The 912,701-nt window shown below is 58.2% G+C and carries 816 protein-coding genes, 17 tRNA genes, 1 other RNA gene, 6 pseudogenes and 4 riboswitches (2 of these 844 cut by a window edge); of the genes and pseudogenes, 451 read left to right on the forward strand and 389 right to left on the reverse strand.

The genetic code is table 11. The annotated features are described in order from the left end of the window. Positions 1-1,644: the 3' portion of an NAD-dependent DNA ligase LigA gene (ligA, locus tag ONZ54_RS06640; RefSeq protein WP_271787749.1), read on the forward strand. The gene continues 363 nt to the left of window position 1, outside the view; only the last 1,644 of its 2,007 coding nucleotides appear in the window; the start codon falls outside the window, past its left edge; it ends in the stop codon at positions 1,642-1,644. Between the two features lie 67 nt (positions 1,645-1,711). Here ligA and ONZ54_RS06645 read toward each other — a convergent pair whose 3' ends face one another. After that, positions 1,712-2,683 carry an ABC transporter substrate-binding protein gene (locus tag ONZ54_RS06645; RefSeq protein WP_192895748.1) on the reverse strand — a complete coding sequence of 324 codons (972 nt, stop codon included), beginning with the start codon at positions 2,681-2,683 and terminating at the stop codon, positions 1,712-1,714. 442 nt (positions 2,684-3,125) lie between these two features. Here ONZ54_RS06645 and nrdD point away from each other — a divergent pair, with 442 nt between their 5' ends. The 4 genes from nrdD (at position 3,126) to ONZ54_RS06665 (ending at position 6,357) form a co-directional block, all read left to right on the forward strand. After that, positions 3,126-5,243, forward strand: coding sequence for an anaerobic ribonucleoside-triphosphate reductase (gene nrdD / locus ONZ54_RS06650; protein ID WP_125607680.1), 2,118 nt, complete (start codon positions 3,126-3,128; stop codon positions 5,241-5,243). 52 nt (positions 5,244-5,295) lie between these two features. Then, on the forward strand, positions 5,296-5,571 hold the full coding sequence (locus ONZ54_RS06655; protein WP_099994029.1) for a hypothetical protein: 276 nt from the start codon (positions 5,296-5,298) through the stop codon (positions 5,569-5,571). 2 nt (positions 5,572-5,573) lie between these two features. Beyond that, positions 5,574-6,086: an anaerobic ribonucleoside-triphosphate reductase-activating protein gene (gene nrdG, locus ONZ54_RS06660; RefSeq protein ID WP_271787750.1), complete on the forward strand. Its 513-nt coding sequence runs from the start codon at positions 5,574-5,576 to the stop codon at positions 6,084-6,086. Positions 6,087-6,186: 100 nt separating this feature from the next. Continuing rightward, positions 6,187-6,357 carry a YqaE/Pmp3 family membrane protein gene (locus ONZ54_RS06665; RefSeq protein WP_017411359.1) on the forward strand — a complete coding sequence of 57 codons (171 nt, stop codon included), beginning with the start codon at positions 6,187-6,189 and terminating at the stop codon, positions 6,355-6,357. 103 nt (positions 6,358-6,460) lie between these two features. Here the strand turns inward: ONZ54_RS06665 and ONZ54_RS06670 are convergent, their stop codons facing one another. The 5 genes from ONZ54_RS06670 to slyA form a co-directional block, all read right to left on the reverse strand. Next, positions 6,461-6,820: an MliC family protein gene (locus ONZ54_RS06670; RefSeq protein ID WP_005316896.1), complete on the reverse strand. Its 360-nt coding sequence runs from the start codon at positions 6,818-6,820 to the stop codon at positions 6,461-6,463. A gap of 123 nt (positions 6,821-6,943) precedes the next feature. Further along, positions 6,944-7,702 (reverse strand): substrate-binding periplasmic protein, encoded by a 759-nt coding sequence (locus tag ONZ54_RS06675; RefSeq protein ID WP_416995606.1) that lies wholly within the window; start codon positions 7,700-7,702, stop codon positions 6,944-6,946. 155 nt (positions 7,703-7,857) lie between these two features. Further along, positions 7,858-8,886, reverse strand: coding sequence for a DUF2955 domain-containing protein (locus ONZ54_RS06680; protein ID WP_271787751.1), 1,029 nt, complete (start codon positions 8,884-8,886; stop codon positions 7,858-7,860). A 10-nt stretch (positions 8,887-8,896) separates the two neighbouring features. Next, on the reverse strand, positions 8,897-9,952 hold the full coding sequence (locus tag ONZ54_RS06685; RefSeq protein ID WP_021138770.1) for an HlyD family secretion protein: 1,056 nt from the start codon (positions 9,950-9,952) through the stop codon (positions 8,897-8,899). A 1-nt stretch (position 9,953) separates the two neighbouring features. Further along, positions 9,954-10,427 carry a transcriptional regulator SlyA gene (slyA, locus tag ONZ54_RS06690; RefSeq protein WP_017411356.1) on the reverse strand — a complete coding sequence of 158 codons (474 nt, stop codon included), beginning with the start codon at positions 10,425-10,427 and terminating at the stop codon, positions 9,954-9,956. 319 nt (positions 10,428-10,746) lie between these two features. Between slyA and ONZ54_RS06695 the strand changes: the two genes are divergently transcribed. The 5 genes from ONZ54_RS06695 to ONZ54_RS06715 all read left to right on the forward strand — a co-directional run bounded on the left by ONZ54_RS06695 (position 10,747) and on the right by ONZ54_RS06715 (position 16,639). Further along, positions 10,747-10,938: a hypothetical protein gene (locus ONZ54_RS06695; protein ID WP_011898473.1), complete on the forward strand. Its 192-nt coding sequence runs from the start codon at positions 10,747-10,749 to the stop codon at positions 10,936-10,938. A gap of 556 nt (positions 10,939-11,494) precedes the next feature. Beyond that, positions 11,495-12,796 (forward strand): 2-hydroxycarboxylate transporter family protein, encoded by a 1,302-nt coding sequence (locus ONZ54_RS06700; protein WP_271787752.1) that lies wholly within the window; start codon positions 11,495-11,497, stop codon positions 12,794-12,796. 10 nt (positions 12,797-12,806) lie between these two features. Then, a complete protein-coding gene (locus ONZ54_RS06705; protein ID WP_219591065.1) occupies positions 12,807-14,357 on the forward strand; it encodes an NAD-dependent malic enzyme in 1,551 nt (516 codons plus the stop codon). Between the two features lie 17 nt (positions 14,358-14,374). Next, positions 14,375-15,943 (forward strand): ATP-binding protein, encoded by a 1,569-nt coding sequence (locus ONZ54_RS06710; protein WP_005316878.1) that lies wholly within the window; start codon positions 14,375-14,377, stop codon positions 15,941-15,943. Between the two features lie 3 nt (positions 15,944-15,946). Beyond that, positions 15,947-16,639, forward strand: a complete 693-nt coding sequence (locus ONZ54_RS06715; protein WP_271787753.1) for a response regulator — start codon at positions 15,947-15,949, stop codon at positions 16,637-16,639. A 106-nt stretch (positions 16,640-16,745) separates the two neighbouring features. Here ONZ54_RS06715 and ONZ54_RS06720 read toward each other — a convergent pair whose 3' ends face one another. Beyond that, entirely contained in the window at positions 16,746-17,654 is a 909-nt protein-coding gene (locus ONZ54_RS06720) for a LysR family transcriptional regulator (protein ID WP_058393874.1), read from the reverse strand. Positions 17,655-17,750: 96 nt separating this feature from the next. Between ONZ54_RS06720 and ONZ54_RS06725 the strand changes: the two genes are divergently transcribed. Both ONZ54_RS06725 and ONZ54_RS06730 read left to right on the forward strand, forming a co-directional pair. Next, entirely contained in the window at positions 17,751-18,734 is a 984-nt protein-coding gene (locus ONZ54_RS06725; RefSeq protein WP_271787754.1) for an aldo/keto reductase, read from the forward strand. Next, on the forward strand, positions 18,731-19,156 hold the full coding sequence (locus ONZ54_RS06730) for a carboxymuconolactone decarboxylase family protein (RefSeq protein WP_059111542.1): 426 nt from the start codon (positions 18,731-18,733) through the stop codon (positions 19,154-19,156). Before ONZ54_RS06725 ends, ONZ54_RS06730 begins: the two co-directional genes overlap by 4 nt. A 135-nt stretch (positions 19,157-19,291) precedes the next feature. On the opposite strand, the gene ONZ54_RS06735 is transcribed toward ONZ54_RS06730, so the two are convergent. After that, the gene (locus ONZ54_RS06735) at positions 19,292-20,191 is read right to left on the reverse strand and encodes a DMT family transporter (RefSeq protein ID WP_271787755.1); all 900 of its coding nucleotides are present in this window, start codon (positions 20,189-20,191) and stop codon (positions 19,292-19,294) included. A gap of 104 nt (positions 20,192-20,295) precedes the next feature. On the opposite strand from ONZ54_RS06735, the gene ONZ54_RS06740 reads away from it, so the two are divergent. Then, a complete protein-coding gene (locus ONZ54_RS06740; RefSeq protein ID WP_271787756.1) occupies positions 20,296-21,096 on the forward strand; it encodes an AraC family transcriptional regulator in 801 nt (266 codons plus the stop codon). A gap of 39 nt (positions 21,097-21,135) precedes the next feature. On the opposite strand, the gene ONZ54_RS06745 is transcribed toward ONZ54_RS06740, so the two are convergent. Next, entirely contained in the window at positions 21,136-22,020 is an 885-nt protein-coding gene (locus ONZ54_RS06745; protein ID WP_042467960.1) for a LysR family transcriptional regulator, read from the reverse strand. A 103-nt stretch (positions 22,021-22,123) separates the two neighbouring features. Here ONZ54_RS06745 and ONZ54_RS06750 point away from each other — a divergent pair, with 103 nt between their 5' ends. The 3 genes from ONZ54_RS06750 (at position 22,124) to ONZ54_RS06760 (ending at position 24,058) form a co-directional block, all read left to right on the forward strand. Then, positions 22,124-22,750: an NADPH-dependent F420 reductase gene (locus tag ONZ54_RS06750; RefSeq protein WP_271787757.1), complete on the forward strand. Its 627-nt coding sequence runs from the start codon at positions 22,124-22,126 to the stop codon at positions 22,748-22,750. 55 nt (positions 22,751-22,805) lie between these two features. Beyond that, a complete protein-coding gene (locus tag ONZ54_RS06755) occupies positions 22,806-23,804 on the forward strand; it encodes an alpha/beta fold hydrolase (protein ID WP_271787758.1) in 999 nt (332 codons plus the stop codon). 71 nt (positions 23,805-23,875) lie between these two features. After that, positions 23,876-24,058 (forward strand): tautomerase family protein, encoded by a 183-nt coding sequence (locus tag ONZ54_RS06760; protein ID WP_017411344.1) that lies wholly within the window; start codon positions 23,876-23,878, stop codon positions 24,056-24,058. 172 nt (positions 24,059-24,230) lie between these two features. Here ONZ54_RS06760 and exaC read toward each other — a convergent pair whose 3' ends face one another. Then, entirely contained in the window at positions 24,231-25,748 is a 1,518-nt protein-coding gene (gene exaC, locus ONZ54_RS06765) for an acetaldehyde dehydrogenase ExaC (RefSeq protein WP_271787759.1), read from the reverse strand. Positions 25,749-25,995: 247 nt separating this feature from the next. Between exaC and ONZ54_RS06770 the strand changes: the two genes are divergently transcribed. The 14 genes from ONZ54_RS06770 (at position 25,996) to ONZ54_RS06835 (ending at position 39,628) form a co-directional block, all read left to right on the forward strand. Further along, positions 25,996-27,681 (forward strand): sigma-54-dependent Fis family transcriptional regulator, encoded by a 1,686-nt coding sequence (locus ONZ54_RS06770; RefSeq protein ID WP_271787760.1) that lies wholly within the window; start codon positions 25,996-25,998, stop codon positions 27,679-27,681. Between the two features lie 329 nt (positions 27,682-28,010). Beyond that, positions 28,011-29,321, forward strand: coding sequence for a GGDEF domain-containing protein (locus tag ONZ54_RS06775; RefSeq protein ID WP_271787761.1), 1,311 nt, complete (start codon positions 28,011-28,013; stop codon positions 29,319-29,321). A 148-nt stretch (positions 29,322-29,469) separates the two neighbouring features. Further along, positions 29,470-29,880, forward strand: coding sequence for a VOC family protein (locus ONZ54_RS06780; RefSeq protein WP_271787762.1), 411 nt, complete (start codon positions 29,470-29,472; stop codon positions 29,878-29,880). A gap of 102 nt (positions 29,881-29,982) precedes the next feature. Continuing rightward, positions 29,983-30,672, forward strand: a complete 690-nt coding sequence (gene phoB / locus ONZ54_RS06785) for a phosphate regulon transcriptional regulator PhoB (RefSeq protein ID WP_005316860.1) — start codon at positions 29,983-29,985, stop codon at positions 30,670-30,672. Between the two features lie 8 nt (positions 30,673-30,680). Next, positions 30,681-31,976, forward strand: coding sequence for a phosphate regulon sensor histidine kinase PhoR (phoR, locus tag ONZ54_RS06790; protein ID WP_271787763.1), 1,296 nt, complete (start codon positions 30,681-30,683; stop codon positions 31,974-31,976). A gap of 176 nt (positions 31,977-32,152) precedes the next feature. Further along, the gene (locus tag ONZ54_RS06795; RefSeq protein ID WP_271787764.1) at positions 32,153-33,127 is read left to right on the forward strand and encodes a PstS family phosphate ABC transporter substrate-binding protein; all 975 of its coding nucleotides are present in this window, start codon (positions 32,153-32,155) and stop codon (positions 33,125-33,127) included. A gap of 164 nt (positions 33,128-33,291) precedes the next feature. Beyond that, positions 33,292-34,098: a M48 family metallopeptidase gene (locus ONZ54_RS06800; protein WP_271787765.1), complete on the forward strand. Its 807-nt coding sequence runs from the start codon at positions 33,292-33,294 to the stop codon at positions 34,096-34,098. After that, positions 34,086-34,592, forward strand: a complete 507-nt coding sequence (locus ONZ54_RS06805; RefSeq protein WP_087755177.1) for a GNAT family N-acetyltransferase — start codon at positions 34,086-34,088, stop codon at positions 34,590-34,592. The genes ONZ54_RS06800 and ONZ54_RS06805 overlap by 13 nt, the downstream gene beginning before the upstream one ends. A 110-nt stretch (positions 34,593-34,702) precedes the next feature. Further along, positions 34,703-35,605, forward strand: a complete 903-nt coding sequence (locus tag ONZ54_RS06810) for an ROK family protein (RefSeq protein ID WP_271787766.1) — start codon at positions 34,703-34,705, stop codon at positions 35,603-35,605. A 41-nt stretch (positions 35,606-35,646) separates the two neighbouring features. Continuing rightward, positions 35,647-36,393 carry a copper homeostasis protein CutC gene (locus ONZ54_RS06815; protein ID WP_021138789.1) on the forward strand — a complete coding sequence of 249 codons (747 nt, stop codon included), beginning with the start codon at positions 35,647-35,649 and terminating at the stop codon, positions 36,391-36,393. A 181-nt stretch (positions 36,394-36,574) separates the two neighbouring features. Then, on the forward strand, positions 36,575-37,186 hold the full coding sequence (locus ONZ54_RS06820) for an FKBP-type peptidyl-prolyl cis-trans isomerase (protein WP_005316846.1): 612 nt from the start codon (positions 36,575-36,577) through the stop codon (positions 37,184-37,186). 141 nt (positions 37,187-37,327) lie between these two features. Continuing rightward, positions 37,328-38,209 (forward strand): ABC transporter ATP-binding protein, encoded by an 882-nt coding sequence (locus ONZ54_RS06825; RefSeq protein WP_271787767.1) that lies wholly within the window; start codon positions 37,328-37,330, stop codon positions 38,207-38,209. 94 nt (positions 38,210-38,303) lie between these two features. Then, the gene (locus ONZ54_RS06830) at positions 38,304-39,317 is read left to right on the forward strand and encodes an ABC transporter permease (RefSeq protein WP_271787768.1); all 1,014 of its coding nucleotides are present in this window, start codon (positions 38,304-38,306) and stop codon (positions 39,315-39,317) included. Beyond that, positions 39,314-39,628 carry a DUF2845 domain-containing protein gene (locus tag ONZ54_RS06835; RefSeq protein ID WP_005316840.1) on the forward strand — a complete coding sequence of 105 codons (315 nt, stop codon included), beginning with the start codon at positions 39,314-39,316 and terminating at the stop codon, positions 39,626-39,628. Before ONZ54_RS06830 ends, ONZ54_RS06835 begins: the two co-directional genes overlap by 4 nt. A 55-nt stretch (positions 39,629-39,683) precedes the next feature. On the opposite strand, the gene ONZ54_RS06840 is transcribed toward ONZ54_RS06835, so the two are convergent. Further along, entirely contained in the window at positions 39,684-39,899 is a 216-nt protein-coding gene (locus ONZ54_RS06840; RefSeq protein ID WP_021138793.1) for a DUF1107 domain-containing protein, read from the reverse strand. A 208-nt stretch (positions 39,900-40,107) separates the two neighbouring features. Between ONZ54_RS06840 and yfcD the strand changes: the two genes are divergently transcribed. Then, complete coding sequence (yfcD, locus tag ONZ54_RS06845; RefSeq protein ID WP_271787769.1) at positions 40,108-40,590, forward strand: NUDIX hydrolase YfcD; 483 nt, start codon at positions 40,108-40,110, stop codon at positions 40,588-40,590. 78 nt (positions 40,591-40,668) lie between these two features. On the opposite strand, the gene ONZ54_RS06850 is transcribed toward yfcD, so the two are convergent. Beyond that, positions 40,669-41,595, reverse strand: a complete 927-nt coding sequence (locus ONZ54_RS06850; protein WP_271787770.1) for a phenylacetate--CoA ligase family protein — start codon at positions 41,593-41,595, stop codon at positions 40,669-40,671. A gap of 125 nt (positions 41,596-41,720) precedes the next feature. Between ONZ54_RS06850 and ONZ54_RS06855 the strand changes: the two genes are divergently transcribed. After that, positions 41,721-42,194 (forward strand): peroxiredoxin, encoded by a 474-nt coding sequence (locus ONZ54_RS06855; RefSeq protein ID WP_271787771.1) that lies wholly within the window; start codon positions 41,721-41,723, stop codon positions 42,192-42,194. A 125-nt stretch (positions 42,195-42,319) separates the two neighbouring features. After that, positions 42,320-43,288: a calcium/sodium antiporter gene (locus tag ONZ54_RS06860; RefSeq protein WP_005316832.1), complete on the forward strand. Its 969-nt coding sequence runs from the start codon at positions 42,320-42,322 to the stop codon at positions 43,286-43,288. A 96-nt stretch (positions 43,289-43,384) separates the two neighbouring features. Here ONZ54_RS06860 and ONZ54_RS06865 read toward each other — a convergent pair whose 3' ends face one another. Then, positions 43,385-44,536, reverse strand: coding sequence for a type III PLP-dependent enzyme (locus tag ONZ54_RS06865; RefSeq protein WP_271787772.1), 1,152 nt, complete (start codon positions 44,534-44,536; stop codon positions 43,385-43,387). A gap of 507 nt (positions 44,537-45,043) precedes the next feature. Next, a riboswitch (glycine riboswitch) is annotated at positions 45,044-45,159 on the forward strand. A gap of 106 nt (positions 45,160-45,265) precedes the next feature. Between ONZ54_RS06865 and ONZ54_RS06870 the strand changes: the two genes are divergently transcribed. Then, positions 45,266-46,642: an alanine/glycine:cation symporter family protein gene (locus ONZ54_RS06870; RefSeq protein ID WP_005316826.1), complete on the forward strand. Its 1,377-nt coding sequence runs from the start codon at positions 45,266-45,268 to the stop codon at positions 46,640-46,642. Between the two features lie 89 nt (positions 46,643-46,731). Here ONZ54_RS06870 and ONZ54_RS06875 read toward each other — a convergent pair whose 3' ends face one another. Next, on the reverse strand, positions 46,732-47,433 hold the full coding sequence (locus tag ONZ54_RS06875; RefSeq protein ID WP_271787773.1) for a lipoyl protein ligase domain-containing protein: 702 nt from the start codon (positions 47,431-47,433) through the stop codon (positions 46,732-46,734). Between the two features lie 129 nt (positions 47,434-47,562). Then, positions 47,563-48,960 carry a nucleobase:cation symporter-2 family protein gene (locus ONZ54_RS06880; RefSeq protein WP_059167883.1) on the reverse strand — a complete coding sequence of 466 codons (1,398 nt, stop codon included), beginning with the start codon at positions 48,958-48,960 and terminating at the stop codon, positions 47,563-47,565. Between the two features lie 247 nt (positions 48,961-49,207). Between ONZ54_RS06880 and ONZ54_RS06885 the strand changes: the two genes are divergently transcribed. Next, entirely contained in the window at positions 49,208-50,347 is a 1,140-nt protein-coding gene (locus ONZ54_RS06885) for a GGDEF domain-containing protein (protein ID WP_125607639.1), read from the forward strand. A gap of 30 nt (positions 50,348-50,377) precedes the next feature. Here the strand turns inward: ONZ54_RS06885 and ONZ54_RS06890 are convergent, their stop codons facing one another. Beyond that, positions 50,378-50,626 (reverse strand): YciN family protein, encoded by a 249-nt coding sequence (locus ONZ54_RS06890; RefSeq protein ID WP_005316818.1) that lies wholly within the window; start codon positions 50,624-50,626, stop codon positions 50,378-50,380. Between the two features lie 144 nt (positions 50,627-50,770). Next, positions 50,771-52,150 carry an MATE family efflux transporter gene (locus tag ONZ54_RS06895; RefSeq protein WP_271787774.1) on the reverse strand — a complete coding sequence of 460 codons (1,380 nt, stop codon included), beginning with the start codon at positions 52,148-52,150 and terminating at the stop codon, positions 50,771-50,773. A gap of 120 nt (positions 52,151-52,270) precedes the next feature. Between ONZ54_RS06895 and ONZ54_RS06900 the strand changes: the two genes are divergently transcribed. Together ONZ54_RS06900 and ONZ54_RS06905 are read left to right on the forward strand one after the other, a co-directional pair. Continuing rightward, the gene (locus ONZ54_RS06900) at positions 52,271-53,128 is read left to right on the forward strand and encodes a helix-turn-helix transcriptional regulator (RefSeq protein ID WP_192896040.1); all 858 of its coding nucleotides are present in this window, start codon (positions 52,271-52,273) and stop codon (positions 53,126-53,128) included. Positions 53,129-53,196: 68 nt separating this feature from the next. After that, on the forward strand, positions 53,197-54,891 hold the full coding sequence (locus ONZ54_RS06905; RefSeq protein ID WP_058393415.1) for an NAD-dependent malic enzyme: 1,695 nt from the start codon (positions 53,197-53,199) through the stop codon (positions 54,889-54,891). A gap of 84 nt (positions 54,892-54,975) precedes the next feature. On the opposite strand, the gene ONZ54_RS06910 is transcribed toward ONZ54_RS06905, so the two are convergent. The 4 genes from ONZ54_RS06910 to ONZ54_RS06925 form a co-directional block, all read right to left on the reverse strand. Continuing rightward, positions 54,976-56,034: an OmpA family protein gene (locus tag ONZ54_RS06910; RefSeq protein ID WP_271787775.1), complete on the reverse strand. Its 1,059-nt coding sequence runs from the start codon at positions 56,032-56,034 to the stop codon at positions 54,976-54,978. 209 nt (positions 56,035-56,243) lie between these two features. Continuing rightward, complete coding sequence (gene ompAII, locus ONZ54_RS06915) at positions 56,244-57,245, reverse strand: porin OmpAII (protein ID WP_005316811.1); 1,002 nt, start codon at positions 57,243-57,245, stop codon at positions 56,244-56,246. A 430-nt stretch (positions 57,246-57,675) separates the two neighbouring features. Continuing rightward, on the reverse strand, positions 57,676-58,695 hold the full coding sequence (ompAI, locus tag ONZ54_RS06920) for a porin OmpAI (protein WP_005316809.1): 1,020 nt from the start codon (positions 58,693-58,695) through the stop codon (positions 57,676-57,678). Between the two features lie 308 nt (positions 58,696-59,003). After that, the gene (locus ONZ54_RS06925; RefSeq protein ID WP_271787776.1) at positions 59,004-59,600 is read right to left on the reverse strand and encodes a hypothetical protein; all 597 of its coding nucleotides are present in this window, start codon (positions 59,598-59,600) and stop codon (positions 59,004-59,006) included. Between the two features lie 259 nt (positions 59,601-59,859). On the opposite strand from ONZ54_RS06925, the gene ONZ54_RS06930 reads away from it, so the two are divergent. Next, a complete protein-coding gene (locus ONZ54_RS06930; RefSeq protein ID WP_005298604.1) occupies positions 59,860-60,126 on the forward strand; it encodes a helix-turn-helix domain-containing protein in 267 nt (88 codons plus the stop codon). A 204-nt stretch (positions 60,127-60,330) separates the two neighbouring features. Further along, positions 60,331-61,692 (forward strand): sodium-dependent transporter, encoded by a 1,362-nt coding sequence (locus ONZ54_RS06935; RefSeq protein WP_113721362.1) that lies wholly within the window; start codon positions 60,331-60,333, stop codon positions 61,690-61,692. Positions 61,693-61,769: 77 nt separating this feature from the next. Here the strand turns inward: ONZ54_RS06935 and rssA are convergent, their stop codons facing one another. Together rssA and ONZ54_RS06945 are read right to left on the reverse strand one after the other, a co-directional pair. Beyond that, complete coding sequence (gene rssA, locus ONZ54_RS06940; protein WP_011898481.1) at positions 61,770-62,636, reverse strand: patatin-like phospholipase RssA; 867 nt, start codon at positions 62,634-62,636, stop codon at positions 61,770-61,772. A gap of 33 nt (positions 62,637-62,669) precedes the next feature. Continuing rightward, the gene (locus ONZ54_RS06945) at positions 62,670-64,223 is read right to left on the reverse strand and encodes a sensor domain-containing diguanylate cyclase (protein WP_271787777.1); all 1,554 of its coding nucleotides are present in this window, start codon (positions 64,221-64,223) and stop codon (positions 62,670-62,672) included. 209 nt (positions 64,224-64,432) lie between these two features. Between ONZ54_RS06945 and ONZ54_RS06950 the strand changes: the two genes are divergently transcribed. The 4 genes from ONZ54_RS06950 to ONZ54_RS06965 all read left to right on the forward strand — a co-directional run bounded on the left by ONZ54_RS06950 (position 64,433) and on the right by ONZ54_RS06965 (position 71,641). Next, positions 64,433-65,482 carry an efflux RND transporter periplasmic adaptor subunit gene (locus ONZ54_RS06950; protein WP_271787778.1) on the forward strand — a complete coding sequence of 350 codons (1,050 nt, stop codon included), beginning with the start codon at positions 64,433-64,435 and terminating at the stop codon, positions 65,480-65,482. Beyond that, positions 65,482-68,601 (forward strand): efflux RND transporter permease subunit, encoded by a 3,120-nt coding sequence (locus tag ONZ54_RS06955; RefSeq protein ID WP_271787779.1) that lies wholly within the window; start codon positions 65,482-65,484, stop codon positions 68,599-68,601. Before ONZ54_RS06950 ends, ONZ54_RS06955 begins: the two co-directional genes overlap by 1 nt. Before the next feature lie 94 nt (positions 68,602-68,695). Next, entirely contained in the window at positions 68,696-69,067 is a 372-nt protein-coding gene (locus tag ONZ54_RS06960; protein WP_155603120.1) for a hypothetical protein, read from the forward strand. A 138-nt stretch (positions 69,068-69,205) separates the two neighbouring features. Further along, positions 69,206-71,641 (forward strand): YgiQ family radical SAM protein, encoded by a 2,436-nt coding sequence (locus ONZ54_RS06965; protein WP_271787780.1) that lies wholly within the window; start codon positions 69,206-69,208, stop codon positions 71,639-71,641. 64 nt (positions 71,642-71,705) lie between these two features. On the opposite strand, the gene ONZ54_RS06970 is transcribed toward ONZ54_RS06965, so the two are convergent. After that, positions 71,706-72,560 (reverse strand): hypothetical protein, encoded by an 855-nt coding sequence (locus ONZ54_RS06970; protein WP_271787781.1) that lies wholly within the window; start codon positions 72,558-72,560, stop codon positions 71,706-71,708. Then, on the reverse strand, positions 72,547-74,271 hold the full coding sequence (locus ONZ54_RS06975; RefSeq protein WP_271787782.1) for an AAA family ATPase: 1,725 nt from the start codon (positions 74,269-74,271) through the stop codon (positions 72,547-72,549). The genes ONZ54_RS06970 and ONZ54_RS06975 overlap by 14 nt, the downstream gene beginning before the upstream one ends. A 395-nt stretch (positions 74,272-74,666) precedes the next feature. Here ONZ54_RS06975 and ONZ54_RS06980 point away from each other — a divergent pair. Next, positions 74,667-74,887: pseudogene (locus ONZ54_RS06980) on the forward strand (hypothetical protein). A gap of 75 nt (positions 74,888-74,962) precedes the next feature. Here ONZ54_RS06980 and ONZ54_RS06985 read toward each other — a convergent pair. Continuing rightward, positions 74,963-75,394, reverse strand: coding sequence for a hypothetical protein (locus tag ONZ54_RS06985; RefSeq protein WP_271787783.1), 432 nt, complete (start codon positions 75,392-75,394; stop codon positions 74,963-74,965). After that, positions 75,391-75,924 carry a DinB family protein gene (locus ONZ54_RS06990; protein WP_271787784.1) on the reverse strand — a complete coding sequence of 178 codons (534 nt, stop codon included), beginning with the start codon at positions 75,922-75,924 and terminating at the stop codon, positions 75,391-75,393. Before ONZ54_RS06990 ends, ONZ54_RS06985 begins: the two co-directional genes overlap by 4 nt. 276 nt (positions 75,925-76,200) lie before the next feature. On the opposite strand from ONZ54_RS06990, the gene ONZ54_RS06995 reads away from it, so the two are divergent. The 3 genes from ONZ54_RS06995 to aqpZ all read left to right on the forward strand — a co-directional run bounded on the left by ONZ54_RS06995 (position 76,201) and on the right by aqpZ (position 78,850). Then, positions 76,201-77,112 carry a Gfo/Idh/MocA family protein gene (locus tag ONZ54_RS06995; protein WP_271787785.1) on the forward strand — a complete coding sequence of 304 codons (912 nt, stop codon included), beginning with the start codon at positions 76,201-76,203 and terminating at the stop codon, positions 77,110-77,112. Positions 77,113-77,295: 183 nt separating this feature from the next. Next, entirely contained in the window at positions 77,296-77,817 is a 522-nt protein-coding gene (ruvC, locus tag ONZ54_RS07000; RefSeq protein ID WP_017412842.1) for a crossover junction endodeoxyribonuclease RuvC, read from the forward strand. A gap of 346 nt (positions 77,818-78,163) precedes the next feature. After that, on the forward strand, positions 78,164-78,850 hold the full coding sequence (aqpZ, locus tag ONZ54_RS07005) for an aquaporin Z (protein WP_271787786.1): 687 nt from the start codon (positions 78,164-78,166) through the stop codon (positions 78,848-78,850). 67 nt (positions 78,851-78,917) lie between these two features. Here the strand turns inward: aqpZ and ONZ54_RS07010 are convergent, their stop codons facing one another. From ONZ54_RS07010 to ONZ54_RS07020, 3 genes are all read right to left on the reverse strand, one after another. Further along, positions 78,918-79,679, reverse strand: a complete 762-nt coding sequence (locus tag ONZ54_RS07010) for a lytic transglycosylase domain-containing protein (RefSeq protein WP_271788257.1) — start codon at positions 79,677-79,679, stop codon at positions 78,918-78,920. A 155-nt stretch (positions 79,680-79,834) separates the two neighbouring features. Beyond that, positions 79,835-81,232 carry an alpha-amylase family protein gene (locus ONZ54_RS07015; RefSeq protein WP_271787787.1) on the reverse strand — a complete coding sequence of 466 codons (1,398 nt, stop codon included), beginning with the start codon at positions 81,230-81,232 and terminating at the stop codon, positions 79,835-79,837. 192 nt (positions 81,233-81,424) lie between these two features. Further along, positions 81,425-82,588: a M23 family metallopeptidase gene (locus ONZ54_RS07020; protein ID WP_271787788.1), complete on the reverse strand. Its 1,164-nt coding sequence runs from the start codon at positions 82,586-82,588 to the stop codon at positions 81,425-81,427. Positions 82,589-83,061: 473 nt separating this feature from the next. Between ONZ54_RS07020 and ONZ54_RS07025 the strand changes: the two genes are divergently transcribed. Next, positions 83,062-83,502, forward strand: a complete 441-nt coding sequence (locus tag ONZ54_RS07025) for a GNAT family N-acetyltransferase (RefSeq protein WP_005316773.1) — start codon at positions 83,062-83,064, stop codon at positions 83,500-83,502. A 4-nt stretch (positions 83,503-83,506) separates the two neighbouring features. On the opposite strand, the gene ONZ54_RS07030 is transcribed toward ONZ54_RS07025, so the two are convergent. Then, positions 83,507-84,049, reverse strand: coding sequence for a YceB family lipoprotein (locus tag ONZ54_RS07030; RefSeq protein ID WP_005316771.1), 543 nt, complete (start codon positions 84,047-84,049; stop codon positions 83,507-83,509). A 96-nt stretch (positions 84,050-84,145) separates the two neighbouring features. On the opposite strand from ONZ54_RS07030, the gene cls reads away from it, so the two are divergent. Both cls and ONZ54_RS07040 read left to right on the forward strand, forming a co-directional pair. Then, positions 84,146-85,627, forward strand: coding sequence for a cardiolipin synthase (cls, locus tag ONZ54_RS07035; protein ID WP_021138398.1), 1,482 nt, complete (start codon positions 84,146-84,148; stop codon positions 85,625-85,627). Between the two features lie 95 nt (positions 85,628-85,722). Then, a complete protein-coding gene (locus ONZ54_RS07040) occupies positions 85,723-86,985 on the forward strand; it encodes a DUF945 family protein (RefSeq protein WP_271787789.1) in 1,263 nt (420 codons plus the stop codon). 69 nt (positions 86,986-87,054) lie between these two features. On the opposite strand, the gene purU is transcribed toward ONZ54_RS07040, so the two are convergent. Next, positions 87,055-87,891 carry a formyltetrahydrofolate deformylase gene (purU, locus tag ONZ54_RS07045; protein WP_011898492.1) on the reverse strand — a complete coding sequence of 279 codons (837 nt, stop codon included), beginning with the start codon at positions 87,889-87,891 and terminating at the stop codon, positions 87,055-87,057. Positions 87,892-88,100: 209 nt separating this feature from the next. Then, positions 88,101-88,260: riboswitch (FMN riboswitch) on the forward strand. A 104-nt stretch (positions 88,261-88,364) separates the two neighbouring features. On the opposite strand from purU, the gene ribB reads away from it, so the two are divergent. Then, complete coding sequence (gene ribB, locus ONZ54_RS07050; protein WP_005316761.1) at positions 88,365-89,018, forward strand: 3,4-dihydroxy-2-butanone-4-phosphate synthase; 654 nt, start codon at positions 88,365-88,367, stop codon at positions 89,016-89,018. Positions 89,019-89,243: 225 nt separating this feature from the next. Further along, the gene (locus ONZ54_RS07055) at positions 89,244-89,486 is read left to right on the forward strand and encodes an Lpp/OprI family alanine-zipper lipoprotein (RefSeq protein ID WP_005334342.1); all 243 of its coding nucleotides are present in this window, start codon (positions 89,244-89,246) and stop codon (positions 89,484-89,486) included. A gap of 143 nt (positions 89,487-89,629) precedes the next feature. Here the strand turns inward: ONZ54_RS07055 and ONZ54_RS07060 are convergent, their stop codons facing one another. After that, the gene (locus ONZ54_RS07060) at positions 89,630-90,478 is read right to left on the reverse strand and encodes a tetratricopeptide repeat protein (RefSeq protein ID WP_271787790.1); all 849 of its coding nucleotides are present in this window, start codon (positions 90,476-90,478) and stop codon (positions 89,630-89,632) included. After that, positions 90,475-91,197, reverse strand: a complete 723-nt coding sequence (locus tag ONZ54_RS07065; protein WP_271787791.1) for a 4'-phosphopantetheinyl transferase family protein — start codon at positions 91,195-91,197, stop codon at positions 90,475-90,477. Before ONZ54_RS07065 ends, ONZ54_RS07060 begins: the two co-directional genes overlap by 4 nt. A gap of 298 nt (positions 91,198-91,495) precedes the next feature. Between ONZ54_RS07065 and ONZ54_RS07070 the strand changes: the two genes are divergently transcribed. The 3 genes from ONZ54_RS07070 to ONZ54_RS07080 all read left to right on the forward strand — a co-directional run bounded on the left by ONZ54_RS07070 (position 91,496) and on the right by ONZ54_RS07080 (position 94,018). Beyond that, a complete protein-coding gene (locus tag ONZ54_RS07070) occupies positions 91,496-91,960 on the forward strand; it encodes a C40 family peptidase (protein WP_042468626.1) in 465 nt (154 codons plus the stop codon). A 150-nt stretch (positions 91,961-92,110) separates the two neighbouring features. Then, positions 92,111-93,067 (forward strand): 23S rRNA (adenine(1618)-N(6))-methyltransferase RlmF, encoded by a 957-nt coding sequence (gene rlmF / locus ONZ54_RS07075; RefSeq protein WP_271787792.1) that lies wholly within the window; start codon positions 92,111-92,113, stop codon positions 93,065-93,067. A 243-nt stretch (positions 93,068-93,310) separates the two neighbouring features. After that, positions 93,311-94,018 carry a MaoC family dehydratase gene (locus ONZ54_RS07080; protein ID WP_271787793.1) on the forward strand — a complete coding sequence of 236 codons (708 nt, stop codon included), beginning with the start codon at positions 93,311-93,313 and terminating at the stop codon, positions 94,016-94,018. 136 nt (positions 94,019-94,154) lie between these two features. Here ONZ54_RS07080 and ONZ54_RS07085 read toward each other — a convergent pair whose 3' ends face one another. Both ONZ54_RS07085 and ONZ54_RS07090 read right to left on the reverse strand, forming a co-directional pair. Beyond that, positions 94,155-95,153, reverse strand: coding sequence for a DUF481 domain-containing protein (locus tag ONZ54_RS07085; RefSeq protein WP_265434639.1), 999 nt, complete (start codon positions 95,151-95,153; stop codon positions 94,155-94,157). Positions 95,154-95,183: 30 nt separating this feature from the next. Continuing rightward, positions 95,184-96,101 carry a L,D-transpeptidase family protein gene (locus tag ONZ54_RS07090; RefSeq protein ID WP_271787794.1) on the reverse strand — a complete coding sequence of 306 codons (918 nt, stop codon included), beginning with the start codon at positions 96,099-96,101 and terminating at the stop codon, positions 95,184-95,186. Between the two features lie 451 nt (positions 96,102-96,552). On the opposite strand from ONZ54_RS07090, the gene ONZ54_RS07095 reads away from it, so the two are divergent. Next, positions 96,553-96,642: transfer RNA gene (locus ONZ54_RS07095), tRNA-Ser, on the forward strand. Between the two features lie 232 nt (positions 96,643-96,874). On the opposite strand, the gene ONZ54_RS07100 is transcribed toward ONZ54_RS07095, so the two are convergent. Next, positions 96,875-96,950: transfer RNA gene (locus tag ONZ54_RS07100), tRNA-Thr, on the reverse strand. A 136-nt stretch (positions 96,951-97,086) separates the two neighbouring features. Here ONZ54_RS07100 and ONZ54_RS07105 point away from each other — a divergent pair. From ONZ54_RS07105 to ONZ54_RS07145, 9 genes are all read left to right on the forward strand, one after another. Then, positions 97,087-98,400, forward strand: coding sequence for a tyrosine-type recombinase/integrase (locus ONZ54_RS07105; protein ID WP_271787795.1), 1,314 nt, complete (start codon positions 97,087-97,089; stop codon positions 98,398-98,400). 65 nt (positions 98,401-98,465) lie between these two features. Continuing rightward, entirely contained in the window at positions 98,466-98,750 is a 285-nt protein-coding gene (locus ONZ54_RS07110; RefSeq protein WP_271787796.1) for a hypothetical protein, read from the forward strand. 877 nt (positions 98,751-99,627) lie between these two features. Then, the gene (locus ONZ54_RS07115) at positions 99,628-99,990 is read left to right on the forward strand and encodes a helix-turn-helix domain-containing protein (RefSeq protein ID WP_271787797.1); all 363 of its coding nucleotides are present in this window, start codon (positions 99,628-99,630) and stop codon (positions 99,988-99,990) included. A 76-nt stretch (positions 99,991-100,066) separates the two neighbouring features. Beyond that, positions 100,067-100,303, forward strand: a complete 237-nt coding sequence (locus tag ONZ54_RS07120; RefSeq protein ID WP_271787798.1) for a hypothetical protein — start codon at positions 100,067-100,069, stop codon at positions 100,301-100,303. An 8-nt stretch (positions 100,304-100,311) separates the two neighbouring features. Continuing rightward, a protein-coding gene (locus ONZ54_RS07125; RefSeq protein WP_271787513.1) for an IS3-like element ISAs33 family transposase occupies positions 100,312-101,474 on the forward strand; the annotation gives its coding sequence in 2 pieces (ribosomal slippage) (positions 100,312-100,567 and positions 100,567-101,474; 1,164 coding nt in all). 303 nt (positions 101,475-101,777) lie between these two features. Then, positions 101,778-102,131, forward strand: coding sequence for a hypothetical protein (locus ONZ54_RS07130; RefSeq protein ID WP_271787799.1), 354 nt, complete (start codon positions 101,778-101,780; stop codon positions 102,129-102,131). 226 nt (positions 102,132-102,357) lie between these two features. After that, entirely contained in the window at positions 102,358-102,732 is a 375-nt protein-coding gene (locus tag ONZ54_RS07135; RefSeq protein WP_271787800.1) for a hypothetical protein, read from the forward strand. Then, positions 102,732-103,163: a hypothetical protein gene (locus tag ONZ54_RS07140; RefSeq protein ID WP_271787801.1), complete on the forward strand. Its 432-nt coding sequence runs from the start codon at positions 102,732-102,734 to the stop codon at positions 103,161-103,163. The genes ONZ54_RS07135 and ONZ54_RS07140 overlap by 1 nt, the downstream gene beginning before the upstream one ends. A 458-nt stretch (positions 103,164-103,621) precedes the next feature. After that, positions 103,622-104,011, forward strand: a complete 390-nt coding sequence (locus ONZ54_RS07145; protein ID WP_271787802.1) for a hypothetical protein — start codon at positions 103,622-103,624, stop codon at positions 104,009-104,011. A gap of 175 nt (positions 104,012-104,186) precedes the next feature. Here ONZ54_RS07145 and ONZ54_RS07150 read toward each other — a convergent pair. Then, positions 104,187-104,262: transfer RNA gene (locus tag ONZ54_RS07150), tRNA-Thr, on the reverse strand. Between the two features lie 87 nt (positions 104,263-104,349). After that, complete coding sequence (locus ONZ54_RS07155) at positions 104,350-105,090, reverse strand: phosphatase (RefSeq protein WP_021138408.1); 741 nt, start codon at positions 105,088-105,090, stop codon at positions 104,350-104,352. 466 nt (positions 105,091-105,556) lie between these two features. Here ONZ54_RS07155 and psrA point away from each other — a divergent pair, with 466 nt between their 5' ends. The 4 genes from psrA to ONZ54_RS07175 all read left to right on the forward strand — a co-directional run bounded on the left by psrA (position 105,557) and on the right by ONZ54_RS07175 (position 110,376). Further along, complete coding sequence (gene psrA, locus ONZ54_RS07160) at positions 105,557-106,210, forward strand: TetR family transcriptional repressor PsrA (protein WP_021138409.1); 654 nt, start codon at positions 105,557-105,559, stop codon at positions 106,208-106,210. 48 nt (positions 106,211-106,258) lie between these two features. Then, a complete protein-coding gene (locus ONZ54_RS07165; protein ID WP_059169561.1) occupies positions 106,259-108,583 on the forward strand; it encodes an acyl-CoA dehydrogenase in 2,325 nt (774 codons plus the stop codon). 206 nt (positions 108,584-108,789) lie between these two features. Further along, a complete protein-coding gene (locus ONZ54_RS07170) occupies positions 108,790-109,314 on the forward strand; it encodes an efflux RND transporter permease subunit (RefSeq protein ID WP_416995723.1) in 525 nt (174 codons plus the stop codon). A 15-nt stretch (positions 109,315-109,329) separates the two neighbouring features. Next, a complete protein-coding gene (locus ONZ54_RS07175) occupies positions 109,330-110,376 on the forward strand; it encodes an efflux RND transporter periplasmic adaptor subunit (protein ID WP_271787803.1) in 1,047 nt (348 codons plus the stop codon). A 61-nt stretch (positions 110,377-110,437) separates the two neighbouring features. Here ONZ54_RS07175 and pyk read toward each other — a convergent pair whose 3' ends face one another. Both pyk and ONZ54_RS07185 read right to left on the reverse strand, forming a co-directional pair. Beyond that, on the reverse strand, positions 110,438-111,877 hold the full coding sequence (gene pyk / locus ONZ54_RS07180; RefSeq protein ID WP_017412636.1) for a pyruvate kinase: 1,440 nt from the start codon (positions 111,875-111,877) through the stop codon (positions 110,438-110,440). A gap of 163 nt (positions 111,878-112,040) precedes the next feature. Then, the gene (locus ONZ54_RS07185; protein ID WP_165484139.1) at positions 112,041-112,895 is read right to left on the reverse strand and encodes a MurR/RpiR family transcriptional regulator; all 855 of its coding nucleotides are present in this window, start codon (positions 112,893-112,895) and stop codon (positions 112,041-112,043) included. Between the two features lie 349 nt (positions 112,896-113,244). Here ONZ54_RS07185 and glk point away from each other — a divergent pair, with 349 nt between their 5' ends. Further along, positions 113,245-114,213: a glucokinase gene (gene glk, locus ONZ54_RS07190; protein WP_005319365.1), complete on the forward strand. Its 969-nt coding sequence runs from the start codon at positions 113,245-113,247 to the stop codon at positions 114,211-114,213. Between the two features lie 373 nt (positions 114,214-114,586). Here glk and ONZ54_RS07195 read toward each other — a convergent pair whose 3' ends face one another. The 5 genes from ONZ54_RS07195 to ONZ54_RS07215 all read right to left on the reverse strand — a co-directional run bounded on the left by ONZ54_RS07195 (position 114,587) and on the right by ONZ54_RS07215 (position 122,404). Then, the gene (locus ONZ54_RS07195; protein ID WP_034523497.1) at positions 114,587-115,972 is read right to left on the reverse strand and encodes an ATP-binding protein; all 1,386 of its coding nucleotides are present in this window, start codon (positions 115,970-115,972) and stop codon (positions 114,587-114,589) included. Beyond that, a complete protein-coding gene (locus tag ONZ54_RS07200) occupies positions 115,972-116,646 on the reverse strand; it encodes a response regulator (RefSeq protein WP_005319361.1) in 675 nt (224 codons plus the stop codon). Before ONZ54_RS07200 ends, ONZ54_RS07195 begins: the two co-directional genes overlap by 1 nt. A gap of 129 nt (positions 116,647-116,775) precedes the next feature. Beyond that, positions 116,776-118,953, reverse strand: coding sequence for a type I secretion system permease/ATPase (locus ONZ54_RS07205; protein WP_271787804.1), 2,178 nt, complete (start codon positions 118,951-118,953; stop codon positions 116,776-116,778). Positions 118,954-118,955: 2 nt separating this feature from the next. Beyond that, entirely contained in the window at positions 118,956-120,320 is a 1,365-nt protein-coding gene (locus ONZ54_RS07210; RefSeq protein ID WP_271787805.1) for an HlyD family type I secretion periplasmic adaptor subunit, read from the reverse strand. Next, positions 120,317-122,404: a peptidase domain-containing ABC transporter gene (locus ONZ54_RS07215; protein WP_271787806.1), complete on the reverse strand. Its 2,088-nt coding sequence runs from the start codon at positions 122,402-122,404 to the stop codon at positions 120,317-120,319. Before ONZ54_RS07215 ends, ONZ54_RS07210 begins: the two co-directional genes overlap by 4 nt. A 378-nt stretch (positions 122,405-122,782) precedes the next feature. On the opposite strand from ONZ54_RS07215, the gene rtxH reads away from it, so the two are divergent. The 4 genes from rtxH (at position 122,783) to ONZ54_RS07235 (ending at position 138,528) form a co-directional block, all read left to right on the forward strand. Continuing rightward, on the forward strand, positions 122,783-123,112 hold the full coding sequence (gene rtxH / locus ONZ54_RS07220; RefSeq protein ID WP_465248791.1) for a protein RtxH: 330 nt from the start codon (positions 122,783-122,785) through the stop codon (positions 123,110-123,112). 85 nt (positions 123,113-123,197) lie between these two features. Further along, positions 123,198-123,593, forward strand: coding sequence for a protein-lysine palmitoyltransferase (locus tag ONZ54_RS07225; RefSeq protein ID WP_269768382.1), 396 nt, complete (start codon positions 123,198-123,200; stop codon positions 123,591-123,593). A 17-nt stretch (positions 123,594-123,610) separates the two neighbouring features. Beyond that, positions 123,611-137,680 carry an MARTX multifunctional-autoprocessing repeats-in-toxin holotoxin RtxA gene (rtxA, locus tag ONZ54_RS07230; RefSeq protein WP_271787808.1) on the forward strand — a complete coding sequence of 4,690 codons (14,070 nt, stop codon included), beginning with the start codon at positions 123,611-123,613 and terminating at the stop codon, positions 137,678-137,680. Between the two features lie 380 nt (positions 137,681-138,060). Then, positions 138,061-138,528 carry a GNAT family N-acetyltransferase gene (locus ONZ54_RS07235; protein ID WP_271787809.1) on the forward strand — a complete coding sequence of 156 codons (468 nt, stop codon included), beginning with the start codon at positions 138,061-138,063 and terminating at the stop codon, positions 138,526-138,528. A gap of 161 nt (positions 138,529-138,689) precedes the next feature. On the opposite strand, the gene rimO is transcribed toward ONZ54_RS07235, so the two are convergent. Further along, positions 138,690-140,018, reverse strand: a complete 1,329-nt coding sequence (gene rimO, locus ONZ54_RS07240) for a 30S ribosomal protein S12 methylthiotransferase RimO (protein WP_005319357.1) — start codon at positions 140,016-140,018, stop codon at positions 138,690-138,692. Positions 140,019-140,311: 293 nt separating this feature from the next. Here rimO and ONZ54_RS07245 point away from each other — a divergent pair, with 293 nt between their 5' ends. Beyond that, the gene (locus ONZ54_RS07245) at positions 140,312-141,448 is read left to right on the forward strand and encodes an HD-GYP domain-containing protein (RefSeq protein ID WP_271787810.1); all 1,137 of its coding nucleotides are present in this window, start codon (positions 140,312-140,314) and stop codon (positions 141,446-141,448) included. Between the two features lie 39 nt (positions 141,449-141,487). Here the strand turns inward: ONZ54_RS07245 and ONZ54_RS07250 are convergent, their stop codons facing one another. From ONZ54_RS07250 to ONZ54_RS07260, 3 genes are read right to left on the reverse strand one after another with little or no spacing between them, the layout of a single operon-like run. Next, complete coding sequence (locus ONZ54_RS07250; RefSeq protein WP_271787811.1) at positions 141,488-141,670, reverse strand: hypothetical protein; 183 nt, start codon at positions 141,668-141,670, stop codon at positions 141,488-141,490. Beyond that, positions 141,655-142,179 carry a NifB/NifX family molybdenum-iron cluster-binding protein gene (locus ONZ54_RS07255; protein WP_271787812.1) on the reverse strand — a complete coding sequence of 175 codons (525 nt, stop codon included), beginning with the start codon at positions 142,177-142,179 and terminating at the stop codon, positions 141,655-141,657. The genes ONZ54_RS07250 and ONZ54_RS07255 overlap by 16 nt, the downstream gene beginning before the upstream one ends. Then, the gene (locus tag ONZ54_RS07260) at positions 142,176-142,484 is read right to left on the reverse strand and encodes a DUF134 domain-containing protein (protein WP_005319348.1); all 309 of its coding nucleotides are present in this window, start codon (positions 142,482-142,484) and stop codon (positions 142,176-142,178) included. Before ONZ54_RS07260 ends, ONZ54_RS07255 begins: the two co-directional genes overlap by 4 nt. 251 nt (positions 142,485-142,735) lie before the next feature. Between ONZ54_RS07260 and ONZ54_RS07265 the strand changes: the two genes are divergently transcribed. Both ONZ54_RS07265 and befA read left to right on the forward strand, forming a co-directional pair. Beyond that, complete coding sequence (locus tag ONZ54_RS07265) at positions 142,736-143,104, forward strand: ArsR/SmtB family transcription factor (RefSeq protein ID WP_271787813.1); 369 nt, start codon at positions 142,736-142,738, stop codon at positions 143,102-143,104. Positions 143,105-143,302: 198 nt separating this feature from the next. Further along, positions 143,303-144,088 (forward strand): beta cell expansion factor BefA, encoded by a 786-nt coding sequence (gene befA, locus ONZ54_RS07270; protein ID WP_058395669.1) that lies wholly within the window; start codon positions 143,303-143,305, stop codon positions 144,086-144,088. 92 nt (positions 144,089-144,180) lie between these two features. On the opposite strand, the gene ONZ54_RS07275 is transcribed toward befA, so the two are convergent. Then, positions 144,181-145,932, reverse strand: a complete 1,752-nt coding sequence (locus ONZ54_RS07275) for an amidohydrolase (protein WP_271787814.1) — start codon at positions 145,930-145,932, stop codon at positions 144,181-144,183. Positions 145,933-145,998: 66 nt separating this feature from the next. Further along, positions 145,999-146,907, reverse strand: a complete 909-nt coding sequence (locus tag ONZ54_RS07280; RefSeq protein ID WP_271787815.1) for an AraC family transcriptional regulator — start codon at positions 146,905-146,907, stop codon at positions 145,999-146,001. Positions 146,908-147,064: 157 nt separating this feature from the next. Here ONZ54_RS07280 and fliE point away from each other — a divergent pair, with 157 nt between their 5' ends. The 29 genes from fliE to ONZ54_RS07425 all read left to right on the forward strand — a co-directional run bounded on the left by fliE (position 147,065) and on the right by ONZ54_RS07425 (position 174,733). Then, positions 147,065-147,382, forward strand: coding sequence for a flagellar hook-basal body complex protein FliE (gene fliE, locus ONZ54_RS07285; RefSeq protein ID WP_011898507.1), 318 nt, complete (start codon positions 147,065-147,067; stop codon positions 147,380-147,382). A gap of 46 nt (positions 147,383-147,428) precedes the next feature. Continuing rightward, entirely contained in the window at positions 147,429-149,138 is a 1,710-nt protein-coding gene (gene fliF / locus ONZ54_RS07290; RefSeq protein ID WP_005319335.1) for a flagellar basal-body MS-ring/collar protein FliF, read from the forward strand. Continuing rightward, positions 149,131-150,192, forward strand: a complete 1,062-nt coding sequence (gene fliG, locus ONZ54_RS07295; RefSeq protein WP_017412370.1) for a flagellar motor switch protein FliG — start codon at positions 149,131-149,133, stop codon at positions 150,190-150,192. Before fliF ends, fliG begins: the two co-directional genes overlap by 8 nt. A gap of 68 nt (positions 150,193-150,260) precedes the next feature. Next, positions 150,261-151,067 carry a flagellar assembly protein FliH gene (gene fliH, locus ONZ54_RS07300; RefSeq protein WP_058395673.1) on the forward strand — a complete coding sequence of 269 codons (807 nt, stop codon included), beginning with the start codon at positions 150,261-150,263 and terminating at the stop codon, positions 151,065-151,067. A 54-nt stretch (positions 151,068-151,121) separates the two neighbouring features. After that, positions 151,122-152,453: a flagellar protein export ATPase FliI gene (gene fliI / locus ONZ54_RS07305; protein ID WP_005319328.1), complete on the forward strand. Its 1,332-nt coding sequence runs from the start codon at positions 151,122-151,124 to the stop codon at positions 152,451-152,453. A gap of 26 nt (positions 152,454-152,479) precedes the next feature. After that, positions 152,480-152,920 (forward strand): flagellar export protein FliJ, encoded by a 441-nt coding sequence (gene fliJ / locus ONZ54_RS07310; RefSeq protein WP_005319326.1) that lies wholly within the window; start codon positions 152,480-152,482, stop codon positions 152,918-152,920. Positions 152,921-153,012: 92 nt separating this feature from the next. Beyond that, entirely contained in the window at positions 153,013-154,932 is a 1,920-nt protein-coding gene (locus ONZ54_RS07315) for a flagellar hook-length control protein FliK (RefSeq protein WP_271787816.1), read from the forward strand. 57 nt (positions 154,933-154,989) lie between these two features. Beyond that, on the forward strand, positions 154,990-155,508 hold the full coding sequence (gene fliL / locus ONZ54_RS07320) for a flagellar basal body-associated protein FliL (protein ID WP_017412372.1): 519 nt from the start codon (positions 154,990-154,992) through the stop codon (positions 155,506-155,508). Positions 155,509-155,517: 9 nt separating this feature from the next. Next, the gene (gene fliM, locus ONZ54_RS07325) at positions 155,518-156,588 is read left to right on the forward strand and encodes a flagellar motor switch protein FliM (protein WP_005319319.1); all 1,071 of its coding nucleotides are present in this window, start codon (positions 155,518-155,520) and stop codon (positions 156,586-156,588) included. A 49-nt stretch (positions 156,589-156,637) separates the two neighbouring features. Further along, positions 156,638-157,030 carry a flagellar motor switch protein FliN gene (gene fliN / locus ONZ54_RS07330; protein WP_017412373.1) on the forward strand — a complete coding sequence of 131 codons (393 nt, stop codon included), beginning with the start codon at positions 156,638-156,640 and terminating at the stop codon, positions 157,028-157,030. Between the two features lie 61 nt (positions 157,031-157,091). Further along, positions 157,092-157,475, forward strand: coding sequence for a flagellar biosynthetic protein FliO (fliO, locus tag ONZ54_RS07335; protein WP_271787817.1), 384 nt, complete (start codon positions 157,092-157,094; stop codon positions 157,473-157,475). After that, positions 157,462-158,241 carry a flagellar type III secretion system pore protein FliP gene (fliP, locus tag ONZ54_RS07340; protein WP_059167601.1) on the forward strand — a complete coding sequence of 260 codons (780 nt, stop codon included), beginning with the start codon at positions 157,462-157,464 and terminating at the stop codon, positions 158,239-158,241. Before fliO ends, fliP begins: the two co-directional genes overlap by 14 nt. Positions 158,242-158,268: 27 nt before the next feature. After that, positions 158,269-158,538 carry a flagellar biosynthesis protein FliQ gene (gene fliQ, locus ONZ54_RS07345; RefSeq protein WP_005319310.1) on the forward strand — a complete coding sequence of 90 codons (270 nt, stop codon included), beginning with the start codon at positions 158,269-158,271 and terminating at the stop codon, positions 158,536-158,538. Positions 158,539-158,617: 79 nt separating this feature from the next. Next, entirely contained in the window at positions 158,618-159,415 is a 798-nt protein-coding gene (gene fliR, locus ONZ54_RS07350) for a flagellar biosynthetic protein FliR (protein WP_005319307.1), read from the forward strand. 86 nt (positions 159,416-159,501) lie between these two features. Next, positions 159,502-160,632, forward strand: coding sequence for a flagellar biosynthesis protein FlhB (flhB, locus tag ONZ54_RS07355; protein WP_058395678.1), 1,131 nt, complete (start codon positions 159,502-159,504; stop codon positions 160,630-160,632). 107 nt (positions 160,633-160,739) lie between these two features. Beyond that, positions 160,740-162,842: a flagellar biosynthesis protein FlhA gene (gene flhA, locus ONZ54_RS07360; RefSeq protein ID WP_042468828.1), complete on the forward strand. Its 2,103-nt coding sequence runs from the start codon at positions 160,740-160,742 to the stop codon at positions 162,840-162,842. 16 nt (positions 162,843-162,858) lie between these two features. Further along, a complete protein-coding gene (gene flhF, locus ONZ54_RS07365) occupies positions 162,859-164,277 on the forward strand; it encodes a flagellar biosynthesis protein FlhF (protein ID WP_021138444.1) in 1,419 nt (472 codons plus the stop codon). Next, positions 164,270-165,154, forward strand: a complete 885-nt coding sequence (locus tag ONZ54_RS07370) for a MinD/ParA family protein (RefSeq protein ID WP_034523505.1) — start codon at positions 164,270-164,272, stop codon at positions 165,152-165,154. Before flhF ends, ONZ54_RS07370 begins: the two co-directional genes overlap by 8 nt. Continuing rightward, positions 165,147-165,866: an RNA polymerase sigma factor FliA gene (locus ONZ54_RS07375; RefSeq protein WP_005319297.1), complete on the forward strand. Its 720-nt coding sequence runs from the start codon at positions 165,147-165,149 to the stop codon at positions 165,864-165,866. Before ONZ54_RS07370 ends, ONZ54_RS07375 begins: the two co-directional genes overlap by 8 nt. 123 nt (positions 165,867-165,989) lie before the next feature. After that, a complete protein-coding gene (gene cheY / locus ONZ54_RS07380) occupies positions 165,990-166,361 on the forward strand; it encodes a chemotaxis response regulator CheY (protein ID WP_425267348.1) in 372 nt (123 codons plus the stop codon). 12 nt (positions 166,362-166,373) lie between these two features. After that, positions 166,374-167,114: a protein phosphatase CheZ gene (locus ONZ54_RS07385; RefSeq protein WP_005319293.1), complete on the forward strand. Its 741-nt coding sequence runs from the start codon at positions 166,374-166,376 to the stop codon at positions 167,112-167,114. 11 nt (positions 167,115-167,125) lie between these two features. Further along, the gene (locus ONZ54_RS07390) at positions 167,126-169,294 is read left to right on the forward strand and encodes a chemotaxis protein CheA (protein ID WP_271787818.1); all 2,169 of its coding nucleotides are present in this window, start codon (positions 167,126-167,128) and stop codon (positions 169,292-169,294) included. A 32-nt stretch (positions 169,295-169,326) separates the two neighbouring features. Continuing rightward, entirely contained in the window at positions 169,327-170,442 is a 1,116-nt protein-coding gene (locus ONZ54_RS07395; protein WP_021140838.1) for a protein-glutamate methylesterase/protein-glutamine glutaminase, read from the forward strand. Positions 170,443-170,444: 2 nt separating this feature from the next. After that, entirely contained in the window at positions 170,445-171,182 is a 738-nt protein-coding gene (locus ONZ54_RS07400) for a flagellar motor protein (RefSeq protein WP_034524367.1), read from the forward strand. A 2-nt stretch (positions 171,183-171,184) separates the two neighbouring features. Next, positions 171,185-172,102, forward strand: coding sequence for a flagellar motor protein MotB (locus ONZ54_RS07405; RefSeq protein ID WP_021140840.1), 918 nt, complete (start codon positions 171,185-171,187; stop codon positions 172,100-172,102). Between the two features lie 4 nt (positions 172,103-172,106). After that, the gene (locus ONZ54_RS07410) at positions 172,107-172,901 is read left to right on the forward strand and encodes a ParA family protein (protein WP_011898511.1); all 795 of its coding nucleotides are present in this window, start codon (positions 172,107-172,109) and stop codon (positions 172,899-172,901) included. Next, positions 172,898-173,770, forward strand: coding sequence for a chemotaxis protein CheW (locus tag ONZ54_RS07415; protein WP_271787819.1), 873 nt, complete (start codon positions 172,898-172,900; stop codon positions 173,768-173,770). The genes ONZ54_RS07410 and ONZ54_RS07415 overlap by 4 nt, the downstream gene beginning before the upstream one ends. A 69-nt stretch (positions 173,771-173,839) precedes the next feature. Then, positions 173,840-174,328: a chemotaxis protein CheW gene (locus tag ONZ54_RS07420; protein WP_005298836.1), complete on the forward strand. Its 489-nt coding sequence runs from the start codon at positions 173,840-173,842 to the stop codon at positions 174,326-174,328. Between the two features lie 18 nt (positions 174,329-174,346). Continuing rightward, positions 174,347-174,733, forward strand: coding sequence for a DUF2802 domain-containing protein (locus tag ONZ54_RS07425; protein ID WP_043134707.1), 387 nt, complete (start codon positions 174,347-174,349; stop codon positions 174,731-174,733). On the opposite strand, the gene ONZ54_RS07430 is transcribed toward ONZ54_RS07425, so the two are convergent. Then, positions 174,728-174,883 (reverse strand): hypothetical protein, encoded by a 156-nt coding sequence (locus ONZ54_RS07430; RefSeq protein ID WP_155601922.1) that lies wholly within the window; start codon positions 174,881-174,883, stop codon positions 174,728-174,730. The two genes, ONZ54_RS07425 and ONZ54_RS07430, sit on opposite strands and share 6 nt — an antisense overlap. A gap of 14 nt (positions 174,884-174,897) precedes the next feature. On the opposite strand from ONZ54_RS07430, the gene ccmA reads away from it, so the two are divergent. The 10 genes from ccmA (at position 174,898) to ONZ54_RS07480 (ending at position 183,018) form a co-directional block, all read left to right on the forward strand. After that, a complete protein-coding gene (gene ccmA / locus ONZ54_RS07435) occupies positions 174,898-175,533 on the forward strand; it encodes a cytochrome c biogenesis heme-transporting ATPase CcmA (protein ID WP_005319269.1) in 636 nt (211 codons plus the stop codon). Positions 175,534-175,537: 4 nt separating this feature from the next. Next, positions 175,538-176,206, forward strand: a complete 669-nt coding sequence (ccmB, locus tag ONZ54_RS07440; protein WP_021140844.1) for a heme exporter protein CcmB — start codon at positions 175,538-175,540, stop codon at positions 176,204-176,206. A 163-nt stretch (positions 176,207-176,369) separates the two neighbouring features. Then, positions 176,370-177,110, forward strand: coding sequence for a heme ABC transporter permease (locus tag ONZ54_RS07445; RefSeq protein WP_271787820.1), 741 nt, complete (start codon positions 176,370-176,372; stop codon positions 177,108-177,110). Between the two features lie 2 nt (positions 177,111-177,112). After that, positions 177,113-177,319: a heme exporter protein CcmD gene (ccmD, locus tag ONZ54_RS07450; RefSeq protein WP_005319258.1), complete on the forward strand. Its 207-nt coding sequence runs from the start codon at positions 177,113-177,115 to the stop codon at positions 177,317-177,319. After that, positions 177,316-177,807, forward strand: a complete 492-nt coding sequence (gene ccmE, locus ONZ54_RS07455; protein WP_005319256.1) for a cytochrome c maturation protein CcmE — start codon at positions 177,316-177,318, stop codon at positions 177,805-177,807. The genes ccmD and ccmE overlap by 4 nt, the downstream gene beginning before the upstream one ends. An 82-nt stretch (positions 177,808-177,889) precedes the next feature. Next, complete coding sequence (locus ONZ54_RS07460) at positions 177,890-179,845, forward strand: heme lyase CcmF/NrfE family subunit (RefSeq protein WP_271787821.1); 1,956 nt, start codon at positions 177,890-177,892, stop codon at positions 179,843-179,845. Continuing rightward, the gene (locus ONZ54_RS07465) at positions 179,842-180,372 is read left to right on the forward strand and encodes a DsbE family thiol:disulfide interchange protein (RefSeq protein ID WP_005319248.1); all 531 of its coding nucleotides are present in this window, start codon (positions 179,842-179,844) and stop codon (positions 180,370-180,372) included. The genes ONZ54_RS07460 and ONZ54_RS07465 overlap by 4 nt, the downstream gene beginning before the upstream one ends. Before the next feature lie 11 nt (positions 180,373-180,383). Next, the gene (locus ONZ54_RS07470) at positions 180,384-180,863 is read left to right on the forward strand and encodes a cytochrome c-type biogenesis protein (protein ID WP_059112934.1); all 480 of its coding nucleotides are present in this window, start codon (positions 180,384-180,386) and stop codon (positions 180,861-180,863) included. Then, positions 180,860-182,128: a c-type cytochrome biogenesis protein CcmI gene (gene ccmI / locus ONZ54_RS07475; protein ID WP_271787822.1), complete on the forward strand. Its 1,269-nt coding sequence runs from the start codon at positions 180,860-180,862 to the stop codon at positions 182,126-182,128. The genes ONZ54_RS07470 and ccmI overlap by 4 nt, the downstream gene beginning before the upstream one ends. A gap of 77 nt (positions 182,129-182,205) precedes the next feature. After that, positions 182,206-183,018, forward strand: coding sequence for an MlaA family lipoprotein (locus ONZ54_RS07480; RefSeq protein ID WP_181455187.1), 813 nt, complete (start codon positions 182,206-182,208; stop codon positions 183,016-183,018). Between the two features lie 116 nt (positions 183,019-183,134). Here ONZ54_RS07480 and sodB read toward each other — a convergent pair whose 3' ends face one another. Beyond that, positions 183,135-183,719 (reverse strand): superoxide dismutase [Fe], encoded by a 585-nt coding sequence (sodB, locus tag ONZ54_RS07485; protein ID WP_005319233.1) that lies wholly within the window; start codon positions 183,717-183,719, stop codon positions 183,135-183,137. A gap of 286 nt (positions 183,720-184,005) precedes the next feature. On the opposite strand from sodB, the gene ONZ54_RS07490 reads away from it, so the two are divergent. Then, positions 184,006-184,350, forward strand: a complete 345-nt coding sequence (locus tag ONZ54_RS07490) for a Grx4 family monothiol glutaredoxin (RefSeq protein WP_005319230.1) — start codon at positions 184,006-184,008, stop codon at positions 184,348-184,350. Positions 184,351-184,417: 67 nt separating this feature from the next. Here the strand turns inward: ONZ54_RS07490 and ONZ54_RS07495 are convergent, their stop codons facing one another. Further along, complete coding sequence (locus ONZ54_RS07495; RefSeq protein WP_058395689.1) at positions 184,418-185,629, reverse strand: RsmB/NOP family class I SAM-dependent RNA methyltransferase; 1,212 nt, start codon at positions 185,627-185,629, stop codon at positions 184,418-184,420. 210 nt (positions 185,630-185,839) lie between these two features. Here ONZ54_RS07495 and ONZ54_RS07500 point away from each other — a divergent pair, with 210 nt between their 5' ends. The 7 genes from ONZ54_RS07500 to ONZ54_RS07530 all read left to right on the forward strand — a co-directional run bounded on the left by ONZ54_RS07500 (position 185,840) and on the right by ONZ54_RS07530 (position 195,283). Then, positions 185,840-187,816: a reprolysin-like metallopeptidase gene (locus ONZ54_RS07500; protein WP_271787823.1), complete on the forward strand. Its 1,977-nt coding sequence runs from the start codon at positions 185,840-185,842 to the stop codon at positions 187,814-187,816. Next, entirely contained in the window at positions 187,813-188,136 is a 324-nt protein-coding gene (locus ONZ54_RS07505) for a hypothetical protein (RefSeq protein WP_131729775.1), read from the forward strand. Before ONZ54_RS07500 ends, ONZ54_RS07505 begins: the two co-directional genes overlap by 4 nt. 160 nt (positions 188,137-188,296) lie before the next feature. Continuing rightward, positions 188,297-188,935, forward strand: coding sequence for a pyridoxamine 5'-phosphate oxidase (pdxH, locus tag ONZ54_RS07510; protein WP_059113935.1), 639 nt, complete (start codon positions 188,297-188,299; stop codon positions 188,933-188,935). A gap of 47 nt (positions 188,936-188,982) precedes the next feature. Then, on the forward strand, positions 188,983-189,597 hold the full coding sequence (locus ONZ54_RS07515; protein ID WP_125596650.1) for a glutathione S-transferase family protein: 615 nt from the start codon (positions 188,983-188,985) through the stop codon (positions 189,595-189,597). After that, positions 189,597-191,231, forward strand: coding sequence for a GNAT family N-acetyltransferase (locus tag ONZ54_RS07520; protein ID WP_271787824.1), 1,635 nt, complete (start codon positions 189,597-189,599; stop codon positions 191,229-191,231). The genes ONZ54_RS07515 and ONZ54_RS07520 overlap by 1 nt, the downstream gene beginning before the upstream one ends. A 32-nt stretch (positions 191,232-191,263) precedes the next feature. Then, entirely contained in the window at positions 191,264-191,773 is a 510-nt protein-coding gene (locus ONZ54_RS07525; protein ID WP_005319210.1) for a GNAT family N-acetyltransferase, read from the forward strand. 588 nt (positions 191,774-192,361) lie between these two features. Next, positions 192,362-195,283 carry a hypothetical protein gene (locus ONZ54_RS07530; protein ID WP_271787825.1) on the forward strand — a complete coding sequence of 974 codons (2,922 nt, stop codon included), beginning with the start codon at positions 192,362-192,364 and terminating at the stop codon, positions 195,281-195,283. 141 nt (positions 195,284-195,424) lie between these two features. Here ONZ54_RS07530 and ONZ54_RS07535 read toward each other — a convergent pair whose 3' ends face one another. From ONZ54_RS07535 to ONZ54_RS07610, 16 genes are all read right to left on the reverse strand, one after another. Further along, on the reverse strand, positions 195,425-196,555 hold the full coding sequence (locus ONZ54_RS07535; protein ID WP_059113931.1) for a ribosomal protein uL16 3-hydroxylase: 1,131 nt from the start codon (positions 196,553-196,555) through the stop codon (positions 195,425-195,427). A gap of 176 nt (positions 196,556-196,731) precedes the next feature. Further along, positions 196,732-198,102 (reverse strand): adenylosuccinate lyase, encoded by a 1,371-nt coding sequence (gene purB, locus ONZ54_RS07540; protein ID WP_271787826.1) that lies wholly within the window; start codon positions 198,100-198,102, stop codon positions 196,732-196,734. Positions 198,103-198,277: 175 nt separating this feature from the next. Further along, positions 198,278-198,889 carry a high frequency lysogenization protein HflD gene (gene hflD / locus ONZ54_RS07545; RefSeq protein WP_017412872.1) on the reverse strand — a complete coding sequence of 204 codons (612 nt, stop codon included), beginning with the start codon at positions 198,887-198,889 and terminating at the stop codon, positions 198,278-198,280. Between the two features lie 198 nt (positions 198,890-199,087). Beyond that, positions 199,088-200,194 (reverse strand): tRNA 2-thiouridine(34) synthase MnmA, encoded by a 1,107-nt coding sequence (gene mnmA / locus ONZ54_RS07550; protein WP_005319178.1) that lies wholly within the window; start codon positions 200,192-200,194, stop codon positions 199,088-199,090. A gap of 318 nt (positions 200,195-200,512) precedes the next feature. Beyond that, positions 200,513-200,992, reverse strand: a complete 480-nt coding sequence (locus ONZ54_RS07555) for an NUDIX hydrolase (protein WP_034524276.1) — start codon at positions 200,990-200,992, stop codon at positions 200,513-200,515. Next, positions 200,989-201,954, reverse strand: a complete 966-nt coding sequence (locus ONZ54_RS07560; RefSeq protein ID WP_416995607.1) for a pseudouridine synthase — start codon at positions 201,952-201,954, stop codon at positions 200,989-200,991. Before ONZ54_RS07560 ends, ONZ54_RS07555 begins: the two co-directional genes overlap by 4 nt. Before the next feature lie 78 nt (positions 201,955-202,032). After that, positions 202,033-202,800 carry a PTS sugar transporter subunit IIA gene (locus tag ONZ54_RS07565; protein WP_131729779.1) on the reverse strand — a complete coding sequence of 256 codons (768 nt, stop codon included), beginning with the start codon at positions 202,798-202,800 and terminating at the stop codon, positions 202,033-202,035. After that, positions 202,801-203,106, reverse strand: coding sequence for a PTS fructose transporter subunit IIB (locus ONZ54_RS07570; RefSeq protein WP_059168635.1), 306 nt, complete (start codon positions 203,104-203,106; stop codon positions 202,801-202,803). A 213-nt stretch (positions 203,107-203,319) separates the two neighbouring features. Continuing rightward, positions 203,320-204,726, reverse strand: coding sequence for a hexose-6-phosphate:phosphate antiporter (uhpT, locus tag ONZ54_RS07575; protein WP_059113923.1), 1,407 nt, complete (start codon positions 204,724-204,726; stop codon positions 203,320-203,322). Positions 204,727-205,208: 482 nt separating this feature from the next. Then, complete coding sequence (locus ONZ54_RS07580) at positions 205,209-207,116, reverse strand: fructose-specific PTS transporter subunit EIIC (protein WP_271787828.1); 1,908 nt, start codon at positions 207,114-207,116, stop codon at positions 205,209-205,211. 617 nt (positions 207,117-207,733) lie between these two features. Continuing rightward, entirely contained in the window at positions 207,734-208,570 is an 837-nt protein-coding gene (locus tag ONZ54_RS07585) for an XAC2610-related protein (protein ID WP_271787829.1), read from the reverse strand. A gap of 3 nt (positions 208,571-208,573) precedes the next feature. After that, positions 208,574-209,098, reverse strand: a complete 525-nt coding sequence (locus tag ONZ54_RS07590; RefSeq protein WP_271787830.1) for a hypothetical protein — start codon at positions 209,096-209,098, stop codon at positions 208,574-208,576. A 52-nt stretch (positions 209,099-209,150) separates the two neighbouring features. After that, positions 209,151-209,609, reverse strand: a complete 459-nt coding sequence (locus ONZ54_RS07595; RefSeq protein WP_271787831.1) for a hypothetical protein — start codon at positions 209,607-209,609, stop codon at positions 209,151-209,153. 50 nt (positions 209,610-209,659) lie between these two features. Then, positions 209,660-210,175, reverse strand: coding sequence for a P-loop NTPase family protein (locus ONZ54_RS07600; protein WP_271774531.1), 516 nt, complete (start codon positions 210,173-210,175; stop codon positions 209,660-209,662). 150 nt (positions 210,176-210,325) lie between these two features. Further along, positions 210,326-211,021, reverse strand: a complete 696-nt coding sequence (locus tag ONZ54_RS07605) for a hypothetical protein (RefSeq protein WP_271787832.1) — start codon at positions 211,019-211,021, stop codon at positions 210,326-210,328. Positions 211,022-211,546: 525 nt separating this feature from the next. Further along, a complete protein-coding gene (locus ONZ54_RS07610; protein ID WP_271787833.1) occupies positions 211,547-211,792 on the reverse strand; it encodes a hypothetical protein in 246 nt (81 codons plus the stop codon). A 101-nt stretch (positions 211,793-211,893) separates the two neighbouring features. On the opposite strand from ONZ54_RS07610, the gene ONZ54_RS07615 reads away from it, so the two are divergent. Both ONZ54_RS07615 and ONZ54_RS07620 read left to right on the forward strand, forming a co-directional pair. Further along, on the forward strand, positions 211,894-212,079 hold the full coding sequence (locus tag ONZ54_RS07615; RefSeq protein WP_271787834.1) for a hypothetical protein: 186 nt from the start codon (positions 211,894-211,896) through the stop codon (positions 212,077-212,079). Further along, entirely contained in the window at positions 212,069-212,560 is a 492-nt protein-coding gene (locus tag ONZ54_RS07620; RefSeq protein ID WP_058394249.1) for a Dps family protein, read from the forward strand. The genes ONZ54_RS07615 and ONZ54_RS07620 overlap by 11 nt, the downstream gene beginning before the upstream one ends. A 170-nt stretch (positions 212,561-212,730) precedes the next feature. Here the strand turns inward: ONZ54_RS07620 and ONZ54_RS07625 are convergent, their stop codons facing one another. The 3 genes from ONZ54_RS07625 to ONZ54_RS07635 form a co-directional block, all read right to left on the reverse strand. Continuing rightward, the gene (locus tag ONZ54_RS07625) at positions 212,731-214,830 is read right to left on the reverse strand and encodes a hypothetical protein (protein WP_021141219.1); all 2,100 of its coding nucleotides are present in this window, start codon (positions 214,828-214,830) and stop codon (positions 212,731-212,733) included. 512 nt (positions 214,831-215,342) lie between these two features. Beyond that, positions 215,343-215,816, reverse strand: a complete 474-nt coding sequence (locus tag ONZ54_RS07630; protein WP_271787835.1) for a GrpB family protein — start codon at positions 215,814-215,816, stop codon at positions 215,343-215,345. Positions 215,817-215,986: 170 nt separating this feature from the next. Next, positions 215,987-216,469, reverse strand: coding sequence for an NUDIX hydrolase (locus ONZ54_RS07635; RefSeq protein WP_271787836.1), 483 nt, complete (start codon positions 216,467-216,469; stop codon positions 215,987-215,989). A 127-nt stretch (positions 216,470-216,596) separates the two neighbouring features. On the opposite strand from ONZ54_RS07635, the gene ONZ54_RS07640 reads away from it, so the two are divergent. After that, positions 216,597-217,130, forward strand: coding sequence for a metal-dependent hydrolase (locus tag ONZ54_RS07640; RefSeq protein WP_271787837.1), 534 nt, complete (start codon positions 216,597-216,599; stop codon positions 217,128-217,130). Here ONZ54_RS07640 and ONZ54_RS07645 read toward each other — a convergent pair. The 8 genes from ONZ54_RS07645 to ONZ54_RS07680 all read right to left on the reverse strand — a co-directional run bounded on the left by ONZ54_RS07645 (position 217,124) and on the right by ONZ54_RS07680 (position 222,228). Continuing rightward, positions 217,124-217,300 carry a hypothetical protein gene (locus ONZ54_RS07645; RefSeq protein WP_265458630.1) on the reverse strand — a complete coding sequence of 59 codons (177 nt, stop codon included), beginning with the start codon at positions 217,298-217,300 and terminating at the stop codon, positions 217,124-217,126. The two genes, ONZ54_RS07640 and ONZ54_RS07645, sit on opposite strands and share 7 nt — an antisense overlap. Positions 217,301-217,765: 465 nt before the next feature. Continuing rightward, entirely contained in the window at positions 217,766-218,185 is a 420-nt protein-coding gene (locus ONZ54_RS07650) for a hypothetical protein (RefSeq protein WP_271787838.1), read from the reverse strand. Between the two features lie 121 nt (positions 218,186-218,306). Continuing rightward, positions 218,307-218,849: a cysteine hydrolase family protein gene (locus ONZ54_RS07655; protein WP_271787839.1), complete on the reverse strand. Its 543-nt coding sequence runs from the start codon at positions 218,847-218,849 to the stop codon at positions 218,307-218,309. Positions 218,850-218,927: 78 nt separating this feature from the next. Continuing rightward, complete coding sequence (locus ONZ54_RS07660; protein ID WP_271787840.1) at positions 218,928-219,341, reverse strand: DMP19 family protein; 414 nt, start codon at positions 219,339-219,341, stop codon at positions 218,928-218,930. Between the two features lie 926 nt (positions 219,342-220,267). Then, entirely contained in the window at positions 220,268-220,654 is a 387-nt protein-coding gene (locus ONZ54_RS07665; protein ID WP_271787841.1) for a DUF6896 domain-containing protein, read from the reverse strand. A 234-nt stretch (positions 220,655-220,888) separates the two neighbouring features. Further along, complete coding sequence (locus ONZ54_RS07670; RefSeq protein WP_271787842.1) at positions 220,889-221,134, reverse strand: CPCC family cysteine-rich protein; 246 nt, start codon at positions 221,132-221,134, stop codon at positions 220,889-220,891. Between the two features lie 114 nt (positions 221,135-221,248). Further along, a complete protein-coding gene (locus ONZ54_RS07675; RefSeq protein ID WP_271787843.1) occupies positions 221,249-221,611 on the reverse strand; it encodes a DMP19 family protein in 363 nt (120 codons plus the stop codon). 131 nt (positions 221,612-221,742) lie between these two features. Further along, positions 221,743-222,228 carry a GNAT family N-acetyltransferase gene (locus ONZ54_RS07680; RefSeq protein ID WP_096118174.1) on the reverse strand — a complete coding sequence of 162 codons (486 nt, stop codon included), beginning with the start codon at positions 222,226-222,228 and terminating at the stop codon, positions 221,743-221,745. 211 nt (positions 222,229-222,439) lie between these two features. Here ONZ54_RS07680 and ONZ54_RS07685 point away from each other — a divergent pair, with 211 nt between their 5' ends. Beyond that, entirely contained in the window at positions 222,440-222,718 is a 279-nt protein-coding gene (locus ONZ54_RS07685) for a phage integrase N-terminal SAM-like domain-containing protein (protein WP_271787844.1), read from the forward strand. A gap of 714 nt (positions 222,719-223,432) precedes the next feature. On the opposite strand, the gene trpA is transcribed toward ONZ54_RS07685, so the two are convergent. The 6 genes from trpA to ONZ54_RS07715 form a co-directional block, all read right to left on the reverse strand. Next, positions 223,433-224,239 carry a tryptophan synthase subunit alpha gene (trpA, locus tag ONZ54_RS07690; protein ID WP_271787845.1) on the reverse strand — a complete coding sequence of 269 codons (807 nt, stop codon included), beginning with the start codon at positions 224,237-224,239 and terminating at the stop codon, positions 223,433-223,435. Further along, the gene (trpB, locus tag ONZ54_RS07695; protein WP_042060260.1) at positions 224,236-225,429 is read right to left on the reverse strand and encodes a tryptophan synthase subunit beta; all 1,194 of its coding nucleotides are present in this window, start codon (positions 225,427-225,429) and stop codon (positions 224,236-224,238) included. Before trpB ends, trpA begins: the two co-directional genes overlap by 4 nt. An 85-nt stretch (positions 225,430-225,514) precedes the next feature. Beyond that, positions 225,515-226,936 (reverse strand): bifunctional indole-3-glycerol-phosphate synthase TrpC/phosphoribosylanthranilate isomerase TrpF, encoded by a 1,422-nt coding sequence (gene trpCF, locus ONZ54_RS07700; protein ID WP_271788258.1) that lies wholly within the window; start codon positions 226,934-226,936, stop codon positions 225,515-225,517. Between the two features lie 98 nt (positions 226,937-227,034). Next, entirely contained in the window at positions 227,035-228,048 is a 1,014-nt protein-coding gene (gene trpD, locus ONZ54_RS07705) for an anthranilate phosphoribosyltransferase (RefSeq protein WP_265434810.1), read from the reverse strand. A gap of 10 nt (positions 228,049-228,058) precedes the next feature. Then, positions 228,059-228,658 carry an aminodeoxychorismate/anthranilate synthase component II gene (locus tag ONZ54_RS07710; protein WP_096118178.1) on the reverse strand — a complete coding sequence of 200 codons (600 nt, stop codon included), beginning with the start codon at positions 228,656-228,658 and terminating at the stop codon, positions 228,059-228,061. An 80-nt stretch (positions 228,659-228,738) separates the two neighbouring features. After that, positions 228,739-230,376, reverse strand: coding sequence for an anthranilate synthase component 1 (locus ONZ54_RS07715; protein WP_234577829.1), 1,638 nt, complete (start codon positions 230,374-230,376; stop codon positions 228,739-228,741). A gap of 11 nt (positions 230,377-230,387) precedes the next feature. On the opposite strand from ONZ54_RS07715, the gene ONZ54_RS07720 reads away from it, so the two are divergent. The 7 genes from ONZ54_RS07720 to tesB all read left to right on the forward strand — a co-directional run bounded on the left by ONZ54_RS07720 (position 230,388) and on the right by tesB (position 236,129). Further along, positions 230,388-230,591, forward strand: coding sequence for a hypothetical protein (locus ONZ54_RS07720; RefSeq protein WP_146612888.1), 204 nt, complete (start codon positions 230,388-230,390; stop codon positions 230,589-230,591). A gap of 221 nt (positions 230,592-230,812) precedes the next feature. Then, complete coding sequence (gene rnm, locus ONZ54_RS07725; RefSeq protein ID WP_271787846.1) at positions 230,813-231,694, forward strand: RNase RNM; 882 nt, start codon at positions 230,813-230,815, stop codon at positions 231,692-231,694. 136 nt (positions 231,695-231,830) lie between these two features. Then, positions 231,831-232,451 carry an L-threonylcarbamoyladenylate synthase gene (locus ONZ54_RS07730; protein WP_005319127.1) on the forward strand — a complete coding sequence of 207 codons (621 nt, stop codon included), beginning with the start codon at positions 231,831-231,833 and terminating at the stop codon, positions 232,449-232,451. Then, a complete protein-coding gene (locus tag ONZ54_RS07735; RefSeq protein ID WP_170946482.1) occupies positions 232,444-233,328 on the forward strand; it encodes a segregation and condensation protein A in 885 nt (294 codons plus the stop codon). The genes ONZ54_RS07730 and ONZ54_RS07735 overlap by 8 nt, the downstream gene beginning before the upstream one ends. Before the next feature lie 98 nt (positions 233,329-233,426). Further along, positions 233,427-233,996, forward strand: coding sequence for an SMC-Scp complex subunit ScpB (gene scpB, locus ONZ54_RS07740; protein WP_219590219.1), 570 nt, complete (start codon positions 233,427-233,429; stop codon positions 233,994-233,996). Positions 233,997-234,138: 142 nt separating this feature from the next. Continuing rightward, the gene (gene rluB / locus ONZ54_RS07745; RefSeq protein WP_021139995.1) at positions 234,139-235,062 is read left to right on the forward strand and encodes a 23S rRNA pseudouridine(2605) synthase RluB; all 924 of its coding nucleotides are present in this window, start codon (positions 234,139-234,141) and stop codon (positions 235,060-235,062) included. Between the two features lie 203 nt (positions 235,063-235,265). Next, positions 235,266-236,129, forward strand: coding sequence for an acyl-CoA thioesterase II (tesB, locus tag ONZ54_RS07750; protein WP_005319118.1), 864 nt, complete (start codon positions 235,266-235,268; stop codon positions 236,127-236,129). Between the two features lie 66 nt (positions 236,130-236,195). Here tesB and ONZ54_RS07755 read toward each other — a convergent pair whose 3' ends face one another. The 3 genes from ONZ54_RS07755 to ONZ54_RS07765 form a co-directional block, all read right to left on the reverse strand. Then, entirely contained in the window at positions 236,196-237,374 is a 1,179-nt protein-coding gene (locus tag ONZ54_RS07755; RefSeq protein ID WP_271787847.1) for a dicarboxylate/amino acid:cation symporter, read from the reverse strand. 117 nt (positions 237,375-237,491) lie between these two features. After that, the gene (locus ONZ54_RS07760; RefSeq protein ID WP_271787848.1) at positions 237,492-238,178 is read right to left on the reverse strand and encodes a class I SAM-dependent methyltransferase; all 687 of its coding nucleotides are present in this window, start codon (positions 238,176-238,178) and stop codon (positions 237,492-237,494) included. A gap of 203 nt (positions 238,179-238,381) precedes the next feature. Then, positions 238,382-239,023 carry a TetR family transcriptional regulator gene (locus tag ONZ54_RS07765; RefSeq protein ID WP_017412282.1) on the reverse strand — a complete coding sequence of 214 codons (642 nt, stop codon included), beginning with the start codon at positions 239,021-239,023 and terminating at the stop codon, positions 238,382-238,384. A 142-nt stretch (positions 239,024-239,165) separates the two neighbouring features. On the opposite strand from ONZ54_RS07765, the gene ONZ54_RS07770 reads away from it, so the two are divergent. The 28 genes from ONZ54_RS07770 (at position 239,166) to ONZ54_RS07905 (ending at position 275,328) form a co-directional block, all read left to right on the forward strand. Continuing rightward, entirely contained in the window at positions 239,166-240,347 is a 1,182-nt protein-coding gene (locus ONZ54_RS07770; RefSeq protein WP_271787849.1) for an efflux RND transporter periplasmic adaptor subunit, read from the forward strand. Between the two features lie 17 nt (positions 240,348-240,364). Next, on the forward strand, positions 240,365-243,514 hold the full coding sequence (locus tag ONZ54_RS07775) for an efflux RND transporter permease subunit (protein ID WP_058394241.1): 3,150 nt from the start codon (positions 240,365-240,367) through the stop codon (positions 243,512-243,514). Then, positions 243,507-244,913, forward strand: a complete 1,407-nt coding sequence (locus tag ONZ54_RS07780) for an efflux transporter outer membrane subunit (protein WP_271787850.1) — start codon at positions 243,507-243,509, stop codon at positions 244,911-244,913. The genes ONZ54_RS07775 and ONZ54_RS07780 overlap by 8 nt, the downstream gene beginning before the upstream one ends. A gap of 769 nt (positions 244,914-245,682) precedes the next feature. After that, positions 245,683-246,783, forward strand: coding sequence for a dTDP-glucose 4,6-dehydratase (gene rfbB / locus ONZ54_RS07785; RefSeq protein WP_271787851.1), 1,101 nt, complete (start codon positions 245,683-245,685; stop codon positions 246,781-246,783). After that, positions 246,783-247,727 carry a dTDP-4-dehydrorhamnose reductase gene (rfbD, locus tag ONZ54_RS07790; RefSeq protein WP_271787852.1) on the forward strand — a complete coding sequence of 315 codons (945 nt, stop codon included), beginning with the start codon at positions 246,783-246,785 and terminating at the stop codon, positions 247,725-247,727. Before rfbB ends, rfbD begins: the two co-directional genes overlap by 1 nt. Before the next feature lie 64 nt (positions 247,728-247,791). After that, on the forward strand, positions 247,792-248,673 hold the full coding sequence (gene rfbA, locus ONZ54_RS07795) for a glucose-1-phosphate thymidylyltransferase RfbA (protein WP_271787853.1): 882 nt from the start codon (positions 247,792-247,794) through the stop codon (positions 248,671-248,673). A gap of 177 nt (positions 248,674-248,850) precedes the next feature. Next, on the forward strand, positions 248,851-250,140 hold the full coding sequence (locus ONZ54_RS07800; RefSeq protein WP_271787854.1) for a nucleotide sugar dehydrogenase: 1,290 nt from the start codon (positions 248,851-248,853) through the stop codon (positions 250,138-250,140). Between the two features lie 298 nt (positions 250,141-250,438). Next, a complete protein-coding gene (locus ONZ54_RS07805; RefSeq protein WP_271787855.1) occupies positions 250,439-251,500 on the forward strand; it encodes a Gfo/Idh/MocA family protein in 1,062 nt (353 codons plus the stop codon). Between the two features lie 2 nt (positions 251,501-251,502). Continuing rightward, positions 251,503-252,084, forward strand: coding sequence for an acyltransferase (locus ONZ54_RS07810; RefSeq protein ID WP_265421180.1), 582 nt, complete (start codon positions 251,503-251,505; stop codon positions 252,082-252,084). A gap of 2 nt (positions 252,085-252,086) precedes the next feature. Continuing rightward, the gene (locus ONZ54_RS07815; protein ID WP_271787856.1) at positions 252,087-253,154 is read left to right on the forward strand and encodes a DegT/DnrJ/EryC1/StrS family aminotransferase; all 1,068 of its coding nucleotides are present in this window, start codon (positions 252,087-252,089) and stop codon (positions 253,152-253,154) included. 72 nt (positions 253,155-253,226) lie between these two features. Next, positions 253,227-254,300, forward strand: a complete 1,074-nt coding sequence (locus ONZ54_RS07820; protein WP_271787857.1) for a DegT/DnrJ/EryC1/StrS family aminotransferase — start codon at positions 253,227-253,229, stop codon at positions 254,298-254,300. 60 nt (positions 254,301-254,360) lie between these two features. Then, the gene (locus ONZ54_RS07825) at positions 254,361-254,936 is read left to right on the forward strand and encodes an acyltransferase (protein WP_271787858.1); all 576 of its coding nucleotides are present in this window, start codon (positions 254,361-254,363) and stop codon (positions 254,934-254,936) included. A gap of 1 nt (position 254,937) precedes the next feature. Continuing rightward, the gene (locus tag ONZ54_RS07830; protein WP_271787859.1) at positions 254,938-256,428 is read left to right on the forward strand and encodes an oligosaccharide flippase family protein; all 1,491 of its coding nucleotides are present in this window, start codon (positions 254,938-254,940) and stop codon (positions 256,426-256,428) included. A gap of 26 nt (positions 256,429-256,454) precedes the next feature. Continuing rightward, complete coding sequence (locus ONZ54_RS07835; RefSeq protein ID WP_271787860.1) at positions 256,455-257,666, forward strand: TDP-N-acetylfucosamine:lipid II N-acetylfucosaminyltransferase family protein; 1,212 nt, start codon at positions 256,455-256,457, stop codon at positions 257,664-257,666. Positions 257,667-257,773: 107 nt separating this feature from the next. Beyond that, complete coding sequence (locus ONZ54_RS07840; protein ID WP_271787861.1) at positions 257,774-259,162, forward strand: O-antigen polymerase; 1,389 nt, start codon at positions 257,774-257,776, stop codon at positions 259,160-259,162. Between the two features lie 114 nt (positions 259,163-259,276). Continuing rightward, positions 259,277-260,383: a glycosyltransferase gene (locus ONZ54_RS07845; RefSeq protein ID WP_271787862.1), complete on the forward strand. Its 1,107-nt coding sequence runs from the start codon at positions 259,277-259,279 to the stop codon at positions 260,381-260,383. A gap of 8 nt (positions 260,384-260,391) precedes the next feature. Further along, positions 260,392-261,192, forward strand: a complete 801-nt coding sequence (locus ONZ54_RS07850) for a glycosyltransferase (protein ID WP_271787863.1) — start codon at positions 260,392-260,394, stop codon at positions 261,190-261,192. Positions 261,193-261,227: 35 nt separating this feature from the next. Beyond that, entirely contained in the window at positions 261,228-261,647 is a 420-nt protein-coding gene (locus ONZ54_RS07855) for a sugar 3,4-ketoisomerase (RefSeq protein WP_271787864.1), read from the forward strand. Beyond that, positions 261,625-262,089: an acyltransferase gene (locus ONZ54_RS07860; protein WP_271787865.1), complete on the forward strand. Its 465-nt coding sequence runs from the start codon at positions 261,625-261,627 to the stop codon at positions 262,087-262,089. Before ONZ54_RS07855 ends, ONZ54_RS07860 begins: the two co-directional genes overlap by 23 nt. A gap of 31 nt (positions 262,090-262,120) precedes the next feature. Then, positions 262,121-263,227, forward strand: coding sequence for a DegT/DnrJ/EryC1/StrS family aminotransferase (locus tag ONZ54_RS07865; RefSeq protein WP_271787866.1), 1,107 nt, complete (start codon positions 262,121-262,123; stop codon positions 263,225-263,227). 38 nt (positions 263,228-263,265) lie between these two features. After that, entirely contained in the window at positions 263,266-264,222 is a 957-nt protein-coding gene (locus tag ONZ54_RS07870) for a UDP-glucose 4-epimerase family protein (RefSeq protein WP_271787867.1), read from the forward strand. A 3-nt stretch (positions 264,223-264,225) separates the two neighbouring features. Beyond that, positions 264,226-264,789 carry a sugar transferase gene (locus tag ONZ54_RS07875; protein WP_271787868.1) on the forward strand — a complete coding sequence of 188 codons (564 nt, stop codon included), beginning with the start codon at positions 264,226-264,228 and terminating at the stop codon, positions 264,787-264,789. A 48-nt stretch (positions 264,790-264,837) separates the two neighbouring features. Continuing rightward, positions 264,838-266,799: a polysaccharide biosynthesis protein gene (locus tag ONZ54_RS07880; protein WP_271787869.1), complete on the forward strand. Its 1,962-nt coding sequence runs from the start codon at positions 264,838-264,840 to the stop codon at positions 266,797-266,799. A gap of 190 nt (positions 266,800-266,989) precedes the next feature. Continuing rightward, on the forward strand, positions 266,990-267,541 hold the full coding sequence (rfbC, locus tag ONZ54_RS07885) for a dTDP-4-dehydrorhamnose 3,5-epimerase (RefSeq protein ID WP_271787870.1): 552 nt from the start codon (positions 266,990-266,992) through the stop codon (positions 267,539-267,541). A 51-nt stretch (positions 267,542-267,592) separates the two neighbouring features. Beyond that, positions 267,593-268,651 carry an LPS O-antigen chain length determinant protein WzzB gene (locus tag ONZ54_RS07890; protein WP_271787871.1) on the forward strand — a complete coding sequence of 353 codons (1,059 nt, stop codon included), beginning with the start codon at positions 267,593-267,595 and terminating at the stop codon, positions 268,649-268,651. 98 nt (positions 268,652-268,749) lie between these two features. After that, positions 268,750-270,453, forward strand: a complete 1,704-nt coding sequence (locus tag ONZ54_RS07895; RefSeq protein WP_271788259.1) for a PglL family O-oligosaccharyltransferase — start codon at positions 268,750-268,752, stop codon at positions 270,451-270,453. Between the two features lie 154 nt (positions 270,454-270,607). Further along, complete coding sequence (locus ONZ54_RS07900; RefSeq protein WP_043556697.1) at positions 270,608-271,261, forward strand: YceH family protein; 654 nt, start codon at positions 270,608-270,610, stop codon at positions 271,259-271,261. A 224-nt stretch (positions 271,262-271,485) separates the two neighbouring features. Further along, on the forward strand, positions 271,486-275,328 hold the full coding sequence (locus ONZ54_RS07905; RefSeq protein ID WP_271787872.1) for a DEAD/DEAH box helicase: 3,843 nt from the start codon (positions 271,486-271,488) through the stop codon (positions 275,326-275,328). Between the two features lie 171 nt (positions 275,329-275,499). Here ONZ54_RS07905 and ONZ54_RS07910 read toward each other — a convergent pair whose 3' ends face one another. After that, positions 275,500-276,393: a DNA replication terminus site-binding protein gene (locus ONZ54_RS07910; RefSeq protein WP_271787873.1), complete on the reverse strand. Its 894-nt coding sequence runs from the start codon at positions 276,391-276,393 to the stop codon at positions 275,500-275,502. Positions 276,394-276,914: 521 nt separating this feature from the next. Between ONZ54_RS07910 and ONZ54_RS07915 the strand changes: the two genes are divergently transcribed. The 7 genes from ONZ54_RS07915 (at position 276,915) to ONZ54_RS07945 (ending at position 282,908) form a co-directional block, all read left to right on the forward strand. Beyond that, positions 276,915-277,124, forward strand: coding sequence for a DUF1127 domain-containing protein (locus tag ONZ54_RS07915; protein WP_042870650.1), 210 nt, complete (start codon positions 276,915-276,917; stop codon positions 277,122-277,124). A gap of 280 nt (positions 277,125-277,404) precedes the next feature. Further along, a complete protein-coding gene (gene astE / locus ONZ54_RS07920; RefSeq protein WP_271787874.1) occupies positions 277,405-278,430 on the forward strand; it encodes a succinylglutamate desuccinylase in 1,026 nt (341 codons plus the stop codon). 274 nt (positions 278,431-278,704) lie between these two features. Beyond that, complete coding sequence (gene pdhA, locus ONZ54_RS07925; RefSeq protein ID WP_271787875.1) at positions 278,705-279,799, forward strand: pyruvate dehydrogenase (acetyl-transferring) E1 component subunit alpha; 1,095 nt, start codon at positions 278,705-278,707, stop codon at positions 279,797-279,799. 102 nt (positions 279,800-279,901) lie between these two features. After that, positions 279,902-280,888 (forward strand): alpha-ketoacid dehydrogenase subunit beta, encoded by a 987-nt coding sequence (locus ONZ54_RS07930; protein ID WP_125729305.1) that lies wholly within the window; start codon positions 279,902-279,904, stop codon positions 280,886-280,888. A 94-nt stretch (positions 280,889-280,982) separates the two neighbouring features. Next, a complete protein-coding gene (locus tag ONZ54_RS07935; protein WP_271787876.1) occupies positions 280,983-282,083 on the forward strand; it encodes a dihydrolipoamide acetyltransferase family protein in 1,101 nt (366 codons plus the stop codon). Positions 282,084-282,288: 205 nt separating this feature from the next. After that, a complete protein-coding gene (locus tag ONZ54_RS07940) occupies positions 282,289-282,498 on the forward strand; it encodes a cold-shock protein (protein ID WP_005331438.1) in 210 nt (69 codons plus the stop codon). Between the two features lie 104 nt (positions 282,499-282,602). After that, positions 282,603-282,908, forward strand: a complete 306-nt coding sequence (locus tag ONZ54_RS07945) for a hypothetical protein (protein ID WP_271787877.1) — start codon at positions 282,603-282,605, stop codon at positions 282,906-282,908. Here ONZ54_RS07945 and ONZ54_RS07950 read toward each other — a convergent pair. Continuing rightward, the gene (locus tag ONZ54_RS07950; RefSeq protein WP_005320240.1) at positions 282,895-283,143 is read right to left on the reverse strand and encodes a TIGR02647 family protein; all 249 of its coding nucleotides are present in this window, start codon (positions 283,141-283,143) and stop codon (positions 282,895-282,897) included. The genes ONZ54_RS07945 and ONZ54_RS07950 overlap by 14 nt on opposite strands. A 251-nt stretch (positions 283,144-283,394) precedes the next feature. On the opposite strand from ONZ54_RS07950, the gene ONZ54_RS07955 reads away from it, so the two are divergent. Both ONZ54_RS07955 and ONZ54_RS07960 read left to right on the forward strand, forming a co-directional pair. Beyond that, positions 283,395-283,952, forward strand: a complete 558-nt coding sequence (locus ONZ54_RS07955; RefSeq protein ID WP_271774571.1) for a hypothetical protein — start codon at positions 283,395-283,397, stop codon at positions 283,950-283,952. A gap of 94 nt (positions 283,953-284,046) precedes the next feature. Further along, positions 284,047-284,439, forward strand: a complete 393-nt coding sequence (locus tag ONZ54_RS07960; RefSeq protein ID WP_005320236.1) for a DUF2750 domain-containing protein — start codon at positions 284,047-284,049, stop codon at positions 284,437-284,439. A gap of 94 nt (positions 284,440-284,533) precedes the next feature. Here ONZ54_RS07960 and ONZ54_RS07965 read toward each other — a convergent pair whose 3' ends face one another. After that, complete coding sequence (locus ONZ54_RS07965) at positions 284,534-286,396, reverse strand: extracellular solute-binding protein (RefSeq protein ID WP_271787878.1); 1,863 nt, start codon at positions 286,394-286,396, stop codon at positions 284,534-284,536. Between the two features lie 131 nt (positions 286,397-286,527). Then, entirely contained in the window at positions 286,528-287,421 is an 894-nt protein-coding gene (locus ONZ54_RS07970; RefSeq protein WP_017412982.1) for an EamA family transporter, read from the reverse strand. A gap of 354 nt (positions 287,422-287,775) precedes the next feature. Here ONZ54_RS07970 and ONZ54_RS07975 point away from each other — a divergent pair, with 354 nt between their 5' ends. Then, complete coding sequence (locus ONZ54_RS07975) at positions 287,776-287,958, forward strand: hypothetical protein (RefSeq protein ID WP_005320234.1); 183 nt, start codon at positions 287,776-287,778, stop codon at positions 287,956-287,958. Here ONZ54_RS07975 and ONZ54_RS07980 read toward each other — a convergent pair. Next, on the reverse strand, positions 287,955-289,151 hold the full coding sequence (locus ONZ54_RS07980) for an HD-GYP domain-containing protein (RefSeq protein ID WP_058394211.1): 1,197 nt from the start codon (positions 289,149-289,151) through the stop codon (positions 287,955-287,957). The two genes, ONZ54_RS07975 and ONZ54_RS07980, sit on opposite strands and share 4 nt — an antisense overlap. Before the next feature lie 173 nt (positions 289,152-289,324). Between ONZ54_RS07980 and rsuA the strand changes: the two genes are divergently transcribed. Next, a complete protein-coding gene (gene rsuA, locus ONZ54_RS07985; protein WP_005320231.1) occupies positions 289,325-290,017 on the forward strand; it encodes a 16S rRNA pseudouridine(516) synthase RsuA in 693 nt (230 codons plus the stop codon). Between the two features lie 35 nt (positions 290,018-290,052). Here the strand turns inward: rsuA and ONZ54_RS07990 are convergent, their stop codons facing one another. Continuing rightward, the gene (locus tag ONZ54_RS07990; protein WP_096118217.1) at positions 290,053-290,958 is read right to left on the reverse strand and encodes a DMT family transporter; all 906 of its coding nucleotides are present in this window, start codon (positions 290,956-290,958) and stop codon (positions 290,053-290,055) included. Between the two features lie 239 nt (positions 290,959-291,197). Here ONZ54_RS07990 and ONZ54_RS07995 point away from each other — a divergent pair, with 239 nt between their 5' ends. Together ONZ54_RS07995 and yfcE are read left to right on the forward strand one after the other, a co-directional pair. Then, the gene (locus ONZ54_RS07995) at positions 291,198-292,850 is read left to right on the forward strand and encodes a peptide ABC transporter substrate-binding protein (protein WP_271787879.1); all 1,653 of its coding nucleotides are present in this window, start codon (positions 291,198-291,200) and stop codon (positions 292,848-292,850) included. An 11-nt stretch (positions 292,851-292,861) separates the two neighbouring features. Beyond that, a complete protein-coding gene (gene yfcE, locus ONZ54_RS08000) occupies positions 292,862-293,404 on the forward strand; it encodes a phosphodiesterase (protein ID WP_271787880.1) in 543 nt (180 codons plus the stop codon). A 43-nt stretch (positions 293,405-293,447) separates the two neighbouring features. Here yfcE and ONZ54_RS08005 read toward each other — a convergent pair whose 3' ends face one another. The 3 genes from ONZ54_RS08005 to flgA form a co-directional block, all read right to left on the reverse strand. Further along, the gene (locus ONZ54_RS08005) at positions 293,448-293,864 is read right to left on the reverse strand and encodes a flagella synthesis protein FlgN (RefSeq protein ID WP_059168701.1); all 417 of its coding nucleotides are present in this window, start codon (positions 293,862-293,864) and stop codon (positions 293,448-293,450) included. Next, the gene (gene flgM, locus ONZ54_RS08010; protein ID WP_005320221.1) at positions 293,861-294,181 is read right to left on the reverse strand and encodes a flagellar biosynthesis anti-sigma factor FlgM; all 321 of its coding nucleotides are present in this window, start codon (positions 294,179-294,181) and stop codon (positions 293,861-293,863) included. Before flgM ends, ONZ54_RS08005 begins: the two co-directional genes overlap by 4 nt. Before the next feature lie 90 nt (positions 294,182-294,271). Beyond that, positions 294,272-294,877, reverse strand: coding sequence for a flagellar basal body P-ring formation chaperone FlgA (flgA, locus tag ONZ54_RS08015; protein WP_058394317.1), 606 nt, complete (start codon positions 294,875-294,877; stop codon positions 294,272-294,274). Positions 294,878-295,099: 222 nt separating this feature from the next. Here flgA and ONZ54_RS08020 point away from each other — a divergent pair, with 222 nt between their 5' ends. The 14 genes from ONZ54_RS08020 to mgtE all read left to right on the forward strand — a co-directional run bounded on the left by ONZ54_RS08020 (position 295,100) and on the right by mgtE (position 309,547). Beyond that, positions 295,100-296,011: a chemotaxis protein CheV gene (locus tag ONZ54_RS08020; protein WP_021139249.1), complete on the forward strand. Its 912-nt coding sequence runs from the start codon at positions 295,100-295,102 to the stop codon at positions 296,009-296,011. Positions 296,012-296,029: 18 nt separating this feature from the next. After that, complete coding sequence (locus ONZ54_RS08025; protein ID WP_005320215.1) at positions 296,030-296,854, forward strand: CheR family methyltransferase; 825 nt, start codon at positions 296,030-296,032, stop codon at positions 296,852-296,854. 63 nt (positions 296,855-296,917) lie between these two features. Beyond that, a complete protein-coding gene (gene flgB, locus ONZ54_RS08030) occupies positions 296,918-297,316 on the forward strand; it encodes a flagellar basal body rod protein FlgB (protein ID WP_005320212.1) in 399 nt (132 codons plus the stop codon). Further along, a complete protein-coding gene (gene flgC / locus ONZ54_RS08035; protein ID WP_005320210.1) occupies positions 297,316-297,735 on the forward strand; it encodes a flagellar basal body rod protein FlgC in 420 nt (139 codons plus the stop codon). Before flgB ends, flgC begins: the two co-directional genes overlap by 1 nt. Before the next feature lie 15 nt (positions 297,736-297,750). After that, a complete protein-coding gene (locus tag ONZ54_RS08040; RefSeq protein ID WP_005320209.1) occupies positions 297,751-298,479 on the forward strand; it encodes a flagellar hook assembly protein FlgD in 729 nt (242 codons plus the stop codon). Between the two features lie 10 nt (positions 298,480-298,489). Further along, positions 298,490-299,830: a flagellar hook protein FlgE gene (gene flgE, locus ONZ54_RS08045; RefSeq protein ID WP_017412904.1), complete on the forward strand. Its 1,341-nt coding sequence runs from the start codon at positions 298,490-298,492 to the stop codon at positions 299,828-299,830. A 131-nt stretch (positions 299,831-299,961) separates the two neighbouring features. Beyond that, on the forward strand, positions 299,962-300,708 hold the full coding sequence (gene flgF / locus ONZ54_RS08050; RefSeq protein ID WP_005320205.1) for a flagellar basal-body rod protein FlgF: 747 nt from the start codon (positions 299,962-299,964) through the stop codon (positions 300,706-300,708). 14 nt (positions 300,709-300,722) lie between these two features. Next, a complete protein-coding gene (flgG, locus tag ONZ54_RS08055) occupies positions 300,723-301,511 on the forward strand; it encodes a flagellar basal-body rod protein FlgG (RefSeq protein ID WP_005320202.1) in 789 nt (262 codons plus the stop codon). Positions 301,512-301,571: 60 nt separating this feature from the next. After that, entirely contained in the window at positions 301,572-302,243 is a 672-nt protein-coding gene (gene flgH, locus ONZ54_RS08060; protein WP_005320200.1) for a flagellar basal body L-ring protein FlgH, read from the forward strand. 8 nt (positions 302,244-302,251) lie between these two features. Beyond that, positions 302,252-303,349, forward strand: coding sequence for a flagellar basal body P-ring protein FlgI (locus ONZ54_RS08065; RefSeq protein WP_034282764.1), 1,098 nt, complete (start codon positions 302,252-302,254; stop codon positions 303,347-303,349). Between the two features lie 43 nt (positions 303,350-303,392). Continuing rightward, positions 303,393-304,484, forward strand: coding sequence for a flagellar assembly peptidoglycan hydrolase FlgJ (flgJ, locus tag ONZ54_RS08070; protein WP_131729843.1), 1,092 nt, complete (start codon positions 303,393-303,395; stop codon positions 304,482-304,484). Between the two features lie 3 nt (positions 304,485-304,487). Further along, positions 304,488-306,488, forward strand: coding sequence for a FlgK family flagellar hook-associated protein (locus ONZ54_RS08075; RefSeq protein ID WP_271787881.1), 2,001 nt, complete (start codon positions 304,488-304,490; stop codon positions 306,486-306,488). Positions 306,489-306,492: 4 nt separating this feature from the next. Next, positions 306,493-307,701 carry a flagellar hook-associated protein FlgL gene (gene flgL, locus ONZ54_RS08080; RefSeq protein ID WP_271787882.1) on the forward strand — a complete coding sequence of 403 codons (1,209 nt, stop codon included), beginning with the start codon at positions 306,493-306,495 and terminating at the stop codon, positions 307,699-307,701. Between the two features lie 210 nt (positions 307,702-307,911). Beyond that, a riboswitch (M-box (ykoK) riboswitch) is annotated at positions 307,912-308,081 on the forward strand. A gap of 122 nt (positions 308,082-308,203) precedes the next feature. Further along, positions 308,204-309,547, forward strand: a complete 1,344-nt coding sequence (gene mgtE / locus ONZ54_RS08085; RefSeq protein WP_005320192.1) for a magnesium transporter — start codon at positions 308,204-308,206, stop codon at positions 309,545-309,547. An 85-nt stretch (positions 309,548-309,632) separates the two neighbouring features. On the opposite strand, the gene ppx is transcribed toward mgtE, so the two are convergent. From ppx to ONZ54_RS08100, 3 genes are all read right to left on the reverse strand, one after another. Continuing rightward, the gene (ppx, locus tag ONZ54_RS08090) at positions 309,633-311,123 is read right to left on the reverse strand and encodes an exopolyphosphatase (RefSeq protein ID WP_005320190.1); all 1,491 of its coding nucleotides are present in this window, start codon (positions 311,121-311,123) and stop codon (positions 309,633-309,635) included. Continuing rightward, the gene (gene ppk1, locus ONZ54_RS08095) at positions 311,113-313,182 is read right to left on the reverse strand and encodes a polyphosphate kinase 1 (protein WP_271787883.1); all 2,070 of its coding nucleotides are present in this window, start codon (positions 313,180-313,182) and stop codon (positions 311,113-311,115) included. The genes ppx and ppk1 overlap by 11 nt, the downstream gene beginning before the upstream one ends. A gap of 74 nt (positions 313,183-313,256) precedes the next feature. Continuing rightward, positions 313,257-313,769, reverse strand: a complete 513-nt coding sequence (locus tag ONZ54_RS08100; protein WP_058394198.1) for a glycine cleavage system transcriptional repressor — start codon at positions 313,767-313,769, stop codon at positions 313,257-313,259. Positions 313,770-313,959: 190 nt separating this feature from the next. On the opposite strand from ONZ54_RS08100, the gene ONZ54_RS08105 reads away from it, so the two are divergent. The 5 genes from ONZ54_RS08105 to ONZ54_RS08125 all read left to right on the forward strand — a co-directional run bounded on the left by ONZ54_RS08105 (position 313,960) and on the right by ONZ54_RS08125 (position 320,114). After that, positions 313,960-314,829: a DUF2726 domain-containing protein gene (locus tag ONZ54_RS08105; protein ID WP_005320184.1), complete on the forward strand. Its 870-nt coding sequence runs from the start codon at positions 313,960-313,962 to the stop codon at positions 314,827-314,829. Between the two features lie 266 nt (positions 314,830-315,095). Then, positions 315,096-316,517: a sigma-54 dependent transcriptional regulator gene (locus ONZ54_RS08110; RefSeq protein WP_034523731.1), complete on the forward strand. Its 1,422-nt coding sequence runs from the start codon at positions 315,096-315,098 to the stop codon at positions 316,515-316,517. Positions 316,518-316,623: 106 nt separating this feature from the next. Then, entirely contained in the window at positions 316,624-317,658 is a 1,035-nt protein-coding gene (locus ONZ54_RS08115) for a sensor histidine kinase (RefSeq protein WP_125607423.1), read from the forward strand. Further along, complete coding sequence (locus tag ONZ54_RS08120) at positions 317,655-318,998, forward strand: sigma-54-dependent transcriptional regulator (RefSeq protein ID WP_021139231.1); 1,344 nt, start codon at positions 317,655-317,657, stop codon at positions 318,996-318,998. Before ONZ54_RS08115 ends, ONZ54_RS08120 begins: the two co-directional genes overlap by 4 nt. Positions 318,999-319,352: 354 nt before the next feature. Next, on the forward strand, positions 319,353-320,114 hold the full coding sequence (locus ONZ54_RS08125; protein WP_416995608.1) for a Nif3-like dinuclear metal center hexameric protein: 762 nt from the start codon (positions 319,353-319,355) through the stop codon (positions 320,112-320,114). Positions 320,115-320,231: 117 nt separating this feature from the next. On the opposite strand, the gene purN is transcribed toward ONZ54_RS08125, so the two are convergent. Then, on the reverse strand, positions 320,232-320,870 hold the full coding sequence (gene purN, locus ONZ54_RS08130) for a phosphoribosylglycinamide formyltransferase (RefSeq protein WP_271787884.1): 639 nt from the start codon (positions 320,868-320,870) through the stop codon (positions 320,232-320,234). Between the two features lie 32 nt (positions 320,871-320,902). Beyond that, on the reverse strand, positions 320,903-321,940 hold the full coding sequence (purM, locus tag ONZ54_RS08135; protein ID WP_059112624.1) for a phosphoribosylformylglycinamidine cyclo-ligase: 1,038 nt from the start codon (positions 321,938-321,940) through the stop codon (positions 320,903-320,905). A gap of 175 nt (positions 321,941-322,115) precedes the next feature. Between purM and upp the strand changes: the two genes are divergently transcribed. The 3 genes from upp to hda all read left to right on the forward strand — a co-directional run bounded on the left by upp (position 322,116) and on the right by hda (position 324,716). Beyond that, a complete protein-coding gene (gene upp, locus ONZ54_RS08140; RefSeq protein WP_005320172.1) occupies positions 322,116-322,742 on the forward strand; it encodes a uracil phosphoribosyltransferase in 627 nt (208 codons plus the stop codon). A 149-nt stretch (positions 322,743-322,891) separates the two neighbouring features. Then, a complete protein-coding gene (locus ONZ54_RS08145) occupies positions 322,892-323,911 on the forward strand; it encodes a DUF2066 domain-containing protein (RefSeq protein WP_271787885.1) in 1,020 nt (339 codons plus the stop codon). 103 nt (positions 323,912-324,014) lie between these two features. Continuing rightward, entirely contained in the window at positions 324,015-324,716 is a 702-nt protein-coding gene (gene hda / locus ONZ54_RS08150; protein ID WP_005320168.1) for a DnaA inactivator Hda, read from the forward strand. 95 nt (positions 324,717-324,811) lie between these two features. Here hda and aceA read toward each other — a convergent pair whose 3' ends face one another. The 4 genes from aceA to ONZ54_RS08170 form a co-directional block, all read right to left on the reverse strand. Beyond that, a complete protein-coding gene (aceA, locus tag ONZ54_RS08155; protein WP_021139226.1) occupies positions 324,812-326,125 on the reverse strand; it encodes an isocitrate lyase in 1,314 nt (437 codons plus the stop codon). Between the two features lie 75 nt (positions 326,126-326,200). Next, on the reverse strand, positions 326,201-327,808 hold the full coding sequence (gene aceB / locus ONZ54_RS08160; RefSeq protein WP_271787886.1) for a malate synthase A: 1,608 nt from the start codon (positions 327,806-327,808) through the stop codon (positions 326,201-326,203). 706 nt (positions 327,809-328,514) lie between these two features. After that, the gene (locus ONZ54_RS08165; protein WP_256684442.1) at positions 328,515-328,649 is read right to left on the reverse strand and encodes a hypothetical protein; all 135 of its coding nucleotides are present in this window, start codon (positions 328,647-328,649) and stop codon (positions 328,515-328,517) included. Positions 328,650-328,929: 280 nt separating this feature from the next. Continuing rightward, positions 328,930-329,006 (reverse strand) — tRNA-Pro (locus ONZ54_RS08170). Positions 329,007-329,292: 286 nt separating this feature from the next. Here ONZ54_RS08170 and tadA point away from each other — a divergent pair. From tadA to ONZ54_RS08215, 9 genes are all read left to right on the forward strand, one after another. Then, the gene (tadA, locus tag ONZ54_RS08175) at positions 329,293-329,892 is read left to right on the forward strand and encodes a tRNA adenosine(34) deaminase TadA (protein WP_416995609.1); all 600 of its coding nucleotides are present in this window, start codon (positions 329,293-329,295) and stop codon (positions 329,890-329,892) included. A 207-nt stretch (positions 329,893-330,099) separates the two neighbouring features. Further along, a complete protein-coding gene (locus ONZ54_RS08180; protein WP_005320158.1) occupies positions 330,100-332,337 on the forward strand; it encodes an ABC transporter permease subunit in 2,238 nt (745 codons plus the stop codon). Positions 332,338-332,354: 17 nt separating this feature from the next. Then, entirely contained in the window at positions 332,355-334,004 is a 1,650-nt protein-coding gene (gene pstA, locus ONZ54_RS08185) for a phosphate ABC transporter permease PstA (RefSeq protein ID WP_265467082.1), read from the forward strand. Between the two features lie 243 nt (positions 334,005-334,247). Further along, positions 334,248-335,066, forward strand: coding sequence for a phosphate ABC transporter ATP-binding protein PstB (gene pstB, locus ONZ54_RS08190; RefSeq protein ID WP_005320154.1), 819 nt, complete (start codon positions 334,248-334,250; stop codon positions 335,064-335,066). Between the two features lie 85 nt (positions 335,067-335,151). Further along, a complete protein-coding gene (phoU, locus tag ONZ54_RS08195; protein WP_011898554.1) occupies positions 335,152-335,862 on the forward strand; it encodes a phosphate signaling complex protein PhoU in 711 nt (236 codons plus the stop codon). A gap of 189 nt (positions 335,863-336,051) precedes the next feature. After that, on the forward strand, positions 336,052-337,371 hold the full coding sequence (gene paeA / locus ONZ54_RS08200) for a polyamine export protein PaeA (protein WP_011898555.1): 1,320 nt from the start codon (positions 336,052-336,054) through the stop codon (positions 337,369-337,371). A gap of 18 nt (positions 337,372-337,389) precedes the next feature. After that, the gene (locus ONZ54_RS08205; RefSeq protein ID WP_058394189.1) at positions 337,390-337,929 is read left to right on the forward strand and encodes a hypothetical protein; all 540 of its coding nucleotides are present in this window, start codon (positions 337,390-337,392) and stop codon (positions 337,927-337,929) included. A gap of 301 nt (positions 337,930-338,230) precedes the next feature. Continuing rightward, complete coding sequence (locus ONZ54_RS08210; RefSeq protein ID WP_113720034.1) at positions 338,231-339,133, forward strand: homocysteine S-methyltransferase family protein; 903 nt, start codon at positions 338,231-338,233, stop codon at positions 339,131-339,133. A 9-nt stretch (positions 339,134-339,142) separates the two neighbouring features. Then, positions 339,143-340,543 carry a basic amino acid/polyamine antiporter gene (locus ONZ54_RS08215; protein WP_271787887.1) on the forward strand — a complete coding sequence of 467 codons (1,401 nt, stop codon included), beginning with the start codon at positions 339,143-339,145 and terminating at the stop codon, positions 340,541-340,543. 77 nt (positions 340,544-340,620) lie between these two features. Here the strand turns inward: ONZ54_RS08215 and ONZ54_RS08220 are convergent, their stop codons facing one another. Next, positions 340,621-341,460, reverse strand: a complete 840-nt coding sequence (locus ONZ54_RS08220) for a sterol desaturase family protein (protein ID WP_271788262.1) — start codon at positions 341,458-341,460, stop codon at positions 340,621-340,623. Positions 341,461-341,603: 143 nt separating this feature from the next. Between ONZ54_RS08220 and ONZ54_RS08225 the strand changes: the two genes are divergently transcribed. Further along, positions 341,604-342,065 (forward strand): DUF2059 domain-containing protein, encoded by a 462-nt coding sequence (locus tag ONZ54_RS08225; protein WP_271787888.1) that lies wholly within the window; start codon positions 341,604-341,606, stop codon positions 342,063-342,065. 76 nt (positions 342,066-342,141) lie between these two features. Here the strand turns inward: ONZ54_RS08225 and ONZ54_RS08230 are convergent, their stop codons facing one another. From ONZ54_RS08230 to ONZ54_RS08240, 3 genes are all read right to left on the reverse strand, one after another. Continuing rightward, on the reverse strand, positions 342,142-342,891 hold the full coding sequence (locus tag ONZ54_RS08230; protein WP_271787889.1) for an amino acid ABC transporter ATP-binding protein: 750 nt from the start codon (positions 342,889-342,891) through the stop codon (positions 342,142-342,144). Then, entirely contained in the window at positions 342,875-343,834 is a 960-nt protein-coding gene (locus ONZ54_RS08235) for an amino acid ABC transporter permease (RefSeq protein ID WP_271787890.1), read from the reverse strand. The genes ONZ54_RS08230 and ONZ54_RS08235 overlap by 17 nt, the downstream gene beginning before the upstream one ends. Positions 343,835-343,924: 90 nt before the next feature. Then, entirely contained in the window at positions 343,925-344,716 is a 792-nt protein-coding gene (locus tag ONZ54_RS08240; RefSeq protein WP_271787891.1) for a transporter substrate-binding domain-containing protein, read from the reverse strand. A 499-nt stretch (positions 344,717-345,215) separates the two neighbouring features. Between ONZ54_RS08240 and ONZ54_RS08245 the strand changes: the two genes are divergently transcribed. Next, a complete protein-coding gene (locus ONZ54_RS08245) occupies positions 345,216-346,349 on the forward strand; it encodes a GGDEF domain-containing protein (protein WP_271787892.1) in 1,134 nt (377 codons plus the stop codon). Positions 346,350-346,359: 10 nt separating this feature from the next. On the opposite strand, the gene uhpC is transcribed toward ONZ54_RS08245, so the two are convergent. From uhpC to ONZ54_RS08285, 8 genes are all read right to left on the reverse strand, one after another. Further along, positions 346,360-347,694 carry an MFS transporter gene (gene uhpC / locus ONZ54_RS08250; RefSeq protein ID WP_087755360.1) on the reverse strand — a complete coding sequence of 445 codons (1,335 nt, stop codon included), beginning with the start codon at positions 347,692-347,694 and terminating at the stop codon, positions 346,360-346,362. A gap of 27 nt (positions 347,695-347,721) precedes the next feature. Next, positions 347,722-349,242: a signal transduction histidine-protein kinase/phosphatase UhpB gene (gene uhpB, locus ONZ54_RS08255; RefSeq protein WP_096118236.1), complete on the reverse strand. Its 1,521-nt coding sequence runs from the start codon at positions 349,240-349,242 to the stop codon at positions 347,722-347,724. After that, the gene (gene uhpA, locus ONZ54_RS08260) at positions 349,239-349,829 is read right to left on the reverse strand and encodes a transcriptional regulator UhpA (protein WP_271787893.1); all 591 of its coding nucleotides are present in this window, start codon (positions 349,827-349,829) and stop codon (positions 349,239-349,241) included. The genes uhpB and uhpA overlap by 4 nt, the downstream gene beginning before the upstream one ends. Before the next feature lie 230 nt (positions 349,830-350,059). Then, entirely contained in the window at positions 350,060-350,455 is a 396-nt protein-coding gene (rnk, locus tag ONZ54_RS08265; protein ID WP_005320129.1) for a nucleoside diphosphate kinase regulator, read from the reverse strand. Positions 350,456-350,687: 232 nt separating this feature from the next. Continuing rightward, positions 350,688-351,422: a substrate-binding periplasmic protein gene (locus ONZ54_RS08270; RefSeq protein WP_192896031.1), complete on the reverse strand. Its 735-nt coding sequence runs from the start codon at positions 351,420-351,422 to the stop codon at positions 350,688-350,690. A gap of 80 nt (positions 351,423-351,502) precedes the next feature. Beyond that, positions 351,503-352,189, reverse strand: coding sequence for a hypothetical protein (locus tag ONZ54_RS08275; RefSeq protein WP_271788263.1), 687 nt, complete (start codon positions 352,187-352,189; stop codon positions 351,503-351,505). A 58-nt stretch (positions 352,190-352,247) separates the two neighbouring features. Then, positions 352,248-353,639 (reverse strand): alkaline phosphatase, encoded by a 1,392-nt coding sequence (locus ONZ54_RS08280; protein WP_271787894.1) that lies wholly within the window; start codon positions 353,637-353,639, stop codon positions 352,248-352,250. A gap of 11 nt (positions 353,640-353,650) precedes the next feature. Then, entirely contained in the window at positions 353,651-355,042 is a 1,392-nt protein-coding gene (locus tag ONZ54_RS08285) for an alkaline phosphatase (protein ID WP_271787895.1), read from the reverse strand. Positions 355,043-355,376: 334 nt separating this feature from the next. On the opposite strand from ONZ54_RS08285, the gene ylqF reads away from it, so the two are divergent. After that, the gene (gene ylqF / locus ONZ54_RS08290) at positions 355,377-356,327 is read left to right on the forward strand and encodes a ribosome biogenesis GTPase YlqF (RefSeq protein WP_005320120.1); all 951 of its coding nucleotides are present in this window, start codon (positions 355,377-355,379) and stop codon (positions 356,325-356,327) included. Between the two features lie 122 nt (positions 356,328-356,449). On the opposite strand, the gene ONZ54_RS08295 is transcribed toward ylqF, so the two are convergent. The 3 genes from ONZ54_RS08295 to dinG form a co-directional block, all read right to left on the reverse strand. Continuing rightward, on the reverse strand, positions 356,450-357,379 hold the full coding sequence (locus tag ONZ54_RS08295; protein WP_058406305.1) for a histone deacetylase family protein: 930 nt from the start codon (positions 357,377-357,379) through the stop codon (positions 356,450-356,452). 64 nt (positions 357,380-357,443) lie between these two features. Next, a complete protein-coding gene (locus tag ONZ54_RS08300; RefSeq protein WP_271787896.1) occupies positions 357,444-358,103 on the reverse strand; it encodes a YccT family protein in 660 nt (219 codons plus the stop codon). Between the two features lie 174 nt (positions 358,104-358,277). Then, on the reverse strand, positions 358,278-360,350 hold the full coding sequence (gene dinG, locus ONZ54_RS08305; RefSeq protein ID WP_159166737.1) for an ATP-dependent DNA helicase DinG: 2,073 nt from the start codon (positions 360,348-360,350) through the stop codon (positions 358,278-358,280). Between the two features lie 381 nt (positions 360,351-360,731). Between dinG and ONZ54_RS08310 the strand changes: the two genes are divergently transcribed. From ONZ54_RS08310 to ONZ54_RS08320, 3 genes are all read left to right on the forward strand, one after another. Continuing rightward, the gene (locus ONZ54_RS08310) at positions 360,732-361,805 is read left to right on the forward strand and encodes a porin (RefSeq protein ID WP_113720045.1); all 1,074 of its coding nucleotides are present in this window, start codon (positions 360,732-360,734) and stop codon (positions 361,803-361,805) included. A gap of 218 nt (positions 361,806-362,023) precedes the next feature. Next, complete coding sequence (locus ONZ54_RS08315; RefSeq protein ID WP_271787897.1) at positions 362,024-362,965, forward strand: hypothetical protein; 942 nt, start codon at positions 362,024-362,026, stop codon at positions 362,963-362,965. A gap of 173 nt (positions 362,966-363,138) precedes the next feature. Continuing rightward, complete coding sequence (locus tag ONZ54_RS08320; protein ID WP_271787898.1) at positions 363,139-364,329, forward strand: amino acid aminotransferase; 1,191 nt, start codon at positions 363,139-363,141, stop codon at positions 364,327-364,329. Positions 364,330-364,417: 88 nt separating this feature from the next. On the opposite strand, the gene ONZ54_RS08325 is transcribed toward ONZ54_RS08320, so the two are convergent. The 3 genes from ONZ54_RS08325 to ONZ54_RS08335 form a co-directional block, all read right to left on the reverse strand. After that, on the reverse strand, positions 364,418-365,929 hold the full coding sequence (locus ONZ54_RS08325) for a helicase HerA-like domain-containing protein (protein ID WP_271787899.1): 1,512 nt from the start codon (positions 365,927-365,929) through the stop codon (positions 364,418-364,420). A gap of 160 nt (positions 365,930-366,089) precedes the next feature. Further along, positions 366,090-366,575, reverse strand: a complete 486-nt coding sequence (locus ONZ54_RS08330) for a DUF2062 domain-containing protein (RefSeq protein WP_011898563.1) — start codon at positions 366,573-366,575, stop codon at positions 366,090-366,092. Continuing rightward, on the reverse strand, positions 366,572-367,084 hold the full coding sequence (locus ONZ54_RS08335) for a DUF2062 domain-containing protein (protein WP_059168673.1): 513 nt from the start codon (positions 367,082-367,084) through the stop codon (positions 366,572-366,574). Before ONZ54_RS08335 ends, ONZ54_RS08330 begins: the two co-directional genes overlap by 4 nt. A gap of 27 nt (positions 367,085-367,111) precedes the next feature. On the opposite strand from ONZ54_RS08335, the pseudogene ONZ54_RS08340 reads away from it, so the two are divergent. From ONZ54_RS08340 to ONZ54_RS08390, 11 genes and pseudogenes are all read left to right on the forward strand, one after another. After that, positions 367,112-369,314, forward strand: a pseudogene (locus ONZ54_RS08340) (DNA internalization-related competence protein ComEC/Rec2). Positions 369,315-369,652: 338 nt separating this feature from the next. Next, positions 369,653-371,422: a lipid A ABC transporter ATP-binding protein/permease MsbA gene (gene msbA / locus ONZ54_RS08345; protein WP_021139624.1), complete on the forward strand. Its 1,770-nt coding sequence runs from the start codon at positions 369,653-369,655 to the stop codon at positions 371,420-371,422. Beyond that, positions 371,422-372,417 (forward strand): tetraacyldisaccharide 4'-kinase, encoded by a 996-nt coding sequence (lpxK, locus tag ONZ54_RS08350; protein WP_271787900.1) that lies wholly within the window; start codon positions 371,422-371,424, stop codon positions 372,415-372,417. Before msbA ends, lpxK begins: the two co-directional genes overlap by 1 nt. 142 nt (positions 372,418-372,559) lie before the next feature. Then, positions 372,560-372,748: a Trm112 family protein gene (locus ONZ54_RS08355; RefSeq protein WP_005320086.1), complete on the forward strand. Its 189-nt coding sequence runs from the start codon at positions 372,560-372,562 to the stop codon at positions 372,746-372,748. Next, positions 372,745-373,524 (forward strand): 3-deoxy-manno-octulosonate cytidylyltransferase, encoded by a 780-nt coding sequence (kdsB, locus tag ONZ54_RS08360; protein ID WP_059168670.1) that lies wholly within the window; start codon positions 372,745-372,747, stop codon positions 373,522-373,524. The genes ONZ54_RS08355 and kdsB overlap by 4 nt, the downstream gene beginning before the upstream one ends. A 212-nt stretch (positions 373,525-373,736) precedes the next feature. After that, positions 373,737-374,381 (forward strand): UvrY/SirA/GacA family response regulator transcription factor, encoded by a 645-nt coding sequence (uvrY, locus tag ONZ54_RS08365; RefSeq protein WP_005320080.1) that lies wholly within the window; start codon positions 373,737-373,739, stop codon positions 374,379-374,381. Positions 374,382-374,599: 218 nt separating this feature from the next. After that, positions 374,600-376,450, forward strand: a complete 1,851-nt coding sequence (gene uvrC / locus ONZ54_RS08370; RefSeq protein WP_131729862.1) for an excinuclease ABC subunit UvrC — start codon at positions 374,600-374,602, stop codon at positions 376,448-376,450. Positions 376,451-376,634: 184 nt separating this feature from the next. Then, positions 376,635-377,189, forward strand: coding sequence for a CDP-diacylglycerol--glycerol-3-phosphate 3-phosphatidyltransferase (gene pgsA, locus ONZ54_RS08375; RefSeq protein ID WP_005320074.1), 555 nt, complete (start codon positions 376,635-376,637; stop codon positions 377,187-377,189). A gap of 183 nt (positions 377,190-377,372) precedes the next feature. Further along, positions 377,373-377,448 (forward strand) — tRNA-Gly (locus ONZ54_RS08380). 35 nt (positions 377,449-377,483) lie between these two features. Then, positions 377,484-377,557, forward strand: a tRNA-Cys gene (locus ONZ54_RS08385). 41 nt (positions 377,558-377,598) lie between these two features. Continuing rightward, positions 377,599-377,685, forward strand: a tRNA-Leu gene (locus tag ONZ54_RS08390). 215 nt (positions 377,686-377,900) lie between these two features. Here the strand turns inward: ONZ54_RS08390 and ONZ54_RS08395 are convergent. The 33 genes from ONZ54_RS08395 to ONZ54_RS08555 form a co-directional block, all read right to left on the reverse strand. After that, complete coding sequence (locus ONZ54_RS08395; protein WP_065401156.1) at positions 377,901-378,206, reverse strand: hypothetical protein; 306 nt, start codon at positions 378,204-378,206, stop codon at positions 377,901-377,903. A gap of 209 nt (positions 378,207-378,415) precedes the next feature. Continuing rightward, positions 378,416-378,613, reverse strand: coding sequence for a hypothetical protein (locus ONZ54_RS08400; protein WP_271787901.1), 198 nt, complete (start codon positions 378,611-378,613; stop codon positions 378,416-378,418). A 173-nt stretch (positions 378,614-378,786) separates the two neighbouring features. After that, the gene (locus ONZ54_RS08405) at positions 378,787-379,947 is read right to left on the reverse strand and encodes a phage late control D family protein (protein ID WP_271787902.1); all 1,161 of its coding nucleotides are present in this window, start codon (positions 379,945-379,947) and stop codon (positions 378,787-378,789) included. Continuing rightward, positions 379,947-380,438: a phage tail protein gene (locus ONZ54_RS08410; protein WP_271787903.1), complete on the reverse strand. Its 492-nt coding sequence runs from the start codon at positions 380,436-380,438 to the stop codon at positions 379,947-379,949. The genes ONZ54_RS08405 and ONZ54_RS08410 overlap by 1 nt, the downstream gene beginning before the upstream one ends. A gap of 12 nt (positions 380,439-380,450) precedes the next feature. Beyond that, positions 380,451-383,063, reverse strand: a complete 2,613-nt coding sequence (locus tag ONZ54_RS08415) for a phage tail tape measure protein (RefSeq protein WP_271787904.1) — start codon at positions 383,061-383,063, stop codon at positions 380,451-380,453. Beyond that, positions 383,060-383,191 (reverse strand): GpE family phage tail protein, encoded by a 132-nt coding sequence (locus tag ONZ54_RS08420; RefSeq protein WP_099993757.1) that lies wholly within the window; start codon positions 383,189-383,191, stop codon positions 383,060-383,062. The genes ONZ54_RS08415 and ONZ54_RS08420 overlap by 4 nt, the downstream gene beginning before the upstream one ends. Positions 383,192-383,199: 8 nt before the next feature. After that, the gene (locus ONZ54_RS08425; protein ID WP_271787905.1) at positions 383,200-383,484 is read right to left on the reverse strand and encodes a phage tail assembly protein; all 285 of its coding nucleotides are present in this window, start codon (positions 383,482-383,484) and stop codon (positions 383,200-383,202) included. A 66-nt stretch (positions 383,485-383,550) separates the two neighbouring features. Next, a complete protein-coding gene (locus ONZ54_RS08430) occupies positions 383,551-384,066 on the reverse strand; it encodes a phage major tail tube protein (protein ID WP_271787906.1) in 516 nt (171 codons plus the stop codon). Between the two features lie 9 nt (positions 384,067-384,075). Further along, entirely contained in the window at positions 384,076-385,254 is a 1,179-nt protein-coding gene (locus ONZ54_RS08435) for a phage tail sheath protein (RefSeq protein ID WP_169045799.1), read from the reverse strand. A gap of 181 nt (positions 385,255-385,435) precedes the next feature. After that, positions 385,436-385,711 carry a phage tail assembly chaperone gene (locus tag ONZ54_RS08440; protein WP_271787907.1) on the reverse strand — a complete coding sequence of 92 codons (276 nt, stop codon included), beginning with the start codon at positions 385,709-385,711 and terminating at the stop codon, positions 385,436-385,438. After that, the gene (locus tag ONZ54_RS08445; protein WP_271787908.1) at positions 385,708-386,037 is read right to left on the reverse strand and encodes a hypothetical protein; all 330 of its coding nucleotides are present in this window, start codon (positions 386,035-386,037) and stop codon (positions 385,708-385,710) included. Before ONZ54_RS08445 ends, ONZ54_RS08440 begins: the two co-directional genes overlap by 4 nt. A gap of 9 nt (positions 386,038-386,046) precedes the next feature. Further along, entirely contained in the window at positions 386,047-387,048 is a 1,002-nt protein-coding gene (locus tag ONZ54_RS08450; protein ID WP_271787909.1) for a hypothetical protein, read from the reverse strand. Between the two features lies 1 nt (position 387,049). After that, on the reverse strand, positions 387,050-388,465 hold the full coding sequence (locus ONZ54_RS08455; RefSeq protein WP_271787910.1) for a phage tail protein I: 1,416 nt from the start codon (positions 388,463-388,465) through the stop codon (positions 387,050-387,052). Further along, positions 388,465-388,866, reverse strand: coding sequence for a hypothetical protein (locus ONZ54_RS08460; RefSeq protein WP_271787911.1), 402 nt, complete (start codon positions 388,864-388,866; stop codon positions 388,465-388,467). The genes ONZ54_RS08455 and ONZ54_RS08460 overlap by 1 nt, the downstream gene beginning before the upstream one ends. Positions 388,867-388,877: 11 nt before the next feature. Next, a complete protein-coding gene (locus ONZ54_RS08465) occupies positions 388,878-389,759 on the reverse strand; it encodes a baseplate assembly protein (protein ID WP_271787912.1) in 882 nt (293 codons plus the stop codon). Further along, positions 389,756-390,127, reverse strand: a complete 372-nt coding sequence (locus ONZ54_RS08470) for a GPW/gp25 family protein (RefSeq protein WP_271787913.1) — start codon at positions 390,125-390,127, stop codon at positions 389,756-389,758. The genes ONZ54_RS08465 and ONZ54_RS08470 overlap by 4 nt, the downstream gene beginning before the upstream one ends. Then, positions 390,124-390,696, reverse strand: coding sequence for a phage baseplate assembly protein V (locus ONZ54_RS08475; RefSeq protein ID WP_271787914.1), 573 nt, complete (start codon positions 390,694-390,696; stop codon positions 390,124-390,126). Before ONZ54_RS08475 ends, ONZ54_RS08470 begins: the two co-directional genes overlap by 4 nt. A gap of 96 nt (positions 390,697-390,792) precedes the next feature. Next, positions 390,793-391,599: a DUF2971 domain-containing protein gene (locus ONZ54_RS08480; protein ID WP_271787915.1), complete on the reverse strand. Its 807-nt coding sequence runs from the start codon at positions 391,597-391,599 to the stop codon at positions 390,793-390,795. A 140-nt stretch (positions 391,600-391,739) separates the two neighbouring features. Beyond that, positions 391,740-392,024, reverse strand: coding sequence for a P22AR C-terminal domain-containing protein (locus ONZ54_RS08485; RefSeq protein WP_334312734.1), 285 nt, complete (start codon positions 392,022-392,024; stop codon positions 391,740-391,742). Positions 392,025-392,171: 147 nt separating this feature from the next. Next, positions 392,172-392,963, reverse strand: coding sequence for a hypothetical protein (locus ONZ54_RS08490; RefSeq protein WP_271787916.1), 792 nt, complete (start codon positions 392,961-392,963; stop codon positions 392,172-392,174). Between the two features lie 63 nt (positions 392,964-393,026). Then, positions 393,027-393,479: a phage virion morphogenesis protein gene (locus ONZ54_RS08495; RefSeq protein WP_271787917.1), complete on the reverse strand. Its 453-nt coding sequence runs from the start codon at positions 393,477-393,479 to the stop codon at positions 393,027-393,029. After that, entirely contained in the window at positions 393,461-393,931 is a 471-nt protein-coding gene (locus ONZ54_RS08500; protein ID WP_271787918.1) for a phage tail protein, read from the reverse strand. The genes ONZ54_RS08495 and ONZ54_RS08500 overlap by 19 nt, the downstream gene beginning before the upstream one ends. Beyond that, a complete protein-coding gene (gene lysC / locus ONZ54_RS08505; protein ID WP_271787919.1) occupies positions 393,906-394,151 on the reverse strand; it encodes an Rz1-like lysis system protein LysC in 246 nt (81 codons plus the stop codon). The genes ONZ54_RS08500 and lysC overlap by 26 nt, the downstream gene beginning before the upstream one ends. Continuing rightward, the gene (gene lysB, locus ONZ54_RS08510; RefSeq protein ID WP_271787920.1) at positions 394,045-394,509 is read right to left on the reverse strand and encodes an Rz-like lysis system protein LysB; all 465 of its coding nucleotides are present in this window, start codon (positions 394,507-394,509) and stop codon (positions 394,045-394,047) included. The genes lysC and lysB overlap by 107 nt, the downstream gene beginning before the upstream one ends. After that, positions 394,499-395,320, reverse strand: coding sequence for an N-acetylmuramidase family protein (locus ONZ54_RS08515; RefSeq protein WP_271787921.1), 822 nt, complete (start codon positions 395,318-395,320; stop codon positions 394,499-394,501). The genes lysB and ONZ54_RS08515 overlap by 11 nt, the downstream gene beginning before the upstream one ends. Then, positions 395,317-395,640, reverse strand: coding sequence for a phage holin family protein (locus ONZ54_RS08520; RefSeq protein WP_271787922.1), 324 nt, complete (start codon positions 395,638-395,640; stop codon positions 395,317-395,319). Before ONZ54_RS08520 ends, ONZ54_RS08515 begins: the two co-directional genes overlap by 4 nt. After that, complete coding sequence (locus tag ONZ54_RS08525; protein WP_271787923.1) at positions 395,627-396,016, reverse strand: putative holin; 390 nt, start codon at positions 396,014-396,016, stop codon at positions 395,627-395,629. The genes ONZ54_RS08520 and ONZ54_RS08525 overlap by 14 nt, the downstream gene beginning before the upstream one ends. A 15-nt stretch (positions 396,017-396,031) precedes the next feature. Continuing rightward, entirely contained in the window at positions 396,032-396,262 is a 231-nt protein-coding gene (locus ONZ54_RS08530; protein ID WP_192896299.1) for a TraR/DksA C4-type zinc finger protein, read from the reverse strand. 2 nt (positions 396,263-396,264) lie between these two features. Beyond that, positions 396,265-396,468 carry a tail protein X gene (locus ONZ54_RS08535; protein ID WP_271787924.1) on the reverse strand — a complete coding sequence of 68 codons (204 nt, stop codon included), beginning with the start codon at positions 396,466-396,468 and terminating at the stop codon, positions 396,265-396,267. Further along, positions 396,468-396,938, reverse strand: a complete 471-nt coding sequence (locus ONZ54_RS08540) for a head completion/stabilization protein (RefSeq protein WP_271787925.1) — start codon at positions 396,936-396,938, stop codon at positions 396,468-396,470. The genes ONZ54_RS08535 and ONZ54_RS08540 overlap by 1 nt, the downstream gene beginning before the upstream one ends. Before the next feature lie 106 nt (positions 396,939-397,044). Beyond that, positions 397,045-397,728 (reverse strand): phage terminase small subunit, encoded by a 684-nt coding sequence (gene gpM, locus ONZ54_RS08545; RefSeq protein ID WP_271787926.1) that lies wholly within the window; start codon positions 397,726-397,728, stop codon positions 397,045-397,047. A gap of 9 nt (positions 397,729-397,737) precedes the next feature. Further along, entirely contained in the window at positions 397,738-398,790 is a 1,053-nt protein-coding gene (locus ONZ54_RS08550; protein ID WP_271787927.1) for a phage major capsid protein, P2 family, read from the reverse strand. Positions 398,791-398,801: 11 nt separating this feature from the next. After that, positions 398,802-399,623, reverse strand: a complete 822-nt coding sequence (locus ONZ54_RS08555) for a GPO family capsid scaffolding protein (protein WP_271787928.1) — start codon at positions 399,621-399,623, stop codon at positions 398,802-398,804. Positions 399,624-399,771: 148 nt separating this feature from the next. Between ONZ54_RS08555 and ONZ54_RS08560 the strand changes: the two genes are divergently transcribed. The 4 genes and pseudogenes from ONZ54_RS08560 to ONZ54_RS08575 all read left to right on the forward strand — a co-directional run. Continuing rightward, on the forward strand, positions 399,772-401,541 hold the full coding sequence (locus ONZ54_RS08560; protein ID WP_271787929.1) for a terminase ATPase subunit family protein: 1,770 nt from the start codon (positions 399,772-399,774) through the stop codon (positions 401,539-401,541). Further along, complete coding sequence (locus ONZ54_RS08565) at positions 401,538-402,449, forward strand: phage portal protein (protein ID WP_271787930.1); 912 nt, start codon at positions 401,538-401,540, stop codon at positions 402,447-402,449. Before ONZ54_RS08560 ends, ONZ54_RS08565 begins: the two co-directional genes overlap by 4 nt. A 53-nt stretch (positions 402,450-402,502) precedes the next feature. Continuing rightward, positions 402,503-403,420 carry an IS5-like element ISAs15 family transposase gene (locus ONZ54_RS08570; RefSeq protein WP_271787931.1) on the forward strand — a complete coding sequence of 306 codons (918 nt, stop codon included), beginning with the start codon at positions 402,503-402,505 and terminating at the stop codon, positions 403,418-403,420. Positions 403,421-403,478: 58 nt separating this feature from the next. Continuing rightward, positions 403,479-403,673: pseudogene (locus ONZ54_RS08575) on the forward strand (phage portal protein); the annotation flags it as partial. Between the two features lie 379 nt (positions 403,674-404,052). Here ONZ54_RS08575 and ONZ54_RS08580 read toward each other — a convergent pair. Together ONZ54_RS08580 and ONZ54_RS08585 are read right to left on the reverse strand one after the other, a co-directional pair. Further along, a complete protein-coding gene (locus ONZ54_RS08580) occupies positions 404,053-406,065 on the reverse strand; it encodes a DUF2971 domain-containing protein (protein ID WP_271787932.1) in 2,013 nt (670 codons plus the stop codon). Positions 406,066-406,225: 160 nt separating this feature from the next. Continuing rightward, positions 406,226-406,663, reverse strand: a complete 438-nt coding sequence (locus ONZ54_RS08585) for a P22AR C-terminal domain-containing protein (RefSeq protein ID WP_271787933.1) — start codon at positions 406,661-406,663, stop codon at positions 406,226-406,228. On the opposite strand from ONZ54_RS08585, the gene ONZ54_RS08590 reads away from it, so the two are divergent. Next, entirely contained in the window at positions 406,653-406,802 is a 150-nt protein-coding gene (locus ONZ54_RS08590; RefSeq protein ID WP_271787934.1) for a DUF4113 domain-containing protein, read from the forward strand. The two genes, ONZ54_RS08585 and ONZ54_RS08590, sit on opposite strands and share 11 nt — an antisense overlap. 16 nt (positions 406,803-406,818) lie before the next feature. Here the strand turns inward: ONZ54_RS08590 and ONZ54_RS08595 are convergent, their stop codons facing one another. The 8 genes from ONZ54_RS08595 to ONZ54_RS08630 form a co-directional block, all read right to left on the reverse strand. Then, positions 406,819-407,157 (reverse strand): hypothetical protein, encoded by a 339-nt coding sequence (locus ONZ54_RS08595; protein ID WP_271787935.1) that lies wholly within the window; start codon positions 407,155-407,157, stop codon positions 406,819-406,821. Between the two features lie 9 nt (positions 407,158-407,166). Then, positions 407,167-407,580, reverse strand: coding sequence for a hypothetical protein (locus ONZ54_RS08600; RefSeq protein WP_271787936.1), 414 nt, complete (start codon positions 407,578-407,580; stop codon positions 407,167-407,169). A gap of 100 nt (positions 407,581-407,680) precedes the next feature. After that, positions 407,681-408,019: a hypothetical protein gene (locus ONZ54_RS08605; protein ID WP_271787937.1), complete on the reverse strand. Its 339-nt coding sequence runs from the start codon at positions 408,017-408,019 to the stop codon at positions 407,681-407,683. Further along, a complete protein-coding gene (locus ONZ54_RS08610; protein ID WP_271787938.1) occupies positions 408,009-409,019 on the reverse strand; it encodes a hypothetical protein in 1,011 nt (336 codons plus the stop codon). Before ONZ54_RS08610 ends, ONZ54_RS08605 begins: the two co-directional genes overlap by 11 nt. A gap of 45 nt (positions 409,020-409,064) precedes the next feature. Further along, positions 409,065-410,411 (reverse strand): replication endonuclease, encoded by a 1,347-nt coding sequence (locus tag ONZ54_RS08615; RefSeq protein WP_271787939.1) that lies wholly within the window; start codon positions 410,409-410,411, stop codon positions 409,065-409,067. Next, on the reverse strand, positions 410,408-410,857 hold the full coding sequence (locus ONZ54_RS08620) for a hypothetical protein (RefSeq protein WP_271787940.1): 450 nt from the start codon (positions 410,855-410,857) through the stop codon (positions 410,408-410,410). Before ONZ54_RS08620 ends, ONZ54_RS08615 begins: the two co-directional genes overlap by 4 nt. Further along, positions 410,857-411,078 carry a hypothetical protein gene (locus ONZ54_RS08625; protein WP_271787941.1) on the reverse strand — a complete coding sequence of 74 codons (222 nt, stop codon included), beginning with the start codon at positions 411,076-411,078 and terminating at the stop codon, positions 410,857-410,859. The genes ONZ54_RS08620 and ONZ54_RS08625 overlap by 1 nt, the downstream gene beginning before the upstream one ends. Beyond that, on the reverse strand, positions 411,075-411,392 hold the full coding sequence (locus ONZ54_RS08630) for a hypothetical protein (RefSeq protein ID WP_169045827.1): 318 nt from the start codon (positions 411,390-411,392) through the stop codon (positions 411,075-411,077). Before ONZ54_RS08630 ends, ONZ54_RS08625 begins: the two co-directional genes overlap by 4 nt. A 281-nt stretch (positions 411,393-411,673) precedes the next feature. Here ONZ54_RS08630 and ONZ54_RS08635 point away from each other — a divergent pair, with 281 nt between their 5' ends. Further along, positions 411,674-411,931 (forward strand): hypothetical protein, encoded by a 258-nt coding sequence (locus tag ONZ54_RS08635; RefSeq protein ID WP_169045828.1) that lies wholly within the window; start codon positions 411,674-411,676, stop codon positions 411,929-411,931. A 16-nt stretch (positions 411,932-411,947) separates the two neighbouring features. On the opposite strand, the gene ONZ54_RS08640 is transcribed toward ONZ54_RS08635, so the two are convergent. Genes ONZ54_RS08640 through ONZ54_RS08670 form a run of 7 tightly spaced genes read right to left on the reverse strand, consistent with a single transcriptional unit; the run spans position 411,948 to position 414,211 of the window. Continuing rightward, positions 411,948-412,169, reverse strand: coding sequence for a hypothetical protein (locus ONZ54_RS08640; protein WP_271787942.1), 222 nt, complete (start codon positions 412,167-412,169; stop codon positions 411,948-411,950). A 10-nt stretch (positions 412,170-412,179) separates the two neighbouring features. After that, positions 412,180-412,626, reverse strand: coding sequence for a hypothetical protein (locus ONZ54_RS08645; protein ID WP_271787943.1), 447 nt, complete (start codon positions 412,624-412,626; stop codon positions 412,180-412,182). 14 nt (positions 412,627-412,640) lie between these two features. Next, complete coding sequence (locus ONZ54_RS08650) at positions 412,641-412,862, reverse strand: hypothetical protein (RefSeq protein WP_271787944.1); 222 nt, start codon at positions 412,860-412,862, stop codon at positions 412,641-412,643. After that, on the reverse strand, positions 412,859-413,083 hold the full coding sequence (locus ONZ54_RS08655; protein WP_271787945.1) for an Ogr/Delta-like zinc finger protein: 225 nt from the start codon (positions 413,081-413,083) through the stop codon (positions 412,859-412,861). Before ONZ54_RS08655 ends, ONZ54_RS08650 begins: the two co-directional genes overlap by 4 nt. An 11-nt stretch (positions 413,084-413,094) precedes the next feature. Continuing rightward, a complete protein-coding gene (locus ONZ54_RS08660; protein WP_271787946.1) occupies positions 413,095-413,613 on the reverse strand; it encodes a phage regulatory CII family protein in 519 nt (172 codons plus the stop codon). 33 nt (positions 413,614-413,646) lie between these two features. After that, positions 413,647-414,009: a hypothetical protein gene (locus ONZ54_RS08665; RefSeq protein WP_271787947.1), complete on the reverse strand. Its 363-nt coding sequence runs from the start codon at positions 414,007-414,009 to the stop codon at positions 413,647-413,649. A 10-nt stretch (positions 414,010-414,019) separates the two neighbouring features. Continuing rightward, entirely contained in the window at positions 414,020-414,211 is a 192-nt protein-coding gene (locus ONZ54_RS08670) for a Cro/CI family transcriptional regulator (RefSeq protein WP_131729905.1), read from the reverse strand. Positions 414,212-414,312: 101 nt separating this feature from the next. Here ONZ54_RS08670 and ONZ54_RS08675 point away from each other — a divergent pair, with 101 nt between their 5' ends. Together ONZ54_RS08675 and ONZ54_RS08680 are read left to right on the forward strand one after the other, a co-directional pair. Beyond that, complete coding sequence (locus ONZ54_RS08675) at positions 414,313-414,996, forward strand: LexA family protein (RefSeq protein ID WP_271787948.1); 684 nt, start codon at positions 414,313-414,315, stop codon at positions 414,994-414,996. Between the two features lie 130 nt (positions 414,997-415,126). Further along, positions 415,127-416,452, forward strand: a complete 1,326-nt coding sequence (locus ONZ54_RS08680; protein ID WP_271787949.1) for a hypothetical protein — start codon at positions 415,127-415,129, stop codon at positions 416,450-416,452. A gap of 152 nt (positions 416,453-416,604) precedes the next feature. On the opposite strand, the gene ONZ54_RS08685 is transcribed toward ONZ54_RS08680, so the two are convergent. Further along, on the reverse strand, positions 416,605-416,847 hold the full coding sequence (locus tag ONZ54_RS08685; protein ID WP_271787950.1) for a hypothetical protein: 243 nt from the start codon (positions 416,845-416,847) through the stop codon (positions 416,605-416,607). On the opposite strand from ONZ54_RS08685, the gene ONZ54_RS08690 reads away from it, so the two are divergent. Further along, the gene (locus tag ONZ54_RS08690; protein ID WP_271787951.1) at positions 416,848-417,303 is read left to right on the forward strand and encodes a hypothetical protein; all 456 of its coding nucleotides are present in this window, start codon (positions 416,848-416,850) and stop codon (positions 417,301-417,303) included. Beyond that, the gene (locus ONZ54_RS08695) at positions 417,300-418,358 is read left to right on the forward strand and encodes a phage integrase (protein WP_271787952.1); all 1,059 of its coding nucleotides are present in this window, start codon (positions 417,300-417,302) and stop codon (positions 418,356-418,358) included. Before ONZ54_RS08690 ends, ONZ54_RS08695 begins: the two co-directional genes overlap by 4 nt. Positions 418,359-418,672: 314 nt before the next feature. On the opposite strand, the gene ONZ54_RS08700 is transcribed toward ONZ54_RS08695, so the two are convergent. The 3 genes from ONZ54_RS08700 to ONZ54_RS08710 form a co-directional block, all read right to left on the reverse strand. Further along, on the reverse strand, positions 418,673-419,494 hold the full coding sequence (locus tag ONZ54_RS08700; RefSeq protein WP_271787953.1) for a hypothetical protein: 822 nt from the start codon (positions 419,492-419,494) through the stop codon (positions 418,673-418,675). Positions 419,495-420,117: 623 nt separating this feature from the next. Then, entirely contained in the window at positions 420,118-420,849 is a 732-nt protein-coding gene (locus tag ONZ54_RS08705) for a hypothetical protein (RefSeq protein WP_021141035.1), read from the reverse strand. A gap of 1,124 nt (positions 420,850-421,973) precedes the next feature. Next, positions 421,974-422,870 (reverse strand): LysR family transcriptional regulator, encoded by an 897-nt coding sequence (locus ONZ54_RS08710; RefSeq protein WP_238583142.1) that lies wholly within the window; start codon positions 422,868-422,870, stop codon positions 421,974-421,976. Between the two features lie 120 nt (positions 422,871-422,990). Here ONZ54_RS08710 and ONZ54_RS08715 point away from each other — a divergent pair, with 120 nt between their 5' ends. Continuing rightward, a complete protein-coding gene (locus tag ONZ54_RS08715; protein WP_271787954.1) occupies positions 422,991-423,764 on the forward strand; it encodes an SDR family NAD(P)-dependent oxidoreductase in 774 nt (257 codons plus the stop codon). A 150-nt stretch (positions 423,765-423,914) separates the two neighbouring features. Here the strand turns inward: ONZ54_RS08715 and ONZ54_RS08720 are convergent, their stop codons facing one another. The 5 genes from ONZ54_RS08720 to ONZ54_RS08740 form a co-directional block, all read right to left on the reverse strand. Further along, positions 423,915-424,091, reverse strand: coding sequence for a DUF3606 domain-containing protein (locus tag ONZ54_RS08720; RefSeq protein ID WP_265462252.1), 177 nt, complete (start codon positions 424,089-424,091; stop codon positions 423,915-423,917). A 134-nt stretch (positions 424,092-424,225) separates the two neighbouring features. Next, positions 424,226-424,474, reverse strand: a complete 249-nt coding sequence (locus tag ONZ54_RS08725; protein WP_017413027.1) for a GlsB/YeaQ/YmgE family stress response membrane protein — start codon at positions 424,472-424,474, stop codon at positions 424,226-424,228. Between the two features lie 80 nt (positions 424,475-424,554). Continuing rightward, complete coding sequence (locus tag ONZ54_RS08730; protein WP_265462251.1) at positions 424,555-425,319, reverse strand: UDP-2,3-diacylglucosamine diphosphatase; 765 nt, start codon at positions 425,317-425,319, stop codon at positions 424,555-424,557. After that, a complete protein-coding gene (locus tag ONZ54_RS08735) occupies positions 425,316-426,026 on the reverse strand; it encodes a DUF4269 domain-containing protein (RefSeq protein ID WP_125601831.1) in 711 nt (236 codons plus the stop codon). Before ONZ54_RS08735 ends, ONZ54_RS08730 begins: the two co-directional genes overlap by 4 nt. Beyond that, on the reverse strand, positions 426,016-426,513 hold the full coding sequence (locus ONZ54_RS08740) for a peptidylprolyl isomerase (protein ID WP_059113897.1): 498 nt from the start codon (positions 426,511-426,513) through the stop codon (positions 426,016-426,018). Before ONZ54_RS08740 ends, ONZ54_RS08735 begins: the two co-directional genes overlap by 11 nt. 191 nt (positions 426,514-426,704) lie before the next feature. Here ONZ54_RS08740 and cysS point away from each other — a divergent pair, with 191 nt between their 5' ends. Further along, complete coding sequence (cysS, locus tag ONZ54_RS08745) at positions 426,705-428,081, forward strand: cysteine--tRNA ligase (protein ID WP_271787955.1); 1,377 nt, start codon at positions 426,705-426,707, stop codon at positions 428,079-428,081. A gap of 723 nt (positions 428,082-428,804) precedes the next feature. On the opposite strand, the gene ONZ54_RS08750 is transcribed toward cysS, so the two are convergent. Together ONZ54_RS08750 and ONZ54_RS08755 are read right to left on the reverse strand one after the other, a co-directional pair. Further along, positions 428,805-430,979, reverse strand: coding sequence for a hypothetical protein (locus tag ONZ54_RS08750; RefSeq protein WP_271787956.1), 2,175 nt, complete (start codon positions 430,977-430,979; stop codon positions 428,805-428,807). A 193-nt stretch (positions 430,980-431,172) separates the two neighbouring features. Further along, the gene (locus tag ONZ54_RS08755; RefSeq protein ID WP_271787957.1) at positions 431,173-431,394 is read right to left on the reverse strand and encodes a hypothetical protein; all 222 of its coding nucleotides are present in this window, start codon (positions 431,392-431,394) and stop codon (positions 431,173-431,175) included. 1,007 nt (positions 431,395-432,401) lie between these two features. On the opposite strand from ONZ54_RS08755, the gene ONZ54_RS08760 reads away from it, so the two are divergent. Together ONZ54_RS08760 and ONZ54_RS08765 are read left to right on the forward strand one after the other, a co-directional pair. Continuing rightward, positions 432,402-432,746: a hypothetical protein gene (locus tag ONZ54_RS08760; protein WP_255209885.1), complete on the forward strand. Its 345-nt coding sequence runs from the start codon at positions 432,402-432,404 to the stop codon at positions 432,744-432,746. A 726-nt stretch (positions 432,747-433,472) separates the two neighbouring features. After that, positions 433,473-434,486, forward strand: coding sequence for a GGDEF domain-containing protein (locus tag ONZ54_RS08765; RefSeq protein WP_271787958.1), 1,014 nt, complete (start codon positions 433,473-433,475; stop codon positions 434,484-434,486). A gap of 191 nt (positions 434,487-434,677) precedes the next feature. On the opposite strand, the gene ONZ54_RS08770 is transcribed toward ONZ54_RS08765, so the two are convergent. From ONZ54_RS08770 to ONZ54_RS08800, 7 genes are all read right to left on the reverse strand, one after another. Continuing rightward, positions 434,678-435,424, reverse strand: coding sequence for a substrate-binding periplasmic protein (locus ONZ54_RS08770; protein WP_034282846.1), 747 nt, complete (start codon positions 435,422-435,424; stop codon positions 434,678-434,680). A gap of 115 nt (positions 435,425-435,539) precedes the next feature. Then, positions 435,540-436,286 carry a substrate-binding periplasmic protein gene (locus ONZ54_RS08775; RefSeq protein WP_271787959.1) on the reverse strand — a complete coding sequence of 249 codons (747 nt, stop codon included), beginning with the start codon at positions 436,284-436,286 and terminating at the stop codon, positions 435,540-435,542. Positions 436,287-436,359: 73 nt separating this feature from the next. Next, on the reverse strand, positions 436,360-436,863 hold the full coding sequence (locus ONZ54_RS08780; protein WP_271787960.1) for a GDYXXLXY domain-containing protein: 504 nt from the start codon (positions 436,861-436,863) through the stop codon (positions 436,360-436,362). Continuing rightward, the gene (locus tag ONZ54_RS08785) at positions 436,860-437,867 is read right to left on the reverse strand and encodes a DUF4401 domain-containing protein (RefSeq protein WP_271787961.1); all 1,008 of its coding nucleotides are present in this window, start codon (positions 437,865-437,867) and stop codon (positions 436,860-436,862) included. The genes ONZ54_RS08780 and ONZ54_RS08785 overlap by 4 nt, the downstream gene beginning before the upstream one ends. 36 nt (positions 437,868-437,903) lie before the next feature. Further along, on the reverse strand, positions 437,904-438,842 hold the full coding sequence (locus ONZ54_RS08790; RefSeq protein ID WP_271787962.1) for a DUF2157 domain-containing protein: 939 nt from the start codon (positions 438,840-438,842) through the stop codon (positions 437,904-437,906). A 252-nt stretch (positions 438,843-439,094) separates the two neighbouring features. Next, positions 439,095-439,652, reverse strand: coding sequence for a TMEM165/GDT1 family protein (locus tag ONZ54_RS08795; RefSeq protein ID WP_005314579.1), 558 nt, complete (start codon positions 439,650-439,652; stop codon positions 439,095-439,097). 244 nt (positions 439,653-439,896) lie between these two features. Then, on the reverse strand, positions 439,897-440,226 hold the full coding sequence (locus ONZ54_RS08800; RefSeq protein ID WP_005314581.1) for a translation initiation factor: 330 nt from the start codon (positions 440,224-440,226) through the stop codon (positions 439,897-439,899). Between the two features lie 119 nt (positions 440,227-440,345). Between ONZ54_RS08800 and ONZ54_RS08805 the strand changes: the two genes are divergently transcribed. The 3 genes from ONZ54_RS08805 to ONZ54_RS08815 are packed head-to-tail and all read left to right on the forward strand — an operon-like array spanning position 440,346 to position 443,079. Beyond that, on the forward strand, positions 440,346-440,573 hold the full coding sequence (locus ONZ54_RS08805) for a FeoA family protein (protein WP_005314583.1): 228 nt from the start codon (positions 440,346-440,348) through the stop codon (positions 440,571-440,573). After that, positions 440,570-442,840, forward strand: coding sequence for a Fe(2+) transporter permease subunit FeoB (gene feoB, locus ONZ54_RS08810; protein ID WP_271787963.1), 2,271 nt, complete (start codon positions 440,570-440,572; stop codon positions 442,838-442,840). The genes ONZ54_RS08805 and feoB overlap by 4 nt, the downstream gene beginning before the upstream one ends. Next, positions 442,837-443,079: a FeoC-like transcriptional regulator gene (locus ONZ54_RS08815; protein WP_021140137.1), complete on the forward strand. Its 243-nt coding sequence runs from the start codon at positions 442,837-442,839 to the stop codon at positions 443,077-443,079. The genes feoB and ONZ54_RS08815 overlap by 4 nt, the downstream gene beginning before the upstream one ends. A gap of 96 nt (positions 443,080-443,175) precedes the next feature. Here the strand turns inward: ONZ54_RS08815 and ONZ54_RS08820 are convergent, their stop codons facing one another. The 4 genes from ONZ54_RS08820 to ONZ54_RS08835 all read right to left on the reverse strand — a co-directional run bounded on the left by ONZ54_RS08820 (position 443,176) and on the right by ONZ54_RS08835 (position 446,906). Next, positions 443,176-443,655: a WbuC family cupin fold metalloprotein gene (locus tag ONZ54_RS08820; RefSeq protein WP_271787964.1), complete on the reverse strand. Its 480-nt coding sequence runs from the start codon at positions 443,653-443,655 to the stop codon at positions 443,176-443,178. Between the two features lie 150 nt (positions 443,656-443,805). Then, positions 443,806-445,077, reverse strand: a complete 1,272-nt coding sequence (gene glgC, locus ONZ54_RS08825) for a glucose-1-phosphate adenylyltransferase (protein WP_017412109.1) — start codon at positions 445,075-445,077, stop codon at positions 443,806-443,808. Positions 445,078-445,350: 273 nt separating this feature from the next. After that, positions 445,351-446,490 carry a type IVa pilus ATPase TapW gene (gene tapW, locus ONZ54_RS08830; protein ID WP_011898593.1) on the reverse strand — a complete coding sequence of 380 codons (1,140 nt, stop codon included), beginning with the start codon at positions 446,488-446,490 and terminating at the stop codon, positions 445,351-445,353. A gap of 59 nt (positions 446,491-446,549) precedes the next feature. Further along, positions 446,550-446,906: a DMT family protein gene (locus ONZ54_RS08835; RefSeq protein ID WP_005314602.1), complete on the reverse strand. Its 357-nt coding sequence runs from the start codon at positions 446,904-446,906 to the stop codon at positions 446,550-446,552. 111 nt (positions 446,907-447,017) lie between these two features. On the opposite strand from ONZ54_RS08835, the gene ONZ54_RS08840 reads away from it, so the two are divergent. From ONZ54_RS08840 to ONZ54_RS08850, 3 genes are all read left to right on the forward strand, one after another. Next, complete coding sequence (locus tag ONZ54_RS08840) at positions 447,018-447,749, forward strand: substrate-binding periplasmic protein (protein ID WP_271787965.1); 732 nt, start codon at positions 447,018-447,020, stop codon at positions 447,747-447,749. A gap of 103 nt (positions 447,750-447,852) precedes the next feature. After that, positions 447,853-448,860 carry a vitamin B12 ABC transporter permease BtuC gene (gene btuC, locus ONZ54_RS08845; RefSeq protein WP_058394150.1) on the forward strand — a complete coding sequence of 336 codons (1,008 nt, stop codon included), beginning with the start codon at positions 447,853-447,855 and terminating at the stop codon, positions 448,858-448,860. Positions 448,861-448,919: 59 nt separating this feature from the next. Continuing rightward, positions 448,920-449,729, forward strand: a complete 810-nt coding sequence (locus ONZ54_RS08850) for an ATP-binding cassette domain-containing protein (RefSeq protein WP_271788265.1) — start codon at positions 448,920-448,922, stop codon at positions 449,727-449,729. 84 nt (positions 449,730-449,813) lie between these two features. On the opposite strand, the gene ONZ54_RS08855 is transcribed toward ONZ54_RS08850, so the two are convergent. Next, positions 449,814-450,878 carry a 3-deoxy-7-phosphoheptulonate synthase gene (locus ONZ54_RS08855; protein WP_271787966.1) on the reverse strand — a complete coding sequence of 355 codons (1,065 nt, stop codon included), beginning with the start codon at positions 450,876-450,878 and terminating at the stop codon, positions 449,814-449,816. A 154-nt stretch (positions 450,879-451,032) separates the two neighbouring features. Between ONZ54_RS08855 and ONZ54_RS08860 the strand changes: the two genes are divergently transcribed. Continuing rightward, positions 451,033-451,413 (forward strand): diacylglycerol kinase, encoded by a 381-nt coding sequence (locus ONZ54_RS08860; RefSeq protein ID WP_058394146.1) that lies wholly within the window; start codon positions 451,033-451,035, stop codon positions 451,411-451,413. A gap of 240 nt (positions 451,414-451,653) precedes the next feature. On the opposite strand, the gene serA is transcribed toward ONZ54_RS08860, so the two are convergent. From serA to ONZ54_RS08885, 5 genes are all read right to left on the reverse strand, one after another. Further along, the gene (gene serA, locus ONZ54_RS08865; RefSeq protein ID WP_005314621.1) at positions 451,654-452,886 is read right to left on the reverse strand and encodes a phosphoglycerate dehydrogenase; all 1,233 of its coding nucleotides are present in this window, start codon (positions 452,884-452,886) and stop codon (positions 451,654-451,656) included. 228 nt (positions 452,887-453,114) lie between these two features. After that, positions 453,115-453,768, reverse strand: coding sequence for a ribose-5-phosphate isomerase RpiA (gene rpiA / locus ONZ54_RS08870; protein ID WP_005314623.1), 654 nt, complete (start codon positions 453,766-453,768; stop codon positions 453,115-453,117). Positions 453,769-454,024: 256 nt separating this feature from the next. Then, the gene (locus ONZ54_RS08875; protein WP_005314624.1) at positions 454,025-454,633 is read right to left on the reverse strand and encodes a 5-formyltetrahydrofolate cyclo-ligase; all 609 of its coding nucleotides are present in this window, start codon (positions 454,631-454,633) and stop codon (positions 454,025-454,027) included. 166 nt (positions 454,634-454,799) lie between these two features. Continuing rightward, positions 454,800-456,134: a Na+/H+ antiporter NhaC family protein gene (locus tag ONZ54_RS08880; protein ID WP_005314627.1), complete on the reverse strand. Its 1,335-nt coding sequence runs from the start codon at positions 456,132-456,134 to the stop codon at positions 454,800-454,802. A gap of 415 nt (positions 456,135-456,549) precedes the next feature. After that, on the reverse strand, positions 456,550-457,518 hold the full coding sequence (locus ONZ54_RS08885) for an alpha/beta hydrolase (RefSeq protein WP_271787967.1): 969 nt from the start codon (positions 457,516-457,518) through the stop codon (positions 456,550-456,552). Between the two features lie 247 nt (positions 457,519-457,765). On the opposite strand from ONZ54_RS08885, the gene dapB reads away from it, so the two are divergent. The 5 genes from dapB (at position 457,766) to ONZ54_RS08910 (ending at position 467,223) form a co-directional block, all read left to right on the forward strand. Continuing rightward, a complete protein-coding gene (gene dapB, locus ONZ54_RS08890; protein ID WP_087755431.1) occupies positions 457,766-458,578 on the forward strand; it encodes a 4-hydroxy-tetrahydrodipicolinate reductase in 813 nt (270 codons plus the stop codon). A gap of 675 nt (positions 458,579-459,253) precedes the next feature. Then, positions 459,254-460,405 carry a glutamine-hydrolyzing carbamoyl-phosphate synthase small subunit gene (gene carA, locus ONZ54_RS08895; RefSeq protein ID WP_271787968.1) on the forward strand — a complete coding sequence of 384 codons (1,152 nt, stop codon included), beginning with the start codon at positions 459,254-459,256 and terminating at the stop codon, positions 460,403-460,405. A gap of 16 nt (positions 460,406-460,421) precedes the next feature. After that, entirely contained in the window at positions 460,422-463,646 is a 3,225-nt protein-coding gene (gene carB / locus ONZ54_RS08900; protein WP_271787969.1) for a carbamoyl-phosphate synthase large subunit, read from the forward strand. Between the two features lie 532 nt (positions 463,647-464,178). Further along, entirely contained in the window at positions 464,179-465,837 is a 1,659-nt protein-coding gene (gene leuA / locus ONZ54_RS08905) for a 2-isopropylmalate synthase (RefSeq protein WP_271787970.1), read from the forward strand. Positions 465,838-466,053: 216 nt separating this feature from the next. After that, the gene (locus ONZ54_RS08910) at positions 466,054-467,223 is read left to right on the forward strand and encodes a DUF1615 domain-containing protein (RefSeq protein WP_271787971.1); all 1,170 of its coding nucleotides are present in this window, start codon (positions 466,054-466,056) and stop codon (positions 467,221-467,223) included. Positions 467,224-467,276: 53 nt separating this feature from the next. Here ONZ54_RS08910 and ONZ54_RS08915 read toward each other — a convergent pair whose 3' ends face one another. From ONZ54_RS08915 to ONZ54_RS08925, 3 genes are all read right to left on the reverse strand, one after another. Then, positions 467,277-468,926 carry a hypothetical protein gene (locus ONZ54_RS08915; protein ID WP_271787972.1) on the reverse strand — a complete coding sequence of 550 codons (1,650 nt, stop codon included), beginning with the start codon at positions 468,924-468,926 and terminating at the stop codon, positions 467,277-467,279. Positions 468,927-468,958: 32 nt separating this feature from the next. Beyond that, positions 468,959-469,822 (reverse strand): nuclease-related domain-containing protein, encoded by an 864-nt coding sequence (locus ONZ54_RS08920; protein ID WP_271787973.1) that lies wholly within the window; start codon positions 469,820-469,822, stop codon positions 468,959-468,961. A 375-nt stretch (positions 469,823-470,197) separates the two neighbouring features. After that, entirely contained in the window at positions 470,198-471,160 is a 963-nt protein-coding gene (locus ONZ54_RS08925; RefSeq protein ID WP_087755436.1) for an autotransporter domain-containing protein, read from the reverse strand. Positions 471,161-471,481: 321 nt separating this feature from the next. Here ONZ54_RS08925 and ONZ54_RS08930 point away from each other — a divergent pair, with 321 nt between their 5' ends. The 6 genes from ONZ54_RS08930 (at position 471,482) to ONZ54_RS08955 (ending at position 477,021) form a co-directional block, all read left to right on the forward strand. Then, positions 471,482-472,132, forward strand: a complete 651-nt coding sequence (locus tag ONZ54_RS08930; protein ID WP_021141126.1) for a DedA family protein — start codon at positions 471,482-471,484, stop codon at positions 472,130-472,132. Between the two features lie 114 nt (positions 472,133-472,246). After that, positions 472,247-472,780: a spermidine N1-acetyltransferase gene (speG, locus tag ONZ54_RS08935; protein ID WP_017413054.1), complete on the forward strand. Its 534-nt coding sequence runs from the start codon at positions 472,247-472,249 to the stop codon at positions 472,778-472,780. A 274-nt stretch (positions 472,781-473,054) separates the two neighbouring features. Then, positions 473,055-474,350, forward strand: a complete 1,296-nt coding sequence (locus ONZ54_RS08940) for a DEAD/DEAH box helicase (RefSeq protein ID WP_170946494.1) — start codon at positions 473,055-473,057, stop codon at positions 474,348-474,350. A gap of 137 nt (positions 474,351-474,487) precedes the next feature. Beyond that, on the forward strand, positions 474,488-475,132 hold the full coding sequence (locus tag ONZ54_RS08945) for a DUF2913 family protein (RefSeq protein WP_021141127.1): 645 nt from the start codon (positions 474,488-474,490) through the stop codon (positions 475,130-475,132). 364 nt (positions 475,133-475,496) lie between these two features. After that, the gene (locus ONZ54_RS08950) at positions 475,497-476,537 is read left to right on the forward strand and encodes a M35 family metalloendopeptidase (protein WP_059169346.1); all 1,041 of its coding nucleotides are present in this window, start codon (positions 475,497-475,499) and stop codon (positions 476,535-476,537) included. A gap of 49 nt (positions 476,538-476,586) precedes the next feature. Continuing rightward, a complete protein-coding gene (locus ONZ54_RS08955) occupies positions 476,587-477,021 on the forward strand; it encodes a protease (RefSeq protein ID WP_271787974.1) in 435 nt (144 codons plus the stop codon). On the opposite strand, the gene ONZ54_RS08960 is transcribed toward ONZ54_RS08955, so the two are convergent. After that, the gene (locus ONZ54_RS08960; protein ID WP_265433886.1) at positions 477,018-478,013 is read right to left on the reverse strand and encodes a questin oxidase family protein; all 996 of its coding nucleotides are present in this window, start codon (positions 478,011-478,013) and stop codon (positions 477,018-477,020) included. The two genes, ONZ54_RS08955 and ONZ54_RS08960, sit on opposite strands and share 4 nt — an antisense overlap. Positions 478,014-478,073: 60 nt before the next feature. On the opposite strand from ONZ54_RS08960, the gene soxR reads away from it, so the two are divergent. The 6 genes from soxR to ONZ54_RS08990 all read left to right on the forward strand — a co-directional run bounded on the left by soxR (position 478,074) and on the right by ONZ54_RS08990 (position 482,173). Beyond that, positions 478,074-478,553, forward strand: coding sequence for a redox-sensitive transcriptional activator SoxR (soxR, locus tag ONZ54_RS08965; RefSeq protein ID WP_058394131.1), 480 nt, complete (start codon positions 478,074-478,076; stop codon positions 478,551-478,553). Positions 478,554-478,615: 62 nt separating this feature from the next. After that, on the forward strand, positions 478,616-479,203 hold the full coding sequence (locus tag ONZ54_RS08970; protein WP_212540229.1) for an O-methyltransferase: 588 nt from the start codon (positions 478,616-478,618) through the stop codon (positions 479,201-479,203). A gap of 2 nt (positions 479,204-479,205) precedes the next feature. After that, on the forward strand, positions 479,206-479,616 hold the full coding sequence (locus ONZ54_RS08975; RefSeq protein WP_125602342.1) for a nuclear transport factor 2 family protein: 411 nt from the start codon (positions 479,206-479,208) through the stop codon (positions 479,614-479,616). Positions 479,617-479,927: 311 nt separating this feature from the next. Further along, positions 479,928-480,701 (forward strand): amino acid ABC transporter substrate-binding protein, encoded by a 774-nt coding sequence (locus ONZ54_RS08980; protein WP_271787975.1) that lies wholly within the window; start codon positions 479,928-479,930, stop codon positions 480,699-480,701. Between the two features lie 57 nt (positions 480,702-480,758). After that, complete coding sequence (locus tag ONZ54_RS08985) at positions 480,759-481,415, forward strand: amino acid ABC transporter permease (protein ID WP_174218890.1); 657 nt, start codon at positions 480,759-480,761, stop codon at positions 481,413-481,415. After that, entirely contained in the window at positions 481,412-482,173 is a 762-nt protein-coding gene (locus ONZ54_RS08990) for an amino acid ABC transporter ATP-binding protein (protein ID WP_113720077.1), read from the forward strand. The genes ONZ54_RS08985 and ONZ54_RS08990 overlap by 4 nt, the downstream gene beginning before the upstream one ends. 88 nt (positions 482,174-482,261) lie before the next feature. On the opposite strand, the gene ONZ54_RS08995 is transcribed toward ONZ54_RS08990, so the two are convergent. Both ONZ54_RS08995 and gltB read right to left on the reverse strand, forming a co-directional pair. Next, a complete protein-coding gene (locus tag ONZ54_RS08995) occupies positions 482,262-483,677 on the reverse strand; it encodes an FAD-dependent oxidoreductase (RefSeq protein WP_271787976.1) in 1,416 nt (471 codons plus the stop codon). A gap of 12 nt (positions 483,678-483,689) precedes the next feature. Continuing rightward, positions 483,690-488,147, reverse strand: a complete 4,458-nt coding sequence (gene gltB, locus ONZ54_RS09000) for a glutamate synthase large subunit (RefSeq protein WP_271787977.1) — start codon at positions 488,145-488,147, stop codon at positions 483,690-483,692. Positions 488,148-488,747: 600 nt separating this feature from the next. On the opposite strand from gltB, the gene mnmL reads away from it, so the two are divergent. From mnmL to ONZ54_RS09050, 10 genes are all read left to right on the forward strand, one after another. Continuing rightward, a complete protein-coding gene (mnmL, locus tag ONZ54_RS09005; protein ID WP_271787978.1) occupies positions 488,748-489,683 on the forward strand; it encodes a tRNA modification radical SAM protein MnmL/YtqA in 936 nt (311 codons plus the stop codon). A 400-nt stretch (positions 489,684-490,083) separates the two neighbouring features. Beyond that, a complete protein-coding gene (locus ONZ54_RS09010) occupies positions 490,084-492,228 on the forward strand; it encodes a type I secretion system permease/ATPase (RefSeq protein ID WP_005314720.1) in 2,145 nt (714 codons plus the stop codon). After that, a complete protein-coding gene (locus ONZ54_RS09015; RefSeq protein ID WP_017412894.1) occupies positions 492,221-493,639 on the forward strand; it encodes an HlyD family type I secretion periplasmic adaptor subunit in 1,419 nt (472 codons plus the stop codon). Before ONZ54_RS09010 ends, ONZ54_RS09015 begins: the two co-directional genes overlap by 8 nt. A 35-nt stretch (positions 493,640-493,674) precedes the next feature. Then, the gene (locus tag ONZ54_RS09020) at positions 493,675-495,000 is read left to right on the forward strand and encodes a TolC family outer membrane protein (RefSeq protein ID WP_005314727.1); all 1,326 of its coding nucleotides are present in this window, start codon (positions 493,675-493,677) and stop codon (positions 494,998-495,000) included. Between the two features lie 121 nt (positions 495,001-495,121). Further along, a complete protein-coding gene (locus ONZ54_RS09025) occupies positions 495,122-495,883 on the forward strand; it encodes a transglutaminase-like cysteine peptidase (RefSeq protein ID WP_271787979.1) in 762 nt (253 codons plus the stop codon). Between the two features lie 3 nt (positions 495,884-495,886). After that, positions 495,887-497,812: an EAL domain-containing protein gene (locus ONZ54_RS09030; protein WP_271787980.1), complete on the forward strand. Its 1,926-nt coding sequence runs from the start codon at positions 495,887-495,889 to the stop codon at positions 497,810-497,812. A gap of 265 nt (positions 497,813-498,077) precedes the next feature. Then, positions 498,078-505,268 carry a retention module-containing protein gene (locus ONZ54_RS09035; RefSeq protein WP_271787981.1) on the forward strand — a complete coding sequence of 2,397 codons (7,191 nt, stop codon included), beginning with the start codon at positions 498,078-498,080 and terminating at the stop codon, positions 505,266-505,268. Then, positions 505,216-512,127, forward strand: coding sequence for a type I secretion C-terminal target domain-containing protein (locus ONZ54_RS09040; RefSeq protein WP_271787982.1), 6,912 nt, complete (start codon positions 505,216-505,218; stop codon positions 512,125-512,127). The genes ONZ54_RS09035 and ONZ54_RS09040 overlap by 53 nt, the downstream gene beginning before the upstream one ends. An 86-nt stretch (positions 512,128-512,213) precedes the next feature. Beyond that, complete coding sequence (locus ONZ54_RS09045; RefSeq protein WP_271787983.1) at positions 512,214-512,771, forward strand: hypothetical protein; 558 nt, start codon at positions 512,214-512,216, stop codon at positions 512,769-512,771. 56 nt (positions 512,772-512,827) lie between these two features. Further along, the gene (locus ONZ54_RS09050) at positions 512,828-513,532 is read left to right on the forward strand and encodes an SIMPL domain-containing protein (protein ID WP_021140495.1); all 705 of its coding nucleotides are present in this window, start codon (positions 512,828-512,830) and stop codon (positions 513,530-513,532) included. A gap of 257 nt (positions 513,533-513,789) precedes the next feature. On the opposite strand, the gene ONZ54_RS09055 is transcribed toward ONZ54_RS09050, so the two are convergent. Beyond that, positions 513,790-515,166 (reverse strand): amino acid permease, encoded by a 1,377-nt coding sequence (locus ONZ54_RS09055; RefSeq protein ID WP_271787984.1) that lies wholly within the window; start codon positions 515,164-515,166, stop codon positions 513,790-513,792. Positions 515,167-515,527: 361 nt separating this feature from the next. Here ONZ54_RS09055 and ONZ54_RS09060 point away from each other — a divergent pair, with 361 nt between their 5' ends. Further along, positions 515,528-515,815: a hypothetical protein gene (locus tag ONZ54_RS09060; RefSeq protein ID WP_096118289.1), complete on the forward strand. Its 288-nt coding sequence runs from the start codon at positions 515,528-515,530 to the stop codon at positions 515,813-515,815. Between the two features lie 123 nt (positions 515,816-515,938). Here the strand turns inward: ONZ54_RS09060 and ppsR are convergent, their stop codons facing one another. Then, positions 515,939-516,751 (reverse strand): posphoenolpyruvate synthetase regulatory kinase/phosphorylase PpsR, encoded by an 813-nt coding sequence (gene ppsR / locus ONZ54_RS09065; RefSeq protein WP_219593709.1) that lies wholly within the window; start codon positions 516,749-516,751, stop codon positions 515,939-515,941. A 320-nt stretch (positions 516,752-517,071) separates the two neighbouring features. On the opposite strand from ppsR, the gene ppsA reads away from it, so the two are divergent. Continuing rightward, positions 517,072-519,450 (forward strand): phosphoenolpyruvate synthase, encoded by a 2,379-nt coding sequence (gene ppsA, locus ONZ54_RS09070; RefSeq protein WP_271787985.1) that lies wholly within the window; start codon positions 517,072-517,074, stop codon positions 519,448-519,450. A gap of 354 nt (positions 519,451-519,804) precedes the next feature. Further along, on the forward strand, positions 519,805-520,782 hold the full coding sequence (locus ONZ54_RS09075; RefSeq protein ID WP_271787986.1) for an AraC family transcriptional regulator: 978 nt from the start codon (positions 519,805-519,807) through the stop codon (positions 520,780-520,782). Positions 520,783-520,879: 97 nt separating this feature from the next. Here ONZ54_RS09075 and ONZ54_RS09080 read toward each other — a convergent pair whose 3' ends face one another. From ONZ54_RS09080 to ONZ54_RS09110, 7 genes are all read right to left on the reverse strand, one after another. Then, the gene (locus tag ONZ54_RS09080; protein WP_271787987.1) at positions 520,880-523,261 is read right to left on the reverse strand and encodes a beta-glucosidase family protein; all 2,382 of its coding nucleotides are present in this window, start codon (positions 523,259-523,261) and stop codon (positions 520,880-520,882) included. A 455-nt stretch (positions 523,262-523,716) separates the two neighbouring features. Next, a complete protein-coding gene (locus tag ONZ54_RS09085) occupies positions 523,717-524,178 on the reverse strand; it encodes a serine protease chaperone (protein ID WP_005310548.1) in 462 nt (153 codons plus the stop codon). 18 nt (positions 524,179-524,196) lie between these two features. Then, entirely contained in the window at positions 524,197-526,074 is a 1,878-nt protein-coding gene (gene asp, locus ONZ54_RS09090; RefSeq protein WP_271787988.1) for a serine protease Asp, read from the reverse strand. Positions 526,075-526,507: 433 nt separating this feature from the next. After that, positions 526,508-527,047 carry a hydrolase gene (locus ONZ54_RS09095; protein ID WP_271787989.1) on the reverse strand — a complete coding sequence of 180 codons (540 nt, stop codon included), beginning with the start codon at positions 527,045-527,047 and terminating at the stop codon, positions 526,508-526,510. Positions 527,048-527,066: 19 nt separating this feature from the next. Beyond that, a complete protein-coding gene (locus tag ONZ54_RS09100; RefSeq protein WP_271787990.1) occupies positions 527,067-527,435 on the reverse strand; it encodes a hypothetical protein in 369 nt (122 codons plus the stop codon). Between the two features lie 485 nt (positions 527,436-527,920). Then, positions 527,921-528,511, reverse strand: coding sequence for a HEPN domain-containing protein (locus ONZ54_RS09105; protein ID WP_271787991.1), 591 nt, complete (start codon positions 528,509-528,511; stop codon positions 527,921-527,923). Between the two features lie 75 nt (positions 528,512-528,586). Further along, the gene (locus ONZ54_RS09110) at positions 528,587-528,949 is read right to left on the reverse strand and encodes a VOC family protein (protein ID WP_212539915.1); all 363 of its coding nucleotides are present in this window, start codon (positions 528,947-528,949) and stop codon (positions 528,587-528,589) included. A 446-nt stretch (positions 528,950-529,395) separates the two neighbouring features. Here ONZ54_RS09110 and ONZ54_RS09115 point away from each other — a divergent pair, with 446 nt between their 5' ends. Then, on the forward strand, positions 529,396-530,226 hold the full coding sequence (locus ONZ54_RS09115; protein ID WP_271787992.1) for a MetQ/NlpA family ABC transporter substrate-binding protein: 831 nt from the start codon (positions 529,396-529,398) through the stop codon (positions 530,224-530,226). Positions 530,227-530,310: 84 nt separating this feature from the next. Here the strand turns inward: ONZ54_RS09115 and ONZ54_RS09120 are convergent, their stop codons facing one another. Further along, the gene (locus ONZ54_RS09120) at positions 530,311-531,033 is read right to left on the reverse strand and encodes a phosphatase PAP2 family protein (protein WP_017412529.1); all 723 of its coding nucleotides are present in this window, start codon (positions 531,031-531,033) and stop codon (positions 530,311-530,313) included. Positions 531,034-531,403: 370 nt separating this feature from the next. Between ONZ54_RS09120 and ONZ54_RS09125 the strand changes: the two genes are divergently transcribed. The 7 genes from ONZ54_RS09125 (at position 531,404) to dedD (ending at position 540,321) form a co-directional block, all read left to right on the forward strand. Beyond that, on the forward strand, positions 531,404-532,528 hold the full coding sequence (locus ONZ54_RS09125; RefSeq protein ID WP_271787993.1) for a 4-phosphoerythronate dehydrogenase: 1,125 nt from the start codon (positions 531,404-531,406) through the stop codon (positions 532,526-532,528). 167 nt (positions 532,529-532,695) lie between these two features. Next, entirely contained in the window at positions 532,696-533,712 is a 1,017-nt protein-coding gene (locus ONZ54_RS09130; protein ID WP_166541728.1) for an aspartate-semialdehyde dehydrogenase, read from the forward strand. A 278-nt stretch (positions 533,713-533,990) separates the two neighbouring features. Next, positions 533,991-536,129, forward strand: a complete 2,139-nt coding sequence (locus ONZ54_RS09135; protein ID WP_271787994.1) for a FimV/HubP family polar landmark protein — start codon at positions 533,991-533,993, stop codon at positions 536,127-536,129. A gap of 166 nt (positions 536,130-536,295) precedes the next feature. Beyond that, a complete protein-coding gene (gene truA / locus ONZ54_RS09140; RefSeq protein ID WP_271787995.1) occupies positions 536,296-537,105 on the forward strand; it encodes a tRNA pseudouridine(38-40) synthase TruA in 810 nt (269 codons plus the stop codon). 119 nt (positions 537,106-537,224) lie between these two features. Next, complete coding sequence (accD, locus tag ONZ54_RS09145) at positions 537,225-538,088, forward strand: acetyl-CoA carboxylase, carboxyltransferase subunit beta (RefSeq protein ID WP_005310570.1); 864 nt, start codon at positions 537,225-537,227, stop codon at positions 538,086-538,088. Between the two features lie 2 nt (positions 538,089-538,090). After that, positions 538,091-539,350, forward strand: a complete 1,260-nt coding sequence (folC, locus tag ONZ54_RS09150) for a bifunctional tetrahydrofolate synthase/dihydrofolate synthase (RefSeq protein ID WP_271787996.1) — start codon at positions 538,091-538,093, stop codon at positions 539,348-539,350. Positions 539,351-539,550: 200 nt separating this feature from the next. After that, positions 539,551-540,321, forward strand: coding sequence for a cell division protein DedD (dedD, locus tag ONZ54_RS09155; protein WP_113721395.1), 771 nt, complete (start codon positions 539,551-539,553; stop codon positions 540,319-540,321). A gap of 57 nt (positions 540,322-540,378) precedes the next feature. Here the strand turns inward: dedD and ONZ54_RS09160 are convergent, their stop codons facing one another. From ONZ54_RS09160 to ONZ54_RS09170, 3 genes are all read right to left on the reverse strand, one after another. Next, the gene (locus tag ONZ54_RS09160) at positions 540,379-540,720 is read right to left on the reverse strand and encodes a TusE/DsrC/DsvC family sulfur relay protein (protein ID WP_005310577.1); all 342 of its coding nucleotides are present in this window, start codon (positions 540,718-540,720) and stop codon (positions 540,379-540,381) included. A gap of 26 nt (positions 540,721-540,746) precedes the next feature. Continuing rightward, positions 540,747-542,900, reverse strand: coding sequence for a YccS family putative transporter (gene yccS / locus ONZ54_RS09165; protein WP_271787997.1), 2,154 nt, complete (start codon positions 542,898-542,900; stop codon positions 540,747-540,749). Positions 542,901-543,064: 164 nt separating this feature from the next. After that, positions 543,065-543,721, reverse strand: coding sequence for a Bax inhibitor-1/YccA family protein (locus ONZ54_RS09170; RefSeq protein ID WP_011898838.1), 657 nt, complete (start codon positions 543,719-543,721; stop codon positions 543,065-543,067). A 185-nt stretch (positions 543,722-543,906) separates the two neighbouring features. Here ONZ54_RS09170 and ONZ54_RS09175 point away from each other — a divergent pair. Next, positions 543,907-543,994: transfer RNA gene (locus ONZ54_RS09175), tRNA-Ser, on the forward strand. 219 nt (positions 543,995-544,213) lie between these two features. Continuing rightward, a complete protein-coding gene (locus ONZ54_RS09180) occupies positions 544,214-545,776 on the forward strand; it encodes a methyl-accepting chemotaxis protein (RefSeq protein ID WP_271787998.1) in 1,563 nt (520 codons plus the stop codon). Positions 545,777-545,911: 135 nt separating this feature from the next. Here the strand turns inward: ONZ54_RS09180 and ONZ54_RS09185 are convergent, their stop codons facing one another. Continuing rightward, the gene (locus ONZ54_RS09185; protein ID WP_219592187.1) at positions 545,912-547,495 is read right to left on the reverse strand and encodes a GGDEF domain-containing protein; all 1,584 of its coding nucleotides are present in this window, start codon (positions 547,493-547,495) and stop codon (positions 545,912-545,914) included. A gap of 90 nt (positions 547,496-547,585) precedes the next feature. On the opposite strand from ONZ54_RS09185, the gene ONZ54_RS09190 reads away from it, so the two are divergent. The 7 genes from ONZ54_RS09190 to ONZ54_RS09220 all read left to right on the forward strand — a co-directional run bounded on the left by ONZ54_RS09190 (position 547,586) and on the right by ONZ54_RS09220 (position 553,306). Continuing rightward, complete coding sequence (locus ONZ54_RS09190; RefSeq protein ID WP_219592188.1) at positions 547,586-548,245, forward strand: TIGR01621 family pseudouridine synthase; 660 nt, start codon at positions 547,586-547,588, stop codon at positions 548,243-548,245. Positions 548,246-548,262: 17 nt separating this feature from the next. Beyond that, positions 548,263-548,895, forward strand: a complete 633-nt coding sequence (locus ONZ54_RS09195) for an HAD family hydrolase (RefSeq protein ID WP_125600527.1) — start codon at positions 548,263-548,265, stop codon at positions 548,893-548,895. Between the two features lie 258 nt (positions 548,896-549,153). Further along, positions 549,154-550,266, forward strand: coding sequence for a 4-hydroxyphenylpyruvate dioxygenase (gene hppD, locus ONZ54_RS09200; protein ID WP_058395467.1), 1,113 nt, complete (start codon positions 549,154-549,156; stop codon positions 550,264-550,266). Beyond that, positions 550,259-551,416 carry a homogentisate 1,2-dioxygenase gene (locus ONZ54_RS09205; RefSeq protein ID WP_271774716.1) on the forward strand — a complete coding sequence of 386 codons (1,158 nt, stop codon included), beginning with the start codon at positions 550,259-550,261 and terminating at the stop codon, positions 551,414-551,416. The genes hppD and ONZ54_RS09205 overlap by 8 nt, the downstream gene beginning before the upstream one ends. Positions 551,417-551,424: 8 nt before the next feature. Next, positions 551,425-552,423 (forward strand): fumarylacetoacetate hydrolase family protein, encoded by a 999-nt coding sequence (locus ONZ54_RS09210; RefSeq protein WP_155604065.1) that lies wholly within the window; start codon positions 551,425-551,427, stop codon positions 552,421-552,423. 73 nt (positions 552,424-552,496) lie between these two features. Continuing rightward, positions 552,497-553,135: a maleylacetoacetate isomerase gene (gene maiA / locus ONZ54_RS09215; protein ID WP_166541731.1), complete on the forward strand. Its 639-nt coding sequence runs from the start codon at positions 552,497-552,499 to the stop codon at positions 553,133-553,135. 39 nt (positions 553,136-553,174) lie between these two features. Then, positions 553,175-553,306: a hypothetical protein gene (locus ONZ54_RS09220; RefSeq protein WP_265342293.1), complete on the forward strand. Its 132-nt coding sequence runs from the start codon at positions 553,175-553,177 to the stop codon at positions 553,304-553,306. Between the two features lie 65 nt (positions 553,307-553,371). On the opposite strand, the gene ONZ54_RS09225 is transcribed toward ONZ54_RS09220, so the two are convergent. The 5 genes from ONZ54_RS09225 to ONZ54_RS09245 all read right to left on the reverse strand — a co-directional run bounded on the left by ONZ54_RS09225 (position 553,372) and on the right by ONZ54_RS09245 (position 559,099). Next, positions 553,372-554,172 (reverse strand): NYN domain-containing protein, encoded by an 801-nt coding sequence (locus ONZ54_RS09225; RefSeq protein WP_155603449.1) that lies wholly within the window; start codon positions 554,170-554,172, stop codon positions 553,372-553,374. A 221-nt stretch (positions 554,173-554,393) separates the two neighbouring features. Then, positions 554,394-556,058, reverse strand: coding sequence for an asparagine synthase B (gene asnB / locus ONZ54_RS09230; protein WP_212539931.1), 1,665 nt, complete (start codon positions 556,056-556,058; stop codon positions 554,394-554,396). Between the two features lie 193 nt (positions 556,059-556,251). Further along, on the reverse strand, positions 556,252-556,620 hold the full coding sequence (locus tag ONZ54_RS09235; protein WP_256684143.1) for a cupin domain-containing protein: 369 nt from the start codon (positions 556,618-556,620) through the stop codon (positions 556,252-556,254). Positions 556,621-556,709: 89 nt separating this feature from the next. Beyond that, entirely contained in the window at positions 556,710-558,329 is a 1,620-nt protein-coding gene (locus ONZ54_RS09240) for a cation:proton antiporter family protein (RefSeq protein WP_058395459.1), read from the reverse strand. A 20-nt stretch (positions 558,330-558,349) separates the two neighbouring features. Next, positions 558,350-559,099 carry an HAD-IIA family hydrolase gene (locus tag ONZ54_RS09245; protein WP_096118311.1) on the reverse strand — a complete coding sequence of 250 codons (750 nt, stop codon included), beginning with the start codon at positions 559,097-559,099 and terminating at the stop codon, positions 558,350-558,352. A 219-nt stretch (positions 559,100-559,318) separates the two neighbouring features. Between ONZ54_RS09245 and ONZ54_RS09250 the strand changes: the two genes are divergently transcribed. Further along, the gene (locus ONZ54_RS09250) at positions 559,319-560,338 is read left to right on the forward strand and encodes an adenosine deaminase (RefSeq protein ID WP_271787999.1); all 1,020 of its coding nucleotides are present in this window, start codon (positions 559,319-559,321) and stop codon (positions 560,336-560,338) included. Positions 560,339-560,439: 101 nt separating this feature from the next. Here the strand turns inward: ONZ54_RS09250 and ONZ54_RS09255 are convergent, their stop codons facing one another. The 3 genes from ONZ54_RS09255 to ONZ54_RS09265 all read right to left on the reverse strand — a co-directional run bounded on the left by ONZ54_RS09255 (position 560,440) and on the right by ONZ54_RS09265 (position 564,486). Then, the gene (locus ONZ54_RS09255; protein ID WP_271788000.1) at positions 560,440-561,561 is read right to left on the reverse strand and encodes an alkene reductase; all 1,122 of its coding nucleotides are present in this window, start codon (positions 561,559-561,561) and stop codon (positions 560,440-560,442) included. Between the two features lie 176 nt (positions 561,562-561,737). Continuing rightward, complete coding sequence (locus ONZ54_RS09260; protein ID WP_058395455.1) at positions 561,738-563,273, reverse strand: TerC family protein; 1,536 nt, start codon at positions 563,271-563,273, stop codon at positions 561,738-561,740. A gap of 286 nt (positions 563,274-563,559) precedes the next feature. Continuing rightward, positions 563,560-564,486: a cation diffusion facilitator family transporter gene (locus ONZ54_RS09265; protein ID WP_099992763.1), complete on the reverse strand. Its 927-nt coding sequence runs from the start codon at positions 564,484-564,486 to the stop codon at positions 563,560-563,562. 169 nt (positions 564,487-564,655) lie between these two features. On the opposite strand from ONZ54_RS09265, the gene ydiJ reads away from it, so the two are divergent. The 6 genes from ydiJ (at position 564,656) to ONZ54_RS09295 (ending at position 573,312) form a co-directional block, all read left to right on the forward strand. Then, positions 564,656-567,733: a D-2-hydroxyglutarate dehydrogenase YdiJ gene (gene ydiJ, locus ONZ54_RS09270; RefSeq protein WP_271788001.1), complete on the forward strand. Its 3,078-nt coding sequence runs from the start codon at positions 564,656-564,658 to the stop codon at positions 567,731-567,733. Next, positions 567,733-568,221 (forward strand): hypothetical protein, encoded by a 489-nt coding sequence (locus ONZ54_RS09275; protein ID WP_271788002.1) that lies wholly within the window; start codon positions 567,733-567,735, stop codon positions 568,219-568,221. Before ydiJ ends, ONZ54_RS09275 begins: the two co-directional genes overlap by 1 nt. A gap of 104 nt (positions 568,222-568,325) precedes the next feature. After that, positions 568,326-568,787: a hotdog fold thioesterase gene (locus tag ONZ54_RS09280; RefSeq protein ID WP_058395451.1), complete on the forward strand. Its 462-nt coding sequence runs from the start codon at positions 568,326-568,328 to the stop codon at positions 568,785-568,787. A gap of 181 nt (positions 568,788-568,968) precedes the next feature. Further along, on the forward strand, positions 568,969-570,846 hold the full coding sequence (locus ONZ54_RS09285; RefSeq protein WP_017412353.1) for a DEAD/DEAH box helicase: 1,878 nt from the start codon (positions 568,969-568,971) through the stop codon (positions 570,844-570,846). 195 nt (positions 570,847-571,041) lie between these two features. Further along, positions 571,042-571,980, forward strand: a complete 939-nt coding sequence (locus ONZ54_RS09290; protein WP_271788003.1) for a LysR family transcriptional regulator — start codon at positions 571,042-571,044, stop codon at positions 571,978-571,980. Between the two features lie 126 nt (positions 571,981-572,106). Then, positions 572,107-573,312 carry an MFS transporter gene (locus tag ONZ54_RS09295; RefSeq protein WP_271788004.1) on the forward strand — a complete coding sequence of 402 codons (1,206 nt, stop codon included), beginning with the start codon at positions 572,107-572,109 and terminating at the stop codon, positions 573,310-573,312. 78 nt (positions 573,313-573,390) lie between these two features. Here the strand turns inward: ONZ54_RS09295 and ONZ54_RS09300 are convergent, their stop codons facing one another. Then, positions 573,391-574,713, reverse strand: a complete 1,323-nt coding sequence (locus tag ONZ54_RS09300) for a Na+/H+ antiporter family protein (RefSeq protein WP_058395448.1) — start codon at positions 574,711-574,713, stop codon at positions 573,391-573,393. A gap of 251 nt (positions 574,714-574,964) precedes the next feature. Further along, positions 574,965-575,636, reverse strand: coding sequence for a ribonuclease T (gene rnt / locus ONZ54_RS09305; protein WP_005310637.1), 672 nt, complete (start codon positions 575,634-575,636; stop codon positions 574,965-574,967). Positions 575,637-575,784: 148 nt separating this feature from the next. Here rnt and ONZ54_RS09310 point away from each other — a divergent pair, with 148 nt between their 5' ends. Then, positions 575,785-577,758 carry a methyl-accepting chemotaxis protein gene (locus ONZ54_RS09310; protein ID WP_271788005.1) on the forward strand — a complete coding sequence of 658 codons (1,974 nt, stop codon included), beginning with the start codon at positions 575,785-575,787 and terminating at the stop codon, positions 577,756-577,758. Positions 577,759-577,826: 68 nt separating this feature from the next. Further along, entirely contained in the window at positions 577,827-578,702 is an 876-nt protein-coding gene (locus ONZ54_RS09315; RefSeq protein WP_011898827.1) for a flagellar protein MotY, read from the forward strand. Positions 578,703-578,774: 72 nt separating this feature from the next. Here the strand turns inward: ONZ54_RS09315 and gloA are convergent, their stop codons facing one another. The 8 genes from gloA to rsxA all read right to left on the reverse strand — a co-directional run bounded on the left by gloA (position 578,775) and on the right by rsxA (position 586,332). Further along, complete coding sequence (gene gloA / locus ONZ54_RS09320) at positions 578,775-579,188, reverse strand: lactoylglutathione lyase (RefSeq protein WP_005310643.1); 414 nt, start codon at positions 579,186-579,188, stop codon at positions 578,775-578,777. A gap of 102 nt (positions 579,189-579,290) precedes the next feature. Then, positions 579,291-579,932 (reverse strand): endonuclease III, encoded by a 642-nt coding sequence (gene nth, locus ONZ54_RS09325; protein ID WP_005310645.1) that lies wholly within the window; start codon positions 579,930-579,932, stop codon positions 579,291-579,293. 18 nt (positions 579,933-579,950) lie between these two features. Then, a complete protein-coding gene (locus ONZ54_RS09330; RefSeq protein ID WP_271788006.1) occupies positions 579,951-580,709 on the reverse strand; it encodes an electron transport complex subunit E in 759 nt (252 codons plus the stop codon). A gap of 73 nt (positions 580,710-580,782) precedes the next feature. Then, entirely contained in the window at positions 580,783-581,415 is a 633-nt protein-coding gene (rsxG, locus tag ONZ54_RS09335; protein WP_125600482.1) for an electron transport complex subunit RsxG, read from the reverse strand. Between the two features lie 123 nt (positions 581,416-581,538). Continuing rightward, positions 581,539-582,591 (reverse strand): electron transport complex subunit RsxD, encoded by a 1,053-nt coding sequence (gene rsxD, locus ONZ54_RS09340; RefSeq protein ID WP_021140426.1) that lies wholly within the window; start codon positions 582,589-582,591, stop codon positions 581,539-581,541. Between the two features lie 3 nt (positions 582,592-582,594). Beyond that, positions 582,595-585,168, reverse strand: coding sequence for an electron transport complex subunit RsxC (gene rsxC / locus ONZ54_RS09345; RefSeq protein ID WP_271788007.1), 2,574 nt, complete (start codon positions 585,166-585,168; stop codon positions 582,595-582,597). 14 nt (positions 585,169-585,182) lie between these two features. After that, positions 585,183-585,746, reverse strand: coding sequence for an electron transport complex subunit RsxB (gene rsxB, locus ONZ54_RS09350; protein WP_096118320.1), 564 nt, complete (start codon positions 585,744-585,746; stop codon positions 585,183-585,185). Positions 585,747-585,750: 4 nt separating this feature from the next. Beyond that, on the reverse strand, positions 585,751-586,332 hold the full coding sequence (gene rsxA / locus ONZ54_RS09355; protein ID WP_005310657.1) for an electron transport complex subunit RsxA: 582 nt from the start codon (positions 586,330-586,332) through the stop codon (positions 585,751-585,753). 112 nt (positions 586,333-586,444) lie between these two features. Between rsxA and ONZ54_RS09360 the strand changes: the two genes are divergently transcribed. Beyond that, positions 586,445-587,341, forward strand: a complete 897-nt coding sequence (locus ONZ54_RS09360) for a DMT family transporter (protein ID WP_212539946.1) — start codon at positions 586,445-586,447, stop codon at positions 587,339-587,341. Between the two features lie 95 nt (positions 587,342-587,436). Continuing rightward, the gene (locus tag ONZ54_RS09365) at positions 587,437-587,634 is read left to right on the forward strand and encodes a hypothetical protein (RefSeq protein ID WP_005310661.1); all 198 of its coding nucleotides are present in this window, start codon (positions 587,437-587,439) and stop codon (positions 587,632-587,634) included. A gap of 202 nt (positions 587,635-587,836) precedes the next feature. On the opposite strand, the gene ONZ54_RS23340 is transcribed toward ONZ54_RS09365, so the two are convergent. Together ONZ54_RS23340 and ONZ54_RS23345 are read right to left on the reverse strand one after the other, a co-directional pair. Further along, on the reverse strand, positions 587,837-588,352 hold the full coding sequence (locus ONZ54_RS23340; RefSeq protein WP_257979954.1) for a methyl-accepting chemotaxis protein: 516 nt from the start codon (positions 588,350-588,352) through the stop codon (positions 587,837-587,839). 24 nt (positions 588,353-588,376) lie between these two features. Continuing rightward, positions 588,377-589,135, reverse strand: a pseudogene (locus tag ONZ54_RS23345) (PAS domain-containing protein); the annotation flags it as partial. 353 nt (positions 589,136-589,488) lie between these two features. On the opposite strand from ONZ54_RS23345, the gene fabV reads away from it, so the two are divergent. After that, positions 589,489-590,682 (forward strand): enoyl-ACP reductase FabV, encoded by a 1,194-nt coding sequence (fabV, locus tag ONZ54_RS09375; protein WP_021140931.1) that lies wholly within the window; start codon positions 589,489-589,491, stop codon positions 590,680-590,682. Positions 590,683-590,844: 162 nt separating this feature from the next. Further along, complete coding sequence (locus ONZ54_RS09380; protein WP_271774729.1) at positions 590,845-592,320, forward strand: YfcC family protein; 1,476 nt, start codon at positions 590,845-590,847, stop codon at positions 592,318-592,320. Positions 592,321-592,384: 64 nt separating this feature from the next. Here the strand turns inward: ONZ54_RS09380 and ONZ54_RS09385 are convergent, their stop codons facing one another. After that, on the reverse strand, positions 592,385-593,599 hold the full coding sequence (locus tag ONZ54_RS09385; RefSeq protein ID WP_005314784.1) for a pyridoxal phosphate-dependent aminotransferase: 1,215 nt from the start codon (positions 593,597-593,599) through the stop codon (positions 592,385-592,387). A 392-nt stretch (positions 593,600-593,991) separates the two neighbouring features. On the opposite strand from ONZ54_RS09385, the gene ONZ54_RS09390 reads away from it, so the two are divergent. Continuing rightward, entirely contained in the window at positions 593,992-594,204 is a 213-nt protein-coding gene (locus ONZ54_RS09390) for a DUF1653 domain-containing protein (protein WP_059112216.1), read from the forward strand. Positions 594,205-594,265: 61 nt separating this feature from the next. On the opposite strand, the gene ONZ54_RS09395 is transcribed toward ONZ54_RS09390, so the two are convergent. The 11 genes from ONZ54_RS09395 to ONZ54_RS09445 form a co-directional block, all read right to left on the reverse strand. Next, entirely contained in the window at positions 594,266-594,529 is a 264-nt protein-coding gene (locus ONZ54_RS09395) for a GrxA family glutaredoxin (RefSeq protein WP_005314790.1), read from the reverse strand. A 445-nt stretch (positions 594,530-594,974) separates the two neighbouring features. Next, on the reverse strand, positions 594,975-596,420 hold the full coding sequence (gene dacB, locus ONZ54_RS09400; protein WP_059169649.1) for a D-alanyl-D-alanine carboxypeptidase/D-alanyl-D-alanine endopeptidase: 1,446 nt from the start codon (positions 596,418-596,420) through the stop codon (positions 594,975-594,977). A gap of 105 nt (positions 596,421-596,525) precedes the next feature. Continuing rightward, on the reverse strand, positions 596,526-598,286 hold the full coding sequence (locus ONZ54_RS09405; RefSeq protein ID WP_271788009.1) for a DNA repair helicase RadD: 1,761 nt from the start codon (positions 598,284-598,286) through the stop codon (positions 596,526-596,528). A 101-nt stretch (positions 598,287-598,387) separates the two neighbouring features. Further along, positions 598,388-599,425: an HlyD family secretion protein gene (locus ONZ54_RS09410; protein WP_005314797.1), complete on the reverse strand. Its 1,038-nt coding sequence runs from the start codon at positions 599,423-599,425 to the stop codon at positions 598,388-598,390. Between the two features lie 3 nt (positions 599,426-599,428). Beyond that, positions 599,429-599,767, reverse strand: coding sequence for a DUF3302 domain-containing protein (locus tag ONZ54_RS09415; protein ID WP_005314799.1), 339 nt, complete (start codon positions 599,765-599,767; stop codon positions 599,429-599,431). A gap of 289 nt (positions 599,768-600,056) precedes the next feature. Then, positions 600,057-601,478 (reverse strand): carbon starvation CstA family protein, encoded by a 1,422-nt coding sequence (locus tag ONZ54_RS09420; RefSeq protein WP_271788010.1) that lies wholly within the window; start codon positions 601,476-601,478, stop codon positions 600,057-600,059. A gap of 142 nt (positions 601,479-601,620) precedes the next feature. Then, positions 601,621-602,325 (reverse strand): two-component system response regulator BtsR, encoded by a 705-nt coding sequence (btsR, locus tag ONZ54_RS09425; protein ID WP_005314806.1) that lies wholly within the window; start codon positions 602,323-602,325, stop codon positions 601,621-601,623. Positions 602,326-602,400: 75 nt separating this feature from the next. Beyond that, on the reverse strand, positions 602,401-604,077 hold the full coding sequence (locus ONZ54_RS09430; protein ID WP_271788011.1) for a sensor histidine kinase: 1,677 nt from the start codon (positions 604,075-604,077) through the stop codon (positions 602,401-602,403). A 353-nt stretch (positions 604,078-604,430) separates the two neighbouring features. Continuing rightward, positions 604,431-605,666, reverse strand: a complete 1,236-nt coding sequence (locus tag ONZ54_RS09435; RefSeq protein ID WP_125608874.1) for an HD-GYP domain-containing protein — start codon at positions 605,664-605,666, stop codon at positions 604,431-604,433. A gap of 110 nt (positions 605,667-605,776) precedes the next feature. Next, positions 605,777-608,452, reverse strand: a complete 2,676-nt coding sequence (gene adhE, locus ONZ54_RS09440) for a bifunctional acetaldehyde-CoA/alcohol dehydrogenase (protein WP_125600450.1) — start codon at positions 608,450-608,452, stop codon at positions 605,777-605,779. Between the two features lie 295 nt (positions 608,453-608,747). Next, a complete protein-coding gene (locus ONZ54_RS09445; protein ID WP_005314819.1) occupies positions 608,748-609,380 on the reverse strand; it encodes a 2OG-Fe dioxygenase family protein in 633 nt (210 codons plus the stop codon). A gap of 268 nt (positions 609,381-609,648) precedes the next feature. Between ONZ54_RS09445 and ONZ54_RS09450 the strand changes: the two genes are divergently transcribed. The 8 genes from ONZ54_RS09450 to ONZ54_RS09485 all read left to right on the forward strand — a co-directional run bounded on the left by ONZ54_RS09450 (position 609,649) and on the right by ONZ54_RS09485 (position 617,496). Continuing rightward, positions 609,649-610,284, forward strand: coding sequence for a YchE family NAAT transporter (locus ONZ54_RS09450; RefSeq protein WP_005314822.1), 636 nt, complete (start codon positions 609,649-609,651; stop codon positions 610,282-610,284). 282 nt (positions 610,285-610,566) lie between these two features. Further along, positions 610,567-612,186 (forward strand): ABC transporter substrate-binding protein, encoded by a 1,620-nt coding sequence (locus tag ONZ54_RS09455; protein WP_271788012.1) that lies wholly within the window; start codon positions 610,567-610,569, stop codon positions 612,184-612,186. Positions 612,187-612,284: 98 nt separating this feature from the next. Continuing rightward, entirely contained in the window at positions 612,285-613,205 is a 921-nt protein-coding gene (gene oppB, locus ONZ54_RS09460) for an oligopeptide ABC transporter permease OppB (RefSeq protein ID WP_021139963.1), read from the forward strand. A 14-nt stretch (positions 613,206-613,219) separates the two neighbouring features. Continuing rightward, on the forward strand, positions 613,220-614,131 hold the full coding sequence (gene oppC, locus ONZ54_RS09465; protein WP_005314829.1) for an oligopeptide ABC transporter permease OppC: 912 nt from the start codon (positions 613,220-613,222) through the stop codon (positions 614,129-614,131). A gap of 32 nt (positions 614,132-614,163) precedes the next feature. Next, positions 614,164-615,150, forward strand: coding sequence for an ABC transporter ATP-binding protein (gene oppD / locus ONZ54_RS09470; protein ID WP_042869676.1), 987 nt, complete (start codon positions 614,164-614,166; stop codon positions 615,148-615,150). Beyond that, positions 615,147-615,260, forward strand: a complete 114-nt coding sequence (locus ONZ54_RS09475) for an oligopeptide transporter ATP-binding component (protein ID WP_098983810.1) — start codon at positions 615,147-615,149, stop codon at positions 615,258-615,260. Before oppD ends, ONZ54_RS09475 begins: the two co-directional genes overlap by 4 nt. Continuing rightward, entirely contained in the window at positions 615,261-616,256 is a 996-nt protein-coding gene (oppF, locus tag ONZ54_RS09480; RefSeq protein WP_058395427.1) for a murein tripeptide/oligopeptide ABC transporter ATP binding protein OppF, read from the forward strand. It abuts the gene before it with no gap. A gap of 295 nt (positions 616,257-616,551) precedes the next feature. Beyond that, a complete protein-coding gene (locus tag ONZ54_RS09485) occupies positions 616,552-617,496 on the forward strand; it encodes a TerC family protein (protein ID WP_034282953.1) in 945 nt (314 codons plus the stop codon). Between the two features lie 53 nt (positions 617,497-617,549). On the opposite strand, the gene alr (ONZ54_RS09490) is transcribed toward ONZ54_RS09485, so the two are convergent. Next, positions 617,550-618,776 (reverse strand): alanine racemase, encoded by a 1,227-nt coding sequence (alr, locus tag ONZ54_RS09490; RefSeq protein ID WP_125600437.1) that lies wholly within the window; start codon positions 618,774-618,776, stop codon positions 617,550-617,552. A 191-nt stretch (positions 618,777-618,967) separates the two neighbouring features. Here alr (ONZ54_RS09490) and ONZ54_RS09495 point away from each other — a divergent pair, with 191 nt between their 5' ends. Further along, positions 618,968-619,408: a methyltransferase family protein gene (locus ONZ54_RS09495; RefSeq protein WP_271788013.1), complete on the forward strand. Its 441-nt coding sequence runs from the start codon at positions 618,968-618,970 to the stop codon at positions 619,406-619,408. 81 nt (positions 619,409-619,489) lie between these two features. Here the strand turns inward: ONZ54_RS09495 and ONZ54_RS09500 are convergent, their stop codons facing one another. The 4 genes from ONZ54_RS09500 to ONZ54_RS09515 form a co-directional block, all read right to left on the reverse strand. Next, the gene (locus ONZ54_RS09500) at positions 619,490-620,749 is read right to left on the reverse strand and encodes a dicarboxylate/amino acid:cation symporter (protein ID WP_011898617.1); all 1,260 of its coding nucleotides are present in this window, start codon (positions 620,747-620,749) and stop codon (positions 619,490-619,492) included. A gap of 206 nt (positions 620,750-620,955) precedes the next feature. Then, positions 620,956-621,387: a CC0125/CC1285 family lipoprotein gene (locus tag ONZ54_RS09505; RefSeq protein ID WP_197667349.1), complete on the reverse strand. Its 432-nt coding sequence runs from the start codon at positions 621,385-621,387 to the stop codon at positions 620,956-620,958. 240 nt (positions 621,388-621,627) lie between these two features. Continuing rightward, a tRNA-Pro gene (locus tag ONZ54_RS09510) sits at positions 621,628-621,704 on the reverse strand. 238 nt (positions 621,705-621,942) lie between these two features. Then, positions 621,943-623,286 (reverse strand): dihydroorotase, encoded by a 1,344-nt coding sequence (locus tag ONZ54_RS09515; protein ID WP_005314854.1) that lies wholly within the window; start codon positions 623,284-623,286, stop codon positions 621,943-621,945. Positions 623,287-623,365: 79 nt separating this feature from the next. Between ONZ54_RS09515 and ONZ54_RS09520 the strand changes: the two genes are divergently transcribed. Then, the gene (locus ONZ54_RS09520; protein WP_058395424.1) at positions 623,366-624,241 is read left to right on the forward strand and encodes a 6-carboxytetrahydropterin synthase; all 876 of its coding nucleotides are present in this window, start codon (positions 623,366-623,368) and stop codon (positions 624,239-624,241) included. Positions 624,242-624,312: 71 nt separating this feature from the next. On the opposite strand, the gene ONZ54_RS09525 is transcribed toward ONZ54_RS09520, so the two are convergent. Continuing rightward, positions 624,313-626,313 (reverse strand): methyl-accepting chemotaxis protein, encoded by a 2,001-nt coding sequence (locus tag ONZ54_RS09525; RefSeq protein WP_271788014.1) that lies wholly within the window; start codon positions 626,311-626,313, stop codon positions 624,313-624,315. A 262-nt stretch (positions 626,314-626,575) separates the two neighbouring features. Here ONZ54_RS09525 and hinT point away from each other — a divergent pair, with 262 nt between their 5' ends. The 10 genes from hinT (at position 626,576) to ONZ54_RS09575 (ending at position 636,672) form a co-directional block, all read left to right on the forward strand. Then, the gene (hinT, locus tag ONZ54_RS09530) at positions 626,576-626,926 is read left to right on the forward strand and encodes a purine nucleoside phosphoramidase (protein ID WP_005314859.1); all 351 of its coding nucleotides are present in this window, start codon (positions 626,576-626,578) and stop codon (positions 626,924-626,926) included. Then, the gene (locus ONZ54_RS09535) at positions 626,926-628,350 is read left to right on the forward strand and encodes a COG3014 family protein (RefSeq protein ID WP_005314861.1); all 1,425 of its coding nucleotides are present in this window, start codon (positions 626,926-626,928) and stop codon (positions 628,348-628,350) included. The genes hinT and ONZ54_RS09535 overlap by 1 nt, the downstream gene beginning before the upstream one ends. A gap of 74 nt (positions 628,351-628,424) precedes the next feature. Then, a complete protein-coding gene (locus ONZ54_RS09540) occupies positions 628,425-628,823 on the forward strand; it encodes a YcfL family putative periplasmic lipoprotein (RefSeq protein WP_005314863.1) in 399 nt (132 codons plus the stop codon). Further along, the gene (lpoB, locus tag ONZ54_RS09545) at positions 628,823-629,419 is read left to right on the forward strand and encodes a penicillin-binding protein activator LpoB (protein WP_005314873.1); all 597 of its coding nucleotides are present in this window, start codon (positions 628,823-628,825) and stop codon (positions 629,417-629,419) included. Before ONZ54_RS09540 ends, lpoB begins: the two co-directional genes overlap by 1 nt. Beyond that, positions 629,409-630,242: a phosphotransferase gene (locus ONZ54_RS09550; RefSeq protein WP_271788015.1), complete on the forward strand. Its 834-nt coding sequence runs from the start codon at positions 629,409-629,411 to the stop codon at positions 630,240-630,242. Before lpoB ends, ONZ54_RS09550 begins: the two co-directional genes overlap by 11 nt. Positions 630,243-630,245: 3 nt before the next feature. Next, complete coding sequence (locus tag ONZ54_RS09555; RefSeq protein ID WP_005314875.1) at positions 630,246-631,103, forward strand: DUF6279 family lipoprotein; 858 nt, start codon at positions 630,246-630,248, stop codon at positions 631,101-631,103. A 71-nt stretch (positions 631,104-631,174) separates the two neighbouring features. Further along, the gene (locus tag ONZ54_RS09560) at positions 631,175-631,687 is read left to right on the forward strand and encodes a hypothetical protein (RefSeq protein WP_416995640.1); all 513 of its coding nucleotides are present in this window, start codon (positions 631,175-631,177) and stop codon (positions 631,685-631,687) included. Positions 631,688-631,845: 158 nt separating this feature from the next. Beyond that, the gene (secD, locus tag ONZ54_RS09565; RefSeq protein WP_125600422.1) at positions 631,846-633,648 is read left to right on the forward strand and encodes a protein translocase subunit SecD; all 1,803 of its coding nucleotides are present in this window, start codon (positions 631,846-631,848) and stop codon (positions 633,646-633,648) included. A 115-nt stretch (positions 633,649-633,763) separates the two neighbouring features. Then, positions 633,764-634,678, forward strand: coding sequence for a protein translocase subunit SecF (gene secF, locus ONZ54_RS09570; RefSeq protein ID WP_170946506.1), 915 nt, complete (start codon positions 633,764-633,766; stop codon positions 634,676-634,678). A 374-nt stretch (positions 634,679-635,052) separates the two neighbouring features. Beyond that, positions 635,053-636,672, forward strand: coding sequence for a methyl-accepting chemotaxis protein (locus ONZ54_RS09575; protein ID WP_271788266.1), 1,620 nt, complete (start codon positions 635,053-635,055; stop codon positions 636,670-636,672). Positions 636,673-636,859: 187 nt separating this feature from the next. Here ONZ54_RS09575 and ONZ54_RS09580 read toward each other — a convergent pair. After that, a pseudogene (locus ONZ54_RS09580) lies at positions 636,860-637,172 on the reverse strand (NADH-quinone oxidoreductase subunit N); the annotation flags it as partial. Between the two features lie 160 nt (positions 637,173-637,332). On the opposite strand from ONZ54_RS09580, the gene ONZ54_RS09585 reads away from it, so the two are divergent. Continuing rightward, positions 637,333-639,225 carry a M6 family metalloprotease domain-containing protein gene (locus tag ONZ54_RS09585; RefSeq protein ID WP_271788016.1) on the forward strand — a complete coding sequence of 631 codons (1,893 nt, stop codon included), beginning with the start codon at positions 637,333-637,335 and terminating at the stop codon, positions 639,223-639,225. 196 nt (positions 639,226-639,421) lie between these two features. Here the strand turns inward: ONZ54_RS09585 and nuoN are convergent, their stop codons facing one another. The 24 genes from nuoN to ONZ54_RS09705 all read right to left on the reverse strand — a co-directional run bounded on the left by nuoN (position 639,422) and on the right by ONZ54_RS09705 (position 662,936). Beyond that, positions 639,422-640,885, reverse strand: coding sequence for an NADH-quinone oxidoreductase subunit NuoN (nuoN, locus tag ONZ54_RS09590; RefSeq protein ID WP_271788017.1), 1,464 nt, complete (start codon positions 640,883-640,885; stop codon positions 639,422-639,424). A 58-nt stretch (positions 640,886-640,943) separates the two neighbouring features. Further along, positions 640,944-642,464, reverse strand: a complete 1,521-nt coding sequence (nuoM, locus tag ONZ54_RS09595; RefSeq protein WP_042468233.1) for an NADH-quinone oxidoreductase subunit M — start codon at positions 642,462-642,464, stop codon at positions 640,944-640,946. Between the two features lie 62 nt (positions 642,465-642,526). Further along, a complete protein-coding gene (nuoL, locus tag ONZ54_RS09600; RefSeq protein WP_271788018.1) occupies positions 642,527-644,374 on the reverse strand; it encodes an NADH-quinone oxidoreductase subunit L in 1,848 nt (615 codons plus the stop codon). After that, positions 644,371-644,679, reverse strand: coding sequence for an NADH-quinone oxidoreductase subunit NuoK (gene nuoK / locus ONZ54_RS09605; RefSeq protein WP_005314891.1), 309 nt, complete (start codon positions 644,677-644,679; stop codon positions 644,371-644,373). Before nuoK ends, nuoL begins: the two co-directional genes overlap by 4 nt. Beyond that, complete coding sequence (gene nuoJ, locus ONZ54_RS09610) at positions 644,676-645,227, reverse strand: NADH-quinone oxidoreductase subunit J (RefSeq protein ID WP_058395411.1); 552 nt, start codon at positions 645,225-645,227, stop codon at positions 644,676-644,678. Before nuoJ ends, nuoK begins: the two co-directional genes overlap by 4 nt. Before the next feature lie 10 nt (positions 645,228-645,237). After that, positions 645,238-645,780 carry an NADH-quinone oxidoreductase subunit NuoI gene (gene nuoI, locus ONZ54_RS09615; RefSeq protein WP_058395410.1) on the reverse strand — a complete coding sequence of 181 codons (543 nt, stop codon included), beginning with the start codon at positions 645,778-645,780 and terminating at the stop codon, positions 645,238-645,240. A 9-nt stretch (positions 645,781-645,789) separates the two neighbouring features. Beyond that, positions 645,790-646,758 carry an NADH-quinone oxidoreductase subunit NuoH gene (gene nuoH / locus ONZ54_RS09620; RefSeq protein WP_005314900.1) on the reverse strand — a complete coding sequence of 323 codons (969 nt, stop codon included), beginning with the start codon at positions 646,756-646,758 and terminating at the stop codon, positions 645,790-645,792. Beyond that, a complete protein-coding gene (gene nuoG / locus ONZ54_RS09625; protein ID WP_271788019.1) occupies positions 646,755-649,502 on the reverse strand; it encodes an NADH-quinone oxidoreductase subunit NuoG in 2,748 nt (915 codons plus the stop codon). Before nuoG ends, nuoH begins: the two co-directional genes overlap by 4 nt. Positions 649,503-649,557: 55 nt before the next feature. Next, positions 649,558-650,943 carry an NADH-quinone oxidoreductase subunit NuoF gene (gene nuoF / locus ONZ54_RS09630; RefSeq protein WP_271788020.1) on the reverse strand — a complete coding sequence of 462 codons (1,386 nt, stop codon included), beginning with the start codon at positions 650,941-650,943 and terminating at the stop codon, positions 649,558-649,560. Beyond that, positions 650,940-651,506 carry an NADH-quinone oxidoreductase subunit NuoE gene (gene nuoE, locus ONZ54_RS09635; protein ID WP_005314908.1) on the reverse strand — a complete coding sequence of 189 codons (567 nt, stop codon included), beginning with the start codon at positions 651,504-651,506 and terminating at the stop codon, positions 650,940-650,942. Before nuoE ends, nuoF begins: the two co-directional genes overlap by 4 nt. A gap of 74 nt (positions 651,507-651,580) precedes the next feature. Further along, a complete protein-coding gene (gene nuoC / locus ONZ54_RS09640; protein ID WP_125600399.1) occupies positions 651,581-653,386 on the reverse strand; it encodes an NADH-quinone oxidoreductase subunit C/D in 1,806 nt (601 codons plus the stop codon). Between the two features lie 2 nt (positions 653,387-653,388). Then, the gene (locus ONZ54_RS09645) at positions 653,389-654,063 is read right to left on the reverse strand and encodes a NuoB/complex I 20 kDa subunit family protein (protein ID WP_005314925.1); all 675 of its coding nucleotides are present in this window, start codon (positions 654,061-654,063) and stop codon (positions 653,389-653,391) included. Positions 654,064-654,092: 29 nt separating this feature from the next. Continuing rightward, entirely contained in the window at positions 654,093-654,497 is a 405-nt protein-coding gene (locus tag ONZ54_RS09650) for an NADH-quinone oxidoreductase subunit A (protein ID WP_017411553.1), read from the reverse strand. Positions 654,498-654,823: 326 nt separating this feature from the next. Next, on the reverse strand, positions 654,824-655,702 hold the full coding sequence (locus ONZ54_RS09655; protein ID WP_059169766.1) for a flagellar motor protein MotB: 879 nt from the start codon (positions 655,700-655,702) through the stop codon (positions 654,824-654,826). Beyond that, positions 655,677-656,435 carry a flagellar motor protein gene (locus ONZ54_RS09660; protein WP_087755515.1) on the reverse strand — a complete coding sequence of 253 codons (759 nt, stop codon included), beginning with the start codon at positions 656,433-656,435 and terminating at the stop codon, positions 655,677-655,679. Before ONZ54_RS09660 ends, ONZ54_RS09655 begins: the two co-directional genes overlap by 26 nt. Positions 656,436-656,657: 222 nt before the next feature. Continuing rightward, positions 656,658-656,745, reverse strand: a tRNA-Ser gene (locus ONZ54_RS09665). A 177-nt stretch (positions 656,746-656,922) separates the two neighbouring features. Next, positions 656,923-657,540: a TPM domain-containing protein gene (locus ONZ54_RS09670; RefSeq protein ID WP_005314938.1), complete on the reverse strand. Its 618-nt coding sequence runs from the start codon at positions 657,538-657,540 to the stop codon at positions 656,923-656,925. 20 nt (positions 657,541-657,560) lie between these two features. Then, the gene (locus ONZ54_RS09675) at positions 657,561-658,295 is read right to left on the reverse strand and encodes a TPM domain-containing protein (RefSeq protein ID WP_271788021.1); all 735 of its coding nucleotides are present in this window, start codon (positions 658,293-658,295) and stop codon (positions 657,561-657,563) included. Then, complete coding sequence (locus ONZ54_RS09680; protein ID WP_005314946.1) at positions 658,292-658,897, reverse strand: LemA family protein; 606 nt, start codon at positions 658,895-658,897, stop codon at positions 658,292-658,294. The genes ONZ54_RS09675 and ONZ54_RS09680 overlap by 4 nt, the downstream gene beginning before the upstream one ends. Positions 658,898-658,939: 42 nt before the next feature. Further along, positions 658,940-659,677 (reverse strand): penicillin-insensitive murein endopeptidase, encoded by a 738-nt coding sequence (mepA, locus tag ONZ54_RS09685; protein ID WP_058394109.1) that lies wholly within the window; start codon positions 659,675-659,677, stop codon positions 658,940-658,942. Continuing rightward, positions 659,677-660,552: an amino acid ABC transporter permease gene (locus tag ONZ54_RS09690; protein ID WP_058394108.1), complete on the reverse strand. Its 876-nt coding sequence runs from the start codon at positions 660,550-660,552 to the stop codon at positions 659,677-659,679. Before ONZ54_RS09690 ends, mepA begins: the two co-directional genes overlap by 1 nt. Next, positions 660,552-661,373: a transporter substrate-binding domain-containing protein gene (locus tag ONZ54_RS09695; protein ID WP_271788022.1), complete on the reverse strand. Its 822-nt coding sequence runs from the start codon at positions 661,371-661,373 to the stop codon at positions 660,552-660,554. Before ONZ54_RS09695 ends, ONZ54_RS09690 begins: the two co-directional genes overlap by 1 nt. A gap of 2 nt (positions 661,374-661,375) precedes the next feature. Then, the gene (locus tag ONZ54_RS09700) at positions 661,376-662,173 is read right to left on the reverse strand and encodes an amino acid ABC transporter permease (RefSeq protein WP_017411548.1); all 798 of its coding nucleotides are present in this window, start codon (positions 662,171-662,173) and stop codon (positions 661,376-661,378) included. Next, on the reverse strand, positions 662,166-662,936 hold the full coding sequence (locus ONZ54_RS09705; protein WP_059113251.1) for an amino acid ABC transporter ATP-binding protein: 771 nt from the start codon (positions 662,934-662,936) through the stop codon (positions 662,166-662,168). The genes ONZ54_RS09700 and ONZ54_RS09705 overlap by 8 nt, the downstream gene beginning before the upstream one ends. 106 nt (positions 662,937-663,042) lie before the next feature. On the opposite strand from ONZ54_RS09705, the gene ONZ54_RS09710 reads away from it, so the two are divergent. After that, the gene (locus ONZ54_RS09710; protein WP_271788023.1) at positions 663,043-663,585 is read left to right on the forward strand and encodes a hypothetical protein; all 543 of its coding nucleotides are present in this window, start codon (positions 663,043-663,045) and stop codon (positions 663,583-663,585) included. A gap of 218 nt (positions 663,586-663,803) precedes the next feature. Continuing rightward, positions 663,804-664,082 (forward strand): RNA recognition motif domain-containing protein, encoded by a 279-nt coding sequence (locus ONZ54_RS09715; RefSeq protein WP_011898630.1) that lies wholly within the window; start codon positions 663,804-663,806, stop codon positions 664,080-664,082. 78 nt (positions 664,083-664,160) lie between these two features. Here ONZ54_RS09715 and ONZ54_RS09720 read toward each other — a convergent pair whose 3' ends face one another. After that, the gene (locus tag ONZ54_RS09720) at positions 664,161-665,060 is read right to left on the reverse strand and encodes an aldo/keto reductase (RefSeq protein ID WP_271788024.1); all 900 of its coding nucleotides are present in this window, start codon (positions 665,058-665,060) and stop codon (positions 664,161-664,163) included. 108 nt (positions 665,061-665,168) lie between these two features. Here ONZ54_RS09720 and ONZ54_RS09725 point away from each other — a divergent pair, with 108 nt between their 5' ends. The 3 genes from ONZ54_RS09725 to ltaE all read left to right on the forward strand — a co-directional run bounded on the left by ONZ54_RS09725 (position 665,169) and on the right by ltaE (position 667,474). After that, positions 665,169-665,576: a hypothetical protein gene (locus ONZ54_RS09725; protein ID WP_005314974.1), complete on the forward strand. Its 408-nt coding sequence runs from the start codon at positions 665,169-665,171 to the stop codon at positions 665,574-665,576. Between the two features lie 89 nt (positions 665,577-665,665). Continuing rightward, a complete protein-coding gene (locus tag ONZ54_RS09730; protein WP_271788025.1) occupies positions 665,666-666,367 on the forward strand; it encodes an SDR family oxidoreductase in 702 nt (233 codons plus the stop codon). Positions 666,368-666,457: 90 nt separating this feature from the next. After that, complete coding sequence (gene ltaE / locus ONZ54_RS09735; protein ID WP_271788026.1) at positions 666,458-667,474, forward strand: low-specificity L-threonine aldolase; 1,017 nt, start codon at positions 666,458-666,460, stop codon at positions 667,472-667,474. A 63-nt stretch (positions 667,475-667,537) separates the two neighbouring features. Here ltaE and ONZ54_RS09740 read toward each other — a convergent pair whose 3' ends face one another. The 4 genes from ONZ54_RS09740 to ONZ54_RS09755 all read right to left on the reverse strand — a co-directional run bounded on the left by ONZ54_RS09740 (position 667,538) and on the right by ONZ54_RS09755 (position 670,778). Further along, the gene (locus ONZ54_RS09740) at positions 667,538-667,969 is read right to left on the reverse strand and encodes a PAS domain-containing protein (protein WP_005314981.1); all 432 of its coding nucleotides are present in this window, start codon (positions 667,967-667,969) and stop codon (positions 667,538-667,540) included. Between the two features lie 9 nt (positions 667,970-667,978). Continuing rightward, a complete protein-coding gene (locus tag ONZ54_RS09745; RefSeq protein ID WP_059169499.1) occupies positions 667,979-669,010 on the reverse strand; it encodes a response regulator in 1,032 nt (343 codons plus the stop codon). A gap of 54 nt (positions 669,011-669,064) precedes the next feature. Next, complete coding sequence (locus tag ONZ54_RS09750) at positions 669,065-670,003, reverse strand: LysR family transcriptional regulator (protein ID WP_271788027.1); 939 nt, start codon at positions 670,001-670,003, stop codon at positions 669,065-669,067. Between the two features lie 73 nt (positions 670,004-670,076). Beyond that, on the reverse strand, positions 670,077-670,778 hold the full coding sequence (locus ONZ54_RS09755) for a DUF2982 domain-containing protein (protein WP_334312723.1): 702 nt from the start codon (positions 670,776-670,778) through the stop codon (positions 670,077-670,079). A gap of 169 nt (positions 670,779-670,947) precedes the next feature. Here ONZ54_RS09755 and ONZ54_RS09760 point away from each other — a divergent pair, with 169 nt between their 5' ends. From ONZ54_RS09760 to ONZ54_RS09775, 4 genes are all read left to right on the forward strand, one after another. After that, on the forward strand, positions 670,948-672,885 hold the full coding sequence (locus ONZ54_RS09760) for a putative bifunctional diguanylate cyclase/phosphodiesterase (protein ID WP_059169502.1): 1,938 nt from the start codon (positions 670,948-670,950) through the stop codon (positions 672,883-672,885). A gap of 93 nt (positions 672,886-672,978) precedes the next feature. Then, a complete protein-coding gene (gene nfsA / locus ONZ54_RS09765) occupies positions 672,979-673,704 on the forward strand; it encodes an oxygen-insensitive NADPH nitroreductase (protein WP_059113230.1) in 726 nt (241 codons plus the stop codon). A gap of 189 nt (positions 673,705-673,893) precedes the next feature. Then, on the forward strand, positions 673,894-674,658 hold the full coding sequence (locus ONZ54_RS09770) for a DNA repair protein (protein WP_131730865.1): 765 nt from the start codon (positions 673,894-673,896) through the stop codon (positions 674,656-674,658). Next, the gene (locus ONZ54_RS09775; RefSeq protein ID WP_271788029.1) at positions 674,652-675,206 is read left to right on the forward strand and encodes a VOC family protein; all 555 of its coding nucleotides are present in this window, start codon (positions 674,652-674,654) and stop codon (positions 675,204-675,206) included. Before ONZ54_RS09770 ends, ONZ54_RS09775 begins: the two co-directional genes overlap by 7 nt. Positions 675,207-675,250: 44 nt before the next feature. Here the strand turns inward: ONZ54_RS09775 and ONZ54_RS09780 are convergent, their stop codons facing one another. Next, complete coding sequence (locus ONZ54_RS09780) at positions 675,251-676,459, reverse strand: MFS transporter (protein ID WP_271788030.1); 1,209 nt, start codon at positions 676,457-676,459, stop codon at positions 675,251-675,253. 93 nt (positions 676,460-676,552) lie between these two features. Here ONZ54_RS09780 and ONZ54_RS09785 point away from each other — a divergent pair, with 93 nt between their 5' ends. Together ONZ54_RS09785 and cysB are read left to right on the forward strand one after the other, a co-directional pair. Then, entirely contained in the window at positions 676,553-677,428 is an 876-nt protein-coding gene (locus tag ONZ54_RS09785; protein WP_271788031.1) for a LysR family transcriptional regulator, read from the forward strand. A gap of 73 nt (positions 677,429-677,501) precedes the next feature. Beyond that, complete coding sequence (cysB, locus tag ONZ54_RS09790; protein WP_005315034.1) at positions 677,502-678,476, forward strand: HTH-type transcriptional regulator CysB; 975 nt, start codon at positions 677,502-677,504, stop codon at positions 678,474-678,476. 145 nt (positions 678,477-678,621) lie between these two features. On the opposite strand, the gene ribA is transcribed toward cysB, so the two are convergent. Continuing rightward, on the reverse strand, positions 678,622-679,215 hold the full coding sequence (ribA, locus tag ONZ54_RS09795) for a GTP cyclohydrolase II (protein ID WP_021140653.1): 594 nt from the start codon (positions 679,213-679,215) through the stop codon (positions 678,622-678,624). Positions 679,216-679,463: 248 nt separating this feature from the next. Here ribA and cmk point away from each other — a divergent pair, with 248 nt between their 5' ends. The 6 genes from cmk (at position 679,464) to pyrF (ending at position 684,727) form a co-directional block, all read left to right on the forward strand. Continuing rightward, complete coding sequence (cmk, locus tag ONZ54_RS09800; protein ID WP_021140654.1) at positions 679,464-680,156, forward strand: (d)CMP kinase; 693 nt, start codon at positions 679,464-679,466, stop codon at positions 680,154-680,156. A gap of 94 nt (positions 680,157-680,250) precedes the next feature. Then, positions 680,251-681,921, forward strand: a complete 1,671-nt coding sequence (gene rpsA, locus ONZ54_RS09805; RefSeq protein WP_005315043.1) for a 30S ribosomal protein S1 — start codon at positions 680,251-680,253, stop codon at positions 681,919-681,921. 92 nt (positions 681,922-682,013) lie between these two features. Further along, positions 682,014-682,298 carry an integration host factor subunit beta gene (gene ihfB / locus ONZ54_RS09810; RefSeq protein ID WP_005299934.1) on the forward strand — a complete coding sequence of 95 codons (285 nt, stop codon included), beginning with the start codon at positions 682,014-682,016 and terminating at the stop codon, positions 682,296-682,298. A gap of 156 nt (positions 682,299-682,454) precedes the next feature. Beyond that, positions 682,455-682,739, forward strand: a complete 285-nt coding sequence (locus ONZ54_RS09815; protein ID WP_005315045.1) for a LapA family protein — start codon at positions 682,455-682,457, stop codon at positions 682,737-682,739. A 9-nt stretch (positions 682,740-682,748) separates the two neighbouring features. After that, positions 682,749-683,915 carry a lipopolysaccharide assembly protein LapB gene (lapB, locus tag ONZ54_RS09820; protein ID WP_005315046.1) on the forward strand — a complete coding sequence of 389 codons (1,167 nt, stop codon included), beginning with the start codon at positions 682,749-682,751 and terminating at the stop codon, positions 683,913-683,915. 110 nt (positions 683,916-684,025) lie between these two features. Next, complete coding sequence (gene pyrF / locus ONZ54_RS09825; RefSeq protein ID WP_219592234.1) at positions 684,026-684,727, forward strand: orotidine-5'-phosphate decarboxylase; 702 nt, start codon at positions 684,026-684,028, stop codon at positions 684,725-684,727. 73 nt (positions 684,728-684,800) lie between these two features. On the opposite strand, the gene rrtA is transcribed toward pyrF, so the two are convergent. Beyond that, positions 684,801-685,379, reverse strand: a complete 579-nt coding sequence (rrtA, locus tag ONZ54_RS09830) for a rhombosortase (protein WP_011898635.1) — start codon at positions 685,377-685,379, stop codon at positions 684,801-684,803. Between rrtA and ONZ54_RS09835 the strand changes: the two genes are divergently transcribed. The 5 genes from ONZ54_RS09835 to ONZ54_RS09855 all read left to right on the forward strand — a co-directional run bounded on the left by ONZ54_RS09835 (position 685,378) and on the right by ONZ54_RS09855 (position 688,254). Next, positions 685,378-685,998, forward strand: coding sequence for a tRNA-uridine aminocarboxypropyltransferase (locus ONZ54_RS09835; RefSeq protein WP_271788032.1), 621 nt, complete (start codon positions 685,378-685,380; stop codon positions 685,996-685,998). The two genes, rrtA and ONZ54_RS09835, sit on opposite strands and share 2 nt — an antisense overlap. A 23-nt stretch (positions 685,999-686,021) precedes the next feature. Further along, positions 686,022-686,729 carry a 7-cyano-7-deazaguanine synthase QueC gene (gene queC / locus ONZ54_RS09840; protein WP_021140295.1) on the forward strand — a complete coding sequence of 236 codons (708 nt, stop codon included), beginning with the start codon at positions 686,022-686,024 and terminating at the stop codon, positions 686,727-686,729. A 61-nt stretch (positions 686,730-686,790) separates the two neighbouring features. Beyond that, positions 686,791-687,462 (forward strand): 7-carboxy-7-deazaguanine synthase QueE, encoded by a 672-nt coding sequence (gene queE / locus ONZ54_RS09845; protein ID WP_271788267.1) that lies wholly within the window; start codon positions 686,791-686,793, stop codon positions 687,460-687,462. A 1-nt stretch (position 687,463) separates the two neighbouring features. After that, positions 687,464-687,694 carry a DUF3820 family protein gene (locus ONZ54_RS09850; RefSeq protein WP_005315061.1) on the forward strand — a complete coding sequence of 77 codons (231 nt, stop codon included), beginning with the start codon at positions 687,464-687,466 and terminating at the stop codon, positions 687,692-687,694. Beyond that, a complete protein-coding gene (locus ONZ54_RS09855; RefSeq protein ID WP_011898638.1) occupies positions 687,691-688,254 on the forward strand; it encodes a cob(I)yrinic acid a,c-diamide adenosyltransferase in 564 nt (187 codons plus the stop codon). Before ONZ54_RS09850 ends, ONZ54_RS09855 begins: the two co-directional genes overlap by 4 nt. Before the next feature lie 66 nt (positions 688,255-688,320). Here ONZ54_RS09855 and ONZ54_RS09860 read toward each other — a convergent pair whose 3' ends face one another. Further along, positions 688,321-688,728, reverse strand: coding sequence for an H-NS family histone-like protein (locus tag ONZ54_RS09860; protein WP_058394089.1), 408 nt, complete (start codon positions 688,726-688,728; stop codon positions 688,321-688,323). Between the two features lie 320 nt (positions 688,729-689,048). Next, positions 689,049-689,220, forward strand: a riboswitch (Lysine riboswitch). Positions 689,221-689,306: 86 nt separating this feature from the next. Here ONZ54_RS09860 and ONZ54_RS09865 point away from each other — a divergent pair. Both ONZ54_RS09865 and ONZ54_RS09870 read left to right on the forward strand, forming a co-directional pair. Next, a complete protein-coding gene (locus ONZ54_RS09865) occupies positions 689,307-690,887 on the forward strand; it encodes a Na+/H+ antiporter NhaC family protein (protein ID WP_005315093.1) in 1,581 nt (526 codons plus the stop codon). Between the two features lie 104 nt (positions 690,888-690,991). Further along, positions 690,992-691,573, forward strand: a complete 582-nt coding sequence (locus ONZ54_RS09870; RefSeq protein ID WP_265468089.1) for a thymidine kinase — start codon at positions 690,992-690,994, stop codon at positions 691,571-691,573. A 59-nt stretch (positions 691,574-691,632) separates the two neighbouring features. Here ONZ54_RS09870 and ONZ54_RS09875 read toward each other — a convergent pair whose 3' ends face one another. After that, positions 691,633-692,970: a flavohemoglobin expression-modulating QEGLA motif protein gene (locus tag ONZ54_RS09875; RefSeq protein ID WP_005315095.1), complete on the reverse strand. Its 1,338-nt coding sequence runs from the start codon at positions 692,968-692,970 to the stop codon at positions 691,633-691,635. 158 nt (positions 692,971-693,128) lie between these two features. Here ONZ54_RS09875 and ONZ54_RS09880 point away from each other — a divergent pair, with 158 nt between their 5' ends. Both ONZ54_RS09880 and ONZ54_RS09885 read left to right on the forward strand, forming a co-directional pair. Continuing rightward, positions 693,129-693,584, forward strand: coding sequence for a type III secretion system chaperone family protein (locus ONZ54_RS09880; protein WP_271788033.1), 456 nt, complete (start codon positions 693,129-693,131; stop codon positions 693,582-693,584). A gap of 237 nt (positions 693,585-693,821) precedes the next feature. After that, positions 693,822-693,909 (forward strand) — tRNA-Ser (locus tag ONZ54_RS09885). Between the two features lie 472 nt (positions 693,910-694,381). Here the strand turns inward: ONZ54_RS09885 and alr (ONZ54_RS09890) are convergent. Then, a complete protein-coding gene (gene alr, locus ONZ54_RS09890; protein WP_271788034.1) occupies positions 694,382-695,485 on the reverse strand; it encodes an alanine racemase in 1,104 nt (367 codons plus the stop codon). Between the two features lie 1,234 nt (positions 695,486-696,719). Here alr (ONZ54_RS09890) and hybO point away from each other — a divergent pair. From hybO to ONZ54_RS09945, 11 genes are all read left to right on the forward strand, one after another. Continuing rightward, positions 696,720-697,853, forward strand: coding sequence for a hydrogenase 2 small subunit (gene hybO, locus ONZ54_RS09895; RefSeq protein ID WP_125608912.1), 1,134 nt, complete (start codon positions 696,720-696,722; stop codon positions 697,851-697,853). Further along, the gene (gene hybA / locus ONZ54_RS09900; protein WP_271788035.1) at positions 697,850-698,896 is read left to right on the forward strand and encodes a hydrogenase 2 operon protein HybA; all 1,047 of its coding nucleotides are present in this window, start codon (positions 697,850-697,852) and stop codon (positions 698,894-698,896) included. Before hybO ends, hybA begins: the two co-directional genes overlap by 4 nt. Next, entirely contained in the window at positions 698,889-700,076 is a 1,188-nt protein-coding gene (gene hybB / locus ONZ54_RS09905; RefSeq protein WP_005315106.1) for a Ni/Fe-hydrogenase cytochrome b subunit, read from the forward strand. The genes hybA and hybB overlap by 8 nt, the downstream gene beginning before the upstream one ends. After that, positions 700,073-701,776 carry a hydrogenase 2 large subunit gene (gene hybC / locus ONZ54_RS09910; protein WP_271788036.1) on the forward strand — a complete coding sequence of 568 codons (1,704 nt, stop codon included), beginning with the start codon at positions 700,073-700,075 and terminating at the stop codon, positions 701,774-701,776. Before hybB ends, hybC begins: the two co-directional genes overlap by 4 nt. After that, positions 701,776-702,306 (forward strand): HyaD/HybD family hydrogenase maturation endopeptidase, encoded by a 531-nt coding sequence (locus ONZ54_RS09915; protein WP_059168084.1) that lies wholly within the window; start codon positions 701,776-701,778, stop codon positions 702,304-702,306. The genes hybC and ONZ54_RS09915 overlap by 1 nt, the downstream gene beginning before the upstream one ends. Then, positions 702,288-702,803: a hydrogenase-2 assembly chaperone gene (hybE, locus tag ONZ54_RS09920; protein WP_271788037.1), complete on the forward strand. Its 516-nt coding sequence runs from the start codon at positions 702,288-702,290 to the stop codon at positions 702,801-702,803. Before ONZ54_RS09915 ends, hybE begins: the two co-directional genes overlap by 19 nt. Before the next feature lie 115 nt (positions 702,804-702,918). Then, positions 702,919-704,526, forward strand: coding sequence for an ABC transporter substrate-binding protein (locus tag ONZ54_RS09925; protein ID WP_271788038.1), 1,608 nt, complete (start codon positions 702,919-702,921; stop codon positions 704,524-704,526). Next, positions 704,511-705,521, forward strand: coding sequence for an ABC transporter permease (locus tag ONZ54_RS09930; protein WP_271788039.1), 1,011 nt, complete (start codon positions 704,511-704,513; stop codon positions 705,519-705,521). Before ONZ54_RS09925 ends, ONZ54_RS09930 begins: the two co-directional genes overlap by 16 nt. Next, complete coding sequence (locus ONZ54_RS09935) at positions 705,511-706,326, forward strand: ABC transporter permease (protein ID WP_271788040.1); 816 nt, start codon at positions 705,511-705,513, stop codon at positions 706,324-706,326. Before ONZ54_RS09930 ends, ONZ54_RS09935 begins: the two co-directional genes overlap by 11 nt. After that, a complete protein-coding gene (locus ONZ54_RS09940; RefSeq protein WP_219615597.1) occupies positions 706,320-707,108 on the forward strand; it encodes an ATP-binding cassette domain-containing protein in 789 nt (262 codons plus the stop codon). Before ONZ54_RS09935 ends, ONZ54_RS09940 begins: the two co-directional genes overlap by 7 nt. 123 nt (positions 707,109-707,231) lie before the next feature. Further along, positions 707,232-707,873, forward strand: a complete 642-nt coding sequence (locus ONZ54_RS09945) for an ATP-binding cassette domain-containing protein (protein ID WP_271788041.1) — start codon at positions 707,232-707,234, stop codon at positions 707,871-707,873. A gap of 90 nt (positions 707,874-707,963) precedes the next feature. On the opposite strand, the pseudogene hypB reads toward ONZ54_RS09945, so the two are convergent. Beyond that, positions 707,964-708,734: pseudogene (hypB, locus tag ONZ54_RS09950) on the reverse strand (hydrogenase nickel incorporation protein HypB); the annotation flags it as partial. Between hypB and ONZ54_RS23250 the strand changes: the two are divergent. After that, positions 708,651-709,094, forward strand: a complete 444-nt coding sequence (locus tag ONZ54_RS23250) for a hypothetical protein (protein ID WP_271788268.1) — start codon at positions 708,651-708,653, stop codon at positions 709,092-709,094. The pseudogene hypB and the gene ONZ54_RS23250 overlap by 84 nt on opposite strands. On the opposite strand, the gene hypA is transcribed toward ONZ54_RS23250, so the two are convergent. The 18 genes from hypA to ONZ54_RS10045 all read right to left on the reverse strand — a co-directional run bounded on the left by hypA (position 709,072) and on the right by ONZ54_RS10045 (position 730,622). Next, positions 709,072-709,413: a hydrogenase maturation nickel metallochaperone HypA gene (gene hypA / locus ONZ54_RS09960; RefSeq protein ID WP_271788042.1), complete on the reverse strand. Its 342-nt coding sequence runs from the start codon at positions 709,411-709,413 to the stop codon at positions 709,072-709,074. The genes ONZ54_RS23250 and hypA overlap by 23 nt on opposite strands. Positions 709,414-709,482: 69 nt before the next feature. Continuing rightward, positions 709,483-710,487 (reverse strand): hydrogenase expression/formation protein HypE, encoded by a 1,005-nt coding sequence (gene hypE / locus ONZ54_RS09965; protein WP_271788043.1) that lies wholly within the window; start codon positions 710,485-710,487, stop codon positions 709,483-709,485. Next, positions 710,484-711,602, reverse strand: coding sequence for a hydrogenase formation protein HypD (gene hypD, locus ONZ54_RS09970; protein WP_271788044.1), 1,119 nt, complete (start codon positions 711,600-711,602; stop codon positions 710,484-710,486). Before hypD ends, hypE begins: the two co-directional genes overlap by 4 nt. After that, positions 711,596-711,847 (reverse strand): HypC/HybG/HupF family hydrogenase formation chaperone, encoded by a 252-nt coding sequence (locus ONZ54_RS09975; RefSeq protein ID WP_042871412.1) that lies wholly within the window; start codon positions 711,845-711,847, stop codon positions 711,596-711,598. Before ONZ54_RS09975 ends, hypD begins: the two co-directional genes overlap by 7 nt. 5 nt (positions 711,848-711,852) lie before the next feature. Beyond that, positions 711,853-714,255 carry a carbamoyltransferase HypF gene (gene hypF / locus ONZ54_RS09980; RefSeq protein WP_271788045.1) on the reverse strand — a complete coding sequence of 801 codons (2,403 nt, stop codon included), beginning with the start codon at positions 714,253-714,255 and terminating at the stop codon, positions 711,853-711,855. Beyond that, positions 714,252-716,141 (reverse strand): selenocysteine-specific translation elongation factor, encoded by a 1,890-nt coding sequence (selB, locus tag ONZ54_RS09985; protein ID WP_271788046.1) that lies wholly within the window; start codon positions 716,139-716,141, stop codon positions 714,252-714,254. The genes hypF and selB overlap by 4 nt, the downstream gene beginning before the upstream one ends. A gap of 4 nt (positions 716,142-716,145) precedes the next feature. Further along, positions 716,146-717,621 carry an L-seryl-tRNA(Sec) selenium transferase gene (selA, locus tag ONZ54_RS09990; protein ID WP_271788047.1) on the reverse strand — a complete coding sequence of 492 codons (1,476 nt, stop codon included), beginning with the start codon at positions 717,619-717,621 and terminating at the stop codon, positions 716,146-716,148. A 267-nt stretch (positions 717,622-717,888) separates the two neighbouring features. Next, positions 717,889-717,980: transfer RNA gene (locus ONZ54_RS09995), tRNA-Sec, on the reverse strand. Positions 717,981-718,193: 213 nt separating this feature from the next. After that, the gene (gene hycI, locus ONZ54_RS10000; protein WP_271788048.1) at positions 718,194-718,685 is read right to left on the reverse strand and encodes a hydrogenase maturation peptidase HycI; all 492 of its coding nucleotides are present in this window, start codon (positions 718,683-718,685) and stop codon (positions 718,194-718,196) included. Next, positions 718,685-719,098 carry a formate hydrogenlyase maturation HycH family protein gene (locus tag ONZ54_RS10005; RefSeq protein ID WP_271788049.1) on the reverse strand — a complete coding sequence of 138 codons (414 nt, stop codon included), beginning with the start codon at positions 719,096-719,098 and terminating at the stop codon, positions 718,685-718,687. Before ONZ54_RS10005 ends, hycI begins: the two co-directional genes overlap by 1 nt. Further along, on the reverse strand, positions 719,091-719,906 hold the full coding sequence (locus tag ONZ54_RS10010; protein WP_125608928.1) for an NADH-quinone oxidoreductase subunit B family protein: 816 nt from the start codon (positions 719,904-719,906) through the stop codon (positions 719,091-719,093). The genes ONZ54_RS10005 and ONZ54_RS10010 overlap by 8 nt, the downstream gene beginning before the upstream one ends. Next, on the reverse strand, positions 719,906-720,463 hold the full coding sequence (locus tag ONZ54_RS10015; RefSeq protein WP_219615605.1) for a formate hydrogenlyase complex iron-sulfur subunit: 558 nt from the start codon (positions 720,461-720,463) through the stop codon (positions 719,906-719,908). Before ONZ54_RS10015 ends, ONZ54_RS10010 begins: the two co-directional genes overlap by 1 nt. 9 nt (positions 720,464-720,472) lie before the next feature. Continuing rightward, entirely contained in the window at positions 720,473-722,191 is a 1,719-nt protein-coding gene (locus ONZ54_RS10020; protein ID WP_271788050.1) for a hydrogenase large subunit, read from the reverse strand. A gap of 65 nt (positions 722,192-722,256) precedes the next feature. Continuing rightward, entirely contained in the window at positions 722,257-723,210 is a 954-nt protein-coding gene (locus ONZ54_RS10025) for a respiratory chain complex I subunit 1 family protein (protein ID WP_271788051.1), read from the reverse strand. 1 nt (position 723,211) lies between these two features. Continuing rightward, the gene (gene hyfB / locus ONZ54_RS10030; RefSeq protein ID WP_271788052.1) at positions 723,212-725,095 is read right to left on the reverse strand and encodes a hydrogenase 4 subunit B; all 1,884 of its coding nucleotides are present in this window, start codon (positions 725,093-725,095) and stop codon (positions 723,212-723,214) included. After that, positions 725,095-725,790 carry a 4Fe-4S dicluster domain-containing protein gene (locus ONZ54_RS10035; protein ID WP_271788053.1) on the reverse strand — a complete coding sequence of 232 codons (696 nt, stop codon included), beginning with the start codon at positions 725,788-725,790 and terminating at the stop codon, positions 725,095-725,097. Before ONZ54_RS10035 ends, hyfB begins: the two co-directional genes overlap by 1 nt. A gap of 466 nt (positions 725,791-726,256) precedes the next feature. Further along, positions 726,257-728,125, reverse strand: a complete 1,869-nt coding sequence (gene kup / locus ONZ54_RS10040) for a low affinity potassium transporter Kup (RefSeq protein WP_271788054.1) — start codon at positions 728,123-728,125, stop codon at positions 726,257-726,259. A gap of 580 nt (positions 728,126-728,705) precedes the next feature. After that, on the reverse strand, positions 728,706-730,622 hold the full coding sequence (locus tag ONZ54_RS10045; RefSeq protein WP_271788055.1) for a restriction endonuclease: 1,917 nt from the start codon (positions 730,620-730,622) through the stop codon (positions 728,706-728,708). A gap of 570 nt (positions 730,623-731,192) precedes the next feature. On the opposite strand from ONZ54_RS10045, the gene ONZ54_RS10050 reads away from it, so the two are divergent. The 14 genes from ONZ54_RS10050 to ONZ54_RS10115 all read left to right on the forward strand — a co-directional run bounded on the left by ONZ54_RS10050 (position 731,193) and on the right by ONZ54_RS10115 (position 747,691). Further along, positions 731,193-731,807 carry a 4Fe-4S binding protein gene (locus ONZ54_RS10050; protein ID WP_043555421.1) on the forward strand — a complete coding sequence of 205 codons (615 nt, stop codon included), beginning with the start codon at positions 731,193-731,195 and terminating at the stop codon, positions 731,805-731,807. Between the two features lie 135 nt (positions 731,808-731,942). Further along, the gene (fdhF, locus tag ONZ54_RS10055) at positions 731,943-734,087 is read left to right on the forward strand and encodes a formate dehydrogenase subunit alpha (RefSeq protein WP_271788056.1); all 2,145 of its coding nucleotides are present in this window, start codon (positions 731,943-731,945) and stop codon (positions 734,085-734,087) included. Between the two features lie 81 nt (positions 734,088-734,168). Continuing rightward, the gene (locus ONZ54_RS10060; RefSeq protein ID WP_271788057.1) at positions 734,169-734,567 is read left to right on the forward strand and encodes a hypothetical protein; all 399 of its coding nucleotides are present in this window, start codon (positions 734,169-734,171) and stop codon (positions 734,565-734,567) included. A gap of 363 nt (positions 734,568-734,930) precedes the next feature. Beyond that, positions 734,931-737,045 (forward strand): sigma 54-interacting transcriptional regulator, encoded by a 2,115-nt coding sequence (locus tag ONZ54_RS10065; protein ID WP_271788058.1) that lies wholly within the window; start codon positions 734,931-734,933, stop codon positions 737,043-737,045. Positions 737,046-737,057: 12 nt separating this feature from the next. Further along, positions 737,058-737,882 (forward strand): formate dehydrogenase accessory sulfurtransferase FdhD, encoded by an 825-nt coding sequence (gene fdhD / locus ONZ54_RS10070; protein WP_271788059.1) that lies wholly within the window; start codon positions 737,058-737,060, stop codon positions 737,880-737,882. A 196-nt stretch (positions 737,883-738,078) separates the two neighbouring features. Then, positions 738,079-738,681 (forward strand): recombination mediator RecR, encoded by a 603-nt coding sequence (gene recR, locus ONZ54_RS10075; protein WP_042871452.1) that lies wholly within the window; start codon positions 738,079-738,081, stop codon positions 738,679-738,681. 217 nt (positions 738,682-738,898) lie between these two features. Further along, a complete protein-coding gene (htpG, locus tag ONZ54_RS10080) occupies positions 738,899-740,812 on the forward strand; it encodes a molecular chaperone HtpG (RefSeq protein WP_155602921.1) in 1,914 nt (637 codons plus the stop codon). Positions 740,813-741,069: 257 nt separating this feature from the next. Further along, complete coding sequence (gene adk / locus ONZ54_RS10085) at positions 741,070-741,714, forward strand: adenylate kinase (RefSeq protein ID WP_021139171.1); 645 nt, start codon at positions 741,070-741,072, stop codon at positions 741,712-741,714. Between the two features lie 105 nt (positions 741,715-741,819). After that, on the forward strand, positions 741,820-742,794 hold the full coding sequence (gene hemH, locus ONZ54_RS10090; RefSeq protein WP_271788060.1) for a ferrochelatase: 975 nt from the start codon (positions 741,820-741,822) through the stop codon (positions 742,792-742,794). Between the two features lie 71 nt (positions 742,795-742,865). Then, positions 742,866-743,258: an MAPEG family protein gene (locus ONZ54_RS10095; protein WP_021139169.1), complete on the forward strand. Its 393-nt coding sequence runs from the start codon at positions 742,866-742,868 to the stop codon at positions 743,256-743,258. A gap of 186 nt (positions 743,259-743,444) precedes the next feature. Next, positions 743,445-744,749, forward strand: a complete 1,305-nt coding sequence (locus tag ONZ54_RS10100; protein WP_021139168.1) for an inosine/guanosine kinase — start codon at positions 743,445-743,447, stop codon at positions 744,747-744,749. A gap of 159 nt (positions 744,750-744,908) precedes the next feature. After that, a complete protein-coding gene (locus tag ONZ54_RS10105) occupies positions 744,909-746,540 on the forward strand; it encodes a methyl-accepting chemotaxis protein (RefSeq protein ID WP_271788061.1) in 1,632 nt (543 codons plus the stop codon). A 113-nt stretch (positions 746,541-746,653) separates the two neighbouring features. After that, positions 746,654-747,016 carry a DUF2750 domain-containing protein gene (locus tag ONZ54_RS10110; protein WP_005315249.1) on the forward strand — a complete coding sequence of 121 codons (363 nt, stop codon included), beginning with the start codon at positions 746,654-746,656 and terminating at the stop codon, positions 747,014-747,016. A 180-nt stretch (positions 747,017-747,196) separates the two neighbouring features. Further along, a complete protein-coding gene (locus tag ONZ54_RS10115) occupies positions 747,197-747,691 on the forward strand; it encodes a hypothetical protein (protein WP_271788062.1) in 495 nt (164 codons plus the stop codon). Here the strand turns inward: ONZ54_RS10115 and ONZ54_RS10120 are convergent. Next, the gene (locus ONZ54_RS10120; protein WP_021139166.1) at positions 747,654-749,297 is read right to left on the reverse strand and encodes an EAL domain-containing protein; all 1,644 of its coding nucleotides are present in this window, start codon (positions 749,295-749,297) and stop codon (positions 747,654-747,656) included. The genes ONZ54_RS10115 and ONZ54_RS10120 overlap by 38 nt on opposite strands. Before the next feature lie 187 nt (positions 749,298-749,484). Here ONZ54_RS10120 and glgC (ONZ54_RS10125) point away from each other — a divergent pair, with 187 nt between their 5' ends. Next, a complete protein-coding gene (glgC, locus tag ONZ54_RS10125) occupies positions 749,485-750,759 on the forward strand; it encodes a glucose-1-phosphate adenylyltransferase (protein ID WP_087755565.1) in 1,275 nt (424 codons plus the stop codon). Between the two features lie 94 nt (positions 750,760-750,853). On the opposite strand, the gene ONZ54_RS10130 is transcribed toward glgC (ONZ54_RS10125), so the two are convergent. Next, positions 750,854-752,854: a hypothetical protein gene (locus tag ONZ54_RS10130; RefSeq protein WP_271788063.1), complete on the reverse strand. Its 2,001-nt coding sequence runs from the start codon at positions 752,852-752,854 to the stop codon at positions 750,854-750,856. A gap of 146 nt (positions 752,855-753,000) precedes the next feature. Further along, on the reverse strand, positions 753,001-753,552 hold the full coding sequence (locus ONZ54_RS10135; RefSeq protein ID WP_271788064.1) for a lipoprotein: 552 nt from the start codon (positions 753,550-753,552) through the stop codon (positions 753,001-753,003). Positions 753,553-753,876: 324 nt separating this feature from the next. Here ONZ54_RS10135 and ONZ54_RS10140 point away from each other — a divergent pair, with 324 nt between their 5' ends. The 7 genes from ONZ54_RS10140 to amoH are packed head-to-tail and all read left to right on the forward strand — an operon-like array spanning position 753,877 to position 769,374. Beyond that, positions 753,877-755,070: an isochorismate synthase gene (locus tag ONZ54_RS10140; protein WP_099993007.1), complete on the forward strand. Its 1,194-nt coding sequence runs from the start codon at positions 753,877-753,879 to the stop codon at positions 755,068-755,070. Then, positions 755,067-756,737 (forward strand): (2,3-dihydroxybenzoyl)adenylate synthase, encoded by a 1,671-nt coding sequence (locus ONZ54_RS10145; protein ID WP_271788065.1) that lies wholly within the window; start codon positions 755,067-755,069, stop codon positions 756,735-756,737. Before ONZ54_RS10140 ends, ONZ54_RS10145 begins: the two co-directional genes overlap by 4 nt. 23 nt (positions 756,738-756,760) lie before the next feature. Then, complete coding sequence (locus ONZ54_RS10150) at positions 756,761-757,660, forward strand: isochorismatase family protein (protein ID WP_271788066.1); 900 nt, start codon at positions 756,761-756,763, stop codon at positions 757,658-757,660. Continuing rightward, positions 757,657-760,746, forward strand: coding sequence for an amonabactin biosynthesis non-ribosomal peptide synthetase AmoF (amoF, locus tag ONZ54_RS10155; RefSeq protein ID WP_271788067.1), 3,090 nt, complete (start codon positions 757,657-757,659; stop codon positions 760,744-760,746). The genes ONZ54_RS10150 and amoF overlap by 4 nt, the downstream gene beginning before the upstream one ends. A gap of 20 nt (positions 760,747-760,766) precedes the next feature. Then, entirely contained in the window at positions 760,767-761,516 is a 750-nt protein-coding gene (gene dhbA, locus ONZ54_RS10160; RefSeq protein ID WP_087755572.1) for a 2,3-dihydro-2,3-dihydroxybenzoate dehydrogenase, read from the forward strand. An 8-nt stretch (positions 761,517-761,524) separates the two neighbouring features. Further along, positions 761,525-767,776, forward strand: a complete 6,252-nt coding sequence (amoG, locus tag ONZ54_RS10165) for an amonabactin biosynthesis non-ribosomal peptide synthetase AmoG (protein WP_271788068.1) — start codon at positions 761,525-761,527, stop codon at positions 767,774-767,776. Continuing rightward, positions 767,773-769,374, forward strand: a complete 1,602-nt coding sequence (gene amoH / locus ONZ54_RS10170; RefSeq protein ID WP_271788069.1) for an amonabactin biosynthesis glycine adenylation protein AmoH — start codon at positions 767,773-767,775, stop codon at positions 769,372-769,374. The genes amoG and amoH overlap by 4 nt, the downstream gene beginning before the upstream one ends. A 79-nt stretch (positions 769,375-769,453) precedes the next feature. Here the strand turns inward: amoH and ONZ54_RS10175 are convergent, their stop codons facing one another. Next, a complete protein-coding gene (locus tag ONZ54_RS10175; RefSeq protein ID WP_271788070.1) occupies positions 769,454-770,398 on the reverse strand; it encodes an amonabactin ABC transporter substrate-binding protein in 945 nt (314 codons plus the stop codon). Between the two features lie 158 nt (positions 770,399-770,556). On the opposite strand from ONZ54_RS10175, the gene amoD reads away from it, so the two are divergent. After that, positions 770,557-771,282 (forward strand): amonabactin biosynthesis phosphopantetheinyl transferase AmoD, encoded by a 726-nt coding sequence (gene amoD / locus ONZ54_RS10180; protein WP_271788071.1) that lies wholly within the window; start codon positions 770,557-770,559, stop codon positions 771,280-771,282. 70 nt (positions 771,283-771,352) lie between these two features. Here the strand turns inward: amoD and ONZ54_RS10185 are convergent, their stop codons facing one another. The 5 genes from ONZ54_RS10185 to ONZ54_RS10205 all read right to left on the reverse strand — a co-directional run bounded on the left by ONZ54_RS10185 (position 771,353) and on the right by ONZ54_RS10205 (position 777,594). Then, entirely contained in the window at positions 771,353-772,156 is an 804-nt protein-coding gene (locus ONZ54_RS10185) for an amonabactin ABC transporter ATP-binding protein (RefSeq protein WP_271788072.1), read from the reverse strand. Next, positions 772,156-773,223, reverse strand: coding sequence for an amonabactin ABC transporter permease subunit 1 (locus tag ONZ54_RS10190; protein WP_265452282.1), 1,068 nt, complete (start codon positions 773,221-773,223; stop codon positions 772,156-772,158). The genes ONZ54_RS10185 and ONZ54_RS10190 overlap by 1 nt, the downstream gene beginning before the upstream one ends. 14 nt (positions 773,224-773,237) lie before the next feature. Further along, positions 773,238-774,254 (reverse strand): amonabactin ABC transporter permease subunit 2, encoded by a 1,017-nt coding sequence (locus ONZ54_RS10195; protein ID WP_005315288.1) that lies wholly within the window; start codon positions 774,252-774,254, stop codon positions 773,238-773,240. A 70-nt stretch (positions 774,255-774,324) separates the two neighbouring features. Next, positions 774,325-776,298, reverse strand: a complete 1,974-nt coding sequence (locus ONZ54_RS10200) for a siderophore amonabactin TonB-dependent receptor (RefSeq protein WP_271788073.1) — start codon at positions 776,296-776,298, stop codon at positions 774,325-774,327. Positions 776,299-776,355: 57 nt separating this feature from the next. Beyond that, positions 776,356-777,594: a siderophore amonabactin export MFS transporter gene (locus ONZ54_RS10205; RefSeq protein WP_271788074.1), complete on the reverse strand. Its 1,239-nt coding sequence runs from the start codon at positions 777,592-777,594 to the stop codon at positions 776,356-776,358. Between the two features lie 256 nt (positions 777,595-777,850). Here ONZ54_RS10205 and ONZ54_RS10210 point away from each other — a divergent pair, with 256 nt between their 5' ends. Further along, on the forward strand, positions 777,851-778,603 hold the full coding sequence (locus ONZ54_RS10210; protein WP_271788075.1) for a hypothetical protein: 753 nt from the start codon (positions 777,851-777,853) through the stop codon (positions 778,601-778,603). 15 nt (positions 778,604-778,618) lie between these two features. On the opposite strand, the gene ONZ54_RS10215 is transcribed toward ONZ54_RS10210, so the two are convergent. The 4 genes from ONZ54_RS10215 to ONZ54_RS10225 form a co-directional block, all read right to left on the reverse strand. Continuing rightward, a complete protein-coding gene (locus ONZ54_RS10215; protein WP_219592276.1) occupies positions 778,619-779,080 on the reverse strand; it encodes a DUF2919 domain-containing protein in 462 nt (153 codons plus the stop codon). A gap of 151 nt (positions 779,081-779,231) precedes the next feature. Beyond that, positions 779,232-780,179 carry a magnesium/cobalt transporter CorA gene (corA, locus tag ONZ54_RS10220; protein ID WP_005315297.1) on the reverse strand — a complete coding sequence of 316 codons (948 nt, stop codon included), beginning with the start codon at positions 780,177-780,179 and terminating at the stop codon, positions 779,232-779,234. 350 nt (positions 780,180-780,529) lie between these two features. After that, the gene (locus ONZ54_RS23255) at positions 780,530-780,622 is read right to left on the reverse strand and encodes a 4Fe-4S dicluster domain-containing protein (RefSeq protein ID WP_125599163.1); all 93 of its coding nucleotides are present in this window, start codon (positions 780,620-780,622) and stop codon (positions 780,530-780,532) included. Between the two features lie 12 nt (positions 780,623-780,634). Beyond that, positions 780,635-782,284 carry an electron transfer flavoprotein-ubiquinone oxidoreductase gene (locus tag ONZ54_RS10225; RefSeq protein WP_271788076.1) on the reverse strand — a complete coding sequence of 550 codons (1,650 nt, stop codon included), beginning with the start codon at positions 782,282-782,284 and terminating at the stop codon, positions 780,635-780,637. Between the two features lie 126 nt (positions 782,285-782,410). On the opposite strand from ONZ54_RS10225, the gene ONZ54_RS10230 reads away from it, so the two are divergent. The 5 genes from ONZ54_RS10230 (at position 782,411) to aroG (ending at position 788,249) form a co-directional block, all read left to right on the forward strand. Next, on the forward strand, positions 782,411-783,163 hold the full coding sequence (locus ONZ54_RS10230) for an electron transfer flavoprotein subunit beta/FixA family protein (protein ID WP_271788077.1): 753 nt from the start codon (positions 782,411-782,413) through the stop codon (positions 783,161-783,163). A 94-nt stretch (positions 783,164-783,257) separates the two neighbouring features. Next, on the forward strand, positions 783,258-784,187 hold the full coding sequence (locus ONZ54_RS10235) for an electron transfer flavoprotein subunit alpha/FixB family protein (protein WP_059113783.1): 930 nt from the start codon (positions 783,258-783,260) through the stop codon (positions 784,185-784,187). Between the two features lie 224 nt (positions 784,188-784,411). Next, positions 784,412-785,500: a 3-phosphoserine/phosphohydroxythreonine transaminase gene (gene serC, locus ONZ54_RS10240; protein ID WP_096119376.1), complete on the forward strand. Its 1,089-nt coding sequence runs from the start codon at positions 784,412-784,414 to the stop codon at positions 785,498-785,500. A gap of 171 nt (positions 785,501-785,671) precedes the next feature. Beyond that, positions 785,672-786,955 (forward strand): 3-phosphoshikimate 1-carboxyvinyltransferase, encoded by a 1,284-nt coding sequence (aroA, locus tag ONZ54_RS10245; RefSeq protein WP_219615626.1) that lies wholly within the window; start codon positions 785,672-785,674, stop codon positions 786,953-786,955. Positions 786,956-787,193: 238 nt separating this feature from the next. After that, positions 787,194-788,249: a 3-deoxy-7-phosphoheptulonate synthase AroG gene (gene aroG / locus ONZ54_RS10250; RefSeq protein WP_096119378.1), complete on the forward strand. Its 1,056-nt coding sequence runs from the start codon at positions 787,194-787,196 to the stop codon at positions 788,247-788,249. A gap of 93 nt (positions 788,250-788,342) precedes the next feature. On the opposite strand, the gene ONZ54_RS10255 is transcribed toward aroG, so the two are convergent. Beyond that, positions 788,343-789,938 (reverse strand): methyl-accepting chemotaxis protein, encoded by a 1,596-nt coding sequence (locus tag ONZ54_RS10255; protein WP_058394031.1) that lies wholly within the window; start codon positions 789,936-789,938, stop codon positions 788,343-788,345. A gap of 262 nt (positions 789,939-790,200) precedes the next feature. On the opposite strand from ONZ54_RS10255, the gene hutW reads away from it, so the two are divergent. After that, positions 790,201-791,568: a heme anaerobic degradation radical SAM methyltransferase ChuW/HutW gene (hutW, locus tag ONZ54_RS10260; protein ID WP_271788078.1), complete on the forward strand. Its 1,368-nt coding sequence runs from the start codon at positions 790,201-790,203 to the stop codon at positions 791,566-791,568. Between the two features lie 62 nt (positions 791,569-791,630). Here the strand turns inward: hutW and xseA are convergent, their stop codons facing one another. Continuing rightward, positions 791,631-793,001: an exodeoxyribonuclease VII large subunit gene (gene xseA / locus ONZ54_RS10265; RefSeq protein WP_271788079.1), complete on the reverse strand. Its 1,371-nt coding sequence runs from the start codon at positions 792,999-793,001 to the stop codon at positions 791,631-791,633. A 315-nt stretch (positions 793,002-793,316) separates the two neighbouring features. Between xseA and ONZ54_RS10270 the strand changes: the two genes are divergently transcribed. Continuing rightward, positions 793,317-793,883 (forward strand): cytochrome b, encoded by a 567-nt coding sequence (locus tag ONZ54_RS10270; RefSeq protein ID WP_271788080.1) that lies wholly within the window; start codon positions 793,317-793,319, stop codon positions 793,881-793,883. Between the two features lie 289 nt (positions 793,884-794,172). Here the strand turns inward: ONZ54_RS10270 and ONZ54_RS10275 are convergent, their stop codons facing one another. Genes ONZ54_RS10275 through ONZ54_RS10285 form a run of 3 tightly spaced genes read right to left on the reverse strand, consistent with a single transcriptional unit; the run spans position 794,173 to position 796,108 of the window. Then, complete coding sequence (locus tag ONZ54_RS10275) at positions 794,173-794,595, reverse strand: ExbD/TolR family protein (protein WP_058394027.1); 423 nt, start codon at positions 794,593-794,595, stop codon at positions 794,173-794,175. After that, entirely contained in the window at positions 794,595-795,347 is a 753-nt protein-coding gene (locus ONZ54_RS10280; protein ID WP_271788081.1) for a MotA/TolQ/ExbB proton channel family protein, read from the reverse strand. The genes ONZ54_RS10275 and ONZ54_RS10280 overlap by 1 nt, the downstream gene beginning before the upstream one ends. A gap of 2 nt (positions 795,348-795,349) precedes the next feature. Then, positions 795,350-796,108 carry an energy transducer TonB gene (locus ONZ54_RS10285; RefSeq protein ID WP_271788269.1) on the reverse strand — a complete coding sequence of 253 codons (759 nt, stop codon included), beginning with the start codon at positions 796,106-796,108 and terminating at the stop codon, positions 795,350-795,352. 784 nt (positions 796,109-796,892) lie between these two features. Between ONZ54_RS10285 and guaB the strand changes: the two genes are divergently transcribed. The 5 genes from guaB to ONZ54_RS10310 all read left to right on the forward strand — a co-directional run bounded on the left by guaB (position 796,893) and on the right by ONZ54_RS10310 (position 802,480). Beyond that, complete coding sequence (gene guaB, locus ONZ54_RS10290) at positions 796,893-798,356, forward strand: IMP dehydrogenase (RefSeq protein WP_271788082.1); 1,464 nt, start codon at positions 796,893-796,895, stop codon at positions 798,354-798,356. An 83-nt stretch (positions 798,357-798,439) separates the two neighbouring features. Then, positions 798,440-800,020: a glutamine-hydrolyzing GMP synthase gene (guaA, locus tag ONZ54_RS10295; protein WP_271788083.1), complete on the forward strand. Its 1,581-nt coding sequence runs from the start codon at positions 798,440-798,442 to the stop codon at positions 800,018-800,020. 382 nt (positions 800,021-800,402) lie between these two features. Next, complete coding sequence (locus tag ONZ54_RS10300) at positions 800,403-800,675, forward strand: hypothetical protein (protein WP_021141118.1); 273 nt, start codon at positions 800,403-800,405, stop codon at positions 800,673-800,675. Between the two features lie 519 nt (positions 800,676-801,194). Next, the gene (locus ONZ54_RS10305; protein ID WP_271788084.1) at positions 801,195-801,878 is read left to right on the forward strand and encodes a hypothetical protein; all 684 of its coding nucleotides are present in this window, start codon (positions 801,195-801,197) and stop codon (positions 801,876-801,878) included. Positions 801,879-801,970: 92 nt separating this feature from the next. After that, positions 801,971-802,480: an LURP-one-related family protein gene (locus tag ONZ54_RS10310; RefSeq protein WP_271788085.1), complete on the forward strand. Its 510-nt coding sequence runs from the start codon at positions 801,971-801,973 to the stop codon at positions 802,478-802,480. A 479-nt stretch (positions 802,481-802,959) separates the two neighbouring features. Here ONZ54_RS10310 and ONZ54_RS10315 read toward each other — a convergent pair whose 3' ends face one another. Further along, positions 802,960-803,787 (reverse strand): bifunctional transcriptional activator/DNA repair enzyme AdaA, encoded by an 828-nt coding sequence (locus ONZ54_RS10315; RefSeq protein WP_271788086.1) that lies wholly within the window; start codon positions 803,785-803,787, stop codon positions 802,960-802,962. Between the two features lie 51 nt (positions 803,788-803,838). Next, on the reverse strand, positions 803,839-804,603 hold the full coding sequence (locus tag ONZ54_RS10320) for an SDR family oxidoreductase (RefSeq protein ID WP_271788087.1): 765 nt from the start codon (positions 804,601-804,603) through the stop codon (positions 803,839-803,841). 310 nt (positions 804,604-804,913) lie between these two features. Here ONZ54_RS10320 and ONZ54_RS10325 point away from each other — a divergent pair, with 310 nt between their 5' ends. Further along, a complete protein-coding gene (locus tag ONZ54_RS10325) occupies positions 804,914-806,287 on the forward strand; it encodes a leucine-rich repeat-containing protein kinase family protein (protein WP_271788088.1) in 1,374 nt (457 codons plus the stop codon). A 223-nt stretch (positions 806,288-806,510) separates the two neighbouring features. Further along, a complete protein-coding gene (locus ONZ54_RS10330; RefSeq protein WP_005315341.1) occupies positions 806,511-807,158 on the forward strand; it encodes a thiopurine S-methyltransferase in 648 nt (215 codons plus the stop codon). 303 nt (positions 807,159-807,461) lie between these two features. On the opposite strand, the gene ONZ54_RS10335 is transcribed toward ONZ54_RS10330, so the two are convergent. Then, the gene (locus ONZ54_RS10335) at positions 807,462-810,236 is read right to left on the reverse strand and encodes an insulinase family protein (RefSeq protein ID WP_087755594.1); all 2,775 of its coding nucleotides are present in this window, start codon (positions 810,234-810,236) and stop codon (positions 807,462-807,464) included. 162 nt (positions 810,237-810,398) lie between these two features. Between ONZ54_RS10335 and sixA the strand changes: the two genes are divergently transcribed. The 3 genes from sixA to ONZ54_RS10350 all read left to right on the forward strand — a co-directional run bounded on the left by sixA (position 810,399) and on the right by ONZ54_RS10350 (position 812,327). Then, positions 810,399-810,866, forward strand: coding sequence for a phosphohistidine phosphatase SixA (gene sixA, locus ONZ54_RS10340; RefSeq protein ID WP_271788089.1), 468 nt, complete (start codon positions 810,399-810,401; stop codon positions 810,864-810,866). Between the two features lie 133 nt (positions 810,867-810,999). Further along, on the forward strand, positions 811,000-811,206 hold the full coding sequence (locus tag ONZ54_RS10345) for a DUF1107 domain-containing protein (RefSeq protein WP_021140380.1): 207 nt from the start codon (positions 811,000-811,002) through the stop codon (positions 811,204-811,206). 200 nt (positions 811,207-811,406) lie between these two features. Next, positions 811,407-812,327, forward strand: a complete 921-nt coding sequence (locus tag ONZ54_RS10350; protein ID WP_271788090.1) for a DMT family transporter — start codon at positions 811,407-811,409, stop codon at positions 812,325-812,327. Positions 812,328-812,374: 47 nt separating this feature from the next. Here the strand turns inward: ONZ54_RS10350 and ONZ54_RS10355 are convergent, their stop codons facing one another. Then, positions 812,375-813,991: a peptide ABC transporter substrate-binding protein gene (locus tag ONZ54_RS10355; protein ID WP_271788091.1), complete on the reverse strand. Its 1,617-nt coding sequence runs from the start codon at positions 813,989-813,991 to the stop codon at positions 812,375-812,377. Between ONZ54_RS10355 and ONZ54_RS10360 the strand changes: the two genes are divergently transcribed. Then, positions 813,975-814,364 (forward strand): hypothetical protein, encoded by a 390-nt coding sequence (locus tag ONZ54_RS10360; RefSeq protein WP_271788092.1) that lies wholly within the window; start codon positions 813,975-813,977, stop codon positions 814,362-814,364. The genes ONZ54_RS10355 and ONZ54_RS10360 overlap by 17 nt on opposite strands. Positions 814,365-814,374: 10 nt before the next feature. After that, positions 814,375-815,409, forward strand: coding sequence for a class 1 fructose-bisphosphatase (gene fbp, locus ONZ54_RS10365; RefSeq protein ID WP_005315352.1), 1,035 nt, complete (start codon positions 814,375-814,377; stop codon positions 815,407-815,409). Positions 815,410-815,497: 88 nt separating this feature from the next. On the opposite strand, the gene mfd is transcribed toward fbp, so the two are convergent. Beyond that, on the reverse strand, positions 815,498-818,962 hold the full coding sequence (mfd, locus tag ONZ54_RS10370) for a transcription-repair coupling factor (RefSeq protein ID WP_271788093.1): 3,465 nt from the start codon (positions 818,960-818,962) through the stop codon (positions 815,498-815,500). Between the two features lie 9 nt (positions 818,963-818,971). After that, positions 818,972-819,547, reverse strand: coding sequence for a PilZ domain-containing protein (locus ONZ54_RS10375; protein ID WP_005315356.1), 576 nt, complete (start codon positions 819,545-819,547; stop codon positions 818,972-818,974). Between the two features lie 76 nt (positions 819,548-819,623). Here ONZ54_RS10375 and ONZ54_RS10380 point away from each other — a divergent pair, with 76 nt between their 5' ends. The 3 genes from ONZ54_RS10380 to lolE are packed head-to-tail and all read left to right on the forward strand — an operon-like array spanning position 819,624 to position 822,854. Further along, positions 819,624-820,859 carry a lipoprotein-releasing ABC transporter permease subunit gene (locus ONZ54_RS10380; protein WP_271788094.1) on the forward strand — a complete coding sequence of 412 codons (1,236 nt, stop codon included), beginning with the start codon at positions 819,624-819,626 and terminating at the stop codon, positions 820,857-820,859. Positions 820,860-820,914: 55 nt separating this feature from the next. Continuing rightward, positions 820,915-821,613 (forward strand): lipoprotein-releasing ABC transporter ATP-binding protein LolD, encoded by a 699-nt coding sequence (lolD, locus tag ONZ54_RS10385; RefSeq protein ID WP_017411862.1) that lies wholly within the window; start codon positions 820,915-820,917, stop codon positions 821,611-821,613. Further along, positions 821,613-822,854: a lipoprotein-releasing ABC transporter permease subunit LolE gene (gene lolE / locus ONZ54_RS10390; protein ID WP_059113284.1), complete on the forward strand. Its 1,242-nt coding sequence runs from the start codon at positions 821,613-821,615 to the stop codon at positions 822,852-822,854. Before lolD ends, lolE begins: the two co-directional genes overlap by 1 nt. Positions 822,855-822,941: 87 nt before the next feature. On the opposite strand, the gene yfbR is transcribed toward lolE, so the two are convergent. Both yfbR and ONZ54_RS10400 read right to left on the reverse strand, forming a co-directional pair. Continuing rightward, on the reverse strand, positions 822,942-823,532 hold the full coding sequence (gene yfbR / locus ONZ54_RS10395; RefSeq protein WP_005315363.1) for a 5'-deoxynucleotidase: 591 nt from the start codon (positions 823,530-823,532) through the stop codon (positions 822,942-822,944). Between the two features lie 95 nt (positions 823,533-823,627). Continuing rightward, positions 823,628-824,062 carry a YccF domain-containing protein gene (locus ONZ54_RS10400; protein WP_011898663.1) on the reverse strand — a complete coding sequence of 145 codons (435 nt, stop codon included), beginning with the start codon at positions 824,060-824,062 and terminating at the stop codon, positions 823,628-823,630. Between the two features lie 428 nt (positions 824,063-824,490). Here ONZ54_RS10400 and tig point away from each other — a divergent pair, with 428 nt between their 5' ends. From tig to ONZ54_RS10435, 7 genes are all read left to right on the forward strand, one after another. After that, the gene (gene tig / locus ONZ54_RS10405; RefSeq protein ID WP_005315366.1) at positions 824,491-825,801 is read left to right on the forward strand and encodes a trigger factor; all 1,311 of its coding nucleotides are present in this window, start codon (positions 824,491-824,493) and stop codon (positions 825,799-825,801) included. An 86-nt stretch (positions 825,802-825,887) separates the two neighbouring features. Beyond that, a complete protein-coding gene (gene clpP, locus ONZ54_RS10410; protein WP_005315368.1) occupies positions 825,888-826,511 on the forward strand; it encodes an ATP-dependent Clp endopeptidase proteolytic subunit ClpP in 624 nt (207 codons plus the stop codon). Positions 826,512-826,639: 128 nt separating this feature from the next. After that, the gene (gene clpX, locus ONZ54_RS10415) at positions 826,640-827,914 is read left to right on the forward strand and encodes an ATP-dependent protease ATP-binding subunit ClpX (protein ID WP_017411865.1); all 1,275 of its coding nucleotides are present in this window, start codon (positions 826,640-826,642) and stop codon (positions 827,912-827,914) included. Between the two features lie 141 nt (positions 827,915-828,055). Beyond that, positions 828,056-830,410, forward strand: coding sequence for an endopeptidase La (lon, locus tag ONZ54_RS10420; RefSeq protein WP_021140372.1), 2,355 nt, complete (start codon positions 828,056-828,058; stop codon positions 830,408-830,410). 240 nt (positions 830,411-830,650) lie between these two features. Beyond that, complete coding sequence (gene hupB / locus ONZ54_RS10425; protein ID WP_005315375.1) at positions 830,651-830,923, forward strand: nucleoid-associated protein HU-beta; 273 nt, start codon at positions 830,651-830,653, stop codon at positions 830,921-830,923. A 151-nt stretch (positions 830,924-831,074) separates the two neighbouring features. Next, a complete protein-coding gene (gene ppiD / locus ONZ54_RS10430) occupies positions 831,075-832,988 on the forward strand; it encodes a peptidylprolyl isomerase (RefSeq protein WP_271788095.1) in 1,914 nt (637 codons plus the stop codon). A 68-nt stretch (positions 832,989-833,056) separates the two neighbouring features. Beyond that, the gene (locus ONZ54_RS10435) at positions 833,057-833,200 is read left to right on the forward strand and encodes a hypothetical protein (protein ID WP_271788096.1); all 144 of its coding nucleotides are present in this window, start codon (positions 833,057-833,059) and stop codon (positions 833,198-833,200) included. A 114-nt stretch (positions 833,201-833,314) separates the two neighbouring features. Here the strand turns inward: ONZ54_RS10435 and ONZ54_RS10440 are convergent, their stop codons facing one another. From ONZ54_RS10440 to ONZ54_RS10460, 5 genes are all read right to left on the reverse strand, one after another. Further along, a complete protein-coding gene (locus tag ONZ54_RS10440) occupies positions 833,315-834,907 on the reverse strand; it encodes an ABC-F family ATPase (protein ID WP_058394011.1) in 1,593 nt (530 codons plus the stop codon). Between the two features lie 236 nt (positions 834,908-835,143). Next, complete coding sequence (locus ONZ54_RS10445; RefSeq protein ID WP_042467894.1) at positions 835,144-836,799, reverse strand: cation acetate symporter; 1,656 nt, start codon at positions 836,797-836,799, stop codon at positions 835,144-835,146. Next, on the reverse strand, positions 836,796-837,107 hold the full coding sequence (locus tag ONZ54_RS10450; RefSeq protein ID WP_058394009.1) for a DUF485 domain-containing protein: 312 nt from the start codon (positions 837,105-837,107) through the stop codon (positions 836,796-836,798). Before ONZ54_RS10450 ends, ONZ54_RS10445 begins: the two co-directional genes overlap by 4 nt. A 108-nt stretch (positions 837,108-837,215) precedes the next feature. Next, on the reverse strand, positions 837,216-837,842 hold the full coding sequence (locus ONZ54_RS10455; RefSeq protein ID WP_005315390.1) for a 3'-5' exonuclease: 627 nt from the start codon (positions 837,840-837,842) through the stop codon (positions 837,216-837,218). Positions 837,843-837,844: 2 nt separating this feature from the next. Continuing rightward, positions 837,845-839,632: a putative nucleotidyltransferase substrate binding domain-containing protein gene (locus ONZ54_RS10460; protein ID WP_271788097.1), complete on the reverse strand. Its 1,788-nt coding sequence runs from the start codon at positions 839,630-839,632 to the stop codon at positions 837,845-837,847. Between the two features lie 182 nt (positions 839,633-839,814). Here ONZ54_RS10460 and ONZ54_RS10465 point away from each other — a divergent pair, with 182 nt between their 5' ends. Further along, positions 839,815-840,621 (forward strand): crotonase/enoyl-CoA hydratase family protein, encoded by an 807-nt coding sequence (locus ONZ54_RS10465; protein ID WP_005315394.1) that lies wholly within the window; start codon positions 839,815-839,817, stop codon positions 840,619-840,621. Positions 840,622-840,700: 79 nt separating this feature from the next. Here the strand turns inward: ONZ54_RS10465 and ONZ54_RS10470 are convergent, their stop codons facing one another. Continuing rightward, the gene (locus ONZ54_RS10470) at positions 840,701-842,200 is read right to left on the reverse strand and encodes an alanine/glycine:cation symporter family protein (protein ID WP_058394006.1); all 1,500 of its coding nucleotides are present in this window, start codon (positions 842,198-842,200) and stop codon (positions 840,701-840,703) included. A 300-nt stretch (positions 842,201-842,500) separates the two neighbouring features. Here ONZ54_RS10470 and ONZ54_RS10475 point away from each other — a divergent pair, with 300 nt between their 5' ends. Then, positions 842,501-842,938, forward strand: coding sequence for a GNAT family N-acetyltransferase (locus ONZ54_RS10475; protein WP_271788098.1), 438 nt, complete (start codon positions 842,501-842,503; stop codon positions 842,936-842,938). Positions 842,939-842,956: 18 nt separating this feature from the next. Further along, positions 842,957-843,772 carry a M90 family metallopeptidase gene (locus ONZ54_RS10480; protein WP_271788099.1) on the forward strand — a complete coding sequence of 272 codons (816 nt, stop codon included), beginning with the start codon at positions 842,957-842,959 and terminating at the stop codon, positions 843,770-843,772. A gap of 81 nt (positions 843,773-843,853) precedes the next feature. Here ONZ54_RS10480 and ONZ54_RS10485 read toward each other — a convergent pair whose 3' ends face one another. From ONZ54_RS10485 to ONZ54_RS10525, 9 genes are all read right to left on the reverse strand, one after another. Further along, on the reverse strand, positions 843,854-844,450 hold the full coding sequence (locus ONZ54_RS10485) for an acetate uptake transporter (RefSeq protein ID WP_005315399.1): 597 nt from the start codon (positions 844,448-844,450) through the stop codon (positions 843,854-843,856). Positions 844,451-845,127: 677 nt separating this feature from the next. Next, a complete protein-coding gene (locus ONZ54_RS10490; RefSeq protein WP_271788100.1) occupies positions 845,128-848,025 on the reverse strand; it encodes a DUF748 domain-containing protein in 2,898 nt (965 codons plus the stop codon). A 48-nt stretch (positions 848,026-848,073) separates the two neighbouring features. Further along, positions 848,074-848,835 (reverse strand): substrate-binding periplasmic protein, encoded by a 762-nt coding sequence (locus ONZ54_RS10495; protein WP_271788101.1) that lies wholly within the window; start codon positions 848,833-848,835, stop codon positions 848,074-848,076. A gap of 37 nt (positions 848,836-848,872) precedes the next feature. Beyond that, positions 848,873-849,283: a MerR family transcriptional regulator gene (locus ONZ54_RS10500; protein WP_005315403.1), complete on the reverse strand. Its 411-nt coding sequence runs from the start codon at positions 849,281-849,283 to the stop codon at positions 848,873-848,875. A gap of 14 nt (positions 849,284-849,297) precedes the next feature. Next, entirely contained in the window at positions 849,298-850,236 is a 939-nt protein-coding gene (locus ONZ54_RS10505; RefSeq protein ID WP_021140236.1) for a hydroxymethylglutaryl-CoA lyase, read from the reverse strand. A gap of 14 nt (positions 850,237-850,250) precedes the next feature. Then, positions 850,251-852,236, reverse strand: coding sequence for an acetyl/propionyl/methylcrotonyl-CoA carboxylase subunit alpha (locus tag ONZ54_RS10510; RefSeq protein ID WP_271788102.1), 1,986 nt, complete (start codon positions 852,234-852,236; stop codon positions 850,251-850,253). Positions 852,237-852,339: 103 nt separating this feature from the next. Next, positions 852,340-853,179, reverse strand: coding sequence for an enoyl-CoA hydratase-related protein (locus ONZ54_RS10515; protein ID WP_271788103.1), 840 nt, complete (start codon positions 853,177-853,179; stop codon positions 852,340-852,342). A 10-nt stretch (positions 853,180-853,189) separates the two neighbouring features. After that, positions 853,190-854,809 carry a carboxyl transferase domain-containing protein gene (locus ONZ54_RS10520; protein ID WP_271788104.1) on the reverse strand — a complete coding sequence of 540 codons (1,620 nt, stop codon included), beginning with the start codon at positions 854,807-854,809 and terminating at the stop codon, positions 853,190-853,192. Next, positions 854,806-855,954, reverse strand: a complete 1,149-nt coding sequence (locus ONZ54_RS10525) for an isovaleryl-CoA dehydrogenase (protein ID WP_059168002.1) — start codon at positions 855,952-855,954, stop codon at positions 854,806-854,808. The genes ONZ54_RS10520 and ONZ54_RS10525 overlap by 4 nt, the downstream gene beginning before the upstream one ends. Positions 855,955-856,206: 252 nt before the next feature. Here ONZ54_RS10525 and ONZ54_RS10530 point away from each other — a divergent pair, with 252 nt between their 5' ends. The 12 genes from ONZ54_RS10530 to ONZ54_RS10590 all read left to right on the forward strand — a co-directional run bounded on the left by ONZ54_RS10530 (position 856,207) and on the right by ONZ54_RS10590 (position 868,078). Next, the gene (locus ONZ54_RS10530; protein WP_271788105.1) at positions 856,207-857,718 is read left to right on the forward strand and encodes a CoA-acylating methylmalonate-semialdehyde dehydrogenase; all 1,512 of its coding nucleotides are present in this window, start codon (positions 856,207-856,209) and stop codon (positions 857,716-857,718) included. Between the two features lie 114 nt (positions 857,719-857,832). After that, entirely contained in the window at positions 857,833-858,990 is a 1,158-nt protein-coding gene (locus tag ONZ54_RS10535; protein WP_271788106.1) for an acyl-CoA dehydrogenase family protein, read from the forward strand. A 297-nt stretch (positions 858,991-859,287) separates the two neighbouring features. After that, a complete protein-coding gene (locus ONZ54_RS10540) occupies positions 859,288-860,085 on the forward strand; it encodes an enoyl-CoA hydratase (protein WP_271788107.1) in 798 nt (265 codons plus the stop codon). Then, on the forward strand, positions 860,078-861,190 hold the full coding sequence (locus tag ONZ54_RS10545) for an enoyl-CoA hydratase/isomerase family protein (RefSeq protein ID WP_271788108.1): 1,113 nt from the start codon (positions 860,078-860,080) through the stop codon (positions 861,188-861,190). The genes ONZ54_RS10540 and ONZ54_RS10545 overlap by 8 nt, the downstream gene beginning before the upstream one ends. A gap of 77 nt (positions 861,191-861,267) precedes the next feature. Continuing rightward, on the forward strand, positions 861,268-862,188 hold the full coding sequence (gene mmsB / locus ONZ54_RS10550; protein WP_271788109.1) for a 3-hydroxyisobutyrate dehydrogenase: 921 nt from the start codon (positions 861,268-861,270) through the stop codon (positions 862,186-862,188). Between the two features lie 69 nt (positions 862,189-862,257). Beyond that, a complete protein-coding gene (locus ONZ54_RS10555) occupies positions 862,258-863,019 on the forward strand; it encodes an SDR family oxidoreductase (RefSeq protein WP_271788110.1) in 762 nt (253 codons plus the stop codon). A 388-nt stretch (positions 863,020-863,407) separates the two neighbouring features. After that, the gene (gene arcD / locus ONZ54_RS10560) at positions 863,408-864,844 is read left to right on the forward strand and encodes an arginine-ornithine antiporter (RefSeq protein WP_021140247.1); all 1,437 of its coding nucleotides are present in this window, start codon (positions 863,408-863,410) and stop codon (positions 864,842-864,844) included. Between the two features lie 100 nt (positions 864,845-864,944). Continuing rightward, the gene (locus ONZ54_RS10565) at positions 864,945-865,733 is read left to right on the forward strand and encodes a sulfite exporter TauE/SafE family protein (RefSeq protein WP_271788111.1); all 789 of its coding nucleotides are present in this window, start codon (positions 864,945-864,947) and stop codon (positions 865,731-865,733) included. Between the two features lie 101 nt (positions 865,734-865,834). Further along, an RNA gene (gene ffs / locus ONZ54_RS10570) (signal recognition particle sRNA small type) lies at positions 865,835-865,931 on the forward strand. 97 nt (positions 865,932-866,028) lie between these two features. Further along, complete coding sequence (locus ONZ54_RS10575; protein WP_271788112.1) at positions 866,029-866,334, forward strand: hypothetical protein; 306 nt, start codon at positions 866,029-866,031, stop codon at positions 866,332-866,334. Between the two features lie 342 nt (positions 866,335-866,676). Next, on the forward strand, positions 866,677-867,147 hold the full coding sequence (locus ONZ54_RS10585) for a site-specific integrase (protein ID WP_271788270.1): 471 nt from the start codon (positions 866,677-866,679) through the stop codon (positions 867,145-867,147). An 85-nt stretch (positions 867,148-867,232) separates the two neighbouring features. Continuing rightward, entirely contained in the window at positions 867,233-868,078 is an 846-nt protein-coding gene (locus ONZ54_RS10590; RefSeq protein WP_271788113.1) for an OST-HTH/LOTUS domain-containing protein, read from the forward strand. A 31-nt stretch (positions 868,079-868,109) separates the two neighbouring features. Here ONZ54_RS10590 and ONZ54_RS10595 read toward each other — a convergent pair whose 3' ends face one another. After that, entirely contained in the window at positions 868,110-868,481 is a 372-nt protein-coding gene (locus ONZ54_RS10595) for a DUF2513 domain-containing protein (protein WP_271788114.1), read from the reverse strand. Between the two features lie 133 nt (positions 868,482-868,614). Here ONZ54_RS10595 and ONZ54_RS10600 point away from each other — a divergent pair, with 133 nt between their 5' ends. After that, the gene (locus ONZ54_RS10600) at positions 868,615-868,872 is read left to right on the forward strand and encodes a hypothetical protein (RefSeq protein WP_271788115.1); all 258 of its coding nucleotides are present in this window, start codon (positions 868,615-868,617) and stop codon (positions 868,870-868,872) included. Here the strand turns inward: ONZ54_RS10600 and ONZ54_RS10605 are convergent. The 4 genes from ONZ54_RS10605 to ONZ54_RS10620 form a co-directional block, all read right to left on the reverse strand. Further along, positions 868,865-870,027, reverse strand: a protein-coding gene (locus tag ONZ54_RS10605) for an IS3-like element ISAs33 family transposase (RefSeq protein WP_271787513.1) whose coding sequence is annotated in 2 segments (ribosomal slippage) — positions 868,865-869,772 and positions 869,772-870,027 — 1,164 coding nt in all. Because the reading frame shifts where the segments join, the coding sequence is not laid out codon by codon here. The two genes, ONZ54_RS10600 and ONZ54_RS10605, sit on opposite strands and share 8 nt — an antisense overlap. Positions 870,028-870,757: 730 nt before the next feature. Then, positions 870,758-873,091, reverse strand: a complete 2,334-nt coding sequence (locus tag ONZ54_RS10610; protein ID WP_271788116.1) for a catalase — start codon at positions 873,089-873,091, stop codon at positions 870,758-870,760. 116 nt (positions 873,092-873,207) lie between these two features. After that, entirely contained in the window at positions 873,208-873,693 is a 486-nt protein-coding gene (locus tag ONZ54_RS10615; protein ID WP_058393987.1) for a hemerythrin domain-containing protein, read from the reverse strand. A 162-nt stretch (positions 873,694-873,855) separates the two neighbouring features. Continuing rightward, positions 873,856-874,824, reverse strand: coding sequence for a hypothetical protein (locus tag ONZ54_RS10620; RefSeq protein ID WP_271788117.1), 969 nt, complete (start codon positions 874,822-874,824; stop codon positions 873,856-873,858). 982 nt (positions 874,825-875,806) lie between these two features. Here ONZ54_RS10620 and ONZ54_RS10625 point away from each other — a divergent pair. Further along, the gene (locus ONZ54_RS10625; RefSeq protein ID WP_271788118.1) at positions 875,807-876,565 is read left to right on the forward strand and encodes a cytolytic delta-endotoxin (insecticidal protein); all 759 of its coding nucleotides are present in this window, start codon (positions 875,807-875,809) and stop codon (positions 876,563-876,565) included. Between the two features lie 354 nt (positions 876,566-876,919). Here ONZ54_RS10625 and ONZ54_RS10630 read toward each other — a convergent pair whose 3' ends face one another. Further along, positions 876,920-877,690 (reverse strand): Crp/Fnr family transcriptional regulator, encoded by a 771-nt coding sequence (locus tag ONZ54_RS10630; RefSeq protein WP_011898731.1) that lies wholly within the window; start codon positions 877,688-877,690, stop codon positions 876,920-876,922. Between the two features lie 409 nt (positions 877,691-878,099). Between ONZ54_RS10630 and ONZ54_RS10635 the strand changes: the two genes are divergently transcribed. From ONZ54_RS10635 to ONZ54_RS10650, 5 genes are all read left to right on the forward strand, one after another. Next, on the forward strand, positions 878,100-878,438 hold the full coding sequence (locus tag ONZ54_RS10635; protein WP_087755628.1) for an ElaB/YgaM/YqjD family protein: 339 nt from the start codon (positions 878,100-878,102) through the stop codon (positions 878,436-878,438). Further along, entirely contained in the window at positions 878,438-878,884 is a 447-nt protein-coding gene (locus ONZ54_RS10640; RefSeq protein ID WP_058393984.1) for a hypothetical protein, read from the forward strand. The genes ONZ54_RS10635 and ONZ54_RS10640 overlap by 1 nt, the downstream gene beginning before the upstream one ends. A 452-nt stretch (positions 878,885-879,336) precedes the next feature. Further along, positions 879,337-879,486: a lmo0937 family membrane protein gene (locus ONZ54_RS23260; RefSeq protein WP_111906204.1), complete on the forward strand. Its 150-nt coding sequence runs from the start codon at positions 879,337-879,339 to the stop codon at positions 879,484-879,486. 317 nt (positions 879,487-879,803) lie between these two features. After that, the gene (locus ONZ54_RS10645; protein WP_011898735.1) at positions 879,804-880,115 is read left to right on the forward strand and encodes a BON domain-containing protein; all 312 of its coding nucleotides are present in this window, start codon (positions 879,804-879,806) and stop codon (positions 880,113-880,115) included. 552 nt (positions 880,116-880,667) lie between these two features. Then, positions 880,668-881,684, forward strand: coding sequence for a GGDEF domain-containing protein (locus tag ONZ54_RS10650; protein WP_271788119.1), 1,017 nt, complete (start codon positions 880,668-880,670; stop codon positions 881,682-881,684). A 28-nt stretch (positions 881,685-881,712) separates the two neighbouring features. Here ONZ54_RS10650 and yjfF read toward each other — a convergent pair whose 3' ends face one another. From yjfF to ONZ54_RS10675, 5 genes are all read right to left on the reverse strand, one after another. After that, positions 881,713-882,726: a galactofuranose ABC transporter, permease protein YjfF gene (yjfF, locus tag ONZ54_RS10655; RefSeq protein ID WP_271788120.1), complete on the reverse strand. Its 1,014-nt coding sequence runs from the start codon at positions 882,724-882,726 to the stop codon at positions 881,713-881,715. Then, complete coding sequence (gene ytfT, locus ONZ54_RS10660) at positions 882,719-883,741, reverse strand: galactofuranose ABC transporter, ATP-binding protein YtfT (protein WP_059167703.1); 1,023 nt, start codon at positions 883,739-883,741, stop codon at positions 882,719-882,721. Before ytfT ends, yjfF begins: the two co-directional genes overlap by 8 nt. An 8-nt stretch (positions 883,742-883,749) precedes the next feature. Continuing rightward, complete coding sequence (ytfR, locus tag ONZ54_RS10665) at positions 883,750-885,282, reverse strand: galactofuranose ABC transporter, ATP-binding protein YtfR (protein ID WP_334312728.1); 1,533 nt, start codon at positions 885,280-885,282, stop codon at positions 883,750-883,752. A gap of 59 nt (positions 885,283-885,341) precedes the next feature. After that, entirely contained in the window at positions 885,342-886,301 is a 960-nt protein-coding gene (gene ytfQ, locus ONZ54_RS10670; protein ID WP_021139292.1) for a galactofuranose ABC transporter, galactofuranose-binding protein YtfQ, read from the reverse strand. A 278-nt stretch (positions 886,302-886,579) separates the two neighbouring features. Then, the gene (locus ONZ54_RS10675; protein ID WP_271788122.1) at positions 886,580-887,458 is read right to left on the reverse strand and encodes a LysR family transcriptional regulator; all 879 of its coding nucleotides are present in this window, start codon (positions 887,456-887,458) and stop codon (positions 886,580-886,582) included. Between the two features lie 165 nt (positions 887,459-887,623). Between ONZ54_RS10675 and ONZ54_RS10680 the strand changes: the two genes are divergently transcribed. Beyond that, positions 887,624-889,060: a glycoside hydrolase family 1 protein gene (locus ONZ54_RS10680; RefSeq protein ID WP_265431713.1), complete on the forward strand. Its 1,437-nt coding sequence runs from the start codon at positions 887,624-887,626 to the stop codon at positions 889,058-889,060. Positions 889,061-889,148: 88 nt separating this feature from the next. Here the strand turns inward: ONZ54_RS10680 and ONZ54_RS10685 are convergent, their stop codons facing one another. Then, positions 889,149-889,907, reverse strand: a complete 759-nt coding sequence (locus ONZ54_RS10685) for an SDR family NAD(P)-dependent oxidoreductase (RefSeq protein WP_271788123.1) — start codon at positions 889,905-889,907, stop codon at positions 889,149-889,151. Positions 889,908-890,037: 130 nt separating this feature from the next. Here ONZ54_RS10685 and ONZ54_RS10690 point away from each other — a divergent pair, with 130 nt between their 5' ends. From ONZ54_RS10690 to ONZ54_RS10700, 3 genes are all read left to right on the forward strand, one after another. Beyond that, entirely contained in the window at positions 890,038-890,970 is a 933-nt protein-coding gene (locus tag ONZ54_RS10690) for a LysR family transcriptional regulator (RefSeq protein ID WP_271788124.1), read from the forward strand. 154 nt (positions 890,971-891,124) lie between these two features. After that, entirely contained in the window at positions 891,125-891,970 is an 846-nt protein-coding gene (gene nfo / locus ONZ54_RS10695; RefSeq protein WP_265421734.1) for a deoxyribonuclease IV, read from the forward strand. 27 nt (positions 891,971-891,997) lie between these two features. After that, positions 891,998-892,990: a Gfo/Idh/MocA family protein gene (locus tag ONZ54_RS10700; RefSeq protein WP_416995677.1), complete on the forward strand. Its 993-nt coding sequence runs from the start codon at positions 891,998-892,000 to the stop codon at positions 892,988-892,990. A gap of 98 nt (positions 892,991-893,088) precedes the next feature. Here ONZ54_RS10700 and ONZ54_RS10705 read toward each other — a convergent pair whose 3' ends face one another. Beyond that, positions 893,089-894,018, reverse strand: coding sequence for a LysR substrate-binding domain-containing protein (locus ONZ54_RS10705; protein WP_059167711.1), 930 nt, complete (start codon positions 894,016-894,018; stop codon positions 893,089-893,091). A 99-nt stretch (positions 894,019-894,117) separates the two neighbouring features. Between ONZ54_RS10705 and ONZ54_RS10710 the strand changes: the two genes are divergently transcribed. The 4 genes from ONZ54_RS10710 (at position 894,118) to ONZ54_RS10725 (ending at position 898,543) form a co-directional block, all read left to right on the forward strand. After that, a complete protein-coding gene (locus ONZ54_RS10710; protein ID WP_271788125.1) occupies positions 894,118-895,110 on the forward strand; it encodes a TDT family transporter in 993 nt (330 codons plus the stop codon). Between the two features lie 275 nt (positions 895,111-895,385). Continuing rightward, the gene (gene lpxM / locus ONZ54_RS10715) at positions 895,386-896,375 is read left to right on the forward strand and encodes a lauroyl-Kdo(2)-lipid IV(A) myristoyltransferase (RefSeq protein WP_125609009.1); all 990 of its coding nucleotides are present in this window, start codon (positions 895,386-895,388) and stop codon (positions 896,373-896,375) included. 133 nt (positions 896,376-896,508) lie between these two features. Continuing rightward, positions 896,509-897,504 carry an LpxL/LpxP family acyltransferase gene (locus ONZ54_RS10720; protein ID WP_271788126.1) on the forward strand — a complete coding sequence of 332 codons (996 nt, stop codon included), beginning with the start codon at positions 896,509-896,511 and terminating at the stop codon, positions 897,502-897,504. A 178-nt stretch (positions 897,505-897,682) separates the two neighbouring features. Further along, entirely contained in the window at positions 897,683-898,543 is an 861-nt protein-coding gene (locus tag ONZ54_RS10725) for a PA4780 family RIO1-like protein kinase (protein ID WP_021139282.1), read from the forward strand. 96 nt (positions 898,544-898,639) lie between these two features. On the opposite strand, the gene ONZ54_RS10730 is transcribed toward ONZ54_RS10725, so the two are convergent. The 3 genes from ONZ54_RS10730 to ONZ54_RS10740 all read right to left on the reverse strand — a co-directional run bounded on the left by ONZ54_RS10730 (position 898,640) and on the right by ONZ54_RS10740 (position 901,078). After that, on the reverse strand, positions 898,640-899,155 hold the full coding sequence (locus tag ONZ54_RS10730) for a GNAT family N-acetyltransferase (RefSeq protein WP_271788127.1): 516 nt from the start codon (positions 899,153-899,155) through the stop codon (positions 898,640-898,642). Then, a complete protein-coding gene (locus ONZ54_RS10735) occupies positions 899,152-900,390 on the reverse strand; it encodes a GGDEF domain-containing protein (RefSeq protein ID WP_271788128.1) in 1,239 nt (412 codons plus the stop codon). Before ONZ54_RS10735 ends, ONZ54_RS10730 begins: the two co-directional genes overlap by 4 nt. Before the next feature lie 196 nt (positions 900,391-900,586). After that, positions 900,587-901,078 carry a prolyl-tRNA synthetase associated domain-containing protein gene (locus ONZ54_RS10740; RefSeq protein ID WP_271788129.1) on the reverse strand — a complete coding sequence of 164 codons (492 nt, stop codon included), beginning with the start codon at positions 901,076-901,078 and terminating at the stop codon, positions 900,587-900,589. A 185-nt stretch (positions 901,079-901,263) separates the two neighbouring features. On the opposite strand from ONZ54_RS10740, the gene ONZ54_RS10745 reads away from it, so the two are divergent. Then, positions 901,264-903,684: a DNA polymerase II gene (locus ONZ54_RS10745; protein WP_271788130.1), complete on the forward strand. Its 2,421-nt coding sequence runs from the start codon at positions 901,264-901,266 to the stop codon at positions 903,682-903,684. 190 nt (positions 903,685-903,874) lie between these two features. Here ONZ54_RS10745 and ONZ54_RS10750 read toward each other — a convergent pair. From ONZ54_RS10750 to ONZ54_RS10785, 8 genes are all read right to left on the reverse strand, one after another. Then, positions 903,875-903,951 (reverse strand) — tRNA-Val (locus ONZ54_RS10750). Positions 903,952-903,985: 34 nt separating this feature from the next. Then, positions 903,986-904,062: transfer RNA gene (locus ONZ54_RS10755), tRNA-Val, on the reverse strand. Positions 904,063-904,079: 17 nt separating this feature from the next. Further along, positions 904,080-904,156, reverse strand: a tRNA-Val gene (locus tag ONZ54_RS10760). Between the two features lie 18 nt (positions 904,157-904,174). Beyond that, a tRNA-Val gene (locus tag ONZ54_RS10765) sits at positions 904,175-904,251 on the reverse strand. A gap of 13 nt (positions 904,252-904,264) precedes the next feature. Next, positions 904,265-904,341: transfer RNA gene (locus tag ONZ54_RS10770), tRNA-Val, on the reverse strand. Positions 904,342-904,494: 153 nt separating this feature from the next. Beyond that, complete coding sequence (locus ONZ54_RS10775; protein WP_271788131.1) at positions 904,495-905,541, reverse strand: DUF3080 family protein; 1,047 nt, start codon at positions 905,539-905,541, stop codon at positions 904,495-904,497. Further along, positions 905,516-906,868: an MATE family efflux transporter gene (locus tag ONZ54_RS10780; protein ID WP_005311230.1), complete on the reverse strand. Its 1,353-nt coding sequence runs from the start codon at positions 906,866-906,868 to the stop codon at positions 905,516-905,518. Before ONZ54_RS10780 ends, ONZ54_RS10775 begins: the two co-directional genes overlap by 26 nt. A gap of 152 nt (positions 906,869-907,020) precedes the next feature. Further along, entirely contained in the window at positions 907,021-907,227 is a 207-nt protein-coding gene (locus ONZ54_RS10785; protein WP_005311233.1) for a YaeP family protein, read from the reverse strand. 130 nt (positions 907,228-907,357) lie between these two features. Between ONZ54_RS10785 and ribE2 the strand changes: the two genes are divergently transcribed. Further along, complete coding sequence (ribE2, locus tag ONZ54_RS10790; RefSeq protein ID WP_234576954.1) at positions 907,358-907,975, forward strand: riboflavin synthase E2; 618 nt, start codon at positions 907,358-907,360, stop codon at positions 907,973-907,975. An 82-nt stretch (positions 907,976-908,057) separates the two neighbouring features. On the opposite strand, the gene ONZ54_RS10795 is transcribed toward ribE2, so the two are convergent. The 4 genes from ONZ54_RS10795 to ONZ54_RS10810 all read right to left on the reverse strand — a co-directional run bounded on the left by ONZ54_RS10795 (position 908,058) and on the right by ONZ54_RS10810 (position 911,332). Further along, positions 908,058-908,261 (reverse strand): CPXCG motif-containing cysteine-rich protein, encoded by a 204-nt coding sequence (locus tag ONZ54_RS10795; protein ID WP_017412080.1) that lies wholly within the window; start codon positions 908,259-908,261, stop codon positions 908,058-908,060. Positions 908,262-908,409: 148 nt separating this feature from the next. Next, positions 908,410-909,069, reverse strand: coding sequence for a hexitol phosphatase HxpB (gene hxpB / locus ONZ54_RS10800; RefSeq protein ID WP_017412079.1), 660 nt, complete (start codon positions 909,067-909,069; stop codon positions 908,410-908,412). Between the two features lie 106 nt (positions 909,070-909,175). Next, positions 909,176-910,354 (reverse strand): formate-dependent phosphoribosylglycinamide formyltransferase, encoded by a 1,179-nt coding sequence (purT, locus tag ONZ54_RS10805; protein WP_271788132.1) that lies wholly within the window; start codon positions 910,352-910,354, stop codon positions 909,176-909,178. An 87-nt stretch (positions 910,355-910,441) separates the two neighbouring features. Beyond that, positions 910,442-911,332, reverse strand: coding sequence for a DMT family transporter (locus ONZ54_RS10810; RefSeq protein ID WP_011898747.1), 891 nt, complete (start codon positions 911,330-911,332; stop codon positions 910,442-910,444). A 226-nt stretch (positions 911,333-911,558) separates the two neighbouring features. On the opposite strand from ONZ54_RS10810, the gene ONZ54_RS10815 reads away from it, so the two are divergent. After that, the gene (locus ONZ54_RS10815; RefSeq protein ID WP_264305445.1) at positions 911,559-912,146 is read left to right on the forward strand and encodes an FMN-dependent NADH-azoreductase; all 588 of its coding nucleotides are present in this window, start codon (positions 911,559-911,561) and stop codon (positions 912,144-912,146) included. Positions 912,147-912,245: 99 nt separating this feature from the next. Here ONZ54_RS10815 and ONZ54_RS10820 read toward each other — a convergent pair whose 3' ends face one another. Next, positions 912,246-912,425, reverse strand: coding sequence for a hypothetical protein (locus ONZ54_RS10820; RefSeq protein WP_005311246.1), 180 nt, complete (start codon positions 912,423-912,425; stop codon positions 912,246-912,248). A gap of 163 nt (positions 912,426-912,588) precedes the next feature. Further along, positions 912,589-912,701: the 3' portion of a DUF4250 domain-containing protein gene (locus ONZ54_RS10825; RefSeq protein WP_058393964.1), read on the reverse strand. It continues 76 nt past the right edge of the window; only the last 113 of its 189 coding nucleotides appear in the window; the start codon falls outside the window, past its right edge; the stop codon is at positions 912,589-912,591.

Consider the following 912,701-nt stretch of genomic DNA (forward strand, 5'->3'; position numbering starts at 1 on the left):
AGCCTGCTCTATGTGGATGGCCAGCTGGTGCAGGCCGCTACCCGGGGCGATGGTGCGACCGGTGAGGAGATCACCGAGAACGTGCGCACTATCAAGGCGATCCCACTCTCCCTGCGCGGCAGCGACTGGCCCGCCCGGCTGGAAGTCCGTGGCGAGGTATTTATGCCCAAGGCCGGTTTCGAGGCGATGAATGCCAAAGCACTGGCCGCTGGCGAGAAGGTGTTTGTCAACCCGCGCAATGCCGCGGCTGGCAGCCTGCGTCAGCTCGATTCCCGCATTACCGCCAGTCGTCCGCTGAACTTCTACGCCTATGGCGTCGGGGTGGGCGGCGATCAGCTGGGGGATTCCCATTTCGGCCGCTTGTGTCAGCTCAAAGCCTGGGGTCTGCCCATGAGCCCGGAGGTGAAACTCAAGGAAGGCGCGGCCGGATGCCAGGCCTTTCACGACGATATTCTGGCCCGCCGCGGCGAGCTGGCCTACGAGATAGACGGCGTGGTTTACAAGGTCGACGCCATCCCCGTGCAAGAAGAGCTGGGCTTTGTGGCACGCGCTCCCCGTTGGGCCACTGCCCACAAGTTTCCGGCCCAGGAGGAGATGACACTGCTCGAGAACGTCGAGTTTCAGGTGGGTCGTACCGGCGCCGTGACCCCGGTTGCCAAGCTTAAACCCGTGTTTGTCGGTGGCGTCACCGTCTCCAACGCCACTTTGCACAATGCCGACGAGATTGAACGCCTTGGTGTCATGATCGGCGATACCGTGATCGTGCGCCGGGCCGGGGACGTGATCCCGCAGATAGTCGCCGTGGTGGAGGCGCAGCGCCCCGTTGATGCCCGCGAGATCCTCTTTCCTACCCAATGTCCGGTTTGTGGCTCGGCGCTGGAGCGGCTGGAAGGGGAAGTGGTCACCCGCTGCTCAGGCGGTCTGTTCTGCGAGGCGCAGCGCAAGGAGGCGATCAAGCACTTCGCGGCGCGGCGTGCCATGGATGTGGATGGCCTCGGCGACAAAATTGTCGAGCAACTGGTCGACAAGGGGCTGGTGAAGACACCGGCAGACCTGTTCAGCCTCAACGCCATCCAGCTCGCCGGCCTTGAGCGGATGGGGCAGAAATCCGCGCTCAATCTGGTGGCGGCCATCGATGCGGCGCGCAGCACTACCCTGCCGCGTTTCCTGTTTGCCCTGGGTATTCGTGAGGTAGGGGAGGCGACAGCGCTGAACCTGGCCAACCATTTCCTCACGCTGGATGCCCTGCGTGCCGCCTCGGTGGAGCAGTTGCTGGCGGTGGCGGATGTGGGGGAGGTGGTGGCCAAGCACGTCTATTACTTCCTGCGTCAACCCCATAACGTCGAGGTACTGGAAGCCTTGCTGGCCGCCGGTATCCACTGGCCTGTCATCGAGAAGAAGGAAGCAAGCGAGCAGCCCTTTGCCGGCAAGACCTTTGTGCTGACCGGCACCCTCAACCTGCTCTCTCGCAACGATGCCAAGGCGGCGCTGCAGGCGCTGGGGGCCAAGGTAGCCGGGTCTGTGTCGGCCAAGACAGATGTGCTGGTGGCGGGGGAAGCGGCCGGTTCCAAGCTGGCCAAGGCCCAGGAGCTCGGTATCACCATCTGGACCGAAGAGCAGTTACAGGCAGCCCTTCAGTCATGATCTGGCGATGACGATACGCTGAAAACAACAAACCCGGCCATCCAGCCGGGTTTGTTGTTTCAGGGCGTTAGTCGCGCCACTGGGTTTTGCCTTGCCACTTCTCTGGCACCGTCAGCTGCCAGCGGGCCAGCTCCTGCTTGCTGAACACATACTCGCCTCGGACGGCGGCACGAGGTGCCAGCATTCTGGGCTGGGCACCCGCCAGTATGGCGTTGACGAGCTCTGCTGCTTTCGCTCCCTGATCGCGGCCATCCAGCACCAGGCCACCTATGGCCTTGCCCGTACCCACCGAAAACTCCCAGAAGCAGAACAGGGGCACAGGGCTGTGCACACTCGCCCAGGCCAGGACTGTCTGTTCGCTCACATGTTTGCCTGTATCGTCCACCAGCGTGTGGTAGAGACCGATGAAGATGGCGTCGTAGCCATTTTTTTTGGCGTTGAGCACAGCCTCCTGCCAGAGGCTGTAATCGCCGATGAGCTGGCTGTTGACCCGGGTCTGGCCGACCCGCAGATCGGTCTGGGTCTTGAATTCATCTTCAATGGCGGTGAGCGCCACGTTGCTGGAATCAAACAGCACCAGCGCTTTCTTGATGCCGCCCATCAGCTGGCTCATTTCGCTGATGTTGCGTTTGAGCAGGGGGCGCTCCAGCACGCCCGTGACCTTGGGATGGCCGACCAGTCCCTTGTGGCGCGGGTTTTCGTTCATGCCAAGAAACACCACGGGCGTACCGAGGGAGGCGATCTCGTTGGCCAGATAGTTGATGGCGTTGTCGTCGCCGAGCACCACCAGATCGGGCTTGAGCTGCCGGTAGAAGGCCAGTGCCTGCTCGGCCATCAGGTCGAACTCGTCATGGGGGCGGCGCTTGGTATCCATGTAGAAGTGGCTGATGTGGTGCTTGCCGTTCAGATGGGTTTGCAGGCTGGCGTTGTAACTCTGATCCCACAGGTATTCGGCGTGATAGCTGCTGATCACCAGGATCTCGGCTGCCCACAACCGGCAGGGCAGGAGGCACAGCAGCAGTAGCAGGGTCTTGGCCATATCGGGTCCCGTCGATAGCAATGATATTCCACTCATTATGCCTGTTTTGCGCCAGACGTGCCCTCGTCAGCCACTGTCGCAGGAGGGGATTTTTTCTGTCACGGTCCCGTCGAACGCCAGCCCGCACCAGGCTTGAGAATAGCCTTGTATGGGGCTGTTTTTCACTGGTCGGGAACTGCGCCACTCGCCTCAAAACCTGTTCTGGATCAAGAAATGAGGCTGCGCTTTGGTGCCTAATAGACACCACATATAGGGATGCATTCATATAAAACACCTATATGTTGTGTTATTAAGCTGTGTACAAGCTGTTCTCTTCTCATCGTCAGCCTTGGCTTGTCAAGCCTCGGCTGAATTTATTTGCGCCCAGGACGAGGCGTGGAGAAGGGCACCAAACAAGGGTAAGCCGAAGGCGATAGCCTGGCCTTTTAAACGGGGAAAACGCATGAAACCGGTTGTGATCAAACGTGATGGATGTCGCGCACCATTCAATGCCCAGCTGATTGCCGAGGCAGTGGGCCGAGCGGCAGAGGCGGTCAGTCAGGCCAATCCGACCCTGGGTGAGCGCGTTGCCGCCGCCGTTACTCAGGAGCTGGAAGGGCGTGGCGAGGTGGATATCCACGAGATCCAGAACCGGGTCGAGAACCACCTGATGGCTTCCGACGACAAAGCCATCGCCCGTGCCTATATCGAATATCGTCACGACCGGGATCAGGCTCGCGAGGCCCGCGGCCGTCTGGCTCAGGAGATCCGTGGCCTGGTGGAGCAGACCAACGCGGCCCTGCTCAACGAGAACGCCAACAAGGATTCCAAGGTGATCCCGACCCAGCGCGATCTGTTGGCCGGTATCGTCGCCAAGCATTACGCCACCAGCCACATGCTGCCCCGCGACGTGGTGCAGGCTCATGAGAGCGGCGATCTGCACTTTCACGATCTCGACTACTCTCCCTTCTTCCCCATGTTCAACTGCATGCTGATCGACCTGAAGGGGATGCTGACCCACGGCTTCAAGATGGGCAATGCCGAGATAGACACCCCCAAATCCATCAGCACGGCTACCGCCGTGACCGCCCAGATCATCGCCCAGGTGGCGAGCCACATCTATGGCGGCACCACCATCAATCGCATCGACGAGGTGCTGGCGCCCTATGTAACCATCAGTTGGCAGAAACACAGGGAAGTGGCCGAGGAGTGGGGGATCAAGGACGTGGACGCCTACGCCATGGCCCGTACCGAGAAGGAGTGTTACGACGCCTTCCAGTCGCTGGAGTACGAGGTCAATACCCTGCACACCGCCAACGGCCAGACCCCCTTCGTCACCTTCGGCTTCGGCCTTGGCGACAGCTGGGAGTCCCGCATGATCCAGGGCGCCATCCTCAGCAACCGCATCGCCGGCCTTGGCAAGAACAGAAAGACCGCCGTGTTCCCGAAACTGGTGTTTGCCATCAAGGATGGTCTCAACCACAAACAGGGTGATCCCAACTACGACATCAAGCAGCTGGCGCTGGAGTGTGCCTCCAAGCGCATGTATCCGGACATCCTCAACTACGACCAGGTGGTCAAGGTGACCGGCTCCTTCAAAACGCCTATGGGCTGTCGCTCCTTCCTCGGGGCTTATGAGGAAAATGGCGAGTTGATCCACGAAGGGCGCAACAACATAGGGGTGGTCAGCCTCAACCTGCCGCGCATCGCCCTGAAATCCCGTGATGAGGCGGACTTCTGGGATCGTCTGGATGCCGCCCTGCGAGTTGCCAAAAAGGCGCTCATGTATCGCATCGAGCGGCTGGATGGCGTCAAGGCGCGGGTCGCGCCGATCCTCTATATGGAAGGGGCCTGTGGCGTGCGGCTCAAGGCCGACGACAACGTCAGCGAGATCTTCAAGCACGGTCGTGCCTCCATCTCGCTCGGCTATATCGGGGTACACGAAACCATCAACGCCCTGTTTGGCACCGATGTCCATCTGTTCGACAGCGACACCTTGCGCCAGAAGGCCGTAGCCATCATAGCGCGGCTCAAGGCGGCGACCGACGAGTGGAAAGAGGAGACAGGCTACGGTTTCAGTCTCTACTCCACCCCGAGCGAGAACCTCTGCACCCGTTTCTGCCGCATTGATGCCAAGGAGTTTGGCGTGGTGGCCGGGGTGACCGACAAGGGTTATTACACCAACAGCTTCCACCTCGATGTGGAGAAGCAGGTCAACCCGTACGACAAACTGGACTTTGAGGCGCCCTATCCGCCCATCGCCAGCGGCGGCTTCATCTGCTACGGCGAGTACCCCAATATCCAGCACAACCTGGAAGCGCTCGAAAACGTCTGGGACTACAGCTATGACAAGGTGCCCTACTACGGTACCAACACGCCCATTGACGAGTGCTACGACTGCGGCTTCACCGGCGAGTTCGAGTGCACCTCCAAGGGCTTCACCTGCCCCCGCTGCGGCAACCACGATCCGGCCAAGGTGTCTGTGACCCGCCGTGTCTGCGGCTACCTCGGCAGCCCGGATGCGCGCCCTTTCAATGCGGGCAAGCAGGAAGAAGTGAAACGCCGCGTCAAGCATATGTAATTTGTAGAGACTCCCTGTTAAAGCAGGGAGTCTCTCTTTGAGGGAAAGTGAAATGTTTCTGAAACCAATGTCGGAGCAGTTATTACAGCAATGGGTCAGTCGAGACTCTTGGCATGAAGGTCATGATAGCGACACTGAATTCTTCTATCGCTTTATCCATGCCTATGGACAAGATCATGGCTACGAACTTGATGAAGGTGCCCTGCGAGAAAAAATCTTGTTTCTTTTGGACCGGCGTGAAGATGAATATTTTCAACGGCTTGCTAGTGAAAGAGCCAACTTTATGAAGAGTGTGTTGGATTACCTTAAATTCACACAGAATATTTAGCCATGCACTACCACCAATACTACCCGGTCGATGTGATCAACGGGCCCGGCACCCGCGCCACACTGTTTGTGTCGGGGTGTGAGCATCAGTGTCCGGGTTGCTACAACCAGAGCACCTGGCGGCTCGATGGCGGCAAGCCGTTTGATGAGGCCATGTGCGATCGCATCATCCAGGATCTCAACGACACGCGCATCAAACGGCGTGGTCTGTCGCTCTCCGGCGGCGATCCGCTCCACCCCGCCAACGTGCCCCAGGTGCTGACGCTGGTGAAGCGGGTGCGGGCCGAGTGCCCCGGCAAGGACATCTGGTGCTGGAGCGGCTATCTGCTCGGCGAACTGTCAGAGGCCCAGCGCGAGCTGGTCGCCCTGCTGGACGTGCTGGTGGATGGCAAGTTCGAGAAGGCACTGGCAGATCCCGGTCTGCTCTGGCGTGGTAGCAGCAACCAGCAGATCCACGACCTCAAAGTCTGGCGCGAGCAGTTGGGGGAGCGGATCCCCTGTTTGACTCAGGTGTGAGAGCCGCGAGTGGGCCCTTGTTTCGTTTGCAGTTGAGGTCAAGGCTGTTTATGGTGAGCTCATCCCGAACCGTGAAACATCTTTGACGAGGAAGTGCGAGATGAACAATCTGCTCAAGATACTGCTGGCCATCTTTTTGCCTCCGGTATGCGCCTTTATCCAGGTAGGCTTCAGCCTGCACTTTTTGATCAACATAGTACTGACCCTGCTTGGCGGCCTGCCAGGTATGGTACATGCGCTCTGGCTGGTGATCAGCGACAAGCGCGGCTGAACGAGGAAAACGGACACAAGTTGCACACCATCGCTGTGCAGATGGTCTCTTGTCTGGATACAGAGGTTAAATAGCAAAATCCCGGCCAGGCCGGGATTTTTCATTACTGCTGTTTGCAGTCGTTGTAGACGCTCTGCCACTCGCCGTTCTTGTCGCGCATTTCGACGAAGCCTTCATTTCCCTTGTTCCACCAGACGGCCTCATGCTCATCGGTATAGCGGGCGCCGGAGGCTGAAATGGTTTGTGGCAGCGTGTAATCCTTGCCATCTGGCAGTGCCAGTTTGATGAAATTCAGGCTCTGGTCGGAAAGGGCAAAGTAGCTCACTTGCACCTTCTTGTTCTGCTCGCACTGATAGGTGATGGGCTCGCCGCCGGTCACGCTCAATGTGGAGGCTCCGCGTTCGCAACCGCTCAGCAGAGCCAGGGTCGTGATGCCCAGCAAGAATATATTGGCGTGTTTCATCTTGAATTCTCCATCGGTGTCATCCGGGCTCGAGCCTAACAGGTTGAGGAGAAGGTTCAATGCTCAATTGTCTCTATTGCGTCTATATGCGTCCCGAGGCGGCGCGCAGGGGGCGAAATACATTCAATGCAGGCCCAGGCTGTGCTCGAAGTCGCGTACCAGCGTCTCATAGGTGCCGTTGTTCTTGATCTTCTGCAGCCCTTCCTCGAAGCGTTTTGCCATGGCTTCTCCCTGGGGATGGGCACGGGAGAAGGCGAGCCAGAAGCCATCGGTGGAGATTTTGCCTACCTTGACGACCCGGCCGGTCAGTGATTTCTGCTGGATCTTGAGATAGCCAGGCATCTCGTTCATCAGTATGTAGTCGACCCGTCCGCGTACCAGCATCTCTATGATCTGGACATCCGATTTGGCCTGAAAGCGGGTGATCCTGGGGTTATCCATGAAATCGGTGGGATAGGTGTAACCCAGGGTAATGCCCACCGTCTTGCCCTCCAGGGCGGTGAGTTTGAGGTCATGGTGCCCGCCGCCTGCGAGGGCGAAGATGGCGAGATCCTCCTCGAACATGGGGGTCTCGTGCCAGTGGTATTGATAGCGGTTCTCCTCTGTGATGGTGGCATTGAAACAAGCCAGCACCTTGTCGCTCTTGGCTTCGTGCATGCAGCGGGCGAAGGGAATGGTACGAAACTCAAGCGCTATGCCCTCGATGGCGAACACCGCTTTCACCAAGGCCGGTGCCAACCCCTGTGGTTGGCCGCTCTCCTTGTCCAGCGCGCAATAGGGGGCCCAGTCATCTTCGGCTGCGACAAGCACTGGATTGGCCCAGACGCTGCTCATCCCGAGCAAAAGACCAAACGCCAGCCAGCTTCCGGGTACTCGTGCCATTGTGTCTCTCCTGCTGCTATTGCGAACGGCTCTTGCAAGCATAGTGGCTGCAGTCACAAGACCCGCGGGGCCAGCTTGCAAAATGCAGACAAAAAAACGCCCCGGTAGGCATAACGGGGCGAAAAACAGCACATCCTTGAGCTAACAACAGGGGGTCAATAGCCGAAACGAGTGGCCTCGAAACGGTTAAGCAGTCGGTGAATGAGATAGCAGGCCAGCAGGGTGGCAACGATGGCAAACAGTATGCTGCTGACTCGATAGAGTGCGCTGAATACCAGATCGTTGCCCGGAGTCAGGTACTGGCCAAACAGGATGCCGAGAGTGGTGAGGGCGCCAAATCCGACGCCTGAGCCGCTGGCCTCCTTCACATGGGCGTAGCTGAACAGCATGGCCCCGAGCCAGAGCATGGGGGCGACCAGCAACAGCAAACCTGACCAGTCGTAGAGTACCAGCTGGCTGACGAGACCAAAGCTCACGCCGAGCAGTGTGCCCATGGCCCGTTTGCGGGCATAGCTCAAGGCCCCGTTCCAGTGCATGGGAAATAGCAGCAGCAGTGTGGTGGCCTGAGCAGACATGGAGTCACGCAAGTCGAAGATCTGGAACACCATGAAGGAGAGGGTGGCTATGCTGGCACCGAGCAGGGCCTCGTGTCGCATTCTGTGCGGTGCCTTGGGGGCCGCCGCAGGCTTGGGTCGCTCCTCTACATCCGGGATCAGCGCCGTCATCAGGTAGGCGATGAGTACCGACAGTATGCTGGCCCACAGGTTGCTGAAGATGAGGTCGTTCAGATCGGTCTGTGGGTAGCTGGCAAAGTGCAGCATTATGCTCAGACTCAGCACACCGTTGGCCCCGAACAGAAACAGGCTGCCCCGGGACATGGCGGCGAAACGGTAGAGAAACAGCAAAAAGGCGATGGGGGTCATCAGGCCGGGATGACTGCCAAACAGCCCGCCCAGCAGACCGACTTCCACCCCGCAGATGACGGCGGCAGCGATCAGCTGGCGTGCCGCATGGCCGTTCATCACTGGCACCATGCCCAGCAGCAATACCGGTGTCACTGTGTAGAAGACGCCGTAGTTCCAGCCAAACAACTTGCAGAGCAAAAAGCCGGTGGTGCTGCCAAAGGCGATGCGCAGACATTGACGCAGTTCGTTGGCGGTGAGGGGCCTGTGCCACAGATTCATCGCTGCCACCTTAGTAGATATAGTGCAACAGGCTGAGCAGACGGATCTGGCCGCGGGCAAACAGCGCGCTTAGCGCGTTGTCCGGCAGCAGTTGCACCGTGGCGCGGGCGCCAGCCGGCAGGTGGGCCGGCAACTGCTCAAGGGTCAGATGCAGGCGCAGGCGCTGGGCATCCCGGACCCAGCGATCCGATTCGGTGGGGCTGGCCAGCAGGCCGTTGGCATCGAACTGGCCGGCGCTGACGCCGGCATCCAGGCTGGTGACCCGTGCTGGATAGAGCTTGCCCGGCTCGCCATCGAAGGCGACCAGTGCCTGGCTGTCCGTGTTGACGTGGCGCAGACTCTTCTCGCGAAAATCGGCGATGATGTCTACTTGCTCGGAAACCAGCGCCAGCAGCGGCGCACCCGCCGCGGCGAAGCTGCCCGGCTTGAGTTGCAGGTTGGTGATGATGCCATCCTGGCTGGCGTGTACCTGGCTGTAGGCGAGGTTGAGCTCGGCCTGGGCCAGGTGATTGCGAGCCTGGCGCAGCAGCAGGTTGTCATCACCGTGCAGACCGCGGTTCACCTGGGCCTGAGTCATGCGGGCCTTGCTGGCCAACAGGTTGGCCTGGGCGGTGCGAAATGCGCTGTCGGCGTCGTCTTTTTGCTGCTCAGAGACCATGTGGCGACGATAGAGGGCGTCGATACGCTCCGCTTCCCGCAGCTTCAGGGAGGCCTGGGTTTGCAGCGAGCTGAAATCGGCGGCGGCGGCGTTGAGAGTGGCGTCGAGCTGGCGGTTCTGCTGCTCGGCCTGAGCCAGCGCGAGGCGGGCCTGCTCCACCGCCAGTTCAAACGGGGCGGGGTCGAGTGAGAACAGCAGATCCCCCTGTTTGACATGCTGGTTGTTGCCAACGGCAACCTGTATCACCTTGCCACTGACCTGGGGTGCCATCTTGGTCACGACACGGGTAGCCATGGCTTGCGGGGTGAGCGGCATCTTGATGTCAGCCAGCAGGAAGTAGCCAAAGACCAGAATAAAGGCGCCCATGGCCCATTTTATCCAGCGTTTGAATTGTTGATCCGGGGTCATCTTATTCTCTCTCTTCACTCTGTGAACCTATCTTGCCGAGGGCGTTGGCACAGATGCGGTGCACTATGTCTTCAAATTGTTCCAGCTCCCGCTGGCTGATGCCGGCGAGCAGTTCACGGCGTACATCCATGATGCGATCTTCTATCTTGTCGAGCAGTGCCTTGCCAGCCGGAGTCAGGGTGACGATGCGGGCCCGTTTGTCCTGGCTGCAGCAATGGCGTTCGACCAGTCCATGCTCCTCCAGCTGACCCAGAGTGCGCATCAGTGACGGCAGCTCTATCTCCAGCGCTTCGGCAAGGGTCTTCTGGCTGAGATGACCACCGAGGCGGCTGAGTTTCCACAGCGCTGTCCAGCGTGGATGGGTCAGACCCAGGGGCGCCAGTTCCAGGTCTGCCACTGTGCGCCACAGTCGATGCAGTCGTCCGACCCGTTCGGCGAGGGACAACTCGCGCAACATTTCCAGATCCTTCATCATGAGGTGCTCTCCACTTACTTAGCCTGCTAAGCATTGTAGTTATTTAGCAGGCTAAGTAAATAGTGTGATCAAGATCTTGTTTATGAAAATGATGGAGGAGCTTCTTATGAGGCTTGACTTGGTCAGTGAAGGGGGTCGTAAGGGGCTGTCTGTGTCTGAAATACGCACAGGTGTGTCAAATCGGGTGGAATACTCTGGCTGGAGAAATAAACACCGGCCTGCTGGGGTGGCAAAAATAAGGAAGGCATCCCGTTTACTATTATTTTCTGGTCAGCAAGGTGTCATATAAATTCGGCAGTCTGTTTTTTATCCACTAATATTGATGGGTCAGCTAAACAGGGAGACGATAGCTGTGGAACGATATGAATCGGGTGACGCCCATTTCTCAATCGAGAGTCTGCTGGTCGATGTCGAATATACTGCCGAAATCCATTATGGCTTCAGCCGGGAAGGAAGCGATATCTGTCATGAATTTGACCCTGCCAATATTCCATTGTTATTAGCAGAATAAGCCAACCGAACAGGTTTAAATGAGACGCTGGCTGTCAAGGTGTGACTGACAGGTGGGCACTCTTTGCTCCATCGGCCCAGTCTTGTCAGTTGAAAACGCACGCTATGGCGTTGTGTTGATAGTGCATCCCCGTCATGACATACAAGTTGCCAGTCATCCTTGCCTGCCCTGTTATCCACCTGCATACGGGTGGGTCATGTCAGTTGCGCGAGCGTCAGGATCATGGCCTCTCTGATATTGATGATCAGCATGAATATGACACGACTGTCATCAGCCTGCAGCCCGTTTACTCCCTCTCTTTCCATGGATAACACTTAATCTGAGCCTCACCATTGCCAGCAAGTGAGGGAAAAACCTTGTCCGCATCCGTTTATTTCTGTGTGTATATCCAAGTTTTCAGGTGTTGTGAATGGGGACGCTATCTTGTATTGGACGACGGCATTGTCCTCATAGCGTTTAAGATTTTAATGTTTTTATATGTCTTTGTAGCGGGGCTAACCGACAGGCAGAGGGAGGATCACTAGAGTAGCGCCACCTCACACGCTGGAGCATAACAATGAAAAACCTCTCTACCCCGAAAGCCGCCCCCTGGGGCAGTCAACAAATAGCCGGCATGCCCATGATGATCTTCCTCGGGCTTGCCACCTGCGTGCTTTTCTCCGGCTGGAACGGCTCCTTGCCGCTCGGCATGGTCGGGGCATTGGCGCTGATGTTCGTACTCGGTACCCTGCTGACCGAACTGGGTGAGCGCATCACGCCGGTCCGTGAATACCTGGGAGGTGGCACCATACTCGCCATTTTCGGGGGGGCTGCTCTGTTTGAATACAGGATCCTGCCAATCGAGGCGGGTCAGGTGATCATCGGCTTCATGAAAGAGGGGGGCTTTCTCAACTTCTTCATCGCCAGCCTGGTGACGGGTTCAGTGCTGGGCATGAGCAGTGCTCTGTTGAAAAATGCCGCCATGCGTTACCTGCCGGTGATCCTGGGCGGTGTTGCAGTGGCGCTGCTGAGTGTCGGTCTGGTCGGCTCCTTGATGGGTTATGGCTTCAAGAATGCGGTTCTGCTCATAGGTTTGCCCATCATGGGTGGCGGCATGGGGGCAGGTGCCGTACCCCTGGTGGAGATCCTCTCGGGCCCGATGCAGATGTCCAGCGCTGACCTGCTGTCACGCATGGTGCCTGCCGTTGTAATCGCCAACACCCTGGCCATTCTGATGGGTACCATGCTGGCCCGCCTCGGTCGCCGCTACCCTTCTCTGACCGGCAATGGCAACTTGATGGTCAAGGAGAGCAGTCGGAAGGTGGCCGAAGAGCAGGTCCAGGCGCCGACCCTGGAGAGCCTTGGCATAGGGCTCTTCATCAGCTCCAGCATGTTCGTGCTGGGTTCACTGCTGGGTAACTTCATCCCCATGCATCCCTTTGCGCTCATGATACTGGCGGTGGCCTTCATCAAGGTGAGTGGCGTGCTGCCGCGTCGTTACGAGCAGGCGGCCGCCGACTGGTACCAGTTCGTCGTGACCAATCTGACGCCCTCCCTGCTGGTGGGCATAGGGGTCGCCTATACCAGCATCCCGGAACTCATCAGCGCCTTTTCCATCAGTTACTTCGTGCTGGTGCTGGTGACAGTGGTCGGCGGCGCCCTGGGGGCGGCCCTGGTGGGGCGCATGATAGGTTTCTATCCCATAGAGGCGGCCATCACAGGCGGTCTGTGCATGGCCAACATGGGGGGCACGGGTGATGTGGCCGTGCTGTCTGCGGCCCAGCGCATGAAGCTGATGCCGTTTGCCCAAATCTCTTCCCGTCTCGGGGGGGCCGTCATGTTGATCCTGGCCACCCTGCTCATCTCGCTGCTGGCATAAGGAATCGACAATGAACGACATCATGATGGGCACCAGCCTGCCCTATGCCGAACGCAAGCGACAAGGCCTGATGGGGCGCATGCCTCACAAGGAGGAGTCCCTGGCCCAGCAACGGCGCCGTATCTACCGTCTGGTCTCTGCCATGCAGAGCCCGTTCGACCAGCACCTGCTGCTGCGCCAGCTGCAAGAAGACAACCCTGTGCTGTTTTACGATCTGGTGCGCCACCACCTGCCGGAGCTCTTGCCCATTATTTACACCCCGGTAGTAGGGGAGGCATGCCAGCGCCACAGCGACCTCTATCTGCGCAGTCACGGCCTTTATCTTTCCTGGCATGACAGAGACGATCTGGACGCCATCTTCGCCGCGGTGGAGCAGGAGGTGGACGTCATCGTCATCTCCGACGGTGAGCGGGTGCTGGGGCTCGGCGATCTTGGCATCGGCGGCATGGGGATCTGCATCGGCAAGCTGGCGCTCTACTCCGCCGCCGGCGGCATCAACCCGGCGCGCACCCTGCCGCTGTGCGTCGATGTGGGCACCAACAATCCCGAACTGCTGGAGGATGACTCCTACCTCGGCTGGCAGGCCAACCGGGTGGATGGTGAATCCTATTACCACTTCATGGACAAGGTGGTGGCAGCCATTCGCACGCGCTGGCCCCAGGTGGTGTTGCAGTTTGAAGACTTCGCCGGCAAGCATGCCGCCAATCTGCTGGCTCGTTATCGAGACGAGCTGTGCATGTTCAACGACGACATCCAGGGGACGGCTGCGGTGGCTTCTGCCTGCGTGCTGGCTGGGTTGCAACAGGCCGGAACTACCCTGGCCGACACCCCCGTGCTCATCGTCGGCGCCGGCTCGGCGGGGTGCGGCATCGCCGCCATGCTGGCCCAGCTGGCGGGCAGCCCGGATCGGGTGCAACTGTTTGATCAAGATGGGCTGGTCTGTCTGGAACGCGCCAATCTGACCCCATCCCAACGACCTTTTGCCCGTCCTGCGCAAGAGGCTTGCACCACCCTGCCCGAGCTCATTGAGCGGCTGCGCCCCGGCGTGCTGATCGGGGTGAGCGGTCAGGGCGGGCTCTTTACCGAGGTCGTGCTCGGGGCCATGGGGGAGGTATGCGAGCGCCCCGTGATCCTGCCGCTCTCCAACCCGACCCGCAGTGCCGAAGCGACGCCGGAGCAGGTGTGGCAGGCCACCGACGGGCGCGCCCTGCTCGCTACCGGCAGCCCCTTTGCCCCAGTCACTGTGGCGGGGGAGGCGCGGGTGGTCTCCCAGTGCAACAACGTCTATGTCTTCCCCGGCATTGGTCTGGGGGCCTGCGCCGTCAAGGCGCGCCGCATCAGTGACGGCATGCTGCAGGCGGCGGTGCGGGCAGTGGGCGCCTATCCGCTGGCAGAGGGGCGATTGTTGCCTCCCATCGAGCAGGTGGGGGAAGTGGCCCGCGCGGTCGCAAGGGCGGTGGCGCTGACTGCCCGTGACGAAGGGCTGGCGGATTTTGTCGGTGATCCCGCGCCACTGATTGACCAGACCTGGTGGCGCCCGCACTATTGGTCCGCTTCCTGATGTTGCAAGGCTAATCGATGAAACTGCGCCACCAACTGGTCACCCTCTCTCTGGGGCTGTCACTGCTGCTGATCGTGATCCTGGGCAGTCTGCTTGCCCTCTTTATCCGCCACCTGCTGGAGAGCAATCTGCAGGAGAATGGCGCCGATCTGGCGCGGGTGCTGGCAGCGGACAGCCGGGTGGTGCAGGCCTTGCAGCAGGGCAGCGATCCCGGTTTGCGCGACTATGTGGAGGGGATCAGCAATCGCACCGACGCCGCCTACATGGTGGTGACCGACGAACACGCCCGCCGCCTCAGTCACCCCTCGCCCGAGCTCATCGGCGGTCTCTTCCGTGGTGAAGATATCTGGCCGGCCCTCCATGACCGGCTCAGCTACTGCTCAGAGGACGAGGGCACACTCGGCCCGGCCATCCGCTGCTTTGCGCCCGTGCTCGGGCCCGATGGCCGTGCCATGGGGGCCGTGGTGGTGGGTTACCTGATGCGGACTGTGGAAGGCATCTATCTGGAGCGGATCGCCCTGCTGGTCAGTGCCATCCTTGCCGTGCTGGGGTGTGGTCTCTTGCTGGCGCTCTGGGTGCAGCACCTGTTGCGCCGCACCCTGCTGGATCTGGAACCCGAGGCCATCGTCAATCGCTTCGTGCTGCAAGAGCTGGTGCTGGAGCACATCTCAGAGGGGGTGATAGCGCTCGACAACAGGGGCAACATCCGCATGCTCAACAGTGCCGCCTTCTATCAGCTGCGCCTGCCGGGCACAGGGCGTCATGCCCTGCTGGGGCAGCCGCTCGCCGAGTTGTCGCCGCCGCTGGCACCGGCCCTGACCCAGGTCGAGACCGAGCTTGGCTTTACCGTGCACGGAGAATCCTTCGTGGGCCGCTGGCAGGCGGTGGAGGGCAAGGTGCCAGGGCGCCTGCTGATCTTCAGTCGCCCCGAGGTAACTGGCAGCCTCGGCATGCAGGTCACGCATCTGCGCCAGTATGCCGAGATGCTGCGGATGCAGACCCACGAGTTCGCCAACAAGCTGAGCAGCCTCTCCGGCCTGTTGCAGCTCGGCCATGTGGATCAGGCGGTGGAACTGATCCAGCAGGAGAGCGAGGCCTGCCAGACCATGTTGCAGGGGCTGCTGCGAGCCATCGAGGACAAGCCGGTGGCGGGGCTCATTCTCGGCAAGTTCAGCCGGGCGCGGGAGCTGGGGGTGGAGCTGGTGCTGGATCCCGACTCGGCGCTGGCGGAGTATCCGGCGGCGGTGTCGGCGGATCTCATCACCCTCATCGGCAACCTGCTGGACAACGGTATTCGCGCCGCCTGGGCGCGGCGCAAGGTCTGTCCGCCGCGGGTGCTGATTTCTCTCAACGATTTTGGTCGCCGGCTGGTGATAGAGGTGGAGGACAGTGGTGAAGGGGTGGACGAGGCGCTGGCGGATCATCTGTTTGATTACGGTATCAGCCGCCAGACCGGCGATCACGGGGTCGGCCTCTTCCTGGTCAAGGAGACGGTGGCCAGGCGAGGGGGTGTGATAGAATGGCGCCGCACCGCCGAACAGACAACCTTGTTCGGTATCTACTTGAATAAAAACCAATTGGTGTGATCTATGGAGCCCATTTTCACTCTGGTGATCGAGGATGACGAACGGATAGGATCCATTCTGGCCGAGCTGGTCTCCTCCACCCCCGGATTTTCCCTGCTGGGTCGGGCCGAAAGCCTGACCCAGGCCGATCTCATGATGCGTGCGACCGAACCACAACTGCTGCTGGTGGATATCTCATTGCCTGACGGCTCGGGCCTGGAGTGGGTGAACCGGCTGCGCAGCCACAATCGTGAAGCCTACGTCATCATGGTGACCGCCTCCTGCGACGTTGAGACCATACAGCAGGCCCTCAACCTGGGGGTGCAGGATTACATCATCAAGCCGTTGCGGCTGTTTCGCATCCAGCAGAGTCTGGACGAGATCCTCACCCTGCACAGGCGCATCTGCGAGCGCGGCTCCCTGGAGCAGAGCGATCTGGATCGACTGATGGGCAAGGGGCGCGCCCAGGCCAGGGAGGTGCGCGATACCCCCAAGGGGATCGATGCCATCACGCTGCGCCAGGTGCTGGAGCTGCTGGCGGGCGAGCCGGATACCGCATTTTCTACCGATACGGTGGCGCTGCGCCTCTCCTTGAGCCGCACCACGGCGCGCCGTTATCTGGAGTATCTGGAGTCCGAAGACAGGGTCGATGTGGATCTCAACTACGGTCAGCGTGGCCGGCCCGAGCGGCGCTACCACTGGCGGCGGGGTAACTGAGCCCGCGTTTTTTGCGCGCAGATGCAATACAAGAAGGGAGCCTCGGCTCCCTTCTTGCTGTCTGCCCGTCGCCGCATGGGTTGCAGCCCTTCCTACCTTGCCTGGTTCACAGTGCGCCCAGGGGGAAAGGGTGGAGGGCAGATTCGGCCTCTTCAAACAGTTGGATCAGGTGATCCGCGACGGCCCGCACCCGTCTGGAGTGGGCGAGATCTGTGTGGATCACCAGCCAGATCGGCTGATCCACTCCCAGCTCGGGCAGGAGGCAGACGAGGTCCGTCTCTTTGGCCAGATAATGGGGCAGTACCGCCAGCCCGAGACCGGCGGTGGCGGCGGCCAGCTGGGCCGACAGCGTGTTGGTCTCCACCCTGCAGGGGCGGCCACGCAGTATGCGCGCAATCCATTTGGCGGCGGGCAAATGGCCGTGTGTTTCCCCCCAGCCGATAAAGGCATCCTCATCGAAGCTGGCTGCATCTGTTCCCGGATGACGGCAATCGACATAGCTGCTGGCCCCATAGAGGCCAAAGCCCAGGGTGCCCAGCCGCTTGATGGTGACGTTGCCGGCATCAGGTTTGACCATGCGCACGGCCAGGTCGGCATCGCGCCTGTGCAGGTTCACCGTTTGCACGCCTGTGACCAGCTCCACCCTCAGATCGGGATGAATGGCAAACAGCCTGGCCAGGGAGGGAATAATGAGCGGATTGGCCAGATTGTCTGCGGTGGCGAGGCGCACGCATCCGGCCACTTGTCCCTGCTGCTGCCCGGCTTCGCCAAAGGCATGTCCGGCATGTTCCAGCGCCTCGGCCCGCGCCAGCAGGGCATCCCCATCGTCGGTCAGTCGATAGCCGTGCTGATGACGACTGAACAGCGGCAGACCCAGTGCCGACTCCAGGCGATCCAGCCGGCGAGAGACAGTGGCAATGCCCATGTCAAGGGCGAGGGCGGCGCCACTCAAGGTGCCGCTGCGGGCGATGGCCAGAAAGACCCGGGCGTCATCCCATAGCAAGAGAGCGTTCATGTATCTTCCAAAATCGGAAAGCTGACTACCAATCCAGTCTATACCTGAATCATATTCGGAAGACCATACTGACCTCCATCTTGTAAGGAGAAATGTATGCAACGACGAACACTGGGCACTGATCTGGACGTATCCGCCATGGGCCTCGGCTGCATGGGCATGAGTGAGTTTTATGGTCCGCGGGATGATGAGCAGGCGCTGCGGGTGCTGGCCAGGGCCGTCGAGATGGGGATCGATTTTCTCGACACCGCCGACATGTATGGCCCGCACCACAATGAAGTCCTGATAGGCCGTTTCCTGGCGACCCACGGAACCGGGGTCAAGGTCGCCACCAAGTTCGGCATAGTGCGTCAGAGCGGCGAGTACAGGCGCACCCTGGACAACAGCGTCCAATATGCACGGCAGAGCTGTGAAGCCTCGTTGCGCCGGCTAGGGGTCGAGCAGATAGACCTCTACTATGTGCATCGTATCGACCCGGCTCACCCCATCGAAGAGACGATGGCAGGGCTGGCGCAGCTGGTGCAGGAGGGCAAGATTGCCCGTATCGGCCTGTGCGAGGTCAGCGCGGCCACCTTGAGGCGTGCCCATGCCGTGCATCCGGTGGCGGCGGTGCAGACGGAATATTCCCTCTGGACGCGGGATGTCGAAGCCCAGGTGCTGCCGACCTGCCGCGCGCTGGGCATAGGTCTGGTGGCCTATTCCCCCTTGGGGCGCGGCTTTCTGACCGGACGTTTCCAGCAGGATACTGCGTTTGAAGAGGGTGACTTTCGGGCCAACCTGCCGCGCTTTCAACAGGAAAACATCGCCACCAATCGCTCGCTGGTGGAGGTGATCATGGCCCTGGCGGCACGCAAGCAGTGCACAACGGCGCAGATCGCCCTGGCCTGGCTGCTGGCGCAGGGGGATGACATAGTGCCCATCCCCGGCACAAGGCGGATCCCCCATCTGCTGGACAACCTGGGCGCCCTGTCGGTGCGTCTGGAGGCCGGGGATCTCGCCGCGCTGGACAGTGCCATCAGGGCCTTGCCAGTGGCAGGGGATCGCTATACCCGGGAAGGCATGAAGGGGGTGAACGCATGAGCGGCTTATCGTCCGAGCGGCGTGAACAGGCCTTCGCGCTGCTGGCCCGGCTCGACCCGCAGGCGCCGGATCAGGTCGCGGCGAATCTGGATGCCCTGTCGCCAGATTTTGCCGAACTGGTGTTGGGATTTGCCTTTGCCGATGTGCTCTCCCGTCCCGGTATTGATCTCTGCACCCGTGAGATGCTTACCGTCGCTGCGCTGATGGCGATGGGCAATGCGCCCGGGCAGCTCGAATTTCATATCCGGGCCGCGTTGAATGTGGGCGTCAGCCGGGAAACCATCATCGAAATCCTGCTCCAGATCGCCGTCTATGCCGGTGTCCCGGCCTGCATGAATGGCATCAGCGCGGCCCGAAAAGCCTTTGCTGCTCATGACAAGGCCCGGCGCGACCCGCACAAGGCGCACCACGAGCAAACCTGAATAACAGTCGTGTCGGGAGGGGCTTACCATTGGCGCCGGGGCAATTGAGCCCGCGGGTGTTAGCGTTGATATGCAAACAAGAAGGGAGCCTCGGCTCCCTTCTTGTGTTGTGCTGCAGCGGCTTGTCTCGCCGGTTTATGCCTCTTCCACAAGGGCGGGGCGTACCCTGGGCTTGAACTGGGAGAGCATGACGCCGCCCAGGATCAGGCCGCCGCCGAGCAGGTGATAGCCGTGAATGGGCTCCCCCAGGGTGATGACGGCGATCAGCGCCGTGCACAGCGGCATCAGGTTCATGAACACAGAGGTGCGCTCCGCTCCCATGCAGGCGAGGCCGCGCATCCAGCAGTAGGCCGCCAGCAGGGAGGAGGCGAGCCCGGCAAACAGCACCAGACCCCAGCCCTCGGCGGGCACCGCCAGGGAGTCTGCGCTGAGGGCGACCGGGATGAGCAGCAGCACAGCCAGCAGGATCTGCATGTAGAGGTTGAGCCAGGGGCCAAACGGCAGTTGCCAGCGGCGGATCAGCAGGCCGTAGAGGGCGTAGCTGGCGGAGCCGAGCAGCATGAGCCCGTCCCCGGGGTTGATGCCGTCTTGCAGCAGGGCCAGGGGCTGGCCCTGGCTCAGCAGCCAGAACACCCCGAACAGGGAGATGCTCATGCCGAGCAGCGCCTGCTTGCCCGGGCGCTGGCCGAAGAAGAGGGCGCTCTGCAGCAGGGTCAGCAGCGGAATGAGCGAACCTATGACCCCCATGTTGGTGGCCGAGGTGGTGTGGGCGGCGTAATAGGCGAGGCACTGGTAAAGCACCATGCCAAGGGCTGCCAGCACCAGCAGCTTGCCGAGCCAGGGGCGGATTTCGCGACGGCGGCGCCACAGTTGTGGCAGGCAGAAGGGGGTCAGCGCCAGGGCGGCGATCACCCAGCGGTAAAAGGAGATGGCGGCGGGATCCAGCACATCGGCGGCGGCCTTGGACACCACTGTATTGGTGGCCCAGATCAGCACGGCCATCAGCGGGAACATAAGCGGGAAGAAGATACGCATCAAAGGCTCCTTATTATCGAGATGGCCAGTCTACCCTTGTCTTTCTGTTATCAAGTAACGTAAAACTGACAATTCATCCCGCAGAAAGGACAAGTTGCCCTGATATGGCACTACATCACTATCACTCGACGGACATAGCCCTGCCCGAGCCCAATCCACTCTATCTGCGCTATCAGCAGATCCAGGCCGAGAGTGCCTGCGCGCCCCACAGCCACCCCTGGGGCCAGCTCAGCCTGATAAGCCTGGGGGTGATGGAGATAGTGCTGGACGATCACCGGCTGGTGGCTCCCGCCGACTACCTCATCTGGGTGCCGGCGGATCTGGAGCACGCCTCCTACAACCAGCAGGCCCTCGACTACACCTCCATCTATGTCAATCACGCCCTGGCGGCCAGACTGCCTGCCGAGCCCTGCCTGCTGGAAATGACGCCGCTCATCCGGGCCATGCTGGCAGATTTTTGCGAGCGCAAGCTGGGCCATATGCAGGATGAATGGGATGTGCGCCAGGCCGAGCTGCTGGTGGAGAAGCTGACCCGCACCCGCTGCCAGGACAGCTACCTGCCCATGAGCCAGGACAAGCTGCTGGGCCCCATGCTGGCGGCTCTGCGCAGCGACCCTGCCGATCCGCGCACCCTGGCCCAGTGGGCCGAGCAGTTGCACAGCACGGAGCGCACCCTGGCCCGGCGCTGCGTGCGGGAATTGGGGATGAACTTCGGCCAGTGGCGGGCCCGGCTCAAGTTGCTCAAGGCGCTGGCCTGGCTCAAGGGGGAATTGCCGGTGCAGGAAATTGGCTGGCGGCTCGGTTACGGCTCCACCTCGGCCTTTATCGCCATGTTCAACCGTGAGCTGGGCTGCTCACCCCAGCGCTATCGCCAGCAGTTGGGAGGGAGCGAGAAGCCTGAATAACAGTCAGGGCTTCCGCTATTGCGGCTGGGCACCTCCTGCTCAGGCTCCAAACCTGCTCACTGCAAAATCGATGAAGCTGCGCAGCTTGGGTGTCATGCGGCGGTCAGGGGCGTACAGAAGATGGAGAGGGCGCGTTGGCACCTTGAAATCGGGCAGTACTTCAATCAGTCTGCCAGCGTCCAGGTCGTCACGCACCAGCTCTTCCGGTTGCAAGAAAAGGCCAAGCCCGCCGCGTGCCGCCATCAGCAGGGCTTCACCGCTATCGACCATCAGTTTGCCGGATACCGGGACTGAGATGTCACCATCCGGCCCCAGGAAAGTCCAGTGTGTGCGTAGCTCCGTATGGGAAAAACCCAGACATTCGTGCTGTGTCAGCTCCTCCGGGTGGTGGATCGGTGCCCGGCCAGCCAGGTAGGATGGTGCTGCGCAGAGCTTCAGGTGGTAAGGCGCCAGCTTGCGGGCGATGAGCCCGCTGTCTGCCAATTCTCCGACCCGGAAGGCAACATCGAAGCCTTCGTCCACCAGATCGACAAAGCGATTGGAGAGCGACATATCCACCGAGACATCGGGGTGTGCGCTCATATAGTCAGGCAGGTGCTTCGTCAGTGCGTGAATGCCGAAGGAGACGGGCGCATTGATGCGCAAGCGTCCGCGCGGAGTGCCTTCGCTGATCGCCACCATCCCCTCGGCCGCCTCCACGTCGGCCAGAATGCTCTTCACCCGTTCGTAAAAGATAAAGCCTGCCTCAGTGAGATGTTGCCTGCGGGTAGTGCGATTGATCAGCCGGATCCCCAGATGTTGTTCCAGTGCCTGCACATGCTTGCCCACCAGTTGGGAAGACATTCGCAGGGCCTCTCCGGCCGCTGAGAAGGAGCCCTGCTCTACGGCCTTGGCGAACACACTCATGCTTTGCAAGCGATCCATTGCAAACTCTCCGTTTCAAGTCATGCATCATTTTCTCTATTTATCCTGATTGGTTTCAAGTTTTAAAGTGAGCGCATCACCTTATCCGTCAGGAACAAGCGTCATGAAAGTTGCAATTATTGGTACGGGCAATATGGGGGTGGGTTTGGCTGCCGCACTGGCGGGAGCAGGACATGACGTCAGCATAGGTGCACGCGATCTGGCCAAGGCCGCGGCGCTGGCAGAGCGCATTGGTCATGGGGCAATCGGCGGCGACATTGCTGCCGCGGTCAGAGTGGCCGACGTCGTGGTACTGGCGTTACCCTTTGGCGCCATGGAAGCGGCTATCGAGTCGGCGGGGGATGTGTCCGGGAAGGTATTAGTCGATATATCCAACCCGATCAGCGCCGACTACAAGGAACTTGTCATTGGGCACACCACGTCTGCCGCCGAGGAGATCCAGAAACTGGCTCCGAAAGCCCAGGTAGTCAAAGCGTTCAATACCATCTTTGCATCATTATTTGCCCCAGAAGCCCGCGAGGGGAAGGTGTTGCAAGTCTTCATTGCCGGCGATGCGGATACCGCCAAGGCCTCTGTTGCTGAACTGGCAACGTCCATCGGCTTTGATAGCGTAGATGCCGGACCGCTCTCCAACAGCCGTTTCATCGAACCGATTGGCGAGATGAACATCCACTTTGGCTATTTCCTCGGCAAAGGCCCGGCTGTGGCTCCTGTCTGGGTGCAAGTGTGAACAGCTGGATCCAGTTTGGCCCGTCTGGTGCGGGCTACTTTCCTCAAAGGTCATCATGAAAACTGGATGTCGTACTGCGCTGACGGCGCTGAGTCTGCTCATCTCTTCTGGCCTGGCGCTGGCAGCCCCGGCTATCGAGGTGCTGGGCAAGGACTTTGTCTTCCCCAATAGGCTGGAGGGATTACCCGCGAGGTTGTCGGACTTCAAGGGGCTGCAAATCAACCGCTTTACCACCAGCGATGATGTGACACTGAGCTACTGGGAGGCCGGATCTGGTCACCCGCTGGTCTTTATTCCCGGCTGGTCGGCCAATGGCGCTGAATACATCAACCTGATGTTTATCCTCGCCAAGCATTATCGCGTGATTGTGCTCGACCCGCGCAATCAGGGGCTGTCGGACAAGGTTGGCTACGGCAATCGGATTGCCCGCTACGCAATGGATCTCAAGGAGCTGAATCATCACCTGAATATCAGGTCGGCTGATTACTGTGGCTGGTCGATGGGGGCATCTGTGCTGTGGAGCTATATCGACCTCTTCGGAGGTCAGGGCATTCGCAAAGCGGTTTTTGTGGATGAGCCTGTGGCCATAGTGGCTAGAGCCCATTGGTCCGCACAGGAGCGCAGGGATACCGGCGCCTTGATGCCTTCGGCCGATCGGCTGATAGAGGCATTGCAAGCACCTGTGCCGAAGGATCCGGATCCGCAAACGACCCACTTTCTTGCCCGCGCCAAATTGCGTGACTCGCCCTACTTCGTCAATTCCGAACGTTTTGGCGAGTCGGTGATCCACCAGGATCCGGCCGCCATGATGCAGGTTATGTACGACCACGGCTCCAACGATTGGCGCGATGTGCTGCGCCACAAGATCCGGATGCCGGTGGCCATCTTCAGCGGAGAGTACAGCGCCAATCTTGCAAGCCAGCGCTGGGCACAATCCGTGATCCCGGGGGCGAAACTGTACGTTTACACCAAGGCAGAACAGGGAGATCACTTCCTGATGTTCAAAAACCCGTTCAAATTCACGCAAGACCTGCGTGAATTTCTTGAGCACTAATCCACCATCACGGCTTGTCTTTGCTCACTCGCTGGCAAGCCAATCGCATTGTTTACTACAAGGAGATCACCATGCCCGTCGTTCGCGTTACCTGGTTTGAAGGTAAAGAAACAGGGACCAAACAGGTCGTTGCAGCAGAAATCACCGAGAGCATAGTGCGCAATACAGGAACAGATCCGAAATATATCTATGTCATCTTTGAAGACGTGGCCCCATCGGACTGGGCCGGAGAAGGCAAGTTGTTCGGCGATTAATCCATCGCCACATCCCGGAGTTCACGCGATTCACCTCAGCCAGCCTGAGTCAGGGTGCCGGTTGCAAGGCATGTACATGACTGTCACTCACATTCGACTCCTAGCCTGTGGGGTCGGATGAGCAATAACAACAAGGGCGCCCGCAGGCGCCCTTGTTGATGACAGGATGGGCTTAGAAGAAGCCGAGGGGATTGATGTCGTGGCTCACCAGCAGGTTCTTGGTGTTCTGGTAGTGGTCCAGCATCATCTTGTGGGTCTCGCGGCCTATCCCTGACTTCTTGTAACCGCCAAAGGCGGCGTGGGCCGGGTAGGCGTGGTAGCAGTTGACCCAGACCCGGCCAGCCTGAATGCCGCGCCCCATGCGCCAGGCCAGGTTGCTGTCGCGGGTCCACAGACCCGCCCCCAGGCCGTACTGGGTGTCGTTGGCAATGGCCAGCGCATCCGCCTCGTCCTTGAAGGTGGTGACCCCGAGCGCCGGTCCGAAGATCTCCTCCTGGAACACCCGCATCTTGTTCTGGCCCGAGAAGATGGTGGGCTGGATGTAGAAGCCCCCCTCCAGCCCGCTCACCTTGGCCGGGCCGCCGCCGATCAGCATCTTGGCCCCCTCGCCACGGCCTATCTCCATGTAGCTCAGGATCTTGTCGAACTGCTCGCGGGACGCCTGCGCCCCGACCTGAGTAGCGGTGTCCAAGGGGTTGCCCTGCACGATTGTGCGGGCGCGGGCCAGCACCCTGTCCATAAAGTCGTCGTAGATCTTCTCGTGTACCAGCGCGCGGGAGGGGCAGGTGCACACCTCGCCCTGGTTGAAGAAGGTCATCAGCATGCCTTCCACCGCCTTGTCGATGTACTGGCTCTCGTGCTGCATCACATCGGCAAAATAGATGTTGGGGGATTTGCCGCCCAGCTCGACGGTGGAGGGGATCAGCTTGTCGGCGGCGCAGCGCAGTATATGGGCGCCGACTTCAGTCGAACCGGTAAAGGCCAGCTTCTGGATCCGATCGCTGGTGGCCAGCGCCTGACCCGCCTCGGCGCCGAAGCCGTTGACCACGTTGACCACGCCGGGGGGCAGTATGTCCTTGATGAGATCCATCATCAACATGATGGTGACCGGGGTCTGTTCGGCGGGCTTGAGCACGCTGCAGCAGCCTGCCGCCAGCACAGGGGCCAGCTTCCAGGCCGCCATCAGCAGCGGGAAGTTCCAGGGGATGATCTGGCCGACCACGCCGATGGGTTCCTTGAAGTGGTAGCTGACGGTGTGCTGATCCAGCTCGGCGGCCGAGCCCTCCTGGGCACGGATGCAGCCGGCGAAGTAGCGGAAGTGATCCACCACCAGCGGCAGGTCGGCGGCCAGGGTCTCGCGCACCGCCTTGCCGTTCTCCCAGGTCTCGGCGATGGCGAGCACTTCGATGTTCTGCTCGATGCGATCGGCGATGCGCAGCAGCAGGTTGCTGCGCTCGGTGACGCTGGTCTTGCTCCAGCTGACGAACGCCTTGTGGGCAGCATCCAGCGCCAGATCTATGTCGGCGGCATCGGAGCGGGCCACCTCGCAGAACACCCGGCCATCCACCGGCGAGATGTTCTCGAAATAGCGACCGGCGCGGGGGGCCACCCAGTCGCCCCCGATGAAGTTGTCGTAACGGGACTTGAAGCTGACCAGGGCACCTGCCTGACCGGGAGCGGTATAAATCATCTCATCATCCTTATGTGTGTGAAGGTCCTGCCCGGCTGCACGTGCTGGCTGGCCGGGGTGGTACGCAGGGGGTATCGCAAGGGCCATGCCAAAGGGTCTGACCAGCGGGCAAAAGGTTACAAAAACGTTACCAAATGGGGTGCGGCAGCGTATCTTGATTAACCAATGACCCCGGCCGTGACGATGACACTGTGCCGTTTCTGAACAGTGGCCGCGACAGTCGTGCCGTTTGTGAACAGGAGGCGTGATGAGCGAGTTACCGCAGTACAGTTCCAGCCCCAGTCCGATCCAGCGTTCCTGGCAGCGCTGCCTGCATCAGGGTCTGCTCCGCCAGCAGAGTGCCGAGCTGGATCTGCTGCCCCAAGGAGAGTTGTCGGCCCGCCAGGAGGCGCACAGGACGCTGATTGCCTGCTTCCAGCGCTTCGTGTTGCCGCTGTTTGCCCAGTTGCTGGCGGGCAGACCCTGTCGCCTGCTGCTGTGTGACGGTGAGGGGGCCATACTGGCCGCCAGCGGTGACGACGGCTTTGCCCGCCACGCCGAGCGCATCTTTTTGCGCAGCGGCGCCCGCTGGGGGGAAGCGAGCAAGGGAACCAACGCCATCGGTACCGCGCTCGCCGAGCAGAGCGAGGTGCAGGTGCTCGGCAATCAGCATTTCTTCGCCCAGCACAGCTTCCTCAGTTGCAGCGCCTGCCCCCTGCTCGGGCCGGACGGGCAATTGCTCGGGGTACTCGACATCTCCACTGACGCGGCCCACCACGACGGCGACATGCTGGGCACGGTTCGGCTCTTGGCCATGACGCTGGAAAACGCGCTGCTGGCGCGCCAGCCGGGCTGGCTGGTGGATCTCGATCCCCAGAGTCTCTGGTCCGCCCGTTTGCTGCTGGGGGAGGGGGGCGAGCTGCTCGGCGCCAACCGGGCCGGCCGGCTCTGGCTCGGCCAGCACCCCTTCGACGGCAAGCAACTGCTACGGGATCGGCGCGGTTTGCGGCTGGTGCCGGAGGCCGGCCCCGTTGCGGCCCTGCCCGGCTTGCCGGCCGATGCTGGCGGCTCGCACGGCCAGCAGGTGCCGCTCAAGATGCTGGAGCGCGGCATCTCGCTGCTTGTCGAGGGGGAGACCGGCAGCGGCAAGGAGCACCTGGTGCGTGCCCTGCACCGCCAGTCGAGCCGACAGGACAAGCCCCTGGTGTGTGTCAACTGTGGCGCCCTGCCGGCAGATCTGGTGGAGGCCGAGCTGTTTGGTTATGTGGGCGGGGCCTTCAGTGGCGCCCGCAGCCAGGGCAGTCAGGGCTATCTGCGCGCCGCCCACGGCGGCATCCTGATGCTGGATGAAATTGGCGAGCTGCCGCTGTTGGCCCAGACCCGGCTGCTGCGGGTGCTGCAGGAGCGCAGTGTTACCCCGGTCGGCAGCCACAGACCTGAGCCGGTGGATTTCTGGCTGGTCAGCGCCAGCCACCAGGATCTGGCTGCCATGGTGCAGGCCGGGACGTTTCGCGAGGACCTCTATTACCGGGTCTGCGGCTGGCGCCAGCAGCTGACACCGCTGCGGGCATGGTCACAGGGCGATCGCCAGGGATTGATCCAGCGCCTGCTCTCGGAGATGGACCCGGCCCTGCAGTTGACGCCGGAGGCGGAGCAGCAACTGCTGGCCCATCCCTTGCCCGGCAACGTGCGCCAGCTCAAGCAGGCGTTGGAGGTGGCCTGCGTGCTGGCGGAAGGGCTGGGCTGGATTGAGCCCGCTCACCTGCATCTGCCCTATGTGCCCACAGAGGCATGTGCCTTGCCGATGGGGGGACGGGCCACCACCTTGCGTGAACAGAACCGGCTGCGGGTGCAGCAGACCCTGGCGGCGTGCGGGGGCAATGTGAGCGAGGCGGCGCGCCAGCTCGGCATCAGTCGCACCACCCTCTACCGGGCGCTGCGTGAAGGACCCTGAGGGCTTTGTTGCCCGCCATTCCCCTTGTGCAAGATGAGCCATCAGGGCCCTTTTTATTGATTTCTCTTTATTTTTCATGGCATGGAGTGTTCTATCCTGAGATTCACAATCTGATTGGCAAGTGCGTGATTTCCCGGGGCGCCAACCTGGTGCCTCCCGCCTGGTGCAGTACGGCTGCGCCTGATCCCGGGGTCGGTCCGGGTCTGTCTGCCGGTACCCGGCTGAAGAAATACGGTATGGCGCCGGTGTTGGCGCGTGTAATAACCACGGGATCCGGGCGTGCGGATCTCGGGGTATGGATTCAGAGCACCTAGTCGGGTGGAGCCTATATGACCTTTTCCTATTCTCGTCTGGCCAATGTGCTGTTTTGGGTATTGCTGGGATTGAGCCTGCTGGCGATCCTGCTGTTTGAATTCGGGCCGGATCGGCGGCTCGACATGCTGGCCAATGCCCGCCTGTCGGTGGCGGTGCAGGATGACAGGATCCATGATGGCGCCTCTGTCACTACCTTGCTGTCGGCCGCCGGCCAGCAAAGCGGTTATCCTGCGCCGACGGACAAGCCAGCCATCGACTGCCAGTTGCGCGAAGGTTATGAGTACCCCTTCTGTGAACTGATCCTGACGCTGAGTCTGCCGGAGCAGGGCATTGATCTCTCCCGCTTCGAGGGGGCGCGCATCCAGCTGCAGGTCGAGGGGCCAGAGCCCCAGTTTTGGCGCCTCTATCTGCGCAACTACCACCCGATTTACTCTCGGGCGGGTGATGCCACCTCCCACAAGTTCAACGAGGTGATCTTTCGTCCCGATGATTACGGGCGGCTGCAGGACGTGCCGCTGCGGGTCTTCACGCCAGCCACTTGGTGGATCCAGCAGTACCGCATTCCGCTGGCCCAGCAGGGGGAAGACCTGCGCCATGTCTACGCAGTGGAAATCGCCTCCGGCATCGGCATGCAGCCAGGCCACTACCGGCTGGTGCTGGAGCGGATGGAGTTCTATGGTCGCTGGGTGCAACCGGGAGCCTTCTATCGTCCCCTGCTGCTGAGCTGGCTGGTTTACGGCCTGCTGCTGTTCATGGTGCAGCACCTGTTGATGCGGGATCGATTGCGCAAGGCCCGTGAGGCCAGACAGGCGGCGGAGGCGCGCAGCCAGAGCCTCTGCGAGCAGACCCGGCGCACCGAGGAGGAGGCCAGGTACGATCCCCTGACCGGCGCCCTCAACCGGTTCGGTGGCAACAAGCTGCTGGCCGAGCTCGGCGATATGCCCCTCTCTTTCATCTACATCGACATAGATCACTTCAAGCTCGTCAACGATGGCCATGGTCACCCGGTTGGGGACGAGGTGCTCAAGCACATGGTGAGCGAAGTCCTGCGCCACTGCGATAGCTTGTGCCGGCTGGTGCGCTGGGGCGGGGAGGAGTTCGTGCTGGTCTGCCTGCACTACGAACAAGCCCGTGCCAAGGCGCTGGCGGAGCGGCTGCGAGCCGCCCTGGTGGCTTATCCGCACTGGCCATTGGCGCTGTCCATCACGGCCTCGTTCGGGGTGGCGGAGCGGCGCGGGGATCCCCTGGAGCAGGTTCTCAAGCGGGCCGACGAGGCGCTCTATCAGGCCAAAAAGCGGGGTCGCAACCGGGTCGAGGTGGAATAGGAGGTGGAATAGAACGCAGGTCTGGCGGCCGGGGAAGGGCTGCTCCTTCGAGCGGGGCATTGCTGCTGGAGCCCAAGACGCCAAGCCGCTATGATGCGCGCCAGCCGGGGCGTTGGTCCCCTTCATTCATCTGTTGAGGTTATTCCCCATGGCACAACACATTGGCGCTTTGGCCCTGCTGGTGGCCGACTATGACGAGGCCATCGCCTTCTTTACCCTGGGGTTGGGTTTTACATTGCTGGAAGACACTCCCCTCGATGAACCGGGTAAACCGGGCAAGCGCTGGGTGCGGGTTGCGCCTGCCGGCGCGCCCGGCTCGGCGCTCTTGCTGGCTCGCGCCGCCACGCCCGAGCAGCAGGCCTCCATCGGTCAACAGGGCGGTGGCCGGGTATTTCTGTTCCTCGAAACCGATGATTTCTGGACCGATTACCAGCGCATGCTGGACTACGGTGTTCATTTTTGTGAACAGCCACGTAGCGAGCCATACGGCATGGTGGTGGTGTTCGAGGATATCAGTGGCAACCGCTGGGACCTGCTGCAACTCACTGCTGCCAACTGAATCTGAAAACGTTTATCATCCCGCCTGTCATAAAGTCATAAAAGTGTCACAGAAAATTCTAATAATTGGCGCACCCATCTTCACACAGGAGAGAGAAGGGATATGGCTAAGCGAATTCTGGTGGTCGAGGACGAAGCACCGATCCGCGAAATGCTCTGCTTCGTGCTTGAGCAAAAGGGATACGAAACAATCGAGGCGGAAGATTACGCCGATGGACTGGCGAAGGTGTGTGAACCCTACCCCGAACTCATAGTGCTGGACTGGATGATGCCCGGTGGCAGTGGCATTCAGTTCATCAAGCAACTCAAGCAGGATGAGGTGACCCGCCAGATCCCTGTGGTGATGCTGACCGCCCGTGGTGAGGAAGAGGACAAGGTACGCGGCCTGGAGGCCGGCGCCGATGACTACATCACCAAGCCCTTCTCCCCCAAGGAGTTGACCGCCCGCCTGCACGCCGTGATGCGCCGCGTCTCCCCCACCTCGGTGGACGAGGTGATCGAGGTGCAGGGGCTCAAGCTGGATCCGGTTTCCCATAGAGTCAGTGCCGAAGAGAGGGCGCTGGACATGGGACCGACCGAGTTCAAGTTGCTGCACTTCTTCATGACTCACCCCGAGCGGGTGTACAGCCGCGAGCAGTTGCTCAACAATGTCTGGGGTACCAATGTGTATGTCGAGGACAGAACCGTAGATGTGCATATTCGTCGCTTGCGCAAGGCCATTGAAGAGACGGGTCACGATCGATTGATTCAGACGGTGCGCGGCGCAGGCTATCGCTTCTCAACCCGTCTGTAGAGGAAGTTATGTTGCAACCTTATGCCTGGCGGCGACAGTTGTGGCGGATGGCGTTCTTCTATGCGCCTTTCGTTCTGGTCGGCTGGTTGACGAATACCCTCGCCCTTTGCCTGCTGGCAGCTACTGTGCTGCATCTGGGCTGGCACTATCGCTTCCTGAAGCGGCTGTCGGACTGGCTGTGGCACGATCGCAGCCTGGTTCCCCCCAACGGCAGCGGCAGCTGGGAGTATATTTTCAACGGCATCTACAAGTTGCAGCAGCGTCACCGGGCCCGTCGCCGCGAGCTGGCGGGTCTTATCCGCCGCTTTCGGGAGGGTGCCGAGGCCCTGCCCGATGCCGCAGTCGTGTTTCGCACCGATGGCAGTATCCTCTGGTGCAATCGACTGGCGGAGCAACTGCTTGGTTTTCGCTGGCCGGAAGATGCCGGTCAGCACATAGGCAACCTCATTCGCAATCCGGCCTTCGGTGCCTATCTGGGCAAGGGTCAGTATGACGAACCGTTCGAGATGAACTCACCCATCAATGAGGAGAAGTTTCTCGAGTTTCGCATCATGCCCTACGCCGAGGATCAGGCCATGCTGGTGGTGCGGGATGTCACCCGGCTGCGCAGCCTGGAGAAGACCCGCAAGCATTTCGTTTCCAACGTCTCCCACGAACTGCGTACCCCGCTCACCGTGCTCAAGGGCTATCTGGAGATGACCGAAGAGCCGCCGCCGCCCGCCATGTGGGCCAAGGCGCACAAGGTGATGATGGAACAGACCATCCGGATGGATAATCTGGTGAATCAGCTGCTTACCTTGTCCCGTATCGAGGCGGCTCCGACAGTGGATCTCTCCCATCTGGTGGACATGCCCGCGATGCTGGGATTGCTGGAGCAGGAGGCGCGGGCGCTGTCGGGGGAGCGGGCACACCAGATTGAATTTCTGGTGCAACCGAACCTTTTCGTGCGAGGGGATAATGATCAGCTGCGCAGCGCCGTCTCCAACCTGGTCTACAACGCCATTCACTACACACCGGCGGGGCGCAAGATCAGCGTGGCATGGCGCAAGCAGGGCGCCATGGCGCTGTTTGTGGTGGAGGATGAAGGAGAGGGGATTGCTCCCGAGCATCTGGCGCGGCTGACCGAACGTTTCTATCGGGTCGACAAGGCTCGCTCACGGCATACCGGCGGCTCCGGGCTTGGGCTCGCCATCGTCAAGCACGCCTTGAGCCATCACGACTGTCAGCTCGATATCGAGAGTCGGGTCGGTGCTGGCAGCCGTTTCAGCTTTCTCATTCCAGCCCGTATGGTCGTGGTTAAATAGTCTTTACCGGCAATAAGTTAGCAAAAGAGAGGGCAGCGGAAGCTGCCCTCTCTTCATTTGGTCAAAACCCTTGTCATGTCATTAAAGTGTCACATTAAATCCATAAATTTGTCACTGCCAGGTCAGATACTGGCGCCGTCTTAAGAACGGACCTTCTGTAACTTTGGAGAGATTGGATGAAACTCAACAAACTGGCTGGTGTAATCGGATTTACCGCAGCAACCCTGTTTTCTGTCAGCGCTCTGGCTGCCGGTGTGGATAAAGACCTGCCGGATTACACTCCGACCAGCGGCATCTCGGGCAACCTGTCCTCTGTCGGCTCTGACACCCTGGCCAACATGATGACCTTGTGGGCCGAAGAATTTAAGCGCATGTATCCCAACGTCAACGTGCAGATCCAGGCCGCCGGTTCCTCAACCGCACCGACTGCACTGACCGAAGGTGTTGCCCAGTTCGGCCCTATGAGCCGCGGCATGAAGTCCGGTGAGGAAGAGGCGTTCGAGAAGCGTTACGGTTACAAGCCCACTGCCATCCGCGTCGCGGTCGATGCCCTGGCCGTGTTCGTCAACAAGGACAACCCCATCAAGGGGCTGACCATGCAACAAGTGGATGCCGTCTTCTCCAACACCCTCAAGTGCGGCGAAGCCAAGGCTGCCACCAAGTGGTCTGATCTGGGTCTGGATGGCAACTGGTCTTCCAAGGATCTGCAACTGTTCGGTCGCAACTCAGTCTCCGGTACTTACGGTTACTTCAAGGAGCACGCCCTGTGTGATGGCGACTTCAAGAGCGGCGTGAACGAGCAGCCCGGTTCCGCTTCCGTGGTGCAGTCCGTCTCTGCTTCCCTGAACGGCATAGGTTACTCCGGTATCGGTTATGTCACCTCGGGTGTGCGCGCCGTACCGCTGTCCAAAGATGGCAAGACCTTCATCGAAGCCACCGCTGATAACGCCATCACCGGCAAGTATCCGCTGTCGCGCTTCCTGTACGTTTACGTGAACAAGCACCCGAACAAGCCGCTGGCCCCGATGGAGCAGGAGTTCGTGAAGATGATGCTCTCCAAGGCGGGTCAAAGCATAGTCGCCAAAGATGGTTACGTGCCTGTCCCGGCCAAAGTGGTCGAAGCCGACCTGAAGAAACTGGGCATAATGTAAACCGGTTTCCTCTCAAAGACGGGCCCCAGCGGGGCCCGTTTTCTTTTTAAGCAAGCCGGTAATAAGGGGATGTGACTGCTTTCGCCGAACCGGGCAATTTGTCGACTTGCGCCGGACGCCTGCATTTCCGAAAATAGGGCATCTTTATGGTGAAGGACACCTCCATGACATCTCCCCTGTTCAAGCTCGGCCTGGCGGCGCTCTGTTCTACCCTGCTAGCCAGTTGTGCCCAGTCTCCTACCGGTCGTAGCCAGATGCTGCTGTTTTCGCCCCAGCAGATGAGCAAGCTGGGTGCCGACTCCTTCGAGCAGATGAAAAAGCAGGAGAAGGTGAGCAAGGATGCCAAGCTCAATGCCTATGTCTCCTGTGTTGCCAAGGCGGTCACCGCCCAGGTGCCCGCCAGCTATGGCATCACCAGTTGGGAGGTGGTGGTGTTTGACTCCAAGCAGGTCAACGCCTTCGCCCTGCCCGGTGGCAAGATAGGGGTCTATAGCGGCCTGCTCAAGGTCGCCAAGAATCAGGATCAGCTCGCTACCGTCATCGGTCACGAGCTGACCCACGTGCTGGCCCAGCACTCCAACGAGCGACTCTCCCGCAGCCAGCTGACCGGTCTCGGTCTGGCGGCGGCGGATATCGCCATGGGCAGCAGCGAATATCGCGGTGCCACCATGACGGCGCTGGGGCTCGGGGTCGAGGTGGGCGTCATGCTGCCCTATGGCCGCGAGCAGGAGAGCGAAGCGGACAGGCTGGGCCTGGACTTGATGGCCCGTGGCGGTTTCAATCCTGCTGAAGCCGTTCCCCTGTGGCAGAACATGAGTGCCGCCGCCGGTGGCAAGGCGCCGCCGCAACTGCTCTCCACCCACCCCAGCAACGAAAACCGGATCGCCGAGTTGCAGGCCCAGCAGGCCGAGGCCCGGCCGCTCTATGAGCAGGCGCGCGCCTCCGGTCTGGTCCCCCAATGCAAGGCATAAGCCTGCGCATGGCGCGGCTTGATGATGCCCCCGCAATGACGGTGATGCAGCGGGCCAGCTGGCTCGCTGCCTACGGTGAGGTGCTTGGCAACGACATGCTGGCCCAGCTGGCGGTGACCGAACATCTGCAAATCTGGCGCAGCCGGCTCGCCGAGCCGGGCCCAAGACCCATGCTGCTCTGTCTGGATGAGGTGGTCATCGGCCTGCTCTACTGGCAGCTGGCGCAAGAGGGTGAATATCCCACCGCCTGGATCCGGGCGTTTTACCTCCACCCCGATCATTGGCGCCAGGGTTATGGCAAGCGGCTGTGGCAGGCGGTGGCCATGCAGATGCGGCGCGCCGGTTGTGAAGGCGTCAGATTGTGGCTGCTCGATGGCAATCGGGTCGGGGAGGGTTTTTACCTGCGTCGTGGCTTCGCCTTCGATGGCCAGGAGCGCACCCTGATGAGCCTTGGCCAGGCTTGCCTGCAACGGCAAATGTTCCGTTTGCTTTGATCCGGCTCCCGTTTTTCGCCCCCGATCACTTTATTTTTTTTGCGAATTAATACAATGTGCCCCTCTGGACAGGCTGAGGTGAGGCAACTCGCCGACAAGGGAGTGTGAGCATGTATTACGGCTTTGATATCGGTGGCACCAAGATAGCGTTCGCTGTGTATGACGGCGGCTTGAATCTCTGTCATGAGGAGCGCATGAGCACTCCCGGCAATGATTACGAGGGGTTGCAGCAGCTGATCTGCCAGCGGGTACTCGAGGCTGACGCCCGCTTCAGTGCAAGAGGCTCCGTGGGCATCGGCTTTCCCGGTATCCTCAATCGGCACGATCACAGCATAGTGGCGGCGAACCTGCCCTCCATCAATGGTCGCCATCTGGGCGCCGATCTGGCCGAGCGTTTGGGTTGTATGGTCAAGGTGGACAACGATGCCAACTGCTTTCTCTGGTCGGAGGTGCACCAGGGCGCGGCGGCAGGGGCTGACAGCGCGCTGGGGGTCACCATAGGCACCGGCATAGGTGGTGCCGTCTATCTGGCCGGCAAACTCATTCAGGGCCGTAACTGGCTGGCGGGGGAGATAGGTCACTACCCCTTGCCGGCCACCATGCTGATGAAGTATCCCGACCTGCCTCGTCCCCGTTGCGGCTGTGGCCGCCTGGTCTGTTTTGAAACCTATGCGTCCGGCAGCGGGCTGGAGCGGCTCTACCACCATTTTCACGGTCAGCGTGCCAGCGGCCACCAGATAGTGGAACGCTTCGAGGCTCATGAGCCTGATGCGGTGGCTACGGTCGACTGCTGGCTCGAGATCATGGCTGCCGGACTCGCTACCGCCATCTCTGTGGTTGATCCCGAGGTGGTCGTGCTGGGGGGCGGCTTGAGCGGTCTGCCCGCCCTGTACCAACAGTTGCCGCTGCGTCTGCCCGGCCACCTGCTGCCCGGTGTCGCTCTGCCCGAGATCCGCCAGGCCCGCTTCGGCGGTGCCGGTGGGGTGCGGGGTGCGGCCTTGCTCAATTTATGAGATCAGATGTGCTGTCTGATCTCTCCAATAAAGGAGTCATCATGACCCGTCTTGAAATTTGTATCGACAACCTGGAATCCCTGTTCACCGCCCAGCAAGCCGGCGCAGATCGCATCGAGCTTTGCTCTGCGCTGGGGCTGGGTGGTTTGACCCCCTCCTATGGTTTCATGCAGCTGGCCGCCCGCCACGCCAGCGTCCCTGTCTATGCCATGATCCGTCCCCGTGCAGGGGATTTCTGCTTCAGCGAAGGGGAGTTCGAGATGATGCTGCAGGATATCGCCGCCGCCCGCGCAGCCGGGTTGCAAGGTGTGGTGGTGGGGCTGCTGGATGAAGAGGGGCGGGTGCCTGCTGCCCAGCTCAGGCAACTGGTCGCGGCAGCCGGTCCCCTTGGCGTCACCTTCCATCGCGCCATCGATCTCTGCTCCGACTGGCGTGCCGATCTGGAGGTCATCATAGCGGCCGGTTGTGAGCGGATCCTCACGTCAGGTCATGCACCGACGGCGCTGGCGGGGCTCGAGACCTTGCAGGCCATGCAACAGGCGTTGGCAGGCCGGGCCACCCTGATGCCAGGTGCCGGGATCAATGCCGACAACGTGCGCACCATCATCGAATTTACTGGTGTGAACGAGGTGCACATGTCCGGCATGGGCTGGCGCGGCGGTATGGTACCCCATGGAGTCAATATGGGTACCTCTGATGACGGCCGGGTCAATATCACCGACGGTGCCAAGGTAGCCGCAGTGCGGGCCCTGCTGGATCGCGCTGATGTCACAGAAAGTGAGGTTTGAGTCCAAAGGCTCACAGCGCCATTGCGCCTGACAGGATCGCCGCCGATGGGCGGCGTTCGCACCTGACTGGTGTGAACTCGCTCTCACGGGCGGGGAAATCAGGGCGACCGGCGGCAGCACCTGGCCGAAAAGTCTGATATTATCCCGCCTCTTTATTACTTGGATCTGGAGCAACATCTCAATGTCCCAATACGACTCTATCGAACAGAAGGCCAGCTATGGCATCGGCCGCAACATGGGCGAGCAACTGGCGCAGCAAGCGTTCGCCGGTCTGGATATCCCGGCCCTGCAACAAGGTCTGGCAGATGCCCTGAATGGTCTGGAGTTCGCGGTCAGCCGTGACGATATCAATGATGCCTTCCAGGTTATCACTGCACGCATGCAGGAAGAGCAGGAAGCCGTTGCCAAGGCGGCCGCCGCCGATGGCGAAGCCTTCCTGGCTGACAACGCCAAGCGTGCCGACGTCAAGGTGACCGACTCGGGTCTGCAATACGAAGTCATGGTAGAAGGCAATGGCGCCGTGCCGGTGGCCGGTCAGTCCGTGCGCGTGCACTACCACGGTACCTTCACCCACGGTGGCGTGTTTGACAGCTCTGTCGCCCGTGGCGAGCCGGCTGAATTCCCGGTGACTGGCGTCATCGCCGGTTGGGTTGAAGCCCTGCAACTGATGCCGGTTGGCTCCAAGTGGAAGCTCTATATTCCGCAGGATCTGGCCTATGGTGCTCGTGGTGCCGGTTCCATCCCGCCCTACTCTGCCCTGGTATTCGAAGTGGAGCTGCTGGACATTCTGTGATCCGGCTGGCTTGATGCAAACGGCGACCTTAGGGTCGCCGTTTCTGTTTGAGGCTCCCCTGCCTGGCGGGCCCTTGTCGATAGACAATGTGCCTTTGCAAAAGATTTGGATATAGTCAGGGCTTCTCCTGGGAGACAAGTCATGGCAGCCATCATCGAAGTCGTCGATCTCATCAAGCACTTTCCCGGCGTCAAGGCGGTGGACGGGCTCAGCTTTGCCATTCCAGCCGGTTGCTGTTTCGGTCTGCTCGGCCCGAACGGGGCGGGCAAGACCACCACCATAGAGTTGCTGGAGGGCGTCCTCACCCCGGATAGCGGCCAGATCCTGTTCCATGGCGCCCATCGCGGCCCCGATTACCGCTCCCGCATCGGCATCCAGTTCCAGCATACTGCGCTGCAGGATTTTCTGACTGTGCGCGATACCCTGCGCCTGTTTGCCAGCCTCTACCCCCATCCTTTGCCCCAGGAGCGGCTCATCGAGCTGTGTGCCCTGGGCGAATTCATCGACCGTGACAGCCGCAAGCTCTCCGGCGGTCAGCGTCAGCGCCTGCTGCTGGCGCTCGCTCTGCTCGGTGACCCCGAGTTGCTGTTTCTGGATGAACCCACTACCGGGCTGGATCCCCAGGCCCGCCACCACTTCTGGCAGCGCATCGAAGCGATCAAGGCCCAGGGCAAGACGGTGGTGCTCACTACCCACTACATGGATGAAGCGCAGCAGTTGTGCGATCTCATCGCCATCGTCGATCACGGTCACTTGCTCAGCCTGGATACCCCCACGGCCTTGCTGGCCCAGCATTTTGACGGTGTGCTGGTGCGATTACCGGATCACCCGGCCCTCGCCGGCCTGGGCTATCCGCTCCTGCCCCACGGCGATCAGGTGGAGCTGACCTGTCCCGACGTGGCACTCCTGCTGCCGCAGTTGCTCAGCCTTGGAGTCCCGCTGACCGGCATGCAGGTACGTTCTCCCAACCTGGAGGATCTCTTTTTGCACCTGACCGGCCATAGCCTGAGGAGTGGCGCATGAGCAGCATGACAAGACGCCGTGTTGGCACCCACCTCCATCCGCGAGACTTGCGGTGGTCGCGCCGCTCGTCAGCTTGGTGTGCAAGGAGCGGAGCATGAAAGGCGCCATAAAACGGATCGGTGCGCTTTTTTATGCCCGCAATCTGGAGTTTGTGCGGGACAGGGCGGCCCTGGTGTGGAATCTGGCCTTCCCGCTGTTGCTGGTGATAGGTTTCTCCCTCATCTTCTCCGGCCCGCCCAAGCCGCTGGTGCAGATGGGGGTAGTGGGGGACTTGCCTGCTGCCTATGCGCCCCTGAACGCCATTCCGCTGCTCAAACTCATTCCCTATGACGATGAGCAAAAGGGGCGACTCAAGGTACGCCACCATCAGCTGGATCTGCTGCTCTCGCCCGGTTCGGGTCGCTACTGGGTCAACCCGGATGCCGCCCAGGGGGCGCTGGCCGAATACCTGCTGCGCCAGGCGATTTTTCAGCCACTGGTGAAAGAGACTCTGAGCGGTCAGGCGATCCGTTATGGTGACTGGCTGTTGCCCGGAGTGATCGGCATGAACCTGATGTTTTCCGGCCTGTTCGGGGTCGGCTTCGTCATAGTCCGTTACCGCAAGAACGGTGTGCTCAAGCGATTGAGGGCAACGCCGCTCTCCGCCGCCGAGTTTCTCTGTGCCCAGTTGCTGTCGCGGATCCTGATTACCCTGGTGGTGAGCCTGCTGGTGTTTCTGGTGGCCTACGGCCTGCTTGGTGTGCCCCTGCTCGGCTCTGGCTGGTTGCTGCTTCTTATCGCCCTGGTGGGCGGGGCCGCCATGGCGTCACTGGGTCTGCTCATCGCCGCCCGCATTCAGAACGAAGAGCTGGCAAGCGGCCTGCTCAACGTCATCAGCATGCCCATGATGTTTCTCTCCGGGGTCTGGTTCTCGCTGGAAGGGGCGCCGGTCTGGCTGCAACAGCTGGCGGCCTGGCTACCGCTCAGCCAGATCATCACGGCGGCCCGTGCCGTCATGCTGGAAGGGGCTGGCTGGGCCGAGGTGGCTGCACCGCTGGGCTTGGTTGTACTGTTTACCCTCTCTTGTCTCACCCTGGGCAGTGCCCTGTTTAAATGGAATAGCCAATGAAACGACCTCTGGATCTGGGGGCCGCCCTGGCCCTGCTGTTACTGAGCATACCGGCCAGTGCCGATGCCATGCGTTGCAAGAACGCCCTCATCACAGAGGGGGACAGCACAGCCGAGATGCTGCTCAAGTGTGGCGAGCCCATGCTGCGTGAAACCTTGACCCGCAACGAGGTGAACCAGTTTGGCAATCTGGTACAGGTCACATACGGTGAGCGCTGGACCTACAACTTTGGCAAGAATGCCTTCATGCGTTTCGTGACAGTGCGCAACGGTGTGGTCACCGACATAGAAAATGGCCCGCGCGGCGACTAGCCGGCGGGCAAAAACGTGTATGGAAGCAGACTACAAACAGAAAGGACTATGGAAGTTACCCCAACAGCAGGCTGGTGTGACGCAGGCCGCGAACCTCCAGATTGATCTGCCGGGCCAGACTCAGGGTCTGACGGCAGGTCAGGCTCTGCAGATTGATCTCTCCGCCGCTGAATTCGAATCGCCCCAGTGCCTCCACCATGAAGCTGCCGCGATGGAAGCTCTTGATGTAGCGGGCAATCTGGCGGGGAGACAAGTTCTTGAACACCTTCATCACAAAACACCTGTTGCTTGGACAGGGCACACTATGCCGTCCATGGGTGACACTAATGTGACATTTAATAAAGGTTTGTATGAATCCGTATGACGGCGGGTATCCGGGGAGCGTGTCTGTACCCATGAGGTGAAAAAGTGCTGCCCTGACCCCTCCTTGCCCCGATATACTGCGGGCAATTGAACGACATGAGCGAAAGGGCCTGCGCGTGGAATGGGTGGATGTGGTTGATGCGGATAACCGGGTGATCGGGGTGGCCGAACGGGCCAGGGTGCGGCGGGAGAACCTGTGCCATCGCGCCAGTTATATTCTGGTGCTCGACCAGACGGATCGGATCCTGGTGCAGCGGCGCACCCTCAGCAAGGATTTCTGCCCCGGCATGCTGGATGCCTGCGCCGGTGGTGTGGTGACCACGGGCGAACAGATGGAGCCCTCTGCCCGCCGCGAGCTGGCCGAAGAGCTGGGCATCGAAGATGTGCCCCTGCAGGGGTTTGGTACCTTCTATGCAGAGGGGGAGGGCTACCGGGTCTGGGGTGGCCTCTACAGCTGTCATTATCAGGGGCTGCTGCGCTTGCAGGTTGAAGAGGTGAGCGAGGTGCACTGGATGAGCCAGGCCGAGATCGCCGCCCGCGCCACCGAGTTTACCCCGGATTCCCTGCTTGCCATCGCCACCTGGCAGGCGAGGCGGTAAGCCTCTTCTTCAGATATTCTCCTCGCCGGAGACAAGACGGGCAGCCAGATGGCTGCCCGTTTGCATTTTTTGCATTGGTTACACCAGCCTGAGGCGCCGATTGGTGCGCCCGCACGGACTGGCCCCCGCCAGCCAGTGACCCTGCCATTCGGTGACCAGCCGCAACAGGGGATATTCCAGGTCGAGCCGGGTCACCACCAGCTGACCGACCGCATCGCCGATGACCGGCTCCGAGGTGGCGAGATCGATGATCTCGACGATGCAGCTTTCGTTGACGATAAAGCCCTGACCGGGCTGACTCTCGTAGGCGAGCACTCCCAGATCCTGCAACACCAGGCAGTTGAGTGCCCGGATACCGTGGACCGCCTGCAGTGGCGCCGTGTCGGGGTGGGAGGTTTCGCACAAAAGGGCGGAGCGCAGGCTGTCGCTCGGGATCTCGGCCAGCTCCGCCGCTTCCAGCAGATCCAGCAGCGCCGCCAGTGGCCCGACAAAGCCTGTCGGCTCGTAGCGTTGCAGGGCCTCCAATTGACGGCGGGTATCGTGGGGGCCACAAGGCACCACGGGTGCCCCCAGCTGGCGAGCGCCGTTGTCGAAGATGAAGGCGGTGGGGCTGATATGGTAATCGTGGCCGTTGAGCAGCACTTCCCCCGCCTTGAAACCGGCGGCAAACAGGGCCCGTGCCGCGCCCCACCAGTCCGCGCCCGCATATTCGGGAATGGCCAGCTGGCCCGGACAGGCGAAGACCCGCAGCGCCTGACTGGCCGGCCGACCCGTGAGGCCGGCGAAGGGCGGATGGGCCTGCTGGGCGGCAAACAGGTCGGTGGCGTCGAGCAGGGGCAGTGTGGCCAGCTCGCCCAACTCCTGCAAACGGCGCTGGCGATAGGCGCTGGAGTAACCGGCGCAATACTGGCCGACATGGGTGAGCAGGTGATTGAGCTGCTCCAGTTGTTGTTGCTCTCGCAAGGGGGAGGGGCGAATTTCCAGTCCGTCGTAATAGTGCTGCATGAGGCCTCCTTGGTCGGCTGATCCTGCTCAAGGTTAGTTCAAATGGCGATGCAGATGGGGGTGTGTTGCCGGCTCACTGGCTGGGGTAGACTGTGGTTCCTTATCTTCATCACGGACGAGATATCATGATTGCCATTGGCCAGAACCTGCCTGCGGGCGAATTTACCTTTATCACCGCCGAGGGCAAGCAGGTGCAGGATAGCCAGGCCCTGTTTGCCGGCAAGACGGTGGTACTGTTTGCGGTACCCGGCGCTTTTACCCCCACCTGTTCCAATGCCCACCTGCCCGGTTACGTGGTATTGGCCGACCAGTTCAAGGCCAAAGGGGTGGATGCCATCTATTGCCTGTCGGTGAACGATGCCTTTGTGATGAAGGCGTGGCAGGTGGCCCAGAACGCCGACGCCATCACCATGCTGGCGGACGGCGACGGCTGCTGGACGCAAGCCTTGGGCCTTGCCAAGGACACTGGCGCCTTCGGCGGCTTGCGGGCCCAGCGCTTTGCGCTGATCGCGGTGGATGGTGTGGTCACACGGCTGTTTGTAGAAGCGCCCGGCAAGTTCGAGGTCTCCGACGCCAGCAGTCTGCTGGCGGCACTTTGAAATCATCAAGCAGCGTTTGATTTCCCCTTGAAAAGGCAAGTCGGACCGTTACACTGTGCCCAACTTGGAAGGGGTCAGGCTCAATACCTGACTCCTGTTTTTTCATCTGATGAGATAGAAACATTATGACTCTGGCTGTTGTTGCCCTGATTGCCGGACTGGCGCTGCTGGTCTGGAGTGCAGACAAGTTTGTGGACGGTGCTGCCGCGACCGCCCGTTATGCCGGCATGCCGCCGCTGCTTATCGGTATGGTGATCATAGGTTTTGGCACCTCGGCTCCCGAGATGGTGGTCTCGGCGCTGGCGGCTTCTCAAGGCAATCCCGGTTTGGCCCTTGGCAACGCCTACGGCTCCAACATCACCAATATTGCGCTGATCCTGGGTTTGACCGCCCTTATCAGTCCTATTGCGGTGGCTTCCCAGGTGGTGCGCAAGGAGATCCCGATCCTGCTCGGCATTACGCTGCTCTCCGGCGCCCTGCTGATCGATGGTCGGCTCGACAGCACGGATGCCCTGATCCTCGGCGCTGTGTTTCTGGTGCTGATGGGCTGGTCCATCTGGGCTGGCATGCATGGCAAGGGAGATGCGCTCGATGTGGATACCGAAGAGAGCATCAGCAGTGAAGGCATGTCCCTCAAAAGCGCCATTATCTGGCTCATCGTCGGGCTGGTACTGCTGATTGGCGCCTCCCGCCTGCTGGTATGGGGCGCCGTTACCATTGCCCAGGCCCTTGGCATCAGCGATCTGGTGATTGGCCTGACCATAGTGGCGGTGGGCACCTCCTTGCCGGAGCTGGCTTCTTCTCTTATCGCCATTAGAAAGAATGAGCACGATCTGGCGCTCGGCAACGTGCTCGGCTCCAACCTGTTCAATACCCTGGCCGTGGTCGGCATAGCCGCAGGCATAGCGCCGCTGGATGTGGCGCCCGAGGTGCTCAGCCGTGACTGGAGCATCATGATGGGGCTGACCCTGCTGTTGCTGGTGATGTGTCTGGGCCGCAAGGGACAGGGCCGGATCAGCCGACTGGAAGGGGGCATACTGCTCGCCATCTTTGTGGCTTACACCGGCTGGTTGCTGACCAGCCAATTTATCTAGCCAGTCTGGATAAAGCGCAATGAGAGAGGGGGAAGCATCGGCTTCCCCCTCTTGTTTTTGTCTCTGGGCAGGCTCAGCCCGCGTCAGCGTTTATTTTCAGGCAACCGCCACCAGCTTCTGACCTTGCTGCGCGCTGTCCAGGATCAGGATGCTCGCCTTGGGGAAGAAGTTGAAGGTCGAGGCCGAGGCCCAGGTGTAGGCACCCATGACCCGGCCCACCACCAGTTCGCCGATCGCCAGATCCGGCAGCATGATCCCCTCGCGGATCACGTCCACGCTGTCACAGGTGGGGCCGGAGAGCACAGAGTTGTGCTGCTCGCCACGGGCATAGGGGGTCGAGACCGGATAGGTGACGTGATCATAGAGCTGGCCGTTGTAGCTGCCATACAGGCCGTCATCCAGGTAGTACCAGATCTTGTCGCCGCGGTGGGCCTTGCCCATCACGCTGGAGACAGAAGTCATGGCTGGCGCGCTGATGAAGCGGCCCGGCTCGGCAATCTTCTGCACAGTGGCGGGCAGCTTGGCAAGCGCCTCGCGGATCGGGGCGCAGAAGCCGTCGATGTCGAACTCACCGCCATCATAATCCACCGGGAAACCACCGCCGATATCCAGCACCCAGGGTTTGAGCCCCAGATCCCAGGCCTGCTCCATGATCTCGCGACAGGCATCGATGGCCTGCACATGGCGACGGGCGTGGGGCACCTGGGAGCCGACGTGGAACGACAGCCCCATCACCTTGATCCCCTTGGCGTGGGCCAGTTGCAGCAGCGGCAGCGCCTGCTCCGGGGTGCAGCCGAACTTTTTGGAAAGGTCGACCTTGGTCTCGGGGTTCGGGAAGCTGACCCGCAGCAGCAGCTTCACTTCGTCCTTGTAGGGAATGAACTTCTCCAGCTCCAGCGGATTGTCATAGACAAACACTGTGCAGCCGTACTCCAGCGCATAGCGGATATCGCTGTCGCGCTTGATGGGGTGGGTATGAATACAGCGTCCCGGGCGAACCCCTTGGCTGCGCACCAGATCCACTTCGCCATTGGTGGCGAGATCGAAACAGGCCCCCTCTTCCTTCAATACAGAGACCACAGCCTCATGGGGCAGTGGCTTGAGTGCATAGTGCAATCGCACATCGGGCAGGGCGGCTACCAGGGCCCGATACTGTTTGCGGACGGCTGCCTTGTCGAGCAGCAGCAGGGGAGAGCCGAATTGTTCAACCAGTTGACGGTAATCTTGTGCTACCAGGGTCTCGTTCATTCTCTTTTGATCATCCTTAGGGGGCAGATTTGCCCTAGCCTTGGTTTGTTGAGACGGCAGCGGCCGGCTCAGGCGAGTGGTCCGGAAGGACCGACCAAACACAGTGCATAACTCCATTGCAAAGTGCTTAGTTATGCGCGGGATTATCGGCTTATTGCGTTTCTGTGCAAGCATTTTGATTGGATATGTTGGAAAGTTTTTCTGGTCGAGACGAAAGATCATCTTGATACGCGAGCCGGTCAATAATGTTGATCGGGTTGATCCAGCATAATGCTCGTTAAGCTATTGATAGTTAACGAACAAGTAACATTTATCCCGACGATGGACTGAACGGAAAAAAAGCCGGGGCCAGGATGGCCGAGTGCGAGACAGCTCACATTTTTTGGATTAACATGCCCGCTTCCTAATCCAAACTAGTTCGGATGAAGGTAGCAGGAGAGCGATGGGGGACCATCCACCGAAGAAGTGAATCTTTCAGGTACCGGGCAACCGGTGTGGACTGCTACTGGACGATACTCTGGAGAGACCCGTTGAATCGGGCGCCGAAGGAGCAAGGCACCATGACTACCCGCAAGGGCAGGCTGGCGCCGGAAACTCTCAGGCAAAAGGACAGAGGGGATGGGATGGTTGTACCTGGGCTTGGCCCGCATCCGATCACCCTCTGGTGATCGCGACTATTTGGGAAGATCATCCTTCTCCTCCTTAATCTTTGTTTTTTAAGGAGGATGCATGTCATCAATTCAATCGGCGTTAACCGCCATCGATAATTTTATCTGGGGTCCGCCCCTGCTGATCCTGCTGGTCGGGACCGGTGTCTATCTCACCCTGCGTCTGGGTCTGCTTCAGGTGGTGCGTTTGCCACTCGCCTTGCGGCTGGTTTTTGGTCGCGATCAGGGCCAAGGCAAGCAGGGGGACGTCTCCAGCTTCGGCGCTCTCTGTACCGCACTCTCCGCCACCATTGGCACAGGCAACATAGTCGGCGTCGCTACCGCCATCAAGCTCGGCGGCCCGGGTGCCCTGTTCTGGATGTGGATGGCGGCCCTGTTCGGCATGGCGACCAAGTACGCCGAGTGTCTGCTGGCAGTCAAATATCGCCAGCAGGATGCCAACGGCCAGATGGCCGGTGGCCCCATGTACTACCTGGAAAAGGGGCTCGGTTCCAAGCCGCTGGCCAAGCTGTTTGCCCTGTTCGGCATTGGCGTCGCCTTCTTCGGTATCGGTACTTTCCCCCAGGTCAACGCCATCTCTGACGCCATGAGCCTCTCCTTCTCGGTGCCCCGTGAAGCGACCGCCGTGGTGCTGACCCTGATAGTGGCGCTGGTGACACTGGGGGGGATCCAGTCCATCTCCAGCGTGTCGAGCAAGGTGGTGCCCTTCATGGCCATCTTCTACATCCTCGCCTGTGCCGGTGTGCTGGTGAACAACGCCGGCGCCCTGCCCGAGGCGATTGGTCTGGTGATAAGCAGCGCCTTTACCGGTCACGCGGCCACTGGCGGCTTTGTCGGCGCCAGCATCATGCTGGCGATCCAGTCCGGTGTGGCGCGGGGAGTCTTCTCCAATGAATCAGGCCTGGGCTCGGCCCCCATAGCGGCAGCGGCGGCCAAGACGGATTCCTGCGTGGAGCAGGGGCTGGTCTCCATGACGGGCACCTTCATCGACACCATCATCATCTGCACCATGACAGGTCTGACCCTGGTGGTGACAGGGGTGTGGGGCGGCGATCTCAGCGGTGCCGCCATGACCAGTGCCGCCTTTGCGCAAGGCTTGGATGCCCATATCGGCCAGTATCTGGTGAGCATTGGCCTGTTGTTCTTCGCCTTCACCACCATCCTCGGCTGGAACTACTACGGCGAGCGCTGCACCGAGTACCTGTTCGGGGTCAAGGCGATCAAGCCCTACCGCCTCATCTATCTGGTGCTGGTGGCGAGCGGCGCCTTCCTCCATCTGGACATGATTTGGCTCTTGGCCGATATCGTCAACGGCCTGATGGCGGTGCCCAACCTCATCGGTCTCATCGGCCTGCGTCATGTGGTGATCGCCGAAACTCGCGCCTACTTCAGCCGGGATCGCGACACGGAGTCCGAGCCCGAGCCGCAGACCGCCTGACCCGGCCTCTGCACTACGCGAAAATGAAAAAGCCACGACCCGGGTCGTGGCTTTTTTGTTGGTGTCATCGCAATGAGTTTGGGGGGAGCCTAGAAGCCGGTCAGCAGTGCCTGCAGTCGCCGCCGAACCTGCATCACCAGATCCTCGGGACTGCCCTGCCAACCGATCTGCTGCGCCAAGGTGGTGGAGGTGCCGGGTGCAAAACGCAGCTCCCCGCCCGCCAGCTCGTAGAAACGACTCGCCATCCGGGTGCCCTCATCCACATCTCCTGCCACCAGCAGCATGGCTTGCGCCAGCACGGCGCCGTTGTAATCCTGGCCCGGTGCCAGCCAGCGCTGGGCCGTGCCGGTGATCTTGCGACCCCCGATCACCAGATTGTACTGGCCATCGCAAAAGGAACCGGGCACGAAGTCGTAGCCGCCACTCAGGCCATAGTCGGCCAGCAGGGTCAACAGAGGGGCGCCCAGCAGCCGGTAGTAGTGGCCAAGATCCGTGGTGGTGCGGGGCAGCAGCAGTGACAGGTTGAGGATGCCTGCACCGTGGGGCACGGCGGTGCCACCGCTGTCGCGCACATGGACGGGCCAGCCTTCGCCGGCGAGCTGCTCGCAGGCCGCCTGATAGCAGGGGAGTCGCGTGTCCTTGCGGGTGACAATCAGGCATTGGGGGGCTTGCCAGAGGTGGGCTCGGGCTTGGCCGTCACGGGCACAGTCGCGCAGCCAGCGTTGCTCTTGCGCCAAAATCAGGTCGGGAGTGTGGGCATCAGCGTGAGGAGGAAGCAGGGCATAGGGCATGACGGCATCCTTGGAAAAAGGCTGCCCAGCACACTACCTGCGGGAACCGGCAAGGTAAAGCCCCGCAGTGCGGGGCCTGGATCATCTACCTGGGTTAGGCAATGTGCAGCGTTATCAGCGAGAGGCCACTCATGGATGAGCGATGCCGCGTTTGGGCAGCAGCAGGTTCATGATGATGGCGGTGAGGCCACCGGTGGCAACGCCATAGGAGAGCACGCTTTTGGCCAGCTCCGGCAGATGTTGCAGCACTTCCGGCACCTGAGCCACACCCAGTCCCATGGCCAGCGACACCGCCAGTATCATGAGGGCGCGCCTGTCCAGCTCCTCACGGGAGATGATGCGCACCCCGGCTGCGGCTATGGTGCCGAACATGACGATGGTGGCTCCGCCCAGCACGGGTTCCGGGATCTGCTGCACCAGACTGGCGACCGCCGGGAACAGGCCGAGCAAGGCAAGCATGGCGGCGATGAAGAGGCCGACATGGCGACTGGCCACCCCGGTCAGCTGGATGACGCCGTTGTTCTGGGCAAAGGTGGACATGGGGAAGGTGGAGAAGACCGCCGCCAGCATGGAGTTGGCGCCATCGGCCAGCACGCCCCCCTTGATCCGCGCCATGTAGACGGGCCCTTCCAGCGGTTCCCCCGAGATATCCGAGGTGGCCGTCATGTCACCGATGGCTTCAAGCGCCGTTACCACGAAGATGATGGCCAGCGGCACAAACAGCTGCCAGTCAAAGCCGAGGCCGTAGTGCAGGGGGATGGGCACCATCACCAGGGGACCGTCGAAGGTGGGGGCCGTGACCTTGCCCAGCATCAGTGCTGCCGCATAGCCCACCAGCATGGCGATCATGATGGCGGAGAGGCGCAGCCAGGGGTTGCGGCTGCGCTGCAGCAGCACGATGAGACCCAGCACCAGCAGGGAGAGAAAGAGGTTGCTGTGGCTGGCGAAGCTGCCGTCAGAGAGAGCGGCGTAACCGCCACCCATGCTGATGAGTCCCACCTTGATCAGGGTCAGGCCGATCAGCAGCACTACTATGCCGGTCACCAACGGGGTGATCACCTGCTTGACCAGATGGAGGAAGCGGCTCATCACCACCATGGTGAGGGCGGCCACCAGCATGGTGCCGAACAGGGTACCCAGCAGATCCTCGGTGGGCATGGCTGCCTGTTTGAGGGCGAGACCGGAGGCGATGATGGGACCGAGGAAATTGAAGCTGGTGCCCTGTACCGAGAGCAGGCCGGAACCGATGGGGCCGAAGCGGCGGGTCTGGATGAAGGAGGCGATGCCGGACATGACCAGCGACATGGAGACGATATAACGGGTGTCGGCGGCAGGGAGGCCGAGGGCATTGGCGATAATCAGGGGCGGGGTAATGATGGCGACAAACATGGCGAGCATATGCTGCAGGGCGGCGAACAGGGTCTGGGGCAGGGGCGGGACATCGTCTATGCCATAGACCAGTTCGCTGTGGGCACGTCTGGGGGGATGGGCCTCTCGGGTTGCGCGCGCGGCGGCAGCCTGTTCCATAAATACCTCGAATGTGTGGGGGGAGGGGGGAGAAAATTGGGCGCTATTTTAGTGATTGAAATCAGACTGACCAGCGCTAATTCGGGCTGAAACCGGTTTATTTTTCCATGGGTTGAAACGTTTGCGCGTGGCGTTTATGATCCGCCGGTTTGTGTGATGGCGCTCGCCCTGAAATGGCGTCTGTTCCATAGGATTTTGTACTTTCACGGCGTAGAATGAGCCCTCTCTCGTGACTTGGAGGCTCTGGATGCTGAAGCTGTCGGAGTTCTGGAGTGCCCGTGCCCACTCCGAAGATTTTACCCTGACCCGCATGGGCTTTATGACGGTGCGTCTGCGTCTGCTCACCTGTTTACTGATGGTGGGGCTGCCCGCCTGGGCATTGGTGGACTGGTTGACCCTGCCTGCCGCCCAGTTTGATACGCTGCTTCAGGCCCGGATTTTCTGCCTGCTGGCCCTCTCTCCGCTCATTCCCTTCTCCTATCTCATCCATTTCCAGCGCGAGCGCATGAAGTGGGCGCTGGGATATCTGATGACGGTGATGCTGCTGTTTGCCCTTATCTGCCTGCACAGCTTTGGCGCGGATCAGGAGCTGCAAGCGGGCTACATGGCGTTTCCCTATCTGCTCATCAGCCTGTTTGCCATCTTCCCCATTCCGCTCTCCCTCAGTTTGCAGCTGACAGGAGGCATTATGGTGACCACCCTGGTGGGGAACTGGCTGCTGGTGGGGCAGCCGCTGTGGAGCATGCAGACCCTCAATCAGGTCTGGTTGCTGGGGTTGTTTGCCATGACCAGCGCCTGGGTGCAGTGTGGCCAGCTCAACATGCTGCTGCAGCTCTACCGGGAGTCCACCACGGACGAACTGACCGGCATGATGAACCGCCGCCTGCTGATGAAGCAGCTCGACAAGGCCAGGGTGACCATGGATCACAAGCACTCCCCCTTCGCCGTCATGCTGCTGGATCTGGACAGGTTCAAGCGCATCAATGACACCTTTGGCCATCTGGCGGGGGATGCGGTGCTGAAAGAGGTGGCGGCGACCCTGGCAGAACAGCTGGAGCCCGGCATGGTGCTGGGCCGCTATGGTGGCGAGGAGTTTGCCATCCTGTTGCCCCGTTGCGGCGAGCTGGCCCAGGCGAAGCGGGTGGCGGAGCGGCTGCGGGTGGCAGTAGAGGCGCGACTGGTGAAGAGCCCCACCTCGGATGAGCTGCTGGAGGTAACGGTGAGTATCGGTCTGACCCTGGCCCAGCGCGGCGAGAGCGTCGAAGATCTGCTCAATCGGGCTGACGAATGCCTCTACATGGCCAAGATGGCGGGGCGCAACTGCGTGGTCGGGGAGCTGGCGGGTGAGCCTGGTCTGAATCCGCCCGCAAAGACAGATGCCGCCTGAGGGCGGCATCTTGCTGGCAGCCTGGTTATCTCAGCTCAGCTGATATTTGCCAGAGAGCTGCTGGGCAAGCAGCTTGAACATGTTGAACACCGCCATTGTCTTGCCGGTTGGAGTGCCATCTTCGGCCAGGAAGAATTCCCCCTTGAACACCAGAATATCCCCTTTCTGTTCCACCGAATCGGCGCGCATGCCGTGGATGAAGTCTTCGTGGCTCTTGATGATGCCGTTGGCCATCTCCAGCAGGGCAGTCTCGGTGATCAGCTCTTTTTGTGGTTGCATGCTCGTCTCCTTAAACGACTACTGGACAGGGCATTGCACCACTTCACACAGTGGCGCCCTGTCTCTGATTGAAGAGGTGGAAAGCATACTGCAAACAGGGTTTTTCTGTCATTGATATGACCCCGTGTTTTGCCCCTTCCCGCTTTACCCCAGCACCAGATTTCTGAGCCAGTGACGCTGGCGGATCCTGCGCAGTACCAGCAATACCTTGCACAGCTCCTCCAGCAGCACCACGGCCACCACCCAGGAGAGGGGCCAGCCGAGCAGGCTGACAGCCACCCAGGCCAGCGGCAGGCCGATGCACCACATGGCGATGATGTCGATGAAGATGCTGTAGTTCACATCGCCGCCTGAGCGCAGCACGCCTATGATGCCCACCATGTTGAACACCTTGAGCAGCATGCCCAGACACATGACGGCGAGCACCTGACTCGCTTCTCCCATCAGGGTGCCCGGCAGGTTGCCGACCCATTGCAGCAGATTGGTCTGCAGCAGCCAGACAGCTATCCCCACCAACAGAGCGCCTATGGGAGCCAGCAGCAGGAACAGCTGGGAGTGCTGCCAGGCGGCTTCGTACTCTTCCGCCCCGAGTCGGTGGCCGAGAAGGGTGGAGCAGGCCACCGCCAGCCCGAAGAAGAGGGAGATGAGGATGCTCTCCAGCGTCCCCAGCGTGGTCATGATGGCGAGCGAATCCGTGCCAAGATGAGCATAGAGAAAGCCGTAGATCAGCATGCCGAAGGCCCAGAGCCCGTCGTGGAACAGCAGTGGCAGGGCGATCAGGGTGAAGCGCACCACCTCCTTGCGCCGAAAGGCGGCCCGCCAGTCGGTTTTACGCGGGATCAGGCGGGGCTCCTGGCGCACCAGATAGAAGATCAGCAGTGCTGTCTGCAGCAGGCGTGAAATCGTGGTGCCCCAGGCAGAGCCTGCCACGCCCATGGCCTCGAAGCCAAAATGGCCGAAGATGAGGGCATAGTTGAGGATGACGTTGGCAATGATGGCGATGATGCCGATCCGGGTCGGGGCGGCGGCGTTGCCCACGGATCGCAGGGCCGCCTCCAGCGGCACTACGATGGCGGTGCAGAGTATGGTGGCGCCTGTGATCATCAGGAACTCATCGGCCAGCAGGCGCAGCTCGGGGTCCTGGCTGGCAAAGCCCAGTACGCTGCCCGGCGCGAGTACATAGATGAGCGCAAACGGCAGGCTCACAAGCAGGGCACCGACCAGCGCCAGCGCCAGGGAGCGGCGCACCCCGGCCAGCTCGCCGCGACCGTAATATTGGGCTGCCAATACAGAGACTCCCCCCGAGAGCCCCGCTATCACCAGCAGATTGAAGAAGAAGACCCGGTTACCCAAGCCGACCGCCGCCACTGCCGTGGTGCCAAGCTGGCTCACCATCATGATGTCGATGAGACCCAGCAGGGAGAACATCATGGACTGCAGTGACACTGGCAGGGCCAGTCGCCACAGTCGGGCCATGAAGTCGCGATCGGTGGTTTGTTTTAAAATCGCTTGCCAATAATTCATTTATGTTAACCGGGTATGTGAAAAGCAAGGTTTGTCATGGGTATGATAGGGGCTGGTGAGAGAGGGTTCACTGTGAGCATCTCTCGGCTTTCTTGTGCAAAACTATCTTGTTGAGGCGTTATGGCATTTATCAGCGAGTGTCTGGAAATTGCCCCCGGTTGCGAGGAGCGGATGCTGGGGCGCGAAGGGCTGCCCCTGCTCGGTGAGGCGGGGATCTTCCTCAGCGGTCTCTCCCGGCTCAGGGATCACTACCTCATTCGCCGCAACCGGCCCGAGTTCCACATCCTGATGGTGAGCCACGACGAGGGAGGCGCCCTGCTCACCGACGCGGGGGAGCAAGCCATTCCGGCCGGCTCGCTGATTTTCCTGCCCGCCGCCGTGCCCGGTGGCCTCAAGCTGATTGGGGAGCGCTGGCAGATCAGCTGGATTTTGCTCGATGACGTGCCGCGCTGGCAGCACCTGCATCGGCTTGGTCACCGTATCTGGCAAGGGGATGAGGGGGAGCAGCTCTACCATCTGCTCAGTCTGATGCAGGGAGAGGGAGTCCGTTCACCCCTGCAACCCCAGTTGCTTAGCCTGTTGTTGGCGCTGTTGGAACGCACTCTGCAAGGGGAGGTACGCGGCACCCCCGAGCTGAGGTTGCAGGCGCTGTTTCGCCGGGTGGAGGCGCGCCTTGACGAGCCCTGGAGCGTGGCCTTGCTCGCTGGCCAGATGGCCTGCTCTGTGCCCCATCTACATCGCCTCTGCCAGCAGGTGTTCGGCATGGGGCCCATGGCCTGGCTTACCCGATTGCGAATGAACAAGGCGCGCCAGTTGTTGCTCTACACCAACTGGCCCCTTGCCGAGCTGGCCAGCCGGGTCGGTTACAGCGATGGCGCCAACTTTGCGAACCGCTTTCGCCAGCTGACTGGTCAGACCCCCGGTGCCTTTCGCCGCCTGGGTCGCAAACCTTTTGCAACGAATGTGCAAACTCTTTGAAATTCGTGGCGCAAGCTCATAGGATCGGCAGGTTCCTTCGTCCAGGCCATCGTTTAGGTACCAGAAACATGTTTGAAGATAATAATCAGAAACGTCCCCTCTACATCCCCTATGCCGGTCCCGCCCTGCTGGAGACACCGCTGCTCAACAAGGGCAGCGCCTTCACCAGCGAAGAGCGCAGCAGCTTCAATCTGGAAGGGCTGCTGCCCCAGAATATCGAGACCATCGAAGAGCAGGCCGAGCGTGCCTACCGCCAGTTCATGGCGTTTGGCAATGATTTGGACAAGCACATCTATCTGCGTAACATCCAGGACACCAACGAGACGCTCTTTTACCGTCTGTTGCACAACCACCTGACCGAGATGCTGCCCGTCATCTACACCCCGACCGTGGGCAAGGCGTGCGAGGAGTTCTCCAACATCTATCGCCGCGCCCGCGGTCTCTTCATCTCCTATCCGGACAAGGACAGGATCGATGACATGCTGCAAAACGCCACCAAGCAGAACGTCAAGGTGATAGTGGTCACCGATGGCGAGCGGATCCTGGGTCTTGGCGATCAGGGGATCGGCGGCATGGGCATTCCCATCGGCAAGCTGTCGCTCTACACCGCCTGTGGCGGCATCTCGCCTGCTTACTGCCTGCCTGTGGTGCTGGACGTGGGTACCAACAACCAGCAGCTGCTCAGCGACCCCTTCTACATGGGCTGGCGCAATCCGCGCATCTCGGGGGAAGAGTATGCCGAGTTCGTCGATGCCTTCATCCAGGCGGTCAAGCGTCGCTGGCCCGATATCCTGCTGCAGTTCGAAGATTTCGCCCAGAACAATGCCATGCCGCTGCTCAACCGCTACAAGAATGAGCTCTGCTGCTTCAACGACGATATTCAGGGCACGGCCGCCGTGACGCTAGGCAGCCTGATCGCAGCCTGCAAGGCCTCCGGCGCCAAGCTCTCCGAGAAGCGGGTCGCCTTCCTCGGTGCGGGCAGCGCAGGTTGCGGCATCGCCGAGCAGATAGTGGCGCAGATGAAGGCCGAAGGGCTGACCGACGCCCAGGCCCGTGGCCGGGTCTTCATGGTGGATCGTTTTGGTCTCATCACCGACAAGATCCCCAACCAGCTCGATTTCCAGCGCCGCCTCTCCCAGCCGGTGGATCGCATCGCTGACTGGCCGGTGGGGGACAACATCTCCCTGCTGGAGGTGATGGAGCATGGTCGCCCGGATATCCTGATCGGGGTTTCCGGCCAGCCGGGTCTGTTCACCGAAGAGGTGGTCAAGACGATGCACAAGCACTGCACCCGTCCCATCATATTCCCGCTCTCCAACCCCACCTCACGGGTGGAAGCGACACCGGCGGATCTCATTCGCTGGACCGACGGTCAGGCGCTGGTCGCCACCGGCAGCCCGTTCGCGCCCGTCGAGTACAAGGGCAAGCGTTACGTTATCGCCCAGTGCAACAACTCCTTCATCTTCCCGGGGATAGGCCTTGGCGTCATCGCCTCCGGTGCCACCCGCGTGACCGATGCCATGTTGATGTCGGCCAGCCGCGCCCTGGCGGAGTGCTCGCCGTTGGTGAAGGGGGCTGAAGGTTCCCTGCTGCCGGATCTGGCAGACATCCATCAGGTCTCCCGCTACATCGCCAAGATGGTGGCCAAAACCGCCATGCTGCAGGGCAAGGCGGTACAGACCCCGGACGAGGTGATCGATCAGGCCATCGAAGCGAACTTCTGGCGACCCGAGTACCGGCGCTATCGCCGTACCTCCTTCTGATCCTCTCGCTGCGTGCAACAAGCGAAAATGCAAAAGGGATGCTTCGGCATCCCTTTTTTGTGCACGGCTGACGAGTCTGGCCTGTTACATCTCGGCTTCTGCCACCGGTGCTTCGGGAGTGCCTTGCACCCCTGTCACCCTGACTTCGACCCGGCGATCCGGCCCAAGGCAATCGATGAGGGCTGCTCTGGCCTTGATGGCATCACACTGGCTGCCGGTGACCGGATTGCTCTCGCCATTGCCCTGGATGCTCACCTTGTCGGCGGGCAAACCTTTGCCGATCAGGAAGTTGGCCACAGTGCTTGCTCGGGCTTCCGACAGCGCCAGATTGTTGATATCCGAGCCGATGCGATCCGTGTAACCCATCACAAGGGCACTGCCATCCTTGGGCTGAACATCGACTATCTGCTGGTAGAGTGCATCCAGTGCCTGCATCCCTTCCGGTTTCAGCTCTGCCTTGCCGAACGCGAACAGTACATCTGAGCTCAGGTTGAAGGTCTGATCCACAGGTTCCGGTGCGGGGGGAGGCGGGGGGGCGACCAGAACGGGGGCGGGGGCTGGTGCGACCGTCTTGCTGCGGTCGGGATGGATCACCAGCTCCAGCGTGGCGGTGCTGATGTCGCTCACCCAGCGCTGGGTGCCGCTGCCGACCTTGTCGTTGTCAGGATCGTCACCGACCCGGACCAGATAGCGGTAGCGTGCCTGGATATCGACCCAGTCGTGCAGTTTGGCCGTCAGCCCAAGGCCCGCCAGCGGAGCCAGGTTGTCATCCCCACCGTTGATGGATTTGACGTGGTAAAGGTAACCGCCGCCCTCGGCAAACACCGAGAAGATGTCACCCAGTGGCAGCCTGCCTATCACAGACAGGGTGGCTCCCTGACTGCTGAAGTCGGTGCCTTGTACATCCCAGTCACCGGTCGACAGATAGCCGAGCTCCGCCCCCAGATTTTCGGTGAAGTTGTAGCCGCCAAACAAGGTGAGCGCTGTGGCGTCCTTGCTCGCATCCTTGCCAAAATCACCCAGATCGTGGGCGATGGCCCAGCCTCCACCAGCCCCGACGTACCAGTCGTTGACCGGTGCTGCCAGCGCCCCCGTGCTCGCCAGTGCCAAAGCAATCCAAACAGGTTTCAGTTTTATGTTCATCGCGTATCCTCGTCGATGCATGGTGTCGTAGGGCTCCTGCCCTGTTATGTACAACCACCACTATTTATAGGCGATAAAGGGTGTTTGACCATGTTGGGCGACAAGGATGGGGAGAGGATCACGAAATGGCGCGGGGATGCGGCTGAATGCAGTAAAAACACAATAAAAAAGGAGGCCGGACGGCCTCCTTCATGTGCCTCCAGGGCTTGTTACTGAGTCACTTCCTGAATGCCGGTGACGCGTACTTCAACACGACGATCCGGGGCCAGGCAGGCGATCAGCTGAGCCTTGGCCTTGATGCCGTCACACTGGGTGCCGGTCACCGGGCTGGCTTCGCCACGCCCTTCAATGGCAACCTTGCCAGCTGGCAGACCCTTGCCGACCAGGAAGTCTGCCACTGTGCGGGCACGAGCTTCTGACAGCTTCAGGTTGTAGGCGTCAGAGCCGATGCGGTCGGTGTAACCGACGACCACGGCGCTGCCATCTTTGGGCTGCACGTCGACGATTTGCTGATACAGGGTGTTCAGCGCAGCAACCCCTTCCGGCTTCAGAGTGGATTTGCCAAAGGCAAACAGCACGTCCGAGCTCAGGGCGAAGCTCTTGTCGACCACGACAGGCTCAGGTACCGGCTCGGGCGCTGGCGCAGCGACAGGCGCCACATAGGAGGTGCGATTCGGGTGCATCACCAGTTCCAGAGTGGCCACACTCATGTTGGTTTCCCAGGTCTTCTGCTCATCACCCAGGTTCCACATGTAGCGGTAGCGGGCTTGTACGTCGATGAGGTCGGAGAGCTTGGCGGTCAGGCCAACACCCGCCAGCGGCGCTGTGCCGTTGTCGCTGTTGCCGTTGCCATTGACGTGGTTGAAGTAGGCACCGCCTTCTGCAAACACGGAGAAAATGTCGTTCAGGGGCAGACGGGCAAGGCCGGACAGGGTGGCGCCCTGGGTCTTGAAGTCGACACCGTCGACGCCCGCTTTACCGGCATAGAGATAACCCAGTTCAGCAGCGTAGTAATCATTGAAGTTGTAACCACCAAACAGGGAGAGCGCTGTGGCATCCTTGTCGGCGTCTTTGCCAAAGTCGTTCAGGTCGTGGCCATAAGCCCAACCTGCACCGATACCTGTGTACCAATCGTCGGCTGCCTGAGCGGTAGAAGTTCCCATGGCCGCGATGGCCAGAGCAATCAGGGCGGGTGCCATTTTCATTTTCATCGTTTTATCCTCGTTGAGTTTGCCGTGCTAGGGCGTACTGCGCACTCTTCAGTTATACCGGTCGCAAGTGACATTTCAGCGGCGACCTCCGTGGCTGACCACGGGTGGTACGAAGTAAAAAATGGATGGTTCCTGGATACTCATGAAGCCTTGGCTTCATGGACAACTAACCGGGCAAGAAGCACTTTTAATAGTTCATCCAATGCCTTACAAGCGGGGTTACTGTATTCCTTTGACTCGTATTGATCAAGTTTCTGTACAGATATCCAGCGTTGGCGCAGGGTTGCATGAATAGGCAGCGAGTGTGGCGGGGGAAACGGTTTGACAGAAAGTGACGCGACTTGTTGTGTTTTTAATCAAGATGCAGAAAGTGGATAGACAAAGGGGATGCCGTAGCATCCCCTTTTCGCATTATCTGAACGGCGTCAGATTATTGCTGAACTACTTGTACACCGGATACGCGGATTTCAACGCGACGGTCCGGGGCCAGGCAGGAGATCAGCTGAGCTTTGGCTTTCACGCCATCACACTTGTTGCCGGTAACCGGGTTGGCTTCGCCACGGCCTTCAACAGCAACTTTGCTGGCAGCCATACCTTTGCTGACCAGGAAGTTGGCAACGGTACGGGCACGGGCTTCAGACAGCTTCTGGTTGTAAGCGTCGGAACCGATGCGGTCGGTGTAACCAACAACAACGGCGCTGCCGTCTTTCGGCTGGAAGTCAACGATCTGCTGGTACAGGGAGTTGAGCGCTTCGACGCCTTCGGCCTTCAGGCTGTCTTTGCCAAAGGCAAACAGCACGTCGGAGTTCAGGGCAAAGTTCTTCTCAACAATCGGAGCCGGAGCCGGCGCTTCTTCAACAACAACCGGGGCAGGAGCCGGGGCTACGTAGGAAGAGCGGAACGGGTGGTATACGGCTTCCAGGGTCGCAACGCTCTGGTTGGACTTGTAGCGCACGTTGTCGGCGTGCAGATCAGCCACGTCCCACATGTAGCGGTAGCGAGCTTGCAGATCCAGCGCGTCGTTTACCTGGTAGGTCACGCCCAGGCCGGCCAGCGGGGATACTTTGGTATCGCTGGTGCCCATGCCATCGGTGTGAGCCCAGTAGGCGCCGCCTTCAGCGAAGGCAGAGAAGTCGCCGCCCAGCGGCAGACGAGCGATACCGGACAAGGTAGCGCCCTGGTTCTCGTAACGGTTGCCATCGGTGTTACCACGGCCAGTGTACAGGTAGCCCAGTTCGGAACCGAAGTTCTCGTTGAAGTTGTAACCTACGAAGGCGTTGGCCGCCGCAGCGTTTTCTTCACCATTCTTCACGCCTTCGATCTTGTTCAGACCGTTGAAGTGAGCAGCACCGGCACCGGCACCGAAGTAGATATCGTCAGCGGCGTGAGCTGCAGTTGCACCCATGGCGGCCATAGCGATGGCGATCAGGGAAGGAGCCATTTTCATCATAAAAAAATCCTCGTTGAGATGGCACGTTGGTTACGTGCTTCGCACTTTTTAATTTATGTAAGCTGCAGGCTCTGCCGAACAACAGTGTTGAAGCTGGCAGGGATCCCGGTTCCATCCGAGAGGCACTCATTCCTGGTGCACAAGCGAGCGGTTGGCATCGCATGCGATGCAATCAACCCTTCACGAACAGCCAATGTCATTCCGATGACGTGGCGCACTCTATGCCGATTTCAAAACATGATCAAGCTCACACATAGTCCATATGGCAAATTGTGTCGTGTGGATAACTGGCTGTTTATCCAAATTAATTAGTGATCCAAATAGGCTCTGTGCAGTTTCTTTTCGAGTTTCATATAGGCCTGAACCCAGTCAGATTGCGCCATGGCGGGACATTCGCGTGCCTGGAACACCGCCAGATAGTCGGCTTCGGTTGCTTTGCACAGTAAAGGGGTAAAACTGAGCAGGAAATGACGAGCCAGATAGGGGTCGAGTGGCCAGATGTTGAGGATGGCCCGTGCTACGGGCTGCACCGCGGCTGAACAGCGAAAGTGCAGGTGACCCGACTCCAGCCATTGCCCCATTTCGGCGAGCCCGGAGGCGGGGACCAGGCCTCCATCTCCCGGCACCTTGGCAAGGGCGATGCAGTTGCCGTTGCCAAGCAGCAGAGTGTGCGCTTCTTGCACCATGCCATCGTGACTGCGCAGGGGGAGGTCCGCAACGGGCTGCTCAAGAAACAGACTGCATTTGTCATCGAGCACAGTCAAAACCGCTGCTGCCTGTTCATACATGCTGGCGGGTAACCAGAACGCTTCGGCGCGTGTCTGCTGGCCTTGCATCAGCTGGCGGGTGAGAGCTTCGGGATCTGAAACTGGGTGTAAACAGGAGATTATGCCGGGAAGCGCCATGAGTTCTTACTCTTTAGGGATAGCTGGCGGATTATACGAGTTATTCTGGCGGCAACAATAAAGGTTTCTTTTCGAGACTGTTTACCTGAGGCGGTTGAGCGATTACCATCCCCGAGGTTTACAAGGGTTGTCGTCGAAAGACGCTGATTAAAGATAGAGGCTCGACCATAACGAGTCCGTTCAAAACTGATACACTTGACTACGAGTCGTCGCGAAAAATAAAGGTGGAGTCAATCCGCCGTACGGAGTATGGAACAATATGAATTCAAATATCGTAACTGTTGGCAAGAAGATCCGTCAGATCCGTGAAGCGGTCGGTTTGAGCCGTCCTAAATTTGCCGATCTGCTGGGCGTTCCCCCCACCACCCTGAAGAACTATGAACTGGGTTATCGTGAAGTAGGTGGCGCCTTCCTGGTGGCACTGGCTCATCACCCGGAACTGCACAAGTTCACCCTCTGGCTGCTGGCTGACAAAAAAGTCGCCGAAATCGGCCAGATCGGTCCGGACGATATTGCCAAGGCTTGATTTAATTGGGCTTTGACAAAAATGCCGCCATTGAGGCGGCATTTTTTTATCCATCAAATAATGACTTCAATTAATTAAATTTGGCTAATTGTGCTCTCGTCCGGGATTTTAACGAAAATATCTTGGCAAGCCGGATTAATCCTCAGAAAATTCTGACCCTAGAATTAGGGGTATCCCTTGCATGATGCGCACAGTGAGACAAGCATGAGTCAAATCCTTCCCAAGGCCAGAGATGGCTTTACCAGCAAATTCGGTGTCCTTGCCGCTACTTTGGGCTCTGCCGTCGGGCTAGGCAATATCTGGAAATTTCCCTACCTGACCGGTGAAAACGGCGGCGCCAGCTTCCTGCTGGTGTATGTCATTGCCACCCTGCTGGTGGGTCTGCCGGTGATGATTTCCGAGATCATGCTGGGCCGCAAGGGCAAAGCCGATGCGGTGACGACCTTGAGCAAGCTGGCACCCAGGGGCCAGCCCTGGTGGCTGATTGCCCTGATGGGGGTGGTTGCGGCCTTCCTCATCATGTCTTTCTATTCCGAGGTCGCGGCCTGGGTGTTTGCCTATATCTTCAAGGCGGCCAGCGGCGAGATACTGTCGACCGATCCTGCGGTCACGGGCGCAGCCTTCAATGCGCTTATCACCAATCCGCTACAGAGTCTGCTCTGGCAGTGGCTGGTGCTGGCGCTGATGGGGGGCATACTGCTGATGGGGGTCTCCAGAGGGATCGAGGCTGTTACCAAGAAGCTGATGCCCGTGCTCTTCATCCTGCTGCTGGTGATCGGCATTCGCAGTCTGACCCTGCCAGGGGCGAGTCAGGGGCTGCATTTTCTGTTCTCGCCGGACTTTTCCAAGATCACCGCCGGTGTGGTGCTGACCGCCATGGGGCTGGCGTTTTTCAAGCTTTCCATCGGCATGGGCTGCATGATGACCTATGGCAGCTATTTTCGGGATGATCAGAACATACCGCTGACTACCTTCCGGGTGATGTGCGCCGATCTGTTCGTTTCCATGCTGGCGGGGATCGCCATCTTCCCGGCTGTGTTTGCGTTCGGCTTCGAGCCAACGGCGGGTCCCTCCCTGCTGTTCATCACGATTCCGGCCGTGTTCGCCAGCATACCCTTCGGTCATCTGTTCATGGTGCTGTTCTTCGTGCTTTCCGCCATTGCGGCCACAGGCGCCATGCTCTCCATTCTGGAAGTCCCTGTTTCCGTGGTGTCCGAGCGTTTTCACATGAGCCGGCCCAAGGCGACCCTGCTCAACTTGCTGGTGCTGGGGGCCGTCGGGTCAACCTGCGCACTCTCCAACAGCTCACTGGCAGAGGTGCAGATCGCCGGCAAGACCTTCTTCGATCTGTTCGACTTCGTCTCATCCAATGTGTTGATGCCCCTTGGCGGTATCTTCCTCTGCCTGTTCGTGGGCTGGGTATGGGGTTTCGAGCGGATGAAGGCGGCATTGACCAACGATGGCGAACTGGAGCTGGCTATCCTCAAGCCGCTATTTTTCATCATCCGTTATGTGTCACCGCTACTGATCCTGATCGTGATGTTAAAGGGGCTGGGGCTGTTCTGATGGCTTGCCCGCCGCAAGAAAGCAAAAGAGCGCCGTGGGCGCTCTTTTTTATGGGCTTGTCAGGTTGGCGCCTGGCGTCAAATCAAGCCGAGACGGGAAAGCTCATCCTTGAGTTGCTCCATGTTGCGTTCGACACAGGCTTCCCCTTCGTTGATGGCATCGGAGGCCCGGTGGAAGTCCATGATGGAGAAGCTGCCAAGGCGCGGGCAGAGCTGGATTTCGGGCGGATCCCCCGCCATACGGGCGCGGGTGATGCGTTCCTGCATTATGTTGATGGAACCTGTCATTACGCTCCACATTCCCGGGGTATTGGGGCCATCGCCCCGGTTCAGCCACTGACTGAAGCGGTTGCCGGTGACGGGCTCGTCCGGTTCATCTGTCCAGGGCTGGTGCATGTCGGCGTTGAGGTTGACGGCGATCACCACCTCGGCCCCCATGGCGCGGGCCAGCGAAATGGGCACGGGGTTGACCACGGCGCCATCTACCAGCCAGCGATCCTCGACCAGGGTGGGGGTGAGTATGCCAGGCATGCCGCAGGAGGCGCGTACACACTGGCGCAGCGGCCCCTCTTTCAACCAGATCTCGCGGCCGGTATCGAGCTCGGTGGCAACGCAGGCGAAAGGAAGGGGCAGGCTCTCGATGACGGGGTCGCCCAGGTGATTGGCGGCGATGCCAAACACCTTTTCCCCGCGAAACAGCCCGCCGGAGAGGGCGGGGTCAAGCAGGCTGACCACCTGCAACCGGCTGAAGCCGCGCACCCAGGACTCCAGCTTGTCCAGCTCGCCAGCAGCATAGGCGGCACCGACAAAGCTGCCGATGGAGCAACCCGCCACCAGATCCGGTTTGACGCCCAGGCGCTCCAGCGCCCGTATGATGCCGATATGGGCCCATCCTCGGGCAGCACCACTGCCCAGAGCCAATCCCACGCGGGGTTTTCGTGACACTTTGTCTCTCCTGAGGTGAGTGAGGCTCCCAGCTTACCCCGTGTTTTTGGCGCCGTCATCCTGCCAGCCTTCGCTTCGATTGCGTCCATTGGCTTTGGCTTGATAGAGGGCGAGATCCGCCCGGTGGATAGCCTCCTGCAGTGGAGTTCCGGCACGGCAATGGTGATAGCCCAGACTGATGGTGACCGCAAGGCCTGGCGCTATCTCCTCCCATGGATGTTCTGCTATCTGCAGGCGCAGCCGCTCGGCCAGTTGTTCGAGGGACTCGCCCCCTCTGGCGAGCAACAGAAATTCCTCGCCACCCCAGCGGATCAGGGCATCTTCTTTCCTCAACAGAGGCTGGCAGAGTGTGACCAGCCGGATCAGCACCTGATCGCCAACTTCGTGACCAAAGCGGTCGTTGACCTGTTTGAAGTGATCGCAATCAAACATGACAACCCCGACTTTACGGGCTTTGGCTCGCAGATGAAGACGCTCGAATTCATCGAAATAGTGGCGATTGTAGGCGCCAGTCAGGGCATCGTGACTGGATAGGTAGTCGAGCTGCCGGTTCAGACGACGGGCTTTGAGACTGGAGAGCGCCGCCCACACCATAAAGAGGATGGTGATCAGGGAAGGGAGTGAATGCCAGAACAGGGCCTGGGTGAGCGCGGTCAGCGGGATGCGATGGATCAGGGTAAGTTGCGTATCAGGAATAGCCTGGACCAGTTGGAGGGCTCCTTGCCGCCACTGGTAACCATGTCTGTCAGTCTGGAACTTTGGGACAAAGTCAGCCCCCTGCGCGCTGCTGGCCAGGATCTGCTGGTGTTGGTTGACCAAAAACAGCGTGCCAATGGCGGGTGTGGATTCATGCAGCAGCCGATCGAGTCGCTCGAGCAGCACATCTATGCTGATGACCCCCACCAGCACCTGGTCCTTCACTATGGGTTGCGACAAGGAAATCATCTGGCCCTCCCCGGCAAAATCTTCGTAGGGGCGCGATACGATGGCGCGCTGGCTGGGGTTTTGTTGTTTCAGGGCATCCTGCCAGTAAGATTTGAGATAGATGGCGCGATGAAAGCGAAACTCGCTGGAGGGGATCCAGGGGTAGAGATAGATAAAGTCATCTACCCCGGTGAAGTAGAGCCAGGCAACCTTGTCCCCCAGCAGTTTGCTGGCGGTGGAGAGCAGGGGGGACAGACTAAGCGCCAGATGCAGTCTGGCTTCTCGCTCGCTGCCCGGGGCAGGCAGTCGGCCCAGCCCGGTCAGATTGCCGCTGAGCCCGGCGGGCAGGTTGGCGGGAACCTTGTCCAGCGAGAATCCCAGCTCGGGATCTGTGCGCAGGGTTTGATAAAGCTGGCGGGTCAGGGCCGACTGAGGATTGCTGCGCAGCCGCTCCTCGGCCTGACCACGCATGGCCTCGAGCACGGTTTCCATCTGCTGGAATTGGGATCGCAAACGAGCGGCCATGTTGAGGGTATCGCGCTCGTTGAGTTCGGTGACCTGTTTCAGAGTCTGATGGAAGGTGAGGGCAAGCAGCAGTATGACGAGGGTACCAAGTAGCCAGTGCTGGCTGCGTGTGACGATATGAATGCGTGGTGCTGGCATAGGCGGCCGGGCCTGATCTGGACTGGTTCGGTTCATCAGTTTAGGGCAGAACCATCAAGAACGTCTCCTGTGGCGACGATTTCGGTGATCTTCCACCGCTTCTGTTACGTTTTGTCACATTTATACATAGTCACGGCATAGTCAGGGGGTAACATGATGCCCATCATTGATGAAGTGCCTCCTTTTTCCCTAATTTCATGGATTGCTTGATGAAAATGCGTATGTGGCTGTCGATCGCCTGTCTCTCCCTGCTGATGCTGGGTGTCTGGTACTACCGTAACGGTGAAGTTGTCAGCAAACCCCAGCCCAAGCAGGTCAATATCAGGGCGCAAACGGTCAAGCAGAGTCTGGCTGAACCCTCCATCAAGCTGGTGAGCAAGCTGGCCGCCAATCGCTCCGTGGTGATAAGCCCCGAGGTGACCGGGCGGATCGTCAAGATAGCGGTGCGTTCCGGTCAGCAGGTCAAGCAGGGCGATACCCTGATTGCGCTGGATGCGGGCAAGCAGCAGGCGGAGCTCGCCGAGCAGAGTGCCAGTGCGCGTGATGAGGCTCGCAAGCTGCGGGACATGCGCCGGCTGGTGGCGCGCGGCGCTGTGACCCAGTCAGAGCTGGAAGGGCAGGAGGCCACTGTGGCGCAAGTCCAGGCAAGGGTGGATGCCGCACGTTACGAGCTCTCCTTGCGCACCCTGCAAGCGCCGTTTGACGGCTCCGTCAGCCTCATCGACTTGAGTGAAGGGGCCCTGGTCAACAGTGGTGACACCTTGCTCCATCTGGATGAGCTTGCCAGGCTGCGGCTCGATCTGGCGGTGCCCGAGCGCTACCTCTCCCTGCTGCGCCCCGGCATGGCGGTGACCGCCACCAGCTCGGCCTGGCCGGATCAATCGTTTCATGGCGTGCTGGAGACCCTCGATAGTAGAGTGTCAAACGATACCCAGAACATCAAGGCGCGCGTCATCATTCCCAATCCTGACGGGCAGCTGCGGCCTGGCATGTTGCTCAATGTGGAGCTCTCCCTGCCGCCCCAGAAGATGACCCTGATCCCCGCCCAGTCGGTGGAGTACGCCGGTGAACAGCGTTTCGTCTATCGCCTCGAGCCCGATGGTCGGGTCAAGCGGGTGGCCGTGGTGCTGGGGGATACACATGGTGAAGAGGTGTGGGTCACCGAGGGCTTGAAGGTTGGCGATCGCATAGTGGTAGAGGGGCTGGTCAATCTGCGTGATGGCATCAGTGTGCACGATCTGGCGGAGGTCAAAGGCTGATGTGGCTCTCCGATATATCTGTTCGTCGCCCCTTGGTGGCTGTGGTATTGAGTGCTCTCTTGACCGTGTTCGGTCTGGTGGCTTTCAGCAAATTGACGGTGCGCGAGATGCCGGATGTGCAGACGCCATCCGTCTCCATCACCACCATGTACGAGGGGGCGGCTCCCGCCGTCATGGAGAGCCAGGTCACCAAGCCCATCGAGGATCAGCTCTCCGGCATCAGCGGCATCAAGAACATCAACTCGGTGACCCGCAAGGGGCGCTCCGTCATCACGGTGGAGTTCAAGCTCGGCTGGAACATGGTGGAGGGCACCTCGGATGTGCGTGATGCCCTCTCCCGTGCCCGGCCCAGGCTGCCGGACGACGTGGATGAACCCATGGTCACCAAGGACAACGGCAACGGCGATGTTGCTGTCTGGCTGAACTTCAGCAGCACCCAGATGGACCGTACCGCCATGACCGACTACGCCAACCGCGTGCTGGTCGACCCCTTGAGTCTGGTGGACGGGGTGAGCGAGGTGGCCCTCTCCGGCGATCTGACCCAGGTGATGTACGTGCGGCTGCGCCCGGCGGACATGGCGGCCCGTGGCATCACGGTGGCGGACGTGCAGGACGCCCTCAAGCGGGAGAATATCGAGCTGCCAGGGGGGGAGATCCGCAACAACAGCATGACGATGGCGGTGCAGATTGCCCGCCTCTACCACACTGCCGCCGATTTCCAGGCCTTGCAGGTGCGCAGTGCCGACAACGGCCAGAGCATCTATCTGGCGGACATCGCCGATGTGGAGGTAGGCGCCAAGAATGAAGACAGCGCCTACCAGCGCAACGGTCGCGAGAGCCTGGGGATCGGCATCGTCGCCCAGTCCACCGCCAACCCGCTGGCGGTGGCCCAGGGCATCGAGCAGAAGATAACCGAGATGCAGCGCTTCCTGCCGGAAGGGGCCAAGCTCGAGGTCGACTATGACTCCACCATTTTCATCAAGCAGGCCATCGACGAGGTGTACGAGACGCTGGCCATCAGCGCCGTGCTGGTGGTGGCCGTGCTCTATCTGTTCCTGGGGCAGGGGCGTACCACACTGATCCCTGCGATTACTGTCCCTGTGTCGCTGATCTCCGCCTTTATCGGCGCCTGGTATCTCGGCTTTTCCATCAACCTCATTACCCTGCTGGCACTGATCCTCGCCATCGGTCTGGTGGTGGATGACGCCATTGTGGTGGTGGAGAACATTCACCACCACCTGCAACGGGGTGAGCCACCGCTGATGGCGGCCTGGCACGGCACCCGCGAGGTGGGTTTTGCCGTGGTGGCGACCACGGCCGTGCTGGTGATGGTGTTTGTGCCCATCGCCTTCATGGATGGCATGGTGGGGCGGCTTTTCACCGAGTTCGCCATCCTGCTCTCCCTGGCGGTGCTCTTCTCCTCCCTGGTGGCACTGACCCTGACGCCGGCCATGGGCTCCTGGCTGATGCGCTCCGTCGACAAACCCAATGTGCTGACGGCGGCGCTCGATCGCGGCCTCGGCTGGGTGGAGAAACACTACCGACGCCTGCTGGGCTGGGTGCTGCGTCGTTCAGCCTGGACGCCGCTGGTGCTCTTGCTCTGCCTTGGCGGCATCGGCGCCCTGTTTGGTCAGCTGCCCACCAGCCTGACCCCTACCGAAGACAGGGGCGTGCTCTATGTGTTCGTGAAGGGGGCCGAGGGCACCAGCATAGAGCGGATGAAGCGCAATATGCAGCAGGTGGAGGCAGCCATCATGCCGCTGCTGGGCAAGGGAGTGGTGCAGGCCATGAGCTTCAGTACCCCGGCCTTTGGCCGTGGCGGCGATCAGACCGGGATGGCGATCATTCAGCTCACCGACTGGACCGAGCGGGATGAAACCGCCACCCAGTTTGCCCAGTCCCTGAGTGGACGACTGGCGGGGATCCCGGATGTGATGATCCGCACCTTCCAGCCGGGCTTTCGGGGCGGCTCCACCGCGGCCGTCCAGTTCGTGCTGCAGGGCTCCGATTATGCCGAGCTCTACCAGCAGGGGCTGGCGTTGAAAGAGGCGGCGGCCCAGAGCGGCCTGATGTCGATGCCGGATCTCGACTACGCCGAGAAGACCCCCGAGCTGCAAGTGACCATAGAACGTGACAGGGCCAGCCAGCTCGGCATTCCGGTGTCGACCGTGGCCAGCTCGCTGCAGGCTCTGCTCGGCGGCGTGAGCCAGACCACCTATGTGGACAGGGGCGAGGAGTACGACGTCTATCTGCGCGCCAATCAGCACGACTTCAACGGTGTGTCCGATCTCAGCCGCATCTATCTCAAGGCGGCCAGTGGCGAGATGGTGAGTCTCTCCACCCTGGCCACCGTCAAACAGGTGGCGAGCCCGCAACGGCTCAACCATTACCAGCGGCAAAAAGCGGTGACCCTCACCGCCGATCTGGCGCCGGATCGCACCCTGGGGGAGGCGCTGGACTTCCTCGATGGCTGGGCCAATGCCAATCTGCTGAGCGGCATGACGGTGGATTATGCCGGTGAGTCCAAGGATTATCGCGACAACCAGGGCGAGATGGTAATGGTGTTCGGTCTGGCCCTGCTGGTGGTCTATCTGGTGCTGGTGGCCCAGTTCGAGAGCATGTTGACCCCGGCTGTGGTCATGGTGACGGTTCCTCTTGGCATCTTCGGTGGCCTGCTCGGCCTCTGGCTGACGGGACAGGAGCTGAGCATCTACAGCCAGATCGGCATGATCATGCTGATCGGCATGGTGACCAAGAACGGCATCTTGATCGTGGAATTCATCAACCAGCTTCGCCAGCGTGGGGAAGCGTTCGATGAGGCCATCATTGCCGGCTCGGTGCGCCGCCTGCGGCCCATTCTGATGACGTCGCTGACCGCCATCATAGGGGCAGTGCCGCTGATGCTCTCCATGGGGGCGGGTTACGAGAGCCGGATGGCGGTGGGGACAGTGGTGTTCTTCGGGCTGTCTCTCGCGACCCTGGTGACCCTGCTGATGGTGCCTGCCATCTATCATCTGCTGGCCAAACGGGCGGGTATGACAGGGGCGAGGGATCTGCTGGTGGACGAGGCGCTGGCAGCCGAGTTGGCGGTGAAAGCCGAGGATAAACCGGCGGCCTGATACCTACACCCATATAGGTGCAAGCCGCAGAAAGCGGATGGCATCACGGCAGCCGGCGGTTAATATGTAACCAGTTTTAACCTTGAGGTGAGCTATGTTGCCATCTGCTATCTATGAGCCGCTGCCTTTTGCCTATATGGGCAGCGGTTTGCTGTTGCTGGGGGTTGCCGAGCAACCGGGTCTGCTGCTGGCCGGACTGGCGTTCTATCTGGCCGGTTCCCTGGCCTGGTTCAGGCGCAGTGCCCATCGACGCATCGACAAGCCACACCCTGCCCGCAAGCAGGGTTGGCCGCTCTGGCTCTACGAGATCCGCCCGTTCGCGCTGATCCTGCTGGGTTTGCTGATGCTGCGTCTCGCGACCCACCCGATCTTCCTGGCGCCGGCTCTGGTCTGGTGTCTGCTCGGTGGTTATCAGCTGCTACAGCGCCATTACAGCCGCATAGTGCTGGCCCGCGTCCTGGCCTGATCCCGTTCAACCCCGCATTATTGAGGCGAGCCAGTCACTGGCTCGCCTTTCCCTCTTGCTCTGTAGGGGCAAAAAGCCATCGCCCCCGCTTCGCTCTGCCGGTATAATACGCGACCCGAATTGTTCCAGGTGTTCAAAATGCAGCCGGTTACCCACCTTTTCTCCTATCCCCGCTACTGGGCCGAGTGCTACGGCACAGCGCCCTTCCTGCCCATGTCCAGAGCGGAGATGGACAAACTCGGCTGGGACAGCTGTGACATAGTCCTGGTGACCGGTGACGCTTATGTGGACCACCCGAGTTTCGGCATGGCGGTCATAGGCCGCATGCTGGAATCCCAGGGCTTTCGGGTCGGCATCATTGCCCAGCCGGACTGGTCATCGAAAGATGACTTTATGCGCCTGGGCAAGCCGAACCTGTTTTATGGCGTCACTGCGGGCAACATGGACTCCATGATCAACCGCTATACCTCCGACAAGAAGCTGCGTCACGACGATGCCTACACACCGGGAGACATAGGCGGCAAGCGGCCCGACCGCGCCACCCTGGTCTATACCCAGCGCTGTAAAGAAGCCTTCAAGGAGGTGCCGGTCGTCATAGGCGGCATAGAAGCGTCGCTGCGCCGCATCGCCCACTACGACTACTGGTCCGAGACCATACGTCGCTCCATCCTGCTCGATGCCAAGGCCGACATCCTCATTTATGGCAACGCCGAGCGGCCGCTGATCGAGGTGGCGCACCGCATCGCCAATGGCGAGACCATGGAAACCATGCAGGACATTCGCGGCACCGCCGTGATCCGCAAGGAGCCGCTGCCCGAGTGGCGCGGGGTGGATTCGAGCAAGCTGGACCAGATTGGCCGCATCGACCCCATCATGAACCCCTATATGGAAGGGGCGCCTTGCTCGGATGACGAAGGTACGGCGCCGGTGGAGCAAGAAGCCAAGCCGGTGCTGGTGCAGCCGCCCAAGCAGAAGCCATGGGAGAAAACCTATGTGAAGCTGCCGGCGTTCGAGCGGGTGAAGGAGGACAAGGTGCTCTACGCCCATGCGTCGCGCATCCTGCACCACGAGACCAACCCGGGCTGTGCCCGTGCGCTCTCCCAGGCCCACGGCGATCGCATCGTCTGGGTCAACCCGCCCGCCTTCCCGCTGGAAACCGACGAGATGGACGGCGTGTTCGGCCTGCCGTACCAGCGGGTGCCGCACCCGGCTTATGGCAAGGAGAAGATCCCGGCCTACGAGATGATCAAGACCTCGGTCAACATCATGCGTGGCTGCTTCGGCGGCTGCTCCTTCTGCTCCATCACGGAGCACGAGGGGCGCATCATCCAGAGCCGCTCGGAAGAGTCGATCATCAAAGAAATCGAAGAGATCCGCGACAAGGTGCCGGGCTTTACCGGCGTCATCTCGGATCTCGGCGGCCCCACCGCCAACATGTACAAGCTGCGCTGCAAGAGCCCCAGGGCCGAGCAGACCTGCCGCCGCGCCTCCTGCGTCTGGCCGACCATATGCCCGCACATGGATACCGACCATACCCCGACCATCAACCTCTATCGCAAGGCGCGGGATGTGAAGGGCATCAAGAAGATACTGATCGCCTCCGGGGTGCGCTACGACATAGCGGTGGAAGATCCGCGCTACATCAAGGAGCTGGCCAAGTACCACGTAGGCGGCTACCTCAAGATTGCCCCTGAGCATACCGAGGAGGGCCCCCTTTCCAAGATGATGAAACCGGGCATGGGCAGCTACTACAGCTTCAAGGAGCTGTTCGACAAGTATTCCAAAGAGGCGGGCAAGCAGCAGTACCTGATCCCCTACTTCATCTCGGCCCACCCGGGCACCACGGATGAAGACATGGTGAACATGGCGCTCTGGGTCAAGACCAACAACTTCAAGCTCGATCAGGTGCAGAACTTCTACCCGTCGCCGCTCGCCAACGCCACCACCATGTATTACACCGAGAAAAACCCGCTCAACAAGGTGAGCCGCCAGGGCGGGGACGTGTTCGTGGTGAAAGGGGAACGTCGCCGCCGTCTGCACAAGGCGCTGCTGCGCTATCACGATCCGGCCGGCTGGCCCATGATCCGCGAGGCCCTGCTGGAAATGGGCAAGGGTCACCTGATTGGCAACGGCCCCAACTGCCTGGTGCCGCCGGAAGGTCGCGGCGAGGCGGTGGCCGAACGTAGCCGTAACAAGGGCCTGAAACCGGCCCTGACCCGCCATAGCGCCATCACCCATCAGCGCAGCAATGGGGCAGGCAACAAGGCGGCTGGCGGCAAAGGCGCAGTGGCTGTCGCCTCGCAAGGCAACACTCGCAACGACACCCCTGCCGCCAGCAAGGGCGGCAAGGCGGGCAATGGCAAGCCAGTAGGCTCCCAGCTCCCTAAAGGCGCGGGCGCTAACGGCAAGCCCGCTGCTCAGGGTGCAGGTCAAGGCAAACCGGCCGGGAAACCCGCCCACAAGGGTAAAACCCCGACCCGCGCAGGCTCAGCAGCCAAGCCGGGTGCTAAACCCGCCACTCAGGGTGGCAAGCCCGTGGCCAAAGGCAATGGCGCCAAGCGACCGGTGCGGTGAGTTTGCTGATTGGTTAAGTGATAAAAGTAAAAAGGCGACCAGATGGTCGCCTTTTTTATTAAACTTATCGTGAGCTATTTATAATATGTACAAGGCGTTCTAATCGAGGAATATCATCAATAATTCCAGAATAAAAAATCGAATGCCAGTTATTAGGCGTTTCGAATTCTAAATCTTTACTATCAATATAATTTTCAATAGTATTTTTGAGACTATCCACTGTAATTATTTCAGGTTTAGGTGGAAGAAAGTATTTTAAAATGAGATGTACCTTCTTACTTAACTTGGCCCAGTTTTTTTCGAACCAGCCCTGAGTTGCTGCATTATTGATTACCTCGTCCAGATGGAATTTTAAAATATCGAAGTTAGGGTGGTTTTTATTAATTATATCTATAGATATTTTGGGCGCATCAAAATCACCAGCAAATAATGTTGTGTATAATCTTTCATTTAAAAATGTGTCAAAATATGGATGTATAACTCTTTTTGGTGATTTATCTCCCTTTATTGTTGTTCCTCTTAAAGAGTTACAGTTACATGCTGGAATTAAATTTTTGGAGAAAAAAGAAAACTCTGGATAAAGGTCTTTTGGTAGATAATGGTCTACGGTTCCATTACCGGGGCCGCCACACATTGGGCATATATCTGGAGATAACTTTCGTCTATAGAAATCTATAAATTCAAGCCTTCCTTTTGGTGCGCTATTATAGTGTGTTACAAGCGCTCCTTTGAGGTCATTATCGCTTATTAGCGATTCTATATTCCAAGGGTCTCCTTTATTGGATATGTATTTTAAATACTGGTCACGAAATACAATGTAATTTCCTAATAATTGAGGATAACTACCAAGGTTAGCATTATCAGCTAGTAGCTGTAACTCCTCAACATCCTTTACATAAGGAGGCTTAATTTCCTTCATCTGTAACCTCAATATTTAATTTACGGCGCAGGTACATTAAAATATCTGAGGACAATTCAGATTCAAGATCTTTTAAATAGGCTGCCTTGTTTTTTATTTTTGTCTGAAAAGAATCAATCAAGTCATCCACTAATGCATTTGTTATTTCGTCTTCAAATACAAAGTATGAGATTGAACCTACATCAGCCCCAAAAGTTTTTAGTCTTGGATTTTGAATGTTTACATGACCATTTGAATCTTCTTTGAATACAAGAACCTGTGTTCTTGGTACTTCACGAACAAAGTAAGCTGAATGTGTTGCAATAATTGCAATTGAGCCTGTTAATTTCAGTAATTGATCTAAGGTTCTAATAAATTTAGTTATAAAGTTTGGATGAAGATGCGTTTCAGGCTCATCAAGCAATACTAGAGTGCCATTTTCAATAAATAAGCAAGCTTGAACAACAAATTTAATGAATGCTAACTGTCCACTACTTAGAGGGAAGACCTCTCCATTAATGTGAAGCATTGGATTAGCATTGTTAATGATAGCTCCCTGTATTTCTAATTTTGCCTGCTCCCCCCCATGGTTAATTTTTAAAAGAGGGACATAGATTTTATCTCTTATGCTAAATACATGAGGGGCATTAACAGATATATCTTGATTCAATGGTATTACAATGTTTTCTATGTTTGGAAGAAAATTAATACTTTCTTTAAATAAATCCCATCGATATTTAGAACCGATAGATTCTTCTGAACGCAAAAGTTGAATACAAAGATCACAGAAACCTCGAGAGCTTTTTGATCTTGAGTTTCGATTAAGTATTAACCTGCGATATTTTATTCTCTTATTCGCTCTTTCCGGTGGGAAAGTATTAGTTGTCTCTCCGGGTGTTGCTATAGCCAGTAAACGGTTTATTATTGGTCTACCACCAAAGTTACTGTCATAGAAATTATTATCCCCTTTAGTAAGGGATGTTACGATAGTATGCAAAGCTTGGCTTTTACCTATACCATTTTGACCAATTAATACAGAAATTCTTTTTGGGAGAATGCTTTCTATATCAAAATTCATATTAAATGAGTGTTTTTCATAAAATCCGGCTAATTCATAATTCAACGATAGCTTAGTGGATATTCTTGAGTAACTCTCATCCTCTAATCCATCAAGAATATAGTCTGCATTATGGTATGCGAAAAAACGACCTGATTCTCTCATGAATGCTAAACGAAAAACATCAGTTTTTATTGCATCATTGATAAACTTCGTTCTTTGGCTTATGCGTTTAGAGGCAACCAAGTCATTTAATGCTAACAAAATAGTGTTAGATTTTTTAATTCCATGTTTATTAACCAGAAAGCGATAATCTTGCATCTCACCTTGTAGTGTGAAAAATTTTGGTAGTTCCTCTGCCCTTATTATATCAATATCAGGAGATAACTGACCATCAGCTTCTATTCTTGAGTTTTTTGATACAAAGCCAAGAAATAATGACCCTTCAATTTCTCTTTCATTATACTCAATGATTTTATAGTCATATATGCATCTGTATTTGAAATCATTCCAGCTAAATGAGTTTTTATCCCAGTTGTTATTGTTTTTCCAACTGCTATTTCTTGGGGATAATAATATAGCTGGGCGAGAAAATGAATTTTGGGGAATGTCACTTCTGCAAAAATAAACATTAAAGTAATTACGTTCATTTTTATCTTCGTTATAGTTTTTCATTCTTTTTGATTCCAAATGAAACAGTAGCAATTAAATATGAGGGGATGTAGTGGAGGAAATCTGGGACACCCACCTTTCTGTCTGAGGTGTATAACCATCGAATCGCACGCTACCGCCCGTGGATTACAGCTTCCAATATGCTCCATTGACCAACGACGGCAGTAACCCATCGCAGCTCAACAGGTTCTAGATGGCTATGGTAAGTCAAACGAAGCTGTGCCAGCGAGCACAAAACGGAGGTAACCATCAGAAAATCATCGTTTTTTGAACTGCGTCATCAAAGCGCTTAAGCAGGTGCGATAAAGGCGGGCAAGCGGGTTCGGCTTTGCTATCTTGTTCAGCCTATGGATAAGGGGAGGGGCTGAATGGCTGGCTCCCTTGCACAGGAGCAATAGATGGCGGTGAAAGCCAAATCCAGAAGAGAGAAGATGGGCAGCGGGCTGGGGTTGCTGCTCGGGATCCTCATTTTCAATCTGATTGCCTACCAGTTTGTTGAGACAAAAGCGCTCTCCGAGACAAACCGAATGATAGGGGCCATTGTCAGCGCCCTGCTCTGCTCTGCTCCGGGCTGGGGGCCAGAGTGGGCAAATGGCTGGATCGCAGAGAGCAATCTTAGCGGGATTTCCCGAGTCATCCTGCAAACGGCTGTCACCTGGCCATTGGGCAGCAAAGCGTTCCGCTTTATCGCCCCTTATTGCCACACTTCCTGCCCCTTGCCATTGAGCAGGGTATGAAACAGATAGTGATCGTCTCGATCGTAATAGACGGTGAGGGTATGGCGCTGGGTGTAATCCGCCGCAACGCCAGCCACCGTCATGGGGATCAGCACCAGCTCCCCCAGCCCCATTGTCACGGCGCTCGCCGTGGCCTGGCCATTGCCGTCACCGCGCTTGTGGATCTTGCCGAGCACGGTAAAGCGATCGCAGCCCTGCACATTATCCTCGGTCAGAAAGGCGGCCTGCTGGCAAAGCTGGGGATCTCCCAGCTCGGCGCGAATGGTCGCGCGTGTCTCCCCCTGTGCCAGGGTGTTGCGAAAGCGCCCCGAGTAGTGATCGATAGCGGCGGCACAGCCGCCCAGCAGCAATGGCAGCAGCGGCGTGAGCCGCAGACAGGCGCGTTTCATGGGTGGGCCTCGCCATCCGCCAGAGGCGCATCGCCCCTTCGCTCGGGTTCACTGCGATGCAGGAAGGTGGTCAGGGTATCGCGCGGGGGCGTGATGCCGCACTGCACCATAATGCGCCCGATGGCCCCTCTGTGATAGCCGCCGTGGGTCACCAGATGCAGCAGCATTTCCTCGCGGCTCATCTGCCCCCTGTCGCCATCGACAAAGCGAAACGAAAGCGAGGTTTCACCCTCTTGCGGATTCAGGGTAGCGACGTACTCCATCAGCCAGTTATCCAGTGCCGTGACCGAGCTGCGCAGCGCCGCCAGAGTCGGTGTTTCCGGGGTATTGGTGGCACTGAAACCGTGGGACTCCCCAAGCAGATTGGCCTTGAAGATGGCATCGACCACATGGATATGGTTGAAGATCCGAAGGCAGGTGTGGTGGGCTTCGGCATATTGCTGCGAATCCAGCGTGGCGATCGCATCCAGCAGTTCGCCATCGGCCCAGCGCTTGTAGTGAAAGAGGGATTGCAGCGTCTTGTTGCTCATCAGTTCCTTGCCCCTGTGTCTCCTGAAAGTGGGGCATGTTAGCCAAAATGGGTGCAATACGAAACCCGTTTTGCTGGCGATAAATATCAGTCCACCTTGTCTCTTGGCAGGGGAGGGAGTAAAGCCACTCCCGCCTGCTCCTCGCCCTTGCGAAGGGGAAGGCTGAGAGGGATGAGGCAGCCGCAGGTTGCGGCAAGGCTGGATCTGCGGGGGAAATCCTGAGATGGTGCGGGCAACTTAGCCGGTTATCCCGTTATCGAGTGAAAAGGAGTCGAGATGCGCATTGCCCTGATTGGCCTTGGCGATATTGCCCAGAAGGCCTATCTGCCGCTGCTGGCCAGCGACGAGCGGGTCACCCCGCTGCTCTGTACCCGCAACCCGCAAGTGCTGGGCAAGCTGTCTCTCCAGTACCGGATCCCCGAGTGCTTTACCGAGGTGGATGGGCTGCTCGCGAGCCGCCCGGATGCCGTGATGATCCACGCCGCCACCTCGGTGCACTTCGCGCTGGCCCGCCAATGCCTGCAAGCGGGCATTCCCACCTTTGTCGACAAGCCGCTCTGCTTTGATTACGCCGAAGTGGAGGCGCTCGCCAACCTCGCCATGGCGCAGGACTGCCCGCTGTTTGTCGGCTTCAACCGCCGCTATCTGCCCGCCATGCGTGCCGCCCGTACAGATAATCAGCCGCTCACCGAGCTCAACTGGCAAAAGCACAGACACGCCCTGCCGGGGCTGCCACGCCAGTTCCTGTTCGACGACTTTATCCATGTTCTCGACAGCCTCTGTTTCTATGGCGGCCTGCCTACCGGGGATCTGCATGCTGTGCTGCGGCGCAGCAGTCAGCAGCCCGAGCTGCTGGCCGGGGTCAGTGTGGCCTGGCAAAGCGGGCAGACGGCGGTGAGCGGCAGCATGAACCGCAGCGCCGGCATCACGGAAGAGCGTGTCGATGCTTACGGCGACAGCCTCTCCCTGCACCTGGAAAACTGCACCCGGGGCACGATTGCCCGAGACAAAACTGTGCAGACCCTGGCACCGGACGACTGGCAGCCGGTACTGGCCCAGCGGGGCTTCGTGGCTATGCTCGATCACTGGTATCGGCAAATCGAGCTGGGCAAGGCCGATGGGGCTCTGGTCGAGAGCTATCTGCACGGCCATCGACTGGCCGAGCGGCTGGTGGCGCTGGCGGACTGACCCTTCTCCTGCGCCTGCCGTGCCTGATTTGGCGGGCCCGCACGGGTGAAGGAACAGGCAGACCACTGTACAAGATGACGGATCCCTGCGCAGTCAGCCGGCAAGGGCGCCGCCGCGCGAGCCAAGCGGACGCTTGTTTGCTATCTTGGCGCCCATGAACTGCCTTCAGAGCAATAGAGTGTCATGAGCATTATTTTGGGCATAGACCCGGGTTCCCGGATCACAGGTTACGGCGTTATCCGCATAGTCGCAGGCAAGGCGGAATACCTGGGCTCCGGCTGTATTCGCACCGACCTGGGCGAGCTGCCGTCGCGTCTCAAGCAGGTGTATGACGGGGTGAGCGAGATCATCACCCAGTTCAAGCCCGACGAGTTCGCCATCGAGCGGGTCTTTATGGCCCGCAACGCCGACTCGGCCTTGAAGCTGGGTCAGGCCAGGGGCAGTGCCATAGTCGCGGCGGTCAACGCCCTGCTGCCGGTCAGCGAATACTCTGCGACCCAGATCAAGCAGGCGGTGGTGGGCACGGGTGGGGCGGCCAAGGAGCAGGTGCAGCACATGGTGACCCATCTGCTCAAGCTGTCGGCCACGCCCCAGGCGGATGCGGCGGATGCGCTGGGGGTGGCTATCTGCCACTTCCATACCCGCCAGAGCCTGATCAAGATGGCGGGGCGGGCCACCAGCTCGGTGCGGGGCCGCTATCGCTGAATCTTGCCGACGCCGACTGTGTCTGAGAACCACTGTGAGAGGAGGGCGCCCGTGCGCCCTCCTCGTTTATCCGCGCTATTTATCCACTCGCGTGCTGACTTGTTGTCAAAAGAGTCAGCAGGGTCACAAGTTATCGCATGGCATGGATGAGCTCCGTCTGGTGTAGTTTGCATCTTGACGGCAATCTGCCCAATTAATCAATAACTTGTGATTCTCATCACATTTCAGGAATAAGGCAGGCCCACTTCGCCTTGTTATTTCACACTCCCATAATGTGTCGCCCGTTTAATAACGGCGACCTCATGAGCCCTGGCTCATGTTCCATTCATCATTGGGAGATCTAAATGTGAAACCTTTTGCAGCTGAGTTTATGGGCACCTTCTGGCTGGTGTTGGGGGGCTGTGGCAGTGCCGTCTTGGCCGCCACCTTCCCGAACGTGGGGATTGGCCTGCTGGGCGTGGCGCTGGCATTTGGTCTGACTGTGCTGACCATGGCCTATGCCATCGGCCATATTTCAGGTTGTCACCTGAACCCGGCCGTGACACTGGGGCTGTGGGCCGGTGGTCACTTCCCGGCATCCGCCGTCTTGTCTTACATAGTCGCTCAGGTCTTGGGCGGGATTGCTGCCGCGGCCGTGCTCTATGTGATTGCCAGCGGTCAGGCCGGCTTTGATGTGAGTGCCGGCTTTGCCTCCAACGGCTATGGCGAGCACTCACCAGGCGGTTACAGCCTGTTGGCGGCCCTGATGTGTGAAGTGGTCATGACCGGCTTCTTCCTGTTCGTCATCATGGGTGCCACCGACAGCCGTGCACCGGCCGGTTTTGCCCCCATCGCCATCGGCTTGTGCCTGACGCTTGTCCACCTCATCAGCATTCCGGTGACCAATACCTCGGTCAACCCGGCGCGCAGCACAGGGGTCGCCCTGTTTGTGGGGGATTGGGCCGTCAGCCAGCTGTGGCTGTTCTGGGTTGCTCCGATCGTCGGTGCCATTCTGGGTGCGTTGGCCTATCGCGTGATTGCAACGAAAGCGTGATCCGTGACGGAAAAGTGTGGTATCGACACGCCCCCGGGCGTGTTTTTTCGTTTCAGGGGGGAGGCATTCAAAGACCCCGAGCGCTCAGCATCTCCTTGTAGCGCAGGTGCAGCAGTTGCACCCGTTCCACATAAGCGCGGGTTTCGGCGTAAGGGGGGATCCCCCCATGCTTTTGGACCGCGCCGGCCCCGGCGTTGTAGGCGGCGGTCGCCAGCGCTATGTTGCCGCCATATTGCTTGAGCAAGCCCGCCAGGTATTTCACCCCGCCAAAGATATTCTGCTCCGCCATCAGGGCATCACCTACCCCCAGCTCACGGGCCGTGGCGGGCATCAGCTGGGTCAATCCCATGGCCCCCTTGCGGGAGATGGCTTGCGGGTTGAAGGCAGACTCTGCGTGGATCAGCGCCCGTATGAGCGCGGGCTCCACCTGATAGGCCTTGGCCGCCGCCTGTATGGTGCTGGCATAGTCATAGAGAAAGAGACCCGTGGTGTGCCAGTTGACCCTGGAGGCCGGGTTGCAGGCGTAGCAGTCGTTGAACAGCAGCAACTCATAGTGACCCTGATCCGGCATCAGGTCGGAATAGCGCACCACGCCATTTTTTTGCACCGATTTGTAGACCTGGATCTGGCGAGTGCCGGATGGCTGCGTGATTTTTGCAGGCGCTGGCGCCGGTGCAGAAACAGGGGCGGATGACACGCCGGGGGCAGGCACCACCTTTGGAATGTGAAGGGGAGCCTGGGTCTGGGCGGTCAGGATCACCACCTCCGCCGGCGGTGGCGTCCGGCTCCAGCCGGGCGGGGAAAACAGCGGGATCAGCCCCATCAACATCCATGCTTTCAACGGCTTGCTCCTTCAGCCTGATTGGCCTTGTGAGTAAAGCATCCTGATGGTGGCAGAACAAGCCGCCGATGAGCGCCGAGTTGAAATAGGCAGAGTAAACAAGCGGGGCCGCGCAGTGGCGGCCCCTGGCAGAGTGATACTCCTTATTCTTGCAGCCAGAGCCGGGCGCTGCGGGCGGGAATGGCGACCCGTACCCACTGACTCTGCACATTGATGACGGCGTTTTGATCGAGCACATCTCGGTAATTGCGATACCAGTTCATCTCGAATTTGGCGGTATCGAGCCAGTACTCCTGCTCGTACTCGCACTTGTTGACACCGACCAGCCCCTGCTTGCCCCGTTTGAACAGCACGAAGCAGTCGCCGCTGCCGACCAGTTGCATGGGCTGGCCCTGTACGGCGTTATGGAAGCGGATCATGCCTTTGAGATCCGCGCGCTGGTAATAATCCTGCCAGCGCAGCCCATCCTTGGCCTGGGTCTCGCCGTGATCGGAGTAGACCAGCGGCGAGCCACCATCGCGACCGAGCAGGTAGGCATAGGCCAGTTTCTCGTCGGTCTGGTTCAGGATCTGGTAGCGAAAGCCATCGTTGGTGGGAATGTCGTGGGTGATGGCGAAGGTGACGGCGCGGCTGCCCGGCAGGGCCTGACCGTAAGCACCGGGGTCGGCCAGCAGGCTCATGCTGCCGCCATAACCGAGCGCCCCGCGCAGGGAGGCAAACAGCGGAAAGTCATAGGCCCCCTGACCGCTGTTGTCGAGATAGGGTTTGAGGAAGCGCTCGTAATCCGTGCTGCCGGCGCCCCCCGTGGTGATCACCTCGCCAAAGACGTGCATGCCCTGTTTTATCTCGGGGGTGAACACGGCATTGATCTGGTAATCGCTCATGTGCTTGACCGCATCGACCCGAAAGCCCTTGATCCCCATCCCCTTGAGCGCCTTGAGATAAGCCTGCTGCTGGCTCACTACCCAGTTGTTGGGATCAAGATCCGGCAGCCCCTTGTCACCGGCGCCGCCACACAGGCGCCAGTACTGAACGTGACCCGGATCGCTCCAGTCGGTGATGCAGCCTTCGGGATGAAAATCCGATCCGGCCAGCAAGTTCTGGCCCAGATCGCCAAACAGCTTCTGGCGCTCGAAGTAGGCGGGGTTGGCCGCATACTGACCGAGCAGCTCGCTGCCGGGGTAGTTGAGATCGCTGCGCTTCCAGCTCTCGTTGGCCATGTGGTTGAGCACAATATCGGCATAGACGGCTATGCCTCGTGCCTGCATGGCGGCGATCAGCTGCTCGAGATCCTGCTTGTTGCCAAGGGGGGTATCGATGAGGCGCAGATCCTGCGGTTGATAGCGTGCCCACCACTCGTTGCCCGATGATTTGAGGGGCGGCGAGATGAGCACCTGCTTGTAGCCGGCGGCCTTGATGAGATCGGCCTTGGCGGTGACTTCACTGTATTGCCAGTTGAAGGCGTGCAGTATGACGTCGGCATGTGCCAGAGGGGCGATCAGCATGCCTGCGATCACCCAGATTCCCGCTGTTTTTTTCATTATTGTCTGTCCTTGTTTGGGTGCCCATGTGGGCACCCAGAGCCTCACACCGGCCCTTCGGGCCGGCAATCTCCTTTTGACTGTTTTGTGAGCGTTTTCAAAGCAGACTGTGCGGATCTGTGACGGCTTGCATAAAACCGCCTGACCCCGTCATTACTGATTTTTCCATCACTTAAGCGGCTGACTGGCAACTCAGTCGAGGCCGTTGTTGTAGAGTGGCTGCCAGGCACAGAAACGCTGGCCGTTGCGGCTGTTTTGCAGCCAGAAGCGGTTGCAGTTGTCGTCGTAGTTGCTGGCGCCGACGTTGACGGCATAGCTGCTCAGGCGTTGCCCCTGCAGGGACTGGAACACCCCGTTGTAGAGCAGGGAGAAGTGCAGGTGCGGACCCGTGGAGGAACCTCCCTCGCACAGGGCCTCGTTGCGATTGCTGGCGTAGGTGCCTATGGGGGTATCCGCCGCCACGTAGTCGCCGCTGCGCACCGAGATGCCGCTCATGTGGTAGTAGTTGGTGGCCCAGCCGTTGGGGGCCGTGATCCGCACCTGGCAGCGGGAGAATACGGAGACTGTGCCGCTGTTGGCGGCGGTGACCGTGTAGGTGGCACCGCCCCAGCCCGGCCAGTCGTAGGAGACGTCGATGGAGGAGTAGGGGTAGCCCGAACCGGTATGGGAGTGGGCGCCGTTCACCTTCCAGCTGTAGCCCTGGCGCCAGGGCAGCTGGAACTGGCCACCGGCCAGCCGGGCCGAGGGAACCGCAGCAGGGGCCTTGGGCGACGTCATGGCTTCCTTGCCAAACAGGGTCTGCCACTGCTCGCTCAACTCTTGCTGGTCGTGGGGAGTGAGCAGACTGCCCAGGGCGGCCTGATGCGCCGCCAGCGGGGGGAGGGCAGGGACGCTGCGCTGGCTCAGTCGCAGCTGGGCTTTGGCCTGGTAGAAGCGCTCGGAGAGCTGGCGAGCCATCTGTTCGAGCTGGTTATCGAATCCCCGAGCCTTGACCAGCTTGGCGAAGGGAGCCGCCATGGCTTGATCCGAGGGGGCCGAGATGAGCTGGCTGCTTGCCTCCATCAGGGCCAGCAGCAGCTGGGGGTTGAGACTGGTAATGCCGCTCCAGTGCAGGATCACCTCCTCCTTGGGCAGCAGGTGAGGCGCCTGTTGCAGCAAAAAATCGTGCAGATCGAACGCCATGGCTGCCTCGCCAAACACGAAGTGGGCCTCGTCCAGTGGCACAGTGGCGCCGCCGGTGGCGTTGAGCTGCTGCTGAGTGAAGTGGTAGGGAGCAATCGGGATGTGGATGTCGCCGGCCCAGCTGGCAGTGGGCAGCAGTGCCAGCATCAGCAGGGAAGGGATAGGTTTGAACATGGTATCTCCTTGGCAAAGTGGTGAGGTGACAGCGTGGGGGTTGTCCCACTCAGGCAACGACAGCGCTATGCTATGCCAAGGCTTCACCATAGGGTGAAACACCAAGATTGCTATTCGATTGAGGCTTTTTATAGCTGGGTGTAACTCATTAGGCTTGTTAACAAATGTTTACGAAGTGATTTTGATATTTTAAATCATAGGTTTACGTACGATTAAATAGTCCCTTGCCGTAAAATTAATCGCCGCGAGCAAGCCGTGCCCACATTGGGATACCGTGGTAGCATTGCCTGTGATTTATGCGGTCAGCAGTGTGTTAAAAAGTGTACAAACAGGCGCGGTTACTGGCTTTTTTGTTACTAAAAGGCGTGATATCTTGCTGACTTGTCTGGTCGGATCTCTTTCCGGGCAGCCACTGACATTTGAAGACTGGCCGAGCGGCCAAGGATGGAACGGGTGTGATAAGCAAGCGGGCGATGGAACTCACGTTCGAAGAGTACTGTGATGCGGATCTTTCCCTGATCAGGGACTACTACGAAACGACTTTCTCCCATTACGTGCCGGATCTGGCTGAGCGTATCTTCGTGGTGCGCGATGCGCACTGGCTGGTGGGCGCCGTACGCCTGCGCGACGAACAGGATTACTACCACCTGTGCGGTTTTCGGTTGCTGCCCCACTATCAGTCACTGGGGCTGGGCTCCCGTTTGCTGCAACATGCCTGCAGTGATCTGGTGGACAAGCCCGTAGTGTGTCAGGCATTGCCATTCGAGAAGCCGTTTTACCTCAAGGCCGGTTTTGCTGACCTTCCCCTGCATGAGCTCGATGGCCCCCTCTTTTCTCTCTATGACCAGCAGCGCGAACAGGGTTACCAGATCGAGCTGCTGGTGCGTCAGGCCAACACTCCCGTCTACAACTGACGACTCACTGCGGCTTGGTCAGCAGGTGGATCTTGCCTGGTGACAACTCAAGCCCCAGCAGATTCTCTTTCAGCCAGGCCTGATTCGGGTCCTTGTCGTTCAGCCGATAGACGGGCTGGGTCTCCAGCCGTTTCTCCATGCTTTGCAACAGCATGCCCAGCATGAAGCCGAACTTCTGCTGCGCCGCTTCCGGTTCCAGCTTGTACTCAATCAACTTGATGTTGTCGAGGAAGAGGGCGCTCTGAGCCTTGTCATAGCGTGGTCTGGCCTCGTAGGTCATGTTCAGACGCGCATCGTATTCGGTCTGATCCGGCAGGGCGATCCTCAGTTTTCCCTTGCCATAGACACGGGCGGTATCCGGGCTCTGACGCCCGATCTGGACGTCGCTCTGCTCGAGCTGTACGTGGGCCTTGATGATGCCGGGTAATTCCAGCTGTTTGTTCACTTGTACCTGGGATTGCAGGTACTGATTTATCTGTTGCTCATTGATGTCATATGAGCCTTGACCTAGCATGGCCAGACTGAGCAGCATAGATTGCAGGATCATGCTAACGACCTGATAGAATGGATGTGTTTCACAGCATACCATCCTGGCCCCGTGGGGTCTGCCCACCGCATTTACCCTGATGTAAAAGGAGTCCTCTTGATCAACGGTTTGGAGTACGACATCCAGCTGCTGTTTTCCCAGTTTCTTGGTTGGCTGCTGCTGCTATTTCACACCGTGATCGTGGCAGGGATCTCCTTGCGGGTGGTGATGAAGCGGCGCCCCATCGGAGTCTCGCTTGCCTGGCTGGCGCTCATCTATGCCATCCCGTTTGCCGGGGTCGGCTTCTATGTGCTGTTTGGCGAGATCCGGCTCGGTCGTCGCCGTGCAGAACGGGCCAAGGCCATGTACCGCCCCTACGCTATCTGGATCCGGCAGCTGGCCAGGCTCTTTCCCCAGCACTGCTGCGAGGTGGGCAGCAAGGCCCAGCCATTGCACGATCTGATCCAGGGGCGGCTGGCCATGCCCATGCTCTCCGGCAACCGCATGACCCTGCTGAGCCAACCCGAATCGATACTGCGCGAGATAGCGCGCGACATCCGCCAATCCTCCCAGTCCTGCTATCTGGAGTACTACATCTGGCACCCCGGCGGCGATACCGACGATGTGTGCGACGCCTTGATGGAAGTGGCGGCGCGCGGCGTGGATTGTCGTCTGCTGCTCGATTCCATGGGCAGCAAGACGTTTTTCCGCTCGCACTGGCCCAAAAAGCTGCGCAAGGCCGGGGTCAAACTGGTGGAGGTGCTGCCGGTCGGTGCCTGGCGCATCCCATTCCAGCGCCAGGATCTGCGCATGCACCGCAAGCTGGTGGTGATCGATGACAGGGTGGGTTACACCGGCTCCATGAACATGGTGGATCCCCGCTTCTTCAAGCAGAACGCCGGGGTAGGCCAGTGGGTCGATATCATGATCAGGGTGCAGGGGCCCGTGGTGCCGCTAATGTGGTCCATCTTCGTCTGGGATTGGGAGATGGAGACCGGCGAGCGGTTGCTCGACAGCCTGCAGCATGATCCGGAAGCCTGGCCCCAGAGCAACTACCGGGCCCAGCTGATCCCGTCCGGCCCCTTTGTTGGCGGAGACTGCATCCAGCAGAGTCTGTTGCTGGCCATCTACCAGGCCCGTCACCACCTGGTGCTGACCACGCCCTATTTCGTGCCGGACGATCCCCTGGCGGCGGCGCTCTCCTCGGCGGCGGCGCGAGGGGTGCAGGTGCAACTGGTGTTGCCTGCGCGCAATGACTCCATCATGGCCAACCATGCCTGCAATGCCTTCATGGAGGAGCTGCTGGAGGCCGGGGTTGAAGTCTATCGCTACGATGCCGGACTGCTCCACACCAAGAGCGTGCTGGTGGATGACGACTTCGCACTGGTGGGCACGGTAAACCTGGACAGACGCAGCCTCTGGCTCAACTTCGAGGTGACCCTGCTCATCGACAACCCGCTGTTTGTCGCCGAGATGACCCATCTGGTACAGGGTTATATGACGGAGGCGACACCCATGTCCCTGGCCAAGTGGCGCGATCGCCCCAGGTACAAGAAGGTAATGGAGAACATCTTCTATCTGTTCAGTCCCTTGCTGTGACATTACATAATTGCGGTCGATGCTGAATTGGACTTGCCTAGCCCCGATATCGCCCCGTAGAGTGCGGCAATGAGCCTTTGGAGAATCATATAAAAATGCAGAAGCGAGTAACGCTGGCCGTGTGTGCGGCCTTGGTAGTGGGTGGGCTGGGTGCCTGCTGGTACACGGGCAATACGTTTGACCGCATCATGGACGAGCAGATCGCCAAGGTGAAGCAGGAGAGCGGCGTCGAGCTGAGCTGGGTGCCTGGCGCCAGCAACCTGTTTACCCGTGACGGCATCTTGAAGGTGGTGGTCACGCCGCAAACTCTGGCCAGCCTGGACGGTCAGCTGGAAGGGAGCGAGCCGGTCGAGGCGCAGTTCATCGTCAACAGTCGCATTCTGCCGCTCTATATCAAGAGCAACATGCTGCTCGACACCAAGCAGGGCACGCTGGCCACTGTGTTCAGCGCCCTCAAGCTGGAGCAGTGGCAGTTTGGCATAGAGTCGGTCAGCAGCCTCTGGACCATGAGCAACAGCAGCCGCTTCTGGGCCAACGAGTTCAAGGTCAAGCAGGGGCTCGACGAGTTCAGTTTCCTGCCGATGACGGGCGACTACCGCGGCGATATGGATGGCAACGGTCACGTTACCTTCCACTGGCAGGGCATGACACTGCATGAAGAGCAGAGCAAGATGGACATGGTGCTGGCCGAGCTCAAGGGCAGCGCCGACATGGCCGAGATCAGCGGGATCTGGCTCTCCCCCCGTAGCGACATGACCCTCTCTGCGCTGTCGGTGCAGCTGCCAGACAGCGTCAAGGTGTCACTGCAGGGCCTGACCACGGAAACCCAACTGGAAGGCGATGATGCCCAGACCCTCTCCAGCAGCTATCAGATGAAGGTGAAGACTCTCAATCTGGAGAACGAGACCGATAATCTGGCGCTGACCCAGAGCAAGCTGGCCCTGAATCTGAAAGGGCTGGATCTGGAAGGTTATCAGGCACTGCAAGCCTCCAGCGGGCAAGGGGTGGAAGATGAAGCCATCCAGCAAGCCCTGGACAAGCTGCTCAAGCGCGGCGCGACCCTGGAGCTGGTGGACTTGAGCGCCCAGCTCAACGGCGAGCCTGTCTCCATGAAGGGGGACGTCAAGCTGGCATCGACTTCTCTGGAACAGCTGTTCAATAGCGAACAGGGAATGCATGCCCTCTCCGGCCTGATGCATGCCAATCTCAGTGACAAACTGGGCAAGGCGGTGCCGCAGCTGGCCCCCATGCTGGAACAGTTCGCTGCCATGGGCTATCTCAAGGCGGACAAGGCCCGGCTGACCGCCGAGCTGAAGCTCGACAAGGGTGCCATGACCATCAATGGCCTGCCGCTGTAAGTCGGTGGCAGAAACAACAAAGGCTCCCTCGGGAGCCTTTGTTGTTTCTGGCGTGGTGCGGCAGGTGGGTTACTTGAACACCACCGTCTTGTTGCCGTAGACGAACACCCGTTCGTTGAGCACCAGCTCCAGCGCGCGGCTCAGCACGGATTTCTCCACGTCACGACCGGCTTTGGCCATGTCATCGGCACTGAAGGCGTGACCGACATGGATCACGTCCTGCTCGACGATGGGACCCTCATCCAGATCGTCGGTGACGAAGTGGGCGGTGGCGCCAATCAGCTTGACCCCGCGATCGAAGGCCTGACGGTAGGGACGGGCACCGATGAAGGCCGGCAGGAAGGAGTGGTGGATATTGAGGATCTTGCGCGGATAGGCTTCGACGAAGCTCGGGGTCAGCACTCGCATGTACTTGGCCAGGATCACATAGTCGGGCTGGTAGCCGTCTATGATGGCACGTACCTGCTCCTCGTGTTCGGTGCGGCTCAGGTCCTCATGGCTGACGGTGTGGAACGGAATGTCGAACTTGCCCGTCAATTCTGCGAGCGTATCGTAGTTGCCGATCACCGCCACTATGTCCATGTCCAGCGCACCGGCATAGTTCTTCATCAGTATGTCGCCGAGGCAGTGGGTCTCCTTGGTCACCAGGATGACGATGCGCTTCTTGCCCGCCTTGACCAGGCGGCGCTGGGCGCCGGCGGGCAGGGCATCATCCAGATCCGCCAGCAGGGTCTCGTCGTTGAAACGCCCCTCCAGCTCGGTGCGCATAAAGAAGCGACCGTTTTCATGATCCACGAACTCGTCGTTCATGTTGATGTTGAGCTGGTGCTTGTAGCAGATGTTGGTGATCTTGGCGATGAGGCCCTTGGCGTCCGGACAGTCCGTCAGCAGTATTTTCTTTTCCATCTCTGTCATGATTCCGTTTGTGGTGTTGGCGCCTGAGTCTGCGCAGGCAGCGCGTTTTTTCAGGCACTATGCCATAAACAAAATCAGAAAAGACAGCGCGCCGTGCGTCCTTGGTTCAAGTCGTTGTCTACGGGCGCTGGTCGGTTCCGTATTCATCTTTGATGGGTTTTGGACTGGTATCCTGCGTTTTTTTTCTTTAGGCTGTCTGCGCTTATTCTCAGGGCGGGGTGCAATTCCCCACCGGCGGTATCCCGATCTGACTCGGGGAGCCCGCGAGCGCCCGACTTTGGTGCCACACCTGAGTCGGGGTCAGCAGATCCGGTGAGATGCCGGAGCCGACGGTCATAGTCCGGATGAAAGAGGATAAGACAGATATTGCAGGCATGCCCCCGTTGGGCCGGCCGCTGCATACCTATCTCTGTCTGCCTTTCCATGCCCTGATTCTGGTCCTTGTCTTATTTAGGAGTCTTACCATGAATCAGTCTCTACTCAGTGAATTTGGTGATCCCCTTGCGCGCGTCGAAGCGGCGCTCGCGGCCTTGCGCGCCGGTCGCGGCGTTTTGGTGGCCGACGATGAAGATCGGGAGAACGAGGGGGATCTCATTTTCGCCGCACAAACCATGACCAATGAACAGATGGCCATGATGATCCGCGAGTGTTCCGGCATCGTTTGCCTCTGTCTGACCGACGAGCGCGTTCGCCAGCTGGCGTTGCCCATGATGGTGGAGGCAAACTCCAGCCACTATCAGACCGCTTTCACCGTCACCATAGAGGCGGCGCAAGGGGTTACCACGGGCGTTTCAGCGGCCGATCGCATCACGACCATTCGCGCGGCCATCGCCGATGGTGCCAAACCGTCCGATCTGCATCGCCCAGGCCATGTCTTCCCGTTACGGGCTCGTACCGGTGGTGTGCTGACGCGCCGCGGCCATACCGAAGCCACAGTCGATCTGATGCAGCTTGCCGGCCTCAAACCGTTCGGGGTTTTATGTGAGCTGACCAAAGAAGATGGCTCCATGGCTCGTCTGCCAGACCTGGTTGCCTTCGGTCGCCTGCATCAGATGCCTGTGCTGACCATCGAGGACCTGGTGCAATATCGTCAATTGCTGTCAGAACGTTCTGCCTGAGCCTCATACGAAATTGTAATAAGCACAAAATTTGGTTACGCTCTGTGCGAACCTCATCCAGAGGCACTCGTTTTTGATTAAAGTTTGCACATAAAGTGTGCAACTAAAAAAAAATGAGGGTTTTAATGCATTTATCTGTGATGAGGCCTATCCAAAGTATGATTCTTTTGTGCCATAATCACGCCGCTTGCTAAACGTCTGGCGAGTTAAAGGGAGCTTTTAAAAATGAAAAAATTGTTGTTGGTAGGTGTTGTTGGTCTGTCCGCTCTGCTGGGCGGTTGTGCAAACACCAGCGAACTGGAAACCTCCGTTCAGAATCTGTCTAACAAAGTTGACCAACTGGCTCAAGATGTTAGCGCAGTTCGTGCTGATCAATCCAAGATTGCTGCTGATGTTGCAGAAGCCAAGCAAGAAGCTATGCGTGCTAACCAGCGCATCGACAACATGGCTACTTCCTACAAGAAGTAATCCATGCGAAAAAATGGCGCATTCATGCGCCATTTTTTTTTGCCTGAAATTCGTCAATTCCCCGCTTTTCTTCCATATGCTCTCGCCTTGCCAGAGCAATGCCGATCTCTCGGCATCACTCTCACTTTTTATCCCTTCATTATTCAGTAGAGCAGGCTGTATAGCTTGCGACGGTAACTCTGTGCGGCCGGATGGGCACCCATGGTGGTCAGTATGTCCAGATAGGTCTTCTTGGCATCGCCAAAGGCCAGATCGTGTTTGAGAATGGTGAACAGTAGCGCCAGTGCTTCCTCCTGACGGCCCGCCTGGCTGTATTGCACCGCCAGCTCCTGGGTCAGGGCGAAATTGTCCGGCTCCTGCTCGTAACGGGCCTCCAGCGCACGCAGCTCAGGGCTGTCTGCGGCTTGCAGCGCCAGCGCCAGACGAGAGCTGAGGGTCTGGTAGTGGTCATCTTGCGCAGCCATGGGGATCTTGCCGAGCAGCTCCTGGGCTTCATCCAGCAGATTGATATCCAGCGCCGCCTGAATGAGCCACAGGCTGATGTCGTGGCGATCAGGCGCCAGCTGGTGGGCCTTGGTGAGATGGGCATAGGCCACATCTGCCTGACCGTCTGCCAGTGCCTGCTGTCCCTTCTCGAACAGCAGTTCCTCTTCCTTGGGAGCGAAGGCGGCAAAGTAGTGGCGCAAGGTAGCTTCATCCTGCGGCCCTTCCAAAATGGCTTGTTCATCCGGGCGCCCCTGATGGAACAGTACCAGAGCGGGCAGGGCACGCAGGCCGAGCTGGCTGGCCAATGGCTGCAACTGCGGATCGTTCATGTCGACCTTGGCCAGGGTTACCTGGGGGTTGTCCGGGCCAACCAGTGACTCCACCAGCGGGGTCATGCCCTGACATTCCGGCATCTGGGGTGCGTGAAAATAGATGACGACCGGCTTTTTCATGGAAGCATCGATCAGTGCGGCTTGAAAATTCTGGGGATTGATGTCGACGATCATGAGGCTGACTCTTGGAAAATGGTGTGAGTTAACATGGGGTTGATAGCGGTGGATTTCAAGTTTTCATCCAGCAGGTAACCGTTGACGGCCAGGGTCGGGGCGGCGAGGCTGAGCCAGCCACTGCCAATAGGCCAATCCTGCACCCGGTATTCGTGCTCATCGAGCCGGTTATCAAGGCGCCATCCCTCTTGCGGCAGAAAGCAAACTTTGTCGAGCCCCGCGGCAATGCCGCCGCCATGGGCCTTCAGTACCGCCTCCTTGCGTGACCAGAGCCGATAGAAGGCGCCGTCCTGCTCTTCTGCCGGCAGGGCGGCGAGCCACTCATACTCGCTGGTGGCATAGAAGCGTCTGGCCAGTGGCAACGTCTGCCGGCGGCGCCTGCCCATCTCTATGTCTACCCCGAGCGGTCCTGTGGCACACAGTGCGATCACCAGCCAGTCGCCGCTGTGGCTCTGGTTGAACTGCCAGCGCGGGTCACTCAGCGCCGGCTTGCCGTGGAGATGGGTACAAAAAAGCAGTTCGCTGGCCTGGCATTGAAGGCGAGCGGCCAGCAAGCACCTTAGCAGTGACCGACTGACCAGAAATTCCTGGCGCCGATCCGGATGCTGGATCTCCTGCCACTGTTGCCGTTCTGTTGGTGAAAGCGTTTCTGGCAGCATGGCCAACTGCGCTGAGCTGACCCGGGCGGGTTTTAACAAATAGAGATCCACAGAGATCATGATTTTTCACTTTAAAAGAGGACTGAAACAGCGATAAAAGTCAGTTTGATAGAGTCTGCACGGGCGCTTTCGAGATTGTATATTGTTTGGCCATGATCACATTAATCATGAAAAATAATGCATTTCCTTGCGAAAATGTGATGTCGATAGGGATTTTCGCTTGCCTCGATAGAATTCTTGGATATAGTCGGGTGCTGTTGCCTTATAAATTGCCCTTCCGGGCCGTATTTTAACAAGTTTTACTCATTGCGGGGATAAAGGATTGCGCCACCTGATACTACTACTGGTCGCGCTCGGAATGGTGGGTTGTGCATCTGCACCCCAGCCCGAGGTTGCGAGCAAGATTGAAGTTTCCATGATGGAACCCGTGATTGAACCGGAAGCTTCGCAAACCCCAGATGTGAATGAAATCCTGACAGTGTACAAAGAGTGGCGCGGTACCCCTTATCGCTTTGGTGGTACCAGCGAACGCGGCATAGATTGTTCCGCTTTTGCCCGTGAAGTGTTCCGCAATGCCGTCGGCATCGAATTACCCCGTGATACCCGCTCCCAAGTCCATGAAGGCACTCGCGTTTCCAAACAAGACCTGGTCGAAGGTGATCTGGTTTTCTTCAAGATAAATCGTCGTCTCAATCATGTGGGTATCTATGTGGGCAATGGTGAATTCATCCATGCCTCTACCCGTGCTGGTGTGACGCGCTCCAAGCTGGACAATTCCTACTGGCGCAGCAGATTCTGGCAAGCACGCCGGATCGATATCTGAGTCAGGCTGGACAAACGGCTCGCAGTACGGACTGTTTTTCCAACCTCACTTGAACCGGGCTCCTGAAGCCCGGTTTTTTGTGGCTGCTATTTAGACTTTCTGGGGCCAAATCACTATAGTGTGGGCCCGTTTTCCCTCGGCAGGCCCAGCATGAAGACCCACTCTGACCGCAAATCCGGATTGCACCCACGCAATCGCCATCAGGCTCCCTATGATTTTGATGCGCTCTGCCTGCGTACCCCCGAGCTACGGCCCTTGGTATTCGTCAACGAGCACGGTACCCAGACCCTGGATTTTGCCGATCCTGCCGCCGTCAAGGCGCTGAACAAGGCCTTGCTCGCACTGCACTACGGCATTGCGCACTGGGATCTGCCGGCGGGTTATCTCTGCCCGCCCATTCCGGGACGAGTGGATTATCTGCATCGGGCGGCGGATCTGCTCGCCGAGAGTGCGGGCTGCGTCCCGACCGGCAAGGGCGTGCGGGTACTGGATATAGGGGTGGGGGCGAACTGCATCTACCCGCTGCTGGGAGCTCGCGAGTATGGCTGGCGTTTTGTTGGGTCCGATATCGACCCCGTGTCCGTCAAGGCGGCGGCTCTGCTGGCCAAAAGCAACGGTCTGGGCGGGCAGATAGAGTGCCGCCATCAGGGCAATGCCAAACACGTCTTTCGCGGCATCATAAGCCCGCAGGAGCGCTTCGCCCTGACCCTGTGCAACCCGCCGTTCCATGGATCGCTTGATGAGGCCAGCAAGGGCAGTGAGCGCAAGCTGCGTAATCTTGGTAAAGCCGTGCAGGGGCAGCCAGTGCTCAACTTCGGCGGCCAGAAGGCCGAGCTCTGGTGTGAAGGGGGAGAAGCCGGGTTTCTTGCCACCATGATTGCCCAGAGCAAGGAGTTTGCTGCCCAGTGTCTCTGGTTCAGCTCGCTGGTGTCGAAGAAGGAGAACCTGCCGGCGGCGAAAAAGACGCTGGCCCAGGTCGGGGCCCGCCAGGTGCGGGTGATCGACATGGCGCAAGGCAACAAGGTGAGCCGGATCCTCGCTTGGTCTTTCCTGGATGAGGCCGCCTGTGGGCAATGGTGGCAACCTGCGCCTCGTGGCGATGTTTGACGGGGGGAGGGGCTGCCTCCTGTCGGTATCCCCCTCTTTATATCTGTACTCACGGTGGCAAGCACCTGCCATGATAATCGTTTTCCTCCTTGTTCCATCAGGCTTGCCGTACTTGTGTTAGTGACTACTTCTTTGCTTGGTACAGCTGTACGCTGAGATTTTTTTGCACTTGCAGTTGAAACTTTCATAAAATAGGACTGGTTAGACCTCTTTACAGGCTTTGAATTGAATAGGGATCGGTAGATGAAGGTTGTCGATTTTCTGAAGCGCAAGCGCGAAATCCTGGCGCAGCACCCCTTTGAGCTCAAGGATTGGCTCTCTCCGGCGATCCGTGACTACTGGCGTGAGTTTCAGCAAAAGGCACACCTCCACCCTCTGTTGGGTCGTGTGCTGGACCTGCAAGCTGACAGCCAGTCAGTACGGCAAGTGCAGACCGCCAATGGTCAGCCAGTGCAGACTGAGGAGACTGCGGTTGAACTGAGTGGTGAGGCGGCGGCCCTGTTTGCTGCGCTGCAGCCGAGCATTGGTGAAGAGACCCATGTGGGAGAGTGGTTGCTGGTCAGTCAGCAGATGATCAATGAGTTTGCCGCCGTGACCGGCGACAACCAGTGGATCCACACAAACCCTGAGCGTGCTGCTGCCGAGTCACCGTTCAAGACCACCATAGCCCACGGGTTTCTGACCCTGGCGCTGTTGCCACGTCTGACGGGCAGTATCAATGAAGCTACCCCCGAGTTTCCGGCTGCCCGCATGGTGGTGAACTTCGGGCTGGATCAGGTGCGTTTTCCCTATCCAATCAAGGTGGACAGCAACATCCGCGCACGTACCAAGCTGCTGAGGGTGACACCGATCAAGGGCGGTCTTGAGCTGCTCAAGGAGATCAAGGTCGAGATTGAGGGCATTCGTCGTCCCGGCTGTGTCATTGAATCCGTCACCCGGATCTACTTCTGATGTCGTGACGGTTGTCACCGCCGTGGCGTAAACAGTATTGAAATAAAACAGGCTCACCTCGGTGAGCCTGTTTTATTTCTGGCGTTGTGCCGCCTGTCTGGGGCTCATCCACTCGCCGAATGGTTTGCCCTGATGACTAGAAGCTGGCCCCCAGGCTGATGAGGTGGCGCCACTCCTTCCCTGCCAGTTGTTGGTGAGTACCTAGGTAGTCCAACCAGACATCATCCCAGTCCAACTCGCTTGACCAGGAGAGTCGCAAGTGATCGTTGAAGTAGTAACGTAGCCCCAGGCTTCCTTGCATGGATTGCTTCTGGGTCACATAAGGAGAGGGCTGGGCCAGGTAGCGCTTGTAGCCCCCCTTGCTGAACAGCTCTATGTTCTCCGACCACAAGGAGACAGGCTGGCGGTAGTCCCAGCCCAAGTTGAGGAGAGGGTAGTTGATGATCCTTTCATCAAAGATGTTTACAATGCCGGGCTCATCGAAGACTGCAGGTCTGAGGTAGGAGCGTTCCAGACCGACCTGGGTGATGAGTTCAAGGCGGCGTTTCTTGTCGTTCCAGAACCTGTAACCCGGGCCAGAGGCATAGCTCAACTTCAGGTAGGCTGGACTAAGCATCTGGTATTCGTAGTCGACGGTGGAGCGCACAAACCAGTTCTGGTCGAAGAAGAAGTCCAGCATGGGCTTGAGCCGATACTCATGGCTGTTGGTGACGTTGTTGGCGGTTTCGTAGATGTACTCCCCATCCAGGCTGTATCGCCAGTCGAGATTGGCAACCTCGGTTGTGGCCTTCAGGTTGACGTTGTTGGTTTTCTTCTCGCTGTGTTTCAGCTTCACGTTCAGATCGCTGCTGCCTGTCCAGAGCCAGGCGCGCGTGTCATCCGCGGTGAGAGCGAGCAGGGTGATGCCGGTCTTCACCGTCGGTTTTGGTTTGTCCTGTTTTTCGAGGCGCCAGCGTTTGACCGCCTCGCGTTTGACCGTGACCGGCGAGCTGTAGGGCAGCGCTATGCGCACCTGTTCATCCGTGATCTCCTCTATGGTGCCGGTCAGTCGATCGCCGTTATGCATCCAGAGGATATCGGCCAGCGCCATCGGGCTGAGCAATAGAGAGAGTAAGAACCAGAAGCGGTATCTCATGGAAAGTCCTTCATGAACAGAGGGTTGCCGTTAGCCGCTGACGGGGCGTGGAATGCCGTTCTTATTGTTCAGCACGGCAGCCACCTTGTCACCGTCGATCTCGGACGCTGCGATAAAGGCCTCTACCTCGGGTGAGAGGATCAGGGGGGCGCCCTGCTCCAGCTCCAGTTCGGTGCGGGAGAGGGGGGAGTGAACTTCCAGCCAATGACTGCCATCGGGTTCGATGGCGGTCTTGACCGGCTGATTGATCACGCGCACTGTCGTGCCGACAGGCACCAGCTTGAACAGTGCCTCTATATCGTCAGGACGCAAGCGAATGCAGCCTGCACTGACTCGCAGCCCGACACCAAACTCCTTGTTGGTACCGTGAATGAGGTAATCCCGCTTGCCATAACCGAGGCGCATGGCGAATTTGCCGAGAGGGTTGTCCAGACCCGGCGGCACGACGGCAGGCAGGGAGATCCCCTTTTGCTCCAGCCAGGATTTGCGCACCATGGGGCCGGGCACCCAGGTCGGGTTGGGGTTCTTGGCGATCACTGTCGTGGTCATTTCTGGCGTCTCTCTCCCGATATCGCCAATCCCGATGGGCAGCACTATCACCTCATTTTTCCCCTTGGGAAAATAGTAGAGGCGCAGTTCTGGCAGGTTGATGACTATGCCCTCCCGGGGCACATCCGGCAGCAGCATCTGGGTCGGCAGGGTCAGGCGTGTGCCAGGTTTGGGTAAATAGGGGTCAACCCCGGGATTTGCCTCGAGCAGTGCCAAAAAACCAATCTGGGTGTGCTTGCCGATAAGCTCAAGGTGTTCATCTGGCTGGACTATGTAGTCCTCCAGTTCACCGATCAGGCGGCTGCCAGCCGGTGGCAAGGGATAGGTTGTAGCCCAGCTTGGCGCTGTCCAGAGGCTGGCTGCCACCAGCAGCAGTGAGACGATTCGAGCATTGAACATGGTACTTCCTATCAGATCGCGTGAAGGCGGGTCACTACCCACCCAGAAAAAAGAAGTGAAATTGTTAACCAATCCACTCGTGATTACCAGCCTGTCCCGCAAGGGGTACAGAGGAGTCTGCTCTGGATAAGTCACTATTTTGAGGAATTTTCGCACTTTGTTATGACAGTGCCGGATAATGCGACGAATGGGGTCATGTGCAGGGCAGGACTGTGAACAAGCCGGTATCTGTCATAGCCTGTGTCTGGCGACGTGGGCGCCAGTAAGGTACCAGGAGCGTGGGATCACCTGCGCTCGGGCTCAGGATTATGCCTGCATGTCGTGCCCCGGACCATAGCAGCAATCATGGTCACAAGCGCAGCAACATTGTCTTTTTTATCGACAGTCATTTGATCTTTAAAGAGATTCAAGTTGATTTATCAGGCCTGGTCCGGTAAAAGTTAAGCCCCGTGGAGAGATGCCGGAGTGGCCGAACGGGATTGACTCGAAATCAATTGTGGCAGCAATGCCACCCAGGGTTCGAATCCCTGTCTCTCCGCCATTTAGCTGCCTTGTGCAAGCCGACAAACATAAAAAGCCCGCATCGCTTCAAGCATTGCGGGCTTTTTGTTGCCTGTGTTGATCGGCGTTAGAGCTCTCTAGACTGACCTGATGGCATCAGATAGTCATCTTGTTCCCAATGGGGCACCCGGCGTCAACTGTGATGACACATTTTGTGTGTCAGCCAAAAGATATAAAGGGTTAACCTCATATGTGGTTAACCCTTATATATCTGGTGCCGGTAAGAGGAGTCTAACCCCCGACCTTCGCATTACGAATGCGCTGCTCTACCAACTGAGCTATACCGGCGTGTGGCTGCCTACATTCAAAATATGATAATTAATGGATTAAAATCATATGCTTATGTAAATTCTCGTATGTCTGATTGTTTCACGTAGCCTCGACCTATACTCTATTGTTAGAGGGGTATAAGGAGGGGTATGGAATGACAATCACAACTGACGCAGAGATTGCGGCAATCAAACCTAAATCCGGTGTCACTGTGCATCGGGTGTCGATTCAGTCAAAACATGGGGGTGGTCTCAAGCTGGAAGTACGCGCCAGTGGTATCAAGCGTTTTGTTTATCGCTACAAGATAGGGGGCAAAGCGGGGGAAATGCTGCTTGGTGGGTATCCTGCCACGACCCTAGCGAAAGCTCGACTTGCCCACGGGAAAGCCGTTGAGCTGGTAAAGCAGGGAATAGACCCTGTCACTGTCGCCAAGCAAGCCAAGGCTAAGAATATTCAGATGCCTACCCTTGGAGAGGTTTACAACGACTGGATGGCAATGCGAGCCAAGTCAAAGCCGATAGGCTCCCGCACCCTACGCGATTACGAAGGGACGTATACACGCCACATTGAATCCGCCATAGGTAATATCAGAGTGTGCGACCTGTCCCGTGCTGTGCTCTATGAACATTTCCGCCAAGTAGAAACAGCCGAAGGGGCACGCAAGGGGCTTATCATCCTGAATCAGTGTCTTGATCACGCAGTGTTACAAGGTCACATCGAAATCAATCCCGCTCGCCTACTCAAGCCCGCTATGTTTGGAGCGTCTATGCCCCCACCCCGTGAACGCTGGTTAACCAAGGATGAATTACGCCAGCTATGGGCAGCACTTGAACAGGCAACCAGTGGGGGCGGGTCTGTGTCTGCTGGTGGCCGTGGGATAGCGTCTAACGTGGTCTTATCGTTTGGGGTAGCTAACTGTTTACGTATTATTTGCCTAACCGCTGTGCGCCGTTCTGAGGCCGTAGGGATGCGCTGGGAGCAGATCAACGGCGACCGCTGGACGATCCCCGAGACTAAGAATGGACGTGCACACGTAGTCACCCTGTGCCCGTTGGCACTGGAAATCATCGAGAGGCAAAAGCCCCTATCAAATGGCCCTTATGTATTTGAATCAACCAGCAAGCCAGGGCTACCGGTTACAGGGGATGCTGTAACCCGTGCGCTAGAACGTGTCCGAATGAAATACCTTGCCGAGCTTGTACCGTTTAGTCCTCATGACTTGCGTCGTAGCGTAGCTACAGGGGCCGCTGAATATCTGGATGCTCCCGAGCGCTTGATTGAATTGATGCTCAACCATGTTCCTAAAGACAGGCTGATACGCACCTATCAGGTGGGGGGCATGGCCGAGAAGTTGCGAGCCCTGTTTCTACGCTGGGGAGATTTTATAAAGACTGTTACGCAAACAGAGCAAACCAAGCCTGACAACGTTGTATCACTCAACTTTGGGGGGCGTGGGTTATCTTCCTAATGCCATAGGCGTTACCATGCCGGTTAGTGGTGCTGCATAATTTTTACGCTTCAACAGGAGGTAACGTGGATTTTTATAGAAAGGTCTCCTTCATCGCGATCATTGTTGTGTTGCTGATCTTGGTGGCAGGACCATTCCTTTTCAAGTTCAATCCAAACTTTGAAAAAGGTGAAGTCCAATGTGAATCAGAAGGTGGGCACTACAGCTTTGAAGGGCGGGATATCAGGGTTTATGACGATAGAATCGAGCTAGTTGGTGTCTGGGGAATATTGGATAGTGGTGAGCCTAGACGCATATTGATCCAAACCAAAGGGCGTTTGTGTGTGATCGCAGAAAGCAACGCTGATTAGATAAACACACAGGAAGGCGTTTAGGAGCGTCTCTAGCGAGGTTTAGGAGATTACCTGCAGAATCCATAGGCTACGCCTAGTGACACTCTATGACATACGTGAATAGAGAAGACTAGCGCCTTCGGCAAAGAGTAAAGATACGCCTAAAAGAAGAGAACAAAACTAGGTAGGTTATGTAGTTGGTAGCCAAGGGCTACAGAAGGACAGGATAAGGGGTTTGTCTTTTCTCTCTTTCCTTTAGGCGTCTTCTGTAGCTTGGCCCTGCCGGCCTGAGGCACATACAGTCAGATAGTTAACATATACGCCTTCGGCAAAGAGGGTGGCACTACGTGCCGTATAATAGTTATTTATTTATCTGTTACGTTATCTGTTATTGGGCAAATAGTGCCACCCCCCCTGGCAAATAGTGCCCCCCCTCTTGCACTTAGAGGATGCTCCCTCATTACAAATGGTATCATCCCATCCTCTTAATATAATAGCAGGCTCTCCCCTTCAAGCTGGCTCTGGGCTAGAGTCTCATCTATTACTCAATTTTTAGGAGTAGAGGAATGAAACAAGAGATTGTCCCCTGCTACCCACCTGACTATTAAAAAATAGTTGTAGCAGAAACACCTGTCTCACAGGTATATATAAGTATACATAGTTGAAAAATGTAGCCTGCTTGCGCGAGTAAGTGGGCTCTTGCCCGTTCCAAGTCAAGATAGAGGTAATGAGATAATGATGTATTCCCAAGAAAATGGCCTTCGAGTGAAGGTGCCCGCCTTTTGCGCCAATGAGCTTATCAAGTATCTGCCCGAAGGTGTGAAACCCACCCGCTATATCATTGACCTAATCCTGAGGGATTTGGCTACAAAGAAAAAGGATCACAGCACAAGTGATGAAAACTCAACTGGAAATAACAACAGCCCTGTGTAGGGCAAACCTATCTGACCTGTCAAGCAACGACAAGCACTTGCTCCTAACCCTCTCATCCTTTATCAACCCCCTACGTGACGGTGATTTACGTGCATGGCCTACAAACGCTCAGTTAGTAGCATTAACTAGCTTGTGTGATCGCTCTGTACGCAATTCCATTTCCAATCTTGAAGAGCGTGGATACCTACAACGAATTACAAAGTACGATGCTGGCGCTAACAAGAAGACACGAATTCTAATCCTTAACCTAGACAAGCTGACGCCAGTAAAGGCAGAGCAAGAAGTCAAAGGGGATGCTTGGGAGGATGATTTAGATGATTGGTAAAGTCTTACTTCTTTATCCCCTTGTAGTCTATTTAACCCACATGATTTCAATTTTTATAATCCAATAGGTAACGACAATGCAACGATACAACTCAACATTCGAGCAATTCAACACCGCCAAAGAGGCGGCCAATGCAACCTACTTCACTAAGCTACTGGAGCCAGTGCAAGAGCTATTGGCGTTTGGTTACGGATACAAGGCTTTGGCTTCAGCGCTCAACGCAAAAGGCTTGCTGACGCAGAGAGGTAAGCCCTGTAGTGGTCTAATCATCCCGGACACCATTTTAGGTGGTACAGTCGCCACCATGACCTGAGGTGTTCAATGACAAGATTACGTCGCTCATTTACTGCCGAATTCAAACTCGAAGCCGCATCCCTGGTGCTCGACCAGGGGTATTCTGTTCCCGAAGCAAGCCGTTCACTGGATGTCGGTGAAACCGTGCTTCGTCGCTGGGTTCAGCAACTGCAATCCGAACGCAGTGGCACAACCCCAATCAGCAAAGCACTGACTCCGGAGCAGCAGAAAATTCAGGAGCTGGAAGCCCGTATCAACCGGCTCGAACGTGAAAAGGACATACTAAAAAAGGCTACTGCTCTCTTGATGGCGGACGAGTTCACACGTACGCGCTGATAGACCGATTAAGGGAGCAAGCCCCCATCACCTTGGTCTGCTGCGCTTTCGATATTCCCACATCCTGTTTTTACGATTATCTGGCTCGCAGGAGAGTGATTAACCGTGAGCGCATGCAACAGCGCAGTGAGTTGCGCCGCTTGTTCACAGCGAGCCGGGACTCGGCAGGCAGCCGTGCCTTGATGTCGATGATGCGAGAGTTGGGGTATCAGATTGGCCGATTCAAAGTCCGTAACCTGATGAAGGAAGCCGGGTTGGCATCCAAACAGCCGGGCACACATCGTTATAAGGTTGCACGGTCTGAACGACCGGATATTCCGAATCTGCTGGCCCGCGAATTTGATGTTCCGCAACCCAATCAAGTGTGGTGTGGCGATATCACCTACGTCTGGGCAGGTACTCGTTGGCATTACCTAGCTGTGGTTCTTGACCTCCATACTCGCCGAGTCGTGGGCTGGGCAATGTCTGACAAGCCTGATGCAGAGCTGGCAATCAAAGCACTGGAGATGGCCTATCAGCAGCGGAGTTGCCCCTCTGGTGTGTTGTTTCACTCCGACCAAGGCAGCCAATATGGCAGTAGGGCATTTCGGCAACGACTGTGGCGCTATCGCATGACCCAGAGCATGAGTCGGCGTGGCAACTGTTGGGATAACGCCCCGATGGAGCGGTTGTTCAGAAGCCTGAAGTCAGAGTGGCTCCCGGCAACGGGATACATGAGCCTGCGGGAAGCAACGCGGGATATCAGTTATTACCTGATGGATTACTACAACTGGCGGCGTCCACATCAACACAATGACGGGATGCCGCCAGCAAAAGCCGAGACTCGGCCTAACCAAGTGTCCGGATTTAGTTGACCACTACACCCTTCACTCGCGAAAGTGTGCGTACCCTACTTAAAAATCTAGGCGTACATACTGTTGGAGCGGAAGAAGAAGAATGCAAAGAACAATAATAGCGCACCTCGATCAATATGGTCGCTGCTGCGCTGTAGAAAGAGAGCGAACAGGGGAGTTAATCCTCCTAGCAGGATGCTTAGATAACGCGGTGAGTTACAAAGAACTTCCAGAAAGATACATAAGCCTGGCTATGCGAGAGATCAGTAACACCGTCTCCTCTGAGGGCGTCACGGTCGTAGTTGGCGAGGAGGTTGTTACTGTATGAACCTCTATCACGTCTATTACAACCAACAAGACAAGGCGGTATGCGTAGAGCGCCAAAGCGCAAATGGTATCATCAAGGTGATTGCAGGCATCAGGCCGACCAGCCTTTACAGCCGAATGCTAGTCACTGACACTTTTACTCTCTCTGAAGCAATCGATGAGGCCTTGCTCACCCAGCAAGAGCAATTGAATAAATCGAAAGGGATGCGCTACCAACGTACCCCAGAGCTAGAGCGAGAGATTAAGATCGGTTGTTCCCACTCTGTATTGCATACCAAATACGGCCTTTCTAAACGCACTTATCATCGACTGCGTAACGAGCTTATTAGTGCCACTCCCCCTACCCTGTAGGGTAGTACCTCCCCCCTGTGTCACTTCCTCTCTAGCCCTTGTCTATCAAGGCTTAAAACAGCCATTTTTAGCAAAGCAGGACTATTACTATGTGGTGTTTTCTTAACACACGCAAACGGGTTCCTGTAACCCACTGTGACCACTACCGCGATTATTCAAAATTCAAGAACTATGACATTGATGCCCCTTTCACCTGGGCACCTAACCCCTTTCGGAGAAGTTAAATATGAATGAACAAATCAAAGACCTGTTTCAGGATGAGTCACTCAGTGATGATCAGCTTGCAGCCATCATCCAAGAGGCACAAGGAGACGCCTCTAAAGTGAGCAAGAGCATGAAAGCTCTTGGTATTGGTGCTGGCTCTAAAGAGCACATTGCTTATATGCAGTCATTGAAGAATGATGCTATGCGCAAACATGGATTCTCTGAAGCTCCCCAACAAACAGAATTTACGGGGGAAGAACTAGCCAACGCCAATTGGACAACCAAGCAATGGCAGCAATGGGAACGGGCTAGACGTGTGAAAGCTGGCTATAAGCCAAATCCGCTTAACAACACTCAGGACGCTGTCGAGTTCTTCAAGAAGCTGAGAGGTGGTTAATGCCTCTCATCAATAAGCCCAAGATAGCAAATTTCAAATTCGGAGGGCAGGCAGATAAGCCTGTCCGCACTCATGAATACAAACCAGATGTTATCAAATTCTCTTACAAGGGCGTTGTCATTGAGCGTAAAGGCTCTAGCTACCGCATTACGCCACCCAAACTTAAAGGCTTTGATATGGCTTTGTGTGATGGTGTCTATACCGATACTCGTTCGCTACAAGGGGCGCTTGATTTGGCCCTTCTGAACGTTGACAGCGAACGCCAAGAAGAGCTAAGGGCGCTGAATATCAATTACCACTGTCCAGCTTGTAAAGGCGTAACGCTCATTCAGAAGAAAGATTGGCGCGATGAGCGTATTTCTTGCCCTCTATGCGCTCGACACTCCCATTATTCCTACTATGAAGCCGTGAAAGATGAAGTAATCCGGTGACAGAGGGGAGGCGCTTTACCCCTTACGCCTCTCAAGACATACAGCCCCCATCTGATTACTATCCTCTGTTGTTAGTACATCTATGGGGTTGTATTGGCTATTGCAGAGAGGGCCATTTGTCATATTTTCTGTGAGATTTTTTCAAGCTGCATTGCATATATAAGAAGACCCCCTCACCCCCCTGGCTGGGGACATACAATTTTCCCCACGTAATCGGATTGACCCGCCTTAGCATCCCCCTCGATTTTTCCATTTCCCCTCTGGTGTTCCCTCTCGCTCACAAGACAAGCTGACAGCTCATCATGGGCAGTTTATGCGTTGTAACGTGTTGTACATACAAGTAAAAAAAGTCACAAGGCTCAAATCTATGCCTTTAAGTTGATATCATCACGGCTAGGTTACAGCTAGACAACGGCGCCATAACGGCATACTCGCCAGCACAACGAGGGTTTGGGAATATGAAGAGAGTGATTTTAGGAACTGTATTGTCTGTTTGTGCTGGTACAGTCTTGAGCCAGCCACTAAGTGATAAGTACCCGACTGGTATTGATTACGCAGAGTCCTATGATGTCCGGCATTGCTCAATGGTGGCGCATCAAGCGAACTACACAATGAAGCTACGCTTGTTCTACGGAGAGTCCCAAACCAAGGCGCTTGGGGCTGTACGTAGAGAAATTGATTGGTCTGCTGAGTCAGGGGATACCCTCGCAGCTAAAAACGGTTTAATAACCGTCAGACTCATTGATGAGGCTTACAGAAAGCCAATTCCTGATAACGACGAAGCTAAATCACAGCTGGTAAATGAATTTGAGTCCTCTGTTATGAAAAAGTGTTTGGGCCAACTTTAACCCTGACTTGCTCCCCAAAGTCCAAACGATACACGACCACTCTCTGCCAGATGGCCTTCTTTGTTACTCAAGAGGGGAGGGGGTAGCAAATCGCAAAGGAGGGGTACAAGGAGGGGTATATAGAAAATAAATACAAAGGGCTAGCCTCACCACGAAGCTAACCCTTTGTTTTATCTGGTGCCGGTAAGAGGAGTCGAACCCCCGACCTTCGCATTACGAATGCGCTGCTCTACCAACTGAGCTATACCGGCGTGTGGCCAGATTCCCGAAAATACAGGTTCAAGTCAATGAGCCTGTCTCACTTTTATGAGTTGGTTCATTGTGTTACGGCCAAACGATCAGAGATCTGCAAACTCCGGGATATGGGCTCGGCCGCGGCTCTCGAGAAAATCGAGCAGGGCGCGGGGAGAGCGCGCCAGGATCCTGTCCTCGGGGAAGTGTGCCTCGGTCACCAGTCGGTGGCAGTGTTCGAAATTCCCAAGGCTGAACGCCACGTGGGAGTCGGAGCCGAAGGTGAGATAGGCACCGAGGTCGCGCGCCGCTTCAACGATGGCGCGGCAGTTACTCTCGCTACCCGGACGGGAATGGCTGAACGAGGAGTTGTTAAGTTCGAGCGCCACTCTGTATTGCGCGGCGGCCTTGACCACGGCCTGAATGTCGATGGGGAAGGCGGGATTGCCAGGGTGGCTTATCATGTCGACCCGACCGCTCCTGATGGCGTTGATCATGGCCTGGGTATGAGTTGCCTGATCGCAGGGGGGAAACACCGGTTCGTGGAAGCCTGCCATTATCATGTCTAGCCGTGACTCGTAACGTTCGGGGAAGTCGATCTCGCCATCAATGTTCTTGATGTTGGCTTCTATGCCGCGCAGTATGCCGACCCCGTCGACCACCCGTGGCAACACATGCAGATTGACGAAGTGCCAGAAGTGAGGGGCATCGGCCATGTCGGGACCGTGATCAGTGGTGGCAAACAGCTTGATCCCCCTCGCGCGAGCGATGGGCAGATAGTCGTGAATGGTGCTGTAAGCGTGGGTGCTGGCGACGGTATGGGTGTGGGTATCGACCGTATACTTCATCTTCTCTCCCCTTCTGGCGTGAGGCGCCAGCATAACAAAGGTGGCGGGTCGAGACCATGTTGTGGCTTGTCATACTTTGTCACAAATTGCGGGGACGCTGACAAAGTTTGAACACGCTTGGCCGCCATGATGGGCAAATCGATGAAAGCCTGAACTCGCATCGATGGGTTGGATCAGGATGGTGCAACCTCTTTTCCCCGCCGTCGCTCCCAGCGACGGTTTTTTTTGCCCGTGCATCGGCACCAATACCAACAGGGCAAAAAAATGCCCAACTAGCATGGAGCAGGTTGGGCGAGACTTAATGTTTAATTGCAGTGGCATAGATATAGAGTGCTGTTTGTCAGCTAAGTTCCCGCCTTGTTCCCCCTTTTTAGCAAAAACATTTCACTAACACATGTTCACATTCTCTTGACACAAGTGGTTGTGAAACGTACTTTTTAAACATTCGTTTTAAGTGAGGTGTCCTGTGAGTAAAATCGATACCAAAAACCGTATTCTCGATGCCGCCGAGGTGTTGTTTGCCGAGCGGGGATTCGCCGATACCTCTTTGCGTCTGATCACCAGTGAAGCCAATGTCAACCTCGCCTCGGTCAACTATCACTTCGGCTCCAAAAAGGAGCTGATCCAGGCTGTGCTTGATCGCTATCTGAGCTTGTTTATGCCGGATCTGGATGCACGACTGCATACCCTGATGGAGCAGGAGCAGTTGACCCTGCTGCAGGTATTTGAAAGCTTTGTTGATCCCTTGATGAAGCTGGTTGCGGTGCGAGCCAATGGCCCCGCCATCTTCATGCAGCTGCTGGGACGTGGCTATATCGACAGCCAGGGTCACCTGCGCCGCTTCATCACGGCTCACTATGGCCCCATCTTGTTGCGGATCACTCAGGCGATTTCCAAGGCCAATCCGGCTCTGTCACCGGCAGACCTCTTCTGGCGGCTGCATTTCACTCTGGGCACCGTCGTGTTCACCATGGCCTCCGCCGATGCCCTGCGCGACATCGCCTTGGCCGACTTTGGCCAGCAGCTCGATGTGGAAGGGCTGGTGCGCAATGTAATTCCTTATCTGGCGTCTGGTGTCGGGGCGCCCGTGGAGTCGACCAGGCTCTCCCTGGCCGTGTAACAACCAACAATAAATCAACGGAAACAGTGAAATAGAAGGAACTTCGGTATGATCACATTGCTTATCCTGCTGGTGCTGGCGATAGCCGTCGTGCTCGGCGTGCCCTCCATCCGTAAAAAGGTGGTAACCCGTCCCGTGTTCGGCATCTTCAAGAAGATATTACCGCCCTTGTCGGCCACCGAGCGGGAGGCCATGGAGGCCGGCTCCGTCTGGTGGGATGGCGAGTTGTTTCGCGGCAACCCCGACTGGAAAAAACTGCACGGTTACGGCAAGGCCGAACTGAGCGCCGAAGAGCAGTCCTTTATCGACAATCAGGTCGAGACCCTGCTCGCCATGGTGGATGACTTCAAGATCGTCAACGAAACCAAAGATCTGCCGGAGCCGGTGTGGGACTATCTGAAGAAGGAGGGCTTCTTCTCCCTGATCATCCCGAAATCCTATGGCGGTCGCGAGTTTTCGGCCATTGCCAACTCCACCATAGTGACCCGCATTGCCACCAAGAGTCTGAGCGTGGCGGTCACCGTCATGGTGCCGAACTCCCTTGGCCCGGGCGAGCTGTTGATGCATTACGGCACCCAGGCCCAGAAGGATTTCTGGCTGCCGGGTCTTGCCAATGGCAAGGAAGTGCCCTGTTTTGCCCTGACCGGCCCGGAAGCGGGCTCTGACGCTGGCGCCATCCCTGACAAGGGGATCGTCTGCAAGGGTCAGTACAAGGGTGAGGAAGTGCTTGGCATCCGCCTGAACTGGAACAAGCGTTACATCACGCTGGCCCCGCGCGCTACCGTGCTGGGTCTGGCGTTCAAGCTGTTTGACCCGGAAAAACTGCTGGGTGACAAGGAAGAACTCGGCATCACCTGCGCGCTCATCCCGACCAGTCACCCTGGGGTGCGGGTTGGCGATCGCCACTACCCCATGGGGCTGGCGTTCCTTAACGGCCCGACCTTCGGCAAGGATGTGTTCATTCCGCTCGACTGGATCATCGGTGGCCCGGATTACGCCGGCCGTGGCTGGCGTATGCTGGTGGAGTGTCTCTCCGCCGGTCGCGGCATCTCGCTGCCTGCGCTCGGCACCGCCTGTGGTCACATGGCGAGCCGCACAGTGGGGGCTTACTCCTACGTGCGCAAGCAGTTCGGCATGTCCATCGGCAAGTTTGAAGGGGTGCAGGAAGCGCTGGCCCGCATCGGTGGTCTTACCTATCAGCTGGAAGGGGCCCGTCGCATGACCGCAGGTTCCTTGGACTTGGGTCAGGCGCCAGCCATCGTCACTGCCATTTCCAAGTACCACATGACCGAAATGGCGCGCCAGATCATGGATGACTCCATGGACATCCACGCCGGTCGCGCCATTCAGCTCGGTCCGAAAAACTACACTGGCTATGCCTACATGGGCATTCCGGTGGCCATCACTGTGGAAGGCGCCAACATACTGACCCGCAACCTGATGATCTTCGGGCAAGGGGCTACCCGCTGCCACCCTTATGTGTTTGGCGAGATGGAAGCGGCGGCCGATCCTGATTTTGAGCGTGGCCTCGAGAAGTTCGACGGCCTGCTTCTCAAACATATCGCGTTTGGTGCCGGCAACTTCTTCGGCGCCCTGTTCCAGGGGCTGACCCTGGGTCAGTTCAATGGCTCCCCGGTAGGGGGCGAGACCGCCCGTTACTACAAGCAGCTCGCTCGCATGAGTAAAGGGCTGGCCCTGTGCGCCGATGTCTCCATGCTGATGCTGGGTGGCGACCTCAAGCGCAAGGAGATGATCTCCGCCCGTCTGGGTGACGTGCTGAGCCACCTCTATCTGGCTTCAGCCACCCTCAAGCATTACGAGGATCAGGGCCGCATGGTCTCCGATCTGCCGTTCGTGCAGTATGCGGTGGAGCGTAACCTCTACCTGATTGGCAAGGCGTTCGATGGTTTCTTCCAGAACTTCCCGAACAAGGTAGTGGGTGTCGTGCTCAAGCGGGTCGTCTTCCCGTTCGGTGTCGGCTACCAGATGCCGGCTGATGATCGCTGTCATGCCATCTGCCTGGCCATGATGAAGCCGGGTGAATTCCGTGATCGTCTGACGGCACTGTGCTACGTGGGCAAGGATGACGCGGATCCCGTCGGTCTGATGGAGCGTGCCTTCCTGGCCATGGTGGCGGTGCAGCCCTACGAGAAGAAGCTGGTGCAGGCCCAGAAAGAGGGCAAGCTGCCCCGCAAGATGGCGTTGCCCGAGCTGGTTGATGCCGCCTTGTCCCAGTCCATCCTGAGCAAGGATGAGGCCGACAAGCTGCTGGCTGCCGATGCCTTGCGTTACGAAGCCATCCAGGTGGACAACTTTGCTCCTGGCGAGCTGGAAGGTCTGTCTCAACCGAACCCTGTGGTGCACGCCGCCTGACCGCGTCGCTGGCACTGAATCTGATGAGAAACCGGCCAATCTGGCCGGTTTTTTTGTTTGTTAACCATGGATTTACAACCTGGATTAATTCCAGTTTAATGCAATGGCCCCCACCCTTGGGGCAGGAAGCAAGGCCAGCGGAATGGCCGATAACAACAACTCAGGAAGAGTGAATGAACCTCGCCAAAACGGCGATCGAACGCCCCATCTGGGTGGTGGTGTCGATCGTGCTGATTTTTCTGCTGATCCTGCTGTGGGGCGTGTTTGCCTCTCTCAAGGATGCCGTTCTGGTGTTGCTGACCTTGCCGCTCGCCTCTGTCGGCGGTGTGCTGGCGCTGCACCTGAGCGGCATGCTGGTGCCGCTGCCGATGGATCTCTTGACCATCATCGGCTTCGTCATTCTGCTGGGATTGGTGGTCAACAACGCCATCTTGCTGGTGCACCAGACCCGCTCGGCCGAGCGGGACGGCATGAGTCGCCAATGTGCGGTAGCCGATGCGCTGAGAAGCCGGATGCGGCCCATCGCCATGACCAGCCTCACCAGCATCTTTGGCATGTTGCCGCTGATGCTGAGCCCGAGCGAGGGCAGCGAAATCTACCGGGGACTGGCCACCGTCATCGTCGGCGGCATGAGTTGCAGCACCCTGTTTACCCTGATCTTGTTACCCGCCTTTCTGCGGCTGGGGGAGCAGACTGAACAGTCACCGCTCGCCCTGCGGCAGCGGGCCTGAGCAAGGAGCTCATCGATGAAACGAATTTTCACAAGGATGGTACTGGGCGTGGCCCTGCTGGCGGGAGGCGTACTTCCCGCCCTGGCACAAGGCAAGATGGTGACCCTTGCCGACGTGACCCAAGGGGATGCGGCGGCCAGCATCTGGGTCAGTGGCACTGTGGCAAGCCGTCAGCAGGCGGCGTTGAGTGCCGAGGTGAGCGGACGGGTGGAGTGGATTGCCGAGTTCGGCAGCCAAGTCAAGGCGGGGGACGAGCTGCTGCGTCTCGACAGCGCTGCGTTGCAGCTATCGCTGGAACAGGCGCGGGCCGAGCAGGCCAAGTGGGCCAGCAATGTGCGTTATGCCAAGGCCGAGTTTGTGCGTCTCGAGCGACTGCACCAACAGAAGAGTGCCTCAGCCAGCCAGTATGACAAGGCCGGTTACGAAGTGGAGCAGGCAGCGCTTGCCGAGCGGCTGGCGAGGGTGCAGGTACGCCAGATTGAGGAGCAGTTGCGTCGCAGCCATATCTTCGCCCCGTTCGATGGAGTGGTGAACAACCACTTCATCCAGCCGGGGGAGCATGTGGATGCCGGCGAGCAGGCGCTGGAGCTGGTCAACCCGGATCAGCCGGATATCCGCCTGCAGGCCCCCATCGTCTGGGCTCAGCGCCTGGAGCCTCGGACCAGATTGCGGGTTGAGGGTGATCAGCTCAGCGGCCATGGCATTTATTACCAGCGGGCGGCGAGTGCCGATCCCAAATCCCGCCTCATCGAGCTGCGCCTCAAGCCAGAATCGGCCAGCTTCATCATAGGGTCGCCGGTGCGGGTGGCGTTGCCGTTGGGTGAGCAGCACACCATGCTGCTGCCACGGGATGCCCTTGTGCTCAATACCGAGGGGAGCGTTGTCTATCAGGTGGAGCAGAGCGGCAAGGGGCTCAAAGTCAACCGGGTGCCGGTGACAGTGCTGTTTGGTGACAGTCAGCAGGTGGCGGTGAGCGGGGCGCTCAAGCAGGGAGACAGGGTGGTGGTGCGCGGTGCAGGTAGCCTGCGCCATGGTGACAAGGTCGAACTGTTTCGCGGTTGAGGTCCAGACCCGTCAATGAAAAACGGCTCCCGCGGGAGCCGTTTTTCATTGATGGGAGAAGTTACTCGACCATCATCACCTTGCAGGTGTTGGTACTGCCCACGGTTTCCATCTTGTCGCCGTGGGTCAGCAACACCATGTCGCCGCTCTGGACCAGCCCCTTGGCTTTAAGCACATCCAGCGCGTCGCGGCACACTTCGTAGACCGGCTTGGTCTCGTCGCCGTCAAACAGCACCGGGGTGACGCCACGGTAGAGATTGGTCCAGGCCAGTGTCTTGTTGTGGGGAGACATGGCGAAGATAGGCAGGCCCGAACTGATGCGGGACATCAGCAGCGGTGTGGTGCCGGATTCGGTCAACGCCACGATTGCCTTGACCCCTTCCAGGTGGTTGGCGGCATACATGGTGGACATGGCGACTGCCTCTTCCACCGAGGTGAAGGTGTAGCTCATGCGGTGGTTGGAAACGTTCAGGCTTGGGTGCTTCTCGGCACCCACACAGACGCTGGCCATGGACATGACAGTCTCGATGGGGAACTGGCCGGCGGCGGTCTCGGCGGAGAGCATCACAGCGTCTGTGCCATCCAGCACGGCGTTGGCCACGTCCATCACTTCGGCACGGGTCGGCAACGGGGCGTTGATCATGGACTCCATCATCTGGGTCGCCGTGATGACGACGCGGTTCAGACGGCGGGAGTGACGGATCAGCTTCTTCTGCACGCCAACCAGCTCGGGATCGCCGATCTCGACGCCCAGATCGCCACGGGCCACCATGACGGCATCGGAGCCGAGGATGATGTCTTCCATCGCCTCGTCGGTGGCGACAGTTTCGGCGCGCTCGACCTTGGCGACAATCTTGGCGTTGGAGCCGGCTTCGCGGGCCAGTTCACGGGCATAGCGCAGGTCATCGCCACAACGGGGGAAGGAGACGGCCAGGTAATCCACGTTCATCAGGGCGGCAGTCTTGATGTCTTCCTTGTCTTTCTCGGTCAGGGCCGGGGCGGAGAGACCGCCGCCTTTCTTGTTGATGCCCTTGTTGTTGGAGAGCGGGCCCGCCACCGTCACTGTGGTGTGGATGCGGGTGCCTTCGACCAGCTCGACTCTCAATTGCACGCGGCCATCGTCCAGCAGCAGTATGTCACCGGCGATCACGTCGTCGGGCAGGCTCTTGTAATCGATGCCGACCTGTTCCTGGCAGCCTTCACCCTTGCCGAGCGCCGCATCGAGAATGAACTTGTCACCGATGGCCAGGTAGACCTTGCCATCCTTGAAGGTGGAAACGCGGATCTTGGGGCCTTGCAGGTCACCCATGATGGCGACGTGGCGGCCGAGCCTAGCGGCAATGTCACGCACCTGATTGGCGCGCAAGATATGGTCTTCAGCGGTGCCGTGGGAGAAGTTCATCCGCACCATGTCGGCGCCGGCACGAATGATCGCCTCTAGGATCCCTTCGCGATCGGTCGCCGGACCGAGTGTGGTTACAATCTTTGTACGTCTTGGCATGAAAGACTCCAGTTTGAAGTTGATATGACTTGAGATACTGCCCCGGCAAGCGCATGACCCATAGCATCCGCTTGCAAGCCATCTGGGTGGCTTCTGTTACTAAATTACAATACTACACCAAGGTGGGTGGCATAGACAGCCGGGGGCCGGGGCCCCCGTTGCCTCAGGAGGAGTGGGGAGTATCAAAGCGGGATTCGCGCAAACCTTCTTTGACTTTCTTCAGGTTTTCGCGAAATTTCATGCCACGGCGCAGGGTAAAACCGGTCGCCAGCACATCCACCAGCGCCAGCTGGGCGATGCGTGACGCCATCGGCATGTAGACATCGGTATCTTCCGGCACATCCATGGAGAGCACCAGATTGCACTCACGGGCCAGCGGCGAGTCTTTGGCGGTGATGCCTATCACTGTGCCATCGTTCTCGCGGGCCAGCGCTGCTATCTCTACCAGCGCCTTGGTGCGGCCGGTATGGGAAATCAGCACCACCACATCCCCTTCGCTGCTGTTGATGCAGCTCATGCGCATCATGACGATGTCATCGAAGCTCACTACCGGAATATTGAAGCGGAAGAACTTGTTCTGGGCGTCGCGCGCCACGGCGGAGGAGGCGCCCAGGCCAAAGAAGCTGATCTTGTTGGCCTGGGTCAGGATATCGACGCAGCGATTGATGGCGGAAATATCCAGGCTGTTCTTGGCGGCATCCAGACAGGCCATGGTGGATTCGAAGATCTTGGCGGTATAGGTCTCGGGACCGTCTTCCGCTTCCACGTGGCGATTCACGTAAGGCGTGCCATTGGCCAGACTCTGGGCCAGATGCAGTTTGAAATCGGGAAAGCCTTTGGTATCGAGACGGCGGCAGAAACGGTTGACGGTCGGCTCGCTGACGTCAGCCATCTTGGCGAGGGTGGCGATACTGGAGTGGATGGCCGTCTGTGGCGAGGCCAGAATGACCTCGGCCACTTTACGCTCTGATTTACTGAAACTTTCCAAATTGTTAGTAATTTTATCAAGGGTATTCATCATCACCACCAGGCATTTTTGTAATTTAGCTTCAGTGTCTTTGCACTAAATTCACGGCTAAGCATGTTTCCAATCAACTGGATGACTATACAAGACAAGCTCTTATTGAAACTAATCTCGGCCCTGCAAAGTATGACTCATGTCTAATTATTTCGTCTTTTTGGTTACAAACTTCCATCCACTCCATGAAAACGCTTACAAATGTTGCAAAGCAACAACACTGTGAGCGGGCGCACAGTTGCATTGATCAAACACGCCGCCGGGGGAGGGGCTCGGGTAGAATTGCTGCCAAATAATAATTGCGGGACGGTAAGCGCCGCCCCGACCCAAGTAACGAAGGAGTTATGTTATGCAGCATACCCATGCGCTGGTCGGTGACGTCGGTGGCACCAATGCACGGCTGGCCCTGTGCGAGCTGGCGACCGGCACCATTTCCCGGGCCAAGACCTATTCCGGGCTGGCCCATCCCAGCCTCGAAGCCGTGGTACGCCTCTATCTGGACGAACACGCTGCGCAGGTGAGCCAGGCCTGCATCGCCATCGCCTGCCCCATCAACGGTGACTGGGTCGCCATGACCAACCACAGCTGGGAGTTTTCCATCGGCGAGATGCAGGCCAATCTGGGCCTGACCCGCTTGCAGGTGATCAATGACTTTACCGCCGTCTCAATGGCGGTGCCCGTGCTGGCAGAAGCCGATCGCATCCAGCTGGGGGGCGGGGCCCCTGTGGCGGACAAACCCATCGCCATTTATGGGGCGGGGACCGGCCTTGGTGTCGCCCACCTGGTGCAGGCAGGTGAGCAATGGCTGAGCCTGCCGGGCGAAGGCGGTCACGTGGATTTTTCCGCCAACAGCGAAGAAGAGGATGCGGTGCTGCAGGTCATGCGCGCCGAGCTTGGTCATGTCTCGGCCGAGCGGCTGCTCTCCGGCCCTGGTCTGGTGAACATCTATCGCGGTCTGGTGAAGTCCGATGGGCGCGAGCCAGAGGCATTGGCCCCCAAAGACATTACTGAGCGGGCGCTGGCGGGGGATTGCCTGGATTGTCGCCGCACCTTGAGCCTGTTCTGTGTGCTGATGGGTCGCTTTGCCGGCAACCTGGCGCTCAACATGGGCACCTTCGGCGGCGTCTATATCGCAGGCGGCATCGTACCGCGTTTTCAGGAGTTCTTTATTGGCTCGGGCTTTCGGGTGGCGTTTGAAGACAAGGGGCGTTTCAAATCCTATCTGAAGGATATCCCCGTCTTCCTCATTACTCACGAGGGGCCGGGTCTGCTCGGTGCCGGTGCCTATCTGCGCCAGTCGCTCGGTATCAAGTTGTAAGCAGAAACAGGAAGGGAATGCCAACTGCGTCATGGTTCAGCCTTGATTCAGTGACCATGGCATAAAGTGACTGCACGTACTCAAGAGGCCAGGGCTCCACAGGGAGTTGGAACTTGTCTTCATCCGCTGGGTACGTTTGTCACCTGACAAGCCTGAACTGTTTCACCGGCCCTTGAGGCCGGTTTTTTTTTATCTTCTGATCTTCATCCTGCTTTTGTGTGTCGCTCCCTTGCTGATATGTGATCGATATGATGAGGGTTGCGGGTGTCTATCTGGGCATCAAGAGGAAGAAGGCAACAGCAAGCACGCCTGCAAGGGGCAGGCGTGCTGAATGGGCTGGCGTGTTGGCGTGAGGCGGCATGAGCCGAGTGGCTTAAGGCAGGTCCAGGGTAAAGCGGGCGCCCCCCAGCGGGGACTCATCCACCATGATCTGGCCGCCGTAGCTGTGTACTATCTCGGTGACCACAGCCAGGCCTATGCCCTGGCCGGGTGAGCTGTCGGCTCTCACCCCGCGCTGGAAGATCTGTTGCGATCTGTCCGGGTCTATGCCGGGGCCATCGTCCTCAATCTCTATGCGCAGCCGATCCAGGCGGCGACTCACAGTGACCTGGATTTCGCTGATGGCAAACTTGAAGGCGTTATCCAGCAGATTGCCCATCAGCTCCATCAGATCCCCCTGTTCACCGGCAAAGAAGACGTCGTCATCGAACTTGAAGCGGGTTTGCAGTTTCTTGTGGCGATAGACCTTGGCGAGGCTGGCCAGCAGCTTTTCGATGAGCGGTACCGGCTCTGTGCCCTTGCTGGCGAGGCGCTGGCGGCCGGTGACGGCACGGCGCAGCTGGTACTGGATGATCTGATCCATGGTCAGGATCTGCTCATTGATGTTGTCGTGGATGTCGTGCCCCAGCTTGACCTCCTGCGCCGTTATCTGGATCAGGGCCAACCGGGTTTTCAGGCTGTGGGCCAGATCGTTCAAGGCGTGCTGATAGCGCTGGCTTTGCTGGCGTTCGTTCTCCAGCAGCTGGTTGACCGACTCGGTCAGTGGCGTCAGCTCCCGCTCGTAGTCATTGGAGAGGGCCTCACGCTTGCCCGCCCTGATCTCGTCTATCTGGCGCGCCATGGTGCGCAAGGAGGTGAGGCTCCAGAAGCTGGTGAGCAGCAAGAGGGCACCGAGCAGTGAGTAAGCCAGCAGTGCCTGACGAATGCATTGGTAGAGGTAGTTGCGGGTCTGGGCCAGATAGCGCTTGGCCGAATCGACCATCACCACATAGTAGGTGGTGGGGCCATCGCCGTGATTGCGCAGAAAACGCAGGCTGTAGATGAAGTAGCTCTCGCCGTTCTTGATGGTGTGGCGCTTGAAGAAGTAATCCTGATCCAGTCCGCCCAGGTAATTCATCAGATCCTGACAGATGGTGTCCCTGGCCTGGACCACCTCTGGCATGTGCAGGCTGGACCAGCTCAGCTGGCCATCCGCCCGGCAGATCAGGGTGTCCAGATTGGGGTCGATGGCATCCGGCGTTATCTTGCCAAGATCGGTTGTGGAGTGGGGTTCCGGCAACTTGGAAGAGAAGAGCTTGGAGAGGTTCTCCTGCATGCGGGTGCTGGCCTTCTGGGCCTGCTCTTCGGTGTGACCCAGATAGAGGATATAGACGGAGAAGGCCATGATGAGCGCTATGACCAGCATGGCGCTCAGCATCAGCTTGATGTGGAGCGAGCGCTGCAGCAGCTGCATGGGGCGTGACAACAAGCGAAGACCCATCAGTTGCACGAGAGGTTGAAGATGTAACCCTGGCGCCGGATGGTGGAGATGGGCTGTATGTTCCCCTCCGGGTCCAGCTTCTTGCGCAGTCGGCTCACCATCACCTCTATGGTGTTGGGATCACCCTCGCCATCGCCATAGAGCTGGTCCAGCAGTTGCTGCTTGGAGACCACCTGGCGGGCGTTGCGCATCAGGTACTCGAGGATCAGGTATTCAAAGCTGGTGAGCACCACAGGCTCGCCGCCAATGGTCAGCTCCTTGCGGGAGAGATCCAGCTCGTAGTCACCCGCCTTGACCCTGGGGGAGATGAAACCGGCGCTGCGGCGCACCAAGGCATTGAGGCGAGCCAGCAACTCATCCTTCTGGAAAGGCTTGACCAGATAGTCGTCAGCACCGGCCTCCAGTCCTTCCACCTTGTCCTGCCAGTTGCCACGGGCGGTCAACACTATGATGGGGAAGGGGATCTGCCGCTCGCGCAACTGCCTGATTAGTTGCAGGCCGTCCATGTCAGGCAGCCCCAAGTCTATGATGGCGACATCGATGGGATAATCGGTGGCGTAATGCAGGGCCACCTGGGCGTTGTCCGTGCTGTGGACCTGATTCTGGGCCTCGGTCAGCAGGGTAGCAAGGTGGTGATTGAGCAGCTTGTCGTCTTCGACCAACAATATTTTCATTAGGTGCGCGATCATGGGAATCCAGGCTGTCAATTAGAGGGTTTATGCCAGGGCGAGTCAATCCGGATCCTAGCAGGCGCGCCTGTATCGGGACTGAATCGGGGGGAACCTTTACTGACTTGTGAGTCACTAGCTGGGCGAGATTGCGGCTGACTCGGCCTGGTATCCGGTTTGCTGACGCCACAATCGGGCATAGAGCCCCTGTTGTGCCAGCAGCTCATCATGGCTGCCGGACTCCACTATCTGCCCCTCATCCATTACCAGGATGCGGTCAGCATGGCGGAGTGTATTGAGGCGATGAGCGATGCTGATCAGGGTGCGGCCACGGCGAATGGCAGCCATGTTGGCCATGATGGCAGCCTCGGATTCGTAATCGAGGGCCGAGGTGGCCTCGTCGAGCAGCAGTATCCTGGGGTTGGCCAGCAGGGCGCGGGCCAGGGCGATCCGCTGGCGTTGCCCGCCAGACAGGCGGGCGCCCTTCTCGCCCACCTGTTGCCCAAAGCCCTGGGGCAGCTCGCGAATAAAGCCGAGTGCGCCGGCCAGCTGCGCCGCCTGCTCCACCTCGGCCTGGCTGGCATCGGGGCGACAGATGCGGATGTTGTCGGCGATCGAGCCACAAAACAGAATGCTCTCCTGCAGCACCACGCTCATGTTGCGGCGCAATGAGACGGGGTCGGCGATGGCGAGATCCATGTTGTCGACCAGCACCTGGCCGTGCTGGGGCACGTAGAGCCGTTGCAGCAAGCGGGTGAGGGTGCTCTTGCCACAACCCGATGGGCCCGTGATGCCGATGAACTGCCCGGGTTCGATGGAGAGGGAGAGATTGGCCAGCACCTCGGGGGCATCCGGTTGGTAGCGAAAGCGGATGTGACGAAACTCGATGGCCCCCTCGAGAGCGGGGACGGAGGCGAGTCCGCCATTGCCGTGCTCGGGCGCCTCGTCGAGTATGTCCCCCACCCGGCGCAGGGCGATCAGGGTATGCTGGAAGTCCTGCCACACCTGGGCCAGCCGCAGCACCGGCTGGGTGACATGGCCCGCCAGCATGTTGAAGGCCACCAGCTCCCCCGGACTCAGCCGGCCGTTCAGCACCTCGCCGACCCCAAGCCAGAGCAGCAGGGCGGCGGTAAGCTTTTGCACCAGATCTATGCCTTGTCCCGCGGCAAGCCCCACCTTTCTGGCCTGAAATCCCCGGCGCAACTGGCGCGCCAGCAGACGCTGCCACTCCTGATAAAAGCGTGGCTCCGTGGCCGTGGTCTTGATGGTTTCGATGCCGGTGACTGCCTCCGTCAGGAAGCTGGTGGCATCGGCATCTGCCTGATACTCGGCCTCGACCCGCTTGCGCACCAGGGGGCCAATCAGCAGCCACAGCAGAAAATAGATGAGCAAGGAACCCAGCACGCAGCCGGTCAGCACGGGGGCGTAATGGAACATGACGCCGACAAACAGCAGGATGAACACCAGATCCAGCACCAGCATCAGGGTGGAGCCGGTGAGGAACTGGCGGATCTGGGCCATCTCCTTGACCCGGGCGATGATCTGGCCGGTCTGGCGCGCCTTGAAATAGTCGATGGGCAGGCCGACCAGATGGCGATAGAGCTTGCCGGACAGCTCGGCGTTGACCTGGTTGGCCAGATGACCGAACACCTGGCCGCGCAGAAAGCTGTAGAGCGGCTCGGCGCAGGCCAGTGCCAGCATGGCCAGGGCCAGCACCTGCAGGCTGCCGAGGCTGCGCCCCACCAGCACCTTGTCGATGATGTTCTCAAACAGCAGCGGGCTGGCAAGGGCAATGAGCTGCAACACGATGGCGAAACAGAAGACGTCTCGCACCTGCTTCTGCTGGCGCAGTACCGCCGGGCTGAACCAGCCCAACCCGAACTTGACCTCGGCCGGGGTGAGATCCTGCTGGGCCAGCAATAAATAGTGCCACTGCGCCGCCTGTGTGGGGTTCGGCAGCGGTTGCAGGCTGCTGGTGCAGGTCGCCGGATCAAACAGCTGCCAGCCCTCAGGTTCTATTGCTGTGATGGTGTACCAGCGCCCCTCCCGCTTGAGCAGGGCCGGCAGTGGCAGCGCCGCCAGCGGGCAGCCCGGCCCCTGTGACAGGGCGCTGCGCAGGCCGAGCCGGGCAGCGGCCTCGCGCACAGTCAGATCTTCCGGCGCCAGATCGCAACCCATGGCGTGGGCCAGTTGCCCGGCATCCGCGGCCATCATCAGTTGATGGGCCGCGTGGGCGAGGGCGGCGAGGGCGCCATTGGCGATGGGGGCTGGCTCGTTCACGGGGGCCTCGAAGGCCGGCAAAGCCTGTGTCATTGTCATCGCTCCCGCAGTGCCTCGGCCTGGTACTCACGGATCGGGCTCAGCAGGTAGTCGATCACCCGACGCCTGTCCGTCTTGACCTCGGCCACCACCGACATGCCCGGGGTGAGCCGCACCGGCTGATTGTCTATCTGCATCTCGCCCCGGCTCAGCTTGACCCTGGCGGGAAAGACCAGCCCCAGTTGCTCATCCGTGGTGGCATCGCGCGACACGCTGACCAGCTCGCCGTCTATGGTGCCGTAACGGGTATAAGGAAAGGCATCTACCTTGATGCTGACCGTCTGCCCTTCGTGCACGAAGCCTATGTCCTTGTTGAGGATCTTCACCTCGGCGTACTGGACTCCCTCGTTGGGCACTATGACCAGCAACTGCTGGGCCGGCTGCACAACGGCGCCCTGGGTGTGGATGGCCAGCTGCTGCACTGTGCCCGCCACCGGGGCGCGAATGACTTCCAGGTGCTCCCGCTCGCTCAGCTTGGCGAGCTCCTGCTCGATGGCGGTCAGCTGCAGCTGGGCCTGCTGGCGTTTCTCGACCCACTCCCGCTGTTTTTGCGCCTTGAAGCCGGCCAGCCGCTCCTGCAGGCTCTGCTGCTGGGATTGCAGCACCTCGAGCTCGGCCCGCTGCTGGGCGAGTTGGCGCTGGGTTTCCAGCAGCTCTTTCTCCTGCTCCAGATACTCCACCCGTGAGATGGCCTGGGACTGGCTCAGGGTCTGGCGCGCCTGCAGGCGGGGCCGGATGTTGGCCAGCAGGATAGTGAGGGAGGCCATGTCCCCCCGTCTGGCGGCCTGATTGGCCTGATTGACCCCAAGCTCGGCCTGCAGGTTGTTGAGGGTGCTCCGGTATTCGTGCAGCTCGCTCTGGTGGTTCTCCGCCAGCGCCTGTTGCTGCGCCGGGGTGAGCCTGGCGTAGTCGGGGTGCTGGGTGACGGTTTCGTTGCCATAAAGCGCCTGATAACGGATCAGGGTCTGGTACTGGAATGCCTGTTGCTCGCGCAACCGGCTCAGATCCTGGCTGACCCCCAAAGTGTTGAGGGTCAGCAGCGGCGCGTTGGCGGCGACCGCCTGGCCATCTTCCACGTGAATGCCGATCACCCTGGCCTGCTCGTAGGACTGGATCATCTGGCTGCGACCAAAGACCAGCAGGCGCCCGCTGGCGGTGGCCTGGATGTCGAGCTGGCCCCAGCAGGCCCAGAGCAGGGTGAGCAGCACACCGGCGCTCAGGGTGAGCGCCGTGATACGGGCAAAGGGAGAGGGCGGCGTCTCGGCCAGCGCCAGATGGGCGGGCAGGAAGCCGTAGTGGGTCTCCTGCTGCCGGGCTGGACCGGGTCGGCGCCAGCGGTTCAGCCAGGTGCGCAGATTCATGGGGTCTCCTCGTGCAAGTCCTGTTGCAGCTGCCACAGGCGGGCGTAGTGCTGCCTCAGTGCCAGCAGGCTGGCGTGGTCGCCCTGCTCCACTATCTTGCCGCGCTGCAGGACTATGATGCGGTCGCAGTGGCGCACTGTGGAGAGGCGGTGGGCTATGGTGATGACGGTGCGGCCGCTGGCGATGTGGCGCATGTTGTGCTGGATCAGCGCCTGGGATTCGTCATCCAGGGCGCTGGTGGCCTCGTCAAAGATGAGGATCCTGGGGTCGGCCAGCAGGGTGCGGGCGATGGCTAGCCGTTGGCGCTGACCGCCGGAGAGCGAACTGCCCCCTTCCGCCAGCACAGTGTCGTAGCCAAGGGGCAGTCGCAAAATGAACTCATGGGCGCCGGCCAGAGTGGCGGCCCGTATGATGTCGTCCAGGCTGGCGTGGGGCACTGACTGGGCTATGTTGTCGCGCACCGACTTGTTGAACAGGTGGTTTTCCTGCAATACCACCCCCATTTGCTGGCGCAGGTGGTGGAGGGGAATTTGCTGGATGGGCTGGCCATCGATGAGGATCTGCCCCTGCTCCGGCTGATAGAGCCGCAGCAGCAGACGGGCCAGGGTGCTCTTGCCCGAGCCGGAGCCTCCGACAATCCCCAGCGTCTCGCCGGGCGCCAGGGCGAGGGATAGATCGTCGATGATGAGAGGGGCATCCGGTTGATAGCGAAAATGCACCCGCTCGAGCACTATGGCGCCGGCGTGGATGCGGCCATCCCCATCGCGCTGATGTTCCGGGGGGAGGTTGAGCATGTCGCCGAGTTTGTCTACCGCGATCCGGGTCTGGATGAACTGGCCCCACAACTCGACCAGGCGCGATAGCGGCTGCGCCACGTGACTGGCCATCATGTTGAAGGCGATGAGCTGGCCTATGGTCAGCTGCAGCGCGATCACCTCGCTGGCACCGAGCCAGAGCACGACGACTGTCACCAGTTTTTGCAGCCACATGACCCCGTGCTGGGAGGCATTGTTGAGTTGCTGCACCCGGTAGCCGGCCTCCACCATCTGGCGTGTCTGCTCATCCCAGCGCCGCACGAAGCGCGGCTCCAGCGCCAGGCTTTTCAGGGTCTCGGCCCCGGCGACTGTCTCGTTCAAGAAAGCAGTGTTGGTGGCCGCATGGCCGAACTGCTGCTCGACCGCCTGTTGCATGCGCGGCGTGATCCACCAGGCGATCAGCACATAGGCAGGAATGGAGAGCAGGATCACCAGGGTGAGCATGCCGGAGAGGCTGGCCATGACGGCCAGGAAGACAAACATGAACAGCACGTCCACCGTCAGGGTGAACAGGGTGCCGGTCAGAAATTCGCGGATGGTGTTGAGCTCCTGCACCCGGGTCACAATGGCGCCCACCTGGCGACTCTTGAAATAGAGCAGGGGCAGGGCAAACAGGTGCTGCACCATGCGCAGCCCGAGCTGGATATCGATCCGGTTGGCGGTGTGGGCATACTGGTATTCCCGCAGCCCCCGCAGGCAGACCTCCACCAGAGCCGTGATCAGCAGCCCGAACACCAGCACATCCAGGGTTGCCCAGGCCTGATGCACCAGCACCTTGTCCATCACCACCTGAAAGAAGAGCGGGGAGATGAGCGCCAGGATCTGCAACACCAGTGAGAACAGCAGTATCTCGCCGAGCAGGCGTTTTTGCTGCAAGAAGGCGGGGATGAACCAGCGGATGTCGAAGCGACTCTGCCGTTTGCCGACCTCGAGCAGGCGGCCATCCCAGCGTGCCAGCAGTTCGTCTTGTGCTATGACTTGCGGCTTGCCCACTGCCGGATCCAGGATCAGCGCCTGCTCACCCTGGCGCTGGGCCAGCACGAACGCCTCGCCAGAGGGGCTCAGCAGTACCACTGGCAGAGTCAGTTTATCGAGTTTTCGAGGGGGGATATTACGCTGACGAATGCGGGTTCCTGTCTGTTGCTGCAGCGTATCGACAATATTGTCAAAGGTGTCGTCTGGCGTGGGTGCTGTATCTTGAGAGGGACAACCCAGCATCCCGATAATAATATTGATACACGCTAAAACAGACTCTTCACTCGCCGTCATAATAATATCCGTTTGCCGCTGTGACACCCCTCCTATTTATATGGGGCAAGGTGGCCTGTTGCAGGCAGGGCGCGCATACTAGCGAGCCGTTATTTTACTGTCAAATATTATATTGGCTGACAAATCTCATAATAGAAGTGCTGGGTTGAGTACTGTATCAGGCTAATCTTTGGATATGGACTTATTAACCTTGAAGATTGAGTTGATATCCTTGTTGACGTATTTACTCTATTTTTAGGTCATTGTTTAATTGAACATGATAATAATTTCAAATATGGTAAATATAGTGAAATGCGAAATGTTAAGCCCATGTTGTCTTGCTTGGGGTGTTATTTTTCATTTTTGTTTTTCTTTATATTTATTGATAATGGAATTTATATGACAGAGCAGTTTGTACAGACAGTATCCAGCGTCAACTATAACAAGGGGATCTTCTCCCTCTATTTCGTTGGACAAGATCCGCTGAGGATGGCGCAAGGGGTCATGGCAGAAAGTGACAACGAGTTGGCGCTGAAACAGACGGTCCACATGCCTGCCGCTGGCTTTATGTATATGGTTTCAATGATAAAAAACATGCTTGAAGATCCGCGCATGGCCGCCGAGTTTGACAAGTTGATCGCCGCAGGCCTGATCCCGGCAGCCCCTTCTGACGAGCAGCAAACCGCACCGGCTGCCACAGCACAGGCCGCGCCGCGCAAGAAAAAATAATGTTCCGGTTGGGGATCCAATGAGCTTGGTATTGCAATCAACGGAACCGAACTGGCAACAAAATCAACATATGCTGGGGGGAGTCATGCTGCTGAGTCAGCACTCCTCCCTGCACCGGCGTTATTCCGTCGCCGAGTGGCAGCAGCGAATATTGCCTGCCTTCGAATTGAACCAGTTCAGCTATTATGAAGACTCACACGGGCGCCCGGTTGCATTTTGCAACTGGGCGTTTGTCTCTTTATCCATTCGTGACACCTTACTGGCCGCCGAGCGGGAGCTGATCCGTGAGGATTGGCAATCCGGCGACCATATTTTTATTCCGGAGATGATAGCGCCATACGGACATGCCCGCGCCGTGGTGAGCGATCTGCGTCGCCGGATATTTCTGCCATGGAAAGGGCAGCGGGTCTGTACCGTGCGTGGTCATGTTCATGCCGAACTTGGCCATTGTGTGCGCAGAGTGCAGTGGTTTTCCATTTAATCATAATGAGCTAATACATGGGAAAGAGTGTATGGAGAAGTATTGAGTACTTCTTTACCGGTAATTACACGGCAGATGATGGCAATAATGACATCAATGCCTTTGGCTTCGGCGGCGTCATCCGTGCCTATGGCGGTGACGACACCATCAAGATTGGCTCCATTGGCGCCACCGTCTATACCGGCACGGGCAATGACAGCGTGTACGGCGGCGCCGCCTACCTCAAGGTGGTCGACGACTCCGGCAACCTGACCGTCAAGGGGGCGGCGGGCTACGCGGACATCAGCAAGTCAGAGTCAGGCAATATCCACTTTGCCGGCGCCAGCGGCGGCACCAATATCGATCACCTGGGGCGTGAGGGCGACATCCGCTATCAGGGGGCGGCTCTTGCCAACTTCCTGACCCGCAAGGGGATCAGTGGCAATGTCAGTTTCGAGGGGGCCGGGGGTTACAACAAACTCTGGCACCAGACTGACAGGGGCGATCTGACCTTCAGCGGTGCCGGGGCGGCCAACAAGATAGATCGTACCTGGCACAGCCAGTATCAGGGGTCGCACGGCAACATCAGCTTCTATGGTGCCGGCGCGGCCAACATCATCAGCTCCCTGGTGGAATCCGGCAACATATCCCTGAACGGGGCCGGCGCCTACAACAAGGTGTTTCGCAAGGGACGCGAGGGGGATATCGCCTTCAACGGCGCCGGCGGCTGGAACGAGATCTCCCGTCTGCGCCATGAGGATGATGCCTATCTGCAGACCCGTGGCGACATCCGTTTCAACGGCGCCGGGGGTTACAACCGCCTGTTGTCCGATGTGGCCGAGGGCAACATTCACTTCAAGGGAGCCGGGGGATACAACCACCTCTCCCGCAAGGGGTCTGGCAGCGACAGCTCGCCCTTTGCGGGTGCCAGTGCCGACGAGATAGTGCTGACCACGGCCACCATGGGCGGTAGCTGGATTCAAAAGTCCCAGGCGGTCACGGCCATCAAGTCGACCCTGCAACCCAATACCTACCTGTTTGCCTTCTTCGATGGCATGTACACCAAGATAAATCGGGTCGAACTCTCCAACGAGGGCGAGCAGGGTCCCCTGCGTTATCTCTCCACCTCCTGGTACAAGGAAGGTGATCACCTCGCCAGCCTGGCCAGCCGCCAGATGAATGAACAGCAAGGATTTACCTCGACCCGGACCGACGGCGCTTATCGCCTGACGGATCTGGTGTTTGAACGGCGTCAGCGCATCACACTGCAGGCGGTGGAAGCGGATCTGACCGAAAACAGCTGGATCAACTACGGCGGTGGCGTGAGTGTGGCCGCCGCTGATGTCACCCTCTCCACGGCCAACATGAGTGGTCATGCCATCTATGAAGATGGCACCAAGGTTGCTGTCAGCGCGGTGAAATCCCGAGCGCAGGCCAACACCTATGTGTTTGCCAAGCAGCTTGGCCCCTATACCAAGATAGTGGTGGTGGAGCTGGCCAACGACAGGGAAACCGGTGCGCTCAAGTACCTGGCCAGGGCCTGGTACAAGGAGGGCAACCACATTGCCAGCCTGGCCGATCAGGTCATCTCGGAGCAGACGGGTTTCAGCGCCATGGGCACGGGGGGCTACTCCCTGAGCGAGGTGCACTACCAGCTCGACACCGTGACCGCTGTGTCGGATCGGCTGCCTGCCACCCGGGAGTTTGGCTCCCAGCCGTTGCTCCCCCGCCAGCAAGGCGGCGGCAAGAGCAAGGGCGACATCTTCTTCGACGGCGCCGGTGGCGGCAACGTCATCGAGTCCGACGTGACCGAGGGCAACATCCACTTCAACGGCGCCGGGGCCGCCAACGTGCTGATCAAGCGCGGTCAGCGCGGCGATCTGGTGTTCCGTGGCGCCGGTCTTGCCAACGTGCTGGTACATCAGGGCGCGCAGGGAAAGATGGATGTCTATGCCGTTGGCGCGGCCAACGTGCTGGTACGCAGCGGGGACGGGGAGTATCTGGCCCGCCTGCTGGCCTATGGCAACATCTCGGTGCAGCAGGGGCGTGGCGACAGCCAGGTCGTGATGCTGGGCGGTTACAACACTCACACCCAGATCGGCGATGGCAATGGTCTCTGGCTGGCTGGCGGTGGGGCAAACGTGTTGACCCAGGCCGGTGAGGGGCAGCTCGATGCCATGCTGGTCGGCGGTGCCAACGTGCTGACCAAGCTGGGTGCCGGCCAGCTGACCGCCGGACTGCTGGGGGGCGCCAACGTGCTGACCCACATCAGCCAGGGGGACGAGGCTGCCGATACCCGCGCCGTGCTGCTGGGGGGCGCCAACGTGCTCACCAAGAAGGGCAACGGCAAGGTGCAGGCCATCCTGGGGGGCGGCGTGAATGTGCTGACCCAGATTGGCCGGGGTGATACCCAGGCGCTGCTGCTGGGGGCGGCCAACGTGCTGACCCGGGTCGGTGACGGCGATCTCTCTGCCGTGATGCTGGGGGCGGGCAACGTGCTGACCCATGTCGGCGATGGCACCACTCTGGGAGTCATGGGGGCCGTTGGCAACCTGTTCACCAAGGTGGGCGATGGCACGGCCATTGCCGCCATGATAGGTGCGGGCAACCTGTTTACCCAGATAGGCCAGGGCGACGCCTGGGCCCTGATGGGCGGGGTGGCCAACGTCTTCACCAAGGTGGGGGATGGCAATGCCCTGGCACTGATGGTGGCCAAGGCCAACGTCTTCACCCATGTCGGTGACGGTCTGACCGTCGCCCTTATGCTGGCCCAGGGCAACCTGGCGACCAAGGTGGGCAACGGCATGACGCTGGCTGCCATGGTGAGCAATGCCAACGTCTTCACCCATGTCGGCCTTGGTGAGACCTTCGCCGCCATGCTGGGGCAGGCGAACCTGATGACCAAGGTGGGCGATGGCCTGACAGCTGCGCTGATGATTGGCAAGGCCAACATCTACAGCCACATCGGCAACGGCACCAGCCTGGGGCTGTTCGCCGGCGAGCTGAACGTGATGACCAAGGTGGGCGATGGCACCACCCTTGCGGCTCTGTTTGGTAAGGCCAACATAGTGACCCATGTGGGCAGCGGTCTGACCGGGGTACTGGCGTTGGGCAAAGCCAACATCATCACCAAGGTCGGGGATGACTTCCTCGGCGCCATTGCCAAAGCCGATGCCAACGTGTTGACCCACGTGGGCAATGGCACCACGGCCGCCGTGCTGTGGGGCAAGGGCAATCTGCTGACCAAGATAGGTGACGGCACCACAGTGGGCCTGCTTATCTCCGAGGTGGGCAACGTCATGACCCATGTCGGTGGCGGCAGCACCATAGGCCTGGCCAAGGGCCGCGCCAACCTGATCACCAAGGTGGGCGACGGCCTGGTGGTGCAAGGGGCCTGGGGGGATGTCAACCTGCTGACCCAGGTCGGTGACGGTGACCGCTACAGCTTCGCCAAGGGCCGCGCCAACGTGCTGACCAAGGTCGGCGATGGCCACGAGCTGGCGGTGCTGCAAGGGGAGGCCAACCTGGTCACCCAGGTCGGTGACGGTGACAGTTACACAGGTGCCTGGGGTCGCGCCAACATCATCACCAAGGTGGGGGATGGCCGTCAGGTCGTGTTGGCCAAGGGGGATGCGAACATAGTCACCCAGGTGGGAGATGGCGAGAGCTACCAGGCCCTGCTCGGCAAGGCCAACGTCGTCACCCGGGTGGGAGACGGCATCCAGGTCACCCTCGCCAAGGGGGAGGTCAACCAGACCACCACAGTGGGGGATGGCCTGAGCGTTACCGCCGCCTACGGCAAGTTCAACAACAACATCAAGGTCGGCGATGGCACCTCCATCAACCTGGCCTGGGGTGATTACAACCTCAACACCAAGGTGGGGGATGGGCTCAACGTCGCCGTCATGAAGGGCAAGGGCAATGCCAATGTCCAGATCGGCGACGGGCTCGACGTCACGGCGGCCTATGCCCGCCACAACGTGGCCATCAAGATAGGCAACGGCGACTTCTACAGCCTGGCCATCGCCAGCAGCAACACCAGCAGCAACAAGCTCGGCACCCTGTTTGACAACATCAAGCAGACCCTGTTCGGTGCGGCAGGCAACCAGGCGATCAACTACCTGGTACAGGGCGATGAAGAGGGCCCGGTCAAGGCGCCACAAGCGGCCAGTTTGGGGGAAGTACAGGCCCTGAGTGGCTTTGGTCTGGACGAGATTGGCGAGGTGAAATCCTCGCTGGCGAGCGGCCTGACCGGTCAGGTGAGCCAGACCGGTGAACAGGATGAGCAAGCCATGGACAAGGCGTTGCAGCTCGATGAGCAAGGCCTGGCCAGAGGGGGCGAAAACCTCATCGTCAACGGCGATTTCGAACAGGGCGCCCACGGCTGGCAGCATGCCGGTGACGGGATCGAAGCAGATCATTCCGCCAGCGCCTACGGGCTGGCCACCGAGGGGCACGGCGCTCGCGTCAGCGAACTCTCTACCGACAGAAATACCCAAATTTCCCAGGATCTTGCCGGCCTCAAGGCGGGTGAGACTGTCACTTTGAACTTCGATTTTGCCCGTCGGGCCAACATCTCGCTGCAGCATGGCATCGAGGTACTGTGGAACGGCAAGCGTGTCTTTGCCAGCGAGGGCGACGCCGACAGCTGGCAGACCAAACAGTTGACCCTGACTGCCAGAGAGGGCCGCAATAGTCTGGCGTTCCGGGGCACGGGGGAGAACAACGGCCTTGGCTACCTCATCGACAACGTGGTCGCCACTGCGGCTGGCAAGGCCGAGATAGGTCAGGTGAGTACCCAGCTGGCGGAAGACGGCAACGCCGCTCAGGCCCAAGCCGATCGGGCCAGTGCCGATGCCGACAAACAGCGGCTGGAGCAGGAGAAGGCGCAGCAGCTCGCCGCCATCTCGGGCACTCAGGCCCAGCTGGAAGCTACCGACGAGGGCAAGCTGGCCGAGAATGGTCAGGATCAGCGCGGCGTCATCGAGGCGGAAGCGCGCGACATGACGGCCCAGCTCGACACCCTGGCCCGCCAGTTTGAACAGCTCAAGCAGCCCGAAGCGGCCACTATCCCGTCCGGCCAGCACTGGCGCAATGGTTTTGCCGACCGCTTGTTGACCGATGCACAGGAAGATCTGGAAGAGGCCAGCAGCACGGCAGGCGAGGCGATTGCGGATGCCAAAACCCGCCGCGAGCAGCAGAACCAGCAGGTCGAGGCCGCCCTTGCCCAGTCCAAATCTGGCCAGCAGCGCAGCGAACAGTTGCAGGGCGAGGCCCTGGCGCAGGGGCAGAGCCGGACCGAGCAGGCCGAACAGCGTCGTCTCGATGCCCTGACCCGTGAGGCCGATGCCCGGCAGCGGCAGCAAGAGGGCGAGTCGAGCGCGAGCCAGGCCCAGGCCGCAGGCGAGCAGGCCAGCAGCCAGGCCAGCCAGCAGGCAACACAGGCCAGGCAGAATGCTGCAAGCCTGAAACAAAGCGGCGACAAGCCGAGCCATCAGGGAGTGAATAACGGCCAGAGCCCGATGGCGGCACCGCGGTTGCCGCAGGCCGGTGAGCTTGATGTGCCCAATGCCAGCGGTCTGTCGACCGACGCGTCGGCCAGCGCCCAGCCATCGGCCATCGATGCCGCCAATGGCTTGAGCGAACAGGAGCAGTCCGCCCTCGATGGCGCCCTAGCTGCGGTCAACCGCCTGCAGATCAATGCCGGCATGCGTCAACCTGTTGATCGACCCATTTCCCCGACCCCGACGGAGGTGAAGGGTGAAGAGCCAGCAGCAAGCGCTGCGGCCAAGCCGGTGCAACGACATGAGGTGTTTACCACCACTGCTGTTGATTTGACCGGTTTGAACGGCCCTCGCACTGGCAGCAAGTCCGTGCCCGACTTCAACAGTCACTTCGATACCGCCTCCATTGGCATCGAAAATGAGCTGACGGGGCTGGTGGTTGCCTTGCCAAAGAACTCGGCCCAGAAGTTCGGTTATGTGCACGATGCGGCTGGCAAGCCGCTGTTCATGTTGACCAAAGACATGAATCAGGGTGGGTATACCAATCCGGCCGGGATCACCGATGTCAAAGGGATCAGTCAGTGGCAGACCCACACCATAGAGCTGGTGACCTATCCGAGCGAGATACAGGACAGCCAGGCGGTTGAAGCGCGCAAAGAGGCCATGCTCTGGCTCGCCAGAGAGTTTACCCAGCACATCAGCCAGACCAACCACACCAAGCTGCCGGATCTGGTCAGCGAGGATGGTCGTTTCACGCTGGTCATCTCCAATGCCAACCACGTCATCGCCGCTGGCAATGGCGCCTCTCGTGATGGTCAGGGGCAGACCATCGGCATGACGCCGAGCGGTCAACAGGCGACCATGGCTGTGAGTGCGAAGGCGTTCGGTACCGGTTCGTCCCAGGAGATCCGTCTGCTGGAGTCGGCCCCCTGGTATCACGCCGAGTTGAAGGAGCTCTTCCTGTCAAACACGGCCAATGTGTCGTTGGAGGATGCGGCCACCGCGCAAAATGTCTTTGCCTATCTCACCTCCGTTTATGACAAGACGGCCGACCTGGCACGGGAATATGGTCTCCATATCAATGACTGGGATCCTGTCTCGGAAGGGATCGCCCCCAATGCGCAGGGGCTGACAGATCCCAAGGTCAAGAATGCCTGGGAAATTCTGCCAAGAACCAAGCCCGTTGCCATGCTGGCATTGCTCAGCAGTCATGACAAAAAGGTCGTGTCGGATCAGATCCTGGCGACCCTGAAATCGGCCTACTCGCCGGGTTTGGCACAGAACATTTATGACTACTTCAAGGTCGGCGGCGAAGTCGCGGGTCACGGCATCAACAATGCCACTACGGGTGACAGCAAACATCCCGAACCGGCGATCCTGTTCGAGTTTCGTCAGGTACCCAACGAGCTGAGCCAGTTTGTGCCCAAGTCAGAATCAACCGCCAGGGTGGAGGTGAAAACCCTCGATCAGTTCGACCCGGTCAGCCGGCGCACCATAGTGGCGGCAGTCAACAACCTGGTCGAGCAGAGCGCAGATTTTGACGTCTGGTATCAGGCGTATCGGGAGAGCCAAGGGCTCCCCTCCGTCAAGAATGCCAAGAAGGTCGCATCGGCCAACCACAAGGCCGAATGGGTGATGGCCAACCATGCCGAGGCGTGGAGCCAGCTCACTGCTGAGCATCTCCAGGATGACGCGGCAGGTCTGCAAGCCCTGGGTGACAAGAAATCGGGAGGCGATGCTTCTCGCGTGTTGGATATCGATGCAGCACCGGTAGACAGGCAGTCGCTCAACCCTCTGACCCGTTTCCTCAACGACAACCTGTATGGCACCCGTGATGAGCGCCGCCAGGTGGGTGACATCACCCGGCAGCTGCTCGACCATGCGGTGAGCAAAGGGGAGGCTGCACAAGTGACCCTGCAAGGGGACGCCGGTCGCCTGTCCGGTTACCTGCACAAGGGGACCGAACGGCAAGGGACGCAGGAGGATGGCAAGCCCGAGGTGGTGCTGTTCCTGCATGGCTCAGGCTCTTCTGCCGAGGAGCAGGCCGATGCCGTTCGCAGTCATTACCAGAAGCAGGGCATCGACATGCTGGCGGTCAACCTGCGTGGCTACGGTGCCAGCGATGGTCGCCCAAGCGAACAGGGGGTCTATCAGGATGCCCGCACCATGTTCCGCTATCTGGTGGAAGAGCGCGGGGTGGCACCGGACAAGATCCTGATCCACGGCTACTCCATGGGCGGCCCCATCGCCGCCGATCTGGCCCGTTATGCCGCCGAGCAAGGCAAGCCGGTGGGCGCCCTTTTGCTCGATCGCCCCATGCCCAGCATGAGCAAGGCGATCACTGCCCATGAGCTGCCCAATCCGGGCGGTCTGGTCGGGGCGATCGCCAAGGCGGTCAACGGCCGTTTCTCGGTAGAGAAAAACCTCGACGGCCTGCCCAAGAGCACGCCAATTATGCTGCTGACCGACAACGAAGGGCTCGGCAGCGAGGGTGAAAAGCTGCGGGCCAAGCTGGCCGTGGCCGGGTATCAGGTTAGCGGTGAGCAGACCTTCTATGGCCATCTGGCCAGCAACCGCTTGATGGGCCAATATGCCGAGCAGATAGTCGGCGATCTGTTCAACCGCAGTCAGTCAGAGGCGGGTGCCGAGGCGCCGCTCAAGGGCATCGAGGGCATCAAGCGCGATCTCAAGCGCTACCAGGAGGCGCTCGCCCCGCAGGTGGGCAGCAACGGCGTGGCCAAGGACATACGTACCACCAAGGCGTTCCTCGCGGGTTACCAGCAGGGGCTGGCCGGCAAGGTGGTTGACGGCTTCCAGCCCGACATGAGCATGACCCAGCTTGTCGACCTGTTCGTCCAGCCGACCCTGACGCCACAGCAGCAGGGGGCGCTCGCCTGGGAGATCGAGAACCGGGCGCTCAAGAGCACCATCAAGCCAAAGGTTGAACAGTTCAACCGCCTGTTCCGTGACGTGGCCTCGCAAGGGGGGGCAGATCCGCTGGCAAGGGAGCACCTGGCTCCCCAGTTGCTGTTGCTGAACCTGGCGGATGACGGCTTCGGTGGCCGCTGCGATCCCCTCTCCAAACTGGTGCTGGTCGCCAAGCAGCTGGAGAGCGAGGGGCAGCCGGATCTGGCGCGGCGCATGATGGAGAAGCTCTACTCTGCGGCCGCCGTCATCAACAATCCTGATCGCTACTCGGCCGCCGAGCTGGACAACGCCCGCAAGCTGGTGGGCAGTCTGGCCGAGATCCACAACAACACGCCGGCGTCCTACAACTACGACAGCCTGCGCAGCATCAAGTACGACATCGTCAAGGAGAAGTGGGAAGGCAAGAGCGCCATCTCGCTCGATAGCGTGCTCGGCAAGCTGACCGCCAAGGGGAATGCCGCCCCCGTGCTGCTGGAGCTGGACGCGCCGGGCCACGCCATGGCGGCCTGGTCCAAGCAGGGGGAGTCGGGCCGAGTCTACGGTTTCTACGATCCCAATGTGGGCATAGTCGAGTTCTCCTCCGCCGAGAAATTCAGTCGTTACATGACCCGCTTCTTTGGCAAGGAGGGGCTCGACATGGCGAACGGCTACCACCTGACGTCGGGAGCGGATGGCAAGCCGCTGTTCTTCCGGGTGACCGAGATGAACGGGGACGCGCTTGCCCGCTTCAAGCCGTCCAAGGATCTTGCCAACAAGGTCACGCTGCAGGAGATCCTGCAGTTGCCGGTGTTTGATGAGAGCCCGATGACGGGGCTGCCGGGCAAAGTGGTGACGCAGGAGCGGGCAACCAACCTGTTTGCCGATGCCTACAGCCCGGATGAGCTGAAAAAAGCCGCCCAGGTATTTGCCAAGCCCATTGGCGAGTCTTATCAGGGGATCCTGGATCAGCTCGCCGTGCTGCACGGCGCCACCGGGCAGGCGCAGGTGGAGGCCGCATTGCGGCTGAACAAGCTGATCGACGACTACCAGACCAGGCACGAAGGCTCCGGCAGAAACCCGGCGCTGAGCAAGCTGCAGAGCCAGCTCAACGGCGGGCTCTATCGCGGTGAGCTGGCGTCGCTGCAAACCGATGTCGCGACACTGGCCAAGCGTCGCCCCGATCTGGCTGCCCTCGTCATCGGCAAGGCTGCCGAGGAGGTGAATGGCAAGCATCCGGGTCTCACCCAGATGTTGCTGCGCTGGGTGGCACAAGATCCCTATCTGGCGGCCAAGGGGGGATACCAGGGGCAGGCGCCTGCGGATCTGCCGTTTGATGCCAGCTTCCATGTCGCGCTTGGCGAGCAGTATGGCGAGCTGAAGACGTGGCTGGCAGATGCCCAGTCGAAGGGGTTGCTGAGCAAGGCCGTGCTGGACGAGACCGGCAAGGTGCTGCACCTGGGCTACTCCTATCAGGAGTTGCAGGACATGACGGGGGATCAGTCTGCCCAGATGACTGTCTACTTCATCAAGGAGGCAGCCAAGCAGGCGGCGCCCGGCTCCGAGCTCTCTGCCGAGATGATCATGCTGGACAAGTTTGCCGACCGCCGCTATCTCGGCGAGCTGGAGTCCCGCCGCATCGAGCAGGTTGAGAACATCTATCACAGCAGCAAGCAGACAGACGTGGCGGCCTGGGATGCCCGCTATGCCGGGAACGCCCTGCGGGATCTGAACGATCAGGTGGCGCAGGAGAGCACGCTGACGGGACAGCTGTCACGCCTGCTGGAGAACCGCAACGGCCTGCTGATCGGGGAAACCCATGGCAGCGATGTGAATGGTCTGCGCTTCGTCAACGAGCAGATGGATGTCCTCAAGGCGCAGGGGGTGACCGTCATCGGTCTGGAGCACCTGCGCGGCGAGCTGGCGCAGCCGCTGATCGACCGCTATCTGGCGGGGGGAGACATGTCTCCCGAGCTGGCAACCATGCTGAAAACCAAGCATCTGGATCCCTCCCTGTTCGAGCGAGCGCGTGAGAAAGGGCTGCGGATTGTGGCGCTGGACGACGGCAGCACGGCAAGACCCGCGATTGCCGGGACTGAGCACGGCCTCATGTATCGCGCCGGGGCGGCCAACAACGTCGCCGTCGACGTGCTGGGCAAGTTGCCGGCTGGCGAGAAGTTCGTCGCCATCTACGGCAGCGCGCACCTGGCCTCCCACAAGGGGATCGAAGGCTTTGTGCCGGGCATTACCCACCGTCTGGGGCTGCCCGCCCTGAAGGTGGATGCGGACAACCGCTTCCGCCTGCAGGAGGATGACGCCAGCCAGCGGGTCGAGTACGGCGATGTCGCCAGGAAATGGACGCCAGTGGCGGGCCTGGACGGTGCGGATCAACCGGTACGCAACCAGCAGGTTACCCAGTGGCAGCAGCCTGAGGTGACACCGGGCCGCCAGGGGGGGGAGACCCGCTTCGATGGCCAGATCATCATCCAGACCGAAGATGATCCGGTTGCCGCCAAAGCGGCGGCCAGTCTGGCGGGCAAGCACCCCGACCGCAGCCTGGTGGTGCAGCTGGATGCGGATGGCAACTATCGGGTGGTGTATGGCGATCCTGCTCAGCTGGCTGGCAATATTCGCTGGCAGGTGGTGGGTCACGGTCGTGACGGTGACGAGCAGAACAACAGCCGACTCAGTGGCTACAGTGCCGATGAGCTGGCCGGGCGTCTGCGCCGGTTCGGCGAGCGCCTGCAAGAGGCGGGTGTGGCGAGCAAGCCGAGCTACGTCAGCCTGGTGGGTTGCTCCCTGGTGAGCGACGACCAGCAGACAGGGTTTGCGAGCCGCTTCATCAAGGCATTGAAAAACGAGGGGATCAGTGCCCAGGTATCGGCCCGCAGCAGCGAGGTGGCGGTCGATCTGGCTGGTCGCAAGCACACCCGTGGTGAAGAGGATGTCTGGGCCCGCAAGGTGGCCGGCAACAAGGTGGTGCTGACCCTCAACGAAGCCGGCGAGCCTGTGGCGCACACCGAGCTGGTGCGCGGCGGTGTGGCCGAAGGGGATATCGATCTGGCCAAGGTGGGCCGGGGTGACGGCGAGAGTCACGCCCGTGGCGCCATCGCCGACAACGACGAGACCTTCGTTGCCCCCGAAAAACAGCGCCAGTCCGAGCCTGCCGCCGGAGAGGCCGACAATGCCGTCAGCTACTCCGGCAACATTCAGGTCAACGTGGGGGATGGCGAATTTACCGCCATCAACTGGGGTACCAGCAACCTGGGTGTCAAAGTGGGTACGGGGGGCATGAAGTCGCTGGCCTTCGGCGACAACAACGTCATGGTGCACATCGGGGATGGCGACAGCAAACACAGCCTGGACATCGCCGGTTACCGGGCGTTGGAGGGAGCACAGCTGTTCGTGGGCCAACGCAACGTCAGCTTCAACCAGGGGCGCAGCAACGATCTCATCGTGATGCTGGAGAAATCCATCCCCACGCCGCCCATGGTCAACCCCTTTGGCGGGGCGGCCCGCATCGCCGGTGCCCTGCAGCAGATTGCCGGAGACGGTTCGCAGCCGAACTGGTTTGCCAGCCAGTGGGAGCAGTGGACCCTGGCCGGGGCCGACAAGTTCGTGGCGGACATGGCCGGTCTGGATCAGACCAGCAGCGTCAAGTACGGCTCGCTCACGGCTCTGGACAGCGACCATGAGCGCAGCAGTCGCGGCCTCAAGAGCGATCTGGAAGCGACCCTCAACAAGGCGTTCAACCAGCACGTCTTGGGCGGCGGCCAGGGTGAAAAGGGGCCTCTGAGCCGGGCGGACAAGCTGCGCCAGGCCAACGAGAAGCTGGCGTTCAACTTCGCGGTTGCCGGGCAGGGGGCCGACATCCAGGTCACCACTGGCAACTGGAACTTTGTGTTTGGTGACAACATCCAGGCGATGCTGGACACCAACCTGGGTTCCCTGTTCGGCATCCTGACCCAGGAGTTCACGTCGACCGGGCAGGCCAAGACCACCTTTACCTTCACTCCGGCTGATCTGCCGCGCCAGCTGCAAAACCGGCTGCTGGGACGACTGGCCGGGGTCGGTGCCGACACCACGCTGGCAGATATCTTCGGGGTGGATTACAACGCCCGGGGCCAGCTGGTGGCGCGCGATGGCGCGGCCATCGATGCGCCTGCGCTGTTGCAGGAGATGCTGGGGGTCATCGCCGAATTTGGTGGCGATCAGCTCAAGAGCCTGACCGATCCTGCCAAGTGGCTCGACAGCCTCAAGGCCGGGCTGGATCTGGGCACAGATGCCCTCGGCGATTTTGCCCGCACCCACGGCTTGCAGGAGGCGGCCCCCGAAGAGGCCAAACCCGGTGAGGTGTCGGTGCAGCAGGGGGAAGGCCCAGCCAAGGCCGCTGCCCAGCCAGCCACCGCACAGGAGAAGACGTTCGGTTTCAATGCCCTGAGCCTGCCCAACCTGTTTGCGGCCCTGTTCAACGGCGACAAGCAGGCGGAGCTCAAGGCGCTGGCCAGCAACCTCAAGCAGAACCTGACGGCCGATCTGCTAAACATGAAGGAGCAGACCTTCGACTTCCTGCGCAACAGTGGTCACCTGCAGGGGGATGGCGACATGCACGTCTCCCTTGGCAACTACAACTTCAACTGGGGGGGCGACGGCAAGGATCTGGGGGCTTACCTCGGCGACAACAACAACTTCTGGGGTGGGCGCGGGAACGATGTCTTCTATGCCACCGGTACCTCCAACATCTTCACCGGCGGTGCCGGTCAGGACACTGGCATCATGATGGGACGGGAGAACATGATGTTTGGCGGGCAGGGTGACGATGTCGCCGTGCTGGCCGGCCGTGTCAACCGCGCCTTCATGGGCGAGGGCAACGATCAGGCCTTCATCTTCGGTGAAGAGGGGATAGTGGAAGGGGGCGCTGGCCAGGATTATCTGGTCACCTCCGGCAACTACAACCAGATCGATGCCGGCGCGGATCAGGACTTTGCGGTGACCATAGGCCATCACAACCAGATCCGGCTGGGTGAGGGGGATGACGTTGCCATTGTGTTCGGCAACCACAACCGCCTGCTGGCGGAGCATGGCAACAATCAGGTCAAGCTGATGGGTTATCACGCCAGCATCCGGGGCGGTGACGGCCGGGATCGGCTGATCGCCGACCGGGTCGCCAAGTTCAGCCAGCTTGATGGCGGGGACGGCGATGATCTGCTGGTGCTGGGGGGTTATCAGAACCGCTTCAGTGGCGGCACCGGCGTCGACAGCTTCGTGTTCAGTGGCGAGGTGATAGAGAACCTGGTGCAGGACATCGGCAAGGAGGACTTCATCGTCTTCAACGACGTCAGCTGGCGGGATCTCTGGTTCAAGCGCAGCGGCTACGATTTGCAACTGCTGGTCAACCGTCACACCGACGGGGCGAGCGAGCAGGGCAAGTTCGAGCAACTGGGCAGCGCCACCTTCAGCAACTACTTTGCCGACAACCGGGCCCAGCTGGTCATAGGTCTTGGCGAGCAGCAGGCAGAGGGCGAGCGCGCCTACACGGCGCTCTCTCACCATGCGGTCGACAGCCTGATCCAGGCCATGAGCAGCTTCGCCCCCGAAGCGGGCGACATGGGACTGATCAATCGCCTCGACAGTCAGGCCAACAGCCTGGTGCAGTCTGCCTGGGGGGATGTGATACAGGGTCGGGCGCACGTCGCCTGATCGACCTGAAACCAACCCAATGACATGCAAAACCTGCTCTTCGGAGCAGGTTTTTTTATGGGAAAACGGTGGGCGTGAGCTTCCTTGCCGGTGCGTGACGGCGGGAAAGCGCGCCTTGGCTACCGGCTCCTTAGTACAGCCTGCTCGCCGCCCATCACAGGCTCTGCCAATGGATGGGGCTGCGCCTGCCTTTCCAGCCATAGGCGCCTTCCACTCTCAGGCTGGTTATGATATCCATTCGATAACCTGGTCTGGGGCAAGCGGGTCCATGGGGACGCGCTGCCAGCGGCCAGGGCGCCGCCTGTCGGCGCTACCCGGGGCTTGGCCTCGCCGTGTTCATTCCTCCCTGCAGGTCATGGGTTATACGCAAAAGAGGCTTTATGGAGTTGTTGTTACTGGCGGATGCGCCATCTGCCGCAGGCGTGGTTGCCTCATGGTATTTTGACGAATGGTGCCGCGACAGTGGTCGCTTTACTCAAGAGCAGGTGCTGGCCAAGGTCACGGCGGCCACCCAGGTTGACCGGGCTCCGCTGATGGTACTGGCCCGCCTGGCCGGTGAATGGGTGGGGGCTGCCGAGCTCAAGATCCGTGAAATGGCGATGTTTCCCGAGTACGAATATTGGTTGGGTGGGGTATATGTCGTTGAAAAAGCGCGCGGGCAGGGTGTCGCCTCCTTGCTGGTAACAGAGATCCTCAGCCGTGCTCGCAGGGCGGGGATCAGCAAGCTGTACTTGCAAACCGAGAACCTGAGCGGTGGCGTTTATTGCCGTCATGGTTTCAAGGCCGTTGAGGAGGTCAATGATAAAGGCGTTCATGTCCTGGTTATGGTGGCGGATACCGGCCTCTAATCCTCGTCAGAAGCGCTGATCTGGTGACGTCTGGCACAGCAGCTTGCGGCCTGCTTCGGCGCGCATAACCATTTAGTGCGATCAATAAAAAAGCCAGTCAGGGCCACTGACTGGCTTTTTTATTGGCGCCTGCCGGGCAGGCGCCATCATGGACTGCGGACTTAGCCTATCAGGCTGGCCCACAGGTCGTATTCGTCCGCTTCATCGATGCGGACCTTGACCAGATCGCCGGGCTTCAGATCGGTTTCACCGTTCAGGTAGACCAAGCCGTCGATCTCGGGGGCATCGGCGAAGGAGCGGCCGGTGGCACCCTCTTCGTCCACCTCGTCGATCAGCACTGTCATCTCTTTGCCGACCTTGCGAGCCAGCTTGCGGATGGAGACCTGCTGCTGCAGCTCCATGAAGCGCTGGAAGCGCTCTTCCTGAACGTCTTCCGGCACAGGATCCGGCAGCTCGTTGGCCTTGGCGCCTTCGACCGGGCTGTATTTGAAGCAGCCGACCCTGTCCAGCTCCGCCTTGTCGATGAAGTCCAGCAGCATCTGGAACTCTTCTTCGGTCTCGCCAGGGAAGCCGACGATGAAGGTGGAACGCAGGGTGATCTCGGGGCAGATCTCGCGCCACTTCTGGATCCGCTCCAGGGTGCGCTCGACGGTACCCGGGCGCTTCATCAGCTTGAGGATGCGCGGGCTGGCGTGTTGCAACGGTATGTCCAGGTAGGGCAGTACCTTGCCGTCGCGCATCAGCGGTATGACGTCATCCACGTGGGGGTAGGGGTAGACGTAGTGCAGGCGTACCCAGATGTCGAGCTTGGCCAGCTCTTCGCACAGGGCCACCATGCTGGTCTTGACCGGCATGCCATCGTAGAAACCGGTGCGGTGCTTGACGTCGACGCCATAGGCGGAGGTGTCCTGGGAGATCACCAGGATTTCCTTCACACCGGCCTCTTTCAGGCGCTTGGCTTCGGCCAGCACTTCGCCGATGGGGCGGCTCACCAGATCCCCGCGCATGGAGGGGATGATGCAGAAAGTGCAGCGGTGGTTGCAGCCTTCGGAAATCTTCAGATAGGCGTAGTGGCGCGGAGTCAGCTTGACGCCGTGGGCCGGCACCAAGCTGGTGAAGGGGTTGTGGGTCGGTTTTGCCACGTATTTGTGGACATGGCCCAGCACCTCTTCATAGGCGTGGGGACCGGTGATCTCGAGCACCTTGGGGTGGATCTCGCGGATCTGGTTCTCTTTGGCGCCGAGGCAGCCGGTGACGATCACCTTGCCGTTTTCAGCCAGGGCCTCACCGATCGCTTCCAGGGATTCCTGTACCGCGCTGTCGATGAAGCCGCAGGTGTTGACCACCACCAGCTCCGCATCATCATAGCTGGGCACCACATCGTACCCTTCGGTACGCAGCTGGGTCAGGATGCGCTCGGAATCGACCAGATTTTTGGGGCAACCCAAGGAGACGAATCCTACTTTGGGGGCCTGTTTTGTGTTGGACATCGCTCAATCACTCTTAGGTGGCTCTCTTATAAGGGCGCGGATTTTACCGGAATGGCTAACCAAAAACTATACAGCCAGTACGGTAGAACGGAACAATATCTCTGGCGGAGGCAGATTCCCCTACACAGCACCCAAGTACTGCGCCAGCCAGGCTACCCCTTTTGGGTGCGTCTCGACGGGGCCAGTCGAATCGTCGACCCGCTCACATCTTGTTGAGTTTTCAGTTAACGAGATGGGGGGCTGCTGATGGGCGTCACTATACTCCCAACAGGCACACCAGCAGGGAGGACGGGATGGAAAGCTCATTTGGCGAGAGAATGCAGCATGTGCATGCCACGCTCAGGCAGCGCTTTGACAAGTTGAGCCGGGTGGCCATCGCTATCTATGACCCGCATACGGACAGGCTCAAGACCTTTGCCCACAGCACTGAGGGGAGCTCTCCTCTGGTGCAGTACGAGGTCAAACTGAGCGAGGTGCCCTCCCTGCGCTATCTGGCGGAACATAAACAGCCCAGGGTGCTCGACAGTCTGGACTCCCTGCTGGGTTCGAGCTCGGAGCACAGCCGCAAGCTGCTGGAAGCGGGGTATGCCTCCAGCTATACGGAGCCGCTGCTGTTCAACAGCAAGCTGTTCGGCTTTCTGTTTTGCGATGCGATGGAGCCGGGTTACTTCAGGGAGCCTATTCGCAGCGAGTTGTCAGCCTATGCCCAGGTGCTGTCGGCCATCATAGCGGTGGAATTTTTCTCCATTCAGACCCTTGGCGGCGCCCTCACCACGGCGCGGGAGTTCAGCCGTTATCGGGATGAGGAAACCGCCAACCATCTGCACCGGATGTCGGCCTACTCCCGGCTGATCGCCCGCTCTGTGGCGACGCGCCATTCGCTGAGCGACGAGGAGGTGGAGTTTATCTACCTCTTCTCCGAGCTGCACGACATCGGCAAGATTGCGGTGCCTGACGCCATCTTGCTCAAACCGGGCAAGCTGACGCCGGAAGAGTTCGAGATCATGAAGATCCACCCCGGCAAGGGGCGGGAGATGATTGCCCTGATGATCAGTGAATTTGGCCTCGACGGCATTCACCATACCGACATGCTGACCCATATCATCGCCTGCCATCATGAGCGTTTTGACGGCACCGGTTACCCGGAGGGGCTGGCGGGGGAGGCTATTCCGCTGGCGGCGCGTATCGTTGCGGTGGCAGATGTGTTCGATGCTCTCACCAGCGAGCGCCCCTACAAGCAGGCCTGGCCGTTTGACAGGGCGTTTGCCTATCTGGAGGAGCATGCCAGCAGCCAGTTTGACCCCGTCTGCGTGGAAGCCGCGCTTCGCAACAAGGAGGCGTTTCGCACCATACATCAGCAGTATCAGGAGCCCGCCACCAGCCCGGTCGGCAGCGATCTTTCGAGACCTGGCCGCGGTTCAAGCCACTGATGTCAGCAATTTTCCCCAGTATTGCCGGTTCTCACCTTTCTACTTGGGCCCTGGTTCGTTTATCTGGTAGAGGTGATCGGTGCAGGTGCTCGCGCAGCCACAGGGGCGCACCGCTTTATCCGCGCGCTTTTGCGCCAGCCTGTACTGGCGCCACCAGAGCAGGGAGCCCATGGCGACGATCAGCACAAAGGCGGCCAGTATGGTGATCAGCAGCAGTGACATGAGTTTGCCTCCTTGGTGTTGTGGCGCCCTGTGTTCCCTTCGCCGCAGCAGCCTCCCTGACAAGGGGGACGCTCAGCGCCGTCATGGCCATCGCGTTTGATGGCGTGGATGACGGATTTGCCAGCATGGCGCTGTGACCTGCGGCCCTGGCTTGGCTCGGTCAGAGGTTGCAAATTGCCTTCAGCCAGCAGTGCCGGCCACGGCAGTCGCGCCGAGCGACACTGCACCACCTGCATGCCGCCGGTCAACAAGCGTCCCAGCATTCGCTCACCGATATTGCGTACTACTACCTGATTGACTTGATGAGCCTTGAGGGTGACCAGCAGCGCCTGTTTGCCGCCACAACCCTCACCGGCTGCCGGGTTGGGCAGGGTGGCGAGCACAGTGCCCTCGGGGCTTACTATTTGCAGCTGTTCGGCGCGGGTAAAGTGACTGGCCAGCTGGCCCCGGGTCAGCATGACGGCACGGTTGGCTGCTGGTGCCATCATCAGGCCATGTTCTGTATTCATAGGGGTATGTCTCCACTGGTGTCGGGGTCGCTCGCCTGCATCATCAAGGCTTTGCCCTGGCTCAGACAGTCCACCACCTTGTAGCGGGCTTTTTTAAGGATGTTGGCCAGGGTCTGACGAGATACCCCCATCACGACGGCGGCCTCCTGTTGCTGCATGCCTTCCAGATCCACCAGGCGCAGTGCCTCGAATTCGTCGGCAGCAAGGGCGACCTGCTCCAGCTGGTGCATGGGGCGGCCATTGGGTTTGAAGCAACTGTTGGCGGGGCGGCCACAGATCTGGCGGGCAATTTTGGGTCTGGGCATAAGCACTCCTATTTGGCATATGCCATTTATACGCCGGACAATCAGGGTATGCAAATGAATAAAACATGTGTTTTCATTGCATATCAGGGACGAAGGCCCTGTTACAGTGCGCTGGTCGCAAGATGGTTGGGTCTGGTTGTGCAACGATCCGTGCTCGTTCCCGGGAGGAACGAGTTGCTTGTCTCAGGCATGTTAATCGTACGTATCTTGCTGAAATAATGAGTTATTGATGAAAATTCAAGGTGAATGACATGAACAAAGCGATGGCCACCAAGGTGTTTGAATCCCTCTCCTCCGGCATTCGGCTCGATGTCTGGCGTCTGCTGGTGAAAGCGGGCCTGGAGGGACGGGTGGCCGGGGAGCTTTCCAGCAGTCTCGATATCGCCCCCAACACACTGTCATTTCACCTCAAGGCCATGTTGCACGCCGGCTTGCTGTCGGTGGAGCAAGAGGGTCGCTTCCTGCGTTATCGCGCCAACATCCCTCTCATGCTGGCATTGATAGGCTACCTCACGGAGGAGTGCTGCGCCGGTCACCCCGAGGCATGCGGCATGATGCGTGCCGAGTCCCGTTGTTCCCCTCATGTTCTGTCTACCAACGGCTGCTTCGACAAGGGATAACGCCAGCGCCGTCATGGGGGAACTGACCCTTTCAACCAGGCTTGCCGGGCATCTCGGATACCGGATCGGGTGCTCAGATGTGCATATGAGGTCAGGCCGTGCGTCATCCACTGACTGGTGTTGTGGGCCTCACACTTATCCGGCGGTCCCTTATTCTGCTACTGTGAGGGTCAGCTCATCACAGATGGTGGAGAACCCATGAAGATTCGATTCCTGGTATTGGCAACGACATTGGCGCTGGCCTCGACCCCCATACTGGCCGATTGGGCCAAGGTAAAGGAGGCCGCCGCCGATCTTGGCACGGCTGTGAGCGACACCAGCAAGGAGGCGTGGCGGAGCGTGACCGATTTCTCCAAGGCGACTTGGGCGTCCGTCTCCCAGTGGGGCTCGGAGGCGTTCAATACCGCCGGGGCCTGGACCGACAAGAGCATAGCAACCGGCAAGGAGTGGCTGGTGGTCGCCGACAAGAAGCTCGACGAGATGCGTGAGCCCAAGACGGCGCCAGAAGCACGACTCGCCCTCGATACCATGGCCGACACAGCCCTGGTGCGACTGTTCAACGAACAACCCTCTGCCAAGTTGTTGTTTGACCGGGCGTATGGCTATGCGGTGTTCGATTCACGCAAGTTCTCCCTGATGCTGCAAACCAATCAGGGGGCAGGGGTGGCGATCAATCGCGGCAGCGGCCAGCACACCTACATGAAAATGCTGGGCGCTGGCCTCTCGGCCGGCCTTGGTGGCAAGTTTTACCAGCAGGTGATCCTGTTTGAAGACAAGGCCAGGTTCGATGCCTTCGTGACCAAGGGCTGGGAGGCGACCTCTGAGGTGGGGGCGGTAGCGGGCAAGGAGAGCGCCGGGCTCACCGCCAAGTACAATGGCGGCATGGCCATCTACCAGATCGGCGAGACGGGGCTGCTGCTCGATGCCAGCATCTCGGGATCCAAGTACTGGGTGGACAAGGATCTGACTGAAAAAAGCCGATAATCGAGTCGTTATCAGCTGGTCACAGCAGGTAATGATTTTGCCATGACCTATTCATGAAGGCCCGCATAGTGGGCCTTTTTCCTCTCTCTGGATTAGAGGGCCTGATAGACCCGTTTGCCTTTGAACATGGTCCACAGCACCTTGGTATCCTTGATCTGCTCGCTCGCAACCTGCTCCAGATTGCGATCCAGCAATACCAGATCAGCACTCTTGCCTACGCTGATCGATCCTGTCTGTTTCTCCTGTCCAATCACCTTGGCGGCGTTGAGCGTGTAAGCCTGCAAGATAGCCTGGCGGTTGATCTGCTCGCTGGCGGGGGGCAGCAAGCCAAGTTCGCCCTGGCGGGTGATCGCGGTATATATCGCAAGGAAGGGGTTGGGGCTGGATACTGGCCAGTCACTGGCACCGGCGAGAATGGCGCCGCTTTGCAGCAGGCTGCCTGCCGGATAGAGACGGGCCAGCAGGGCTGGGGGCACTTTCCCCTCCAGCAGCATGGTGGTCGCCACGTTTTTCCCGGCCCATAGCAGTTGCATTGAGGCAGCCACATTGAGTGGTTTGAAACGGGCAATGCTGGCCGGGCTCACCACTTCCAGATGGGTGATGCTGTGCAGCAGGCGGCGATCTTCATTGTGGGCCCGTGCATAGGCGATGGCATCGAGGGATTCACGGACGGCCCGATCGCCGATGGCGTGGAAATGAGTGATCAGTTGATGGGCGTCAGCCGTGCGGATCAGCTCGTTGAAGCGCTGCTTGTCCAGATCGTCTTTGCCGCTGTAACCGGGGCGGTTGAGATAGGGCTCGCTCAACTTGGCGGTCTGGGATGGAAACTCGATGACTCCATCTTGCAGGATCTTGATCCCCACCAGTTTGACATCCGGGGCATCTTGGAACTGCCGCTGGAGCGCCAGGACGTCATCAATGATGGCGGGCGATGCGTGGATCCCCACCAGTGCCAGGGTGGATACATGCCCGGTCAGCTTGCCTTCCCGCGATAGCATGCTGTAAGCCGGGAGCAGGCCGGTGTCACGGCGATCCGGCTCGGCGTTGAAGACAGGCGCGAGGGGGCGAATATTGCTGATAGGGTCCATCCAGGCGGTAATGCCAACCTGATTGAGCTGCTTGGCTGCGGTCATGATGGCATTGGCAATCGTCTCGTCGCTGACGGGTGGCAGGGCTTTGAGGATGGCATCCCAGCCTCCTTCCGAGGCAAAACCATTCAGCTTGCCGGATGGGGTGAGGCCAAAATTGCCTTTCAATGGGGCATAACGACCGGCAAGGGCCTCTCCATCAATGCCTGCCTTGCGCAGCATGGCCTGATTGGCCCAGCCGGTGTGGGCATCCGATCCGGCCAGCACCACGGGGACCTGCCGGTACTGCGGGCCATTGAACACCTGATCGAGCAGGGGTAACTGATGCCAGTAATCGAGCGAGACATTGCTGTATAGCTGCACGTCACCGAGTGTCAGACGGGGGTCATCCTGGCTGCTGGTCAGAAATTGTTGCAGTTGCTTAACCTGACTCATGGCATCGGGAAAGTTAACCGTCATGGCCTGAAATCCGGCAAAGGCCGCATGCACATGACTGTCGATGAGTCCCGGCATCAGATACTTTCCTTTCAGATCAATCTGGTTGGCATGGCTGCCGAGCCGGGCACTGACCTCCTGGTAACTGCCGACCGCCACGATCTTTTTACCTTCAATACCGACTGCCTCCGGGTGAGGGTTCGCCGGATCGCCGCTGTAGATGGTGCCGCCAAAGATCAGGGTCTGGCTCTGTGACTGGGCATTGGCTGCCATCGGAAGGCTCACCAGCAGGCTGGCAAGAAACAGCGTTTTGACATTCATGGGCATGACTCCGTCGCTTCGGCGCCCGAAGGCACCGAAGAGGGTGAATGGAAATGGGGTATCGGCTTATGGGTTGATAAGCGGGATACAGATATCAAACACGTAATGATCCCGGTCGGGGTCAGTGCCCGCGTGGTATTGCTCGTAACACGGACGGTCGTCGCAGCTCAGCCCTTTGCTCACCAGCCAGCCAAACGCCATCTCCCAAGTGGTGACCAGTTGATCTCCGCGAGCGATAAACTGGCATACCGCATAGGGGCCAGCGGCGATGGTCTGGGTGGTTAACTGGCGCCCTGCGTGGATTCCGGAATCCAGCTCAATGCAGACGTCAGTACGGCAGCGCGTCTCATCGGTGATGTCAGGAATATCCCAATAGAGACTCAAGGTGCCTGCCGGTGTCATCGCCTCGTCTGACGCGAACAGTGCGAGTAAATCCCGATGGGCTTGCTCGCAGGTCTCTTTGCCATAGGGCCCCATACGGCGCATATATGCAACGCGCCGGGCGGGCATCTGCTTGATGCTCGTCCCCTGCAACAGACCCTGGTGTTCAGTGACCGGGTGCATGACCAGGCCATCATAGGTTTCAAAGGGAAGGGGATCGTTTCCAATCTTGCTTTTCCAGTTTCCCCCTTGTTGCTGGCGGTATTCCGAGGGGCTCATGGCGAAGTGCAGACGAAAGGCTTTGGCAAAATTCTGGGAGCTGGAGAACCCGGCTGCGATCGCAAGGGTGGTGATATCGCTCTGTGGTGCGGCCAGCAAGCGACGGGCCGCACGTTCCATGCGCAGGCGCCGGGTAAAGCCGGCGATAGTCTCTCCGACCATCGTCTTGAAAATGCGGTGAAAGTGAAAGGTGGAGATGGCGGCCGCCGTCGCGACCTCATCCAGACTGGGATTGTCATCCAGATGCTGGCTTATGTAGTCCATCGCCTTGAACACAGGTTTGCGATAATCCAGAGATGACTCCTTGCCAACCATTAAAAGTGGGCGTCAACACCGGATTTAATCAGAGCCATCAGTCCTTGTCGAATCCGCCAGCTCTGGTCTGGCCACGCATCCTCACGCCACTCCTAACGCATTGGCACTCTAATTGCTTATTGGATGCCAGCGTCAATGATTTGTCTGGGGATGAGATATGGAAATTAGTGCAAGCAGCCTGATGCAAGAGATGCAGGCTCTCAAGGTTGAAGCTGGCGCCACGCCGCTGACTCAGCCCGGTCGTCAGGTCACCTCTGACTTTGGTCAGTTGCTGCAGCAGGCGCTCGGCAACGTCAACGAACTGCAAGGCGCCGCCAATGATCTGCGCACCCGTTTCGATATGGGCGACAAGTCAGTCGATCTGTCCGATGTGATGATCGCCGGCCAGAAATCCTCTATCGCCTTCGAGGCAACGGTGCAGGTGCGCAACAAGATGGTCGATGCCTACAAGACCATCATGAACATGCCGGTATAAGAGATTACTGAATATCATGCACATGTCAGCAATAAGGACATAAATCGTGGCTACTGACCAAAATGGCGAACTGCTGATCAACGAGGAGAGCTCCGCTGCCCTCGATGAGAACGAGCAAAAGAGTTCAGCTCTCGGCTTCCTGTCCAACACGGATGTGCTGCGGCAAATTACCCTGATCCTGGGGCTGGCCATCTGTCTGGCGATCGCCGTTTTCATCCTGTTGTGGGGCAAGGAGCCGGACATGCGTCCCCTTGGCACCTACAGCACCCAGGAGCTGGTCAAGACCCTGGACTACCTTGACGCCCAGAAGATCCCCTATGAGGTGGATGGCAAGAGCGTGCTGGTCAGCGCCGAAAAATATGCCGATATCCGCCTGCGCCTGACCCGCGCCGGCCTTGCCACCAATACCGATGCCAGCAACGATGGCGAGTCCATCCTGCTCAAGGATTCCAGCTTTGGCGTCAGCCAGCGCATGGAGACGGAGCGCCTCAAGTTAAGCCGCGAGCGCCAGCTGGCGAGCGCCATCGAGCAGTTCCAGAACGTGGCCAAGGCCCAGGTGCTGCTGGCCATTCCGAAAGACAACGTGTTCGCCCGCAACGAGCGCAAACCCAGTGCGACCGTGGTGCTGAGCCTCAAGGGCAATGCTCTTGGTCAGGGGGAAGTGGATTCCATCGTCGACATGGTCGCCTCCGCCGTACATGGCCTGGAGCCGACCCGTGTCACTGTGACCGATCAGAACGGTCGCCTGCTCAATTCCGGTTCGCAAGATCCTGTCTCTGCCCAGACCCGCAAGGAGTTTGCGATGCAGCAGAAGCAGGAAGTGGAATACAAACAAAAAATTGACGCCATCCTGATACCCGTACTGGGCGCCGACAATTATACGGCGGAGGTTGACCTCTCTCTTGACTTCTCCCAGCAGGAGCAGACCCGCAAGACCTATAACCCGGACCTGCCTGCCGTGCGTTCCGAGATGACGCTGGAAGAGAACAGTGCCAGTGGCAGCAACGGCGGTGTGCCGGGTGCTCTCACCAATCAGCCACCCGCAGCCTCGAATATTCCCGAGGAAGCCGCAGGCGGGGATGGCGGAGCCGCCTCTTCCTCTGGTCGTTCCCGCAAGGAAGCAACCCGCAACTTCGAACTGGATACCACCGTCAGCCATATTCGCCGCCAGATGGGGGGCATTCGCCGCATGACAGTCTCGGTAGCCGTGGATTACAAGTCCATCGCCGGTGCCGATGGCGCCGTCACCCGTGAGGCCCGTTCCCAGGCCGAACTCGATACCCTGCGTCGCCTATTGAGCGGCGGGCTTGGCTTTGATGTGACCCGCGGTGATACTCTGGAAGTGGTCGCCATTCCGTTCAACCGGCCCGAGCTTGAAAATGTGGCCGACGCGCCCATCTACGAGCAACCCTGGTTCTGGCGTGCGGTGCGCATCGCGGCCTCAGTGCTGGTCATCATAGTGTTGATCGTCACAGTGGTACGCCCCATGCTCAAGCGTCTGCTTTACCCGGATGCACGACCGGAAGGGGATCTGGATCTGGACAACAGCATAGTGCTGGGTGGGGATGACGAGCTCAGTCTGCTGGCCGCTCAGGCCGAGTCCGAGCCGGTATTCGGCGTACGTGACGGCCATCTGAAACTGCCGGATCTGCACCGTGACGAGGATCTGCTCAAGGCGGTACGTGCGCTGGTTGCGAACGAACCGGATCTGGCCGCACAGGTCATTAAAGAATGGGTAAGCAACAAAGATGCCTGAAGAAATTAAGACCCAAGTCACCGGTAATGACATTACCGAGGGACAGCGCCTGATCCTGGATCAGATGAGCGGGATGGAGATGGCGGCCGTATTGATGCTGAGCCTCAATGAAGAGGATGCCGCCCAGATCTTCCGTCACCTTGAGCCCAAGCAGGTACAGCGACTCGGTATGTCGATGGCCTCCATGTCTGACTTCAGCCACGATCGGGTGGCGGCGGTGCATCGTCAATTCATCGACGATATCCAGAAGTACACCAACATCGGCATCGGCAGCGAAGACTTCGTGCGCAAGGCGCTGGTGGCGGCACTTGGCGAAGACAAAGCCAGCAACCTGGTGGATCAAATCATATTGGGTTCAGGCTCCCGCGGCCTCGACTCCCTCAAGTGGATGGATGCACGCCAGGTGGCCAGCATCATCCTGAACGAACACCCGCAGATCCAGACAATCGTATTGTCCTATCTGGAGCCTGAGCAGTCGGCCGAGATCCTGAGCCAGTTCCCGGAGCAGGTGCGCCTGGATCTGGTGATGCGGATCGCCAACCTGGAAGAGGTGCAACCGGCGGCGTTGCAAGAGTTGAACGACATCATGGAGAAACAGTTCGCCGGTGCGGCGGGTGCCCAGGCAGCCAAGATGGGCGGCCTGAAGGCGGCAGCCAACATCATGAACTACCTGGATACCAACATCGAAGGCCAGCTGATGGACTCCATCCGCGAGTCGGACGAAGAGATGAGCCAGCAGATCCAGGATTTGATGTTCGTGTTCGAGAACCTCATCGACGTGGACGACCGCGGCATTCAGACCATGCTGCGGGAAGTGCCGGGCGAGCTGCTGCAACGGGCGCTCAAGGGCTCGGACGATCAGATGCGCGAGAAGATTTTCAAGAACATGTCCAAGCGGGCCGCCGAGATGCTGGCGGACGATCTGGAGGCCATGGGGCCAATCCGGGTCTCCGAGGTGGAAGCTGCCCAGAAAGAGATCCTCTCCATCGCCCGCCGTCTGGCGGATGCCGGCGAGATCATGCTGGGCGCCGGTGGTGGCGAGGAGTTCCTCTAAACCATGAACCATCAAGTGTTCGGTTTCGTTGGCCCGTATCTGACCGTGGCGAGGGGCGCATTTAAAGCATGAACAACAAGCTGCGTGGTTATGTTCGCCCTGACGGGGATGATACCCGGGTCGAGGCGTGGGGCTGGCCGGAGATGGAAGTCGAGGCCGCGGTCGAGACCAATGCCCTGGGTTATTCTCCCGACTGGTATCAGCAGGAAGAAGAAGTGCCGGTGGAAGAACCGGTTCCCGAACCCACCCCCAGCATAACGGCAGAAGAGCTGGAAGCCATCCGTCAGGCCGCCTGGGATGAAGGCATGGCCGAAGGTCAGGCCACCGGATTCGCCAAGGGACTGGAGGAGGGCAAGCTGGAAGGCTTGCAACAAGGCCACCAGGCCGGGCTCGAGCAGGGCAAGGAGGAGGGGCTGGCTTTGGCCCGCGAGCAGGTGGATCAGCAGATGGCCCATTGGCAGTCGCTGATTGACCGCCTTGCCAATCCTCTCCATGAGCTGGATCAGGCGGTGGAGCAGCAGCTCATCTCGCTGGTGATGCAACTGGCCCGCACCCTCATGCGGCACGAGGCAGAGACCTCGCCCCGTATCCTGCTGGAAGCGCTCAAGCAGGGGCTGGCCTTGTTGCCGGCCGCCGAGCAGGGCGTCACCCTGATGTTGCATCCCGATGACATTGCGCGGGTCGAGCAGGCGTTCGGGGTGGAAGAGTGCGCCAAGCGTCACTGGCGGTTGCAAAGCGATCCCACTCTCTCCCCCGGTGATCTGCAACTGGCGACCGAGCTTTCCAGCGTCGATTTGACCCTGCAGGGGCGTATCGATCAGCTGCTGCGCAGTTTCTTGCGAGACAATGCGTCTCGGGACTTGCCGAATAATTGACACCGGGCTGGCGCCAGCGGGCCCGGTTGACCTTTTTCTCTCTCAGGAGGCCAGATGAGCGGCTCGTTACTCACTCGGTTGCAAGGGTATCGGGTCCGCGATACCGCGCCCAAGCCGCCCGTCGCCGGTAAATTGACCCGGGTTGTGGGACTCACGCTGGAGGCCATTGGCTGCCGCGCGGCCATCGGCGCCCTCTGTCGCATCGATACCCAGGATGGCGAGTTGGAGGCCGAGGTGGTGGGCTTTTCCGGCGATCGCCTGTTCCTGATGCCAAGCGAACAGCTCAAGGGGGTCATTCCTGGTGCCCGTGTGGTGCCCATGACCGAAGAGCACGGCATTCCGGTCGGAATGAACCTGCTCGGGCGCGTCATCGACGGCATAGGCCAGCCGCTGGACGGGCTTGGTCCCATCCTCTCGTCCCAGACGGTGCAATTTGCCCAGCACCGTATCAACCCGCTCTCCCGTCGCCCCATCCATCAGCCGATGGACGTAGGGGTGCGCGCCATCAATGCCGTGCTGACGGTAGGGCAGGGCCAGCGGATGGGACTGTTTGCCGGCTCCGGCGTCGGCAAATCCGTGTTGCTCGGCATGATGACACGCGGCTCGGTGGCGGATGTGGTGGTGGTGGGCCTCATCGGTGAACGGGGCCGGGAAGTGAAAGAGTTTATCGAGGACATATTGGGGGAGGAGGGGCGAGCCCGCTCCGTGGTGGTGGCGGCGCCGGCCGATGCCTCGCCCCTGATGCGTCTCAAGGGGTGCGAGACGGCGCTCGCCATCGCCGAGTATTTTCGCGATCAGGGCCTCAACGTGCTGCTGCTGATGGATTCGCTTACCCGTTACGCCCAGGCCCAGCGTGAAATCGCACTGGCGGTGGGTGAGCCGCCGGCGACCAAGGGCTATCCGCCGTCGGTCTTTGCCAAATTACCGGCGCTGGTGGAGCGAGCGGGCAACGGTAGCGATGGTCAGGGATCCATTACGGCGTTTTTCACCGTCTTGACCGAGGGGGATGACTTGCAGGATCCCATCGCCGATGCGGCGCGGGCCATCCTCGATGGCCACATAGTCCTGTCGCGGGAGCTGGCCGATGCAGGCCACTATCCGGCCATCGATATCGAAAAATCCATCAGTCGTGTCATGCCCATGGTCACCTCACCCGAGCACATGGATTTGGCGCGTACCCTCAAGCAGTTTTATTCCCTCTATCAGCAGAACCGGGATCTCATCACCATAGGTGCTTACAGCCAGGGTTCTGACCCTCGCATCGACCGTGCCATCGTTCACAAACCTTATCTGGACCAGTTCTTGCAACAGGGTATGCGCGAGGTCATTCACTATGATGAGGGCCTGCAATCCCTGCAACTGGTGGCCATGCCACTGATGCGTTGACGATGTAGTAAGGGTGGAGCTCGCTCATGAGTAAAGGGTTGGTGATGTTGTCCGAGCGGTTGCTTGAGGCCGAACAGCAGGCAGGGTTGGCACTGGCCAAGGCCCAGCAGGATCTGAAAATCTTCATGGAGCAGCAGGAAGCGCTCAATCAGTACCGCCAGATCTACCATCAACAGTGGACCGACCGTGGCTTGCAGGGCATAGGCGCCCAGCAGAATGCCCAGTATCACGCTTTTATCAGCAAGCTCGAACAGGCGGCTACCCAGCAGTATGAAGGGGTGCGGCAAGTGCGTCAGGCGCTGGAGCTGCGACGGCAAGAGTGGCTGTCAGCCCAGCAGAGGCGCAAGGCGGTGGAGTTGTTGCTGGCCAAGCAGGCCGGGCGTGAGCAGCAGAAGGCTCAGCGTCAGGAGCAGAAGATGCTGGATGAGTACGCCATGCTGCGCCGTTTTCATCATTCTGGCCTGTAACTTGCTTTATTCTGACCATCCAGTGTGCGCCTCACCCCTCTCTTTCGCGTGAGGGCTGCACCCGAACCCGATTGCCGTCAGGGACCTTCATCATGATGCAGACACTGTTAACCAATACCCCCTCCGCTTCGGCTGCGACTCCTGCCGATAAAAACGCGCCGCTCATCTCATCGTCCGATAAAGGTGATCAGTCCTCGCAGAGCGATCTGAAGGGGGGCTTTTCCGAGGTGATGGCCAAGACCCAGCAGACGGATAAGGCAACTGGTGCCAGGCAGAGCAGCAAAGTGGCTGCCGGTGAGCAAGTTGCCCCTGATCCGCTCGCCAAGGAAAAGGTCGTCACTGACAAGGGGGAAGGTCGCAAGCATGGTGATGCCAAATCTTTGGCGGATACCACAGGGGAGACGGCCGCCACGGACGGCAAGGAGAAAAAAATGGAAGAGGCTGAGAGCAGTGCCTCTCCCATTGATTTCTTGCAGCGTCTGCAAGACGCCCTCAAGCAGGATACCAGTCTCGTCTCCCCCGCCGTTCTCAACCTTGCCCCGGCTGTGGAAGGTGACGGCAATATGTTGCCGCAAGAAGATGAGGCCACCGCATCTGCCGATGCGCTGGCGCTTGACGGCAAACAAGGTGATGGCAAGCTGGCCGCGTCCAGAGACGCCGCCTTGCTGGCGCAACAGGCGGCCAGCCTGCTCAAGGGGGCGGATACAGGGGCTGCGGCTGCAAACGATGAAACGCCAGCCACCGAAGCCGTGGATGGGGATATGTCCGCGGCCATGGCGGCTGAGCTGAAGGGTGATGAAAAGGGCAAAGACACGGCGAGCGCCGACAAGGACGGCAAGGCCGCACTGTCCGGTGCTGAACGGACCGCCTTGCTGAGCAAGGTGTTGCCGACCGAAGCGGTGGAAAAGGTTGTCAAAGGCGAGGGGAACAATCCTGTCGAGGCTGATGGCAGCTCCAAATCCGCCATCCCCCCTATGGGTCACAAGGAGGGGGCTGAAAAGCCATCTCCCCTGCACACCATGAATCAGGTCGTGCCTGCTCAGGCGGGCGCCACCAGGGCGTTTGAAGAGGGATTGGGCCGGGCCGACAGTGGCACCACAACCTCGACCGATGCCGCACAGACCCAGGCTGTCACTGAAGAGGGTGAGCAAGCCAAGGTTGCCCCTGCCGCCAAATCAGATAGCCAGGCTGTTGCACCCAGCATGGCGACAGGCGCTCAGACGACACCGGTTGCACAAGCTGCCGAGCCCGTATTGACGGCGCCGCAACAGGCGCTGGCCAGCAGTGAATCACAAGGGCCGCAAGCATCATTGAACGCCTTGTCGGCTGGTCTCAAGCAGATGGAAGCCAGTGATTCGCCCAAGACCAAGGTTGACGTCAAACTGGATGTGAAGCAGAAGGTGGCCGAGCTTGGCAGAAACAGCGCTCTGGGCACAGAGTCTACTACCCAGGACAACAACCACAGCCAGCAGGTGCAGCAGAACAGTCAGCCCCAGGCCGTGAACAATGACAGCAAGCCGACCACCGACATATCGGCGCGGCGGGATCCCCAGCATTTGGCTCACCTCAAGCTGGCCAGTCCGGAGACCCCTGCCCAGTTGCATCAGAAGGTAAATCTGATGCTGACGGACAAGTTGCAGCAGGCGGAGATCCAGCTCGATCCCCTGGGTCTTGGCAAGATGAAAATCCAGATCCAAATGGGATCCGACAACCAAGCCAACGTGCACTTTGTGGTGCAGCATGGGCAGACTCGCGAAATGCTGGAGCAAGCCATGCCCCGCCTGCGTGATATGCTGGCCGGACAGGGCATCCAGCTTGGTCAGACTCTGGTGCAACAACAGCCACAGCAGCAGTCTCAGGGACAGTCCGCTTTTTCCGGCCAGGGCCAGTCAGGTCAACATGGCAGCGGATCGTTTTCTGAAACAGGCCAAACTGAGGCAGAGGTCACGGCGGCAGGCAGTCGTTTGTCGATGGAATCGACAAACGACGCCGGAATTGATTTCTATGCTTGATGCCAGCCTGAGTAAGTTTATGATATCGAACAAGTTTGAGACTAGGGTGGACAAGGGATGGCAGATGACAACGAACTGACGCTTAAAGATCCGGCGGCAGGCAAGAAAAAGAAGCTGATCATGATCATCGCCCTGGCAGTGATAGTGCTGGCGGGTGGCGGTGCTGGTGCCTGGTTCATGCTCTCCGGCTCTGACAAGCCGGCTGCGGATGCTGCTGCCGAGGGGGCAGATGCCAAGCCGAAAGATACGGCACCGAAACCTTCGCTCTATGTGGGCATGCCGCGTCCCTTCGTGTTCAACGTCTCGGGCGGGCAGCGGGATCGGCTGGTGCAGATCAAGGTGCAGCTGATGGTGCGTGGCACCGCCGACGAGAACCTGGCCAAGCAAAATATCCCCCTGATTGAAGGCACCTTGCTGCGGATTTTCAGTGCCGCCACCAGCGAGCAGCTGATGACCTTCGAAGGCAAGGAGAAGCTGCGCAAGGATTCACTGGAAGAGTGCCGTCGGGTACTGGGTGACCTGGTCTCTTCCCCCGTTATCGAACAAGTGCTGTTTACCGGCTTTGTAATGCAATAAGGGTGAAGCGTGAGCGATCTGTTAAGTCAGGACGAAATTGATGCCCTCTTGCACGGTGTCGATGATGTCGAAGAGGAAGAGATAGGCGCAGCGGGGGATCCCGGTGTTGCCCAGTTTGACTTCTCCTCCCAGGACCGCATCGTCCGTGGCCGTATGCCGACCCTGGAGCTGGTGAACGAGCGCTTTGCCCGTCACATGCGGATCAGCCTGTTCAACATGATGCGACGCACCGCCGAGGTTTCCATCAACGGCGTGCAGATGCTCAAATTCGGCGAATACGTACACACACTGTTCGTGCCGACCAGCCTGAACATGGTGCGTTTCCGTCCGCTCAAGGGCACGGCACTCATCACCATGGAGGCCCGACTGGTCTTCATCCTGGTGGAAAACTTCTTTGGCGGCGATGGTCGCTACCACGCCAAGATCGAGGGTCGCGAGTTCACACCCACCGAGCGCCGTATCATACAGATGCTGCTCAAGCTGGTGTTCGAGGATTACAAGGACGCCTGGGCCCCCGTCATGGATGTGGGTTTCGAATACCTCGACTCAGAGGTGAACCCTGCCATGGCCAACATCGTCAGTCCCACCGAGGTGATAGTGGTGAGCTCGTTCCACATCGAGCTCGATGGGGGCGGCGGTGATTTTCACGTGGCCATGCCTTACTCCATGCTGGAGCCCATCCGCGAACTGCTGGATGCCGGTGTGCAGAGCGACAAGGGTGACACGGACGTACGCTGGAGCAAGGCGCTGCGCGACGAGATCATGGACGTCAAGGTCGAGCTCAGAGCCAAGCTGCTGGAGACGGATCTGACACTGCGCGAGCTGATGGAGCTCAAGCCCGGTGACATAATCCCGGTGGAGATGCCTGAGAACCTGCTGGTCTATGTGGAAGATTTGCCCACCTTCCATGCCAAGATGGGGCGGACCAAGGATAACGTGGCCCTCAAGATTACCGACAAACTCAAGCGCCCGGAAGGGGTCAAGACAGAGATGCATCTGGTGACCCGGGGCGGCATACGTATCGATGGTGAGGCCGAGCTGGAAGAGCTCGAGCGCAGCATCGAAGATCAACAGCGATAATCGACAGTCTGTCACGACAGATGGTCACGAATTAGCATAAGGAAGCAAGATGAGCGGAACTGATGAAGAGGATCTGATGGCGGACGCCTGGGCAGCCGCACTGGAAGAGCAGGTGATTGCCGAAGCCAAACCCGCTCCCCTTGAAGAGCTCACCGATGACGCCCCCATCAGTGCGGAGGAGCGGCGCAAACTCGATACCATTCTGGATATTCCGGTCACCATCGCCATGGAAGTGGGCCGCAGCCAGATCAGCATCCGCAACTTGCTGCAACTGAACCAGGGCTCTGTGGTGGAGCTGGATCGGGTGGCGGGTGAGCCGCTGGACGTGCTGGTCAATGGCACCCTGATCGCCCACGGTGAAGTGGTGGTAGTGAACGACAAGTTCGGTATTCGCCTGACCGATGTCATCAGCCAGATTGAAAGGATCAAGAAACTCAAATGACCAGTACCATTGCGCTGACTGATGTCATCATCACTCAGGCCGACAGGATCCAGAAACTCACATGATCCGCGCGTTCCTGTTACTGCTGTTGTCCCTCCCTGCACTGGCCAGCCCCGGCGCGGGAGCCAATCCTCCCAGCCTCACCTCCTGGTTGCTCTCCAGCCTGATGGTGATCGGCCTCATCCTGATGCTGGGCTTTCTGCTCAAGAAGAGCAAGATAGCCAACGCCATGGGGGGCGGTCAGATGCGTGTCATCGCCAGCCTGCCGGTGGGTTATAAAGAGAAGCTGCTGGTGGTCAAGGTAGGTGAACAGCAGTTGTTGATCGGGGTGACACCGCAGCAGGTCAATTTTCTCTATCGCCTGGATACGCCGCTGGACGAGAGCCAGCCCCAGGCGTTTTCCCAGCAACTTGGCAAATTGATGGGTAAACATGAAAAAAGCTAACGGCTTGAGGTTACCAATGGGGCTGCTGGTCGGCCTGTTATCAACGCTGGTGCTGTTCTCGCCGCTGGCGTTGGCCCAGGATGGCATGTCGGCCGTGACCATCAAGACCCTGGCGGATGGCAGTCAGGAATACAGCCTGACCCTGCAAGTGCTGGCGCTGATGACGGCGCTCTCTTTCTTGCCTGCGGTTGTCATCATGATGACCTCGTTTACCCGCATCATCATAGTGCTTGGCATATTGCGCCAGGCGATCGGTTTGCAGCAGAGCCCCTCCAACCAGGTGTTGATCGGCATTGCCCTCTTCATGTCGTTTTTCATCATGTCCCCCGTGCTGGATCGCATCAACGACGAGGCGCTGCAACCCTATCTGGCCGAGACCATTCAGGCCAGGGAGGCACTGGAGAAGGCCGAACTGCCCATCCATCAGTTCATGCTCTCCCAGACCCGGATAAAGGATCTCAATACCTTCATGGAAATCGCCGACGTGCAGGTGGATAAACCCGCCGAGGTGCCACTGCGAGTGCTGATCCCGGCGTTTGTGACCAGCGAGTTGAAGACGGCATTCCAGATAGGCTTTATGCTGTTTTTGCCCTTCCTGGTGATCGATCTGGTAGTGGCCAGTATCCTGATGGCCATGGGTATGATGATGCTGTCACCCATGCTGGTTTCCCTGCCATTCAAGTTGATGTTGTTCGTCATGGTGGATGGCTGGAACCTGATACTGGGCTCTCTGGCCAACAGTTTCGGCTTGGGCGCCGGTGGTTAAGTCGGACAAACGCAAGGAGCAAGCAGCATGAGTCCGGAAACCTTTGTCGACGTATTCCGTGAGGCACTCTGGCTGGTGACTATCATGGTGTGCGCCGTGATTTTACCGAGTTTGATGATAGGTCTGGTGGTGGCCATCTTTCAGGCCGCTACCTCCATCAACGAACAGACCTTGAGCTTCCTGCCTCGTCTCATCGTCACCCTGTTTGCACTGGGGGCGGGGGCACACTGGGGCTTGCAGAGCCTGATGGATTTCTTCCTGCTGATGGTGAGTCAAATTCCCGAGGTGGTGGGATGATGCACTCCACGACGCGGCCAGGATTGCCGTCTGACAACCGACTGCTGGTTGTATGTCAGCAGGCTTCCGAGGCGGCAGTATGACCTATACAACCGCTCTTATCATGGAGTGGTTGTCTTCCATACTTTGGCCGTTGGCGCGGGTGAGCGGTCTCTTGATGGTGATGGCGGTGTTTGGCAGCCGGCTGACGCCAGCCCGGATCCGCATCGGGCTGGCGCTGGCACTGACCTTCATGATCGCCCCCTTGTTGCCTCCCATGCCCAAGGTTGAGCTGTTCTCCGTCGGCAGTTTTCTGGTATTGACCCAGCAGCTGCTCATCGGCATTGCCCTCGGCCTGATGACCCAGTTTCTGATGGAGAGTTTCGTGATGGCCGGCCAGGTCATCGCCATGCAGACCAGTCTGGGCTTTGCGACCCTGGTGGACCCCATGAATGGCCAGTCGGCCCCTGTGGTAGGCCAGTTCTACCTGATGCTGGCAACCCTGGTGTTTCTGGCGGTAGATGGTCACCTCATCATGCTGCGCATGGTCGTGCTGAGTTTCGAGACTTTGCCGGTCTCCGATGCCGGGCTCACCCTGCCTGCCATCCGCAGTCTGGTCGGTTTTCTGGGGATCATGTACCAGGCCTCTCTGGTGATGGCGCTGTCGGCCATTGTCGCGCTGTTGCTCATCAACTTTGCGTTCGGGGTCATGACCCGGGCAGCCCCCCAGCTCAATATCTTCAGTATCGGTTTTGCGGTCAGCATGATGTCCGGCCTCTTCATTCTCTGGCTCACCATAGGCGGTTTTCTCGGTCACTTCGATTCCATGTGGGAGCGGGTGCAGGAGACCAGCTGCGAGCTGATTAATGTCCAGTGCTTCGGTGATCAGAATGGTTGATTGCGCGTGGCTTGATACCGAACAGCTTCACTTCCTCTGGAGGCGAGTGCCGCTGAGCTGCGTCCGGTGTTGCGGAGGTCAGCAAGATGGCTGATACCGATCAGGAACGTACCGAACAACCCACGGGCAAACGACTGCAACAGGCCCGGGAAAAAGGGCAGATTGCACGCTCCAAGGAGCTGGGTACCGCCAGCGTCCTGCTGGCAGCTGTTTTCGGTCTGCTGATGGTCAAGGAGAGTCTGGCCGGCGCCATGGTCAAGATCCTCACCATTGGATTTACTCTGGACCGGGATCAGGCTTTTGATCCCAACGCCATGGGCGCCATGTTGCCGGCCTTGCTAAGGGAGCTTGTCTATCCGCTTGGCCTGCTGTTCATGCTGGTGGCCATAGCGGCTTTCGTCGGCAATACCCTGCTGGGGGGGATGAATTTCTCCTCCGAGGCCATGATGCCAAAGTGGAGCAAGCTGAGCCCGCTCAGCGGTATCAAGCGGATGTTCGGGGTGCAGTCCCTGATCGAACTGGTCAAGTCCATTGCCAAGGTGGTCTTCATCAGTTTGTTTGCCTGGTGGATGTTGTCGAGCCAGTTCAACCATCTGCTCAACCTCTCCATGGAGGGGTTCCCCGGGGGCATCATAGATGCGCTGGACCTGCTGCTGTGGATGCTGATCATCCTCTGTTGTGCTCTCATCCCCATAGTGGCCATAGATGTACCCTTCCAGACCTGGAACCACACCCGCCAGCTCAAGATGACCAAGCAGGAAGTGAAAGACGAATTCAAGGACAGCGAAGGTAAACCCGAGGTGAAGGGACGGATACGGCAGTTGCAGATGCAGATGGCGATGCGACGCATGATGGGAGATGTGCCAAAGGCAGACGTCATCATCACCAACCCGACCCACTACTCGGTGGCGCTCAAATACGACATTGCCAAGCCGGGTGCCGCGCCCAAGGTAGTTGCCAAGGGGACAGATGAGATCGCAATGAAGATCAGGGAGATAGCCAGGGAGTACGAGATCCCCATCATGCCGTCCCCGGCACTCACCCGAGCTATCTTTCACTCCACCGAGATTGGGCACGAGATCCCGGAAGGCCTGTTTGCCGCCGTGGCCCAGGTGTTGGCTTATATTTATCAGCTCAAAAAATTCCGTCGTGGCAGCGGCCGGCGCCCCAATCCGATCGCCAAGGATCTGCCCATTCCGCCCGAATTTCGAAAATGACAAACTTCTGACGCAGTCAAAATAAAATCATTTAAAATCAATGCATTGAATTGTTGGCTTGATGTTTGCTTTAATCGGATACCAGCAGTTTAAGATTGAGAAAAACGATGAAATTCCAGGCATCATTGGGCCGATTGAAAGAGCACAGGGGATTGCTGACCAAGGGGGTGGGGACACCGCTGCTGGTGCTTGCGTCTCTTGGTATGGTCGTGCTGCCCATCCCGCCGCTGATGCTGGATGTCCTCTTCTCCTTCAATATTGCGCTTTCCATCGTGGTCTTGCTGGTCGCCGTCTATACCCGTCGCCCCCTCGAATTTGCTGCCTTTCCAACTGTTTTGCTGCTCGCTACCTTGTTGCGTCTGGCGCTCAACGTGGCGTCAACCCGGGTGGTTTTGCTGGAAGGTCATAATGGCAGCGCTGCAGCCGGTCATGTGATCGAGGCGTTCGGCAACGTGGTGATCGGCGGCAACTATGCGGTCGGTATCATCGTCTTTACGATCCTGATGATCATCAACTTTGTGGTCATCACCAAGGGTGCTGGGCGGATTGCAGAGGTGAGCGCCCGTTTCACCCTGGATGCCATGCCCGGCAAACAGATGGCCATCGACGCGGATTTGAACGCTGGTCTCATCAACCAGGAAGATGCCAAAAAACGTCGTCAGGATGTGACCCAGGAAGCCGACTTCTACGGCTCCATGGACGGCGCCTCCAAATTTGTGAAAGGGGATGCTATCGCGGGCATCATGATCCTCTTTATCAACATCATCGGCGGTTTCATCATCGGCATGATGCAGCACCAGCTCACCTTTGGTGAAGCGGCTGAAATATATACCCTGCTTGCCATTGGTGACGGTCTGGTTGCCCAGATCCCCTCCCTGCTGCTCTCCATCGCCGCTGCCATCATAGTGACCCGGCAGAATACGGATCAGGACATGGGCACGGCGGTACTGGGCCAGTTGTTTGACAATCCCAAGGCACTGACCATCTCGGCCGGCATCCTGCTGATGATGGGGCTGGTTCCCGGCATGCCACATTTTGCTTTCCTGAGCCTGGGAGCCATCTCTGCCACCGGAGCCTGGTGGCTGCTGCGCCGTGAGAAACGTGCTGCGGCCAAGGCCGCCAAGGGCGAGCTGATGCCTGCTACTTCAGAGCAGCCTCATGAGCAGAAAGAGCTGAGCTGGGACGATGTGATGCCGGTGGATATTATCGGGCTGGAGGTGGGCTATCAGCTCATCCCTCTGGTGGATCGCAATCAGGGCGGGGAACTGCTCAGCCGGATCAAAGGGGTGCGCAAGAAACTTTCTCAGGAGCTCGGCTTTCTGGTACCTGCCGTACATATTCGGGACAATCTGGATCTGGCGCCCAATCAATACCGCATCACCTTGATGGGGGTCAGTACCGGCGAGGCCAATGTTTACCATGATAAAGAGATGGCCATCAACCCGGGCCAGGTGTTCGGCCAGATCCAGGGCATTGCCACCCGGGATCCCGCCTTCGGGCTGGAGGCGGTGTGGGTCGCCAAGGAGCAGGTCTCCCAGGCGCAGACCCTGGGTTATACAGTGGTTGATACCGCGACAGTAGTCGCTACCCACTTGAGCCAGATCCTCTCCAACCATGCTGCCTTGCTGCTGGGGCATGACGAGGTGCAGCAACTGCTCGACATGATAGGGAAGCACCAGAGCAAACTGGTGGAAGGATTGGTTCCCGAGGTCATCAGCATGGGTAACCTGGTGAAGGTATTGCAGAATTTGCTCAATGAAGGCGTGCCAATCCGTGATATGCGCACTATCCTGCAGACCCTGGTGGAATATGCCCCGCGCAGCCCGGACCCGGAAGTGCTCACGGCCGCCTGCCGTATCGCCCTGCGCCGCCTGATAGTGCAGGAGATTGCCGGCCCGGATCCCGAGTTACCGGTGATCACATTGTCGCCAGAATTGGAACGTATATTGCATCAATCCCTGCAGGCAGGGGGTGGTGATGGCGCTGGCATAGAGCCGGGCCTGGCGGAGCGGATGCAGCGCTCGCTAGTGGAAGCCACTCAACGACAAGAACTGGAAGGCCAACCGGCCGTGCTTCTGACATCAGGGATACTGCGCAATACCCTGGCGAAATTTGTCAAGAATGCCATTCCTGGATTACGCGTTCTGTCTTATCAGGAAGTGCCTGATGACAAGCAAATCCGCATCGTCAGTGCGGTAGGACAGAACTAGTTAGCGGAGATGACGGGTGAAGATTAAGCGGTTTTTTGCCAAGGATATGAGAACGGCGCTGGCTGAGGTCAAGGAGACTCTCGGGCCCGATGCCGTCATCATGTCCAACAAGAAAGTCACCGGAGGGGTGGAGATAGTCGCCGCTGTCGATTATCAATCCCAGGTTCCGGGACCCAAAGATGCGCCGGTTCGCCGTCAGTTGAACGATGAGAGCGTCAATATATCGTCTGCCGGACGGCAGATGACGCGCCCTGTGCCCACCCCGGCCAAGGAACAGAACGAACACTATGCCGATACCCTGGCCGCGCTGCTGGCACGCCAGCAGAAGCTGAATCCATCCAACCCGGCCGGTCTCAACGGTGGGGCCCCGATGGCAGCTGCCGGATCCGCGCCTCGCACCCTGGCCGAACAGGGCCAGTGGGGAGCTGCGCCCGAGCCCGCCAAGCCCAAAGCCAGAGTGGCGACTCCGGGTCGTGCTCCCCAGCCTGCGCCGCGAGAGCAGGAGATGGAAGGGATGCGCAAGGAGATGGCCAGCATTCGCAAGCTGCTTGAGCACCAGATCTCCGGACTGATGTGGCAGGAAGTGGAACGCCGTGAACCTATGCGGGCCCTGCTCATCAAGGAACTCAAGAAGATAGGCTTTGACGATGCGTTTGCCGATCAGCTGGCGGGCCTTATCCCTGAGGATATGTCCATCCATCAGGCCATGGCCCAGTTGGCCGAGGTGCTGACCGCCCAGCTCAAGATCAGCGAAGACGACATTTTACGACAGGGTGGGGCCGTTGCCCTGCTCGGACCGACCGGGGTGGGCAAAACCACCACCATCGCCAAATTGGCGGCTCGTTTTGCCATGAAGTATGGCGCCGAGCAGGTGGCGCTCATCACCACGGACAATTACCGGATTGGTGCCCATGAACAGTTGCAGACCTATGGTCGCATCATGGGGTGTCCGGTTCGGCAGGTCAGGGATGCAGAAGAGCTGGCCAATGCCCTCTATCAGTTCCGCCATCGTCGGCTGGTACTCATCGATACCGCAGGGGTCGGGCAGCGGGATATACGGTTGACCGAGCAGCTCGATACCCTGGTGAAAAATGCCAAGGTTCGCATCCGCAGCTACCTGGTGATGTCAGCCACTTCCCAGCGTCGGGTGATGCAGGAGGCGGTGGACCATTTCCGGCGTATTCCACTAAGCGGCTGCATACTTACCAAATTGGATGAGAGTCTGAATCTGGGCGAAGTGATTAACGTGTGTATCCAGAATGCATTGCCTATCAGCTATATCACTGATGGACAAAGGGTTCCGGAAGATATTCAAGTTGCCAATGCGGCGCAGCTCGTCGGGGCTGCCATGGGCTCGCTGGAGCAGGAAACAGAAGAACCCTATTTCTGGGGGGCAGGCTTTGGCGAGGCCGAAGATTCGGAGTTTTATGAGTAACATACATATGGATCAGGCGAGTGGTCTGCGCAAAATGCGTCAAAACAATCGAGTAAAAGTGATCGCCGTTTCCGGTGGCAAGGGGGGCGTGGGCAAGACCAACGTGACCCTGAACGTGGCGGGTGCCATGGCCGCCCAAGGCAAACGGGTGATGGTGCTGGACGCCGACCTTGGCCTTGCTAACGTTGACGTCATGCTGGGGCTGCGGGTACACCGCAACCTCTCCCATGTGCTGGCCGGCGAGTGCACCATAGACGACATCATAGTCGAGGGGCCCTACGGCATGATGATAGTGCCGGCGACATCAGGTACCCAGTCCATGGTGGAACTCTCCCCGGTGCAGCATGCCGAGCTTATCCGCGCCTTCAGCGAGATGAAGACTCAGGTCGATATCCTGATGGTGGATACGGCGGCGGGCATTTCCGAGATGGTGCTGAGTTTCACTCGCGCCGCTCAGGACATCATGATAGTGGTGTGCGACGAGCCAACCTCCATCACGGATGCCTATGCGCTGATCAAGATCCTCTCGAAGGATCACGGCGTGTTTCGCTTCAAGGTGGTGGCCAATATGGTGCGCAGCCTGCGCGAAGGGCAGGAGCTCTATGCCAAGCTGACCCGTGTAACCGATCGTTTTCTGGACACCTCGCTGGAGCTGGTGGCCTGCGTGCCTTACGACACCAACTTGCGGGCTGCCGTGCGCAAGCAGAAGCTGATTGTCGAAGCCTTCCCCAAGTCACCTGCAGCGCTGGCGTTTCGCGCCCTCGCCAACAAGGCGGCAAGCTGGCCCATTCCTAACCAACCCGGCGGTCATCTCGAATTTTTCCTGGAAAATTTGCTGCAAAAGCCGGTCATAGCACAGGAAGGTTCCCGTGAATAAAGCCCAAGCGTACTTGCGTCATCAGGATTCCTATGTGCTGGTCGAGCGTCATGCTCCACTGGTGAAGCGGATTGCCCAGCATTTATTGGCTCGCCTGCCAAGCAGTGTCTTGCTGGATGACCTGATCCAGGCAGGTATGATTGGGCTGCTCGAAGCTTCCCGCAACTTTGACGGCAGCAAGGGCGCCAGTTTTGAGACCTACGCCGGGATCCGCATCCGTGGCTCCATGCTCGACGAGATTCGGCGGGGCGACTGGGTGCCGCGTTCCGTGCATCGCAACAGCCGTGCCATCGCCGAAGCCATCGAAAATGTTGAACAAGCACATGGCCGTGATGCCCGCGATACCGAGGTGGCGGTCCAGATGGGGGTCAGTCTCGGCGAGTATCACACCATGCTGCAGGATGTCTCCTGCGGCAAGATCATCGGCATCGAGGACCTGGGGGTCAGCGAGGATGTGATTGGTCATCCCGACGATGCTGGAGGCAACAGTGGTTTTGACGAACTGGCAGCCGAGCGTTTTCAAGGTGCTCTTGCCGAACACATTGGACGCTTGCCGGAACGGGAAGCGTTGGTGCTCTCCCTTTACTACGATGAAGAACTGAACTTGCGTGAAATAGGCGAGGTATTGAACGTAAGCGAGTCTCGTGTGAGCCAGATACACAGTCAGGCGATGCACAGATTACGCGCTCGTTTAAGAGATTGGCATGTATAAGTGTTTGTACTAGCTACACTGAAACAAAACTCTAAGGCATAATCCGCAAAACAAAACCTGCGATCTGCATCATGTAAGTGAGCCGCTATGGCGGCTATTTAGGAGGGAATTTTGGACAAGAACATGAAAATCCTCATTGTTGACGATTTTTCAACGATGCGCCGGATTATCAAGAACTTGCTGCGTGACTTGGGATTTAACAATACCCACGAAGCAGATGACGGCAACACGGCTTTGCCAATGTTGAAAAATGGTGATTATCAGTTCGTGGTCACCGACTGGAACATGCCTGGTATGCAAGGTATCGACTTGCTCAAGGCGATTCGCGTCGATGACAAACTCAAGCATCTGCCGGTGCTGATGGTAACGGCTGAAGCCAAGCGCGAACAGATCATTGAAGCCGCCCAGGCGGGCGTCAATGGCTATATCGTCAAGCCTTTCACCGCTGCAACGCTCAAAGAGAAACTCGACAAAATCTTTGAACGAATCGGCTAAGGAGCAGCAGGGATGAAGGCCAAAACGAGTGCAATGATTTCGCTCGATCAGGCAAGGATGCTTGTTGCCCATCTTGAGCAAGGCGAATTTGAACAGGCCGATACCATCATTGCTGATGCATGTGCCCCCAATGCCGCCGCTCTGTTTGACAAAGTGGGTCAATTGACCCGACAACTGCATGATTCCCTACAGGATTTCCGGCTGGATCCGCGGATCCCCGACCTGGCGACCCATGATATTCCCGATGCACGGGAGCGTCTCAGCTACGTTATCGACATGACTGACAAGGCAGCCAACCGCACCATGGATGCGGTGGAAGCCAGCCTGCCGATTGCTGACAGGCTCAATGACAATATTCAGCTGGTTCTGCCCAACTGGAATGCCCTGATGAGCAGGGACATGAATGTCGGACAATTTAAGTCTTTATGTCACCAACTGGATGATTTTATTAAGGCTTCTGAATCTGATGCCGATAAATTACGGCAACTGCTGACAGAAATCCTGATGGCGCAAGATTTTCAGGATTTGACCGGCCAGATGATCCGCAAGGTCATCAAGCTGGTTCAGGAAGTTGAAACAAAATTAATAGAAATGCTGACTATGTTTGGTGAGGCTGCGGCTGAGCATTCATCTCAACGCCTTCCTGTAAGCGGGATTGAAGCCGAAGGCCCCATCATGAACCCTGAGACGCGTTCCGATGTGGTCAATGGTCAGGATGATGTGGACGATCTGCTGTCTAGCCTGGGATTCTAATGGAGTGACGCATGGCCTTCGAAGTTGATGAAGACATACTGCAAGACTTTTTGGTCGAAGCATCCGAAATATTGGAACAGTTGTCCGAACAACTGGTCGACTTGGAAAAGCGACCCGATGACAAGAATCTGTTGAATGCCATATTTCGAGGCTTTCATACCGTTAAAGGCGGCGCCGGTTTTCTCTCTCTGGGAGAATTGGTAGACGTCTGTCACGGTGCCGAAAACGTGTTCGACATCTTGCGCAATGGCAAGCGAACCGTCACTGCCGAGTTGATGGATGTCATTTTGCAGGCACTAGACGCCATCAATGTGATGTTCGCCCAGGTGCAGAATCGCGAACCACCAAGCCCTGCATCCGCCGAAATCCTGCATGATCTGCATGAGCTCTGCAAGCCCGAGGGGCAAGAGCAGCTGCTGACTGCCTCCGCTGGCAATAATGCCCCTGCCCAGGGGGAAGAACCGGTTGAGACTGTTGTCGTGGTTTCCGAACCCGAGACGGTTGCTGCACCATTGCCCGTTAATGGTGGTGGCTCCATCGATGAAATCTCTGCCGATGAGTTCGAGCGTTTGCTCGATGAATTGCATGGTGCTGGTGGGGCGCCGACCCCGGTTGCCAATTCTATATTGACCGGCACCGGTGACATCACTGACGACGAGTTCGAAGCCTTGCTCGACCAGTTGCATGGTCAGGGTCAGCATAGCGGTGCCCTCGAGGTCAACCCCTTGACGTCGGTACAAAAAGAAGTCGACGAACTTATCGATGACGATGAGTTCGAGCGTCTGCTTGATGAGCTGCATGGTCGTGGCCAGGGACCGAAAACCAGTATCACGCCACTTGCAGCACCGGTAGCCGCCGCCCCAACACCAGCAGCTCCGATGAGCGCTGCTCCCGCGGCCAAGCCGACGCCTGCACCTGCACCAAAACCCGCCGCCGCGCCGGCTGCTGCCGCAAAACCGGCACTAGCCCCCGTCAAACAACCGTCAGCACCGGCAGAAAATGCAGTGCAAAGCGATACCACGGTTCGGGTAGATACCAAGACACTTGACGTCATCATGAACATGGTGGGTGAGCTGGTGCTGGTTCGTAATCGTCTGGTGAGCCTCGGCATCGCCAGCAACGATGAAGATATGTCAAAAGCGGTTGCCAATCTGGACGTGGTGACGGCCGATCTGCAAGGCGCGGTAATGAAAACCCGCATGCAGCCCATCAAAAAAGTATTTGGTCGCTTCCCGCGCGTCGTGCGCGATCTGGCTCGCACTCTCAAGAAAGACATTGAGCTGGTGATGGTCGGGGAAGAGACTGACCTGGATAAAAACCTGGTCGAGGCCCTGGCCGATCCGCTGGTTCACTTGGTGCGCAACTCCTGTGACCATGGGGTCGAGATGCCGGATGTTCGTGAAAAAGCGGGCAAGCCACGTCAGGGTACCATTACCCTGAGTGCCTCCCAGCAGGGTGACCACATCCTGCTTTGTATCGAGGATGATGGTGCCGGCATGGATCCGGAGAAGCTCAAGTCCATCGCCATCAGTCGTGGTGTGCTGGATGCAGACAGTGCGGCTCGTATGAGTGACAACGATGCCTACAACCTGATTTTTGCGCCTGGTTTCTCTACCAAGTCAGAGATATCCGATATTTCAGGCCGTGGTGTCGGTATGGATGTGGTGAAAACCAGTATTGTGAGCCTGAATGGCTCCGTCTATATCGATTCAACCTGGGGTAAAGGGACCCGCCTCGAGATCAAGGTGCCTTTGACGCTGGCGATCTTGCCGACGCTGATGGTGGAAGTGGGTGAACAGACGTTTGCCTTGCCGCTGGGGTGTGTGAACGAGATTTTCCATCTGGACCTCAAGAAGGCCAACGTGGTGGATGGTCAGCTCACTATCATAGTGCGTGACAAGGCCATTCCGCTCTTTTACCTGCACAAGTGGCTGGTGAAAGGGACGAACAAGAAATCACGGCAGGATACGGGCCATGTGGTGATAGTGCAGATTGGCACTCAGCAGATAGGTTTTGTCGTGGATAACCTGATTGGCCAGGAAGAGGTGGTGATCAAGCCGCTGGACAACCTGTTGCAAGGAACCCCTGGCATGGCCGGGGCCACCATCACCAGTGATGGTGGTATCGCACTCATTCTGGATGTGCCGAGTCTGCTCAAAGCGTATGCGCGTAGACATTGATAGCTCAGGCCCAAGGAGTTAGAAAAATAACAATGGCAGTCAAGGTACTAGTTGTCGACGATTCGAGCTTCTTCCGCCGCCGGGTCAGTGAAATCATCAATCAGGATCCCATGCTGACGGTGATAGACACGGCCCAAAATGGACGGGAGGCAGTAGACAAAGCGCTGGCTCTGCGGCCTGATGTGATCACCATGGACATAGAGATGCCCGTGATGGATGGCATCAGCGCCGTACGCGAGATCATGGCCAAGTGTCCCACTCCGATCCTGATGTTCTCCTCTCTGACCCATGAAGGGGCCAAGGCCACGCTCGATGCGCTGGATGCCGGTGCTCTCGACTTTCTGCCCAAGAAATTTGAAGACATTGCCCGTGACAAGGATGAGGCGATCCGGCTGTTGCAACAACGGGTCAAGGATATTTCGCGCAAGCGCTTCCTGATGGCGGCACCAGCTCGAGCCAAAGCGCCGGAACCTGCTGCTCGCAGCCCATTGGGCAGTTCGCTGTCACGTCCTGGTGATCGTCAGGCCGAGCCACAGCGGAGTGTGCCGGCGGCGGCGTTCAAGCGCAGTGGCAAGACTTATCAGTTGGTGGCTATCGGTACCTCCACCGGCGGCCCGGTTGCACTGCAAAATGTGTTGACCAAGCTGCCCGCTGATTTTCCTCACCCCATATTGCTTATCCAGCATATGCCGGCGACCTTTACCGCCGCCTTTGCCGCTCGTCTCAATGGCCTGTGCCAGATCGGGGTCAAAGAGGCGGAAGATGGTGATGTGCTTAAACCCGGCCATGCCTATCTGGCGCCCGGTGGTAAGCAGATGCTGCTGGAAGGGCGTGGTGTCGGAGCCCGTATCCGGATTGTCGAGGGTAACGACAAGGTCAACTACAAGCCTTGTGTCGATATTACCTTTGCTTCAGCGGCCAAAACCTATGCCGACAAGGTGCTTGCCATAGTGTTGACCGGCATGGGGGCCGATGGCCGGGATGGCGCTCGCCTGCTCAAGGAACAGGGCTCTACTATCTGGGCTCAGGATGAAGCGTCCTGTGTCGTATATGGTATGCCGCAAGCCGTCGCCAAGGCGGGTATCGCCACTGAGTCACTGCCGCTGGATCGGGTAGCACAGCGTATTCTGGTTGAGCTGGGTCGCTAAAGATGGGGATGTTCGGCCTGATCCTGGCTTTGGGAGCCATTGCCATTGCCCAGTTGTGGCATGGCGGCACCCTGCTCACCCTGCTCGATGGCCCTGCCTTTGTCATCGTGGTGGGTGGCACCTGGGGCGCGGTCATTTTGCAGACACCACGCAAATATCTGCTCGAAGCAATCAGGCAGTTGCGCTGGATGTTGATCCCTCCTGCCTGGGATCTGCTCAATCAAGCCGAGCGGCTGCAGGGATGGGCTGTATTTGCCCGCCAGCAGGGACTGTTGGCGCTGGAAAATCAGGCCGATCAGGAGAGTGACGAGTTCACCCGTCAGGGTCTCACCATGATAGTGGACGGGGTATCGATAGAGGATATCCGCATGTTGCTGGAAGCGGACATCGATATCGAGCAGGAGCGCAACGAGCACTCCGCCAGGGTCTTTGAGGCCATGGGGGGATATAGTCCGACCATTGGCATCATAGGTGCAGTGATAGGTCTGATCCAGGCCATGTTCAATCTGGAAGATCCCGCTGCTCTTGGTGCCGGAATTGCCGTTGCCTTTGTTGCCACCATCTATGGGGTCGGCTTTGCCAACCTCTTTTATCTACCGATTGCCAATCGTCTGCGCGCCTTTCACTATCATTACGCTCTGTTTCAGGAGATGACGCTGGAAGGTTTGATGGCGATTGCTCACGGCGAAAATGGCCCGCAGGTTGAACGGCGGTTGAAGGCTTATCTGAAAGGAGAGTAGCCATGCGCAAGCGCTATCGTTTGCACCTGCAAGGTCGAGAGCACCTCGATCGATGGCTGGTTTCCTATGCCGACTATATGACGCTGATCTTTGCTCTGTTCGTGGTGCTCTACTCGGTGGCGCTGGTCAACAAGGACAAGTATCGCGCCGTCATTGATGGCATGACTCAGGCTTTCAGCGTCATGCCGCCACGCAGCGATGGCTTGCTGGAAGGGCAGGGGACATCCCTGTTGAACGGCGAGGTCTCTGCCACATCTGCAGTGCTGGAGAGTGCCAGACAAGACTCCCCTTCGATTGCTCCCATTTCTGGTGTTCCCATCAAGCAAGATGGTACGACTCTTGCGACGATAGATACCCAATTGCAAGAAAACATGGGCTCACTGGTGGAGGCGGGGGTAGTCAAGCTCACGCTGGATGACAACTGGTTGACGGTAGAGCTGAGCTCTGGACTCTTGTTTGGTAGTGGCAGTGCCTTTATGAGCACTAATGCCGAGCCTGTGCTCAATACTCTTTCAAGTATTCTCAAACCGGTCGATAACTATGTGAGAGTGCGAGGCTACACAGATAACCAGCAGATAAATAATGAAATTTTCCGTTCCAACTGGACGTTGTCAGCGGCAAGAGCGGAGGCCGTGCTCACTGCTCTCATTGCCAAGGGAGTTGCCCCCCAGCGACTTGCTTACGAGGCCTACGGCGAGTTTTCTCCCTTTACCGGGAATGACAGCGAACAGGGACGTTTACAGAATCGCAAGGTGGTGGTCGCTATTTCCAAGTTCGCCTGGGTGCCACCCGCCCCCGCTCCCGTCAAGCCTGTGACGGTGGAGCCGGTTCCCGCAGTGCAACAGGCAGTCGAGGCAGGCGAGGTCAAGGTGATCACTCTGCCAGGTGGTGGCATACGTATAACAACAAGGCAGGATTGATACAGTGATTGTTTGGACGGTTGCCAACCAAAAAGGTGGGGTCGGTAAAACCACCACAGTGGTCTCGTTAGCCGGTATTCTGGCTCAGCGCGGACAGCGGGTGCTATTGATTGACACTGACCCCCATGCTTCCTTGACTGCATATCTCGACTTTGATTCAGACCGGCTGGACGGCACTCTCTATGAGTTGTTTCAGGCTGCCAAACCTACTGCCGAGCTGGTCAATAAACTGACGCTGAGAACCAAATTCGAAAATATCCATCTTCTGCCGGCTTCCATCACATTGGCTACCCTGGATCGGGTGATGGGAAACCGGGAAGGGATGGGATTGGTGATCAAGCGTGCCCTGCTGCGTATTCAGGATCAGTATGACTATGTGCTCATCGATTGCCCGCCGGTGTTGGGCGTCATGATGGTCAACGCTCTGGCGGCCTGTGATCGGATACTGGTACCGGTACAAACCGAATTTCTGGCGCTCAAGGGGCTGGAGCGGATGATGAAAACTTTCGAAATCATGCAACGCTCCAAGCGGGAGAAGTTCCGCTTCACCGTGATCCCCACCATGTTTGACAAGCGAACCCGCGCCTCCCTGATGACCCTGAAGTCCATCAAGGAACAACATGGCGATGCCGTATGGAACGCCGTCATCCCCATCGATACCAAGTTTCGGGATGCCAGTTTGCTCCACATTCCCCCTTCTATTTATTCGCCGAGCAGCCGCGGCACTTATGCCTATGAGACTTTGCTCAACTATCTTGATGCCCAGGAGCGTCAACGTGCTCATGAGGTGACATCATGAGAGACACAACTCAAGTGAGGGCAATGGATGATTACTTCCATTCCTTGTTGCTGGATGAGGTCCTGCTGACGGAGCCGTCAGAAGAGCTTGAACCTGCGCCCGTGATCTTGTTGCAACGCCAGCCTCTGGCTGCTCCCGAGGTAGTCGTTCAACCCTATCTGGAAGCGGATGAACGGCTCGAACAGCTGAGCGAGTTGCTCGCCCAGGTGGGTCAGGTGCAGTTTGAAATGGATGCCCTGAGCCATGAAGAGGTCGTCAGCGAGCCCTTGCAGATCGAGGCTGAAGATGCCTTGTTGCCGGTTGAGCCTGTCTGGCCAGAGGAGATGCCGGCCCCGGCGGTGGTCGAACCGGCAACGTTGGTGATGACAGAAACGACGGTAGAGCTGGCGCCTCAAGAAGCGGTGGCACCATCGACCTGGGAAAACATCGATACCGGCAAGGAATTTCAGGCGCTGTTCTTCGAAGTTGCTGGCGTCACCTTTGCAGTGCCCCTGACCGAGCTTGGCGGGATCCATCAGATGGGCGAAGTCTCGTCGCTGTTTGGTCAGCCCGACTGGTATCGTGGCATCATGACTTCCCGCGAGCAGAAGATGAACGTGGTGGATACCGCGCAGTGGGTGATGCCGGGTCAGCACCTGGAGATACCGGATTACAAGTATCTGATCATGTTGGGTGAATCTCCCTGGGGGCTTGCCTGCCATCATCTGAAAGGCACGGAGTTATTGCATCGTGATCAGGTCAAATGGCGCCATCAGGAGGGTAAACGCCCCTGGCTGGCTGGCATGGTCAAGGAGAAGATGTGCGCCCTGCTGCATGTCAGGGAATTGCTCCTGTTGCTGGAGCGCGGGGTCAACATAGAAGGTCGCTGATAACTTCTGCACTTGTGCTGTTTTATTGCTAGTTTTACCAGTAGACGTTTTCATAAAAGGAATAAAAACATGACAGAAAAGCGCAATATTGCACAGAATCTGGCCGAAGATGAAGTGCTGCAATGGGTCACCTTCCAGCTGGAAAATGAAACCTACGGCATCAACGTGATGCAGGTGCAGGAGGTGTTGCGCTACACCGAAATCGCCCCTGTGCCGGGTGCGCCCGAGTATGTGCTGGGTATCATCAACCTGCGCGGCAATGTGGTGACCGTCATCGACACCCGTTCCCGTTTCGGCCTGCCTTCCGGCGATGTGAGCGAGAACTCGCGCATCGTCATCATCGAGGCGGAGAAGCAGGTGATTGGTATCATGGTCGACAGTGTGGCCGAGGTGGTCTATCTGCGTTCCTCCGAGATTGATGCCGCCCCTGCGGTGGGTACCGAAGAGAGCGCTAAGTTCATTCAGGGTGTCAGCAACCGTGATGGTCAACTGCTGATCCTGGTCGATCTGAACAAGCTGCTCTCCGATGAAGAGTGGGAAGATATTGGTTCCCTCTGATAGAAAGGTGATGTTTTGATTATTGAAATAGCTGCCTTGGGGGTGTCCTTGTTGGCGTTGGTGCTTGCCCTGTACGGGGTGATCAGCAGCCGACGTGGCCAACGAGAGTCCGAGGCCAGGGTGGAGACGCTGCAAGGCCAGCTCGAGAGTCTGCGCAAGCAGATGATGGAACTGCACACGGGGGCCATCGGCATGGGCCAACGTTTGCAGTCGGTCGAAGGGGCCATGCAGCAGGTCAACGATCGCCAGCAGGAGCTGACCCTGCAGGATCCGGAACGCCGCCTTTACAGCCGTGCCGCCAAGATGGTCGAGCTGGGTGCCGACCTCGACGAGGTCATGAACGAGTGCGAATTGCCAAAGGCCGAGGCTGAACTCTTGATTTCATTGCGAAAAGGCCGCTCATAAATCATCGGGAAGGCGCTCGCCTTCCTGATTTTCATCTCCCGCTTTGCGCGCCGAAAAGGCGGGATCTTCCCCACAAATCCTGCTGATAATTGGCATCTTTGAAAAGACGCATTCTAATACTGTGTTAATATGCAGGCCGCCTCTTTTCATCTGATTACATCCTCATGCTGCTTCAAGTTAACAATCTGAGCTGCGTGCGTGAAGATCGCACTCTGTTTGAACACCTCTCCTTTGCGGTGGCTCCCGGCGATCTGGTGCAGATTGAAGGTCCCAATGGCGTGGGCAAGACCAGCCTGTTGCGCCTCTTGACGGGTCTGTCCCAGCCGTTTGCCGGTGAAGTGTGCTGGAATGGCGAAAATATCCGCCACTGTCGCGATGAATATCATGCCAACCTGCTCTATCTGGGCCATCAGCCCGGTGTCAAGGCGGCGCTGACACCGCTCGAAAATCTCGCCTTCTATCAGAAACTGCATCATCCGACCCAAACCGGGGTGGATCTGTGGCGAGTGCTGGCCCAGGTCGGGCTTGCCGGTTTCGAGGACAATCCCAGCGGACAACTCTCCGCCGGTCAGCAGCGCCGGGTGGCACTGGCAAGGCTTTGGCTCAGTGATAAACCGGCGCTCTGGATCCTGGATGAGCCCTTTACCGCCATCGACAAGCAGGGGGTCAAGGTACTGGAACGCCTCTTCCTGGCCCACGCCGAGCGGGGAGGCATGGTGATCCTCACCACCCACCAGGACATGACTCTGATGCAGGGACGGTTGAAGACCCTGTCGCTGACCCCTTTGCTGCAGGAGTAGCTTGATGTTGCGCGCCGTAATCCAGCTTATTCACCGCGAGTTGCTGATGGCTCTGCGCCAGCGCTCCGACATTTTAAACCCGCTCTGGTTTTTCCTGATCGTCATCACCCTGTTTCCCCTCGGCATAGGCCCTGAGCCCAAGCTGCTGGCTCGCATTGCCCCTGGTATCATCTGGGTGGCCGCCTTGCTGGCGGCTATGCTCTCGCTCGAGCGGCTGTTTCGGGATGATTTCAGCGATGGGGCGCTTGAGCAGATGATGCTGATGCCTCATCCCCTCGGGCTGTTGGCGCTGGCAAAAGTGATCGCTCACTGGTTGCTGACCGGACTGCCACTGCTGCTGATCTCACCGCTGCTTGCCATCCTGTTGTCGCTGGACATGAACTCCTATCTAGCCGTGGTCGCGACCCTGGCGCTGGGAACCCCTGTGCTGAGCCTGCTAGGGGCAGTCGGCGTCGCCCTGACGGTGGGGCTGCGCAAGGGCGGTGTCTTGCTGAGCCTGCTGATCCTGCCGCTCTATATTCCGGTACTGATTTTTGCCACCTCCGCCATCGATGCGGCGGGGATGGGCTTGCCCTATGCTGGCCAGCTCGCTATTTTGGCCGCCATGCTGGTGGGGGCTTTGACCCTGACTCCGCTGGCAGTATCGGCGGCGCTCAGGGTCAGCCTGAACTGACGATGGACATGAGCACAGGGCTCCTGATGGGTCATTGTGGAAAAATAATGTTGCGATGGATCAAGAAGAGGGTCGCTTATTGCTTTCGGGGTATTTGATGTCACCCCGAGGTCAGTATGGTAGGCCTCGCCAAACAATTAATAACAAAAAGGTTTTGTGAGCTATGTGGAAATGGTTGCACCCTTACGCTAAACCCGAGCGAGCCTATGGGCTGGCAGGGACCTTGCTGCCCTGGTTTGCCGTGACAAGTCTGCTGTCATTTATCATTGGTACTGTCTGGGGGCTGGCCTTTGCACCGGCCGACTATCAGCAGGGCGACTCCTTCCGGATCATCTATATCCATGTGCCCTCCGCCATTCTCTCCATGGGGGCCTACTCCACCATGGCAGTGGCCGCTTTTATCGGGCTGGTGTGGCAACTGCGAATGGCCGACATGACGGTGGCGGCCATTGCTCCGGTCGGCGCCGTGTTCACCTTTATTGCACTGTTCACCGGTGCTGCCTGGGGCAAACCCATGTGGGGCACCTGGTGGGTATGGGATGCGCGCCTCACCTCGGAGCTGATCCTGCTGTTTCTCTATCTTGGTGTGATCGCGCTTTACAACGCTTTCAGCGACAAGGTGGTGGCGGGCCGCGCCGCTGGCATTCTTGCACTGGTGGGGGTGATCAACCTGCCCATCATTCACTACTCGGTGGAGTGGTGGAACACCTTGCACCAGGGCGCCAGCATCACCAAGTTTGACAAACCCTCCATTTCCCCCGAGATGCTGTGGCCGCTGCTCATCATGATACTGGCGTTTGCCGCCTTCCTCGGAGCCCTGACCCTGATGCGTTTTCGTAACGAGCTCTTGATGCGGGAGTGGCATCGCCCCTGGGTCATCGATCTTGCCGAGCAGGAGAAGTAAGCATGCACTTTGCCTCTTTCAGTGACTTCATGGCGATGGGCGGTTACGCCTTCTATGTCTGGCTCTCTTTTGGTCTGACCCTGATCTGCCTGGTTGGCATCGTCATTTCCACCCGTATAAAAACCCGCAGCCTGCTTGGCGAGTTGCGTAGCAAGCAGGCGCGAGAGGCCCGCCGCAAGGCGGCCCAGCAGATGGAGAACACCCTATGAACCCGAGACGCAAAAAACGCCTCACCATCATACTGGCGATCAGTGCCGGTTTGGCCGCCGTGATCGGCCTGGTGCTCTACGCCCTCAGCCAGAACATCGATCTCTTCTACACCCCGAGTGAGCTGGTAGAAGGCAAGGGACCGGACAAGATAAAGCCCGAAGAGGGGCAGCGTCTGCGTATTGGTGGGCTGGTGGTACCGGGTTCCGTGCTGCGAGATCAGCAGAGCCTCAAGGTAGCCTTCAAGCTGGTGGATAATGGCGGACATCTGGTGACCGTCGAGTTTGACGGCATACTGCCGGACTTGTTCCGGGAAGGGCAGGGCATAGTGGCCCAGGGTACTCTCAAGAACGCCACTACGGTGGAGGCATTCGAGGTGCTGGCCAAGCACGATGAAAACTACATGCCGCCGGAAGTGGCCGATGCCACCAATGGTATGCATTTCAAGCCGGAATATACCGAGGCGCAGTTGAAAGGAGCCAAACAATGAGTCTGGCTACCCGCTCACCGTTTTCATCGTTTCTCACCCGCGCACAGGTGTGTGCTGTTACTCAACCTGAAGGAACTCTGAAATGATCCCGGAATTAGGGCAGTTTTCACTGATCCTGGCCTTTGCCACCGCCATCTTGCTGGGGGTTTATCCCTTGCTTGGCGCTCAGTGGGGGCGCCTTGGCATGATGTCGACCGCCCGTCCGCTGGCCTATGCCCAGTTTTTGCTGCTGTTGCTGTCGTTTCTGTGCCTGACCTGGGCCTTTATCGACCACGACTTTACCGTGCAGTATGTGGCCACCAACTCCAATACCCTCTTGCCGCTGGCGTATCGGATCTCTGCCGTCTGGGGGGCCCATGAGGGCTCCTTGCTGCTCTGGGTACTGACGCTGGCAGGCTGGACGGCAGCGGTGGCCCTGTTCAGCCGCAGCCTGCCGCTCGATGCGGTAGCGCGGGTGCTCGGGGTTCTGGGGCTTATCTCGGTTGGTTTCACCGCCTTCGTGCTCTTTACCTCCGACCCTTTCACCCGGACCCTGCCTTACTTCCCTGTGGATGGCCGCGATCTTAACCCCTTGTTGCAGGATCCGGGTCTTATCTTCCATCCGCCCATGCTCTACATGGGGTATGTGGGCTTCTCGGTCGCCTTTGCCTTTGCCATCGCCTCCCTGATGACGGGGCGTCTCGACGCCACCTGGGCGCGCTGGTCCCGTCCCTGGACCATGGCGGCCTGGGTCTTCCTGACCTTGGGCATAGTGCTTGGCTCCTGGTGGGCTTATTACGAGCTCGGCTGGGGTGGCTGGTGGTTTTGGGATCCGGTAGAAAACGCCTCCTTCATGCCCTGGCTGGCAGGTACTGCCCTGCTGCACTCGCTGGCGGTAAGCGAGAAGCGGGCTACTTTCAAGGCCTGGACAGTGCTGCTGGCACTCTCCGCCTTCTCCCTGAGCCTGCTCGGCACCTTCCTGGTGCGTTCCGGCGTATTGGTGTCGGTGCATGCGTTTGCCTCCGACCCGACCCGCGGCCTGTTCATTCTGGGCTTCCTGCTGGCGGTGATCGGCAGCTCGCTCTTGTTGTTCGCCTTCAAGGGCTCGCAGGTGAAGAGCCACGGCAAGCACGAGCTGTGGAGCCGCGAGACCCTGCTGCTCGGCAACAACATCATGCTGGTGGCGGGTCTGCTCACCGTGTTGCTCGGCACCCTGTTGCCGCTGGTGCACAAGGAGCTGGGACTTGGCAGCATCTCCATCGGCACTCCCTTCTTCAACCACATCTACAGCTGGCTGATCATTCCGTTTGCCCTGCTGATGGGGGTTGGCCCGCTGTTTCGCTGGCGCCGTCAGGGGCTGGGCGAACTCAAGGGCAAGGTGATCCTTGCCCTGGTTCTGAGTCTGGTCGCCGCCATCTTGCTGCCACTGTGGCTGGCCGAGGCGTTCAAGCCCTGGGCTGCTGTGGGAATTGGGCTGGGGACCTGGATCATCATCACCAGCATCCAGGAGACCTGGGTACGCGCCACCCACAAGCACTCCTTCGCTACTGGGGTGCGCAAGCTGGGCAACAGCCATTGGGCCATGATCCTGGGTCACGTGGGGCTGGCCGTCAGCATCATAGGTATCGCCTGTACCCAGAACTACAGCATCGAAAAAGATCTGCGCATGCAGGCCGGTGACAGGGTGCAGTTTGCCGATTACGAGTTTGTTTTCACCGGCATTCGGGAAAAGAATGGCCCCAACTACGACGGCTTCAAAGGTGTGCTGGAAGTTCACAAAGATGGCAAGCAGGTGGCCCTGCTCAAACCCGAGAAGCGGATGTACACAGTGAGCCGGATGCCGATGACGGAAGCGGCGATTGACGCCGGTTTTACCCGAGATCTCTATGCGGCGCTCGGCGAGCAGCTGGACAACGGCGCCTGGGCGGTACGGATTTATTACAAACCCTTCGTGCGCTGGATCTGGTTCGGTGGCGTCTTCATGGCCATTGGCGGCGTGCTGGCCATGCTGGACAAGCGTTACCGTTTTGGCCGTCGTGAAGAGGAGGCCAAGGCATGAACAAGAAGACCTGGCTGTTTCTGATCCCCTTTATTATTTTTCTGTTGGGTGCTGTCTTCCTGTTCAAAGGGCTCTATTCCGACCCCACCAAGCTCGAGTCAGTGATGGTGGACAAGGAAGTGCCCGTGTTCACCCTGCAGGACATCTACGACCTGAACAAGCAGCATGATCGCAGCATCCTCAAGGGGCGCCCCATGCTGCTCAACGTCTGGGCTACCTGGTGCCCGACCTGCTACGGCGAACACACCTACCTCAAGCAACTGGCGGAGCAGGGCATCCCCATTGTCGGCATGAACTACAAGGATGAGCGGGACAAGGCCATCCGCTGGTTGACCGAGCTTGGCAATCCCTATCAGGTCAACCTGTATGACCCGGATGGCATGCTGGGGCTGGATTTGGGTGTCTATGGGGCACCCGAGACCTTCTTTATCGACAGTCAGGGCATCATTCGCTATCGCCATGTGGGGGATGTGAATCCACAAGTCTGGGCCACTACCCTCAAGCCCATCTTCGAGTCCATGAAATGAGAAGGCGCCTGATGAAAACACTGATTGCCTCCCTGCTGTTGCTGGCAGGATTGGGTGGCGCAGGACCGGCTCTGGCTGCGATTGATGTCTATACCTTTGACACTCCCGCGCAAGAGCAGACTTTTCGCGAGCTGACCCGCGAGTTGCGCTGTCCCAAGTGTCAGAACCAGGACATCGCCGATTCCAATGCAGGGCTTGCCAAGGACTTGCGGGACAAGACCTACCAGATGGTACGTGAGGGCAAGGAGAAGCAGGAAGTGGTGGACTACATGGTCGCCCGCTACGGCAACTTCATTTTGTATAATCCGCCGCTGATGGCGTCGACCCTGATCCTCTGGCTCGGCCCGTTGTTGGTCATCGTCATTGGCGCCGTCACTGTGGTGGTGCGCAGTCGCCGTCGTCCCGTCATGGCCAAACAGGCGGATAGCGCCCTGAGCGCACAGGAGCAGGAACGTCTGGCTGCCCTGCTCAAAGAGGAAGAGAAACAATGACCGCATTTTTGATTGTGATCGCGGCCTTGCTGGTGTTGGTGAGTCTGACTCTGGCGATGCCGCTGTGGCGTGGAGAGGGCAAGCAGAGCATCAGCCGTTCGGCTCTCAACAAGCAGCTTTATCGTCAGCGTTTGCTGGAAATCGGCGAAGAGCGCGAGCAAGGAATATTGGCGGAGGAGCCGGAATCCCTGGTCGAGCTGCAACGCAGCCTGCTGGATGACATCCCCGATGTGGAGCAGAGCGCCCGTGGCGGCAAGAGCCTGAGCTGGATCCCGGGTGTGCTGGTGCTGGTGGGGGTGAGTCTGGGGCTCTATTACAAGCTGGGCGCCTGGCAGGAAGTCCAGCGCTGGCAGGATGCAAGCAGTCGACTGGGTGAGCTGAGCAACCGCATTCTGGTCGAACGGGATGCCCAGGTGACCGAGCAGGACCTGCTGGACTTCATGCTGGCGTTGCGCACTCGTCTGAAAGACGAGCCGAATGATTACCGTGGCTGGCTGCTGCTGGGTCGTTTGTCGCTGGATGGCAATGATCCTGACATGGCCCGCGAGGCCCTTGAGCGCGCCTATGATCTGGCTCCGCAGAAGACCATGGTAGCCGTGCCCTACGCCCAGGCGCTGATGATGACTGGGGATGACGCCCAGGCCGATGAGCTGCTGCGCAGCGCCATCGCGCTGGATCCGGCCAACATAGAGGCACGCTCCGTCTATGCCTTCATGGCGCTGCAAAAAGAGGACTTCAAGACAGCGCTGATGCGCTGGCGCGAGATGCTGCCGCTGATGGAGAAGGGCTCGACCCGCTACGCCATGGTGGAGCGCTCCATCGACTATGCCGAGCAGCAGTTGAAACAGCGTGGCATAGCGGTGATGACCCCTGGTGCAGCCAACAAGAGTGATGAGCAGGGGCAACAGCTGGAGGTGAAGAAAGGGGAGTTTCCGATCCATGTCACCCTGGCTGCCGGCATTCAGATGCCGGAAGATGCTCATCTGTTCGTTTTTGCCGTGGTGCCCAATGGACCGCCCATGCCCATTGCCGTGAAGCGCATCGCAGGACCCACTTTGCCTGTCACCCTTTCCCTGGGGGATGGTGATGCCATGATGGAGGGCAGCAAGCTTTCCGCCTATCCGCAACTGCAGTTCAAGGCACGGCTTTCTCGCGGCGGCAACGTCATGAACAAGGAAGGGGCGTTCGAAGGGGTATCGACATCTATCCCGACGGATGCGATTCCTTCAGCGCCGATTGACATCCGTATCGATCACGCCCTCTAATACCCCTTTGCCCCGCCCCTCTATGGGGCGGGTGCCTATAATTCGGATTAATCACAATAAGAAACTAGGACTTCCATATGTATGTGCGTTCAGTGGCATTGATGGCGGCATTGTTGTTGGGAGGCTGTGCGGGTGGCCCACCCAAGCCGGGCCCCGAGAGTCTTGATCTCAATGAAGCACCGGGTCGGCCCGAGGCGACCAGTACTGCCAGCGATGGCCGCGATCCCTTCCAGGGGGCAAACCGGGCCATGTGGGTGGTCAACTACGATGTGCTGGAGCCCTATGTGGCCCGCCCCGTGGTGCATGGCTATGCCCGCTATATTCCGCAAGGCATGAAGGATGGCATCGAGAACCTGGTTGAGAACTTCAACGAGCCGAGCAGCATGGTCAACCACCTGATCACCGGTGACTTGCAAGGCGCGGGGACCAACCTCGGCCGCTTTACCCTCAACACCACTATCGGTTTGCTGGGTATCTTCGATGTGGCCAAGCATGCCGGGCTCGAACGCGACAAGCTGGAACTCAATACAGTGCTGGGTCGTGCCGACATCGGCGATGGTGCCTATCTGATGGTGCCCGTCTACGGTCCTACCACGACGCGCAAGCTGGTGGGGGATACCATAGATACCATCTACTTCCCCTATGCCCTGTTGACGCTGCCGCTGCGAGTCACCCACTGGATGCTGGATGGATTGGGTACTCGATCCAAGCTGATCGATCAGGAGAGGATCATCGACAACGCGCTCGATCCTTATGCCCTGACCAAGGATTTCTATCTGCAGCACAACCAGAACAAAGTGACCGGTCGTCAGACCGAGTTCAAGCAGACGCCGGCGGAGAAAGCCGACGATGCCAATCTGGATGACTATCTGGACGAGATAGACCAGTGATGCCACTGGCTGTCGATAACAGGCGCCTTCGGGCGCCTTTTTATATCTGCTGCCGGCTCATTTCTGCCATAAAAAAAACGCCCCGCAGTGCGGGGCGTTTTGGCAAGAAGCGGCTATCAGGCAGCCAGGTTCTTGGCCACGAATTCCCAGTTCACCAGGGTCCAGAAGGTTTCCATGTACTTCGGACGCAGGTTGCGGAAATCGATGTAGTAGGCGTGTTCCCACAGGTCGACGGTCAGCAGCGGTGTAGTACCGGCTTCGGTCAGCGGGCAACCGGCGTTGGAAGTGTTGACGATGGCCAGGGAGCCGTCGGCTTTCTTCACCAGCCAAGTCCAGCTGGAACCGAAGTTGCCGATGGCAGACTTGGTGAAGGCATCCTTGAACTCGGCGAAGGAGCCAAACGCCTTGTTGATGGCATCAGCCAGGGCGCCGGTCGGCTCGTTGCCGCCGTTCGGGGAGAGGCAGTGCCAGTAGAAGGTGTGGTTCCAGATCTGGGCGGCGTTGTTGAAGATGCCGCCAGTGGAGGTCTTGATGATCTCTTCCAGAGACTTGCCTTCAAACTCGGTACCTGGCACCAGGTTGTTCAGGTTGACCACGTAGGTGTTGTGGTGCTTGCCGTGATGATATTCCAGAGTTTCCTGGGAGATGTGCGGTTCCAGGGCATTGATTGCGTAGGGCAGAGCGGGAAGTTCGAAAGCCATTTTCTACTCTCCATTGGCTAGCCGTGCGAAGGCGACGGTTGCAAGACATTGCGTACTCTTTTCTATTTTGAAAAGAATTGTTCTTGAAATGATGGGGCCAGATGGCCCAAAGCCCGTCGATTGTACCAGCATCAAAGATGGGCTAACAACTCTTGATTCTCGCCATGATCCGGATCAAGCTACGGCGTATTGATTCATCACTTCTTGCATCCAGGACGGTTTGTCAGTTTGTGGTCTGCAAGGATTGCAGTAGAATGGCCGCCGAAATCGCTCTAGTGAGGCACCTATGGAAACTATTGAAAAGATCAAACAGCAGCTGGCTGACAATCCCATCATCCTGTACATGAAGGGTTCCCCCAAGCTACCCAGCTGCGGTTTCTCTGCCCAGGCCTCCCAGGCTCTGATGTCCTGTGGCGAGCCGTTTGCTTATGTCGACATACTGCAAAATCCGGACATCCGTGCCGAGTTGCCGAAGTTCGCCAACTGGCCCACCTTCCCGCAACTGTGGGTAGAGGGTGAGCTGGTCGGTGGCTGCGATATCCTGATCGAGATGTTCCAGGCCGGCGAGCTGCAGACCCTGATCAAGGAAACTGCCGCCAAGCACAAGCAGGATGACGTTGCTGCCGAATAAGGTCGCATCTGCATCATGCAAAAAGGGGAGCCAATGGCTCCCCTTTTTTTATTCACGGCAGACGGGATCAGCTGATGCGCTCGATGCGAGCCATATAGAAGCCGTCAAAGCCGGTCGCTGACGGGCTGACTGTGTGGTCATCCCGCAGACGATAGTTGTCGTTGGCAGCCAGGAACTTGTCTACTTGCTGACGGTTCTCCTGGGGCAGGATGGAGCAGGTTGCATAGACCAGCAGACCCCCCACCTTCACCATCTGGCTGTAACGCTGCAGTATCTCCTCTTGCAAGGCTACCAGCACCGGCAGTCGCTCGGCGGTGTCGCGCCATTTGGCATCCGGATTGCGCTTGAGAACTCCAAGACCGGAGCAGGGCACGTCCAGCAGTACGCGATCGGCAGTGCCTTTGAGGCGCTTGACAGTCTTGCTGCTCTCGATGACGCGGGTTTCCACGTTGTGGGCACCGGCACGGCGGGCGCGCTGCTTGAGGTTTTCCAGCTTCCACTCTTCCACATCCATTGCCAGCAGACGGCCCTTGCCTTCCATCATGGCGGCGATGTGCAGGGTCTTGCCACCGGCACCGGCGCAGGCATCGATGACTCGCATGCCAGGGGTGACTTCCAGCGCCGCTGCAACCAGCTGGGAGCCTGCGTCCTGCTGCTCGAACCAGCCATCGGCAAACGCCTTGGTGCGAAACAGGGCCGCATCAGAGGTGACCTGCAGGGCGGTGGCGACCCCTTCAACCGGAATGGTGTTGACCTGCTCCTTGGCCAGCGCGGCTTGTAGCTGCTCCCGTGTGCATTTGAGGGTGTTGACCCTCAGGTAACGCTTGGGCATCCAGGCCAGGGCGGCGCGCTCGGCAGGCCAGGCCTCGCCCAACTGCTCGCTGCCCAGTTTTTCCAGCCAGGCAGGGCAACCATCCATCAGCACCGGATTTTTCTTCGCTTCTGTCAGGCGGCGACGGAATGCCTCTTCGTTGAAGCGATCCAGGGTCGGGTGGTTGGACTGAACTATCTTGTGGAAGGCGTGCCAACTGTGCAGCAGTGGCCAGACGTTTTTTTCGGCCTGACGCACCTGAATACCTGTCAGGGCGCAGTAGAGGCTGAGGCGACGCAGCAGGTCGCCGGTGACCAGGGCAATCCTTGCCTGTTCTTGTGGTTTGATTTCGATGCCGGAGAAGTGGCGTGCATAGGCTCTGTCCAGGGTGAGACCCTGGCCTAATACATCGTCAACTATGGCAACGACCAGATCCCCGGAACGGGGCAACAGTGGGGACTTGAGCATGAGATTAACCTTGGCCAGATAAAGATGAACCGCCTCCCTATCGAGCGCGGTTCTAAAACTGATAAATCCGCGCAATGATAGGGGTTAGACAGGGTTGGCGCAACACTCCCCATTCGGGGAATGTACAGACGATGGCGCTGGACTAATCGGACCAGCAGGAAAATGATGCCGATGGTTGTTCAGCTGAGTGCATTTAAAAGGACTAAAAAGATGCAGTTGATGAAATATTCGCCCCTGGCGCTGGTTGTGGCCAGCCTGATGAGCTCTGGTGGCCTTGCGGCCAATGAGTGGAGCACTGTGGCGGCGCGCGCCACGGTGACTGACGGTTATGACGTGCGGGCGAACCAGTTTCGGGTGGCCAAGGTGCCCCTCGATTACTTTGCCGGACTGCAGGCCGGGGGACGCCAGCTGACCTTGCCCCTGCCTGACGGGGGGGAAGTGACCTTCGCGCTGCAGGCCTATGACCTGCTGCCCGCCGATCTTGTCGTCAAGTATCCCGATATCCTGACCTTCAAGGGTCATAATCCGGCTGCGCCGGTAGAGACGGGCCGTTTTGATCTTGGTCCGCAGGGCTTCCACGCCATGTTCAGCCATCAGGGCAAGATGGTGTTCGTCGATCCGCTGCCCAATGCCGAAGGCTATGCCGTCTACTACCAGCAGGATGCCTACAGCCGGCTGGAAGAGGAGGCCGACAAGGTGATCGGTCATGACGCCAACACCCTGGCCCGCAAGGTGCAGGTGGATGGCAACGAGCGCAAGCGCTATACCATCGCCATCTCGGCAGCCGGAGAGTATACCCAGTTCCACGGTGGCTCCAAGGTGCTGACCATGGGGGCGATTGCCACCCTGCTCAACCGGGTGAACGAGGTATATCAGCGCGATGTGGGGGCCGAGTTCCAGCTGGCCAGCGGCAATGACGCCATCATCTTTACCGATCCGGCGAGCGATCCGTTCAGCAATGACGACACGGATGTCGATGTCAACGGCCAGGTACAGGCTACTGCGCAGACCTTGCCTAGCGGAGCGCTGGGGCCATTCGACATAGGTCATGTGGTCAACACCGGCGGTGGTGGTCTGGCCGGACTGGGTGTGCTCTGTACTGCCACCAAATCGGACGGCATGACAGGCTCATCCACCCCGGTGGGAGATGCCTTCTTTATCGACTATGTTGCACACGAAATCGGCCACCAGTTCGGTGCCGACCACACCTTCAACGGCACTACCAAAAGTTGTGGTGGGGGCAACCGGGTCGCCGAGCAGGCGTTTGAACCGGGCAGCGGCACTTCCATCATGGCCTATGCCGGTATCTGTGATGACGAGAATATCCAGCCCCACAGTGACCCCTATTTCCACAGCAAATCCATCGAGCAGATGCGGGCGCACATGGCCACTGTGCCGACCTGTGGTACCACACTGAGCCTCAGCAACAACGCACCTCAGGCCGCAGCGGGTGCCAGCCACATCATTCCCGCCAACACCCCGTTTGTGCTCAAGGGTGCCGGGGCGGATCTGGACAAGGATCCCCTGACCTACACCTGGGAGCAGATCGATCTGGGCACAGAGTCCAGCAGCGCCCTCGACATGATCGATGACGGTTCCCGTCCGCTGTTCCGGTTCGTCTCGCCGACCAGTTCGCCGGAGCGGATCCTGCCAAGCCTGCCCTCCTTGCTGACCGGTACCTTGGCCAAGGGCGAGGCCTGGCCCACCACCAACCGGGAGCTCAACTTCCGTCTCACTGTGCGTGATGGCCAGGGCGGCGTCGCCAGCGATGATATGAAGGTGCAGGTGGTCAACACCGGCAGCGCCTTCCGCCTGACCAGCCCGTTGGGCGTGACGGTGACGCCGGGGGCGAGCCAGGCCGTCAGCTGGGATGTGGCAGGCACCCATGCTGCGCCTATCAACTGCAGCAAGGTAGACCTGCTAGTGACTCAGGACGAGGGGGCAAACTGGTCGACCCTGGCCAGCAGCCAACCCAACAGTGGCTCGGCTACCGTGACTCTGCCGACCAACCTCACCAGCAGCGTCAGGCTGAAGGTGGCCTGTAGCGACAACATCTTCTTCGCCATCAGCCCGCTCAAATTGCCAGTTGCGCAAAGTGGCGGCAGCTCGGGTGGTGGTGGCGGTGGTTCTCTGGGCTTCTGGGCACTGGCGCTGGCCCTGTTCGGCTGGCAACGGAGGCGGGCATGAGAGCCACCGGCTTGCTGCTGCTTACCCTGCTTGGTGGATGTCAGGCGGATGCCGACACCCTGGAGCAGACGGTCAGCGCCAGCCTTGCCAGGCAGGATTACCGGCTGATAGTGCGGGCCGGGCGCGGTGAAGTGGCGCCCGGTATTGCGGCAAGTGAGCAGGAAGCTGCCAAGGCGCGTTGTGGCGTGCGCTACCTCGATGGACTGGGAGATGTCATCAGACCCGGTCAGGAAGAGGTTCAGGCCAGGCTGAGGGCCTATGCGGCCGAGTATAACCAGCGCATGCTGGCCCATTGTCCACCGGCTGCCGGGAAGCAATAAGCCCGCAGCCGGGTGTGGGCAGAAAAGGGGATGCGCAAGCCTCCCTTTCTTTTTGGCGCTGGCATTTGACCGCCCCGAGGCTTGTACCCATGGCGTGCTCGTCGCACAATGCCAGCACGCATGGCCGCATCGGCGGCAAAAAGAGAGAAGGAAAATCAAGATGATGGATGTGGCTGATCTGCGCCGTGAATACACCCGGGGCGGATTGCACCGGGCCGATCTACCGGCCGACCCCCTGGCCCTGTTCGAGAAGTGGCTGGCACAGGCCTGCGAGGCCAAGTTGACCGATCCCACCGCCATGGTGGTGGCGACCGTGGATGCCGAGGGGCAACCCTGGCAGCGCACCGTGCTGCTCAAGCACTACGATGCCCAGGGTATGGTGTTCTACACCAACATGGGTAGCCGCAAGGCACACCAGCTGGAAGGCAACCCCCGCATCAGCCTGCTCTTCCCCTGGCACACTCTGGACCGCCAGGTGCACGTCACCGGCCGGGTGGAGAAGATGAGCACCTTCGAGGTGATGAAGTACTTCCATAGTCGCCCCAAGGATAGCCAGATAGCTGCCTGGGTCTCCAAGCAGTCGACCCGCATCTCGGCCCGCGGCGTGCTGGAGGCCAAGTTCCTCGAGCTCAAGCAGAAGTTTGCCAATGGCGAAGTGCCGCTGCCGAGCTTCTGGGGCGGCTATCGGGTGGTGATCGACACGGTAGAGTTCTGGCAGGGGGGCGAGCATCGCCTGCACGATCGCTTCTACTACACCCGCGAGGGGAATGGCTGGCACATAGAGCGTCTGGCACCCTGAGAGTCTGTTTTATCCTGTTCAATCTCCTGCGCTGACAAGGAGTCTGTATGCGTCTGTATGGCGACCTGAGATCCGGCAACTGTTACAAGGTGTGGCTGCTGGCCCGTTGGCTCGAGCTGCCTCTGACCTGGGTACCGGTGGATATACAGGCCGGTGATACCCAAACCCCGGCCTTTCTGGCCATGAATCCCAACGGCAAGATCCCCGTGCTGGCCATCGATGAAGGGGATACGTTGGCGGAATCCAACGCCATCCTCTTCTATCTGGCGCAGGGCTCCACGCTCTGGCCGGCAGATCCCCGCCAGCAGGCCGAGGTGCTCAAGTGGCTGTTCTTCGAGCAATACAGCCACGAGCCCTACATAGCCGTGGCGCGCTTCATCGTCCACTATCTGGGGCGGCCGGAATCTCAGGAGGCACGGCTCGATGGCCTCAAGGCCGGTGGCGAGCAGGCGTTGGCGGTGATGGAGCAGCAGCTGAAACAGAGTCCCTACCTGTGCGGGCAGATGCCGACCATCGCCGACATGGCTCTCTATGCCTACACCCATGTGGCGGAGGAGGGGATCTTCTCCTTGCAGGGCTGGCCTGCCATCCGGGCCTGGATCGCCCGCCTCGAGGCCCATCCCCGTCACCTGAGCCTGCCTGCAGCCTGTCAGGCAAGCTGATGGAGCTGCTTATCGAGCGGGCGCTGTGGCAACCCCATTGGTCTCCTGTGCTGCAAGCCTGGCAGCAGCAGGGTCATTGCTGGAAACTGCTGCTGTGCAAAGAGAGCGCACCCCATCTGGGGCTGGGGGCTGACCTCTGGTCTGGCTGTCCCCCTGATGGCATCTTGTCCGCCAGCGGGCTGCTGGCGGCCTGGCTCGACGGCGATCTGAGCGCGGATCCTCATGTCGACCCCAGCCGTCAGATCCTGATCAGCGCGTCCCCCTCTCTGCTGACCCTGGCCAAGGAGAGCGGCCTGCTCACCCTGGGGCCGCTCGGGGCCGATCTGGTGCTGACCGCGGATGACGACATGGGCGCCGTGCTCAAGCGCCTGCTTGCCCGCCGCTTGGCCGTGCCCCTGCTGCGTGAATCCGGTCTGGCGTCACCCTCTGGCAGCCCCCTGGTGTTGCGGCCATTGCTGGCCGACGATGAGGCCGAGGTGGTGCGCTACTGTGCCGACGAGGCGCTCTCCCGCTATACCCTCAATATTCCTCACCCTTACCCGCCGGAAGGCGCCCGTGACTGGCTCGCCAGCAGTGGGCGCAAGGGCGCGCTGGGGCTTGGTTGGAGCTGGGCCATGACGCTGCCGCAGGGGGCTGAAGTGGCCCCACTGGTCGGGGTGATTTCGCTGCACTGGAACGGCGAGCTGGCCTGGTGGGTCGGCGTCCCCTGGCAGAACCGGGGGCTGGCTACCCGGGCTGCGCAGCTGGTCAAGTCATTTGCGTTCGACACCTTGCAACTGCCGGCGTTGACCGCCCGTCACATGCCGGGCAACCTCGCCTCCGGTCGGGTGATGGCCAAACTCGGTATGCACTATCGCGGGCTGCGCGCCCGAACTGCCCAGCAGCCTTGCGAGGTGAGCTATTGGCGACTGGACAGGGCCGTCCCCCTGCCCGAGCCAGTGATGCAGCAACTGGCGCCCTGGCTGGCGAACGAGCGGGTGGCCGTGGCTATTTTGCATGGTGCCGATGCCCCGGCCGGGTCGGGTCATGACGGCTCGTTGCAGCTCACCCTGTTTCTGGATGACAAGTGCATACCCACCTTGCCAGGTGCAGCACTCTATGATGGGGCCCTGTTCGACATTGTGTGCCATCCGCTCAGTCAGCTGGAGCAGGTCGAGCCCGAGCAGTTGCATCTGCTGGGTGGCTTGCTGCTAAAAGACAGGGACGAGCAGGGGCTTGCCTGCCTGCTGCAACTGACCAGCCTGCTGCGCCAGGGGCCCGTTCTGCTCACCCGCACGCAGCGGCAACAGCGGCTCGACTGGATTGACAAGATGGCGCGCCGCACAGGGCTGCCCGCGGCAGGGGGGCGTGATGGGGCTAAGGTCGCGGGGCGTTATCATCAGCTCTGGCTGCTGGTGGAGCTGCCAGAGCTCATCGATGAGCTGGCTGGGCGCTGGCATCAGGGACCCGAGCTTGCTCTGGCAAGGTTGGAACAGGACGATGCCGAGCTGTTTGCGGCCTACGGTGAGGCCATCACGGCCATGACGCCGGTGGCCTTGCAAGGGGTACTGCGGCTGCTTGCGGCTCGCTTTCCTGAGTCCACTCTCCCATTTCTGGACAAAGGTGCTCAGGTCGACTGGCACTTTGTGGAATAATGCCCGCTCTGCTGTACGAGGAGTAACGCTGTATGCTGAGAACCGAGCGCCCCGGCGACATGCTGCCGGTCTATGAACTGGTGAGCGCCGCCTTTGGCCGTTCCGATGAGGCCGAACTGGTCAACCGCCTGCGTGAATGTGGCGCTGCCGTGGTGACCATGGTTGAAGAGGAAGAGTACGAGTTCATGGGGCACCTGATGCTGAGCCCGATCACCATTAACGGCATGGAAGGGCCCTGGCTCGGTCTGGCGCCTGTTGCCGTCCATCCGGACTGGCAGGGGCAGGGCATCGGCTCGGATCTGGTGCGTGAGGGGCTGGATACGGCGCTGGAGATGGACTGGAAGGCGGTGGTGGTGCTCGGCGATCCGACCTACTATGGTCGCTTCGGTTTTCGTCCCGCCAGTGAGTTCGGTCTGCACTGCATCTATGAAGTTCCCGCCGACTGCTTTCTGGCGATGGAGCTGCAGGAAGGTGGCCTGGCAGGCATGGCCGGCGAAGTGCTCTACCACCCCCTGTTTGACGAGATCCCCGAAGAACAATGAGCAAAGAACGGCAGCCTTCAGGCTGCCGTTTTGTTATCAAGACAGGGCACGCGATCTTTCTTCTTTATATCTGGCTTCCTCTCTTCCTCTCTTCCTTCTCCTTCCCCTTCATTGTCATCAGAGGCTGAGCTCCACGTCCTTGCAACCGGATGGGTGAAGGCGTGCCCGGGAGCCTTTGGTCTCGGGGAAACGCTACGCTGATTTTTCAAGCAATGCCGCAGCATTGACCCAATACCGGACCTGGGGGGGAGTCCTGTTTTCAAGCGGTTTTTCCTTCGCAATATCTTGTTACAACTTTTCCCGTAATAAAGTCTGTTTTTGTCTAACAGGTAGCATTTTTTGGTTTGACCTCATTATTGATGTTTGACTCAAATGAGAATATGAAGGTAGGTTGTAAAATATACAAACAAGGATGCGTGGCTGGATTGCTGTAGCTTTAATTATCTATATTTTCTTTTGTTTTATAAGTATCAGTAGCGTAGTTGCCACTTACGTATTAATTATGCTGATGTGGTCACCTGTTTTTACCTGTCACCCTAAAAACACTCATATGCTCAGTCATTATGATATGACCTGCCCGGCTATTGTATGAAGAAACTGAGCAATCTGGAAAACCATAGAGCACGGATAGAGATATATTATATGAAAAAACTTTCAGAGATTATTCATCGTGAAGTTTCACAGGGTCGTCGCGACTTCCTCACTTTCTCTTCCATGTCATTGCTTGGCTTGGCGGCGAGCAGTGTTTTTCCTGCCCCGGTGAAGGCCGCCATTTCTATCCTGAATAGTGGCACTTTCGCTGAACTGGATGAGATCGACTTTTACGTGATGGCGTCTAACCAGCCCACCGTTGATTCGAATCGGGTCAACTTTGTACAAGAAACTGATGAAGCTCAATATCTTGCCCAGGTGATGTTTCAAGAGTTAATGAAGTTCGAATTCCAGTATCAGAACGGCACATTAAGTGCAGACTTGGGCGCTGGCATGAAGCCTAATGATAAAGTGCTGACAATGAGTGATGGCATCAACTCGGTTAACGCCATTTTCACCAGCAATCGACGCTATTTTACTGACAACATGGTTGAATATGTAAGTGGCTTGTTGCAACACTCATATAGCAAGCAAACTAATGTCACTGTGGCTGACCGGAAGCTTTATAACTCTTGGGATATGGTTAAGGTAAATGCGAATATTAAGCAAGCAGAAAAGGGGGCGCAATTTAAAGAGATTATCGATCAGCTATACTCTGTCGCCACCCATTATTGTCAAAATGGAAAGTTAACCACCTACAAAGCAGGGGGGGAAAGTTGGGCTCGTCAACTTATCGAACACTACTCCAAGAATGAGGTGTTAGACGAACTTATCAGTTCTTTTAAAGTTCAGGAGTATCTGGGATCGGGCTCATCGTTTGAAAAAGCGATGTGGAAAGTATATAACACCATCAATAAAGTAAGGGCACTCAATATTTCATCCGGTCGTCGCATCACCGAGGATGAGCTGAAAACATTTGAACGCACCATGGCGGGTTCTGTTTACAGCGGGTTTGCCATGAACATGAGCTGGGGTCACCAAAGCGAGAAATACACAGTCCTGGCCAACAGGAGAAATTTCGATGATGTGGTGACCTTGCTGAGAAATGAAAGCGGTACTCAGCGCACCTTCTGGAACAATTTCTTCAACCAAAATAGTCCGGATAGCTTCTGGAATGAACTGAATAATATGAGCTTGAGAACGAGCACCTTGCAGGATGGGGATGCCCAGCGGCGTATTCTTAATCAGTACCCCAGTCTGGCAGGGGCGACGGGCAGTGTGGCTCCCACAGCCTTCTCCGGTGTGGCTCCCGCTGCCTTCTCCACAGATTCATTCCTTTCCGTGTTCACCTTGTTGCTGGGGGTAGGCAACTTTACCTGGTTGACGGCGACCGAGCGGGAGGAATGGAGCAACCCTGTTCCTTTGATGGAGTTGGGGGCCGCCCTTTTTGATGTGACATTGAATCTGATCCAGCTCGGTCGGTTCCTTGATAAAGTGACCATGTTTATTTATGGCAATGGTGAAGGAATCATAAATAGCATAGCCATTAATATGGGGAAATTCAGTCAATTCTTGAGCAACCTTGCAGCCAAAGGCGAGCATCTTACGAATGTGATAGAGCGGCAGATAGCCAGCAAGATGTTTCTCGCCACTCAAAATATCGCTCGGGTTATCAATATATGTTTTGTTGGATTGGCTGCGCTGGGGGCGGCCTTGGCAGCGTATAACCTATATCAGGCTGTCGAGGGCGGGGATATTGGGGATATTATATTTGCTGCAATCAACATGCTGGTCGCCACGGTGGCGTTGGGCGTCACCATTGCCTCTTTTATGGGGCTTGCCATTGCCGGCCCCTTGGGGATTATTATTGCGGTGATAGGCATAGTGGTAGCCATCGCCCAGTGGCTCTACACGTTACTAAAAAAAGAAGATATCAAACCTACCCCGATCGCGAGATATACCAATGAATATATTAAACCGCGGGGGCTTGAGTATGAAGACCTTGGTGCATATATTTGCCGGGTATCCAGTTACTGGAAGCGAACTCTGGTATGTACATTTGATGCAAAGACCATGAATACCGATTGGGATTACGTCCCAAGTATCGCTGATCATGATAACCCGATTTATACTCAGCCAGGGGCATTGGTAACCTCTCCAAGAAATGGCAAGATTTATAACTTTGCCAATATTCAGAAGCCAGGTTACGGAAATATATCGAATTTCTTCACAGCGGGCGCCACAACACCAATCAGTAACTGGTATCCATTAAGCGATTTGCATACCTGCTGGCATGCCGTTGAGAGTCAGGCAAGCAATAACGGTCGAGCTGCAATATTTGTGGCTCTGGGCAACAGTTCAAGTTTTTCGCGCGCCTTCTTGACGTCTCATCTGGAAGATGCCCCGACAAGTAGCAATGAGCTGACGAGTCAATTAAATCTAGAGTGGCAAGAATATCCGCTGGATGTGGTTGCCATCAATGGCCTTGATGAGACCATGTTCCTTATCTTTACTACCCGACATATCTATCAAGTGAAAGGTGGTGTAGCTCGCAGGATAATATCTGACTTTGTCGGTCAGCGCGATGCACCGATAACATCAGGCCTTAATGCACTGGCACTCGGTACTAACGTGAATTTGATCTATCGGTTAGGTGGTCTGCAGGCTCCCGAGACTCGCTACCATTATCTGCTGACCCGGGATGACGATGGTGATTATACCAGTATGAAATTACTGCGGACCATCAATAATCCCATGTCCTCAGACTCGCCGATTGTCGGCAGGTTGTTCAAGAAAACCAATGATCTGGTTTCGCGGATGGACTTTATGTATCACGATGGCAAAAGTGGTTATGCGCGCTATGGCGCAATTATGAATAAGACTGGCGATGCCTCATTGTCATTGCACAATGGGGTTGAGTTTCAAGTGCCAGATAATGGATTCAGATCCTTCTACAAGAATGCATTTATTCCGAAATAGCGGATGTGACACCCTTGTCCATCGCTTGACCATGAGTAGTCACCATGACACGGGTCCATGCTGCAAATAAGGGGGAATCAACTTCCTGCAATAAGAAAGGCGCCATCAAGGCGCCTTTTTCGTCTTTGTCAGCCAGCCTGATTAGCTGAAGAACCAGTAACCGCGGTTGACCAGACGGGTCAGCAGCTGCAGGAAACCGGCCTGATCGGCCAGTTCCACCATGTCGGCCTGGGTGATGATGTCTTTGTCACACAACAGGGAGATGGCGGCCGCATCGTCGCTCGGCAGGGTCCAGGCTTCGCCGTCGATGTAGCAGGTACGGCTCTCGCCGCTGAACCAGACGGAGCGCAGGCCCGGCACCTTGATGGCGGGTTCGCCCTGGGTCAGCAGGTCGGCCACTTCCTCGGCGCTGTAGTCAGGTTCCATGGGGCTGACGTCCAGATCGTGCTTGGCCTCGGAAATCATGGTGCCAAACCACTCCTTGAACAGGGTCTCGTCGTCCAGAGCCTGCTGCATCAGTTCGCGCAGGCGGTGCAGCTCATGGGGCTGGATCTCGCCGTGACGGACGCGGGGCTTGAGATCCCCATCGCCGTAGCGCTCGGTACGCATTTCGTTGTCGATCAGGTGATCGGCAAAGGAGGAGATGAGTGCCTTGGCATCCGGCGCGCGGAAGCCTACCGAGAAATTCATGGAGGGCTCGATGGCGTAGCCTTCGTGCGGGAATCCGGGCGGAATGTAGAGGATGTCGCCCGGCTCCATGATGACGTCGATGATCGCCTCGAACGGCTCGCAATGCAGCAGGGCGGCGTGGGCGGCAAACTCGTTGAGAGGCTTGGCATCGCCCACTCGCCAGTGACGCTTGCCCTGGCCCTGGGTGATGAAGACGTCGTAGTTGTCGATGTGGGGGCCGACACCACCATGAGGGGTGGAGAAGCTCACCATGACATCGTCAAAGCGCCAGCCCGGAATGAACTGGAACGGCAGTGCCAGCTCGTGTACCTCGGGGGCCCAGTGGTTGCAAGCCTGCACCAGCACAGTCCAGTTCTCTTCCCCCAGGTGATCGTAAGATTCGAAGGGGCCATGAGCCGCTTCCCACTTGCCGTCGAAGCGGGTCACCAGACGGGATTCGATGACCTCTTCCATGGCCAGACCTGCCAGCTCGTCGGGGCTGATGGGATCCTGAAAGTCGGTGAAGCCGCCTTTTATAAGGAGCGGGCGTTTCTGCCAGTAGTGCTCGAGGAAGTGAGCGATATCCAGATTGAGTTCGTACATAGTGCTTCTCGTCAAAAGATCAGAAAGAGTCAGGAGAGGTCTTGCCCAAGATGGCTGCGGGCCTTGGGCAAGGCCTCTTGTATGGCAAAACGTATGGCTAGACGTATGGCCGTCAAAAATAACAGGGGCCCTGTTGCGCAATGTGCACAGGGCCCCTGATGTATCAGGTTATCGGCTTATTTCAGCAGATCCACCAGACGCTGGGCCTGACCGATATAGTTGGCCGGGGTCAGCTTCTTCAGCTCGACTTTCACGTGCTCGGGGAGCTCGAGGGTGTCGATAAAGGTACGCATGCCTTCGGCATCGACGCGGCGACCACGGGTCAGCTCTTTGAGCTTCTCGTAGGGCTTCTCGATACCGTAGCGACGCATCACTGTCTGGATCGGCTCGGCCAGCACTTCCCAGTTGGCATCCAGATCGGCGGCCATGGCACCGGCGTTGGCTTCCAGCTTGGAGATCCCCTTGAGGGTCGCCTGATAGGCAATCAGGGAGTAACCGACAGCCACACCCAGGTTGCGCAGCACGGTCGAGTCGGTGAGGTCTCGCTGCCAGCGGGAGATGGGCAGCTTGGAGGCCAGGTGCTGGAACACGGCGTTGGCCAGACCCAGATTGCCTTCGGAGTTCTCGAAGTCGATGGGGTTGACCTTGTGCGGCATGGTGGAGGAGCCGATTTCGCCCGCCACAGTGCGCTGCTTGAAGTGACCCAGTGAGATATAACCCCACACATCGCGATCGAAGTCGATGAGGATGGTGTTGAAGCGGGCCATGGCGTCGAACAGCTCGGCAATATAGTCGTGGGGCTCGATCTGGGTAGTGTAGGGGTTCCAGTTCAGGCCCAGGGAGGTGACGAACTCCTCGGAGAACTGGTGCCAGTCCACTTCCGGGTAGGCGCTGACGTGGGCGTTGTAGTTGCCCACGGCACCGTTGATCTTGCCGAGGATCTCCACCGCCATGATCTGCTTGAACTGGCGCTCCAGGCGATAGGCGACGTTGGCCATCTCCTTGCCCATGGTGCTCGGGGTGGCCGGCTGGCCGTGGGTGCGCGACAGCAGCGGCATGTCACGATACTCATGGGCCAGACGCTTGAGCTCACTGATGAGCTTCTCGCAGTAAGGCTTGATGACCTCGTCACGGGCGGTTTTCAGCATCAGACCGTGGGAGTTGTTGTTGATGTCTTCCGAGGTACAGGCGAAGTGGATGAACTCGCTGACGGCGGCCAGCTCGGGGTTCACTTCAACCTTTTCTTTAAGGAAGTACTCCACCGCTTTCACATCATGGTTGGTGGTGCGCTCTATCTGTTTGATGCGGGCGGCGTCACTCTCGTTGAAGTTGAGGACTATGCCGTCGAGCAGGGTGTTGGCGGCCGTGCTCAGGGCAGGAACTTCCGGGATCCCGGCGTGGCTGGCCAGTTTTTGCAACCAGCGCACCTCAACTTCGACGCGAAAACGCAGCAGGCCGAATTCGGAGAAGATAGGGCGCAGGGCATCGGCCTTGTCGCCATAACGACCGTCAATCGGGGAAACAGCAGTCAGCGCGGACAGCTCCATGGGGTGAACTCCTGATGATTGGTGTGGGGGATTCTCATCAACTCGCGCTCCTGTTACGAGACCGTTATCAAGGCTCATGTGCTGCTCGGCATCCTCATTTATCGACATAAACTCCGGTACCTGTGCTGCTCTTCACCTTGCTTCCGGCCTCTCACGACGGAGCTCGAGCCGATTCTTAGAAACGTTTGGCCAGTTCGACCATTTTCTTGCGAGCGAAAATGATCTGGGTACGGCTGCCGCCAAGCTGGCGCCACAGCACGCAGGCACGGATGCCTGCCAGCAGCAGGGCGCGCACCTTGTGCTGCACCAGGGGCTGCTGCAGGAACAGCGGGGTACCCGCTATCTGGATGCGCGGCCCTATGGGGCTGATGAGATCGCTGTAGATGCTCGCCATGTTGGCCAGGATCTGCTCGTCGAGCAGATCGAAATGCTGTTGCTGGCGGCCGATCTGGCTGATCCGCTCCCCCAGCATGTTGAGAATGTCCTTGCGCTTGGCCAGCTTGCGCTCCAGCGCAATCAGGCTCACCACGTAACGGGTCAGCTCGGCATTTTTCTGGCTGCCGTCGGATCCCAGTTGCTCGACCAGGGCGCGGTAGCCATCGCGAATGGCCAGATGGTTGCCAAACACCTCCAGCGGCTGCTTGGGATCGGTCACCAGCACGCTCTGCAGGCTCTCGCGCAGGGACGCTTCATCGCAAGTGCCATCACGGGCCACTTTTTGTACCAGATAGGCCGCCTGGCAGATGCCGGCAAAGGCCATGGTTCTGTCTTGAAATTTGTCGCTCATCGTTTCACAGCCCTGTTATGTTGGTTCACCGGCTGATGCCGCAGCAGGCCATGATCCGGCCTTGGAATTGGTCGCTCATGTTCGCTGCCTTCTGTTGTTGGCCCAAACCGCATGGCTGACGCACTGTTTCAGCGTGCTTGCAAAGGCCATGGTTCAGCCCTGGTATTTGTCGATCATCGATGTCACCGCCGTCAGGGTTTACACCGGATGGCTGAAACGCTGCTCGATGATGCCGCCGCCCAGGCACACTTCCCCGTCATAAAAGACGGCGGATTGACCCGGGGTCACGGCTGCCTGTTTCTCGTCGAAGATGACCCGTATGGTCTCGTCATCGATGGGCTGAATGAGGCAGGGGATGTCCTGCTGGCGATAGCGTGTTTTGACGGTGCAGCGACGCGGTGCGCGGATCGGGGTGCGATCCACCCAGTGCAGCTGGCTGGCAATCAGGCCGTCTGAGTAGAGACGCGGGTGCTCGCCCTGCGCCACCACCAGGGTGTTGCGCTCCACTTCTTTGTCCACCACGTACCAGGCCTCTTCGGTGGCGTCTTTGCGACCACCAATGCCGAGCCCCTTGCGCTGGCCCAGGGTGTGGTACATCAAGCCCTGGTGCTCGCCGATCACTTTGCCGTCCACCGTTTCGATGGGGCCGGGCTGGGCGGGCAGAAACTTGGCTAGGAAATCCTTGAATTTGCGCTCACCGATGAAGCAGATACCGGTGGAGTCTTTCTTCTTGGCGGTGATGAGATCCAGTTGCTCGGCGATGCGGCGCACCTCCGGCTTCTCCAGATCGCCCACCGGGAACAGGCTCTGACCCACTTGCTTTTCGCTCAGGGTGTAGAGGAAGTAGCTCTGATCCTTGTTGCTGTCGAGACCGCGCAGCAGGCGCGGGTGGCCTGTGCTGTCGTCACGGCGCACATAGTGGCCGGTGGCGATGTAGGTGGCACCCAGCTCTTCGGCGGCAAATTCGAGGAACGCCTTGAACTTGATCTCCTTGTTGCACAGGATATCCGGGTTCGGCGTGCGGCCTGCCTTGTACTCTTCCAGGAAGTGCTCGAACACATTGTCCCAGTACTCGGCAGCAAAGTTGATGGTATGCAGCTTCATACCCAGCTTGTCGCAGACGGCCTTGGCATCAGCCAAATCCTGGGAGGCAGAGCAGTACTCGTCCGTGTCGTCTTCTTCCCAGTTCTTCATGAACAAGCCTTCGACCTGATAACCCTGCTGCTGCAGCAGGTAGGCCGAGACGGAAGAATCCACGCCGCCGGACATGCCGACGATCACCTTGATTTGGCTGTTGTCTGTCATTAGTCGAAGTTACCAGTTCGTTTAAACGGGGCGTATTCTACCAGAGTTTTGCGCCCTCGGTCACATCTCCCTGTCCGCTTCCCCTTGAGGGGTAGCAAGGCAGGAAATCGTTTTTCTGTTTGTCGGCACCATGATGAAAAAATGGTGCCAAACGACCTCATATGGCCTGTTCACGATCTGTCACGAGAGGCCGGAAGCTCGGTAAAGAGCAGCGCAGGAACCGGAGTGTGTAAATACACATGAGCTTTCCTGATTACAAACAAGCGAGCAGCACATGAGCCTTGATCACGGCCTCGCAGTAAGATCGTGGGCAGGTTCTCAAATAAAGGCCTTGAGCGCCGACAGTGGCAAGCGGGTGCCCCCCAGATAATCCTGAATGCACTGCCACACCAGGGGACTGCGCAGGGCCGGTTTGCACTCGGCTATCTCCTCCAGGGTGAGCCAGTGGCAGGCCAGCACATCGCCGTCAGGATCCTCTGGATGGTGCTGACCCGGCGCCTTTTCAAGGTCGAAGATGACGGCAGTGCGCACAAAGGTGGCCTCGCTGTCGGCCGGTTTGTAGAGATAGACCCCGAGCCAGGCGCTGGGCGTGGCGGTCAGTCCCGTCTCTTCTTTGAGCTCGCGGCAGGCCGCTTCAATCAGGTTTTCACCCGGTTCCACATGGCCGGCAGGCTGATTGAAACGGCGCTGGCCCTTGATCTCTTCTTCCACCAGCAGGAAACGACCCTGCCAGTGCACCAGCGCCGCCACCGTCAATCTGGCCGGCATTCTCTCTTCCATCGGCGGGCGATCCATCATGATGACTCCTTGTCTGTGGTGTGACGGGCAGGACGGCGGGCCGTGCCGCGACCGCTGCTGCGGGGTTTGCTCTCGGCAGGAGGACGAGAGCCAGCCTGGTCGATGGCTGGTTTGCCTGCGCTGCGTGGCGGGTTTTTCCGATTGGACTGGGCCGCTCTGCGTGGTCTGTCGCCCGCAGGTTTGGCGGCGCTACTGCCGGTTTGAGACTTGCGCGGACGAGCAGGCGATACCGGTGCCAGCTCGGGGGCAGGCAGGCTGTGGCTCTGCCCGGGGGCCAGCCCGTCTTCTTGCCAGTTACCCAAGGTCCAGTCGCCGATGGCGTAGCGGATCAGGCGCAGTGTGGGGTGGCCGATATGGGCCGTCATGCGCCGCACCTGACGGTTGCGCCCCTCTACTATCTTGATCTCGAGCCAGCGGGTGGGGATCTCCTTGCGCTCGCGGATCGGCGGATTGCGTGGCCACACATCGGGCTCATCCATGAGCCTTGCCTCGGCGGGGAGTGTCATGCCGTCGTTGAGTTCAACCCCGGCGCGCAGGGCGGCCAGTTTCTCTTCGCTCGGTATGCCTTCCACCTGCACCCAGTAAGTCTTGGGCGTCTTCTCCCCCGGCTGGGTGAGGCGAGCCTGCAACTTGCCGTCGTTGGTGAGCAGCAAGAGCCCCTCGCTGTCGCGGTCCAGCCTGCCGGCGGCATAGATGCCGGGCTCCTTGATGTAATCCTTGAGGGTCTCCCGTCCTGCTTCATCGGTGAACTGGCACAGCACCATGTAGGGCTTGTTCAGCAGCAACAACTTGCGATCGGCGGGGTCCACCCGCGGTTTCTGCCCGACCTGTTCAGCCTCGTGTGCGTGCCGGGTGCCGGCCCGTGAGCGTGTCAGACCAGGCCGGTTGGCGTCATCTTGTGGGGTGCGCTCAGCGGCGGTCGTGCGGCCTTGGAGGGAGAGACGGGGGCGGGCAGATTTCATCGCATGCATACCAAAAAAAGGGGATGCCGGAGTGTATCACAGGGGGCCGCCGCCATGGGGCATGTGGGGCTTGTTCGCCTAACTCAACAGCCCTTCGATGACGATGGCCTGACGGGCGGGGGCCGAGCTTGCGTGCAAGAGCGCCGTGCTGACCACCTCGTCCATCATGGCGCGAGCCAGCCGGGTGAGGGGGCGCAATTGCTCGGGGGCGAGCCCGGCCGGGATCGCCAGCAATATGATGGTCCGTACCGGCCCGAGCGCCGATCCCCACTCGATGGGCTCGGCGCAACTGAGCAGCGAGAGGGCGGGCTGGCGGATGGCGGGGCAGATCACGTGGGGCATGGCGAGGCCGGGCCGTATGATGGTGGCAGCGACCTGTTCGCGCTTGGCGATGGCCTGCTCAAGCGCTGGTCTGTCGCGTACCAGCTCGGCGGGCAAGAGATCGACCAGCACCCTCAGGGCCAGGGATTTGTCCAGCGATGCCGCTGCGTGCCCCAGCTGGGCGAGGGAAAAACAGTAGTCGGGCTGGGCGAGGCCAAGGCGCTGCTCGGCCGGGGCGGCGCTTCCCGGTCTGCCAAGGGGCTGGCCCAGTTCCACGCACCAGCAGGTGAAGGCCATGTGGGCCAGCTCCGCATCCAGCCCTTCGATAAGCAGCAGACAGAGATCGCCGGGCTGGGTGGCCAGGGTGAGCAGGGAGAGCTGGCTGGTCGCCTCCACGCGTTGGCGGCGGGTGACATTGATAAGCTGAATATGGGATTTGAACAGCCCGGCCAATCGACTCAGCTGCTTGGCCTGGGTGATGGTCAGCCCTAGCCGGCAGAAGAAGGTGAGCTCGCGGGTGAGCATTCAGACGCCGACGGTGGCGGATTTGAGTACGGCGCTGGCATTGAGCAGCACGGATTCCAGCGATACCTGGCGAACCGTGCAACCAAGGAAGCGATCCTTCTGCTCTATCTCGATGTCGGAGGCGATCAGCACCAGGTCGGCGCTGGCGATGTCCCGCGCGGTGAGAATGTTCTCCAGCCCCATGGCGCCCTGGGTTTCAACCTTGATCTTCAGCCCCAGCTTGTCGGCGGCTTTTTGCAGCGCCTCTGCGGCCATATAGGTGTGGGCTATGCCGGTGGGGCAGGCGGTGACGGCGAGGATCTTCATCGGTTCTCAAAGCAAATGGCGGTGGGGCAACAAGATAGCGCCAAGGGGCGGCTTTTGCCAAAGGCGTGGGGCAAAAATGGGATCTTGGCGGCGCACTGGTGCTGGCTTGCACAGGGATGGCGAGAGTCGGGATTCATCTGCTGACGGCGGGCGTGGCAATAAAAAACCGGCCCCACCAGAAGATGGGGCCGGTTGTATTCAGTTAACGCGGGTTCAGACGGATTGGGTAGCCAGGGTGGCGGCTTTCAGTTCACGCTTGATACGGCGGATCTTGCGCTCCTCGGCCACGGCCACGCAGGCCATCAACACAAGACAGGCGGCTGCGGCCATGTCCAGCGCCGCGAAGGTGCCGGCCCAGCCGGTCAGACCGAAGATGGGGGTGCCATCGGCGATCATGCCCAGACCCAGTTTGGCGAAGCTGTCACCGATGAGGTAGGCAAAGGTGCCCTTGACGCCATCGGCCACGCTGATCCCCTGCTTGGGTACGAAGCCGACGGCGGCCACGCCTATCAGCAGTTGCGGACCAAACACCAGGAAGCCCAGCAGGAACAGGGAACCCAGGAACATGAACTGGGTGGTGGCATGCTGGTAGAGACCCAGAGTGGCGATAATCAGCGCCAGTGCCACACAGGCCACCAGACCGCGACGACCGTTCGCCAGATCCGAGAGGTAGCCCCACATCAGGGTGCCGACCAGGGCGCCCACTTCGAAGAAGGTAAAGCCCTGGATGGCGATCTCCTTGGAGAAGCCCAGCTCCTGGTGAGCGTACACGGTGGACCACTGGTCGATACCGATGCGCACCACGTAGAGGAAGATGTTGGCAAAGCAGAGCAGCCAGATCACCTTGTTCATCAGCACGTACTTCACGAAGATCTGACCCTTGGTCAGCTTCTGCTCTTCGGTGGCGATGTCTTCTTCACTGGCCACTTCATCAAACAGCTCTTCCACCTTGCCCAGACCATAGGCTTCCGGTGAATCGCTGCCAAAACGCAGGCCGATAAAGCCGACAACCAGCGCGATCATGGACGGGAAGATGAACATGCCGAGCACATTGCCATCGAACAGGTAGTTGGCACCGAACAGCGCCACACCGGCCGCACCGGCACCGCCCACGTTGTGGGAGAGGTTCCACATACCGAGGTAGGTGCCGCGCTTGTTGCGAGGTGTCCATTTGGTGATGGTAGAGTAGCTGCAGGAGCCACCACAGCTCTGGAAGAAGCCGCTCAGGGCATAGAAGAAAATCATGAAGTAGAGGCTGAAACCCGTGCCGCCCATGCTGGCACTGAAGCCCAGCATGCAGAGGGCGGAGAGGATCAGCATCAGCGGCAGGAACTGCTTGGTGTTCTTGCCATCGGCATAGTAGGAGACGACCGTCTTGCCCACCCCGTAGGTGATGGAGAAGCCAAGGCCAATCATGCCAAGCTCGGTCATGGAGAGACCGTACTCCTGGATCATGTCGTTCTGCGCAATGTTGAAGTTCTTGCGGATCAGGTACATGGTCAGATAGCCAATAAATACAACCAGATAAGATTGCATAAACGGCTTGAACCAGAGCTTGCGCCGGGCTTCGACCGGCAGTTCCAGGGTCGGCACCCGGACCTGTTGGAGAAATTTCAACATCTTCGTTCATCCTCTGCGAGATAGACGGTATTTCCGCCGCGCCCCTCATTTTTTGGTTGGTGTCAGAGGTCACGCCACGGAAAGGACAACAGAAAGAGGTTGGACTGTGCACCTCGCTCCCCTGTCGATTGAACCCATGCCCGAACCTGCGCCACTGCGGGGATCGGGTCACTACATCAGGTAGCGTGACTTTAATGAGGCGCGGCGCAAATGGCGTGAGAGCCATCCCTAGGGGGATTAGGAAAATTTCCTAGTTTGGCAGGATCCGGCCATGAAGCGTGAAGAGGATCACACAGTGGCGGGCCACGGCGGGGCCATGCTACGAAAAAGAAGGGGGACCGCCCGGTAGCCAGGCTGGGCTGACGGGCGTGAGGCTGTGCTATGAGATGAGCAGGCCACCGTCAGCAGTATTGGCGGATATCTGAGGCCATAAAAGAGGCCACCCGCAGGTGGCCTCTTGTCGTATCAGTGCAAGAAGGGGATCAGGCCGCCTTGGCGAGTTCCACCCCGTCGGTTTTCTTCACCCGCAGCTTTTTCAGGGCAACCGCCACCACGCCGGTGACGATGGCGCCACAGATCATGCAGAGCAGGGCCAGCAGCGGCTTGTTGACCGCACCCAGCAAGGCGACGATGGGGCCACCGTGGGCCACGCTGTTGGTGATGCCAAACAGGAAGGCCATCACCGCAGCTGTCATGCTGCCCAGCACGTTGGCGGGGATGACGGCGAGCGGGTCACGGGCGGCGAACGGGATCGCACCTTCAGAGATACCCACCAGGCCCATGGCACCGGCGGCTTTGCCCGCTTCGATTTCGGAGGCATCGAAGATACCCAGCTTGCGGCCGAGCACGGTCGCAAGCGACATGCCGAGCGGCGCCGCTGGTATGGCGCAGGCCATGGCTCCCATAAACTGGGTCTGGCCGGAGGCTATCATGCCCACCGAGAACAGGAAGGCTACCTTGTTGACCGGGCCGCCCATATCAAAGCCGGCCATGCCCCCCAGCACTATGCCAAGCAGCACCAGACTGCCACCGCTCATGGAGAGCAGCATGGCGTTCAGGCCTGTCATCATGTCGGCAATGGGGGCGCCAATGATGAAGATGAAGACCGCAGCGATAAAGAGCGATCCAACGATGGGGGCGATCAGGATAGGCACCAGCGGCTGCACCATCTTGTGGTAGTGACGGGTGGCAATCCAGCGCACCAGATAGCCGACCAGCAGGCCCGCTATGATGGCACCGATAAAGCCGGTTCCTGCGTCAGCGCCGTAGAAGCTGCCGTTGTTGGCGATCCAGCCGCCGATAAAGCCCGGCGCCAGCGCCGGACGGTCACCGATGGCGTAGGCGATATAGCCCGCCAGTATGGGGATCATCAGGGTGAAGGCGGCCACGCCCACGTTGAGGATCTGGTTCCACATGCTCCCTTCCGGGATCTGCATGCCGCTCGGGGTCGGGTTGCCGCCGATGGCCAGCGCCAGCGCGATCAGCAGACCACCGGTGACGACAAACGGGATCATGTGAGAAACGCCGTTCATCAGGTAGCGATAGAGATCGGAACTGCCGCCCGTGCTCTTATCCTCTCCCTTCTTGTCCTCTTTGCCTGCCACATAGGCTGGCGCCTTCAGCGCCTGCTCAATAAGACCCTTGCCATCCTTGATGGGGGCTTTTACCCCAGTCTTGATGAGCGGCTTGCCGTTGAAGCGGGCCATGTCCACCTGCTTGTCGCAGGCCACGACGATGGCGCTGGCGCGGGCGATCTCGGCCGCGGTCGGGCTGTTCTTGACGCCGATGGAGCCGTTGGTCTCCACCTTCACCTCGTAACCCAGCTCCTTGGCGGCGCGTTCCAGCGACTCTGCCGCCAGATAGGTGTGGGCGATGCCAGCCGGGCAACCGGTGACACCTATGATGAAGCCCTTGCTGGTGGTCGGGGCAGCGGTTTGCTCCTCCTTGCGCTCCAGCAGCAGCGCCAGCGCGGCAGCCGGGGTCTTGGCGGCCAGCAACTTGGCAATGAAACCTTCTTCAATCAGCTTGGCGGAGAGCTCGGCCAGCACCTCGATATGGTGGTTGGCGCCACCGGCCGGGGAGGCAATCATGAAGAACAGCCGGGACGGCTTGCCATCCTCGGCGCCGTAATCGATACCGCTGCGGCTGATGCCGATGGCCACCGCCGGTGTGCTCACAGCCGCACTCTTGGCGTGGGGCAGGGCAACACCTTCTTCAAAGCCGGTGTTGTCCAGCTCTTCCCGGGCCCACAGGTCCTTGATGAACTGCTGCTCATCGCTGACCTTGCCCTGCGCGACCAGCAAGCGGGCCATCTCGCTGAAGACCTCCTCCTTGCTCGTCGCGTTCAAATCGAGATTGATCAGATGTTCGTTGATCAGTGTGGTGATCATGGCGCTCTCCCGCTCCCGTGAGGGAGCCTGTTGGCATGCCGCCCGTGCTGGCACGGCATGCAGACAAAATTGACCTCACTATTATCGCGCTGGTAGGCAAGCCTCCCTATCGGACAAATGTGCGAATGACTGGATTTTTGTGCGCTATCGCCCCGAGTGTGACCCCGATCTCACAGCAGACCTGCTGACAAAATAGATCTGAATGGAATCGCAGAATGATTTTATACCGTTAAAAATCAATTGATTGTGATGTTGTGCGCCGATACGTATCAGCCATGGTGCGGGCCTCCCCTTGGACGAGAGTCGCCGCCAACCTGTAAATTTGTGAGGTAAAAACGAGCTGCAGGGTGTGAGCCAACGCACATAAATGGTCCTGTTTCAGGGAGGTTAGGGTCGAGCGCAGAAGAGGAACGAGGAGATCAAAGTGAGGAAATGGGTTGAGCCATCGGTGCCAGACAGTTCACCACAACGAGCGAGTGAAACCACAGGCATGGGCACCGTAGCTTGTTTGATGGCAGGAAGAAGGCAGATGTGCAATGCGCTGTGCTTATTGCACCCTACCGGGTTAAGGTAATTACGCGAATGTCAGAGTACGCTTCGCTATTCGAGTTTACAGGTTAACTTTTTGCTATTGCTTCTGGGAGATAGAGCCATCGGATAAGAGGGCCTTTTCTAGATGCAAAGCGAATTTTAATCCAATCATCTTTCTGCGCGAGAATTTCTACTTTGTCATTATGAATAAGATAGGCTTTGGTCTTTGATGTTTCTTCAGGTGATGAGTAGAGAAAGACTTTCTCGGATGTGACTGACCAGAGGATTTTCTTGCCATCAAAGTCAATCGCAACGGTGTCAAGTTTTTCTCCCTTCTGATTAAACGTGTGCTCGTAAAGAGGGAAGGTATCTATCTCGGAGTTTTGTATCTGATACTCTGTTGTTTTATATAGCCAGATTTCACCTTGATCGTTATATCGGTAAGTGTCGTAATACCATACAGGACCGGAGCGGCAAGAGCTAACTAAAGAAAGATCATCTAATTGAACCACAAGGTTATAAAGATCCCCACAGGCAGATTTTGGTGTCGCCGAATCTGCAATTCTTAGCTCTTTAAACGCTGCATTCACATGTTCATATAAGAACACATAAAAAACATTATTGACCATGCCAAGAGAGTTAGTGATGGCAATATCCTTGTAACCATCAAAGTTGAAATCCTGTATGATTACATCGGACTCTAGATTATCATCAATAAATTTAAGCTGCTGTTTCTCTTTTCCTGCCGTTAGCAAGTAATAACATTCATCTTCTTTTTTTATTTCTATTTTTACCCCGTCAGTTAGAAAAATAGAGTCTATTCTTGCAGAGACGGGAAAGCATAATAGAAGAGTTGTAAGGATGATAAAACATTTCACATTGAGTATTTTCTTTTTGAGGTGAGTAATAAAAATATCACGCATGTCTTATTGACTGTCTTGAGTCGTTTTTATTAATGCAAGTTTGTTTTTATCAACAGTGTAATAATTGGTGTAGTAAATAAATGATGTATCATCTTTACTCTTCTCAACCTTGGTCGTTGTAAGAAGGCGGCTATCAATCTGGGGAGAATCTATCCATTCTCCCACACGAACATCAGAACCATCATTGATATCGTATGAGCTATAAGCATTAAATACCATATCAAGTACCTTACCCGTGCGCTTGTTGACAAGGACTTGATTATAACAACCTGATGAACCACATCCCCAGCCTGTTAGTACGTATTCTCCAGAATAAACAGGTTCTTGTGACAATGCAGCGGTAAGTCGGGTGCGGAATGTTCTGGCCAATTCCGAGTCTAGTGAAAGCTTGGCTGTCTTACCTTTATATACGGCTGGTGCCGGGTAGTCCTCTGTCCGAGGTGGCACTTGATATTCTGTTTCGCTACCAAATGTGGTTTGGCTGGATAATCCGAGGAGCAATAATAAGTAAATCACGCTTGCTTTCATAATATTTTGTCTTGATATTTAAATTTGTAGTTACATTGACTTTTTTTAAATATTACTTAACTCTTGTACTTCTCAACTCTTTATTTGGATTATGTGGCAAGCAGTTAACATATGCCTTAGCTGTATGATTATTCCCCATGTCATCAATAATTGTGCAAGTCAAGTTACAAGGTTTACCAAGATCACGACGCCAGATATGATGATGGGGTTGGTATTCGGCTTCAAATTCAGATGTTATCGTGGCAGAAATTACCCAGTGGATAGGTATTTTTTTATTTCCTAATAATTTAATAAATATTTTTGAGTATGATAGAGATATCATATTCAATTCATCTATATTTGGAGTTGCGACTTTGGTAATCAACTCTATAGAAACGACTTTCGACTCTACAGGTTCAATAGCTTTGTAAAGCTTTCCTAATCCCCAATATCCATCAATCTCATTGTTTCTACTTGAAAATGAATTGATGATCCCAGATGCTACACATATTAATTCTTTTCTATGCCCCATATTTATCCTCGACAGGACTAATCACTATCGTTGTGATCAGCGTTCAGATTTTAATGGTTAATGATTAGCTTGTAAAAATAGCTATTTACCTCTTGGCGAGTCGTGAAACGGCGCTTATCACTTTGGCATCGTTCAAACAGCTCGCGATGGAATTGGCAGGAGCTTTTGCTGGCTCGCTGCCCATATTCCGATGCCCACACCAGCAGTTTGTGAAAGTTATCTTCGGCTGCCATTGCATCCCGTTGCTTGGCGCTTTGTGACCCGCGCGATATCAGTGAATCATGGCATACAGACCAGTCGAGATCCAGAAATAGCAGGGTATCGGCGGCATCAAGCAGCTGTTCGGCCAGGGCACCAAATACCCCTTCGACCACCCATTCAGGGTCTTGGGCAAGTGTTTGAATAGCAAGGTCGATCTCATGTTGGGGCCTCTTTTGGTTAAAACCGCCCGGCTGCCATACAATGGTGTCCAGATTGACCTCACGGATATTTAACCGCTCAGCCAGCTGCGCTGCTAACCAGCTCTTGCCCGATCCCGAATTGCCAATAATCAGAATTCGTTTCATCCATCATCCTTTTATTGGTATCAAATGGCCTAATGTTGTTACTATCGGGATCTATGGTTAAATTAGGTCTCACTGCACATCTGAGTTATAGATAAAGGAATTTTAAAGTACACTCAGTGTATGAGCCAAGGTTCTATTTATGATTTGATTTTACTCATCAACCATCAGATGAATTTCTATTACACTGATTAAATTTGATTTCTTGCGTCTGTATTCATAGACAGCATAATTTTTATTCTCTTTGTCTTTTAGGGGAACAGGCGTTTCTGGTAGTTCCTTAACCAAAGTTATGCATTCTTTTGCGACCAAATTTTTATCAGCTAAATCACATATATTATCCATTAGCTTTAATATTTCATCTTGCACATCATCAATCTTCTCTACAATATCAGTGGCAAGCATAGCTCCTTTTGTTCCACGTTTAATGCTTTCCAACTTATTAAAAACTTTATGAATGGAGCCAATAATTCCAGTTCTAGCTTCCACTCTGATTATATCGTGGTGTTTGGCCTTCGTTTGATATAAAGATTCCGATATGATTGCATCCGATAGCCATTTTGCATCAGAGTACAGAAGTTGAAGGCCTTCTCTGAAATCTTTATAAGAACTAATACCTTGAAGTAGAAGCATTAGTGTGCCAATTACAGTCACACGAGCTTTGATTGAGCCATCTTCAAACTCAACATTGATATCAAGACCTTCAGATAAAAAGAATTCAGTGCGAGTCAAGGAAAATTTTCTTAAATGTTCCTTGAATGACTCCAACTGTTCATCTGTTTCCATTCCTCTCGGTTCGACATGAATATAAGCCTGGCTAATAATGTTTTTGTTTATATAATCTGCCATTATTCTGTCTCAATATTTGTTGGTGGTTTAATTGCCAAAAGTTTATTCTTAGACACTTACATCGACTTCAAACGTCCCTGAAAATGACGGTAAACATCATCGTTATTAAAACCACCAACATTCTAGCTGGCGAATATAAGTGGTGCGACTTCTTGTGACAGAACTGTAGGTTCGATTAGCTCTGCGTAATCGGACGTTCGCGAATATTTTATCAATATCTCGCTTGTTGGGCTTCGCTACGCTCTGCGCCAACCTACAAAACCCACGCTACCGCCCGTGGATTACAGCCTCCAGCCTGCTGCGGTAATCCGGCGATGTGGTGGATGGCGAAACGGCTGCACAGGGTTGTCTCTGCAAGGGTGGTTGCCAAGTGGAGCATATTAGTCGAGAGAGAGGTCTGGCAAAACTGTAATAGAGCAGAAATCTGCCAAAGATCAACAAATTGAGCATTACTGGGGCGATATCTGTTCTGTCGACGCGGTGGCAGGGGGGAAGGCTATCGCGCCTTGATGGGTACTGCAGGGCTCAATACTCAAGAAACTTCTCCCCGCAGCATTCGCAGATCAGATGCCGTACATGGGTGGTCTGATAGGCCAGGGTCTGGCCGAATACCGCGTTGGTCAGGAGGCTGGCGCGAAAGGCTTGCCAGAAGGTTTTGCGCGGATCCTTGGGCATGATGTCCTGGCTATGGTCGCGGGCAACCAGTACCACAAGATGGTTGGTTTTGACGCCACATTTAGCGCAAACATGTAGTTCAGTCTGGGTGGTCACTTGTGGCCTTCACTCTCGTATGGGGTGCCAATAGCATACGCTTGTCATGCACATATTACAGCTATGCAAGGTACGCCACCGCTCTTTATCTGGAGGCAGTCATGGCGTTTCCGGCGCCGATTAATATCGGAAGCGAAATATATCTTTCGGCGCAAATAGTAGACCAAGGTCACGGTATTGGCCGGTTGAATGCCGTAGCGTCGGTCGATGGGGTTGTTGTTGCAAAAGCGTCAGCAAAATTCATTGAGAAAAAAGTGAATGACAGGAGTTTTATTAATGAAGAATGACATCATGGTTTTACCAGAAATGGATATAGGCATCTCAACCGCCGATCGCCAAAAAATTGCAGATGGTCTGTCAGCACTGCTTGCAGACAGTTATACCTTGTATCTGATGACGCATAATTTTCACTGGAACGTGACCGGCCCCCAGTTCAATAGTCTGCACAACATGTTTATGGACCAGTACACGGAGCAGTGGAATGCACTGGATATTATCGCAGAGCGGATCCGCGCCCTGGGATTTCCGGCACCGGGTACCTACAAGGAATTTGTGCGGCTCTCGTCCATCAAAGAAGTGGAAGGGGTGCCTTGTGCCAATGAAATGATCAAGCATCTGGTGCTGGCACAAGAGGCTACGGCCAGAACCGCCAGAAAGTTGTTCAATCTGGTGGATGAGGCCAACGATCAGCCCACCGCCGATGTGCTCACCCAGCGCCTTGATGTGCATGAGAAGACGGCCTGGATGCTGAGAAGCATGCTCTCCTGACACAGTGTGCCTTGGCCTTGTGTGGCCAGCTGCAACGAGATCAATAAAAAGGAGCCCATTGGGCTCCTTCGTTTTTGGGGGTGGTAATTTCCTGTCCGCTGTCTCTTGGTCCATCCCTCTCAAGTTGGCGGTTAGCTTACCGCCACGGGTCAGGTGGCATTGGAAATGGGCTACCCTGGCCCTGTCTCCCCGAGTCTGGGATTGAGGGAGAGAATGCGGGTCTTGCTGACTCTGTGGCGATAGATCTCCCGCAGATAGAGCAGTGCCTTTTTCACCGACTCGCGGCTGAGGCGAATGTCGTTGATGGAGACGAACTTCTCTTTTTCCCGGATAAGCTCACGGTACTTCTTCTCGTACATGGGCTTGATGGCGTACCAGTTGGTATCGAGGATCTTGGCCGGGTTCTCGAACTCGTTGAGCATGCTGTCGAGCAGCTCTTCGTTCCACTCCTCGTTGCAGATCATCTCGATCACCACCTTGTCTAGGTGATCGTCGAAGCGATAGTGATCCTTGGCAAAGCAGCGCTTGATAAAGGCCACTATCAGTGTCAGGAAGTCATCGCTCAGACAGGGGCTCTTGACGATCAGGGTGGTGAGGGAGATGTTGGCCGACGCACCTATGACCAGGGCATAACGCTTGAGGGTGGTATTGGGAAAGAGCCCGTTGAGGTGTGACTTGAGCCGGTTGAGATCCATATAGGAGAGCTTGTACTCCTTGGGCAGGGAGATGATCGACACCACAGAGGAGCAGTTCTTGAAGAAGTGCAGCTCGTTGAGGTGGGCCGGGTCATGGCCGCTTTTCACATAGTCGTCCAGATACTCCCGATAGTTGCCAGCTTCGATGGGCAGCAGGCTGATCCCCTCTATGGCCTGGGTCATCTTGTTGAAGTGGGGCAGCTCGATGGATCGAATGAAGAGGTCGTCCACATTGAGCCCGCCCTCCTTGTCAAACATGCCGCCGGGGGGCGAGATGGACTCGGCATAAGCCACCGCCACCGGCCCCGCCAGACTCATGAAGAGGTCGTTGGCATCGAGGCGAATGGTCTCGCTGATGTCGATGCCCGCCCGGCGAAAGTAGTTCTCGTCGTAGTCGGTGGTGACGGCCTGGGCGGTGAGAATGTTGAAGATCTGCTGGGAGATGTACTGGTTGGCGTACTTCTCCATGGTGTTGACGTCAACGTGCTGGATCTCGCCATCGTCGCTCTCTTCGGCGTAGCGCATGATGTCGTTGGAGATCAGCATCATGGCATTCCAGGGCCTGATCCGCTTGAGCATGCTGGCATCGCACGCCTGCTCGTTGTCGAAGTGATAGGAGAAGTCCCACTCCTCGGCCAGGTACTTGCACAGCAGGCGCCCGGCGTTGATGTGCAGCGCTTCTGAAATCTCGATGCCCCGATCACAGATATTGGGCAGTATGCAGATGCCGCTGGTGAAGATGGGATCGAACATGAAGTGCTCCCCGAGGGAGAGGTGCTCCTCCTCTTCTGACGGGGGCGAAAAGGTCTTGCTCATGTAGGAGTACTGCTGGGCCAGCCCGAATTCGGAGGCCATGCCGGAGCCGGTGCCGCCCCCGGCACTGAAGATGTAGAAATAGAGGCGTGACTGGTTAGCCTTGATGCCGCAGGAGTCCACCAGATAGGTATGGATCGCCTGCCACTCGGAGTTGGCGAAGTAGTGGGGGCTCTTGTTGAGAATGATCTTGGCCAGATACTGACCCAGGATGGGGGCGTTCCCCGCGCCCCCGGCATGGATCTCCGACAAGTCCATCACCCGCATCTTGGCGTAGTCGCGCAAGGAGCCACCTTCGCCGCTGCGATTGGAGTGGCGGATGCGGCCATCTATGTCCTTGTCCAGGTCCCCCAGCATCACCATGGGTTCGATCAGAAAGACAGGGCGGGCGCCATTGCTGGGCAGTCGCAGGTTGCGGCGGATCCAGCTCAAGGGGCCAAACTCCTTCTCCCGCTTGCGCTGCTCCTCGCTGTTGAACTCGTTCATATAAAAGCTGCGGGCGTTGTAAACCAGCGAGGCGACATCCTGGGCGATGTTGGAGCCGCAGCGCCCCAGCCCCACCAGGCAGACGGACGGAAAATTGTGCGGCACTGTGGTGCCGGTTTCGTTATCCCCCGGGGCGGTGGGGAATACAGCACTGCGAAGCTGCTCAAGATTGTCGAGAATGCGGGCCAGGTCCCCCTCTGTGTAGTAGAGATAGCGGTTGCCGGCGCTTTGCTCATCATCCGTGCTGGTGGGCAGCAGATCAGTATGCTCTGTCATGAAACAAGATCCCTCTTTGGCGGCGAATGTATATAAATCAGCAGCTTTTGCACTGCCTGGTAACTCTAGATGATAAAAAGCGAGGGGGCGGTGAGAGGGAAGTGAGAGTTGTCACTGTGTGATCATGGGCACAGCAACTGGCCACAAATCCATGAGTTCGTTTTTCATGCGTGCAGCAAGAGTTGGGCTGACTGGGAGAGTGACCTGCCATCCATTGGCTGGTTACAACTGCTGATTGGGCCACAGCGCAGCCTGTGCCTGAAAATGGTGGCAAGGGCGCTCAACCTCGTTCCGGTAGCGTGCCAGATAGCCCAGCTCGGCGGGATTATCTGTCTCAACCATGGTGATGTAGGCATCTGTATGCTGGTTGTGATAGCAACGTTCACGTTTTCATAGAAGGAAGGGGGTGAGGAATGGACCGGCAGGGGACAGTGCTGATGGCATTTTCAGAGTGACACATCAGGTGTTCTTCACAAAACCAAAACAGAGACACTCACCCTTTTGTGGGCTGATTATGCGTTCTTTAAAACGTGATTTATAAAATCGGATTTTTTCCGGCGATAGTCATCTTGTGACTGGCCTTCACAAGACATTTTGAGTGCATTGTATTGCTGAACCAGTGACGGAGCGGCGCGCAATTTATCACGAAAAATCAGAAAAAATTCAAATTCAGAGCCATTGGCCATCAGCTGAAAAGCAACGTCATCACCCGACGTTGACTCCAGCATACACAGTTCCGATGTTCTCAAGGTATCGGCTTTTTCTTGAAAACCCAATGTCGTCAGGAGCTGGATAGCTGCATTGAGTTCGTAACTTTCCACGCCGATAAAAATATCAAGATCGCTTTTAGATATTGCCAGCGGAATTGAAGAGGCACCAACGTGCTCCACTCTTGCCTGCGGAAGCAAATTTTTAACTTTGCGCTCGTATCGAAGAAACCGCTCGTCACAAGATGTTTGATATTGTTCAGCACTGTAAAACTTCATATTTCCTCCCAAGGCATAAGGTTTGATACCAAAACTGGGACACCCACCTTCCTGTGTGCTGGCTATACAGCGTCTTGCTCAGAAATGTGGATGTCCTGATTTCCCTCCACTTAAGTGGCTGGCAACGCAATACCACTAAACTCAAATATAACAACCGTAACCACTTCAGCTCAATGGGATTGGAAACGCCACGCGTTGACAGTCCCTCTTGAGGCGTCTGTTACGCGTTGAAGCCTTTGATTAAGCTCCCATAAGGTTATTTTGTTTGAGTCATATTTAAAATATTCACTAGCCTCTTGGAAGCTACACCAACGAAATTTTGTATGCTCATTTGATAGTTGTGGCTCAGCAGACACCCGAACTGAGAAAGAATATTCAGGTACTACAAACTGATGATTAGCCCAATTTTCATGACCAGCATAGTACACCTTGGGAAGCATACACATTGAGTCAAGCTGCTGCCAATCACAGCCAATTAAACAGGTTTCTTCTTTAAGTTCCCGTTTTGCCGCCTCAAGAGTGGATTCGTTATCTTCACCACCGCCTGAAATAGCTTGCCAAGCCCCATTGTCACTTCGTTGTCCGATTAAGTAACGAGGTTGTTCATTGAGGATTTGATACGGAAATACTAATACTTGAAATGGCGCTCTCATTGATTGTTCCTCTAATCGCATAACGCCCGCTTAAGGGGAAAGGTGAGTATCATCATTTTTATTCTTCACGTTCACTTCACCGAGCGGGGGTAGGGTAGGCACCAGTTTTCAGTTGGAGCTTTTCGATATGCCTACCATCATCACTCACGCCGCCGTACCTCTCTGTCTTGGACTCGGGCTTGGCAGCCGGATTATTCCGCCGCGCCTGCTGCTGGCGGGTGTTGCCATCGCCATGCTGCCCGATGCCGATGTGCTCGCCTTCAAACTGGGGGTCGCCTACGGCCATGTCTTTGGCCACCGCGGCTTTACCCACTCATTGCTGTTCGCCTTTACCCTGCCCACTCTGGCCATGCTGTTTCACCGCCAGCTTAAGGCCAGCGCCGCCACCGTCTGGTCGTTTCTGCTGGTCTCTCTGCTCTCCCACTGCCTGCTCGATTCGCTTACCACTGGCGGCAAAGGGGTTGGCTGGCTCTGGCCGTGGCGTGACGAGCGCTTCTTCGCCCCCTGGCAGGTGATCCGGGTCGCCCCCTTCAAGCTGGAGGCCTATCTCACCGCCCGGGGTGCAGCGGTTATCCTCTCCGAGCTCTACTGGGTCTGGCTGCCGGGGGTTGTATTAATGCTGGGATTGATGGGGTGGCGGGTGTGGAGGGGTTCTCAGTAGATGTTGAGACTGGCGGCCAGGTGATGAAGATAGTCATAACTGTGCCACTGCACGGTGCAGAGGGTGAGCAGTGCTGAGGCCCCCAAGGCACCTTGATCCCAGTGCCGGAGCAATATCCACAGGGCATGCAGTATGCAGAGACCCAGACTCGCCAGATAAATGATGGCCAATGCCACTTCAATCAAATCCGATATGCCAGAGGGGTTATTTGATTGTGATAAAACAGGTCATAGCCAAAGGCGCGAAATCCGAGTCTGATCAGAAACAGGAAGGTGTAGAGAATGGCCAATCGTTTTGTTTTTCGGTTGATATTTATCACACAACTTCTCAAATATCCTAACGCTAACTTTTGGGGCTGAGATGCAGCAGAGCTAGGACACCCATCATTTTGAATGTTGGCTATGCCATGTCTGGTTCAGAAAGGTGGGTGTCCCAGGTTTGTGTTCTGACAAAGAGCCCAAATAAAAATAAGGACGAAGTATCAGTAATGCTTCAGCAACTGACCTCAAATAAGCGCTATCATTTCAATAAATGAGCTTTCATATTTCCTAGATAATAAATAACGTCCGCATTTGCTGCTGGTTTGGATCGCAGAGGAACACCAGTCCGGCAACATGCGCTTGTTTAGTGCTACCCTAATTAAACTCTGTTTCAATATTTTCATTTGACCATGACTTCTTTGTTTTATGTTCGGTAACAGTCCATGAGCTAAAAATGCAGCTATAAGAAAGAGCCACATCGTGCATGAACTCTACCCAGCCTAAATGTTGCTCAGTGGATAAATTCACAGCATATGGTCGAGAGGTGCCTGAAATTTTCCAGTATTCGCCATTCTGATACATCGACATTTCATAGTTTTCACTAAGCTGCTCTTTTATACCTTTGGCACCTTCTTTATCTTGAGTGAAGAAATTGAAGTCTAGTATTAGATCGGTTTCTGTAGTGATGCTATTGCTGCCAAGTTCAGCATTTATAATTTTCGCTTCTGCAAGGCGGCGCATTTTTATTCTTTCATGGTACTCGTCCCAAGTTTTTTTGGCTTCTTCTTGAACCATTGATTTTTCCTTTGCATTTAGGTTGCAGAAAATAATCAGTAATAGAGCAATGATGCTGACGATTCTCATAGGCACTTAACTTCAATTTGTGGGACCGCAAAGCGGTCCCACATCAAGTTTTTTAACTAGCAAATTCGACTAATGCGGATTGCTCAGTTTTAATTTTTACACCGAAACTTGTAATATTTGGCAACGTGGCGTTGTGGTGTTGAATTATGAACTCAGCAGGTGCGTGTTGTTTATCATGTGTGGTATGAGTATCACTCACTAACGTGATTTGAAAACCTTTTTCCGCTGCACTTCGAATCGTTGTATCTACACAAAATTCAGTTGCATAACCACAGACCACCAATTCAGAAACAGTTTGGTTTGTTAATATTTGAAGTAAGTCGGTTTTAAAAAAAGAGTCAGGTGTGGTTTTGCGAACATAAAAATCTGATTCAGCCAGATTCAAATTATTAGACAATTTCCAGCCAGAACTTTGAAACTTTAGAATTTCATGGCTTGGTGTTTCATGTTGTATCCAAATGATCGGCGTTTTAGACGGTCGCGCCTTATCAGTGAGTTTATTGATATTTGAAATCACTTCATCAGATTTGTAAGGTGATGGTGTTGGTTCAAATAAGCCGACTTGGACGTCAATAATTAATAATGCTTTTGTCATTTGAATGTATACTCGAAATTTTAATTGCTAGTTAACGCTCAAAGCAGCTGCGCGGTACGCGTCGGCTGCCTTTGCTTGTTATGTTTTTAATAACACCCCAACGTTGAGGTAGTATTGGTTAATTAATTTCCAGCGTTGTTCAGCTGCTTGCGAAAACTCTTCGCGCCAGTCAGCACATTCACTAAAATATTTATCCGATGCAAAACACAAAAACTTGTCTATTTCAGTCGCTTCGAAGTCGACGCCAAAGCTTTCAAAGTGCTTTCGATAATTATCAATAATTTTCAGCGAGTTGAAATCACCTGAAAGCTTTAGAGCCCTTAAGACTAGAGGATACCATTCCATACTGTATGTAAAAAAATGATCCCAGCCTTCCATATCAGATATTGATTCTAAGTACGCCACCGCGAAAATGGGCCAGTCTTGTTCCGAAAGTTTGGTTTCATCGCTAATCCCTTTATCAAGAATTTCATCAACAGTTAGAGATTGCATAGCACCTCAAATATAACGCCGCCAACAGCGGCCTAGCGTAGCGAGGTACAGCCCCAAGGGGGCGATGCTGCTTGGCCTTGTTAAGTGTTTTATTCTGAGGCCGATTTCTCTAAATCCTCAACAGGGTTTGGCAATCGGCCAATTAACCACTCTGCACAAGTGCCGAGCCTAAACTCTGGATTATGACACTCAATTACCTAGGATAGATATTCATATGGGCCATCATTAATATAAGGAGGTGGAGATACAGGATGAAAAGATGTTGGCAATCGTTCGTTGACAGACATGTAATTTAAAACATGCCCCAATTCTTGGACTGTATGCCAAGCAAACTGGTGGTGAATGTCGATTTCAAATTTCACCCACCAGCGACTATCCTCATCAACTCCCTTTCTGATAGCACCATTAATCGCTGGAACCTTTTCCAGAAACTCAATTAACTTCGTAAATTATCGTTCGTCCATAATTACATTTAACGTTTTAATTCAGTGGGCCAGCTAGCGCAGCTCCACTGTGATGAAGGGTTATGCCGCTTGTCTCAGCCATTCATGGAACCACTCCGTCGGAATCCGCACTTGCTCAAAATTACCGGATCTTAATTCGTCAATTGAATAGGTATTGGCCAAGTACAAGTCCCACTGTGTTTCGACATCGGTGAGGATCGGAAGTAACTTCTCAATTTTAGGCTCCGCATCGACCTCAAGGTACTGGCACCAAAACCGATCACACCACTCCGCGATTGCCTTATGAGAGTAAGGAGACGACTCGGGCATCGCTCCCCACTTCAGCATTTGAATCGCGGCCTCCCTAGTGAAAGGCATCTCCGCTGGCTGGCTCACGTTCACTTCGCTTGTCCTCTATTCATACGGCATAACGTTTGGTTAAGGGGCGGGCTTTAGCCCGTCCCAAGCGATTTGAACCATTTGTTATAGGACTTGCCCCTCAAGCGCCATTTTTATGAAGCACTGGAGCAAGCCTTCATCTTCATAAAGCTCTCGATACTCTGCGAGAGGCAGGTTTCCTTCGTTGTATTGTTTTTCAAAGAATACTCGTAGGTGCCATTCATCTGGATCTATTTTATTGAAATCGAAATCAATTCCGCCTGCATCTGCGGTTCGATATATGTCTACGCCAACTCCATGAGTTCGATACATCCAGTTCGTCCCGGGAATTGGGTTATTTCCTCGGTTTTCTGGTTTTAGTATTTCCTCAGCGGATTTCAAATCAAATGCACGGACAAGAAGCTCCTCGGCCCATTTTCTTTGGGCATGCCACAGCGGTATGAGTTTTCGGATCTTGTCGAGGTTATCCATGTTTGCCCTATAACGTTTGGTTAAGGGGCGGGCTTTAGCCCGTCCCAGCGAGCACAGCGAGCGATTTGAACCATTTGTTATGCCCTTGTGCTCTGGGTCAATGTATTATTTAGCTGTATCAAAAACGCATAAAACCAGTCTTTATGAACAGATGAATCGTTAGTTTCTGTTTATGCATTTTTTACTTCCCCGTTACTATTAATGGTGGGATTTTTTTGCAGATTTTGAGTGTGATTATTTTGATAGTGGTTCTAATATCTTCCAAGCAGAATCTTTAATAAATTCTTGGGAATCTATAGCTTTATTTATAAAATCATGTTGCGCTTCACGTAAGCTGCTAACATTAGCTCCACCTTCATAATCAGGCTCTGAGTTTTGTACCAAGTCATCTTCCCAGCCACAATGCTCACAAATATCGAACGTACCTATAGCAGGCTCATCCAAAGTCTTATAGCCACAGCAAGGACAGGTATATTTCAACAGTCTCTCCATAATGTATGACGCTTAAAGCAGCGCGCGGTACGCGTCGGCTGCCTTTGCTTGTTATGTTTTTAATACCACCCCAACGTTGAGGTAGTATTGGTTAATTAATTTTCAGCGTTGTTCACCTGCTTGCGAAAACTCTTCGCGCCAGTCAGCATATTCACTAAAATATTTATCCGATGCAAAACACAAAAACTTGTCTATTTCAGTCGCTTCGAAGTCGACGCCAAAGCTTTCAAAGTGCTTTCGATAATTATCAATAATTTTCAGCGAGTTGAAATCACCTGAAAGCTTTAGAGCCCTTAAGACTAGAGGATACCATTCCATACTGTGTGTAAAAAAATGATCCCAGCCTTCCATATCAGCTATTGATTCTAAGTACGCCACCGCGAAAATGGGCCACTCTTGTTCCGAAAGTTTGGTTTCATCGCTAATCCCTTTATCAAAAATTTCATCAACAGTTAGAGATTTCATAGCACCTCAAACATAACGCCCGCTTAAGGGGCAGGCAACGCTAAACACTGAACTTAAATTAACAACCGTAATCACAAATGCTGATTTTAACTAAGAGCGCCATGCGTTGGCTGTCCCTCTTGAAGCGTTTGTTAGAAATTTTCCAATGCATTGATATTATCACTTAATTCCCAGCATTCTAATGACTCGCCATTACTATCCATAACAATGTTTTTATAAATAAATCCATTTTTGCGAACAACAATGAGTGACGCCGAATTTTCAGAAGAGATTAATGCAAAGACAAATTTGACTAAACCAGATTCAAAAGCAATTTGGCAAAGTTTGTTAACTGCGAATGTTGCAATACCTTTACCTTGAACACCAAAAGCTACGTTGTAACCGATTTCAACTCGGCAGTCTATCGGTGGGTTCTTGAAACCACAACTACCAATTAGCTGGTCATTTGACTTTATAAAGTATGGTAAAGACCAAACTTCACAAATTGAATCACGATAATGATTAAGAGAGCGATCTAAAACATGATTTGGTGGAATTCCGTCAATCATATACTTGAGCTCAGATTGACCATCACGCAACATTTTTAGCTCATTCTCATTTAGCTGAATGAGTTCCATAATTTCCTTATGCCTAACAGTGATTAGATAGAAGGCGGCACTAATCCGATAGTAGAGCCTTCCATATAACTCCGCTCTGCACTGATAGTGGTCATGAAAAAAATTAAATCAAAGCATTACTAGTCTACCTCTGATGCTTGAATGTACTCGCTTGACCTCCTCTTTTTTACTCTATCATTACCACTGTATAAAAAAACAGTTCAGGACAGTGATGCGTTTGCATCACTACAGCATCCGTACTGAAAAGTCCTACTGGTACTGGGTCCGCAATTTCATATTTTTTAATCAACTACTACACCCGCAAAAAACTCGGTGCCGTCGAGGTCAATGCCTTTCTCACCTTGCTTGTCTGTTTCTTCAGGCAAGGCTACCGCCCCTGGGTTTCAGCCCCCAGTTCGCTGCTTTTCACCCGCGAGGTAGCAACAATCGCTTCCATGACATGTTCCCGAGAGATGGATTGTCGTTTGGCTATTTTAAGGGGCCGGATTGAGACATGGAAAGAGGCAGTTGATAGAAATCTGAGCTGGTTCAATCAATTAGGGAAAACTGTTGCTCAAGTGAGCAGCCGGATTCGCAGAGAGTGCGGAAATACCCTCACCTCAACCTTCTCCCAGATGGAGAGGGAGCTTGTTTGCGGTTAGACGGGAGCGGAGGGCTGGCACGGTTTTGATCCCCCTCCAAGCCGCCGAGTCGAGCTCAATGGGTCAGGGGCGCCGTCAGGGATGACGGCGCAGCCGCAGTTGGTACAGGGATGTACCATCTGCGGCGTACCGTCCGCCCCAGAGAGCTAGATGAGGGAACCCGCCACAGGCGGGCGGAACTCTGTCGAGGGCAGAGCCCTCGTGTTCCATGGGGCGAAGCCACATCAAGGGGTTCCCTGCTGGTTCTGGGCCGGAACCGTCGCCGTGGAAAGGGAATTTGCTGCGGTGCAATGCGCTGCGCTTATTGCACCCTACGGTGATCCACGAACGTCCGAATACGCTGCGCTATTCGTACCTACGATTCGATAACGCCGGGGGATTATGGGTTTCCTCACCCTGACCCTCTCCCAAGGGAAGAAGGGACAAAGATGCCGGGAGCGACAACAAGCAGGAAAGAGAAAGGGAGCCGGTCAGGCTCCCTTTGATGTGGCGATGCAACTATGCGTGATCTGGATACATCAGCGGACCACTCACGGCCAATGGCATTTGACCAATGCCGCCCCTTATCGATTGGTCGCTGCCTTCATCCCTTCCACAAACTCTTTCAGACGAGTGAGCATATGCTCCGGGTTCTGGTGGTGGGTCTCGATGATCTTCACCACGGCGGAGCCGGAGATGGCACCGGCGGCGCCAGCGGCGATCGCTTCTCGCACCTGAGCCGGTTCGCTGATGCCAAAGCCGAGCAGGGCGGGGGGCGCCTTGAACTCGCGCAGGGTATTGATCAGGCCATCTACCGGCATGCCAGCCTTGGTTTCGGCGCCGGTGACACCGGCGCGGCTCACCAGATAGGTGTAACCACTGCCAAGCTCCGCCACCTGTCTCAGGGTTTCGGCATCGCCATTGGGCGGGGCGATAAAGATGCTGTCGATACCGAACTTGTCGGCAGCCGCCTTGTAGGGGGCGCACATCTGCACCGGCACGTCGGCCACCAGCACCGAATCCACGCCCGCCTGCTGGCACTTCTCATAAAAACCGTCGATCTGGCGTACATAGACCAGATTGGCGTAGACCAGCAGGCCAATGGGCAACTGCGGGTACTTGGCGCGGATGCGGCCGAGCAGTTCGAAGCAGTCGTCCGGGGTGGTGTGGCTCTCGAAGGCACGCAGGGCGGCGCCCTGAATGGTGGGGCCGTCCGCTACCGGATCGGAGAAGGGAATACCGAGCTCGAGGGCATCGGCGCCCCCTGCGACCAGCGCATCGACGATGGCCAGGGAGAGTTCTGGGGTGGGGTCACCCAGCATCACGAACGGCACGAAGGCGCCCTGATTGACTGCATCCAGACGGGAGAAGAGTTGTGTGTAACGGTTCATGACAAGGTTCCTTCTTTCTCGAAAATGTCGGCGACGGTGAAGATGTCCTTGTCGCCACGGCCGGAGAGGTTGACGATCAGCACCTGCTCTTTCTCCGGTTCACTGCGGGCCATCTTGAGGGCATGAGCCAGCGCGTGTGAGGACTCCAGCGCCGGGATAATCCCTTCTGATTTGGCCAGCTCCTGGAAGGCGTCCAGCGCCTCCTTGTCGGTGATGGAGACATACTCGGCGCGGCCAATGGAGGCCAGATGGGCGTGCTGCGGGCCAACGGAGGGGAAGTCCAGCCCCGCCGAGACGGAGTAGGACTCCTGGATTTGGCCCTGCTTGTCCTGCATCAGGTAGGAGTGCATGCCAAAGAAGACCCCCTTGCTGCCGTGACCCAGCGGCGCACCGTGCTCGCCACTCTCGATGCCGTGACCGCCCGGCTCGACCCCGATCAGACGCACCTCTTTGTTGTCGATAAAGTCGGCAAACATGCCGATGGCGTTGGAACCGCCGCCGACGCAGGCGATCACCGCATCGGGCAGGCGCTCCTCTTTCTTGAAGCACTGGGCCTTGGCCTCTTCGCCGATCATCTTCTGAAACTCCCGCACGATAGTGGGGAAGGGGTGCGGACCGGCAGCGGTGCCCAGCAGGTAGTGGGCGGAGTCGTAGTTGGCAGCCCAGTCGCGCAGCGCCTCGTTGCAGGCATCTTTCAGGGTGCTGGAGCCCGAATGCACCGGAATGACGGTGGCGCCCATCAACTTCATGCGAAACACGTTGGGCTTCTGGCGCTCGCAATCCTTGGCACCCATGTAGACTCGGCACTTGAGACCGAGCAGGGCGCAGGCCAGTGCGGTAGCGACGCCATGCTGACCGGCGCCGGTCTCGGCGATGATCTCGGTTTTGCCCATCCGCTTGGCCAGCAGCGCCTGACCCAGCACCTGGTTGGTCTTGTGGGCGCCGCCGTGCAGCAGGTCTTCACGCTTCAGATAGAGGCGGGTCTTGGTGCCCTTGGTCAGGTTGCGGGTCAGGGTGAGCGGGGTCGGGCGACCTGCATACTCGGTCAGCAGCTCCTGAAATTCGGCGATAAAGGCCGGATCCTCCTTGGCATCGACGAAGGCTTTCTCCAGCTGGAGCAGGGCGGGGATGAGGATTTGGGGCACATACATGCCACCAAATTCACCAAAAAACGGGTTAAGCAGGGTCATGGTTTCTTCCTTATACCTTGAATCAAAAAGACAATATTAAATTCGTTGTTATCGCTCTGCGCTTTCAAAGAGGCGAAGGGCACTGTTACAAGCCGCGCAGGGCGCTAAAAGCCGCAGCTAGCTTGTGTGGATCTTTCTGGCCCGGGGCGCTTTCCACCCCGGAGTTGAAATCAAGGCCGAGGCAGCCGACCTCTGCCGCCTGCAGAGCGTTGTCGGGATTCAGCCCGCCTGCCAGCATCAGCCTGGCTTTATCGAGATTGGCCAGCATGGCCCAGTCGAACGCCTGACCCGTGCCGCCGCTCTGGCTGCCGACTTTTGTATCCAGCAACAATCGATCCGCCGGATAGTCGAGGGCGGGCAGCGGCTCGCCACTTGTGATGCCGACTGCCTTCCAGACTTGGCAGGTCGCCGGCAACAGTGGACGCAGGTTGTCGATATAGGCGGCGTCTTCATTCCCATGCAGTTGCACCGCGGCCAGTCCCAGCGCCTCCACCGTTTTGGCGATGGTCTCCTGCTGGGCATTGCGAAACACCCCCACATAGGAGAGCGGCGCACCCGCCATCACGGTACGGGCGGTGGGAATGTCCACATAGCGCGGGCTCTTCGCCACAAAGATAAGTCCGCCGAATACGGCGCCTGCCTGATGGGCGGCGGCGGCATCGTCGGCGCGGGTCAGGCCGCACACCTTGTTCTGGCCCAGCACCAGCTTGCGTACTGCGGCCTCCAGATCGGTTTCCTCCATCAGGGAGGAGCCCACCAGGAAGCCCTTGGCATGGTGGCGAAGGTCGGCCACCTGGGTGCGATCCTTGATGCCGGATTCGCTGATCACCACCCGATCGCCCGGAATATCTTTGGTCAGCTGTTTGGTGCGGTTGAGATCCACGCTCAAGTCCCGCAGATCCCGGTTGTTGATGCCGATGACGGGGGCGCCGAGTGCGATGGCGCGGGTCAGCTCTTCCTCATTGCTCACCTCGGTCAGCACCCCTAGGCCGAGCTCCTTGGCCACCGTGAACAGGGCGCGATAGCCCTCGTCGGTGAGCACAGAGAGCATCAGCAGGATGGCGTCCGCCTGATAGTGGCGGGCCAGATAGAGCTGATAGGGGTCAATCATGAAATCCTTGCACAGCACCGGTTGCTGGACGCGGGCGCGCACTCGCGGCAAAAAGGCGAAATCCCCTTGAAAGAACTTCTCATCGGTCAGCACAGAGATGGCGGTTGCGTATTTGCCATAGATATCGGCGATCGCCTCCGGGCTGAAATCATCGCGGATCAAGCCCTTGGAGGGGGAGGCCTTCTTGCACTCCAGAATAAAGCGGGTTGAGCCCGCCTTGAGGGCGCCGACAAAATCCCGAGCGCTTGGCACCAGTTCACCTTGGAAGCTCTCCAGCGGTTGCGCCAGCTTGCGGGCGGCAACCCACTCCTGCTTGGCCGCCACGATTTTGCCGAGAATGGTCTGGTTGATGGAAGCCATGTTCAGAAAAGCATGGGGGGCAATGGAGTCTGACATCTCGTTATCCTTGCGAAGCTGGCTATTGCCCTGCGGGCGATCTGAGAGAGTGCCCTGCGGGCTTTCTGGTTTGGTGCCGTGCTGGTTCGTGGCTGACATCATGCCTCCTGATGGCTCAGGGTGGCCAGCCGGGCGGCCAGATCAGCCGCCTTGCCGCTCGCCAGCACCGCCAGCACATCGGCCGCCGCGCTCTTGAGATCCGCGGCCTTGCCCGCCATCAGCAGCAGCGGGGCCACGTTAGCGGCGATGGCGGCGTTGTGCGCCGGAGTGCCTTGCCCTGCCAAAATGGCGGCTGTGATGGCGCGGTTCTCTTCGGGCTCGCCCCCTTGAATGGCGCTGACCGGATAGGTTTCCAGGCCAAAGTCAGCCGGGGTGATCATGAATTCGCGGATCTCGCCGTCACGGATCTGGGCCACCTGGGTTGGGCCGTGGATGGCAATCTCGTCGAGCCCGGCGCCGTGAACCACCATACCGGTTTTCAGCCCCAGTGCCAGCAGGGTTTCGGCGATGGGGCGCACCAGCTCGGGGGCATAGACACCCATCAGCTGATAGGTGGGGCGAGCGGGGTTGATGAGCGGCCCCAGCACATTGAACAGGGTGCGGGTCTTGAGGGCCTGGCGCACCGGCATGGCGTGACGCACCCCTGCGTGGTATTGGGGAGCGAACAGGAAGCAGATGCCGAGTTCGTCCAGGCAATGGCGCGCCTGCGCCGGGCTCATGTCGAGCTTGATGCCCATCTTGTCGAGCAGATCGCTCGAGCCCGACTTGCTCGATACCGAGCGGTTGCCGTGCTTGGCCACTTTCAGGCCGCAGGCGGCGGCGACCAGTGCCGAGGTGGTGGAGACGTTGATGGTGTTGAGGCCATCGCCACCGGTACCGACTATGTCGCAAAACTCATAATCCGGACGCGGGAAGTCGCGCGCCTCCGCCAGCAACGCCTCGGCGGCGCCGGCGATCTCCTCCGGGGTCTCCCCCTTGATCTTGAGGGCGGTCAATAAACTGGCGAGCACTATGGGATCCACTTCGCCACGAACCACTTGCCCGAAGGCGTCACGGGTGCTTTCACGGCTCAGAGACTGACCCTGATAGAGGGTGTTGAGATGTTGATGCATAGGGTCTTCCTTACCGCACACTGCTAACTGGACGGGTGATATGGGCGAGCGCCTGGGTCAGCAGGCGGGCCCCTTCCGAGGTCATGATGGATTCCGGGTGGAACTGGAAGCCCAGCACCCTGTCGTCCTGCTGCTCTATGGCCATGGGCATGCCCTGATAGTGGGCAATCACCGTCAGCTCTTCCGGCACATAGGTGGCGACCAGTGAGTGGTAGCGGGCCACCGGCAGCGGGCTCGGCAGACCGGCGAAGGCGCCATGGCCGTTGTGCTCAATCAGGGACCGCTTGCCGTGGACGATTTCACCCGCCGCGCCGACGGTGCCGCCGTAGGCTTCGCACAGGGCCTGATGACCGAGGCAGATGCCGAGGATGGGCACCTGGCCGCGGGCCAGCTTGATCAGATCAATCAGGCAACCCGCCTCGTGAGGCGCACCCGGCCCCGGGGAGAGCACCAGCACCGCATCCCCTTCGCAGGCGGCGATCTCGCTCATGATGCGGCTTGATGGCAGGCTGTTGCGGTAGATCCGCACCGGATAGCCGAGTGAGCGGAACTGATCCACCAGGTTGTAGGTGAACGAATCGAAGTTATCGAGCAAGAAGATGTTAGTCATGATGCTGCTCCTTCGAAGTGCGGAACTGATCGGCCGGGGCGCTGTAGGTAAACGAGTCGAAGTTGTCGAGCAGGAAGATATCAGTCATGGCTCACGTCCTTATGTTGCTCCTGCTGGGCGCTCAGGGCTTGCAGTGAAGTGCCATGGCTGGCGGCGATGGCGGCCAGCACGGCGGCCGCCTTGGCGCGGGTTTCATCCGCTTCGGCCTGGGGTTTGGAGTCATAGACCACACCGGCGCCGGCCTGCACGTGGGCCACACCATCTTTGACAAAGGCGGAGCGAATGACGATGCAGGTATCCATTTCCCCCGCGCCATTGATGTAGCCGACGGCGCCGCCGTAGCTGCCGCGGCGCTTGCCTTCCACCATGCGAATGAGCTCGCTGGCGCGGATCTTGGGGGCGCCGGTGAGGGTGCCCATGTTCATGCAGGCCTGATAGGCGTGCAGGGCGTCAAGGTCAGAGCGCAATGTGCCCACCACCTTGGAGACCAGGTGCATCACGTGGCTGTAGCGATCCACCTTGAGCAGCTCCTTGACGTAGCGGGTGCCCGGCTCCGAGATGCGGGCTATGTCGTTGCGGCCCAGATCCACCAGCATCAGGTGTTCGGCCACCTCTTTTTCATCCTGGCGCAGCTCCAGCTCGATGCGGCCATCGAGATCCCGGTTGATGCTGCCATCCGGGTTGAAGCCGCGGCGGCGGGTACCGGCGATGGGGTACATCTCGACGTCGCGGCTGGCGGCGCAGAACTTGACCGCGCTCTCCGGCGAGGCGCCAAACAGGGTGAAGTTCTCATCCTGCACGTAGAACATGTAGGGGCTGGGGTTGGTCTGCTTGAGGCGGCGATAGGCGGCCAGCGGGCTCGGGCAGGGCAGGGAGAAGCAGCGGGACGGCACCACCTGGAAGATGTCGCCACGGCGGATAAAGCCCTTGAGCTTCTCCACCTCGGCGCAGAACTGTTTGTCGCTCTTGTCCACGCTCATGCCGCCGGCTAGGGCCGCAGTGGCTTGCGCTGGGATCCGGGCTTGCTGGCAGGCCAGTTTGAAGTCGGTGAGTCGCTCGGTGAGACGGGCATATCTGTCGTCCACATGGCTCTCGTCGCTGTCGCCGCCAAAGATGCAGGCCAGCAGTTGGGTAGAGCGCTCGATATGGTCGATGGTGATCAGGGTCTCGGCCACATAGAAGCAGTAGTCGGGGCAGTTGTTGCTCCCCTCCGGCACCTCTGGCAGATCCTCGAAAGAGGCAATCAGGTCGTAGGCGAAGCTGCCTGCCATAAACAGTGCCTCTTTACCCAGCTGGCACTGCAGCTCCTGTTGCAGGGTGCGCAGCACGTCCAGCACGCTGCTCCCCTTGAGGCGAGAGTCTTCATCTTGTTCCCGATCGGAGGCCGGGAAGTCGAGCTGCAACTCGCCATCCACCAGTGTCTGGCTGATGACGGTGGGCAGACGCTCGGCCAGCAGGCTCTGCAACTGGGCGCCGTTGTCATTCAGGGTGCGAACCCGCACGGTACGGCCACGGCACTCGATGCGCAGGCAGGCATCGACCAGCAGCAGGCTCTGCTTGCCCGCCTTGGAGTCGATCTCGACCGATTCCAGCAGCAGGTTGTTGGGGCGCCCCTGGCAGAGCTGGGTATAGAGTGCCAGCGGGTCAGCCACATAGGGGGCATTGAGCTTGAGGGTATCGAATTCACCCAGGGGCAAGCGAGTCGTATTGACGGTCATAGTGCGTTCCCTTGCGTGTGATGCGTTTTACCGATGTTCATGACGTTGAATACCTTGAAAAAATGCCTTGGAAATTACGTTGGTTTGGCAGCTTCAGTAGGGTTGCCATCGCCATGTCAGTGTTCTTGTCTGAATTCTCGGTTTCATCACAGGTCCATTTGCCGGATAATAAAAAAGCCCGCTGGGGTCAGCGGGCTTTTTCTTTGGGTTCTTAATTTGCTGTCAGATTACAGATACAGCAACGACCACACGCCCGCATGTCAGGGAGTGTGCCACCACCAGATGGTCAGGATGGAAGTCGTTTGCATGATAAAGTCCTGTAAAAAGATGTTTGCAATGAAGTGCCTACAGAAAACGATAAAGCCGCGGCCAAGTCAAGTCGCTTTTTTGCCTATCTATCCCGATGGGGACCTGACCATGAGAGCGGAATAACCTGATGAGATTCGATCTTCACTGTCATACCACAGCCTCCGACGGCGTGCTGAGCCCCGCCGATCTGGTGCGCCGCGCCGCCGAAAAACAGGTCGATGTGTTAGCAGTCACTGACCACGATACCCTTGACGGGCTTGATGAAGTACGCCGTACCATCGAAGCCGAGCAGCTGCCGCTGCGACTGGTAAGCGGGGTCGAGATCTCCACCGGCTGGGAGCACCACGAGATCCATGTGGTGGCGCTGGGGGTGGATGAAAAAAATCCGCAGCTGGTGGCGTTTTTGGCGGGCCAACGGGCTCGCCGCGAGACGCGCGCACTGGAAATAGGGCGCCGTCTGGAGAAGTGCCTCATCCCCGGCACCTATGAAGAGGCCAAGGCACTGGCTGGTGATGCTGCCGTGACCCGGGCCCATTTTGCCCGTGTGCTGGTGGCGCGCGGTGTGGCCGACAACATGCAGAAGGTATTCAAAAAGTACCTGAGCCGTGGCAATAAAGGGTATGCCCCGGCCGAATGGCCCGAGATGAGCGAGGCCATCACCGCCATTCACGCCGCCGGTGGGTTGGCGGTACTGGCTCACCCCAGCCGTTACGATCTCACGGCCAAGTGGATCAAACGGTTGCTGGTGGCCTTCAAGGCGGCCGGTGGCGATGCCATGGAGGTGTCACTTCCCCAGCAGAGTCCGCAGGAGCGGGCCAACCTGGGCCAGTGGGCCAAGGATCACGACCTCTATATTTCGGTGGGGTCTGATTTTCATTTTCCGTCCAGCTGGACCGAGCTGGGCCGCCACCTCTGGCTGCCAAAAGAAGGCATGCCGCTCTGGCTGGCCTATCCGGACCACTTTGGTCTTACCACTGATCAGCACGCCGCCCTGCTGGCCAGTCGCTAGCACAGGGTCTGCCGGTTGGCCCTCTCTTGCATGGGAGGGTAAACCGGCGTCAAACAGGTTAAGGTAGCGTCATGGGTCTGGAACCCGTGACCATACGAGCGGGCAGGCATTGCTGCCCCCATTGCGAGAACGAGCTATGAGTCAGCATTTTTACGTACACCCGGAAAACCCCCAGGCCCGCCTGATCGGTCAGGCGGTGCAGATCATCCAGAACGGCGGCGTCATTGCCTATCCGACTGATTCCGGCTATGCGCTCGGTTGCCAGATGGGTGACAAGGGCGCGCTGGAGCGCATCTGCCGCATCCGTCGCATTGACCCCACCCACGACTTCACCCTGGTGTGCCGGGATCTCTCCGAGATCTCTACCTATGCCAAGGTGGACAACACGGCGTTTCGTCTGGTCAAGGGCAACACACCCGGGCCCTACACCTTCATCTTCAAGGCGACCAAGGAAGTGCCGCGCCGCCTGATGAACGAGAAGAAGAAGACCATCGGCATCCGGGTGCCGGCCAACAACATAGCGCTGGCCCTGCTGGAAGCGCTCGGTGAGCCGCTGCTCTCCACCACCCTGATCCTGCCGGGTTCGGAGATGGCGGAGTTTGATCCGGAAGAGATCTTCGACAAGCTGGGCAAACAGCTGGATCTGGTGGTCAACGGTGGCTATCTGGGCGAGCAGCCCACAACCGTGGTGGATTTCTCCGACGACGAGACAGTGCTGCGTCGTCGCGGTGCCGGGGATCCCACGCCGTTTGAGTGATACTGCCGACCCGGCACCTGTGATGGCCACGCCAGCACAGGTCACCATGGGGGAGGGGCTTGCCCCATCCCCCATCGCGAAAGTGCTGGGGCAGCCCTACCATGAGCTGCCCCAGGATCTGTTTATTCCGCCCGATGCGCTGGAAGTGTTTCTCGATACCTTCGAGGGGCCCCTCGATCTGCTGCTCTATCTCATTCGGCGCCAGCAGCTGGATATCCTGAACCTGCCAATCCTGCAGATCACCGCCCAGTACATGGAGTACGTGGAGCTGATGCAGGGGCTCAACCTTGAGCTGGCGGCTGAATATCTGCTGATGGCGGCCTGGCTCGCGGAGATCAAATCCCGTCTTTTGCTGCCCAAGGCCCCCGAGCTTGAGGACGAAGAGGAGGGAGAAGATCCCCGCGTCACCCTTATTCGTCGACTGCAGGAATATGAGCGCTTCAAGGTGGGGGGCGAGCGCCTCAATGCCTTGCCACGAGTGGAGCGGGAGATTTATATCGCCGCCGCCCTGCCGCCGGATTTCGGCTCTCTCAAGCCACTGACTCCCGATGTTTCACTGGTTGAGCTCGCCCTTTACATGCAAAGTGTGGTAAAACGCGCGACTCATTTCGAACATCACCAGATCCGCCGTGAGCAGATCCCGACCCGGGTGCGCATGGCGGAGATCTTGGCCATGCTCTCTCTGGGCCAGACATTGCGGCTGGAACAGGTACTCAAAATGGAAGAGGGACGCATGGGGGTGCTGGTGACGTTTCTGGCGCTGCTGGAGCTGTGCAAGGAGTCCCTGATCTGGATCCTGCAGGCTGAACCCCTGGGTCCGATCCATTTTGCCCTGGCGAGCCAAGAGGAGACCGGGGAGCGTGAACATGCGCACTGAGTTGTTTTCTTTGTCACTTCCTCGCAGCCAACTTGCCGGGGGGGGCGTGCATTTCCCGTTGCCCAGCCAGCCTGACGTCATGAGCAAGGAGGGCAACCGTGGCGCTGCCTGCTGAACGACTCAAGACACTGGTCGAAGCCGCGATTTTTATTGCCGGGCGCCCCTTGACCGTGAGCGAGCTGAAAAGCGGTGTGCTGGCGGATTACCCCGTCACCGGCCGCTATATTCAGCTGCTGCTGGCCGAATTGCGACAGGATTACAGCGAGCGGGGAGTGGAGCTTAAAGAAGTTGCCTCCGGCTGGCGCTTTCAGGCGCGCCAGGAGTATGCCGAGGAGCTTTCAAGGCTCTGGAGCGAACGGGCCCCCCGTTATTCGCGCGCCGTGATGGAGACGCTGACGCTGATTGCGTATCGGCAGCCCATCACCCGGGCCGAGATCGAAGCCATCCGCGGGGTGGCGGTGTCGAGCCAGATAGTGAATACCCTGAAAGACCGTGGCTGGGTGCGCAGCGTTGGTCACAAGGAGGTGGTGGGTCGCCCGGAGCTGCTCGCCACCACCCGGGAATTTCTGGATTATTTCAATCTGCAGAGCCTGGATCAGCTCCCCGAGCTGGATCCTGAACTGCAAACCCCCCTGGCCGTTATGCCGGCTGAGGGCCGTGAAATCTGATCCATGTCGTTGGCATTTGCCAAGGCGTGGGCCAGGTCTCTTAATGATTAAAGTGGTGCCGGATTGCCCTGACGGGATCTGGCACAGTAGTCAACGTTGCCCGTTATGCTGGCGGGCAGCGATCAACAATCAGGTAACCCCGATGAGTGAAAAACTGCAAAAAGTGTTGGCCCGCGCGGGTCACGGCTCCCGTCGTGAGATGGAGGCCCTGATCACCGCAGGTCGGGTCAGTGTGGATGGCAAGGTCGCCACACTGGGAGATCGCGTCGAAGTGAACGCCGTGATCCGTGTCGATGGCCATACGGTCAAGACCCGTGCCGAGGAAGAGATGATCTGCCGTGTGCTGGCGTATCACAAGCCCGAAGGGGAGATGTGTACCCGTCACGATCCGGAAGGTCGTCCGACCGTGTTCGATCGTCTGCCCAAGCTGGACAGCGCCCGCTGGATCGCGGTTGGCCGTCTCGACGTCAATACCTCAGGCCTGTTGCTGTTCACCACAGACGGTGAACTGGCCAACCGCCTGATGCACCCGAGCCACGAAGTGGAGCGCGAATACGCAGTGCGCGTGTTTGGCGAGATCACTGAAGCCATGTTGCAGCGCCTGCGCAAAGGCGTGCAGCTGGAAGATGGCATGGCCAAGTTCAACAAGATCAAACCGGCCGGCGGTGAAGGTCTGAACCAGTGGTTCAACGTCACCCTGACCGAAGGTCGCAACCGTGAAGTGCGCCGCCTGTGGGAATCCCAGGAAGTGCAGGTGAGCCGTCTGATGCGTGTGCGCTACGGCGATGTCACCCTGGATCGTGGCATTCCCCGCGGTGGTTGGCAGGAGCTGAAACTGCCGGAAGTGAACTACCTGCGCGGCCTGGTCAACATGCCGCCGGAGACCGAATCCAAAGTCGACCTGCAGCAGGATGGCAAGAGCACCCGTCACAAGCAGGCTGCCCAGATCCGTCGTGCCGTCAAGCGTCACAAGGACATGCAGGGTATGGAGCCGCGCGCCCGCAGCACCACGGCCCGTCGCAAGCCGACTTCCTCTACCCGCAACTCGGGTACCGGCAGCAAGTAAGCATTGCGCTGAGCCTCATGGGTTCATGCAAGGAAAGGCCCGCCTCTCAGGCGGGCCTTTTTGTTGCTGCTGTTTGCCGCTTATTATTCCAATCCCCTCCTTGCTGAATTAAACCACCCGGCGGACCCGCTGGGGGAGAGGGGCAAGGTTGCTCTGCCAGAGCGGGCTTGTTAGCCTTTGCGGCACTGATACAGGAGATAATAATGAGCAAGGTACTTGATGAGCTGCTGGCCCTGCTGGCGCTCGAGAAAATCGAGGAGGGCCTGTTTCGGGGCCAGAGCCAGGATCTCGGTCTGCGGGCCGTGTTTGGCGGACAGGTAATGGGGCAGGCCTTGTCAGCCGCCAAACAGACGGTGGCCGCCGATCGTCAGGTGCACAGTTTTCACTCCTACTTCTTGCGCCCCGGTGATGCCAATCGTCCCATCATCTACGACGTGGAGAATATCCGCGACGGTCAGACCGTCTCTACCCGCCGGGTCAAGGCCATCCAGGGTGGCAAGCCCATCTTCTATCTCAACGCCTCGTTTCAGGTCGAGGCCGAAGGGTTCGAGCATCAGATCAGCATGCCGGCGGGGATCACCCCACCCGAGCAGCTCAAGAGCGAACTGGAGCTGGTGCGTCCCTACGAGCATCAGATCCCGCCCGCCCTGCGTGACAAGATCATGTGCGAGAAGCCCATCGAAATTCGCCCTGTGACCCTGGTCGACCCGATCCGTCCGGATGTGCACGAGCCGCTGCGCCATGTCTGGTTCAAGGCCAATGGCCAGATGCCGGACGATCAGCGGGTCCACAAGTACCTGCTGGCCTATGCCTCCGATTTCCACTTCCTGTTTACCGCCCTGCAGCCCCATGGCGTCTCGTACTGGGAGCCGGACATGCAGGTGGCCACCATAGATCACTCCATGTGGTTCCACCGGGACTTCCGGCTGGATGACTGGCTGCTCTACGTGGTGGACAGCCCGAGCGCCAGCGCAGGTCGCGGTCTGGTGCGCGGCCAGTTCTTCACCCGCGATGGTGTGCTGGTGGCGAGCACGGCGCAGGAGGGGGTGATCCGCCGGCGCGGTTGACCTCAGATGCCAGCCATAAAAAACGGGAGCCGATGGCTCCCGTTTTTTATGTGTTTGCTTGCAGTATCAGGCAGCGTCCTGCTCGGCGCCGAGCGCTGTCTCGCCGCGCTGGGCGAAGCGGTCTGCCCACAGGGCGATGACGCCGTCACCGGTGACGTTGCAGGCGGTGCCGAAGCTGTCCTGCGCCAGGTAGAGGGCGATCATCAGGGCGATGGAGGCCTCACCGAAGCCGAGCATGGAGGTGAGCAGACCCAGGGCCGACATGACGCCGCCACCCGGTGCGCCCGGTGCGGCTATCATGATGACGCCCAGCATCATGATGAAGGGCAGCATGGTGCCATAGCCGGGAATGGCCAGGTGCTCGGAGAGGAACATGACGGCGGTGGCGCAGGTTACCAGCGTGATGGTGGAGCCACACAGGTGGATGGTGGCACACAGCGGCACTGTGAAGTTGGCGATGCCATGGCTCACGCCGTTGTTCTTGCTGGCCTGCAGCGCAACCGGAATGGTGGCGGCGCTGGACATGGTGCCGAGAGCGGTGAAGTAGGCGGGCAGCATGTTTTTGATGAGCATGGCGGGTGAGCGACCGAGCGCTAGACCCGTACCGACGAACAGCACGCTGAGCCAGAACCAGTGCATGACGATGGCCATCACCAGCACCACGCCGAAGGTCTTGAGGGTGGCGAAGACTGTGCCCTCCACCGTCATCTCGACGAAGACACCGGCGATGTAGAACGGCAGCAGCGGGATAATCACGCGGGCCAGCAGGCGGTCTATGATGTCACGGCCCTGATCGGCGACGCGGCGCAGGTCGGTGGCCTCGGTGGCGCTGATGCCGATGCCGAACACGAAGGCGGCTGCCAGGGCAGACATGACCCCGAACAGCGGCGGTATCTCCAGATTGACGTAGGAGCTGAGCTTGATGGCGGTTTCCGTGGTGGGCTCGGCGGCTGTGGTCAGCAGCGGGATCAGATGGCTTGCCACTGTGAAGGCGAACAGACCTGCCAGTATGGTGGAGCAATAAGAGAGAGCCACCGTCTTGCCCAGCAGCTTGCCGGAGTTCTTCGGCAGGCTGGCGATACCGCTCATGATGAAGAACAGAATGATGAGCGGAATGGTGAAGGTGATCAGCTGACCTATGACTGTCTTGGCCGTAAACAGCAGGCGTGCAACCCATTCCGGGGCGTAGAGACCGAGCAAGAGGCCGGCAAGAATACCGGCAAGCAGTTTGAGGACAAGTTTCATAAGGAAATCCAGGTGTTAGTGTCTGATTTGTTATTTAATTCTGATTTTAATGCCGCTTTTTAACACAAGTGCCGCATCTTGTCTTCCAACACCTGGTTAACTCAGAGTTAAATATTGTTAGCTGGATGATGAATTGCGGGGGATGGGCCCTTTGAAGCGACGGCGGCGATATTGATTCGTGGTGGGGGTGAGATCGGGTAGCCGGATCAGCAGGGCATGCAGCCAGCGGCCGTGCTTGGCATCCTCGCCGCACCAGCTCTGATGCAGCTCAAATGGCAGGGGGGCGATCAGTTGTTGTAGGCGGGCTTCATCGAGCCGGGTCTGCAGCGGGTATTCGTCCTGTGAGGATGCCACTGGGTTGCCGGATTTTCCCTCGTCATAAGGGAAGGAGCAGTAGAGCGGCGCCCGGGGTTTGAGCAGGCTGGCGAGATGCATCAGGGTGGGTGCAAGCTCCTCCTCGACCAGGCAGGGCAGGGAGCCGCTGGCCCAGATGCCGTCAAAGGGCAGGGCGTTGTGCATCTGCTCGAATCGGCAGACCCGAACCGGCTGGCTGCAGCGGCGCGAGGCCAGCTTCGCCTGGGCCAGGCTGGCATCAAAGGCGGTGACCATGAACCCCTGCTGCCGGAAAAAGAGCAGATCCTCGCCCGCTCCGCAGCCCGCTTCCAGCAGATGGGCGCCTGCCGCCAGCTGTTTCAGAAAACGCTGACGGGCTGACAGTGTGCCTGGATCCGCCACAGATGGCAGACTGGAGGAGGCATCATGACTGGGGGAAGCATCATAGTTGGGCAGTGGTGATATGGACATGGCAGGCACCTTCTTTCGGGGGCGCTACTCTAGCAAATTTGGCGGCGCGCTACCAAAGGCTCAGGTAAGCGAAATAATACCGCCTGGGTGGACACTGATCCGTGACGCTGTGACTACCTCCTGGCTGAGCAAGAAGCTGGGCAAGATCCCGTTGCTCCTTGCCAGCAAGGAATGCGGGCCAGCTCGGGGCCGGCCCATGCAGATCAGGGGCGGCGGGTGGCCGGGCCGTTTGGCAGGGCTATCAGGGTAAACAGGCTGTCGAGCAGGAAATCGGCCTCGCGGGTCAGGTTGATACGCTCAGGGAAGTGCAGCCAGTTGATGATGTAGCCATCCAGTGTGCAGTGCAGCAGGGTGGCGGCGCGCTGGGTATCCAGCGTCTTGGGGAGTTGACCCTGGCGGATGGCATTGGTCAGGGTGATCTCAAGATCCCGGAAAAAGTTGGCGGCCTGGCCGCGCATGTGTTCGCGCAGGGAGATGGCTTCGCCTTCCAGCGATTCCAGATTGAACATGATGGTGAACATCTGCTGATGAGCCGGATTGGTACTGATCTTCACCAGCACCTCCTTGAGGAAGCTGCGCAGCTTGCCGAGGGGATCGGGCTCCTGCTCGGCAACGCAGGCATCGAGCTGGTGGGAGAGCGGCTGGCACAGCTCCTCCCACAAGGAGACGAACAGCTCTTCTTTATTCTTGAAGTGCCAGTAGATGGCGCCACGGGTCAGGTCGGCGGCCCTGGCAATATCGGTCAGGCTGGTCTTGGCCAAGCCGTGTGAACAGAACAGATTAAGGGCCGTACTCATGATGTGGCAGCGGGTCTGCTGCGCCTCTTCTTTGGTTCTTCTGGCCATCGATATCTGCGCCTTGTAAAAGTAAAAAAGTCACTTACATACATTTATGAATGTATGTATATTGCCTCATCTTTCCGATTTTACCAACAGGGACCTGTAAACCCTGTGGTTATTCATTGACTGACAAAGGTTAAGGTTCTCCATGCATAAATATATTCTCGCACGTTCGGTTGGCCTTGCCCTGCTGGCAGGTGGTCTGCTGGCAGCTTGTGGCGAACAGGGCGGTGCCCAGCAAGGGCCGGGTGACATGCCACCCGCCGCCGTGGATGTGGTGACCCTGCACACGGCACCGCTGCAACTCACCTCTGAGCTGACAGGTCGCAGCGCGCCGCTGCGGGTTGCCGAGGTGCGTCCCCAGGTGAGTGGCATCATTCTCAAGCGTCTGTTTACCGAAGGCAGCGACGTCAAGGCCGGGCAACTGCTCTATCAGATCGATCCCGCGGTTTATCAGGCCAACGTGGCCAGTGCCAAGGCCAATCTGGCCAAGGCGCAGGCCAACGAGCAGAGCGCTCGCCTCAAGGCCAAGCGTTATGCCGAACTGGTGAAGGTGAAAGCCATCAGCAGCCAGGAGTATGACGACGCCGATGCCGCCTGGAAGCAGCAACTGGCCGAGATAGGCGCAGCCAAGGCGGCCTTGCAGAGTGCCAACATCAATCTGGCCTATACCCGCATCACGGCCCCCATCAGCGGTCGCATCGGCAAGTCTGCGGTGACCGAGGGTGCCTTGGTGACAGCCCAGCAGGCTGACAGCCTTACCTCCATCCAGCAGCTCGATCCCATGTATGTGGATGTGCGTCAGTCCACCGCCGACCTGCTGCGCCTCAAGCGCCAGATCGCCGATGGCAAGCTCGTTCAGGACGAGAACAAGGGCGCCAAGGTGCGCTTCCAGCTGGAAGATGGCAGCAGCTACAGCGAAGAGGGCTCATTGCAGTTCTCCGACGTGACCGTGGATGAGACCACCGGCATGGTGACTCTTCGGGTGATAGTGCCGAACCCTCATCAACTGTTGCTGCCCGGCATGTTCATGCGCGCCACTCTGCAAGAGGGCGAGCGTGCAAAAGGGCTGCTGGTGCCGCAAACAGCCGTGACCCGCACCCCCAAGGGGGGCGCTACCGTCATGGTGGTGACGGCGGACAACAAGGTCGAGCTGCGCGAGGTGCAGGTGAGCCGCATCGTTGGCAGTGACTGGGTGGTGGAATCCGGTCTCAAGACGGGTGAGCGGGTGATCGTCGCCGGTCTGCAAAAGGTACAACCCGGGGCTGTCGTCGCGCCCACTGAACAGGCGGCCACCGCGCCGTCTGAACAGACCCCGGCCAACAAGTAGGATGGAGTAGTCGCCTCATGGCACGATTTTTCATAGACAGACCCATTTTCGCCTGGGTAATTGCCCTGGTGATCATGCTGGCAGGGAGCCTGGCCATCATAGGCCTGCCGATCGCCCAGTATCCCAGCATTGCACCGCCCGCCGTGGGCATATCTGCAAGCTATCCGGGAGCTTCTGCCAAGACGGTAGAAGACTCTGTGACCCAGATCATCGAGCAGAACATGACGGGGCTGGATCACCTGCTCTATATGTCTTCTCAATCTGATTCCTCCGGCAATGTGTCGGTGACCCTCACCTTCCAGGCGGGGACAGATCCCGATATCGCCCAGGTGCAGGTGCAGAACAAGCTGCAGCAGGCGATGTCGCTGTTGCCGCAAGAGGTTCAGCAGCAGGGGATCCGGGTTCAGAAGACCTCCAGCAGCTTCCTGATGGTGGCGGCCTTCATCTCCGGTGACGGCAGCATGAACAACGATGACCTGGCCGACTATGTGGTGGCCAACATCAAGGAGCCGCTGAGCCGTCTGGACGGGGTAGGGGACATCACACTGTTCGGCAGCCAGTACTCCATGCGTGTCTGGCTCGATCCGAACAAGCTCACCCGGGTACAGATGACCCCGATTGATGTGCAGAACGCCATCAAGGCACAGAATGCCCAGGTGGCGTTTGGCAAGGTGGGGGGCACGCCCTCGGTCGAAAGTCAGCAGTTTACTGCCACCATCATGGGGCAGACCCGTCTCTCTACCGTGGAGGAGTTCAACAATATCCTGCTGCGGGTGAATCAGGACGGCTCCAAGGTACGCTTGCAGGATGTGGCCCGGGTTGAGCTGGCGGGTGAAAACTACGACGCCGATGCGCTCTACAACGGCCAGTCTACCGCGGCGGTTGCCATCAAGCTGGCGACCGGTGCCAACGCCCTCGATACTGCCGAGAAGATCCGCGGCAAGCTGGACGAGCTCTCCGCCTACTTCCCGGCCAACATGAAGGTGGTCTATCCGTACGACACTACCCCCTTCGTGCAGATCTCCATCGAGGAGGTGGTACAGACCCTGATCGAGGCGATCTTCCTGGTGTTCTGCGTCATGTATCTGTTCTTGCAGAACTTCCGTGCCACCCTGATCCCGACCATAGCCGTGCCGGTTGTATTGCTTGGGACCTTTGGCGTCATGTCGGCGTTCGGCTTCTCCATCAACACCCTGACCATGTTCGGTCTGGTGCTGGCCATAGGCCTGCTGGTGGATGATGCCATCGTGGTGGTGGAGAACGTGGAGCGGCTGATGAGCGAGGAGGATCTCTCCCCGCTGGAAGCGACCCGCAAGTCCATGACCCAGATCACCGGTGCCTTGGTGGGGATCGCCCTGGTGCTCTCAGCGGTCTTTGTGCCCATGGCCTTCTTTGGTGGTTCGACCGGTGCCATCTATCGCCAGTTCTCTCTCACCATCGTCTCGGCCATGGTGTTGTCTGTGCTGGTGGCCCTGATCCTGACGCCGGCACTGTGTGCCACCCTGCTCAAGCCCATCAAGCATGGGGAGTTCGGTGCCCAGCGTGGCTTCTTCGGCTGGTTCAACCGGGCCTTTGATTCAGGTGCCAACCGCTACCAGAGCGGTGTGCGCAAGGTGATCAAGCAGGGCGCCCGCTACAGCATCATCTATGTCGCCATGTTGGCGGTGCTGGCCGTGCTGTTTATGCGCATGCCCACCTCCTTCCTGCCGGAAGAGGATCAGGGGGTCATCATGTCCATGGTGCAACTGCCGGTCGGTGCTACCAAGCAGCGCACCGAAGTGGTACTGGCGGACATGCGCGATTACTTCCTGAAAAACGAGAAGGACAACGTCGACTCTGTGCTGACGGTGGCGGGCTTCAGCTTCGCTGGTAGCGGCCAGAACAGCGGCATGGCGTTTATCAAGCTGAAAGACTGGAAAGAGCGCAGCAGCCCGGATCGCAGCGCCAATGCCATCATAGGCCGCGCCATGGGTTATCTGTTCAGCATCAAGGAAGCCCAGGTGTTCGCCTTCAATCTGCCTCCCATTCCTGAACTGGGTACGGCCACCGGCTTTGACTTCTACCTGCAAGATCGCGCAGGACTGGGTCATGACAAGCTGATGGCGGCGCGCAACCAGTTGCTTGGCATGGCGGCGCAGGATCCCAACCTGGTGCGGGTGCGCCCGAACGGGATGGAAGACACGCCCCAGCTCGACGTCAAGATTGACTACGAGAAGGCGCTGGCTCAGGGGCTTTCCATCAGCGACATCAACAGCACACTCTCTACGGCCTGGGGCTCTTCTTACGTGAACGACTTCGTCGATCGGGGTCGGGTCAAGAAGGTCTACCTGCAGGCGGATGCCCCCTTCCGGATGAACCCGGAAGATCTCAAGCTGTGGTATGTGCGCAACAGCACAGGCCAGATGGTGCCCTTCTCCGCCTTTGCCAGCACTGAGTGGAGCTTCGGCTCGCCCCGTCTGGAACGCTATAACGGCGTCTCGGCGATGGAGATAGTGGGTGAAGCCGCGCCCGGCAAGAGTACCGGTGACGCCATGGCAGCCATCGAGCAGATGGTGAAGCAGTTGCCAGAAGGGATAGGTATCGAGTGGACCGGCCTCTCCTTGCAGGAGCGGCAAGCGGGTTCCCAGGCGCCAGCCTTGTACGCCATCTCTCTCCTGGTGGTGTTCCTCTGTCTGGCGGCGCTGTACGAGAGCTGGAGCATTCCCTTCTCCGTCATGCTGGTGGTACCGCTTGGAGTCTTGGGGGCCATATTGGCAGCGACCATGCGCGGGCTTGAGAACGACGTCTACTTCCAGGTGGGCTTGCTCACCACCATAGGGCTGTCGGCCAAGAACGCGATCCTGATCGTCGAGTTTGCCAAGGAGCTGTACGACAAGGGAATGGGCTTGGGTGAAGCCGTGGTTGAGGCTGCGCGTCTTCGTCTGCGTCCCATCCTGATGACCTCCCTCGCCTTTATCCTGGGTGTGTTGCCGCTGGTCATCAGCTCGGGTGCCGGTGCCAGCAGTCGTAACGCCATCGGTACCGGTGTGATGGGGGGGATGATCAGTGCGACCGTGCTGGCCATCTTCTTCGTGCCGCTGTTCTTCGTGCTGGTGACTCGCCACTTCACCAAGCACAATTCACAGGAAGAGCAGGCTGCGCTTGCCAAGGAGACCCATCATGACTAAGACGCTGGTCGCCTTGAGCGTGACACTGCTGCTGGGGGCCTGTTCCATGGCCCCTGACTATCAAAGACCTGAATTGCCACAAGGCGCTTCTTGGCAGAGCAATCAGACAGCAGGGGAGACGGCCATCTCCCCCTGGCAGCAACAGTTCCTCGACCCGACGCTGCAAAGGCTCATCGATACTGCACTGGAGAACAACCGGGATCTGCGGATCGCGGCTCTCAACGTCGAGGCGTATGAAGCCAGGTACCGTATTCAGCGGGCGGCGCAACTGCCGACCCTGGCAGCGAACGGCTCGGGCACCCGCCAGCAGGGATCCGACGATCTCAGCAGCACGGGGCAGGGGACTATCAGCAGCCAGTACGATGCCAATCTCGGCATCACTGCCTATGAGCTGGACCTGTTTGGCCGGATCCAGAGCCTGAAAGATCAGGCTCTGGAGACCTACCTTGCCGAGATTGAGACCCGGCGCAGCACCCAGATTGCGCTGATAGCGTCGGTGGCCAATGCCTATCTCACCTTGCTGGCGGATCAGGAGTTGCTGGCGCTGAGCGAGGCGACCTTGTCGACCGAGCAGGAGAGTTATGGCCTGACCGAGCACAAGTATCGCTTGGGCGCGGCCTCCGAGATGGAGCTTGCCCAGGGGCGTACCGCACTGGAAAGCGCCCGGGTCAGCCTGGCCCAGTACCAACGCCAGGTGAAGCAGGATCGCAATGGTCTGGCACTGCTCCTTGGCACCCAGGTTCCTGTGCTGGACAGCCAGCCAGTGACCCTGGCCGAGGTAAAACTGGCGGCGATCCCGGTGGGCGCGCCTTCGAGCTTGCTGCAACAGCGCCCGGATATTCTGGCCGCCGAGCACAGTCTGAAGGCGGCCAATGCCAATATAGGCGCGGCGCGCGCCGCCTTCTTCCCCTCCATCTCGCTCACCGCGACGGCGGGGACGGCCAGCAACCAGCTGAGCGGCCTGTTTGACGGAGGAACCGGCACCTGGTCGTTTATCCCCCAGATCAACCTGCCCATCTTCGACGGTGGGAAACGTATCGCCGATCTTGATGTGGCTGAAGTGAGTACCCGGCAGGCGGTGGCGAGCTATGAGAAGAGCATCCAGACCGCCTTCAAGGAGGTTGCGGATACCCTCGGTGCCCAGGCGGACTATCAGCAGCAGTTGCAGGCACAGCAGGCTCTGGTCGAAGCCAACCAGACCTATTTCAAGCTGGCGGAGTTCCGTTATGAGCAAGGTGTGGACAGTTACCTGACCCGACTCGATGCCCAGCGTTCGTTGTTCAGTGCCAAGCAGGGCCTGATCAGCACCCGTCTGGCCCAGCTGACCAACCAGGTGGCGCTCTACAAGGCCATAGGTGGTGGTTGGCAAGCCCCAGACACGACGACGGAGCAGCAGTAGCGATTACCTCCCACTTTGGGTTATCGTATAGCCACAGGGCGAACCATCTGGTTCGCCCTGTTTTTTTGAGCAAGATCATATGCATATGGCACCTTGATGACATAATGCGTCGTGCTTTATCGAGTTAGGACCCCTGTTTCCGATGTCCAGGTCATTGAGTAGTATGTGAATTGACGGCAGCACCGCAAAATAGCACTTGAGCTGTGTGCGAAAGACAGAGAGACCCTTTCAGGACCGTACATATTAGTGCTCGTCGCAAGACCTGGTGAGTAAAAAATTCATTTTTGCATTTAAGATCAAAGAAATAGCAACTGAACAAGCGAAAGACTAGCCGCAACGGCACTTGCCTTATATAAGCAAACTGCGGGAATGGAAAGAAAGTGAGCTGGGATGACGTCTTCCCCGGAGCATGGGAAGATCTGACGGTGCAACAGGTTGCTAAAGGCGTTAGAATCCACCGCTATTGTTGAAATGGAATAGCTCAATAAGATAGGTTCGAGAATCAACTTCTCATCGAACTGTTATTAAGCAAGTAGTTGGCAAGGATAGCTGCCGCTACGCCACAAGCTGGAGGACATGATGGCCAACAGCACACTCATTCTGGTTAAAAGCAGCGAACTGGGAGCTGTAACTCAGGGGCGGTAGCCATTGCACTTTTTCCGTTGATAGTCAGAAATCTGCCGGTCAGACATGTTTATCCTTGTCTCCACTCTCATTGTTACAAGTCGTTTTACCTTCATTTTTTTATATTCATTTCAAGAGCATACCTATGAAAATCCTTGTCACTGGTGGCGCTGGCTTTATCGGGTCGGCGGTTGTTCGTCATATTATTCGAAACACGCAGGATGCCGTGGTCAATCTCGACAAACTCACCTATGCGGGGAATCTGGAGTCCCTGGCCGACGTGGCTGCCAGTGAGCGTTATGTTTTCGAGCAGGTGGATATCTGCAACCGTGGTGAACTGGATCGGGTGTTTGCTCTGCATCAACCGGATGCCGTGATGCACTTGGCGGCCGAGAGCCATGTCGATCGTTCCATCACGGGGCCTGCCGATTTCATCGAAACCAATATTGTTGGCACCTATACGTTGCTGGAAGCGGCGCGTGCTTACTGGAACGAATTGAACGATACACGCAAAGCGGCTTTCCGCTTCCACCACATCTCCACCGATGAGGTGTATGGCGATCTGCCCCATCCAGATGAGGTGAGTGCCGGTCATCCCTTGTGGAATAAGCCACTGCCGCTCTTTACCGAAGCCACTCCTTATGCCCCCAGCAGCCCCTATTCGGCCTCCAAGGCCTCCAGCGACCATCTGGTCCGCGCCTGGCGCCGAACTTACGGCCTGCCGACCCTGGTCACCAATTGCTCCAACAACTATGGCCCCTACCACTTCCCCGAGAAGCTGATCCCTCTGGTGATCCTGAATGCGCTGGATGGCAAGCCACTGCCGGTTTATGGCAAGGGTGACCAGATCCGTGATTGGCTCTATGTGGAAGATCATGCTCGCGCGCTTTACAAGGTGGTGACCACTGGCTCGGTAGGGGAGACCTACAACATCGGCGGTCACAACGAGAAGCAGAATCTGGATGTGGTCCACACTATCTGCGATTTGCTCGACGAGATGGTCCCCAAGGCTGGTTCTTACCGCGATCAAATTACCTATGTGGCGGATCGCCCCGGTCACGATCGCCGCTATGCCATCGACGCCAGCAAGATGAGCGCCGAGCTGAACTGGCAACCGCAAGAGACCTTCGAGTCCGGCATCCGCAAGACGGTACAGTGGTACTTGGATAATCAGCAGTGGGTTAATAACGTGAAGAGCGGTGCCTATCAATCCTGGATTGAGCAGAATTACGATGGGCGTGCCTGATGCATGTCCTGTTGTTTGGTAAAAATGGCCAGGTGGGCTGGGAGCTGCACCGAGCATTGGCGCCACTAGGACATATTACAGCGGTGGATTTTGACTCCACCGATTATTGTGGTGATTTCACTAATCCTGCCGGTGTCGCCGAGACGGTACGTCTGCTCAAGCCGGATGTGATTGTCAATGCTGCCGCTTACACTGCGGTTGATAAGGCCGAGAGCGAGCGGGCACTAGCCCAATTGCTCAATGCCACCAGTGTTGCTGCGATTGCCAAAGAAGCTGAGGCACTGGGTGCTTGGTTGGTGCACTACTCCACCGACTACGTATTTGATGGCCGTGGCGAGCGCTCCTGGGTCGAGAGCGATCAGACCGCACCGCTCAACGTCTATGGTGAAACCAAGCTGGCAGGGGAACATGCAGCTGCGCTTTGCACTCGTCATCTTATCTTCCGCACCAGCTGGGTGTATGCCGCCCGTGGGGCAAACTTTGCCAGGACCATGTTGCGCTTTGGCAAAGAGCGCAGCGAAATGTCGATTATCAATGACCAGTTTGGCGCCCCGACCGGTGCAGAGTTGCTGGCCGATTGCACGGCCCATGCGATCCGTATTGCGCAGTACAAACCAGAGGTGGCGGGGCTGTATCATCTGGTCGCCTCCGGTACCACCACCTGGTTTGACTATGCCCAGCTGGTGTTTGCCAAAGCCAGAGAGGCAGGGGTTGAACTGGCGATCATGCAATTCAATGCTGTGCCGGCCAGTGAATTTCCGACGCCTGCCAAGCGGCCTCATAACTCACGCCTGGATACGAGCAAGTTCCAGCGAACATTCGGTCTGGTGCTACCAGACTGGACTGTTGGTGTCGAGCGGATGCTGGTAGAGATCCTGAGTCAATATGAGGATGGCAAGCGAGACAAGGGGATTTCGTGTCTTGTCGATAGTAATAAAGGGTAAAAGAAGTGGCGCTTGGCCACACTTTTTCATGGTTAAATAATTCAAATATAAGAAATGAAGCATTATGACCAAACGTAAAGGTATTATTCTGGCCGGTGGGTCAGGCACTCGTCTCTACCCCGTCACCATGGCAGTCAGCAAGCAGCTGCTACCCATTTATGACAAACCAATGATTTACTACCCACTCTGTACCCTGATGCTGGCGGGAATACGAGATATCTTGATAATCAGTACGCCACAAGATACCCCCCGTTTTGAACAGCTGCTGGGAGATGGCAGTCAGTGGGGGTTGAATTTGCAATACAAGGTACAACCGAGCCCGGATGGTTTGGCACAAGCGTTTATTTTGGGTGAGGAGTTTATTGGTTCAGATGCATGTGCTCTGGTCTTGGGCGATAATATATTTTACGGCCACAATTTGCAGAAACAGTTGGTGTCAGCCGCAGACACTCCCAGTGGAGCGACCGTATTTGCCTACCATGTATATGACCCAGAGCGGTATGGTGTAGTAGAGTTTGATGATGAGGGGATTGCCATTTCCCTAGAAGAAAAACCGCAAGAGCCGAAGAGCAACTATGCGGTAACGGGTCTCTATTTTTATGACAACAATGTTGTGGAGATAGCCAAGAACTTGAAGCCATCTCTTCGCGGCGAACTGGAAATTACAGACATTAATCGAATTTATCTTGAGCAAGGAAATCTGTCGGTGGCCATGATGGGTCGTGGCTATGCCTGGCTTGATACCGGTACTCACGAGAGTATGATTGAGGCGAGCAACTTTATTCAGACTATTGAAACTCGACAAGGACTAAAAGTCTCTTGTCCGGAGGAGATAGCCTACCGTCAGGGATTTATTGATGCTACTCAAGTGAGGTTATTAGCTGCGCCATTGATAAAGAATGCTTATGGTCAATACTTGATGAGGTTGGTTTCCAAGGTGAAATAACAAGTGTTTTTTAGGTTCGGTTTCACTTTTTACATTTAAGTCGGTTAGTAACTACGTTGCATATTCTGTAGATCTCCTTTTAAAGGTTTATTAGTCATCCTCAAATGAAGTATTCAAACCACTATCCTGACTTTGAACCATTTTATTATTTTATTTTTATATTCTTTTGGAGTAAAGATGCAAAACAAGAAAGTGGCCATTATTGGGCTAGGTTATGTTGGGTTGCCTTTAGCCGTAGAGTTTGGGAAATACCGTTCCGTGCTCGGATTCGATATTAACCAATCGCGCATCAATGAACTGATGAGTTTTCAGGACAGTACTCTTGAAGTCACCCCTGAAGAACTGAAACAGGCGACAAGGCTGACCTATAGCAGTGACCAGAATACCTTGAAAGATTGTGACATCTTTATCGTTACCGTCCCAACGCCTATTGATGGAGCTAACCGTCCTGATTTAACGCCATTGGTGAAAGCTAGCGAGACAGTGGCTAAGGCACTGAAGCAGGGGGCTATCGTTATCTATGAATCCACTGTCTATCCAGGTTGCACTGAGGAAATATGTGTACCTGTGCTGGAGAAGTTCTCAGGCCTTAAGTTCAATGAAGGCTTCTATTGCGGCTACAGCCCGGAGCGCATAAACCCTGGTGACAAGGTCAACACTCTGACGAAAATCAAGAAGATCACTAGTGGTTCGACTGCTGAAATTGCTGTAGAGGTAGATGCGCTTTACAACTCGATTATTTCAGCCGGCACCTTCCCTGCTACCAGTATCAAGGTTGCGGAAGCAGCAAAGGTGATCGAAAACAGTCAACGTGACCTCAATATTGCCTTCGTCAATGAACTCTCCATCATTTTTGATCGTATTGGCATCGACACCATAGAAGTATTAGAAGCCGCTGGTAGCAAATGGAATTTTCTTCCTTTCCGTCCTGGTATGGTTGGTGGCCATTGCATAGGTGTTGATCCTTATTATCTGACGCACAAGGCCGAAGAGTTGGGATATCACCCTCAGGTAATTCTTGCAGGTCGTCGCATCAACGATAACATGGCACGTTATGCTGCCAGAAATGTCATAAAGCTGATGCTGAAAAATGGTATTGATGTTGCTCGCAGTGTTGTTGGTGTGATGGGTATTACCTTCAAAGAGAACTGTCCCGATATTCGTAATAGCAAGGTAATTGACCTGATTACTGAACTGAAAAATTGGGGGTTGAATGTGGTCGTAATAGATCCTTGGGCTAATACTGACGAAGTGCAACATGAGTATGGTATTGAATTGGGTGTCATTAGCGAGCAATCTCCAGTCGATAGCCTCATTGTCGCCGTAGGTCATCAGGAGTTTCGAGAGCTCTCTCCACAACAGTTACGCAAGTTCTGTCGTACTGATCAACCTGTGCTGGCAGATATCAAGGCTCTCTATACACGGGAGGCCTGTGACAAGGCTGGGTTTACGCTTTTCCGCTTTTAATCTCCGGTTCAATTGTAGAGGCTGCCATAAGATGCCTTCTTGCAATTTTCAATGAACTATTGGAATGACTGAATACACTAAAAATTTAGCCATTAAAACTGTGATGATGTGCCATATTAGCGACTAAATTTTTCTTGTTGGTCGTTAGTGTGAGCCATGAACAGTTTTCACAATCCTGCGAGGATATGTGATGGGGCGAGTGAATGCAGTCAACCATGCGGCACTCCAGGCAAAACAAACATATAGACAAACCGAGTAAACACCCTCCGTCTGGTGTTAAACAAATAAGGTAATTATTGTGCTAATTCAAAGCTACCCTATCATCAAAGATCGCAAGATCAGAATCGCCATTGTTGGCTGTGGCCGCATTTCCAAAAACCATTTTGGTTCCATCGCCCAACATGCAGCTCACTTTGAGCTAGTTGCGATTTGCGATATCAATCCGACTACGCTCGTTGAGCACCAGCAGCAATATCAGGTCCCAGCCTATCAAAAGCTGCAAGAAATGTTGGAAAAAGAGCAGATCGATATCGTAAGCCTTTGCACCCCCAGTGGCTTGCATGCTGATCAGGCAATACTCGCTGCTGCGCATGGGGTACATGTCATTACAGAAAAACCTATGGCGACTCGTTGGCAAGATGGTCAGCAAATGGTCAAGGCATGTGACAAAGCAGGAGTGCGTCTCTTCGTTGTCAAACAGAATCGTCGTAATACCACTCTGCAACTGTTGAAGCGTGCCATCACTGAGAAGCGTTTTGGCAAGATCCATATGGTCAATATTAATGTGTTCTGGACTCGTCCCCAATCCTATTACGATGTTGGCGGTTGGCGCGGTAATTGGGAGTTTGATGGTGGTGCCTTCATGAATCAGGCGAGCCACTATGTTGATCTATTGCACTGGCTGATTGGCCCTGTCGAAAAAGTTCAGGCGATGATGACCACGACTCGGGATATTGAAGCTGAAGACACTGGTGTGCTGAACATCAAGTGGCGTCATGGTGCAGTAGGTTCTATGAGCGTTACCATGCTTACTTATCCACGTAATCTGGAAGGTAGTATTACCATCCTTGGTGAGCAGGGTACGGTGCGAATTGGCGGGCTTGCAGTCAACGAAATTCAGCAATGGCAGTTTGCTGAAGAGAAAGATTACGATGCCCAGATCAGCGAGGCAAACTATGAGACCACTTCTGTCTACGGCTTTGGGCATCCTCTTTACTACAAGAATGTAGTGGATGTTATGCGTGGCGAAGCTGAGCCAGAAACTGACGGTCGTGAGGGTTTGACCTCACTGGAACTGTTGATTGCCGCCTACCTGGCAGCCCGTGATGGCCGTCAAGTTGGTTTGCCGCTGGAGTATTAAGCATGAACTATCTGGTGCATGAAACTGCGATCGTTGATGTGGGTGCGCAGATTGGGGCTGACTCCAGAGTGTGGCATTGGGCCCATGTCTGTGCAGGGGCAAAGATTGGTGCAGGAGTTTCTCTTGGTCAAAATGTCTTCGTTGGCAATAAAGTAGTTATTGGTGATCGCTGCAAGATACAGAACAATGTTTCGGTATACGATAATGTAATTTTGGAAGAGGGGGTCTTCTGTGGTCCCAGCATGGTCTTCACCAATGTCTATAACCCAAGAGCCTTGATCGAACGCAAAGCTGAATATCGTGACACCCTTGTCAAAAAAGGAGCAACCCTGGGAGCCAACTGTACCATTGTTTGTGGTGTTACCATCGGCGAGTACGCTTTCATCGGTGCCGGGACAGTAGTGAACAAAGAGGTCAAACCCTTTGCTCTTATGGTGGGCGTACCCGCCAAGCAAATAGGTTGGATGAGTGCCTACGGTGAAAAGCTCGATCTCCCTCTTTATGGCCAGGCCACAACAGTTTGCCCTTTCACTCAAGAAACCTATGTTCTAGAGGGTGACACCCTCAGTAGATTGGAAAGATAATCATGCAATTTATTGACTTGGCTGCCCAATACCAGCATCTGAAACAGAAGATTGACCAACGAATTCAGCAAGTGCTCGAGCATGGTCATTACATCATGGGGCCTGAGGTGGCCGAATTGGAGGCCAAGCTGGCTGACTATGTCGGGGTTAAACATGTCATTACCTGTGCCAATGGTACCGATGCTCTGACACTGGCGATGATGGCGATGGGAGTTAAACCTGGCGATGCTATTTTTTGTCCAACTTTCACCTTCTTTGCTACAGCAGAGACCATCGCTTATGAAGGTGCTACCCCTGTTTTTGTAGATTCCGATCCCGATACCTTCAACATCTCACCTCAAAACTTGGAAAAGCAGATTCAACGGGTTCTCGCCGAAGGCAAGCTCAATCTCAAAGCGATTATCACTGTTGATCTCTTCGGGTTGCCTGCCAATTATCCAGAGCTGGAAATTATTGCAAAGAAATACAATATGAAACTCCTCGAAGATTCAGCTCAGGGTTTTGGCGGTGAATTGAACGGAAAACGGGCCGGTAGCTTTGGTGATATTGCAACTACCAGTTTCTTCCCAGCCAAGCCGCTGGGGTGCTATGGCGATGGTGGCGCTATCTTCACCAATAGCGATGAATATGCCGAGCTTATCAAGTCTTACCGGGTTCATGGCAAAGGAGCAGACAAATACGACAATGTTCGTATTGGTATGAACAGTCGACTTGATACTATCCAAGCGGCAATTTTATTAGAGAAACTGGCCGTCTTCCCAGAGGAGTTGATTGCTCGTAATAAAGTGGCTAAAAACTATGAGCAGGCATTGGCAGGGAAATATAAAACACCCATGGTGCCGCCTGGTTATTTAAGCTCATGGGCACAATATACCATCATTACTCAGGATCGAGACGCTACCATGGCTGAATACAAGGCCAAAGGAATACCAACCATGATCTATTACGCAACTTGTCTGCATCAGCAGAAGGCGTTTGCTTATCTTGGTTATAAAGAAGGTGATTTGCCAGTGGCTGAGAAACTATCAAAGCAAGTGGTTAGTTTGCCAATGCATCCATATATGATTTAAATATACCAGTGGTACTGGCAATTAAATTAATAAATTGTCATTAACAGAATGCTATACTCTTTGGTAAAAAACATGATTGCTCTCAATAGTCCGGTCAAGCCTGATTTGAAAAAGCTAAGCAGCTATTTGGAACAGGTGAATAGTATCGGTTGGTATACTAATTTTGGTCCTCTACACCAAAAGTTGACAGAACGTCTGGAAGAATATCTAGGTATAAAAAATCTACTGCTAATGTCCAATGGTACCTTGGCTTTGCAAGTCGCATATGAAGTTCTAGGAGTTAAATCTGCCTTAACGACACCCTTCTCTTTTGTGGCAACATCGTCCTCTGCATTATGGCAAAACATTCCACTTTCATTTTCTGACATTAATCCTAAAAGTTACAATTTGTGTTCTACGCAGGCTCAAAAGGCATTGGAAAGAAACTCAGAAATAGACACTGTTATTGCAACACATGTATATGGAAACCCCTGTGACGTTCAGGCGTTTGAGCAATTGTCTGAAAATATGGGTGTTAAAATAATCTATGATGCTGCTCATGCATTTGGAGTCAAGGTTGGAAGTGAGTCGATTTTAAATTTCGGCGATGCCAGTATATTAAGTTTTCATGCAACAAAGGTGTATCATACCGTCGAAGGCGGTGCAGTTGTATTTAAACAGCATGAGAATTATGAAAGAGCCAAAGAATTGATTAATTTTGCGATTGGTAAAAATGGCATAGATGGCATTGGTATTAATGCAAAAATGAATGAATATCAGGCTGCCGTGGGTTTGGTGTTGCTGGATGATATAGCTCTTATTTTGGAGCATCGAGAGGCCTTGTTTACTGCGTACAGGGAAGGCTTGAAGGATGTGGTGGGTCTTCCTGAATGGCATCTAGACAGCTCCTTCAATGGAGCTTACATGCCGATTTATTTAGACTCGGAGGAGAAATTGCTCCGTGTCATTGAGCACTTATCAAAGCAAGGCATTCAGAATCGGCGTTATTTTTATCCATCCTTGGATACCGTTTTTCCACAATGTGTTAACTTTGGTTGTGACAATAGTCATCAGGCTGCAGAAGGGATGATATGTTTACCACTTCACTATAACATGACTTTGAATGATATATATAGCGTTACTGCAGCGATAAGGGCTGTTATTTAATTTTATATCTATACTTTACTTATTTCATTATTACTAAGTTACAGTTTATTAAGGTTTTTTATGGCATATCTTAACAAGGAAGAGTTAGAGTATTTTGGCTTTATTTCGTATGGAGAGAATGTAAAAATATCTGATAAAGCATCTATTTATGGTGCAAATAAAATAAAAATTGGAAGTAATGTTAGAATTGATGATTACTGTGTTGTATCTGCCGGAGAGGGTGGGATCAATATTGGAAGTTATATCCATATAGCCGTATTTAGCTCATTGATAGGTGCAGGTAAGATAACAATATCAGATTACTGTAATATATCTTCCAGAGTTTCTATATATTCTAGTAATGATGATTATTCAGGCTCATTTATGACTAATCCAATGGTTCCTGAGAAATTCACTAACGTAAATCATGCTGATGTGTTTTTAGGACCGCATGTTATTGTTGGAAGTGGAAGTATTATTTTACCTGATACTATATTGGATGAGGGGGTCGCCATTGGAGCACTTTCACTGGTTAATATGAGTTGTGAATCTTTTGGTATATATGCTGGTGTTCCTATTAAAAAAATTGCAAATCGTAAACGTGATCTATTAAAAATAGAAATGCAGTTGAATAAAGAAATTTGTATAGGGTCATAAATTGTCAATTAGAAAAAATGCCATAGCTAACTATATTGGTCAGATCTATTTAGCCATACTTGGTATTGTCATCGTTCCATTTTACGTTGAGCGATTAGGTGCTGAAGGATATGGTTTGGTTGGTTTTTTTGCCTTGCTTCAGGGGTGGATGCAGCTACTAGATATGGGGATCTCCACCATGCTGGCGCGTGAGGCTTCAAGGTCTCGTTTTGATCTAGTGGAAGCTTTTCGTTTCAAGCGTTTACAACAATTAATACTTATTCTTTTCGCACTAATCGCCTGTATTGTGGCTGTATTGAGTTTTGGTGCTCGGGAGTGGTTAGCAACTAGTTGGTTGAAAACCACCCTACCAAAAGAAACTGTCATTTTTGCACTATCTTGTATCGTTATTTCTGTTTGCATCCGTTGGCAGAGTGGTCCCTTGCGTAGCACTCTGATGGGGCTTGAGCGCCAAGTTCAGCTAAATGTTGTCAATATGGTGCTGGCAACATTTCGTTTCCCTGGGTCTGTGGTTGTGTTAATCCTTACTCAGGATTCTATAGATGCTTTTTTCCAGTATCAGATAGTGATTTCATGCGTTGAATTTTTCTTACTCTGGATTATTGTCAAAAAATACATCCCCAGTAAAGAAGCGATTCCCTTGCCTGATTGGGAGTTTCTATCCTCGATAAAACCGACGCTTAAATTTTCCCTTGGTATCGCATTTACCTCAGCCGTTTGGGTACTGATCACCCAGCTGGATAAATTGCTGTTAAGTTCATTACTGCCTCTAAAAGAATATGGATATTTCACCATGGCTGTTACAGCTGCTGGCGGAATTAGTTTACTCAGTGGCCCTTTATCTCAGGCAGTCTCTCCTAGATTAGCTGCTTTGCATGCACAAAATAATAAATCTGAAATCGTAAGTGTTTATAGATCTGCATCCAGAGTGATGGCAATGATTATTGCACCTGTATCTATTTTGACAGGAACATTTTCAAGAGAAATTGTTTATATTTGGACTGGGAGTTGGGTAATTTCAGATAATGTAGCTCCCATTATGCACTGGTATGCTTGGGGGAATGGTGCATTAGCACTTACGGGCCTCTCATATTATTTACAATGTGCTTATGGAAATATCCGTTTGCATATTATTGGAAATGTCATTTTTGCACTAACTATCATTCCGGCGATTTATTTTGCAACCAAGCATTTTGGTGCCGTTGGCGCAGCTAAGGTTTGGTGTACCTCTAACTTTTTGTTCATGATTATATGGACAGGAATTGTACATAAAAAATTTATACCCAAGCAACATCTCAAGTGGATATTGAATGATGTGACTCCTTTTTTAACCATGCCGGTAGCCTTATATTATATTTATTTTTCATGTGATTTACCTCTACACTTGGAGGCCTATTCTAGGTTTCAAAGTTTGATGCTTATATCTTTATTTGGCCTGGTTTTTTTAATGATTAATGGTGCTATTTATCGCTTTCTTAAATATCGATATTGAATTTTTCATGAAAATTCGGTGGTTTAATGGATAATAAATTTATTAAAAATAACATCAAAATTGCTCATATTGCATTTGACAGCATCTTTATTGATACGGCATATCGCTCTTTCGAGCGAGCATATCCAAAATGCAATGATGTTTTTATATTTACAAAAAAAACATGGCAATTTATAAAAAACAATGATCTTTTCATAGAGAAAAGTAAATTAGAAGTGCTAAATCCTTTTTTTGCTAAATTGTTGTGGAAATATGACATTATAGTTCTGCATTCATTGGCAAACTTTATGATTCCTATAGTTCTAATGCCTAAAAGAGCAAAAATAATATGGCTAGGAATGGGATATGATTATTATAGTAGAGCATTCTCTGCTGATACTCTTGATGTGGGTCTATATCTAGATGAAACGAGGAGGGTTATTAACGACGGACTTTTACCAGGAATTAATAAATATAGTATAAAGTCACGTTTGATAAAGGTAGTGAATAAGATTTTAGGTAGTAAAATTTTATTTAGATGGGCCCTAAATAAAATTGATATTTTTTCACCTGTTTTACCCGTTGAATATAATATGGTAAAGAATAAATTCAATGTTAAATCTTTCCCTAAATATGCCCCATGGAATTATGGAAACTTAGAGAATGATTTTGTTAGAAATTTTATGGGAAAAAGAGTATCTGGCGACTGGATTTTATTAGGAAACAGTGCTGGGGCTACTAATAATCATCTAGAGGCTATAAGCCTATTATCTAAACTTGATTTAAATTCTTCAAAATATAAGATAGTTACGCCATTAAGTTATGGTGACAATAATTATGCTAAAAAAATAAAGGATTACGGCGCAGCTAATCTAGGTGAATCTTTCTGTCCAATAGAAAAATTTATGCCAATAGATGACTACATTAAATTATTACAAAAGTGTGGGTTTGTAATAATGAATCATGTCCGGCAACAAGCCATGGGGAATATCATTATAATGATGTACCTAGGAGCTAAAGTTTTTTTACGATCAGAATCGGCTATTTATACTTTCTTTAAGGGGCTAGGCGCAATAATATATTCAGTTGAGGAATTGGAGCTAAATAAAGAATTACTTAATTCAAAGCTAGAGTTAGATGAGATAATTAATAATAGAACGATATTAGCATCATATTTTTCAGAGCATGCAGACTTAATAAAAACAAAAGAACTTGTCGAATTAGCTATTAGTCACATTGATGATAATGACTTTAAATGATTTTTCCGGTTTGGGATAAAAGTTAAAATGGTCATGGAGACTATTAGGTAAAAATTATGCTATATTTTAATTATAAATTTTCATATTTTAATTTATCAGTATGGAGTATGATCTTACTTCTTACACTGACATTATTAAACTCTTATCCTGGCGAAGGAATTGAGTTTGCATTGATATTCTTTAGTTTTGCTATTGTTTCGGCATTTTTGATTCTACCAAAAAATAAAGACTTATTTGATCCGTTCTATCTTTTTTCACTTTGTTATGTAACGTTTATAGCCTCTGCATATATTTTGAGGGTTAATGGATTAAATAATAATCATTTTATCTCTACCACTAATTTCTATAACAACATCGATACTGTATACATGTACGGGCTCATAGCATTAATCGTCTCATACATTTCTGCATTAACCGGATATTGGTTTTTCTCAACTAATTCTCGTGTCCATAAGCCTTTTCATTCTAGTGCTTTCGATTCAAAGACTATATTCTATATAGCAGTTTTTTTATATGTTATTGGTCTCGTGAATTTTATGATTAATATATTTATCATATCCTCAGGCGATATTGTGCTATATTATAAAACTATATCCATGAGGTATTATGATTTTCAAGGACCAGTAACAACGCTTGGCTATCATAGTATGTATATTGCTTGCTATATATTTTTCATTTCTGCAATGCAGAATCGCAAGCTTAATACTATGATAAGCATTATAGTAATTTCTTCATTTTTGATTATGATATCAAATGGACGAATCGCACAGTCTATTTTTTATCTTACAACGTTTCTTATAATATATTACTATTACAATGGAAGTTATAAATTAAACGTTAGGTATTCGTTTCTAGGTATGCTTCTAGTTCTAGTTGGGATTAGTGTATATGGTTTAAGGATCGCGAGTAGTTTGAGTTTAAATACGGTTGATGGCGGGTTTGAACTATCAACGTATATAAGTGAGTTCCTTAGTTTTGATTACCTTTCACATATACTCTTTGATAAGGGCTATACTCCTAACTTTGCCTTACTCATGAAGGTGATTGATTCATGGTCATATGATATAGGGTACATGTATGGCTCTACGATATTACACCCTATATTCAATTTTGTTAGCCCTAATGTATTTGGGCTTGTTGAAATGCCCGCAGTATTAGCTAAGCAACAATGGTACATGCATACCCAAGATGGGAACTTACCAGTCACAGGTATTGGTGAGATGTATGTCAATTTTTCGTATATGGGTTTTATTTTTGGTATGTTTCTCTTTGGCGCGCTAGGCGCTTTAATTAGAAATTTAATGATTAAAACTAGAAGTGCGATTTTCTTGATATTTTATGCCAAATTCATCATTGGTTTTTATATGCTCTACCCCAAGGGGGAACTCAATAATCTTTCAGTTTTTTGGATGCTATTTCCATCGATTTCAATATACATTATTGCCATCGTTGTAAATAAGTTAAAATATAGAGGCTCAATGTTCGTTCTGGAATAGCATATCAAATGATATTTGATAGTGAAGTATTTATTCGGCCATGTTGGCAAGACTAGTTTAGTTGAGCTGGTATGTATTAATTAGGATTGTTTTTATTATTGGTAACTATAACTTATGAAAGTTGCACATATTACAACAGTACACAAACGACATGATGTTAGAATTTTTTTTAAAGAATGTACGTCTCTTGTTACTGCTGGCTATGACGTATATTTAGTCGTCGCCGATGGCTTGGGTGATGACATAGTTAATGGTGTTAACATTATTGACATTGGGCTTCCTAGAAGTAGGTTTCATCGGGTATATTATGCAACCAAGCTAGCTTATGATGTGGCAATGAGAATAAATGCTGATATATATCATGCACATGATCCGGAATTGCTTCCGCTTTTATTTAAATTAAAAAAGAAAGGGAAGTTGGCTGTCTTTGATTCACATGAAGATGTTTACAAGCAGCTTTTGAATAAGTCGTATATTCCCAGATTGCTTCGCATGTTAATTGCTAAGTCATATTCGTTTTTGGAATCTTTTATATGCTCAAGAATTGATGGCGTTGTTTGTGCAACCGAATCTATTCAACAAAATTTCGCTAGAAAAAGTAGAATATCTGAGAACATTAACAATTACCCTATTCTTAATGAGGGGGCTCAGTTTAAACAAAAAGTTGACAATGAAATAAAATCTGTTTGTTTTGTTGGTACGATTGAGCCTGATAGGGGAATTGTTGAAGTTATGAAGGCGATTAGCCTGCTTGAGTATGAAGTTAAATTGAATTTATCTGGAAGTTTTTCATCTGAAGATTTTAAAAGCAAGTTATCTCAATGTGAAGGCTGGAATAACGTTGTATTCCATGGGTGGCTAGATCGTGTCAGTGTAGATACCTTAATTAAACAATCGTCATTGGGACTTGTCACGCTTCATCCTATGCCAAATTTTATAGAGGCATTGCCGGTAAAAATGTTTGAGTATATGAGGGCCGGAGTTCCGGTTTTGTCATCAAATTTTCCACTTTGGAAAGAAATTGTCGCCGGTAATAACTGTGGGTTGTGTGTAGACCCTCTTTCCCCTCAGGAAATTGCAACTGCGATTGATTCAATAATATCCAATCCTGATATGGCGAGTGAAATGGGTAATAATGGTTTGAATGCAGTGACTGAGAAGTATAATTGGTCTCGAGAAGAAAGTAAGTTATTTAATTTCTATAGAAAATTACAAAGCTGAGTTTATATATGACATTGCCTTTAGTTACTGTAGTCATACCATCGTATAATCATATTAAATATGTTGAGAATGCATTGAAAAGCGTGCTCGAACAGAGTTACAGCAATATTGAGTTGATAGTTATTGATGATGGTTCTTCCGATGGTTCAGTTGAATTTTTGAGGGGTTTATCATACGGTGAATCATTTATTCTTATAGAGCAGTCTAACGCCGGTATATCAAAGACTCTGAATAAGGCTATCCAGGGCTATTCCCATGGGGAGTATATATGTATCTTGGCGTCAGATGACTATTTTCATCCAGAAAAAATAGAAAAACAGATAAAAGCAATTGCACAGTATCCAGGCTCCGAGTTTTGTTATACCAAGGCGAGAGAGTTTGACTCTGAAAGTGGGGATGCTATACGCGAGTTTCCTAAAAAAATTATTCAGGGTAAAGTTCTCGGCAGTGTGTTTTTTCATCAGCCTTATGCTGCCGGAACAATCATGTTTACTCGGTCGCTATTTGATAGGGTGGGTGGGTTTGATGAGGGATTGAAAATAGAGGACTGGGACTTTTCTATCCGATGCGCAGCTGAAACTAGCTTTAGCGTTGTGGATGAGCCTCTGTTTTTTTATCGTTCACATCAGAATAATACGATTAAAAAATTGGATAGGCGCGTTGTATTTAAAAATAAAATGCAAACGTTAACTAAAAATTACATGCTTATATCCCCTTCTCGCTGGATATGGATTGTTATTGTTCACTTTATTTTTGATCACTATTTGTTTAACTTTAAAAGAGCTATTCAGTCTATAATGAAAAAATAAGATTGATATATTTTTGATGCAATTAGGGTAGTCTTATGAGTTTAATAAAAACTATTGATTTTGATATTCTTGGTGATGCAAGAGGATCCTTGGTTAGCTTAGAAAGCAATAAGAATATCCCTTTTGACATTAGGCGAGTGTATTACATATTTGGTACGCAAAAGGATGTGGCACGAGGTTTTCACGCACACAAGCAACTGAAGCAGGTTGCTGTTTGTGTTAAAGGTAATTGCCGTTTTATATTAGATGATGGGCATCATAGGGTGTCTGTATTGCTAGAGTCACCCAGTAAAGGATTGTATATAGATGGGGTGACTTGGCGAGAAATGCATGATTTCAGTGAAGACTGCGTTCTAATGGTTCTTGCTAGTGAAAATTATGATGAAAGTGATTATATTCGGGATTATCAGAAATTTTTAGAGGTTACTCGCAATGTTTCTTCATCCCCTCAGTGATGTGCAAACGTCTGACATTGGTAAAGATACTCGAGTCTGGCAATTTTCGGTTATTTTAAAACAGGCTAAAATTGGTTCAGATTGTAATATCTGTGCACATACTTTGATCGAAAATGATGTCATTATTGGAAATCGCGTTACGGTAAAGTCAGGTGTTTATCTTTGGGATGGTATAACTGTCGAAGACGATGTTTTTATCGGGCCTTGTGCAGCATTCACCAATGACAAACATCCTCGTTCAAAAGTATATCCTGACTGCTTCTTGAGAACTGTATTACAAAAAGGCTGTTCTATCGGTGCCAATGCGACGATATTACCTGGTATTACATTGGGTGAGTATTGTATGGTTGGTGCTGGTGCTGTAGTTACAAAAGACGTTCCTCCTTATGCTGTGGTCATAGGGAATCCGGCAAAAGTAGTAAAGTTTGTAAATGAAAATTAAAATCCCCAATTAATTATATGGCAATTCGGTGATGACAATGATTCCCTTTCTTGATCTAAAATCCATCAATGCACGATATCAAACTGAATTAAAGATTGCATGTGCTCGCGTTATCGATTCTGGTTGGTATGTCATGGGCAATGAGCTAGCCCAGTTTGAAAGCGAATTTGCGACCTTTTGTGGCACCAAGCATGCCATTGGTGTGGCCAATGGATTGGATGCATTGATTCTTACGCTAAGGGCTTGGAAAGAGCTTGGTATGCTGCATGCAGGTGATGAGGTCATTGTGCCGGCCAATACTTATATTGCGTCGATTCTGGCGATTACCGAAAATGACCTGGTTCCGATATTGGTTGAACCTGACCCCTCTACTTATAACTTCGACCCCGTAACTGTGTGTGCTGCAATCAGTCACAAAACAAAGGCCATGCTGCCAGTTCATCTCTACGGTCAGCTTTCACCTATGCCGGAGTTAATGGCCATTGCCAAAAAATTCAACCTGTTGGTGTTAGAAGATTGCGCGCAAGCACATGGTGCCGAGCTTAACGGCAAGCGTGCTGGTAACTGGGGTGATGCTGCTGGTTTCAGCTTTTACCCAGGTAAGAATTTGGGGGCGTTGGGTGATGCGGGTGCAATCACCACTAATAATGATGAGTTAGCGCAGACTCTGAGAGCATTACGTAACTACGGTTCCCACCGTAAATATGAAAATTTATATGAAGGTGTCAACAGTCGCCTGGATGAGATTCAAGCTGCGATGCTGCGGGTTAAACTACAGTATCTTGAAACTGATACGGCTCGTCGTCAGCAGATAGCTGCTCGCTATTTATCAGAAATAAATAATGAAGCCATTTATCTTCCACACCTGACAGAAACCAAGGCGCATGTATGGCATCTTTTTGTCATTCGTAGTGTAAATAGAACTACACTGCAGTCATATCTAACAGAACAGGGTATTCAGACTCTTATCCACTATCCTATCCCTCCCCATAAGCAGCAAGCATACTCTGAGTGGAGTGAGCTCTCATTGCCTCTAACCGAAGAAATTCATGAGCAGGTACTCTCGCTGCCTTTAGATCCAACAATGTCAGAAGAGGCCATCAGCAAGGTCATTTCAGCAATTAATAAATTTAAATAGCCCATCTAATGGGGATTCTAAATAGCCAGAGGGCGTCTATGAGCAAGGTGATTTTAACCGGTTCCAATGGTTTTGTCGGTCGTGCGCTGTTAGGCCAGTTATTGGCCAAAAGCCATCAGGTGACGGCACTGGTTAGAAATGATAATTATGTCCCTGTGGGTAGTGAACAAGTCATATTCGGAGAGCTGTCAGCATTGTCAGTTGACACTGCAGCATTTGAACATGTTGATGTCATTATTCATTGTGCGGCAAGGGCCCATATTTTAAAAGATAACCTGCAAGATCCGCTCGCTGCTTTTAGACAGGTTAACGTGGATGGTACCTTGGGTCTTGCAAAAATGGCAGCGGCCAATGGGGTAAAGAGGTTCATATTCATCAGTTCGATAGGAGTTAATGGAAATTTAACACAGTCCCCTTTTACCATCGAGGATCAACCGGCCCCTTGGGATGATTACTCTCGCTCCAAGCTGGAGGCCGAAGAGGGATTGAAGGCTCTCTGTTCAGCCACTGGCATGGAGTATGTGATACTCCGCCCTCCATTGGTTTATGGTGCTAATGCACCAGGGAACTTTGGCAAATTGGTAAAGGCAGTAATGAAAGGCTTACCTCTACCCCTGGGAGCCATTCATAATCAGCGGAGTCTGGTTGCGTTGGATAACCTGATTGATTTGATAATGAATTGTCTTGAGCACCCCAAGGCTGTAAACCAAACATTTTTGGTTAGCGATGATCAGGATGTGTCGACAACTGAGTTATTGCAAAAGGTCGCCCATGCCTTTGGTAAGAAAACAAAACTGCTGCCAATACCTATGAGCTGGATCCAGAGGGTGGCAAGTCTGCTAGGTAACAAGGCGGTGGCGGATAGGCTATGTGGTTCATTGCAAGTGGATATTACCCACACCAAGGAGATGCTTGGATGGAAGCCACCGGTGACGATGGATCAGCAATTGGCTAAGATAGCCGCCTCAATGCAATCATCAGTACGGGATGTATAGAATATGACCACGTTTCTCATTCGCACACTTGACATTATTTTCTCTCTATTAGGATTGGTGTGTGCATCACCTGTGATCCTGGTGCTGATTTTGATCGGTTTATTTGAAACAGGCTCACCGATTTTTTGTCAAGTGAGGGTCGGGCGACATAAAAAACCCTTCACTCTCGTTAAGCTACGTACTATGAAAGTAGGTACGGCTTCCGTTGCCAGCCATTTAGCCAATGCATCAGCCATTACCCCTTTTGGCAATTTCTTACGTAAAAGTAAACTTGATGAACTCCCACAACTCTGGAATGTTTTGAAAGGCGAAATGAGCTTGGTAGGGCCGCGTCCCTGTCTGTTCAATCAGGAGGTGCTGATTTCTGAGCGTGAAAAGTACAACGTATTTGACGTTAGACCTGGGATTACCGGTTTGGCTCAGGTTAATTCTATTGATATGTCAACTCCTCAGTTGCTTGCGGAAACAGATGCAAAGATGATTGAGTCTTTAACTCTGAAAAGTTATTTTACATATATTCTGCAAACAGTAACTGGTAAAGGAAGCGGTGATAGAGTGAAACACTGACTATTGCTTTATGGTTGTCCCTCATGATTGCTGCATGGATATTATTATATGCTGACATTTTTTCTAGGATTATCTCGGCCATTCAAGCGCATTATTTCTGTTATTATAGATGCGGTTTTGCTTAGTATTGCTTTTTGGGGTGGGTATTGGGTAAGATTGGATACGGCAATGCCCGTTAAAAGTCTCCTGCACTGGGAGCTTTTGGCCATTCTCGTGCCTTTCACTGTTTTTGTTTTCGTCAAACTGGGTCTCTACCGTGCCGTATTACGCTATGTCGGATTTAAAGTCTTATGGACTGTGGCACTGGGTGTTTTTTGTTCAACAATATCTCTAGTGATGTTGGCATTTTTTATGGAAGTGGCCTTGCCAAGAACGGTATCTGTTATTTATTTTGCTTTTGCAGTACTGCTTGTTGGTAGTGTCAGGCTATTTTTCAGAATGTTGGTGAATCAGGGTAAGCATAATCGTACACCTGTATTGATATATGGTGCAGGGTCATCAGGCCGTCAGTTACAATTAGCCCTCAATCAGGGGCACGAGTTTTTTCCGATTGCGTTTGTAGATGACGATCCCGCGATTCGTAAAGCAGTGATCCAAGGCATAAATGTTTATAGCCCAGATTTGATTGGTGATTTGGTTTCTCGCTTTGACATCAAAAAAATCCTGTTGGCAATGCCCAGCGCGTCACGCGCTGTGCGCCAAGATGTTATCCATCGTCTGGAACATTTCCCCTGTGAGGTACTATCCATTCCAGGAATGGTTGATCTTGTTGATGGCAAAGCACATATCGACGAATTGAAAGAAGTATCTATTGAGGATTTATTAGGTCGAGATGCTGTCAATCCTATACCTGAGTTAATGAACGCCAACATTAATGGCAAGCGTGTTATGGTCACAGGTGCCGGTGGATCTATTGGTTCTGAACTTTGTCGTCAAATACTTCGTTGTAAACCAGAAAAGCTAATATTATTTGAGCTCTCCGAATATGGTTTGTATGTCATCGATAAGGAGTTAAATGAGCTCTGTCGTATGGAGAGTATAGAAGTTGAAGTCATTCCATTGCTTGGATCTGTGCAGCGTCAACATCGTCTTAAAGCTGTGATGAGTAATTTTAATATTCAAACAGTTTATCATGCCGCGGCTTATAAACATGTTCCCTTGGTCGAATATAATGTTGTTGAAGGTGTTCGCAACAACGTTTTTGGTACATTGTATTGTGCACAAGCTGCAATAGAATCTGGTGTCGATACGTTCGTCTTGATTTCAACGGATAAGGCTGTTCGTCCAACTAATACCATGGGGGCAAGCAAGCGCTTGGCTGAATTGGTCTTGCAGGCGTTGGCTGCAGAGCAAAGCCATACTCGCTTTTGTATGGTTCGTTTTGGTAATGTGTTGGGATCTTCAGGGTCTGTCGTGCCATTATTCCGTCAGCAGATCAGAGATGGGGGGCCACTTACTGTCACGCATCCCGATATTATTCGTTATTTTATGACTATTCCCGAAGCATCTCAGTTAGTTATCCAGGCAGGAGCCATGGGCATGGGCGGTGATGTTTTTGTGCTTGACATGGGTAAACCTGTGAAAATTCTGGATCTAGCACATAGGATGATCAGACTAAGTGGGTTGGACTTTAAGAGTGAGCAGAACCCTGATGGTGATATTGAGGTTAAAATAACTGGTTTACGACCTGGCGAGAAATTATATGAAGAGTTATTGATTGGTGAGCAGGTAGAAGGCACTGAACATCCAAGAATTATGAAGGCTACCGAGCAAATGTTGGTTTGGTCAGAACTTCGTGCATTTTTGGTCGAGTTAGACGCGGCTTGCCATGGCTTTGATCATGAGAAAATTAGACAATTACTCTTGAGTATTCCTGCGGGCTTCACTCCGACAGATGGTATATGTGATTTAGTTTGGAAAGCCAGACTGGCCAGGCAAGGAACACCAGTATTACCAGCTGTTACTGATATTGATTTTTTGACATCAGAGGCTGACTTGCCAATACATTAATAAGAGCCCTTTTCTATACAGGAAAGCAAGATATTTAACAGTCGCTGACTTTTAAATTGGTTAAGCTTGAGTTATCAGATTAGTGGTAAATGACAGGAGATTCTTCGTCACTCTTGCTGAAGATCTGAACCTTGTCATGGTCAGATAGATATTAATTTCGACCCGGCTCTACGATGGGCAGGGAACAATAATGAGTTTTTATATGCAATACCGTGCTACTGATATAGCTGATGTGATGATCCTCACGCCACAAGTATACCGTGACCATCGTGGCGAATTCATGGAGTGTTTTCGTCAGAGTGAATTTGAGCTGCATTGTGGGGCGTACGATTTTGTACAAGACAATTTGAGCCGTTCCTGTGGGGGAGCTTTGCGAGGGTTGCATTATCAGCAACGTCATCCACAGGGAAAGTTGGTACAGGCAATAACTGGCACCATTTTCGATGTTGCAGTGGATATCAGGGCTGGTTCTCCTACTTATGGCGCCTGGGTGGGGCATATATTGAGTGCCGATCAAGGGGAGCTGATGTGGATCCCCCCCGGTTTTGCCCATGGTTTCTATGTGATGAGCGAGATGGCGGATGTTTTTTACAAGTGTACCGATTATTATCAGCCTGATGATGAGCATTGCATCCGCTGGGATTCTTCCTCATTGGCAATAAATTGGCCACTGTCGGATAAGTACCCTCTGTCTTTGTCTGATAAGGATCGTCAGGCGGCAGAGTTAGTCATCATGATGTGAGCTTGGATAAGACATCAGATTTTTTGAGTTTTTATGGATAAGAGATAACAAATGAAAGAAAGAACGCCAGATGTGCCAGCACAGTGGGTACCACCCACTGGCTCTGATGAGATTGATCTGCGTGAGTTGGTCTTGGTGTTGTGGCGCCAGAAGCTGTTGATCCTCTTGGTCGCAGGTGTGTTTGCCATCGTCGGGATTGCCTATGCACTATTGGCCCCGCAGACTTGGTCAGCCAATGCTGTGATCCAGGTACCCGAGAGAAAGGATCTGCTCCCCATGTTGCGTGTGGCCAGTCAAGCCAAGTTGTTGGGAGTCACAGGTTTTCCTGATAAAAGTACTTTGTATAACGAGTTTGTTCGTGAGTTCAACGCTTATGAGAATCGTCGTGAATTTTTGAAAAGCAGTGAGTTATTCAAAAATTATGTTGCAACAGCTCAACTGGATGAGAAGGGACAACGTAAATGGATACGTGACTGGGCAAAGTTTATTTCTGCCGAGCCTGTTGATAAAAGTGGGGTTAAACCTGGCGTGATGCTGACAGTGAGTGCCGCTACTTCCAGCGATGCACTAAATATGTTGGAGAGTTACATTCGTTTCATCTCCACTAAGCAGCAACAACGTTTGGTCAGTGAGTTGGCTGATCAGCAATCGATAAAACTTGATGTGCTGATGACGAATTTAAAGCTCACAACAGAGGATGCTGAACGAGCACTCAAGCGTGAAATTAGCGGAACGGCACTAACAATCTCTATTGCCAAAGCTGCAGGTGTTTCCCAGCCCCTTGCGAATTATAATAATGGGGAACGCTTTCCTATCACTCTGGGTACCAAAGGGTTGGAAGAGAAACTGAAGGTGCTCAAGACTATTGACTTGGATACTTATCAGCCAAAACTTGCCGGTTTGCAGACTCGAATAGAGCGCCTGAAAAAGGTGAAGCTTGATGACATCAACTTTAGACCTTTTTCATATCTTGAGGCTCCGGAAGAACCCCTGTCACGGGATAAACCCAAGCGCGCCATGATAGTGGTATTGGCCACTTTGCTCGGTGGCATGCTGGGCATCGGCATCGTGCTGGTACGCCATGCTTTCCGTCGGCCTGAACAGGCATAATGTTTACCAAGTAAGTAACGGGGGCTTTGCCCCCTTTCTTTTTTGGGGTTGGTGATTGTGTTCAAAAGAATGAAAGCAAGGGGTCAGGGCCGATGAGGATGACAACAAGGGTCTTTGGGCTGGTCAGCGTGCTGTATTGGCTTCTGGCCATGCATTTTTTCATGCACAACCCCGGTGGTGCCGGGCTCTATCTGCCATTCAATGCCTGGGGCTGGGTCTTTGCCAGCCTCGTCATCGGCCTTGGACTGTGGCAGGTCACCCTGCAACAGCGGTTGATATTCTCTTCATTGCAGGCCTGGCTATGGCTTGGTGGATTCCTGTTGTTGCTACCCATGGCGTATCCCGGTTTGGAACTCAAGGACTATGCCATTCCGCGACTGCTGGGGTTGTTTGCCGGTCTGCTGTTTCTGTTTTGTCTGTACCAATGGCAACTGGCTCGTCAGGCCCGTGATCAGTTGCTCTATCTGTTGTTGGGAGCGGTAGCGATAGAGGCCTTGCTCGGGCTGGTGCAGTATTACCTGCTGACCCCAGGCAACTGGCTCGGTTATGACACTCGGGCCAATCGCCCTTATGGCATCTTTCAGCAGCCCAATGTGATGGCGACCTTTATGGCGACCGGACTTTCCCTCGCCATCTGGCTTGAGCTGCGCGGCAATGCCAATGTCTGGCTACGAGGGCTGCGTTATGGGGTGATCCTGGCGGCCAGCGTGCTGCTGGTGGTGTTGCAATCCCGGGTGGGACAACTGGGTGGCTTGCTGGCCCTGATCCTGATTGCGCCACAGTTGCATCGTCAGCATCAACTGGCCCGTATTCTTGGCCTGGTTACGCTCGGTGTCGGCCTGGGGTTGGCGTCCCAATACGGGATCAGCGGCGTCAAGCGCGGGCTTGAGGTGTACCAATCCGGTGGCATGCGCTCCGTCTACTGGCCCTATGCCGCCAAGCTGATTGCGGAATCCCCCTTGGCCGGCTGGGGTTACGGAAGTTTTGAGACCACCTTCCTGCATCACTACATGGCTGACAAGGCGCTGAACCCGGCCATGGTGCAGATTGAATACAACCTCGATCACCCCCACAACGAGTTTCTCTACTGGGCGGTGGAAGGCGGGCTGGCCCCCATGATCGGCATGGCGCTGATGGGCGGTGCTCTGTTGTGGCGGCTTGCCAGGGTGGGCTGGGTCAAGGGGGGGGCGCTGCTGGCACTGGTGACCCCCATACTGCTGCACACCCAGACCGAATATCCGCTCTATCACGCCATCGCTCTGTGGTGGGCTCTGCTGCTGCTGATCCATGTGCTGGATGCGGAAGTGGAGGAGGGGATGCAGACAGCCAGCTGGCGTGAATATGTCTATCGCCCCTGGTTGCTGTTGCGCTTCATGGCCATCGCCATCCCTGTGCTGGTTGTGCCCTTCATGCTCACTGCCATTCATACCGCCTGGGTGGTAACCAAGTACGAGCGCGGCGGTTACAAGGATCCAACCTTGCTGCTTGATGTCGTCAACCCCATGGCCTGGTTGACCCGGGTGGAGTTTGACGTGAACTCGGTGCGCTTGATGGTGGGCTTACAGACTGATAACAAGGCGGAGCTGGAAGCCTATCTCGACTGGGGTCAGGCATTTGTACGCCATACCCCCAGAGCCAATATTTACGCGAATATGGTGATCGCACTCGGTGCTCTTGGGCGACAGGAAGAGGCGCAGGCGCTGCGAACGCAAGCCCTCATGCTCTATCCGGGTGATCCCTTGCTAACTGGCTCGGCCGCCAAATCCGTGGCCACTGCGCTGGAGGGTAAACCCTCCTCCTGATGCCCGGCGGCAGGTGCAAAGCAGGGCGGCAAGGTTGCGCGATGTTTCACCAACCGCACTACTGCTTCGCAAAAATAGGCGCCTTTGCTGGACGGCAGAGGCGCCATGGCTAAGATAGTGGCCTCAACGTCTTGTTTTAGAAAGGGAGTATGAAATGGAGTTAGTGCTAGGCCCATTGGAAGCCCGCGTGATCGGTGCTCTGATAGAGAAAGAGATCTGCACGCCGGATCAATACCCCCTCTCCCTCAATGCCCTGGTCAATGCCTGCAACCAGAAGAGCAACCGCGAACCTGTGCTGGATCTCTCCGAGCTGGATATCCGCGCCGTGGTGGATGAGCTGATCCGCAAGCGTCTGGTCGTCAACACTGCCGGTTTCAATGCCCGGGTACCCCGTTACCAGCACCGCTTTTGCAATACCGAGTTTGGCACCCTCAAGTTCAGCGAGCAGGAGCTCGGCATCGTCTGTGAGCTGCTGTTGCGCGGCCCGCAGACACCGGGCGAACTGCGCTCTCGCACTAATCGCCTGTGCAGCTTCGATGATGTCACTCAGGTGGATACGGCACTGGCCGCCCTGATTGAGCAGGGGCCCTATGTGGTCAAGTTGCCCCGCGAACCGGGCAAGCGTGAATCCCGCTACGCCCATCTGTTCAGCGGTGAGGTGGATCTGCAGGCGCTGGCCGAGGCTTCCCCTGCCAGCAGTTATGCGTCCCCGGCGGCGGACAGGTTGAGCGCGCTGGAAGAAGAGGTCGAAACCCTCAAGTCACAGTTGCAGGCTCTGGAAGCCCGTCTGGCGCAACTGGAGGGCTGACATTTCGGCACGTTTCTCCCTAAAGAGGCGCTACGGCGCCTTTTTTATTGTCATTTCGCCGAGGTTCTCCCATCTTGGCATGTCTTCTTCCATCCTTTGTGATCCTCCGTGCTCCTTGGTTTATATGAGCCAGTCGGCTTTTTTTGAGTTATTTCGCGGTTAAGGGTCGAGCCGCCGCCGCTTTCCCGTTAAAATTCCGCTTTTGCACCTGCCCGTGAGTCTTGATGTCTGCGTTCACCCTCTCTTTCGATTGTTATGCCCTGCTCAGTGAGCTGCAGTTGCAGCGCACCGCCAGTACCCGCTATTTGCAAGAACAGCTGCAAGCGCAGATGCCGCTCGGGCGGGCGTTGATCGACAAGTTGGAGCAGTTGCAGCAGCAGGGACTGGTGCGCCTGCGCGGGGAGCAGCAGTGGAGTCTGACGGCAGAGGGAACCCTGGCGCTGATCCTGGCGGTACGTTCGGGTGCATGCCCCATGCCGAACTGGGCACGGGTGCCCTCGGTCACCGGCCAGGAGATGGCGCAGGCGCTGGTACGGGAGCTCTGTCTTGGTGAGGCGGGTCAGGTGCCGACCTACTATCTTGCGGCCGATTTGCTTGGCCTGCTCGACGTGACCGATGCCCATCGCCTGCTGCCGGGCTCCAGCCCGCAATGGCAGCAACTGATGTTGATGCACTTCTCCCTGCAAACCCTGCTTGATGCCGAGCCAGGGGCGCAGTGGCCGCTCGCACCGGTTGCCAGCGCCTGTGCCCCCGAGCTGAAAAGCGTGAGCGAAGGGTTCGCCGCCGAATGGCAGTGGCTCTGTGGCGACCTTGCCGGCGAGGTCACCACACACTGGCCCGCCTTGCAGCAGTTGGCGGAGCAGGGGGGAGAGCAACCCCTTGCCGAACGGCTGCTCGGTACCTTGGGCCAGTGGCAGGCAGAGGGCGCCAAGGGGCAGTGGCCGCTGATGTTCAGTGCTCTGCTCTGGCTTGGTTGGTTGCAACAAGCTGACCCCGTGATCGCCAGCGAGCAGCGCAAGAAGTGGCAACGCAGTCTGGGTAATCAGTTTCCGTTGCTGGCGGATCTGCTGGGTCAGTGGGCCGGTGATCGTCATGGTCAGGCGGTCGGTCTGTTCGACACCCTGCAACTGCCGCTGGAAGAGTTGCACTGGGGTTACCTCTGGCTCGATCTCTGCGCCCTTGCCAGGCACGGGGAGCAGAGTCCCCAGGTTGCCATACTGCACAAGTGGGATCTCTCCCATGTGCTGGAGGCACAACCCCATCACAGGCTGATGGCCTTTTGCCAGGATCTGCTGCGACTCCTGTTGGGGCAGGGGGCGCAGCGCGCACCGCTGCAGCAACTGCGAGCCGCCAACGGGGATGACGCATCCGCTGACCAGGACGAAGACGACAAGACGCCCGCCTCGGCCAGTTGGCTCAACTGGCTGCAGGGGTTGGGGCGTTCCAGCGGTGTGCGAAAGGCGCAGGAGCGGCTGGTCTGGCTGCTGCACGCCGAAGGGCCAGAGCTTGAGTGCAAGATCCAGAAGCAGAGCACCAAAGGGGAGTGGACCGCCGGTCGCCGGGTCGATCCCGCTCTGCTCTCGACTCAATATGCCGCCCTGCTTGACGAAGAGGACTGGGCGCTGGTGCGCACCCTGCCGAGGGTCATGGGCCAGCTGCCACGAGAGGCCTGGGCGCCCCTTGCCACTCATCCGCGCCTGTTCAATGCCAAGGGGCAGAAGTTGCAACTGGCCGTCAGTGCGCCACTGTTGCAGATTGTCGCCACCGAGCAGGGTATGAGTGCCTTGCTGAGCCCGTCCGCCGCGGCGCGCGGTGCCCATATACTGCCGCTGGCACAGGATTTGTGGCAGCTCATCCTTACCCCCCAGGCGCTGCTCGATCGTCTGCCTGCACTGGAATCTATCCCCCTGTTGCCCGCCGAGGGCTTAAGCGAATTGCAGCGCACCCTGGACGCCATCCCCGATCTGCCCTGGCACAGCCAGGTGGCAGGTCTGCAAGGCAATGCCGAATTGGCCCCCTGGCCCGGTATTCCCTCGGTACAGCTGGATTGGCAGGATGGCCAGCTTGCGGTCAAGCTGGTGACTCGGCAGGGTGAGTTGCCGCCGCTTCCCCTTGGCAAGGGGGAGGCCATAGTGCGCCAGGGGATCAAGGATTATCACTACTGGCAGCGGGATCTTCTCGCCGAGAAGGGGCAGGCCCAGCAACTGCGTAATTCACTGCCCATAGGGCTGCCAGGGAGTGAGTGGCTACTTCAGGGGGAGCAGGCGCTGGCGCTGGTCAACGCCCTGCCCGAGCTGGTGGATGCCGGTGTGGTCATTCACTGGCATCAGGACAGCGCCCGCCTCAAGAGTCTGGACGAAGCTGCCCTGAGCCTGCGTATCGAGCGGCGCCAGGACTGGTTCCAGGTGGAGGGGGCACTGGCCCTCGATGAGCACCAGATCCTCGATTTGCGTCTCATCCTGCGCCAGATGACGCCAGGTCAGCGCACCGTCCAGCTCGACGAGAAGACCAGCCTGATGCTGAGTGACAAGCTGGTGGAGCGGCTCACCATGCTGGGCGCCATGCTGGATGAAGAGCAACGCATCAACAACAAGCTGGCCTATCCGCTCACCCGCCTGCTCTCCGTAATCACCACTGAGGGGGATGACGCCTGGCACTCCCTGCAACAGGAGTGGCAGCAGGAGGTGGAGTGCCCGGCCGAACTGTTGACCCCGCTGCGGGATTATCAGAAGGATGGGGTGCGCTGGCTGGCGACCCTGGCCCATCATGGCTTCGGCGCCTGTCTGGCCGATGACATGGGTCTGGGCAAGACCTTGCAGGCGCTCATAGTGCTGCGCATGCGTCAGCACCTGGGCCCGGCGCTGGTGGTGGTGCCAAAGTCAGTGGTCACCAACTGGCAGGAAGAGGTGGCGCGTTTCGCCCCCGAACTTGAGGTGGTGGTATTCGAGAACCCTTCCGAGCGGGAAGGGGTGATCCGTGATGCCAGGGCCGGCCAGGTGATCCTGCTCAACTACGGCATGCTCGGCAGCCTGGCGGAGGCGCTCAAGTCCCGCCGCTGGTCGAGCATGGTGCTGGACGAGGCGCAGCAGATCAAAAATGCCGGCACCCAGCGTGCCAAGCTGCTGTTCCAGCTCGAAGGGGATTTTCGCCTTGCCCTCTCCGGCACCCCTATCGAGAACCACCTGGGGGAGCTGTGGAGCCTGTTTACCTTTATCAACCCGGGTCTGCTTGGCAGCCTGGGCGAGTTCAAGCGCCGCTTCGGCAAGGCGGTAAAAGATCCCCAGCACATGGCCCTGCTGCGGGCTGTGATCAGTCCCTTTATCTTGCGTCGTCTCAAGCAGCAAGTGCTGACCGAGTTGCCGGACAAGACAGAGATCATTCATCACATCAGTCTCTCCCTCGAGGAGCGCCAGTTGTACGAGGCAACCCGGCGCGAAGTGGTGCAGCAGGTGCAAAGTGCCGATGGCCGCGCCCTGATGCACGTGTTGAGCGGCCTGACCCGGCTGCGCCGGCTCTGCTGCTCCCCCGAGCTGGTGATGCCCGAGTGGTCCCAGACCAGCAGCAAGCTGGACGAGGCGATGGCGCTGCTGGACGAGGCCATCGGCAACGGTCATCGAGTGCTGGTGTTCAGCCAGTTCGTCGATCTGCTGAGCCTGCTGCGCGCGCGCATTGAACAGAAAAAATGGGATTACTGCTATCTGGATGGGGGCTGCTCCGCCAAGTCCCGCCAGGACTCCATACTGCGCTTCCGGCACGAGCCGGTGCCGCTGTTCCTCATCAGCCTCAAGGCGGGGGGCACAGGTCTCAACCTGACCCAGGCCGATACGGTGCTGCACCTGGATCCCTGGTGGAACCCGGCTGTAGAAGATCAGGCCAGCGATCGGGCCCATCGCATGGGGCAGACCCAGCCGGTGACTGTCTATCGGCTGGTGTGCGAGCAGACGGTGGAAGAGAAGATAGTCGCCCTGCACGACGAGAAGCGTGCACTGGCCGATGGCCTGCTCAGCGGCCAGTCCGAAGTGCGCGGGCTGGATGTGGAGAGCCTGCGCGCCCTGCTGATGGGCTGATCAGGCCGACGCCGTGTACAAGGGGGGATCGCCAGCAGGCGATCCCCCCTTTGTTTATGTCTGTGTCTGCAAAGGAGATCCCGTCAAAGATGTAGAGATGCAGCCAGGCCAGCGGAGTGGCGAATGGGCATCTTGCCGCACCATCAGGAGAGGGGGGCTGCCGGTTCGTGGTTACCCCTGATAGAGGTAGAGGTGCAGCCGCTCTATGATGGGCTCACCGCCAATCTTGCGATCTCGCCTGGCCTGGCGCAGTTTGGGCGGGTAGTGGCCAAGGTGGGTGACGCCGGGCTGGGTGTCTGAGCAGAGCAGCAGGGGCAGGCTCGCCTTGAGCTGCTGCTTGCGGGGTTCCCTGTTCTGCCAGAGCAGGTTGATCATGGGGTGAGTCTTGACCGGTCGCCGGATCCTGAGCTCGGCATCGGCAGGCAGGCGGCGAAGGTCATAGACCTCCTGATCCACCATCTTGCTCCACTCCTCATTGTTGGAGAGCGCTGGAATATAGCGGCGGCTGCGCTCCAGCATCTCCAGCACCTGCTCCCGGCTGAGGCGGTTGATGCTTTGTTTGTCGGCCCAGGTAAAGCCGAGGGAATGCAACTCACCCTCCAGCAGGGTCAGCTTGCGGTAGACCTGCAAGGTGATCACCCCGGGCAGGGCCCTGTGTACCAGCTCGAATTTCTCATCCCGCCCACCTGCCTGTTGCACCAGCCCCTTGAAAGCGAGTTTGCGGGTGTTGATCTCCTCGATCAGTGGGCGCAGCTGGCTGGCGCTGGCGGCAGAGAAGCGCAGCCAGCCCGGCAGGCGGTGGGTAGCCTTGGTGGAGCAGCCGGGGCGAGCACTGTGATCCTGATAGGCCGCCAGGGTGGCCGCCAGTGCTTCCTCTCCACCCAGATAGCCCACTTCTATCTGCTCGATGGGCTCGTGTTCCTGCCCCTGGGGTACGGCAGGAAGGGGATAGACGTGAGCCTCCAGCAAGGGTAGCTGCGCCAGCTGTCGGGCCAGGCGGGCCAGCGCTTCTTCGAGCGCGTCCATCTGTTGACGCAGGGCGGCAGTCGGAGTAAATGTGTCCATCGGCATGTCCTGTGGTCGCCCCTGTCACACCCTCCACAGGGGCTGGCAGAGACGTGGCTAAACTACTGTATAAATAACCATACCAGCATGCCGAAAGCGCGCCAAGCATCTCCTTTTCGGTGCGCTTGGCGAGGGTCAAAAACGATAGCCATTTGAGTGTGTTTATTTTGTATCTATCTGTTAAATAAGGATCAATAAAAGATCTATTGATTAACAACTGGATGTAAACTCCAGGTTGCCCGCCTCGCCTTGAGATCCCGTGACTGCATAGCCAAGACAAGAAACTGCATAGTTAGAGGTGTGCCATGCAGGAGAATATGCTGCCGGTCTTTCAGACGGAATAAAATGATTATTTAATAGTTTAAAATCAATCTGTTATGTTTTTTAGACTGACGATATTCACCATTAGCTTTACTAATGCGTTGTATCAAAATTCGTCAATTGAGTCGGCTGTCCCTCCTGACTAAGCTTTGCGCAACAAATTCGCACCCCGCGCAGACATCATCAAGAGGAGCCACATCATGGCCAACATGACTTATACCGAGACCGGTTACCATCATTCCAGCCAATCGAATCTGGTTGCTCGTGTCAAAATGACAGTGCTGACCTGGCTGGAACGCAGCCGCAGCCGTCGCCAGCTCTCCGAGCTGCCCGAGTACCTGCTCAAGGACATCGGCCTGAACGAATCTGATCGCTATCAAGAGACCACCAAGCCGTTCTGGCGTGGTTGATCTGCCGGGCATGGATGCCTTGTTTTTCTGCTGATCCTGATTGCTTAATCCCGACTTGGCCCGTGCCAGCGTGTGAATAATTACCTGATATTATTTCTTCCCCGCAGTGCTGTTTTACTTCCCGTGATTTCCTCTTCCTTTACCCTATACTTTGTCGATTTGTCACTATCTGTCGCCAGCTTTGTATTCTTACTGTTTGAATTTGTTTAAAAACTGATTTTAAGCCCACACGCCTTGCGTATAATCCGCCCATAGCGTTTCTGACAAAAGGGTGAGATGGATGATTCCCCAGCATGATTTTTTGGCCCTAACCCGCCACCACGAGTGGCAGCTTGAGCCCTTCGCGTTTGACCTGCCCGATGGCTCCCGGGTGAGCGTCTGGGATACGGGAGTGCTCTGCCTGGAGCCTGCCAGTGGCGCGGGCGATCAGTCCGGGGGACGCAAGGACATAGTGCTTTCCTGCGGCATTCACGGCAACGAAACCGCGCCCATCGAGATCTGCAACCAGCTGCTGACCCGGCTGCTCAGCGGCGAGCTTAGCGCCCGTCATCGGGTGCTGTTCCTGTTTGGCAACCCGGCCGCCATAAACCTGGGGTTGCGGGAGGTGGAGGAGAACATGAACCGGCTCTTCTCCGGTGCCCACAGCAAGGGGGAGGGGCTGTGCAATCAGGAACGCATTCGCGCCATGCGGCTCGAGCAGTATGTGAGCCGCTTCTTTGCCGATCCGGCCCGGCCCCGTTATCACTACGACCTGCACACCGCCATTCGCGGTTCGCGTCACGAGAAGTTTGCTGTCTACCCTTTCCTCCATGAGCGGCCGCATTGCAAGGAGCAGGTGCAGTTCCTCGGTGCCTGCGGGGTGCGTACCATACTGCTCTCCAGCGGTCCCACCACCACCTTCAGCTATTACAGCTCGCACCAGCATGGTGCTCATGCTTTCACGGTGGAGCTGGGCAAGGTGCGCCCGTTTGGCGAGAACGACATGACCCGCTTCATCGAGACCCGTCAGGCGCTGCAGGAGCTGGTAACTCGAGATGAGGTGGCGCTCGAGCCTTGGCGCGCGGATGACTTCACCATTTTTGCCATCGACCGGGTGATCAACAAGCGTTCGGAGCAGTTTCGCTTCCTGTTTGCCAGCGATGTGGACAATTTCACCGAGTTTCCCCAGGGATTCGTGCTGGCCGAGGATGGTGAACTGCGCTACACGGTAGAAAAGACGCGGGAAGCGGTGGTCTTCCCCAACGCCAATGTGGCCATAGGTCAGCGTACCGTGCTGCTGGTGGTGCCGACCCGTTTGTGGGAGTGAGCCGACCCCGTCTTCTGTGCCATAGACCTGCGCGTCGTCCGGCTGGTGACGCGAATCCATTGATATGGGAGTGATCCCGCATCCACCCAAAAGGGAGCCCGAAGAGGCTCCCTTTTTCGTCTCTGCTCAGCCGAAAAGTTCAGTGTCTTTCTGAAATTAAAGAAGTTTCTACTGGTCTTACCTGGTTAAATCACATTGCTCTTTGGTTAACATCTTATTTACATTCTAAGGGTCACCTCATGGTGGTGACGTTGACAACGGCAAGGAGCCAGTTATGACCCATGTCGACATCCCTTTCCTTCGTTACCTCGATGAGGAAGGGCGCCCGGTCGCGACACTGCCGACCTGGCTGGACAAGGCGATACTGCACACTTTCTACCGCAACATGGTGATGGTGCGCAGCTATGACAAGAAAGCAATCGCGCTGCAACGAACCGGCAAGCTCGGCACCTTTCCCTCCCATCTGGGAGCCGAGGCGGTCGGGATAGGCGTCGGTCTCGCCATGCAGGAGCAGGATGTTTACGTGCCCTACTACCGGGACATGCCCACCCTCTACGTGCGGGGCGTACCCATGGAGAAAAACCTGCAATATTGGGGCGGGGATGAACGGGGTTGTGTCTTTTACAAGGCCGATGGCGAGCTGTCGGAGGACCTGCCCATCTGCGTACCCATCGCCACCCAGATCACCCATGCCGCCGGCATAGCGGCGGCCTTCAAGTTGCGCAACCAGCCTCGTGTCGCCGTGGTCACCATAGGTGACGGCGGTACCTCCAAGGGGGACTTCCTGGAGGGGCTCAACTGCGCCGGTGTCTGGCATCTGCCCATGGTGATGATCATCAACAACAACCAGTGGGCCATTTCTGTGCCGCGCAAGTTGCAGTCGAGCGCACCCACCCTGGCCCAGAAAGGAGTTGGCGCAGGGGTACGCAGCATCCAGGTCGACGGCAACGACGTGGTGGCTGTTTATGATGCCACCCGCATCGCCGTCGAGCGCGCGCGCAGTGGCAAGGGGCCGACTCTCATAGAGGCGATCAGCTATCGGCTGGGGGATCACACCACGGCCGACGATGCGACCCGCTATCGCGATGCCGCCGAAGTCGAGGCCGCCTGGGCCAAGGAGCCGGTCAAGCGGCTGCGCCAGTTCATGGCCGAGCAGGGCTGGTGGGATGAGCATCGGGAGCAGGCGCTGCTGGCCGAGGCGAGCCGGGAGGTTGATCGCGCCGTGGCTGCCTATGAAGGCACGGCCCCGCAGGCGCCGGAAACTCTGCTCGACTATCAGTTCGCCGAGTTGCCCAGGGATTATCGCGGGCAGCGCCAGCGCATCATCGCCAAGGGCATGCAGCGTCACGCCGGGGAGGAACGCTCATGATCGATGAGATGAGACTGCAGGATGCCATCAAGCCTGCCTGGTGTGACGACATGACATGCCACGGAAATGCGGTGGCTGATGACGCCGAGTGGGGGAGGACGCATGAGTGAAATGACACTGCTCGAAGCCATCAATCTGGCACTGCACCATGAGATGGAACACGACCCTGATGTGGTTGTTCTGGGGGAGGATGTCGGGGTCAACGGCGGGGTGTTTCGGGCCACTGTTGGCCTTCGCGACAAGTTTGGCTTCAAACGGGTGATAGATACACCGCTGGCCGAGGGGCTGATCGCCGGGGTGGCGGTGGGGATGGCAACCCAGGGACTCAAGCCGGTGGCCGAGTTCCAGTTTCAGGGCTTCATCTTCCCCGGCATGGAGCAGATCATCTGCCAGGCCGCGCGGATGCGTAACCGCACCCGTGGCCGTCTCTCCTGCCCCATCGTCTATCGCTCTCCCTACGGCGCCGGCATTCACTCGCCGGAGCACCACAGCGAGAGCGTTGAAGCCCTGTTTGCCCATATTCCGGGCCTGCGGGTGGTCATTCCCTCCAGCCCGAGGCGCGCTTATGGCTTGCTGCTATCGGCCATTCGTGACCCGGATCCCGTCATGTTCTTCGAGCCTGATCGTATCTATCGCTCCATGAAGTCGGACGTGGTGGATGACGGTGTCGGCCTGCCGTTGGATGTCTGCTTCACCCTGCGGCCGGGGCGGGATATCACCATGGTTGCTTGGGGGGCCTGTATTCAGGAGGTGATGCGGGCGGCGAGCCTCTTGGCGGAGCAGGATATCCAGTGCGAAGTGCTGGATTTGGCGACCATCAAGCCGCTGGACATGGAGAGCATTCTGGCGTCGGTGCGCAAGACAGGCCGGCTGCTGGTGGTGCACGAGGCGTGCGGCAGCTTCGGAGTGGGCGCCGAGATAGTGGCGCGGGTGACCGAGGAGGCGTTGACCTCCCTCAAGGCGCCGCCCAAGCGTCTCACCGGTGTGGATGCCGCCGTACCCTATTATCGCAACGAAGAGTATTACCTCATCACAGAGCAGGATATCGCGGATGCGGCTTACCAGCTGATGGAGAACAAATGGCTATGACATTTTTCAAATTTTGGCGCTTCAGCAGCCGAGCAAAAAATAGCCATGGAATCTTCCAACGTTTGGTGATTGCCCCACAGATGGAGAACTGGTCATGAAATTTTTCAAATTACCGGACCTGGGCGAAGGGTTGGCCGAGGCCGAGATCGTCGAATGGAAGGTGAGTGCTGGCGATACAGTGAGTGTCGATCAGGTGCTGTTGTCGGTAGAAACCGCCAAGGCGCTGGTGGATGTGCCCTCGCCGGTGGCGGGGGTGATTGCCAGGCTTTGTGGTCAGGAGGGCGACATACTCCACATCGGCGCGCCACTGGTGGAATTTGAAGGGGGTGAAGATGACGGCACTGTGGTGGGCAAGGTCAGCGCTCACCAACAGCATATCGAGGATCACTTCGTAGTGGGGGCCATAGCCCCCGGTGGCAACCTGATACAGGCTATGCCTGCGGTGCGGCTGCTGGCACAGAAACTGGGTCTGGATATCGATCGGATCCAGGGCAGTGGCGGTGCCGGTATGGTGACCGAACAGGACGTGCAGGCGGCATTCGAGGCTCAGCAAAGCAGCGGCAACGAGTTCCTAAAGGGCTCGCGCCGGGCCATGGCCAAGGCGATGGAGCTTTCCCATCAGACAGTGGTGCCGGTCAGCATCACCGACGAGGTGGATCTGCGTCACTGGCGCCCAGACGAAGATGTGACAGTGCGGCTCATCAAGGCCATCGGTGTCGCTTGCCGGGCCGAACCTTCCATGAACGCCTGGTTTGACGGCGATACGCTCTCAAGGCGGCTGTTCAACGAGGTCAACGTGGCCATTGCGGTCGACTCCAGGCATGGGCTCTATGTACCCGTGATGGAGAACGTAGCCGAGCGGGAGGGAGCCGACATCCGGCAGGGGCTGGATCGAATGATCGCCGATGTGAAGGCGCGCGCTGTGCCGCGCGAGATGCTGCAGGGGGCGACTATTACTCTCACCAACTTCGGTGCCATCGCGGGTCGTTATGCCAGCCCAATCGTGACGCCACCGCAGGTGGCCATCATAGGTGCGGGCAAGTTGTTCGAGAAGGTGGTGTTCATCCACGGGGAGGCTCGCCCGGTCAGAGTGCTGCCTCTGTCGATGACCTTTGATCACCGGGCTTGCACCGGTGGCGAGGCTGCTCGCTTCCTCAAGGTACTGGTTCAGGCACTGGAATCGCCCGCCTTATAAACGGCTGTGCCCTGCCATTGGCGGGGCACAAATTTGTTTGCGTAATCCCCAAAGCCACGTATAATCTAAATCAGCTTGAAAGGGCCAAAGTTATGTCAATGAATATGATGTTTTACATCTTTTCCTGTTGTTCATAAGTTAATCCCGTTTTTGAGCTTTATCCGCTGAAAAGCATAAGTAATTATTTAGAATACAGGTTAAAGATATGTCTAACATGATCACCGGTACCGTTAAGTTTTTCAACGAAACCAAAGGTTTTGGCTTCATCCAGCAAGAAAACGGCCCGGACGTTTTCGTTCACTTCAGCGCTATCAGCGGTAACGGTTTCCGTACCCTGGCTGAAGGTCAGCGCGTACAGTTTTCTGTGACCCAAGGTCAGAAAGGCCCGCAGGCTGAGAACGTAACTGCTCTGTAATTCTTACAGAATTTAAGAAAGCCGTGGTGCCTCTGGTTCCACGGCTTTTTGTTTATGGGCCATCTTCACTGTTTTCAGCATCATAGTTGACCTTGAATTTCACCATGACCCCATCACTTCTTCTTGCTGCCAGCCTGCTAACTATTGCCGATCTTCAGACACAGAGTACATCCGCCACAGAAGCGAAAGCCGTATGCCGGCAGTTTGTTCAGGTACGTCTTGGGAATGGTAGTCAGCCTGATGAGATCAAGGCTCAGCCCTTGCCAAAGCGGGAAGGGGAGTGGATGGTCGATGGCAAAGTAAAAGGACCCGAAGGTCCTTTGCTGTTTGCCTGTTTGCTGCGCCAGGGCTTGCGCTGGGAGTTGATCAACTTTTCGCTCTGGGCCCCGCAGGCGATCAAAGCGGTTTGAGTGCGACTATCAGATGCTGCAGATGCTCAACCATTGTCATGCCAAAAGGAGTCAGGTAGCCGCCATCTTCTGCGCTGATGAGCCCCTGCTGATGCAGACGTACAGCCGCTTGACACAGCTCGTCGGACATGTCACTGCGCAACTTGATCCCCAGGCTCATGTTGGCCGGATCAAAGCATGCCAGTATTTTCAAGTCGTTTACAAAGTCGTTAGAAATCTGGTCGATCCCAATCATGAATGCACTCCTTACGCTAAAGATGTATGCAAACTAGCATTCCCGGATCCACTTTAGTGGGCGCTGGTTCAAACTATTGGGCTTTATCCGTGCGGGGAGTGCTTGAACGCTGTTTTTTTGGGCGCGGATCTCCGAGTTTAGCAGTGAAAATGTGAGTCCGCTCGCCAGCGTTCAAACATGATAGGATAAGGCTCTCCTTTGTCTTTCTGGCCGATCACTGAATATCGGCCTTCCAGTTCAAGGCGCCCCTCATGGTAAAGATCACGCTAGTATCACTGCTTCACACTCTCGGCCCCCGTTTCCCTGTCTATCCCGCCTCTCTGCTGCTACCTCTGCTCGACAAGCATCAGGGCGATGTCTGGCTGCCAGCCATAAAGGGGGGAGATGTGGCCGTATTGCGTCAGCATGGCAAGGGTGCGGCTGCGCAAACCCTGGCGCCGCTGACAGCTGGCTGGTGTGACTTTGCTGCCAGCGATGTCGGAGCGACGCCCGAGCTGGATGCCCTTGCCAACTACGACAGCGAGATGATGGACAATCTGCTGATGTATTGGCACAGCCCGGCCAAGATAAACAGCCCGATCACCGACAACCTGTTCGAGCTGCGCCGCGAGGTGGTGGACGAAGCCCATGGTTCTAAACTGGCCAACGCCTGGGAGCAACAACAGCTGCTGCGATTCGAGCAGATCATGGGTGGCGCATTGGCTGGACGGGATCAGCTCTGCTTCGTCGAGGTGGAATCTGCCTACTGGCTGCGCCAGCGTTGTTGCGAGACGACGGAGATCTCCCTGGTGACGCCTGAACTGGGCTGATATTGCCGAAAAATAGGTGACCGATCTCTCATACTGGACAAGCTGTCAGCAAGATGTGAACATGGCGCCCTTTATTGAAAGAGAGACTTGGCCAATGAGCTATGAACTGAGCGAAACCGAGCGCAATGCTGCGCTGCAACTGAATGCCGACTACCGTTACGAGCACTTCATCAGCAAGCTGGTCGAGTACGAAGAGCTGTTTGTCCTGACCGACGAGCACGGCGTCATGATGCTGACCACAGACGATGAAGATTGCATCCCGGTATGGCCGCACCCCGAGTACGCCCAGGCGTGGGCCGAGGGTGAATGGGCCGAATGCAAGCCGCAGTCCATCACCCTCAAGGTGTGGCTGGAGCGCTGGGTTGACGGCATGGAGCAGGACGAGCTGTGCGTCGCCGTGTTCCCGACTCCGGATCAGGAAGGCATAGTGCTGTCGCCGGCCGACGTGGCTGACGCCATTGCCGAGAAGCAGGCCAAGCGCGCTTAATCGCCCCTGGCGTCAAGGCTGCAATCAAGGTTGCAAACAAAAAAGACCCCGTCACCTCTGGTGCGGGGTCTTTTGTTTGATATGTACTTTGGTCTCAAGGCTGCCGATAAGTGGTGTCTATCTTCATGACGGCAGGAAAGGTCTTGCTGTTTTTGATGGCGGCTTTTGTCTCGGTTTTTAGCTGGTCGTCGATCCAGAGCAGACCGCCGTAGCTGTAGCCGCTACTTCCGCCATCGAGTGGCCAGTAAAGCAGGTCACTTTTGGGTGTGGCGGGCAGCTTGGGCAATTTTATCCAGCGCCAGGCCCCTTCCCGGGTATAGGGCACCTGATAGGCAGGGACAAAGCTTGCCAGTTCATACAGACGCTGCTGGATCTGCCGCGACAGCGCCGCTTTTTTGGCGAAGTCGAACTCCTTGTCGTACTGCTCCACCAGGGCAGTGATGGCGTCGTCATCGATGTTCATGATGTTGTTGGTCTGGGGCTTGTTGGCATTGACCTTGTGGAAAAACTCCCAATAAGCGGGATAGCGACCGCCGCTCCATGCCATCCAGGCACTCTGGTGTTTTTTCTCCAGCATGGACTTGAAACCCGAAGAGGCATCCATCAGGTTGAGCTCGAGATTGAGCCCCGCCTTCTTGGCCTCCTCCCGCAGCAAAGTGAGCCGCTGGGCATGTTCTGCCGTGGTGTAGGTGATGGTCAGGGTCAGTGGCTGCCCCTTGTCGTTTTGCAAAATGCCCTGTGGCCCCACCTTGTTGAAACCAGCCTTGGCGAAATAGCTGCGCGCAAGTTTGGGATCAAACGGGCGTTCCTTTATCTCTGTGTTGGTAAAATCCCCTTGGCCCGACCCGTAGCTGTTGAGTCGCTGGTAATCCCCTCGCAGCAAGGTGACGAGCATCTTGTCTAGGTTGAGGGAATGCTGGATGCCGAGCCGTACATTGAGCTCGCTGAGTAGCGGGTCTGCTGTATTGAGATAGAGTCCCATGGGGGATTGTGGGGTCTGGTTGTAGAACCAGAGCCGCTCGATATAACCCTTCTCGAATTCTGCGGTTTTGGTCTTGTCGTGCCACCAGTTGGGCATGACCAGCGGGAAGGTATCCAGATCGCCGCGCAAGAAGTGTTGCCAGGCGATGTTCTGATCCCGCAACACTTTGATCTCAATCCTGTCCGGGTTGAAGCGGTGCTGAAAGTAGCGCTCCTCGTCTCCCCACCAATCTTTGATCCGCTTGAAGCTAACCGACTTGCCCTTTTTTACCTCGCCGAGCTGATAGGGACCTGTGACTGGCAGTATTTTCCAGTTGTACTCCTTGACCCAGTTGGCCGTGAGCTTGATGGCGTGGCTTGGCTCCGGAGTGAATGGCAGGGATTCCAGCAGATCTTCCCGGCTCTTTTCGCTGCCGCTGGTGATGGAGAGGGTGTGGTCATCGAAGCGTGTCACGTCTGTGATCTGGGTACTGTAGTAGTTGTTGTACCAGGGGTCGTTTATTTCCTTGCTGCGCATCATCTTGAGGGTAAACACCCAGTCATCAGCGGTGACGGGCTGGCCATCGGACCAGCGAGCCTTGGGGTTGATGCGAAAATAGAGGGTCTTGTGATCGGCGCCAAAGGCCCACGCGTTTGCCAGCATGGGCATGGGGTTGCCTGTGACAGGATGGGTGCTCAGCAGCGGCAGGTTGCTTTCCCTGACATAGCTGGCAAAGCTGCCGTTGGAATCGGGCCCGAATTTGCGCAGGGTCAGCGGAAAGCTGGTGACAAATCCGCGAAAGGTGCCGCCCCGTTTGGCGGCCGGGTCGGCGTAGACAGGATCCGCATTGTTGCTCTCCCACTTGAGATCCGCAGGCAGGCCGGCTCCCCAGCCAAACTGACTCCAGCACAGGATCAGGGTGATGGCGGCGGTGTACGCAGTGGTGCGAATAAGGGGCGGGACGGGGCTCACCCCGGCTGAGGCTGTCGATGGCATATCCTTGCTCTCTCCTGATGGTCTGCATCCTGCAGGCACGGTCTGGTGACGTCAGTCCCGATAGGGACTTGCTCATGATGGAAATTTTTGCCAGTTGGGTCAATGGCGATGGGCAAATAACGCCCTGGTCATCAAGGCGCCGTCTGTGGCTTGAACCAGCGCAGCCGGCCACCCAGCAGATGGACCACGAAGCCGAGCAGCACCAGACCAGAACCCAGCCACTGCAACGGAGTGGGGTGCTCATCGAGCAGGACGGCAGCCGCCACCATGCCGACGCAGGGCACCAGCAGGGAGAGCGGTGCCACCTGGGCCACCGGATAACGCATCAGCAGGCGGCCCCACAGGCCGTAACCGAGCCAGGTGGCGACAAAGGAGAGATAGAGCACGCACAAGAGCCCCTGCCAGCTGAAATTCAGCAGGCTGGCGGCAATGCGCTCCGGCCCTTCGAACAGCCAGGAAAGGGCGAAGAAAGGTAGTATGGGCACCAGGCCGCCCCAGGCGATGAGGCTGGGCAGGGAAGTTTGATAGCGCAGGCCAATCTGGCGATTGATGACGTTGCCAAGGCCCCAGCAGGCGGCTGCGCAGAGCGTCAGCACGAAGCCGAGCAGGGTCAGGTTACCCTCGCCATGGGTGGCGATGAGATAGAGGCCTGCACCCGCCAGTGGCAATGCTACCCAGTGATGGGGCTGCCAGCGCTCCCCCAGCCAGAGCATGGCGAACAGCAGAGTGAACACCACCTGGGACTGGAGTACCAGCGAGGCCATGCCCGCTGGCATGCCGAACTTCATGGCACTGAACAGGAAGGCAAACTGCCCCAGGCTGATGGCGCCACCATAGGCCAGCAGCCAGCGCCAGGGCATGGTGGGCCTGGGCACCAGCAAGATGGCGGGGAAGACCACGCCGACGAAGCGCAGCGCTCCCAGCAACAGCGGCGGTATCCCCTCCAGCCCCCACTTGATCGCCACGAAATTCAGCCCCCAGCAGAGGATGACCAGGGCGGCCAGACACTTGTCCTTGGTTTGCATTCAGCTTCCTTGTATGACTGCCTTGTAAAAGAGGTACGGCGATCCCGCTGCCAGCGGGACGGGTCGGCAAGAGGACGAGCATACCCTTGACAGGGTGGCTGGCGTCAAGTCGCCAGACCGGCTTGCACCAAAGGACGGATCACTTGCTGGTTGCCGGCCACTCTTGTGGCCAAGAGGCGGCCGGGCAGTGGTCAAGGCATCTGTGGTGGATAGGGCGTTTGCCTGCCTTGATCTCGGTTTTTTGTCTGCGGCAAGATGGAGGGGGAGATCGAGAAGGGGCGGCGGACGGTCTACGCTATACAAAGACAGCCCGATAGTGCGGCTGGTGCCAATGGCTTAACGGAGGTATCCCCCATGAGCGACCATACTCTGCTGCCCCATGGCGAAGATCTGCGCCGCGCCGTACGCTGGCTCAGCGAGCATCATCAACACGATATTCGTGCCATTGAAGAGGCCAGCATCCGTTTTGATCTGTCACCGCTGGATGAAGAGTTTTTGATCCAGCACTGTGTCGAACGGGAAGGGGGCGCCAACTAGACGAAGTTGGCGAGGCTGATGCCAAACTCTTTGGGATCGACCGTGCTTTCTATGCTCTCCTGTACCCCGGACTTCGCCAGATCCAGCCACTGCACCTCGAGGTAGTGGCGCTGGGTCGCGTGATAGATCACCTTCACCACCGGCTTGAGCGGCTCTTGCGGATTGCGCTGCATGACGATGGCCAGTCGCTGGTTGGAAAGTTGTACCAGGGTACCCACCGGATAGACCCCCATGCATTTGATGAACTTGGTCACCAGCAGTCGATCAAAATGGTGGTCTGCCCCCTTGAGCAGGATCCGGAATGCCTGGGTCGGCTGCATCCCCTGCTTGTAGACCCGATCCGCCGTCACTGCGTCGTAGACATCGACGATGCCGCTCATGCGGGTGTAGAGAGACAGCTGGTCACCTTTGAGGTGGCGGGGATAGCCGGTGCCATCGAGCCGCTCATGGTGATTGGCGGCGACTTCCAGCATGGTGGCTGTGATGCCCGGGGTGCTGCTCAGAATGTCATGGCTATGTACCACGTGCTGGCGCATCACGGTGAACTCTTCATCGGTCAGCTTGCCCGGTTTGTTGAGCACCTCATCCGGGGTCATGATCTTGCCCACATCATGCAGCAGCCCCCCCAGGGTCAGCTCCTTGAGCACGCTGCGCTCCAGCGCCAGATAACGGCCGAAGTTGGCCAGCAGTATGGCCACGTTCATGGAGTGCTCCATCAGGTAGGCATCCTTGGCACGAATGCGGGCCAGACAGAGCATGGCATCGCCGTGGGTGAACATGGTGTCCACCATCTCTTCGGCCACGGTTGCCAAGGGGGTAATGTCGATGGGCTCACCCGCCTTTAGCTGGCGAATGAATTTGCCTTGCAGCTCACGGGCCTCCTGATACAGGCGGCGGATCTTGAGCTCACGCCCCTCGCCGTTCGCGCTGCCTGTCGGGCGTTGTGACGCAATTGAAGAGGCTGCCGGGTCGGGAAAGATAATCTGCTCTATGCCAGCCAATTTGCTGCGGGCGAGATCGACGCGCACCGTGAGCACACCGCGCCGGATCAGGTCATCAATTTGCTGACGAGTCGTCACCAGCCCCATCTGGGCGATCTCCATGCCACCGGTCTGGCTGGTGATGGCGATCACATACATGCCTGCTTGTAGCTGGTTTACGGGAATGACGGGATGAGGAGTGTGTGACTTCATACGGCTTCCTGACTTTATTATTATGCGTAAGGTTAGGCCCTCAGCAGGCAGTCTAACATCCGCGCCATGCTTCGTCATTGTGGTACGGTTTACGCCAGCACTGCTTATTGCTGGAGTTGTTGGCCTTGGCCTATATAATGGCGCCCCTTTATTGATGGACTCTGAGGTTGTGCATGCGGCTCGATAAATTTCTTTGCGATTGTTCCGATTTGACCCGTTCCCTGGCGGGCAAACTGATCCGGCAGGGAGAGGTCACTGTGGATGGCATAGTGGTCAAACAACCCGCTTTTCACATCAACGAGCAGAGCCAGGTTGAATTTGACGGTGTCATGCTGACGCTGGATCAGCGCAATCGCTACTTCATGCTGCACAAACCGGAAGGTTACGTCTGCTCCAACGAGGATCCTGATCACCCGACCGTTTTCTTCCTGATGGATGAACCTGCCATGGGCAAGCTGCACGTGGTTGGTCGACTCGATCTCGATACCACGGGTCTGGTGCTGGTCACCGATGATGGCAAATGGTCCCACCGCATCACCTCGCCGCGCCATGAGTGTGCCAAGACCTACCATGTCTGGTTGGCGGATCCCGTGCATCAGGACGCCATATCGCTGTTTGCCGATGGCGTGTTTCTGCGCAACGAGACCGAGAAGACCCGTCCCGCCCAGCTGGAAATTCTGGCCGAGTGCGAGGCGCGACTCACTATCCATGAAGGCAAGTATCATCAGGTGAAGCGGATGTTTGCCTCCATCGGTAACAAGGTGGTGGGGCTGCATCGGGAGCAGATCGGTACACTGGCGCTGGATGAAGCGTTGGCACCGGGCGAATACCGCGAGCTGACGGCAGAGGAAATCGCCCAGTTTTAAGCCGCTCGCCTGACACTGAGCAAGGCGCGCCTTGCTCAGTGTCCGCTGACCCCCAGCACCATGGCCGTACCCAGGGTCGCCAGCAGGGCGCCCGCCCAGGCCGCAAGGGAGGGGCGCTGGCCCGAATGCCACCACAGCAGGGGTAGCAGAATGACAGGGGTGGTGGAGGAGAGAATTGCCACCATGCCGACTTCTCCCTGGCGCAGGGCGACCAGGATCAGTGTCATCCCCATGGCCATGGCCAGGAAACCGTTGATGCCAATCAACCCCAGCACCTGACGGTTGATGGGGTTGTGGGGCATGGCAAGCGGTACTCTCAGCACTCGCAAGGTGCAGTGAGCCAACAGGGCACTGCCCATGCGGATGCCGGAGGCGCTCACAGCGTCGACATTGCCACTCATCATCACTGGCTTGGCGATGATGGCACCCAGGCTCTGACAGAAGGCCGCGGTCAGCCCCAGACCGATGCCGATGGCAAGGTGTCCACGCACCTGTTCCCACTCGTTGTGCTGATTGCCGCCACGCCGGCCGAACAGGATGGCGAGCATGACACCGGCAAACACCAGCAGCGCTCCCACCAGTCGCCAGCCGCCGAGCCGCTCACCAAACAACCAGAGACCGAGCAGGGCGGAGAAGAGAGCATGGCAGGAGAACAACAGGCCGCTGCGTCTGGGCCCCAGCCGATTCATGCAGGCAAACAGGGCTGTATCCCCGACAAAGATACCGATCAGGCCCGACAGCGCCAGCAGGGGAAGAGCGCTCTCGCTAAGGGATTGCCAGCCTCCAGTGGCGATGCTGGCGGTGCCCAGCATCAGACTGACCAGAAACATGCGCCAGCGACTGTAGGCAAATGCCCCCAGGTGGCGGGCCGGTTTGACGGAAATCAGGGCCGCCACTGCCCACAAACTGGCCGCTGCCAGCGCCAGCCACTCATACCCCATAAAAACTCCTGAGAATGTAGCCAGATCGAAAGACGTGTCAGGCCGTTACCAGCGACAGCCACTCGCATTTCATAAAAACTACGGAAAAAAATAGCCCGAAAGACTCCATCTCTTGGGCAAGCCCGATACAATACGGGGCGTCTTCGGGGATAACAAGCGCAGCATCATGCATTCGTATTCAGGCGCGCTGCCGGCCTTCCCCCTTCTTGAAATAAAGTGAATTGAACGAGGTTTATGTCATGGTTTACCGCCCCGCTGTTTACCAGCCGGAACGCCGGCCAGTCCGTCGCTGGCTTTCTCCCTTGCTGCTGGGCCTGCTGATGGCCCCGTCGCTGCAAGCAACCACGGTTACCCAGGAGACTGTGCTGTCGGATCGCCAGACGCTGGTCAAGGGCAACGGTGATGAGCCTGAGTCCCTCGATCCGGCCCAGATCCGCTCCGGTTTTCCGGGGGAAGTGGTGCTGGTGGATTTGTTTGAAGGGCTGGTGAGCGAAGATGGTCAGGGCAAGATAGTACCGGCTCAGGCCCAGCGCTGGGAGACCAGCGAAGATGGGCTGGTGTGGCGCTTCTTCCTGCGACCCCAGCTCAAATGGTCCAATGGCGAGCCGCTTACCGCCCAGGATTTCGTCTACGCCTGGCGTCGGCTGCTGGATCCGGCGCAAGGGTCACCTTCCGCCGGATTGCTGCTGGCGACCGGGATCAACAATGCTCAATCCATTTATGCCGGGGCTCTCGAGCTCACGTCGCTGGGGGTGGAGGCCGAGAGCAGCCAGATCCTCAAGGTGACACTGGAGCGGCCCGTACCCTATTTCCTGCAACTGGTCAGTCAACGCCCCTTTGTTCCCGTCAATGAGCAGGCGATCACCCGGTTTGGCAAAGAGTGGACCCAGCCCGGCAAACTGGTCAGCAATGGGGCTTACAAGCTGGTGAACTGGGCACCCAATGAACGTATCGAGGCTGAGCGAAACATCCATTATTGGGATGACTTGCACACCCGGATCAAGCGGGTGACCTATCTGCCGCTCTCCTCCCAGCATGCTGAACGGCTGCGCTATGAGGCAGGGGAGATCCAGCTCACCAACAAGGTGGCACTGGAGTATTACCAGAAGACCAAAGAGGCGACCCCCGAGCGGATCTGGGGTCTGCCCCTGCTTGGCACCTATCTCTATACCTTCAATCTGCGCCGTCCCGAGCTGCAGGATGTACGGGTGCGCCAGGCACTGGCCATGACCATAGACCGTCACGTGCTGACCGAACAGGTCAGCGGTCAGGGGGAGCGGCCTGCCTGGTCTCTGCTGCCTGGCATGCCAGGCTATGAGGCACTTGGTTCACCGCTGGCTCTGCAGGATCAGCCGACACGGCTGGCCAAGGCTGCCGCCTTGATGGCGCAGGCAGGTTACAACAGTGCCCGTCCCTTCAAGCTGACGTTGACCTACAACACGTCGGAGAGCCACAAGAAGCTGGCGCTGGCGGTGGCCGCCATGTGGAAACCGCTGGGGGTGGAGGTGTCGCTCAACAACATGGAGTGGAGCGCCTATCAGGTGGCAAAAGACAGTGGTGATTTCATGCTGGTCCGCTCCTTCCTGTTTGGAGATTATGTGGAGCCCTCATCCATGCTCAACAGCTTCCGCTGTCAGGATCCCCAGAACGAGAGCGGCTATTGCAATCCGGCCTTTGATGGCTTGCTGCAGCAGGCATCGGACACCCTGGATGGTAGTACCCGGACCGGACTCTATCGCCAGGCCGAGCAGCTGCTGATGGACGAAATGCCCGCCATTCCCGTGTATCACTACAATCAGATGCGGCTGGTGGACCCCACACTGCGAGGGTTGCCGAGCCAGAACCTCAAGGGGGCTATCGCCACCAAGGATCTCTATTTCAGCAAGCAGTAAGGGAGTTCGCGATGAAGATTGCCATCATTTCAGACCTGCACGGCAGCCTGAGCGCACTGGAACAGGTGCTGGCCCAGCTTGCTCCCTGGCAGCCCGATCACTATCTGCTGCTCGGCGATCTGCTCAACCATGGCCCTCGCAATCCGGTGCCGCCGGGTTATGCCCCCGCCGCCGTGGCGGAGCGGCTCAATCAGCTGGCGCCGCACATCATGGCGGTGCGTGGCAACTGCGATTCGGAAGTGGATCAGATGTTGCTGAACTTCCCCATGACAGCACCTTATAACCAGTTGCTGGTGGATGGACGGCGCTGGTTTGTCAGTCATGGTCATCTCTATCGCCCGGATGCGGTACCGCTGCCCCCCGGCAGCCTGTTTATCAGCGGCCACACCCATCTATCCGTGCTGCAGCGAGATGGGGAGCTGGTGCTGATGAATCCGGGGTCCATCTGTTTTCCACGGGGAGATCTGGCGGCAACCTATGGCCGGTATGAGACGGGCGTGTTGAGCATCCATGCCTGTGCGGACAGCGAAGAACTGTTGAGGCTGGTGTTATAGGTTGGCGACGGGCAGAGCTTGCGCGAGGGGAAGCGGAAAGGGATCAGGCCTTGATGCCGAATGAGCGTGTGCCGGAGCGGGTGTTGCCCTTGGCGTCATAAGTCAGGGAGTTGCGATCCCGCAACTGGCTCAAAAAGCTTGCCAGGCGGCGGTTGGAGACGATGCTGAGCTCGAGCAGGCGACCATTCAGATCGTTTTGTTCCTGGCAGGCATCGAGTTTTTCACGCAGGGCATTCATCTGCTCTGGAAAGGCAGACAGCTGCTGTTGCAGCTCGGGCAGCCGCGCAAGGGTCTGGTCCAGCACTTCAATATCGGCAAGCAGTTTCTGCTTGCGCTCTGCCAGCTCGGGCAGCGCCAGTGCCTGGTGCTGCTTGAGCAGATTGAATTCCTCCTCCAGCAAACCTTGCATCCGGGAGAGGTATTCGTCTTGGGTGTGCAGCAGCGAAGGTAAATCCATCATCCGAGCAGCTTGTCCAGAGTGGATTCAAAGCTGAACATCTTTTTGGCTACCGCCTCGCTGTTGACCTGGTATTCACCATTGGCCACGGCTTTCTTCAGACTCTCGACACGGCTTTCATTGCCGGTGGAGGCTGAGTTGAGGTTTTTCTGCATCTGTTGCAATTGCTGCGCCTCATTGGTCAAGGAGACGGAGTCTGTCTTGACAGTCGCCGCACGGTTGTCGGGAGACGAGGTCGCTTGTTTGGTGTTGGCACCCTGGCTGTTACCGGTGTTTTGCAACCGATTATTCGCCAAGTTGTTGATATTGTTAATAGCCATAGTGTTTACCTTCGTCTGCTTTGCTGTTCGCTTACCTGTTTATCGGTGACCGTCGTCAGAACTTTAGAAAAAAATAACCAGAAAAACATATCAGAAGGGGACCACGACAGAGCCGACTGCGCTGACTTTCCCTTGCACTGTTTTTCCTGAACGAATATTGACGAGGCTGATCATGTCTCCGAAGCTGCCATCTTGCAAGGCTCGGGCCATGGTTTTGATTTGCATGCTGCTGTTTTCTGCACTGAGTGTGACCTGATCGCCTTTGCAAACCACGCAGACTTGGCTGAGCCGTATGGGCTGACCCGGCTTGAGTTCCCGTTTGCTGCGTACTCCTATCAGTGGGGCCTGATCGCTCAGATAATCACCGCGGATCTGGGTCTGGTCCTGATAGGCCAGCGTCAAGACACTCTCACTGAGTATGTCGCCCTTGGCTACCGGGGTAGCCACGGTCACATAGGGTTTCTGGATGCTGACGCGCACCGGCAAATAGAGGTCCCAAGGTTTTTCTTCCTCACATTTGAGGTAGACGGTGGTGTTACGACGCACCTCCATCCTGGCGGGAAGGCTGATGGTAAGATGCTGCTCGCAGCGGCTCAAAGGTAGCCTGTCATCAATGGAGGCAGCTTGCACATGAGCCTGGGCATCGAGTGGAATATCGAGCTGGCCGAGCACAAACTCTTGCGCCATTTCTTGCAGATAACTGGTCACCTCGGATGCCGTGGCGTGAGATATGCCGCAAAACAGCAGTAAGATGAGGAAAAGTCTACTAATCATTTTCTCTCGCAGGCCGATAAGTTGTTCACGCATATCACCATATTTAACTATGCTTGCTTCAGAATTCGTTTGTAGTGACATCGATAGTCTGACGCAAGCCAATACGCATGCATGATTAATGCCAAGCGTTTTTAGGGAGTGTTTATGGCCAGTATTATGGACTCGGTCAACCAACGTACCCAGCTGGTGGGACAAAACCGGTTGGAGCTGCTGTTGTTTCGTCTCAATGGACGTCAAAGATTTGGCATCAACGTATTTAAAGTGCGTGAAGTGCTGCAATGCCCTCCCTTGACCGTCATGCCCAAGCTCAACTCCTGTATTCGTGGCGTTGCGCACATCCGTGGCCAGACCATTTCGGTGATTGATCTCAGCATGGCGGTGGGCAAACGTCCCATCGAGGACCTGAGCAAGTGTTTCATTATTATTTCCGAGTACAACCGTTCAGTTCAGGGCTTCTTGGTGCATTCGGTTGAACGCATCATCAACATGAACTGGGAATCCATTCTGCCGCCACCCAAAGGGGCAGGGCGCATCAACTACATGACTGCAGTCACAGAGGTAGACGGCGAGCTGGTGGAGATTCTGGATGTTGAACGTATCCTCAACGAAATCTCCCCGGTGTCGACCGAAGTAAGTGCCGAGTTGGTGGATGCCAGTGTTGAGCACAATACCCATGGTCGTCCCGTACTGGTAGCAGATGACTCTTCTGTTGCTCGCAAGCAGGTGCAGCGAGCCCTCGAGGCGATTGGCGTGCAATGTGTGCTGGCAAAGGATGGGCGTGAGGCACTCAACATGTTGCTGGAGATGGCCAAGAATGGCCCCATCAAGGATCAGATTGCCTTGGTGATCTCGGACATCGAGATGCCGGAAATGGACGGTTATACTTTTACCGCCGAGATCCGTAACAATCCCAATCTCAAGGACTTACATGTTATTCTGCACACATCCCTCAGTGGGGTGTTCAATCAGGCCATGGTGCAGAAAGTCGGTGCGAACAATTTCATCGCCAAATTCCAACCGGATGAGTTGGCCAAAGCCGTACAAGGCGCACTCTAATCAAGAAGAACAAACTGCATGAAGACACTTTCGGACGACTTATACAAACAATTCAGCAACTTTCTGGCAGTACAGAGCGGAATCGTGCTGGGTGACAACAAACAGTATCTGGTCAAGAGTCGGCTTTCACCCTTGATGACTCAGTTTGGTATTGAGAGTCTGTCTGATCTGGTTACTCGAGCGATGAGTGTGCGTGAGCGTGACCTGAAAATGGCAGTGGTTGATGCCATGACTACCAACGAGACCCTCTGGTTTCGCGATACTTACCCCTTTCAACTACTCACTGACAAGCTTTTTCCCGAACTGGGCAAGAGTGGCCGTCCGATCAAGATCTGGTCGGCTGCCTCCTCGTCCGGGCAGGAGCCCTATTCCATCGCCATGACGGCGCTGGAACAGCAGGTCAAGAAGCCGGGTACCTTGCCCGGTGGCGTGCAGATTGTGGGCACCGATATTTCCAGCACCATGCTCAATCAGTGCAAGGAAGGGGTGTACGACAGCCTGGCGCTGGCTCGTGGTTTGTCACCTGAGCGCAAAAAATTGTTCTTCGAACCTTATGGTGACAACAAGATGCGGGTGGTGGAACGTGTCAGAAAATTGACCACGTTCCGGCCACTGAACCTGCTGGAGAGCTACAGCCTGCTCGGTAAGTTTGACATCATCTTCTGCCGCAACGTGCTCATCTACTTTGCGCCGGAAGTGAAGTCGAAGATCCTCAATCAGTTCGCAGCCAGCCTCAACCCTGGTGGTTATCTGATGCTGGGGGCCTCAGAGTCACTGGCTGGTCTGACCGATCGGTTCGAAATGGTCCGTTGCAATCCTGGCATCGTCTACAAAGTCAAATAACCCCGCTTAAAATCCCTCTTTGGCACACCTCTTGCTAATAATTTATCAAGCAGGAGGTGTGCTATGGCAATTTCATTCGACAAGGCATTCGGGATTCACCAATACACGCTGGGCGTTCGTTCCAAGCGTGCCGAGGTGCTATCCAGCAACATTGCCAACGCAGATACCCCGGGTTTCAAAGCCAGGGATATCAACTTCTCAGAGGCATTGGCACAGGCCCAGCATCAGCAAGGGTTTGGTATGGCCACCACCAGTGAGAAGCACTTTGCCTTGCAGTCGGATGCCCCTGGTCTGATGCAGTACCGCAATCCCCTGCAGCCGGATACCGGTGATGGCAACACGGTTGACGTGCAGCAGGAGCGCAGCGAGTTCTTGCGCAACAGCCTTGAGTACCAGACCTCCCTTGAATTTATGAACGGCAAGATCAGTGGCCTGTTGAAGGCCTTGAAAGGAGAACAGTAATGAGTTTGTTCAAGGTCTTTGACATTGCAGGCTCGGCCATGAGTGCACAGTCTGTTCGACTCAACACGGTGGCCAGCAACATGGCCAACGCCGACAGCGTCAGCTCCAGCGTGGAAAAAACTTACCATGCCAGGCGGCCAATCTTTGCCGCTCAACTGGATCAGGCGATGTCAGACAAGCAATCATCGGTCGGGGTCGAGGTGAAAGGGATTGTCGAGAGCAAGGCCCCCTTGCTCAAGGAGTACAACCCCAACCATCCCATGGCGGACGATGATGGCTATATTTTCAAACCCAACGTCAACATGGTTGAAGAGATGGCGGACATGATCAATGCCTCGCGCAGCTATCAGACCAATGTGCAGGTTGCCGATTCTGCCAAAAAAATGTTGCAGCAGACTCTCAACCTCGGCAAGTCCTGATAGGGGTAAGCACAGATGGCAGATACAAGTAGTGTGAACGGCATCAGCCGTACCACAACCCAGACCACTGATACGACGACGGCCCCGAAGAAAGAGCTGGATCAGGCGTCTTTTCTGAAGTTGCTGACCATGCAGCTTTCCTATCAGGACCCGTTCAAGCCGGTGGATAACGCCCAGATGTTGTCCCAGATGACCTCCATGTCGACTTCGGAGGGGATCAATAGCCTGTCAACCCAGATGGGTAATCTCAACACTCTGATGACCTCAAGCCAGGCGCTGCAAGCTTCTGCGCTGGTGGGGCAAAATGTGTTGTTGCAGAGCAACGTTGGTTTTCTGGAAAACGAGGGTTCCATTGGCGGTGTTGTGGCTGTCGGCGTCGAGAACAAGTACACGAGCGTCAAAATTACCGTAGAAGATGAGAAGGGGCAGGTTATCAAGGAGTTTGCTCTGGAGGGCGATCAAAAGGGGAACGTTGAGTTTACCTGGGATGGCAAAGACAAGAACGGTGAGCCCGTCGCGTCAGGCAAATATGTCCTCAAGGCCAACGGTAACAACTCGGAAGGAAAGTCGGAAAGCATCGCTACATTTGCTTATGGCAAGGTTGATAGTGTGGTCTTGGGGAATGGAACCAACCCGACACAGCTCAATCTGAAAGGCCTTGGCACAACAACCCTGAACAGTATCCTGCAGATTGCAGGAGCGACCACCACACCACCAACCACCACGCCTACAGCATCGATCTAAGGAGCTGGATATGTCATTTAACAATGCCTTGAGCGGTGTCAACGCGGCACAAAAAGATTTGAACGTTACCGCCAACAACATTGCCAACGTCAATACCATGGGCTTTAAAGAGTCCCGTGCCGAGTTTGCGGATGTTTATGCCAACTCGATCTTTGTCAATGCCAAGACACAGGTCGGCAACGGTGTGGCGACGGGGGCGGTGGCTCAGCAGTTTCATCAGGGGGCGTTGCAATTTACCAACAACGCACTGGACCTGGCGATCCAGGGCAATGGTTTTTTCGTCACATCGGACGGTCTGACCAATCTGGATCGCACCTACACTCGGGCTGGAGCTTTCAAGCTCAATGAAAACAGCTATATGGTCAACAACCAGGGCCACTATCTGCAAGGTTATGAAATTAACACGGATGGGACACCCAAGGCGGTGAGCATCAACGCCACCAAGCCGATTCAAGTACCGGACCGGGCGGGCGAGCCTAAAATGACCGAGCTGGTGGAAGCAAGTTTTAACTTGAGTATTGAGTCGAAAACCAAGCCAACGGACCCCGCCGCTTTTGATCCCACCAACTCAGCCACCTTTGCACACTCAACATCCGTGACGATCTATGATTCGCTTGGCGCCCCCCATGTGATCACCAAGTATTTTGTCCGCCATGAGGATCCGGTTACTCCGGGGACGCCAATGACGCCGGGTACCTGGAGCATGTACATGTATGAGGGGGACAAGCCCATTGATATCGCTAGTGGTGCACCCAGCCCGGGCCCAGGCATCCCCACTGGCGTCCAGATGACGTTTACCTCCGGCGGAAAATTGGATCCAGCTCTTACTATTCCAGCTCCACCGGCCCCGATCAAAACCGTCACGCTGGGCACAGCGGCCGGGATTATTAACAACGGTGCAGATCCCACTCAGGCAGTGGAAATTCGTCTCAGTGATGTGACTCAATACAACTCCCCTTTCAACGTCACCAAACTGACTCAGGATGGCGCCACTGTGGGTAATCTGACCAAGGTGGAGATTACACCGGACGGTATTGTTTCTGCCACCTACAGCAATGCGACGACGTTAAAGGTTGCCATGGTTGCGCTGGCCAAGTTTGCCAACTCGCAAGGACTGACTCAGGTCGGCGATACCTCCTGGCGCCAGTCTCTGCTTTCTGGAGATGCGCTGCCCGGTACGCCTAATTCGGGCACCTTGGGCAGTATCAAGTCTTCGGCGGTGGAGCAATCCAACGTGGACTTGACTTCCCAGCTGGTGAATCTCATCACGGCCCAGCGTAACTTCCAGGCCAACTCCCGTTCGCTGGAAGTGAACAGTTCATTGCAGCAGACCATACTGCAGATCCGTTAATGATGACGGTGTTACAGGGGGCGCTTCGGCGCCCCTTTTTATTGTTCCCTTTCCGTGGGCGTTTATTCAACAGACGTTGGCACTCAAATTGCAGTTACCTGATCAGAGTCATCGGTTTGACGGAGGATCTCATGGATCACATGCTTTACATCGCCATGTCAGGGGCCAAGGAAAACATGAATAGCCTGGCTGTTCGTGGCAACAACCTGGCCAATGCCAATACAGTCGGTTTCAAGTCTGACTTCGAGCAGGCGCGCAGTATGCAGGCGTTTGGTGAAGGGCTGCCATCCCGGGTGTTTGCCATGACGGAGCGGCCCGGTCAGAACTTGCAGCACGGTATGTTGATGACGACAGGGCGAGATCTTGACGTGGCCGTTGACGGTCAGGGCTGGATTGCGGTGCAGGATCCCAAAGGCGGGGAAGCCTATACCCGCATGGGCAACCTGCAACTGAGTGCAACGGGCAACCTGCAAACCTCAACCGGTCTGAACGTGGTGGATGATGGGGGCCAACCCATAGTGCTGCCGTTGCCGATGGAAAAGATCGAGATCAACCGGGATGGCACCATCAGCGGTCGTCCTGAAGGGGCTGCCGCCAACCTGCCGGAAGATTTCCAGCGCATCAAGCTGGTAAAACCCGCGGCTGACGCCGTGGAGAAGGGCCAGGACGGACTGTTTCGTCGCAAGGATGGCCAGAATGAGGCGGCCTCGGCCACTGTGGGCCTGATCGCAGGCTCCCTGGAGGGGAGCAACGTCAACGTGGTCGACGAGATGACCAACCTAATCCGGTTGCAACGTCAGTTTGAAACTCAGGTCAAAATCATGAAGACCGCCGAGGAAAATGACGAAGCCCAAACCCAGTTGCTGCGCATCAGCTAATAAAGGAGTTTTACATGAACCCTGCACTTTGGATCAGCAAGACCGGCTTGGATGCACAGCAGACCAACATATCGGTCACCTCGAACAACCTGGCGAACGCCAGCACTGTGGGTTACAAAAAATCCCGTGCCATCTTCGAGGATCTGCTCTATCAGAACATCAATCAGCCCGGTGGTCGTTCCTCGGCGGATACCGAACTGCCGTCAGGCCTGATGCTGGGTGCCGGTGCCAAAGTAGTGGCAACCCAGAAGAACCATGGTCAGGGCAACGTGCAGACCACGGACAACTCGCTGGATCTGATGATCAGCGGCCGTGGCTACTTCGAAATTCAGTTGCCAGACGGCAGCGCGGCTTATACCCGTAACGGCCAGTTCACCCTCAATGATGAAGGGACCATAGTGACCCCAGGCAACGGCTATCCGCTGCAGCCGGAGATCCAGATCCCCGAAAATGCCCAGAGCGTGACTGTGAGCACGGATGGTCAAGTATCGATCCAGCTCAAAGGGGATGGCGCTTCCCAGGTCGTGGGACAGATCAACCTGTCCGATTTCGTCAATGCCTCCGGTCTGCAGCCCATGGGTGAAAACATGTTCCTCGAAACCCAGTCCAGCGGCGCGCCCATCGGAGGCGTGGCCGGTGCAGACGGGCTCGGGGTCATCAAGCAGGGCATGCTGGAGACCTCCAACGTCAACGTGACCGAGGAGCTGGTCAATCTTATTCAGGCACAACGAGTCTACGAGATGAACTCCAAGGTTCTCTCGGCGGTGGACGGCATGATGTCCTTCCTTATCCAGCGTACATAAGTTGGCTGTGGACGGCATGAGCTCATTTTTGATCCCGCGCACATCAGTAGGAGGCGCATGATGAAAACCATATGGATGCTGGGACTGCTGGCGCTGGGAGGTTGCAGCAGCACTCTCAATACCGCCAAGCCCGATGATCCCGAGTTTGCCCCCGTTTACGGGGAGTCGGATCCCGTGTCGGTCAGACCCACAGGGGCTATTTTCCAGCCTGATCAGGTCAACGGCATCTACTCGGACATCAAGGCGCACAAGGTGGGTGACATCATCACCATAGAGTTGGCCGAGTCCACCTCTGCCTCCAAGAAAGCGAATACCCAGAGTGGCAAGGATAACAAGCTGAGCATGGAGCCCGTTACGCTGGGCGGAGTGCCGGTCACAGCAGGTCCTTATGACCTGTCGGCGTCGCTGGGTCAGAACAGCGCCTTCAAGGGGCAGGCCAAGGCGGACCAGAGCAACAGTCTGCAGGGCAATATCTCGGTGAGCGTGGCCAAGGTGCTGCCCAACGGCAATCTGGTGGTGCGCGGCGAGAAGTGGATCATGCTCAACAATGGCAACGAGTACATCAGGATCACCGGCATGATACGGCCCGAAGATGTGACGTCCGAAAACAGTGTGTCGTCACAGCGGGTGGCCAATGCCCGTATCCATTACGGTGGTACCGGTGATCTGGCCAACAGCCAGGAGCAAGGGTGGCTTACCAGCTTTTTCAATGGCCCCTGGTGGCCGCTTTAGGAGATGTTATGAAGTCACTCCGTCTTGTGACCCTGATCTGCTGCCTGATGCCTTTGGGAATGGCCCACGCCTCCCGTATCAAGGACATCAGCTCGGTGGAAGGGGTTCGTAACAACCAGTTGATTGGCTACGGTCTGGTCGTTGGTCTGCCCGGTACTGGCGAGAAGAACAACGCCTTCACCGAACAGACGTTCCGTACCATGCTCAACAACTTCGGTATCAAGGTGCCGGATAATATCAAGCCCAAGATAAAAGATGTGGCACCGGTTGCCATCCATGCAGATCTGCCTCCTTTCTCCAAGCCGGGTCAGACCATAGATGTGACCGTATCGGCCATCGGTGAGGCCAAGAGTCTGCGCGGCGGCACCCTGTTGCAAAGCTTCCTGAAGGGGCTGGACGGGCGCGTCTATGCGGTGGCGCAGGGCAGTCTGGTGGTGGGTGGTTTGGGAGCCGAAGGGGCCGACGGCTCCAAGGTGGTGATCAATACGCCGACAGTGGGCCGTATCGCCAACGGCGCGACCGTGGAGCGGGAGGTACCGAATTCCTTCGGCCAGGGGGATACCATCACCTTCAACCTGAATAGGCCGGACTTTACCACGGCTCGCCGCCTGGCGGATGTGGTCAATGATCTGGTGGGACCCAACACGGCGCAGGCACTCGATGCCACCTCGGTCAAGGTCTATGCGCCGCGGGATCCGGGTCAACGGGTCTCTTATCTGGCGACCATAGAGAACCTGGAGGTGGATCCCGCCAGTGAGTCGGCCAAGATCATCGTCAATTCCCGTACCGGCACCATTGTCATCGGCAGCAATGTGCGGCTCAAGCCTGCGGCTATCAGCCATGGCGGCTTGACGGTCACCATCGCAGAAAACCAGCAGGTCTCCCAGCCAAATCCACTGGCGGGAGGAGAGACGGCGGTGACCAACAACTCGACCATCAATGTCCAGCAAGAGCCGGGGCGCATGTTCAAGCTCGATACTGGCGCGACGCTGGATGATCTGGTCCGGGCGGTGAATCAGGTCGGGGTGGCTCCCGGTGATCTGATGGCGATCCTGGAGGCGTTGCAACAGGCGGGCGCCATCGAAGGTCAGCTGGTCATACTGTAACAAGCGGCAAGGGGTTGCCACGGGCGGCAATGAGGTAAGCAAAATGGCAGAGTTTGACACCAACAGCGGCATGAACATGGGCATGGTGCAGGATATCAAGAACCTGGATCGCCTGCGCCAGTTGAGCCAGAGCAAGGATGGGCAGGCTGCCGCACTGCAAAGCGCTGCCCGCCAGTTTGAATCCATTTTTACCCAGACCCTGTTCAAGGGGATGCGCCAGGCCAATCAGGTGCTGACCCAGGACAATCCCATGAGCAGCAGCTATACCCAGTTCTATGAAGGCATGCTGGATGAGCAGCGGGTGTCCGACATGGCCAGCAAGGGTGGCATGGGGCTGGCCGACATGGTGATCAAGCAGTTCTCCCCCGAGACCTTTACCCGCCACGATGGCCGGGTGCTCAAGATGCCACAGCGTACCGAACGGGTTTATAAGCCCTACCAGCCACCGACCTCGGCGGCCAACGATCTCATCTCGGCTTCAAAAGTTGGCAAAGATTTTGCTGATAAAGAGATGGGCGAGGCTGCCCAGCCGTTGGCCTCATCGCATCGCATTCATCGCACCGTCCCCCCCATGGGGCTGGCACAAGAGGGTCGTGCTGTACGGGGATCCAAGGCGCTGGACAAGACGGCACAGGTGTTCGAGACCCCGGAAGAGTTCGTCAATCGGCTTATGCCCCTTGCCAAAAAAGCGGCGGACAAGTTGGGCCTGAGCCCGGCGGTACTGGTGGCACAGGCTGCACTGGAAAGCGGCTGGGGCAAGCGGGTGATCAAGAATGGAGAGGGAGAAATCACCCATAACCTGTTCGGCATCAAGGCGGATCCGCGTTGGCAAGGCCCCAAGGCGGTGGTCAGCACCCTGGAGTATGAACAAGGGGTGGCGTCACGCCAGAAGGCAGCATTTCGCTCTTATGAGTCGTTTGAAGAGAGCTTCAACGACTATGTAGATTTCCTGACCTCGGGTACCCGTTACAAAGGGGCCCTGGCCAAGGTGGACAGTCCGGACCGTTACTTTGAAGCCTTGCAACAGGCGGGCTATGCCACGGATCCCCAGTACGCCAGGAAACTGAAACAGGTGTTGCGCAGTGATGCCATTGCTGGCTACTCCGCTACCACCAACACAGAAATGGAGCTGTAAGTCATGGCAAGCGATCTGCTTGGAATTGGTACCTCGGGTGTGTTGGCACAGCAACGCTTGCTGCAGACCACCAGCAACAACATAGTCAACGTCAACAGCCAGGGCTATGTGCGTGAGCGTACGCTGATCTATACCAATTCCGTCGGTATGGGCACGGGTGACATGCTGACCGATCGGGTCATCAATACCTACGCCCAGGGTGAGGTGCGTCGTGATACGTCCGCCTATTACGCCTCGGCCAGTCGCTACGAGCAGCTCTCCAATACCGACATTTTGCTGGGGGATGCCAGCAACAGTGTCGGTGCAGCCGTTACCTCCTATTTCAAGGCGTTCCATACCGCCAACGAGGCTCCCGCCGACATCGCCGGTCGCAAGACCACCCTGAGCGAGCTCAGCGGCATGGTAAACCGCTTTCATACCCTGTCAGCCCAGCTGGACAAGCAGACCGACACCATCAACACCACCATAGGTGACGAGACCAAGAAGGTTAACAACCTCATCAACAGCATCAATGATCTGAATCAGGCCATCCTCCGCACCCAGGGAACGCCGGAAGAGAATCTGATGCTGTTCGATCAGCGGGATGAAGCCATTCGCCAGCTCTCCGAAAAAATGGAGATCAGCACAGTGCCTCAGGCCAATGGCAGCATGCTGGTCAACATGAGAACGGGCCACTCCCTGGTCCTCAATGGCGGGGTCGCCCAGTTCAGCGTTGTCTCGGGTAACCCGGATTCTCGGGAATCCGAGCTACAGCTGACCATGGGGGCCAATAAAACCACCATCAGTGACAATGACATAGGTGGCGGGGTGGGGGGCTTGTTTTCCGCTCGCAATGATCTGGAGCCGAGCAAGCGTGAGCTCGGTCAGTTGGCGGCGGCTATGGCCGATGCCATGAACCGGCAGAACCGGTTGGGGATGGATCTGGATAACGAGCTGGGGGGAGATCTCTTCTCCCTTGCCTCCAGCGATGGGCTGGCCTATGAGCAGAACACCGGCACCGGTGCCGCCAAAGTCAGCTTCGTGCCAGGGAAAGGCACCGAGGTTACCACCTTTGATTACGAGGTACAGTTCAGCAGCGCCACCGGTTACGAGGTGTTCTCGCTGGACAAGGATGGCAACCGCACCTCGCTGGCGACCGGCAGCACACCACCAGCCACTTTCCAGCTGGCAGGTCACGGCATCGAAATAGACTTATCCGGCACACCTGCGGCAGGGGACAGGATCTTGCTGCAACCCACCAAGCAGGCGGCAGCCGGATTGGGCCAAGCGGCCACCCGCCCGGAGGATCTGGCGCTGGCATCCCCCCTCAAGGTTGACAAGCACAAGGACAACTTCGGTTCTGCCGAGATCAAGCTTGGCGGCGTCTTCAATACAGGCACGGGTTCGGGTTTTGGCACCAATACGCTGGATCCGGCAGCGCCCCAGGTGGTGAAGATAGATGGCAGCGGCAACTACGAAGTCTATGCGGCAGATGGCACTACCCTCATCGGCGTGGCGCCGGCTTCCAGCAAGGGCCAGAATTTGATGGCCGCCATCGAGAACCCGCTGCCAGGTCCCAAGGTCTATGCCGATCCGACCCAGACTCCCGGCTATGAGTTCAGCATCACAGGTACGGTAAGGGCCAGTGACAGTTTCACCCTGAGTTACAACCAGGATGGTTTTGCCGACAATGCCAACGGGTTGGCACTGGCGGAGCTGCAAAACAAGGACCTAGTGCGTAAGAGCACCAATGCCGGCACCAGCAATGACAAGATGACCTTCAACGAGGCTTACTCGGGCCTGGTGACAGGGATAGGCAACCAGACCAACCAGGCCAAGACCTTGCTCAAGGCCAACGAAACAAAATTGAACCAGAGCACCAGTATTTTCGAGAGCGTCTCTGGCGTGAGCCTGGAGGAGGAGGCGGCCAACCTTATCCGCTACCAGCAATCTTATGCGGCATCGGCCCAGGTGGTCAGCACCGCCAAAACCATCTTCGATACCCTGTTGTCTTCAGTGAGGTAAGTGCATGCGTATTACCACCAACATGGTCTATAGCCGGAATATCACCTCGCTGAACAATGCCAACGAAAGGTTGAGCACGGCTTATGAACAGCTGCAGAGCGGGGACAAGTTCAAGACCTCGGGGGAAGACCCCTCCGGCATGAGCCAGAAGATGGCGCTGACCAAGGAGATCGATCTATTCAAGCAGTATGGCGTCAATGGCAGCCTGCTTGAGAACAGCCTGGGTCATGAAGAGACAGTGTTGACCGCGCTCAATACCGCCATGACCAGTGCCCAGACCCTGATCCAGAAATCCAACGATTCCGCGGTGAGCGCAGATGACCGTCTGGCGATTGCCAGTGAGCTGGAAGGGTTGCAAAAACAGATGTTTGACCTGATGAACAGCAAGAATTCCCAAGGCGAATTTATTTTTGGTGGAAACCAGAGCAAGACCCAGCCATTTATCAAAGACGCCAGCGGGAATTATCTCTTTCAGGGAGATACCGGCCAGCGCAATATTCAGGTGTCACCAACGGTGCAAATTGCAGCCAATGATTCAGGCTTCAATTTGTTTGAGGTAGTGCCTACGCGCAGAACCAGCAGTGCTGCCAGTGCCAATATTCAAGTCGGGGTGGCCGATCAGGGAAACTTCGACAGTTTTTATCGCAATAATTATGATCCAGCCCTAGCCAGCAACCAATATACGGTAACCACGGCCGCGGGTACGCCGGATACGTATGAAATACGGGATGGTGGCGGCACCCTGTTGCAAAGTGGTGATTATGTCGCGGGCAACAAGATCCCCTTCAATGGCCTGGAGCTGACCCTGGATCTGCCTGCAGGCGGTGCAGCGCAAGATTTTGTACTGGATCCCCCCCAGAACAACAATATTCTGGATGGCATGTCCGACTTTATTACCGCTCTGCGTGACCCCAATATTTCAGCGGACGATTTTCAGATAAAAGTCGCGGATGCGACTTCCCATATGAAGAATGCCCGCTTGAATGTCGATCAGGGGTTGGGTGAGATCGGCGGCAGAATGAACAGTCTGGAGCAGGTGCTCGGCTCGAACGACGGTTTGAGTACCCTCAATCAACAAGCCAGGGCCAAGGTATCCGAGGCGGATTTGTATGAAGTGATCGCCACACTGTCAAAAGAGGATGCGGCATTGAGTGCCTCCCAGCTCTCTTTCAGCAAAATAAGCAAACTGACGCTGTTTGATTATATTCGTTGATATTTTCACGGGCCCGGTCACCGCAATTTCATTGCCAGGTGACAGGGCCCATTTGCTGAATACCCACTGATAGCTCTCATATGAATCCACTCTAGCCCTAATTGTAACAAGATATTGCAGCAGGCCAATTACCTTGTCCTGGTGGCTTGACTCGTATTGAGCATTCGATAATTATGCAGCCCGCACAACAAAGGGTTGTGCATACTTTTTGCAGCATCTCGTTAGGCGAGGCTCCTGTATAAACAAAGGCCACTGATCTCACGACGTCCAGAGACGCCCAAGATCAGGACAGTTTTCATCGGATTAAGGTGTAAACCCAAGTGGCTTCCGGCATGCCGGATACGTTATGCAGTGCTAAAGCTGGTACGTGGGGATGATGACACGCCGGACGGCGTCATTTCCTGCCTATTACTCGTCAATCAAATTGCTGTTTTCTTTCAGACGGCGACCGGATATCCGATCGCGCTCAGGCCCTGCCTGAAATCACATGAGGTCACTTGTGATGAAGAAAACACAGACTCTACTCAATCGTCATCAACTGCTCGATCTGGCCGCCCTGCAGGGCTGGCTGGAGAATAATCTGGATCCGGTTCAGCGCGCCGATCAACTGCTGACCCTGCGTCCGGAAGAGCTCAACTGTATCTTCGATACCCTGCCCACTGAACAAGGCGCGGCCCTGCTGAGCTCACTGTCGGCCGATGTTGCCGGCCGTCTGCTGCTGCGCTTGCATGCCAGCCTTATCGGTGTGTTGCAAGGGGCTATCCCTCGTCGTGATATGCTGGACATACTGCGCCGACTGGGCAGCAGCGAGCGCACCATGCTGCTTTCTCGCTTCCCGGAGCCGGCTCAGTCCACCTTCTACTCCCTGCTCGACTGGCCACCAGAATCGGTTGGCGCCAACATGCGCCATGAGTTTCTGGCCATCAGCGATCAGCAGACGGTGGGCAGTGCCAAGCAGTTGATCCACGATGCCTGGGACAATGCCCAGTTGTTCCAGAACCTGTATGTGGTCAACGCTGAGCATCGTCTGCTCGGCAGTATCGCGCTCAAATCCTTGCTGATTGCCGATCCCCAACTGCCCGTCAGCGACCTGATGGACAGGGATACGGTGCGCATCAATGCGCGTGCGGATCAGGAGATGGCTGCCCGTTTGCTGATTGACCGCGATATCTCGACGCTACCGGTAGAGGAGAAGGGCAAGCTGGTGGGTATCTTCCACGTGGACGATGCTGCCGACATCCTGGAGCTCGAATCCACAGAGGATGCCGAGATGCAGGGTGGCTCCTCGCCGCTCGATACGCCCTATCTGCAGGCGACTCCCTGGCAACTGTGGCGCAAGCGGGTGGGCTGGCTGCTTATCCTGTTTGTGGCAGAAGCCTATACGGGCACAGTACTGCGGGCATTCGAAGAGCAGCTGGAAGCCGCCATTGCGCTGGCCTTCTTCATACCGCTGCTGATCGGTACCGGTGGTAACAGTGGTACCCAGATCACCACTACCATAGTGCGGGCCATGGCTGTGGGGGAGGTGAGCATGCGCAACCTGGGGACTGTCTTGAAAAAGGAACTCTCCACCGGTTTGCTTATCTCGGCAGCGATTGCGGTTGCGGCATGGATCCGGGCCTGGAGCCTGGGTGTCGGCCCCGAGATCGGCATGGTTGTGACCTTGACCATCATCGCCATCGTGCTCTGGAGCGCTACCGTTGCTTCCATCATTCCCATGGTGCTGCGTCGCTTCCGGATTGACCCGGCTGTTGTTTCTGCTCCTTTCATCGCTACCCTGGTGGACGGTACCGGCCTCATCATCTACTTCGAGATGGCCAAGTGGTTGCTGCCCGAGCTGCAGTAAGCCGCCGTTAAAACGAGTGGATAACAGCAAAAAGGCAGCCTGGGCTGCCTTTTTGCTTGTCTGTTTACGGGGTGGAGAAAGGGGATCAGCTTAGCTGGAACAGCAGTGGCCAGCCCTGCTCCTGACAATAACGGTGCTCTTTCTCCAGGTTCTGCATCAGCAGGCGGTTCTCGTCGCACCAATCGATCGGCAGGGTGACCACCAGCTGATCTTCGGCTGCCTGCACCTTCCATTCCGGCAACAGGTTGTCTTGGCGCCTGTGGTGCGCCGCCACGGCGAGGCGAAGGATGCGAATGCAACGCAGCACGGTCTGCTCGTCGTGGTTGGGCAGTGGAGGGAGCTCGGAGAGCTTGAGCCCCTTGCGCTGAAACCGCACCAGCGCCGCCAGCAGTGCCTGATCGTCCTGGTTGAAGCCGGGCAGATCCGTGTGCTGCAAGATATAGGCGGAGTGGCGATGGATGCCGCTGTAGTTGATGGCCAGACCAATCTCGTGCAGTCGCGCCGCCCAGCCGAGGATGGCGCGATAGGGCTCCTCCGGCATCTCCCAGGGACCGCTCAGCGCATCGAACAGGGTCAGTACGCTCTGCTCGACCCGATTGGCCTGGCGCTTGTCGATGCGATAGTGGGTGGAGAGGGCCAGCGCGGTGCGCTCGCGAATGTCGTGGTGCTGCAAGCGCTCCTCGAATTCATACAGCAACCCTTCGCGCAGGGCACCGTCCGAATACTCCATTCTCTCTATGGGCAGAGAGGTAAAGAGTCCAAGCAGTATGGCCACGGCGGCGGCAAACACCTCCTGGCGCTCCTCGGTCAGGCCGGCGAGTTTCAACTGATCGACCCGCTTGTGGTCGAGCATCTCTCGCTTGAGACGCTCCAGTCCCGCCAGTGTGATGCTGCCATCAGTCCAGCCTTCGCCCTGCAGCACGTCACGCACGGTGCGAATGGAGCCGGAGCTGCCAAGGCAACTCTGCCAGCCCAGCTTGCGATACTGGTTGATGATGGGGGCGAGCTGATGCTGGGTCTCCAGCACGGCGGCGTTGAAGGCCTTCTCGCTCAGCTTGCCGTTGGCAAAGAAATGCTGGGTGAAGCTGACACAGCCCATCTTGCGGCTGGTGAGTGCCTTGTGATCGAAGCCTTCCCCTATGATGAGCTCGGTGCTGCCACCGCCGATGTCCACCACCAGTACCTGTCCTTCAATGTGCTGGGTGTGGGCGACGCCCTGATAGATGAGACGCGCCTCCTCCTGGCCACTGATGATCTCGATGGGATGGTTGAGCACAGAGGCCGCCTCGCGCACGAACTCGCGGGCATTGCTGGCGCGGCGCAAGGTATAGGTGCCGGCGATACGGATGTGATCCGGCTTGATGTTGGTCAGTCGTTCGGCAAACAGGGCGAGACAGTCGAGGCCGCGTCCCATGGCGTCTGCCGACATGCGACGTTGCTCATCCATCCCCTCCGCCAGCCGAACCCGCTCCTTGATGCGATCAACTATCTGCATACGCCCCTCGTTGAGGCGGGCGATCACCATGTGAAAACTGTTCGAGCCAAGATCCACGGCGGCGTACAGGCTATTGTCCATTGTTTGACTCTATGCGTTTGAGGTAGTCGTAAATCGCGACCTGGGAACGGATCTTGCGGCGGTTACCCCGCTTCACATATTCGTTCTTCTGATCCGCATCGATGACGCGAGCCTTGCAAGTGTCGCTCAGTTGCAGCTCGAGAATGTCCATGATGCGCTGTTTGAGGCGCTCGTCATAGATGGGCGTGGCCACCTCAATTCGTCCATCGATGTTGCGGCTCATCCAGTCGGCACTGGAGATATAGAGCTGGGGGTTGCCCTTGTTGTGAAACACCATGACCCGCGGATGTTCGAGGAAGCGGTCTATGATGCTGATCACCTTGATGTTTTCGCTCAAGCCCGGCACGCCGGGACGCAGCGCGCACATGCCGCGGATGATCATCTGGATGGGTACCCCGGCTTGACCGGCGGCATAGAGGCGGTTGATGAGGTCTTTGTCCACCAGGTTGTTGATCTTGAGAATAATGCCGCTGGGCTGTCCCGCCTTGGCGTTGGTGAGCTCGTTGTCGATCAGCCGATAGAGCTGACGGCGGCTGTTGATGGGGGAGACCAGCAGGTGGTTGAACTTGTAACGCTTATAGGGGTACTCGATGTATTCGAACACCCCTTCCACTTCGGCCGTGATATCCGGGTGGCGGGTCAACAGGGAGAAGTCGGTGTAAATCTTGGCCGTCTTCTCGTTGAAGTTGCCGGTGCCGATATGGGCGTAGCGCACCGCCTCGCCATTTTCGTGGCGGGTGATGAGGCAGAGTTTGGAGTGGATCTTGAGACTCGGCACCCCGAACACCACCTTGACCCCGGCGTCGGTGAGAATGTTGGCCCAGTCGATGTTGGCCGCTTCGTCAAAACGGGCCCGCAGCTCCACCACCACTGTCACCTTCTTGCCGTTGTTGGCGGCATCGATGAGGGAGTGAATGATGCGCGACTTCTTGGCGACCCGGTAGATATTGATGCGAATGGCACTGACCGCAGGGTCGAACGCCGCCTGACGCACCAGCTCGGTAAAGTGGTGGAACTTGTGGTACGGGTAGTAGAGCAGTATGTCCTGCTTGGCGATGGCATCGAAGGCATTGACGAAGCCGTCAAAGTCGCAGCATTCAAGGGCCGGCAGCTTGGGGTTTTCCAGATAGTCCCGGCCTACGTTGGGGAAGCCGATGAAATCCTTGAAGTTGTGATAACGCCCGCCCGGCATGATTGCGTCGTAGGAGCTGATCTGCAGCTTGAGCTTGAGGAAGCTTATCATGGCGGCGGGCATCTCCCGCTCGTAGACGAAGCGCACCGGCATGGCAGTGAGACGCTGCTTCAAGCCGTCACTCATCTTGTCCACCAGACTGAGATCCAGCTGATCGGAGAGGTCATACTCGGCATCCCGGGTCAGCTTCACCGCGTAGGCGGCAATCTCGTCATAGTCGAAGAAGCCCTTGAAGATCTCGTCGAGACAAAAGCGGATGACGTTATCCAGAATGATGATCTGCTTCTTGCGGCGGGTGCCTTCCGGCGGCAGCTGGAAGAAGCGGGGCAGATCGTCGGTCGGTACCTCCACCAGAGCGTACTGGATCACCTGGCCATTCTTCTTCATCTCGATGGCCAGATAGGTGTACTCATCCTTGAGGAACTTGACCGGGTTGACCTCTTTGTTGAGCAGGATAGGAATGATGTGGCGGAGTACCTTCTCTCTGAAAAAGACCCGCAGCCACTGATGGATTGACTCGGAAATCTGGGTCTCGTTGACCAGGAAGATGTTGTGGCGGGCCAGCGCGATCAACAACTCCTTGTAGGTGTTGTCGAACGCTTCGCCGAGCGCCATCACCTTCTGCTGGATGGCGCGCAGCAGCACTTTGGCTTCGTCACCGCCGCCGTGTACTTCATTGATGAGAATACGGCGCTTGACGTCCGACACCCGTACCTTGAAGAACTCGTCCTGGTTGGAGGAGAAGATCCCAAGAAAACGGACCCGCTCTATGAGGGGCACCGTCTTGTCCATCGCCTCTTGCAACACCCGTTCATTGAATGAGAGCCAGCTCAGCTCTTTTTCTTCATACTGCTTGTCGGTGCTCATCTAATGCCTCTGTATCAGGTCGCGTCTGCGCGGCAGTTATGGCGTGTGAATATGACAGATTGATGACAATCCGCTCAGTCGGTGAAAGCCTGGTCGATATCGACGACAAGATCGTCAGATAGAGATTCAAGCGCCGCCACAAGATCGTCCAGCTCCAGCTGGGGTGGCAGGGCCACCAGGGCGTGAGCATAGAAGAGAGGGGCGCCCGAGTGGGGCGCAGGTTCGCAACCCGTGGTGAGATCGGCCACGTTGATGTTGAGCTGGCGCAGTATGCTGGCCACTTCGTGCACTATCCCTGCTCTGTCGTTGCCGGTGACGCTGAGCATGACCTGGCGTTCCGGTTCCTGGCCGAGCTGGCCTTCGGCAAAGCTGACGGTGAGGCCGGGCAACATTACCAAGGCCTCACACAGGCAGCGGTAGTGCTCATCGGGCACAGTGACGTGCAGGATGCCGGCAAATTGCCCGGCCAGCTCGCTCATGGAACTGCCCAGCCAGTTGCCCTGCTGCTGTGTGATGACATCCGCCAGACTCTCGACTATGCCGGGTTTGTCTGTACCGATCACGGTCACGACCAATTGCTTCTGCATCCTGCTCTCCTTGGAATTGGGTTTCTGTAGCATTGTGCCTGCTGTGGCAGGCCATATGAAGCCCCGTTCGGCCTAAATAGGCTGAAAAAAACCAGAGGAGAGGTTTGTGCCACGTTTCAGCGCTGCCGGGTATCTGACCCCTGTGGTAGAGTGATGCCCTCTTTCGTTTTGTGAACTGGATAGTGCATTCATGAATACCCTTGTCGTATCGGGATTGGTGTTGTTGGTGCTGCTTCTGCTGGTGGTCTTCTGGACCAGGAGCAAGAGAGGCAAGGCGTTGCCCTATGATCTGCAGGAGGCACTGTTCAGCCCGGCCGAACGCTCCTTCCTCGGTGTGCTGGACTTGGCAGTCGGTGACAAGGCCCGGGTCTTTGCCAAGGTGAGGGTCGCCGATGTGCTGACGCCACAGGCGGGGCTTGGCAAAAGCAAATGGCAGCAACACTTCAACAAGATCAGCGCCAAGCACCTGGATTATCTGCTCTGCCACCCGGCCGATCTCTCCTTTATCTGCGCCATCGAGCTCGATGACAGTTCTCATCGACATCAGAAACGCAAGGCCCGCGACCTTTTCCTGAAAACCGCCTGCGACAGTGCCGGTTTGCCGTTGCTGCAGATCCCGGCGAGTGCCCATTATCAGGTGGAAGAGCTGCGCGAGCAGATCCTGCCGCTGCTGGTCAAGACAACTGCACCGCTGGTCGACAATGTGATGCCGGGTGAGCGCCGCGAGCCAACCTTCAGCCCCTTGCTGCTGGACGGTGTCGACATGGACGAGACCCGCCATGGGGGACGCTCGCCTTCAAGCTCGTCCCCTGTGATCACCACGCCGGTCAGGAGTGCACTGGTCTCGACTGCCGACAGCGAGCTGGTGGATAACTTGTTTGCCGAGGTGGAGGACGAAGAAGACTCGCATTCGCACCAGGCTCCCCATTGTCCCCGCTGCGATGCGCCGCTGGTGGAGCGGGAGGCCAAAAAAGGTCCCCATGCCGGTCGCCTGTTCATGGCGTGCAGCCGCTTCCCCGAGTGTCGCTACGCCGCCCCCCACACCAACGCCCGTCACTGATCCCTTGTTGCATGTTTCCGGCCTGTCACTGGGCCGGAAACATGCAGTCAATATCCCTGCCTCGCGGTAGCGCCCCATGCCTCATCAAAAAAGAGGCGACAAAATTTATCTTATTACGCAGTTGCGTCGATAAACTTAAGTCAAATGCGACAAATTTTGACAATGCGTCGGAATTTTGGCACTTTGTGCGACCTGCATAAGGTGCGTGGCTTGACCACAGAAGCACATTAAAACAATAAGTTACGTCTATTATAAGAGGGATGGATATGATGGCGATGGGAGTATTGATTGTTGATGCCGATGCGCAGCGGCGCCAACAGTTGGGCACTGTGCTCTCGTTTATGGGGATCCCCTGGCAGGAGATTGCCGAGAGCGAGCTGGATGTGGCCATCGAAACGTCCGGCCCGCTGCAAGGGGTGCTGGCCGGTGCCTTGACCGGTCGTCCGTTGGACGAATTGCTGACCCTCTTTCCCCGCATTCCGTTTTTGTCGCTGGTTCCGGCTGATTTCCCCAACAGCAACTTCATCGGTGTCGCCGAAGCTCCCTTCACCTACGAATCCCTCACTCGGTATCTGCATTTCTGTCAGGCATTTGTCTCCTTGCATCCTCGCCAGCAGACCCATGACAAGGGCCAGGCCCTGCTGCGTCTGCTGGTGGGCAAGGGGCGTGGCATCCAGGAGGTGCGCCGCCTCATCAGTCAGGTGGCCGAAACCGACGCCAACGTATTGATCCTGGGTGAGTCCGGGACGGGTAAAGAGGTGGTCGCCCGCGCCATTCACGAACTCTCTTCACGCTGTGCCGGTCCCTTCGTGCCCATCAACTGCGGCGCAATCCCGGCCGAATTGCTGGAAAGCGAACTGTTCGGTCATGAGAAAGGGGCCTTCACCGGCGCCATCGCCTCCCGTCGCGGCCGCTTCGAGCTGGCACAGGGGGGCACTTTGTTCCTCGACGAGATCGGTGACATGCCGTTGCCGATGCAGGTCAAGTTGCTGCGGGTGTTGCAGGAGCGGCTGTTTGATCGGGTCGGCGGTGGCAAGCCGATCCAGGCGGACGTGCGCATCATAGCGGCGACCCACAGGGATCTGGAGGTGATGATCCGCACTCAGGGCTTTCGTGAAGATCTCTACTATCGCCTCAATGTCTTTCCCATCGAGACGCCGCCGCTGCGGGAGCGGGTCGACGACATTCCGCTGTTGCTGCAGGAGCTGCTCAACCGTCATGCCGAGCAGCATCATGGCATCATTCGCCTGACCCAGCGCGCCATGGAGTCCCTGATGCAATACCCCTGGCCCGGCAATGTGCGCGAGCTTTCCAACCTGCTGGAGCGGCTGCTTATTCTCTACCCGCAACAGATCGTCGATGTGGCCGACCTGCCGAGCCGTTATCGTCTGCTGCCGTGCGAGCCGAGGGATGAGCGGTTGACCGAAATGGACGAGCGCGATGCGCTGGCCGCCGTGTTCCAGGATCCGCCCGAGCTGGATATGCACAACAGTCACGCCCGCGCCATGCAGCTGCCTGAGGAGGGGGTCAATCTCAAGGAGATGCTGGCCGACTTGGAGGTGGAGCTGATCCGCCAGGCGCTGGAATCCCAGGATGGTGTCGTGGCCCGCGCCGCCGACTTGCTCGGCATGCGTCGCACCACGCTGGTGGAGAAGATGAAAAAGTACGGGATGAGCAAGGAAGTCTAAAGGTCAAAGCCTTGACGCTTATATTCAAGGCTTTGATTTATAGTGATATTTTTAGTGGCATGGAAATTGAATAACCTGACCTAATCGCCAGTTTGAGGTCAGGTTTATGACAGCCCAGCAGCAGGACAACCCACTCCAGTCTCACGAGGTGAGCCAGCTTTATGCCATCTTCACGGCGCTGCCGACCGGTGTATTGCTGCTCGATGGCGAGGGTCGCATCACCCGTGCCAACCCGGCAGCCCTGGCACTGTTGGGGGAGCCGCTGGAAGGTCAGGCCTGGCGCCAGATCATCGACCGCTGCTTCCAGCCCCGTGAGGATGATGGTCACGAGATCTCCCTGCGTGACGGACGGCGGGTGCAGCTCTCGACCCAGCCACTGCCGGATCAACCCGGCCAGCTGATATTCATCACGGATCTGACCGAAACCCGCAAACTGCAGGACAGAGTCAACCACATGAAGCGGTTGTCTGCCCTTGGCAACATGGCAGCCTCGCTGGCCCACCAGATCCGCACACCGCTTTCTGCTGCCATGCTCTATGCGGCCAATCTTGCCAACCGCACCTTGAAACCCGAATCCCGCAGCCAGTTCCAGCAAAAGCTGATGGCCAGGTTGCAAGATCTCGAGAAACAGATCAACGACATACTGCTGTTCGCTCGCAACGGTGACAACCAGGTGGTGACCCCCATCTCGGTACAGGGGTTGCTGGCCGAGGTACAGGCCGGTGCCGAGGCATTCTGCAACCAGCAGGGCTGCGAGTTGCACATGGAGGCGCCGGAGCCGGATCTGTGCCTGCTCGCCAACAGCAGTGCACTGGCGGGGGCCATCAACAATCTGATCGCCAACGCCCAGCAGGCGGGGGCCACCTCCTTGCTGGTGAGTGCGGTGCGCAGCGGCGCCCGGGTGGAGATGCGTATCCTCGACAATGGCAAGGGGATGCCCGCCCACCTGCTTAACCAGATTTTCGAACCCTTCTTCACCACCCGCTCCCAAGGCACTGGCCTGGGTCTGGCGGTGGTGCAATCTGTGGTGCGTGCCCATCAGGGGGAGGTCAGCGTGGCCTCAGTGCCCACTGAAGGCACCTGCTTTACTCTGTCGTTCCCTCTGCATCAGCAACCGATGCAGCTTGGAGGTGTCGCATGACTCAGGCCCGTATTCTGGTCGTAGAAGATGACAATGGCCTGCGCGAAGCGCTGGTGGATACACTCTTGCTCGGCGGCTACGAGTGTCGTGAAGCGGACAGCGGCGAACGCGCTCTGCTGGCTCTGTCGCGCCAAAGCTTTGATATGGTGATCTCCGATATCCAGATGGGGGGCATGGATGGCCTGACCCTGCTGGCTGCTATCCGCCAGCAATATCCGCAGATCCCCGTGCTGCTGATGACGGCCTACGCCAACATCGACGGTGCCGTGCGCGCCATGCGTGAAGGTGCCATCGACTATCTCGCCAAGCCGTTTTCCCCCGAAGTGCTGCTCAATCAGGTCAGCCGCTATGTGCCAGCCCAGAAAGTAGAAAAGCGCGCTGTGGTATACGGGGATCCCAAGACCGCTGAACTGTTCCAGCTGGCGACCCGGGTGGCCAGAAGCGAAGCCACTGTCATGGTGACTGGCCCGAGCGGTACCGGCAAAGAGGTGCTGGCTCGCTACATTCACGACAACTCCAGCCGCGCCGAACAAACCTTCGTCGCCATCAACTGCGCCGCCATCCCGGAAAACATGCTGGAGGCGACCCTGTTCGGCTACGAGAAGGGTGCCTTCACCGGTGCCGTGCAGGGTTGCCCCGGCAAGTTCGAGCAGGCCCAGGGGGGCACCTTGCTGCTCGACGAGATCACCGAAATGGATCTGGGGTTGCAAGCCAAGCTGCTGCGGGTATTGCAGGAAAAAGAAGTAGAGCGGCTCGGCAGTCGCAAGATGATCCCCCTCGATGTGCGAGTCATCGCCACCAGCAACCGGGATCTCAAGAAGGCGGTGCAGGACGGCCTGTTCCGCGAGGATCTCTACTACCGTCTCAACGTCTTCCCCCTGCGCTGGACCGCGCTCTGGGAGCGGCCCGGTGACATACTGCCGCTAGCAGAACACCTGCTGGCACTGCATGCCAGCCAGCAGGGGCTGCCGACGCCGCAGCTGGCAGAGAGGGCTCGCGAACGTCTGTTGGCCCACGCCTGGCCCGGCAACGTGCGTGAGCTGGACAACGTGGTACAACGTGCCCTGATCCTGAGCCCAGATGGCCTCATTGGCTGCGAGCACCTGATCCTGGAAGAGGTGGACGAAGAGGAGATCCGTTTCACCAGCAGCGACCGTCTCAGCGGTGGCGAGCATCTGGGCAGCGAGCTCAAGCAGCAGGAGCATCAGATCATCCTCGACACTCTGCAAGACTGCAACGGCAGTCGCAAGGCGGTGGCCGACAGGCTCGGCATCAGCCCGCGCACCCTGCGCTACAAGCTGGCCCAGATGCGGGAGGCGGGGATAGATCTTCCCGCCTGAGTATGGGGTCGAATCCCGTCGTGGCCCTGGTTGCTTGGCCTGGTTATCAGGTGGCCGGGAGCCCCTCTGGGTTGCAAGGTGGTGTGGAAACTGTCGTGACCCTCATGGTCTGACTCTGTTGTCCAAAAGGAAGGGCTCGCCTGTTTGCGGGAAGGTGGGGGTGAGCAATACCCTTGTCCCTGGCTGTCCGGCTTGGTTATCAGTGCAGTCAGGGTGGCGTTGCGTTCGAGTGCCCAGGGTGGGAACTGTCATGGTCTTGGCGGCCTTGCTCGATTATCATGGGGTCCTTGGCGTTTGAGCCTGGCCCCTGCTGTATCGTTGATGCAGGGGACCGAGCCTTTATAAGGGACCCCTATGATCTCTCATCGAAAACTCGAAACCGTACTCAACCATCTACTTGAACCCCACGCCATCAAGGATTACTGCCCCAATGGGTTGCAGGTGGAAGGGCGCGCGCGCATTCGCAAGGTCGTGACCGGCGTCACCGCCAGTCAGGCTCTGATCGATGCGGCCGTGGCCCTCGACGCCGATGCCATTCTGGTCCATCACGGTTACTTCTGGAGCGGCGAGCCGGCCCAGATCACCGGCATGAAGCAGCGTCGCCTCAAGACTCTGCTCACTCACGACATCAACCTGTTTGCCTATCATCTACCGCTGGATGTGCATCCCGAGGTGGGTAACAACGCCCAGCTTGCCAAGCTGCTGGACATCAAGGTGCGCCGTGGCCTGGAGCCCTGGAACAGCAAGAGCGTCGCCATGGTGGGCAAGCTGGAAGAGCCGATGAGCGGGGCCGACTTTGCCAAGCTGATTGCCGAGCGCCTTGGCCGCGAACCACTCTATTGTGGCGATACCGGCCCCGAGCTTATCCGCTCCGTGGCCTGGTGCACTGGCGGTGGCCAGAGCTATATCAATCTGGCGGCGGAGCAGGGGATCGATGCTTTCATCTCCGGCGAAGCCTCCGAGCAGACCATCCACACCGCCCGCGAGATGGGGATGCATTTCTATGCGGCCGGGCACCATGTTACCGAGCGCTACGGCATCAAGGCGCTGGGAGAGTGGCTGGCGACCGTGCAGGGGCTGGATGTGACCTTTATCGATATCGACAATCCGGTGTAAGTTCGATTAGCCGCGTAGCGGCGTAATCGGACATGACTGCAGTCATAGAGTGGATATGTAGAAATGACAAGGGAGGCTGAGCCTCCCTTGTTACATTTTGCATGCTGCGCTTGGCGGTTACTCGCAGGCATGACCTGCGGGGCCAAGGGCGGCACCGTCCAGCAGGACGGTATCGCCCTGCATTCTCAGCCTTCCTTCGCAGAACCACTGCACCACCAGCGGGTAGATGCTGTGCTCCTGGACCTGCACCCGGGCCGCCACTTCCTCGACATCGTCACCTTCGAAGATGGGGACGCGAGCCTGCAGGATCACGGGACCGCCATCCAGCTCTTCGGTGACGAAATGGACGCTGGCACCGTGCTCGCTATCACCGGCATCAATAGCCCGCTGGTGAGTGTGCAAGCCCTGATACTTGGGCAGCAGTGAAGGGTGGATGTTGATCATCCGCCCTGCAAAGTGACGCACCAGATCGGCACTCAGGATCCGCATAAAGCCGGCCAGTACCACCAGATCCGGCTGATAGTCATCCATCAGCGCCTGCAGGGCGACGTCATACTCCGCCCTGCTGGCAAACTGCTGCTGGGCCAGAATGGAGGTCGCCACCCCGGCCGTTTTCGCACGCACCAAGCCGTAGGCATCGGCCTTGTTGCTGATGACGCCGACCACTTCGCCGGCAATCTTGCCGCTGGCGCAACTGTCGAGAATCGCCTGCAGGTTGCTGCCGCTGCCGGAGACAAGCACCAGGATGCGTTTCATAGGGGAGGGCATTTGGCTGTTGATCCGGTCATTCATTGAATGATGACCTGCTCCTCACCCTCGGCCGCCTTGGCGATATGGCCGATGTGCCATGCATTCTCGCCTTCGGCCTTGAGCAGGGTCAGTGCTTTTTCAAGCTGATCCGCCGGCAGGGCGATGATCATGCCGACACCGCAGTTGAAGGTACGGTACATCTCGTGGCGGGTGACGTTGCCGGCCTGCTGCAACCAGCTGAACACCGCCGGCCACTGCCAGCTCTGCTCGTCGATCACCGCCTGGGTGTTGGCGGGCAGTACGCGGGGGATGTTTTCCCAGAAGCCGCCGCCGGTGATGTGGGACAGGGCGTGGATCTCGCACTCCTTGATGAGCTTGAGCACTGGTTTCACATAGATGCGGGTCGGCTCCAGCAAGGCGTTGGCCAGGGTGGTATCACCCAGCGGTTGGTGCACATCGGCCTTGGAGACCTCAAGGATCTTGCGGACCAGGGAGAAACCGTTGGAGTGGGGGCCACTGGCAGCCAGGGCGATCAGGGCATCGCCGTCACCCACTTTGCTGCCGTCGATGATCTCGCTCTTTTCCACCACACCGACGCAGAAACCGGCGATGTCGTAGTCTTCCCCTTCATACATGCCCGGCATCTCGGCGGTTTCGCCGCCCACCAGGGCACAACCTGATTGCTCACAGCCGACACCGATACCGGTGACAACAGCCGCGGCCGTGTCCACGTCCAGCTTGCCGGTGGCATAGTAGTCGAGGAAGAACAGGGGCTCAGCACCCTGTACGATCAGGTCGTTGACGCACATGGCCACCAGGTCGATACCGACGGTATCGTGCTTTTTCAGATCGATGGCGAGACGCAGCTTGGTGCCCACACCATCGGTACCGGAGACCAGTACCGGTTCCTTGTAGCCCGCAGGGATTTGACACAGGGCCCCAAAGCCGCCAAGACCACCAAGGACTTCAGGACGACGAGTGCGTTTTGACACGCCCTTGATACGTTCAACCAGTGCATTGCCAGCATCGATATCTACGCCAGCATCCTTGTAGCTCAGTGAGGTTTTGTCAGTCACGCGTATTCCCCGTCATATGAAGAAGTGGAGGGTAAAATTCGGGGCGTATTCTAACAGTGGCCGAGTAAAAGCAGAAAGGAAATCGTTTGCGCGTTTTTGCGTGGAAAAGCTCTACAAGCCGTGGCTTTTGTTGTATGATTCCGCGATTTTTTCGCGGCAGTTAGAGGAGATAATAATGAAAGTCGTTGAAGTCAAACACCCCCTGGTCAAACACAAAATCGGGTTGATGCGTGAAGGCGATATCAGCACCAAGCGTTTCCGTGAACTGGCCAAAGAAGTGGGCAGTTTGTTGACCTACGAAGCGACCTCTGACTTCGAAACCGAGAAGGTTACCATCGACGGCTGGAACGGACCAGTGGAAGTTGACCAGATCAAGGGCAAGAAGGTCACTGTCGTGCCTATCCTGCGTGCCGGTCTTGGCATGATGGATGGCGTGCTGGAGCACATGCCGAGCGCCCGCGTCAGCGTGGTCGGTATCTACCGCGATGAAGAGACTTTGCAACCGGTTCCCTACTTCGAGAAGATCGTCAGCAACATCGAAGAGCGCCTGGCGCTGGTCATAGACCCCATGCTGGCCACTGGCGGGTCCATGATTGCCACCATCGACCTGCTGAAAAAGAAAGGCTGCCAATCCATCAAGGTGCTGGTGCTGGTCGCCGCCCCCGAAGGCATCAAGGCGCTGGAAGCCGCTCACCCCGACGTTGAGCTCTACTGCGCCTCCGTCGATCAGGGTCTGAACGAGAAAGGCTATATTGTCCCGGGTCTGGGCGATGCTGGCGACAAGATCTTTGGCACCAAGTAATTCCTGATGCCTTGACCACCTTCTCTGTATGAGGGGTGAGAATGGAGCCGGCGCCTTGCCGGCTCTGCTGTTTATGGCATCCTCTGTCTTGCTGCAATGCGCGCCTTGCCGCTACCATAAGCAGCATCTCCCATTTCGAGACTCCTCTCATGCTCAAACGTGTTGTGACCGTCCTCTGCTGCGGCTTGTCATTCATGGTCTCGGCCGCTCAGGTGACCGATCTCTATCAGGGCAAGGCGCCCACCAGCGGCGACATGGTGGCTGCCCAGTCCCAGGCGCTGGGGGACGTGCTCGTCAAGGTGACCGGCAAACGGGACATCCTCACCCAGCCTGACGTGGTCAAGGCGCTGGCCGCCCCCGGCGACTATGTGCAGCACTATGGCTATCAGGATGTGGGGCCGGTCAAGTTTCTGAAAGCCGACTTCAATGTGGCCAAGGTCAATGCCCTGATCTCCCAAAGCAAGTTTGCCCTGCTGGGGCCTGCAAGGCCACAGATGGCGCTCTGGCTGGTAATCAATGAGGGGGAGCGCCGCATCCTGCCGGATCAATCCAGCGATGGCTGGGCCAGCGCATTGCGAACCCAGAGCCAGGCCATGGGGCTGCCGGTCAGCATTCCTTTGATGGATCTCGATGACAACATGGCGGTCAACGCCACTGACGTCTGGGGTCGTTTTGCCGCTCCCATACTGCAGGCGAGCCAGCGTTACGGCGCCGAGATGGTGGTGCTGGGCAAGCTGACACCGGAAGGTGACAAGTGGAGCATGGACTGGGGCCTTTATGGGCCCAAGGCCGGTGGCGAGCTGGCCGAACTCACCCGTGGCAGCAGCAGTGGTACCCAGGCCGAGGTGGCACAGCATTTTGCCGATGAGCTGGCTGCCTGGCTGGTACAAAACTATGGCGCGCGCATTTCGGGTGTCGCTTCCAGTCAGACACTGGTGGTGGAAGGTTTGTCCGGTATTGATGGCATGATCACGGTGCAGAAGATGCTGCAGGGCATGGCCAGCGTTACCAAGGTGACTATCGGCAAGCTGGAGGGGGACAAGGTGACCTTCGATCTCTCGTTGCAGGGCGACAAGGCCGAGCTTATCCGCGGCCTGCAACTGGAGAGCCGGTTGCGCCAGATTGATGATAATGACAGCGGTTTGCGTTACCAATGGTCGCAGCCCTGATCATTTCATCGTGTTCCCGACCGCCCGGCCAAGTCCGGGCGGGTCTCTATCTGCCTTTGCGATGGTACACTCTGGCACAAATGTCACAGTCAAAGCCTAACGAGTGAAGCAACCGGCCCAACTGTCTTTAGCCGTACAACTACCGGATGATGAAACCTTCGTCAGTTTTTATCCCGGCAACAATGCTCATCTGATCACCGCCCTCAAGAATGCGGCCATTGGTCAGGGATCGCCTTTCCTCTATTTCTGGGGGGCCAAGGGATCGGGACGCTCCCATCTGCTCCATGCCACCTGTGCCGAGGTCAATGCCCGCGATGCGGCGGCAGCCTATCTCTCTCTCGATCAGTTTGAACAGCTGGATCCCAGCATGCTCGACGCCCTCGAAAGCTTGCCACTGGTCTGTCTCGACAGCCTGGAAGCCATCGCCGGCAATGCGCAGTGGGAACGAGCCCTGTTCGATTTTTACAATCGCTGGCAGGAGAAGGGGGAAGGTACCCTGGTGGTCACGGGTTGCAGCGCACCGCGCAAGCTGGGGCTGCAACTGCCGGATCTCGCTTCGCGCCTCGACTGGGGGGTGAGTTTCCATCTCGACGAGCTGGATGATGAAGGCAAGCTCAGTGCCCTGCAGCTGCGTGCCGAGCTGCGGGGCTTCAAATTGCCCATCGATGTGGGCCGCTTCCTGCTCAACCGACTCTCCCGCGACATGCGCACCTTGCTTACCACCCTCAATCAGCTCGATAACGCCTCATTTCGCGCCAAGCGCAAGCTCACCATCCCCTTTGTGAAAGAGATCCTCGAACTTTGAGCGGGCTGCGGCTGTGTGTACGGGTAAGACCCGGATTGAAACCAAAAAGAAACCCCGGCACCAGGCCGGGGTTTTTGTCTGTGCGACAGTCGTGATCAGTGGAACTGATCTTCTTCGGTCGAACCCGTCAGTGCTGTCACTGACGATTGTCCACCCTGAATGACGGTAGTGACCTTGTCGAAGTAACCCGTGCCCACTTCCTGCTGGTGAGCAACGAAGGTGTAACCACGGCTGGCGGCGGCAAATTCCGGCTCTTGCACCATCTCGACGTAGTGCTTCATCCCCTCGCCACGGGCGTACTGGTAAGCCAGTTCGTACATGTGGAACCACATGTTGTGGATGCCCGCGAGGGTGATGAACTGGTACTTGTAACCCATGTCGGACAGCTCCTGCTGGAAGCGGGCGATGGTGGCATCGTCCAGATTCTTTTTCCAGTTGAAGCTGGGGGAGCAGTTGTAGGCCAGTATGGTGTCCGGATACTGCGCCTTGATGGCTTCGGCAAACTTGCGCGCCTCGTCCAGATCCGGCTTGGCGGTTTCACACCACACCATGTCGGCATAAGGGGCATAAGCCAAACCACGGGAGATGGCCTGCTCGATACCCGCCTGCACCTTGTAGAAACCTTCGGCGGTACGCTCACCGGTCAGGAAGCCTGAATCGTACGGATCCGCATCCGTGGTGAGCAAGTCCGCCGCGTTGGCGTCGGTACGGGCGATCACCAGGGTGGTGGTGCCACAGACGTCGGCTGCGAGGCGTGCTGCAACCAGCTTCTGCACCGCTTCCTGAGTCGGCACCAGCACTTTGCCGCCCATGTGGCCGCACTTCTTGACCGATGCCAGCTGATCTTCGAAGTGTACGCCGGCGGCGCCCGCTTCAATCATCCCCTTCATCAGCTCGAAGGCGTTCAGCACGCCGCCGAAACCGGCTTCGGCATCCGCCACGATCGGCAGGAAGTAGTCGATGAAACCGGCATCCTGCGGACCCACTTTGTTGGCCCACTGGATCTGGTCGGCACGGGCAAACGAGTTGTTGATGCGCTCAACCACCGAGGGGACGGAGTTGGCCGGATAGAGAGACTGATCCGGGTACATGGTGGAGGACAAGTTGTTGTCCGCCGCCACTTGCCAGCCGGAGAGGTAGATAGCCTCTATACCTGCCTTGGCTTGCTGCACTGCCTGGCCGCCGGTCAGGGCGCCGAGGCAGTTGACGTAGCCTTTCTTGGCGCTGCCGTGGATCAGCTCCCACAGTTTGTCGGCGCCGCGCTGAGCCAGGGTGTGCACCGGCTGCAAGCTGCCGCGCAGATTCACCACGTCTTCGGCGCTGTAGCCGCGCTTGATCCCTTTCCAGCGGGGGTTTTCTGCCCAGTCTTTCTCGATAGCCTGGATCTGTTGCTCACGGGTCAGTGCCATATCAGTTCCCTCTTTCATTGATTTCACGTTTCCATTGACTTGTTATTGGCGGGCTCCGCTGGGGAGACCCGGAGTTCAGAGCCGCTCGTAACCGGGCAGCGTCAGAAAATCGATCAGGGTATCGGCGCAGGTGATCTGCTCCATCAACTCGCTCGCTTCGGCAAAGCGTCCTGCTTGCCAGCGGGCGGCGCCCACTTCATGTTTGACCACCTCCTGCTCCTCGGCCAGCATCTGGCGAAACAGTTCCTTGGTCACCACCTTGCCGTTGGAGAGGCTCTTGCCGTGGCGGATCCACTGCCAGATGGAGGTGCGGGAGATCTCGGCGGTGGCCGCATCTTCCATCAGGCCATAGATGGGCACACAGCCATTGCCACCTATCCAGGCTTCCAGATATTGCAGGGCGACCCGGATATTGGTGCGCATGCCCGTTTCGGTACGTTCGCCTTCACAGGGGGCCAGCAGGTCGGCGGCTGTGATGGGTGCATCCTGCTCGCGCAATACGCCGATCTGGTTCTTGGCGCCTGCCGGTATGGTGGCGTTGAACACGGCCATGGCGGTATCGGCGAGGCCGGGATGGGCGACCCAGGTGCCGTCGTGGCCGTTGCTTGCCTCCCGCTCCTTGTCCGCCTTGACCTTGGCAAAGACCTGCTCGTTGACGGCGGCATCCTTGGCCGGGATAAAGGCGGCCATGCCGCCCATGGCAAGAGCGCCCCGCTTGTGGCAGGTCTTGATCAGCAGCCGTGAATAGGCTGAGAGGAAGGGTTTGTCCATGGTGACCACCTGACGGTCGGGCAGCACTCTGTCCCTATGATCTTTCAGCGTCTTGATATAGCTGAAGATGTAGTCCCAGCGGCCGCAGTTCAGCGCGACTATGTGATCCTGCATCTGATAGAGCAGCTCATCCATCTCGAACACCGCCGGCAGGGTTTCGATCAGCACGGTAGCCTTGATGGTGCCGCGGGGCAGACCGAACTTGTCTTCGGTCCAGGCAAACACTTCGCTCCACCAGCGACCTTCCAGATGACTTTGCAGCTTGGGCACATAGAAGTAGGGGCCCGAGCCCTTGGCCAGCAGCGCCTGATGGTTGTGCAGGAAATAGAGTGCGAAGTCGAACAGGCCGCCGGGGATGGGCTCACCATCGAAAGTGACATGTTTTTCCGGCAGGTGCAGGCCACGCACCCGGCAGATGAGCACGGCCGGATTGGGATTCAGGGTATAGGCCTTGCCTTCCGGACTGGTGTAGGAGACGGTGCCATTGACCGCATCGCGCAGGTTGATTTGACCCTCGATCACTTTATTCCAGGCAGGAGCCAGGGAATCTTCGAAGTCCGCCATGAAGACTTTGACATTGGCGTTGAGGGCGTTGATGACCATCTTGCGTTCAACTGGCCCCGTTATCTCTACCCGGCGGTCTTGCAAGTCGGCCGGGATACCGCGCACCGTCCAGTCGCCTGCACGGATATGTGCTGTTTCCGGCAGAAAGTCCGGCAGCTCGCCGCCATCGATACGGGCCTGGCGTGCCACACGTTGTTTCAACAATTCGCCCCGTTGGGGAGCAAAGCGTTCCACCAGTTCGGATACCAGGGCCACCGCATCCGGCGTCAGAATTTGCGCGTATTCGGGAAGCATCTCGCCCTGGATGCGCAGACGGGCGCTACAGTGGGTCTGGGCCGGTGCCGACATAGGGTTCACTCCTTTGAGAATTACATTTTGAACTAATTAACTACGACTAAAGTCGATCCCTGTTCTTTCAAACTTCCCGTAACAACGGGATAACACGATTTATAAGGTGCGAAATATTGCCCTCTCCGTCAACCACTTTTTTAAAACGCCTGTTTCTGACACATAGTTAAGATTATGTTTTTAATGGGATTATGTGATTAGCGCAAATGCTCTATGCAGATGGTTATGCTCTTGGTTTCCCACCCCCTGTGGTGGTGTAAGCCAGCGGTGTTTTGAATACCCGGGATGTAACTAATTACGTAATAAAATTACAAATGCAAAAACAAATCCCGACCTTACTCCAAGCTTTCAGAAAACGGCTGTATGAAATGATTTTTTGGATCTCAGTGAATACTCAGCTCTCGCCAGTGTTGGCTATTGAACGTTTGTTTAAAACTTGGATGGGGAAGAGGGGTCGAATGGGGTTTATCTCGTCAGCAGGGGAAAAGTGACGAGCAATAACGTAGGTTTGTATCACCTTGGCTTGCTATCTGGGGTGATGAGGGGAGGAGGTTGGGGAGTGGATAAAACTGATAAGTCGTAGTTATGCAGCATTTTATTGTTATTTGTGTCAGTGGGCCTTCCTGGCCCCCGGGGAAGGTAAAAGGGTGGCGAAACCCAAGGGTTCAGCGGCTGCTTTTCCTCTTCTACTCTATCTTGAGCGGGATCAGTATTCGTCGTCCGGCGCCGCTAGATCGACCACATCCAGATGCACTATAGTGCCGTATTCATGCTCGCCGAGTTCGATGTCGGTTTGTGGCAGGGGGGCTGGGTGGGGCTGTGATTCAACTGCTTGCGTCATGGGTGCTTGCCTCATTGGATTGCAAGCCGGTCGGTGACTCCATCACCCGGATTCCCACCTCCCTGTTTCATTGCCGGCGGAAAAGTCGCGTATCCTAGCGACACTCGCCACAGGTTTCAAGTGATTCTGAATAAAAAATATACCACCAATGTGTGATGGCTCTGTGGTGGCGCCTGTCGGACAGAGTACTGCCAGGGTCATAAAGAGGATGAAGGGGCTGGAGTGAAATGGAGGTAAAAAAATAGCCCAGTCGTTTGACTGGGCTATTTCTCGGGGAAAATGGTCGGTGTGAGAGGATTCGAACCTCCGACCCTCTACACCCCATGCAGATGCGCTACCTGGCTGCGCTACACACCGACGAGGTCAGTTCAAGCTGACGGAAGGGAGTCTAATGATATGAATCTGTTGGTGCAACTCCTTTTTTATCAGTGAGATGTCGATTGCTTCTTTATTGCTCACTCAAGATGCTGCTTGGGCCGGCTACGGAGATTTGGCATAATCGCCGCCCCGTATTACGGTGGAAAAATTGCGCCGCAGGGCTAGCTTGGCGACTGTGATCAAGGCGCCAGCAACCGCAGGTGTGGTGCCTGTTCCAGGCACAGGCAAGCTCTGATGGGCGCAGTCACATGCAGGGCAAGCCGTCATGAACAACCAATCGGTCATGAACAACCAATCGAGAGAGGAGCAAGGGGTGGAACCATCAGCAGCCGCAGTATCCCTGAGCCAGACAGCGCAGCAAGCAGAGCAGGATGAGCGCTGGATGCGCCATGCCATGGCACTGGCCGCCCGGGCCGAGGGGATCGGCGAGATCCCGGTCGGTGCCGTGCTGGTGCTGGGAGACGAAGTGGTCGGTGAGGGGTGGAATCGCTCCATCAGCGAGCATGATGCGTGTGCCCATGCGGAGATCATGGCGATCCGCGCAGCCGGTACCCGACTGGAAAACTACCGTCTGATCGATACCGTGCTGTATGTGACGCTGGAGCCTTGCTGCATGTGCGCCGGTGCCCTCATTCACAGCCGGGTCAAGCGGGTGGTGTTCGGGGCGCGGGATCTCAAAACGGGAGCGGCAGGTTCCGTATTCGATATTTTGCAGGACCCCCGCCACAACCACAGAGTGTCGTTGACGGAGGGGGTGCTGGCAGATGCCTGCTCGGCTCAGCTCTCGGCCTTCTTCAAGCGCCGTCGCGCCGAGAAAAAGGCAGCCAGACAGGCGCTGCAACAAGCGACCGACTCTTCTTCTTGATGCAAGCGGGGGCGACTTTTGCCGCGTCCTGCTTCTCACTATTCAATATATTTTCATATAAAACAGATGGTTGAATCTGTTTCTTGCCGAAAAATGTGGTCCTTTTCCTCTTCGAAAATAAGCTCTGCTCAAGGGGCTTTGATGTAACAAAACTGTCATGCAACCGCCATATAATGCCGCCAAGCCTAGCTCACATTGAGGTCTTGCATGTCATCGGAATCGATCAACCTGGTCATGGCGGGCAGTAGAAAACGCCGGATCAAGGATAAGTTGGCCAAGTACGGAGTCACCACTGGTGGTGCTCTGGTGCTGGTGGCCCTGTTGCTCATTTTTTTCTATCTGCTTTATGTGGTGAAACCTATTTTCAACGGCGCCACCATGGAGCCGACCACGTCGTTCAGCCTGCCCATTGAAGGCAAGACAGCCTGGCTCGGGATGGAAGAGCAGAACGAGATCGGCTATCGCTTCAGCGATAAAGGGCTGGTCAACTTCTTTGCCATTCAGGCGGATGGCAAGGTCAAGGTGGGGCAGGCCATTGGTCAGGCTCAGGTTGCCGGTGACATCACGACGGTCACCAGCCCGGCGCCGGGCCAGAAGCTCATCGCCTACGGGTTTGCCGATGGCAAGGCGCTGGTGATGCAACCCTATTTCAAGGTTTCCTATCCCAATGATGTGCGGGTCATCGAGCCCAGCCTGAAATATCCCTTCGGCGAAGAGCCCGTGGTGATCGATCCCCAAGGCAAGGCGCTGCAGCTGATGGTATTTGAGGCCACCAAGGACAAGATGGCCACCGCCGCCGTGACCGAAGATGGCCGCGGCGTGATGACGGTGATGAGTGGCGAGGAGAATTTCATCTCAGGTGAAGTGGAGTGGAGCGCCCAGAACTACAGCATCCCCTCCTTGCCGCGTCATGTGGATCAAATGCTGCTGACCCCCAATCTGCGCATTTTGTTCGTGCGTGAGGCTAACCGCCTCTCCGTCTACGACATCCACAACCTCAATGACATCTCCCTGCGCAACGTCATGGAGATCAATGCCCCCAATGCCAACGTGACCCGGGTCGAGCTGCTCGCCGGTGCCTCCTCTTTGCTGGTGGGTAACGACAATGGTGTCATCTCCCAATGGTTCGAAGTGGCCAAGGATGGCAAGCGCCAGTTCACCCAGATCCGTGATTTCAAAGGCGATGGCCCTGTGGATCTGCTGACCCCTGAGCACTTTCGCAAGGGCTTCATCAGCGCAGGCAAGGATGGCACCATCAGCTTCTTCCACGCCACTGGCGAGACCAAGCTGCTGAGCGAGAAGGTGGAGGGGGGCATGCTGTCGGCACTGGCCATCTCGCCCCGCCACAACGTGCTGCTGATGCAGCAGGGCGATACCTTCAAACTGTTTGCGGTCGAGAATGATCACCCCGAGGTGACCTGGTCTGCCCTGTGGCAAGAGGTGTGGTACGAGGGTTATCCCGAGCCCATGTATGTGTGGCAATCCACCTCAGCCAGCAACGATTTCGAGGCCAAACTGAGTCTGGTTCCGCTGGTGTTCGGGACTCTCAAAGCGTCTTTCTACGCCATGATGTTTGCGGTGCCGCTCGGTGTTGCCGGTGCCATCTACACCGCCTACTTCATGTCGGCCGGGCTGCGTAAATACGTCAAGCCGACGGTCGAGATCATGGCGGCGCTGCCGACCGTTATCCTCGGTTTCCTGGCGGGTCTCTGGCTCGCTCCCATTATCGAAGGGGCACTGCCCGGCGTGGTGCTGCTGCTTGTCCTGTTGCCGATGGGGATGCTGCTGACCGCGCTGGTATGGAACTATCTGCCCGAGCGCAGCAAGTCCTGGTTGCCGGAAGGGTGGCATGCCATCCTGCTCATTCCTGTGCTGCTGTTGATTGGCTGGGGCGCCTTCTCCTTGAGCCCTCTCATCGAGAACGCCTTCATGCACGGCGATTCCCGTATCTGGCTGACCCACGAAATGGGCGTCAAGTTTGACCAGCGCAACTCCCTGGTGGTCGGTATCGCCATGGGCTTTGCGGTCATCCCCACCATCTTCTCCATCGCCGAAGACGCCGTCTTCTCGGTGCCCAAGCATCTGACCCAGGGGTCGCTGGCACTGGGCGCCACGCCGTGGCAGACCCTGAGCCGGGTGGTGATCCTCACTGCAAGCCCGGGCATCTTCTCGGCGGTGATGATGGGCCTTGGTCGCGCCGTGGGCGAGACCATGATAGTGCTGATGGCAACAGGCAATACCCCCATCATGGACTTCTCCATGTTCCAGGGGCTGCGTACCCTGGCCGCCAATATTGCGGTGGAGATGCCGGAGTCGGAAGTGGGCAGCTCCCACTATCGGGTGTTGTTCCTCGCGGCCTTCGTCCTGTTTGTATTCACCTTTATGTTCAACACCCTGGCCGAGTTCGTGCGTCAGCGGTTGCGTGAAAAATACAGCTCCATGTAACGGGCAAGGAATCGACAATGGGTAAGTGGTTTAAATCAGGGGCCCCCTGGATCTGGATGACAGGCGGTGCAGTGAGCCTGAGTCTGGTAGCGGTACTGGGTCTGTTGCTGCTCATCGGCTGGCGTGGTCTGGTCTATTTCTGGCCTCACCCCATCTATGAGTGGCAGATTGAAGATGCCAGCGGCAACAAGAGCGTGCTGATTGGCGAGATAAACGACCGTGAACTGGTGCCGGTGGAGCGGCTGCGCGCCGCGGGTCTGCCCCTGGAAGGGGAAACTCGTGAGCAACTGACCCGCTATCTGGTCAAGACCGGCAACCGCGAATTCGTCGACCTCGATTTTCGCTGGGTGCTGGAGACCGACATCAAGTCCCGTACCCAGCCGGCCGAGCTCGCCATGGTGGAGCGTGCCACCAACGGCAACTTCTACGGTTATATCGTCGGGGTGAAAGAGGATGGACAGGCACTGAGCGAGGATCTGCATCCCGCGCTGCAACGGGTACTGGCCCGTGCCAACGATCTGTCCGAACAGGCTGACGATTTGCAAAAAGGGGACATAGGCAGCATCAACTACCAGCTGGAGCGGCTGCGTCTCAAGGAGCGCAAGGCCGAGCTGGATGACAAGCTGACCGATCAGCTTAAAGCCCAGCTGGCTGAAGAACGTCAGGCGCTAAACGATCGCTATCAGGTGCTGGAGAAGGATCTTTTCTCCCTGCGAGCCCAGGCAGACAGGGACTCCATTACGGTCAAGGACATGCGAGGTGAGCTGGTGACCATGCCCATGTCCAAGGTACTGGATGTGGTATGGCCCAATGACATGAGCCTGCCGGCCAAGGTGGGTCACTGGTTCCACCAGATCGGCAAGTTTGTCTCCGATGATCCCCGTGAGGCCAACACAGAGGGCGGCGTCTTCCCGGCCATCTTCGGCACCGTCTTCATGGTGTTCCTGATGGCGATCATTGTCACGCCGCTCGGCGTGGTGGCGGCTGTCTACCTGCACGAATATGCGGGCAAGAACAGCCTGACCAAGATCATCCGCATCGCGGTGATCAACTTGGCGGGTGTGCCCTCCATTGTTTACGGCGTGTTTGGTCTTGGCTTCTTTGTCTATACCCTGGGCGGTTCGCTGGATCAGCTGTTCTACCCGGAGGCGCTGCCAAGCCCGACCTTTGGCTCACCTGGTGTCATCTGGTCTGCGCTGACCCTGGCCATTCTGACCCTGCCGGTGGTGATCGTCTCCACCGAAGAGGGGCTGGCTCGTATCCCCAGCACCATTCGCCAGGGTTCGCTGGCGCTGGGTGCCACCCAGGCCGAGACACTGTGGCGTATCGTGTTGCCCATGGCGAGCCCGGCCATCATGACCGGCCTTATCCTGGCGATCGCACGGGCCGCCGGTGAAGTGGCTCCGCTGATGCTGGTGGGGGTGGTGAAACTGGCGCCGACCCTGCCGATGGATGGCAACTTCCCGTACCTGCACGTGGAGCGCAAGTTCATGCACCTGGGCTTCCACATTTACGACGTGGGCTTCCAGAGTCCGAACGTCGAAGCGGCGCGACCGCTGGTGTATGCCACCTCGTTCCTGCTGGTGACGGTGATCGTCGGCCTCAACCTGACGGCCATCGGCATTCGTAACCACTTGCGTGAAAAATTCCGCTCTTTGGAACATTGATGCGGCAGTCCAGACTGGTGTTTAGACAATGGATGAACAGCATGAACCTGACTGACATCACAGGCATTCGTAACCATTTGCATGAAAAATTCCGGTCGCTGGAAGATTAATCCGGCTATCCAAGACTGATATTGAGGTAAGTGATGTGCGGCCAAAGAGCGTGCCGCCATCCCTCACCACCCAAGCATGACGGTTGCCGGAACATGAATTTGTCGGCCACCACAGACTGATTTGAGGTAACAGATGATCAACGTAACGACCGCATCCACCCAGCACACGGCGCTGGACTTGCTCAACCTGAGCCCGGAGCAGACAGCGCTGGAGGTGAAGGATCTCAACCTGTACTACGGCAACAAGCAGGCGCTGTTCAACGTCAACATGAAGATCCCGAAGGGGCAGGTGACGGCCTTCATAGGTCCGTCCGGCTGTGGCAAGTCGACCCTGTTGCGCTGCATCAACCGGATGAATGATCTGGTGGAAATCTGCCGCATCGAGGGTGAAATCCAGCTGCATGGCCACAACATTTATGACAAGGGAGTGGATGTCTCCGCCCTGCGTCGTCAGGTTGGCATGGTGTTCCAGCGTCCGAACCCCTTCCCCAAGTCAATCTACGAGAACGTGGTCTATGGTCTGCGGCTGCAGGGCATCAACGACAGACGCACCCTGGACGAGGCGGCCGAGCGTTCACTGCGTGGCGCTGCCCTGTGGGAAGAGGTGAAGGATCGACTGCATGACAATGCATTCGGTCTCTCCGGTGGCCAGCAGCAGCGTCTGGTGATTGCACGGGCCATCGCCATTGAGCCGGAAGTCTTGTTGCTGGATGAACCCACTTCTGCGCTGGACCCCATCTCCACCCTCACCATCGAGGAGCTGATCAACGAGCTCAAGAGCCAGTTCACCGTGGTGATCGTGACCCACAACATGCAGCAGGCGGCTAGGGTGTCGGATCAGACGGCGTTCATGTACATGGGCGAGCTCATCGAGTACTCGAACACCAACACCATCTTCACCACACCGGCCAAGAAAAAGACCGAAGATTACATCACAGGCCGTTACGGATAAGGAGGGGTACAGGATGAACCTCAATAAACAGATTACCGGCCAGTTCAACGGCTAAGGCATAATCGGAGCATCAAGGATTATTTGTATGGACAATATGAACCTCAATAAACACATCTCCGGTCAGTTCAATGCCGAGCTCGAGAATGTGCGCAATCAGGTGCTGGTGATGGGCGGTCTGGTGGAGCAACAGCTTACCGACGCCATTGCTGCCATCCACGATCAGGATCTGGATGCGGCGCGCAAGATAGTGGCCAATGACCACAAGGTCAACGCCATGGAAGTGGCCATCGACGAAGAGTGCACCCGCATCATCGCCAAGCGTCAGCCCACTGCGTCCGACTTGCGTCTGGTAATGGCCATCATCAAGACCATCACGGATCTGGAACGCATCGGCGACGTGGCGGACAAGATAGCCCGCATGCTGACCGACAACGCCAACAAGCCACAGCCGCCGCTGGTGTCGCTCGAGAACATGGGGCGCCGCACCATCAAGATGCTGCACGACGTGCTCGATGCGTTTGCCCGCATGGATCTGGAGGCGGCTATCGCCGTCTACAAGGAAGATGACAAGGTAGATCGGGAGTACGAGTCCATCATCCGCGAGCTGATGACCTACATGATGGAAGATCCGCGCACCATCCCCCAGGTACTCAACGTACTGTGGGCGGCGCGTGCCATCGAGCGGGTCGGCGATCGCTGCCAGCACATCTGCGAGTACATCGTTTACTACGTCAAGGGCAAGGACGTTCGCCACACCAAGGCTGACGAGCTGAGCGATCTGCTTGGCAAGAGCTGATGAAATGAATAAAAAGGCGCGTTTCGCGCCTTTTTTGTTGCACTGCATGTCAGAGCAAGATATCGCCACCCGGATGGCGGTTTTCTGCTAGAATATGCCCCCTGTGTGAGTCTCGGATGGACTCACGGTCTGGTCTCCCAGGCCCAGTTTGCCGTCTTGTGCTAAGGCGGGTGTAGCAATAGGTTAATCATGAGTTTTGCCGATAGTATATTTCTTCTGATGCTGCTGGTTGCCGGCAGTGTGTTCTTCTCCCTTTCCGAGATCTCCCTCGCCGCCTCCCGCAAGATCAAATTGCAGGTGATGGCCGATGAGGGGAACCGCCATGCCGCCAAGGTGCTGGCACTGCAGGCCCAGCCGGGTAATTTCTTTACCGTGGTGCAAATTGGCCTCAACACAGTCGCCATCCTGGGCGGTATCCTGGGCGAGTCTGCCCTGAATCCGGCCATCAAGGGGTTCATCTCCGGCTTCTATCAGGGCCCCTGGCTTGGCCAGATAAGTTCTGCCGCCTCCTTCGTGTTCGTCACCGGCATGTTCATCCTGATCGCCGACCTGATGCCCAAGCGCCTGGCCATGACCATGCCGGAGCGGATCGCCGTTGTGGTGGTTCGCCCCATGCTGCTGTGCGTGACCCTGCTGATGCCGCTGGTGTGGTTCTTCAATGGCATGGCGAATGCGTTGTTCCGTCTGCTGCGGGTCTCCATGATACGCAACGACGAGATCACCTCCGACGATATCTATGCGGTGATGGATGCCGGCGCCGAGGCGGGCGTTATTCAGCGCGAAGAGCATCAGCTCATCGAGAACGTGTTCGAGTTGCAGTCCCTCGGCGTGACCTCCGCCATGACGGCGCGGGAGAGCCTGATTTACTTCACCCTGCAAGAGGGTGAAGAGAGCATCAAGGCCAAGATCGCCGAACACCCCCACAACAAGTTCCTGGTCTGTGACCACAACCTCGACAGCATCAAGGGCTTCGTCGATGCCAAAGAGTTGCTGATCCGCGTCATCAGCGGCCAGAGCATAGATCTCAACAGCGGCTCCCTGGTGCAGAACGTCATCATCATTCCCGATACCCTCAACCTCTACGAGGCGATGGAGTACTTCAAGAACCACAGGGGTGACTTCGCCGTTGTGATGAACGAGTACGCCCTGGTCGTGGGGATAGTCACCATGAACGACCTGATGAGTACCGTCATGGGTGAGTGGGCCACCCACGTAGTGGAAGAGCAGATTGTGCAGCGGGATGAAAATTCCTGGCTGGTGGATGGCGTGACCCCCATCTCTGACGTGATGCGTGCCTTCGACATAGAGGCGTTTCCGGATAGCCAGAACTACGAGACCATCGCCGGTTTCATCATGTTCATGCTGCGCAAGATCCCCAAGCGTACCGACTCGGTCAAATACGCGGGCTACAAATTTGAAGTCGTGGATATCGACAGCTACAAGATCGACCAGCTGCTGGTCACTCGGGTTGAACCCATAGTGACCGACAAGTCCGCTCAGGAATCGTAAAGGAGCTACCAAGGAGTCATGAAGATGCAGTCTCATTCCCATGCGCTGGCCTGTGTGGCGCTTGCCCTGGCGCTGGGCGCTTGCAGTCAGAGCGCCCCCCGCAAGGCGGTTGTCGTTGCCAAACCGGTTGCCGCCAAGGCAGAAGTGGTGCCGCAATCCGATCCCGATGCCGTGGTACAAAGCGCCGTAGTGGAGCCAAGTCCGGTCTTTGATGAGGAGTATCACGGCCCGGATCAGGGATCCCTGGAGTCGGTAACCGCCCTGTTTGCCCGTGGTTACATCGAATCTGCCATGCGTGAAACCATGCTGGCGGCGGTGCACAGCGACTATCCGCTGCTCGGCATGCGGGATGTGCGGTTGACCGATCCTGTCTCCAAGTTTCTCACCTCGACCCAGGCTGCCACCACGGCCCACGACTATCTCTATGCCGGTGTGCAGCGTCGTCTCGGTCGCCCTCTGAGCCCGGCCCAGTGGGCGCAGATCTGGCAGGGATTGCCCCAGCAGGGGCGGGTCTCTGACTGGACCAAGCAGATCAAGCGAGTGCTGGCAGGGCGTTAAACCGCCAGCTAACCAGACAGCAGTGAGGCCACCCTTGGGTGGCCTCACTCATTTCTACCTTTCCTCATCTTTGCGTTCTGATTTCTGTTGATACCGATTGCCGCCTGCACTGCTTTGCTTTATCTTGTTTTGGCCATCTAAACATCTATATGTTTTTATGGCTGATGTTGATAGGGATGTCTCACCACGATGAGGCCCGGCGACGCACAGCCGCAGAGCAACGCTAAAGAGTGCATGGCAGCGCAAAAAAGCTGCAAATCGACAAAACAGACAAACACAGAACAACAAAGAGACACGACAGATGGAAACACAGGCATTGTGGGTACTGGATGGTGGCATGGGACGCGAGCTGGCACGGCGAGGGGCGCCCTTTCGCCAACCTGAATGGTCGGCGCTGGCGCTGATGGAGGCACCACAGACGGTGCGCGAAGTGCATCAGGCCTATGTGGCGAGCGGTGCCCGTGTCATCACCACCAACAGTTATGCCCTGGTGCCGTTTCATATCGGTGCCGAGCGATTTGCCGCCGAAGGGGAAGCGCTGGCCGCGCTGGCTGGCCAGCTGGCGCGTGAGGTTGCCAATGAGCAACCGGGCTCGGTGCAGGTCGCAGGATCCCTGCCGCCACTGTTTGGCTCCTACCGCGCCGACCTGTTCGAGGCGGACAGAGTGGGCGAGCTGGCCACACCGCTCATTCGGGCGCTGACGCCCCATGTGGACATCTGGCTGGCCGAAACCATGAGCCTGATTGCCGAGCCGCTGGCCCTCAAGGCGCTGTTGCCACAGGATGGCAAGCCGTTCTGGGTTTCCTTCACGCTGGAAGATGAAGCGCCGGGCTGCGAGCCTGCGCTTCGTTCCGGTGAGCGGGTGGCGGATGCCGTCACTGCACTGGCATCGGCCGGGGTGGACGCCATCCTGTTCAACTGCTGTCAGCCCGAGGTGATCGAGGCCGCGCTGACGGTGGCCGGTGACAGCTTGCAGGCGCTGGGTCGAGGGGATATTCGCCTCGGCGCCTATGCCAACGCCTTTCCGCCCCAGCCCAAGGAGGCGACCGCCAACGACGGGCTGGACGAGATCCGCGCCGATCTTGGGCCGCTGGATTATCTCGGCTGGGCCGAGCGCTGGCGCGCCGTGGGGGCCTCTCTCATCGGCGGCTGCTGCGGCATAGGCCCCGAGCATATTCAGGCACTGGCCAGCCGGCTGCGCTAAGGAGAGCACATGAAAGAGAGCAAAATAGGCCTCTGGTCCCTCACTGCGCTGGTGTTCAGCTCCATGGTGGGGGCGGGCATCTTCAGCCTGCCCCAGAACATGGCCGAGGTGGCCGGTGCCCGCGCCGTGCTGATCGGCTGGGGTGTGACCGGGGTGGGCATACTGGCACTCGCCGCGAGTTTTCTCTACCTGTCGCGGCTAAGACCGGATCTCGATGGCGGCATCTACAGCTATGCCCGCGCAGGCTTTGGCGATCTGGTGGGTTTCTTCTCCGCCTGGGGCTATTGGCTCTGCGCCACCATAGGCGTGGTGGGTTACCTGGTGATCGCCTTCGCGGCGCTGGGCAGCTTCGTCGATACGCCAACCGAAATCTGGTTTGGTGAGGGCAACACCCTGGCGGCCTTTATCGGCGAGTCCTGCATCTTGTGGGCGGTGCATCTGCTGGTGGCCCGTGGCGTGCAGCAGGCCGCCCTGTTCAATCTGGTGGCGACCCTGGCCAAGAGCCTGCCGCTGCTGCTGTTCATCCTGTTCGCCTGCTATTACTTCGACCTTGTGACCTTCGCGGCGGATCAGGGGGGCAGCACGCTTGCTGTGCCGGTCTCCGAGCAGGTGCGCAACACCATGTTGATCACCCTCTGGGTCTTTACCGGCATCGAAGGGGCGGCCGTCTTGTCGGCCCGCGCCAGGAACAAGCGGGACGTGGGCACGGCCACAGTGCTCGGCGTGGTGCTGGCGCTGCTGCTCTATGTGCTCATCTCTGTGCTGGCGCTGGGGATATTGAGTCGCCCCGAGCTCGCGGCCCTGCCCAATCCCTCCATGGCGGGGCTGATGGCCCAGATGACAGGCTCCTGGGGCAAGGTGCTGATCAGTGTCGGCCTCATCGTCTCTGTGCTCGCTTCTTACGTGAGCTGGACCCTGTTCTCGGCCGAGGTGCCCTTCAGCGCTGCCCGCCACGGCGCCTTCCCGGCCATCTTCCGGCGCCAGAATCGCAACGGCACCCCCATAGCGTCGCTGTGGCTCACCAGCCTGACGGTGCAGGGCTGCCTGCTGCTGGTGTGGCTGCTCGGCAAGGGGTATACCAACCTGCTGCTCATCTCCACCTCCATGATACTGGTGCCCTATCTGCTGATCGGCCTGTTCCTGCTCAAGCTTTCCTTGAGTGGCGAGGGCAATGGCCTGATGCGGGCTGTGGCGCTGGTGTCGAGCGGTTATGGCCTCTGGCTGCTCTATGCCGCCGGTGTGGAATACCTGCTGCTCTCCTTGCTGCTCTACGGGCCGGGCCTGCTGCTGTTTCTCTACAGCCGTCGACAGCTTGGTGACCATCAGCGGCTCAGCGGTCGTGAGCGACTGCTGGCCGGGATAACCCTGGTGAGCCTCATTCCCGCACTCTGGTCATTTGCCTCTCCATGAAGGGGGTAAGTGATCCTTGTAAAATGAGAAAGCGCCCTGGCGGCGCTCTCTTTTTTGCTTTGTTCCAGGGTTCTGGCTCAGGCGCTGCCGGGGCCGGCCGGTTTGCCAAACAGCACCTTGAGCTTCTCTGACCAAGGCAGGCCACGGGCCTCGCGCAGCATGTCGCGCCACTCGTGGAAGGTGAGGGTGAGCGGATTGAAGCTGCGAACCGGTTTGGTGATGCCAAAGCGGCATGGCTCGGCGGGATCCTCTTCCACAAAGGTGCCAAACAGCCGATCCCAGATGATGAGCACACCGGCGAAGTTGCGGTCTATGTATTTGGCGTTGCTGGCGTGGTGCACCCTGTGGTGGGAGGGGGTATTGAAGACCCACTCAAGCCAGCCGAGCTTGCCCACCACCTGAGTGTGGACGAAGAACTGAAAACCCAGGCTGAGCAGCACGGTCGCCACCACGGCCTGGGGCGGGAAGCCGATGAGGATCATGGGGATCCAGAACAGCCACATGCCCGAGACGGGGTACATCAGGCTCTGGCGAAAGGCGGTGGAGAGGTTGAGTCGCTCCGAGCTGTGATGCACCACGTGGGAGGCCCACAGCCAGCGCACATGGTGGCTGGTAAAGTGGAACAGCCAGTAACAGCAATCCTGCAATAGAAAGAGCAGCAGCAGGCTCCAGACATTGAGCTCGATGTCCAGCAGCCGCCAGCCCCACAGGGCGTCATACAGGTAAGCGACGGCGATGGCCGTCAGTGCGTCACCCCCCTGATGCATCAGGGCCAGGGTAGCGTTGGCGAAGAGATCCTTCCATTGGTAGGTGGCGGTGGGAAAGGCCGCCCCGTGCTTGCGCAGGTAAAGCATCTCCCAGCCGACAAATGCCAAAAAGACGGGGGAGAGATAAAGCAGCAGCAGTTGCACATCCATGTCGAGCATCCGGTTTGACCAGTTGTGTTCCAGCATACCGAATGGATTTAAAATTTCATTAACATATTGCACCGCCATCTGGTGACTGGCCTGAATTTAAATTCAATGTAACCTGTTGTTTTTATATGGTTTAAGAGGTGGCTATGCAGTTGGTGAAAAGAGGGGTAGTCATTGCCCTGCTGTGGAGTGGCAGTGTGTGGGCCGATCCTGCTCAGGATCTGGTCAACCTGATCAACAGTGAACAGCAAGCGGAGCAGTTGCAGGCCCAGCTACAGGCACAGTTGATCCCGCTGATCATTCGGGGGGCAGGCGAACATGCGCAGGAATTGGCCAAGCATCGCGATGTACTGGAGGCCTGGTTTGGCCGCTATCTCTCCTGGCCGGCCATGAGTGCCGAGGTGGCCGCCATCTATCGCAAGCATTTCACCGACGCCGAGCTCAAGGAGCTGATCGCCTTTTATCAGAGTCCGGTCGGGAAGAAATCCCTGGATACCATGCCGGCTATCTTTCAGGAGAGCTCGCTGGTGGGTAAATCCATGGCCGAGCGCAATATGCCGGCACTGCAAACCATGCTGGATGAAGCAAAACGCCAGGCGGCAAAATAGATGCGACGGGTTGAGCCTGTGTCAGCGTGAAGAGGGAGCCATGGGCTCCCTCTTCTACTTCTTACAGCCGGCTGTATTACAGCACCTGACTCAGGAACTGGCGCAGGCGCGGGGAGGGAGGATTGTCAAAGAAGTCGGTGGGCTTTTCATCCACCAGCAGCTCGCCGTTTTCCATAAACAGTACCCTGTCCGCCACCTCGCGGGCGAAGCCCATCTCGTGGGTCACCACCACCATTGTCATGCCCTCGCGAGCCAGCCCCTTCATGACGTCCAGTACCTCGCCCACCATCTCGGGGTCCAGCGCACTGGTGGGTTCGTCGAACAGCATGATGCGCGGCTGCATGGCAAGCGCCCGGGCGATGGCCACCCGCTGTTGCTGGCCGCCGGAGAGCTGGGACGGATAGCTCTCGGCCTTGTTCGACAATCCCACTTTCAGCAGCAGGGCCTTGGCCCTGTCCCGCGCGTCATTGCGCGACAGCCCGCGCACCTTCTGCGGGGCCAGACAGATGTTGTCCAGTACGTTCAGGTGGGGGAAGAGGTTGAAGGACTGGAACACCATGCCCACCTCTTCCCGCAGCTTGTTGACGTCACCCGGTTCGGTCAGGCAGATGCCATCGACCACTATGTTGCCATCGTTGATGGTTTCCAGCTGGTTAAGGGTTCGCAGAAACGTGGATTTGCCCGAGCCGCTCGGCCCCACTATCACCACCACTTCCCCTTCGGCGACTTCCGTGTTGACGTTCTTCAGGGCGTGCACACCACCAGCGTAGATCTTCTCCACTCCGCTGGCTTTTATGATGGGATCAGGCTTAGTTGCTGCGTGCATATTTCACCTCCAGACGACGCACCAGAAAAGAGAGGGTGCCGGTCAACACCAGATAGAGCAGGGCCACGGTGAACCACACTTCGAACGGGCTGAAGGTGGAGCTGACTACCTCACGCCCCGCCTTGGTGAGATCCGTGATGGAGATGACGGACACCAGGGAGGAGTCCTTGATGAGGTTGATGAACTGGCCTGCCAGCGGTGGCAGCACCCGCTTGAAGGCTTGCGGCAGAATGACATAGCGCATGGTCTGGGCCGAGGTGAGCCCCAGGCTGCGACCGGCCTCCATCTGCCCCTTGTGAATGGAGCTGATGCCGGCGCGCACGATTTCGGCCACATAGGCGCCGGTAAAGACGGCCAGTGCCGCCACCCCGGCGGTGAAACGGTCCAGGTTCAGCACAGTGCCGATAAAGAAGTAGACGATGAAGATCTGCACCAGCAGCGGGGTGCCGCGAATGAGCTCCACATAGGTGACAGCCAGATTACGCAAGGCCGGATTGGGGGAGAGGCGGGCCAGCCCTGCCAGGGTGCCGAGCAGGATGGCAAATACCCCTGCCACCAGGGAGAGCTTGACCGTGACCCAGACACCCCAGGCGATGGGGCCCGCGGTCCAGGTGAGTTCGGTATCCAGGGTATCGCCCCGGAAAATGGTGTCCCCTTCGGTGACCTTCACTCCTGTATTGGCGATGGCCTGTCGCTGATTAGGGTCGAGATCATTTTGCAGGAACAGTTTGCCCTTCTCGGCGCTGGTGGTGCCGGCAATCACTGTGCCGTCAAATTCGGCCAGGTTGTTCTGCTCCGCCTGGTAGGCGATGTATTGGGGAATTCGCTCCCAGCGCCAGGTGTAATCCACGGACTGAACCGCTTTATAGATGCCGAATACGGCAGCCAGCAGCATCAGCAGGAAGACGCCGTGCCAGAGCAACTGGTTGGGTTGTTTTTCCATCTGTCTTGTTGGGTTGTGCACTGTCGCAACCTCTTTGTAGTTATTGTGTGGGGATCTGCGTGAAGGGGCGGCAGGCCGCCCCTTGCGAGGTTACTTGAGCTGATCCAGCCAGGCGTTGGATTCGAACCACTTCTTGTAGAGGCGGTCGTAGCTGCCATCGCCCTTGATCTGGCGCAGGTAATTGTTGAACCAGTTGAGGGTGTCCTGATCGCCCTTGCGGATGGCCCAGGCCAGGGGTTCGAAGGTGAACGGCTTGTCCAGGTGCACCACGGCACCGGTATTCTGGGAAGCGAAGATGGCGTTGTAGGGCAGGTCATAGACGAAGGCATCGACCTTGCCGTTGATCACTTCCAGCTTGGCGTCATCCTGGGTTTCAAACTGCAGCAGGGTCGCTTTGGGGATCAGACGTTTGACCGCCTGCTCGCCTGTGGTGCCGAGCTTGACCGCGATTTTGTACTTGGGATCGTTCAAATCGCTGAAGGATTTGATCTCGCTGGCCTTGTCCTTGCGCAGCACTATGGTCTGGCCCACGACTATGTAGGGATCGGCAAAGTTGACCCTCAGGTTGCGCTGGGGGGTGACTGTCATGCCGCCCATGATGACGTCGAACTTGTCGGTCAGCAGCGCAGGTATGATGCCATCCCAGGCGGTGTTGACGAACTCCACCTTGACGCCCATCTCCTTGGCGACCATCTTGGCGAGATCCACGTCAAAGCCGATGTACTGGCCCTGCTTGTTGGTCATTTCAAAGGGTTGATAGCCGGCGTCGAAACCGACTCTCAGCACGCCGCGATCGAGCACGGCATCCAGGGTGGAGGCAGGGGCGGCGGCGTTGGCGAGCCCGCACAGCAGCAAGGTAGAGAGAATGAGTTTTTTGATCATAAGTGACGTCTCTGTCGGTGGTGTGTTCGGCCTTGAACCTGATCCCGTGCGACTCCGTGGCACAAGAGACTGCTGCATCCGGCAACAGGCAAGACAGGATTATTGTCTTGGTTGAGGCAAAAGCCCCATATGAGATTCCATTTTCTGTGTGCTGAGTGAAAAATGTACCAAATTCCGATTGTGCCAGATGACTCAACAGGTTAGTGACGCTTTTCCCCCGTGACTGCACTCATAAAATCACACGAAAACAACATATCTATCTAATGGAGCGGGTTCAAGTCCAAAATGCCAGCGGGACACTTTGTTACATCCGGCCTCATCTTCGGCAGTGCCAAACGTTACTCACTTTCTCAATTGCGACACAGTAGGGATTCTAATGGAGCATATTTAGCGGATTTTTATGCAATACGTGAACTTTTATTGAGGATTTAGTCAGACACCACTGGGTCTTGTTTTGCGCTTCAAATATACTCAGTTACCTTCGTTTAGTGGCACGGGTATGGACGCCTCAATACTGCTCAAGCTGGATGTATTCACCCTCATGGTCATGGCCCTGGGTGGCTACAGCCTCGGTTTTATCACCCTCTCCATCATATGGTTGACCCACAGGGAGATCCCCGGACTCGGATTCTGGTGGTGGTCGAGCCTGTGCGCCCTGGCGGCCCAGAGTCTCTTCTCCCTGCAGGCCTTCATGCCCAATCTGGCGGGGATCTGGCTGGCCAATCTGCTGATCACCGTCTGTATCGCCCTGATGCCGCTGGCACTGCAACGCTTCTTCGGCAAGCCTCTGGGCTGGGGGGCAAGCGCGCTGTTCATGCTGGTCTATGTGCTGATCCTGAGCTGGAGCATCTTGTTCAACGACCATATGGCGCCCCGGGTATTGCTGGCCTGTCTGAGCTACATGGTTTTGGGGGCCGTGATCGTCTTTCTCATCTGGCGACACGGCTATCCCGCCTACCTGCCGGCTGTGCTGGTGTTCACCGTGGTCAATATCCTGCTTTATGGCTTCAACCTGATGCGGATGGGCTTCCTGCTGGAAGGGGATGCCAGGGTGCTGATGGATCAGAGCGGGGTCAACGTGCTGCCCTTTCTCTCCATGTTGATGGGCAGTTACCTCTCCACCTTCGGGGTGCTGCTGCTCTGCACCCAGTACCGGGCCCTGGCCCTGCGTCAGCAGGCCAGCCATGACTCCCTGACAGGTCTGTTGAACCGGCGCGGTTTCATGGAGCAGATGGGCGCGCGGCGGATTGGCGAGTTCGGCGCGCTGGCCGTACTGGATCTGGATGACTTCAAGCAGGTCAATGATCGCCATGGCCACGAGATAGGGGACAGGGTGCTGGAGGCGCTCGGCGCCTATCTCGGCGCTCAGCCTGAGCTGGTGGCCAGCCGTTTTGGCGGGGAAGAGTTTGTCTTGCTGCTACCCAGAGAGGATGAACAAGCCCAGCAGGCACGCTGCGAACGGATATTGCAGGATCTGGCGGCGCTGGATCTGAGCGGGATCCACATCACGGTCAGCATGGGGCTGGCGCGCTGCCAGCACGACTGGCATTTCGATACCCTGTTCAGCCAGGCCGATGGCGCCCTTTATCAGGCCAAGCGAGAGGGCAAGAACCGCATCTGCCGACTGGCCTGAAGGGGCTGGCTCATACTGCTTCTGCGGCGAGAGGGCGTGGTGCCTGGGCCTTGAGGAAGGGGAGCAGCAACAGGGCCGAGACCCCTGCCGCGACCGAGATCACCACGAAGAAGCCGTTCCAGTGCCAGATCTCCATCACCTTGGCCAGCGGATAACCCGACAGCGCCGCCCCCATGTAGGCAAACAGGCCGACGAAGCCGGTGGCGGCCCCCGCCGAGTTTTTATGGGAGCACTCGGCTGCCGCCATGCCGATCAGCATCTGGGGGCCGAACACGAAGAAACCTATGGTGAAGAAACAGGCTGCCTGCATCACATAGCTGAAGAAGGGCATCAGCCACAGCGACCCCACCGCCAGCAGTATCCCCACCGCGAAGATGAGGTTCATCGGCCCGCGATTGCCGTTGAACAGCTTGTCCGATCCCCAGCCCGCCACCAGGGCACCGATAAAGCCCCCCACCTCGAACATCGAGATAGCCGAGTTGGCGCTCATCAGATTGAAGCCGCGTTGCTCCGTCATGTAGAGATTGCCCCAGTCATTGATGGCGGTGCGCACCACATAGACCAGCACGTAGCAGCAGGCAAGCAGCCAGATGTAGGGATTGCCAAGCACGTATTTGCGCAAGATCTGGCGATGGGAGAGGCCGGCATCCTGAGTCTGCTGGGCCAGCTCCATGGCATCCTGGCGCCACTCCCCGACCGTGGGCAGCCCCATGGCGCTCGGGGTATCTCGCAGTCGCCAGCACAAGAACAGCCCGGCCAGAATGGCGATGACGCCGGGCACTATCATGCCGTAGCGCCAGCCGTGCTGCAGAGCTATGGTGCTGACGATGAGGGGAATTAGTGCCCCGCCCACGTTGTGGGCCGTGTTCCAGGCCGACCACCAGACCCCCCGCTCGCTGCGGGAATACCAGCTGGTGAGCAGCTTGGAGCAGGGGGGCCAGCCCCAGCCCTGAAAGAAGGCGTTGGCGACCCAGAGTGCCGCAAACAGCCAGAGGGATGACGACAGGCCGAACAGTATGTTGATGACACCGGTGGCCATCAGCCCCAGCCCCATGAAGTAGCGGGGATTGGCGCGGTCGCTGATGATGCCGGAGAAGAACTTGGAGCAGCCGTAGGTGATGTAGAACAGGGTCCACAGCATGCCGATGTCGGACTTGTCCAGCATGCCGTCTGCCAGCATGTCCGGCATGGCGAAGTTGAAGCTCTTGCGGGTGAAATAGAAGACAGCGTAGCCCAGGTACATGGTCAGCAGAATATGCAGTCGCCAGTGACGGTAGCTGGCATCGATCTCGGCCTGGTCACGGATGAGCGGCAGTGGCGGTGCGCTCCTCATAAAGCTCAACATAAGACGGTCTTCTCCCGGGATGGCGCGTCAGTCACGGGGATCTTCCCGTTTGCGATTGGGCAGGTGTACGGTCAGCTGGGTGCCGTGGATGCAGGAGAGCTGCAGGCTGCCACCCAGTGCCTGCACCCGCTCGCGTATGCCGAGCAGGCCATAACCCTGGGGAGATCTGTGCTCCGGCAAGCCGCAGCCGTCGTCTTCCAGCAACAGCAGCAAACGCTCGGCCTGGCGATGGGCGCGAATGGTGACCGAGCTGGCGTTGGCATGCTTTACCACATTGTTGAGCCCCTCCTGACAGACCCGGAACAGGGTGACCCGCTGGGCGTCGGAGAGCCCCTCGTCCGTCAGCTGCCACTCGAGCCGGGTGACGATGCCGTGGCGTTCCAGCTCCAGCTCCCGCAGCAGGCCGCGCACCGCCTGCTCCAGACTCATGTCGTCTAGCTGGCGGGGGCGCAGACGGCCGAGCAGGCCGCGCACCGCATCATAAATACCCAGGGAGAGCGTCTCTATGAGGGCGCTGCTCTGGCCGACCCCGGCATTATCCGGCGCGAGACGCCGTACTATGCCGGCCTGGGTGCGAATGGCCGTGATGGTCTGGCCTATGTCATCGTGCAGCTCGCGGGCCACTTCCTTGCGGATGCTCTCCTCGGTTTCCAGCAATCGCTCTGTGAGTTGACGGTTGTGGGCGAGCTGGCGGGTCAGTGCCTGATTGAGCTCACGCTGGCGCTGGATGCCGGCCCCCAGCAGCAGGCCGGTGAGGCTCTGGGCCAGCAGTGAGAGCAACAGATCCAGCGGGTGTTCGTGCCAGGCCTGTCCTGCCATCAGGGCGACCGTGTTCATCAGGGTGGCGAGCAGGGCCCCCTGCCAGCCGTAGCGCCAGGCCATGGCCATGATGGGAATGGCGAGGCAGAAGGGGGTGAAGCGCACCAGCGAGTCCGGCAGGCCGAGCTGCAACCAGAGGCTCAATACAAACAGCAGCAGATACCAGACCAGATGGCGAAAACGCCAGTCCACCGGTTGATCCACCAGAGCGGGTCCCAGCGGCACCCAGGTGGCGCGGGTGAGGTAGTGCCAGATCAGCATGCAGGTGGAGGTGAGGGTCAGGCCGCCGGTCAGGGTGAGCAGCAGGGCGGTGAGGCCATCTTCCCCGGCCAGATGCCAGAGCAGGGATTGCAGCAGCGCCGCCACCGTCACGGTGGCGAGCAATACCAGCAGTTGTTGCCAGTCATTGCGCACCTGCTGGCGGCGGGCGATGAGCAGTGGCAGCAGGGTGAGCAGGCTGCCCGCCTGAACAAGTGGCCAGGATGGCAGGCCGACTTCGCTGTCGAGCCAGTAGAGCAGCAGGGATTCACTGAGCAGCAGCGGTGGCCAGTAGGCGATCGGACTTTGCAGCAGGAGACCTAGGCGCAGACCAAACGGGAACAGCAGTACCGCCAGTATGGGGGAACCCGCCAGATGCAGGCTGATGCTCCACAGGCAAAACCAGCCCGCGGCAAAGATGAAGCAGGCCGCCAGCGAGATGGCGACATAGCTGGCAAATCGGGAGATCACCAGCTGTCCAGCATGCAGTGGGCCAGCTCCACGTTGTTGCTGACTTTCAGTTTGTCCATCAGGTTGGCGCGGTGCACGTGGACCGTCTTGGGGGAGAGTCCCAGCTGCTCGGCGATGGCCTTCACTTCCAGCCCCCGCGCCAGCAGCTGCGCCACTTCCCGCTCCCGGTTGGTGAGGGGATCCTGACTGTTGCAGGCCAGCTTGTGGGCTATGTCCGGGGTTAGATAACAGCCACCGTGGGCGGCGGTGCGCACAGCGGCGATCAGCTCGTCCGGGCTGCAGCGCTTGGAGAGAAAGCCCTTGGCGCCTGCCTGCAACGCCTGCTCGATCAGCGCCGGACTGTCGTGCACCGACAACATCACCACGGCGAGGCCGGAAGGCAGTCGCTTGAGCAGGTCCAGCCCGGATTGATCCGGCATTGAGATGTCGCACACGCACAGCTGCACGCCGCTGCCCGGCAAACCGGCCAGGGCGTCGGCGGCGCAGCCGAATTCGGCCACCACCTTGAGGTCTGGCTCGAGATTGAGCAGTTGCGCAAAGCCGGAGCGGACGATCTGGTGATCGTCGATGAGGGCAATCTTTATCATGATGTCAGCCTGAAATCTGCGGCCAGGGTGCTGGCGCGGCCAACAAGATACCTGCCGCTTTGCCCGGGCTCAAGGGGAAGCACAAATTGTGGTCAAGATAGGGGCGGATCCAGCCCTAAAGCTTGATCGGGATCAGGGGAGTGGATAGCTCAGAGTCAAGGGGTGACCGGGAGCAGACAAGAGCAAGCGCCGCCGCCGAAGGCGGTCGGGTCGGCGCCTGCCCGTGGCGGCTAGCGGTGCAGTTCGCCCGCCCGTTCCGGTTGGTAGACCACTTCCAGGATCTCGACCTGGATGGTGCGACCGGCGGGGCCCGGCCAGGCGATGCTGTCGCCCACCTTCAGCCCCAGCAGGGCGCTGCCGACCGGTGCCAGCACGGAGATCCTGGACTCATCCCCCTGTACATCCTTTGGATAGACCAGGGTCAGGCAAAATTCGTTTTCGCTGTTTTGCATCTTGAAGCGCACAGTGCTGTTCATGGTGACCACGTCCGGCGGCATGTCGGCCGGTTCGCGCATCTCGGCGCGATCCAGCTCCTCTTGCAGTGCCAGGTGTTGGGGGTGGTTGCCGAGCAACTGTTCGATACGATCCAGGTCCAGGCTGGAAATCACAAGATTAGGTTTTTGCATAAGATATTCCTTATCAATGGGTTATATGACCAGGATGGCAGGCAAGCTGGTCGCAAAAAGAGTATTGGATACGAAAAAACAGATCGGGAAGGCGATGCCCCCGAACGACTCGCTGTCAGGGGCGAGGGCGGGGGCTCAACGGGGTGTGAGCTGGCTTGGAAAAATCTTGAACGCTTTCATGGGGATACCATAACCATTCTGGACTGCTTTGGCAATTATCCTGATAGGGTTGTCAGGGGGCCTGATAATCGTACTGCTTGAGGATGCGGGCCAGGCTGCCATCGTCGTGCATGGCCAGAATGGTCGTGCGCCAACGCAGCGCGTCGGCAGGGGGAAAGCGGGGGCTGGCGGCAAGATAGAGGGTGCTCTCTTGCAGGGTATCGCCACGCACCAGATCCGTCAGTGGCAAGCCCGCCTGCTGCTGGTTGTAACGGGCCGTATTCCAGGCAACGGCCCAGCCCTGAATGCGGTTTCGGGCCAGCTTGTTGGCATTGCTGACCTCGTCGGTGACCGGGTCCTGCTTCACCCGACCAAGCGGCTGGAGCAGGTTCTGACCGTGGGAGCCACGCATCACCCCTATGGTCAGGCCGGGCAATGTTTTGACAGTGAGTGGCGCCGGGTGGAATTGACGATGTCCCACCAGCACGAAGGCTTCGTCCAGCAGGGGGGCAACCCAGAGAAACAGGGGTTCACGCTGGGGGGTTCTGGCCGGTGGCAGCAGCAACACATCCTGGCGATGGCGGGTCTGGCTCAGGGCGCGTGCCAGCGGCATCAGCTCTACGGTCAAGGGCTCCTTGAGGCGACGGGCTGCTTCTTCCAGTACCTCTATGGCCATGCCGCTCGGGGCTCCCTGGTTGGAGCGAATGACATAAGGGGGGATCTCGGCAGCAAGGACCACGACGGCGTGGGCCTGAGCGCCAGCGAAGAGGGCGGTACAGAGCAGCAGGAGCAAAACGGGAATGCGCATAAGAGGCCGGATCCGGGATGAGTACACAGAGTGTAACATCCCGTTACCGCAAGTCAGCTCACCCCATGCAGGGGACAGGATCAGTCGAAGAAGTCCCGCAGATCCAGAGTCTGATAACCGTCCAGTTGCAGCCAGGGCAACGGCTTTGGCAAGGATTTGAGGGTGACCTCCATCCGGTAGTTGCGATAACCGTCCAGGCTGGCGGATTCCACCACCAGGGGTATCTGCCATCGGCTCGACCAGAGGATGCGGGTGCGCTGTTTGCCCTCGCGTTTTTCATACCAGTGTGCCTGCTCGGGAGCCGCCTCATCGAGCGGGGTCATCTCTTGCAACAGGGCCGGGTTGATGAGGTAGCGGATCCGCTCCCAATCCGGTTTGAAGGCCACCTGACCATACTCTTCCACCGGCACCTCCACCAACTGGTTGTGCCAGGCGTCGGCGTAGCGCAGTTGCAGCTCACCGCGCGTGTCGCGGGTTACCCAGCGCGCCGCCATCTGGTGGGTAAAGTGTTTGTGGCCAGGGGTAGCATCGTGGGTGGCGTGATAGGCACGGGCCAGGGGCAGGGGGATCAATCGCTGGCTCCACACCTGGTTGTCGACCCGTATCCACCTCTCCTGCCAATGGTTCTCCCGGGCTATGCCATCGCTGCTGGTGACCCTGTCCTGATAGCTGATCCGGGCGGCGAGATCCGGGGGCGTGTCAGCGGCATGGACATGAAAAGAGAAGGTGCTGCCGAGCAGCAATAAAGGAAGCAAGCATCGCATCATCATCTGTCGCTCGAAAGAGCCGGGGCCCGGGCTCAGGGTGAAGCCGGGCCCCCGCTGCTTACAGGCCGAGCGCCTCCCGCAGTTTGCCGAACACCTTGGTATTGTCCAGTGTGCCCTTGAAGCGGCTGCTGCCGGCACCATCGGCGAACAGCATGACGTCACCACCACCGTGGGTCTCGGAGCCCAGCTTGACGCCTGTCTCCTGCAGGTAGTCGTTATCCATCACCTCGTCGCTGGTGAGGGTCGGGCGGACATCGGGGCGGTTGGGGCCGTTGCCAAACACCAGGGTCGTGAAGGGTTTGCCATCCACATCGTTCTGGGTCGAGCCATCACCGTTCTTGACCAGATCCAGCACAGGGTTGCCCTTGGCGGAGTAGCCGTTGATGGTCATGGTGTGATCATGGTCGGCCGTCACTACGACCAGCGTATCTTTCAGATCCACCTTGCCCAGCGCCATCTTGAGCGCTTCATCCAGTGCCACCGCATCGGTGAGGGCACGCTTGGCGTTGGTGCCATGCAGGGCGTGATCGATACGGCCCCCTTCCACCATCAGGAAGTAACCCTGACTGTTCTGGCTCAAGAGATCGATCGCCTTGGCGGTCATTTCGGCCAGGGACGGCTGGGTATTGGCATCCCCCTTGGCGACGCGGTCCAGCTCGTAGTCGAGGTGGGATTTGGTGCTGAACAGACCCAGCACCTTGCCGCTGCTGACCTTGGCCAGCTCGCTCTGGGTGGTGACATAGTTGTATCCCTGAGCGGTCAGCTCGGCGGTGAGATCCCGACCATCGGCGCGGCCACCTTTATTGCTGGCGCTGTAAGGGGTCCAGTGATTGGCACCGCCCCCCATCAGCACATCGACCCCATCCCCGAGGGCGGTGTTGAAACCGGCGCCGCCCGGCACCGCCTGTTCGGCGATGGCATAGGCCGCATCTCTGTGGCAGATGTGGGAATAGGTAGCCGCCGGGGTGGCATGGGTCAGCTCTGTGGTGGTGACGGCGCCAACCGATTTGCCCGCCGCCTTGGCCAGCTCCAGTATGGTGGGCGCCGGTTTGCCGTTGTCGGCGGTGCAGTTGTTGATGCCCTTGTTGCCGTTGGCATCCTTGCCGGGCGCCACGGCCAGGGTGTCGCTGCTCATGGCGATCACCTCATTGTTCATCTTGACACCCGTGGTGTAGGCCGCCATGGAGGGGGCCGAATCCGTGGTCTGGGCATCGTTGGAGAAGGTCTTGATGCGGGCGCTGCGTGGCAGCTTCATCATCTCCAGGTTGCCCTCTTCCCCCACCTTGAACAGTCGGGTAGCGGTGAGCACTGTGGGGCCCATGCCATCACCGATAAAGAGAATGACGTTTTTGGCGTCACCGGCCTGGGCCTGGGTGGTTGCGCCCAGCGCACTTAACAGGGCGGCGCAGACCAGCGTGTGCTTGATGGATGTATTCATCTGTTTGCTCATGAAAGTGCTCCTTACAGCTTGGCTGCAGCCTTGACCTTGCCAAAAACGGCTGTGTTATCGAGAGAGCCGTGGAAGCTGTCCGCTCCCTGGCCGATGGCGCCGAGGAAGACGTCGGTACCGCCGTGGGTTTCGTTGCCAATGTCGCCGACCTTGACCACGACCTCCTGGTGATAGTCGTTGGCAGAGACGGTGGCATCGTCCAGCGGTGCCACGCTGCTGCGCGGGCCATCCACCCGGTTGTAGCCATTGCCAAAGCCGATGATGGTGTAAGGCATGCCATCGGCATCCTTGCTTGGTTCACCGGTTTGGTAGTTCTTCACCAGCCCGAGCACACCCGGGTTGCCTGTGGTGGTCTTGCCGGTGCGTTTGGCATAGCCGTTGAGCACGAGCGTATGGTCATGGTCGGCGGTGACCACTATCAGGGTGTTCTTCAGCTCGGGGTCGGTTTTTTTCACCTCATCGATGGCGGCCTTGATGGCATTGTCGAAGGCGAGGGTATCTTGCAAGGCACGCTTGGCGTTGGTGTCGTGCAGGGCGTGATCGATACGACCCCCTTCCACCATCAGGAAGTAACCCTTCTCCTTGTTCTTGAGCTGCTTGATGGCGGCCAGCGTCATTTGGGCCAGTGAAGGCTCATCGGCCGGGCGGTCCAGTTCATATTTCATGTGGCTCGAACCGAACAGTCCCAGCAGCGGCTTGCCAGCCTCGGCCTTGTTCAACTCGCTCAGGTTGCTGGCAAACTGGTAGCCCTTGGCCTGCATCTCGCTGATGAGATTGCGGCCATCCTCCCGCTTGCCCTTGTCGGCTTTTGGCAGGAAGAAGCCGCTGCCACCGCCGAGCACCACATCCAGCCCCTCTTTCAGGGCGCCGTTGTAACCGGCGCCGCCCGGCACCAGCTGGACGGCGATGTCATTTTCCAGATCCCGGTTGCAGATATGGGCATAGGTGGCAGCCGGTGTGGCGTGAGTGACCCGGGTGCTGGTGACGACACCGGTACCCCGGCCGTCGGCCTTGGCCAGCTCCAGCAGTGTGGTGACCGGCTTGCCGGCACTCTTGCTGCAGTCGCTTTCATAGGTGGCATCGCCGTCCATGCTGATGACGCCGTTGTTGCTCTTGACCCCTGTCATGTAGGCCGCCATGGAAGGAGCGGAATCTGTGACCTGGGCATCGTGGGAGAAGGTCTTGATAAAGGCCGTCTCTGGCAGGGTATCGATGGTGAGACTGCCCTCTTCGCCGACACCGTAGATGCGGGCCGCCGTCAGGGTATTGAGGCCCATGCCGTCACCGAGAAAGAAGATGACGTTCCTGGCGCTGGGGTCGGGTGTGGTGCTGTCGTTGTTGGAGTTGCAGCCGGCAGCCAGGGCGGCGCCGATCATCAATGCAAGTCCTGCCATTTTTCTCATTGGGGTTCGCTCCTTGTAAAACCTGAGCGCAGCCTAGAGGCAGGAGATGACACTTTTACTGATTATCGGTGACGGTTGTATGAAAAGATGAAATAAATGTTACATTATATCAGTGTGTTATGTGTCAATTGCTGAGGAAGACTGGTGCCGGGCCGCCATCCTTCTCCCTTCAGGGCGGCTTGGTGGTTTTATGGCCTGATGGCTAGAATGACCTGTCAAATCGGGGCGCCAGCAGGTAAAATGCGCCCCCTTGCGACGCCTGACGTCTGCCATCGCCCGCCGCTCGTTCCATAGCAAGCCAGCGCCCGCAGCCCCTATTTAGAGAGTAACGGATATGTCCATCAACTGGTTCCCCGGCCACATGCACAAGGCCCGCAAAGAGATTGCCGAGGTCATGCCACAGGTCGATGTCATCATAGAGATGCTCGATGCCCGCATCCCCTTCTCCAGCGAAAACCCGCTGGTGCCCGAGTTGCGTGGCGATACCCCTGTTATCAAGGTGCTGAACAAGGCGGATCTCGCCGACCCCGAGATCACGGCGCTGTGGGTGGCCCACATGGAAAAGGAGAAAGGGATCAAGGCCCTGCCGCTGACCCAGCAGGAGCCCGAGAAGATCAAGCAGCTGCTGACCCTGTGCCACGAGATGCTGCCGGAGCGCAATCTGGAGCTGCGCGGCGTGCGGGCCATGATCATGGGGATCCCCAACGTGGGCAAATCCACCCTGATCAATACCCTTGCGGGTCGCATCATAGCCCGGACGGGCAACGAGGCAGGGGTGACCAAGTCCCAGCAGCGGATCAAGCTCGACAACAACGTCGTCCTGACAGATACCCCCGGCTTCCTCTGGCCCAAGCTCAACCCGCCCTCCTGCGGTTATCGTTTGGCCATCACCGCGGCCATCAAGGATACGGTGTTCGACTATGCCGATATCGCCATGTTTGCCGCTGACTACTTTATCAAGGCCTATCCGGAGCGGATCAAGGCACGTTACCAGATAGCTGAACTGCCCGAGACCGAGATCGAGCTGCTGGAGATGATTGCCCGCCAACGCGCCTTCGTGCGCAAAGGGGGTCTGGCCGATCTGCACAAGGCGTCCGAGATCCTGATTAACGAGTTCCGCTCAGGCCTGCTGGGCCGCATCTCGCTGGAGACGCCGGAGATGGTGAGCGTCGAGATTGTCGAAGCCGCAGATGAAGCCGAGCAAAAAGCCAAAGAGAAGGCCGAGCGGGAAGATGAGCGTCAGGCGCGCGCCCGTCGCAAGTACGCCAGGAAGCGTCAAAAGTAGGTTCAACGTTATCCCGCCAAGGCAGGTTTGCGAAGTGTGAGCGGACTGTTTGACGCCTGTGTGGTCGAGGTAAAGAGACAAGATAATAAAGAAGAGGCGACCCAAGGGGTCGCCTCTTCTTTTTATGAATCCTGGTACAGGGCAGGCATGCTGGTTTGGCCAAAGCGCTTGCGCGCCTCCTCAAACAGCGTCATGTGCAGCGGGATCAGCTGTTGCCATTCCCGACGGTAACCACCACCGGGTACAGCGGCGACAGGCAGCCCATGCTTGATTGCACAGTCAAATACCATGGCATCGCGCTGGCGAATGCCTTCATCACTCAAGGCCAGATAGCCGAGCTCGTCGGCATGGTGCACATCGACCCCGGCCTGATAGAGAACGAGGTCGGGATTGTACAGGCGCAGCGCCAGAGTGAGTGCCTGTGCCAGGGTGTCGAGATAGGCATCGTCCTGCATGCCGCTTGGCAGGGCAAAGTCCAGATGGGAGGCCGGCTTGTGGCGGGGAAAGTTGTGCTCCCCGTGCAGCGACAGCGTGATGATGTCACGCCGCCCGGCACAAAGGGCGGCGCTGCCATCCCCCTGATGGACATCGAGGTCCACGATCAGCACCTGATCGCAGCGCCCCTCGTCCAGGCAGGTTTGCGCAGCAATCACCAGATCGTTGAACAGACAAAAACCGCTGCCGTGAGCCCGGTGGGCGTGGTGATAGCCGCCGGATATCTGCAGTCCGCAGCCCTGTTCGAGAGCGTGGCGGCTGGCGGCCAGGGTAGCCCCGACCGAGAGCAGGGTGCGCTCGATGAGCCGTGGCGACCAGGGAAAACCGAGCTGGCGGATGGCGTTATCGTCAAGCTGGCCTGCAAGTGCGGCACTCACATAGTCACTGTCGTGAACCCGGTCGATCTGCGCTCGGGTTGCGGCTTGTGTCTCCTGGAGTGGATAGCCCCGGGTGCTGAGTGTCTGAAACAGGGCCTGGTATTTTGCCAGGGGAAAGCGATGGCGTTCGGGCAGCGCCAGAGAGGAGTAATAAGGGTGATGGAAGATGCACAGTGACATGGGTGTCAGCCCGGATAGGGTATGAAAAAGGGGAGCCAGGCTCCCCTTTTTGCACGATACGGCATTACTGCTGTTGGATAACCCAGATCTGGAAGGCTTTGCGGGTTTCCGCGTCGGCCTTGTTGTACCAGCTCTGCAGCTGGGTCAGGGCTTCCGGATTGCTCTGAGCCTTGCTCGGGGCAACCTGTACCGGCGCGCTGGCGGCGGCCATGACGGCGGCGGCGGAGACGGCGACTGTGGTCGGCTGGTTGAAGGCCTTGCCCATGCCCAGCAGCTCTTGCTGATAGTCACGGGTCAGCTGGAAGCCTTCGACCTTTGGCATCACGAACTGCTCGCTGGCAACGATTTGGCCGCTGTTCTTGTCTTTCAGAACGACTTTTTGATCCTTCACAAACTGCTTGGCTTCGCTTTCGTTGCGCGGCTTCTTGAAGTCCAGTACCAGTTTCTGGTTGTCGGCTGCGGTGAAGTTGATCACCAGTGGCTCGGCGGTCACCAGTTTGATGTCGCTACGGCTGGAGTAGTTGCCTTCGAAGGCGACGACCAGTTGATGATCACCCGCCTTGATGGGGTAGGTGTTGCTCTTGTCGAGCAGCTTGGGATTGATGGGTTGGCCATCGATCAACTGGGCAACATAAGGATTGGTGACTTCCAATTGGGCATCGGCCAGGGCACTACCTGCCCACAAAAGACCAGCCAGAGCCGGCACCAGAACAGTCAGTTTCATTTCATCTCCTTGAACAGTCAGGCGATTGCCCACTGAAAAACAGGGGCTCATTTTTACAGGTTTGCCCAAGGGCGGCAATAGGCGTTTATGGTGCCTCATATTTACCTGACTGCTGACTTTTCTATGAAACAGTGGTCATGCCAGTGGGCCATGCTGGCCAGTTCAGAGCTGGCCCTATTCAATCCGGCGGCTGAAGGGGGGCAATGCATCGAGCAGTCCCTTGCCATAGCGCTTGGTCAGCAGACGCCGGTCGAGGATGGTGACCCGGCCCCGATCCGCCTCTTTGCGAATGAGGCGGCCGCAGGCCTGGATCAGCTTGCGAGAGGCTTCCGGCACCGTCAGTTGCAGGAAGGGGTTGCCACCCCGTTTCTCTACCCACTCGGCGGTGGCCTCTTCCACTGGCGAGTTGGGCACCGCAAACGGCAGTTTGGTGATCACCAGGTTGGTGAGGTAGTGGCCTGGCAAGTCCAGCCCTTCCGAGAAGCTGCCGGTGCCAAATAGAATGCTGGGCTGACCGCCATCGCATTTTTGTTTGTGCAGGGTGAGCAGGGCATTGCGGGATGCCTCACCCTGTACCAGCAAGGAGAGTCCCTTGGCCCTCAGCCCTGCCACTACTTCGTTCATCTGCCGATAGGAGGAAAAGAGCACCAGGCTTGCCTCCTTGCCTGCCAGTATGCGGGGCAGCACGCTGATGAGCTCCTCGGTAAAGGCGGGGGAGCTGGGCTCATGTTCCATCCTGGGTAGATAGAGCTCGGCTTTTTGGTAGTCAAACGGGGAGCGCAGGCGCAGATAACGGGTGCCGTCATGCTCTTTCAGTCCCACCTGATGGCGAAAATAGCTGAAAGAGGAGAGGGCTGTGAGGGTGGCTGACACCAGCACGGCGCCGAGGCACTTGGACCAGAGCCACTCTTCCAGCAGATAACCCACCTCTATGGGGGAGGCGTGCAACCAGATGTCGCCATCATCGCTCTTGGCCATCCAGCGTGCGAGCGGTGTCTTGCCCTCGGGCACATGGCGCCCCAGCATCTCCCACAGGGCGCAGAAACTCTCCAGCCGTTGCAGGTAGAAGCCGCTCTCCGCCAGCAGGGGCTCGGCCTCCTTGCGCCGGATCTCGCCATCCTTCAAGGCTTCGCCAATGGCACCCTGCATCCTGTCCAGTGCCCGCAGCGCCTTCTTGCTCGCCTCTTTCAGATTTTCCGCCAACATGGGCAGGGGATCGGGCAATACGCCTTCGGCGAATCGATAATGTGCCTCGCCATTGAACAGCTTGTCGTTGGCACCCAGCCACTGATCCAGTGCCTTGAGATCCGGTTGCAGCGAGGCCAGTGCATCCTGCAGCTTCAACTGGGGATCGAGCAGGCTGTCCTTGTTCAGCGTCCTGGCCAGTTTGCCTGCGCTTTGCGTCAACTTTTCCAGCCAGCGGCGGGAACCCTTGACGCTCGCCGAGGCGGCGCCGTGATCCCGGGCTATGGTGGGCAGGTGGTGGGCTTCATCCAGTACATAGAGGCACTCATCGGGGGGGGGCAAAATGATGCCGCCACCCATGGTGAGATCCGAGAGCAGCAGGGCATGGTTCACCACCAGCACATCGGCGGCATCCATATCGTTGCGGGCGCGATGGAAGGGGCAGTGCTGATGATGGCTCAGCGCCTTGTTGCAGGTATGGCGGTCGGCAGCGATGCGATTCCAGCAGAGATCGGGAATGGTCGTTGGCCAGTTGTCCCGATCGCCGTCCCATTTTCCGTCTGTATAGGCTTGCCACAGCGCCTGATAGCGCTCCTTGTCAGAGTCGGATGGCTTGTGTTTGCTGAGTGCGTCGAAGTTGAATTCGAAGTTGGCCATTTCGGTGCCGCTGGCAGCTTGCTCCAGCAGATGCTCGCAGCAGTAACGCTGACGGCCCTTGACCAGCATGAAGCGAAATGGCAGTTCGCTGTGGCGGTGATAAAAGGGCAGGTCCTTGTGGATCAACTGCTCTTGCAGGGCGACAGTGGCGGTGGAGATCACCAGCTTCTTCTGGGTCAGCCGTGCCACCGGAATGGCGCCCTGTGCATAGGAGAGGGATTTACCGATACCAGTGCCCGCTTCGGCCACCAGAATACGGCGCTGCTTGTCATATTCCCCGGTCAGGGTCTTGGCGATCTCCGCTACCAGAAAATTCTGCTCCTTGCGCGGTACAAAACCGGGTAAACCATCGGCAATTTGACGATAGGTATTGCGAATGGCGGCTTTGAGGCGGGTAGAGAGCATGAAAGAAAAGACCGTTTCGGGGAGTGAAGGGAGACAGGATACCTGTAACTGCCAACCCGGGTCGAGGCATGGCTCAGCGCACAAATTTGACCTCTTCTTCTATTTATAAGGCGCGCCGTCGCTATTGTGCGATAAATCACCAAAGTGGCCTGATAAAGCCAGCGATTATCGCTGTAAACGTTTTCCCTTGGCATGCAAATAATATGAGATTCAGATCACACTTTTTTCGCTAAGACTATGAGTTTGGTAAAAAGTTCCAAGTTTTTTCATTGCGGTTCAAAAAATCCGGTGCTAGTCTCGGCTGCATAGTGATGCAAAGAACATCGCTAACACAGGGAATAACAACAACTTAGTGTTTAATTACAGTAGGCATTGGAAACTATGAAAAAGACAATTCTGGCTATTGCTATCCCGGCTCTGTTTGCATCCGCCGCTAACGCCGCAGTGATCTATGACAAAGACGGTACCACCTTTGACGTATACGGCCGCGTTCAGGCTAACTACTACGGTGAGCACGATGACACCGATGGCGAGATCGTTGGTGCTTCCCGTCTGGGTTGGTCTGGCAAAGTTGCGCTGAACAACACCTGGTCCGGTATTGCCAAGACCGAGTGGCAAGTAGCTGCTGAAAATAGTGACAACAAAGTTCGCGACGTAGTCGATGCGAATGGCAACAAGATCGGTACCGTTGAAGATTCTGGTGGTAAATTCCAGGCTCGTCACGTTTACGTTGGTTTCGATGGTACCCAGTACGGCAAGATCATCTTCGGTCAGACCGACACCGCTTTCTACGACGTGCTGGAACCGACCGATATCTTCAACGAATGGGGTGACGTAGGTAACTTCTATGACGGTCGTCAAGAAGGCCAGGTGATCTACTCCAACACCTACGGTGGTTTCAAGGGCAAGCTGTCCTATCAAACCAACGATGACAAGGCTGTCAAAGTTTCTGACGTTGGCGGTTCTGTTAAAGAAACCGTATTTACCGACGTCAAGCGTAACTACGGTTATGCCGCTGCCGCTGGTTATGACTTCGACTTCGGTCTGGGTCTGAACGGGGGTTATGCTTATTCCGACCTGGAAAGCACCACCAACACCCAGACTGGCGACAAGTCCGAGTGGGCCCTGGGCGCACATTACGCCATCAACGGCTTCTACTTCGCCGGCATGTACACCCAAGGTGAAGTTGAAAACGACAACACTGGCTACAAAGGTAAAGGTCGTGGCTATGAGCTGGCCGCTACCTACAACGTTGATGCCTGGACTTTCCTGGCTGGCTACAACTTCACCGAAGCCAAAGAGAACAACACCAGCTACCAAGATCAAGTTGATGAAACCCTGCTGGGTGTTCAGTACAACTTTACTTCCAAGCTGAAAGCCTACACCGAGTACAAAATCCAGAACATCGACAAGAAGGACGACGAGTGGACTGTCGCCCTGCAATACAACTTCTAATCTAGCCTTGGCGTAGATTGAGTTGATAAACGGCCAAGCTTGCTTGGCCGTTTTGCTTTATCCGATCCTGACGTATTTTCTGCCTACTTCGTTTATTCTTCCCCCTTTCCGCCTGCGCCAGTTCACGTTGTCTCTTTTTTGCCCTTGGCTCTCTGCCAGTGAATCGCTAGATTATTCCACTCGTTGAAGGACGTTAGACAAACAGGGAAGGGCAACGCTTGATTGACTTCAGTCACCCGCAATGGCGGCAACTGGCTCGCCAGTTACTGGACCACTCTCCTGTGGTGATCCGGGCTCGTCAGTACCTGCCGTTGGTGGGCTTGCTCAAGGACAACCAGTTGCTGCTTGCCCTTGGCAATCACAGTTATGAGCTGACCCCGGCCGGCCGGCGTTACCTGACTCGCGAGCTGATGCTGGCAGAGATTGCCACCGCACCCCCTGAACCTGAAGAGTGGCTGCAGGCCCATGGCTGGCAACTGGGGGAGCGGGTCAACGATCGGGTACTGGCAGCACTCTATCGTAAACCTGAGGCTACCTTCAGTCCGGTCGAGCAGATCGATTTCGAGGACAAGGGAATTCGGCTCTGTGCCGATCAGCTGCTGCGGCTGCGGGCTCCTGTGCCTTTCAGCCTGTTTTTCAGCGGCGGCACTCTGCTCGATGCAGCGCCCTGGTTGCAGGCGCTAGGGGAAGTGGCTGTGCCGGAGCGCACACTGGCTGACCTTGGCAAGATACTGTGGGGGGAGGGGGAGATTGAGCGGGTGATCACCACCGACAGTGTCGGTGCCTTTGCTGAGCTAAGCCTTTGTGCAGGAACCCTGCTGGTTTGGGCGCCCGCCACTGCCCAGCTCGCCTTGCAGCAGATGGTGGCGGCGTTGCCGCCCAAGGTACAGTGGAGCCACCTCACCTCCCTCGATCCTGCCGGAGTGGATCGGGTATTGGCACTGGCCCAGCGGCTCGGTCGTCCTGCCAGCTGGTGGTTGCCAACCGGCTTGCTTCCCATCATGGCGGCCTATGCCCAGCCGCTGACCGACTCCCGCCCCTGGGAACCGAGCCGTATCCCCAAGCCTTTGTTAGCAGTTTGTAGCGGTTTGGTTGAGTCCAATGGTGGCTTGTCTGCCGAGGTGTGCGCCCTGGCGCCAGCATGGCATGCCATCGGTTGATATTGCCGCAGATGCCGTTGAGAAAGCGGTTTTCCCCCATTGAGCGCAGTGATATAAAGAGTTGACGAAGCGCTCGTCAAACGGGCGCTTTTGTCTGCCACGTTTTTGCGTGCGACAGACGGTTTGCCAACACGCTTTGCCACCAACGAACTCAACGGAATACAGGGAATACCATGTTTGAAAAGGTTGTTGCCGCCCCAGCGGATCCGATCCTGGGCCTGACCGAAGCCTTCCGCGCTGACTCTCGCAGCCACAAGATCAATCTGGGGGTCGGGATCTACAAGGATGAGACCGGAGCTACTCCAATCCTTCACTGTGTCAAGAAAGCAGAACAGAAGCTGCTGACCGACGAGAAGACCAAGAACTACCTCGGTATTGAAGGCAATATCGAATATGGCCGCATAGTGCAGCAACTGCTGTTCGGGCAGAGTTCCGCATTGGTCGCCAGCGGTCGCGCCAAGACAGCCCAGGCGCCGGGCGGTACCGGTGCCCTGCGCATAGCCGCCGAGTTCGTGGTGCGCAACGGTCTGGCCAAAACCATCTGGATCTCCGATCCCACCTGGGCCAACCATGTGAGCGTGTTCCAGGCTGCCGGCCTGACCGTCAAGTGGTACAAGTACTATGATGCCGCCACCAAGGGGCTCGACTTTGCCGCCATGCAGGCCTCGCTGGCCGAGGTTCAGCCAGGTGAACTGGTGCTGCTGCACGGCTGCTGCCACAACCCGACCGGTATCGACCCCACGAGCGATCAGTGGCGCGCCCTGGCCAAGCAGAGTGCTGCTGCCGGCTGGTTGCCGCTGTTTGACTTCGCCTATCAGGGCTTTGCCCGTGGTATTGAAGAAGATGCCGAAGGTCTGCGCATCTTCGCCGAGTGCCATGACGAGTTGCTGGTGGCGAGCTCTTTCTCCAAAAACTTCGGCCTCTACAACGAGCGGGTCGGCGCCTTCACTCTGGTCAGCGCGAGCAAAGAGATTGCCGATGTGGCCTTTACCCAGGTCAAGACCGTTATCCGTGCCAACTACTCCAACCCGCCGTCACACGGTGCCGCTGTCGTCACTGCCGTGGTGAGCGATCCGGCCCTCTACGCAGAGTGGGTAGAAGAGGTGGCGGCCATGCGGGTGCGCATTCGCGAGATGCGCGAGCTGCTGGTAGAGAAGTTGGCGGCCCTCGGCGTGAGCCAGGATTTCAGCTTTATCCGCGAGCAGAACGGCATGTTCTCCTTCTCCGGTCTCTCCAAAGATCAGGTTGAACAGCTCAAGAGCGAGTTTGCCATCTACATCGTCGGTTCAGGCCGGATCAGCGTGGCCGGGATCACCCGTGCCAACATAGATCCCCTGTGCGAGGCCATCGCCAAGGTGCTGTAAGCGAGCCCTCGTTGTTCGGTGATGTACTCGCTCAGTAAAAAGCCCGCCAGTATCTCTGGCGGGCTTTTTCGTTCCTGCTGTTTGCACCTCAGCGACGTCGCTTGTTGCCTCCCAGCAGAGAGCCGAGCACCCCGCGTACCAGCTGGCGCCCCACTTCGTTGCCTATGGTGCGGGCCACGCTCCTGGCTGCGGTCTGCACCACACCGTCATGCTGGCCTCCGCGCGGGCCTGTGCGGCCAAACAGAATGCCGTTGAGGGTATCGAGCAGACCTCCCGCCGCTGGCGGCGTCTCTGTCGGGTCAGTCAGCGAGCCTGCATTGTCCCTCTTGCCGTCATTGAGCCGTTCGAAGGCTGACTCGCGATCCTCGCGAGGCTCATATCTGCCATAGAGCAGGGATCCCCGTATCTGAGCCTGGCGCTCTGCCTCGCTCAGTGGCCCGATACGGCTGGCTGGCGGGGCGATAAAGGCGCGTTCCACCACGCTCGGGCGACCCTTCTCATCGAGCAGGGAGACCAGGGCTTCGCCCACCCCCAGTTCTGTGATGACGCCAGCCGCGTCGAAGGCCGGATTGGCGCGCAAGGTGTTGGCGGCGATCCGTACCGCTTTCTGGTCACTCGGAGTAAAGGCGCGCAGCGCATGCTGCACCCGATTACCCAATTGCCCCAGCACGCTGTCGGGAATATCGGCCGGGCTCTGGGTCACGAAATAGACGCCCACTCCTTTCGAGCGGATAAGGCGTACCACCAGTTCTATTTTTTCCAGCAGCGCCTTGGGGGCGTCGTTGAACAGCAGATGGGCTTCGTCGAAGAAGAACACCAGCACGGGTTTGTCCGGATCGCCCACCTCGGGCAATTGCTCGAACAGCTCGGACAGCAGCCAGAGCAGGAAGCAGGCATAGAGGCGGCTGGACTGGGTCAGTTTGCTGGCCGCCAGCACATTGATATGGCCGTGGCCGACCTCGTCGGTTTGCAGCAAGTCCTGAATGTCCAGCATGGGCTCGCCGAAGAAGTGATCACCCCCCGCTCTCTCCAGGGTGAGCAGGTTGCGCAAGATGGCGCCTATGGAGGCGGTCGACACATTGCCGTAGCGAGTGGTCAGGGATTTGGCGTTCTCCCCGGCAAATTGCACCATGGCGCGCAGGTCTTTCAGATCGAGCAGCAGCAAACCCTCGTCGTCCGCCACCTTGAATACCAGCTCCAGCACCCCGCTCTGGGTGTCGTTGAGGCCGAGCAAACGTGCCAGCAGCAAGGGACCCATGTCGGAGACGGTGGCGCGCACCGGGTGCCCCTGCTCGGCGAACAGATCCCAGAAGAGGGTCGGGCTGGCGGCAAAGGCGAGGGCTGGGATGCCGAGCTGGGCAAGTCGGGCATCCAGCTTGCTTGACCTGGCACCGGCGGCGCCCAGGCCGCTGAGATCCCCCTTCACATCTGCCAGAAAGACCGGCACCCCGAGGCGGGAGAATCCCTCCGCCAGTACCTGCAGGGTGACGGTTTTACCCGTGCCGGTGGCACCTGTGATGAGACCATGGCGATTGGCCATGGTCGGTAGCAGGGAGAGCGGTTGGCCATTGGCATAGGCCAGTGTCAGTGGTGCAGCCATGGTGGACTCCTTGTCCTAGCAGGTGGTGTGCGGCAGCTAGCTATAAGGAGTGTGGCGGCAGAGCCAAATGATGGCAAGCGGGGGCAGGCAAGGGATAAGGGGACGCAAAGGGATAGCCCCCTTGTCAGGGCAAGCTCTGTCTTGACAAGGGGTTGCCGGGTCAGCGGGGACGGATCAGCTTGCCCAGTTGCAACAACAGTAGCGTCAGTACAGCCCCCAGAATGGCTGTCAGCACCGCCAGCAAGAGGCTGCCGAGCAGGAAAGGGGGAACCAGGGTTGCTGCTTCGTGCTCAAGCCAGTGCAGGGACCAGGTGAGATGGAACGGCTCCGGCGTCTTGTGCAGCACCAAGCAACCGGTGCGGTAGGCATAGAGATACATGAAGGGGAGCGTCACCGGGTTGTTAAACCAGACCGCCAGCAGGGCCAGTGGCAGATTCAGACTGAACGCCAGCGCCAGAGCGACGGCGATCAGCGAGTGCATGGGGACCGGGATCCAGCAGGCGAAGATACCGGCCGCCACAGCGCCGCTCAGGGCGCGACTGCCTCCTTGCCACAAGGCTGGTGCCAGCAGGCGATCGCCAAACAGCGCAAACCACTTCTGCTGGCGCAGGGTATCTGGGTCCAGCTTGAGACGGGGCAGCTTCATGCTCGGGCCTTGCGGCGGCGCCATTGACGAATGATGCTCAAACGCCACACCAGGCGGATCGTGACATAGCCGAACACAGAACTCAGCATCGCCAGCGCCAGTGACCCCAGCAGCAGGGGCGGTGCCACGGTTTCAAACACAGAGCTCAGCCAGTGCCAGGTAAACTCGATGTCGACATGCTGGGCGGGGTGGCCGAGCAGCAGGCAGCCAACCCGGTAGGCGGCATAAAACAGGGGGGGCATGGTAATGGGATTGGTCAGCCAGACCAGGGCGACGGCCAGTGGCAGATTGACCCGGCAGGCGATGGCGCCGCCAGCCGCCAGCAACATCTGGCAGGGCACGGGGATCCAGGCCATAAAGAGGCCGACCCCGAAGGCGCCTGCGGCGGAACGGCGATTGAGGTGCCAGAGGTTGTTGTCGAGCAACAGGTTACCAAACAGCTGCAAGCGCTTGTTTTCTTTGAGCGTCTTCTGATCCGGCATCCAGCGTTTGATGATTCGTTTGGGCATATTGAAACCTTGCTAAATACTTGCACCATGGATCTGCGCTTGTTGTCGTTTGCCCTGGGGGCAAGCTCCTCGTTACTCTGGCCATGGTTGCCTTCCATCGCATGGGGGGGCGTCATGCTCTGCCTGCTGGTTCCCCTTGCATATTTTCGTGCCTGGCGGCTGTTGTTTCTCCTGCTTGGCGTCCTCTGGATGCAGGCCAATCTGTCATATCGACTCGCCTGGTTGGATCAACTGGGAGCGCAGGGGAGCCACATCATAACCGCACGGCTGCAAAGTGCAGAGCCTCAGGGTGATAAATTTGTCCGGCTGTTGCTGCGGGTGACCGCCCTCGATGAGCGAGGGGTGACGCCTGAGCCCCTGATCCGGGTCAACGCCTATCAACAGCTGCCAGCCATGCCGGCGGGCAGTTCCGTGACCCTGGTGACGTCGTTGAAACCGGCCCATGGCCTTGCCAATGAAGCGGGGATGGATGGGAGACGTCTGCTGCTTGGCAAGGAGATTACCGCTACCGGCAATCTGCGCCGCATCATAGAGATAGAGACAGCTTCCCCTGGTTTGCGTGATCGCTGGCTGGCAGAAGCCACCGCCAGTTGGCGGGGATTGGTTCAGGCACCCCTGCTATCAGCACTCACATTTGGTGAGCAGGGCGGCATCACGGATGCGCAGTGGGAGTTGTTTCGCGGCAGTGGGCTCACCCATATCATTGCCATCTCCGGCCAGCATATCGCATTGGTTGCCGTGATCGGCTGGTGGCTGGGGCGCTTGTTCGGGCTGAGGGCCGCGATTGTAGTCGCCCTGCTATTTGCCGCCATTTACAGCTGGCTTGCCGGATTTGCAGTGGCGACAGAGCGGGCACTCATCATGGTGCTGGTGTGGAGTCTGCTGCGTTGGTGCAAACGGGAGTGGCCCAGCTATCGCATCTGGTTGTGGGCGTTTGTGGTGCTTTGCCTGTGGGATCCTTTTGCTCTGTATTCGGCCGGCTTCTGGCTTTCGTTCTTGGCGGTGGCTCTGCTGCTTGTGGCGAGTCATCTGGAGGGCAAGCCCAGCCTGGTGCGTCTGCAGGGCTTGTTGCTGCTCGGTTTGTTACCGCTGCAACTGGCGCTGTTCGAGGGGATTGCACCCTTGGCACTCTTGATCAACCTGCTGGCGTTGCCGCTATTTTGTGTGGGGATCATACCGCTTGCGCTGATCGGCGTCTTGCTGGCGCCGCTCTCCCACTGGTTTGCTCACGGTTTGTTCTGGTTGGCGGATGCCGGTTTACAGTGGGTGTTATGGGCCTTGATCCAGTTGTCGAGTCAGTTGCAACTCTGGTGGCCGGTTCCGAGCTGGGCGATGCCGGTCAGCGCCGTGCTGAGCCTGCTCTGGTGTGCCTGGTACCTGCCAAGTGCTCGCCCGCTGTTGTTGCCCGTGGTCGCCGCCCTTGTGCTGGCCGTCTGGCCCGCAGCGACAGCCTGGCAGTTGCGGGTACTGGACGTGGGACAGGGGTTTGTCGGTGCTGATCACCAAAGGGAATCGCGGCATTCTCTATGATACGGGGGATCGTTATCCCGGTGGCTACAACATGGCAGATGCCGTCATCTTGCCCTTGCTCAATCGGCTCGATGTACAGGTGCTCGATCACCTCATCATCAGTCACAAGGACAGAGACCATGCAGGTAACCGGCGCACCATCTTGCAGGCCGTGCCGGTGCGCCATGAACTCTCTTCATACGATTTTGGCGAGATGACGGGGCTGTGTCACCGTGGCCAGCAGTGGCGCTGGCAAGGGCTGACGTTTGCGGTGCTGTGGCCAGAACGTCCGGGGCATGGCCGCAATAACGACAGTTGCGTGGTGCGCATCAGCGATGGCCAACACAGTGTGCTGCTCAGTGGCGATATAGAGCAGCGTGCAGAGCAGCGCCTGGTGTTGCTGGAGGGAGAAGGGCTGGCCAGTACCCTGCTGGTGAGTCCTCATCACGGCAGTCGCACCTCATCCACTGTGCCCTTTGTCGAGGCTGTGGGGGCGGGCTATGTGGTACACAGCGCAGGGTATATCAATCAGTGGGGTTTTCCTCGCCCCGAAGTGGTTGCCAGGTATGGACAGGCTCGCCAATGGGTGACCGGACAGGATGGCGCCATCCTGATTGAACCCGCGTCTGGCGGGCTCAATATCCGCGCCGAGCGCGACTTGGGGCCCTGGTATCGGCGAGGTGGCAGCTGGTGGACGCCCAAGCTTTGGCTTGGGCGTTAATCCGTCATTTCCCCCTTGGGTTGCGGGTATCGAGATGGCGGCGCCTGGTGGATGCCCAAGCTTTGGCTTGGGCATTAATCCGTCATTTCCCCCTTGGGTTGCGGGTATCGAGATGGCGGCGCCTGGTGGATGCCCAAGCTTTGGCTTGGGCATTAATCCGTCATTTCCCCCTTGGGTTGCGGGTATCGAGATGGCGGCGCTTGGTGGATGTTCAAGTTTTGGCTTGGGCATTAATCCGTCATTTCCCCCTTGGGTTGCGGGTATCGAGATGGCGGCGCTTGGTGGATGCCCAAGCTTTGGCTAGAATACCCCGTCATTTCCCTTATTAACGGCTATTCATGCAACAAGAAACCTCACAAGACAGCTGGCCTGTCTTCAAGCGTCTGCTCGGTTATGTCCGGGATCGCAAGTTGGGTCTGGTCGGCGGCATCATAGGGATGCTGGGCTATGCCGCCGTGGATACCACCTTCGTCTACTCCATCAAGCCGCTGATCGATCAGGGCCTCAATGGCAATGACAACAGTGTGCTGAAGTGGATGCCTTTCTTCGTGCTTGGCATCGTTGCCCTGCGTGGCTGTGCCACTTTCCTCTCCAACTATTGCATGGCCTGGGTCGGCAACCATGTGGTGATGCGGCTGCAACAGCAGGTGTTCAGTCACCTGATGGCTATGCCCATGAGTTTCTTCGACCGCCAGAACACCGGCAACCTGCTGGCCAAGGTGACCTATGACGCGGGTCAGGTCTCATCTGCTGCCAGCTCCACCCTGGTCTCGCTGGTGCGGGAAGGGGCGACCGTGATCGGTCTGCTCGGTCTGATGTTCTGGCACTCCTGGCAGTTGTCGGTGATCTTCCTGGTGGTAGGCCCGGTCGTCGGGATCCTCATTGGCCTCATCAGCCGACGTTTTCGCAAGATCAGCCGCCACATACAGCAGGCGGTAGGTGACATCACCACCTCGACCGAGCAGATGCTCAAGGGTCATAAAGAGGTGCTGATGTTTGGCGGTCAGCAGGTCGAAGAGAAACGTTTCTTCCGCGTCAGCAACCACATGCGTCAGCAGACCATGAAGATGGTGGCTGCCGATGCCATCGGCAGCCCCATTGTCCAGATGGTGGCCTCCGTTGCGCTGGCCGTCTTCCTCTACGTGGCGACCATCGACAGCGTCAAGGCGACCCTGACAGCCGGTACTTTCACCGTCATGGTCACCTCCATGATGATGCTGCTCAAGCCGCTCAAAAGCCTGACCGACGTGAACAACCAGTTCCAGCGCGGCATCACCGCCTGTCAGAGCCTGTTTGGTCTGCTCGACTCCACCCCGGAAGAGGATACAGGTACCCGTACCCTGGATCGTGCCCGTGGCGAGATCGAGTTTCGCAATGTCACCTTCACCTACCCGACCAAGGACACCCCTGCGCTGCACAACGTCAGCTTCAAGGTGGAGGCGGGTAAGTCCGTGGCCCTGGTGGGACGCTCCGGCTCCGGCAAGAGCACCATCGCTAGCCTGCTGACCCGTTTTTACGACGTGGAGCAGGGCGAGATCCTGCTGGACGGCGTCAACATTCGCGAGTACCGCCTGAGCGAGCTGCGCAAGCAGTACGCCCTGGTCTCCCAGCATGTACACCTGTTCAACGACACGGTCGCCAGCAACATCGCCTATGCGGCGGAAGAGCGTTACAGCCGGGAAGAGATCCAGCAGGCGGCACGCATCGCCCATGCCGACGAGTTCGTCAGCAAGATGACCCAGGGTTACGATACCGTGGTCGGCGAGAACGGGGCTTCGCTGTCCGGTGGTCAGCGTCAGCGTATTGCCATCGCCCGCGCCCTGCTGCGCGATGCCCCCGTCTTGCTGCTGGATGAGGCGACCTCGGCACTCGATACCGAGTCCGAGCGTCACATCCAGGCTGCTATCGACGAGCTGTGCAAGGCGCGCACCTCCCTGGTGATCGCCCACCGTCTCTCCACCATAGAGAAGGCGGACGAGATCCTGGTGATCGACGAGGGTCATATCGTCGAGCGTGGCAATCATGAAGCCCTGATGGCCAACCAGGGGACATATGCCCAGCTGCGCGCCATCCAGTTCGGTAACACTTCCGTGGGTAACAAGGGCTAATGCTGCAGCAACTCTGGTACGGCAAGAGCGGCTGGCGCTGGTTGCTGGCCCCTTTTGCCCTGTTGTTTGCCATTCTTAGCGGCGCGCGCCGCTTCGCCTATCGGCGTGGCTGGTTCACAGCCTATCGTGCCACTGTCCCTGTGGTGGTGGTGGGCAATATCTCGGTGGGCGGTAACGGCAAGACCCCTGTGGTGATCTGGCTGGTGGAGCAGTTGCAAGCTCGCGGATTCAGGCCCGGAGTGGTGAGCCGTGGTTATGGTGGCAAGGCGCCCCATTACCCCTATCGGCTCGATGCCGCCAGCACGACCGCGCAGGCGGGCGATGAGCCAGTGCTGATCGCCCGGCGCTGTGGTTGCCCCGTGGTGGTCGCCCCCAAGCGAGCCGATGCGGTGCGGCTGCTGGAGCAAAGCGGTGAGGTGGATATCATCATCACCGACGACGGCCTGCAGCACTATGGGCTGGCCCGCGATATCGAGCTGGTGGTGGTGGATGGGGTACGCCGCTTTGGCAATGCCTGCCTGCTGCCCATGGGGCCATTGCGCGAGCCGGTAACCCGGTTGAAGCGTGTCGATGCCATCATCTGCAATGGCGGTGAGCCTGCCAAAGGAGAGTATGCCATGCGCCTGGTGGCCGATGTGCCGCGCCGGGTGCGGGATGATGCCCAGGCCACCGAGCCCTTGCCCAGTGCGGTGGATGCCCTGGCCGGCATAGGCCATCCCCCCCGCTTTTTTGCTACCTTGGCCGGGCTGGGGTATGAGTTGCACCAGCAGGTTGGTTATGGGGATCATCATGCGTTTGACCGCGATGAGCTGGTCGCCCGCTTCGGGCAGCGTCCGCTGCTGATGACAGAAAAAGACGCGGTCAAGTGCCGGACGTTTGCGCTGGATAGCTGGTGGTATCTGCCGGTCAGTGCCGAGTTGCCGACCTCCTTGCTCGATACCTTGCTGCAAAAACTGCCATCGCTGACAGTGCCGCGTTCAGGCTCCGGATTGTGACGCGACATCATAGGGGCCTGGTTGTATCACCCGCTCGACATGGTTGAAGGGGGGTATTTCGGCCCGGAATCGAATATTGAATAGCTCGACATCATAAGGGCCTGGTTGTCTTGCCCGCTCGACATCGTTGAAGGAGTTTATTTTGGCATTGGACATTAAATTGCTCGACATCATTGCTTGCCCGGTTTGCAAGGGGAAGCTGCATTACAACAAGGCCGTGCACGAGCTGGTCTGCCGCTTTGACAAGCTGGCCTATCCGCTGGAAGAGGGGATCCCTGTGCTGTTGGAAAACCGTGCTCGCCAGCTCAATAGCGATGAGATGCCGTCATGAGTTTCGTGGTGGTCATTCCTGCCCGCTATGCCTCGACCCGCTTGCCGGGCAAGCCGCTGGCAGATATCCATGGCAAGCCCATGGTGCAGCACGTGGTGGAAAAAGCCCTGCAATCCGGTGCGGATCGGGTGATCGTCGCCACCGATGACGAGCGGGTGCACAGTGCCCTGGCATCTTTTGCCGAACAAGCCGGTGTCGAGGTGTGCATGACATCGCAGGATCACCAGTCCGGCACCGAGCGGCTGGCGGAAGTGTGCCGTCACTACGGCTTCTCTGCCGATACTATCGTGGTCAACGTGCAGGGAGATGAGCCGCTCATTCCCCCCGCCATCATTCGTCAGGTGGCCGACAACCTGGCTGCGGCGAGCGCGCCCATGGCGACGCTGTCCGTACCCATTCAGGACGCAGAAGAGGCGTTCAATCCCAATGCGGTCAAGGTTGTGACGGACAGGGAGGGCTACGCCCTCTACTTCAGTCGCGCTTGCATTCCCTGGGACAGGGATCGCTTTGCTGCCAGTGATCGCGCTGCTGGGAGCCACGAGCAGATTGGCGATCACTACCAGCGCCACATCGGCATTTACGCCTATCGCGCCGGTTTCATCCAGCGTTACGTGGACTGGGCGCCGAGCGTGCTGGAACAGGTCGAAGCTCTGGAGCAACTGCGGGTGCTCTGGTACGGGGAGAAGATCCACGTGGCCCAGGCGCTGCAAGCGCCACCGGTCGGGGTGGATACCCAGGCAGATCTGGACAAGGTACGCGCGCTGCTGGCGAACTGATGCCAGTACAATCAATCTGACCCTCTGAACGGTGCCTGCAGGCACCGTTTTTGTGTTGAATCTTTATATAATTATTTGATTACAAACACCATTTACGAGCACTTTCAAACTTTTCCCGCCCATGGTTTGCCAAATGAACGAGTTTGGTTATGATGCAAGACGCCGTGTTAACCCTAACTGGCGTATAACGAGATAAAAAACGGGGTGTTTGGGTGATTAATGTATTCCTGGTCGATGATCATGAGTTGGTGCGTACAGGGATAAGACGCATTTTGGAAGATGTCCGCGGGATCAAGGTAGTGGGTGAGGCACAGAGCGGGGAAACCGCCGTCACGTTTTGCCGTCAGCACCATCCTGACGTGATCCTGATGGACATGAACATGCCGGGCATCGGCGGCCTGGAGGCGACCCGCAAGATACTGCGGATCCGGCCCGATGTGCGCATCATAGTGCTGACCATTCATTCAGAAAATCCGTTCCCGACCAAGGTGATGCAGGCGGGCGCAGCTGGTTACCTGACCAAGGGAGCCGCGCCGGATGAGATGATCCACGCCATTCGCCTGGTGCATTCAGGCCAGCGTTACATCTCCCCCGAGATCGCCCAGCAGATGGCCCTCAGTCAGTTTGCCTCGGCGGACGAGAATCCCTTCAAGTCCCTCTCCGAGCGCGAGCTGCAGATCATGATGATGATCACCAAGGGACAGAAGGTGACCGACATCTCCGAACAGTTGAACCTGAGCCCCAAGACGGTCAACAGCTACCGCTACCGCCTGTTCAGCAAGCTCGACATCAATGGCGATGTGGAGCTGACCCATCTGGCCATTCGCTATGGCATGCTGGATGCCGACACCCTGTAACCGGCTGTCGTGTAGAAAGCAAAGGCGGCCCAGCCGCCTTTTTGCATTTCGCCGGCCTGGCGCAGTATGCTCTCTCCGTTGATGCTGACTTCTATCGTTTTCGCCCCTTTGTGTTGAGTCGAGTAGCCTGATGACCTTTTCTCCCGAGCCCCTCTTTGACAGCAAAGCCTTTTTGAGTGCCGTGACGCGCCAGATCGACGTCTGTCGCAGGAGCCATCATGACGACTTCTGAACCTCTCTTTGACAGCAAGGCTTTTTTGAGTGCAGTGACCCACCAGAGCGGCGTTTACCGCATGTATGACAGCGGTGGTACCGTCATCTATGTGGGCAAGGCCAAGGATCTGAAAAAGCGGCTCGCCTCCTATTTTCGTACCAATGTCGACAGCATCAAGACCCGTACCCTGGTGCGCCAGATCGCCGACATTCAGGTCATGGTGACCCATACGGAGACAGAGGCGCTGATCCTCGAGCACAATCTCATCAAGCAGTACCAGCCGCGTTACAACGTGTTGCTGCGGGACGACAAATCCTACCCCTGGATCATCATCACGGCGCACCAGCACCCCCGCATCGGCGTGCATCGCGGTGCCCGCAAGATTAAAGGGGAGTACTTTGGTCCTTACCCTTCCGGCGGCGCCGTGCGCGAGAGCCTGCATCTGATGCAGAAAATCTTTCCTGTGCGCCAGTGCGAAGATGCCGTCTATGCCAACCGCACCCGTCCCTGTCTGCTCTATCAGCTCAAACGCTGCGCCGGTCCTTGTGTCGCCGGTCTGGTGAGCGAGGCTGAGTATGCCCAGCAGGTGGGGCTGGCCAAGCTGTTTCTGGCGGGCAAGAACCAGCAGGTAATAGGCGAGCTGGTGGGCAAGATGGAGTCCGCCAGCGGCGATCTGCGTTTCGAAGAAGCGGCCCGCTATCGGGATCAGATCCAGGCGCTGCGCCGGGTGACAGAGCAGCAATCGGTGAGCGGTAACGTGCTGGACGACCTGGACGTCATCGGTGTCGCATTCGAACAGGGTGCAGCCTGTATCCATGTGCTCTTTATCCGCCAGGGCAAGGTGCTCGGCTCGCGCAGCTACTTCCCCAAAGTCCCGAGTGACACGCCTCTCGAGGAGGTGGTGCAATCCTTCCTGTTGCAGTTCTATTTGTCGGGGCAGGGGGGGCGGCAGATCCCGAGCGAGGTGCTGCTGGACGTCGCCCTCGAGGATGAAACCCTGATCGCCGACACCCTGAGCCAGACTGCTGGCTACAAGGTACGGGTGGTGAGCCGTACCCGTGCCGAGCGGGCTCGCTTCATCAAGCTCGCCTCCATCAATGCCGAGACTGCGCTGCGCTCGCGCCTCGCCCACAAGAGCACCACCACGGCCCGCTTCAGCCAGCTGGAAGAGCTGCTGGAGCTGGAGCGCCCCATCGCCCGCATGGAGTGTTATGACATCTCCCACACCATGGGGGAGCGCACCGTGGCCTCTTGCGTAGTGTTCAACCGGGAGGGGCCGCTCAGCTCAGAGTATCGTCGTTTCAACATCGACGGCATCACAGGGGGTGATGACTACGCTGCCATGGAGCAGGTGCTGGAGCGGCGCTTTGGCAAGCTGCAAGAGCCGGACAAGGTGCCGGATGTGCTCTTTATCGACGGCGGGCTCGGTCAGTTGCGCCGCGCCGAGGAGATCCTGGCGCGTCAGCAGGAGTTTCTCGGCGGCAAATACCCGCTGCTGGTGGGCATTGCCAAGGGAGTAACCCGCAAGGCGGGGCTGGAGACCCTGATCATGGGGGAGAGCCACGAAGAGCTGCACTTGCCGGCAGATATGCCCGCTTTGCACCTGATCCAGCATATTCGCGATGAATCCCACCGTTTTGCCATTACAGGTCACAGAGCACGGCGCGCCAAGGCCCGTACTAGCAGTACCCTGGAGGAGATTCCGGGGGTCGGGCCCAAACGTCGTCAAGCCCTGCTCAAGTATCTGGGGGGCTTGCAGGAGGTGAAAAAGGCAGGGGTGGACGATCTCGCCAAGGTGCCGGGTATCAGCCAGGAGCTGGCCCAGTCGATCCACGATGCACTGCGTTCGCTCTGAACATAGCTCTCAACCCCGAATCCTGATGCACAAGAGCCGTGACGCAAGGGGGCTGAAAATGCCATAATGGCCCGCATCCTGAGGTTATTGATGGATTAATAGACCAAGGCGGGCGCCTGTCCGGTTGCATCCGTGATCGGCTTGGGGCTACCATGTAGCGGCATACAAGAAGTGGCTGAAAATAATGACAAATATTCCTAACCTGCTGACGTTTTTTCGGATTTTGCTCATCCCCGTCTTCGTCATCCTGTTTTATGTTCCCTACCAGTGGTCCTATCTGGCGGCGGCTGTCGTCTTCACTCTGGCGGCCGCGACCGACTGGTTTGATGGCTATCTCGCCCGCAAGCTGAATCAGTCAACCGCCTTTGGTGCCTTCCTCGATCCGGTCGCTGACAAGATCATGGTGGCAGCGGCCCTGGTGGTCATAGTCGAACACTACAACACCATCTGGGTCACCATCCCCGCCATGACCATGATTGGCCGCGAGATCATCATCTCCGCCCTGCGTGAATGGATGGCCGAACTTGGCAAGCGTTCCGCGGTTGCAGTCAGCTGGATTGGCAAATGGAAGACCATGATCCAGATGGTGTCGCTCACCGGCCTTATCTGGCAATACGACATCTGGATGGTGTGGCTCGCTTACGTGCTGCTGTATGTGGCGACCGTGCTCACCTTCTGGTCCATGTTCCAGTACATGAAAGCGGCTTGGGGCGATCTGACCTACCACTCCCGCTTCTAGTTTCTGCCCTGGCAGAAAACGGTGTTTCCTTGTCGTTGGGGCAGGGAAACACTCATGAGTGGTAAAAGTGCAGGAAAAGGGTAAAAAACACCCGAACGATCAGGGTATTAAATATTTTTGGTTGACTGAGCGAGGAACATCGCTAGAATGCGTCCTCGTAGTCAGGCAGTCAGCCAGACCAATGCGGGAATAGCTCAGTTGGTAGAGCACGACCTTGCCAAGGTCGGGGTCGCGAGTTCGAGTCTCGTTTCCCGCTCCAAATTCAGACAATAGAGAGCCAACTCTCTTTTGCATGGCGCGTTAGCAAAGCGGTTATGCAGCGGATTGCAAATCCGTTTAGTCCGGTTCGACTCCGGAACGTGCCTCCATATTGACAAGCCCGCCAAGCGGACTTGATACCGATTGCGGTGCCCGAGTGGTGAAATCGGTAGACACAAGGGATTTAAAATCCCTCGACGTTCGCGTCGTGCCGGTTCGATTCCGGCCTCGGGCACCATTAAAATCAAAGACTTACGAAGGCCACTAGCAATAGTGGCCTTTTTGTTTTCCTTCCAGTGTCCACATTTGATCCACACAGATTTTTCTTGCCATCACTGAGACCTCTGTATTGCTCTAAGCATCTGACCGTACTGCAACCCATTGGAGATCAGCTGCGCGGTCAGGCTTGGGGGGGGATGAGCAAGGGGCCGTAGGCCCCTTGATGCTTGCTCCTCATGCTTTCACAACGCTCAGGCAATAGTCATTGGGTGCTTCAGTCGCTGATTCCTTCACAACAACATTCTCGCTGCAGGTTACGCCGTCATTACGGATCACTGTTACCCGAGCATGGGTCTTGCCGCTGATGGCCTTGCACAAAGCTTGATTAAGCCGAGAGCCTGGCTGTTCGTCTAGCAATGTGAACGTGAAAACATGCACATGGTCTGCACGCCGCTCAACAAGCTTGAAACGGTTGACCCCAAGCGATTCTGGAAACAAAAACGTCAGCTTAGAGTCTTGATGGGTATAGTCGGTAGTCATGGACGCATCCTTGGGTTGTAGGCATTAGGTAGTGGACAGGTTTGCCACACCAGAGAGATGAGAATCGCGAATGTGATCCGCTTTTCTCCTCTAATACATGAATAACTAAATAACCAACTGATTTTAAAGTGTTTTCAGTGTGCTACAAATGCAAGAAAGGGCCACGTTGGCCCCTAGGTGTGTAATGCCGATAACTAGCTTTATCGGCATTAATCCCGCACTGAGATCGCCTTCAATGCAAAGTCATTCAAGGACTTGTACGCCTCCATGAACTCTCTAGTCTTTGCATGCAGAGCCTCTAATGAAGGCTGTGACTGGAGATACATGGCTTCCAGTTCAGCCTCAAGGCGATCAGCAGTTGCTTGAAGCTTCAAAAGTGCATCAGAAAATGCCGCGTCAACAATCATAAAATTCCCCTAATTTTCAAAGCAGTATGCTTAGACAAGATGTTGGTTCTGATAACCCACATTTCAACCCTATTCACCAAAGAAGAGATAACACCTCTCCCCCGTGGATGGCGTGAGCATGGTTGTCTGGGAAATCCCCCCGTATTTCTACTCGGGGTTGCGACTACCATTATTTATTCTGGCAGTTCTTCAAGCTTCACTTCGAGCTGTACGCGGTTGGTGTAACCCTGATTGGTGAGGTCGTGCATCACCTGGGTGAGCAGCCAAGGGGCTGCGTCGATGTCGGGTTTGAAGCCCCTGACGGTGGTGGGTTGTTCCGGGTAGAGTTCTGGGCGGCCTTTGGCCAGGGTGATGTCGAACTCGGCCACCCCGCGCTGGATCCGTTCCCACTCCGCACGGGCGGCCCGCATGGCGTTGGCCTGATTGGCGTAAACATGGCGCAGCTCTTTGACGTTCTCGCTGTCGCCGACCAGCAGTTCATGTTCCTTCTTGTTGACGACCACGCCAGGCGGCAGTGGCCGTTCCGGTTTCGGTTTGGTCTTTTTCTTGCGCTTCACCTCTATTTTCTTTTTCTCGGCGGCCTTGTTGTCTTGCCAGTAGGCCGTCACACCGGTGTAAGCGTCACGGTCGGCCACCGAGAAGCGGTGCTGATCGCCATCTTGGCGGGTGATGGTGATGGCCGGCAGGGGCTGGCCACTGGCGGTGATGCCCTGACCTGCCTTGATGAACATCAGGTGGCCAGACTTGACGGTGGCGATGGCATCACACTGACCCGCCAGGCGGGTGAGGAAGGCGAGGTCGCTTTCGTTGGTCTGGTCAATGTGGTCGATTAGCTGGCCTTTGAGCGAGTCACCCACGCAGGGTGTGAGCTGGTAGGGGGCGGCGAGCTGTTCGACGATGCTGTTAATGGTGGTTTGGTGCCAGCTGCGTTCGCGCAGTTTGTTCATGCCGCTGCGCAAGTCTGCCGATTTGCCCCGGATGGTGAGCACGTCGGGGGCACCGTTGTGTTCCACTTCGTCAATTTTATAGGTGCCCTTGTCGACCAGGGCGCTGCCCTGCCAGCCGATGAAGGCGCGCAGGGTAGCCCCACGGCGTGGCATGTCGAGCTGACTGTCGCTGTCATCGAGGGTGATCTCGATGGTGTCGGCAGTGAAGCCCCGGTTGTCGGTGATGGTCATTGACATCAGGCGCGGGCGAATGGCGGCAGAGATGTCACTGCCATCGACCAGCACTTGGTAAGCCGGTACCGGATGGCCTTGGCGCAGGGCGTCGAGCGGGTTGGTGATGCCCAGATTGTCGGCCAGACGACTGCCTAACTGGTCAAAGGCGCCCATCAGAAAAGCCCCCCGAGTTTGTTGCCGATGCTGCCGATCAGCTTGCCCACTCCGAGGCGGCCAAGCAGGTTGCCAGCGGTGCGGCCCAGCAAGGTGTTGACGATGGATCTGTCGTTGTCATCGACCCGTTTGAGCTTGATGGTGAATTCAATTTTGCGGGCAGTGCCATCGTTGAAAAACTCGCTGCGGGTGGTGCTGATGCCCTCTATCACGAATGACCCGCGCATCACGCCATCGCCCTGGATCAGGGGGAAGGCTTCACCGCTGTCACCCATCAGGCGCAGCATGTCGAGGGAGACGGGGCCGCCGGTTACCTCGGGCAGCAGTACCCCGCTCAGGGTGCTGGTTTCATCATCCGGGCCGAGGAACTGATAAGCCGGGCGAGCGCCGACCCGGTTATTGCCCGGGTGGCGCCATGCCCATTCATCTTGTTGGGATTGGGGGGCGACGGTCGAGCGCATAAACACGAACCAGCCCAAGGTCATCATCATGGTGGTTGCTCCTTAGTTGCGATCGCCCAGGGTGGCACGGCCACGTGCGGCGGCCTGTCGTTCGCGCCTGTCCAGCTCACGGCTTATCTCTTGCGCCACGTCGGCGCCGGATTGGCCCGGTTGCTGAACAATGTGGATAGGGGCGTTGATCTCGGTGGTTGACGATACTCCTCTTGCTGCAACTGGCTTTGCGGTCTGCACAATGCGCGGGCCATCACTGCCAGTTCCATTCCCATTTACGTTGATCACTTGCTCTCTAACAGTGCGGGTTGCGTCTGCTATATGGCTCGATGCTACCGGCTGCACCTGCTCGCGGATCCGACGGGTAGTGCCATAGTCGTAACCACTGGCCAAGGCTGGTTGGTTGTAGTTACCAGTCAGGTACCCCGAATGATTTATGTTGGCAGTGACGGAACCACCGCCTTTCATCCAGTCAGGCAGCAGGTCAGTGAGGGCTTTTATCTTGGCTTTCAGGCTTTCCCATTTGGCGGCGATGCCACCAATCAGGCCCTCGATGATGGCTCGCCCCTTGTTGGCGGCACCGGCAGGCAGGGTGTCGAAGAAGGCCCATATCTCGTTCCAGTGCATGGTGAGCATGCCGATGGGTGTCCAGGAGAAGATCTCTTTCAGCAGATCCCAGTAAGCGAGCACCGGGGCTTTGCATTTATCCCAAAGCTCAGTGAACCACTTGGATATTCCGTCCCAGTTTTTGTATATGAGGTAGGCACCCCCGGCGATAGCTGCGATAGCCATGATGAACCAGCCGACCGGGGTGGTGAGCATTGCCACCCCGAGCCGGAATATACCGATGGTGAGCCACTTAAGCGGTGCAAGCAGCAGGGTGATGGCTTTGCCGAGGAACGTGCCTTTGATGCCCAAGATCCCGAACGTCAGTTTCATGATAGCCAGTGGCCCAAGCAGGGCGGCAACGGTCAACGACAGCCCGCCTAGGGCAATGGCGATGATGGATGTCACGGCAGCAATCCTGACCAGTGTGTTGGCCAGTTCAGGGTTTGCTTCAACCCAGTTACGGGTACCGGCGACGATCTCTTTGGTGAATGTGATGATGTCCATCAGGGAGCCGCGCAGCAGTTCGCCAAGGTCTGCCTTCACGTTTGTTATCCCGGCCTGCAGGATCAGCCATTGGGATGAGAGCGAGTCTTTGTCGATGTCGGACTCGCGTTGCATCGACCCCCTCGACTTCTCTGCGTTTACCAGTTTCAACTGGCGGTAGAGTTCATCCAGGTTGTTGGAGAGCTTGGCCGCATCTTTGCCGTATTCCTTACCGAATATCTGGGTGGTGACCCTGAGCTGGTCTTCTGCTTTGAGCTTTTTGATTTTCTCTAGCACCTTGGTGATGGTGCCCATGGCATCGGTGGCCATGGCTTTTTCAACGTCAGTCGATTTCAGGCCGACCGCCTTCATGCCTGCCTGGAAGCGCTTGCTTTGCATGGTCGCGATGGAGAGTTCTCGCACCATGGCGTTGGAGGCACTGGCGGCGATCTCCGGCGCTGCCCCCAGGCTGAGGAAGGTGGAGCCCAGCGCGGCCGCTTTCTTGTAATCGAGCTTGTCGGCAACGCCCCCCAGACGTTGCAGCACGTCGATGATATCTGCGCCCTTGGATTGGGCGTTGTCGTCGAGGTAGTTGATGGCATCGCCGAGTTGTTCGATGTTGCCGATGGGGATCTTGTAGAGGTTGGCAATCTTGCCCATGTCTTCGGCGAGCTGACCGGCCGGCAGTTCAAAGGCGGTGGCCGCCTTGGCGGCAGTTCTGGCGAAGTTGAGCAGGTTGTCTTTGCCCTGCACCCCCATGCGGGCGGCCCCTTCGACCAGGGCTGCGATGTCGATTGCGCCATTGAGCTGGGGGATCTCTTCTGAGATAGCCTTTATCTCTTTGGCCATGTCGTAGTAGACGGAGGTGAGTTCGCCGGAATCGGTTCTGGCGCCATCCACCTGCTTGGCAACGCCCTTCATTGCATCTTCAAAGCCGGAATATTCTTTGATAGCGCTGTAAACCGGCATGCCGATGGCGGTACCGGCTGCGATAGCGGTAGCGCCGTGGCCAGCTATTTGGCCGCGCAGTTCTTGGGTCTGGCGGTAGTTGGCTTTGACCTGGTTGAGGCGCTTTTGCTGGTCAGCCAGTTGGCCCAGTTTGGCGCGCTGCTGGTCGAGCTGACCGTTGGCGGCAGCCAGATCAGTTCTAAGTTGGCGCTGGTGCCCGCTGAGTTGCTTGGTGTTGATGCCTGCTTCCGTCAGGACTTGTTTCATGCGCCCATAGCGTGAAACCATTTCACGCTCTTTTTGTTCAAGAGCGCCAGCCGCCTGCTTGGCTTTTTCCATGGCACGGGTCATGGCTTTGGTCGGTTGTTCGACTGATGCCATGCCAAGGGATAGTTGCACGACTTCACGTTGGGCTTTTACCAACTCTGCCCTGGTGGCGCCAATCTGACGGCCCAGAGTGCGATAGCCGTCAATTTGGCCGCTCTGGGTTTCCAGCTCCTTGATGCGCTTCTTGGTGGCGAGCAGGTCTTGAGCTGTCGTGCGGCTTTGGCCGCTGGCTGTTTTGAGGGGGGCGGTGATCTTGTCGACCGCCCCGAGCAGGATTTGGAGTTTGAGAGGGTTCATTGTTCTTCTGCCCCGTTGATGCGGTTGTGAGTCTCAACGAGGCGTTGGTGCCAGCCCATCAGCTCGCTGATTTCCATGGCCGCCATGTCGGACGGCGGCCAGTGGGCGATGATGGCAATCTCTGCCATCAGGTCATCTACGCAGCCAGGTAACCCATTTTCTTCGTCATCAAAAAACCGGCCACCTCACTGCCCAGCTGGACGAAGTCCGCCGGGTCCATGTTGCCAATCTCGGCTTCGGTCAGGATCGGGGTGGTGATGCGGGGCAGCAGTTTGGTGAGGGCGTTGACGTCCATCTGCAGGACGTCGGCCATGTTGAGGCCGCGCATTTCGCCCGCCTTGGGTTTGCGCAGTTGCACTTCGGTGATGGTGGTGTCGCCGCGCTGGATGACCTGGTCGAGGGTAACGGTTTTGTTTTCCATGGTGCTTGTTCCTGATGTTGATGTGGTGAGGGCGGCTGTTGGCCGCCCGTTTGGTTGTTGGGTGGGTTAGAGGCCGATGGCTTTGCGGTGCTCGGCCATCAGGTCGACGCCATCGACTATCCAGATCATGTTGAGCAGGTCGATTTCGCACAGAACAACGCCGTTCATGGTCTCTTTGTAGTAGGTGTTGACCATGCTGATTTTGCTCTGGGAGTTGTCGCCAGTTTTGAGGGTGCCCCGGTCGAGCTCTTTGAAGCGGCCGCGCTGGACGATTTCAACGGCGACCACTTCACCGGTGTCATCGCGCTGGACGGAACCGGCAAAGCGCAGCTGGACGCCGTCAATCTTGGCGATACCCATACGCTTTACCAGTTCGGCCTCAAGGCCGCCGAAGGTGAAGGAGGTATCGAGGGCGCCATCATCCAGCCCCATGTGGATGTTGGCGGCGCCCATCATGCCACCACCGCGATAGGCTTCGAATTTCTGGCTCAGTTTTGCCGGGGTGAAGTCTTCGGCGACGCCGATCCAGTTCTCACCATCTTGAAAAATGTTCAGGTGTTTGAGTTTGCGTGGCAGTGCCATGGTGGCTCCTTATGCTGCAGCCGCGACGCGGGCGCTGAAGTCGATGAGGTAGGAGTCGGTGATGCGCTGCTGGAAGCCGAGGTCTTCAAGCGGCGGTACCGGTGTGTAGTTGTAATCGATGCGCAGCTTGCCAGCCTTGAGGGTGTCCTTGTCGTTGAGCTCCTCGTTGTACCAGCAGTCAAAGCCGAGCAGGTAACCGCCGGTCACCAGTTCGCGACCCTTGGCCTTGATGCCCTCGATGATGTCTTTCACTAGGGTCGGGGTCATGGGCTTATCGACGGCCCACATGTGCGCGTCTGCGATGGTGTCGGCCAGCACCTGGGCGGTGCGGGTGTAGTTCTCGAAGCAGAACAGGGGATCGTCCGAACAGGTGCGGTTGCCCCAGTTGCGGAACCCGTTGGCCTGGATCAGGCAGGTCACCTCGTTGGCGTTGAGCAGGCCGACTTCGGTGTCCGGGTCTTGCAGATCCCAGAACAGGGACTTGGTCATGCCATCGACCCCGGTCACACCGACGTTCGACAGGGTCTTGTGCCAGCCGACCTCTTTGTCGATAAGGGCCCGCAGGGCGGCCGCCTTGAGGCAGGCATCGAGCTTGACACTGGCATTGGCGGTGGTATCCCACGCCGTCCAGTCACCATGGATCAGCATCAGTTCGCGGCTGGCGAAGTTTTCACGATAGGCCAGGGCGGCCTCGACGGTTTCGGCGATGGTCGGCACGTAGGCAAAGGCGCGCAGCTTCTTGGCCATGCCCGCCAAGGCGGTGGCCACCGGCAGGGTGCAGTTGTCCGGTACGCAGAGGATGCGCGGCTTGACGGTGGTGACCGGGGCGGCTCGTTCCAGTGCCTTGAGGCCGGTGTAGCTGCCGTCTGGCTTGATGGTGCCGATGATGTTGCTGGTCAGTTCGGCTGCGTCGGCGCCGTCGGCCACGCGCACGGCGATGACGATGGTGTTGACGGTGTCATAAATGGTTTGCAGCGACTTCTTGAGGTTGCCGTTGCTGCCTGCTTTGGCGATGGCTGCCGGCAGGTTGGCAATCAGCACGGGTTTGTCGAGCGGGAAGTAGGCAGCATCAGCATCGGCGCTGGTGCAGACCATGCCGATCACCGCCGTGGCGACGGTGCGGATGGTGCGGGTGCCCTCGTTGATTTCCACGACGCGCACGCCGTGGTGAAATTGGTCCAGTGCCATAGGTTCTCCTGTTGTCCGGACGGAGCTTGGTGCATGTGATGCGAGCAGGGTCAGGATGTAGGAGCTGGGGAAGAGAGGCGAGCGGCGGCCAGTGTATCCAGCGTGGATACACTGGAACGGCGGTGACAAGGGGTTGATGAGCGGCTGTAACGAAACACCCCGCACAGGGCGGGGTGGTTGGTTAAGGTTGTGCCAGCCAGGCAGGGGGCGGTGGTATCTCGATGGCGGGCCAGCCGGTGGCGGTGGGCAGGTCTCTGAGCTGCTGACGGTAGGCGAGTAGGTCAGCGTATTGCTCTGCCGTCAATGTTGTGGCGAGGGCGGCATCTTGCTCATCACGATGACGGTCAACGAGCCAGGATGTCTTGTTGATCGCCACATCGCGCAGGGCGCGCAACGAGTCGGCAAGTTGTTGAGTCTGCTGTTCTTGCGTGATCCGTAGTGTCCAGTCAATCGTCATGAGGGGTTCTCCTGTTCCACAGCGTCATAGGCAGGCAAGGGTACCGCGCCATTGACCACGGTCATGGGCTCGGTGAATGCTGCCGGGAAGCGGGTTTCATAGGGGGCATTGGCGCCGTACGGCAGCACCAGGGTGAGGTGAATTTCGCCATCAATACGGCAGACGTCATCACCTATGAAGTGATTGTCGATGGCGGTATATGGCAGCACATCCCCGTCTTGCAGCGGAGTGAAGTCAATCGCTTCGCCATTCAGATAGAGGGTGTCGCCGGTGACGCTGGCGGTGAGCTGTTCATCACGGCGAGCCGGTGAGAGGGTGATTTTCATAGTGTCTCCTTAATACCAGCGGCCAATGGCCAGGGCACCGCATAGAGTTGCAGTATCATCAGCTTGAAAAACATCCGTGCCTGTGGCGAATATTCTGATTGTCGCCGTGGTTACAGGTCCGGTGTAGCCAGATGATGGTGACGCCCCCCTGTTCACACGAACTTTGCCCAGGTCTGTAAGTTGTGGCCCAGATAAAATTACAATTACGCCGGTAGCGTGAGGGTGAGGGAGTACCCAGTTCTTTTGCAGTATGTTGGTTTGAAAATAGGTAAGGGATATTGATGCAATGCATACCAGGGTGCCGTCGGCGAACTTGATGTATTCACCGTTGGCATTACTGCCCCGCTCAATGATCGCCCCTGTCGGGATCCCCGCTGTTTGTGATACCTCCCCCAGAATATTGTTGCGTTTGTAGTGCTTGCCCAGCTTCTTCGGGGTGACTACCAAATCATCAGCCGTTTCCGAGTCGACCTCTGCCTGGGTTCCGATCCGAGCGATCCCTTTTACTGCTTCGGTCGCGCTGGCATAGACCGGGATCTGGGCGACTGGCACTTTGCCCGCACCGTCGAGTGTGGCCACCCCATTGGCGGTGCCTTTCTGCGAGCTGGGTACCGCATCAGTGATGCCATAACCGCTCAGGGTGGTGGGATTGCTGCCTGCGGTGATGTTGCCCTTGGCATCAACGGTCACCGAGCGATAGGTGCCGGCAGTGACGCCCGAGTTTTTATAGGTCACGGTGATAGTGATGTTGGCGCTGCCGTCGAACGAGGCTTGGCCGGTGACATCACCACTCAGGGCGATGTTGCGGGCGGTGGTGAGCTTATTGGCTTTGCCCGCCGCAGTCGTGCCACCTTCAATTTCATCAACGTGCTTTTTAAGGTAGGCGGTGCGGTTGGCAAGTGACTGGGCCTGCTTGTTGGAATGGCCGCCCGGGCCACCTAGCACCGGATCACTGGTTTCGAGCTGGTAGACGCCAGCATCCCAGCTGACGACCTCTTGTAAATTTGCCATATCAGGAGGCTCCGTGGTTGTAGTTGCCGTTGTAGGTTGCTGCGCCGTTGTAGCTGAGTGGCGCCATGGTGTAGTCAAGGGCTGCCAGGTGGCAGCGGGCGGGCGCCATTTCTGCCAGCAAGCTTTTGATGCGGTTGGCTTGGGCGGTGGTGACCGGGCGGGCCAGAATGACCCGATAGACGGCCCACTGGGTCGGGTCTCCGTGGGTTTCATTACCGTTGTAAGTGAGGGTGCCGTCATAGCGGCGGCCAGTGGCGCGCTCGATGATGGTGCTGTCACCAAACCCCAGCACGTTCAGCGCCTCTTTGATGGCCCACGGGGTGCCCTTGCGCTGGTGCAGCTGGAACGAGGCGCGGATCAGGGCGCGCTGCTGGTCTTCTGACTCTGCCAGTTCCCACCAATCCACCGACCTGGCCCATGCCAGCCAAGGCAGCAGCGGTGCAGGGCAGGTATCAGCAAAGCGGGTTGAGGAGATCACCTCTGGGGTCAGGTTGCTGGCTAGGGTGGCAGCTGCCAGATGTTCCAGTCTGGTGACTGACGGGGGCAACAGATCCCGGGTGGTTGGGGTCGTCAAGGGGATGCGATGCACTTTGGGAATACCGCAACGGCTGGATGCAATGCCTTGCATGCCAAGGCTCGCCACGGTGGCAGGCTCGGAGAGCTGAGGCGCCGCTATCCCATGGTGAGCCAGGGTAATGATCAGGGCTGGCATGCTCGGCGCGGGCAGGGCAGGGGCTGTCGGGTAGATGATCTGAGCATATTTGGCAATCGGCGTGCCCATTGCACCGGTAAAGGCGGTGGGGGCTGGCGACATTCTGGCTTTGAGTCGCGGGTCACCTTGCATACCGGCTGACAGGCCGCCGAGAGTCTGGCGCACTCTGGTTTTGTGGTTACCGGTTGCGCCTTGCGTGATGCCTGACGGGGCCAATGGTTGCTTGACGGTCGGCTCATTGATGGCCCCGGCCATGATCCCGCTTTGCCTTGCTCTGGTACTGAGGTACGGCGCCCCGATTGCACCAGCATTGATACCCTCGACGCTGATCTGAGTCGACATATCGAGCGCCCCCATCGCCAGCAGATCTCCCATGCTGGCTATGTTGGTTGTGGAGGTTGTAGTCAGATCTCCTATTGCCCCCTCGGCCATGCCCAGCGGCTTGGCCCTGCTCGTCAGTTTGCAGGTTCCAGTGACCCCCTGGCTTGTGCCCGTCACCTTGGCCCGTTGGACGAGCGCCAGCGTGCCCATGCCACCTTCCTCTATCCCGCCTGGTGACAAGCCGATACTGACCGAAGAGATAGCATCAGGGGCGGGGTCATCCGCACCTTGTAGCGTTCCCCGATAGAGGGCTGCCCCGTCGTGAGACAGGGTGCCATCGTGATAGGTCAGTGACCCGCGCCAGACGGGATAGAGGGTGGCCATCAGAGTTTGAAGATTTTATTGGCGCCGTTGTCCCAGGCGATGATGATGTCGCCGCCATTGGTGCTGACCGGCAGACCCGCCGCCGTGTCAAACAGGGCGATCAGCGGGCTGGTTGCGGCAGTGCCGGTGTTTTTGTAGATGGCGCAGAACTTCACAGCGGCGGTAGGCACGGCGAGGAAGGTGACATCGGCGGCATCCAGTACGCCGGCGGTCACGGTCTTGCCGGTCAGGGTTTGCGGGGTACCGACCACGTGCGCTGACAGCGTGCTGTAGAACTCGTCACTTGCCAGAGTGGGGGCGTAGGTGTCTTTGATCAGCGCGCACTTGAGGGTGTCGGCACTGGCATTGATGGCGCCGGTGAGAAACTTCTCGCGGCCTTTGTCATAGAGGGCGTTAGCCATGGTCTGGTTCCTTAATCGAGGTGGATGGTGGTGAGTTTGGCGGCTTGTTGCGGGCCGCAAGTGACATCAGCCAGCGGTGAGCGCAGGGTGACGCTGTCGATCCCTGGCTGATGCAGGGCGGCATAGATAGCCGAGAGCGGGACTGTGGTCCCGACCCGGTAGTAAGCGGCGGCTGTTTTGGTCATGGCGTCTGTAGCCGCGGCGATGGCTTGTTCTTTGCCGAGGCCGGTGGTGTTGAGGGTGGCGTCAACGGCATAGGCTTTTATCTGGGCCGGTTCGACGGCAACGAGATCGCACAGGGGGCGCACGTCTTCTGCCGAGAGGGCCAGATTGACCCGGTTGATGGTGTCGGCGCTGGGCTGGCCTTCCGGTGAGAGCAAGGTCACCCGAACGGTGCCCGGGGTGGGGCTGTCGACGGCCACATCAGCCACTTCAGTACTGGCCGAGAGGGCGTGAAACTTGTAGGCGTTGATGGGGCCAGTGGTAGCCAATCCTTCAAAGGCCATCTGGCCACGCATGCGCAGGCGGTCATCAGACTCATAGACAGGATCGAGTGGCGGGGTGGCGGCAGGGTCGCCCGGGGTGATAAGCAGGCGCACGATGTCATATTCGGCGACCACGTGATCGAGGGTGGTGCCGCTGGCAAAGGCGAGCAGGGTCTGTTTGGCGGCATCGTTGACGCGGGCCCGTAGCACCACTTCCCGATAGGCATTCTCTTGCAACAACTTGTTGAGCGGTTCGGATTCGAGTTCAAGCGTGGCGGCGATAGCCGCCTGCTGGTCTGCCGGGTAGTAGCTGATCAGGGTGGCTTTGCGTTCAGCCAGGATCGCTTCGAAGTCGAGGGTTTCTACCACCGATGGGGGCGGGAGCTGGGTCAGGTCTACGTTGCTCAATTGGCGGCTCCTGTGGGAATGGTGATGCTGGCCGTCTCAGTTTTGGTATCTGGGGCGCCGCCATCTTTGCGCTGCCAGGTGAGCTCAATGGTGAGTGAGCCATCCATGCCGCCGCCCAGCACATCAACCCGGGTGATGGTGATGCGGGGTTCCCAGTTGATGAGGGCCTGCACGGTGGCGGCCATCAGGCGCAGGCGGGTGGCCTGATGTTGGGGCTGGTCGATGAGGTAAAACAGCTCGCTGCCATAGTCGCGGCGCATGACGCGAGAGCCCACCGGGGTGATGAGGATGTCGCGCACCGACTGGATGATGTGGTTGGTCGCGCTGATGGCGCGACCGGTCGCAGCGTTCATGCCGAGCCAGTTCATGCCGGGCCCCCTGTTTGGCCGCCGCCAGTGCTGACGCCGCCGTGTTTGTGGGTGGTGACTTCGACGTTGCCAATCTTGGCGGTGGGGGCTGTAATTTTGCCGCCGGCGGTGATGGTGGTACCGACCTTGAGCGCCTGGGTGCATTCCACCAGGGGGGTGATCAGCTTGACGGTGACGCTGGCCGCGATATTGGCAGACTTGATGCCGGTGGCGTTGAGCGTGCCGGTGGCCGGGTTGTATTCGATGACTGCGCCGTCACTGTATTCGGTGCGGTCGAGATCGGGATTGTCATCGTCAGCCAGTGGCTCGTCTGCGGCGGTGGCGTTGAGTGAGCCGATGATGTACGCATTGCGCAGATCGCCACTGATTGACAACAAGATGACCTGTTCGCCGATGCTCAGGCGGTGACGGGTACGGTTAGCCCCGGCCCTTTCTGTGGTGTAGGGCCGCCAGTTGGTGATCAGGTCGCCGGTTTTGACGCGACATTCCCCTGATCGCACGTCGGTCACGGTGCCGATGCGGATCAGGTTGTCGATCAGGCGTTGGAGTTCAGTCGGGGTCGGTTGCATGGGGCCATTGTTTTGGGCAATGGCCGGGAAGGCGAGAGAAGGCCAGTGTGCGCGGGTCTGGCACACTGGTGCTGTGTTAAAGTAGTTGAATATATATCAGGGCAAAACAAAAGGTCTAATACCAACAGCATATGACTCTTTGTTCACATAAGCTTCAAATATGTCATTTATATTATGCCCCTTGGCTATGTGATACAGAGCTATTTTTTGCCAGCGTGGCATTCTTTCTCCGATGAATAAGGATTCTATTGCACCGCTTCTATATTTTATTAATTCGTTTCCATCATGATTTGAAATGAATCTTAGTTCATTCTCATAACCCCAGTGGGTGTGTTTTGTATTCATTAGTTTTAACACTAAATCCACAGCCTTATTTGATAGGCTGCGGTTTTCATCTTTAATTACCTCTAGCATTATCTCAGAGGCATTAATTCTTGGTGGGATATCACTATAAGATACAGCGCTAAAAGTTAGCTCGTCCTCAAAAACATCTTCGGGATTTGCATTTACTTTTAATGAAAAACCTTGCAGCCCATTACCATAATGCCCCCACATTAAATTGCTTTTTATAGGCGGAGACTGAATATCCATAATAAAACAGCATACTCCACTGCGATAAAATTTTTTCTGGACGGTTTGAAGTATGGTGGTATTTCTATTGTTTATATCTCTTTTTATTTTCTCTATTTCGCCATGAGCATAAATAGCTGTTAACCATGTATCTATATCTGTTCTTATGTCGAATAGATTAAGGACTTTTTGATTGTATTGATTGTTTCTGAAAAGTTTAATTAATTCATTGTCACTAATGTTTTTTGTGTCATCAATATAGATGCCCTCAAATGGATCATTAAATACAGTTGGCTTTGAAAACCAAGCTGAATAATTTTCAAAAGCCGTCACGTTGTTCTCATTGAAAGAGTAAAATTTGTACATCTTAATTTTTTCTCGTGATTACTCTAAAAAAGTTTCCGTAATAATGCAGCAAGAGCCTAAAAAAGGCCCGTATGGGCTTTTGGTTTTGTGATTGTTGTATCAATGAATTACCAACCGACCGCTTTCGGCTCGCGGCGCAGGTGGGGGATAAGTTTGGGCCAGTCGCTGTCGCCGTGGGGGTTAGGTTGGATATGGCGGGTGCGGTCGGCCAGGATCTTGCGGGCTTGGTTCAGGGTGTAAGGATACTCGTGGATGATGGAGCAGTAGAGGCCGGCGTCGCGGTGTTCGGCGACCTTGAGCAAGGGATAGATGCTGCGGGCGGCCTCCATCATCCGGTCGGCGGCGCGCCAGCACCAGGTCAGGATGCAGAGTTCGTCATCGGTCAGGCTGATGGCGTGCTACGTCTGTTTCTGGAGAATGTAAACACAAGGCGACGAGTTAAACATGGTCGGTTTACTAGCCCACTCGGCCCAGCGCACCGAAGGGAGCTTATCCAATTTGCCTAACTGGGAGCAGCTTGCCTTTTCGCCGGTGGTTGCTTATTTACCATCCGGTTTAGGGGGAATTGTCATGTGGTCAATCTGTTCATGGCGCAGGTAGAAGGTACCATCCTTTTCAGTCCAAAAAGCGCACTGGATGGCATTGCAGACAATACGTAGTGCAGATACTTGGCCAGAATGCTTAGCAAGACTGAGTTTATTGGCAGAGGCAAAGGTACCTTCTTTCATTTCTTTAACTTGTCGTATGGCTACTGTTTCACCGGTGCCATGACTGTAGTAAGCTAGCATAATAACTATTCCGCAAGTGACAATTAGGTACGCGAAGCGTAAATACCAAGTTATCACAGATACAAGTAAAGTTGTGAGCCAACTAGGTTGCTTGTTTTTTATCGAACCATTTAGTGTTTCTCGCACCTCCTTTAATAATGGTTCATTATCTATAATAGATAGTATTTTTTCTCGGGAAATCTGTATAACCCAGTTTATCGACTTGAAGGCTACTGCCGAAAATATACCTACAATGAAAAGGGCTGGAAATAGTACGATTGGATACGTTAGGAGTGGCAATATGTTAACTACCAGAGCCGCTGTACCAGTCAATAGATTTTGTTCAGTTGATAAAGGGAACTCGCCGCTATCTACATGAAAAAACTCGACATATCCCATATGCCACGACATCCCAAACAGATAGACACAAGCCGTCAGTAGTGGCAACAGGGTCAAGGCAATTTGAACTCGCACCAAGGTTTGTTCGGGGGATTTGGCTGGTTTTTTCCCATTTTTGCTGGCTTGTTGGCGGAGCCGCTGCCGCAGTTCGCTACGCTGATTCATCCTTGCCTCATACGATAGAGTTTGCGCCGTATCGTATGGTTTTCAGCTTCGCTCGACAACCTTCTATTTGGTCAAGTGTGTCAACAACAGCTCATCCAACAGCTCCACCTCCTGATTGGTGATGCCCAGCAGCTCCCGCGCCGGATAGCGGATCACGCGGCCCTTGATGCGGTCTTTCAAGCCATATTGGTGGATGGTGGCGAGGCGGTTGGCCGAGCCGACAAACTCAACCACGGCCTGTGATTGGGTGGCGCTGGCCTTTAACCAGGTTCTGCTGGTGATTTTGAAGAACATTTTTCTGCACAAGCGGCCCCTGCCTTTTTTCAACTTGGGCTGTGGCTTGCGCGGGGTCATGGGGCTGCCATCTGGCTGGATGTTGGTGCGGATCCGGCCTGCTTGACTGTCGCGCAGCTTGCGCGCCATTTCGCCCGCCAACTGGCGGCGGGCTGCGGGTTCCATGCTGGCTAGCAGGCCATCGGCCCAGCGGGTCAGGCGGCTCAGGTCGTCGGTGGCCATGGCTGATGCTCCCCGTTGATGAAGAGTTCCAAGGTGATGCCGTCGTAGGGGTCTTCCGGCGGCTCTGGCAGGTGCTCCCAGCCAATCCCCTGTTCGTTCTGCCAGACCCTGACCCGCTCGGTCAACTTGACTGTGATGATGAGGTCCATCAGGTCGTTTGCCAGATACTCGGCCTCGAAGGTGATGCCATCCTTGCGCCGTTCGTCGTTGGTCATCAGATCCGGCTGGTGTTGGCGCAACCAGGCCAGCAGCGGCACCATGATTTGATCCGGGTGGCCGGCGAAATCTTCAATCCCGATAGAGAGCGGGTATTGCCACTCGAATGAGAGCGAGCGGGCGCCGGTGCTTTCGACGTTACCCGGGGCGATGAAGATGTGCAGTTTGTCCGGATTGGTCTTGAGGTGCGGCACGCAGTTGGTCAGCACTTCACGGATCTGTTTTGGCTTTTCCATCCTCACTCCCTTGTTGTTGCTGCCGTTGTTGGCAGGTGATGAGACTGTCGACCTTGGCGGCGCAGCTGGCCCAGGCGGCCTCGGTCTGGGTCAATTGGTCGAGCAGGTCGCCGTTATTGGCCGGGCTGGCCGGTGGCAGCTGGCAGGGGGTCAGGCCCTGACAGGTGAGCCTGATAATCTGCGGCGCCGGTGATGGCGGGGCGCTTGAGCAGCCTGACAACAGGATCAGGCAGAGGGCTATCAGCCCAAGACCTAAGTTCAGCATTTTCACGTTTGAGCCTCTTGATGGTGTCGGCGCGGGTGGCGGCGGTCATCGACAGTTCGCCGAGCTGGTTTTGCAGTTTGGCGGCGGCTTCTGCCTGGGCGGTCAGCTCGCCGGTGATGGTGGTGTCTTTGAGTTGTTCCCGCTGCTCGCCCTCTTTGGCCTTGTCGTCGGCGGCCTTGAGGTCGCTTTGCAGGGTGGTGACCTGGCCCTCTGCCGTGGCGGCCGAGGTGGCAGACCAGCCCCAGCCGCCGATGGCGATAGCCAAGGCGATCAGCAACCAGGTGAGGGGGGAGCGCAGAAGGTTAAGCAACATGCGCCACCTCCTTCACCGGATATACCTTGGCAAAGTGGTCGTATGCCTTGGCCAGCTTGGTGTCGTAGTCGTTCTCCTTAAACGCCGGCCCGTTGTAGCGGCGGGCAAAGTCGGCCCACTTTCGGCCCTGCAGCACCTTGTGCATGGCAGCGTCTTGCTGGATGAAGCGACACAGGGCGGTGAGGTGGTCGACCTCGCTGCGCTGCATGGCCGAGAGCCAGTCGCTAGCCGAGGCAAAGCCGAGCGCCTGCCAGTGGTACCCCATGATCTGGAACATGCCCCAGCTGGCCGATTCGATGGCGGCATCCCGATGCAGGCTGATGGCCAGTTGCAGCCGTTCCCACTCGGCCGCGCTGCCTGCATAGCCGCCGCGCTTGGGGTTGGCCAGATTGGGGTAACTGGCGGCCAGCTGGTTGGCGGTGGCTTTGCCCAGGTGCTTGGTGAGCTGCTTGTAGAACACATGCCGCTCGAACAGCACCACGGGGCGCATGGCGTTGGTAAAGCCTTCACCGATACTTTCGACCTGGGCAACGGTGGCCATGGTGGCGAGCGGCAGGCCCAGCAGGTCAGCCCCTTCCTGCATGTGGTGGACGGTGAGCTGGTTGCCGCGCTCGCTGCCGAGCAAGGCGGCCATGGTACGCGGGCCAGCCTGACCGATGGCGGTGATCATGTAATCCCGCTGGAAGGCGAGCAGGGCCTGTTCGGTGGCATCGTCAAACCAGCCATCAGGATCCACCGGATAACCGGCCTTGGTGAGGCGGCGCTGCAGATCGGCCACGGCGGTGCCGGTATCCCCTTTTTTCAAGCTCATGGTTTCCTCCTGTCGGTCGTGCGGTAGTGCTTCTTGCTGCGCAGCAGGTGATAGATAGAACCGCCATCGCTCCACACAGCACAAAGCAGGAAGGCGGTCATGATGACGGAGGCGAGATCGGGGACGAGGATGGTGCCGAACAAGAAGCGGATCGGCACCGAGGCCGAGGCCACGCAGATCACCCATGACAGCCAGGCTGGGAGTGCCAGATAGTGGCTATCCCGGCTGTCAAAGAACATGACTCGCAGGCAGATTGCGGTGCACATCAGGGCATAGATCGCGGTGTAGATCATGGCGTAGGTAGGGTTAGTGGGGATCATTTCCACCTCCTTTGCCAATGCGGCTGAACAGAGCGCCGAGCTGGCCGGGGATCGCGTTCATCGCGACCTTGAGTATTTTCACCGCCAGGGCTGCGGCCACGATGGCACCGACCCCCTTGTTGATCTCGATGCCCGCCGGCAGCAGTTTGGCCAGCATCTGAACGGTGAAATCTGCCGCCAACAGCCCGCAGATGAACGAGGTGAGGAACAGGAGAATGACCCGTCCTGCAATCTTCTCCTCACTGGTGAGCCCAAAGAGTAGTGCTCCGGCGAACGCGCCGAGCAGGATGATGGGGTCTAGCCAAGGGGCTGTGGAGGCAAGCGCAAGGGCTAGCGCTACGCCATTGGCGGTACTGGCTGAAATCGGTTCTGGCATCGTGCTCTCCTGTTGTTATCGTTTGCCGCCGTAGTGGCGAGCGGTTTGGAATTCGGTGATGGTCTGGCACTCGGCGCAGCGTTCGCAGCCCCGGATCGCTTCACGGCGCGCCTGCGGGATGGGGTTTTCGCAGTCGATGCAGTAGTGGGGGCCGGTGCCGCTGATGCGGGCAGCGTGGATGCGCGCAGCGATTTGCTGATCGCTGATGTCGGCCAGTCGTTCGAGTTCGTCGTCGAGGCGGCTCATGGTCAGTCCCATAGCTGGATCAGCGGCTGCTCGGCCTGGGTGGGGGCCGCTGGCATGTTGATGAGGGTTCCGGTCGGGATGATGGGGCCGAGCGTGGCCAAACCGGGGTTGAGGTTGAGCACTTGCTCGGTGATGCCTGAGGTGTAGCCGTAATGCCGGAACAGGATGAGATCGAGGGTGTCGCCCTGTTGGCTGCGCAGTTGCATCAGATCAGCTCTACTGTGTTGTGGGTGGTGCCTAGGATGTCGCGAATGGCAAAGCGGGCATCCCGGTAGAGGTCATCCGAGCTGATGATTTTGGCATCGGCCCCTTTGACGCCGTCACCGGTGGCGCTGTAGTCGGTGTAGCGCTCGAGCAAGTTGGCGCGGGTAATGGCATAGACTGCGCGCCGGTAGCTGTGCAGGCGCACCGATTCGTTGTTGATGACCTCGCTCGGCACGGCGGCCAGGGTGGCGTGGCCTTCTGCCAGTCGGGCGCTACGCCAATCTGCCAGATCCCGGTTGACGCTGGTGATGGCGTCGACCACGGCATGGGTGAGGCGGGCCGTGGTGACGGTGCCATCAAGCCGGACTGTGTCGCGCAGGTCAGGCAGCGAGATCGCGGGCCAGAAGGGGCTGTTGGCTATCTCCCCTTCATCTGGCGCGGTTGGTGCTGTGGCAATGAATCCGGTGCTCATGGTGCTCCTGTGTTTGTTTATCCGCTGGTTGGGCGGTGGTCGGGCCGTCTGGTATGCCGCTGGCATTCGTCAGGCCCGAGCCGCCCAGGGTGCGGGGTTCGCTTGGTTAGCTGCCGCCGCCGTGGGCGTCGGGCTGCTGTTCTTTTTTCAGTTCACGCTCGAGGACTTCGAGCTCTTTCTTGATGCCGACCTTGTCGTGCAGTTCGATGGCGCGGCGGTAGTGCTCAGCAGCTTGCGGCTTGAGCCCTTCGGCCAGTGCGGCGCGGCCCACTGCCTTGTGCAGCTTGGCGCGCACCTGGTCGAAGATGTCGCAGCCGTGCAGCAGGGCCATGTATTGGTCGAGTATCGACAGGGCGGGACCGGTGCCAGCCTCTTGCTGTTTGATGGCGGTGTCGGCCACCTCTTCGGCAATCATGGTGGCGGCGGTGCGCTCGTACCGGTCCGGGGTGCTCAGACCGTGGCGGATCACGTAGTCGGCCATGGGGAAAGCCCCTTCGAGATCGCCAGTGTCGAGGTGCCAGAGCATGACGGTCACCAGGACGTCATCTTGTCCGCCCCGGTCGGCGGCCAGCAGGCCATCAATCCAGGGTTTGTAGACGGCCAGCATGGGGCGCTTGGCGTCGATCTTGCGCTCGACGCTCTGGATGCCCTTGAGGGTGCGGCGGTGTTCGGCCAGCTGCATCAACTGCAGCTCGTAGGCGTTGGCGCGTTGTTGGTCGAACTGAGGATTGGCCGCCCCTTGCAGGGCGGCCAGTTTGCGTTCGCGGTTGCGACGGGCAGGTGATGTCATGTCGCCCCCTTAACCGCCAGTGGCCGGTTTCGGCCCCATGACAATGTTTTCGATCAGGGCGACGCAGTCGTAATCCTCTACCACGTAGGCATCGTTAGAGCTTTCGTAGTTCACGACGCGGTCACGATGGGGTTCTTCCGCGATATGGCGGCGGCGGGCACCTTCCTGCGGGTAGATGGAGAGGTTTTTCAGCTTGGTGATGAGAATGGCGCTGTCGGGGAAGAATGGGACGCGCACTGCAGGCAGGTTGCCAATCTGCTTCTGGCTCACCAGCACCTGACCGGCCAGCTTTTCCTGGTTGTTGTCGGCGTTGTTGATGATGGGGAAGTATTTGTCGGCCAGCAGCTTGCGGCCGCAGATGACCACCAGATCGGTGTCGTCCTGATACCAAGGGGCGATAGCCTCGTTAACGGCATCGAATACCAGCGCATCGAGGTTGTGGTAGTCGCCTTCCTTGGTGTCTGCGTCGTTCTTCGGCTGATAGACATAGATCTTGCCGGAGCCTGGTTCGCCTTCATCCATCACTTTTGCCGGGGCTTCTTCACGGATGTGATACAGCCAGCCCTTGTTCACGTCTTGCAGCAGCGGGTTGGTCTGACGGTTGGTGTTCTTCTCCACGGCGACGCCATTCCAGCCAATCATGATGCGGTCGAGCCCCTGCCGCTTGAGGATGGCATCGCGGATGCGGGTCTGGAAGTCGGGGAACTTGGCCCAGATATCCAGCTTGTTGTAAGGGAGGCTGGTGTCGTAGTTGGTCTTGGCACACTCGTATTCATTGGAATAGAGCGTGCTGGGGTCGCTTGGTTCACGAACGTTGGTGCTGGTATCGGTGCGGCCTGCAATGGTGCCGGCGATGTCGATGCCTACTTTCTCCCCCTTAATCTCTTTGACAGGGATGATCTGGATCATTTTCAGGAATTCGACCGATTCCTGCATCTTGGTTTCCAGGGTCTGCTGGACGCTCGGCTCCACATTGAACTGCACCATGGCGCTGGTGATGGCGTTGAGTTTGGCCACCTGGCCGGTGAACTCGTTGAACTTCTGGCGGGTTTCGTTACGCATGGATGGGGTCCTTAGCAGTCGGTTTGAATGGTGGTGCCGTCGCTACCGGTGGCAGGCTGGCGCTTGTGGCTGAAATCTTCCTGGCCTTCCAGCTTGGCGGTGAGGTCAGCCAGTGCTTTGGCGGTGGCTTCCTGCTGGCTGGTCAGTTCGGTGATGGTGGCGGCCTGTGCGGTGAACTTCTTCTGCAGGTCTGCGTCGATGGTGGTCACTTCTTTGGCCACGGCTTCGACGGCCTGATGCACGTCACCGAAATCCGCGGTGGATTGCTTTTTGTGGCTGCTGAACATGGCTGTGATGCGCTCGGCCAGGCTGGGGCCTTTGTCGGCTTCGTCTTCAAACTCGATGACGGTTTCCAGCGCTTCGGTGAACAAGCATTCCTTGTACTGCTTGCGCTCGGCCAGCGGGTTGGTCGATGCCTTGCTGCAGAACTGGAGCATTTCGGTGCCGAGGCTGGCCGGGCTGTCGGTGACGGCCAGCCCCATCAGGTAGGCGCCTTTCTCGTTCAGGTTGGGGTGGATCTCGACAGAGGTGAACACCTTCTGACGCTTCTTGTTCAGTTCGACCAGTTCAGGGGTCGGGTCGATTTGCACGAACAGGGCCAGGCGCTTTTCACCTTCCATGTTGACCTCTTCGGTCTTGGCGGCGGTGATGTCGCCGTACATCTTGAACTGACCGGTCGGGTCATAGCCCCGGATGTGTTCCATATTGATCCGGGCGCCATAGATGGACTGGTTGTAGCGCTTGGCCATCTGTTCAATCCATTCGCGGGTGATGGTGCGGCCATCGGTCGTGCCCCCTTCGACGGCAACACGGAAAAATTTGGACTTAGCCATGAGCTGGGATCCCTTTGGTGATTGGGTGGTGATGTCGCGGTTATGGTCTGGGTGACAGGCGGGATCGTGCAATCGGCGGCCAGTGTATCCACGGTGGATACACTGGCGCGGGCGTCAGGGTGCTTGTCTTGGTCGGTAGACTGGCGCCATGACTACAGCACCGTTACTTTTCCCCCATATCGAACCCAGACGGCAGGCCATGCACCTGTTCTTTCAGGGCTACCCGCTCCGCGCCATTGCTGAATTGCTGCAAACGCCGGAGGGGACAGTCTCGACCTGGAAGAAGCGCGACGGCTGGGATGACATCAAACCCATTGACCGGGTCGACTTCGCCATTGAGGCGCGGATGTGCCAGTTGATCGCCAAGGATGTGAAGAGCGGCGGCGACTTCAAGGAGATTGACCTGCTGGGCCGCCAGCTGGAGCGGATCGCCCGGGTCAACAAGTACAGCAACGGCGGTAATGAAACCGACCTCAATCCCAAGGTGGCGAACCGCAACAAGGGGCCGAAGAAGGCGCCGGTTCGTAACAATTTCGATGAAGCCCAGCTGGAGAAGCTGGGCGAGCTATTTCACAGCAATATGTTTGGCTATCAGAAGGTGTGGTATCAGGCTGGTCAGCAGTTCATTGAGCGAAACTTGCTCAAGAGTCGGCAGATCGGGGCCACTTTCTATTTTGCCCGAGAGGCGCTGATGGATGCGCTCACTACTGGGCGCAATCAGGTTTTCCTGTCAGCCAGTAAGGCGCAGGCCCATCAGTTCAAGCAATACATTCTCGCTTTCGCGCTGGAGGTCGGGGTTGAGCTCAAGGGGGATCCCATTACGCTCGGCAATGGCGCCATTCTCTACTTCCTCGGCACCAACTCCCGTACCGCCCAGAGCTATCACGGCAACCTCTACATCGATGAGTATTTCTGGATACCCAAGTTTCAGGAGCTCTACAAAGTTTCCAGCGGCATGGCGATGCAGAAGTTTTGGCGGCTGACCTATTTCTCGACCCCGTCAAGCCTGTCACATGATGCCTATCCGTTCTGGTCAGGGGCGATGTTTAACAAGGGACGCCCGAAGAACGAACACATTAAGTTCGACGTAGACCATACCGCGTTACAGGGCGGCCGCCTCTGCGGCGATGGCCAGTGGCGGCAGATCGTCACCATTGAGGATGCGGTGCGGGGCGGCTGCGACCTCTTTGACCTGGAACGGTTACGAAGGCGTTATTCCCCCGATAACTATAACCAGCTGCTGATGTGTCAGTTTGCCGATGACACTGACAGCGTGTTCCCGCTCGCTACCCTGCAGCGCTGCATGGTCGACAGCTGGGAGCAGTGGGATGACTACAAACCCTTTGCGCTGCGCCCGCTCGGCAGCCGGGCAGTGTGGATCGGTTATGACCCGGCTAAAGGCGCGGTCGGCAGTGACAGCGCTGGCTGCGTCGTGCTGGCTCCGCCAGTGGTTCCCGGCGGCAAGTTCCGGATGTTGGAGCGCCACCGCTGGCAGGGGATGGACTTCGATGCCCAGGCCAAATCCATCCGAGCTATCTGCGATCGCTACAACGTGACCTACATCGGCATCGACACCACCGGGATCGGGGAGGGGGTTTATCAGTTGGTGAAGCAGTTTTACCCGGCGGTGACCTCTATCCAGTACAACCCCAGTGTGAAGATGCAGATGGTGATGAAGGCGCAGGACGTGATGAACAAGGGGCGACTTGAGTTCGACAGTGGTTGGACTGACTTGGCACAGGCGTTTATGAGCATCCGCCGGGGCATGACCGCCGGCAAGATGCCGACGTTTGAGGCTAGTCGATCTGATGAGACAAGCCACGCAGACATTGCCTGGGCAACGATGCATGCCCTATTACATGAGCCGCTGGCAGGCGCCAACGGTACCAATACCAGCATGATGGAGATTTTCGCATGAGAAAGCGTCGCAACCCGCGCACGACCCAACCGGTGACGGCGACCCGACAACCTGCTGGTGAGGCCATCGAGGCGTTCAGCTTTGGCGAGCCGGTGCCCGTCTTATCGCAGCGGGAGGTGTTCGACTACCTGGAAGCGATGCACAACGGCCGCTGGTATGAGCCGCCGCTGTCCCTCAATGGACTGTCGCGGGTCTATCGGGCCGGTGTGCATCATGCCTCTGCCATTCAGGTTAAGCGCAACATCTTGCGCTCGTGCTTCATCCCTCATCCGAAACTGAGTCTGGCGGGCTTCACCGGGCTGGCGCTGGACTATCTGATTTTTGGCAACGGCTACCTGCAGGCGGTACAGAACAGGATCGGCGGAGTACTGCGCTATGACCATCTGCGCGCCAAGTACACCCGGCGCGGGCTGGATATGGCCACCTATTGGTGGATTTCCCAGCCAGGGCAGGAACAGGAGCTGCCCGCCGGTCGAGTTGGCCATGTGATGGAGAGCGACATCAACCAGGAGATCTACGGCATCCCCGACTATGTTGGCGGGCTGAATTCGACCTTGCTGAACGAGTCTGCCACCCTGTTTCGCCGGCGGTACTATGAGAACGGCAGCCACGCCGGCTTCATCATGCACATCACCGACGCGGTGCAGAACGAGGGGGACATCGCCAAGCTCAAGGAGGCGCTGCGCCAGAGCAAAGGCCCTGGCAACTTCCGCAACCTGCTGCTCTACACGCCTGGCGGCAGCAAGGACGGGGTGAAGTTGATCCCGGTCGCCGAGGTAGCGGCCAAGGATGACTTCTTGAGCATCAAGAACGTGAGCCGTGATGACCAGCTGGCCACCCACCGGGTACCGCCCCAACTGATGGGGGTGATGCGGCGTTGTTTCCCAAATCAGAGTGACCTGAATTGAACTTATGGTGGAGACGCTGATCTGATCACCAAATCCCTCTTCAAATCAGCATCATGGGCAAGTCGCTTCACGCCATATCCAACTGGTCACAGTACAACCGTTCCCTGGTCAAACGCGGCTCGCTAACGTTCTGGGTTGATGAGAATGTCGTTCATAACTGGTTCCATCAAGAACATCATGGCCGACGTGGACGAAGCGCCCTCTACACCGACCAGACCATCTGTACCTTTCTCATGCTCAAAGGCATTTTCAACCTCTCCCTGCGGGCGACACAGGGCCTGCTCGACTCACTGTTCGAGCTGATGAATGTGCCGTTGTGTGCCCCCGACTACAGCTGTGTCAGCAAGCGCGCCAGTACTGTGAAGGTGGCATACCGCCAGCCACCCAAGGGCAAGGTTACCGATTTGGTTATCGATTCCATCGGCTTGAAAGTGTTTGGCGAGGGCGAATGGAAGGTCAGAAAGCATGGCTATGACAAGCGCCGGGTCTGGCGCAAATTGCATCTGGCGGTGGACCCGGCGACCCACGACATCGTGGCAGCCGAGGCCTCGTTGGAAAATGTTCATGATGCCGAGGTGTTGCCGACCCTGTTCAATCCGCTACGCCGAGCACTTGGGACCGTGTATGCCGATGGCGCATATGACACCAAGGCCTGCCATGAACTGATAAAGCGCAAAGGAGCCAAGGCCTGTATTCCGCCGCGCAAGAATGCCGGTTTATGGGAAAAGGGGCATCCACGCAATGAAGCTGTTCTGGTGATGCGCAAGGAGGGGCTGACTCACTGGAAGCAGCAGTCCGGGTATCATCGGCGCTCATTGGCCGAGACGGGGATGTATAGGTTCAAACAATTGATGACGGGAAAAATCAGTCTACGTAACTACAACGGACAAGTGGGAGAGATCATGGCCTACGTGTGTGCGATGAACAAGCTGAATGCCCTTGGTCTGCCAGCTAGAGAGCCCCAAGTGTAGCTATCACCTGGGGCTGGGGAAGTTGTGGCCTAATGGCTGATTTGGGCAACAACGCCGGGTGATGCCGAACAATACAGGCGGGTTTGGTGATGTGACCAAGGCAGCTCAGGTGTTCGACATCAACGAGATCGACAGCATCAAGGCCAGCCTGCTGGCGATGAACGACTGGGCAGGGGAGGAGATCATCAGGTTCAACCCGTACAAGCTCGCCGCCGGTACCGAACCGGCCAGCCAGGGCGATCAGCTGCGCTGACCCAGCCAGCGCATTCCTACCACCCCGCCATCTGGCGGGGTTTTCTTTTGCCCTTTATCTGGGCGCATCAGCGGCCCGCCGCTGCATCATTGATGCGGGCCACCCTCGCACCCTCGCACCCTCGCGGATCCTTCGGCGAGCATTCGGAGCGACTGGCGCAGCCTGCCAGCACCGCTGGCGCGCAATCGGGACCCCGCCTCGCCTGCCCGCTTTATGTATGGAAAACCATGCAGGTGAACGACGGGGTGAGGGGGACGGCTCACCGCGCCAGCACTGGCCGCGTGCACCCTGCCAGATCCTTTTTGCGATCCTTCACTTTCCGCCAGATCCTTTCACCCTCCGAGCGGGGGATAGCACTGCATCACCTTGCTCTTTCCACTCACTGATAAGCGCACTTGGAGACTTGGATATAAAAATCTGGCTTGGCTTTGAGTTGTTCAGGGTATTTGCTGGCTAACTGATGATGCCAATAGGGAGCCATCATCTCTTGATGGGGGGCCTTGGGACCCAGGGTCACATGTTTGACCGGAGCAAGGTGATTAGTCCGGTGCATCTCCAGATAAAGCCGGGGAGGGGTACCTTTTATCAAGTCAGGTTCTTGCACCTGAATCTCTTTGGCACCGTATTCCAAATGGGTAACGATAATGCGGTGCTCTTTTTCTGCTTCATAGTCAGCATCTTTGAGTAGATAAGGTAACGGCCCCAACAGTTGCGACAGTTGCTGAAGCTTGGCCGTATCTGGTTTAGGGCCTAGGAATTTTTTCACCGCGTTTTTTAATTCTTTGAATGACTTCAATAGGACGCTTTCTTTGTCCTCGCCATGAATCTGCATCTCCCCTTTGATATAGACGACGCGATAGAATTCCGCACTCTCTTGAGGTGATTTCCCCGAATTGAGGAACGCCTGGTTTTTTTCATCTTGTGGCGCATCACTCGGTTTTTTTGACAATAGATCGAACTCAAAAAAGTGATTGGTATTAAATGTAATCGCACAGCCACAGGCGTCGTCGTTTTGATGGTTTTTGCTGTAAAACCGCCACATATTCAGGCTGTCTTCCTCTGGCAGGAAGCACCCGACAAAGGCAGGCTTACTCTCAACCGGGGCATGACCAAGATAGTGCCAGAGCAGCTTCCCTTCATTGGGGTCATTGAGCGCATTGATATGCCCCAACCGCAAAGGGCTCCGCTCCAGTAATAAGGCATTGCCAACCTGCAGTGAGGTGTAGTGGGTCATGGTGGCCTTTTCTTGGGATTTCAACTGAGCCAGAATGCGTTCTCGAATCTTGGTTATCTGGGGTGATAACGCATAACGTTTTGCTCGATCTTGATATTCAATGGCCTTAAAACGCAGCTGGGGTGGGGCTTTTCGGGCAGTTTTACGAAAAAGGGCTTGTGCCCTAGCATAGCTCTGCTTAATACCGTAGCCGTTCATATACAACAGGCCAAGATATAAGGTTGCTTGTGAATGTCCTTGTTTGCTTGCCTTGCGGAACCAGTCGATAGCCGTACTATTGTTTTTCTCTATCCCCCGACCCATCATGCACATGAACCCCAGTTTGCTCTGGGCATTTGCCTCCCCTTGTTCAGCAGCCTTGCGATACCATTCGACAGCTGTGCTGTTGCTTTGTGCCACCCCTCGGCCTTCTTCGTACATCCATCCCAAACTGAACTGGGCAAGAGTATCTCCTTGTTCGGCTGCCTTGCGATACCACTCAACAGCCGTGCCATCGCTTTGCGCCACCCCTCGGCCTTCTTCGTACATCAATCCCAGATTAAGCTGGGCATCAGCATCCCCTTGTTCGGCTGCCTTGCGATACCACTCGGCAGCCTTGTTATCGCTTTGCGCCACCCCTTTACCATCTTCGTATATCAATCCCAGTTTGAATTGGGCACCAGCGTGCCCTTGTTCAGCGGCCTTTTGATAGTACTCGACAGCCATGTTAACGCTTTGTGCTACCCCCCGGCCTTGATCGTACATCCATCCTAGATGGAACTGGGCCGCAGCGTCTCCTTGTTCGGCGGCTTTTCGATACCACTCGACAGCAGTGCTATCGTTTTGCTCTACCCCACAGCCTTCTTCGTACATCAATCCCAGATTGAACTGGGCAACTTCGTGCCCTTGTTCGGCTGCCTTGCGATACCACTCGGCAGCCGTGTTATTGCTTTGCGCTACTCCCCGTCCTTTCTCGTACATCCATCCCAGATTGAACTGAGCATCAGCACTACCTTGTTCGGCGGCCTTGCTATACCACTCGACGGCCGTGCTATCGTTTTGTGCAATCTCTCGGCCTGCTTCATACATCCATCCCAACTTGAACTGGGCATCTGCGTCCCCTTGTTCCGCTGCCTTTATCATTGCGGTGATTTCTTCTGGTAGTTCTGACTTATCCATATTCCATTACCCATGCATTTGTTGTTATGCCAACTTACACCGATTTTTACATGCTGATTTCCCACAACACATTGAAAATGATGCACTTATTGTAAGTTTGTTTATCTTGCCCTAAGCCCTAAGAATTGTCGATTGAAGGGGGCCGGGGCTCCCAAGAATTTCACTGACAGGGTTCACATTTACCAACTTTTGGCTGTCGGCAGGTGGTACATGTGGTGGAGAAACCTGTTCCAGTCTCGGTTGCAGTGGGTAGTGGGATGAATATGGCGTTTTTTTCGGCCAGGATCCGCTGGGCTGCGGCTAGGGTCATCGGGTATTCGTGGATGATGGAGTAGTAGGTGCCGGCTTCGCGGTGCTCGGCGACATCGAGTAGGGGATAGATGCGGCGGGCGGCCCCCATCATGTAATCGGCGGCGCGCCAGAGCCACGCCAGTGAATGCAGCTCGTCATCGGTCAGCACGGTGAGGGGCTGCGGGTGAGCAGCGGTCTCCCGGTCCAGCACATCGAGCACCCAGCGGCGGAACTCTTTGGCGAGCGCCGTGTGTGAGAACATGGCGATCAGGTAGGTACCGCGCAGCGATGCGCTGATGCAGGTCATCGACAGGATCAATCAGGGGAGGCTGGGGAAGGTCTACTTTGCGGCCCGTGGCCGCGATACCCGGGAGTGGATGATGAAGCGGGAGCAGTTAAGCTCCCGCTATACCACCGCGCTCGGCGAACTGCCGGTGGAAAAGTGATGAATACGGAGGGAGGTCAGTACATCCGTTCTATCTGCTTGCCAAAACTCACCATCATCCACCCGTCGGCAAAAAAGCTGGCCCAAGTGAGGAATCCAATGAACGTTTCCGGGATCATGGCCTGAATGATGGGCCACTGGTCAAACAAACCTGGCGGAGTGGGGAGTGTCGCTTTGCCATCCGTAATGGTCTGGAGTCTGGTAAAAGCCCGTTCGAGACGGCGTTCAAACATGAGTGTTCTGACGCCCAGCATCAGTGCCCCCAAAGAGGACAGCATCAGCAGACCACCCAAGAACTTCATTACGCCGGGCTCCATGACCAGTGAAGCAAGAAGGTCTTGAAGGCGTTCCAGCATGAGATTTTCCTACTTAAATATGTAGCGGAGCAGGGTTGATGATGTCGTTTTCTTATATGGTCCCACCGGGATAGAGGCCCACCACGTTTCAAATGACGGAGCACCGTTCAAGGCATGAGGAGCTTGTTGACTGACCACATCGTAAATGTCTCTGAAAGTGCTCTTATCTATAGTCGTTTGCAGCGGGACGAGCCATACGTCGTAGCTGTCTGGTCGCTCTTTCGCGACCAAGCCTGGTGTGGTGAAAATGTTGCCGCACTGCTCTGCCGTTTCAACTCGGTAAAAGGGAGATTTGCCAAAAGCCGTCAAGCATAAGCCAAAGTCCTGCTGGGCCTTATACTCAGGCATCAGGTTAAAGCCCAGCAGGACTGCTATCGGCAAGAGATAAAACAGGTGATAGATCGGGGAGACAAAGCGAAGCATAGTTACTCCGGTAGTGGCGTAGATGCGAAAATGACTCTATATCCAGCCATAAAAACTACAGTATCACCACTCCCAAAATGGTTAGGCTCCTATCGCTATCTCACCACCACTTGTCTTCGTCCACTTTTTGCCAGATGGCGCGTTTGAACTCCGCATCGCTCAGATTACCTTGGCTCATCGGGGGCTCATCAATCCAGCGAGTCAACGCACTGAACTCATCATAGGGAACCACAGGGGAGTGATGGGCACCCGGTGAGGTTTGGTGATGCTGTCTTTGGAGCAGGACAGCCGCATAGGCACGCTCACCAGGCGTGAGCATGTTAAGCCAGGTATCAATCTCATGTTGAGGCCAATACCGCTCCAGGATGAGCCTGCAGCGCTTCTCGATGGCTTCGCTGCCATGCACTTGGGGTGTGTAGGACGTTTGCTTATTGCTCATCTGCTCTTTCCTCCATAGCCAGCGCCTTGATATGTGGCTTCATACTGGGCAGGAATTCCCGAACATTTTCGGATGAAGGAGGGTTGATAGCGGCATCCGTTACCCAATCGATAGACTTGCGCAGTTCGTCAAAGGCGATCTCGAAATCAGCATCCGACAAATTCTTCCCAAATGCCAGACTCCCGTGAGTCAGAACAGCACTGCGTACTCGCATTCTGAGCTGTTCCTGGCGTAATGCCTCTGCATCATCAAAGGCTTTTTCAACCTCAGCATCAACTACTCTCAGCATCTGTTTGCTGCAGTGCGCCGGTGCGCCGGTTGCCCCCGGCCAGTGACGGCTCACAATCAGCCGATCACCGACCAGGCGCACGTACTGGCTGCCGGCATTGATGATGCTGCCGTGTTGCAGCAGGGCGGCGTTGCTTTCATAAAGACCCATACGGCTCAACTCTTTGGCCAGAGTGGATCCTTTAACCCCTGATTTGGATCCTTCCGTACAGTTATTGACAGAACTCCAAGGGGCGCAGCTGCCGCTGCTCAAGGGCAACTCGCTGCGCTCGCCGACGGCATGCTCGCGCTGCTCGCCCAAACCCTGCACCTCTGCCCCCTTGCGCACTATCTGCCAGCCTTCTGTGCGGGTGGTGGCGGTGGTCTGACCCACGTCAGAGATCACCCCCAGCAGCTTGATCACGTCCTCGCCGTATTTGTTGGCGGCTTCGTCCAGCCGCTTGGAGAGGCGGATCAGGTGCTCTTTGCGTGGGGCATCAATGCCGCCCATGGCATTGATAAAGTCTCCCCAGCGGTTGTTATCTGCCGCGTGGCGGGCAGCTTCCAGCACGCAATCCCATTCGATCACCTCGTCACCCAGGCGGCGCAGCTCGCGCCACACGCTCACGGCAGGGCCGCCGATCTGCTGAAACTGGCGGATGCGCCAGCAGCTGGCCCAGGCGCCCACGGCGATGGTGGTGTGGTCTACGGGGGCCTCGGCCTCGTAATCCATCCCCACGGCATGGCCGTCGATGTTCTTGGCGATGTACTTGGCGATTTAGCCGGTGGCGCTGCCTTTGGTCGGGTCGATCTCTTTCCAGTTCACCCTGGGGTTGATGGCCTTGATGGCCTTGATGGTCTGCTTGTCAGTGATGTCGAGCAGGCTCTTGATGTGCGGCAACTTGTTACGGATGCGCGACTGGGCCAAAGCGTCCAACTCGGTACCGTTGGGCATTTTCAGCTCGGCCCGTTCGGCGGCAGTGAAGTGGAAGGCCAGCAGGGTCAGAAAGACGTGCTGATGTTCCGGGTTGATGAACAGCAGGCAGTGCCAGTGCGGGGTGGCGTCGTGGTGTGGCTCCACTACCCGAAAGCCAAATGCCCCGACCATTTCCCGCGCCAGCGCGGCACGAAAGCGGGCCCACTGTTTGCACAGCAGGCGGTTGGTCTCGGTCGGGGTCGCGTTGTTGAAGTCTTCGTTCTGGTAGGTCTTGGACTTGTCTTGTTTCCCCACCCGCCAAGCGTGATAGCTGGATGGGGCGGTCAGGGTCAGGAACAGGCCCAGCTTGCCCTGTTCCTGCGCCATATCCTCAAAGCCGCGCATGCGCACCATCAGCTCATGGCGGCGGATCTCGGGGTTGGCCACGGATGCCATGATGGCGTCTGTCAGATCGATTTCTTGCCCCAGCGCCTCGTTGACGGCGCTCATGATCTCCATCCATGCCCGCTGGGCCGCCTTGCGCTGGGTGAACTCGCGCACTGCGTGGGCGCTGGCGTAGGGGCTGACCCCCTTGCGCACTTGGCCGGTGAGGATGGCGATCAGCTCGCAATAGATGGCCCAGGCGCGATTAATCTTGCGCAGCCACCAAGATTCGTCGAGCAGGCGCACCAGCAGGCTGGCGGCGGCGCCCTCGAACTTGTCCACGGCAGGGGCCAGATTGTCTCGCTCTGCGTCGGTCAGCGGCCTTTCCAGCAGGCGTTCGGCGTGGGTGCGAGGGTGAACCGGCAAGGTGGGGCAGAAGTGCCACGCCTGTGCCTGAGCGCCAAGGTCAGCCAGCAGTTCGGTGGCGGTGCGCTCGTTGGCGCCGGTGCTCAGCAGTTGCTGGCAGCGGCGGGCCCACTCTGCGGCGACCAGCTCGCGGCGCATATCGTTGCGCAGGTCGACCACCGGGATCGGGAAGCGGGCCGCAGCAGCTTCGCACACGTCAACGATGCGGCGCAGCCAGACATTGGCGGTTTTCGGGTTGGCTGGGTAGCGGTGCAGGTAAGTCTTGGCCAACGGCTTGGCAACGTGCCACTCGACGCGGGCCAGTTGCTCGGCAGCGCCTGCCATATTGATGGCATGGTGGCCGACCAGGTAGTGCTGTGGCAGCTGGATGCCCTGCAGGTTGTTGATGGGTTCGTTCACTTACACACCCCGCATTTTTCAGCTGTGTATTCGTTCGGTTGCAGGTAGCGGCCGCACTGGGTGCAGGTCGGTACCATGTCGAGGGTCGCCAGCCGATCAGACCAGCAGGTGGCTTCGCAGAAAAACAGGCTGGTCATGCGGTTGCCGGAGAGGATGACCGGGCGCACATGGCTGAAATCTCCGCAGCAACTGCAGAGCATCGAGGGGCGGGCAGCAGGGGCGCCCTTCACCACGGTTTCACTGGCGGCGCGGGCCAGCGGCCAGCAGCGCTCGACACAATAGGGGTAGGATCGGCGACCGTGGCGGCCAGCCACCGGCATGCACACCGCCATCTGGTGGCACTTGGTGCAGGGCTCCAGGGTGACCATTTGTACGGCGGAAAGGGGGTTTGCAGGGCGCACGACGCCCAAAGCCGGGGCAAGCCCGGCTGGTTTTTGATGGGTCATTAGATGGCGCCTCCGGTATAGAGAGACTGGATTTTGCGTGAAGCAATACGGGCGGCAGTGCGGGCTTGGCGGCACAAAGTCAGGTGGGTTCTGGCTGGAGTGCGCTGGCCGTGGGGGCCATCTTTACGCAGGTCCAGCAAGTCGAGCTGCAGGCCGTGCAGCCTGGCCTCGGCGGCGATCATGTTAGAAACCCATTGGTCGATGGCGTGTTGGTTGCTCATTTGATGGTTTCCCCCAAGCCGTGTAGTGGTTCGCAGTCTGCCCACCACTCGGCGATCTCTTTAGCCAGTGCCAGTTCGGCGCTGCCGACGGCCAGCCAGTACACGGCGCGAATGGCGCCTAGCGCCAGCAGTTCCCGGGTGATGTCACGATTTCTCTTTGCATCGCTACCCGAGCTGGCGAACTCATCGACGGCAGCCTCCCAGTGCTTGGTCAGCTGGCTGACTGGTGCCGGTGGTTGCATATGTGCGGGGCCCGCCTCTGTGATACCCAGCGCGTCTTGCGGGGCTTCCAGTTCAAACAGGTCATCGGTCATGACCGACCTCCACTGGTATTCAGGCACAGCCAGAGCGAGCGCCAGGCATGAGCGCGGGTAGCATGAAGCTGTGTGGCCTTATCGTCGGGACGGGTTAAGTGGCGGGGCCTTGCCAGCTTGGCCAGGTGCCGATTGCACACCTTCACATTGCGTAGTGCGGTGGGAATCGCTACATTGCGCATATCAGTTACCTCAGTTGCTGATGGAAACCCCGCTGGTGCTGTAACACCGTTAAGGCGGGGTTTTTCTTTAGGTTTTCAACACATCCCAAGGAGAGAGTGATGTTCGACATCAAGTACAATCCCGAGGTCGAGAAACCTGCTTTTCACGACAAACTTGCAAAATTCGTTAAGAAAGAAGTCGACGATGGCCCTGATTACCCGCTGGTCGTCGAAAATGAATCTGGTCAGGTTTACTGCACCATCAAGGCCTATGGGCTGGGCAGTTTCGTTGCAATTGACCAATTCCTCGGCGGGTTGGGATTGCGTGATAAGTACCAAGGCACAGGGCGAGATGGTCATTTTGTTGTGACCAAATAACTCCCTTCCGGCGGCCCTAGTGGCCGCTTTGTCCAGCCTCATACCGCTTGATTGCGCCCATGACCATTGGTATCAATTCGTTAAAATCTCTCCAGCCACCAAGGGCGCTGGCCTGTTTGTTTGCCTCTTCCGCCAGCTCTTTTGCTCGCACTTCCCGCTGACTACTCGGCGTACTGATAAGGGTTTTCTCGAAACGGCTGGCGATATCGCCAATGGTTGATTGCTGGGTTGTGTGCATGTTTGTCTCCTTATTGCCCGTTTCCGGGCACTCTTCTCATTGCCGCGATGCGGCTTTCCAATGTGTTTGCCTTCTCGTTGAGCAAGGCGCGCTGGTTAATCTCATGTTCGGCCTGTTCCAGTTCGCTTCGGCTCGGCCCCTCAACGTGGTGGGTGGGACCGTGCCACTCGTACCGGTGCAACACTGAACCGTCGAATTTCCGCAGGGTGGCCAGCAGGTCGCTCAGGGCGAGGCGGATCGCTTCTCTCTGAGTGACGTCGAAATCGTGCAACTCCATGCTTTTGCCTAGCTCCGGTGATATTTCAGCGGCATAGCAAACAATGGCTCTGGCCTTGGTTGGCAGGCGTGACCAGCGGCTGGCCGCCCCATTGCGGCCGAACTGGGCGCGCATCTCTGCCAGCGCCACGTCGGCGGCGCTGGGTTGTTGAACGAGCTCGATGACCTGTGCTGTGTTCATGGGGTGCCCCTCTCTTATGCCTGCAGCAGCCTGGTCAGCCAGTGCGGGCGGGGTGGTTGGCGTGGCGTAAAGCGCAGAGCGCCACGGCGGCCCTGGCGGTCTTCCAGATAACTGCCATCGAAACGGGTGGTATTGCGCATCACCGGCTCGTCGCAATCGCTCACGACCGTGGCGCGGGTGAACAACAGGAACGGCAGCGGGATCAGCCCCGGCTGCTCGGCGCGCAGCTTGTTCATTGGGCCACCTCTTTCACCCTGCGCGGGACCATGGGCAGCACAATGGCCGGGTTGGGCATGGCACTCGGGCTGATGGTGGCGATGATTTCGAATCCCGCCTTGAAGGTGTGGCCGCAATCCACGTTGCTGCATTGGTAAGTGGCGATGCCGCACAGCGGGCTCATCCGGGTGGATGTGCGAGTGCTGGCGCGGGAACCACAGTGCGGGCAAATCAATCTCATGGTCTGGTCTCCTATGCGCCCAGGGCTGCGCGGGCCATGTCGGCAGCACACGCAAGACTAGGGACGGCGTGAAAGCGGTCTTCGATCTCGGTTGCCAGCAGCACAAGGTGCTCGATGCCAGCCCACAAGCCGCCGACGACGGTGTTTCTGTTGGATTTGGTGACGCGGTCACCGGCGAGGATGGTGGTTGCCTGGGCAGTGACGCCTATGATCTGGGCGCCAGCGTTGAGTGCCTGCTGGGCACGGGCCTCTGTAGTGATGGCGGCGCCGGTAGAGGGGAGGCGAACGGCTGTCAGGCCGCACTCAAACAGCAGACCGTCAAACAGGGTGTCGTCACCGGTGGCGTGGTAGAGAGTGATTAAGTCTTGGGCGGTCAGCTTGTGCCGCTCTTGCGCCGGGTTGAACTTGTTGCGCAGCACATCGGCGTTCATGTCGATCTCGGCGGCCAACTGGGTCAGGTTGTGTGCCTGCTTGAAGCGGTCACACGCACCGGCAAAGTGGCTGTGTAGGTTTTGTTGATGTTTAGACACTTTCGGCTCCTGTTCGTAGCCGCTACTGTGAGATCAAGCCACAGAGCGGGGAGTGGACTTCTTGGTCAAGGCACTGCTGGCCAACCGGCGGCCAGTGTTCTCATTGACCAACTTGAAATACTGTTCTGGCTCTCTGGCCATATCGCGCCAGCGCACCAGATTGACCCAGGGCTGATCGCCAGCCCGCAGCTTGGGAATGATGGGAATTCGGCCATCGGCAATCATGTCTTGGGCGGTGCGCTTGGGGAGCTTGAAGTTGTAAACGTCCAGCAGCATGTCCAAGAAGGCATCGAGCGGGATGGCCGGCAGAGATTGCAGTGCTAACCCCTGCTTGATGGCCGCCAGCTCACGCAGTACCTCGTTGAAGGGCTCGGCAGGATGGTTTTCCATCGTCATGGCGATCTCCTTACAGAACCGGGGGCTGGGGTTGTGCTGAAGGGTTAGCCTTCAGCTTGCCGCCGGTCAGCACTTCGATTTGGTAGGCACGGCCTTTGGGGATGGCTGCACCCCACTTCCCAACAGCAACATGAGAAATGCCCAAGGCTTTTGCAGTAGCCCCGATGCTGCCGAAGTAATCGATAACGTCTGTCTTTTTCATAACCCACAAAGCAACCCTAAGTTAGTTTGTGGGTTGAATATAACTTAGGGTTGCTATTGGCGCAAACCCAAGTTTCATTATTTTGATGTAACTTAGGTTTTATGAACATAAGTGACCGTATTGCATCTAGACGAAAAGACCTGTCTTTGACCCAAGTCGCTCTGGCCAAAAAAATTGGGATCAGTGGTGTATCTGTGGGGAAATGGGAGTCGGGACTAAATCAGCCGAAAGGGCGCTACCTCAATGACTTGGCGGCGGCACTTGGTGTATCCGTTGATTGGCTGCTGACTGGTAAAGAGGGCGGTGTCGTTGGGATGACCGATGCACATCCCCCTGGTTACCATAACGTCGAGCCTGCTGTTATTCCCCAGGGGAATCGGGTGCCGATTCTGAGCTATGTCCAGGCGGGTAACTGGCGGGAGATGTGCGAGCAGGCCACTACCTTCGATGGCAATGTCGAGTATGTGTCTGCCAGTATCGATATTGGCCCTTGTGGGTTTGGCCTCTGGTTGCGCGGCAATTCAATGAGCCCGCTCTTCAATGAAGGGGATCTGATCATCGTTGACCCCGATGAGTCACCTCGCCCTGGCGACTATGTGGTTGCCAAGAACGGCGGTGAAGAGGCCACCTTCAAGAAGTACCGACCCCGTGGCATCGATGAGAACGGGCAAGAGGTGTTTGAGCTTGTCCCCCTCAACGACGATTACCCCCCGATGCACTCCGACCGGCAGCAGATCGAGATCATCGGCGTCATGGTAGAACACCGAATTTTCAGAAAACGATAGGGCGCTGATGCGCCTTTTTTTATATTTTAATTGTAATTTATTTTTGTATTTAAAATGCCACGTTGATTATGTAGTAGTGATTGATGAATAAATGTAAGCAGTCCGCTTCTAGTCGGTAAATGGAGTTATCATGAATTTCGATATAAGAATAATAAATTCAAAAGTTTTATTGGGTACAGCGCTTAACATGTACGCTGTACTTGGAAACAAACTTTCCCTTGCTAGTCCAATGCGGAAAAAGAATCATAAATCTCTATCTTTACACGATATAGATGACCTTGAGTATTACAATAAAATAATAACTTTAATAGGTTCCATTGAAGATAACCTAGACGAAATTGTAGAAAGGGTAAATATTGACTTCAATGAAAAAAATCACCCGATGGAAAATAGAGTACTGATATTTAATTATCTAGACCTGTTGGATTCGCTGACTAAGGTTCTTATTGCTCATAAAGTAAAAGTATCTATTGAGTTTGTGTCGAAAGTATTATCTCTTCAACTTGAAGTAAATCAGTCATACGTTAACAGGGTAAATGATAAAAATTTTATTCAAAAAGCACCGATGAGTTTAATGCCAAATGTTATAGAGTTGAGCTTCCAACTAGATGATATAATTAGTGCTGCGTCAATAGCTAATATTAGAGTCGAAAATAACACAAAAGTTGATCGTGAACTCGATATATATCGAGAGTCACTGAATGAAAAAATTAATGATATCTCAAATCAATATAGTGAAGGTAGAGCAGACTTATTGAAATCTGTTGAAGATTATAAATATGAATTAGGGACGGTCGTAAATAAATCTTATGATATTTTGAATGAGAATAGAGAACAGTTGAGTTCAGTTAGTGAAAATCTTATTAAGAAGGAGGCTGAAATCAATGCATTGACAGAGGATGCAGCAAAAAAATTATCGCAAGTCGATGGGTTGTTGAAAAACACAAGCCAAGTTGGCATGGCTGGAGCATTTCAAAAAAGACGAGAGACCTTAGCAACTCAAGTCAAGCTATGGTTCTTTGCTTTCATTGTTTTTTTGGGTTTGCTGACCTATGTTGGCCTTGATATTGTGCAGTATGCATTCAAAACCCCATCTGAAGGTACAACCGTCTCGATGGCACAACTGATAGCTAAGTTGGCGGTATCCTTTCCTGCTATATGGGGTGCTTGGTTCTCTGCAAAACAATATAGCCACGCGAGTCAGTTGCAGGAGGATTATGCCTATAAAGTTTCAATCGCTATGACATATCATGGCTATAAGGATGAAGCCGGGCTTATTGATGAGAAAATGAGTGAGAAACTCCTAGATAGCATGATATCTCAGTTCTCAGACAATCCTGTTCGTCTATATCAAAATAACAACAGTGCATCGGTATTAGAAGCAATGTTAAAGAATGACAAGATGTCAGATATAATAAATTCGGCTAAAAATGGAATGAATGGTTCTGCGAAGTAGAGGGGCACATGAATCATGTATGAGTGTCCAAAACGCGATGACTATAAGTTACGGCTCTGGCTTGTTGAGGTCTATCCCTAAGGCCGTGAAGGCTCTCGCAAGCCTCCAAGGGCGCGGCGTTGGCTGGGGAAATCTTCACACTGGCGAGAGCATCAACCGACAAAGGGGGGAGTGAGCTTTCTGCGAACCTCTTCGAGTGCCGACGCAAGTGCTTCCGCCAGCTGTTCAGTTCCTTCCGCTTCGGCGAGGTTCGGCAGATGGGTGCGCCAAAAGGCACGGGCACGCACGGCGTCCACGGAGCCGTTGAGTTGCGACACGATGTGCCTCTTCATGATGTCGGTCAGTTCGTACTTGCGCTGATGATCGGCAAATGTCTCTTTTAATGAAGGATTCATATGGTCTCCAATATTGAACGGTTCGATACCATTGTGGTGCTGGCACTGGCTGAACTGTATAGCCGTTTTCCGGTGCGCCAGTATCTGGCCTCCAGCAAGTTCATCGTCACCGAAGATGGTGAGCACATTGACGGTCTTTCACCAGAGGCAGAAGGGCATCTGTTCGCTGAAGATCTATACCTCAATGATCCCTATTTTAAGCGTAAGGAATTTGCGTTCGAAAGTCTGAGGTGGCTGGTTGATGCTGGATATCTCCATGGCACACCAGCGGCTTATGACGGCATCGAAAATGCGGTGCTGACAGCCAAAGGGCTGGAGGTGCTCAAGGCCATCCCCGATAGCCTGCAAGGGAGCTTGGGGGAGCGATTGGTCGAGGCCGTCAAGGCGGACTCCCGGGAGGTCGGCCGCGCGGTATTGGGTCAGATACTTGGGTTGGGGGTCGGTTTGTTCTCATGACTGTTCGCAAACTGGATGACGGCAAGCCACTGCCCTGGCTTGCCGATATTCGCCCCGGTGGTCGCAACGGTCCACGGCGACGCAAGCGGTTTGCTACCAAAGGCGAGGCGGCAGCGTGGGAGCTGTGGCAGCTTGAGCAGTTCGCCGAGAAGCCTTGGCAGGGGGATGATGAGCAAACCGTTGAACCTGTTGCTGACTCTCGCCGGCTATCTGATCTAGTCGAACGCTGGTTTGGCCTGCATGGTCAGAGCCTGCGGGATGGTGAGCAGCGCCGGTCCAAACTGCTGCTGATTTGCGAGAGCCTGGGTAATCCGCTGGCCAGTGACTTCACTGGCAATGACTTTGCCAAGTACCGGGAGGCTCGACTTTCTGGCGCTGTAAGCGACCGCCGTGCCGCCACACAGGATGGCAAGGGGGTGAGTGCATCGACGGTGAATCGCGATCATGCCTACTTGCGGGCCGTGTTCAACGAACTCAAGCGGTTGGGGGAGTGGACAGCAGAAAACCCGCTGGCCGGAATGCGGCTCTACCGGGTTACCGAATCAGAGCTGGCGTTCTTATACCCAGATGAGATCAAGGCACTGCTCGATGCCTGTGACGCGGCCAGCAATCCGGATCTCGGTATTGTGGTGCGACTCTGCCTGGCAACCGGTGCGCGGTGGGGGGAAATCCAAGACCTGACCCAGTCGCAGGTTGCCAACAACCGGTTGACGTTCACCCACACCAAGGGTGGCAAACGTCGAACCGTGCCCATCAACCAGGAGCTGATCGACCTCATCCCCAAGCGACGCGGCAAGCTGTTTAGCGAGTGCTACCACCACTTTGAATCCGCCATTAACAAGGCAGGGATCCAGCTACCGGCGGGGCAGAGTACCCACGTTCTTCGGCACACCTTTGCCAGCCATTTTATGATGAACGGTGGTAACATTCTGGTGCTGCAAAAGATACTCGGGCACTCGACCATCACCATGACGATGCGCTATTCACACTTTGCCCCAGACCACCTCGAGGATGCTTTGCGGCTCAATCCGTTGACGGTCAACAAGCTGCGGTAGTGTCCACATTTGATCCACACAGCTCACAGAACACCGCATTTTTCCGCATAATGGCGTGTACTTAAGTGACTGTTTTCACGTAACTATTTGTTTTTAAAGGCCGGGCTCAGGCATTTAAAATCCCTCGACGTTCGCGTCGTGCCGGTTCGATTCCGGCCTCGGCACCATTAAAATCAAAGACTTACGAAGGCCACTAGCAATAGTGGCCTTTTTGTTTTTGGTCAAGTGGCGACAGCGGTTATCAGTATGTTCGATGTTGGAATATTGGAATGGTGAGCAGCGCCAGACACAAAGTGTCCGGCACCAGAACAGCGCTATTTCTCAGAGTTGCTTTCTTTTGGCGAGTCATCTGAAGTGTCTTTGGGGGCTATCCATGTCACTTGCTCGACCTGATCATGACGAACAAGCTTCATTTCCCCACCTTTGAGCCGATAGGCGCAATGGATGGCGTTACACATCAGACGGATGTGTGGGGTATCACCTAGCAGAGGTGACAAGGCCTTGTCTGATTGCGCACTCAGCTGGTCGCTTTCCAGCTTCTTTACCTCAGCCTGCGCAGCATCCAGCCCTTCATTGAAGCAGAAAAATGTGGGTAGCAGAATGATAAGGGCGGGTACAACCAAAATGGCAACGCGATCGTAGATGATATTTATCCAGACAACTAAGAGGTAGAGTTTTGGGGCCGGGACTCGTACTCTTCGGCGTATACAGCGCCTTATTCTTGGGAATTTGATCATACCTATTTGATGGCAAAACCATGCCCATCTTAGGCGTACTGATCCCCAAAGAAACAATGTGATGGCTAGGAAAAGCATGCTGAGAACGATGCCGAGGAAAGTAAGCCCATACATTTTCCCTGCCATCAGCCAGAGAAAGTAGCCTGTAGCCAGTGTGACATCGGTAGGCTGGGGAAACTCCGATATATTGAGTCCATGAACCAGACATTTTGCAAAAAAGTGTGCCATGCCACTTAAGTAGATGCTGGCTGTGATAAGTGGAATAGCTGCAAATATCGTGGTCAGATAATTGGCCATCTTGGTTTGGGGTTCTTCTGGTTCTGGTGACTTTCGTACCCGCTTGATATGTTGTTTTAACCAGTGCCAACGCTCCCAGTTGATCTCTTTTTTCTTCTTCATGTATCCCTACTCAAGAAATTACGAGCTTCAAACATATCCGTTATTTTACCGATACTATGGCGAATTGAAATGTGAGCCGGTAGTTGGGATGTGGCGAGTTACGTTTCAATGTTTCAGTTTCAAGATCACAGGCGTAATCACCTAACTATATGAAAATAAAAAATTTTATATAGATTAAGGTAACTATACAGATCTTCCTCGATCATTCAAATCCCCACGGAAAGTACGACCATCCCAATACATTCAACGAGTTATGTTTTCAGAGCCCTAAGCCAGCTCTCTTCCAAACTGTAAAAGACGCAAAAAGGATCCTTCTTTTTCAGATCCTAACCTCGCCCGAGGTCCTTTATCTGGCGTGGCCTTGGCCTATGGTTTTGCGGTAATCCACTTCTGTAAAAAATTTTATTGATGCAGCTCGCAGGCGGTAGCGGAAGAGCGTGGATTCCGTGGCGCAAACGCGGCGATGGGCGTCGCCGCCATATGTTGGGACAGGCTTCACGTATGATGCCGCGCTGCCCGATGATGGTGCTGCGCCTTTCCCATGCCATGTTCAGGCACCGCCAGGCAGATAGAAGAAGGCCCCACATTGTGGGGCCTTCTTGACGTTAAGACGCTTGAGTCGATTACAGAGACTGCAGTGCAATGGTTGCACTCTGGGAGTTCTGCTGGCTGTCTGCATCCATCCAAACCCACTGCGAACCATCGCCCTGCAGGTTCTCGGTAATGCTTTGGATCTGGGAGGTCGTGATGGTAATTGCCCCGGTCTCACTGGCCGTCGGCCCCATCTTGGTGATCTGACCTTTGAGCAGACCGTTGGAGGTCTCGTTGACGACAAACACGGTCGCCTTGTCTTGCCGGAACTGGCATGAAATGAACTGGGTGATGGTACTGGCGATCGTCAGGTTCATCCATTTTGACGGAGGCACTGCATAGTACCGAGTGTATTTGTTGAACGGCACCGGATCACCGTTGGCTTGCAACGGCTGGTTGTTCAGACCGGCAGTATTGGTCGGCATGCTGACACTGCCCAGCCAGAGGTCAACTTGGGCGATGCCGCTGTTGCTGGGCAGAGAGACGGAAATGGTTTGAGTATCAGTGCCAGACACAAAGCCCATTGATGCTAAGCCTGCGTTGGCCGTCGTACCCGGTACTGTGATTTGGCAGGGAGGTTGGCTGTTACTCCAGACAACGTTCACCGCAGCGTTGTTGTCATTTTGGGCCGAGTTGTAGATGAAGATCCCATACAGCTGGTCGGGACGCAGCACAGTACAGGTTGCAGTGTCACCGGCTTTGAGGGTGATGCGTTGTCCGCCGTTCCAGTTGAGCTGGGATGCTGCAATAGCGATGCTTTCCATGGTATTTCCTTTTCCTTGATGAAATGTAAGGGATACCGCGTAGCTACATATCTACTTCTGCTCCACGTGAAATGGAGCCTAGCAATGAGATTCGAATGGATCAAGTGGCAATAATTCTTTTTTGATTAAGTTATCATTACAGGCGGTGCTGGCTTGAGACGGAATGCACATCGTCGTTGGTGGTGGGCTCTAAAAAGAACACAAATTCAATTGGATAAGCTTTCCAAGATAGATACTTGCTCATGAAAATCAGGAAGCTGAGGTGGCAACACAAAAGACTCCCATTGTAAAAGCACTCTAGCGGGAAGGAGCCGGTCCCATACCAGGCCGACCCTGTAGAGTTTCGGGAAAAGGGGATCTGGCGCACAGCGAACTACCTTTGCATGCATCAAATAGTCCTGAGGTGATGGAATAATCAGCCTGTCTCCAGGCTTGAGCTGTGCCTTGCCCATCAGCCCCACTCCACGGATATTGACGTCGCGAAGATTCATCCTTAGCGCAGGTCTGAATGCGTCAAACCAGATGTTGTCTAGATGGCACTGGACAACATAACCCCCACCAGAAAGAACAAAACGGACGTAACGCCGAGAGTCATAGCCAAGAGGAATGACATCATCAACTGGCCTTTCTATTTGCCCCCTATCTCTCATTGTTTAATTCCCAAATGACGACATACATATGGTCAATGATAGATGTGACATTTTAAATGCTAATTATATGTTTTGGTTATAAGAAAATAGATTTATACTTAAAATATTGATTATTAAATCTTATTTTTTAGGTTGATATCCCTAAATTGGTAATGCTTTAGTATGAGGTTATCACTCAGTAATGAGGTCTGGCTGCGTTGTCTACCTGCAGCAGGGCAAGCCGAACCGAGCAGGAGATGAAAGAAAAGATTACCAACAGCAAGGGGTGGGAAACTGTCGCCCTATGTTCATCAATATCCCGGACGGCAAGACCGACAGCATCAAGCTTATCCCGGTGTTGGAGCGCGAGCTGGACTTGCTGTTACAGGGGGGGGGGTGTCTTGATCCATGAGCTCAAAGCAGGTTTGCCAGTGCGCAAGGCACTGACGTACTGGAAATCTGAACTGTGTCATATGACGTTGTTTCCGTGCCGGTTCAAAACGGCAAGCGGAAGCAATCGATCACAGCTTTTAGTGCCGCAGGCAACTGCCTGTGGCCGGGATAATAGAGAAAGAAGCCGGGGTAGGTGATCGACCAGTCTGCCAGAACCCGTATCAGTCGGCCGGTTGTCACCAGGTCATCGTGTTCGGGGCTTTGCGCTGTATAGACCAGTCCTATGCCGTCCAGCGCGAGGCGAGTCATCATGCTGACGTTGTCGACCGTCACCGGACCATTAACCGGAACCGCGATTTGCCTGCCATCTTTTTCGAATTCCCAGCGGTATAAAGACCCTCCTGTGATTTCCCGACGTCCGATGCACAAGTGATGCTGTAAATCGGCGGGGGTCAGCGGGATGGCGTGCCGTTCGAAGTACGCCGGTGAGCCATACACCGCAGAATGGAAATCTGCCGTCAGACGAACCGCACTCATATCTTGCTGAACATCGCTGCGAATGCGTACACCGGCATCAAAGCCTTGGCTGATGATATCCACGAAGCCGTCGTTGGTAGCCAGCTCCAGCTGGACATCAGGATACTGATGGCAAAATTTCTGCAACTGCGGCAGAAATATCATGTCAGCTGCGATCCTTGGCGTGTTGATCCGCACCCTTCCCTGGGGGCTTTCCCTGAACGCATTTACTTTCTCGACGGCATTCGCAATAACGTTGAATGCCGGGGCTATCTCTGCCAGCAGGGCCAGACCTGCCTGGGTCGGCGAAACGGTACGGGTGGTACGGTTCAGCAGTCTGACGCCGAGCCGCTCCTCCAGCGCACGCAAGGCATGGCTGAGCGTTGATGCTGTCAAATTCAGGCGTGCTGCTGCTTTGCGAAAGCTTTTCTCTTCTGCAACCGCAACAAATGCAGTCAGTTCTCCAAATTCATTTGTTCGCACTGCGTTTCCCATTGCTGAATATAGGCCAGTAAATTATGCGATATAAGGTGGCTTATTCGTGACAATAAAGCCACCTATAGTCTGACCTCCATCGAATGTGTTTATTAACGAGGTACAGAGATGTTTCAATCATTACGTCTGCAAGATAGTGTCGCGCTGGTTACGGGGGGCGGAAGTGGCATTGGTCGGGCAGCTGCGCTAGCGTTTGTCCGTGATGGTGCAAAAGTCGTGGTCGCCGGACGACGGGAGCTTGCACTGCTGGAGACTGTCGATTTGATCCGCGCCCAAGGAGGGGAAGCGCTTGCGGTGCCAACAGACGTAACGGACAGTGCTCAGGTGAAGGCGCTGATTGCTGTGACGCTAGCTCATTTTGGGCGCCTTGATGCGGCCTTCAATAACGCAGGGGTGGAGGGGTTTGCGCCGATCAGCGAGATGACGGAAGTTGAATTTGATCGCGTGATCGCCACCAATCTGAAAGGGGTCTGGTTGTCAGTGAAATATGAGCTGGAGGCGATGACGGCCGCCGGTTGCGGCGGCGCTATCGTCAATACGTCATCTTGGCTGACCCAGGGCGCGAGTGTTGGCTCGGCGGCGTATTCCGCCAGCAAGGGCGGGCTGGATGCCATGATCCGCGCCCTTGCGCTGGAAGCCGGCCCTCATGGCATCCGCATCAATAACGTCAATCCCGGCATCATCAACACGCCGATGGCACAACGGATGGGGGCGAATGAAGAGACGCTCAAGCCTTTTGTGAGACTGACACCGGCCGGGCGTATCGGTGGGGCTGACGATGTTGGCGACGTGGTTGCCTGGCTGTGCAGCGACGAAGCGCGATTCATCACAGGTCAGAGTCTGCTGGTCGATGGCGGTTTCACCATTGCCGGATTGCGTTAAGCCAGGATGCGTGCTGGCCTGATGCGCTCGACCTTGGTTCGTGGTGAGCCTGTGTCCGTGCTGTGATCCTGCGCCTGACGCATGATGGCGATGACCCATGCAAAAAGCCCCTCGCGGGGCTTTTTCAGCGGATTGCCATTTCTCGAACGGCTACTTCTTGAGGTGTTTTCGGATGGCCTTGCCCGAGGTGCCGACGGCTTTCACCGCTCTTTTCAGCTGTACTTCGGTGCACTCGAAGGTCTTGATCCATAGCTTCATCTCATAGGGGTCGTTGACGTTGATGCTCTTGGTGTCAAGGGGATGGGCTAGGGTGTTGTTGTCAGGCATACGAACCTCAACTGATGGAAATGGCTGGCGAGAAAGAAGTTTCTGCCTGGTCGCCATCATCCCCCATATACCCATGCCGCATGGTGACGAGCTTCACACAACCCTGTACCCGTTCAAGATAAGGGTGGGGAGGGTTAGCTGCGGATCTTGTTGAACACGAACAGCACTATCAGTGCCCCCATGGTCGCGATGGCGATGCTGGAAAGGTTGAAACCTGTCACTGAGCCCAGACCCAGTAGGGTGCCGACATAGCCGCCCACCATGGCGCCGATGATCCCCAGCAGTACCGTCATGAAAAAGCCTCCGCCATCACGGCCCGGCATGATCCACTTCGCCAGAATACCCACCAACAGCCCCAACACGATCCAGGTGATAAATCCCATGGCCAACTCCTCGTTATCTATGTGAGCTCACATTATAGGGGAGGGGGCGACGGTGCGAAGGGCTGGCGATGGTCGGCTGGTCACAGATTGTCGGACTCATGGGCCCCGGCAGGATTGAGCGATGGCAAGGTGCGCTGCTCCAGCCGCTGCTCGCCCGGGCGGCATACCAGCACGGATCCCTGCTCGAACCAGTCTCCCAGCACGATACGGCGGGCAGGTTGCCCGTCGAGCGTGAAGTCGTGAATGGCGGGCCTGTGGGTGTGACCATGGATAAGCAGCCGGCAGCCGTGCTGGCGCAGCAGTGCGTCCACCGCCGCTGGCGTCACATCCATGATGGTCTGGCTCTTCTGCACGTTTTCCATCTGGCTTTGGCCACGCATCTTGCAGGCGATGGCGAGGCGGCGAGTGAGGGGCAGGCGCAAGAAGAGCCAGCGCAGCCATTTGAGCTGGGTGATGCGGCGAAGTTTCTGATAGCCCAGATCCAGGGTGCAGAGCAGATCGCCGTGGCTCAGCAGCACCCGCTCCCCATAGAGGTCGATCACGCAAGGATCAGCCAGCAGTGTCATGCCTGATCGCTTGGCAAACTGCCGGCCCAGCAGAAAGTCGCGGTTGCCGTGGATAAAGTAGATGGGCACGCCGCGCTGGCGCAGGGCCGCAAAGGCATCGGCGATGGTGTGATGGAGCGGATTGGGGTCATCGTCGCCAATCCAGAATTCAAACAGATCCCCCAGCACATAGAGGGCATCGGCACCGGGGGCGTCGCGCTCCAGAAAGCGCACCAGGGCGGCCGTCATGTCGGGCCGATCGCTGCACAGGTGAATGTCACTGATAAAGAGGGTGCTCATGATGGTGTGCAAGGGGCCCTGATAACTGGATGGCTGGAAAAAGTGGCTGGCTGAGCAGAGGGTGCCTGTGCCTGAGGCCGCCAGTCAAGCTGGTCAAGGTCGCGCCCCTCCAGCGTCAACAGCGCCTGATAAGGGTCGCCGGGCAACTTCAGCAGGCGGCAGATGGCCGCTTCCCCTTTCAGCCCTTGTTGCAGGCGCAAGGTGCGCAGTGTCTGGTAAAAGTCGTGGCCAAAGTGCTCTATCAAGGCGGCCATCAGGCTGAGGTGGCGCCAGCCGTTGAGGGTATCGACCCGCGCCGGGGTGACATAGAGCTCGATGGGCCAGGGGGTGCCGTCGCCATCGATCAGGGTCTGCTCCAGCAGCCAGATGTCGCTGCCAAGGGCGCGGCTCTGCCACCGACGTTGGGCAAACAGGTCGGCAAGGGCGGCGGGATCGCTGTGCTGGCAGAGGATGTCGAGATCGCTGCCTGGCCGGTCGAGCCCTATGGCCAGGGTGCTCACCAGCGCCACATCCAGACACAGGCTCTGCAACTCACCCCACAGGGGCGTGTCGTTCAGCAGGGCATGGGCCGCGCGCTGGCGAGGATTGCCCCGGGCCAGATAGTCGAGGCGGCGCCAGTTCGGGCCGGCGGTCAAGCGCGCAGATGGAAAAACTGCGGCCGGGGCCGCAGTCAGTTCATCTCGCAGAAGGCAGAGATCAGTCTGCAAGGGTCACCTTGGTGATCACAACGTCTTCTACCGGTACATCCTGGTGCATGCGGCCGGAGTTGCCGGTCTTGACGGCTTTGATCTTGTTGACCACGTCCATGCCGGCGGTCACTTCACCAAATACGCAGTAGCCGAAGCCCTGGGTGGTGGCGGATTTGAAGTCGAGGAAGTCGTTGTTGCTCACGTTGATGAAGAACTGGGCACTGGCAGAGTGCGGCTCCATGGTACGGGCCATGGCGACGGTACCGACCTTGTTGGACAGGCCGTTGGCCGCTTCGTTCTTGATGGGGGCGCGAGTCTCTTTCTCTTCAAAACCGGGGGCATAGCCGCCGCCCTGGATCATGAAGCCGTCGATGACACGGTGGAAAATGGTGTTGTCGTAGTGACCGTCACGGCAGTATTGCAGGAAGTTGGCCACGGTTTCCGGGGCTTTTTCGGCGTTCAGGGTGAGGGTGATGTCGCCGTGGTTGGTGTGCAGAGTAACCATGATATGTCCTTTCAAATGTGGCGCGGGCGCGAAGGTGGCTCGCGGCTATGGCATAAAGTGGTGGCAATTCTAGCCCATCAAGGGGCTGCGGCATAGATGGCACGCAGGATCCGGCCTGTTTTCTGCCTCGTTTTCTCCACCGGATGCGGGTAGAATGGCAGGCCATTTTACTCACAGGCAGTGGTCATAAGATGCTGAAGATATACAACACACTCACTCGTCAAAAAGAAGAATTCAAACCTATCCACCCGGGCAAGGTGGGCATGTATGTGTGTGGCGTCACTATCTACGATCACTGTCATATCGGCCACGGTCGCACCTTCGTCGCCTTCGACGTGGTGGCCCGTTACCTGCGTTACTGCGGTTATCAGCTCAACTATGTGCGCAACGTCACCGACGTGGATGACAAGATCATCAAGCGCGCCGCCGAGACCGGCGTCACCTGCGACGATCTGACCGAGCGCCTGATCGGCGACATGCACCAGGATTTTGATGCCCTCGGCATGGTGCGCCCGGACGTCGAGCCCCGCGCCACCCAGCACATCAGTGAAATCATCGAGCTGGTAGAGAGCCTGATCGCGCAGGATCACGCCTACGTGGCCGACAACGGCGATGTCATGTTCATCGTCGACTCCTACGCCGACTACGGCAAGCTCTCGGGCCAGGATCTGGAGCAGCTGCAAGCCGGTGCCCGGGTCGGGGTGGTGGATGCCAAGCGCAACCCGCTCGACTTCGTGCTGTGGAAGATGTCCAAGCCCGGCGAACCGACCTGGGAAAGCCCCTGGGGCCCGGGTCGTCCTGGCTGGCACATAGAGTGCTCCGCCATGAACTCCAAGCACCTTGGCAATCACTTCGACATCCACGGCGGCGGCTCCGATCTGCAGTTCCCGCACCACGAGAACGAAATTGCCCAGTCCTGCTGCGCCCACGGTGGTGACTACGTCAACACCTGGATGCACAGCGGCATGGTGATGGTGGATAAAGAGAAGATGTCCAAATCCCTTGGCAACTTCTTCACCATCCGCGATGTGCTGGCCCACTACGACGCCGAGAGCGTGCGTTACTTCCTGATGTCAGGCCACTACCGCAGCCAGCTCAACTACTCGGAAGATAACTTGAAGCAGGCTCGCGCCGCCCTGGAGCGTATGTACACAGCCCTGCGCGACCTGCCGGTGGCTGCTGCTGCCGGTGGTGACGAGCAGGTGGCTCGCTTCAAGGAGGCGATGGACGACGACTTCAACACCCCGGAAGCCTACTCGGCCCTGTTCGATCTGGTGCGCGAGATCAACCGCCAGAAAGCGGAAGACATGGCCGTGGCCGCAGGCCTGGGTGCCCGTCTGCGCGAATTGGGCGCAGTGCTCGGCATCCTGCAACAAGACCCGGATGCTTTCCTCAAGGGCAATGACGCCGATGACGAAGTGGCCGAGATAGAGCAACTGATCGCCCAGCGCAATCAGGCCCGCGCCGACAAGAACTGGGCCGCCGCCGACGCCGCCAGAGCCCGTCTCACCGAGATGGGAATCGTGCTGGAAGACAGCGCCGGCAAGACCAGCTGGCGCCGTGCCTAAGGTCGCTTGCCCTGTTGGTGCCAACAGCTTGACCCAGTAAAAAACCGCAGCCCTTGGGCTGCGGTTTTTGTTTGCGGCCTGTCGGAGGGCTGGCACCTTCCCTCTCTTCTGAATGGCATGGCTTCGCCATGCAGGACGCGAGGGCTCTGCCCTCGACAGGATTTCGCCGCCGCTGCGCGGCTTGGCGAGTGACTTTTGAAAGACCCGCTCTCTTTGGCAAATAACACCAAAAGTCTTCTCCCCCAGCAGACCGCCCGCTTCGCGGGTTCCCTCGTCTCGTCCAACGGGTCGGACGGAGCGCCGCAGACGGCACTTTGGCCTATGCCATCCCTGGCTTCGGCCAAAGTCCGCTTCGAACATCCTTGTTCTCGCGCCAAATCGGGGTCGAGCAGTGCTCGCCCTGACCCGATTTGGCCCCTATGCCGGCTGCGCCATCATCCATGATGGCGCTCCTGACCCGTTGAACTCGACTCGGCGGTTTGCAGGGGGACCCAATACCGTGCCCGCCCGTGGCTTCAGCTAGTCCAACTTATTCAGCAGTCTGTTCGATACCATTCGCAACCATCTCGCCGAGATGGAAATTGTACTGGAAAACAGCACCGACAAAGCCAGTGACTCTGTACTTGAGTTGGTTTAATTGGATAGATAAAAAGTCGAAACCAAAAGGTTGCGTTTTTTGTCCATGAACATTTCATAGTTTTATAATCAACATTTAATAGTATTTTACATTTGCATGATATTTTTAATGTCAGTATATAACGCATAAAGACGACAAGCTGACATATCTAAAATTGGTTCATACATAAATGAATTAAGATGGATGTTCTCTGGAGTCATTAAGTTGACTTGATCTAATAAAGCGATAGTTTCTAAATCTGTTGAAAATACTGCTGTATATTTGTCAAAAAGCTCACGTGTTTGGTTAGAGGTGATAGAGGTTACGAACTCTTGGTCAGAAATCCTATCTATCATGAACTCTTCGGCTTTAAGCCTGATAGCCATAGCCAAAATAACTTTACACTCAAGCTCAGGGGTTTCTTGGTTATCAATTACTAGGGTGTCACTCTGTTGGAATATTTTTTCTATTATGGAGTCCTGACCATTTGGTAGTGATAAATTGGGTAGGTCACTAAATATATCGCGGTAAATAAGTTGTAAATCATTGACGATGATGTTTGAGCTATTTCCTTTCAGATGTAGTAAGGATGTAAGTTTTTCGAAGTGTTCATTACGGCCACAATACTCTGCAATATTTCTAGCAAACGGAATGCTTGCCAGCATGTATTTCTCATTGGTACTTAAATTTTGTTTCCATGTTGAAAAAACATCCTTCTGATATGCTTCTTGAACTATTTTAATTCCATCGATAGATTTTATGGCCATTAGCCTATTCGTTCGCTTAGCATTTAGACGGCTACTAATAATTCTATGGAAGTCAAAATTATGAGTAAGTAATAGCAAATGAAAGCAGGTCGTCTTTGATAAATCACGTAGATATTCAACAATTGCATATTTGTTTTTATAATCAAAAGAGTCTGCAATGTCATCAATGATGATCAAAATTGGTTGAGCGCTTTTCTTTCTAACTTCCAACTCAAATAATACATTAAGGATATACAGTGCACGTTTTTCACCTTGGCTCAAAGCTGAGATTAAACTTTGGTGATTTATATCTTCTGAATTGCCACGTCCATCATCGAATTTGAACTTTATCATTGGTGTTGCTGCATTGAGAATGACTTCATCTTGGTTTTCAACACTGAGCTCAAATGGTACGTCAAAGCGTTTATTGAAAGTATCAACAACAGTTTCCCATGTAGTTCTTTGTTGTTGGGCTTGTTGAATAATTTTCTTTATCAGTTCTTGATTTTCTTTGTAAGTGTCTACTAAGTCGCTCCAAATATCTTGTTGTGATTGTAGATAACTTAAAACTACTTTTTTCTTGAGTAAATTTACATTTTTATATTCAGGAAGTAGGTCTTGATGTGCTGAAATATAGTCACGGAATGTTTGAGTGTCTTTTGTTTTAAGTTTGCTATCGAACTTTCTAAATTTCTCTTTTAGTTCTGGGCTTTTTAATATTTTATCTTGTTCGTGCTGGAGTAGTTCATTGAGATCTTCTTGTGATGTGACTTCACGTTTCTCACCTTTAATTGAAATATTGATACTGTGCGATGCTGTAAAGAAACCTGATTCATTCAAGCTTTTAGATATATCACCAGCTTTTTGGTGATTAAATGTTCTTGATAAGATAGTAGACTCACTGATCAGCTTCTCATATGTTTCAACATAATCGGCTAACTCTTTATTTAAATCACCAGATGAAATAAGTTCAATAACTTTTTGGTTAAATAGATCATTATATTTTAGATTGCTAAATTGACTAAGATCATCATGATTCTCTTCATGTATTTTTTCTAGTAATTCCAGCAGTTTTTTTTCTGATGTAGAGAATGTATCACAAATTATCTCAGGAATGTTTTTGGCCGTTTTTCCTGAGCATTTTGACAAATTCTTTATTAGTAGTTCGCGTTTATCATCGACTTCTTTTAATGCCAGTTCGTATTGTTGTTTTAGTGTGTCATTTACAAGTAGGGTCGATAGTTGTTTAGAACTATAGCTTTCATTGTATGAGTCAATAGTCAGCACTTGTTCTGAAGTGATATCGATGTCATTTATTTTTACTATTCTAGTAGTCGTACGGGTAGGAAAAATAAGGTCTTGTGTAGCTCTTTTGTTTTCAATATCTTTAAAGGTCTTAGTTAATGAAGTTTTTAACGTACCATTTGGTGCGTAAAGAGAGTTTATTCCACAACAAGTTTCTGTTTTTGTAAGATTGAATTGTTTTGATAGCTTATTAATACCATAGCAATTTTCAAGCTCAATAGTTAGTTGCATTACTTTTCCTCAAACTATATGAATAGTGCAGTTAAATTATCTAGGCAGATGATAAAAGTCACTATGAGTGAAATAGTTAAATTTACTAAGGTATAAGTTTATGAGTGATTTTTTGAAAACTAAAAAGTGACTGAAGGGCCTAAACAGATTGCGTTAACAGCCCCAGTCGTAATCTAAATTAATTTTTTAATTATTAACGAACATATTTAAATTTTACATTATAGTTGATGTATGCATTTAGACCATCACCTGAAATAGCTAGTTTTTTCATATGTTCAACATGTGCCTGTCCTGCACTTGTATAACTGTATGTATATGGCTGCGGTGCCCCATTGAACCAAACTGTAATTCTATCATCACTAATCTCAAATCCTATGACACCAGAGTCATTGTTAATATCTTTATAAGCTTGCATGTTAACCTCATAAGTAAAGTTACACATAACTATGTGCGTTCATACTGTTGACTGATCATGGGAGTGAGAACATGATCTAAATCAAAGATGCATTGATATTATTAATAATTGTGAGATTTGCAAGTTGGATCACAGTTTTAATTTTTTATAATTATCTATAAAAAGTCTACGTTCAAATTAACGAGTTGTAATTGGACGTTCGAGAAATAAGATGATGTCGCGGAAAAATGATCACTATCGGGCCTTCAATATAAGGCAGTTACCCGATAGGGCGGTGTGTTACTTGCTATTGTACTTATATTCATTACTTCACTTATGCAATCAAGCTGATTTCACTTATTGCATAGGTGACACAATTTGGCATGGCTTTGCTGGCGGAGGAAGGGCCGGATTAGAGACAACTCCCTCCCGATCTTTGCCCCGAATAGGCAGAGTGCTGTTAACCGGCCTCGGTGCTGAAGGTTCGGGGTTGCCCCCTGTTGCTCGCCGAGGTGAGCCCGTTTGTCCAGGCCGCGAGGCAGGACGCCGAGCGAGCGCCGCTGGGCCAGGGATGGCCCATTGGCGCGTGCCGTGGGACAAACGGGTGAACCGAGGGCACCCGACGCAGGAGGGCGAACAAGTGGGGGTGGCCTTTCTTTTGGTGACTTTTCTTTGGCCACGCAAAGAAAAGTCACTCGCCAAGCCGCGCAGCGGCGGCGAAACCCCATCGAGGACGGCGTCCTCGTGTCCTGCATGGCGAAGCCATGCCAATCAGGCGAGTGACCCCTCACCCTAACCCTCTCCCGCAAGGGGAGAGGGTACTGTTGCCGCGGACGATTACGCTTCGCTAATCGACCCTACACGCTTATTGGCACCCTACCTTTCTCCCGCAAGGGGAGAGGGGATTGTTGCCGCGGACGATTACGCTCCGCTAATCGACCCTACAGGCTTATTGCACCCTGCGCCTCATCCTGTGGTGGGAGAGGCGCACTCCCGTTGCTTGGTGCCCCATCCCTCTGGATGCTAGGATGCCGAACTTTCCTCTTATCCAACCCTTATCAGTTATGGCAAACCGGTTCGTCAGCAGTAAAAACAGGATCGTCCAGGCAGGGCGCTGGCTCGCGACCCGCGGGGCCGCGCTCTTTGCCGAACTCTCGGAGTTTCAGCAGCGCATCTGGGTGGTCAGCATAGTGAACGACACCTACACGGATACCTTTATCGTCAATGAAGGCAGCTTCGAGGAGCCCATGCAGTGGATGCGGCGCAAGCAATACGATGCTGACATGCTGCAGCGGGTCGAGGCCATGCAGCGCTCCCAGGTGATCCAGTTCGAGCTGGGCGATACCCGCCATCGCCTGATGCGGGTCAAATAATTCGGGTCGCATCCGGTGGCGACGGGCCTTGGGCCAGGTGGCGGCTGCATCCGGTCAGCTGTGGTCAGGTGATGGGCGTTCGACAAGCATACTGGCCAGACGCCGGCGTTGAATTCCTCTCTTGTTCGTTGAGATAACACCCCGTCTGTTTGTTGAGATAACACCCTGTCGAAGACAGTGTCCTCGCGTATCGCCGCAGGCGCGGGAGTTCGGCTGGACTGCGCAATAATTGCTACCGCCCCTGGCTGTCGCTACCACAATGCGCTGTTGACCATCAGAGGGAACAAGGGGGCCAACAGGCACCGTCCACCATATTACGGAGCCATCTCGGCCCAATCCATGGAATTGATGATGCAACTGTCAGAATTGCATGGTTTTTTGCGCCAGTTCAAAGTTATGGCCGCGAGGTGGCTGCCAATCGGGGTCGCCGGGCCTGGCAGGTCCCTCCCGGCAGGGAATTGCTCGGGGCCGGTGGGCAATAAACGGGAAAGGCCGAGCCACGATCCGGGTGAGAAAGGCGGGGGTTGCGAGCCGGGAGCCCCTTGGGCCGCTGCGGCAGCAGCCGGATCGGTGCCGCCGCCAGAGGCGTGACTCGCCTGAGTGCCGTCCATCGACTGCCGGGGTAAAAATGGCGGTATTTTGCCTGATTGGCCCTCTGCTTGCTTGTGGAGGGGCAGTGGGGTTGGCTATCGTTTCAGGACAAGACATGCAAGCTAAGAGGTGTGCATGGACACAATATTGCAGGCTCTGTCAGTGCAAGTGACAGCGGCGCGGGATCTGGAGAGCCTGACCCGCCCTCTCCTTGAAATGCTCGAGACGGTCACTGGACTGGAGTCGACCTATCTGACGCAAATCGACCTCGAACAGAGCGCACAACATATCCTGTATGCCCGTAATAGTGCCGCCTTGCAGATCCCGGAAGGGGTAAGCGTTGACTGGAGCGATACCCTGTGTCGGCGGGCGCTCGATGAAGGGCGACTGTATGCCGCCGACGTCGCCGACCGCTGGGGTGATTCGGCGGCGGCCAGGGCGATGGGGATCCGCACTTATATGAGCAGTCCGGTGCGGACCTCTTCCGGTTCACTCTATGGCACCCTGTGCGGCGCCAGCGCCGAGCATAAACCCCTGGTGACAGGTTCTGAGCATCTGATCGCCTTTTTCGCCCGTCTGATTGCCGAGCATGTGGAGCGGGAGCAGTTGTTGCAGCAGCTGCAACAGGCCAACAACGAGCTGTCGCGCCAGGCATTGAGCGATCCCCTGACCGGCCTGCCCAATCGTCGGGCGCTGATGCTGGAGCTTCATCGCCTGTTTTCGCTGTTGAAACGTACCGGTCATCCCCTGCTGATCTCTTTTATCGATCTCGATGGCTTCAAGGCGATCAACGACACCCACGGTCATGATGCAGGCGATCTGCTGCTGCAAACCATGGCGCAGCAGCTGGCGGGGGCCCTGCGCAGCGGCGATCTGCTGGCGCGGGTTGGCGGTGACGAATTCGTTGCCGTGGGCATGGGGCCACTGAGCGGTGAGGAGACGGTCGAGGCTGCCGTGCACTGTTTTCAGCGCCGCCTGTTCGAGCAGAGCCAGGTTCAATTGCCATTGGCGTCCCAGGTGCTGAACTATCCCGGCGCCAGCGTGGGGGTGGTGGCCGTCGATCCGGCCAGCATCAGCATTGACGATGCGCTGCGCCAGGCCGATGCCTGCATGTATGCGGTCAAACGTCAGCGCCGCGCCCAATCCTGAGGCGTCTGGATCAAACCTGCCAAACCTGTCGATCTCGATGCAAGCCGCAACAGTGGTCGCTGGCTGAAAAGGGGCAACAAGGGGAGGGGACTCGCCCGTTGGCGGCTGGCTGATCCGGTTGGCTTCGGCATTGCCGCTATACCTGCAATAAACCGGGGCCCTGTTGGGCCCCGATTTACGCCATGGTGCGGTCAGGGCACGGGGAAGTATTTGTGCTGGATCTGCTGAAATTCGCTGCTGGCCAGCACCTGGGTCAGGCCATTCTGGAACTCCTTGACCAGTTCATCGCTGACCGGGTGGCTGAAGGCGAAGCAGAACTGCTCCGAGCTCAACATCCAGAATACCTTGAACTGGGCGGGATCCAGCTGCTGGGAGGCAATGAGATCCATCAGCGTGGTCTTGTTGGTGGAGATCAAGTCGACCCTGCCGGACGTGAGCATCTTGAGTGCCTGGGGCAGGCGGTTGGCGGCCATGATTTTTTGCTCGTCAAAGCCGTTGTTGAGCAGCAGTTGCTCCCCCACATCGGCGCGCACCGCCCCTATGGTGTGCTGCTGGGCATCTTCAAGCTTGGTGAGGGTGAGCGGGTTCTTGGCCAGCCCTATCAGCACGATTTCGGCATATCCGATGGGGCATGCCCATTTGAACAGCGGATCCCGCGCCTCGGTACGGGCGGTGGCGAACAGCACCACATTGGGTTTTTGGGTCAGCAGGTAATAGCCGCGAGCCCAGGGCATGATGGTGATGGTTTGCGGCGGCGTATTGGTCTTTTTCCACACCTGATGCAGCAGCTCGACGGCGAGGCCGGTCGGGGTGCCGGCGCTGTCTGTGTAGTTATAGGGTTTGTACTCTTCGCTGAGGTAGTGCAGCTTGCCAAGTTCCTGGCTGGCCTGGGTGATGGCTGCAAACAGCAGCGCGGCAAATCCAATCCATTTTTTCATGCTGGCCATCCTGATGAGGTGCTCTGTAATCCTCAAGTGTTACCACATAGCGATTATTCGCCAATAAAACCGGGTGTTAAATCAAGGGCGCAAGCGGGCTCCCTCTTGCACAGACTCAAGGGGCTGGCAGGTATCTTTGCCGCAGTGCCTGATATTCCGGCGATGCCAGTGCCTGGGTCATGGCGCGCTGGAACTGTTTGACCAGGTCGTCATCCACCTGGCGGCTGAAGGCGTAGCAGAGCTCTTCGGCATCCAGCACGAAGGCCACAGTGAAGTCGTCGGCATTGAGCTGCAGTGCCTTGATGGCGTCATAACCCGCCAGCTTGCTGGTCGCCAGCAGATCGGCGCGGCCCGACACCAGCATCCGCAAGGCCTGGCTCAGCCGGTTGGCCGGTATGATACGGGTTTCATCCATGCCCCGATTAAGCAGCAACTGCTCGGCGGCATCGGCTCGCACTGCGCTTATCCGGTAGTCGTTCATCTGCTCGACGGCACCGAGCTGTATAGGTTTGCTTTTATGGGCCAGCAGTATGTATTCGGAATAACCGATGGGGCAGGCCCATTTGAACAGGTGAGAGCGGGTCTCGGTGCGGGCGGTGGAGAAGAGCACCACATTGGGTTTCTGGGTCAGCAGATAGTAGCCCCGCGCCCAGGGCAGGATGCGAACGGCTTGGGCGGGTGTGCCGCTGCGCTGCCAGATGAGTTGCAACAGGTCGACCGCCAGCCCGGTGGGCTGGCCTGCCTCATTGCTGAAATTGTAGGGAGGATACTCCTCGGTCAGGTACTCCAGTTTGGTCAAGCCGGCATGAGCCGTGCCAAGGCACGACATCAGCAGCAGACAACAGCACAACCTTATCCTCATGGGTACGTCCTTGGCGTGATTTCTGCAATCCTTTTGCGCAAGTGTGGGCAAAAAAGCCTGATATTGCCAGCAGTTACCAGCGGGCTCTGGGGTTGCCAACGGGTTTGAACTGCTCGTCCCTCAGCCCGACCAGCAACGCCTTGCCATTCCCCTGCAGGCGAAACTCCCCATAACGAGCCACTTCAAACTGTTCACCCGTGCCCTCTTCAAAGAAGAAGGCATCGGGCCCGATCAGCCACTGGTTGTTGCTCTGGCGCACTCGCAGCAGACGCTCATTCGATGCCAGTTGCTCCGGCTTGCCATCGGCAGCCCAGTTGGCCACCTGATGCTCATCGAGCCGGATCACCAGGGTATCGCTGCCATTGATGCGCTCGTTGTAACGGCTGGTACCCAGCTGGCGGGCGATGTCGTAGTTGAGGCGCATGTAATCCCCCTGCATCAGGGAGCGGGGATCCACCGGCGCCAGCCTGAGCAGGACTACCTCGCCGCTGGTCATGGCGGCTTCGTAACGCCAGACGGTGAAGTTGATGCCTGCCAGAATGGCTAGGCCGGTCAGAAAGAGGGCAAGCTGTCTCATGACGGCCTCCTGGCGTTGATCACATGCAGTAACTGGCGGGCACCGAGCAGCAGGGCACCCGAGCCCAGCAGCAGCCAGGATTTGGTCATCAGGGTCAGCCCCAGATCGTAGTAATAGAGGGAGCCAAAGCCGAGCAGCAGCAGGCCCGCCAGCGTCATCAGCCCCATGCTGCCAGCATGGAAACCGAGTACCAGCACCAGGGCGCCCGCCCCCATGCCGGGGATGAAAGCGCTGATCAGCACCAGTGGCAGCCCATATAGCAGTGGCAGCTTGAGCCGGATCATGACTCCGAGCAGCAGCGCCGCGCAGAGTAGGGGATTGAGCCAGAGCGGCAGGCGAGAGAGGCCAAGCTCGTCGAGCATGCTGGCCCCCTCGCTCCACAGCGGATGGTGCAAGCGCCCCAGCACCAGCAGGGAGAGTGCCAACCCCAGGGTCAGGGATTCATACAACTGATGGTGGGCAGGTTGACGTTCTGCCTGCAGCCAGCAGAAGGCAAGCGTCACCATGACCAGCGGTAGTGCCAGCAGTTGCAGGCCAAGGCAGGCAAGGCCCAGGGTAAGCAGTATGGCGGCGGCGAAGCTGTGAAACAGCCGGATCAGCCAGTGTTCGAACAGGGCGGCAATAAAGAGAGAGAGGGCGGCGAGCCCCAGCCAGAGTGGCGCCGAGTGGAGATCAATCTGATCGATGAGGCCATAGAGCAGCCAGGCATCGGCGGCCAGCGCCAGCGCCAGCACGAACTGATCCCACAGATCGCTGCGCTGGGCGAAGCGGTTGAGGCCAAAGGCGATGGCCATCAGCACGGCGCCCATCATGAGGGCGCTGTTGGCATCCTGGGTGAGCTGTGAAAAGGACATGAACAGGAAAAACAGCAGGAACAGGGCGGCAACCCAGCCCACCATGCCGAGCAGAAAGCGGCTGGACCAGTGAGGTTGGGTATCACGGGGGGCTTCCCCTTCCACCAGATCAGCCTGTTGCAGCCGTTGCCAGGGGGTCAGATCAGCCATGTTGCCTCCTTTTGGCGGGCTTGCCAGATACCTTGCTTATGCATGGGACCTCCGTTGTTGTTGCAGCCAGCGGCTGGCGGCGACCGAGAGGCCGATGGCGATCAGGCTCAGCAGCAGGAAGCCGTCCACGTCGGGATCCATCCACTTGCCAAGGGCTGTCAGGATAACGGCGATGAGGCTCAGGCACCCCATGGCGAGCCCGGCGATAAATTTGTGGTGCCAGAGGGCGTAGGCGGCGGCGAGCCAGCCCAGCCAGGCGGGCCACACCCAGGGGGAGGCGGCATCAAACAGTGCCAGCAGGGTCAGCAGTGTGACCCCCAATCCCGCGGCGAGCCCGGGTAGCCAGGCGGGCATCAGCTTGAAGCGGGTGGGGGCCAGCAAGAGGGCGCCCCACAAGGCGGCGTTGAGCAGGGTCAGACACCAGCCCAGCCCCTCTTCATCGAAGGCAAAAAAGAAGCTGAACAGGCCGAGTCGCCAGTAGAGCATCAGTGCCAGCTGACCGAGCAGCCAGCTCGTGGTCCACAGCAGGGGGCTCTGGCCGAGCGCCGCCAGCGGCAGCAGCATCAGGGCCCAGGTGGCGAACAACTGCCAGGGATCGGCACCCGTCTGGTAGGTCTGACCCACCAGGGCCAGCAGGGCGCCAATATTGAGCGCCATGGCCAGCAGCAGTGCCTGGCGGGGTGTGTCTGTCATGGGTTTTCGCCACAGCAGCACCAGCATGGCGAGCAGAGGCAGCTCCAGCAAGGCGAGGCGAGAGACGCGGCCCAGCTCCTGCCAGTTGAAGGCGACGAAGAACACCAGACCGGCGCCGAGGCAGAGACTGCCGAGCCAGAGCAGCAGGCGGTCAAACAACCATTGCCAGAGGGCACTGGCAGGGGGCAAGTCGCACAGGGCGAGGGCGGCGGGCAGGTGCGTCTGGGAGAGGCGTCCGCGTCTGACCCAGTCGAGCAGCGTCTGTCTTGAGGTGAAGTGCATGGGATGCTCCATGAGGTTTGCCGCATTATGCCACTGTCTTGGCACTGCGGGACACTCCCTGTCTGTGCGTGGGCGACAGCAGGCTGCGTATCCGTATGATGGCAGGTAACAAATGTCAGGTAACAAAAAGCCCCGCCTGGTTGAATAGAGGCGGGGCTGGCTTGTGATGGCACGACATCGAGGCCGGCATGGGAGCGGGGTAGGCAAGTGCTCACGCTTGCCTCGCCGCCTTGTGGTCATGCCGGCGGTTTGTCAGGCGAAGATGAGAGTACTCACCCCCAGCCCTGCAAACAGGATGGCGCAGGCGATGCGGATCCCCTTGAGCGGCAGCTTGTCGGCGCCCAGCTTGCCGAGCAGTACCACGGGCACGTTGGCCAGCATCATGCCGAGGGTGGTACCGGCGATGACTTGCGTCAGCGAGTCATACTTGGCTGCCAGCAGCACAGTGGCTATCTGGGTCTTGTCACCGATCTCGGCGATGAAGAACAGCACGAAGGTGGCCATGAAGGGGCCGTACTTGTCGAGTGGGCTCTCTTCGTCATCCAGCTTGTCAGGTACCAGGATCCAGGCTGCCATCGCAATGAAGGAGCCTGCGACCAGATAGGTCATCACTTTGGGGTCCAGCCAGCGGCTGATGAACTCGCCAAGCCAGGCGGCGCCGGCGTGGTTGAGCAGGGTCGCCGCCAGCATGCCGGCTATGATGGGCCAGGGCTTGCGAAAACGGCAGATGAGCAGCAACGCCAGCAGCTGGGTCTTGTCGCCGATCTCGGCGATAGCCACGCTCAGGGTTGAGGTTAACAAGGCTTCCATAAAAATGACCGGGGGACGGAATTGTTATACCTGAGACAAGCCTGCGCCATCCGTCCCCGGTATTGGCACTGGCCCGTCAAAGGTCTTGTCAAATCCACGTATTAGATGGATCACCCTGACCATGGTGAGTTGGCACCAAGCATGTTGATCAGGGTCGCAAACCGGTTTGGGGTCGGGCTGCGAGACTACTCCCCCTCGATGGGAGCGGGCATTCTAGGGAAAAACCATCCGCGAGACAAGCGACTCAACCACCGACCAGCTTGACGCTGAAACCGGCCTTCTCCAGCTCGGTCTTGATCAGGTCCCGTTTATCCCCCTGGATCTCGATGATCCCCTCTTTCAAACCGCCGCCGGTGCCGCATTTCTTCTTGAGCAGGGTGGCGATGGTTTTCTGCTGTTCCGCCGGTACACCGTGGATGGTGATGACGCCGGCGCCCTTGCGCCCTTTGGTCTCGCGCCGGATGCGCACAGTACCATCCTGCGGAAAAGGGGAGGCGGATTGGGGCTGGGTTTGTTCCTTGATCATGCCGCCATCCGTGCTGTAAACCAGGTGGCTGTTGTTGTCGTGACTCATGGCAGTTATTTGTGAGTTAGCTAAGCGGAGTTTGATTTTACTCAAATCAGCGCGGGAAACACGGATTATAATGCCCCGAGTAAAAGCGAATTATTATTGTTTAACTTCAGGAGTCAGTCATGGTACTCGCGCAGTTGTCACCGGGACAGAGTGCTCGCATCAAGCACATGAACCATCTTGAACGTACATTGCGGCGCAAACTGATGGTGATGGGCCTGCTGCCACAGACCGAAGTCCTCTTCCTGCGCGCGGCCCCGCTGGGTGACCCGCTCCAGATCCAGTGCCAGGGGATCTGTCTCTCCATGCAAAAAAGCCTTGCCCTGCAAATCGAGGTTGAACTGGTATGAACTACTCCCTCGTGACCGTCGGCAATCCCAATAGCGGCAAGACCTCACTGTTCAACGCCCTGACCGGTGCCCGCCAGCAGGTGGGCAACTGGAGTGGTGTGACCGTCGACAAGAAGATGGGCGAGTTTTCTGCCCAGGGACATGACTACAAGCTGATGGACCTGCCCGGCATCTATAGCCTGGCCAATCAGGAAGGGAGCCTGGACGAGCAGATCGCCAGCCGCTTCGTGCAGGGTCAGCAGCCGGACCTGCTGCTCAACGTCATCGATGCCGCCAACCTGGAACGCTCCCTCTACCTCACGCTGCAACTGCGCGAGCTGGGGCTGCCCATGGTGGTGGTGCTCAACAAGATGGATATCCTGCAAAAGCGACGGGTGACCATAGATGAAACCCTGCTCGCCAAGGCGCTCGGTTGCCCTGTGGTCCCCCTGTCGGCCCACAATCGCCAGCAGGTCGCCGCCTTCAAGCACCAGATCCAGCAGTTTATCGGCAAGCCCCAGCCAGCGCTGATGCTCGATTACGGCAGCACTCTTGAGAAAGATTTGGCGGAGCTGGAGACACTGCTCGCCCCCCATCACCTCACCGCCCGTGGCCGCGCCTTGCGCCTGCTGGAAGAGGATGAGGCGATGCAGGAAACCCTGCAGGCAGGGCAACAGGCCGCCGCTACCAATGTGGTTGCCCGTGCGCACCATGCTCAGGACATAGATCTGCAACTGGCGGATATCCGCTATGGCCACATTCATCAGTGGACCAGCCAGGCGTGCCAGCAAAAGGGCAAACTCACCGTTGCCCAGAGTGAATGGCTGGATCGGGTACTGCTCAATCGCTGGGTGGGCATCCCCTTCTTCCTGCTGATGATGTACCTGATGTTCCTGTTTGCCATCAATGTGGGCAGCGCCTTCATCGACTTCTTCGACATCATGGGCGGCGCCCTGTTTGTGGACGGGGTCCGTCACCTGCTGGGGCTGGTCAATGCCCCCGAGTGGGTTGGCGCCATACTGGCGGGGGGCTTCGGGGTCGGTTTGCAGACGGTCGCTACCTTTATCCCCGTGATCGGCTGTCTCTACCTGTTCCTGGCTGTGCTGGAGAGCTCAGGCTATCTGGCGCGGGCGGCCTTCGTGGTGGATGCCCTGATGCGCCGCCTCGGCTTGCCGGGCAAGGCGTTCGTGCCCATGCTGATGGGCTTTGGCTGTACGGTTCCCTCAGTGATGGCGACTCGCACCCTCAACTCGGAGCGCGAGCGGCTGATGACCTCGGCTATGGCGCCCTTCATGTCATGCGGTGCCCGCCTGCCGGTCTATGCCCTGTTCGCGGTGGCCTTCTTCCCCGAATCCGGTCAGAACCTGGTGTTCGGTCTCTATCTCGTCGGCATTCTGGTGGCCGTGCTCACCGGCCTCTTGCTGCGCAACACATTGCTGCCGGGCAAGAGTGACTCCATGCTGATGGAGATGCCCGATTACGAGTGGCCGCGCCCCATCAACGTGGGGATCAAGACCTGGCAGAAACTCAAATCCTTCGTGTTTGGTGCCGGTAAAACCATAGTGCTGGTGGTTGCCGTGCTGAGCGTACTCAACTCGCTGGGAACAGATGGCAGCTTTGGCCACCAGGATCAGGAGAGCTCGGTGCTGAGCAAGGTCAGTCAGGCAGTCACCCCTGTGCTGCACCCCATAGGTGTGCGCGATGACAACTGGCAGGCCACGGTCGGCATAGTGACCGGCATCTTCGCCAAAGAGGCGGTGGTCGGTACTCTCAACAGCCTCTATGCCGGCAGTGCCGGTGATGAGGAGGAGAGTGAATACTCCCTCGTTGCCAGCTTCCACGAGGCCATCGCCGCCGTTGCCGCCAATCTGGCGGAGATCAACCCGAGCGATCCCATGGGGATCTCCGTCGGTGAGCTCGATGATCAACAAGCCGCTGCCGAAGCTCAGGAAGTGGACGTGTCGACCTACGGCAACATGCAGACTCACTTCGACGGCGCGGCCGGTGCCTTTGCCTACCTGTTGTTTGTGCTGCTCTACATGCCTTGCGCCGCCGCCATGGGCGCGCTGGTGCGGGAAACCGGTCGTCAGTGGGCGCTGCTGACAGCCGCCTGGTGCAACTACACCGCCTTCCTGTGTGCCACCGTCTTCTATCAGGCTGCCACCTTTGCCGCTCACCCCGAGCAGAGCCTGTTCTGGATTGGCAGCTATGGCCTCTCCCTGCTGCTGCTCTGGTGGCTGGGCCGCCGTCACGGTGACATAGTCGCCCGCAAGGTGGTGGCCTTATGATCCTGCGAGAGCTGGGGGACTATCTCGCCGTGCAGCGCAAGGTGAGTCGGCGGGATCTGGCGCGTCATTTCCATACCTCGGAAGATGCGGTGGAGGCTATGCTCGGCGTCTGGATGCGCAAGGGCCGTGTGGCCAAGCGGGAGACTCAGGTATGCGGTGGCAGCTGCTGCGGCAAGAGCCAGGAGGTGATGTTCGAGTGGTGTGAACCCGGCCAGATTGGTTTGGTACAAAAGCGCTAGCGCGCTTGTCGGATCCCTCACTCCATCATGCAATAAACAAGACCCGCCATCGGCGGGTCTTGTTGTTTCTGTGGCTGGCTGCGTATGGCCGGGGTGTTAACGCCCGGGCCAGCGCTGGCCCACGTCGGCATGGCGATACCAGGCCATCAGGGCCTGCTGGCCCTCGATGTCATCCACGGCCGGTGACCAGGGGGCAAAGTCTTCCTCCCTGAACGGTGCGTAGGGGCCGTGCTTCACCTCGAAGATGACGGCGCCGGGATCCAGTGACAGGACCGCATGCCAGGTGGCGACCGGGGTTTCCAGTACCGAGGTCTCTTCCCCCAGCACGGCGCGAGCAACCACAGTGCCTTCATCGTCAAAGTTGAGCACCACGAAGCGCCCGCACAGGGCGGTGAGCAGCTCCCAGGTTTGCAGATGGCGATGGGGGCGAATGTAGGTATCTGGCTCCATGGCAATGGCCAGCCGCTGGATGGGGTCGGCCAGCTGGTCGTGCAGATTGTGATTCATGCGCTGGCGCGGGGAGTGGGCGGCCTCGGTGGCGAGACTGGCAAGGCGGGCGATGTCCAGTTTTTTCATGTGCAGTTCCATCATAAGGCAAAGGCAGGAGCGTCGGCAGAGTAGCATGCCCGAGGGGCTGACAGGCAAGGGGCGAGCCGTAAGCAAATGTAAACAAGGGAGCCGGCTGGGCTCCCTTGTTCAGTGGCTGCTTGCTGTGTACCAACTCGCTTACAGCTTGGCCAGCATCTCTTTGGTGACCAGTACTATGCCCTGCTCGGAGCGGTGGAAGCGGCGGGCATCTTCACAGGCGTTTTCCCCCACCACCAGCCCTTCGGGCAGTATGCAGCCCTTGTCGACCACCACACGGCGCAGGCGACAACCGGCACCTATCTCGACCCCGGGGAAGATCACCGCCTGATCCAGGGTGCAGAAGGAGTGCACGCGCACATTGGTGAACAGCACCGAACTCACGATGAAGGAGCCGCTGACGATGGTGCCACCGGAGAACATGGAGTTGATGGTCATGCCGTGCTGGCCGTTTCTGTCCTGCACAAACTTGGCGGGTGGGGTCATGGTCTGGCTGGTCCAGATGGGCCACTCCTGATCATAGATATCGAGCTCGGGAGTGACGGAGGCGAGATCCATGTTCGCTTCCCAGAACGAATCCACAGTCCCTACATCACGCCAGTAGGGGCGTTTTTGCGGGCAGCAGCCGACGCAGGACATGCTGAACGGATGGGCGTAGGCGGATCCCTCCTTGACCACCCGCGGGATCACGTCCATGCCGAAATCGTGGTGGGAATCCTGGTTGGCCAGATCCTCTTCCAGCAACTGGTAGAGATACTCGGCTTCGAAGATGTAGACCCCCATGGAGGCCAGCGCCATGTCGGCCTTGCCTGGCATGGCGGGCGGATTGGCCGGTTTCTCGACGAAGGCGTTGATCTTGCGATCCCCATCCACCGCCATCACCCCAAAGGCGCTTGCCTCTATGCGCGGCACCTCGATGCAGGCCACTGTGACCTTGGCCCCCATGTTGACGTGATCGAGCAGCATGGCGGCGTAATCCATCTTGTAGATGTGATCCCCCGCCAGCACCACCACGTATTTGGGGGCGTGATCGCGAATGATATCCAGATTCTGATACACGGCATCGGCAGTGCCGCGATACCAGTTGACCTCGTCCACCCTTTGTTGGGCAGGCAGCAGATCGATGAATTCGTTCATCTGGTAGCGCAGGAATGACCAGCCCGATTGCAGATGGCGCAGCAGGCTGTGGGATTTGTATTGGGTGACCACGCCGACCCGGCGGATCCCCGAGTTGATGCAATTGGAGAGTACGAAGTCGATGATGCGGAATTTACCGCCAAAATGAACTGCCGGTTTCGCCCTGTTGTCCGTCAACTGCTTGAGGCGACTGCCCCGCCCTCCTGCGAGAACCAAGGCCATGGTCTCGTTCAGCAATTGTCTGGATTTTGCTGTATTGGCAGGTTGTAACAACATTGAATACCCCTTTGTTGATAGAATCTCTTGATACTGCCTCCTTTGAGGCCTGTATGAAAGGGCTTTCAACGGCATTTTTTGCAAGCAGGGGGCTCACATTGATTTTTTTGTCATTTATGTGAGCGAACGCCATGGCCAAGGGGCGGGTGTTAACCAGATAGCAACATGGCGAGAAGAGGCAGGGGCTAAGACAAGGATGGCTGACTGGCGTTTTTTTGAACCGTCATCTGCCATGGCGTGTGACGGTTCAAGGGGGAGGGGACAGGGGGCTGACTAGAAGGGATCGTTACTTTCATCCTTGGTGGGCTCCAGACTCCAGCCGGTGGCATCCGCACTGTTGGCGATCTGGCCCTTCTCTTTCCACAACTTGATCTTGAGGCGCAGGTTGTTGGCCGAGTCGGCGTTTTTCACCGCTTCTTCCTCCTCTATCACCCCTTCCACCACCAGATCGAACAGGGCGCTGTCGAAGGTGACCATGCCGAGCGCTCTGGATTTTTCCATCACCTCTTTCAGGCTGCCAAATTCACCGCGTTTGATCATGTCGCGGATGGTGTGGGTGCCCAGCATGATCTCCACCGCCGCCCGGCGGCCACCGTCTGTGGTTTTCACCAGTCGCTGGGAGACAAAGGCCTTGAGGTTGTTGCCAAGATCGTTGAGCAGTTGCGGCCGGCGCTCTTCCGGGAAGAAGTTGATGATGCGATCCAGCGCCTGGTTGGCGTTGTTGGCGTGCAGGGTGGAGATGGCCAGATGCCCGGTCTCGGAGAAGGCAAGGGCATGCTCCATGGTCTCGCGATCGCGAATTTCACCGATGAGGATCACATCCGGTGCCTGGCGCAGGGTGTTCTTGAGCGCGGCGTGGAAGCTGCGGGTATCTACCCCCACCTCCCGCTGGTTGATGATGCTCTTGCGGTGACGATGGACGAACTCCACCGGATCCTCGATGGTGATGATGTGGCCGCCGCTGTTGCGGTTGCGATGGTCGATGAGGGCCGCCAGCGACGTGGATTTGCCCGAGCCTGTTCCGCCCACAAACAGCACTAGGCCCCGTTTCTCCATGATGGTGTCGAGCAGCACGGGGGGCAGTTTGAGATCTTCAAAGCGGGGGATCTCTGTCTTGATGTTGCGGGCCACCAGGGAGACTTCATTGCGCTGCTTGAAGATGTTGATCCGAAAACGGCCTATCTGGGGCAGGGAGATGGCGAGGTTCATCTCCAGCTCCCGCTCGAACTGCTGCTTCTGCTCGCCATCCATGATGTCGGCGGCGATCTTGGCCACTTCACCCGGTTCGAGCGACGTCTCGGACAGGGGGCGCAGCCCACCGTTGAACTTGGCACAGGGAGGGGCGCCGGTCGACAGATAGAGGTCTGAGCCGTCCTGCTTGGCCAGGATCTGTAGCATGTCTCGCAATTCCATGGTTTTGCCTCGTCTATCAAGGAGATGCCGTTACTTGGGATGTTATTGAGTGTACAGCCTCAGGCGCCGGTGAGTTTCTCGCGAAACACAAAAAACACTGCGCCCATGATGCAGAGGCCGGCCCAGAGGTAATCCCACTTCAGATCCTCTTTCAGATAGAAGACCGAGAAGGGGACAAACACGGTAAGGGTGATCACCTCTTGCAGTATCTTGAGCTGGCCAACGCTCATCACTGTATGGCCGATACGGTTGGCGGGCACCTGCAACAGGTATTCGAACAGGGCTATGCCCCAGCTCACCAGGGCGGCGATGATCCAGGGTTTGTGGTTCATGCTCTTGAGGTGGGCATACCAGGCGAAAGTCATGAAGACGTTGCTGCACAAGAGCAGACCGATACTGGCGAAAATCGGGTTCATTGGGTTCTCCTTGAAAGTCCGGCGCATTTTATCCCTGAACCCCGGGTTTCCATAAGTGGCACGGCAGGGTATTTTTAACCCATCAAGGGTGGGTGACACAGGGATCAGGGGATGGGGAAGAGAGGCTGGGGAGTGTTTGGTCTGCTGCTGGCCTGTCAGGCACAGGGTGCACCAACCCTGACGGTGGCCACCGATGTCTGGCCACCGTTTCGAGTCTTGCAACCGGATGGTCAGTTTCGCGGGTTGGACATGGATATTCTGCAGCGGCTGCAGAGCCGTAGCGGCATACAGTTCGAGGTGACGCGGGTCCCCTGGGGACGGGCCCTCAAGCAGATGCAGACCGGTCAGGTTGATCTCATGATAGGGGTGGCGATGACGCCGGACAGGGCACAGTTCATCGATTATCTGCACCCCGCCTACTACCAGTGCGGTTCTGCCTTCTATGGCAAGGGCGCCGTGGTGTCGTCTCTTAAAACCTATGCCGACTTGCAGGGACGCAAGGTGGGTCATGTGCTCAACTCCGCCTACTTCGAGCCGTTTGATTCGGACAACAAGCTCGACAAGCACGGCGTACCCACCGAGGATCAACTGCTGCGCATGGTGCAGCGGGGCCATTTATCGCTGATGATAGGCACGGATTGCCAGGTGGATTATGCCCTGAGCCAGCACAATGAGGCCGGGCTCATCAAAGCGGCCTATCTGCCACCCAAGCCGGTCATGCTCTATCTGGGCATGAGCAAGCGCTCCCCTCACCACGCCCTGCGGCAGCCGCTGGCGCTGGCGTTGCAGGAGATGGTGGCGAGCGGCGAGATAGGTGCCCTTGCCAAACCTTACCAGCCTTGACCTTGGGTGGTAACGCACTGTTATCATGCGCTTTTCATCCTTGTGCGCCGGGCTGGTCAATACAGCATCGGCGCCGGGCCTTGTACACGTTCGGGGAGCTTCTGTGTATCTCTCTTTGCTCGCCCGCCAGCAACGCTGGCAGCGGGGCTGGTTGTTTTGCCTGACGCTGCTGACCCTGCTGCTCTTTTTCTTCTCCCTTATCTGGGGCGAATTCATGCTGCTGCCCTGGCAGCCCATGGGCGATCTTGAACAACGCATCCTGCTGGAATTGCGGTTGCCCCGTGCCTTGCTGGCCCTGCTGGCGGGGGCGGCGCTTGCCTGCGGCGGCGCCGTGCTGCAGGTGATGCTGCACAACCCGGTGGCCGAACCCGGCCTGCTTGGCGTGTCGAGCGGCGCTGGCCTCGCCGCCATGGTGGCGATGGCCGTGGCCAAGTCCCTCGGTATCTATCTGCCGGGCTGGGGCTTGTCGCTGGCAGCGTTTGGTGGCGCCCTGGCGGTGACCATGCTGCTCATTCGGCTGGCGCGTCGGGCCAGGCTCGGCCATACCCGTCTGCTGCTGTTCGGGGTCGCCATCGGCATCCTCACCAATGCGGCCATGACCTGGCTGATGTACTTTGCCGATGACGGCTCTCTGCGCGAATACATGTTCTGGATGATGGGCAGCCTCTCCTATGGCAGCCAGCAACTGGCCTGGTGGTGGCTGGTGCTGCCGCTGACCCTCGGCTGGCTTTGCTGGCAGGGCAGGGCCTTGCAGCAACTGCTGCTGGGGGAGACCCAGGCCCGTCTGATGGGACTGGACGTGGACAGGATGCGGGTGCGACTGGTGCTGGCGGTCTGTTTGCTCACCGGCATTGCCGTGTCGCTATGCGGTGTCATCGGCTTTGTCGGACTGGTGGTGCCCCATCTGCTGCGTCTGTGTGGCGGCAGCGATCAACGCTTCCTGTTGCCCGCCTCTGCGTTGGGGGGCGGTGCCCTGCTGCTGGGGGCCGATCTGGTTGCACGCTCTGCATTAAGCGCCGGTGAGCTGCCCATCGGTGTCATCACCGCCTCGGTCGGCGCCCCGCTCTTCATCTATCTGCTGCTGAGGCAAGATGCCAATGCTACCGCATAAATACCGGCCCGAATGCCGACATGCTCAAGTTGTCTACCTGCTGTTGAGGCAAGATGCCGATGCTGCCCGCTGATCCCTCTTCGCTTGAGTCAGCCTCCCTGATCGAGGCGCGAGCCCTTGCCATCCCGGAGCGACTGGCTGCGCTGGATCTCGATTGGCAGGGCGGTCAGCTGGTGGCCCTGCTCGGCCCAAACGGCAGCGGCAAATCCACCCTGCTTGGCGCCCTGGCCGGTATTTTGCCCGCCGCGGGCACAGTGCGGCTTGGCGGGGTGGCGATCCGCGAGCTGAGCTGGCCGGAGTTGGCCCAGCGTCGCGCCATGCTGCCCCAGCGCCAGCCCCAGCTGTTTCATATTCCTGTGTTTCAGGTGCTGGCCATAGGGCTGGATGAACGGGTGCAGATCAGGCAACCGGGCGATGTGAAGCAGGCCCAGAGCGACGCCGTCGACGCCCTGTGCGATGCACTGGAGCTGAGCTCGCTACTGGCGCGGGACTTTAGTCGCCTCTCCGGCGGGGAGCAACAGCGGGTGCTGATTGCCCGTACCTTGCTGCAGGTGTGGCCCGGCCTCAATCCGGCGGGGCGAGTCTTGCTGCTGGACGAACCGCTGGCGGGGCTGGATCTGCACCATCAGCTGGCGCTGTTGCGACTGCTGAAATCGTTGGCACGGCAGGGGCTGCTGGTGGTGCTCGCCATCCACGACATCAATCTGGCCATCGACTGGGCGGATCGGATCCTCTGTCTGCAGCAGGGGCGCGTGGTGAGCGAGGGGGGCGTCGATGTCATCGACGAAGCCTTGCTGGAGCGGGTGTTCCAGATCAAGACCGACCGCATTGAGGCGGCCGGTCGGGTCTGGTTTATGCCTACCCTCTAGCAGCGCTGGCAGTGATCCGCAGGTAAAGAAAAGGGCCGGATATCAGTGATATCAGGCCCTTTCTGTCTTTCGGGTAACGCAGGGTTAGCGAGCCTGTTTGCTTAGGCGTACCTGCGCAGCCTCGGCCAGCATGGCCAGCAGCGTCTCTGTGTCGCTCCACGACAGGCAGGCATCCGTGATGCTCTGGCCGAAGGTGGCGGCGCAGCCGTTCTCCACATCCTGACGACCTTCCACCAGGAAGCTCTCGGCCATGATGCCGGCGATGCCGGTACGGCCGCGGCGCAGCTGATCGCAGATGTCCTGGGCCACCAGCAGCTGACGGCGGTGATCCTTCATGCTGTTGCCGTGGCTGAAATCTACCACCAGGCGCTCTGGCAGGCCCACGTCGGCCAGGGCTTCGCACGCCTCGTCGATGCTGGCGGTATCGTAGTTGGGTCTGTGGCCGCCACGAAGGATCACGTGGCCATAGGGGTTGCCGGCGGTGCGGTAGATGGTCATCTTGCCGTCCTTATCCGGGGAATAGAAGATGTGGCTGTGGCGGGCGGCGCGCACCGCATCGATGGCGATGCGGGTGTTGCCGTCGGTGCCGTTCTTGAAGCCGACCGGACAGGAGAGGGCGGAGGCCATCTCGCGGTGTACCTGGGATTCGGTGGTACGTGCGCCTATGGCACCCCAGGTGATGAGGTCGCTGATGTACTGACCGGTCACCATATCGAGAAACTCGGTGGCGGTGGGCATGCCGATCTCGTTGATGTCGACCAGCAGCTTGCGGGCCAGTTTCAGCCCTTCGTTGACATCGAAACTGCCATCGAGGCGCGGATCATTGATGAGCCCCTTCCAGCCGACGATAGTGCGCGGCTTCTCGAAGTAGGTGCGCATCACGATGCAGAGGCTCTCTTTGTACTGCTCGCGCAGGGTGTTGAGGCGACGGGCATACTCGTGGGCGGCGGCCGGATCATGGATGGAGCAGGGGCCGACGATGACCAGCAGGCGCTGATCCTCACCGGCCAGAATGGCTTCCACTTCGCGGCGGGCATCCAGCAGGTTCTGGGCAACGGTGTCGTTTAACGGGAAGGCGTGCGCGAGCTCGCTTGGAGTGATCAGGGACTCCAGGCGACGGGTGCGCAATTCATCGGTGTGAATGGACATACGACTCAATTCTCGAGTGGGTGGCGTGGGCTGTAGCGTTGACCGCGTGCCGAAAATGCAAGGGGATAAAATAAAGCAAAATGCCCCTGATGGAAACCTCGAGGGGCTCTGATAGGATGTGAACCCCAAAACGACGCCAAATGAGGTAGATAGCGTGGCAAAGCCAGGAGCAACCGGGGTTACCCGCATCATCAACGCAACCGGTTACAGCATGAAGGGACTCAAGTCGGCCTGGGTCAACGAGGCGGCCTTTAGGCAGGAGCTGATGTTGATCCTGCTGCTGATGCCGTTGGCCTTCTGGCTCGGGGATTCCCTCAACCAGATCCTGCTGCTGGTGAGCATCAGCTGGCTGGTGGTGATCGTCGAGGTGCTCAACTCTGCCATAGAGGCAGTGGTAGACAGGGTGGGCTCGGAGCATCACGAGCTGTCGGGCCGCGCCAAGGATCTTGGCTCCGCCGCCGTCTTTATCGCCCTGGCGCTCAATGCCCTGGTGTGGGGCGCTCTGGTGGGACGCAACCTGCTCGGCTGGTGGTAGCATTTTCGGTACCAAGAAAAGCCCGGCGGGGCATAACCCAGCTGGGCTGGTGGTAGGTTGCGACAGCAACCTTTCTCGTGATTGAGACAGGGGTGTCCGATTACGCTGTGCCAATCGAACCGACGCTCTTAGGTCACTGAACCACAGTACCCGGCCATAAAGAAACCCGCCATTCGGCGGGTTTCTGGTTTACTGCGTTTTGTCGGTTGGGTTAGTTGCTTAGCGGCATAGCCCGACGGCTCAATGCAGGATCCGCGCACGTATGGTGCCGTTGATCTCCTTGAGCTTGGCGAGTGCCTTCTCGCTGTGCTCTGTCTCCACGTCGATCACCACATAACCGATATGGCTGCTGGTTTGCAGGTACTGACCGGCGATGTTGATCCCCTCTTCGGCGAAGATCTGGTTGATCTTGTTCATGACGCCCGGCTGGTTGCGGTGAATGTGCAGCAGGCGGCTGGAGCCCTTGTGGCCCGGCAGCGAGACTTCCGGGAAGTTGACGGCGGAGAGGGTGGAGCCGTTGTCAGAATACTTGACCAGCTTGTTGGCCACTTCCAGACCAATGTTTTCCTGGGCTTCCTGAGTGGTGCCACCGATATGGGGGGTGAGGATCACGTTGTCCAACCCGCGCAGCGGGCTCAGGAACTCCTCGTCGTTGGACTTGGGCTCAACCGGGAAGACGTCGATGGCGGCACCGGAGACATGACCGCTCTTGATGACGTCGGCCAGGGCATCGATATCCACCACGGTACCGCGGGCGGCGTTGATGAAGATGGCGCCCGGTTTCATCATGCGCAGCTGCTCGGCGCCGATCATGTTCTTGGTGGAGGCGGTCTCCGGCACGTGCAGGCTGATGACATCGGACATGTTGAGCAGTTCGACCATGCTCGGCACCTGGATGGCGTTGCCCAGGGAGAGCTTGTTCTCGATGTCGTAGTAGTAGACCTTCATGCCGATGCTCTCGGCTATGATGCCAAGCTGGGTACCGATATGGCCGTAGCCTATGATGCCGAGCTTCTTGCCACGGGCTTCCACCGAGCGATTGGCCAGTTTTTCCCACACGCCGCGATGGCACTTGGCGTTTTTCTCCGGGATGCCGCGCAGCAGCAGCAGTATCTCGCCCAGCACCAGCTCTGCGACTGAGCGGGTATTGGAGAAGGGGGCGTTGAAGACGGGGATGCCACGCAGGTGGGCGGCGTCGAGGTCAACCTGGTTGGTCCCGATGCAGAAGCAGCCGATGGCGACCAGCTTGCTTGCGGCATCCAGCACCTTTTCGGTGAGCTGGGTGCGCGAGCGCAGCCCCACGAAATGCACATCACGAATGCGCTCGATCAGATCCTCTTCCGACAGGGAGGTCTTGAGGTACTCCACGCTGGTATAACCTGCGGCACGAAAGGTCTCTACCGTGTTGAGATGCACTCCCTCCAGCAGCAGCACCTTGATCTTATCCTTGTCCAGCGAAAACTTGGCAGTCATGACGATCCCTCTATGTATGCAAAGAATGAGTGCAGATATGGTGTGTGAAGAAAACCGTAAAGTAGCAAAAACGATTGTGAGAGGGAATATTTGTGACGAAAGTCAAATTCTTTGAAGTTTTCAACGATAGTTGTAAACCACAGTTTGCAACTCATTGAGTGATAAATGAAAACGGCGCCATCAGGCGCCGTCATCGATTCGCAGAGCAATGATGTTGTCGAGGCGGCCTTATTGGGTGATGACCCCGTCAGGTGTGCCGATCAGTACCACGTCAGCGCCACGGTGGGCAAACAGACCGTTGGTGACCACGCCCACTATGCCATTGAGCTGTACTTCCAGCGCCTTGGCATCCTTGATGGCCATGCCCTTGACGTCCAGTATGATGTTGCCGTTGTCGGTGACCACACCTTCGCGCCACTCGGGGTTGCCACCCAGCTTGCGGATCTCGCGGGCCACGTATTCGCGGGCCATGGGGATCACTTCCACCGGCAGCGGGAACTGACCCAGCACGTCCACGGTTTTGGTGTTGTCGATGATGCAGATGAACTTGTCAGCCACGGCCGCCACTATCTTCTCGCGGGTCAGGGCCGCGCCACCGCCCTTGATCATGTCGCGACTGGCGTTGATCTCGTCGGCGCCATCCACGTAGACGGAGAGGGCATCGATGTCATTGAGGTCATAGACATTGATGCCAAACTCTTTGAGGCGCTCGGTGGAGGCGATTGAGCTGGATACAGCCCCGTTGATCTGGTCCTTCATGGTCGCCAGCGCATCGATAAAGTGGTTGACGGTAGAGCCTGTGCCTACCCCGACTATGGTACCGGGCACCACGTATTTGAGCGCAGCCCAACCAGCCGCCTTCTTCATTTCATCTTGAGTCATGATCGATCCTCTGGGAAAAAGCGGGCGCATTATATCCAAGCATCCCTCCCAGAGCGACTACAGAGGTCACGTTCCGGTCCAAAAATCCCCAAGATGTAAATCGTTTGCCTGTTTATTGAGCCCCCTGGATGGCATCTGGCGTGGCGGGCACGAAAAGGAGGCTGTACTGAGAGGGGGAGATGGCAAAAAACAGAGACGGCAGCACAGCCAACGGGGGCAGGCACAGGCAGTCGGCACAGGCCGACTGCCTGTGAGGTCATGCAAATTGCCAGCAGCGGCTCGGGGTGATGATCTGCGGCAGCGGCACGTCCCACTGCTCCTGTGGCACGGCATCCACCTGTTGGCAGTCATGGGCGAGACCCAGCGGCTTGGGGCCCAGCTTGTGTTCGTGCCAGCAGGCGAGGGTGCGATCGTAATAGCCGCCCCCCATACCGAGCCGGTTGCCCTCGGCATCGAATGCCACCAGCGGGGTACAGATAAGGTCCAGGGTGCTATGAGGTACCACCTGGGACATATCCAGCTCAGGCTCGGCGATGCCGTAGCGATTGCGGGTCATGGGGCTGGTGGCTGTGTAGCGCAAGAAGAGCAGGTGACCCGGGGTGAAGGGGTGCAGCACCGGCAGATAGACCTCTTTTTGCTGGGCCCAGAGCCAGTGAATGGCGGGCAGGGGGTTGAGTTCGCCATCGTTGGCCAGGTAGAGGGCAATGCGTCTGGCGGCCAGGATCTCGCTGTGCTGCTTGAACTGGGCAACCAGCTGCTGGGCTGCCTCCTGCTGCTCGGCCTGGCTCAGGCTTTTTCTGCGCAGACGAATGAGCTGGCGCAGGGTTTGCCGCTCATGGGCTTGCTCGGGTTGGGTATCCGGCATGGGGGCTCCTGTATTGTGCACCTGGGTTGAGCAGAGAGTTGGCCACAAAGGCCTGGTTACCTTAACAAGGCCTGCGAGGGATGAACAGTGCGACAAGCCCAGCGGGGATGGGCTGCCAGGCCGGGTACAATGCCCGGTGCAATGCCCGGTTCGGCAGCCGTCCCGGTTATTTGTCCGATGTCTTGCCCATCTGATGCTTGACGAATACAGCCACTATTGCAGCCAGTGCCAGGGCCATGGGATAGAAGCTCATGCTCACCACCGCCAGTGGCGACAATGCGAAGATGGAGCCCAGCAGCAGCGCCTGTGCGCCCCAGGGGATGAGCCCTTGGACCACGCAGGAGAAGATATCCAGCATGGAGGCGGCGCGGCGCGGGGTGACGCCGTGATGCTCCGCCAGCTCCCGTGCTACCTTGCTGGCCACTATGATGGCCACTGTGTTGTTGGCGGTGCAGAGGTTGGTCAAGCTCACCACGCCTGCGATGCCGAGTTCGGCCGCCTTCTCGTTCTGCTCGCCATCGTGCTGGCGGGTAAAGCGGGCAATCAGGGCGCTGATGCGGGCGCTGATCCAGGCCAGCCCGCCCTGGCGTTCCATCAAGGCGCCAAGACCGCCGATCAGCATGGAGAGCAAAAAGATCTCCTGCATGCCGGTAAAGCCCTGATAGATGTCCTTGCTGAACTGGCCCAGCGGGTAACCGCTGATCATGCCAACCGCGCCCGCGGCCACAATGCCAATCCCCAGCACCATGAAGACGTTCATGCCGGATAGAGCCAGCACCAGGATCAACAGATAAGGCATCACCTTGAACAGGTCCGCGCTGGCGGTGGTGGCGGGAGCTTCCCCCACTGACCCCAGGGTCAGATAGAGCAGGATCACTGCGATGGCGGCAGGGGCAGCAATCTTGACGTTCTCGCGAAACTTGTCCTTCATCTCGCAGCCCTGGCTGCGGGTCGCCGCTATGGTGGTGTCCGAGATGATGGAGAGGTTATCGCCGAACATGGCGCCGGAGAGAATGGTGCCGGCCATCAGCACGGGGTCGATACCGGCTGCCTGGGCGACGCCGAGCGCTACCGGCGCCACGGCGCCGATAGTGCCCATGGAGGTGCCCATGGCGGTGGCAATAAACGCAGAGATGAGGAACAGGCCCGGCAGCAGGAACCAGCCCGGGATCAGCGACAGACCGAGCGCGACAGTGGCATCGACCCCACCGGTGGCCTTGGCCACGGTGGCGAAGGCGCCAGCCAACAGATAGATGATGCACATCGCCATTATGCTGCTGTCACCCACTCCCTTGAAGAAGGTTTCAAGGTTCTTGTTGAACCCCTCTTTCCCCAGCGTCAGTGCCAGCATGACGGCAGGCAGTGCAGCCACGGGGGCAGGCAGCTGGTAGAAGGCGAATTCCACCCCCTGCAGGGTGAGCCAGGTGCCGGTACCGATGAAGAGAGCAAGAAAGACCAGAAGAGGCAGCAGGGCTCTGGCACTGGGTTGGGTCTGGATCATGTATTCCTCTGTGGTTGAACATGACCTCCCTGTCGTCACCAGCCCGGGTTGATGGGATGAGCGTGGCGGGCATCCTGCCGCTGTGGGGCGCCTACAGTAGTGAGTCGGGGGCATTCGGTCAAGATAGACGTCCAGATGGATAGGGTTTTTTGTCGGTCAATTCTGACGCGATTGAAATATCAAAAGTATGTTCGGAAAAATTAATCAATGCTGTCAATTGTTCGGTGTTGTCTTGGGACATGCAGGGCACTTTTCACAGACATGTCATTTGGCGGACGGGGCTGACGGGCTGATGTTACTGAATATTCGGGTTATCTGCTTTTGGGGTAGGCCGCCGACGCCTTGCGCGTGCTGGGCATGGCACCCGCACCTGCAGGCAATGAGGCGGCCTTGATACTCGGGGAGGGCGGCGCTGTTACTGGGTCATTTTCTCCACGGCCTGAACGGCTGCAGCCAGGGCGCGCTTATCGAGAGTCAGGGCAATGTGACCGATATCCGGCACCAGGGTGACGGGCCATTGAATGCCGAGCGCTCTTAACTCGGGTTCCAGTTGGTCGGTTTTAAACGCCTCGTCATCGGTGCCTGCAATCAGGGCGCAGGGGCGCTTTACATTGCGCAAATTCTGCCGGTAGTCGCGCTCTGGCTGGAAATTCGAAGCGAGGTTGAATGAGTAGGAGGGGGTCAGGAGTGCTTTCGCTTCTTCATTGAGCGCAAAGTTCAGCACCGTCAGATGGTTGAGTGCTGAAATATGGAAACCGTTGAGGATGCTCAGGGCAATGAGGCGAGGAAGGCCGACGCTCACCCAGCCACCGCTGTTTGGTCGGTAGTTGGCGGCAGTGGGGCCCAGATACGGGGAGAGGAGCAGGTAGTTGTCAAACAGGGTTTGCCGTGAGCCACCGGCGACGCGCAGCACGAAACCACCCCCTGACGAGAAGCCTGCGAGGGTGGTGGGTTGACTCGGGGTCACTGCTGCTGAGAAATCTTCCAGATCGTCTTCCAGTTGCCCTATGTAGGCTATCGTGCCTCTCTGGCCCGACTCGCCATGGCCGCGGATATCGAGGGTGTAGGCACCATAACCGGCTTGCGAGAAGGCGCTCGCCAGTATGTGCATGCTCTGGCTGCTGGCCGAGGAGCCATGAACCAGCACAACGCTACCCCTGACATCCTTGGCTGCGGGGGCATAGTGTCGGTAGGCGAGCTCGGCACCGTCACGGGCCTTGTATCTGGCGGGCGAGGGCATGCCGCTCCAGTCAAGGGTTTTGAAGGGGTTGCTGATACTGGCCATCTCCGGCGCCGGGCCAGGCCTGCCAAACAGCAGCGCCGCCACAAGGGTGACAAGGCCGAGCGACAGCAGGCCCAGTACGCACAGCAATCCCGTATTCATATGTCTATCTCCTGGCGGCAGCGGCGTGGGGTTGAACCTTGTGTCCATCAAGGGAAACCTATCAGATGGCGCCGTCTCTGCCAAACCCCAAACCGCCAGTCTGCGGGGTTGGAATGGCAAGGGGGGCATCAGCCATTTTGAGCGGTTCACCGTCGCGGCCGAACCGAAGAGGGTGTCTCACGGCTTTTCAAAGCCGGCGCAGGCTGGTAAAACGGTCTCTTTCCATAAAACAGATGAGAGGGTGGAGATGGACAATCCGATCCGTGTGGCCGTGATGGGCTGTAATGGTCGTATGGGCAAGGTGCTGCTGGAAGCCATCACCAACGCCGAGGGCGTGGTGGTCGGGGCGGCGCTGGAGCGACCTGGCTCTGCCGTGATCGGGCTGGATGCCGGTGAGCTCAACGGTCTGGGCAAGCTGGGTGTGATGATCAGCGACAGCCTGGACAAGGTTCGGGATGAGTTTGATCTCATCATCGACTTCACCCGTCCCGAGGTGACCCTGGCCAACCTGGCCTTTGCCCTGGCCCACAACAAGCAGATGGTGATCGGCACCACAGGTTTTGATGACGCAGGCAAGGCGGCGCTGAAAGAGGCGGGCAAGCAGATCGGCATCGTCTTCGCCTCCAACTACTCGGTCGGCGTCAACCTGGTGTTCAAGCTGCTGGAGCAGGCCGCCAAGGTGATGGGGGATTACACCGACATCGAGATCATCGAAGGACATCACAGGCACAAGGTGGATGCACCGTCCGGCACAGCGCTTTCCATGGGGGAAGTGGTGGCCAAAACCCTGGGCCGCGATCTCAAGGAGTGCGCCGTCTATGGCCGTGAAGGGATCACCGGCGAGCGGGATCGCAACACCATCGGCTTTGCCACCATTCGCGCCGGCGATCTGGTGGGGGAACACACCGTCATGTTTGCCGACATTGGCGAGCGGGTGGAGATCAGTCACAAGGCCTCCAGCCGCCTCACCTTCGCCAATGGCGCTGTGCGCGCGGGCAAGTGGCTTGGCCAGCAGGGTGCCGGTCTTTACGACATGCAGGATGTACTCAGTCTGAAATAAGCTGCCTGACGTCCTGGGTGTCATCGCTCCCCCTGCGAGGGGCACCTACTTCCTTGCCAAACCCCGGTTCGCCGGGGTTTTTCGTATTTTTTGTATAAATGGTGATTACGCCGCGTTTTTTCACCCAAACCATCCAAACTACCTCTTTCTAGAACGGCGGCCTCGCTCCCCTCTTTCAAATGTCATCAAAGCGTAACGAGATTGGGCCTCTACACCCCCTGCAGTCGCATTTTTTCACAAGTCACAAAAAAGACTAAAAATTCAAAACGAGAAAAACGTTTTCTATTTTTGCAAGTCACTTATCTGTCATTAAATGACTATTTTAATGTCTGGTTAGTTTTTTTTATAAATCACAATTGCTTGTTTTTAAAGGGTTAAATGTTGGTTTTTGTGCTTTGAGTGGCACAGGGTGCCACTTTTGTCGCGGGTTCTGGCTTTTCTTTTGCTGGAGGGGGTTGCAAAGCGATTGAGTGCATAGATAATGGGTAATGTTGCTTGTTTATTGAATTTAGATGCATTTAAAACGAGAAAAGACGTTGAAATGCGATCATTTTTAAGTAGAATGCGCCCAATTTGCCAGAAATCTGCCGGGTTTGAGCCCTGTTTCAAACAGCGTCCGGACCCGCAACACCCAGGTAAATTGCTGAATTTAAAGCTAAATAACTGGAGGTTGTCTTGAATCACACTGCATTGCTAGTGCTGGAAGATGGAACTGTGTTCAAAGGCGTGTCGATAGGCGCCGAGGGATGTTCCGTTGGTGAAGTGGTTTTCAATACGTCGATGACGGGCTATCAGGAAATCCTTACCGATCCCTCTTATTCCCGTCAGATAGTCACCCTCACTTACCCCCATATAGGCAACACCGGCACCAACAGCGAAGATGAAGAGTCCAGTCAAATCCATGCACAGGGATTGATCATCCGGGACCTTCCGATACTTGCCTCCAATTTCCGCAATCAGCAATCCCTCTCCGATTACCTCAAGTCTCACAACATCGTTGGCATCGCCGACATCGACACCCGCAAACTGACTCGCATTCTGCGCGAGAAAGGCGCCCAGGCTGGCTGCATTTATGCCGGCAAAGAGGTGGCGGGCAAACAGGTCGATGAGGTATATGCCCTCGAACAGGCCCGCGCCTTCCCAGGCCTCAAGGGGATGGACTTGGCCAAGGAAGTGACTGTGTCAGACGCCTACGCCTGGACCGAAGGCAGCTGGCAGCTTGGCAAGGGGCACGTCACCCCGGCGGCCGATGAACTCAAATACCACGTGGTAGCTTACGACTTTGGCGTCAAGCGCAACATTTTGCGGATGCTGGTGGATCGTGGCTGCCGTCTGACGGTAGTACCGGCCAAGACACCGGCCGCCGAGGTGCTGGCGATGAACCCCGATGGCATCTTCCTCTCCAACGGCCCCGGTGACCCCGAGCCGTGTGACTATGCCATCGAGGCCATCAAGGCTTTTCTCAACACCAACACGCCGGTATTTGGCATCTGCCTGGGTCACCAGCTGTTGGGTCTTGCCTCCGGCGCCAAGACCATCAAGATGAAGTTCGGCCATCACGGCGCCAACCATCCGGTGAAGAGCCTGGATGACAACACCGTCATGATCACCGCCCAGAACCACGGCTTTGCAGTGGACGAGAGCTCACTGCCGGATTGCCTGCGCCCCACCCACGTCTCTCTGTTCGACGGGTCCTTGCAAGGCATCCACCGCACTGACCGTCCGGCCTTCAGCTTCCAGGGTCACCCCGAAGCGAGCCCGGGCCCGCACGACTGTGCCGGTCTGTTCGACCACTTTATTGAATTGATCAAGCAGTATCGCGCTTAAGAGGAAAAGAGAAGCCATGCCAAAACGTAACGACCTACAGAGCATCCTGATCCTCGGCGCCGGCCCCATCGTCATCGGTCAGGCCTGCGAATTTGACTACTCCGGCGCCCAGGCCTGCAAAGCCCTGCGCGAGGAGGGCTACCGCGTCATCCTGGTGAACTCCAACCCGGCCACCATCATGACCGACCCCGAGATGGCCGATGCCACTTACATAGAGCCCATCACTTGGGAAGTGGTACGCGAGATCATCAAGAAAGAGCGCCCGGATGCCGTGCTGCCCACCATGGGTGGCCAGACTGCATTGAACTGCGCGCTGGATCTGGAAAAGCATGGCGTGCTGGCCGAGTTCGGTGTCGAGATGATAGGTGCCACCGCCGACGCCATCGACAAGGCCGAAGATCGCCGTCGCTTTGACATCGCCATGAAGAGCATTGGCCTCGAGTGCCCGCGCGCCGGCATCGCCCACAACATGGAAGAGGCCTGGGGCGTGCAGCAGATGGTCGGCTTCCCCTGCATCATTCGTCCCTCCTTTACCATGGGTGGCTCGGGCGGCGGCATTGCCTACAACACCGAAGAGTTCGTCGAGATCTGCGAGCGCGGTCTGGACTTGTCGCCGACCAAAGAGCTGCTCATCGATGAGTCGCTCATTGGCTGGAAAGAGTACGAGATGGAAGTGGTGCGGGATCGCAACGACAACTGCATCATCGTCTGCACCATCGAAAACTTCGATCCCATGGGCATCCACACCGGTGACTCCATCACGGTCGCGCCAGCCCAGACGCTGACCGACAAGGAGTTCCAGATCATGCGCAACGCCTCCATGGCGATACTGCGCGAGATCGGCGTCGAGACCGGCGGTTCCAACGTCCAGTTCGGCATCAACCCGAAAGATGGCCGCATGGTCATCATCGAGATGAACCCGCGGGTGTCCCGCTCCTCTGCGCTGGCCTCCAAGGCGACCGGTTTCCCCATCGCCAAGATTGCCGCCAAGCTCGCCATCGGTTACACCCTGGACGAGCTGATGAACGACATCACAGGCGGTCGTACTCCTGCTTCCTTCGAGCCGGCCATCGACTACGTGGTCACCAAGGTGCCGCGCTTCAACTTCGAAAAATTTGCAGGCGCCAACGACCGTCTCACCACCCAGATGAAGTCGGTCGGCGAAGTGATGGCCATTGGCCGCAACTTCCAGGAGTCCCTGCACAAGGCGCTGCGCAGCCTCGAGACTGGCAAGACCGGCTTCGACCCCATGGTTGACCTCAATGCCCCTGACTCCCTGACCCGCATCCGCCACGAGTTGCAGGACGCTGGCTGCGACCGCATCTGGTACATCGCCGATGCGTTTCGCGCCGGTCTCTCCATGGACGGCATCTTCAAGCTGACCAAGATTGACCCTTGGTTCCTGGTGCAGATAGAAGATCTCATCAAGCTGGAAGATCAGGTGAAAGAGCGCGGCATGGCCGGTCTCGATGCCGACTTCCTGCGCGCCCTCAAGCGCAAAGGCTTTGCCGATGCCCGTCTGGCCAAGATCCTCGGCGTGGCCGAGGGCGAGGTGCGCAAGTTGCGTGCCCGCCACAACATCTTCCCGATCTACAAGCGGGTCGATACCTGCGCGGCTGAGTTCGCCACCAACACCGCCTACATGTATTCGAGCTATGACGAAGAGTGCGAGGCCAACCCGACCAATCGTGACAAGATCATGATCATCGGCGGCGGCCCGAACCGTATCGGTCAGGGCATCGAGTTTGACTACTGCTGCGTGCACGCGGCACTGGCCCTGCGCGAAGACGGTTACGAGACCATCATGGTCAACTGCAACCCGGAGACCGTCTCCACCGATTACGACACCTCCGACCGCCTCTACTTCGAGCCGGTGACCCTGGAAGATGTGCTGGAAATCGTGCGCATCGAGAAACCCAAGGGCGTCATCGTGCAGTACGGCGGCCAGACCCCGCTCAAACTTGCACGGGCATTGGAAGCGAACGGCGTGCCGATCATCGGCACCAGCCCGGATGCCATCGACCGCGCCGAAGACCGCGAGCGCTTCCAGTCCGCCGTTGAGCGCCTCGGTCTCAAGCAGCCGGAAAACGGCACAGTCACCGCGTTGGAGCAGGCAGTGCTGACCGCCGAGCGGATCACTTACCCGCTGGTGGTGCGCCCATCCTACGTGCTGGGTGGCCGCGCCATGGAGATCGTCTATGACGAGACCGACCTGCGTCGCTACTTCGCCGAGGCGGTGAGCGTCTCCAACGAATCGCCCGTGCTGCTGGACCGCTTCCTGGACGATGCCACCGAGCTGGACGTGGATGCCATCTGTGACGGCGTGGACGTAGTCATCGGCGGCATCATGGAGCATATCGAGCAGGCCGGTATCCACTCCGGTGACTCCGGTTGCTCCCTGCCGCCCTACACCTTGTCCAAGAAAATTCAGGACGAGATCCGCGAGCAGGTGCGCAAGCTGGCACTGGAACTCGGTGTGGTCGGCCTGATGAACGTGCAGTTTGCGGTCAAGGGCGATGACATCTACCTCATCGAAGTGAACCCGCGTGCCGCCCGCACCGTGCCCTTCGTCTCCAAGGCGACCGGTGCGCCGCTGGCCAAGATTGCCGCCCGCGTCATGGCCGGCCAGAGCCTGAAAGATCAGGGCTTTACCACCGAGATAATCCCGCCTTACTACTCGGTGAAAGAGGTGGTACTGCCGTTCGCCAAGTTCCCTGGGGTTGACCCGCTGCTGGGGCCAGAGATGCGATCTACCGGTGAGGTGATGGGGGTGGGCAGCAGCTTTGCCGAGGCCTATGCCAAGGCCCAGCTGGGTGCCAGCCATGCGGTGCCGAAAGAGGGGCGCGCGTTGTTGTCTGTGCGTCACAGCGACAAGGCGCTGGTGGTGGATTTAGCCGCCAAGCTGCTGGAGCTGGGCTACGAGCTGGATGCCACCCACGGCACCGCAGTGGCCCTGGGTGAAGCGAGCATCAACCCGCGCCTGGTCAACAAGGTGCACGAAGGGCGTCCGCACATTCTCGACCGCATCAAGAATGGCGAGTACACCTACATCGTCAACACCGCCGAAGGGCGAGTGGCGATCCAGGACTCCAAGCAGTTGCGCCGCGCCGCCTTGCAGCACAAGGTGGCTTATACCACCACCATGAATGAGGCGTTTGCCACCTGCATGGCCATCAGCATGGATGCCACCGCCAACGTGAACTCGGTGCAGGAGCTGCATCAGAAGGTGAAAAACCGCTAAGCATTGCGTAACAAGGGCAGGGGAGTCTTTCTCTCCTTCTTTGCACAACACTTGCGAACCCTGAAAAACCCCGCCAGCGATGGCGGGGTTTCTGTTTTTTGGCGCCAGCACTGCGTAAAGAGTATTGGCCTGATTTCACATGGATAGGGATAGATAATCCCTTAAAATGAACTAAATGTGACAATAATTGCGCAATGTTCGATTTATGCCGCAATCTTTGCAATCACTCACCCAACCCGCCTCTATATACTGGTTTCTCATCACATAAGGTCGTCTGCGCCTGCAACAGCGGGGTGCGAGGATCAGGGCCAGTTGCTTATCCGGTAGCCGAGGCCGTCCCCTTTTACCCAGAGGGGCCACAGGAAACCGGTTGTGGGGTTACCACCTGCGCAACCGTCAGGGCCAGCGTTACCGCGCCAGCCAGCTTCCCCCTCCTTACCCCGTTTGCTTGCCTGCCCAGTCGCGTCGTTGCTCACCTTCATTGCCCGCAACGGCGCCGCGCCTCAAGGACATCAGCCAAGGGAATCTGAATATGAGCTTCGATCATCGCAAATACCGCCCCGCCCCCGTTATTGCACTGGCGGACCGTCAATGGCCCAACCAGGTGATGACGCGGGCGCCGCTCTGGTGCGCCGTGGACTTGCGCGACGGCAATCAGGCGCTGGTCGAACCCATGACGGTGGCCCAGAAGCTGCAAATGTGGGCGTTGATGGTCCATGTCGGTTTCAAGCATATAGAGGTGGGGTTCCCCGCCGCCTCCCAGCCTGATTTTGATTTCGTACGCGAACTTATCGAGCGCAATCTCATTCCGGACGATGTCACCATACAGGTGCTGGTGCAGGCCCGCGAAGATCTGATCGCCCGCACCTTTGAATCGCTCAAGGGGGCCAAACGCGCCATCGTCCACGTCTACAACTCGGTCAACCCGACCCAGCGCAACTATGTGTTCAACACAGGGTGCGAGGGGGTCAAGGCCATCGCCGTGCAAGGCGCTCGCTGGGTGCGAGACCATGCGGCGCGCAATCCTGGCACAGAGTGGAGCTTCCAGTATTCGCCGGAGAGTTTCAGCAGCACAGAGGTGGAGTTCGCGGTAGAGGTGTGCGACGCCGTCATCGACGAGTGGCGCCCTGCTGGCCGCCCCATGATCCTCAACCTCCCTGCCACGGTCGAGGTGAGCACTCCCAATGTGTTCTCGGATCAAGTGGAGTGGTTCTGCCGCCACCTCAAGGCGCGCCCCGAGGTGAGCATCTCCATCCACACCCACAACGACAGAGGCTGCGGGGTGGCCGCCGCCGAGCTGGCTGTGCTGGCGGGGGCCGATCGCATCGAGGGCACCCTGCTTGGCAACGGCGAGCGCACCGGCAACATGGACATAGTCACCATGGCCATGAACCTCTACAGCCAGGGGATTGATCCCGAGCTGGATCTCTCAGACATGGACGCCATAGTCGCCACTGTGGGCGCCTGCACCCAGATAGCCCTGCACCCGCGCCACCCCTACGCGGGCGAACTGGTCTACACGGCGTTTTCCGGCAGTCACCAGGATGCGATTCGCAAATCTCTGGCGGCCGAGAAACCCGATGCCTACTGGGACGTGGCCTATCTGCCCATCGATCCCGCAGACCTTGGCCGCAGCTACGAGGCGGTGATCCGCATCAACAGCCAGTCCGGCAAGGGGGGCGTCACCTATCTGCTGGAGCGCGACCTTGGCCTGCAACTGCCGCGCTGGCTGCAAATCGACTTCAGCCGTCGGGTCCAGGCACAGGCCGAGGCAAGCAGCAGCGAAATCAGCCCGGAACAGATCCGTGCCCTGTTTGAGCAGCATTACCTCGAGCCAGTACACGGCTATCGCATTGGTCGCTTCCAGCTTGGTCACGACAGTCAGGAGAGTCTGCGCCTCGAGTTGCAGACCCCGAACGGCACCTTGCACCTGAGCGGCGAAGGGGAGGGGGCCATCACTGCGCTGGTCAACGGCTGGGAGCGCCAGACCGGGATGCACATCGACGTGCTCGATTATTCGGAACATGCCCTCACCGCCGGCACAGAATCCCGCGCCGCCGCCTATGTGCTGCTCAGCGTCGATGGCCAGCGCATGTGCGGGGTCGCCATCGGCCGCGACGTGGTCAACGCCTCCCTGCAGGCGGTGATCAATGGTGCGGCGCAAATTGAGGCCCTGCGCCAAACGGCTTGAGTGCATGTCGCCAAAGAGCCCATCCGCTTGCAGCAGCCCCGCCCATCCGACGGGGCTGCTCGATTGCGCCAGCGGGTGCTGCGTCAAGGCATCTGCGCCTTCAGATCCGCCTGTCAATCCTCTACAATGAGCGCCTGTTTGCGTTCGGAGCCGCTCCGCTCGTGTGACTCTCGTGTGCCGGGCGCCCAGCGCCTTGCCCCTGCATCGGAAGCCTTGATGATATTTTCCTCACCCCTTGTTCCCACTCGGCTCGCCATCCTGCCTCTCTTTGCAATCCTGTTGCTTGCCGGGTGTGCCAGCGACCCGACGGCGCCCAAGCAAGATGTCGCCATGAGCGCCCAGCAGTCCAAACAACCTATCGCCATGCAGCCACGCAAACCGGCAGACATGAAGAGCCGCATAGTGCGGTTCTTGCCGCGTCAGGTGCCAGACAAGCAGGGCTGGGCCAATGATGTGGTGACGGCGCTCTCGACGCAGGGAGTGACGGTAAGCGATCACAATGTCTGCACTGTGCTGGCGGTGGCCGAGCAGGAGGCCACCTATCAGGCCGACCCCGTGGTGCCGGGCCTTGGCAAGATTGCCTGGAAGGAGATAAATGCCCGCGCCGCCAAGCTGCTGATCCCTGAATTCGTGGTGCGCACGGCCCTTGGCATCAAGTCCCCCACCGGCAAGAGCTATGCCGAGCGCATCGACAAGCTTCGCACCGAGCGGGAGATGAGCGAGATCTTCGAGGACATGATCAGCATGGTGCCCATGGGCAAGACGCTGTTTGGCAACATGAACCCGGTGCATACCGGCGGCCCCATGCAGGTGAGCATCGCCTTTGCCGAGGCAAATGCCCGTGGCTACCCCTATCCCGTCAAGGATTCCATTCGCCATGAGGTGTTCAGCCGTCGTGGCGGTATCTGGTTCGGCACCAGGCACCTGTTTGGCTATCCCGCCGACTATCCGGATACCCTCTATCGCTTCGCCGACTTCAATGCGGGTTGGTACGCCAGCCGCAACGCCGCCTTCCAGGCTGCCGTCAGCCGACTGAGCGGCAAAACCCTGGCGCTGGATGGGGATCTTGTCCGCTATGACTCAGACTTGCCGGGCAAGACTGAGCAGGCTGTCTATACCCTCGCTAGCCGGGTCAATATGAGCAAGCAGGCGATCCACCAGAGCCTGCGCAAAGGGGATACCGCCGAATTTGCCCAGACCGACCTCTATCACAGGGTCTTTACCCTGGCCGACAAGCAGGCTGGCAAGCGGCAACCCCGTGCCATCCTGCCCGGCATTCAACTCAAGAGCCCCAAGATCACCCGCAACCTCACCACCGCCTGGTTTGCCAAGCGAGTGGATGACAGGGAGCAACGCTGTGTACGGCAGATGGCGATGATTCGCTAACTATGCTTATTGAATAGCTGCTGTCAAAGAGAATAAAATTCTTTGACGGTAGCTCATACTAGCTTTTTTATTTCATCTTTCATCGGCATTAATGGTCGATATAATTGGTCATATGAACGGCCAATAGCACCAGAAAATAGAATTAACTCAGGCCTTCCATCTCCAGCTTTCAAGAAAAGATCTTGGGCGATACCTGGATATGGGTCTACATAAAATATTTTTTCAACACCCAGCTGATAGGCCTTTTTGGCACATAATTCACAAGGGCTCGCTGTAGTAAAAAGATATCCGCCTTCGACAGGTGTTCCACCACGTTTAGATATTTGTAAAAATGCATTTTCTTCTGCATGAAGTGCACGTGTAAACACTTGGTTGCTCTTCTTTGTGATGGAGTTATATTCATCCTTAAAGCAATAAGATATTGTGATTGCCTTTGCATAGTCATTTTTCTTGAAGGTGGCGACCTTTTCTTTATAGATGGCACTTATATGCTGGCTGAATTTTTCATTACCCAGCTCAAATTCACTAAATGCTGCATTGTCATGGTTGTTAATATATAACTCTGCATTTCTTAAGTTACAAGGAACCTGGCCGTGGGCTACGTCGTTCCAACCTACTGATATTATTGAATATTGACTGGTTGTAACGACCGCGCCAACCTGACGGGAAAGGCAGCCTGAGTTATATTTAGACATGAACGCTACCTGCATGCATCGCTCTATCGCTGTCGGTGTTACTAACCCAGGTCTCTTCATCAATGACACAAACTTTATTAGCTGATCAGCTAGAGAACGTGGGTTTTTTGTGGTTTTGATATCTTCCGTCGCATTACTAATAAAAATGTCGGATGATTCAAGGCATAGGCTTATGTTTTGGCTATATAGTTCACCAACAGTTGGAATGATGTCCTTAAGTCGGTCTTTTTCCTCTTCATTCAAGTCAATGTCTTTGAGATCCATCCCCTCTTTATAGTCAATTCTGTTTATATCAAAGTTTGTATAGCCTAATTTGGATAGTCTTCTTCTCCTTGTTTCATCATCTACAGTTATAGCAACGAGATGAAAGTAGGAAAAACGTTGCTTGAAATACTGAGCTTCATAAGGGTTTCTGATCGCATCAATTGCGAAATAGGAGTAAGCCCCTTCATTTTCTTTAATTATCAGAGCAATCTCTTCTTGCAATAAGAAACATTTGTTAGGGTTTTCTTTCTTAATCAGAGGATCTCCAGAACTTCGTAGGTTATCGCCTAGCTCTTGAAGGGCAATCTTATAGTCTGATTTATTTGGAGAACTCTCCAGTATTTTCTCTGAAATTTCCCTTGCAAGCTCATAGGTAATATCACTTGGTTTTGTTTGTATAACTATTTCATTTAGCTCATTCAACAGAGATTCAGTTTTTGATGTTAATTTGTATGGAGTGTTTTGCTTGAGTGATTTCAACGTGATAAAAATTATAACGCTGCTAACTGTAATTATATAAAAATTTTTCCATGTCGCACGCGCATGCTTATGTATAACCAACGCTTTTCTTTTTTGATTTCCAGTCAATTGATTTATGTCAGTCATGGAAATAGATTGAAAGCTGTCTTGGCTGAGGACTCGTGCTGCGGAAGTACATCCACTCCCGGTTCTACCGGTTAAGCCAATAATTATTTTGTCTCTATCCTGATATAAGTTTTTGATAAATTCAGAACTGTAGTTCATATCACCACCAATTTATATAAAATATTAGTTTTTTATAAAAAATTCGATGCTTTTAAACAGCTACGAATACCTTTGCATTTTGGATAATCACTGCATCCCCAAAACTGATTTCCTTTATTTCCCCCTCGGTTTGCGGTGCGCAGTACCATGGTGTTGCCGCATCTGGGGCAAGTCAGCACCTCGACCTTGTTTGACTGAGCGATGGCGGTTAATGAGGAAGGCACAGGACGAGTCTCGCTGGTGAGGACAGGCTGGGTGAAAACTCCGTGCCGTGCCTTGAGCTGTGCCACATGCTGTCTGTGGGTCTGCCAATTGGCAGCGAGTTGCCCCTGTTGAATGGAATCGACCACCCTGATGACGTCGGTCTGGGTCAATACCTGCGTGGTTTTACTCTTGACGTAGCGAATAAGCCCGCGGCGTATGACATTGTCCGGCATGGGGGTCTTGAAGGTGCAGTCGCCAATAAAATAGACGATCGAGTGCAGTTGGTGATCCGCCAGCCCCAGCAGGGTTTTGAGCGTCATCACATGTAGATAGTTTTGGTGAAGAGGATTCTGGAAGCCGTGCCTGCGTCGGTATAGCTGCTGGGTCCAGCGCTTGTGTTTGGGATCACCGAAGATCCACCCTTTCATGTTTTTGGTCTCGATAACAAACACCCCGAAGCGGGAGACGATCACATGATCGATCTGGGTTGTGCCCTGCTCGAGCGGCAGCGTGACATTGTTCAGCAGATGATATTCCCGCTTGTCGAGAAAGAGCCGGATGCTGAGGGTGATCAGCCACTCTCCGATCATGCCCTTGAACCAGGGGGTTTTGACTATGGTCATCAGCAGCAACAATGGGATCACATACCAGAGTTGAGCCAGCAAGGCAGCAATAAGGGGGGTGAAATCCATTTCATCTCTCCTTGACCCCCATCACCACTCCTTGGTGACAGGAATATTGGTCATGGGTGCTCACCAAAGGTGGCTCAAGCATTCAGCCCCCAACCTGTTGCCGTTAACCAGTCAGTGGGGCAACCGGATTGGACACCTGGCTGGCGCTATCCCCATGATTGGGCGTCGAAAAGAGCTACTGTAGCGATTTAATCAGGACGAATGTGTGACAAATCCCACTAACTGTGTGACTCATCAGTGATTTTTAAGCTGTAGCGCTGCTGGCAGCTAGAGGGCGCTGGCTGAGGGGCAGGCGTCGTTGCTGTAGGCCTTATGCGAGGATAAGGCGCGCAGGATCCAACAACAGAGGGTGGGTTGCTCTTTCGTGTGGCGATCTCAGAAACTCATCGCCAGCCCGACGCCGTAGCCGCTGGTGTTGTGGCTGAACATATAGCGGGCCACCAGCCGGGTTCGGGTCACTATGATGTCGTACTTGCTGCTGTCTAGCTCGATCCCGAGCCCCAGCGAGTTAAGGGAGTTGAAACCGAGCAGGCCCCTTTGCTCGCCCAGATATTCGGTGCGAGCCCCTTCCATCACGTAGCGCAGCGGCTTGTCCAGCAGTGTGAAATTGCCGATGGGGGCGCGGCGGCGCAGGTAGAGGCCGAGGTTCTCCGCATTGGCCTGACCGGTTACGCTGGCCGAGGTGCCGCCAAAGCTTTGCAGATGCTGGTAGGAGTAGCGCAGCTCAACGTCGATATCCTGCTGTGCAGAGAAGAGTTCATAGTCGAGCATCAGGGCGCCACCCAGGCCGTAGACATCGAGTCTGCCGCCATCGAGAAAGTCGAGGTTCTTGCCTGTGTATTGGCCCAGCAGCCAGTTGCCGATGCGCAGATCGCTTGCCACAGTGCCCAGCGTGACGTTGCCGATGGGGCGCAATACCCAGTTGCCGCCGTGACGATCCTGATGCAGATGAAGATCCCAGCCGATACCACCCGTGGCGGTGAGACTGTTCCATCGGGTGGGGATAGTGCGACTCTCGCTGCCGTTGCTCACCACGAACTTGGGATCGTAGCGGCTAAAACCCAGTGTCCCTTCCAGATAGATGGGCACACTCTCGCTCATGGTGGCGCCGCCCCCCATCTGGGTCATGTTGAGCGCCGACGATGCCGTTGTGCTGGTGTTGCTGCCGATGTCGAGGTTGCTGGCTGTGATGTCGGGCACCACAGTGAAGGTCATCAGCGACACCACTGCGTTGGCACGTTTTTGTATTAGTGACGACTCTTCAGCCATGGCGCCATGGCTGAGCAAGGGGGTGATCAGCAGGGGCAGGGTAGTGCGAAGGGTTGTGTGTGTGGGCATGCCTTGTTCCCCCGAAGCCGGTTGTGATGATGCGCCGTTTGACTGTAGCGACTTTTTCTCATCTTGGCAGCCCAAGGGTGAGCCGGTTGAAGCTTATACATCGCAGAGCCGGAGTGCTCGTCCAACCCTTGTCCTGCCATTCAGCTTTTTGTATTGATTGCTGACTTTGTGCCAGACATTAATTTTTTGTTCACTTGCGCGGGTGTATAACAGGAACCCCTTCAAGGAGAGAAAGGGGATGGCGACAGGGAGTGTCAGCCGCAGCGGGGGCCATCGGGTCCCCCGGGATGGATGCTCACTGACGTTGATGGGAGTCACCAGATGCAGGATATGCTGCTTGCCATATGGCAACAGGACTTTGACCAATTGATCCAGATGCAGGCGGCGGGCCTGCTCGTCACCTGCCTGGTGGTGATCCTCTTTCTCGAGTCGAGCTTCGTGTTTTTACCCCTGCCCGGTGACAGTCTGGTGCTGCTGGCCGGTGGCCTGGTGGGGATGGGAGTGCTCGGCCCCGAAGTGACCCTTGTCTACATGCCGCTCGCCGCCGGGATCGGCAGCCTGATCGCCTATCTGCAGGGCCATGCGCTGCACGGCACCTCCTTTATGGGCCATGTGGAGCGGATGATCCCGGACGGCAGCCTGCCACGGGCCTCGCGTCTGCTGCACAACTACGGTTTCTGGGCTCTGTTTTCCTCTCGTTTCGTGCCCTTCGTCAGGGTGCTGACGCCCATGCTGATGGGGGTCTCCCGCCTGCATCTGCCCCGGGTGGTGATGGCCAGTTTTGCCAGCGCCTTCCTCTGGGCCCTGCTGCTGAGTCTGGTGGGCAAGTTCGTGATGGCGGCGCCGGCGTTCGTCCAGTATCACGAATTGATGACCAAGTGCCTGCTGGTGACCTCCCTCGGTCTGTTCGTTATCGCCATGGCGGCCATCGCCATCCGGTTGTTCAAGCGCCCGACCAATCGCATTCGCTGAGTGATATCCGGGGGAGCGCAGGCTGGCCCCGGGTTCTCCATTGATTTACCAATGGCATTGGCTAGGCCCAGGCGGGCCGCCCATGCCGCCCATCAACCATCAAGCAGGTACTTTATGCCATGTCGTGACACCCTGAGCCTTCGTCCCCTCGAGCGAGAGGATCTGAAATTCGTACATCAGCTCAACAACAACGCCAGCATAATGCGTTACTGGTTCGAGGAGCCTTACGAGGCTTACATGGAGCTGGCCCAGCTCTATGACAAGCACATCCACGATCAGCAAGAACGCCGTTTCATCCTGGAGGTGGAGGGCACCAATGTTGGCCTGGTGGAGCTGGTGGATATTCGCAGCATCCACCGCCGCGCCGAGTTTCAGATCATCATAGCCCCCGCCTATCAGGGGCTGGGCTATGCCAAGACAGCAACGTTGAAGGCGATGAAGTATGCCTTCAACGTGCTGAATCTGCACAAGTTGTATCTCATCGTCGACAGTGACAATGCCAAGGCGCGACACGTTTATCAGTCGCTGGGGTTCGCGCCGGAGGGGGAGCTGAAAGAGGAGTTCTTCATCGATGGCAAATATCGCACCGCCATTCGCATGTGTCTGTTTCAGCGTGATTTTCAGGCAAATGCTGCCAACAGGGTCTAACGTTTCCTGACATTCTGGTGCCGATGGGGGCAGGGCTGCGCTGGCCGATGCCAGTGATGCGGCTCTCTTTGTCGGCACCTTTCTCGTGACAGGATAAAAACTCAGGCCATTTGAGGCAGAATTTGTGATGCCTATCTGTTACACTTCGCGCCCGCCATTTTCCGGCTCATTTTCTGACTTGATGTCGGACGCAGCCACCGGTGGTATCAACCTCCGCCTCGCCTACGCCGAGCCGCAAGCCAAACACAATCCAGCTGGAACACAGGAACCCATTATGAGATTTGAATCGTTCGATTTTGCCCCCGAGATTTTGCGTGCTGTCTCAGATTGCGGTTATCAGGAGATGACCCCTGTGCAGCGCCAGGCGATCCCGACTATCCGTCGCGGTCTCGATGTGCTGGCCAGCGCCCAGACAGGTACCGGCAAGACTGCCGCCTTCGCCCTGCCGATATTGCAGCGCCTGGTGGACAAGCCGGCCGAGCTGCAGCCGTCCAATGCCCGCGTGCTGATCCTGACTCCGACTCGCGAGCTGGCGGCCCAGGTGGCGAGCAACATCAATGATTTTGCCAAGTATCTGGATGTCACCGTGCTGACGCTCGTTGGCGGCGGCAAGCAGGATGTGCAGGCCAAGAAGCTGAAAGCGGGTGCTCACATCATAGTGGCGACCCCGGGTCGTCTGCTGGAGCACCTGACCGCCTGCAACCTCAGCCTGTCAGGCGTCGAGTGTCTGGTGCTGGACGAAGCGGATCGCATCCTCGACATGGGCTTTAGCGCCGATGTTCAGCAGATCCTGCAAGCGGTCAACAAGGAGCGCCAGAACCTGCTGTTCTCCGCCACTTTCTCCGACGGGGTGAAGAAGCTTGCCAACGTCATGTTGGACAAGCCGCAGATCATCAGCGTCAACAAGCAGAACTCCACCGCCGATACCGTCACTCACACCGTCTATCCGGTGGAGCAGAAGCGCAAGCGCGAGCTGCTCTCCGAGTTGATTGGCAAGCAGAACTGGCCACAGGTGCTGGTGTTTGCCAGTACCCGTGAAAGCTGTGACGAGCTGGTGGCCGAGCTGAATCTGGATGGCATCAAGTCTGCCGTTGTGCATGGTGACAAGGCCCAGGGCAGCCGTCGCCGCGCCCTGCGCGAATTCACCGAAGGCAAGGTGCGGGTGCTGGTCGCCACCGAAGTGGCCGCCCGTGGTCTGGACATCCCGGATCTGCAGTACGTGGTCAACTACGATCTGCCGTTCCTGGCCGAAGACTACGTGCACCGCATTGGCCGTACCGGTCGCGCCGGCAAGAGCGGCATGGCCATCTCCTTCGTCAGCCGCGAAGAAGAGCGTACCCTGCTCGAGATCGAGGCGCTGATCGGCCAGAAGATCCGCCGTGTCATGGCGAAGGGCTACGAAGTGGGCAACCGTGACGAGCTGATCAAGCAGTTGCAGGAGCGTCGTCGCTTCGGCAAGCGTCCCCAGCGTGAAGACAACGCCGCCGCCCAGGCCATGGCCGAAGCCAAGCTGCAGGGTCAGCGCCTCAAGCGTCTGGCGGCAATGAAGAAGCCGCGTCAGCCGAAGTAAGCGCGCCCAACCCCGTCCCCGCCTTCCCTTTGTCAGGGCAGACCGGGAGGGGTGATTTTGTATATAAAGGCGCCACTGGCGCCTTTATGCTGTTGATGACCCGGCCTCTGGCCCGCTCGTCTCTCTGAGGATCCGTGATGACACCTCCTAACTACAATCAGGCCCTGCTCGACATGGCCACCCAGAGCCTTGCCGAGCTGGCGCGCACCGCCGAGCAGAAGGCGGGCAAGCGCACCCCCGCCCAGGAGAGCCATTTTCTCTGCACCTGGATGGCGGACTCCCTCAAGGAAAAGCGTTTCTCCCGTCTGGTGATGGAGGATCTGAAAGGCTGGATCCAGCAGGGCCGTACTCTGGGGGCCGGTGCCGATCTCAAGGGCCTGCTGGAGCGCATCGCCTTCCAGTACGCCCGGGTGCAGGCGGACTCCCAACAGCTCGGCACCAGGCTTGCCGCCCTGCTGGCCGAGCTGGAAGCCGCGGGTTGGTTGGTGTTTACCGACAGCGAGGTGAACGCCAAACTGCGCTTGCAGGGACAGGGCCAATCCAGTCTGGTGATCTCCAGTTGCGAATATGGCGAGCACATAGTGCAGGGTGAGCTGATCAAACCCTTGACCCTGTACGTGCGCGGTGATGAAGCCAGGCTGGCGCAAGCGGCCTTTCACCATGGTCTGCTGCTGAGCCAGGGCAACAAGAAGGTCACTCTTGTCAAGCACCACAAGGCGTACCGTCTGGTGCCCGCCAACTTGCAGCCCGCGCTGGCGCTGCTGGCCGAGGCGAAAGCCTGACGGAGAGCCTCTTCCCTCTGTTGTTCCCAAACCCCGGCCTAGCGCCGGGGTTTTTTATGCGCCAGTGATGGTGCTGGCGGGCTTGGCCGGGTGAGGCGAGAGCAAGCGAAATTTTTACAGGAACCTTTTTACAAGCACCTTTTACAAGAACCAAAGGGGCTGCGTGATACGGCCAGCGGATTCCCGTTTTGTCGTTCGAAATGTGTCGCATGGCAGCGTGCCTACATCTTGCCCCCCTCTGATGGGGGGCGTCCCCCATATGGTGGGATGGTGGTGGAAAATTTCTGCTCTAGGGTGAGTGGGCCCCAAAGAGGGCCTTAAGGAAGCAAACCGCCTGATGGCGACACTCAATGAATGAGGAAACATGATGAAAGTGACTCCAATAGCCTTGCTGCTGGCCGGTGTGCTGGCTTCCCCGCTCTGCGCTGCTGGGCTCGATGCCCAACTCACCCTGGTGGATGGCAGCACAGACGACGTGCGCGTCAACCTGACATTGACCAACACGGGTGACAAGCCTATCCGTCTGCTCAAGTGGCAGCTGCCGGGCAGCGACGATGCCCCCCTGTTTTTGGTGGAGCGGGATGGTCAACCGGTCAGCTATGAGGGGGCGCTGATCAAGCGTGCGGCGCCAACCGACAAGGATTTCCAGCTGCTCAAGGCCGGCCAGAGCCTGACGGTGCAGGCGGAAGTGTCGGGTCTCTATGACATGAGTGCTCAGGGTCAGTACAGCATCCGCTATCAGCTGCCGACCGTACCGCAGGAGGCGAAGGCCGCCAAGGCCAAACAGGCCCAGGCGAGCGAGTCCAACGCCATCACCCTGTGGGTGGAAGGGGTGAACGATGAGCGGGTTCAGGCCAAGGTGGCCGCCGCCGAGCCCCAGGCTGTTGCCGGTTCTGTCAGTTTCAGCGGACGCTGCACCAACACCCAGAAGAGCGATCTGTTGACGGCGCTGGATGCCGCCAGTGGCATCAGCAACAACGCCAGCAGCTATCTGGCGGTCGACAAGCCCGATGGCCAGCGCTATCGCAGCTGGTTCGGGGCCTATAGCAGTGCCCGTTGGGATCAGGCCGAGACGAACTTCAGCAAGATCAAGGATGCCATCGACAACAAGCCGCTCACCTTTGACTGCAGCTGCAAGCAGAGCTACTTCGCCTACGTCTATCCGGATCAACCCTACAAGGTTTATCTGTGCAAGAGCTTCTGGACGGCGCCCGTCACCGGGAGCGATTCCCGTGCCGGCACCATAGTCCATGAGCTGAGTCACTTCAACGTGGTGGCAGGCACCGACGATCTGGGTTACGGTCAGGCCAATGCCCGCAATCTGGCGAAGACGGATCCGGTCAAGGCGCTCAACAACGCCGACAATCATGAATACTTCGCCGAGAATACCCCAAGCGAAAACTGATCCGCTGACAGGGGCCGCAAGGCCCCTTTTTGATGTTGAAGGAGGTTCCATGATGACACTCTTGCTCACCACCCTCGCGCTCGCTCCCCTGCAGTGTGAACTGTCGGTCAAGGCACACAGCCGGGTGAACGAGCCCTTGCCCCTGGTGATGACCTTGACCAACAAGGGGGCGGGGCCGCTCGAGGTGTTGAGCTGGTTCACCCCGTTCGAAGGCTGGTTCGCCGATGCCATCGATCTCACCCTCGACAATCAGCCGCTGGTTTACAAAGGACCGCTCGCCAAGCGTGGCGAACCCGGTGCCGATGACTTCTTCATTCTGGGGGCGGGCCAGCAGAGCCAGGCGGATGCAGATCTGACCCAGGTCTACGATTTGTCCCGGCCAGGCCTCTATCACCTCAGCTATCGCGCCCAGCCCTTGACCCTGACCCAGGGGGTCGCCCCCAGCTGCCCCGCCATCAGTTTCACTAGGTTGGCGGCGCCCTAAGCGGCGTCACGCCCGTTTGCTGCGTTCAGCAGCCCCACCGCGCGGGCCGCAACTGCCAGATAGCGGGATGCATCGCCGGGTCTGCTTGCCTGTTCCCGCCAGCAGCAGTGCACCAGCTTGATCACATGATCGTCCAGACTGGCGAGCGCTCGTTCCAACACTTGCTGCCAGGATAATCCGTTGCAGGCAGGCCATGTCTGGGGACGCAGGTGCGGAGCCCCGACCGTGATATAAGCCGCCGCCACCGCCTGCCACATCAAGGTCTGCCACTGCCCTTGCCACTCGCTGGGCAACTGCGTTGCGACAATGGCTGCGGCCCGGCTGCCGGTCACCATGTGCAGCACGGTAAAATTGCTGGTTTGCCAATAGAGCGGCAGGGCCACCTCGGCCAGTTGTGTCAAAACAGACGATGACTCGGCGAGCGTTTGCGGCAGCGTGCCCGGCCAGCGCGGCGCCTCTGCCACCTGCTGCAATCGACCCGTGATCCACTCGCCCTGCCAGCTCGCACCCTCCCACTGTTCGGAGAGCCCGGCCAGCAGGCTGGCGACATCCCGGGCCGGTGCGCCTTCCCCTACAGGCAGTATCAGGGGACTGCACTGCCAGGCGGCCAGTGCCGCAGCCTGCTCTCCCACATGACCATTTTCCAAGGCACAGGCGAAGCGAATAAGAGGATGGAAGGCGCCTCCTGCCGGTGAGAAGCGCCGGGCCAGCAGGGTCTCGAAGAGAGGCAACCAGCCCTCGGCGGCAATCCGGTCTGCCAACTGCTGACGCAGTCGTACGAAACGGATTTCATCCTCGTCCTGACTTGTTTCCCCACTCGGCAGCGCATGGGTTGCCTGCCAATGATCGAAGAAATGCTGCAACTGGCGGGGGCTTGCACCCATCTCATGCAGGGCGTGCAGCGCCATGGGGCAGTGGTTGGTGGTGCCTTTGCCGTTGAGGGCAAAAGCCCGGTTGGCATCGAGCAAGTGGTGAAGATGATGCATAATCATTTGACTCCTTTTGCGAGGGGAGACAGGATTGTGCAAGTTAAAGCTAACTTGAGGTCAAGGGTGAAAACGGATCGCAAGTGGTTAGCCATAGGTCAGATAGCGAAGCGCGCCGGGGTCAATGCCAGTGCCTTGCGTTTTTACGAGCAGAAGGGATTGATCAGCAGCGTGCGCAGCGATGGCAGCCAGCGCCTCTATCCGCAGGATGCGCTGCGCCGGATAGCCTTCATCCGGGTGGCACAGGGGATGGGGTTGAGCCTTGGCGAGATTGCCGATGCCCTCGCCGGCTTGCCAGATGGCCGCACTCCGGATCGCAGCGATTGGGAGCAGATAGCCAGCCAGTGGCAGGGCCTGCTTGATCAGCGCATCGAGGCTTTGGTGCAGCTCAAAGGCAAGCTCACCTCCTGTATTGGTTGTGGTTGCCTGTCCCTTGAGCACTGCGCCCTTTACAACCCGGATGATCAGGTGGCCGGACAGGGCGCCGGCCCCCGTTATCTGCTGGGGGATGTGCCGCCATCCGACCCGGGATCAGAAGAACAATAAACATGAGAGTCGACCTGGCATGCCATGCACTGGGCGACCTGCGTAATGAGCAAGGAGGAGACATGGCATTGCAACAGCTTAAACGGGAGTTGGAACAGTTTGGCGAGCGCAACGATGATGCGCAGCCGACCCGTGGTAGCAAGATGCTCAATATCACCCGCGATACCGGCGAGTTGTTGGCGGTACTGGTACAGACGCGGGGGGCTGAGGCCGTACTGGAGATTGGCACCTCCAACGGTTATTCCACTCTCTGGCTGGCCGAAGCGGTGCAAAGGCTCAATGGCCGAGTCACCACCATAGAGCGGGATGAGGGCAAGCGTGAACTGGCTGATATCAACTTTCAGCGTGCCGGCCTGAGCCCCTGGATCACCCAGTTGGCGGGGGAGGCTGAAACCCTGTTGTCCACTTTGCCAGAGGCCGGTTATCAGCTCATCTTCCTGGACTCGGATCGCCAGCGCTATCGTGTCTGGTGGCCACAGATCCAGCGCCTGCTGGCCCCTCGTGGTCTGCTGGTGGTGGACAATGCCATCTCCCATCGGGATGAGTTGGCAGAGTGGATGGGAGAGGTGCAGCGTGATCCGGCCTTTGCGACCTCGCTGGTGCCTGTTGGCAAGGGGGAGTGGCTGGTTGTGAGTTTGTCGGGAGAGTGAGCATGGAGTTCAGAACCATGGAACCAAAAGCAGTGGTAGAGGCCTATTGGCAGGCCATGCAAAGCAATGATTTTTCGAGAGCGGCCCGCTGGCTCGGCGATGATTTTATCTGCGACTGGCCGCAGTCGGGGGAACGCATCGAGGGGCGCTGCAACTTTGTCGAGATCAACCGCCGCTATCCGGCGGCAGGCCCCTGGAGTTTTGACGTGGTCAGGCTACTGGAGCAGGGCGGTGAAGTCGTGACCGAGGTGTTGATCACCGATGGTGAGGTGCAGGCTCGCGCCATTACCTTTCACACAGTGCGCGGCAATGTCATCTCGCGTCAGACCGAGTTCTGGCCTGATCTCTACGAGGCACCCCGCTGGCGTCGCCCCTGGGTGACCCCCATTCCCCGGGAGCCGCAACACGCCTGATCCTGGCCCCCAGGGTGAGCCATGCTGCCCTGGGGACATGATTATTTTGTGTTGTTGCCTTATATTCATCCATCATCCATCCTCGTTATCCATTATTTCGCTAAATATCCCCACATTTCATTGTTTGGCAATGGAATGATCCGCGTTATGTTTTGTCCATGCCGATAGCCAACCGAATTAATAATTTATGTTGCTGTGAATGAAATTAATTGGCCTGCTATGGATTCAGGTTTGGAAAATAATAATTGCATGGCGCCAATGTGTTTATTTGGCAAGCGTTCTGGGTGTTTATAAATATAACGAGGTGGATCATGAATAAAGTACGCTCCCTGTTTTTGCTGGCGGCACTTCCGCTGGCTCTGATGACATCGGCCGAGGCCCAATCCAGCCTCGCCGCCATCCAGAGCGCCGGGGTGATCAAGATAGGCACGGAAGGGGCCTATCCTCCGTTCACCTATCACGACAAGAGTGGCAAGCTGGTGGGTTTTGACGTTGAGATTGGCGAGCTGATCGCAAGCGGTCTCGGCGTGAAGCCCGAGTTCGTCGAAGGCAAGTGGGATGGCCTCATCGCCGGGGTGGATGCCAAGCGCTACGATCTGGTGCTTAACGAAGTGGCCATCACGCCAGAGCGGCTGAAAAAGTATGATTTTTCAGATCCCTATATCACCTCCAAAGCTGTTATCGTGGTGCACAGCGATAATCACAGCATCAACAGCTTTGCGGATCTGAAGGGCAAAAAATCATCCCAGTCCCTGACCAGCAATTTTGCCCAGCTGGCCAAGGCGTCGGGGGCCGAGGTGGTGGCTACAGAGGGTTTCAACCAGTCCCTGGCGCTGGTGCTGACCGGGCGAGTGGATGCAACCATCAATGACAGCCTCTCCTTCCTGGACTTCAAGAAGCAGAAGCCGGATGCCAAGTTGAAGGTGGCGGCCACCGAGGCGAAGGGGGATCAATCCGCCGCCTTGCTGGCCAAGGGGCAGCCGGAATTGCTGGCCGCCATCAATCAGACGCTGCGTACCGCCAAGCAGGATGGCAGCTATCAAAAAATATCGGTTAAATATTTTGGCACTGACGTCTCGCAATAATATTGCGGCAACATAATAACGACAGAGGTAATTAACGTGCCAGCCTGGTTGCAGTTAATGATCGACTCTTTTTGGCCCCTGCTCAGTGCGGGGCTTATTTTTACCGTGCCGCTGACCCTGATCACCTTCGTATTGGGAATATTGCTCGGTTTCCTGGTGGCGCTGGCAAGGTTATATGGCCCCACCCCGCTGGTTGTGCTGGTCCGTTTTTATGTCTGGCTTATTCGGGGTACACCGCTGCTGGTTCAGCTCTTTCTTATCTTCTATGGTTTGCCGAGCGCGGGCATAGTGCTGGATGCCTTTACCGCTGCCGTCATTGGTTTCACCCTCAACATAGGTGCCTACAGTTCGGAGATTATCCGTGCCACTCTGGCGGCGATCCCGAAAGGGCAGTGGGAGGCAGCTTACTCTATCGGCATGAATTGGCCTCAGGTGATGTGGCGGGTGATCCTGCCACAGGCCGCACGTATCGCTGTGCCGCCGCTCTCCAACACCTTCATCTCGCTGGTCAAGGACACCTCGCTGGCGGCGGCGGTAACAGTGCCCGAGTTGTTTCAGGCGGCCCAGCGGCTCGCCTCTGTCACCTATGAGCCGCTGATTCTTTACATAGAGACGGCCATCATCTACCTGCTGTTCAGCTCAGTGCTCTCCACCCTGCAAGACCGGCTGGAACGCAGACTGACCCACAAAGAGACCCGGGAGCTGGCCCTATGATCCGATTGAGCGGCATCGAGAAACAGTTTGGCGGGCAAAGGGTGCTAAAAGGAATTGGCTTGGCGATGGCAGCTGGCAGTGTCACGGCGCTGATCGGCCCCTCCGGCAGCGGCAAGAGCACCTTGCTGCGCTGCGTGAACCTGCTGGAGCGACCGGACGCGGGGCAGCTGGTGCTGGGGGGGAGCGAGCTCGACTTTGCCCATCACCTGCCTCGCCAGAGCGTGCTGAGCCTGCGTCAGCAGACCGGCATGGTCTTTCAGAACTTCCAGCTGTTTCCGCACATGACGGTGCTGGAAAACGTGATAGAAGGGCTGGTGACTGTGCTGAAGTGGCCAAAGGCGCAGGCGATAGCACGGGGGCTGGCACTGCTCGACAAGGTGGGACTCAGGCACAAGGCCGAGGCCGTACCCGCTACCCTCTCCGGCGGCCAGCAGCAGCGGGTCGCCATCGCACGGGCTCTGGCGCCGGCGCCCAAGGTGCTGCTCTGTGACGAGCCCACCTCGGCGCTGGATCCCGAGCTCGCGCTGGAGGTGGTGGCCGTGCTGCGCCAGCTGGCCCAAGAAGGGACCACAATGTTGATAGCGACCCACGACTTGCGCCTTGCAGCCCAGATAGCGCAACAGGTGATCTTTCTGGAGTCCGGCGAGGTGGTGGAGGCGGGCAGTGCGCGCCAGATGTTTACCACCCCCAGGCGGGCACGTACTTTTGAGTACATCTCTACCCTGACCGAGCGGTTGCCGGAGAGCTGGAGTATCTAGCCGGTTTTTCCCGGACGAGAGCGACATAAAAAACAGCCCCGCAGATGCGGGGCTGTTTGTTGGCACAAAGGCGATGACGGACGGCGGATCAGACGGCCAGATAGTCCATGATCCCTTCGGCAGCCTTGCGACCTTCGTAAATGGCGGTCACCACCAGGTCGGAACCGCGCACCGCATCGCCACCGGCGAATACCTTGGGGTTGCTGGTCTGGAAGGGGTAGTCAGCCTGCTCGCTGGCCTGGATGCGATCCCGGTTGTCGAGCGCTATGCCAAACTCCTGCATCCAGGGTTGGGGGTTGGGCTGGAAGCCAAACGCCATCACCACGGCATCGGCAGCCAGCACCTGCTCTGACCCCTCTATCACTACCGCATTGCGACGGCCATTGGCATCGGGCGCACCGAGTTCAGTGCTCACCATCTTGATGCCACAGGTCTGGCCATCAGCATCCAGTTCGACGCCGATGGGCTGCAGGTTGAACATGAATTCGACCCCTTCCTCCCGGGCATTTTTCACTTCCCGTTTGGAGCCCGGCATGTTTTCGGCATCGCGGCGATAGGCGCAAATGACTTTGTCGGCACCTTGGCGGATGGCGGTACGCACGCAGTCCATGGCGGTATCGCCACCACCGAGCACCACGACTTGCTTGCCGGCGAAGTCGATGTAATCGGCCTGCGCCTTCTCAAAGCCCAGCAGCCGGTTGGCGTTGGAGATGAGATAGGGCAGGGCATCGTACACACCGGGAGCCGTCTCATTCTCGAAGCCACCCTTCATGTACTTGTAGGTGCCGACCCCGAGGAAGACGGCGTCGAACTCGCCCAGCAGATCGGCGAAGGTGACATCTTTGCCCACCTCGGTCTCGAGGCGGAACTCAATCCCCATGCCCTCGAAGATCTCGCGTCTGCGCTGCATCACCTCTTTTTCCAGCTTGAAGGAGGGAATGCCGAAGGTGAGCAGGCCGCCAATTTCCGGATACTTGTCAAACACCACGGCGCTGACGCCACCCCGTGCCAGCACGTCGGCACAGGCGAGCCCGGCCGGGCCTGCACCTATGATGGCGACCCGCTTGTCGGTTTTCACCACGTTGGAGAGATCCGGGCGCCAGCCCATCTCGAATGCCTTGTCGGTGATGTATTTCTCGATATTGCCTATGGTCACGGCGCCGAAGCGATCGTTCAGGGTACAGGCACCCTCACACAGTCTGTCTTGCGGGCAGACGCGGCCACACACTTCCGGCAGGCTGTTGGTCTGGTGGGAAAGCTCCACCGCCTCCAGGATGCGCCCCTCATTGGCCAGTTTCAGCCAGTTGGGAATGTAGTTGTGGACCGGGCATTTCCACTCGCAATAGGGGTTGCCGCAGTCGAGGCAGCGATCCGCCTGCATGCCGACCTGGGCCTGGTTGAAGGACTCGTAGATCTCCACAAACTGGATCTTGCGGATCTTGAGCGGCTTCTTGGGCGGGTCGACCCGCTGGACATCGATAAACTGGAATACGTTCTGGCTCATAGGGTTCCCTCCTTATTGCGCCTGGATTCTGAGTTCTGCACTGGAACGGCTGGTGTGGCCAAGCAGGGACTTGACGTCGCTGGACTTGGGTTTGATCAGCCTGAATTTGGGCACATAGGAGTCGAAGTTGGCCAGGATCTCCTCGGCGCGCGAGCTGCCGGTCTCATTGAGGTGCGCCGTTATGATGCCGCGCAGGTGCTCCTGATGGATGGCGAGTGTCGCCACGTCCAGCAGTTCGACCAGCTCGGGGTTGGTGCGTTTGGCAAAGTTGCCGCACTCGTCCAGCACGTAGGCAAAACCACCTGTCATGCCTGCCGCGAAGTTGACGCCAGTGGTGCCGAGGATGGTGACGATACCGCCTGTCATGTATTCACAGCCGTTGTCGCCTATCCCCTCGACCACGGCCAGGGCACCTGAGTTGCGCACCGCGAAGCGCTCGCCCGCCGTACCGGCCGCAAACAGCTTGCCGCCGGTTGCGCCATAGAGGCAGGTGTTGCCAATGATGGCGGCTTCGTGGGACTTGAATGCCACGCCGACGTGGGGTTTGACCACCAGTTTGCCGCCAGTCATCCCCTTGCCCACGTAGTCGTTGGCGTCACCCGTGAGTATCATCTCGAGGCCACCCGCGTTCCAGACGCCGAAGCTCTGGCCTGCTGTGCCGTTGAAGTGAACCTTCACCGGATCGGCCGCCATGCCCTGGTTGCCGTGACGCTTGACGATCTCGCCCGACAGACGGGCCCCCACAGAGCGATCCGTGTTGCGGATGTCGTAACGGAACTCGCCGCCCGACTTGTGCTCCACCGCCTCCAGCAGATCGTCCACCATCCGCAAGTTGAGCGGTCCCTTGTCAAAGGTGGGGTTGTGCTGCTGGCTGAACAGGCTGGAGCCTGCTGGCGCCACCGGACTTGCCAGAATGCCGGAGAGATCCAGCTTGGCCTGACGGGCGGTGAGACCTGGCAGGGCTTCCAGCAAATCGGTACGACCGATGAGATCGGTCAGCTGGGTGACCCCCAGCTGAGCCATGAGTTCGCGCGTCTCTTCTGCGATGAACTTGAAGTAGTTCATCACCATCTCCGGCAGGCCGGTGAAGTGCTCGCGGCGCAGCTTCTCATCCTGGGTGGCGACGCCGGTGGCGCAGTTGTTCAGGTGGCAGATGCGCAGGTATTTGCAGCCGAGCGCCACCATGGGGCCAGTGCCAAAACCGAAGCTCTCGGCACCGAGGATGGCGGCCTTGATGATGTCGAGGCCAGTTTTGAGACCGCCATCCACCTGCAGTCGCACCTTGTGGCGCAGGCCGTTGGCAACCAGCGCCTGCTGGGTTTCCGCCAGGCCCAGCTCCCAGGGGGAACCGGCATACTTGACCGAGGTCAGCGGGCTTGCGCCCGTGCCACCGTCATAGCCGGAGACGGTAATGAAGTCGGCATAGGCCTTGGCCACGCCGCAGGCGATGGTGCCGACACCGGGCTCGGAGACCAGCTTGACCGACACCAGACAGTCCGGGTTGATCTGCTTGATGTCGAAGATGAGCTGGGCCAGGTCTTCAATGGAGTAGATATCGTGGTGCGGCGGCGGCGAGATCAGGGTCACGCCAGGCACGGAATAGCGCAGCTTGGCTATCTGGGCGGTGACTTTGTCACCGGGCAACTGGCCGCCTTCACCGGGCTTGGCGCCCTGGGCCACCTTGATCTGCACCACGTCCGCGTTCATCAGGTAGTGGGGGGTGACGCCAAAGCGCCCCGACGCCACCTGTTTGATACGGGAATTTTTCTCGGTACCAAAACGCTTGGGATCTTCACCGCCTTCACCGGAGTTGCTCTGACCGCCAAGGCGGTTCATGGCCACTGCCAGCGCTTCGTGCGCCTCAGGGCCTAGGGCGCCGATGGACATGGCGGCGGAGTCGAAGCGGGGGAACAGCTTGGCTGCCGGCTCCACTGCGCTGATGTCCACCGGATTGTCGACCTTCTTCAGAGCCAGCAGATCGCGCAGGGTAGAGACAGGGCGCTCGTTCACGAGCCGCGCATACTCCTTGTAATCGGCATAGTTGCCGGAGCGCACCGCGGTTTGCAGGGTCTGCACCACATCCGGATTGTAAGTGTGATACTCGCCGCCGTGGACAAACTTGAGCAGGCCACCCTGAGTGAGGGCCTTGCGTTGCAACCAGGCCTGACGGGCCAGATTGAACTGATCCTGCTGGATATCGGTAAAATCGGCGCCCTGAATACGGCTGGAGACGCCACGGAAGCACATGGCGACCACGGCACTGGAGAGGCCCACGGCTTCAAACAGCTGGGAGCAGCGATAGCTGGCGACCGTGCTGATGCCCATTTTGGACATCACCTTGTAGAGGCCCTTGTTGATGCCGTTGCGGTAGTTGAGCATGGCCTGGCGCATGCTCATCTTGAGCACGCCTTCCTCGACCTGTTTGGCGAGGGTTTCATAAGCCAGATAGGGGTAGATGGCTGTGGCGCCAAAGCCCAGCAGTACCGAGAAGTGGTGCGGGTCGCGGCAGCTGGCGGTCTCCACCAGGATATTGGCGTCGCAGCGCAGATTGTTATCCACCAGAGTGCGCTGCACCGCGCCTACCGCCATGGCGGCTGGAATGGGCAGTGTGTCGGCACTGACGTCCCGATCCGACAGGATCAGCAGCACTGTGCCGTTGCGGGCGGCAGTCTGGGCCTCTTCGCAGATGCGCACCAAGGCTGCTTCCAGTCCCTCTTCGGGCCTGAAGTTGAGGCTGATCACCTGATGGCGATAGTGCTCCCCTTCCAGCGCAAGCAACTGGTGGAAGTCGGAGTAGAGCAGGATCGGCGACTGGAACAGTACCCGGTGGGCGTGACCGAAGGTCTCGTTGAAGACGTTCTGCTCGCGACCGATACAGGTAGCCAGTGACATGACGTGGTTTTCCCGCAGGGGATCGATCGGCGGGTTGGTCACCTGGGCGAACATCTGGCGGAAGTAGTCATACAGGGTGCGCTGGCTGGAGGAGAGCACAGCCATCGGGGTGTCATCCCCCATGGAGCCCACCGCTTCCTGACCGTTCTCGCCGAGCACGCGAATGATCTGATCCAGTTCCTCGTAGGAGTAGCCGAACAGTTTCTGATAGGTCTTGAGCTGATCGTCCGAGAACTCGCGGGCTCCCGTGCTGGCGTCATCCATCTGCTCGAACGGCACCAGCCGCTTGCAATGGGAGTCCATCCACTGTTTGTAGGTGTGACGGCTCTTGAGATCGTCGTCGATCTCGAAGCTGGTCCACACCTTGCCGTTGCTGGTATCCACCACGAACAGCTCGCCCGGGCCGACCCGGCCCTTCTCCAGCACTTCATCCGGGGTGTAGTCCCAGGTACCGACCTCAGACGCGAGCGTGATGAACTTGTCCTTGGTGATGACATAGCGGGCCGGACGCAGGCCGTTACGGTCCAGTGCGCAGGTGGCATAGCGGCCATCGGTCATGACGATGCCGGCCGGACCATCCCAGGGCTCCATGTGCATGGAGTTGAAGTCATAGAAGGCGCGCAGGTCGTCATCCATGTTCGGATGTTTTTGCCATGCAGGCGGGATCAGCAGGCGCATGGCACGGAACAGGTCCATGCCACCGGCCAGGAAGAGATCCAGCATGTTGTCGAGGCTGGAGGAGTCGGAGCCCGTGGTGTTGACGAAGGGCGCCGCCTCTTGCAGATCCGGAATGAGCGGGGTCGCGAACTTGTAGCTGCGGGCCTTGGCCCACTGGCGGTTGCCAGCAATGGTGTTGATCTCGCCATTGTGGGCGAGATAACGGAACGGTTGCGCCAACGGCCAGCGCGGGCTGGTGTTGGTGGAGAAACGCTGGTGGAACACGCAGATGGCCGATTGCAGGCGAATGTCGGCAAGATCCAGATAGAAGTGGGGCAAATTCACCGGCATGCACAGTCCTTTATAGACGGTGACCAGGTTGGAGAGGCTGACCACGTAGAAGTAGTCGTCGCTGATGCGCTTTTCGATACGGCGACGCACTATATAAAGGCGGCGCTCAAGATCCTTGTCGACCCAGCCTGGCGGCGCGTTGACAAAGACCTGTTCAATACTGGGCAGGGAGGCTTTGGCGATGGGACCGAGCACATTGGTATCGATGGGCACCTTGCGCCAACCGACCAGACTCAAGGTCTCTCTTTCCAGCTCCTCGTCGATGATGTCGCGAGTCTGCTGGGCCAATACGGGGTCCGGGTTGAGAAACAGCATGCCGACCGCGTATTTGCGGCCCAGATGCCATCCTTTCTCTTCGGCGACGGCTCTAAAGAAGCTATCCGGTTTTTGCAGCAACAGACCGCAACCATCGCCGGTCTTGCCGTCGGCGGAGATACCGCCGCGGTGCTGCATGCGAGCCAATGCTGACATCGCGAGACGGACAAGCTTGTGGCTGGCTTCACCTTCCATGTGGGCCAACAGGCCGAAGCCACAGTTATCCCTCTCCAGCTTTGGATCATATAGTGACATTGCATTTCTCCCTTGCTCGGCCTTGCATCGCAAACTGCATAAATTGCGATTGGCTCTTGTGGTTCCGTCCGCCTGACGTGGCGAATCTCCAAACTAATGGGATTTTTCGGCAAGGTCAATTGAACATCCCGGCTGTTTTTATTATTACAATGTCATAACAAAATGTTGGAGTGCGGGTATATATGGGGCTTGAATTGGTGATTGCTCTGGAATTTTTTATTTTTACAGCACTTAATGTTGATATGTTGGCTTTTGTTGGTTGACTCAGTGGGGGAGGGGATTTGTAGTAATTTTACCAATTCATCAGGCAAGTGGCGGGGAGAGATCACAATTACGCACCACGAGTCTTGCTTTTGTCGTCAGTCAGTCTATGCGTGAATTTTCATTGCCTAACAGGTGGTTAGCTAGCAGTTATTCATCAGGATTGCGCATGCCGTGTTTGGTGCAAGGGTTTCGAAAGCATCAACAACGACCCGCTTGCTGATATTTATCCAGATATTGGTGAATATTTATATGTTTTCTGACCTTCCCCTCTCTTGATCCAGCTCAGCGCCCTGTTTTTGCCAGCTCGTACAATGACGCTCCTTTAGCGGAGGTGTCATGCAGTTACACGAACTCGTCAATACATTCGGTCAGGATCTCAAGCAACGCCACGGCCAGAAGATCCACAAGCTCTCTATTCACGGCGCTTTCACCTGCCCCAACCGGGACGGCACCCTGGGCCGTGGTGGCTGCACTTTTTGCAATGTCTCCTCTTTTGCCGACGAGTCGGCCCAGCAGCTTTCCGTGGTGCAGCAACTGTTGGCGCGCCGGGATGAAGTGACCCGTGCCAAACGCTATCTCGCCTACTTTCAGGCCTACACCAGCACCTATGCCGAGGTCGAGTACCTGCAACGCATGTATGAAGAGGCGTTGTCAGTCAGCGACATGGTGGGTTTGTGTGTCGGTACCCGACCCGATTGCGTGCCGGATGCGGTGCTGGACCTGCTGGCAGCTTATCAAGCCCGTGGCTATGAGGTGTGGCTGGAGCTGGGGCTGCAAAGTGCCAATGACAAGACCTTGCAGCGCATCAATCGCGGTCATGGTTACGCCGCCTATGCCGATGCGGTTGCGCGGGCCCATCAGCGCGGCATCAAGGTCTGTGCCCATCTGATCGTCGGCCTGCCGGGGGAGGTGCCGATGGATAGCCTCGATACCCTGCATCGCATCGTGGCGACCGGGGTCGAGGGGATCAAGCTGCATCCGCTCCATGTGGTGGAGGGGAGCACCCTCGGCAAGGCGTGGCAGGCAGGGCGGCTGGCGGTGTTGTCGCTGGATCAATATGTTGAAGCTGCAGTGGCCATGATCCAGCACACCCCTCCCGAGGTGGTCTATCATCGCATTTCTGCCTCTGCCCGCCGACCGACCCTGTTGGCACCGGTCTGGTGCGAAAATCGCTGGACAGCCATGGCAGGGATTGCTAATGAACTGGCCCGCTCTGGTGCCCAAGGACACAGTCTGGGACGGCCTTTCTCCCTTCCTGACCATATAGAGTAAGCAATCAAATTTCGTCAAAAAAACAGAGGGTTATTAGATGAAATTCAGTCTTTGCGGTATAGTTTCGGTAAAATTGTCTTGATATAGTATTCCGCTTGAAAAAGATATCATTGTCAATAAGCGTGTATTGTTTCCAATTTGGGCGGGATATATCAGACATGGCGCCATCTTGTGTCGCTATCAAGCACTTTCATGCCGTACCGTCTTTGGGCGTAATGCCTCTCAGGTCTGATGATGATATCCAGTGTCATTTGCCTGTGCTTAACGTTTATCAGGCTGTTGATCTCTATGCTGTGGGATCCTGATGTTTATTCCACGAGCGTGCGCTTGTCATGCAACCATGTGTGACCACAGATGCGCGATGATGACGGCCGACCTATTCAAGCAGTGACAGGATGCTATGCAAGCAGAAACGAACCGTATTGATGAGCTGTTGGAATGTCTGGTCTTTTTGACCCGCTTTTATGGCGTGCCCAACAGCAAGGATGCCCTGACGACCGGCCTGCCGCTGGTATCCGGCTTGCTGACACCGAACCTGTTCAGCCGCGCAGCAGAGCGGGGGGGGCTTTCAGCACGGGAAGTGATCCAGCCCCTTGCCGACATCTCATCCTTGTTGCTGCCTTGCGTATTGCAGATGCGAAACGGTGGTGCCTGCATACTGCTGGAGTGGAACGAAGACAGAACCCAGGGCAAGGTGATTTTTCCTCAGGCGGGTGATGCCGCCCAGTGGCTCGGCGTTGCCCAGCTGGGTGACGAATATCTGGGCCGGCTCTTCTTTGTCAAAAAGCAGTTCAAGTTTGATGACCGTTCTCCCAAGGTACTGGAGACCCGTGATGGTCACTGGTTCTGGAGCACGCTGTTTGAATCCCGCGGCATCTATCGGGATGTGCTGATTGCCTCCATTTTGATCAACCTGTTTGCGGTGGCCAGTCCGCTGTTCACCATGAACGTTTATGACAAAATCGTGCCCAACCTGGCGTTCGAGTCACTCTGGGTGCTGGCGGTAGGCGCCATGGTGGTGTTTACCTTTGATTTTGTGATGCGCCAGCTGCGCAGCTATTTCATTGATATTGCGGGAAAAAAATCCGATGTATTGCTGTCGGCCAAGATCTTCGCCAAGGTGATGGGCATGCGGATGGAGTCGAGACCGGCTTCCACCGGCGCTTTTGCCAAACACCTGCAAGAGTTCGAGTCCGTACGGGAGTTTTTCACCTCAGCCACTGTCTCTACCCTCATCGATCTGCCGTTTGCGGTCTTCTTCCTCTTCATTATCTGGTTGTTTGCCGGCGTCATGGTGGTCGTGCCCATCGTCGCCATGCTGATCCTGATTATTTACAGCTTCTATATTCAGGCGCCGCTCAAGCAATCCATCGAAGAGGGTTCGCGCCTCGCCTCCCAAAAGAATGCCAACCTCATCGAGAGTATTTCCGGACTGGAGACCGTCAAGATCTTCGGCGCCGAGAGCATGTTCCAGCATCGCTGGGAACAGGCTGTATCCCACATCTCTACCTGGGGCGTACAGACTCGCCGCATCACCAACTCCATGTCCTCCCTGGCCAGCTATATCCAGCAGGTGGTAACCGTGGGTCTGGTGATCGTCGGTGTCTACCAGATATCGGAAGGGTTGGTCACCATGGGGGGCATGATTGCCGCCGTCATGCTTTCCAGCCGTGCCATCGCCCCCATGGTGCAACTCTCCGTGCTCTCCACTCGTTACAACCAGGCCAAGTCCGCGCTGGAGATCCTGGAGAAAATAATGATGACGCCAGGTGAGCAGGAGGAAGGCAAGCAGTACATTCACCACCCCATCATCTCCGGGCGCATTGAATTTGATAATGTGTCGTTCAAGTATCCGGGGATGGAGACGAGCACGCTGCACAATATCAATCTGCGTATTGAGCCGGGTGAGAAGGTGGCCATCATAGGTCGGATCGGGGCGGGCAAGACCACTCTCGAGAAGATTCTTATGGGGCTGTATCGACCCACAGATGGTTCGGTCCGTCTCGACGGGTTCGAACTGGATCAGCTGCCCGCATCTGTGATCCGGCGCAACATAGGTTGTGTCCCTCAGGATGTTACCCTGTTTTTCGGCTCTGTGCGTGACAACATCATGCTGGGCAATCCGCTGGTGGACGATGCGCGTGTGCTGCGTGCGGCCAAACGGGCCGGTGTCACCAACTTTACCAACCGTGACCCTAACGGTCTGGACAGACAAATAGGGGAAGGGGGACGTCAGCTCTCCGGCGGTCAGCGTCAGGCGATCCTGCTGGCCCGTGCTTTGCTCAACGATCCCCCCATTCTGGTGATGGACGAACCCACCTCCAACATGGATAACCAGTCAGAGATGCAGGTCAAGCATGAGCTGGCACGACTGGGACCGGAAACCACCCTGATCCTCATTACTCACAAGACCTCCATGCTTGATGTCGCATCGCGGGTCATCGTCGTGGAGCAGGGGCAGATAGTGGCAGATGGACCCAAAGATGTAGTGTTGCAACAGTTGAAGGAAGGCAAGGTGCGAGTGCAGGAGGCGTCCAATGGCTAAATTTGGCCTGTTCAAGAAGTCGCCGTCCGATACAGTGCTGCCCGCACCCGAACATCTGGAGTTTGTCGATGATGGCGCCGCTGCCGTACTGCTGAGTACCCCGACCCGGGCCAGAGTATTGTTGTGGGCCTGTTTTCTGTTCTTCATGAGCGCCATCGTCTGGGCTGCTTGGGCCGAGCTGGATGAAGTGACTGTCGGGCAGGGCAAAGTCATTCCGTCCCGTCAGTTGCAGGTGATCCAGAACCTTGAAGGGGGGATCGTCAAGGAGATCTTCGTCAGGGAGGGGGACATAGTTGAAGAAGGGCAGCCGTTGCTGCGTATCGATGACACTCGTTTTCGCTCTGATTTCCGTGAACGTGAAGAAGAGCTGGTGACCCTCAAGGGCGGCATTGCCCGGCTAAGAGCCGAGATAAAGAGCGTGGTGGTCAAGACTGGGCCGAACCTGAGTTGGCGTGAGCAGGTGCTCATCGACAAACAGCCTATCGACTTTCCTGATGGTTTTGAAAATGTCTTTGCCGAATATGCTGCCCGTGAAAAGTCGGTTCAGGATGAACGACTTAATAGCCTGAATAACCAGCTCTATATACTTGGCCAGCAGATCGAGCAGAAAGAGCAGGAGCTGATCGAGCTCAATGCCAAGATAAGAACCGTCGGGCGCAGTGTTGATCTGGCCCGGCAGGAATTGAACATCAGTCGTCCCCTGGCCAAAGAAGGGATAGTCCCCCAGGTAGAGCTCATCAAGCTGGAACGCCAGGTCAACGAGATGCAGGGAGAGCTGGAGAGCAACCGGCTTATTATTCCCAAACTCAACTCTGTGCTGAGAGAAAGCATTTCCAAGCGCAACGACATTGCATTGAAGTTCCGTGCTGACTCACAGACTGAGCTCAACGAACTTCAGGGTAAATTGAGACAGTTGTCGGAAGGGCAGGTCGGGCTGCGAGACAGGGTCGACAGGACCAGCGTCATTGCGCCTCTCAAAGGCACCATCAAGAAACTCAAGATCAATACGCTGGGTGGGGTGGTGCAACCGGGTATGGATTTGATGGAAATCGTGCCGTTGGAAGACACCTTGCTGGTAGAGGCCAAGGTTTCCCCGAAAGACATCGCATTCTTGCGGCCAGGGCTTGATGCCGTGGTCAAGATCACTGCTTATGACTTCACCGTTTATGGAGGACTACATGGAAAGGTCGAACAGATAAGTGCTGACTCGATCCAGGATGAGGAGGGGAACTCCTTTTATCTGGTTCGTGTCCGCACCGAGAAGAGTTACTTGGGCGATGAGCTTAACGCACTTCCCATCATCCCCGGTATGTTAGCCAGTGCAGATATTATTACTGGTAAAAAAAGTGTCCTAGACTATTTGCTTAAGCCGATATTACGGGCGAAACAGTCGGCACTGAGAGAACGATAAGCCAACAATCTAAAAACAACATGACTGGAGATACCATGAAGAAGACGATTGTTGCCATGTTAGTAAGTGGCGCCGTGCTGTTCCCGGGCCTTACCCAGGCTCAAACGCTGGAACAGTCAGTGGCACAGTCACTGGCTACCCATCCGAAAATCAAGGAAGCTTTTGATCTCTATCAGGCACGATTGTATCAGCATGATGGAGCCAAAGGTGGTTACTACCCCACTATCGATTTGCGCGGTGGTGTCGGTTATGAAAAGACCGATAGCCCGTCCACCCGTGCCGCGGGCGCCAATAGCAATATTGACGACTCCATGACCCGTAAAGAGGCCGGGATCAGTCTGCGCCAGATGCTGTTCGACGGTTTCAATGTCAGCAGCAACGTGGCCCGGACCGATGCCGAAGCCAACGCCCAGCGTCTGGCCATGATTTCCGAGGCAGAGAACACGGCGCTGCGCGTGGCTGAGGTATACCTCAACATGTTGCGTCAGCAGGAGATCCTAGAGCTGTCCAAGCAGAATCTGGAAACCCATGAGCAGATCCGCAGCGACATCAGCAAGCGGACCGACTCTGGCCTGGGCTCGACTGCGGACCAGACCCAGATCGATGGTCGTGTTGCCCGTGCCTATGCCAACCAGGCTGCCGCCGAGAACAACTATCGCGATGCCGAGAGCGAATTCATTCGCGTCGTCAACGAGATGCCCAAGGATCTGGTACAACCGGTTCCCGATGGACAGTTCATTCCAGCCAGTCTGGATGCCGCGTTGAAAACGGCCACCGAAGTGCATCCGACCCTGCTCTCTTCCCTGCAGGATATCGAAGCGGCAAAGTATCAGCATGAAGGCTCCAAATCCGGCTTCTATCCGAACGTCACGTTCGAAGTGGATCAGAACTGGAATGAGGATATCGATGCGGTCAAGGGACGCAACGATGATCTGACTGCCATGGTTCGGATGCGTTACAACCTGTTCCGCGGTGGCTCTGATCTGGCAGAGAGCAAGGCGGCTTCATCCCTGTACTCCCAGGCTAAAGACATTCACCTGAATGCCTTCCGTCAGGTTGAAGAGGGAACGCGTCTGGCCTGGAACGCCAAAGAGTCTTTGACCAAGCAGAAGACCTTCCTCAAAGAGCACGTTGACGCCAGCTATGACACTGTACAGGCGTACAAGAAGCAGTTTGGTCTGGGTCAGCGTACCTTGCTGGACGTGTTGAACACCGAGAACGAACTGTTCGAGGCGCGCCGCAGTTACATCACGGCCGAGTATGACGCTCTGCTGGCGGATTACCGTATCCTCAACGCGACAGGCAGTTTGCTCAACGCGTTTAACGTGCAGCAGCCGGCCGACTGGCAAGCCAAACGCTAATGGAGAACGCATCAGGTTTGATGCGAGTGAAAGGGATGGTCGCAGCTGTGCTGCCACCATCCCTTGTCTCTAACGGTCTGATGCTTGGCCGGTGCAGTGACAGTCATTGGATGCCCATGGGATGAGTGTGACGGTGTGGTGGAAGGCAAGCGGTTGCAGCAGGGCGTCAGCCTCGGGGTTGGGTCTGCTTTTGCGCGCTCGCTGGCTGCGTTACTCACTGTGGTTGCTGCTGGTTTCGCTTCCGCTCCTCCTCTCTGCCAGTCAACCTTTGACACCCGAAGACCTCAAGCTGGTTCAGCGCGCAGAGGAAACCTATGGGGTCAGGGCAGGCAAGCGTGTGACAAGTTGGCGTACGCTGGTCATACAGAATCGTGCAGCCGGGCTGAATGAACGCCAGAAGCTGGAGAAGGTAAACCAGTTTTTTAATCGAATGCGTTTTCTTGATGACATCAAGTTGTGGCGCAAGAAAGATTACTGGGCTACCCCGTTGGAGTTTCTGGGGGCGGCCGGCGGTGATTGTGAAGACTTCAGCATTTCAAAATACTTCACCCTGCTGGAGCTTGGCATTCCCGATGAGAAAATGCGGATGGTATATGTCAAGGCATTGGATTATAACCAGTTTCATATGGTTGTTGCCTACTATGACACCCCTTCCTCCGAACCTGTGATTTTGGATAATTTGATCGGCTCGATCCGTCCTGCCAGCCAACGCAGGGATCTGGTGCCGATATACAGCTTTAACGGTAGTCACTTGTGGTTGATGAAGGCGCGTGGTCAAGGGGAACTGGCCGGGCAGTCGTCACGCTTGGGATTATGGACTGATTTACGCAATCGCATGACTTCCGGGCGATTGGCTCGGCCTGTGGTGAATTTGGATGATTAACCTATGACGCTCTACAGACAATTATTGGCAACCATGTTGATCCTGTTCGGCTTGTTGTTTGCAGCCACCTATTGGGTGCAGTTCAATTCGACCCGAACCTATCTGGCCCAGCAGCAGGAAACCACCGTCATCAATACCGCCACCTCGCTCGGGTTGGCGCTGACCCCGTATTTGGAAAACGGTGACAAGGTGGGAGCTGAGTCTGTCATCCAGGCCATATTCGATGGCGGCTATTATCAGTTAATCCGACTGGATCTGCTGGCGTCCAAAGATGTCATCGAGCAAGAGAACACCAGCAACATTCAGGGCGTGCCGCAATGGTTTATCGGCTTGGGGTTGTTTCCCGAAGTATCCAACGAGTCAATTCTGACATCCGGCTGGCTGCAACTGGGTAAACTGAAAGTGGTGGGCCACCCTGGACAAGCTTATTACGAGCTGTGGCGGGGGATGAGCGAACTGGCAAGCTGGTTCCTGATCGGTTTTTTAATCACCACCATTTTGCTGATGAGGGCACTGAATTATCTGCTCAAGCCACTCAAACAAATTTGCGAGCAGGCGGTGGAGATTGAACTTCACCATTTCGGTCACGCCATTCCAGAGCCCAAAACCCACGAATTGAAGCAGGTAGTGCAGGCCATCAATACCCTCTCCAGCAAGTTGGCACTGCAGTTCAAAGAGCAAGCCGATGAAGCTGAAAAACTGCGGGAGCGGGTCTATGTGGATGCAGTTTCCGGGCTGGGCAACAGAGCCTATTTTGTCGGTCAGGTCAACGCCTGGATTGCCGAGGCAGGACAAGGTGGTGTCATGCTGGTGGCGGTCGATATGCTCGATGATTTGTACCGCGAAGAGGGATTTGCCGCGCGGGACAACATGGTCAAGTCCATCGCCCAGACCTTGAAAGATCAGTTGAAGGGGTGGGATGGTGCGGCTCTGGCGCGGATCTCTGCGACTGAATATGCGCTGCTCTGTCCAACCGATGATCTGACCCAGTTGAAAGACTTGGCGGAGGTTATCAACAGCCGTATTGCCGACTTGGTCGTTAATCCGATGGGTGAAGGAGATGCCCTCTCCGTCATAGGTATTGCGGGGCGTGATGGCAATGATGATCTCTCCGCCTTGCTGACCAAAGCCGATAATGCGCTTGGCAAGGCCCGAAACGAACGCCGTGGCGCCGTGGTCATGGAAGGGGGTACAGATCAGGGAATGATGGGGCGCCTGGCTTGGCGCGATCTGGTACAAGATGCCATTTCACGGCACTTGTGGCGCTTCAAGGCGCAACCGGCCTGCCGATTCGACAATGGGGTGCGGTTGCATGCTGAATTGTTTGCCTCTATTTCGCGTGATGGAACTGACTACTTTGCGGGCCAGTTCTTGCCAGCCATCGAACAATTCAAGTTGGGGAGTGAATTTGATCAGGCGGTATTGGATGCCTGCGTTCCTTTGCTTAAACAGCAATCAGACCTGGCGCTGGCCATCAATATTACGGTAGGTTCCCTCTGCTCTGACGAGTTTCTGACCTGGCTGACGGAGTACCTGACAACCCATGCAGAGCTGAAGGATCGTTTGCTGTTTGAAATACCGGAAGCCGCCATTATGAAGCACAAGGAACATGTGACCGCGCTGGTGATTACTTTGCAGGAGCATGGATTTCAGTGGGGGGTTGACCATTATGGCCGCCACTTCCAGTCTCTGGGCTATCTGGAAGAGCTGGCTCCGGCGTATGTCAAGGTTGACCATGGTTATACCAGTCAGGTCATGGAGCCGGGGGCAGACACCTCTTTCCTGGCCGCGGTTTGTCGCGCCGCCCACAATGCGGGTGTGACTACCATCGCAACCCGTGTTGAGGATCAGCATCAGGTCGAGCTGCTTTCCAAGCTGCATATCGACGGTTATCAGGGCTTCGTACACCCTGCATTTCCCTTGCCTTGAGCAATCAATATAAACACTGAGGCCCCATAGGGGCCTTTTTTTATGCGAAATATAAATAAGCATCGAGGTTTTTAATAGCAAATTCGCTAAGGCTTTACTCGAATCCCAATTAAGTGATTGATTCAATAATATAAAAAAGACCCTTCGATTTAATGGGCTGCATTGCTCTTGGTTTGAACCAACCCTATACATTTTTGCAACGGAAGCCAGGGAGGCGGGTATCTATGGTGTAGACATCAAGATCTGTCATGTTGGAGCAATGGATATGCGCACTCAAGTAATCGACAAAACCGTGGTGGTGTCTTCTATTGAAGGCAATGTTCAAATCTTGCTGGCCGATGGAAGCAGTCGCCCATTGCAGAAAGGTGAAATTCTGCAACCCGGAGCCAAGCTCAATATTGCAGATGATGCCAAGCTGTTATTGGCTCCCTATGACGATGCTCCTACCGCCACCACGCCAGATTCCTCTGCGCCGGATGTACCTGTACCGGGACTGCAGCAAGTCCCGGACGATGGCACGGCTACCTCCCCTGAAATTGCAGCACTGCAACAATCGATCTTGCAAGGGGTCGACCCGACACAAAATTTTGAGGCTTCTGCCGCAGGTGGTGCACCTGCAGCCGGTGGTGGTGGCGGTGGCATTGGCGGGGTTGCCGGGGCCAGCGGTAATGGCGGTTTTGTCACCATTGATAGAACGGGTGATGCAACCATTGCTGCCGCCGGGTTTGACACTGCTTATCAGACTGAGCCAGTGGTGGATACAGAGCAACTTGCAGAGCCACTGCTAACCAACGAATTGAGTGATGAAGGAGAGCAGTTGACGGTTGCTGAGAGTGCGGTGCTGAATGGAAATTTGCTCACCAACACCGTCAACACTGATGGCCCTGAAGCCGCATCGGTACCGCTATTCAGTTGGGGAGACAATATCAACGTGACTGCCGGTACGAGCGTCACGATTGATGGTATCGGCAGCCTGATCGTCAACACCGATGGCAGTTTTACCTTCACGCCTGCGCCCAACTATGATGGTGCGGTTCCGCCTGTTACCTATGTGGTAACCGACGGAGTAGATACCGTGACCTCTACGTTGACCTTGACCATAGACCCGATAAATGACCTGAGTGATGGTGATGAGGCGTTCTCCATCGCAGAAGACACATCTGCCTTGGGTAACGTATTGAGTAATTCAGTGAATCCCGATGGGCCGCAGGGGGCCAGCGTAGTGAGTTATAGCTGGGGGGATGTGCTTGGTATTGCGGCAGGAACAATCACGACTCAAGAAGGGATTGGTACGCTGATTATTAACAGTGATGGCAGTTTCTCGTTTACTCCATCTCCTGATTTTTCCGGCGCTGTTCCACCGGTTAGCTATCTGGTAACCGATGGAGAAGACACAGTTACCTCAGTGCTGACCATCAATGTTACCCCTTTGGGAGACATCGACTTCAATGCGCAGGCACTGAACGTGGTGAGTACCGAGACCGACGCCGGGCTGCAGGTGCTGTTGACCAACACAGTGACCATCAGTGACAGCGATGGCTCCGAGAGCTGGACCAGTCTGGTGTACACCTTTGACAACCTGCCGGCGGGGACCACGGCGGTGGGGGGCACCCTGGTGGGTAACGTGCTGACGGTGACGGTCACCGGCGGGGCCTTGCCGGGTGCGTTTGGGCTGGTGTTCCCGGCGGACTACTCCACAGCTGGGGTGGCGGGCAGCGCGACCAACGACGGCGCGCCGATAGGCTACACAGTGGTGGCGACCACCAACGAGGGCAGTGCCAACAGCAGCGGGACTGTCACCATCAATGTGGAAGGGGACATCAGTGTCAGTGCGACCAGCCTGGTGCTGGGTGAAACGGATGCCCCGGTGGCGGTGTCGCTGGCGGCGCAGTTGAGTGTCAATGCGACGGATACGGATGGTTCGGAAGAGGTGACCGGCGTGACGGTGACCCTGAGCAATGTGCCGGAAGGTGCGGTGATGGGGGCTGGCTGGGTGGCTGGCGCGGTGGGCAGTTACAGCTGGAGCGGTGCGAGCGTGGCGGGCGTGCCGGGCTTTACCTTGCCGGCGGACTGGAGCGGGGTAGTGAATGGCAATGTGGCGGGGACCACGGACGAGGGGGGTGCTGCCAATCAGGACTTCACCGTGACGGTCACTGCCGGCCATGACATCGACTTCAATGCGCAGGCACTGAACGTGGTGAGTACCGAGACCGACGCCGGGCTGCAGGTGCTGTTGACCAACACAGTGACCATCAGTGACAGCGATGGCTCCGAGAGCTGGACCAGTCTGGTGTACACCTTTGACAACCTGCCGGCGGGGACCACGGCGGTGGGGGGCACCCTGGTGGGTAACGTGCTGACGGTGACGGTCACCGGCGGGGCCTTGCCGGGTGCGTTTGGGCTGGTGTTCCCGGCGGACTACTCCACAGCTGGGGTGGCGGGCAGCGCGACCAACGACGGCGCGCCGATAGGCTACACAGTGGTGGCGACCACCAACGAGGGCAGTGCCAACAGCAGCGGGACTGTCACCATCAATGTGGAAGGGGACATCAGTGTCAGTGCGACCAGCCTGGTGCTGGGTGAAACGGATGCCCCGGTGGCGGTGTCGCTGGCGGCGCAGTTGAGTGTCAATGCGACGGATACGGATGGTTCGGAAGAGGTGACCGGCGTGACGGTGACCCTGAGCAATGTGCCGGAAGGTGCGGTGATGGGGGCTGGCTGGGTGGCTGGCGCGGTGGGCAGTTACAGCTGGAGCGGTGCGAGCGTGGCGGGCGTGCCGGGCTTTACCTTGCCGGCGGACTGGAGCGGGGTAGTGAATGGCAATGTGGCGGGGACCACGGACGAGGGGGGTGCTGCCAATCAGGACTTCACCGTGACGGTCACTGCCGGCCATGACATCGACTTCAATGCGCAGGCACTGAACGTGGTGAGTACCGAGGCCGACGCCGGGCTGCAGGTGCTGTTGACCAACACAGTGACCATCAGTGACAGCGATGGCTCCGAGAGCTGGACCAGTCTGGTGTACACCTTTGACAACCTGCCGGCGGGGACCACGGCGGTGGGGGGCACCCTGGTGGGTAACGTGCTGACGGTGACGGTCACCGGCGGGGCCTTGCCGGGTGCGTTTGGGCTGGTGTTCCCGGCGGACTACTCCACAGCTGGGGTGGCGGGCAGCGCGACCAACGACGGCGCGCCGATAGGCTACACAGTGGTGGCGACCACCAACGAGGGCAGTGCCAACAGCAGCGGGACTGTCACCATCAATGTGGAAGGGGACATCAGTGTCAGTGCGACCAGCCTGGTGCTGGGTGAAACGGATGCCCCGGTGGCGGTGTCGCTGGCGGCGCAGTTGAGTGTCAATGCGACGGATACGGATGGTTCGGAAGAGGTGACCGGCGTGACGGTGACCCTGAGCAATGTGCCGGAAGGTGCGGTGATGGGGGCTGGCTGGGTGGCTGGCGCGGTGGGCAGTTACAGCTGGAGCGGTGCGAGCGTGGCGGGCGTGCCGGGCTTTACCTTGCCGGCGGACTGGAGCGGGGTAGTGAATGGCAATGTGGCGGGGACCACGGACGAGGGGGGTGCTGCCAATCAGGACTTCACCGTGACGGTCACTGCCGGCCATGACATCGACTTCAATGCGCAGGCACTGAACGTGGTGAGTACCGAGACCGACGCCGGGCTGCAGGTGCTGTTGACCAACACAGTGACCATCAGTGACAGCGATGGCTCCGAGAGCTGGACCAGTCTGGTGTACACCTTTGACAACCTGCCGGCGGGGACCACGGCGGTGGGGGGCACCCTGGTGGGTAACGTGCTGACGGTGACGGTCACCGGCGGGGCCTTGCCGGGTGCGTTTGGGCTGGTGTTCCCGGCGGACTACTCCACAGCTGGGGTGGCGGGCAGCGCGACCAACGACGGCGCGCCGATAGGCTACACAGTGGTGGCGACCACCAACGAGGGCAGTGCCAACAGCAGCGGGACTGTCACCATCAATGTGGAAGGGGACATCAGTGTCAGTGCGACCAGCCTGGTGCTGGGTGAAACGGATGCCCCGGTGGCGGTGTCGCTGGCGGCGCAGTTGAGTGTCAATGCGACGGATACGGATGGTTCGGAAGAGGTGACCGGCGTGACGGTGACCCTGAGCAATGTGCCGGAAGGTGCGGTGATGGGGGCTGGCTGGGTGGCTGGCGCGGTGGGCAGTTACAGCTGGAGCGGTGCGAGCGTGGCGGGCGTGCCGGGCTTTACCTTGCCGGCGGACTGGAGCGGGGTAGTGAATGGCAATGTGGCGGGGACCACGGACGAGGGGGGTGCTGCCAATCAGGACTTCACCGTGACGGTCACTGCCGGCCATGACATCGACTTCAATGCGCAGGCACTGAACGTGGTGAGTACCGAGACCGACGCCGGGCTGCAGGTGCTGTTGACCAACACAGTGACCATCAGTGACAGCGATGGCTCCGAGAGCTGGACCAGTCTGGTGTACACCTTTGACAACCTGCCGGCGGGGACCACGGCGGTGGGGGGCACCCTGGTGGGTAACGTGCTGACGGTGACGGTCACCGGCGGGGCCTTGCCGGGTGCGTTTGGGCTGGTGTTCCCGGCGGACTACTCCACAGCTGGGGTGGCGGGCAGCGCGACCAACGACGGCGCGCCGATAGGCTACACAGTGGTGGCGACCACCAACGAGGGCAGTGCCAACAGCAGCGGGACTGTCACCATCAATGTGGAAGGGGACATCAGTGTCAGTGCGACCAGCCTGGTGCTGGGTGAAACGGATGCCCCGGTGGCGGTGTCGCTGGCGGCGCAGTTGAGTGTCAATGCGACGGATACGGATGGTTCGGAAGAGGTGACCGGCGTGACGGTGACCCTGAGCAATGTGCCGGAAGGTGCGGTGATGGGGGCTGGCTGGGTGGCTGGCGCGGTGGGCAGTTACAGCTGGAGCGGTGCGAGCGTGGCGGGCGTGCCGGGCTTTACCTTGCCGGCGGACTGGAGCGGGGTAGTGAATGGCAATGTGGCGGGGACCACGGACGAGGGGGGTGCTGCCAATCAGGACTTCACCGTGACGGTCACTGCCGGCCATGACATCGACTTCAATGCGCAGGCACTGAACGTGGTGAGTACCGAGGCCGACGCCGGGCTGCAGGTGCTGTTGACCAACACAGTGACCATCAGTGACAGCGATGGCTCCGAGAGCTGGACCAGTCTGGTGTACACCTTTGACAACCTGCCGGCGGGGACCACGGCGGTGGGGGGCACCCTGGTGGGTAACGTGCTGACGGTGACGGTCACCGGCGGGGCCTTGCCGGGTGCGTTTGGGCTGGTGTTCCCGGCGGACTACTCCACAGCTGGGGTGGCGGGCAGCGCGACCAACGACGGCGCGCCGATAGGCTACACAGTGGTGGCGACCACCAACGAGGGCAGTGCCAACAGCAGCGGGACTGTCACCATCAATGTGGAAGGGGACATCAGTGTCAGTGCGACCAGCCTGGTGCTGGGTGAAACGGATGCCCCGGTGGCGGTGTCGCTGGCGGCGCAGTTGAGTGTCAATGCGACGGATACGGATGGTTCGGAAGAGGTGACCGGCGTGACGGTGACCCTGAGCAATGTGCCGGAAGGTGCGGTGATGGGGGCTGGCTGGGTGGCTGGCGCGGTGGGCAGTTACAGCTGGAGCGGTGCGAGCGTGGCGGGCGTGCCGGGCTTTACCTTGCCGGCGGACTGGAGCGGGGTAGTGAATGGCAATGTGGCGGGGACCACGGACGAGGGGGGTGCTGCCAATCAGGACTTCACCGTGACGGTCACTGCCGGCCATGACATCGACTTCAATGCGCAGGCACTGAACGTGGTGAGTACCGAGGCCGACGCCGGGCTGCAGGTGCTGTTGACCAACACAGTGACCATCAGTGACAGCGATGGCTCCGAGAGCTGGACCAGTCTGGTGTACACCTTTGACAACCTGCCGGCGGGGACCACGGCGGTGGGGGGCACCCTGGTGGGTAACGTGCTGACGGTGACGGTCACCGGCGGGGCCTTGCCGGGTGCGTTTGGGCTGGTGTTCCCGGCGGACTACTCCACAGCTGGGGTGGCGGGCAGCGCGACCAACGACGGCGCGCCGATAGGCTACACAGTGGTGGCGACCACCAACGAGGGCAGTGCCAACAGCAGCGGGACTGTCACCATCAATGTGGAAGGGGACATCAGTGTCAGTGCGACCAGCCTGGTGCTGGGTGAAACGGATGCCCCGGTGGCGGTGTCGCTGGCGGCGCAGTTGAGTGTCAATGCGACGGATACGGATGGTTCGGAAGAGGTGACCGGCGTGACGGTGACCCTGAGCAATGTGCCGGAAGGTGCGGTGATGGGGGCTGGCTGGGTGGCTGGCGCGGTGGGCAGTTACAGCTGGAGCGGTGCGAGCGTGGCGGGCGTGCCGGGCTTTACCTTGCCGGCGGACTGGAGCGGGGTAGTGAATGGCAATGTGGCGGGGACCACGGACGAGGGGGGTGCTGCCAATCAGGACTTCACCGTGACGGTCACTGCCGGCCATGACATCGACTTCAATGCGCAGGCACTGAACGTGGTGAGTACCGAGACCGACGCCGGGCTGCAGGTGCTGTTGACCAACACAGTGACCATCAGTGACAGCGATGGCTCCGAGAGCTGGACCAGTCTGGTGTACACCTTTGACAACCTGCCGGCGGGGACCACGGCGGTGGGGGGCACCCTGGTGGGTAACGTGCTGACGGTGACGGTCACCGGCGGGGCCTTGCCGGGTGCGTTTGGGCTGGTGTTCCCGGCGGACTACTCCACAGCTGGGGTGGCGGGCAGCGCGACCAACGACGGCGCGCCGATAGGCTACACAGTGGTGGCGACCACCAACGAGGGCAGTGCCAACAGCAGCGGGACTGTCACCATCAATGTGGAAGGGGACATCAGTGTCAGTGCGACCAGCCTGGTGCTGGGTGAAACGGATGCCCCGGTGGCGGTGTCGCTGGCGGCGCAGTTGAGTGTCAATGCGACGGATACGGATGGTTCGGAAGAGGTGACCGGCGTGACGGTGACCCTGAGCAATGTGCCGGAAGGTGCGGTGATGGGGGCTGGCTGGGTGGCTGGCGCGGTGGGCAGTTACAGCTGGAGCGGTGCGAGCGTGGCGGGCGTGCCGGGCTTTACCTTGCCGGCGGACTGGAGCGGGGTAGTGAATGGCAATGTGGCGGGGACCACGGACGAGGGGGGTGCTGCCAATCAGGACTTCACCGTGACGGTCACTGCCGGCCATGACATCGACTTCAATGCGCAGGCACTGAACGTGGTGAGTACCGAGACCGACGCCGGGCTGCAGGTGCTGTTGACCAACACAGTGACCATCAGTGACAGCGATGGCTCCGAGAGCTGGACCAGTCTGGTGTACACCTTTGACAACCGAGCGGGGGGGGACCACGGCGGTGGGGGGCACCCTGGTGGGTAACGTGCTGACGGTGACGGTCACCGGCGGGGCCTTGCCGGGTGCGTTTGGGCTGGTGTTCCCGGCGGACTACTCCACAGCTGGGGTGGCGGGCAGCGCGACCAACGACGGCGCGCCGATAGGCTACACAGTGGTGGCGACCACCAACGAGGGCAGTGCCAACAGCAGCGGGACTGTCACCATCAATGTGGAAGGGGACATCAGTGTCAGTGCGACCAGCCTGGTGCTGGGTGAAACGGATGCCCCGGTGGCGGTGTCGCTGGCGGCGCAGTTGAGTGTCAATGCGACGGATACGGATGGTTCGGAAGAGGTGACCGGCGTGACGGTGACCCTGAGCAATGTGCCGGAAGGTGCGGTGATGGGGGCTGGCTGGGTGGCTGGCGCGGTGGGCAGTTACAGCTGGAGCGGTGCGAGCGTGGCGGGCGTGCCGGGCTTTACCTTGCCGGCGGACGGGAGGGTGGGAGTGAATGGCAATGTGGCGGGGACCACGGACGAGGGGGGTGCTGCCAATCAGGACTTCACCGTGACGGTCACTGCCGGCCATGACATCGACTTCAATGCGCAGGCACTGAACGTGGTGAGTACCGAGGCCGACGCCGGGCTGCAGGTGCTGTTGACCAACACAGTGACCATCAGTGACAGCGATGGCTCCGAGAGCTGGACCAGTCTGGTGTACACCTTTGACAACCTGCCGGCGGGGACCACGGCGGTGGGGGGCACCCTGGTGGGTAACGTGCTGACGGTGACGGTCACCGGCGGGGCCTTGCCGGGTGCGTTTGGGCTGGTGTTCCCGGCGGACTACTCCACAGCTGGGGTGGCGGGCAGCGCGACCAACGACGGCGCGCCGATAGGCTACACAGTGGTGGCGACCACCAACGAGGGCAGTGCCAACAGCAGCGGGACTGTCACCATCAATGTGGAAGGGGACATCAGTGTCAGTGCGACCAGCCTGGTGCTGGGTGAAACGGATGCCCCGGTGGCGGTGTCGCTGGCGGCGCAGTTGAGTGTCAATGCGACGGATACGGATGGTTCGGAAGAGGTGACCGGCGTGACGGTGACCCTGAGCAATGTGCCGGAAGGTGCGGTGATGGGGGCTGGCTGGGTGGCTGGCGCGGTGGGCAGTTACAGCTGGAGCGGTGCGAGCGTGGCGGGCGTGCCGGGCTTTACCTTGCCGGCGGACTGGAGCGGGGTAGTGAATGGCAATGTGGCGGGGACCACGGACGAGGGGGGTGCTGCCAATCAGGACTTCACCGTGACGGTCACTGCCGGCCATGACATCGACTTCAATGCGCAGGCACTGAACGTGGTGAGTACCGAGGCCGACGCCGGGCTGCAGGTGCTGTTGACCAACACAGTGACCATCAGTGACAGCGATGGCTCCGAGAGCTGGACCAGTCTGGTGTACACCTTTGACAACCTGCCGGCGGGGACCACGGCGGTGGGGGGCACCCTGGTGGGTAACGTGCTGACGGTGACGGTCACCGGCGGGGCCTTGCCGGGTGCGTTTGGGCTGGTGTTCCCGGCGGACTACTCCACAGCTGGGGTGGCGGGCAGCGCGACCAACGACGGCGCGCCGATAGGCTACACAGTGGTGGCGACCACCAACGAGGGCAGTGCCAACAGCAGCGGGACTGTCACCATCAATGTGGAAGGGGACATCAGTGTCAGTGCGACCAGCCTGGTGCTGGGTGAAACGGATGCCCCGGTGGCGGTGTCGCTGGCGGCGCAGTTGAGTGTCAATGCGACGGATACGGATGGTTCGGAAGAGGTGACCGGCGTGACGGTGACCCTGAGCAATGTGCCGGAAGGTGCGGTGATGGGGGCTGGCTGGGTGGCTGGCGCGGTGGGCAGTTACAGCTGGAGCGGTGCGAGCGTGGCGGGCGTGCCGGGCTTTACCTTGCCGGCGGACTGGAGCGGGGTAGTGAATGGCAATGTGGCGGGGACCACGGACGAGGGGGGTGCTGCCAATCAGGACTTCACCGTGACGGTCACTGCCGGCCATGACATCGACTTCAATGCGCAGGCACTGAACGTGGTGAGTACCGAGACCGACGCCGGGCTGCAGGTGCTGTTGACCAACACAGTGACCATCAGTGACAGCGATGGCTCCGAGAGCTGGACCAGTCTGGTGTACACCTTTGACAACCTGCCGGCGGGGACCACGGCGGTGGGGGGCACCCTGGTGGGTAACGTGCTGACGGTGACGGTCACCGGCGGGGCCTTGCCGGGTGCGTTTGGGCTGGTGTTCCCGGCGGACTACTCCACAGCTGGGGTGGCGGGCAGCGCGACCAACGACGGCGCGCCGATAGGCTACACAGTGGTGGCGACCACCAACGAGGGCAGTGCCAACAGCAGCGGGACTGTCACCATCAATGTGGAAGGGGACATCAGTGTCAGTGCGACCAGCCTGGTGCTGGGTGAAACGGATGCCCCGGTGGCGGTGTCGCTGGCGGCGCAGTTGAGTGTCAATGCGACGGATACGGATGGTTCGGAAGAGGTGACCGGCGTGACGGTGACCCTGAGCAATGTGCCGGAAGGTGCGGTGATGGGGGCTGGCTGGGTGGCTGGCGCGGTGGGCAGTTACAGCTGGAGCGGTGCGAGCGTGGCGGGCGTGCCGGGCTTTACCTTGCCGGCGGACTGGAGCGGGGTAGTGAATGGCAATGTGGCGGGGACCACGGACGGGCGTGCTGCCAATCAGGACTTCACCGTGACGGTCACTGCCGGCCATGACATCGACTTCAATGCGCAGGCACTGAACGTGGTGAGTACCGAGACCGACGCCGGGCTGCAGGTGCTGTTGACCAACACAGTGACCATCAGTGACAGCGATGGCTCCGAGAGCTGGACCAGTCTGGTGTACACCTTTGACAACCTGCCGGCGGGGACCACGGCGGTGGGGGGCACCCTGGTGGGTAACGTGCTGACGGTGACGGTCACCGGCGGGGCCTTGCCGGGTGCGTTTGGGCTGGTGTTCCCGGCGGACTACTCCACAGCTGGGGTGGCGGGCAGCGCGACCAACGACGGCGCGCCGATAGGCTACACAGTGGTGGCGACCACCAACGAGGGCAGTGCCAACAGCAGCGGGACTGTCACCATCAATGTGGAAGGGGACATCAGTGTCAGTGCGACCAGCCTGGTGCTGGGTGAAACGGATGCCCCGGTGGCGGTGTCGCTGGCGGCGCAGTTGAGTGTCAATGCGACGGATACGGATGGTTCGGAAGAGGTGACCGGCGTGACGGTGACCCTGAGCAATGTGCCGGAAGGTGCGGTGATGGGGGCTGGCTGGGTGGCTGGCGCGGTGGGCAGTTACAGCTGGAGCGGTGCGAGCGTGGCGGGCGTGCCGGGCTTTACCTTGCCGGCGGACTGGAGCGGGGTAGTGAATGGCAATGTGGCGGGGACCACGGACGAGGGGGGTGCTGCCAATCAGGACTTCACCGTGACGGTCACTGCGACCAATGATGCCCCCATGCTGACCGTCTCTGATCTGCGTATCTCTGAAGAGGGGTTGCTTGGGGCCAATCCGGATAATTCACCCAATCCGGGCGATACCACTGACAGCACATCAGCCAATGCCACGGCAGGTGTGACGGACATCGACAGCAGTGCCTTTACCTTCACTCTCTCAGCACCATCCAGCTTGAGCTCCGGTGGGCAGCCTGTTGTGTGGAGCGGTATCGGCTCTGCGATCCTGGTTGGCTCTGTGGGTGGGAACCCGGTCATACAGGTATCTGTGGATCCGACGGGCAAATACACGGTCGACCTGCTGGGCCCCATCGATCATGAGTTTGGAGACAATCAGGAAGGGCTGGAGACATTTACGTTCAACCTGTCGGTCAGCGACGGTGATTTGAGTGATACCAAGCAGGTCAGTGTTGTCATTGAAGATGATATGCCGGTGATCACAGGTATCGAAAGCCTTGAGGTTATGAATGTGGCTACCATCACCACGGGGGGATTGTTTGGCGTCTCCTTTGGGGCTGACGGCCCTCTGGCCAGTGGTGGACTGACATTGACCGGATGGCCGGATCTGGCCGGGATCACCGAGACCTTGTCTATGGACGGGAAGACCCTGGTAGCCACTATTGATGGCAGTGGGCAACCACCCGAAGTCTTCTATACCCTGACACTCGATGAAGACAATACTTACAGCTTCAATCTTGTCACTCCGCAGCCAACCCAGACCTTCTCGATCGGTTCACAGTTCGGTGCCGGTGGGCCGGTTGAGACGATTGGGGTAACTGCTGGCGGGATTGGTGTCCTGTTCGATGGACTGCTGTTCAATGGCAGTGTCAATAACCCTCAAAATCTGCCTGGCAGCGATGCAGATAACCTTAATCCGAACAACAACGGGTTCGGGATCAAAAATGGCAACCTGGACAATAACGAAGGGTTCAAGGTATCCACCACGACGGGTGTTGATGGCCTCTCTTTCAATGTGTATGGGGTTGGCAATACCAATACCAGCACCATACAGTGGGTGGCCTATGCGGCCGATGGTGTCACCGTCATCGACTCAGGAGAGCTTGTCCTGTCAGGTCTGAATGGCTCAATGCAGCTGGCCAGCATAGAACCCGACGGCGAGTTCAGTCAGCTCTACGTGCGCTTTGTGCTGGATGGTAATGACTCGGTACGAATTGAGAACTTCGGGGTGATAGACAAGATAACGCCCCCCGATATTGAGCTCGACTTCAGCGCTACCTTGACGGACGGCGATGGCGATCAGGCCAGCGCCAACTTCACTGTATCGGTCAAGAGCAATGAGCCCCCTGTGGCGTCCAATATCCTGGTGGTGGGCAGCAACTCCTCGGATACCCCCGACAGCACGGGGACACCAGGCACAGGCGACGATCACAAGGTACCCAACTCGGATGGCAATGTGGATGGTGTTGTGGCAGGCGGTGCTGGTCACGATATTCTGGTCGGGGATGTGGGTGGCACAACCACCAATTTCATCCCGGGCCAGAGCTACAATATCGCTCTGGTTGTCGATGTGTCCGGCAGTATGGAAGGCGGACGCCTGAGCATGCTCAAGGCGTCCCTGACACATCTGGCCAATCAGCTCAAGGATCATGATGGCGAGATCAATATCACCCTGATCAGTTTTGCCACCAATGCCAGTGAACGCGTGACCATTGTAGGTCTGGATGCCAGCAATGTGATCAACTTGACCAATGCCATTGATGCCCTGGTTGCCAACGGAGGGACCAACTATGAGGCAGCTTTCAATCAGGCGGTGCAGTGGTTCAACAACGGCAGTCAGGCAGATCCCGATTATGAAAACCTGACCTTCTTCGTCACGGATGGCAATCCAACCTACTACATCAACGACAGCAATCAGGTTGCCGGCCCGGGCGATAGTACTACCTACACGGTGGTCAAGGAGTCTGTCGATGCGTTTGAGTCGCTGAGCAGCATCAGTCAGGTCAATGCCATCGGGGTGACCAACAGCGTCAATCAGGAGCTGCTCAAGTTCTTTGACAACACGACGGAAACCGGCTCGCAGTTCTACTCCGCTGGCAGCTTCCTCGATCTGGCGACCTTTGGCAGTGGAGGCAGTGGCATCAATGCAGCCTCGGGGTGGGTACGTAGCGGTGATCCACAGGGGTCCCATACTGTCACTGGAGGCTACTTGCGTATCAGGGATGACCGTACGAGTTCTGATACTGACAGAACCGTATTGGCGCTGGCCGTTGCCAATGCTATCCAGATTTCGGCGGCACAAGCTGGCGCAAGCCTGCAGTTCCAGTATGCCTTGAGTTCTGTCAATTCCAGTGACAGCTTCACCTGGAAGCTGGTAAGGCTCGATGGCGGTGCTTGGGATCTGGCCAGCCCACTACAAAGTGGCACGATCACCGGTATTGGTACATCTGGGACAACATCTTACAGCACCATCACCACTAACGGGCTTGCAGCCGGGCAATACGGCTTTGTGTTTGAGCTGCTTGATAACTCCAACAGTCGCACTGCCGAAGTGCAAATAGACAATATCCGGGTCGAGCAGGGTTTCAGTGCCCCGATAGGGGAAGCCCAGATTGTGACCAGTGCCGAGCAGTTGACGGCGGCACTGACCGAGGGTGATCAGATAACCGTGCTGCTTGGAGCTGGCAATGATGTGGTCGATGGGGGCGCAGGCAATGATATTTTGTTTGGTGATGCGCTCAATACCGATGCGCTGGCAACCCAGTTGGGCCTGACCTTGCCTGCAGGGTCCGGTTGGCTGGTATTCGAGACCCTGGAAACAAGTCATGGTTGGACCCGTGAACAGACGGTGGACTATATCCGTACCCACCTCACAGAGCTGAGTGTTGAAGGTGGTCGTAGCGGTGGTAATGACACTCTTCTGGGCGGGACTGGCAATGACATTATCTTTGGCCAGGAAGGCAATGACACCCTTGATGGTGGTGAAGGGGATGATTACCTGCATGGAGGCTCAGGCAACGACACTTTGATCGGTGGCCTGGGTGATGACATTCTGATCGGCGGCCTCGGTAGCGACACCATGACAGGGGGCGCCGGTAGCGATACCTTCAAGTGGCTTGCAGGCGATGCAGATGGCAGTACGGACAACATCACAGACTTTACCCTGGGGAATATGGCCAGTGGGGGGGATGTGCTGGATCTGTCTGATTTGCTGGTTGGGGTGCCGACTGGTGGCAGCAACGATGATTTGGCGGCGGCGTTGGACAGTTACTTGCAGTTTGATACCGCCACCAAGACGTTGACGATAGACCCTGATGGCGTGGTCGGTGGTTCCGAGCTGACGATTCAGTTCCAGAACTCCCTTGATCTTGCCTCCCTGGGTTCTAACCAGGATATCATCAAGCAACTGCTGGATGATGGTAACCTCAAGGTTGATCCGTAATCAGGTAACGGGGCCGGGCTATGCCTGGCCCCTGTTTTTTGACTGAGGGGGCGGCTAAGATAGCGGCAGTAGAAGAGAGGGTCACCATGCAGTCATTTAATTGGGTCGATATTGATGGCATTCGCTATAGCTGGGACGGGCAGGGCAGCATTACCTGCACCGGCCAGTTTGGCTATCAGGCAACCATGGCGGGTGACCGGATTGACGGGCTGGATCTTGAAAGCGAAGATGGCGACGTGGCGGGTTCTCTCAATGTGGACTTCGCGGCGGCCACCATCGTATTTAATCCGGCAATGGATGCTGAGCCACCTCACAGGGTGGTGCTGGTCGGGCATGATGAGGGGCAGCAGGAGTATTCGCTGCAGAGTTTGAGCCATGCCTGCTTGCAGGATCTGCTCATTCACTCCGACAGTATCGACTGTGCTCCACTGACCACATCCACGCTGGCAGACCCCATTAGCCAGGTACAGGGACATGTTCTGTCGTGGGATTCGTTCCATTTTGATGATGAAGACCTGATCACTTCCCGCAGTGTCGCACCTGTTGCCTCGAGTCATCCTGAGCCGATGGGCAATGAGATCAGCATCAGTATCGATATGACCAATCAGGTACTGGATCAGATACCGCCATTGCACGATATATGAATCCCATTCAGCCACGGGCATAATGACCTCACTCTAATTGATTGAGGTTTTTTTATATGTGGCGTTCCCTTCTTACCCTTTCCGCTCTGGTTGTCAGTGCTCCGTTATTCGCGCTCGAAGTACCGCAAGCCCCACATCTGGTGGTAAGTGGTTATGCCGAGCAAAAGGCCGAACCCGATATGCTGACCCTCAATGTTGCGGTCACTGCGTTGGAAAAGCAGGGCATCAAGGCCAAGCAGCAGGTCGATAGCAAGGTTGCGGCCTTCTTTGGTCAGCTGGAAGGGTTGGGCATCAAGCGCAGCGATGTGGAAGCGGGCAATCTGGTGATCTCTCCCGAGTATCAGTATCCGCAGAACAAGAAACCGGAACTGGTGGGATACCGTGCCCAGCGTCAACTCGCGGTCAAACTCTATCAGCTCGACAAACTGAGCGGGCTGATGGATACCGCTCTCAAGGCGGGTCTGGAGTCAGTCTCCCAGATTGAGTACGGTCTCAAGTCGCCGCAGATCATCAAGGAGCAGGCTCGTATTGGTGCGGTCGAGGATGCCAAGAACAAGGCGGAGTCCCTGGCCAAGGCGTTCGGCATGAAGCTTGGCAAGGTTTACAGCGTGGAGTACCGCAACAATACCCCCATGCCCATCTATAGCCGTGCACTCAAGGCCGCCGCCATGGCCCCTGCCGCCGACATGATGGAAAACAGTTATCAACAGCAGCAGATCAGCATCACGGACAACGTGGAAGCTGTCTTCCTGCTGGAGTAAGGGGATGGCCTCCGGCCCTGTCCCTCACCGGTCCCAAGCCCGAGGCTCACCCCTCGGGCTTGTTGTTTTTACGGCAGTTGTTTGCGCGCATCAGCGAGCAAGTGATATCGCCTGGCGGGCAGCAGGCTCCCATTCTTGCAGACTTGATGACAGGCTTGATGGCTTGCATCCCTGTACTGAGCGTCTGGCAGCAGGTAGAAGATGGATAGAAAAATGCCGGTCAGTGACCGGCATTTGAATAACGAGCGTCGGAAAAATCAGCCAAGGTCGGCGGCAAGACGTCCCTGACGTTTCAGCTTGAGTTGATAACCGATGGCCAGCACGACGATCCAGACCGGGATGAGCAGCACCGAGATCTGGATGCCCGGGGTCAGATACATGATGACCAGAATACCGACCATGAAGGCGAGGCAGAGGTAGTTACCCAGTGGATACCAGAACGCCTTGAACTTGGGCTCAACCCCTTCGGCCTGCTTGCTCTTGCGAAACTTCAGGTGCGCAAGGCTTATCATGGCCCAGTTGATGACCAGTGCCGAAACCACCAGTGCCATCAGCAGCTCGAACGCCTTGCCCGGCATCAGGTAGTTGATCAGCACACACAAGAGCGTTGCCGCTGCGGAGACGGAGATTGCCACTACGGGCACACCGCTCTTGCTGGTTTTGAGCAGGCTGCGCGGGCCGTTGCCTTGCTTGGCCAGACCGAACAGCATGCGGCTGTTGCAGTAGACACAGCTGTTGTAGACCGACAATGCAGCGGTCAGCACCACCATGTTGAGCACGGTTGCCACCAGGTTGCTATCCAGCGCGTGGAAGATCATCACGAAGGGACTGCCGCCTTCCACGACCTTGCCCCAGGGATAGAGGGACATCAGCACGGCCAGGGCGCCAATGTAGAAAATCAGGATGCGGTAGATCACCTGATTGGTGGCCTTGGGAATGCTCTTCTCGGGGTCATCCGCCTCTGCGGCCGTGATCCCCACCAGCTCAAGGCCGCCGAACGAGAACATGATCACCGCCATCGCCATCACCAGACCGCTGATGCCGTTGGGGAAGAAACCGCCCTGGTCCCACAGATTGGTGATGCTGGCATCCGGTCCGCCGTTGCCGCTGGCGAGCAGGTAGCCGCCAAAGCCAATCATGCCGACGATGGCGACCACCTTGATGATGGCAAACCAGAACTCCATCTCGCCAAACGCCTTGACGTTGGAGAGGTTGATGGCGTTGATCAGCACGAAGAAGACGGCAGCCGACATCCAGGTCGGGATCTCGGGCCACCAGTACTGGACATAGATGCCTACCGCCGTCAGCTCGGCCATGCTCACCAGCACGTAGAGTACCCAGTAGTTCCAGCCGGAGGCGAAACCGGCGAAGTCACCCCAGTATTTGTAGGCAAAGTGGCTGAAGGAGCCCGCTACCGGCTCTTCCACCACCATCTCGCCCAGCTGGCGCATGATGAGAAAGGCGATAAAGCCGCCGATGGCATAGCCGAGCAGCACTGAGGGGCCCGCCATCTTGATGGTCTGGGCAATGCCGAGAAACAGGCCGGTACCTATGGCACCGCCCAATGCGATGAGCTGGATATGGCGGTTTTTCAGGCCGCGCTTCAGCTCCTCGCCGTCTTGTTGAAGATCCATTCTTCCTTCCTTACGTCTCTGATGTCACTCGTCTGTCATCTCGCCCGTCGAGTCACTCCATGTGACCTTGCACGGCAAAGCGTGCTTGAAACGTGACGAAATCCGTATTTATTTCGTTACGGTAGGTCGCTTGTTGTTTTTTGTAGCGGCTACCAACGGAAGCAGAATAGTGATGATCAGCCGTCAACGCACCTGTTTTCCTTATCATTCGTTGGTTTTTTCGGCATCAAGCAGGTTTTTCAGGACTCCAAATACAAAAAGAGGAGTGGCTGGCTGTATTGTGAACAATTGAATGCTGTTCAGTTGACTCTTTCAGTGATTCCTGTTTTATAAAGCCTCCTCCGTGAAAAGGACAGGCTTCATGCAACGTATTATTGGCAGCCTGCTGGCCGTCGCGCTCTGGTTGACGGTCTGGCTCTCGCCCCTGTTGCTTGCCATGGCGGCGGGATGCATGCTGGTTTGGGCAGTGCAGGGTGACGACTATCTGGTGATGCACTTTCGAACCGTGCTGCTGACAGCTGGCGCTGTTGGTTTACTGCCGGCGCTCTGGTTGACTGAACGAGTACGCAGGCGCTATGGCGTGCTCAACTTTTACGCCATGCTGATGAACAACAAGGAGTTGAACAGCATTGGCTCCCGTCCCCGCTAGCCACAAAAACGGAGCCATATGCTACTGCACTGGGCTCCGTTTTCATTTCTGTTTATCTGTCCCGTCAACTTGCCACCCGGTGTGAAGTCGGCAGTGCGTTGAGCTTCGGGATATTTTCCCCTTTCAGTAGAGCTGACGGCGCATGCCGGTAGCCTCCAGAATTTTCGCGCTTATCTCCTCCACCGAGTGAGAGCTGGTGTCGAGGAAGCGGATCGCCTCCTGGCGAAACAGCCGCTCCACGCTTGCCAGCTCCTGCTCGCACTGCTCCAGCGAAGAGTAGCGGCTGTTGGCGCGGCGCTGATTGCGGATCTCGTGCAACCGCTGGGGCGTTATGGTGAGGCCGAACAGCTTGTGGCGATTGGCCTTGAGGGCGGTGGGCAGCACCAGGGTGCCCATGTCCTGTTCGATAAAGGGATAGTTGGCGGCGCGAATGCCAAATTGCAGCGCCAGATAGAGGCTGGTCGGTGTCTTGCCGCAGCGGGAGACCCCGATGAGGATGATGTCCGCCTCCTCATACTCCTTGGTGGTGATGCCGTCGTCGTTGGCCAGTGCGAAGTTGACCGCCTCGATGCGATCGTCATAGAGCTTGCGGTTCTCCATGCCGTGGGTGCGATGCAGTCTCGGCTCGGCCTTGACCCCCAGCTCCTGCTCCAGCGGGCTGACGAAGGTGTTGAGAAAGTCGTGGCCGCTCGCCTGGGCCTTGAGCACCTCTTCCCGCACCTGCGGGTCGACTATGGTGTGAAACAGTATGGGGCGCAGCCCGGTCTGGCGGAACTGCTCGTCGATACGCGCCCGCACTTGCCTGGCTTTCTCCAGGGTCTCTACGAAGGGGATGGTGACTTGTTCGAACACCAGTGGAAACTGGCTCAACACGGCGTGACCGAATACTTCGGCCGTGATGGCAGTGCCGTCGGAAACATAGAATACGGTGTGCACGATGCGCTCCTGTGATGCGGGCTGGCGAGGTTGCGAGCAGTCAGTATCTCTCGAAACCATATCTATTTTGTCAACCGATCTGCTGTGCCCAAGTTGTGAAGTGGCTTGCAAACCTGAGTCGTTACCTTTTTGTGTTGGCATTGTAGAATGTCTGTGTCATTCGACCATCCCCAAATCTTGCTCGGGGATTTTTTTGACAATAAGTAGAAAACGTTTTCATGGTCGTTGGCAACAGTAGAAACGGACAATAACGCATATAACTCACGCACCTAATTTGGCGCAGAAGGTGCCATGGCACCCGAGCCCACCAACCTGGAGACATGCAAGTGCAACAGTACGTACTCTGGTACGAACAACTCGGAATGCAAGATGTAGAACGAGTTGGCGGCAAGAACGCATCCCTTGGCGAGATGATCAGCAACCTCTCTGGTGCCGGTGTATCCGTGCCGGGTGGCTTTGCGACCACGGCCTTTGCGTTTAACGAGTTTCTGGAGTCAAGCGGCCTCAATGGCAAGATCCATGATCTGCTCGATAACCTGGATGTGGACGACATAGGCGCCCTCAACCGGGCGGGTCAGCAGATCCGCGACTGGGTGATCGAAGCCCCGTTCCAGCCGGCACTGGAGCAGGCGATCTGCGCCGCCTACGACAAGCTGAGTGCGGGTCTGGATGCCTCTTTCGCGGTGCGCTCCTCCGCCACCGCCGAGGATATGCCGGACGCTTCCTTTGCCGGTCAGCAGGAGACCTTCCTCAACGTACGCGGCATCGATGCCGTCATGACTGCCGTCAAGCATGTGTTTGCTTCACTGTTCAACGACCGCGCCATCTCCTATCGGGTGCACCAGGGTTATGACCACAAGGGCGTGGCGCTTTCGGCCGGCGTCCAGCGCATGGTGCGCTCGGATCTCGCCGCCTCCGGCGTCATGTTCACTCTGGATACCGAATCCGGTTTCAACGACGTTGTCTTTATCACAGGCGCTCAGGGCCTGGGCGAGATGGTGGTGCAGGGCGCAGTCAACCCGGATGAGTTTTATGTGCACAAGCCAACCCTCAGGGGCGGGCGCCCTGCCGTGGTGCGCAAGACCCTCGGCTCCAAACTTATCAAGATGACCTACTCAGGCGATGCCGGTCATGGCCGTCAGGTGAAGATCGTCGACACCAGCGAGACCGAGCGCAACCGCTTCTGTATCACGGATGCCGAGGTGATGGAGCTGGCCAAGCAGGCCCTCATCATAGAGCAGCACTATGGTCGCCCCATGGATATCGAGTGGGCCAAGGATGGACAGGATGGCCAGCTCTACATAGTGCAGGCTCGCCCGGAAACGGTGCGCAGTCGCCAGGAGGCCAACACGCTCGAACGTTTTGCCCTTAAACAGGCGGGCAAGGTGCTGATCGAAGGGCGAGCCATCGGCCACAAGATTGGTGCGGGTCCGGCGCGGGTCATCTCCTCCATCAGCCAGATGGACGAGGTGCAGCCCGGCGATGTGCTGGTCACAGACATGACGGATCCGGACTGGGAGCCCATCATGAAGCGGGCCTCCGCCATCGTCACCAACCGGGGCGGGCGTACCTGTCACGCCGCCATCATTGCTCGGGAGCTGGGTATTCCGGCCGTGGTGGGTTGCGGCAACGCCACCGATCATATTGTCCCGGGTCAGCTCATCACCGTCTCCTGCGCGGAAGGGGATACCGGCTTCATCTATGACGGCGAGCTCGATTTCGATGTGGCTGTGACCGAAGTGGGCAACATGCCACCCTTGCCCATCAAGATCATGATGAACGTCGGCAATCCGGACCGGGCGTTTGATTTCGCCCAATTGCCCAATGCCGGTGTGGGTCTGGCGCGGCTCGAGTTCATCATCAATCGCATGATTGGTGTGCATCCCAAGGCCTTGCTGGAATTCGACCAGCAGAGCCCGGAGCTTCAGGCCACCATCCGCAAGATGATCGCAGGCTACGACAACCCGCGGGAATACTATGTCGCCAAGCTGACCGAGGGGATCGCCACTCTGGGTGCCGCGTTCTGGCCGGAGCGGGTCATAGTGAGGATGTCGGACTTCAAGTCCAACGAGTACGCCAATCTGGTCGGCGGGCGTGACTATGAGCCCCACGAAGAGAACCCCATGATAGGGTTCCGTGGCGCGGCACGTTACATAGCCGACAGTTTCCGTCCCTGCTTTGCGCTGGAGTGTGAAGCCATCAAGCGGGTGCGCGACGTCATGGGGTTGACCAACGTCGAGGTGATGATCCCCTTCGTGCGCACAGTGGATGAGGCCGCCCAGGTGATCGACATTCTGGCCGAGAACGGGCTGCGCCGTGGCGAGCGAGGATTGAAGGTGATCATGATGTGCGAGATCCCCTCCAACGCCCTGCTGGCGGATCAGTTCTTGCAGCACGTGGATGGCTTCTCCATAGGCTCCAACGACATGACCCAGCTTACGCTCGGACTGGACAGGGATTCGGGCCTCATCGCCCACCTGTTTGATGAACGCAACGAAGCGGTCAAGGCGTTGCTGTCGATGGCCATCCAGGCTGCGCGCAAGGCGGGAAAGTATGTCGGCATCTGCGGTCAGGGCCCCTCGGATCATCCTGACTTTGCCGCCTGGCTGGTCGAGCAGGGCATAGACTCTGTGTCCCTCAACCCGGATACAGTAGTCGATACCTGGCTCTATCTGGCCGAGCAGCACAAGGCTGGCTGAGTCTGTGTTGATTAACAACTGTGATAATAAAAACGGCGCCCTGACAGGGCGCCGTTTTTATCTTTTAATGACTGCTCTGTGTTATTTTTACGTCGTATTTTTACTTCTCTGCCAAAATAAGCGCGCCAGATCCTGATCTTACACTCCGTTACATAGGTTCACTGCCTCACCACGCCATAATAACCCTGCCATGTCATGGACAGACTGGCGGATCACCATATTCACCTCATGTCGGGTCAGGTTGAAAATATAGGTTCCACTTGTACTCGACCCATCAATAAATATGTTTCTTGTTATTAATGTGGCCAGGGCAGGCAAATGTCACAGAGCGTATCAAATCAAGTGATCAGAAGAATGCTGGCAGCCTGTCAGCAGCAAGGGGGAGATACGGATGCCATCCTAATGGCTGCCGGTCTGACGCCATTCGATATCCACCGTGAGCATGGCCGGATCCAGGCCCACAGCCATTACCGCATGCTGAGCCTGATGCAGCGGCATCTGAATGGCTTTCACGAGGGCATACTGTCTTACGATATCGCCGAGCTCTACCAGCACTATCCGGCGCTCATCAGCCTATGCCTGAACCAGCCGTCCCCTCGCGCCGCCATCGAAGCCCTGCTGGCCTATCGCACCGTCATCGGCAACTGCGACGATTTTCAGGTGAGGGAGGGAGCGTCTCACACCCGATATGAATATATCAATCAAGGGCCTGCCGCCCTGGGCGCCAGCCAGGCCATCCCCAATTTTGTCATCCTCTACCGGATTTTGCGGGTCTATGTGCCAAACCTGACGGTGTCGGTGGGGCTCATTGGCAAGCCGCTGGGCTCTCACCGCCAGCTGGATCACTTCTTTGGAACCCACTGTCGCTGGGATCAGCCTGGCAACACCCTGACCATAAGCAATGCCCTGCTGGATAGCCAAGCCGATGGTTATAACGGGCCTCTTTGCCGTTTGCAGACAAGCCAGCTTGAGCATATCTGCCTCGACATTGATGAGCGGGTGCCCTTTGCCAATCTGGTGGCTGACATGATCCGCCATAACATTCGCAGCGGTGTCATGGAATGCGATGACAATTTACTCAAGGATGTCTGTTCGGCCATGAATATCAGCCGCTGGACCCTGAACCGGAAATTGCAGGGGGAGGGCTGCAGCTTCTCGGCTATTTTGAAACAGGTCAAGATGATGGAGGCGTGCCGTTTATTGGGGGATGGGGACCAGCCACTGCAAAATATCAGCGACCTGATGGGTTTTTCCTCCCAGAGTGCCTTCAATCGTTTCTTCAAGGCCAATACCAATATGACGCCGTTGGCTTACCGAAATACTCGCCAATAATAACGGTGCTGGTCTCGTCAAGCTTTCCCCAGTACAGAAAATGGGAGCGCACGCTAACACGCCGCTCCCATCATTTTATGCTGTCACTGTCGCCGGCTTATTTGGTGACAGTGGTCACTGTGGCAGGGTCCACGCCTTCCGGCAGGGCCAGGGTGCCCGGGGTCGTGCTGCTCACCACTATCTCCTTGCTCACCGTGAAGGTGACCGGCGTGGTGGCGGAGACATCCGAAGAGGGGCTGATGTAGGCGCTGTAACTGCCCGGTTCCACTATCCACTGGTTGCTGGCCTCATCAAAGCTGGCGAGTATGCTGGCCGGGATGGTGAAGCTCAGCTGCTCGGCGGCGCCCGGTGCCAGCTGCTTGGTCTTGGCAAAGGCCTTGAGCTCTATGGTCGGTTTTTGCAGTTTGAGCTCGGGGGCGGTGACATAGACCTGGGCCGCCTCCTTGCCTGCCACGGCGCCTGTGTTGGTGATGGTTGCCGTCAGCACCAGGCTGCCGGCCGCGCCATCGGCCAGGGTATTGTTGGCGATGGCGCGGCTGGTGTAGCCGAAGCTGGTGTAGGAGAGGCCAAAGCCGAACGGGTAGGAAACCGCCTTGTCAAAGGTGCTGTAGTAGCGATAGCCCACATAGATCCCCTCGTTGTAGTAGAGATCGTCCGGCTCGCCGTCACCGTCGGTATCTTCACCCGGGAAGGTGCCGGCGGAGGGCACGCTGGCGTAGCTTAACGGGAAGCTCTGGGCCAGCTTGCCACTGGGGTTGACCGCCCCCGACAGCACGTCGGCCACCGCATGGCCGGTTTCCTGACCGGCCATGTAGGCCAACAGTATGGCGTCCACCTTGTGGCCCCACTGGGCTGTGTCGATGACGCCGTTGACGTTGAGCACTACCACCACCTTCTTGCCCTCGGCGTGGAAGGCGGTGCTCACCGCAGCGATAAGGGCGGTCTCGTCATCGCCGAGCAGGTAGTCGCCCTTGCTGTCGGTGCGATCCGCCCCCTCACCGGCCTGACGGCCTATGCTGATGACCGCCACATCCTGCTCACCGGCAGCCGTAGTGATCAGGCTGGCGAGTTCGGGGCTGACGGTGGCCTCATCGCAGGTGTAGTAGCCTTTGGCGCCGAATTGCCCCTCGTGATAGACCTTGTTGGCCTCATAAAAATCGCCGTAGTAAGTTTGCAGCGTGTCGTTGACCGGGAAACGGCTGGCCAGCCCCCGGGCTATGGTGGTGGTGCTGGCGGCGTTCACGTCCCCGCTGCCGGTGCCACCCTTGTAGGTGTTGATCTGGTTGATGCCAAAGCTGGCCACCTTGCTGGTCGCGGCTATGGGCAGGGCGGCGGCTTCGTTGCGCAGCAGCACCATGCTTTCGGCCCCGGCCTGGCGGGCCAGTTTGGCATGGGCGACCAGATCTGGGCTGTTGCTGACGGCCAGCTGGTTGTAAGAGGGACTCTTCATCACCTGGGTCAGGATATGGATGGCGGCCTCGGTCACCTTGGCCTCGTTGAGATCGCCCTGCTCGATGGATTGCTGCAACTGCTCCTTGACGTTGCCAGGTTCAATCAAATCCTGCCCTGCCAGCACCTGCTTGTAGGCGTTGTTGGCTACGTCGCCTGCGAACCAGTCTGACATCACTAGGCCGTCGAATTGCCACTCACCGCGCAGCACATCGGTCACGGCATCCTTGCGCTCGTTGACATAAGTGCCGTTGAACTTGTTGTAGGAGGTCATCACGGCCCAGGGCTGGGCTTCCTCCACCGCGATCTGGAAGCCGCGCAGGTAAATTTCACGGAAGGTTCTCGGCTCGCCGATGTCGTTGATCTGATTCCGGTTGGTCTCTGAGTTGTTGCCAAAGAAGTGCTTGATGGTAGTGCCCACCCCCTTGCTCTCCACCCCGTTGACCATGGCGGCACCGATTTTGCCGGTGAGCAGCGGGTCTTCCGAGTAGTATTCGAAGTTGCGGCCATTGAGCGGGTTGCGCTGAATGTTCATGCCGGGTGCCAGCAGGATGTCGACCCCGTACTGGCGCACCTCATCCCCCATGGCTTCCCCGACGGACTTGACCAGGTTGACGTCCCAGCTGGAGGCGAGCAGGGAGCCGATGGGCCAGGCGGTGGCGTAATAGGTGGCGCTGTCGCCGTCGCGGTTGGCGCTGATCCGCAGGCCCGCCGGGCCATCGGCCAGTTTCAGGGCCGGAATGTCGATGCCGTCGGCACTGCGCGCCACCCCGTTGATGTAGCCCGCTACCCCGGCGACATCCTGCTTGACGTTGATGGCGCCGTTGGCGCTGCCATACCCTGGGCCGGAGAGCAGGCTCAGTTTCTCGTCCAGGGTGAGCTTGGCCACCATGGCTTCGGCCTGGCCGCGGTAATAGGCGTCGTCTTTTACCAGGGGATCCGAGTCGTTCTGGTTGCAGCCAACCAGCAGCCCGGCGAGGGCCAGGCTGACACCGAGTGAAACCGCTTTCATTTTTGTCGTGATAGGCATGAAGACTTCCTCGTAACTGTCTGAATAAAAAGGCAAGTGCGATATCGACACCGGCAAGTGATCGGGCCGGGCGGCCGCTCTGATGGCGGGTTCCCATGGATATCGATGACGGCTCAGGGTGGACCAGGGTGCATGTGCAAGGGGGCAGCCATGGCCGGAGCCGCAGGCAGGTTAGCAAGTCGGGCTGGCTGCGCCTTGCCTTGGCGGAGCGAGAAATGTGCAGTTGGGAGCAAGGGTGCCAAGTTGTGACAGGGGTCGCATCACAGGCTGCGCGGCAGGGAGGGGAAAGGGGAGGCTGGATGGCCCACCATTGAGGATGGTGGCAACAGGGCGGTCCGGTTTGGGTTGCGATTTGCCGCGAGGTGCAGGGCGCAGACGCTCGGGCAGAAGAGAGGGGGCCAGCGGCCCCCTCGGCGTGTGCAAGATACCTCGCGCTTGTCAGCGCAAGGGCTTGCTCACTTTGGCTGTTTCAGTGCTCCGGCCAGTTCGATCTGCACCCTGACCCCTTGCTGCTTGAGCTGGGTGGCAATAGCGTTCAGATCCGAGCCTGGCTTGGCCTCCAGCAGGGCGATGCCGCCGCTGCTCTGCTTGAACTGCAGGCCGTGGCGGCCCGCCAGAGCCTTGGCCTGATTGTCATCGGCCTCGACCAGCAGGGTACCGCTGACGGTCAGCTCAGGGCTGGCGACCCCTTGCAGCAGGACGTCGCCGCTGCGCAGGGTCTGTTGTGGCACCTTGCCATCCAGACTGCGGGCGACCCGTTTCTTGCTGCCGTTATCCGGCGTCAGGTAGGTTTTGCCATTCACCTCTATGGTGTTGTACTGCTGGCCATCGATCACCACCGATTCGTCGGCCGTTGCGTGTACGCAGACCGAGGCCAGCAGGCTTGCCAAGGCAAGGCTGAGTAAGCTGTGTTTCATGTTATGACTCCTCTGTGATCAGGAACGGGCTGCGTCGTGACCGAGTACCCGCAGGGACCAGTCGAGCAGTTGACCCGGCTGGCTGTTGTTGCGCTCGGTCAGGGTACTGCGGGTGTTGGTTCTGCGATCGAGCAGCGAGACTTGGCGGCTGCCATTGGCCACGTCGGTCACCTCCAGGCGCCACTCGCCATGAGCCGGTTCGCCGTAGAACTTGTGGGAGAGCATGCGCATGTCACGCAGCCCCTTGGTGCGCACATAGCCCAGCTGCTGCCGGTCGAGGGATTGTCCCACCAGGCTGTTGTTGGGGTTGAGCAACACGCTGCGGGTACCGGATGGCGAGACCAGTTCGATCAGCAGGTCGGGCAGCCGCTGGTGATCCAGGCTCACCATCACCTGCACGGCCTCGACCGTCAATGGCTGATCGACCTGCGTGCTGGAGCGGGTCGGGCTGCTGCCCACATCCGGGATGGCGCCGACGGCGCGATCCCGTACCGTTACCTTTTGCCAGGGCAACTGCACCAGTGGTGGCAGCGGTTCGTGGCTGGCGGCGCTGGCCAGGGTCTTGTTCACATCCACCAGGCCGAAACCATAGCTCGGGCTGTACCAGAGGCCGGCCGCGTTGCGCTCCCATCCCTCCAGACCCGTCACCTGGCGGCGCTGGCCGTTGGCGGCCGTGTAGTTTATCTGCACGGGCCCCTGATTAGCGTCGAGCCGGGTGGCGTTGCGGGCCAGCAGGTCGCGCAGATCCCGCACCGACAAGTCCGGGTAGGCGGACATCAGCAGCGCCATGGCGCCTGTGGTGTTCGGAGTCGCCGAGGAGGTGCCGTTCATCACACCGTTGTAGTCGCAGCTGGCATCCAGTTGCGGGTTGTTGTGCAGCCGGTTGGTGCTGGGATCGTCCACCCGGTTGTAACCCATGTCGCAGCCGGGCAGATCCGTGGTCACCATGGCGGGCGCATCCGTGCCGTATTCCCCGCCGGGGGCGCTCAGGAAGACGTTGCTGCCTACGCTGGAGTAGGAAGAACGCACTCCGTCCGCGTTGATGGCGCTCACCACCAGGTTCCAGAAGTTGCTGTTGGAGGGATCTATATTGCTGTTCTCAAACGGCAGCTTGGGCAGGTTGCCGGTGCGGTTGAGCACATAGTTGCCAGCAGCAATACGGCTGAAGCCGTTGCCCGCCGCCTTGATATAGGCCGCGCCTTGCGCCTGCTGGGTCCGCTGTTCGAACAGGCGATCGAGCTGTACCTGATCCAGCCCGTTGGCCCCTTCTGGATCGACCAGGCTCATGCCGTAACTCTGGTTGAAGACCCGGTTGTCTGCGGTGACGGCGTTGCCGCCAAGGGCGTAGAGCCAATCTTTTTGCAACTGCTGGCTGTTGTCATCGAGCAGGTTGAAGCCTTGCAACTGGGCGCGGGGAGCTACCCCCAGGGTGCCTATGCTGTTGTCCACCGCGGCTATGATGCCGGATACCGAAGTGCCGTGGGCACTGTCCGGATCGGTCGGAGTCGGATCGTCGCTGCCGGTCACTACGTTACGTGAACCCTGGCGCACATTGTCGGCCAGATCCGGGTGCGCTATGGCTAGGCCATCGTCCACCACTGCCACATTGATGCCCTGACCCAGTACCTCGGTGCGGTGTGCCCACCAGAGGTTGAGATCATTGCCCGCCACGCCGCCGCGGGTGCTGAAGGCATTCTGGCCGCTGTTGAGAAGGTGCCACTGCTGGTCCTGCAGGGGATTGATGCCGGGCAGACAGCGCGCTGCGCTGCTGCGGCCGGTATCGAGTCCGGCCTCTTTGCCGGTGAGTGGGGTGCAACTCTCATTAGCCTGAACTGAAGCGATAGGCAGGGCCGAGAGCAGGGCCGAGATTGCCAACGCCAACGATGTTTTTCTCATTTATAAACTCCATCTTATATCGCACCGTCCTGGGTGCGACTGGCATCTATACACGGGAAAAACAGAGCCAAAAAGCGCTCATTTCAGTTCTGGGATAAGGCTCAAAAAAATCCCATTACAAATCTGTTTCAAACCATATGGGGGTTCCGGCGAATCCCTTTATGTGCTGTATTGAGAACTTTTCTCAGTTGCTGGCTGTTGATGCTTGTCTTTATAGATCAACATGTTATTAACTCATCATTCACCCTGGCTGCGGCTGTGCCGAGGCAGCTGCTTTGAGTTGGCCCTGATCGGATATGGCTCATCTCCAAGTTGGCGTTATGTGGCAGGCAAGCCTGCCATACCGAACAGCGGGTTTTGTGCCCAAGCGATAATAAAAACGGCGCCAGTGGCGCCGCGTTTGTGTGAGGAGCTGGCCGAGAGTGATCAGCCGCTATTTGATCAAGGCCAGGATCGGGCGAAACGCCGGATGGCGGCAATCCCCCAGCAGTTCATAGAGGCACATTTCCACCGAGGTGAGCCGCGCGCCACGAGTGGCCAGCTGAGCGATGGCCAAGTCGCGGTTGGCGGCGCTGCGGGACGACACCGCATCCACCACCAGGGATACATCGGCGCCGCTGCCGAGCAGCCCCAGCACAGTCTGGTAGACGCAGATATGAGCCTCTATGCCGCACACCAGCCAGTGACGTCTGCCGGTCCGGGCGAGGGCGGCTGCCACTGTCGGCTCCCCCAGCGCGCCGAAGCTGAATTTTGTCAGCACGGGGGCACAGCTCTGCAGCGGCTGCAACTCGGGCACCGTTGGCCCCAGCTTGTCCGGATTCTGTTCCAGCCAGACAACCGGCAAGCCCAGCGCCTGGGCCCCTTGTACCAGCCGTGCGCTATTGGCAATCAGGGCCGGGCTCCCCTCAACGAGCCGTGCCAGCTTGCCCTGAATATCGACGACCAGCAGGCCTGTGGTAGAGGCGGTCAGCATGATGTCTCCTTGGGTCAGATCAGTGTGTGGCGCCCAGTGGACGGATAACTGTTGTACGCGACTGGTTCCATAGATAGATGAGGGTCAACGCGATGGCGGTACCGATCGGCAAGGCGAACAGATGCAGCGCAATAAAGCACCAGAAGACGACCTTGAAGCCCTTCACCGGCTCGGTGAGCCCGCGATAAGCTATATAGTTGAATGCCATGATAAACAACCCAATGGCCAGTGCGAGGCCGATGCTGACCCCCTGTGACGGGGCTGATCCGGCCGGGTGCAGCGGGCTGACCGTGACGACGGACCATGCAACAAACGCTACCATGGCCAAAGAAAAAAGTGTCGAAGCGATAAAGATACCTTTGGCGATCAGCTGTTGTTTGGGGCTCATGAATACTCCTTGAATAGGGTGTGGTCTTGCTCCCTGCTCGTGATTTAGCGTGCCTTCCATGTTGTTCGCTATTGACATGGTGGCGTATAAAATATGAGTCACGGCACCCTGTCGATGAGGCTTATAAAACTACCGGCAATGCCAGCATCAGTCAAAAATAAAGTAATTCAAATTGTAAATTCAGTAACAGCCAGAAAAATTCTAGAACGCCTGTTGAAGCACTCAATCTCGACTTGTTAGCCAGAGAATAATCAGCTTGTTACATCAACCAAAGCGACGGTTAAATGCCTCCTTGCTAACTTTTCTCTCCATCTGAGAGTTGCATTTTGGACAAAGCGTTTGCTTCTTTCCATCGATTGTCCATTTATAATATGTCTTCTTTATAGACTGCCCACAAATACTGCAAGATGATGGCTTTCCAAAAAAATACCTATCACGGCAAAAATAATTATTGCAACCAACCATTCCATTCGTATATTCCTTAATCAAGTTGAAAGCTGGTTATGATGTTCAAAAACAGTTGTGTGGTGCAGATCAATCTTTTCATTGATATAACAGTCGGTAGACTTGACCAGATCTCTGATAAATCTGATCACTTTTTCTAGTTCATCACGCTTTATAAGATGAGGAGCCGGTACGCCAGTGCTGATTGGCTTTGAACGATGTGCTGCATCACCACGTTTTTTAATCCATTGATTGAGTGTTGAGCGGGCTTTATCTGGTTCGTAGTTCGACCAGCGCCACCCCTCGGTCACATCAAAGCCAAGATAATCCATGAATATTTTTTTCGTTTTATCTGAGCTTGGATTATGAAAGGATTTTAAATCTGTATGCAATTTCTTCAAGATGAAGTCACCCAGGTAACTACCCTGCACTATGGCTAGTTTTTTATGCATTTCCTCAACCAATCTATCTTCCACATAGGTTTCCCAAGCGGTGAGCGCCATTACCAGTCCAGCTCTTTTTAAAACTTCACTGCTGGGTGGTGGTGGGTTGGCGTTTATACTATCAAAATGAGCTAGCAGCTCTTCAGCATCTTTAATTGCATATTCGAATCCTTGAATCGCTTTTGACATATTCCTTGTCCCTGTTTGTAATGTTAGCTTCTTGTTCAGGCATTTAGAACTGCTCAACATCGACATGTATCATCATTAAATATATGCCACTGCCTCTACATTGTTCCCATCAGGATCAAGCAAGAATGCGGCGTAATAATCAGGAGCATAGTGGGCACGAAAGCCGGGTTGTCCGTTGCAGCGAAAACCCGCCTGGATACCCGCCAGGTGAAAAGCATCGACTTGTGCCTGAGTCGTGGCGCTGAAGGCAAGATGGCAGTGTGTATGTCGCTCGAACCTTTCGATCAAAAAGCTCACCTTGTCACGGCCGTTCAGGCCAAAACCGGCAGCAGCGTCATCTGCCCACTTGAGTTCCACATGCAGTGGATGGAGTACGGTTTGGTAGAAGCGCTTGCAGTCGTCAAAATGCACTGTCTTGATTTCAACGTGATCGATCACGGTAACTCCTCGACGGATTGAATAAGACTATCTCCTGCTATGCGAGCTATCAGGGCTATGCTGCCAAGATAGACGCTACCGCCCCTGGATGACGCTGCCAGTGAGCACCTTCTTCAGCAAGGTGAGCCTGACAAAGGGCTCTGGCCACCCAGACCCGACTGATGATTACAATAAGCCAGTTGAGGCCGGTTCGGGGAGGAGGCAAAAGTAATAACTGTGTGGTTTATCAAATATTTTCGGTTTGGGCACTCAACAGGGTTGAAAGCCGGGCTTAGCTGCCGCTCGGTTAAGCTTGCCCTGTTTTGTTGCTTGGCGATGGGAAGAGGCTCTGTTATGGTTGCATGCATTAGCCGTTTGGATGGCTGGATGGTTGTAGCGAGAAGCCTATTGTGGTCGTCGCCGTCATCCTGTCACCTTTTGATGAGTATTTTGACAGGGAGTCCCTTATGCAGCGTCGTTCCTTTTTTACCCTCTCAGCGCTGGCACTGCTGGCCAGTAGCCTGCCGTTTTCCGTTCTTGCCGCCGATCCGGCCAAGAAAGAGATAGTGATTGGCACGACTGTGGGGGATTTTGCCGACATGGTGACCGATTCCATCAAGCCGCAGCTGGAGGCCAAGGGCTACAAGGTCAAACTGGTGGAATTCACCGACTACGTGACCCCCAATATCGCGCTGGCCGATGGATCGCTCGATGTGAACTGCTTCCAGCACAAACCCTATCTGGAGAGTTTTTCAAAAGACAGGGGTCTGTCACTGGCTCCCGTCACCCAGGTGCCGACCGGCCCCATGGGTCTCTACGCCGGCAAGCTGGGCGAGCTGAAGGCGTTGAAAGAGGGGAGCACGGTCGCCATCCCCAACGACCCGACCAATCAGGCGCGTGCTCTGCTGATGCTGCAGGATCTGGGCTGGCTCACCCTCAAGGAGGGGATCAACCCGCTCAAGGCGAGCGAGTTTGATGTGGCGAAAAATCCGCACAATATCAAGCTGATCCAGCTGGAAGCTGCGCAACTGCCGCGTTCGCGGGAGGACGTGGACTTCTCCGTCATCAACGGCAACTTCGCCGCCTCCAGCGGCATTGCGTTCAGCGAGGGTCTGTTCCTCGAGCGCAGCTACAACTTCATCAACTGGGTGGTAGTGAAAAGCGCCGATGCCGATCAGCCATTCGCCAAGGACGTGGCGGCTGCTTACAACTCCCCCGAGTTCAAGGCCTATGCCGCCAAGCGCTTCGTGGGTTACAAGTATCCCGAGGGCTGGCAGGGGCAGAGTGCCAGCAACTGAGCCTGGCTATCGGTATGTGACGTTATCGCACCAACAAAAACGGGCACCAGAAGGTGCCCGTTTTTGTTGGCATGGTCATAGACGTCAGTAGCGGCGCAGCCACCAGCGGGCGGCAAACAGGGCGGTCAGGCTGCCGAGCAGGGCGCTCGCCAGCACGTCCATCGGCCAGTGCATGCCGATCAGCATGCGCGACAGGCCTATGCCCAGTGCCCACAGTGGCAGCAGCCAGACCCCTGAAGGGGCGCGGGCCAGCCAGATCAGGCCGAAGAACTGGGCGAGACTCATGGCGGCGATACTGTGGCCGGAGGGAAAGGCGTAGTTCACTTCTGCCTGCCAGTGGTCCGTGAGCCATTCGGGCAGGGCCAGCAAGAGGCTCGCCGCATGCACCTGTTCGCTGCGTACCTCGACACTGCCTGAGTAGAACTGCTGGATGGCGGGGATCAGACTCTGGCCCTCCAGCCAGAGCAAATAAGGGCGCGGCTCCTGGGTCAGGTGCTTGATGATGCTTTTGATGGCCCAGTCGCCAGCGAGCATGGCAAACAGGGCGCAGACCAGTGCCAGCATGGCGGGCAGGCTCAGCGTCAGCTTGTGTCGGGTCAGCAGCAAGAGGGCGGCAATGCTGATGGCAATGCCGGGCACATCCACCATGCGGGTGAGGGCGTAGGGCCACCACAACCAGCCCGATTGCAGGGCCTGGCTCATAAAGGGTTGCCAGGGCAGGCAGGCCAGCAACAGCAGCGGCAGGATCAGGGCGGCGCTGAAACCAAGCACCTGACGGCGCGGCAACGAAGAGGCATGAGTCGGCATAACAAGGCTCGTAACAGGTGCGCGTTAAACGGGCAGGAAAAAAGAGGCGTCATTGTGCCAGCCTCGGCGGGTCGGTCAAGTCGCGCTGGTCTGGCTGTAACATGGGCTTACAAATGAGTGTCACCCGGGCCGACATGGCAATACGGACGTGGGGTCATCAGCATCTGCGCATCTTGGCGGTTTGCCCAGGCACTGTGGTGCGATGGTGGTGAAAGGGGGTCGGCGAACAGGCATCTGAACATCTGGCCGGTTTGGGCAGGCCGGACGGAGTGATTGTGGTGAAAGGTCAGGGGCGAATAAGCATCTGAAAGTTCTGCTGGTTTGGGCTAGAATGGCGCGCCTGTGGCCGGTTGCGAAGTGAGAGAGCCCGATGAAGATCGTCGTTGATGAAAATATGCCCCACGCCCTTGAGCTATTTGCCGAATTTGGCGAGGTGATCCCCTTGCCAGGCCGGCAGATGCAGGCGGCGGATCTGCAAGATGCCGACGTGCTGCTGGTGCGCTCCGTGACCCGGGTCGATCCCGAGCTCCTCGCCACCAGCCCGCGGCTCAGGTTCGTCGGCACCGCCACCATAGGTACCGATCACGTCGACAAGGCGCTGCTGGCGGCGCGCAACATCCCCTTCTTCAGCGCGCCCGGCTGTAACAAGTATTCGGTCGGCGATTATGTGCTCTCCGCCCTGCTGGTGCTGGCCGAGCGTCATGAGCTCAACTTGCGCGAGATGAGCCTCGCCGTCATAGGGGCGGGCAATACCGGTGAATGCGTGGCGCGCAAGGCCGAGGCCCTTGGCATGCGGGTGCTGCGCTGCGATCCGCCGCGCGCCCGGGCCGCCGCGCAGGCGGGGGCGTTTGTCGACTACCAGACGGCACTCGGTGCCGACATCGTCAGCTTCCACGTGCCCATCACCCGCGAGGGGCCGGATTCTACTTTCCACCTGCTGGATGAGCAGGTGATCGCCGCGCGCCCTGCCGGGCAGATCCTCGTCAACGCCTCCCGTGGCGAGGTGTGGGACAACCAGGCGCTGCTCGCTCGCCAGCAAGGGCTTGAGCCCCTGCAGCTGGTGATGGATGTGTGGGAAGGGGAGCCAGAGCCCCTGCGTGCCCTGGTGCCCCATACCGAGATAGCGACCCCTCACATCGCAGGCTACAGCCTGGAGGGCAAGGCGCGCGGCACCTGGATGCTCTATCAGGCGCTTTGTCAGCAGTTGGGCCGCGCGGCGCGCCAGGATCTGCAATCCTTGCTGCCAGCCCCCGAGGTGTGCGCACTGACACCGGGTCAACCGGCGGATCAGGCGCTTATCAAACAGCTGGTGCACCTTATTTATGATGTGCGCCGCGACGATGCCCGTTTTCGCAACCGGATTGAGCTGCCCGGCAGTTTCGATGAACAGCGCAAGCACTATCCGGAGCGGCGCGAGCTATCCTCTTTGCACGTCAGCGGCCCCTTCGCCAGCGATACCCTGGCCCGGCTCGGTTTCACCGTCCAACCCGGCTAAACCAGATTCAACAGATCCAAACGGCTGGGGTAAGCGGCTTCGATGCCGGCCCTGCCCGTCTCTGGCTTGGTGTCATGCCGAGCCCTCTATCAGGCAGGTTCGCCTGCCAACGGTGATGCCAGCGTGCGTTGCCGGCACTATTTGCAATACCACAGGAGAGAACATCAGTGAGTCAGCAATTCAACGTAGCGGTATTGGGCGCCAGCGGCGCCGTGGGTCAGGCCATGATTGAAATTCTGGAGGAGCGCGCCTTCCCGGTCGGTACCCTCTATCCGCTGGCATCCAGCCGCAGCGCCGGTGATACGGTGCGCTTTTGTGGCAAGAATCTCGAAATCAAGGATGTGGAAGAGTTTGACTGGAGTCAGGTGCAGATTGCGCTCTTCTCCGCCGGTGCCGAGGTTTCTGCCAAATGGGCGCCGATCGCCGCCGAGCACGGCTGCATCGTCATCGACAACACCTCCTGCTTCCGTTACGACGACGATATCCCCTTGGTGATCCCGGAAGTCAATCCGGGCGCGTTGGCGGATTTTCGCAATCGCAACATCATCGCCAACCCGAACTGCTCCACCATCCAGATGCTGGTTGCGCTCAAGCCCTTGCACGACGAGGTCGGGATCGCCCGCATCAACGTGGCGACCTACCAGTCCGTCTCCGGCTCTGGCAAGGAGGGGGTAAGCGAGCTGGCCGGCCAGACCGCGCAGCTGCTCAACGGGCGTCCGGTGGAGCCGACCATCTATCCGCACCAGATCGCCTTCAATCTTATTCCGCAGATCGACAGCTTCACCGACAACGGCTACACCCGTGAAGAGATGAAGATGGTGTGGGAAACCCAGAAAATCCTGGGGGATGCCAGCATAGCCGTGAACCCCACCTGCGTGCGGGTGCCCGTCTTCTATGGTCATGCCGAAGCGGTGCACGTCGAGCTGCATCAACCGCTCGATGCGGATCAGGTCAAGGAGCTGCTGCGCAACGCCCCGGGCGTTACCCTGTTCGATGACGAAACGGACTATCCGACCCCGGTGCGCGATGCCACCGGCAAGGATGAGGTGCTGGTTGGCCGTGTCCGTCAGGATATTTCTCACCCCAGCGGTATCAATATGTGGATCGTGGCCGATAACGTTCGTAAGGGCGCCGCGACCAACAGTGTGCAGATTGCCGAACTGCTGGTGCGCGATTACCTCTGATCTGCGGATCTGCCGGCCCGGTGGGGGACATGCTCCATCGGGCCTGTCCCTTGCCACCCGCGTGCGGTGTGGATGTGACCGGGGCCGCACTCTATGGCCCCGAGAATTTTTCGTGATATCAACTGATTAAGTTTTTTCCTACACTCAGGAACAAGTTGGGTGCTAAATGTGTCGGACTGCTGGCTTGCAACCTGAGCCTGATTTATATTGAACCGACTGTTTTGGGGTAACTATCCAGATTTTTCAATGTGATAGGGCCGTCATACGAAGGAACGAATATGGGACATTCCCGCATAACATTGGCAATGCTACTCGCATTGGGTCTGCTGGGCACCGCTCAGGCTGAAGACCCGGCGCGGGAGCCTTTTTTTGTTGAGCTCAAAGGCCCGGATGAACCAGCTCCGCCTGCCGTCAATTCCCAGCCGCTGGCACAACCTGTCGCCGCTCCCCGCGCTACGTCCCAGCCCAGCCGTCCCACTGCCCAGCCGATTGTGCGGCAGGTCGCGAGCAATGCCGGCAGTTATGGCCCTGTCCGTCCTACTGATACCCTCTGGAGTCTGGCGAGCAAACATCGCCCTTCCAATCGCGTCAGCGTTTACCAGACCATGGTGGCGATTTACGAGAAAAACCCCCGCAGTTTCGCCGATGGCAACATTAACCACATACTGGTTGGATCCCGCATTCTGCTGCCTACCGCCGCGGAAGCGAGTGTCATCACCGATGCTCAGGCCCGCCAGCGTTTCAATAGCGACAATGCCAGCTGGAAAGGGCTGAGCCCGAAATATCTGGCCAGCAAGCAAACTCAGCCAGCCAAACCGGCCGCGCCCAAGGTTGCTGCCGCATCCGCCAAGGCACCCGTACCCAAAGCGGCGCCCATCCCTGCGCCAGCACCCAAGGTGGCTGCGCCTCAACCTGCAACCGAAGTGAAAGAGGTTGCCAAGGCTGCCGAGCCGGTACCAAGCCAGGCACCCGCTACCAGCGCCCCTGGACCGCTGCCTGCCGATCTTGGCAAGCCGGTCGGCCAGCCCTCTACCGAAATGGCACTGGCGCTGGAAGATGCCAATGCCCAGCTCGGTCAGGTCACTGAGATGAACCACAGGCTCAAGCTGCGGCTGCAATCCCTGACCGAAGAGGTGGAAACCCTCAAGGCCCAGTTGCTGGAGCAGACAGCGCTGCAAAAAGAGATTGCCGAGCTCAAGGCCAATCCGGTTCCGCCGGTTGCTGTGGCGCCTGAGTCCAAGCAGCACTGGTTGATGGAGCTGCTCTCCTCACCGCTCAACCTCGCCATGATCATACTGCTGCCTGTGTTGCTGGTGCTGGCACTGGTCACGCTCTGGCTGCGTGCCCGTGCTCGCCGCGAGCTGGAAGAGCAGGAGAAGAGCCTCTCCGAGTCTACCTCCATGGTCATGGATCAGGAGCACAGCGAGTTTGATGACCTGTTCAGCGCCGATATCACCAGTGATGAGCCGGTTCGCCCCATGCCGGATCTCAACACCCCGGATGGTTACATGGCGATGGAAGAGCCGGCGGCCCCTGCTGACATAGTATTCAGCGATGACGGCGAGATGGAGCTGGCCGGTTTTGAGGCGGAACCTGCGCCCAAAGCAGCCGGTCGTGATCCGGATCTGGTGCCAGACCTGGATCTGGCCGACGATGAAGCCATTGCGCTCGATGTTGAGCCGGACCTTGATCTCGCCAGCGAGTTCAACCCGCCCAAAGGCGGTCATGAGATCATGAGTGAAGAGGAGCTGCAGGCCGCGCTGTTTGCCGAGCTGGATGCCGACCTGACCGCCGACCTGGATCTGGATGCCGACGACGATGGCCAACCGGATGTTGAAGCTCCCATCAGCGACGAAGAACTTGCCGCCTTTGATTTGAGCGACTTTGAGAGCGCCTTTGCCGAGGCTGAAGCTGGCCAGGAAAGTGCGAAACAGAGCGTTGCCGACACCAGCGCCGACGAGATGCTGGCGGAGCTGGGACTGGCGCCGACCAAGGCGGTGGAGCCGGATCCTGAGTGGGATCCCAACGAGCTGGCACTCTCCGATTTTGAGGATGCCTTCGCCGAGGTGGAATCCCATGAGGGCGATGTTAAGCCCCGTGAACAGGCCAACGAGAGTGGTTATGTCGAGATCGACAAGCTGCTGGCCGAAGCCGATGCCACCACCACGGAGCAGGAACCCTATCAGGGCTTCTCGCTGGATGTGGGACTGGACGGCTTCCCCGAGGTGCTGCCGGAGTCCACCGGCTTTGACGTGGATGCCGACGACGGCGGTGTCGGGGCCAAGCTGGATCTGGCCCGGGCCTACCTCGAGATCGACGACAAAGACAGTGCTCGCGAACTGCTGCAAGAGGCGGCAGAGCAGGGAAGTGATCACCAGCGTGCCGAGGCGGAGAAGTTGCTCAAGCGTCTGGGATAACAGCCTCTCTGGTGTTAGGACCTTGAGAAGGGCAGCCTGCGGGCTGCCCTTCTCTATTGGGGATTGTGCTGGCGGGCTTGCGGTTTTTGGGACTTTTCACCCTGAGCGCGTATAATCCGCCCCGTTTCTTTCATCGCCTCTTTTCACCATAAGACAAGTGTTACCCATGCGAATCGCCCTAGGTATTGAATATGACGGCAGCCGGTATTTCGGCTGGCAGCGTCAGCGAGAAGTGATCAGCGTGCAGGCTGAGCTGGAGAAAGCCCTCAGCCGGATCGCCAACCACCCGGTTTCCATTCAGTGCGCAGGTCGCACCGATGCCGGTGTGCATGCCACCGGTCAGGTGATCCATTTCGATACCCACGCCATCCGCAGCGAATCGGCCTGGACCCTGGGGCTCAACTCCAACTTGCCGCCGGATATCGCCGTGCGTTGGGTCAAGGAGGTGGACGAGACGTTCCACGCCCGTTTCAGCGCCACCGCCCGTCGCTACCGTTATGTCATCTACAACCACAACTACCGCCCTGCGATTCTCGGCAGCGGCGTCAGTCACTACCACGAGACCATAGATGCAGCGCTGATGCACCTGGCGGGTCAATGCCTGCTGGGGGAGCAGGACTTTACCTCGTTTCGGGCCATAGGTTGCCAGTCCAAGACACCGTGGCGCAATGTGACGCACTTGTGCGTCAGCCGTCAGGGGCCTTACATAGTGCTGGATATCCGTGCCAACGCCTTCTTGCACCATATGGTGCGCAACATCACAGGTTCCCTGTTGCTGGTGGGGCAGGGGTTAAAGCCGGTGGAGTGGATTACCGAGCTGCTGGCCGCCAAGGATCGCAACCAGGCCGGGCCGACCGCCAAGGCCGGTGGACTCTATCTGGTTGACGTGGATTACCCGGCAGAACTGGCGTTGCCACAGCTGCCGCTCGGCCCGCTCTGGCTGCCGGACTCGGCACCGGGTACGACCAGTTTTTAGTAACTGGCCCCGAAAATTTGTGGTTTAATGATCCGTCATTTATTGCCATCGAGCTATTAAGTCATTGAACAATCTAGGCTCGATGCGTTTTGTCAGGCACAAAAGCATTAAGGAATTCCATGAGCTGGCTTGAGAAGATCCTTCCCAAGAGCAAGATAACTACACCTCGTCGTCACAACATTCCGGAAGGGGTGTGGACCAAGTGCAGTGCTTGTGAACAGGTGCTCTACCGGGCAGAGTTGGAGCGCAACCTCGAAGTGTGCCCCAAGTGTGATCATCATATGCGCATCAGCGCCCGTGCCCGTCTCGAGAGTTTTCTCGATGAGCAGGGCCGTACCGAAGTCGGTGCCGAGCTGGAGCCGCAGGATATCTTGAAATTCAAGGATTCCAAGCGCTACAAGGATCGTTTGTCCGCCGCTCAGAAAGCGACGGGAGAGAAAGATGCGCTGGTGGTGATGAAGGGGACCCTCAAGGGGGTACCGGTCGTCGCCTGTTCATTCGAGTTCTCCTTCATCGGTGGCTCCATGTCCTCCGTAGTCGGTGCCCGTTTCGTACGCGCCGTCGAGGAGTGCATCAAGGAAGGTCGCGGTCTGGTCTGCTTCTCCGCGTCAGGCGGTGCTCGCATGCAGGAAGCGCTCTTCTCCCTGATGCAGATGGCCAAGACCAGTGCTGCGCTGGACCGACTCACCAAGGCGGGCCTGCCCTATATCTCTGTGCTGACCGACCCCACCATGGGTGGTGTCTCTGCCAGTCTGGCCATGCTGGGTGATATCAATGTGGGCGAGCCCAAGGCGCTGATCGGCTTTGCCGGCCCGCGCGTCATCGAGCAGACAGTGCGCGAGAAGTTGCCGGAAGGCTTCCAGCGCTCCGAGTTTCTGCTGGAGAAGGGTGCCATCGATCTCATCATAGATCGCCGCGAGATGCGTAACCGTTTGGCCAGCCTGCTCGCCAAAATGCTGAATACTCACGTCATCGAAGAGTAAAGATGAGTTCAAACATGCAACAATCCCAAAGCCGGTCGCTGGTCGACTGGCTTTCTTATTTGGAGCAGATCCACCCCGTCAACATTGACATGGGGCTGGATCGGGTCGGTGCCATTGCCCGTCGCATGGGCCTCACCCAGTTGCCGTTCAAGGTGATCACGGTCGCTGGCACCAACGGCAAGGGTTCCAGCTGCGCCATGGCGGCCAGCATTCTGATGGCGGCGGGCTACAAGGTTGGTGTCTACTCCTCTCCCCATCTGCTGCGCTTTACCGAACGGGTACGCATCAATGGACAAGAGCTGACCGACGACGATCATCGCGCTGCCTTTGCCGAGGTGGAAACGGCCCGGGGCGAGATAGCGCTCACCTTCTTCGAGTTCGCTACCCTGGCGGGCCTCTGGCTCTTTCGCCGCGCCGCGCCCGATGTGCTGCTGCTGGAAGTGGGGCTGGGCGGCCGGCTCGACGCCACCAATGTGGTGGAGTCCGATGTGGCCATGATCACCTCCATCGCGCTGGATCACTGCGACTGGCTGGGGGATACCCGCGAAGCGGTGGCAGTGGAGAAGGCGGGTGTCTACCGCGCCGGCAAACCCGCCATCAGCGGTGAACCCAAGCCTCCTGCCACCATCGCCAGCGAGGCGCAGCGCATAGGTGCCTGCCTGCGTCAGGTCGGTGTCGACTTCTCTGGCAAAGAGCATGAGACCAGCTGGGATTACCTGGGTCTGCACCAGTGGCGGGATCTGCCCAAACCTGCCTTGCCGCTGATGAACGCAGTAACCGTGCTGGCGGCGCTGGAATCCCTCGGCTTGCCGCTGCCTGAGTCTGCCATCCGTGACGGGCTGGCCAATGCCCGGCTGGCTGGCCGGATGCAGCGGCTGCAAAGCGAGCCTCTGGTCATCGTCGATGTGGCCCACAATCCTCATTCGGCGGCCTACCTTGCCAGCCAGTTGCGCCAGATCCCCGGCAAGGGCAAGCGTCGCGCCGTTGTCGGCATGCTCAAAGACAAGGACATGGCGGGTTCGCTCGCCGAGCTTGACGGTCTGATCGACGCATGGTTCCTGGCCAGCCTCACCGGTCCGCGCGCCGCTACCGCCGAGCAGCTTGCCGCTGCCCTGGGGGAGGGCAAGGGACAGGCTCTGCGCTTTGATGATGTCAGCGCCGCCTATCAGGCTGCGTTGGCCGCATCGAGTCCTGATGATATGGTCATTGTGTTTGGTTCGTTTTACACTGTCGCCGACATTCTGGCGGGCACTGCGTCCTGATCGGCACAGGGCCGATTGAACGGCACGGCTTCAGGCTGGTTTTGCCGGGCCAAATCTTGTTCGGCGCGCCATCGGCCAAGCAACATGGGTAGGCGTTGACTTGGCTTCGAAGTCTCAACACAGAGTGGCTTGAAGGGACTGTCCATCATTGATGTCCGCAAAATTGCAATTAATTCTAAGTAACATGGGTGGGGATTAACTTGGCTTCGAAGTTTCAAAACAGATTGGTAGGCACCGTCATCCTGGTGGCCCTGGTTGTCATTTTTCTGCCGGATCTGATGGATGGCAACAAGCTGGAGCAAAAGGACGAGGCGTTTGCCAAGATCCCGCTGCGCCCCGAGCTTGAACCCGCCAAACCGGCATTGCAGGTCTCGGCCGCCAGTACCTTGCCGGCGGAACACCTGGCCAGCCAGCAGCAGGCCTCTGCCGCCGAGCAGTGGCAGGTCGAAGAGGTCTCGGATCCCGTGACGCTCGCCACCAACAAGAACCCATCGGCGGCGCAGGCACAGCAGCCAGCTACCAAGCCCGTTGCTCAGCCAGTGGTCAAGCCCAAGCCCGAGGTGATCGCCAAGAAGCCGGTGGAGCCACCCAAGCCAAAGCCGGTACCACCCAAACCGGTGGAAGTGAAAAAGCCGGTGGAAACCAAGCCACAGGTAGGCCAGATCAAGTCGATGGATGACCTCATCGCGAGCAAGATGGCGCCGCAGTCACAGGCGCCTGCCGCCTCGTCGCAGGGCAGCTGGATCTTGCAGCTTGGCGCCTTCAAGAACGTGGACAGCGTCAATGCGCTGGTGAGCAAGTTGCGGGCGGCGGGCTATTCGGCCCAGACTTCGCCGCGTACACCGGTGCAGGGCCAGCTCAACCGGGTCTTCATCGGGCCGGATGTTTCCAGGGCCAAGCTGCAGGGCATGCAGGGCCGGATTGGTCAGATGACAGGACTCAGTGGATCCGTTGTTGCCTATAAACCCTGATAGTTCAAAGAGATAAAAAATACCGCGCTTCATTTCACAGATGGGCGCGGTATTTTTTTAGATGCATTTCACCGGTTTTGGCAGGCCGCCTATCTTGGTAGCCTGTTTGGCTGGCCCCTCAGGAAACAGCTTGTAGAGGTAGCGGCTGTTGCCTTTTTCCGGGCCGTACTGTTTTTCCATCGCCTTGACCAGAGCACGGATGGCAGGGGAGGTGTTGAACTCCAGATAGAAAGCTCGCACGAAACGCACCACCTCCCAGTGAGGCTCTTCCATCACTATGCCTTCCTGCTCGGCCAGCACCTGTGCCAGCTCCTCGCTCCAGTCACTGCTGTTCAGCAGATAGCCCTTGGCATCGGTTTCGATGGTTTGGCCGTTGAATTCCAGCTGATGCTCAGCCATAAGAGGGCTCCTCGCAAATAGGGCTATCAGGATTGGGCGGGCATGGTAGCGCCTTGGCCCCCGGTGAGCAACCGGCTCTCGTTGGCCAGGGTGAGCAACTCGTCCGCCAGCTGGCTGATCAGGGTGAGCTGCTGGGTCAGCATCAGCTGCTCCTCGCTGCTGTCCGGCGTGATGACGGGGCACTGTCCTTCGATCTGTGCAGGTATCTCGCCCGCCAGATGGCCTGCGGCCCGCTCCAGGGTGTGGCTCAGGTGGCGGCTGATCTCATCGAGTTCGCCGATGGCCTCCAGCTTGTCGCGATGGGCACCCAGCGCCGAGATGTAGGAGAGCAGGGCGTGGTTGCGCCAGGTGAGGGTGAAGCAGAGATCGAGGAAGCGGCGGCGCTTTTGCGGCTCCACCAGCATGCTCTGCCAGGCCATGGCCAGCTCGCTGTCGGCCAGATGGGCGCTCTTGCGGGCGACCCGGTAGTCGATGGATTCATCCCTTTGCTGTTGCAGGCTGGCGAGCACGGCCGCCAGGTAGCGGGCGTTGGCTGACAGGGAGTTGGCGATAAGCGTCGGCAGCCGTTTGTACTGCCAATCCGGCCAGAGCCAGGCCACCAGGGCGTAGGAGAGCAGGCAGCCGAGGAAGGTGTCGAGCAGGCGCGGCCCCAGAATGGCAAAGCCGATGCCGTCCAGCAGGTTGAAGGCCATCAGTACATAGAGGGTGATGAAGCAGACGGCGGCGCTGTAGTTGCTGCGTACCTGGGTGAAGAACAGGAAGGCGGCGAGCCCCATTACCACCAGTTGAACATGCAATTCGGGGAACAGCCAGAGCACGGGGACGCCCACCAGCAGGCCGGCGAAGGTACCGAGCATCCGCTGTACCAGCCGGCGGCGGGTGGCGCTGTAGCTGGGTTGGCAGACAAATAGCACCGTCAGCAGGATCCAGTAACCCTTATCAAGGCTGAAGGTCTGCAAGATGCCGTAACCTACCACCAACCCGAGCGACAGGCGCAGGGCATGGCGAAACACCATGGAGTTCGGGCTGAGATGCTGCTTGAGCTGAGCCAGCAATGGCAGGCGGACAGGACGCGCCAGGGGGGGCAAGCTCTGTGGGGCCTGCGTCGGATTTTGCAGCTCCTCGGCGCTGCCCAGCAACTGGTTGATGCTGGCCAGATTGCGGCGCAGGAACTTCATCGGCGTCAGCAATGTCTTGGGGTAGTGCTGCTTGAGGTGGGTGAACTCCAGCTGATCGCCGAGAGCCTCCAGGGTCCAGTGGATGCGCTTGTTGTGGGCGTAGGGCTTGTGCACCAGGATGGCGTAACCGAGCCGCTGGCACGCCTCGGAGAGCTGCAGAAACACCTCCTGAAACCCGTCAAGGACGATACCCTGCTTGAGCTCGGCTTCCAGCTTGCTGTAGGGATAGTGGCTGGAGGTGGCACGCTCCTGGATTTCCAGTGCCAGCAGATAGAGGCGCAGCAGACTGGCAAGCTCGGGCGCCGCCTGATGGCGGGTGCTGAGGCGGGCGTTGAGCGCCGATTTGGTCAGGGTCAGCGCATTGACCAGATTGATGTTGAGCTGGGCCAGATTGTGGCGAATGGCCTGGGCGCCATGCTCGTCGGCTGGAAAGAAGCGAGATTTTTCGAGCAGATAGCGGCCGAGGGCAAAGTAACTCTGGGCAAGCTGCTCGTGCAGTGTCTTGTAGGGCAGCAGCCAGAGCCAGATGAGGGAGACCAGGCCATACCAGAGCGCACCGGCGCACAATGCGAGCGGCTGGTAGAAGAGATCCGGCGCCTTGGCAGCCCCCAACATGGTGTAGATGGCGATGAGCAGGGAGCCGAAGCTGATGGTGGCGTAGCGCTGACCGAGTGCCCCCACCATCACGAAGAGGAAGGTCGACCCCGCCAGCCCGATGGCAAACAGCCAGGGCGTCGGGAAGAGGTACTGCACACACAGGGAGGCAAACAGGAAGCAGAGCAGCGTCATGGCGAGGTTCTTGACCCGGCCCCACAGGCTGTCGTCGGTTTCGGCGATGGCACCGGCCACCACCCCGAGGGAGAGCAGCACTGTGAGCTGGATATCACCGGTCGCCAGGGTGAAGGCGAGCAGCCCCACCATGGCCAGCAAGACCTTGAGGGCGAAGTAGATGTGACTGTCAGTCAGCAGTCGGCGCAGCAGGCCAGAGAAATCCATCGGCATGAGACAAGAGCAACCCTTGAATGAAACGAGAACGGGATACTAACCCGCCAAGCGCGAAGCGGCCCTGATTTGGATCAGGGCCGCTTAGCTTCATATCCTTGATTTACAACTTATCCTGACAGAAACAGGCACCAATAAAAACCCCGCCGAAGCGGGGTCTTTCATTAGTTGCGGTTGCCGCCGAGCAGGCTCAGCAGGCTCAGGAAGATGTTGTAGATGGAGACATACAGGGTCACGGTGGCGGAGATGTAGTTGGTCTCGCCGCCACGGATGATCTGCTGGGTGGTCAGCAATATGGCGCCGGAGGAGAACAGCATGAACATGGCGGACAGGGCCAGGCTCAGGGCGCTCATCTGCAGGAAGATGTTGGCGACCATGGCCACCAGCAGCACCCAGAAACCGACGAACAGCATGCCACCGATAAAGGAAAGGTCACGCTTGGTGGTCAGGGCATAAGCGGATAGACCGAAGAAGGTCAACGCTGTGCCGCCGAGCGCCGTCATCACTATCTCGCCACCACCATTGTTCATGTACATGTTGATGATGGGGCCCAGGCTGTAGCCGAGCAGGCCGGTCAGGGCGAAGGTGAACACCAGGCCCATGCCATTGTCCTGGTTCTTCTGGGTCAGGAACATCAGGCCATACACACCGATGAGGAACACGGCCCAGTGCAGGGGCGGCATGTTCATCACGGTGGCGATCCCGGCCACAACGGCAGAGAAGCCAAGAGTGAGGGAGAGCAGCATATAGGTGTTGCGCAGCACCTTGTTGGTATCACGCGCGGCACTCTGGGTGCCGGTATAGATAGAACGGGTATCCATCTTGGGTGTCCTCTTGATTTCCGGGTTGAGGCGGTACATTCCGCTTCGTTATCGCATTGTATGCACTCAATGTTGGGATGACGAGCGCTGATTTCAAGCGCCACCCCAGCCTGTTGAACCCTACTATCCCAGAACAAATATGTATTGCATATGAACATGGGCTTGACGTAGTATGCACGCCGTTCGGAGGGGTGGCAGAGCGGCTGAATGCACCGGTCTTGAAAACCGGCGATGGGCGACCATCCGTGGGTTCAAATCCCACCTCCTCCGCCATCTTCAGAAAAGCCCAGACAACCTTGTTGTCTGGGCTTTTTGCTATTTGCGATACGAGCTCATATCCGGATCCAGGCTGCTGCGGCTGGCTTGAGGCACCCCCACCGATCGCAAAACCGTGTTCAGCTATCATTTTTGACATTCTCTCCATGTCCTCCTTTACAGGCTCCGGCCGCTTACCAACACTCTGTTGAGTAATGGCTCAGAATGGAGCGAGACATGCGTGAACAACGTGATAAAATGGTTCAACTCTTTGATCAGGAAGTTGATTTCCCTGCCGATGAACAGCTGGTATCCACCACGGATCTGCGTGGCGTCATCACTTATGCCAACGATCATTTCTGCCGGGTTGCCGGTTACAGCCGTGCCGAACTGATAGGCCAGCACCACAACATGGTGCGCCATCCCGACATGCCCAAGGCCGCCTTTGCCGATCTGTGGGGCAAGCTCAAGCAGGGGCAGCCATGGCGCGGCATGGTGAAGAACCGTTGCCAGGATGGTCGCTACTACTGGGTCGATGCCTATGTCACTCCCATCTTCGAGCAGGGCAAGATAAGTGGCTATCAGTCGGTGCGTTGCCGTGCCGATCCGCAGATGAAGGAGATTGCCGCCAGGACTTATGCCCGCCTGCGCGCCGCCGAGCAGGGAGGGCGCAAGCCCCGTATTTCCCTGTCACGGCTGCGCCATCTGGTTGCCGGTTCAGGATTGCTGGCGCTGGCCTGGTTGGGTGCCGTGCAGCTGGGATCCTGGGCTCCGCTCTATATGGCTTTGCCACTCCTGCTGCTGGGAGGTCTCTACCGCCACGAGCTCATCACGACTCCGCGCTATTTGCGGCAGCTGGTCGATGAATATGACAGCCTGACCCGGCTTATCTACTCGGGTCAGGAGCCCAGCGCCATCGCCGATTTTCACATCAAGTTGCTGCAGGCCCGCATCCGGACCGTGCTGGGGCGGGTGGACGATGCCACCCACGCTCTGCAGGATCTGGCCGTACACCTGAAGAGTGCCTCCAGTGAGGTCAGCTCGGACATCGCCGAGCAGGATGCCCAGACCCAGCAGATGGCGGCGGCCATTACCGAGATGGCGAGCACGGCGCAGGAGATAGCCCGCAACATTCAGGACACAAACAGCCAGGTTGCTCAGGCCAAGGCTCACTGCCAGCACACGGACAAGCAGTTGCTCGACACGGAGCGCAAGATAACCGAGCTTGCGACGGAGGCGGAGCATGCGTTTGCTTCCGCGGTAGCGCTTGCCAGTGAATCGGATCGTATCGGGGTCTTGATGGGAGAAATTCAGGGCATCGCCGATCAAACCAACCTGCTGGCGCTCAACGCCGCCATCGAAGCGGCCAGAGCGGGAGAGCAGGGGCGGGGGTTTGCTGTGGTGGCGGACGAGGTACGTACCCTGTCGACCCGGACCCACAAGGCGACCGAGCAGATCCAGAGCAGCATAGGTCAGATCCAGCGTACCCTGAACGGCTGGAAGGGGATGATGCAAAACAACCTGCAACAGACGCAGTCCTGCGTGGAGATGACCCGGCAAGGTTCCGGCAGCCTGCATCAGGTACTGGCCGAAATTGAACTGGTGATGGATTTCTCTGCCCAGATCTCGGCGGCGGCGGAGCAGCAACAGGCGGTAGTCGAAAACATCAGCCAGAACGTCAACCTCATCTCCCAGCACTCCCACGCCAACAGCAACAAGATGCAGGATGTGGATGAGTCGAGCGAGATACTGCTGACCAAGGCCAGACAGCTCAAATCCTTGGGGCAGACCTTCGGCTGATGCTCCCGCGCTCCCACCAAAAGCAACAAGGCCACCCATAGCGGTGGCCTTGTTGCCTTGTACTGCCCTGCGCCTTGGTGCTGCCAGCGTGATGTTGTGAGGTGCAGCCAGGCTGACCGGGTCAGGATGAAGGGCTTAGGGGGGCGCCACCGCCAGCTCGATCCCCTTGTCGTTGTACATGGCGCGATCGGCGTGGATAAGCCACTGCTCGGCACGCCAGCCCGGCTGGTATTGGCTGACCCCGACGCTGATACCGACCGCCAGCAGATGCTCCTTGACCTGAAATGGCTGGGCCATGGCCATTCTGATCACCTCGGCAATGGCCTCGGCATCGAGCAGGTCGTGATCGGGGAGCAGCAGCACGAACTCGTCACCGGCCAGTCTGGCGAAGAAGCGCTGGTGGTTGAGGCTGCGGGTGATCCGCTCCGCCAGCTGGCAGAGGATGGCATCACCATGGCTGTGGCCAAAGCCGTCGTTGACCTGTTTGAAGTTGTTGAGATCGCAAAACAGCAGGCAGCCTGGGTTGGGGCTGCTTATCTGCGCCTCCAGCCGCTCCATCAGGCTCAGACGGTTGGGCAGGCCGGTGAGCGGGTCCTGCCTTGCCAGCTGCAATATCTCCTCTTCCCGCTGCTGGCGCAGGGCAATCTCGCGATTGAGCCGTTTGTTGCACACCAGCAGGTAGACCGCCAGCAGCAATATGAGCACGCAGGCAGCCAGACTCAGCAAAAACCAGGGGCGCCAGAATACCCACTGCTCGGAGGGGGCCTGATAGAGAAAGTCAGTCAGCGGCACGGGCCGTTTGATGAGCCCGATTTCGGCCAGCTGCTCCATGATGTGGGTGACGCGATCCGGGTTCATATACCCGATCTCCACATAGAGCGGTTGTATCATTTCCTTGCTGACCTGCAGCTCGTACTCCATGTGGGCCTGACTGCGGTTGACGCCGTATTCACTGCGCAGCAGGGCGATGGCCTCCTGGGGGTGGGCGAGGGCATAGCGCCACCCTTCAAGGCTGGCGGTCCGAAACCGCTCTACCCTGCCCGGATGGGCCTGCTCCTGCGCCTGAGTGGTGAAGAGTATGTCGCTGTAAAAGTCGATGCCGTAATTGCGCGGGTTGATGACGGAGACGGGGATGCCGCGCTCTTCCAGATAGAAAGGCTCATTGCTGAGATAGGCGTTGAAGATATCGACCCTGCCCTCGACGAGATCATCGATATTGACCGAGGTCTGGATCGGGGTAAGTTGGCTTTCATTGAGACCTTGATAGAAAAGTGTCGCCAGCAACTCGGCATCCTGATGGGCGGAAAACATCATGATCCGTTTGCCACGCATGCCATCAACCGTGAGAATGCCGCTGTCACGACGGGCCAGGAAGATGGACGGCGAGTGCTGAAAGACGCAGGCGAGCGCCAGCAGTGGCTTGCCATTGGCATAGGCGGTCAGCACCTCTGTGTTGCCGACGCCAAAGTCGGCACGACCGCTTTGCACCTCGTCCACCGGGCTTATTCCCTTGCCACCGGGCCTTATCTCCACGTCCAGTCCGGCTTTGGCATAGAAGCCCTTGGCCTTGGCCATGTGATAGCCCACAAACTGGGGCTGGTGCAGCCAGCGCAACTGGAGCACCACCCGCTCCGGGGCTTCAAGGGAGGATTCATTGGCCAGGAGGGGCCCGATATAACTGGCGCCAATCAGCAGTAACCAAAGCAAGTATCTCTTCATCCGTGCGATTCTTGTTCTGAGTATTCATGGGGAGGCGACCCCTTGATGGAGCCATATTCTTGTAATGAAACACATTCTAAAAGGTTATAGATGTACCGGATACTAGCGCAGCACAAAGATTTTATGTTGATCAACAAAGGGCCGGGCCTTGGCATGCATGACGAAGCCGGTGAGGCGGGTCTGGTCAATCCGGGACTGGTCAGTCGGGTCAAGGCCGACACAGGGTTGGTGCTTTATCCCGTTCATCGACTCGACAAAATGACCTCAGGTCTGGTGTTGCTGGCCCGTACCACGGCGGCGAACAGGGCGCTCAGCATGGCATTTGCGGAGCGACAGGTGAGCAAGCAGTATCTGGCCCTCTCCGATCGCAAGCCCAAAAAGAAGCAGGGCTGGGTAAAAGGGGACATGCAAAAAGGGCGGGGTGGCAGCTGGATGCTGGCGCGCAGCCTGGACAACCCCGCCATCAGCTGGTTTGACTCAGTGCCGGTGCGCGAGGGCCTGCGGCTCTATCGCATCAAGCCCCAGACCGGCAAGACCCACCAGATCAGGGTTGCCTTGAAAAGCATAGGGGCACCCATTCTGGGGGATGAACGTTACGGCGGCACGGCGGCCGACCGCGGCTACCTACATGCCTGGCGCCTGAGTTTCACCCTGGCAGACGAAGCATTCGATTTTATCTGCCCTCCCGATGAGGGGGCCATGTTTCTCACCCCCGAGCTCCATGTCGCCATCGCCGGATTGAGCGAGTGAGGGGAGGACAAGACACTATGCGTACAGACTGGATCCTGGCTGACTTTGACGACACCCTGGCCCCGGGCGACAGCCACGCCGGCTTGCTGCGCTATATGCTGCGCCGTCGCCTCTGGCCACTCTTGCTGCTGCCGGTGATCGCGCTGGGTGGCCTGGTTTACCTCGTGCCAAGCCGGCGCAGGCAGGGGATTTCGCTGATCTGGTGGGCCATCACACTGGGGCTTTCGCCACTGGGCTGGCGCAAACTGGTGCGGGCCTATTGCCGCACCCGGCCTGGGCTGTTTCGCGAGGCGCGCGCCTTGCTGATGAAAGACGGTGATCGCTGCTGGGTGATCTCCGCCAGCCCTCGCGCCCTGGTGCGCGGGCAACTCCATCAACAGTTGCCTGGCAAGCTGCCCCATCGCACCCTGGGCTCGCGGATGCACTACCGCTTGGGCGGCTTGATGCCGCGCTTTTACTGCCACGGTCAGCACAAGATACTGCCCGAGATCCGTGCCCTCACTGTGACGCTGGCCCTGAGTGACAGCCTGCACGATCTGCCGCTGCTGGCGCAGGGTGCAGAGGCCTGGCTCATCAATCCCACCCCCCTTCGTCTGCAAAAGGCGCAGGCCTGTTTGCCCCACATCATGACCAAATGCTGGCGACTGTAAGGCAAAGCTGACAGCCCTGCGGGTCGCCATGGGGCGATCCGCAAGGCTGCGGCTTGAATGTCACAATCTATTTACATCTTTTGGTGGAGAACCCCGAGAAACTATCTGAAACCCGCCTCTTCTCTTCTGCCGCGTACCTGCATCTAATGAAACAAGTTGTTAACAATACCTGTTTGACGGGATCGGCGGTCAGGCCGTCGCCCCAGGTCAATCCGCTTTAACCACTTTCAGTCATCAGCACATTGCAAGGAGCGCATCATGACGACCACTTCCTCCTCTTCCCGTTCCCACACCATCAATCCCCTCGGCTCGGATGGCTTCGAATTCGTCGAGTACACGGCGCCGGATGCCAAGGGCATTGCCGCCCTCAAGGCGTTGTTCGTTTCACTGGGTTTTGCCGAAGTGGCAAAGCACAAGCACAAGCAGTGCTGGCTCTATCGTCAGGGTGACATCAACTTCGTGGTCAACGCCGAGCCACACTCCCAGGCGGAGCAGTTCGCCAGCCTGCACGGGCCCAGTGTGTGCGGCATGGCATTTCGGGTGGCGGATGCGGGCAAGGCCCAGCAATACGCCATCACCAAGGGGGCCAAGCCCTTCGTCGGCAAGATAGGGCCCATGGAGCTCAACATTCCCGCCATCTATGGCATAGGCGAGAGCACACTGTCGTTTGTCGACCGCTACGGCGACAAGGGCTCCATCTATGACGTGGATTTTGTGTTTTACCCCGACTGGCAGGCGCGCATGGCCGAGGTGGACGCCGGGCTCTACGAGATCGATCACCTGACCCACAACGTCCAGCGTGGCAACATGGATGTCTGGTCGAACTTCTATGAGCGGATCGGCAATTTCCGGGAAATTCGCTACTTCGACATAGAGGGCAAGCTGACCGGCCTGCACTCTCGTGCCATGACGGCCCCCTGCGGCAAAATCCGCATCCCCATCAACGAATCCTCCGATGACAAGTCCCAAATCGAGGAGTACCTGCGCCAGTACAAGGGGGAGGGGATCCAGCACATAGCGCTCGCTTCCAGTGACATCTACCAGACCATCCGTACCCTGCGTGGCCGTGGTACCGGTTTTATGCCGACCCCGGACACCTACTACGAGAAGGTCAACAGCCGGGTCGAGGGCCATCAGGAAGATCTGGCCTCCCTCAAGGATCTGCAGATCCTCATCGATGGTTCTCCCACCAAGGACGGCATACTGCTGCAGATCTTCACCGACACCGTCATAGGCCCTGTGTTCTTCGAGATCATTCAGCGCAAGGGCAATGAAGGGTTTGGCGAGGGCAATTTCCAGGCACTGTTCGAATCCATTGAACTGGACCAGATCCGCCGTGGTGTGCTGCATGGAGAACCCAGCGATGCGTAACTGGATAAGCTTTCCCCATCGGGAGGGGACCCACTCCCGTCAGGCTCATGCCGACCTGCCAGAGCAGGCCATCTATGAGCGCGAACTGGGGCGGGCCGGTTTCTTCGGCCCCGCCACCCACATGCACCACAAGCATGCTCCCACCGACTGGACCAACTGGGAGGGGCCGCTGCGGCCGAGGGCGTTTGACTTGAACGGCTTGCAGGAGGAGGTGAGTTCCCTCTCCCCCTGGGTGATGCCGGATATTCTGCACAATGCTCACTGCCGCTACCGGATGTGGCGCTTGTGTGATCCTATGCCGTTTCTGGTGCGCAATGCCGACGGTGACGAGCTGCTGTTCATCCACGAGGGCAGTGGCGAGTTTTATTGCGACTACGGCCATCTGACCCTGCGGGACGGTGACTATGTGGTGATCCCCCGTGGCACCATGTGGCGCATCGAGCCCACGGCGCCCATGTTCATCCTGATGATAGAGGCGACCAACGACAGCTATCAGCTGCCGGACAAGGGGCTGGTGGGCAATCACGCCATCTTTGACCCGGCGGCGCTGGATGTGCCCGCCATCAATGAACGCTTTCTGGCCCAGCAGGATGAAAATCCCTGGTCGCTGCAGGTCAAGCGCCACAATCAGGTGTCGGTCATCACCTGGCCCTTCAATCCGCTGGATGCCCAGGGCTGGCACGGGGACTTGTGCGTGGTGCGCCTCAACTGGCGCGACATTCGCCCGCTGATGAGCCACCGCTACCACTTGCCGCCCTCGGCCCACTCCACCTTCGTGGCGAGCCGGTTCGTCATCTGTACCTTCGTGCCGCGCCCCATAGAGAGTGACCCCGGCGCCCTCAAGGTGCCCTTCTACCACAGCAACGACGACTACGACGAGGTGCTCTTCTATCACGCAGGGGACTTCTTCAGTCGGGACAATATCGAGCGGGGCATGGTTACCTTCCATCCCGCAGGCTTTACCCACGGCCCCCATCCCAAGGCGTTTGCGGCGGGGCAGGCCTATGCCAAGAAGTTCACCGACGAGGTGGCCGTGATGCTGGATACCCGTGATGCGCTGAACGTCGGCAGCCTGTGTGAGGGGATAGAAAACCCGCGCTACGTCAGCAGCTGGCAGCGTCCCGAACTTTCGACTGCCACTGGCAAATAAGGATTTTTATGAAACTTGCAACCTTGAACAATGGCAAGCGCGATGGCGCCCTGGTGGTGGTCAGCCGCGACTTGAGCCGTGCGGTGCGGGTGCCATCCATCGCCCCCACCCTGCAGGCGGCGCTGGATGAGTGGGCACAAACGGCCCCGCACCTTGCCGCCGTCTATCAGACCCTCAACGATGGCACCTGTGCCGATGCCTTCCCGTTTGATGAGAGTGAGTGCCTCTCGCCCTTGCCCCGTGCCTACCAATGGGCCGACGGCAGCGCCTACGTCAACCATGTGGAGCTGGTGCGCAAGGCCCGCGGCGCTGAGATGCCGGAAAGCTTCTGGCACGATCCCCTGATCTACCAGGGCGGCTCGGACTGCTTCCTGGCTCCCCGTGGTCCCATCGTCATGGGATCGGAGGCCTGGGGTATCGATTTCGAGTCGGAAGTGGCCATCATCACGGATGACGTGCCCATGGGCACCAGCCCGCAGGCGGCGGCCGCCCACGTCAAGCTGCTGATGCTGGTAAACGACGTGAGTTTGCGCAACCTCATCCCGGGCGAGCTGGCCAAGGGTTTTGGCTTCTTCCAGTCCAAACCGTCGAGCGCCTTCTCGCCGGTGGCCATCACCCCGGACGAGCTGGGCAGTGACTGGCAGGAGGGCAAGGTGCATCTGCCGCTGGAAACGCACCTCAACGGCGCGCTGTTTGGCGCGCCCAATGCCGGGGTGGACATGACCTTCAACTTCTTCGAGCTGATTGCCCATGCCGCCAAAACCCGGCCGCTCGGGGCGGGCTGCATTATCGGCTCCGGTACTGTCTCCAACTATGACCGCAGCGCCGGTTCCTCCTGCCTCGCCGAGCGGCGGATGTTGGAAATTATCGAGTCCGGTCAAGCCACTACACCCTTTCTGTGCTTTGGTGATACAGTGTCCATCGCGATGCAGGATCGCAACGGGATGAGTCTGTTCGGCACCATTTTGCAAAAAGTCACGCAACAGGATGCCAGCCAGACGAAGTGAATAAGCCAGCGCGGACACAGGGCCGACTGGTGAACGGCAGGTGCCCGTGCACCTGCCAACACAGGGACAGATTATGTTGCAGTTGTTTGGATATTGGCGTTCATCGGCAAGTTATCGGGTACGGATAGTCATGCAGCTCAAGGGGCTCGATTATGAGTATCACCCGGTCAACTTGAGGCAGGGCGAGCAGCGCGAGAAGGCCTATCATCGAGTCAACCCCCAGGGGCTGGTGCCCTTTCTTATCGACGGGGATGTGCAGTTCGGTCAGTCGGTTGCCATCATGGAGTACCTCGACGAAACCTATCCCGCCTATCCGCTGATGCCCTCGGCCGCCCAGGCGCGGGCCAGGGTGCGCCAGATAGTCAACATGATCGCCTGCGACACGCACCCCCTCGACAACCTGCGGGTGCTGACCTATCTGGAGCAGGATCTGGGGCTGGGCAAGGCGCAGCGTGATGCCTGGTATCGCCACTGGATTGACGAGACCTTCAGGGTGCTCGAACCCTTGCTGATGACCACGGCCGGCGTCTATTGCGTCGGCAACGAGGTGACTCTGGCAGATTGCATGCTGGTGCCCCAGGTCTACAACGCCCGCCGCTACGACATGACCCTGGATGAGTACCCCACCATTGCGCGCATCGTTGCCAACTGCGAGCAGCTGCAGGCCTTTATCAAGGCGGCTCCCGCCAATCAGCCGGATGCGCAGGGGTAAGCATTATTTTTGCATCCACACCAACATTAGAAGGAGTTAATGATGGGAATTAAACCCGGTCCAAAAAGAAAAAATGAAGATGGCACGCCAGATAAACGGCAACGGGTTACGCCTGAAAAGAAAAAAGAACATCCGGATCTGAAACCTCACAAACACAAACCAGGTCATTGATAAAAAAGCAGCTTTAATAAGCTGCTTTTTTGTTGCATCTAGAAATATTATCCCGATATGCTTCACTATTTTGCACGAAGATATAGAACTTTTAACATCGAACCAGGGGCCAATCTTTCTTCAGTTAAGAAGAGTTCTGTTTTTGCTTTGACAAGTTCTGATAGCTTCTTGTAGCCATATAGCCTCGAGTCAAAGTCAGGCTGTAGTTTGGTTAGGTAACTACCAAAAGTTCCTAATTGTGCCCACCCAGCATCATCACTTGATTGCTCTAATGCGGCCAATATAAAGCTTGCGGGGAATGGTGGTTTAGTATCTGTGGTATTAGAAGGGACGGGGGCTAGCTTCTGACCACTTTCAACCTTTTTATCGGACAAACTTATCTCGGTTGTGGCTCCTGGACGAAGGAATTCAGTAAATATAAATTTATGACAGGCATTGCGGAAGGCATCTGGTGTCTTTTTCTCACCAAAGCCAAGGACAGTAAGCCCCTCTTCGCGCAATCGCATTGCGAGGCCAGTAAAATCAGAGTCACTTGTAATCAGACAAAAGCCATCGAACTTTCGAGTATAGAGTAAATCCATTGCATCGATAATTAGAGTGCTGTCCGTGGCGTTTTTACCTGTCGTATATGCAAATTGTTGGATAGGTTTTATGGCGTGTTGCTGTAGCACCTTTTTCCACGACGCACTTGTTGGAGCGGTGAAATCACCGTATATACGTTTTACAGTGGCCTCTCCAAACCGTGCTATTTCTGCCAGCAACCCCTCAATAACTGCTGCTTGGGCATTGTCTGCGTCAATGAGCACAGCCAAACGGAGGGTAGGTTCTTCAGCTTCAATTTTTGCAACCAGTCGTGGTGATACCAAGGTAGCTCCTATTTTCTGATGATGTCAGCCTATGTATCTAGGTGTCATAAACACGTTAATCATCTTACTCAGCCTGAGCAATGTCATCCATTAGATTAATAGGGAAACGATCAGAGATAGTTGGTTTTTTGCATTGACGTGTTTTGATTACGATCTTAGAAAAACAAAAGCCCCTCGAAAGGGGCTTGGTTATCTCGCAGTGAAACTGTCCGCTGGCGTTATCAGTAACTCTGCTGGTGGACGTCCATCACGGCGCGGCCGGACGGATCGGCCATCTCCTTGAACTTGGCATCCCACTCCAATGCGGTCGGAGTGGAGCAGGCGACCGACTTGCCGTAGGGCACGGTGCGGGCGGCGGACTCCAGCGGGAAGTGCTCGTCGAAGATTGCGCGATAAAAATAGGCCTCCTTGGTGAGCGGTGTGTTGACGGGGAAGCGGAACGCCGCCGCCTCGAACATCTGGTCCGTCACTTCGGTCTCGACCATGGCCTTGAGGCTGTCAATCCAGGAGTAACCCACGCCGTCGGAGAACTGCTCCTTCTGGCGCCATGCCACTTCGTGGGGCAACAGCTCCTCGAACGCTTCGCGCAGTATGTGCTTCTCGATCTTGCCGTTGCCGCACATCTTGTCAGCAGGGTTGAGGCGCATCGCCACGTCCATGAACTCCTTGTCGAGGAAGGGCACGCGGCCTTCCACGCCCCAGGCGGCCATGGACTTGTTGGCCCGCAGGCAGTCATAGAGATGCAGGGAGGCGAGCTTGCGCACGTTCTCTTCGTGGAACTCTTTGGCGTTGGGCGCCTTATGGAAGTAGAGGTAGCCACCGAACAGCTCGTCGGAACCTTCACCGGAGAGCACCATTTTGATGCCCATCGCCTTGATGTAACGGGCCATCAGGTACATGGGGGTAGAGGCGCGGATGGTGGTGACGTCATAGGTCTCGAGGTGATAGATGACGTCCCGCAGGGCATCCAGACCCTCTTGCACTGTGAAGTGGATCTGGTGGTGTATGGTGCCGAGGTGATCGGCCACCTTGCGGGCGGCGGCGAGATCCGGCGAGCCTTCCAGGCCGACTGCGAAGGAGTGCAGCTGCGGCCACCAGGCCTCGCTCTTGCCATCGTCTTCCACCCGGCGGGCGGCGTAGATCTTGGTGATGGCGGAGATGACGGACGAATCCAGCCCGCCGGAGAGCAGCACGCCATAGGGCACGTCGCACATCAGCTGACGCTTGACGGCCGCTTCCAGCGCGGCTTTCAGTTCCGCTCTGTCGCTGACCTTGTGCTCGACCGCGCCGTATTCCATCCAGTCGCGCTTGTACCACTGTTTAAGCTCGCCATCCTTGCTCCAGAGGTAATGTCCGGGCGGGAAGGTTTCGACGCTCTTGCACACGGGCACCAGGGCTTTCATCTCGGAGGCGACATAGAAGTTGCCGTGCTCGTCGCGACCGGTATAGAGGGGGATGATCCCCATGTGGTCACGACCAATCAGGTAGGCATCCTGCTCGGCGTCATAGAGGATGAAGGCGAAGATGCCGTTGAGATCGTCCAAAAAGGCGGGGCCCTTCTCCTTGTAGAGTGCCAGCAGCACCTCGCAGTCGGAGTGGGTCTGGAACTGGAAGTCGACCTTGAGGTTCTTCTCGAGTTCCTTGTGGTTGTAGATCTCGCCGTTGACGGCCAATACGTGAGTGCGCTCCGGGTTGTAGAGCGGCTGGGCGCCATTGCCCGGATCAACGATGGCCAGGCGCTCGTGCACCAGTATGGCTTTGTCTGTGCTGTAGACGCCGGACCAGTCAGGACCGCGGTGACGCAATCGCTTGGACATCTCCAGGGCCGATTTGCGCAAGGCTGCTGCATCGGATTTGATGTCCAGAATGCCGAAAATAGAACACATTGGCGGTAATCCTCTTGATTTTTATAGGAGCCCCCCACATACGGGCTCGAAATTCCATTTACATTCCTCGTCAATCACAATGCCTAGCGCAAAACCCTTTTGCAAGCGGGAAAACCGCAGAAAATCATGCCGTAAACGTCAAGCAGACGGGCAGATGGGTTGAGTGGAAAAACAGGGCGAGTTGACGCCAGCGTCAAGCGGTGGCGGGCTCGAAGATCACATAGACCTTGCGACAGGGGGTGAGTGTCTCCCACTCCCCGACAAAGCCCGCCGGAATAACGAACTGATCCCCCGGTTTGAGGGCAAGTTGCCCCCCCAGGCTGTCGTGGATCACCACATCCCCTTCCAGCAGCTGGCAATATTCGTGCTCCGTGTAGTGGATGGCCCAGCGCCCCGGCTCGCAGGCCCAGAAGCCCACGTGAAACTGCTGGCTCGGATCCGAGTAGTGGTTCCAGACAGTTTGCTCAGGGTTGCCCGCTTTAATGCGCTCGGTTGGGGGCGTGAGCGGGGTGGGGGAGACTGCGTGCTGGTTGAGCAGTACCCAGTCGTTGAGGGTTTTCATGGTGCATCCTTGCCAATGGTGAGTGAGAGATTGAGAGTGCGGGGCCATCCTGGCCCCGCACTCGTTTAGTTTGTTTAACAATGTTGGCGTTAAGTTAAACGAGGTGGCCACTCCTTGACAAGGGGGGCCTCGGTGCCGAGTGGCTGCAACTCCCTGATGACGTGGCGAGCGAAGCCGCTGCCTGCCTCGTCGTAGACGTTGAACACTGCATCGACGCCCTGTTCACGCAGGGAGGCGATATCATCCTCGAAGCGGACTATGGCTGCTATCTTGCCGTGAAAACCGTGGCTGCGCAGCTTGTCGATGGCGTAGAGGTTGCCCGAGTGGTGGGGCATGGCGAGGATCACCAGCTGAACCTGATGGGAGAGGATCACCTTGTCCCAGAAGTCGGTATCGGTGGCATCCCCTTCCAGCACGTTCATCCCCTGTTCGCGCAGCAGGGGGGCCTTGTCCCCGTTGTTTTCGACCCCCAGTATGACGTTGCCATATTTGCGCTCCAGCTCATGATAGGCGCCCTGTCCGATGCGCCCCATGCCGAGGATGATCACCTCTGCATCCCCCAGTTCGATGGGCCTGTCATCCAGGTGCAGGGTGTCAGATTGCAGGCGGCGCAACCAGGGGCCTATGTGCTGATAGATCCACTCGCTGTAGCTATTGAGCGGGGCCGACAGCATGAAGCTGCCCGCCAGCGCCAGCGAGAGGGCGACCAGCCATTCGTGGGAGAGCCAGCCCGCCTTGGCGGCAATGGCGGCCACAATCAGGCCGAACTCAGAGTAGTTGGTGAGAGCCAGCGTCGAGAGCAACGCGGTTCGCACCCGCAGCCGGGCACCGCTGTAGACCAGATAGTAGAGGGCGCTTTTGAGCGGAAGTGCCAGCATCAGCACCAGTGCCATCCACATGGTTTCCTGGGTCGGCATGCCGTTGAGGCCGATGGAGAGGAAAAAGCAGATGAGGAACAGATCCTTGAGGCTGAACAGGGATTTTGCCATCCCCGCCGCCGCCGGGTGGGATGCCAGCAACATGCCGATCACCAGGGCCCCCAAGTCCGGCTTCAAGCCGACAGCCTCAAAGGCGGCGGCCCCCAGCACCAGGGCCAGGGTGATCCCCATCAGCATCTGCAATTCACCGTGACCGGCCCGCTCCAGCAGCTTGAACAGCAGGGGGCGCAGGAAGGGCAGCGCCAGTATCCAGATCGCCCAGATGCTGGGTAATTTGCCGGTGGAGGCGGTCAGAAAGCCCACCGCGAAGATGTCCTGCATGATCAGCACCCCGATGGCCAGCTTGGCATAGAGGGCATTCATGTCGCTGCGATCCTCCAGCACCTTGACCGCAAAAACGGTACTGGAAAAAGAGAGGGCAAACCCGAGCATGATGGCGTGGGGCCACTCCAGATCCAGCATCAAGGTCATGCCGAGCCCCTTGCAGACGAGCAGGATCACCCAGAACAGGCCGCTGGAGAGCAGGATATGGACGGTGGCGGTGCCCCATACGTCCCGGCGCAGCAAGGTCTTGATGTTGAGCTTGAGGCCTATGGTGAACAGCATCAGGGTCACCCCCAGCTCTGCCACCGTCGTCAGCACTTCGGAGCTTTGATAGCCGAGGGCATTGAGCACAAAACCGGCGGCGAGAAAACCGATCAGGGGAGGCAGCCCCACCAGGTTGACCAGCATGCCGCAGGCGAAGGCGACGGCAATGAAGAGCGGTTCCATGGATGACTCCTGTGATCACATCAGACGATATCGATATCCACGACTGAGTCGAAGATGTGGTTCGGGCGAAACGGCATGCGATCGACATCCGCGACCTTGCTCACCCCGGAGAGCACCAGCACGGTTTCGAGACCAGCCTGGAAGCCCGCCAGAATATCGGTGCGCAGGTTGTCGCCGATGATGATGGTGTCGTCGGAGTGGGCTTCCATCCGGTTCAATGCCGCGCGAATGATCCAGGCGCTCGGCTTGCCCACATAAAACGGCTTCTTGCCCGTCATCCGCTCTATGGGGGCGCAGAGGGCGCCGCAGGCCGGATGCATCATGGGGCCATGGGTATCGGGGTTGGTGGCGATGAAGCGGGCCCCCTGATCCACAAACTTGGCCCCCAGCTGCATCATGGTCCAGTTGTAGTTGCGGGTCTCGCCCACGACCACGAAGTCGGGGTCTATGTCGGTGATGGTGAAACCGGCCTTGTAGAGCTCGTGGGTCAGGGCCCCCTCACCAATCACATAGGCCTTCTTGCCATCCTGGCGTTTGAGAAAATCGGCTGTGCCCATGGCGGAGGTGTAGAAGCACTCCTCCGGTACTTCGATCCCGGCGGAGCGGAAGCGGTTTTGCAGATCTTTCTGGGTCTGGGCCGGGTAGTTGGTGAGGAACAACAGCTTGGTGCCCTGTTCCAGCAGACGGTGGACGAAGCGGTCGGCACCGGGGATGAGATCGTTGTTGTGCAGAATGACGCCGTCGATGTCACAGATGACGCTTTTTTTCATGGGAACTCCTTTGTATAGGGCACAAGAGTGAACGCGGGGCGGACGCCAACTCTTAATATCTTCAATCAGTTATGTTGTTTTTGTGACGCCATTATAAGTCGGTTTGATGACAAGTCTCCCCCTACCAGGCGAGATAGGTACACAATGAAAAGGGAGAGGGAAGGGATCCGCTCTGCAAGTGGCAGGTCTCGCTGTCTGTGTGCTGATGGAGCCGTCATCATGGATAACTTTATTGCCGGTTTGCCCAAGCTGGAGTTGCACCTGCATATAGAGGGGTCACTCGAGCCGGAGCTGATGTGTATGCTGGCCGCCCGCAACGGGGTGGCGCTGCCCTGGTCCGACGTGGTGAGCGTGCGCGCCGCCTATGACTTTGACTGTCTGCAATCCTTCCTCGATCTCTACTACCTTGGCGCCAGCGTACTCATCACAGAGCAGGATTTTTTCGATCTCACCTGGGCCTATCTCAAGCGCTGCGCCGCCGACAAGGTGGTGCATGTGGAGATCTTCTTCGACCCGCAAACCCACACCGCCCGAGGCATCCCCTTTGCCACCGTGCTGGGGGGCATAGAACGGGCGCTGCAGGCGGGGGAGCGGGAGCTGGGTATCAGCTGGCGGCTTATCATGAGTTTTCTGCGTCATCTGAGTGAAGAGGCGGCGTTCGCCACCCTGGATGACGCCATGCCTTTTCTCACCCGCATTCACGGCATTGGTCTCGATTCGGGGGAGAAGGGCAATCCCCCCGCCAAGTTTGCCCGGGTCTTTGCCCGTTGTCGCGAGCTGGGGCTGCCGGTGGTGGCCCATGCAGGCGAAGAAGGGCCGGCCGAGTATATCTGGCAGGCCATCCATGAGCTGCAGGTACGCCGCATCGATCACGGGGTGCGCTGCGTCGATGATCCCGACCTGCTGCGTTATCTGGCCGATACCCGGTTGCCGCTCACCGTCTGCCCCCTTTCAAATACCCGTCTCAGGGTGTTTGAGCTCATGGCCCATCACAATGTGCTGACCCTGCTGGAGCAGGGGCTGTGCGTCACCATCAACTCCGACGATCCCGCCTATTTTGGCGGCTACATGGCAGCCAACTTCCACGCCTTGGCCCATGATCTTGGCGCCAGCATGAACCAGCTTTGCCGCTTGTCGCTCAATGCCGTCGAGGCGAGCTGGCTCAGCCTGGCGGACAAGGCGCGGCTGACCCGGGAAATAAGAAGCTACGCAGCCTGTTACGGTGTGGCCCTCTACTGACCCCTGGCTCGCTGGCGCCACACCCCAAAAAACGCGCCCGCATCAATAGCGGGCGCGTTTTACTGTGCGGCTTTGTGACCGAGGTGGGCGGCTTGCCCGTCTCAGGCTGACTGCGTCTCGGCTAGCGCCTGATAGGTCGGGTAGTCGGTCAGTCCCTTCTCATCGCCGCCAAACAGGGTCGCCGGATCGTGGGGGGCGAGGGGGTAGCCGTGGCGCAACCGGTTCGGCAGATCCGGGTTGGCCACGAAGGGACGACCAAAGCCAATCATGTCGGCCCAGCCCGCATTGAGGGCGGCACGCGCCCGCTCACCGTCATACTTGCCCGCATAGATGAGGGTGTTGGGGAAGGCATCTCGCAACCCCTGCTTGAAGTTTTCCGCCATCAGGGGCGCATCGTCCCAGTCCGCTTCGGCGATATGCAGATAGGTGACGTCCAGTTCACCCAGCAAGCGAGCGGCGGCCAGATAGGTCTCTTGCGGGTTGGCATCAACGGTGCCGTTGAGGGTGGTGAGCGGTGCAAGGCGCACTCCGACCCTGTCCGCCCCGATTTCGGCACTGACCGCTTGTGTCACCTCTTTGAGGAAACGCAGGCGATTTTCCAGTGAGCCACCGTAGTTGTCGGTGCGGGTATTGGACTCGGAGTCGAGGAACTGGTTGATGAGGTAACCGTTGGCAGCGTGCAGCTCTATGCCGTCAAAGCCGGCGTTCAGGGCATTGCGAGCCGCTTGGCGGAACTGGCCCACTACCGCATCTATGTCGCTCTGGGTCATGGCGCGCGGGGTTGTGGTCTCGACAAAACCGGGAGCATCGCTGCCGTTATCGACAAATACCCGCACCCCTTCGGCTCTGATGGCAGACGAAGAGATGGGCTGGGCCCCGCCGATATTGTCAGTATGCGTGACGCGGCCCACGTGCCAGAGCTGGGCAAAGATGGTGCCCCCCTTGGCATGGACGGCATCGGTCACCCCCTTCCAGCCCGCTACCTGCTCGGCGCTGTGGATCCCGGGGGTCCAGGCGTAGCCCTTGCCCAGCGGGTCTATCTGGGTGCCTTCGCTGATGATGAGGCCGGCCTCGGCGCGCTGGGCGTAATAGGTTGCCATGATGGCGTTGGCCACGTCACCGGGCTGGCTGGCACGGGAGCGGGTCATGGGGGGCATGACGATGCGGTTGTTAAGGTGCAACTGGCCCAGACGCAGCGGGCAGAACAGGTTGTCGTGGCTCATTTTGTGTTCCTCATGGTGGATTGAGGCCACTCTAGCCCTGCTTTTATTTGTGAAAAAGAGGGGTAATTGCAGAAAAGAATTGCACTTGATGCAGCAATCAAGTGTCAAGCGGCAAACAGCCATAAAAAAGAGGGCCGATTGGCCCTCTTTTTTGGTTGGTCGTGCCGTTCGTGTGATCAGGGGTTCAACGGTGTGACGCGCACCCGTTCGATGCGACGCTCGCTGACTTCGATCACCTCGAAATGCAACTGCTGCAATTGCAGCTGCTGGCCCGGAGTCGGCAGTGTGCCGAAGTGGGAGAGCAGCATGCCCGCGAGCGTCACGTATTCATCGCTGTCACTCACCAGCCCCTCGTATTCCAGCACCTGCTCCACATGGTGGATGTTGGTACTGCCATTGATGAGCCAGCTCTCGCCATCACGCACCATGTCCGGGGTTTCGTCTTCATCAGGCAGCTCGCCGACGATGGCTTCCAGCAGATCGTGGGTGGTCACCAGCCCCTGGATGACGCCAAACTCGTCGGCGACCAGAATGAGGCTGCCTTTGGCCTTGCGCAGCTCTGCCAGCAAGCGGATCACGTTGATGGTCTGGGGCACGATAATGGGGTCATTCTGTTTGGCCAGCTCGGTCAGGGACTGGCCCTCGTTGAGGGCAAACAACAGATCCCGCGCCTTGAGCACCCCTATGACCTCGTCCAGATCGCCGTCACAAACCGGGAACAGGCTGTGGGGTTCCCGTTGCAACACGGCACGGATCTCTTCGACCGAGTCATTGACGTCGATCCAGGCCATGTCGGAGCGAGGGGTCATGATGGTGCGGATGGATCGATCGGCAAGGGACAGTACCCCGGTTACCATGTAGCGCTCCTCCTCCCCGAAGCTCAGCGGCTGAGGTGTCGGTGCATCCAGATCATCATCCGGCCTGTCCTGATACGCCTTGCTGCCCATCAGTTTGAAGATGGCGGCCGTGGTGCGCTCGCGCAGGGGCAACTTGGCCTCATGACGCTCTGCGCTGCGCTGGGACAACTGGTTGAAGAACTCGATAAGCACGGAGAAACCGATGGCCGCGTAGAGGTAGCCCTTGGGAATATGGAAACCGAACCCTTCCGCCACCAGGCTGAAGCCTATCATCAGCAGGAAGCTCAGGCAGAGCACCACCACTGTGGGGTGGGCGTTGACGAAGCGGGTCAGCGGCTTTGACGCGAGCACCATCACCGCCATGGCGATGGTGACGGCCGCCATCATGACCCAGAGATGTTCCACCATGCCCACTGCCGTGATGATGGAGTCCAGCGAGAAGATGGCATCCAGCACCAGGATCTGGGTGATCACCACGCCAAAGCTGGCATAGACGCCGACCGGGCCATCTTCTGGTTGTTTGGCTTCCAGCCGCTCATGGAGCTCGGTGGTGGCCTTGAACAGCAGGAACAGGCCGCCGCCCATCAGGATGAGATCCCGACCGGAGAAGGCAAAATCACCGAGGTGAAGGATGGGTGTGGTCAAGGTGACCAACCATGACATCACGCTGAGCAGGCCCAGGCGCATCAGCAGCGCCAGTGAAAGGCCAATGATACGGGCACGATCCCGCTGGGCGGGGGGCAGTTTTTTCACCAGGATGGCGATGAAGACCAGGTTGTCTATCCCGAGCACGATTTCCAGAATGATCAGGGTAAACAGACCAACCCAGATGTGGGGATCCAGCAGCAATTCCATGTAATGACCTCAATAAATACAGACAGAGCGGGTATCAGTCACGGCAACAGTGGCCGCGGCAGTGCAAGGCAATGGCGTTATTCAGAGGCGCTGATGAAGCAGGTAAAGACAGAGTTTGACAGGAAGAAACGAAAGGTAACTTCGGGGGTTGTCCATGATGGGCAATAAAACCTCGGGTTAAAAATGAGCCCTGATGATAGCGAGAATCGGCGCTTTGGCAAGAGCAGGGCGATGAAGATGTGATGACGCAGGGGAGGCAGCCTGGCTGCACTCCCCCTGTGGGTCGTTACAACCAGCGTTTTTCGCGGGTGAAGCAGACCGAGAGCCAGGCATCCCCCAGGGTATCGCCGAGGCGTGACCAGAGCTCCTGGCGCAGGGCATCCTGGCGCTCGACAGGCCACTCCTGCCCCGGTGCCACCAGTATGTTCAACTCCAGATCGAAGCGACGACCGCTCTTGGCCAGATGGCTGTAGCACTCGATTCCATGGCGCTGGCGCAGGGCTTCAATTTCGCTGGCGACCCGCTGGGATACATCCCCCTTGGGGGCAATCTTCAACACTTCTCGCAGATTGCGGCCGAGCACCTTGATGGGAATGAGGGTGGCGCACAGGGCCAGCAGAGAGACCAGCATGGGGTCTATGTAACGGTTGTATTGACCATGGCCCATGGCATCGAGGCCCATGGCGACCAGAAAGCCCACCAGCAGGGTGGCGCTTAAAATGGTGTCGACCAGCCACTCTTCGGAATCGACGCGCACCAGCTCCGAGTTGAACCGCTTGGCCATTCGCGCCTCGACAACATAGATAAGTGCACACAAGAAGGTGGAAATGGCGGCGCAGATGAGGGCGTGACCGAGATCTATCTCGCGACCACCGGCCAGCAGGGAGGTGATGCCGCTGTAGAGGGCGCCGAGACAGAGCAGCAAAATGATGATCCCGTTGATGACGTTGGCAATGGGCTCGAAGTGAGCGTAGCCATACTGAAAGCGGTCATCGGAGGGGCGGGTAACCAGGTAGGCGGTAACCAGACCAAGGCCTGTCATGCCCATGCTGAACAGGCTGAAGATGCCATCGAGCATGATGGCGTGGGAGCCAACCAGCAGACCATAGCCAATCCCGAAGATGGCAAAGGCGATGCTGCCGAACAGTGACAGGGTCAAGGCCTGTTTCTCTGTGGTAATAAACGTACTGATAACATGGCTGTGGTGAGCCATAACAATCCTCCTTTCAAATGGTGAATATTGCCAAGCGCAAGCGGTTTTCTAGCTGATATACTGCCCGCTCACATGTGAGCAGACTGGCCCTGATACCCGCAAAGAGGCAGCCAGGGCAGTCTTTGTCGCCGGAGTACCGGCATCAAGCAAAGGATGGGAACAAGGATTCATGATCCCGAGACTCGATTACCAGGACAGTTTGTCACCTACAACCCTGCAGTTTCTTGAGTTGCTGGCGCGATCAGCATTTCGTGGTGATATCGAAAAGTCTTATGCAAGCCGGTTGGCGATGGCGACGGATAACAGCGTCTATCAGGTCGTACCTCAGGCGGTGCTCTATCCGCGCAGTGCGGATGACATTGCTGTGATGCTCAAGTTGGCACGGGGGCCCGAGTACGCAGCCTTGAGTTTCTTCCCTCGCGGCGGCGGTACCGGCACCAATGGCCAATCCCTGGGCGGCGGCATTATCGTCGATCTCTCCCGCCATATGAACCAGGTCATGGAAATTAATCTGGAGGAGGGCTGGGTGCGCGCTCAGGCCGGGGTGGTCAAGGATCAGCTCAACGCCTATTTGAAACCCCATGGTTATTTCTTCTCGCCGGATCTCTCCACCTCCAATCGCGCCACTCTGGGCGGCATGGTCAATACCGATGCCTCCGGGCAGGGGTCGCTCGTCTACGGCAAAACCTCGGATCACGTGCTGGGCTTGAAAGCCGTGCTGGAAAACGGTGACATCATGGTCACAGAGCCGGTCAATGGCTCCCGTCTTGAAGACAAGCTGGCCCTCGAGAGTCGGGAAGGGGAGATCTACCGCACCCTGTATCGCATCGGCCGCGAGCGCCGCGCCGACATCGAAGCCACTTTCCCCAAGCTCAACCGTTTTCTGACCGGTTACGATCTCAAGCACCTCTATGCCCCCGACACCGACACCCTGGATGTGAGCCGGGTACTGTGCGGCTCGGAAGGCTCCCTGGGGTTCATCACCGAAGCCAGGCTCAATATCACACCGATCCCGCGTTACCGGACCCTGGTCAACGTCAAGTACGACAGCTTCCCCTCGGCCCTGCGCAATGCCCCCTTTATGGTGCAGGCGCAGGCCCTGTCGGTGGAGACGGTGGATTCCCGCGTGCTGGGACTGGCCCGTGCCGACATCATCTGGCATTCGGTCAAGGCGTTCATTGAGGATGTGCCCGGCAAGGATCTGCAAGGGCTCAATATCGTCGAGTTTGCCGACACCGACGAGCAAGAACATCAGGCCAAGGTGGCTGAATTGTGCCGGCGCATCGATGGGCTGCTGGCGAAAGGGGAGACGGGTGTCATCGGCTATCAGGTGTGCAGTCACCTGCCGAGCATCGAGACTATCTACGCCATGCGCAAGAAGTCGGTGGGGCTGCTTGGCAACGCCGAGGGGCGTAAAAAACCGGTGGCCTTCACCGAAGACACGGCAGTTCCCCCTGAGTCTCTCGCCGATTTCATCATGGAGTTTCGCGCCCTGCTCGACGGCCACGGCCTCGACTACGGCATGTTCGGCCACGTTGATGCGGGGGTATTGCACGTGCGTCCCGCGCTGGACTTGTGCGACCCCGAGCAGGAGGTGCTGCTGCGCCGCATCTCGGATCAGGTGGTGGCGCTCACCGCCAAATATGGCGGCTTGATGTGGGGGGAACACGGCAAGGGTTTTCGCTCCGAATACAGCCCCGCCTTCTTCGGCGAGTTGTGGGAGGAGTTGCAGCGGGTCAAGGGCGCCTTTGACCCCGACAACCGCATCAACCCGGGCAAGATCTGCATGCCTTATGGCAGTGGAGCTTCGCTTGTGTCGGTAGACGGGCCCAAGCGCGGCAAGTTCGACCGCCAGATCCCCATCGCCGTGCGGGAAAGCTATACCCGCGCCATGGATTGCAACGGCAATGGCCTCTGTTTCACCTTCGAAACCGACTCCCCCATGTGTCCTTCGGTCAAGATCAGCAAAGACAGACGTCACTCTCCCAAGGGGCGTGCCGGCTTGATGCGCGAATGGTTGCGCCAGTTGGCGGAGCAGGGCTTCGATCCTCTGGCCGAAGAAGTGGCGCTGCAATCCGGTGGCCTGCGCTTCAAGGCGATCGTCGACAAGTTTCGCAACACCCTGGCCCGCGCCCGTGGCCAGTATGACTTTTCCCACGAGGTGATGGAGGCGATGGAGGGGTGTCTGGCGTGTAAAGCCTGTACCAGCCAGTGCCCCATCAAGGTGGATGTGCCCACCTTCCGTGCCCGTTTCATGCAGCTATACCACAGTCGCTATCTGCGGGGCCCCAAGGATTACTTCGTTGGCACAGTGGAGAGCTATGCGCCGCTGCTGGCCAAGGCGCCGAAACTGGTCAACTTTTTCCTGGAAAAAGAGTGGGCCCAGAAGGCGACCGAGAAGAGCATCGGCATGGTGGATGTGCCCTTGCTCTCGGTACCGACCCTGGCCGAATCCCTGCACGACAACAAGGCGCGCTATTTCGACCTGCCGGGCCTTGAGGCCATGAATGCCGAGCAGCGTGCCAGAGTGGTGCTGATCGTGCAGGATCCCTTCACCAGTTATTACGACGCCCCCGTGGTGCGGGACTTGGTGAAACTTGCCAGCAAGCTTGGGCTGCAACCCTATCTGCTGCCATTCAAGCCCAACGGCAAGCCCCAGCACGTGAAGGGGTTCTTGCGTGCCTTCGCCCGCACCGCGGCCAACAGCGCCCAGTTCCTCAACAAGATAGCGGCGCTGGGTATCCCCATGGTGGGAGTGGATCCCTCTCTGGTGCTCTGCTATCGCGATGAGTATGCCAAGGCCCTTGGCGCGGCTCGTGGCGATTTTCAGGTGTTGTTGCCCCAGGAATGGCTGCTTTCTCTTCCGGCCGACACCCTGCCCCTTGCCAAGCCCACCGCGGATGTCGATGAAAAAGGAGAGGCTGAGCCCTGGTATCTGTTTGCTCACTGCACCGAGAAGACGGCCAAGCCCTCGACTCACGGTGACTGGGGGACCCTGTTCAGCCGCTTCGGTGCTCGTCTGCAGCCTGTCTCTGTGGGCTGCTGCGGCATGGCCGGTACCTATGGCCACGATGCAAAACAGGTGGAGAACTCCAAGGGGATCTATGGTCTCAGCTGGGCAGAGCCCCTGTCGAGGTTGCCCAAAGATCGCTGTCTGGCTACCGGTTATTCGTGTCGCAGTCAGGTCAAGCGGATGGAGGGGGAGAAACTCAAGCATCCGCTGCAGGCGTTGCTGGAACTGCTCTGATGCTGACCTTTCCTAAGCGGTTTCGGGTGCCGCAAGCCTACCGGCACCCGCACTTCCTGCTGTTGCCAGCCACCCCGGCCCAGGCCGTGGTGGAGTTTGTGGCCATGCAGCGTGAACGGGAGCAGCTTCATCAACTGTTTCGCCCCCAGGATGTCTGGCCCTCTGACCAGTTCAGCCTGAGTCAGCATGAGGGAGATCTGGAGTGGCAGCAGGCAGAGTTTCTGGCCAAGCGCTCCTTTGCCTATGGCCTGTGGAGCCCGGATCGGGAGTTGCAGTTCTGGGGAGGCGTCTATCTCTACCCCTCGGTATTGCCGGAGGTGGAAGTGGAACTCTTCTTCTGGAAGGTGGCCGACGCGCAGCTGACCGATGCCGAGCTGGAAACCGAGCTGCGTGCCTGGCTTGGCAAGGCATGGCGCTGGTCTGCGCCGCGCCTGCCCGGGCGTGATACGCCTTGGAGTGAGTGGCCTGGCGTCACCTATCCCTGGTAATGCGATTATCTCCATGGGGCCTTGCCGCTGTGCTGCCGGGCCCCATCTTTGCTTCCTGCCGATTGTTTCAACCTGTTTCTCACCTCAGAGGAGTCACTACCCCCATGAGTCACGATACTGCCCCCATCTGGCGCAAGCCCATGAGTCTGGAAGGGCTCAATGCCTCGTCGCGCAACACCCTGATGGCCCACCTCGATATCCTCTACACGGATGTTGGCCCCGACTGGCTCGAAGCCACCATGCCGGTGGACCACAGAACCCATCAGCCCCTAGGCATGTTGCACGGCGGCGCCTCAGTGGTGCTGGCGGAGACACTCGGGTCGCTGGCTGCCAATATGGCGGTCGGGCCGGACAGCTACTGTGTGGGGCTGGAGGTGAACGCCAACCATCTGCGCGCCAAGCGGGAAGGGGTGGTCACAGGGCGTTGCTCACCCCTGCATCTGGGGGCAACGACCCAGGTGTGGCAGATTGAAATTCGGGATGAACGTGGGCGTTTATTGTGCACCAGTCGATTGACCATGGCGGTGCTCAAACACAAGCGGGACAAGGACTCCAGCGGGGAGTGACCAGCAATAACGCACCAGTAGTGCAAAATAAGCAAGCCATAGTCGCGAGATCCCTCTATAATTGCCAACGTCTTGAGAGGCTTATCACATTTTTCAAGACAGCAGAACAAAGTGGCGCTATAATCGCCGCCTTTTTGCTATTCCGCGGTGCTTAGCCGCCTGCCTTAATCTGGAAGAATCTATGTCTGATACCGAACAACTGCCCCTTTTTAGTGAGCTTGGACTGGCCGCGCCTGTATTGAAAGCGCTGCAAGACGTGGGCTATGAGCGCCCGTCACCGATCCAGGCCGCAGCAATTCCCCACCTCATGGCGGGACACGATCTGCTGGGGCAGGCGCAAACCGGTACAGGGAAGACCGCTGCTTTTGCCTTGCCTCTGTTGTCTCGTCTGGAAGCTGGTAACCGCAACACCCAGGTTTTGGTGCTGGCTCCGACCCGTGAACTGGCCCTGCAAGTTGCCGAGGCGTGCCAACGTTACGCCAAGCACATGCCTGACTTCCACGTCCTGCCCATCTACGGTGGCTCCTCTTACGAAACCCAGACCCGCGCCCTGCGTCGCGGTGCCCAGGTTGTCGTGGGTACTCCTGGCCGTGTGATGGACCTGATCCGTCGCAAGAACCTGGATCTTTCCGGTCTGAAAGCTCTGGTGCTGGACGAAGCTGATGAAATGCTGCGCATGGGCTTCATCGATGACGTGGACTGGATCATGGAACAGTGCCCGAGCACCCGTCAGGTTGCTCTCTTCTCTGCCACCATGCCGGACCAGATCCGCCGTGTTGCCCAGAAGCACCTGAAGCAGCCCAAAGAGATCAAGATCGTCTCCAAGACCTCCACTGCACCGACCATCCGTCAGCGCTACTGGCAGGTAACCGGTCTGCACAAGCTGGACGCCATGACCCGTCTGCTGGAAGTCGAGCCGTACGAAGCCGTACTGGTCTTTGTGCGTACCAAGAACGCTGCCGAAGAGCTGGCTGGCAAACTGGCCGCTCGTGGCCATGCTTGTGAAGCGCTGCACGGTGACATCCCGCAGAAGCTGCGTGAGCGTACCGTTGACAAGCTGCGTCAAGGCCAGCTGGATATCCTGATCGCCACCGACGTTGTCGCCCGTGGTCTGGACGTCGAGCGTATCACCCACGTGGTGAACTACGACATTCCGTACGATACCGAATCCTACGTTCACCGTATCGGCCGTACCGGTCGTGCTGGTCGCAAGGGTGAGGCCATCCTGTTTGTTGCTCCCCGCGAGCGTCGTATGCTGCGTGCCATCGAGCACGCCACTCGTCAGGCCATCGAGCCGATGAAGATGCCGAGCACCGAGGACATCAACCAGCACCGTATGACCAAGTTCAAAGAGCGCATCCGGGAAACCATGATGGGCGAAGAGCTTGAGCTCTACCTGAACTTGGTGAACGAGCTGATCGAAGAAGATTCTGCCGATCCGCTGGAACTGGCTGCCGCCCTGGCCAAGCTGGTTCAAGGTGATCAACCGCTGCTGCTGGATGACTCTATCCCTGAGCCGCAGTTCAGCAGCAATGATCGTGGTGGTCGTGATTTCGAACGCCGTGACGGTGGCAGTGATTTTGCTGACCGTGGTGATCGTCCTGCCCGTCGCATGCCGTCCCTCGAGCCGCGTCCGTTGAAAGACAACCCGGACGTCGAGATGGAGCGCTACCGCGTAGACGTGGGTGCCCATCACGGTGTCAAGCCGGGCCAGATCGTGGGCGCTATCGCCAACGAAGCGAACATCGAGAGCCGTTTCATCGGCAACATCGATATCGCTGATGACTTCTCCACCGTCGACCTGCCCAAAGGCATGACCGCCGATGTGCTGGAAGTGATCAAGAAAGCCCGTGTTTGCCAGCGTCCGCTGATGATCACCCGCTACACAGAGGTGCCGGCTGGCAGCAATACTGCCCCCCGTCCGCCCCGCAGCGATCGTCCTTTCAACAAGGATCGCCGCCCCAGCGGTGACCGTCCGTTCAACAAGAGCGGGGAGCGCCGTGAAGGTGGCTTCAACAAGGATCGCAAGTTCGGTGGCAACAAGCGCCGCGACAGCTAAGTCCTGATTGCATTGATAAAAAGGCCGCTCATTGAGCGGCCTTTTTTGTTTTTGTACATGAGGTTGCGCTACTGTAGACCTGTCTCGGTTCCGGCTGCATTTATCCAGAGATCAGCGATAGCTGACCCATGGGCATGACAGGCGTTTAAAGAGCGCATTTTGGGGTGACGTTAGCGGTGGCCTGCATGAAGCCGCATGATGGTATTAAAGAAGGGGAAGGGGATAATGGACAGGCTCGGGGCAATGGAAGCGTTTGTGCTGGCGGTGGAAACCGGTTCTTTCTCTGCGGTAGCACGTCGGCTCAAGCTGGGTCAGCCAGCCATATCCAAGCTGATTGCCCAGCTGGAAGCACAGCTTGGCAGTCGTCTATTGCTGCGTTCGACCCGCGGCCTGACGCCAACAGAGGCGGGTGAGGCGTATTATCTGCGAGCCAGGCAGATCCTCGACGATATCAGAGAGGCCGATGCTACTGTTGCGCAGTGCCGCAGCAGCTTGAGCGGCCGCCTGCGGGTGAGTGCCCCTGTCACCTTTGCCCGTCTGCATATCATTCCCCACCTTCATGAACTGCTGGCTGCCCACCCCAATCTGGAGATAGACGTACTGTTGGATGACAGCAATGTCGACTTGATCGCCGCAGGCATCGATGTGGCTTTGCGTCTCGGTGAGCAGGTCGATTCTGGTATGGTTGCCCGCAAGCTCGGGCACTGCGCCATGAGAGTGGTGGGGGCGCCGGCCTGGTTTGCAACCCATGGTACGCCCTCATCCCCCGGCGAGTTGCAAGGATGTCCGCTGGTGGTCTACAGCCCCAAGCCCGGTATGGGGCAGCAGTGGCACTTTATACAGGGTGAAAATCAGGTCACATTGACAGTGCAGGGGCGGCTGACTGTCTCCGCCGCCGAAGGGATGCGAGCCGCCGTGCTGGCGGGAGTGGGACTGGGCATTACCTCCGAGTGGATGTTTGCCCCCGAGCTTGCCAGTGGCGAAGTCATGGCAATTCTTGCTGACTGGCAGCTTCCCCGGCTGGATCTGTGGGCTCTGTTTCCCTCGGGGCGGCAGATCAGCGCCAAGTCTCAAGTGTTTTTGGCGTTCGTGACAGCACTCCCCGTATTGCAGATGCCATCAACCCATCCTTGATCCATTCCCCGGCGGAATAAGTGTTATTGCCGCCGCTTGTCTACTGAGTCTTCCTCATCTTCGTTACCCTGTGCTCATCAAGATCGTGCTCGTCACGGGATTTCAATCATGTATGAGGATGGTGTCATGACTTTATCGGTATCAAGCCGCCCGGCGGTCCTGCCGAGCGCCGGGATCAGTTCATCGCTGGTATTCGCCATGGCGATGTCCTGTGGTTTGGCGGTCGCCAACATTTATTACAACCAGCCCATGCTGGAGGTGATGGCGCGGGATTTCCCCGGCCAGCCAGCGGTTGCCATGATTGCCATGCTGACTCAACTGGGCTATGCCGCCGGCTTGTTGTTTTTGGTGCCATTGGGGGATGTGCTGGAGCGTCGCTGGTTGATTGTGGCGCAGTTCGTGCTAATTGCAGCGGCTTGCGCAATGGCGGCAATGGCGACGGGAGCGGCAGCATTGATGCTGGCTTCCATTGTGTTGGGTATCGGTGCAACCGCGGCCCAGCAGATAGTACCGGTTGCGGCGACCCTGGCCGATCCCGCCAGACGGGGAGCCGTCGTCGGCAGCGTAATGAGCGGTTTGCTGAGCGGGATCCTGCTCAGCCGTACCCTGGCGGGCTTCATCACCGCCTATGCCAGCTGGCGAGTCATGTTCTGGCTCGGTGTGCCGCTGGCCTTGCTGGGGGCCGTGCTGATGGCACGTATGATACCGCTGCATCTGCCCCGTTCCACCATGAGCTATGCCAGCTTGCTGCGTTCTCTGCTGGTGTTGTGGCGAGAAGAGCCTGCTTTGCGTCGGGCAACCCTGGCCCAGGCTCTGCTGTTCGCCTCGTTCAGCGCTTTCTGGACAGTGCTGGCTTTTTATCTCGCCCATTCCGAGTACCACCTCGGTGCGGAAGCTGCCGGCTTGTTCGGGGTGATCGGCATAGTGGGCGTGCTGGCGGCGCCCCTGGCGGGACGAATGGCTGACACGCTTGGCTCCAGGTCGGTAGCACTTGCTGGTGCGCTGCTGGTGGTGCTGGCCTGGTGCCTGTTTGAGGCATGGCTCTCCTTGTTTGGGCTGGCCGTGGGGGTCATCTTGTTGGATCTGGGAGTACAAAGTGCCCTGATTGCCCATCAGCAACGGATCTATGGCTTGAAAGCAGAGGCAAGAGGCCGGATCAACACCCTCTTCATGGTGGGTATGTTTCTGGGGGGAACCCTGGGCTCCAGTGGTGCCATGCTGGCCTGGCAGATGAGTGGCTGGATTGGGGTCGGCAGCCTGGGTCTGGTATTGGCGTTGCTGGCTTTGGGGTATGGCCTGGTCACCAAGGGGGAGAGCCACTCTGTCGGCTGATGGTATAGGCCAAGGTTTGCATCCAATGAAAAGGCGACCCCGAGGTCGCCTTTTGCATGTCTGCTGCTTGTCCGAGCGCTAGAGCACCATGGCCGCCACCCAGCCAAAGAGGATGAGCGGGATATTGTAGTGAATAAAAGTGGGTACCACGCTGTCCCAGATATGGTCGTGCTGACCATCGGCATTGAGGCCCGACGTGGGGCCCAGGGTCGAATCCGAGGCGGGTGAACCTGCATCCCCCAGCGCACCGGCGGCGCCAACCAGGGCGATGGTCGCCATGGGGGAGAAGCCGAGGTGGATACAGAGCGGCACATAAATGGTGGCTATGATGGGCACAGTGGAGAAGGAAGAGCCAATCCCCATGGTGATCAAAAGACCAACCAGCAGCATCAGGAAGGCGGCGAGGCCTTTTTGATCCCCGATCACCGCAGAGACGGATTGCACCAGGCTCTCCACCCCGTGGGTCGCCTTCATCACGGCGGCGAAGCCAGCGGCTGAGATCATGATGAAGCCGATGAGGGACATCATGCGCACGCCCTGGGTGAAGGCGTCCTGGCTCTCACGAAACTTGATGACACCGCCACAGGTGAAGATGACAAAGCCCGCCAACGCACCCAGCACTATGCTGTTGGTCATCAGCTGCAGCCCGAGGGCGACGCCGATGGCCAGCAGGGCAACCCAGATATGGTTGAGATTGAGCTCGACGGATTCGGGCTCGGCGGCCAGGATCTTGTCCATGTCATACTGGCGCGGTTTGCGGTAGGTGATGAACACGGCGACCAGCAGGCCAACGAACATTCCCAGCACAGGGATTGCCATGGCCATCGGCAGCTGGCCAAGCTCGACCGGCACCCCGTTGTCGATCAGGTTCTTGGCCAGTATGTTGTTGAGGAAGATGCCACCAAAGCCCACCGGCAGCAGCATATAGGTCGCGGTCAGGCCGAAGGTGATGACGCAGGCTACCTGACGGCGGTCGATATTCATCTTGGCCATGACGTGCAGCAGCGGCGGGATAAGGATGGGAATAAAGGCGATGTGGACCGGGATCAGGTTCTGGGAGGCGACGGACACGCAAAGGACGGCGCCGAGCAGCAGTGTCTTGACCCAGAGGATGCGGGAGCTGCTGGCATCTTGCCCCAGCTGGTTGATCACCTTGCGGGCCAGCAGGTCGGTGATCCCGGAGCGGGAGATAGCGACCGCAAAGGCCCCCAGCATGGCATAGGAGAGAGCGATCTCTGCGCCACCGCCCAGGCCACCACTGAAGGTGCTGAGGGTGTCGGCCAGGGATAGGCCACCCAGCAGGCCACCTACGATGGCGCTGATGGAGAGCGAGACCACCACATTGATCCGCAGCAGGCTGAGCACCAGCATCAGCGAGACCGCGACAACAACAGGGTTCATGTGACTTCCTTTTAATGGTTATTGGTTGTCTGTCTTTTGAAAGGCAGTTAGTTTGCGAAAATCACGACAAATGTCGAGTAAAAAATCAGGCAAATGGCCTGTGAGACGCATCCCTGAAGGGTTGGGATGGGCGAGGGGAGCCGAGCGGTTGAAAACTGTGCTGTCCGGGTCTGTCTGCCATTCTGGTCAAACCACTTTGATGCCGTATCCCAATAGAAGAAGGCTGCCATGGCAGCCTTCTTGCTCGTTGCTTATCCCGCTTGTTCGTTCGCGTCATCGACGGGGGCATCATCCGGGTGGGCCGGCGGCCAGCCACCCAGGCTCTTCCAGCGGTTGACAATATGACAGAACAGCTCTGTGGTGCGTTCTGTGTCATAGAGGGCCGAGTGCGCCTCTTTATTGTCAAACGGGATGCGAGCGCTCTGGCACGCCTTGGCCAGCACTGTCTGACCCAGGGCCAGGCCGGAGAGGGCGGCAGTATCGAAGGTGGCAAACGGATGGAACGGATTGCGCTTGAGGCCGGCCCGCTCGGCAGCAGCCATGACGAAGCCATGATCGAAGGTGGCGTTGTGGGCCACTATGATGGCGCGGTTGCAGTCGCTCTCCTTCATCCCTTTGCGAATGCCCTTGAAAATCTCGGTCAGCGCCTCTTTCTCGCTGACGGCGCCGCGCAGCGGATTGAAGGGGTCTATGCCGGTGAACTCCAGCGCCGCCTTTTCCAGGTTGGCGCCTTCGAACGGCTCGACGTGAAAATGAAAGACCTGATCGGGAGCGAGCCAGCCATCCTCATCCATCTTGAGGGTATAGGCGGCTATCTCCAGCAAGGCGTCTGTCCTGGCATTGAACCCGGCGGTTTCAACATCGATGACGACGGGGTAAAAGCCACGAAAACGGCCCTTGAGAGTGTGTACAGCGTCGGTCATGGTATCTCGGTCGGCGTGAAATGAGGCGGCATTATGGCAAAAAAGCCAGCCTTTGTCCCTCATCAGCAGCCATGAGACGGACGTCAGATTCTATTCTCGGCACTCGTGCTTATAATTGACCACTTCAACAATGGAATGGGGAGAGGGGATGAACAAGCTGGGATTGGCACACAAGATGTTGCTGGTGGTCTGCCTGCCACTGCTGGCCTTGCTGTTTTTTTCTGGCCGATACGTGTATGAGCGTTATCAGGTTGAACAGGAGATGAGCCAGGCACAAGCGGCACTCTATGTCGTGCGGGAGGCGGCGCAACTGGCCCACGAGCTGCAAAAGGAGCGTGGCATGTCGGCAGGTTTCCTGGGCTCTGGTGGCAACAAGTTTCGCGACGCCCTGCCTGCCCAGCGCAAGCTGGTCGATACCCTGCTGGTCCGTTTTCACGAGGATCCCGCCTTGCTGGCGTTGGGAGAGGTACAACAGGCGCTGACCGGGCTCACCGCCATGCGTGAGCGGGTCGGCGCGCTGGGGGTCGAAGTGGCCGAGCAGGTTGGCTTTTACAGCCGTCTTATCAGCCAGCTGCTGGCCGTGGTGGACCAGGTCAGTCTCAACAGTCAGGATGCCACCATAGCGCTGCAGACCAATGCCTACGCCGCCTTCTTGCAGAGCAAGGAACGAATGGGGCTGGAGCGGGCAACCCTGAGCAATGTGTTCGGCCGTGACCACTTTACCCCTGCGTTGTTGCAGCAATTCATCTCCCTGCTGGCGGCCCAGAATACCTATCTCGAGCGTTTCCAGGCGGTGGCGAGCCCTTCACAACGTCAACTGCTGGCCGACAGCCTGACCTCTCCCCTGGTAGCCAAGGTTGCCGCCATGGAGCAACTGGCGCTGGACAAAGCCACCTCAGGCGGCTTCGGGGTCGATGCCGAAGCCTGGTTTGCCTTGAGTACCGACAAGATAGGTCTGCTCAAGGAGAGCGAAGATCGCCTTTATCAGCAGTTGTTCGAGCGGGTCGAGCAGATGCGAGCAAAGAGTGCCAGCGACTTCTGGTGGGCGGCGCTCGGTGTGCTGTTGTGCGTTGCGTTGACCACCTTCGTCTGCTGGCGGGTGGTGCGAGACCTGCACCTGGGTTTTATGGCGTTGCACCAGACCTTCAAACGGCTGGTACAGGAGAATGATCTGACGGTGCGGGTCAACTGGCGGTCCGGTGACGAACTGGGCGCCCTGGCGCAGGATCTGAACCATTTCCTCGCGCACCTTGAGGGGCTGTTGCTGGCGGTACGTCGCTCCTGCGAGGTGCTGGCCCGCAGCGCCGCCACCTCGGCAGGCGTGATCGCCGAGGTGAATGCTGGCGTCGTCAAAGGTTTCGGTCAGGTGGACCTGGTGGCGACGGCAGCCACCGAGATGGCTTCGACGGTGGCCGAGATTGCGCGCAATGCAACCCAGACGTCGCTGGCGACCCAGCAGGCTATCGGATGTGCCCGTCAGGGCGACAAGGAGGTGGATCAGACCATAGACGCCATCCAGCTGGTGGCGGGCACCCTGGCCAACACCCAGCAACTGGTGGATAGCCTGTATCAGGATACAGAGTCGGTCGGCGAGGCGCTTAATCTCATCAAGCAGATCTCGGATCGCACCAATCTGCTTGCCCTCAATGCAGCCATAGAGGCTGCCCGGGCCGGTGAGTCTGGTCGTGGTTTTGCCGTGGTGGCGGAAGAGGTGAGGGCACTGGCCTCTCGCACTCAGCAGGCGGCAGAGGACATAGATCGGATGTTGTCCCGATTGCGTCAGGGCGCGGATCAGGCGGTCACGGCCATGCATCTGGGCACTGAGCAGGCGGGTTTGAGCGTGACCGAGGCCAAGCGGGCGGGGAGCGAGCTGAGCGACATAGTGAGCGAGGTGCGCAAGGTGAGTGACATGACTGCCCAGGTGGCCACCGCGACGGAGGAGCAGCGCTACGTCACTGACGATATCCAGCACAATGTGATGACCATACGCGAGGTGTACGAAGCTCATCGCCTGCACTCTGAAACCTTGCAGCAAAACAGCGCCGAGCTGGATCTGCTGGCTCGCGAGCTGGCGGGTCGCATTGCCAGCTTCAAGCTGATGGATCGTCCTGCCCCCCACTGAGTGCTTTGCCCTAAAGCTTGCCCTGCCCCTGCCGATACCTAACGTGAGATCGTGTGGAGGGCAGGCACTTGAACGCTTGGATAGTCGGGTTGGTCAGCATATCAGTGAGTATGCAATTACAGGCGGGGGTTACCGAGTTTGGTGCCGGCCTGGATCAATCCGTCTGGCGTTTGACCTCGGATACGCAAGTGGAGTGCCGCCTCGAACACCCTATTCCCAACTGGGGGACGGGTGCCTTCGTCAGCCGTGCCGGTCGCAAGATCAATCTGGATTTCGAACTCAAGGGGTTGCGACAGCAAGCCCAGACCCAGACGGTCAGTCTGGGGATCATGCCACCACTCTGGCGTCCCGGTGTTGCCGGGCGGGAAGTGAGCCAGTTGCGCTTTTACCAGCAGTTTGATGGCTTGGTGGAGGGGCAGACTGCCTGGACCATGCTCGATGAGCTGGAGGGTGGCCGCATGCCAACCTTCCAGTATCGTGACTGGTACCGTCAGAACCGGCCGGTGCGGGTCTCCCTCTCCTCTGTCAACTTTCGGGTCAAGTACCAGGCCTTTGTGGATTGCCTGAGTGGACTGTTGCCCTATAGCTTCAATGACATCGCCTTCAGCGTGCTCTCCTATGACAAGAACAGTGATCAGCTGTCACTGGCCTCCCGGCGGCGACTGGCGATGATCGGCGAGTATGTGAAGGTCGACAAGAGCATAGATGTGGTGGTGATCAACGCCTACAGCGACAGTTATGGCGGCCGCTGGCCCAACCAGAAACTCTCCGAGAAGCGGGCCGATGCCATCAAGAAGGTGTTTGTGGATCTGGGGATCGATCCGGGCAAGATCTCGGTGGAAGGGCACGGCGAGAAGCGCCACGCCACCTCCAACGAAACCGAGGATGGTCGCGCCAAGAACCGGCGGGTGGTGATCAATATGGGCCGCAATGGCACCATCTGATAACCTGCACACTGACATGAAAAAAGAGCGCCGCAGCGCTCTTTTTTATTGGGTGTTACCTGAGGCATTGCCTCAGAAGCTGTCACCCAGGCCGCTGCCTGCATCTTTCTTGGCGATCAGTTCAATCTTGTAACCATCCGGATCTTCCACGAAGGCGATGACAGTGGTACCGCCCTTCACTGGACCTGGCTCGCGGGTGATCTTGGCACCGGCGGCACGCAGGGCATCGCAGGTGGCATAGATGTCGTCCGCTTCCAGCGCAATGTGGCCGTAGGCCGAGCCCAGTTCGTACTCGCTGACACCCCAGTTGTAGGTGAGCTCGATGACGGCTTCGTCTTTCTCGTCACCGTAGCCAACGAAGGCCAGGGTGTACTTGTATTCGCTGTTTTCGCTCTTGCGCAAGAGTTTCATACCCAGCACTCGGGTGTAGAAGTCGATGGAGCGTTGCAGATCGCCAACACGCAGCATGGTATGCAGAATTCTCATTGCTCAGTTCTCCGGGTAGATATATGTACTCACACAAGTCTTGGATGATACAGGAATCGCAGCATAAGTTTGCGGGCTGTAGCGTACGGCCTGCATGCTGCCTTATTCCTGTGGATAGACTTTTTCTTTGTATTCACACAAGTCTTCGATGATACAGGAGCCGCAGCGCGGTTTGCGAGCCAGACAGGTGTAACGGCCGTGCAGGATCAACCAGTGGTGTACATCCAGCTTGAACTCGGCAGGCACCACTTTCAGCAGTTTCTCTTCCACCTGATCAACGTTTTTGCCCACCGCGAAGCCGGTCCGGTTGGATACCCGAAAGATGTGGGTATCGACGGCGATGGTGGGCCAGCCAAAGGCGGTATTGAGCACTACATTGGCGGTCTTGCGACCCACACCGGGTAGCGCCTCCAGCGCCTCGCGGTTCTCCGGCACCTCGCCGCCATGGCGTTCCAGCAAGATGGCGCACGTCTTGATGACGTTTTCGGCCTTGGTGTTAAACAGGCCTATGGTCTTAATGTACTGTTTCAGCCCATCCACCCCGAGCGCCAGCATGGCGGCCGGGGTATTGGCCACCGGATAGAGCTTGTCGGTGGCCTTGTTGACGCTTACGTCGGTGGCCTGGGCTGACAGCAACACGGCAATCAAGAGCTCGAAGGGCGAGGTGAAGTTGAGCTCTGTGGTGGGATGGGGATTGTTGTCCCGCAGTCGCTCCAGGATCTGCCTGCGTTTCTGGTTGTTCATGGTTTCTCACGTCTCAGATCAGAGCTGGGTGGCGCGCACACCCGCCACCGGCACACTGCTATCGGCAAGGGGGGCGGCTTGCTTGCGATCACGCCAGTCATTGATGGCATTCTTGCCTGCGATCATCAGGCCTAGCCCGATAAAGCCCCCCGGCGGCAGGATCGCCAGCAGCAGGCTGGCATCGGCATGAAACAGCTCGATGCGCAGGGACTTGGCCCAGTCACCCAGCAGCAATTCGGCGCCGTCAAACAGGGTCCCCATGCCAATGATCTCCCGCAGGCCACCCAGCACCAGCAGCACCAGAGTAAAGCCGAGTCCCATCATGAAACCATCCAGTGCCGCCAGCAGAGGCGGATTCTTGGAGGCATAGGCTTCGGCCCGGCCTATGATGACGCAGTTGGTGACGATCAGGGCGATGAAGATACCGAGCGCCTGATAGAGGCCATAGGTATAGGCATTCATCAGCAGCTGCACGCTGGTGACCAGGGCGGCGATGATCATCACGTAGATGGGAATGCGAATGTCCTTGGGCACCCAGTTTCGCACCAGGGAGATGGCAAGGTTGGAGCTCACCAGTACCGCCATGGTGGCCAATCCCAGTCCGAGCGCATTGGTAAAGGTGGAGGAAACTGCCAGGGTAGGGCAGAGCCCCAGCACCTGCACCAGGGAGGGGTTGTTCTTCCACAGCCCTTGCAGCATCAGCTCCTTGAGCTCTTCACGACGGCCCTTGCCCTCACTGATCGGGGTCTGGTCATCCAGTGTATGAGAGTGTTCCATTTATCGGCTCCGGCTGAGATGGCACATGGATATGCATAGCACATCAATCTGTTTCATATGTGTGGGCCCAGGCTTATGGCGTGGGGTCGCACGGAGGGGCATCACGCAGCAACTCAGGGTGCGTTTGCTCCAGCAGCAGCAGGTTTTTCACTGCCTTGACCACGGCGCGGGGGGTGATGGTGGCGCCGGTGAAAGCATCGAATTCGCCGCCATCTTTTTTCACCGCCCAGCTTGCCTCGTTGTCGCGGCTGAGGAACTTGCCGACAAAACTTTCTATCCAGCTCGATTTCTTCAGCTCTATCTTGTCACCCAGGCCCGGCGTCTCGTTGTGGGCCAGCACCCGCACAGCACTGACGCTGCCCTTGGCATCGGTACCGACGATGAGGCGAATGGCCCCACTGTAGCCGTCGGGTGCCACGGTTTCCAGCGCATAACCCGTGGTCTCGCCTTTCAGGGTTGCAGTGTAGAGCGGCATGGCCTGATCGCTGCCCAGATAGGTTTTGCTCTGTACCAGCTTGCAACTGGCCACCAGGTCGTTGTCATAGCTTCCCTCTGGCAACAGGGCGGAGAGGGTGCGCAGCTTTTCCAGCTGCTGCTGATGGGCGATCCTGTCGCGGGTCAGCTCGTTGGTCAGCACCACAACGGCGGTGCAGGCCAGGGCAAACAGGGCTAGCGTGACGCCATTTTTGCGCATGCTCTTTAACATTGGATACTTCCTGAGAGTGAGGTTTGCGCCGGGATCATTTGCGACGTGCTCCATGTCCCCTGAGGCGTGTCAGGCTGTCGTTCCGTGTGGTCACGCAGAGGTGGGTTATCCGCATGATGTTACTCATTTGCGACGTGCTCCATAGACCTTGGGACGTGTCAGGCTGTCGATCAGCGGAACACACAAGTTGGCCAGCAGCACGGCGAAGGCGAAGGCATCAGGGTAACCGCCAAAGCGACGGATAAGGTAGACCAGCACACCAATCAGTACGCCATATACCAGACGGCCACGGGGCGTGGTGCTGGCGCTGACCGGATCGGTAGCGATGAAGAAGGCCCCCAGCATGGTGGCCCCGCTGAACAGATGGAACATGGGGGTGGCGGTGGCATCCGGCGTCATCAGATAACCCAGGGTTGCGGCCAGCAACAAGGAGCCCAGGATGGCACCCGGAATACGCCAGTTGATCACTCTTTGCTGCAGCAGGAACAGGCCGCCCAGCAGGTAACCCAGGTTGACCCAGCTCCAGCCGATGCCGCCCCAGCCCTCGAATACGGCGTGGCTCATCACTTCACCCGTGGTGAGCCCCTGATTCAGCCCTGTCTTCAGGGTATCGAGTGGCGTAGCCATGGTGAGGCCATCCACCCCCTGCTTGAGCTGCGCCATGCTGTAGCCATCCAGGCTGAAGCCGGTAAAGATGACGGACGCTGCATCGCCAAAGCCGATGTCATAGGCGCGAATTGTGTCTGGCGGCAACCAGCTGGTCATTTGCACGGGGAAGGAGACCAACAGCAACACATAGGCCACCATGGCCGGGTTGAACAGGTTCTGGCCCAGGCCGCCATAAAGGTGCTTGGCAATGATGATGGCAAAGGCGGTACCCAGTACCAGCATCCACCAGGGCAGCAGGGGGGGCAAAGAGAGGCCAATCAGCACGGCGGTCAGGGCGGCACTGCCATCCATCAGGGCGGGCTTGATGGGGCGGCGGCGCAAGCGGAGCACCAGCGCCTCGGCCCCCAGCGCCGTCACCAGCGCCAGCAGGATCTGGATGAAGGAACCCCAGCCAAAGAACCAGGTCTGGGCCAGCAGGCCGGGCAGGCAAGCCAGGATCACCAGCAACATCAGGGTTTGGGTCTGTTTGCGGTTATGAGCAAACGGCGCACTCGCGATATTGAACATGGATCAGTGGCTCTTGTCTGGCGATGGAGAAGGTGACTGTGCTTGGGTGGTCAGGCCTTGTGCGGCAGCCTCTGCTGCCAGCTTCTTGGCCTTGGCCCGCGCGATGGCGGCGGCAATGGCTGCTTTCTTGGGGTCGACCTCGGCAGTCGCCGGTGCGGGTTCGCTTACCGGCTGGGCCTCGCTAGCCGTAGCCTCAGGCTGGGCGACCTTTTCATCCGCAGCTTGCGCTGCTTTTTTTGCCTTGGCGCGTGCAATGGCGGCGGCAATGGCTGCTTTCTTGGGGTCGACCTCGGCAGTTGCCGGTGCGGGTTCGCTTACCGGCTGGGCCTCGCTAGCCGTAGCCTCAGGCAGGGCGACCTTTTCATCCGCAGCTTGCGCTGCTTTTTTTGCCTTGGCGCGTGCAATGGCGGCGGCAATGGCTGCCTTTTTGGGGTCGACCTCGGCAATTGCCGGTGCGGGTTCGCTTGTCGGCTGGGTCTCGGTAGCCATAGCCTCAGGCTCGGCGACGTTTTCATCCGAAGCTTGCGCTGCCTTCTTGGCCTTGGCCCGTGCGATGGCGGCGGCAATGGCTGCCTTTTTGGGGTCAACCTCGGCAGTCGCCAGTGCGGGTTCGCTTGTCGGCTGGGTCTCGTTAGCCATAGCCTCAGGCTTGGCGACGTTTTCATCCGCAGCTTGCGCTGCCTTCTTGGCTTTGGCCCGTGCGATGGCGGCGGCAATGGCTGCTTTCTTGGGGTCAACCTCGGCAGTCGCCGGTGCGGGTTCGCTTACCGGCTGGGCCTCGTTAGCCATAGCCTCGGGTTTGGCGACGTCTTCATCCACAGCTTGTGCGGCCTTTTGGGCCTTGGCACGAGCAAGGGCTGCTGCGATAGCGGCCTTTTTCGGATCCTGCGCCTCTGGCGTTGGCGCAACGACGGCGGCAACGTCAGCAGGTTCACCGCTGTTGGCGGCTTTGGCGGCGCGCCGCGCGAGGGCCTCCTGCTTGCGCGCCTCGCGGGCGGCAATCATGGCGCTGTTGTCTGGCTGCTCGCCAACAGCGCTGGCCGTGACTTCCTGCTTGGCTTTGATGCGAGCGAGGGCGGCAGCGACGGGATCTTCCCCTCCACTGGCCGTCATGGCCTGGCGGCGCTGGGCCGCAGCCTCGGCATGGCGGGCTTCTCGGGCCGCTTTTTCCCGCTCGAAGCGGGCCTGCTTGGCCTCGAAACGCTGCTTGGCACGCTCGGCTTTTTCGGCCTCGGCACGGGCCTCGCGAATATCATCCTTTGCAATCTTGTAGTACTGCACCAGAGGGATCTGGCTGGGGCAGACCCAGGCGCAAGCGCCGCACTCGATACAGTCGAACAGGTTGAGCCCTTCGGCCTTGTCGTACTCCTTGGCGCGGCTGTACCAGTAGAGCTCCTGGGGCAGCAAATTGGCCGGGCAGGCATCGGCGCAGGCGCTGCAACGGATGCAGGCTTGCTCGGGACCGGGGGGCGGCAGCTCGGCACGGGTCGGGGAGAGCAGGCAGTTGGTGGCCTTGACCACGGGAACCATGGCGTGGGGCAGGGTGAAGCCCATCATGGGGCCCCCCATGATGACCCTCTGGTCCGCCTCGGGTTGCAGCTCGAAACGCTGCAACAGCCAGCGCACTGGCGTGCCCAGCAGTACCCAAGCATTGCCTGGCTTCTTGAAGGCGTCGCCAGTCAGGGTGACGATGCGGGAGATGAGCGGCTCGCCGTCGATGATGGCGCGCTTGATGGCGAACACGGTTGCCACGTTGAGCACCATGATGCCCATGTCCACCGCCCGCCCACCCTTGGGCACCTGACGGCCGGTAAGCAGCTCTATGGTCTGCTTGGCACCGCCCGAGGGGTACTTGGTCGGCACCGTCTTGACCAGCACGTCATCATCGGTGGCGTGGCGGGTCAGTTCGGCAATGGCTGCGGGTTTGTTGTCTTCCACCCCTATCAGGGTCAATTTGGGTTTGAGCAGATGCTTGAGCACCCGGATGCCATCCATGATCTCGTCGGCATACTCCTGCATCAGACGATCATCTGTGCTTATGTAGGGCTCACACTCCAGTCCGTTGACGATCAGGATCTCGGTGAGCTGACCGCGGCCGTCCAGCTTGCTGTGAGTCGGGAACACGGCGCCGCCCAGACCCGCAATGCCGGCCTGCTGGATGCGCTCGAGCAGTTCGCCTCGATCCAGATTCCAGTAGTCTGGCTTGCCCTGGTGCTCACCCCAGGCATCCTCCCCATCCGGCGTCAGGGTGATGCAGAGATCATCGAGACCCGAGGGGTGCGCCACAGTATGGTGGCCGATGGCGGTGATGGTGCCCGAGGTCGAGGCGTGCACGGGCACTATGCGGCCCTTGTCATAGCGGGTCAGTGGCTGACCCTTCTTGACCTTGTCGCCGATCTGTACCAGCAGATCGCCGGCCGGCCCTGCGTGCTGGCGCACCGGTATGATGAGCTGGGGCGGCAGGCCCGCGTCCACCACGGGTGTCAGGCTGGATTGGTGCTTGTTCTCGGGAGGGTGAATGCCGCCGTGAAAATCCCACAGAGTGCCGGCTTTGATGCGTTCGAGCAGATGCTGCATGGTTACTCCGCTGTTTATTCCACTATCTTGACCGGAATGGCGACGTTGGCCAGATCCCACTTCCAGTTGTCGACCGTGGTCGGCACAGGGATCATTTCGATACAGTCGGTCGGGCAGGGATCGACACAGAGATCGCAGCCGGTGCACTCGTCTGTGATGACGGTGTGCATTGCCTTGGTGGCACCGACGATGGCATCGACCGGACAGGCCTGGATGCACTTGGTGCAGCCGATGCATTGATCTTCATGGATGAAGGCGACTTTCTTGACCGGGATGGCGGCCTCGGCACTGCCCAGCGGTTGAGGGTCGACCCCCATCAGGTCGGCTATCTTGCGCATGGTGGCATCGCCACCGGGCACGCACTTGTTGATCTGATCGCCATTGGCCAGCGCCTCGGCATAAGGTTTGCAGCCAGGGTAACCGCACTGGCCGCACTGGGTCTGCGGCAACAGGGCGTCAAGCTGATCGACGATGGGATCGGCTTCCACGTGAAACTTGACGGCGGCAAAGCCCAGAATGATTCCGAAGGCAAGGGCCAGCAGGGCCAGTACCAGAACGGCAAAGAGTATGTGAGTCATAGCGCTATATCTTGATAAGGCCGGTAAAGCCCATAAAGGCCAGCGACATCAGGCCGGCGGTGACCATGGCAATCGACACACCGCGAAACGGAGTGGGAACGTCGGCCGCCACCAGGCGTTCACGCATGGCGGCAAACAGTATCAGCACCAGCGAGAAGCCTGCGGCTGCGCCAAATCCGTAGATGATGCTTTGAATGAAGTTGTGACGCTCGTTGATGCTCAGTAATGCCACCCCCAGCACGGCGCAGTTGGTGGTGATGAGTGGCAGGAAGATGCCCAGCAGGCGATAGAGGGTCGGGCTGCTCTTGCGGATAACCATCTCGGTGAACTGCACTACGACGGCGATCACAAGAATGAAGGCAAGGGTGCGCAGGTAGGCGATGTTCAGCGGGATCAGGATATAGTGTTCCATCAGATAGGAACTGGCGCTGGCCAGCGTCATCACGAAGGTGGTCGCCAGCCCCATGCCGACGGCGGTCTCCAGCTTGCCGGAGACGCCCATAAAGGGACACAGGCCGAGAAACTTCACCAGCACGAAGTTGTTAATCAGCACGGTACTGACCAATAAAAGCAGGTACTCAGTCATGGGAGATGGGTTATCCGGTTTGAAGGCGGCGGTATTATCTGATTTTAGGTCTCCTTAAACAACCGCAAGGCCGCATGGTTATTATTCAAATGGCCAATTTCATGGAGGAAATGTGCGCCCTTTACCCATTTTTACCCTGACCCTGGCAATGCTGCTCTGGTCCAGCTCCTTTATCGCCCTCAAGCACGTGCTGGGGATCTGGGGTTTCGGTCAGGTGCTGTTCATGCGCATGAGTGTGGCGGCGCTCTGCTGGCTGCTTTGCTACCGCTATCTGGGCAATTTCACCTATCAAAAGGGGGATTGGCGCTGGCTGGCCCTGATGGGGGGACTGGAGCCCTGCCTTTACTTCCTGCTGGAGGTCAATGCCCTGCGTTACACCAGTGCTGGTCAGGCGGGCATGGTCTGTGCTCTGTTGCCGCTCATCGTGGCCCTGGTGGCCTTTGTGCTGCTCAAGGAGCGGGTCAGTCGCCGCCAGTTGCTCGGCTTTGCCATCGCCATCGTCGGCATTGCCCTGCTGGGGCTGGGTAGCGGCGTGGATGAGTTTGCCCCCAACGCCTTGCTTGGCAACAGCCTGGAGATGGCGGCCATGCTGTGCGCCGCCACCTATTCTGTGGTCTTCAAGAAGCTCTCCAGCCGCTACGGCGTGCTGACCCTGACTGCGCTGCAAGCCTTCGTCGGTACCCTCTTTTTCGCCCCCTTCGCCTTCAGCGAACCCTGGCCCACCGCCTGGGCCTGGCAGGACATGGTGGTCATCGTCTTTCTTGGCGCCTTTGTGACGCTCGGAGCCTACCTGCTCTACAACTGGTCGGTGACCCAGGTCAAGGTGACCCTGGCGGCGGCCTATGTGAACCTCATTCCGGTCTTTACCCTGTTGCTGGCCTATCTGCTGCTCGGTGAAACTCTGACGCCATTGCAATGGCTTGCCTGTGGCGCCGTCCTGCTGGGGATCGCCGTGGGCCAGCTGCCCGCTCGGCGCAAAGTGCGCGAGCCGGTTATCGCCGACAGCTGATCTATCCCGGAGGCTGATCGATGGACTAGAGTCAGCACAGTCAAAGGGCGTGTGTCGCTCATCACCTTGGCCAGGTTTTATCCGGGAGAATGCCGATGAACAGCATGATGTTATTGACCAGGGCGCAGGCCCTGTTGACCCATAATCCCTTTACGCTGGATGATGCCAGGTCGCTGGAAGCGCTGGAGGAGGCTGCGGTGGGAGAGGAGGGGCTGCTGATCGCTGAATTGTGGGAGGCCGCCCTGATGCAGGCCGACGAAGCGGCTCGCCATTACATGAAGGGGGAAGGCTGAGTATCGGGTCTGGTTATCTCGAACGCCGGGGATGGGCGAGGGCATAGCGCCTGTTCACCCCTTGCTCGCCACACTCTTGCCGCCCACATCAATACGGCCATCTGCGCCGCCATACTGTTGTGCCACCTTGCGGACAACCTTCTACAGAATGGAACAAGCGACGAGCTCTCCGCCGCTTGTTGCCTTGCGTCGCCTTTCCGTATCAGATGGACAAGTCCTTGACCGTGGCGGAGACGGAGTTGGCATCTTCGATGATCTCCTTGATGACGGTGGCAATGATGCTGGCCTGCTCCTGGCCCGCCATGGCCTTGTCAGAGACCACTGAGACGGTCTGGGTGATCCTGGAGGTGATGTCCGAGTTGAGCTTGATGACAGAGATGATCTCGCCAGTGGAGCTGGAGGTTCTGGCAGCCAGTTGGCGTACCTCATCCGCCACTACGGCAAAGCCACGACCCTGCTCACCGGCCCGGGCCGCCTCGATGGCGGCATTGAGTGCCAACAGATTGGTCTGATCCGCGATACCGCTGATGGTCGAGATGATGGATTCAATGCTTTTCGATTGCTGGTTGAGGTTCTCAATCTGCCTGCTGACCTCGTTGACCGAGGTGTTGATGTGTGACGAGGTCTCCAGCACCTTGTCGATCACCTCGCGCCCCTTGGCGGCGCTCGACACTGTTTCACCAGCGATGGCGCACGCCTTTTGCGCCGCTTCGCGCACCGAGATGGATTTTTCGACCCGCTCAGTGATGTTGCTCGCCAGCTTGATGATTTTGATCACCTTGCCCTCGTGGTTGAAGATGGGGTTGTAGGTGGCCTCCAGCCAGATCTTTTCACCGTGGCGGCCAAGGCGCATGAAGAGACCTGACTGGATATTTCCCGAGCCCAAATCTCGCCAGAAGTCGGGGCTTTTCCGATAAAACTCGTCATCACAGAACATGCTGTGGTGCTTGCCCACCACCTCATCCAGCCGGTATCCGAAACAGTGCAGGAAGTTCTGGTTGGCGTTGATGACGGTGCCATCCGGCTGAAAGTCGATGACGGCGAGTGACTTGTCCAGCGCCGCCAGCAGGGCTTGGGTCCGCTCCAGGGATGACTGCTGCTGGGTCACGTCCGAGGCGACCTTGGCTACCCTGATGACCTTGCCATCAACAATGATGGGAAAGTAAGTGGCTTCCAGCCAGACGGCTTTGCCTGACCTCGCCTGGCGAATGAAGCGGCCATTACGAAACTCGCCGTTGCGCAGAGCGCTCCACAACAGCTCGTAATCGCGCGTACTGACATCTTCCGGGAAGCAGAGCGCACTGTGGTGTTTGCCTACCACCTCCTCGCGTTGATAGCCCACGATATCGAGAAAAAGATCGTTGACGAAGGTGACCACGCCCTCCGGCGTGAACTGGATATAGGGTACCCGGGACTGAATGGCTTGTTCGAAGGCGCCCAGTTCCGCCAGTGCCGCCTCTTTCTCGCGTTGTTCATTGCTGTTCTTACGTTTCCAAAACATGATGGAGCTCCTCCTTGAGACCCTTGTGAGACTTCTCGTGACAATAGTCGACCGGCTGGATACTAGTACAGAATATTTGTCCAATAGCACGGGAATGGAGTGTAATTATATGTTTTTATTTAATTTATTCTTGTCGCCATCGGGGTGATCAGACTCGGATGTGCGGCCGACACAGGCCTCATGCCTTGGCTTATTCCTGCGCCATCCCCCTGGCGCCGGCCCGGTTTTGGCAGTGCGGATACCGTGGATCTGTTCATTTTCCCCGCAGTCCAACACATCAGAGCACCCTAGGGCGGCAAGATGAGGTATCTTATGCCCCGATTTCATCCATTTAACGGTGTCGAGACCCCTCTATGATTATCAAACCCAAGGTTCGCGGCTTTATCTGCACCACCACTCACCCGGTCGGCTGTGAAGCCAATGTTCGTCGTCAGATTGCTTACACCCAGGAGCAGGGCATGATTGCCAATGGTCCCAAGCGGGTGCTGGTGATTGGCGCTTCCACCGGTTATGGTCTGGCCTCCCGGATTGCCACTGCCTTCGGTAGCGGCGCTGCCACCATAGGCGTCTTCTTCGAAAAAGCCGGTAGCGAAACCAAGACGGCGACTGCGGGCTGGTATAACTCGGCCGCGTTCGACAAGGCCGCCAAAGAGGCGGGTCTGTATGCGAAAAGTGTCAACGGCGATGCCTTCTCCAACGAATGCCGTGCCAAGGTGATCGAGCTTATCAAGGCCGATCTGGGCCAGATTGACCTGGTTGTCTACTCCCTGGCCTCACCGGTACGCAAGATGCCGGATACCGGTGAAGTGGTGCGCTCAGCCTTGAAACCCATCGGCGAGACCTACACCACCACCGCCATCGATACCAACAAGGATCAGATCATTACAGCCACCGTCGAGCCGGCGAATGAGGAAGAGATCCAGAACACCATCACCGTCATGGGCGGTCAGGATTGGGAGCTGTGGATGGCGGCCCTGCGCGATGCAGGCGTGCTGGCTGACGGCGCCAAGTCCGTAGCCTACTCCTACATCGGCACCGATCTGACCTGGCCCATCTACTGGCACGGTACCCTGGGTCGCGCCAAGGAAGATCTGGATCGCGCCGCCACCGCCATTCGTGGCGATCTGGCCGCCAAGGGCGGCACCGCTCACGTGGCCGTGCTGAAATCCGTGGTGACCCAGGCCTCTTCTGCCATTCCGGTGATGCCGCTTTATATCTCCATGGCCTTCAAGATCATGAAGGAGAAGGGTATCCACGAAGGTTGCATGGAGCAGGTCTACCGCATGATGCGTACCCGTCTCTATGGGGAAGAGCTGGCGCTGGACGAGCAGGCCCGCATCCGCATGGATGACTGGGAGCTGCGTGAAGACGTGCAGCAGACCTGCCGTGATCTCTGGCCTTCCATCACCACCGAGAACCTCTCCGAGTTGACCGACTACACCGGCTACAAGCAGGAGTTCCTGCGCCTGTTCGGTTTCGGTTTGGCCGAGGTGGATTACGAGGCTGATGTGAACCCGGACGTGAAATTCGACGTGGTTGAGCTCTGAGTCTGACTCAGGTGAAAACAGGGCCCTGCGGGGCCCTGTTTTTTTGTCAACAATCTGGTGAAATCACGAAATTATATTATCCGCGATCACCTTTTCCCCATATCAAACCCGCTAATCTTGCGCTGTCGGATCACATGACGGCGCTGCCGAGGAATGGAAGCTATGACCACCCCACATGAGGCGCCCAAGAAGCGCCAACTCCCCACCGTATACACACTGCTGTTCATCATCATCGCCCTGATGGCGGCCCTCACCTGGGTGCTGCCAGCGGGCAAATATGACTATGTCACCGCCAAGAGCCAGCAGCCGGTTGCGGCCGCCACAGTGGCCGATTACAGCGGCGATGAGCGATTGCTGCCTGTGCCCGGCAGCTATACCGAGCTGCCCTCCCAGCCGCAAGGGGTGTTCGAGGTGCTCAAGGCCCCCATTCAGGGCTTCCACAAGGCGGCCGACGTGGCACTGTTCGTGCTCATCATCGGCGGCTTTCTTGCGGTGACCATGCAAAGCGGCGCGCTCGATGCCGGGGTGGGGGCCATAGTGCGCACCTTCGCCGGGCGCGAGCGGCTGCTGATCCCGGTGCTGATCGCTCTGTTTGCCCTCGGCGGCTCCACCTTCGGCATGGCGGAAGAAACGGTGGCCTTCTGGGCGCTCATCGTGCCCGTCATGATGGCGGCAGGCTTCGATCGCATGGTGGCGGCGGGGATCATCCTGCTTGGCTCCGGGGTCGGGGTACTCGCCTCCACCGTCAATCCGTTTGCCACCGGCATCGCCTCCGGTTTTGCCGGCATACCCATCGGGGAGGGGATTGGCCTGCGGGTCATCCAGTGGCTGCTGCTGGTGATCTTCGCCTCCTGGTTCGTGATGCGCTACGCCAAGCAGGTGCAGCAGGACAAGTCCCGCTCCGTGCTGGCGGACATCGTCTATGACGATGAATTCTCCCAGATGAAGCGCAGCGACTCGGCCTTTACCGGCAAGCAGAAGCTCACCATGCTGGTGTTCTTCGGCACCTTCCTGCTGATGATCTATGCGGTGGTGCCCTGGTCGGATCTGGGGATAGACCTGCTGCCAACCCTGGGTTGGTGGTTTGACGAGCTCTCCACCCTGTTTTTCAGCGCCTCCATCCTGATAGCGCTCATCAACCGGATGCCCGAGTCCAACTATGTGGCGACTTTCCTGAGCGGAGCGCGGGATCTCATCGGGGTGGCGCTAGTGGTGGCGGTAGCGCGCGGCATCTATGTGGTGATGGAGCAGGGCGTCATCATCGACACCATTTTGCACTGGGCTGAAGGGCTGGTGACCGGCCTCTCCTCGTCGGTGTTCATCCTGATGGCTTATCTGGTGCACATCATTCTTAGTTTTTTTATTCCCTCAACCTCGGGGCTGGCGACCGTCTCCATGCCGCTGATGGGGCCGCTGGCGGATTTTTCGGGCATCTCGCGGGATCTGGTGATCACCGCCTATCAATCCGCCTCCGGCTGGATCAACCTGTTCGCTCCCACCGCAGCCCATCTGGTGGCGGGGTTGGCGCTCGCCAGGATCCCCTACGATCGCTTCGTGCGCTGGGTGCTGCCCTTCATCGTCGGGGTAGCCCTCATCACCATGGCGGTGCTGGTGGCGGGCACCCTGTTGCATGGCTGATGAATCAGCTGCAACCGACAGATAGCAAAAAGGCTCCCGAAGGAGCCTTTTTCATGAGCCGTGCTTACTGCTTGTAGCCCTTGAGGAAGCGGGCGAGGCGGCCGATGGCCTCTTCCAGCTCCTCTTCCCGGGGCAGGAACACCAGCCGGAAGTGGTCCGGCGCCGGCCAGTTGAAGCCGGTACCCTGCACCAGCAGCAGCTTTTCCTGCTGCAGCAGGTCGAACACCATCTTCTGGTCGTCACGAATGTCGTACACCTTGGGATCCAGGCGCGGGAACATGTAGAGCGCCCCCTTGGGTTTGACGCAGGAGACGCCGGGGATCTCGTTCAAGAGCTCCCACGCCTTGTCCCGCTGCTTGCGCAGGCGGCCGCCCGGCAGGATCAGCTCGTTGATGCTCTGGTAGCCACCAAGGGCGGTCTGGATGGCGTGCTGCATGGGCACGTTGGCACACAGTCGCATGGAGGCCAGCATCTCCAGCCCCTCGATATACCCCTTGGCACGGCCCTTGGGCCCGGTAATGACCATCCAACCCTGACGGAAGCCACAGGCACGATAGGCCTTGGAGAGGCCGTTGAAGGTCACCACCATCACATCGTCACACAGGGTGCAGACGCTGGTGTGGGAGATGTCGTCGTAGAGGATCTTGTCGTAGATCTCGTCGGCGAAAATGATGAGGTTGTGCTGGCGGGCTATCTCGATCACTTCCAGCAGGAACTCGCTGCCGTAGACGGCGCCGGTCGGGTTGTTGGGGTTGATCAGCACCAGACCACGGGTGCGTGGTGTGATGCGGGCGCGGATGTCATCCAGATCCGGATACCAGTCGGCCCCTTCGTCGCAGCGGTAGTGCACCGCATGGCCACCGGAGAGGGTCACCGCCGCGGTCCAGAGCGGATAGTCGGGGGAGGGCACCAGCATCTCGTCGCCGTTGTTGAGCAGCGCCTGCATGGCCATCACGATGAGCTCGCTCGCGCCATTGCCGATATAGATGTCGTCGATATCGACCTTGCGCATCCCTTTTTGCTGGTAGTACTGCATCACCGCCTTGCGGGCAGAAAACAGTCCCTTGGAGTCGCAGTAGCCCTGGCTCAGCGGCATGTTGAGGATCACATCCTTGATGATCTCTTCTGGCGCATCGAAACCAAACGGGGCCGGATTGCCGATATTGAGCTTGATGATGCGGTGGCCTTCGTCTTCGAGACGGCGCGCTTCTTTATGCACCGGGCCGCGAATGTCATAGCAGACATCGTCGAGCTTGTGCGACTTGTCGATAGTGAACATGGTGAGTGTGCTTCCTTCCCCGTGGGGACGCGTTGGCGAAAAAGGCGATTTTTAGTATCAAATTTCTTTTCCCCTATTCTTCACAGAATTGAATGCTAGAACAATCTTCTTTTTAGTAGAATTCCCTGATTTTTAGCCTTAAAACAGGGTTGCTGAAACGTTAAATTCAGCACGATCGTTTGTGTAACCCGAGGTTCACTAGTGAAAGATGAGGGGCTGATTAACAAAGCTACCCGACTGTGTTGAAATATTCGTATCCAATGGCACGATTGGCTTGGGCCCTAAATCGCCTTCTCGCCCGTGCCAGCGAATAATAAAGAGGGCGCAGACAACAGGGCCTGCGGCTTTCTTTTTCGTTTGTTCATCGAGCCCGCACTCACAGAGGTATGTCCATGCATGCACCCGCGCCCGGCCGTTATCGCCACTTCAAGGGGGGTTATTATCAGGTGCTCACCCTGGCCCTGCACACCGAAACCCGGGAGCAGCTGGTGGTCTACCAATCCGAGCAGGATGGGGTTGTCTATGCCCGCCCTGTGGCCATGTTCATGGAGTGGATCGAGCATCAAGGGCAGGTGGTGAGCCGCTTCACGCCGATGGTGGGTTGAGTCTGTCATTTTCACCATAAAAAAAGGCGCCATCAGGCGCCTGTTTTCTATGGGGGAGAGCTTACTGGTAGAGACCCAGGTTCTCTTTGGCATAGGCTTCAAAATCGGTGCAGCCACCGATGTGCTGCTCGTCCAGGAAGATTTGCGGCACTGTATTGACCGGCTTGCCGGCGCTCTTGGCCAGGTCTTCCTTGGTGATGCCTTCTGCGTGGATATCCACGTAACGGAAATTGAAATCGTCACGCTGTTCAACCAGTTGCTCGGCGATCTGCTTGGCACGGACACAATAGGGGCAACCGGGACGACCAAAAATCACTGCAAACATCTTCTCTCTCCGTTGAATTGAGGCAGGGCACAGCATAGCCCCGCCTCGGTACCGATCAAAGTGCAAATTGTCGATATGACCATTCGCCATTTCCGATAAGCCGACGTATTACTGCTCGATGAGCCGGATGAATTGTTGCTGGTAGATGCTCTCCAGCACTCCTTTCTCGAGCCTTGTTCAGGGCATAAGAGTCGACTTGCTGGCAAGGAGGCTCCCCACATTACTGCTCGATGATCCTGATGAATTGTTGCTGGTAGATGCTCTCCAGCACTCCTTTTCTCGAACCCTGTTCAGGGCATAAGAGCCGCCTTGCTGGCAAGGTGGCTCCCCGCATTACTGTTCGATGATCCGGATGAATTGTTGCTGGTAGATGCTCTCCTGCACTCCTTTCTCGAGCCTTGTTCAGGGCATAAGAGTCGCCTTGCTGGCAAGGTGGCTCCCCACATTACTGCTCGATGATCTGGATGGGTTGTTGCTGGTAGATGCTCTCCAACACTCCTTTTTCAAATACGGTCCAGGGCCAGGGTGCCTTGCTGGCACGGTAGCGCTCGTGGGTGGCCGGGTCCTGCGACAGGCCGCGCTGGAACATGACGAACGCCTTGCGCTGGCCACCGACTGTGTCGATAAAACCGGCCAGATTGGAGGTACCCGTGATGGTGCCTGTCTTGGCATGCACCCGGTTTTTCATCATGGGGGCGGTAACGCTGCGACGCCAGGCCAGGGTGCCATCCACCTGAGAGCTGGGCAGCAACTTGATGAGACCGAGTTCGGCATCATTTTTCTGGATGAAGTTGAGCACAGACAGCATCTGGCGTGCGCTGATGAGGTTATGGGCAGAGAGGCCGGAGCCGTCGGCCAGGGTGGCATTGCCGAGGTCGATGCCCTGCTTGGTCAGGATGGCGCGTACCGCCATGGTGCCGCTGCGATAGCTGCCCGGCTTGTTGTAGTAGTGGCGGCCTACCGTTTTCAGGAAGGTATCGGCGTAGAGGTTGTCCGATTTCTTCAGCATCTTGGAGAGCATGATGGGCAATGAGACAGAGTAATGGGTACCCAGGGTCTCGGCACTGCCTGGTGCCTTGTGGGTGACCTGAAGCAGCCCTTCGTGTGCTATGCCTGCTCTGTCCATTGCCCAGCGGATGTTGTCCCAGCCCCAGGCTTCCACGTCGTGGATGGCAAAGCGCAGCCCCTGGGGTTCCTTGTTGGGGGTGATGCAGCCTTTGAGCTCATAAAAGTTGCCCTTGGCCATGTCGACTTCCAGTGCGCAGAACTGACGTGCCATGTCGCCATAGCTCATCACCTCCACCCTGTCGGTGCCAATGCCGATGGGCACGCCGGTGGCGACGTTGCCGGTGGCGGGGCGACCAATCTGGGTGGCTGTAATGGTGGCGTAGGCGCAGTTCTTGTCGATGATGACAGAGGAGACGGGGGCGGCGAAGCAGAGGGTCTGATCACCCCAGGACCAGCCGTTGCCACGCTCGTAACCGTTATAGGCGCCGGTATTGACGTAGACATTGCCCTTGATGCGGTTGACGCCGAGCTGCTTGAACAGGGCCAGCAGATCCATCCGTGACAAGGTGGGGTCGCCGACGAAGTTGATCCAGATGTCGCCATTGATGGCATCACCCTGTTTGGCACCTGGCTGGGCCTGAATGTCGGTGGCAAAACGGAAGTCGGCACCGAGCTCGAGCCGTGCCGCCAGGGCGGTGAGCACCTTCATGGTGGAGGCGGGGGCTATCATGTCATCGGCATTGCGGGCGAACTCTATGCCGCCATTGCCCTGCACTATGATGGCGTACTGGCCCCCCTTGGGCGGCGTCAGCGTGGCGGCTTGAACCAGAGTCGGAACAAGTGTGGAAAATAGAGCACAAAAACCAATCAACAGCCGCTGCATAAGATCCTCTAACTTAACGAAGGGGTCGGTAGTGCGCTACCCACCCTGATAATCAATATGTTTACGTTCACCGGCCAGCCTGTCGCTGCAAGGTATGAGCCGCGCTCAGCCAAGGGCATTGGCGGCGCGGTACCGGCCTTCATAATCAAAAATTTTCTCTTTCACCTGCCAAAAGCGACCTGACTTGCGGGCGATGACAAAGTCGGGGTGACGAAACTGGTTTGATGCGGCCAGCACGTTCTCCAGAGTGGTGAATTCCGGCTCCAGGCCCGGGGCGGGCCAATGATGACGCACAAAGCGCTGTTGAAACAAGCGCCGTGCACCCGGGGAGTGAAAACCGAAGTACTCCATCAGGGTAAGACCATCCTCATCGTGATAGGTCACCTCCAGCCGCTCCCCCTGTTTGCCACGGCCCGCTGTGAGGGTGAGACCGGCGCAGCGAATGACCATGCAGTCTTTCAGATTGAGGGCCTCCTTGAGCTTGTCGTCCGGATCCACCAGCAGCTGATCACAGCTCTGGCAGCGGCGGGCGGCGATGTCGTTTTCGGCGCCGCAGGCGGGACACACCTTGGCGCGAAAGCGGTAGTCACACTCCTCGCGGTGGCCCTCGTCATCTTCAAACAGCCCCTGACAGCGACGGCCGTAGTGCTCAATCACCTTGCCTTCTTCATCAGTCTTGCCCCAGAAGGTGTTGGCAAAACCGCAAGCCGGGCAGGGCACCTGTACCGGCTCGGTGCCTGCGTGGGGTCTGGGTTCACCCACCTCGGGAGCGAACAGGTTGAAGTTGTTGCCCGCGTAATCGAGCACCAGACAATCGGCCTTGCCTGGTGAGAGGCGAAGACCGCGGCCCACGATTTGCTGATAGAGCGACACCGACTCAGTGGGGCGCAGCATGACGATGAGATCGACGTGGGGAGCATCGAAACCTGTGGTGAGCACTGCCACATTGACCAAAAACTTGATCTCCCGCGTCTTGAAGGCGCTGATGAGGGCATCGCGCTCCGGGCCCGGTGTCTCGCCCGTAATGAGGGCCGCCGTCTGGGATTTTGCAATCAGCAGCCCCTGGATCTCACCAGCATGTTCGACGGTAGCGGCGAAGATCATGACCCCTTGCCGGTCAGCTGCATATTCCAGCACCTGGCTCAGGATATGGGGGGTGACCCGCTGCTGGCGTTTGAGCTCGCCGTTGAGATCCGCCTCGCTGAACAGGCCATTCTCCCGCGCAACCAGCTTGCTGAAGTCGTAGTGGACTATGGGGGCGTCGATGAGCCGCGGCGGCGTCAGATAGCCATTTTTCACCATGAAGCGCAATGGGAGCTCGAACACGCAATCGCCAAACAGACGCTCGCCATGGCTCTTTACCATGCCGTGATAGTGACGCCGGTAGATCCAGCCCAGCCCCAGGCGGTAAGGCGTGGCGGTGAGGCCGAGAATTTTCAGGGCCGGATTGCTGGCTTTGAGATGGCCCAACACCTGGTGGTACTGGCTCTCGTCATCCAGCGACACCCGGTGACATTCATCGATGATCAGCAGCGAGAAGGCGCCATCGAAGGCATCCAGATTGCGCGCGACCGATTGTACCGAGCCAAATACCACCTGGGCCTTGGCCTCCTTGCGATCCAGGCCAGCGGCGAAGATGTCGGCCTTGAGTCCCCAGGCTTCGTACTTGGCGTGGTTCTGCTCCACCAGCTCCTTGACGTGAGCCAGCACCAATACCCGGCCACGGGCCTTGCGGGCCAGTTCGGCGATCACCAGGCTCTTGCCCGCGCCGGTAGGCAGCACTACCACAGCAGGGTCAGGATGCCGACGAAAGTGACTGATAACGGCGTTGACTGCGTCGATTTGATAGGGTCTGAGAACAAACATGGGGAACGGATGTGGTGCAGGATGGCGCCATTATAGGGATCTTGGCGCCACAAAAACAGCGGGCCGGCATGATGCCGGCCCGCTGGGATCCCTTATTCTGATCAATGGAAGGGGAAGACGTAGTTCATCCAGCTTGCCATGCGCAGCAGCACCTTGCGCATTACGGAAACATGGTGGAAGTGCTGGGTATAGATGGCGGCCTGACCACTGGCGCCAGCGATCACCTGATACTTGTGCCACTCGGGATCCGTGATGGAGATGACCACAGGCAGACGACCCGGACGCACCGCTGTTGTCTGATCCAGCAGACCAATATTGGCCTGGACATTGCCGGCGGCGATAGCCGGCACCACGGCGGTGACAGTGCCTTTGAAGATCCTGCCAGGGATACCATCGATCACCACTTCGGCCTCGTCACCAATTGCCAGACGCTGCATGCTGTTTTGCCAGAACCAGCCGACATAGGCGGTATCGTCTTTATGGATGAAGGTCATCACGGGGCGATACATGAAAGGGGTGGCAATCATGCCGGGGCGCAGGGCCAGCTGCACCACATGGCCATCACTGGGGGCATAAACCACTGTCTGTGCCAGCTGGTATTTTGCCTCGTTCAGCTGGGCTTGCAGATCTTCCAAGGTGGCTTTTTGCTGGTCAATCTGGGCGACAATGTCGTCCACATTCGCTTGCGTGACATCGAGATCCCGCTGCTTGCCAACTCCCCGCCGCATCAAGTCACTGGCGCGATCCCTGTCCAGTCTGGCAGAACGCAGTCTGGCCTCGATGGATTTGAGGTGTTCACTATTGGCGTCGAGTCGCGCGCTCAGGCTATCCACCTTCAGCTGGAAAGGTTCGGACTCGATACGAAACAGCACGTCGCCTTTTTTCACCGGCTGGTTGGGTTGTACCGGTACCTCGACGACCCGCCCCTTCACCAGGGGAACAATCGGCGTGGAGACGTAGTAGTTGCGGGCCATTTCGGAGTAGGGGTGGTTGTAGTTCATCAGCATGATCAGGGTGCCGATGATGAGCACGCCACCCAGCGCTGCCGTGGGCACAGTCCACTTGTTGAGCGGGATGCGAAAAATCTTGAACACGGCCACACACAGGGCCGTGTAGGTCAGGATCAGTAGCAGGTCCATGATTTATCCCTGTTGTTCAGTCTGTTGGATGGTATCGATGCGTGCCTTGAGATCGGCGAGTTCCTGCTTGAGAAGCTGTATCTCGTCTTCATCCTGTTGCAGACGCTGGTTGAAGCCCCAGCCGCGATCAGGACGATAGACAGTGGCCCAGATCCAGAGGAAGGGCCAGAGCACATGCAGGGTAAACAGACTGACCCATCCCGCCACATGAATGGCATCTTGATGGGGGTGCTGACGGTGTTTGGCTATTTCATAAGGAATATCGTGGATCACTATGATCCCGTAGAACATGACCAGCCCGACAAAGAAGAGCAGGCCAAGGGCAAAATAATCAAGGAACATGGGTGTCTCCACAGGTTTGATGCACAACCAATCATTGGATTCAATTTTAGATAAAGCAATTAAATATCACATATTTATCGGGGATGCGCCGGGATTTTACAGCCTGATCTTGTATCGAAGCTTAAGCAGGATGGAATAATTAAACGTTGATGCAGGACTCATTTTTACGAGCGAAAAGGAGCGCATTTGGTTGGTGACACTGGCCGCCTGTTTATGCTTGCCAGCCGCTGCGGATGATCGAAAAAGGGGGAGCCAATTTGGCTCCCCCTTTTTGTTTGCAGCAGGATGCTCAGCTTTCGCCTGGACTGCTGACCAGGGCCGGACGGTATTTCAGCAGGAAGGCAATGGTAATGGCGGCGGTGGACGCCAGGCCAATGACGGTGGAAATGCCCATCTCCAGCCCGAAACCTATAGGGGCATTGGCCAGGTAGGTGAACACCACAGCCGTCATGAACATGGCGGGAATGGTGCAGACCCAGTGCAGTTTGCCCTCTTTGGCCAGATACGCCGCCGCGGCCCACAGCATGATTACGGCCGTGGTCTGGTTGGCCCAGCCGAAGTAGCGCCAGATCACCCCGAATTCCGCCTTGGAGATGATAAAGCCAAGGATAAACATGGGGACTGCGATGAGCAGACGCTTGGCCATGGGTTTCTGGGTCAGGTTGAAGAAGTCAGCCACAATCAGGCGGGCACTGCGAAACGCGGTATCACCGGAGGTGATGGGCAGGATCACCACGCCGAGGATGGCCAGTATGCCACCCACGGTACCGAGCAGGCTGGTGGACACTTCGTGTACTACCGCAGCCGGGCCGCCGTTGGCCATGGTGGCGTTGAGCGCTTCCGTGCTTTCATAGAAGGAGAGGCCCAGTGTGCACCAGATCAGGGCGATGACCCCTTCACCTATCATGGCGCCGTAGAAAATGAAGCGGCCGGATTTCTCGTTTTGCATGCAGCGCGCCATCAGCGGCGACTGGGTGGCATGGAAACCGGAGACGGCGCCACAGGCGATGGTGATGAACAGCAGCGGCCACAGTGGCAGCTCGGTGGGGTGCAGGTTGGAGAAGTCCATCCCTGTGTTGTAGAAGCCTTTGCCGGAGACGATGAGACCGACGATGAGGCCGACCGACATGAACACCAGCAGAGCGCCGAAGATGGGATAGAAGCGACCGATGATCTTGTCGATGGGAACTATGGTGGCGAGGATGTAGTAGGCAAAAATCGCCACAATCCAGTAGACCAGATCGGTGGAGGTGAGGTTGGCCAGAAGGCCCGCCGGGCTCAGTACGAAGACCACGCCCACCAGCATCAGCAACACGACCGCAAACAGGTTCATGAAGTGCTTGGCGACCGTGCCCAGATGTTCACCGACCACGGTTGGCACAGAGGCGCCCTTGGCGCGCACCGACAGCATGCCGGAGAAGTAGTCGTGCACCGCACCGGCAAAGATGCAGCCGAATACGATCCAGAGCATGGCGACCGGACCATAGAGGGCGCCGAGGATCGGGCCGAAGATGGGGCCGACGCCGGCGATGTTGAGCAGTTGCACCAGGTAGACTTTCTTGTCCGACATGGGCACATAGTCCACACCGTCAGCCATGGTGATAGCGGGGGTGGCGCGCTCGGGTTTCGGGCCAAATATCCGCTCGATGAACTTGCCGTAAATAAAATAGCCGGCGACAAGTAAGCCGACACAGAGGAAGAACCAGATCATTGCTACGCTCCTGCATTGTTATTCTATGATGTGCGCAGCCAGTCTAATGGGGTCGTCTGTCAAGGGCAGGTGAAACGCGCCGAGCGGCGCCATGGTGACTCGAGTGGTCGCCGGCTGTGATCCGGCGCACAGTCCCACGCCACTATTCCAGTCCCAGTTCGTCTTTGAGTTCCTTGAGGTAGCGACGGCTGACCGGTACCCGGGCGCCGCTTGGGGTAACGATCTGGGCCAGCTGGTTTTCCAGCAGCTGGATCTCGAAGATGGCGCCGGGAGAGATCAGATACTGGCGGTGACAGCGTAGCAGGGGGGTCTTCTCTTCCAGGGATTTGAGGGTGAGCTGGGTATGAAACAGCTCACCCTGACAGGCGACGTGCACACCGCCGAGATCGGAGAAGGCGTACTCCACCTGCTCGATGGGCAGCAGTCGCACCCGGTTGTGCAAATAGCCAGGAATGTGGCGGATAGCCGGAGCCAGCATTGCCATGGATTGGGGGCTGATATCCTGGCGCAGGCGGCTTAGCGTCTTGGCCAGCCGTGCCGGCTCTACCGGTTTGAGCAGATAGTCGAAGGCGTTCTCTTCAAAAGCCTGGATGGCGTACTCATCGAAGGCGGTGACAAACACGATGCGGGGCAGGGGATCCAGCATGGCGACCAGCTCCATGCCGCTCAGCTTGGGCATCTGGATGTCGAGAAACACCACATCCGGCTTGAGTCGCTGTATCAGTGGCAAAGCCTCGATGGCATTGGCCGCCTGGCCCAGGATCTCGATATCGGGATCCTGGCCAAGGTGCAGGGCTAGCTCCTCACGGGCATAGAGTTCATCATCGACGATGAGTGTGCGGATCATGGGATCTCCTGAACAGAGTGACAATGGGTGAGCAGCTATGGGGGGGAGGACATCTGACCATCAATATCAGGAGGTTCAGCATCCAGAGGCGTCCCTGGGCAGGGTGAAGGAGACGCGGGTCCAGCGCTCCGGCGCGCAGCTGACACTGACGCCATAACGATTGCCAAACGCGCTCTTGAGGCGCCGATCGACTATGGTCATGCCCAGACCATCTCCAGCGGGCTTCTCCTGCCAGGTGCCGGCATTGTCCTCCACGCAGATAGTCACGCTCTCCTGACGCTCTTCGGTATAAAGGCGAATGCATCCCTGCTCCAGCAAGGTCGAGATGCCGTGCTTGATGGCATTCTCGATGAGCGGCTGCAGGGTAAAGCTCGGCAACTTCAGGTTGGCAAGCTGAGGCGGGATCTCGTTGATGACGGTCAGTCTGTCCCCAAAGCGGGCCAGCTCTATCTCCAGATAGGATTGGCAGTGTTCCTGTTCTTCCAGCAGGGTGGCGAGGCCACTCTGGCGCTTGAGGTTCTTGCGAAAGAACAGCGACAGGTGCAGCAGCAGTTCCCGGGCCTTGTCCGGATCGCGCCGGGTAATGGCGCTGATGGTATTGAGGGTATTGAACAGAAAATGGGGATTGATCTGGGCCTGAATGAGCTTGAGCTCGGATTGCACCAGCAGGCGCTGCTGCTGCTCCAGTCGTCCGGCCAGCAACTGTTGTGACAGCAGGTTGGCTATCCCTTCCCCCAGCGTGTGGTTGATCTTGAGAAACAGCCGCTTCTTGGGCTCATAGAGCTTGATGGTGCCGATCACCCCCTCATCACCGTGCAACGGTATCACCAATACTGAGCCAAGCTGGCACTGGGGCGAGAGACTGCAGCGGTAGGGCTGGCTGTTGCCATCGGCAAACAGCACCTTGTTTTTGGCAATGGCCTGCAGCGTGATGGCGGAGGCAATGGGGGTACCCGGTTTGTGGTGATCTTCCCCCGTGCCGATGAAAGCGAGGATCTTGTCGGTATCCGTGATGGCGACGGCGCCGACCCCTGTCTCCTCTTTTACGATATGCGCTATCTTGCTGCTTGCTTCTGCGGTGAAACCCTGGCTCATGATACCGACGGTGCGGTTGGCAATGGTGAGCGCCTTGGCGGAGAAGACCCGGGAGAACTTCTCATACATCCGCTGCTGATCGCGGATCATGCTGATAAATAGCGCCGCACCGCAGGAGTTGGCAAGGATCATGGGAGTGGCTATGGTGCGTACCAGCAGCAGGGATTTGTCAAAGGGGGTCGCCACCAGCAGTATGATGACCATCTGCAATATTTCAGCGCCAAATGTCGTGAAGAACGCAATCCTGGGTTCGAACAGCGCATTCATGCGTCCTGAGCGCATCAGCCGCCAGTGCACCAGCCCGCCCAGCAGTCCCTCGCAGGTGGTGGAGATGGCGCAGGCGAGGTCGGTAAATCCCCCTAGGGTGTAGCGGTGCAGACCCCCGGTCAGTCCGACCAAAAATCCCACCAGCGGCCCCCCCAGCAGTCCCCCCAGTACGGCACCGACGGCACGGGTATTGGCGATGGCATCATCAATATCCAGTCCTACATAGGTGCCAAGGATGCAGAAACACGAAAAAATGATGTATATCAGTATCTTGTGAGGGAGTCTTACGGAATAGTTGGCGAGGGGACGCAGCAGGGGGCTCTTGGAGAAGAGATAGGCGATCACCAGGCTGACGCTCATCTGTTGAAGCAGAGAGAGGACCAACTGCATAAAAAACGTTCCTCAGAGTTCATACCGAAAAAAGCGGCCGGGATGGGCAAATGTGATCAGGATCTTGTTCTGTGAGCTCCCCCGACCTGAACACGGGCGCAGTTTGCCAGAAACGTGAAATAAAACCATATTAAATCAGCATGTTAAATTGATATTTGTGTAATCGCCAAAGGGTTGATATTGCTGGGTGGAGCATGAATGTATCCGCTGGATGCGCCACATGGAAGTGGCATGCTCCGCCCAGCCTCTTGGCTGGGCGTTTTTTATCCAGGGTCGGCTGTGAACCGTTTTGAGGGTAATCGGGCAATTATCCAGGTTTGTCCAATGAGTTATCCCCAGCTTCTGGGGATAACTCAGAAGGCAAAATAGTAACAGAAGCGCCGAGTCAGGTTAAAAAACAGCCGTTGTCCCTCATCCAGGTCCTCCTGCTTGATAAAGGATTTGATGGTGCGTTCATCTTCCCGCAAATCCAGCATGGCAACTCCTTCCGGCCGCTGTGCCTTGATATAAGGCAGTACCTTGGGTTTGAGGGGCATGGTGGGCTCGGTGGACAGTACTAGCGCCACTGAACTGTCGGAGAGCAGCACCAGAGAACCGGGAGGATAGACTCCCAATACCTTGATCAGCAACTTGACCAGATCCTGGTCGAACTTCTTCTGTGACAGCTTGTAGAGCTGGCTGATGGCCTGACTCGGGGCGGCAGGCGTAGCGCTGCTGCGTGGATGCAACAGTTCGTCATAGTAGTCCACCAGTCCGATAATCCGTGCCAGTGGCGGGATCTCGCCCCCCTTGATGCCGAGGGGGAAGCCACTGCCATCGAGTCGCTCATGGTGCAGATGGGCCACCTGGCGGATCTTGGGCTCGAATGCCTGCAAGTGTGTCAGCATATCCAGTCCGTACTGGGGATGCATGTTGAGAAAATTCTGTTCCGACTTGTTGAGATCCCCCCGTTTCTGGGTGATCTGGCTCGGTATCTTCAGCTCCCCTATGTCGTGGATCAGCCCCGCCAGACCCGCTTCCTCGATCTCGACCGGGTTCATGCCCAATTCGCGAGCCATCAGCATGGCGATGAAGGCCACGTTCAGGCTGTGCTGCAGCAGGATGTCGGTGTGCGGGCTGCGAATGAGGTGCAGGCCGAGGGGGCCCTCATGTTCACTGATGCGGGCGGCGGCATTGCGCACTATCTGCGCCGTGTTGGCCAGCCCCTCGTCAGGCTTGAGGTTGAGGGCCCCCAGCGCATCGCGCAGCTCTGACATGGATTGGCCAAAGGCTTTGTCTGCGGCGCGCAGGGAGCGGCGGAAGGCTTTCTCATCAAAAGGGGGAGGGCCTGCGTCTACTATCTCGTCAATGGCCGACAGATCAGGGCCGGCAGAAGGGATATCGCCCCGCAAGATGGGTTCGATGGGCAGATCGCTCTTGTCCGGATCCACCATCAAGAGGGTGAGGTCGAGGTGACGTATGATGTCGAGCTGCTGCTGATCCTTGATCTTGAAGGCATTGAACATAAAAGGATGACTGGTCCATCCCGTGGGGAGATGGATGTAGTGGCCGATCCGTAACTGCTCTATCGAGGCTTGTATCAGCGCCATGTGCTAACTCGCATTTCATGAATGCCTACCAACAAGCTAGCAAAATTAGAGAGATAGACAAACAAAAAAGCCCGCGCATGTGCGCGGGCTCTCGAGTTCAAGTCCGATTATCAGGCCTTGGATTTCTTCTTGCTGTCTACCTTGGTCTCAACCTTGGCTTCTACCTTGGTCGCTACCTGAGCTTCCTCGGTGAAGGGACGACCATAGTAGGTGTCCATCAGGATGGCTTTGAGCTCGGTGATCAGCGGGTAGCGCGGGTTGGCACCGGTGCACTGGTCATCGAAGGCTTCCAGCGCCAGCTGGTCAACCTTGGCCAGGAAGTCAGCTTCGTTCACGCCAGCTTCACGGATGGAGGCAGGGATGCCCAGAGTGGCTTTCAGCTCATCCAGCCAGGCCAGCAGCTTCTCGATCTTGGCAGCGGTGCGGTCACCGGCGGCAGTCAGACCCAGGTGGTCAGCCACTTCGGCGTAACGACGGCGAGCCTGCGGACGGTCGTACTGGGAGAACGCAGTCTGCTTGGTCGGGTTGTCGTTCGCGTTGTAGCGGATGACGTTACTGATCAGCAGGGCGTTGGCCAGGCCATGCGGGATGTGGAACTCGGCACCCAGCTTGTGCGCCATGGAGTGGCAGACACCCAGGAAGGCGTTGGCGAACGCGATACCGGCGATGGTGGCAGCGTTGTGCACCTTCTCGCGAGCAACCGGGTCGTTGGCACCATTCTGGTAGCTGGAAGGCAGATACTCTTTCAGCAGCTTCAGGGCTTGCAGCGCCTGACCGTCGGAGTATTCGTTGGCAAGTACGGAAACATAGGCTTCCATGGCATGAGTGACCGCATCCACACCACCGAAGGCGCACAGGGACTTGGGCATGTTCATGACCAGGTTGGCATCCACGATGGCCATGTTCGGGGTCAGCTCGTAGTCGGCCAGCGGGTACTTCATGCCGGTGGCGTCATCGGTCACGACCGCAAACGGAGTGACTTCAGAACCGGTACCGGAAGTGGTGGTGATACAGACCAGTTCGGCCTTCACGCCCATTTTCGGGAACTTGTAGATACGCTTGCGGATGTCCATGAAACGCATGGCCAGGTCTTCAAAAGCGGTATCCGGATGCTCATACATGACCCACATGATCTTGGCCGCATCCATGGGTGAACCACCACCCAGCGCCAGGATAACGTCCGGCTTGAAGGAGTTGGCCATCTCGGCGCCCTTGCGGACGATGGACAGGGTCGGGTCAGCTTCTACTTCGTAGAATACTTCCACTTCCATGTTCAGCTTCTTGAGCAGACGAACTACGTCATCGGCATAGCCATTGTTGAACAGGAAACGGTCAGTTACCACCATGGCGCGCTTCTTGCCTTCCAAGTCGCCCAAGGCGATCGGCAGGGAGCCACGACGGAAATAGATGGATTTCGGAAGTTTGTGCCACAGCATATTTTCTGCCCGTTTTGCGACTGTCTTCTTGTTGATCAGGTGCTTGGGACCGACGTTCTCGGAGATGGAGTTACCACTCCAGGAGCCGCAACCCAGGGTCAGGGAAGGAGCAAGAGCAAAGTTGTACAGGTCACCGATACCACCTTGGGTGGAAGGGGTGTTGATCAGGATACGGGCGGTCTTCATCTTGTCGCCGAAGTATCTGATGCGGTCCTGATTGCGATCCTGGTCGGTGTACAGACCTGAGGTGTGACCGATACCACCGATGTTGACCATGGTGCAGGCCATGTCGACAGCGTCTTCAAAATTCTTGGCGCGGAACATACCCAGGGTAGGGGAAAGCTTCTCATGAGCGAACTCATCTTCAGCGCACAATTCCAGGCCTTCACCGATGAGGATCTTGGTGGTGGCAGGCACAGTCACACCGGCCATGGCGGCGATCTTGGTGGCCGGCTGACCAACGATATCTGCGTTCAGCGCGCCGTTGATCAGCAGCACCTTACGTACCTTGTCCGCTTCATCTTTGGACAGGATGTAGCCATCGTGGTTGGAGAAACGCTCTTTTACCTGGTTGTAGATGGAGTCAACGACGATGACGGCTTGCTCGGAAGCACAGACCACACCGTTGTCGAAGGTCTTGGACATCAGGATAGAGGCGACGGCACGTTTTACATCGGCAGTTTCGTCGATGACGATTGGCACGTTACCGGCACCTACACCGATGGCAGGCTTGCCTGAAGAGTAAGCGGCTTTCACCATGCCCGGGCCACCGGTGGCCAGGATCAGGTTGATGTCGTTGTGCTTCATCAGTGCGTTGGACAGTTCAACGGACGGTTGATCGATCCAGCCGATGATGTCTTTCGGTGCACCGGCGGCAACAGCTGCGTCCAGTACCAGCTTGGCAGCGGTATTGGTGGAGTTCTTGGCGCGGGGGTGCGGGGAGAAGATGATGGCGTTACGAGTCTTCAGGGAAATCAAAGATTTGAAGATCGCGGTAGCGGTCGGGTTGGTGGTCGGAACGATACCGCAGATGATACCTACCGGCTCGGCGATGATCATGGTGCCCATCTCGTCATCCTGGCTCAGGATGCCGCAGGTCTTCTCGTCTTTATAGGCGTTGTAGATGTATTCGGAGGCGAAGTGGTTCTTGATAACCTTGTCTTCGATGATACCCATACCGGATTCTGCCACGGCCATCTGGGCCAGGGGGATACGGGCATTGCTGGCGGCCAGGGCGGCGGCACGGAAAACCTTGTCTACCTGCTCTTGCGAGAAGCTGGCGAATTCACGCTGGGCTTCTTTGACGCGGGCGACCAGTGCATCCAGTTCAGCCAAATTGGTTACTGCCATGTTTATCTCCTGATGATTTGAAAACTGTTTAGTAAGAGTTTGGCAATGCCCGGCAATTATAGTCGCCCTGTCAAGGCGAGAATCACTATAAGGGGGTATTTACATGCCTTACTAAATTGCTTTCTGAGCCGATTATAGAGCGGGTCTGACTCAGAAAAATTTGATCTGGATCATGTGTAACAAAAGAACAAAAGAAATTTTGTTTCACAATACATGTTTTCCGGATGTTACTAGGATGTAGAGTGAAACAAAAATGGGATGAATCATGGGTGAACAGAGTGTCACGCACTATTTTTCAAGCAGTTAGCACTATTACGTCCCAGTGTCCCCGGGTCGGGGCCAGGGGCAGTATGGGGGCTGCATTGTGATAGAAACGGCGATCATCCAGGACCAGATATTCTCCTGGAAGTAACTCTTGTTGGAAAAATGGTTGTTCTTTTAATCCATGATAAAGCTGAAGCGCGCCGCCACTGACGCCTTCGCTGCCACAAAAGAACACGCCGATAAAGTCGAAGCCATCCTGATGGACGCCTTCCGGTGCGGGAGGCACGCTTTCGCCCTGGGCTGTGGTGATCCGCATCTGGTGAATGCCGATCGCCTTGCCATCCGCGAGTCGAACATGACGGGCAAAGCGGGTCAGCATCTGCCCAAAGGCGGGATGGGCGACAAAAGCGGGATCCAGCTCGGCATAGGTTCTGGGCACATCCCCGAGGAACTTGTTGATGGCGGCGGCCTGAAAGAAGACGCCGTTGTCGAGGGGGAAGAAGCGTGACCCCTCTTTTTCGACACGGCCATAGCGGCGTTCCCGAAAGGTGCCCTGAATATAGGGATCGACCGGCAGTCGATCAAAAAAGCCGAGCAGGGGGTCGACAGTGCCTGCCGGCAGCGAATCCAGGTGCCATTTCAACTTGATGTCCGTATCAATCATTACAAAATCCTTGTTTGCTGAGATGAAATCTTGCGCCAAAACTCCATGGCCGCATAAAGCTCGATGTGATTTTACCAGAGTGTTAAATGGCGACAATCTTTATTAACAAATCAATATGTTGAATTTTGGCCATGCATTAGAGGAACTAACTGAAAAGCCACGGAAAGGGTGAGATTATTTGATTGGTGAAGGGCATTGGCATGGTGTAAATTTACGCACGATTTATCGGGGGGATCCCCGTGGCCTTGCTTACTTCTGGATGGCGCCTATGGCAGCGATTGACGTCTCTTTATATCTGAAGTTCTTCATCGGTTTGTTCGCGATCATCAACCCATTGGGGTTGTTGCCGGTGTTTGTCAGTCTGACCGGCCATCAAACGCCGGAAGAGCGGATGAAGACCAACACCACCGCCAACATTGCCGTGATGATTATCTTGCTGGTCTCCATGTACATGGGGCAGCTGATCCTCGATGGCTTTGGCATCTCGCTGGCGTCGTTTCGCATCGCCGGTGGATCCCTGATTACCCTGATCGCCTGGTCCATGCTGCAGGGCAAGCTGGGGGAGGTGAAGCATAACAAACAGGAGAAGGGTGAGCTGGCCGCGCGCGAATCTGTCGCTGTGGTGCCCTTGGCACTGCCGTTGATGGCGGGCCCGGGTGCCATCTCTTCTTCTATTGTCTACGCCAGCCAGAGCACCTGGTCCCAGATGCTGGGCATGTCGCTGGTGGTCATGGTGTTTGCATTCTGCTCCTGGCTCATCTTCCGCGCCGCCCCCTTGCTGTTCAAGCTGATGGGCAACACCGGCATCAACGTGGTCACCCGGATCATGGGCCTTATCATGATGTCACTGGGCATCGAGATCATGGTGGCAGGGATCAAGGGAGTCTTCCCCGGATTGATGTGATTCAGGTCTGTTTTGTCGGAGCCGGTCCTCGTGACCGGCTTTTTATTGTTTCTTTTTTGTTAGTCATTTCCTAGAATCGAGCGGGTTTGTATAAAAAACGTCCATGGCGCGATATTTAAATGCTGAATAATTGGCTAAAAGCTGTTTTTTTAACCATTGATCCCAGCCTAGCCTGATGATATCTATTGCATTATTAGAATTGTCAGGGAATTATGCTGGCAGCGGGGTACTTATCTCGTTGATGGACAAATGCATGGAATGTTCTTGTTGGAGTAAATGGAAATGACTCATAAAAAAACAATGATTAATACCCTATTGGTGGCAGCGCTATTTGGCGGAATGAATGCAGCGTATGCTGCTGATGTCCCCGCAGGTACCAAACTGTCTGATGTTCAGCAGTTGGTGAAAGGCAACGGCTCTGAGCCCGCAACGCTCGATCCCCACAAAACCGAAGGAACGGTTGAATCCAATATTCTGCGTGATCTGTTCGAAGGTCTCGTCTCCTCCGGCCCCAAGGGTGAAGTGCTCCCCGGTGTGGCCGAGTCCTGGGAAACCAAGGACAACAAAAAATTCGTGTTCCACCTGCGCAAAGATGCCAAGTGGTCCAACGGGAATCCCGTGACAGCCCACGATTTCGAGTTCGCCTTCAAGCGGGCCGTGGATCCCAAGACTGGTTCTCCTTATGCCTGGTACATGGAGATCCCGACCATAGTCAACGCCACCGAGATCATTGCCGGCAAGAAGCCGTCAGATACGCTGGGCGTGAAGGCCGTCGACGACTACACCTTCGAAGTGCAGCTGGAAAAAGCGATCCCTTACTTCGTCAGCATGCTCTCCCACACCACCACCTACCCGGTGCCGAAGAAGGTGATCGAGAAGTTTGGTGACAAATGGACCCAGCCCGGCAACATGGTATCCAACGGTGCCTACCAACTGAAAGACTGGGTAGTGAACGAACGCGTCGATATCGAGCGCAACCCCAAATACTGGGGCAACGCCAAGACGGTGATCGACAAGGTGAGCTACCTGCCTATCCAGTCCACCAACGCCGAGTTGAACCGCTATCTGGCGGGTGAGCTGGATCTTACCTACAACATGCCCATCGAGCGCTTCAAGCAGATGAAGAAAGATCTGCCCAACGAGGTGAAGGTGAGTGGCTACGTGGGGACCTACTACTACACCTTCAACACCAAACGTAAACCCTATGACGATGTGCGGGTTCGCACGGCACTTACCTACGCCATCGACCGTGACGTGATCGCCGACAAGGTGATGGGCAAGGGAGAAACACCGGGTTATGCCCTGGTGCCTGATTTTGTGGATGGTTTCAAACCGGTTGCCCCCGAGTGGTCCAAGTTGACCCAGGCCGAGCGAGACACCAAGGCAAAAGCCATGTTGCAAGAGGCGGGATATGGTCCAGACAACCCGCTCAAGTTCGAGCTGCTCTACAACACTGACGACAACCACAAGAAGGTAGCGGTTGCCGTTGCCTCCATGTGGAAGAAGCTGGGCGTGCAGGTAAGCCTAGTGAACCAGGAGTGGAAGACATATCTGGAGACACTCAAGCAGGGGCAGTTTGATGTTGCTCGTCGCGGCTGGATCGCCGACTACAACGAAGCTTCCTCCATGCTGGATCTGATGCAGACCACTCACGGCAACAACGATGGCAAGTACTCCAACCCGGTATTTGACAAGCTGATGGACGAGTCTCGCGACCAGGTCGATGATGCTTCCCGCAACAAACTCTATGTCCAGGCCGAAGAGATCCTCACTAAGGACATGCCGATCGCCCCCATCTACCAGTATGTGACCTCCCGCATGGTCAAGTCCTATGTGGGCGGCTACCCGGCCAACCCGCTGGACAACCTCTACAGCAAAGACATGTACATCGTTGCTCACTGAGTAAAATAACAAGTCGCATAACAAGCAGGCCCGCCAGACGGCGGGCCTTAGTATTAAAACCGCGACCCTTTGGAAGCAGTACAGGACAGGAATTGTCTATGTTGAAATTCATTTTTAAACGTCTATTGGAAGCGATCCCGACTCTGCTGGTCTTGATCACCGTCTCTTTCTTCATGATGCGTTTCGCGCCGGGCAACCCCTTTACCAGCGAACGTGCCCTGCCGCCGGAAGTGTTGGCCAATATCGAGGCCAAGTACGGCCTGGACAAGCCCATCGGCGTGCAATACCTCACCTACCTTGGCAACCTGGTACAGGGCGATCTGGGCCCCTCTTTCAAGTACAAGGACTTCAGCGTCAATGATCTGGTGAGCCAGGCGCTGCCTGTTTCCGCCAAGATCGGGAGCGCGGCCTTCGTCTTTGCCGTCTTGCTGGGGGTGACCTTTGGCACCATTGCAGCTTTGAAACAGAACACCCTCATCGACTATCTCTTGATGTCGTCGGCCATGGCTGGTGTGGTGATCCCGGGCTTTGTGCTGGCACCCTTGCTGGTGCTCTTCTTCAGTATCTATCTGGGCTGGTTCCCGGCCGGTGGCTGGCAGGGGGGCGGGGTGCAATTCATGGTACTGCCGGTATTTGGCATGATGATGTACTACATCTCCGCCATCTCGCGCATCATGCGTGGCAGCATGATCGAGACCATGAACTCCAACTTTATCCGCACCGCCCGTGCCAAGGGCTTGCCGCTGCGTCACATCATACTGAAACACGCGCTGCGTCCGGCCATGCTGCCAGTGGTCTCCTATCTGGGGCCGGCCTTCGTCGGCATCATCACGGGTTCAGTGGTGATAGAGACCATTTTCGGTCTGCCGGGAATTGGTCAGTTGTTTGTCAACGGTGCCCTCAACCGTGATTACTCCATGGTGCTTGGCCTGACCATTCTGGTCGGCGCCCTCACCATTACCTTTAACGCCGTGGTCGATATTCTCTATGCCTTTATCGATCCCAAGATCCGTTACTAAGTCGGGAGTTCATCATGGTTGTCACAACTGAAAAACGCGAGGCCGTCGAGGCGTTCGCACAGCAAGTGGAAGTGGTGGAGGGACGCTCCCTGTGGAAGGATGCCCGTCGCCGTTTCCTGCGTAACAGGGCTGCACTGACCAGCCTTATCATACTGACCATTATCGGTCTGGCGGTGATCGTCGGTCCCCACCTGTCCCAATACACCTTCGACGATCCGGATTGGGGCGCCATGCAGGCCGCGCCGGATATGGAAGCCGGCCACTGGTTCGGTACCGACAGTCTGGGGCGCGATCTGTTCGTGCGCACCCTGCTGGGTGGCCGCATCTCGCTGATGGTCGGCATCATGGGGGCCATGGTGGCCGTGGTCATCGGCACCTTGTATGGCGCGGCGTCCGGTTTCATCGGTGGTCGGGTCGACAGCCTGATGATGCGGATTCTCGAGATCCTCAACGCTTTCCCCTTCATGTTCTTTGTGATCATGCTGGTGACCTTCTTTGGCCGCAATCTGGCGCTCATCTTCATTGCCATCGGGGCTGTAAGCTGGCTCGACATGGCGCGGATCGTGCGAGGCCAGACCCTGAGCCTCAAGAGCAAGGAGTTTATCGAGGCGGCTCACGTCTGTGGCGTCTCCAAGTGGAAGATCATCACCCGTCACATAGTGCCGAACGTGCTCGGTATCGTGGCCGTCTACGCCACCTTGCTGGTGCCGGGCATGATCATGTTTGAATCCTTCCTGAGTTTTCTGGGCCTCGGCGTCCAGGAACCCATGACCAGCTGGGGTGCCCTGCTGGATGAAGGCTCCAAGTCGATGGAAGTGGCCATATGGCAACTCTTGTTCCCTGCCGGTTTCATGGTGGTGACCCTGTTTTGCTTCAATTTCCTCGGGGATGGTCTGCGTGACGCACTCGATCCGAAGGATCGATAACAAGAGCGGCCAAAGATCGATAAGGAGTTTTTATGAAATTACTGGATGTAAAAGATCTGCGAGTCGAGTTCAAGACTCCGGATGGCAATGTGGTGGCGGTCAACGACCTCAATTTCTCTCTCGCCGCAGGCGAAACTCTGGGGATCGTCGGCGAATCTGGCTCCGGCAAGTCCCAGACGGCATTTGCCATCATGGGGCTGCTGGCCAAGAACGGCATCATCACGGGGTCTGCCAAGTTTCAGGGTGACGAGATCCTCAATCTGCCGGAGCACAAGCTCAACAAGATCCGTTCCGAGAAGATCGCCATGATCTTCCAGGACCCCATGACCTCGCTGAATCCCTACATGAAGGTCAAGGATCAGCTGATGGAAGTGCTGATGCTGCACAAGGGGGTGAGCAAGGCCGAGGCGTTCGAAGAGTCGGTGCGCATGCTGGATGCGGTGAAGATCCCCGAGTCGCGCAAGCGGATGAACATGTATCCCCACGAGTTTTCCGGTGGCATGCGCCAACGGGTGATGATCGCCATGGCCCTGCTCTGCCGGCCGCAGCTGCTCATCGCCGATGAGCCGACCACGGCGCTGGACGTGACGGTGCAGGCCCAGATCATGACCTTGATGAACGAGCTCAAGCGCGAGTTCAACACCTCCATCATCATGATCACCCACGACTTGGGCGTGGTGGCTGGCATCTGTGACAAGGTGCTGGTGATGTACGCCGGTCGTACCATGGAGTACGGCCGGGTGAACGATATCTTCTATCGCCCGAGCCATCCCTATACCGAAGGCTTGCTGCGCGCCATTCCCCGCCTCGACACCGAAGGGGAAGAGCTGCCCACCATACCGGGCAATCCGCCCAACCTGCTGCGTCTGCCCACCGGCTGCCCCTTCCAGGAGCGCTGCCACCGGGTGAGCGAGATTTGCGGCCAGCAGTCACCTGTTCTGACGCCGTTCAACGACGGCCGCGAGCGGGCCTGCCATTGGGTGTCTGATGCCATCAATGCCAAGGAGGTGAGCGTATGAATGCTGTGATATGCGGCCAGCAATCCTCCATGCTTCTGACGCCGTTCAACGACGGCCGCGAGCGGGCCTGCCATTGGGTATCGGATGCCATGATCAAGGGGGCGAATTAAATGGGTACTGACAAGAAACTGCTGCTGGAAGTGTCCGACCTCAAGGTCCACTTCAGCATCAAGAGTGACAAGGCCTGGCCCTGGGCCAAGCCCTCGGCGTTGAAGGCGGTAGATGGGGTAACCCTGCGCCTGTACGAAGGGGAAACCCTTGGCGTAGTCGGGGAGTCCGGCTGTGGCAAGTCTACGTTTGCCCGTGCCCTGATAGGGCTGGTGCCGGCTACTGACGGCAAGGTGGTGTGGCTGGGCAACGATCTGACCAAGCTTGACCAGAAGGCGTTGCGGGAGAAGCGCAAAGAGATCCAGATGATCTTCCAGGATCCGCTGGCCTCCCTGAACCCGCGCATGACCATCGGCGATATCATTGCCGAACCGCTCATCACCTTCTATCCCAACCTCTCCAAAGAGCAGGTGAAGGAGAAGGTGCGCGCCATGATGAGCAAAGTAGGTCTGCTGCCCAACCTGGTGAACCGCTATCCCCACGAGTTTTCCGGCGGCCAGTGCCAGCGTATCGGCATCGCCCGGGCGCTGATCCTGGAACCCAAGATGATCATCTGTGACGAGCCTGTCTCGGCGCTGGATGTTTCCATCCAGGCTCAGGTGGTGAACCTGCTCAAGGCAATCCAGAAGGAGATGGGGCTGTCGCTCATCTTCATCGCCCACGACTTGTCCGTGGTCAAGCACATCTCGGATCGGGTGCTGGTGATGTATCTGGGCAATGCGGTGGAGCTGGGCACGCGCAAGGAGATCTTCGCGAACCCCCTGCATCCCTACACCAAGGCGCTGATGTCGGCCGTGCCCATTCCGGATCCGGATCTGGAGCGCAGCAAGGTCATCCAGATCCTGGAAGGGGACTTGCCATCCCCCATGAATCCGCCGTCCGGCTGTGTGTTCCGTACCCGCTGCCCGGTGGCGGGTCCCGAGTGTGCCAAGACCCGGCCCCAGCTGGAGGGCAATTTTGACCACGCCGTCTCCTGCCTCAAGGCCGATCCGCTCTGAGTGTGAGCATCCGATACGGGGCGCCCAGGTGGCGCCCCGATTCATTTTGCATTTGGACAAGATGCATCTTGGCGTTATCTTTTGCTGCTGTTACTATCCGCTTTAACAAGGGGAGTAACTTCTCGCTGGTTTGTCGTCATTACGGTGCACCCATTTCCTGCAGTGCACCCGGCAGCCGGGCAGTTGATGCAAATCAGCTGTAAGTGAGACCTTGCCGAGAGGCAAGGTGTATCTGCTCCAAACGCAAACCCACGCCTCTCGGTCGTGGGTTTTGTCGTTTTTGGGAGAGATGAACATGGGTGAATGGTGGATGTGGACCGGTTTCTTCAGCATAGTGCTGGTCCTGTTATGGATAGATATACGCTTTGTCGGTGGTGGCAAGTCACACAAGGTATCCCTCAAAGAGGCGGGCATCTGGTCTCTGGTCTGGGTCAGCGTGGCGCTGCTCTTCAACCTGGCAATCTGGCTCTGGCTGGATCACAGCGCAGGCCGCGAAATTGCCAACCAGAAGGGGCTGGAGTTCCTCACCGGCTATCTCATCGAGAAAGCGCTGGCGGTGGACAACGTCTTCGTCTGGCTGATGCTGTTCGGTTACTTCGCCATCCCGGCCGAGTTGCAGCGCCGTGTGCTGCTGTACGGGGTACTGGGTGCCATAGTGATGCGCGCCGGCATGGTGTTCGCGGGCAGCTGGCTCATCGAGCAGTTCCACTGGATCCTCTATCTGTTTGGCGCCTTCCTGCTGCTGACCGGGGTCAAGATGCTGTGGGCCGCCGACAAGGAGCCTGACTTGGCCAACAACCCGCTGCTGGGCTGGATGCGCCGTCGCTTCAAGGTAACCGAGACCCTGGAAGGGGAGAACTTCTTCGTCTGGCGTGACGGTGTGCGTTATGCGACGCCGCTGCTGCTCATTCTTGTGCTGGTGGAGGTGAGCGATCTCATTTTCGCGGTGGACAGTATTCCGGCCATCTTCGCGGTGACCACGGATCCCTTCATCGTCCTGACTTCCAACATCTTCGCCATCATGGGTCTGCGCGCCATGTATTTCCTGCTGGCCGGTGTGGCCGAGCGCTTCGCCCTGCTGAAATACGGTCTGGCACTGATCCTGATGTTTATCGGGGTCAAGATGCTGCTGCTGGATATCTTCAAGATCCCGACCGGCATTGCATTGGGCGTGGTGGCGCTGATCCTGCTGGTTTCCATGGGGCTGAGTCTCTTTGTGACCCGTAAAAAAGTGGCTTAAACGCTGCACCCATAAAAAGGGCTCCCGCGGGAGCCCTTTTTCATATCGCGTTATCAGCGTTTGATCTTCTTGGGGTTGGTGTAGCCCCAGATGGTGTACATGTCCGCCAACAGGGCGCCGTTGTACTCCTCCAGATCAGCCTGTTTCACTTCTGCCTCACCCTGACGGCCAAACAGCACCACTTCATCACCGGGCTTCACCCCTTTCAGATCGGTCACGTCCACCATGATGGTGTTCATGGAGGTCTTGCCGACCACCGGCACCTTCTGACCCTGGATCAGCACATAGGCCTTGTTGCTGAGCGCACGGCGATAGCCGTCGGAGTAACCGAGCGGCAGGTTGGCGAGCCAGGAGTCACGTTTGAGAGTAAAGGTGCGGTCATAACCGACTGTGTTGCCCGCCGCATAGTGGTTGACCGAGGCAACCTGGGTCTTGAACGCCATCACCCGCTTGTATTCGGTGTAGGAGGGGATGGAGTCGCCGTAGAGCAGGCCGCCTGGGCGCACCATGTCAAAGTAGGCGTCCGGCACTGCCAGGGTGGCGAAGGAGTTGGCGGCATGGATGGTGATCTTGCTGCGATCCAGCTTGCCTGCTTCCAGCAGCCACTGGGAGTCCAGCTTGAACTGGGCCAGCCCCAGCTTGACGTCCTCTTTCTCCTCCACCGGGAAGTGGGTCATGATGCCGACCGGGGTGATCCCCTTGAGCTTGAGCATGGCCAGCGCATCTTGCTTGGCATCTGCCAGACGCAGGTCGATGCCATTGCGGCTCATACCGGCGGAGTTGAGGGCGACATGCACCGGAATGGTGGTGTGGTGGCGCAGGGCGATGTCGGAGATCCCCTGAGCACTCACCAGGCTGCCAACCAGCTCTTCCAGCTTGTAGGGCAGGGCCTGTTCCACTTCGATAGGTGTGGCGGCACGCACCCGCATCAGGCGGCCGCTGAACCCCTTCTCGCGCGCCACGCGGGCCTCTTCGTTGCTGGCGATGCCGATACAGGGGATATTGGCCTTGACCACGGAGGGAACCAGCAGGTCAATACCGTGACCGTAGGCATCCGCCTTCATGATGGCGCAGATCTGCGGGCCCTTGTCGCCGAGGCGGGTCTTGAGGGTCTGCAGGTTCTGTTCAAACGCGGTCAGGTCTACTTCCAGCCAGGCGTTGCTGGCGGTTTGTACTTCGCCGTTGCGATGATCGCTTGCCAGAGGCAGATAGGGGGCTGCGACGGCTTGACCAGCCAGCAGGCCTAGGATCAAGGTGGCCAGCAGTGTCTTCTTGTGCATGGGGTGATTCCTTTTTTATTGTTGGCGTTGAGGTGCATGACGACCTTATGACGGCCTTTGTCATGCAGATGGGATAGAGTGTAGCCAAGGCATTGTTATTGTTATGAACTTTGTCAATTTCCTGCGGCATTATTCCCGTTGGAAGTGTATCGCAAGGTGTCGATTGTGGCACGTCTCATGGGAGCCAGTAGATGAGAGATCTGGAGTGTCGTGTACCGCCTGTTCTGCTGTTTGGCATAGTGGTGCTGGCCATGGTGTTGGGGGGCGGTAGCGGGGAGGGGTGGCCAGAGCTGGCCCTGCTGTTGACGGTGGTCGGCTGTGTGTTCGGTTTTGGCGGCGTGCTGCGCTTTCGCCAGCATGGCACCACTGTCAGTCCAACCCGGCCGACGCAGGCCAGTGTGCTGGTGACCACAGGGCTTTATCGGCTCAGCCGCAATCCCATGTACCTGGGGCTGCTCTGCTGGACAATGGCGCTGGCCTGCTATCTGGGTGGTATGGGGGTCTGGATCGGGCCCCTGGTGCTGTGGGGCTGGCTCGACCGTTTTCAAATCGTGCCGGAAGAGCGGGCCCTGCAGGCTCGCTTCGGTGAAGCGTATGCAGAGTACTGCCGGCGGGTTCGTCGCTGGTGCTGAGCCGCGCGACACGCTGAAAAAACGCAGATAAAAAACGGCCCGCATCAGCGGGCCGTTCTACTTTTCGGGGGGAGGGGCGGATCACGCCTTGGCGGTATCGACCTCACCCAGAGGCTCGGTTTCCCCCAGGCTGTCTTCGGTTTTGGCGACCACGCTGGCGGCGATGGCATTGCCCAGCACGTTGGTGGCTGAACGGCCCATGTCGAGGAAATGGTCGATACCCAGCAGCAGTAGAATGCCTGCCTCCGGGATGTGGAACTGGTTGAGAGTGGCAGCGATGACCACCAGCGAGGCGCGTGGCACACCGGCCATTCCCTTGGAGGTGACCATCAACAGCAACAGCATGGTGATCTGCTGAGCCAGGGAGAGCTCTATGCCATAGGCCTGGGCGATGAACATGACCGCAAAGGTGCAGTACATCATGGAGCCATCCAGGTTGAAGGAGTAGCCCATGGGCAGCACGAAGCTGGCGATGCGCTTGTCACAACCAAACTTCTCCAATCGATCCAGAGTTTTGGGGTAGGCAGCTTCGGAGCTGGCGGTGGAGAAGGCGAGCAGTATGGGTTCGCGGATCATGGCCAGCAGGGTCAGGATGCGGCGGCGGATAAACAGACTGCCCATGGCAATCAGCAGCAGCCAGAGGCAACCCAGCGCCAGATAGAATTGCGCCATGAAGGTGCCGTAGGTGGCCAGGATGCTGAGACCTTCCTTGGCGACCATGGCTGAGATGGCACCAAATACCGCGAACGGAGCGAAGTTCATCACGTAGCCGGTCACTTTCAGCATGATCTCGGCACCGCTTGCCATCAGTTTGACTACCGGCTTGGCGGCATCGCCCAGAGCAGCGGCAGCCAGACCGAAGAAGAGGGAGAACACTACTATCTGCAGGATCTCGTTGGTGGCCATGGCCTCTACCACGCTTTTCGGTATGGCGTGGGTGACAAAGTCCTTGAGGGAGATGGCTGTGACGACCACACCAGAGCTGGCGGTATCATCCGGCAAGGAGAGAGAGAGACCCACGCCCGGTTGCAGCAGGGTAACCATCACCAGTCCCAGGCTCAGGGAGAGCAGGGAGGCCAGCATGAACCAGCCAAGGGTCTTGGCGCCAATGCGACCGACAGTGCGGGTGTCGCCCATTTTGGCGATGCCGACGACCAGGGTAGTGAAGACAAGGGGGGCGATGATCATCTTGATCAGACGCAAAAAGATATCGGTCAGTATGGTGATATCGTCCGCAAAGCCTGCGGCCTGATCCGGGGCAAACATGCGATAGCCCTGACCAGTCAGGATGCCAACCAGCATCGAAATGAGGATGGCAACCGTCAATTTATTCATTTTCATGGGGGTAGGTCCCAGTTTTGATAAGTGCAAAGCGTTTAGGGTGGCAGGAGTGCCACTTCAGTCCGTTTTTGTGATCCGTGCCGTAGATTCCTGACAGCCGGTGTGCTGGCAGCATGCCTAATCCGGGGGGGTAAATCCAGAGCCTTGTAGCAGAATTTTATGTTGTCATTAGTTGTATGTGATATGGATCTTGCATTTTGGCGATATTAATCGCTGTTTATTTTAATTTCAGCAAGATAATTGGCCTGCATGCATCGTTCATTTAATGAGCGCTCAGCCAAGGTGAAGATCAGCAGGGCAGAGGTGGTGTGTTGCACCTGCATCTGTGCCAGGAAGAGGTCAGGTTCTTCTTCATCAAAGCCGAACACGGGGCGCGAGGGGGTGACCCTGACCGCATCGCGCTGCAGCGTCAGTTCGTTCACCTCAATCCACTCATAGCCCCGGCTTTGCGCCATCTCGCCAGCGCGCTTGAGCACATACTTGCGAGCCGTTTCCCGATCGATCAGATCGTTGCCGACAAACTCCAGCTGCCACTTGTCGGGGCCAAGTTGTGTCTGGGAAAAGCCGGTCTGGCCGTTCCAGAATGACTTTTCGCTGTGATAGGAGGTAGCACAGCCGATCAGCAGGAGACTCAGCAGGCAGGCCGACAACAGGTCGGACAGGCGGGCGCCAAAGCCGAATCGTCGCGCATGGCGACGGGAGCAAAAGGAGAGGAGGAGCTGACGTTGCATCTCGATGGCCGGTTGGCGAAACACCTTGTCACTACAGCACAAACCGATCAGTGAGACAATCGTCGATCAGGTCATCAACGGGCACTGCCAGAGCCGCGGCACAAAAGAAAAGGCCTTGTCGTTTGACAAGGCCTTTACCGGGGAATTTGGTCGGTGTGAGAGGATTCGAACCTCCGACCCTCTACACCCCATGCAGATGCGCTACCTGGCTGCGCTACACACCGACGGAGTCAGCTCGGCTGACGGGGGCTGAGTTTATGGAGATGCTCCGACCCTGTCAACAGGGGAAATCCCGCTCTGAGACTGTTTGCCTGCTTTGCGAGCAATTGGCGCTCAAAGTGCCGCCACAGTGGTTGAATTCGGCCATCGAGAGCTCATTTCAGGGGGCGTTGTGACGCATTTTTCAAGGCACCATAAAAACGGCCGCCCTGAGGGCGGCCGTTTTTATCAGTGGTGAGCGGATCAGCGGTTGAAGGTCAACCGCTTGCCCAGCACCTGATCGGTGACCTGGCCGTTTTGCCAGGCGATCTGGCCATTCACCAGAGTCATCTCCACTGTGCTGTGGAAGCGGTAACCGTTGAAGGGTGACCAGCCACACAGGTAGAGCAGGTTGCTGTCGTTGACCACATAAGGCTTGCCCAGATCCAGCAGCACCAGATCTGCGAAGTAGCCCTCACGAATATAGCCGCGATCCTGCACTTGGAAGCGCTCGGCTACCGCGTGGGATGTCTTCTTGACGATAGTCTCCAGTGAAAACACGCCGTTGTGGTAGAGCTCCAGCAGAGCCAGCATGGAGTGCTGCACCAGGGGGATGCCGGACGGCGCCTTGAAGTAGCTGTTCTGCTTCTCCTCCCAGGTGTGGGGGGCGTGGTCGGTGGCAATGATGTCCAGCACGTCGTTGCGTACCGCATCCAGCAGGGCGTGCTGGTCGGCGGCTGTTTTCACCGCCGGGTTGCACTTGATCTGGCTGCCCAGGGTGTCGTAATCCGCCTCGTTGAAGAAGAGATGGTGGACGCATACCTCGGCGGTGATGTTCTTGTCTTTCAGCTCGCTGAGATCATGGCTGGCGGTAAAGAGCGACAGCTCTTTGGCGGAGGTCAAATGCAGCACGTGCAGCTTGGCCCCGTACTTTTTCGCCAGACCCACCGCCATGCTGGAGGACTTGTAACAGGCCTCGTCATTGCGAATGCGGCCGTGTTCGCGCATCGGCACATCTTCGCCCCACTTGGCGCGGGCCTCGTCTTCCAGCACTTTGATGGAGGGGGTGTCCTCGCAGTGAGTCACTATCATCACCGGGCTCTCGCGGAAAATCGCCGCCAGTGTCTCCTGATTGTCCACCAGCATGTTGCCGGTGGACGACCCCATGAACACCTTGACCCCGCAGGACTGCTTGGGATCGAGGCGTTTGATCTCGTCGAGGTTGTCGTTGGTGGCGCCGAGATAGAAGCTGTAGTTGGCGGCGGAGGAGTTGGCGGCTATCTGGTATTTGGCTTCGAGGGCGTCGAGGGTGGTGGTCTGGGGATTGACGTTGGGCATTTCCATGAAGCTGGTTGTGCCACCTGCCACGGCGGCCCGGGATTCACTGGCGATGGTCCCCTTGTGGGTCAGGCCAGGTTCCCGGAAATGGACTTGATCATCGATCATGCCGGGGATGAGGTGGCGGCCTGCCGCATCGATCACAACGGCATCGGGCGCCTCGATATGGGGGGCGATCCGGGCAATCCGTTCCCCTTCAATCAATACATCAGAGGCGTAGATGCGGCCTTCGTTGACCAGGGTGGCATTCTTGATAAGCAATTTGTTCATGGGGGAGTCCAGTTCCTTTGTCAGTGATCGCGGGTCATAATATCGCAAACTGTACTTTCTCTGTAGCAAGGTCTGACTGATGAAGTTATTTGTAAGAGATTTGACCGTGATCGACTCCAGCTACCTGTGCGAACGCCGCGGCATGGTGGGGGAGAGCTGGCTGGTGGACGTCGAGATGAGCGGCGAGCTCAACGAGATGAGCATGTTGCTGGACTTTGGTCGGGTGAAAAAGCTGATCAAGTCGATCATCGACGAAGAGGTGGATCACAAGCTGCTGGTGCCGGCCGAGTGCGCCCTGATCCATGTGGCGCATCTGGAGGGGGAGGAGAGCACGGTCGATCTGCTGCGCCCCCAGGGATCCATTCACCTGCGCTGCCCGACTCAGGGCTTTGCCTTCATACCGGCGCCCCAGGTCGATAAAGAGTCTGTCACCCGCTACCTGCTGGCTGTGCTGGCCCAGCGTCTGCCGGGCAACATCCGGGATCTGTCGGTGACCCTGCGCCAGGAGCAGATCGACGGTGCCTTCTATCACTACAGCCACGGTCTCAAGAAGCACGATGGCAACTGCCAGCGGATCGCCCACGGCCACCGTTCTCCCATCGAAATCCATGTGGATGGGATGCGTGACGGTGAGCTCGAGCTGAACTGGGCCGAGCGCTGGGCCGATATCTACCTTGGCACCGATGAAGACAAGGTGGACGTGAGCGAACTGAACCTGAGCGATGTCGCCCGGGCCCAACTGGGTGAGCAGCACCTGGGATTCAAGTATGTGGCCCCCCAGGGGCTGTTTCAGCTCGCCATGCCGGCGGCCGAGGTGGAGATGATCGACACCGACACCACCATAGAGCTGCTGGCGTGCTACATAGCCCGTGAAGTGAAAAAAGCGGTGGGTGACAAGTTTGTGAAGGTCGTGGCCTATGAAGGGGTCGGCAAGGGCGCCATCGCCTACGCCTGATCCCACCGCACTGCCACCAGATAAACAAGGCCCCGCCAAGAGCGGGGCCTTGTTGTTTCAGCGAGAGAGACTCAGGCGCTGAGCTTGAAGCGCTTGACCAGATTCTCCTGCTGCTCGGCCAGGGCGTCCAGCTGCTGGCTGGTCTCGGCGACCCGTTCAATGCCCTGATAGTTGAGATCCGAAATATCCGAGATGCGGTTGAGGTTGGTGGCGATGTCGGCACTGGTCGCTTGCTGCTGCTCGGCGGCGGAGGCGATCTGGCTCGACATGTCGCTGATGAGCACCACTATCCCCTGCACCTCCTCCATGGCGGTATTGGCGTGGGAGCTCTGATCCACGCAGCTGTCCATCTCGCGGGAGCACTCCTGCATCACAGTCACCGCCTTGGCGACCCCCTGCTGCAGGTTCTCGATCATGGTCTGGATCTCGCTGGTGGACTGGGCGGTGCGCCCAGCCAGACTGCGCACTTCGTCGGCCACCACGGCAAAGCCGCGGCCCTGCTCGCCGGCACGGGCCGCTTCGATGGCGGCATTGAGAGCCAGCAGGTTGGTCTGCTCTGCGATACCGCGAATGACGTCGAGGATATTGCCAATCTGGCCACTCATGGTGCTGACATCGCCAATCACCTTGCCGGTCTGTTGCAACTTGCCTGCCAGCTGATGGGTGGTGGTGATGTTGCCCGCCATCACCTTGCGGCCGGTCTCGGAGGCTTTCTCCACGTCCTGCACCCGCTCCAGGGTCTGGTTGGCGGCCTGGGCCACTTCCCGCACCGAGGCTTCCATCTGGGTCATGGCGGCAGCGACCGAGGCGGTCTCCTGGCGCTGTGTTTCCAGATCCGCCCGCACCGATTCGGTGGTGTGGCGGTTGTCGTGGGCGGCGCTATTGAGCTGGGTCGAGGCCTGGGAGAGCTGGGTGAGCACATCCCCCATCTGCTGGATCAGCAGATTGACCTGGCTGCCGAGCTGGCCGAACTCGTTTTGGCTCTTGAAACCGACGCGCTGTGTCATGTCCCCCTGGGTCACTTCGGTCAGCACCCGCAGCAGCTCCTTGAGGGGGCGGCGTATGGCTTTGCCCAGGGTGTAGGCCACCAGGATGGCGATGAAAATGGCGATGGCGATGCTGATCCCCTGGGTCAGGGTGCTTTGGGCCTGCACCTTGCCGGAGGCGCGAATGCTGTTGTTCATCAGCTGCTGGCTCTGATCGGTGATCCCTTCCAGTTTGCTCTGTATGCTGACGATGAGCTTGCTGGCCTGCTTGCTCTCCTCGCGCATCCGCTCCTGCTGCTTCATCAACGCCAGGTATTGGGCAAGCACCCCTTCGCTGGCCGTGGTGTCGCGCACGAACCCATGGACGTAGTGCCCCATGTTGTTGTCGAAATCCTTGAGCTCCCCCTGCAGATCCTTGATGGTGCTGTTGAAGCCCTCGATCTGCATCTTGTTGCGTTTGAGCGCCGCCTCTATGGGGGCGGGGATGCTCTGGTTGAGCGCATCCATGGTGGAGAGCTCGATGGCGGAGAGCTTGGTGGTCAAGGTCTCGGACAGCATCTTGATGAAGCTGTCGTCGATGGTGATCATCATGTCGCCGAGGTTTTTCTTGAACTGGGGCAGACTGACCTGAAACTGCCCCTTGGCCTGGTTCACCTTGTGCAGACGGGTGAGCAGGGCCTGGTGTTCGGTGGGTAGCGTCCCGGTCAGCTGCAGATAGTCGCTGACCAGTTTGGTCAGTGTCGCCATGTCACCCTGCAGTTGCGGGTGCGCCGCGGCCTGCTGGCTGAGGGTGGCGAGTGTCTTGTCGACCTGGGCCTTGGCCTGTTGCAGCTCGGCCACTTCGGCCGGGATCTGCTTGGGATCCTGCTCGGTCAACACGTCTGTGAGCCACTTGTTGGCGCTGAGCAGGCTGATCTGGGTCTGGCTGCTGGCGATCACCAGCGGCATGGATTGCCGGGTAACCTGATCCAGCGCCTGATTGAGCTCGCTCTGGCTGCGAAAGGTGAGTACCGAGGTCGCCGCCATCACGGCCACCAGAATGGCAAAGCCTAAATAGACTCTCTGCAAGATGGAGAGGTCTGACATGGATTGTTTCATTATTGTCCCGCTGTATATGCAAAAGTCCCTTGCCTGAATACCCCGTCCATTTGATACCCTGCTATCACCCTGGGCGAGCGACGTCAGCAGACGTCCTCCGGCTATCGGTATTTTTAACAATAACTGAAGAGAATGGGACAACGGCTGTGTCAAATATCGGCTTGTGTCACACTTGACCGGCCCTGACGGCAACTTTGGGAGCCGCTTGAGGTGGGTTTAGAATTTTCTTTTTCATATAAAGGAGTTATCCATGGCGCAAGAAACCATTTTCAGCAAAATCATCCGTAAAGAGATCCCCGCCGACATCCTTTATCAAGACGATTTGGTGACCGCATTCCGGGACATTCAACCCAAGGCCAAGACCCATATCCTGATAGTGCCGAACGTGCTGATCCCCACCGTCAACGATGTAGAGCCCGAGCATGAGCTGGCCCTTGGCCGCATGTTCACGGTGGCACGCAAGCTGGCAGCCGATGCCGGTATCGCCGAGGATGGCTATCGCCTCATCATGAACTGCAACCGCCACGGCGGGCAGGAGGTCTACCACATCCATATGCATCTGGTGGGTGGTCAATCCCTGGGGCCGCTGCTCTGCCTGTGATGAGTCCGTTTCCCCGTCTGGCCGGTCTGTTGCTGGCCAGCACCCTGCTGGGGGGCTGCGCCTCCCAGTGGCAGGATATGTTCGTCTCCTATTCCGATCAGATGGTGCCCCTGCGCAACCAGCTGCTGCTGGGACACGCCGCCGAGGCCCTGCCCGAGGTGCGTGAATCCACCCTGGGTGATGACACCTATGTGCTGGACCGGCTGGAGCAGGGGCGCATCGCCTGGCTGGCCGGGCAGGATGCGGGCAGCAAGCAGGCCTTTGCCGCCGCCGACAGCCGCCTCGAGTGGGAAGACAATCAGGCCGAGTATCGGCTGAGCCAGGGCCTGAGTCAGGCGGGCAGCCTGCTTACCAACGATCAGAGCATGGCCTACCTGACGCCGGATTATGAGCGCACCATGCTGCATCACTATCTGGCGCTGAATTACCTGCAACGGGGGGATGCCGACGGCGCGCTGGTGGAGGTACGCCGTGCCAACCAGGTGCAGGAGCGGGCCCTCAAGGCGAGAGCGGGGGAGGTAAGCAAGGCTAGGGAAAAAGGCGCCGAAGCCAGCACAGAGCGCAATATGCGCCAGCTCATGTCGCGCGGGGCACCGGATCTGGATCGGCTGATCGGCAAGGTGAAAAACGGTTTTCAGAACGCCTACACCTTCTATTTCTCCGGCGTGCTCTATGAGGCGGCCGGGGATCTCAACGACGCCTGGGTCGACTATCAGCGGGGTTATCAGATAGCGCCGGACAACCAGAGCCTGCAGGACGCCTTGCTGCGCCTGGCACGGCTGCGTGGCTCGCCGGATGAGCTGAAAGAGACCGAGAAAAAGGTGGGCCGCAAAGCGCCGCTGCTTGCCAAGGATCAGGGTCAGCTGGTGGTGTTGTTTGAAGATGGGCTGATCCCGGCGCGGCGGGAGCTGTTCCTGCCGCTGCCCATTTCTACCTCCAGCGGTGATTTTCGTACCTTTACCGTGGCCGTCCCCTATTACGACAATAGAGCCAGCCAGACCGGTCCCCTTGTGGTCTCGGTAGGCAAGCGAATCGAGCAGACCAGCGAGCTGGTGCGATTGGAAGCGCTGGCCGCCAAGGATCTGCAGGAGCGACTGCCGGGCATGCTGACCCGTCAGGCGCTGCGGCTGGTGGCCAAGGAGCAGTTGAGGCGCACAGCCGCCAAGGAGGGAGGTGATGTGGGCAATATTCTGGTGGGCATCTTCAACACCCTTTCTGAGCGGGCCGATACCCGCAGCTGGCTGACGCTGCCTGCTCAGGCATCCAGCTGGCAGGGCATGCTGCCGGCCGGTGACGTGCAACTCACTCTGGGGGCGGGGAGTGCCATGCGCCAGTTGCCGCTCACCATACATGGCGGACGCACCACCCTGGTGTGGGTGCAACGGCTCGGCGCAGGCCTGACTACCCGGGTGATGCCGCTCTAGGCACCCACTCAAACGACAATGACACCCATGACTGATCGGTTGGGCCCCTGTGGCCGCCGGCTAAGGAGATCAAGATGAAAGCATACGGGTTGGCCCTGGGGTTGGTTATGCTGCTGGCAGGCTGCGCTACCAATACGTCCGGCGTGGCGCTCTATGGCGCTGCAGGCGCGGCGCCTGTGCAGGAGCAGCATCAGAACGTCAATGTGACCCTGACCGAGCTGAGCCGGCGCGAGCAAAACGGCCTGCTGCAGGTCAATGTGGCCGCTGCCAGTACCCAGCGTGGCGACAACAAGCTGCAATATATGTTCTATTGGTATGATGAGGCGGGGCAGGAAGTGGCCAGTGATGGTCGCGGCTGGACGCCCATCAAGCTCCACGGCTATCAGAGCCGCACCCTGTCTGCTCTGGCGCCGAGCCCGGCCGCTCAGGGATACCGGATTTATGTACGCGAAGTGATTGAGGAATCCAACTGATGAAAATGAATCATGCCCTGCTGATATTGAGCGGCGCCCTGCTGCTTGGCGGCTGTTCCAGTACCACCGTCAGCTATGGCGATCCCACCGAAACCGAGACGGTGACCGTGGATTACGGCTCATCGGATCTGCAGGCCATTGCTGACAAGATGGCGGATTCCATGCTCGCTTCACCGGCGACCAGCGAGATCACTGCAGGTGGTCGTCCCGTTATGTTCATGGACTCCATCCGCAACAAGACCTCGGAGCACATCGATACCGAAGCCATCACGGATACCATCCGCACCAAGTTGCTGCGCGTTGGCAAGTTCCGCTTCGTCGACATGAGCAAGGTGGCCGCGGTCAAGCAGCAGCTTGAATACCAGCAGAGCAGCGGCATGGTGGATCCTGCCTCCATGGTACGTCTGGGCAAGCAGACCGGTGCCCGCTACATGGTCTATGGCAACCTCAGCAGCATCGTCAAGGACAACGGCAAGGTGAAGGACGTCTACTACCAGATGACCATGAACCTGATGGATCTGCAAAACGGCGAACTGCTGTGGGCCGACCAGAAAGAGATCCGCAAACAGGCGAAGAAATCCACCTTTGGCTGGTGATCTGGCAGAGCTCGAGCTGCTGGCCAGCCTGCCCGTCCCCTGGTGCTCGGGGCGGCTGGAATCCCTGGCCAGTGGCCTGACCAACTGCAACTATCGACTGCGCCTCCCCTCGGGGCGCAGTCATTTTTTGCGGCTTGGTCACCCCGACCCCTATCGGCTTGGCATCGACAGAGCCACAGAGTGGCAGCTCTATCAGGGTGCCATGGCACAAGGGCTGGCGCTGCCCTGCCACCACAGTGAACCCGCCACCGGTTTGATGTTGTTGGACTGGTGCGACGAGCCAAACTGGGCCGAGGCGCCACCGCCCCTGGCCGATCAGCCCGGTCTGCTGGCTGAGGTGCTGGTGCGACTGCACCGGCTGCCTGTGCCCGCCGTCGTGATGGCGGTGCGGGCTCATGCCGCCGGTTATCGCGGCCGTCTGGCCCGGATCCCCGAGTGGCTGCCTGCGCTGGAGCGTGCGCTGCTTGTCAGCCGCGAGCCTGACGACTGCTGGCTCCCTTGCCATCACGATCTTAATCCGGCTAATTTGTTGGGGTCGCGCCCTTGGGTCATCGACTGGGAGTATGGCGCCGCCGGTCACCCCGGTTTCGAGGTCGCCAGCATACAGCGCACCCACGGTTGGGATGACGAGCGGCGAGCGGCACTGGAACAGCGCTATCTTGAGCGGGCAGGGAGGACGTTGGGAGCCAAGGGCTTTCAGAGTCAGGCCTTCCTGCCCTGGGTCGATTACATTGGCCTGCTGTGGGCCCTGCTGATGGCCGAGCAACAAGCCGAGCCTGATTATCAGGCCCTGATCGACATGAATCGTCAACGTTTGGAGTAGTGCATGATGACCACCTTTTCCTGGCGTCAGCCCCGCAGCTGGAGTCTGTTGTTGCTCTGCCTGCTGCTGGTGGGCTGTTCCACCCGCGTTGTCTATTACTGGCTGGACGTGGCCATCGTCTGGCAGCTGGATGACTACTTCTCGCTGGACTCTAGCCAGAAGCGCTTGCTGGATCATGAGGTAAAAGGGCTGATGGCCTGGCACCGTCAGCACGAGGTGCCCCGTTATGCCGATGATCTCGATGCCCTGGCCAAGGCTGTCGCGAGCCCCATGAGCCCGGCGCAGGTTTCTCGCCATCTGGATGCTGCCCAGCAGAGCCTGACCCGCACCCTGGAGAACACGGTTCCCCGTGCCGTTCGGCTGGCCCGCACCCTGACCGAAGATCAGGTGGCCATGTTCATGAAGGACAGGCTCACCCGTCAGGCCGAGCGGGAGCAGGACTTTGCCCGCAAGCCCAAGGCCGAGATGCTCAAGGAGTTCACCGACAAGATGAACGAGCGACTCGTGTTCTGGATTGGCGAAGTGAAACCGGCGCAGGCGCCTTTGGTGGCGCAGTGGGTGGAGTGGCAGTATGAGCTGCAAGCCCCCTGGCTGGAGTTCCAGACCGCCTGGACCAAGGAGCTGGCCCGGCTGATGAAGCAGCGCCAGAGCCCGGACTTCGGTGCCCAACTCACCGCCCTGTTGCAGCAGGGGGATGGGCTCATGGATGGCCGTTTCACCGGCTACACGGATCAATCCCGCCAGCGTACCGTCAACTGGCTGAGCGCTCTGAGCCAGTCGCTAGATATCTCCCAGCGCACCCATCTTTACTCCCTGCTCAAGGACTATGCCCGGGACTTTAGAAAGATGTCCGAGGGGTAAGCGCAGGGGGGCATTGCAAGGTCAACGCGGCGAGGTGATGAGCCTTGCCGCCTTGTCCTTGGCGGGCCTCTGTGGTAGTTTGCCCTTTCTATTATTTGGGAATTAACTTTTTGAGCCTGCTGGACAAAGTGAAACTGGCGCTGATGACACTGCTCATCTCGCTCACTCTGTTGCTCTCTACCGTCTCGGTGGAGGGGCTCGAGGTATCCGCTCATCCGTCTACCACCCAGCACGCTCAAGTGATGAATGATGCCGGAACAGGCGAGCAGTCAGACAGCTCGCGGGTGCTCCACAGTGCCAGTGACAGCGATGACGGCATCGTCAAGTTTGTCGGCTCCCACCAGAATCACCTGTTGCGTCTCGAGCACTCCCTGCGCAGCGATAGTCAGCCCGGCAGCGTCGTTTACGAGCTGATCATGAGCTGGTCGCAGCAGGCGATCCTGCTGCTGCTTTGCGGCCTGCTGTTCTACGCCGTCCTCTACTCCCCCAAAAACAGTTTCCGCGACCGCTTTGCCACCATTCATCGGCACAGGTTGCAACGTCAACACCTGCAATACCGCTTCTCCCAGAGCTATCTCGCCTGATCCCGATGGGGTCCGGTCTTACTGCACAGCCTCATCGCCTCTCCTAAAGCCTGCTCACCGCGCGTGAACAGGCTCACTGTCTCATTTGTATTTTCTTGCGTGCCGTTCACCTTTTTGGTGTGCGTGCCCGCCGCCTTCTCCTGACAGAGGCTTTTGCCATGAGAAAAAAGAGTCGTATCACCCTGAACCGCATGAGCAAGTGGCAGTACGCCCTGCTGCTGCTCATGCTGTTCACTTTCGCGTTTTACTCCCTGCCTACCTTCTTCGGTGAGCAACCCTCGCTGGGCCTGCATGGCCAGACCAGCCTGACAGAAGCGCAGCGCACCCTGCTGGCTGAGAACCAGATAGCGCCGGTCAAACAGGTACAACAAAGAGAGCGGGTCGAACTGGTGTTCAGCAGCCAGTCTGAACAGCAAAGGGCCAAGCAGCTGCTGGAGCAGCAAGGCTATGACAGCGCCGCCCTGACCCTGGAGTTCTATTCCAATGCCCCGACCTGGATCAGCCAGCTCGGCGCGGCTCCCATCAAGCTCGGGCTGGACTTGCGTGGCGGCTCCCAGCTGCTGATCGGGGTCGATCTCAGCTTCGTGGTGGACAACCAGACCAGAAACCTGGTGGACATGCTGCGCAGCCAGTTCCGTGAAGCGCGCCTGCGGGGCGCCAACGTGGCCCGGGTGAGCGAGGGTGAGGTGCGGGTCATACTGCCCGAGGTGGCCGATCAGGCACCCTGGCTCAACATCATCAAGGATTCTGCCGGTACCCGACAGGATCAGTGGACCCTCAATCGCAGCGGCAACGAGCTGCGACTGGTGATGAGCGAGGCCGAGCGCACCCTCTTGGCCAACAACGCCGTGACCCAGAACCTGTCGATCCTCAAAAAACGGATCAACGAGCTCGGCATCGTCGAAGCCTCGGTCCAGCGTCAGGGCCAGGATGGCATTCGCATCGAGCTGCCCGGGGTGCACAATCCCAAGCAAGCCAAGGAAGTGATAGGCGCCACGGCGTCACTCGCCTTCTATCAGGCCCAGCCGGAGAGCCGCTTCTTCATGGCAGATCGCAACGGTCAGGCGGTCGGCATGGCGCGCAAGCCGGTACTGACCGGTGAGCACATAGTCGATGCGCGGGCAGGCATGGGGGAGATGGGACAGCCCCAGGTGAGCATAGTGCTCGACACCCTGGGTGGCAGCAAGATGAACCAGTTCAGCCGTCAGCATGTGGGCAGCGCCATGGCCACCGTCTTCACCGAATACAAGACCAATGCCCAGGGCAAGCTGCGTGCCCAGAGCGAAGTGATCAACGTCGCCACCATACAGACAGCCCTTGGCAACCAGTTCCGCATCACAGGCCTTGCCAGCGTACCCGAAGCCCAGGAGCTGGCCATGCTGCTGCGGGCTGGTGCCCTCACAGCGCCGCTGAAGATCCTGGAGGAGCGCTCAATCGGACCGACCCTCGGCTTGCAGAACATAGAGGCGGGCTTCACCGCGCTGGCGTTCGGCATGGCGGGCATGATGCTGTTCATGATGGCCTGGTATCGCAAGTTCGGCTGGGTCGCCATCACGGCGCTCATCGCCAACCTGCTGATGCAGGTGGGCATGCTGGCCGTGCTGCCGGGGGCCGTACTGACCCTGCCGGGGATCGCCGGTCTGGTGCTCACGGTCGGCATGGCGGTGGATACCCACGTGCTGATCTTTGAGCGGATCAAGGACCGCCTGCGTGAAGGGGGCAGCCTTGCCAATGCCATCGACTTTGGCTATCGCTCGGCGTTTCGCACCATTTTCGATGCCAACATCACCACGCTGATCTGTGCCGTTGTGCTCTACTCCATCGGCTCTGGCCCGCTACAGGGCTTCTCCATCACCCTGATCCTGGGTCTCATCTCCAGCATGGTGACCGGTATCTGGGGTACTCGCGCCATCATCAACCCCTTGTGGGGCAAGAGCAGCGCCAAGCTGCTGAGGGTGTGACCGTGACCCCTGCATTTACTCTGTGCCATAGCGCCGCGCGTTCGAGCCTGCTCCGCGCCTGCGTCACGCGCTTCCGGTTGGGAAGCCCGAGTCAGCTGTTGTCGAGGATAAAATTATGTTGAGAATGATCGTTGCCATGGGGCTGACCCGCTGGCGTTACATTGGATTATGGATTTCCGTGCTGCTGACAGTGGCGAGCATAGCCGTGCTGGCCATCAACGGCCTGGAGCTCGGACTCGACTTCACCGGCGGTATCTTGCTGGAGTTTCGTATCCAGACATTGAAAGAGGCCCATGAACTCAACGCCCTGCTGAGCGCGCCGCTGGCAGGGGCCATCGAACTCAATGGCGCCGGCATTCCGGGAGAGTGGCTCATCAAGCTGCCGCCCCATGAGCTGCCCTGGCCGGCCGAGGAGCTGGCGATCATGCTGGGTCAACAGCTCAACTTGCCGGTGGAGCTGCTGCGCACCACCATAGTCGGCCCCCAGGTGGGCGCCGAGCTGTTCCAGCAGGGGATGCTGGCGGTGCTGGTGGCCTCACTGGCCATCTCCGCCTACCTGGCGGTACGGTTCGAGTGGCGCCAGGCCATCGGCATCCTGATCTCTGTGCTGCACGATGGTCTGGTGGCGATAGGGCTGCTGGCGCTGTTCCACATCGAGTTTGACCTCAACGTGATCGCCGGCCTGATGGCGGTGATCGGTTACTCGCTCAACGACAGCATCGTCATCTCGGACCGGCTGCGGGACATCTTGAGCTCACGCACCAAACTCTCCATCTACGAGTGCTCGGACGTGGCGATCAAGGCGACCTTCAGCCGCACCATGATCACCTCGGGGACCACCCTCTTTACCGTGGGAGCCCTGCTGCTGTTCGGGGGGGATGCCTTGTTCGGCTTCGCCTTCACGCTGTTTACCGGCGTCCTGGTGGGTACCATCTCTTCCATCACGGTAGCATCGACCGTGCAGGAGCTTCTGGGACTCACGCCCCAGGCGTACCAGAAAAAAGAGGAAGAGCTGGCAGAAGCGGCATGACCTGACTCGCCAGCCCTTGCAGGCAAAACGGGTTTTTGGGCAATGTGCTCAGGGGATCCAATCCTTGGCCCGTTTGTGACAGGTGTGAATAACAAGAGGGAGGCATTGTGCCTCCCTCTTTGTTTATTGGCTGGCGGGTATGACCCAGCGAGCTGGCCTGCTGTTTATCCAGCATTGCGTTCAGGGACAGACATAGGGCATGTGCTGAACGGCACTGCCACCGGCTGGGGGAGTGGCAAAGTCCCGAATAAGCGCGAGTCAAAAAGGCGCGGCCGGCCGGCCAGGGTATGCAATGAAATGGCCCGTTTCGCAGACCATTTTTTGTTTATGCATCGTCTACCCTGCTAGGGAGTTTCCTTATGGAGTATGCGGTTATGAACATTGCGCGCCGGCTTCAACTGATTGCCTTGCTGGTGATGGTGGCTCTCGTTTTTCTCAGTTGGTTCAGTATCAATCGCCTCGCGGCGTCCAACCAGGATTTGAGTTATGTGACGGATAATACAGTGCCAAGCATATCCTTGATCAAGGAGGTGCAGGCCGACTTCTATGAGCTGCATGCGCTGATCCAGACACATGTACTCAATACCGATGATGGCAAGATGCAGCAGATTGAAACGCATATCGCTGACATACGGACAGCGATCAATTCGCTTCTGGAAAAATATAAAGCCGAGATGCTTTCCAATGATGAAGACAGGCGATTGACTGACGATGATCAGCGGATCATTGCCCAATATTATCTGGAGATAGACAAGGTTCTGTTGCTGTCGCGCCAAAACAAAAACACGGAGGCCAGAGATTATCTGGCGAACAACGTCGTGACGCTGTTTGGGCAGTTTGCTCAGGCGATAGAGCGCCATGTCAAGTTCAATGTCGATCTGGGGCTGATGCTCAAGCGGCAGGGAGAAGAGAACTATGACAGCAGCCTGCAAACCCTGCTGTTCATTGCCGGTGGCACCGGCATATTGACCCTGGGGCTTTTTATCTGGTTGTTCAATCAGGTTGCCAACCCACTTCGACTTGCCATGCAGACCCTTTCCCTGATCCAGCGCGACTTGAATTTTACCCTGAGGGCAGACGTCAAGCAGCAGGATGAGATTGGGTTGACGCTCAATGCGGTCAACCGTCTTCTGGATACCTTGCAGCAAACCTTTACTGAATTTTCGGTGGGCAGTTTGCAAATAAAAAGCACGGCTGAGTCGCTCTCCCAGGCTGCGCAGCACCTTGCCAGTTCCGCGAGCCAGGCAAATGATGCAACCAGTTTGATTGCTGCGGGGGTAGAGGAGATGACGGTGAGCATCACGGATATCTCGCAGCGAACCCAGGAGACCAGCCGTATCACCAACGAGTCGGGCAAGCTTGCCAGTGACGGCGGCGCGACCATAGAGAGAACGGTGCAAGCTATCAACGAGATTGCCGACTCCATTCGCCAGGCCTCCCATGAGGTGACGGCCTTGGGCGAGGGCATTTCCCGGATCGGCGGTGTGGTGAACGTCATTCGTGACGTCGCAGGCCAGACCAATCTGCTGGCCCTCAATGCCGCCATTGAAGCGGCCCGTGCGGGTGAGCAAGGTCGAGGATTTGCGGTGGTCGCTGACGAGGTGCGCAAGCTGGCTGAGCGTACGGCTCAGTCAACCCAGGAAATTTCGGCAACGGTAGAGGCGATTCAACAAGAGTCTCAGGCCACAGTGTCCAGAATGAGTCAGGTAGAGGAAAAAGTGGTGCAAGGGGTTGCGATGGCCACTGAAAGCGGGGAGATCATCACCCAGATCCGCCATGCTTCGCACCGGGTCATGGATCAGGTCGGTGAAATCACCAATGCCATCCGCGAACAAAGCTCGGCGGCGGAATCCATCGCTCATCAGGTGGAGCAGATTGCACAGGTGGTCCAGCAGACCAGCAGTACGGCAGAAGAAACCTCGGCCGCAGCGGAAGAGCTCAATGTGACCACAGAGAGCATCCATCAGCAGATCTCTCGTTACCGTATCCAGTGATGGTCAGTGGCCCCTGGTGCCGCCATCATTAAGGTCGTTCCGGGGGGGCTCACGCTGAGTGATATCTGTGGCACCTTGATAACCCTGATATACGCATAAGAAATCCGAAACCAGCCAAGCCGGTTTCGGATTTTTTCATATCTGGAAGATGGCCAACGGTGCCTGACACAAGGGGCATTGGGGGCTGGCGCAAGACCCGGTTCTGCAAGCCCTGCACCTGGCTGATGATCGGTTGGGGATAGATGCCCAGTGCCACCACCTTGATGGCGGGGCGCAGTACCACCAGCCCGCCCGAGGTGACGGTCCAGTCTCCCTTGGCATCACGCATCAGCATGCCGGGTTCGCGCACATAGAGGGTGACCATGACTCTCAAGTAGTAGTAGAGCGCCCAGGGCGCTGCCGAGCACTATGGCGCCAGAGAAGCACCACAGCCGGGCTTTGACCGTCACGCCAATAAGATAGAACTTGCCGATAAAGCCCAATGTCATGGGAATACCTGAGCGATTCCCTGATCAGGGATATAACCACAAAAAATGACATGGTTTTGTTTGAATTCACGTCGGTGAATGGTTACACACATCCCAGTTTAAAAATAAAATTTGATCCCTTGGTGAACTGGACATAAGACTTACTCTGCACGGGACTCACAAGGAAGATAAAATGAAAAATGGAAGAGCAGGATGGTTAAATATTTTAACCATCATAGGGTCAGTAATGTTCGCTGTTCAAACGGAAGCTGCAGTACCTTACGTCAACTATCATCACACGGTTACGCAGCCGGATGGTTCGACACTTGAGTTGATCCTCAATGGCTCAACTCTTTACGCAGATCAACGTACTAAAGATGGCTATCCGGTTATCTATGACAATACCCTGAAAGGTTACGCTTATGCCAAACTTTCAGAAAATGAAGAAATGTTTGAGTCGACCGGAATCCTTGTTACCGAATCGAATGGTATTAGCACCAGGTCTATACAGAAGGACACTGATATTCCTCAACATGCCAAGCGTTCTATCGTGCAACGTAACGCCAGGAAATTACAAGTTTTACAATATCAAGCCCAATCACCCAAAATCAGTGGTTTTGCCAGTCAATATGCCAATGTAACCGGTAATGTTCGAGGGTTGACCATATTGATTCAGTTTCCTGATGAATCCAGTTCTATTCCACCCAGTGAGGTCATCAACTACACCAACCAAATCGGTTACACAGGCCATGGAAATGCACAATCAATCAGGGACTATTTTCGTGCTGTGTCTGGTAATAAATTAGACTATACCAATACTGTGGTTGGATATTATACGGCCAAGAAATATAAGTCCTACTACACAGACCCCGCGATAACTTATGGTGCCAGAGCAAGAGAGTTGATAGTCGAAGCGCTGGATTGGCTTGAATATACCGAAGGCTTCGACTTTTCGACCATCTCGAAAGATAGTAACGGCAATATTCGTGGTTTGAATGTGTTCTATTCTGGCAGTACTGGTGGTGGCTGGGCTCAGGGCCTATGGCCTCATCAAGGTGGCTTGAACCGCTGGTGTGCTGATGGGGTCTGTGCATCCAAATACCAGATCTCCAACATGGATAGCAATTTATCTATCGGGACCTTCATCCACGAGTCAGGACACCTGTTGTTCGGCTGGCCTGATCTTTACGATTACGATGGCAGTTCAGGAGGATCCGCTGGCTCGCACTGCATTATGGGATATGGCGGTGTAACCGGTAACAGACATAAAAAACCAGTTCCACCCAATGGCTACTTTCGCTCACTGAGTGGCTGGGAAACGATCACTGAGCTCAATCCTGCGGTTAACAGCAATGCACCTTCAGGTCTATTGAGTCATCAGGCTAACAGCAACACACTATATCGCTGGTCCAACCCGGATAAAGCCGGTGAAGCTTTTTATATAGAGACAAGAATTCAGGCCGGGCAAAATCAGTATATGCCAGGTCAAGGTCTGATTGTATGGCATGTTGATCCTGATGGTTCCAATAATAATGAGTGGTATCCATATGTTCAGATGGAGCATGCGGACGGGAATCGTGACCCAGAAAAAAATACTAATCTTGGTGATACTTATGATATGTATCATGCTTCTGGGCAAGACACGTTTGGTGATACTCAACCCAATGCGCTGTCCAGCCGAGGAACCAATTCACGCTGGTGGAGTGGTGCTGATTCAGGGTTGGAGCTGACGAATATTAGTGCTGTCTCAAGTCGAATGACGTTTGACATCGGTGGCGAGGGTAATTCAAATCAAGAAAATTACTCAGGTTATCTGAGTGGGAAGGGCGTTAGTCATATCATTCCGAATGGCAGCTGGTTTCAATATGATGGTGGAACCCTGTATGGTGTGTTGACCGGTCCCGGCAATGCTGATTTCGATTTGTCACTGGAAAAATGGCAGAACAGTACTTGGATATCTGTGGCAACATCCACCAGCGTCACCTCGAATGAAGCGATTAACTATGTGGCAAGTAGTGGTTATTATCGGTTTAAAGTGTATTCTTATAATGGTGAGGGGAACTATGATTTCACGTTGAGAAAATAGATTCTTGTCATAAATACAAAGGGTCTTAATAAACACATTAATGGCATGTGTCGACTAAAGTCCTATTCTGAATCTGTTGGCTTCATCTGCTGACAATCACATTAATCCGAAACCAGCCAAGCTGGTTTCGGATTTTTTCATATCTGGAAGATGGCCAATGCTGCCTGACACAAGGGGCATTGGCTATCAGGGCGGGTTAGCGCAAGACCACGTTCTGGAAGCCCTGCACCAGGCTGATGACAGGTTGGGGATAGATGCCCATGGCCACCACTATGATAGCGGAGAGCAGTACCACCAGTCCGCCCGAGGTGACGGCCCAGTCGCCCTTGGCATCACGCATCTGCATGCCGGGTTCGCGCATATAGAGGGTGACCATGACCCTCAGGTAGTAGTAGAGCCCCAGGGCGCTGCCGAGCACTATGGCGCCGGAGAGCCACCACAGCCGGGCTTCGACCGTCACGCCAATAAGATAGAACTTGCCGATAAAGCCCAATGTCATGGGAATACCGGCCAGGGAGAGCATCATCACTGTCAGCACTGCGGTCAGGTAAGGGCGATGCCAGAACAGGCCGCGATAGCTGTGCAGGGAGTCCGCATCCTTGCCGCGATACGGGCTGGACATCATGCTGATGACGCCGAAGGCACCCAGGCTGGTGAACAGGTACATCAACAGATAGACACCGGCGGCTTCCACCGGTATCTGGCCGAGGCGGCTCGCCACCACCACCGCCAGCAGATAACCAAAATGGGCGATGGAGGAGTACCCCATCATCCGCTTGATGTTGGTTTGCAGCAGGGCCAGCAGGTTGCCGATGATGATGGAGATAACTGCCATGGCCGCCAGCAACCAGTGGATCATGGGATCCGCCGCCGCCGGTACCGCCAGATAGAATCGCAGCAGCACGCAGAACACGGCTATCTTGCTGACGGTGGCGAGGAAAGTGGCCACCGGCGCCGGTGCGCCTTCATAGACGTCGGGTGTCCAGAGGTGGAAGGGAGCGAGCGACAGCTTGAAACCAAAGCCGACCAGCATCAACCCGAGACCGCCCATCAGCAGTGGATGATGGGCGGGGCTCTGTGCCAGGGTCAGCCCCAGATCACTGAAGCTCAGGCTGCCTGCCTGGGCATAGAGCAAGGCCATGCCAAACAGCAAAAAGGCGGTGGCGGCGGCGGAGAGCACCATGTACTTGATGCTGGCCTCCAGCGAATGGCGCTCGCGGTAGGCGTAACCCACCAGACCGAACATGGGCAGGGTCAGCATCTCGATCCCGATGAACAGCGACGCCAGATGACGGGAGCCGGCCAGCACAAGCCCGCCTATGGTAGCGATCACCAGCAGCAGGTAGAACTCTTCCCGGTTGTCCGGGTAACCCTTGAGCCAGGAGCGACCGAAGGTACAGGTAGCAAGCGCGCCGACCAGCACCAGCCCCATGTAAAAGATGGCGTAGCCATCGATCTGCAGCAGGGGAGTGATCCCCTGATCACCTTGTGCCATGACGATGGGCAGTGAGAAGAGCGTCAGGTTCAGGCCAGTGATGGTGACGATGAAGGCGGTGTCGTCACAGCGCCGCCAGGCGATGGCCAGCATCAGGGCCACCATGGTCCCCGTGGTCAGCAGCAGGGGCAAGAGCGCCAGCAGTTGAGAAGCGGTGAAGGTCATTGCAGTGCTCCTGTCGTGTGCAAGAAAGGCAACAGGGTGGGCCGTTGAGAGGAAGATGTCATTGCAAGGCTCCTGCGGATGGCAGTGCGTACCAGTGCAGCACGCTCATCAGGCTGCTGCCAGCGGTATCGAGTATGGGCTGGGGATAGACACCGAGCAGTATCAGCAGGCCGGCTATGGTCATCATCATCACCAGTTCGCGGCGATCCAGCCCCTTGAGCATGGTGGTATCTTTGGGCGCACCGAAGCAGGCCCGTTGCAACATGATGAGGGAGTAGACGGACGCCAGCACCAGCCCGAAGGTGGCGATGACAGTGATGACGGGGGCGACCTGGAAACTGCCGATCAGGATCAGGAACTCGCCGACGAAGTTGCCGGTGCCCGGCATGCCAAGGGAAGCCACCGAGAAGAACAGCATGACGCCGGGCAGGTAACGCAGTCGACCCCAGAGGCCACCCATCAGGCGCAAATCCCGAGTATGCAGCCGCTCGTAAAGCTGACCACACAGGATGAAGAGGCCAGCGGCGGAGAGCCCGTGAGCAATCATCTGCACCACGGCACCTTGCAATGCCAGTTCGCTGCCCGAGTAGATGGCGATCATCACAAAGCCCATGTGGGAGATGCTGGTGTAGGCCACCAGCCGCTTGATGTCGGTCTGGGCAAAGGCCACCAGGGCGCCGTAGATGATGCCAATGAGACCCAGCGCCATGGCGTAGGGGGCAAATTCGGCAGAGGCCTCCGGAAACAGGGGCAGGGCAAAACGCAGCAGGCCATAGGCAGCGGTTTTGAGCAAGATGCCTGCCAGGTCAACCGAGCCTGCGGTCGGCGCCTGACTGTGGGCATCCGGCAGCCAGCCGTGCAGTGGCACCAGCGGCATCTTGACCGCGAAGGCGATGAAGAAGCCCAGCATCAACAGCCACTGGACACCCGTACTCATGGGGGTGTGGAGCAGATCCGCGTAGTTAAAGGTGAAGACGCCGGTGGCGGCATGGTGGGTCAGCACCAGACCCAGGATGGCGACCAGCATGATGAGGCCGCTGACCTGGGTGTAGATGAAGAACTTGGTGGCGGCGTTGATCCGTGACTTGCCATCGGTGACCGAATGGCCCCACAGCGCGATCAGGAAGTACATGGGAACCAGCATCATCTCCCAGAAGAAGAAGAACAGGAACAGGTCCACGGCCATGAAGACACCGAGCACCCCCCCCAGGATCCAGAGCAGGTTGAGGTGGAAGAAGCCGATGCGCTGCACTATCTCCTTCCAGGAGCAGAGGATGGCCAGTACCCCGATAAAGCAGGTGAGCATCACCATCAACAGGGAGAGGCCATCCACCGCCAGGTGCAAGGAGATGCCAAAGCGGGGGATCCAGGGCAGTTGCAGCTCGGCGGCCCAGACGGGCACGCCGGTCTGGTTGATCAGGGTGAAGTCACCGCTCCACCAGATGGCGCAGGAGAGCAACAGGCAGGCGCTCATCGACAACAGGGCAACCCAGCGTACGAATTGCTCACCAAGGCGCTCCATCTGCCAACAGAGCAGACCGCCGATGAAAGGAATTAACAAGATCCAGAGTAAGGTCACGATATCAGCTCTCGTTTATGTGCGAGTAATGGTACTAGTCCGCGTTCAGGGGCCGCATGGGGTCAGCCAAGCAGCAACAGAGCCAGGATCAGGGTGGCACCCATCCCCATGGAGGCGGCATACCAGCGCAACTTGCCGGAAACGGTCCAGACCGACAGCTGGTGGCCGCGCTGTGCCAGCCAGGCGGGCAGGTTCATCATCCAGTCCAGCGGGTCCTTGCCAAGCAGTCGGGTCCCCAGCAGATAGGGTTTGACCCACAGCCGTTCATACAACCAGTCAAAGCCCCAGGCATTGAACCAGAGGGTGCTGAGCAGACGGCCCGGCGCGCTGGATGCAATCTTGTTTGCCAGGCGTCGTTCGCCGAGGAACAGGAAGGCCGCCAGGGCAATGCCTGCGATGGCAACAATGCCGGAGACGATCTCCAGGGTATGGCGACCCGTTTCGATATTGTCTCCCGGCCCGGCTGGCAGTACCCCGGCCAGTGGCGGCACTATCAGGGCCCCAATACCTGTGGAGAGCACCAGCAACACCAGCAGCGGCAGCTGGTGGGCCAGACCGTGACCGGCATGGGCTTGCGTCTGCACCTTGCCGTGGAAGGCGATGAAAATGAGGCGGAAGGTATAGAGCGAGGTCAGGAAGGCGCCCACCAGACCCGCCCACAACAGGGTGGTCTGGCCGGATGCCTGCACCTGCCACAGGATGGCGTCTTTACTGTAGAAACCGGCGGTCACCAGCGGCAATGCAGCCAGCGCCGAGCCCCCCACCAGGAAGCAGGCATAGACCAGCGGCAAGCTTTTGCGCAGGCCCCCCATCTTGAAGATGTTCTGCTCGTGGTGACAGGCAACGATGACGGCACCGGCGGAGAGGAACAAGAGCGCCTTGAAGAAGGCGTGGGTCATCAGATGGAAAATGGCCCCTTCCCAGGCACCGACCCCGAGGGCCAGAAACATGTAACCAATCTGGCTCATGGTGGAGTAGGCGAGGATCCGCTTGATATCGGTCTGCACCAGGGCTGCGAAACCGGCCAACACCAGAGTAATGGCACCGACCTGCGCCACCAGATGCAGGATCTCGGGGGCCAGCAGGAAGAGGCCGTGGGTGCGGGCAATCAGGTAGACACCGGCGGTCACCATGGTGGCGGCGTGGATGAGGGCCGAGACCGGGGTCGGGCCCGCCATGGCATCCGCCAGCCAGGTTTGCAGCGGCAGCTGGGCAGATTTGCCGACCGCACCGCCCAGCAACATCAGGCAGGCCAGGGAGAGGGCAGGGGAGCCCTCGGCAAACATAACGGGGGCGCGCACTAGCAGCTCGTGGATGTTGAGGGTGCCCAGCTCCCGGTAAAGAATGAAGAGGCCGATGGCGAGGAAGACGTCGCCAACCCGGGTCACCACGAACGCCTTGAGGGCGGCAGCCCCGTTGGCCGGGTTGCGGTAGTAGAAGCCGATCAGCAGGTAACTGCACAGCCCCACCCCTTCCCAGCCGAGGTAGACGAACAGCAGGTCATCGGCCAGCACCAGGAACACCATGCTGGCGATGAAGAGGTTGGTATAGGTGAAGAAGCGGGAATAGCCCTCTTCCCCGCGCATGTACCAGGAGGCGAACAGGTGGATGAAGAAACCCACCCCTGTCACTACCCCCAGCATGGTCAGCGACAGGCCGTCCAGTGCGAGGCGGAAGCTGGGACTGAAGTTGCCCACCGCCATCCATTGCCACAGGGTCTGGGTATAGACGCCGCCGACCGGCATGGCCGTGAGGAAATCGACGCCGACCCACAGGGTGGTGAGGGCCGACAACCCTATGCTGCCAACCCCGATCAGGGCCGAGGTGCGCTCGCCGAAACGGCCGATGGAGAAGGCCAGCACCAGCCATCCCAGCAGCGGAAATAGAAACGTCAGGTATAAGAGGCTCATCCGCGCATCTCGCTCACAGTGTCCACGTTGAGGGTGTGGTAACGACGATAGAGCAGCAGTAACAGGGCGAGGCCGATACTGGCCTCCGCTGCCGCCAGAGAAATCACCAGTATGTACATGATCTGGCCATCGGCCTGGGCCCAGCGGCTGCCTGCCACCACGAACGCCAGCGCCGAGGCATTCATCATGATCTCGATACTCATGAGAATAAACAGCAAGTTACGGCGGATCAGCAGACCGCATAACCCGATGCAGAACAGGATCGCAGCCAGTAGAAGGCCGTGTTCCATTGGAATGCCATTCATAGCGGACCTCCTTCTTGTGACGAGCGGGATGAGGCGCGGGGGACAGAAAGCACCTCGCCGCTCTTGTCTTCACGACCCAGATGGTAGGCGGTCACCAGACCCGCCAGCAGCAGGATGGAGGCCAGCTCCACTGCCAGCACATAGGGGCCGAACAGGGCTATGCCCACCTCTTTCGCACTGACGTCACTCAGACCAAGCTGACCACCGGTCACGCCCAGGATGCCGTAGGCCAGAAAGCCGAGCAGGATGAGAGAGAGCAGGGCGGGGCCGCCCCAGGTCATGGGGGTGAGCCACTTCTTCTCCTGGGCCTGGGACGACCCCAGGTTCAGCATCATCACCACGAACACGAACAGCACCATGATGGCGCCCGCATAGACGATCACCTGCAGGGCGCCCGCGAAAGAGGCCCCCAGGCAGAAGAAGATCATGGCCACGGCGATGATCGAAATGATGAGATTGAGCAGCGCATGCATGGGATTGCTGGTGCTGATCACCCGCAGCGTGCTGTAAACGGCGACCAGGGCCGCGGCATAAAATGCCAGTTCCATGATTGACTCCTCAGGGCAGCAGGCTTTTGACATCGATGGGTTTGGCTTCGTGCTCGGCATCCCCTTTCGGCTTGCCGTCGATGGCCATCCCGCTCATGCGATAGAAGTTGTAGTCCGGGTATTTGCCGGGCCCGCTGATCAGCAGATCTTCTTTCTCGTACACCAGATCCTGGCGGCGGTATTCCCCCATTTCGAAATCCGGCGTCAGCTGGATGGCGGTAGTGGGGCAGGCTTCTTCGCACAAGCCGCAGAAGATGCAGCGGGAGAAGTTGATGCGAAAGAACTCGGGATACCAGCGGCCATCGTCGCGTTCGGCTTTTTGCAGCGAGATGCAACCGACCGGGCAGGCCACGGCGCACAGGTTGCACGCCACGCAGCGCTCGTCACCGTCCGGATCACGGGTCAGCACGATACGACCACGGTAGCGGGGCGTGCTGTAGACGGATTCCTCCGGATAGCTCAGGGTCTCGCGGGGACGCCAGGCATGGGAGAACACCATGCCCAGGCTACGTAACTGGGTGCCGACACCCTTTATGATGTTAATGATTTTCATAGTCGTGCCTCACTGCACATTTATCAGCACCACGGCGCCGGTGATCAGCATATTGACAAGGGTCAACGGCAAGCAGACTTTCCAGCCAAACGACATCACCTGGTCAAAGCGCGGCCTTGGCAAGGAAGCCCGCAGCAGGATGAAGAACACCATGAAACAGGCGGTCTTCAGGGCAAACCAGATGAAAGGGGGTAACCAGGGGCCATGCCAGCCGCCGAAGAACAGGGTCACTATGAGGGAGGAGATCAGCACTATGCCGATGTATTCGCCCACGAAGAAGAGACCCCATTTCATGCCCGCGTACTCGATGTGATAACCGTCGGCGAGCTCCTGCTCGGCCTCCGGCTGGTCAAACGGGTGACGGTGGGTGACGGCGACGCCGGCAAACAGGAAGGTGATGAAGCCCAGTATCTGGGGCACCACGTTCCACAAGCCGGCCTGGGCTTCGACTATGTCTCTCAGGTTGAAGCTGCCGGTCTGGATCACTATCCCCATCAGGGAGAGCCCCAGGAACACTTCATAGGAGAGGGTCTGGGCAGAGGCGCGCAGGCTGCCGAGCAATGAGTACTTGTTGTTGCTCGACCAGCCGGCGAACAGCACGGCATAGACAGCGAGCCCTGCTATGGCCAGGATGTAGAGCAGCCCCACGTTGAGATCCGCCACGCCCCAGGTAGGGGTGAGCGGCACCACGGCAAACGCCAGAATAAAGGCGGTGAAGGCGATGATGGGAGCCAGGATGAAGATCCGGCGATCGGCGAACGGCGGGATCCAGTCCTCCTTGAAGAACATCTTGATCATGTCGGCCGCCAGTTGCAGCAGACCGAACGGGCCCACCCGATTGGGGCCGTATCTGTCCTGCCACAGGGCCAGCAGGCGGCGTTCGATGAAGCTCATGAAGGCGCCAGCCCCCACTATCCCCACCAGCACTATCAATGCCTTGCCAACCTCCAGCAACAGGTCGATCAGGGAATCACTCATGCGATGGCCTCCTGCAGGTTGTTGATATAGGCCTGTTGCAGTGCGGTCGGCAGACCGTTCACTCCAAGGGGCAGTCCCAGCAGGCCCTGCGCCAGGGCATGGCTCAGTCGCAGCTTCAGACGCCAGTGGTTGCCACCCCAGGAGAAGCTCACCTGGTTGCCCGCCTTGAGGGCAAGGCGAGCCGCATCGGCCGGGTTCAGCACCATCACGGGTTCATTCATGCGTGCCTGTATGACGGGGCTTCTGGCGGAGAGCTCCTCGCCGCCAAACAGCTGGTCATAGTTGACCACCTGCAGGGCTTCCTGGGCGGTGAAGGGGGCAGGAATGGTGTCGAACCAAGCCAGGGGGTCGTCGCCCGGCTCCAGCAGACGGCGACCAGGATCGCCGGCCCGAAGGTTGCCACCTACCTCGCTCTGGAACTTGTTCCAGGCAGAGGGCGAGTTCCACCCCGGCGCCCAGGCGAACGGCACCTGCTGCATCGGCTGACGGGCACCGGCATAGCCTTCCATGGAGAAGCTGAAGGGGGAATCCGGGTCTTGCGCCACTCTGGGTTCGCTGACGTTCTGATCCGCCAGCATGGAGGTGCGGCCGCTGTAACGGTGCGGTTCACGGGCCAGTTTCATGCCACGGATCCGCAATCCGGCGTTGGGGGCCGCTTCCTGCATGGTGGCCAGCAGCGGATGGCTGGTGGCACAGTCATGGCTTATCTGCTCATAGGTCTGCCAGCGCAGCGGTTGGCGCAGGAGTGCGCTTTGCAGCGCGGCCAGCCAGCGCCACCCTTCACGCACCTGAATGTCGGCGTTGTAGAAGGCGGGGGCGTAGACCTGGAAGAAGCGCTGGGCGCGCCCCTCCATATTGACCAGGGTGCCATCGGCCTCGGCAAAGCTGGCGGCAGGGAGCACCAGATCGGCTTTTTGAGCGGTCTGGGTAGCCTGATGATCGATGACCAGCAGGTGTTGCAGGCGATTGAAGGCGGCATCGACCCGATTGCGGGGGGCACGGCGATAGAGATCGTTCTCCAGGGTCACCAGCGCCAGATTATCCTGGGCCTCGATGCGGGTGAGTGCGGCTTCCAGCGGGGCGGCGTTGCCGGCCAGCATGGCCAGCCCCAGGCTGTTGGCCTCTTGTGCCACCAGTGCCAGACTGACGTCCTGACCGCGGCCTTTGAGGGCGCGGGCGATATTGCTGGCCGCGTCGATCAATGCCGGGGTGCGGGCGCCCGAGCCTGCGATGATGAGCGGCTTTTTGGCATTGCCTAGCAGGTCGGCCCAGCGAGTGGCTTGCGCCTGCTGCTCTTGGCCGAGATCGGACAGGGCTGGCGCCGAGCTGTCGAGCAGATGGGCGATGGCAAAGCCGAGGCGGGCTTGATCCGAGTGGGGGGCGTGCAGTTTTTCTGCCGCCACGTCGTCGAGGCGGGTGCTGTCCAGGCTGGTGATGAGTAGAGGGTAGCGTTCATTCTGGCCCAGGGTCTGCACAGCGGCGACCTGCCACAAGTCCACCTTCATTTTGCGGGCGATTTCACGGGCCTTGCCCTTGACCGATTGGCGCAGCGCCAGGGCGATACGGGCGGCGCTCATGGTGACATCTTCACCGAGCACCAGAATGGCGTCGGCCTCTTCCATGTCCCGCAGGCTCGGCGTGCGAATACCGCTGTGCTGCAGTATGTGCAGCATCTTTTGCAGACACGCCCACTCACTTTGCTCAACGCCGCAATAGAAGTTGTCGGCCCCGACCAGTTCGCGCAGGGCGAAGTTGCTCTCCAGCGACGCGCGCGGTGAACCGATGCCGATGACGGCGCTGGCGGTGCGCAGGGCATCGGCGGCGCGGTTGAGGGCGCCATCCACAGTGATGGCCAGCGGGTCGTTGCCATCGCGCTGCTCTTTATCTACCCGAAGCAGCGGTTGACGGGGACGGTCAGCCAGATTGACGTAGCCATAGCCAAAGCGGCCACGATCGCACAGGAAGTAGTGATTGATGCCGCCATGGAAGCGGTTTTCTATGCGGCGCAGCTCGCCATAACGCTCACCCGGGCTGATGTTGCAGCCCACCGAGCACTGCTGGCAGACGCTGGGGGCAAACTGCATGTCCCACTTGCGGTTGTAACGCTCTGAGTGGGTCTTGTCGGTGAACACGCCGGTTGGGCAGACTTCCACCAAGTTGCCGGAGAATTCGCTCTCCAGGGTGCCATCTTCGACCCGGCCGAAATAGACGTTGTCGTGGGCGCCATAGACCCCCAGATCCTCGCCACCGGCGTAATCCTTGTAGTAACGCACGCAGCGATAACAGGCGATGCAGCGGTTCATCTCATGATTGATGAAGGGCCCCAGTTCCTGATTCTGGTGGGTACGCTTGGTAAAACGGTAGCGACGGCTGTTGTGGCCCGTCATCACCGTCATGTCCTGCAGGTGGCAGGCTCCGCCCTCTTCACAGACAGGGCAGTCGTGGGGGTGGTTGGTCATCTGCCACTCCACCACACACTTGCGAAACTCTTTCGCCTCTTCGTCTTCGATGGAGATATAGGTGCCATCGGTAGAGGGGGTCATGCAGGACATGACCAGCCGGCCGCGCTTGTCGTCGGCATTCTGATACTGCTTGACCGCACACTGGCGGCAGGCACCCACGCTACCCAGCGCCGGATGCCAGCAAAAATAGGGGACGTCCAGACCCAGCGACAGACAGGCCTGCAGCAGGTTGTCTGCCCCGTCTACCTCGTACTCTTTACCGTCTACAAAAATGGTCGCCATACAACGTTCCTGAAACCTATGGTGAAATCGGCTATTGCCCGATGCGCCTTGGCGCTTACCAGCGTTCGCCCAGCAGATTGGGCTGGATCCCTTTGAGCAGCGAGTGATGGTCGCTTGGCCCCTTGATACCGGCCTCGAATTCGGATCTGAAATACTTGAGTGCGCTGGCAAGGGGCTCGACGGCGCCGGGCGCGTGGGCACAGAAGGTTTTGCCCGGCCCAAGGAAATTGCAAAGCTGCTCCAGGGTCGCGAGATCCCCTTGCTGTCCCTCGCCACGCTCCAGCGCCCGTAGCAGCTTGACGCTCCAGGGCAGGCCATCACGGCACGGGGTACACCAACCGCAGGATTCGCGAGCGAAGAACTCTTCCATGTTGCGCAAGAGCCCTACCATGTTGACGCTGTCATCGACCGCCATGGCCAGACCCGTTCCCATGCGGGTGCCCACCTTGCCGATACCGGCGGTATACATCTGGGCATCCAGGTGCTCTGGCAGTAGGAAGCCGGTGCCAGCCCCGCCCGGTTGCCACGCCTTGAGGCGGTAGCCTGGCTTCATGCCACCGGCGTAGTGCTCAAACAGCTCGCGGGCCGTGATGCCAAAGGGCAGTTCCCAGACCCCGGGGTTGTTCACCTTGCCGGAGAAGCCCATCAGCTTGGTGCCGTGATCTTCAGAACCCGGCAGCGCCAGTCCCTGATACCAGGCCACGCCGTTGCCTATGATGGCGGGCACGTTGCACAGGGTTTCGACGTTGTTGACGCAGGTGGGTTTGCCCCAGACGCCGGAAACGGCGGGGAAGGGGGGCTTGGCGCGCGGGTTGGCGCGCCGGCCTTCCAGTGAGTTGATCAGCGCCGTCTCTTCACCACAGATGTAACGACCGGCGCCGGTGTGGACGAACAGCTCGAAATCAAAGCCGGATCCCAGAATGTTCTTGCCGAGCAGGCCGGCGGCCTTGGCCTCTTCCACCGCACGGCGCAGATGGATGGCGGCATCCACGTATTCACCGCGCAGGAAGATATAGCCGCGATAGGCCTTGAGCGCCTTGGCGGAGATGATCATGCCCTCGATCAGCAGGTGGGGCAGCTGCTCCATCAACAGGCGATCTTTCCAGGTATTGGGTTCCATCTCGTCGGCATTGCAGAGCAGGTAACGTATGTTCATGCTCTCGTCTTTGGGCATCAGCCCCCACTTCACCCCTGTGGGGAAGCCGGCGCCGCCACGACCCTTGAGACCGGCATCCTTGACGGTGCCGACTATCTCATCAGGGCTCATCTGGCCCAGCGCCTTGCGGGCAGCGTCATAGCCTTGCTTGCTCTGGTATTCATCCAGCCAGACCGGCTGACCATCGTCACGCAGTCGCCAGGTGAGCGGATGAGTCTCGGGGGCCCGGGCCGTGCGGTTGGCGGTGCCGAGAGAGGCGAGGATCTTGTTGGTTGGAAGACTCATGGATAAGCCTCCAGCGTCTTGATCAGTGTGGCGGCATCGAGCCCACCATAGGTGTCGTCATCGATCATCAGGGCCGGGCCCTTGTCGCAGTTGCCGAGGCAGCAGACGGGCAGCAGGGTGAAGCGGCCATCGGCGCTGGTCTGGCCGGGGGCCAGATCCATCACTTCCTTGAGGCCGGCCAGCAACCCTTCGTGGCCGTTGATGTAACAGACCATGCTGTCACAGACACGGATGATGTGGCGGCCTACCGGCTGACGGAAGATCTGACTGTAGAAAGTGGCGACCCCTTCCACGTCGCTGGCGGGAATGCCGAGCTCGGTGGCGATGGCATAAATGGCACCGTCCGGTACCCAGCCACGGGCCTGCTGCACGATCTTGAGCGCTTCAATGCTGGCGGCGCGGGGATCTTCGTAGTGGTGTTTCTCATGTTCGATGGCGTCCCGTTCTGCCTGGCTCAGGACGAAGCCGTCTGTTGGTCCAGGGACGGGTCCATCCCCCTTGCCCCCGCACGCACTCTGCCCCTGCGGGGTCTGACTGTTTTGGCACTGACATTGCTGGCTCATGGCTTAACCTTTTGTGGCTTATTCTTTTTGTCTCGTCACGGTTGTTGAGTGCTGTGGTTTGATTACCCGAGGACTCAACGATCCACATCCGACATAACGAAATCGATACTGCCCAGATAGACGATGAGATCCGACACCATGCTGCCCTTGATCACGGAAGGGATCTGTTGCAGGTGAGCAAAGCTCGGGGTGCGGATCCGGGTCCGGTAGCTCATGGTGGAGCCATCGCTGGTCAGGTAATAACTGTTGATCCCCTTGGTGGCCTCTATCATCTGGAACGACTCGGCGGCCGGCATCACAGGGCCCCACGACACTTGCAGGAAGTGGGTGATCAGCGTCTCTATGTCTTGCAGGGTGCGATCTTTGGGGGGCGGTGTGGTGAGGGGGTGATCCGCCTTGAAGGGCCCCTCCGGCATGTTCTTCATGCACTGCTCTATGATCGACAGGCTCTGGCGGATCTCCTCGATGCGTACCGTGGCCCTGTCATAGGCATCGCCATTGCTGCCCACCGGCACTTCGAAGTCGAACTGGTCATAACCCGAATAAGGGCGCCATTTGCGCACGTCAAAGTTGAGGCCCGTGGCCCGCAGACCCGCCCCCGTCGTGCCCCAGGCGAGCGCCTGCTCAGTGGTATAGGCAGAGACGCCAATGGTGCGTCCGCGCAAAATGCTGTTGCGCATGGCGGCTTTTTCATAATCCATCAGACGCTTGGGCAGCCAGCTCAGCAGATTGTCCTGCACCAGTCGCTGCCATCCCTTGGGCAAGTCGTGGGCCACGCCACCGATACGGAACCAGGCCGGGTGCATGCGGGCACCCGTGATGGCTTCGATGATGGTGTAGATCTTCTGCCGGTCGGTGAAGGTAAAGAAGACAGGGGTCATGGCCCCCACGTCCTGGATATAGGTGCCAAGGAACAGGAGGTGGCTCTGGATGCGGAACAGCTCCGCCATCATCACCCGGATCACGTCGACCCGGTTCGGCACCTTGATGCCGGCCAGTTTCTCCACTGCCAGCACGTAAGGCAGGTTGTTCATTACCCCGCCCAGATACTCGACCCTGTCTGTGTAGGGGATATAGCTGTGCCAGGACTGGCGCTCACCCATCTTTTCGGCACCGCGATGGTGATAACCGATGTCGGGCACGCAGTTGCGGATCTCTTCGCCATCGAGTTGCAACACCAGTCGGAAGGCGCCGTGGGCGGAGGGGTGGTTGGGACCGAGGTTCAAGAACATATAGTCCTCGTTCTCGTTGCCACGGGCCATGCCCCACTCTTCCGGTTTGAACAGCAGGTTCTCCTGCTCCATGTCCTGCTTGGCGGCATCGAGCATGAAGGGATCGAATTCGGTGGCCCGTGCAGGATAGTCCTTGCGCAGCGGGTGACCCTGCCAGCTCTTGGGCATCATGATGCGGGTCAGATGGGGATGACCGTCGAAGGTTATGCCCAGTAGATCCCACACTTCCCGCTCATACCAGTTGGCGTTGGGGAAGTGGCCTGTGAGGGTGGGAAGATGCAGGTCGCTCTCGGCAAGGGGCACTTTGAGCATCACATCGGCGTTACGGTCGATGGAGATGAAGTGATAGAAGACGGTGAAGTCGCTCTGGGGCAGGCCGTCACGATGGCTGCGCAGCCGTTCGTCGGTGCCGCTCAGGTCATACAGCATCACGAACGGGGAGGGGAGCTTGCGCAAAAAGCCCACCACGTCCAGCAGCAGTTCGCGGGCGAGCCAGATCACGGGTACGCCGGTACGGGTACTCTGCACGGTGAAACGCTCGGCACCGAAGTGGGCAAACAGTTCGCCGACCACCTGGGCATCCTGGTGATCGCTGGGTTGCCACTGGGCCATGGTGTAATTGCTGGGAAAATCGCGAGTCAGTTTCATGGTCAGATCTCATCCGGCGTGCGCAGGTTGGTCACCTTGATCCGCTCGCCCCGTTTGCGGTCTTTCTCGGCCGGCATGTCGGGACGGTAGATCCCCTGATCGCCGACGACCCAGGAGAGGGGGCGGCGCTCTTTGCCGATGGAGTCCTGCAGCAGCATCAGGGCTTGCAGGAAGGCCTCGGGACGGGGCGGGCAGCCCGGAATATAGACGTCGACCGGCAGGAACTTGTCTACCCCCTGTACCACTGAATAGATGTCATACATGCCGCCCGAGTTGGCGCAGGCGCCCATGGAAATGACCCACTTGGGCTCAAGCAACTGTTCATACAGTCGCTGGATGACAGGCGCCATCTTGATGAAGGGGGTACCGGCGATCACCATGAAATCCGCCTGACGGGGCGAGGCCCGGATCACTTCGGCACCGAAGCGGGCCACGTCATGGGGGGAAGTGAACGCGGTACACATCTCCACATAGCAGCAGGAGATGCCGAAGTTGTAGGGCCAGAGGGAGTTTTTGCGACCCCAGTTGACGGTGTCTTGCAACACCTCCTCGAGACGCCCCATCATGATGCCGCGCGTCGCGTCTTGTGCCAGCGGGTCATCGACGGTCTGGCTCTGTTCCTGTGGATAGCGCTCAACGGGCGCATCCGGGTCAATCCGGGTCAGGGTGTACTTCATGGTGCAACCTCAAAGAGAGAATCAGTAAGTCAGTCAGGCTTCTTGTCGGTCAGGGCGCGTTTTTTCGGTGCCCAGTCGAGGGCGCCGATACGCCACAAGTAGAGGAGTCCTACCAGCAGCAAGCCGATAAAGATGGCGGCTTCAATGAAGCCGACCCAGCCGCTTTCCCGAACGGAAACAGACCAGGCAAACAGGTAAAGCGCCTCTACGTCGAAGATGACGAAGAACATGGCAACCAGATAGAACTTGGCGGAGAAGCGCAGGCGGGCGTTACCCACAGAATCGACGCCAGACTCGAAGGGAGTGTTCTTGGCGCGGCCGTGGGCGCGCCCACCCAGCAGGGCGGCCAGGCCGATCATCACCAGACAGAGGCAGATGGCTGCAATGACATAAATGGCAAAAGCCCAATGTTGAACAGCAATATCAGCAAACATAGAGATTTTCCCTAACCAAATTAATCATGTGACTTAACAGTAACGTTACGCATTATGACACTTTCATACTGATTTACATGTCATTTCAGCGGATTAATAATTAATCGGCGGGGGTAAAATTGTTTTTTGCTACAAAGGTCAATTTTCTCATTTGAGAATGACTTTCAACGACCTGAATTGGCTGGTAAAACAAGGCTTGGCAGAGGTGTGTGCAGAGACTTCCCCGAAGGGAAAAAGGAAGGAGAAATTGAGGGGATGTGGCCGTGAAAGGGGTGAAAGCGCTAAAGAAAAGCTAAAAAAGACCCCCGACAGGGGGTCTGTACGGGTCAGGGTTTGAGAATGGGGAGTGACTCTTCGGCCGCCTTGCCTTGGGAGAGGGTAATCTCGACCCTGCGGTTTGCCTGCCGGTGTTCAGCCGTATCATTGGGGTAGCGGGGCTGCGCATCGGCTACCCCCTGGGCGATGACCCTTGTGGCGTCCAGTTTGGGATCGGTCAGCATGATATGGACGATGGACGCCGCGCGCAGTACCGACAGCTCCCAGTTGCTGCGATAGAGTTCGAGCGGCACTTGTGAGTTGTCTGTGTGGCCTGTGACAACTACCTTGCCAGGGATGTTGGCCAGTATGCCGGCGATCTTGTGGACCAGGGGAATGAACTGGGGTTGCAGAAAGGCCGAGTCGGCCGGAAACAATGCCTTCTCACCGATGCGGATCACCAGCTGGCTGCCGAGCTGCTCCACTTCCAGATCCTTGGATTCAATCTGCGCCTTGAGTTGCTGGTTGAGCGTCTGTTTGGTGACCTGCACCCACTCCTGCTCCTTGGTTTTGTGGGGCCAGGCCTCGGTGGCGCTCGGTTTCTCCGAGGCGCCTATGGTTTCGTTGAACGGATCTGCCGCCGCAGTCGGTGCATCTTTTTCCAGCACAGTTTCCTTGTCCGGACTGCTGGGGGTTGTCCTGGACTCGGGTTCCAGGATCCCGGTGCCGCCTTGCATCACGGGTGAACCCGCAGGAGGGGAGATGAGACCGATTTTTCCCAGCGACTCGATAAAGCCCTGGATCAGCACCCGGGTTTCAGACTGTTTTGCCATGGCAAAGGAGTAGAGCACCACGAACAGGGCGAACAGCAAGGTCATGAAGTCGGCATAGGAGACCAGCCAGCGTTCATGGTTCTCCGGCGCTTCAGGCTTTTTCTTTTTGGCCACCATGGCCTCCCATGTAAGGTTCGAGGGTTACTTGCAGACGGGCTTGCGACTCGCCATCCACGATGCAGAGGATGCCGGTCAGTGTCATCTCCTTGTAGTGGCGGATATCATGGGCGAACCCCTTGTAGCGGTTGCCAAAGGGTAAAAAGATCAGGTTGGCTGCCCCTACACCGTAAATGGTGGCGATGAAGGCCACCGCTATGGCCCCCCCCAGTTTGTCCGGTGCATCCAGCAGGCCCATGGCGTGGATCAGGCCGAATACGGCGCCCACTATTCCCATGGTCGGGCAGTAGCCTCCCATGGCTTCGTAAAATTTGACGGTCTGCTCAAGATCCTCATGCTCGAACTCGATTTCGTTCTCCAGCACCTCGTGGATCTTGGTCTTCTCGTAGCCATCGACCATCATCTGTACCCCTTTCTTCAGGAAGGGATCCTTGATTTCGTCGATCATGCCTTCCAGTGCCAGCATACCGCTACGGCGGGCGTTAGCTGCCATCGTTTCCAGCAACTGCGCCTGTTCCAGCAGGTCGAGCTTGGGGGGAGAGAGCAGCCATTTGAAGCGTTTGAAGGTTTTGCCGACGACGGAGAAAGGGAACTGGGTCAGTGCGGCACCGATTGTACCGCCAATCACGATGAGGAAGGCGGGCAGATCGAGCAGGGCGCTGGGATGCCCACCTTCTATGATGTTACCGCCAAGAATACAGATTATTGCAAAAAGAAGGCCAATCAAGCTCATTTTTTGTACATCCCTGAATATTGATAAGGGCTAGTGTAGCTACTTAAGTATCAGTTTTTCAAAATGATATCCAATCACTGAGCAATTCATGGAGGCAGAGGACAAGGAAGGGGGGAGGGTTTGCAAGATAACACGGAAGGTTTGGCTGAGCCTCGGATGAATAACCAGAGTGGCAACAGGACAAAAGCAAAAAACCGACCCTGAGGTCGGTTCTTTTAAATTTGGCGGTGAGGGAGGGATTCGAACCCTCGATACGTTGCCGTATACACACTTTCCAGGCGTGCTCCTTCAGCCACTCGGACACCTCACCAAATTTTTGACCATGGTTTAACGTGTTCGGCCAACACTGCGTTCGCTGCGCTGTTGCGCCGGAACGGGGCGTAATTTAGGGGAAAGGGCTGCCTGGGTCAACCACTTTTCCCCTTATTTTTCATAATCTTTATCGAGCGGCTATCCCTTGAACAAAATGCCGGTATTTTAAACCCGATCAGGGCTTGTCCAGGATGATCAGGCTGTCAGGCAGCTCGTTTTGATCCCGGGTAGCCGGGAAGGCGTCGGTCAGGATGGCGCTGGTGCGCTCCACGCATTCGAGGAATCCCTGCTCCACCTCCTTGTTGCGTACCCGGCGGGTGAAGTCATCGATGATCGCCTGCCACTGGTCATTGTCGATATGCTGGGCGATGCCGTCATCCACCAGTATTTCTACATAGTGCTCGGCCACAGAGACAAAAATCAGCACCCCCAGCCTGTCACGGGTGCGGTGCAGCCCCTGCTCGACAAACTGCAGGCGTGCCATCAGGGCGGCTCTGTGCCTGCGTACCTTCTTCGGGATCAGGTACATTTTGATGGGAGTCCAGTGGAACAGTATGCTCAGCAGCAACCAGACTGACCACTGTGCCAGCAGTATCTCGTACCAGCCGAGCCAGAAGCCGAGTTCGAACACCAGCAGGGGGGTTAGCATGGCAATCAGGGCTGCCCACAGGGTGGGAATATAGCGATAGCCGTCGCTGGCCGGGGCCAGTACTGTGACCAGCTCGGCGTCTGTTTCCAGCTCCGCTTCGCGAACCTTGGCCTGCAGGGTGTGAAAGAACTGTTTAGAAATCATGGTCTGTCTCTTTATTCCTGTTACCAACCACCGGAGGCACCACCGCCACCAAAACTGCCGCCGCTACCACTGAATCCACCGCCACCACCTCCTCTGCCACCGAAGCTACCGGCGCCAAAACCACCGGCCAGAAAAGCCGCGCGGCGTCGACCACTGCCACCGCCCCCACCGCCTCCGCGCAGGTTATGCAGCACTATCATCACGATCACCATCAGAATGAACAGCCAGGGACCACCCAGCTTGTCCTCTTTCTTGGCGGTGTCCACTGGCCGGTATTCACCCGCCAGTGCCTGCATGATGCTCTGGCTGCCGGCCACCACGCCCGCAACCATGTCGCCACGTTTGAAGGCGGGCAGGATCCGGGTCTGGATGATGTTGGCGGCAATGGCATCGGGCAGGACACCCTCCAGCCCATAGCCTACTTCGATACGCACTTTGCGCTCATCTTGTGCGATCAGCAGCAGCACACCGTTGTTCTTTCCCTTCTGGCCTATGCCCCAATGGCGACCGAGCTGATAGCCGTACTCCTCTATGGTCTCACCATCCAGGCTGTCGATGGAGACCACTACCAGTTGAATGCCGCTGCGTTTTTCAAATGCTGCCAGTTGTTGGGTCAGCTGGTGGGCCTGCTTGCGGGACATCAGGTTCGCCTCGTCCACGACCCGGCCGCTGAGGGCCGGGAAGTCGGGAGCGGCTTGCAGTACTGCGGTCCAGAGCAACAGACAGGGCAGCAACCAGCGAGCAAGCTTGCTCATTGGAAGCTGACCTTGGGCGCCTCTTCAGCCCCGGGTTTGGCACTGAAACTCGGTTTGGCTTCGAGATCCGAATAGAGCAGCTTGGACCAGATGACGCCGGGGAAGGTGCGGATCTCGGTATTGAACTGGCGCACCGCCTCTATGTAGTCACGGCGTGCTACCGAGATGCGGTTCTCGGTGCCTTCCAGCTGCGCCTGCAGGGTGAGGAACTGCTGATCTGCCTTGAGATCCGGATAGCGCTCCACCACCACCATCAGGCGGGAGAGGGCACTGGAGAGCTGGTTCTGGGCAGCCTCAAACTCCTTGAGCTGGGCTGGATCGCTCACCTGCACACTGCCAACCCTGGCTCGGGCATCGGTGACCGCTTTGAGGGTCTCCTGCTCATGGCTGGCGTAGCCCTTGACGGTGGCCACCAGATTGGGAATGAGATCGGCGCGGCGCTGATACTGATTCTCGACCTGGCCCCAGCTCGCCTTGACCTGCTCATCCAGGGTCGGAATATTGTTCATGCCGCAGCCGGTCAATCCCAGCAGCAGGGTCAGTGTCAACAGGCTCTGCGTGGTGCTGCGCCAGAGTGAAGTGGCCATCTTGTTGTTCTCCATTGAAATTTCTAGCGGATATGGGCCCACCATACCAGCTTGGGGTCAGTTGCCACAACGGGCGGGCAGGATAGGCATTTTGTTGATACCTGAGACCTTGGGTAGCTGTGGCTTGTCCTTGAGCCAAGAGGCCAACTCGGCGCCGCAGCCATTGCCAGGCGGGATCGGGGCCTGGGGCTCGCAATCCGGGCTGCCGACGGGGCAGCGCAGCCGCACATGAAAGTGGCTGAAGTGGCCGACCCAGGGGCGCAGTTTGGCAACCCAGGGCTCATCGGCGGCCCGTTTGCACACCTCTCCCTTGATGACGGGGTTGATAAAGATGCGCGCCACCTCGGGCTTGCTGGCAGCCAGTCGCAACAGGTTCAGTTGCTCCGGGCCGAAGCGGCCCGGCAATACCCGATAGCTGGGCTCGTCGATCAGCGCCCACTCCTTGGGGGCATCCTGCTCCCACTTGCTGATGGGGCGGTTGGCCATGCGAAACCAGATGTCGGCATCCAGGCCCGTCTGGTGACTGCGATGGCCCGAGGTAAAGGGGCCGCCGCGGGCCATCGCCAGATCGGCGATATAGAGATCCGGCATGCCAGCCATGCGGGTCTGGTTGGCCAGCCCCTGCAGATAGTGGATGAGGTCGGGATGACCGTAGTAACGCAGCCGCTTGGTGCGGATCACCTGATACCCGGGTCCCTCCAGTGGCAGGGCCATGCCGTTTTTGAGGCAACCGGCGGCATAACCGCCGATCGCCTCGGCCTGCAGTACAGAGGCCAGTAACAGGGACGTCAGCATCAATGGGCTCCTTGTTTTGCTTCGAGTCGGCTGAGCAGCACAAACAGACTCAAACATATCAATAAATAGGCGGCCGCCACCAGTAGCCAGATTTCATAAACCAGCCCACTGGAGTTGGCCATCTCGGTGCCGACGAAGGTGAGCTCTTGCACCGAAATGAGGGAAACGATGGCGGTATCTTTCACCAGTGCGATGAGCTGGCCGGTGAGGGGAGGCAGCATCAGCAACATGGCCTGGGGCAGGATCACCCGGCGCAGCCGCACCCGGGGCGAGAGCCCCAGACTCTGCGCCGCTTCCCACTGCCCTTTGGGCACGGCCGCGAGACCGGCACGGACTATCTCGGCGACGAAGGCGGCGCTGATCATGCCGACACAGAGGGTGCCAGAGATGAGGTTCTCCCATCTGGCGGGCGGGCCCAGCAGCGCCTCTTGCCAAGGGGAGAGTGACAGAGTGCCGAGCCAGCGGGAGAGGCCGCTCGCCGGCAGTAATTGATTGGCGATAAAGAAGTAGAAAATGAAGATAAACACCAGCGGCGGCAGATTGCGGATCAACTGGATGAACAGGGTCGCCGGCAACACCAGCCAGGGGCGGCGGCTGAATGCCGCCAGACCCAGCGCAGTGCCCAGCAGCAGCGCCAGTGCCATGCCGAGCAGGGCGATGCGCAAGGTGGTGAGCAAGCCGCTGAAAAAATAGGGCAGCTCACCCTGGGGGCCGCGCGTGAACAGCAGCTCGAAGGCGGCCTGCCAGTGCCATTGGTAGGCCACGCCAAGGTGCAATCTGCTGGCAAGCCACATGCCTGCCAGCAGCAGTATCAGCATGAGTATCCCATCGAGCCAGCCGACGGCTCGGGTAGCGCGTTTGATGGCAATCAGCATCAGGGATTGGAGACCTGGGCTTCCCATGCCAGCGACTTGAACCAGTAGTCATGACGGGCCTTGAGCCAGCCGTCGGCCTGACGGGCTGCGATCCACTCGTTGAACTGCTCGGCCAGGGCGTCATCCCCTTTGCGCAGGGCAAAGCCTTCGCTACCTTGCGACAGCGGTTCGGCAAACGGCATAAAAAGAGCTTCGGGGTGGCGCAGTGTCTCTTGCTCAGGTTTCGGGGAAGAGGAGAGGGCGCCGTGGGCGCGGCCGTTCAGTACTTCCTGAAACACTTGGGATTCATCATCGAACTGGCGCAGGGTCGCCTTGGGGAAGTTCTCCTTGGCGACCTGCACCGGTGAGGCGCCACGGCGCACCGCCAGGATCACGCCGCGCTGGTTGAAGTCGGACAGCGTATTTTTGTCCTGGGCCTGCGCCTTTGAGGCGGCCAGCTGGATGCCTGAGTGGGAGTAGGCCTGAGTGAAGCGCACGCTCTTCTCCCGTTCGGGTGTGATGGTGAGGCCACCTATGATGACGTCATATTTTTTTGCCAGCAGGGAAGGAATGATGCCATCCCAGGCGGTGGGGACGAATTCGACCTGCCAGCCGTTGTCGGTGGCCAGGCGGCGGGCAACATCGATTTCGAAGCCGATGAGGGCGCCTTGTTTGTCGCGCATCGCCCAGGGGGCGAAGGTGGACATGCCAACCCGCAGGGTGCCGCTTTGTTCTATCTGCGCCAGGGTGGCAGATGCCTCGCCTTCTGCCTGGGCAGGGGTAAAGAGAGCGGTAAAGAGCAGGGCTGCGCCCGAGAGGGCGGTTTTGAACGAGAGTGACATGGTTAGCGTCCTTGTTGTTCCGGATCCAGATGACGGGCGAGCGCCCGCGAACATGCTGACAGTGTCAGCGTCAACAGCAAATAGAGGGCGGCCACGGTGAACCACACCTCAAAGGTGAGGAAGGTATCGGCCACCAGAGTACGCCCTTCGTTGGTGAGATCGAAGATGGCGATGACACTCACCAGCGCCGAGTGCTTGATGAGGGACACCAGCTCGTTGGTGAGCGGAGGCAGCACGATACGCACCAGTTGCGGCAGTATCACTTTGCGCAGTGTGATGGCCCGTGACAAACCAAGAGAGCGTGCTGCCTCCCACTGTCCGCTGGGGATGGCCTGTATTCCCGCTCGCAATACTTCGGCGGTGAAGGCCCCCTGATAGAGGGAGAGACTCAGCACGGCGCAGGCGAGCGGGGCCAGTCCCAACATGGGGCCCAGCAGAAAATAGAGGATGTAGAGTTGCACCAGCTGGGGCGTGGTGCGCACCAGCGCCAGATAGGTGACGGCAAGCCAGGGGCCCAGGCGAGAGGGAAGCAGACGCAGGCTGACGACGGAACACCCGACGACCAGGGTGCCTGCCAGACTGAGCAAGGCTACTTGCAGGGTGACCAGCAAGCCGCTGAGCAGTGGGCCAGGGTAGAAGTCGCCATCTTCCCACTCCCCGAGAAAGGGGCCGACCCGCTGCCACTGCCACTCATAACCCATCTGATGGGCGCCACTGTAGAGCACCCAGCCCAGCAGCAGGATCAGCAACAGGATTGCCAGCAACCAGCTGGCGAGGCGGGTGGGTCGGGTATCAGCCATGGTAGCTGAGCACCTGCTCGAGAAAGGCACGGGTTCTCGGGTGGGCAGGCGTGCTGAACAGCTGGGCCGGCGGGGCGGATTCGATGATCTTGCCCTCATCCATGAAGAGCACCCGGTCCGCCACCTGGCGGGCAAAGCCCATCTCGTGGGTGACGCAGATAAGCGTCATTCCCTCGTCTGCCAGCTCGCGGATCACATCCAGTACCTCGCGGATCATCTCGGGATCGAGGGCCGAGGTAGGCTCATCAAACAGCATCAGTTCCGGCTGCATGCAGAGGGAGCGGGCGATGGCCACGCGCTGCTGCTGGCCGCCGGAGAGTTGGTGGGGGTACTTGTCGGCCTGGGCCTGAATGCGTACGCGTTCCAGCAGGCCGAGGGCACGGGTTTTGGCCGCTTGCGTGCTCAGTCCCAGCGTATGTACAGGGGCCACCATCAGGTTTTCCAGCACCGTCATATGGGGGAACAGGTTGAACTGCTGAAACACCATGCCGACTCGCCCTTGCAGGCGACGAAGGTAGGCGGGGGTAACGGGCTCGCCAAACAGGAACAGCTGGCCACTGTCTATTCCCTCTAGGCCATTGATGGTGCGGATCAGCGTGGATTTTCCAGAGCCTGACGGGCCGCAGATAACCCACTTCTCCCCTCGCGCTATGGTGAGGTCAATCTGATGCAGGGCCTGGAAGTCACCGTAGAATTTGTTGACGCCACAAAAGCGCACACAGGGCTGCGAGCTGGTCAAGAAACAAGTTCCATTGAGTATCATTGATGCCATGGTATTGATTTTATAGGGGGATGACAAAGAAAACCCCCTTGTCAGCCCTGTCAGGTCTATTCACAATGGCGCCATTTCACGGTCACAGGAACCTTTCATGCGAATTACATCCTTGCTGGCAACCCCCGGGGTTCGCTTGCTGATGCCGCCGGCAATGCCCTATCGCTGCGTCATTTTTCTGTTGTTGCTGACGAGTTGGGGCGTGGTGGCGGCCTCCTTGTGGTATGGACGGGGTGCCATGGGGTTGCTCCACTGGGTTGGGGTGATATTCGGAGGCATCACAGGGATCCTGGTCTCTCTGCCACGCAGTTGGCAACGTTGGCGGCTGGCCGAACTGGGTTGGGATGACGAGCACCTCTATCTGCTCAACGGCAGCGATGATCAGGCCCTGGCCTTGCCTAAAACGGCGCTGGTGGCCATAGAGCGGGAATACAAGGTAGGTCATGACGGTCAGTGGCTGGCGTTCAGTCTGGACCTTAGGCTCGATGGTGCGCAGCTTGCTGAGGCGACCGCACTGATGGGGCTGGGCCGCGAAGGGACCCATGTGGTTGCCCCTGGCATCTACCGCTTTGGCTTTAAACGAGCCTGGCATGGCCGCAGGGCGATCAAGGGTGTGCTGAACGAGCTGCTCCCGGTTTGAGCTGACTATTTTCTCGACAATCCATCTCAAAGCTCAGATACTGCCAGTGACTCGAATTGATCTTGCCTGTTCTGTTCACCCAAGAGATCAATGACTTGAGTGAGCTGAACGGGGAGTGCCAAGGCATGACGCCCTGGCAGGTCCGGCATGGGGGTTGTGCCCTTACCTTTGTGTTGGTGATGGGATAGAGAAGGCACCTTGAATCGAGAGTGGATGGCATGAAGATTTACGTAGGTAATCTGTCGTACCGGATGACGGCCGACGAACTGACAACCGTGTTCAGCCAATTTGGACAGGTAGACAAGGTCGATATCATCATCGACCGAGATACCGGTCAGTCCAAGGGGTTTGGCTTTATTGAAATGCCTGTTAATGGCGATGCCGAAAAGGCCATCGCCGGTTTGCATGGCACCGAGATCGGTGGCCGTACCATCACAGTCAACCAAGCCAAACCGAAGACAGATGCACCGCGTGGTCGCCCCCAGCGTCATCGTTGAGTTGCCTCGTTAATGCAAAACGGCATGGGTTTTCCCATGCCGTTTTTGTTTGTGCGCGATTGGGCCATCAAGCAGGGGTCAGGGTACGTCGTAACCAAGCGCCGCCTTGCGAATGCGGAACCACTGCTGGCGAGTGAGCGCTATGGACTCGGCTGCCACGGCAGCGGCAATCCGCTCCCGCTTGCCTGAGCCAATCAGCGGCAGCGGCTGGCTCGGCAGCATCATTACCCAGGCGTACACCAGTTGCTCTATGTTCTGGGCTCCCACTTCATGACGGATCTGCTCGAGTTCGGCGCGCAGCGGAGCATACTCCTGGCCATCGAACAGGCGTCCGCCACCCAAGCAGGACCAGGCCATGGGCTTGATGCGCAGTTGCTGACAGAGATCCAGGGTGCCATCCAGCGTCGTGCTCTGATTCAGGGGCGATATCTCCAGCTGATTGGTGACCAGCGGGAAGGGCAGGCGGGACTGCAGCAGCTCGAACTGGCGGGCACTGAAGTTGGACACCCCCAGATGTTTCACCTTGCCCGCCTGCTTGAGGCTGATAAAGGCATCGGCCATCTCATCGGCATCCATCAGGGGGTCCGGACGGTGGATCAGCAACAAATCCAGGTGATCGGTCGCGAGTTTGCGCAGGGAGTCCTCGGCACTGGCGATGATGTGCGCCTTGCCGGTGTTGTAGTGGTTGAGGGCATGCTCAGGCTTGGCGGTGAGGGCGATGCCACACTTGCTGACGATTTCCATCCGGTCACGCAAGGAGGGTTCCAGGCGCAGGGCATTGCCAAATGCCTCTTCGCACTGGTAGCCACCATAGATATCGGCGTGATCTATGGTGGTCACCCCCAGGTCCAGGTGGTACTTCATCAGATCGAGCAGGGCGGCCGGGGAGAGCTGCCACTCCATCAGACGCCAGTAGCCCATGATAAGGCGAGAGAAGGTCGGGCCCTGGGCGTGCAGGGCGAGGCGAGATACAGACATGGGTGACTCCTTGGGGAATAAATGCTGCCAGCATCTTGGTCTCTTCTGCCAGGCAAGGCAATAATGTGGTTTTTGTTCATTCGAACTTTAGTTCTGACGGGATTCATGATGGACGGATTTGCCGCGCGGTTGCAGAGTCTGATCGGGGAGGGCAGTGTCAGCGCCTTCGCCCGCAAGGTGGGTTTAAGTGAAGCCCTGATCCGCAAGTACCTGAAGGGAGCCGAGCCCGGCCTTGGCAAGGCAAACCAGATTGCCATGGGAGCCAACTGTTCGCTCGAGTGGCTCGCCACCGGTTGCGGCTACCTTTATCGACAGGCAGAAGTGGTGGATCGGGAGGCGTTGGCCGCCGCCGGCACCCTGCTGCAGGAACTGGTTCCCGAGCAATCCCTGCCTGATGAAAAACAGCTGGTCACCCTGCTCGCGTATTACCAGTTCTTGCGCAGCCACAAGAAGGCAGATGGTTTTCTGGATCTGGCGCTGGCACGGGAATTTGGCAAACATCTGGGTGAGGCATAAAGCCGTATGGGGGTTACCGCCTCCCCTTGGCGGCAAGCGGTCATTATTTTGATAACCTCTAAACAGGCAGTCAATCCAGGGAGAGGGTGATGGGCTATCTGATCTTGGGCAGTGGTGGATTGGGCACGGCGCTGGCCAGGGAGCTGTCAGCCCGTGGAGAGGAGCTGGTACTGGCGGGCAGGCAACTGCCAAAAGGGCTGGATCCGGCCTGCTACTTTCCGTTGCAGGAGGTGGATCCGCTCTCTTTCGATGCGCTGTTCACCCTCTATGACACAGTCGCCCTGCCGAGCGTGGTGATCAACACCATAGGCCTGTTGCACGATATCAACTTCATGCCGGAGAAGCGGGTTGAGGAGGTCAATCCCAAGTGGCTGTGTGACAGCCTGCTGGCCAATGCCTGGCCCACCCTGGCCGTGGCTGCCCGGCTTGGCCGCCTGATGGCGGAGGATAGCCGAGTCTGGCTCTGTGCCATTTCTGATCTGGCGGGAGCCATAGGCGCAAATGAACAAGGGGAACGTTACAGCTACCGCATGAGCAAGGCGGCCCTCAACATGGGGGTCAGGACCCTTGCCCATGAGTGGGCCGAGCGCTTTCCCAAGTCCGGCGTGATCACGATACACCCTGGCCTCATGGCAACCCCCATGAACCAGCCTTTTCTTCATGCACTGGCATCTACTCCGTTGCAGGACCCCGCCCAGGTTGCCCCCTCTTTGCTGACTTTAATTGCAGGCTTGTCCCTGACTCAATCTGGCGCTTTTGTTGATCTGCAGGGGCAGCCGCTGCCCTGGTAGGCGGTCACCGGGCTCACATTCCAGAAACTCCCTGCTTGCCAAGCCAGCCTGCGCTGGCTAACGTCATCCTCCTGCACCAGGAGGGATGTCATGCGCTATATCGATTTACGAAGTGATACTGTCACCCAACCCACGGATGCCATGCGTCAGAGCATGCTTCATGCCGAGGTTGGGGACGATGTCTATGGGGAGGATCCGGGCGTCAATGGGCTGGAAGCCTATGGCGCCGACCTGCTTGGCAAAGAAGCCGCGCTGTTCGTGCCATCAGGCACCATGTCCAACTTGCTGGCGGTGATGAGCCATTGCCAGCGTGGGGAAGGTGCCGTGCTGGGCTCGGCAGCCCACATCTATCGCTACGAGGCTCAGGGTTCTGCCGTGCTGGGGTCTGTGGCCCTGCAACCCGTGCCCATGCAGGCCGATGGCTCACTGGCGCTGGCCGACGTGCGCGCAGCCATTGCCCCTGACGATGCCCATTTTGCCCAGACTCGCCTCGTTTGCCTCGAAAACACCCATAACGGCAAGGTGTTGCCGCTAAGCTATTTGCACGAGATGCGTGAGTTTGTCGACGAGCACGGTTTGCTGCTGCATCTGGACGGCGCTCGCCTGTTCAACGCAGTCGTGGCGAGTGGCCACTCGGTGCGTGAGCTGGCCGCGCCGTTTGACAGTATTTCCATCTGTCTTTCCAAAGGGCTGGGAGCGCCGGTGGGATCGCTGCTGGTGGGTTCTCATGCCTTCATCGCTCGTGCCAGACGGCTGCGCAAGATGGTAGGTGGCGGCATGCGTCAGGCGGGGATCCTGGCCCAGGCCGGTCTGTTTGCCCTGCAGCAGCATGTGTTGCGCCTTGGTGACGATCACCGCCGCGCCAGACGGCTGGCCGAAGGGCTGGCGGCGCTGCCGGGCGTCAGGCTGGATCTAGGTCAGGTGCAGACCAACATGGTGTTCTTGCAACTGACGAGTGGCGAGAGTGCGCCTTTGCTGGCCTTCATGAAGGAGCGGGGGATCCTCTTCTCCGGTTATGGCGAGCTGCGGCTGGTGACCCATCTGCAGATCAATGACGACGACATCGAAGAGGTGATCGACGCCTTTACCGAGTATCTCGGCGCGTGACAATGCCATAAAATGAAACAGGGCGCTTCGGCGCCCTGTTTTGTTACTGCATGGCCTTGTTCATCATATCTGCCGTTGCCCAGTCATCAGCATGGCTTCGTCGGTGGCATCGTAGATCATCACGGCGATGTGGGTCACTTGGCCGCCAAAATCGGCCAGCGGCACCAGGGTCAGGTTCTGGAACATATGGGGAGCCGAGCCTGTGATGGGGCGATAGTTGGAGAAACGCAGCAGATAGGGTCTCTGTTCCCAGGTGCTGAAGGCGCGGTTGTTGAGCTGGAACACCATGTTGGCCTTGCGCTCGAACCAGGCCCTGTCAACGTCGGGGAAAAGCTCGAACAGGACACCATCGCGCACCTCGCCCGCCATCCGGCCGCTGTGGCTCTCCATGAAGCCATTCCACACCTGCACCTTGTACTCCTTGTCGAGTACCACCAGCCCTACGTCCAGGTTCTGGACTATGTTCATCAGCCAATGAAATTCACGAATATCCATGGTCACTCCCTAGAGCATGTGCATGATTTTGTTGTTCATGGTGGCGATGGAATCTTCGGTAAACAGCAGCAGCAGGTCACACTGCACTGCGTAATCCTGGACCCGGTAGTTGATCTCGATGGCCAGAGTACGGCGCCAGAGACTCTTGTTGGTGTTGATGAGATCCTTGATGGGTCTGTGCTGACCGAGCACCACAGGGTGGCCTTGGCTGAAAGGAGTGTCGAGCTGGCTGGCATAACCGCGCAGGAAGGCACCGATCAGCACGTTGGCGGTGTCCATCAAGAGCTCCAGCTCGGCATTGCGATCCAGTGCTCCCTGATGCTTCATCAGCCGGGCAAGGTCTGTGAAGCTGGAGTCGTGGAACAAGATCAGCGCTTCGCCGGCGATACCTGCACCGATGAAGCCCTGACAGACGGCGGAAAGGGTATCCGAATCGGCGGCGGCCGAGAGGGCCATGTGCAGCTCTGAGACCTCCAGCACGTTGACGTTGGGAATGGGCAATACCACGAAGGCATTGAGCAGGCGGGCCAGCAAGTCGGCGGCCTGGCCCATGGAGACGTTGGCGAGCTCCTGATACACATCGCGGATCTCGGGGCTGATCTTGATGCCAACGTCGGCATCGGGCTCAGCTGTAGCTATACCGGTGAGGAGGGGGGCGGGGGTCGAGGCCACCCCGTTTGGCTGCCACAAGCCGTGTTGCCTGAGCAGGGCGGTCAGGGTTTCGGGGGCGGCGGGTTTCTTGATGAAGTCGAGCGCACCGAGGCTCATGACCCTTTGATGCGCTTCAGGCTGGATGTCGCCAGAGACGACGAACACCTTGTTGCGCAGTCCCTCCTGTTGCAGGGTCTCCAGCACACCGTAGCCGTCCATTTCTGGCATGGTCAGATCCAGAAAGATCAGGTCGCCATGCCCCATCAGCACCTGCTCTATCCCTTCGAGTCCGTTTGCGGCGTAATGCAGCGTCACATCCCAGTCAGCGGGAAGGGCACGGGCCAGCTGTTTACGAGCGAATCCTGAGTCATCACATATCAATACATTCATAGTGTTAGGCTGGCCTGGTCAACGAGGATTGCTATAAGTGTGGCCCGCTCACGGTCAGATGCAATGGGACAGACTGGTTGCCGGTGAAAATTGGTTGTCCCATTGGCGGTTCCGGTAGTGCGCCGAGTATTTTTCAACGAATTCAGCGAACATCTTAACACGCAGCGGGGCAAACTGAGGCTGGCAGCGCACCATGTAGAAGGAGCGATGGCCGGTTTTCCAGTCCGGCAGCACGGCCACCAGCTGCTCATCTTGCAAGAATGGATGCACATAATGGAGCGGGGCATTGACGATACCCAGATGCCGTCTGGCTGCCCTGACGGCCGCCTGTGTCTGGTTGACGGTCAGCTTGGCGGCGCGCTTTATCTGTATTGTCTGGTCATCCTGGCCGATCAATTGCCAGTGCTGGTGGGGCCAGCAGTAGATCAGCGAATGCTCTTCCAGCTGGGCTGGGTGGGCTGGCGTACCCATTTTCTCCAGATACAGCCTGGAGGCGAACAGGCCATATTCGATGTGACCAAGGCAGAGGGCATTGGTCATGGATTGCGGCAGCTCACCGTTGAAAAACACCAGATCCCTATCGTTATCAAACAGGTGCTGATGATCATTGGTCTGGGTGATGTCGAACTGTACTTCAGGATAGTGCAGACCGAAATCTGCCAGCATGTCGACCAGGAGGGTATTGGAGAGGGCGATCGGCGCCGCGAGACGGATCACGCCATTGATATCGGCTTCCCGCCCCTGGATCTCCCCCGTGGCCTGTTCAATCTCGGCCAGCGGGGTGCACAGGCGCTCGTAATATCTGAGCCCTTCATCGGTGAGGCGGAGCTTGCGGGTGGATCTGTGCAGCAAAGAGCAGCCGAGTTGCTCTTCGAGCTGAGAAATACGTCGGCTGATGGTGCCGGTCGGCATGCCCAGTGCGGCAGCTGCGTGGGAGAAGCCTCCCTCTTGCACCACCTTGACGAACAGATAGAACTCTTCGATGTACTTCATAAGCGGTGTTCTGGGTGTAACAGGGGGGAGACCTTAAAAAGAGCCGCCCGCCTTGGCAAGCTCAATCCGGCGTTTAATTGATCTGGATTAGATTCGACTCCCGCTGGTATTGGTGCAACAAGCGGATAAATTCGGCTGGATCCCGGTCCAGGCTATTGTCCGGCACCAGCAGATCGTAACCAAGCAGCTCACGCAGCCGGGTCATGCGATTGGCCAGCATGGCGATCACCCCCTCATAACGCTGGCCTGACGAAGAGCGAAAACGGCTCTCCTCCAGCAAGCCTTCCCCCTGCAATGCACCACCACAGGTACCGCTCGGACAATCCTGTTGTTCATTGCGCAGGGCCTGCAACAGCACGGATCTTTGCTCGGTCAGCAGGCGAACGGCCAACCTGGGTGTGATCAATGTCAAAAAATCATCGTAATCTTTTATCTTCAATCCAATGTAGGGCAGGGGGACCAGATCCCAGCCGAGATGGATGCGCGGTTGGTCAATTCGCTGAATATTTCTCCATTTCAGGATCCAACCGCCGTATTTGTGGTGATATTGCAAACAATCGTGACAGAGGGAGAGGCTGACATGGGGTTCGACCAGCTTCAACGAGCCGATAAAGATCATCATCAGACCCACCAACAGGCCGGAGATGAAGGGGATTAGTGGTTGTTCACGGAAGAAAAAAAGTATAAAAATCATAGTAATGGTTACTATGATGCCCAACAATACCAAGGTGAGTCCGTTTTTCCTGACCATGGGTTTCACATGTAGCGTTTTCATATGAAGTCAGCCCTTGTGCGCAAGCTTATTTTCAGATTATGGGCTGGATCCTATTTTGTACCAGCATGGGGTGCCCCGAAAGGGTACCTTGTAGCAGGCTTTCTCAGTGATCACACATCATGAATCACCACATTAGATGAATACGCTAGACGAACGGTTATTGAGCGGGATGGATGTCCTGCATACCCCTATCTGGGTTTATGACATCCGGCATCATCATATTTACTGGGCCAACCGTACCGCATTGGGGGTATGGGAAGCCAGCTCGCTTGCCGAACTGCAAGCGCGGGACTTCTCTGCCGACATGGCTGCCGCCATCGATCTGCTGCTGCAACGCTACCTCGGTGATTTCCAGCAGGGGCGCAGTTACAGCGAGTGGTGGACGCTCTCCCCCAAGGGGATCAAAAAACAGATCTACCTGCGGTTGTCTGGCATTCAGCTAGCCGGCCGCCTGATGATGATGACGGAGGCGGTGATCGACGCCGATACCCTCTATCAGGAGTCCTCCCTCGCCACCGGCGATACTCTTGCCTGTCTATTTGACAATCAGGGGCGGCTTGAGAGCGGCAACCACCACTTCGACACCTGCTTCGGCGATCAGGTCAGCCAGCTCTCCCAGGTGTTTTCCGGCAACAATGAAGCTTTCTACCAGAAGCTCTCACGCCTCGACGAGGTGGTGGCAGAAGGGGAGTGTCGTACCCGGAAGGGGATGCGCTGGTTCCAGTATCAGTTTCGACATATCCAGCAGGGGGCACAGATATTGCTCACCATGCGCGATATTACCGACCGCAAACTCGAAGAGCTGGAGCACCGCCATCTGGCTTGGCACGACTCGCTCACCGGGCTGCTCAATCGCTATGGTCTGATGAAGTCCCTCGAGGCTTATTGCGGCATGGGCGGGCGCTTTGCGCTGGTGTTCATGGATTTGGACAACTTCAAGCTGGTCAACGACAACTATGGCCACAAGGCAGGCGATCGCCTGCTGGAACGGGTGGCCGGTCGGCTCAAACAAGTCTGTCCGCGGGATGTGGAACTGGCGCGCCTCGGCGGCGACGAGTTTACCGCCCTGGTGCCGCTGGCCCATTCCAGCGACAGGGCGCAGGAGGTAGCCGATCTCATGCTCTCCCAGATGACCAAACCGTTGCAGTTGAGCGGTGTGCCCGAAGTGACCATAGGCGGCAGCATAGGCATCGCCATCTACCCGGACGATGCGGATGACGGTGACACCCTCATTACTCGCGCCGACATGGCCATGTATCAGGCCAAGCAGATGGGACGCCTGCGCTGGCAGCGGTTTACCCCCAGCATGCAACAGACCTTGCATCGCAAGCTGACCCTGAAGCAGTTTCTGGCCAAGGCCATTGGTCGGCAGGAGCTGAGCCTCTGTTATCAGCCCCAGGTGGATGTGGCACAGGGCAAACTGATTGGCTTTGAAGCACTGCTGCGCTGGCACAATCCCGTCCTTGGCCATGTCTCACCGGTGGAGTTCATTCCGCTGGCCGAGGAGATGGGCCTTATTCGGGAGATAGGCAGCTGGGTGCTCTCGACGGCACTGGCCCAGATGGCCCATTGGCAGCAAGCATGCCAAGTAAGGGTGCCTGTGTCGGTCAATCTCTCCGGTTTCCAGCTATCTACCTCCTTGCCGGAACTGGTGGCCCAGCAACTCAAGGCGTATGGCGTGGATGCCAGCCTGCTTACCCTGGAGCTGACCGAAACCGTCTTGATGCTGGACATGAAAGGCTGCATCGAGATCCTCGATGGCCTGAGCGAGCAGGGCATCAAGATCGCCATCGACGATTTTGGTACCGGCTATTCGTCGCTGGCTTACCTGAACCGGTTGCCCATCGATACCATCAAGCTGGACCGCTCATTCGTGGTGGGGCTGAACCTGCCGGTGATCCGGGCCACAGTGGCCATGGCAACCAGCCTGGGGCTTGGCATCATGGCGGAAGGAGTGGAAGATGAAAACGAACTCGCAGCACTGCGAGCTCAGGGTTGCCACGTCTTTCAGGGCTTCTTGTTCAGCAAGCCGATGACGGTGGCTCAGGTGGAAGAGAACCGGTTTGCGGTCTGTTGCAAGGCTGGTACTTATCCGCTGGCGGAATAGGTTCAACGCAGATGCAGTCGTCATCCTCCTCTGGGATGGCCTTGGGCCGCTGCGTTTTTTTGGGTAGAGTGTGGTCTTCTTCCAGGAGGCATTATGAACCCGACCATCGACCTTATTCTCTCCCACAGATCCATCCGCCAGTTTACGCCTGAGCCCATTACGCCGGTGCAGCTTGACCAGATCCTGAGCGCAGCCCAGTCGGCATCCAGCTCCAGCTTCCTGCAGGCCAACAGCATAGTTCGGGTGACGGACCAGGCCTTGCGTACCCGGCTTGCCGAACTGGCGGGGCATCAGGCATATGTTGCCCAGGCCGCCGAGTTTCTGGTGTTCTGCGCCGATTATCAGCGCCACACCCAGATTGTGGCTGATGCCCAGACCGGCTTTGTCGAACAACTGCTGATCGGTGCAATTGACGGTGCTTTGATGGCCCAGAATGCCCTGCTGGCAGCCCAATCACTGGGGCTGGGGGGCGTTTATATCGGTGGTATCCGCAACAATCCAGCCGCCGTGAGCGAGGCGCTGGGCTTACCCCATCAGGTAATACCACTGTTTGGTCTGTGTCTGGGCCATCCGGCGCAGGAGCCCGAGCAGAAGCCCCGTCTGCCGAGGGCGCTGGTGGTACATGAGAACCACTATAGCGCCGAGCTGGATCGCCCCTTGCTCGCACAATATGATCAGCAGATCCAGTCGTACTATGAGGCCCGCAGCAGCAACAACAAGCAGCAGACCTGGAGCAGCCAGATCCGGTCCATTCTCGGCAAAGAGGCGCGTCCTTTCATGCAGGAATTCCTGCAATCGAAAGGGTTCAACCTCAAGTAATGGGCCCGATGGGCGATACTATGAGGTAATGACAGTGTTGCCATCGCTGCATGATCCTGAGCTCCTCGGCCTGTTTTGAGACAGGGGAGGATAATAAATCGTGGGTAAGCTCTGCGGTGCGGGCTACCTTAAGTGGGTAAGCTGTTGTAGGATCACGCAATTGGATTGGGACAGGAGTTTGGACATCCTATGATTTTAACCTTGGTATTGCTGTCTATTGGCGCACTCCTGTTTCTGGTTATCGCCTATAACGTGATGCAGCAATATAAGCAGAAGGCAGAAGCCGACAAGCGCCAGACGATTGCTCGTCACAAGGCGGTGGCGGACGAGACCGAAGAGGTGCTGCTGAATGTCAATTTGGTGCCCTTCTCCAAGAACATAGTGCTGCTGCTGCAACACCGGATCCTGGATGCTTACCGGGCGATCGCCCTGGTGATGCCCAATGGTCAGATCAAGCAGCGTATCGCCGATGTGCAGACCCAGATAAAGAATGTGCAGGACAACTACAGCAGCCAAGATGAAGGGCACTTCAAGACCCCCGAATCCGACCGTCAGGCCATTCAGATGCTGCAACTGGTCAAGAAGATGCGGGCAGTGCTGCGTGTTGAGCACAACAAGGGCAAGATAGACCCTCACGGTTTTGCTCAGGAAGATCGTCGCCTTGAGCTGATGCAGCTCAAGATCAACATCGCCAACCTGGTCAAACGGGCCATGGATGCGCAGATCCAGGGGCAGTACGGCACCTGCCGCCAGCTCTATACCAAGGGGCTTGCCGCCTTGGCCAGCGTGTCCGACAAGGACCCCTATCTGATGGCAAGGGAAGAGGATATGCGGCAAGGTCTGCAAGGCCTTGATGAACATTTGCAGCAGCACAGCGATAAAGAGCTGCAGAACATCAAGGACAAAGAGGCGGACGAACTGGACGTCCTGTTCCAACCCAAGAAGAAATGGTGATCATGTTCCACCCACTCGATACCACTTTGGGGCCCATGGCCCCATTTGTTTGTCAGCTATTGGCTGAGCTGGACCAACTGGCAGTTCACATCGATAACATCAATGTTGACCACCTCTGTTACCGAGCGGCGAATCTGGCCGAGTATCAGAAGCTGAATGCCGAACTGGCGACACAGGGCTCTCTGCTGGTGGAAGGCATGATTGGGGGTCGCCCCATCGCCACCTATCAGCTGCACCAGTCCGTGCTATGTGGTCATGTCAGCGTTCCCTGCATAGAACTGGCCGCGCCCAAACCGGGGCGCAACCATCAGGCAGGTCTGGAGCATATCGAGCTGGTGGTGCCTTCACTGCATGAACTGGTGGCCGCGTATCCCGATCTGCCGTTCAAGACCGCGAATATCGATGACCTTCGCAACCCGGATGTGGGCCTGATGCTGGCCTCTGGTCAGATCAAGTTTCACCTGCGATCCTTGGCCGAGGTGATTGAGGAAGAGTTGCATACCGGCGCCGTTGTGCCTGTGCCTGCTGGTTACTACGACGGTATCTGATCCGTGCAGGGGGAGGCGTTTCATGTTTTCCCCTGTTGTTGTCGTCAGGTATGGCAGGCTCGGGGGCGAGCGCTGCGCCCCTTCAGATGACCCAGCCAGAGGCTCAAGCCCGCTGTGATCACCAGTACCAGCTCGATGCCGAGCACCAATCCTCCCAAGCCACCCCGCTCCCAGAAAGGGTGAAGGTAGAGGCCTCCCAGGCTTGCGCCCAGATAATACCCCACCAGATAGAGTGACGATGCCAGCGCCCGATTGTGCTCCACGTGCTGACCGACCCAGGCACTGGCACAGGCGTGGGCAAGAAAGAAACCGAAACTTGAGATGAGCAACCCCGTCAGTATGGCTGCCAGCGAGCCATGCAGCAGCAGCGCACTACCCAGCGCCATCAGCGAGATCCCCGCCAGCAGCAGGCGCTGTGCCCCCCAGCGGTGAGCACAACGGCCGCTTAAGGAGGAGGCGACAGTGCCCGACAGATAGGTCAGGAACAGCATGCCGAGCCACTGGGTGGGCAGGGAGAAAGGGGCCTTGGCCAGCAGGAAGGTGAGGTAGCTGTACTGGTTCAAAAACACCATGAAGTTGAGCCCGCCGATGAGATAGGCACCGACCAGCAGCGGATTGCCGAGATGGCTGCTGATGGCCCGCTGGAATTGACCAGGCTCTGCAACGACGGGCACAAAGCGGGTCTGGGCGGGCAATAACCAGATGACGAGGGGCAGCAGGATCAGGCTTATCAAGCCAATGCCGAGAAAGGTGTGTTGCCAGTCGCCAAACCAGCCTGCCAGCAAGCCGCCGACGACACGGCCCGCTATGCCCCCGAGCGAGTTGGCGGCGATGTAGACACCGACGGCTGAGAGGAGGGCACGCTTGCTGAATTCTTCTCCCATATAGGCGATGGCAGTGGCGGGTAACCCGGCCAGCAGTACCCCCTGCAATATCCTCAACAGCAATAACTGCTCAAACTGGTTTACCAGGCTGATGAGCAGGGAGAGCAAAATAGCTCCGCCCAGGGTCCACAGCATGATACGGCGCCGGCCGAACCTGTCCGCGAGGCGGGCGCAAATCAGCAGGGAGGTGGCAAGCCCCGCAGTGCAGCCAGCCAGTGTCCAGCCTGCCGACAGCGAGCTGACGGAGAAGACATTTGCCAGCAGTGGCAGCAAGGGGTGGGTCTGGTAGAGGTTGAGAAATACCAGGAAGGAACCCAGGCTCAGGGCCAGGGTGGCACGTATCCATTCGCGGCTACCTACTTCGATCATGTGCAGTTGTCCTGACGGCTTTTGTGCAGAGTAGTGCGCCACAGGGCATAAATATAATATATTTAAGTTATCCATCTAATAAGATTAATTGATATGGACTTGAAGCAGCTCACCTATTTGCTGGCGGTACGGGATGCAGGTTCCTTCACTAAGGCGGCCAATGGCCTCCATATAGCCCAGCCAGCCATCAGCATGGCCATTGCCAAGCTGGAGCAGCAGCTCGAGCTGCGGCTGTTTGACAGGCAGGATCGCAACGTGCGGCTTACTCCGGAGGGGGAGGTGCTCTGTCGTCATGCCGAGCGGCTGTTATTGCAGATGCATCAGGCGCAAGCCGAGATGGCCGAGCTGAAAGGGCTGGAGCGTGGCGAGGTGCGCATCGGTATCCCCTACATGATGGGTTCTTACTATTTTCCTCCGATCCTGATGGCCTTCAAGCATCGTTACCCCGGTCTGAAGATCCGGGTAGAAGAGGCCGGCTCACGCGAGTTGCTGAGCCGCATGGTGGATGGCACCCTGGATCTGGCCATCCTGATCACCAGCGATCTGCCACCTGCGCTGGAAGGGGCCCAGTTGCTGCGTGAAGAGATGTTGATGGTAGTGGGGGAGGAGCATCCGTTGCGACATGCTCAGGCTGTGTCACTGACTCAGTTTTTTGACCAGGAGCTGGCCATGTTCCGACGAGGTTTTTACCACCGTGAACACATGGAAGCATTGGCTCAGGAGCTGGGGTGTGAGCCTGACATTGCGTTTGAAAGCAATCTGATCCCCCTGCTCAAGGCGGTGGTCAAGCAGGGATTTGCGGTGACTACCTTCCTGCGGATGGTGCTGGATGAGGAGCCTTCACTCACTGGTATCTCGTTTGCTCCCCCCATTTTTCTTGATCTCTGTGTTGCGTGGCGGCGTGGCGATCCGCTCTCCATGGCGAACCGTGCCCTGCGTGATTTCCTGCTGGCGCAAGCCAAGCCATAAATGGCCAAGAAGGAAAGGCTATCAGGCAAAAGTTTGTTAGTATTAGTTCAAGTCGCCTTTAGAGCCTAACATCATGAAACTCCAACAGTTGCGTTATATCGTTGAGGTTGCCAATCACAGACTGAACGTGTCGGCAACGGCAGAGAGCCTCTACACCTCTCAGCCAGGGATCAGCAAGCAGGTGCGCATGCTGGAAGATGAGCTGGGGATCCAGATTTTCGAGCGAAGTGGCAAGCATCTGACCCAGATCACTCCGGCAGGGCGTGACGTGATCAAGATTGCCAACGAGATCCTGGGCAAGGTGGAGAGCATCAAATCGGTGGCGAGCCAGCATACTCATCCCGAGCAAGGCACACTGCATATTGCGACCACCCATACCCAGGCTCGTTATGCGTTGCCCGATGTGATCAAGGGCTTCATCAAGCGCTTCCCCAAGGTGTCTCTGCACATGCACCAGGGTACTCCGACCCAGATCAGTGAAGCCGTGGTCAAGGGGCAAGCCGACTTTGCCATCGCCACCGAGGCGCTGCACCTGTATGAAGATCTCATCATGCTGCCTTGCTACCACTGGAATCGCAGCGTCATTGTTCCCAAGGGACACCCCTTGACCCAGGTTGGTAAGCTCTCCATTGCCGATATCGCCCGCTTCCCGCTGGTGACCTATGTGTTCGGATTTACCGGCCGCTCCGAGCTGGATCTCGCCTTCAATCGGGCCGGTTTCGAGCCCAATATCGTCTTTACCGCGACCGATGCCGATGTGATCAAAACCTATGTTCGACTGGGCGTCGGGATAGGGGTGATGGCGACCATGGCGCTGGATCAGCAGGTTGATACCGATTTGGTGGCACTCGACGCCAGCCATCTGTTTGCTCACAGCACCACCAAGATAGGATTTCGTAAAGGATCTTTCCTGCGCACTTATATGTATGACTTCATGACCCGTTTTGCCCCGCACCTGACTCGAGATGTGGTGGAGCGTGCCATCGCGCTGCGCTCCAGCGATGACGTGGATGCCATGTTTGCCGACATAGAGCTGCCGGTTCGCTAGCGTCATACCAGCGAGCAGCATGAATCAATAAAAACGCCTCCCGATGGGAGGCGTTTTTATGCCAGCGTCTGGTCACCGGAGTCATTTTCTGAACCTGTGATCCAGCTGGTTCGCTTTGGCCAAAAGGCAGGCCTCGTTGTGAGGCTCACTTCTTGAACATGTGGTCCAATTTATTCGCTTTGGTCGAGAGGTAGAACTCGTTGTGAGGATTGCGGCCTTCCTGCAGGGGAACCCGCTCCGTCACCGGAATGCCAAAGCTCTCCATCGCCTTCATCTTGCGTGGATTATTGGTCATCAGGCGCAGGCTAGTGACGTTCAACGCCTTGAGCATATCGGCACAGATGGTGTAGTCGCGCATGTCGGCAGCAAAGCCCAGCGCCACATTGGCTTCGACGGTATCGGCGCCCTGATCCTGCAGATGATAGGCCCGGATCTTGTTGAGCAGGCCGATGCCACGCCCTTCCTGGCGTACATACAACAAAACGCCACGACCCGCTTTGGCGATGTTCTCCATGGCTGCCTGCAATTGGAAGCCGCAGTCGCAGCGAAGGCTGAACAAGGCATCTCCGGTCAGGCATTCAGAGTGAATACGGCCCAGCACAGGCTCATCGCCTGTGACATCGCCCATCACCAGCGCAGCATGATCCTTGCCGGTGCCGGCTTCCTGAAAGCCTACCAGCGTGAAGGTGCCCCAGGGGGTCGGCAACTTGGATTTGGCCACGAGGGTAACGCTGCTCATAGGTTGCTCCTTACTACAGCTGCTTAAAAAGGGCGGCCAGTTTAGCGCGCCTTGTCCATAACAACCATAAGAACAAAACCTTGTGCTATTTAATGACTTGAGCAGTTGTACACAAACAACGCAGTCGCGACGGCTTTTGCGCAAATGTGCGCCCTGACGACTGCCAGACTCGGCACATTTGGGTATAATCGGCGCCCATTACCTCATTCCCTCCGGGATGTGTGCAACAAGTGTGCAGGAGATAAGTTATGCCTCAGATGGCCCCCGTGATGACAATCGATGGCCCGAGCGGTGCCGGTAAAGGCACCTTGTGTCAGTTGCTGGCTGAAAAACTGGGTTGGCACCTGCTCGATTCCGGCGCCATCTACCGGGTATTGGCCCTGGCTGCCTTGCACCATGATGTGGAACTCGATTCTGAAGCTGCGCTGGTCCCCCTTGCTGCCAATCTGGATGTGCAGTTCCAGGTGGATAGCGAACAGGTCAAGGTGGTGCTGGAAGGGGAGGATGTCTCCCGCACCATTCGTACCGAAGAGGTGGGCAATGCCGCGAGCAAAATTGCCGCTTTTCCGCGAGTGCGTGAAGCCCTGCTGCGCCGCCAGCGCGCATTTCGTCAAACCCCTGGTCTGATTGCCGACGGCAGAGACATGGGTACCGTGGTTTTTCCGGACGCAGAGGTAAAAATTTTCCTCGACGCCAGTGCGGAAGAACGGGCCCAGCGCCGCTATAAGCAGTTGCAAGATAAGGGCTTTGATGTTAACTTTGAGCGTCTTTTAACCGAGATTCGGGAACGTGACGATCGCGACAGAAATCGCGCCGTAGCGCCCCTTAAAGCGGCAGAAGATGCTCTCGTGGTGGATTCTACCGCCATGACCATAGATGAAGTGCTGGCAACAGTGCTCGCCTATGCAGAGCAACAACTTGGTGATGCCAGCGCAAGCTGACATCCGGTCGTCTGCACCAAGGATGGCGCAGATTATTTAAAACAGCCCCGCTTGTGCCGGATTGCAAGTGGATGTTTCATTTGTGAAATAAACAATGATCGAATCTTTTGCTCAACTCTTTGAAGAGTCCCTGAACTCCGTTGAAACCCGTCAAGGTTCCATCGTCAAGGGTACTGTCGTTGCTATCGAGAACGGTTTCGTACTGGTTGACGCCGGTCTGAAATCTGAGTCCGCCATCCCGGCTGAAGAATTCAAGAACGCCCTGGGCGAGCTGGAAATCAGTGTGGGTGACACTGTTGACGTAGCTCTGGACTCTATCGAAGATGGTTTCGGCGAAACCAAGCTGTCCCGTGAAAAAGCCAAGCGCCACGAAGCCTGGCTGCAGCTTGAAAAAGCTTACGAAGAGCAAGCTACCGTTATCGGTATCATCAACGGCAAGGTCAAGGGTGGTTTCACCGTTGAACTGAATGGCATCCGTGCCTTCCTGCCGGGTTCTCTGGTTGACGTGCGTCCGATCCGTGACACCGCTCACCTGGAAAACAAAGAACTCGAGTTCAAAGTCATCAAGCTGGACCAGAAGCGCAACAACGTTGTTGTTTCCCGTCGTGCCGTGATCGAGACCGAGAATACCTCCGAGCGCGAGAGCCTGCTGGCTAACCTGCAAGAAGGTCAAGAAGTCAAGGGTATCGTCAAGAACCTGACCGACTACGGTGCATTCGTAGATCTGGGCGGTGTTGACGGCCTGCTGCACATCACCGACATGGCGTGGAAGCGCGTTAAGCATCCTTCCGAAATCGTCAACGTTGGCGACGAGATCGCAGTCAAGGTTCTGAAGTTCGACCGCGAGCGTACCCGTGTATCTCTGGGTCTGAAGCAGCTGGGCGAAGATCCCTGGGTTGCTATCGCCAAGCGTTACCCGGAGACCACCCGTCTGTCTGGCCGCGTGACCAACCTGACCGACTACGGCTGCTTCGTTGAAATCGAAGAAGGCGTTGAAGGCCTGGTACACGTCTCCGAGATGGATTGGACCAACAAGAACATCCACCCGTCCAAAGTTGTTAACGTTGGCGATGTGGTTGACGTGATGGTTCTGGATATCGACGAAGAACGTCGTCGTATCTCCCTGGGTCTGAAGCAGTGCAAATCCAACCCGTGGCAGCTGTTTGCCGAAACTCACGCCAAGGGCGACCGTGTTTCCGGTAAAATCAAGTCTATCACTGACTTTGGTATCTTCATCGGTCTGGACGGCGGCATCGACGGTCTGGTTCACCTGTCTGACATCTCCTGGAACAACCAGGGTGAAGAAGCAGTTCGTGAATTCAAGAAAGGCGACGAGATCGAAGCTGTTGTTCTGCAAGTGGACCCGGAGCGTGAGCGCATCTCCCTGGGTGTCAAGCAGATCGAAGAAGACCCGTTCAATAAGTACCTGTCTGATAACAAGAAAGGTGCTATTGTGAAGGGTAAGGTTACCGAGGTTGATGCCAAGGGTGCCGTGATCGAACTGGCTGACGGCGTAGAAGGCTACCTGCGTGCCTCCGACGCTGCTCGTGACCGTGTCGAAGACGCGACTCTGGTACTGTCCGTTGGTGATGAAGTTGAAGCCAAGTTCATGGGCGTTGATCGTAAGAACCGCACCGTAAGCCTGTCTGTCCGTGCGAAGGACGAGGCTGACGAGCGTGTTGCTATCGATAGCCTGAACCAACAAGAAGAAGTTGTGTTCAGCAATGCTATGATGGAAGCGTTCAAAGCTGCCAAGGGTGAATAATCCTTGATGCAAGAAAAGGGCGGCTTCACGCCGCCCTTTTTTATATTGGCGTAATGAATATTGCATGTGATCGGGGAAGGAGATTTAACGTTATGACCAAATCAGATCTCATCGAACAATTGGCTGCGAGCCGCATGCATATGCCGGCCAAAGATGTCGAAGCTGCCATCAAGGAGATCCTTGAGCAGATGGCATCGACTTTGCAAAACGGCGACCGGATTGAAATCCGTGGATTTGGAAGTTTTTCACTGCACTATCGTGCCCCCCGCGTGGGTCGTAATCCCAAGACCGGGGACAAGGTTGAACTGACCGGGAAATATGTCCCTCATTTCAAACCTGGCAAAGAGTTGCGCGAGCGCGTGAACATTATTGAATAATGCAGAAAACGGCATACTTGGGTATGCCTTTTTTGTTTTTGTGGCTTCTCTTGTGTCAATTGTCTGGTTTCTCCAAGTCTTTTCCCATTCGCTCTAGAGTCTGCCCGTGATTTTAAGGATAATCAGCCTTTCATTAGATACTGACAGGGAGCTCCTATGAAGCGTATCTTGGCCCTCATTCCGCTGGTGCTGGTGTTTATTCTGACCCTGGCCATCGGTTCGCAAAATGGTCAGCTGGTGCAGTTCAATTATTTGATTGCCCAAGGGGAGTTTTCGCTCTCCATGTTGCTGGGTCTCTTCTTTGGCGGTGGCTTCCTGCTGGGCTGGCTGGTCTTTGGTCTGCTGTTCTTGCGTCTCAAGATGCAGAACCGCACCCTCAATCGCACCATGCGTCGTCAATCCCGCGAGTTGGAGCTGGCTCGGTCGACAGTCAAGGAATAATGTCCCTCGATGCTTGAACTGCTTTTCCTGCTGTTGCCCATTGCCGCCGGTTATGGCTGGTACATGGGGCGCAGGAGTGTTCGCCAGGACACCCAGAAACAGAGTAATCAATTCTCCCGCCAGTACGTGGCGGGCCTCAACTATTTGCTGTCTGACGAGTCGGACAAGGCGGTGGATCTCTTTATCCAGCTGCTGGAAGTGGACAGCGAAACCATCGAAACACATCTCTCTCTTGGCAACCTGTTTCGCCAGCGTGGCGAGGTGGACAGAGCCATCAAGATCCACCAGAACCTGGTCACCCGTCAGCTGACCCGTGAACAGCGTCAGCTTGCGTTGCAGGAGCTGGCCCGTGACTTTCTGGCCGCCGGTTTGCTCGACCGCGCCGAAGCGCTCTGGAACGAGCTGTGCGAAGACAGCGACTATGAAGAGACGGCGCTGGCCCAGTTGTTGATCATCCATCAGCAGTTGCGTGACTGGGACAAGGCCATCGATGTCGCAGTGCGACTGCAGAAATATCAGGGCAAGAAGCTGGCCGATCCCATTTCCCACTTCTATTGCGAACAGGCGGAGAGTGCCTTGCGTGATGGCGATGAGTCTATGGGGCGCGCCAAGCTCAAACGTGCGCTGGGGGTCAATCCTGCCTGTGCCCGTGCCAGCCTGCGCTTGGCCGAGCTGGCGATGGTGGCACAAGACTATGAACAGGCCGGCAAGGATCTGCTGCGGGTGTTCGAGCAGGACATGGATTTTGCCTCCGAAGCCATCCCTCACCTCACAGAGTGCTACCAGCGTCAGGGGCGTTCCCTCGAACTGATTCCCTTGCTGGAGCAGGCGGTAGAGGATCACGCCGGGGTGAGCGTGACTCTGGCCCTTGCCAAACTGGTGGAGGAGCGCGATGGCCTGAACCAGGCCCGTGCTCTGGTATTGCGTCAGTTGCGCCGTCACCCCTCCATGAAGGGGTTCTACCAGTTGGTGGGCTTTCAGCTGGCCAGCGCGGAGGAGGGGCCCGCCAAGGAGAGTCTGGAGCTGCTGCAACAACTGGTCGGCGATCAGATCAAGATCAAATCAACCCACAAGTGTCGGCAGTGTGGTTTTGCCACCCACTCGCTGTTTTGGCAATGCCCATCCTGTCGCCAGTGGGGTTCCATCAAGCCGATCCGTGGCCTGGATGGTGAGTAATCGATAGAGAATGAGATGCCAGGTACTTCCGGTGCTGCGGCAGCGCCATCAGGCCGGGTCTGGATGGTGAGCGACAAACCAGATAGTGATAACAATCAATAGGAAGTGAGATGCTAGATCCCAAAGTACTGGTAGCGCTGGATTATCAGCACGAGGCCGATGCCTTCGCGTTCATTGAACGTATCTCTCCGGCCCAGTGCCGCCTCAAGGTCGGCAAGGAGATGTTCACCCTGTTTGGTCCCCAGTTTGTACGCCAGCTGGTGGTCAGGGGATTCGATGTCTTTCTGGATCTGAAGTTTCACGACATTCCCAACACAGTGGCCAAGGCTGTGGCCGCCAGTGCCGAGCTGGGTGTCTGGATGGTCAACGTCCATGCCAGCGGTGGCGAGCGGATGATGCGTGCCGCCAAGGAGGCGCTGGCTCCCTATGGTGACAAGGCTCCCCTGTTGATCGGTGTGACAGTGTTGACCAGCATGGAGCAAGCCGACATGGCGCCGCTTGGTCTGGATGTGAGCCCTGCCGAGCAGGTGATCCGTCTGGCCACACTGGCCAAAGCCTCGGGGCTGGATGGGGTGGTCTGTTCCGCCAATGAAGCCTGTGAGCTGAAGGCCTTGCTTGGTGCAGACTTCAAGCTGGTGACGCCTGGTATTCGTCCTGCGGGCTCTGATGCAGGTGATCAGCGTCGGGTGATGACGCCGCGTGCTGCGATGGATGCCGGGGCTGACTATCTGGTGATTGGTCGACCCATCACTCAGGCAGACGATCCCGCCGCTACCCTCTCAAGCATCAATACCGAGCTGGCAGGGCGATAAGGTTTGAAGGGGACAGGCCGATTGACCGCCCGGCCTGTCCTGTTCTACCGGCACGGCAGTCTGCCGGTAGAAGTCACTCCTTGACGGTTTGGGTACCCAGACTGACGGGCAGCAGGCCGAGCAACAGGCCCGCTCCCGAGCCAATCAGATGCGACTCTATGTGTACCCGGGCGCCGATAAGGGCAGATACCGGACTTCCCCCCGCACTGTAGAAGTCCACCCCCAGTTTGATGGTCACCCCCAGCAACATTAGCCAGCCCGAATAGCGGCGATAGCGGATATCCTGCAAGGCTCCCCATACGAACAGGCCGTGCAAGGCGCCTGACAACCCCATATACCACTGGGTTTGCGGACACCACCACCAGATCCCGAGGCCGACGGCGCAACCCAAGAGCAGCAGCAGTACCGGCAGGCGGCAACCCGTCAGGTATTCCCGAAACAGACTGTAGAGCACGCACAGACCGCTCAGGTTGAGCAGCAGGTGCCACAGATTGGTATGGGCCAGATTGCCTGTTATGATGCGCCACCCTTCGCCCTGGGCGATCAGGGCTCGCTCGAAGGAGAGCAGGTGATTCGGTACGGTGAAAAAGAGCAACAAGCTGGCGAGTGAAAGCGTGATAACCCAGAGCAATCCTGATTTTTCAGACAACATGAAACGGCCCAACGACAAGAACAGTCGATACTGTACACGTTGCACCAGAGCCCTCAAAGCCTGCCTTTGTGATTATATTCGGCAGGTATCCCATCTCGCTCCCCTTCATATTCTGCAGCACCCGAGCGAAGCAGGGCATCCCAAGGGTACAGCCGCTCTGTTGGCCGCGTCCCTGACCCAGGCCCGTATTCATGTGGGAGAAGACTTTGCCGGGGCTCAGTGGCTCAATGCCTTGCTGGCGGATCCCAAGATGCACAGTTATCTGCTCTGGCCCGACGAGCAGGCTCTGGGGCTGGATCAGGTGCGAGAGCGAATCGTGCAAAACGATGAGGGCGGCAAGGTCTGCTTCATCCTGCTCGATGGCACCTGGCGCAAGGCGTATCGCATGTTGCACAGCAATCCGGCCTTGCTGCGGTTGCCCAGGATCAAGCTCGGCGCCATCCCTGGCCAGTACTCCATTCGCAAGAAACCCTTTCCCGAGGCGCTGTCGACCCTGGAGGCTGGCTACCATCTGTTGTCCCAGTGGGAGGAGGAGCCCGAACGCTTCGCCCCGCTGATGACCCTCTTTACCCATTTAAACCAGCAGTGGCATGACTTTGCACAAGGTCGCCGCGTGTGAATTGCAAACCAGGAGTGATGAACGTGAAAAAAGCCGTCGTGGTATTCAGTGGTGGGCAGGACAGTACCACCTGCCTGGTACAGGCTCTGGCCCATTATGACGAGGTGCACGCCATTACCTTCGATTATGGCCAGCGCCATCGGGAGGAGATTGAGACCGCTCGCCGGTTGGCCACTCAGTTTGGGATCGCCGCCCACAAGGTGATGGATGTGACCCTGCTCAATGAACTGGCCGTCTCAGCCCTGACCCGGGACGAGATCCCGGTCAGTGGGGAATTGCAGGACAACGGTCTGCCCAACACCTTCGTACCGGGTCGCAACATATTGTTTCTGACCCTGGCGTCCATCTATGCCTACCAGGTGGGGGCCGAGGCGGTGATCACAGGGGTGTGCGAAACTGATTTTTCCGGCTACCCAGATTGCCGTGACGAATTCGTCAAGTCGCTCAATCAGGCCGTCTCTCTGGGGCTTGATCGCGGCATCCGTTTTGAAACCCCGCTGATGTGGCTCGACAAGGCTGAAACCTGGGCGCTGGCGGATTACTACGGCCACCTGGAGACGGTGCGCCAGCAGACACTCACCTGTTATAACGGCATTGCTGGTGATGGCTGTGGTCACTGTCCTGCCTGCGAACTGCGTAGCCGGGGGCTGGATCTGTATCTGGCCGACAAGGCGGGGATCATGGCCCGGCTGTACGAGAAAACCGGATTGTGTGAGAAAAGCGGACTGTGAGCCTGCGTCTTGCCCTTGCTTGGGGTATAATCCGCGACTTTTGCAACAAGCCGTGACCGTGATGCACTACCCAATCAACGAGATATTCCAGACCATCCAGGGGGAGGGCATCTTCACCGGCCTGCCCGCCATCTTCGTTCGCCTGCAAGGCTGCCCCGTGGGTTGCCCCTGGTGCGACACCCGTCATACCTGGATTGTTGATCCTGCTCGTGAAGTGGGGGTACAGGCGGTGCTGGACTGCTCCAACGAGTCTGATAACTGGAGCAAGATGAGCACGGATCAGATCCTGGCCAGTTTCCAGCAGCTGGGTTATCAGGCTCGCCATGTGGTGATCACGGGGGGCGAGCCTTGCCTCTATGATCTGCATGAGCTCTCCACCGTCTTGCTGGCGGCGGGATATCAGGTGCAGATCGAAACCAGCGGTACCAGCGAGATCAAGACTCACGACAGTACCTGGGTCACTGTCTCGCCCAAGATTGGTATGAAGGGGGGCCTGTCCGTGCTGGTATCGGCGCTTGAGCGTGCCAACGAAATAAAGCACCCGGTTGCGACCGAGCGCCATATCGAGGAGCTCGATGCCCTGCTGGCAACCGCCACTTTGCGCCCGGATGTGGAAATTGCGCTGCAGCCCATCAGCCAGAAGCCCCGTGCTACCCAGCTGGCGATGGCAGTCTGTATTGCCCGTAATTGGCGGCTATCTATCCAGACTCATAAATATCTGGATATTGATTAATATGGAGTGGTTATCCGACGAGCGTGTGCTGCTCACCTTGGCCAACAAAATGCCTTACGGCAAATATCAGGGGCGGCGGATCATCGATATTCCGGAGCCCTATCTGGTGTGGATGGCGCGCACCGGTTTTCCTGCCGGTGCGCTGGGTCAAACGCTGGCCCTTGCCTATGAAATCAAGCTGAACGGGCTCGAATCCATGATTGTTCCCATTATTAACAGGATGTCGGTATGAGGATATATACGAGGCAGGGCGATAAAGGCATGACCCGACTGGCCGATGGTGTGCAATTGGCCAAGGATGAGCTGCGGGTAGAAACCTATGGCTATATCGATGAATTGAATTCTCATATAGGTCTGCTCATTGCGGAGGTGCCCGCAGCTGAAACCGGTTTATTAGCCGATCTGGTATTATTGCAGCAAGAGTTGTTCGATTTGGGTGGGGAGTTGGCTTTTTCCAGCGATGGCCAGCATGAGGCCATCTGGCAGGTAAATAACGAATGGACCTTGCGCCTTGAGCAGCAAATCGATGCCTACAGCGCCAATTTACCCCTGTTGCGCAATTTCATTTTGCCGAGTGGTTCCCGTGCTGCGTCACAAGCTCACGTGGTGCGAACCCTGACCCGTCGCTGTGAGCGCCTGCTGCTGAGTTTGAGCCGTGCAGAGCAGATCAATCCGGCCATACTGCCCTATGTAAACCGGCTGAGTGACTGGTTCTTCACCATAGCCCGCTACCTGCTGGCCTGCACCGGGACGCCGGAAGTGCTCTGGGTCAAGGCGGCCGAACGGGGCTGATGGCGTTATATCAGGCAATAAAAAACCTCGCAGTGCGAGGTTTTTTATTGGTCGGTGATTTGCCAATCAGATGGCAAATTCCTCGATGGATTTGCCTTCGGCAACGGCCTTGGCAATCGCGGAAGGCATACGGCCCTGACCGGTCCAGGTCTTTTCAACACCATTATCCAGATAGCGGTATTTGGCAGGGCGTGGGGCACGCTTGCCTTTTTTCGCAGCCTTGGCTGGCTCGTTAGCCACTGTGCCAACCAGCTCGGCAGGATCAATGCCAGCGGCTTTCAGCATTTCGGTATATTCGTTAATTTTGCGCTGATGTTCTTCACGGGCCTGACGATCGGCGGCTTCATCCTGCTGACGTTCGGCAACAATAGCGGAGAGTTTTTCCAAGCCTTCTTCCAATTGTTCCAGAGTCAACTCACGGCACGCTGCGCGCAAGCTACGGATATTCAGCAGTACTTTCAAAAATTCGTTCATAGTGTCCACCACGCGAGCAAAGGAGGGAATTAAATGAAAAGAGTAATTTTGGGTAATTTATACGCCAGCTTGCTATTAAGTCAAGATAAGCAAAATAATAAATTCAGCGTGCAAAATAAGTGAACTGTTTTGAGTTCAGACTGGATTCAGTAATATTGAATACGTCATACCCGACTGAGTTCCAAGCAGGTGAAAATAGCGACAAAACCAAAATGTTTGCACCATTTGACTACCTTTTCCCCATTTTAAAATGGCCAACGTGGGGATTTAATCAAAAAACTTGCCATAACGTGCCAGCACGATAAAATGTGCCCCGAATACCTTTAAGTAGAGGCGCGCTGCCTATGACTACTTGTGCGGAGGGTGATGCCTGTGATGCACAAGGAAAGGAGTCAGCGCCGAAGTAGCCAGGCCATCATACCGGGCTGCTGGTTCTGCATCGAACAGGTGCAGGACTGCCATAGTCATCCACTATGGAGCGCTACCTGAAGGGGCTGAGGAGTATAACCTCCCCATGGGTTTTGTTTCTTTATCCTCTCGGTAGATCTCCACCTGCTGTCTTTAGGTGCAAAGAGATCATGGACATCATTCAGTACGCCGACTCAGGTTGGTCTGTCGTTCCCCCCTTGTTGGCCGTCGCCCTGGCGATCCTGACCCGCCGCGTCCTGCTGTCGCTGGGGGCGGGGATCCTGACCGGCAGCCTGCTGCTCAATCAGTTTTCTCCCCTCGATTCCCTGCATTACATCTTGAACACAGTGCTCAAGATCTTCTGGGTCGATGGCGCGCTCAATCGTGACAACGTCAACATGATACTGTTCATGCTGCTGTTGGGTGGCCTCATCAGCTTGATGAGCGTCTCCGGCGCCACCCGCGCCTTTGCCGAGTGGGCCGAGCGCCGTGCCAAGACCCGCAAGGGGGCCAAGGCGCTCACCGGCATGATGGTGTTTGCCTTCTTTATTGATGACTTCTTTCACAGTCTGTCGGTGGGAGCCATCTGCCGTCCGGTGACGGATCGCTTCCAGATCTCCCGCGCCAAGCTGGCCTATCTGCTCGACTCCACTGCGGCCCCCGTCTGTGTGCTCATGCCCATCTCCTCCTGGGGCGCCTACATTATCGCCCTGGTAGGCGGCATCATGGCGGCGCACGGTCTGACCGAGCAGAGCCCGATTGCTGCGTTTGTCGAGATGATCCCGATGAACCTCTACGCCGTGTTCACCCTGATCATGGTGCTGGTGGTGATCGCGTTTCAGTTCGATATCGGCCCCATGCGTCAACATGAGCAGTGGGCGCTGGAAGGCAAGCTGTGGGATGAATCCAAGGGCCGTCCCATCGGTCTGGATATGGAGAGCCCGGAGGAGAGCAATGGCGGCATGATTGACATGGTGCTGCCGATCCTGACGCTGACCGCCGCAACCGTCTACTTCATGATTGACTCAGGGGCTTCCGTGCTGAGCGAGAAGGGGCTGCCCTTCAGCGTGCTCGGTTCGTTCGAGAACACCAATGTCGGCTCCTCTCTGGTTTACGGTGCCCTGTGCAGCCTGGTGGTTTCCATCGGCCTGGCGCTGCGCCTCAAGCTGGGTGCCAAGAACTGGATCAAGGCCGCGCCCCAAGGGGTGATGGCCATGCTGCCGGCGATCACTATTCTGCTGTTTGCCTGGGCTATCGGCTCTGTGGTGCGGGATGTGGAAACTGGCAAATATCTGGCTTCCCTGGCGAACGGCAACCTGCCGATCGAAGTGCTGCCTGCTGTGGTGTTTATCCTCTCCTGCGCCATGGCATTTGCCACCGGTACCAGCTGGGGCACCTTCGGCATCATGTTGCCCCTGGCCGGTGACATGGCGGCCGCCAGTGACATCAGCCTGATGTTGCCTATGCTGGCCGCCGTACTCGCAGGCTCAGTGTTCGGTGATCACAGCTCGCCCATCTCCAGTACCAGCATATTGTCGGCCACGGGTGCCGGTTGCCATCATATCGATCACGTCATGACCCAGCTGCCCTATGCGCTGACCATCGCCTTTGGTGCCGCGCTCGGCTACCTGGCCATGGGGTTGATGCATTCCGTGCTGGCGGGCTTTAGCGTCAGTGCGCTCTGGTTCGTGGTGTTTACCACTTATCACCTGCGCAAAGCGAAAACACGGCCGGCGCTGGCCACCGCATAACGCACAAAAAACACACTTGAAGAGCAAGGGGCCCATGGGCCCCTTGGTTTTGTCCGGGGCTTTGGTTAGCATGCGCCCCATAAATTCAGTTTCGGAACAGCATAATGGCTTCACTGCACTACAAATTTGCCACCATGAATTCAGGCAAATCCACCCAGCTCATCCAGGCCCACTTCAATTATCTGGAGCGTGGCATGCAGCCCCTGGCCATGACACCGGCCATCGACGATCGCTTCGGCGCCGGGGTGATCAGTGCCCGGGTTGGATTGGAGTTGAAGGTGGAGGTGTTCAGTGATACCTGCGATCTGTTCGACATGGTCAAGGCGCGCCATGCAGTAAAACGCATCGATGTGTTCATCGTCGATGAGGCCCAGTTTCTGACCCGCGAACAGGTCTACCAGCTGGCCCGCATCGTCGATGAGCAGGATATTCCGGTGATCGCCTATGGCCTGAAGACCGACTTTCGGGGGGAGCTGTTCCCCGGCTCCTACCATCTGCTATGCCTCGCTGACAAGTTTGAGGAGCTCAAAAGCATCTGCTGGTGTGGCAACAAGGCCCACATGAACTCACGGGTGAGCGAAGCCGGGCAGGTGATGCGCGATGGGGTGCAGGTGGAGATAGGCGGCAACGATCGTTATGTGTCCCTGTGCCGCAAGCACTATCTGGCCGGGCGGGCATATAAATAGTCTGATAGGAATGACAGCAAGGGCGCCTCTATGGCGCCTTTTTTGTTGCCGCCCGCGGCTCAGTCTATCTCTATATCCACCGGCGCTATGATGGGGTCGGCCACCGGCAGGCGGTGAAACAGTTGGCGAAAATGGTGCTGTACCCGGCCTATGTCCACCAGAGACATGCCGGAGGCGAAACCAAACCAGACATAGAGTCCGGTGAGGTCGCGAAACATGGGGGGCAGATAGCGGGGGGCGTCGATCAAGCCCTCCAGATAGTGCTGATAGAGCACGGGAATGTCATCCAGCGTCACCTTGCCGACGAACAGCATGGGCAGGATTTCAGGTACTCCTTCCAGCACGGCGCTGCGAATGAAGTTGACCGTTTCCACGTAGCCACGCACGTAGGAGAGATCCTTGGTAAAGCAGGCCCCCCCTTCGACCATGCCGCCGCGAAATACCCGCTGGGTGATCTTGTAGGCATCGTGCTCGCTGGTGCCTTGTTTCACAAAGTGCTGGAACACTTCGACAAAGTCGGCGCCATGCTCCGCCATGTCGATGGCCATCACCCTGTCCGAGATACGCTTGGCCCGATCCGGAAAGGAGCTGAAGGTGAGGGTTTCAATCAATACTGCCAGCCCCTCCTGACAAGCGGTGATCCGCGGCGAGCCGGCACTGAGCCAGGTGGCGTAGGGTTGCTGGCGGCCGTTCAAGGTCGTGCCCACGTGGACCCAGCCTTCGTGTACTTCCAGCACTTGCAGATCCAGCTCGGAGAAGCGGGCGTGGGAGCTGAGCTTGATGTAATCCCCGCCGGCGGCGGCATCCGAGACAATGCCATCGCTCAACTTGACCTGCACAGTCCCCTCGCTGAAGTAGCTCGACAGCTTTCCCTGCAGCTTGGCGACCGCCGCTTCCCCTTCAAACTCCTTGGGATAGGGGCGCACCAGATGACGGGCGCCGGGCAGGGAGAAGATATCGCACAGACGGGCACCCAGCTCCTTGAGGGTCTTGCGATCGCCTCGCAGGTGGTCGCTGGCGGAGCCATAGAGCAATTGGCTGTAGCGCAGAAAGTCAGGTTGCCCGCGCTGGCGGAGCATCTCGATCACCACCATGTACTGATCGACCGTTTCTTGCAGGATGCGGCCCAGATCGTCCTGGGGGCCCAGCTTTCTGCGGATCCTGTCCCTCAGTTCCTTGAGTTCCAGATACTTGTTGCGTGGATCGAAGCCAAGGGGGAGGGTTTCGTAGAAGTGCTGGCCGATGGCGGGCAACTCTCGTCCCCCCTTGGCCAGAAACTCGGCCTGAAGATGACGGGGCCACTTGATGGCATCCAGAATACGGATGGGCTTTTGCAGAGTCAGCAGTTCATCCGAGAGGGATTTCAGATGCAGGCGATACTTTTCTTGGATGGTCATCTGGCCTTCTGTCGAGCGAAGGTGGTGCGAGAATGGGCTGAGTATATGCATAGCGCTTGCCAAAAAGAAGCGGAGCCCCTGCTTATCCGGCCACTGCACTTTTGGTTGCCGGAAAATTGGTTTAGACTGCGCCCCTTGATCCTTATCGTGTCGTGGAAATGATGAATATCCCCAGCTCTGAAATGATAATGCGTTGGTTGCAGCAGGCTCGCATCGAGCACTATGTTTGCGACCAGTGTCATGGCATCCACATTGTCTCCCTGCAGTCTGTCGACGGCATTCAGGAGAGCCGGATCTTTGTCGAAGAGGAAGGGTTGCTGTTTTCATCCGAGCTGGAAGTGCGCCCTTCGGCGCTGCTGCCGCTGATGGCCGAACTGGGTCGTCTCAACATGCAATACCCCTCGCTCAAGGTGTTCCTCGATATCATCGACGACAACCTGCCGCGCCTCATCGTCGGTCACACCGTCTTCACCAAGGTGGGCCTCTCCGTGGAGCAGTTCCTGTTGTTCGTTGAAAGCACCACGGCCGCGACCCACGAAGTGGTCTCTGAATGCGAGCGTCTCGGCTTCCTGAATCTGCCTGAAATACAGGTCGGATCCGAATCTGTGCATTGATTTGTGCGTTAAATGTGCGAACGGTTTCTTTGGCGAAAAAAGCCGTTGACGCAGGCGGGGCTTTCCCCTAAATTACGCCCCGTTCCAGCGCAACAGTGCTGCGAACCTAGTGTTGGCTGAACACGTTAATCAACAGACCAAAATTTGGTGAGGTGTCCAAGTGGCTGCCCACCGACGAAGTCGGCAAAAAAGCGCACGTAGTGTGCTCCGAAAGCCACTTCAAAAAAGTAAAAATTTGGTGAGGTGTCCGAGTGGCTGAAGGAGCACGCCTGGAAAGTGTGTATACGGCAACGTATCGAGGGTTCGAATCCCTCCCTCACCGCCATATTTAAAGAAACCGACCTAATGGTCGGTTTCTTGCTTTCAGATGTGCCATTTTTCTGCGATATCCCCCTTGTGTGCGATGCTATTTGGTCATGTCTTTCGTACCGCTATGAATTGAGAAAGCCCCATGAGATCCATGGGGCTTTTTTGTGCTTGAAGATGCACCGGCTGATGTTGTGGCAGAGGAGATATTGTCAGTCGCGACGTGGCATCTGCATGGAGGAATCGGGCAATCTGTGCATCCTGAGGGAGGGAAGGCATGAATACATCGAGTGTCAGGGCCGGCTGCATGCAGCGACTCGCGCGTGAATCGACGCATGGAATATGCAACAGGACAGCAAAAGGTGGCTGGTCATGATGCCAGCCACACGCCAGGCAAATTGATGGTGTCGGTTTTATTCACCTCAATGGTGGAGTGCCTGCCTGATGGAGGTATGTCATTGTGCGAGTGAGAGATGACAATGCAGGCCACATCAGCTTGCTGTCGTCAACAAGCCCCGCTTGCTGGCGGGTTTGATGACGACTCTCGACGTGAGCCGGGTCAGGAGCTCATAGGGGATGGTTCCTATCTTTTCTGCCACCTGCTCCACCGGCAGGCCATCCCCCCACAGGATCACCTCATCCCCCGTCTTGTCACCGGCACCGGGCCCAAGATCGACCGTGATCATGTCCATGGACACTCGCCCCACTATGGGGACCCGCCGACCATTGATGAGCACAGGGGTTCCCTGAGGTGCCATGCGTGGATATCCATCCCCATAGCCGACAGCGACCACGCCCAGAGTGGTGTCACGAGGGGCCACCCAATGGCCGCCATATCCTACTGACTCCCCTTGCTCGCACGGTCTGATGGCGATGAGCTGGCTCCTGAGGGTCATGACGGGACGCAAATCATGATCGGATGCCAGCTGTCCGCCAAAGGGGGAGGCGCCATAGAGCATGATACCCGGCCTTATCCAGTCGCTGCGAGAGTCTGGCCAGGCCAGGATCCCCGCCGAGTTAGCCATGGCCCTCTCGCCCTGCATCCGTGCTGTGAGTGCATTGAACTCCTCGATCTGCTGCGGGGTGGCTTGGCTATCCTGCTCGTCGGACTGGCTGAAATGGGTCATGAGATGAAAGGGCTGCACCACGTTCTTGCAGTTGGCCAGCCGCTCGACAAAGGCGGGAATATCCTGCGCCCTGAGCCCCAACCGGTTCATTCCCGTATCAAGCTTGAGCCAGACGGTGATCGGTGTCGGCAGGTCGGCCTGCTCAAGCAGTGCCAGCTGATCCCAGGTATGAATGGTGGTCTGTAGGTCGTGAGCCGCCAGCAGGGGGAGTGCCTCTGCCGAGAAGAATCCACCCAGCACCAGAATGGGCTTGGTGATGGCGTTTGCCCGCAGAACCAGCGCCTCTTCGATCCGCGCCACCCCATAGGCATCCGCCTGAGACAGGGTATTGGCGACTTGCAACAGACCATGTCCATATGCGTTGGCTTTGAGCACGGCGATGACCTTGCTGTGGGGAGCATGGCGCCGCACAACGGCAAAATTATGGTGCAGTGCATCCACATCGATGCTGGCAGTAACAGTATTCATGATGGGTTATTTCTTCCATGAAAATGAAGATGGATATTGCCGGCAGCACAATAAGCATGGCGTGTTTGGAAAACGTCATTCAGTCATCGCACTCCTTGTGCGATTAAAGATTTACAATGTCATTTTAATATCTAATTGGCATAGGTATTATCTTTATATTCAGCCATGTACTGACGAGCTAATACCTATTTACAAATAAACCCTCACTGGTATATGGATATAAAATATCGGCCAGTTTGTCTGAGCCCTCCATGGTGAACTGCTTCAATACAGGTAGCAACTTTGTAGGGGCATGGTCACCACGCTGTTAGCACATACACCTGCTTATGTTTTAATTATGTTACCAGTCGTGCTTGTAATGGTAAATAGTGTATGATGAATAATCGTTTTTTGCCAAAATCATGGCATTTTCATCTGCCAATGTTTTTTGGCTGGTGATTTCTATCGCGTTTTCTTGTCGGGGAATTATTTCTGTCTGCAGCCAGGAAACGAATTGCTCCCGGAGGATCGCAAGGGGACATAGCGACAAGAGAAAAATCCACAGTGGTTTCCCCCCTTTTTTCCATTATCTCTGTATGCCTGATACGAGAAACCCTGTGTTGATGAGCGATGATATGTCGCTGGTATTTGGAACAGGGCAATATGCACAAGCAGGGCCTCCGAGGCAATGATGAAGGCTCTCGTATGAGTCATTGGTTGGCGTGCTTATGATACGCTGTCGTCATTGGAGGAGCCTGTGCAGCAAGTGGACGACCCTTTTGAGGCTCTTCGTGTCAGCTTCTCATGCCTGTCGATTAAATACCTGGCCATATGATAGCGTGTCTTATTGGTACCTCCGTTCGCTTCATTAATATTTCATTTACATTAAATAAAGGTGTATCTGGTAGCGGTGTTTATTTTCACCGGGATTACTCAGTGTCAGTAACACCTGCATGGGATAATTTGTGTGATCAGGTATCCGCTCTGAATATTTAGCATCGAGAATTAACGTGTAATTTTAATGTTGTTAATTCAATTTCAGTATTAATTACCCCCTTGTAGGTATTTGTGTAAGCCGGTGCAGGAAGAGTTAAGAGTTTGCTACATATGGTTTTTTTGATTAATGGTGATGGGTTTTATATTTTGGTAATGCCCTGTGGCTTGATAAAGATCAACACGTGAGGAGAGGGGAGTCCTTAGCATTTCCGTCATTAAGCATTTATCAAACAAGTGCTCACTAACGGGAATAAGAAGAATGGTCGAGGATAATTTTTTATCGGCTCATGGAATTAATCGCCGTGACTTTATGAAATTGTGCGCCGGGATGGCCGCAACCCTGGGTCTAAGCCAGAATGCCGTGGCCAAGATGGCTGCTGCGCTCACCAGCCCCGAACGACCGCCGGTGATCTGGATTGGGGCGCAGGAGTGCACAGGTTGCACCGAGTCGCTGTTGCGCGCCACCCACCCCACCATCGAAAACCTGATCCTCAACACCATTTCGCTGGAGTATCACGAGGTGCTCTCGGCGGCCTTTGGTCATCAGGCGGAAGAGAACAAGCACAACGCCATCAAGCGTTATAAAGGCAAGTACGTGCTGGTGGTGGATGGCTCCATTCCGCTCAAAGATGGCGGCGTCTACTGCATGGTGGCCGGTGAGCCCATCGTCGACCATATTCGACGCGCCGCGGCGGATGCTGCCGCCGTCATCGCCATCGGCTCCTGCTCTGCCTGGGGTGGCGTGCCTGCCAGCGGTGGCAACCCGACCGGTGCCGTCAGCCTCGAAGAGGCCCTCGGCAATATCGGCACCCCCATCATCAATATTCCCGGCTGCCCGCCCAACCCCCACAACTTCCTCACCACGGTCGCCTACTACATCACCTACGGCAAGCTGCCGGCGCTGGATAGCAAGAAGCGCCCGCTGTTTGCCTATGAGCGCCTTATCCATGAGAACTGCGAACGTCGTCCGCACTTCGACGCTGGCCGTTTTGCCAAGGAGTTTGGTGACGAGGGCCACCGTCAGGGCTGGTGCCTCTACCATCTGGGCTGCAAGGGACCAGAGACCTACGGCAACTGCTCGACCCTGGAGTTCTGCGATGTGGGCGGCGGCATCTGGCCGGTCGGCATCGGCCACCCCTGTTATGGCTGCAACGAGCAGGGGGTGGGTTTCAGCAAGGGGATCTTCCAGTTGGCCAAGGTCGAGAACCCGACCCCGCGGGTGGATAAACCCGATGTGAAGATCCAGGAGGGGGGCTATACCTCGCCCACAGCCACGGGTCTCATCGGAGGGGCCCTCGGGGTGCTGGTGGGGGTGAGCCTGATGACGGTGCGTGAACTCGGTCGCCAGCAGAAGCGCCACGAAGCCGGGCAGCACCCATCACGGGAGGAATGACCGTGAATAGACGCAATTTCCTCAAATTTGCCTCCGCCAGTGCACTGGCGGCAGGGGCCGGCGTGCCCGGCACCGCACTGGCGGCGGCCAAGAACAAGCCGCCCATTCCCGGGTCGCTCGGCATGCTCTACGACTCCACCCTCTGCGTCGGCTGTCAGGCCTGCGTGGCGGAGTGCCAGCGTTTGAATGGCAACCCGTCCAATCCGGAGGGAGCACAGACCTGGTCCACCAACGACAAGCTGACGCCCTACACCAACAACATCATTCAGGTGTGGAAGAGCGGCACGGGTGAGCATAAGGATCAGCTGGTGGATGGCTATGCCTACATCAAGAAGCAGTGCATGCACTGCGTCGATCCCAACTGCGTCTCGGTCTGTCCGGTGCAGGCTCTTACAAAAGATCCCAAGACCGGCATAGTCCACTATGACCCGAGCGTCTGCACCGGTTGCCGCTATTGCATGGTGGGCTGCCCGTTCGATGTGCCCAAATATGACTACGACAACCCCTTGGGGGCGATCCACAAGTGCGAACTCTGTAACCAGAAAGGGCTTGAGCGGATCAGCCAGGGCAAGCTGCCCGGCTGTGTCGAGGTGTGCCCGACCGGCGCCGTGATTTTTGGCACCCGCGAGGATCTGATGGCCGAGGCCAAGCGCCGCCTGCTGGCGAGCCCCGGCAGCGAATACGCCTATCCGCGCCAGACCCTTACCGCCAACGACCCTTACCTACATGAGGTGCCGAGCTACCAGCCTTACGTCTATGGCGAGAAGGAGGGGGGCGGTACCCAGGTGCTGGTACTGGCCGGGGTGCCCTACACCAAGCTCGACATGCCTGACCTGCCGGAGCTCTCCTCCGGTGCTCGTTCCGAGCATATCCAGCACACCCTCTATAAGGGGATGGTGCTGCCCATGGTGGTGCTGACCGGCCTCTCCGTGCTCATTCGTCGCAACAGCAAGAAGAACGGTCACGATCACCATCAAGGCGATGGCCATGATCAGGGCTCGGGCAAGCAGGGCCATGAAAAGGGAGGCAAGGATCATGAGTAATCACAAGGCGTATCCGCTCGGCGGCAAGCTGGTCAGCTGGCCTGTGCTGGTGCTGGCCCCCTTTGCCGTGCTGTGCGGCATGCTGATCCTCAAACGCCTCTTCTTCGGGCTGGGCTCGGTCACCGATCTCAACGGGGGTTATCCCTGGGGGCTCTGGATCTCCTTTGACCTGCTGATCGGCACCGGTTTCGCCTGTGGCGGCTGGGCATTGGCCTGGGCGGTTTACGTGTTCAACCGGGGCGAGTATCACCCCCTGGTGCGACCGGCGCTCTTGGCCAGTCTGTTCGGCTATTCGCTGGGGGGCCTCTCCATCACCATCGACGTGGGGCGTTACTGGAACCTGCCGTACTTCTACCTGCCCGGCCACTTCAACACCTCCTCGGTGCTGTTCGAGACGGCGGTCTGCATGACCATCTATATCGGGGTGATGGCGCTGGAGTTCGCGCCCGTGCTGCTGGAAAAGTTTGGCTGGAAGGCGTCACTCATTCGCCTCAACAAGATCATGTTCTTCGTGCTGGCGCTGGGGGCGCTGCTGCCCACCATGCACCAGTCCTCCATGGGCTCTCTGATGATAGTGGCGGGGGAGAAGATACATCCGCTCTGGCAAAGCTACGAGCTGCTGCCTGTCTTCTCCTTGCTGACCGCCTTCATCATGGGTTTCTCCATCGTAGTGTTCGAGGGCTCTTTGGTGCAGGCGGGGCTGGCGGGGCGGGGTCCCAACGAGAAGTCGCTCTTCTACAAGCTGACCCAGGTGATCGACATCTTCCTGATCCTGTTTGTGGCGCTGCGCTTTGCCGAGATCGTCATCAACGACAAGTCGGCCTATCTCTCCGAGTTCAATCGCTACGCCGTCATGTTCTGGAGCGAGATTGCGCTGATGCTCTTCCCGCTGCTGGTGTTCCACTGGGACAAGAGCCGCCGGGATTCGCGCATGTTGTTCCTGGGCGCCCTCAGCATGCTGCTGGGCGCGGCCCTCTGGCGACTGGATTACTCCCTGCTCGCCTTCAACCCCGGCAATGGCTACCACTACTTCCCCTCCGCGGAGGAGGTGCTGATCTCCCTGGGCTTCGTCGCCATCGAGGTGTGTGCCTATTTGCTGTTGATCCGGCTCTTGCCGGTACTGCCATCACTTGAACGTGTTCACCAAGATTATCAGGCCCGAGGGAAAGCCAACGTATGAGCCAACGTATCACCATAGACCCCATCACCCGCATTGAGGGGCACCTGCGTATCGACTGCGAGATCGAAGGCGGCATAGTCACCAAGGCCTGGTCGTCCGGCACCATGTGGCGCGGTATGGAGGAGATCGTCAAGGGCAACGACCCGCGCGATGCCTGGATGATAGTGCAGCGGATCTGCGGGGTATGTACCTCCATTCACGCCATCGCTTCGGTGCGGGCGGTGGAGAACGCCATCGGCGCCAAGGTGCCGGTCAATGCCCAGTACATCCGCAACCTCATTATCGCGGCCCACAACATCCACGATCACATAGTCCACTTCTACCAGCTCTCGGCGCTGGACTGGGTGGACATCACAGCCGCGCTGCAGGCCAATCCGCAGAAGGCGGCGGATATCCTCAAGGGGGTCTCTACCTGGTCTCTCAACAGTGCCGACGAGCTGACCAAGGTGCAGGACAAGATCCGCGCTTTGGTGGCGAGCGGTCAGCTCGGCATCTTTGCCAACGGCTACTGGGGTCACAAGGCCATGAAGCTGAGCCCGGAGGTGAACCTCATCGCAGTGGCCCACTACCTGCAGGCGCTGGAGTGCCAGCGCGATGCCAACCGCATCGTCGCCATCCTGGGTGGCAAGACGCCCCACATCCAGAACCTGGCGGTGGGCGGGGTGGCCAACCCCATCAACCTGGATGCGCCAAGCGTGCTCAACCTGGAACGGCTGCTCTATGTGAAGAGCTTTATTGACCGGCTCGGCGAGTTCATCGAGCAGGTCTACAAGGTAGATGCCGCCATCATAGCCGCTCACTACCCTGAGTGGCTGGCGCTGGGGCAGGGGGCCAAGCACTATCTGAGCGTGCCCGAACTCCCCACCGACGCCGACGGAGGCAGCTTCCTGATGCCGGGCGGCTATATCGAGAATGGCAATCTTGCGGGTTATCGCCCCATCGAGAGCCATCAGGATGCCTGGCTGATGGACGGCATTGCCGAGAGCAACAAGCACGCCTGGTACAAGGATGATGAGCCTCTCAAGCCCTGGGAGGGCAAGACCGAACCCAACTACACCGGCTGGCAGGATGATGGCAAATACTCCTGGGTCAAATCCCCTACCTTCTACGGCAAGGTGGTGGAGGTGGGACCGCTCGCAGACCTCTTGGTGAAACTGGCTGCCAAGCACCCGGAGACGGTGGCGCACTTCGATCAGCTGAACGGCATCTACAAGGCACTCACCGGCTCTGCCATCAAGACCGAACAGCTGCACTCCACCATGGGGCGCATTATCGGCCGCGCGGTGCGCTGCTGCGTGCTGAAAGACACCCTGGCGCACCAGTGGAAGGCGCTCATCGACAACATCGGCAAGGGGGATTTCACCGCCTACATCAAGGCCGAGATCCCGGCGGACAAGGAGTTTCGCGGGGTGGGTTTTGAAGAGGCGCCGCGCGGCATGCTCTCTCACTGGATCGTCATCAAGGAGGGCAAGATCGCCAACTATCAGGCGGTGGTGCCCTCGACCTGGAACTCGGGTCCGCGCAACTTCAATGACGAGCCCGGCCCTTACGAGCAGGCACTGGTGGGCACGCCGGTGGCGGATCCCGCCAAACCGCTGGAAGTGGTGCGCACCATCCACTCGTTCGACCCCTGCATGTCCTGCGCGGTGCACGTGGTGGATACCCAGAATGGCGAAGTGACTCAGGTGAAGGTGCTGTGATGAACACCCTGATCCTGGGAGTGGGCAACCTGCTCTTGAGCGACGAGGCGGTGGGAGTACGCCTCGTCGAGGCGCTGGGGCGCGAATACCGTTTCGCCCCCGGCATCGAGCTGCTGGACGGCGGCACCGCCGGCATGGAGCTGCTGGAAGCCATGGCCAGTCGTGACCACATCATACTGGCGGACGCAGTGCGCAGCGGTAACCCGCCGGGCACAGTGGTGACCCTGAAGGATGAGGAGATCCCGACCCTGTTTGGCCGCAAGATCTCCCCGCACCAGCTGGGGCTGGCGGACGTGCTCTCGGCGCTGCACATGACGGGGGAGTCGCCAAAGCGGCTCACCCTGATCGGCATAGAGCCTGAATCCCTCGAACCCCGCATCGGCCTCACCCCGCTAGTGGCGGCCGCGATGGGGGAGGCGAAGGATCGGATTTTGACCCTGCTGGCCAGCGTTGGCGCCCCCGCAATGCCGCTTTCCGAACAGGAAAAGGCAAAACAAGAGCAGGAGGGTTTATGGCGCAGTCCCATTTAAGCGAGGTTGATGCCGTACAGGAGTTTGCCGGTTTTGCCAGCAATCCCGCGCCCCTGCTGGTAGCCCAGTACGAGCGGATCGCCCGCGAAGAAATGCAAGGGCTGCCCTTCTATCACGCCACCATGCCCATAGTGGCGGAGTGCGTGTTGTTTGAAGAGCAGTGGCTCGGCTGCGTGCTCACCCCCTGGATGCTGAGCCTGGTGGTGCTGCCGGGGCCGGATCAACGGTGGCCGGTGCGCAGCAGCAGCGATCGGCTCGCTCTGCAGCTCCCCTGCGGCAACATGACCTTTATGGTGGGTGAATTGCCCGAGACGGGACAGCTGCTGGCCTGCTCTCTGATGTCGCCGCTCGATCCCCATCTCGGGGCCGAGCAGGGGCGCTCGCTGGTGAGCAGCACCCTCAAGATGCTGCACTCCTTGCCGCTGCATCAAGGTGCCGTCGGCGTGGATCTGGGGCGCAGACGGCTGTTTGGTGCTCGTCGTGGCCAACCGGCATAGCCGCTAGGTTTCACGCGAAATCAAGTTTAGAATAGGGGCCCGTTTTGGCCCCTCACTCGCTTCTTCGTTTGACGTTTTTTTTCGAGGTGAGTGGTACAAACGAACAAGGAATCTTATGACCATTCAATGCCATGGCCACCGCAAGGGTGTGCCTGTCGTCGCGGCCACTTTGCTGGCCCTGTTCTCAAGCGGACTCTCTCATTCCGTACTGGCTGCCCAACCTGTGCCTGCCGAACTCAAACTCGCCATTGGCGCCGAACCCACCGAAGGGTTTGACCCCTTGCTGGGCTGGAGTCACGGCAGCTACCTGCTGCTGCACAGCCCGCTGCTCAAGCAGAACGCCGATCTCAGCTGGCAGAATGTGCTCACCCAAGCGGTGACCCCGAACCAGGATGGCAAGGGGTGGCTTATCACCCTCAAGCCCGATCTGAAATTCTCCAACGGTGCGCCCCTGACCGCCGAGGATGTGGCCTTTACCTACAAGAGCGCAGCCAAGGGCGGCGGCAAGATCGACATGGGCAACTTTGTCTCGGCCAAAGTGGTCTCGCCCACCGAGGTCGCCATCGTCTTGAGCGCCCCCCAGAGCACCTTCGTCAATGTGCTGGGATCCTTGGGGATAGTGTCAAAGCACGATTACAACGCCAAGACGTACGCCCAAAAGCCTGTCGGCGCAGGCCCTTACCAGCTGGTGAGCTTCCTGCCCGGTCAGCAACTGGTGGTGGAAGCGAACCCCCATTACGCCGGTGGCAACAATGATTTCAAACGGCTGGTGTTTGTCTTTATCGATGAAGAGAGCGCCTATGCCGCCGCCCAGAGCAGCCAGCTCGATCTGGTGCGCATTCCCCCGTCGCTGGCGCCCACTGTGCCTGCTTCACTCAAGCTGTGGGTTCGGCCGAGCGTGGAGAACCGTGGCATCGTCTTCCCGATCCCCCCTGCGGGCGGCAAGGATGCCAAGGGTTATCCCGTCGGCAACGATGTGACCGCCGATGTGGCGGTGCGCCGCGCCATCAACTATGCCATCGACCGCAAGCTGCTGGCCGACCAGCTGCTGGAAGGGCACGCCATCCCTGCTTACAGCGCGGTGGAAGGCTTGCCCTGGCTGAACAAAGCCACCGCCTTCAAGGACGGCGATACCGCCCATGCCAACGCCTTGCTCGACGAAGCGGGCTGGAAGATGGGCAGCGATGGCATTCGCCACAAGGGCGATCTACGCGCCGCCTTTACTCTCTGGTACACCAGTGGCGACAGTACCCGCCGGGATCTGGCGGAAGCGGTGCGGGCCATGCTCAAACCTATTGGCCTCGACGTGAGCCTCAAATCCGGCAGCTGGGAGCAGGTCGAGCGCGAGATGCACGCCAACCCGGTGTTGATGGGGTGGGGGAGTCTGGATCCCATGGAGCTCTATCACCACTACCAGAGTGGTTCGGGCGGCGTTGAGTTCTACAACCCGGGCTATTACAGCAACCCTGTGGTGGATGGCCACCTCAAGCAGGCGCTGGATGCCCCGAACTGGCAGGCGGCGGTGCCGTTCTGGCAGCAGGTGGAGTGGGATGGCAAGACAGGCGCCGGGGTGCAGGGGGATGCCGCCTGGGCTTGGCTGCTCAATGTGCAGCACACGTATCTGGCCAACCGCTGCATCGACCTTGGCAAGGGGGCGCCGGAAATTCACGGTAGCTGGTCCCTGCTCAACAACCTCTCTGACTGGCGGTGGACGTGCCGCTAAGTTCGACCTTGAGTCATTCCGGTTATCTGTTGCTAAAAGCCCTGCTGCGTCTGGCAGGGCTCTTGTGTCTGGTCTCTGTCGCCACCTTTGTGCTGCTCAGCTACTCCCCCATTGATCCCATCAAGGCCTATATCGGCAATGATCTGCTCCATGTGCCTCCGGAACAGTACGCCCGTATTGCCGCTCGCTGGGGGCTGGATCAGCCGCTCTGGCTGCGCTACTGGCACTGGTTTACCCAGGTGCTGCAGGGGGATCTCGGCTACTCCATGCTCTACAACGCGCCTGTGGCTCAGGTGGTCGGCAGCCGCTTTGCCGCCTCCTTCCTGCTGCTGGCGGGGGCCTGGCTGCTCTCCGGCTTTTTCGGCATCCTGCTGGGACTGTGCGCCGGTCGCTATCTCAACCGCTGGCCTGATCGTCTTATTTGCCGTTTTGCCTACCTGCTCGCCTCCCTGCCCACCTTCTGGGTTGGCCTCTTGCTGCTCGCCCTGTTTGCGGTGCACTGGCCACTATTGCCGGTCTGCTGCGCCTGGACGCCGGGCCTCTCTGCCGATGAGGCTGACTGGCTGATGCGATTGCGCCATCTGCTGCTGCCGGTCACCACACTGGCACTGCTCGGGGTGGGCAACATTGCCCTCCATACCCGGGGGCGGGTGGCCGAGGTGCTGGAGAGCGACTTTATCCGCTATGCCCGCGCCCAGGGGGATGGCGGCTGGCCCATGCTGCGTTTTCACGTGCTGCGCCACGCCCTGACTCCGGCGCTCTGCCTGCAGTTTGCCTCCCTCGGTGAGTTGATTGGCGGGTCGCTGTTGGCGGAGAAAGTTTTCTCTTATCCGGGGCTCGGGCAGGCGACCGTGGATGCGGGGCTGAGGGGGGATATCCCCCTGTTGATGGGCATAGTGCTTTTTTGCACCCTGCTGGTCTTTATTGGCAATACGGTGGCCAGTCTGCTGCTGGCGCGCATCAATCGGGGCTGGGAGGGTGAACATGCTGTTTAATCCGTTTCCCTCCATAGTGCGCCTCGGCGTGGCGCTGATAGGATTGGCGCTGCTGGCCGCCTACGGCTGGAGCTTGTCGGCTCAGGATGTGCCCATGGATCTGCTGGCCCGTCAGCAGGCTCCATCGCTGGTCCACTGGTTCGGGACCGATCAGATGGGGCGGGATCTCTGGCTGCGGGCTTTTCAGGGCACCCTCACCAGTCTGGAGCTCGGCATCAGCACGGCGCTGTGCAGTGGTCTGCTGGCCATGGTGGCGGCAAGCGTGTCGCTCATTCACCCCAGATGTGATGCGGCGGTGCGGCTGCTCATTGACGCCATGCTGGCGCTGCCCCATATGCTGCTGCTGATCCTGATCTGCTTTACCGTGGGGGGCGGCATACGCGGGGTGATCCTGGCGGTGGCGCTCACCCACTGGCCCAAGCTGGCGCTCATTCTCTGCGCTGAAGCGCGGCGGATCGCCTGCAGCGACTACATGGTGCTGGCCCGCTGTCAGGGGATGGGGGCGCTGCGTCGCTGGCGCACCCACCTGCTGCCGGGGTTGTTGCCCCAGTGGTTTATCGGCACCTTGCTGATGTTTCCCCATGCGGTGCTGCACAGCGCGGCCTTGAGTTTTCTCGGCTTTGGTCTGGCGGCCCACGAGGCCTCCCTTGGCCTGCTGCTGGCAGATGCGTTGCGTTATCTGGCCGGTGGCGGCTGGTGGCTGGCGCTCTTCCCGGGCCTGATGTTGCTGCTGCTGGTACTGCTGTTTGATCAGGCTACCCGTGCCCTGCAACAGCTGCTGTGGCACAGGAGTGAACCATGTTGAGTTTTGACCATGTGACCATAGAGGCTGCCCACTATTCCTGGCTGGGGCGGCGCAGCTGGCAGCCATTGCTGACCGATATCAGCTTGCAACTGGCGCCGGGGGAAATAGTGGCGCTGGTGGGGGGGAGCGGCGAGGGAAAGAGCCTGCTGCTGCAAAGCGCCCTGACTCTGCTGCCGGACAACCTGCGGATGCGCGGCACACTCTCCCTTGATGGCACGCCCCTGTGCGACGCCAGCCGGGCCCGTCTGCGCGGCCACACCCTCTGCTATGTGCCGCAGGGGGTGAGCGCCCTCAATCCGCTGCTGACGGTGGAGCGCCAGCTTGGCCGGGCGGCGCGTCTGTGTGGCCAGAACGGTTCTCGCGAGCGGCTCGGCGAGCAACTGCTGCGCTACCAGCTGCCCGCTGCCACTCTGGACAGCTATCCGCGCCAGCTCTCCGGCGGCATGGCAAAGCGCATTCTGGCCTGCACCGCGGCGCTCGGCGGCGCCCGCTACATTCTGGCGGACGAGATCACCGCCTGGCTCGACGAGGAGCTGGCCTGCCTGTTGCTCAGCCAATTGCGCGAATTGGCCAATCAGGGCAGCGGTATCCTCTGGGTCACTCACGATCTGGCGCTGGCGGCCCGTTTTGCCGATCGCATCGTGGCGCTGCATCAGGGGCAGGTGAGCGATACCTTGAGCTGCCACCATCTGCGCCAGGGGCAGGGGAGCGAGATGCTCCGTGCCCACTGGCAGGCGCTGCCGGAGTTCAACACGCTCTTCTCTGTGCCGGAGGTTTCCTGATGTTTTCATCTCTGAAACGGATAGTCCGCTGCGTGGCAGATATGCAATGGCTGGTATTCAATGTCAGGCCTGGCCGCAGCGCCATTCACTCTTTGTTACCCCGGTTACCCTGGAGGTCAGCGGATGTTTGAAGTACGGGATCTCACCATTGCCCAGGGAGAACGCCCCCTCTGGCAGGGGTTGTCGCTGACGGTGAAAGCGGGCGAACGGCTCGGTATCTCTGCCCCGAGTGGTTATGGCAAGACCACGCTGGGGCGGGTATTGGCGGGTTGGCAACCGGTTCGGGGAAGCGGGGAAATGCGGCTGGATGGGCAGCCGGTGCCTGAACAGGTTAAAGGCTATAACCCCATCCAGCTGGTGCCCCAGCACCCGGAACTCACCTTCAATCCCTATCGCACCACAGGGCAGGCGCTGTGGGATGTATGGCGCCCCGATGACGCCATGCTGGCTCGCTTTATGGTCAAACCTGCGTGGCTCAGTCGTAAACCCGGCCAGCTCTCCGGTGGCGAGCTGGCCCGCATCGCGCTGCTGCGCGCCCTCGATCCCCGCACCCGGTTGCTTGTCGCCGATGAGGTGGCTGCCCAGTTGGATCCGCAAATCCAGCGCCAGCTCTGGCTGGAGTTGATGCGCGAGAGCGAGCAGCGTGGGCTCGGCATCCTGATTTTTAGCCACCAACAGGCGCTGCTGCGCCAGATCTGTCATCGGGTGCTGCGCTTTGGTGAGGAGCCAGCAGAGCAGGAGCCGATGGTTTGCAATGTGGCCTGAGGGCTGGGGGCGCAGTCAGCACAATAAAAGAGAGGGAGGCATCAGCCTCCCTCTTTTGTTACCCACAGTTATCAGTGGCGTTTAACCGGTTCAGGCCGTGGCCAGCCAGTTGAGCCAGGCATCCATCCCTTCACCCGTGGTGGCGCTGACCTGGATCACCTGAATATAGGGGTTGACCCGTTTGGCGTTCTCGATGCAGCGGGCCACGTCAAAGCTGACGTAGGGCAGCAGATCGATCTTGTTGATCACCATCAGCTGGGCAGCGGCAAACATGTCCGGGTACTTGAGGGGCTTCTCTTCCCCTTCGGTGACGGAGAGGATCGCCACCTTGTACTTCTCGCCGAGATCGAAGCTGGCGGGGCAGACCAGATTACCCACGTTCTCGATAAAGAGGATGCCCCCTTCATTGGCGGGCAGCTGGTGGCAGGCGTCGTGGACCATTTTGGCGTCCAGATGGCACCCCTTGCCGGTGTTGATCTGCACGGCAGGGACGCCGGTGACACGGATGCGATCTGCATCGGCGCTGGTCTGCTGATCCCCTTCGATCACGGCGCAGGGGCGCTTGTCAGCCAGCTGGCGCAGGGTTTCACACAGCAAGGTGGTCTTGCCTGAACCCGGGCTCGACACCAGGTTAAGCACCAGCTGGGCCGCCTCGTCGAAGTGCTCGCGGTTGTGGGCCGCCAGCGCGTTGTTCTTGGCCAGCACGTCCATCTCGATGGCGATCAGCTGGCGCTGCCCCATGCCGGGGACCGACAATCCCGCTTCCCCTTTGCCGTAGTGCAGATCACCCTGCTGATGGTCATGGTCATGGTCATGGTCATGGTCATGGCTGTGATCATGGGGATGCGCGTGGGAATGGCCGTGGTCATGAGAGTGGACATGATCATGATGGTTGTCGTGGGGATGATCATGGTGCTGCTCGTGAGGGTGATCATGACCCTCTGCACCTGCGGGGGCCCGTACACCGTGGTAGTGGTGATGGACATCTCCCTGATGGTGATAGTGGTGGTGAATAATCAGGGTGCGCGGCGCGCTCTGCTCATGGGAATGTTGGTGATGAGCCTCATGAGTATGATGATGGCCGTGCTCATGGTGCTCATGGTGCTCATGGTGCTCATGAGCGTGGGGGGGGGCATGGTCGTGTTCATCTTCATGGCCGGCGATCCGCGCCTGGCCGCATCCGCATACGCTACACATATCAACTTACCTCGATGTCGGTGATGCGCAGGCTGTTCCCCTGCGCGACGCGTAATTTGTATCCGCCACACTCGGGACAGGCCTGCCCGCGCTCGGTGAGGGTGACCGTCTTGTTGCAGTCGTAACACCAGGTCTCTGCCGCCTGGTGCTGAAAGTGGAGCTGGGCCCCTTCGACGGCGGTGCCCTTGGCGGCAGCCTCGAAACAGAAGGCAATGGTGTCCGGGTCAACGCAGGAGAAGCTGCCGACCTCGAGCCAGAGGGCGGTCACCTTGTTAAAGCCCCGCTGGGTGGCCTGTTCGGCCGCCAGATCGATGGCGGCCATGGCCAGAGACATTTCGTGCATGGTGGCTCCTTAACCGATATGGGGAGGAGCAGTGACTCCTCCCTTTAATTGGGTGAACGGCATGGCCGATCAACAGATCCGCGGCAGCAGTTCCCCCTGGGGCAGCTCCAGATAACGGCGGCTGCCCCAGGGGTTATTGAGGATCACCTTGTGACGCTCGCTCGCTTGCACCACACCGATCTGGCTGGCTGCGGGGTTGAATTGCTGCAAGATGCCCAGTGCGTCCTGCGCCTGTTCGGCAGGCAGGGCCAGCACCATGGTCCCCTCGTTGGCGAGATCATGGGGCTCGAAGCCGTAGAGCTCGCACAGGCCACGCACCGGATCGCACACCGGAATGGCGGACTCCTCCAGCTCGATGGCCACTTGGGAGGCAGTGCTCCATTCATTCAGCACGGCGGCGAGGCCACCGCGGGTGGCATCGCGCAGGGCGTGAGGGGTAATACCTGCCTTCAGCAGCGCTTCTACCTGCGGCCAGAGGGTGGTGCAGTCGCTTTTCAGATCCGAGCCCAGCTGCAGGGCATCGCGGGCTATCAGGATGCAGGCGCCGTGGCTGCCGATATCCCGTGAGACCAGAATGGTGTCACCGGCCTTGAGGTTGCGCACCGAGATGCCCCGGCTCTGTTCGGGCAGCGGGAAGGTGCCGACCCCGCTGGTGTTGATAAAGATCTTGTCGGCGGCCCCCTTGGGCACCACCTTGGTGTCGCCACAGACGATGCGGGCGCCGCTCTTGGCAAGCTCCGCGGCCATCGACTCGACGATGCGAGTGAGATCGGCGTAGGGGAACCCCTCCTCGATGATAAAGCTGGCGCTCAGATACTCGGGCTTGGCCCCCATCATGGCGAGATCATTGACCGTGCCGGCGATGGCCAGTTTGCCGATATCGCCCCCCTCGAAGAAGAGCGGCGAGACGGTAAAGCTGTCGGTGGTGAAGGCGACGGGCCCGCTTACCGGCAGCAGGGCGGCATCTTCACCGCGCAGCAGGATCTCGTTACCAAAGTGGCGAAAGAAGAGCTGGTTGATCAGCTGATTCATCTCGACGCCACCGCCGCCGTGGCTAAGTTGGATTTCTCTCATTGTTCCTGGATCCCCATATATCGGTAGTAGGCATTGCAGGCCCCCTCGGAGCTGACCATGCAGCTGCCCATGGGCTGGGTCGGGGTGCAGCCCCGGCCAAAGACTTTGCACTGATTGGGCTTGGCCAGCCCGCGCAGAATATCGGCGCACTGGCACGCCTTGTGGTCATCGATGGGGGTCTGATCAAGTTGGAAGTGACGCTCCGCATCGCGCTTGGCAAAGGCATCCCGCAGGCGCAGGGCGGAGGCATTGATATCCCCCAGACCTCGCCAGCGAAAATGCTCGCGGGTCTCGAAAAAGCGCTCGACCAGCCGCTGGGCGGCTTTATTGCCACTGGCAGTGACGGCGCGGCTGTATTGCACCTCCAGGGCGTAGCGGCCTTCCACCTTCTGGCGCACCATCATCAGCAGTGCCTCCATCACATCCACCGGCTCGAAGCCGCTCACCACCACAGGCACCTGATAGCGATCGACGATGGGCAGGTAGATATCGGCGCCTGTGATGACGCTGACGTGAGAGGGGCCGATAAAGGCGTTCACCTTGGCCACTCCGTCGGCCATCACAGCGTGAATGGCGGGGGGCACCAGCACATGGTTGATATGAAACAAGAGGTTATCGACCCCTTGCTCTTCAGCTGCTGCCAAGAGCGCGGCCGTCATCGGGGTGGAGGTTTCGAAACCGATGGCGAAGAAGACCACGGTTTTCTCCGGGTTCTCTTTGGCGATGCGCAGGGCGTCGAGGGGGTCATAGACGGGGCGGATATCGCTCCCCTTGGCCCGCTGCTGGGCCAGCGTGCCTTTGGAGCCCGGCACCCGGATCATGTCACCCAGGGTGACCAGAATGACGTTGGGTTGGCGGGCCAGCTCGATGGCCTGATCGATCCGCTCTTTGGGCATGATGCAGACCGGGCAGCCGGGGCCGTGGACGAACTCTATGCTGGCCGGCAGCAACTGGGGCAGGCCGTATTTCATGATGGTGTGGGTATGGCCGCCGCACACCTCCATCACCCGCAGCGGTTCGGGGAGTAATTTGGCCAGTTCGGTGATCTGGGCGGCGAGGGCGCGGATGACGTCGGGCTGACGAAAGCCCTGAAACAGGTCATTCAAGGTCAGCATGGCAAGATATCCTGATCGGGCATCAGGGCCACCATCTGGCGGAAGCTCTCCAGGCTGGCCTGCGCCTCCTCTTCATCAATCTTGCTCATCACAAAGCCGATATGAAGCAGCACATAGTCGCCAAGGTTGAGGGGCTCTTCGAGCAGCATGCAGCTGACGCGCCGCTGCACCCCCAGTGTATCGACGGTGACGCAGTTATCTTCGGGGTGCAGCTGCACTACCTGAGAGGGGATGGATAGACACATGGATTTCAGGACTCCGACAAGGTGGCACAACCGGTTGTGACAGGCTGGTGCGTGGCAATATGGTGGATGGCAAACCAGAGCTGACCGGCGGCGATGCCACCGTCATTGAGCGGTAGGGTTTCAGAGGTTAATACCTGCCGTCCGGCCGCTTCGAGGCCGGGAACAAGCTGATCCATCAGCACCCGGTTTTGAAAGACGCCGCCTCCCAGCGCTACCGGATAGCCGGGGAAGCGCTCGGCCAGGGCAACGACCAAATCGCTGATGGCGCGGATAAAACCGGCGGCCAGGCTGGCGGTGGAGGTACCGTTTCTTTGCTCGCTGATAAGCAGATTGAGCAGCTTTGCCCACTCGATATGCAGTGGCCCCCCTGTTGATTGGCTTAGGCCAAAGGCGAGGGGGAAGGGCAATTCATCGGGGGTCAGCTGCAAGGCAGCCGCCTCCAGCAAAAGTCCCGCCTCGCCCTCGTAATCGGGGGTGTCGATCACCCCCAGCAGCGCCGCCACGGCATCGAACAGGCGGCCGATGGAGCTGGTGTAGGGGGCGTTGCGACCGAGGCGCCAGAGCTGGTGCAGATTGCTGATCCGCTCAGCTGGCAACTTGTTGATCAGCGGAATATCGAGGGCACTGATCTCCTCAGGGCTGTGCGATTCAAACAGCAGTCCCAACAGTTGGCGTACCGGCTCGCGGATGGCCGCCTCACCGCCGATCAGCTTGAAAGGCCTGAGGTGGGCAACGCGCGTAAAGCCCTTCACATCAGCCAGCAGCAGCTCGCCGCCCCAGAGGGTGCCGTCATCGCCAAGGCCTGTGCCGTCGAAGGCAACGCCTAGCACCGGGCCCCTGATGTCATGCTCGGCCATCACTGCCAGCAGGTGGGCGTGATGGTGCTGCACCTCGAGATGGGTTGCACCCTGATCGTGGCAATAGCCCTTGGCCCACTGGTGGCTGAGATAGCCGGGGTGGCAATCCGAGACCAGTAGTTCGGGCTTGAGATCGTAGAGATCGCGAAAGGTAGTGAGGGTCTGCTCGAAGTGGCCCTGCATCGGCAGGCTGTGCAGATCGCCTATATAGGGGCTGTAGATGCGCTGGCGACCGAAAGCCAGCGCCAGCTGGTTCTTCTGCTGCGCCCCGACTGCCAGCAGCGGCAAATTGACCGCCTGTTTCAGGCTGGGAGTGCAGGGGGCATAGCCCCGGGCGAGGCGCAACGTCTGGCGCCGCCCGCCCGCCCACTGCACCAGACTGTCGTCGCAGGGGTGCAGTATGGGGCGGTTGTGATCCAGAATGCCGTCAATATCGCCCCCGAGTTCCCTGACCACCGCCTCGCATTCGATCAGAATGGGGCTGCCGCGACCATTGGCGCTGGTCGCCACCAGCGGGATGGCACAGGCGTCCAGCAGCAGCTGGTGGAGCGGGGTGTAGGGGAGCATGACCCCAAGGTAGGGGATGCCGGGGGCGATCCCCTCGGCCAGCGGGGCCGCGGTGTGTTGGGATTCTGACGGCCGATCATCGTTTTTGCGCTTGCGCAGCAAGGTGATGGGTCTGGCCTGAGAGGCGAGCAGCTTCCACTCCGCTTCGCAGCCGGTGACATGCAGTTTGGCCTCGGCAAGTGAGCCCATCATCACCGCCAGCGGCTTGCGCGCGCGCCGCTTGAGCTGGCGAAGCCGTGCTACGGCGGACTCGCTGCGGGCATCGCATATCAGGTGATAACCTCCCATCCCCTTGACCGCGATAAGCTTGCCCGCTTGCAGGGCGCGAGCAGCCGCTTGCAGCGCATCCTCGCGCTCGGCCAGGGCATCGCCGTCGCCGCTGCGCCAGCTGAGATGGGGCCCGCACTCGGGGCAGCTCACAGGCTGGGCGTGGTAGCGTCTGTCCAGCGGGTTTTCATAAGCCGCCGCGCAGCGCGGGCACATGGCAAAGTCGGCCATGGCGGTGTGGGGGCGATCGTAGGGGAGGCGGCGGATAATGGTGTAGCGCGGGCCGCAGTGGGTGCAGTTGGTAAAGGGGTAGCGATGGTGGCGATCAGCGGGGTTAGCCACATCGCGGGCGCACCCCTCGCACATCCCCTGATCCGGCGAGATGGCGACCGTGGCGGCGTTCTGCTGCTGGCTGGCCTTGATATGGAATTGACCGTCGTAGTCGGGATTATGGTCGGGGTCAGCGTCGCGGGGCAGTGCCCGTTCGCTGAAATGATCGATTCGGCTCAGCGGCGGCGCCAATTCCCGCAGTTCGCGGGCAAAGGTGGCCAGCTGCTCGGGGCAACCCTCGGCACCTATGGTGACGCCGTTGGCATCGTTCAGCACATAGCCGGTAAGGCCGTGGCGCAGTGCCAACCCATAGACGAAGGGGCGAAAGCCGACCCCCTGCACTATGCCGTCGATATGAAATTCGCGGCGCAATCGGGTGGCCGTCATGCCGGCTCCTGCAGCAAGGCATCTTGAGTTTGTGGCAAACGCAGCACCCGGCGCTCGTTCTCCTCGCGCCGCACCCAGCCATCCATCTCCATGCGCAGGCAAAACGGAATGGCGTATTTACGCGACAAACCGGTGATCTCCTTGAGGGATGCCATGTCGATCAGATCTCCCACCTGCTGGCCCGCAAGCACGGCGGCGACCATCTGGTTGTAGAGCACGGCGTCGTAGTAGATGGGGCCATCGAGCTGCACCAGATACTTGAGTCGCGCCAGGTTGCGCAGCTGCTTTTGCAACGCGCCTTTTTGTTGCAAGCCCTGCTGCAGGGCCGCGGGCAGCTTGCGGGTGATAAAGGGATCCAGCTCCACGCTGCCGGGGCCCAGTTTACCGGGCTCGTAACCCTCCTTGCCTTGATCTCGCACCACTTTGAGCACCAGCTGCGCCTCTTCCCCCAGGTCATCTTCCGACTCGCCGCTGCCCGGCTGCCACTTGTCATGGTGCAGGCGAATAAGCTGCTCCCCCTTGAGCTGCTGGAGCAGGGCGTGAGTGACTGGCAGGGCGATGCCAAAGCGGGTCGCCAGCTCGGCGGCACTGAGCGGTTCGCTGGCCAGCGTAGCGAGCAGCTGATCGCGGCTCTGGGCCAGCCAGTGGTTATCCAGCAGCCAGTTACCGAGGGGGGTGACCTGCTCGGGCCGCTGGTCAAAGCGGCTGGCCAGCACATAGCCTTTGAGCCCCAGTTGCAGGGTTGCGGGGTTGTAGCGCTCGAGCTCATCAGGCAGCTCGCCCAGCAGGGCGTGCAGCGCCTTGCGTCTGGCGGGGTGGATGTCGCCGTACCAGACGATGCGGGCGCCGTGCAGCAGCTCGCTGCTGCCGTGGCGAATGATGGCGAGTGGCTGGCCAAAGAAGCAGGGAATGGGAGTCGCAAAGATCAACCGCGCCAGCCGGGTATCCTTGATGGGTACAAAGCGAGCCCGGCCATGCCAGCTGCCGAGGGCCACTTCCACTTCTTGTGTGCGTAGCGCCTTGGCGCTCAGGCTCTCGGCGTTGAGTCGCACGATAAGGTGGGTTGCCGCCTCGCACTGGCCAGCGGCGCTGGTGATGCAGTGACCGCGTGCCACCTCCTTGTGTGGCACTTTTTTAAGGCCCACCGCCACCCGACAGACGGCGCCAATCTCATTAAGGCTCTGGTGATAGGCCTGCAGGGAGCGCACCTGCACTTCCCGATCGGCGGGGTAGAGGCGCAGCTTGTCTCCCACCTTGAGGCTGCCCTGTTGCAAGGTGCCGGTGAGCACTGTGCCGGTGCCGTTGGCGGTAAAGACCCTGTCTACATACAGTCGCGGGACAGCCTGTTCGAGAAGAACATGATGCTCGGCCATATCCCCCAGCTGGAGCACGATGGCGGTGTGCAGGGCCGCCATATTCTCGCCGGTTTTGGCGCTGACGCTGACGATGTCGGGCACCATGCCGCTCTCGTCCATCACCCGCTCCAGCAGACTCTCTTCAAGGAGCTCCAACTCGTCGGGAGAGACAAGATCGCACTTGTTGATGCAGACCAGCAGGCGCGGCACCCCCATTGCCTTGAGCAGGCGCAGGTGATCGCCTGTCATCGGCATCCACCCCTCGTCGGCGGCGATCACCAGCAGCACCAGATCCAGACTCCAGAGTCCCGCCACCATGTTGCGGATATAGCGCTCGTGGCCGGGCACGTCGATGACGCCTATGGTGTTGCCCTGACCGTCGTCAAAGTGGGCAAAGCCGAGATCCTGGGTCATGCCGATGGCCTGCTCGTGGGCGCGGGCTGTGGTGATGCCGGTGAGGGCCTTGATCAGCAGGGTCTTGCCGTGATCCACGTGGCCGGCAAGACCGATAACGGCGCTATAGGGGGTCATGGGATCAGGGCTCCTCAGTTGCATTGATCGAGGCAGGTAGCAGCAGCTCGTGAAGCTGGGCGATCAGCAGCTCCATTTCGGTCGGCAGCAGGGTGGCCATATTGAGCAGCACCTTCTGCTGGCGCACGGTGGCGATGACCGGCACCGGCAGTTCCCGCAGGGCATCAAGCAGCTGCTGGGCCGGACGCGGGTCGGTGCATTCCAGCGCAGGCGCCGGGTAAAACTCGTCCGGCAGGGTGCCGCCGCCCACCACCAGCTGGGCGGGGATCGGCACAAAACAGCCGGGCAGGGCGGCCATCAGCTGGTCGGCGCGGGCCTGCATGGCGGCCGGGTTGCTCAAGGTGCGCTGGGCAATGCCCTCGCCGATGGGGGATTTGTTTAGCTTGTGAATGAGCAGGCGTTCCAGCAGGGAGTAGACGATGCGGCTCGGGCGAAAGGTGCGCATCATGGGGTGTTTTTCAAGCCGCTTGATGAGGTCGGCGCGGCCGCTGATGATGCCCGATTGCGGGCCCCCCAGCAGCTTGTCGCCGGAGTAGCAGACCAGATCCGCCCCCGCCTTGATGTACTGGCGCACCGAGGTTTCGTCCGGTGCAAACTCCTCGGTGGTCAATCCCGAGCCCTGATCCACCGCCAGCACCACGTGCTCTGGCAGGGCGCGGGCTACCTCGCCAATATCGGGGGATTCGGTAAAGCCGCGAATGGCGAAATTGGACTTGTGCACCATCAGCACCAGCGCGGTCTGATCGGTGATGGCATCGAGGTAATCTTTGGCAGTAGTGATATTGGTGGTGCCCACCTCCACCAGCTTGGCGCCGGAGAGCGCCAGAATGTCGGGAATGCGAAAGCCGCCGCCAATCTGGATCTGCTCGCCCCGCGAGACGATCACCTCGCGCCCCTTAGCTATCTCCTGCAGCAGCAAAAAGAGCGAGGCGGCGTTGTTGTTGACCACCAGCGAATCCTCAGCCTGGGTGAGGCAGCCAAGCAGGGGGGCGATCAGCCCCTTGCGCCCGCCGCGCTTGCCGGTGGCGAGATCCAGCTCCAGATTGTTGTACCCGGTGTTGAGGTCACGCACCTCGTCCCACAGCTCGCGACTTAGCGGCGAGCGCCCCAGATTGGTATGCACCAGGGTGCCGGTGGCGTTGATCACCCGGGTCTGACGTTGGCGCAGCTGTTGCTGGCAGCGCTTGGCAATCTGCGCCTCGATTTGCTCGGGGGGAACGCCGTGCTGGCGAAAATCTTCGCTCTGGCGCAATTCGCTCAGGGTATCGCGCACCGCCTGGGTCACCAGCGGGCGGCTCAGCGCATTGATATAACCGGCGAGAAAAGGTTGCTGCAGCAGCTGTTCCACTTGGGGCAAACGGCGCGTTTGTTGCTGGCTGGGCAGTGGCAGTGAATCTGGCAGTGAATCGTCGGCAGTGGGACATGATTCGGGCTGACTGTGAGAGTGGGCGATGGCTGGCGCGTGAGACGAGTTCGGCATGGGATTACCAGGGCAGAGCGTGGGTTTGACATGCACACAGCTTCGCCGATAGAGAGGCCGAGTTGACGGGTTATTTCAGTGCTGGCTGATTACTTATTCTTGCAAATATCGCGCATAAATTAATGATGAATTGATGCTGATAAATTAATTGTTGGCCAGAACGACAACCTGTGGTCGGATTATATTGGCAAGCGGCAAGCACCGTTTTTAAACAAGCATCAACCGGCTTTGAAATGTGGTTGATTCGATTTGTCCAATATATGTAATTGGCGGAAGAGGCAGGAATCGAACCTGCCAAAGCCTTCTCGGCTCACATCGGTTTTGAAGACCGAGGAGGCCACCAGACCCCATCAACTTCCGTGATGGCCGCCATTTTGTGGCAAATTTCTGTGACTGGCAACGCTTTTTTTGTCATAAAAAATCGAGGCTTAGCGATTTTTTGAAAAATTCAAAGAACCTTGTTTTATATCAAGTTCAGCACAATTAGCCCGATGTTTTTAATTTAACATCGGGCCTCGATCACATTGCCGGAACCCTTGGTCAATAACGGTCGTTAACAACTCGATAAATAATTATCGCTCGGTGTTGGTAATATTCCACTGGTCCAGTCGTTCTATTAACAAACTGGTATCCTTGGCTGCATCAAGATGCTGATAAAGATAATCCATCGCCTCGCTCACCATCTCGGTCATCGGAAAGGAGAACGCAACGATGGCCGGTTGTACCCCGACAAAAATCACCTCGGGAACAAAGGTCTTGAGCTCGTCGATCAGGAAATTGAGCGGCATATTGTGGGTCGAGAAGATAAACATCTCGGCGATGGTTTCGGGAGGGATCACCTGCAGGGTGCCCGCCTTCTCGCCGATCTCGGCGGCATCCACCAGCACCACCCGCTCCGGTTGCAGCTCCCGCACCTTGTAGACCGCATTTTCCGGCGCGATGCCGCCGTCGATGTGGATCCAACCGGGCATGGGGGCGTCTTGCAGCTTGTCCGCCAGATAGGGGCCGGCACCGTCGTCCCCCATCATGGCATTGCCCACGGTCAACACGAGATTGCAGCCCATCAGCGGCTCCTTACCATCAGGTACATATGGGGATCGTTATAGAGGGCGGTGAGCTGATCCATAAAGGTGTTGGTCCAGCCCAGCTGCTGTTCATCGAGCACGCTTTCCGCTTTACGCAGTCGGTCGAAGGCGCAGGCCAGCATATGGCAGTGCTCGCGATAGATGGTGATCTCGCCAAAGGTGAGAAACCCCTCCATCTTGCGGCGGGCTTCGCTGCCCGCCTCCAGTTTCGCCACCCAGTCGCGATAGCCCGCCAGTGGGCAGACCAGATCGGCACTGAGGCAGTCGACAATACCGAGGTGGTGGCCGATGGCGAGGCTATAGTACATCACCTCCTTGGCTTCCTCGGGCACGTCGAACTGCTCATCCACAAACTTGCGCGAGAGGCAGTAGAAGAAAACCTGATCAGCCATGCACTGCCTCTCCCTTGCCTGCTGCCCGGTTGAGGCAGGCGTTGGCCAGGTTGTTGACGATCTCCGACAGGCGCGGGTCGTTATGCTGATCGAGATAGCTCTGGATGCGCAGATCCACATCCTGCTGGGTCGCCCCTTCGAGCAGCGCCATAAACTCGTCGGCGATGATCTGTCCCTGCCGGTAACCGGCCATGCGGCGCGCTTCGCGCTCGATCATCACCCGGATTTCATTGGGGATGCCGGTGTGGCGCAGCTCGACCCGTACCCCAGGTTGCACTTCGTGGCTGGTGGCGGTCAGTTTCTGCTCAAGCAGACCGAGCGCCACCGCAAAGCCATAGATGGTGGCGGCGGGAGTGGGCGGGCAGCCCGGGATATAGACATCCACCGGCACGATTTTGTCGGTGCCGCCCCAGACGCAGTAGAGGTCGTGGAAGATGCCGCCGTCACAGCCGCAGGCGCCGTAGGCGATGCAGATCTTGGGATCGGGGGCTGCTTCATAGGCGCGCAGGGCCGGTACTCGCATCGCCCGGGTCACCGCACCGGTAAAGAGCAGGATGTCAGCGTGACGGGGGGAGGCGACCACTTTGATGCCGAAGCGCTCGGCGTCGAACAGCGGGGTGATGGTGGCGAAGATCTCGATCTCGCAGGCGTTGCAGCCGCCGCAATCGACCCGGTAGACATAGGCCGAGCGGCGAATGTCTTTGAGCAGGGTTTTTTTAAGTTTGGTGATCTCGGGATCCTGCGCCAGTGGTACGGCGCGGGTATGGGCATGGCCGACAACCGGTTCTATGCCTTTGATCTTGCTCATCACATCCACTCCTGTTGTGTGGTAATCGGTGTGGCAATCGGTGTGGTCATGGCCGAGTCAGGCTGGCTCAGCATGCTCTGTTTTCGTTTGCAGTCGGGGCAGTGGTGCAGCCGCTCCGGGGTCGCGAGCGGCGTGCCCGCCTGCTTGAGGGTGTCCTCCACCAGCGCCACCAGTTTGCTCGGGGCAAAGTAAGTGCCGCACAGGGTGCAGGGGGCCAGCGCGAAGCGGGCCTCCTCATAGAGATCCGCCTTGTTGGTCACCGCCAGCTCGAACTCGGGGGAGAGGGCGATGGCGCGGGTCGGGCAGACCTCTTCGCAGCGGCCGCAGAAGATGCAGCGGGCCATGGAGATCTCCCAGCGCCGCTCGCCGGTTTCCATATCGACTTCCATCACCAGCGCGTTGGCCGGGCAGGCTTTGGTGCAGGCGGCGCAGGCGATGCACTGATCCGCCTGATATTTGGGTTTGCCGCGAAAATCCCGGTTCACCTCGTAGGGGGCGAAGGGGTACTTGGCGGTCGGTGTGCCAGCCTTGAGGATGGTCTTGAACAGCTTGATCATGATGACCCCTTACTTGAGCGGAGAGTTTTTGCGGTCGATACCGTAGCGCTCGATCTCCTTGTAGGAGACCACGGTGGACTTGCCCTTCTTGGGGTCGACCAGGGTGACCCGATCGGTACAGGAGTAGCAGGGATCCAGACTGCCGATGATCAGCGGCGCATCGGCGACGGTATTGCCACGCAGCATGTAGCGCAGGGCGGGCCAGTTGGCGTAGGTGGCGGCGCGGCAGCGCCAGCGGAACAGCTTCTGGTTGTCGCCGGTCATGCTCCAGTGGACGTTCTCGCCACGGGGCGCTTCGGTAAAGCCCAGCGCAAACTTGCCCGGCTGATAGGTGAAGCCTTCGGTCAGCAGCGGCCCTTCCGGCAGGTGCTCAAGGCCAAACTCAATCATGTCGAGGGAGTCGTAGAGCTCGTGGATGCGCACCAGCACCCGGGATTGCACGTCGCAACCGGCCAGGGTCTGGATCTCCATCGGCAGTTCGCGATAGGCGGCAAAGTCGTGCACCCGACGTACGTCGCGCTTGAAGCCGCTGGCCCGCACCATGGGGCCGACACAGCTGAAATCGCGGGCGATTTGCGGATCGAGGCGGCCTATCCCCACCAGACGGGAGGTGATGTTGGCGGTGTCGAGCAGCATGGCCACCAGGGGTTTGAGCTCATCACGCAGTTCCCGCACCAGCTGGGCACCCTTGATGCGATCTTCCTTGAAGATGTCGCGGCGCACCCCGCCAATCAGGTTGAGGCCGTAGGTCTTGCGGGCGCCGGTCAGCAGCTCGGCCAGGGTCATCGATTTCTCCCGCACCCGGAAGAACTGCATAAAGCCGGTGTCGAAACCGGTGAAGTGGCTCGACAGGCCGATGTTGAGGATGTGGCTGTGCAGGCGCTCCACCTCCAGCAGCACGGCGCGGATCATCTTGGCCCGCTCGGGCACCTTAATGCCCATGGCGTTCTCCACCGAGGTGGTGTAGGCGACGCTGTGGGTGAAGCCGCAGATGCCGCAGACCCGGTCGGTCAGAAACGCCACTTCGTTGTAGCCCATGCGGGTCTCCGCCAGCTTCTCCATGCCGCGATGGACATAGAAGAGGCGGTAGTCGGCGTCGATGATGTCTTCCCCATCGACAAACAGACGAAAATGTCCCGGCTCGTCCGAGGTGATGTGCAGCGGGCCCACCGGCACGATGCGGTTGGCCTCATTGCCCAGTTCATTGACGAAGGGGTAGGTCTCGGTGTCCGTGGTGGGCATGGGGCGCTGGCGATAATCCATGGCGTCTTTGCGCAGCGGGTGGATATCCTCCGGCCAGTCGTCCGGCAGCACCAGACGGCGTTCGTCCGGCAGGCCGACGGCGCGCAGGCCGTACATGTCGCGGATCTCCCGCTCGCCCCACACTGCAGCCGGAATGGTCGGGGTGATGGAGGGGTACTCCTGCGAGGTGGCTTCGACCAGCACCTTGACGGTGATCCAGCTCTTGGTGTCGCCCTCCATGGAGAAGACGTGGTAGACGGCGAAGTGGCCGTTGAGGCTGCGCTCGTCATTGGCAAACGAAACCGAGAGCCAGCCGCCCTGCTTGTGGAAGATCAGGCTGGTGAGGGCCACCAGGCTGGTGGGCTTGACGGTCAGGGTGGCCTGATCGGCGGTCTGCCACTGCTCGTCGATGATGGCGTGGGGCAGTTGCTGTCGCAGTTGCTGGATATAGTCGCAACCGATGCGATCCTGGATGGCGATGGTCATGCAGTTCTCACTTTAAATTCGCAAATGATGAAATCGAAAAAAGCAGCTGTGATGGCGGGCATGAGTTATACCCCGACCAGATAGGCGAGCAGCGCCAGCAGGGCCAGCCCCAAGCCATAGCGGGTGAGCTTGTGGGTGCGCACGAACTGGGTACGGGCCATGGAATTCTCGATGATGCCCGCGAGTGAAAAGGCCACCAGCAGCTTGCAGAGCAGGATCAGGGCGGCCAGCGCCAGTGCGGGCAGGCTCCAGTTCGCTGCCTTGCCGAAAGGCAGGAAGATCACCAAAAAGAGCTGCACCACCACCAGTTGCTTGAGGCCCATGCCGAGCTTGAGCAGGGCCAAACCGGCACCCGAGTACTCTGTGAGCGGCCCCTCCTGCAGCTCCTGCTCGGCTTCGGCGCAGTCAAAGGGCAGCTTGCCCATCTCCACAAACACCGCGAAGGCGCAGGCGGCACCGGCCAAGAGGGTAGCGATGGGCGCGGCCAGCGGCTGGGTGGCCACATAGCTGCTGATGTTGCCCAGATCCGAACTGCCCACCATCATCGCCATGATGAAGCAGGCGAGCACCAGAATGGGCTCCACCAAAATCCCTAAGGTCAGCTCGCGGCGGGCACCGATCCCGGCAAACATGCTGCCGCTGTCCAGCCCCGCCAAGGAGAAGAAGAAGCGGAAGATGGCGAACAGATAGATGTCGGTGATGAGATCCCCGGCGATGGGAAAGGGGGACTCGTGGGTCAGGGTCGGCAGCGCCATCGCCACCAGCAAGAGGGCTGCGATCAGCAGCGCCGGCATCAGGTTGAAGATGATGCCGGCAGGCTCGGTGGTCACTTCCTGACGGCGCAGGAGCTTCCCGATATCCCGGTAATCCTGGAGCAGGCCCGGCCCCTGACGGGAGTGCATTTTGGCTCGCAGCACCCGGTTGAAACCGGTGGCCAGCGGCGCCAGCGCCAGCATGGCGATGGCCTGGGTCAGGGCGAGGGCAACCATGCCCCAGCTCGGCATTTCAAGAACAGGCATATCAGACTCCTACAGCCATCAGGATAAAGAGCGCCAGCACCAGGCCGTGCAACAGCCAGCCAGCGGCAGAGGGAGACGCGCTCACCCCGTGCAGGGCGGTGGCCAGATCAAGCTGGGGCTGCTTGCGATAGAGCGGGGCGCAGAGCTGGCGCAGGGTGTGGGTGACACCGCCGGAGGTGAGGCTCATGCGCTCTTCATAGGCGTAACCACAGGCCCAAGGGGTACCGGCGTGACGACGACCCAGCTTGGGCCCCTTGAAGATGGCCACGACCAGCAGCGGGATCAGGAACAGCCCCAGCAGGGTGATGGCAATCACCGGCGGGGAGAGGATCGCCTGAGAGCTGTCGAGCGGTAGCAGGGTGGCACCGGTGGCAACGCTCATTTGGCCCATGAGCGGAGAAGAGACGAGGGCCTGACCGTAGCCGCTGACAAAGGGGGCAATCCAGGGGGCGCCCAGACCCAGCACCAGACAGACGGCGGCCAACAGCAGGGTGCCTGCCACCATGGCGTTGGGTACTTCGCGGGCCTGACTCGCTTTTTCGCTGCGCGGGGCGCCGCAGAAGCAGATGCCATACACCTTGACGAAACACATCACCGCCATGGCACCGGTCACCGCCAGCATCACCACCGCCAGCGGGGCCACCACAGAGGTGCCGAGTTTGGTCATGGACAGGAGCGCCTGATAGATAAACCACTCGCTGACAAAGCCGTTGAGGGGCGGCAGCGCCGAGATGGCCATGGCGCCGATGAGGAACGCCAGCGCGGTCCAGGGCATCAGCTTGGCCAGGCCACCCATCTTGTCCATTTCGCGGGTGTGCAGGCGGAACATCACGGAACCGGTGCCCATAAAGAGCAGGCTCTTGAAGATGGCGTGGTTGAGCAGGTGATAGAGGGCGCCGAGCAGCCCCAGCACCACCAGTGCCGGTTGCTGGTTGGCGATGCCGATCATGCCGATCCCCATCCCCATCAGGATGATGCCGATGTTCTCTACCGTGTGGTAGGCGAGCAGCCGCTTGAGATCGTGCTCGGCCAGCGCAAACAGCACCCCGAGCACTGCCGAGCAGGCACCGAAGATCAGCACCATGTAGCCCCACCAGAGCTGGCTGGCGCCGAGAAAATCGATGCTGACCCGCAAAATGCCAAACAGACCGAGCTTCACCATGACCCCGGACATCAGCGCCGAAATATGGGAAGGGGCGACGGGCTCGGCTACTGGCAGCCAGCCGTGCAGCGGCACGAAACCGGCGCGCAGGCCAAAGCCGCAGAAGCTGAGCAGGAACACCAGGGATGCCAATGCGCCCGCCAGATGGTGCTCACGCAGCGCGGCGAACTCCAGCGAACCAGACTCGCGGCAGAGCAGCCAGAAGGCGACCAGCACCAGCGCCATGCCGATATGGTTCATCACCAGATAAAGGCGGCTCTGTTTGGCGGCATCCGGGTTGGTCTTGACCAGCCAGTAAGTGGTGAGGGTCACCAGCTCGTAGCAGAGCAAAAAGCCCAGTGCGTTGTCGGCCAGCACCATGCCCACCATGGCGAACAGGAAGAGGTTCATCAAGACGCCAATGGCCACATCCCCCTTGCCCTGATATTCGCGAATATAGGCAAAGGAGTAGAGGGAGACAGCCAAGCCCACGAGCGTGATCACCAGCAGCATCAGGGCTGCCAACATATCCAGATGGACCGAGCCCAGCAGCCAGATCTGGCCGTCGATGGTTGCATCCTGGGCAAGGGCCTTGATGGCGGCAACCACACCGACGAGCGAGCCCAGCAGGGCGAAGCCACTATTGAGACGGTTTGCCAGCCAAGGCTGCTTTTGCAGCAGCAGACCGGCGGCAGCGCCCAGCAAAAAGAGCAGGAGCGTGCCCATAACAAGGGGGGACAACATCAGCAGGATCCCTCAGTGATTGAAGCGTCGGGTGAAACCGGCGTAGTCGTGGCGGTCGAACAAGATGCGGTCGTGCAAGCAGAGGCCGAGAAGGCGGGGGCACCTTGCGGGTGAGCATTGGCCGCTTGCAGACGACGGTCGCGGGCGGCGTTGGCGCAGGCAGTGTCGTTGACCATGCTCAGTGACTGGGAGGGGCAGGCACTGACACAGGCGGGGCCTTCAGCGCGAAACTCACAGAGGTCACATTTGACCGCAATGCTGCGCACCCCGGGCTCCCAGCTCAGCAGATCCTCGCCAAAGCAGCGCAGACCGGCGGAAGTGGAGGGATTGCTGGAGCGGATGGAGCAGGGGATATAGGTGTCGTAGCTGTTGGCCATGGCCACCGGACGGCTGCCACCGCTCTGGATGGCACCAAATGGGCAGGCCACTGCGCACAGGTTGCAGCCGATGCAGAGCGACTCGTTGAGCTGCACGCAATCGCCGGTTTGGCGAATTGCTTCGACCGGGCACACCTTGATGCAGGGGGCATCGTCACAGTGACGGCACTGAACCGGCATGGTCGCCTGCTCGTGTCGCATAACGGTTAAACGGGGGGCTTGCTGCAAACCTTGCGCCTTGTGAACCGTGCTGCAGGCCGCCATACAGGTGCCACAGCCGATACATAGCTTGGGGTCAGCGATAACGAAGCGGTTCATAGCCTACCTTGTCGTGTCGCGAACGGAGAGAATAGGGGCAGGATGGCAAAATGCGGGCCAAATCTGAGGTGATGCCAAAAATGATCGTAAGATACTGTTTTTAAATAACTTTTAATTTCATGTCGAGCCATGGCGAGGACGCGGCACAGTGTCGAATTGTGACGTTCGTCACTTGTGACGAAGGGGGGGAGAGGTTTCGTCACCCCGTAAAAACGGTCTCGACAGGGAGGGATACGGAGTAGTGATGAAGGGCAGAAGGGTTATTCGTCTGTGGTAGGAAGTGGGGTGCAAAGAACGAAGTGAATTGCACCGTTTGCAGCCATATGGTCGTCGTGGTTTGCTCCCTTCTCCCCTTGCGGGAGACGGGCTGGGGATGAGGGGGCCGGTAATTGGGGTTAACGGAAAAAAAGAGGGAGGCCAATGCCTCCCTCTCTCTTGCTGGCCTTCTTATGCCCTCAGAACGCCATCATATATCTACCTGCGAGCCCAGCTCGATCACCCGATTAGGCGGGATCTCGAACTGATCCGGTGCGCGCAGGGCGTTGCGCTGCAGCAGCATAAACAGCTTGCCGCGCAGGTAGAGATACCAGGGGCGCTCCTTCATGATCAGTGACTCGTGGGCCATGAAAAACGAGGTTTCCATCATGCGGCAGCTCAAGCTCTCGGCGTTGCAGCGGTGGAAGATCTCCTCCATGTTGGGGGTCTCGCGCCAGCCGTAGCTGGCCACCACCCGCCAGAAGGTGGGGGAGAGCTGCTCGATGCAGACCCGGCGCACGTTGTGGACGTAGGGCACGTCCTCCACCCGCAGGGTGAGCAGGATTATCCGCTCGTGCAGCACCTTGTTGTGCTTGAGGTTGTGGAGCAGCGCATGGGGGATCACATTGACCACCCGCGACATATAGACGGCGGTGCCCGCCACCCGGGTCGGCGGGGATTTTTCCAGCGAGGCGATCATGGGCTCGAGCGAATTGCCGTGCTCGTTCAGGCGGCGAATGAGCTGGAAGCGCTCGCTCTTCCAGCTGGTCATCAGGGTGAACATGACGGCGCCCAGGGTGAGTGGCAGCCAGCCACCGGAGAAGATCTTGCCCAGGTTGGCGGCAAACAACGGCACGTCGATGGCCAGCAGCAGGGCGAACAGGGCAGCCACCAGATAGGTGGGCCAGTGCCAGCTGTTCTTGGCCACGGAGCAGAAGAGGATGGAGGTGAGCACCATGGTGCCGGTGACGGCGATGCCGTAGGCCGCTGCCAGATTGCTGGAGTGCTCGAAGCTCATGATGACGATCACCACGGAGATATAGAGCATCCAGTTGATGACGGGAATATAGATCTGGCCGGACTCCTGCTCGGAGGTGTGAACGATGCGGATGGGTGAGAGATAACCGAGCCGCACCGCTTGCCGGGTGAGAGAGAAGACCCCGGAGATCACCGCCTGGGAGGCGATCACGGTCGCCATGGTCGCCAGCACCAGCAGCGGCAGCAACGCCCATTTGGGGGCGAGCAGGAAGAAGGGGTTGGCGATGGCCGCCGGGTTGCTTAGCAGCAGCGCGCCTTGCCCGAAGTAGTTGAGCACCAGGGAGGGCAGCACCACCACAAACCAGGCGAGCCGGATCGGGTTCTTGCCAAAGTGACCCATGTCGGCGTAGAGCGCCTCCACCCCTGTGATGGCCAGCACCACGGCGCCGAGGGCAAAGAAGGACGTGGTCTGGTACTCGGCGAAGAAGCGCAGCGCCCAGACGGGGTTGAGTGCCCCCAGCACCTCGGGATTCTGGATGATGCTGCGCAGTCCCAGCACGGCCAGGGTCAGAAACCAGGTGAGCATGATGGGGGCGAACAGCTTGCCCACCATGGCGGTGCCATGTTTTTGAATGGCAAACAGCAGGGTCAGCACCAGCACCGAGAGCGGCACTATATAGGGGTCGAGGGAGGGGGCCATCAGGCTCAAGCCCTCGATGGCCGACATCACCGACATGGCCGGGGTGATCACCACCTCGCCATAGAAGAAGCTGCCGCCAATCAGCCCGAGGATGATCAGCACAGGCGCCCAGCGGGGAGAGGCGTTGCGGGTGGCCAGTGACATCAGGGTGAGAATGCCCCCTTCACCGGCGTTGTTGGCCCGCATCACGAAGGAGAGGTACTTGACCGAGACCACCAGGATCAGCAGCCAGAAAATGAGGGAGAGAAATCCCAGGATGGCGGCGGGTTCGGCCCCGATCCCGAATTGACCCGAAAGGCACTCTCGCAGGGTATAGAGGGGGCTGGTGCCGATATCACCGTAGACCACGCCAATCGCCGCCAGCGTGACGCCGGACAGGGCTTGTTTGTTATCACAGCTCATGAGGTTATCTTGTTACACGTTTGCCAAAGCACAAGGGCCCGAACGATCAGGAAAAACCCTGATATTCAATCGGGATAGTATTAAGAAATTGCGATGGGAAAGGGAGCTAACTGGATATAAAGGGGCTCATTATGGGACACAGTCTGTTCATCTGCCGTTAAGCGTATGATGACACACACATCGTGGGTTTATGCTCTGGTATAAATAATCAAAAGGGACGTTTGAACGAAATTATTAATTATCCATTGATTGAAATAACCTGCTGGGGTGCGTACAAGCGTTTGTTTTCTCTGAGTATCCATTTTTGCCAGAGTTTTCAATCTGGCTGGATGAAAAATAGACGATAAAATGCTGGCCAATAAATTGATGGTGCTGTGGGTAAAGAGGCCGGAATTGGGTTGCGATAGAGTCTTTATTTGATGTATAAGAGGGAGGGGATGGTGGAAAAGTAAGTGGCCGCCGTAACAGCAGCCACCATAAAGCAAAACAAAAGTGAGAGATTATATACGTAGGGTGCAATGAATAAAGTGAATTGCACCACTAATTTAAAATAGCGTAGTAGAGCTATAGATGTTCTTTTTTAACTTGGTGAATTATCTTTCCCTCTAATTTCAACAATGCCATCATCTGTGCCCAAGGTCATATAAACCATATCAGACTCGTACCATGGAAGACCTAAAGTTATACCTGTTAAATGTTTCCATGCATCTTTGGTATTAGTTTCTAATCTTGGTATTTGTAATTTCATTTCAAAGATGAAGTCACCAATCCAAGTGTGTATTTCATCTAGAATTGAGATTGATGGGATATCTTTGATATTGGCAAAGTTGAAGTTAATAACAACCATCCAAAGGTTAATTGGTGTTTCAATTCTTTTGATTTGATGAGTAGCTTTAATATTTGCGTTCTTTATATAGTTATTTTCAATAATACTTTCAATGAAGTCATTTGGATTCTCAGAGAAAAATATTGTTGCCTCAATATTGCGTTGAATAGGTAATGCTGGAGTAGGAATGTCATTTTTATCTAAAACAAGATCTGCCGTTCTGAAGATAACATCACCTTCCTCTTCAAAAGGATCATAAGATATAGAGGCTAACATATGTCGTGCGCGATCAGGCTCTATTATTTCAAAGCTATTATCCTCTAGTAAAGTATTGTTAAGTGCAGCTAATCGAGATATTTCTGCTGCTTCGTCAAAAGAAAAGAAGGATGACTCTGCGGCTGTAGATGGTACAGATACAAACCCATTGAGTAAATTTATATGAAGCCACCCGCAAAGCCAGGAGTCATTCCAAGGCCATTTTATTTTTTCATCCGGTGGTGGAATTTTATCACATAGCCAAGAGTCAGGATTATATTTAGATAATGCAAATTTTGATAATCTCCATGATTCAAGTTGGTTCAAGCGTATTGTTCTATTACAACGAGATTGAGAGCGAGATACAGGAGATATATGGGTGAAATCAATAAGAGCATTTAAACTATCACTAAACAATCTGATATAGTCAGCTTGACTAACTCGAGCATCAGTTATTGCGGTCCATTTTGAATTTTCTAGGGAGAAAAAATTATCTTCATCGTATACTCCGTGAGGAGTCTTTAATTTTGTAAGGGCATAAGAACCCAGCCTTATAATATTATTTTTTGCTGAGCCAGATAGATCTACTAAAGCGGCTATCCCAATGCAAACAGAAAAGTGAGTTTCTTTCTTTGCAATTACCTTTAAAGTGGCGCTTGAAATAGCCTCTTGAAGAAACTGTTGTTCAGCAATTGTTTTAATACCACTGCATTTAATAATTGAACAACGTAATTGTGGTAATAGTCCTTCCTCTTGCGTTAATCTTTTTGGTTCTCGGTATAATGGAAAATGTTCCTCATCTATAAATCCTGTTGTACTAGTTAACACAGTTGGCTTAACGAGTTCGTTAATCTCATCTATTATTTTGTCTAGTAAGTTATCTTCATATGAAAATTCAGGTAATATGGGTGTGTCATCTGAGTGGCGTCGAATTAATACCGGAAATGTTAATGAGAAAGACCAATCTTGCCCACAACAGTCAATCCATCTAGCTCGAAGAATTGGATTTGCTCGAATTTCACGAATTAAAGTTAAGCCATCTGTAAAATCCAAATCAAAGTTAGGGTAATCACTTAAATATTCTCGTTTACCTTGTGGGCTTATTTTTATATTTGTAATAAAAAGTCCCTTTGAACAAGAGAACTTTGAGAGTGCGATAGGTAATTCTGCGAGTTCTCTAGAGCTAACAGACTTATATGGGTTGTTATGATATTTACATTGGGTAATGTGTATGTTCCCCCTTGAATCAAGGGAATGAATATCCCTGGCACCATCACCTGGGCCATCAGTAATTCTAATTTGATGATGGCCCCTGATAAAAAGTAAATCACAGGCTAGATCCAGCATTGATATCGGATTTATTTCAACAGATAGCTTTTGTAAAGCATCACGATCATTATTTGCGGTGAGAGACATAAATTTCCTGTTTTTAATCTGTTCTACTTTAGAGTTTCATATCATTGAAAGAATGTTTAAGGGGCTAGTAGTCAAGTGGCTCATATTAGCTGGACAGGTAAAAAAATGAAGGGGCATGGGCTGAAAATCGGCGCTGGCTCAATAAATTAATAGAAGGTACTTTCTTGGCCGGTTTAGCCTGATGCTGATGGGCTGTCTCGATAGTAAAACCACACAATAAGCCTACCCGTAATCCATCTCTGATGGTGCCGTTTATCCCCCGATAATCAGGCGGGGCAGGGGGCTGTCAGCCAGTGTCGAGCTCGTCACTTTTGTCGTGTCGATTACAGTTATAGCCTGCTGTCGTCAGCGACACTGGCCTGAAAGTCGTCGTCCATGCTTCTAATTACTCCTTTATTTTCAGTTGTTTGTGAACTTTATTTAGCCCACTCCCGCTTTTGGTCTGATAAATGCTTTGTGGGTGAGCCGGCTGCGTCGTCGGTGTGCGAGTGTGGGCCCCCTGGGCGATGACACTTGGGCATGCCGGGCGATGCCAGTGCGGCAGTAACGAAACATTTAGGATCCCTCTCTATGAACAGCTTCGTGATTGCAGATCCCAGTCTTTGTATTGGGTGTCGTACCTGTGAGGTGGCCTGCGCCGTGTCACACCAGTCAACGTCCTGCGCGGGTACCGTTGAGCGGGAGGGCGGCCTGCGTCTTGCCATCGAGGATGGACATCTGGTCTCCAAGGACAGCTATTTCCAGCCGCGCCTGAAGGTGATCGTCGGCAGCAAGGTGACCACGCCCGTGCTGTGCCGCCAGTGTGAAGACAAGCCGTGCGCCCTGGCCTGCCCCAACAATGCCATTGTCAGCGAGGATGGTTGCGTCAAGGTGCTGCAGGCGCGCTGTATCGGCTGCAAATCCTGCGTGGTGGCCTGTCCTTACGGTGCCATGGCGGTGGTGGTGAAAGAGGTGGCCCCCGCTGCCGATGCGCTGTTCAAGCGCCCGCAGACCAAGGCGCAAGCCTTGAAGTGCGATCTCTGCCGTCACCGTGAAGCGGGCCCGGCCTGTGTCGAGGTGTGCCCGACCCAGGCGCTGCGCTTGGTGACCCCGGAATCCCTCGGCGAGCTGAACCGCCAGAAGCAGCTGGCCAGTGCCGAGGCGATGGCGGCCTGCCAGCGTCAGCCGGTGTTGGCACAAGGGTAACGTATCAGATGGCGTGCGTAGGCCCTTGCTGGCCGCCGCTTGCGCCTCTGTGCGCTCTACCCCTGACAAGCCATTTTCGTTAAAGGCCTTTTATCGTTAACAGCCTTTTACCGTTAACAAACAAGAGTGTGAGTCATGAAAAAAGTCATTACCGTCTGCCCCTATTGCGGCACCGGTTGCAAGATCAACCTGCTGGTTGAAAACGACAAGGTGGTGGGGGCCGAAGGCGCCAACGGCCGGACCAACGAGGGGCAGCTCTGCCTCAAGGGCTATTACGGTTGGGATTTCCTCAATGACACCAACCTGCTGACCCCCCGTCTCAAGAGCCCGATGATCCGCCGCGAGCGCGGTGGCAAGCTCGAATCCGTCTCCTGGGATGAGGCGATCGAGTTTGCCAGCAGCCGTCTGACTGCCATCAAGGCGAAGTACGGTGCCGACGCCATCATGACCACAGGCTCGGCCCGTGGCCCGGGTAACGAAGCCAACTATGTGATGCAGAAATTTGCCCGCGCTGTGCTGGGGACGAACAACGTCGACCACTGCGCGAGGGTGTGACACGCACCCTCAGTCTCCGGTCTGGAGACAACTGTAGGCAACGGCGCCATGAGCAACGCCATTCCCGAAATTCAAGAGACCAAGTGCCTGCTGGTGTTTGGTTACAACGCTGCTGACTCTCACCCCATAGTCGCCCGCCATATCCTCAAGGCGAAGGCGAACGGGGCCAAGGTGATTGTGTGTGATCCCCGCATGGTGGAAACCGCCCGTATCGCCGATCAGTGGCTGCCGCTCAAAAACGGATCCAACATGGCGCTGGTCAACGCCTTTGCCAACGTGTTGATCAGTGAAGGGCTCTACAACAAGGAGTTCGTCGCCAACTACACCGAGGGGTTCGACACCTTCAAGGCCACGGTCGCCAAGTACACTCCGGAATACGTGGAGGGGATCACCGGCCTCAACGCCGCTGATATCCGCGCCGCCATTCGCACCTATGCTGCCTCGCCTGCTTCCATGATCCTGTGGGGCATGGGGGTGACCCAGTACGGTCAGGCAGTGGATGTGGTCAAAGGACTTGCCGGAATTGCGCTGCTGACCGGCAACTTCGGTCGCCGTGGCACCGGCTGCGGTCCGGTGCGTGGGCAGAACAACGTGCAGGGCACCTGTGACATGGGGATGCTGCCGCACCAGTTCCCGGGCTATCAGTCGGTGAGCGATCCTGCGATCAGCGCCAAGTTTGCCAAGGCGTGGGGCGTACCGTCCCTCTCCCAACAGCCCGGCTACCGTCTGACGGAGCTTGGCCACAAGGTCGAAGAGGGCAAGTGCAAGGCCTTCTACATCTTCGGCGAAGATCCGGCCCAGACCGAGGCCGACCTGGCCCAGTTCAGGCGCACCCTGGGCGGCATGGATCTGGTGATAGTGCAGGACATCTTCATGACCCAGACCGCCGAGATGGCAGATGTCATTCTGCCCGCCACCAGTTGGGGTGAGCACGAGGGGGTTTACAGCTCGGCAGATCGCGGCTTCCAGCGCTTCTACAAGGCGGTCACTCCCCCTGAGAATGTGAAACCGGACTGGGCGATCTTCTCGCTGATGGCCACCGCCATGGGGTATCCCATGGAGTATCGCGACACCCAACAGATCTGGGACGAGATGCGCGCCCTTTGCCCGCTCTATACCGGGGTCAGCTACGACAAGATGGCTGATCTCAAGAGCGTGCAGTGGCCCTGTCCGACCGAAGATCACCCGGGCACCAGCACTCTGTTCGAGGGGAACGTGTTCACCACCCCGAGCGGCAAGGGTCAGCTGATTGCCTCCGAGTGGCGGGCGCCGCTGGAGCAGCCTTGTGCAGAGTATCCGCTGGTGCTCTCCACCGTGCGCGAGGTGGGGCACTACTCCTGCCGCTCCATGACCGGCAACTGCTCGGCGCTGCAGACCCTGGCCGATGAGCCGGGCTATGTGCAGATCCACCCGAGCGATGCGCAAAAGCTCGGGGTGAAGGATCAGGCGCTGGTCTGGATCTCGTCACGACGCGGCAAGGTGATCACTCGCGCCAACTACAACGAGCGGGTCAACGCCGGTGTGGTCTACATGACCTACCAGTGGTGGATCGGGGCCTGTAACGAGTTGACCATCGAGCACCTTGATCCGGTCTCCTACACCCCCGAGTACAAGTACTGTGCGGTGAAGATTGAGCGCATTGAAGGTCAGGCTGAGGCGGAAGTGTACGTCCAGACTGAATACAGCGCGCTCAAGGCGAAATTGCGCAGCGCCGCCAAAGGGTAATCGTCGTTAATAAAGTGGATCCAGGCTCTGTTTACAGGGCCCGGATCCCCTCATCCTTTTTTCAGCTGGCAGGTGTCCACCATGAACCGTGAATTAACGATCTCGTTCGGTATTTTTTATGTTTCAGCCTATTTGTTGGCAATGTTATTGGGGATGGGGTGTTACCTCTGGTACGACGAATTGATATTTCTGCTGGGCTTTGGTTTCTTCGGCTGTTTCATCGCCGCGCGCATCGCCATGGGCGCCGTGCTGGCGGCGCTGAGCGTGAAGCTGGCCTGGTTGATTGCCTTTCTCTCCACCACCCTGGTCAACGGCCTGCTGACGGGCTTGCTGGCGCTGGTGATCCTGCTCACCCATCAGGCTGTGTCTGCAGAAATAGCCTACAATATCAGTGGGTTATTGATTGCATTCCAACTGCTATCGGCCGGTTTCATCCTGGGGGGCCTCAAGCTCTACAACTACCAGCTCATCTCCTCCTGACGCAGCGCAGGCATGGGCAACCGGCGGCTATCCAGTCAACCCATCAAGTTACGCAATGCGGCAACGCAGACCGACAGCTTCTGGCGGATCGCGGCGATATATGTGCGCCAAAGTGGGCATATTTTGTGGTGATGGCGGGATATTGGCCCAGGCCTGTCTGGTTGTAATGGGGGTAGGGCTACCTTATTATGCGACAGGCAGTGAGCGGCTATTTCAAGGCATGTTAGTTTTTATAATTAAGCGTTAAGTTTTTAAAAATTAATTATAACATCTGATGGATCTGGCTGACCTGTTGTTTACCGTCGTTGCTGACCGCAATGTGCCCGCAATCTTTTGCCCATATAGATGTAACGTGAGGCCAGAATGCTGAATGTGAGTGCCATTCCGTTAACCGACATCTCACCCATCTGGGATGACGGCTTCCTCTCTCTCTCCAAGAACCTGCTCTCCGCCGTCACTCTGGATGATTTCATCAAGAAGCTGAACCGGATCGATGCCTGCTTCGCCGGGGTGACCCGGGTCAACCTGATCCTCAATCTGGGGGCGGGGGAGGAGGCCCTCTTCTACTTCATGGAGGAGAAGGGCCCCAAGCACCTGGTCTGCGCCAAGGCCGATCTCTATTTCTCCAGGGAGCAGGCCATAGTGCTGCCCGTGGCCCGCTTTCACAACCGCTGCGAGTTGCTGGCGGCGGCCGGAGTGTATGAGGGGTTGCACTCTTACTGCCAGCTGCCCATCACCACGGCCCGCAGCCATCTGGGCGGGGTGGAGTTCATCAGCCCGGCGGTCAATGCTTTTCCGATGGAGACCCTGGCCAAGCTGACCCAACTGGCGGCCATCGTCGCCATCGCGCTGGAGAACGTGCTCGACAAGGAGCGCACCCTGGAGCAGGCCAATTCCCTGCGTCTGGAGCGTGACAGCTGCAAGATCCTGGTGGATGTCACCAATGCGGTGATTAAATTGGTGCGCATCGCCGAGCTGCCGAGGAGCCTCTTCTCCATACTGCAGCACCACTTCGCCATCAGCAGCCTGTGTCTGGCGGAGTACAACGCCACCTCCGACAGCTTCAAGAGCTATCTGGTCAATCAGCAGCAGAGCGATCAGCCCGGCATCATCAACCACTCCTGTTTCGAGAAGAACTGTCTGCAGGGGGCGCTCGGCCATAGCGAGCCCTTCTTCATCTATCGGGAGCAGGGCCACGGTTGCGATTCGAGCTGCCGCTTCAGCACCCAGATCCTGCCGGCCGATGCTGACAGCTCCTGCATTTTGCCGCTGCGCTATCGGGGCAACCTGCTGGGGGTCTTGATCCTCTCCCACCCGGATGCCGATTTCTTTGCCGACATCGACATCTCCCTGCTGGAGCAGGTGGCGGCCCGCACCGCCATTGCCATGAACAACGTGCAGGCGCAGCAGGAGATCTCCAATACCAACGGTGCCCGCGAGAAGACGATCCGGGTGGCGGAGCTCGAGCCCAACGCCGATTTTTCCAGCATCATCTATCAAAGCGCCGCCATGGAGAGCGTGCTGGAGAAGGTGAAACTGGTGGCCCAGAGCGATTGCTCCGTGCTGATCCTGGGAGAAACCGGCACCGGCAAGGAGCTGATCGCCCAGGCCATCCATCGGCTGAGCGATCGCCGCGAACAGGAGATGGTGAAGGTGAACTGCGCCGCCATTCCCACCGGCCTCATCGAGAGCGATCTGTTCGGCCACGAGAAGGGGGCCTTTACCGGCGCCCTGGCCCAGCGCATCGGTCGCTTCGAGCGGGCCCACAAGGGCACATTGTTTCTCGACGAAGTGGGAGACATGCCGCTGGACTTGCAGCCCAAGCTCTTGCGGGTATTGCAGGAACACGAGCTGGAGCGGGTCGGCAACAGCAATCCCATCGCCATCGACGTGCGGCTGGTGGCGGCCACCAACTGCGATCTGCTCTCCATGGTCAAGAACAAGCGCTTCAGAAGCGATCTCTACTACCGGCTCAACGTCTTTCCCATCGAGTTGCCGCCCCTGCGCGAGCGGCGCGAAGACATACCGCTCTTGGTCAACTTCTTCATCAAGAAGATCGCCAAGCGGATGCGCCGCAACATCACCTCGATCCCGGCCGATGCCATGAAGATGCTGGTGTCGCTCCCCTGGTACGGCAATATCCGCGAGCTGGAAAACATCATAGAGCGCGCCGTGGTGATGACCCGGGGCCATGTGCTCAACCTCTCCCCGGATGAACTGATGCCGCTCAAGGGCTATCACAAGATAGAGACCCTGGTCTATGACGAGCCCGAGCAGGCCTTGTTCAAGGGCGGCAGCGGCCAGAGCGAGGGGGTGGAGGACGAGCGCCAGACCATCATAGACACCTTGCGCGAATGCAACGGCATAGTTGCGGGGGAGCGGGGCGCCGCCAACCGGCTCGGCATGAAACGCACCACCCTGCTGTCGAAGATGAAACGGCTCGGTATCTCGGCGAAAGCCCCCCAGACCCTCAACTAAGGGGCACTACAGATGTTGCTCGAACTCGATAGCGATACCCCGCAGGCGCTTTGCGCCCACCGGGAGGTGGTCCATTACCAGCGCGACGGTGTCACCACGGACAGCGCCATGCAGCTGCCCTGCGAAACCCCGGTGGCGCTGGTCTACAACGGCATATCCCACAGCGTCATGATGTGTTCGGCCGCCGATCTGGAGGACTTTGCCATCGGCTTTTCGCTCTCAGAGGGGATCATCGACGGCCTGCAGGACATCCACGACTTCGAGCAAGTTGACGGCTGTCAGGGGATCGAGCTGCATATCACCCTGGCCAACCGCTGCATTCATCGTCTCAAAGAGAAGCGGCGCACCCTGGCCGGGCGCACGGGGTGCGGCATCTGTGGCAGCGAGAGCCTGGAGCAGGTGGTGCGCACCCTGCCGCAACTGCCGGACAGCCAGCGCTTCGAGGTGACCCTGATCGACAAGGTACTGGCGACGCTGCGGCCCTTGCAGTTGCTGGGGCAGAGCACGGGCGCCACCCATGCCGCCGTCCATGTGGACGGTGAGGGCAATATTCTCGCCATTCGCGAGGACGTGGGGCGCCACATAGCGCTCGACAAGCTGGTGGGGCACCTGTGCCGCACGGGGCGGCGCGACGGCGCCATCCTGGTGACCAGCCGCGCCAGCTTCGAGATGGTGCAAAAGTGCGCCAGTGCCGGGGTGGAAATCCTGCTCGCCATCTCGGCCGCCACCGAACTTGCGGTCGAGCGGGCGGAGCAGACCGGGCTCACCTTGGTGGGCTTTTGCCGCCCCGGCCGCGCCGAGATCTACAGCGGTCGTCAGCGCATCGGGCTGGGGTAGTGCAGCCATGGATGCCGGGTTATCCGATCGGTGGTTTGAGAGGGTTGGCAGGCACAAGGCCATTGGCGGACGGGGGGCGGCTCGGGTATAGTCCTGCGCCAACAAGATTGGTTCGGCCGGGCGAAGAGCAACCCGCACCCGCAAGGGGTGCCTGAGGTCGCCGCCCGCCAACACAGCGTCAAAGGATACTTAGCCCATGAAATTCAGCCCCCTGCTGGATGAGATGATGAAGGCCCTGCAGGTGCTGCCGGGTGTCGGCCCCAAGTCGGCCCAGCGCATGGCCTTTACCCTGCTCGAGCGCGAGCGCAGCGGCGGCTTGCGTCTGGCCCAGCTGCTCAACCGGGCGCTGACCGAGATAGGCCACTGCAGCCACTGCCGCACCTTCACCGAGAATGCGCTTTGCGAGATCTGCGCCAATCCCAAGCGCGAAGAGAGCGGCTTGCTGTGTGTGGTGGAGAGCCCGGCGGATGTGGCCGCCATCGAGCACACAGGCCAGTTCTCCGGCCGTTACTTTGTGCTGATGGGCCACCTGTCCCCCCTCGATGGCATCGGCCCCGAGGAGCTGGGGCTGGAGATCCTGGAGCGGCGTCTGAAGGCGGAGTCCATCAGCGAGCTGATCCTGGCCACCAACCCCACCATCGAAGGGGATGCCACCGCCTGGTATATCGCCGACATGGCCCGTGCCGCTGGCGTCAAGGTGAGCCGGATTGCCCACGGCGTGCCGGTAGGGGGCGAACTGGAGCTGGTGGATGGCACCACGCTTTCTCACTCCTTGATGGGGCGTCAGCCCCTTAATTGAGGCCGCGTCAGCCCTTGAATTGAGTCCGCGCCAGGCTCACTGTTTCTTAAACCCGCTTCGGCGGGTTTTTGTTTGGCGGCTGTGCGGCGCATCGGGAGCGTTGGCGTAAAAATCGCCATTCGCACTGCCAAGATATTTTTCCCCCTTGAAATGGGGATCCCAGGCCCCATCTTGTATCAGGAATATGTTCAACCCGAATCGCCTGAGGATAGTGTCGATGACCCAAAGCGTTCATGCCGAAACCCACGGGTTTCAGACTGAAGTCAAACAACTGCTGAGCCTGATGGCCCACAGCCTCTACTCCAACAAAGAAGTGTTCCTGCGCGAGCTGATTTCCAACGCCTCCGATGCGGCGGACAAGCTGCGCTTCAAGGCGCTTTCCGATGCCTCTTTGTTTGAAAACGACGGCCAGTTGCGCGTTCGCCTGGTGGTTGATAAAGAAAATCGGACCCTGACCATCTCTGATAACGGTATCGGTATGACCCGTGATCAGGTGATTGAGCATCTGGGCACCATCGCCAAGTCCGGCACTGCCGAGTTCTTCAAGAACTTGTCCGGTGATCAGGGCCGCGATTCCCAGCTGATCGGTCAGTTTGGTGTGGGCTTCTACTCCGCCTTCATCGTCGCCGACAAGGTGACTGTGGTCTCCCGCGCCGCCGGTACTGCTCCAGAGCAAGGCGTGCAGTGGGAATCGGAAGGGGAAGGCTCTTTCACCGTGGCCGATGTGACCAAGGAAGGCCGTGGTACTGACGTCATCCTGCACCTGCGTGCCGAAGAGGAAGAGTTCCTCGACGACTGGCGTCTGCGCGCCGTGGTTGCCAAGTATTCCGACCATATCAGCGTGCCGGTGGAGATGTTCAAAGAGGGCACCCCGGATCGCGAAGAAGATGGCGAGACCGTCGTCGGCACGCCGGGCGAGTGGGAGCAGGTCAACCGCGCCACCGCACTCTGGACCCGCAACCCGAAAGAGATCAAGGACGAGGAGTATCAGGAGTTCTACAAGCACGTTGCCCACGATTTCGAAGATCCGCTCTTGTGGGGTCACAACCGGGTGGAAGGGGCGCAGGAGTACACCAGCCTGCTCTACGTGCCGGCCCGTGCACCGTTCGACCTCTACAACCGCGAGCAGAAGCACGGCCTGAAGCTCTACGTGCAGCGCGTCTTCATCATGGATGACGCCGAGCAGTTCATGCCGACCTACCTGCGCTTCGTCAAAGGGGTGCTGGACTCCAACGATCTGCCCCTCAACGTCAGCCGTGAAATTCTGCAAGACAACAAGGTGACCGTCTCCCTGCGCAAGGCCTGCTCCAAGCGGGTGCTGACCATGCTGGCCAAACTGGCCAAGGATGACGCCGAGAAGTACGCCAAGTTCTGGAGCGAATTCGGCAACGTGTTGAAAGAAGGCCCGGCCGAGGATTATGCCAACCGCGAAGAGATCGCCAAGCTCTTGCGCTTTGCCAGCACGGCGGGCGAGGGCGAAGCCCAGACCGTCTCTCTCGAGGATTATGTTGGCCGCATGAAGGAAGGCCAGCAGAAGATTTACTACATCACCGCCGACAGCTTCGCCGCTGCCAAGAACAGCCCGCACCTCGAGATCTTCCGCAAGAAGGGCGTCGAAGTGCTGCTGATGTGGGAGCGTGTGGACGAGTGGCTGATGAGCCACCTGACGGAGTTCGATGGCAAGCAGCTGGTCTCCGTCACCCGTGGCGAGCTGGATCTCGGCGATCTGGAAGATGAAGCCGCCAAGCAGGCGCAGGAAGAGGCCGAGAAGGCCAACGCCGGTCTGGTGGAGCGGGTCAAGACCAGCCTGGGTGAAGCGGTGAAAGAGGTACGTGTCACCCACCGTCTGACCGATTCACCGTCTTGCATCGTCACCGATAACCACGGCATGAGCACCCAGATGATCAAGCTGATGCGCGCCGCCGGCCAGCCGGTGCCGGAGCAGAAGTACATTCTGGAACTGAACCCGGATCACGCTCTGGTGAAGAAACTCGACACCATCGAAGACGAGGCGCTGTTTGGCGAGTGGGTCACCCTGCTGCACGAACAGGCCCAGTTGGCAGAGCAGGGCGGTCTGAATGATCCGGCGAGCTTCGTCTCCCGTATCAACCGTCTGCTACTCCAGGCATGATGTTTCGGCCCACTGCATGCAGTGGGCTTTTTTTATGTGGCGCTTGTCCGACAAGGGGCAAGCGCCTCTCTTCGTTATCGAGGGGCGCTGCATTTTCACTCATTTTTTCAGGGCAGCATTGCGGCTCGAGTCGCATCGCCGCTGCGGGAACATGGTGAAAAATAAGCCACTCACACGGGGCAAGCTTGTGAAAATGAGCGAAACCGTGTAGTTTTTTGCCTTCTCAAGAATTGAATAACCAATCAATAGGAGCGTGTATGCGCATTGTTCTGTTGGGGGCTCCGGGTGCCGGCAAAGGTACTCAGGCTCAGTTCATCATGGAAAAACACGGTATTCCGCAGATCTCCACCGGCGACATGCTGCGTGCGGCGATCAAGGCGGGCACCGAGCTGGGCCTCAAGGCCAAAGCCGTGATGGACGCAGGTCAGCTCGTCTCTGACGACATCATCATCGGCCTGGTCAAAGAGCGTATTGCCCAACCAGATTGCGCCAACGGCTTCCTGCTGGACGGTTTCCCGCGCACCATTCCCCAGGCGCAAGCCATGAAGGATGCCGGTGTCGTGGTCGATTTCGTGCTGGAATTCGACGTGCCGGACGAAGAGATCGTCAAGCGCATGAGCGGTCGTCGCGTTCACTCCGGCTCCGGCCGTACCTACCACGTGGTGTTCAACCCGCCGAAAGTGGAAGGCAAGGATGATGTGACCGGTGAAGACCTGGTGATCCGTGCCGATGACGAAGAGACCACAGTGCGCAAGCGTCTGGATGTGTATCATCAGCAGACTGCGCCGCTCATCGGTTTCTACGGTAAAGAGGCGGAGGCGGGCAACACCCGTTACGTCAAGATTGATGGTACCCAGCCGGTGGATCAGGTCAGCAAGCAGCTGGCGAGCATCCTGGGCTAAGCCCGACATTGCGAAAATGAGCAATGGCACTGTGCCATTAGACAAGGGTCCATGCAGGGCCCTTTCTTGCATTCAGATAGAACAACAGAAAGACAGGAAGCAATCGTGACCACAAAAACCGGGATCTTGCTGGTCAATCTGGGTACCCCAGCCGCGCCAACCACGGCGGCCGTCAAGGCCTTTCTCAGCCAGTTTCTGCACGACCCGCGAGTGGTCGACTTGCCTCGCTATCTCTGGTGCCCGCTGCTCCACTTCATCATATTGCCAACCCGCTCTCCCAGAGTCGCCAAGCTTTATCAGCAGGTGTGGACCGAGCAGGGTTCACCCTTGATGGTGATCAGCAAGCAGCAGCGTGCTGCCCTGGAGCAGGAGCTCAAGCGGGAAGGGGTTGATGTGCCGGTGGAACTGGCCATGACCTATGGCTCGCCCTCCATGGACGATGGCTGGCAGGCGCTCAAGGCCAAGGGGGTCAACCGGGTGATACTGTTGCCGCTCTATCCGCAATATTCGGTCAGCACCACAGCCTCTGTGTTTGATGCCTGGGCCAAGGCGATGAAGAAAGAGCGCAACCTGCCTGTGGTGCGGCTCATTCGTGATTACCATACCCACCCCGAATACATTCAGGCGCTGGCTATGAGCGTGCGCCGCCATTGGGAGCAGAAAGGGCAGGGCGATCATCTGCTGATGTCGTTTCACGGTATTCCCGAGCGTTACGAAAACGAAGGCGACCCTTATGGTCACCAGTGTCGTCGTACCGCCGCCTTGCTGGCCGAGGCACTCGAGCTTGAAGCCGGGCAGTGGACGGCTTGTTTCCAGTCCCGCTTTGGCAAGGAGGAGTGGCTCAAACCCTACACAGATGTGACCATCGCCGGTTTGCCGGCAGCGGGCATCAAGCGGCTCGATGTGGTCTGCCCGGCCTTTGCCGCCGACTGCCTCGAAACCCTGGAAGAGATCGAAGTGCAGAACCGGGAGATCTTCATGGAAGCCGGTGGTGAGCAGTTTGAATACATACCTGCGCTCAACAGCGATCAGGCTCACATTCGCATGATGGTCTCCCTTATTTGCCGCGAGCTGGCATGATGGTCTCTTTCATGTGCCGCCAGCTGGCATAAGTTTCCCGCGTTCAGAACCCAAGGATAAGGAGTGTCATGATGATGCATATCACGTTGATTTACGCAGGCCTGCTGGGGCTGCTGTTTCTGTTGCTCTCCTTCTGGGTGGTCAAGCGCCGTGCCCAGTTCAAGGTGATGATAGGGGAAGGGGAGGCGCCCGAGATGCGCTCCGCGATCCGGGCTCATGGCAACTTCGCCGAGTATGTGCCGCTGACCCTGCTGCTGATGGCCCTGTGTGAACTGGCTGGGGTGGGGGCGTTTTGGCTCCACGTCGGCGGTCTTTGCCTCCTGGTGGGGCGCATCCTGCATGCCATCGGTATCCAGATCCCCAAGGCCCCCAACATGCCGCGGTTGTTCGGCACCCTGTTGTTCTGGCTGGCACTGGGGCTGTTTTCTGTGCTGGCACTGGTACAGGGCCTCTCGTTCGGCTGATATCCTCGTCTCGGCCGATCCGAAAAACCACCTCCCGGCGAGGTGGTTTTTAAGATGAATCCTGGTAAACGTTTTCCTCTGCAGCCCTTGTCTATACTGACCCCATATTTTAATCAGGCGACTTTTCGGCACGGCGGATTGTGTTAAAATCCCGCCCCTCTTTCCCCCAGAGCACAGAAGATTGCCATGAAATTTCCCGGTCAGCGCAAGTCCAAACACTACTTCCCGGTCGACAGACGCGATCCTCTGATCCCGCAAAATCCCCTGCTTACCGAACTGGGCAAAGCCTATGTAGTGGGTATCGATCAGACACTGGTGGACATCGAAGCCCATGTGGATGAAGACTTCCTGAACCGTTATGGCCTGAGCAAAGGCCACTCAGTGGTGATCAGCGACGACGTGGCCGAGCGTGTTTACGAAGAGCTCAAGGCCAACAACATGGTGGTAAGCGAGTTTGCCGGTGGCACCATTGGCAACACAATGCACAACTACTCAGTGCTGGCTGACTCCCATTCCATCCTGCTCGGGGTCATGAGCCAGGACATCCGCATCGGCAGCTACGCCTACCGCTATCTGTGCAATACCTCTTCTCGCGTCAACCTCGACTACCTGCAGCCGGTCAACGGCCCGGTCGGTCGCTGCTTCACCTTCATTACCGAGGGGGGAGAGCGCAGTTTCGGCATCAATGCCGGCAAGATGGATCACCTCGATGTGGCGCACATTCCCGAAGCCATCATCAAGGAGTCCTCCGCTCTGGTGATCACCGCCTATCTGGTGCGCGGTGAAGATGGCACGCCAATGAAGGAGGCCGCCATGGCCGCCGTGCGCTACGCCCGTGAGGCCGGTGTGCCCGTGGTACTGACCCTGGGCACCCGCTTCGTGATTGAAGGCAATCCCCAGTGGTGGCGCGATTTCATCGCCGAGAACGTGACAGTGCTTGCGATGAATGAAGATGAGGCCGAGGCCCTGACCGGTATCGCCGATCCCCTCGGCGCCGCCGACAAGGCGCTGGACTGGGCCGACATGGTGCTCTGCACCGCAGGCCCCATCGGCCTCTACATGGCGAGTTACACCGAGGAAGACTACAAGCGCGAGACCACCCATACCCTGTTGCCCGGCGTCATCCCCGAGTTCAACATGTATGAGTTCAGCCGCCCCATGGCCCGTGACAAGTGCCGCAATCCGGCGCGCATCTACTCCCACATCTCCCCTTACATGGGGGGCCCGGAGAAGATCAAGAACACCAACGGGGCAGGGGATGGTGCCCTGTCAGCCGTGTTGCATGACATGGTGGCCAACGCCTATCACCGGATGAATGTGCCGAACTCCGCCAAGCACCTGTCCGAGTTTCTGACCTACTCCTCCCTGGCCCAGGTGTGCAAGTACGCCAACCGGGTGAGCTATGAGGTGCTGGCCCAGAGCAGCCCCCGTCTTTCCCGTGGTCTGCCCGAGAAGGAAGACAGCCTGGAAGAGGTTTACTGGGAGCGTTGATCCCCCCCGTTTTCCCGTATCGAGAAAGGCGCCCAACAGGGCGCCTTTCTGTTTTGGGGCTGGATCATGTTTCTGACGCTCATTTGGCTATGGTCATGGACATTTATCGAGCTGGCGACATACCTTGTTAACAAACTGTACCAAGGTCGGGTTCACGCTATGTTGAGGCAATGGAGTATTGGCCACCGGTTATTGCTGGTGGCGTTGATGGTGCTGGTCATAGTGGCTGCGCTCCTCGTTACCTGCCTGCGGATTTATCATCAGGGATTGATGGCGGAAAAGAGCAATCAGACCCGCGCCCAGGTGGAGACCGCCTATAGTCTGGTTGCCGGTTTCGAGGCGAGGGCAAGACAGGGTGAGCTGGACGACGCTAGTGCCAGGACCCAGGCCCTGGCGGCCCTGCGGGGATTGCGGTATGGCCAGGACGACTATTTCTGGGTCAATGACAGTCACCCCACCATGGTGATGCATCCCATGAAACCCGAACTCGATGGCAAGGATCTCTCCGGAGTGGAAGACAAGCAGGGGCTCAAGCTGTTCGTTGCGTTTGTCGAGCGGGTCAGGCGGCAGGCTGCCGGCGGTGAGGTGGCTTACTACTGGCCCAAACCCGGCGTTGACGAGCCGGTTCGCAAGATCTCCTACGTCAAGCTCTTTGCCCCCTGGGACTGGATCATCGGTACCGGTGTCTATGTGGACGATGTCGATGCCCAGTATCAGGAAGTGCTGCGCACCCTGCTGGGGATCGGTGCCGTCTTGGCCTTGCTGTTGCTGGGCGCCGTGACCCTGATTGGGCGCAGCATAGTGACACCGCTGGCTCAGTCCGTCTCGGCCCTGGGCAATATTGCAAAGGGCGAGGGGGATCTGCGTTTTCGTCTGCCAGAGAGCGGACGAGACGAGGTGAGTCTGCTGTCGGCCAATTTCAACCTCTTTGCCAACCAGATGGCCCAGCTGGTGGCTCGCACCCAGCAGATCGCCTATCAGAACCGGGAGGCGGCTCATCAACTGGAGCAGGTTGTGGTGCGAACCAGCGCCATCGTCACGGATCAGGAACAGGATACCCAGCGGGTCGCCGACGCCATGGCCCAGATGACCATCAGCAGTCGCGCCGTCGGCGTGAATGCCGAGCAGGCCGCAACGGCAGCCGACACGGCGCAGCACCTGGCTCAGCATGGCCGCCAGGTCGTAGCGCAGACCATTGCCACCATAGGGCAACTGGCCGATGAGATGGAGGAGACAGTGCAGGCGGTGGCGCGTCTTGAGCAGGACACCAAGCAGATAGGCTCAGTGCTTGACGTGATAAGGGGGATCGCCGAGCAGACCAACCTGCTGGCGCTCAATGCGGCCATTGAAGCGGCGCGGGCCGGTGAACAGGGGCGTGGATTTGCGGTGGTGGCCGATGAGGTGCGTACACTGGCGACCCGCACCCATAACTCGACCGACGAGATCCGGCAGATGATCCAGCGGTTGCAAGAGGGGGCTGGCAAGGTGGCGACCGGGATTGGGCAGTTGCAACAACTCTCGCGTTCGACGGCAGAGAAGGCCGGGGATGCCGAGGACGCCATCGGTGACATTGATGAGGCGGTCGGCACCATCATGGCCATGAACAATCAGATAGCCGAGGCCGCCAGCGAGCAGAGTCGATCGACGGACGAGATCACGCAGCGCCTATCCGCCATCACCCAGCTTGCCAACAAAGCACTTGCTGAAAATCAGCGCACAGGGCAGGCGGCAGGTACCTTGGCTCACTCCAGCGATGAGCTGAGTGCCCTGGTGGGGCGATATCGCACTTAATGAGGAGGGCTCCCGCCTTTTTAGGGATTTGACTTGAGTCTGGGGGGCTTTTGGGACACCATCTGCCCCATTCTTGGCCAGCACTGGCCGACAGCCTGTAAGAGAGAGACCCCATGAGCAAACTAACTGACAATCTTGACGCCAATTTCAAACTGTTCATCGAAGAAGTCCGCGAGTCGGGTCAGGTCTGGGGCTTGCGTTACGGTGAAGACTGGGTTGTCTGCCGCTCTGCCGAATTCGAAGATGCCGATGTGATGCCGCTCTGGTCCGCCGAAGTAGATGCCCGCCTGCACTGCGTAGACGAGTGGGCTGACTACGAGCCGGAAGTGATCGAGCTGGAAGAGTTCCTCGACATCTGGATCAATGACCTGAACGAAGATGATGTGCTGATCGGTCCGAACTGGAACGCCGATCTGGAAGGCCAGGAGCTCGAGCCCATCGAGCTGGCCAAGGCGCTGGTTGAACTGGATGCCTGAACAGTTCTGCATTGACGGATGGCCCGTAACAAGGTCACCGGCAGCAACAAAGAACCGATATCCGCAAGGATGTCGGTTTTTTTGTGGCCCAGCGCCATCATGATGGATTAAAAGGCGATTTGGCTTTGCACCTGTCAGGGGGATGGTCCATCATCACTCTTTTGCCGATCGGGAGGAGCCATGTTTGTATTTGACATAACCGGCGTTGCAGGGGAGCGTGCCGAGATCCGGGTCCAGGCGCTGGACTGGGGGCAGACAGGCCCTGTCACCTTCAGTTGTGATGACGATAAACTGGCGGTGCTGCTGCTCACCGACTGTCGCTGTGATGCGGTCGGTTTCTTCAATCTGCTGGCCGGCAGCAAGCCCCTCTATGTGGAACAGTGGCTCTCTTATTTGCAGGAGACTGGCCGTATCGCCAGGCAGAGCAGCCAGCTGGAGAGCCCGGCCCAGACCGATTACCTCACCAGAGCCGGCTTTGAACATGAAGAGCTCAATGCGCTGCTGGGTCAAATCTATCAGGTGGCGGGTTTCAATCGTCTGCAGATCAACCGTTACCTCAAGAATCGCCACAATCCCACCACCCTGGCGACCCGCTACGATCAGAAAGAGCTGGAGCGCTATCGCCAGCTCAACGACATCATTCTGACTCTGCTGAAGTTGAAACGTCCTCAGTAAACAGCCCCAGCTGGCTGATGTCCGGTCGCAGCGGTTGCGGCCTGGCGATCAGATAGCCCTGCAATCCGTCTACATACATGCCTTGCAGCAATTGCTTCTGCCCCAGTTGCTCCACCCCTTCTGCTATCACCTGGCAACCCATGCGGTGTGACACATCGACGATCATTCGCACGAACTGCTGGTTGGTCAGATCCTGCTCCAGCCCTGTGATGAGGGCGGGATCCAGCTTGATGTAATCGGGTTTGAGCTCACGAAACAGGTTGAATGACCCTATTCCCTTGCCGAAGTTGCAGATGGCGGAGCGACTGCCGTTGCGCCTGAGCAGCTCGAACACCCGTTTGGCCCCTGTCATGTTGCGCTCCAGATGCTCCTCATCCAGTTCGAACACCAGATTGGCGCTGGTGTTGGGATCCTTGAGCAATTGCCTGTCCAGCCAGATCAGAAAGGTGCTGTTTTGCAACAGGTTGCTGGAGAGGTTGATGCCCCAGCGGCTCTGGTTGGCGCCAAATGCCCGGTACTGGCGCATGATGTGAACCACCAGCATCTGTTCCAGCTTCATCACCATGTCGAGGCGCTGGGCCATGGCAAACAGGGTGTCCGTTGGCAGCACAGTGCCGTCAGCACTGCTGAAGCGGGTATAAATCTCGTTGTAGGCCAGCATGCTACGGTGCATGGGTTGAATGGGTTGATAGGTGAAGCTTATCCGTTCCTGATCCAGCAGCTCGTTGAGCACCAGTTTCCAGTGGTGCTGACCCTGCAAGTCGACTACCTCATCATCGTCCTGCTGGATGGCCCAGCCGTTGACTGTCTCCGTCTGGGCGCGAGCGAGTGCCAGATCGGCTCGCGCCAGTATGGCTTCTATCTTCTGCCCGCTGCTCAGGCGCGTCAGCCCCGAGTAGGCGGCGCTCTCCAGCTCGTGCTGCTGTTGATAGTGGTCAAAGGCAATCTTCAGGTCTCGCCCGAGCAGGGGGGGCGGTATGTTGGCCACCGGCTGCACCAGCACGGCGAAGTCGGCCCCCGAGATACGGTAAACCTGATGGCCGGGAAAGCGGCTCACCACCCGGGTGATCAGATTGGCGATGTCCTTGATATAGGCATCCCCCGACTGAAAGCCGCGCTGGGCATTGAGTTTGCCAAGCTCTGTGGCACGGATCAGCACCAGGGTGGCGGTCTGGGTATCCTGATCCCGTTGCAGCAGGGCCGTCATGTCACGGCGAAATGCGTGGCGGTTTTGCAGCTGGGTCAGCTCATCCTGAGTCGCCAGATTGTGCAACTCGTCTATCTGGCGATGGGCATCAAGATCGGCTTCATTGAAGTGAGAAAGCAACTGCTGCAGTGCAGCCTGGGCCTCTGCCGTCTCCAGAACCGCAGGGTCACGCAGTTGCAGGGCTTTGATCCAGACGCGGTCCTGCTGGGCCCTCTCGGCATTGCGGGCGCGATAGGCCAGCATGAACAGCAGTCCGAAACCGAGCAGGGAGGTGCCAAGAATGAGTGTCAGGGTGAGAGGGGTTGCCTGTGCGGCGAGCCAGATGCCTTGCAACAGCAGCAGAGGAGCACAGGTGACGGCTGCGATCAGTAACAGGTTACTCCCGAGCTTGTTCAACATCTTGTCATCCTTGATGATGTTTGTGATGCTGAAATTCTAACCAAGCTCACGACGCAAAGCATGGGATACCGCTCAACTCCTGGAAAAGGGCCAATTGAAATCGGCTAAATGTGAGTGAAACCACTTTCATAAGCCCTTAAAAAGGCGAAGATGGGTTGAAAATAGATCAAACAAGGCAGAGGTAATTATGTTGTTAGAACCCGTAAATACTGCCAAAGCACGGCAACTATTGAATCAGAGTATGGCCTTGGTGCTCGCGGGGGGACGCGGCAGTCGCTTGAAGCAGTTGACTGACAACCGCGCCAAGCCTGCCGTCCATTTCGGCGGCAAGTTCCGGATCATCGATTTCGTGCTCTCCAACTGCATCAACTCGGGCATTCGTCGGGTGGGTGTGGTGACCCAGTACAAGTCCCACAGCCTGCTGCGCCACCTGCAATCGGGCTGGTCCTTCCTGCGCTACCAGATGAACGAATTCATCGATCTGCTGCCCGCCCAGCAGAGGGTGGACGAGGTGCACTGGTATCGCGGCACCGCCGATGCCATCTATCAGAACGTCGACATCATTCGCGACTACGGTCCCAAATACATAGTGGTGCTGGCGGGGGATCACATCTACAAGATGGATTACGCCGCCATGCTGCTCGATCACGTGCGCCTCGGCGCCAAGGTGACAGTGGCCTGTATCGAGGTGCCGCGCGCCGAGGCGTCTGCCTTCGGTGTCATGGACATAGACGAGCAGCGCAAGATCCGCGCCTTCGTGGAGAAACCGGCCAATCCACCGGCCATGCCCGGCTGCGAAGATCGCTCCCTGGCCTCCATGGGCATCTATATCTTCGAGGCGGAGTACCTCTATCAGCTGCTGGAAGAGGACATCAACAATCTGGAGTCCAAGCATGACTTCGGCATGGACCTGATCCCGCGCATCGTGGGCGAGGGCAAGGCATTTGCTCATCCCTTCACCATGTCCTGTGTCGGTGCCAAGGAGGGGCAGGAACCCTACTGGCGTGACGTGGGGACCCTGGATTCGTTCTGGGAGGCGAACATGGATCTCGCTTCCGTGGTGCCCGAGCTCGACATCTATGACGAGAGCTGGCCCATCTGGACCAGCCAGAACATGTCTCCCCCCGCCAAATTCGTGCAGGACAGAAACGGCCAGCACGGCATGACCATCAACTCCATGTTCGCGGGGGGATCAATTGTCAGCGGCTCTTTCGTACTCAACTCTGTGCTCTTTACCAATGTGCGGGTGCACTCCTTCTGTACCCTGGATCAGGCGGTGATTTTCCCCGGTGTCGAGATAGGTGCCGGTTGTCGTCTGCGCCGGGTGGTGGTGGATAAAGGCTGCGTGTTGCCAGATGGACTGGTGGTGGGTGAGAACGCCGATGAGGATGTGCGTCGCTTCTACCGTTCAGAGCAGGGAATCGTGCTGGTGACCAAGGAGATGCTGGCCAAGCTGGCGTGAGAGAGAAGCTTGAAACTGTGTCAGACGTTGTAATGCAAAGGGAGCCGAATCGGCTCCCTTTCTTTATGGTGTGATCGTGGATTTATTCGCGGACTTATTTTTCGCTCACAATGGCCTTGGCGGCCATCACCATGGCGGTGCCGTGCTTGCCACCAGCGGCGGTGACTTGCGGCACGCCATCTTCGTCGGTGTCGCCACCGGCCCCTTCGATGACGTTTTCACCGGAGTCGCCGATCCACTCGGCCATCTGCATGCCGCCGTTGACTGTGCCACGGAACCAGCCCACATAGCGCTGGGTCAGCTGTGCCAGCTCCAGCTCGGGGGCTTTTTCCGTGCCTTCGTTGCGCAGGTTCAGCATGGCAGCACGCAGGGCACCCGAGATGGCGGCCTGGGTCCACGGAGTGTATTCACCCTGCTTGCCCGCAAGCCAGGTGCCTGCCTTGGCATTGAAGTACGCCTTGTCGGTCGCGATGAACAGCTCGCGTGCTGCAGTGCGGTACTTGGCATCGGAGGTGGCGAGGAAGGCCGCGGTCAGCCCGCGCACGGCGGCAAATTGCGCATCCACGGATTGACCCGCATCCGGCTTGCCACCCAGAGTCAGGCCGTCATACACCAGGCCGTTCTTGCCCATCAACTGGCCAAGAATGAAATCAGCCTGCTGGCGAATGAGCACCAGCGCCTGCTGGCCTTGCGCGGTTTTCAGATCCAGCTCGCCGTTGTCACCGGCGGCATAACCGACCGGCAGAGCATCCTGCGCCCGCTGGAAAATCTGCAAGGCGACCAGGGCGTAAGCGGCGTCGAAAGTGGTGACGTGCTTGCCCTGTTTGCCGGCCTGCCAGCTGTCGACCAGGGTACCGGCCTTGGGCTCGAAGTGCAGGGCGTTGAGGTTCTTGAACACCATGCCGGAGAGATTCAGCGCCAGGGAGAAGGCATCTTCCCCTGCCACCAGCTTGGCGGCATCGCTGCCCTTGTTGGCGGCAGGCGCAGCGGCGAACGGGGCACCGTCAAACACGGCGTGGAAGGCCGGGTTCTGGTTGGTGTTGGCCGTGCGTTGATCGCTGAAGGCGTAGAACTCGGAGAGCGGCCACAGCATCATCCAGGCATCGCGCAGCTGGGCTGAGCTATCCACCACCTCCAGCTTGCCGATGGCACCTACGTCATTCTTGCTGGTTTCGGTCACTTTCACCTGATGGGGGAAGTAGACGATCCCCTTGGACGGATCGTATTGCGGTGTGATGTTGGCACCCAGCTGCTTGCCATCGAAGCCGAGCTGGCCCTGCATGATGGCCAGCTTGTCGATGGACTGTTCGGTCAGCATCATGCCGTTGAAGCCGTCGGCGGCAGAGACGCCGAGCTTGTGCTTGCCGTCCTGATCCATGGTGGCGGACGCGGCTTCCACCTCTTCATCGCTCTCGGCCACGTGCATGCCACCGAGGAAGTCCTGGGACCACATCACTTCCTTGAGCAGTATGCCGCCCACGGCCGCCGGGTTCAGCAGGTTGTCGGCACCGCTCCAGCGCAGGGTGGCGTAGTCACGAAAATAGGCGGGCACCTGGGTCTTGACGGTTTTCTCGGTGCCCTTGGCGGTCTTGATGGTGACCTGATCGCCGTTGACCGGGGTGGTGTTTACCACCTGGGCAAACTCCGGATTGGCGGAAGCATAGGGCAGGGAGAGGGGATACATGCCCTGTGGCACTTCATCGGCCGGGAAGCCGACGGCCTCGGCCATGGCCAGCACCCGCTTGCCGAGGTCGGCCAGGGTGCCGCCGCGGGCCAGGTTTTGCGGACCGTTCACCAGATGGGGGCCCATGCCGGACTGATAGTTCAGCGCGTACATGGCCTCTTCGGAATATTCATAGGATTCGATGCCGGCGGCGAAGTCGAACGGGGTCGGCTCATCGGCGCGGTTGGCATCCAGCACATCCAGATCCAGTCCCAGCGCTTCGGCCAGCGGCTCGCCGGAGAGCTCAAATTCGGTATAGGCCAGCATGTTGGCGGCTGTGTTGAACGTCTTGTCTTCCACCTTGACGGCAGCCTGTGCGGCGCCACTGAGCAGTGCGCAGGCGATCGCCTGTACCAGTACGGTTTTTCTCATGTCCCTTCTCACCATATGTTTGATTTTATTATGACGCTTCTCATGAATCTAAATGAGAATGGTGTGCATTATGAGACAAAGGGGGGAGCTTGAGAAGAAAAAACCGCGCCCCTGGGGTTGAAGAGAAAAGGGGCGCGGCCAGAGGGTCACAGCAGCTTGAAGGGGATGACCAGTTGACCCGGTTCTACCTTGAGTGCCTCTATCTTGTCTTTGATCCTGGCTTCGTTTTTGCGACTGCCATCCAGACGGTAGACGGGGGTCTGGGAGAAGAACAGGGAGAGGGACTGGTTGAAGGTGGAGAGCAGGGGAGTGAGGGCGGCGCCTACGTCGGCTGGCTCCGTCTTGACCGAGACGAGCTCCAGATCGCGCAGATAGATGGCACCCTGTTCGGCCACATAGTCGGGGCGGGCGCTGAGGGAGAAGCGGATCTTCATCTGCTGGCTGCCAAGGGGGCTGCTGACCTGCAGATCACCGGCAGCATCCAGCTCTACCCGATCGGCGCGGCTGCGGCCGATGCGGCTCTGCATCTCGTCGAGACGAACCTTGCTCGACATGATGCCGGGGATCCCCAGCTGTTTCTCGAAGGCGACCCTCTCTTTGAGATATTGGTTGATTTCGCTTTCGCTGACGTTGTACTGGGTGAGCGAACAGGCTGCCAGCAGCAGGCTGAGGGGAAGCAGAAGCAGGTGCTTTAACATCGACAGTTCCGTGAGTTGAGATACATGACCAAAAAGATGGCGCCATCTTAGGGGGAAACGCCCCTGGCTGCCAGCATGAGCACCTAGCCCCCATTTTTGTCGCAGCCTCATATGGGGTGTGAGCTGCGTGTTCATACGAGTAACTACGGGTGTAATGACAAGGCAGCCCGCGGCTGGCGCGGCCCACCCAATATCCACAGATAAGTTCCCGTTTTAACGATATAAAAATCCCATTGACCGGGTGATTTCAAAGCGAGTATTTTACCGCCGCACAAATACAAATTGATAATCATTATCATTTTGAATCATGTTTGAGGGTGTAACGTGGATACTCTTGTGATGGAAAATAGCGCGCCTGCCCAGGCTGCGTCCCCGCCCGATTTCTTGTTTACCTCAGGTCAGGGCACGATCAGTGCCTACGACCTGGGCCAGCCTATCACCACGCCCGCCTGTGAATGGCCCTTGCTGGAGCGACAGATAGCCCGGGCGCTGGCGGCGGCCGAGGCCGCAGGGCAAGCCAATCCGCTGCTGATCGGTGCCTTCGCCTTCGATCCGGCCGAAGCCTCCTGCCTCTATGTGCCTGGTCGCTATGAACGGGGCGTGCGCATGGCCTCCGAGCCGATGACGTTTGCAGCCAAAGCCGCCCTGGCCAGCGCACCTGCGAGCAACCAGGTCATTTCGGTACAGAGCACACCGGCGGCTGCCGAGTTCAAAGCCTCGGTCAGCTCGGCGCTGGATGCGTTTGCACAAGGTCGTCTCTCCAAGGTGGTGCTGTCGCGCAAGCTATCGCTCACGCTGCACAAGCCAGCCGATCCCGAGCAGGTGCTGGCCCGCCTGATGAGCCAGAACCCCCATGCCTTCCACTTCTCCCTGCCGCTCGGGCAAGATCGCCGTCTGCTTGGGGCAAGCCCCGAGCTGCTGCTGCGGGTCAGCGGGGGAGAGGTTTTCACCCACCCGCTGGCGGGCTCTGCCAAGCGCGGTAACGAGCCAGAACAGGACAAACGGGTGGCCCGGGATCTGCTGGCCTCCCACAAGGATCAGCATGAACACCGCCTGGTGATCGACGAGATCCGCCGGGTGCTGACTCCTCACTGTCGCGAGTTGGCCATTCCCGCCAATCCTACCCTGATGAGCACGGATACCCTCTGGCATCTGGGCACGCCCATCGCCGGTCAGCTGCATGCGGGGCAGGCTTCTGTGCTCTCCCTGGCTTGTCAGCTGCATCCGACCCCGGCCCTGTGCGGTTATCCCACCGAGCTGGCGCGTCAGTTCATCCGCGAGCAGGAGCCCTTCAGGCGTGCCCTGTTCAGCGGCATCGTCGGCTGGTGCGACAGTCAGGGCAATGGGGAGTGGGCCGTGGTGATCCGCTGTGGTGTGCTCGATGGCCATCAGGTGGAGTTGTTTGCCGGCGCCGGCATAGTGGCAGGCTCGGATCCCGCCATGGAGTGGGCCGAGACCGGCACCAAGCTGGGCACCATGCTCAACGCTCTTGGTCTGGATCTGGAGGTGGCGCAATGACGCAGTCCAACCGCTTCCTGCCCTATACCCGCTGGCCCGAAGCCTTGGCGGAGCAGTACCGCGCCAAGGGCTATTGGCGTGGCGAGCCGCTGACCGCCATGCTGGATCGCCAGTGCGAAGTGGCGCCGGATGCCACCGCCATCCTCTGCGGCGAACGCAGTTTCAGTTATCGCGAGCTGGACGCTGCCTCGAGCCGGCTGGCCGTGCGCCTGGCCCTTCACGGCCTGGGGGTGGGGGATACCGCTCTGGTGCAACTTCCCAATGTGGCCGAATTCTATCTGGTGTTCTTCGCCCTGCTCAAAGCGGGTATAGCGCCGGTCAACGCTCTTTTTAGCCACAACCGGTTGGAGCTGGCCTCTTACGCCGAGCAGATCAGGCCCCGCCTCTTTATCGGCTCGCTCGCCCATCCGCTGTTTGCAAGCGGGGAGCGCCACAGTGACCTGCTGCGAGGCATAGGCGCCGAGCTGGTGTTGCTCGATGGTGAGAGCGGGGAACTGGGACTGACCCATTGGCTGAGTGATCTGGCCAAGACCGAGGGATTGGCCGTCCCCGCCTATGGCCCGAGTCCGGCGGACGAGGTGGCCTTCTTCCAGCTCTCCGGCGGCAGCACCGGCACCCCCAAACTCATACCCCGCACCCACGACGACTACCTCTACAGCGTGCGCAGAAGCAATGAAATTTGTGAGCTGGGGCCCCATACCCGTTATCTCTGTGCCCTGCCGGCCCCCCACAACTTCCCCTTGAGCTCCCCAGGTGCCCTCGGTGTGTTCGAGGCGGGCGGCGCCGTGGTGCTGGCGCCGGATCCCGGCCCCATGAGCTGTTTTCCGCTGGTGGCCCGCCACAAGGTCAACTTGACCTCCTTGGTGCCACCGGCCGTCTCTCTCTGGTTGCAGGCGGCCGAATCTGACCCGTCAGTGCGCAGTCAGCTCGTGAGCCTCGACTTGCTGCAGGTGGGAGGCGCCAAGCTAGCCGAGGCGGTGGCCAGAAAGATCACCCCGCTGCTCGGCTGCCGGCTGCAACAGGTATTCGGTATGGCGGAGGGGTTGGTCAACTACACCCGGCTCTCGGACCCCGACGAGAAGATCATTCACACCCAGGGCCGCCCCATGAGCCCGGATGACGAGGTGCGCATTCTGGACGAAGCGGGCAACCCGGTCACCCCGGGCCAGCCCGGCGCCCTGCACACCCGTGGTCCCTACACCTTCCGCGGTTACTACCAGAGCCAGGCCCACAACGCCCGTGTGTTCGATGCCGATGGCTTCTACTGCTCCGGCGATCTGGTGGTGCAGGATGCCGATGGCTACCTCACTGTCGTGGGGCGGCAGAAGGATCAGATCAACCGGGGCGGCGAGAAAATCGCGGCGGAAGAGGTGGAGAACCAGCTGCTGCACCACCCGGCCATCACCCAGGCGGCCCTGGTCTCCATGCCCGACAGCGCCATGGGGGAGAAGAGCTGCGCCTTCATCGTCAGCACGGATCCCGGGTTGAAGCCGCTGGCCTTGCGCAAGTTTCTGCGTGAGCGCGGCGTGGCGGATTTCAAGCTGCCCGACCGTTTCGAAACCCTGGATGCCCTGCCCATGACGGCGGTGGGCAAGATTGACAAGCAGGGGCTGCGCGCGCAAATCGCCGAGATCATCGCCGCCGGCCAGCCCCTGACTACAGCTTAAAACTAAAAAGGAATCATGACGTTATGGCTATCCCAACCCTGAACAACTACGCCATGCCCAGCCAGTGGAAGGCCAACAAGGTCAACTGGACCCTGGATCCCAAGCGCGCCGCCCTGCTGATCCACGACATGCAGGAGTACTTCACTGCGTTTTATGGCGAGAATAGCCAGCTGATCCAGGCCCTCACCGAGCGACTCGCTGCGGTGCGCAAGCAGTGCAAGGCGCTCGGCATTCCGGTCTACTACACGGCCCAGCCCAAGGATCAATCCCCCGAAGATCGCGCACTGCTCAACGACATGTGGGGGCCGGGTCTGAACAAGAGTCCCGAGCTGCAACAGGTGGTGGCAGGGCTGCGCCCGGAGCGTGACGACACAGTGCTGGTCAAGTGGCGCTACAGCGCCTTCCAGCGCTCCGAACTCGAACAGATGCTCAAAGACCTGGGGCGGGATCAGCTCATCATAGGCGGCATCTACGGCCATATCGGCTGCATGATGACCGCCTGTGACGCCTTCATGCGCGACATCCAGCCCTTCTTCCTAGCAGACGGGATAGCGGACTTCTCCCTGGCCGATCACCAGATGGCGCTCGACTACGTGGCGACCCGCTGCGGCAAGGTGATCCCCTGTGAGGAGTTGCTGGCGCTTGCACCAGCTTCCGTCCAGACCCATCCGTTGCTGACGTATGAGGGACTCAAGGCGCGGCTGTTGAGCCATATCGATGAGGACGAAGGGGAGTTTGACCCGGACGAGAACCTCATCGACTACGGCCTGGATTCGGTGCGCATCATGTCCTTGCTCACAGAGTGGCGCGCCGCCGGGGTGGAGCTGGGCTTCGTGGACTTGGCCAAGCTGCCGACCCTCAATGGCTGGTGGCGTTTGATCGAGGCCAAGCTGGCAGCACAGGCGCTGGAGGTGACGCCATGAGCCGCTTCCCTCTGACCATACCCCAACAGGGGCTCTGGTCCGGTCATTTGCTCAACGACGACAAGGCCATGTTCAACACCGCCGAGTGTATCGCCTTCGATGGCAAGGTCGACGCGGCCGTGCTGGTGGCCGCGCTCACCCGGGCTGTGAGTGAGTGCGAGGCGCTCAAGGGCCACTTCGAAGACGATGGGGAGGCGGTCTGCTTCGTCTCGGACGAGGCACCCCTCGCCTATGGCGAGGTGAACCTTGAAAGCGATGACGAGGCTGCCGCCCGCGGCTGGGCCTGGGCCGATCTGCGCCGTCCGTTCGAGTTGACTAAAGAAGCACCCTGCCGCTTCGCTTTGCTGCGTGGCCCCGGCCGGGATTACCTCTACAGCTGCGTGCACCACATAGCGCTGGACGGTTTTGGCACCACCTTGCTGTTCCAGCGTATCGCCGAACTCTATGGCGAAGGGCTGGCAGGAGCTGTGCCGTCGCCATCGCCGTTTGGCCTGCTGGATGAGGTGCTGGCCGAAGAGCTGGCCCGCGAGGAGAGCGGCAAGAACGCTGCCGCCCGCAGCTTCTGGCAGGCGCAATTGCAAGGCTGGCCCGAGGTGAAATCCTTTGGTGACACCCGCGCGCCCATCGCCGCCGAATTTATCCGTGAGAGTCGCCCCCTGCCGGCGGCGCTGTGGCAGGCGCTGACCGGCTTTGCCGACGAGCACAAGCTGGGTTGGCCTGACCTGTTGCTGGCCGGCCTATCGGCCCAGCTCTCCCTTGCCAGTGGCCAGCAACAAACGTTGCTTGGCCTGATGATGATGAACCGCATCGGGTCTGCCTCCCTGACAGTGCCCTGCATGCAGATGAACATCACCCCGTTGGCGCTGGCGCTCGGTGAAGAACTGGATCTGGCGGGGGCGGCCGGCGCCGTGGCCAAGGCCAAGCGCGGCGTGCGCAAGCACCAGCACTATCGCTACGAACTGCTGCGCCGAGACCTTGGCCTGGTGGGGGGCGACAAGCGATTGTTCGGCCCCCTGGTCAACATCATGCCGTTCGATCACGCCCGTCGCTTCGGGCCGCTCAGTGCCCATATTCTTAACATCAGCGCCGGGCCTGTGGAGGATCTCACCATCGAAGTGCAGGTCGGCGCCGATGGCCAGCCCAGACTGGATCTGGATGCCAACCCCGGCTGCTACCAGCAGGCCGAGCTGGCGACCATCGCCGATACCCTGTTCGCTCTGCTGGGCCGCTGGCTTGCCGATCCCGCCCAGACCCTGGGCAGCCTCAAGGCCGACTGGCTGGCCGAGCAGCGGCTGGGAGCCCTGATCACCGGCCCCGCCAACGAAGTGATCAAGGTGCGTCCTGTGCTGGACGCGCTCTGCCACTTCGCCGCCCAGACCCCGCACAAGATTGCCCTGATGCAGGGGGAGGCGAGCGTCAGCTACGAGGCACTGCTGGCCCGCTGCGAGCAGATGGCAGCCGCTCTGCAGACGTCCGGCGTGCAGCCGGGGGACAGGGTCGGGGTCATGCTGGCCCGCAGCCCCCAGGCCATCTTCGCCCAGCTGGCTGTGCTGTTGGCGGGCGCCGTCTACGTGCCCCTCGACCCCGAACAGCCGTTGGAGCGCCAGGGTCATATCCTGTGCCTTGGGGAGGTCAAGACCCTGATCACCCAGGCCGAGTATCGCCATAAGCTGGCCAGCCTGTTCGAGGGGCGCACTCTCTTGGCCGGGGATCTGGTGAGCGACAACCGGCTCAACCAGCCGGCTGCCGGCCGCGCCGTCGCCTACCTGATGTTCACCTCGGGCTCGACCGGCCTGCCCAAGGGGGTGGCGGTCAGCCACGGGGCGCTCGATCACTTCGCCGCTGCCGCCCGCTGCCGCTATCACCTGAACGAGGGCGCCCGGATGCTGCAATTTGCCCCCTTCAATTTCGACGCCAGCATAGAGGAGGTGTTTGCCACACTGAGCGCCGGTGCCACCCTGGTGCTGCGTACCGACGCCCTGCTCGAATCAATGCCCGCCTTCGCGGCCGGGGTGGAGCAGATGGGGATCACCCACCTCGACCTGCCCACCGCCTTCTGGAACGAGTGGGTGGTGGCGCTGACGGCGGGCCAGGCCCATATCCCGGCCCGGCTCGCCACCGTCATCATAGGCGGCGAGGCGGTCTACCCCGAGCAGTTGGCCCAGTGGCAACGGCAGGGGCGTTCTGATGTGCGCCTGTTCAACACTTACGGTCCCACCGAGACCACTGTGGTGGTCACTACGCATGAGCTGCAGCAGGAAGACCCGAACCAGACCCAGCTGCCCATCGGCCTGCCGCTGCCCGGCATGCAGGCGCTCATTCTGGGGGCAGGGGAACAGCCTGCCAGCGAGGGGGAGCTGGTGCTGCTCGGCCCACAGCTTGCCAACGGCTATGTGGGTGGCGTGCAGGGGAGCTTTGACACCCTTCGGGTCGGTGAGCAGGCGCTGCCCGTCTATCGCACAGGCGATCGGGTGCGGCTGGAGGCCGGCCGGCTGGTCTATCTGGGCCGGCGCGACAACGAATTCAAGATCAGCGGTTATCGCATCCAGCCCGGCGAGGTGGAGGCTCAACTGCTGGCCCTGTCCGGGGTGGACGAGGCCTGCGTGCAGGGGGTGAGTATCGGCAACGTACGCCGGCTGGTGGCCTTCGTGGCCGGCTCCGAGCGCGACAGTCGGGCCATCAAGGCGCAGCTCGCCAAGGTGTTGCCCGCCGCCATGATCCCCACCGACTATCGCCACTATGACCAGCTGCCCCGCACCGGCTCCAACAAGCTGGATCGCAAGGCCCTGCTGGCTCAGTACCAGTCTACGGATGAGGCACTGACCCTCGGCAGTGAGACGGAGAACCGGGTCGGCGCCATCTGGCAGCAGATCCTGGGGCTCGCCACCATGGCGCCTGCGGACAACTTCTTCGAGCTGGGGGGCCAGTCCCTGCAGACCATACAGATAGTGAACCGGCTCGGCGCCGAGTTCGGGGTGCAGGTCAAGGTATCCGATGTGTTCGACCACCCCCGTCTGGACGACTTCTGCCGCTTCCTCGATGGCAAGCTGACCGAGGATGAAGAGAGCGTGGAGATGGTGTGGTGATGAGCAAGGAGCAACAAGCAATGGCCTTTGATTTCAGTGGCAAGCGGGTCTGGGTGACAGGTGCCGGCCGTGGCATAGGGCGCGAGGTGGCAGAGCAGTTCGTGGCCGCCGGCGCCGCCGTGGTGGGGTTGGATCTGGCGTTTCCCGAGGTCGGCTACCCCTATGCCACCCGGCTGATCGACATCGGCGATGCCGCAGCGGTGAACGCCTGCTGCTCCGCGCTGCTGGCGGACGGTGGGCTGGATGTGCTGGTCAACGGGGCCGGGGTGCTGCGCCTCAGCCCCACCGAAAACTTGAGCGACCAGGATTGGCACGACTGCATGACGGTCAACGCCACCGGCGTCTTCTATCTGCTTCGGGCCCTGGTGCCCCACTTCAAGGGGCAGCGGCGCGGTGCCATCGTCACCATAGGCTCCAACGCCGCCCATGTGCCGCGCATGCAGATGGCGGCCTACTGCGCCTCCAAGGCGGCAGTCACCAGCCTGACCCAGACGGTGGGGCTGGAGCTGGCCCCCTTCGGCGTGCGGGTCAACCTGGTGTCGCCGGGCTCGACGGATACCCCCATGTTGCGCGGCATGCTGCCGGACGAGGGGGCCATGGCTCGCACCATTGCCGGGCTGCCGGATCAGTTCAAGCTCGGTATTCCCCTGCGCAAAATCGCCACCCCGGCGGAGATCGCCAATACAGTGCTCTTCCTGGCCTCGGACTTGGCCAGCCATATCACGCTGCAGGATCTGGTCGTCGACGGCGGCGCCACCCTGAGCGCCTGAGGTAAGTCATGAACAATATGATAACGCTGCTAAAACAGCTGGAACGCCAGGGTGTCAGGCTGACCCTCAACGAGAAAGGGCAGCTGATTTCCCAGTCGAGCAAGGAGGCACTGACCCCCGCCATCGGCGCCCAAATCAAGGCGCACAAGGATGAGCTGGTGCGCTGTCTGGCGGCTCGCGCCGCCTTCGAGGCCCCCATTGTCGCTCAAGGCGTTCAGAGCGGCCCGCTCTCCTCCTCCCAGAGCGGGCTCTGGTTTATCGAGCAGTACGAGGAGGCCTCCCACCTCTACAATATGCCGGTCTACTTCAGGGTCCGTGGCGAGCTAGACACGGCGGCCCTGGAATTTGCCTTCGATCACCTGTTTGCCCGCCACCCCAGCATGCGCACCCGTTTCGTCAAGGACGAGGCGGGCAGGGGGGCCCAGGAGATACTGCCGCACGTGCCCTTCAAGCTGCATATTGAGGACGTGAGTGAGCAGCCCGCAGCCGAGCGCGAAGCCTATGTGGCCAGGCGGGTGCGCGAGGAGATAGGGAAGCCCTTCTCGTTGACCAAAGGGGACTTGAGTCGGGTGCACCTTATCCGGTTGGGGTCTCATGAACATGTGCTGTTGATCACCCAGCACCACATCGTCTCCGACGGCTGGTCGGTCAAGAACATGTTTGCCGACTTGAAGCGTGCCTTCCTTGCCCATCAGAACCGGGAGCCCTTGAGCGTGCCCGAGTTGCCGCTCACCTACCTCGACTATGCCCACTGGTTCAACTCGCCGCGCTTTCTGGATTACCACGCAGAGTTCAAGCCGTTCTGGGTCGACAGGCTCGGTGGCAGCCCCGAGGTGCACGGTCTGCCGCTGGACAAGCCGCGTCCGGCTCATCAGGCCAGCGGCGGCGAGCTGGTCTTCTCCACCATAGACAACGCCCTGTGGGAGAGCTTCAAGCGGCTGTGCCAGCGCCACAACACCTCCAACTTCATCGGCCTGCATGCCCTGTTTGCCCTGCTGATGGTGCGCCAGAGCGGCGAGAAGGAAGTCGTCATAGGCACGCCGCTCGCCTACCGCGAGCGCCACGAGATAGAGTCCCTGGTGGGCTTCTTCGTCAATACCCTGGTGCTGCGCACCCGGCTCGAGGGTTGCCCCAGCTTTGTCGACTACCTGCAGCAGTGCCGGGAGGAGGATCTGGCGGCCTTCGATCACCAGCTCTACCGCTTCGAGGCGCTGGCCGAGGCCATCGGCGCCGATCGCACGACTGCCATCAACCCTATCTTCCAGATCATGCTGGTCTATCAGGCCAAGGTGGATTTCAACGATCTCATCCCCGGCTGCCAGCTGGTGGAGGAGACCTCTCCGGTGCTGCCCGCCAAGACCGACATCTCGGTCAAGGTGACCGAGTTGATGGATTCCGTCAGGGTGGACTGGTTGTTCGCCACCGCCCTGTTCGAGCGAGAGACCATCCAGGCTTACGCTGATCGCCTGCTGCACCTGATGCGCGCCGTGGTAGCGGCCCCAGAGACCGACATCTGGCAACTGCCGCTGGAGGCGGGCACAGACCAGGCAGCGCTGGTCGCCGAGCTCGCCAGTCTGCCGCAGGATTACCCCAGCCGCGACACCCTGCTCTGCCATATCGAGCGGCGGGCCGGGCAGTTGCCGGGCGCGCTGGCGGTGAGTGATGGCGAAGGCGCCCTGAGTTACGGCGAGCTGGAGGCGCGCGCCAACCGGCTGGCTCACTGGCTGCTGGCCCGAGGCGTGAAGCCGGGCGCCGCCATCGGCATCCAGGCCAGACGGGATGTGGCCTTCGTCATCGCCCTGCTCGCCTGCTGGAAGGCGGGGGCGGCCTATGTGCCGCTCGACCCGGCCTACCCCGCCGAGCGGCTGGCCCATATCCTCGGCGACGCCAGCATTGCGCTGGTGCTTGGAGGGGAGCCGGATGCCCGGCTCGCCGAGGCCATCAAGGGCACAGATGCCGGTTACTACAACCTGCATCGGCTGGCGCTGGATGGGTTGCCAACCAGCACTCGCGCCATCCCCCGGGACGCGGCCATGCTGGCCCAGATCATCTACACCTCCGGCAGTACCGGCTTGCCCAAGGGGGTCATGGTGGAGCAGGGCAGCCTGATCAACTTGATGGCGGATCATGCAGAACGCATCCTCCTTGATCAGGATGGCGCCATGTTCAACTGCATGTCCCTCTCGTTCGATGCGGGCAACATGACCACACTGCTGCCGCTCTACTGCGGCGCGGCCCTGCACTTTGGCGAGCCGGGTGAGGGGGCCATCACGGCTGCGATCAAAAGTGGCGCCAGCCATATGATCCTGCCCACCGCCCTGCTGGCTAACCTGTTGCCACCGACCGATCTCGGTTCTCTGCGCGCCATCGGCTTTGGCGGCGAAGCCTGCCCGAGCAGCCTGGTGGAACGCTGGGGGGAGCGGGTGGCGCTCTACAACATGTACGGCCCGACCGAGTGCACAGTCACGGCGCTCTGCGCGCGACTCGTGCCGGGTCAGCCCATCACCATAGGCCAGCCTATCAGCAATTTAAAAGCGCTGATCCTGGACGAAGGGGGCAATCTCTGCCCCGTGGGGGTGCCCGGCGAGCTCTGCCTGAGTGGTCTGGGTCTTGCTCGTGGCTACCTCAATCTGCCTGAGCGAACTCAAGAGGCTTTTATCGAGCTGGCTCTCGACGGTCGTACCCATCGCCTCTACCGCACCGGCGATCGGGCGCTCAGGCGCCGCGACGGCAACATTCAATATCTGGGCCGGATTGACGAGCAGATCAAGCTGCGGGGCTATCGCATCGAGCCCGGCGAGATAGAGACGCAAGTCGCCGCGCTGTGTCCGGCCATCCGCCAGATCAAGGTAGTGGTGCAAGACGGCCGCCTGCTGGCGTACGCCTGCCTGCATGAGGGGGCGAGTGAGCCGGACGGCGAGGCCCTGCTGCAACGGGCCGGCGAATGCCTGCCCGAATACATGGTGCCGGTGCGGCTCTGTTGGCTGCCCGAGATGCCGCTTACCCCCAACGGCAAGCTGGACCTGCGCCGCCTGCCCGCCATTGACTGGCAGCAGAGCAAGAGTGAGCCACAAAGCGAGCTGGAGCAGACGGTGCTCGCCATCTGGCAGGGGGTGCTCAAGCAGCCCCTCGGAGTGGAGGATGACTTCTTCCGCCTGGGGGGGGATTCCATCCTCAGCATCCAGCTCACCACAAGGCTGCGGGATGCGGGGCTGCACTGCAGCGTGAAGGACGTGTTCGAGGCCAAGACGGTGCGCCGCCTCTGCCGCCAGCTCGGCCAGCAGCAGGCGGTCAGCCACCAGACCGAACAGGGCAATCTGACAGGGGAGTTCCCGCTCCATCCCATACAGCACTGGTTCTTCGAGCAGGGCTTCGCCAAGCCCGGCTACTGGAACCAGGGGGTAATACTGCGTCTGCCCGCCGGGGTGGGCGATGCCGCCCTGCATGGCTGGCTGACCACCCTGCGCCAGCATCACGACGCCCTGCGTCTGGCGGTGACCCCGACCGGCCAGCGCTATCTGGCCGAGCTGGCGCTGCCGCCCTTGCCGACCCTGGATGCAGGAGCAATCGGCGGGGCTGAACTGCAGGCCCGCCTGACCGAACTGCAAGGGGAGCTCGATCCTGCCAGTGGCCAGACCCTGGCCTGGGCCCGCCTGCGCAACCTGGCCATCGAGGGCGAGGCAGAGCCGGTGGAGGGGCTTTTCCTTGCCTTCCACCATCTGGTCATCGATGCCGTCTCCTGGCGCATCCTGGCCGAGGATCTCGCCCGGGTGAGCAGGGGCGAGCCCCTGCCCGCCAAGGGCAGCAGCTATCGCCAGTGGGGCGAAGGGCTGGCCGCCTACGCCCTGCGCGAAGAGGATCAGCTGGCGTTCTGGCTGGCCCAGGGGGAGGGCAACCAGCGAGGACTGCTGGAAGCGCAGCGCGCCGAGGATGGCCGCGCCGCCGCCAGCCTGCTGCAATTGGACAAGGAGACCACGGCCCGCTTGATCGATCCGGCCAATCAGGCCTTCTTCACCCGGGTACCCGACTTGTTGCTGGCCGCCCTGACTCGCACCCTGAGCGATCTGGGTTATGGCGCACGTCACTGCGTGATGCTGGAAGGGCACGGCCGAGAGGCAATCGATGCTGAACTCGATGTGAGCCGCACCCTGGGCTGGTTCACCAGCACCTATCCGCTGGCGTTGGCCGATGAGCCAGAGTGGGATGCGCTGGTGTGCGCCACCAAGGAGCGGCTGCGGGCCGTACCGGACAAGGGGGTAGGCTTCAACGCCCTTCGTCTGCACCATCCCCGTGGCTGGGAGTTGCCCGAGGCCCTCATCGTTTTCAACTATCTGGGAGTCAGCCATCAGGCATCACGAGCGAAAGGCGCCGCAGGTCAGCCCTGGCAGCCCCTGCCCATGGCGCCGGGGGCGCCCTCCTCACCGGACAACCTGCCGCGCGAGCTTATCAGTTTGCACGGGGGCGTCTATGACGGCTGCCTCACCCTGCGCCAGGTCGGTGCCCTCAACCAGCAGGGGAGTGACGCCCTGATGGTGAGATTGGCGGCCAACCTGCGTGCCCTGGTGGATCACTGCTGTGGGGTGAGCGCCCCGCGCCACACCCCGAGCGACTTCCCGGGGCTTGGCCTCTCGCAAGCGGCGCTAGACCAGGTGCTGAGCGGGCGCGAGGTGGAGACACTGCTGCCCATGACGTCCTTGCAGCAGAGCATGCTCTATCACAGGGCGCTGGCGCCTCGTGACACGGCTTATCACCTGCAGACCGAGATTGAGTACCGCCAGCCACTGGACCTTGCCGTTTACCGCCAGGCCTGGCAGGCGCAGCTCGCCCGCTGGCCGGCCCTGCGCAGCGAACTGGTGCTGGCGGATGGGGTGGCACTGCAGCGCATCCTGCGCCATGCCGAGCTGCCATTCCACTATCAGGATCTGGTGGGGGATGAGCAGGCCGAGGCGCGCATCGCGGCCTATCGCCAGCAGGATCTGGCCCGCCCGATCCCGCTCGAGCAGGCTCCCTTGCTGCGGGTCGCCTGTTTCAAACTGGCGCCCGATCACCACAAGGTCATCTTCAGTGCCTACCATGGCGTGCTGGATGGCTGGAGCGGCCCCGTATTGCTGGGTTCCCTGCATCGCTGCTATCAATCCCTGATGAACGGCCTGCTGCCGCAAGCCGATCCGGATGGGGCCTGGCTCGAATTTGGCCGCCATATCGCGAGCCAAACCCGCGCCAGCGAGGCCTACTGGCAGGGGCGCGCCGAGCTGTTGGCCCGACACAACGATCTCTCCCGTCTGTTCGGGGTGGCGCTGGAGCCGCAGCTGACGCAGCACAGGCCTGCGGTGTGCGGCCAGACCCTGGCGCCGCAGGTGTCGGCTCAACTGGAGGCCCGTGCCCGCGAGCTGGGGGTAACCACGGGCTTGCTGGCCCAATACGCCTGGCATCGCCTGCTGGCGCGCCGTTGTGGCGACGACATCACCCTGGTGGGCAACGTGACGCCGGGCCGGGATTTCCCCATCGAGGGGATCACCCAGAGCGTCGGCCTCTATATCAACAGCCTGCCGCTTATCTTGGATTGGCGCACCGAGGCGACCCTGGCCGAGCATATCGCCCGGCTGCAGTCGGATTTGATGGCCCTCAATGAGCACGGCACCCAGTCGCTCGCCGCGCTGACGCAGGGCAGGGCGCGCCTGTTCCAGAGCCTGTTCGTGTTCGAGAACTACCCTGTGCCGGCGCTGCCGGAGGAGCCAGAACCCCATCAGCTGGTGCCGCGCTTTGGCGCCGTGGTGGAGAAGGTCGAACTGCCGCTCTCCCTGGTGGTGAACGCCCGCGGCGGCTGGCTCAATCTGCGCTTTGAGTTCGACGGGGATCTGATCCCCATGGCGAAGGCCGAAGCCGTGCTGGCCGCCTGGCTGACCGAACTCGGCTGGCTGGCGGGGGCGCACCTTGCGCTGCCGGCCAGACCCGATGAGATGAGCCTGCCTGCCCCTGTGGCAGCGCGCGTCGCGGCGCCAGTCGCCGAGCCCTGTCCGCCTGCGGCTCGTCCGCTGGTGGCCCTGTGGGAGCGTCAGTGCGGCGTGCCCGGCGTCTGGCAACAGACCCTGTGTGAACTCGGGGTGGATTCGGTGCAGCAGCTCGCCCTGCTGACGGCTCTCAATGCCGCCTTTGCCGGCGAGCGTGCGCCGCTCACCCTGAGGGATCTCAAGGCCCATTCATCCCCCAGCCGGCTCTATCAGCACTGGTTGGTGCGGCTGCCCGAGGAGGTGCTATGACGGCTCTGACCAAGATTGAGCAAACTTCCATCAAACAGCCCGCCAATCGGGAGCTGAGCTCCCCGCAAGGCGGGCTGGCAACAGAGCAGACCCTGGGCTCGCGTCTGGCCGATTGCCTCGCCGCCACGCCGCTGGCCCCCGCCATCGGCATGGGCGGGGTCGGTGTGAATGAGCAAGGCATGAGTGAGCAAGACACTGGCGAGGCCGGCCCCGGCGCCTGGCTCAACTATGGCGAGCTCAGCCTGCGGGTCGGTCAGATCGCCGCCCGCCTGCAGGGGCTGGCGGTGGGAGAGCGGGTCGGCCTCTATCTGGCGCGAGGACCGGATCTGGTGGCCTGCCTGCTCGCCTGCCTGCGCCTCGGCCTCACCTTTGTGCCGCTCGAGCCGGATTTTCCGGTGGAGCGGCTGCAGGGTATCGCCCGGCAGGCCCGGCTCTCGGCGGTGATCTGTGATGGGCATGGCGATGTGCCCGCGTTTGGCTGTCCGCTGCGATCCCTCGCCGGTCTCGGTCACGTGGGGGGGGCAGCTGTGCAGTGGCCCAATGTGGACGATGCGCTGGCGGCCTACATGATGTTCACCTCGGGATCCACCGGCGAGCCCAAGGGGGTGGTCATCAGCCGGCGAGCCTTGCTCTGCTTCCTCGACGGGATCCGCGAGCGGCTCGGGCTATCACCTAACAGCCATTGGCTCTTTATCACCACCCCGGCCTTTGACATCTCCTTGCTGGAGATGCTGGGCCCGCTCTGGGGTGGTGGCCGGCTGACGGTGGCTGGCGGTGAACACAACAAGGACCCCCTGGGAATGATGGCGTTGCTCGAGGCGGATCCTTCCATCAACTTCCTGCAGGCCACCCCGGCCTGCTGGCGAATGCTGCTCAAAGCAGGCTGGCAGGGGCGCGAGCGTCTCACCGCCCTGTGTGGCGGCGAGGCGCTGGACTCGGGATTGGCCGAGCAGCTTTGCAGTCGTACCCAGCGGCTGTGGAACTGCTACGGGCCGACCGAGGCCACCGTCTGGTCGCTGGTGAGCGAGGTGCGCTGGCCACCGGCGGATGGGCAGATCACCATCAGCCACAGCCTGCCCGGCTATCGCCACTGGGTGCTGGACGAAGCAGGGTTGCCGGTATCTGAGGGGGAGTGCGGGGAGCTCTGCATCGAGAGCCCGGCCCTGTGTGAGGGGTACTGGCGCAAGCCAGCCTTGACGAGCGCCGCCTTCCTGAGGGTCGATACCCATCGGCTCTATCGTACCGGCGATCGGGTGCGCCGACTGGGGGCGGATCGCTTCCTCTATCTGGGGCGGCGGGACGATCAGGTCAAGCTGCGCGGTTTTCGCATCGAACTGGGGGAGGTGGAGGCGGGCCTTCGCCGCCAACCCGGGGTGCAGGAGGCGGCGGTGCGTCTGGTCGGTGAGGGGGACGAGGCCATGCTGGTGGGCTATGTGGAGGCCAAGGCCGGGGTGACCCTCAATCGCCTCGCCCTGCGCAAGGGCTTGCAGGCCACGCTGCCGCACTACATGGTACCGGCGCGCATCCTCCTGCTCGATGCGCTGCCCAAGACAGGCAGCGGCAAACTGGATAGAAAGGCGCTGCTGTTACCCGAGTAAGCTCTCTGTCCGAGTGCCTTGATAAACAAAGAAGCCCGCATGATGCGGGCTTCTTTTTGGCTGCCATATAAGGGCGGGTTTATTGGGTGATGGGGGCCGCGTCCGGTTTGGCCAGCAGCTGCTCGACGTCGTCGATCACCTTGAGGGCCGCCTGGGGGCCGCCGGTGGAGGTCCACAGCGAGCCGTCCACGGCGCCAAAGCGCTTGCCCTTGATGGCGTTCAGTTGCTGGAAGGCCGGGGTCTGCTCGGCCTGCTTCATGGCATCCACCGCATCGCCGCTGGCGCTCAGGGTGCCTATCACCAGCCAGTCACCGTCCAGCAGGTTGAGAGATTCCAGGCTCAGGGCCGGGGAGTGGGGGGTCTTGTCGCCGATCTGGTGGGTCGGACGGGCCAGCCCCATCTCTTCCACCACGCTGCTGGCGAAGGTGCCGCTGTGCATGTAGCTCGGGCCCTTCGGGTTCCAGCGCACTATGCTCAGGCGCTCGCCCTGATGCTTGGCAAGCTTGCTGCGGGCCTCTTGCAGGCGGGCGTCATACTGGGCGAGGAAGGCCTTGCCCTCGGCGTCCCGGTTCAGCACGTGGGCGCTGCGATTGAAGATCTCCTTCCAGGAATCACCCCAGTTGCCGGTGACGACTGTGGGGGCTATCTCTTGCAGCAGGGTCAGCAGCTCGGGTTTGGTCTGGCCGGTCAGGATGAGATCCGGCTCCAGATCGATCAGCCGCTCCAGATTGGGGTTGTCCAGATCGCCGACCACGGCGATATCCTTGCCCGCCTTGTTCAGCAGGTAACGGGGCAATGTGCCCTGGCCACGACCGTTGACGGTGCCGACCGGCTGCAACCCCAGGGTCAGGGCCGTATCCAGATCGATTTCGCTCAGCACCACCACCCGCTTGGGTTGGGTGGGCACGACCTGGGTCTTGCCATCGGCATCGGTCACCTGACGGGTGTCGGTGCTGGCCTGGGCCTGAAAACCGACCAGGCTGGCCAGCATGAGCGCGGCGGCCAGAGGGGAGGAGATCTTCATCGTTACATCCTTCTTGGTGAAATCAGCGAAAAACCGGGCCCCAAACGGGCGGACTTATGCTATCACAAATTCAAATGATAAAAATTGTCATTTGCGTTTGTGGTGCTGAGAGGGGGTGATTTGCTACCATGACCGCTCTCGAACCAAGGGCCTTTTTGATGCCAATTGCTCCCCTGGCTGCCGGATCCCGAGGCAGCTTTATCCTTCATGCCGACTGCCTGCCGCTGCCCGGTGCGGCGCATATTGCGCTGCAGCGGGTCTGCTTCGATCCCGCCGCCTTCACACCGGCCTGCTATGAGCAGGCCCGGATCCTGCTGCCCGCCAGCTTGCAGCGTGCGGCCCCCAAGCGGCTGGGGGAGTTTCTGGCCGGTCGGTTGGCGGCCCGTGAGGCTCTGCGCCGCTTTGGGCTTGGCGATCATGTGGTGGCCATAGGGTCGGCCCGCGAGCCGCGCTGGCCTGCGGGGTTTGAGGGCAGCATCAGCCACAGCCTGTTGCAGGGGCGCGGCATGGCCCTGTGTGCGGTACGTCCGGGTCAGGCAGGGATGGGGCTGGATCTGGAAGCCTGGCTGGAGGATGAGCAGGCGTGCAGTCTCTGGCCCGGCATCGTGGATGATGAGGAGTGGGAGCGGCTGCAGCGCTGTCCGCTCGGGCCGGCCCAGGGGTTGACCCTGGTGTTCTCCGCCAAGGAGAGCCTGTTCAAGGCGCTCTACCCCAGGGTGGGGCGCTATTTTGACTTTCTCGATGCTCGCTGGCTGGCCATGACGGAGCAGACCCTCACCCTCGAACTAAGAAGCGCGCTGACCCCGGATCTGCCTGTCGGCTGGCACTGTACCCTGCACTGGCAACGCTTGCCGGGGGGCGTGCTGACCACGCTTGTGCTCTGAACGAGCCTCTGCCGCTCGGTGTCATGGGATCAAAAAAACCGCCATCAAGGCGGTTTTTTTGATCCTGCGTTCAGGCTTGCTGCTTCATGGCAAAGGCCTGCGGGCGGCGGCGCGGCACTATGATGGGGGCGCCATCGCCGGGGGCGTGCAGTATGTCCACGTCCGTCTGGTAGAGGCGGTCGATGAGAGGCTTGGTCACCACCTCGCGAGCCGGGCCCATGGCCTGGATCTTGCCCTCGCCGATGGCGATCAGCTCGTCGCAGTAGCGGGCGGCGGTGGCGAGATCGTGGATGACGATGAGCACTGTCTTGCCCTCGGCGGTGATCTGGTGGATGGCCTCCATCACTTCCGTCTGGTGGCCGATATCCAGCGCGCTGGTGGGTTCATCCAGCAATATGATGTCCGCATCCTGGGCCAGCACCATGGCTAGCCACACTCGCTGGGCCTGGCCGCCGGAGAGGGAGCTGGCGCTCTGTTGCAAGATGTCGCCAAGCTGCATCCGTTCGCAGGCCCAGCGCACCATGCGGGCATCCTCTTCACTCCACTGATTGAACCAGCCCTGATGGGGATGGCGGCCGTACTGCACCAGCTGCTCGACCTGAATGCCGGCGGGCACCAGGGGGCGCTGGGGCAGGTAGGCGAGCTCCCGGGCCAGCGCCTTCATGCCGTAACTCTCCAGCGGTTTGCCCTTGAGCAGTATCTCACCGGATTGGGGCTGCTCCTGGCCCGCCAGCAGCTTGAGCAGGGTGGATTTGCCGCCGCCATTGGGGCCGACGATGCCGACCAGCTTGCCCTTGGGAATGGTGAAGGAGATGTCGTTGAAGACGGGCTTTTGCTGATAGCCGAAGTGGAGGCAATTTAGGGTGAGGGTCATCAGTCGGTTCTCTGTCTGTCTTTGATCAGAATAAACAGCAGCAGTATGCCGCCAAGAATACGGGTCATGATGCCGGTGGCGACCTCATGGGGGCTGGCCAGTACCCGCACCAGGGTGTCACTTGCCAGCAGCAGCAGGGCGCCACACAGGGCGGCAATCCATAGCGGCACTATGCGATCCCGGCTCATCCAGGAGGCGAGTATGGGGGCCGCCATGGCGATGAACACCACAGGACCGCCGATGGCGGTGCCAAGGGCCGCCACGACGATGGCCTGGGCCAGCACGCCGAGCTGCACCCGGTTGACGTTCACCCCCAGACTCTGCGCGGTGACAGGGCCCAGACGCAGCACGCCCAGGGCGCGGGAGAGATAAATGATCCAGGGGCAGACCAGCAGGATCAGGATCCCCACAGGCACCACTGTGCCGTAGCCCTGGCCGACGAAGTTGCCCATGTTCCACAGGTAGAGGCTGGTGAGGTGCACCAGCGACTGGGTGGACATGACGAACTGGCCGATGGCGTTCATCAGCTCGGAGACGCCGATACCGATCACCACGAACAGATAGCCTTGTTCCCCCGGCTTGTTGCACAGGGCATAGAGCACGACGGCGGCAAACAGGGCGCCAAGGGGCGCGGCCCACCAGGGCCAGCTGCCCAGAGTGAGGTAGAGGGAGAAGGCGATGATGGCCAGCGACGCCCCCTCGTTGACCCCTATCATGTCCGGGGTGGCGAGGCGGTTGCGAATGAGGGTCTGCACCAGGCAGCCGGAGAGGCCCATGGCAGCGCCTGCCACCAAGACGGCGACGATGCGCGGCAGCCGGATCTTGAAGACAGTCACCTCATCGAGCCGGCTCCCCTCGCCAAGCAGGGTCTGCATGACCCCCAGCATGGTGAGCTTGCTTGAACCCAGGGTCAGCGCCAGCAGGGAGAGCAACGCCAGTACGAGCACCAAGCCCAGGGTGATAAGCCAGGCGCGGCGGTGCAGCAGCAGGGTGCGTTCACCCAGTCGCAGGCAGAGGGTGCCGGAGGGGAGTGAAGCGTTCAGCGATGTGTTCATTGGATTGTTCATGAGGCAGGGCGACCTTATTTGACGGCCAGCAGGGAGCGGAAGCCACCGCTGCGCACCACCATGATGAGCACGGGGGCACCGATCAGCGCCAGGATCACGCCGTTGGGCAGCTCGAACGGCTGGATCAGCCAGCGGGCCAGTATGTCGGCCCCCAGCAGGAACAGCACACCAAACAGGGCGGAGAAACGCACCTGGATGGCGAGGCGCACTGGCTCCACCAGACGGGCGCAGTAGGCTGCCAGAAAGCCGACGAAGCCGATGGGGCCGGCGATGGCGATGGCGCAGGCGGTGAACAGGGTGGCGGCCAGCAGCACGCCGATCCGCACCCGGGTCGGCCGTATCCCGAGCGCCTGGGCCTGGTTGTCCCCCATCTGCATCAGGGTGAGCTGGCGGCAGAGCGCCAGGGTCAGCAGCAGACCGGCCAGGGCGAAGGGCACCACGGTGAGCACGGCGTCGAGATCCGAGGCCGCCAGAGACCCCAGGTTCCAGAAGCGGAACTGCTCCAGCACCACCTTGTTGGAGAGCAGCAGGAAGTTGGAGAGGCCGCCAAAGGTGGCGGAGAGGGCGACCCCCACCAGGATGAGCTTGAGCGGATTGGAGCGACCCACCATCAGGCCCAGGCCCAGAACTATGAGGTTGCCAAGCAGGGCACCCATGCCGGACCAGAGCAGATAACCGTAGGCCGATTCAACGCCAAAATAGGTCAGCCCTATCACCAGGGCGAAGACGGCGCCGGCGTTGACGCCGAGCAGGCCGGGCTCGGCCAGCGGATTGCGGGTGGCGCTTTGCAGCATGGAGGCCGCCAGCGCGAGACAGACGCCCACCACCAGGGCACACAGGGTGCGGGGCAGACGCAGGGTATGAATGATCATGGCGAGCTTTTCGTCGGCCATGAGGGCGGGATCGCCCAGCAGAAATCCGGCGACCTCGCGGCCACCATAGACACCGGCACCGGTGGCCAGTGACAGACAGATCAGCATGAACAGGAGAACAACTCCCAGCCAGAACAGCTGTGTTTGGTGTCTGAGCACCCGGATACTCCTTATTGTCGAGGCGATAAAAACGGAAAAAGGGAGCCCGCTTGGGCTCCCGAACGGGGGATTACAGCTTGTAATTCACCCCGGCATAGACGGTGCGACCTTCCAGAATGAAGTCGGCGTCGGTGGCGACCTGGTCACGCTGGGTGTTGGTCAGGTTGGTGATGCCGAGTTTGAAGTCGAGCGCCGGGGTGACTTTCCAGTTGGTGTTGAGGTCCAGGGTCTGATAGTGCTTGGACTTGAGCGCCTGGGAGTTGTGCATCGGCACCTTGATGAACTGGCTGCCCACGTATTGCCAGGCCAGGTTGGTGCTGACGATCTCGGTGGCTTGCCAATCCAGGCTGAGGTTGCCGGTGTGATCCGGGGTCTTGGCCAGATCCTCGCCCGTGCTCTTGTCTTCGGAATCCAGCAGGCTCCAGTTGCCGGTCAGCTTGACGTTGTCCAGTACGTCGACCCAGCCGTTCAGCTCCAGCCCTTTCACCCGCGCCTTCTTGACGTTGAGGTAGGTCATGACGGTCGGACGGTAGCCCGGGCCCCACTGATCGCTCTGGATCAGATCTTCGATGTCGTTGTGGAAGCCGGTCACACCGGCGCCGAAACGCTCACTCTCGTAGGCGGTGCCCAGCTCATAGCTGACGGCGGTTTCCGGTTTCAGGTTCGGGTTGCCGACCACCTTGCAGGCACCACGGCAGGCGGTGGTGGCGAAGCCTTCGCTGGACTGGGCCAGGGTCGGTGCCTTGAACGCCTTGCCGGCGCCACCCTTGATCACCCACTCGTCGGTCAGTTTGTAGAGGGCATAGGCGCGCGGGCTGAATTCGTTGCCATAGGTTTCATGGTGGTCGAGGCGGCCGGAGAGGGTCAGCGCCAGATCCCCCAGGCTGAATTCGTCCTGCAGATAGAGGGCGCTCTGGCTCGCATCCACGCTGCCGTTGGTGATGCTGCGGCTGTGCTCCAGCTCGGTCTTGCGCATCTCGGCACCCGAAGTCAGCAGGTGATCCCCCAGATAGCCGCTCAGCTGGCCGTCCACCGTGTGGTTGGTCTGGGTGACATCGGCGGCGCCGCCATTGAGCTGGGAGTCATCCATCAGATCCGTCTGCTCGAAGTAGTAGCGGGCGCGGCTGTCGAAGTGCTCCCAACGGCCGTTGTGGGTCAGCCCCAGGCTCAGACGATCGAGTTTTTGCACGTTGTGCGGGGTGGCCGGTGCGGTCGGGGCACGGGGCACGTTGTTGAAGTAGCTGTCCATGTCGTTCTGGTTGTAGCCCAGATCGAAATCGATATCCTGGTTGTCACTGACCAGCCACTTCAGGCTGGAGAGCACATTGACCACTTCCCGTTTTTCCAGCGCATCGGCATCCAGGTTGTTGGACTGATCGCTGTGCCAGCGGTCACGCTGGTAGCCTTCGACCACCACGCTGCCCAGCAGCTTGTTGTCGATGAGGGCACCGGAGACGAAGGCGCTGCCCTGGTTGGCATCGCCACCGTCGCCCTTGGTGGGCATGGAGTGGGTGTAGCCGAAGGCCGCTTCCGTCTTCTCCTTGGCCTGGCGCAGGATCACGTTGACCACGCCGCCCAAGGCATCGGCACCGTACAGGGAGGAGACGGGGCCACGGATCACTTCGATGCGCTCTATGGCCGCCATGGGGATGGAGCTCAAGTCGAAGTCATTGCCAAAGGAGCTGCCCAGGGTCTCGCGGGCGTTGACCCGTTTGCCGTTGATCAGCAGCAGTGTGTAGTCGCCACCCATGCCGCGGATCTTGATCTCGCTGCGACCCGTGGGGTTGGTGCCTATGATGTTGACACCCGGCACATGCTTGAGGGCATCGCCTATGTTGTTGGCGTTCATCTTGTCCAGATCGGCGCGGGTCACCACAGAGACGCTGGCCGGGGCGGACAGTTCCGTGTGCTTGGTCTGGGTGGCGGTGACCACCATGGTCTCGTTGGCTTTGGGCAACTCGGCCTGGGCCAGGCCCGGCAGGGCAAACAGACCGAGGGAGAGCAAAATCGGGTTCAAGCGAAATACGCCAGGCTGCAACTGCATAGTCAAAACTCCATGAATAAAACAGAGGTTATGGGGTCCGGCTCTGGGGCCGGTGGCTCACTGACTTCCCTGTCTGGCCGTACCAGACGCGGGGTTATTGTTATTCCTTGTCTGCGCCAGCCCCTTGATCAGGAGCCAGACGCCACCACAGGCCAGCAGGCTGCAGGCAATATTGATCCAGGCAAGCCCTGCAAAGCCGTGCAGGGCACCAGTGCTGTCCGAGAAGAGATACCTGGCCGAGATCAGGCTGCCGAGACCTGCCGCCACATTGGTCACAGTGCCCTGAAAAGACATGAAGGCGGCGCGCTGATGGGGGGCCGGAATGGCTGCCGTGATGGCGAGCGTGGTGCTGGATCGGGCCGAGCTCAGCGCCATGAAGAGGGTAAACAACAGATAGACGGGCACGCCAACGGGGGCGGCGAAGCCGAGCAGGGTGATCAGGGCCAACAACAGGCTGGTGATCAGGATGGCGGCCAGCGCCCGGCCCTGATCGATCCAGCCACCGCACAGCCGCATGGTCGCCATGCTGGCGAGGCCGCCACACAGGTAGAGCGCGGCGATCTGCTCGCGTGGGAAGGCGAGGTTGAACTGGAAGTAGTTGGCAAAATGCGGGATCAGCAGGAAATGACCGAACATCTGCAAAGAGAGAATGAGCAGGGCGCCCTGGCAGAGCGGCGATCCCAGCAGCTGGCGCAGCCCGCTACCCTGGGGAGAACGGGTGACCGGCAGGGAGGGCAACAGCAGGGCGCACAGCAGGGCCAGCAGCAGGCCGCCAGCCCCGAACAGCAGGAAGGGGCTCTGCCAGCCGAGCCACTGGGCCAGGATGAGGGCAATGGGCACTATCAGGATGGCGGCCAGCGAGAACGCCATCCCCACATAGGCGAGGCGGCGGCCCCGTTCGGCCGGGGGAACCAGGTCCAGCACGGCAGCCATCAGGATGGCGGAGAGGGGCCCGGCCACGCAGCCTGACAGTATGAACAGCATCAGCAGTTGCTGGCTGTTTTGCACCAGGGCGCAGGCCATCAGCAGCAGGAAACGCAGGGTCAGCAGCACCAGCAGGGCGGGTTTGCGGTTGACGCGATCGAGCCAGGGAGCGGCGATAAGCCCCATCAGAGCCGCGCCCAGGGTGGCGCCGCCGCTGAAATAACCGGTTTGCTCCGGTTGCATGCCGAGGCTGATGACCAGATCCGGCCCAAGGGGCATCACCATCATCATGCTGCCCATGGAGAGCATGTTGATCAGCATCGCCAGATGGATGGCAGCAGGGGTAGTGGTGACGGCGTTTGCTGGCTTCATCAGAAGTGGGCTCGAAAAAATGAGTCCGAATTGTATCCGAGCGATTTTTACGTGACAACAAATGGTAATCATTTTTATTTGTGTTATTTGATCTATCTCCGTCCTTTCCGCTCGCAGGCTGCCAAGGGGGGCGCTCCGGCCCATGCCGCCATTGCCCCTGGGGTGCAAAGTCATTGAAAAGCGAGGCAGATGGATCATGATGGTGATAGCCAGACTGGCAGAGGCGGTGAGCCGGGCTTCCGGACAGGAGAGAGAGATGAAAAGGTGGCGTTGGAGCGGGATCTTGTTGCTGTGGGGGCTCTGGTGCCTGCCGCTGCGGGCCGAGGTCAAGGTGATCCCGGTATTCGAGGCCGAGGCCATGGTGCAGACCCTCAAGGAGATCTACCCGGACCTCGGGGTGAGTGCCATGGGCAACCAGCTGGTGCTGAGCGGCAGTGCGGCCCAGTTGCAGGAGGCCGACGCGACCCTGGCCAAACTCAACCAGCCGCCCCAGAGCCTGCTTGTCGAATGGCGGGTGGATGGTGCCTCAAGCGGTCAGCAGATAGAGGCGGGTATCGGTGGTGATGCGGCCAAACGGCAATGGCTGCTTGAGGGCAATGCCCGGCAATACCAGCGCAGCCAGAACGACAGCTGGCAGGTGCGCGGCCTGTCGGGGCGGCCCGTGTTGCTGCAGATGGGATCCTACCAGCCGGTCACCTTCTATCAGTGGCGCGGTGGTCAGGTGGTGGGCTTGATGCCGCTCATCAACGGTCTCTACGCCACCGCCACCCTGATAGGGGACAGAGTGCAGATAGCGCTCAGCAGCGAGCAGGCCAGGCTGGAGCAGGGCACCGTCACCACGGGGCAGAATGCCACCGAGGTGAGCGGCGCCCCGGGTCAGTGGCTGACGGTAGGGGAGTTATCCACCAATTCGGCCGGGCAAGGGAGCAGCCTGGGTACCCAGTTGCAGGGAGGCCACAGTTCTCAGAGCGATCGCCAGACCCTGCAGATCCGGGTCACTCGTCAATGAGTGACCCCTGCATGCTCAGTGAGGTTGATCGGCCGCGTATTCGCGGATCTGGCGGCTGCGCAGCAGATACCAGAGTGCCCAGAGGCTGCCGATCAGCACCAGGGCGGTGGGCCAGCTGAACGACCATTTCTGCAGGTTGAGGCTGTGCAGCTGCATCACCAGGCCACTGACGGTGGAGCAGAGCAGGAGGCCGCGGCTGTGGCGCCTGAGCCAGGCGCGCATGCTGTCAGTCTGCTGATAGGTGCCGCCAAAGGCGAGTAGCGCGAGCATGGCGGGCACGTCGGTCAGCAGGCTGATGTAGAGGCTGATCTTGTCCGGATAGAAGAGGGTCAGGATCTCGCTGCCGCTCTCGCGGGTGACCCCGGCCATCAGAAACAGCCAGACCGAGCGGGTCAGCAAGAGGGCGATGGGCCAAAACCAGAGGGGAGGGCGCAACTGGCCGTGATCGTCATATCTGTGTTCGGGGTAGAGGGTCATGGTCGCCCGTTATCGCCTGGGTTGTGCAAATGATGAAGAGGATATGGGGCAGAGTGGCGCCCTTTGCAAGGCATGCCGGGTGACACGAATTAATCGGGGGGCCAGTGCCCCCCCAATCCATCGTCTCTTTCTATCGTACTTTCTGGCGGCGTTACAGCCAGCCCTTGCGCTTGAAGAAGAGGCCTGTGCCGAGCGATGACATCACCATCAACACCAGCGACATGGGATAGCCATACTCCCAGGCGAGCTCGGGCATGCGCCCGAAGTTCATGCCGTAGATGCTGGCGATAAGCGTCGGCGGCAGGAAGATCACGGCAGCAACCGAGAAGATCTTGATCACCTTGTTCTGCTCCAGATTGGTGACCCCCATGGAGGCCTCCAGCTGGAAGTTGATCTTGTCGAACAGGAACTGGGTGTGGGGCAAGAGGGACTCCACGTCGTGCAGCATCTCGTCGATCCACTTGTTCTGCTCGCCCGTCATACGCTGGCGCAGGCTGCGTTTGAGAAAGCGCAGGGCGCGACGGGTATCGTGCAGGGAGAGACGGATCTGGCCGTTGGCCTCTTCCTGTGCCATCAACTCCTTGAGCATGGGATTGATCTGATCCGGCTCGAAGATTTGATCGGCTGTGTTTTCCAGGGTCTTGTAACCGTCTTCGATGAGATCCGAGAGGTACTCCACCTTGAGGTTTTGCACTTCCAGCAGGATATCGAGGGCATCCTCCACCTCCAGCCTGTCCTGGCGCATGTAGTGGCGCAGCAGGCGCACCAGGCCGATGTCATCCTCGCGGATGCTGATCAGCAGGTTGTTGCGCAGGGTAAAGGAGACGTGGACACCCTTGGTGTCACGACCGATCCGCTGGGGAAACAGGGAGTGAATGTGCAGACCATCGGTATCCCAGTAAAAGCGGGCGGATGCTTCGATGTCGTCCAGCTCTTCCTTGTCGGGGACCTCTTCCAGAAACAGGCCGGTCAACCATTCTCGCTCCGCCGTGTCCGGCTTGTAGGCATCCAGCCAGACGGTGTTGTCAGGCAGTATGTCGTCAGGCCCAAGCGTGACTATGTCCAGTACCTTGTTATTGAGAATGTAGGCGGTGATCATCTGTCCCCCCTTAAAAAGTCGTGGGTCATCAGGGATGGTTGCACAGGTCATGCGGCCTTAGAGCGCGTAGAAAGCGATCCCGTGGATAAGCGAAACGGGCCGATGGAAAACCTGAATGCGGCGAACTATACAGGGGCGGGGAGCGCTTGTCAGGGCCTATTCATCCTAGGTTCAGCCTGTTCGCTCAAAAAAACAGCGAGGTCGGATCAGCGGATCAGACCGTAAAAGTGACTGCCTGTTCACTGCCGCATTGTGCCAAGTGCCCACCCGGGGGGACAGGCATCATCTATTGGGATAGTTGGGTCCTGACCCTCCTTGCGGTGGTGTCCAGACGGTCTGGTAGCTACCTGTCACATATTGGGATAGTTGGGTCCTGACCCTCCCTGTGGTGGCGTCCAGACGATGTTCTGGGGCTGAGCATCTTTGATGTCACCTCTTGGTATCGCTGCACTTCATCACATATTGGGATAGTTGGGCCCGTATCCTCCCTGCGGTGGTGTCCAGATGATGTTTTGGCTCGGATCCTTGATGTCGCAGGTCTTGCAGTGAATGCAGTTGGCCGCGTTGATCTGCAAATAAGGCTGGCTCTCGCTCTCCACTATTTCGAACACCCCGGCCGGGCAATAACGCTGGGCGGGCTCGGCCCAGGTGGGCAGGTTGACCGCCACCGGGATACTCGCGTCCTGCAACTTGAGGTGGCAGGGCTGATCCTCATCGTGGCTGGTGTTGGCGAGATAAACAGAAGAGAGCTTGTCAAAGCTGAGTTTGCCGTCCGGTTTGGGATAGCTGATGGGCTGACAACGGCTGGCCATGCGCAGCTGACGGTAGTCAGGCTCCTTGTCCAACAGGGTGATAGAGCCCAGCAGAGGGAAGGAGGCACCCCGCTGCTCCAGCCAGTTGAAGGCGCCGCCGAGCCAGGGGCCCCAACGATGCAGGGCCGCCCCAAAGTTGCGGGCGGTTTTGAGCTCCTGCCCCAGCCAGCTTTGTTGCAGCGCATCCTGATACTCGTTCGGATCCCGGCCACCCTCATCACCGCCGCGCAGCGTCATGGCGACGGTTTTCGCCGCCAGCATCCCCGACTTCATGGCGGTGTGGATGCCCTTGATGCGGGAAAAATCCAGGGTACCGGCGTCGCAGCCGATCAAGAGACCGCCGGGGAAGTGCATGCGGGGCAGGGAGTGCCAGCCACCCTTGGTGATGGCGCGGGCACCGTAGCTGATGCGCTCGCCCCCCAGCAGAGTCTGTGCGATGAGGGGATGGTGCTTGAGGCGCTGGAACTCGTCGAACGGGCTGAGCCAGGGGTTGCTGTAGTTGAGATCGACAATCAGCCCGACCGCCACCTGATTGCCCTCCATATGATAGAGGTAGAAGCCGCCCTGGCTCTTGCCGGTGCGCAGCCCGGCCAGTGGCCAGCCGCTGCCGTGCAGCACCTGGCCCGGTTTGGCCTGCCCAGGGGGGACTTGCCACAACTCCTTGAAACCGATGGCGTAATGCTGCGGCTGGACGCTGTTTTCCAGATTGAACTCGGCGATCAACTGCTTGCCCAGATGGCCGCGGGCACCTTCGGCAAACAGGGTATAGCGACCATGGAGCGCCATGCCGAGCACGTGATCCGATTTGGGATTGCCCGCTCTGTCCAGCCCGAGATCGCCGGTGATCACACCCCGCACCCGTCCCGCTTCCATGATGAGCTCGCTTGCGGTAAAACCCGGGTATATTTCGACTCCCAGCTGCTCGGCCTGTTGACCGAGCCAGCGGCAGAGGTTGCCCAGGCTCAGAATATGGCTGCCATCGTTGTGCATGCGCGGCGGCACGGCCCAGTGGGGCAGTTGCAGGGCGCGACGCGCATTTTGCAACAGATGAACCTGATCATCGTTGACGGGTATGCCGAGGGGCGCCTGCTGCCAGCTGTCCGGCAACAGCTCCTTGAGGGCGACGGGATCGAACAGGGCGCCAGAGAGCAGATGGGCGCCGATTTCCGCTCCTTTTTCCAGCACGCAGATCGAGAGATCGGCATTGTGCTGCTTCAGGGCGATGGCTGCACTGAGTCCTGCGGGGCCGCCACCGACGATGACGACATCAAATTCCATTGCTTCGCGTTCCATCTTGCCTCTGCGCTCGACTTGGCCTAGGGTAGTGCTGTTAGTTTACGTAAACGTAAAGCAATTGTAAGCAAAAAAATGCGAGGGTTCGTCAATGGATTCACTCAAGAAAAGCGAGGGATGCGCGTCATGAAGCTGCTGGTCGCGATCAAACGGGTAGTCGACTACAACGTCAAGATCCGGGTGAAGGGAGACGGCTCCAACGTGGAGCTTGCCAATGTGAAGATGGGTATCAACCCGTTCTGTGAAATCGCGGTGGAGGAAGGAGTTCGGCTGCGGGAAGCCGGTGTCGCAAACGAGCTGGTGGTGGTGACCTTCGGACCTGAGGCGGCCGCCGAGCAGTTGCGCCATGCCCTGGCGCTGGGGGCGGATCGGGCCCTTCACTATGTGACCGATGAGACGCTCACTCCGCTGACGGTTGCTCGCGTCCTGCAAAAGGTGTGTGAGCAGGAGCAGCCATCCCTGGTGCTGCTCGGCAAGCAGTCCATCGATTCTGACAACAACCAGGTGGGCCAGATGCTCTCGGCCCTCACCGACTGGCCGCTGGCCACCTTCGCCTCTGCCATCAAGCTGGTGGTGGGGGAGTTGCAGGTGACCCGCGAAATCGACGGTGGCCTGGAGACCCTCGGCATGCCCTTGCCTGCCGTGGTGACGGTGGACCTGCGCCTGAACGAGCCCCGCTTTGCATCGCTTCCCAACATCATGAAAGCCAAGCGCAAGCCACTCGAGAGTGCCCTCTTCGCGACCCTTGGCGTCGAACCTGCCGGCCACACCCGGCTGCTCGGTGTGATGGCGCCAGCCGTGCGCAGTGCCGGCATCAAGGTCGGCTCTGTGGACGAGTTGCTGGATAAACTCAGGAACGAAGCCAAGGTGCTGCCATGAGCATCCTGGTCATGATGGAACATATTGGGTGTCGCCCCCTTGCTGGGATAAGGGCTGGCGCGGTGGAAAGAGTCGCTAACGATAAGGTGCAGCCATGAGCGTACTGGTTATTGCTGAACATCATCAGGGCAAGCTTGCCGACAACGTGGCCCAACTGGTCACGGCAGCGGGCCAGCTCGGCGGCGAGGTGCATCTGTTGCTGCTGGGCCAGGGACTGACCGAGGCTGGCGAACAGGCCGCCAGCCTGCAAGGAGTGGACAGGGTGCTGCTGGCCGAGCATCCCATGTTGGCGGAAGGGTTGAACGACGGCGTCGATCCCCTGCTGTCTGATATTGCACGGGACTATCAGCACTGCCTGATGGCGGCGAGCACCCAGGGCAAGGATATGTTGCCCAGGGTGGCGGCACGGCTTGGGATGGAGATGCTCTCCGAGGTGATCGGCATAGAGAGTGGCGATACCTTCCTGCGCCCCATTTATGCGGGCAACGCCATTGCCAGGGTAGCGAGCTCGGCCCCCATCAAGGTGCTGACCATCAGGCCGACCGCCTTTGCCAAAGCCGAGTTCGGGACTGGGCAGGCTGCGGTTGAGCGGCTGCCGGTGGCCGATGTGGCATGTCGTATCCGTCTGGTCGAGCGCCGCGCCGTGTTGTCCGTCAGGCCGGAACTCGCGGCAGCGCGGGTCGTGGTCTCCGGCGGACGGGCCCTTGGCTCCAAGGCGCAGTTTGCCCTCATAGAAGCGCTGGCCGACAAGCTGGGCGGGGCGGTAGGGGCCTCGCGCGCCGCCGTTGACGCCGGTTTTGTGGCCAACGATCTGCAGGTGGGTCAGACCGGCAAGGTGGTCGCTCCCGAGCTCTATATCGCGGTCGGCATATCGGGGGCCATCCAGCATCTGGCGGGCATGAAGGAGTCGAAGGTGATAGTGGCCATCAACAAGGACAGCGAGGCCCCCATTTTCCAGGTGGCTGACTACGGTCTGGTGGGGGATCTGTTCACCCTGCTGCCCGAGCTCACCGCCAAACTCTGATCTTGTCTGCAATGGGGGCTTGCTGCTTTGGATGTGTGCAAAGCCCCATTTCCATGCACATTCCCCGCAAGCCCTGACCCGTTCAGGGCTTTTTCGATGGCAGCCCGACTTGACCCGGGTGACAAAAGCTTGAGCCAGCTCCCAAAAAGCCTTTGATCCCGGGGCGGCTCTTGTGTAAAACCAGACAAGTCATCGATTACTCTCATCCACTCACGGAAAGCGTCATGAGCAAACAGATTTACAACTTCTGCGCCGGCCCAGCCATGTTGCCGGTTGAAGTCATGGAGCGCGCCCAGCGCGAATTTTGTAATTTTCAGGGGCTGGGAGCCTCGGTCATGGAGCTCTCCCATCGCGGCAAGCCCTATATGGCGGTCGCCGAGAAGGCCGAAGCCGATCTGCGCGACTTGCTGGCGGTGCCGGACAACTACAAGGTGCTCTTCATGCACGGTGGTGGTCGCGGCCAGTTTTCCGCCGTGCCCATGAATCTGCTGGGAGGCGCGAACAAGAAGGCTGACTTCCTGCTGACCGGTGTCTGGTCCCAGAGTGCCGTGGATGAAGCCCGCAAGTATGGTGATATCCAGACGGTGCAAGGGGTTGCCAAGAACGAGCAGGGGATCTCCCAGTTGCTGCAGAGCCCGGCGTTTCGCGCCGATGCAGCCTATGTGCACTACTGTCCGAACGAAACCATTGATGGCATAGAGATGTTCGACATCCCGGCCACCGGCGATGTGCCCCTGGTCGCCGATCTCTCCTCCACCATCCTCTCCCGTCCCATGGATGTGAGCCGTTTTGGGGTCATCTACGCCGGAGCCCAGAAGAACATAGGCCCGTCAGGGCTGGCCATCGCCATCGTACGCGATGACCTGCTGAACCAGGCGAGAGCCGACGTGCCCTCGATTTTTGACTACCAGCTCACTGCCAAGAATGACTCCATGTTCAATACCCCGCCCACCTATGCCTGGTATCTGGCCGGTCTGGTGTTCGAGTGGTTGAAAGAACAAGGCGGGCTCGAGGCGATGGCCGCGCGCAACAAGGCGAAGGCCGATTTCCTCTACGGCTACCTCGACGACTCCAGCTTCTACGGCAACAAGGTGGATGTCAGCTGTCGTTCCCGCATGAACATACCCTTCCAGCTGAAAAATGACGCCCTGGACAAGCAGTTCCTGGCCGAGTCGGAAGCCGCCGGTCTGTTGGCCCTGAAAGGGCACCGCATCGTCGGTGGCATGCGCGCCAGCCTCTATAACGCCATGCCGCTGGAAGGGGTCAAGGCCCTGGTGAGCTTTATGGATGGCTTTGCCAAGCGCCACGGCTGAGGCGTTTTTCCCCAATTGCAGGCGCCGGGGACTCCCCGGCGTCTGTTTTTTCAGTGGATCCTGATCGGCCGCGAGTCTGGCCCGCTTTTGTGCCACGCGCGGTCTTGCCGAGCAAGGCGCGGGCTGCTAACGTCCGGTCAGGTGATTTAATTGAGATAGTACAGGAAGTCTATGAATTCGTTGCGTTTGGAACCCATTTCTCGTGTGGCCGGTGAGGTCAATCTGCCCGGCTCCAAGAGCGTGTCCAATCGGGCTCTGTTGCTGGCGGCCCTTGCCCGTGGCACCACCCGGCTGACCAATCTGCTCGACAGCGATGATATTCGTCATATGCTGGCGGCGCTGACCCAGCTCGGGGTCAAGTACAAGCTTTCCGCCGACAAGACAGAGTGCACAGTGCACGGTCTGGGTCGCAGCTTTGCGGTATCGGCACCGGTCAATCTGTTCCTCGGCAATGCCGGTACTGCCATGCGTCCCCTCTGTGCGGCCCTGTGTCTGGGATCCGGTGAATACATGCTTGGTGGTGAACCCAGGATGGAAGAGCGTCCCATCGGCCATCTGGTGGATGCCTTGCGTGAAGCGGGCGCCCATATCCAGTACCTGAAAAAAGATGGCTACCCGCCGCTGGTGGTGGATGCCAAGGGGCTCTGGGGCGGTGACGTACACGTCGATGGGTCCGTCTCCAGCCAGTTCCTGACGGCGTTTTTGATGGCGGCGCCCATGGCGGCCGGTGATACCCGTATCCACATCAAGGGGGAGCTGGTCTCCAAGCCCTACATCGACATCACGTTGCACATCATGAAACAGTTCGGAGTGGTCATAGAGCACGACAACTACAAGCTGTTCTACATCAAGGGCAACCAGAGCTATGTCAGCCCGGGTGACTTCCTGGTGGAAGGGGACGCCTCCAGCGCCTCTTACTTCCTCGCGGCAGGTGCCATCAAGGGCAAGGTGCGTGTGACCGGCATCGGCAAGCACAGCATTCAGGGCGATATCCACTTCGCCGACGTGCTGGAGAAGATGGGCGCCCGCATCACCTGGGGTGACGACTTCATCGAGGCCGAGCAGGCCCCGCTGCACGGCGTCGACATGGACATGAACCATATTCCGGATGCGGCCATGACCATAGCGGTCGCGGCACTGTTTGCCGAGGGACCCACCTCCATTCGCAACATCTACAACTGGCGGGTGAAGGAGACGGATCGTCTGCACGCCATGGCCACCGAGCTGCGCAAGCTGGGTGTGGAGGTGGAGGAGGGGCACGACTTCATCACCGTGACGCCGCCGGCCAGCCTCAAGCACGCTGCCATCGACACCTACAACGATCACCGCATCGCCATGTGCTTTTCCCTGGTGGCGCTGTCCGATACCGCCGTCACCATCAATGATCCGGGTTGTACTTCCAAAACCTTCCCGGACTACTTCGACAAGCTTACCGACATCAGTCAGGCTGTTTGATCCCTTGAGGCCCGCCTTTGCGCGGGCTTTTTTTCAGGCCTGTTTTCAGGGATCTCTTCACACAAGGCATTTGGCCTTTTCGTCCGGCTTTGAGACAGTGCGCTAGCAGCATTATCCAAACTTGCAAGACACATTCAGAAAATTCCTTGATGGATGATGTAATTTTCTATTTACACCGTCTCTGCTGCGGGCTAGATTGAAGTTTCTTTATCGCAGTCATCTAGCAGGAAGCCTTGTCATGCAGCATCAAACCGACGACGTTCGTATCAGTGAAATCAAAGAGTTATTACCCCCGGTTGCGGTGCTCGAGAAGTTTCCGGCCACCGAGACAGCTTCGTCTACCGTATTCGAATCCCGCCAGGCCATTCATCAGATCCTGGCCGGCGAAGATCCGCGCCTGCTGGTGGTGATAGGTCCCTGCTCCATCCACGACCCCGTGGCCGCGCTGGAATATGGCAAGCGTCTCAAGACCTTGCGTGACGAGCTCAAGGGCCAGCTGGAAATCGTGATGCGAGTCTACTTCGAGAAGCCCCGCACCACAGTGGGCTGGAAGGGGCTGATCAACGACCCTTACCTCGACAACACCTGCAAGATCAACGACGGTCTGCGCATCGGTCGCAAGCTGCTGCTGGATCTCAATGACATGGGGCTGCCGACCGCCTCCGAATTCCTCGACATGATCACCCCGCAATACGTGGCGGATCTGATGAGCTGGGGTGCCATCGGTGCCCGTACTACCGAATCCCAGGTGCACCGTGAGCTGGCCTCCGGTCTCTCCTGCCCTGTGGGTTTCAAGAATGGCACCGACGGCACCATCAAGGTGGCCATCGATGCCATCGGTGCCGCCAGCGCGCCGCACCACTTCCTGTCGGTCACCAAGTATGGCCACTCCGCCATCGTCGCCACCCGGGGCAACCCGGATTGCCACATCATTCTGCGCGGTGGCCGCGAGCCGAACTATAGCGCCGCCCATGTTGACGAGGTAGTGAAGGGGCTGGACAAGGCCGGTCTGCCGCAAAAGGTGATGATCGACTTCAGCCACGCCAACAGCAGCAAGCAGTTCAAGAACCAGATGCTGGTGGCCGAAGATGTGGCCGGTCAGCTGCGTGCCGGCAGCAAGGCTGTGTTTGGCGTCATGGTGGAGAGCCATCTGGTGGAAGGCCGCCAGGATCTGGTGGAAGGGTGCGAGCTCACCGTCGGTCAGAGCATCACGGATGCCTGCATCGGTTGGGCTGATACCGAAGTCCTGCTGCGCAATCTGGCGGATGCAGTGGCTACCCGCAACGCAGGCTGATCTGTGCCCGCCCGCGGCTGGCACCGCAGGCAAACAGCAAGAAACTAAAAAGCGCGACCTCATGGTCGCGCTTTTGCTGAGTACAGCTGTGTCTTACCAGCGGTACGTCTTGAGCAACTGATCCAGCTTCTTGCACTGTTCTACCAGCTGGATACTGGCGAGATTGGCGGCGTGGGCCTGACCCAGGGTGTCGTTGGAGGTGTTGCGAATGTCGCTCACCGAGCTGTCCACTTCGCTGCAAACCCTGTCCTGCTCCTCGGCAGATTGCGCCATCTGGGCATTGAGGTCGTTGATGCTGGCGATGCGGCCAATGATGTTCTGCATGGCGGCCAGGGTGGCTTCCGTTTTGTGAATGCTTTCATCTGCCTTGGATTTTGCATCCCCGATCACCTCAACGGCGCTCTGTGCCTCTTTTTGCAGCGCGGCAATCATCTGGGAGATCTCTTCGCTGGCGGCGCGACTGCGGTTGGACAGGGCCCGCACTTCGTCGGCGACCACCGCAAAACCGCGACCCTGTTCACCGGCGCGAGCAGCCTCGATGGCGGCATTCAGCGCCAGCAAGTTGGTCTGATCCGCTATGCCCTTGATCACCTCCAGCACACCGTCGACGGCCAGGCAGCGGCTGTCGAGCTGCTGGATCACCCGGTCGACCCGCTCAATTTCGGCCGACATCTCTCCCATGTCGGTGATGGAGTGCTGGGCGAGGCGGCTGGTGTTGGCGGCATCCTGGTTGGTGAGGGCGGAGAGTTCGGCACTGTGGCGGGCATGCTCGCGCACCTCGTGGGAGCTGGCGGCCAATTCGCTGACGGCGGCGGCGACCTGGGTCGTCATCCCCTCCTGCTGGCGGGCCGAGCCTTCGGTCTGGGTGGCGACCTGGCGGATCTGGTTTGACTCCTGATAGAGCTGCTGAGTCGCGTGCTCCACCTCCTGCAGGCTGTGGCGAAAACCTTGCACCATGTCACTGACGGCGCGGGTCATCTGGCCCAGCTCATCCTGGCTCGGATTGAGCAGGGGGAGGGAGAGATCCCGCTCCTTGGCCATGCGGGTCATGGTCAGTTGCAGGTGGCGCACAGGTCGCTTGATGTAGTGTTGCAGCACCCAGGCCAGCAGCCCGAAACCGAGCCCGAACACCACTACCAGGCTGCCGCTCAGGATCAGGTTGTTATGGCGGATCTCGCCAAAAGTGTGGCTGAGATCGTAACTGATCCGCACTGCTCCCATGACGGTGCCTTCCGGTACTTGATGGCAGGTGGTGCATTGGGTGCCGCGATACTCTTTGAAGGCCTTGAAGGGTTTGATCAGGGTGAGCTGGTTGCCCTGCTGCTCGATGATGGTCTCTCCCTGGACTATGGCTCTTTCATCCAGGCTGTCCTGCACCTTCTGATCCGGGTGGCCGGGTCCGAACAGATCGCTCACGGCGGGGGCGCGGATCAGACGAGCCTCGACTATCCCTGCCTCGCTCTTGAGTTTGGTCTGCACAATTTGTCGGTTGGCCATGCCGCCAGTCATCATGAGAACGTTGAGTTGATCCATGTAGGTGTTGGCAGCACTGTCGACTTTTTCACCGGCCAGCCTGATGGCGAGATCTCGCTGCAACCAGGCGGAGAGTTCGAAACTGAGGGCGAAGGTACAGCCGATGACCAGGGTGAGAGGGAGAAAAATTTTCCAGTTCAGTGACAGGTTTTGCATAGTTAGCTGGTCCATGCGCAGGTGGGCGATCGTCAATGGTGGGCGACTCTCCCCACGCTCGCTCGTCAGGGAGGGGGAGATGGTTCTCTATCGGCACACCCTACCTCATCTTGAGTAAATTATCTGTTAACTGGATCCATGATAGAGGTTAATAGTGGGTAGCAAAGGTGAGTTGGATGAGATTGGTTTGATCCAGCACAAACTCGGCATTAATTGATAGTGGTTATCATTTGCATTATTTCCATGCGGTAACCAGCCAGCGATGACATTACACCTGACCCCGACCATGACCGGACTCTCTACGCCGGATCCTCTCAAGTTTGCCTTCAGCGCCAAAACCTCTGCCCACGCCAGCCGGGGCGGCATTCGCCCCTTTTCCCTCGACGATGCAGGCTGGCAAGCCTGGTGGCAGCAAGGGAGCCAGGCCGATGAGCGTGTGCTTTACATCCATGTTCCGTTTTGCCGAAAGCGCTGCAGCTTCTGCAATTTCTTCGAAAATGGCGCCAATCCGGCGCGCATGAGCCGCTATATGGCCGCCTTGTGCGACAGCCTGAACCGGGCAGCGGATACTCCCTTGGCCCAAAGCAGACCCTTTTCTGCTGTCTATGTGGGAGGCGGCACGCCGACCGACATGGCACTCGAGGATCTGGCGAGGCTGGCCAGGGCGATTCAACGCTTTCCACTGACCCTGGATGCCGAGGTGACCCTGGAAGGGCGCCTCAACGGTTTTGATGATGCCAAGTGGCAGACAGCGCTGGCGGGGGGCTTCAACCGCTTCTCGTTCGGGGTACAGAGTTTTGACACCCGGGTGCGCCAGCAGGCGGCCCGCTTCGATGACAGACAGACCCTGCTGGCCCGTCTCGGCGAGCTGACCCAAGATGATGCGGCCGTAATAGTGGCGGATCTCATCTTTGGCCTGCCTGGTCAGGATGACGAGGTATGGCGCCAGGATATTGCGGATGTGATGGCAAGCGGGGTACACGGCGTGGATCTCTATCAGCTCATCCCCATGGCGGGCACCAACCTCGAACGGGCCGAGGCGAGCGGCAAGCCGGGCTGGGCGGCCGATGGTCAGCAGAGGGCCGCCATGTACGCCTACGGCGCCCAGACGCTGGAGCAGGGCGGCTGGCAGCGGCTCTCCTGCAGTCACTGGCGGCGCGGCGATGCCGAGCAGAGCCGCTACAACCAGATGGCCAAGCGCGGTGCCGAGATCCTTCCCTTCGGGGCGGGGGCCGGAGGCAACGTGCATGGCCATGGCCTCATGTATGGCCGGGATCTGGCCCTCTGGCACGAGGCGCTGGCAGACGGTGTGCGAGCGCCTGGCATGGTGATGGGGCAGAACCCCAATGCGCTCATGGACGGCCTGCTGCGCGGTGCCCTCGACAGCGGCAGGTTGACGCTGGATCGCCTGCCCGTGCCGCTGAGGGCCCATCTGCTGCCGCTCTTTCAGGCTTGGCAGTTGCACGGGCTGGTAGCGCTGACGGAGGACAAGCTTGTGTTGACCCTGGCGGGGCGTTTCTGGAACGTCAATCTGCAGGCGGGCTTGTTCGAGTTCTTGCAGCTCAACCCGCTGGGCGGTGTGCAGAGCGCCGTTCATTCGACTGAAGCCGTGCGTCACTTGCTGGTGTAACAGGCTGGCGTCAAAAAGAGGAGGGATAAAACAGGGGCACTTTTCAGTGCCCCTGTTTTTAGTCATCGGTTGTGCACTTCTTCTACCCGTACCTGCAAGTATCCTTCCGCCAGCGTGGTGACCAGAGTTTGCCCGGCGTTCACCTGAGCCGCGCGGTTGATCACGTCGCCGCTCTGGGTGCGGGTGATGGAGTAACCGCGCCCCAGGGTGGCGAGCGGGCTTACGCCGTCGAGGCGGGCAGTCAGCATGGCGAGGCGATGGCTGGCCTGATCCTGGCGCTTGGCGATCAGTGCATGCAGCCGCTCCTCGGCCAGTTGGTGGCGACGACGACCGATTGCCAGCAGCCGCTCCGGGCTTTTGGCCTGCAGGCGAAGTTCGAGGTTGGCGAGGCGCCGCTCCCCCTGATGCAGCCGCTGGTTCAGCAGTTGCTGCAAGCGGGCGGAGAGCTCGTCGAGACGTTGGGATTGCTGCTCCAGTCGACGTTTGGGATCCTGATGGTCGAGCCGCTTTTGCAGCAGCACAAAGCCGTGGCGGGCGGCGGTTTGGTGGCGATTCATCGCCTGCACCAGTCGCTGCCATAGGTGGGCGAGGCGCTGGGCGCGAGCGCTTTGATCCGGTGCCACCAGTTCGGCGGCAGCCGATGGTGTGGGGGCGCGAAGATCAGCGGCAAAGTCGCTGATGGTGACATCCACCTCATGGCCCACAGCGCTGATCACCGGAATGGCAGAGTTGGCGATGGCGCGCGCTACCACCTCTTCGTTGAAGCACCAGAGATCTTCAAGGGAGCCGCCGCCGCGACCGACGATCAGCACATCCACCTCGGCGCGGCGGTTGGCCAGGGCAATGGCCGCCACTATCTGGCCGATGGCAGCGCTGCCCTGCACCTGGGTCGGGTAGATAAAGATGGGCAGATCCGGGGCGCGGCGTTTGAGTACTGTCAGCATGTCGTGGAGGGCGGCGCCGGTGGCGGAGGTAATCAGCCCCACGGCGCGCGGCTCGCGAGGTAGCGGCCGTTTGCGGCCCTCGTCAAACAATCCTTCTGTCCCTAGCCGGCGCTTGAGCTCTTCAAAGCGCAGGGCCAGCACGCCGTCGCCGGCGGGTTGCATCGACTCGATGATGAGCTGATAGTCGCCGCGGGGCTCATAGAGGGAGACCCGCGCCTGCACCAGCACCTGCATGCCATCCTGCGGGCGAAATGCCACCCGCCGGTTGTTGCCCTTGAACATGGCGCAGCGCACCTGGGCGCCCAGATCTTTTAGCGAGAAGTACCAGTGGCCCGAGCTTGGCATCGCCAGATTGGAGAGCTCGCCAGTCAGCCACACCAGCCCCAGATCCTGCTCCAGGATCATGCGCACGGCGCTGTTGAGGCGGGTGACGGTAAAGACCTGCTGCTCGCGGCCGTTCGCCGCACTGGATGGGGTATATCGGTTCAATGGCGCACCTCTGGTCTGCTCCGGCTGCGCCGGGATAAAACAATGGCCGCTATCTTAACCCGAAACGGGGGGCGGGAGCGAAGGATGGCAATGGTGACATGCCTTTGCAAAGAGAGGGGTCATCTGCCAGGAGCAAGCGGCAGAAGAGCAAGATTGGAAACGCGCTTGGCCATGGGGGCGAGTAGCATGTTTTCCGGCAAGATTGCCTGCGACCGCAGCAGCTGTACATCTTGCGGTATCGTCTCGATGCCACTGATATCTGCAACACCACCGGCTGTGGCTGCGTGTGATCAACAACCCTGTTTGGAGTAGCTCATGAATTCCTCGATCCCGTTAAGCTCGATCCCGTTAAGTTTGACGACCCGTTTGCTGCACTGGTCGGTTGCCTTGCTGATGATTGGCTTGACCCTGCTGGGTTATCTGATGGTGAAATTTGAAATATGGGATCTCTACGCCCTGCATAAATCTCTGGGGGTCATTGCACTGGTATTGATCCTGCCCCGCGCCATTATCCGCCTTGGCAAAGGGTGGCCGACGCCAGTTCGCCAATATCCCGCTTACGAGGCATTGGCTGCCAAGGCGATCCATTGGGGATTGCTTGTTTCAACCCTGCTTATTCCGGTTTCAGGTCTCTGCTATTCCGGTGCGGCCGGGCGTGGCGTTGCCCTGTTTGGCTGGTTTATTATCCCGATGAATCCAGATACCAATGATCCTGCCAATGTCATTCCATACAGTGAATCCATTCGGGATATTGCCCATGCCGTCCATGTCTATTTGCCCTATATCATGCTGGCCCTGTTGCTTGTGCATATTGTCGGGGCGTTAAAACATCACCTGCTGGATAAAGACCTTACCTTGCTGCGAATGCTTGGCCGGAAATAACCGGTTCGATTGGGGTTGGGTCGCGGGAAATATCAGGTGGTCGGGTGTGCAGCGGCAAAGAGGAGGGCAAGGGCCAGTTGTTACTGGCTTGGTGTTGTTGAGATGGGGGGATGGTAAAGACCCGCGACTCACGGCCTGTCGCCGTACTGGATGGGGTATATAGGTTCAATGGCATACCTGTTGTCTGCCCTGGCTGCGCCGGGATAAGACGATGGCCGCTGTCTTAACCCGGCGCGCGGCAGGAGCCGCTATTTGGCCCCTGCTTCTGACATGACCCTCCTCTGTCCCCTTACTTGCCGTCAGGCTGACTGACAAAGGCAATCTTGTGCAATCCATGCTGGGACGCCTGCGCCATCACCCTGGCTATGATGCCGTACTCGACCCGCTTGTCGATGCGCAGCTGGATCTCGGGCAGCTCCCCCTCGGCCTTGCCGGCAGTCTCCATCTGGGCGAGCAGGGCGGCCTCATCGACCTCCTTGTCGTTCCAGTAGATCTTGCCGGTGCCATCGATGGCGAGGGTGATGTCCTCCTTCTCCGGCTGATTGAGCTGGCTGCTGGCCTCCGGCAGCTCGAGCTTGACCGCATTGGTGAGCAAGGGGGCCGTGATCATGAAGACGATGAGCAGCACCAGCATGACGTCGATCATGGGGATCATGTTGATCTCGGAGAGGGGCTGATCGTCCCCGTCGTCCGACAATTTGCCAAATGCCATTATCTGCGCCCCTTGCCGGTTTCCCGCTCGGCCAGCTGGGTCACGTTGGAGGCGCTCTGTTCAAATCCCGTCACCAGCAGGGCAAACAGGTCGTAGGCAAAGGCCTCGAGCGCGGCCAGCTTGAGGCGATTGCGCCGTACAAAGAAGTTGTAGACAAGCACAGCCGGCAGGGCGACAGCGAGGCCAAATCCCGTCATGATCAGGGCTTCACCCACGGGGCCTGCCACCTTGTCCAGGCTGCTCTGGCCTGCCGCACCTATGGCCAGCAACGCATGATAGATACCCCAGACGGTACCGAACAGCCCGATAAAGGGGGCTGCCGAACCTACCGAGGCGAGGAAGGCCAGGCCCCGTTCCAGCCGTACCCGCTCATGGGTAATGGCCTGGCGCAGTGCTCGCAGTAAAAACTCATCCGGTGAACCCAGCTTGAGCGACACAGCCCGTTCATCGGCCCGGTTCAGCAGCGTTACCGCAGCCAGCGCCGCACTGGTCACTCTGCCATAAGCCTCCTGCGGCGGGAGATGGGCCAGCTGGCGCTCCATATCCTGCACGCTTTCGTGCTGCCAGAAGCGGGTCACGAATTGTGCGTTGAGGCGGCGCTCGCGCTGACCCAGCACTATTTTCAGCAGGGTGTAATAGCAGGTGCCTAGGGACATCAACACCAGCAAAATAAAGGGAAGCAGTCCCACACCGGTATTTTGACTGAGTAGATGGTAAACCCCCATACCGTTACTTGTTATTTCCGGATCCATAGTTAAGCCCTTAATTGAAAGAGAATGGTGACCTTTGTCCAGGCCTCGACGGCCGCATTGTTCTGTTTGGCGGGAATAAACGTCCAGCGGCTGACTGTCCGGCGTGCCGTCATATCCAGCCGACGATAACCGCTGCTTTTGTCTACTTCTACCGAGGAGGCGGTGCCATTGGCTGCCACCCGTACCTTCAGGATGACGCGTCCCTCCTCGCCACGTCTTCTGGATTCATAGGGATAAGGTGGCTCAGGGTTGTTCAACCGCGGATCACGAGCGACGGGTGCGCTGCTGCCAGCCCCATTGCCGCTCTGCAGGGACTTGATCGGGGTGGCGGCACTGTCGCCCTGTCGGGTATCGGCCGATATCGGCGTGACAGGGGCTGCTCTCTCCGTGACCGGTTCTGCCTTGGCAATTGGAGTGGCCTTGGGGGTTGGCGGTCTGGGTACTCTGGGTGCCGGTTTGGAAATGGGCTTGCTGGCCGGTTTTTGAACTGCCTGCTTTTGGGCGGGTATCGGTTTTTTTACGACAGCTTGAGTTGGGATTGCCGCCGCTGCCGCTTTGGCCGGTGCGTCTTTGACGCTGGCATCGCCGACCCAGCGGGCAGACAGGGTCAGCGGCAGGGGGGGAGTGATGGCCGCAGGGCGGTTTTCATATATCAGCCACAAAACAGCCAGGTGCAAGACGACAGTGATGGCAAGGCAACACAGGCGGACCGAACCAGGGTTGTCAGCGGTCAGCGCTGGCCTCGGATTACAAGCCTCCATCACTTCTCTATCCTCCGGATATTGATACTCAAAAGTGTGCGGTAAGCCCTGAAAGCAGGCTTCAATGGCGGCAGCATGCCCCATACCTGGCACCTCAAACAATAACTATTATCAATCGCGTTTTAATCATCTGGTGCACGTTTCAGCGTCGACCAGGGGCCTGTTCAGAGCGAATGCTGGAATGAAAGGACGCGAGAGGGGTCAGGTGAAATTATAAAATTAATTAAATCTCTCTATTTTCAGTGCGATTTTTCATGAGCAAGTCAAGGCGCTTAAATATTCTGGTGAGGATTTTTATATTTGTTTGTTTGATGGCTTTTTGAACATCAAAAATAGCGTTTGTTTTGTTGTCTATCTTGTCAGAGATAATCAATGAGGGTCCAGTGATAGATAGCGACAGGTGATGGTCATTATTTTAAATGGATATTGATTAATATATTCACAATCGTATTCAGGTATGGGAGATGAGGATCTTGTGTTGTCGGCTCATGCTCCGGTTTGCGAGGAGAGGGATGCCGTTGAGGGACGGGAGTGGGGAAGGGGGCGCAGCCGTTGGCAAGAAAAAGTCGTCGGGCGCTTTTTGCATAAAACAGCAGTCTGGCAACTCTTCTGCCCCCAAAGTGCCCTTTTAGGACTGATAATCTTGGTTTTTTGGCCTCTTGGCACGTCAAACACGGGCTACGCCATAAAAAATTCAAAAAACTTCTTTACCAGTGACCAATCGGTGAGTAAACTTCGTCGGCAATATTTTACACCCCCACTTCCTCAACGGTGAGATATTGCCATGCTCAGGATTGCCAAAGAAGCGTTAACCTTCGACGATGTACTGTTGGTTCCCGCCCACTCCGATGTTCTTCCCAATACTGCCGATCTGCGTACCCAGCTGACATCCTCTATCAGCTTGAATATCCCCATGATTTCCGCTGCCATGGACACAGTGACCGAAGCCCGTCTGGCTATCGCACTGGCCCAGGAAGGGGGCATTGGCTTTATCCACAAGAACATGTCCATCGAGCAGCAGGCTGCAGAAGTGCGCAAGGTCAAGAAGTACGAGAGCGGCGTGGTCACTGACCCCGTCACAGTACGCCCTGACATGACCATCGCCCAGGTCAAGGAGCTGAGCCACAAGAACGGCTTCGCCGGCTACCCGGTCGTGACCGAGGGCAACCTGCTGGTCGGTATCATCACCGGCCGCGATGTGCGCTTCGTGATCGACCTCTCCCAGACAGTCGAACAGATCATGACCCAGAAAGATCGTCTGGTGACAGTGCGTGAAGGGGCTCCTCGTGAAGAGGTGGTTGCCCTGATGCAAAAGCACCGTATCGAGAAGGTGCTGGTGGTCAACACCGATTTCAAACTCAAGGGCATGATCACCGTCAAAGACTTCCAGAAAGCCGAACGTAAGCCGAACGCCTGTAAAGACGAGCGCGGTCGCCTGCGCGTCGGTGCCGCCGTCGGTGCCGGTGCAGGCAACGAAGAGCGCGTTGCCGCCCTGGTGGAAGCCGGTGTGGACGTGCTGCTGATTGACTCCTCCCATGGCCACTCCCAAGGCGTGCTGGATCGCATCAAGGCGACCCGCGATGCCTATCCTGAGCTGCAAATCATCGGTGGCAACGTGGCCACTGCCGCTGGTGCCCTGGCGCTGGTCGCCGCTGGCGTCAATGCCGTCAAGGTTGGTATCGGCCCTGGCTCCATCTGTACTACCCGCATCGTGACCGGTGTCGGTGTCCCCCAAATTACCGCCATCTCCGACGCCGTTGACGCGCTGGAAGGCACTGGCGTGCCCGTGATTGCCGATGGCGGCATCCGCTTCTCCGGTGACGTGGCCAAGGCCATCGCCGCTGGCGCCAGCTGTGTCATGGTGGGCTCCATGTTCGCCGGTACTGAAGAAGCGCCGGGCGAAATCGAGCTCTATCAGGGCCGCTCCTTCAAGTCCTACCGTGGCATGGGTTCCCTGGGCGCCATGTCCAAGGGCTCCAGCGACCGTTACTTCCAGACCGACAACGCCGCTGACAAGCTGGTGCCGGAAGGGATCGAAGGGCGCGTACCGTACAAGGGCCGTCTCAAAGAGATCATTCACCAGCAGATGGGCGGCCTGCGCTCCTCCATGGGCTTGACCGGCTGCGCCACCATCGATGACATGCGCACCAAGGCCGAGTTCGTGCGCATCTCCGGCGCCGGGATGAAAGAGTCCCACGTCCACGATGTGACCATTACCAAAGAAGCCCCCAACTATCGGATGGGCTGATAAAACGGGGCTGCGGCCCCGTTTCTCCACCAGTTTTTATCCCCGAGCCTTTTGTTACAACATCAGCCTGATGCAGGAATAAAATGACTAAAGACATTCACCAGCACCGTATCCTGATCCTGGATTTCGGTTCCCAGTACACCCAGCTTATCGCCCGCCGTGTCCGTGAAATCGGCGTCTATTGCGAACTGTGGGCCTGGGACGTGACCGAAGCGCAGATCCGCGAATTCAATCCGAGCGGCATCATCCTCTCCGGCGGCCCCGAGTCCGTAACCGAGGCTGGCAGCCCCCGTGCCCCCGAGTATGTGTTCAACGCCGGTGTGCCTGTGTTCGGCATCTGCTACGGCATGCAGACCATGGCCGAGCAGCTGGGTGGCAAGGTGCAATCCTCCACCGAACGTGAATTCGGTTATGCCCAGGTGGAAGTGCTGGGCCAGACCAATGCCCTGCTGCGCAGCATCGAAGATGCCATCGCCCCCAACGGCAATGCGCTGCTGGACGTCTGGATGAGCCACGGCGACAAGGTCACCGCCATCCCGGTCGACTTCACCACCATAGCCCAGACCGCCACCTGCCCCCATGCCGCCATGGCGTGCGAGGCCAAGCACTTCTACGGCGTGCAGTTCCACCCGGAAGTGACCCACACCCGTCAGGGTGCCCGCATGCTGGAGCACTTCGTCAAGGACATCTGCGGCTGCGAATGCCTGTGGACCCCGGCCACCATCATCGACGACGCCGTTGCCCGCATTCGCGAGCAGGTGGGTGACGATGAAGTGATCCTGGGTCTCTCTGGCGGCGTCGACTCCTCCGTGGTCGCCATGCTGGTACACCGTGCCATCGGCGATCGCCTGACCTGCGTCTTCGTCGACAACGGTCTGCTGCGCCTGAACGAGGGTGAGCAGGTGATGGAGATGTTTGGCGATCATTTTGGTCTGAACATCATCAAGGTCGAAGCCGAAGATCGCTTCCTCTCCGCCCTGGCGGGTGAAGATGAGCCGGAAGCCAAGCGCAAGATCATCGGCCGCGTCTTCGTCGAAGTGTTCGACGACGAAGCCAAGAAGCTGAAAAATGCCCGCTGGCTGGCACAAGGCACCATCTATCCGGATGTGATCGAATCGGCTGCCAGCAAGACCGGCAAGGCCCATGTCATCAAGTCCCACCACAACGTCGGCGGCCTGCCAGCCGAGATGAAGATGGGTCTGGTCGAGCCGCTGCGCGAGCTGTTCAAGGACGAAGTGCGTCGTGTCGGTCTGGAGCTGGGTCTGCCCTACGACATGCTCTACCGTCACCCCTTCCCGGGCCCGGGTCTGGGCGTGCGCGTCCTTGGCGAAGTGAAGAAAGAGTACTGCGATATCTTGCGCCGCGCCGACGCCGTCTTTATCGAAGAGCTGCGCAAGGCCGACCTCTACAACCAGGTCAGCCAGGCGTTCGCCGTCTTCCTGCCGGTACGCTCCGTTGGTGTCATGGGTGATGGTCGCAAGTACGACTGGGTGATTGCCCTGCGCGCCGTCGAAACCATCGACTTCATGACAGCCCACTGGGCCCATCTGCCCTACGACTTCCTGGGTCACGTGTCGAACCGCATCATCAACGAGATCAATGGCATCTCCCGCGTGGTGTACGACGTCTCCGGCAAGCCTCCCGCAACCATCGAATGGGAATAAGCGGCTAGCGCCCTTCTGCCCTTAGAGCATAAAAATGCAAAAAAGACGCCATTGCGGCGTCTTTTCTTTTTCCAATCGTTTGCGCCTCAATTTTCTGCTCATTAGCCGCTTTTGGACCTCTTCGCCCCTGTCAGATATGACAGAGGCGCTTTGCGGATCCGGTACTAGGCTCTGCCATGCCAATTGAGACCGGCGCTGTGAGGCGGCGATCGTGGCAAAGGGGAGGGCCAACAGGCGTGTTGACCAGCGCAAGATGGCCCATCGTCATACCATTGAACTTTCTCGGTATGTCACCCCAGTGGAGACCAGCAACCACTTGAATCAACGGGGCGGAACCCGAACAGCCATACGAGTAGGGACAAGAGATCACGGAGGGTTTGTTATGTCAGAACAAGCAGTGTTGGTGGGTGGATGGACCGCATATCACAAGCTGACCGCCGAGGATCAGGCGGTTTTTGACCAGGCGCTGAAAGGATTTGTCGGGGTGCAGTACGTACCCTTTGAAGTCTGCACCCAGGTGGTGGCCGGCACCAACTACCGCTTCAAGTGCAAGAGCACAGTGCCGCTTGCCAAACCGATCCATGGCGAAGCCGTGGTGCAGATCTTCAAATCACTGGACGGGGATGCCCATATCACCTCCATTACCCCGATCTGATTGGGTTGCGGGGCAAGGCGGGGAGGGGGAGATCTCCTAACCGGTTTGACCCATATATCAGTGATAAGAAAGACGCCTTAGGGCGTCTTTTCTTTATCTACTATCAAGCGCCTCTGATGGGTGGTCAGCATAGAAACTTATCGATTAATTTATTGATCTTGCTCAGCAAATTATCATCATCCTCTTTTGCTTATCTGCCTTGCTCGCTAGGATAGCCGTATGGAGATGGCCTCTTTGGTGTCACCTATGAACCAGACCAGAGATACAGCGTTGGTTAAAGGCAGCAAACTGGCGACCGCCGAGCGGTAGCTTGGCTGTTATTCGGGAATGGCGCGAGCAAGCCGATCGCCAGTGGATGGAAGAGTATGCAGTCTGATACCAGTGACAGTTTGGTAATCTCATGATTTAAAATGAGTTTTTATTTTGCTACGAAGATGAAGCGGAGTTATACGGAAGGCTCTGCTATTGGATTAGTACCGTCTTCCATCTAGTCACTGTTAGACGTCAAAGGAAACCATATTGACCGACATATTGAAGTTCCTCAACGAAAACTCTGTAGCGCTAACCGTTATATTTTCGGCAGCAGTAACACTAGCTACGGTCGTATATGCAATTCTTACTTGGATACTGGTGTCAGAAACAAGAAAAATGCGCCAGGTTCAAACCGAACCCAAAATAGAAATATCTCTTCAATCACTTGACATTGCCGTACATATCTTCCGCCTTCACATACGAAATATTGGTCTTGGCCCTGCCCTAAATATCAAGTTTTCTCCCAAAATAGTGTCAGGCGGCGAGTCAGCCAAGACACTAATTACTGACTTTACAAAAACCAATTTCTTCAAAATCGGTCTTTCATATTTAAGCCCAGGGGAACAGCGCCTTTCCCATTACACGGAAATGACCAATGACCACAACGGAAAAATCTCATCTGTCATAGCATTTGATATTGAGTATCAAGGCCCTACCGGCAAGAAATACAAAGAAACTCTGACGATAGACATGTCAGAACACAAAGGTACTTACCAACTCGGTAAACCGCATTTATATTCAATTGCACTCAGTCTAGAAAAACTTCAAAAAGACCTGCATCACGTTTCTACAGGGTTTCGGCGAGTTCGGGCTGACGTCTTTAATAGCGAAGACAGAAAAGCGGAGCAGCAAGCACATCGAGAGAGAATTGAAAATGAGCGAGCGAAGTGACGTCTAACAACTGGTTCTTCGCTCACTGGGACGGGCTAAAGCCCCGCCCTTGACTTCCATGGCATCAAGGCGAGGAGATTGAGGAACATCGGATGTCCAAATTATTAAGCATTAACAACAAGCTTCGGTCTTTAAGAGGCAGACTGACTATCACAGACGAATCTGATGAGGTGGCCTACGACGCTCAGGGTGAATTTTCCTTATTTAGCCTAACCTGGCGCTTAGCCAAAAGTGGAAAAGAAATTGCAACTATCAGAAAGAAGGCTTTTTCTTGGAGTCCCACATGGATAATAAATGGTGAACTAGGTGCATTCATAATAAGAAGAGAAATTTGGTCTTGGGTGCGTCGCTACAGAATTATTGGCGGCCCTTTTGACGGTGCGGAGGTAGCAGGAAACATATGGGATATGAAGTTCACAATCTCGCATCACGATCAACGCATCGCACGTGCAAAAGGCATGATATTGAGCTTGCGAGATAGGCACAACATCGAAGTACTTCAGGCTGACCCAGCGTCTGAGTCATTCACTGCGATAGCAATGGTTACTCTTCAGATGGATCGAAGGGATGAGAATAGCAACCGAAATGACTCTTTCAAATAACGAGGGAAGCTAACAAAGGGAGGAACCTGACTGGTATTCTGCTGTGATCCATACCAACAGGTTACCCCTGGCGTTATAGGGCTGGGTGATAAATTTGGTCTCGGTGAGTAATTAAAAGGATGAGTTATGGATAACCTAAAAGTACATCTCGAAAACTGGTACGGTATTTCCTCATTAGTGCCGTAGGGTGCAATGAAATTGCACCTCTACTTTTGTTCCTCACACCTTGCACAAAAGCCGCTTTGCAAACGGTGCAATGCGCTGCGCTTATTGCGCCCTACGTGTTTCGTCAATTCGCTGGGGTTGTGTTGCTGAGCGCCATGCCTCACCAAAGCAACAAAAGGGGCGATCTGCGCCCCGATTCTTCTAATGTCCCCGCTTTATATCGTCGCTGGCTCGTCTGGCGCTGCCTGATTGTCTGCTGACTCACAACCAACACTCCTGTTTTTCCTCCATCGGGCCGAGCAGAAAAGGCCAGGTTACTCATACCTCGCCGCTTCCCAGGCGTGTATCGCCTGTTTGCGGGTTTCGCCCCAGTGATAGCCGCCGAGCTTGCCGTTTTGCTGGATGACTCTGTGGCAGGGGATCATCAAGGCGACGGGGTTGGCGCCCACCGCCAGCCCCACGGCGCGGGCGGCCTTGGGGTTGCCGACGGCGCTCGCCACCTGGGCGTAGCTCACCACCTTGGCGGGCGGGATCTGCAGCAGCGCCCGCCAGACGCTGATCTGAAAGTTGGTGCCGCTCACATGCAGCGAGATAGGGCGATCCGCCGTCTTGCTGCCATCGAACATGGTGTGGATGACCTCCTGGGTGCGCGATGGCGATTCTCGCAGCTCTGCCGCAGACCAGCGCTGGGCGAGGGCGGTCAGCGGCGCCTGTGGGGCCTGGTCATCGAGAAACGAGAAGTTGCACACCCCCCGCGGTGTCAGGGCGACGAATGCCTGGCCGAAGGGGGTGTTATGCACTCCGTGCTCGATAACCAGCCCGGCCCCGCGCTGTTTGTACTCGCCCGGCGTCACCGCTTCGAGCTGCACGAAGTGATCGTAGAGCCGCGAGCCGCTGCTAAGGCCCAGGGTATCGGCCACCTCCAGCAGAGAGCGCGATTCGTGCAGCAGCACCTTGGCCCGCTCCATGGTCAGCACCTGCAAGTAGCGCTTCGGGGTAACCCCGGCCCAGCGGCTGAACAGCCGCTGGAAGTGAAAGGGGCTTAAGTGCACGTGCGCCGCTATCTCGTCCAGGGTGGGCTGGCGCTCCACCTGGCTTGCGATAAAACGAATGGCATCGGCGATGCGGGCGTAATCAGACATAAGGCGCTCTTACGATAAATTTGCAGCCGCAGGATCTTGGGTGCGACAAGGTCATGTACGACAAATAGATACCCCACCATCGGCCAGCAGGGCAATGCCGGTGGTAAAGCTCGATGCATCGGACGCCAGATAGAGGGCCGAGCGGGCGATCTCCTCCGGTTGGGCCAGCCGTTTGAGGGCATGCATATTCTGCACAAAGGCGAGACTCTCCGGTGTATTGGTAAAGGCCTGCCCCATGGGGGTGTCGGTGCCCCCCGGCAGCAGGGCGTTGACCCGTACCCCTTGCGCCCCGAACTCGGCGGCCAGCACCTGAGTCAGGCCGATGAGGCCGGCTTTGCTCGCGGCATAGGCCGCCATGCCGGGCAGCCCCAGGGTATGGCCGACGAAGGTGGAGGTAAAGATAAGGGAGCCGCCCCCGCGCGCCAACATGGCGGGGATCTGGTATTTGGCCCCCACAAAGGCGCTGGTGAGGTTGGTATCCAGGGTCTCCTGCCACTGCGCCAGTTCAAGCTCCTGCACGCTGCCCGGCGTGCCTGTGGTACCGGCGTTGTTGAAGGCGATATCGAGCCCGCCGAAACGGGACTGCGCGAGATCCACTAGGGCGTGGGCGTAAGTCTCGCTTTTCACATCCCCCGCCAGGCTTACCGCCAGGCCCCCCTCATGGCGGATCTCCTCCACCAGCAGATCCAGCTCGGGTTGGCGGCGGGCACCGACGACGACGCTGGCCCCTTCCCGGGCAAACAGGATGGCGCTGGCGCGGCCGATGCCGGAGCTGGCTCCCGTGATGATGGCGACCTTGTTGGACAGTAATGACATGGCAGTTCCCTCGCAGGTGTGTTGTGCGGACGCACAGGGTTGGTAGTGGGTTGGAACCTCAATGGGCTCGAACCCACTCGGGTTTGACCTCACTATGGCAACCGGCCCTCGCTGACACGACCCGAATCTTGCTCTCTTTGTTCCCATGTCGCTTTGCTACACGTCGATGCAGGCCTTAGTGGCAACAAAAGGGGCGATCTGCGCCCCGAATTCTTTATAATGCCCCCCTTTAAAACCGCCGGATGCAGGTTCGGCGTGCGCTGATGGCTGGCTACGCCATCAGGCAGATGATCAGGATTGAGAAACGGTTATGCATACTCTGGAACAGCTGCGCGCGGGTGAACTGTGCGGCGCCCGCCATCTGAAGCTTTGTGAAAATCTGACGGAGTTCCCACCCGAGATCCTGAACCTTAAAGAGACGCTGGAGGTGCTGGATCTGACCGGCAACCAGCTAAGCGCGCTCCCTGACGAGCTGGTGCAGTGCCCCAAACTGCGCATCATCTTCTGCTCCGAGAACAACTTCACCGAGCTGCCCGAGGTGCTGGGTCTCTGCCCGGCACTCACCATGGTGGGCTTCAAGGCCAACCAGATTTCCACAGTCCCCGCAGCGTCACTGCCTACGGGGCTGCGCTGGCTGATCCTGACTGACAACGCCATCGAACAGTTGCCCGATGAGTTGGGTCAGTGCGCCGCCCTGCAAAAGCTGATGCTGGCGGGCAATCGCCTGCGTGAGCTGCCAGCCAGCCTTGCCAACTGCCGTCATCTGGAGCTGCTGCGCATCGCCGCCAACCGCATTGAGCGCTTCCCCGACTGGCTGCTCTCTCTGCCGCGTCTCGCCTGGCTCGCCTATTCCGGCAACCCCTTTAGCGAAGGCGAGGAGGCTCGAGCCATCGATGATGCTCATGTGGCTCATATCGCCACAATGCCTTGGCTGGCGCTTGAGTTGGGTGAGTTGCTGGGGCAGGGGGCTTCTGGCGTGATCCACAGTGCCACCCGCATCACTTGCGACGGATTTCAGGGTGATGAGTCGCAGGCGGTGGCGGTCAAGTTGTTCAAGGGGGCTGTGACCAGCGATGGCTTGCCCCATTGCGAGATGGCGGCGTCGCTGGCGGCTGGCACCCATCCCAACCTGATCAGGGTGCTGGGGAAGGTGGCGGATCACCCCTCCGGCATGCCGGCGCTGGTGATGGAACTGATAGACCCAACGTTTGCCAATCTGGCGGGCCCGCCGAGTCTGGACTCCTGCACTCGCGACGTCTATCCCGCAGGGTTGTCGTTCCCCCCGGCCACCGTGCTCGCCATGGCGCAGGGCATAGCGGCTGCCGCGGGGCATCTGCATGAGCGAGGCATCATGCACGGCGATCTCTATGGCCATAACATACTGCACTCCTTGCAAGGGAAGGGCCGGGTGCTGCTCGGCGATTTTGGCGCGGCCTCTTGCTACGACCGCACGGAATGCGTGCTGGCCGAGGGGCTGGAGCGGATAGAGGTGAGAGCCTTTGGTTGCCTGCTGGACGAGCTGTTGGCGCGCTGCCAGCCGCAGAGCGAGGCGCTGCGGGATCTCGCTCTGCTGGCCCGGGCGTGCCTCTGTGATGACGTCTTGCAGCGACCCTCGTTTGCGCAGATTTCGGCCAGGATAGCGGCGGTGACGGCCATGATGGTCGCCGAGCCCGTCTGTGCCTGAGCCCGTGCGGTCGGTTGGCATGTCAGCGCACGTTATGTTGGTGAGGCTGCAGATCACCCATCACATATCCATGACATAAAGATGTCAGAAAAGGGGCCTGGCGGTCCTTTTTGGTTTTGCAATCGTTTGCCTGGCAAAAATCACCCGTCGGCTCGGCGCAAGGCTTGCGTGCGCCGGGTTAAGTTGTGATATTGAGGCATCTTTAGGTAACAGGGGTATTAGGATGGAAGCTGCGTTTTGGCATCAGCGTTGGGAAGAGAACCGGATTGGCTTTCATCAGGCAGACTTCAATCGCTGGCTGCAATCCTGGTGGTCTGCCCAGCAACAGGATGAACCCGTGCTGGTGCCCCTGTGCGGCAAGTCCCGCGACATGCTCTGGCTCAATGGCCTGGGGCACCCCATCGATGGTTTCGAGCTTTCTGCGCTCGCCATCGAGCAGTTTTTCAGTGAAAACCAGCTCACCGATACCCTCAGCGAGCTGGGCCCTTATCAGTGCCATCAGCACGGTTCCTTGCGCATCCATCAGGGGGATTTCTTTGCCGCCCCCGAGCTGGGGCGTCGCTACCGGCTGGCCTATGACAGGGCCGCCCTTATCGCCTTGCCGACGGAGATGCGCCGCCAGTATGCGGAGCTGATGAGCCGCCTGATGGAAACCGGTGGCCAGATCCTGCTGGTGACGTTGGAGTATCAGCCGGAGCAGCAGAAACAGCCGCCCTTCTCGGTGGGGGAGATGGAAGTGCGCACCCTGTTTGAGCGCGATTTTCGGGTGGAAGTGCTGGGCCGTGCCGCAGAAGTGGATCACCCCAGAGTGCTCTCCGGTCAGCTCTCCTATTTTGATGAAGTGGCCTATCGCCTGATCCGCCGGGGCTGAAAAGTGAAAGCGTGATCCAGGCCGACAAACCGGCAGGTCACCGGCTCTTTGCTACCTCCTTTGACATAGATCAACGTGACAAGGGAGGGGAGTGCCTAAGATGAGCCTGTTTCTCAATCACTGTTGATATTGGCAGGTGCGCTCTGGTTTGAACCATCCGGCCGACCATCAACGCAGTGTCTGATTTTCACGCTCATGTTCACTTTTGGCGGCTTTGGTCGCAATTGTTATGGTTTTTCCAGCCGACCCCAAGGGGTCGGCTTTTTATTGGGCGGGATTGGCTGATGGGCGGGAATGCCTGCTTCAGGCCTCGAAGGTGTTGGCGGCGAGCCTGAACGCCTTGGGGTCGTCGATAAACTGGCCCGTGATGCGTTCGTCATGCTCATGACCCTGACCATAACTGCAGAGGATCAGTCTGTCCGAGGTACGTGAGCGCAGCTGTATGATGAAGCGCACCAGATCGGCACGGCTCAGTTTGCCCACCTCCTCGCACACCCTTTCCCGCTGATCAAACCCCAGATCCTTGTTGCCTATGCTGACCCAGAGCCGCTGGCCGCGACTGCGCAGGTTGGCATCCCGTTCGCTGAGCTGGGCCTGCAGGCCCACCTTGCTGTCTTGCCACTGTTGCTCGGTCAGCTCCAGCATGGCCAGCGGGAAGAGGTCGATGAACTCCTCCACTGCATCCAGCAAGTGCTGGGGCCCTGCCACTGGCGACTGGATATAGAAGATGAGGCCGGGGTGACGGTTGAGGGGCAGGTTGCCGGCACCGACCACGTACCCCAGCTGCTGGCGCGTGCGCAGCTCGTGGAAGAAGGTGGACGACATTATGTGGTTTGCCAGGGTGAAGCAGGCGAGATCCCGCGCCCGGGTGGTGCGGGACTGGTAGTAGACCAGCAGCGCCGAGTCTTCGTGCTCACAGCCCTGCTCACGAATGAGGGTGCCCCTGTTTTGAATGGAGATGAGCGGGCGGCGGGTCTCGGCACTGGGCTGGCTGTGGGTGCCAAGGTGGCGCTCCAGCAGGGCGGCCAGTTCGAGCGCCTCGGCGGCATTCCAGTCACCGTGAACCAGCGCCTCTATGTGTACCTCCCCGAACAGCTGGGCGACAAACGCCGGCATCTCGCCAAGTTCCACGGTGCGCAGATGGCGCAGCAACTGCTCGAACGGCGGGTTGTTTGGTTGCAGCAAACTGGTGAGCTGGTTGAACAGCTGGGAGATGGGCCGCGCCTTGGACTGGTTGTCCCAGTTGCGGATGAGCTGCTCTTTTATCTCGGCGAAGCGGCCCGGATCCGGATAGCCCAGGGTGCGGTTGCCGAGGATCATGTCGAGCAGCAGTGGCTGCTTGTCGGCAAAGCCGCTCAGGTTGATGGTAAAGCCGCCCTGATGGGCATAGATCTGGTAGCCCAGCCCCGCCAGCTCCGCCGGGTAGGTGAGGGCGTTGAGGTGATCCGTGAGCAGCTCCACCGCAAGCCTGGCCATGGCGATGTGGCGCGGGCTTTTGACCGCGTGCTCGCTGTCGATCGAGATATAGAGGTTGCCCTTGGGCACGCTGAACTGATGCTCGTGCAGATGCCAGAGCCGAAACCCAGGCCTGTCGATGATGCAGGCGGGCATGTCGGCTTGCAGTGCTGGCTGGCGCGGATCGAGCCGGTTGCTGATAAAGGGGTTCGGCAAGGGCAGGGTGAGGGCCGGATCCGGTTCGCTCTGCTGCCAGTGGATCTTTTCCGCCTCCGTGATGATGTCGACGCCATAGGGGGTCTGATACCAGCGGGCCAGGCGATCCGTGGCCAGCTCTGGCGCCGTGATGGTCATGCGCAGGTTGTGTGGCGTGAGCTTGGCGAGCAGGCGGCGGATCAGCGCCTCATCGTATTCGCGCATCATGTAATCGCCGTAGAGCAGATCCTCGGGCGTGTAACTGAACAGGTTCAACACCAGACCGGAAACGGTGTCGAGGGCCCGGCCCCGTTCCTGAAAGCGGAACGCCGACTCGAGCACGGTACGCTTCTCTTCGTAGCGCCAGCTTTCTACCCCGCCACGCTCGATGAGTTTCAGATAGCCGAACAGGGCGGCCACTATCTCGTTGACGTGTTCGAGCCCGAGCGGCGTGAGGCCAAAGCTCACTCCGAAATCCTTGAAGTTGGCACCGCTGATGCCGCCTCCGGCGGAGAGCTGGTTGACCCAGCCTTTTGCTTTCAGCAAGGAGAGCAGGCTGCCATCCCCTTCATAGCCGATGAGGTGGCTCAGGAAGGTGAGGGGTTTTTTGTCATAAAACTCATCCACATTGGGCAGCGGAAAGGTCAGCGCCAGCTTGCGGGTCTCCTTGACCGGATTGATGCGGATGCGGATGCCGAGATCGTCGATGCGATAGAGAGGAACCGTCAGGGCCGGTATTCCCAAATTGCGATTCAAAATGGGAGCGAAAAAGCGATCGCACCACGCAATCTGGGTCTCGATGGATTCTGGCGAGATCATCACCAGCGCCATGCGATCCGCGCTGTAGTGAGATTCGTAGAACCGGATGAGATCGGCGCGCAGATCCCGGCCGGGCAGATCCGCCAGGGTATCCAGGTTGCCGACCGAGAACTTGGAGAAAGGGTGGGCCGGGTTGACCGTCTCTTTATGTACCTGGTAGCTGCGACGCACATCGTCCTGCAGCTTGAGGCGGTATTCGGAGTCGACCGCGTTGCGCTCTTTATCCACCCATTCGGGAGTGAAAGTGGGGCAGATGAAGAACTGGGAAAAACGGTCGAGACCGGCCTCGAAGAAGCCGGTGTCTATCTCGAAAAAGAAGTTGGTGAACTCGGTGCCGGTCCAGGCATTGTTGCTGCCGCCATGACGGCTCATAAATTGCTGGTACTCACCAGGCTTGGGATAAGTGCGGGTACCAAGGAACAGCATATGCTCAAGGAAATGAGCCATCCCCTGCCGATCGGCCGGATCGTCGAAATGGCCGGTGTTGACGGCCAGAGAGGCGGCAGACTTGTCGGTGTCGGGATCGCAGATCAACAAGACCCTGAGCCGGTTTGCCAGCTCCAGATAGTGGTATTGCCGATGGTCATTAGGGCTGGCATATGGGCTCATTGGCGCGTGACTCGTGTTGGATTTATTTGAATTTAAACATGATTATCGACCCCGCTATCCAGTGAGGCAAACCCTTTTCTGAGAGGTAGCGCAATTGTTTCCCCCGGCATGGCGGGGTAAGATCCCCCCGCTATCAAAACAGGCCCGTTGGGCGAGGTTGTAATGAAAATCTACATCATGCGTCATGGCCAGGCTGGCATGAATGCGAAAACAGATGAACAGCGTCCACTGACCGAGCAGGGAATTGAAGAGTCCATTCACATGGCCAGTTGGCTGGCACCCCAACTGGACGGGGTGCTGGATTTGGTTGTCCACAGCAATTATCTGCGCGCCAGACAAACCTGGCAGAGCATATGCAGTGCATTGCCCAAGGCCACCAGGGTCGAAGAGAGCAAGGAAATCACTCCCTATGGGGATCCTGCTTTTGTCGCAAGCTATCTCACTGCGTTGGCGGCAACACATGACCATATTTTGATGGTCAGCCACCTGCCACTGGTGGGTTATCTGGTGCAGAGCCTCTGCCCGGCGGCAGGTGCCCCCATGTTTGCCACGTCAGGCATGGCCTGTATCGAATGGCAAGATGGCAAGGGGGTATTGCTCTGGCTAGAAGGACCACATACAATACGTTAAAAGTTAATAAAAAGTTATAGATTGGTTTTTTGGGGAAGAGAGTTGCGATTTTTCCGGATTTTTATAAAGAATTTACGGAATTATTTCGCAGAAGCTGCTGTCATACGGATACAACTGCAAGAGGTTGCAAACGATGAGAGTGTTCAAGAAGTACCTGCCACTGATGGTGGCAAAACATGTCAAAACCTTCTTCAAGGGGCGGATTTATATCCACGGCAGGGGGCGTTTTGATTTCCAGTCAGGCTTGCTGATGATGCCAACACCAGCTGACATACCCCACCGCCAGACCGTGGTCGAGGTCAATGAGATGATCTCCAGACTGCACATGGATGCGGCATAAGTTCTGTGCCATCCCATCCAGCCGCTTCATGCCCGCCACTGTGCGGGCATGATTGTTTTCAGCCCTGACATGGTCGAATTGGCTCAGTTCGATCTCGGTTCAACGTCACCCGCATTCGCAAGGCCTGGCTGTGCTTGCGAATCTTGTTTGCCCCCTTATACTCCCGCCTGAAATACCGGATCGTTTCTGTGGACAGCGCTATGCCTCTTGCCTTTTTGTTTCCCTTCTCCTGCATGGCCATCTGGTCTGGCAATGCCATTGTCAGCAAGCTGGCGGTTGGATTGCTTTCACCCGCGGCACTGGCCTGGTCGCGCTGGATGGTGGCCGCCATCATCTTGACGCCTTTCCTTGCACACAGGGCCTGGCGGGATCGCGCCAAACTGCGGACCGGCTTCTATCAGCTGGCGGCGCTGGCCCTGCTCGGCATGGTGCTGAACCAGACCCTGGGGTACTACGCGGCGCAAACCTTGGGAGCCACGGAGATAGGTCTGATGATGGGGCTGACACCGCTGATGACGGTACTGCTCAGTATCTGGCTGCTGCGTGAGCGCCCCACCTGGGGGGCTCTGCTCGGTGGGCTTATCTCCATTCTGGGGCTGACCATCTTGCTGGGACAGGGGGATCCGTCCCGTCTGTTTACTCAGGGCATTCATATCGGCTCTGTCTACATGCTGCTCTCGGCGGGCACCTATGCCCTCTATAGCGTCTTGCTCAAAAAGTGGGATCTGGGGCTGGACAACTGGTCCATGCTCTACGGCCAGGTGCTGTGCAGCCTGCTGTTTCTCACCCCGTTTTACCTGCTGGTGGATGGGCAGTGGCCAGATGGCCGCGCGCTCTGGCTCATCCTGTATGCGGGGATCCCCACTTCGGCGCTGTCGCCTTGGCTCTGGATGCAGGGCATAGCCCTGCTGGGGGCAAGCCGCACCGCTATCTTCATGAATCTGCTGCCCGTGATGACGGCGGCACTGGCCATCAGCTGGCTGGGGGAAACGCTGACCAGCTATCACCTGATCGGTGGTGGCATGACCCTGCTTGGGGTCTTGCTGGCGCAACTGCTGGTGCAGCCTGTGGTGCTGCGTCGTCGGGCCAGGGTGGCACTGGCGAGCTGTCGGGAAGATTGAAAAAAGACCGCCTTCGAGGCGGTCTTTCTGTTTAGGAGGTCAGGGCGTTACTGCGCGGTGAGATAGAGGTCTTTCGAATAAACTACGTCTTGCGGGTTCTGATAGGGATAGCCCTTGATATTGGGCTTGAGCAGCCGTGACTTGACATAGAAGTAGACGGGGGCGATGGGGGCCTCTTGGTCGATCAGCGCCTCGGCCTCTTGATAGAGGCGGTTGCGCTCGGCCGGATCCTTGGAGTCATGAGCCTTCGCCAGCAGGGCATCATACTGCTTGTTGAACCACTTGCCGCTGTTGGCGCTGCTGCTGGAGGTCATGATGTCGAGGAAGGTCGAGGCATCGTTGTAATCCCCGTTCCACGAGTAGCGACTGACGGTAAAATCCCCCTCATTGAGCGCGGACACCATGGTCTTCCACTCCATGTTGTTGAGCTTGGCGGTAACCCCCAGGTTGCGCTTCCACATGGAGGAGATGGCCAGGGCTATCTTCTTGTGGCTCTCGTTGGTGTTGTAGAGGATGTCCACATCCAGCGGCTTGCCCGGGCCGTATCCGGCCTCTCTCAGCAATGCTTTCGCCTGTTTGATCCTCTCCTCCTTGCTCAGCAACTGGCTGGCAGGGCGCTTGAGCTCGAAGCCGTCGACGCTCGGCGGGGTCAGGCTGAAGGCGGAGAGCTGACCTTGTCCCAGGATCTTCTCGGTGATGGTGTCTCTGTCGATAGCAAGCGAGAGCGCCTTGCGCACCTTGGGGTTGTCGAACGGTTTGCGCTGGGTGTTGAACACATAGTAATAGGTGGCGAGCATGGGGGCGTTGACAAGCTCCTCCGGGCTTTGGGTCTTGAGCTGCTTGTACTGCTCCAGCGGATAGGGCGTGTAGTGCAGTTCCCCTGCGCGATAGCGGTTGTAGGCGGCGGTGTCGGAGACTATCTCCAGATAGAGCACCTTGTTGAGCACTGTGTTTTGGTTATCCCAGTAGAGGGGATTGCGCTCTGCGATGAGGCGTTCGTTGGGGGTCCACTCCTTGAGCATAAAAGCGCCGTTGGAGACGATGTTGCCCGGCTTGACCCACTCATGACCGAACTTCTCTATGGTCGCCTTGGGCGCGGGGAAGGTGGTGTAGTGGGAGAGCGTCTTCAGAAAGAAGGGGACCGGGTTGTTCAGGGTGATCTGCAGGGTGTGCGTATCGAGGGCCTTGATGCCGAGGGCATCCGGGCTTTTTTTACCCTGCACCACGTCGCTGGCGTTGGTGACGCCGGTCAACTCGATGAACCAGGCATAGTTGGAGGCGTTTCTGGGATCCGCCGCCCGCTGCCAGCCATAGACATAATCCGCCGCCGTTACCGGCTCGCCGTTGGACCATTTGGCCTCGGGTCTCAGCTTGAAGGTGTAGACGGTGCCCGTGGTGTCGAGTTCATAGCCAAGCGCCCCGGCGGCTTGCAGCTTGCCGTCGCCATCCAGGGTGTAAAGACCCTCGAACAGGTCGTTGACGATATCGCTGCCAGAGCTCTCTTCGACCATCTGGGGATCGATGGAGGCGGGCTCTGAACCTATGTTGCGCACGAAGATTTGTTGATCGCCGGGTAGCAGCTGGGTGCCGGCCGGAACGTTAGCCGCCAGAGTCGGTAACGCGAACAGGGCGGCAACCGCGCCGGCAATGAGTGTCCTTTTCATTGAATATCCTTATGTTTTTTTGCTTCCAAAGCCTGGTCAGTGTGCTGGATTGATCTGGAGATCTCAAGAGGTGGGCACCGGCCTTGCCATCAGCTACCCAGATAGGGGGCCAAGTGGGCCGTTGCACCCATCATGGCTGCCTGTTCGTGATTTTTTGCTGCGAATTAACATGATGAAAGTCACCAATTGGCACTGGTTTTATGCCCTTTTGATGGGGTGGCGAGGCGTAAATCGCACGTTTATCCAGCGGCTTAATTCGCTGCAAAAACAAAAAACAGGCGTTACATTAGGTTACAAAACAAGGCTGCCGAGGATCGGCACTTTTTTTGTCGATGCGTGCAAACGTTTTCAAAGCCAACGGAAACGCTCTTAAAGGAACAATAATGCGAAACATGATCACCATGGGCGAGTTCATCGTCAAAAAGCAGGCGGATTATCCCACCGCGACCGGCGAGCTGACCTCACTGCTCAGTTCCATCCGTCTGGCCGCCAAGGTGGTGAACCGGGAGATCAACAAAGCGGGGCTGGCAGATATCATCGGCTCCATGGGTGCTGAAAACGTGCAGGGCGAGGTGCAGCAGAAGCTGGATGTGTACGCCAATGAGCGCTTTAAAGCCGCGCTGGAAGCCCGTGGTGAAGTGTGCGGTATTGCATCCGAAGAAGAAGAGGACTTCGTCTCCTTTGATTCCGAGCTCTCCCGTCACTCCAAATACGTGGTGCTGATCGATCCCCTCGACGGCTCTTCCAACATTGATGTCAACGTCTCGGTCGGGACCATCTTCTCCATTTACCGCCGTCTCAGCGCCCCGGGGACGGGCGTCACCCTGGAAGACTTCCTGCAACCGGGCAACCGTCAGGTCGCTGCCGGTTACGTGGTCTACGGCTCTTCCACCATGTTGGTCTACACCACCGGCTTTGGCGTCAACGGCTTCACCTACGATCCTTCCATTGGTTGCTTCTGCCTCTCCCACGAGAACATCCGCATCCCGGAGGAGGGCAAGATCTACTCCATCAACGAGGGCAACTACATCAAGTTCCCGGACGGGGTGAAGAAGTACCTCAAATATTGCCAGGAGCGGGACGAGGCGACTCACAGACCCTATACCTCCCGCTATATCGGCTCCCTGGTCTCCGATTTCCATCGCAACCTGCTTAAAGGCGGCATCTATATCTATCCGTCCGGCACCAACTCCCCGAACGGCAAGCTGCGCCTACTCTATGAGTGCAACCCCATGGCATTTCTGGTGGAGCAGGCCGGTGGCAAGGCGTCCGACGGCTTTGGCCGCATCATGGACATCCAGCCCACTGCCTTGCACCAGCGCACCCCTTACTTCGTCGGTTCCACCAAGATGGTGGAGCGGGCCGAGGCCTTCATGCGGGAGTTCTCCGCCCACGAAGATCCTGCCAATCAGGGTTGATGTACAGATCCAGTGTCTGCGATGAGCGCATAAAAAAACGGGAGCCGATATGGCTCCCGTTTTGTTTGGGCGAGATGCGTTGCTCGCATCAGTGGCTGGCGTGGTTGGCGAGATCCGCCAGCAGGCCGTCCACCAGTTTCAGGCGCATGGCGCGGTCCGGGGTCGGTACCTGGAAGCGCAATCGGGTGGGTCCATCCATCTTGTAGATGCGTGGCTGCTCGGAGAGCAGCTTGACCAGATAGCCAGGGTTGACGCGGGTCTCCTGAGTGAAGTCCAGATAACCGCCGCGCTCGCTCATCTCCACCCGGCGAATGCCAAGGGCGGTGGCGCGCTGGCGGAAGGCAGCAATCTCCATGAGCGTCTTGGTCGCCTCCGGCAGCAGGCCGAAGCGGTCGATAAGCTCCACCTTCAATTCGCGCAGCTCCTGCTCGTCGGCCGCGCTGGCGATGCGCTTGTACATGGACAGACGCATGTTGACGTCCGGTATGTACTCCTCCGGCAACAGGGCGGGCAGGCGCAGCTCGACCTCTGTGTGCTGGCTCATCAGCTGCTCCAGCGATGGCTCCTTGCCATTTTTCAGCGCCTCGACCGCCTGCTCCAGCATCTCCATGTAGAGAGTGAAACCGACCGATTCGATCTGGCCGCTCTGATCGTCGCCCAAGAGCTCGCCTGCACCCCGGATCTCCAGATCGTGGGTCGCCAGCGCAAAACCGGCGCCGAGATCTTCGAGCGATGCGATGGCCTCGAGCCGCTTGAGTGCATCCTTGCTCATCAACTTGGGATGAGGGGTGAGCAGGTAGGCATATGCCTGGTGGTGGGAGCGGCCAACCCGGCCCCGCAGCTGGTGCAACTGGGCCAGCCCCAGATGATCGGCTCGGTCCATGATGATGGTGTTGGCGCTGGGTACGTCTATGCCGGTCTCTATGATGGTGGTGCAGACCAGCAGGTTGAAGCGCTGGTGGTAGAAGTCCGACATGACTCGCTCAAGATCGCGTTCGCGCATCTGGCCGTGGGCGATGCCGATACGGGCCTCCGGCACCAGCTCGGCGAGATCGCTGGCGCATTTCTCGATGCTCTCCACGTCGTTGTGCAGGTAGTAGACCTGACCACCGCGCTTGAGCTCACGCAGTACCGCCTCGCGGGTGACCGCAGGATCCTGCTGGCGCACAAAGGTTTTGATGGCGAGCCGCTTGGCGGGCGGGGTGGCGATGATGGAGAGATCCCGCATGCCGGCCATCGCCATGTTGAGGGTGCGCGGGATAGGCGTCGCCGTGAGGGTAAGGATATCGACGTCGGCCCGCAGCGCCTTGATCTTCTCCTTCTGACGTACCCCGAATCTGTGCTCCTCATCGACGATGAGCAGCCCCAAATCCTTGAAGGTCAGATCTGAGCCCAAGAGCTTGTGGGTACCTATGATGATGTCGACCTTGCCATCGGCCAGTTCCTTCATCACGCTGGTCTGCTCCCTGGCGGTACGAAAGCGGCTCAGCACCTCGACCCGCACCGGCCAGTTGGCGAAGCGATCGCGGAAGTTGTCGTAGTGCTGCTGGGCCAGCAAAGTGGTGGGCACCAGCACGGCGACCTGCTTGCCGCCGTGAACGGCCACGAAGGCGGCTCGCATCGCCACTTCGGTCTTGCCAAAGCCCACGTCGCCGCACACCAGCCGGTCCATGCTCTTGGCCTGACACATGTCCCCCAGTACCGCATTGATGGCGTTGAGCTGATCCTCTGTCTCCTCGAACGGGAAACCGGCGGCGAACTGGCGGTAGGCCTCCCTGTCGTGCTGGAAGGCAAAACCGTGGCGCGCCGCCCGCAGGGCATAGACATCCAGCAGCTCGGCTGCCACGTCGCGCACCTTCTCTGCCGCCTTGCGCCGCGCCTTGACCCAGGCCTCGCCGCCGAGTTTGTGGCTGGGCGGGTTGTCAGAGCCTGTGTAGCGGCTGATGAGGTGCAGGTTGGTGACCGGCACGAACAGCTTGTCGCCACCGGCATACTCGAGGGTCAGGAACTCGGTGGGCAGGCCACCGGCATCGATGGTTTCGAGCCCCAGATAACGGCCGACGCCGTGATCCAGATGAACCACCGGCTGGCCCTGGGTCAACTCGCCGAGGTTTCGGATCACCGCATCCGAGCTTAAGTTCTTGCTCTTTTCCCGGGCTCGCTTGCTGCGGACTTTACCGCCCAGCAGCTCTGTCTCCGTGATAAGGGCGAGCTCATCATGCCCGGCCTCTTGTAGCAGAAAACCCCGCTCCAGCGGTGCAACCAGCAGACCGTGGCGCGCCTTGCCCGCCATGAAGGCATCCAGCGAGGGGAACTCTTTGGGTTGCAAGGATATGCGCGCCAGCAGATCGCCGAGCACTTCCCGCCGTCCTTCGGATTCCACCACGAACAGGGTGCGACCCGTGAAGCTGTCCAGAAACTGGTTCAGCGCCAGCATGGGCTGCTCTTTGCTGTGATCCAGTTGCAGCTCCGGCAGCGCGGCTATGGGGAGATCATGCTGGCCGGCGCCGCCGTCGGTGGCGGCTTCCTGCAGCCGCACTGCGCCATAGTGACCGAGGGCGGCGAACAATTGCTCCACCGGCAGGTAGATCTGCTGGGGTGGTAACAAGGGGCGGGTGTTGTCCCAGCGTCTGTCCTCATAGCGCTGGCTTATGTCGTTCCAGAAACGCTGGGCCGCGGGATAGATATCCCCCACTGTGAGCAGCAGGGTGTTGTCCGGCAGGTAGTCGAACAGGCTGGCGGTCTGATGGAAGAAGAGCGGCAGGTAGTATTCGATGCCGGCGGGCCAGCGCCCCTTGCTCACTTCCTGATAGACGGAGCCTTCCGCGCGCGACAGTTCGAACTGTTCGCGAAATTGCCCACGGAACAGCTCGATGGCGGCCTCGTCGGTGGGGAATTCCCGGGCGGGCAACAGGCTGACCGTCTTGACCGGTTCGCTGGAACGTTGGGTCTCGGGATCGAACGGACGGATGGAGTCCACCTCGTCATCGAAAAAGTCGATGCGATAGGGGCTGTTGCTGCCCATGGGAAAGAGATCGAGCAGTGAGCCGCGGGCGGCAAACTCGCCGTGCTCCAGCACCTGATCCACCGCCACATAGCCTGCCTCGGCCAGACGTCCTCGCAACTGTTGCAGGTTGAGGCGCTGACCGGCCTTCACCATCAGGCTGTACTTGTCGAGGTAGACCTGAGGAGCGCAGCGCAGCATCAAAGTCGAGATGGGCACGATCAGCACGCCGGCGCTCATCTGCGGCAGTTTGTAGAGGGTCTCCAGTCGCTGGGAGATGATGTCCTGATGGGGGGAAAAGGTGTCGTAGGGCAGGGTTTCCCAATCCGGGAACATCAGCACAGGGCAACCTTGATCGGCCAGCAGGAACTGCAATTCCTGCTCGAGGCGCAGGGCACTCGGGGTATCGGCGGTCACCAGCAGGACCGGACGGTTCGCTTGGGTGGTAAGGCGGGCGGCAACCAGTGAAAGGCTGCTGCCGGTCAACTGGCCGAGCGTTAACTTTTGGCCCGCCTTGGCGGGCAAGGCGGGAAGCTTCATTGGCATCATTCGATTCTTTTAACGTTGACGGTCTTGAGCACGCAATTTGAGTTGCTTGGATTGGACATGCAGGCTGGCACGGACCAGCAGTTCGCGGTCATCCTCACGGATCCGGGCATAATCGAGCCCCACCTGGGTGCCATGTTCGCTCGGATCCAGCTGCTTGACCTCGGCATAGCAGTAGATGGCGGAGGCCTCTTCCCGCAGGAAGATCTTGAGTCGCACTATCTGGTGCAGGGGCGGTGGCTCGCCATGGCCCTGGTGCGGATGCAGGTAGGTAAGCTGGCCTGCGCCAAAGCGCAGGGTGTGGAAGCGATGCTCGGGGTGATCCTGCACCGACAGCACATAACCCATGATCATGTCGATCTTGCGCGACTGCTGGTTGACGATTTCCACCAGATCGTGCATCGATTCATTCTGGTTTCGCATCAGGCGACTGGTCACCATGTCGATGGAGGTAATGGAGGAGGCGATGCGAAAGGGCTCGGGCAGTTCGGCCTCCAGTGCCTCCAGCGTCGGCAGATGAAAGTCACCGGGCATGGGGATCACATTGACCGGGGTGGCATGGGTGACGCTGAAGAACTGTTCCTGCATGGAGGCTATCCCTTGTTGTCATAGACGGTTTCCCTTTATTATCCGGTATCTTATTTTGTTGGCAACGTAGAACTCCTTGAAGACTGGACTTTTTCAGCCGCTGTCGCTGGCCATTGGCCTTCGCTACGCAGGCTCACGACGCAGTAATCGCTTCGTTTCATTCATCTCCCTGTTCTCCACCTTTGGTATCGCCATCGGGGTCGCGGCCCTGATGGTGGTCATATCCGTGATGAACGGCTTCGAAGGGCAGCTCAAGGGCCGGATCCTGGGCGTGATCCCCCATGTGGTGGTGACCAACCAGACTGGCCGCATCGATGCCCATCCCGACGGTTTGCCCGACCTTGCCAAGCTGCCCCATGTGATTGCCAGCGCCCCCATGCTCGATAGCGAAGGGATGTTGCAGAGCCCGGGTCAGCTCATCGGTGTCAGCGTACAGGGGATAGACCCGGCCCAGTGGCCAAAGGATGACATACTGCACGCCCAGATGCAGATGGGTCGCCTCGACAGCCTGCAGCAGGGTGAATACCACATAGTGCTGGGGCAGGGGGTGGCAAGCCGTCTCAAGGTCTCCATGGGGGATCAGGTTCGTCTGCTTCTGACCGAGGGCACCCGTTTCACGCCCTTTGGTCGGGTCCCTGCCCAGCGCCTGTTTACCGTTTCCGGCATCTTCGGGGTCGGCGCTGACGTGGATAGCCAGGTTGCTCTGGTTGCGTTGGGGGATGCCCAGCGACTGCTGCGTCTGCCGACAGAAACCGTCGGCGGCATTCGGCTCTGGCTGGACGATCCCTTCGCCGCCGATCAGGTGATAAAGACGGCATTGCCGGACGGGCTGGAATGGCAGGACTGGCGCCGAGAGCGCGGTGAGCTGTTCCAGGCGGTCGCCATGGAGAAGCGCATGATGGGGCTGATGCTGGTGCTGATCATCGCGGTCGCCACCTTCAACATCCTCTCCGCCCTGGTGATGGTGGTCACCGACAAGGAGGGAGAGGTTGCCATACTGCGCACCATGGGCATGAACGAGTCGGGTATCGTCAAGATATTCATGGTGCTCGGCGCTTCCAGCGGTGTGATTGGTGCCCTGCTTGGCGGCCTGACCGGGCTCGCACTCTCGCTCGGACTCAACCCCGTGCTCGATGCGGTGGGGCTCAACCTCTATATGACGGCGGGCGGCAGCGGTCTGCCCGTGATAGTGGAGCCAACCCAGGTCATTACCATCTTGCTGGGCGCGGTGCTGCTCAGCTTCAGTGCCACCCTCTACCCTGCGGCCCGTGCGGCCCGGGTGAAACCGGCCGAGGCGCTGCGTTATGAATAACTCATCTTCTGTTGTTACCTCCGGTGAGATTACCGGCGTAAGTGGAGCTCCCTTTATGAATGAACCCTTGTCCAGTGAACCTCTGCTGCGTTGTCAGGCCCTGAATCATGTTTATCAAGAGGGTGAGCTGGAGACCCAGGTCCTCAAGGGGATTGATCTGAGTGTCGCCCCCGGCGAGATGCTGGCGGTGGTGGGCAGCTCGGGATCGGGCAAGACCACCTTGCTGCATCTGATGGGGGCGCTCGACAACCCGTCAAGCGGCGCCGTGCTGTTCAAGGGGCAGGATATCCACCACTGGGATAGCCGTACCCAGGCGAGGTTCCGCAACCAGGAGCTGGGATTTGTCTATCAGTTCCACCACCTGCTCGCCGAGTTTACCGCGCTGGAAAACACCGCCATGCCGCTGCTCATCGCCGGTGAGTCGGTGGCCGTCGCCACCGACAAGGCGACTCGCATGCTGGGTCGGGTGGGGCTTTCCCATCGCCTCAACCACAGGCCATCCGAGCTGTCCGGTGGCGAACGCCAGCGGGTGGCCATTGCCCGCGCCCTGGTCAACGAGCCCAGCCTGGTACTGGCGGACGAGCCCACCGGCAACCTGGATCACGCCAGCGCCACTGCTGTTTACGAGCTGCTCTGTGAGCTCAATCGTGAGCTGGGCACTGCCTTTGTGGTAGTCACCCATGACCTGAGTCTGGCCGCCAAGCTCCATCGGCGGGTCACCCTGGTGAGCGGCATCATGGCGGAGGTCGCCTGATGTTCAAACCGCTGCCCCTCTTTCTGGGCCTGCGTTACAGCCGCTCCCGTCGTCGCAACGGCTTCATCGCGTTTATTTCCGCCTCGTCCCTCATCGGCATCGCCCTCGGAGTGATGGCCCTCATTCTGGGTCTCTCTGCCATGAACGGGTTCGAGCGGGAGCTCAAAGACAGGGTGCTCTCAGTGGTGCCTCACGGTGAGCTGATGGGGATGGAGGCGCCGCTGCCTGACTGGCCCAAGTTGCGGGATTACCTGCTGGCCCAGCCAGGAGTGGAAGCTGCCGCGCCTGTGATCACCCTCAATGGGTTGCTTGAGCATGGCAATGCCCTCAAGGGCTTGCAGGTGCGTGCCGTGTTGCCGGAGCTCGAAGCGAATCTGTCGGATGCGGGCAAATACATGACAGGCCGTGGTCTGCGTGAACTGCAGGTGGGCGAACATGGGCTGATTCTCGGCAAGACCATCGCCGACAAGCTGGGGGTCAAGATAGGTGACTCGGTCGCTCTCTTGCTGCCGCAAGGGGGGGATGCCGCTGGCATCAAGAACCCGAAGCGGGAATCCCTCAAGGTAGTGGGCCTGCTTGAGATCGGCGGTCAGCTCGATGGCATGCTCGGCTTCATGCACCTGGCCGATGCCCAGACCATGACCGGCATGGGCAATACGGTGGAAGGATTCAGCCTCAAGGTCAGTGATGTGCTCAAGGCGCAATCCATCACTGTCGCGGCTGCCCAGAAATTTCCGCATTACGTCTACATCAGCAGCTGGATGAGCCGGCAGGGCTACCTCTATCAGGACATACAGATGGTGCGTACCGTCATGTATGTGGTGATGCTGATGGTGGTGGCAGTGGCCTGCTTCAACATCGTCTCCACCCTGGTGATGGCGGTGAACGAGAAGCGCAGCGAGATTGCCATCTTGAAGACCATGGGAGCGAGCCCCGGCCAGATCCGGCTTACCTTCGTCATTCAGGGCATGGTTAACGGGGTGCTCGGTGCTTTGCTCGGGGCCCTGCTCGGTGGCCTGCTCTCCAGCAAGCTGACCCAGATCCTGGGCTTTATCGAAGGGGTGATAGGCCATCGCTTCCTCAACCCTGACATCTACTTCATCGACTTCCTGCCGACCGAATTGCACATGCAGGATCTGGCCATCGTGACTGGCGCAGCCATACTGATGAGCCTGTTGGCGACCCTCTATCCTGCCTGGCGGGCGAGCGGACTGGTGCCATCGCGGGAGTTGGGGCACTGATGCGCGGTATCTGATCTGCCGATCAATAACGAAGGGCCCGCCGGTGCAAACCGGCGGGCCCTTCTGTTTTCAGGTGGTTTGGCTGGCTTAGTGGGCGTTCAGCTCATCGAGCGGCAGGGAGAAGCTGGCCACGAAGACATCGATGAAGTAATGCATCTGCGGACTCATGCGCGCTTCCAGCATGGCTTCGAGGCGTTTCCTGGCTGGTTCGAATTCCCGGTTGCCGGCGTTTATCTCCTCCAGACACTTGGTGTAGGCGCAGAGGGTATCGGCGTCTTTCACCAGACGAACCAGCCCGGCGTCCTGGGCTCCCGAGTCCAGCAGAGGGCGAAAATCCTCCACCAGTTCGGCGGGTAGCATCCCCAGCAGGCGCTGCTCGGCGGCTAGCTCTATCTTCTTGTACTCCCTCGCAATTTCGGGATTGAAATACTTGACCGGTGTGGGCAGATCGCCGGTCAGCACCTCGCTGCTGTCGTGGTAGAGCGCCATCACGGCGGCGCGATCCGCATCGACCTGACCACCAAAAAGACGATTCTGGATAAGCCCCAGGGCGTGGGCCACCATGGCCACCTGCAGACTGTGCTCGGCGATGTTTTCAGGTTGTATGTTGCGCATCAGCGGCCAGCGGTAAATGAGTTTCATGCGGGCGAGATTGGCAAAAAAATGGCTGGGAAGCATGGAGGGCCTCGGGCAGTGGCAATGAAAAAGGGCAGACCCTAGTCTGCCCTTTTTTTGCTGCGCAGGCAGCTTGCCCGTGCAATTTTGCGTGGTGCTCAGCGAATGTAGCGACCGGATTCGGCTTCGTGGTTGGTCACCACCATCTGCCCTATGGGGGCCAGGGCAATTAGCGCCAGCTTGAGGTGCTGGATGCCAAACGGAATGCCTATGATGGTCACAAAGCAGGCCAGCGCCGAGGCGATGTGGCCGATGGCCAGCCAGATCCCGATCACCAGGAACCAGAGAATGTTGCCAATCAGCCCCAGAGTACCGGTGCCGATGTCGCTTTGCCCAGTCATGCTCTTGCGGCTCACCGCCTGCTTGCCAAACGGGAAGAAGGTAAAGGTGCCGATGACGAAGCAGGCGCGACCCCAGGGGATCCCGATCAGCGAGACAAAGCAGAGCAGCCCGGCCAGCCACCAGGCCAGCCCCATGAAGACGCCCCCCAGTACAAACCAGAGCAGGTTAAACAAGAAGCGGAAAAAGGCCATGTTGGTCACTCCAGACTCATAAATTTGGCTGTCACCATAGCGAGCAGCGGCCATGGACGCAATGGTTGATGTGACAGGGTGGACAATTTGGGTCGCAACCCCTGAACAGGCTGCCTTTTTGGCAGGAAATGAGGTGAAAAAGTAGGCCTTTGCGCGAAAAAAGGTGAGCAAGTGCAAATTCTTGCGTGTTGTGCGCTTGAAGTCTGCTCGGGAGTTCCCCATATAAGGGTCAGTTTTGCGCGAATTGTGCTATCGCCACCCCCGTTGGGGGATGTGTGGCTCGACTCGACCAAAGTGCGCCGCTATAATGTCGCGTCATATTTTCTCATCACAAAGACAGTCGTTGTCTTTATAAACAGGAAGACTCCGGGCTTTGCCCAGGGGCAATAAGGGTCAGCACACAGTGCTGAGTTGAACGAGGTAAAAGAATGCAAGTTTCTGTAGAGACAACCCAGGGTCTGGAACGCCGTCTTACCATCACTGTACCGGCTGCTACCGTTGACGCTGCCGTGCGTAAAGAATTGAACGGCCTGGCCAAAACCCGTCGTATCGACGGTTTCCGTCCTGGCAAGGCCCCGGTTGCCATCATCAAGAAGATGTTCGGCGCCATGGCTCACGCTCGTGTTGCTGATGAAATGATGCAGAACAACTTCATCAAGGCCATCATCGAAAACAAACTGAGCCCGGCCGGTGCCCCGACCATGGATCCGAAAGAGATCCAGGAAGGTCAGGATTTCGAATTCACTGCGACCTTTGAAGTTTACCCCGAGTTTGAAGTGGCTGGCCTGGAGACCATCAAGGTCGAGAAGCCGGTTGCGACCGTCAAGGATGAAGATCTGGCCAACATGATCGACACCCTGCGCAAGCAGCACGCCACCTGGGCTGATGTCGATGCCGCCGCTGCCGATGGCATGCGTGTGACCATGGACTTCATCGGTTCCATCGACGGTGAAGAGTTCGACGGCGGCAAAGCCGAAGGCTTCAACCTGGTACTGGGTGCCGGTCGCATGATCCCTGGCTTCGAAGACGCCATCATGGGCAAGAAAGCGGGCGACGAGTTCACTATCGAAGTGACTTTCCCGGCTGACTACCACGCTGAAAACCTGAAAGGCAAAGCGGCCAAGTTCGCTTCCAAGCTGATCAAGGTTGAAGAGCAGATCCTGCCTGAGCTGACTGAAGAGTTCGTCAAGCGTTTCGGTATCGAGAGCGGCAACGTTGAAGAGCTGAAAGCCGAAGTGCGCAAGAACATGGAGCGCGAACTGGCTCAAGCCCTGAAAAACAGCGTGAAAGAGCAGGTTCTGAACGGTCTGGTTGAAGCCAACCAGATCGATCTGCCGAAGGCTGCCGTTGCTCAGGAGATCGATACCCTGCGTCAACAGGCTCTGCAGCGTTTTGGTGGTTTCCAGGGCGGCAACGCACCTGAGCTGCCGGCTGAGCTGTTCCAGGCTCAGGCCGAGCGTCGCGTCCGTGTAGGTCTGCTGCTGGGCGACGTGATCCGTACCAACGAGATCAAGGCTGACGATGCCCGCGTGACCAGCATCATCGAGTCCATGGCCACTGCCTACGAAGATCCGAAGGAAGTGATCGAGTACTACCAGAAGAATGAGCAAATGCTGAATGGCGTGCGCAATCTGGCGGTTGAAGATCAAGCCATCGACCTGATCCTGTCCAAAGCGCAAGTGACCGAGAAAGAAGTTGCCTTTGACGAAGTGATCAACAAGTCCGGTGCCGCTGCCTAAGAACATTTGACTTAAGGTCAAGACTGTTAAGTATAATGGCTCGTGTGATCTCCACTCGGGCCATTTTATTTTAGGGACAATGCCTTATGTACAAGAACTATAACGATGTGACTGAATCCCCACGCAATGCGCTCATCCCCATGGTGGTAGAGCAGACTGCAAAAGGGGAGCGTTCTTACGACATTTATTCTCGTCTGTTGAAGGAGCGGGTGATCTTCCTGACTGGTCAGGTTGAAGATCATATGGCAAATCTGGTTGTAGCCCAGCTGCTGTTTCTGGAGTCCGAAAATCCGGATCAGGACATCAGCATCTACATCAACTCTCCGGGTGGTGCCGTCACGGCCGGCATGTCCATTTATGACACAATGCAGTTCATCAAGCCGGATGTGAGTACCGTCTGTATGGGGCAGGCTTGCTCCATGGGTGCCTTCCTGCTGGCCGGTGGTGCCAAGGGCAAGCGTTTCTGCCTGCCCAGTGCCCGCGTGATGATCCATCAGCCGTTGGGCGGTTTCCAGGGACAGGCATCTGACATCCAGATCCATGCCCAGGAGATCCTGAAAATCAAGAATACCCTGAACGAGCGTCTGGCCTTCCATACCGGTCAGGAGATGGCCACCATAGAGCGTGATACCGACCGTGACAACTTCATGTCGGCCGATCAAGCCGTGGCTTATGGCCTGGTTGACGGTATCCTGAGCCAGCGCGGCTGAGCTCCGGTATCGTCCTGGACATGGCCTGAGTGACTGTGTCCTGAACTAGCGTGCTTGAGCAGGGTGTCGCGGACTGTTGTAAACTCAACGGGACGACCCATCCTCTATTGATAAAACGAGGTTGCTGAATGACAGAAAAACGCAAGGGTGAGGGTGATAAGCTGCTCTACTGCTCTTTTTGCGGCAAAAGCCAGCATGAAGTGCGCAAGCTGATCGCTGGCCCTTCCGTCTACATATGTGATGAGTGTGTTGAGCTGTGCAACGACATCATCCGCGAAGAGATCCGCGAGATCTCTCCCAAGCGCGATGGTAGCGAGCTGCCGACCCCTCATGAAATCCGTGCTCACCTGGATGACTATGTGATCGGGCAGGAATATGCCAAGAAGGTGTTGGCCGTGGCCGTCTACAACCACTACAAGCGTCTGCGTAACAGCAGCGAAGCCGGTGGTGTGGAGCTGGGCAAGTCCAACATTCTGTTGATTGGCCCGACCGGTAGCGGCAAGACGCTGCTGGCCGAAACACTTGCTCGTCTGCTGGATGTGCCGTTCACCATGGCCGACGCCACTACACTGACCGAAGCCGGTTATGTGGGTGAAGACGTGGAGAACATCATCCAGAAGCTGCTGCAAAAGTGTGACTACGACGTAGAGAAGGCCCAGCGTGGCATTGTCTACATCGACGAGATCGACAAGATCTCCCGCAAGTCCGACAACCCCTCCATTACCCGCGACGTGTCCGGGGAAGGGGTGCAGCAGGCCCTGCTCAAGCTGATCGAAGGCACTATTGCTTCCGTCCCGCCGCAAGGTGGTCGCAAGCACCCGCAGCAGGAGTTCTTGCAGGTCGATACCTCCAAGATCCTCTTCATCTGTGGCGGCGCCTTTGCCGGTCTGGACAAGGTGATCGAGCAACGCTCCGTCAAGGGCACCGGCATCGGTTTTGGCGCTGACGTCAAATCCAAGAATGCCAGAGCGACCTTGAGCGAGAACTTTGCCAAGGTGGAGCCGGAAGATCTGATCAAATATGGTCTCATCCCCGAGTTCATCGGCCGTTTGCCTGTGGTCGCGACCTTGACCGAGCTGGACGAGGCTGCCCTCATCCAGATCCTGAAAGAGCCGAAAAATGCGCTGACCAAGCAATATGCCGCCTTGTTCGATCTTGAAGGGGTGGAGCTGGAGTTCCGTGACGACGCCTTGAACGCCATTGCGCACAAGGCGATGGAGCGGAAAACCGGTGCCCGTGGTCTGAGATCCATAGTCGAAGCCGTGTTGCTCGATACCATGTATGACCTGCCATCCCTGGAGGGTGTCAGCAAGGTGGTGATCGACGAGACGGTGATCAAAGGGGACTCCGCGCCCTTGATGATCTACGAAAATCCCGAGACCCAGGCTGCTGTATCAGAGTAACAGTCTGATTTTTAATCAAATGAAAGGGGCTTTTTGCCCCTTTCATGCTTTTTACCGATTCGGCGATTGAATCTCATCTCTGCGCCCCCATATACTCAGCCAAGCGCTTTGCCAACGGTATAACAAGCCGAGAGGACATATATGAACCTAGAGCGTTCAGAACGCATCGAGATTCCCGTCCTGCCTCTTCGTGACGTGGTGGTTTACCCCCACATGGTCATTCCACTCTTTGTGGGGCGGGAAAAATCCATTCGCTGTCTGGAAGCGGCCATGGAGCAGGACAAAAAAGTTCTGCTGGTGGCTCAGAAGGACGCGTCAACCGATGAGCCGACGGTGGAGGAAATTTTCTCCGTCGGGACAGTTGCCAACATTCTACAGATGCTCAAGCTGCCGGATGGCACCGTCAAGGTGCTGGTGGAAGGGGGCCAGCGTGCCCGTCTTGAGCGGATAATCGATGACAAGGACTTCTTCGTCGGTGAGGCGCAGTACATCGCTTCCACCGCCATCGAGGAGAAGGACCAGGACGTGCTGGTGCGCTCCGCCATCGGTCAGTTTGAAGGCTATATCAAGCTCAATAAGAAGATCCCGCCCGAGGTATTGACCTCGATTTCGGCGATCGATGATGCTGCTCGCTTGGCCGATACCATGGCCGCGCACATGCCGCTCAAGCTCGAAGACAAGCAGAAGGTGCTGGAAATCGCCTCTGTGTCCGAGCGCATCGAGTTTCTGATGGCCATGATGGAGTCGGAGATTGACCTGCTGCAGGTCGAGAAACGCATCCGTACCCGGGTCAAGAAGCAGATGGAGAAGAGCCAGCGGGAGTACTATCTCAACGAGCAGATGAAGGCCATCCAGAAAGAGCTGGGTGAGCTGGAAGACAGCCCGGATGAATTTGAAGCCCTCAATCGCAAGATTGAAGAGGCAGGCATGCCGGAAGATGCCCGTGAAAAGGCCCATGCCGAGCTCGCCAAGCTGAAGATGATGTCTCCCATGTCTGCCGAAGCCACAGTCGTGCGCAGCTATGTGGACTGGATGGTGCAGGTGCCTTGGAAGGCGCGCTCCAAGGTCAAGAAAGACCTTGGCAAGGCGCAGGAGGTGCTGGATTCGGATCACTTTGGTCTGGAGAAGGTCAAGGAGCGCATCCTCGAGTATCTGGCGGTACAGGCGCGGGTGAACAAGCTTAAAGGTCCGATCCTCTGTCTGGTTGGTCCTCCCGGTGTGGGCAAGACCTCGTTGGGTCAGTCCATCGCCAAGGCGACCGGTCGCAAGTATGTGCGCATGGCCCTGGGTGGCGTGCGTGACGAAGCAGAAATCCGTGGTCACCGTCGTACCTATATCGGTTCCATGCCCGGCAAGCTCATCCAGAAGATGGCGAAGGTGGGGGTGAAAAACCCGCTGTTCCTGCTCGATGAAATCGACAAGATGAGCTCGGACATGCGTGGCGATCCCGCTTCTGCCTTGCTGGAAGTGCTGGATCCGGAGCAGAACAACAGCTTCAACGATCACTATCTGGAAGTGGATTATGACCTGTCGGACGTCATGTTCGTGGCCACCTCCAACTCCATGAACATCCCGGGTCCGCTGTTGGACCGGATGGAAGTGATCCGCCTCTCCGGTTATACCGAAGATGAGAAGCTCAATATTGCCAAGCAGCATCTGGTCTCCAAGCAGATCCAGCGCAACGGCCTGAAAGAGTCCGAGATCACCATCGAAGATTCTGCCCTGGTCGGTGTGATCCGCTACTACACCCGCGAGGCGGGGGTGCGGAATCTGGAGCGGGAGATCTCCAAGATTTGTCGCAAGGCGGTCAAGCGCATCCTGCTGGACAAGAGCATCAAGCATGTTCAGGTCAATCAGGCCAACCTCAAGGAGTTCCTCGGGGTGCAGCGTTTCGACTACGGCAAGGCCACCGACCAGAACCAGGTTGGTCAGGTCTGTGGTTTGGCGTGGACCGAAGTGGGCGGCGATCTGCTCACCATCGAAACCACCAACATGCCGGGCAAGGGCAAGCTCACCTACACCGGTTCACTCGGTGATGTGATGCAGGAGTCCATCCAGGCTGCCATGACGGTAGTACGGGCCCGTGCCGACAAGCTGCGCATCAATGCCGACTTCTACGAGAAGCGCGATATCCATGTGCACGTGCCGGAAGGGGCGACCCCGAAAGACGGTCCGAGTGCCGGTATCGCCATGTGTACCGCGCTAGTCTCCAGCTTGACCGGTAATCCGGTTCGTGCTGATGTGGCCATGACGGGGGAAATCACCTTGCGCGGCGAAGTGCTGCCTATCGGCGGTCTCAAAGAGAAGCTGCTGGCGGCTCATCGTGGTGGCATCAAGCGTGTGCTTATCCCGAAAGAAAACGAACGAGACCTCGAAGAGATCCCGGACAACGTCAAACAAGACCTTGAAATCTATCCGGTTCGCTGGATTGATGAAGTGCTGGAACTGGCGTTGCAGGACAATCCGCAAGGGTTTGAGCGCGTTTCTGTCGTGTAAATGTTGATGCGCCGCAAATTTGGCGCATTCGGGGGGTGGTTAAGGCTTGCATGCGCCGGGTAACGGAAGTAGCCTTGACCACCGATCGGGTACTCATGATGAGTCGCAATGCGTGATGTGGCGCGGGTTTGCGCTAGATTGTCACTTGCAACTGATCAGGAGGCTTGCTATAAAACCTCCACTTGTTGTGGCCAGGGAAATCAGCGCCGCAGCGATGTTCGATAAAAGGGGAATATAAGAGTGAATAAATCTCAACTGATTGACAAGATTGCAGACGGTGCTGATATCTCCAAAGCCGCTGCTGGCCGTGCGCTGGACGCTTTCATTGATGCCGTGGGTGAAGCCCTGAAAGAGGGTGACCAGGTTGCTCTGGTGGGTTTCGGTACTTTCGCCGTGCGCGAGCGTGCTGCCCGTTCTGGTCGTAACCCGCAAACTGGCGCGACCATCGAAATCGCAGCTGGTAAAGTTCCTGCTTTCAAAGCCGGCAAGGCCCTGAAAGACGCTGTCAACTAAGCCGGGCGCTGATATTACATCGGCCACCGTCCTTGGTCACAGACCAGACAAGTGAGAGGGCTCTCCCTCATACTGATTGACCAAGGCGCATCGCAATCGGTGCGCCTTTTCATTATTTACGCCCATCGAGTTCGGGAGCATAAGTACAAACATGATGTTGGATAAACTACGCGAAGGGGCGCAGGGCAAGGTAGCCAAGGTTATCTTGGGCCTGATCATCCTCTCCTTTGCCTTGGCCGGTGTAGGCAGTTACCTCAATGGCCCGGCACGTACCGCCCCCGCTACCGTCAACGGCAATGACATCAGCTCCGCTGCGCTGGAAAATGCCTATCGCAACGAGCGGGTCCGCATGGAATCCCAAATGGGGGAATCTTTCAGCCAGTTGGCCGCCAACCCTGACTACATGAAGCAGTTCCGCCGCGGTGTGCTGGACAGGCTGATTGATCAGGCCCTGTTCGACAGCAAGGCCCGTGAACTGGGTCTGCGGGTCAGTGACGAGCAGATCAAACAGGCCATCATCGCCATGCCGGAGTTTGCCGAAGATGGCAAATTCAACAATGACCGCTACCTGCAGCTCATTCGTCGTGCCGGCATGACACCGGAGATGTTCCGTGACTCACTGCGCCAGGACATGGTGCGTCAGCAGCTGATGGGCGCCCTGCTCGGCACCGAATTTGCGCTCAAGGGTGAAGCGGAGCAACTCGACAAGCTCTACAACCAGACCCGTGATCTGCGTCTGGTGCGTCTTGCTGCCGCCGCTTATCTGGGCGATGTCCAGGTTTCCGATCAGGAAGTGGAGCAGTACTACAAGACCAACAGCGCGCGTTTCATGAACGACGAGAAGGTGAAGGTCGACTATCTGCTGCTGGATGCGGCCAACCTCGGCAAAGATATCAAGGTCACCGAGCAGGATGCCAAGGATTACTACGATCAGCACCAGGACCTGTTCCAGCGTGCCGAGCGTCGTCATGTAGCGCATATCCTGATCCCGTTTGGCAAGGATGAGAAGGCGGCCGAGAAGCTGGCCGGCGAACTCCTGACCAAGGCCAAGGGCGGCGATGATTTTGCCGCGCTGGCCAAGGCCAACTCCTCCGATACTTTCTCTGCCAAGAAGGGCGGCGAGCTGGACTGGTTCGAGAAAGGGGTGATGGATCCGGCCTTCGAGCAGGCCGCCTTTGCCCTGAACAAGGCAGGGGATCTCTCCAACCTGGTGAAAAGCCCGTTCGGTTTCCACGTCATCAAGTTGCTGGGTGTTGAAGCGGCTCAGACCAAACCGTTTGTGGATGTCATGGGTGAAACCATCCGACGTCTGCAGGCTGACAAGGCCAAGGAACTATTCTTTGCCGAGCAGCAGAAAATGGCTGACAGCAGCTTCGAGAACCCGGACTCGCTGGATCTGACAGCCGATACCATGGGCCTCAAGGTGCAGTCCGTGGACTTCTTCAGTCAGGCGGATGCACCGGCACCCCTCAATGATCCCAAGGTACTCTCGGTGGCGTTCTCCGAACAGCTGCGCGATGACAACACCAACTCGGATGTGATCGAACTGGCTGATGGCAAGGCGCTGGTCCTGCACATCACAGGTTATCAACCGAAAGCGGCCAAACCGCTGGCGGAGATCAAGGAGCAGGTGATCGCGGCCATCAAGCATGACAAGGCCAGTGAAGTGGCTCGTGGCAAGGCGCAGGGCCTGCTGGACAAGCTGAAGGCCGGTGAGAACATTCAGGCCGATCTGACTGCGCTGGGCTTGAAGATGGAGACCCATAAAGGGGTTGCCCGCTTCGCTCAGGACATGGATCAGAACCTGGTTGCCCAGGTGTTCCGCATGCCTCATCCGAAGGATGGCAAGCCGAGTGTCGAGCTGGTCGCCGAAGCCAATGGTGATCGCGTGGTGGTCGCACTGGACAAGGTGGTGGTAGCCAAGGAGCCGTCCCAGATGGTCAGCCTGCTGCAAGGCCAGCTTGGCCAAGGCAAGGCCCAGGTGAGCTACAAGTCCCTGATTGACGAGCTGCGCAAAGCCGCCAAGATCGAGTACTTCACCGATGTGGAAGCCACAGTCGAATAAATCCGACCGGTTGCAACCCATTGAAAACGGCCCCGTGATGGGGCCGTTTTTTTATCTGCGAAGTGGGGTTGAGGTCGCTATGCTGGCTGCGTGACCTGCGTGACCTGCGTGACCTGCGTGACCTGCGTGACCTGCGTGACCTGCGTGACCTGCGTGACCTGCGTGACCTGCGTGACCTGCGTGACCTGCGTGATACGTTATGCGCAGCGTAGAAACGAGGATATGTGTTGGTTTCCCGTAGGGGACGGATCAGAGCGCGGCGGCCATAAAAAAACCGGCAATCACTTGCCGGTTTTTTCTATTCAAGCGCCCTGGCGGGCGAGGGATTACACCACGCCCTGAGTGCGCAGGTACTCCTCGTAGGTACCGCCGAAGTCACGGATGCCGTTCTCGCTCAGTTCCAGGATGCGGGTCGCCAATGAGGAGACGAACTCGCGGTCGTGGGAGACGAAGATCAGGGTGCCCTGATACATTTCCAGCGCCATGTTCAAGGATTCGATAGATTCCATGTCCAGGTGGTTGGTCGGTTCATCCATGATGAGGATGTTGGGGCGCTGCATCATCAGCTTGCCGAACAGCATGCGACCCTGTTCACCACCGGAGAGCACCTTGACCGGCTTCTTGATGTCATCCTGGGTGAACAGCAGACGGCCGAGAATGGAGCGTACCGCCTGCTCATCTTCATTCTCCTGTTTCCACTGTGCCATCCAGTCGAACACATTGAGGTCGGTGTCGAAGTCTTCGGCATGATCCTGAGCGTAGTAACCGATCTGGGCATTCTCGGACCATTTGATGGTGCCGGTGTCCGGGGTCAGATCGCCAACGAGCGTCTTGATCAGGGTGGATTTACCGATGCCGTTGGTACCCAGAATGGCGACCTTCTCGCCCACTTCCAGCATCATGCTGAGGCCCTTGAACAGGGGCGCATCGCCATAGCCTTTGGCAACGTTTTCCATTTCCAGGATGTTGCGGTAGAGCTTCTTCTCCTGCTCGAAGCGGATGAAGGGGTTCTGACGGCTGGACACCTTCACTTCCTCAATCTTGATCTTGTCGATCTGCTTGAGGCGAGAGGTGGCCTGGCTGGATTTGGAGGCGTTGGCGCTGAAACGGGAGACGAAGGATTGCAGATCGGCGATCTGGGCCTTCTTCTTGGCGTTGTCGGAGAGCAGACGCTCGCGGGCCTGGGTGGCGGCTGTCATGTACTCGTCGTAGTTGCCCGGGTAGACGCGCAGCTCGCCGTAGTCCAGATCCGCCATGTGGGTGCAGACAGAGTTCAGGAAGTGACGATCGTGAGAGATGATGATCATGGTGCTTTCACGATCGTTGAGCACCTGCTCCAGCCAGCGGATGGTATTGATGTCCAGGTTGTTGGTCGGTTCGTCCAGCAACAGGATGTCGGGGTTGGAGAAGAGGGCCTGGGCCAGCAGCACCCGCAGTTTCCAGCCTGGAGCCACTTCGCTCATGGGACCGTTGTGCTGTTCGATGGGGATACCTGCGCCCAGCAGCAGTTCGCCTGCACGGGATTCAGCGGTATAGCCATCGTACTCGGCAACCATGCCTTCCAGCTCGGCGGCCTTCATGTAGTCGTCGTCGGTGGCGTCCAGGTTGGCGTAGATGGCATCGCGTTCGGCGATGGCGGCCCACAACTCGCCGTGACCCATCATGACCACGTCCAGCACGCGCATCTCTTCGTAGGCGAACTGGTCCTGGCGCAGCTTACCGATACGCTCGTTGACGTCCAGGCTCACATTACCGCCACTCGGCTCAAGGTCGCCGCCGAGGATCTTCATAAAGGTGGACTTGCCACAGCCGTTGGCGCCAATGAGGCCATAGCGGTTGCCGCCGCCAAACTTGACGTTGATGTTCTCAAACAGCGGCTTGGCGCCGAATTGCATGGTGATGTTATTGCTGCTTAACAAAGTAAGTGTCCCGGTTGGTCTGTCAAATGGCGCGCATTATGGCACAGATCCCCCGAAAGTTTTAGCAAGAACTGTGATCTGGCCCCATTGCGGGCAGGGCACAGATCAGGTGGCAAGCCCTCTGAACGTTTTGATGAAGTCAGTGACCGGTTCTCATGGCATGGGGGGAATCGTCAGTGAGCGTCGGCCATGAAAAAAGCCGGCGCAGGGCCGGCTTGCAACAAGGTAAGTTGTGGTTAGTGGGCTGTCGCGCCGGAGGCACCGAGCCCGGTTTGTGAACGGATGAACTGGGGCAGGAACTTGGCATGTTCGTCGGCCGCATTCTCGGACTTGTCGGTGACAGAGAACAGCCAGATCCCGATGAAAGCCACTGCCATGGAGAAGAGGGCAGGGTACTCGTAGGGGAAGATAGCTTCTGCATGACCCAGTACCTTCACCCACACGGTCGGGCCCAGCACCATCAGGCTGACCGCACTGACCAGACCGAGCCAGCCACCGAAGACGGCGCCGCGCGTCGTCAGACGGGACCAGAACATGGAGAGGAAGAGCACAGGGAAGTTGCAGCTCGCCGCAATGGAGAAGGCCAGTCCGACCATGAAGGCGATGTTCTGCTTCTCGAACAGGATCCCCAGACCGATGGCGACCACCCCCAGCACCACAGTGGTGTACTTGGAAACGCGCAGCTCGTCGGTTTCGTTGGCCTTGCCCTTCTTGATGACGCTGGCATAGATATCGTGGGAGACCGCAGAAGCACCTGCCAGGGTCAAGCCCGCGACCACCGCCAGTATGGTGGCGAACGCAACGGCGGAGATGAAACCGAGGAACAGGCTGCCACCGACTGCATCGGCCAGATGAATGGCTGCCATATTGGTGCCGCCCAGCAGGGCGCCGGTGGCGTCCTTGAAGTCAGGGTTGGTGCTGACCAGCAAAATGGCGCCAAAGCCGATGATGAAGGTCAAGATGTAGAAGTAGCCGATGAAGCCGGTGGCATAGAACACAGATTTACGGGCTTCCTTGGCATCGCTCACTGTGAAGAAACGCATCAGTATGTGGGGTAGACCGGCGGTACCGAACATCAGCGCCAGACCCAGCGAGATGGCGGAGATGGGATCAGACACCAGCCCACCCGGACTCATGATGGCGATACCCTTCTCATGCACCTTGACCGCTTCGCTGAACAGGGCACCGATATCGAAGTTGACGGACTTCATCACCATGATGGCCATGAAGCTGGCACCGGAGAGCAGCATCACCGCCTTGATGATCTGCACCCAGGTGGTGGCCAGCATGCCGCCAAACAACACATAGAGCACCATCAGTATGCCGACCAGCACCACGGCCACATGGTATTGCAGGCCGAACAGCAGCTCGATGAGTTTGCCTGCACCCACCATCTGGGCGATGAGGTAGAGGGCCACTACCACCAGGGATCCACTGGCGGAGAGGCTGCGCACCGAGGTCTGCTTGAGACGGTAGGAAGCCACATCAGCAAAGGTATATTTGCCGAGATTGCGCAGCCGCTCCGCGATCAGGAACAGTATGATGGGCCAGCCCACCAAAAAGCCGATGGAGTAAATGAGGCCATCGTAGCCCGAGGTGTAAACCAGAGCGGAAATACCGAGGAAAGAGGCGGCAGACATGTAGTCGCCGGCGATGGCCAGACCGTTTTGAAAGCCGGTGATGCGTCCGCCAGCGGCATAATAATCGGAGGCGGAGCGGTTACGCTTGGAGGCCCAATAGGTAATGAACAGGGTACCCGCCACGAAGATCACGAACATGACGATGGCAGAGATGTTGAGGGGTTGGCGATTGACGTCACCGGTCAGCGCCTCGGCCGCCAGCAAGGGGGAAGAGGCCAGCGAGGCCAGCAACAGCAGAGACTTGCCTTTCATGATTGCACTCCCTTGAGGATCTTCTGGTTCAGCTCGTCGAACTCACCGTTGGCCCGGAATACATAGATGCCGGTCAGTATGAAGGAAGATAGGATCAGCCCCACTCCCACCGGAATACCACGGGTGATGGTGGAGCCCTCGCTCAAGGGGGTGCCAAGCCAGCCGGGGGCAAAAGCGATGAGCAGGATGAAGGCCAGGTAAAGCCCCAGCATCAGGATGGAGAGGGTCCAGGCAAAGCGCTGGCGTTTGGCCACCAACTCCTGGAAGTGGGGATCTTGCTGGATCCTCAAATAACGTTGCTGTTCCATTGCAGTTCTCCATGACATAAGTGTCAGCGGTGGATGAAGGGAAGTCCCTACCGAGCAGGCACCCTGCTCATGTAATCAAAATGTGAATTAAATGTTATTTGTGGGCAATTAGACTTTGGGATAAGCCAGTGGCCCGCCTTGGGTCAGGCGCAGGTAAATAAGAGCAGCCGTGATGGCATCACTCAGGGCGTCGTGTACGGGCAGGGAAGGCAAGTTCAGGTGCTGGCGGATGGCGGCCAGATGCAGGTCGATGACCGCGTCGGGATAGCGGCGATAGAGGTGATCGTGGTAGAGCCGGCTCACCTCTATCCCTTGTTGGGCAAGGGTCAGCCCCCACTGTTTCTGACAGGCCAGGTTGAGAATGCGCAGATCGTAGGCGATGTGATATCCCACCAGTTCACGTGGACCGATAAAGGCCAACAGCTGGCGCAGTGCGGCTTCCAGCCTCATGCCCTGTTGCAGATCCTGATGGCGCAGACCGTGGATCACCACGGATTGCGCGTTCAGGCTGGCGGGGGCTTGTACCCGCAGTGAGAGCGCTTCGCCGGTCAATATCCGGTTACCCTTGATGCGCACCGCCCCGATGGAAACGATCTCGGCCCGGGCAGGATCCAGGCTGGTGGTTTCAAAATCGAGGGCAATCAGCTCATCCTCTGGTGGCAGAGCAAAGAGCGGTGCGAACTCGCCAGTTCGGAAAGCACGGCCATGCCAGTAGCGTCGAGCGCGGCTCCACATGCCTATTGTCTCAGACGAAAGTGCAAGGTGAGCCACTGCTGGAATTTCTTTACCTGATGCAGTGCCTGACGCAGCAGATCCCGCTCGCCGTGGCTGAGTTCATTGACCTGTACCCGGCTCTCTCCTCCCTTGAGCTGGCTGCGCAATCGCAGGCGGATAAAGAGTCGAAATGCCTCTGCCAGATTGTCACCATAGCTGGCGCTAAGTCGTTCTGCTGCCACCAGTGCCTCAATGCGCCCCAGGGTCGAGGTTTCCATAATGGTCGCCTCCAGTGCCAGCATACGGATGCCATGGACCAGGGGGAACAGTCCGCCCCGCTTGAGATCCAGCCCATCAGCGGAGCGTTCCAGCCGGCCAAACAGGGTGAGCGGCGCATGAAAAGCCACTGCCGGCCTGACCATCTCCGCCAGCAGATCCCGCCTGTCGGCAAGCTGCTCCCGCAGTTGACGGGCGATGGGAGGGAGCAGGTTGCGATTTCCGGCGATAGGGTGAGCATCGGCCAGGGTGGCGAGCCAGAGCAGGCTGGCTTCGTTTGCTGCGAGGCAGGCCTGCTCAATCCCGCTCTGCCACTGCGTCATCTCTTTCACCCATAGGGGGTTGTTGACCATCACCTGGCCGGGACAGGGCGGGTAACCGAGTTGCTCAAGCAGTGCGCTGAAGGTGGTCAGGTCTTCCTGTTGACTGGGCCAGTACAGGTCGGCAGGCAGGATCAGGGCATTGTCCTGATCTGTTTTGAGGATCTGTTCGCCGCGCCCCTCCGAGCCCAGCATCAGCAGGCACACCTTGTCCTGTACCTCGGGCGGGATCACCAGAGAAAAGGCCTTGGCGATCAATTGCTCGTTGATGGTGGCGATGAGTTTCATCAAAAAGGCGGTGTGGATACCCTGACTAAACAGGGAGCGGGTCAGTTGTTGCTGCTCCCGGGCCACCGCTTCCAGCGCGGGCAGTGTATCGGCGCGGGCGATGCGCAGGGTCAACACATGGGAGTGGGTGGAGAATAGCCCCAGCACCTGTGCCAACTGCAAGATGCCCATCACTTCACCTTGTTGCCAGATGACCAGCCGCTTGATGCGATGACGGGTCATCAATAATAGGGCATCAAACAGATAGCTGCCCAGTGGCAGGCCAATCAGCGGTGCCGGGGTCAGCACGGCAAGCGGTGCCGTCAGCGGCAGCCCCTTCAGGGTGAGGGCGTGCAGCAATGTCTTGCGGGTAGCCAGGGTCAGGCTGCCATCGTGAGCGGGATAGAGCAGGCAATCCGTGCCCTTGGCCACCATGGCCTCGGTGGCCGCCAGCAGGCTGAGCCGGTTTTCGACGACGAGCGGTGCTTGCAGATGACCGGGTTCAATCCGGGTCAGGATAAATTCCGCCAGATTCTTCTGGCCCAGCTGTTCGCGCTGCTCTTGTTGCTGTTGTCGTTCGGCCAGGCTGGCGGTGAAGTAGCCAGCCAGCGCCGGATTGCTGTCGCACAGTGCCCGAAACTCGGCGTGGGGAATGAGCTGGCAGAGGGTATCTTCCAGTGCGTTGAACTGGTGGCGACAGCGGCCATCAAACTGGGCGCGCACATCAAACAGATCGTCGACCCCGTAATCGCCAAAATGGTGATGGGTCGCGGATTCCTCCACCGCTCCCTTGATGATGAGGTAGAGGCCGGGTGGGGCATCACCGGCGTTCAACACCGTCTGTCCCGCGCGAAAATAGCAGATGGAGAGGTGCTGTTCGAGCCGCTCACGCTGCTCTGCATTCAGTACATCAAATGGGGGGCGGGCAAAGTTGAACAAGCTAGTCATGGCAATCCTTGGCCTGTGGCGTCAGATCAGTCTGACAAAGCCGTGACGCAGGAGCCAGCCGACTTTAGTCGCACACCTTGCCTGCAACAGGACGCGGGAAAATGGTGGCCTCGCTGTACCTCGCAATAACACTCTGATAACGTGGTGGTATGACCAGTTTGATTCGAGGAGCGGAGAGGGAAATGGAAAAACCAAGGGTCAAGTGCGAGATCCGGGACGGTATCGCCGAGGTGATGCTGGCGCGGGGGGACAAGCTCAATGCGCTGGATAGAAGCATGTTTGGCGCCATCGACCAGACGCTCGCCGAGTTGCAGCAACACAAGGGGCTGCGGGCCGTGATCCTGTATGGGGAAGGGCGCGCCTTCTGCGCCGGGCTGGATGTGAAATCCATGCTCAAGCAGCCGGTGGCGGCCCTGGACATACTCAAGCGCGAGGCGGATGAGGCAACCAATCTGGCGCAGCGGGTCGCCTATGGCTGGCACCAGTTGCCGGTACCTGTGATTGCCGTGACCCAGGGGGTGTGCTTTGGCGGCGGCTTGCAGATTGCCCTCGGCGCCGACTTCCGGTTCAGCACCCCGGATTGTCGCTTCTCCGTGATGGAGATCAAGTGGGGCATCATTCCCGACATGAGTGGCTGCGTCACCCTGCGTAACCTGATGGGGGTGGATACCGCCATGGAGCTCGCCATGAGCGGGCGCGAGTGCGATGCACTGGAGGCCAAGTCCCTCGGGTTGGTAAGCCGGGTATGCGAGGATCCGCTGACCGAGGCGCGGGAGTTTGCCCGTACCCTCATCACCAAGTCGCCGGATGCGCTGGCGGGGATCAAGCAGCTCTACCAGCAGGCCTGGGCTCGCAGCGATGAGGTGATGCTCAAGGAAGAGACCCGCTTGCAAAAGCAGATCCTGGGTCGACCCAATCAGTGGCGCGCCACGTTCAACAGCCTGTTTCGCTGGCGCCTGCCGTTTGGGCCGAGGCGCAACGCCCTCTGACGCGGTAAAGGGAAGCGGTAAAGAACACAGCAAAATAAAATGGCAGCCGAGGCTGCCATTTTTCGTTGTGTCGTTGCACTTATTTGGTGATGGTATCCGGATCCGGTTCGAACGGGTGGCCGGACAGCTCTTGCTCCAGGTTTTGCTCGGAGCGGCGACCAGTCCAGTAATCGGCGTTCTTGATACCGAGTTTCTCGGGATGGAACACGGGATCCAGCCCTTGAGCCTGCTGTGCTTCATAGTCTTTCAAGCAGATAAAAGCAGTTTTTTGCAGCAGCAGGATGGCGACGATGTTGAGCCAGGCCATCAGACCTACCCCTATGTCTCCCAGACCCCAGGCGAGATCTGCCGTCTTGACGGTACCGTAGACAGTCGCTGCCATCAGAGCAATCTTCAGCAAGAAGGTGAGCCAGGGGCGATTAATCTTGCGGTTGATATAGGCGATGTTGGTTTCGGCGATGTAGTAGTAGGCGACTATGGTGGTGAACGCGAAGAAGAACAGCGCGATAGCCACGAAGATGCTGCCAAAGCCCGGCATCATGCTCTCCATGGCGGTCTGTACATAACCAGGGCCTGCGGCAATGCCGGCGATGCCTGTGTAAATGGCTGCGCCATCCGGTCCTTGCACGTTGTAAAGGCCGGTGATCAGCAGCATGAAGCCGGTGGCGGAGCAGACAAACAGGGTGTCGATGTAGACGGAAAACGCCTGCACCAGCCCTTGTTTGGCCGGGTGGCTCACTGCGGCGGCAGAGGAGGCATGGGGGCCGGTACCTTGACCCGCTTCGTTGGAATAGACCCCACGCTTGACGCCCCACATGATGGCCAGACCCAGAATGGCACCAAAACCGGCGTCCAGACCAAAGGCACTCTTCCAGATCAGCAGGATCACGCCCGGCAGTGCCGAGATGTTGAGGGCGATGATGACGCAGGCCACTATGATGTAGCCCAGCGCCATGAAGGGCACTACGGTACTGGCAAAGCTGGCAATCCGTTTGACGCCACCGAAGATGATAAAGCCCAGCAGCAGCGCCAGACCAGCGGCAGTGACGTTTGGATCGATATCAAAGGCGGTTTTCAGGCTGGAGCCGATGGAGTTTGCTTGAACCCCCGGCAGCAGCACGCCGCAGGCAAAGATGGTAGATATGGCGAAGGTCCAGGCGTACCACTTCATGCCAAGCCCTTTCTCGATATAAAAGGCTGGGCCACCGCGGTACTCACCGTTGATCTTCTCTTTGTAGACTTGACCCAGGGTGGACTCCACGAATGCTGAGCTGGCACCGAGGAAGGCCACCATCCACATCCAGAACAGGGCGCCCGGACCACCGAAGGTGATGGCAGTGGCGACACCGGCTATGTTGCCGGTACCGACCCGACCCGCAAGCGTCATGGCCAGCGCCTGGAAGGAGGAGACACCTGCATCGGTGCTCTTGCCATCAAACATCAGGCGTACCATCTCTTTCATGTGGCGCAGTTGCAAAAAACGGGTGCGCAGGGAGAAGTAGAGGCCTACCCCCAGGCACAGATAGATGAGCGCAGGGCTCCAAATCACACCATTGATAGCATTGACGATTTCATTCATGTACAACAACTCCTTTGTTGTGCTGTCTTGGCGAGGTCTTTGCCTCGCTCCCTTAAAATGGTAAGTGACCAAGAGGGTCACTCAATCTTGAGCGGGACTTTCAACTGCCAAGTCCGTGGGTTTTAACATATCGGTTTGTTCAAGGGCTTCCCAGCGAAATATGTTGTCATGTTGTTAATTTGTGAGTTGGCGTTAACAAATGGCCCTTTTGGTCGGGATGTGTCGGTATCCCCGCCATGATCTCCTCTCTCGTCTACCTGGATTGGTGATAACGGAGACACAGCAAATTTGAGGCCAAGGATGAAAATAGAAAACCATCTCAATGTGATCCGCCTCGCCGGGCAGGGGGATGCGGTCGCCATGGCCCACCTGTTCGGGCAGCTTGGCTATCCCGCCAGCCCGGTCGAGGTGGCTGAACGCTGGTTGCAGCCAGCTGCTGATCGTGAGGTGCTGCTCGCCTGTCACGAGGTCGAGGTCGTGGGAGTGCTGGTGTGGCATCGCCTGCGGCCCTTGCATGTTGCACCAGACTGGGGCCTGATCTCGGCGCTGGTCGTCGATGAAGGTGCAAGAGGCGCTGGTGTGGGGGCTGCCTTGCTGGCGACGGCAGAAGCTCGCGCCCTGGCGCAAGGTTGCAGCCAGCTGGAATTGTCCAGCAGTCTCAAACGGCAAGATGCCCATCGTTTCTATCTGTCTCAGGGTTACCTCGAGCGTCCGAAGCGGTTCGTAAAAGTATTTTGATTGGCAAGAGGAGTCTGCGTGTTCTGGTCCAGGTTATGGAGTCTGTTTGGTGGTATGTCCCGACAGGAAGAGAGCGCCCCACGAGCGCTGGAGTGGCAACAGGCCCTGGCTGTGGTGCCCATCTTGCAGGGATTTTCCAAAGACGATCAGCTGCGGTTGATTGCTCTGGCGCAGCAATTTCTGGCCCGCAAGACCCTGACCCAACTCGGGGTTGAGCTGACTTCCCGCCAGCAGGCGGTATTGGCCTTGCAGGCGGTGCTGCCCATTTTGCATCTTGGTCTCGACTGGTATCGTGGCTTTCACGAAATCATATTGATCCCGGAACCCGTTGTCCGTCGTCAGGAGGTGCAGGATGAATTCGGTCTGGTGAGCGAGTGGGAAGAAGAAAACGCTGGGGAGTCCTGGCCTCAGGGGCCGCTGGTGCTGGCCTGGAGCGAGTTGCAGCAGGACGGGGATTGGGATGGCTTCAACCTGGTTATCCACGAATTGGCTCATAAACTCGACATGCTGGGGGGAGATGCCGACGGCGCGCCACCGCTGCCAAGTGGCATGGATACACGCCAGTGGACCCAGGCCCTGCAGGAGGCGTTCGATGCCATGAATGCCCAGCTGGCCCGCGACGAGGTAACCGCTATCGATCCCTATGCCGCCGAGCATCCGGCCGAGTTTTTTGCCGTGTGCTGCGAGAGCTTCTTTACCGATCCGTTGCGCTTGCGGCAGGTCTATCCCGCTGTATACCGACAACTAAGCCAGTTCTTCAGCCAGGATCCCGCCCTGCGTTTTCCGGCGATCCGCTTGTTGGCGGGAGAGGCGCAAACGGGGCTAGCTGTCTGATAACCGATCCGCAGATGATTTAATCTGAATAGCAAAAAGGCACCCGGAGGTGCCTTTTTCACAATCTGAATTGCTTACCTATCAGGCAGCAGCTTTCAGCTGTACTGCAGCGGCTTTCTTGTGATCGCCAATCGGCAGCACAGTGCGGCCAAACTGTTCGTTGATCACGGTAGCCATGGCCAGGTAGATGGCACTGGCGCCACAGATGATGCCTTCGAAACCGGCAATGGTGCCGATCAGGGTGCTGCCGGTGAAATCACGGGCGGCCAGCAGGAAGAACAGCACTGTCAGGGAGGCGAACACGAACTGCTTCACACGGGGGAAGTTGACGGTGCCGACCAGCATGAAGAGAGTGAACATGCCCCACATCAGCAGATACCAGCCCATGTAAGCGTGGGGAGTGGCTTCGGCCAGACCCATGGTCGGCATCACCAGCAGGAACACCAGGCTCCACCAGAAGGTGCCGTAGGAGATGAAGGCGGTGACACCGAAGGTGTTGCCACGCTTGAACTCCATGATACCGGCGATGATCTGGGCCAGACCGCCATAGCACAGGCCCATGGCCAGGATCATGGCGCTGATGGGGAAGAAACCTGCGTTATGGATGTTCAGCAGAATGGTGGTCATACCGAAACCCATCAGACCCAGAGGGGCAGGGTTGGCCAATTTTTCGCTCACGTGGTGTTCTCCAAAAATAGAGGTGGGGGTTGATAAAAGACGCGCGATTTTAGGCAGGCAACGGGTCCCTCGCAAGAGGGGAGTACAAAAAATGGTAAAAAAACTACACGAAATTTTATCCACGTCATTATTCGTGCCATTCAGGTAGATAACAGGTGAATGAATAGCGGTGGCAAGGTTGATTTTTTGTGTGAGCCACGCCGGATGTGAAAGTGAATAACAGATAGCAGCAGTGCCTTCATCCCCTGGTTTTCGAGCCTGTTTCGTGCCACTGGGCTCTTGTCTGTTGCAGCCAGATGCGTGGCATTCGTCAGAGGCAAAAATCACTATATATGCCATCAAACAAAAAGAGAGAGTCACCGTTTGAAGCGCAGAAGACACTTGCCCAAATCCAGAGGAAAACCGGTCGAGCAGGGGCGCTCACATGGGACGCATTATGTGGATAACGGGATAACGGGATAACGGGATAACGGGATAACGGGTCGCCAGAGGAGGGCAGAGCACAGTCGTAAAAGGCGTTGGGAATGAGGGTGGATATACCCTCTATGCTCTGCGCACTCAATGATGAGTCGTTAGTGGCTATGGTCTCAAGGAAGACGTGGACGCAAGGCGGCACGAACAATCAAGGAGAGCTGAGGTGAAAACGCCGGTGAGCCGTTTCTGCTCCCCGGCAGCGGTCAGTTATCCAGTGTCAGAACGACCTTGGCTTCCTTGTCCGCCTCCTTTACCTGACTGTCGAGTACGAACAACCGTTCCGGCGCAATCCCCTGGGTATCCACCAGATACTCCTTGGTATTCTGGGCACGGCGCATGGCCAGATTGCGCAGGGACTTGGCGGTGATCAGCTGTTGATCCCGCAGCAGGATCATAGCCTGGCTTCGCAGGGCCGGGCTCGACTCATCCAGTTTCAGCCGATCGGCCAGATCCCCAAGATCCTCGTTGAAGCGCGTCTCATAGGCTTCGGCCAGCGCGGCTTGGAGTATGGGGTCCTGCTCCAGCAGATCGAGGTCAACCGGCATGCCCGTGATCTTGGTCAATACTCGCTCCAGCTTCTGGCGCTGCAAAATGGGGCGCTCTTCGTTGAAGTTGACCTTGCCGCGAATGTTCATGCTGATCTTGGGTCTCTCCTTGAGCGCTTGCGCCAGCTTGGTCAGCCTGATCTGCTGGGTCGGAGTGAGAGCCGGCTCACCCAGCAGGAAGGGCAGCTCATCCAGATCCTCAGTGCCTCCGGTCAACGACGCCAGCAGAGAGAAGGGGGACGTAATGGCCTTTCTGAGGGTATTGCCCAGTACATCCCAGAAGATATTGCCGAGGCTGAAATCTGGCTGATCCAGATTGCCTTTTACCTTCAGGTTCATCTGGATGACGCCGTTGGCATCGCTGAGCAGGGCGATGGCCAGTCCCAGCGGCATGTCCTTGGCCTGCTCGCTCTTGATCTTCTCTCCCAGTTGCAGCTTCTTGATGGTGATGTCGTTATCCCCCTCCAGTCGATTGCCCTGCAGCTTGTAGTTCAGCTTCATGGAGAGCTGTCCTTTGTCGATGGCATACCCGGCGTAGGTACTGGAGTAGGGGGTGAAAGTGGTGAGCTCCAGGTTGCTGAAGGTGACCGCTACATCGAGCACGGGCTGCTCGATCAGCAGATTGGTGTTGCCGCGAATGGTCACGGGGGCATAGCGGTCAACCTTGCCGTTGAAGGCGAGATCCGAACGTTGGCCGGGAATATTGCTGATATGGCGGCTCTGGCCGCTGAGGGAGGCAATGTCCACCACGAATTCCGGGCTCAGGCTGCGATCGGCAAAGCGCAGGTTGCCCTGTTCGGTGCGGACCTGATCGATGGTAATGCGGGGGACGGGCCCGTTGGCGGGCTCTGTGCTGGCGGCTTGTGGCAGTACCAGTTGCTGGAGGTTGGTGATCCCGTCTTCGTTGATCTCGATGCGGGCGAAGGGTTTGCGCAGCAGTATGTCGCCAATCTTCACCTGCTGGCTGATGCCGTCATAGTGCAACCCGCTCAGCTCCAGGCGATCTATCTGCAGCAGGCGTTGATTGTCGGCCCGATCAAGCACGAACAACTGGTCTATGTCGAGCCCCCCTGTGACCTCGAGTTTGCTCAGCGCCCCCTCGGCATTGGTGGTCAAGGCCAGTTTGGTACGGCTGGCAAGCTGGCCGTCGCACACCGTGATGCGCAGCAGATCCTGCAGGTAGGGTTGGGCCCATTTGAGGGGCAGCCCCTGCTGCTTGAACTCGCCCTTGAGGGTGAAAGGGGCCAGGGTGAGGCCGCCGTCAAACCCCAGCGTACTCTGGGTGTTGAGGGTGGCATTGAGGTTGAGCGGGCTGGGCTGATCAGACTGACTGCCAAGGGGACCCAGCGTGAGGTTCAGCCCGGAGATCTCGCGCAGCAGCGGCTTGCCACTGCTCGATTCGGTCAGCTTGAACGCCCCCTGGCTGATGCGCGTCTCCTTGAGCGACCAGCGCCAGGGGTTGCCCGAAGTCGGCTTTTTGCCCGAGGGTTTATCCGCAGGCTGGGGGACAAGCAGTGTTGTCAGGTCCAACTGCTGCGCGGCATCGAGGGTTGCCGTGACCGCCGGGGCCTTGAGTGCGATCTTGTCGATCCTGACCGACTGCTTGTTGCCATCCAGGGCTATGCCTGCCAATGCCAGCTGTTTGAAGCGGGCAAACTCGGCGCCCTTGTTCTGCTTGAGTTGCCAGTCGCTCAAAGTCAGCTTGCCCTTTGACAACTGCCAATCCAGCCCATGCTTGCCCTGACTGAGCTGGTAGTTCAGTTCGGCGCTGGCCTCGCCCTTGACCAGATTGACCTTGAGGTAGGGGGCCCAGAGCGGCGCGAAGGGCGAGAGCGCAAGCTTGCCGAGACTGAGCTGGCCCTTGCCAGCCCCCGTCATGATATCGAGCTGGCCGCTCGCCTTGAGAGGGCTCTGCTTGTTGAGCCGGGCGGTCAACTGGAAGTGGTTGGTATTTTTCGCCGCAGTGGAGAAATCTGGCAGTTGCAGATCGAGCCCGCTCAGGGTGAGCGGGGGTATCCAGCCCGCACTGTTTTTCTTGCGACTGTCCTGGTAGCTGACGTGACCCTGTACGGCGGCCAGTTTGGCTATCTGTACCAGAGGGGGCTCGCTGCTGGTCGTGGCGGGCGTCAGCGAGGGCGTCAGCACGCTGGCCAGGGCATCGGTCAGATTGAAACGTACCTCACCTTCACCTTTGCTGTCGGCCCGACGGATGAGATTCACCATCGGCTTTGTGAGGGTGGCGTCACTCAGAATAATGGCCTTCTGCCGCCAGCTCTTGCCAAGCTCGGGGACAAGCTGCAACTGCTCGAAGGCGATGATGGGTTGCTGTTTTTCATCGAGCAGCGCCGAGGGACCGATGGCAAGGGAGGGATGGCGCAGGCTGACATGGATCTCTCCCAGCGTCAGGTTCAGACCATAGTGTTTGGCCAGCCAGGCGGGCAGGTGGCGCTGGGTGAGAGTCGGCGCTTGCCATAACAGGACCAACAGGGAGATGAGCAGTGCGGCGAAGAGATAAAGGGTATAGCGCAGCAGGCGGACACGCAGGGGGTTGGGCATGACGGTCTCCAATTGATGCGCACAGGGTAGCAAGTTTTCAGGACATAATCATGGTGCCGCTTGATGCTGTACGCCGTACTTTGTCCACAAGCGTGCCAGGGTTCCGCTTTTCTTCAACTCGGCCAGCCAGGTTTCCAGCTGGCGGGTCGAGATGTTTGCCGTCGGGCTGAGCAATGCTCTCAGCTCATACTGCTGATCCCACTTGTCTGACCGCAGCAACTGGGTTGCCAGCTCAGGATACTGTTGGCTGAACTGGTTGAGGTAGGCAAGGTTGAGGATGGCCACGTCGCCGCGCCCCTTGAACAATCCCTGTATGGCGGTGGCACTGTCTTTCACCAGTGTGATGCGAAAGCGCTGCTTGAGCGCGTCCGCATTGGCATTGAAGTCGGCAAATCCATAGTGATAACCGGTGACGCCGATAAGCTTGCGCTGATCAATGTGTTCGAAGAAAGTTTGATCACGCCCGGGCACCTTGAGAGCGACATATATTTCGCCCCCCAGCAGTAAAGGTGGGGTCATGTGAACTTGTTCCGCATCCCAATTCCAGCGGATATCCTCGAACAGCATGAGGGAGAAGCGGCCGAGTGCCAGCGCCTGATAGCGATAGGTGGCCGAGGTGGGGACAAAGACAAAACGCACCTCTTGCTGAACTTCGTTGAGCGCCGAGATGAGATCCAGCGTCAGTCCCCGATAGCGGTTTTCACTCTCCTTGACCACGAAGGGGGCATAGGGGTAACCCCCGACCCGGATCAGGGGGTGGCTCCAGGCCGTGGAGCAGAACAAGAGTAACAACCAGCACCAGCATTTCATCGGGAGCACCAAGATGGTGAGATGATCCCAGATTCGGTTAATCTGCGCTGGTTTTCAAGCTGTTAAGGGAATTTGCACAGCGCTGCTCGGCGGCTTCCAGCTCTGCCATCACCATCTGGATATCCTCCAGTTGCTGGTGCAGGGATTGGCGCTTGGCATTGATGAGCTGGATCATGGAGTGGAGCTGGGTCTTGCTCGACCGATCCGTGTCATACATGTCGAACAGCTCGCGGATTTCCGCCAGGCTGAAGCCGAGCCGTTTGCCGCGCAATGTCAGCTTGAGGCGGATCTTGTCCTTGTGGCTGTAGATGCGGGTCTGTCCCTCCCGGGTCGGGGTGATCAGTCCCTCATCCTCGTAGTAGCGGATGGTCCTTGGCGTGATATCAAATTCATGGGCCAGCTCCGAGATGCTGTAGGTGATCTCCTTGCCGGGCAGGGACGGTGGCATGGTCGTGACTCCTGTTAGTGCGAGGATGACTGGCAAAGGCGCATCCGCAGCCGCTCTGCATTGGCGTGGAGGGCCTGGCCGACCCGGGAGCCGTTGGGACGGCCGAGCCGCTCGCTTACCCATTGGCCGGTGGCCGCCAGCTTGTCCAGATCCACCCCTGTGCTCATGCCAAGGCCGTGCAGCAGATAGATCACCTCCTCCGAGGCGACGTTGCCAGAGGCACCCGGTGCGTAGGGGCACCCGCCGAGTCCGGCTACCGAGCAGTCTATGGTGCGGATGCCGCGCTCCAGCGCCGGCAGCAAATTGGCCAAGCCCTGGCCATAGGTGTCGTGAAAATGGACCGCGAGTCGTCCTGCCGGGATCTCGTGCAGCACAGCATCCAGCATGGGGGCGACCGTGCCAGGGGTACCGACTCCTATGGTGTCCCCCAGCGAGATCTCATGACAACCGAGATCAAGGAGTCGCTCGGCCATGGCCGCTACCCGTTTCGGGCGGGTCGGGCCATCGAAGGGGCAGGCGATGACGGTGGAGAGATAACCGCGCACCTTGATGCCGAGGCTGCGTGCCTCCTGCACCAGGGGGGCGAAGCGCACCAGTGACTCCTCCACACCGATGCCGATATTGGCGCGGGTAAAACCGTCGGAACAGGCGGTGAACAGACCAATCTCGTCAGCCCGGGCGGCAATGGCGGCCTGAAGGCCTTGCAAGTTGGGCACCAGGGCACCGTAGCGGGTGGGCCCCTTGCGCGGCAGGGCCTTGAACAGTTCGGCAGAGTCGGCCATCTGCGGCACTCGCCTGGGGGAGACGAAGGCCCCCACCTCGATGCGCTGCAAGCCGCTCTCGACGAGACGGGCTATCAGCTCAAGCCGCTGGATAAGGGGCAGGGCATTGGCTTCGTTTTGCAGGCCATCGCGCGGGCCCATCTCCACCAGGCTTACCTTGTCGTCCTGCATGCCAGATTCTCTTTTCATGTACTGCTCTCTTGCGTCTTCAGCGTGCTTTCATCGGCCAGGCCGGCATCGGTAAAACGTACCAGCACGGCGCCCTGACTCACCTGTTCCCCTGCTTTGCATTGCAGGGTATCGATCACACCGTCTTGTTCGGCTTTCAAGACGTGCTCCATCTTCATCGCCTCCAGTACCAGCAGGGGTTGCCCTTTGCTGACGTGTTGCCCGGCCTCGACCAGCAGTGCCACTACGATGCCATGCATGGGGGCAATGGCGCCCTGCATGGTGGTGCTGCTGTGATCATGATGGGTCTGGTGCGCGTGATCATGGGGGCAAAAGCGAATACGTTGCCCATCCAGTTGCACCATGAAATCCCTCGCCCCAACAGGCTGTATGGGGTAGCGCTGCCAGCACCCTGCATGTTGCAGGCGGATATGATCAGCGCCCAGCGCATAGGGAATTTGCTCTCCCTGCCACTCAAGCTTGCCTGCACATTCGGTGAGGCTCAGTACCCGTGCCTCACCGCCGATCTGTACCGCCGCCGTCCAGTTTTTGCGTTGACCCAGACGAAAGCCGGATGCCTGTTGCCAGGGGGCGCTGCCTGCACTGCGGCTGGCGAGCCAGAGGGTGGCCAGCGGCCAGGCAAGCTCGGGCACTGCCAATGGTTCTGTGGGGATGGGCCACTGGGTGTGATGGCGCATGGCCAGCACGTCTGGCTCCTGACACAGGCGCAGCAACAAGGGGCCGTTGTGCACCAGAGGGCCGAGTTCCAGCGCACCCAGCGCATCGGCGAGCCTGCCAAAGGCTTCTGCTCGGCTCTGGCCGTGGGCAATCAGCTTGGCAATCATGGGATCGTAATAGGGGCTGACGTCATCTCCGGCAGTCACACCTGTGTCGATGCGCACTCCGTCCGGCCAGTGCAGCCACTCTATGGGGCCGCTGGCGGGCAGAAAACCGGCTGCCACATCCTCGGCATAAAGGCGCGCTTCTACCGCATGGCCGTGCAGGACCACCTCCTCCTGGGTCAGGGGCAGGGGCTTGCCTTCGGCGACCGCCAACTGCCAGGCCACCAGGTCCTGGCCGGTGACACTCTCGGTGACAGGGTGTTCCACCTGCAGGCGAGTGTTCATCTCCATAAAGAAGAATTCGTCCCCGCACAGCAAAAATTCGATGGTACCAGCCCCTCGATAATCGATGGCTTTGGCAGCGGCGACGGCGGCTTGCCCCATGGCTTGGCGCAGTGACGGGGGGATGTCTGGGGCGGGGGCCTCTTCAATCACCTTCTGGTGGCGTCGCTGCAAGGAGCAATCCCTGTCCCCCAGATAGATGGCGTTGCCGAGGCTGTCGGCAAACACCTGCACCTCCACATGACGGGCCTTGGGCAAGTAGCGCTCCAGCAAGACGCTGTCATCGCCAAAGGCGCCCAGCGCTTCGCGTTTCACTGCCGCCAGCGCCTCGTCAAATTCGTCGATCTGTTCGACCAGGCGCATCCCCTTGCCACCGCCCCCGCTGGCCGCCTTGATCAGCAGCGGCAAGCCGGTCAGCAATGCCTGCTCGCGCAGCAGCTCGAGGCGCTGATCCGTGCCGTGATAGCCGGGCAGCACGGGAACGCCGGCTGCCTGCATCAGCGACTTGGCACCGGACTTGTCCCCCATGGCGAGGATAGCCGCGCCACTGGGGCCGATAAAACGCACACCACGTTGCTCGCAGGCGGTGGCAAAGTCGCTGTTTTCCGACAAAAAGCCGTAACCGGGATGGATGGCATCGGCGCCTGCCTGCTGGGTGATGCGCAGTACCTTGGCCGCATCGAGATAGCTCTCCCGCACGGGGGCAGGTCCCAGATGCCAGGCTTCGTCGGCTTCCCGCACATGCATGGCATTTTGGTCGGCATCCGAGTAGAGGGCTATGGTGTGGATGCCGAGCCGACGGGCTGTCTTGATGATGCGCACGGCGATTTCGCCGCGGTTGGCAATCAACAGCCGTCTAATCGGCGTCTGGTTGGTCATGACGGCTCCTCACATTGCGCTGAAAAGGCAGAATTGGATGATGAGCGGCGATTGTCCTCGCCGCGGTTGGCGATCTGCAGTCGCTTGACGGTGTTGCTGTGAGTCATGCTTCATCCTTGAAACGGGGGCGCCAGCTGGGGGGGCGTTTATCAAAAAAGGCCTGCATCCCCTCCTGAGCCTCGAGCCCGACCCGCACCCGGGCTATGGTCTCGACGGTTTTCTCTTCATGGAGGCGGGCGGTATGGCTTTCGATGGCGGCCAGTAGTCGCTTGGTCTCTTTCATCGCCTCCGGGCCGTTGCGACACAGGCGCATGGCCAGCGCGCGCCCTTCGGCCAGCAACTGCTCCGGCTTGGTCAGCTGGTGCGCCACATTGAGCCGGCAGGCGGTGATGGCATCGAAGGGTTCGGCGCTCAGCATGTAACGGCGTGCCTGGCGCATGCCCATGGTGCGCACCACATAGGGGCTGATCACCGCAGGTACCAGCCCCAGGCTCACCTCGGAGAGGCAGAAGCGTGCATCTTCGCTGGCCAGCACCAGATCGCAGGCACAGACAAGGCCCAATGCACCGCCATAGGCGGCTCCCTGCACCAGCGCCAGGGTGGGGAAAGGGAGCTCATCCAGGGTTTGCATCAGCCTCGCCAGTACCCGGGCGTCTTCCCTGTTGTGTTCAAAGTCGGCGTGAGCGAGATTGCGCATCCAGTTGAGATCGGCGCCGGCACAAAAGTGTCTGCCCTCTGCGCGCAGCAGCAAGGCATGGGGGCGTTCGGCGAGCGATTGACCATGAAGATGGGCCAGTTCGTCGAGGCAATCGAGCAGCCCCAGCATGAGGTCAGCATCAAAAGCGTTGTGGCGAGCGGGACGTGACAGCACCAGTTCAGCCAGTGGTCCATGGCGCTCCAGGCGAAATCCCGCCGGAAGATCATTGAAAAGTGGATCGGACATGACGAACTCCTTACATCCGGAAGATGCCGTATTGCTCAGGTCCCGGCTCAGCACCCCGGCAGGCGGCCAGCGCCAGCGCCAGCACTGTGCGGCTTTGCGCCGGGTCTATGACGCCGTCATCCCATAACCGCGCGCTGGCGTAATAGGGGTGACCCTGTTGTTCATACTGGGCGATCACGGGCGCACGGATGGCGGCGGCTTCCTGCTCGCTCAATACCTTGCCCTCAACGGCCAGCTTGTCCCGGCGCACCTGTACCAGCACACCGGCAGCCTGCTCGCCGCCCATGACAGAGATGCGACTGTTGGGCCAGCTGAACAGAAAATCGGGCTCATAGGCGCGGCCACACATGCCGTAGTTGCCCGCGCCGAAGCTGCCGCCGACGATCAGGGTTATCTTGGGTACCCGGCTGCAGGCCACGGCGGTGACCAGTTTGGCCCCATGTTTGGCGATGCCTTCCCGCTCTGCGGTACTGCCCACCATAAAGCCGGTGATATTTTGCAGGAACAGCAGGGGAATGGAGCGCTTGTTGCAGAGCTGGATAAAGTGGGCGCCTTTCTGGGCGCTGTCGCTGTGCAACACGCCGTTGTTGGCAAGGATCCCCACCTGCATGCCACAGATGCGGGCAAACCCCGTCACCAGGGTAGTGCCGAACAGTGCCTTGAATTCGTCAAATACGGAGCCATCCACCAGACGGGCGATGAGCTCGCGGGCATCGTAAGGGCGCTTGAGGCTGGTGCCCACCAGACCGTAGAGCTCCTCAATGGGGTGCCGGGGTTCGTCATAGCCCGGGTCGCGCGAAGCGAAACTCGACGCCGGAATAGTATTTTCCCCCAGATTGCCAACCAGGGTGCGGGCTATGGCCAGGGCATGGGCATCGTCTCGCGCCATGTGATCTGCAACGCCTGAGTGAGCGCAGTGCACCTCTGCGCCGCCCAGGGCCTCGGCGCTGATCTCCTCGCCGGTGGCCGCTTTGACCAGTGGGGGCCCCGCCAGAAAGATGGTGGCCTGTTCCTTGACCATGATGGATTCATCCGCCATGGCGGGTACATAGGCGCCCCCGGCGGTACATAGCCCCATCACCACCGCCAGCTGGGGAATGTTTTGGGCGGACATGCGGGCCTGGTTGTAGAAGATGCGACCGAAGTGCTCCCGGTCGGGAAACACCTCGTCCTGCATGGGCAAGAAGGCGCCGCCGGAATCCACCAGATAGAGGCAGGGCAGGCGCAGGCGCTCGGCGATGGCCTGGGCCCGCAGGTGTTTTTTCACTGTCAGCGGGTAGTAGGTGCCCCCCTTGACGGTGGCATCGTTCACCACCAGCAGGCAGAGCCTGCCCGCAATCTGGCCGAGTCCCGTGATGATGCCGGCAGCGGGTACAGGCTCGTCATAGACCTGCCAGGCAGCCAGCGCTGAGAGTTCGAGAAAAGGCGAACCCGGGTCCAGCAGCTGGTTGATGCGCTCACGGGGCAGCAGCTTGCCACGGGCCTGATGGCGGGCGTTGTTGGCCGCACCCCCGCCCTGGGCTATCTCGGCGAGCCGGGCATTGAGATCGTCGACCAGCGTCTGCATCGCCGCTTTGTTGGCGGCAAATTCCGGGCTGGCCGTGTCGAGACGGGAGTGTATCTGACTCATGCGTTCTCTCCCATCAGCTCCCGACCGATGAGCCAGCGGCGGATCTCCGAGGTGCCGGCGCCTATCTCGTAGAGCTTGGCGTCCCGCAGCAGGCGACCGGTGGGATACTCGTTGATGTAGCCATTGCCCCCCAAGAGCTGGATGGCATCCAGCGCCATCTGGGTGGCATTCTCGGCGGCAAACAAAATGGCGGCGGCGCAATCCTTGCGACTGGTGCGGCCCTGATCGCAGGCGCTCGCCACCGAGTAGACCAGAGCCCGGCTGCTGGCCAGACGGGTATACATGTCCGCCAGCTTGCCCTGTACCAGCTGGAACTCACCTATGGCCTGACCGAACTGCTTGCGCTCGCGCACATAGGGCAGCACAACGTCCATGCAGGCCTGCATGATGCCAAGGGGGCCGGCGGCCAGCACCACCCGTTCGTAATCGAGACCGCTCATCAGTACCCGGGCCCCGCCGTGCAAGCTGCCGAGCAGGTTCTCCTGCGGGACGCGGCAGTTGTCAAATACCAGCTCGCAGGTGCTGGAGCCGCGCATGCCGAGCTTGTCGAGCTTCTGGGCCGTGGTGAAACCTTGTGTACCCGCCTCGACGATAAAGGCCGAAATCCCCTTGGGCCCGGCGCTGGTATCGGTTTTGGCATAGATGACAAAGGTGTCGGCATCCGGGCCATTGGTGATCCACATCTTGTTGCCGTTCAGCACGAAGTGATCGCCATCGTGCTTGGCGGTAAGCCGCATGCTGACAACATCGGAGCCTGCACCCGTCTCGCTCATGGCCAGTGCGCCCACGTGCTCGCCGCTGACGAGGGAGGGCAGATAGCGCGCCTTCTGATCGGGCGTGCCGTGGCGGTGGATCTGGTTGATGCAGAGGTTGGAGTGGGCGCCGTAGGAGAGGCCGACCGAGGCGCTGGCGCGGCTCACCTGTTCCATCACCAGCACGTGTGCCAGATAACCGAGGTTCACGCCGTCATACTCTTCCGACACTGTGATGCCGTGCAACCCGAGTTCGCCCATTTGGGGCCAGAGATCCCGCGGAAACACGTTGCTGTGATCGATCTCGCTGGCGCGCGGCGCTATCACTTTCTGGCAGAAGGCCTCGACCTGCTCGGTCAGGGCGCTGAGGGTCTCATCCATCACTGCGTGCATCCTTGCTCTCCTTTGAATGGTTGGTTCTCACCCATCTGACAGCCCCTATGGTCGTAAACAAGGTGTCAAACTGGTCAGTCCATTTGTGAGTTAAGTTTACGTTAGCGTAAACGTAAATTGATTGTTAGTCTAAGGTAAATTTGTCGGGTGGCGGCTGCAAGGCGGCTCGTCCCCCTCCATCAACCGACCTCAAGGAGTGAGCGGCATGACAAGCCAATATCCATTGCAGCCTGCCAGCAAGGAGAGCAGGGCATGAGCAACCATCAGACCCAGTACGGTGATGTGCCGCTTTATATCGGTGGCGAGGCCTGTGCTTCCACGAGCGAGGCGTGGATCGAGGTGACCAATCCGGCGGATCAGAGCCTGCTGGCACGCGTGCCCAAAGCGACCCCGGCCGAGGTGGAGCGCGCGGTGCGCAGCGCTCACGACGCCTATCTGCTGTGGCGGGATGTGCCCGCCCCCGAGCGGGCGCGGGTCATGTTCAACTACCAGCATCTGCTTAAAGCCCATCACGATGAGCTGGCCTCCCTGCTGGCCCAGGAGACCGGCAAGAATCTGGCGGACGCCAGGGGGGATGTGTGGCGCGGCATCGAGGTGGTGGAGCAGGCCTGTGGCATCGCCAGCCAGACCATGGGAGAGACAATAGGCAACGTGGCGCGCAGGGTCGATGGCCACTCCTGGGTGCAGCCGCTGGGGGTCTGTGCCGGCATCACACCGTTCAACTTCCCTGCCATGATACCCCTGTGGATGTTCCCGCTGGCGGTAGCTTGCGGAAACGGCTTCGTGCTCAAGCCTTCCGAGCAGGATCCGCTTACCCCCATGCGGCTGGCCGAGCTGTTCACCGAGGCGGGAGCCCCCAAAGGCATCCTCTCCGTTGTGCACGGCGGCGCCGAGCAGGTGGATGCGCTGCTGTGTCATCCCGATGTGAAGGCGGTCAGCTTCGTCGGCTCTGCCCGGGTCGGGGCTCACGTCTATCGCACCGCCACCGAACACCTCAAACGGGCCCAGTGTTTTGTCGGTGCCAAGAATCACATGGTGATCATGCCGGACGCCAACAAGGGGCAGGTGCTGAGCAACCTGGTGGGGGCTGGCGTTGGCGCGGCCGGTCAACGCTGCATGGCCATCAGTGTGGCTGTGTTTGTCGGCAGTGCCCGCGACTGGATCCCCGAGCTTGCCGCCGAGTTTGCCAAGGTAAGGCCCGGGGTCTGGCACGATCCGCAAGCAGCCTATGGTCCCCTCATCAGCCCGGAGGCGAAAGTCAGGGTAGAGGGCCTCATCGAAGCGGGGATCAAGGAGGGGGCTGAGTGTCTGCTCGATGGTCGCTTCTGCGATGTGGCGGGCTATCCGGTGGGCAACTGGGTGGGGCCGACCCTGTTTCGCGGCGTGACGCCCGAGATGCGAATTTATAAAGAGGAGATTTTCGGCCCTGTGCTTGCCTGCCTGGAAGTAGACAATCTGGACGAAGCGCTGACCCTCATCAACACCAACCCCTACGGCAATGGCACCGCCATCTTCACCGGCTGCGGCGCGGCGGCCCGCAAGTTTCGCCACGAGGTGGCCGTGGGTCAGGTGGGGATCAACGTGCCCATTCCGGTGCCGCTGCCATTTTTCTCCTTTACCGGCTGGCGTGGCTCTTTTTACGGGGATCTGCACGCCTACGGCAAGCAGGCGGTGCGCTTCTATACCGAGACCAAAACGGTGACTGAGCGCTGGTTCGACGAGGATATCCCCACAGGCCCCAATATGACCATCAGCCTGCGTTAAGGGGGGCGAAAAGACACAGGACTTGGCAATGCCGACCGGCGCGAACCTGACATCAGCCTGCGTTGAGCGCGGGCCACAGAGACAACAGACAAAGGATACAAGGAAGCGGACAAAATGGACTTTACCCTGACCGAGGATCAACAGGCTTATGTCGAGGCGGCCACCGCCTTTGCCAATGAGGCGTTCAAACCCCATGCCGCCCGCTGGGACAGAGATCACGAGTTTCCCATCCCCACCATCAAGCAGGCGGCGGCGCTCGGCTTTTGCGGCCTCTATACCCCGGAACAGTACGGCGGGCTCGGTCTGCCCCGGCTCGATGCCAGCCTGATTTTTGAGCGTCTCGCCATGGGCTGCACCTCCACCACGGCTTATCTGACCATCCACAACATGGTGAGCTGGATGCTGGGCAGCTGGCTGCCTGCCGCGGTTGCCGAGGAGTGGGTGCCCAGACTCGCCAGCGGCGAACTGCTGGGCTCCTATTGCCTGACCGAGCCCGGTGCTGGCTCAGATGCGGCGGCCCTCAAGACTCGTGCGGTGCGTGACGGCGAGGACTACCTCATCGACGGCAGCAAGGTGTTCATCTCGGGGGCGGGCAGCACGGATGTGCTGGTGGTGATGGCTCGCACCGGAGGCGACGGGGCCAAGGGGATCTCTGCCTTCATGGTGCCAGCCGGTAGTGAGGGGATTGTCTACGGCAAGGCGGAGGAGAAGATGGGCTGGAACAGTCAGCCGACCCGGGAGGTGGCCTTCAACGGGGTGCGCATTCCCGCCAGCTATCGGCTGGGGCAGGAGGGGGAAGGGTTCAAGTTCGCCATGCAGGCGCTGGATGGCGGGCGTATCAACATCGCCACCTGCTCTGTGGGTACCGCCCAGCAGGCGCTGGACGATGCTCTGCGCTATGTGCAGCAGCGCCAGCAGTTTGGCCACCCCATCAGCGAATTCCAGAGCGTGCAGTTTCGCCTCGCCGACATGGCCACCGAGCTGGCGGCAGCACGCCTGATGGTACGCCAGGCTGCCGACAAGCTGGACAGAGGCAGTCCGGACAAGAGCGCCTGGTGTGCCATGGCCAAGCGTTTTGCCACCGACGTAGGTTATCGCGTCTGTGACGAGGCTCTGCAACTCTTTGGCGGCTATGGTTATATCCGCGAGTACCCGCTTGAGCGCTACCTGCGCGATACCCGGGTACATCGCATTCTGGAAGGCACCAACGAGGTGATGAGGCTGATCATCGCCCGTCGCCTGCTGGCGGATCCCGGTCTGTCACTGGAGTAAGGGGGCGCCGCTTTTCCTGGAGAGCGCCAAGGCAGGTGATGCGGCTGATCAGCGCCCGTCGCCTGCTGGCAGACTCTGGTCTGTCGCTGGAGTAAGGGGACAGGCACCATTGCCTGGACGACGCCAGGGCGGGGGATGGGATTGTGCATCGTCTGCCGCTTGCTGGCGAAGCCCGGCCTGTCGCTGGCGTAACATACTATCTGCCTCCGAGACGTCATCAGGCTTTGTGAGCCAGCCGAAGGTTGGCTCCATTCAACCCTGTCATCATGGGGCAGTCTCATTCACAAGGACAATGCAATGACAAGGATCAGGCTCGAATATCACGGTCACGTGGCCTATATCACCCTCGACCATCCGCCCGCCAACACCTGGACCCTGGCCAGCTTGCAGGCCTTCTTGCAGATGATGGTGGAGCTCGACAGTCGCCCCGATGTGGTGGCCTTGGTGATCCGCGGGGCAGGGGACAAGTTCTTCTGCGCCGGCGCCGATCTCAAGATGTTTGCCGATGGCGATCTGGACCATGCTCGCGAGGTAGCCGAGGCTTTTGGTCATGCTTTCGAGGCGCTGGCACGTTTTCATGGCGTCAGCATAGCCGCCATCAATGGTTACGCCATGGGTGGCGGGCTGGAAGTGGCGCTGGCCTGCGACATCCGCATCGCCGAGCTGCAAGCCAAGCTTGGGTTGCCGGAAGCCTCCGTGGGCTTGCTGCCCTGCGCGGGTGGCACCCAGCGGCTCACAGAGCTGGTGGGGCCTGGCTGGGCCAAGCGTATGATTTTGTGTGGCGAGAAGGTCAGCGCCACCCTGGCCTACGAGATGGGGCTGGTGGAGGAGGTGGTCAAAGATGGTCACGCCTGGGACGCGGCGCACCAGATGGCCCAGCTGGTGGAGCGTCAGAGCCCGAGCGCCCTGCGCGCCTGCAAGACCCTTATCAATCAGGGGCGCAGCGGCCCTCGTGATGCCGCCTTGCCGCTGGAGCGAAGCCTGTTTCTCGAGCTGTTTGCAGACGCCAACCAGCGTGAAGGGGTGGCGGCCTTCCTGGAGAAGCGCCCGCCCCGCTGGCAGTATGAAAAATCCAATGGAGTGACGAATGAGTGAATCGGTTCGCATAGAGACCCATCCCACGGCGGACGGCCATCATATCGGTGTCCTGACTCTGGACAGTCCTGCGTCTCTCAATGCCCTGAGCCTGCCGATGATCCAGGCTCTGCAGCGCGAGCTCACGCGCTGGGAGCAGGATCCCGGCGTGGTCTGCGTGCTGTTGCAAGGGGCCGGCGAGAAGGCATTTTGCGCCGGTGGTGACATCCGCTCCTTCTATTACTGCAGACAGGAGGAGAGCGAGCTGGCGCTGTTTGGCTATGCGCAGGATTTCTTTGAGCAGGAGTATCGGCTCGATCACCATATCCACCGCTACGGCAAGCCCCTCATCTGTGTGGCGGATGGCATCTGCATGGGGGGTGGCATAGGCTTGTTCGCTGGCGCCGATTTTCGGGTGGTGACCGAGAAGAGCCTGTTCGCCATGCCGGAGGTGACGATCGGCCTCTATCCGGATGTGGGGGCCAGCTGGTTTTTGAGCCGGATGCCGGGGCGACTCGGGCTCTGGCTCGGTCTGACCGGCGCCCGTTTCAACGGCGCGGATGCCATTGGCCTGGGGCTGGCGGATCACGCCATCGCCAGCAGTGAGCGTGCGGCCTTGTTGCCTCGCCTGGCCGGGTTGGACTGGTGTGGCAGCCAGGCGCCACGGGAGCAGATCGATCAGCTGTTGAGGGGCTTGCAGGCAGAGGCAGACAAAAAGCTGCCAGCGCCTGTGCTCTTGCCCCACAGGGCCAAAATTGACGCCCTGCTGGTCGGGCGCACCCTGCAAGGGGTGCTGGACAGCGTGTTTGATGCCAGCTTCGATCCTGATCTGGGTGAAGGGAGCCTGGCGCAGGCCCGCGAAACATGTCGCGGCGGCAGTCCCATCAGCCGCGCCATTCTGTGGCGCCAGTACTGGCAGGCGCGCCGCCAGTCGCTGGCCGAGGTGTTTGCCGGTGAGCTGGCGCTGTCGGTCAATTGCGTGTTGAAAGGGGATTTTGTGGAAGGGGTGCGGGCACTGCTCATCGACAAGGACAAGTCCCCCCGTTGGCAGGCGTCGCAAGCCGGCACTGACTGGCTGGATGCTTTCTATCGCTGGCCCGAAGGGAAAAACCCCCTGGCGCCTTGAGCCTTCGACGGGAAGGCATCAGGGCGGATGAACGGACACAGGTTGCTGGAGAGCCAGCACGGCAAGGAGCAAACGAGATGACAAGGATTGGATTTATCGGGCTGGGCAATATGGGGGGCCCCATGGCCGCCAATCTGGCCAGGGCGGGGCACGGGGTCCGGGTATTTGACTTGATGCCGGAGAGTATCGCCAAGGCGATCGCCGCCGGTTGTATCGCCGCCGGGAATGCCCGCGAGGCGGTGGCCGATTGCGAGGTGGTCATCAGCATGCTGCCCGCCGGTGAGCATGTACGGGCACTTTGGCTCGCAGGCAATGGCGGACAGGATCTGCTGGCGGCCTTGCCAGCGGGAGCCCTGGCGATCGACTGCTCCACCATAGATGTGGCTTCGGCCCGCCAGGTGGGGGAGGCGGCGAAGGCGCGCGGCATTCGCTTTGTCGATGCCCCCGTTTCGGGTGGCGTGGCGGGGGCGAGCGCAGGGACCCTCACCTTCATCGTCGGCGGTGAACTGGCGGATTTCGAGGCGGCCAGCCCCATTCTGGCCCACATGGGGCAGAACCTGTTTCATGCCGGAGCGCTGGGGGCGGGCCAGATCGCCAAGATGTGCAACAACATGCTGCTCGCCATCCACATGGCGGGCACCGCCGAGGCGTTGGCGCTCGGGGTGAAGGAGGGGCTGGATCCGAGCGTGCTCTCCACCATCATGGGCAAGAGCTCGGGCAACAACTGGAGCCTGGAGCGCTACAACCCCTGGCCTGGTGTGATGGAAAACGTGCCCGCCGCCCGCAATTATCAGGGGGGCTTTATGACCCGCTTGATGGTCAAAGATTTGGGACTGGCCATGGCGCTGGCCGAGCATGCCCACAGCGCTGTCCCCATGGGGGCGCTTGCCCGCAACCTGTTCAACCTGCACGCAAGCCAGGGCCAGGAGAGCAAGGATTTCTCCAGCATCGTCGAGCTCTATCTGGATAAAATGCGGGATCAGTCCAAAGCCGGTTGATCTCGGGTGCTCTGCTCTCAACTCATTCACCCAATCATGTATGGCCAGACAAACTGGCAAGGAGTACCCATGGATATCAAGCAGAAGATCATCGCCGTCACGGGCGCGGGGCGGGGGCTCGGCCGCGCCATCGCCCTGAGCCTTGCCAGTCAGGGCGCCGTGCTGGCGTTGATCGATGTGAATCGTGCGGATTTGGAGGTGACCGAAGCCGAGGTGCGCAGTCGCGATGGTCAATGCACCCTGTTCGTCTGCAACGTGGCGAGCGAAGCCGAGGTTGAGGCGACCTTTAGTGCCATCAAAGAGCAACTTGGCGCCTTGCATGGCCTCATCAACTGCGCCGGTATCCTGCGGGACGGCATGCTGATCAAGGTGAAAGAGGGCGCGCTGGTGGAGAAGATGAGTCTGGCCCAGTGGCAGGCCGTCATCGACGTCAACCTGACCGGCACCTTCCTCTGTGGTCGCGAAGGGGCGGCCCTGATGGCCCAGGGGGGGCAGGGTGGTGTCATCGTCAACATCTCCTCCATTGCCCGTGCCGGCAACATGGGCCAGAGCAACTATGCCGCCAGCAAGGCGGGAGTGGCCTCTCTGGTGGTGACCTGGGGGCGGGAGCTGGCTCGTCACGGCATTCGGGTGATGGGCATAGCCCCCGGCGTGTTTGCCACCGACATGACGGCGGCGATGAAACCGGAGGCAATGGCCCGCATGCAGCAGGCCATCCCGGTTGGCGTCCTGGGGGAGGCGCACCAGCTGGCCGACACCGTGCATTTTATTCTCGCCAATGACTATCTGTCGGGCCGCATGATAGAGCTCGACGGTGGCCTGAGACTCTAGTTTTGTCGCCCACCACTAGATGCCCCTGGCCGCTGGTACAGGGGCATTTTTATTGTGCGTTTGACTCGCGGGCCGGCCCGGCGGCGCTGATGGTCATCTGCATGCCCATGCAGGTCTGATCCGGAAAAACGGGGGCCAGGTCATGGAAAAATGTGAAATATCAACGGGTCTTTCTTAATTTGAACCAGCTCACAGGCACTCGGGGTCAGTACTGTAAAATTGCGCGCGGTCAAGACGGGGCATGATTGACGGTACGAGGGATTGCGGTCGGAATAGTCATGCAATATAGTTGCCGCCTTTTTCACGGGGTACGGATTTTTCGCCCCTCCCATATTGCGCGCAGTATGAATACGGACGCTCTGCCGCCGCCTAATCAAACAGGATTGAGATGGACAAGAAACTAGGGCTTGGCGCCCTCATCTCGCTGGTGATCGGCTCCATGGTCGGCGCCGGGGTCTTCAGTCTGCCACAAAATATTGCCGCTCATGCCAGTGCCGGGGCCGTTGCCCTGGGTTGGGCCATCACGGGTCTGGGCATGATCTGCCTCGCGCTGGTTTACCAGAATCTTTCCATGCGCCGCCCGGATCTCGATGGCGGTATCTTCAGTTACGCCAAGGCCGGTTTCGGCGATTTCATCGGTTTCAACGCCGCCTGGGGTTACTGGCTCTGTCAGCTGCTGGCCAACGTCTCCTATGCCATCGTCGTGTTCAGCGCCCTGAGCTACTTCTTTGACACGCCGGACAACGTCATCTTCGGTGACGGCAACACGCCGGTGGCCATCATACTGGCCTCCATCTTGATCTGGTCGGTGCATGCGCTGGTGCTGCGCGGGATCCAGGTCGCCGCTCTGGTGAACATCATCACCACCATCGCCAAGATGGTGCCGCTCATCGTGTTCTGCGTCGCCATACTGCTCGCCTTCAACATGCAGACTTTCACCCTGGATATCTGGGGCCACGACAACGTGGAGCTGGGATCCGTGATGGATCAGGTCAAGTCCACCATGAAGGTGACGCTCTGGGTCTTCATTGGCATCGAAGGGGCTGTGGTGGTCTCTGCCCGTGCCCGTCACCGCAAGGACGTGGGCCGTGCCACCGTGCTGGCGCTGCTCGGCGCCCTGACGCTCTATGTCATGGTGACCCTGTTCTCCCTGGGGGTCATGAGTCAGCCGGAACTGGCTCAGCTCAAGAATCCCTCCACCGCCATGATCCTTGAAAAAGTGCTGGGTCCCTGGGGCGCCTGGCTCATCAACATAGGTCTGGTGATCTCCGTGATGGGGGCCTTGCTTAGCTGGACAGTGCTGGCAGCGGAAGTACCTTACATAGCCGGCAAGACAGGTGTCTTCCCCAGCTGGTTTGCCAAGGAGAACAAGAACGGCTCGCCGCAGGTGTCGCTCTGGTGTTCCACCTGTCTGGTGCAGATCTTCCTGATCATCATCTACTTCCAGAGCAGCACCTATCTGGCGCTGGTCAACATCGCCACCTCGGCGGCGCTGGTGCCCTACGTCTTCTCCGGTGCCTATGGCCTCAAGCTGGCAATGAAGGGAGAGACCTACGAGGGTCAACCCCATCAGCGCAAGCGTGACCTGCTGCTGGCACTGGTGGCCACTACTTATGGCTGCTGGCTGGTCTATGCCGCCGGTGTGGAGTACCTGCTGCTGGTGGCACTGCTCTACAGCCCGGGCATCTTCATCTACTGGAAGGCGCGTCAACACCACGGGCTGCGCGGCCTCAACCGACTGGAGCAGGGGATGACGGCGGCCCTGCTCGGGTGCGCCGTGCTGGCCTTCTACAAGGTGATGGACGGTACCATTCCCTTGAGTTAACCGGCACAATGAAGAGATGGCCCAAGGGCCATCTCTTTTTTTATGCGCGTGTTGGCCTTGGTGCCTTGGTGCCATGGCGCTGCCTCGGGAAGGAATGTTTATGCTGTTTATGGGTTATCTGTTGCTGGGCGCGTTTGCTGGCATGCTGGCGGGACTGTTCGGCATTGGCGGCGGTCTTATCATAGTGCCCGTGCTGGTGGTGAGCTTCAGGGCCATGGGATTTGAGCCCGACATCATCACCCATCTGGCACTTGGCACCTCGTTGCCCACCATGATCTTCACCGGTTTCAGCTCGCTGCGGGCTCACCAAGAGGCAGGTGCGGTCGACTGGGTGATGATACGGCGTCTCGGGGTCGGCATGCTGATTGGCGCCTGGCTCGGTGGCATGACCGCCAACCAGCTCAGTGCCAGCACCCTCAATGTCATCATCGGCTGTTTCGCCTGGGCCATGGCATTGCAGATGGGGCTCAACCTCAGGCCAAAGGCGGAGCGCCATCTGCCCGGCCCAGTGGGAACCGGCATAGCGGGCACCCTCATCGGCTGGATGTCGGCACTGTTCGGCATCGGCGGCGGCTCGCTGACAGTGCCTTATCTCTGCTGGAACAGCGTACCGATGCGCAACGCGGTTGCAGCCTCTGCGGCCTGCAGCATGCCCATAGCGCTGGCGGGCAGCCTCAGCTACCTCTACGCCGGCTGGGGCCATGCGGACTTGCCCGAGTGGAGTGTCGGTTTCATCTATCTGCCCGCCCTGCTCGGCATAGTGCTCACCAGCACCCAGTTTGCCCGGGTGGGCGCCAGGCTGGCACATCGACTTTCTCCCAAGCGGCTCAAGCAGGCCTTCGCCCTGCTGATGCTGCTGGTCGGGGCGAAATTTATGCTGTTTAGCTGACTCATTCGGCAGATTGTTGAAAAATAAGGCAAACGGTACGCCCGCAGACAGAAAGCCATTGCAATGAAATGGGACTTTGCTATTCTCCTCGCCGGTGGTCCCATTGGTCCTCTCGCATTGATAACTCGTCAACCTGGTCAGGACCGGAAGGTAGCAGCCAAGGCGGGGGACTCGAGTGCCGGGATGTGGCTGGTGGGGCCACCACCTGTTTCTGCAATTCAATAAGTCACACCTAATAGCCCCCTGCATACCTCTTGGTAATCCACTTTGTGTGGATGAATCAGGAGTCTTCAAAGTGAATCTCTGGCTCAACCCCCACGGCATCTGGTATTACCGCAAAGTCACCACGCTCCCCTGTGGTCGTCGTAAAGAGATCAAAAAATCCCTGCATACCCGAGACAAGCTTTGTGCACGCCACAAGGTGACCCAGCTGCTTGCCTGTGTGCGTTCCAGACCCAAGCCCAATCAGTTACCTGCAGACGTCAATGTAGAGCCCCATGAGCAATCAGTAGCCCAGCCGACGACTCAGGCGGCCAAACCGCTTGCCCCGCTCCTCTCGGCCCTGAGCGACCGTTATCTGAAAGAGAAGGCCCTCTCCTAGGCTCCCAAAGAGCGAAAGAACCAGAAAAACTATCTCGGTTCCTTCATCGAGGCACTCGGCGACAAGCCAGCGGCAGGCTACGGCAAGGCTGATGTGGTCAAGTTCAAGGAGGGGTTGCTGAACTCTGGTAAGAGCCCGGCCACCATCAACAAATATCTGCAGAAGCTATCCCTGTTATTTAGCTGGCTGGCTAACCATCAGGAGGGGATCGTCAACCACTTCGCTGGGCTCAAGTTGCAACGGGTCAAAGAGACCAAGGCCAGAAGTGGTTACACGATGGAGGAGAGGCAGAGGTTCATCCAATGGGCGAAAAGGTAGGAGCCCTATCGCCGCTGGATAGCCCTGTTGGGATTCTACACGGGGGCTCGAGCCAACGAGACCTGCCAGCTCTATGCCGATGATGTGGTGCTGGTGGATAACATCTGGTGTATCAGCGTGCAGTCTGGCAGACCCGATCAGAAGCTCAAGACAGACAACAGCAAGCGGCTCATTCCGATCCATTTGGCGGTGCTGGAGGCGGGCTTCCTGGCGTTTGTGCAAGAGAGGGTGGGGGGAAGGCTCTTCGTAGAACTGCCCTATCGCCAAGACGGCTACAGCCACCTTTGGGAACAGTGGTTCAGCCGCAACCGGCCGGTGCCTAAAGATTTCCACAGTTTGAGACATACGGTAGCGAGCACTCTGAAGGATAAAGGTATTCCTCTACAATTTGCTGCCGCGATCTTGGGTCATACCAACGGAGCGATCAGTTATGACCGATATGGTGGTGGGGTAGCAGTTGAGAAGTTACAAGCCGCTATCGAAGCTGCACTATGAACGAGTTACATTGGTGAACTAGTAGGTACTTCAACTCAAATAGCCACTATTAACTGGATGCTAATGAGCACAAGAAGGAGCTCCATTGGAACACCATAGGCCGGACACGGCACAATCTGGTTTGAATGACCTGAAAGAGCAAATTGCGTTGGAGTACGGGCGATGTCTCCTCCAGTTGCAGCAGTTTGAATTGATGCTCAAAGCAGCCCTACCCACTCTGAAGGTGAGCGGATTCTCCGATGAGTTGGCTAGTAACGTAGAGCGAGACCGCCAGCTTCTAGGCGGAAAGACGCTGGGCCAATTGGTTGGTCAGTGGAACCAGAGAACGACGTTGGGGGAGGAGCAAGAAATTGATGAAGATGCTCTGAACGGTCGAGAGTACATCTGCATCAGCGTTGGTCTGGAAGACGGGGAATGGATGAGCGAAAAGCTCAAACAGCTGGTCGAGTTGCGAAATGAGCTGGTGCATCATTTCCTGTCACGCTTTGGGTTGAACTCTGAGGCCAGTTGCCAGGAGGCAATCGACTTTCTGGCGACGGTAGCCAACATCATCAAGGACAACAGAGAGGCGTTACATTCCTTCCTGACTACTGCCGAAAAAGCCAAGAACGAACTGTACGAGTTTATGAACTCCGCTGAGGGAAAACATTTTGCTCTCTCCGGAGTCCTGCTCGGTCAGCCTGTCGAGAATTGGGAAAACACCACCATAGTCCAACAGCTAAAATGTGAAGAACGTTTAATAGGCAAGGACGGCTGGGTACCGTTACATGACGCCATCCGCAGTATCGGCCAAAGACGTCCTGGGTTATCTCCCAAGCTGTACGGATGTAGTAGTTGGCGGGAGGTCATTCATTGCTCCCAGCTCTTCGAAGTAGACAAGCGGTTATCTCCTACAGGTGGAGTGACTTGGTATCGCACACGCCGAACTTAAATGATTTTGCTAATTTCTGCCGCTTGTGCACTCAGAACAAGAGCGAGGTTGCCACACTGCCTGCAACTGTCTTAATCAGATCAAAGGTCATGTCGAGCCCCTTGGTTGCAAAAGTTTCTTTGGTCTTGTTCCAAACAGTATCGCTACAGATTCCATCTAGAAATTCGTGACCAGCCCATGTAAGTCGAGTTGCCGTGAAATTTATGGGACCACCGCCAAGAACTCGGCTCATTTTTCCTTCAACTAGCCCTGCTTCAATTAGCAACTCCATGTGGTAAGAAATTGCATAAGCGGCACTTACATCAGCAAGCTCGAAATCCCCAAGCGACAAGTAATGGTCTGTACTGGGTAAGCCTTCTAATTTTGTCAGTACATCTCTTACGGTATCCCAATCGCGTTTCATCTTACCCCACTTCCCCAAAAAATTTCAAAATAACCAAGATGTTACCCAATGAATCGCCGCTGGTAAATTCATCATTATTGGGATTGTTATTGATCTGGTGTACTGTTTTTCCAAACAGTAAAGGAGGTAAGTCATGCAGTTAGACGAGTTTGTCAAAGTCACAATTATGCAGATTGTCAAAGGGGTGAAGGATGCGCAGGAAGAAGCAGCGGAATACGGTGCAGTCGTTAACCCACGCGAATTAGAAGGTAAAGGCATGCGTAAAGAAACAAACATCGCGTTTGATGTAGCCTTGACTGTGACCGGAACGAATGCTGAGGAAGTTGGGGGAAAACTGACTGTAGCCTCTATCTTGAATTTGGGAGGAAAAGTGACTGTAGTGGTCAACTAAATCCGGACACTTGGTTAGGCCGAGTCTCGGCTTTTGCTGGCGGCATCCCGTCATTGTGTTGATGTGGACGCCGCCAGTTGTAGTAATCCATCAGGTAATAACTGATATCCCGCGTTGCTTCCCGCAGGCTCATGTATCCCGTTGCCGGGAGCCACTCTGACTTCAGGCTTCTGAACAACCGCTCCATCGGGGCGTTATCCCAACAGTTGCCACGCCGACTCATGCTCTGGGTCATGCGATAGCGCCACAGTCGTTGCCGAAATGCCCTACTGCCATATTGGCTGCCTTGGTCGGAGTGAAACAACACACCAGAGGGGCAACTCCGCTGCTGATAGGCCATCTCCAGTGCTTTGATTGCCAGCTCTGCATCAGGCTTGTCAGACATTGCCCAGCCCACGACTCGGCGAGTATGGAGGTCAAGAACCACAGCTAGGTAATGCCAACGAGTACCTGCCCAGACGTAGGTGATATCGCCACACCACACTTGATTGGGTTGCGGAACATCAAATTCGCGGGCCAGCAGATTCGGAATATCCGGTCGTTCAGACCGTGCAACCTTATAACGATGTGTGCCCGGCTGTTTGGATGCCAACCCGGCTTCCTTCATCAGGTTACGGACTTTGAATCGGCCAATCTGATACCCCAACTCTCGCATCATCGACATCAAGGCACGGCTGCCTGCCGAGTCCCGGCTCGCTGTGAACAAGCGGCGCAACTCACTGCGCTGTTGCATGCGCTCACGGTTAATCACTCTCCTGCGAGCCAGATAATCGTAAAAACAGGATGTGGGAATATCGAAAGCGCAGCAGACCAAGGTGATGGGGGCTTGCTCCCTTAATCGGTCTATCAGCGCGTACGTGTGAACTCGTCCGCCATCAAGAGAGCAGTAGCCTTTTTTAGTATGTCCTTTTCACGTTCGAGCCGGTTGATACGGGCTTCCAGCTCCTGAATTTTCTGCTGCTCCGGAGTCAGTGCTTTGCTGATTGGGGTTGTGCCACTGCGTTCGGATTGCAGTTGCTGAACCCAGCGACGAAGCACGGTTTCACCGACATCCAGTGAACGGCTTGCTTCGGGAACAGAATACCCCTGGTCGAGCACCAGGGATGCGGCTTCGAGTTTGAATTCGGCAGTAAATGAGCGACGTAATCTTGTCATTGAACACCTCAGGTCATGGTGGCGACTGTACCACCTAAAATGGTGTCCGGGATGATTAGACCACTACAAGGGTCAGATACACGGCAAGAAACAAGCCGTGTTCAGTTTGATGTTGCCGTCGCATTACCAAGTGAAGATCGTAAAAAAACAGGTGTGAGTAACGCTGCCATTAATAGATCCAAAGGCTACAGCTTGTAGTGACAGTTATGCCCTCGGTAAATTGTACAGATCTAGTTATCACCTGACACCTTCCACAAACCCAGCCTGTTGCCCCAGCGTTCAGATCATATGCTCCTGGCTTGTCGGTCCTGTGTGGTCGTTATCTCAAGATGGTGAAAGAGAGGGCTGTCGTCGAGTTAGCCTGACACCCGGGGTTGTGATTGCCTTGAACGGTCAAGGGGCATTGCCAGTTGAGGCACACCAATTGGGCATCCAGTGATGCCGATATGAGGCGAGATATCCATTGATACATGCAGAGAGGCCATAGCGTCGGCTTGCTCGCCGCAAGAGAAGAGGGGCCCAAAGGCCCCTGAGGTTAGATTCACTGATGGACGTGGTACTGAGCATCGGCGTGGCGATCGGGGAGGCATCAACGCCATCATGCGTCATTCAATCCTGTGATGGCTGCCTTGCCTTGATAGCGCTTGGCGTCATCCCTTATCCACAGCACTGCCGTTCTTACCCTATGCGGCATTGAGCCAAGGCTCAACCGCTCACACCCGGCCTGTTGTCATAGGCGGGGTGGGTTCGTCTCCCGTACTGGGTGACGATGTTTGCCCAATGCAGCAATAAAGGCGGCTGTGCCATCAGCAAGGGTATCGACACTCGCCTGCAAGATACCCGTATCTGGCTGAGTGCTTGGGATGCCAGCCTTGTCGAGCAGGGCATTCGAGGCGCCGAGGGCCAGTATGGTCTTGCCATGACGATACTGAGTGATCACGAACTCCTGTGCCTGTCCGTATTCGGCCAACCGGGTTACCCCCTTGCTACCATCTGGCAAGACGAGCGCATCGAACAGGACAGGCGGCGAATTTTCCAGTGTTCCCATTGCGACCAATAAGTCACCGTCGGCAGTTTCAACCGAGCCAAGATGGGGGGCGATGAGGCAGACCACAGCGCCTGCAGCAACCAATGCCGTCTGAAGCGTGACGATGGATGCGCCGTGTACCCCATCGGCAATCAGGATCGCCACCTTGCGAGTACGTATCCCGCCATCGCCGGGCAGCGCTGTCAGTGAGAGCGCTGGCGACTTGAGCACTTCAGGGGGCTCGGATTGCGCCAGCGCCGTCGGCATCGCTTCGGGCACGTCCATGCCAAGGCCGGCAGCGATATTCGCCGTCATGTCGGCGGACACGTGGACCAGTGAGGCCAGCATGCGCTCACGGATGGCCGGCACAGTGACTTTGCTCAGTTCGAAGCGAAAGCCGCCGACGATGTGCGCTTTTTCAGTCTCGGTCTGGCTCTCATAGAACAGGGCGGCCTGAGTGTAGTGGTCGGCAAACTTCTCTGGCTTACCGCGCAGCTTGTCACCTTCGAGCGGTTGCGGGAAAGAGACAAAACCGGCTGTACCAGCCTGGAAGGGGCAACCGCCACCGAGGGAGTTCGGCTCGTAGGCGACCCTGCCACGGGGGATGGTCTGGCGGTGCAAGCCATCGCGCTGGTTGTTGTGAACGGGGGCGAGCGGTGAGTTGATCGGGATCTCGTGGAAGTTTGCGCCGCCAAGCCGGGTGATCTGGGTATCGACATAAGAGTGGAGTCGGCCCGCCAGCAAGGGGTCGTTGCTGAAGTCGATGCCCGGCACCACATGGGCGGTACAGAAGGCGACCTGCTCGGTTTCGGCGAAGAAATTGTCCGGGTTGCGGTTGAGAACCATGCGGCCTACCGGTGTCACCGGCACCAGCTCCTCGGGGATCAGCTTGGTGGCATCGAGCACGTCGAAGCTGAAACTTTCAGCCTGGGCTTCGGTGAATATCTGCAGGCCAAGCTCCCATTCGGGGTATTCGCCGGCTTCGATGGCATCCCACAGGTCGCGACGATGGAAGTCGGCATCGGCCCCGGCAATCTTGACCGCCTCATCCCAGACCAGCGAATGGGTGCCCAGTTTTGGCGTCCAGTGGAACTTGACGAAGTGCGACTCGCCTTCTGCATTGATGAGGCGGAAGGTGTGTACGCCAAAGCCTTGCATCATCCGGTAGCTGCGGGGAATACCCCGGTCGGACATGACCCACATCAGCATGTGGGTGCTCTCCGGCATGAGCGAGACGAAATCCCAGAAGGTGTCATGGGCCGACGCCGCCTGTGGCATGGCGTTATGGGGTTCGGGTTTCACGGCATGGATGAGATCCGGGAACTTCATCGCATCCTGGATGAAGAAAACCGGTATGTTGTTGCCCACCAGATCCCAGTTGCCCTCGTCGGTGTAGAACTTGACGGCGAAGCCGCGTGCGTCGCGCGCCGTATCCACTGAGCCCCGTTCACCGGCGACGGTAGAAAAGCGTACAAAAACCGGCGTGATCTTGCCTGCTTCCTGGAAGGGGGCCGCGCGGGTGAATTCGGTCAGTGGCTGGTAGGCCTCGAAAAATCCATGGGCGGCAGAGCCGCGGGCATGCACGATGCGCTCAGGGATCCGTTCGTGGTCAAAATGGGTGATCTTCTCACGCAGTATGAAGTCTTCAAACAGAGAGGGTCCGCGCAGACCGGCTTTCAGCGAATTCTGGTTGTCACCGATGGCGACACCCTGGTTGGTCGTCAGCACCTGATCGGTGGCGTCGATGCGTGCCCGATCGAGGGACGTTTCATTGCCGCCGGTCTTGGCCGATAGATTGGATTCGCTGAGGGTGCTGGCGGATGCGAGTTTGGATTGTGGCGCAATCCTCTGCCCGGCTACTGGTGATACGGCATTGTCACGGCCGAACTCCTTGTCTTTGTTGATGTTGCGCGGCATTGATCTGGCCAGTGCCTCGATGGCGGCCACTTGTTGTGCAAGGGCGTCGAGAGGACAGAGATCTATTGCCCGGTTAGGCCGCTTCCTGGCAGTCATCAGTTTGAGATCCGTTTTTTTCATGGGGTCAATCCTGTGTGAGTGATTGCGGCTGCAACCATGTGAAGGCGGGAGTGCGGCATCACGGGGGATCACGACCGGCCGCTGCCGGTCCGGTCGTGTCCCTGGGCATTGGGTATCTAGCCGCGTGCGGCGAGAAGATCGGCCTTGCGCGCCGCCATCCTGGCGCCGAGTTCGACGAGATCGAGCGAGGTGGTTTTGGCTTTTTGAAACATGCCGGTCTGCTCTTCCTTGACATGATGTTCAACATATTCGGACAGCACCTTGACCTTGGCGTCATACATCTCGCCATCGGGTTCGGCACCTTCGAGTTGCGCGATCAGATCCTTGATGCCGCCATGTTCAATCGTGGCTTCCGGCACCAGAAGCTTGTCCTTCAATGCAGTCTTGATGGCCGGGTAGAAGATCTCTTCCTCGATTTGCGTATGAACGCTCAGTTCGGAACAAATCTTGGCAACCAGCGCCTTCTTCTTGGCGTTGGAGCGTGTTTTCTCATAATCGGCAAACAGGTCGCTGACTTCTTTGTGGTCAGCCCTGAGCAAGGCGATTGCATCCTTCGTCGCCGGAGTTTTCGATGTGGCGGAGGTATTGGTCACTGTGGTCATGGCAGTTCCTTGGTGAGTGGGTGAAGAGCGGGTGTGCAATTACATCAGCAGCGCAATCAGGATGATGATTGGGATGGGGATGCCGAGAAGCAGCAGTAAAAGTGAGCGCATTGTGGTGCCTTTTGACGTCGGAAAGTGAGATCGGATAGCGGGATGGGACCTTCAGGCGTCACGCTGCCGGCCACCGTAAGTCGCGGTCAGGCTGGCGACGAAGGCTCCGATGAGCAGGGAGACAAACATCCACAAGGCCGCATAGGCCGATGCCTTGCTCGCCGTGTCGGCGGCCTCTTTGGCGGTCACTTCGGCATTGTGCAATTTGGTTTGAGCGAGCTTGTAGACGTCAGTCACGCGTTGCTCCGCCTCTTTCTGCGACATGCCGGTGCGTTGGGCGACGAGCTGACCGACGTACTCTATGTCTTCGGCTGGCAGGGGGTCAGTGCGGCTGACGTTCATGAAGATACGCCCCACTTCCGAGGCCTCATTGGCCATGGTGCGACCTGATGCATCGGTAGCGAGTAGCGATCCGGTCGGATTGGCTGCCGCTGTGCTCCCGTTGCGGCGAAACAGGGAATCGACAAAGTAAGCCATGGGCCCATCTTCCCCGGATCCCGATGTCTTGAAGCCACCTGCTGCCACTGTGGCCGTGTTGGCGGCCCCGCCGACCATGGCGCTCCCGGCCTGGATACCGCCACTCAAGATGGATCCGATCACCGAGGTCAGTAGCACTGCAGTGGCCAGTGAGGCGACTGCCCATGCCAGGAAGCCGTGTGCAGAGTCACGGAAGTACACTTCGTCGGTGTGCGCATCCATCCATTTGGTTCGCAGCCGACCGGCCAGGTAGCCCCCCATGGCGGAAGAGAGCAACTGGGTGAGCGTCAGCCACACTATGGTGGAGAGGCCAAAGCTCGCTGCACTGATCCCTTCAAACGACCAGGGGGAGACCGATGACAGGCCTAGCCCCACGCCCAGGATCATGAGGATCAAAGACAGGGCCGCAGCCCCTGTAGCCCCTGCAATGATGGCCCCCCAGGAAATGGCGTTTGTGACTAAGTGCGGCGCATCAACCGGGCGGTCGATCACGGCATAGTCGCCTTCTCGCAGGTCAGGAGGGGACGTGCTGGTAATTGTCATGGTAGTCCTTTGGATCAAGGTGGATCATGGATGCCAGTCTATGAGGCACAGGCTCAAGAAATGACTTCTTGAAATGGGGGTTCGAGCCCATCCTAAAATCCACTAAAAGTTGCGTCTGTGCGGTAAAGCACGCAGATATGTCGACATCTGTCGGTATCTGTCGTCAAGTCACACATTTTTTGAGACTCATGGGGCCAGGCAAAACGACTTTGCTTTGTATGTTTATTGCTCTTTTTAGCGAGGCTGTTACGCATGGTTGACGCCGTGATGAGCAAGGGGGGCGTGCCTTGCTTGCCCATCAATGGCATCAGGCGAAAAGCAATTTCACGCCCGCAATCGTTCTTCTTTTGAGCGAGCGCCAAAATGGTGAGCAAGTGGTGTGGCAGGTATGTTGCGTTTTCAGTTTTATGACGGACAAGACCTGACCGGATGCGATATTGGTGCTCTGTAAAGGAGATGGGCGCAAGGGATCACAGGGGGATGTAACTTGAGGGGGAGGGTGAGATAAGCCTGATTAAGCAGGTGACGCGCGAGTCACCCAAGTGACGGCCACCATACTTCGCTACATCCCCGGACTCGGCATCAACGGCAGTAAAGACAGGGTTGAACCCGCATCGGTTCGGCAGATTTCAGCTGCATGCAGTGAGCAAGAAAAAGCGGATACCTCCATGAGCTGCTAGCCGCCAGCAAGGTTTCGGATACCCCAGACAGCATGATCGTCATCATCACACTGTCCGTGAAAAGCGGATTGCCTCACACCCCCCCAGCGACTTGTCCACATCTCCTGTCAACGACAGCTTGCTTTCAATGCCATAGAAGCATTTCCCTTATTGCGCAATGAAGGAATCTCAAATGAGGCTTTAATTTTCATATGGCACCCATATGGGGTGGCGTGGTTGATAGATGAATCAATAGAGGGGTATACCTTACTGGCCGTTGAACACCACAGTAAGCAATCACAAGACAACACAAGGACGAATCAATGAATACCACAGTTGATAAAGTGAAAAGCGTTGTGACTCGAAACATCTATGTTTCGCTGAGTGCGAGTGCGGACCAGATTAACTTCAATGAGATTTTCTCCATCACGGATCCCAACATTGCCCCCCAGGCGTTTGCGATGGCGCAGGTTTTCCAGCAGGCGCTGGTGCCCACTGATGACAAGAAGTCGCTCCGTTTTGATGTGCAAACAGCCATAAACCTCATCAATAAGCACCCTGAAATGGCGGTGATCAACTTCACCGATCAAGTGGTCGAACAATCCAACTCCGCCGTCCAGTTGATGGTAGACAAGGTGCTGGAGATATTGAGCAAGGTGTTGGGGGTCGTGCTTGGTGCAGCGCCGAAGCAAAAACTGACAGAATCGATCGCGAGTGCGTTCACCGGCTTGGATGAACAAAAGAATGATGCCTGGATTTTCTGGGAGCACACGACAGCCCACAAGACCACCTATCAATACAACATCCTGTTTGGGGTCCAGTCCAAAGAAACCGGCCTGTTCCTCTATGGCCTGCCGATGGGGATGGAGATCACCGTCGATATCGAAAAGGAAAAAGTCCTTTTCATCACGCTGAAGGACAAAGAGTCCTATCGTGTGCATCTGCAATCGCTCTCTGTTGTTGAGATGATCAAGGCGCACAGCAACCTGAAGCTGGCAGCGAAAGCTGGCGGGAAGGATCCGCATCAGGAAGCGCAAGAGTTCTTCGCTCTGCAGAAGAAAAAAGAGCCGGTCCGTATCTAATTACCGACATGCCTCAACCAAAACGCCCTTCTGTGAAGGGCGTTTTTTTATCTGGCGTCATGTGGTGATGTTCTTCTTCCATGTCAAACACAGCCAATAAAGTGTGACGCTGGCTGTGTCGAGGGGACCTTCATTACATAACAACAGCCGAGTCATGCTCGGCATAAAGGGGATGTTGGAGCGTAAAGCCAGCGCTCTCCTTGGGTTGTGTCGCGCTAGCCTGGGCTATCTCATGTGTTTCTGGTTCACTTGCCAAGACGCAAGGTATCTGCGCCATGCCTATTGCAGCCGTTATGAAGGACTAAAAAAGCCCTCCCAGGCGCCAGACAACCTTATGCACGTCTGGCCCAGTCGTCAGCCGCTATGAGTGACGCGCTCAAGGGGCTTGGGTATTGGCACTGACTTGGTTGACGAGTGCATATAGGGGAGCAGGCGTTCGGTTTCTTTCTTCACCACCGAGTAGCATTCACAGCTTAATCGCTCGAGTTTGGGACGATCCAGCACAGTGATTTGGCCCCGACGATATTCGATGACTCCCAGTTTTTGCAGTTTCCCTGCCGCCTCAGTGACGCCTTCACGGCGAACACCCAGCATATTGGCAATCAATTCCTGAGTCATCGTCAACTGGTTGCTGGGCAATCTGTCCAGCGATAGCAACAGCCAGCGGCACAGTTGCTGATCAATGGAGTGATGCCGATTGCAAACTGCCGTTTGTGCCATCTGAGTCAACAAGGACTGAGTGTAACGCAGCATCAGATGCAACAAATCGCCGTGGACATTGAACTCGGTCTTCAACAGCTGTCCTTTCATGCGGTAGGCGTAACCAGCACTTTGCACAATGGCACGATTAGTGGTGCTTTCTCCGCCCATAAACAGCGCGACACCGATCAATCCTTCATTACCGACGACGGCAATTTCGGCAGATGCACCGCTTTTCATCACGTACAAGAGTGAAACGATGCAGTCGAGAGGAAAATAAACATGGTGAAGCGTATCACCTGATTCATAAAGCACCATGCCTAAAGGAAAGTTCATCAGCTCAAGATGGGGATGCAATCTGCTATATGTGTCAGCTGATAGCGCAGCCAGCAGGTGATTCTGCTGGGGATGATAATTATCAGTCATACATATTCCAAATGTTAAACAAAACTTTCACCAGCCTATCATATTCACAGATTGTTTACCTTCCGTATGTGCGCTATCGCACATAGAGAAATATATATACGTGATGAGGACTAAATAAGGGCATTTTATGTGCTCTACCGTACAGACTAACCTGATTGGCAGGATTATGATTTTGAGTGACAAGGAATATATTTACAGTCAATTTCATAGCGTAGTGACAGGGAGGTGGCGGGCTGAAAAGAGCCTCCCTGACTAGTGTTTATCCATTCACTCCTGCGTTGACCCGTGTCTTATGTAACACCGCCAGGCAATATTTCAATTCATGGCGGTATCCTTTCACCAAGTATCATGCTGTCAGGTCGGATCGTGATTATTTCATCCGCCCTTTGTCATATTGAACGGGAGAGTAATGATGAGTGAACAAAAGCAAGTCATGTCAGGCGAAAGTGTTTCTGAATCGGTTGATGATACCAGCAAGAAGTTGCATGACGCTGTCGACAGTGCATCCAAGACAGTTCATCCTGCGTTGGATAATTTGAGCGAACGCTCCCATCAAACGGTAGATAAATTAGCTGACGTTGCTATGAATGTTGCCGAATCCATTGAACAGAAAAGCGATAGTCTGCGAGAAATGAAAATGAAACTGTTCGACCAGTGCCGTACACAAATTAATGACAAGCCGCTCATGGCGCTCGGCATTGCCATTTCTGCCGGATTTTTAGTGGGTTGGTTACTGAAGAAGCGTTAATGAACACGGAGCGAACCACAGAGAGTGCGCCCATTCCTGATGCAGAATTGACACCGACGGAGTCGGTGTCAATTACCAGCCTGGCGACCTCTGTTTTTGGACTGCTTGGTGAACAACTGCAAGAGCGATTGCAGTTATTCAGGCTGGAAGTTCAACAGGCAGTGAGCAGCCTGATTGGCATGCTTGTCTGTGGTCTGGTCGGGGCTTTTTTATTAGTCAGCTTGTGGTTGATATTGGCTGCGGCCTCACTATGTTGGTTACTCGAGCAGGGAATGGCTACGAGTAGCGCCTTATTCATCATCAGTGTGGGCAATGGACTCGCCATTGGCGGGGTCATGATACGGTATCGTCGTTATCAGCAGAATATATGTATCGATGCGGTGGCGACCAGCAATGCACCCGTGCCATCAGACGAGTCCTCAACCATGCCTGGAGCGCCTTTATGAAGCTGCCTGTAGCGTGTCACACCCGCCCCCTTGTTCAGGGCTCGCGCCGGGAGAAGATTGCCATCTTGCGGCAGCGACTGCAGTCCCGTCAGTTGACGATAGTCGGGCTGTCCCATCTCATGAAACAGACACTGCAAACGAGGCTCACTCATCCTCTTGTGCTTTGTTCTGCTGCCTGCGCGGGTTTTATGCTTGGTTATGAGGGACCGCAAAGGCGAGGCGCGCCAGTCACCACCGGCAGAGTGACGTCAAGTTTGGCGTCGGGAATAGATATGTTTTTGCTGGTGTCACGACTGTTTGGTCAGCCAGAACAGAAAAACAAAGACATGTCACACCGTCAATAACACATGGCAGAATGGCCACATGTTATATTCATGCTCATGAATATATGCTTGCTTAAGCATGGTTGTTATAATTCATGAGCAATTACAACCCATTATTTAGGAGAGTATATGCTATATACCCTTGCTATAGTGATGCTTCTGCTTTGGGCTGTTGGTCTGGTAACCGCCACTACCCTTGGTGGTTTCATTCATGTGCTGCTTGTTATCGCGGTAGTTGTTGTTTTACTTCGTATTATTCAAGGTCGTCGAGTGCTATGACATAATCTGACGTGTGCGCTGGTGAATATACTAACGTTAACCAATTTTAGATGTCACATTATGAATGTGGCAGCAAGTTAACTGAGCCGTTATGTTCGTTAGCGCACAGACGACAAGATGATATAGCCGTAAATTATAATTTAGCATGCCAATCAATAAGGTACTGGCTGCTTGTTTCGACAAGCGTGAGTGTGTGGTTATCGTTATTCACAGTAACGCTATACAGAGGTCTGGCACTCACAGACACCATGTTCTAATGAAGCATACATTTCAGTTTTTAATTTGAAATGTTTAACACTATTTGGAGTAAACATTAAATGAAAACTACAAATCGCTTTTCAATTCTGTTGGCTATCGCCGTTCTGGTCACTGCGGTCGGTTGTGCATCAACTAAAAATAAAGCAGGCACAGGTGAATACTTGGATGACTCAGTGATTACCACCAAGGTTGTCACGGCTATCTTCAATGACCCGGACCTGAAATCAGCCGAGATCAATGTAGAGACCTTTAAAGGTGTCGTACAGTTGAGTGGTTTTGTTAAAGACAGCGCCAATATCAATAAAGCAGTTGTTGTCGCCAAAGGTGTCAACGGTGTCACCTCTGTCAAGAATGATCTGCGCTTGAAATAAGGCAGTGACAGTCACTATCCAAGTTGCCTAATCCAATGACTTGGCCCCAAAATATGCCCCGGGGCAGATCTTGTTATGTGATCTTCCCCAGGTCGAAAAGGGCACGCTGATCACCATGTAAATATGTCTTGGTCAGTTTGATAGCGAGGCCGAACGTTGAATTTATGCTCCTGCTCCGGGAGCATTCTTATATCTATTCATGCTGCATTTGCCCGGGATTTTTCCTGCCATCCTGTGGTGATGAAGGGTGTCAGGTAGTGGCCGATTGCTTCAACGACCTATGGGGGGTCGATCTGGTGCGCGAATGCTCCGACTGCGTAGTACGGGTGGGCGCGCTGGGATCCTCGAGTCTGCTAGCCCGCCTCCAGTGAATGAATTTGGCGCTAATTGAATCGCGACGTCTCTTTTAGAGACGCATTTGGATTTGATGTCAAGTTTGATATTTGATGATTTGCTCATTATGAGATCTGGCCACGGTCGCTTGGCTAGTCGGGTTCCGTTTCACCTGTCATATTTAAGGCGGTGGCCCAGTGCCGTGATCGGAGCAAGTTTATGCGGGTGGAACGTCAGCGTCTTATTCGTTCATTGTTTGATGAATACATAGAAATGTATTCGGCACGTGATGTTCGTCTTGTTACCCTGTTTAGTGACAATTTCAGTGGCTATGCAGGCAGTAGTGACCAGCTTGTCACCGATCGGGAAGAGTGGATACGGGTCACTCGCAAAGATTTCGCACAAATCCCCGAGCGGATCCATATCGAAATGCTGGATCTGTCATTGCAAGATTTGGCAGAGGATGTGGTCGTCGCGACCGGTTTTTTCCACATTCACCTGCCCATACCTGACCATATCTTGTCGCGGGAGACGGCCAGATTGGTGTTGATCTTCCGCCACGAAGAGGGCGAGTGGAAAATCGCCCATAGCGGGATCTCGCTTCCCTACGGGTTGGCGCAGGATACCGAAGTCTATCCCGTGGCGCGCTTGTGCGAGCGCAACCTCGAACTGGAACGCATCATTGAGATCCGCACTCATGAGTTGGCCGAAGCCAACCGGCAGTTGGAAATCCTGAGTAACACAGATGCCCTGACCAGCATAGGCAATCGACGCCTGTTCGATCACATCCTGCTGCAGGAGTGGAACCGCGGGTTGCGCAGCGGCATGCCACTGGCCTTGATCATGCTCGACATCGATCACTTCAAGCAGTTCAACGATCACTATGGTCATCTGGCCGGGGACAGTTGTCTGCGGGCGCTGGCCCAGGCGTTGTCACAGTCCGGGCGCAGGGCAGGGGAGCTGGTGGCCCGCTACGGCGGTGAGGAGTTCGTCATCCTGTTGCCCAACATGAACATGCAGGCGGCGTTTGCCACGGCGCAGCATCTTCACCGTCTCATCCTGACGCTGGCCTTGCCACGGGCTGACTCGCCGCTGGGGATAGTTACCGTCAGTTTCGGGGTGGCCAGTTTGCAGCCCTCCACCACCCAATCAGCCATTGAACTGGTGCAACAGGCGGATGCCGCCCTCTATCACGCCAAATTGGCTGGCCGCAATTGCATCGCACTGAGCGAGTAACAAGGCGGTACGTTCTCACTCCACGCCATTATCTGGGGGCACTCTCGATGGAGGCCTGCCGCTTGAAAAGCCCAGGTTTGCTGGTTTTTCGATTTTCCGAAAATACGATCAGCATGCGCTGCAGGGCGATGAAGCAAAACAGCAGCAGGCCTATGATGATCTTGGTCCACCAGGAGCTGAGGGTGCCGTCGAAGTTGATATAGGTCTGGATCAATCCCTGGATCAAGACGCCAAACAGCGAGCCAAAGACGGTGCCTACGCCACCACTGAGCAAGGTACCGCCAATCACCACGGCGGCGATGGCATCGAGCTCCACCCCGACGGCGGCGAGCGGATAGCCCGCCGAGGTATAGAGCGCAAACACGATGCCCGCCAGGGTCGCCAGCATGGTGGAGAGCAGATAGATGCGGATAGTGGTCTGGCGCACCGAGATCCCCATCAGGGCCGCCGAGGTGGCATTGCCGCCGATGGCATAGACGTTGTTGCCAAAGCGGGTTCGATTGGCGAGCAGCATGCCAAGTAACACCACCGCCAGCATGATCAGGGCCAGCAGGCTCAAGCGCCCACCGCCCGCCATCTTCCATGACAGACTCGACAGGTAGGTAAAGGTCGGATGATCGATGGGCAGGGATTGTTCCGAAATGAGGAAGCTTGCACCCCGCAGAAAGAACATGCCCGCCAGCGTGATGATAAAGGCCGGGATCTTCAGGGTATCGATCAGCCAGCCCATGAGGGCACCAAAACTGGCTCCCAGCATCATGACCAGGGGGATGGCCAGATAGGGGCTTACCCCCAGATCGCCAATGAGCTTGGCGAGCAAGACCCCGGTAAATGCGATCACGGCGCCTACCGACAGATCGATGCCGCCAGAGAGGATCACGAAGGTCATGCCCACGGCCACTATGCCAAGAAAGGCATTGTCGGTCAGTATGTTGCAAATGATGCGGGTAGATAAAAAGGCGGGAAAGGAGGCAAGGCACACCAGATACCCGACCAGAAACACCATGATGGTCACCATCAAGGGAAGATTGCGTTTAAACATGGCGAGCCTCCCGGGAAAACAGGTGATTGAGTGCCGGGGATTGCATGACGAGCACCGCCAGCACCACCATGGCCTTGACGATTTGATTCCACTGAGGCTGATAGCCGGAGAGCAGAATGCCGGTGTTCACCCCTTGAATGATCAGTATGCCGATCAGGGAGAGTGCGAGGTTGAAGCGTCCTCCCATCAGCGAGGTTCCCCCTATCACTACCGCCAGAATGGCATCCATCTCCAGCCAGAGGCCGGCATTGTTGGCATCCGCTCCCCTGATGTCGGCCGCCACTATCATGCCGGCGACGGCAGCCAGCATGCCACTCAGCAGATAGGTGGCGATCACCACCATGGGAGTATTGAGGCCGGCATTGTTGGCCGCCTTGATGTTGATCCCCACGGCTTCGATGAAGAGCCCGAGCGCGGTGCGCTTGGTCAACAACCAGATGAGCAGCGCCGCCCCCAGGGTGATGATGACAGGGGTAGGAAGATAAAAGAGTGACCCGCTGCCGAGCCAGGCCAGGGCCTCGTTGTTGAAGGTGATGATCTGCCCCTGCGTGATGAGCTGGGCGATACCGCGGCCCGCCACCATCAGGATCAGGGTTGCCACTATGGGCTGGATCTTGAAGACGGCGACCAGCACCCCATTCCACAAGCCGCATAAGAGCCCGACCCCGAGCACGGAGCACAGAATGACGGGAATGCTGTGGTCGCCGGTAGCCATGCTTGCCATGGTTGCGCCGCTGATCGCCATCACGGCACCCACCGACAAGTCGATGCCGCCAGTGGCAATCACCAGTGTCATGCCAAGGGAGAGCAGGGCCACAGGGGCGCAGCGGTTGAGAATGTCGATCAGGCTGCCGAACAGGCGGCCATCCTGAATATGGATGGCGAAAAAATTGTCGGCGACCAGGGCGTTGATGAGCAGCACGCAGAGCAGGGCCACGCATTGCGCCGTGCCTGTGGGCAAATACCGGCTGGCCCGTGCTCGCCGGATGGGGATGGGTAGTATGGATGACGTCATATCAGGCCTCACATGGCAATGGCGTTCATGATGGCAGGGACAGACAGCGCATCGGTCGCCAGCTCTGCCACCTGTTTTCTGTCTCGCAATACGATCACCCGATCGGCATAACTCACCAGCTCCTCCAGCTCCGATGAGATGACCAGCAGCGCCAGGCCATTGGCACAGAGTGATTCGATCAGGCGGATGATCTCGGCATGGGCCCCCACATCTATGCCCCGGGTGGGTTCGTCCAGGATCAGGAACTGCGGTTTGGTCAGCAGCCAGCGGGCCAGCAGCACCTTCTGCTGGTTGCCCCCTGACAAGAACTGGATCGGCTGCTCCGGACCCGGGGTCTTGATCGCCAGCTGTTCAATGAAGCGCGCCGTGATCTCGTCCTGCTCCTTGCGTGACAGGGGATGCAGCCAGCCCCGCTGGGCTTGCAGGGCCAGCACCATGTTCTCTCGCACCGAGGCCGAGGCGATGATGCCGGCATTCTTGCGATCCTCCGGGCAAAAGCCAAAGCCGCTGGCGGCGGCCTGGCGAGCTGAGCGGATTGAGGTGACCTTGCCGCGCACCCGGCATTCGCCACTGTCGCTGGGCTGAATGCCAAACATCAGCTCGGCGGTTTCAGTACGACCCGACCCCAGCAAGCCAGCCAGACCGACTATCTCCCCCGGCATGACGTCCAGGCTGAAGGGGGCTATCACCCCTTTCTTGCCATAGTGTTTGAATGACACTGTGGGGTGGTTGCTGCGCAGGGTTTTGCCCGCACGCTGGAGCGCATTCTCGGCCAGCTCGCGCCCCAGCATCATCTTGACCAAGTCCAGTTGCGGCAGTGTGGCGGTTTCACGGGTGCCGACCAGCTCGCCATTGCGCAGCACAGTGATGCGATCGCTGATGTCGTAGACCTGGTCGAGAAAATGGGTGATGAAAATCAGGCTGACGCCCTTGTCTCTCAAGCTGCGCATGATGGAAAACAGCATCTGCACTTCGCTGGTATCCAGGCTCGCCGTCGGTTCATCCAGGATCAGGATCTTCGCTGACAACGAGATGGCCCTTGCGATGGCGACAATCTGCTGCATGGCGACCGAGTAGTGCCCCAGTGGCAGCGAGACGTCCATTTCGAAACCGTGGCTGGCCATGATGGCGCGGGCTTGCCGTGACATGCTGGCCCGATCGATGAGGCCAAACCGACGGGGTTCATGGCCGATGAACAGATTGTCGGTCACCGACATATTGGGGAGCAGGTTGACCTCCTGATAGACGGTGCCAATCCCCAAGCGCTGGGCGTGGGCCGTGTCCGTGGGGGCTATCAGGGCGCCATCCAGCTCGATGCGACCCGCATCACCTTGATAAACCCCGGTGAGGGTTTTTACCAGGGTGGATTTGCCCGCCCCATTTTCGCCGAGCAACGCCATTATCTCTCCCCGACGCAGTGAGAAATCCACCTGGTGCAGCGCGCGAACCCCGGGAAATGTCTTGCAGATCCCGGTGGCGTTTAATACGAGTTCATGATGGTTATCTGGCATGAAAATAGGCACTCCGGTATAGCCGGCCATATAAGAGGTTGTACTTATATGGCCGGCTATTAAAAGGACTGGCTCACGACGGGCGTGACTTAGTAACCCATGCTCTTTTTCATGTCGAGCTGGGCCTGTGCACTGTCAGGCTGGAACAGAATCGACGCTGTCTTGATGTGTTTGGGGGGCAGGCTGCCATCTTTTTTATAAGCCAGCAGGGCGTCAAAGGCGGGGCCTGCCATATTCGGTGTCAATTCCACCGAGGCATTGGCTTCACCGGCGATCATCGCCTTGAATATATCCGGCACGCCATCAATTGAAATGATTTTGATGTCTTTACCCGGTTTCAGTCCGGCCTCTTTAATCGCCTGAATGGCACCAATGGCCATGTCGTCGTTATGGGCATAGACGGCGCAAATATTCTTGCCATTATTCTCGGCCTTGATAAAGCTCTCCATGACCTCTTTGCCCTTGCTGCGAGTAAAGTCGCCGGATTGGGTCCGGATGATCTTGATGGTGGGTACTTTGGCCACGGTATCGAGGAAGCCTTTTTTGCGATCCAGTGCCACGCTGGCGCCAACAGTGCCTTGTAACTCAACGACATTGCAGGCTTTTCCATCGAGTTGTCTGACCAGCCAGTCTGCAGCCACAGCCCCTTCATGCACGCTGTCTGCGGCGACGCCCGTCATGAAGAGCGAGTCATCTTTCACGGTAATATTGCGATCCAGCAGGAAGACGGGAATATCCGCCTCTTTGGCTTCTTGCAGCACGGGTTCCCAACCAGTCTGGACGACGGGGGCAATAAAGATGGCATCCACACCCTGGGCGATGAATGAGCGAATGGCCTTGATCTGGTTCTCCTGTTTTTGCTGGGCATCTGCAATTTTCAGTGTGATGCCACGTTTCTCTGCTTCTGTCTTGGCCACCGAGGTTTCGGCTGCCCGCCAGCCAGACTCGGAACCAATTTGAGAGAACCCCACCGTCATGTCGGCAGAATAAACAGTACCCGAGAGCAAGACTGCACTGATAATTCCCGCCAGCTTCATCTTTTTATACATATGACACTCCTTTGTGATGCGTTTTTAAATAAACAGGGCTGAGCCAAATTGGTTATTGTGCCAACCAAGAGTAGAGGCTTCTTTTTTTAGCGGCGGGAGCTGGTTCACAGAAAATTTTTGGCAGCATAATTCTTCATACAAACAGCAGGTAAGTTCATATATTCAGCAGGGGAGCTGTTGATTTATTTGCCTATTTATTTCGATCCCTGACCATTGTGTCCAGAGCCGGCGGATGAGGGGCCGTCAACAGCCGTGCTGTCAGTGCCGCAGGCGCAGGACTAGTACGGCTCTGACTTCAGCTCGCTCATGGGGGAGACAACCTGCCAGAAGGTGTCGATGAGCGGGCCCTTGCTGTGGGGCGGGCGGATAAGGCCTATGGTCCAGCTTGCTTCGCGCTCGGTGAGAGGCAGGGTGAGCACATCCGGGTGCTCTATGGTGGTGGAGGAGGGCACCAGGGTCCAGGCGATGCCGGCGGCGGCGGTGGCCACCCCGGCGGCGAAGTCGTTTACATACTGGATATCGCGAAACCGCAATCCACTCTGGGCCAGGTAGTTCATCAAGTGATCGTAAAACGAGGGCGCCTTGTCCCGGCGCAGGATTGCCAGCGGTTTGTCCACCAGATCCGTCAGCCCGCTCACGCCGCTGTAACTGGCGGGCAGCACGGCGACAAAGTGGGCCTGCACCACGGGCAGGCAGTGCCACCCCTTGGGGGCGGGCAGGCGGCAGAAACCGAGATCCAGTCGCCCTTCGCTCAGGGCCAGCAGCTGGTGATGGGTGGAGAGATCATTGAGCTCTATGGTCACCTGTGGCCGCTCGGCGCGAAAGCGGGCGATGGCGGCGGGCACCAGGATCTTGGTGGCCACCCCGAAGCCGATGCGCAAGGTGCCGCTATTGCCTGCCAGCACATCGCGGGCGGTGCGAGCCAGCTGCTCGCTGGAGGCCACCAGGGCGCTGGCATCTGCATAGAGCGCCCGCCCCAGCACTGTGAGCCGGGTTGTACTGGCATTGCGCTCGAACAGCTCGCCGCCAAGCTCCTCCTCCAGCCGTTTTATCTGCTTGCTCAGGGCCGACTGGGTGACATACTGGCGCACCGCTGCCTGACCGAAGTGCAGCACTTCCCCCAGGGTAACGAAGGCTTTCAGATCTCTCAGCTCCATCCTGACTCCTTTCATTCCTGTCAGGAATGTTGAGTGGTTAAATTTGTCATTGGACGGAATTTTAGAACTGTTCGATGCTTATGCCAATTTATTTGGGGCGCCTTGAATGGGGTGCCGACTTATCAGAGATGGCTGACACCATCCGCGCAGAAGGAGCAACACCAGATGCATCACCACAAGTTCAACGATTTCCCCAAGGATTTCCTGTGGGGCGCCGCCTCTGCCGCCTATCAGGTAGAAGGGGCCTGGAACACGGATGGCAAAGGACCCTCGGTGTGGGACCTCTTCACCAAGTTGCCGGGCAAGACCTTTGAGGGGAGCAACGGTGACGTGGCCGTCGATCATTACCATCGCATCGAAGAGGACGTGGCACTGATGGCCGAGATGGGGCTCAAGGCCTACCGCTTCTCGGTGAGCTGGCCGCGCATCTACCCGACCGGCCGGGGTGAGGTGAACGAGGCGGGTCTGGCATTTTACGAGAAGCTGATCGATACCCTGCTGGCCCACCAGATAGAGCCTGTGCTGACCCTCTATCACTGGGACTTGCCCCAGGCGCTGCAGGATGAATACGGCGGCTGGGAAGACAGGCGCGTCATCGAGGATTTCGAACGCTACTGCGTGACTCTGTATCAGCGCTTTGCGGGCAAGGTGAAGTACTGGGTGTCCCTCAACGAGCAGAACTACAACCTGACCAATGCCTACCAGCTCGGCACCCATCCGCCTGCCGTGCAAGACAGAAAGCGCTTCTTTGCCGCCAACCACATCGCTTTTCTGGCCAATGCCAGGGTGATCAAGGCGTTTCGTCAGTACGTGCCAAACGGCCTGATCGGCCCGAGCTTTGCTTACTCGCCCGCCTATCCGGCGTCGTGCGACCCCAAAGACATGCTGGCGTTTGAAAATGCCGAGGAGTTCACCAACTACTGGTGGCTGGATGCTTACTGCTTTGGCCGCTACCCCCAGGCGGCGCTCGCTTACTTGCGGGAAAACGGCGAGGCGCCACAGATATTGCCAGGGGATCTGGAGCTGCTGCGGGAAGGCACACCGGATTACATCGGGGTCAACTACTACTACACCCTGACCTACACAGATAACCCCTTGGGCGGCCAGACCTTGCAGCGCATCAATACCACGGGGCAGAAGGGCACCACCCCCTCGAGCGGCATTCCCGGCCTCTACAAGACGGCGCCCAATCCGCATCTTGAGACCAGCAACTGGGATTGGGCCATAGACCCGACCGGGATGCGCATCGCTCTGCGCCGCCTCTCGTCCCGCTACGGGCTGCCGCTGATGATCACCGAGAACGGGCTGGGGGAGTTTGACCAGCTGGAAGCGGATGACAGCGTGCACGATGCCTATCGCATCGCCTACCTCAAGAGCCATCTCATTGCCTGTCAGCAGGCGCTGCAGGACGGGGTTGAGCTGATTGGTTACTGCGCCTGGTCGTTCACCGACATCTTGAGCTGGCTCAATGGCTACCAGAAGCGTTACGGCTTCGTCTATATCGACAGGGATGAGCAGCACGTCAACTCCTTGCGCCGCATCAAGAAAGACAGCTTCTACTGGTATCAGTCAGTCATCAGTTCGGGTGGCAAGGCGCTTTAACGCATCCCCTGGTCTTGTCATACGAAAAGGCCCTGCCGTGAGGCAGGGCCTTTTGCATGGCCGTTTTCCTGTCCAGTGATGGGGGGCGCTAGATGAACATGCCCCCCGAGGCCTCGATGCGCTGGGCATTGACCCAGCGATTGTCATCCGAGAGCAGGGCCGCTATCACGCCGCCTATGTCGTCGGGCTGGCCGACTCGCCCGAGCGCGGTCTGGCTGGCGATGAAGTCGTTGACGGCCTGATTGTCCCGCACCACACCCCCGCCAAAATCAGTCTCGATGGCACCGGGCGCCACCACGTTGACGGCGATCCCGCGCGGGCCCAGCTCCTTGGCCAGATAGCGGGTCAGCACCTCGATTCCTCCCTTCATGGCTGCGTAGGCGGCGTAACCGGGCAGCGCGAAACGGGTGAGGCCGGTCGAGAGGTTGATGATGCGCCCGCCATCGCGGATCAAGTGCAACAGCTGCTGGGTCAGGAAGAAGGTCCCCTTGAGGTGAATGTTCATGAGGGTATCGAACTGCTGCTCCGTAGTTTGCTCGAAGCTGGTGTGGATGCCGATGCCGGCATTGTTGACCAGAAAGTCGAACCGTTCGCGTTGCCACTCCCGCTGCAGCAACTGGCCCACCTCAGCCGCGAAGGCGGCAAAGGAGGCGCTGTCGGCCACATCGAGCGGCAGGGCGTGGGCCTTCACGCCGAGCGCATTGGCCAGCGCCACCACGGTGGCCGCCTCTTCGGCCTGGCTGCGGTAGGTGATGATGAGGTCGACGCCTCTGGCGGCGAGGGCAAGAGCCGAGTGTTTGCCGAGGCCACGGCTGGCGCCTGTGATGAGAGCGATGGAACGGGTCATGGTACGACTCCTGTCAATGGGGTGGATGCGGGCTCGGGACGAGCCGGTAGTGCCACTCTATTGGTGCGTACATTATGGATAAAGATGGTAATAATAGATGCACTGTTCCGTTTAAAGTGACAATGACGCCATGGATCAACTGGATGCGATGAGAATGTTTATGCGGGTGGCCGAGCTTGAGAGCTTCACCCGCAGCGCCGAGCAGATGTGCATGCCCAAGGCGACGCTCTCCGCGGCCATTCGACGGCTGGAGGAGCAGCTGGGAGCCCGCTTGCTTCATCGCACCACCAGGCGGGTGCAACTGACCACGGATGGCCAGCTCTGCTACGCCCGCTGTCAGGCGTTGCTGGCCGACATGGAGGAGTTCAATGGGCTATTTCGGCCGCATGGGCAACTCAGCGGCCAGCTGCGGGTGGACATGCCAAGCCGGATGGCGCGTCATCTGGTCATACCGGCGCTGCCTGCCTTTCTGGCGGCCCACCCCGACTTGCAACTGATGCTGAGCAGCACGGATCGGCGGGTCGATCTGGTGCGCGAAGGCTTCGACTGTGTAGTGCGGGTGGGGGAGCTGGAATCTTCGAGTCTGGTAGCCCGCCCCCTGGGCGACTACCGCCAGATCAACTGCGCCAGTGCCACCTATCTGGCCCGCCACGGTATTCCACAAACCTTGGCCGACCTGGCGGGGCACCGACTGGTCCACTATGGCACCGTGCCGGGGGATAAAGAAGCCGGGTTCGAGTACTTGCAGGCCGATGGCACCCGCGCCGTGCTGGCAATGGCCGGCGGCCTCACTGTGAACGACAGCGAAACCTATCTGGCGGCGGCGCTGGCGGGGCTCGGGATCATCCAGATGCCGCGAGTCGGGGTAGAGGCACTGCTCGCCAGTGGGGAGCTGGTCATGGTGTTGCCCCAGTGGCAGGCGCCTCCTTTGCCCATTCATGCCCTCTATGCCCATCGTCGTCAGCTCTCGCCCAGGGTACAGGCCTTCATTCACTGGTTGGGCGGCCTGCTGGATATGGCGCTCGCCAGTGAACCTGCCCCGGCATTGTCGAGCGGCCAGTGACGGGGCGCCTCCCTCTGTCATGCACGACATCTGTGGTCAGATGCTCTGGTCGGGCTCTCTACTGTGGTAATCGAAAGTGATCATCGAAGATCCCGGTTTGGCGCGGGCGGGGCAGATAGGCATAATGGCGCTCTCACAGAGCAGAGGAGATCTCATGAAATATATCGGAGCCCACGTCAGTGCCGCCGGCGGGGTGGAGAACACCATAGCCCGCGCCCAGGCCATCGGTGCCAACGCCTTCGCCCTGTTTACCAAGAACCAGCGCCAGTGGCAGGCGGCGCCGCTGTCCGAGGCCAGTATCCGAGCCTTCAAACTGGCCTGCGAGAAAGCCGGTTTTCGCCCGGAGCAGATCCTGCCCCACGACAGTTACCTCATCAATCTGGGCCATCCCGATCCCGACGGCCTGGCCAAGTCTCGCGATGCGTTTCTCGATGAGATAAAGCGCTGCGAGCAGCTCGGACTTTGCTACCTGAACTTCCATCCCGGCAGCCATTTGAAGCAGATCCCGGAAGCGGCCAGCCTGACATTGGTGAGCGAATCCATCAACTGGGCGCTGGAGCGCAGCCAGGGGGTGACGGCCGTGATTGAGAACACAGCCGGACAGGGCACCAACCTCGGCTGGTCGTTTGAACACCTGGCCACCCTCATCGACGGGGTGGAGGACAAGAGTCGGGTCGGTATCTGCTTCGATACTTGCCACGCCTTCGCCGCCGGTTATGACTTGCGTACCCCTGAGTCCTGCGCTCAGGTGTTTGCCGATTTCGATCGTATCGTCGGCTTCCAATATCTCAAGGGAATGCACATCAACGGCGCCAAGTGCACCTTCGGCAGCCGGGTCGACCGCCACCACAGCTTGCGTGAAGGCAATCTGGGGGAGGCGGTATTCCACCACATCATGAATGACGACCGTTTCGATGGCATTCCGCTGATCCTGGAGACCATAGACGAGACGATCTGGGGCGACGAGATCAGTTGGCTGCGCAGTCTGGCAAAGGCGTAAAGCGCCGCGGCCACCGCATAAGGAGCAATGATGATGCAAGAAGAGTCACACGCGCGGCCACTGCGCTGGGGCATTGCCGGGGCGGGGGCCATTGCCCGTCGCTTTTGCAAGGACGTGAATGAGCACGCCAGTCTGGGGCTGGTGGTGGCGATCGCCGCCCGTGATCAGACGCGGGCCCGGGACTTTGCCGAGGAGCAGGGATTGCCCCTTGCCTATGGCAGCTACCAGGCGCTTGCGGCAAGCACCGAGGTGGAGGCCGTCTATGTGGCGGTGATCCACCCGGAGCACGCCGACCTGATCAAGCAGATGTTGCTGGCGGGCAAGCACGTGCTGGTGGAAAAACCGGCGGTGACTCAAGTAGCAGACTGGGATGCACTGGTACAGCTCGCCCAGGCCCGAGGCCTGCTGCTGATGGAGGCAATGAAGGTGATGTGCTTCCCCGCCATGCGCGAATTGCTGCGGCGACTCGGCGCCTTGCCTGCCCCCAATCGGCTGCAGGCGGCCTTCGGCTCGGTGCAGGAGAGATCCGGCAAACTGTTTGATCCCGCCTTGGCCGGGGGCGCTGCCTGGGATGTGGGTGTCTATCCGCTCTGGCTCTACGCCGCCATCTGTCACCAGCTGGGGCTGGCTGCGGGTGAGCCGCAGGTCGCTCTTTCCCGCCAGACGGGCGAGGTGGACGAGGCCGCCAGCTTCCGCTTTGCCGGCACCCTCGCGGCCGAGCTGGATGCCTCCATCGTCCAGGATCTCGACAAGGCGGCCTATCTGGGCGGCGAGGGCTGGGCCCTGCAACTGGTCGGCAAGTGGTGGAACCCCCAGCAGGTACGCTGGGTCACGGGCGATCCCTTGCCTGCCTGGCCGGGAGACATAGAGGCGCAGGTAGCGGGCGGTGGCATGCAGCACGAGGCGGATCATTTCGCCGCCTGTGTCAGGCAGGGATTGAGGGATTCCCCCTGGGTGCCGCAGGCCATGACCAGACAAGTGCTGGGGTGGGTCGAGCGCAGTTTGCAACCCGCACCCTGATAACGGATGGACAGAGAGGGCGCCTGGGCGCCCTCTCTTTTTTTGTCTGGGCGAGGGGTATGCCAGATGATCGGGCGCGATCATCGAGCCCGATCATCTTATTGAGATTTTGTCCGAGTGGTTATGTCCGCCAGGGGTTGAGGCAGGGCCCCCTCTTGTGCGCGGCAAAACTGCAGAAAGCGGCGCAGGGTGGCGGAGTGGTATTTCTGCCGGTGCCAGATGAGGGAGAGCTGGCGGGGAAAATGCCGGGCAAGTGAGAAGGCCACCAGACGACCGGCCTGCAACCGATCCGATACCGCGAGGCGGGAGATGAAGGAGATCCCCAGCCCCTTTTCAACCGCCAGCATGACGGCCTCCAGGGTGTTGAGCTCCAGCCCTGCCTGCCAGCGAGGCAGCCCGGGCTGGATCTGTTGCTCGAATTGCTCGCGGCTGCCTGACTGTGGCTCGCGCAGCACCCAGGTTTCATCGCTCAGCTGGCTGAGCGACAGGCGACTGCGCCGGGCGAGGGGATGATCGGGATGAGCCACGATCAGCATCTCGTCATTGAGCCAGGGTTCACTCACCAGATCAGCATGGTGGTTCTGCCCCTCTATCAAGGCCAGATCCAGCTCGAAGTTGGCCAGCAGATGGCACAGCTGGTGGGTGTTGGTAATGGTGACCCTGGGGGGCAGGCCCAGCTCCTGTTTGCTGCTGGCCAGCAGGGTGGGGAGCAGGTAGTTGCCTATGGTCTGGCTCGCTCCCAGGCGCAGCTGGCCGCTTGGCTCTGCATCCGGGCTGAACAGGGTTTCGATATCCTGCATCCGGGTCAGCAACTCTTCGGCGGCCGGTTGCAGCAGGCGCCCCTCGTTGTTGAGCTGCAATCTGGGGTGGATGCGATCGAACAAGGGGGTGGCGAGCTGGCGCTCCAGTTCCTGCAATGACTGGGAGACGGCGCCCTTGCTCAGGCAGAGCTCGTTGGCGGCCAGCCCCAGATTGCCGTAGCGGGCTATTGTGGCGAAGACCTTGAGTTGTTGCAGGGTCAGTTTCATGTTTGGTTTACCTGAACAATTGATTCGATTCATTTAGATATCGTAAACGATAGCGGCGCTTTATCCTATGCTCATCGTCTCTCACAAGAGGTTTCAGCCATGATCGCAAGAACTCGTCAATCCCTAGCCGCGGCACCGACCCCCATGGCGGGTCTGGCACTCGGGATCGCCAGTCTCGGTTGGTGCTGGGAAAACGCCGGCCAGTTCGATGGTCGCCTGCAACTGCTGGGCGCCGCCGTTGCCGCCGTGCTGCTGGTGATCCTCACCTTCAAGTTTCTGCTTCATCCACGCCTGCTGTGGCAGGATCTGGCTCACCCTGTGGTGGGCAGCGTTGTGCCTACCTATGCCATGGCCACCATGGTGGTCTCCAAGGCGGTCGGCATGCTGGCCCCCGGTCTGGGCGAGGGGCTCTGGTTGTTTGCCGTTGTGCTGCATCTGCTGTTTCTGGCCACGTTTGTCTGGCACAGAGCCAGGCAGTTCGAGATCCATCACATGGTGCCGAGCTGGTTTGTGCCGCCGGTGGGCATCATAGTGGCTGACGTGGCCTTTCCGGGCGGCCAGTTTGCCGTGCTGGCCGACGGCCTGCTCTGGTTCGGTATGCTCTGCTACGGCCTGATGTTGCCGCTGATGCTCTATCGCCTCATCTTCAGCCACGAAGTACCGGATGCCGCCAAGCCGACCATCGCCATTCTGGCAGCCCCTGCCAGTTTGTCACTCGCCGGTTATCTGACTGTGACCGAGGATCCTTCCTTGTTGCTGGTGGCCGTGTTGCTGGGGATTGCCATCCTGATGACCTGCATCATCTATCTGGCGTTTATCAAGTTGTTGCGTCTACCGTTTTCACCGGGGTATGCCGCCTTCACCTTCCCGCTGGTGATAGGTGCCACCGCTCTGTTCAAGGTGAGCCACCTGCTGGCGCAGTGGCCACAAGCAACCCACTATGTGGAGCAGGTCAATCTGCTGGCCCACTTCGAACTGGGTGCCGCCACTCTGATCGTCGGCTATGTGGCCTTGCGCTATCTGATGTTCTTCCTGCCACTAAGGGAGATCAACATGGATCACGGCATCGCCCGACACGGTGCCCGCCGCTAGGCACGACTCTCCAGGAGAGACTCGGGGTAAGGGGTCAGTCTACGAGAAGGGCATGCGTGTACGACATGCTCCACTGGCCAGAAGTAGTGAGAGCGCTCCGCCATGGGTGGAGCGCTTTTTTGTCTGCTGTTAAGTGTCGAAGGAGACTTTTTTTGCCGCTGGGAAATCCATTTTTTGAACCAGCGCTCACCCTGAGGTGCTCACGATGAATTTCACTGGTATTACCTGTCAGGACGAATACAATGCAACCCCATTTTCTTCGTTTGACCTCATTCATGTCTTCCCAAGATCCTGTGTTTGATTCCTCTTTTCAGACCCGTTTATTGCGACCGCGTTACTGGCCAAGCTGGTTGGCACTCGGCGCACTCTGTGTGCTCGCCTTCGTGCCGCCCCGCTGGCGTGACAAGCTGGCAGAATGGCTGGCACCGCTGGTGGTCAAGGTCTCCAAGAAACAGATCTACATCGCCAAAACCAACCTCGATATCTGCTTTGCCAATAAGAGCCAAGCCGAGCGTGATGCCATCCTGATGACCTCCATCCGCATCGGTCTCAAGACCCTGCTTGGATTTGGTGAATTTACCGTGCGCAGTCCCGCCTATCTGATGAAGCGCATCCAGGTGAGTGGCTGGGAGCATATCGAGGCGGAGCAGGCCGCCGGCCGCCCCATGATACTGGTGGTGCCCCATAGCTGGCCGGTCGATGCTGCCGGTTACTACTTCACCCAGCGTGGTGTGCCCATGTGCGCCATGATGAAGAGTGCCCGCAATCCGGTATTTGACTGGCACATCAATCGGGAGCGAGCCAAGAATGGTTGCCGTGTCTATGAACGCAGTGCCGGCATCAAGTCGGTGATCAGAACCGTCAAGCGCGGACACAGTTTCTTCTATCTGCCGGACCAGGATCATGGCCGTGAGGCGAGCATCTTTGCGCCCTTCTTCGGCTATCCCAAGGCAACCCTGCCTGCTCTGCCGCGGTTGGTGCAGGTCAGTGGTGCCAAGGCAGTGCCCATGCTGGCCTGCTACGATGAGGCCAAGTACTGCTACCGTCTGGAGATAGAGGCGCCGTTTGCTGATTACCCCAGCGCCGATCTGATGGCGGACACCTGCCGCATGAACAACATGATTGAGCAGCAACTGACTCGCGATCCTGGCCAATACATGTGGTTCCTCAAGATTTTCGATACCCGTGAAGAGCAGGAAGGGTCGGACGGCCTCTATGAAGAAGGGATCAAGCGGATCCGGGGTGATCTTCCTCCCGGCGCCTGACCTGTCATCGTGATCATGGCCCTGCGGGGCCATTTTTATTGGGTACGAGTCAGTGTGTTGGTAAGACCACTGCACCCCAAAGTGGAAAAAATTGTCAGGATAATTAAAATAACCGTTTATTTTCTATGACTTGATGGCGGCGATGTCTTCACACGATCCGGTTTTTGATACCTCATTTCATGCCCGTCTGCTCCATCCGCGCTGGTGGGGCAGTTGGCTGGCGCTTGGCTTTTTGTGTCTGCTGGCATGGGTGCCTCACGGCGTGCGCGGGCGTTTTGCCAATGCCGTGGCCCCGGCTTTGCTGCGACTTTCCAAAAAGCAGGCCTACATTGCCGAGACCAATCTCAAGATCTGTTTTCCCGAGCTGGATGCCGCCGGGCGCCGTACCCTCTTGCTCAAAGCGATCCGGACCGGTCTCAAGGCATTCATGGGCTTTGGCGAGCTGACCATGCGCAGCTCCGCGCATCTCAAAAGCCGCATCAAGGTACGGGGCTGGGAGCATATAGAGGCGGAGCTGGCCGCCGGGCGCACCATGATACTGGTCGTGCCTCACACCTGGGCGGTGGACATGATTGGCCGCTACCTGACCGATGAGGGTCTTGCGCTCTGTACCATGATGAAGAGCCCGAAAGATCAGGTGTTTGACTGGTATATCAACCGCGAGCGATCCAAAGCCGGCAAGGTGTATGAGCGCAGTGTCGGCATTAAACCGGCCATCAAGGCCATCCGCAGCGGCTACAACTTCTTCTATCTGCCGGATCAGGATCATGGTCGTGAGAAGAGCATCTTCATCCCTTTCTTCGGTCACCCCAAGGCGACTCTGCCGGCCCTGCCCAAGCTGGTGAAGCTGACCGGTGCCCGTGCTGTGCCCATCCTCGCCTGTTATGACGAAGATGAAGAGTGCTACCGGCTTGAGATTGAACCCCCGTTTGATCCATATCCCACGGACGATTTGACCGCCGACGTCAATGCCATGAACCGCATGGTGGAGCAGCAGCTGAGCCAGTATCCAGAGCAGTACATGTGGTTTCTCAAGATCTTCGAAACCCAGGAACATCAAGAAGGGGAGGATGGTCTCTACGAAGAGGGAATTAAGCGGATCCGCAGCGGTCTGCCACCCGAACCCTGAAGGGAAAGACACTGGCTGGCGACCTGAGATGACAGCGGTGACAAGCGCTTGTCCTTTAAGCAGTTTGGTGAGTAAAACAGCGGCAAATGGGGCACCGGAAGGTGTCAAGGAACCGGGATATGCAAGCTGGCCTCATAGGGGCTATCTTCTGAGGCGCAAATAGGGTAAAAGGGCGGCCATGAAAATTCCAAATCGAATCCAACCTCTGGTTGATGACGGCCTGGTCGATGACGTCATCAGCCGGCTGATGAGCGGCAAAGAGGCCGATGTCTATGTGGTGCGCTGCGGCGACGAGATCCGCTGCGCCAAAGTCTATAAAGAGGCGTCCAAGCGCAGCTTCAAGCAGGCCGTGGTGTATCAGGAAGGGCGCAAGGTGCGTAACAGTCGCAGCGCCCGCGCCATGGAGAAAGGCTCCAAGTACGGTCGCAAACAGCACGAAGAGGTGTGGCAGAACACAGAAGTGGATGCCCTGTTCAAGCTGGCGGCAGCTGGCGTGCGGGTACCGCAGCCCTATGTCTGTCTCGACGGTGTGCTCTTGATGGAGCTTATCACCGACGAGGATGGCAATGTGGCCCCCCGTCTCAATGACGTGGCACTCTCACCCGAGCAGGCTGTCATCGATCACGACAAGGTGATCCGCTATGTGGTGCGCATGCTCTGCGCAGGCCTTATCCACGGGGATCTTTCCGAGTTCAACGTGCTGGTGGATGCCCAGGGCCCCGTCATCATAGACCTGCCCCAGGTGGTGGATGCTGCCGCCAACAACCAGGCCAAGGCGATGCTGGAACGGGATGTCAACAACATGCGCAACTATTACGGCATGTATGCCCCCGAGCTGCTCAATACCCGTTACGCCAAGGAGATGTGGGCCCTGTTTGAAGATGGCAAGCTGACTCCGGAGAGCGAGTTGACCGGCCTGTTCGAGGAGAGCACAGAGGCCATCGATATCGATTCTGTGCTGCACGAAATCGAGAGCGCCGAAGAGGAAGCCCATGCCCGTCTGGCCCGAATGAACGCCGAGCAGGAAGATAGCTACTGATCGCCACTCATCATCACGTCATCAGTCACAACATGAGCGCCTTCGGGCGCTCATGTTGTTTATGGCTGCCGTTTGACGCGGCATCTGGCTCGCGGCTCAACGCAGGGGCGGGAGGCGGTAAAACCGTACCCAGCAGTCATCCCCAGCATGGTAGCGGCGATCCAGCCACTGTCCGTTGGCAGCTTCAATGATCTTGAGGGAGGCTGCATTCGTTTCGTCGCAGCTGATGAGGACGGGGCCGGTCAATACATGTTGTTGCAACCAGCGCAGCAGGGTGCGGGCAACGCCCTCACCGCGGCGGGAGGGGCGGGTATCATAACCTATGTGGCCAAGCCATTGCGCCGTGGCCGGGTTGTCACCGTGGCGTAGCCGCAGTGTGCCGAGTATCTCCCCCTCCTCAAGTGCAAAGTAGGTAGTGGTGGGCAGATACCCCATGGGCAGATGACGGCCCTCTGCGTGATCGAGCAGGCTTTGCAGCCAGCCGTCAGGGTCAAATTGTGCCACCTGATAGAGCGGCAGACCGGCTTCGCCGCACTCGGTCACATAGCTGCGATAGGCGGGGACATCGTCAGGTTGCGCCGGGCGGCACTCTATGGTCGACGGCCTGCTCACGAGCCAGTGACCAGGGGTTGGAGCAGTTGCGGCTCGCTGTGGTGGGGCTCCTGTATGCAGGTCCGTTGTCGCCCCCCTTGCTTGGCCGCATAGAGCGCCCTGTCCGCTCTGGGGTATGCCTGCTCGAAGCGCTCTCCCGGCTGCAGCGACGTCAGACCTATGCTCATGCTGATGGGACCGCCAGCGAGCTGCGAGGTGGCCTGGGCGATCCGTTGCTGCAAGGAGTGGCAGTAATGTGGCAGCGTTTGCGGATTTTCCATCAAGAAAATGACCAGCTCGTCTCCCCCCAGTCGCCCCGCTATTCCCTGCCGTGGCAGGGTAGTGCGTATCACCTGACCCACCAGCCGCAACATGGCATCCCCGGCGGGATGACCGTGCCGATCATTGATCTGCTTGAAGTCATCCAGGTCGATCAGCAACAGCTGACAGGGGTTGGCCCCTGCACTGACCTGCGCCTGTAACAGTTGCTGAAAATAGTGGCGGCTCAGCAGACCGGTCAGCTCATCCTGATTGGCCCGCTGCTCCAGCTCGCGCTGGGTCGCCAATAGTGCCTGCTGCTGGCGGGTATGGACAAGGCTGAGCAACAGATAGCTGCGGGCTATGGTAAAGAGCAGGCTGAGCAGGATCACGGGGCCGAGCAAGGGGTCGGTAAAGGTACTGGCGTTGAGTTCCGGCTGCCAGAGGTGCTTGGCTATCCGGAGCAGCTGCAGCAGCAACTGCAGACCGAGCAGCAGTATGGCAAAGCGCAATACCCGATAGAGGGGGGCCAGACGTTGATAACGCCAGAGCTGCCAGATCAGTACCGCGAATTGCAGGGAGAGCACGGCGGAGAGGACCATGATCCGGCTGTGTACGTCAGACAGGGGGCGCAGGCTGGCGGTCAGGGCAAACAGCACAAATCCGATGAGCGCTATGGCAGGGCATAGCCAGCCAAGCTGGTCTGCCTCGCGTCGAAAGAAGTGGCGCAAGCCCCGCTCATACAGCAGGGGTGCGGCAAGCAGCAGCAGGTTGGTCAGCAGTATGTTGGCAAGGGAGATATCCCCCTCGAGCGGCCGGAGCAGCAGGCCGCAGAACGAAGCGGCGATGGCCAGTTCGCTGGCAGACCAGTAGAGCAGGCCCCTGATGCGGCGCTGGGTATGCCACACATAGGCAAAAATGGCTGCGACCCCGACATGGGACAGCGTGACAAACAGTACCAGACTCAGCAATTGTGCGGAGGAAAACAGATTATGCATCAAGGGTCTCTCAGGGCTCTTCCACCTGTTAACCGCGTCCCGACGTATGAGGTCGATAGCTGGCAGTGCTGGATCACAGCATGAATCCAACCCATTATCAATGGCTTAAGCATCCAGCCATGCATCACTGCGAAGCGACCGCCCTGGCAGCCGCTGATGCGTGTGTGGGGAAAAGCAACCCCTGATCCGCTGCCCGTCACTCAGCCAGTACTGGCAGGATCATGACGGTGGCTTCTCGGCCCAGATGGGTCAGCAGGCGGCGTACATCGTCCAGCCGGATGAGCAGGGTGGCGGTATTGACCAGCGGATGGCACTGCACCTGTTCGGCCTGCCAGACTTGCTCATCCACCACCAGTTCCACCGCCTGCTCCGTATCACGCACCATGGCGAGCAGGGTGACGGCACCCGGGGTTAGACCGAGCGCGGCATGCAACCGCTCCGGGGAGCCAAAGCTCAGTCGCTTGACTCCAAGCTTGGCAGCCAGCGCCTTGAGATCGACCCGGCTTTCCTGTGGCGTGACCACCAGAAACAGCCGCTCGCTTTTGGGATCGCGTAAGAACAGGTTCTTGGTCCTGGCGGCTGGCAAGTCAGGCAACAGCTGACTCGCCTCCTCACAGGTAAAGACGGGAGGGTGATCGAATTGCTGGTAGGGAATGGCCAGCCGATCCAGTAGGGAATAGAGTGCCACTATGGATTCCTTGTATGGGGTGAACCGGTGCAAGCAGGTATGCCGGTGACAGCACGCTTGCCCACGTGTGCACGTCTTCGAGCTTACCAGCATGAGCCTTGCGGTGCAGCCTGGCATGACGATTGCGGGCAAGCACTGTATGAACGTACAATACTCCCATCCCAAAATCGGCCCCTTTATCCTGAATGATTGCGACCCAGCCCACCGTGACCACGACCTCTCCTGCAACTGCGCCCCTGGACGGCTTCATCCTGACCCGCCATGGTCGGGACGTGCGCGGACGTACAGAGATAGTGATGTGGCTCTGGAGCGAGCAGGGACCGGTACGGCTGGTGGTGCCCGGGCAGGAGCCTGTGTTCTTCCTGCCACAGAGCCACATGCAGGAGGCGGCCGAGCTGTTCAAGGGGGCCGGCGTGAGCGGGCGGTTTCGGCGCCTGCCCATGCACACCTTCGATGGGCGTGCCGTGGTGGCTTGCTATTTCTCCACCTTGAGCGCTTTTCACCGCGCCATCGAGTTGTTGCTGATACGCGGGCTGGAGCACTTCGAGGCGGATATCCGGCTGCCGGAGCGGTTTCTGATGGAGCGCTTTATCACAGCCGGAGTCCGCTTTGGCGGCAAAACGGCGCGCAAGGGGGGCAAGCACGGTTACTGGGAGGTGAACGAGGCGCGCTGTGCGCCGCAGGCGGTGACGCCGATGCTCTCCTGGGTGTCTCTGGATGTGGAGTGTGCCATGGACGGGGCCCTCTTCTCGGTGGGACTCTACAGCGAGCAGGATGCCCGCGTCATCATGATAGGCTCCCCCGAGGTCGGCGCGGATGAGTGGAGCACGCCCCTGGAGTGGGTGGCGGACGAGAATGCCTTGCTCGGGGCGCTGGAGCAGTGGTTCAGCCAGCATGATCCAGACCTGGTGATCGGCTGGAACGTGGTGAATTTTGACTTTCGGCTGCTGCTGCGCCGCGCCGAGCTCAACAAGCGGCGGCTGCGGCTCGGGCGGGGGCGGGAGCTCTGTTTCTGGCGCTCATCGCGTAACGATCCCCAGACCGGCAATGTCATCATACCGGGGCGGATGGTGCTCGACGGTATAGATACCCTGAAAAGCGCCACCTGGCAGTTTGCCAGTTACAGCCTGGATGCTGTAGCAAGCGAGCTGCTCGGCCGCGGCAAGGATATCGAGGATGTGGCCAATCGGGGGGAGAAGATCACCGAGCTGTTCCACTCAGACAAGGAGGCGCTGGCCCGCTACAACCTGGAAGATTGCAGGCTGGTGTGGGAGATCTTCGACTACTGCCACCTCATTCCCTTTGCCATCGAGCGGGCCTCCCTCACCGGCCTTGAGCTCGACCGGGTCGGTGGCTCTGTGGCGGCGTTTACCAACCTCTATCTGCCGCGGCTTCATCGCGGCGGCTATGTGGCCCCCAATCTGCCTGCCGATGGGGGGCTGGCAAGCCCCGGCGGCTATGTGATGGACTCCAAACCCGGCCTCTATCGCCACGTGCTGGTGCTCGATTTCAAGAGCCTCTATCCCAGCATCATCCGCACTTTCTGTATTGACCCCATGGGGCTGGTGGAGGGGCTGCAGCATCCGGATGAGGCGATCCCCGGCTTTCGCGGCGCCCTCTTCTCTCGCACTCGCCACTTCCTGCCGGATCTCATCGCCACCCTGTGGGCGGCGCGGGACAGGGCCAAGGCGGCCAGCAACAAGGCGCTTTCCCAGGCCATCAAGATCATCATGAACTCCTTCTACGGCGTGCTGGGCTCGGGGGGCTGCCGTTTCTACGACCCCAGGCTTGCTTCTTCCATTACCCTGCGCGGTCACAGCATTATGCAGCAGACCCGGGAGTGGATTGAGGCGCAAGGTTTCGAGGTGATCTACGGCGACACTGACTCCACTTTCGTCCACCTGGCCAGGGAGACAAGCTCGCAGCAGGCCGATGAGATTGGTCATGGCTTGGCGCGGATGATCAACGACAACTGGACGGCACTGATCAAGCGCGAGTTCGACCTGCCCAGTCATCTGGAGATCCAGTACGAGACCCACTACCGCCGCTTTCTGATGCCGACCATTCGCGGGCTGGAGAAGGGCAGCAAGAAGCGGTATGCCGGTCTGGTTGGCAAGGCGAGCGAGGGGACGGAACAACTGGTGTTCAAGGGGCTCGAGTCGGTGCGCACCGACTGGACCATGCTGGCCAAACAGTTCCAGACCCGGCTCTATGAGCTGGTGTTTCACGATGAAGATCCCAGCGGCTATGTGCGCACCATGGTGGATGAGACCCGGGCCGGCTTGCACGATGATCTGCTCATCTACCGCAAGCGGCTGCGTCAGAAGCTGGAGGAGTACCAGAAGAACGTCCCGCCCCATGTACGGGCGGCGCGGCTGGCCGATGAAGAGAACCTGCGCCGCGGTCAGCCCCAGCGCTACCAGCACAGGGGCACCATTTCCTATCTGATGACCCTCAATGGGCCTGAGCCGCTGGAATACAGGCGCAGTGCCATCGACTACGAGCACTACATCGACAAGCAGATCAGACCCATAGCAGATGCCATACTGCCGTTTATCGGCGAGTCATTCGAGCGGATCTGCGGCCAGCAGCTGGATCTCTTCTAGTCCCGTCAGACAGTGTGTTGTGACAGGGCAACGAGGGCGGGAAACAGAGAGGCCAGCAAGCTGGGTAGTGAGGCGGCTTATTCAGTACAGCATCAAGGGCAGGGCGCACGGGCCCGGCCTTTTGATCCCGTAGCGATGCAGGTGGCCCTGACATGCAAAAAGCCCGCTCATGGAGCGGGCTTTTTTAATCTGGTGCGTCCTAGTGGATTCGAACCACCGACCCCCACCATGTCAAGGTGATGCTCTAACCAGCTGAGCTAAGGACGCAGGGTGCGCAATGCGACTTCTTTTTGCAGGGGAGTGGTGGGTTTAATTGGATTCGAACCAACGACCCCTACCATGTCAAGGTAGTGCTCTAACCAACTGAGCTATAAACCCACATCTGCAATCTATTATGGTGCGTCCTAGTGGATTCGAACCACCGACCCCCACCATGTCAAGGTGATGCTCTAACCAGCTGAGCTAAGGACGCATACTCGGTATTCTGTGATGGTGCGTCCTAGTGGATTCGAACCACCGACCCCCACCATGTCAAGGTGGTGCTCTAACCAGCTGAGCTAAGGACGCATCACAGAAAAAGTGGTGGGTTTAATTGGATTCGAACCAACGACCCCTACCATGTCAAGGTAGTGCTCTAACCAACTGAGCTATAAACCCACTGCAAGAACCGGTAATGACCGCTTCATGACACCAGCACTGCTGACGTGGTCGGCATACTACCCATGCCCCCAAAGGCTGTCAACAGGCGGTATGCACAAAGGAGACCGTTTGCCGAGTTCTTGCGCAGCCTGTTGATTTTACAGGCACACCCTATCCGGACTTGGGTAGCAGGGGGGGCTTGCCACCGGGTGCTTCACAGCGCAAAAAGACCCCTTGCCAGGCCTTGGCATGGCGCACTGTGGCGGCGCGAAAATTCAGCCAGACGCGGCTCTCCAGCCCGCTGGCGTAGCTTGTCTGCCATGCCTGCAGGGCTGGCGGGGATGCATTGTCAAACAGGGCGGCCAGGGAAGGGGAAATCTGGCGGAACTGGCGATCAAGCTGAGCCAGCCAGGGTTGCAGCCCCCTGGCATAGTAGTGCGTCATGGCCCCCCGCAGACGATCTTGTCGCTGTGGATCCGTGACCGGGCAGAGTGTGGTGATGGGCAAGGGCTCCAGTTGTGCACTGATCTGGTTGAGCCAGGCCGTGGCCAGCGGCAGTGAATAGAGCAGCCGGGGCAGGGCATCCGATCGGTAGAGGCTCTCAAGCGCATCCGTCAACGGAGGCAGGGATGCCGTCACATGGTCGGGACTGGCCACCGCCTCTTGCCAGCGCTGCAACTGACCCAGTGCCTGGCGGGTCTCCAGCAGAGTGCTGGTCAGCGACAAGGGGGTTCGTCTGGGGGTCAGCACCCGGCGCAGCTCCGGGGTGCTGACCAGCGCATTCCAGAAGCGATCCGGCAACATGGCCGCTTTCTGTTGTCGAAGGCTGGTCAGCCACTGTGCTACCTCGGGGTCCTGTGTCTTGCAGTGCGCCAGCCCCTGCACCAGTTGCCACTCATAGGCCAGCTGGCTGAAGTTGTCCATGCTGCGCCCGACAGGGCCGTTGCGTTCAGCCACCAGGGTGCCGAGGCCACACTGGTTGAGGGGCAAGATATCGAGCAGGCCAATGCGCAGATCTGGCAGCGGACGCTGCAGTTCTCGCTGGGCGGGGAAGGGCACCAGCGTAATGACGGGAGAGGGAGTGGACGGGAGACTCAGTACATGGGCCACCCTGGTTTGATAGGTGGCAAATTGATCCTCTATGGTGGGGGTACAGCCTGCCAGCTGCATCCCCCACAGCCAGATCAGTCCGTTACGGATGGGCGCCGAAACGGCCATAGATCACCTTGAGACGGGCGCCCAGCATCAGGGCTGCACCGGTCAGGCCGACGATAAAACCGACCCAGAAGCCCTGCGGCCCCATGCGAGGTACGACCCAATCGGTCAGTCCCAGCAGCATGCCGGTAGGCAGGCCCAGACCCCAGTAGGCGACTATGGTGACGTAGAAAATTGCCTTGGTGTCTTTGTATCCACGCAGCGCCGCGGCCGCTACCACCTGTACCGAGTCGGAGACCTGATAGATGGCGGCGAAGAACAGCAAGGTAGCCGCCAGCGTGATCACCTGCATGTCATCTGTGTAGATGGTCGCTATCTGTTCACGCAGCAGTACTGTCAGGGCGGCGGTGCAGGCCGCGACCGCCATGCCCAGCATGAGGCCGGTACGGGCCGCGACCCGGGCGTGGTCCGGCAAGCCTTCCCCTATGCTGTGGCCGACCCGGATAGTCACCCCCACACCAATGGAGAGCGGCAGCATGAACACCAGGCTGGAGAAGTTCAGCGCTATCTGGTGGCTCGCGACCGTCTCTGCTCCGAACGGGGCCAGCATCAGGGCCACCACGGTAAACAGGGTCACCTCGCAGAAGATGGCCATGGCAATGGGAAAGCCGAGTCGGAACAGGCGCCAGATCCGGCTGCCATTGGGGCGTGCCAGCTGGGCAAACAGGTTGATCTTCGTGAAGTGAGGGGAGAGTTTCACATAGATGATCATTGCCAGCAGCATGGCCCACAGCACGATGGCGGTGGCCACCCCACAACCGACACCGCCGAGTTTTGGCATGCCAAAATGGCCGTGGATGAAGATGTAGTTGGCGGGAATATTGACCGCCAGCCCGACGAAACCTATCACCATGGTGGGCATGGTGTGGGAGAGTCCCTCACTGAAGTTGCGCAGCACCTGGAACAGCACGAAGGCGGGCAGCCCCCACAAGATGGCATGCAGATAGCCGGCAGTCTTGGTGGCCATGACAGTGTCTACCCCCATGAATTGCAGGGTCAGCGGGCTGAAATAGAGCGCTATCATGGCGATGGGAGTGACCATGAGCGCCAGCCAGAAGCCCTGATGCACGGCCGGGCGGATCTCGTCCCGTTTGCGAGCCCCGTTGAGCTGGGAGACGATGGGGGTGAGCGCCATTATGATGCCCTGCACCAGCAATATGATCGGCAACCAGAAGCTGGTGGCAACCGACACGGCCGCCAGATCCACGGCGCTGACTTGCCCCGCCATCACGGTATCGACAAAGTTCATGGCGATCTGGGCCACCTGGGCGACCAGAATGGGGCTGGCTAAACGAACGAGCTGCCTCGCCTCGGACCAATAACGTTGCACTGACACCTCCGAGTGGATCAGATAAAAAGAGCAAGAACGGATAACAGGATGGGCTTTTGCCCCCTCACCGGGAGGAGACAAAATGCGGGGGTGTCATTCTAGCCTGAAAGTCGCCCGCCGCGAAACGGTTGGCGGCAGGCTTTCTGCCCGGCTCAGGCGTCCTGATGATCGCTGATCAGCAGATTGGCGGCGGCATAGGCGGCTTCCTGGCGCAGTTCGGCCGGCACCCGCTCGTCGGAGGCCACAGCATTGAGGGCTCTGATGGTCGCCGCTATGGCCTGCGGCACATAACCCTGCTCACCTGAGCCAATCTGGTTATAGGCGATGCGAATGGCCTCACAACATTGATATACCTGCATTATTTCTTCCTCATTAACCTGAATGTGAACGCCGTCACTATAGCGATCGGGGGCAAGCTTGTCAGCAGGCGTGCTTGTCTGGGCGGCGGGCCGGGGGTAACCTGCCTTTTTTCGTAGCAGGAGAAGAGACATGTTCACCGGCATAGTGCAGGGGACCGCCGAACTGGTTGCCATCAAAGCGCTTCCCAACTTTCGCACCCATGTGATCCGCATGCCAAGCCTGGCCTGGGGCGAGGGATTGGCGTTGGGGGCCTCCGTGGCTCATAACGGCTGCTGCCTGACAGTCACCCGGGTGGAAGGCGATCTGGTCAGCTTCGATCTGATCCAGGAAACCCTTCGCCTGACCAACCTTGGCACGCTGCAGGCGGGGGACAAGGTCAACGTGGAGCGGGCTGCCCGCTTTGGTGACGAGATCGGCGGTCATACCATGTCTGGTCATATCATGGGCACGGCGGAAGTGATCTCGGTCATAGACACCCCCAACAATCGTCAGGTGTGGTATCGCCTTGCTCCCACGCTCATGAAGTACGTGTTGACCAAAGGCTACATCGGCATCGACGGCATCAGCCTGACAGTGGGTGAAGTGCGAGAGGGTGAATTTTGCGTCAATCTGATCCCGGAGACCCTGGCTCGCACCAATCTGGGCTGGGTCAAAGCCGGTTGGCACACCAATATCGAGATCGATCCCCAAACCCAGGCCATCGTCGATACGGTGGAGCGGGTACTGGCTGCGCGCCAGTTGGGCTGATCTGGGCGAAAGCTTCCGACATGCCATGGAAAAGGGCCTGCATGCAGGCCCTTTTGATCGCTCGATTTTTGATGACTCGCAATCAGAACATCTGCTCGTCGTCTGCATCCACAAACAGTTGCAGGCAGTCACGGGCTTCGTCCAGATGCAGCCGCAGGTGGATGGGGTTGCAACAGGCCATGCAATCTTCGTAGAACTCCTGATCCCCCTGGCTGGCATCCAGCTCGACCCGGGTATGATGGCCACAGTGGGGGCAGACGATACGCTTGCTGGTGTACTCGATCATGGTGACCTCCTCGGGCCCTCGGGCCGCCTCTCTTCCCTGATTCTAGTTGGCCGGGAGGGAGTTAACCGCGAGCAAGCGCACGTTTATGACAGTGGTCAGGGGGATACGGCGTTCTGGCTCCTTTAGCACCATTGTTGTCTGCGGGAGTCTATGCCACCCAGCTGGCCAGCGTGGCGGCATTCAGCTCCCCGAGGGATCTGAGCTGGTGATCGGCAATGGCCAGACGGGGATCGCCGACCAATGCCGGGTCCGGTACTATGAGCGCTCTCATGGAGGCCGCCTTGGCCGCCAGCAGGCCGGTGAAGCTGTCTTCAATGGCCAGACAGTGTACCGGTTCTACCCCGAGTTTTTCCGCCGCGTGTATGTAAACGTCCGGATGCGGTTTGCCGAAGCGCTCCACCTCGGCGGAGTGCACCGCCAGAAAGCGATCGCGAATGCCGAGCTTGCCGAGCACCGCCTCGACCATGGTGAAGGGCGAGGAGGTCGCCAGCCCAATCTTGAGCCCTTGTGCCTCCATCAATGCCAGCGCCTCCAGCACCCCCTCCTTGGGTTGGCCTTCACTCAGGATCAGGGCAATGACCTGATCCAGGATGCGTTGCATCACCTCTTCCTGGCTGGGGCCCACCCAGGGGCGCAGCCGATACCAGTGCGCCACCAGCTGGTCGATGCGCACGCCTATGGTGGAGTTGCAATCCTCCTCGCTGTGGGGATGACCCAGCCCGGAGAACACGGCCATCTGGGCCCGTTGCCAAAAGGGTTCCGAGTCGATCAGAACACCATCCATATCGAAGATCACGGCAGCTAACATCTTGTACTCCTGACAAATTTGAAGGGGGATTATAAGCCTGACGGGAAAATGCAAAAGGGGCATTGCCATGCCCCTTGCGCCTGATCACGTCAGCAACCGGTTTTGGTCAATAAATCACCTCGACCCGGGCGGCGACCGCCTTGGCTTTTTCCACCGCCTCTTCACACTGCTGCCCACGGGCTAGGGCGACCCCGAGCCGGCGGCGACCGGCGATCTCGGGCTTGCCAAACAACCGCAGCTGGGCGCCCGATACCAATGCCAGCGCCTCCCCAATGCCCTGATAGCGGATGTCCTGACTGTGACCATCCCGCAGCACCACGGCCGAGGCGCTCGGCCCGTACTGAGTGATGGTGCCGATGGGCAGCCCCAGGATGGCGCGCACATGGAGGGCAAATTCGGAGAGATCCTGAGAGATCAGGGTCACCATGCCGGTGTCGTGGGGGCGGGGGGAGACTTCGCTGAACCACACCTCATCGCCCCTGATAAAGAGCTCGACCCCGAACAGGCCATAACCGCCAAGCGCCCCGACCACCTTGGCGGCGACCTCCTTGGAGCGGGCCAGCGCCAGGGTGCTCATCGCTTGTGGCTGCCAGGATTCGCGGTAGTCGCCATCTTCCTGGCGGTGGCCTATGGGGTCGCAAAAATGAATGCCATCGATGGCCCGCACCGTGAGCAGGGTGATCTCGTACTCGAAGGGGACGAATCCTTCCACAATCACCTTGCCGCGACCGGCGCGGCCACCCTCCTGGGCGTAGGTCCAGCTTTCGTCCAGTTTGGCGAGATCCCGCAGCAGGCTCTGACCCTTGCCCGACGAGCTCATCACGGGTTTTACCACGCAGGGCAGGCCGATGGCTTCGATGGCGGCGATGAACTCCTCCTTGCTCTGGGCAAAACGGTAGGGGGAGGTGGGCAGACCCAACTCTTCGGCGGCGAGCCGGCGGATCCCTTCCCGATTCATGGTGAGCTGGGTGGCGCGGGCGTTCGGCACCACCTTGACCCCCTCTTGCTCAAGCTGTGCCAGGGTATCGGTGGCGATGGCCTCGATTTCAGGAATGATGAGATCGGGTTTGACCAGGGTGACCAGGGCGCGCAGGGCATTGCCATCGAGCATGTCCAGCACGTGGGCTTTGTGCGCCACCTGCATGGCGGGGGCATTGGGGTAACGGTCGGCGGCGATCACCTCGATCCCGAACCGTTGCAACTCGATGGCAACTTCCTTGCCGAGTTCTCCCGAGCCAAGCAGCAGGGCGCGGGTGGCGCTGGGGCGGGTGGCGGTTCCAAACATACGATCTCTCCTGATGTCGATGGTCACAATGTCTCTGTCGCTATTGGCAGCAATAGCAGGCAAAAAAAGAGGCACGCATGGCGTACCTCAGGAAACAGATTGATGGGCGCGCTGCTCCAGATGGGTAAGCAGCGTGATGGCGCCAATGATGATGGCAGCGCCGAGCCACAATCGGCCGGGCGGTGCCCAGCCAAACACCAGCCAGCCTGCCAGCACGTTCATGGGCAGCTTGGCAAAATCAAAGGGTTGCACGAACGAAGCCTCTGCCACGCTGTAGGCGCGGGCGATGGACATCTGGGCCAGTGCTGACAGTACCCCTGACACCGCCACCAGCAGCCACTGGGTTTCGCTCGGCCACTGCCATTCCGGCAGGGCCAGCATGGCGTTGAAGGGGGTGCTGAAGATGAGCAGGTAGACCACTATGGTGTGGGACGATTCGCTCGCCGCCTGATAGCGCACCAGCAGGGAGTAACCGGCCCAGAACAGGGCAGCTGCCACCGGCAGCAGGGAGGCCCAGCTGAAATCATCGGTCCAGGGGGCCAGGATCACCATGGCGCCGACAAAGCCCGCAAGGGTTGCCAGAATGCGTGCCCGGCTCACCTGCTCCTTGAGCAGCAGGGCCGACCCTAAAGTGGCAAACAGCGGGGAGGTCATCAGCAGGGCTATCCCCTGCCAGATGGGCACGGGCACCGCCAGCGCCCACAGCCAGAACTGGATGCCGATCACGGCCAAGGCGACTCGCAGCAGGTGCAGGCGCAATTGGTTGGTCATCAGAGATTGACGCAGGCCGTGGCGCACCAGCCATGGCAGCAGACACACCAGGGCGATCAGGTATTGATGAAAGGCAACCTGGGTCGAGGGGAGGCCGAGCTTGAAGCTGACATATTGGCTCAGACTGTTGACGGCGGCAAAGCAGAGGCCTGCCACCATCATCCAGACTGCACCGGCAAAAGGAGAGTGCCTGCGCGAGGGTGCCATGGGATCCGGGTCGCTGGAAAAAAGTGCGGCGGATCATAACGGCAATCGTTTGTTCTGCCAAGCATTGGGCGGTTGGCCATGGGGTCGTTGGCGATAGAATGAACTAAGGTCAAAATTTTTGAACAAGTTGAGCATCTATTTTCGCTATCCGCAGAGAAGCTCAATGTTTAGAGTGACCTCCATCGACAGCCAAGCTGTTCAACCGACAACCAAATGGAGTTTCACCATGGCCAATATCCTAGTACTCAAGTCCAGCATCCTGGGCCAATATTCCCAATCCAACGCCCTGATAGACGGCTTCCTGGCTGACCACCCGTCCGATACCGTCACGGTGCGTGATCTGGCGACTCTGAACCTGCCGGTGCTGGACGGTGAACTGGCCTCGGGTCTGCGCGGTGGTGACAACCTGAACGAACGTCAGCTGGCCGTCATGGCCCAATCAGATGAGCTGATTGCCGAACTCAAGGCGAGCGATCTGGTGGTGATTGCCGCCCCCATGTACAACTTCAGTATTCCGACCCAGCTGAAAAACTGGATTGACCTGATTGCCCGTGCCGGCGTGACCTTCCGTTACACCGAAACAGGTCCGGTCGGTCTGGTGGAAAACACCCGCGCCCTGGTGATCAGCCCCCGTGGCGGCATGCACGTCGGCAGCGCCACCGATCTGGTGACCCCCTACATGCGTACCGTGCTGGGTTTCATCGGCATCAAGGACGTGGACTTCATCTACGCCGAAGGCATGGGCATGGGTCCGGATGCGCAAGCCAAAGGTATTGAGCAGGCCAAAGGGCAGCTGGAAACCCTGGCGCTCTGATCAAGAGACTGGCCATGTCGTACCAAACAAAACAACGCAGCCCTTGGGCTGCGTTGTTTTTTCTGTGCAGGTATAACGGCAGTGGCCAGTCGGGGCGGGTCAATCCTGAATGAAGTGACGACAGCCGCTGCCCACCATCAGGCACACGGCAACCAGAGAGCCCAGCAACAAGGTGCTGAGCCACTGCTCGGCGCTGTCAGGCAGGCTGGGGGAAAACAAACTGATCATGAGAATGGCGCAGAGGGTGATCAGCGTGGTCTGTCGGGTCAGGATCATCATGGGTCGTCCTTGGCTGGCGTGTCACGGGTCAGAGGCTAACGGCCGTGTATGACAGCTTGATGTATCCATACATGTCGCTGAGTGTCATTCCACGGTGTCATCATCACCATATCAGCTTTTAGCGCCGGGGCCAGTGCCGTTGGCCGGGTTGTGATCCGGATCCCTATCTGAACTGTTTCTGATCCGGCAGGTAGTGGAAATCGCCGCTGGCGAGTCTGGCGACCAGGGCCTCCTGGTCGAGATCCTGCGCCTTGCAGAGATCGTCCAGATCATCAA

This window comes from Aeromonas salmonicida, assembly GCF_028355655.1.
GTDB classification, from domain to species: domain Bacteria; phylum Pseudomonadota; class Gammaproteobacteria; order Enterobacterales; family Aeromonadaceae; genus Aeromonas; species Aeromonas salmonicida.

What these genes read in the sequence shown, in the direction of transcription:
- ONZ54_RS09760 (WP_059169502.1), top strand. Translation starts at nt 670,948, where the DNA reads ATGGATGTCCTGCATACCCCTATCTGGGTTTATGACATCCGGCATCAT.
- ONZ54_RS09450 (WP_005314822.1), top strand. Translation starts at nt 609,649, where the DNA reads ATGGCAGCGATTGACGTCTCTTTATATCTGAAGTTCTTCATCGGTTTG.
- ONZ54_RS07630 (WP_271787835.1), bottom strand. Translation starts at nt 215,816, where the DNA reads ATGAAGTTTTACAGTGCTGAACAATATCAAACATCTTGTGACGAGCGG.
- ONZ54_RS08495 (WP_271787917.1), bottom strand. Translation starts at nt 393,479, where the DNA reads ATGGCCACCGACGACCTGAGCCGCCTGACCCGCTGGGCCGATGGCCTG.
- ONZ54_RS09365 (WP_005310661.1), top strand. Translation starts at nt 587,437, where the DNA reads ATGAACAGCATGATGTTATTGACCAGGGCGCAGGCCCTGTTGACCCAT.
- ONZ54_RS09945 (WP_271788041.1), top strand. Translation starts at nt 707,232, where the DNA reads ATGTTTGAAGTACGGGATCTCACCATTGCCCAGGGAGAACGCCCCCTC.
- ONZ54_RS08975 (WP_125602342.1), top strand. Translation starts at nt 479,206, where the DNA reads ATGGAGTTCAGAACCATGGAACCAAAAGCAGTGGTAGAGGCCTATTGG.
- ONZ54_RS06925 (WP_271787776.1), bottom strand. Translation starts at nt 59,600, where the DNA reads ATGGCGCTTCCCGGCATAATCTCCTGTTTACACCCAGTTTCAGATCCC.
- flgM (WP_005320221.1), bottom strand. Translation starts at nt 294,181, where the DNA reads ATGGCTATTAACAATATCAACAACTTGGCGAATAATCGGTTGCAAAAC.
- ONZ54_RS07620 (WP_058394249.1), top strand. Translation starts at nt 212,069, where the DNA reads ATGAAGAATGACATCATGGTTTTACCAGAAATGGATATAGGCATCTCA.
- fliO (WP_271787817.1), top strand. Translation starts at nt 157,092, where the DNA reads ATGATCCGCGCGTTCCTGTTACTGCTGTTGTCCCTCCCTGCACTGGCC.
- ONZ54_RS07065 (WP_271787791.1), bottom strand. Translation starts at nt 91,197, where the DNA reads ATGATCTCTGTGGATCTCTATTTGTTAAAACCCGCCCGGGTCAGCTCA.
- ONZ54_RS08145 (WP_271787885.1), top strand. Translation starts at nt 322,892, where the DNA reads ATGCTCAAACGTGTTGTGACCGTCCTCTGCTGCGGCTTGTCATTCATG.
- ONZ54_RS09695 (WP_271788022.1), bottom strand. Translation starts at nt 661,373, where the DNA reads ATGTCACTCTCGTTCAAAACCGCCCTCTCGGGCGCAGCCCTGCTCTTT.
- ONZ54_RS07565 (WP_131729779.1), bottom strand. Translation starts at nt 202,800, where the DNA reads ATGCTCACCCGCGAGCTCACCTTCTTCTGCCGGCTAGGGCTGACCATC.
- ONZ54_RS06670 (WP_005316896.1), bottom strand. Translation starts at nt 6,820, where the DNA reads ATGAAACACGCCAATATATTCTTGCTGGGCATCACGACCCTGGCTCTG.
- nuoG (WP_271788019.1), bottom strand. Translation starts at nt 649,502, where the DNA reads ATGGCGACCATTTTTGTAGACGGTAAAGAGTACGAGGTAGACGGGGCA.
- ONZ54_RS07590 (WP_271787830.1), bottom strand. Translation starts at nt 209,098, where the DNA reads ATGAAAGCAAGCGTGATTTACTTATTATTGCTCCTCGGATTATCCAGC.
- hycI (WP_271788048.1), bottom strand. Translation starts at nt 718,685, where the DNA reads ATGGGCTGCAATCTCGTGTTGACCGTGGGCAATGCCATGATGGGGGAC.
- ONZ54_RS07870 (WP_271787867.1), top strand. Translation starts at nt 263,266, where the DNA reads ATGAGCAAGGTGATTTTAACCGGTTCCAATGGTTTTGTCGGTCGTGCG.
- ONZ54_RS07525 (WP_005319210.1), top strand. Translation starts at nt 191,264, where the DNA reads ATGCTGAGAACCGAGCGCCCCGGCGACATGCTGCCGGTCTATGAACTG.
- ONZ54_RS06860 (WP_005316832.1), top strand. Translation starts at nt 42,320, where the DNA reads ATGACTCTGGCTGTTGTTGCCCTGATTGCCGGACTGGCGCTGCTGGTC.
- ONZ54_RS07845 (WP_271787862.1), top strand. Translation starts at nt 259,277, where the DNA reads ATGAAAGTTGCACATATTACAACAGTACACAAACGACATGATGTTAGA.
- ONZ54_RS09785 (WP_271788031.1), top strand. Translation starts at nt 676,553, where the DNA reads ATGGACTTGAAGCAGCTCACCTATTTGCTGGCGGTACGGGATGCAGGT.
- ONZ54_RS07015 (WP_271787787.1), bottom strand. Translation starts at nt 81,232, where the DNA reads ATGAAAAAAACAGCGGGAATCTGGGTGATCGCAGGCATGCTGATCGCC.
- flgF (WP_005320205.1), top strand. Translation starts at nt 299,962, where the DNA reads ATGGATCACATGCTTTACATCGCCATGTCAGGGGCCAAGGAAAACATG.
- ONZ54_RS07970 (WP_017412982.1), bottom strand. Translation starts at nt 287,421, where the DNA reads ATGCAAACCAAGGACAAGTGTCTGGCCGCCCTGGTCATCCTCTGCTGG.
- nuoJ (WP_058395411.1), bottom strand. Translation starts at nt 645,227, where the DNA reads ATGGAACTGGCATTTTATGCCGCGGCCCTGGTCGCCGTTTACAGCACG.
- ONZ54_RS08590 (WP_271787934.1), top strand. Translation starts at nt 406,653, where the DNA reads ATGCAGGTCATCGACAGGATCAATCAGGGGAGGCTGGGGAAGGTCTAC.
- ONZ54_RS08530 (WP_192896299.1), bottom strand. Translation starts at nt 396,262, where the DNA reads ATGAGCCGCCTCGACGACGAACTCGAACGACTGGCCGACATCAGCGAT.
- ONZ54_RS07935 (WP_271787876.1), top strand. Translation starts at nt 280,983, where the DNA reads ATGAAATTTTTCAAATTACCGGACCTGGGCGAAGGGTTGGCCGAGGCC.
- ONZ54_RS09120 (WP_017412529.1), bottom strand. Translation starts at nt 531,033, where the DNA reads ATGCCGACTCATGCCTCTTCGTTGCCGCGCCGTCAGGTGCTTGGTTTC.
- ONZ54_RS09330 (WP_271788006.1), bottom strand. Translation starts at nt 580,709, where the DNA reads ATGGAACACTCTCATACACTGGATGACCAGACCCCGATCAGTGAGGGC.
- ONZ54_RS09445 (WP_005314819.1), bottom strand. Translation starts at nt 609,380, where the DNA reads ATGATTGATACGGACATCAAGTTGAAATGGCACCTGGATTCGCTGCCG.
- ONZ54_RS09710 (WP_271788023.1), top strand. Translation starts at nt 663,043, where the DNA reads ATGCGAATTACATCCTTGCTGGCAACCCCCGGGGTTCGCTTGCTGATG.
- ONZ54_RS09275 (WP_271788002.1), top strand. Translation starts at nt 567,733, where the DNA reads ATGCTGACCTTTCCTAAGCGGTTTCGGGTGCCGCAAGCCTACCGGCAC.
- ONZ54_RS10545 (WP_271788108.1), top strand. Translation starts at nt 860,078, where the DNA reads ATGAGTGAATCGGTTCGCATAGAGACCCATCCCACGGCGGACGGCCAT.
- ytfR (WP_334312728.1), bottom strand. Translation starts at nt 885,282, where the DNA reads ATGGCCGGCTATACCGGAGTGCCTATTTTCATGCCAGATAACCATCAT.
- ONZ54_RS07800 (WP_271787854.1), top strand. Translation starts at nt 248,851, where the DNA reads ATGCAAAACAAGAAAGTGGCCATTATTGGGCTAGGTTATGTTGGGTTG.
- gltB (WP_271787977.1), bottom strand. Translation starts at nt 488,147, where the DNA reads ATGTCACTATATGATCCAAAGCTGGAGAGGGATAACTGTGGCTTCGGC.
- hybE (WP_271788037.1), top strand. Translation starts at nt 702,288, where the DNA reads ATGGCGCAGTCCCATTTAAGCGAGGTTGATGCCGTACAGGAGTTTGCC.
- ONZ54_RS07135 (WP_271787800.1), top strand. Translation starts at nt 102,358, where the DNA reads ATGAATGAACAAATCAAAGACCTGTTTCAGGATGAGTCACTCAGTGAT.
- ONZ54_RS07865 (WP_271787866.1), top strand. Translation starts at nt 262,121, where the DNA reads ATGACAATGATTCCCTTTCTTGATCTAAAATCCATCAATGCACGATAT.
- ONZ54_RS09025 (WP_271787979.1), top strand. Translation starts at nt 495,122, where the DNA reads ATGAGTGTGACGGTGTGGTGGAAGGCAAGCGGTTGCAGCAGGGCGTCA.
- selB (WP_271788046.1), bottom strand. Translation starts at nt 716,141, where the DNA reads ATGACCCCCTATAGCGCCGTTATCGGTCTTGCCGGCCACGTGGATCAC.
- ONZ54_RS06820 (WP_005316846.1), top strand. Translation starts at nt 36,575, where the DNA reads ATGTCCCAATACGACTCTATCGAACAGAAGGCCAGCTATGGCATCGGC.
- secD (WP_125600422.1), top strand. Translation starts at nt 631,846, where the DNA reads ATGAGAAAAAAGAGTCGTATCACCCTGAACCGCATGAGCAAGTGGCAG.
- ONZ54_RS08715 (WP_271787954.1), top strand. Translation starts at nt 422,991, where the DNA reads ATGTTTCAATCATTACGTCTGCAAGATAGTGTCGCGCTGGTTACGGGG.
- ONZ54_RS09555 (WP_005314875.1), top strand. Translation starts at nt 630,246, where the DNA reads ATGATGACCACCTTTTCCTGGCGTCAGCCCCGCAGCTGGAGTCTGTTG.
- ONZ54_RS08455 (WP_271787910.1), bottom strand. Translation starts at nt 388,465, where the DNA reads ATGGCCACCCTCTATCCCGTCTGGCGCGGGTCACTGACCTATCACGAT.
- ONZ54_RS08555 (WP_271787928.1), bottom strand. Translation starts at nt 399,623, where the DNA reads ATGGCTAAGTCCAAATTTTTCCGTGTTGCCGTCGAAGGGGGCACGACC.
- ONZ54_RS07495 (WP_058395689.1), bottom strand. Translation starts at nt 185,629, where the DNA reads ATGCTCAAGTCCCCACTGTTGCCCCGTTCCGGGGATCTGGTCGTTGCC.
- speG (WP_017413054.1), top strand. Translation starts at nt 472,247, where the DNA reads ATGCCATGTCGTGACACCCTGAGCCTTCGTCCCCTCGAGCGAGAGGAT.
- guaA (WP_271788083.1), top strand. Translation starts at nt 798,440, where the DNA reads ATGACTAAAGACATTCACCAGCACCGTATCCTGATCCTGGATTTCGGT.
- ONZ54_RS08795 (WP_005314579.1), bottom strand. Translation starts at nt 439,652, where the DNA reads ATGGAAGCCTTGTTAACCTCAACCCTGAGCGTGGCTATCGCCGAGATC.
- ONZ54_RS08850 (WP_271788265.1), top strand. Translation starts at nt 448,920, where the DNA reads ATGCTGCCCGCTGATCCCTCTTCGCTTGAGTCAGCCTCCCTGATCGAG.
- ONZ54_RS06740 (WP_271787756.1), top strand. Translation starts at nt 20,296, where the DNA reads ATGGCACTACATCACTATCACTCGACGGACATAGCCCTGCCCGAGCCC.
- ONZ54_RS07155 (WP_021138408.1), bottom strand. Translation starts at nt 105,090, where the DNA reads ATGAAGTATACGGTCGATACCCACACCCATACCGTCGCCAGCACCCAC.
- ONZ54_RS09280 (WP_058395451.1), top strand. Translation starts at nt 568,326, where the DNA reads ATGAGTCACGATACTGCCCCCATCTGGCGCAAGCCCATGAGTCTGGAA.
- ONZ54_RS08500 (WP_271787918.1), bottom strand. Translation starts at nt 393,931, where the DNA reads ATGGAAAAGCCAAAACAGATCCGTGAAGTGCTGACCAACTGCGTGCCG.
- ONZ54_RS07825 (WP_271787858.1), top strand. Translation starts at nt 254,361, where the DNA reads ATGGCATATCTTAACAAGGAAGAGTTAGAGTATTTTGGCTTTATTTCG.
- ONZ54_RS09115 (WP_271787992.1), top strand. Translation starts at nt 529,396, where the DNA reads ATGCAGCGTCGTTCCTTTTTTACCCTCTCAGCGCTGGCACTGCTGGCC.
- ruvC (WP_017412842.1), top strand. Translation starts at nt 77,296, where the DNA reads ATGAGCATTATTTTGGGCATAGACCCGGGTTCCCGGATCACAGGTTAC.
- alr (WP_271788034.1), bottom strand. Translation starts at nt 695,485, where the DNA reads ATGAATACTGTTACTGCCAGCATCGATGTGGATGCACTGCACCATAAT.
- dacB (WP_059169649.1), bottom strand. Translation starts at nt 596,420, where the DNA reads ATGCAGCGGCTGTTGATTGGTTTTTGTGCTCTATTTTCCACACTTGTT.
- oppF (WP_058395427.1), top strand. Translation starts at nt 615,261, where the DNA reads ATGGGTACTGACAAGAAACTGCTGCTGGAAGTGTCCGACCTCAAGGTC.
- ONZ54_RS08535 (WP_271787924.1), bottom strand. Translation starts at nt 396,468, where the DNA reads ATGCAACTGCGCAGCCAACAGGGCGACACCCTCGATCTCATCCTGTTC.
- ONZ54_RS07085 (WP_265434639.1), bottom strand. Translation starts at nt 95,153, where the DNA reads ATGAGATACCGCTTCTGGTTCTTACTCTCTCTATTGCTCAGCCCGATG.
- ONZ54_RS08930 (WP_021141126.1), top strand. Translation starts at nt 471,482, where the DNA reads ATGCAGGATATGCTGCTTGCCATATGGCAACAGGACTTTGACCAATTG.
- ONZ54_RS09295 (WP_271788004.1), top strand. Translation starts at nt 572,107, where the DNA reads ATGACTTTATCGGTATCAAGCCGCCCGGCGGTCCTGCCGAGCGCCGGG.
- ONZ54_RS08665 (WP_271787947.1), bottom strand. Translation starts at nt 414,009, where the DNA reads ATGACGATGGAAAACCATCCTGCCGAGCCCTTCAACGAGGTACTGCGT.
- ONZ54_RS09415 (WP_005314799.1), bottom strand. Translation starts at nt 599,767, where the DNA reads ATGTTCCTTGATTATTTTGCCCTTGGCCTGCTCTTCTTTGTCGGGCTG.
- ONZ54_RS08275 (WP_271788263.1), bottom strand. Translation starts at nt 352,189, where the DNA reads ATGATGCGATGCTTGCTTCCTTTATTGCTGCTCGGCAGCACCTTCTCT.
- ONZ54_RS08300 (WP_271787896.1), bottom strand. Translation starts at nt 358,103, where the DNA reads ATGAAACTGACTGTTCTGGTGCCGGCTCTGGCTGGTCTTTTGTGGGCA.
- pyrF (WP_219592234.1), top strand. Translation starts at nt 684,026, where the DNA reads ATGCTAGATCCCAAAGTACTGGTAGCGCTGGATTATCAGCACGAGGCC.
- nuoC (WP_125600399.1), bottom strand. Translation starts at nt 653,386, where the DNA reads ATGAAACTGACTCGCGATTTTCCCAGCAATTACACCATGGCCCAGTGG.
- nuoI (WP_058395410.1), bottom strand. Translation starts at nt 645,780, where the DNA reads ATGAAAATCATTAACATCATAAAGGGTGTCGGCACCCAGTTACGTAGC.
- ONZ54_RS08005 (WP_059168701.1), bottom strand. Translation starts at nt 293,864, where the DNA reads ATGATGGATTTACCTTCGCTGCTGCACACCCAAGACGAATACCTCTCC.
- ONZ54_RS07165 (WP_059169561.1), top strand. Translation starts at nt 106,259, where the DNA reads ATGATCACATTGCTTATCCTGCTGGTGCTGGCGATAGCCGTCGTGCTC.
- rsxB (WP_096118320.1), bottom strand. Translation starts at nt 585,746, where the DNA reads ATGACTCACATACTCTTTGCCGTTCTGGTACTGGCCCTGCTGGCCCTT.
- rnm (WP_271787846.1), top strand. Translation starts at nt 230,813, where the DNA reads ATGAGATTCGATCTTCACTGTCATACCACAGCCTCCGACGGCGTGCTG.
- ONZ54_RS06885 (WP_125607639.1), top strand. Translation starts at nt 49,208, where the DNA reads ATGCTGAAGCTGTCGGAGTTCTGGAGTGCCCGTGCCCACTCCGAAGAT.
- ONZ54_RS08805 (WP_005314583.1), top strand. Translation starts at nt 440,346, where the DNA reads ATGGTACTCGCGCAGTTGTCACCGGGACAGAGTGCTCGCATCAAGCAC.
- asnB (WP_212539931.1), bottom strand. Translation starts at nt 556,058, where the DNA reads ATGTGTTCTATTTTCGGCATTCTGGACATCAAATCCGATGCAGCAGCC.
- ONZ54_RS08835 (WP_005314602.1), bottom strand. Translation starts at nt 446,906, where the DNA reads ATGAACCCGATTTTCGCCAGTATCGGTCTGCTCTTGTGCAGCAACGTC.
- ONZ54_RS09935 (WP_271788040.1), top strand. Translation starts at nt 705,511, where the DNA reads ATGCTGTTTAATCCGTTTCCCTCCATAGTGCGCCTCGGCGTGGCGCTG.
- fabV (WP_021140931.1), top strand. Translation starts at nt 589,489, where the DNA reads ATGATTATCAAACCCAAGGTTCGCGGCTTTATCTGCACCACCACTCAC.
- ccmI (WP_271787822.1), top strand. Translation starts at nt 180,860, where the DNA reads ATGACCGCATTTTTGATTGTGATCGCGGCCTTGCTGGTGTTGGTGAGT.
- rtxH (WP_465248791.1), top strand. Translation starts at nt 122,783, where the DNA reads ATGACAGAGCAGTTTGTACAGACAGTATCCAGCGTCAACTATAACAAG.
- ONZ54_RS07880 (WP_271787869.1), top strand. Translation starts at nt 264,838, where the DNA reads ATGCTGACATTTTTTCTAGGATTATCTCGGCCATTCAAGCGCATTATT.
- ONZ54_RS08215 (WP_271787887.1), top strand. Translation starts at nt 339,143, where the DNA reads ATGAAAGAGAGCAAAATAGGCCTCTGGTCCCTCACTGCGCTGGTGTTC.
- ONZ54_RS09095 (WP_271787989.1), bottom strand. Translation starts at nt 527,047, where the DNA reads ATGCTGACCGCCTCTACCACAGGCCTGCTGGTCGTCGATATTCAGGGC.
- rluB (WP_021139995.1), top strand. Translation starts at nt 234,139, where the DNA reads ATGAGTGAAAAACTGCAAAAAGTGTTGGCCCGCGCGGGTCACGGCTCC.
- ONZ54_RS09585 (WP_271788016.1), top strand. Translation starts at nt 637,333, where the DNA reads ATGAAAAATGGAAGAGCAGGATGGTTAAATATTTTAACCATCATAGGG.
- ONZ54_RS07730 (WP_005319127.1), top strand. Translation starts at nt 231,831, where the DNA reads ATGAGTCAGCATTTTTACGTACACCCGGAAAACCCCCAGGCCCGCCTG.
- ONZ54_RS09250 (WP_271787999.1), top strand. Translation starts at nt 559,319, where the DNA reads ATGGATAACTTTATTGCCGGTTTGCCCAAGCTGGAGTTGCACCTGCAT.
- folC (WP_271787996.1), top strand. Translation starts at nt 538,091, where the DNA reads ATGAGTTCAAACATGCAACAATCCCAAAGCCGGTCGCTGGTCGACTGG.
- ONZ54_RS07105 (WP_271787795.1), top strand. Translation starts at nt 97,087, where the DNA reads ATGACAATCACAACTGACGCAGAGATTGCGGCAATCAAACCTAAATCC.
- ONZ54_RS09865 (WP_005315093.1), top strand. Translation starts at nt 689,307, where the DNA reads ATGGACATCATTCAGTACGCCGACTCAGGTTGGTCTGTCGTTCCCCCC.
- ONZ54_RS10235 (WP_059113783.1), top strand. Translation starts at nt 783,258, where the DNA reads ATGAGCGTACTGGTTATTGCTGAACATCATCAGGGCAAGCTTGCCGAC.
- ONZ54_RS09035 (WP_271787981.1), top strand. Translation starts at nt 498,078, where the DNA reads ATGCGCACTCAAGTAATCGACAAAACCGTGGTGGTGTCTTCTATTGAA.
- secF (WP_170946506.1), top strand. Translation starts at nt 633,764, where the DNA reads ATGTTGAGAATGATCGTTGCCATGGGGCTGACCCGCTGGCGTTACATT.
- ONZ54_RS08395 (WP_065401156.1), bottom strand. Translation starts at nt 378,206, where the DNA reads ATGACTACCGACTATACCCATCAAGACTCTAAGCTGACGTTTTTGTTT.
- ONZ54_RS08640 (WP_271787942.1), bottom strand. Translation starts at nt 412,169, where the DNA reads ATGCACACAACCCAGCAATCAACCATTGGCGATATCGCCAGCCGTTTC.
- ONZ54_RS07390 (WP_271787818.1), top strand. Translation starts at nt 167,126, where the DNA reads ATGGCCTTCGAAGTTGATGAAGACATACTGCAAGACTTTTTGGTCGAA.
- ONZ54_RS09870 (WP_265468089.1), top strand. Translation starts at nt 690,992, where the DNA reads ATGGCTTCACTGCACTACAAATTTGCCACCATGAATTCAGGCAAATCC.
- fliN (WP_017412373.1), top strand. Translation starts at nt 156,638, where the DNA reads ATGAGCGGAACTGATGAAGAGGATCTGATGGCGGACGCCTGGGCAGCC.
- ONZ54_RS09700 (WP_017411548.1), bottom strand. Translation starts at nt 662,173, where the DNA reads ATGGCTGATACCCGACCCACCCGCCTCGCCAGCTGGTTGCTGGCAATC.
- rrtA (WP_011898635.1), bottom strand. Translation starts at nt 685,379, where the DNA reads ATGTTGTCTGAAAAATCAGGATTGCTCTGGGTTATCACGCTTTCACTC.
- ONZ54_RS10145 (WP_271788065.1), top strand. Translation starts at nt 755,067, where the DNA reads ATGACGCAGTCCAACCGCTTCCTGCCCTATACCCGCTGGCCCGAAGCC.
- truA (WP_271787995.1), top strand. Translation starts at nt 536,296, where the DNA reads ATGCGAATCGCCCTAGGTATTGAATATGACGGCAGCCGGTATTTCGGC.
- ONZ54_RS10345 (WP_021140380.1), top strand. Translation starts at nt 811,000, where the DNA reads ATGAGAGTGTTCAAGAAGTACCTGCCACTGATGGTGGCAAAACATGTC.
- ONZ54_RS07465 (WP_005319248.1), top strand. Translation starts at nt 179,842, where the DNA reads ATGAACAAGAAGACCTGGCTGTTTCTGATCCCCTTTATTATTTTTCTG.
- ONZ54_RS10375 (WP_005315356.1), bottom strand. Translation starts at nt 819,547, where the DNA reads ATGCAGGAACAGTTCTTCAGCGTCACCCATGCCACCCCGGTCAATGTG.
- ONZ54_RS09290 (WP_271788003.1), top strand. Translation starts at nt 571,042, where the DNA reads ATGATGGTATTAAAGAAGGGGAAGGGGATAATGGACAGGCTCGGGGCA.
- ONZ54_RS08600 (WP_271787936.1), bottom strand. Translation starts at nt 407,580, where the DNA reads ATGCTTCGCTTTGTCTCCCCGATCTATCACCTGTTTTATCTCTTGCCG.
- ONZ54_RS09575 (WP_271788266.1), top strand. Translation starts at nt 635,053, where the DNA reads ATGAACATTGCGCGCCGGCTTCAACTGATTGCCTTGCTGGTGATGGTG.
- ribE2 (WP_234576954.1), top strand. Translation starts at nt 907,358, where the DNA reads ATGTTCACCGGCATAGTGCAGGGGACCGCCGAACTGGTTGCCATCAAA.
- ONZ54_RS10400 (WP_011898663.1), bottom strand. Translation starts at nt 824,062, where the DNA reads ATGGCCTTTTTCCGCTTCTTGTTTAACCTGCTCTGGTTTGTACTGGGG.
- hybA (WP_271788035.1), top strand. Translation starts at nt 697,850, where the DNA reads ATGACCGTGAATAGACGCAATTTCCTCAAATTTGCCTCCGCCAGTGCA.
- ONZ54_RS09240 (WP_058395459.1), bottom strand. Translation starts at nt 558,329, where the DNA reads ATGGAACCGCTCTTCATTGCCGTCGCCTTCGCCTGCGGCATGCTGGTC.
- ONZ54_RS09520 (WP_058395424.1), top strand. Translation starts at nt 623,366, where the DNA reads ATGAAGTTATTTGTAAGAGATTTGACCGTGATCGACTCCAGCTACCTG.
- ONZ54_RS09780 (WP_271788030.1), bottom strand. Translation starts at nt 676,459, where the DNA reads ATGATCGAAGTAGGTAGCCGCGAATGGATACGTGCCACCCTGGCCCTG.
- ONZ54_RS09135 (WP_271787994.1), top strand. Translation starts at nt 533,991, where the DNA reads ATGGGACATTCCCGCATAACATTGGCAATGCTACTCGCATTGGGTCTG.
- ONZ54_RS08985 (WP_174218890.1), top strand. Translation starts at nt 480,759, where the DNA reads ATGATCGACTCTTTTTGGCCCCTGCTCAGTGCGGGGCTTATTTTTACC.
- fliH (WP_058395673.1), top strand. Translation starts at nt 150,261, where the DNA reads ATGAACAACAAGCTGCGTGGTTATGTTCGCCCTGACGGGGATGATACC.
- rfbB (WP_271787851.1), top strand. Translation starts at nt 245,683, where the DNA reads ATGAAAATCCTTGTCACTGGTGGCGCTGGCTTTATCGGGTCGGCGGTT.
- ONZ54_RS08205 (WP_058394189.1), top strand. Translation starts at nt 337,390, where the DNA reads ATGAAGATGCAGTCTCATTCCCATGCGCTGGCCTGTGTGGCGCTTGCC.
- adk (WP_021139171.1), top strand. Translation starts at nt 741,070, where the DNA reads ATGCGCATTGTTCTGTTGGGGGCTCCGGGTGCCGGCAAAGGTACTCAG.
- flgB (WP_005320212.1), top strand. Translation starts at nt 296,918, where the DNA reads ATGGCAATTTCATTCGACAAGGCATTCGGGATTCACCAATACACGCTG.
- corA (WP_005315297.1), bottom strand. Translation starts at nt 780,179, where the DNA reads ATGATCACCGCCTACATTCTCAATAACAAGGTACTGGACATAGTCACG.
- ppx (WP_005320190.1), bottom strand. Translation starts at nt 311,123, where the DNA reads ATGGACAATAGCCTGTACGCCGCCGTGGATCTTGGCTCGAACAGTTTT.
- nth (WP_005310645.1), bottom strand. Translation starts at nt 579,932, where the DNA reads ATGAACAACCAGAAACGCAGGCAGATCCTGGAGCGACTGCGGGACAAC.
- ONZ54_RS07030 (WP_005316771.1), bottom strand. Translation starts at nt 84,049, where the DNA reads ATGATCCTGCAATCTATGCTGCTCAGTCTGGCCATGCTAGGTCAAGGC.
- lpxM (WP_125609009.1), top strand. Translation starts at nt 895,386, where the DNA reads ATGTCTTCCCAAGATCCTGTGTTTGATTCCTCTTTTCAGACCCGTTTA.
- ONZ54_RS10110 (WP_005315249.1), top strand. Translation starts at nt 746,654, where the DNA reads ATGAGCAAACTAACTGACAATCTTGACGCCAATTTCAAACTGTTCATC.
- ONZ54_RS09210 (WP_155604065.1), top strand. Translation starts at nt 551,425, where the DNA reads ATGAAACTTGCAACCTTGAACAATGGCAAGCGCGATGGCGCCCTGGTG.
- ONZ54_RS07280 (WP_271787815.1), bottom strand. Translation starts at nt 146,907, where the DNA reads ATGGTTGGCAAGGAGTCATCTCTGGATTATCGCAAACCTGTGTTCAAG.
- ONZ54_RS07275 (WP_271787814.1), bottom strand. Translation starts at nt 145,932, where the DNA reads ATGAATGTCAAAACGCTGTTTCTTGCCAGCCTGCTGGTGAGCCTTCCG.
- ONZ54_RS10445 (WP_042467894.1), bottom strand. Translation starts at nt 836,799, where the DNA reads ATGAAAGGCAAGTCTCTGCTGTTGCTGGCCTCGCTGGCCTCTTCCCCC.
- ONZ54_RS06710 (WP_005316878.1), top strand. Translation starts at nt 14,375, where the DNA reads ATGAAACTGCGCCACCAACTGGTCACCCTCTCTCTGGGGCTGTCACTG.
- ONZ54_RS07405 (WP_021140840.1), top strand. Translation starts at nt 171,185, where the DNA reads ATGCGCAAGCGCTATCGTTTGCACCTGCAAGGTCGAGAGCACCTCGAT.
- ONZ54_RS10310 (WP_271788085.1), top strand. Translation starts at nt 801,971, where the DNA reads ATGTCCAAATTATTAAGCATTAACAACAAGCTTCGGTCTTTAAGAGGC.
- ONZ54_RS08750 (WP_271787956.1), bottom strand. Translation starts at nt 430,979, where the DNA reads ATGCAACTAACTATTGAGCTTGAAAATTGCTATGGTATTAATAAGCTA.
- ONZ54_RS10465 (WP_005315394.1), top strand. Translation starts at nt 839,815, where the DNA reads ATGGAAAAACCAAGGGTCAAGTGCGAGATCCGGGACGGTATCGCCGAG.
- ONZ54_RS09300 (WP_058395448.1), bottom strand. Translation starts at nt 574,713, where the DNA reads ATGAACCCTGTTGTTGTCGCGGTCTCGCTGATGCTGGTGCTCAGCCTG.
- ONZ54_RS09755 (WP_334312723.1), bottom strand. Translation starts at nt 670,778, where the DNA reads ATGAAAACGCTACATGTGAAACCCATGGTCAGGAAAAACGGACTCACC.
- ONZ54_RS10120 (WP_021139166.1), bottom strand. Translation starts at nt 749,297, where the DNA reads ATGTTGAACAAGCTCGGGAGTAACCTGTTACTGATCGCAGCCGTCACC.
- serC (WP_096119376.1), top strand. Translation starts at nt 784,412, where the DNA reads ATGAGCAAACAGATTTACAACTTCTGCGCCGGCCCAGCCATGTTGCCG.
- ONZ54_RS08720 (WP_265462252.1), bottom strand. Translation starts at nt 424,091, where the DNA reads ATGCCTGACAACAACACCCTAGCCCATCCCCTTGACACCAAGAGCATC.
- ONZ54_RS10185 (WP_271788072.1), bottom strand. Translation starts at nt 772,156, where the DNA reads ATGACCCTCACCCTAAATTGCCTCCACTTCGGCTATCAGCAAAAGCCC.
- ONZ54_RS08450 (WP_271787909.1), bottom strand. Translation starts at nt 387,048, where the DNA reads ATGGCAAATTTACAAGAGGTCGTCAGCTGGGATGCTGGCGTCTACCAG.
- hybO (WP_125608912.1), top strand. Translation starts at nt 696,720, where the DNA reads ATGGTCGAGGATAATTTTTTATCGGCTCATGGAATTAATCGCCGTGAC.
- ONZ54_RS06780 (WP_271787762.1), top strand. Translation starts at nt 29,470, where the DNA reads ATGGCACAACACATTGGCGCTTTGGCCCTGCTGGTGGCCGACTATGAC.
- phoU (WP_011898554.1), top strand. Translation starts at nt 335,152, where the DNA reads ATGGACAATATGAACCTCAATAAACACATCTCCGGTCAGTTCAATGCC.
- fliE (WP_011898507.1), top strand. Translation starts at nt 147,065, where the DNA reads ATGGAAATTAGTGCAAGCAGCCTGATGCAAGAGATGCAGGCTCTCAAG.
- ONZ54_RS08705 (WP_021141035.1), bottom strand. Translation starts at nt 420,849, where the DNA reads ATGGAAAGCATCGCTATTGCAGCATCCCAGCTCAACTGGAACGGCGGA.
- ppiD (WP_271788095.1), top strand. Translation starts at nt 831,075, where the DNA reads ATGATGTTGGATAAACTACGCGAAGGGGCGCAGGGCAAGGTAGCCAAG.
- ONZ54_RS07225 (WP_269768382.1), top strand. Translation starts at nt 123,198, where the DNA reads ATGCTGCTGAGTCAGCACTCCTCCCTGCACCGGCGTTATTCCGTCGCC.
- ONZ54_RS08910 (WP_271787971.1), top strand. Translation starts at nt 466,054, where the DNA reads ATGATATTTTCCTCACCCCTTGTTCCCACTCGGCTCGCCATCCTGCCT.
- tesB (WP_005319118.1), top strand. Translation starts at nt 235,266, where the DNA reads ATGAGCAAGGTACTTGATGAGCTGCTGGCCCTGCTGGCGCTCGAGAAA.
- ribA (WP_021140653.1), bottom strand. Translation starts at nt 679,215, where the DNA reads ATGAGCAGCGTTACCCTCGTGGCCAAATCCAAGTTGCCGACCCCCTGG.
- ONZ54_RS07895 (WP_271788259.1), top strand. Translation starts at nt 268,750, where the DNA reads ATGACAACAAGGGTCTTTGGGCTGGTCAGCGTGCTGTATTGGCTTCTG.
- ONZ54_RS08780 (WP_271787960.1), bottom strand. Translation starts at nt 436,863, where the DNA reads ATGAGACAGCTTGCCCTCTTTCTGACCGGCCTAGCCATTCTGGCAGGC.
- ONZ54_RS09670 (WP_005314938.1), bottom strand. Translation starts at nt 657,540, where the DNA reads ATGATTTCTAAACAGTTCTTTCACACCCTGCAGGCCAAGGTTCGCGAA.
- ONZ54_RS07195 (WP_034523497.1), bottom strand. Translation starts at nt 115,972, where the DNA reads ATGGGTCTTCGCTTGTTGTCACGCCCCATGCAGCTGCTGCAGCGCTCG.
- ONZ54_RS10190 (WP_265452282.1), bottom strand. Translation starts at nt 773,223, where the DNA reads ATGAACAATCCAATGAACACATCGCTGAACGCTTCACTCCCCTCCGGC.
- ONZ54_RS09655 (WP_059169766.1), bottom strand. Translation starts at nt 655,702, where the DNA reads ATGGTGGCCAAAAAGAAAAAGCCTGAAGCGCCGGAGAACCATGAACGC.
- ONZ54_RS06895 (WP_271787774.1), bottom strand. Translation starts at nt 52,150, where the DNA reads ATGAATTATTGGCAAGCGATTTTAAAACAAACCACCGATCGCGACTTC.
- ONZ54_RS10535 (WP_271788106.1), top strand. Translation starts at nt 857,833, where the DNA reads ATGGACTTTACCCTGACCGAGGATCAACAGGCTTATGTCGAGGCGGCC.
- ONZ54_RS08295 (WP_058406305.1), bottom strand. Translation starts at nt 357,379, where the DNA reads ATGTCACTGTGCATCTTCCATCACCCTTATTACTCCTCTCTGGCGCTG.
- ONZ54_RS09080 (WP_271787987.1), bottom strand. Translation starts at nt 523,261, where the DNA reads ATGCCTATCACGACAAAAATGAAAGCGGTTTCACTCGGTGTCAGCCTG.
- ONZ54_RS09740 (WP_005314981.1), bottom strand. Translation starts at nt 667,969, where the DNA reads ATGGATATTCGTGAATTTCATTGGCTGATGAACATAGTCCAGAACCTG.
- ONZ54_RS07780 (WP_271787850.1), top strand. Translation starts at nt 243,507, where the DNA reads ATGACTAAGACGCTGGTCGCCTTGAGCGTGACACTGCTGCTGGGGGCC.
- cheY (WP_425267348.1), top strand. Translation starts at nt 165,990, where the DNA reads ATGAAAATCCTCATTGTTGACGATTTTTCAACGATGCGCCGGATTATC.
- ONZ54_RS09835 (WP_271788032.1), top strand. Translation starts at nt 685,378, where the DNA reads ATGAAACGGCCCAACGACAAGAACAGTCGATACTGTACACGTTGCACC.
- ONZ54_RS06760 (WP_017411344.1), top strand. Translation starts at nt 23,876, where the DNA reads ATGCCCGTCGTTCGCGTTACCTGGTTTGAAGGTAAAGAAACAGGGACC.
- nrdG (WP_271787750.1), top strand. Translation starts at nt 5,574, where the DNA reads ATGCACTACCACCAATACTACCCGGTCGATGTGATCAACGGGCCCGGC.
- ONZ54_RS09015 (WP_017412894.1), top strand. Translation starts at nt 492,221, where the DNA reads ATGGCTAAATTTGGCCTGTTCAAGAAGTCGCCGTCCGATACAGTGCTG.
- ONZ54_RS10095 (WP_021139169.1), top strand. Translation starts at nt 742,866, where the DNA reads ATGATGCATATCACGTTGATTTACGCAGGCCTGCTGGGGCTGCTGTTT.
- ONZ54_RS06910 (WP_271787775.1), bottom strand. Translation starts at nt 56,034, where the DNA reads ATGAACATAAAACTGAAACCTGTTTGGATTGCTTTGGCACTGGCGAGC.
- ONZ54_RS10100 (WP_021139168.1), top strand. Translation starts at nt 743,445, where the DNA reads ATGAAATTTCCCGGTCAGCGCAAGTCCAAACACTACTTCCCGGTCGAC.
- hypF (WP_271788045.1), bottom strand. Translation starts at nt 714,255, where the DNA reads ATGACGGCCACCCGATTGCGCCGCGAATTTCATATCGACGGCATAGTG.
- ONZ54_RS10815 (WP_264305445.1), top strand. Translation starts at nt 911,559, where the DNA reads ATGGCCAATATCCTAGTACTCAAGTCCAGCATCCTGGGCCAATATTCC.
- ONZ54_RS06855 (WP_271787771.1), top strand. Translation starts at nt 41,721, where the DNA reads ATGATTGCCATTGGCCAGAACCTGCCTGCGGGCGAATTTACCTTTATC.
- ONZ54_RS09535 (WP_005314861.1), top strand. Translation starts at nt 626,926, where the DNA reads ATGAGTCCGTTTCCCCGTCTGGCCGGTCTGTTGCTGGCCAGCACCCTG.
- glk (WP_005319365.1), top strand. Translation starts at nt 113,245, where the DNA reads ATGCAGCATACCCATGCGCTGGTCGGTGACGTCGGTGGCACCAATGCA.
- lon (WP_021140372.1), top strand. Translation starts at nt 828,056, where the DNA reads ATGAACCTAGAGCGTTCAGAACGCATCGAGATTCCCGTCCTGCCTCTT.
- nfsA (WP_059113230.1), top strand. Translation starts at nt 672,979, where the DNA reads ATGAACCCGACCATCGACCTTATTCTCTCCCACAGATCCATCCGCCAG.
- gloA (WP_005310643.1), bottom strand. Translation starts at nt 579,188, where the DNA reads ATGAGAATTCTGCATACCATGCTGCGTGTTGGCGATCTGCAACGCTCC.
- ONZ54_RS10795 (WP_017412080.1), bottom strand. Translation starts at nt 908,261, where the DNA reads ATGATCGAGTACACCAGCAAGCGTATCGTCTGCCCCCACTGTGGCCAT.
- ONZ54_RS10150 (WP_271788066.1), top strand. Translation starts at nt 756,761, where the DNA reads ATGGCTATCCCAACCCTGAACAACTACGCCATGCCCAGCCAGTGGAAG.
- ONZ54_RS07815 (WP_271787856.1), top strand. Translation starts at nt 252,087, where the DNA reads ATGCAATTTATTGACTTGGCTGCCCAATACCAGCATCTGAAACAGAAG.
- ONZ54_RS06850 (WP_271787770.1), bottom strand. Translation starts at nt 41,595, where the DNA reads ATGCAGCACTATTACGACGGACTGGAAATTCGCCCCTCCCCCTTGCGA.
- ONZ54_RS09705 (WP_059113251.1), bottom strand. Translation starts at nt 662,936, where the DNA reads ATGATACTCAATGGAACTTGTTTCTTGACCAGCTCGCAGCCCTGTGTG.
- ONZ54_RS07685 (WP_271787844.1), top strand. Translation starts at nt 222,440, where the DNA reads ATGCGTTTGCATCACTACAGCATCCGTACTGAAAAGTCCTACTGGTAC.
- ONZ54_RS08540 (WP_271787925.1), bottom strand. Translation starts at nt 396,938, where the DNA reads ATGAGCACCGGATTCATTGCCACAGCACCAACCGCGCCAGATGAAGGG.
- ONZ54_RS08075 (WP_271787881.1), top strand. Translation starts at nt 304,488, where the DNA reads ATGGCAAGCGATCTGCTTGGAATTGGTACCTCGGGTGTGTTGGCACAG.
- pgsA (WP_005320074.1), top strand. Translation starts at nt 376,635, where the DNA reads ATGACAAATATTCCTAACCTGCTGACGTTTTTTCGGATTTTGCTCATC.
- ONZ54_RS08120 (WP_021139231.1), top strand. Translation starts at nt 317,655, where the DNA reads ATGACTCAGGCCCGTATTCTGGTCGTAGAAGATGACAATGGCCTGCGC.
- ONZ54_RS07420 (WP_005298836.1), top strand. Translation starts at nt 173,840, where the DNA reads ATGACAGAAAAGCGCAATATTGCACAGAATCTGGCCGAAGATGAAGTG.
- fliR (WP_005319307.1), top strand. Translation starts at nt 158,618, where the DNA reads ATGACCTATACAACCGCTCTTATCATGGAGTGGTTGTCTTCCATACTT.
- ONZ54_RS09850 (WP_005315061.1), top strand. Translation starts at nt 687,464, where the DNA reads ATGGAGTGGTTATCCGACGAGCGTGTGCTGCTCACCTTGGCCAACAAA.
- ONZ54_RS08280 (WP_271787894.1), bottom strand. Translation starts at nt 353,639, where the DNA reads ATGAGCAAACAGATGAATACATCCATCAAGCACACGCTGGTCTGCGCC.
- ONZ54_RS10255 (WP_058394031.1), bottom strand. Translation starts at nt 789,938, where the DNA reads ATGCAAAACCTGTCACTGAACTGGAAAATTTTTCTCCCTCTCACCCTG.
- ONZ54_RS10330 (WP_005315341.1), top strand. Translation starts at nt 806,511, where the DNA reads ATGGAAGCTGCGTTTTGGCATCAGCGTTGGGAAGAGAACCGGATTGGC.
- ONZ54_RS09405 (WP_271788009.1), bottom strand. Translation starts at nt 598,286, where the DNA reads ATGTTTGTTCTCAGACCCTATCAAATCGACGCAGTCAACGCCGTTATC.
- phoB (WP_005316860.1), top strand. Translation starts at nt 29,983, where the DNA reads ATGGCTAAGCGAATTCTGGTGGTCGAGGACGAAGCACCGATCCGCGAA.
- ONZ54_RS07140 (WP_271787801.1), top strand. Translation starts at nt 102,732, where the DNA reads ATGCCTCTCATCAATAAGCCCAAGATAGCAAATTTCAAATTCGGAGGG.
- ytfQ (WP_021139292.1), bottom strand. Translation starts at nt 886,301, where the DNA reads ATGTATAAAAAGATGAAGCTGGCGGGAATTATCAGTGCAGTCTTGCTC.
- kdsB (WP_059168670.1), top strand. Translation starts at nt 372,745, where the DNA reads ATGAGTTTCGTGGTGGTCATTCCTGCCCGCTATGCCTCGACCCGCTTG.
- ONZ54_RS06995 (WP_271787785.1), top strand. Translation starts at nt 76,201, where the DNA reads ATGCGCATTGCCCTGATTGGCCTTGGCGATATTGCCCAGAAGGCCTAT.
- ONZ54_RS10025 (WP_271788051.1), bottom strand. Translation starts at nt 723,210, where the DNA reads ATGCCTGTTCTTGAAATGCCGAGCTGGGGCATGGTTGCCCTCGCCCTG.
- hypA (WP_271788042.1), bottom strand. Translation starts at nt 709,413, where the DNA reads ATGCACGAAATGTCTCTGGCCATGGCCGCCATCGATCTGGCGGCCGAA.
- ONZ54_RS07430 (WP_155601922.1), bottom strand. Translation starts at nt 174,883, where the DNA reads ATGAAAAGAGGCGGCCTGCATATTAACACAGTATTAGAATGCGTCTTT.
- ONZ54_RS10355 (WP_271788091.1), bottom strand. Translation starts at nt 813,991, where the DNA reads ATGAAAAGGACACTCATTGCCGGCGCGGTTGCCGCCCTGTTCGCGTTA.
- ONZ54_RS10015 (WP_219615605.1), bottom strand. Translation starts at nt 720,463, where the DNA reads ATGATCAAGCTGTTCAAGACCATCCTCAAGGCTGGCACACCGACCGCC.
- ONZ54_RS08470 (WP_271787913.1), bottom strand. Translation starts at nt 390,127, where the DNA reads ATGAACTGGCTCGGCATGAACGCTGCGACCGGTCGCGCCATCAGCGCG.
- ONZ54_RS09190 (WP_219592188.1), top strand. Translation starts at nt 547,586, where the DNA reads ATGTACCGGATACTAGCGCAGCACAAAGATTTTATGTTGATCAACAAA.
- ONZ54_RS08820 (WP_271787964.1), bottom strand. Translation starts at nt 443,655, where the DNA reads ATGAAAAAACTGGACATCGCCCGCCTTGCCAGTCTCGCCACCGAGGCC.
- ONZ54_RS10270 (WP_271788080.1), top strand. Translation starts at nt 793,317, where the DNA reads ATGAATTCCTCGATCCCGTTAAGCTCGATCCCGTTAAGTTTGACGACC.
- ONZ54_RS10500 (WP_005315403.1), bottom strand. Translation starts at nt 849,283, where the DNA reads ATGCCACCGTCCCTGCCCGGCAAGGAGATCACCTACAGCATCTCGGAG.
- ONZ54_RS09730 (WP_271788025.1), top strand. Translation starts at nt 665,666, where the DNA reads ATGGGCTATCTGATCTTGGGCAGTGGTGGATTGGGCACGGCGCTGGCC.
- ONZ54_RS07215 (WP_271787806.1), bottom strand. Translation starts at nt 122,404, where the DNA reads ATGACGGCGAGTGAAGAGTCTGTTTTAGCGTGTATCAATATTATTATC.
- ONZ54_RS09975 (WP_042871412.1), bottom strand. Translation starts at nt 711,847, where the DNA reads ATGTGTCTATCCATCCCCTCTCAGGTAGTGCAGCTGCACCCCGAAGAT.
- ONZ54_RS07860 (WP_271787865.1), top strand. Translation starts at nt 261,625, where the DNA reads ATGTTTCTTCATCCCCTCAGTGATGTGCAAACGTCTGACATTGGTAAA.
- ONZ54_RS07130 (WP_271787799.1), top strand. Translation starts at nt 101,778, where the DNA reads ATGAACCTCTATCACGTCTATTACAACCAACAAGACAAGGCGGTATGC.
- fliI (WP_005319328.1), top strand. Translation starts at nt 151,122, where the DNA reads ATGAGCGGCTCGTTACTCACTCGGTTGCAAGGGTATCGGGTCCGCGAT.
- glgC (WP_017412109.1), bottom strand. Translation starts at nt 445,077, where the DNA reads ATGTTGTTACAACCTGCCAATACAGCAAAATCCAGACAATTGCTGAAC.
- clpP (WP_005315368.1), top strand. Translation starts at nt 825,888, where the DNA reads ATGTACAAGAACTATAACGATGTGACTGAATCCCCACGCAATGCGCTC.
- ONZ54_RS09310 (WP_271788005.1), top strand. Translation starts at nt 575,785, where the DNA reads ATGAACAAGCTGGGATTGGCACACAAGATGTTGCTGGTGGTCTGCCTG.
- ONZ54_RS06775 (WP_271787761.1), top strand. Translation starts at nt 28,011, where the DNA reads ATGACCTTTTCCTATTCTCGTCTGGCCAATGTGCTGTTTTGGGTATTG.
- ONZ54_RS09880 (WP_271788033.1), top strand. Translation starts at nt 693,129, where the DNA reads ATGATGAATATCCCCAGCTCTGAAATGATAATGCGTTGGTTGCAGCAG.
- ONZ54_RS09255 (WP_271788000.1), bottom strand. Translation starts at nt 561,561, where the DNA reads ATGAGCCACGACAACCTGTTCTGCCCGCTGCGTCTGGGCCAGTTGCAC.
- befA (WP_058395669.1), top strand. Translation starts at nt 143,303, where the DNA reads ATGAAGATTCGATTCCTGGTATTGGCAACGACATTGGCGCTGGCCTCG.
- ONZ54_RS10555 (WP_271788110.1), top strand. Translation starts at nt 862,258, where the DNA reads ATGGATATCAAGCAGAAGATCATCGCCGTCACGGGCGCGGGGCGGGGG.
- ONZ54_RS07500 (WP_271787823.1), top strand. Translation starts at nt 185,840, where the DNA reads ATGCAGTTGATGAAATATTCGCCCCTGGCGCTGGTTGTGGCCAGCCTG.
- ONZ54_RS08990 (WP_113720077.1), top strand. Translation starts at nt 481,412, where the DNA reads ATGATCCGATTGAGCGGCATCGAGAAACAGTTTGGCGGGCAAAGGGTG.
- ONZ54_RS07530 (WP_271787825.1), top strand. Translation starts at nt 192,362, where the DNA reads ATGAAGAAACTGAGCAATCTGGAAAACCATAGAGCACGGATAGAGATA.
- ONZ54_RS10275 (WP_058394027.1), bottom strand. Translation starts at nt 794,595, where the DNA reads ATGGCATTTGGCAAATTGTCGGACGACGGGGACGATCAGCCCCTCTCC.
- ONZ54_RS10325 (WP_271788088.1), top strand. Translation starts at nt 804,914, where the DNA reads ATGCATACTCTGGAACAGCTGCGCGCGGGTGAACTGTGCGGCGCCCGC.
- carB (WP_271787969.1), top strand. Translation starts at nt 460,422, where the DNA reads ATGCCAAAACGTAACGACCTACAGAGCATCCTGATCCTCGGCGCCGGC.
- ONZ54_RS10720 (WP_271788126.1), top strand. Translation starts at nt 896,509, where the DNA reads ATGGCGGCGATGTCTTCACACGATCCGGTTTTTGATACCTCATTTCAT.
- ONZ54_RS06700 (WP_271787752.1), top strand. Translation starts at nt 11,495, where the DNA reads ATGAAAAACCTCTCTACCCCGAAAGCCGCCCCCTGGGGCAGTCAACAA.
- ltaE (WP_271788026.1), top strand. Translation starts at nt 666,458, where the DNA reads ATGCGCTATATCGATTTACGAAGTGATACTGTCACCCAACCCACGGAT.
- cysB (WP_005315034.1), top strand. Translation starts at nt 677,502, where the DNA reads ATGAAACTCCAACAGTTGCGTTATATCGTTGAGGTTGCCAATCACAGA.
- ONZ54_RS07975 (WP_005320234.1), top strand. Translation starts at nt 287,776, where the DNA reads ATGAGCGACCATACTCTGCTGCCCCATGGCGAAGATCTGCGCCGCGCC.
- ONZ54_RS09060 (WP_096118289.1), top strand. Translation starts at nt 515,528, where the DNA reads ATGCAACGTATTATTGGCAGCCTGCTGGCCGTCGCGCTCTGGTTGACG.
- ONZ54_RS08580 (WP_271787932.1), bottom strand. Translation starts at nt 406,065, where the DNA reads ATGGATAAGTCAGAACTACCAGAAGAAATCACCGCAATGATAAAGGCA.
- ONZ54_RS08240 (WP_271787891.1), bottom strand. Translation starts at nt 344,716, where the DNA reads ATGATCAAAAAACTCATTCTCTCTACCTTGCTGCTGTGCGGGCTCGCC.
- ONZ54_RS06905 (WP_058393415.1), top strand. Translation starts at nt 53,197, where the DNA reads ATGTTTGAAGATAATAATCAGAAACGTCCCCTCTACATCCCCTATGCC.
- ONZ54_RS06950 (WP_271787778.1), top strand. Translation starts at nt 64,433, where the DNA reads ATGAAAATGCGTATGTGGCTGTCGATCGCCTGTCTCTCCCTGCTGATG.
- ONZ54_RS10130 (WP_271788063.1), bottom strand. Translation starts at nt 752,854, where the DNA reads ATGAGAAAAACCGTACTGGTACAGGCGATCGCCTGCGCACTGCTCAGT.
- ONZ54_RS06730 (WP_059111542.1), top strand. Translation starts at nt 18,731, where the DNA reads ATGAGCGGCTTATCGTCCGAGCGGCGTGAACAGGCCTTCGCGCTGCTG.
- ONZ54_RS08645 (WP_271787943.1), bottom strand. Translation starts at nt 412,626, where the DNA reads ATGAACACAGCACAGGTCATCGAGCTCGTTCAACAACCCAGCGCCGCC.
- ONZ54_RS08630 (WP_169045827.1), bottom strand. Translation starts at nt 411,392, where the DNA reads ATGACCGATGACCTGTTTGAACTGGAAGCCCCGCAAGACGCGCTGGGT.
- ONZ54_RS08610 (WP_271787938.1), bottom strand. Translation starts at nt 409,019, where the DNA reads ATGGATTACGAGGCCGAGGCCCCCGTAGACCACACCACCATCGCCGTG.
- ONZ54_RS08775 (WP_271787959.1), bottom strand. Translation starts at nt 436,286, where the DNA reads ATGAGGATAAGGTTGTGCTGTTGTCTGCTGCTGATGTCGTGCCTTGGC.
- upp (WP_005320172.1), top strand. Translation starts at nt 322,116, where the DNA reads ATGAAAGTCGTTGAAGTCAAACACCCCCTGGTCAAACACAAAATCGGG.
- hflD (WP_017412872.1), bottom strand. Translation starts at nt 198,889, where the DNA reads ATGAGCGACAAATTTCAAGACAGAACCATGGCCTTTGCCGGCATCTGC.
- dapB (WP_087755431.1), top strand. Translation starts at nt 457,766, where the DNA reads ATGGACAATCCGATCCGTGTGGCCGTGATGGGCTGTAATGGTCGTATG.
- flgG (WP_005320202.1), top strand. Translation starts at nt 300,723, where the DNA reads ATGAACCCTGCACTTTGGATCAGCAAGACCGGCTTGGATGCACAGCAG.
- ONZ54_RS08125 (WP_416995608.1), top strand. Translation starts at nt 319,353, where the DNA reads ATGATCTCTCATCGAAAACTCGAAACCGTACTCAACCATCTACTTGAA.
- ONZ54_RS08885 (WP_271787967.1), bottom strand. Translation starts at nt 457,518, where the DNA reads ATGAATACGGGATTGCTGTGCGTACTGGGCCTGCTGTCGCTCGGCCTT.
- ONZ54_RS08520 (WP_271787922.1), bottom strand. Translation starts at nt 395,640, where the DNA reads ATGATCCCCACTAACCCTACCTACGCCATGATCTACACCGCGATCTAT.
- ccmB (WP_021140844.1), top strand. Translation starts at nt 175,538, where the DNA reads ATGTTGCGCGCCGTAATCCAGCTTATTCACCGCGAGTTGCTGATGGCT.
- ONZ54_RS09170 (WP_011898838.1), bottom strand. Translation starts at nt 543,721, where the DNA reads ATGGATACCCGTTCTATCTATACCGGCACCCAGAGTGCCGCGCGTGAT.
- flgJ (WP_131729843.1), top strand. Translation starts at nt 303,393, where the DNA reads ATGGCAGAGTTTGACACCAACAGCGGCATGAACATGGGCATGGTGCAG.
- ONZ54_RS08995 (WP_271787976.1), bottom strand. Translation starts at nt 483,677, where the DNA reads ATGAGCCAGAACGTATTCCAGTTTATCGATGTCCAGCGGGTCGACCCG.
- ONZ54_RS08430 (WP_271787906.1), bottom strand. Translation starts at nt 384,066, where the DNA reads ATGGCACTGCCACGCAAACTCAAACACCTGAACATTTTTCAAGATGGT.
- ONZ54_RS09815 (WP_005315045.1), top strand. Translation starts at nt 682,455, where the DNA reads ATGAAGCGTATCTTGGCCCTCATTCCGCTGGTGCTGGTGTTTATTCTG.
- ONZ54_RS09220 (WP_265342293.1), top strand. Translation starts at nt 553,175, where the DNA reads ATGATGGGAATTAAACCCGGTCCAAAAAGAAAAAATGAAGATGGCACG.
- ONZ54_RS06800 (WP_271787765.1), top strand. Translation starts at nt 33,292, where the DNA reads ATGACATCTCCCCTGTTCAAGCTCGGCCTGGCGGCGCTCTGTTCTACC.
- ONZ54_RS07680 (WP_096118174.1), bottom strand. Translation starts at nt 222,228, where the DNA reads ATGGAACTCATTCAGCTAAATGAGAATGAGCTAAAAATGTTGCGTGAT.
- amoH (WP_271788069.1), top strand. Translation starts at nt 767,773, where the DNA reads ATGACGGCTCTGACCAAGATTGAGCAAACTTCCATCAAACAGCCCGCC.
- ONZ54_RS08875 (WP_005314624.1), bottom strand. Translation starts at nt 454,633, where the DNA reads ATGCCGGATACCCAACCCGAGCAAGCCCATGAGCGGCAAACCCTGCGC.
- ONZ54_RS07145 (WP_271787802.1), top strand. Translation starts at nt 103,622, where the DNA reads ATGAAGAGAGTGATTTTAGGAACTGTATTGTCTGTTTGTGCTGGTACA.
- ONZ54_RS06755 (WP_271787758.1), top strand. Translation starts at nt 22,806, where the DNA reads ATGAAAACTGGATGTCGTACTGCGCTGACGGCGCTGAGTCTGCTCATC.
- rsxC (WP_271788007.1), bottom strand. Translation starts at nt 585,168, where the DNA reads ATGCAGCATCTGCTCGAACGCATCAAAGCCGGCACTCTGTGGGATTTT.
- ONZ54_RS07520 (WP_271787824.1), top strand. Translation starts at nt 189,597, where the DNA reads ATGGAGCTGCTTATCGAGCGGGCGCTGTGGCAACCCCATTGGTCTCCT.
- ONZ54_RS10515 (WP_271788103.1), bottom strand. Translation starts at nt 853,179, where the DNA reads ATGTCCGATCCACTTTTCAATGATCTTCCGGCGGGATTTCGCCTGGAG.
- ONZ54_RS08695 (WP_271787952.1), top strand. Translation starts at nt 417,300, where the DNA reads ATGACTGTTCGCAAACTGGATGACGGCAAGCCACTGCCCTGGCTTGCC.
- ONZ54_RS10510 (WP_271788102.1), bottom strand. Translation starts at nt 852,236, where the DNA reads ATGACCAACCAGACGCCGATTAGACGGCTGTTGATTGCCAACCGCGGC.
- ONZ54_RS10360 (WP_271788092.1), top strand. Translation starts at nt 813,975, where the DNA reads ATGAGTGTCCTTTTCATTGAATATCCTTATGTTTTTTTGCTTCCAAAG.
- ONZ54_RS08435 (WP_169045799.1), bottom strand. Translation starts at nt 385,254, where the DNA reads ATGGCACTGGACCAATTTCACCACGGCGTGCGCGTCGTGGAAATCAAC.
- maiA (WP_166541731.1), top strand. Translation starts at nt 552,497, where the DNA reads ATGTTGCAGTTGTTTGGATATTGGCGTTCATCGGCAAGTTATCGGGTA.
- ONZ54_RS07600 (WP_271774531.1), bottom strand. Translation starts at nt 210,175, where the DNA reads ATGAAACGAATTCTGATTATTGGCAATTCGGGATCGGGCAAGAGCTGG.
- ONZ54_RS08165 (WP_256684442.1), bottom strand. Translation starts at nt 328,649, where the DNA reads ATGACGCAAGCAGTTGAATCACAGCCCCACCCAGCCCCCCTGCCACAA.
- ONZ54_RS06825 (WP_271787767.1), top strand. Translation starts at nt 37,328, where the DNA reads ATGGCAGCCATCATCGAAGTCGTCGATCTCATCAAGCACTTTCCCGGC.
- ONZ54_RS09860 (WP_058394089.1), bottom strand. Translation starts at nt 688,728, where the DNA reads ATGAACGAATTTTTGAAAGTACTGCTGAATATCCGTAGCTTGCGCGCA.
- fliL (WP_017412372.1), top strand. Translation starts at nt 154,990, where the DNA reads ATGGCAGATGACAACGAACTGACGCTTAAAGATCCGGCGGCAGGCAAG.
- ONZ54_RS10280 (WP_271788081.1), bottom strand. Translation starts at nt 795,347, where the DNA reads ATGGATCCGGAAATAACAAGTAACGGTATGGGGGTTTACCATCTACTC.
- gpM (WP_271787926.1), bottom strand. Translation starts at nt 397,728, where the DNA reads ATGACATCACCTGCCCGTCGCAACCGCGAACGCAAACTGGCCGCCCTG.
- ONZ54_RS07775 (WP_058394241.1), top strand. Translation starts at nt 240,365, where the DNA reads ATGGCACGATTTTTCATAGACAGACCCATTTTCGCCTGGGTAATTGCC.
- ONZ54_RS09715 (WP_011898630.1), top strand. Translation starts at nt 663,804, where the DNA reads ATGAAGATTTACGTAGGTAATCTGTCGTACCGGATGACGGCCGACGAA.
- aceA (WP_021139226.1), bottom strand. Translation starts at nt 326,125, where the DNA reads ATGGCACTGACCCGTGAGCAACAGATCCAGGCTATCGAGAAAGACTGG.
- ONZ54_RS08855 (WP_271787966.1), bottom strand. Translation starts at nt 450,878, where the DNA reads ATGTCCATTCACACCGATGAATTGCGCACCCGTCGCCTGGAGTCCCTG.
- ONZ54_RS09195 (WP_125600527.1), top strand. Translation starts at nt 548,263, where the DNA reads ATGCGTACAGACTGGATCCTGGCTGACTTTGACGACACCCTGGCCCCG.
- ONZ54_RS07205 (WP_271787804.1), bottom strand. Translation starts at nt 118,953, where the DNA reads ATGACACAGGCTTTGCCGGCCTTCGAGGCCCCCGTGAACGAGCCAGCC.
- ONZ54_RS07055 (WP_005334342.1), top strand. Translation starts at nt 89,244, where the DNA reads ATGAAAAAATTGTTGTTGGTAGGTGTTGTTGGTCTGTCCGCTCTGCTG.
- uhpA (WP_271787893.1), bottom strand. Translation starts at nt 349,829, where the DNA reads ATGATAAAGATTGCCCTCATCGACGATCACCAGATCGTCCGCTCCGGC.
- ONZ54_RS07460 (WP_271787821.1), top strand. Translation starts at nt 177,890, where the DNA reads ATGATCCCGGAATTAGGGCAGTTTTCACTGATCCTGGCCTTTGCCACC.
- ONZ54_RS07940 (WP_005331438.1), top strand. Translation starts at nt 282,289, where the DNA reads ATGTCTAACATGATCACCGGTACCGTTAAGTTTTTCAACGAAACCAAA.
- dinG (WP_159166737.1), bottom strand. Translation starts at nt 360,350, where the DNA reads ATGCTCTCTACCCGCCTCAAAGCCGCCATTCGCAATACCTATCGTCAA.
- lpoB (WP_005314873.1), top strand. Translation starts at nt 628,823, where the DNA reads ATGAAAATGAATCATGCCCTGCTGATATTGAGCGGCGCCCTGCTGCTT.
- ONZ54_RS23260 (WP_111906204.1), top strand. Translation starts at nt 879,337, where the DNA reads ATGCTATATACCCTTGCTATAGTGATGCTTCTGCTTTGGGCTGTTGGT.
- ONZ54_RS07315 (WP_271787816.1), top strand. Translation starts at nt 153,013, where the DNA reads ATGATGCAGACACTGTTAACCAATACCCCCTCCGCTTCGGCTGCGACT.
- ONZ54_RS08040 (WP_005320209.1), top strand. Translation starts at nt 297,751, where the DNA reads ATGGCAGATACAAGTAGTGTGAACGGCATCAGCCGTACCACAACCCAG.
- selA (WP_271788047.1), bottom strand. Translation starts at nt 717,621, where the DNA reads ATGCCGAACTCGTCTCACGCGCCAGCCATCGCCCACTCTCACAGTCAG.
- fdhD (WP_271788059.1), top strand. Translation starts at nt 737,058, where the DNA reads ATGTTGCTCGAACTCGATAGCGATACCCCGCAGGCGCTTTGCGCCCAC.
- msbA (WP_021139624.1), top strand. Translation starts at nt 369,653, where the DNA reads ATGCAACAAGAAACCTCACAAGACAGCTGGCCTGTCTTCAAGCGTCTG.
- ONZ54_RS09660 (WP_087755515.1), bottom strand. Translation starts at nt 656,435, where the DNA reads ATGAGCTTGATTGGCCTTCTTTTTGCAATAATCTGTATTCTTGGCGGT.
- ONZ54_RS08400 (WP_271787901.1), bottom strand. Translation starts at nt 378,613, where the DNA reads ATGATTGTTGACGCGGCATTTTCTGATGCACTTTTGAAGCTTCAAGCA.
- ONZ54_RS09925 (WP_271788038.1), top strand. Translation starts at nt 702,919, where the DNA reads ATGACCATTCAATGCCATGGCCACCGCAAGGGTGTGCCTGTCGTCGCG.
- ONZ54_RS08920 (WP_271787973.1), bottom strand. Translation starts at nt 469,822, where the DNA reads ATGGATTTCACCCCCCTTATTGCTGCCTTGCTGGCTCAACTCTGGTAT.
- fliJ (WP_005319326.1), top strand. Translation starts at nt 152,480, where the DNA reads ATGAGTAAAGGGTTGGTGATGTTGTCCGAGCGGTTGCTTGAGGCCGAA.
- ONZ54_RS07560 (WP_416995607.1), bottom strand. Translation starts at nt 201,954, where the DNA reads ATGAAATCTGCCCGCCCCCGTCTCTCCCTCCAAGGCCGCACGACCGCC.
- ONZ54_RS08405 (WP_271787902.1), bottom strand. Translation starts at nt 379,947, where the DNA reads ATGGGCGCCTTTGACCAGTTAGGCAGTCGTCTGGCCGACAATCTGGGC.
- fliG (WP_017412370.1), top strand. Translation starts at nt 149,131, where the DNA reads ATGCCTGAAGAAATTAAGACCCAAGTCACCGGTAATGACATTACCGAG.
- ONZ54_RS08515 (WP_271787921.1), bottom strand. Translation starts at nt 395,320, where the DNA reads ATGAGCTTGAAAAAAGGGGATACCGGCACCGCCGTGGCCGATCTGCAG.
- ONZ54_RS07060 (WP_271787790.1), bottom strand. Translation starts at nt 90,478, where the DNA reads ATGATCGTCGACATCAATCCCCAGAATTTTCAAGCCGCACTGATCGAT.
- ONZ54_RS07370 (WP_034523505.1), top strand. Translation starts at nt 164,270, where the DNA reads ATGAGTAACATACATATGGATCAGGCGAGTGGTCTGCGCAAAATGCGT.
- amoD (WP_271788071.1), top strand. Translation starts at nt 770,557, where the DNA reads ATGCCAATTGCTCCCCTGGCTGCCGGATCCCGAGGCAGCTTTATCCTT.
- ONZ54_RS07250 (WP_271787811.1), bottom strand. Translation starts at nt 141,670, where the DNA reads ATGTCACTGCTGCTGATCACCATACTGGCCGCCTTTGTGCTGATCGTC.
- ONZ54_RS07505 (WP_131729775.1), top strand. Translation starts at nt 187,813, where the DNA reads ATGAGAGCCACCGGCTTGCTGCTGCTTACCCTGCTTGGTGGATGTCAG.
- ONZ54_RS10525 (WP_059168002.1), bottom strand. Translation starts at nt 855,954, where the DNA reads ATGCACGCAGTGATGGATGAGACCCTCAGCGCCCTGACCGAGCAGGTC.
- dhbA (WP_087755572.1), top strand. Translation starts at nt 760,767, where the DNA reads ATGGCCTTTGATTTCAGTGGCAAGCGGGTCTGGGTGACAGGTGCCGGC.
- ONZ54_RS09185 (WP_219592187.1), bottom strand. Translation starts at nt 547,495, where the DNA reads ATGAAGAGATACTTGCTTTGGTTACTGCTGATTGGCGCCAGTTATATC.
- nfo (WP_265421734.1), top strand. Translation starts at nt 891,125, where the DNA reads ATGAAATATATCGGAGCCCACGTCAGTGCCGCCGGCGGGGTGGAGAAC.
- ONZ54_RS10725 (WP_021139282.1), top strand. Translation starts at nt 897,683, where the DNA reads ATGAAAATTCCAAATCGAATCCAACCTCTGGTTGATGACGGCCTGGTC.
- uhpT (WP_059113923.1), bottom strand. Translation starts at nt 204,726, where the DNA reads ATGTTGAAATTTCTCCAACAGGTCCGGGTGCCGACCCTGGAACTGCCG.
- ONZ54_RS10680 (WP_265431713.1), top strand. Translation starts at nt 887,624, where the DNA reads ATGCATCACCACAAGTTCAACGATTTCCCCAAGGATTTCCTGTGGGGC.
- ONZ54_RS07770 (WP_271787849.1), top strand. Translation starts at nt 239,166, where the DNA reads ATGCATAAATATATTCTCGCACGTTCGGTTGGCCTTGCCCTGCTGGCA.
- ONZ54_RS07960 (WP_005320236.1), top strand. Translation starts at nt 284,047, where the DNA reads ATGAGCTATGAACTGAGCGAAACCGAGCGCAATGCTGCGCTGCAACTG.
- ONZ54_RS10630 (WP_011898731.1), bottom strand. Translation starts at nt 877,690, where the DNA reads ATGACTGATAATTATCATCCCCAGCAGAATCACCTGCTGGCTGCGCTA.
- ONZ54_RS10735 (WP_271788128.1), bottom strand. Translation starts at nt 900,390, where the DNA reads ATGCATAATCTGTTTTCCTCCGCACAATTGCTGAGTCTGGTACTGTTT.
- ONZ54_RS08210 (WP_113720034.1), top strand. Translation starts at nt 338,231, where the DNA reads ATGGAAACACAGGCATTGTGGGTACTGGATGGTGGCATGGGACGCGAG.
- ONZ54_RS09500 (WP_011898617.1), bottom strand. Translation starts at nt 620,749, where the DNA reads ATGAAAATGAATAAATTGACGGTTGCCATCCTCATTTCGATGCTGGTT.
- lapB (WP_005315046.1), top strand. Translation starts at nt 682,749, where the DNA reads ATGCTTGAACTGCTTTTCCTGCTGTTGCCCATTGCCGCCGGTTATGGC.
- rimO (WP_005319357.1), bottom strand. Translation starts at nt 140,018, where the DNA reads ATGTCCAACACAAAACAGGCCCCCAAAGTAGGATTCGTCTCCTTGGGT.
- ONZ54_RS07470 (WP_059112934.1), top strand. Translation starts at nt 180,384, where the DNA reads ATGAAAACACTGATTGCCTCCCTGCTGTTGCTGGCAGGATTGGGTGGC.
- ONZ54_RS08840 (WP_271787965.1), top strand. Translation starts at nt 447,018, where the DNA reads ATGGGGAAGAGAGGCTGGGGAGTGTTTGGTCTGCTGCTGGCCTGTCAG.
- slyA (WP_017411356.1), bottom strand. Translation starts at nt 10,427, where the DNA reads ATGATGAAGGATCTGGAAATGTTGCGCGAGTTGTCCCTCGCCGAACGG.
- ONZ54_RS07965 (WP_271787878.1), bottom strand. Translation starts at nt 286,396, where the DNA reads ATGCCATCGACAGCCTCAGCCGGGGTGAGCCCCGTCCCGCCCCTTATT.
- ONZ54_RS10225 (WP_271788076.1), bottom strand. Translation starts at nt 782,284, where the DNA reads ATGGAACGCGAAGCAATGGAATTTGATGTCGTCATCGTCGGTGGCGGC.
- ONZ54_RS07515 (WP_125596650.1), top strand. Translation starts at nt 188,983, where the DNA reads ATGCGTCTGTATGGCGACCTGAGATCCGGCAACTGTTACAAGGTGTGG.
- ONZ54_RS07850 (WP_271787863.1), top strand. Translation starts at nt 260,392, where the DNA reads ATGACATTGCCTTTAGTTACTGTAGTCATACCATCGTATAATCATATT.
- ONZ54_RS10210 (WP_271788075.1), top strand. Translation starts at nt 777,851, where the DNA reads ATGAAAAGGTGGCGTTGGAGCGGGATCTTGTTGCTGTGGGGGCTCTGG.
- ONZ54_RS08760 (WP_255209885.1), top strand. Translation starts at nt 432,402, where the DNA reads ATGCCGAACTTTCCTCTTATCCAACCCTTATCAGTTATGGCAAACCGG.
- ONZ54_RS07945 (WP_271787877.1), top strand. Translation starts at nt 282,603, where the DNA reads ATGACCCCATCACTTCTTCTTGCTGCCAGCCTGCTAACTATTGCCGAT.
- ONZ54_RS07090 (WP_271787794.1), bottom strand. Translation starts at nt 96,101, where the DNA reads ATGTTCAATGCTCGAATCGTCTCACTGCTGCTGGTGGCAGCCAGCCTC.
- rsxG (WP_125600482.1), bottom strand. Translation starts at nt 581,415, where the DNA reads ATGTTAAAGAGCATGCGCAAAAATGGCGTCACGCTAGCCCTGTTTGCC.
- hutW (WP_271788078.1), top strand. Translation starts at nt 790,201, where the DNA reads ATGACATTACACCTGACCCCGACCATGACCGGACTCTCTACGCCGGAT.
- ONZ54_RS07020 (WP_271787788.1), bottom strand. Translation starts at nt 82,588, where the DNA reads ATGTTCAAACCTATCCCTTCCCTGCTGATGCTGGCACTGCTGCCCACT.
- ONZ54_RS08915 (WP_271787972.1), bottom strand. Translation starts at nt 468,926, where the DNA reads ATGAACTACAGTTCTGAATTTATCAAAAACTTATATCAGGATAGAGAC.
- ONZ54_RS06900 (WP_192896040.1), top strand. Translation starts at nt 52,271, where the DNA reads ATGGCATTTATCAGCGAGTGTCTGGAAATTGCCCCCGGTTGCGAGGAG.
- ONZ54_RS10505 (WP_021140236.1), bottom strand. Translation starts at nt 850,236, where the DNA reads ATGCAGGACGACAAGGTAAGCCTGGTGGAGATGGGCCCGCGCGATGGC.
- ONZ54_RS09455 (WP_271788012.1), top strand. Translation starts at nt 610,567, where the DNA reads ATGACTCATAAAAAAACAATGATTAATACCCTATTGGTGGCAGCGCTA.
- ONZ54_RS07580 (WP_271787828.1), bottom strand. Translation starts at nt 207,116, where the DNA reads ATGATCACCACACTGATCAACGAACATCTGATCAATCTCGATTTGAAC.
- ONZ54_RS06960 (WP_155603120.1), top strand. Translation starts at nt 68,696, where the DNA reads ATGTTGCCATCTGCTATCTATGAGCCGCTGCCTTTTGCCTATATGGGC.
- ONZ54_RS08475 (WP_271787914.1), bottom strand. Translation starts at nt 390,696, where the DNA reads ATGCAACCGACCCCGACTGAACTCCAACGCCTGATCGACAACCTGATC.
- sixA (WP_271788089.1), top strand. Translation starts at nt 810,399, where the DNA reads ATGAAAATCTACATCATGCGTCATGGCCAGGCTGGCATGAATGCGAAA.
- ONZ54_RS10205 (WP_271788074.1), bottom strand. Translation starts at nt 777,594, where the DNA reads ATGAAGCCAGCAAACGCCGTCACCACTACCCCTGCTGCCATCCATCTG.
- ONZ54_RS06725 (WP_271787754.1), top strand. Translation starts at nt 17,751, where the DNA reads ATGCAACGACGAACACTGGGCACTGATCTGGACGTATCCGCCATGGGC.
- ONZ54_RS06680 (WP_271787751.1), bottom strand. Translation starts at nt 8,886, where the DNA reads ATGAATCTGTGGCACAGGCCCCTCACCGCCAACGAACTGCGTCAATGT.
- ONZ54_RS06955 (WP_271787779.1), top strand. Translation starts at nt 65,482, where the DNA reads ATGTGGCTCTCCGATATATCTGTTCGTCGCCCCTTGGTGGCTGTGGTA.
- ONZ54_RS08445 (WP_271787908.1), bottom strand. Translation starts at nt 386,037, where the DNA reads ATGAAAATCACCCTCTCACCGGCTCGCCGTGATGAACAGCTCACCGCC.
- ONZ54_RS06645 (WP_192895748.1), bottom strand. Translation starts at nt 2,683, where the DNA reads ATGGCCAAGACCCTGCTACTGCTGCTGTGCCTCCTGCCCTGCCGGTTG.
- ONZ54_RS08270 (WP_192896031.1), bottom strand. Translation starts at nt 351,422, where the DNA reads ATGCGCATTCCCGTTTTGCTCCTGCTGCTCTGTACCGCCCTCTTCGCT.
- lolE (WP_059113284.1), top strand. Translation starts at nt 821,613, where the DNA reads ATGTTCAAACCGCTGCCCCTCTTTCTGGGCCTGCGTTACAGCCGCTCC.
- flgC (WP_005320210.1), top strand. Translation starts at nt 297,316, where the DNA reads ATGAGTTTGTTCAAGGTCTTTGACATTGCAGGCTCGGCCATGAGTGCA.
- mnmL (WP_271787978.1), top strand. Translation starts at nt 488,748, where the DNA reads ATGCAGTTACACGAACTCGTCAATACATTCGGTCAGGATCTCAAGCAA.
- ONZ54_RS09085 (WP_005310548.1), bottom strand. Translation starts at nt 524,178, where the DNA reads ATGAAACACAGCTTACTCAGCCTTGCCTTGGCAAGCCTGCTGGCCTCG.
- ONZ54_RS07615 (WP_271787834.1), top strand. Translation starts at nt 211,894, where the DNA reads ATGGCGTTTCCGGCGCCGATTAATATCGGAAGCGAAATATATCTTTCG.
- ONZ54_RS09100 (WP_271787990.1), bottom strand. Translation starts at nt 527,435, where the DNA reads ATGAGCCCCAAACAACAGCTGATCGCCAAAGGTATCTTTATCGCTTCG.
- pstA (WP_265467082.1), top strand. Translation starts at nt 332,355, where the DNA reads ATGGGTAAGTGGTTTAAATCAGGGGCCCCCTGGATCTGGATGACAGGC.
- ONZ54_RS06835 (WP_005316840.1), top strand. Translation starts at nt 39,314, where the DNA reads ATGAAACGACCTCTGGATCTGGGGGCCGCCCTGGCCCTGCTGTTACTG.
- ONZ54_RS06810 (WP_271787766.1), top strand. Translation starts at nt 34,703, where the DNA reads ATGTATTACGGCTTTGATATCGGTGGCACCAAGATAGCGTTCGCTGTG.
- ylqF (WP_005320120.1), top strand. Translation starts at nt 355,377, where the DNA reads ATGTCCATCAACTGGTTCCCCGGCCACATGCACAAGGCCCGCAAAGAG.
- ONZ54_RS06735 (WP_271787755.1), bottom strand. Translation starts at nt 20,191, where the DNA reads ATGCGTATCTTCTTCCCGCTTATGTTCCCGCTGATGGCCGTGCTGATC.
- ONZ54_RS10010 (WP_125608928.1), bottom strand. Translation starts at nt 719,906, where the DNA reads ATGAGCAAGATCAAAGGCATAGAACCGGTTGTCGGCCATGCCCATACC.
- ONZ54_RS10045 (WP_271788055.1), bottom strand. Translation starts at nt 730,622, where the DNA reads ATGTCTCTCACCGCAAATAATGATCGTGATGCTTTACAAAAGCTATCT.
- ydiJ (WP_271788001.1), top strand. Translation starts at nt 564,656, where the DNA reads ATGATCCCGAGACTCGATTACCAGGACAGTTTGTCACCTACAACCCTG.
- lpxK (WP_271787900.1), top strand. Translation starts at nt 371,422, where the DNA reads ATGCTGCAGCAACTCTGGTACGGCAAGAGCGGCTGGCGCTGGTTGCTG.
- ONZ54_RS07930 (WP_125729305.1), top strand. Translation starts at nt 279,902, where the DNA reads ATGAGTGAAATGACACTGCTCGAAGCCATCAATCTGGCACTGCACCAT.
- ompAII (WP_005316811.1), bottom strand. Translation starts at nt 57,245, where the DNA reads ATGAAAATGAAAATGGCACCCGCCCTGATTGCTCTGGCCATCGCGGCC.
- ONZ54_RS07175 (WP_271787803.1), top strand. Translation starts at nt 109,330, where the DNA reads ATGAAACGAATTTTCACAAGGATGGTACTGGGCGTGGCCCTGCTGGCG.
- ONZ54_RS10135 (WP_271788064.1), bottom strand. Translation starts at nt 753,552, where the DNA reads ATGTTAAAGCACCTGCTTCTGCTTCCCCTCAGCCTGCTGCTGGCAGCC.
- ONZ54_RS07210 (WP_271787805.1), bottom strand. Translation starts at nt 120,320, where the DNA reads ATGAATCTGCGCACCTGGCTGAACCGCTGGCGCCGACCCGGTCCAGCC.
- guaB (WP_271788082.1), top strand. Translation starts at nt 796,893, where the DNA reads ATGCTCAGGATTGCCAAAGAAGCGTTAACCTTCGACGATGTACTGTTG.
- ONZ54_RS06750 (WP_271787757.1), top strand. Translation starts at nt 22,124, where the DNA reads ATGAAAGTTGCAATTATTGGTACGGGCAATATGGGGGTGGGTTTGGCT.
- btsR (WP_005314806.1), bottom strand. Translation starts at nt 602,325, where the DNA reads ATGATCCGCACACTCATCGTCGATGATGAACTCTATGCCCGTGAGGAG.
- ONZ54_RS07980 (WP_058394211.1), bottom strand. Translation starts at nt 289,151, where the DNA reads ATGAAGTCACACACTCCTCATCCCGTCATTCCCGTAAACCAGCTACAA.
- ONZ54_RS08110 (WP_034523731.1), top strand. Translation starts at nt 315,096, where the DNA reads ATGATGGCGATGGGAGTATTGATTGTTGATGCCGATGCGCAGCGGCGC.
- asp (WP_271787988.1), bottom strand. Translation starts at nt 526,074, where the DNA reads ATGAGAAAAACATCGTTGGCGTTGGCAATCTCGGCCCTGCTCTCGGCC.
- tadA (WP_416995609.1), top strand. Translation starts at nt 329,293, where the DNA reads ATGAACAACCAATCGGTCATGAACAACCAATCGAGAGAGGAGCAAGGG.
- rsuA (WP_005320231.1), top strand. Translation starts at nt 289,325, where the DNA reads ATGCGGCTCGATAAATTTCTTTGCGATTGTTCCGATTTGACCCGTTCC.
- ONZ54_RS07115 (WP_271787797.1), top strand. Translation starts at nt 99,628, where the DNA reads ATGAAAACTCAACTGGAAATAACAACAGCCCTGTGTAGGGCAAACCTA.
- ONZ54_RS08065 (WP_034282764.1), top strand. Translation starts at nt 302,252, where the DNA reads ATGAAGTCACTCCGTCTTGTGACCCTGATCTGCTGCCTGATGCCTTTG.
- ONZ54_RS06935 (WP_113721362.1), top strand. Translation starts at nt 60,331, where the DNA reads ATGAGTCAAATCCTTCCCAAGGCCAGAGATGGCTTTACCAGCAAATTC.
- ONZ54_RS10650 (WP_271788119.1), top strand. Translation starts at nt 880,668, where the DNA reads ATGCGGGTGGAACGTCAGCGTCTTATTCGTTCATTGTTTGATGAATAC.
- ONZ54_RS08325 (WP_271787899.1), bottom strand. Translation starts at nt 365,929, where the DNA reads ATGGCTGCACCACTGACACTGGCCTATGCCAATGGCCAACCGCTCTCC.
- exaC (WP_271787759.1), bottom strand. Translation starts at nt 25,748, where the DNA reads ATGATTTATACCGCTCCCGGTCAGGCAGGTGCCCTGGTCAGCTTCAAG.
- ONZ54_RS07650 (WP_271787838.1), bottom strand. Translation starts at nt 218,185, where the DNA reads ATGGTTCAAGAAGAAGCCAAAAAAACTTGGGACGAGTACCATGAAAGA.
- hppD (WP_058395467.1), top strand. Translation starts at nt 549,154, where the DNA reads ATGACGACCACTTCCTCCTCTTCCCGTTCCCACACCATCAATCCCCTC.
- ONZ54_RS09050 (WP_021140495.1), top strand. Translation starts at nt 512,828, where the DNA reads ATGTGGCGTTCCCTTCTTACCCTTTCCGCTCTGGTTGTCAGTGCTCCG.
- ONZ54_RS08635 (WP_169045828.1), top strand. Translation starts at nt 411,674, where the DNA reads ATGTTCGACATCAAGTACAATCCCGAGGTCGAGAAACCTGCTTTTCAC.
- trpB (WP_042060260.1), bottom strand. Translation starts at nt 225,429, where the DNA reads ATGACCCTGCTTAACCCGTTTTTTGGTGAATTTGGTGGCATGTATGTG.
- ytfT (WP_059167703.1), bottom strand. Translation starts at nt 883,741, where the DNA reads ATGACGTCATCCATACTACCCATCCCCATCCGGCGAGCACGGGCCAGC.
- ONZ54_RS09395 (WP_005314790.1), bottom strand. Translation starts at nt 594,529, where the DNA reads ATGTTTGCAGTGATTTTTGGTCGTCCCGGTTGCCCCTATTGTGTCCGT.
- ONZ54_RS08950 (WP_059169346.1), top strand. Translation starts at nt 475,497, where the DNA reads ATGATGAAAGTGACTCCAATAGCCTTGCTGCTGGCCGGTGTGCTGGCT.
- ONZ54_RS10470 (WP_058394006.1), bottom strand. Translation starts at nt 842,200, where the DNA reads ATGAATGAAATCGTCAATGCTATCAATGGTGTGATTTGGAGCCCTGCG.
- ONZ54_RS08605 (WP_271787937.1), bottom strand. Translation starts at nt 408,019, where the DNA reads ATGAGCAATAAGCAAACGTCCTACACACCCCAAGTGCATGGCAGCGAA.
- sodB (WP_005319233.1), bottom strand. Translation starts at nt 183,719, where the DNA reads ATGGCTTTCGAACTTCCCGCTCTGCCCTACGCAATCAATGCCCTGGAA.
- ONZ54_RS07655 (WP_271787839.1), bottom strand. Translation starts at nt 218,849, where the DNA reads ATGACAAAAGCATTATTAATTATTGACGTCCAAGTCGGCTTATTTGAA.
- ONZ54_RS07555 (WP_034524276.1), bottom strand. Translation starts at nt 200,992, where the DNA reads ATGATGGATCGCCCGCCGATGGAAGAGAGAATGCCGGCCAGATTGACG.
- ONZ54_RS10600 (WP_271788115.1), top strand. Translation starts at nt 868,615, where the DNA reads ATGCAGTTAGACGAGTTTGTCAAAGTCACAATTATGCAGATTGTCAAA.
- ONZ54_RS08625 (WP_271787941.1), bottom strand. Translation starts at nt 411,078, where the DNA reads ATGAGCAACCAACACGCCATCGACCAATGGGTTTCTAACATGATCGCC.
- ONZ54_RS08020 (WP_021139249.1), top strand. Translation starts at nt 295,100, where the DNA reads ATGGCCAGTATTATGGACTCGGTCAACCAACGTACCCAGCTGGTGGGA.
- serA (WP_005314621.1), bottom strand. Translation starts at nt 452,886, where the DNA reads ATGACTGCCAAGTTTTCGCTGGACAAGGATAAGATCAAGGTGCTGCTG.
- ONZ54_RS08785 (WP_271787961.1), bottom strand. Translation starts at nt 437,867, where the DNA reads ATGGCTGATCTGACCCCCTGGCAACGGCTGCAACAGGCTGATCTGGTG.
- ihfB (WP_005299934.1), top strand. Translation starts at nt 682,014, where the DNA reads ATGACCAAATCAGATCTCATCGAACAATTGGCTGCGAGCCGCATGCAT.
- flhB (WP_058395678.1), top strand. Translation starts at nt 159,502, where the DNA reads ATGGCTGATACCGATCAGGAACGTACCGAACAACCCACGGGCAAACGA.
- cysS (WP_271787955.1), top strand. Translation starts at nt 426,705, where the DNA reads ATGCTGAAGATATACAACACACTCACTCGTCAAAAAGAAGAATTCAAA.
- ppk1 (WP_271787883.1), bottom strand. Translation starts at nt 313,182, where the DNA reads ATGAGCACCGACAAGCAGTATGAAGAAAAAGAGCTGAGCTGGCTCTCA.
- ONZ54_RS07710 (WP_096118178.1), bottom strand. Translation starts at nt 228,658, where the DNA reads ATGACTAACATCTTCTTGCTCGATAACTTCGATTCGTTCACCTACAAC.
- ONZ54_RS08790 (WP_271787962.1), bottom strand. Translation starts at nt 438,842, where the DNA reads ATGCACTTCACCTCAAGACAGACGCTGCTCGACTGGGTCAGACGCGGA.
- ONZ54_RS10595 (WP_271788114.1), bottom strand. Translation starts at nt 868,481, where the DNA reads ATGAAACGCGATTGGGATACCGTAAGAGATGTACTGACAAAATTAGAA.
- ppsA (WP_271787985.1), top strand. Translation starts at nt 517,072, where the DNA reads ATGCAAGTGCAACAGTACGTACTCTGGTACGAACAACTCGGAATGCAA.
- ONZ54_RS07120 (WP_271787798.1), top strand. Translation starts at nt 100,067, where the DNA reads ATGCAACGATACAACTCAACATTCGAGCAATTCAACACCGCCAAAGAG.
- ONZ54_RS10610 (WP_271788116.1), bottom strand. Translation starts at nt 873,091, where the DNA reads ATGAAAAAAACGGATCTCAAACTGATGACTGCCAGGAAGCGGCCTAAC.
- feoB (WP_271787963.1), top strand. Translation starts at nt 440,570, where the DNA reads ATGAACTACTCCCTCGTGACCGTCGGCAATCCCAATAGCGGCAAGACC.
- purN (WP_271787884.1), bottom strand. Translation starts at nt 320,870, where the DNA reads ATGAAACGCATCCTGGTGCTTGTCTCCGGCAGCGGCAGCAACCTGCAG.
- ONZ54_RS06875 (WP_271787773.1), bottom strand. Translation starts at nt 47,433, where the DNA reads ATGCCCTATGCCCTGCTTCCTCCTCACGCTGATGCCCACACTCCCGAC.
- rsxA (WP_005310657.1), bottom strand. Translation starts at nt 586,332, where the DNA reads ATGACTGAGTACCTGCTTTTATTGGTCAGTACCGTGCTGATTAACAAC.
- ONZ54_RS07625 (WP_021141219.1), bottom strand. Translation starts at nt 214,830, where the DNA reads ATGACAGAGCATACTGATCTGCTGCCCACCAGCACGGATGATGAGCAA.
- fbp (WP_005315352.1), top strand. Translation starts at nt 814,375, where the DNA reads ATGCGAAACATGATCACCATGGGCGAGTTCATCGTCAAAAAGCAGGCG.
- ONZ54_RS07905 (WP_271787872.1), top strand. Translation starts at nt 271,486, where the DNA reads ATGTCTGCGTTCACCCTCTCTTTCGATTGTTATGCCCTGCTCAGTGAG.
- ONZ54_RS08420 (WP_099993757.1), bottom strand. Translation starts at nt 383,191, where the DNA reads ATGGCAGAGATTGCCATCATCGCCCACTGGCCGCCGTCCGACATGGCG.
- ONZ54_RS07995 (WP_271787879.1), top strand. Translation starts at nt 291,198, where the DNA reads ATGGTTTACCGCCCCGCTGTTTACCAGCCGGAACGCCGGCCAGTCCGT.
- ONZ54_RS08410 (WP_271787903.1), bottom strand. Translation starts at nt 380,438, where the DNA reads ATGATGATGACCTTGGGCTGGTTCGTGTTTATGCGCTCGACCGTCGCC.
- ONZ54_RS08440 (WP_271787907.1), bottom strand. Translation starts at nt 385,711, where the DNA reads ATGACGATTGACTGGACACTACGGATCACGCAAGAACAGCAGACTCAA.
- nuoL (WP_271788018.1), bottom strand. Translation starts at nt 644,374, where the DNA reads ATGAGCCTCTTATACCTGACGTTTCTATTTCCGCTGCTGGGATGGCTG.
- ONZ54_RS07900 (WP_043556697.1), top strand. Translation starts at nt 270,608, where the DNA reads ATGGAGTTAGTGCTAGGCCCATTGGAAGCCCGCGTGATCGGTGCTCTG.
- hyfB (WP_271788052.1), bottom strand. Translation starts at nt 725,095, where the DNA reads ATGTTGTCCCCCCTTGTTATGGGCACGCTCCTGCTCTTTTTGCTGGGC.
- ONZ54_RS10315 (WP_271788086.1), bottom strand. Translation starts at nt 803,787, where the DNA reads ATGTCTGATTACGCCCGCATCGCCGATGCCATTCGTTTTATCGCAAGC.
- hybC (WP_271788036.1), top strand. Translation starts at nt 700,073, where the DNA reads ATGAGCCAACGTATCACCATAGACCCCATCACCCGCATTGAGGGGCAC.
- ONZ54_RS08595 (WP_271787935.1), bottom strand. Translation starts at nt 407,157, where the DNA reads ATGCTGGAACGCCTTCAAGACCTTCTTGCTTCACTGGTCATGGAGCCC.
- ONZ54_RS09745 (WP_059169499.1), bottom strand. Translation starts at nt 669,010, where the DNA reads ATGAATGTATTGATATGTGATGACTCAGGATTCGCTCGTAAACAGCTG.
- trpCF (WP_271788258.1), bottom strand. Translation starts at nt 226,936, where the DNA reads ATGTCAGACTCCATTGCCCCCCATGCTTTTCTGAACATGGCTTCCATC.
- ONZ54_RS08560 (WP_271787929.1), top strand. Translation starts at nt 399,772, where the DNA reads ATGACTACAGCACCGTTACTTTTCCCCCATATCGAACCCAGACGGCAG.
- rsxD (WP_021140426.1), bottom strand. Translation starts at nt 582,591, where the DNA reads ATGTTCAATATCGCGAGTGCGCCGTTTGCTCATAACCGCAAACAGACC.
- ONZ54_RS09410 (WP_005314797.1), bottom strand. Translation starts at nt 599,425, where the DNA reads ATGGACCTGCTACTGATCCTGACCTACACGGCCCTGTGTGTGGCCGTG.
- ONZ54_RS07480 (WP_181455187.1), top strand. Translation starts at nt 182,206, where the DNA reads ATGTATGTGCGTTCAGTGGCATTGATGGCGGCATTGTTGTTGGGAGGC.
- tapW (WP_011898593.1), bottom strand. Translation starts at nt 446,490, where the DNA reads ATGGAATTGCGAGACATGCTACAGATCCTGGCCAAGCAGGACGGCTCA.
- ONZ54_RS08680 (WP_271787949.1), top strand. Translation starts at nt 415,127, where the DNA reads ATGAATTTCGATATAAGAATAATAAATTCAAAAGTTTTATTGGGTACA.
- arcD (WP_021140247.1), top strand. Translation starts at nt 863,408, where the DNA reads ATGGACAAGAAACTAGGGCTTGGCGCCCTCATCTCGCTGGTGATCGGC.
- ONZ54_RS07395 (WP_021140838.1), top strand. Translation starts at nt 169,327, where the DNA reads ATGGCAGTCAAGGTACTAGTTGTCGACGATTCGAGCTTCTTCCGCCGC.
- oppD (WP_042869676.1), top strand. Translation starts at nt 614,164, where the DNA reads ATGAAATTACTGGATGTAAAAGATCTGCGAGTCGAGTTCAAGACTCCG.
- ONZ54_RS06685 (WP_021138770.1), bottom strand. Translation starts at nt 9,952, where the DNA reads ATGACCCCGGATCAACAATTCAAACGCTGGATAAAATGGGCCATGGGC.
- ONZ54_RS06930 (WP_005298604.1), top strand. Translation starts at nt 59,860, where the DNA reads ATGAATTCAAATATCGTAACTGTTGGCAAGAAGATCCGTCAGATCCGT.
- ONZ54_RS08415 (WP_271787904.1), bottom strand. Translation starts at nt 383,063, where the DNA reads ATGAACCCTCTCAAACTCCAAATCCTGCTCGGGGCGGTCGACAAGATC.
- ONZ54_RS07535 (WP_059113931.1), bottom strand. Translation starts at nt 196,555, where the DNA reads ATGTACGAACTCAATCTGGATATCGCTCACTTCCTCGAGCACTACTGG.
- ONZ54_RS10215 (WP_219592276.1), bottom strand. Translation starts at nt 779,080, where the DNA reads ATGACCCTCTACCCCGAACACAGATATGACGATCACGGCCAGTTGCGC.
- phoR (WP_271787763.1), top strand. Translation starts at nt 30,681, where the DNA reads ATGTTGCAACCTTATGCCTGGCGGCGACAGTTGTGGCGGATGGCGTTC.
- ONZ54_RS09160 (WP_005310577.1), bottom strand. Translation starts at nt 540,720, where the DNA reads ATGGCTGAGCATCAGCTGGAATTCAACGGCCAAACCATCGAAACCGAT.
- ONZ54_RS08725 (WP_017413027.1), bottom strand. Translation starts at nt 424,474, where the DNA reads ATGGGATTTATCACCTGGATCGTGTTGGGGCTGTTGGTGGGTATTCTG.
- ccmE (WP_005319256.1), top strand. Translation starts at nt 177,316, where the DNA reads ATGAACCCGAGACGCAAAAAACGCCTCACCATCATACTGGCGATCAGT.
- ONZ54_RS08655 (WP_271787945.1), bottom strand. Translation starts at nt 413,083, where the DNA reads ATGAGATTGATTTGCCCGCACTGTGGTTCCCGCGCCAGCACTCGCACA.
- ONZ54_RS10540 (WP_271788107.1), top strand. Translation starts at nt 859,288, where the DNA reads ATGACAAGGATCAGGCTCGAATATCACGGTCACGTGGCCTATATCACC.
- ONZ54_RS10230 (WP_271788077.1), top strand. Translation starts at nt 782,411, where the DNA reads ATGAAGCTGCTGGTCGCGATCAAACGGGTAGTCGACTACAACGTCAAG.
- ONZ54_RS09385 (WP_005314784.1), bottom strand. Translation starts at nt 593,599, where the DNA reads ATGTTCACTATCGACAAGTCGCACAAGCTCGACGATGTCTGCTATGAC.
- uvrC (WP_131729862.1), top strand. Translation starts at nt 374,600, where the DNA reads ATGACGACTTCTGAACCTCTCTTTGACAGCAAGGCTTTTTTGAGTGCA.
- rfbA (WP_271787853.1), top strand. Translation starts at nt 247,792, where the DNA reads ATGACCAAACGTAAAGGTATTATTCTGGCCGGTGGGTCAGGCACTCGT.
- ONZ54_RS08105 (WP_005320184.1), top strand. Translation starts at nt 313,960, where the DNA reads ATGAATACCCTTGTCGTATCGGGATTGGTGTTGTTGGTGCTGCTTCTG.
- ONZ54_RS07855 (WP_271787864.1), top strand. Translation starts at nt 261,228, where the DNA reads ATGAGTTTAATAAAAACTATTGATTTTGATATTCTTGGTGATGCAAGA.
- ONZ54_RS08925 (WP_087755436.1), bottom strand. Translation starts at nt 471,160, where the DNA reads ATGCCCACACACACAACCCTTCGCACTACCCTGCCCCTGCTGATCACC.
- ONZ54_RS09235 (WP_256684143.1), bottom strand. Translation starts at nt 556,620, where the DNA reads ATGAAAACCCTCAACGACTGGGTACTGCTCAACCAGCACGCAGTCTCC.
- purB (WP_271787826.1), bottom strand. Translation starts at nt 198,102, where the DNA reads ATGGAGCTGTCCGCGCTGACTGCTGTTTCCCCGATTGACGGTCGTTAT.
- trpD (WP_265434810.1), bottom strand. Translation starts at nt 228,048, where the DNA reads ATGCATCAACATCTCAACACCCTCTATCAGGGTCAGTCTCTGAGCCGT.
- ONZ54_RS08690 (WP_271787951.1), top strand. Translation starts at nt 416,848, where the DNA reads ATGGTCTCCAATATTGAACGGTTCGATACCATTGTGGTGCTGGCACTG.
- aceB (WP_271787886.1), bottom strand. Translation starts at nt 327,808, where the DNA reads ATGTCGGCACCGGCCCAGACCCACTGTAGCGCCCGTCTGCGCATCCAG.
- ONZ54_RS06970 (WP_271787781.1), bottom strand. Translation starts at nt 72,560, where the DNA reads ATGAAGGAAATTAAGCCTCCTTATGTAAAGGATGTTGAGGAGTTACAG.
- trpA (WP_271787845.1), bottom strand. Translation starts at nt 224,239, where the DNA reads ATGAACCGTTACACACAACTCTTCTCCCGTCTGGATGCAGTCAATCAG.
- ONZ54_RS08955 (WP_271787974.1), top strand. Translation starts at nt 476,587, where the DNA reads ATGATGACACTCTTGCTCACCACCCTCGCGCTCGCTCCCCTGCAGTGT.
- ONZ54_RS09495 (WP_271788013.1), top strand. Translation starts at nt 618,968, where the DNA reads ATGAGAGATCTGGAGTGTCGTGTACCGCCTGTTCTGCTGTTTGGCATA.
- ONZ54_RS06840 (WP_021138793.1), bottom strand. Translation starts at nt 39,899, where the DNA reads ATGAAGGTGTTCAAGAACTTGTCTCCCCGCCAGATTGCCCGCTACATC.
- ONZ54_RS08220 (WP_271788262.1), bottom strand. Translation starts at nt 341,460, where the DNA reads ATGGATGTGCAACTGCTGCTGCTTTATCTCTCCCCCGTCTTTTTGGCA.
- mmsB (WP_271788109.1), top strand. Translation starts at nt 861,268, where the DNA reads ATGACAAGGATTGGATTTATCGGGCTGGGCAATATGGGGGGCCCCATG.
- ONZ54_RS08700 (WP_271787953.1), bottom strand. Translation starts at nt 419,494, where the DNA reads ATGAAGAAGAAAAAAGAGATCAACTGGGAGCGTTGGCACTGGTTAAAA.
- hxpB (WP_017412079.1), bottom strand. Translation starts at nt 909,069, where the DNA reads ATGTTAGCTGCCGTGATCTTCGATATGGATGGTGTTCTGATCGACTCG.
- ONZ54_RS10520 (WP_271788104.1), bottom strand. Translation starts at nt 854,809, where the DNA reads ATGAGTCAGATACACTCCCGTCTCGACACGGCCAGCCCGGAATTTGCC.
- ONZ54_RS10615 (WP_058393987.1), bottom strand. Translation starts at nt 873,693, where the DNA reads ATGACCACAGTGACCAATACCTCCGCCACATCGAAAACTCCGGCGACG.
- ONZ54_RS06865 (WP_271787772.1), bottom strand. Translation starts at nt 44,536, where the DNA reads ATGAACGAGACCCTGGTAGCACAAGATTACCGTCAACTGGTTGAACAA.
- ONZ54_RS09485 (WP_034282953.1), top strand. Translation starts at nt 616,552, where the DNA reads ATGGGTGAATGGTGGATGTGGACCGGTTTCTTCAGCATAGTGCTGGTC.
- ONZ54_RS10620 (WP_271788117.1), bottom strand. Translation starts at nt 874,824, where the DNA reads ATGACAATTACCAGCACGTCCCCTCCTGACCTGCGAGAAGGCGACTAT.
- accD (WP_005310570.1), top strand. Translation starts at nt 537,225, where the DNA reads ATGAGCTGGCTTGAGAAGATCCTTCCCAAGAGCAAGATAACTACACCT.
- ONZ54_RS10105 (WP_271788061.1), top strand. Translation starts at nt 744,909, where the DNA reads ATGTTGAGGCAATGGAGTATTGGCCACCGGTTATTGCTGGTGGCGTTG.
- fliQ (WP_005319310.1), top strand. Translation starts at nt 158,269, where the DNA reads ATGAGTCCGGAAACCTTTGTCGACGTATTCCGTGAGGCACTCTGGCTG.
- ONZ54_RS08245 (WP_271787892.1), top strand. Translation starts at nt 345,216, where the DNA reads ATGGACGCCTCAATACTGCTCAAGCTGGATGTATTCACCCTCATGGTC.
- ONZ54_RS10285 (WP_271788269.1), bottom strand. Translation starts at nt 796,108, where the DNA reads ATGGAGGCTTGTAATCCGAGGCCAGCGCTGACCGCTGACAACCCTGGT.
- ONZ54_RS07660 (WP_271787840.1), bottom strand. Translation starts at nt 219,341, where the DNA reads ATGCAATCTCTAACTGTTGATGAAATTCTTGATAAAGGGATTAGCGAT.
- ONZ54_RS10625 (WP_271788118.1), top strand. Translation starts at nt 875,807, where the DNA reads ATGAATACCACAGTTGATAAAGTGAAAAGCGTTGTGACTCGAAACATC.
- ONZ54_RS06805 (WP_087755177.1), top strand. Translation starts at nt 34,086, where the DNA reads ATGCAAGGCATAAGCCTGCGCATGGCGCGGCTTGATGATGCCCCCGCA.
- ONZ54_RS07490 (WP_005319230.1), top strand. Translation starts at nt 184,006, where the DNA reads ATGGAAACTATTGAAAAGATCAAACAGCAGCTGGCTGACAATCCCATC.
- nuoE (WP_005314908.1), bottom strand. Translation starts at nt 651,506, where the DNA reads ATGAGCCAGCAATGTCAGTGCCAAAACAGTCAGACCCCGCAGGGGCAG.
- ONZ54_RS09010 (WP_005314720.1), top strand. Translation starts at nt 490,084, where the DNA reads ATGCAAGCAGAAACGAACCGTATTGATGAGCTGTTGGAATGTCTGGTC.
- ONZ54_RS08650 (WP_271787944.1), bottom strand. Translation starts at nt 412,862, where the DNA reads ATGAACAAGCTGCGCGCCGAGCAGCCGGGGCTGATCCCGCTGCCGTTC.
- ONZ54_RS08675 (WP_271787948.1), top strand. Translation starts at nt 414,313, where the DNA reads ATGAACATAAGTGACCGTATTGCATCTAGACGAAAAGACCTGTCTTTG.
- ONZ54_RS10685 (WP_271788123.1), bottom strand. Translation starts at nt 889,907, where the DNA reads ATGACCCGTTCCATCGCTCTCATCACAGGCGCCAGCCGTGGCCTCGGC.
- ONZ54_RS07665 (WP_271787841.1), bottom strand. Translation starts at nt 220,654, where the DNA reads ATGGATAACCTCGACAAGATCCGAAAACTCATACCGCTGTGGCATGCC.
- aroG (WP_096119378.1), top strand. Translation starts at nt 787,194, where the DNA reads ATGCAGCATCAAACCGACGACGTTCGTATCAGTGAAATCAAAGAGTTA.
- mgtE (WP_005320192.1), top strand. Translation starts at nt 308,204, where the DNA reads ATGAAGAAAACACAGACTCTACTCAATCGTCATCAACTGCTCGATCTG.
- ONZ54_RS09650 (WP_017411553.1), bottom strand. Translation starts at nt 654,497, where the DNA reads ATGTTTGCTGATATTGCTGTTCAACATTGGGCTTTTGCCATTTATGTC.
- leuA (WP_271787970.1), top strand. Translation starts at nt 464,179, where the DNA reads ATGAGCTTCGATCATCGCAAATACCGCCCCGCCCCCGTTATTGCACTG.
- ONZ54_RS09260 (WP_058395455.1), bottom strand. Translation starts at nt 563,273, where the DNA reads ATGGAATTGCTGCTGGATCCCCACATCTGGGTTGGTCTGTTTACCCTG.
- ONZ54_RS09750 (WP_271788027.1), bottom strand. Translation starts at nt 670,003, where the DNA reads ATGAAGTACATCGAAGAGTTCTATCTGTTCGTCAAGGTGGTGCAAGAG.
- ONZ54_RS06880 (WP_059167883.1), bottom strand. Translation starts at nt 48,960, where the DNA reads ATGGAACAGGCTGCCGCCGCGCGCGCAACCCGAGAGGCCCATCCCCCC.
- ONZ54_RS08960 (WP_265433886.1), bottom strand. Translation starts at nt 478,013, where the DNA reads ATGATTATGCATCATCTTCACCACTTGCTCGATGCCAACCGGGCTTTT.
- ONZ54_RS06745 (WP_042467960.1), bottom strand. Translation starts at nt 22,020, where the DNA reads ATGGATCGCTTGCAAAGCATGAGTGTGTTCGCCAAGGCCGTAGAGCAG.
- cmk (WP_021140654.1), top strand. Translation starts at nt 679,464, where the DNA reads ATGCCTCAGATGGCCCCCGTGATGACAATCGATGGCCCGAGCGGTGCC.
- ONZ54_RS09075 (WP_271787986.1), top strand. Translation starts at nt 519,805, where the DNA reads ATGCTGGCAGCCTGTCAGCAGCAAGGGGGAGATACGGATGCCATCCTA.
- alr (WP_125600437.1), bottom strand. Translation starts at nt 618,776, where the DNA reads ATGCACAAGAAGACACTGCTGGCCACCTTGATCCTAGGCCTGCTGGCT.
- ONZ54_RS10005 (WP_271788049.1), bottom strand. Translation starts at nt 719,098, where the DNA reads ATGGCTGATCAGGTTTTCTTCTACTGCCTCTCGCGCAAGTTTGTGGAT.
- ONZ54_RS07595 (WP_271787831.1), bottom strand. Translation starts at nt 209,609, where the DNA reads ATGGGGCATAGAAAAGAATTAATATGTGTAGCATCTGGGATCATCAAT.
- ONZ54_RS06945 (WP_271787777.1), bottom strand. Translation starts at nt 64,223, where the DNA reads ATGCCAGCACCACGCATTCATATCGTCACACGCAGCCAGCACTGGCTA.
- ONZ54_RS07755 (WP_271787847.1), bottom strand. Translation starts at nt 237,374, where the DNA reads ATGAAACTTGTCCTCAAACTGCTTGCCGGTATTCTTGCCGGCCTCTTG.
- nuoH (WP_005314900.1), bottom strand. Translation starts at nt 646,758, where the DNA reads ATGAGTGATTCCCTGATCGACCTGTTGCTGGAGGTTGGCAAGGCATTG.
- paeA (WP_011898555.1), top strand. Translation starts at nt 336,052, where the DNA reads ATGAGTTTTGCCGATAGTATATTTCTTCTGATGCTGCTGGTTGCCGGC.
- ONZ54_RS10475 (WP_271788098.1), top strand. Translation starts at nt 842,501, where the DNA reads ATGAAAATAGAAAACCATCTCAATGTGATCCGCCTCGCCGGGCAGGGG.
- ompAI (WP_005316809.1), bottom strand. Translation starts at nt 58,695, where the DNA reads ATGATGAAAATGGCTCCTTCCCTGATCGCCATCGCTATGGCCGCCATG.
- uhpC (WP_087755360.1), bottom strand. Translation starts at nt 347,694, where the DNA reads ATGTTGAGCTTTATGAGGAGCGCACCGCCACTGCCGCTCATCCGTGAC.
- tig (WP_005315366.1), top strand. Translation starts at nt 824,491, where the DNA reads ATGCAAGTTTCTGTAGAGACAACCCAGGGTCTGGAACGCCGTCTTACC.
- ccmA (WP_005319269.1), top strand. Translation starts at nt 174,898, where the DNA reads ATGCTGCTTCAAGTTAACAATCTGAGCTGCGTGCGTGAAGATCGCACT.
- ONZ54_RS09420 (WP_271788010.1), bottom strand. Translation starts at nt 601,478, where the DNA reads ATGATCTGGTTCTTCCTCTGTGTCGGCTTACTTGTCGCCGGCTATTTT.
- pstB (WP_005320154.1), top strand. Translation starts at nt 334,248, where the DNA reads ATGATCAACGTAACGACCGCATCCACCCAGCACACGGCGCTGGACTTG.
- pdhA (WP_271787875.1), top strand. Translation starts at nt 278,705, where the DNA reads ATGACCCATGTCGACATCCCTTTCCTTCGTTACCTCGATGAGGAAGGG.
- ONZ54_RS09430 (WP_271788011.1), bottom strand. Translation starts at nt 604,077, where the DNA reads ATGCAGTTGGTCCTCTCTCTGCTTCAACAGATGAGCGTCAGCCTGGTG.
- ONZ54_RS09265 (WP_099992763.1), bottom strand. Translation starts at nt 564,486, where the DNA reads ATGGCTCACCACAGCCATGTTATCAGTACGTTTATTACCACAGAGAAA.
- nuoF (WP_271788020.1), bottom strand. Translation starts at nt 650,943, where the DNA reads ATGAGTCTTCCAACCAACAAGATCCTCGCCTCTCTCGGCACCGCCAAC.
- ONZ54_RS09105 (WP_271787991.1), bottom strand. Translation starts at nt 528,511, where the DNA reads ATGTCAAAAGCGATTCAAGGATTCGAATATGCAATTAAAGATGCTGAA.
- ONZ54_RS06985 (WP_271787783.1), bottom strand. Translation starts at nt 75,394, where the DNA reads ATGAAACGCGCCTGTCTGCGGCTCACGCCGCTGCTGCCATTGCTGCTG.
- ONZ54_RS07715 (WP_234577829.1), bottom strand. Translation starts at nt 230,376, where the DNA reads ATGACCGTCAATACGACTCGCTTGCCCCTGGGTGAATTCGATACCCTC.
- ONZ54_RS06870 (WP_005316826.1), top strand. Translation starts at nt 45,266, where the DNA reads ATGTCATCAATTCAATCGGCGTTAACCGCCATCGATAATTTTATCTGG.
- ONZ54_RS08330 (WP_011898563.1), bottom strand. Translation starts at nt 366,575, where the DNA reads ATGAAGCTGCCCCGTCTCAAGCTGGACCCAGATACCCTGCGCCAGCAG.
- ONZ54_RS10020 (WP_271788050.1), bottom strand. Translation starts at nt 722,191, where the DNA reads ATGACCATCGCCATCCAGGATCGCATCGGTTGCGACTATATCCAGCAA.
- ONZ54_RS10035 (WP_271788053.1), bottom strand. Translation starts at nt 725,790, where the DNA reads ATGAACCGCTTCGTTATCGCTGACCCCAAGCTATGTATCGGCTGTGGC.
- ONZ54_RS10645 (WP_011898735.1), top strand. Translation starts at nt 879,804, where the DNA reads ATGAAAACTACAAATCGCTTTTCAATTCTGTTGGCTATCGCCGTTCTG.
- ONZ54_RS08945 (WP_021141127.1), top strand. Translation starts at nt 474,488, where the DNA reads ATGACACCTCCTAACTACAATCAGGCCCTGCTCGACATGGCCACCCAG.
- ONZ54_RS06715 (WP_271787753.1), top strand. Translation starts at nt 15,947, where the DNA reads ATGGAGCCCATTTTCACTCTGGTGATCGAGGATGACGAACGGATAGGA.
- ONZ54_RS10705 (WP_059167711.1), bottom strand. Translation starts at nt 894,018, where the DNA reads ATGAAACTGACCCTGCAACAACTCAAGGTCTTCGCCACAATAGCCCGC.
- ONZ54_RS10530 (WP_271788105.1), top strand. Translation starts at nt 856,207, where the DNA reads ATGAGCAACCATCAGACCCAGTACGGTGATGTGCCGCTTTATATCGGT.
- ONZ54_RS08980 (WP_271787975.1), top strand. Translation starts at nt 479,928, where the DNA reads ATGAATAAAGTACGCTCCCTGTTTTTGCTGGCGGCACTTCCGCTGGCT.
- ONZ54_RS09205 (WP_271774716.1), top strand. Translation starts at nt 550,259, where the DNA reads ATGCGTAACTGGATAAGCTTTCCCCATCGGGAGGGGACCCACTCCCGT.
- ONZ54_RS08765 (WP_271787958.1), top strand. Translation starts at nt 433,473, where the DNA reads ATGGACACAATATTGCAGGCTCTGTCAGTGCAAGTGACAGCGGCGCGG.
- ONZ54_RS08585 (WP_271787933.1), bottom strand. Translation starts at nt 406,663, where the DNA reads ATGACCTGCATCAGCGCATCGCTGCGCGGTACCTACCTGATCGCCATG.
- ONZ54_RS08970 (WP_212540229.1), top strand. Translation starts at nt 478,616, where the DNA reads ATGGCATTGCAACAGCTTAAACGGGAGTTGGAACAGTTTGGCGAGCGC.
- ONZ54_RS08730 (WP_265462251.1), bottom strand. Translation starts at nt 425,319, where the DNA reads ATGAGCACCCTCTTTATCAGTGACATTCACCTGTGCAGCGATCGGCCC.
- ONZ54_RS07835 (WP_271787860.1), top strand. Translation starts at nt 256,455, where the DNA reads ATGGATAATAAATTTATTAAAAATAACATCAAAATTGCTCATATTGCA.
- ONZ54_RS09680 (WP_005314946.1), bottom strand. Translation starts at nt 658,897, where the DNA reads ATGGAGAACAACAAGATGGCCACTTCACTCTGGCGCAGCACCACGCAG.
- recR (WP_042871452.1), top strand. Translation starts at nt 738,079, where the DNA reads ATGAAATTCAGCCCCCTGCTGGATGAGATGATGAAGGCCCTGCAGGTG.
- ONZ54_RS08620 (WP_271787940.1), bottom strand. Translation starts at nt 410,857, where the DNA reads ATGACCCATCAAAAACCAGCCGGGCTTGCCCCGGCTTTGGGCGTCGTG.
- ONZ54_RS09180 (WP_271787998.1), top strand. Translation starts at nt 544,214, where the DNA reads ATGCGTGAACAACGTGATAAAATGGTTCAACTCTTTGATCAGGAAGTT.
- ONZ54_RS08685 (WP_271787950.1), bottom strand. Translation starts at nt 416,847, where the DNA reads ATGAATCCTTCATTAAAAGAGACATTTGCCGATCATCAGCGCAAGTAC.
- ONZ54_RS09475 (WP_098983810.1), top strand. Translation starts at nt 615,147, where the DNA reads ATGAATGCTGTGATATGCGGCCAGCAATCCTCCATGCTTCTGACGCCG.
- nuoK (WP_005314891.1), bottom strand. Translation starts at nt 644,679, where the DNA reads ATGAATGGCATTCCAATGGAACACGGCCTTCTACTGGCTGCGATCCTG.
- ONZ54_RS06675 (WP_416995606.1), bottom strand. Translation starts at nt 7,702, where the DNA reads ATGGCACGAGTACCCGGAAGCTGGCTGGCGTTTGGTCTTTTGCTCGGG.
- ONZ54_RS06990 (WP_271787784.1), bottom strand. Translation starts at nt 75,924, where the DNA reads ATGAGCAACAAGACGCTGCAATCCCTCTTTCACTACAAGCGCTGGGCC.
- ONZ54_RS09675 (WP_271788021.1), bottom strand. Translation starts at nt 658,295, where the DNA reads ATGAGCAAGCTTGCTCGCTGGTTGCTGCCCTGTCTGTTGCTCTGGACC.
- ONZ54_RS07265 (WP_271787813.1), top strand. Translation starts at nt 142,736, where the DNA reads ATGAACAAAGCGATGGCCACCAAGGTGTTTGAATCCCTCTCCTCCGGC.
- ONZ54_RS08285 (WP_271787895.1), bottom strand. Translation starts at nt 355,042, where the DNA reads ATGAGAAAAATGGCAGGACTTGCATTGATGATCGGCGCCGCCCTGGCT.
- ONZ54_RS07585 (WP_271787829.1), bottom strand. Translation starts at nt 208,570, where the DNA reads ATGCGTGATATTTTTATTACTCACCTCAAAAAGAAAATACTCAATGTG.
- hypD (WP_271788044.1), bottom strand. Translation starts at nt 711,602, where the DNA reads ATGCTGACCTTGAATGACCTGTTTCAGGGCTTTCGTCAGCCCGACGTC.
- ONZ54_RS10635 (WP_087755628.1), top strand. Translation starts at nt 878,100, where the DNA reads ATGATGAGTGAACAAAAGCAAGTCATGTCAGGCGAAAGTGTTTCTGAA.
- ONZ54_RS07260 (WP_005319348.1), bottom strand. Translation starts at nt 142,484, where the DNA reads ATGCCCAGACCCAAAATTGCCCGCCAGATCTGTGGCCGCCCCGCCAAC.
- ONZ54_RS08940 (WP_170946494.1), top strand. Translation starts at nt 473,055, where the DNA reads ATGAGATTTGAATCGTTCGATTTTGCCCCCGAGATTTTGCGTGCTGTC.
- ONZ54_RS07245 (WP_271787810.1), top strand. Translation starts at nt 140,312, where the DNA reads ATGGAAAGCTCATTTGGCGAGAGAATGCAGCATGTGCATGCCACGCTC.
- amoF (WP_271788067.1), top strand. Translation starts at nt 757,657, where the DNA reads ATGAGCCGCTTCCCTCTGACCATACCCCAACAGGGGCTCTGGTCCGGT.
- ONZ54_RS07840 (WP_271787861.1), top strand. Translation starts at nt 257,774, where the DNA reads ATGATCTTACTTCTTACACTGACATTATTAAACTCTTATCCTGGCGAA.
- ONZ54_RS09875 (WP_005315095.1), bottom strand. Translation starts at nt 692,970, where the DNA reads ATGACCATCCAAGAAAAGTATCGCCTGCATCTGAAATCCCTCTCGGAT.
- ONZ54_RS08100 (WP_058394198.1), bottom strand. Translation starts at nt 313,769, where the DNA reads ATGCAGAAGCAATTGGTCGTGACCGTGATCGGTACAGACAAACCCGGC.
- mnmA (WP_005319178.1), bottom strand. Translation starts at nt 200,194, where the DNA reads ATGACAGACAACAGCCAAATCAAGGTGATCGTCGGCATGTCCGGCGGC.
- ONZ54_RS10450 (WP_058394009.1), bottom strand. Translation starts at nt 837,107, where the DNA reads ATGGAACAGCAACGTTATTTGAGGATCCAGCAAGATCCCCACTTCCAG.
- rnk (WP_005320129.1), bottom strand. Translation starts at nt 350,455, where the DNA reads ATGCAAAAACCTAATCTTGTGATTTCCAGCCTGGACCTGGATCGTATC.
- mepA (WP_058394109.1), bottom strand. Translation starts at nt 659,677, where the DNA reads ATGCTGACGTCCCTGTTACTGGCCTCTGTACTGCAGGCCGAGGCGATC.
- ONZ54_RS09515 (WP_005314854.1), bottom strand. Translation starts at nt 623,286, where the DNA reads ATGAACAAATTGCTTATCAAGAATGCCACCCTGGTCAACGAAGGCCGC.
- ONZ54_RS07010 (WP_271788257.1), bottom strand. Translation starts at nt 79,679, where the DNA reads ATGTTGATGGGGCTGATCCCGCTGTTTTCCCCGCCCGGCTGGAGCCGG.
- ONZ54_RS08230 (WP_271787889.1), bottom strand. Translation starts at nt 342,891, where the DNA reads ATGCACGCAGCAACTAAGCCTGATCCCATCATAAAAGCCAGCGGAGTG.
- ONZ54_RS09390 (WP_059112216.1), top strand. Translation starts at nt 593,992, where the DNA reads ATGCATGCACCCGCGCCCGGCCGTTATCGCCACTTCAAGGGGGGTTAT.
- flgH (WP_005320200.1), top strand. Translation starts at nt 301,572, where the DNA reads ATGAAAACCATATGGATGCTGGGACTGCTGGCGCTGGGAGGTTGCAGC.
- amoG (WP_271788068.1), top strand. Translation starts at nt 761,525, where the DNA reads ATGAACAATATGATAACGCTGCTAAAACAGCTGGAACGCCAGGGTGTC.
- fliP (WP_059167601.1), top strand. Translation starts at nt 157,462, where the DNA reads ATGAAAAAAGCTAACGGCTTGAGGTTACCAATGGGGCTGCTGGTCGGC.
- ONZ54_RS07810 (WP_265421180.1), top strand. Translation starts at nt 251,503, where the DNA reads ATGAACTATCTGGTGCATGAAACTGCGATCGTTGATGTGGGTGCGCAG.
- ONZ54_RS08460 (WP_271787911.1), bottom strand. Translation starts at nt 388,866, where the DNA reads ATGGCTAACGCCCTCTATGACAAAGGCCGCGAGAAGTTTCTCACCGGC.
- ONZ54_RS07990 (WP_096118217.1), bottom strand. Translation starts at nt 290,958, where the DNA reads ATGGGGTATGAGTGGCTGGCGCTGGCAGCGGCCAGTTTGTGGGCAGTG.
- pdxH (WP_059113935.1), top strand. Translation starts at nt 188,297, where the DNA reads ATGATGGATGTGGCTGATCTGCGCCGTGAATACACCCGGGGCGGATTG.
- ONZ54_RS07570 (WP_059168635.1), bottom strand. Translation starts at nt 203,106, where the DNA reads ATGAAGATCCTCGCCGTCACCGCCTGCCCCACCGGCATAGCCCACACC.
- ONZ54_RS07255 (WP_271787812.1), bottom strand. Translation starts at nt 142,179, where the DNA reads ATGAATACAGAACATGGCCTGATGATGGCACCAGCAGCCAACCGTGCC.
- ONZ54_RS09030 (WP_271787980.1), top strand. Translation starts at nt 495,887, where the DNA reads ATGACGCTCTACAGACAATTATTGGCAACCATGTTGATCCTGTTCGGC.
- ONZ54_RS08025 (WP_005320215.1), top strand. Translation starts at nt 296,030, where the DNA reads ATGAAGACACTTTCGGACGACTTATACAAACAATTCAGCAACTTTCTG.
- ONZ54_RS06890 (WP_005316818.1), bottom strand. Translation starts at nt 50,626, where the DNA reads ATGCAACCACAAAAAGAGCTGATCACCGAGACTGCCCTGCTGGAGATG.
- ONZ54_RS07890 (WP_271787871.1), top strand. Translation starts at nt 267,593, where the DNA reads ATGAAAGAAAGAACGCCAGATGTGCCAGCACAGTGGGTACCACCCACT.
- rnt (WP_005310637.1), bottom strand. Translation starts at nt 575,636, where the DNA reads ATGACCGACGCTGTACACACTCTCAAGGGCCGTTTTCGTGGCTTTTAC.
- ONZ54_RS07445 (WP_271787820.1), top strand. Translation starts at nt 176,370, where the DNA reads ATGTGGAAATGGTTGCACCCTTACGCTAAACCCGAGCGAGCCTATGGG.
- ONZ54_RS09285 (WP_017412353.1), top strand. Translation starts at nt 568,969, where the DNA reads ATGTCTGATACCGAACAACTGCCCCTTTTTAGTGAGCTTGGACTGGCC.
- nrdD (WP_125607680.1), top strand. Translation starts at nt 3,126, where the DNA reads ATGAAACCGGTTGTGATCAAACGTGATGGATGTCGCGCACCATTCAAT.
- ONZ54_RS06655 (WP_099994029.1), top strand. Translation starts at nt 5,296, where the DNA reads ATGTTTCTGAAACCAATGTCGGAGCAGTTATTACAGCAATGGGTCAGT.
- ONZ54_RS06795 (WP_271787764.1), top strand. Translation starts at nt 32,153, where the DNA reads ATGAAACTCAACAAACTGGCTGGTGTAATCGGATTTACCGCAGCAACC.
- ONZ54_RS07070 (WP_042468626.1), top strand. Translation starts at nt 91,496, where the DNA reads ATGGTGGGTTGTGCATCTGCACCCCAGCCCGAGGTTGCGAGCAAGATT.
- yccS (WP_271787997.1), bottom strand. Translation starts at nt 542,900, where the DNA reads ATGCCGATGGATTTCTCTGGCCTGCTGCGCCGACTGCTGACTGACAGT.
- ONZ54_RS09720 (WP_271788024.1), bottom strand. Translation starts at nt 665,060, where the DNA reads ATGTCTGTATCTCGCCTCGCCCTGCACGCCCAGGGCCCGACCTTCTCT.
- oppC (WP_005314829.1), top strand. Translation starts at nt 613,220, where the DNA reads ATGGTTGTCACAACTGAAAAACGCGAGGCCGTCGAGGCGTTCGCACAG.
- lolD (WP_017411862.1), top strand. Translation starts at nt 820,915, where the DNA reads ATGAATGAACCCTTGTCCAGTGAACCTCTGCTGCGTTGTCAGGCCCTG.
- ONZ54_RS10115 (WP_271788062.1), top strand. Translation starts at nt 747,197, where the DNA reads ATGTTTGTATTTGACATAACCGGCGTTGCAGGGGAGCGTGCCGAGATC.
- ONZ54_RS09020 (WP_005314727.1), top strand. Translation starts at nt 493,675, where the DNA reads ATGAAGAAGACGATTGTTGCCATGTTAGTAAGTGGCGCCGTGCTGTTC.
- ONZ54_RS08235 (WP_271787890.1), bottom strand. Translation starts at nt 343,834, where the DNA reads ATGGAAAAACAACCCAACCAGTTGCTCTGGCACGGCGTCTTCCTGCTG.
- ONZ54_RS08670 (WP_131729905.1), bottom strand. Translation starts at nt 414,211, where the DNA reads ATGAAAAAGACAGACGTTATCGATTACTTCGGCAGCATCGGGGCTACT.
- ONZ54_RS07910 (WP_271787873.1), bottom strand. Translation starts at nt 276,393, where the DNA reads ATGGACACATTTACTCCGACTGCCGCCCTGCGTCAACAGATGGACGCG.
- ONZ54_RS08570 (WP_271787931.1), top strand. Translation starts at nt 402,503, where the DNA reads ATGGGCAAGTCGCTTCACGCCATATCCAACTGGTCACAGTACAACCGT.
- ONZ54_RS08180 (WP_005320158.1), top strand. Translation starts at nt 330,100, where the DNA reads ATGTCATCGGAATCGATCAACCTGGTCATGGCGGGCAGTAGAAAACGC.
- rfbC (WP_271787870.1), top strand. Translation starts at nt 266,990, where the DNA reads ATGAGTTTTTATATGCAATACCGTGCTACTGATATAGCTGATGTGATG.
- ONZ54_RS08225 (WP_271787888.1), top strand. Translation starts at nt 341,604, where the DNA reads ATGCAGTTGGTGAAAAGAGGGGTAGTCATTGCCCTGCTGTGGAGTGGC.
- flgE (WP_017412904.1), top strand. Translation starts at nt 298,490, where the DNA reads ATGTCATTTAACAATGCCTTGAGCGGTGTCAACGCGGCACAAAAAGAT.
- ONZ54_RS07675 (WP_271787843.1), bottom strand. Translation starts at nt 221,611, where the DNA reads ATGAAATCTCTAACTGTTGATGAAATTTTTGATAAAGGGATTAGCGAT.
- aroA (WP_219615626.1), top strand. Translation starts at nt 785,672, where the DNA reads ATGAATTCGTTGCGTTTGGAACCCATTTCTCGTGTGGCCGGTGAGGTC.
- ONZ54_RS07760 (WP_271787848.1), bottom strand. Translation starts at nt 238,178, where the DNA reads ATGTCCATATCACCACTGCCCAACTATGATGCTTCCCCCAGTCATGAT.
- yjfF (WP_271788120.1), bottom strand. Translation starts at nt 882,726, where the DNA reads ATGTTTAAACGCAATCTTCCCTTGATGGTGACCATCATGGTGTTTCTG.
- ONZ54_RS09380 (WP_271774729.1), top strand. Translation starts at nt 590,845, where the DNA reads ATGACCACCCCACATGAGGCGCCCAAGAAGCGCCAACTCCCCACCGTA.
- ONZ54_RS08565 (WP_271787930.1), top strand. Translation starts at nt 401,538, where the DNA reads ATGAGAAAGCGTCGCAACCCGCGCACGACCCAACCGGTGACGGCGACC.
- ONZ54_RS10455 (WP_005315390.1), bottom strand. Translation starts at nt 837,842, where the DNA reads ATGTGGAGCCGCGCTCGACGCTACTGGCATGGCCGTGCTTTCCGAACT.
- yfcE (WP_271787880.1), top strand. Translation starts at nt 292,862, where the DNA reads ATGAAGATTGCCATCATTTCAGACCTGCACGGCAGCCTGAGCGCACTG.
- ONZ54_RS07635 (WP_271787836.1), bottom strand. Translation starts at nt 216,469, where the DNA reads ATGAGAGCGCCATTTCAAGTATTAGTATTTCCGTATCAAATCCTCAAT.
- ONZ54_RS10700 (WP_416995677.1), top strand. Translation starts at nt 891,998, where the DNA reads ATGATGATGCAAGAAGAGTCACACGCGCGGCCACTGCGCTGGGGCATT.
- hybB (WP_005315106.1), top strand. Translation starts at nt 698,889, where the DNA reads ATGAGTAATCACAAGGCGTATCCGCTCGGCGGCAAGCTGGTCAGCTGG.
- ONZ54_RS09690 (WP_058394108.1), bottom strand. Translation starts at nt 660,552, where the DNA reads ATGCTGATTGCCATCAAACGCGCTACCCGAGCCGTCGGCTGGCTCGAT.
- rlmF (WP_271787792.1), top strand. Translation starts at nt 92,111, where the DNA reads ATGAAGACCCACTCTGACCGCAAATCCGGATTGCACCCACGCAATCGC.
- ONZ54_RS09540 (WP_005314863.1), top strand. Translation starts at nt 628,425, where the DNA reads ATGAAAGCATACGGGTTGGCCCTGGGGTTGGTTATGCTGCTGGCAGGC.
- ONZ54_RS07400 (WP_034524367.1), top strand. Translation starts at nt 170,445, where the DNA reads ATGGGGATGTTCGGCCTGATCCTGGCTTTGGGAGCCATTGCCATTGCC.
- ONZ54_RS08525 (WP_271787923.1), bottom strand. Translation starts at nt 396,016, where the DNA reads ATGCCAGAACCGATTTCAGCCAGTACCGCCAATGGCGTAGCGCTAGCC.
- ONZ54_RS08490 (WP_271787916.1), bottom strand. Translation starts at nt 392,963, where the DNA reads ATGAATCAGCGTAGCGAACTGCGGCAGCGGCTCCGCCAACAAGCCAGC.
- ONZ54_RS10060 (WP_271788057.1), top strand. Translation starts at nt 734,169, where the DNA reads ATGAACCGTGAATTAACGATCTCGTTCGGTATTTTTTATGTTTCAGCC.
- flhA (WP_042468828.1), top strand. Translation starts at nt 160,740, where the DNA reads ATGAAATTCCAGGCATCATTGGGCCGATTGAAAGAGCACAGGGGATTG.
- ONZ54_RS08115 (WP_125607423.1), top strand. Translation starts at nt 316,624, where the DNA reads ATGACAGCCCAGCAGCAGGACAACCCACTCCAGTCTCACGAGGTGAGC.
- ONZ54_RS06720 (WP_058393874.1), bottom strand. Translation starts at nt 17,654, where the DNA reads ATGAACGCTCTCTTGCTATGGGATGACGCCCGGGTCTTTCTGGCCATC.
- yfbR (WP_005315363.1), bottom strand. Translation starts at nt 823,532, where the DNA reads ATGCTTCCCAGCCATTTTTTTGCCAATCTCGCCCGCATGAAACTCATT.
- htpG (WP_155602921.1), top strand. Translation starts at nt 738,899, where the DNA reads ATGACCCAAAGCGTTCATGCCGAAACCCACGGGTTTCAGACTGAAGTC.
- ONZ54_RS08770 (WP_034282846.1), bottom strand. Translation starts at nt 435,424, where the DNA reads ATGAAAAAATGGATTGGATTTGCCGCGCTGCTGTTTGCAGCCATCACC.
- ONZ54_RS07875 (WP_271787868.1), top strand. Translation starts at nt 264,226, where the DNA reads ATGACCACGTTTCTCATTCGCACACTTGACATTATTTTCTCTCTATTA.
- ONZ54_RS07950 (WP_005320240.1), bottom strand. Translation starts at nt 283,143, where the DNA reads ATGATTGGGATCGACCAGATTTCTAACGACTTTGTAAACGACTTGAAA.
- mfd (WP_271788093.1), bottom strand. Translation starts at nt 818,962, where the DNA reads ATGATGCCAATGAAGCTTCCCGCCTTGCCCGCCAAGGCGGGCCAAAAG.
- ONZ54_RS10495 (WP_271788101.1), bottom strand. Translation starts at nt 848,835, where the DNA reads ATGAAATGCTGGTGCTGGTTGTTACTCTTGTTCTGCTCCACGGCCTGG.
- ONZ54_RS07955 (WP_271774571.1), top strand. Translation starts at nt 283,395, where the DNA reads ATGGTAAAGATCACGCTAGTATCACTGCTTCACACTCTCGGCCCCCGT.
- ONZ54_RS06815 (WP_021138789.1), top strand. Translation starts at nt 35,647, where the DNA reads ATGACCCGTCTTGAAATTTGTATCGACAACCTGGAATCCCTGTTCACC.
- ONZ54_RS10460 (WP_271788097.1), bottom strand. Translation starts at nt 839,632, where the DNA reads ATGACTAGCTTGTTCAACTTTGCCCGCCCCCCATTTGATGTACTGAAT.
- queE (WP_271788267.1), top strand. Translation starts at nt 686,791, where the DNA reads ATGCACTACCCAATCAACGAGATATTCCAGACCATCCAGGGGGAGGGC.
- ONZ54_RS10065 (WP_271788058.1), top strand. Translation starts at nt 734,931, where the DNA reads ATGCTGAATGTGAGTGCCATTCCGTTAACCGACATCTCACCCATCTGG.
- ONZ54_RS07025 (WP_005316773.1), top strand. Translation starts at nt 83,062, where the DNA reads ATGGAACTCACGTTCGAAGAGTACTGTGATGCGGATCTTTCCCTGATC.
- lysB (WP_271787920.1), bottom strand. Translation starts at nt 394,509, where the DNA reads ATGTTGCTTAACCTTCTGCGCTCCCCCCTCACCTGGTTGCTGATCGCC.
- rpsA (WP_005315043.1), top strand. Translation starts at nt 680,251, where the DNA reads ATGATCGAATCTTTTGCTCAACTCTTTGAAGAGTCCCTGAACTCCGTT.
- ONZ54_RS09525 (WP_271788014.1), bottom strand. Translation starts at nt 626,313, where the DNA reads ATGTCAGACCTCTCCATCTTGCAGAGAGTCTATTTAGGCTTTGCCATT.
- ONZ54_RS07040 (WP_271787789.1), top strand. Translation starts at nt 85,723, where the DNA reads ATGCAGAAGCGAGTAACGCTGGCCGTGTGTGCGGCCTTGGTAGTGGGT.
- ONZ54_RS08320 (WP_271787898.1), top strand. Translation starts at nt 363,139, where the DNA reads ATGTTTGAAAAGGTTGTTGCCGCCCCAGCGGATCCGATCCTGGGCCTG.
- purU (WP_011898492.1), bottom strand. Translation starts at nt 87,891, where the DNA reads ATGGAAAAGAAAATACTGCTGACGGACTGTCCGGACGCCAAGGGCCTC.
- rfbD (WP_271787852.1), top strand. Translation starts at nt 246,783, where the DNA reads ATGCATGTCCTGTTGTTTGGTAAAAATGGCCAGGTGGGCTGGGAGCTG.
- hinT (WP_005314859.1), top strand. Translation starts at nt 626,576, where the DNA reads ATGGCGCAAGAAACCATTTTCAGCAAAATCATCCGTAAAGAGATCCCC.
- clpX (WP_017411865.1), top strand. Translation starts at nt 826,640, where the DNA reads ATGACAGAAAAACGCAAGGGTGAGGGTGATAAGCTGCTCTACTGCTCT.
- ONZ54_RS10320 (WP_271788087.1), bottom strand. Translation starts at nt 804,603, where the DNA reads ATGTCATTACTGTCCAACAAGGTCGCCATCATCACGGGAGCCAGCTCC.
- ONZ54_RS07765 (WP_017412282.1), bottom strand. Translation starts at nt 239,023, where the DNA reads ATGGCCAGAAGAACCAAAGAAGAGGCGCAGCAGACCCGCTGCCACATC.
- ONZ54_RS08310 (WP_113720045.1), top strand. Translation starts at nt 360,732, where the DNA reads ATGAAAAAGACAATTCTGGCTATTGCTATCCCGGCTCTGTTTGCATCC.
- ONZ54_RS07235 (WP_271787809.1), top strand. Translation starts at nt 138,061, where the DNA reads ATGGAGTTGTTGTTACTGGCGGATGCGCCATCTGCCGCAGGCGTGGTT.
- ONZ54_RS09645 (WP_005314925.1), bottom strand. Translation starts at nt 654,063, where the DNA reads ATGAAGTACACCCTGACCCGGATTGACCCGGATGCGCCCGTTGAGCGC.
- ONZ54_RS08740 (WP_059113897.1), bottom strand. Translation starts at nt 426,513, where the DNA reads ATGGTTACTCTGCACACCAACCACGGCGACATCACCCTCACCCTGAAC.
- ONZ54_RS10710 (WP_271788125.1), top strand. Translation starts at nt 894,118, where the DNA reads ATGATCGCAAGAACTCGTCAATCCCTAGCCGCGGCACCGACCCCCATG.
- ONZ54_RS08550 (WP_271787927.1), bottom strand. Translation starts at nt 398,790, where the DNA reads ATGCGTAACGAAACCCGCCAGAAGTTCAACGAGTTCACCGGCCAGGTG.
- ONZ54_RS10175 (WP_271788070.1), bottom strand. Translation starts at nt 770,398, where the DNA reads ATGAAGATCTCCTCCCCTCTGGCCGCCGCGCTCATGCTGGCCAGCCTG.
- ribB (WP_005316761.1), top strand. Translation starts at nt 88,365, where the DNA reads ATGAATCAGTCTCTACTCAGTGAATTTGGTGATCCCCTTGCGCGCGTC.
- ONZ54_RS07915 (WP_042870650.1), top strand. Translation starts at nt 276,915, where the DNA reads ATGGCCAACATGACTTATACCGAGACCGGTTACCATCATTCCAGCCAA.
- ONZ54_RS09725 (WP_005314974.1), top strand. Translation starts at nt 665,169, where the DNA reads ATGGACGGATTTGCCGCGCGGTTGCAGAGTCTGATCGGGGAGGGCAGT.
- kup (WP_271788054.1), bottom strand. Translation starts at nt 728,125, where the DNA reads ATGAGCTGTGATAACAAACAAGCCCTGTCCGGCGTCACGCTGGCGGCG.
- nuoN (WP_271788017.1), bottom strand. Translation starts at nt 640,885, where the DNA reads ATGACCTTCACCGCTTCTCAACTGCTGGCGCTCTTGCCCCTGCTGCTG.
- ONZ54_RS10350 (WP_271788090.1), top strand. Translation starts at nt 811,407, where the DNA reads ATGCCTCTTGCCTTTTTGTTTCCCTTCTCCTGCATGGCCATCTGGTCT.
- ONZ54_RS09055 (WP_271787984.1), bottom strand. Translation starts at nt 515,166, where the DNA reads ATGGATCTTCAACAAGACGGCGAGGAGCTGAAGCGCGGCCTGAAAAAC.
- ONZ54_RS09855 (WP_011898638.1), top strand. Translation starts at nt 687,691, where the DNA reads ATGAGGATATATACGAGGCAGGGCGATAAAGGCATGACCCGACTGGCC.
- ONZ54_RS10300 (WP_021141118.1), top strand. Translation starts at nt 800,403, where the DNA reads ATGTCAGAACAAGCAGTGTTGGTGGGTGGATGGACCGCATATCACAAG.
- ONZ54_RS09775 (WP_271788029.1), top strand. Translation starts at nt 674,652, where the DNA reads ATGGTGATCATGTTCCACCCACTCGATACCACTTTGGGGCCCATGGCC.
- ONZ54_RS07605 (WP_271787832.1), bottom strand. Translation starts at nt 211,021, where the DNA reads ATGGCAGATTATATAAACAAAAACATTATTAGCCAGGCTTATATTCAT.
- ONZ54_RS10565 (WP_271788111.1), top strand. Translation starts at nt 864,945, where the DNA reads ATGCTGTTTATGGGTTATCTGTTGCTGGGCGCGTTTGCTGGCATGCTG.
- oppB (WP_021139963.1), top strand. Translation starts at nt 612,285, where the DNA reads ATGTTGAAATTCATTTTTAAACGTCTATTGGAAGCGATCCCGACTCTG.
- ONZ54_RS09125 (WP_271787993.1), top strand. Translation starts at nt 531,404, where the DNA reads ATGAAGATCGTCGTTGATGAAAATATGCCCCACGCCCTTGAGCTATTT.
- ONZ54_RS09045 (WP_271787983.1), top strand. Translation starts at nt 512,214, where the DNA reads ATGCAGTCATTTAATTGGGTCGATATTGATGGCATTCGCTATAGCTGG.
- ONZ54_RS07385 (WP_005319293.1), top strand. Translation starts at nt 166,374, where the DNA reads ATGAAGGCCAAAACGAGTGCAATGATTTCGCTCGATCAGGCAAGGATG.
- ONZ54_RS09435 (WP_125608874.1), bottom strand. Translation starts at nt 605,666, where the DNA reads ATGGCGCTGATACAAGCCTCGATAGAGCAGTTACGGATCGGCCACTAC.
- ONZ54_RS10200 (WP_271788073.1), bottom strand. Translation starts at nt 776,298, where the DNA reads ATGCAGTTGCAGCCTGGCGTATTTCGCTTGAACCCGATTTTGCTCTCC.
- ccmD (WP_005319258.1), top strand. Translation starts at nt 177,113, where the DNA reads ATGCACTTTGCCTCTTTCAGTGACTTCATGGCGATGGGCGGTTACGCC.
- hypE (WP_271788043.1), bottom strand. Translation starts at nt 710,487, where the DNA reads ATGAGAGAAATCCAACTTAGCCACGGCGGCGGTGGCGTCGAGATGAAT.
- ONZ54_RS10640 (WP_058393984.1), top strand. Translation starts at nt 878,438, where the DNA reads ATGAACACGGAGCGAACCACAGAGAGTGCGCCCATTCCTGATGCAGAA.
- ONZ54_RS07080 (WP_271787793.1), top strand. Translation starts at nt 93,311, where the DNA reads ATGAAGGTTGTCGATTTTCTGAAGCGCAAGCGCGAAATCCTGGCGCAG.
- ONZ54_RS07200 (WP_005319361.1), bottom strand. Translation starts at nt 116,646, where the DNA reads ATGAAAATATTGTTGGTCGAAGACGACAAGCTGCTCAATCACCACCTT.
- ONZ54_RS08880 (WP_005314627.1), bottom strand. Translation starts at nt 456,134, where the DNA reads ATGATCCAGACCCAACCCAGTGCCAGAGCCCTGCTGCCTCTTCTGGTC.
- ONZ54_RS08755 (WP_271787957.1), bottom strand. Translation starts at nt 431,394, where the DNA reads ATGCAAGCTTATAAAGATATTAACAATGACTCTGGTGTCATAGGATTT.
- ONZ54_RS07820 (WP_271787857.1), top strand. Translation starts at nt 253,227, where the DNA reads ATGATTGCTCTCAATAGTCCGGTCAAGCCTGATTTGAAAAAGCTAAGC.
- ONZ54_RS09915 (WP_059168084.1), top strand. Translation starts at nt 701,776, where the DNA reads ATGAACACCCTGATCCTGGGAGTGGGCAACCTGCTCTTGAGCGACGAG.
- ONZ54_RS09245 (WP_096118311.1), bottom strand. Translation starts at nt 559,099, where the DNA reads ATGAAAAAAAGCGTCATCTGTGACATCGACGGCGTCATTCTGCACAAC.
- ONZ54_RS06830 (WP_271787768.1), top strand. Translation starts at nt 38,304, where the DNA reads ATGAAAGGCGCCATAAAACGGATCGGTGCGCTTTTTTATGCCCGCAAT.
- ONZ54_RS08800 (WP_005314581.1), bottom strand. Translation starts at nt 440,226, where the DNA reads ATGAGTCACGACAACAACAGCCACCTGGTTTACAGCACGGATGGCGGC.
- pyk (WP_017412636.1), bottom strand. Translation starts at nt 111,877, where the DNA reads ATGCCAAGACGTACAAAGATTGTAACCACACTCGGTCCGGCGACCGAT.
- ONZ54_RS08815 (WP_021140137.1), top strand. Translation starts at nt 442,837, where the DNA reads ATGATCCTGCGAGAGCTGGGGGACTATCTCGCCGTGCAGCGCAAGGTG.
- ONZ54_RS10490 (WP_271788100.1), bottom strand. Translation starts at nt 848,025, where the DNA reads ATGCCCAACCCCCTGCGTGTCCGCCTGCTGCGCTATACCCTTTATCTC.
- ONZ54_RS07640 (WP_271787837.1), top strand. Translation starts at nt 216,597, where the DNA reads ATGCCTACCATCATCACTCACGCCGCCGTACCTCTCTGTCTTGGACTC.
- ONZ54_RS09940 (WP_219615597.1), top strand. Translation starts at nt 706,320, where the DNA reads ATGTTGAGTTTTGACCATGTGACCATAGAGGCTGCCCACTATTCCTGG.
- ONZ54_RS10810 (WP_011898747.1), bottom strand. Translation starts at nt 911,332, where the DNA reads ATGGCACCCTCGCGCAGGCACTCTCCTTTTGCCGGTGCAGTCTGGATG.
- ONZ54_RS10050 (WP_043555421.1), top strand. Translation starts at nt 731,193, where the DNA reads ATGAACAGCTTCGTGATTGCAGATCCCAGTCTTTGTATTGGGTGTCGT.
- ONZ54_RS06665 (WP_017411359.1), top strand. Translation starts at nt 6,187, where the DNA reads ATGAACAATCTGCTCAAGATACTGCTGGCCATCTTTTTGCCTCCGGTA.
- purT (WP_271788132.1), bottom strand. Translation starts at nt 910,354, where the DNA reads ATGTTTGGAACCGCCACCCGCCCCAGCGCCACCCGCGCCCTGCTGCTT.
- ONZ54_RS10785 (WP_005311233.1), bottom strand. Translation starts at nt 907,227, where the DNA reads ATGCAGGTATATCAATGTTGTGAGGCCATTCGCATCGCCTATAACCAG.
- rpiA (WP_005314623.1), bottom strand. Translation starts at nt 453,768, where the DNA reads ATGACTCAAGATGAAATGAAGAAGGCGGCTGGTTGGGCTGCGCTCAAA.
- ONZ54_RS08425 (WP_271787905.1), bottom strand. Translation starts at nt 383,484, where the DNA reads ATGGAAAACAAAACCGTTACCCTCGACCAGGTCATCCAGCGCGGCGAC.
- ONZ54_RS09770 (WP_131730865.1), top strand. Translation starts at nt 673,894, where the DNA reads ATGATTTTAACCTTGGTATTGCTGTCTATTGGCGCACTCCTGTTTCTG.
- ONZ54_RS06965 (WP_271787780.1), top strand. Translation starts at nt 69,206, where the DNA reads ATGCAGCCGGTTACCCACCTTTTCTCCTATCCCCGCTACTGGGCCGAG.
- ONZ54_RS10745 (WP_271788130.1), top strand. Translation starts at nt 901,264, where the DNA reads ATGATTGCGACCCAGCCCACCGTGACCACGACCTCTCCTGCAACTGCG.
- ONZ54_RS10820 (WP_005311246.1), bottom strand. Translation starts at nt 912,425, where the DNA reads ATGATGATCCTGACCCGACAGACCACGCTGATCACCCTCTGCGCCATT.
- ONZ54_RS07185 (WP_165484139.1), bottom strand. Translation starts at nt 112,895, where the DNA reads ATGAATACCCTTGATAAAATTACTAACAATTTGGAAAGTTTCAGTAAA.
- ONZ54_RS06705 (WP_219591065.1), top strand. Translation starts at nt 12,807, where the DNA reads ATGAACGACATCATGATGGGCACCAGCCTGCCCTATGCCGAACGCAAG.
- rtxA (WP_271787808.1), top strand. Translation starts at nt 123,611, where the DNA reads ATGGGAAAGAGTGTATGGAGAAGTATTGAGTACTTCTTTACCGGTAAT.
- ONZ54_RS10690 (WP_271788124.1), top strand. Translation starts at nt 890,038, where the DNA reads ATGGATCAACTGGATGCGATGAGAATGTTTATGCGGGTGGCCGAGCTT.
- ONZ54_RS07415 (WP_271787819.1), top strand. Translation starts at nt 172,898, where the DNA reads ATGAGAGACACAACTCAAGTGAGGGCAATGGATGATTACTTCCATTCC.
- flgL (WP_271787882.1), top strand. Translation starts at nt 306,493, where the DNA reads ATGCGTATTACCACCAACATGGTCTATAGCCGGAATATCACCTCGCTG.
- ONZ54_RS06975 (WP_271787782.1), bottom strand. Translation starts at nt 74,271, where the DNA reads ATGAAAAACTATAACGAAGATAAAAATGAACGTAATTACTTTAATGTT.
- ONZ54_RS10675 (WP_271788122.1), bottom strand. Translation starts at nt 887,458, where the DNA reads ATGGAGCTGAGAGATCTGAAAGCCTTCGTTACCCTGGGGGAAGTGCTG.
- adhE (WP_125600450.1), bottom strand. Translation starts at nt 608,452, where the DNA reads ATGGCAGTAACCAATTTGGCTGAACTGGATGCACTGGTCGCCCGCGTC.
- glgC (WP_087755565.1), top strand. Translation starts at nt 749,485, where the DNA reads ATGTTGTTAGAACCCGTAAATACTGCCAAAGCACGGCAACTATTGAAT.
- ONZ54_RS08335 (WP_059168673.1), bottom strand. Translation starts at nt 367,084, where the DNA reads ATGCCCAAACGAATCATCAAACGCTGGATGCCGGATCAGAAGACGCTC.
- ONZ54_RS10775 (WP_271788131.1), bottom strand. Translation starts at nt 905,541, where the DNA reads ATGGCCGTTTCGGCGCCCATCCGTAACGGACTGATCTGGCTGTGGGGG.
- ONZ54_RS06770 (WP_271787760.1), top strand. Translation starts at nt 25,996, where the DNA reads ATGAGCGAGTTACCGCAGTACAGTTCCAGCCCCAGTCCGATCCAGCGT.
- astE (WP_271787874.1), top strand. Translation starts at nt 277,405, where the DNA reads ATGATTCCCCAGCATGATTTTTTGGCCCTAACCCGCCACCACGAGTGG.
- ONZ54_RS10335 (WP_087755594.1), bottom strand. Translation starts at nt 810,236, where the DNA reads ATGAGCCCATATGCCAGCCCTAATGACCATCGGCAATACCACTATCTG.